The following is a 903465-nucleotide window of genomic DNA, read 5'->3' as shown; positions in this document are numbered from 1 at the left end:
TGAAGCCCAGTTCCCGCTGCCAGTCGTTCCGGAAAGCTTCGGCCTTCGCGGAGCTGTGTTTGCTGACGCGGCGACGCTCTATGGCAGCAAGGTTACGAGCGTTGCTCAGGAGTCAACGGACATGCAGCTGCGTGCCTCTGTCGGCGTTGGTCTGATGTGGGCGTCGCCGTTCGGTCCGATTCGTATCGACTATGCGATCCCGGTCAAGAAGGAAGCGCGCGACGACGTGCAGGAATTCAACTTCGGCATATCGACCCGCTTCTGATCGGCGGCCAACGATGCTCCCGGGTCTTCAGGGTCCGGGAGAAATGTTCCGACCTAGCTGGATATAGCTTCTGGAATGACCGATCCGGTGTTCTTCGCGCCATCACGCCGGTATACGGCGGGCGAAGTCGCGAATCTGACCGGCTCGGTGCTTGTCGATTCCGGCCACTCCAATATTTCGATCGAAGCACTCGCGCCGGCCAGCGAGGGCGGCGAGAATGCGCTCGTCTTTGTCGACGGCAAGCGTAATTCCGCGCTGATGCCGTCGCTGCGGGCTGCCGCGGTCCTGTGCCCGGCGGAATTTGCCGGCAAGGCGCCGGCAAGCGTTGCCGTTCTCATTCATCCGCGTCCGCAACAGGCCTTCGCGCTGATCGGGCGTCTGCTGTTTCCGAGGGCAGCGACACCAGGGCCGATGACCAGTGAAACCGGCGTCTCGCCGCACGCTCATGTCGATGCGACCGCGCATGTCGAAGCCGGTGCCGTCATCGAGGCCGGCGCGGTTGTCGGGCCAGGCGCTTCGATCGGCAGCGGTACTGTCATCGCCCCGAATGCGGTCATCGGACAATCCTGCCAGATCGGCCGCGACGGCTATGTCGGTCCGGGCGCCAGCATCCAGTATGCCTTGATCGGCAATCGCGTCATCATTCATGGCGGCGCCAGGATAGGCCAGGATGGTTTTGGCTTCGTCGGCGGGGCCAAGGGTCCTGAGCGCGTGCCGCAGATCGGCCGTGTCGTTATCCAGGACGACGTCGAGATTGGCTCCAACACCACCGTCGATCGCGGCGCCATGTCCGATACGATCATCGGCCAGGGCACCAAGATCGACAATCTCGTGCAGATCGCCCATAACGTCCGCATCGGCCGCAATTGCATAATAGCCGGGCTTTCGGGTATTTCGGGTTCTGTGGTCGTAGGTGACAATGTCACCATGGGCGGCGGCGTCGGGCTTGCGGATCACCTGACCATTGGGACAGGGGCCAAGCTTGCCGCCAGAAGTGGATTTATGAGCAATGTCCCTGCAGGCGAGATCTGGGGCGGCTATCCGGCACAGCCAATGGCGGAAGCCATGCGGGAGATAGCCATGCTGCGCAAGCTCGCCAGGACCCGCAAACAGGGCGAGGGAGGCAATGGCTGACATGATCGCGTCGACGACGCTGGAGGCGGTCGACATTATGGGGCTGATGAAGCTCCTGCCGCACCGCTATCCGTTCCTGATGATCGATCGTATCGTCGACATCGATGGCGACGAATCCGCTGTTGGCATCAAGAACGTGACCATAAACGAGCCGCATTTTCAGGGCCATTTCCCTGAGCAGCCGGTCATGCCGGGTGTGCTCATCGTCGAGGCGATGGCGCAGACGGCCGGCGCCATCTGTATCCGCAGCCTGGGTACCGAAAAGCCGTCGCTGGTCTATTTCCTGACCATCGACAACGCCAAATTCCGCAAACCGGTGGTTCCCGGCGACCAGTTGAAGATCTATGTCAAGAAAATCAAGAAACGCGGCAACCTGCTCAAATTCGCTTGTGAAGCCATGGTCGACGGCGCCAAGGCGGCCGAGGCCGAGATTTCAGCCATGATGGTCACCAGCGACTGACGATCGAGTGCTTATGAAAATCAAGACATCCATTCATGCTTCCTCCATTGTCGAGGAAGGCGCCCAAATCGGCCAAGGTGTGCGCATCGGGCCGTTCTGCCATGTCGCTGCCGATGTGGTGATCGGCGACGACGTCGAACTGGTCAGTCATGTCTCGGTGATGGGCGCGACGTCGATCGGCGCCTCGACCAAGGTCTATCCGATGGCGACATTGGGCGCACCGCCGCAGAACACCAAGCACAAGGGCGGTCGCACCACCTTGGTCATCGGCAGGAACTGCACGATCCGCGAAGGCGTGACCATGCATCTCGGCACCGATTCCAGCCGCGGCGAGACGACGGTCGGCGACAATGGCAATTTCCTTGCCTACGCCCATATCGCCCATGATTGCGTCGTCGGCAACAATGCGACGTTCGCCAATGGCGCAACGCTGGGCGGCCACTGCGAGGTCGGCAACAATGTCTATATCGGCGGACTGACCGCAGTGCATCAGTTTGTCCGCATCGGCGACAACGCCTTTCTCGGCGGCTGCTCCGCGATCGTCGGCGATGTCATCCCCTTTGCCATAGCGGTCGGCAACCGCGCCAGCCTACGCGGCCTCAACATCATCGGCCTCAAGCGCTCCGGCCTGCCAAGGTCCGAAATCCTTGTGCTGCGCAAGGCTTACAGGATGATCTTCGATCGTTCCCGCACCGTTGGCGAGAACATCGAGTTCGCCAAGGCGGAGTTCGCGTCGTCGCCGACCGCCATGAAGATCATCGATTTCATCACCAGTCGCGGCAAGCGGCACTATGCTGTGCCGTCGCTCAAGGGCGGCGATGGCGACGATGTCGATGACGAAGACTGAGACAGCGGCAGCGCGTCTTGATCTTCCGCCGGGCTCCAGGGTCGGCATCATTGCCGGCGGCGGCAGTCTGCCGGTCGAAGTCGCGGCCGGTTCGGCTGAACAAGGCTATCCGCCCTTCGTCATCCTGATGGAAGGCGAGGTCGACCGCATCGCGGAGCTCTCCCGATACGATCATGAAAGCCTCGCTCTGGAAGGTATAGGCTCGCTGGTCCCATTGCTACGGCGGCACCGGATCACCCATCTGGTGCTTGCAGGCGAGATCAAGCGCCGGCCGCGATTGCTTGCGCTGCGCCCCAGTCTCAGCCTGCTCGCGGTAATTCCGCTGGTCGTCTTGGCGCTCGCGCGTGGCGACGATGGCCTGCTGAAGGTCTTGGCGAGGGGCCTCGAAGCCCGTGGAATAAAAGTTGTCGGCGCCCATGAAGTCGTGCCGAGCCTTGTCGCCGCCGAAGGCGTCCTGACCAACGCCGCGCCACAAAAGTCGGACTGGCGTGACATCGAGGCAGGCCTTGCCGCAGCAAAAGCCATCGGGGCGCTGGACATCGGCCAGGCCGCGGTCGCCATCGGTGGCCGGACCATTGCGCTGGAAGGCATCGAAGGAACAGCCGGACTGCTTGAGCGGGCAAAGCTCTTACGCGGCCACGGCCGTATTGCGGGCAAGACTCGCGGCGTCCTGGTCAAGTGCGCCAAGCCTGGTCAGGAACTGCGAGCGGATCTTCCGTCCATCGGCCTGCAGACGGTCGAAGCAGCGCATGCAGCCGAGCTTGCCGGGATTGCCGTCGAGGCGGGACGTTCGCTGGTTCTCGAAGGTCCTGAAACCATCGCGCGCGCCAACGCACTCGGCCTGTTCGTCATTGGCCTGCCTGCCACGACGGAGCCGCACAGTGGCTGACAGGGCATTGAAGATCGCGATTGTTGCCGGCGAGGAGTCCGGCGACCTGCTCGGCGCCGACATAGTACGCTCGCTCAGGCAGGCGGCCGGGCGCGAGGTGCAACTCGTCGGCCTCGGCGGCCGTCATTTGCAGACGCTGGGACTGGTCTCGCCATTCGATGCCGGTGAGATCGCCCTCATGGGGTTCAGTGCCGTCCTGCGCGACCTTCCGCGCCTGATGCGGCGGATCAGCCAACTGGCCAAGACCGTTGCCGACGAAAAGCCGGATTGCCTCGTCACCATTGACAGTCCGGACTTTTCGTTGCGCGTCGCCAAAAAGGTGCGTGCGGCCAACCCGTCGATTCCGATCATCCACTATGTCTGCCCGAGCGTGTGGGCGTGGCGGCCGGGCAGGGCGGTCGCGATGAAGCCCTATGTCGACCACATCCTCTGCATCCTGCCTTTCGAGGTTAAGGAGTTGGAGCGGCTCGGCGGGCCATCGGGCACCTATGTTGGGCATCGCCTGACGCACGATGCGGGCTTGCTCGCTGCAGCCAAGGCGCAGGAGTTGCCGCGCGACCTTTCTCCTGATCGGGTCAAAACCTTGCTCGTCCTGCCCGGTTCGCGGCGTGGCGAGGTACGGCGGCTGCTCGACCCGTTCGGCGAGACGGTGTCGATCCTGCGCGCGCGCGGCCACCGCTTGCGGCTGCTGCTGCCGACCGTCCCGCATGTCGCCGACCTCGTCAAATCTTCCGTCAACCGCTGGGATGAAAAGCCTGAGATCATCGTCGAGCCCCAGCGCAAATGGCAGGCTTTCGGCAGGGCCGATGCGGCGCTGATCGCGTCCGGGACGGTATCGCTGGAACTGGCGCTGGCCGGCGTGCCGATGATTTCCTGCTACAGGCTCGACCCGGTCGCGCGCATCTTGGCGCCGTACCTCGTTTCCGTCTGGTCGGCGCTGCTGCCCAATCTGATATCGGATCGAGCGCTTATTCCCGAATTCTACGACGGCTATATCAAGCCGAACAATCTTGCCCGGCAATTGGAGGCACTGTTCGCCGACAGCGGCATGCGTGCCTGGCAGAAGGATGGATTTGCAGAGATCAGGCGGCGCATGGCTACGGGCAGACCGTCCGGCGAGATCGCCGCGCAGGTGGTGATGCGGTATGTCAAGAGAGTGAGTAGTCAGTAATCAGTAGAAATGGTCGACTTCACTACTCACTACTCACTACTCACTATTTCCTAATTCACCGCTTGGCGATCGGCACGTAATCCCGCTCCGGTGCACCGGTATAGAGCTGGCGCGGGCGGCCAATCTTCTGGCGCGGATCCTCGATCATCTCTTTCCACTGGGCGATCCAGCCGACGGTGCGGGCGACCGCGAACAGCACGGTGAACATCGTGGTGGGGAAGCCCAGCGCCTTCAGCGTAATGCCGGAATAGAAGTCGACATTCGGGTAGAGCTTCTTCTCGATGAAATAGGAATCGGTCAGCGCGATCTTTTCCAGCTCCATGGCGATGTCGAGCAGCGGATCGTCCTTGATGCCGAGCTCGCCCAGAACCTCATGTGCCGTCTTCTGCATGATCTTGGCGCGCGGATCGTAGTTCTTGTAGACGCGGTGGCCGAAGCCCATCAAGCGGAACGGGTCGTCCTTGTCCTTGGCGCGGGCGATGAATTCCGGGATGTGATCGACATGGCCGATCTCGCCAAGCATGTTGAGCGCCGCTTCATTGGCGCCGCCATGCGCGGGTCCCCACAGGCAGGCTATGCCGGCGGCGATGCACGCAAACGGGTTGGCGCCCGACGAGCCGGCGAGGCGAACGGTCGAGGTCGAGGCATTCTGCTCGTGGTCGGCGTGCAGGATGAAGATGCGTTCCATGGCGCGCGCCAGCACCGGATTGATCTTGTATTCCTCGCAAGGCACGGCAAAGCACATATGCAGGAAGTTGGCGGCAAAGTTCAGCTCGTTCTTCGGGTAAATGAAGGGCTGGCCGATGTGGTATTTGTAGGCCATCGCCGCGATCGTCGGCATCTTGGCGATCAGCCGCATGGAGGCAACCATGCGCTGGTAGGGGTCGGAAATGTCGGTGGAGTCGTGATAAAAGGCCGACAGCGCGCCGACCACGCCGCACATCACCGCCATCGGATGCGCGTCGCGGCGGAAGCCGGTGAAAAAGCGCGACATCTGCTCATGCACCATGGTGTGGCGCGTCACGCGGTAATCGAAATCGTCCTTCTGCGCCTTGGTCGGCAATTCACCGTAGAGCAGGAGATAGCAGACCTCGAGGAAGTCGCCATGTTCGGCCAACTGGTCGATCGGATAGCCGCGGTGCAACAGGATGCCGGCGTCGCCGTCGATGAAGGTGATTTCGGACTCGCAGCTTGCCGTCGAGGTGAAGCCGGGATCGTAGGTGAAAGCGCCGGTGGTTGAGTAGAGCGAGGCGATGTCGATCACATCAGGCCCGACCGAACCGCTTCGCACCTTGAATTCATGGGTCTTGCCGGCGAATTCAAGCGTTGCGGTGGCCTCTTGGGTCTTGCCCAAATCCAGTTTTTTCGCAGCTTCGGTCATTGCAAACTCCTTCTTGTTTCCTCATGCCGGCAAAGGCAAATTTCGCAGAGCGACACGTCGAAAATCACCGCAATGCGCGTATTCGCCACCGCATTTCAGGAGGTGCGTGCCAGATTGGGCCAAGGCCTAATGTTGCACTGCGAAACCCGCCTTTCAATGCCAATCTTCTTGGGCCAGTTTGCTCCTAATCGATTTGATCTGAGATGCGCGCCAGGCTTTCCTCGCGGCCGAGCACGGCGAGCACATCGAACACGCCCGGCGAGGTGCTTTTGCCGGTCAAAGCGGCGCGCAAAGGCTGGGCCACCGCGCCGAGCTTGTGGCTGCCGGCCGCCGCCACCTCGCGGATCGCCGCCTCCGCCGAGACGGCTGTCCAGTCACCCGCAAGCCCGTTCAAAGCTTCGTGAGCACTGCGCAGGATCTTGCGGGCATCGTCGGTGAGCAGAAGGGCCGCCTTGTCGTCGATCGGCAGCGGTCGCGTGGCAAACAGGAAGGCCGCGCCGTCGACGAGCTCCACCAGCGTCTTGGCGCGCTCCTTCAGGCCCGGAAGCGCTGCCAGCAACTGCGCCTTGGTGCTGTCGTTCAGGCGTGCGGCGATCGCCGGGCCACCTTCGAGGTAGGGCAGGGTGGCGATGAAGATGTCGAACAGTTCGGCATCGCTCATGCGACGCATATGTGCGCCGTTGATTGCCTCCAGCTTGGCGAAGTCGAAGCGCGCCGCGCCCTTGTTGACATCGCCGATGTCGAACCAGGAAATCATGTCCTTGATCGACATGATCTCGTGGTCGCCATGGCTCCAGCCGAGACGCGCCAGGTAGTTGAGCAGCGCCTCCGGCAGGTAGCCCATGGCGCGATAAGCCTCGACGCCAAGCGCGCCGTGCCGCTTCGATAGCTTGGCGCCATCGGCGCCGTGGATCAGCGGGATATGCGACATGGACGGCACGTTCCAGCCCATGGCGTTGTAGATCACGGTCTGGCGAGCGGCGTTGGTCAGATGATCATCGCCGCGAATGATATGGGTGACGCCCATATCATGATCATCGACGACGACGGCATGCATGTAAGTGGGATTGCCGTCAGAACGCAGGATGATGAAGTCGTCGAGATCCTTGTTGGGAAAGCGCACGTCGCCCTGGACCCGGTCATGGACGACGGTCTCGCCTTCGGTCGGCGCCTTGATGCGGATGGCGCCCTTGGCGCCTGCGGGTGCCTCTGAGGGGTCGCGGTCGCGCCAGCGGCCATCGTAGCGGGGTGGCAGCCCCTTGGCTCTGGCGGCCTCGCGCATGGCCTCCAGTTCGGCTGGCGTGGCGTAGCAATAATAGGCCTTGCCCATGCGCACGAGCTCCTCGGCCACCTCGCGGTGGCGGGGCGCACGCTCGAACTGCGACACCGGCTCGCCGTCCCAGCTCAGGCCAAGCCAGGAAAGCCCGTCGAGGATGGCAGCCGTCGCGGCTTCATTGGAGCGTTCGCGATCGGTGTCCTCGATGCGCAGCAGCATCGTGCCGCCGGTATGCTTTGCATACAGCCAGTTGAACAGCGCCGTGCGCGCGCCGCCTATGTGCAAATAGCCGGTGGGCGAGGGGGCAAAACGGGTGACGACCTTGTCGGACATGGAACTCTCGGAAACCATCTGAAGCGGGGTGCGGTCGCGCGGACTTTCGCGCTTTGCGCGTTCATGTAGCATAGGGTGTCGAGGGCGCAAGGGGCAGACCCGATGGCTGGACGAGGCTGGGGCTCGGATCAGGGCGAGGACGCTGCCATTGGCGTCAGCGAACGGTCCCTGTTTGCGCCTCTGCCAGCCTCATTGCCGCCGCCGTCGCCCCTCGTGCCGGATTCCGGCAAGCTGCCCTTGCAAACGGGTATCGCCGCCTCTGTTCCTGTTGCCGAAACCGGCAGGATCGTGCGCGTGCGCCGGCAGATCGGCCTGATATCACTGCCTCGCCTGGGCCACAGCGTGAACACGGCGGCGAGCCTGGAACTCGACCGGGGCGTGGCCTTCCTGCTGGTACCGGTCTGCCTTGCGATCGGAGCGATCGGCTATTTTTCGCTGGCTGCGGAGCCTGACTTTGTGAGACCTGTCGCGGTTGTCATCCTGACGGGGATCTGTGCGCTGGTCTCGCGCTCATGGCCAAAGACCCATCTGTGTTTCATGGCGGCACTTTTGTGCACCCTAGGACTGCTTGCTGCCAAGGTCGAGACGTGGCGTGCGGGCACACAAATGTTGGGCTCGGAAATCTCGACGCAGGTGACCGGCCGCGTCGTCTCGCTCGACCGGATGGAAACTGGCCGTATCCGGCTGACCATCGACGTAACATCGACCGCAAGACCGAAACTGCGCTATGCGCCGGAACGGGTGCGGCTTTCGGCACGCAAGATCCCGGCTGACGTGACCGCAGGCTCTCTCATCACCGGATATGCCAAGCTTTTGCCGCCGACCGGGCCGGTGCGACCGGACAGCTATGATTTCTCCCTCGACAGCTATTTTGCCGGCATTGGCGGCAGCGGGTTCTTTCTCGGCAATCCCAAGCTTGTCGTCACCGATGATGGCGACATGCCGCTGTCGGCCCGAATTTCCTCCAGCGTGGAAAATGCCCGTGAAGGCATCGCCGACCATATCAGGGCGAGCGTCGGCGGCGCCGAAGGCGAGATCGCCGCGGCGCTGATCGTCGGCGTGCGCGCCGGCATTCCCGATGACATCAATGAGGCGATGCGACGTACCGGCATCTACCACATCATCTCCATTTCGGGACTGCACATGGCTCTGGTCGCCGGCACCATCATGGGGTTGCTGCGCGGCGCCTTCGCCTTGTTTCCCGATTTTTCCGCGCGTCGCCCGGTCAAGAAGTATGCCGCTGCCGCCGCACTGTTCTCGATCGCAGCCTACCTCGTCATCTCAGGTATCGTCGTCGCCGCCGAGCGCAGCTTCATCATGCTGGCAGTGATGCTGATTGCAGTTCTGTTCGATCGAGCAGCACTCACCATGCGCAATCTGGCGATCTCGGCGATCGCCGTCATCGTGGTGTCGCCGCATGAGGTGGTCGGCCCGAGTTTTCAAATGTCTTTCGCCGCGACCGCGGCTCTGGTCGGCGCTTATGCCGGCTGGGCGGATCACCGCGCGGGAAAAGCAAGAACGCCACCGCCGAAGCGATCCTTGCCCGGGTTCCTGACACGAAAATTCCTGCTGGCGGCAATCGGTCTGGCCATGACCTCGATCATCGCCGGCAGCGCCACGACGCTGTTTGCCATCTGGCATTTTCAGCGTGTGTCGCCGCTCAGCCTGTTCGCCAATCTCGCGGTTATGCCGATCGTCACCGTCGTCATGTTCCTGGCCGTCGCCAGCGCGCTGCTGATGCCTTTCGGATTGGATTGGCCAGCTCTCTACCTGATGGGCAAGGGCCTGACGATGATGATCGCCATATCAGGCTGGATCTCCGAGCGTTCGCCTGTCGATGGGGTCGGGCTGATTTCGCAACAGTCGGTCCTGCTGGTGGCCATTGCCCTGGTCATCGCGACGATGGCGACGACATGGCTGCGGATCGCGGCTCTGCCATTCGCGTTGGCAGGCTTGCTGACCGTCTCGGATACGCGCACGCCCGATGTGCTGATCTCGGAAGACGCCCGGCTGGTGGCGTTGCCGATCGGTGGCGGTGAGCTTGCCGTTAGCCGGCAACGGCCGAACGAATTCACCGTCGACAACTGGAAACGCGCGCTGACATCGGAAACCATCGTCGTTCCGGAAGTGTTCGACAACAGCGATGGGCAATTCGACGTAGCGGATGCCGTTGAGCTACCGCCGGGATCGCCGTTCTATTGCTCCTCAGGCGTTTGCGTGGCCAGGCACATGTCCGGTGCGATCATTGCCTATGTCGAGGACCGCAAGGACACCTGGAAAGCCTGCGGCTTCGCCGATCTGATCGTCGTCAACGATGCCACCGCCTATGACGCCTGTCACAACCCGCTGGTTCTCGTCATCACCAAGCGGCAACTGGCTCGCAAAGGCAGTGCCGCGGTCTTCTTCGATCGCCAATCGGCGACCACGCCGGCGACGATCAGCTTCGCCGTGGACAGCCCATATCGGCCCTGGCACACGCAACGCAAATACTCTCGCGAGGCGAGGGGGCTGGCCCCCTTCAAGAAACCCGAGAAGCCAGTGGTCAACCCACAGCCGTCTCAGTAGCGACGGATCAGGCCGACGAGCTTGCCTTGCACCTTGACCCTGTCGGGCCCGAAAATCCGTGTCTCATAGGCTGGATTGGCGGCTTCGAGGGCAATCGAGGCGCCCTTGCGGCGGAACCGCTTCAGCGTCGCTTCCTCTTCATCGACCAGCGCCACGATGATCTCGCCGGGGCTGGCCGTATCGGCGTTACGGATGATAACGGTGTCGCCGTCGAAGATGCCGGCCTCGATCATCGAATCGCCCTTGACCTCCAGCGCATAGTGCGCGCCGCCCATGATCATGTCCGGCGGCACCGAAATCGAATGCGTCTGATGCTGGATGGCATCGATCGGCACGCCGGCGGCGATGCGACCCATGACCGGGATCGAAACGGCAGAGACCGCATCGTCGTCATTGCCGGGCGAAGGCATCCGCGAAGGCGCCGGCTTGATCTGCCGGCCAAGAGCACCACCCTGACCAAGACTGCCCTGGATGACGCTTGGCGAAAACTTCTTTGCCGCATTGAGGCCTGGCGCGATGGAGTCCGGCAGCCGCAGCACTTCCAGCGCGCGGGCCCGATTGGGCAGCCGGCGGATAAAGCCGCGCTCCTCAAGGGCCGTGATCAGCCGATGAATCCCGGATTTGGAGGCAAGGTCGAGCGCCTCCTTCATCTCGTCGAAGGATGGCGGAATGCCGCTCTCCTTCAGGCGTTCATGGATGAACATCAGCAGTTCATGTTGCTTGCGTGTCAGCATGGCGGCCCCCAGGTTCCCTGAAACCAGAATCGAAAAACAAACCCAGAACAAACACTATCTGTTCCAGTTGTGTTCTGCAACCGTTTAAAGTTTAATGAATTTGTTAAGGCTGCTGAAATTATTTGGCGCTTGCCAGCGGGTTACGATCCACGGGCGCCACCTTCGGCAATGCGCCTGCTCACATTGAAATTGTTATGGTTAATGACCTGTGGCTTATCCTCTACCAAAGCTTGGCATTATCTGTCGATCGACCTCGACAAGGGGCGATTGCAACCTTCGGGACGTTCGTTGGCCGTGAACGAAACGGAGCCAAAACGCCAACGTCAGTTGGGCATTTTGGCTGGAAATTCAGCTCTCCGTCATTTGCCAGGCAGTGAGGGCAGCGACGGCGGATCGCCGGGATCGGTGCGTCAGGTAACGGCTTCCTTGACGGCGAAACGCTGGTCCTTCCATGCACCCGTGCGCAGAATATCTTCCAGAACCTCAACCGCCAGCCACACATCCTTGTAGCTGACATAGAGCGGCGTGAAGCCGAAGCGGATGGTCGACGGTGCGCGGAAGTCACCGATCACCCCGCGCTCGATCAGCGCCCGCATGATTTGATAGCCATGGTCGTGAAGGAACGACACCTGGCTGCCGCGCCTGGTCGCGTCGCGGGTGGTCTCCAGCGTGAGACCGTAGGCGCCGCACTTGGCTTCGACGAGCTGGATGAACAGTTCTGTCTGCGCGACGCTCTTCTTTCGCAATGCCGCCATGTCGACGTCGCTCCAGATGGCAAGCGCGCCTTTGAGCGCCCGCATCGACAGGACCGGTTGCGTACCGCACAGAAAACGGCGGATGCCGGTGCCGGCAACATAACCCCGTTCGAAGGCAAAGGGCCGCGCATGGCCCCACCAGCCGCTGAGCGGCTGGCTGATATCGCCGTGGTGGCGCTGCGCGGCATAGATGAAGGCCGGCGCGCCCGGACCGCCGTTGAGGTACTTGTACGTGCAGCCGACAGCGAAATCGGCATTTGCCTGATCGAGCTCGACGGGCAGGGCGCCGGCGGTGTGGCAGAGATCCCAGACGATCAGCGCTCCGGCCGCATGAGCCCTGCGCGTCAGCGCCGCCATGTCGCGCAGTTCACCCGATTTGTAATTGACGTGGTTGACCAGCACCACCGCGACGTTTTCGTCGATCAGATCTTCGATGGTCGGCGCGTCGACGCCCGCGAGGCGCAGCAGGACGCCATCCCGGGTCGAGGCCACGCCTTCGGCGATGTACAGGTCGGTGGGAAAACTGTCACCTTCGGCGACGATGGCTGACCGGCCGGGCCGCATCTCCATCGCTGCGTGCAGCACCTTGTAGATGTTGATCGATGTCGTGTCGCAGACAACGGTCTGGCCGGCCGCGGCTCCTATCAGGCGTCCGAGCTGGTCGCCGAGTTCGATCGGCATCTCGAACCATCCGGCCGTGTTCCAGGCTCGGATAAGATCTCGGGCCCATTCCTGCGTCGCCGCCTGCTGCAGCTCGCCGAAAACGGCATGAGATGCTGCCCCCAGTGAATTGCCGTCGAGATAGATCACCCCCTCCGGCAGAATGAAACGGTCGCGCATGGCCCGCAGCGGATCCGTGGCATCCATCGCTTCGACTGCGGCGAGATCAGGAATTCCACTCATGGTCAGTCCCCGGTTGTTCGCGAAGGGGTTTCCGCCACAGAGCGTCCCTTCGGTGAGCCTGTTCTCATTTCGATGATGTCAGAGCCGGGTGCGGACCGTCCACAGCTCCGGAAACAGCACGACCTCGAGCATTTTCTTCAGATACGAAGCGCCCGACGTGCCGCCGGTGCCGCGCTTCAGACCGATGATGCGCTCCACCGTGGTGACGTGGTTGAAGCGCCAGCGGCGGAAATAATCCTCGAAGTCGACCAGCTTCTCGGCCAGTTCGTAGAACATCCAGTAGCGCTGCGGATCGCGGTAGATGGTCTGCCAGGCGACCAGGACCTCTTCATTCTCGGTTCGCGTCTCACGCCAGTCCGTGCGCCTGGCATCGGCACCGATGTCGAATCCGTGGCGCGCCAAAAGCAGCAGCGCTTCGTCGTAGAGCGATGGCTCGGCCAGGATGGCTTCCAGCTTTCCGCTGAGGTCAGGCCGATGCTTGTGAGGGCCGAGCATGGCCAGGTTGCGGTTGCCGGCCATGAACTCGATGGCGCGATACTGCCAGGACTGGAAACCCGAGGACTGGCCGAGCGCGTCGCGAAACTGGGTGTATTCGCTGGGCGTCATCGTCCGCAGCACATCCCAGGCATTGTTCAGCTGCTCGAAGATGCGCGCGACTCGCGACAGCATCTTGAAGCTCGGCTCAAGCCGGTCGGCGCGGATCGAGCGGATCGCGGCGCCAATCTCGTGCAAAGCGAGCTTCATCCACAGTTCCGAGGTCTGGTGCTGGATGATGAACAGCATCTCGTCATGCGCCGACGACAGCGGCGTCTGCGCCTCCAGCACTTTCTCCAGGTGCAGATAGTCGCTGTACGACATGCGCTCGTTGAACGACATCTGTGCGCCTTCGGACGCCGGATCGTAGGGCTCGCTCAATTGACTTTCTCCGTGCGCAGCCGGAAGCGCTGGATCTTGCCGGTCTGGGTCTTGGGCAAAGCAGCAATGAATTTCACCGATCGCGGGTATTTGTAGGGCGCGATCGTCGCCTTGACATGGTCCTGCAGGCGCTTGGTGGTCAATGCGTCAGGCGCCACGCCCTGCACCAGCACGACATGCGCCTCGACGATCTGGCCGCGCTCGGCGTCCTCGGCGCCGATCACCGCGCATTCGGCGACGTCGGGATGTGACAGAAGTGCGGCCTCGACCTCGGGGCCGGCAATGTTGTAGCCGGCGCTGACGATCATATCGTCGGAGCGCGCGGCGAAATGGAAGAAGCCGTCCTCGTCCTGCGTGAAGGTGTCGCCGGTGATGTTCCAGCCGTCGCGCACGTAGTCCTTCTGCCTGATATCGGCCATGTAGCGGCAGCCGGTCGGGCCGCGCACCGCCAGCCTGCCGGTCGCGCCGCGCGGTACTTCGCGCATCTCGTCGTCGACGATGCGCGCCTCGTAGCCGCCGACCGGCTTGCCGGTCGACGCGGGCTTCATGTCGCCAAAGCGGTTGGAGATGAAGATGTGCAGCATTTCGGTGGCGCCGATGCCGTCGAGGATCGGCTTGCCGGTCTTTTGCGTCCACTCTTCGAAAACCGGAGCGGGCAAGGTTTCGCCGGCTGAAACGGCAACCCGCAGCGAAGACAAATCGGCACCTTCATCCATGGCCTTCAGCATGGCGCGGTAGGCAGTCGGCGCGGTGAAGGAGATCGTGGCTTTGTAGGTCTCGATGATGTGGATCATGTTGGGTGGCGTCGCCTGCTCCAGCAGCGTCGCCGCCGCACCGAAGCGCAGGGGAAAGATAGCGAGCCCGCCAAGGCCGAAAGTGAAGGCCAGCGGCGGCGAGCCGACGAAGATGTCGTCCGGCGTCACCTCCAGGATTTCGCGGGCATAGGCGTCGGCGATGATCAGGAGGTCGCGGTGGAAATGCATCGTCGCCTTCGGCACGCCTGTCGTGCCCGAGGTGAAGCCGAGCAGCGCGACATCGTCGCGGCCGGTGTTGACGGCGGTGAATGTCACCGGCTTGTCGAGAGCGGCACGATCGAGCTCGGCATCATGGTTGGCGGTGCCGTCGAAGCCTATGACCTGTTTGAGGAAGGCGCTGTCCTTGGCGCAGGCGGTCATCTCGTCCATCAGCCTGGAGTCGCAGAGCGCGACGGTGATTTCCGCCTTGTCGACGATCTTGGCCAGTTCGCCGGCGCGCAGCATAGGCATGGTGTTGACGACCACGGCGCCGACCTTGGTGGCAGCCAGCCAGCAGGCGACCATGGCGGGGTTGTTGGCCGAGCGGATCAGCACCCGGTTGCCGGGCTCGACGCCATAATTCTCGACCAGCGCGTGGGCGAGCCTGTTCGTCCAGTCGGACAGTTCCTTGTAGGTGCGGCGGCGGCCATTGCCGATCAGGGCTGTGCGGTCGCCGAGGCCCTTCTCGACCAGCCGGTCGGTCAGTTCGACACCGGCGTTAAGGCGTTCGGGATAGTCGAAGCCGTCGAGCAGTATATCGGGCCATTGCTCCGGCGGCGGCAGGTGATCGCGCGTGAACGTGTCGATATGCGCTGAAGGCCCAAGCATGTCGCCGCTCTCCCGTCTGCTGCCTGGCCAGTGCGCAATGCGCCTTGGCTGGATGTGGTGGATCCTAAGGTCCTGCTCTGAGGAGGCTTCGTGCTGCCCATCACGCCTGCTCGGAGATGCGCGCCCGAAAGGGTGAACATCTGCAGGTGAGGGCAGCACAGCAGACCTCCCATTGTCGGCTGTTCGTAAGGGCAGGATCGCACCAGTCGAAATTTGTTTCAAGCCTAAAATGTTTTTGCCCTGGAGCATTGACGCATGGCGTGGCGCTGGCCATTGCTAGCGCAACAGCGATGCCGTTTTGGGGGAGGGCGCAGATGTTCGAACGTCACATCGTCGATTGGGATGATGCCTATGCCAACGGCGCGAACATTGCCGGCAGCGACCGTTGGCCAGCCGCCTGGGCCGAGCCAGCGGCAGCATTCCGTGATGCGCTCTCGGCAGAGAGCCGGGCACGGCTCGACATCGCCTATGGCGACGGGCCGCGCAATGGGCTCGATCTTTTCCTTCCCAAGGCCGCGCCCAAAGGACTGGTGGTGATTATCCATGGCGGTTACTGGCTGGAGACCGACAAGAGCTTGTGGTCGCATCTCGCCAATGGCGCGGTCGGCAGCGGCTTCGCCGTTGCGATGCCCTCCTACACGCTGTGCCCGGACATACGCATCGCAGGCATCGTCCGGGAGGTCGGGGCGGCGATTGGCAAGGCAGCGGCAATGGTTGACGGACCGCTGATGCTGACCGGACATTCGGCCGGCGGCCATCTCGCCACCCGGATGGTGACGACAACCACGCCTTTGGCGCCGGATGTGGCGCGGCGCATACGCCATGTCGTTTCGATTTCAGGTCTACACGATTTGCGTCCGCTCATGCGCACCGGCATGAACAAGGACCTGGCAATCGACGAAGAGGAGGCGCTGGCTGAAAGCCCAGCCCTGCTGCGCCCGATGGATGGCGCCCGCATCACCTGCTGGGCCGGCGGCGGTGAGCGCGCCGAGTTCCTGCGCCAGAATGCGTTGCTTGCCAACATCTGGACCGGCCTCGGCGCCACCACCAGCACCGTGGTCGAGCCCGACCGGCATCACTACGACATTGTCGACGGCCTTACCGATCCGGCGCATCCGCTGACGCAGAGCTTGATCTCCAGCTAGAGCCGAGATCACTTTCTCGTCTGTTATGAACGGCTTGCCTGGAATTCCTCAGCGCAGCATCAAAACGCTGCAAGCCTCGCCCGCGGCTGCTGCAGGGGCAAACGGCGCCCGCACGATCAGCCCGTTGGCGTCGGCCAGCATTCTCAGCATCGAGGAATCCTGAATGCCGAACGGCGTCGCCACCAGCGCGCCGTCATCTTCCCTGACCACGGCTCGGACATAGTCCTGGCGCAAATCATTGGCCGGCATTGCGGTACCCAGTCGCGCTGGGCGAATGTCCTGGCGATGGTTGCGGCCGCCGAGCCGCGCCAGCAGCGGCTTCAGGAACAGTTGCGAGCAGACCAGGCTTGCCACCGGGTTGCCGGGCAGGCCGATGCACCTGATATCGCCGAGGCGGCCGAACATCAGCGGCTTGCCGGGGCGCATGGCGATCTTCCAGAAGCCGAGCGTCATGCCTTCGCCGGTCAGCACATCGTGGATCAGGTCGTGATCGCCGACCGAGGCGCCACCAAGCGTCACGATGACATCCGCACCGGCCGCGACCGCTTTTTGCACCAGTTCGGCGATGGCCTCCTTGCGATCGGCGGCAATGCCGAGATCGAGCGCGCGGGCGCCGACCGAGTGTGCGGCGGCAGCGACGCCATAGGCATTGGACGAGATGATCTGGTCCGGGCCGAGATCACTGCCCGGCGGCAGCAATTCATCGCCGGTGGCGATGATGGCGACCAGCGGTCGTTTCACCACGTTGACCCGGGGATGGTTGGCCGATGCTGCCAGCGACAGTGCCGCCGGGTCGAGCAAACGGCCTCTTTCGAGCAGCATGTCGCCTGTTGAAAAATCGAGCCCGATGCGACGGATATTGCGCCATTGCGCCGTCGGCTCGGTCACTTCGATTTCGCCGCCGCCGAGGTCGCGGACATTCTCCTGGATGACGATGGTGTCGGCGCCTTCGGGCAACGGCGCGCCGGTGAAGATGCGCACCGCTTGTGCCTTGCCGATCCTACCGGCAAAACCACGTCCGGCCGGCGCCATGCCGATCACCGACAGCCTGGATGGTACCGACGCCACGTCGGCGGCTCGAGCGGCATAGCCATCCATGGCGGAAGCGTTGAAAGGTGGCTGGGTACGGAGTGCCACGACCGGTTCCGCCAGAACACGATCCACCGCCTCGAACAGAGGAACGCTTTCGCCGGCTAGAGGTGCCGCACCATCGAGCAGGCGTTCAAGCGCCTCCGCGATAGGAACCAGCGCCATCAGGAGCTCGCCTTGTAGTCACCCGACTTGCCGCCGGTCTTTTCGACCAGGCGGATGCCGGTGATGACCATGGCGCGGTCTACTGCTTTGGCCATGTCGTAGATGGTCAGGCAGGCTACCGAAGCGGCCGTCAGCGCTTCCATCTCGACGCCCGTCTTGCCGGTGACGCGCGCCAGCGCGGTGACCTTCAGGCCAGGTAAAGCGTGGTCCGGCTCGATGTCGACGGAAACCTTGGTCAGCAGCAGCGGATGGCAGAGCGGGATCAGCTCATGCGTCTTCTTCGCCGCCATGATGCCGGCAATGCGCGCGGTGCCGAGCACGTCACCCTTCTTGGCGTTGCCGGCGAGGATCATCTTCAGCGTCTCGGGCTGCATCGCGACAAAGCCTTCGGCGATCGCCGTGCGCGTTGTTTCTTCCTTGTCGCCGACATCGACCATGTTGGCCTCGCCTTGCGCGCCGAGATGGGTCAGGCCTGATACCATCGTCAGAGAGCCTCGGCCAAAGCCTTGCCTGTCAGAAGCAGGCGCGTCGCGGTGGTGACGTCCTGTTGCCGCATCAGGCTCTCGCCGACAAGAAAAGTGCCGATGTCGCTCTTTTGCAGCCTGAGGCAGTCGTCATGCGAGAAAATACCGCTCTCGCTGACCAGCAGGCGGCCGCCCGGCACCATGGGTGCCAGCCGCTCCGACGTTTTAAGGCTGGTCTCGAATGTTCTCAGATTGCGGTTGTTGATGCCGATCAGCCGCGACGACAGTTTTAGCGCGCGCAGCGTCTCGGCCTCATCATGCACCTCGATCAGCGCATCCATGCCGAGTTCGAATGCCGTTGCCTCAAGCTCGCTCGCCAGGGCGTCGTCGACGCTGGCCATGATGATCAGGATGGCATCCGCGCCCCAGGCGCGGGCTTCGTAGACCTGATAGGGATCGAACAGGAAATCCTTGCGCAGCGCCGGCAGCGCGACGGCGGCTCGCGCCCGGGTGAGAAATTCCGGCGCGCCCTGGAAGGACGGTGCGTCGGTCAGCACCGAAAGACAGGCAGCGCCACCCTTGGCATAGGCCAGCGCCAGCGCCGGCGGATCGAAATCGGCGCGGATCAGCCCCTTGGACGGGCTTGCCTTCTTGATCTCGGCGATCAGCGCAAAGGCGCCGGATTTGCGCTTTGCTTCGAGCGCGGCAAGAAAACCGCGCGGTGCGTCGGCGTCCTTGGCTCGCGCCTTGATTTCGGCCAGCGGCACACGTGCCTTTGCCGCCGCGATCTCGTCGCGCTTGTAGGCCTCGATCTTGCGAAGAATGTCAGACACGTTTTACCCGTTCGAAATCTCGACCAGCCTGTCGAGCACTTGCAGGGCCCGGCCGCTGTCGATGGCTTGCGCGGCGAGCGCGATGCCGTCGGCAAGCGTCGTCGCCTTGCCCGCCACCACCAGGCCGGCGCCGGCATTCATCAGCACGGTGTCGCGATAGGCGCCGGCAGCGCCGCCCAACATATCGCGCAAGGCTTTGGCATTGTAGTCCGCATCGCCGCCACGCAGTTCGTCCCTGCTGTGGCGCGGCAACCCGACCGCTTCAGGCGTCAGGGTGAAGCTGCGGATCTCGCCGCCGATCAGTTCGGCGACCTGCGTCTCGCCGGTGGTGGTGATCTCGTCATAGCCGTCGCCATGAGCAACCCAGGCATGCTCCGCACCCAGTGCCTTCAGCGTCTCGGCAACCGGCAGGATCCATTCCGGCAGGAACACACCGACCAGCTGCCGCTTGACGCCAGCTGGATTGGAGAGCGGCCCGAGCAGGTTGAAGATGGTGCGGGTGCCGAGTTCGACGCGGGTCGGACCGACATGTTTCATCGCTGGATGGTGCGCGGGCGCGAACATGAAACCAATGCCAGCCTCGTGGATGCAGCGGCCGATGAATTCGGGCGAGATGTCGATCTTGACGCCGAGCGCAACCAGCACGTCGGCGGCTCCTGTCAGCGAGGACAGGCCACGATTGCCGTGCTTGGCAACCGGCACACCACTGCCGGCGATGACAAAGGCCGATCCCGTGGAAATATTGACGCTGTGGGAATTGTCCCCGCCGGTGCCGACGATATCGATGGCGCCGTCCGGCGCGTCGACTTGCAGCATCTTGGCCCGCATGGTGGCGACGGCGCCGGAAATCTCGCTCACCGTCTCGCCGCGCACGCGCAGCGCCATCAGGAAACCGCCGATCTGGCCGGGGGTCGCATCACCCGACATGATGATATCGAAGGCCTCGCGCGCTTCCTCGAAGGAAAGCGCGCTACCGGTCGCGATCTTGGCGATATGGGTTTTCAGCGCGCTCATCTTGTCGAGGCTTGGGCGACGGCGGCCTGGTCGACGCGAACGTCGTACTGCGTCTGCAACTGCGCCACCAATTGGTCGAGCAGGTCGTCCGACATGCCGGAGGTGAAGGATTTCTGTGCGTCATCCGGCACCGAGCTGGCATCGGCCCCGGCGGGCTCGAACACTTCGGCGACCTTGTACAGGATCTGCCCGTCGCCGGTAGGCGAGGGGATCAGGCCGGTACCGCCTTCGCCGACTCCGAACATCGCTGCGGCACCTTCCTTGCCGAAATCGACGTCGTCAGCCTCGCGCTTGACACCGCGCTTGGTCTGCTTTTCCAGCTTCAGTTCGCTGGCAATGACATCGAGCGTTGCGCCGGCCTTGAGCCGCTTTTCCAGCTCGTCAGCCTTGGCGGCGAGCCGCTTGCTTGTTTCCGCCGCCGTCCAGTCGGCCACGACTTTCTGACGAACCTCATCCAGCGTGCGGTCGCGAGCCGGCGTGATGGACGCCACCTCATAGAAGACGAAGCCGTTGTCGGCTGTGGTCAAGGCATCGTTTTCCGTGTTGGGTTCGGCGTCGAAGACCGCTTTGATCAGCTCCGGCGATTGCGGCAGGTCCTTGACGATGCTTGCATCTGGCCGCAGTCCACTGCGATCGATGGCGTCGATGGTGACGACCTTCAGCTTCAGCTTGGCCGCAGCGTCGGCCAGCGAACTGCCGGCGGCGCGGGTGTCATCGTAATTGTCGCGCACGTCCAGAAGGATGCGGCTTGCCTCGCCCAGCGCCAGATCCTTGCGGATCTGGTCGGACACCTCGGCCAGCGGCTTCACCACTTCGGGCTTGATCTCGGTGACACGCAGCAGCACCGGACCGAAGGCGCCCTGCACGACCTGGCTGACTTCATTGGCGTTAAGCGCGAAGGCGGCGTCGGCGACCGCCTTGTCGGCGATCTTGTCCTTGGCAAGCGTGCCGAGCAACGTGTCGGCCGGGGTCTTGCCTTCCGCCGTGACCAGCTTGTCGAAAGTGGCGCCTGCCTTGAGCGAATCGAACGCGGCCTTGGCCGCATCCGGCGTCTTGAACACGAGCTGCTCGATGGTACGCAATTCCGGCGTGGTGTAACGCGCCTTGTTCTTGTTGTAATCGTCGCTGACCTGTTGGTCGGTGACGGCGGTCGGATCCATGATGTCGACCGGCTCGAGGCGGACATAGGAGAATTTGCGGTATTCGGGTGCCGCATATGTCTTCTTGTTGGCTTCGAAATAGGCCGAAAGCACGCTATCGGATGGCGCCGCTATCGGCTCCACCAGTGCCTTGGGCAGCGTCAAATAGTCGATGGTGCGGTCTTCGCCGCGATAGAGCGCAACTGCCTTGAAGAAAGTGTCCGGAGCCTTGAGGCCGTCCGAGACCGCCTCGACAATCTGCTGGCGCACCGCCACCTGAGCACGGTTCTTCAAATAGTCCTCGGGTCGCATGCCAATCTGCTGCAGCATATATTCGAACGTTCTGCGATCGAACTGGCCGCCCGGGCCTTTGAAGGCCGGGTCTTCGCGTGTCAGCTCGGCCAGCCGATCCTTGGAAAGTCCGAGGCCCAGCTTGCGGGCCTGTTCATCGAGAACGGCACCCGAGACGAGCTGCGCCAACACCTGGTTATCGACACCGAGCGCCTTTGCCTGTTCGTGGCTGAGACGTTGGCCGAACTGCTGCGACATGACGGCGAGCTGGCGATCATAGGCGAGACGGTATTCGTTGATCGACACTTTGGTGCCGCCAGCGGTTATCACCGAATCATGGCCGGCCAAACCGCCCATCAGCCGTCCGGAAACGCCCCAGACCAAAAAGCTGAGCACCAGCAGCACCAACAGCCCCTTCGCGACCCAGGTGCCTGCCGCGCTTCTCAATATACCAAGCATTTTTACTTCCGATTTATGCGCATTTTCGCATGCGCCGAGTCTGAAACAAGCGCAATAGCGCCCTTCCGGCCCACTGTCGATTGCTTTGTGGCCTGATTTTGGTAGTGAGGGCCAGAGCCCCGATATCATCCGGAGAAGCAAACCCATGACGCCAGGAATTCGCCCGCTCGTCGCCGGCAACTGGAAAATGAACGGCACCAGCGCCTCCCTCAACGAGCTCAGGATGATCGGCAACGGCTTCATGAGTGGGCTTGACGCGGAGACCGAAGCGCTGGTTTGCGTTCCCGCAACCCTGCTTGCCCACGCCGCCGAGATCCTGTCGCGCACGCCGGTGCATGCCGGCGGCGAAGATTGCCACACCAAGGAGAGCGGCGCCTACACCGGCTGCATCTCGGCGGAAATGCTCAGGGATGCCGGTGCGAGCCATGTCATCGTCGGCCATTCCGAATGCCGCGAGCAACGCGGCGAGGATGACGCCACTGTCCAGGCCAAGGCATCCGCCGCGTGGCGTGCCGGGCTTGTTGCCATCATTTGCGTCGGCGAAACGCATGAGCAGCGTGAAGCGGGCGCCACGCTGGACGTGCTGTCGCGGCAGGTCGAGGGCTCAGTCCCGCCAAGCGCCACCCCGTCCAACACCATCATTGCCTATGAGCCGGTATGGGCGATCGGCACCGGCCTGACGCCGACTGCGGCCGACGTCGCTGCGGCACACGCACATATCCGCGAAAAGCTATCGGAAAAGCTCGGCGGCGTCGCGGCGAAGGTGCGCATTCTCTATGGCGGCTCGGTCAAGCCCTCCAACGCGGTCGAACTGCTCGGCGTCAGGAATGTCGACGGCGCGCTGGTTGGCGGCGCCAGCCTGAAAGCGGCGGACTTTCTCGGCATCGCCGAGGCCTATCGCAATATTGCTTGAAGACATTTTCCCTGCCGGACAGGGCTTCCGGTGCACGAAATCGTTGCAAAGGACGGGTTGCTTCCCATATTCCGGCCACGGGCTTGGAAATGCCGTCAAAGCATTGTATTGAGCCGCCTCCAATTCACCGGTCGTGTCCGCGGCCGGGCAAGGCCTTGCCAGGATAAACTATGGAAACCGTACTGATCGTCATCCATCTCATGGTCGTGCTCGCCCTTGTCGGCGTGGTGCTGCTGCAGCGTTCCGAAGGCGGTGGCCTCGGCATCGGTGGCGGGTCCGGCTTCATGACCGCGCGTGGTGCGGCCAATGCGCTGACGCGTGCGACGGCGATCCTGGCGGCTGCCTTCTTCGCCACCTCCTTGACCCTGTCGATCGTCGCCCGCTACGGCGAAAAGCCGATCGATATCCTGGACCGCGTGCCGGCGACCTCGGACGGCGCCGGCAAAGGCGTGCTCAACCAGTTGCCTGGAACCACAACTCCGGCGCCCGCGGGCACCACCACGCCGACGCCGCCTTCCGGCAACGATGCTTCGGCTCCTGCGACTGCCCCGGCCACTGCGCCTGCCGCCGGCTCGACGCCGCCGGCGACCAACGGCACGGCTCCCGCCGCACCGGCGACCCCGCAGGTTCCAAACCAGTAGTCCTCGGTGCCTGAACCGCGATCTGTGGTCGTTTGAACACAGTCGCGGCAAATGCAGCGAGATCACGAAGATTCGACGGGGTGAGGCATGGCCCCACGCTTGAGGCGGCCGCGCTTATTCGACTATAGATTGCACGCGGCATTTCCGGCGCCCTTGGGGGGCGCTGGGCGACGCCGTGGCAACAAGCATAGAACGATCGGATCTTCGCCATGCAGCTTCGCAGCTTCATTTTCCTGGGACTTTGCGCCGCACTCGGCGTGAGTTCCCCCGCTTTCGCAGGCGTTCCGGCCAATATGGCCGCACAGCCTTCGGCTGAAACAACTTCTGCCATCAACGTCGCCGTCAAGAGTGATGCGTCGCAATTGAAGCTTCTCAAGAAGAAGAAAAACCCGACGCCCGACGACCTCGCCCAGATCAAGAAGATCGAGGCCAAGATCGTTGCCGACAAGGAAGCCGCCAAAGCCAAGGCGCTCGAAGCCAGGAAGCTGGCAATGCGCGAGGCGGCAAAGGCCAAGGCCGACGCGGAACGGCAGGCGTTCCTTGCCAAGAAGGGCAAGAGCGCGCCGGCAACCGAGGTGGCCGATGCCAAGCCGGCCAAGAAGCAGGCTGCCAAGATCATCGAGCCTATCGAACCGATAGCGCCGATCCAGTCGGCCGAGCCGCTTCCGGCGGAGGCCATGAACGTCGCCCTGACCGGCAACAATGGCGAACTGCGCAGCGAAGTCATCGGCCAGAAGAAGCCGAGCGGCGGCGGCCTGTTCGCCGGCCTTTTCGGCGGGACGTCGTCCGGCTCCTCGATAAGCTATCTTCCCGAGACGCGGGCTCTCGATCAGGCTCTCGCCAAGAGGGAGGCCAAGAAGCAGTTCAAGGTGAAGCCGGAATTCGTGCCGCAGGACGTGGAATTCACTGGTTACGATGCCGGCACCATCGTCATCGACACCAGCGCGCGGCGCCTTTACCTCGTCGAATCATCTTCCACCGCGCGGCGCTACGCCATTGCGGTCGGTCGCGAAGGCCTGCAGTTCAAGGGCACGGTCGCGGTCGGTGACAAGCAGGAATGGCCGCGCTGGATCCCGACGCTGGACATGCAGAAGCGCGAGCCGAAGCATTACGGCCAGTATAAGGACGGCATGCCTGGCGGTGGCCAGAATCCGCTCGGCGCCCGCGCCATCTATCTCTATGACGGCAAGAAGGACACGCATCTGCGCATCCACGGCACCATCGCGCCGCAGTCGATCGGAACCAGCGCCTCTAATGGCTGCTTCCGCATGATCAACGAGCACGTCATGGACCTCTACAGCCGCGTCAGGGTTGGCACCAAGGTCGTCATCATCTGACGTTTTCGTCATCCTGCCGAAAGGGCCGGCTCAGCCGGCCCTTTTGTTTTGCCCTGTTCACGATCCGAGCGCCTTCTTGGGAAAAAACCTTCGCGGTGGTTTTTTCTCTGGCGGAATCAATCCGGCCGCGTTAAGCGATGACTCCCATGGCGCGATATGTATTCATCACAGGCGGCGTGGTTTCCTCACTTGGAAAAGGCATTGCCGCAGCGGCCCTTGGGGCTCTCCTGCAGGCGCGAGGCTATCGCGCACGCATCAAAAAACTCGATCCCTATCTCAATGTCGATCCGGGGACGATGTCGCCGTACCAGCATGGCGAGGTTTTCGTCACCGACGATGGTGCGGAAACCGATCTTGATCTTGGCCATTACGAGCGCTTCACAGGCCGCTCCGCCAACCAGCAGGACAACATCACCACCGGCCGCATCTACAAGAACATCATCGAGCGCGAGCGGCGCGGCGACTATCTCGGCGCCACCGTGCAGGTCATCCCCCACGTCACCGACGAGATCAAGAATTTCGTCCTCAACGGCAATGACGACTATGATTTCGTGCTGTGCGAGATCGGCGGCACGGTCGGCGACATCGAGGCGATGCCGTTCCTGGAGGCTATACGCCAGCTCGGCAACGACTTGCCGCGCAACAATGCCGTCTACGTGCATCTGACGCTGATGCCCTATATCCCGACGGCCGGTGAACTGAAGACCAAGCCGACTCAGCATTCGGTCAAGGAACTGCGCGGCATCGGCATCGCGCCCGACATCCTGCTGGTCCGCGCCGACCGCGCTATCCCCAAGGAAGAGCGCAGAAAACTGTCGCTGTTCTGCAATGTCCGCGAAAGCGCCGTGATCCAGGCGCTCGACGTGCCGCATATCTACGACGTGCCGATGGCCTATCACAAGGAAGGGCTTGATTCGGAAGTGCTGGCCGCCTTCGGCATCGATCCGGCGCCGAAGCCGCGCATGGAGCCGTGGCAAGCGGTGTCGAACCGCATCCACAATCCGGAAGGCGAGGTGACCATCGCCGTTGTCGGCAAATATACCGGCCTCAAGGACGCCTACAAATCGCTGATCGAGGCGCTGTCGCATGGCGGCCTGGCCAATCACGTCAAGGTCAAGCTCGATTGGATCGAATCGGAGATCTTCGAAAAGGAGGATCCGACGCCGTGGCTGGAAAAGGTGCATGGCATCCTGGTTCCCGGCGGCTTCGGGGAGCGCGGCTCGGAAGGCAAAATCCTGGCGGCGAAGTTCGCGCGTGAGCGAAAAGTGCCGTATTTCGGCATCTGCTTCGGCATGCAGATGGCCTGCATCGAGGCGGCGCGGTCGCTGGCCGGCGTCGAGCATGCGTCTTCGACCGAGTTTGGTCCGACCGAGGAACCGGTCGTCGGCCTGATGACCGAATGGCTGAAAGGCAACATGCTGGAGAAGCGCCGCGAAACCGGCGATCTCGGCGGCACGATGCGGCTCGGCGCCTATCAGGCCGAGCTCGCCAAGGGTTCCAAGATCGCCGAAATCTATGGCGACACGCAGATTTCCGAGCGCCATCGCCACCGCTACGAGGTCAATGTCGACTACAAGGAGCGGCTTGAGGATTGCGGCCTGGTGTTCGCCGGCATGTCGCCCGACGGTGTGCTGCCGGAAACAGTCGAGTATCCCGACCATCCCTGGTTCATCGGCGTGCAGTATCATCCGGAACTGAAAAGCCGGCCGCTCGACCCGCATCCGCTGTTCGCCAGTTTCATCGAGGCGGCGGTGGAGCAGAGCCGGCTGGTGTAGCCGGTCGGCCATGCAGACCTATGTCGCGCTGCTTTACAGCATCATCCTGGGCGAGGGCCGCCGGGTCGTCATGGCCGACCTCAAGGCCATGGCGGAAGATCTCGGGCTGAAGAACCCGCGCACCCTGGTGGCGACCGGAAATCTGGTCTTCGAGGCGCCGGCAACTGATATTGCCGACCTTGAACAGCGGCTGGAGGCAGCCTTCGAAAAAACCTTCGGCCGCCATGTCGACATCATCGTGCGTGGTGCCGAGGACTGGCTGAAGCTTGCCGCCGGCAATCCGTTCCCGGCCGATGCGGCCAAAGCAGGCGATCAGGTGGCCGTACGGGTGATGCGCAAGCCTGCGCCCGTGGAGGCCGTGACGGGGCTCCAGGCCTATGCCGGCGAGGATGAAAAAGTGACTTCGGTCGGCGGCGACATCTGGGTCGTCTTTTCGCGCGAGAGGCCAAGCTCGCGGCTGCTTGCGGCGATGAATCACAAGCGCATGGGCACGGGCACGTCGCGCAACTGGAACACGGTGCGCAGATTGGCCGAGATGCTCGGGTAGGTTTTGGGGCGGCTCTCGCCGCCCCAAAATTCACCTTGTCAGGCCTTCGCGGTCCTGGCGCCGGCGCCCAAAGCGGCGGTGCGCAGCACGTAGTAGATGATGCCGGCGATCGCCACGCCGAAGAACCAGCCATAGACACCCCACCAGGACGGCAGCCAGTTGGTGAAGTTGGGCAGGATCGACGAGAAGATGGCGCCGATGCCGGCGGCGATGAAGGCGTTGACGTGCCAGCCGCCCTGGAAGCGGAATTCGCCATCTTCGCGATAAAGCGCCTCGACGTCGACCTCACCCTTCCGGATCAGGTAGTAGTCGACCATCATCACCCCGAAGATCGGCCCCATCGTCGCGCCGATGATGTTGACGAAGGAAGCCGCACTGCCTTCCCATGGCGCGAAGGGATAGAGCAGCAGGGCGATCACGGCCGCGATATAGCCGCCCTTCTTGAAGTCGATCTGCCTGGGAAAGACATTGGAGAAGTCGAAGGCCGGCGAGACGAAGTTCGCCACCACGTTGATGCCAAGCGTCGCAACTGCAAAGGTCAGGGCAGCAAGCGCCGCCAGGAACCAGCTGTCGAATTTCGCCGAGATCTGGTCGGGATGCAGCAGCACCTCGCCATAGACGTCAAAGGCGGCAATGGTGGTGACGCCGGCCACCAGAGAAAACAGGATCAGGTTGATCGGCAGGCCCCAGATGTTGCCCTTGCGCAGCGATGCCTTGTCAGGCGCGTAACGGGCGAAATCGCAGAAATTGAGATAGAGCGCCGAGAAATAGGTGACCCAGATCGCGGCCACCGCAAACAGCGAGGTCCAGGAGCCAGGCGTGCCGGGCACGCCCGCATCCTTCGTCTTGTCCAGCAGCACGTCCATCGGGATGTCGCTGGTGAAGGCAAATCTCCCGGATTTGACACAGAGATAGATCGCCAGGATCAGCATCATCACCCACACCGCGGGGCCGGCCCAATCCTGGAAGCGGCGGACCGTTTCCATGCCGTTCTGGATGATCAGCAATTGCAGCCCCCAGATGACCACGAAGCAGATCACCTCCAGGCCGGTATGACCGAGGAAGTGCGTGCTGGCGTTGAAATCGGCGAACCATTGCGTGCGGATCAGCAGCGCCACGATCGCGCCCGAGGCGGCGGCAGTCTGCGCGCCGTACCAGAAGCAGGCGACGACGGCGCGCACCAGCGCCGGTATGTTGGCGCCCCAGATGCCGAAAGAGGCGCGGGCAAGCACGGGGTAGGGCACGCCCGTCTTCACGCCGGCATAGCCGACCATGTTCATCAGCGCGTAGATGATCAGCGAGCCGATGCCTATGGCGATGATGAAATTGACGAAGCCGCCGCAGAACAGGAACAGACTGGCGGCAAGATAGTAGCCCCAAAGGCTGTGGACGTCCGACGTCCAGACGTTGAAGATCGAGAATGGTCCCCAGTTTCGAACTTTGGCCGGAGCCAGATCCTCGTTGTACAGATCAGGTGAAGCACCCTGTATCGTCATGGCAATGTTCCCCTTTTGCAGCACGCGCCCTCACGCGTTGGCCGCGTGCAGGTTAAGCCTGCCGCAGGGGAACCGACAAGCAACCTATTTGCCGGCTTTGGCCTTAAAGATATTCAATGAGAACGGCGATTATCGATGCACGGCGATGGTGGGTCATCGCTGAACCACTGATGAGTCGAGGTTCGACGCGGGGATTCCAATCTGAAGCGGTGGCTCCCGACATCTTCGGTTGGGGGGCATCTAAGCGATTGCCATCACCTGCTTGTGGTCCGCGACTTCGGCGAGCAGCCAATCCTGAAACAGACCGGTGCCTGGTTTGTTGCCGATGCTGCGACGCTGATGCAGGTAAATACCGGCCGGATAGGTGTGGCGGGCACGGAACGGCGCGACCAGCTTGCCTTGCTGCAGAAAATCTTGCGCCATCATCGTGTCCGCAAGCGCTATTCCGGCGCCATTGATCGCTTCGCGCATGATCAAGGTGCAATCATCCAGTGTTGTGCTGGATTTTGGCGTCGTTTCCAGAACGCCTTCCTGCTCCAGCCAACGCTTCCATCTCATGGTTTCGCATTCATGGATCAGATGATGATTGACCAGATCGGCCGGCGATCGCAGCGGCACAGGCCCCTCCAGAAGCGAAGGCGCACAGACCGGCGTCAAAAGCAGCGGGATCAGCAGCGTCAGAGCCGGGCCGGCCTTGTAGACGAACTCGTCGACAATGGCCAAATCGAAGTTGGCGCGCTTGCCTGAAGTGGAGATCTCCAGATCCACCGACGGATGCAACCGGCGAAAGTTCGGCAACCGGTCCGCCAGCCAAAGGTTCAGAACGGTGGGCACGCACAAGACCCGAACACGTTGGATCTTGCCGTGGCGCGACCCCTCGGAGAGGCTGACGTCATCGGTGGCGCGCCAGATCGCTTCGAACGCCTCCGAGAGGCTGCGCGCATAGTAGGAGCCCCTTATGGTTGGCGTTATCTGGCGAAAACCGCGTTCGAACAGGTCCTGGCCAAGATTTCGTTCAAGCGCGCGGATGTGCCGGCTGACAGCCGAGGGTGTCAGATGCAGTTCTTCCGCCGCGTCCTTGACGCTGCCAAGGCGAGCGGTGGCCTCGAAAGCGCGCATGCCATTGAGTGAGGGAAGGGCCATTGGCCGATCATGAATTGTGAGTTGAATTTTTGTCAATCGACATGGGCAGAATTCGCGTTTGATCGCCTGCCCTGTTAGGGGATACCCAGATGACAAGAGCAATTAAGTCGTCTCAAGAAAGCGACTATTTGGGGACCGGCATTATACCACGAACGGCGGAGACCGGCTTGACCAGTCTCCACCGGGGTGAGCGAAGCGTTGCTCGCTACCCGGCTGGTATTGCCGCAATCGGAGAGAGCGCCAGCCTATGCCTCAATCGCCAGCGCCGGTTTTCGAGACCGCGGACGAGATTTCCTCGGAAGCCTCCGTCGTCGTGATCTTGCAAACTGCCCAAACAGGCTTCGGCCCGCGGGCAGCCGCCTTGGATGCCGAGATGGGCGGGATTCTCTCGCGCGCCTGCTCCGACCCGGCCGCCTTGATCGAATCCGGCAGCTGCATCGATCTTATTGCCCCGCAGTCCGTATCGACCAAGCGCCTGGTCGTCCTGGCCCTGGGCAAAGCTGAAGCCGTAACCACCCTGTCACTGGCGCGCGCCGGCGGTCTGCTTGCCGCGCATCTCGAGGGCAAGGGGGAATGCGCGCCCACCCTGGTCCTGGACCCGATCGGCGGCGTTGACCTGCCCGGCGCCGAAATCCTGGCGCGTGTCGCGCTTGGCATGCGGCTACGCCGCTATCGTTTCGATATGCGCAACCGGCGGCAAGGGGCGGGAGCGGATAGAACCTTGCGGGTGAAACTGGTAGGGGCTCGCGGCCCGGATCTGACAGCGGCGCTGGCGCGGATCAATGCCATCGCCGACGGCGTCGAATATGCACGCACCCTGGTCAACCTGCCGCCGAATCACCTCCATCCCGACAATTTCCACGATCATCTTGAGCCCCTGCGTGAAGCCGGCATCGACATCGAAATGCTTGATGCCGCGCAACTGAAGGAGCTCGGCATGAACGCGCTTCTTGCTGTCGGATCGGGCTCGGCGCGCCCGCCGCGGGTCGCTGTCCTGCGCTACCGGGGCAAGGGTGCTCCCGCCCAACCACTCGCTTTCGTCGGCAAGGGCGTCTGCTTCGATTCGGGCGGCCTCTGCATCAAGGGCGGAGCGCAGATGTTCGACATGAAAGCCGACATGGGCGGAGCGGCCGCTGTGGTCGGCCTGCTGATCGCACTCGCCCGGCAAGGCAGCCCGGTACACGTTGTCGGTGTTCTCGGCATTGCGGAGAACATGCCATCCGGCACGGCGCTCAAACCGCGCGACATCATCACGACGGCGTCCGGACAGACAGTGGAAGTGTTCGACACGGATGCGGAGGGACGCCTGCTTCTGGCCGACTGCCTCCACTATGCAGCCACGCGCTTCAACCCTTTAGTGATCGTCGATCTGGCAACGCTGACCTATTCGGTGACGCGTGGGTTGGGGTCGATATTCGCCGGCCTGTTCAGCACCGACGATGCCATCGCGTCACAGATGATCGCGGCCGGAGAAACGGTCGGCGAGCGGTTCTGGCGGCTGCCGCTCGACCGGGCTTACGACGAGGGCCTGCAATCGCCGTTCGCGGACCTGCGGCATCATGCCAAGGATATGGAAGATGGCGATGCTCCCTATGCCGCAGCCTTCCTGCGCCATTTCACGGAAGATCGCCCCTGGGTGCATCTCGACATCGCCAGCAAGGAACTGACCGACACCGATCGGCCGCTCGGCAGGCAAGGTGCCACGGCATTTGGCGTGCAGATGCTGGAAGAGTGGGTGCAGGTCACCCGTAACATGAGTTAGGCGCCTGCCGCCGCGGACGATAAAAGTACCTTCAATCGCACTGGGAATTGGGATGTCATCTGAGATCATCGGCATGGAAGGACGGGCCGCTTTTGCCGCCTACGAGACCTGGTATCGGGTCAGTGGCGAACTCGGCGGCGAAAAGGCGCCTGTGGTGATCCTGCATGGCGGCCCGGGCGTCGCTCACAACTATGTCGATGCCTACAAGCTTCTTGCGCGAAGGGATCGCGCCGTCATCCACTACGACCAGTTGGGCTGCGGCAATTCCACCTTGCTGCCTGAGAAAGGCGCCGATTTCTGGACACCTGGGCTGTTCATCGACGAGCTTGAAAACCTCGTCGACCACCTCGGCATTCGGACAGGCTTCCACGTGCTCGGCCAGAGCTGGGGCGGTATGCTGGGCGCCGAATATGCCGTGACGCGGCCGAAGGGTCTGAAATCTCTGACCATCGCCAACTCACCGGCGTCCATGAAGCTGTGGGTCGAAGAGGCCAACCGGTTGCGTGCGGATCTGCCCGCGGATGTGCAGGAGACACTGACCCGACACGAACAGGCCGGCACAACCGACGATGCGGCGTACCAGGCTGCGACGATGGTGTTCTACGAGCGGCATGTCTGCCGGGTCGTGCCTTTCCCGCCCGAAGTCACGGAAAGTTTCGCCCAGGTCGTGCGCAATCCGACCGTCTATAATCTGATGAATGGGCCAAACGAGTTCCATGTCATCGGAACGCTGAAGACCTGGAGCATCGTCGAGCGCCTGCCGGCCATCGATGTTTCCACACTGATCATCTCCGGACGTCACGACGAGGCCACGCCCGCGACCGTGCAGCCCTACAAGGACGGCATCAAGGGGTCTCGCTGGGAGATATTCGAGCATTCCAGCCACATGCCGCATGTCGAAGAGCAAGATGCGTGCATGCGGGTGGTGGGAGACTTCCTGGACCACAACGATAACTGAAAAAAGGGGAATCAAGACATGAAGAAACTGCTTCTGGCGGCAACAGCCGCGGCATTGCTGGCCGGTACATGGCTGGCCCCGGCACAGGCCGAATATCTCAAGGAGCACCGAGGCGGCACCATCCGCCTGCTGGCCCGCTCCGCGGCGGGAACGCTCGATCCGCACATCAATTACACGGACCAGGGCTGGCAGATGTACCAGCCGATCTATGACGGCCTGGTGGCCTTCCGCAAGGCCGAGGGCATGGACGGTTTCACCATCGTCCCCGATCTGGCCGAGGCCCTGCCGCAGGTCAGCAATGACGGCAAGACCTTCACCTTCAAGCTGCGCAAGGGCATCAAGTTCTCCAGCGGCCAGGATCTTGGCGTAAAGGACGTCGTCGCTTCTTTCCAGCGCATATTCAAGGTTTCCGGACCCACCTCCGGCACGTTCTATGCCGGCATCGTCGGGGCCGACAAATGCCTGGCCGACACCAAGAGCTGCACGCTGGAAGGCGGCGTTGTCGGCGACGAAGCGGCCGGCACCATCACCATCAACATCACCAAGCCGGATGCCGAGCTGCTCTACAAGCTTGCCTTGCCGCATGCCGTGGTCCTGCCGGCGGACACGCCCGCTGAAGACATGGGTTCCAAGCCCATTCCCAGCACCGGCGCGTACATGATCTCCGCCTTCGACCCGAACAAGGGCATGACGGTTTCCCGCAACCCCAATTTCAAGCAGTGGAGCGAAGAAGCCCAGCCGGACGGCTATCCGGATGTCGTCCAATATGATTTCGGCCTGTCCGAAGAGGCAGCCGTCACCGCGATCCAGAACGGCGAAGCGGACTGGATGTTCGACGCTCTGCCGAGCGACCGCCTGGGCGAACTGGGCAGCAAGTCCATGGACCAGTTGCACATCTCACCGCTTTCGGCTTGGTGGTACGCGCCGTTGAACAACCGTCTCGCACCCTTCGACAACGAAAAAGCCCGCCAGGCCGTTGCCTATGCGATCGATCGCAACACGCTGGTCAAGCTGTTCGGCGGCAAGGTGCTGGCTTCGCCGGTCTGCCAGGTCCTGCCTCCGGACTTCCCCGGCCACGAAGACTATTGCCCCTTCACCAAGAATCCGGGCGCCAAATGGTCGGCCCCCGACCTCGACAAGGCAAAGCAGCTCGTCGAGGACTCCGGCACCAAGGGCCAGAAGGTGACGATCATCGTCGAGGACACTGCCATTTCGCGCTCCATCGGCGTCTATCTCCAGAGCGTGCTGACCAGCATCGGCTATGTCGCCGACGTCAAGCCGATCTCGTCGAACATCCAGTTCACCTATATCCAGAACACCAACAACAAGGTGCAGATGTCCGTCACCCAGTGGTACAAGGACTATCCGGCGGCTTCGGACTTCCTGAACATCCTGTTCAGCTGCGCCTCCTTCCGCGAAGGTTCGGACGCCTCGATCAACATCGCCGGCTTCTGCGACAAGGAAATCGACGCCAAGATGCAAAAGGCATTGGACCTCGGCGTCACCGATCAGAAAGCCGCCGATAAAATGTGGGCTGAAATCGACAGGCAAGTCACCGACAAGGCACCTGCGGTCGGCCTCTTCACGCCGAAGCGGCTAGACTTCGTCAGCAAACGTCTTGGCAATTTCAAGTTCAACAGGCAGTTCAACTGGATGATCACCCAATCCTGGGTACAGTAATGGCCTGGGTGCAGTAACGAACCGCGGAGGGGCACGTCCGTGTCGAACGTAGCTGTCGCCGCGCCGCGCAAGACGCGAGGGCCCTGGGCCGTCGCGTTTGCGAAGCTGGCAAGGGACAGGACTGCCATGGCGTCGCTGGCCGTGTTCCTCCTCATCGTCCTTGCCTGCCTCAGTGCGCCTCTTTATGCGAAATGGGCCGGCGTGGACCCCTTCGCCTCGACGCTCGACGCCGTCATCCAGATCGACGGCGTCGACGTTCCGGTGATGGAACAGTCGACGGAGGGGCTCGGGCTTGGCTACACACCGCTCGGCCCGACCTGGCGGCTGGGCAATTACTTCCTCGGCGCCGACAGCCAGGGGCGCGATGTCATGGCCAGGATGCTCTATGGCGGGCTGAGCTCGTTGCTGATCTCCGGAGCAGCCACCATCTTCACCCTGATCCTGGGCACGGCGGCGGGATTGATCGCCGGCTATTTCGGCGGCGTCACCGACACGGTGCTGTCGCGCTTCCTCGACATACTGTGGGCGTTCCCCATTTATCTGCTGGCGATTTCGCTCTCCATCGTCACCATCGCGCATGGCATCACGATAGGACCGATCCAGATCGAGTCCGGCAGTCTGTGGCTGCCTGTCATCATCATCGGTATCGTCTACGTGCCCTATGTGGCTCGTCCGATACGCGGGCAGGTTCTGGCACTGCGCAAAAGCGAATTCGTGCTCGCCGCGATCAATCTGGGCGTACCGGGATGGCGCATCCTGTGGCGCGACATCCTGCCCAACGTCACCACCACGCTCATCGTCTTCGTGCCGCTGATGATGGCGCTGAACATGCTGACGGAATCGGCCCTTTCCTTCCTTTCGATCGGCGTGCAGCCGCCGGCCGCGAGCTGGGGCACCATTATCCAGGACGGACAGGCGCTGCTCTACACCAGGCCACTGGTGGCGCTGGTGCCGGGCCTGGCGATCGCGGTTTCCGTCATGGCGCTCAATGTCTTCGGCGACGGTCTGCGCGACGCGCTCGACCCGCGCTCCAAGGTTCGGCTGGGGCGCGACTGATGATCTACGCAATCCTGCGCCGGTTCGGCCAGATGCTGTTCGTGATGTTCGGCATCTCGGTCATCGTCTTCCTGATTTTCTTCGCAACGCCGGGCTCCGATCCGGCGGCGCGCATCGCCGGCCGCAATGCATCGCCCGAAGTGCTGGAGGCGGTACGCCACAGCTTCGGCTTCGACCGGCCGCTCTACGTGCAATATGTGACGATGATGGAGAAGATCTTCGTCACCGGCGATCTGACCTCCTTCGTCAATCGTGGCTGGAAGGTGGTGCCGGCGGTCATGGATTCGATCCCGGTCACGCTCTCGCTGGTGTTCGGAGCGGCGATCCTGTGGGTGGTCGTCTCCATCATCATCGGCATCGCCGCCGCCGCCACGCGCGGCAGCTGGCTGGATAAGCTGCTGATGGCGCTAGGGCTGCTCGGTATTTCGATGCCGGTGTACTGGCTGGGCGAGGTGATGAACCTGATCACCCAGAGCCGCTACCACGACAGCTGGGCGTTCTCCTGGGTGCCGCCGCTCGGCTACAAGAACTTCTCCGACGATCCAAAGGGCTGGTTCCTGACCCTGGTCATTCCGTGGATCACGCTGTCCATTCTCTACATCGGCATTTATGGGCGCGTGCTGCGCGCGGCGATCATCGAATCCCTGCAGGAGGACTATATCCGTACGGCCCGGGCCAAGGGCCTGTCGGAGACCCGCATCCTGCTGCGCCATGCCTTGCGCAAGTCGCTCATCGCCTTCGTCACCTTGTTCGGCCTGGATTTCGGTGCGCTGGTCGGAGGCTCGGCCCTGCTGACGGAGGTGGTGTTCGGGCTGCACGGCATCGGCAAGCTCACTTATGACGCGCTGCAGAATCTCGATCTGCCGATGATCATGGCAACGGTGATGTACGCTTCGATGTTCGTGGTTGTTGCCAATGCGGTCGTCGATTTCGTCTACATCCTTCTCGATCCGCGCCTGAGGACATCATGATACTGTCGGTGCGCGACCTCAAAGTATCCTTCCGCACAAATGATGGCCTGGTGCGGGCCATCGATGGCGTTTCCTTCGACCTCGAGGAGAGCGAGATCCTCGGCGTCGTCGGTGAGTCCGGTTCCGGCAAGACCGTGTCGCTGCTGGCCGTCATGGGTCTGATCACCGATCCCAACGCCACCATCGAAGGCTCGATCCGTTACAAGGGCCGCGAACTGGTGGGACTGCCCGCGCGCGAACTGAGGCGGCTGCGCGGCAACGAGATCGCGATGATCTTCCAGGATCCGATGACCGCGTTGACACCTGTCTACACGATCGGCTGGCAGATCGCCGAACAGATCCGCGCGCATCGCAACATCAGCAAGTCCAAGGCGATGGAGCGCGTGGAGGAATTGCTGGCCGAGGTGAATTTTCCGAACCCGCACGAGGCGATGTCGCGCTACCCGCACCAACTGTCCGGCGGCATGCGTCAACGGGCGGTGATCGCAATGGCTTTGTCCTGCAATCCGGCGTTGCTGGTGGCTGACGAACCGACCACGGCGCTCGACGTCACCGTACAGGCCGGCATTCTCGATCTGGTGCGCAAGCTGCGCGCGACGCACAAGTCGGCGGTGGTCTTCATCACGCATGACATGGGCGTGGTCTCCGAACTCGCCGACCGGGTCATGGTCATGTATGCCGGCCGCGTGGTGGAGCGCGGCAGTCGCGCGGAGCTGTTTTCCGATCCGCGACACCCCTATACGCGCGCTCTGCTCGGTTCGATCCCGCCGCTGACCGGCGAAAAACCACGCCGCCTGCCGGCCATTCCCGGTTCGCCGCCGTCATTGCTGCGATTGCCGCAGGGCTGTGCGTTCGGTCCGCGGTGCCCGGTTCACTATGAGCCCTGCGAGGCCGGCAAACCCGACCTCGGGAGCGGCACTCATGCCGCGGCGTGCTTCAGGGTGGCACAGGCATGAGGGGATCGATGACCGACAAGAGCCGCCCCATTATCGAGACGCGTTCGCTGGGCAAGCGCTTTTCCATCGGCAGCCGTTTTTCCGCCGAAGGCAAGCGAACCGTTCATGCGGTCGACAATGTTTCCCTGACCGTGTGGCGCGGCGAGACGGTCGGCCTGGTCGGCGAATCCGGATGCGGCAAGTCCACGCTGGCGCGCTGCCTGGTGAGGCTCTACGACATATCGGACGGCGAGCTTCTGTTCGAAGGCAACGATATCACCTCGAAGTCGCTGTCCGAACTCAGGCCGCTCCGGCGCCGCTTGCAAATGGTTTTCCAGGATCCGTCGGCATCGCTCAATCCGCGCCGGCGCGTCGGCGACCTGGTGGCCGAGCCGCTGCGCATCCATGGCAGGCTCTCGTCGAGCGAGATCACCAGACGCGTGGCGGAACTGTTCGACCTTGTCGGCCTGCTGCCGGATCACGTCATGCGGTTTCCGCACGAATTTTCCGGCGGGCAACGCCAGCGTGTCGGCATCGCGCGGGCTATTGCATTGAACCCGGACCTCGTGGTCCTCGACGAACCCGTCTCCGCGCTCGACGTGTCGGTGCAGGCGCAAATCGTCAACCTGCTTGCCGATCTGCAGGAGAAGCTCAATCTCACTTACATCTTCATCGCCCACGACCTGTCGGTGGTACGTCAGGTTTCAACCCGCATAGCGGTCATGTATCTCGGCTCGATCGTCGAAGAAGGGCCGGCGGAAGAAGTGTTTGCAGCACCGGCCCATCCCTATAGCCAGGCGCTGATCTCGGCGGTTCCTATCGTGGAGACGACGCCCAGCGGGACGCGCAAGCGCATCATCCTCACCGGCGACGTACCGAGCCCTCTGAACCCTCCAACCGGCTGCCGTTTCCATCCCCGATGCCCGATCGCGGCGGAGCGCTGCCGTTCGGAGCGGCCGCAGTTGCGGGAATACCGACCCGGTCGCAAAGTCGCCTGCCACTTTCCGACGATGTAGGCGACACTCACCACCGCACAGGTGATCGCCTTCGCCTGACAGATTTCTCAAAAAATTCCATTTTTTGGCTGGAACCAACCGGCTGTTGGTGCGTTTGGTGGGGTTCGATCGAGCGCATTGCGGTCGACCGGGAGGAAACGATGGATCAATTGCATTTCTTTTCGCCCGTGCGGATTTCGCACGGGCAAGGACACCCTGCGGAAGAAATCGATAGTGTTGCCGAAGCCATGATGTTCTTGCGGAAATGGCCAACGGGACGGCGCGGTCCGGTTTATCAGTGCGCGCTGAACTGTTGCTCGGCCGCCTTGTCGGGCCAGATGTCGGCCGAGGAAGCAAGGAAAGCGTTCACCGGCTTTGCCCGCATCACGCGCCTTCTCGACGATGACATGGCTTTGCCGGTAGGCGGCGAAGGCAAGGCAAGCGTGCACGCATTGCGGCGATAGGCTGTTGTCCTGACGGTCCTACAAGGTCTCGCGCTGCAGCGGCGCGGGGATCTCGTTGTGCAATGCGCTCCGGGATGGGGCCTCGAAAGTTCGTCCTACATGGCGCACTTTCACAGCGGACGGTCGTCGTTCATGCTTACTTCAGTCACGAGCTTGCGGCGAAGCGCCATGGTGTAGTCGTCTGGCCCCTTCGGCGTCATGACGAAGGCCTGGGAACCGCCAATGACCGATTTGGCAAAATAGGATGCCAGAGGTTGGTCGGGATTCTCATCCTCCGTCGGGATGGCGATGGCATTGATCGTATATCCCTTGGCTATGGCGTTCGACCTGCTCGGCTGGACGGGAAGCCCGTCGTTGTTCTCGCCATTGGAGGAGATATCGATGACTTTCTTTGCGGCCTTTCCCGGGAACTGGTCGAGCAGGAGACTGCCGATGTCGATAGCCGAGGAGACGGATGTTCCGCCACGCCCTCTGCGGATGAAGCCGGTATCGCCTTTCCTGCTGATCACCGCAGCCGCCGCTTCGGCATCTTCCAGTCCGCAGATGCTTGTCCACGGCAGCACGACGCGCGCGTGTCCGGGGCTCGACCACTCAAAATAGGCAACGCCGATGCAACCAACATAATTCCGGCTGATGGCGGCGATGATCTCTGGCGAGGTGAGTGCCGCGGCATGTCCCTCGCGTTGCATATCGGCGATCTTCGGATCGATGGATGACGAAAAGTCGACCGCGAACACGATGGCGACGTCAACGTTCGCGGCATGGGCAGAGACCCCCCAAAACAGCGAAGCTGCAAGTATTCCTGTCATTCTCGAGATTGAACCGGCCGGCGTCAGGAGACTGCCCCAGCCTGTCATCCGCACCCGTTCGCGAAAGGGTGGGGGGCCGGCGTCCTGATGATACACACTGCCAAACATGTCATTCTCCATCTCGACATCCGGTCGTTTCAAAAAGCGGGTTCAACATGTGGAAATCTGGCGGGTGGCCTTGGTGCCCACGCCGAAGAGCAGCAGATCGGCCTTGGTCCACAAGAGATAACAGCCGAGCAAGGTCAGTGGCATGGCGAGGGCCGCGAACGAGCCGCTCCACCAGACCTCAGGCAAAGCGCGGGCGAGGGCCACTGTCGTCGCCAGCATTGCCGGCAACCGGCTGGCGAGCACCGCACTGCGGAACGGATCGGGCCAAGCGGCCGGCCAGATCGGAATTGGCGTGCCGGGCCTGTGAAAGGTGCTGCCGAATTTGCCCAGCGCATGCAGCAGGCCGGAGGTCGCCGCAAGCAATGGATCGCCGAGCAGCAACAGGGCAATGCCGAGCCCAATCGCACCCAGGCCCGACAGGAAGTCGCCCAGACGGTTGAGGGCGGGATCGGGAGCATCCGGCCTTGCCCAGGCCCGGTGATAGGCCTCGCCGCCCCAGAAGAAGACCAGGGTGGTCAAGGTCAGCGCAACAGTGCCATGGCTGCCAGCGAAATATTCGATCACCGCCATGGTGACGCTGCTTCCTTCATGCAGGCCGACCGGCGCGGTGGCAATCTGGATCGCCAGACCGACAATGAGGCCGAGCGCATTGCCGCTGTTGTAGTAGCCACCCGGTCCTTTCATGCGGGCGCGAAGCGCCGATACCATATGTGCGACCGGAAGAAGGATTGTCCGCGCATCCATCACTGCGCCCCCGCGACAAGTCCGGCCGGGTCTGGAATACGTTTCGCATCACCGGCAAGGGCCATCACATTCCTCCACTGGACCTGAATTGTTGGGATGACGATCGCCCGCCCGATTTGCGGACGCAGTTGCAAAGGCAGGGGCCGCGTCGAAGGGTTGGACCGAAGCGGTTCGCGAGGACGTGCGTGCCTGCAGCGCCCGGTTCGACATTGCAACGGACAGGATCGCACCCAGGATGATGCCGGCACCCAAGACGCTCGCGGACGAGCTCCGCTCGCCGAGAAAGATTGCCGCGCCCAGCGCCCCGAAAACGCTTTCTGCGCTGACGATCACGGCGGCGTGGCTGGCCGGCGTAAAGCGGAGGGCAACCGTCTGTATGCCGAAGGCAATCGCAGTGGAGAACACGCCGAGGATGGCCAGTTCCGGGCCGGCTGCGAATGCGCCGGCCAGCGACAGATTGCCTTGCATTGCACCGAGCGGCAGGGCGAAGGCTGCGGCGCCGAAGAACTGTGTCGCGGCAGCGGTGAACGGCCGCGCATGCACCTGCATGTGCCGGCCCAGCTCGACTGCCCAGAGCGCATAGCAGGCAGCCGAGAGCACAGCGGTAAGATCGCCACTGCTGAACCCGGCTATCCCATCCGACAACAGCAGGGCTCCAACAAGGGTCAATCCGGCGGCGATTGTAAGACTCGCTGTCGGACGTTCGCCTACGAGAAACCAGGCGGCCAGCGGTGTCATTACCGTTGCCGTGCTTACCAGGAAGCTCGCATTGGTGACGGAGGCCCCGAGATAGCAAAGCTGCTGGAGCGTGATGGAGATGGCAAACAGTGCGCCCACCTTGGCCAAGCTGGAAAAATAGTCCGGCCCGAGCGGAAGCCGCTTCTCCATGAAGACAAAGGGCAGCACAAGCAGCCCGCCGATCAGGCATCGCAGACCCACGGCACTCAGCGCGTCGAGATGCACAAGCACCATCTTTTGCGAGACATTGCCGAAGCCCCACAAAGCGGCTGCAAACAGCAGCAGCAAATTGGCTCTTGTCTTGGACACGCGCCCCCCTCGAACCAAGCCTTTCGTTGACTTGGTCGCCTTAATTTAGCAAAGCCTAAACAGCCTGCCGTTACGGCAGCGCTTGAGCGCGAAGGCCGACTGTTGCGAAGCGTTAGTTTTGAGTTAGGATTTCGTCAGGCTGGGATAGCAAATGCAAAGTGAGGACAGCGGCGCTGCAAATAGAATCTCACTCTTCGGCGGTTTCCGGATTGAAAATGAAACGGCCGGCCCGCTTCGGCTGACCGGGAAACGAGGGCCGGCAATCATCGCCTATCTGGCCCGGTGTCCGGGCATGGCGGCGACGCGGGAGAGGCTGGCTGACCTCCTATGGGGCGACAGCGACGCTGAACATTCGCGCAACAGCCTTCGGCAGGCCCTCAGTGTCCTGCGCCAGGATCTGGCGCGAGAGGGGGTGGATCTCATCCATTCCAGCGGTGAGTTGATCGCCCTGAGGCCAGAGCTGGTTCAAGTCGACGCGGAGAAGTTCGAAACGGGTCTCTCGGCCCGTTCCGCCCAGGACCTCGCGAAGGCCTTGGCGAACTACACCGGGCCCTTCCTCGACGGGCTTTATCTGGGAAGCAATACGTTCGATGACTGGATCACATCGGAACGCGACAGGCTGCTCGGCCGCGCGCTTGAGTCCTTCGAAAAACTGGCCCGTCTCGTCGACCCCGATGCCGGGCTGATCCTGGCCGATCGTATTCTGACCATGGAACCGACACGGGAGGAATCCTATCGGCTCAAGATGGAATTGCTGCTCGCATGTGGCCAACGCGACAGGGCAATCAGGACATACGAAGCTTGCAGAAGCATGCTGAAGAAGGAGTTCGGCGTCGAAGCCGGCCCTGAAACGCGGGCGCTTTGGCAATCTCTGTTGCTCGCCGCCGACGACGCTTCAAATGTGCAGTCGACAAATGGTGTTCCGTCCAGCCAGCGCCTTGGGCGTCCGTCCATCAGCGTTGCCGACTTCGTCAATCTGACCGGAAAGCAAGGCGACGACTTCTTCGCAAAGGGACTTGTCCAGGACATCACGACAGCCCTCTCCGAAGTGGCCGACTATGTCGTGCTCGCCGCGCTTCCGCCCGAGAAGAGCGGCCCAGGCGAAGAAGCCAAGACACCAGGGATACTCCGGGCGCGATATATGCTCAGCGGCAGCGTCCAGAGATCCGGCAATGGGTTGAGGGTGAATGTCCAGCTCGTCGATGCCGCCGGCGGCCACCACGTCTGGGCCCAGAAGTTCGACGGCCACTCCGAGAACGCGCTCGAATTCCAGGACAGGATCGCACAATCTGTTGTTCTTGCCGTGATCCTCGAACTTCAACTGACCAACTGGAAGGTTCGAGACAAAAGCCCGCCAGGGATCCCTGAAGTGCGCAGGCTGGTGAACGAAGCCCTCATGAAATATTTTGAGATGACTCGGGACTCACTTTTGGTCGGGATAGAGCTTGCCGAGAGGGCCTTCTCGATAGGTCCCGACAATGCCCGTGCAAAGCGGACGCTCTCGATCGTGATATCCATGGGCGTGGCGTTTGGTGCGCTGCCTCGGGAGCGTGGGGTGATCGAGCGTGCGGTCGAGCTTGCGGAAGCCGCAGTACGGGCGGTACCGGACGATGAAATTGCCCGATGTATTCTGTCGTTCGCTCTCGAAAGTTGCGGTCGCATCGACGAGGCGATCGCCGAATGCCGCCACGCGATCAGCCTCAACCCAAGCTACCCGACTGGCCACGGCGATATTTCGATGCTCTTTGCGTTGCGCGGACAGGTCGACGAAGCGGTGCGTGAGGCCAACGAAGCAATCCGGCTCGGAACGCACGATGTCATCGACTTCTGGCGCCACCACGGCCTGGTTGTGGCGCTCTTCGCTGGCGGAGACAACCAGCGGGCGCTCGAAGCCGCCCGCAAAGTGGTCAGGACAAAGCCTGGCTTCGTTCGCGGCGCCCTTTATTGGGCCGCGACCGCGTCGGCCACCGGAAACAACGAAGAAGCGTCCCGGGCCATCCACCATTGTCTGTCACAACTTCCGCATCTCAATCTGAGCAACGTCTGCCCTGGCTTTGTGCCGCGCTATGTAAAGGATCATCATCATTCCCGGTTCCTTGAGATGCTGTCGAGGGCTGGCCTTCCCAGTTCCTAGCCACATCGTTGGCGCAGACACCGTCATACGAAGCTGGAGGGTTCCGTCCTCCGCCCAGGCATCGAAAGCAGGCGACGCGTTGGCAATTCCGGCCAGGTCGACCTATACGCTACCCTGCGATTGAGGTATTCGACGCCCCACGCCGTCGCGCCGGCCAGTCATCCGCCGATTTGCGGCTTGGGCCTATCATGGCGCGTGATAGAGCCCGTACGACGCGATCCAACCTGTCGAAGTTATGAAGCATGAAAGATTATCAAAGGTTTAGGGTAGCCATAGCACCGATGATGGACTGGACGGACCGGCATTGCCGGTTCTTCCACCGCCAGCTGTCGAGCCATGCGCTGCTTTACACCGAGATGGTGGTGGCCGACGCCGTCATCCATGGCGCACGCGAGCGGCTGCTCGGCTTCGATGCGTCAGAACATCCGGTCGCGCTGCAGCTCGGCGGCTCGGATCGCGAAAAACTTGCCGAGGCGGCGCGCATCGGCGAGGCCTTTGGCTATGACGAGATCAACCTCAATGTCGGCTGTCCGTCAGACCGCGTCCAGTCGGGCACGTTCGGCGCCTGCCTGATGAAGGTGCCGGACCTCGTTGCCGGCTGTGTCGCGGCGATGAAGGCGGCGGTGACAATTCCCGTGACCGTCAAATGCCGCATCGGCGTCGACGAGCAGGATCCGGAGCCGGCCCTCGATGCGTTGGCGGATGGAGTTTTCGACGCCGGCGCCGACGCATTGTGGGTGCATGCGCGCAAGGCGTGGCTGGAAGGGCTGAGCCCCAAGGAAAACCGTGACATCCCGCCGCTCGACTACAACAGGGTTTATCGGCTGAAGGCTAGAAAACCTAACGAATTCATTGGCATCAATGGCGGCATTCAGACGATCGAAGAGGCGTTGGCGCATCTCGACCATGTCGATGGCGCCATGCTTGGCCGCGCCGCTTACCACACGCCCGGCATTCTGGCTGGCGTCGATGCCGCTTTCTACGGCGTCCAGTCCGAGCCGTTCGATTTCGCCGCGCTGATCGATACGATGGCGGACTATGCGGCACGTCATATCGAGCAGGGTGGGCGGCTTGGACATGTCACCCGCCACATGGTCGGACTGTTCCATGGCTTGTCCGGCGCGCGCCGCTACCGGCAGATCCTGTCCACCGACGCGACAAAACCCGGCGCCGGCCCGGACGTGCTGAAGGCGGCTTTCGCGGCCGTCGAGCTCGGCGGAGCGGCAGCCGAAGCGGCTTGAGATTCGGGGATCAGTCCCTGAGGATCATGCGGTCGCCGCGCACGTCAAAACCCGACAATGAACCGATGAAGTTCATGCCGAGCAGGCTCTGGCTGAGCATGCCGGGTGCGGCGATCATCACCGACATATCCCTGCGCGTGATGCCGCCGATCGCAATCTGATCGGTTTTCACGGCCGCGGCGCGTGCCATGCCGTTGGCGGTCGAAACCGGTATGGTGTAGTTGAGCGCCGCTGGATTGAATCCGGCGGCTTGTGCGTCTTCGGACGTCAGCACGGTGCTGGTCGCGCCGGTATCCACCACGGCCCGGACCGGGTTGCCGTTGATCAGGATGCGCGCTTCGAAATGGCCGTTGTCCGCCTTGTCGAGCGTCACCGTGGCGTGGCCGTCCTCGACGCCAAGCGCAAGCGGACTGCCGGGAACAAGGCCCGCGGTCACCCGGCTGGCGACATCCTGCAGTTCGTAGCGATACTGGTAACCGGCGATCAGCGCGAGCGCGATGGCCGCCCAGGCGCCTAAGTTGCGGGCCATGGCGCCCAGGGGTCGGCCCGAGCGAAGCAGGCCGGCGCCGATAAGGGCGCCAAAGGCGCCGAGCCAGATCAGCCGGCTGAAATCGTTGTTCTCCACGCCGAGGGTGCTGCCGGCGGAATCGTTGAGCATGAGCAGGACTGCTCCCACCCCGATCGCGGCCATCAATATCCAGAACAACCGGCTCATCCGCACCTCACGACAGCGCGTCGCGTTCGCGCGCCATGCGGGTGCGGCGCGTTTCCCGGCGCGGCCGGCGCTCGACCGTTTCCAGCCGGGCCGGCAATTCAGCCATGATGCTGCGGCGCGTTTCCGGCGTCATCCCGATCCAGGCGCCGATTTCCTCGCGCGTGCGGCCGCACCCGAAACAGAAGCCGGTTTTCATGTCGATCGAGCAGACCAGGATGCACGGGGATTCGATGGCCGTCATGACTTTCTCTTGGGCTTCCATCCGCAATCCCTTGTTCCACCTCCACATGGTGCAACGGCAAAGCCAATGCAAGCCCTCGCGATTGCGCCCTGCGGGGCCGGCTTTGCGGCAAATCCAGGCCCATCATCCCAGAGGTTGTGCCAACCCCGCAAGGCGGCTATGCCGCTTACCAACTCCAGGGAATGATCGATAACAAGATGACCAGCGCACAGCCTTTCGACGATTTTCGCAACTTGTTGGCCAATCTGCCGGCGGCCGACACTGCAGCCGAGACCCGCGTGCGCACGCTGTTTGCCAAGGCCGACAAACCAGGCAATTCGCTTGGCCGCATCGAAGACATCGCCGCCTGGCTGGCCACCTGGAGCGGGCGGGCTCCGCCCGCGGTGACAAGACCGCTGATGGCGGTCTTTGCCGGCAATCACGGCGTCACGCGCCACGGCATTTCGCCACGGCCGGTGGCGGCGACCGCCAACGCGGTCGAACTTTGCGCCGCCGGAGGTGCCGCAATCAACCAGATCTGCATTGCCTACGATCTCGGGCTTAAGGTTTTCGATCTTGCCCTGCACATCCCGACCGCCGACATCACCGAAGAGGCCGCGCTGGACGAGCGTGGCTGTGCCGCCACCATGGCCTTCGGCATGGAAGCGATCGCCGGCGGCACCGACCTTTTGTGTCTCGGCGATCTCGGCGTCGGCAACTCCACCGTCGCCGCCACCCTGTTTGCGGCGCTGTTCGGGGGCAGGGGCGCCGATTGGGTCGGCCCGGGGTCAGGCGCCGATGCGGCGATGCAGGCACGCAAAGCCGACGTGGTCGATGCGGCGCTGGCTTTTCATGACGGCCATCTCGGCGACCCGCTCGAGGCGCTGCGCCGGGTCGGCGGCCGGGAATTCGCAGCGATCGCCGGCGCCATCCTTGCCGCGCGGATGCAGAAGATTCCGGTGCTGCTCGACGGATTGGCGGCGACGGCAGCCGCAGCGGTACTGCATGGCGTCAATCCCGCCGCGCTCGACCATTGCCTGCTGGCCAGCCTTTCGCCGGAACCCGCGCATGCACGCGCCGCCCAACGGCTCGGGCTGCGCCCGTTGCTTGATCTGGGCATCAGCCATGGCGAAGGGGCAGGGGCCGCCCTTGCCGCGGGTCTGGTCAAGGCCGCCGCGCTGACCAGTTCGGGCATGGCTGCGGCGGTACGCGGTTAGGGCTTGAGGTATTACCGCCGTCGAGCCGCCACCGCCGCGGTCGGCAGTGCTGGCAATTCCTCCATCACCCGGCTCAGCGGGAAGATGGCGATCGCCTCGGTGCCTTCGCGCAGCTTGGAATGAAGTTCGAACTCGCCGCCATGCATTGCGAGCAGCCCTTGCACGATCGGCAGGCCAAGCCCGGTGCCTTGCTCGGCGCTCTTGATGGCGATGGAGCCCTGGCCGAAGGCGGAAAGCACGATCGGGATCTCATCTTCCGGTATGCCCGGGCCATTGTCCTTGATCGAAATGTATTGTCCGCCGCCCGCCGTCCAACCGACACGGACGCGGATTTCGCCGCCGGTGGCGGTGAATTTTATCGCGTTCGACAGAAGGTTGAGCGTGATCTGCCGCACGGCCCGTTCATCGGCGAACAGCCGAGGCAGCTCGTGCTCGAAATCCTGGACGACACGGATATCCTTGTTGCGCGCTCTCAACTCCATCATGTGACAGCAGTCCTCGACGATACCAAGCAGCATCACCGGCTCTTCATTGAGCTGGTAGCGGCCGGCCTCGATGCGTGACAGGTCGAGAATCTCGTTGATCAGGTCGAGCAGATGCTGGCCGGATTCGTGCACGTCATGGGCGTAGTCACGATAGGTGGGATTGCTCATCGGTCCCAGCACCTCGTTCGACATCACCTCGGAAAAACCGAGAATGGCGTTGAGCGGCGTGCGCAATTCGTGGCTCATCGAGGCGAGGAACCGCGATTTCGCCAGATTAGCGTCCTCGGCCCGCCGCCGCGCTTCGTCCGACATCGATTTCGCCGTCTCCAGTTCGGCGATCAGCGCATCCTTTTCGGAGCGGAACGACAGCATCATCAGGGACGAGTGGTTCAGATGACGGGCCACATAGGCGAAAAACGGCAGCGACACGACCAGCAGCGCGGCCATGATCGCCTCGACCGGCATCCATAGCTTGGCGCCGGCATAGGCGTAGAGCGCCACGGGAACGGCAAAGGTCGCCAGCAGCGCGCCCCGCAGAGACGAGGTCATCACCGCGGTCGCCGCCATGGCGAACAACAGCACCACGGCCTTGACGATGTGGAACGGATCGACCTCGCAGACGCTGCAGCCAAGCCACACGAACCAAGCCCAGCCGAGACCGCACAGGAAATGGCCGATCAGGAATTCCCGCCGTGCTTGCAAAGGGTTGAGCTCGGAAGCTTCAGTGCGCTCGATGCGCCGCGCCATGAAGGCAACGATAGTGTAGCAGGTTAGCGTGAACAGCGCCCAAAGCCCGATCTCATTGCCGATTCCGGCCAGCCGGCCACCCGCGGCAATCGCCAGCACGAGAAGCGGGATGGCGATGGCGCCGCTTGTCATCGCTCGGGCATGCAGCTTCAGCAGTTCGCGATCGAAATCGGGATTGCCGGCCTGCTGCGAAAGACGGTCACGCGTCTTGCGCACCGCGCGCGCGACATCGCTGTTGCGATGGCGTTTCCTGCGGTCCACAATGAACTTGTCCGCTGTGTTCGAGCGTTGCAAGGGCATCAAAACTTCAATTTATGCGAGCAGCGGTTTCCAAGTGTTAAGCTACGTTCGAATGATTAACCAACCGTTTGCCATATGAGCCGTTCATGGTCGCCGAGGCCGCGCCGGCGATACGTTGCGCGCCCCAGAAGCCTGTGGCGCCGGCTGGTGGATTACGGGCTTGCCGTCATCATCCTCGGACTGCTGATCCTGCTGGCGGCCCGCCTCGACCGGGTGGAGACACGCAAGACGCAAGGCGTGGCAATCATCAACGACGGCGATTCGATCACGCTTGGCACCGAGCGTATCCGCATGCGCGGCATCGATGCTCCGGAATATACGCAGACCTGCCGCAAGAACGGCGCGGACTATTCCTGCGGCACGCTTGCGCGTCAGTCGCTCGTTCGCCTGATCGCCGGCAAGCCCGTCTCTTGTACCGGCTGGCAGCGTGATCGTTATGGCCGGCTGCTCGGCGACTGCACCGCCGGCGGCAAGGATCTCAACCGCGCGCAGGTCGAGGCGGGCTGGGCGGTTGCCTATGGCGACTTCGAGAGCGAGGAAGCCATCGCCCGCGCGGCAAAGGCCGGCATCTGGGCGGGAACGTTCGATCAGCCGCAGAATTGGCGAGACAGCCATCACGGCGAAGTCGTCGAGAAGAAGCACGGCACACTGGCGTCGATCGGCGATGCCGTGCGCGAGATTTTTCGCTTCTGGTGATGCGCATCCTGGAACTGGAACCGAGGACGAACAGGAGGATGGAATGAAGCTCTTCGACGGTGGCCGGGCGCCCAATCCAAGGCGGGTCCGCGTTTTCCTGGCCGAGAAAGGCATCGAGGTTCCGCAGGTGCCCATCGATATGGGCGCGTTGGAACACAGGCAACAGGCGGTCAGCTCACGCAACCCCTTGCAGCGTCTGCCGGTGCTGGAACTCGACGACGGCACCGTCATCACCGAATCCGTCGCCATCTGCCGCTATTTCGAGGAACTGCATCCGGAGCCCGCTTTGTTCGGGCGTGGCGCACTCGGCAAGGCGCAGGTCGAGATGTGGCAGAGGCGGATGGAGTTCAATTTGCTCAGCTGCGTCACGCAGGCCTTCCGGCACATCCATCCGGCCATGAAGGAATGGGAAATCCCGCAGGTCCCTGAATGGGGTGAGGCCAACAAGCCGAAGGCCGTGGCGTTCCTCAGGCTGCTGGACGGCGAACTGGGCAGCCGGGAGTTCATCGCCGGTGACAGCTATTCGATCGCCGACATCACCGGCCTGATCGCTGTCGATTTCATGAAGCCGGCACGCATCAAGGTACCGGATGAGTGCGCGAATGTGTTGCGCTGGCATCAAGCCGTTTCCAGCCGGCCGAGCGCATCAGCCTGAGAATGACTGCCGAACTCGAAAACCTCGTCGCCAGGGTCCGCGCCTGCCGCATCTGCGTGGAAAATCCGGCCGGCAAGCCGTTGCCGCATGAGCCGCGACCAGTGCTGCGCCCATCATCCACCGCCCGGATCCTGATCGCCAGCCAGGCGCCCGGCACCAAAGTGCATCTGTCGGGCATGCCGTTCACCGACGCTTCCGGCGACCGCCTGCGCAGCTGGCTTGGCGTGACGAGCGACGAATTCTACGACATCGAAAAATTCGCCATCGTCCCGATGGGCTTCTGCTTTCCCGGCCAGGATGCCAAGGGGGGAGATCTGCCGCCGAGGCGCGAATGCGCGGCGGCCTGGCGCGCACCTTTGATGGCCTCTATGCCACGGATCGATCTGGTGCTGACGATCGGTATCTACGCGCAGTCCTGGCACATGGGTGCGGCGCGCCGGCCCTCACTGACGGAAACGGTCATGGACTGGCGCTCCATCTGGGAGAATTCCATCGGTCCGAAAGTGCTGCCGCTGCCGCATCCCTCGTGGCGCAACACGGGCTGGCTGAAGAAGAATCCGTGGTTTGAAATGGATTTGCTACCTTTTCTGCGTTCGGAAATCCGCTATCGCCTCGGCTGACCTTTCAGCAAGAAATCACTCGCTTTTTGCCCGATCAGCAGAATTTCTTTCTTGTGAAAGGCCTGGATAAGGCAGAGTATAGGCATTCTATTCCCTTGGGAGCACGATATGGATCGCCTCGATAGAAAAATTCTCCGCCTCTTGCAGGAGGACGCGACACTCGCGGTCGCCGATGTCGCCAAGAAAGTCGGGCTGTCGACGACGCCTTGCTGGAGACGCATCCAGAAGCTCGAGGAAGAGGGCGTCATCAAGCGGCGCGTTGCCATTCTCGACCATGAAAAGGTCAATGTGCGCGTCACCGTCTTCGTGTCGATCCGCACCAATTCGCATAGCCATGAATGGCTGCGGCGTTTCTCGGAAGTCATCCAGGAGTTTCCCGAGGTGGTCGAGTTCTACCGCATGAGCGGCGACGTCGATTATCTCCTGCGCGTCGTGGTGCCCGACATCGCCGCCTATGACGCCTTCTACAAACGGCTGATCGCCAAGATCGAAATCCGTGATGTGTCGTCGTCCTTCGCCATGGAGCAGATCAAGTACACGACCGAAATCCCGCTCGACTACATGGTTCTGGACAAGGAATCGGGTGCCAACGCTGCCTGAGCTGAACGTCACATAAAGTCATCCCGCTTAGTTCTTCTTTTGTTGAGGAAACTCCAGGGTGAGTTCACCGGCAGCGTGATCGTATCCGGCACGGTCTCGACGCTCACCACATCTGCCTTGCGCACGCTGTAGCCAGACTGGATGATGCTGACGCCGTCGAGGATGAACAGCTGGCTCTTCTCCATGTCCGGCTTCAGCGCGCCGGTGACCGCTACAGGCTGATAGGCCTCGGACATCTTGTAGGGACGGGCCGGCGTAACCAAGACAATCTGGTTGGGCGGCGGCGTCGGCATGTGACTGCAGGCACCCGTCCAGGGTACCAGCAGGAACTGGTAGACAAGATCACCGTCGCGATCGACCGGCAATGCGTAGCCGGCTAGCTGAATGCTTTTGTCCTGAAGATTGACGGACAGCGTTTCGCCATGGTCGGGCAATTTTGCCGCGATCATCGGCAGCCCGACGTTTTCGGCGGCGGATTGCGTAGCCGGACGCAGATCCTTCCAGAATATGTGCGCAGTCTCGGCCGAGGCATCGGCGGCAGCGGACACAAACAAAGCGGCAGCGAGCGCCAGGGTTGATTTTAGAGGATTGCTCATCGGCCGCTTCCTTTGAGCCTCAAGTAAAGACGCCGCTGCCAAAGACGTCAACGCTCGAGGCGCATCACATGTCGGCAGCCACTTCACATGTCGGCGAGATCCTGACATGGCGGAACGCGCGCCGTCAGCCTTTCCTGGCGGCGATCCGCGCGAGCGTCTTGGCATTGGTCAGCTCCCTTACGGCGTCCTTGCCGATCCAGCGCGCCGTCTTGTCGGTCGACTGCGCCAGCCGTTCGGCGACAGCCAGTGCGGCACCGTGCATGTCCATCGATCGTTTGCCGATCGACCGAAGCGCCCAGTTAACGGCTTTCTTCACGAAATTGCGGCTGTCGGCGGCATACACTTCGATGATCGGCAGGAAGGAGAGGAAGGTCGCCCCTGGCTCCTGCTTCCGGTGGACGACAGACCAGGCCATCATGGCGAAGGCCGTGCGCCGAACGAACTCCCGCTCGTCGGCCGCAAACTCGGCGATCAGTTCTTTCCAGGCGTCCGTATCGACAAAGAGATCCGAGACGCCGTCGACGATGTCCCAGGAGTCGAAACTAGCCGCCCATCGCCTTGCATCTTCAGCAGAAAACCGTTTCGGGTCAGCTGTGACGGAGGCAATGAACTGCGCCTCCATGATGCCGCTGTCCCATAGCTCGAAGGCGCGCTCGTGGTTGCGTTTGATCGTCCGCGCGATCTGCCGCTGCATGCCGTGCGAGATGCCAAGTGCACGGTCGATCTTGATGCCGTAGCGCAACATGCCGAGGCGGTTCTGCTCGGATCCGATGGCGCGAAGATGGGCGACGATTTCCGCGGCACTGGATTGAGGCGAGAGCTCTGCCACGGCAGAGACCTATTTTTCGAGACGGGCGAGCAGCGAGGACGTGTCCCAGCGCTTGCCGCCCATCGCCTGCACATCCTTGTAGAACTGGTCGACGAGTGCGGTGACCGGCAGTCTGGCGCCATTGCGGTCGGCCTCGGCCAGGCAGATGCCGAGATCCTTGCGCATCCAGTCGACGGCGAAGCCGAAATCATATTTGCCGGCGTTCATCGTCTTGTGGCGGTTCTCCATCTGCCAGGAGCCCGCGGCGCCCTTGGAAATCACCTCGATCACCTTCTCGATGTCGAGCCCGGCCTTCTTGCCGAAATGGATGCCTTCGGCCAGGCCCTGGACGAGGCCGGCGATGGTGATCTGGTTGATCATTTTGGTGAGCTGGCCGGCACCGGCCGACCCCATCAAGCCGACCATGCGGGCAAAAGCGTCGATGACAGGCTTCGCTTTGTCGAAAGCGTCCTGCTCGCCGCCAACCATCACGGTCAGCACGCCGTTCTCGGCGCCGGCCTGGCCGCCCGAGACCGGCGCGTCGAGAAACGAAAACCCGCCGGCTTGCGCCGCCGCTGCCAACTCGCGAGCGACCTCGGCCGAGGCGGTGGTGTTGTCGATGAAGACCGAACCCTTCTTCATCGATTTGAAGGCGCCTTCCGGACCGGTCGTCACCGAACGCAGATCGTCGTCATTGCCGACGCAGGAGAACACAAAATCCTTGCCCTCGGCGGCCTGCGCGGGGGCCGCCGCAAGGCTACCGCCATGCTGGCCAACCCATTGCTCGGCCTTGGCCTTGGTGCGGTTGTAGACGGTGACGTCATGGCCGCCCTTGTCCTTCAAGTGTCCGGCCATCGGATAGCCCATCACGCCAAGACCGAGAAATGCAACAGATGCCATGAGCTTGCCCTTCAGAATGGAAACGGAATTTGCTGCGAAAGCTCTAGGCTCTGCGCTCAATTCGTCAAGACGCGTATAGCCTGATCGACTGGTGCAGCCGAATTGAAAATCGTCAGCGTTTCAGGTGAACGGTGATCCGGCGCTCGATCCATTCGACGCCATGCCGCAAGATCTCGACCATCACCAGATAGACGAGGGCGACCCAGATATAGGCCTGGATGTCGAACGAGTTGGCGAAGGCGAGCTTGGCATTGCCCATCAGATCATAGACCGTGATGATGGCGACGATGGCGGACGCCTTGACCATCAGGATCAGTTCATTGCCATAGGGCCGCAAGGCAACGATCAGGGCTTGCGGCAGGATGATCTTGCGCAACGTCTGCAGCTTATGCAGGCCAAGCGAGGCCGCCCCTTCCCATTGCCCTCTTGGCACGCTCTCTATGGCGCCGCGCAGAATCTCCGCCTGGTAGGCGGCCGTGTTGAGCGCAAAGGCAAAGACGCCGCAATTGAACGCGTCCTTGAAAAAATCCCAGAGGCCGACCGACTGGAGTTCGACGCGGAACGAACCCAATCCGTAGTAGACCAGATAAGTCTGGACCAGCAGCGGCGTGCCGCGGAAGAAATAGACGTAGCAATAGGCGAGGCCGGACAGGATCCGGTTGCTGGACATGCGCCCGTAAGCGACGGGCACCGACAGGATCGCGCCGAGTACCATCGATATGGAAACCAGCGCCAGCGTGACCCCAAGCCCGCTCAGATAAGCCGGCGCATATTTGGCAAAGAAATCGGGATTCCAGGCAAGGAAGAGATAGCTGACGATGCCGATACCGAACAAAATCCATAGGCCCACCAGCGCGTAACCGGCGATACGCCTGCGCGGCCAGCCGCGCGCCCGTGGCGGCGGACGTTCGACCATGGTGGCCGTGGCGCTCATCGCTGCGCCTCCCGCCGGCCAAGCGAGCGCAGGATCGCATTGGTGGCGAAGGACGACAGGACGGCAAGGCCAAGAAAGACCAGCGAGGCGACGCCGAAGAACAGGAAAGCGTGCTTGGTGACGCGGGCCGCAATGCTGGCATTGCGCAGCGTCTCGGCCAGGCCGACGACCGACACCAGCGACGTGTCCTTGAGCAGGCTGAGCCAGCAGTTCTCCAGTCCGGGAAACGCGATGCGCAACAGTTGCGGCACGATCACCTTGCGCATGGTCAGCCAGTTCGAAAGACCGATGGCGTAGCCGCCCTCATACTGGCCTTTGGGAATGGCGCGGAAGGCGGAAAGGAAAACCTCACTGGCATAGGAGGAGAAGATCAGTGCAAGCACGATCATGCCGGCGACAAAGCTGTTGACGTCGATGGTGACGTCAGGCCGGAAATACCTGACGAGATGCTGCAGCAGGATCGGCATGCCGAAAAAGAACAGGAAGAGCGTGACCAGTTCCGGCAGGCCGCGAAAGACCGTGGTGTAGATGTTGGCGGCAAGGCGCAGCGACGGTTCTTCGGACTGCTTGGCGAGTGCAATGAAAAAGCCGATCGTCAATCCGATGGGCAGCGTGGCAAGCGCCAGCGCAATGGTGATCAGTGCGCCATAGGCAATATCGTCAAGCCAGCCTTCAGGTCCCCAACTGAGAAGTGTCCATATGCTCTGGGCTGGCATCGACCGGTCTTATCCCCACGGCATTCCCAAGACGAATAGAAAGACGGCGGGGAAATTCCCCGCCGTCTTGACCTGGCTTATCAGGACTCGGCGCCGTAGACGTCGAACTTGAAATACTTGTCGTTGATTTCCTTGTATTTTCCATTGGCGCGAATGGCGGCGATGGCCGAATTGAGCTTGTTGACCAGGTCAGTTTCGCCTTTGCGTACGGCAATGCCGGCACCAGGCCCGAAAATCTCGACCGGCTGCGGCGAAGGTTGGCCGAGGATCTTGCAGCAGGCGCCGTCAGGCGAGTCCAGAAACTGCTGCAGCACGACGATATCGTCCTCGATGGCGTCGAGGCGACCATTGGCAAGATCGGCCTGCTCCTCGGGGCTGCTCGGATAGCCCTTCACGGTGCTGTCGGTGTAGGTCTTCGAGGCATAGTTGAAATGCGTGGTGGTGGTGGCGACGCCGATGGTCTTGCCGGCGAGATCTTCCTTGGTCACGCCTTTCAGCGTGCTGTCCTTCGGCACGGCGATCGCCGAGGGCGTGTTGTAGTATTTGTTCGAGAAGTCGACCTTCTCCTTGCGCTCCGGCGTGATCGACATCGAGGCGACGATGGCGTCGAATTTACCGGCCTGGAGGGCTGGAATGATGCCGTCCCAATCCTGGGCGACGAAGGTGCACTTGACCTTCATCTCATCACAAAGCGCCTTGGCGATGTCGATGTCGAAGCCCACGAGCTGGCCATCGGCGGTAAGGTTGTTGAAGGGCGGGTAGGCGCCTTCGGTGCCGATCCTCAGGGTCTTTTCCTGGGCCTGGGCGACGCCGAGCGTCAGCAGCGCGGCCGAAGCGGCAAGCGCGATACGCAGTGAAATACGCATGATGGTCCTCTCTTTATGGTCCCGGCCGTCGTTCCGAACGGCTCTGTGGGGCGGTGCTTTTGACCGCCCGCTGGCGCGATACTCCCACTCTTTCCAAGAAAAAAGCAACTGCAAAACCATAAAAATGGGCAAGGCTATTCTGCCGTTGCGTCAGCGCTCAAGCAACGAGCCCGGTGGTGCGCTCGATGAAGTCGGCTATCGATTTTGCATCGTCGAGATGGAATACCGGCAGCAGCACGCCTTCAATGGCAAAATCGGCGGCGACAGCGACGATGTTGGGATCCTCCGCCGAAAGCGGCGTGCGGTCCTTCGCATCCAGCCGGCGGGTTTCGATCTTGCTGTGGGCTTCGCGCTTGTAGCCCTCGACCAGCACGAGGTCGCAAGGGGCAAGCCGCGACAGGACAGTCTCCAATGTCGGCTCATCCTCGCCGCGCAGCTCGTGCATCAGTGCCCAGCGAACGCCGGAGACGATCGCGACTTCGGTGGCGCCGGCCTGCCGGTGGCGAAAGCTGTCCGCGCCAGGTTTGTCGATGTCGAAGTCATGGTGGGCATGTTTCACCGTCGACACCTTCCAGCCGCGCCGAACCAATTCGCTGACCAACCTCTCGGTCAAAGTCGTCTTGCCGGAATTCTTCCAGCCGGTGATGCCGAAGACGCGTCTGTTCATGGCTTGATGCTCTGCAACAGAAGCTCGGCAGACACAAGATCGTCCGGCTCGTTGATGTTGAAGAAAGGGTCGACCCCCGCCGATGGCGGAACCGGGAATTCTACCTCGACAAAACCCTGCCGGTCGATGAAAGCCGAAACCCGCCTGATATCTTCATCGACCAGAAAGTGCCGCAAGGCATCGCGGCAGCCGATCGGCCACAGCGCGAAGGTCGGATGCCGCTTGCCGGCCGAGCGGGCAACGGCAATAGAACCGGGGCTTTGATCGGCGGCCCCTGCCAGACGCTCGACAAGGTCCAACGGCAGGAAAGGCGTGTCACCGGCAGCGCTGACGATCGCCTTGCAAGACCTGTTGGCCGCGGCCCATTCGAGGCCGGTCAGGATTCCGGCGAGCGGACCGGCAAAGCCGGGCACGCTGTCGGCAAGCACCGGCAGTCCAAAGCGCAGGAATCGTGCAGGGTCGCCATTGGCGCTGAGCGCCATCGATTCTATTTGCGGGGCGAAGCGCGACACGACCTGGTCAAGCAGGCAGCCATCGCCAAGCGGCAACAGGCTCTTGTCGCCGCCGCCCATCCGCCTCGACTGGCCACCGGCCAGAACAATCCCCGCAATGTCTCGCTTCATGCCACGAAGCCTGTACGCCAGCCGTCGGAAATCACAAGAATGATCTGGCTAGATTCCGTCCGGAACCATGCTTGGCCCCGTGCTTTCGGCGACGATCTTGCGCCGGCCGACGACCCGCTCGCGGTAGAGCGCATAGAGGCCGGAGCCGATGATGATGGTGGCGCCGACGATCATCGGCAGATCGGGAATGTCCGCGAAGATGAACAGGCCAAGCAGGATCGACCAGATCAGGGCCGTGTAGCGGAACGGCGCGATGAAGGAGATGTCGCCCGCCCGCATCGCCATGATGATGAACTGGTAGCCGATAATCACCAGCACAGCAGCCAGGGCCAGCAGGGCCGTGCTGTTGCCCGTCATCGGCGTCCAGCCGCCCATTGCCGGCAACAGCGCCGCGCCGACGATGGTCATGGCAAGCGCGGTCGCGGTCGACACCAGCAATGTCGGAATGGCCTTGGGGATCCGCTTGGTGGCGAGATCGCGCACCGCGCAGCAGGCGACGCTGGCCAGCGCCGACAGCGAGTAGACGCTGAACCCTTCGAAGCCCGGCCGCACGATGATCAGCACGCCGGCAAATCCGATGGCGATGGCCAGCCAACGCCGCCAGCCGACAGTCTCGCCAAAGACAAGTGCCGCTCCCATCGTCACCGCCAGCGGCAGCGCCTGCAGCACCGCCGAAACATTGGCGATCGGCAGATGGGCGAGGGCGACGAGGAAACTCACCGTTGCGCCGGCCTCGCTGATCACGCGCAAGGCGACCAGAGGCTGCAGCATCGAGCCCGGGCGGGCGAGAGCGCCGCGCTGCCAGGCCAGCAGGCCGACGAAAAGCGAAGCGAAAGCCCCACGGATCAACATGACCTGCGCCATGTTCATCGATTGCGACGAGTATTTGGTTATGGCGTCGTTGAGGGTGAAGCCGGCCATCGCCACCATCATGAACAATGCGCCGCGAAGATTTGGAGACAGGGGCAAGACGGCTACCGGTTCTGCTAATACATATCGCCCAAAAGTGACCTCGGTTTGGGGAAACGACATGCATAAGAAACAAAGACCTGAAGCGCGTGGCTGAATCCGTTCAAACGCGACGCGCTTCAGGCAGCAAGCCTGTAACAGTCGGGCATGAAACAGCAACAGCAAAGGACTGGGCCACAGCCTTGTTTGTGGCCCTGAATATCACCTGCGATGGCGAACTTACTTCTTCGGCGTAAGCACCTCGGTGCCATTGCCTTCCTTGCCGGCGATCGTCCAAAGACCGTGCAGCGAACCGTCCGCCGCCACCTTGTAGACGACGAGGCCAATGTCCTTGTCCATGACATAGCCGGCGGAGAAGGCATCATCGTTGCGCATGCAGATGCCGTCGGAAGATGAGCCACCAGTTTCCCAATGGATCGCGCAGGTCGTCCCGCTAGTCAGCGTGATGGTGGCTTCGCCGCCATAGGCCGAGCCGTCGAAGTTGGTGCCGGCGACCGTATAGGTGCCGCCGATCGACTGCGCCGCCGCGGGCACGGCCGCGAGGCCAAGCAGTGCCAGAGAAAGAACGAGTTTGCGCATGGTGTATCCCCCTGTGAGCGAAGAGCAGCTTCCAGGGGAAGGCTAGGCTGGAACAGACTGGCCGTAAATCCGGCTGCGGTTCGCGAACAAGACTTTTTCTGGGGTGTGGTTCGAAACCGTCATGGCCCCTTGAGACTGCCGGCGATGGCGCCGACCAGCGGATCGTATTTCGACTTCAGCGCCGGCGGGTAGTCGACCCAGACCGTACGGATGATACCGTCTTTCCCAAACAGACGTCGCTCGTAGAATACCTTTCCATCCCTCAGGCCCGACAGCACGGCCCAGTCCTTTCCGGCCTTGCTGTAGGTGATCTTGTAGCCCGGCTCCTTGCTCGCCTTCTCCGCCGCGACAAAGCCTTTCGGCGTGTCGTCGTCGACGTTGAGGATGCCCGAGCAGATCAGGCTGGCGCCATCGGCGCTCAGCCATTGCTGTCCGTCGCCATTGTCGGGCTCCGGCTGGCGATCGGTGAAGACGTCGTCGGGAAAGGTGCAGACAGTGCCGAAGCGATCGTTCACATAGGTGAATGGCGCGGCGACCGCACTGGTTGCTGCCATTGTCGCAATGACCAGGAATGAAGAGTGCAGCCGCATGCTCGCCTCGAAGTCATGATCCCGAAGCGATATTGCATAAATTTCACGGAAAGATCAGCCGCCAGTGACGCTCATGTGGCGCGACACCGATGGGCGGCTGGTGCGGCGGTCGATGATGAAGTCATGGCCCTTGGGCTTGCGGCCGATGGCTTCGTCTATTGCTTCGGCGACCAGCTCGTTGCCTTCCGAGGCGCGCAAGGGCGCGCGCAGATCGGCGGCATCTTCCTGGCCGAGACACATATAGAGGGTGCCGGTGCAGGTCAGCCGGACGCGGTTGCAGCTCTCACAGAAATTATGCGTCATCGGCGTGATGAAGCCGAGCCGTCCGCCGGTCTCGGCGACCTGGACGTAGCGCGCCGGGCCGCCGGTCTTGAAGGGAATGTCGGTCAGCGTGAACTGGCGTTCGAGCGACGCGCGCAGCAGCGACAGCGGCAGGTACTGGTCGGTGCGGTCGGCGTCGATCTCGCCCATCGGCATGGTTTCGATGACCGTCAGGTCCATGCCGCGGCCATGCGCCCAGCGCATCATGTCGGGCAGCTCGGCGTCGTTGAAATCCTTCAGCGCCACCGCATTGAGCTTGACTTTCAGTCCGGCCGCCTGCGCGGCATCGATGCCTTGCATGACCTTGTCGAGATGGCCCCAGCGGGTGATCTTGTGGAATTTGTCGGCATCGAGCGTATCGAGCGACACGTTGATGCGCCTGACGCCGCAATCGGCGAGTTCGGCGGCAAAGCGCGACAGCTGCGAGCCGTTGGTGGTCAGCGTCAGTTCTTCCAGCGCGCCGCTTTCGAGATGCCGCGACAGCTGGCGCACCAGATGCATGATGTTCTTGCGCACCAGCGGCTCACCGCCGGTCAGCCGCAATCGCCTGACGCCCTTTTCGATGAAAACCGTGCACAGCCGGTCGAGCTCTTCCAGCGACAGCAGGTCCTTCTTCGGCAGGAAGGCCATGTCCTCGGCCATGCAATAGGTGCAGCGGAAATCGCAGCGGTCGGTAACCGACACGCGGAGATAGCTGATCGTGCGACCGAAAGGATCAATCATGTCCATGCTTCAAGCGCTTCCCGTGGCCGTGAACGGCTTCGTTATATACCGCTATGTGATACGATCCGGCCTGCTGTTCAAGATAGCGCCTCTCGATCTTTGGTAACATCTCTCAGCCGACATCGCATGTCGGTCGGTCTCATCAGACCTTTTCCCGTTTGGCGAAGCGGCGTAGGGAAGGGCGGATGACACGGGATCGAACAGCATGACCGCACCGAAAGAACTCAGGGTTTCCAAGGACCGCAAACTTCTGTCCGTCACCTTTCCCGACCACCATCCGTTCGAACTGCCGGCGGAACTGCTGCGCGTCGCCTCGCCATCGGCCGAAGTGCAGGGCCATTCGCCGGATCAGCGGGTGACGGTCCCCGGCAAGCGCAATGTGGCGATCCTGAAGATCGAGCCGGTCGGCAACTACGCCGTGCGCATCACCTTCGACGATTTCCACGACACCGGCATCTTCACCTGGAATTACCTGCATACGCTCGGCCACGAGAAGGATGCGCGCTGGGAAGCCTATCTCGCGGAGCTTGCGGAAAAGGGATTGAGCCGGGACCGCTAGATTGATTCCTCTCGCTGTCGTCAAAACGTCATCGAGATGGCGTAGCGCCGGCAAAGGTTTGGAGGCGAAAACATGTCCGTCATCACCACGGTCGAGCAGCTCGAGGCACTCTATGGCGTTCCAGGCGAGGCCTCGCTGGTCAAGGAACTCGACCACGTCATTCCCGAATACGCCGCCTTCATCGAAGCCTCGCCCTTTGTCGCACTGGCGACCAGCGGACCGGAGGGGCTGGACTGTTCGCCGCGCGGCGATCTCGCCGGCTTCGTGCGCATCCATGATCCGAAAACGCTGATGATGCCGGACCGTCGCGGCAACAACCGCGCCGATTCGCTGAAAAACATCATCCGCGACCCACGCGTCGGCCTGCTGTTCCTGGTGCCGGGCTCCGGTACGACGCTGCGCGTCAACGGTCGCGCCCACATCACAACGGATACAGCGCTGTGCGCGTCATTTGCGGTGGACGGCAAGGCGGCGCGATCGGTAACCGTCGTCGACATCGATGCGGTCTATTTCCAATGCGCCCGGGCCATCGTCCGCTCCGAGCTCTGGAACCCGGCAAGGCATGTCGAGCCGAAGTCGCTGCCGACGCCCGGACAGATCCTGGAAATCACCAGCCGCAAGAACATCGACGGCGAAACCTACGACAAGGAATGGCCGGAACGGGCGAAGAAGACGATGTGGTAGGGTTGGGCTGAAGGGCGCTCAAGCCTCATTCAGCACATCATAGATCTTGCGCATCTGCTCGCCGATCATGTCGCATTGCTCCGGCGTCGACTGGCTCATCGCCTTCTCGATCAGCGCCATATGCACTTTCAGCGCCTGCATCAGCAGCGCCTCGCCGGCCTCGGTGAGCGCGAGCCGCAGGATGCGCTTGTCCTTCTCGTCGCCTTCGCGACGCAGCAGGCCACGCGCTTCCAGCTGCGGCAACAGCATGGTGATGTTGGAGCGGCCGACGAGCAGCTTGCGGGCAAGATCGTGCTGCGACATTCCGGGGTGGCGATAGAGGTTCATCAGCACGTCGAGCTGCGCCGGCTTCAAATCGAGCGGCGCAAGTTTCACCGCCAGCGTGCGCTCAAGCACATGGCAGGCGCGCGCCACCGCGACCCAGTTGCGGAAACGCGGGTTGTCCCAAGGCAGCTCTTGTTTATTGTTCATCTTTGAACTATTATGTTCATGCTTGAACGTATGGATGGATTCTCACTATGGCATCATTCGGGCTGAAGGTCATCCGGGGCGTGTTCGGTGCGGCAGAGCGTGTCGCGCCACGGCTCAGCGGACGCGCGGCGTTCGAATTGTTCTGCCGCACCCCGAATGTCAAGGCGCTCAGCGATGGCGAGCGCCGCGCTGTCGAGCGTGCGACGGGGTTCATGACCGAGGCGCGTCATCACTGGCTGAAGACCGCGACCGGCTGCGTCATGGTGCACGAGTTCCGGCCCGAGCCGGGCAGGGCGGCCGTCGGCACGGTGCTCGTCGTCCATGGCTGGCGCTCGCGCACCGAATATATGCGCGCCTTGATCGAAGGCTATCGTGCCGCCGGCTACAGGGTCGTTTCGCTCGACCTGCCTGGCCACGGCCAGTCGCAGGGCCGGCGCCTGAACATGGTCAATGCGGTGGATGCGGTGCGGGTTGCCGGCGAATGGTTCGGCCCGTTCGTGGCGGCGGTTGGCCATTCCTTCGGCGGCGCCGTCGCCGCCAATGCCATCGCGGGCTCGGTCAAGAACATCCCGCCGCTGGCGGCGGGACGCCTGGTGCTGATCGCGGCGCCAAGTTCCCTGCCGGCGATCTTTGCCGACTTCAGTCATATGTTGAATGTCGGCCCGCGCTCGCAAGCCGCCATGGCGGACCGGGTCGAGCATCTTTCCGGCCGGCCCCTGCACGAATTCACCGGCGACCGCCAGCTCGCCCAGGCACCGGTGCCGACCCTGGTCATCCACGCGCCGGACGACCGCGAAGTCTCGGCCGATCACGCAAGGCGCTATGCCGGTGCCGGCGGCCATGTGCGGCTCTACTGGGCCGACGGGCTTGGCCATCGCCGCATTCTTGCCGACAAGGGCGTGGTCGAACGCGCGGTCGGCTTCGTGACGCATCGCGAGCCATTGCTGCTTCACTGAGCGGCGGTCGAGATTATTTCTTCTTCTCGCCGGGTTCGACCGGCAGTCCGGCGACCTTCCATGCGGTGTAGCCGCCAAGGATGTGCTTGACCGGCGAAAGCCCCATATCCTGCGCCGTCTTTGTGGCCAGGGCCGAGCGCCAGCCGCCTGCGCAGAAGAACACGAAACTCTTTCCCGAGGCAAAGAACGGCTTGTGGTAAGGGCTTTCGGGGTCGATCCAGAATTCCAGCATGCCGCGCGTGACATGCTTGGCGCCGGGAATCCTGCCGTCGCGTTCCACTTCGCGCGGATCGCGCAGATCGACGAAGATGGTGTCTTCATCGTCGATCAGCCCGGCCGCCTCCTCCGGCGAAACCACCTCGATCACGGCGTTCGCCTCGTCCAGCAGCTCGCGATAACCCTTTTTCACGCTCTCATCCCTCCCGGCCTGCCGGCCCTAGTATTGCTGGCAAGTCAGAATTTCGAGCACACCAGCCGGCGTTTGTCACGCCGCGCTGCCGCCGGCCATCGTCTTCCAGGCTGCCATGGCCCCGGCAACCGTCGCCAGCAGGGCAGCGTGTGAGGCGCCGTCGCGTGCCTGGATCGACATGCCGTGCTGGACCGTGGCGAAAAAGGTCGCAGCGGCATTCGAATCGAAATCCGCCGGCAATTCGCCTTCGGCAATACCGCGCTCCAGACGTTTTTGCAGGGCGGTGTGGTTTTCGGCACGACGGCGGCGCAGATCGTCGCAGATGGCGCCGCGGCTCGAATCCTGATGCAGTGCGCCCAGCGTGATCAGGCAGCCCTGCGGGCGATCGCTCTGCGCATAGGCTTTCGCCGTCAGGCACAGGAATTGTTCGATCGCCTGCCGCGCGGTCGGAGCCTCGTCCAATGCCAGCCAGATGTCGGCACCCTCGGTGTGCGAGTAAAAATCCGTCGCCTCCAGGAACAGCGCCTCCTTGCTGCCGAAGGCGGCGTAGAGGCTGGGCGAGTTGATGCCCATGGCAGCGGTCAGCTCGCTCATCGATGCACCTTCGTAACCACGCGCCCAAAACACCTGCATGGCGCGGCGCAGGGCCGCGGTTCGATCGAAGGTGCGGGGACGGCCTCGTTCCGACATGACGCTCTTTCTGTGTTGATCGATACATAATTCAGTTGACGCCAGCGGGCAAGGCTGACAGAGATTTATGTATCGATCATTACATAAAAGGAGAATTCGATGTCTTGCAGCAAATTGAACGGCAAGGCCGCGCTCGTCACCGGCGGCAGTCGCGGCATCGGCGCGGCGATTGCGCGGAGGCTGGCGGCCGATGGCGCCAGCGTCGCGCTGACCTATGTGCATGGCGAGGAACAGGCCCGCGCTGTCGTCGCCGAGATCGAGGCCGAGGGCGGCCGCGCCATCGCGATCAAGGCCGACAACCGCGATGCGGTCGCCATAGACAAGGCAGTCGACGACGCCGTAACCGCCTTCGGCCGGCTCGACATCCTGGTCAACAGCGCCGGCATCTGGCGCGCCGCCCCAATCGACACGCTGTCGCTCGCCGATTTCGACGAGACCATGGAGGTCAATCTCCGGGCCCCGTTCATCGCTTCCAAGGCCGCGGCCGCCCATATGGGTGAGGGCGGCAGCATCATCTCGATCGGCAGCAACCTTGCCGAGCGGGCGACCGACGGCAGCCTCACGGCCTATTCAGCCAGCAAGGCGGCGCTGGTCGGCCTGACCAAGGCGCTGGCGCGTGACCTCGGCCCGCGCGGCATCACCGCCAATGTCGTCCACCCCGGTTCGACCGACACCGATATGAACCCGGCCGATGGCCCGCATGCCGAACACCAGCGCCGGAAGATGGCAACGCCGCGCTTCGGCAAGGCCGACGACATTGCCGGCATGGTCGCCTGGCTCGCAGGCCCGGAAGGCCGCTTCGTCACCGGCGCCGCCCTGACCATCGATGGCGGCGCCAACGCCTGATCCCGACGGGATTTCCGGCTGGGGCGGAACCACCCTCCGCTCCAGCCGTCACGATCTTGTGAAACCGTTCTGCAACAGGCTTTCCAAAATTTATGAAAGCTTAACGAAATCGGTATGAATCAGTATAGTCGCGCCTTACATCCGCCATGCGGTGAGCGGGACGATCGAGCGTGCGGAACGGGAACCGGTTGCGGCCGGAGCGGGTGATTCATGAAATTCCTCGGAAACAAAGCAACCGTGATGCCGCTGATGGCAATCACGGCGACGCTGGCTTTCGGTGTACCCCAGGCAGGCGCGCAGGGGCTCTTCGACATGCTTTTCGGCGGCGGCGTCAGGCATGCGCCGAAAGGCGAGTTTCCGCCCCCGCCACCGAAGAACAAGCCAAAGCCGAAAGTGTCCGGTGGCGGCGGCGGCAATGTGAAGATCAGCAGCCCGTCCTACTACACCTACAAGGCCGACCGGCTGGTTCGCGTCGACTTCTCGGCATTGGCCGCGACGCCGGCGCCGGCGACACCGCAGGACGCCGCCTTCGTCCCGTCGGCTACGGGTGCCGCGTTTCGTGATGCGGTTGCCAGCTTGGGCGACTACGAACTCTTAGCCGAGCCCGACATCGCCAAGGCGCTGATCGCGTACTACTCGGCCAATCCGGATTTCATCTGGATAAGCGGAACCAGCCTCAACAGCCGTGCGCAGGATGCGGTGCGGGTGCTTGGCGAGGCTTCAAGCTATGGCCTCACGCCCGCCGACTATACGGTCGAAGTGCCCGCTGCCGGCGCATCGTCGACCGATGCCAATGCGCAACTGAAAGAACTCGTCCGTTTCGAGATGGCGCTTTCGGCGCGTGTGCTGCGCTATGCCCACGACGCCCAGAACGGCCGCGTCGATCCCAACCGCATGACCGGCTATTATGATTTCCCGGCCAAGCCGCTCGATCTGCAAGGCGTGCTGAAAACGCTGGCTCATACCCAGCAGGTGCGCACCTATCTCGAATCGCGGCACCCGCAGAATGCGGAATACCAGGCGCTGCGCGTCGAACTGGAAGCGCTGCAGGCCAGTGCGGAAAACGAAATCGTCGTCGACCCCAAACTGCTGCTGAAGCCGGGCGAAACCAGCCCCGAACTGCCGAAGCTGCTGACCCTGATCGCGCGCAATCTCGATGACGAGATGGGCGGCGCCTATGGCGAGGTCCTGTCCAGGCTGGCCACCAGCGACGTCTATGATCCGGAACTGGTTCCGGTTATCAAGGCCGTGCAGCAAAAGGCAGGCATGAAGGGCGACGGCGTCATCGGCCCGCGTACCGTCGCGTCGCTGGCCGGAACATCCAAGGCCGACAAGCTGCTGAAGGTGGAAGTGGCGCTGGAGGAACTGCGCTGGCTGCCCTCCGATCTCGGCAGCCCGCGCGTCTTCATCAACCAGCCGGCCTTCACCGCGAGCTACATCGACAATGGCGAGGAAAGGCTCAAGACGCGTGTCGTCGTTGGCCGGACCACCAACCAGACCTCCTTCTTCTACGACCAGATCAAGCAGGTCGATTTCCATCCCTATTGGGGCGTGCCCCAGTCGATCATCGTCAACGAGATGCTGCCGAGATTGCGCAACGATCCGGGCTATCTCGACCGGGCCGGCTATGAGGTGACGGATTCGCGCGGCAAGCGCATTCCTTCGTCGGCGGTCAACTGGGGCGCCTATGGCTCGAACATCCCATACAGCGTGCGCCAGCAGCCGAGCGAGGCCAACGCGCTGGGCGAGTTGAAGATCCTGTTCCCCAACAAGCATGCGATCTACATGCACGACACGCCACAGAAATCGTTCTTCCAGCGAGATATGCGCGCGCTCAGCCATGGCTGCGTGCGGCTGCAGGACCCGCGCGGCATGGCGGCGGCGGTGCTTGGCACCTCCGTGGACTATATCGCCGAAAAGCTGAAGCACGGCCACGCGACCGAGAACGTGACACGCACGATCCCGGTCTATGTCGCCTATTTCACCGCATGGCCCGATCTGTCGGGCAAGGTCGAATATTTCGGCGACGTCTACGACCGCGACTCGCGGCTGAAGCAGGCCCTGGATGCCACGGAGGCGGTGCGTTCGCCTTCGAGTTGATTTTTAGCGCTCGAACAGCGGCCGTCGGAAGCCGGCGTCGCGCCCGGCGATCAGCCAATAGAGCAACCCGGCGACAAGGCCGGCAGCGGCAATGATGCCGATGTCGACCCAACGCTCCGGGTCCATGTCCTCCGGTGCGCTCGGCCAGATCAAGGCGAAGCCGCCGACTGCGGCGCCAGCGCCGAAAACCATGTGCAGCAGGACATTGCGCAACGAGAAGAACTCGGCGATCAGCGCGAAGATCAACGTCTGCAGCGCGGTCACCACGATGGTCAGGAAATAGACGAACATGCCGAGCGGCGGCACCAGCAGCACCGCGATCGGCGAAACGCCCATGACGTCGAAATAGTTGGGCGCATTGGGCAAGGAACTGAGCACGCCATAGATCACCGCGATGGCGATCAGGCCGACCAGCACCGATACGAAGTAGCCGGCCAACATCATCAATATGCGCTTCATCACGTGCTTTGCCGTCGCCATCCCCATCCCCCAATGCGGCGCCCGGAGCTATTCCAGGAAATGACAGTCAGCCATCAAAGCACGACTGACGCAAGGGGAGGCGCCCGCGCCAGGGCGATCGCCGAAGTTGGCGCCGGGAGCCTGTGACGCAGCCGAGAACGAATTCGCGTCGGAACGTCCCTATTTCGGCTCCGCCGTCACGGGATCATAGGTGATTTCGACCTTCGCCTTGTCCGCCGTGTAATAGGTGACGGTGTAGGCGCCGCTGTCCCAGTCGACCTCGTCCACATAGCGAAAGCCGTCGCGCTGCTCGACCTTGGCAATGATCTCCGACAGCTTCTTGGCATTGGGCGGCGGCAGCGGCTTGTCGTCCGCGGCCAAGGCCGGCCCGCCGGCGAGAAGAACGGCGACGCTGGTCGCCAGCAGAAATCTGGACATGGCTTTCCCTCAAGTTTCGTCGGGGAGAAACTCGCTGGTATGCCGGTTTGTTCCGCAACTGAAACGGGTGCCGGTTCCGTCCACTGGTTTGCAGCTTCCCGAATGAGGGGCCGCCGCGCACTTGACTTACGCGGCGCGTCGTTGAGCGGGGTGGAGACCTGAACGGGTTCGACGAGGGTCGACGGCGGTCACGATGCTGTGGTGGTGATCGCAATAGACGCGATCCGCCGAGGTTGGCCCGGCACAAAAACGATAACCGCCGGGTACCGACCGGTCTTCGCTTACCGGGAAGCGGCACTGATAGACGCCTAGCTGAATGAGGGGGACGTCTTTCGAAATTGGTCTGACATTTTCAGGCATTGTTTTTCAGGTTCCTGGTTCATAGCCATTGCCGGCTGACGGCCGCTATGCGACCGCGTCAAAGCGAGCTTCTCTCGTTTGGAGGGCTGTGGATCACCATATGGTGTCGATCGCAGCGTCAATGAAGCCCGAAACCCTGCTTTCGCAAGCCAATCATTGCGACTTAAGGCCACACTGGCTGCTGGGAGGGCGGGCTGCGGGAGCGAGTACATTTTGTCAGCAGACAGTGCGGTCGCGTCCCGGAGCATCTCTTCGAACCGTTGCGCCGGTGCTATGGTGTGCCTGCATGATCGGACAGCAGGGATATGAGGCATGCCCGAAATCACACGCCGTACACTTCTTGCGTTTACCGCCGTCGCCTCGGTCATTGAACCGACGTTTGCCGAAGCGGAAGGGGCCTCACCCGAATTGCGGGCGCTGATCGGAGCCCATGAAGCCAGCTATGTCGAGCTTCACAGGGTTGTTCATCAAGCGGGCAGCAGCAGCCACGAATGCAAGAGGGCAGACCGGATTGAACAGGAAGCCTTGCTGGCCATCTGCTCCTATCCAGCGATCAGCCGAGGCGACCGCCGGGCCAAGGCCGATTACCTGTTGACCGCCGAGGCTCGGGGTGAACTCGACCTGGAAGAGCACATGCAGGCCATCCTGCACGCGATGAAGCGCTGATCGCGGCTCGACCGGCGTAGGGCAGAGTTTGGCCCCATCGACAGGAGTTCATGCGCGGCGACTATCTCGCCGCCTTCCATTGCTGCGACTACGCATCTTTGGCTAATGGACGAAGCGCTCAGCGACCTGTCGGGCAAGTGACGCTCGATGAAGCCCGGCCCATGGAGCAAGCCCGAGCGCTGAACCGGAACAACGCTATACGGTCTTTTGCGCCGACGACCGCATCGAGGTGTCGTTTTGGGATCGCGAACAGATGAAGGTCCGAAACGGCTCCGACGTCTGCCCGTTCCAGAGATATGCGAGCTACAGCAGCGCGTGGAATTCGCCCAGAAGAATTTTGGCGGGGAAGGGGCGGGGTGTAGTTGCTAGGCATTTTGGGGTGCGGCGTTCAGGAAGGCCGATGGTGGGCGATGCAGGGATTGAACCTGCGACCCCACCCGTGTGAAGGGTGTGCTCTCCCGCTGAGCTAATCGCCCGCTCGTTGCCCGAAGGCCAAGCGAGCCGCGATATAAGGGAGGCAGGTGCGGGAAGTCAAGGCGGTGTCCGGCGTTCTGACACGGATCGGTTTTGCTGTGCTTTGCGCCCTGTCTCCCGCCGCCTTCCGGTCAGTTTCCGGCGGCAGCAATCAGCCTTTGCGCCAGATCGAGCGTCAGGGCGTCGAAATGCGAAATGACAGCCGACGGTTCGAATTCGCGCACATGGCGGTCGGTGTAGCCGAAATCGACCGCCACCACCGGAATGCCGGCGGCTTTCGCCGTGTCGATGTCGGTTTGCGAATCGCCGACCATCAGGGCGCGGTGAGGGTCGCCGCCGGCCAGCTTTATGGTCTCGATCAAATGGCGCGGGTCGGGTTTACGGAAGGCGAACGTGTCCTGGCCGGCGATCGCCGCGAAATGTTTGGTCAGGCCGAGCGCCTCGATCAGCGCCAGCGAGTTGGCTTCGTATTTGTTGGTGCAGATGGCGAGGGTATAGCCGGCCTCCTCGAAGCGCGCGATCGCCTCGACGACACCGGGGTAGGGGCGCGACTTGCCGGGGATGTTGAGTGTGTAGTGGTCGAGGAAAAGTTTCAGCAGCCGGTCGTGCTCCTCGACGGCAAGCGATCGCTGATGGGCGGCGTGCGCCCGCTCGATCATCACCCGGCCACCGTGACCGACAAAACGCCTGAAGCCGGCTTCGTCGACCGCCGCGATCTCGCTGGCGGCCAGGCTGTGGTTCAGGCTGTCGAGCAGGTCCGGCGCTGTGTCGATGAGCGTACCGTCGAGGTCGAACACGATGATCGGTTGGGTCATGGTCTGTCCTGGGCAGGTGTGCAATGGGCAGGCGATAGCGGCTGCGGCGCGTCGAGGCAAGCGCTGGGCCGGCTCGTTCAGGCGGGGCCTGCTTATCAGGCCGGGCATTCGCGGCTGGACGCCGCTATGAAAAAACCCGCCTCGACGGCGGGCTGTTGGCGCAAATCAGCACCATGGGCAAAAATGTAGCATAGCTGCACTCACCCATCAAGGAAATAATTCCTATACCGAGCATCACCTGGAGAAGCGCCGTCCAGGGCTTTGACCGGACCGGCAAAAATGCTACGAGCCCGGCAGCGAATTTCCGGGGCAATAACCGACATGGATGCAAGGCAGTTGAAGGTCGAAGCCGCGCGCGCAGCACTCGCCCGTGTGAGCGACGGCATGCGGCTCGGCATCGGCACCGGCACAACGGCCGAGGAGTTCGTGCGGCTGCTTGCCGAAAAGGTTGCAACCGGCATGACCGTCATCGGCGTGCCGACTTCGGAGCGCACCGCGTTGCTGTGCCGCGAGCTTGGCGTGCCGCTGTCGACGCTGGAGGAAACGCCAGAGCTGGATCTCACCGTCGACGGCGCCGACGAAGTCGACCCGGAACTGACCCTGGTCAAGGGCGGCGGCGGCGCGCTGCTGCGCGAGAAGATCGTCGCCGCGGCGTCCCAGCGCATGATCGTCATCGCCGACCGCTCCAAGATGGTCGAGACGCTCGGCCGTTTTCCCCTGCCGATCGAAGTCAATCCGTTCGGCCTGCGCGCCACTGAAATCGCGGTTGCCGCAGCGGCTGAAAAGCTCGGTCTTTCCGGACCGGTCACATTGAGGATGACGGGCGGGCAGGCTTTTGTTACAGACGGCGGCCATTTTATCCTCGATGCATCTTTTGGCCGCATTCCGGATACAAGAGCGCTTTCGAATGCTCTCCACGCCATTCCGGGCGTGGTCGAGCATGGTCTTTTCATCGGGCTGGCTTCAGCGGCCATCATCGCCGGCGGCGACGGTATCCAAACCGTCCATGCCGCCCGAAAACCAGGGAGTTCTACCGATCATGACGTTGCATAACCGGGTTCGCAGCCTTTCCGTCCTTCTGGCGGCCTCGGCCGTTTTCGCCTTCTCGTCGCCGGCGTTTTCGCAGGATGTCACGGAAGCGCACCTGAAGGCCGCCCGCGCGGCGGTCGCTGCGATCCACGCGACCGACCCGTTCGACAACATCCTGCCGCAGGCAGCCGCGGCGCTCGAATCGCAGCTGATCCAGAAGAACCCGGACATGCAGGAACTGATCGGCAAGACCATCAACGAGAAGGCTCTGGCGCTGGCCTCGCGCCGCGCCGACCTCGAGAAGGAAGCAGCACTCGCCTACGCGAAAGTGTTCTCCGAAAAGGAACTGACCGACATCGCCGCCTTCTACAATTCCGATTCGGGCAAGAAGCTGCTCGATAGCGGCCCGACGGTGACCCGCGAATTGGTCAAGGCAGCCGACATCTGGCAGAACGGCCTCGGCCGCGATCTCGCCCAGCAGGTCGGCGAAACGTTGGCCGCAGCCGCCAAGGCAAAGGCGCAGGCAGCACCTGCCGCGCCCGCCGACGGAGCCGCAGCTCCGGCCGATGGCGCAGCGCCCGCCGACGGCGCGGCCCCCGCGGACAACAACTGACCCGCATTTTCAAATGGCCTTGCGGCCTACTGCGAAAGCCCGGCCTGTCCGGGCTTTTCTTTTGCCGTTTTGCGGCCTACCTGTCTGACACATTTCTGAAGCCTGGGAGCCGCGTCATGGCCGGTTACGACTACGATCTTTTCGTCATCGGCGGCGGCTCGGGCGGGGTGAGGGCGGCGCGCGTCGCCGCGGCACTCGGCAAGCGTGTCGGCATCGCCGAGGAATACCGCTATGGCGGCACCTGCGTCATCCGTGGCTGCGTACCGAAAAAGCTCTACGTCTATGCCTCGCAATTTCCCGAGCACTTCGCCGACGCCGCCGGCTATGGCTGGACGGTGCCGGAAGCCAGTTTCGACTGGCAGACGCTGGTCGCCAACAAGGATCGCGAGATCAGCCGGCTGGAGGCGATCTACGTCAGGAACGTCGAGGGCGCCGGCGGCGAGACCTTCCACTCGCGCGCCATGATCGTCGATCCGCATGTCGTGCATCTCCTGGGTGAGGATCGCACCGTCACAGCAGACCAGATCCTGATTGCCACCGGCGGCCGCCCGGCGGCGCATCCGGCGCTGCCCGGCCACGAACATTGCATCTTTTCCAACGAGGCTTTCGACCTCAAGGAATTGCCCAGGGCGATCATGATCGAGGGCGGCGGTTACATCGCCGTCGAGTTCGCCAACATTTTTCATGGTCTCGGCGTCGACACGACGCTGGTCTATCGCGGCAAGGAGATCCTCAGCCGGTTCGACATGGACCTGCGGCGCATGCTGCACGAAACCATGGAAAAGAAGGGGATAAGGATCCTTTGCCATTCCGTGTCCGAATGGATCCGCAAGCGGCCGGACGGCCGGCTCGACGCGCTGGTCAGCGGTGGCGAGGTGCTGACCGTCGACCAGGTGATGCTGGCCATCGGCCGCATTCCCAACACCGAGAATATGGGCCTGGAAGCCATCGGACTGGAGATGACCAAGACCGGCGCCATCGCCGTCGACCAATATTCCCGCACCAATGTCGACAACATCTGGGCAATCGGCGACGTCACCAACCGCGTGCAGCTGACGCCGGTGGCGATCCATGAGGCGATGTGCTTCATCGAAACCGCCTTCAAGGGAAATCCGACCGCTCCCGATCACGAGACGATCGCGACCGCCGTCTTTTCACAGCCCGAGATCGGCACTGTCGGCCTGTCGGAGGACGACGCCGTCAAACGCTTTTCCGACATCGAGATCTACCGCGCCACATTCCGGCCGATGCGGCACACCCTGTCCGGGCGCGACGAGAAGATGCTGATAAAGCTGGTGGTCGATGGCGCGTCGAAGAAAGTGCTTGGCGCCCACATATTGGGGCCGGACGCCGGCGAGATGGCGCAGCTTCTTGGCATCCCGCTGAAGGCCGGCCTGACCAAGGGCGATTTCGACCGTACGATGGCCGTGCATCCGACAGCGGCGGAAGAACTGGTCACCATGTACAAGCCGACCTATCGCGTGAAGGACGGCGAGCGGGTCGATTGACGGCAAAGCCGGGTTGAGGAACTCCGCCGCGGCAAGGACATGCCACGGCGGAGATGGTTGCTACAGCAGCGTGCCGCGCAGGATCATCAGCGCCACCGAGAAATAGATCACCAGCCCGGTGACATCGACCAGCGTGGCAACGAACGGCGCCGATGCGCTGGCCGGATCGAAGCCGATGCGCTTCAAGGCGAACGGCAGCATCGACCCCGACAGCGAACCGAAGGTGACGATGCCGACCAGTGCAGCACCCACCGTGGTGGCGATCAGCGGCCAGTGCGGGCCATAGTCGTAGAAGCCCATATACTGCCAGAGCGCGATGCGGCAGACGCCGACCACACCGAGCATGGCGCCCAGCACGAGGCCGGTGGGCAGCTCGCGCAGCGCCACCCGCCACCAATCGCCAAGGCCGATCTCGCGCAGCGCCAGCGCGCGGATGACCAGCGAGGTCGCCTGCGAGCCGGAATTGCCGCCGGAGCTCATGATCAGCGGGATGAACAGCGTCAGCACGATCGCCTTCTCCAGCTCGCCCTCATAGCTCTGCATGGCGTTAGCCGTCAGCATCTCCGAGATGAACAGCGCGCACAGCCAGCCGCCGCGTTTCCTGATCATGGCGAGGAAGCTCATCTTCATGTACGGCTCGTCCAGCGCCTCCATGCCGCCGAAACGGTGCACGTCCTCGGTCGTCTCCGCGATCATCGTGTCGATGATGTCGTCGATGGTGACGATGCCGAGGATCTTGCCATGGTCGACGACCGGAACGGCGAGCAGATCGTATTTGGAGATCGTCTGCGCCAGCGTTTCGCGATCGGTCAGCGGGCCGACCGTCACCGGAAGATGATCCGGCGCCACCGTCATGATCGAATCGTCCGGCTCACCGGTGATCAGCCGGCGCAGGCCCGTCGAGCGCACAAGCAGGTGCGTTTGCGGATCGACGATATAGATCGCATAGACGGTCTCGCGCGTCCGCTCCACCTTGCGGATGTAGTCGAGCGTTTGCCCGACGCTCCAGTCCGAGGGCACGCTGACGAACTCCGTCGTCATGATCGATGCGGCACTGCCTTCGGGATAGCCGAGGATGGAGAGCAGCGTTGCGCGCAGCGGCGGCGCAAGTCCGCCAAGCAGCTCGGAACGCGCCGGCTCTTCCAGTTCGCGCAGGATGTCGGCTGCACGGTCGACCGACATGGCGGTGAGCAGCTTGCCCGCCTTGGCGCGCGGCAGCGCCTCCATGCGTTCCGACGCGCCGTCGAGTTCCGGCTGATCGAAGATCTCGACCAGACGTTCGAACGTCACTTCACAGAGCAGTTCCGTCGCGGTCTCTCGAGGCTCCCTGTTCAGGGCCTCGACAATGTCGGCGACGTGATCGTTGGCTAGGATACGGGCAATCGCGACGGCCTCGTCGCTTGCCACCGTGGTAAATTCGTTCATGGCTCACTCCTTGCCGTCCGGCAGGACATGAACCATGTGAGGTCACGTCAGGGCGGACGGCTGTTGCGTTCGACTGTGACTGTCGCCAGGCATGGCGCGGTGACCTTTCCGATTGCGGGTTCGCATTTTTACTATCTGCAAGCGGGCGCAACATAGGAGCGCGCCTTGCCGTGTCAATCGCGGTGAGGAGGGAAAATGCCGACGAGCAGCCGAGATCGCGAGACTGTGATCACCGGCCGCCGTTCGACCAGGCAGACCAGGGCGGAATAACCGTTATTTCTGCTTCAGCCGGCGCGAGAAGCGCAGCCACTTGTCCTCGACCGGCCTTGGGGCCGGCCTTGGCTGCACCAGAATGGTAGTGAGTTCGGCGGGCAGGGTCGGAACCAGCGGCTTCTTGGTGGCGACGCCGTCGGCGATCGCGACGATGCTGTGATAGAATTCGCTGCCCGTCATCGATCTCGGCGCCACCGCCTCGTGCATGACGCTGATCACCGTGACATCGGGGCAGTTGTCCTTGATGGCCTGGTGGAAGGCGACCTTGCCATCGGGGTCGAGCGCGCCGGTCGCCTCGTCGAGGAACAGCAATCCCGGCTGCTGCAGCACGATGCGGGCCACCACCAGCTTCTGTTTCTGGCCGCCCGACAGAACCTGGTCCCAGCTTTTGCCTTCGCGGCTTTCGTCGGCCATGTGCTCGATAAAGTCGCCGAGCCCCGCCTTGTGCAGCGCCGACGCCACCTGCGCATCGCCATGGTCGTGCTCGGAGCCGGGCAGGCAGACCAGTTGCTTCAGCGACACAGGCTGCAGCTTGACCTCCTGGGCGGCATAGAAACTCTTGACGCCCTCTGGGAAGACGATGGTGCCGCGGCCATAGGGCCACAGGCCGTTGATCGCCTTGATCAGCGAGGTCTTGCCGCAACCGGACTCGCCTTTCAGGAAAGTCCATTCGCCGCGCCGGAAGCGCAGATTGGCGGCGCTGAGAAAGGGCGTCGCGTCCTCGCCCTGATGCGCCAGTTCGAGCTTCTGGATGGTCAGGCCGAAAACCGGGTTCTGGCTGGCATAGTGGAAGTCGGAGCGGCCGGTCTGGCTGTAGAATTCCTGCGGATGCTGGACATTCTCGATCGCATTGGCCAATTCGGTGACACGCTGGCTGTTGGCGCGCAACGTGGCGATGGCGGGCATGACGTGGATGAACCACGAACACTGGCCGATCAGCGAATTGACCAGCTCGGAGCCGGTTATGTAGCCCTTGAGGTCGAGACCGTTGTGGATGAACGGCACCAGGCCCGGTCCGTAGGCGACAATGCGGGCACCGATGAAATTGTAGATCAGCTCGAACGACATGTAGACGGTGTTGACGATGTTCAGCCGCGTCCAGGTGCCGTCGATGTCGACATAAAGCCGGCCATGCATGGTCCTTTGCACGCCTTCGCCCTGAGACGCCGCGACATGGAAGGAGCGGCGCAGGAATGTCGTCAGCTCGCCGCGATAGCTGCCCTCGGCCTGCTGCATCCTGACGTTGAGGCGCTCGAGCAGGCCGCCGAGCTTGACCGCGATCCAAGTGTTCAGCGGCACGTAGGTGGCGACGGCCAGGAAGGCGAGGATGGCGCTGCCATAGCTGCCGAGGAATTCCAGCCCCTTCACCTCGACGGAGTTTTCGAGCAGCTTCTGGCCGACGAAATAGAGCGATGTGGCAACGCCAAGCACGCCCATGGCGAGCCCGATGGCGCCACCGGTCATGTCCTTGATGGATTCCTGGACGCGCTGGTCGATGTTGTCGGGGGCCGGTGCGCCGCTGCCGGTCGACGCGTGCTGGGCATGGAAATGCGTATGATTGCCGTCCAGCAGCGCTTCATTGAAGCGGCTGTCCAGCCAACCGCGCCATTTGCGGTGCAACGTCGCCGAGACAAGGTTGCGGATACCGGTGAAGCCAGCGTCCTTGAGTACGACCAGCAGCACGAGGACGCCGGCATTGACCAAAAGCGAGCGAAGCGGCGTGGTGTTGGCGGCGTCATGGAAGAAGGCGATGGAATTGACCAGTTCGCCCGAGGCTTCGGCGAACCAGACACCGGCCTTGCTGGACAACGCCGTGAGCAGCGCGATCACCAGCGTCAGCGTCCAGGCTTCCTTCCAGCGGTCGGAAACCCAGTAGGCCCGCATCAGGCCCCAGAAGCTGCGCATCGACGACACCGGCGTCAGAAGCGATCGCCCTGCGGCATCGCGAGGTGTTTTTTCCGGTACTGACTCTTGCGATGGTCTACCGACCCGAATCACTATCCCGCCCAAACCTTTTTTCTTTTGTTACGGATGGTAACACCAATTGATCATTTTCCATTAATTTAAAACCGGGCCGACCGGATTGCCCCGGCAGCCGTTGCCGTGAGGCAACAGATTACATGCTGAAATATAGCGACAACGGTTGGCAAAAAGCCAGATATTGCTTTTAATTTCATGTGCTTGATATATCGAGGCGTGGCGTTGGCACGGCTTCCCCTAGGGAAGGCTTTCACACGGTTTCGTGAACTCGAAATCATATCGAGCGACCGGTTTTCTTACTGTGGACGGCTCAAAGAGCTCGAAAATCTGCGGCTCGTGACACGCCAGGATTGCCGTGGTCGTCCCTGCCGGGGGCAGGAATTGACGGGAGAATCGATCGAGCGGCGCGTTCCGTCTTGTCGGGTCAGACAAGGGACTGCGTTTGACAATTCATCCGCCTGGGATTGAACCTTGCCCGGCATCGGCGACACTCATGCATGTCCGGTTCTCCAATAAGGAAGCTCCCAATGCTTGCACGCGCGGCCGCAATCCTGTCCCTCCTTGCCCTTGTACCTTTGGCGCATGCCGGCGAGCAAAGCATTCCGGCCAGCGCCGAGGGCCAGATCGAGTTCAACACGCCGTCCGGCAACATCGGCTGCATCTACACGCCCAAAGGCGGCACCGGCACCTATGAGCCGAGGGATGGCGGCCCGGAACTGAGCTGCTCGCGCGTCGAGCCGAGCTACCTTACGATTATCCTGGGTCCGAAGGGGCCAGCAACGCTGATCGAGAACCCAGGCGAGCAGGGCTGTTGCAGCGATGTCGACAAGCTTGGCTACGGCAACAGCTGGAGCGCCGGGCCGTTCTCGTGCCAGTCGTCAACCAAGGGACTGACCTGCACGGCGACGAACGGCCATGGATTTTTCATCAGCAAGGCCAAGGCGACGGCGAAGTAACGTCTGCCGCTGTCGCGGAGAGGCCGGCCGGCCTCAGCCGGCCTTGTCCAGTTCGCCGCGCGCCTTGGCGGTCGCAACCTGGCCAATGGCATCGGCCAGCGTATCGGCATCCTGCGCGCCCATGACGGCGTATTTGTCCTCGAGCAGGAAGCAGGGCACGCCAGAAATGCCCATGCGAGACGCGGTGGCGATCTCGGTGCGCACCGCCTCGACATCGGCCTCGGTCGGCAAAAGCGAGGCGACCACGGACGCATCCATGCCGGCCTCGCGCGCCTCCTCGACCAGGACCGCATGATCGCCAATGTTGGCGCCTTCCTCGAAATTCAGCTGGAACAGCCGCCGTACAAGCCTGTTCTGAATGGCTTCGCCGGCGGCCCCTGCCCAACGGATCAGCCGGTGCGCATCCAGCGTGTTCGGCGCCACCTTGATGGCGTCGAAGGCAAACGAGATGCCTTCGATTTCACCGAGCGGCTCGATGCGGGCGTGAATTTCGCGGATGCGCTCGTCGCTGCCGAATTTTGCCAGCATGTATTCGCGGCGGTCCTTGCCTTCGGGCGGAATGGTCGGATCGAGCTGGAACGGCCGCCAGCGGACATGCACGTCGACATCGCCGACGGCGGCGATTGCCCTGTCGAGCCGCTTCTGGCCGATGAAGCACCAGGGGCAGACGACATCGGACACCACATCGACGGTGATGGCGTTCAATTCGCTCATCTCGATCTCCTGATCCCTCAGTTGGGTTTGCGCCACCATGTTGGCAGTTGATACCCGAATATGGGCGTCTTTTGCGGATGTTCCAGGTAGTTCCAGTAGGCGATCCATTGCTGCGTGTTGTACTGCATCGGCACCATGTAGTTGCCGGAGATCAGCAGCCGGTCGAGAACGCGAACGGCGGCAACATAATCCTCCTTGGAGCGGGCGCGCAGCATCGCCTCGATTGCCGCGTCCACAGCCGGATCGGCGACGCCGGCGAGATTGAACGAGCCTTCCGTCCGGGCGGCAGTCGAACTCCAGCGCCCGCTCTGCTCGATGCCGGGTGACAACGAATTGTTGAAGCCGCTCGATCCGACCAAGACCTCGAAATCGAAGCGCTGCTTGCGCGACTGGATCTGATCGCCGTCGAGGCTGCGAATGGTGAGATTGATGCCGATCTTCTCCAGCGTGCGCTGATAGATGCCGGCAAGGCGCTCCTCGTCCTGCGAAGCGGTCAGGATCTCAAAGCCGAAGGGTTTGCCTTCGGGATCGAGCATCGTTCCGTTCTGCACGTGGTAGCCGACACTTTTCAAAAGATCGAAAGCTGCCTTCAAGACGCGCCGATCCTGGCCCGATCCGTCGGTCACCGGCGGCCGCCATGTGCCGTCCATGACATCGGCCGGCACGCGGCCGGGGTAGGGCGCCAGAAGCGCTTTCTCCCTGTCGTCGGCCGGATGGCCGAGCGCGGAAAGCTCGGAATTCTGCCAGTAACTCATCGTGCGCGTGTATTTGCCGCCGAACAGGTTCTTGTTGGCCCATTCGAAGTCGTAGAGCATGCCGAGCGCGCGCCGCACGACCGGGTTGGCGAACTTCTGCAGCCTTGTGTTGAACAGGAAGCCGGTCACGACAGGCGGAATGCCGGTGTCGAAGGTTTCGGCGATCACATCGCCCTTGTGGAAGGCCGGAAAATCGAGATCGCGCTCGCGCTTCACCGGATCGCTGTCGTCATCGATGGCGCAGAGGCCTTTCTTGAACGCTTCGAGCTTGGCGTTGGCGTTGAGGAAATACTCGATGGTGATCTGGTCGTAATTGTCGAAACCGCGCTTGGCGGGGACATCCTTGCCCCAATAGTCCGGGTTGCGCTTGAAGACGATGCGCTGGCCTGGCTGCACCTGCGCGATCGTATACGGACCGCTGCCGATCACCGGCTTGAGCGTCGTCCTGTCGAAAGTCTCCTTGTCGAAGGCGTGCTTCGGGATGATCGGGGTCAGCGCGATGATCAGCGGGAATTCGCGATCGGCCTTGTCGTTGAAGGTGAAGCGCACGCTGTGGTCGCCGGTCTTTTCGAGCTTGGCGACCCTGGCCATGCGGTCGCTGTAAGGCGGGCGGCCTTTGTCGGTGTAGACATCATAACTGAACAGCACGTCCTCCGGCGTCACCGGCTGACCGTCCGACCATTTGGCCCTCGGATTGAGATGGAACTCGATGCTCTTGCGCTCCGGATCCATGTCGGCGCTGTCGGCCAACAAACCGTAGAGCGTGAAAGCCTCGTCGGCATTGCGCTGCATCAACGGCTCGAAGACCAGATTGCCGAAGATCGTATCCATCATGCCGCGCGCCGTGGTGCGCAGGCTCTTGAGGATGAAAGGGTTGAGATTGTCGAAGCTGCCGACGACGCAATAGGTGATCGAGCCACCCTTCGGCGCGTCGGGATTGACGTAGTTGAAATGCGTATAGTCGGGCGGCAGCGCCGGCTCGCCCTGCATGGCGATGGCGTGCTTCGGCTCCGATGCGGCCGGCTGATGCGAAAGGGCGAGAAACGATATCGCGGTGATCAGCCAAACAAGAACGCGGCCCATGACCGTCTCCTTACTGGGCGGCTTGATGATTCGGACTGCACCCTAGCATGGCGCCACCGCGCTCCGGCCAGATACATCAGCCCAAATCGCACGGCCCAAATCGCACGGCCAAGAATCGCAGGCGCCGGGCTGGATTCGGCCTCGCTTGCAGTGTAACACGCCCTCCGAAGTCATTCTGTTGCCTCATTTCGGCAACAGGTAGCTGGACCACACGGCACGAAGAAGCCGGTCCCGGGATCATTTGAGAGGAAGTGCACGACATGACGAGCCTGAACAGCAACGCGTACCGCCTGTCGGTCATGGCCGCTGGCGTGGTCGGCTTTCTCGGCGCAGGACTTCCCGCCGCTTCCGCACAGCAGCAGCAGCAGATTCCGCAAGGCTGGTTCAAGGCCTGCACCAAGCAGGAAGATGTCGACATCTGCAACGTCCAGAACATCACCACTGCCGGCAATGGCCAGCTGGTCACCGGCGTCAGCCTGATCGAGCTCAAGGGCAAGGTGAACCGCAAGGTGTTCCAGGTGACGGTTCCGACCGGCCGTCTGGTGCCTCCCGGCATCGGCCTGCAGATCGACACCGGCAAGGCGCAGAAGCTCGACTATGTGATTTGCTTCCCGGATCGTTGCGTGGCCGAAGTGCCGCTGACCGATCAGCTCGTCGCGGCATTCAAGAAAGGCCAGGCGATCACGCTGACTTCCGTCAATTTCCAGAACCAGCCCAATCCGATCAAGATCGCCCTGCAGGGCTTCAGCGGCGCCTATGACGGCCCGGCGCTGCAGCAGTCGGACATCGAGGACAGGCAGAAGAAGCTTCAGGACTTCGTCGCCAAGAACAACCAGGATTTCGCCAAGAAGCTCAAGGAAGAGCAGGACAAGGCGAAGACCGCCAACTGATCGGCCGATATCGCCGAGCCAACAAAAAAGCGGGGTTCATGCCCCGCTTTTTTTGTGATTGTCTTCCAGCAGGCTAATGCGTGGACTGCCGTTTCGGCTGGTAGCCGCCGTCCGGCCTCTTGTCGAACATCTCTTTGATCTGCGGATGCCGGACCGGCTCACCCGACTGATCCTCAAGCAGATTCTGCTCGGAGACGTAGGCGATGTATTCGGTCTCCGAATTCTCGGCGAGCAGATGATAGAAAGGCTGATCCTTGCGCGGCCGCACGTCGGCGGGGATGGCTTCGTACCATTCGTCGGTGTTGGCGAATTGCGGATCGACATCGAAAATGATGCCCCTGAATGGAAACAGCCGGTGGCGAACCACCTGTCCGATTGCGAATTTGGCTGTTTTCATCGTACTCACCACTGAATTCCTTGAGCTTATTTGGCGCAGACCGCGCATCAATTCAATCCCGAGGCGCTTGACGCCCTATTAAGCAACGGGCTAGCCCGGCGCCAGGGTTTCGGACCAGCATAAAAATGTCTGACGTCATCGGTCTTGTTCTTCCGTTCTTCGGCTTGATTTTTGTCGGGTTTCTGGTGGCGCGCATCACCAGGCAGCCGCTGGACGCGCTCGGCTGGATGAACACGTTCATCGTCTATGTCGCGCTGCCGGCACTTTTCTTCCAGCTGCTTGCCAAGACGCCGTTTGAAGACCTGACGGAATGGCGCTTCATCTTCGGCTCGGTCGTCTCGACCTTCATGATATTTTCCTTGATGTTCATGGGGTCGGTCCTGACCTCGCGCGGCGAGATAGCGCAATCGACCATCAAGGCGCTCGCGGCCGCCTATGGCAATATCGGCTATATGGGACCGGGCCTGGCATTGCTGGCCTTCGGCGAGGAGGCGGCTGTGCCGGTCGCCTTGATCTTCTGTTTCGAGAACATCATGCATTTCGCCATCGCGCCCATGATGATGGCGCTGTCTGGCGACGAGAAGACCACTCCTCTCCGGCTTGCGCTCGGCGTCGTGCGCAAGATCGTGCTGCATCCGTTCATCATCGCAACCACCCTGGGTGTCGGCGCCGCCTATATCGGCTTTCGACCGCCCGTGCCGGTGGAGCGATTTCTAGAATATCTTTCCCGTGCGGCCGCACCTTGCGCGCTGTTTGCCATGGGCGTCACGCTGGCGCTCAGGCCGCTCAATCGCGTCCCGCATGAGATGGTTCCGATCGCCGCGCTGAAGCTGATCCTGCACCCGTTGCTCTGTTATGTCGTGCTGAGCTGGATCGGCAATTTCTCTGAGACATGGGTCTTCTCGGCGGTGCTTCTGGCCGCATTGCCGACCGCCACGAACGTCTTCGTCATCGCCCAGCAGTATGGCGTCTGGGTACAGCGAGCGTCGGCCAGTGTGCTGATCACTACCTGCCTGTCGGTCGTGACCGTTACCGGGCTGCTCTACCTGATCCGGCACAATATCCTAGCGCCGGACCTGTTTCCCTAACCCGCCGGCAAGCGCGGCAAAACCGCTGCCGGGACGAAGCCCCTCGCGCATGAAAAAAGCCCGAAGCGGCGCGAAGCCTCCGAGCACGCCGAGCCCGGCAACGCGGGCCATCTGCGCCGGCAGCATGTCGGAAAGCAGCGACATGTTGAGCAGGTTGACCGCGCTGCTGCGCGCCAGAATGTCGGGGCGGCGCTTGAAATCGTAGGCTGCAAGCGCCTTGGCTGCGCCCGGATCGGATAGATTTTCACAAGCGATTCCAATTAGATCGTCGACGTCTCTGATGCCGAGGTTGAGGCCTTGCGCACCGATCGGCGGAAACACATGAGCGGCTTCGCCGACCAGCGCCACCCGATCCCTTGCGAAACGCAGCGGCGTCACCGCCGATAGCGGGTAGATCTGCCGGCCCGGCTCGACAGCCACCCGGCCCAGCATCGACTGCATCTGCTGTTCGACCCGCTGAGAAAGTGTCGCATCGTCCAGCGCGGCGAGCTCGGTCGCGGTCTCGGGCTTGACCACCCAGACCAGGCTGGAGCGATTGCCGGGCAGCGGGACCTGCGTGAACGGACCGGTCTCGGTGTGGAATTCCGTCGAGGTGAAGGCGTGATCGCCGCTATGGCCGAAATTGAGGACGAGAGCTGCCTGCGGGTAGGACCGGGCCGAGGTCGAGATGCCGGCCGCCTGGCGCGCCGGTGACAAGCGTCCGTCAGCGGCGACCGCCAGCGATGCGTCAACCGAGCTGCCGTCGGCGAGGCCGGCACGGACATGCTCGGCATCGAGATGCCAGTTCGCCACCATCGACCTCAGCCAGTCGATGCCGGCATGCGCGGCAACGGCGCTGGCGAGTGCCGGGGTGAGGACGCTGTTGGGAAGATTCAGCCCGAATTCATCCTCGTCGATCTCGCTGGCGCGGAAGGTGACGACCGGGCTGCGGATCAGCCTGCTGGTGGCATCGACGATGCGCATCACCTTCAGAGGCGCCGCCTTGGATTTGACGGCTTCGAGCACGCCGAGCCGGTCGAGCACTTTCAAGGCAGGGTTCATCAGGGCCGTCGTGCGACCATCGGGGGCGGTGGCCTCCGGCCCGACCAGTGTCACCGGGAAACCTTCGGCGGCAAAACCCAGTGCCGCGATCAGCCCTGCCGGCCCCGTGCCGGCAATCAGTATCCGCGCAGTTTGCTGATGCTCCAAGATCGGCTTCCGGCTTGCAATGCGAGGCGGTCCACCCGACCTGCCGTTCGATCAGCATATAGGTCAGATCATGCCGCTTGATCAACGCGGCGATTCGGCCCATTCGGATGTCATGACCGGCCAGCAGGACGACTTCAGCCATCTCGACCGCGCCGGCCGCGCCATGGCCGGCATCGCGCGCAATCCCCGGGTCACGGTAAACGTCGTTGTCGGCGCTTGCATCCTGCTTGCATGGCTGTCTCTTGCGGCGATGGCAATCCGCGGGGCTGAAACAGGGATTGCGGGCGTCGGCGCCCCTGGCGACACGATCCTTCGCAGCCTGCCGCAACTGCCGCTGCCCTATTTCCTGGAACGGTTCTTTGTGCTGTGCCTCTCACCGGTGCCTTTGGACGCAGGTCTCGGCTTGCAGGCCGGCGCGCTCGTTTCGATGTGGTTCCTGATGGCGATCGCGACGATGCTGCCTTCGGCGGCGCCGATGATACGCACCTATTGCGAGATCGCTGACACGGCACGCATCAAGGGCGAACCGGTCGTTCACCCGCTGCTGCTGGTCGCCGGCTATCTCAGCGTCTGGCTCGCCGCTTCAATTGCGTTCGCGGCGCTGACCTTGGCCGTCCATGCATTCGCTTCGTCAGCCGGGATGCTCGATCCGGTCGTCGGCATTGCCGGTGCGCTCGCTCTGCTGATTGCCGGCCTCTACCAGTTCGGCGGCTTGAAGGAAGCTTGCCTGAAGAAATGCAGGAACCCGTTCTCGATCCTTTTCGCGAGCTGGAGCGCAAGGCCCCTTAACATCTTTCGGCTCGGTGCCGCGCAAGGTCTGTGGTGTCTGGGCTGCTGCTGGGCCTTGATGCTGGTGATGTTCGCCGTTGGCGTCATGAACGTTTTCTGGATGGCGTTGATCGGCCTGTTCACCCTGATCGAAAAACAAACGGCCAGCAGGGTTCCAACCCGGCTGGCCGGTGCGATACTGCTTGTCTGGGCAGCCGCGCTGCTAGTAGTCTCGCTGTGAGTGGGGGAAAATCGATGGCAGACCAGAGCTGGGCGATGAAGGGAGAGCTCGTACTCTCCTGCAATTGCACGGTTTTTTGCCCTTGCGTGCTCTCGCTTGGCAATCATCCGCCGACCGAAGGCTATTGCCAGACATGGGCCGGGTTTCGCATCGATGCCGGCCATTTCGGTGAGGTCGATCTGTCCGGGCTCAATCTTGGGCTGATCATGGAAATCCCAGGCTATATGAGCCGCGGCAACTGGACCGCGGGCCTGTTCATCGACAGCCGCGCCTCTGTCTATGCGGTCAAGGCGCTGACAAAGATCTTCACGGGCAAGGCAGGTGGAACCACATCGCTGCTCTCAATCCTCGTCGGCAAATTCCTCGGTGTCGAGCAGGTGCCGATCACCTATGAGACGCGTGACAAAACGCGTATCTTCCAGATACCCAGGATTATCGACGGAGCGGTCACACCCATCCAAGGCAAGGACCGTGACAAGGATACGGTGATCAGCAATTCGGAATACTGGATCGCGCCCGAGATCATCGTGGCCAGGTCCGACAAGAGCAAGATGCGGGCTTTTGGCCGCAATTGGAATTTCGCCGGCCGTTCGGCCGAAATCTGCAAGCTGGATTGGCGGGGCCCGTGAGCAAGAACACAACGGCCAGGAATTTGGCAGCACGAAAAGCCGCCAAAAAGATCACGGACCGGATTCCGCGCCCGAAGAAGAAGGTCACCTGGCCGCAGGCGAGGGCGTTCTCCGTCCACCTTTTGACCGCCTCGGGGTCGTTCCTGGCCTTCCTGTCGCTCGTGGCGGCAAGTGAAGAGCGCTGGACCGCAATGTTCTGGTGGCTCGGGCTGGCTCTGTTCGTCGACGGCATCGATGGGCCGATCGCCAGAAAACTCGAGGTCAAGGAGATCCTGCCGACATGGTCGGGCGAACTGCTCGACAACATCATCGACTACGTGACCTACGTGCTGATCCCGGCCTTCGCGCTCTATCAGCGCGGCTTCATGGGCGAGGGCCTGTCATTCCTGTCGGCGGCGATCATCGTCGTTTCCAGCGCCATCTACTATGCCGACACCGGCATGAAGACGAAGGAGAATTTCTTCAAGGGATTCCCGGTGGTCTGGAACATGGTGGTGTTCACCCTGTTCGTCATCGAGCCCGGACAATGGGTTTCGTTCGCGGTGGTGGTGGTGGCCGGCGTCCTGACTTTCGTGCCGATCAACTTCATCCACCCGGTGCGGGTGGTGCGGCTGCGGCGCATCAACCTCGGGATGACCCTGTTGTGGTGCGCTTTCGGCGCGCTTGCCCTGGCCCAAGCGGCGCTCGCCGCCTTCTACGATCAGATCGGCGTGCTGGGCGAGCAGGTCAGCACCTTCACCAAGATCGGCATCACCATCACCGGGCTTTATCTTGCCTGCATCGGTGGCATCATGCAGTTCTTTCCCAATCTCGGTGCCAAAAAGGCCTGATCGGCCACTCCCACAGGGAGCCTGGCCCCACAAGCCTAGCCCACAGGAAGCCTAGCAATGTCCAAAGCGATCCGCATTCATGCCAATGGCGGCCCGGAAGTTCTGACCTATGAGGACGCTGATCCCGGCCAGCCGGGATCCGGGCAGATCCTGGTCCGGCACACCGCGATCGGCCTCAATTTCATCGATGTCTACCATCGCTCCGGTCTCTATCCGCCACCCGGCGGCTTCCCGCTCGTGCCAGGCAGCGAAGCCGCCGGCGTGGTGCTGGAGGTCGGCCATGGCGTCGACTGGCTGAATCCGGGCGATCGCATCGCTTATGCCGTGACGACGGGGGCTTACGCGCAAGAACGCGTCATCGATGCCAGCCGCGCCGTCAAGGTTCCGGATGGCATCAGCGACGAACAGGCCGCAGCGATGATGCTGAAGGGCATGACCGCGGAATATCTGCTGCGGCGGACGTTCAAGGTGAAAGCCGGCGACACGATCCTGTTCCATGCCGCGGCAGGCGGCGTCGGCCTGATCCTCGGCCAATGGGCAAAACATCTCGGCGCCACCGTCATCGGCACCGCCAGCTCGTCCGACAAGATCGAGCTCGCCAGGGCGCATGGTTTCGATCACGTCATCAACTACAAGGAACAGGATTTCGTCGCCGGCGTCGCCGCCATTACCGGCGGCAAGAAATGCGATGTCGTCTACGATTCGGTCGGCAACGACACGTTTCCGGCTTCGCTCGACTGCCTGCGGCCGCTTGGCATGTTCGTCAGCTTTGGCCAGTCCTCGGGACCTATACCGCCGTTCAGCATGTCGTTGCTGGCACAGAAGGGCTCGTTGTTTGCAACAAGGCCGACACTGTTCGTCTACAACGCAAAACGCGAGGACCTCGACGCTTCTGCTGCCGCTCTGTTCGAGGTCGTGCTCAGCGGCGCGGTCGAGATCAAGATCAACCAGCGCTACGCGCTGAAGGACGCCGGCAAGGCGCATTCCGACCTCGAGGGCCGCAGGACCACAGGGACGACCATTCTCATCCCTTAGTTCGTTCTGCCTTGCTATCCCTTGAATTTCCGCTGAAATTCTTGAAGCTCTTTCAAGACGTGTGCCGCTTTCCGATGAGAGCCGGCCGCGCCTACCATGCCTGCGGGAACACAGAACATGTCTGGCTAACCAGATGGGAGGCACTGTGAGTGCAAATCAGGACGGCACGAACCTGCTTGAGGTGCGTGGCCTCACCAAGATATTCGGCACGCTGACGGCGTGCGATCATATCGATCTCGACATCGCCAGGGGTGAGATCCACGCCTTGCTCGGCGAAAACGGCGCCGGCAAGTCGACGCTGGTCAAGATGCTTTTCGGCTCGCTGGAGCCCAATGCCGGCGAGATCTTCTGGAACGGTCAGGCCGTCAGGATTTCCAGCCCGGGCGTCGCGAAAAAGCTCGGCATCGGCATGGTGTTCCAGCATTTTTCGCTGTTCGAGGCGCTGACCGCGGCCGAAAACATCGCGCTGTCGCTGGACGACGGCTCGCCGATCAGCAGCATCGCTGCGAAGGCGAGGGCGCTTTCCTTCAGCTATGGCCTGCCGCTCGATCCTGAATCGCTGGTCGGCGACCTGTCGGTGGGCGAGCGCCAGCGCATCGAAATCATCCGCTGTCTGCTGCAGACGCCGCAGCTCATCATCCTGGACGAACCGACCTCGGTGTTGACGCCGCAGGAAGCCGACAAGCTGTTCGAGACGCTGGAGCGCCTGCGCTCGGAAGGCAAATCCATCCTCTACATCTCGCACCGGCTCGAAGAGGTCAAACGCATCTGCGACCGCGCCACCGTGCTGCGCCACGGCAAGGTGGTCGGCCATTGCAATCCGCGTGAGGAAACAGCCTCTTCGCTGGCGCGAATGATGGTCGGCAACGAGGTGCAGGCCGTGGTGCGCGCGCCGGTCGAGGGCATCGACAAGGCGCAGCCGCTGCTCGAAATCCGCAATCTCAGCCGCAAACCGGCAACGCCGTTCTCGATCCCGCTCAGGGGCATCAACCTGAACGTCCGCGCCGGCGAGGTGATCGGCATCGCCGGCGTCGCCGGCAATGGTCAGGGCGAGTTCTTCGAATCCGTTTCAGGCGAAGTGCTGCAGCAGGATGCCGCCTCGGTGCGCATTCGCGGCAAGGATTCGGGAAGCCTCACCATCACCGGACGACGCCTGCTGGGCGCTGCCTTCGTGCCGGAGGAACGCCTCGGCCACGGTGCCGCACCGCGCATGAAGCTTTCCGAAAACCTGCTGCTGTCGCGCCATGCCACCGACGGCAAGGCGTTCGTCGGTTCCGGCGGAATGGTCAAGAGCGCCGCCATCCAGGCCGCGTCCCAACGCATCATCGAGGCGATGGACGTGCGCAAGAGCGCGCCGGATCCGGAGGCCGCGGCTCTTTCGGGCGGCAATCTGCAGAAATTCATCGTCGGCCGCGAACTCGACCGCCGGCCAAGCGTCATGGTGGTGAACCAGCCGACCTGGGGCGTCGATGCGGGCGCTGCCGCCCACATCCGCCAGGCCTTGATCGAGTTGTCGCGCAGCGGATCGGCGGTGCTGGTGATCAGCCAGGATCTCGACGAGCTGTTCGAGATCTCGGATGCGATCGCCGTCATGCACAATGGCGAGTTGTCGAAGCCGATGCCGATCGCCGAAGCGACCTTCGAGAAGGTCGGCTTGCTGATGGGTGGCGCCGAACCCGGTCACGCCGAACACACGTTGGAGACGGCATGATGCGCCTCGAACTCGTCAAACGTCCGCAGCGTTCCATGCTGTTTTCGGCCCTGTCGCCGTTCATCGCCTTCGCGCTGACCATCATTGCCGGGGCCGTCATGTTCGCGCTGCTCGGCGTCAATCCGCTGACTGCGTTCAACATCTATTTCATCGAGCCGATCAGCCAAATCTGGCAGTTGCATGAGCTGGCGATCAAGGCCGCGCCGCTCATCCTGATCGCCGTCGGCCTGTCGGTTTGCTACAAGGCCAACATCTGGAACATCGGCGCCGAAGGCCAGTTCATCCTCGGCGGCATCGTTGGCTCGATGCTTCCAGTACTGTTTCCGCAGTTCGAAGGCCCGCTGGTGCTGCCGTTGATGCTGTTGCTTGGCATGGTCGGAGGTGCGGCCTATGCGGCGATCCCGGCTCTGCTCAAGACGCGCTTCGGCACCAACGAGATCCTGACCAGCCTGATGCTGGTCTATGTCGCGCAACTTTTCCTTGACTGGCTGGTGCGCGGCCCCTGGCGCGATCCGCAGGGCCATGGCTTCCCGCAGACCATCCAGTTCAACGATTCGGCCGTGTTGCCGGAACTGATGCCGGATGCCGGACGGGCAAACTGGGGTTTTGTCTTCGCGCTGGTCGCCGCGGTGCTGGTCTGGATCCTGATGAGCCGCATGCTGAAAGGTTTCGAGGTGCGCGTGCTGGGCTCGAGCCCGCGGGCAGGACGCTTCGCCGGCTTCGGCCTCAACCGGATGGTGTTCTTTGCCTTCCTGCTGTCGGGCGCGCTGGCGGGACTTGCCGGCATCTCGGAGGTCTCGGGCGCCATCGGCCAGCTGCAGCCCGTCATTTCGCCCGGCTACGGCTTCACCGCCATCATCGTGGCGTTCCTCGGCCGTCTCAACCCGCTTGGCATCGTTGCCGCCGGACTGGTGCTGGCACTGACCTATCTCGGCGGCGAAGCAGTGCAGAGCGCGCTCGGCATCTCCGACAAGGTGGCGCGGGTGTTCCAGGGCATGCTTTTGTTCTTCGTGCTCGGCTGCGACACGCTCATCCACTACCGCATACGTCTGGTCGGCCTGGCCCTGACCAAACCGGAAGGCGTGGCCAAACTCGAAGCCGCACCGAAGCTGAAGGAAGCCCGTTGATGGACATCACCGTAAACATCCTTCTGACCATCGCCACCGCGGCAACGCCGCTGCTGATCGCGGCAATCGGTGAGCTGGTGGTCGAGCGCTCCGGCGTACTCAATCTCGGCGTCGAAGGCATGATGATCATGGGCGCCGTCGGCGGCTTCGGCGCAACCTATCTCACCGGATCGCCCTGGATCGGCCTTTTGGCGGCCATTGCCATGGGCGCGGTGTTCTCGCTGCTGTTTGCCGTCATGACGCTGTCGCTGGCCACCAATCAGGTGGCGACCGGCCTGTCGCTGACGCTGCTCGGCCTTGGCCTGTCCGGCATGATGGGCACCAGCTTCGTCGGCCAGCCCGGCGAAAGGCTGCCCAACCTCGACATTCCCGGCCTGACGGAAATCCCTGTGATCGGCAGGCTGCTGTTTGGCCAGGATCCGATCTTCTACATCTCGATCGCACTGACCGCCGCCGTCATGTGGTTCCTGTTCAAGACCCGCACCGGGCTGACGCTGCGTTCGATCGGCGACAGCCACACCTCGGCGCATGCGCTTGGCATCAAGGTCATCCGCTACCGATACCTCGCGGTCATCTTCGGCGGCGCCTGTGCCGGTCTCGCCGGCGGCCATCTCTCGCTGGTCTACACGCCGCAATGGGTGGAGAACATGAGCGCCGGCCGCGGCTGGATCGCGCTGGCGCTGGTGGTGTTCGCCTCCTGGCGGCCATGGCGGGTGCTGGCCGGCGCCTACATCTTCGGCGCGGTGTGGATCGGCCAGCTTCATGCACAGGCTTTTGGCATTCCAGTGCCCTCACAGTTCCTTTCTTCGCTGCCCTATCTGGCAACCGTCGTGGTTCTCGTTCTAATCTCGCGCAACAAGCGTCTGACGATGATGAACACGCCGGCTTCCTTGGGGCAGCCATTCGTTCCGGATCGTTGACAACAAAAAACAAACGGGAAGCTCCAAGGCTAACTCAGAGAGGTAACACAATGAAAAAACTGCTTATTGCCCTGATGACCACGACCGCCGCCATGTCGCTGGCAGCGACGGCCGAGGCCGCGGACAAGCTGAAGGCCTGCTGGGTCTACACCGGCCCGATCGGCGATTTTGGCTATTCCTACCAGCACGACCAGGGCCGTCTCGAAGTGGAGAAGGCGCTCGGCGACAAGGTCGAAACCGCCTATCTTGAAAACGTCTCGGAAGGCCCCGACGCCGACCGCGCTTTCGAGCGCCTGGCACGCGAAGGCTGCAAGATCATTTTCGGCACCTCCTTCGGCTTCATGGACCCGGAAGTGAAGGTCGCCAAGAAATTCCCGAAGGTGATGTTCGAGCACGCCACCGGCTACAAGACATCTGACAATCTCGGCATCTACAATGCGCGTTTCTATGAAGGCCGTTATGTGCTCGGCCAGATCGCCGCCAAGGAATCGAAGGCAGGCGTTGCCGGCTACATCGTTTCCTTCCCGATCCCCGAAGTGGTGATGGGCATCAACTCCTTCATGCTCGGCGCGCAGTCGATCAACCCGAACTTCAAGGCCAAGATCGTCTGGGTGAATTCCTGGTTCGATCCGGGCAAGGAAGCCGACGCCGCCAAGGCGCTGTTCGACCAGGGTGCCGACATTATCGTCCAGCACACCGATTCGACCGCTGCCCTGCAGGTGGCCGAGGAGCGCAAGCTGCACGGCTTCGGCCAGTCCTCCGACATGATCAAGTTCGCGCCGAACGCGCAGCTGACCTCGCTCACCGACGAATGGGGTCCCTATTACATCAGCCGGGTCCAGGCAGCCCTCGACGGCACCTGGAAGCCGGACAATGTCTGGCTTGGCATCAAGGACGGCGCGGTCAAGCTCGCCCCCTACACCAACATGCCCGACGACGTGAAGGCGATGGCGGAGGCCACCGAGAAGAAGATCGCCGGCGGCTGGAACCCCTTCACCGGGCCGATCGCCAAGCAAGACGGCACGCCGTGGCTGAAGGATGGCGAAGTCGCCGATGACGGCACGCTGCTCGGCATGAATTTTTATGTGAAGGGTGTCGACGACAAGCTGCCGCAGTAGGCAGCACAAGAGATCGAAATGAGGAGGGCGCCGCGAGGCGCCCTTTTTCATTCGGCGGGCTGCGCTCCGGCTGAGACGCGACGAAATCGCGCCAAGCCAGCATCGACCGCGCGGCCGAGCCAAATCCTCAGCAACCGCTGTGCGGGTCGTTCGCAGGCGCGCCAGATTGCCCACGAAACGAAAAGCATAAGTGCGCCGCAGCCAAAGGCGGCAAACCATTTGCCGATAAGGGGCGTTGCCGCATTGATGACGAGATAGCCGATGTCCTGGTGCAGCAAATAGAGCGGATAGGTCAGCCCGCCCAGCGCCAGGGTGAGCGCCGATGGCCGCAGACGATTGCGCAGCAGCACCGCACCGATCAAGGCCGTGTGCATGACGACGTTGGCGATGACCAGATTGGCCGACGAAACGGCAATGCCGTAGTGGCCAAGCATCCAGTGCTGCGTCACCGACAGCGTGCCGCAGGAGATCAGGAAGGCGGCGGCAAGCAGCAGCATTGCAGGCAGTGAACGGCCATGCGCATGCAGGTGGTGGACCACCACGCCGGCGGCGAAGAACGGTCCAAACTCGGTGATGAACAGCAGCCTGGCGGCACCGCTGCCGATGAAGAACTCGTTCAAGGCCGAGATCGCCAGCCAGATCAAGATCAGCTCCAGCTTGCGTTTCTGAAACAGCCCGGTGAGCAGCGCCAGCGTCACCCAGCCGTAGAACACCAGCTCAAGAACGATCGACCAGTAGACGCCGTCCATGAAGGGCTGGCCGAACGCCGGCGCGAACATCGACAGATTGGCGGCATACTGAACGAAAGAGGCCGAAAGCAGCGGCGACCCGGCAAGGAAGACAATCGCGAAGGTGATCGTCATGCAGAGCAGGAAGCCCGGATAGAGGCGAACGAACCGCGCGACCGCAAACTGGTCCCAACTGCGGTTTTCCGCCGACCAGGCAATGACGAAACCGCTGATCAGGAAGAACAGATTGACGCCGAGATAGCCGTAGAGGGCGAACGGTGCCGCAAGCGGATAACCCTCAGCCAGAATGCCCTCGGCAGCCGCGCCGCGAAAGAAATAGTGGAAGAACACGACAGCCATCGCCGCGACCAGCCTGAGCAGGTCCAGCGTCGCAATGTAATTTTGTTCCGCAGGTCTGGTGTTCATCCGCATTTCCCGCATCTACGGTCGGCAAACCATAGAGCGGATCGCGGCTGAGCGGGTTAAGAGGCCTAGATTATCGCCAGATGTAGTAAATTTACGCGGAACGAGGCGTCAGACCGCCGAACCATAGAGGTCATAGGCGTCGGCACGGTCGATCTTGACGGTGACGATATCGCCTTGGCGCAGCGGACGACGCGACTGGATGTGCACCGAGCCATCGATCTCGGGCGCGTCGTATTTGGTGCGGCCCTGTGCCGATGTGCCATGCGCCTCGTCGATCAGCACCGGGAGGCGCTTGCCGACTTTTCTGGCCAGCTGTGTCGCCGAAATCTTCTGCTGACGCTGCATGAAGCGGTGCCAGCGCGCCTCCTTGATTTCCTGCGGGACCTGTTCGAGACCGAGATCGTTGGAGCGGGCGCCGCGGACCGGCTCGTATTTGAAGCAGCCGGCGCGGTCGATCTTGGCTTCATCGAGCCAGTCGAGCAGCATCTCGAAATCGTCATCCGTCTCGCCGGGGAAGCCGACGATGAAGGTCGAGCGGATGGCCAGATCCGGACAGACCTCGCGCCAGCCGCGAATGCGCTCGAGCGTCTTTTCGCCATGCGCGGGCCGGCGCATGTTCTTCAACACCTGCGGCGAGGCATGCTGGAACGGGATATCCAGGTAAGGGAGGATCTTGCCCTCCGCCATCAGCGGGATGACGTCGGCGACATGCGGGTAGGGGTAGACATAGTGCATGCGCACCCAGATGCCGAGCTTGCCCAGTTCCTCCGAAAGATCGAGGAATTTTGCGCGCACTTCACGGTCGCCGAACATCGACGTCTGGTACTTGATGTCGATGCCGTAGGCGCTGGTGTCCTGCGAGATGACCAGAAGTTCCTTGACGCCAGCCTTGGCCAGTTTCTCAGCCTCACGCAGCACATCTGCCGCCGGCCGCGAGACGAGGTCGCCACGCAGTGCGGGAATGATGCAGAAGGTGCAGCGGTTGTTGCAGCCTTCGGAAATCTTGAGATAGGCGTAGTGGCGCGGCGTCAGCTTGACACCCTGCGGCGGCAGGAGATCGATATAGGGATCGTGCGAAGGCGGTGCGGCCTCATGCACCGCGGCCATCACGCTCTCATAGGCCTGCGGCCCGGTGATCGCCAGCACATTCGGGTGCTTTTCGCGAATGACGTCCGGCTCGGCGCCCAGGCAACCGGTGACGATCACTCGGCCGTTTTCCGAAAGCGCGGAGCCGATGGCGTTGAGCGACTCGTCTCGGGCGGAATCGAGAAAACCGCAGGTGTTGACGACGACGAGGTCGGCGCCGTCATGCTTGCGCGCGATTTCGTAACCTTCGGCGCGCAGGCGCGTGATGATGCGCTCCGAATCCACGAGGGCCTTCGGGCATCCAAGACTGACAAAACTCACGCGGGGAGCGGACATAGAGGGTTTCCGGGCTTTTCAGGATTGCCGGCGCAGTACCACACTTATTGCGGCATTGGTATGGGCAGGCCCGCGATGCGGCAAAACGCACGGCGGTCTTGCTTCGACGGAGTGAAGACGCGGATGTCCGCCAGCTTCAGCCGACCACGTTGTTCACATGTGGCCAGACCTCCACCGCGCCACGATAGACCATGTCCAGCGCGACATAGAGTATGATCAGCAGGCCGACATAGGCGATCCAGCGGTGGCGATGCAGCAGCTTGGCAATGAAGGTCGCAGCCAGCCCCATGAGCGCGATCGACAGCACAAGGCCGATGACCAGCACCGGAAAATGATCACGCGCCGCTCCAGCCACCGCCAGCACGTTGTCGAGCGACATCGACACATCGGCGACGACAATCTGCAAGGCAGCCTGGCCAAGGGTCTTGCGCTTCGACTTGCCGGCGACTGCCTGGTCACTGTTGAGGTCCGAATTCGACAGCGCCTCGGTCGCTTCCAGCTCATCGGCATGTGACGTGCGCAGCTCGCGGTACATTTTCCAGCAGACCCACAGCAGCAGGATGCCGCCGGCCAGCAGCAGGCCGACGATCGCCAGCAGCTTGACGGTAATTGCGGCAAAACCGATGCGCAGCACCGTTGCCGCAATCACGCCGATGAGGATCGCCTTCTTGCGTTGGTCAGCCGGCAGGCCGGCAGCGGCAAGGCCGATGACGATCGCATTGTCGCCGGCCAGCACGAGGTCGATGGCGATGACCTGGAGCAGGGCGGTCAGGCTGGCAGCGCTGAAAAAAATGTCCATCGACCGGAAGCCCTTGCTGATTTTGCCGAGTGTTCGTCGATTACCCAGAGGCCCTAACTTGGTGGTCCCTTGGCGTCAAGGGATCACGCGTGGCGCCATCACCGAAGCATCGTTACGTGAAGCCAGATCCAATGCTCGCGGCACTCGCCGACAGCCAGGCAAAACCATGGCCGATCGCCAATCAATCGTAGAGATTATACTTTGCCCAGTCGGCTTCCGGAATCTCGTCGCCGATCCGGTAGCGGAGTTGCAAGACTTCCATATGGTCCGGCCCGGTCTGGCACTTGAATTTCAGCCTATACCACTGCCCCTTGCTGCGAAACGCAGCACCCGGGCTCTTGATTGCATCGGCGCCCATCTCGGGCGTGGCAAAGGCGTAGGCGACGACGCGATCGGCTTTGAACTTGCGATCGTCATGGGTGATGCGGTCGAGCACTTCGGCGTCGCAACGCTGTTCAAGGCGAGTTTGGGGATCGAGTTTCATCAGTCCGGCGCGCAATGCATTGTCCATTGCGCTGGCTGGAAAACTCAGTGTCACTGACGCCAAGGCGGTCATGCAGAGCTTCTTCATGGGCGGGACAAGCAACATATTTTGTCGGAGAAATCAACCGAGCGGACCGCCTCGGACGCTGCGGGAATCTTCAATCATATGGCTGCTGCGTTCAAAATTGCGTGTCGGGATTCGTCGTGCGTGCCTGCGGCCAACGGACCAAAGAGGCACGGCCGGCATCGGTAAGATCGTACAGGCCGCGGTCGACGCGCGCGAACCAGCCATAGACATTGTGCTGCAGGATCTTGGGCGCGATCGGCGTCACCGCCTTCAGATCTCGCGGCCGCCTGGGGCCATCCACCATGGCGGCAGCGCAGGCGAGGGCGCTTTGGCGATAGGCGGTCATGATCGGATTGCGCGATCCTCCTCCGGCAACGGGATCGCCGCGACGGCGCTGGTGCTCATCGACCAGGCGGGAGCGCCGGCGGGCATTTTTGCGCGGCGCCAGCGCGATCGGGCTGAGAAGCACCTCGACCCGGTCCGTCGCGGTCACGCCAAGCAAGCCGAAGCCAAGCCGGCGGCAGAGATTGCGGAACCTGGCATCGCTTTCGCGTCCCTTGCCGCGAGCCGACATGCGCGCGGCCAGCCACACCTCGTCGCAGGCCGCCGCACGATCGACACCTTGCAGCACCAGTTCGAGATTGAACTGCAGCTTCAACTCGCAGATGACGACAACCGGCGGCTCCCCCTCGCGCAACGCAACAACATCGCAGCCGTCGATCTCGCCTTTGACGACAAAGTCGAGGCTTTCGAGGAACCGCTTCACCGGCGCATAGAGTGAGATCTCGTTCATGGCACAAGGTTTAGCCGATTCGAGGCGAAAAGCCTTCCGGTGGTTCGGCGTCCTGCGGCTCGAAAGGGGACCGGTGTGGATACCGCAACGCCGGGCCAGCCGTCAGGCTTCGGCGTTCGGCACCGCCCGGTTCGGCAGCTTCCTGCGGCGCAGGAGCGGATAGCCGATCTGGCCGAAATAGGTGGAAGGGATCGGATCGTCGACGCCGTACTTCTCCGGCACCTTGTCACCGGTGGGATTGTAGGTGCCGAACAGCACGTCAAGGAAAGGCAACTGCCCGGCGAAGTTCTTGTCATAGGCTTCGCGCTGGTTGGCATGGTGCCAGCGATGGAACTGCGGGCTGGCGATCAGCCACTTCAAGGGGCCGAACGGAATCCGCACGTTTGAATGCACAAGCAGCGTATGTCCAAGGTAGAGAGTCGAAAAGACGGCGATCGACGCTTCCGAGAAGCCGAGGAAAAAGATCGGCGTCAGCGATATTGCCTTTGTGACGATGGCGTCGACGGGATGATTGTGGAAGGCCCCGAGCCAGTCGAGTTCTTCAATGCCGTGGTGAACGGCATGGAACTTCCAAAGCGCCGGGATTTTGTGAAAGGCCCGATGTGTCCAGTAGACGCCGACATCGGTGATCACGATGATTTCGGCAACCTGCAGCCAGACGGGCTGGCCGCTGACGGCATGCGTTATCGCTTGCGGGACCAGGAGTGCAGCGGCACCGAGCGCGCCTGCCGCCATCATGACGATGGCCAGCTTTATGATGAAGCCGTTGAACAGCAGATAAATCAGATCGACAGCGAAGCCCTTGCGAAAGATCTTCTGCGGCCGCTCGGCAAACAGATGTTCAAACGGAATGAAGATCAGGGCGCAGATCAGAAGTGCCTTGATGCCAAAGATATCCATCGATTCGCCTCAGCGCGCAGTCCGCGCCTCTGAGAGGAACCACATCTCCCTTTCCAAAGGCTAAAGGCTCTACCTTTTGCGCAAGTGGCGGCGGCAAACGCGGATTGTGAATGGAACGCGGGCGGACGAGGAGACGCGAATGCGGGCTCGTCCTGCGGCGTGTGGCCCATCCCCCAACTAGAACCTGACCGCGAGATTGGCTTTCACGCTCTGGTCTGCGGCGCGACTGCCGAATTGTCCCCCATAGGTGAGGCCGAGCGTGGCATTGTGTGCGATGGCGATGTCGAACCCGACATCGAGTATCAGCCCGTCCTTGGCGATCGGCACGCCCGCGACGGTGAATGATGCGCCGCCGGCGAATGCGAAGCGCGACAGCGGTACGGTCTCGCCGAAGGCATGGCGCCAGCCGAGCGTGCCGCGAACCGTCGCCGCCATCTCGCCGACGGTGAACTCGCCTGAGGCATGTAGGCCGAGCGTGGTGAAGGTCGCATCGGTGATTGCCGAAGCGCTTGTCAGCGTCGCCGCGCCGCCTGTCTCGGTGAAGCCGTCAGTCCGGAGGTTCACATAGGCGAGATTGGCGAAGGGCTCAAAGCCTAAATTTCCAGCATGGATACCATAGCCCAGTTCGCCGAACACCTGCGCCGTTCCGGCGCGATAATCTGCCTTGAGGCTGTCATTGAAACCGGGGAAAGTGACGGAGCGGCTCGTCGCGATGTCGTGCCAAGTATAGGATGTACCGGTGCGCAAGCCGAGCGTGCCGCCCCCAACATCCCAAGTGGTGCCGCCATAGAGGCCGAGATGATAGTTGTCGCTCGAGCCCGACGAGGCGCGGTCTTTCACATCGAGGTTGGTGCGGCTGTATCCCGCCATGATACCCAATCGCCAGGTGTCGAAAATGGCGGCGTCACCGCCAGCCAGGAAACCGCCAGTCGAGCGGTCAACGCGGGCAGCATTGCCGTCGCTGCCAGTATGGCCCCATGAACCAAAGCCCTGACTCCAGAGGGCGAAGCGATCGGTGTCCGACGCCACTGCAGCGGTCGTATTGGGATCGAGCGAGACATAGGCGCCCGCAGCACCGCCATAGGTCTGATCGGCGTAGGCCATGACCGGAGCGGCCGATGCACCGACGATACCGAAAGCGGCCCGGATGCGGTTCGTCGCCGCGTCGCGCAGAAGACGGCTATCTTCGATGAGGGAAGTCTGCGCCGAGGGATACACCTCGCCCGAGAGCTGGTCGAAGGCATCACGTGCCTGCACGTCGGTCGCGAGGTTGAGGATGACGTTGTACAGGGATCCGGATGTCGGCAGGCTCTCGAGCCCCCCAGCGGTTGCGATCTGATTGCGGGTCAAGGCTGCGTCGGTGAAGTTGCGGTATTTCAGGATGTCGAGATAGGCGTTGTTGGTGTCATAGGTATCGACAAGCCTGAGGAAGGCGGTGTTGACAACTCCAGTCAAGGCAGCGAACTGCCCGGTCAGCCCGGCATCGGCGGTCAACACCGTATAGCGGGTGCCCGGCACCGCAATGCCGCCCGCGGCGTTCACGGTCAGCGTCGCGCCAGTGATCGTCGCGGTGCCGGAGGTGCTGAACCTGTCGGCCTGGCCGGCCGTGTTGATATCGATCGCCATGATGCTGCCAGTCGCGAAAGCGGCATTGCCGCCGGTTTGCCGGATCACATCGCCGGCGCCAGCGTCGGCCATTGTCAAGGTGCCTTGATTGGTGAACTGAAACAGATTGGTCCATTGCGTCGTCTCCGCGACGCCGGCGGAGTTTCCACCGACGGCGGTCCCGTCGTTGACCAGCCTGCTGGCGCCACCGCCGAAATCACTGGTTCCACCGGCGCCGTTCCAGTTCCCGTCGTTGGCGAACAGTGTCGCGCCGCCGGCAAACTGCGCTGTACCGACGATCGAACCGGCGTTTGTGAGCGCCATCGTCGCGGCATTGGTCTCGATCGCCGCATCGCTGGACAGTCCGGAAAGACTACGGATCGCGCCCGACGAGGCGACGTTGATGGCGCCCGTCCCACCAGTCAAAGTCAGGCCACGCGTCGCGCCCGTCACCGTGCCGGCGACTTGCACATCCACTACGCCGTTGCCCGTCGCGACGATGCCCTCGGCCGACGTTCCGGTCACCGCGCCATTGGCGATCACCGTGATCGCGCCCGTGCCAAGATTGGTTGCCTGGATACCTGTCGTACCCGAGACATTGCCATTCGTCGTCACATTGATCGTGCCAGCGCCCACCGGATTGTCCTGGAGCGCGAAGATCGCCGTAGCCGCAGTTGCGTTCACAGCACCCGTTATCACCGCGACATTGCCGGCCGAGCTTTCAGCGTCGATACCTCGGCCAGTCGTCGCGGTGATCGGACCAACCGCCTTCACGGTCACCGAACCTGTACCGACAGTCCCTGCGACAATCCCGCTGCTCGCGTCGATCGCGCCGTTCGCCGTGACATCGACGTTGCCGCTTCCCGAGGAAAGGCCAGCGAAGATACCGGGGCCGCCCGCCTTCACATCACCGTTCGCCACGATCGTCACATTGGCCGTCGCCGACAGCGTCTCAACGTCGATGCCGATCCTGCCGGCAGCCAGCGCCGTCACCGCGCCCGTCGTGACGGCGATGCTGCCGCCTGTTGCTGTGTCGCCCACCACGATGCCTGAGCCCGCCGTCGAGTTGCTGGCGCCCGAGATATCGACCGTGACCGTGCCCGAACCATTGTTCTGAATGTTCACCGCATCGTCGCTGCCGCCGACGAAGCCGCCCGCGCCCGTCACCGAGATGTTGCCCGTCCCGCCGCCGCCACCAATCAAGGTCAGGCCGGAACGCGCGCCCATCACCGTGCCGGCGACCTGCACGTCCACCGCGCCACCACCGTTCGCGACGATGCCGTCAAAGGATGTGCCGGTCACCTCACCATTGGCGATCACGCTGATCATGCCCGTGCCGGAGTTACCTGCGAGGATGCCTCCAGTGCCCGAGACATTGCCGTTGGTCGTCACATCGATTGTGCCTGTGCCTGTGCCGGTCCCTATTGCATAGACCGCCTGACCGCCCGTCGAGGTCACCGCACCCGTTGTTATCGAGACATCGCCCCGGCCCTGAGCGAAGACGCCAAGGCCCGACGCCATTGTCGCGGTGACCGGTCCCATCGCCTTCACCGTCGTCGAGCCGTTGCCCAAGTTCTGCGCGATAATGCCGTTGCCTGCGTCGATGGCGCCGTTCGCCGTGATATCGATGTTGCCAGTTCCTGTGGAGGAAACTCGACCCAAGATACCGGTATTGCCCGCCTTCACATCGCCGTTCGCCACGATCGTGAGATTGCCTGCCGTCGAAGACGACTGGACGTCGATACCGAACATGCCAGCAGCCAGCGCCGTCACCGCGCCCGTGGTGACATCGATGGAGCCACTCGCCGCCGTGTTACGCACCACAATGCCTGAGCCGGCAGCCGCCGTGATATCGCCGGTGGCATCGACATCGATCGAGCCCAGGCCATTCTGCTTTATTGCGAAGGCATCGCCACTGCCGTTATTGGTGATCGCGCCGCTGCCTGTGTACGTGATCAGGTTGGAGGCGGCATCGATATTGAGTGCCGCGGTCCCGCCGGCCGTTGGCGTGTTGCCCGCATCGACAGTGATCGTGCCGTTGTTGACGACCATGACGGCGCCATTGCCGGTATTCTCGATCGCGAGGCCAAATCCGCTGACCGTCGCCCCGGCATCGATCGCGAGGTGGGCCGTAAACGGTGAAGAAAATGAATAGCCCCGGTCGTTGGGAGGAGCAGCCGGATTGACGGCATTGACCGTGGAGGTGGTGCCGCACTGCACATCAGTTCCCAGAGTGACCGTACATGCCGCCTGCGCCTGCGGGGAAAAGAAAACAGCCGAGCCGGCGAAACCGGCCATGCCGATTGCGAAACGCAGTGCCGAGCGACTGGCCTGCGAGAGGAGTTGCGCGCGCAAGGAAACGAGTGGGTAGGCTTTGTCTGCCGAAAAACCGTAGAGTCTCATGATAGGCCCGCCCCATCGTCCAATAAATGCAATCTGCCGTCATCAGAACAGCCCAAGCAAAGCAATGTTTCGAGCAAATCAGTGCTTCAGATTCGCAATAACGGATGATGGGTGGGCGATATATATATCAAATGCCATAGACCGGCCAAAGAGTGGCGCACTGTCGCTGGCTCGCCACAGTCGCAACGCCCTGCACTCGAAGAACCTTAATGTGCTATTGCAGCTTGTTAGGGCAGAAGACGAAATGCATTCAGCAGCGCAATGAGCTGACTCTGCCTCTGCGTATCTGTCTTGCGAAAAATCTTGTCCAGATGAACGCGTGCGGTGCCGTAGGCCATGTTTTCCCTGATCGCTATTTCCTTCAAGGACAATCCGCTTGCGAGCGCGAGCGCGACGGAAGCTTCTTTCCCTGTCAGCCCAAAGGTTTTTCGCAGTTGATCGGCTAAGCTCGTCGACAGGGCCAAACGTGATTCGCGCGCCAGCACCACCGCGCAAGGTCCAGCCGACAGGCCGAACATCTCGCCGTCGGGCAACAATCCAATCGACAATACCAGTTGGTCGCCGCGCTCCGACCGCAAGATCAAATCGGCAGCCGAATTGGGAAACTCGCTCTCGTCCACCCGGCAGACTCGTGCGACCGCACGTTGCAGCATTTGGGTTTGCGTGGAATCGGAGGTGGCCAGATGGCCACCGTTCGCCGTCAGCAGAGTGATCGGCTGTACCAGAAGTCTTTGCGCGGCGTCATTCATGTCAAGGATGCGCAGGCGCGGATCGACGACAAAGCCGGCGAAGGGCAGGTGGCCGAGCAGCGATTGGAGCACAGGCCGCGCCTCGAAATGTCGGCCCAAACCCGCAGCGCGCTCCAGATGAGGTGTGATCAGGGCGAGCATCGCACGATCATCGGCGTCGAACGCCGGCTGCCCTCGGCCTCGCTGCACGTCGAAAAACCAGTAGTTCTTTTCCGACGCGCGCAGATTGCAGAACATGCCGTCATACATGTCCTGCGGCATCATCCATTCGTTCCAGACGGAGGTGCGTTCAATACGGTGCCGCCCAATCAACTGGGTGTCGCTAAAAACCCGGCCAAGCGGCGCGGCCACACGCGGCGCAAAGAGTTCGTTGGTCGCGAAATGGTCAAGGAAAATCCTGTCCCAATAGGGGTCGCGGCTCGGTGAGACGCAAAAGCTATCCTCGACATTGGCCCAGTCGATGCCCGAGAAACAGGCTCTGGAGCCATGAAACATGGCTTGCAACTGAAGGACCACGTCAAGCCAAATCGATTGATCGTAGGCGGCCTCATATATGCGACCGATCACTACCGACAGGCGCTCGTGAGAGATCGAATATCCCATAAGCCTTGCGAAATATACAACCAGAATGAAGTGTTAGCATACCTCTGATTGCGGTCGATGCAAGGGATAGAACGTCGAATGAGCAGGGGGGTTACCAGTGCTGACGCCCAAGGTCAGGAGAAAGCAGACATGATGTTTGACGCTTCGCCCTTACCTCCACGGAGGCGGAAATCGGCGTACTCAGTTCTGTATGCTCTGTATGCCCTTCTCGATCGAATGGCGGAGGAAGTGGGATTCGAACCCACGGTGAGCTTGCACCCACGCCGGTTTTCAAGACCGGTGCCTTAAACCGCTCGGCCATTCCTCCATCGTGGTTTTTCAACCATTTGGGCAGCGCGGGGCCAACTCGTTTGGCCTGTGGCACCGGATTGGCACCGAAGGCGCTCCCGGCTGGTTCACGCCTCATTCCTGTAAAGCGGCATTGAGGGCTGCGTCAACCACCACTGTGTCGGTTCCTGCTGTCCTGGCAGGCTCTGAGTTTTTCGGAATCGAGCACCGGAACTCGCTATCCCATTGGTGCATGATGAAGAAGGAGCCCGCCGACTGGCGATGTACAGGTTTGCGCGCGAACACAAGAAGCCTGACGCTGGAGGGCTTTCGTGCAGGCCCAACCGAGGGCGCGACCTACCGACCAAGCCATCCTCGGAATTGGGCGGAGGGAATCCCTACGGGTCAGCCTCTTGGGACAGCTGCGGTATCCCGCAGAATTTAACTTTCGCCAAGGGAACAGCTACTGGTGAGGAAGGCCGAAGCTGCAAATCGGCTCCGGCCTGTACGGTCCTCAGTCTTTGCAATTTTCGTCCGCCTTTGCCGCCGCGGCCTTATCACCGTGCTGCTGCGCCTCGATATCCTGCTGCGAGGTTGCAAGGTTTTTGTCGCCCCCGCCTTCAGCGCCCGCCAATGGCATCGTGGTGCCATCCTTGGCGGCTGGCTTGTTCGCGTTGCCCATGGCCTTCGGAGTCTCTAAAGGCGCGTGGGTTCCATCTTTCGAAATACCGGCGGTCTGTCCGGCATCGGTCCCGGTGTTCGAAGCTGACTTGTCCGGACATGCGGCGATCGCAGACCCGGCAGAAAGCGACATCGCGATCGCGACCATCAATGAAGTCATTTTCATCATGCTCGTCCTTCTGTTCGAGTGCCCTGCGGATGAAACTAGCGGCGCATTTCTTTGTTCCGGCGGTCGGTCCGCTGCCCGACAAAGCCCGGTCAACCGGCAGACACGGCGGGCAGGAGCGAAGCCAGGCTTTCTGTGGCAGAGGGCATCACATCTCTCGCGTGGAAGCACGAAAACCGTTACTTTTCAGAGAGCTCTTACGGTGGAGACGCCACAATCTTGCCCGGTTGCGGCCACAATCGGTTAATACCGTGATAAGCAATTCCTGCGCACAAAGGATCGGGGTTTTAAGCGTCGTTGGTATTGTCGGGTGAGTGTTTTGGCTCCTCTGGTGGTTGAACGCGACGCCTTGAGTTGAGACTGAAGGGGACATCAGGAAAATGCAGGCTGTGACGCCACCGCGTCTTCGTCGCGCTGCTACCGTCGCGTTGTTCGCCATGTCGGCTGCCTTGCTGGCCGCCTGCGCGTCGCAGCCTGAGCCGAAAGCGATGGTCAACAAGAAGACCCGCTCCAAGGAATATTTCGCCGAATCCGAATATGGCGTGAAGGCAAGCCCGCGTGTGATCTCCCGGAACGGGCGCATCCAACGTGGCGGCGGCAGGGATCAGCTTGGCAAACCCTATCAGGTCCGCGGCAAGTGGTATTACCCGAAGGAAGACAAGCGTTACGCCAAGGTCGGCCTCGCCTCCTGGTATGGCGACGCCTTCCATGGCCGGCTTACCGCCAATGGCGAAGTCTATGACATGACCCATCTGACGGCGGCGCACCCGACCATGCCGCTGCCAAGCTATGCCCGCGTCACCAATCTCAAGACCGGCAGTTCGGTCATCGTTCGCGTCAACGATCGCGGCCCATATCACGAAGGCCGCATCATCGACGTATCGGAGCGCGCTGCCCAGATGCTTGACTATGCCAACACCGGCACCGCTCAGGTAAAGGTCGAATATGTCGGCCGCGCGCCGCTCGACGGCGATGACGACCAGTATCTGATGGCCTCCTATCATCCCGGCAACAGGGCGCCAGACCCGTCGGATGGACTGCCGACCGGCGTCATGGTCGCCATGAACGGGCCGTCGCCAAGCCTGCCTGCCGGCATTGCTGCCGTGCCGTTTCCGGGCCAGTTGACCGATTCCGGTTCTGTCCAGCCGATCATGTCGACGCAGTCGTCGGCCTATGGCGATCTGGCGCTTCCGGATTTCGGCCCGATCGTGCCGGAGCGTCCGCAGATCAATCTGCCGCCGCAATCGCCGTTTGCCGTGGCCTCGCTGTCCTATGCCGACGAGCGGGTCGAACGCGCCTCAAATGCCTTCGCCGCGATGGGTGGCGACGGCATGTCGCCGGCCGATATGCTCCAATCATGGAAACGGCAGCCGCCAACAGCCGGTCCGTCCACTGACTACGTCGCGGCTGGTTCGTTCGAGGATGCAGCGGAGGCCAAGCGTGTTGCCGCTCAGCTTGCCGCATACGGCAAGATCGAGATCCAGCGTTCGGAACTCGATGGCGAGGATTGGTATTCGGTCAATCTCTATCCCGATGGCCACCGCAATCTCGATGATTTGCTGCAGGCTGCCTGGTCGCATGGCGCGCCCGATGCGCTGGCTGTGCGCAACTGAGCGCAAGCCTGGTGGGATTTCCGCTGCGCGGTTGATCCGCCGCGCAAAAAGCCTGATACTTTTCGCGGGCTTGCCGGCGGTGCCGGCCAACGGGTCGAACATCATGCAATTTCGCTTGCTCCCGCCTCTCGCCGGGCTTCTGGTTTTTGGCTTGCTGCTGTTTTTCCAGGCTCCGGCCGGTGCACAGCTGTTCGAGACCAAGGCCGCGCAGGCCTTCATGATCGATGCCGAGACCGGGACGGTGCTGTTTTCCAAGGAGGCCGACAAGCCGATACCGCCGGCCTCGATGGCCAAGCTGATGACCATGGAAGTGGTTTTCAACGCCATCAAATCCGGCCGCCTGAAGCTCGACGATACGTTCGTGGTCAGCGAGAACGCCTGGCGCAAGGGTGGCGCGCCTTCGGGAACATCGACGATGTTCGCCAAGCTCAAGTCGTCGATCCGGCTCGAAGACCTGATTCAGGGCGTGATCGTGCAGGCGGCCAATGACGGCTGCATCGTCATCGCCGAAGGCATGTCGGGATCCGAAGACAATTTTGCCGCGCAGATGACCGAACGCGCCCGCCAGATCGGCCTCAAGACGTCGACTTTCGTCAATTCGACCGGCCTGCCGGCAGATGGCCAGCAGACGACCGTGCGCGAACTGGCGCAGCTCGCCCTGCACCTGTGGCGCGATTATCCGGATTTCTATCGCTATTATGCCCAAAAGGATTTCACCTGGAACAAGATCTCACAGAGGAACCGCAATCCGCTGCTGGCGATGGACATCGGCGCCGACGGCCTGGCGGTCGGGGCGAGCGAGGCAGCCGGCTTCGGCATCGTCGGTTCGCTCAGCCACAATGGTACCCGCGTGATCGCGGCGATGAGCGGGCTGGCCTCGGACAAGGAGCGCGCCGAGGAAGCGCGAAAGCTGCTCGACTGGGGTGTCCGCTCCTTCGAGAAGACCGAAATTTTCGCCAGGGACGAGGTGGTTGGAGAAGCCCAGGTTTTCGGCGGCGCCAAATCCGGGGTGACGCTGAAGGCAAAGGGACCGATCGACATCTTCCTGCCGATCACCAACCGCGACAAGCTGACGGCCAGGATCGTCTATGACGGCCCGGTTGCAGCACCGGTGGAGGAGGGGCAGCCGGTGGGTGCGCTGCGCGTCTGGATCGGCGATACGCTGAGCCAGGAGACGCCGCTTTTCGCAGCCGAATCGATCGGCGTCGGCACGCTGCCGCAGCGCGCGCTCGATGCAGTCAAGGAACTGGCGATCGGCTGGCTGCGCTAACGCATGTCGCTCAAAACCAGCCATGGTTTTGGGGAACGACATGCATAAGGGCAAAAAATCGACGGCATGGACGTTTGGCCCAACGCGGACTATCTAGAGCGCTACAATCCCATTCAGCCATGGACAAGAAGGCCTCTCGGTTGGCACGCGGTTTTTTCATCACCTTCGAAGGCGGCGAGGGGGCAGGCAAGTCGACGCAGATCGAGCGGCTGGCCAGGAAGATGCGCGCCAAGAAATACGACGTGCTGCTTACCCGCGAACCCGGCGGCTCGCCGGGCGCCGAAGCGGTCAGGCATGTGCTGCTGTCGGGCGCAGCCGAACCGTTCGGGCCGAAGATGGAAGCGCTGCTTTTCGCCGCCGCGCGGTCCGATCATGTCGAGCAGGTGATCCGGCCGGCGGTCGAGCGTGGCTCCATCGTGCTTTGCGACCGCTTCCTCGATTCCTCACGCGTCTATCAGGGCGTCACCGGCGGCATCGATCCGGCGTTCATGGATGCGCTGGAACAGGTCGCCATCAACGGCATGATGCCGGACATGACGCTGATCTTCGACATCGACCCAGCGGAAGGCCTGAGGCGCGCAACGCTGCGGCGCGGCGCCGAGGCAGTCGCCGACCGTTTCGAAAAGGAGACGCTGGCGATCCACCAGGCCCGCCGCGAGGCGTTTCTGGCGATCGCCAAGGCCGAGCCGGAGCGCTGCATCGTCGTCGACGCAGCCGCCGAGCCCGACGCGGTTGAGAACGTCGTCACCGCGGCAGTGTTCGCGGCGCTGGCGGCGAGAGCGCCGGCACGCGACAGGCAGGCGACGCCGGCATGATCTTCGAGCGCATCGCACCCGAGCAGCACGACACGCTCGACGGCGTGCCGGAGCCCTCCGAAACGCCCCTTCTGGTCGGGCACGGCCAGGCTGCAGGCGTGCTCACCGCCGCCTATCGCGCCGGCAAGCTGCCGCATGCGCTGATCTTTTCCGGGCCAGTCGGCATCGGCAAGGCGACGCTCGCCTTCCACCTTGCGCATCATCTGCTGAAGCACCCGGATTTCGCGCAGGCGCCGGAAAGCCTTGCCGCTCCCGATCCGGCGTCGTCGCTGTTTCGCCAGATCGCCACCGGGGCGCATCCTTCCGTGCTGCATCTGACCCGGCCGCTGAACGACAAGACCAAGAGTTTCAAGACGGTCGTCACCGTCGATGAGATCCGCAAGGTCAGCCGCTTCCTGTCGCTGACCTCGCATGACGGCAGCTACCGGGTCGTCATCGTCGACCCCGCCGACGACATGAACACCAATGCCGCCAATGCCTTGCTGAAAAATCTTGAAGAGCCGCCGGCACGGACGCTGTTCATCCTGATTGTCCACGCGCCGGGCAGCCTGCTGCCCACGATCCGGTCGCGCTGTCAGGTGGTGCGATTGACCCCGCTCGACGCCGACGACCTGATGACGGTGCTGGAAACGACCGAGCCGGCGCCGCCTGAGGATCCGGCGGCGCGCGCGGCACTGGCCGAGCGGGCAGGGGGCAGCGCCCGCAACGCGATCCTCTTGACGCAGTATGGCGGGCTGGAGATCGCTTCGACGCTCGACGCTCTGGTCACCGGGAGAAAGAGCGATGTCGGCGGCGCGTTCCGCCTCGCCGAAGCCGTGGCCGGCCGCGATCAGGCGATCCAGTTCGATATCTTCAACCGCCGGGCGCTAGACCTGTTGTCGGACGCGGCAAGTCAGGCAGCACTGGCTGGCGATCTCGCACGAGCCAAAACGCTGTCGGACACTTGGCATGAGGCGCTGGACGCTATATCTGAGACCGATACTTACAATCTCGATAAGAAGCAGCACGCCTTGATCATGATCGACCGCCTGAATTCTGCAATGCGAATGTGACTGGGTTTCCTGGATCGGGATGGCAAATGCTGCCTCGATACGATATCCACCGCCGCGCCTTTCCATTCAGACATTCATGACGGTTCATTCATGTCACGCGACAAATTCTACATCACCACCCCGATCTTCTATCCGAACGGCAAGCCGCATATCGGCCACGCCTATACGGTCATTGCAACCGACGCCCTGGCACGCTTCCAGCGCCTGGACGGCAAGGACGTCTTCTTCCTGACCGGCACCGACGAGCATGGCCTGAAGATGCAGCAAACGGCCGAGAAGGAAGGCATAACGCCACTGGCGCTGGCCGACCGCAATTCGGCGATTTTCCGCGCAATGACCGAGGCGATGGGCGGCTCGAATGACCAATACATTCGCACGACCGAACCGCGCCACTACGAATCCTGTCAGGCGATCTGGAAAGCGATGGCCGCCAATGGCGACATCTATCTCGACCGCTATAGCGGCTGGTATTCGGTGCGCCAGGAAGCCTATTTCGACGAGAGCGAGACGACGCTCGGCGACGACGGCGTGCGCCGCGAACCGCTTGGGTCGCCGGTCGAATGGAACGAGGAAGAAAGCTATTTCTTCCGGCTTTCCGCCTATCAGGACAAATTGCTGGCGCTTTATGAGAGCCAGCCCGACTTTGTCGGTCCGACCGAGCGCCGCAACGAGGTGCTCAGCTTCGTCAAGTCGGGGCTGAAGGATCTGTCGATCTCGCGCACGACCTTCAAATGGGGCGTGCCGGTGCCAGGCGACGACAAGCATGTGATGTATGTCTGGGTCGACGCCTTGACCAACTACATCACCGCCGCCGGCTATCCCGACACAAAGGCCGAGCAATGGCACTATTGGCCGGCCACGCACATCATCGGCAAGGACATTGTCCGCTTCCATGCGGTCTATTGGCCGGCATTTCTGATGTCGGCGGGCATCGAGTTGCCAAAGCGCGTTTTCGCGCATGGCTTCCTGTTCAACCGCGGCGAGAAGATGTCGAAATCTGTTGGCAACGTCGTCGATCCATTCGCGATGGTCGAGCACTACGGTCTCGACCAGGTGCGCTACTTCTTCCTGCGCGAGGTGCCGTTCGGGAACGATGGCAGCTACAGCCATGACGCGATCGTCAACCGCACCAATGCCGATCTTGCCAACGGCCTCGGCAACCTGGCGCAGCGCTCGCTGTCGATGATCGCCAAGAACTGCGGCGGCGTGGTGCCGCAGCGCGGCGAGCTGACGGATGCAGACAGAGCGATCCTGGATCAGGCCGCCGCCGCGCTCGACACCGCGCGCAAGGCGGTCGCCGAGCAGGGCATCCATCTGGCGCTGGCAGCTATCTTCGGCGTGGTGGCGGAAGCCGATCGCTACTTCGCCGGCGAGGCACCATGGGCGCTGAAGAAGACCAACCCGGCGCGCATGGAAACGGTGCTGTGGACGACCGCCGAAGTCGTGCGCCGCGTGGCGGTGCTGTGTCAGCCCTTCACTCCGGGCTCGGCCGCGAAACTGCTCGACCTGCTGGCGGTGCCGGCGGAGAGCCGCGATTTCGTGCATGTCCACGCGGATCACGCGCTTGTGCCCGGCACTGCGTTGCCGGTGCCGGAAGGCGTGTTTCCGCGTTACGTCGAACAGCCGGACGCGAACATCTGATGCTCGTCGACAGCCACTGCCATCTGGATTTTCCAGATTTCGCCGAGGAGCGGGCGGCCATCGTCGCCCGCGCTTTAGCCGCCGGAATTGGCCGTATGGTGACGATCTCGACACGCGTGAAGCGGTTTCCGCAAGTACTTGAGATCGCTGAAACTTTCGACGAAATCTATTGCTCTGTCGGCACTCATCCGCACAATGCGGCCGAAGAACTGGATATCACGGTCGAGGAGCTTGTGCGGCTATCCGCGCACCCAAAAGTAGTGGCCATCGGCGAGGCCGGTCTCGACTATTTTTACGACAAGGCGCCACGCGATGCACAGGCGCAAGGCTTTCGCAATCACATCGCCGCCGCCCGTGAAACGGGGCTGCCGCTGGTCATCCATTCGCGCGATGCCGATGCCGACATGGCTGATATTCTCGAGGACGAAACAGGGAAGGGCGCCTTCCCCTTCATCCTGCATTGCTTTTCTTCCGGGCGCCGGCTTGCCGAGGTGGGCGTCGCTCTCGGTGGCTACGTGTCGTTCTCGGGCATCCTGACCTTCAAGAATTCAGCTGAGTTGCGTGCCATTGCCGCCGATGTCCCGCATGCCCGATTGCTGGTCGAAACCGATGCGCCCTATCTGGCGCCCGTGCCGTTTCGCGGCAAACGCAACGAGCCCGCCTATGTCGCCCATACCGCCAAGGTGCTGGCCGAAACGATCGGGGTAAGCGAAGCTGAAATCGCCGATCTGACCACAGATAATTTCTTCCGGCTGTTCGGCAAGATGCCGCGGCCTGCAGAGCAAAGTGCCTGAACGATGACTGACCGGCTGCGCCTCACCATTCTCGGCTGCGGCTCGTCCCCAGGTACGCCGCGCATCACCGGCGATTGGGGCAATTGCGACCCCGACAACCCCAGGAACCGGCGCACCCGTGCCGCCGCGCTCGTCGAGCGGATCGCGGCGAACGGCAGCCGAACGACTGTCGTCATCGACACGGGGCCGGATTTTCGGCAGCAGATGTTGCTGGCCGGCGTTAAACGTGTCGATGCGGTCGTCTATACCCACCCGCATGCCGACCATATCCATGGCATCGACGATCTGCGCGGTTTCGTCCTCGATCAGCGCCAGCTCATCGACGTCCATGCCGACAGGGCGACGATGCTTCGGCTGCGGGAAGCGTTCGGATACTGTTTCGAGACGCCGCAAGGCAGTTCCTATCCGCCGATCGTCAGGCCGCATCTCATCGACCACGCCAGGCCGGTGGTCGTCGAAGGAGAGGGGGGTACCCTCACCCTCGAGCCGCTGCCGCAGATCCACGGCGACATCGTATCGCTCGGTTTCCGCATTGGCGGTCTCGCCTATTGCCCCGACATCAGCGACTTTCCGGAACCCACCGCCGAACGACTGGGCGACCTCGACGTGCTGATCATCGACGCGCTGCAGTACCGGACGCATCCAAGTCATCTGTCACTTGGCGAAGCGCTTGAATGGATCCAGCGGCTGGCGCCGATACATGCGGTGCTGACACATATGCACGTGCCGCTCGACTACGTCTCGGTGATGGCCGAGACACCAGCCAATGTCGAACCCGCCTATGACGGCATGGTTATAGAAATCCCTTATGAATCAGCACGATGCGAATAGAGCTTCATGAGGGCTTTCGGCTCCTTGGTGCAAATATCAGCAGCGTTCCGATCCGCTCGTAGCCCATCCGGGGATAAAGCAGCGCCCCGGCATGGGTTGCTGCCAGCACCGAGTACCTTGACCCGCGCGCGCGATCGTCGTGCAACATTTTCGATATCAAAGCCTGACCAATGCCGCGACGCCGGTGCGACGGCTCGACATACATGCTCGAACACCAGGTGGCTCCCACGGCATCCAGGCTGCGAACGCGCCCAACGATGTCGGCGCCGTCGATTGCCACATACTGGCGGAACGGCGCGGTGTCGCCGAGCAAATCGTCTGGGATCGGCTGCCTGCGGATGATCTTTCCCAACTGTGCCGCCCGTTCGGCCGTCTGCACGCGTTCGACCGAAGCAACCGATGGCGGGTTCGGAATCCGGTGCAATCGGTGGACGAAAAAGCCTTCGGTCCGCAGCAGCCGGTAGCCGAGAGCTTTGTAGGCGGTTCGTGTCGGCCCGTCTGGATCGTCGTTCGCGATCACAACGGAAATGGCAAAGCCCGGCCGTGCATGCTGCCGCACGACGGCATCGGTCTCTTGAGCGGCGACGTCATGGACGACCCATTCTTCGCCGCGGTAATCGCGAGGATTCTTGCGTTCGGCATCGCGCATCAGCCACAATGGTCCAACCCGGCTGGCCTCGTAAGGAAAGGTGCGGCTCCTGTCAGCGCTGAAGCCATGCACGAACACTTCGATTGCCGCTTCGATCTCGCTGTTTGCCATCTTCATTTCGACAGCCTAGCGTTGGCGATCCGCTCAAGGCAATACGCCACAATCGGCTCAAGCCTATGAGAATCAGCGACAATTTACAGCTCTTGGCCCATGCATTAGTTCCATAATCTATCTTATGCGACTTTTGGATACGGCGAGCGGCATGGATGCGGCGGTCCCCGACTTCACTTTCCAGTTCCCTTGGAGGCTTCAGCCTGGAAACACGTGAGGCTTGGAAACATCCGCTCGATATTGTGAGCGCGCAGCCGTCGGCAGCGCGCTCGACTCTTTGTTCGAACGATCGGGTCAATCGGAGCGACTATTCCAGAATAACGGTGGCCTCCACCTCGAAAAGCATGGGATCGATTGCAAGCTTGGGAACGGGAACCAGAGTCTGCGCCGGCAGCGCCTCGCCGAACATGTCCTTAACGTTCCTGGTCAACACCTCGAGCTTGGACATGTCGTGGTCGACCACGAAGACCGTGAGCTTCGCCACCTGATCCGGCTTGGCGCCGATGCCCTCAAGCGCAGCATGCAAATTTGCGTAGGCCTGCTTCACCTGGACGGCGAAATCCGGTGACAAGGTTCCTGTGCTGTCTTGGCCGCCCTGCCCGGAGATGTAGGCGATCCGAGCTCCGAGCGGTGCGATTACGGCGGTGCTGTAGCCATTCGGCGACGGGTCGTAGAGCGCCTGCGGATTGACAATAGTCAGCTTGAACTCGTTCGCCGGCGACGCAGTGGGGACTGCAATGGTCATGATGATTAGCCCTCCGATAAGCAGATGCTTGATTGCGCGTGACATGGTTTTTCGCTTGGCTCCGCAGCCTGCGAGCAACCTACCCTGGCGCCTGCAGATTGAACTTTAACCTAATCGCTACGTGAATCGTGCGATGTACGAGTCATCGTATGGTACGTCGTACGAGTCAATCGTTCAAGATCGACATTTGTCGCGTTGCCGGTCAAAATCGATGTTCTGAAAAAGCGAGGACGACGGATGATAGCCAAACGCAGCGGCGCCCGGAGCAAAGGGGATCAACTGATAAGCGTGTCGCTCCAGCCCGTGCAGCAAGCGAGCAGCGAGCCGCCGCTGTCTCGAGAGCGTATCGTGGCGACCGCGGTGGAACTGCTGGACGCCCAGGGCATAGACGGATTGACAATGCGTCGGCTGGCCGATCGCCTCGGCTCGGGTGTGATGAGTCTATATTGGCACGTCGACAACAAGGAGGATGTCTTTGATCTAGCAGTCGATTCGGTGCTCGAACATCGCGGATCGCCTGAAACAGGTGAGTCTCCGGACTGGCGCGGAGACGTCGTTCATATGCTCGAAGACTGGCGCGCCAGAATGTTGCGTCATCCTTGGTCGGCATCGCTGTTGCCGCGCCGGGCGCTCGGCCGGAACATTCTCGGTCGCCTGGAAATGCTGAGCAAGACCTTGTCCAGAGCCGGTGTTGCGGACGCGGATCTGAACGCCGCGATATGGTCGCTCTGGAACTATGTGATGGGCGCCACCCTCACCCGGGCAAGCTTCGATCTCTCGGAAGAAGACAGGGCAGCCGCACAGCAGCGTCTTACACCTCTCAGCGAACACTACCCGACAATCGAACGCTCTCGTCTGCTGTTGGACAACGATTGGGATGGCGCCTTCCGAAGAGGCCTCGACTTCCTGCTCGACGGCCTCTCGCCAAGATAGAATTCCGGCGCTCCGCCCGGAGCAGACCGGATGGCGCTGCTTTGCGCATGCCAGTTTGACGCAAGAGCTTCCCAGTCCACATCATCACGTTTGGCTCGCCGCCAAGGCGGCGCAGGCAGCGGGCAAGCCCCAGATGCTCGATCCCATCGCGGCGGTGGCTGGTGCGGCTGCATTGCAGCTGAATTGTTGCAGTTGGCGATGTCGTCGCCACGCATTGCCAACCGCTGGTTGGAATCCTCTCTGCAGTCGATCTTTTGCGCAAACCTTTTTGGCCGACATGCGTTGTTTTCTCTCCAAGCCAAGGAGACGATCATGCAGATGAAGTCGGAAATAGCCGGTGAAGCGGCCAAGCAGCGCCATATCCAACGTGGCATCGATGCCAAGGACAAATCGAAAGGCGATGGGAAGCTTCAAGGCGCCATGCAGGCTGGCGCCCGCGAATATCCCGAGCCCCCCTTCCCTGAGCAACATCAGCCCAAACCGGGACATGAATGGGCCATAGAGCCGGCGCCGCTGTACGATGCGCCTTACTATCTCGGATCGAAAAAACTCAACCAAAAGGTAGCGCTCATCACGGGCGGCGATTCGGGCATCGGCCGCTCGGTGGCGGTGTTGTTCGCCCGCGAGGGCGCCGACGTCGCGATCGTCTATCTGGCCGAGGACAAAGACGCTGAAGAGACCAAATCCGCGGTGGAAAAGGAGGGACGACGCTGCCTCCTGGTCAAGGCCGATGTCAGCGAACGCAGCCACTGCCACAAGGCGGTCATGGAGACCGTTGAAAAATTCGGCCGCATCGACGTGCTGGTCAACAATGCTGCGTTCCAGATCCATTCCAGCGACTTCGGCGAGCTCACCGAAGAACATTTCGACACGACGTTGAAGACCAATCTTTACGGCTATTTTCATATGGCGCAGGAAGCGGTGCCGCACATGAAACCCGGTTCGGCGATCATCAACACCGGTTCGGTAACCGGTATCGACGGTTCAAAACAGCTGGTCGACTATTCGATGACCAAGGGCGGCATTCATGCTTTCACGCGGGCCCTGTCGGGCAATCTCATTGGCAAGGGCATAAGGGTGAATGCGGTAGCACCGGGTCCGGTGTGGACGCCGCTCAATCCGTCGGACAAGGAAGCTGACGACGTCTCGAAATTCGGCGCCGACACGCCAATGAAACGACCAGCGCAACCGGAAGAGCTCGCGCCGGCCTATGTGTTCCTCGCTTCGCCGCATTGCTCGAGCTACATCACCGGCGAGATCTTGCCCGTCGTCGGAGGGTACTGAGGATGGCCGAACCGAAATCCGCAACGAAGGAGTAGGATGGATGGGCCGTCTGCTTTTCATGGTGGCGTTCGCTTGTGTAGCGTATCGCATCTACACGGAAACCGCAGGGTCTGCTCGGCATGTGCCGCAGGATGACGGTGAGGCGCTGCGCAAGCAATCAGCGGCACTGGGCGTCGACCCGTCTCGCTGACGGGATGGAACCTACCGGCAATCCGGCCGGCCGAGTTACCAGCCGGCCGGATTGCAGCCTTATTCGGCTGCCTGCAGGTTGATCTTGCTTTCCGCCATTTCGGTTAGCTTGCGATCTGTCGCCTGTTCTTCCTTGAGATTCTTGGCCAGCACATTGGCGCAGTCGGTGCGGCCAAGCTGCTTGGCCCAGGCGATGAGCGTGCCGTAGCGCGTCATCTCGTAGTGTTCGACGGCCTGCGCCGAAGCAATCAGCGCCGCGTCGAGAACCTCCTTGTCATCGACGTCACCGCTCACATCGTCGGCCTCCTCGAGAATGCCGTCGATTGCCGGACAGTTGACCTCCTTGGCCTTGACGCCATGCAACTCAAACACCTGTTCGACGCGCTCGACATGGCCTCTCGTCTGATCGAGGTGTTTTTCAAATCCGGCTTTCAATTGCGGGTCGGTTGCCTTGTCGATCATCTTCGGCAGCGCTTTCTCGATCTGCTTTTCGGCGTAATAGATGTCGCGCAGCGTGTGCACGAAGAGATCGTCGAGTGTCTTGATGTCCTTCGAAAAGAAGCCCATGGCCTTACCTTTCATTGCGCTTGGTGTGGATTTCGGCGACGGGGTTTGCGCCGCCAACAAAGACCGGGACGGTTCCCGGCTTGTCTGGTCAACGTGCCGGCACCGAAGGAGTTCCTGATTTCCGAGGGCGGACCCGTTCCCCCTTCTCCAAGACCTGCGATCCGGTCGGTGGGGAGCCTTTGTCTCGATCACACGTTCTAGCCGCAGAGCAATCGGAACCGAGAAGGGTTGGCGGAATGTATTTCATTGCATTGGCGACTGACTATGACGGCACGCTGGCTCATGATGGGGTCGTCGCCAAGAAAACGCTCACTGCGCTTGAGCGGTTCAAGAAAAGCGGCCGCAAGCTGGTTCTCGTCACCGGGCGTGAACTGCCCGATCTCAAGGGCGTCTTTCCCGAGCTTAGCCTCTTCGACAAGGTCGTCGCTGAGAATGGCGCGATGATCTACACGCCGGCCAGCGAGGAAGAGCGGGTGATCGCCCCGCCGCCCGAGCCCAAATTCGTCGCCAGGTTGAAGAGGCAGGGCGTCAAGCCGCTTTCGGTCGGACGATCGATCGTCGCGACCTGGGAACCGCATCAAGCGACCGTGCTTGAGGTCATCAAGAAGATGGGTCTCGAACTGGAAATCATCTTCAACAAGGGCGCGGTGATGATCCTGCCGAGCGGCATCAACAAAGCCACCGGGCTCGCCGCGGCCCTTCAGGACCTTCGACTTTCGCCGCACAACGTCGTCGGCGTCGGCGACGCCGAGAACGATCATGCGTTCCTGCAAGCCTGTGGCTGCAGCGTCGCCGTCGACAATGCAATTCCGGCGGTCAAGGATACAGCCAACCTGGTCATGCGTGGCGCCCGAGGCAAAGGCGTGGAGCAACTGATCGCAAAGCTGATAAAGCGTGATCACGCGATAGTGCCGAAGCGCCATGACGGCATCGTTCTTGGATCATCTGGCGGCGACGATACCTACCTGTCGCCGAGCGACACGATCCTCATTGCCGGGAGTTCCGGTATCGGTAAATCCACCTTGGCCACCGCGCTGACCGAGCGCTTCGTCGAAAGCGGCTTTCAGTTTTGTGTCTTCGATCCCGAAGGCGACTATGATGGCCTCGAAGGCGCCGTTCGCCTGGGAGACGGCTCAAGCGCGCCGACAAAGGCGCAAGTGCTGGATCTGATCGCCAAGGCCGACAGCAACATAGTCGTCAATGGACTGGCCCTGCGGGTCGACGAGAGGCCGGATTTCTTTGCCGACCTGCTGCCTGGCCTCAGCAGTTTCCGCCGGCGCACCGCGAGACCGCACTGGCTCGTGATCGATGAAGCGCATCATCTTCTGCCCAAGCGGCGCGACGATACGCGGGCGGTTCTGTCATTGGAATTGCCTGGCACAATCCTGATCACCGTTCACCCCGAGGCGATCTCGACAGACGCCTTGCGCCTGGTGACAGCCATCATTGCGCTTGGCCCCAAGGCAAAGGACGTCGTGAAGGTCTTCTGCCGTGAAACCGGCATTGAGCCGCCGAAAGTCATCCCCAGCCCGAAAGGTGCGCGCGTGCTGTTCTGGCGGCCGCAGGCAGGCAAAAAAGTCAAGACGGTCAAAGTGGTCGAACCACGTCAGTCACTCAAGCGGCACAGCCGGAAATATGCCGAAGGCCAGCTCGACGAAGCCGGCAGCTTCTATTTCCATGGCCCTGAGAATGCGATGAATCTCAGGGCTCACAATCTGATGATCTTCGCTCAGATCGCCGAGGGCATAGATGACAAGACCTGGGAGTTTCATTTGCGCACCGGCGACTATTCCAAATGGTTTCGACATCAGATCAGGGACAAGGACCTGGCGCGCGAAACCGCCCAGGCGGAAGAGGACAAGACCCTGTCGGCGGAGGAGAGCCGCAAGCGGGTGCTTGATGCCGTGCGCCGCCGTTACACGGCTCCCGCCACAGCCCCGGAGTGACACGCGAGAGCCAAGTCAATCAAGCCAGCGCTGCATGCGAAATTCTTCAGTCAGGCAACGCCGCCACCGCAACAATTTCAACGACGATGTCGGCTTGCGCAAGCGCTGCAACTCCGATCACCTCCGAAGGCGGCGGGTTGTTATAGCTGCAGTGCTTCGGCAATGCTCGGCAAAGAACTCGTCCAGTACGTCGAGACGAAAATTGGGTGAACTCAGAACGCCGCCATCGGGAAATGGCCCCTTGATGAAGAAGGTCAGCCGGATGAGATAGTCGAGCGCGCTGCCGAGTTCTTCCAGATCTGATTTGATGTTCGCCAGAATTGCGCGCCACTGTGCCGCAGCATCGCCAGTGAATCCCCCTCCTCTCTTTCCGGTCGGATCGTAATTTTCGGCGGTTGCCGTATTTCCGCAAAGGTAGACAAATCCCCTTGCTCCGGAGACGACCGTGCCTTTTCCCCACGGCATCAACCTTCCGTTTTTGAATTTCTTATGGGTTACGAGTTCCATGCTTGGTCCAGAACTCTTGATCGTCAGCCTATCAAATCGTCTATTCTGATCGGCAGATCGCGAATGCGCTTGCCGGTGGCATGATAGACGGCACTCGCCACGGCAGCAGCCGTTCCGACATTGCCGAGTTCGCCCAAACCCTTGACGCCGGCAGGGTTGACCTGATGGTCGATTTCGGGGACCAGGATAACGTCGACCTGTTTGATGTCGGCGTTGACCGGCACGAGATAGTCCTGCAGGTCGCGGTTGACGTAGCGCGCCTGTCGCTGATCGATTTCCGTCGCCTCGTGCAACGCCTGGCCGATACCCCAGATCATGCCACCCATCAGCTGGCTGCGCGCGGTGCGCGTGTTCATGATGCGCCCGGCGGCGAAGGCCCCGACGATGCGCGGGACCCGGATTTCGCGTGTATAGCTGTTGATGCGCACTTCGACGAACTCGGCGCCAAAGGCATATTTGACCGAATCTTCGTCGTTCTCTCCACCATGAAATTCCGACTGTCCGGCATAGAGTTTGCTGAGGGCTTCAGGCGAAGAACCCTTCGGCGCAAACTCGGCATATTCCTCGATGGCGCCGACTTGCATAGCCTTGAAGACATCAGCCAGCTTTGCGGATTTGCCGGTCTCGGTGACGACCTCTTCGCCCTTCAAATCCAGCTTCGCATTGCCCGAACCGGCCAGCGGAGCCCCCCTGCCCGCAGCGGCGGCGAACAGCTTTCCGCGTATCGCGTCGCAGGCTTTCATGACCGCCGAGCAGACACTGGCGGTCGAGATCGATCCGCCCGACACGGGAGCCGGCGGCAAGGCACTGTCGCCCATCTCGACGCTGATCTTGTCCATGCCGATGCCCAGTCTTTCGGCCGCCATCTGGCCGGCGATGGTGCGAACGCCGGTGCCGATTTCATGCGAGCCGCACTGGATCCGAACCTCGCCGTCGGCGGTGAGACGAACCCGGGCCGCGCAGGGCGCGGCGGCAGTCGGATAGATCGCCGTCGCACAGCCCATCCCGACCAGCCAGTCGCCGTCGCGCATCGAGCCGACCTTGGGATCGCGCTTCGACCAGCCAAAGGCCTCCGACGCCTGGTCGTAGCACTTGATGAGTGAGCGGCTGGAAAATGGCTTGCCTCCGATGGGCTCCTTCTCCGGTTCATTGATGCGACGAAACTCGACAGGATCCATGCCGAGGGCCACAGCCATTTCGTCCATGGCGTTTTCCAGCGCGTAGACATAAGGCGTCTCCGGCGGCGATCGCATGTAGCCAGGCGTGTTGCGGTCGGCATGAACCAGCGAAACATGCGTCAGAACGGCGCCGTAATTGTACATGCGCGCGGTGGCGGACGTGCCGCCGACGACATAAGGGTCAGGGCGTGACGTCACCTCCCAGGCCTCATGTCCGAACGCCGTGATGCGGCCGTCCTTGCCGGCGCCCATGCGGATCCGATGCCGCGTTTCGGCGCGATAGGTCTGCGTACCGAAGGCTTGCATGCGATTGACGACGCAGCGAACCGGGCGGCCAATGCGTCGCGCCGCGACGGCAACGATAGCGGTGCGTGCCGTCATCGGCCCCTTGGAGCCGAAGGCACCCCCGATATAGGGACTGACGATCCGCACATTGGCCGGATCGAGCTTCAGCTGGCGTGCCAGTTCCACCTTCCAGCCGGTAACGTTCTGGCTGGGCTCGTGTATGGTCAACTGGTCGCCTTGCCATATTGCGGTGGTCGAAAACAGTTCGATCGGATTGTGATGCTGGGTCGGCGTCGAATATTTTTCGTCGATCTTTACCGTCGCATCCGCCCAGGCGGCATCGAAATCACCGGCCTTCGCATCCTCCTTGAACATAGGGTTTTTGCCGGCAGCCGGCTCCATCTTCACGCCCTTGGAATCAAAGCTGGCGGCGGGCCGTTCGTCCTCATAGTCGGCGCGGATCAACATTGCGGCTTCCTCCGCCGCCTCGAAGGTCTCGGCAACCACCAGAGCGATGATCTGACCGTCGTGAAAAACCGTCTTGTCGTGCAAAGGCCCGATCGAACTTGCGCCGGTGTTGCCGAATTTCGGCGTGTCGGTCTGGTCCATATCGTCATAGGTGACGATGTCCAGCACACCGGGTACGGCCCGGGCGTCTTTCGTGTGAAGTCCCGAAACCTTGCCCCGGGCAATGCTGCTGGTGGCAAGGGCACCGTAGGCGACGTTGGCCGTGACGATGTCGGCGGGATAGCCGGCCTGTCCGGTAACTTTTAGCCGGGCGTCAATGCGGACAACCGGATCGCCCTGGTTTTCCCTGGGGGCGGGTGCAGCTTGGTTCATGGCTCAGCCCTTCATATCCCGGGTTTCGAGCAGCGCCCGCACCAGCGTGCGCTTGCCGAGCGGTATCTTGAATGCGTTATGCTCGCGCGGTCTGGCATCGGCGAAGGCAGCCTCGGCAGCCTCTTGCGCCGCGGCTTCGTCAAGCACTTTGCCCTGTAGCGCGTCCTCTGCTTCGCGCGCCCGCCACGGCACCGTCGCCACACCACCAAGCGCAATGCGCGCACTCCTTACCGTCTCGCCATCCATGTCGAGCGCAACAGCCGCGGACGCCAACGCAAACGCGTAGGATTCGCGATCGCGAATCTTCAGATAGCGCGACCGGCTGCTCCACCGTTCGAGCCGCACTTCGATGGCGGTTATGAGCTCGTCGGCGGCGAGATCCGTCTCGATGTCGGGCGTGTCGCCCGGCCGTTTGTGCAGCTTGGCAAATGCAAGCGTGCGCCTTCCCCGCGGACCTTCGATCTCGACGGTGGCATCGAGCGCAACCAGCGCCTGCGCGAAATCGCCGTGATAAGTGGCGATGCAGGCATTGCTCGTACCCAGCACGGCGTGCTGGCGATTGGACCCTTCCATCGCAGCGCAGCCGGAGCCGGGTTCGCGCTTGTTGCACGGCCAGGAAATCTCTCGAAAATACTCGCAGCGCGTACGTTGCAGCACATTGCCGCCCAGGCTCGCCATGTTGCGAAGCTGACCGCTGGCGGCGAATTTCAGGCTGTCGGCAAGGGCCGGGCAACGCCGCCGGACGTCATCGTTGTCGGCTGCTTCACCCATGCGGACCAGTGCACCAAACCGGATCGTGTCATCGTTTATCCTGATCTGCCGCAAGGCTGGCTCGGCAAGAGTGTTGAGGTCAAGCAGTCGGTCCGGCCGCGCGACACCGAGCTTCATGTAGTCGGCCAGATTGGTGCCGCCGGCGATGAATTGCGTGTCGGCGCCGGTTGGCGGAACGCGCACGGCATCGACACGGGATGCCATGGCGATTGCAGCGGAGACGCTGGTTGGTCTTTCATAAACGAAGGGGCGCATCCTAAGCCCTCCTGATCTCGTCGCGCGCCTGGACGATCGCCGCAACGATGTTGGGATACGCCGCACAGCGACATAGATTGCCGCTCATATATTCGCGAATGTCATCTTCCGATCCAGCATGGCCTTCGTTGATGCAACCGATGGCGGACATGATCTGACCCGGTGTGCAATAGCCGCATTGAAAGGCATCGTGGTCGACGAAGGCCTGCTGGACCGGATGCAGTTCCCCGTCCGTCGAGGCCAGGCCTTCCACCGTTGTGATCTCCCGCCCCTGGTTCATGACGGCAAAGCTCAAGCAGGACAGTGCCCGCTTTCCATCGATCAGAACCGTGCAGGCGCCGCACTGACCGTGATCGCAACCTTTCTTGGTGCCGGTCAGGCCGACGTGGTCGCGCAGAGCGTCAAGCAGGCTGGTTCGATTGTCGAGCGCGAGATTGTAGGTCTGTTTGTTGATACGCATTGAAACCGCCGACAAGTCGCGCGGTTCGGCTGGCTTTGCGGACGCTGGCTGGGCAGCTCTCGTCGGGGAATTCACAAGCGGCATCGCCGCCGCCGCCGAAACAGAGGCCGTCATGAACATGCGTCTGCTCAGGCCACTGGACATCTTGGCATCGGACATGGCTGGCTCCGGGCTGGCTGGGTCTCAAGCGGCCCAAACCAGTCGCGGAGGACAAAGTTCCCTGCTCACGAGCCTGTGATCCTTTTTTCTGCGGGCGGGATCGATGTAACCGGAACCTCACCTGTCGAGCGATGGTTGTGGGCCAAGAGCCGGTGTGTGCCAAGGGCCGGAAGGAGGCGATCATGAGCGATGGTCGGCATGACAAGGACGATGACAATGGACCTGTGTTCTCTGCGGAGCAGGCGAGACAGGGCGAGATCATCCTGCGAACGCGCACGCGTCGGGTTATCTTCATAGCCGGCTTGGTCGGTATCGTGATCCTGGTCATCGCGGTCAGATTGGCAATCGGCTGAACCAATTCCGCCAGGCGCGAAACCGTGCCCGGTCGCCAGGAACCTTTTACGACCAGTTGTCGTTGACTGGCCACGGTCAAAACTCCTGGGAGTTCTCCCGTGGACGCGAAAACCCAAACCGAAGAATCTGAAACCGGCGACACGCACGCCAAGTCACGCAGGGCCACCTCAGAGGCGGCGCCAAAGCACCGGAGAGACGTCGGTCAGGAGCACAAGCAGGACAAGCAGGCCGGAGAACCAAAGCCCAGCCTGCTGAGCTTCCCTCGGCGGCACCCTTACATATCCATCGCCATCCTGCTCGCAGTGCTGCTGATTGCCGTAGGGCTGGTCTTGTGGTGGCTGGACGCGCGTCAGTATAAATCGACCGACGATGCTTTCATCGACGCCCGCACGGTGACGATCGGTGCCGAGATATCGGGTCGTATCACCGATGTCGCGGTCACCGACAACCAGTCTGTGAAAGCCGGCGACGTGCTCTTGCGCATCGACGACAGCGACTATCAGGCAAGCCTGGCGGAAGCCGACGCCGGTGTGGCCTCGGCGCAGGCCGAGATCGTCGATGTCGGCGCACAGATCGAAGCACAAAACGCCAAGATCGATGCGGCACAGAAGCAGGTGGCGCAGGCCCAGGCCGCGCTCGAGTTTGCCAAAGCGGAGGACAAGCGCAACCGTGAGCTGCTGGCCAAGGGAACCTCCACCCAACAGCAGGCGGAACAGGCCGCTTCTACCCTGCGCCAGGACCAGGCCGCCCTCGACAGCGCCGGAGCAAACGTCGCTGCCGCGAAAAGCCAGGTCACTGTTCTGCAGGCACAGACCAAGAGCGCGCAAGCAAAGCTCAATCAAGCCAAGGCCAGCCAGGAGCAGGCCCGCACCATGCTGTCGCGCACCATCATAACCGCGCCTGTCACCGGTCGCGCCACCAGTATCACGGCCGCCAAGGGCACCTACGCCCAGCCTGGTCAGGTGCTGATGATGTTCGTTCCCGACGAGGTCTGGGTGAAGGCTAATTTCAAGGAGACCCAGCTTGATCTGATGCGGCCGGGACAGCCCGTCGACATCGATATCGACGCCTATCCCGAAAAGAACTTCCACGGCCGCGTCGACAGCATCCAGGCGGGCAGTGGCACCGCCTTCAGCCTGCTGCCGGCCGAGAATGCCACCGGCAACTTCGTCAAGGTGGTGCAGCGCGTGCCCGTGAAGATCGTCTTCGACCGACCGCCGGGCGTGCTGCTGGGTCCAGGCCTGTCGGTGGTGCCGACAGTCAAGGTAAGATGAGCGCCGTCGAAATGGCTGGTGAACGGAGCGAAAGCCGGTCCGCCGCCGGCGGGCGCAATCCGTGGCTGATCGCAGTCGTCGTCTCGATCGCCACCTTCATGCTGGTGCTCGACACCTCGATCGCCAACGTGGCGCTGCGCAACATCGCCGGCAGCCTCGCGGCCGGGATGGACGAAAGCACCTGGGTGATCACCACCTATCTGGTCGCGAATTCCGTGATCATCCCGGTTAGCGGCTGGTTGGCCAGCGTCATCGGCCGCAAGCGTTACTACATGCTTTGCGTGGCGATCTTCACCATAGCGTCGCTGCTGTGCGGCCTGGCGCCCAATCTGGAAATGCTCATCGTCTTCAGGATCCTGCAAGGCCTCGGCGGCGGCGGCATGGCACCCAGCGAACAATCCATTCTCGCCGACACCTTTCCACCCGAAAAACGCTCCCAGGCATTTGCTCTTTACGGCATTGCCGTCATCGTCGCACCGACAGTCGGGCCGACCATCGGCGGTTGGCTGACCGACCATTTCTCCTGGCACTGGATATTCTTCATCAATGTCCCGTTCGGCATCATGTCGCTTGCCTTGGTGCAGTGGCTGGTGGTCGAGCCTGACGTGCTCGAGCGCGAACGGCAGGAACGGTTGAAGGGCGGCCTCAGAATAGACTGGGTCGGTTTCATCCTGGTCGCCACGGCACTTGGCTGCCTGGAGATCTTTCTCGATGAGGGCCAGCGCAACGATTGGTTCGCATCAGGTTTCATCGTGACCTTCGCGGCGATTTCGGCGGTCTCATTCCTGCTGCTGATCCCGTGGGAGTTCAGTCACCGCGATCCGATCGTCGACGTCCGCCTGCTGTTCAGCCGCCAGTTCGGCACATCGTTCCTGGTGATGATGGCGGTGGGCGCCGTGCTGTTCAGCACCACCCAGTTGATGCCGCAACTGCAGCAGACCGCCTTCAACTATACGGCGACCCTGTCGGGCCTGTCGATGATGCCGGGTGGCATCGCAATGTTGATGCTTATGCCGGTTTCCGGATTTGCCGGCGCCATCGTCCAGCCCAAATACCTGATCATGGCAGGCATGTCCGTCGTCGCTGTCGCGCTCTGGCATATGACATCGCTCACCCCGGACGTCAGTTTCGGCTTCTTTGCCTTCGCGCGCATCTTCCTGATGATCGGTCTGCCGTTCCTGTTCATCCCCATCTCGACGGCGGCTTACGTCGGTCTTGCTCCGCAGCAGACGAACCAGGCGTCGGCACTCATCAACGTTGCCCGCAACATCGGCGGAAGCATCGGCGTGTCGCTGTCCAACACAGTGATAGCCCAGAACGCGCAAATCCATCAGGCAAACCTCGTCGGCCACACGGCACAGTCGTCACCGGCCTACCAGCAGGTTCTGCGTCAGGCGACCGAGCACTTCGTGGCTCAAGGCTCGCCGATGATCGACGCAAAACAGCAGGCGGTCGGCTGGATAGGACAGTTGATAGCGCGGCAGGCCTCATTGCTCGCCTATATCGATGTCTTTCGGTATTGCGCGGTAGCGACCGCACTGCTCGTTCCCCTCGCCTTGCTGCTGCGCTCTCCCCGGCCCGAAAAGCGTTAGCTCGCGCCGCGGCGGTGTATGGCGCTGCCCCGCCATGCGGCCTCGGCTTCGCGAACTTCTGTTGGAACCACCGCGTCGAGTCGACGTTCAGCCCTTGTTCAACAGGAGGAGCTGGCCATGCCACGAGGCGACAAATCGAAGTACACTGACAAGCAGGAGCGTAAAGCCGACCACATTGCCGAAGGTTATGAGAAGCGCGGGGTTTCCGACAAGGAGGCAGAGCGGCGCGCATGGGCAACCGTCAACAAGGACGATGGCGGCGGCAAGAAGGAAGGCGGTTCGGGCCGCGGCAAACACACGGGCCATCCGGCGGCGCACAAAGGCGGCAAAAGCGGCGGCAAGGCATCGGCATCACGATCTGCCGCAAGCCGATCGGAATCGGCAAAGAAAGCTGCAGCGACCCGCAAGCGCAATGCGGAACACCGTGCCCATTGATCTGACGGCGGCGCTCAATGGGGCCGAACGATGGAAGGACAGGGATGAAATCGCAGCTCGTCAATGAGATCGGCGGACAAAGGACATTTGTCCTGGTGCTCGACCCAGGCGAAGAAGCGTTCGCGGCACTGACCGCCTTCGCGGTCGACCAGAAGATCGGCAGCGCGTCCCTGACCGCCATAGGGGCTTTCGAAAAAGCCACCGTGGGCTGGTTTGATCCGGACGCGAAGACCTACCGCAAAATCCCTATCGACGAACAGTGCGAGGTTCTGAGCGCGATCGGCGATGTCGCACTGGGCGATGACGATAAGCCCAGCCTGCACGTCCATGCGGTGCTGGGATTGAGCGATGGCACCACCCGGGGTGGACATCTGCTTGATGGCATCGTTCGGCCAACGCTCGAAATCACCCTGGTGGAAGCGCCCGGCCATCTGCGCCGCAGCAAGCGCCCGGATCTCGATGTCGCGCTCATCGATCTGGACGATTGATCTCCAGCCGCTCTAGCTCGTTCTCAGGCCTTCTTGCTCCGCTCAGCAGGTGCTGTGTCCGGGGCCGCTTCCCACCCGAACACGCTGCGCCCGCCAAGCAGATGCGACTGGTCGAATTCTCCCGCGACAATTTCCTTCAGGCTGGGGCCGGTTGCGTATCGTTCGACTTGCCGCGACTGATCGTCGAGCCGCCTCAAGGCACCGATTTCCTCATCGCGACCGAGCTTTGCCTTTTGGACGGCCGACTTCAGAACCCCGATCGTCTCATCATAGACCTTCAGCGGCACTGGAAATGGATGCCTGTCCTTGCCGCCATGCGCCAGCGAGAAGCGGCCGGGATCGGAAAAGCGGCAAGGCGCGCCATGCACCACCTCGGCAACGAGGGCCAGCGCGCGCACCGTGCGCGCGCCGACGCCGGGGACCAGAAGGAGCTCGGCGAAATCGGTGGGCCCGCGGTCTGCGGCGGCGGCGATATTGCCGTGAAGACGATGCATGACGACATCGCTTTCGCGAACGTCATGATGGGCCGGCATGACCAAATGCGGCAGCAGCGGCTGCTCCGGTTCCTGCCGGCGCCTCGGCTCCGCGCAACGCTCCAATGCCGCAAGCTCGCCCAGGATGCGATCGGGTCCGAGCTCCTGCAAAAGGTTCAGTTGCCCTTGGCGCGACGCGTCGGCGCGCCTGTCGGTCAGGTTGACGATCTCGCCTTGATTGATGCCCTCGATGGCGGCATGCGGCTGGTCGACAAAACTCTTGAGCCCGTCGGAGAGCCAATGGTAGCGGCGCGCCACCTTGCTGTCACCGTTCATGCCTTGCTGCACCACGACCCAGCGACCGTCATCGGTGACGATGAAACCATGCAGGTAAAGATCGAAACCGTCCTGGATTGCGGCGCTGTCGACCTTGGCGACAAGACGGCTGACGGTGGCCAGGCCCGCTCCGTCAAAGCCGACGCGTTGGCCGATGGCTTCGAGTTCATGCGGGGTTTTTCGCGAATGCGCGCCGCGACCACCGCAGACATGAATGCCGAGCTCGCCGGAAAGCGGCGTGAGGCCACGCTTCAAAGCGCCCACGACGCTGGTCGTGATCCCCGACGAATGCCAATCCATGCCCATGACAGCACCAAAGGACTGGAACCAGAACGGATGCGCCAGCCGTCGCAGCAGTTCGTCTCGACCATAGTGATGAATGATCGCTTCGCACATCACGGCGCCAAGACGCGTCATGCGGTCGCCGAGCCATTTTGGCACGCGCCCGCCATGGAGTGGAAGATCAGCACTTCCCGATCGTTGCGTCACGTCTGCTACCCGTTCTGGTGTCCGTTATTCTCTTAACAGATAGGCAGCCAAACCGCGCAAGGAAGCATGGACACTTTCCGCCGAGCCGAGTTAGCGAACGTCAAGTCCAGTTCGAGAGAACCGTTTCCATCTCAACCGTCTCGACCTGCTGCGCGAAACGTTGGTGGTAAACGGTCAGCAGTGCGTCGTGGGTTGCATCGGAAGAACTGCATAGCGCGTCCGTGACGAGAACCACGCGATAGCCGAAATCGATGGCTCCGAGCACCGTGGCCAGAACGCAAACATCCGTTTCGCCACCGGTGATGACGAGCGTATCGATGCCGCGCTCCACCAGGAAGGCTCTGAGGCGCCCTTCGAACCAGGGCGAGTAGATGTGCTTGTCGATGATCGCCGCTGGCGGGCAGTAGCCGGCTAAAGACGGCAACAGTTCGGTCATTTCAGGCCCGATCGTCTCGATCGTCTGTGAAGCCCAGCGCTCATAATAGCGCTTCCATGTGCCGACGCCCTGCCCCGGCTTCTTGGCTGGCAGGAAGCGTGTAAAGACCGTCTGCGGCGCGCGTCTTTCGACCAGCGTCTCGATCTGCGGGAGAACCCGGGTGATCCAGGGTGTCGCCCATTGAGACGGCTCGGCAAACAGCCGCTGCATATCCACGCAGACATGCATGCATCGATCGCCCAAGGGACCGTATGCCAGCCCCGGCATCGACATCAGTGCGTCTCCGACCGGCCAAGCATTCCCTGACTCCTCATTTTGCCAGCAAAGACACGCAACGCCGCGCGCAAGCACTGGTTCCTGAGATAGCCAACAGGAACCGACGCAAATGACCGGCGTTTCCGCTGTGATGAATGGAGGTGCTCGCATGAGACCGCGCGAGAGGCGTTGGAGCCGCAAGTCAACCGGGGCGCCAAAATGGAACTGAGCGGAGGATGTCTCTGCGGCACGATCCGCTTCCGCGTTGGAAGCGAACCGAGAGTGCATTACTGCCATTGTGATATGTGCCGGCGAGCGACCGGCAGTGCGTTCGCGGTTCTGGCCTGGGTGCCTTCCCAAAGCGTGACCTGGATCGATGCGACGCCGACCTATCGCAGGTCTTCGCCGATTGCCTGCAGGGGGTTCTGCTCCGCCTGCGGATCGCCGCTCAGCCTCGCCTATGACGCATCGCCGGGAGAGATCGCGCTTCATGTCGGAACGTTCGACGATCCGGCTCGCCTGGAGCCGCGCTACAATTATGGATCGAGGCAGCGACTTGGCTGGGTTTGCTGCGGAATGGACCTGCCGCACCACGACACCGAGGAGCGATGGTGAAACCATGTCTGAAGGGGAAGCCTGATGAGCATGTTTTACCGGGCGGCCAAGATTGCCGAAGAGGTCCACCAGGCACAGCGCGACAAGACCGGGCGACCTTATATCGAGCACAGTCGCCGTGTCGTTGACGCGGTCGAAACCAAGGATCAGAAGGTCGTCGCCTATCTCCATGACGTCCTGGAAAAGGGCGAAGGCTGGGACCGGACCAGGTTGGAAGAGGCCGGTTTTGGCCCGACGATCGCGTCGGCCGTCGACGCCATGTCGCGCAGGGACGGCGAGGATTACTTCGCGTTCGTGCGACGAGCGGCATCGAATCCATTGGCGCTGCCGGTGAAGCGCGCGGATCTGGCGGACAATATCTGGCAGGCACGACAGGCTGGGGCATCAACCGTCAGATACGAGGAGGCACTACGCATCCTTGATGAAGAGTTTCCACGCGGTTAGCACCAGCCTTGAATTTCAGCTCGCGCCGGTGAGAACGGGCAATCTACTCCGTGACGTGGGGCGTATGCCTTCTGTCCTCCGCGGGCTCGACATCGATGCGCGCCTTTTCCGGATCGAATGCACCATGACGTGCAATGGCCCGCGCCGCGGTTTCAGGCGTCTCGTATGCCCACATGAAATCGTCAGCCGAGCTGCCCACGGCATGGACGCGCCAGTAGCTCGCGGTACCTTTCAAAGGGGAGCGGCTGGTGGTGTTCGTTTTTTCGAAAAGGTCAAAATAGATGTCTTCGAAAGGAATATAGAACACGGGCTCATGTCCTTCTTCCTGAAGCACTTTCGCCCGTTCCGTGGCAGCGACTATGGCGTCGGAAAATCGTACCGTCACCGTGCCCGCAAACGGTTCTATGGCCAACTGGCCAGCATGGTGTCTTGAGATTGCGCCTGAAGCTTGCATCCAAATTCTCCCTGGCTGCCGATTGATTGCGAGACCGCATTTCGGTTCGTCATGCATGGAGACGAAATGCGCGGCGATGCGTCAGGTTCCGGTCTTTACTATGGGGTCGATGGCGCCCCTCCGTCAGCGCTTGCCATGGCTATCGAGAAATGCAGCCAACGTTCGCGAAACCTGATCAAAAGCCTCACGCGTCGGGAAGTGTCCGATGCCATCCAGCACCACCCGCCTGTAGAACGCGGTGAAATGCCCTTCGAGCCCCTCTGAAGACTGGGCAAACACAACGCGGTCGTCACCACCGTGAAGCGTCAGGATCGGCACGGTGATGATCTTGACCGTTGCTTGCCGGCGGGCGAGTTCGGCGTAACGCGGATCGGGCTCGGCCTCTTCCCACCGGACCCGATAGGAATGCAACGTCACATCCGCCCAGTCAGGGTTTTCGAACGAGCTCGCAACGCCATCGAAAATGGCGTCGTCGAACCAGCCTAATGGACCCCAGCTGTCCCACTGATACCTGGCGAATTCCTTGCCGTTCTTTCGTACGAACTCGGCGCCCCGTGCGGTCGCCATGAACCATTGATACCAAAATGCTTTCGCCTGTTCGGGCGCCGGCGTTGCTGGTTTCCCTGGTTGCCAGCCGAGGGACAGCGCAGCGCAGCACTTGATGCGGTCCGGAAAAACCGACGCGAGCAGATAGGATATCCGAGCGCCCCAATCATGTCCGACAACTGCAAAGCGGCTGATGCCAAGCGCATCTGCAAAATCCAGCACATCCTGCGCCATCGCGGCAATCTCGCCCGAGCGCATGGTTTCTTTCGACAGGAACGATGTCGGCCCAAAGCCTCGCAACCAAGGGGAAAACGTACGGAAGCCAGCTTCATGAAGGACCGGCGAAATACGAGCGTATGTCGTCGCGTCGTCGGGCCAGCCATGCAGCAGGACAACCGGGGCGCCGTCCTGCGGTCCACCATCGAGATAGGCGACGCGCAGCAGAGGTGTGTCGCAATGTGAGACGGAGTTCATTTGCTCTGAGGCACCGTAGCTGGCTGGTCGCCGCCAGTCGTGGGGCCTGGTCTGGCGGCCTGATCAACGTGTGGGTTCTTGTTGCTGGTGGCTTTCATCGGCTCGGTGTTGTTGTCGCAGGCGCCGAGCGCAAGGGCAGCGGCCAAGACCAGGAATGAAAAGAACCTCTTCATCGAAACCTCCTCTGGTTGATGCCCGGCAAACGAGGTTCCGCCAATTTGGTTGCCCGACCGGGGTCCTCAAGACGCCATGGGATTGCCGATCAACGCTTCGAGCTATTGGAATCGGCCGCAACTGTCGGGTCAGGCAGAACCGGGCCACGTTCAGTCTCCGAACCCTCAGCTTCGATCTCCTGCACGGCCCGATCCCAGTGCTCCTGCTCGCGGCCTACCGGCCGGCCCTCTTGTTCCCAGATTTCATGGGCCCGTCGTTTGATCTTTTCTTCCCTGCTGTCCATGGCTAGATCCTCCAATTCGTCAGTCTCAATTCCGGGCCATATTTTTTGTTCCTCCTCTGTCGGCAACAGCCGCTGCCGGATTTCGGGAAGGCCCTTGTGGATTGCATGGGATGACCGGCTTGGTAAATTTCGTACCGATGTTTTTTCGTGACACACCTATGCTCGCAGTTTTATGAATCAGGCTATCGGCCAGCGCCGAGCACGTCCCTCTCCGATCCCACTGCCCGGCGCTCAAAGCCGGATCGCCCGTCGCATCGACATGGCGGGCTGTTGCTTCGATTGGAGGTGACGCTCATGCGGGAATTGCCGAAAGACATCGACGCCGATGTGGTCATCGAAATCAGCAACTGCTGGACGACAGCCCGCTTTTCGTCCCGGTGCGGGTTCATGAACTTGCGGCCAGGGTGAGGCAGAGGGTGAAGACCGGCCTGCCGGACCTTTCGATTGAAGAACTGATCGTGGAGATGGCCTCCGTACGTCAGCTGGCCATGGCCTTTGATCTGCCTGGATCGGAGAATGTCGTGCAAATCCCGGTGCGGTATCGCCGCTAGCACTGCGACATCAAACGCTCCATCCGGAGGTCAGAACAAGCGACGCCTCAAACATCTGCGCACCGATCTCATCGCGTACCTTGACGGTTATCTTGACGAAATCGCAGTCGGGCATTTCGTCTTGCGCGACATCCTGCAAAATACGAATTGCTTCCGCTCTGGCTTGTTCCCGGGATTCGAACAGCTGCCCGTCATCGTCGGGTACCGCGCCGTCACCGTTTTGAAGATCAAAATAGTACCGTTTCATTTTTCCTGCCGCGCTGGAACATCTGGCGTTTCAATGATTCCGCTTCATGGTGGTTCCTGCCCGCTGGCCGTGCTGGTGACGACGTGGTCGTTCAACGCACCGCAGGGCGAAGCGCCGATATGAAAAGGACCAGCAACGCCAAGGCGTTGAGGCCTGCGGCGATGGCATGCGAATACTCCCATTGGCGCCGCAGCAGCTCCCAGTTTTCAGGGAGGACAGTCCAGTTCCGGGTCGCCTGATTGATTGGATAGGTCAGCGTCCAGAAGGCAAACTGCGTGGCGCCGATGCTTAGAAAGGCGACAACAACCAAGCCGAAAGATGCGCTCGCTCGATAGAGCAGGATCGCCAGGGCGGCCGTGGAGAGCAATGCTCCCAGCACCACGATGCCGAACAGGCTCCATCCATCATAGGCGCGCTGCGCAGCCAGATAGTTTGGCCCGTCGAGCTTCATCTTGTTGAACATAGCGAAGAAATGCGCGGCGGCCGGAGCGAAAGCCAGGGCAACGAAAATGAAGCTGACCACTCTCAGACTATAGATTGCCATGTCGGTCTCCTCTCAGGAGACAGCTAGGGCAATCGCCAAGGTTGAAAAGGTCGCTTTAACGGCGGCTTCCGCCCGCGATCGTATGATCTCAAGCGGGGTCGTTTTTTAGCACTCACGCATCTATCTCGGAACATTTTTTTTGGGTGCTGGTTCTACCCAGTGAAGGGACGAACCTTACCCAGGGAGATTTCCCATGAAACGTGTTCTCATTACCAGCATGCTGGCCATCGGGCTCGGCTGTGGAACGGCGGTGGCTCAGACACAACAGACCGAAAGCCAATCTGGCGCAGACGCCAACTGCGCTTCCGGGCAGGCTGACTGCCAGAACGGCTCCAAGATGGGCGAGCAGGCCCAGGGCAAAGCCAAGCTGAAGACCGACGAGCAGGCTCAGGGCAAGGCCGGCACCACCACCGACCAGCAGGCCCAGGGCAAGGCCAGCACCACCGACCAGCAGGCCCAGGGCAAAGCCAAGCTGAAGACTGACGAGCAGGCTCAGGGCAAGGCCGGCACCACCACCGACCAGCAGGCCCAGGGCAAGACCAAGATGCAGACCGACGAGCAGGCTCAGGGCAAGGCCGGCACCACCACCGACCAGCAGGCCCAGGGCAAGACCAAGATGCAGACCGACGAGCAGGCTCAGGGCAAGACCAAGATGCAGACCGACGAGCAGGCTCAGGGCAAGACCGGCACCACCACCGACCAGCAGGCCCAGAGCAAGACCAAGATGCAGACCGACGAGCAGGCTCAGGGCAAGGCCGGCACCACCACCGACCAGCAGGCCCAGGGCAAGGCCTCGACACAGGATACGACGTCGACCGGTTCCATCAACAACGTGACGGTGGAGCAGAAAACCCAAGTCACTCAGATTATCCGGGAGACGAAGGTCGAGCCTGTGTCCAATGTCAATTTTGACATCAGCGTCGGCGTCGAAGTTCCGCGGCACAAGGTCAGGCTGCATCGGCTGCCGGCTCGTATCGTCAAGATCGTTCCCGCTTACGAAAGCTACGAGTATTTCGTGCTTGCGGACGGTCGGATCGTCATCGTTGATCCGGATACGTTCAAGATCGTGCTGATTTTGACCTGATATGTCCGACGAGTGGTCCGCCCTCCAGAGGGCGGACCGTCATTGCCGGACTGCTATGGATTCAAAGCAACTCCGGAGAGAACCGCAAGCGGCAGGTGATACAATCCTGCCACCGCATGGCGGACTCGGCTAGAGACGGCCGAGCACAACCAGGATTATGACTATAAGCAGCAGAAGACCGAGGCCGCCGCCCCCGTAATAGCCGGTGCCGTAGAATGGCCCGCCGCCAAGTCCACTAAAGCCGCCAAGCAATGCGATAATCAGAATGATGATAAGAATTGTGCCGAGACCCATGACTTGCTCTCCTGTTTGCGGCTTCGCGCCGTGTAGACGGAGCGGCGGTCGCCGGCTGATGAGAATATGAACTCGCTACAAGCCTTCCTGTTCCCGATTGAGACCTCATCGACGCTGCAAGGTCTGGCCGCTCAAAGTTGTTTAGGCGAACAAAGGTCATCCCGAGACGCCCGAGTAGCCCCGGTCTTTCAGCAATCCAGCGAGATGGGCGGCGTTTGAGGCTGCCATTTCGATCGCACCCGAGACTTTTTCCGGAGTTGCCGGCAGGTCGACATAATTGACGTCCTCCATCGCCTCGCCAACCCAGTAGACCCCGCCATTGGCCGGGATGGTGAAGCCGACATCGTTCAATGCCTGAAAGCATTCCGCGTGGCAGTGATGCGCACCGTCCTCATTACCGACGATGGCCACCAGGGCCACCTTTCCTGCTGCCGGCATTCGCCCTCTGTCATCCGTCTCCTCGAGAAAGGCATCCATCCGCTCCAGGACGCGCTTGGCCACACTCGAGGGCTGGCCAAGCCAGATCGGAAGCCCGAGCACGAAGATGTCGGCCGCCAGTATCTTCTTTCTGAGTTTCGGCCAATCGTCGCCCTCGCCCATGTCGGAGAGCACGCCGGGCTTGATATCGTGGCTGAGTGCACGCACGATCTCGCCCTTCACATCGTATTGCATCAACGCCGCCAGGACATCGGCGAGCAACCGATCGGTGGAGGATTTTTCCCTGTCGTTCGAAGCTTTGAGCGAGCAATTGAGTGCGAAGGCCGTAAGCGGCATGTGAATCTCCCTGCATTGTCCTAATTGCAAACCGCCGCGACGACTTCGCGACTGCCCATTCGCCCGTTGCGGGATCGCCCGGCATTCTAACGCCAGGGTTAAATGCTTGTTCCGCAGGCGGACCAACAGGGCCGGTGGATGGCCCCCTCCTCCTACTTGGTGACGGTCGAGCCGGCTCAGAAAGCGGGCTGGTCCTTGAGCACAGACGTTGGAGAACGGGCAGCGGCGAGCGACGCAGACTGAACTGGTGGGGCAACCTATTCGTTCGCTCTTCGTTTTCTTCTGAGTTCCCGAAAATGGATAGACGATGCTCGTCCAGACCCTCGAAGCAGGCGATATGCAGCTGGCGGTCTCCACGGCCGGCGATCCGCGCCGACCGGCCTTGATCCTTCTGCACGGCTGGCCCCATTCCCGGAAAATCTATGATGGCGTGATCGATGAACTCGGCACACGGTACTTTACGCTGGCTTTCGATCTTCCGGAGATCGGTGAATCGCGTGGCACTCCGCCGTCGGCGGAAAAGAAGGTTCTTGCCGGTATTGTGATTTCAGCCGCCGAGGCGCTTGGGGCCAAATCCATCGTCGTCGCAGGCTTCGATGTGGGCGGCATGATTGCCTTCGCTGCTGCTCGCCATCATGGCGGTCGCATCGTCGGCGCGGTGCCGATGAATACGGTTATCCCCGGCCTTCATCCATGGACGAAGGTAGTCGCAAACCCGGGCATCTGGCACTTTGCGTTTCATGCGGTGCCTGAGTTACCGGAGTTGCTGGTGACGGGCCATCAACGCGCCTACTTCGATTTTTTCTTCGATCTGCTCGCCGGCCGTCCCGAAGCATTGACCAATGAAATGCGGGAGACGTTGACGCAGGCCTATGCGAGGCCGGAGGCACTTAAGGCCGGCTTTGATTGGTATCGCGCGTTCAAGCAGGATGCCGAGGCCAATGCCCCGGCGCGCATCGAAGTTCCGATCCTCTATATCCGCGGCGACGCGGATTTTGGATCGATCGACGATTACCTCGAAGGTCTGAGGATGTCTGGCGCAAAGAACCTGCAAGGTCACATGATCGCCAACTGCGGCGAATTCCTGCCGATCGAGGCACCGGCAGAATTCGTCAAGGCGCTAGTGGAATTCGCACCGAGATAGTGAAGCGATCAGCGTTATGCAGGTGCCTACTGGCTCGTGGAAGTTACGCGCCAGACCGTGTTCCCGACATCGTCGGCGATCAGCAGCGCGCCGGATTTGTCGACGGCAACGCCGACGGGCCGCCCGTGCGCCTTGTTGTCCTTGCCGAGGAAACCGGTGACGACGTCCTGCGGCTTGCCATCTGGATGACCGTCTTTGAACGGCACGAAAACGACCTTGTAGCCGTTGAAGCTCTTGCGGTTCCAGCTACCATGCTCGCCAACAAAGGCGCCGTTGCGATAGAGCTCCGGCAGGTTGGTTCCAGTGTAGAACGTCAAGCCCAGAGGTGCGACGTGGGAACTCAAGGCATAGTCGGGAGGGATCGCCTTGGCGACGAGGTCCGGCCGCTGCGGCATCACGCGCGGGTCGACATGCTGACCATAGTAGCTGTACGGCCAACCATAGAACGCGCCGTCCTTGACCGAGGTCATGTAGTCGGGAACCAGGTTAGGACCGAGCTCGTCGCGCTCGTTGATCACAGCCCACAGCGCGCCGCTCTGCGGCTCCCAACTCAGCCCGTTGGGATTGCGCAGGCCGCTCGCGAAAATACGATAGCGGCCAGTGGCCCTGTCGACTTCCCAGATGGCGGCCCGGTCCTTTTCCGCCTGGATGCCGTTCTCGGTGATGTTGCTGTTGGATCCGATGCCGACATACAGCCGAGACCCGTCGGGGCTGGCCACGAGAGACTTTGTCCAGTGGTGATCGATAGGTCCGCCGGGCAATGGCGTCAGCACGGCGCCCGGCGCGGTGATCTTGGTGTCGCCCGACGTGTAGGGATAACGCACGATGGCGTCGGTGTTAGCGACGTAGAGATCGTTGCCGACCAGGGCCACGCCAAAGGGCGAATTGAGATGATCGAGGAAGACCTCCTGGACATCGGGCAGACCATCGCCGTTCGTATCCCGCAGCAGGGTGATACGGTTGCTTCCTTCGGTGCCGCCGCCCGAGGTCGCCATCGACTCGATCCAGCCCATGATCAGGTCTTTCGGCCGCTTGATCGCGGCACCGGGCGGCGCCACGGATTCGACCACCAGAACGTCACCATTCGGCAATGTGTAAAGCGAGCGCGGATGCCTCAAGCCCTTGGCAAAGGCCCGGATTTGCAAACCCTTGGCGACGGTCGGCTTCTCGTCTTGTTTCCAACCGACGACCGACGCGACATGCATGGGCGGCACCAGATACTGAATAGGTTCAGGCAGCGTCGGGTTTGCTCCGACCTGATCGGTGGGATCCGGTTCGTTATCGCTGCATGCGGGCAGCGCCAAAATCGATCCGAACAGCAGACCGAGGCTCGCGATACGCCGGATATGTCTGGCGGAGACATTCATTCGACCACCTCCACGTGAGTGCGACCGGAGCTCCATCCCAGCAGTCCCAGCAAGAGGATAACGATCACGGCGACGGCGGACAGGATGAGCCCCGTCGGCACGACCGAGGTCCAGGCATCACGGCTGTGCACCAGTGCGTTGAAGAGCGATATGACGAGCACGACGAGGCTGCCAAGGAGATATGGCCATGCAGGCCCGGCTTGACGGGCAATTCGGCCGGTAGACAAATCGACAAGTGCTGCAAGGACCGCGAGCACGCCTACAACCAGGCCGGCAAGGAGCAGCCAGGCGGAAAAATCTGCCCACATCATTTCAGCGCTTCTCCAATAGGCAACGTCGGTCAGCAATGTGCCGACGAAACATGCGTTTGCGACCGCCATCGGCGTTTTATGGAACGGACGCCTGGCTGCCACCAACACGGATCGGGCACGGGCCATGGACATTCTCCACCTTTGAAGCTGTACCTGTCCTCCAAACCAACTTGTGGTTGGGAGGTTCCCGGAACCGTTTTGCGTTCAAGAACTCGTGATGGCGCTGGCAATGCGACAGAACGGCTCGGCGCGCGATGCTCATGCGGAGTTGGCGCGCAATGTCCTCAAGGTGATCGAGTAGCGGTGCAGGTCAACCGCCGGAATGCTGTGCTCCCATTCCATGCGCGATGGTCCGGTCATGAGATACGCCGACCTTGGTTCGACGACGATGGTCCGGCGGTCCCATTTGGTGCCATTCTTCCGCCGGAGCCGGAAGCTGCAAGGCGCCAGCAACGAAACACCCGCAACGTCTTCGAAATGAGGCTTGTCTCGATGCCAGCCGATGCCGGCGCCGGGCCGGTATTCGTTGATCAACACTTGCGCGAAGGCGTTGGCGGGCCGGCCTGCCAACGCTGCGATCTTGTCGCGCAGGGACAGCAGGAAGTCAGGGATCGGCGGCGCCTCGACGACCTGGCGTCTGTCGTAGTCGTAACGCAGGCCAAAACCGACGACGCGCCGGTTTGCCAGATGGCCATGGAAATCGAACGCCTCGAACGGCAGGCCTTCCAGATGCCGGGCGAGTTCCGTTTCTTCTTGCGCCGTGATCAACTCGGGCTGATAGAAGAAACCTTCCGGTAGGTCGTCGGCAGCACCAAAGAGATCGTGCTGAAGCCCGGATGAGCCGGAGTCGAGTGTTTTCGATTTGGGTGTCGCCATCCCAGCTAAGATGGTGAAGGCCAGCCCGCCTGGCAATATCGGAACCTGGCCAGCCAATCTGCACCCACCCTGCGGACGTCACCACAACGACGGACAGGGCCTGCCAATCCGGATTTTATCGAGGGACTGTATTCAACTCAGGATTTCGCGAGCATGCCTTGAACGCGACCGAGGGAGTTTGCGTGCATGTACGTACGGTTCTTACCAAACCGTGAGCTTTCGTTGCCAGTTGCTTGTCGGCAACTAGATTGGCAACGCGGCATCCCCAAAACATGCCGCAGTGGCCGGCGCGGGTTTAGGCAACGGTGTCTCACCGGCATCATCGCGCCGGCCACTCGAAATGTCCGCTGGCGGCTCTGTGGCGGAGAAGCCTCTGTTGGCCCGGCGCGCTCAAACGAGAGGCCGCTCCTGCCTCGCGGGATGCTTCGAGCCCAAATCTCCGATCAGCCGGCGGTACTGGGTTTCGGGTGGACCGTAAGAATCTCGCGCCAACGTCATGAGACCGTCTCGATCGCGGATCGTAATCTCTCCGCGGCGCGCTCGGATATAACCATAACTTTCGATCATCTGGAGGCCGACGGTAACCCCCGGACGCCTCACACCAAGCATGATGGACAGAAATTCATGGGTTATCATAAGCCTGTCGCCGACAGTGCGGTCGCTGCACATCAAAAGCCATCTTGCCAGTCGAACTTCCAGGCTCTGCCGCGCGTTGATCGATGCCGTATAGCTTGTCTGAACATGGAAATATTGGACATAGCGCAACAGGAACGACCGCAATGTAGGGCTGTCCTCCAGGGCTTCGACGAAGGGGGCAGCCTCTATCCGGAGAGCCTCGCATGTCGACTGGACGTAACAATCAAAGTTGGCCTGGTCGTCCCCCATGACCAGGGCCGAACCGGTCATTCCTTCGAACCCGATGATTCCGACTTCGGCTTCGGTCGCAGGCGAAGTCCTCGCCACTACCGAGGCCAGCCCGCTTTCCAGAAAATAGACGGCTTCGATCTTCTGCCCCGCGGTCTCCAGCGGCGCGCGCAACTCAAGAAAAACACTCGCCAGATGCGGACGTAGCCGCGCGAAATCGTCCGCGCTCATCCGGCGAAGCAATTCGCTCTTGGCTTGCAGTGTCTGGTAATCCACGAGACTCTTTTCCCTTGGGCAAGAGCACTGGGATCTCTTAGCCGGCCGCGCCCGTCGAACGAGCGGACGGTAACGAACCATAGACTTCGTCTCGCGCAGCACTAGACGGGCGGGCGCGTTGGTATGAAACCGACAGTTACTGCTGAAGACTCGAAGGCCTTGTTGGCTGACTATCTTTCGCCAGCAAACGAGCCTCCCGCAGGATAGAGGCGCGATCGAACCCGAGGAGCGATATGATTTCGCGTATCTGTTGTTCAGTGGCGCCTGTATCCCGCGCCAGCGCGGTCATCGCGCCCAATGGCAGACCGGGGTGCTCGGGCTCCTTCGCCGTGCAACACCATGCCTCGTGATGGGCAAGAGCGATGGTCACTCCCAAGCGTCAGCGCCCCAACTGTGCTGCTGACGATTTCCTTTTGTACGCTTCCGTACGGAGCTTTGCGAGTCAATTCGGACGGAGGCTGAGTTGAGGCTTCTAGCGTCCTTGCGTCGTCCGTCCGTCGCCCCCGGAATTGTTCGGAACGATTGCTCGGCTGAGAGGTTCAAATATTCCACCCAACAGGAGTCTCGAAAGATGGATCACACCAACCACGTACGCCTCACAAGCACCGAACTGACACCAGACATTCTCGAAGACGCCACGATTTACGACGCAGACGACAACAAAGTCGGCAGCGTTTCGCATGTGCACGGCTCAGGAGCCGCCAGTCAGGTCGTCATCGATGTCGGCGGCTTTCTCGGCATTGGCGCCAAGCCGGTGGCCGTTCCCGCAAGCCAGTTGGAATTCATGCGCGATGAAGACGGCGACGTTCACGCGGTGACGAACTGGACCAAGGATCAGCTCAAGAGCATGCCCGAGCATCACGATGCATGATTTCAAGGACTTCACCTTGAACGGGAGCGGCCACTCGGCCGCTCTCTCTTAGGCGCAACAGGGTGGACAGACGATGCGGCGCGAAACCGGAGCCTGCTTCTGCGGAGGGATCGCCGCAGCCCTGGACGGAGAGCCTTTCTGGATATGCTACGATCACGACGACGATTGCCGCCGGGCCATCGGAAGTCCGCTGACGATCTGGGTTGGGTACCGGCCGAAGCAATTTCAGCTCCTTAGAGGGACGCCGAAGGCCTTTTCCCAAACGCCAGGCGTCACCCGCACGTTCTGCCCAGACTGTGGAAGCTCGATAGGCTATAGCGACGAAGGCCTGCCGGACGAGTTCTATGTGACGATCGGCTTCTTTGACAACCCTGAAGGGTTTCGGCCGCAAGCCCATGCCTATTGGGACCTGAGGCTGCCGTGGATCGAGTTTGATGACAGCCTGCCACGCATCGACCGATATTCAAGGAAGCGCGACCCGAAGTTCGGCAACCCGCGCGACCGGTAGTCGCGGTGCGTGACGCCAGGATATCGGCGGAACCTGACGATCGCTAACGGGTTATTCGGGCAGACCTGTCGGGTGCGACCATGCCATCGACCGTGATCCGAAATGCGCAATACGATCCCGCCACCAGGATCCTGTCGGTCTGGTTTGTGCCGAGCGGCAGACGCTACGAATATGAGGATGTTGCACCGGCAACTTATGCCGCTTTCACCAAAGCTTCCTCAAAAGGCCGCTTCTTCAATGAGTTCATCCGCGACCGCCATCGGTACCGCCGCGTGGCGTGACAAGTTTGGACATGAGCAGGCGATGCACGGAACCTGACCGGCATCGTCTCGTTGACGTCTCGTCGTCGAAGCAAGCCAGGCAACGACAGTGTTCATCTGGACATGCTCAGGTGTTCGCACCGGCAAAGATCGATCGGAAAAGGCTTCAAGGGAGTTCAAGAGCCATGAGGGCCAAGAAGCAGAAGACCGAAAGCAAGGACAAGAAGGCATTGCGCTTGGCAGAGACCACCGACGTCTCACCCAAGCAGGCCAAGGAGCTCATGCAAAAGCATGGCAAGGACAGCCCCAAGGTCGAGAAGGAAGCCAGAAACTTCAAGGCGGAAGGATAGGACCCGCATGAGGCGACCTGTATGGACCCTGCAGGTGATCGGCCAGGCAATACGGGATTAAGGGGGAGCCCCGGCCTTTTCGGCCGCGAGCGCAAAAGGAAAGCGCAGCACCAGGTTGCGGTTCTCGTCAAAAATCTCGAAGGTCAATCCGGTACGCAGCGGCCTGCCATGCAGCAGCTCTTCGGCAAGGATTTCCTTCGCCGACGCCATCGCGTTTTCCTCAGCGCTCGCGAGATCAGAAAATTCCTGGCCCTCGGGATCCTCCTGCAAGCTTCCGCTCTCATCTCGAAGGTCGAAAAAGTACCTGGACATGCCGATTGAACTCCTGCCCATCGCGATGGTGGCATCGGAAGCGCCAGCCTCAGACTTCAGTGCCTGATGTCCCCGGATTGTCGAAGAGCACAGCGAGGCCATGCTCGATGGCGCAGGCCGCTATCAGATCATCGAAGGCCTTTCCGGAAAGCGGGCAACTTGGCATCACCTCTCGAATTGCGGTCCCGGCCTTGGCGGTAGAGATCACATCGTGGCGTTTCTTGCGTGCCTCGACATATTGCTCGACCAGGATTTTCAGGCGCCTCACCGCAACGTCGTCCGTAAACATGGATTCCTCAGCCAATGCCTGAAGTAAGGCTGTCGGCCTGATCATCGGCCGACGATCTCGGGGTTAGCCGGGATTGCTCGCACAATATTTCTATGGGCAGTTGGTTCCCCCGACCGCTTGCTTGGTAATTTTCGTACAGGGATACCCTTGCCCGCGCTTTCATCGGGCCGAACCGACAGCCGATTTTCCGATGCCGAGGCGAGCGTTCAGGCTTGCATCACCGTGCGGCTGTGACGTGCAACGACACTTTCCTCATCGGTCGCAATCACGCGTACTTCCACCTTGCTCTCGGGACGACTGAGGATCTCGGCGTGGGTGTTGTTGGCGCGATCTTCAAGCACCACGCCAAGCCAGGTCAATTTTTCGCATATGGCCTTGCGGATGGTCGCGGACCGTTCGCCGATGCCGGCGGTGAACACCAGGCATTCAAGGCCACCCATCGTGTTTGCAAGCGCCGCGGCCTCTCTCGCGGCGCGAAAGGCGAAAAGCGCCATCGCCTCTTGGGCGCGAGGATCATTGCTCGCTTCGAGCGTCCTCATGTCGCCGGAAATACCGGATACGCCGAGCAGGCCCGACTTCTCGTAGAGCATCGCCTGCAGTTCTTCCGCCGCGATGCCTCTTTCCAGCAGGAAATACAACAGCACGCCGGGATCGATGGCGCCGCACCGCGTGCCCATGACGAGGCCATCCAGGGCCGAAAAACCCATCGTGGTATCGATGCTTTTGCCCCCGTGCAGGGCGCAAAGACTTGCCCCATTGCCGAGATGGGCGACGATCGTGTGTTTCGCCGCGAAAATTGGCGATATCTCGCTGAGCCGCCCGGCGATGTATTCATAGGAGAGACCGTGGAACCCGTAGCGGCGCAAGCCTTGCTCTTCATACTGGCGCGGAAGGGCAAAGCGCCGCACGAGCGGATCGATCGTCTGGTGGAAAGCGGTGTCGAAACAGCCAACCTGTGGCAGGTCCGGTTGCAAGGCGGCTATTGCACGGACGGGCGCGAGACTGCGAGGCTGATGCAGCGGAGCAAGCGGCGTAAGTTTGTCGATGGCGTCGATGATGTATGGGGTCAGACGGACAGGTTCGATGAACTCGCTTCCGCCATGCACGATGCGATGGCCGGCGCAGATCAGGTTTCTTTCCCCAATTTCGCCCTGCACCCAATTCAGCATCTCGCCTATGGCCGCGTCACGCCGCTTGTCGGCGGTGAGCGGCCGATCGCACTGCACCGTTCCGTCGGCCGCTTTTGCGCGCAGCGTGGGTTTGTCGCCCAGGTCCAGCGTGCCGCGTGAAACGAGTTGCATATCCCGTGATGAGACAAGATCGTAAAGCGCGAACTTGATGCTGGACGAGCCGGCATTCAGCGCCAGGATCGACCGACGCATCATTGGCGCCCCTTTGTCGCGGCTTTGTCGGGCCAGCTCCATTTCTGGATTTCGGGCATGTCTTCGCCGTGCTCGCGCACATAGGCCTTGTGCTTCGCCAACCTGCCGTGGAGTTCGCCGGCAAGCCCTTCGGCCCTTTCGGCCAGTCCCGGCACGCGTTCGATGGCGGCGAGCGCGAGATGGTAGCGGTCGAGTTCATTGAGCACCACCATGTCGAATGGCGTCGTCGTGGTGCCCTCCTCGCGGAAGCCATGCACATGCATGTTGTCATGGTTGGCGCGGCGGTATGTCAGGCGATGAATGAGATAGGGATAGCCGTGATAGGCGAAGATGACGGGCCGTGTTTTCGTGAACAACGCGTCGAAGTCCCCGTCGGGCAGGCCGTGCGGATGCTCCGTGTTCGACTGCAATGTCATCAGGTCGACAACATTGACGACGCGGATTTTCAGGTCGGGGATCGCGGAGCGCAGAATGTCTGTCGCGGCCAGTGTTTCCAGGGTCGGCACATCGCCGGCGCAGGCCATGACCACATCGGGCTCCTCGTGCTGAGCAACCGTGCCGGCCCATTCCCAGATGCCCGCTCCAGCTTTGCAATGCGCTCCGGCTTCTTCAATGGACAGCCATTGCGGTCCCGGCTGCTTGCCGGCGGTGATGACATTGATGCGGTTATAGGTTCTCAGGCAATGATCGGTGATCCACAACAGGGTGTTGGCGTCCGGCGGGAAATAGAGCCTTACCGTGTCGGCCTTCTTGTTGGCGACCAGATCGGCAAAGCCCGGATCCTGATGGCTGAAACCATTGTGATCCTGCCGCCAGACATGCGAGGTCAAAAGGTAATTGAGCGAGGCGATCGGCTTGCGCCAAGCGAGCTCGCCGGAGGTCTTCAGCCATTTGGCATGCTGGTTGACCATCGAATCGACGATATGAATGAAGGCCTCATAGCATGAAAACAGGCCATGGCGGCCGGTGAGCAGATAGCCTTCAAGCCAGCCCTGGCAGAGATGCTCGCTCAGCACTTCCATGACGCGACCATCACGGGAAAGATGGACGTCATAGGGTTCGATGCGCTCCATCCAGATCCGATCGGTGACCTCGAACACGTCGTCGAGGCGGTTGGAGGATGTCTCGTCCGGCCCCATCAGGCGGAAGTTTCGCGCCTCGGCATTGAGGCGGAACACCTCGCGAAGATAGCTTCCGCAAATCCGCGTCGCCTCGGCAATGACGCCACCTGGACGCGGCACTTCCAGCGCCAGGCTTTTCCAATCTGGAAGCATCAGATCGCGCTTCAGCAGGCCGCCATTTGCGTACGGGCTTGCGCCCATGCGCCTTGTCCCTGTCGGGGCAAGTGCCGCAAGCTCCGGCAACAGGTGCCCGCTTTCGTCGAACAGCTCTCCCGGCTCGTAGCTTCGCATCCAGTTTTCGAGGATCTTGCGGTGCTCCTCATTCCCTCGAGCGTTCGATACCGGCACTTGATGCGAGCGCCAGAAACCCTCGACTTTTTCGCCATCGACCTCCTTCGGCCCGGTCCATCCCTTGGGGCTGCGCAGCACGATCATCGGCCATTTCGGGCGTTGACCATGCCATCCCGGAGCCCGTGCCTGCTCCTGAATGGAACGGATGCGATCGAGCACCGTGTCGAGCGTCGCGGCCATGGACCGGTGCATGGCAAGCGGCTCGTGGCCTTCGACGAAGAACGGTTCGTAGCCATAGCCGGCGAAAAGGTCTCGCAATTCCTGATCGTCCATGCGGCCGAGGATCGTCGGATTGGCGATCTTGTAGCCGTTGAGATGCAGGATCGGCAGGACGGCGCCGTCCGACGCTGGGTTCAGGAACTTGTTGGAATGCCATGCCGCCGCCAGCGGACCGGTCTCGGCTTCGCCGTCACCAACGACGCAGGCAACCACCAGACCCGGATTGTCAAAGGCCGCACCGAAGGCATGAACCAATGCATATCCCAGTTCACCGCCCTCATGGATGGAGCCTGGCGTCTCGGGCGCGGCATGGCTTGGCACGCCACCGGGAAAGGAAAACTGCCGGAACAGTTTCCTGAGGCCGTCTTCGCCCTGCCCGATATCGGGATAGATCTCGCTATAGGTGCCCTCGAGCCATGTGTTGGCGACCATTGCGGGACCGCCATGGCCCGGGCCGCAGATAAACAGAACATCGAGGTCGCGTTCGCGGATAACGCGGTTCAGATGCAGGTAGAGAAAATTCAGGCCCGGCGTCGTGCCCCAATGGCCAAGCAACCGAGGCTTGACGTGCTCGGCCTTCAACGGTTCGCGCAACAGCGGATTGTCGAGCAGATAGATCTGGCCGACCGAGATGTAATTCGCGGCGCGCCAGTAACGGTCCATGAGGTCGATCCGTTCGTGGCCGATAGCCTGCGGCGTCGCGGCAGCCTTGTCGTTCATCGACATCTCCAGCTTTCGGTTCGCTGGTGATAACTGGGGCATCTTTGCGCTTGAGCAACCCCCGACTGCCGCCGTCCGGGACAGTGTCGCGACCCGAGCGGCCAAGAGACCGGTCGCTATCCCGGTGGAGCGAGCGGCTCTGTCCGCAAATAGGCGGGAACCTTGAAGTCCTCCAGCGGTTAGAAACTGGAATCGCGAAGGCCAGGTTCAAGGCAGCTACCGCGAAGGACAACCTCGAAGCGTTGCACCAAAGGGAGCTAAAAGATGCTCGATCTTCCTCGTGCCCGTGATCGAATGGTCAATATCCACGTCGGCCGGCGTGGCATCCATGACCGTGAAATTCTGCAGGCGATGCGCGAAGTTCCACGCGAGGCCTTCGTCGAACCCGGTTTCGAGGAATTTGCTTATGAAGACACGCCGCTGCCGATCGCCGACGGCCAGACCATATCGCAACCCTATATCGTCGCATTCATGATCGAAATGGCGGACGTCAAACCGGGTGACCACGTGCTCGAAATCGGCACCGGCTCGGGTTACGCCGCCGCGGTGATGAGCCGGATCGTCGAACAGGTCTACACCATAGAGCGTCATCCCGGTTTGGCAGAAACGGCGAAACGGCGGTTTGAAAAACTCGGCTATCGAAACATCGAGGTCCGGACAGGCGATGGCACCAAGGGCTGGCCGCAGGCGGCGCCGTTCGATGCCATCGTGGTGACAGCCAGCGGTCCCGGCGCACCGCTCGCCCTTCAGGAGCAACTCGATGTCGGCGGCAGGCTCGTCATTCCGGTCGGCAACGACCCCGATTTGCAACGCCTGCTCAAAGTCACCCGGACAGGTGCCGCAACCTACAGCGAGGAGGATTTCGGCGGCGTGCGCTTCGTCCCTCTCATCGGCGAGCAGGGTTGGTCGGAAAACGGCACCGTCACCAAGGTCGGTCGTCCACTTCGACATCCGCATCCAATCAGCCTGCCCGATATGATCGCGGCCGCGGCTGAACCGCTGCCCGATTTCGACGATCCGGCCTTCGGCGCATTGTTCGATCGGTTCGCCGACCGGCGCGTCGTTCTGCTTGGCGAGGCAAGCCATGGCACGTCCGAGTTCTACAGGGCGCGCGCGGCGATCACCCGCAGGCTTATCGAACGGCACGGCTTCACCATCGTCGCGGTCGAGGCGGACTGGCCCGATGCGGCGGCGATCGACCGCTACGTTCGCCATCGTCGGCCGCGAACAGGCGCCGGTGCGCCATTCCAGCGGTTTCCGACGTGGATGTGGCGCAACACCGATGTCGCGGCCTTCTCCGACTGGATGCGCCGTCGCAACGAGAAGCTAGAACCTTCGGAGCAAGCAGGGTTCTACGGCCTGGACATCTACAATATGAGCGGGTCCATAGGCGCGGTCCTCGACTATCTCGACCGGGTCGATCCCCAGGCAGCCAAGATCGCACGCGAACGGTATGGTTGCCTGACGCCCTGGCAACACGAACCGTCTACCTACGGCCGTGCGGTGCTCACCGCCGGCTATAAAAAATGCGAGAAAGCCGTGCTGGAACAATGCCGGGACTTGCTCGCCAGACAACTCGATTATGCAAAACAGGACGGAACCGACTTTCTCGACGCCAGTCAGAATGCCCGGCTGATCGCGTCCGCCGAACACTACTACCGGATCATGTACTATGGCGGTGCGGAGTCCTGGAACCTGCGCGACACCCACATGTTCGAGACCTTGGAACATTTGTTGGACGCCGGCGGCCCCAACTCCAAGGCGGTGGTGTGGGCGCACAATTCCCATATCGGCGATGCCCGCTTTACCGAGATGGGTGTCGTCAGGGACGAACTGAACATCGGTCAGCTCTGCCGGCAGCGTTTCGGCGATGAGGCAGCGCTAATCGGTATGGGCACGCACTCCGGCACTGTAGCGGCCGCAAGCGACTGGGATGGCGAAATGGAGGTGAAGCAGGTTCGCGCGTCGCACGCCGACAGCTACGAACGGCTTTGCCACGATTCTCTCGTATCGCGGTTCCTGCTCGACCTCGGGCGCGACAAGACGCTGCGTGAGCGGCTGCTGGAACGCAGGCTGGAGCGATTCATCGGGGTAATCTACCGGCCGGAAACCGAGCTGGGCAGCCACTATGCGGACGCTTCCCTGCCCCAGCAGTTCGACGCGTTCCTATGGTTCGACAAAACCGCGGCAGTGACGCCGCTTGGCCCGGAGCATGCAAGAACCGGCGTTCCCGACACCTATCCATTCGGACTCTAACCGGCGCGCGCGGCGAGCCGATGAAGCAGAGCCCTGGAACCGGAACGGCCCATCTGGCTTGCATTTTTAAACTGAAATCCCGTCGAAGGAGTTTTCTCATGACCGGAACCAAACATCCGAAATGGAAAAAACCGAGCGATGCCGACTTGGCGAACAATCCTGGTATCGGGACTTCCAAGGGAACGATCAAGGAAGGCGAAGAGTTCGAGCTTGAAGGCGAGAACACGGTCGAAGGCGATGTCGAGAACGACACGACCGCTGCTGGCGGGATCGATCCAAGACAAAAGATGCGGACCAACAAATAGCATGCCGTTGGCATCGCTGCGATCAACTTTCCCGGAAGGAGTGAACCATGCCACTTGCCCTCAGCAGCGCCGCCTTTGCCGAAGGCGGACCAATTCCCGAAAGATATACACGAGACGGCAAAAACGTATCGCCGCCGCTGAAATGGTCTGGAGTACCGGACGACGCCAAAAGCCTCGTTCTCGTCGTTCAGGATCCTGATGCGCCGAGCGGAACGTTTGGTCATTGGGCGGTATTCAACATCTCCGCGGAGACAAGGGAACTTCCCGAGGCGGAAAGCGGCAAGCCAGGTCCCGGTGCCCTTAGGCAAGCAACAAATGATTTTGGCAACGCCTATTACGACGGCCCTGAACCCCCGGTCGGACATGGCGTCCACCATTACCATTTCCGGCTGGCCGCGCTCGACACGCCGAGCCTTGCCATTCCGGCCAGCGCAGGCGTCGAGCGCATCTGGCGGGAGGCGCAGAAACACTCGCTCGAGCAGGCAGAACTCATCGGAACCTACGAACGCAATCCGTAAGTTGATGACCGAGGTGGCATTACCCTGCTGCTGCGCGGAACGGTTCTCCTCCTTGCCGGTTGTCTGGGAAAGGAGATGCCGCCATGTCTGGAGATATCATGTGGTTGGTCGTCGTTGCCGGCGGCCCATTGTTGCTGATCGTGCTGTTGGCCTATGCAGTTATCGCACGCCGCCGGCGTGGGCCCGCCGAACGAAGGGAAAGCGACCGGGCGACCGACCGGCTATACCAGGACAAGCGTTGATCCGCATCGCAAGATATCCGATCGGAAGACATCCAATCGGCAAGACATCCAATCGGCAAGACATCCAATCGGCAAGACAGGGGATCGTAAGCCGCAGCGGGCGACGACGATCCCCAACTGGGTCAGCGCATTATCCTTTGCCGCAACCACGCAAAGAACCTGCCGCTGACGGCTGAGCGGACTCGCGTCGCAGCCCAGCGCGCTTTCATGGTTGAGCCGACGTGGCAATCGCAGACGATGTCGTGCAACTGCCAGTCGTTCAGCTCGAAAAAGCGCTTTGCCTCGCCGTAGGTATCGTCTTTCAAACCCGATGCGCGCAGCACTGGATCTTCGAAAGCAACCGAAATTGCGGTTCCCTCGCCCCGCATCATTGCACGTGCTTCGGGGTGCAGATGTTCGGTGCCTGCAAACGCGCCAAGGCATCGCTCGGGATTACGCTCCAGCAGTTCAGCCCAGCGCTCTATGCGCTGATTTCGTGTCATTGCGGAATATGCAGCCGACGATTCAATCTTGGCGACGGCATGCAGTTGGTCGAGTGTTTGATGTTTCATGGCCAGCTCCTGTTGAGGCAGCGAAGCGCCCACGCCTTCAAGGGAATTACCGCGCCGTAATGCTTCGACAAGAGCGCCAGGCTGGAGAATTCGACACAACCGGATTGGGCCGACGGGATCATAAACACACGTGCTGCGTTCATCGGCGGGGGCTGCTTGTGACAAACCGCTGATCCGCGACGGGATGCATCCATGTTCATCCAGCCAATCGACTATTTCCTTGCTGTCTGGTTCGCTCTTGCCGCCGCCTCGACGCTCTATGTCGGCTTCGATCAATACCGCAACAATCCCGAACCGGTGGTGATGAAATGGGGTTTCATCCTGGTGACCCTCTATATGGGTCCATTGGGGCTGCTGCTTTATGTGCTTGCAGACAAAGAGCCACGACCGGGCGAGCATGAAGACTTCACCAGGCCGCTGTGGAAGCAGGGCGTCGGTTCGACCATCCACTGCGTTGCCGGCGATGCGACCGGCATCATTCTCGCGGCGGTCATCACGGCAACGCTTGGCCTGCCGATGTGGCTCGACCTCATCGTCGAATATCTGGCGGGTTTCGCCTTCGGCCTGTTCATCTTCCAGTCGCTGTTCATGAAATCGATGATGGGCGGCACCTACTGGGAGAATGTGCGCAAGAGCTTCCTGCCCGAGTTCATCTCGATGAATTTCATGATGGCCGGCATGGCGCCCGTCATGAGCTTCCTGATGATGGGGCGCGACATGCGCGCGATGGAGCCGACCGAGCTCTTGTTCTGGGGCGTGATGTCGATCGGCGTCATTGCCGGCTTCACACTTGCCTATCCCTCCAATGTCTGGCTGGTCGCCCGCGGACTGAAGCACGGGTTGATGACGCAGCGCCCGCAGGCGGCCGAAATGAGCAGTCGAGAGCCGACCGCCCAGCAACAGCACGCTACGCATCATGCCCGCGCCGGCGATGATCGACGACAAGGCCACGCCAACACATCCCACAAACCCAAACGCAACGGCCATCAGATGGAGACGGACGCCACGACGCCGCAGATAGCAGCCCTCGGCATGGTCTCGGTGCTGGCGCTGGCGATTGGCATGGCCGCACCGGCGAACTGGCTGAACCTGACGCTTTCGGCACGTGACGTCGGCGGGGCGATCATGCCGCAAGGCATGATCATGGGCCGCGACACGCCGGCGGAAGCCATGCGTGACATGGCTGCAACCGATCCGCATCGCGTCACGGCATCCTATGGCCTTGCCGCCAAAGGCGACCAGGAACTGCCATTCCGCCTGGAGAACGGCGTCAAGGTGTTCGACCTCAGGCCCTCAGTGGTCCGCTGGCAGATCCTGCCCAATGTCGCGGTCGACGCCTATGCCTACAACGGCCAGATCCCCGGTCCGCGCATCCACATTCGCCAGGGCGATAAGGTTCGCATCGACGTCACCAATGACCTGCCTGAGGAGACCACGGTGCATTGGCACGGCATGATCCTGCCGAACCAGATGGATGGGCCCGCCGAGATCACCCAGCCGCCGATCGAGCCTGGGCAATCCTATTCCTACGAATTCACCGCGACCCAGCACGGGACCTATTTCTATCATCCGCATGCCAAGCCGGACCGTACCCAGGCGCTGGGGCTCTATGGGGCGCTGATCATCGACCCTGCCAATCCCGCCGACGAGGTTCAGGCTGACCACGACTATGTGATCGAACTTCAGGAATGGCTGGTGCGCGATGGACTGACCTACCCTTCGATGCCGATGGAAGGCGGTACGCCGAACTTCTTCACCATCAACGGCAAGGCCTATCCCGCAACCGACGCCATCCCCATGAAGGTGGGCGAGACGCTGAAGGTGCGTTTCATCGGCACCAATAATGGCTTCGTCCATCCCATGCATATCCATGGCGGACCCTTCGAGGTCGTCGCTCGTGACGGTGAGACGCTTCCTCCCTCGGCGCGCTTTCTGGCCGATACGATCAATGTCGGGCCAGGACAGCGCTATGACGTCGTCTGGAAGGCACGGCGTCCCGGCAAGTGGCTCATCCATTGCCACATCCCGCATCACACGACGAACAACAATGTCGAGGAAAAGGGCGGCGGCGGGCTGATGGTCGTGATCGACGTCGGTTAGATCTGCCACCCCCCTGTGGATTTACCTGTGTCATCCGGGGGCGCATTGTTGCGCGCTACTTCTTGATAATGGTTCCGTTGCGCAAGTCGAATGCTTCGGTACCGCGAGCCTGGCGGTAGAAATCATCCTGCAATTCACCCCATTCGCCGAGAAAGGCGCCGCAATTGCTGCAATGAATTGGCGTCGACTCGTTGGCGTCGTCGGGAATGTCCATTTGGATGGTCCCACAAGCCTTGCAATCGAGTTTGTCGTCCAGCCGTCGTCCCATTTCCCAATGATTGCGCATTTTCGACCATGAGCCAATTGTCGATTTCGTACCAAATCGCATCGACCATGGCTCATCGGTCAATCGCGAGAGTCAAAAAGGACGGCCAGACCCAGTTCCCGTGCCAGCTCGACGATCGTCTCCATCAATTCATCATCTGTATCCTGCAAATAAGGCGCGTCCCTGCGAGCGGCCTCTATCGCCGCTTTGACCGAAACGATGTCGCCGTATCGCGCACTTCGAAGCTCTTCTGCCAGAAACGCCTTGGCGGTACCGACAGGTCTTATTGCCCATCTGGCGATGCTCATGCGGCTCCCTCCCATGGTCACCTCAGCTTCATTTTGATCCTGTCCAAGGTGCAGATCAATCGATGGTACGAATCCGTACGGAGCTGCCCAACCGGTTGGAGACAGCCGTGTGACGAACGCCTTGGCCAGGGTTTTCGGCGTCTCTCTGGGGTGAGTTGGGGCGAAATCGCCCGGTGGGACCGGCCTTGCGGAACCATCGCTCAGCATTGGGGTTTCTTCAAAATCTCCCTCGAAGAATGCAAGGAGCGACCATGCGCATGTTGACGATAGCTGTCGCGCTTTCCGGGGCGGTCACCATTCAGCCCGTCTACGCCCAAACTATCGGACCGCAGCTTCCCCAGGTGACGCCACCGCAGGGCGAAGCGCAGCCGGAGCTGGCGCCGCCCGATCCAGGCTCTGCCGGTTTGAATTTCACCGGCGTCGCCATTGTCGCCGTCGAGGATTTGCCGGACGAAATCAAGGCGCAGGCCGATGCCGTGATTAACCAGACCAGCGCCGAAGATTTGCTTCGCCTGCAAAGCTCCGTCGATGCCTCACCTCAGGCGACGTCGGCTTTGAGAGCGAATGGGCTCAATTCCTCGCAGGTTGTCGCTGCAAACATAGATGGCGATGGCACGCTGACGCTGATCATTCAGACGACGACTTGAGGCATCGAACCATACGCATCACTGAATCGGCGAAATGCAGTCGCGGAGAGCAGCAATGGTCGAAGCCGCCGTTCGCAACTTCACCATCAATTTCGGGCCACAGCACCCCTCCGCCCATGGTGTTCTTCGGTTGGTGCTCGAACTGGACGGCGAGATCGTCGAGCGTGCCGATCCGCATATTGGCTTGCTCCATCGAGGCACCGAAAAACTCATAGAGCACAAGAACTATTTGCAAGCGCTGCCCTATTTCGATCGGCTCGACTATGTCGCGCCGATGAACCAGGAGCATGCGTTCTGCCTCGCCGCCGAAAAACTGCTCGACATAACAGTTCCAAAGCGTGGGCAGCTTGTCCGTGTTCTTTTTTGCGAAATTGGCCGGCTTCTGTCGCATCTCCTCAATGTCACGACCCAGGCCATGGATATCGGCGCCCTGACGCCGCCGCTTTGGGGATTTGCGGAGCGCGAGAAGCTGATGGTCTTTTACGAGCGCGCCTCCGGCGCTCGCATGCATGCGAATTACTTCAGAATCGGCGGCGTGCACCAGGATTTGCCTGCGAAGCTTCTCGACGACATCTGGGCTTTCTGCGATCCGTTCCTCAAAGTCTGTGACAACCTCGACGATCTGCTCACCGGCAGCCGCATCTTCAAGCAGCGCAATGTCGATGTTGGTGTGATCGGGCTGGATGATGCCTGGCGCTGGGGGTTTTCCGGCGTGATGGTACGCGGATCGGGCGCGGCATGGGATTTGCGCAAGGCACAGCCATACGAATGTTACCCTGACATGGATTTCGACATCCCCGTCGGCAAGAACGGAGACTGCTATGACCGTTATCTCGTCCGTATGGAGGAGATGCGCCAGTCGGTGCGGATCATGAAGCAATGCCTGGAAAAACTGCGGTCACCCGAAGGCCAGGGGCCGGTCGCGATTCCGAACCAGAAGATCACGCCGCCGCGGCGCGCCACGATGAAACGCTCTATGGAAGCGACCATCCAGCATTTCAAACTTTATACCGAGGGGCATCGCGTGCCGGCGGGAGAAGTCTACGCCGCGGTTGAAGCGCCAAAGGGAGAATTCGGCGTTTATCTGGTTTCTGACGGGGGCAACGTCCCTTACCGGTGCAAAATACGTGCGCCATCTTTCGCCCATCTGCAGGCGATGGATTTCCTGTCTCGAGGGCACATGATCGCCGACGTTGCCGCGATCATCGGGTCGCTCGACATCGTGTTTGGCGAGATAGATCGTTAGTCCTCGGGAGGTTGCGCGCTTGCCCCGCGATGCAGAAACTCCCGTCTCATGCGTGGACGGGAGGCTCTTCATTCTCGTCGGGGTTGGGCAGCGGAGTCTCGTCCGGAAGCGTTTCCGGTTCGGGTTCCTCGATCGGCTCCGGCTTCCATGTTGGAGGCGGCACGGGCATATCGCGATTTGGGTCTGGCTGTCTTGGCTGTGGCATCTAACTGTCTCCGTTCAGTCGGAACAACTCGTCCGCCGTGGCATGGTTCCTGGCAGAATCCAGCCCATCGAGATCGTTGCGCCCTCAAGGCAGGCGCACGTTGGTCCGCCCACGGATGCCGGCGCAAAAGTTGCAGATCGTTCGGAACCGGTCGGATTTTCGAGCCGTTGTCGTCGAAATCGACCAAGGAGAAGCGTGATGAAGGACAAGTCAGGAGATATCGACCATACACTGCCGCAAGTCACCATCGACGATCAGCAGGTGCGACAGCTGGCCGCCACGACCGATTTGCCGTCAAGGCAGGCACGCGAACTGGTGCGCCGTCACGGCAACGATCCCCGCAAGCTGGAAGAGTTGGCGAGGTCGATCAACGCCACCAACTGAGTCCAGGCCAATGGGCATCGACGGCGCAAGCCGTTGGCATCAGATTTCCAGCAAGGCGTAGGGGCGGCCGCCAGGCTTGGCCACATGCATGGCGACGTTGTAGACCTTGGCTCCGCCAGGCGTTTGGCCTTCGTAAGAACCGCGATGTGCATGACCGTGCACGACAGCACTGACCTGGAATCGATCGATCGTTTCGGCCAGACGTGAAGAGCCCAGAAACGGAAATATTTCCAGCGGTTCTCCCGCGACGGTGTCGGCAATCGGCGCGTAGTGAAGGATCACCAGCGTGCGCTTGGCCCGCACCTGGCGCATCGCATTTTCAAGTCGCATTGCCTCGTTCACGCTTTCCGCGACCATCGTCTTGATCGCCGGTTCCCCGAATGAGCCGAGCATGCGTGACCCGAAGCCGCCTATGAATCCCTTCACGCCGACAAAACCGACCTCCTCGATTTCGACTGTCTGCCCGTCGAGGAGGTGAACATGCGCCTGCCGCAGGATCTTCGTGACGTCTTCCACCGCACCGGACTCGTAGTCATGGTTGCCGAGCACCGCCACAACCGGGATCGAGCAGTTGCGCAGATCCTCGGCCAGCATCTCCGCTTCACGAGGCTTGCCGAGATTGGTCAGATCTCCCGTGAGAACGAGAATGTCCGCTTCGCTCGATATCTCGCCGAAGAGGTCTCGATACGAGTTTTGTGCATCTTCCCGCACATGGAGATCCCCGACCGCGGCAACTTTGAGCGCGCGTGCGCCGTCCTTGGGCGCGCTGCTCTTGACGGGATCAGCCATCACGGAATTCTCCCACACCACCGACGCCGGCGAAGCCCCATTCCTTGACGTCGATCTCGTAGTCGGTTTGCGAAAGCAGCCGCCCACGGCAGATCTTCATCCTTGGAGACGGCAATTGCCGTTGCTTGGCGAGGCGGTCGAGCAATTCATCGAGCAACCACGCCGGGATATGATCCCGCTCGCTCGGATAGATCCATCTGAAATTGATAAGCTGCATCAACAGAACCTCCCAATGAACCTCCAGATAAGAAAGCAGCCGGTGCCAATCGATCTGATCGCCCGCCTTGAGAATCGTATGAGCGATATCGGCGCCGTCGTGTCGCCCTCTGTCCTGGATAAAGCATTTGGACCAGATGAGTTCGGTCGGGCCGATGATCCGCACCCTGCTGCCCAACAGCTCGGTTTGGCGGGCGTGTTCCAGCCACAGGTCGCCAACAGGCACCGTGCCGTTGGCCGAGCCGAAGATGACGTCGAAGAAATGCGTGCCCTTGAACACCTTGCCGAGCCACCTGTCGTCCTCGATTTCGACGGCATATCCAAGCTGCTTGAAATGGGCGAGGATCCGCGCGTAGTCGCCTGCCTTGCAGAAGATATCGAGGTCCTTGGTCTGGCGGGTGACACCCGTATAGGCGCTTACCGCGTAGGTCCCGGCGACCAGAAAGGGAATGTCGGTGGCGGTAAGCTCGCGGATTGCTTCGGTATAAAATACCTCCGCCTCGGCATTTTTGAGCGTCGGCGCCGCCTTTGCGTCAATCATGGGAAGCGAGACCAGAACGTTTTCAGGCAATGGGCCATTGGTCATGAAACGATGACTCCGAATCCGGCAACCGGCAGTCGCCCGCTGTGGTAACAACGTGAACCCCGCCTGGTTCCGCTACCGGGCGGCCAGCCAAAGGCTCATTCTCGTCACGTACTGGAAATTTCGGGATCGCGCCTGCCGATCCAAGCCCGGCCCAACGTCATCGCCGGCGCGCAAGTCTCTATGTCGCCTCAGAATCGGCCCATGCCGCCGCCAATGTCCCATTGGCCCAAATTTGAAACACCCCGTGGGTGCTCGATCTCGATCGTTTTAGAGTTTATTGGGCTTACCCAATCGGGTACAAAGCTGAAGCCGAGGCGCTTGATCTAACCGCACCCTGATCGGCGTGCGCCAAGCCATTATCAGGACCATCAAGGCATGCCCCCCTCGCCTCCCTTTCTCGGCTTTCCCGACCGTCTTGCAGATAGCCGCGTGCCTCGTGCGGTGATCTTCGGGGCCGGTCACGGCAGCACCTATCCCGGCAAGGACAGCAGCGGCTATGCCTTGGCCGCCAATGCCATCCGTGCTGCCAGCCAGGACGATGCCGCGTTCGTCGAGCACTGGGATTTCGATCTTGGCGGCCCGCTGTTCGACGGCAAGCCGGACTCTTGCGTCGACGCCGGCGATATCTTGACCACCATGCATGACAATGCCGGCAACCGGGCGAGGATCGAGGCAAAAACGCGCGAGATCCTGACGTTGCCGGCTGTGCCGATCCTGATCGGCGGCGACTGTTCCATGACCATTCCCTTCCTCGCCGGCTTTGCAGAGCACGGGCCGGTCTGGGTCCTGCAGATCGACGCCCATATAGACTGGCGCGACGAGGTTCATGGCGAACGCCACGGCTATTCGAGCCCGATGCGCAGGGCGAGCGAGATGCCGCATGTCGCCGGCATGGTGCAGATCGGTCTGCGCAGCGTCGGCAGCGCGCGCATCGCCGAAATCGAAGCAGCCCGGCGCTATGGCAGCCGCTTCGTGACCGCCCGCGAGGTTCATGCCCAGGGCGTCGAGGCCGCGCTACGGCATATTCCGGAAGCCGCGCGGGTCGTCGTCACCCTCGACTGCGACAGCCTTGATCCAAGCATCATGCCGGGCGTGGCGGCGCGTACACCCGGCGGCCTCACCTACACGCAGGTAATCGACCTGATCGCCGGCCTCGGCAAACGGGCCAGGATCGCAGGATTCGACCTTGTCGAGTTCTATCCTCCGGCCGATATTGACGGCCTGTCAGCGCTGACCGCCGCGCGCCTTCTCGTCAATGTGGTCGGCACCGTCGTCCGGCAGGTTTGATGTCAAAATCCCGCTCTTCGCCGCAGAGCGGCCCAAAGGCGCGTGAGCGAGCTTGCGGTTGAAATGCCCTTTTTGACACCTGGGTATTCGATCCTGCCTCGTCCGACCGGCTCGTCGCTCCAGACCAGGTTGAAAGCAATGCCCTTGAGCCCAAGCTCCCCGATCCGGCGTACGATGGTCTCCTGCAGATAAATATCGGATGTTCGCACCCCGTCAGCACGCTCGGGCAGCTTGAATATCTCGGTACCGCCGATTGCGTCCGCTCGAAGGACGAGGCTTTCGATCACCATGACGCCGCCATCGTCAAAGCGAACGATCTTTGAACGTTCCTCGTCCAGCGCATCGATCACGGTGGTGACATTGAAGAGCGATATTGGCTCGTCAGCAGGAAGCGGCAGGAATTCACCGTATGGTTGGAGGGTTGGCCGAAGCAACTTCGACGCCCTCGCTCGCAGGATGAGCACATGCTCGCCAAGCCATGGAAAATCTGAATATTGCCGGAGCGTACCGTCGTCGTGTTCGCGCAGGATCTCCATCCTGGGCGGATGCCATTGTGTCTGCTTCCGGCCGCAGAGCGTCGAAAACAGCTGGTAGTCGTCCGCCTGCCGAGGAAGGACCCATTCCTGTCCTTCGATCACGCTCAGGACATAGATGTTCATCCGGTCCCCCGCACATCATCGCCTTGGTAGGTTCGGCCTGCTGCGCTGCTCTTCGCGCGCGTTCTCACCGCTGGTCCGCGACGGCCATTTGCGGCACCGGCGGCAATTCGGGTGCATCCATCCCTTTGAAAGGGTCACGCCAGGCGTCGATGTCTTCAAGTCGACGGTACCAGCGGCTGACAGAGGGATAATCGTCGAGCGGCAGTCTGGCGGCGTCGTTGAACGGTAGGAAGGTCGCCATTCGAAAATCGGCATAGGAAACCGAATTGCCGACCAGCCACTGCCGCTCGGCAAGCACGGCGTCGAGTATTGCCGCAGCCGTATGGAATTGGTTCAGGCCCTCCTCCACCCGCTTCTGATCGATCGGGCCGATGCCGTACCGCTGTTTCGTCCCACGTTCGAAATGCACCGTGTCGCAAGCGAGTGCGAAGTGCTCCTTGCCCCAGCTGAGCCACCGGATCATCTCGGGTTCGTCATCGCCGGTGCGCCAGAAATCCGAATGCGCGTGGCGCGACAGCCTGCAGGCTATGGCGTCTGCCTCCCAGAGGCTCTTTCCCTCATCATCCACAAGGATGGGCAGTGAGAGGTTGGGATTTAACCGGCGAAATTTCTCCATTTGCCCGGCAGCGAATGGCGAGGCGAATTCGAAGTCCAGTTTCGTTTCGAGATAGCGTGCGACCGCGACCGCCAATCGAGGGTTGGGATTGCGGCTGAAGTACAGCTTCATTGGGCACCGACGATCTGGGCGACCACGCAATAGTCGATCATGAGCAGCCTCTATGCAGCTTCGAAGTCAGCCCAAGCGCCCATGTATCCCAATGGATTGGGCTCGCCTTTCATCATCGTTTTTCGCCAAGCTTCCTGCTCGGCATTCATCAGAGCCAATTCCCAAACACAGGCAATAACAGGTCTCTTAACCGTGTCCATCGGTTCGGTTGCGGAATACAGCTTCCGATAGATGTGCTGACAAAGCACCGAACCCTGGATCCACCAGTGAGCTAAGATGGACACACCGAGATCACCAGGATGAATGATCACAAAGCCCATGCCATTCTCGTCACCCTCGTCCGCCACACGCGGCAGAACCTCCTGTCGCACGAATGACTGCGCCAGAGTCGCCATGGGTTCGTCGATCTTTTTGTTGTCTGCGACGAGACCATAGACTTTGAGCTTGAGACCACCAATGTCCCATTGGCCCAATTTGAAACACCACGTGGATGGTAGATCTCGATCGTTTCAGAATTCACTGAGCGCACTCCAATTGGCTATTGGCAGCAGACGTACCCGATAGCTCATCACGCGACTTGCACCCGGCGCGATCAGCATCAGGCCTGGTTTGTCGACAAAATCACCATCGAAATCCACCGGGCTTGCAAAGCCGTGCCAGGGTTCGATGCACAGGAACGGCGCGCCGCCCGGCTTTGACCAGACGCCCAACTCCCGAACCCCTTGCCAGGACATCTCGATCGCCGGGCCACGCTCGGCGGCATAACGCACGCTGGAGCTGGCGGGCTGGTCTATGATCACCGCGTCCTCGTCGAACAACCGCTCGGAGAGCGGGAGTATGTTGCCTTCGACAGGCGTCGGCTGCGGCGTTTTCAGCAGCAATCCGTCCTTAAGGCGGCGGATCGGCGCGGGTTCATCATCGGCAAAGATCAGCCGGTAGTCCGTCTTGGCCTGATCCGGCTGCAAGGGCCAATTGAATGCCGGGTGCGCCCCGATCGATGCCGGCAGGAGCTCATCACCAGTGTTGGTGATGTCGAAAGTCACATCAAGCTGCTGGCGGACCAGCGTGTAGGTCACTTCAAGCCGAAAGGCGAACGGATAGCGCGCCCGGGTGTCGACATCGTCGGTGAGCACCAGCGTGCAGGATCGCGGCCCCTTCCGCGCCCAGGCAAACGGCTTGTCGCGCGCGAACCCGTGCTGCGTCATTGGATAGGTCCGGCCGCGATGGCGCAGATGATCGCCCGCCAGCCGCCCTACGATCGGGAACAGCACCGGCGAGTGACGCCGCCATTCCGGCCCCGCCTGCCACAGGAATTCGAATCCGTGCGCATCTTGCAGCGAAATCAGTTCGGCGCCCTGCGCAACGATGGTCGCCGAGATACCGTCGCCATGAAGCGTTTGGCTGTCCTGTGCCACATTTCCTCGCGGGTCGTTGTTGAAGGCCGGCGCGGTGGGCAGACTAGCAAAAGCGCTTCGGGACTCAAGGTGCAGCCTGGTTCTGCAGGAACGAATTGTGGCCGGAGGATCTCCCTCCGGCCACCTCTCCGCATCAAGAGCAATAATCCTCGCTCTTGCCCACAGCGGATAGTCGTTATTCGCGTTCGCCGGTGAAATTCAGCAGCAGCTGGAAGATGTTGATGAAGTTCAGATAGAGCGAGAAGGCGCCGAAGACGGCAAGTTTCTGGCGCGATTCCGCGTCGAAATTCTCGGCATACTGTTCCTTGATCGTCTGCGTGTCCCAGGCGGTCAGGCCGATGAACACGGCGATGCCGATCACCGAGATGGCGAACTGCAGCGCGGTCGAGCCGAGGAAGATGTTGACGATGCTGGCGATCACCACGCCGATCAGGCCCATGATCAGGAACGACGAGAACTGGGTCAGGTCGCGCTTTGTCGTGTAGCCGTACAAGCTGGTGGCGCCGAACATGGTGGCTGCGATGAAGAAGGTGCGCGCGATGCTGGTTCCGGTGAACACCAGGAACACGGAGGCGAGCGAGAGGCCCATGACCGCGCAGAAGGCCCAGAACATCGCCTGGGCATTCGCCGCGGACATGGTCTGCATCTTGAACGAGAACAGCATGACGAAGGCGAGCGGTGCCAGCATCACCACCCATTTCAGCGGGCTGGAGAAGATCGGCACGTAGAGCGCCGGCGTCGATGAGATCATGAAGGCGACGAGGCCGGTGACCACCAGGCCGACACCCATGTAGTTGTAGACGCGCAGCATATGCTGGCGCAGGCCCTCGTCGAAGACGGCTCCGGTTTGGGCGCCGGCGCCGACGCGATATCCCAGATTGGGGGTGTTCATTTGCGTTCTCCTTTGTGGATCGATCAGTAGAGCGTCTTGGCGAGCGTCTCTGCGGCGCGGTCGAGGTCGTGGACCTCGCTTCGTCCGACCACCGCATAAGCCACATCGCCGATCTGGAAATAGGCCGATGAGATGTCGCCCGAGGGCGCGATCGTCGGCTTGACGACGTCGAAGGTTCCAGGCCGGATCGCAAACAGCGACACCAGCCCCATGTCTTTCGTCTCGACCGCCATCTCGACGCTCGGACCAAAGCGGGACGGATAGATCTGCACGTCGCGGACCTTCCAGTCCTTGGGCAGCGACGGCATGACGATGGCGGTCGCGGCGCGAATCTCGCCGGTGTTGTAATTGGGCGCCTCGGGCTGCGACGGCATGCTCTCGCGCACCAGCGTGGTCCTGTGGGCCCGCACTGCGTCGTCGACATAGGCGGGCGGCTGCGGCGAGGCGACGACCTTGGTCACCGACATCGGCCCGATGATACCGTTCGCCAGCCACCCGGCGGCGACGAAGACAGCAACCACCGCGGCGCGCTGCAGCACACCGAAGATGCGGCCGCGGGCAAGCCCCCTCTCCAGCCGCCGCGCGGCATCGGCGGTCGCGGGCCGTGCCATGCCTTTGGAGCCGGCAAGCGCCACGCGCAGTTCATCGCGGGTCCTGAGATCCGACATCACGCGCGCCGCCGCCTCCGGGCGAGCGGACAAGAATGCCTCCACCTCGATGCGGCGGGTGACGTCGATCTGGTCGTCGACATAGGCGTCGAGGTCGATATCCGTCACGGGATCGACAGTTGCGGTCATGAAGGGCCTCCAACGATCCTGAGGTGGTTTTTTGCCTTCGCCGGCTCCTCCATCTCGCGCAGTGCGGCGCGCGCCCTGCCGATGCGCGACATCAGCGTGCCGAGCGGCACGCCGCTGGCGTCGGCGGCCTGCTGGTAGGAGAGGCCTTCGATGGCGACGAGGTGCAGCGCTGAACGCTGTTCTTCGGGCAGGCTGAAAAAAGCCTGGCGCACCTGCGCCAGGCGCACCGAATGTTCCTGTGGTGCCGGCGTGCTGCCGTCGGCCAGGTATCCAGCCTGTTCGACGCGCGACGCCTCGGACTTGCGGGCCCGCATCCTGTCGATGAAGGTGTTGTGGACGATCGACAGCAGCCACGCGCGCAGGTTTCCGCCGGAGCGGAAGGTGCTGCGCCGCTCATAAGCGCGCACCAGCGCGTCATGGACAAGGTCCTCGGCGTCGGTGCTGTCGCGCGTCAGCGAGCGCGCATAGCGGCGCAGCGAACCGAGCTGTCCTATGATGTCAAAGCGTGGCATCGGCGGTTTCATGTCCTGTTTACGGAGCATGTGGGGATTTTAATCCCTGCCCTGCCAATTTTTTCCTTTGGAGGACATCGTTCGAATGCAACGATTGTTGCCGGCATCAATCTTATCATCGGCATCGCCACGATGTGCCATGCCCGGTGGATCGTGCCTACTTCACACGCCTCTTCTCCAGCTTCCGCGCCAGCGTCCGGCGGTGCATGCCGAGCCGTCGTGCCGTCTCGGAAATGTTGAAGTCGGCTTCCACCAGCGTCTCGTGGATGCGCTCCCATTCGAGGTTCTTTATCGAGGTTGGCCGCTCGGCGAGCGGCACCGAAGCATTGCCCTCGACCTGGCCGAAAGCCGCTTCAATGTCATCTGTATTGGCGGGCTTGGCGAGATACTGGCAGGCGCCGAGCTTGATCGCCTCGACAGCGGTGGCGATGCTGGCAAAGCCGGTCAATACGACGATCCGCATTTCAGGATCGTGTTCGTGCAGCGCCCTGACGCACTCAAGGCCCGAGCCGCTGGCAAGCTTGAGATCGACGACGGCATATTGGAAGGCAACGGTGCCGATCAGCGCCTGCACGCCGTCGACGCTCCGGCAGCTATGCGTTTCGTAATCACGCCGTTCGAAAGACCGGCGCAGTGCGTTGGCAAAGGCGATGTCGTCCTCGACGATCAGCAGCGTGCGTTTAGTCGGCATTGTGCCCTCGCGGAGACAGAGCAGCCAGCGGCAGATGCAACGTAACCGAAGCTCCCCCCTCGGTTCTGTTTCTTACGGTGACGCTGCCCCCCAGCTTGCGGATGACATTGACGACCAGAAACAGGCCGAGCCCGCTACCTGGCCGGTTCTTGGTCGACGTGTAGGGCTTGCCGAATTCAGCAAGCATGGCTTCTTCAAATCCCGGTCCCGCGTCGACAACTTCGATGATGAGATCGTCCGCGTGGCGGCTGACGATCAAACCGACCCATAGAGGCGACGCTTCAAGTGCGTTGTCCAGTACATTGAACATCACCTGTTTGAGCGCGGGATCGGAGACGATCTCCTGGTTGGCGCCGAAACGCCTGGTGTATTCGAAACCTTGCGGCAGCCGTGTCGACTTCCATTCGGCCACCAGCTCCGCCAGAAAGGCATCGACGGAGGTGCGAACCGTGCCTTCGCCGCGCAATTCGCCCGACGACATCAGGATTCCCGAAACGATCTTCTTGCAACGGTCCAACTGGCCCTGCATCTCCCGGATTTCCTGCGCCAGATCCGGATCGGCCTCGAGAACCGGCATGCGCTGCCAGTCGTTGAGGATGACGGAAAGCGTAGCCAGCGGCGTGCCGAGCTCATGCGCGGCGCCAGAGGCGAGCAGGCCCATCCTGACGATGTGAGCCTCCTCCGCCGATTGCTGGCGCAAATCCGCAAGATGAGCGTCGCGGGTGCGAATGTTGTTCTGGACCCTGGTGATGAACAGCACCAGAAGCGTTGCCGCCAGGACGAAACAGATGAACATGCCCTGAATGTGCAGGCTGAACAGCCCGGCACCGTGTGCGGCGGGCAGGCTGATCTCACGGTAGAAGGTGGTCAGCGCGATGAAGCACGTGCTTGCAATGAGGACAAGCGCCCAGACCGACCATGTCTCCAGCAGTACCGCGCCCAGGATGACCTGGAGCAGGTAAAGCGAAATGAAGGGATTGGACGCGCCGCCGCTCAGGTAAAGCTGGACCGTCAACGCGGTGACGTCGAGCAGCAGTCCAAGAAACAGCTCGGTGTTGGTGATCGCGTCCTGGCTGCTGTGCCGGCGCAGGCTGGCGACGTTGAGAGCGATCAGCAGCAGGATCACCACTGCCATCGGCACCAGCGGCAGCCCGATGCCAAGCGCGTAGCGGACGAACAGGATCGTCACGATCTGACCGCCGACCGCGATCCAGCGCAGTTGGATCAGAAGCAGAAAATTCTGCTTGTTGGTCTTGTCGTGCAGCGTCATTGGGCCGGGAGGTCCCCAGCCCTGGCCAAGCAGGTCACTCAAGCGGGAGTCCGATCCAGGCGCTGGTTGAGCCGCAGCGCCAGCAGCGTGCATAGCGCTCCCGACAGCAGATAGGCGCCTGACGAGATCAGCCCGAAATGGGCGGACAGGAACAGGGCGACAATGGGGGCGAAGCCGGCGCCGAACAGCCAGGCGAGATCCGAGGTCAGCGCAGCACCTGTATAGCGGTAGTTCTTTGAAAAATTCGAGGCGAGTGCTCCCGAAGACTGGCCGAACGACAGGCCGAGCAGGACGAAGCCCAACACCATGAAGACGGACTCTCCGACGAAGCCGCCATCGAGCAGCTGTGGCGCGAAACCGCTGAACACGGCAATGGCCACCGCCGAGCCTCCAAGCAAGGGCCAGCGCCCGACCCGGTCGGCAACGACGCCCGAGATCGCGATTGCCGCCAGGCCGAAGAAGGCTCCGATCGTCTCGATGACCAGGAACCGTGCCGGTCCCTCGCGCGTGAACAGGAAGATCCAGGACAGAGGAAACACCGTCACCATGTGGAACAGGGCGAAGCTCGCCAGCGGCGCGAAAGCGCCGAGCACGACAGTGCGCCCTTCGGCGCGCAACGTCTCGCGGACGGAAGTCGGCTCCAGTTCCTGGCCTTCGAACAGTTTGGTGTATTCCGGCGTCACCACGATGCGCAGCCGCGCGAACAGGGCGACGACATTGATGGCGAAGGCGACGAAGAACGGGTAGCGCCAACCCCAGCTGAAGAAGTCTTCAGCCGACAGGTTGCCGACGAAATATGCAAACAGGGCACTGGCGACGATGAGCCCGAGTGGCGCGCCCAGCTGCGGGATCATCGCATACCAGCCGCGACGCTTTTCGGGGGCATTCAACGCCAGCAGCGAGGCAAGTCCGTCCCATGTCCCGCCCAGCGCCAGTCCCTGACCGATCCGGAACATGGCCAGCAGCCAGGCCGAAGCCGGGCCGATCTGGTCGTAACCGGGCACGAAGGCGATCGACACGGTCGAGGTCCCCAGCAGGAACAGCGCGATGGTGAGCTTGGCGCTGCGTCCGTAGGCGCGGTCGAGCGCGGTGAAGATCGCCGTCCCGATCGGCCGCGCGATGAAGGCAAGCGCGAAGATGGCGAAGGAGTAGAGCGTGCCGGTCAACGGGTCGGCATAAGGAAATACGAGCTTGGGGAAAACGATGACGGAAGCGATCGCGTAGACGAAGAAGTCGAAGAATTCCGACGTCCTGCCGATGATGACGCCAACGGCGATTTCGCCGGGCTTCACCTCATGATGCCGCGCATTGATCCGTCTTGCGTCGGCTTCGATCTTCGAAGTTGGGCTCACAGCATTCTCCGTCGCCCCGCCGCGGTCTCATACGATCGCTTGCCATGTGCGCGGGCCAGATGCTTTGATGACGCCTGCCGCGTCATTGCGGCATTGGACAAATTGTCCAATGCCTTCATCGCCGCGGTACGGTTAGCACTGGGGGGAACAACCGACAGGTCATACATTGAGCCGTCTCCGTACCCTTTTCCTGCTGCCCCTGCTGGCATCGCTCGGCTCCTGCAGCATGGTCGTCCTGAACCCTGCCGGCGACGTCGCCGAGCAGCAGCGCGACCTGCTGATGGTGTCCACGGCACTGATGCTGATCGTCATCATACCGGTGATGGCTCTCACCATATTCTTTGCCTGGCGATACCGCCAGTCCAACCGCGAGGCGCGCTACGAGCCGGATTGGGACCACTCGACCCATCTCGAACTCGTCATTTGGGCTGTGCCGCTTCTGATCATCATCTGCCTGGGCGCGGTGACCTGGATGGGCACCCATCTGCTCGACCCCTATCGTCCGATCGGACGTGTAGCGGCCGGCAAGCCGCTGCCGCCAGACGTGCGCCCGCTTGAGGTCGAAGTCGTCGCGCTCGACTGGAAATGGCTGTTCATCTATCCGGAATACGGCGTCGCCGTGGTCAACGAACTGGCTGCGCCGGTCGACCGGCCGATCAGCTTTCGCATCACCTCCGCATCGGTGATGAACTCCTTCTACATTCCAGCACTGGCCGGCCAGATCTATGCGATGCCGGGTATGGAAACCAGGCTGCACGCCGTCATCAACAAGTCCGGCGACTATGAAGGGTTCTCTGCCAATTACAGCGGCGCCGGCTTCTCGGGAATGCGCTTCGCGTTCCACGGCCTCGAGGATGCCGGTTTCCAGGCATGGATCGCGAAGGCAAAGGACAGCGGCGGCAAGCTCGACCGAAACGGCTACCTGGAGCTCGAACAGCCCAGTGAGAACCAACCCGTGCGCCACTATGCGGCGGTGGATAGCGATCTCTACAAGGCGATCCTCAATATGTGCGTCGAGCCCGGCAAGATGTGCATGAGCGAGATGTCGCAGATCGATGCCAAGGGCGGTCTGGGGATGGCCGGCATCCGCAACACCCTTCCGCTGCTGTATGACAAGTTCGCCCGGCGCGGCACGATATTCGGCCCTGCCCCATCCTATGTCGCCAGCATATGCACGACCGAAGAAGCACTGGCCGCTTCGAAGGCTGATCAATCCGCCACGCCGATGACCTCGACGCCGATAGTCGGCGCTGGTCTGCAACGGCCACTGCCCCTGTCGATCCGACTGCCGTCACCTTCCGCAACCGGCACGCTTCGGTCGCCCTTCAACTCCTGAGGCGCCACGCAAGACATGTTCGACAATCCTGCTCTTCTCAAGGCGATCTTCGGCCGGCTTACGCTCGAGTCGCTGCCGCTGCACGAGCCCATCGTGGTCGCGACCTTCATAGTCGTCGCGCTGGGCGGCATCGCCCTCGTCGGCGCGCTGACCTATTTCAAGCTCTGGGGCTATCTGTGGCGCGAATGGTTCACCAGCGTCGACCACAAGCGCATCGGTGTGATGTACATGGTGCTCGGCATCGTCATGCTGCTGCGCGGCTTCAGCGACGCCATCATGATGCGGCTCCAGCAGGCGATGGCCTTCGGCGGTTCGGAAGGCTATCTCAATTCGCATCATTATGACCAGATCTTCACCGCGCACGGCGTCATCATGATCTTCTTCGTGGCGATGCCGCTGGTGACGGGCCTGATGAATTTCGTCGTCCCGCTGCAGATCGGCGCGCGCGACGTGTCGTTTCCGTTCCTCAACAATTTCAGCTTCTGGATGACGGTCGGCGGCGCGGTCATCGTCATGATGTCGCTGTTCGTCGGCGAATTCGCGCGCACCGGCTGGCTCGCCTACCCGCCGCTGTCGGGTATCGGCTACAGTCCCGATGTCGGTGTCGATTATTATATCTGGGCGCTGCAAGTGGCGGGCGTAGGCACGCTGTTGTCGGGCGTGAACCTGGTCTGCACCATCGTCAAGATGCGCGCGCCTGGCATGACCATGATGAGAATGCCGATCTTCACCTGGACCGCGCTCTGCACAAATGTGCTCATCGTCGCCGCCTTCCCGGTGCTGACGGCGGTGCTGGCCCTGCTGGCTCTCGACCGCTATGTCGGCACCAACTTCTTCACGAACGACTTCGGCGGCAATCCGATGATGTACGTGAACCTGATCTGGATCTGGGGCCACCCCGAGGTCTACATCCTGATCCTGCCGGCCTTCGGCATATTTTCCGAAGTGACCTCGGCCTTCTGCGGCAAGCGGCTCTTTGGCTACACCTCGATGGTCTACGCAACCATCGTCATCACCATCCTGTCCTATCTCGTCTGGCTGCATCACTTTTTCACCATGGGGTCGGGAGCGAGCGTCAACTCGTTCTTCGGCATCACCACGATGATCATTTCGATCCCGACAGGCGCCAAGATATTCAACTGGCTGTTCACCATGTACCGCGGCCGCATCCGCTTCGAACTGCCGATGATGTGGACAGTCGCCTTCATGCTGACCTTCACTGTCGGCGGCATGACCGGCGTGCTGCTCGCGGTTCCGCCGGCCGACTTCGTGCTCCACAACAGCCTGTTCCTGGTCGCGCATTTCCACAACGTCATCATCGGCGGCGTGCTGTTCGGCCTGTTTGCCGGTATCAGCTACTGGTTCCCCAAGGCATTCGGCTTCCGGCTCGATCCGTTCTGGGGAAAGATGTCCTTCTGGTTCTGGGTGGTCGGCTTCTGGTTCGCCTTCATGCCGCTGTACATCCTCGGCCTGATGGGCGTAACGCGCCGGCTACGCACCTTCGAGGATCCCTCGCTGCAGATCTGGTTCATCATCGCCGCTTTTGGCGCCTTCCTGATCCTGCTTGGTATCCTGTCCTTCCTCATCCAGATCTTCGTCAGCGTGCGCCGGCGCGAGCAGCTTCGCGACGACACCGGTGATCCGTGGGACGGGCGTACACTCGAATGGGCAACCTCGTCGCCGCCCCCGGCCTACAATTTCGCCTTTACGCCGGTCGTCCACGATCTCGACACCTGGGCGGACATGAAGAATCGCGGTTACCAGCGTCCGTTGACGGGCTTCCGCGACATCCACATGCCGCGCAACACCGGAGCCGGCGTCATTCTGGCTGGGTTGAGCGTGGTGCTTGCCGTGGCGCTCATCTGGTACATCTGGTGGCTGGCGATCGTCAGCTTCGTTGCTCTGATCGGCTACGCCATCGCGCATACCTTCAACTACGACCGGGACTTCCACATTCCGTCCAGCGACGTCACCCGCGTCGAGGACGAGCGGACACGCCTGCTCGCAGCCACCAGCCAGGCGGGATGAGCACCATGGCACACGCCGACACGGTGATCGACGACACGATCTTCCACCTGGAAAACGACCACGGCCATGCCGAGAGCGGCAGCAGCACCATGCTCGGCTTCTGGATCTACCTGATGAGCGACTGCCTCATCTTTGCGATGCTGTTTGCAGTCTACGGCGTGCTCGGTGGCAACTACGCCGCCGGGCCCGCGCCGAAGGACCTGTTCGATCTTCCGCTGGTCGCGCTCAACACCACCATGCTGCTCCTGTCCTCCATCACCTACGGCTTCGCGATGCTGGAGATGGCGAAAGGGCGAGTGAGACCGATGCAGGTGTGGCTGGTGATCACCGGCCTGTTCGGCCTCGCCTTTCTCGGCATCGAACTCTACGAATTCGCCCATTTCATCCACGAGGGGGCGACGCCGCAGCGCAGCGGCTTTCTTTCGTCGTTCTTCACGCTGGTCGGAACGCACGGCCTGCACGTCACCTTCGGCCTGGTCTGGCTGGTGGTGCTGATGGTGCAGGTCTCCAGGCATGGGCTGATCGCCGCGAACCAGCGGCGCCTGATGTGCCTGAGCATGTTCTGGCACTTCCTCGACGTCATCTGGATCGGCGTCTTCACCTTCGTTTATCTGATGGGAATGTTGCGATGAGCGCCGGGCACCAAACAGACACCAGCAACCACAGCCACGCGCATCACGGCGTCAATCACGGCTCGCTGGCCGGCTATCTGACAGGCTTCGGCCTGTCCGTCGTGCTGACCGCCGTTCCCTTCTGGCTGGTCATGACCAACGCGCTCGGCAATCAGATGGCGTCGGCGATTGCCATCATGGCCTTCGCCGTCGTGCAAATCATCGTCCACATGGTGTTCTTCCTGCATATGAACACCAGGTCGGAGAGCGGCTGGACCATGATGGCGCTGATCTTCACCCTCATCCTGGTGATGATCGCGCTGACGGGCTCGCTCTGGGTCATGTACCATCTGAACGTCAACATGATGCCCGGCCATGACATGAGTCAGATACCCTGAGAGAGGGACCTGGCTTTGGACGAACAGGCGCGGACGACACCGCATCCGACTACAGGCGACGGCCAAAGGGTTACGCGTTCGAGATGGACGCTATTGATGCTTTGCCTTTGCGGAGCCATCGGCATCGCAGGGTTCTCGGCGCTCGGTATCTGGCAGCTGGAGCGCAGCGTCTGGAAGCTCGACCTGATCGAGCGTGTCGACCAGCGTCTCAAGGCAGTACTCGTGGCCGCCCCGGCGCCTTCGGCCTGGCCAGCGATCAACGCCAGGGATGACGAGTATCGCCGCCTCGTCGTCACGGGCCGGTTTCTCGGTGATCGCGAGACCCTGGTCCAGGCGGTCACCGATCTCGGCGGTGGCTTCTGGGTAATGGCGCCGTTCCGAGCGGATGATGGCTTCACGATTCTGGTGAACAGGGGCTTCGTGCCGACGGACAAGCGCGATCCGGCAACCCGCCTCGCAGGCAAGCCCTCGGGCGATCATACCGAAATTCACGGCCTGTTGCGCATCAGCGAACCGAAAGGCGGCTTCCTGCGCACCAACGATCCGGCTGCCAACCGCTGGTATTCGCGCGATGTACAGGCGATCGCCGCCAAGCAAGGCGTCGGGCAGGTCGCTCCTTATTTCATCGATGCCGATGCCACGCCCAATCCGGGAGGGTGGCCGGTCGGCGGCCTGACGGTCGTTTCGTTCCACAACAACCATCTGGTCTATGCCCTGACATGGTTCGGGCTGGCCTTGATGGTGCTGGGCGCGGTCGCCTGTCTGTTGCGGCAGGCTGTGAAAGACAGGCCCGGCGGGGGCTGACCGCTGACCGCTGGCCGAGGCAAAGCCGAAATTACGCACGGAAGCGCTCATGCCGGCGCAGAGGATGGCGTTATCGCTCTGCTCGTGCCGGCTGGTCATTTCCGACGCGCATCAATAGGTTTCCCTTCAAACCCTCATCCATGAGCGCGCAGGGCAGGCTTCCCAGCCGTCTCGGGCTGGAGCACCTAGCTAAAACCGCTGGCGAAACGCGACCGATTTGCGTATCACTCCGCCGCCATTGGAGCCCTATCGATGTTTGAGACCCTGCAGCCCGCCCCCGCCGACAAGATCCTGGCCCTGATCGGCCTTTATCGCGCCGACCCGCGCCCCGACAAAGTCGATCTCGGCGTCGGCGTCTACAAGGATCGCGACGGCAAGACGCCGGTTATGCGCGCCGTGCGCGAGGCGGAAAAGCGCCTGCTGCAGGCCCAGGACACCAAGACCTATCTCGGCCTTGCCGGCGATACCGGCTTCAACACGGTGATGGCCAAGCTTGCCTTCGGTCCGGGCGCCGACATGACGCGCATCCGCGCCGCACAGGCGCCTGGCGGCTCCGGCGCGCTGCGGCTGGTGGCGGAATTGCTGAAGCGGACGCGTTCGGACGCAACCATCTGGCTGTCGGACCCGACCTGGCCGAACCACATGCCGGTGATGCGCGCCGCCGGCCTGCAGATCCGTGAATACCCGTATTTCGACGCCGCGTCGGGTGCTGTTCGCTTCGACGACATGCTGGCGGCCCTGCGGACCGCAAAGAGCGGCGACGTCGTGCTGCTGCATGGCTGCTGCCACAACCCAACCGGCGCCAATCTGGATGCGGCACAGTGGGCAGCCGTTACCGATCTGGTCGTCGAGCGCGCGCTGCTGCCGTTCGTCGACATCGCTTATCAGGGCTTTGGCGATGGCCTTGAGGCCGACGCCCTCGGCTTGCGCCTGCTGGCGGCGAAAGTTCCGGAAATGGTCGTCGCGTCGAGCTGCTCGAAGAATTTCGCCGTCTACCGCGACCGCGTCGGCGCAGCAATGATCCTGGCCAAGGACGGCGCACAGGCAGATGTGGCGATGAGCCAGATGCTGTCGGCGGCGCGCGCCATGTATTCGATGCCGCCGGACCACGGGGCAGCAGCCGTACGCATCGTGCTGGAGGACGCCGCCTTGCGTGCGGACTGGGAGACTGAACTCGAAGAAATGCGGCTGCGTATGCTCAGGCTTCGCGTCCAGTTCGCCGAAGCCCTGCGCCGGCAATCCAATTCCGACCGCTTCGATTTCGTCGCCAGCCATCGCGGCATGTTCTCCCGCCTTGGCCTCACCGAAGCGCAAGTCGAGCGGCTGCGCGCCGAGCACGGCGTCTACATGGTCGGCGACAGCCGCATCAATGTCGCCGGCCTGCCCGAAGACGGCATGGACGAGCTCGCCAAGGCGATCGTTTCTGTGCTCGACTGACGTGGCTCGCCTGTGGACAAGGCACTCTTGCCAACTGACAGCGTTGGCAGCGCGGCCGGTCGCGGGATAGCATCAGCCCTATGACGCCATCGAAAGACATTTCGCGCCTGATCGAGATCATGGCGGCGCTGCGGGCGCCGAAGACCGGCTGTCCCTGGGATATCGAACAGGATTTCTCGACCATCGCGCCCTACACGATCGAAGAGGCCTATGAGGTCGCGGATGCCATCGCGCGCGGCGACCTCGACGATCTGCGCGACGAACTCGGCGATCTGCTGCTGCAGGTCGTCTACCACGCGCAAATGGCCGAGGAGGCCGGCGAGTTTGCCTTCCCCGATGTGGTGCAAGCCATCACGACGAAAATGATCCGACGCCATCCGCATGTCTTCGGCGACGAAAAGGCCCGCAGCGCCGGCATGGCCAAGGGCATGTGGGAAAAGATCAAGGCAGAAGAGAAGGCAGAGAAACGAAGCGCCCGCCTCGCGCGCGGTCTCGATCCCGAAGACAATGGCAAGGGGTTTCTGGACAGCGTGCCGGTCGCCCTGCCCGCGCTGACCCGGGCGCTGAAACTTCAGGAGAAGGCCGCCCGCGTCGGCTTCGACTGGAGCGAGGCAGCGCCCATCCTCGACAAGATCGAGGAAGAGATCGACGAATTGCGCGAGGCGCTGGCCAAGGGCGACACCGCCTCGATCAAGGACGAGTTCGGCGACATGCTGTTTGCCGTCGTCAATCTCGGTCGCCACCTCAAGCTCGATTCGGAAGCAGCGCTGAGCGGCACCAACGAGAAATTCCGCTCACGTTTCCATTATGTCGAGCAGGCTTTGGAGAAAGCCGGCAACACGCTGGACAAGGCTGATCTGGCCGAGATGGAAGCGCTCTGGCAGGAAGCAAAGACTGCGAAGTAGTCTCTCTTTTCGGGCAACTCCCGACGGAAAGCCGCTATACACTTTTCCTGGAACTGCTCCGGATTATCCGTTGTTTTTACGACGCAATCTGCTTTCGATCTCTTCGCGCGCGCTTTGCGTGGCCTTCAGCGAGATGGTGGCGCTGCCGTCGTCATTGTCGCTTCGCGAAACCACATCGCCATTGCGGTAAAGCCAGTCGACAAGGCCGAACTGTGCCGGCTCGATCGTCACGGTGAGGTCTTCGAGTTCGCCCGCCATGCGCGTTTCGATGATCGCCTTCAGCGCATCGATGCCCTCGCCGGTCACCGCCGACACCGCAATCGGCGGCGCCTTGTTGGCATCGGCGCCGTCTGCAAGCAGCCGGGTCCGGTTGCCTTCGTCGAGCCGGTCGATCTTGTTCCACACTTCGATCACGCGCTTGGCGTCGCCGGCGTCGACACCGAGGTCGGCCAGGATGCGCTCGACATCTTCCGCCTGTGCCGCAGTGTCCGGATCGGAAATATCGCGCAGATGAAGCACGAGATCGGCCTCGACCACCTCTTCCAGGGTGGCGCGGAAAGCCGCGATCAGATGCGTCGGCAGGTCCGAAATGAAGCCGACCGTGTCGGAGAGGATGATCGGCGTGCCATGTGGCAGGCGCACGCGACGCAGCGTCGGGTCGAGCGTGGCGAACAGCATGTCCTGCGCCAGCACATCCGCCCCGGTCAGCCGGTTGAACAGCGTCGACTTGCCGGCGTTGGTGTAGCCGACGATCGCCACCACCGGGAACGGCACCTTCCTGCGCTTGGCTCGGTGCAGGTCGCGCGTGCGCCGCACTGTTTCCAGTTCCTGCTTCAGCTTGATGATCTTTTCCTGCAACTGCCGCCGGTCGGATTCGATCTGTGTTTCGCCGGGACCCCCGAGGAAGCCGGCGCCGCCGCGCTGGCGCTCCAGATGGGTCCAACTGCGCACGAGGCGGCCCTTCTGGTAGTTGAGATGGGCGAGTTCGACCTGCAGCGTGCCTTCCTTGGTGCGTGCACGCTCGCCGAAGATCTCGAGGATCAGCCCGGTGCGATCCAGCACCTTGGCGTTCAGCTCTTTCTCGAGATTGCGCTGCTGCACGGGGGTCAGCGGATGGTCGACAACGACCACTTCCGCATGTCCCTCTTTGACGATTTCCGCGAACTCCGCGGCCTTGCCGCTGCCGAGCAGAGTCGCCGGGCGCGGGTCGTTGACGGTCACCACCGCTGTATGGACCAGGTCCAGGTTGATGGCGCGGGCAAGGCCGACGGCCTCGTCGTGACGCGCGTCAGCCGAACGCATCAGCCGTGGGCGGTTGGTCTCGTCGTCGTTGCGCTGGTGGCGGGTAAGGACGGGCACAATGACAACAGCCCGGGTCGGGCCCTTGGCTTCCGTCCCGGGATGATGCGTTGGTTTTCCGCGAACGGTGGCGTCCGCGTCTTTCTCACGTGCCAATCAGGCGCCCTGGCTTTCCTCGCCATCGAACATCTGAACCGGCTGGCTCGGCATGATCGTGGAAATGGCGTGCTTGTAGACGAGCTGGGAGTGACCATCGCGGCGCAGCAGGACACAGAAATTGTCGAACGAAGTGACCACGCCGGTCAGCTTCACGCCGTTGATGAGGAAGATGGTGAGCGGGTTCTTGCTCTTGCGAACTGAATTCAGGAACAGGTCCTGAAGGTTTTGCGATCGTTCCGCCATTGTTCTTGTCTTTCGCCGATCCCCTTCGGTTTGCAAGCCAATGCGCCAAATTAACGGGCGCATGTCAAGCTCGCAAACACCGTCTTGTCGTCAGTAACGACAAGCAGAACGAGATATATTGATGTTCATTCCACCTGTGCGGTTATCAGGCTGGACTTTTTTCCGCAATGTCAAAAAAGGCTTGCCGCAACGAAAGTGTTATTGAGCCGGGGTGCCCATTGGCGACCGTGTCGCCATCGATGGTCACCACCGGCATGGCGATCGTCGTTGCGGAACTGATGAACGCCTCGCGTGCCGTCTTGGCCTCGGCGACGGAAAAGCCGCGCTCCTCGATCTTCAGGCCAAGCTTGGCCGCCACTTCGAACATGGTCGTGCGGGTGATGCCGCGCAGGATGCCATGCTCGGCCGGCCTGGTGACCAGGACGCCGTCCCGGGTGACGATCCAGGCATTGGACGAGCCGCCTTCTTTTACGTTGCCTTCATCGTCGACGAACCAGGCTTCCTGCGCACCGGCTTCCTTGGCCTTCTGCTTGGCCAATACATTGGGCAGCAGCCCGACGGTCTTGATGTCGACGCGATCCCAGCGGTTCTCCGGCACGGTGATGACGGCGATGCCGGTCTCGGCTCGCTTCGCTCCAGCGGCAGGGTCAGCCTTCCTGGCGGTTACCACCAGCGAAGGCTTGGTGTCGGCGGAAGGGAAGACGAAGTCGCGGCTGGCCACGCCGCGCGTCACCTGCACGTAGACCAGGCCATTGGCGACGTGGTTGCGATTGACCACCTCACGCAGAATGAGCGGCAGCACGTGAGAGGTGACCGGCCAGGCGATCGACAATTCGGTCAGCGAACGGTTCAGCCGGGCCAGGTGGCGCGGCATGTCGACGATGAAGCCACGCGCTACTTCGCAGACCTCATAGACACCGTCGGCGAACTGATAGCCGCGATCCTCGATATGCACGGCAGCGTCGGCGTGCGTGACATAGCGCCCGTTGACATAGGCAATGCGCGGCATTGGCAACCCCTGAAGAATTCTCGGGCTTTCTTATGCGATTCCGCCGTTGCCGTAACCGGCAAATGCTTGGCCCAGCGCGGAACGGACGTCGCGCCTGTCTAGAGCGGTTCATGTTTTGATGGAAGCGTTTGCGAAGTAGTTGTTGCATTCGGCTGCCTCGATGGTTTCGAGGGCTCTAGGTCAGCGAGCGGTAGAGAGTTGGTTGCCGACACAACGCGGCAGGGATGTTATGGAATGCACATGAGGCTGCTCGCTCATTCCGCATTTGCCGTGTTCGCTGCGGTCAATTCCGCCCACGCCTTGTCGTATTGTCCACCGGGCGAAGCATGCAGAGATTCGTATTTGTTCGATCCCCCTTGGGCCATTTTAATAGCAGCCATCGCTGTGATCGTTGTGGCCAAGGTCCTCACGTATTTCAGGACAAGGCGGAAGCCGAAATAGAAAAGGCCCGCCGGCCGGAGCCAGCGGGCCTTCACTTAGTTTCAGGCTAAGAGGACGTAGATCGCCAAGAGGGAAAGCGCTACGCGCTTTTCCCGGAAAACCGTTTCACACTTTTCCTGGAATTGCTCTAGACGCCCAGCGACTTCAGCTTGCGGTGCAGTGCGGAGCGCTCCATGCCGATGAACTCGGCGGTTTTCGAGATGTTGCCGCCGAAACGGTTGATCTGGGCGATCAGGTAGTCCTTCTCGAACTGCTCACGCGCTTCGCGCAACGGCAGCGCCATGATGTGCTGGTCGGATTGATTCGGCGTGCGCGGCATGACATCGCCGATCTCGGCCGGCAACAGATCGGCGGTGATCGGCGCATCGACGTCGTCGCCGCGCGCCAGGATCATCAGGCGCTCGACATTATTGCGCAGCTGGCGAACGTTGCCCGGCCAGTTGTGCGCCTGCAGCACGGCCAGCGCGTCGTCGCCGATGCGGCGCGGTTTGATGCCGGCCTGGCGGGCGATCTGCTTCATGAAATTGTCGACGAGGTAGGGAATATCCTCGCGCCGCTCGGCCAATCCCGGCACGATGACCGGAACCACCGCCAGGCGATGGTAAAGATCCTCGCGGAAACGCCCGTCGGCGATCATCGCTTCGAGGTTCTGCGAGGTCGAGGAGATGATGCGGACATCGACCTTGACCCGCTTGGTTCCCCCTACCCGCTCGAACTGTTGTTCGACCAGCACGCGCAGGATCTTGTTCTGCGTCTCGCGCGGCATGTCGGCCACCTCGTCGATGTAGAGGATGCCGCGATGGGCCTCCTCGAGCGCGCCGACCTTGCGTTCGACGCCATTCGATTCGGTGCCGAACAGTTCGATCTCCATACGCTCGGGCGTGATGTTGGCGGCGCTCAGCGTCACGAAAGGCGCGCCCTTGCGCGCCGACAGCGTGTGGATGGCGCGCGCGGCCAGTTCCTTGCCCGAGCCAGACGGGCCGATGATCATCACGCGGCTGTTGGTCGGCGCGACGCGTTCGATGGTCTGACGCAACTGGCTCATCGCCGACGACATGCCGATCAGATCGAAGGTTTCGCCGCTGCGCAGCTTGAGGTCGGAAACCTCGCGCCGCAATTTCGAGGTCTCGAGCGCACGTTCGGCAATAAGGATCAGCCTGTCGGCCTTGAACGGTTTTTCGATGAAGTCATAGGCGCCGCGACGGATGGCGGAGACCGCCGTTTCGATGTTGCCGTGGCCGGAAATCATCACCACCGGCAAGGTCGGATGCATCGTCTTGATCTCGTCGAGCAGCGCCAGCCCGTCGAGACGCGAGCCCTGCAGCCAGATGTCGAGGAAAATCAGCCGCGGCGCGCGATCAGCTATAGCAGCGAGCGCGCTGTCGGCATCGAATGCCGTGCGGGTTTCGTGACCTTCGTCGCTCAGTATGCCCGCGACGAGTTCACGGATGTCTTCCTCGTCATCGACGATGAGAATATCAGACGCCATTACCGACCTTTTCAGTTTCTCTTTCGTTTTCCGCCCTGCTTTCGCCGCGCGGAGCCGTTGCGGCCGCAGGCGGCAGGATGATGCTGATCATCGCGCCGCGCCCATCGTGGAAGTCCGCAGGAGCATCGTGTAGTTCCAGCCTGCCACCATGGTCCTCCACGATCTTCTTGACGATAGCGAGGCCAAGTCCGGTGCCCTTCTCGCGTGTGGTCATGTAGGGCTCGAGCAGCCGTTGGCGATTCTCGCGCGGCAGGCCTTTGCCATTGTCGATGACGTCGATTCGAATCACACCATTCTGGCGCCCGGCCTGAATCCGGATTATGCCGTGCGAACCATCCTTCTGTTCCAATCCGTCGATTGCCTCGGCGGCGTTCTTGATCACATTGCCGAAAGCCTGCGCCATCAGCCGGCTGTCGAACGTGCCCTTCAGCGGCTCGCTGCCGAAGATCCGCTCGAAGGTGATGTCGGCGCGGCTGACCTCGACCAGGAACGAGGCCTCGCGCAGCGATTCGCGCAGATCTATGGCCTTCATCTCGGGCTTCGGCATGCGCGCGAAAGCCGAGAATTCGTCGACCATGCGGCCGATATCCTCGACCTGCCGGATGATGGTGTCGGTGCACTGGTCGAAAACCTCGCGGTCCTCGGTAATCACCTTGCCATAGCGGCGCTTGATGCGTTCGGCCGAGAGCTGGATCGGCGTCAGCGGGTTCTTGATCTCGTGGGCGATACGCCGCGCCACATCCGCCCAAGCCGACGAGCGCTGCGCCTGGACCAGGTCGGTGATGTCGTCAACCGTCACGACATAGGACTTTTCCTCCGAGCCGTCATCGCCGGCCTCGATGGTGATCTGAACGTTGAAGGTCCGCTCGGCGCCGGCGCGGTAGAAGGTCACCTGCTCGCGATAGACGGGTTTGCCGGACTTGCGGCCGATTTCGAAGACGCGGCCGACATGCGGCAGCACGGCGGAAAGGTTCTGCCCAAGGGCTGCGCTGGCGGATATGGCCAGCATCGCTTCGGCCGAGCGGTTGACGATGGTGACGATGCCGTAGGGATCGACGCCGATGACGCCGGCAGTAACGCCGGCAAGCACGGCTTCGGAGAAGCGTCGCCTCTCGTCGATCAGGTCCTTGGCCGACAGGATCTCGTTGCGCTGCGATTTCAGTTCGAGAAGCATCTTGTTGAACGTATCGCCGAGCGAGGCGACATCGCCGTCCGAGGGCCTGACCGGAACCGCGACGTCGAGATTGCCGGTCGCCACTTCGTCGGCGGCGCCGATGAGCTGGCGAATGGGCCGCACCAGACGGTCGGCGACCGCAATGCCGGTCCAGATCGCGGACAGGATGATGATCAGCGTCAGCGACAGATAGGGCAGCGCGAAGGCCACCTGCGAGGTACGGCGGTTGTCTTCCAGCCCCCGATATTCGTCGGTGTTGGACCTGACGATCTGGCGTGCCTTGATGACCTCGGGATCGACGAGGCGAATGGTATAGAGATAGAGCCCTTCGATCTCGCGCAGCTTGACGATGGCGCCCATGATGTTGCGCGTTTTCGGCTCGATCAGCACCGGCTTGCCGTCGGCAGCGCTGGCCACGGCGCCTTCCGGCGGCTCAGGCATGGCAAAATCCGTGTCGGTCTTGGCGCTCATGACGAAAGAGCCGTCAGGTTTGATCAGCGCCGCATGAGCCAGCGAACGGCCCACGGCTTCCTTGTTCATCAGGTCGAGAAAGCCGGTACGATCAAGGCCGTAGAGTGTGCGTGACGCATCGAGATCATAGGCCATGGACAGTGTCGTACCCTGCAGGTTGCGGGCATTTTCCTGAACATAGGCGTCGGCGATCGACAGCGACGAATTGACGATCGTCTTGGTGCGGATCTCGAACCAGCGGTCGAGGCCGATGTCGAGCGTGATCGACGCGATGATGGCCACCATGATGGCCGGAATGGCGGCAACCAGGGCGAACATGGCGACAATGCGCACATGCAGCCGCGAAGCGGCCTTGCCATGCCGGCGCGCCATCAGGATGCGGTGCACCTCACGCCCGACCAGCGCGATAAGAATCAGAACGAAAGCCGCGTTGAGGGCAATCAACGCCAGCGTCGTCGACTCGTTCGGTGTGATCGGCGTGGCGCCAACGAGGATGGTGAACGAGATCGCCGCCGTCATCAGCGCGCCGACGACCGCGATCACGCCTGGCAGCGCAAGCAGCCGGCGCCCGTCACGAGCGCCGGGTTCGCTGAAAAGCGGTTGGTTTGTTGTCGGTGCCTGCGGAGCCATGTCGCCGTCTAGTGCCATGATTGCGTCGGATGTATGCAACGCATTGTGGCGATTATGCAACAAGTGTGACCGAGACGGAAATCTTTCGCGAGCCGATCCCCTGAAAAGAGCGCGGGCTCAGATCAAAGGCTCAGCCCTGGCGCGACGATTTGTAGACGTTGACGCCAAGTTCGCGGATCTTCTTGCGCAGCGTGTTGCGGTTCAAGCCAAGCAGTTCCGCGGCCTTGATCTGGTTGCCGCGGGTTGCCGTCATCGAGGCCAGGACGAGTGGAAACTCGACCTCGGACAGGATGCGTTGATAAAGCCCGGCAGGTGGCAAATCGCCGGCAAACGAGGCGAAATAGCGTTGCAGGAAGTGCTCGACCGCCTGACCGATCGACAAATCGTCGGGAATGAGATTGCCGCCGCCCGGCACCACGGGACGTTCGCCGGTCTTGAGCTCGGCCTCGATGATCTCGGCGGAAATCTCGTCCTGCGAATAGAGCGCGGCGAGCCTGCGAACCAGGTTTTCCAGTTCGCGCACATTGCCCGGCCAGGGATAGCGCTTCATCAACTCGATGCCGCCGGAAGAAATGCGCTTGGTCTGCAGGCCTTCCATTTCGCCGAGCTTGAAGAAGTGGCGGACAAGGTCGGGCACATCCTCGGAGCGCTCACGCAGCGCGGGCAGCCGGAGCGGCACCACGTTGAGGCGATAGAACAGATCCTCGCGAAAAAGCCCCTGGTTGATCAGGGTGCGCAGATCCTTGTTGGTGGCGGCGACGATGCGCACGTCGGTCTTGATCGGCGTGCGTCCGCCAACCGTCGTGTATTCGCCCTGTTGGAGCACGCGCAGCAGGCGGGTCTGCGCCTCCATCGGCATGTCGCCGATTTCATCGAGGAACAGCGTGCCGCCTTCAGCCTGCTCGAAGCGTCCGGTCGAGCGATTCTGCGCGCCGGTGAAGGCGCCCTTCTCGTGACCGAACAGTTCCGATTCGATCAGGTCGCGCGGGATCGCCGCCATGTTGATGGCGACGAAGGGGCCGCCGCGGCGGCGGCCATATTCATGCAGCGCGCGCGCCACCAGTTCCTTGCCGGTGCCGGATTCGCCCGAGATCATCACCGTCAGGTCGGTCTGCATCATGCGCGCCAGCATGCGGTAGATGTCCTGCATAGCGGCCGAACGGCCGACCAGCGGCATTGCATCGGGCTGCTCTTCCGGCCGCGCATCGATCTTCGGCCGTCGCGGCTCGGAAAGCGCCCGGTTGACGATGTTGAGCAGTTCGGTCAGGTCGAACGGCTTGGGCAGATACTCATAGGCGCCGGTTTCAGACGCGCGGATCGCCGTCATGAAGGTGTTCTGGGCGCTCATGACGATGACCGGCAGTTCCGGCCTCGCCTTCTTGATGCGCGGCAGCATGTCGAAGGCGTTTTCGTCCGGCATCACCACATCGGTGATGACCAGATCGCCCTCGCCCGCCGCCACCCAGCGCCACAAAGTCGAAGCATTGGAGGTGACGCGCACCTCGTGGCCGACGCGCGAAAGCGCCTGGTTGAGGACAGTGCGGATCGCCGCATCGTCGTCGGCGACGAGAATATTGCCGCGAACGGTCATTTGCGGTCTCCTTCACCGTCTTCATCGGCGCCGTATGGCGCTTCTTTCCAGGCCGGCATCAGGATGCGGAATGTGGTCCCGCGCGGCGTCGATTCGCATTCGATGATGCCGCCATGTTCGCCGACGATTTTGGCGACCAGCGCCAGCCCCAGCCCCGAGCCGTTCGGCTTGGTGGTGATGAACGGGTCGAACAGGATCGGCAGGATATCTTCCGAGACGCCGGAGCCATTGTCGCGCACGCAAAACTCCAGCGGCAGCGACACGCGGTCCTGCGTGCCCGGAACGGAAACACGGATGCCTGGCCGGAAGGCGGTCGACAGCACGATCTCGCCCTGCGGGTCACTGCCGATCGCCTCGGCGGCGTTCTTGACCAGGTTAAGGAACACCTGGATCAACTGGTCGCGGTTGGCAAACACCGGAGGCAACGAAGGATCATAGTCCTCCAATATCTTGATTCTCTTGGCAAAACCGTTCTTGGCAATGGCCTTGACATGGTCGAGCACGACATGGATGTTGACGGGGTAGCGGTCGATCGGCCGCTCGTCGGAAAACACCTCCATGCGATCGACCAGCGACACGATGCGGTCGGTCTCGTCGGTGATCAGCCGCGTCAGCGCACGGTCTTCGTCGGAAGCCGACAGTTCCAGCAACTGGGCAGCGCCGCGGATTCCGGAGAGCGGGTTCTTGATCTCATGGGCAAGCATCGCCGCCAGGCCGGTGACCGAGCGCGCTGCGCCCCGATGCGTCATCTGCCGGTCGATCTTGTCGGCCATCGACCGTTCCTGGAACATAACCACCACCGAGCCCGGAAATTCCGGTACCGGCGCCACATAGAGATCGACGACCTTCTCGATGCCGAGACGCGGCGACGACACGTCGACGCGATACTCGTTGACCGGTGCCAGGCGCTCGCGCACCTGGTCGACCAGCGTCAGCAGCGGGCTGCCGAAGGGAATGAGTTTTGACAGCGTGTTGCGGGCGAGCATGGTCGCGCTTGAACGAAAGAAGTCTTCCGCGTCGGCGTTGGCGAAGGTGATGAAGCCTTCCTCGCTGATCATGATCACCGGGCGGCGGATGGTGTTGAGCACGATCTGGGCGGCATCCGCCATTTCAGCGCCTTGGCCGGCGGCGGCGTTCATGCGGCACTCCGCAGGGTCAAAGGTTGCGGATCGCGCGAAAACACATCGCGCAGCAAGGCAATGACGCGCGCGGGCTTGAATGCGGTCAGTATGGCCTTTCGGCTGTCGTCGGCGACGCCGCCGGCATGCCGATCAAGATACCAGCCAAGATGCTTGCGCGCCTGGCGCAGGCCGCTTTCGGCGCCGTAGAGCGCCAGCATATCCTCATAGTGGGCCACGATGTAGTCGGCGAGCGCCGTCGGGTTCTGTGGAATATTTGGCGTCGCTTCGCCTGTCGCTGCGGCCGCAATGCCACCTGCGATCCAAGGCGCGCCATAATGGGCACGGCCAATCATCACGGCGTCGGCACCCGATTGATCGAGAATGTCGGCCGCTTCCGCCGGCGAAGAGACGTCACCATTGGCGACGACCGGGATGGACACGGCTTCCTTGACGCGGGCGATGGCGCGCCAGTCGGCCTTGCCCTGATAGAACTGGCAGCGCGTTCGGCCGTGCACGGTCACCATGCTGACACCGGCCTGCTCGGCGCGGCGCGCCAGCATCGGCGCGTTGAGCGCGCCTTCGTCCCAGCCAAGCCGCATCTTGACCGTCACTGGCACCTCGACCGCGCCGACAACGGCGTCGATCAGCGACAGTGCGTGGTCGAGATCCAGCATCAATGCCGAACCAGCGTAGCCGCCAGTGACCTTCTTGGCCGGGCATCCCATGTTGATGTCGATAATGTCGGCGCCCTCGCCGGCGGCGATTCTGGCACCTTCGGCCATGTGCACCGCCTCGCGGCCTGCAAGCTGAACCATATGGACGGGCAGGCCGGAGTGGCGTATGCGCAGGTTGAAACCGGCCCTGCCCTTGGCGAGCTCGCCGCTGGCAACCATTTCGGACACGACCAGGCCCGCTCCATGCGCGTGGGCACGCTGCCGGAACGGCTCGTCCGTAATGCCCGACATCGGCGCGAGGAACACGCGATTGCGGAGTTTCACGCCGCCGACGTTAAGCGGCGCGGCCAATTTGGTCAAATTAACCATGCACAAAAACCAAGCATCTTCAATCGTTGCACATTCTCTAGCCATATCGGCCGCAATGTGCAACGCGGAATGACGCCACATTAAGGCGCAATTGGGAAAATGCTGGCCTTCGGGATTGGGTGTGGCCAAAGCGCCGCGCGCCCCGTGGGACGCGCAAAGGACGCTTTGGGATTCATATTTGACGCACGATCTTTGCCGAAAACCGATTACACTTTTCGGGATCGTGCGCTAAGCCAATCTGCAAATGACTGACGCAAGTGAAAATCACGTTTCGAGTGCGGATGGCAAGGTCGCGGTGGTAATCGTCGCGGCCGGCCGTGGTGCGCGCGCCGGACAGGCCAACGGACCGAAGCAATATCAACACATTGGCGGCTTTGCCGTCATCGCACACACGCTGGACATTTTTCTGGCCCACCCGCGGACCAGCGAGATCGTCGTCGCCATTCATGCCGACGACCATGAACTGTTCCGGCAGGCGGCGGGCACCAACGCCGAGCGCGTTAGCGCCGTTATCGGCGGGGCGACCAGGCAGGAATCCGTCCGGCTCGGCCTGCTTGCCCTTAGAGACCACGCGCCGGGGCAGGTTCTGATCCACGATGCCGTGCGTCCGTTTGTCGATGCGGACCTGATAGATCGCACCATCGCCGCCATCGGCGAGCGCGAGGGCGCATTGCCCGCTTTGCCCGTCGCCGACACGCTGAAGCGCGAGTCGGCCTCCGGGGTGGTTGGCGAAACCGTTTCGCGCAGCGGTCTTCACGCGGCGCAAACGCCGCAGGGCTTTCCGTTCTGGCCCATCCTTGCCGCGCACGAGAAAGCCCATCATCTGGGAAAAATGGATTTTACCGACGATGCCGCGATCGCCGAATGGGCGCATATTCCGGTCAAGATCGTTCCGGGCTCGCCGGACAATGTCAAACTCACCTGGGCACGGGATATTGCCATGGCGGACCAGCGGCTTTCCGGCGAACGTGTGCGCTTTCCCGACATCCGGACCGGCAATGGCTACGACGTCCATGCTTTCGAGCCCGGCGACCATGTCACACTGTGTGGCGTCGCCATTGCACACGACAAGAAACTGTCCGGCCATTCCGACGCCGATGTCGGTCTGCATGCTCTGACCGATGCGTTGCTGGCGACCTGCGGCGCCGGCGACATCGGCACGCATTTTCCGCCGTCCGACCCGCAGTGGAAAGGCGCTGCGTCGCGGATCTTCGTCGAGCATGCGGCAGGGCTGGTGCGCGAGCGCGGCGGCCGCATCGCCAATGCCGATATCACGTTGATCTGCGAAGCGCCGCGCGTCGGCCCGCACCGCGAGGCGATGACGGCAGCCCTGTCGCAGATGCTGGCAATTTCCGCGGATCGCATCTCAATCAAGGCGACAACCAACGAGAAGCTCGGCTTCGTCGGGCGCGAGGAAGGCATTGCGGCGATTGCCACTGCCAGCGTGGTGTTTCCCGGCGAGGTGCCGGAATGACCAACAGCGACCTGGCAAATGCCTTGCTGCAAGCCTGCCAGAAACGCGGCATCATGCTGGCAACGGCGGAAAGCTGCACCGGCGGCATGATCATCGCGGCACTCACCGACATCGCCGGCTCGTCCGCCGTGGTCGATCGCGGCTTCATCACCTATTCCAACGAAGCCAAGATGGACATGCTCGGCGTTTCCGCCGCCACGCTCGATGCGCATGGCGCGGTTTCGCGCGAGACTGCGATCGAAATGGCGACAGGCGCGCTTACCCGTTCGCGCGCCGGGCTGACCCTGGCGGTTACCGGGATCGCCGGGCCTGGCGGCGGTTCCGCGGAAAAACCGGTCGGCCTGGTCTGGTTCGGGGTTGCGCTGGACGGCCGACCGATTGTCGCCGAGCATCAACTCTTTGCAGACAAAGGCCGCGATTTCATCCGTCGCGAAACGGTCCGGCAAGCGCTGGAACTGGGCCTGCGAGCACTCGGATAGAATTATAAAACGTTGGGCGGGCGGACCCGAAAGCCGGATTTGCGGCTACGTTTTCGATTCCGGGCTGCTTTGCCCCAAGTGTGGCTCCGTCCCAGCCAGCAGCCGCTGAATGTTGGCACGATGGCGCACAACCACGTAGATGCTGCCCGCAATCACCAGCAACCGATAGGCCAACGGTTGCTCCAGGCCACAGATGAGGGCGATCGCGGTCAACGCCGCTACCATCGAACTCAGGGAAACTATCCGAGACGTAGCCAGCACAGCACCAAAAGCCGCCGCAGCCCCCACACCTACCGGCCAAGACAGAGCCAGCAACACGCCAAGCCCCGTCGCAGCGGATTTGCCACCTGTGAAATTCAACCAGATCGAACGGCCATGTCCCAACAACACGGCAATTCCGGCCAGGCAAACAGCCCAAGGCACCCAGGCTTGCAGGTCAAGCGGGGTCGATGGCGTAACCAACGGCAACGTGATGAACCAGGGATAGAACCAGCGGGCAAAGACGATCGCCCCAGCACCTTTCAGCACATCCACCAGCAACACCACCAACGCAGGCCATTTTCCCAAGACCCGCAAAACGTTCGTTGCCCCGGTGGATTTGGAGCCATGCTCCCGGATATCGATGCCCTTGAGCAGCTTCCCCGCCAGATAACCCGTGGGCATGGAACCGAAGAGATAGGCGATCGCCAGTCCAACGGTGCTCGCTATCCAGAAAAGCATGCGCAAGCCTCAAGACGGTTTTGTACCGTAGATGACGTCGGCGCGCTTCTCAAAGGCTTCGGCGAACATGCGGAAGGCACGATCGAACATGGTTCCCATGACCGCGCCCAGAATGCGGCTCTTGAACTCGTAGTCGATGAAGAAGCGGACGGCGCAACCGGCGCCGTCGGGTTCGAAACGCCAGACATTGCTCAAATATTTAAACGGCCCGTCGATGTACTTCACGTCGATGGTGTTCTCGTCGGGCTTCAGCAGTACCTGCGTCGTGAAGGTTTCGCGGATCGCCTTGTAGCCGATGCTCATGTCGGCAAGGAGAACGGTACGCCCGTCACGCTCCTTGCGCGAGCGAACCGTCAGCGCTTCGCAAAGCGGCAGGAATTGCGGATAGGATTCAACATCGGCGACCAAGGCGAACATCTGCTCGGGTGTATGGGATACGCGTCGGGTGGCTTCGAATTTTGGCATGAAACCGGCGGATTAAGCTGATTTCTTGAGAATCGCTTCCCGTGCCGCACGCAGCTTGGCGAAATCGTCGCCAGCGTGATGCGATGAACGCGTCAGCGGGCTGGACGCCACCAGCAGGAAACCCTTGGTCCGGCCGATCGTCTCAAAGGATTTGAACTCCTCCGGCGTAACAAAGCGGATCACCGGGTGGTGCTTCTTCGACGGCTGCAGATACTGACCTATGGTCATGAAGTCGACATTGGCCGAACGCAGATCGTCCATCAACTGCAGGATTTCATTCCGTTCTTCGCCCAGCCCCACCATGATGCCGGACTTGGTGAAGATCGACGGATCAAGCTCCTTGACCCGCTGCAACAGCCGGATCGAATGGAAATAGCGGGCGCCCGGACGAACCGTCAGATAGTTCGACGGAACGGTTTCGAGATTGTGGTTGAAGACGTCGGGTTTGGCCGCCACGACGATCTCCAGCGCGCCGTCCTTGCGCAGGAAGTCGGGCGTCAGGATTTCGATCGTCGTCAGCGGCGTCGCCGCCCGGATGGCGCGGATGATCTCGGCGAAATGCTGCGCACCGCCATCGGCGAGGTCGTCGCGGTCGACCGAGGTGATGACGACATGGGTAAGGCCCATCTGCTTGACCGCATGCGCGACGCGGGCCGGTTCATCCGGGTCAAGAGCAGTTGGAATGCCCGTGGCGACGTTGCAGAAAGCGCAGGCGCGGGTGCAGATCTCGCCCATGATCATGAAGGTGGCGTGCTTCTTTTCCCAGCACTCGCCGATGTTGGGGCAGCCGGCCTCTTCGCAGACCGTCACCAGCTTGTGCGACTTCACGATTTCGCGCGTTTCGGCATAGCCCTTCGACGTCGGCGCCTTGACGCGTATCCAGTCGGGCTTGCGCAGGACATCCTGATCAGGCTTGTGCGCCTTTTCCGGATGCCGCAGGCGCGGTGCGTTGGCGATCGTATCGAGGACAGTGACCATCGGGAAACCTGGTTCATTGGCGAGCGCCAGTCAGGCGTTCGTTGTCATAACGTCATCTAGGACTTTTCGGCGCAAAGAAAAAGGCCGCTGCGGCGCATGCCGCAACAGCCTTTTTCGCATGGCAGCTCTTCAGGGATGTCAGCGGCGCACCAGGCGTCCCGCCCAGATCAGCAGGCAGGCACCGATAAAGCCGGTGATCAGATAGGCAATCCAGCCGACGCCGAACGGGCCAAAATTGAGAGCCTGCAGAATGGCGTTCAGTACGATCGCGCCGACGATGCCCATAACGATGTTCATGAAGATGCCGGTGTTGCTCTTCATGAACATTTCGGCGAACCAGCCTGCCAGGCCGCCGATGATGATGGCTGCTATCCAGCCGACGCCATTCAGGTGCATATGCCTTCTCCTTGTGTGATGGATGAAAGTGCATCCGCAAACGATGTACCTTGCCGCCGGGTTCCATCTGTAGCAGCGCTTTCAATCTATCACGCGTTGAGCGCGCGGCCATAGGCGTCGAGCACGCTTTCCTTCATCATCTCCGACAGCGTCGGGTGCGGGAAGATGGTGTGCATCAGCTCTTCCTCGGTCGTCTCCAGGTTCATCGCCACGACGAAGCCCTGGATCAGTTCGGTCACTTCGGCGCCGACCATGTGGGCGCCGAGCAATTGACCGGTCTTCTTGTCGAAGATGGTCTTGATGAAGCCCTGATCCTCACCGAGCGCGATCGCCTTGCCATTGGCGGCGAACTGGAAGCGCCCGACCCGGATATCCCAGCCCTCGGCCTTGGCCTTGGCTTCGGTCAGGCCAACCGAGGCGACCTGCGGATTGCAGTAGGTGCAGCCCGGAATCTTCAGCTTGTCGGTGGCATGTACGCCAGGAAAATCAGCGATCTTCTCGATGCACACGACACCCTCATGTTCGGCCTTGTGGGCGAGCATCGGCGGGCCGGCGACATCGCCGATGGCGTAGATGCCCGGCACATTGGTTTTGCCGTAACCATCGATGACGACGCAGCCGCGTTCGGTCTTCACGCCAAGCGCCTCGAGTCCGAGGCCTTCGATATTGCCCTGCACGCCGACGGCCGAGATCATCCGGTCGGCGGTGATCTTCTCGACCTTGCCATCCTTCATCTCGACATGCGCGGTGACCGAGTTCGTGCCCTTCTCGACCTTGGTCACCTTGGCTTCGAGGATGATCTTCATGCCTTGCTTCTCGAACTGCTTCTGCGCGAACTTCGAGACTTCGGCGTCCTCGACCGGCATCACCGCCGGCAGCAATTCGACCACCGTCACCTCGGCGCCCATTGTGCGGTAGAAGGAGGCGAATTCGATGCCAATGGCGCCCGACCCCATGACGAGCAACGACTTCGGCATCTCCTTCGGCACCATAGCCTCGAAATAGGTCCAGATCAGCTTTCCGTCCGGCTCGATGCCGGGCAGCGCGCGTGGCCGGGCGCCGGTCGCCAGGATGATGTGCTTGGCGGTATAGGTGCCCTCGCCCTTGACGCCTTTCGGCACCGGCGGCTGTGGCTCCATCGGCTTCTTGGCCGTCTTGGACACGACGATCTCGCCCGCCTTCGAAAGCTTGGCCTCGCCCCAGATGACGTCGACCTTGTTCTTCTTCATCAGGAAGGCAACGCCGCCATTGAGCCGCAGCGACACCTTGCGCGAGCGGTCAACGACGGCCGATGTGTCCACGCTGACCTTGCCGTCGAGCTTCAGCCCGTAATCCTTCAGGTGATCCGAATAGTGCATGATCTCGGCCGAGCGCAGCAGCGCCTTGGTCGGGATGCAGCCCCAGTTAAGGCAAATGCCGCCGAGATGCTCGCGCTCGACGATCGCCGTCTTGAAGCCGAGCTGCGCGGAACGCACCGCGGTGACATAGCCGCCGGGACCGGAGCCGATGATGATGACGTCGTAGTTCTCAGCCACGGGTTTTCTCCTTCACAATTCCAGCATGACGCGCACGACTGGTGTTAGCGCCTCGCCGATGTTTCGCGTATTTTCGGCGTCAAGATGAACACCGTCGAGAGGTGTGGATTGCGCCACGCTGCCGGCGTCGAAGAAGCCGCAGCCGGCCTCATCGGCGAGCGCGGCATATTGCGGTGCCAAAAACTTCGAGGCGTCGTCGCCGCCGGCAAACATTTCCTTGAATTCGGCATTTTCGGTGCGACTGACGACAGGCGGCGAAACGATGAGGATCTGCGGCGCCGGCCAGTCGAACGGATAATCGTGACCGCGCACGATGTCGATCAACCGCTGGATGCCCTGCTTGGCCGCGACGGGATTGCCGTGGATCCACGGCTTCATGTCGTTGGCGCCGAGCATGATGACAATCAGGTCGATCGGCGCATGCGTCGTCAGCACCGTTGGCAGCAGCCTGGCGCCGTTGCGATCAGCACCGGCCAGGTGGTCGTCGAAGGCGGTGGTACGGCCATTGAGGCCTTCGGCGATAACTTCGACGCCACTGCCAAGCCCGGTCTGCAGCACGCTTGGCCAGCGGTCTTCCAGTGCATGGCGGCCACCTTCGGCATTGTAGCCCCAGGTCAGCGAGTCGCCGTAACAAAGAACCGTCCTCATGCGCCCACCTGTGCGTCGATCAACCCACGCTTCACCCGCCATCCATGGCTTGTGACCGCCCGTTTCCGAGCAGCCAGTCCGGTGGCGAATCCGGAAATGACGAAAGCGAAGAGGCTGGGGAAGACTATCCGCACCGCCCCCTCGCTTCCCTAGACCAGCATGCCCATCGGGTTTTCGATCAGCCGCTTGAAGGCGACCAGCAGTTCGGCACCCAGCGCACCGTCCACGGCGCGATGGTCGGTCGACAGCGTCACCGACATCACGGTGGCTATTCTGATCTCGCCGTTCTTGACCACCGCCCGCTCCTCGCCGGCGCCGACCGCCAGGATGGTCGCGTGCGGCGGGTTGATGACCGCGGCAAAGTCCTTGATGCCGAACATGCCGAGATTGGACACCGCCGTGGTGCCGCCCTGATACTCTTCCGGCTTCAGCTTGCGGCTGCGGGCGCGACTGGCGAGGTCCTTCATCTCGTTGGAGATGGTGGACAGCGTCTTTTCGTCGGCATGCCGAATGATCGGCGTGATCAGGCCGCCGGGGATCGACACCGCGACGCCGACATCGGCGTGCTTGTGCTTGACCATGGCGCTTTCGGTCCACGAGGCATTGGCATCCGGCACTGCCTTCAGCGCCATCGCCATCGCCTTGATGACCATATCGTTGACCGACAGCTTGTAGGCCGGAGCATCACCCTTGTCGGTCTTCTTCACCGGGGCTGCCGCATTGATCTGCGTGCGCAGCGCCAGCAGCGCATCGAGCTCGCAGTCGAGCGTCAGGTAGAAATGCGGAATGGTGGTCTTGGCCTCGACCAGGCGGCGCGCAATGGTCTTGCGCATATTGTCATGCGGGACGAGGTCGTAGGAGCCCTGTTCGAACAGTTTCAGCACCTGATCGTCCGACATCGCCTTTACCGGCGCGGCAGGAGCAGCAGCCGGCACGCCAGCCGGAGCCTTGGCGGCAGGCGCCGCCTGGGCACCGCCACCGGCAATGGCCGCGTCGACATCGGCCCTCACCACCCGGCCATGCGGACCGGTGCCGGTCACGGCAGACACATCGACACCGGCTTCCTTGGCTATGCGACGTGCGAGCGGCGACGCGAAGGTGCGTCCTTCCGGCGACTGGCTGATCTCCCCCTTTGTGGGAGAGATGGCCGGCAGGCCAGAGGGGGGCGTCTCGCGCTGAGAGGACGGCGGGACAGCGCCCCCCTCTGTCGACTTCGTCGACATCTCCCCCACGGGTGGGGAGATTGGCGCCTTGTCCTGCTTGGCCTCGGCTTTCGCTGGAGCAGCATCGCCCCCGCTTTTCGCGGCAGCGCCTGCATCCTCACCTTCGGCAGCGAGCACGGCGATCAGAGCGTTGACCTTGACGCCTTCGGTGCCGGCGGGAACGACGAGCTTTGCGACCGTGCCCTCATCGACAGCCTCGACTTCCATCGTCGCCTTGTCGGTCTCGATCTCGGCAATGACATCGCCCGGCGAAACCTTGTCGCCTTCCTTGACGAGCCACTTGGACAGATTGCCCTCTTCCATCGTGGGCGACAGGGCCGGCATGGTGATGTTGATTGGCATTTTGTCCTCCCGCCCGGTTCAGCGATATGTGACGGCTTTGACCGCCTCGATGACTTCGCCGACGTTCGGCAAAGCCAGTTTCTCGAGGTTGGCGGCATAGGGCATCGGCACATCCTTGCCGGCGATGGTGATGACCGGCGCGTCGAGGAAATCGAAGGCGCGCTGCGACACCTGGTTGGCGATATGGTCGCCGACCGAGTTCTGCGGATATCCCTCTTCGACAACGATCAGCCGGTTGGTCTTCTTGACCGAGGCGATGATGGTGTCGAGATCGAGCGGCCGGATCGTGCGCAAGTCGATGATCTCGGCATCGATGCCCAAGCCGCGCAGCTCGGCTTCCGCCTTGACCGCATAGGTCATGCCGATGCCGAAAGAGACGATGGTGACGTCCTTGCCGGTCTTGTGGATGCGCGCCTTGCCGATCGGCAGCACGAAATCATCCAGCTTCGGCACGTCGAAGGACTGGCCATAGAGGATCTCATTCTCGAGGAAGATGATCGGATTGGGATCGCGGATCGCCGCCTTCAGCAAGCCCTTGGCATCGGCGGCGGTGTAGGGCATCACCACTTTCAGGCCCGGAATGTGGCTATACCAGGCGGCATAGCACTGTGAGTGCTGTGCGGCGACGCGTGCGGCGGCGCCGTTCGGTCCACGGAAAACGATCGGCGCACCCATCTGGCCGCCAGACATGTAGAGCGTCTTGGCGGCGGAGTTGATGATCTGGTCGATCGCCTGCATGGCGAAGTTGAAGGTCATGAACTCGACGATCGGCTTCAGGCCGGCCATCGCCGCGCCGACGCCGACGCCGGCAAAGCCATGCTCGGTGATCGGCGTGTCGACGACGCGCCGCGGCCCGAATTCCTGCAGCAGCCCTTGCGTGATCTTGTAGGCGCCCTGGTATTCAGCGACCTCCTCGCCCATGACGAAGACATCGCCGTCGCGGCGCATTTCCTCGGCCATCGCATCGCGCAGCGCTTCGCGTACCGTGGTCGAGACCATCTCTGTGCCGGCCGGAATGTCCGGATCGGCGGCGATTTCCGTCTTCGGTGCAGCAGCCACCGGCGCGGCAGCCGGTTTTGCGGCCTCCGCCTTGTCCTCCGCCGCGGCTGGAGCCTCTGCCTTTGCCGGTGCTTCCGCCTTGGCGGGAGCCGAGGACTTGCCGATATCGCCGGCACTTTCGCCGTCCTGCAGCAAAACGGCAATCGGTGTGTTGACCTTGACGCCTTCGGTGCCGGCGGCGATCAGGATCTTGCCAAGCGTGCCCTCGTCGACGGCCTCGACTTCCATCGTCGCCTTGTCGGTTTCGATCTCGGCGATGACGTCGCCGGCGACGACCTTGTCGCCCTCATTCTTCAACCACTTGGAAAGATTGCCCTCTTCCATGGTCGGCGAGAGAGCGGGCATGAGAATTTCGATCGGCATGTCCTTGCCCTCCCGTTACAATACGATATCGGTCCAGAGCTCGGACGGATCCGGCTCTGCATCGTTCTGGGCAAATTCGGCGGCGTCAGCGACGATGTCGCGGACCTCCTTGTCGATGGTCTTAAGCTCGTCCTCGGTTGCCCACTTCTTCTCGATCAGCCGCGCCTTGACCTGTTCGATCGGGTCATGGTCGGAGCGCATCTTCTGCACTTCTTCCTTCGAGCGGTATTTCGCCGGATCGGACATCGAGTGCCCCCGGTAGCGGTAGGTCTGCATTTCGAGAATGATCGGCCCGTTGCCGGCGCGGCACCATTCGGTCGCCTGGTCGCCGGCGGCCTTGACAGCGCGCACGTCCATGCCGTCGACCTGGATGCCGGGAATCTTGAACGAAGCGCCACGGTGCGAAAAATTGGTTTCCGCCGAAGAGCGCGACACCGAGGTGCCCATGGCATACCGGTTGTTCTCGATGATGTAGATCACCGGCAGCTTCCACAGCGAGGCCATGTTGAAGCTTTCATAGACCTGGCCCTGGTTGGCCGCACCGTCGCCGAAATAGGTCAGCGAGACATTGTTGTTGTCGCGGTAGCGGTTGGCGAAGGCCAAGCCCGTGCCGAGCGACACCTGCGCGCCGACGATGCCGTGGCCGCCATAAAAGTGCTTTTCCTTGGAGAACATGTGCATGGAGCCACCCTTGCCCCGTGACAGGCCGCCGCGACGCCCGGTCAGCTCGGCCATGACGCCGCGCGGCGACAGCTCCATCGCCAGCATGTGGCCGTGGTCGCGATAGGCGGTGATCATCTGATCGCCGTCGATCAGCGCCATCTTCATGCCGGTGACGACCGCTTCCTGGCCGATATAGAGGTGGCAGAAGCCGCCGATGAAACCCATGCCGTAGAGCTGGCCGGCCTTTTCCTCGAAACGACGGATGAGCAGCATGTGCCGGTAAGCGGCAAGCTCTTCGTCCTTGGTGAATTCGACAGGTTTGGGGGCCGAAAGCCCCGATTTGCCGTCGGATTTGGATTTGGCAGGCGCTTTTCTGGCGGCGGTGGCCATGCATCACTCCCTGTTGGCGTCTCTTCGTGGACATTAGAGCAGGATGAAATCTGCTCTGGGGAGATCAGCTCCTCCCCACCGATTTTAGGGAGGCTAACACGCGTCAAAGCGTTGCGCCATGCCGAATTTGCATAGCTGGCATGCGCCTAAGCGATTAAAATCATTGAAAATATTGGTGATTAACTTGAAATCAGTTATTTTGCCGAGGTCGGCAACATAATGGTGATTTCGTCAGCTTGGGACAGATTGAGCGCCTTGCGCGCCTGCTCATCGAGCATGTCCTTCTCGAGCGTGCCTTCATGCATCAGCCGAACGCGGCGCTCGAGCTCCATGCGGCGCGCCTTGATCGCATCGAGCTGGCCTTGCAGCGCAACCGTCTGGGCTTCCAGCTGATATTTCGAGTAGATACCGAATTCGCCGTGATAGGCATGAAAGCCGAAATAGGCCAGGAACGCCACGCAAAGCGAGGGAATGATCAGCCGGCCGGTGTTTCTCTGCTTGTGCTGACGCGTCCACATCGCCCGATTCCTCTAGAGCATGATGCCGAAAAGTGTGAAGCGGTTTTCGGACGACATCATGCTCTATCTCTTTGATTTAGAGTCGGATTCAGATTTCAGGTCGAACAGACCTGAGATCATCCGGCTCTAGCCCGCGAACTCAGGCGGCTCACGATCTTTCTCGCCCGATTGTGCTTAACGGACGGTTACGGGTGACCTGTTTGGCGGCGCCGAAACGAAAAAGGGCGGGAATGCTCCCGCCCTTTTGTCCGGTATCGATGAGCCGGTGTTTCCGGATCAGCCCTTGACCACCGACTTGCCGGCGTAGCTTGCCTGCTTGCCGAGCTCTTCCTCGATGCGGATCAGCTGATTATACTTGGCCATGCGGTCCGAGCGCGACAGCGAGCCGGTCTTGATCTGTCCGCAATTGGTGGCGACGGCGAGATCGGCAATGGTCGAATCCTCGGTTTCGCCCGAGCGGTGCGACATCACGGCGGTGTAGCCGGCCTTGTGCGCGGTCTCGACGGCGTCGAGCGTTTCCGTAAGCGAGCCGATCTGGTTGACCTTAACCAGGATCGAGTTGGCAACCCCCATGCGGATGCCGTCGCGCAGCCGCGCCGTGTTGGTGACGAACAAATCGTCGCCAACCAGCTGCGTCTTCTTGCCGATCAGGTCGGTCAGGTACTTCCAGCCTTCCCAATCGTCCTCGGCAAGACCGTCCTCGATCGAGATGATCGGATAGTCGGTGGCAAGCTTGGCCAGGTATTTGGCCTGGGCCTTGGGATCGCGCGTCTTTTTCTCGCCTTCATAGACGTAGTTGCCGTCCTTGAAGAACTCGGTCGCGGCGCAATCGAGGCCGAGCGCGATCTCGTCGCCCGGCTTGAAGCCGGCCTGCTCGATCGATTCCATGATGAAATCGAGCGCCACCGGAGCGCTTTTCAGGTTCGGGGCAAAGCCGCCCTCGTCGCCGACATTGGTGTTGTGGCCGGCATCCTTCAGTTTCTTGCGCAGCGTATGGAAGATTTCCGAACCCCAGCGGACACCTTCGCGCAGCGTCGGCGCGCCGATCGGCAGGATCATGAATTCCTGGAAATCGATCGGGTTGTCGGCATGCGCGCCGCCATTGATGATGTTCATCATCGGCACCGGCAGGAGATGCGCCTTGGTGCCTCCGACATAACGGTAGAGCGGTAGGCCGGCGGCATCAGCGGCCGCCTTGGCCACCGCCAGCGAAACGCCGAGAATGGCGTTGGCGCCAAGCCGGCTCTTGTTGGGCGTGCCGTCGAGCTCGATCATGGTCTGGTCGATATGGATCTGGTTTTCGGCTTCCATGCCGCCGATGGCCTCGAACAGCTCGCCGTTAACCGCCTCGACGGCTTTGAGCACGCCTTTGCCGAGATAGCGGGCGCCGCCGTCGCGCAGTTCGACGGCCTCGTGGGCACCGGTCGAAGCACCCGACGGCACCGCCGCGCGGCCCATCGAGCCGTCTTCGAGAATGACATCGACCTCGACGGTCGGATTTCCACGGCTGTCCAGGATTTCACGCCCGACAATGTCGACGATGGCGGTCATTTGCGATGTCCTCGATTGATCTGAAGAATGCCGCACGTCTTAGCCAAAGTGCTGCAAAAGGCAATCGGCCCGCTGGCAATTATTGCCGCGGCATCGGCCTCCGAACGATTCACGAAGCGCAAATCGCCGTCATCATAAGTCATGTACGGTCGGCTGACTTCCGGTTAAGGTGCAGCGCGCGGGGCGAAACAGGAGGAGTTTCGCCATGTCTCAGTTGAGCGGTATCGTGAGTCTGTTTCTAATCGCGGCGGCATTCCTGACGTCATGCGACAATCAGCAGTCGCCGCCGAAGGCGATGGCCCCCTTACACGTCAGCGAATAAGCCGGAATCCAAAGCGGCCCCGTCTCTCCCGACGGGGCCGCTTTGTCGTTGTTGTTAATGCCAGTAAGGCGTGACCTTGTAATAATTGTAGGATTCGTCGCGCGCCGCCTCGCCATCGGCACCGGTCAGTTCGTTGATCGAATAGGCCGGTGCCGCCATGAGTTGTTCCTTGGAAAACGGTACGACATAACCGCCCTTGTCCTCATCATAGTCGAGGCTTGCCCACGGAATGGCGTGATATTTCTCGCCGATGCCAAGGAAGCCGCCAAAACCGATGACCGCGAACATGATCCCGTTCGTCATCTTGTCGAGCATCACATCCTCTATACTGCCGATGCTTGTGCCTTCGGTGTTGTAGACCGATGTGCCGATGACCCGCGAAGCGGCAATGGCTTGGGTGTGGCCAGTCTGGGTTGCCATGATTGTGCTCCTCATTGTGGTTTCGAACCATAATTGGACAATGAGGGGCGCGGGCGAAGGTTCCCGACTTTTTCGGCGTCGACCGATCACTCGGCGAGGATGAAGGTAACCTTCATGTTGACGCGATAAGCAACAATCTTGCCGTCCTGGACCACGATCTTCTGGTCCTGGATCCAGGCGCCCTCGACGTTCTTCAGCGTTTTGGATGCGCGCGCAATTCCCTGTTCGATGGCGTCCTGAAAGCTCTTCTTCGACGACGATGTGATTTCGGTGACGCGGGCGACAGACATGGCTTCCTCCTGCCAAAACGCTCATTTGCCGGTCGAGCGTACAGGCGGCTTGCGCCGTCCACAAGCATCGGCGGTCGACAGAGGATATCTCCGGCCTAGAGACCCTTGGCGATGCGGTCGAATGCCATCAGCCGCTTGAGTAGGGCGGGCATGTCCTTCAACGGCAGCATGTTGGGGCCGTCGGAAGAGGTCGAGTTGTCAGGATCCTGATGGGTCTCGATGAAGACGCCGGCAACGCCGACTGCGACGGCCGCGCGCGCCAGCGTCTCGACAAAACGACGTTCACCGCCCGAGGAACCGCCCTGCCCGCCCGGCTGCTGCACCGAATGGGTCGCATCGAAGATCACCGGCGCGCCGATCTCTGCCATGACAGGCAAAGCGCGCATGTCGGAGACCAGCGTGTTGTAGCCGAAAGAAGCACCGCGCTCGGTGGTCAGCACATTGGCATTGCCGGATCCGGTGATCTTGGCGACGACGTTCGTCATGTCCCAGGGGGCAAGGAACTGTCCCTTCTTCACGTTGATGACCTTGCCGGTTTTCGCCGCGGCGACCAGCATGTCGGTCTGGCGCGACAGGAAAGCCGGAATCTGCAGGACATCGACATGCGGCGCCACGATGGCGCACTGCTCCTCGGTGTGGACATCGGTCAGCACCGGGAGCGAAAATTCCTTGCGCAGTTCGTCGAAGACGGGAAGTGCCGCGTCCATGCCGGCGCCGCGCGTCGCCGACAGCGAGGTGCGGTTGGCCTTGTCGTAGCTGGTCTTGTAGACGAGGCCTATTCCGAGCCTGCCGGTCAGTTCCTTCAGCGCGCCGGCCATGTCGAAAGCGTGCTGACGCGACTCGAACTGGCACGGGCCGGCGATCAGCGACAGAGCCGCCTTGTTGTCGAAGACGACATTGCCGACAATTACCGCTGAATTGGGCGCGACGGGCTTGTTCATTTGGTCTCCCGGAAGATGAAAGCCGCGCCCTGTCCGGGTGCAGGCTGCACGACAATATCATTGCCCGCTATATCGTGTTGGATGGAATTGGCCGCAAGCAGCCTCGATGTCACATCGGCGTTCCGAACCGAAAAGACCACCGCTGCGAAGCGTAGATCTGTCGGCGCGCCGGCCGGCAGGCCAAAGCGCGCGGTGAAAGCCGCGCCGTCAAGCACGCTCAAATCTGTATTCGGCAGGGAAAACATGCCGCCCTGCCTTTCGGCGGCCGGATTGTCCACCGTGACAGAAATCAACTCATGCTGCTTTCCAGGCGCATCGCTGACCGCCAAGATCTCGACAATTCCGGTCGCGCCGTTGGCGTGGGCTTGCAAAGCCGCGCGGTCGACATCAGGCGCGTTGACCCGCTCGCAGGCAAACAGGAAGGCGTCCGTGGCTTCGGCTCCGGCCGCGAAAGCGAGCTTGAACGATGCGATGTCGCTCTTGCCGGCCGGGTCGGTGAAAGCGCGCGAAAAACCCAGCATGTCTCCAGCCGAGATGCCGGCATCGACATAGCGTGCATGGTCGGCATCGGCATTGCCCGTACCTAGAACAATGGCGGAAAACCCCTCGTCGCCGTTGCTGTCGCGATAGGCGCGATCACGCGTGACGAAGACATTGCCGTCCGCGATAGCCTTTGCCGCCACCTGCTCGTCGCCGACCGCCAGCGGTTCGAGATACGTGCCGTCGGCCAGGAAAACACAGCAGTTTTCCGTTCCGAAGGGATGGATGCCGGTCGGGGCCACGACGAAGCCAAGCGCGGCGAGCCGGGCTCGCGCCACCTCAAGGCTCTGCGTTGGCAGCACCAGGTGATCGAGCGGATGAGTGCCAGTGATGGTTCGGGTCATGCAGCCGCGATGTGCATCATTCCGCAAATCGGTTCAAGACTTGATCGCAATCCCGGCCATTTCGCCCCCGCCAGTTCACCGGACGTCGAAAAAGGCACCAGTTGGGACAAAGCCTCGATCAGCTTCCGGCAACGACATCGGCGGAATAGCGCAGTTCGCGCATCGGCTTGACCTTGCTGGTGGTCTGCGCATAGAGCGGGTGCGCCTTGTAGGCGGCCAGCGCGGCGTCATCGGCGAACTCCGCATAGACGACCACGTCGACCTCGTCCGACAGCGGATCCACCTTGGTGTTGAGCGTGACCTCGAACAGGCTGGAATGAGGAATGTTGCCGAGCGCCAGCAAGCCGGTGCGCACAGCCTCGACATCCTCTTTTCGCCGCGCGCTGAAGAAAACGATATGCCGGATCAACCCCGCCTCCTCGATCAAAATGCTGGGGTCTTTTGTGACGGCAGGACGTTGGCGTCAATCGACTAGGATGTCGCGGCTGCCGCCACTGGAGTTAAGCTCTGCCGGTAACATATCGCACAACATGGCTAAGCTCTCTCACTGTTGTGTCGAGATAGCGGCCCTGATTGTACATGCCATCCCAGATCAGGAAAAACGCGATGGCGGCAATGACGATTACATAACGCATGGCTAGATCTATCGCACGAGCAATTCTACGACCATAGGCGTTTTTTGCGCGCTCGGCCTTTGCTGTGCAAAAAAGCGGATTCTCGCTGGCGCAAGCATTCCGCGTGGCACAGCCCCGCTTGCGGCCTGCCTCTTGAAGTTTCGCCGCATGACGTGGAAGATCGCCGCAGGGATTCACTGGGAAGCGCTAAAGCTCTGGTAAAAGAGCGCGTGTTTCATTCGAGCCCGCCCGTCACTGAGCCGGTCAGCGCCCGGGACCGGCAACGGCGTTCGAAGCTGGCGAATGATCCAAGAGAACCGTGGCTCGGCAATCTGCCCCGACACCGCGGAAATCCAGGGGGCACGAGATGGCACAAAAGGAACTTTTTGGCGCAGCATTGAGCGACGCGGTCAGGCTCGATGAGTTCAATTTCGCCGAGATCGTCAAAGGTCTGCCGGCGAAAGCGCGCATGGTGCTGTCGGCGGCGATGAACCTGCCGCGCGGTTCGCTCAAGGTGAGGCTGCCGGACGGCCGCGCTGTCCTTGTCGGCGGCAAGGGACCTGGCCCAGATGCCGAACTGGTGCTGAAGAATTGGCGCTTGCCCGGCCGCGCCTTTTCCGGCGGCACGATCGGCGTAGCCGAATCCTACATGGACGGCGATTGGGAAAGCCCTGATGTGACCAGCTTCCTGGAGCTGTTCGTGGTCAATTCGGTCATTGGCGAGCGTATCGCGGGCGGCACCAGTTGGCTGATCAACACCGTCCAGCGCATCCGCCACTGGTTCAACCAGAACACCCGCACCGGTTCGAAGCGCAATATCTCGGCGCATTACGACCTCGGCAACGCCTTTTACAAGCAATGGCTCGATCCGAGCATGACCTATTCCTCGGCGCTCTACACGACCGGCGCCAACGACCTGGAAAGCGCCCAGGCCGCCAAATATCGCGCGCTGGCGAAAGACACAGGGATCGGCCCGAAGGACCATGTGCTGGAAATCGGCTGCGGCTGGGGCGGCTTCGCCGAATTCGCCGCACGCGAGATCGGCTGCCGCGTCACCGGGCTGACGATCAGCCGCGAGCAGCACGATTTTGCAACGGCTCGCATCGCCAAGGCTGGCCTTGCCGACAAGGTCGACATCAAGCTGCAGGACTATCGCGACGAAACCGGCACCTATGACCGCATCGCCTCGATCGAGATGTTCGAGGCGGTCGGCGAGAAATACTGGCCGGTGTTTTTCGGCAAGATGAAGGCTTGCCTGAGACCCGGCGGCACCGCCGGCCTGCAGATCATCACCATCAACGAAGCCGCCTACGACACCTATCGCGCAAGGCCGGATTTCATCCAGCGCTATGTTTTCCCGGGTGGCATGCTGCCGACACCGTCGATCCTGAAGACACTGGGCAAGGATCATGGCCTTGCCCATCTGCGCGAGCGCGTGTTTCCGGATGACTATGCGCGCACGCTTGCCGAATGGCGCCACCGGTTCTGGGCGTCATGGGAGAAGATCGTCCCGCTCGGCTTCGACGACCGCTTCAAGAAGCTCTGGGAGTTCTACCTGCACTATTGCGAGGCCGGATTCCGCGCCAGCTACATCGACGTGCGCCAGGTGGTCTACAAGGCGTAAGTCGACACGTTCTTCGATTTCATTGCCGCCGACCAGGCGATATCGAGGATGATCTCGATGTCGCCGCCCGGTCGCCGTCAAAAAGTCCGATCGCAAAGCAGGATGCCGCGCAGGACGGACGAATCGGAAATCACTTGATGCGCAAACGGACGATCTTCTTCGGCATCATTGTTGTCGCCGCGGCGGGCATCTGGCTCAACAACACCTCGCTGTTGTCGAGCCGCCCCGCCGGCAAGCCGGAAGTGCTTGCCCATCGCGGCCTTGCCCAGGACTACGCACGGGAAGGCATGACGGGTGAGACGTGCACGGCCAGTCGCATGTTGCCGCCGCGCCATGCCTACCTCGAAAACACGATCCCCTCGATGGAAGCAGCCTTCGCGCTGGACGCTGACGCGCTCGAACTGGATGTTCACCCGACGACAGACGGCAATTTCGCCGTCTTCCACGACTGGACGCTGGATTGCCGCACGGAAGGCAAGGAGAAACACGCAACCATTCCATGGCCGAGTTGAAGACCCTCGATGTCGGCTATGGCTATACGGCGGATGGCGGCAAGACCTTTCCGTTTCGCGGCAAGGGTATCGGCATGATGCCGTCGCTGGATGAGGTTCTGGCGCACTTCCCGGCCCGCCGCTTCAACATCAACGTCAAGAGCAACGATCCGGGCGAAGGCGAAAAGCTGGCCGCACGGCTTGCCATGCTATCGCCGAACGAGCGCTTCTATCTCTCGGTCTATGGCGGCGACAAGCCGATTGCCGCAGTCAAGGCAGCACTGCCAGACATGCATACGCTGAGCCGCGCGTCGCTGACGCAATGCATTCTGCGCTATGCCGCGCTTGGCTGGAGCGGCTATGTTCCAGATGCCTGCCGAAAAGGTACCTTGCTCATTCCCGTCAACATCGCGAAATGGATGTGGGGTTGGCCGAACCGGTTTCTCGATCGCATGCAAGGCGTCGACAGCCGCGTCTATCTGCTCGGCCCGTACACCGGCGGCGACTTTTCGCAAGGGCTGGACGATCCCGAACAGATCAAGCAGCTGCCGAACGGTTATTCCGGCGGCATTTCCACCGATGCGCTGGATCTCGTCATGCCTGACATCAAGGAACGTTTCACCCAGCCGGCTCAATCCACGCCATAAGGCCGGGACTCGAGCCGACCCGAACCACCTTCAAAGCAGGATGCGGTATTTCGCGAAACCTGCCTCGCCCTCGCCTGCCGGCTCGATCTTCAGCGATTTCAGCTGCGCAATGAAATCCTTCGCCTTGGCGCCGGTTTCGAACACGGCGCTGGTTCCAGGCAGCGGCGCGAACGACCAGTTGTCGTCCGCGGACGGGTTGATTGTACCCTCGCTGACGATGTAGCGGACGATGACGTCGCGATTGGTGTCCGGCGCTTCATAGATGATCTTCGAGGCATTGATGTCAGGGAAATTGCCGCCGCCACCGGCCCGGTAGTTGTTGGTCGCGACGACGAATTTCTGTTTGGGGTCAATTGGTTTTCCATCGAAACTCAGGTCGACGATGCGATTGACGCCGGCGTTAGCCAGCCCGCCCTTGGCATCGTATTTCGGCGGCTGCGACAGGTCTATTTTATAGGTGACGCCGTCGATGACGTCGAAATTGTAGGATGGGAAGTCGGTGTTGATGAGGGCCTGGTCGGCCTTCCCTGGCTCGATCCGGTTGAAGATCCCGGCCGACATTTCCAGCCATTCCTTGACCTGCGCACCGGTGATTTCGACCGCACGCACGGTGTTGGGATAGAGATAGAGGTCGGCGACGTTCTTGATGGCGATATCGCCGGCGGGCACGTCGGTATAGTAGTCGGCGCCGTTGCGCCCGCCGGCCTTGAACGGAGCGGCCGCCGACAGCAGCGGCACATCCTTCCATTGCGTGTTCTTCAGAATATCCCTGAGGTACCAGGTCTGCGCCTGGCTGACGACCTGCACCGACGGATCGTCGGCGACCAGCGCGAAATAGGAATAGAGCGGCGCGGAGGTCTTGCCAACGGGGCGGCGCACATAGGCCAGTGTTGCCTGGTGGTCCTGCTCAAGGGCCGCGATGATGCGCTTGTCGTCCGGGACAGTCGGTTTATTCTTGTTGTCGACGCGTTCGAAGATCGGCCGCGCCTCGGAAGTGGCGGAAACGACCTTCCATTTCGACCCGTCACGCTCCAGCATCAGGTCGATCAGCCCCATATGCGAGCCCCAGAAACCGCCCATGACGGCGGGTTTGCCCTGCAGCGTGCCTTTTTGCGTGTCGACACCATCGAGCGACTGGAAATCCTTCTTGCCGGGGAACACCAGATGCTGGTGCCCGGTGAACACCGCGTCGATGCCGGCGACGCCGGCGACGAAGAACGAGGCGTTCTCCATCATGTCGCCGTGCTTCACGTCGATGCCGGAATGCGACAGCGCAATGACTATGTCGGCGCCCGCCTCCTTCATCTGCGGCACCCAGGCCTTGGCCGCCTCGACGATGTCGCGCGTCTTGACGTTGCCTTCGAGGTTCTTGAGATCCCAGACCATGATCTGCGGCGGCACGAAGCCGATGATGCCGATCCTGATCGGCTGCTCGGCGCCCGAACCGTCCTTGATCTTCTTGTCGAGGATGACATAGGGCTTGAGATAGAGCTTGTCGTCGCGCGGGTTCGCGGCAAGCTCGGTGCCGCGGATCAGATTGGCGCAGACGAAGGGAAAATTGGCGCCGGCCAGCACCTTGTCCAGGAACGACAGGCCATAGTTGAACTCGTGGTTGCCCAGCGTCGAGCACTCGTAGCCGAGCAGGTTCATACCCTTCATGATCGGATGCAGGTCGCCGTCCTTCAGACCTTTTTCATAGGCGATGTAGTCGCCCATCGGGTTGCCCTGCAGCAGGTCGCCATTGTCGATCAGCATCGAATTCACGGCTTCCTTGCGCACGGCGTCGATCAGGGAGGCCGTGCGCGACAAGCCCAGCGTGTCGTTCGCTTTGTCGGCGTAATAATCGTAAGGCAGCACGTTCACATGGATGTCGGTGGTCTCCATGATCCGGAGATGCGCCTGGTTGGCCTGTGCGCGAGCGGAGAAGGGATGAAGCACGATCAGCGCCCCTGTAGCTGCGGTGCCAGCGAGGAAATCGCGGCGGGAGACGGGATGGAGCAGTTGCGACATGTTTTCTCCTCATCGACAACGTGACACGCCCTGCCCCGAAGCGAACTTCGCGCCGAAATCGGCTCAAGTCCATTCAAGAAGTTGCGTGCATCGGAAGGTCAGTCGACCAGCAACAGATGACGTGCGGATGAACGGTGCCGGTGAAGAAATCAGCCCTTGTCGTCGTCGCCCTGGGTGATCAGCCGCGCGCTGCGTTGCCCCGTCGCGTAGATCCATAGCCAGCTCAGCGAAACAGCAAGCCGGTTGCGAAAGCCGATCAGGAAATAGATGTGGGCCACTCCCCACAGCCACCAGGCGAGCCAGCCGGTGAGCTTGATCCAGCCGAAATCGATGGCGGCGGCGCGTTTGCCGATCGTCGCCAGATCGCCGGCATGCCTGTAGTGGAAAGGACGCGCGGTCGTGTCGCCGCCGAGCCTGGCCTTGATGGTAGCCGCAACATGTCGGCCCTCCTGCTTGGCGGAAGGCGCCACGCCGGGAACCGGCCGCCCGTCTGGCCGCAGCACATGAGCGGCGTCGCCGATGACGAAGATCTCCGGGCTGCCAGGCACACTTAGATCGGGCTCGACCAGCACCCTGCCCGCGCGGTCCGCCTTCGCTCCCAGCCATTCAGCGGCTGGCGAAGCGGCAACGCCGGCTGCCCACAGGATCGTTCGGGCGGCCAGTTGCTTATCGCCAAACACGACACCTTCGGCGTCGCAGCGCGTGACGGCCCGCCCGAGCTCGACCGTCACGCCGAGCCGCTCGAGCGCTTTGTTGGCGTAGTCGGAAAGTTTCGGTGCGAAATTGGCCAGAATGCGGTCGCCGGCCTCGATCAGCACCACGCGCGTCTGCCGCGTGTCGATGTTGCGGAACTCGCCGCGCAGCGTGTCATGCGCCAGCTCGACGATGGTGCCGGCAAGCTCGACGCCGGTCGGCCCGCCACCGACGATCGCAATTGTCAGCAGCGCCTGGCGCTTGGCGGGATCAGCCTCCCGCTCGGCCTGTTCGAAGGCCAGGAGAATTCGCCGCCGAATGGTGGTGGCGTCCTCCAGCGTCTTCAGGCCAGGCGCGAACGGCTCCCATTCGTCATGGCCGAAATAGGCGTGGCGGGCACCGGTGGCGAGCAGCAGCGTGTCGTAGGCGACCGCGCTGCCGTCGTCGAGCAGCACGCGCTTGCCGGCGCGGTCGACACCGGTGACATTGGCGAGCAGCGTCGTCACATCCTTGCGCTTGCGCAGGAGGTGGCGGATCGGCCAGGCAACCTCGGAGGTGGCCAGCGCCGTCGTCGCCACCTGGTAGAGCAACGGCTGGAAGAGGTGATGGTTGCGCTTGTCGATCATGGTGATGCGCACGGGAGCGCCGGCAAGCGCACGGGTGAACTCAAGGCCGCCGAAACCCGCGCCGACAACGACGACATGATGCCTGGCTTCGTTCATTCCGTTCACCTTGATAGCAAGATTGCCTGTCCTGCATGTAGGTATTTTTGTGCAATGCAACAACAGATGGCCAGTGCCCGAGACTCGTCGTTGCATGTCGTGAATGCACATGTTGTATCGTATCGCGAGGTATAGCGTCATCGAACACGCGATGAGGTGAGGCATGGCCAACGATCGTGACGACGATGCTCCGGCGCAGTATTCTTCGCCGCCCTGTTTCATGCACGAACTCGATACGGAATTCCGTGCGCCTTCGAGCGACTGGACCGATGTGAGACGCTGGCGCAAGGCTGAGCGCGAACGCCTGATCGCCGCGCGTCTTGCTGTTTCGGCCGACGCGCGAACGGTAATGTCGCAACGCATCGCCGATGGCCTCGACGCGGTAATCGGCGAGATCGCCGGCCGCATGGTCAGTCTCTACTGGCCGTTTCGCGGCGAGCCGGATTTGCGGCCTTGGATGGCGTCCATAAACGAACGCGGCGGCCGCACCGCCCTGCCCATCGTCATCGAGAAGGGGCAGCCGCTGATCTTCCGCGCCTACAAAGCAGGCGACCGGCTGGAGAAAGGTGTCTGGAACATCCCGATCCCGGCCGAGGGCGATCCGGTGCTGCCGGACATCGTCATCTCGCCGATCGTCGGCATCGATCCCCTGAACTACCGCCTGGGTTATGGCGGCGGTTTCTTCGACCGTACGCTGGCAGCGATGCCATTCAAGCCACTGGTCATCGGCGTCGGCTACGAGCTGCAGCGCATCGCGACCATCTACCCGCAGCCGCACGACATTCCGATGGATCGGGTGGTAACGGAGGCCTAGGCCATTTCCGGCTTCATGCCCATGGCGGTCCTGTCGACGATTTCGCGTAGCGCAAAGGACGAATTGATCTTGGTCACATGCGGCATCGCCGACAGCCATTCCTTGTGGATGCGCTCATAGTCGACGAGATCCTTCGCCGCGATCCGCAGGATGTAGTCGTATTCGCCCGACATCAGGTGACAGGACAGCACGTTCGGGCAGCGCTTGATCGCCGCCTCGAAATCCGACAGCGTCTTCTCGAACTGCCCCGACAGCGATATGTGCACGATCGCCGTCATCTGGTGGCCAAGTGCCGCATTGGAAAGCCGGGCGTGGTAGCCGCGAATGGTTCCGGATTTCTCCAGATTGTCGAGCCGGCGCGAACAGGCCGACTGCGACAGGCCGACCTTCTCGGCCAGCGCCGCATTGGGTATCCTGCCATCCTTCTGCAAAGCCTCGAGAATGGCGATATCAATCCTGTCGAGCGGCATTATTCGTGAATCCTGCGAACATCTTGCTGTTTCGCGCAACGATTATCGAAACCGGTCGGTGGGCGCAAGCGCATTCGCAAACACCTGCGCAACGATTCGTGGTTCACTCCAGCCATACAGGGAACGAGCCCAGAAGGGCCGGATCAGGAGAAGAAAATGCGCGTCGGCTGCCCCAAGGAAATCAAGAACCACGAATACCGCGTCGGCCTCACCCCCGGCTCGGTCCGCGAATATGTCGCCCATGGCCACGAAGTGCTGGTCGAGACCGGGGCCGGTGCCGGCATCGGCGCCGATGACAACGCCTATCGCGCCGCCGGCGCCACGATTGCCAAGACGGCCGCCGAGGTGTTCGCCAGGTCGGACATGATCGTCAAGGTCAAGGAGCCGCAGCCCAGCGAATGGGCGCAGCTTCGCGAAGGCCAGATCCTGTATACCTACCTCCACCTTGCTCCGGATCCGGAGCAGACCAAGGGCCTGCTTGCGTCCGGCGTAACGGCAATCGCCTACGAGACCGTGACCGACGACCGTGGCGGCCTGCCGCTGCTGGCGCCGATGTCGGAAGTTGCCGGACGCCTGTCGATCCAGGCCGGCGCCACGGCGCTGCAGAAGGCCAATGGCGGCCGCGGCGTGCTGCTGGGCGGCGTGCCCGGCGTGCTGCCCGGCAAGGTCACCGTTCTCGGCGGTGGCGTCGTCGGCCTGCACGCGGCCAGGATGGCGGCGGGCCTTGGCGCCGACGTCACCATCATCGACCGCTCGATCCCGCGCCTGCGCCAGCTCGACGATCTCTTCGCCGGCCGCGTCCACACTCGTTACTCGACTGTCGAGGCGCTGGAAGAAGAGTGTTTTTCAGCCGACATCGTCGTCGGCGCAGTGCTGATCCCGGGTGCCGCGGCGCCAAAACTGGTTTCGCGCGAAATGCTGTCGGGCATGAAGAAAGGCTCGGTGCTGGTCGATGTCGCCATCGACCAGGGCGGCTGCTTCGAGACCTCGCACGCCACCACCCATGCCGAGCCGACCTATGAGGTCGACGGCGTCATCCACTATTGCGTCGCCAACATGCCGGGTGCCGTGCCCGTCACGTCGGCCCACGCGCTCAACAACGCGACGCTTCACTACGGCCTGCAGCTCGCCGACAAGGGCCTCAAGGCGCTGGTCGACGATCATCACCTGCGCAACGGCCTCAATGTCCACAAGGGCAAGATCACCAACCGCGCAGTCGCCGAGGCGCTCGGCTACGAACTGGTCGAGCCGAAAGCGGTACTCGCCGCCTGATTTTCGCGAAAACAGCTCCTTTCAATCCAGCCCGCCGGTTCCATGCCGGCGGGTTTTTTCTTGCGAGCCTGTTTTTCAGGCAAAGCATGGCACCTAAAGATGTGACGCAACGGCACTTTGCTCATCATTGTTGCATATTTGTCATTCCCGTGCCGGCCGGTTCCCTGCTAGAGACATTCTGGGTTTACTCATGGGGTACGGGCATATGTTCATTCGCACATCCGCGAAATCTTTTCTTCTTGGTGCTGTTTCTGCTGTGGCTTTGATATCTGCTGCTCATGCAGCAGACGTCGTGCAGCCGGTAGAAGAAGCTGCCGGCGTTAACTGGAGCGGTCTATACGTTGGTTTTGGCGTCGGCGCCGGTGCCAACGTACACAAGCTCAGCAGCGATTTTATTCCAGTCTCGCTGAACGGCATTGGTGGCGAAGGCGTCTACGGTGAGCTGACGGTTGGCTATGACTATATGGTCGCGCCGCGGTTCCTCATCGGAGGTCTGCTGGACGCTCACGTCGGCAACATCGGGACCACGCTGGACATTACGGGATTCGACGCTTCGATCAAGGAAACCTACGGTTTCGACGCTGGCCTGCGTCTCGGCTACCTCTTGACGCCAAACACTCTGGGATACGTGCTGGGTGGCTATTCCTGGCAGAAGTACAAGCTCGATACGAACGCTGGCTTCGACTTTGATTGGGATCAGAGCGGGTATTTTGTCGGAGGTGGCATCGAAACGGCCATCAACAGCAATTGGACGATCAAGACTGAGTATCGCTATACGGGCTTCGGGACCAAGGACGATCTTCTTTCCGAGGCTGGCATCGTCGGGGTTCCGGACGGTCTCCTCAATCTTGACACTTCGCGCCATACTTTCCAGATCGCAGCCAATTACCGTTTCGGTGCCCAGAACGGCGGCGGTGCTGCCTTCGAGACGCCAGCCTACAACTGGACCGGCTTCTATATCGGCGGCGCTGGTGGTGCCGGTGCGTCCGTGCACCAGATCAACGTTCCGCCGCTCGGCGACCTGGAATTCAATGGTCTCGGTGGCGAAGGTGCCTTTGGTGAACTGAACGTCGGCTACGATCATGACTTCGGCAGCTGGGTCGCAGGCGTCATGGTCGATGCACGCTACTCCGGCATGACTTCCAAGCTGGATCTCGGCGGCGGATCGATCAACGTCGATACCGACTATGGGTTCGATGTGTTGGGCCGCGTTGGCATGAAGATGAACGAATCGACCCTTGCCTATGCGCTTGCCGGCTATAGCTGGCAGCATTTCGACCTGAACGCTTCCGACCCGATCGGCGACATCCTCGACTGGGGCTCCAGCGGCTTCTCGGTCGGTGGCGGACTGGAAACGGCTCTGTCCAGCAACGTCACCGTTGGCCTCGAATATCGCTATTCGCAGTTCGCCAAGAAGGACTTTTCTTCGGAATTCGGCGCACCTGACGACACCCTTACCTCGACTTCCTCTTTCCACACCGTGCGCCTCGGCGCGAAGTACAAGTTCAACTAAAAGGCCCTCCAGCCAAACAGTTGCAGCCCGTCGGCCATGCCGGCGGGCTTTTTTCTTGCGTGGAATACGTCTGCTCCAAACGCAGGCAACAAAAAAGCGGAGCCAAAGCCCCGCTTCCTCGATGTCGAGATTTGCCGCCGGTTCATCCGCGGTCGGCAAATCGATCGACAATGGCTTTCTATCGCGACTATGCGACGGGAGTACGACAGCTGTTTCCAGCGGCTAATCTCAGCCTCAAGCGCGCTCGATGCGGCACTGGTAGCAATTGTTGCGCGCCGAGCGGACATGGACGTAGGCGATCTCGTCGCGTTCCAACAAGGTCTTGGCCCGCCTGGTGATGTCTCCGGTCGGGACCACGCCGCCGCTGCCATAGACGATACGGTCATCCCTGCCATAGCCGCGCACGATGTAGTCGGGGCTGTCGAGAATCTCGGGCAGCGCCTCGCTCTCGGCAGCGCGGTCGCATGCCTCGGCATGCAGGAAGATCGGCCCGGTTTCGGCATAAGGCTGAAGCTCCGGGAATGGCCTGTATGCCAGAACAAGATAGGCATCGCCGGCTCCTATGTTCTTCAAACAATGCCGGCAAGGCATGCCGTCACCATCTGAGACCTTTCGCTCGGGCGTTTGGCCATAGGCATCGACGCCACCACGCTGCAGCGTCCTGACAGCTTCGGTCGGCAAAGCTTTGAACTGGATGGTCATGGAAAAATCTCCGGTGTCGTGATTGGAAATTATGTCCTTGAACCCTCGCCGCCCACCCGATTCCTGCCAAATGTCGAAAAGCCGATCGCCCTCGGCGATCGGCTCTCATCAGGTTCCTGTCAAAGGCGCCGGCTAATTAAAATTCGGAGCTGCGACTCAACGGATGAAATCGTCGAAGCGGCGCAGCGTCACCCGGCGATTCTGCCAGTTTTCGTTCTGCGTCTGCACCAGCAAAAACTCCTCACCGTAACCAACGGTTTCCAGTGCATGGCCGGGCACCCTAAATTCGCGCACCAATGTGCGCTTGAGCGAAGCGGCGCGTTGTTCGGACAGGGCCTGGTTCGACTGGAAGGAGCCGACGGCGTCGGTATGGCCCTCGATCAGCACGCGGGCGCCGGGATCGCGGCGCAGGATTCGCCGCAGCGCGTCGGCAATAGTCTCGATCTTGTCGTATTGCGAGTTGGCAATAGCCGCCGAACCGAAGGCGAAGTTGATCGACTGGATATCGATCGAGCGGGCCATGCGGCGCAAATCCGGGCGCCGCTTGAATTCCCGGATGGTGACGCGCTCGTTCGGCCGCAATTTGACACGCGGTGCCGCCTCGAGCTTCCGCTCGATCGTCGCGGCCGAAGGCGTTGTCGCCTGGGCTGCGGCCAGGCTTGGCATGGCAATCGCCGCGATCAGCGCGGCGGCAAGTGTACGGCGGGTCAGCATGTCTTCGTCTCCTTCGGCCTTGGCCGCATTGATGGTGCGGGCAACATGCCAAAAGCAGCCTGAAGGGCCGATGAACGACAGGTTCAGAGTCGGGCTGGTGTCAGCTTCCAGCTAGAGCCGCATGACGCTGGCCGCGCGCTCGGCGAAAGGCAGCGGATGCACGATTTCCTTCTTTTGCGCCACCGGTGCAAAGCCGAGCTTCTGGTAAAGCGGCAGAGCCGCCGGATGATCGAGCGTGCAGGTCTGCACCGTCACGCGCTTCGGACCATGCGACCAGGCGGCTGCGATCGCGGAACCCAGGAACCAGCGGCCGATGCCTTGTCCCGTCGCATGTTCCATCATGCCGAAATAGGCGAGCTCGACTTCTTCCGGCAGATGCGGCTTGAGATCGAAGAAGCCGGCGGGTGCGCCGTCGAGATAAAGGACCCTGATGTCGCGATCCTCGCGATGAATGCCGGCGGCAAGCTCGTCGTCATCCAGCCTCAGCACATTGACCCAGTGCCATTTGCGCCCCACCCGGTCCATCAGATAGCGGTAGAAATGCAGCGGAATGTCCTTGGTCTTCAGCAGCGCGATCTGACGGTTGTAGGGCACCGGCGGCGAATAGGCCGGCGGCACATGCATCTCGAGAAACGTCACCGTGACGTCAATATCTTCCAGCGCGCCGTTTTCCATCGTCTTCATTCCTTGCCGATCACAACGGGGCCGGTCACGACAGGCGTGTCGGAAAGCCCGCCCCACTCCGTCCATGAGCCGTCGTAAAGCCTGTTGTTGGCATGGCCAAGCGTTTCCAGCGCCAGCGTCACCACCGCTGCGGTAATACCGGAGCCGCATGAGGTGACGACAGGTTTCGACAGATCGATGCCGGCCTCCTCGATCGCCTTGCGCAGGCGGTCCTTCGACAGCAGCTCGCCATTTTCCGACAGCGCCGAATAGGGCAGATTGCGCGCGCCAGGCATATGGCCGGAGCGGATACCCGCGCGCGGCTCAGGTTCAGTGCCGGTGAAGCGGCCCGGTCCCCGGGCGTCGGCGATCTGGCTTGCCCTGGTGTCGACGATCCGGCGCATGTCGGCGAGGCTGGCGACGCGCCCGGAGTCGAAATCGGCATGAAACACGTTTGGCGCGATCTTCGTCGGCTCAGCCGTCACCGGTCTGCCGGCGGCTTTCCAGCCATCGAAGCCGCCATCCAGAATATAGGTCTGGAAGACGCCCATGACCCTGAACATCCACCACGCCCGGGGCGCCGAGAAGAAGCCCGGACCATCGTAGACGACGATGGTGTCATCGGCCGAAACGCCCATGGCGCCGACATACTGGGCAAAATGCTGCGGTGACGGCAGCGTATGCGGCAAGGGCGAATCCGGATCCGAAACGGCATCCTGATCCAGAAATCGTGCGCCCGGGATGTGGGCCGAATCGTACTCGCCGCGCGCATCGCGCTTCTGCGCCGGGAGATACCAGGATGCGTCGATGATCGTCAGGCCCGGCTGGCCGAGACGTTGCTGCAGCCAGTCTGCGTCGACGGTGAAGGGGCTGTCCTCGGCCATTTTGTGCTCCTGCTCGCCTTTTGGCGATCACTGTCTGTTCAGTTTGCCGGCATCGGCCCAAAGCGGATGCGGAAGCGCCGGTTTTCACGGCCCTTCTTCTCGATCTTGCCGATGTGGATTTCGCCGACTTCGCCAGTGCTCTTCACATGGGTGCCGCCGCAGGGCTGGCTGTCCACCGAGGCGTTGTCACCGATACAGACCAGGCGGATCTTGCCGGTGCCGGCCGGCGGCCGAACGTTCTTGGATTTCACCAGGCCGGGATTGGCGGCCAGTTCCTCGTCACTGATCAGCCTGACAAAGATCGGATGATCGGCCCGCACCAGCTCCATCAGCCCGGCGGTGATGTCCTCCTTGGTGAAGCCGGCATCCGGAGCGTCGAAGTCGACACGGCTGTCGTCCTCGGAAACGGCGGCACCGGTGATTGGAAACGGACAGACGACGGTGAGCAAATGGCAAGCCGCATGCATCCGCATCAGGAGATGCCGGCGTTCCCAGTCGATGGCCAGCCTCACCGTCTCGCCGACCTGTGGCACCGCTTGCTCAGGCGCCGGCACATGGATGATCTCGTCCTTGGTCTCGCCGGTGAGGGTAGCGGCAATGGCGATGCGGCTGCCGTCCGCGCGTTCGAGATAACCGGTATCGCCCGGTTGGCCGCCCGAAGTGGCGTAGAAGATCGTCCGGTCGAGGATGATGCCGCCGCGGTCGTTGACGGCAACGACTGTCGCATCCGCCGTCCGCAGATAGGCGTCGTCGCGAAACAGGGCATCCGTCCTGTTTGCCATCACGCGACCTTTTCGAACGGCACCGAAATTGTGCTCTTCAGCTCCATCCAGCCTGGCACCGGCAGTTGCTTCTCGCGCAGGAATTCCGGGTTGAACAGTTTTGACTGATAGCGCGTGCCGTAGTCACAAAGAATGGTCACGATGGTGTGGCCGGGACCCAATTCCCTGGCCAGGCGGATCGCGCCGGCAATGTTGATGCCGGTCGAGCCACCGACGCAAAGCCCCTCTTCCTGGATCAGGTCGAAGACGATCGGCAGCGCATCCTCATCGGGGATCTGGAAGGAAAAGTCCGGCGTGAACCCTTCGAGATTGGCGGTGATGCGCCCCTGCCCGATGCCTTCGGTGATCGAGCTGCCTTCGGACTTCAGCTCGCCGCTGGTGTAGAAGGAGTAGAGCGCGGCCCCCAGAGGGTCGGCCAGCGCGATCTTCACATCCTTGCTTTTCGCCTTCAGCCCAAAGGCGACGCCGGCCAGCGTGCCGCCGGAACCGACCGCCGAGACAAAGCCATCGACCTTGCCCCCGGTCTGGCTCCAGATTTCCTCCGCTGTGGTGCGGATATGGCCGTCACGGTTGGCAACATTGTCGAACTGGTTGGCCCAGATGGCGCCGTTCGGCTCGGTCCGCGCCAGTTGCTCGGCCAGCCGCCCCGACAGTTTCACATAATTGTTGGGGTTCTTGTAGGGCACGGCAGGCACTTCGATCAGTTCGGCACCGAGCAGCTTGATCGTGTCCTTCTTCTCCTGGCTCTGTGTGTCGGGAATGACGATGACGGTGCGATAGCCGAGCGCCTTGGCGACCAGCGTCAGCCCGATGCCGGTATTGCCCGCCGTTCCCTCGACGACGACGCCGCCGGGCCTCAGCAGCCCACGCTGCTCGGCGTCGCGGATGATGAACAGGCCGGCGCGATCCTTGACCGACTGGCCCGGATTCATGAATTCGGCCTTGCCCAGGATCTCGCAACCGGTTTGTTCCGAAGCTTTGTTGAGGCGGATCAAAGGCGTGTTGCCGATTGCGTCGATCACAGAACGGGGCATTCAGGATTCCTTGTGTAGGTGCGCCGAAACCCTAGAAACCCGAAGCTGCAGTTTCAAGGCAAGAATTTGTCTGGTCCAGTCGCATTTGCGGTACTGTAGTTGCGTCAGCGCTTCCCGAAACCGACCTCTTGCACCACAGCTCATTTTCCGGCTGACGTTGAAAAGCAGCTTTTCATTCGATTTCTTCATCGCTAGAGCAAAGCACCAACAAGTCGACAGGGCGCAGCATGACACTCTACCGGGCCAACCCGAAGCACGGCGTCGCCTGGATCACGGGCGGATCGAGCGGCATCGGCCGTGCCTTGGCCAGGGATCTTGCTTCCCAAGGCTATGCCGTCGCGGTGACGGCGCTCGACGACGATCCGATCGACACGCTTGTCGTCGAGACCGCGCAGATGCCGGGCAGCGTCACGGCCTTTCCCTGCGACGTCACCGACGAGCCGCGCATGGCAAGGACCGTCGCTGCCATCGAGAAGGAGCTCGGTCCCATCGTGCTCGCCATCTTCAATGCAGGGAATTACATTTCGACGCCGGGGGAGAATCTTGTCGTCAACGACTTTCGCCGGTCCTTCGAGGTCAATTATTTCGGCATCATCAACGGTCTCGTGCCGGCGGTCGAACGCATGCGTGTGCGGGCGCGCGGCCATGTCGTGCTGGTCGGCTCCGTGACATCCTATTTCGGCTGGCCGACAACGGCCGCCTATGGTGGCACCAAGGCGGCCATCAATATCCTGGCCGAGTCGCTGAAGTATGATTTCGACAAGATGAACGTGCGTATCCAGGTGTTCAATCCTGGCTTCATCGACACCCCGCTGACCGAGAAGAACATGCTGCCGATGCCGGGACTGATGCCGGTCAGCCGCGCATCGCGCCGCATGGCGCGGGGCATCAAGTCGGGCGGCTTCGAAGTCCATTTCCCGCGCCGGACAAGCTGGCCGCTGAAACTGCTCGCCCTGCTGCCGAGGCCGCTGTGCAGAGGGTTTATCAGCCTGATGACCAGTTGGAAGGCGCGGCCTCTGCATTACGACCGCAAGCCGCCGATCGAATAGGACGCCTGCGAAATTGGCAGGCTACCCGTTTTCGGGCCGCCGTCGCCATGGTTGAGACAAGTGCCGCGTGGAGTCTGCGATGGGGCGACGGATCGTGCTTGCTGTGCTGGGCCTTATTGCCGTTCTCGCACTGGCCTTCGTGTTCGGCCCGCGCGTTCGCGTCGACACCACGATCCGTTTCGATCCCTCGCTCATCGGCGACGATCCGCAGGCCTATGTGGCAAAGGCGGAAGCCGCCATCCCCGGAATCCGAGACGGGCTGGAGAAGGAGATCGTCTGGGCCGATCCGTTGGTGCATGCCAGGACCCCGCTATCGATCGTCTACATCCACGGCTTTTCCGCATCGAAGGGCGAGGTCCGCCCGCTGCCTGACGAAGTGGCGGAACAGCTTGACGCCAATCTCTTCTACACACGCCTTACCGGTCATGGGCAGGATGGCGCGGCGATGACGCAAGGCAGCATCAATGACTGGATCAACGACTATGAGGAGGCGCTCGCCATCGGCCGGGCGATCGGCGACAAGGTGATCGTCATCTCGACTTCGACCGGCGGCTCGCTGGCGGTCTGGGCGGCAACGCAGCCCGGTGCGTCGGACGGGGTGGCGGCGATTGCGTTCATCTCCCCGAACTTCGGCGTCAAGGCTTCGGGCGCCGAGATCCTGACCATGCCGTGGGGCAAACAAATCGCCAGGCTGGTCGCCGGCAAGGAACATAGCTTCGTGCCGCGCAACGCGCTGAATGAAAAATTCTGGACCACCCGCTATCCGATCGAAGCAACCTTGCCGATGCAGGCGCTGACCGAGCTTGCCTATGGCGCGCCGGTGGAGCAGGCGACCGTCCCTGCTTTGTTCATCTTTTCTGATTCGGACAAAGTGGTGCGGGCCGACCGCAGCCGCGAGATTGCCGGGCGCTGGGGCGCGCCGCATGAATTGGTTCCGGTCGACGACACTGGCGACCCGGACAATCACGTCATTGCCGGCGACGCGCTGTCGCCGTCGACCACGGCGTTTCTGGCGCAAAGGATCGCCGTCTGGATCGAAGCGGTGGTGAAGTAGGCCGACGAAAAGGGGCGACCGAAGCATCGCTTCGGCCGCCCTTTTCTTGTTTCGTCTCGGCAATCAGCCAGCCGAAGCTTGACTGACTGCAGCGCGGTCTGGCTTACGCGGCCCGCGCAGCCGGACGCTTACCGCCGAAGCGGCGCTTGTTGTTGCCCTTGAAGGCCGGCTTGGCGCCGTCCGGCTTGCGCTCGCCGGCGAAGGCCGGCTTGTCGCCGAAGCGCTTCTTGCCAAAGCCGTTGCCCTTGTTCTCGCCACCGGGCCGCCTGCCGTCGCGACGGCCATTGCGGTCGTTGCGGTCATTGGCCGGCTCGAAGCGCTCGTTCTTTTCTGCCGGATTGCGCAGCGGATCGGGGCTGCCGAGATGGTCGGCAACGATCGGCAGCTTGGTGCGGATGATGCGCTCGACCTGGCGCAGCTTGCTGTTCTCGGAAGGATCGCAAAGCGTGATCGCGATGCCGTCCATGCCGTTGCGGCCGGTACGGCCGATGCGGTGGACGTAGCTCTCGGCTTCATCCGGCAGATCGAAATTCACGACATGGCTGATGCCGGGTACGTCGATGCCGCGCGCCGCGATGTCGGTCGCCACCAGAATGCGCACCGAGCCGTCGCGGAAATCGTTCAGCGCTTTCTGGCGGGCGTTCTGCGACTTGTTGCCGTGAATGACGGCGGCCTTGAAGCCATCGCGCTCGAGGTCCTTGGTCACCCTGTCGGCACCATGCTTGGTGCGCGAGAAGATGATGACGGACTTCATCGCCTCATCGGCGAGCATCGTCGACAGCACCTGGCGCTTCTGCTTGGTGCGGGCAAAGACGACGCCTTGCACGATCTCGGCCGCTGCCGTGCTTTGCGGCGCGACTTCGACGCGGATCGGGTTCTTCAGCAGGCCCTTGGCCAGTTCGGCGATTTCATTGGGCATGGTCGCCGAGAACAGCACCGTCTGACGATCGGGCGCGGTCGCCTTGGCGATGCGCTTGACGTCGTTGATGAAGCCCATGTCGAGCATGCGGTCGCCCTCGTCGAGCACCAGCCATTTGGTGTCGGCAAGCATGAGGTCGCCCTCACGCACCAAGTCGGTCAACCGGCCGGGCGTTGCGATCAGGATATCGACGCCGGGCGCAACCTTCTTCACCTGGCTGAAGCGCGAGACGCCGCCAAGCACGAGCGCGGTCGAGACATGCGCGCCCTTGGCGAGGATCTTGATCGTGTCCTCGATCTGCACGGCGAGTTCGCGCGTCGGCGCCAGGATAAGCGCACGCGCCGTCTTCGGCCGGCGCTTGGTGCCGAGTGCGATGATCTTCGACAGGATCGGCAGAGCGAAGGCCGCGGTCTTGCCGGAGCCGGTCTGGGCGATGCCGAAAATGTCACGGCCTTCCATCTGCGGCGGGATCGCCTGCGCCTGGATAGGCTTCGGCTCGGTGAAGCCGGCGTTGTGGGTGGCCTTGAGCAGCGCGCCCGTAATACCCAGTGCCGCGAAACCGGTGAGTTCCGCAGTGTTGCTACCGGGCAAAGTGTTTTCGTTGGTCAAAATAATCTTCTTTCACGCGGCTTCTGGCCGCAAACATCGATGGCGGCAGGGCGCAACCTGCCGTCGAACAAATTTTCATGAAACGACAAGGCGGGCGGACGGGTTCGTCCACTCGGCTGCGCTGTCGTGCCCGCAGGCATCATGCCACGGGGCTTTTTCGCCGCTTTGTGATTTACCGGAAAAAGGGCCGATATACCGGAAAGAGGGAAAACAGACGCAACCAGTCTCATTCGTCGAGAAGGCCGGATAAGTCCCGGCCCAAGCGCCTATGCCGCCGCATATGGCCCAGTTCGCCACCAAATGCAAGGGGCGTCATGCTGCAGCGCAGCAAAATCCACGGAGCAAGCGGCGCTTGCGCTCGCTTGCCGGCACGATTACCACGAAATGCCGCTGGCTTGGGAGGTAATCGATGAAGGACGTGCTGAAGGAACTCGAGCGCCGCCGCGAGATCGCCCGCATGGGTGGTGGCCAGGCCCGCATCGATGCCCAGCACAAGAAGGGCAAGCTCACCGCGCGCGAACGCATCGAAGTCTTTCTCGACGAGGGCTCTTTCGAGGAATTCGACATGTATGTCGAACACCGCTCGACCGACTTCGGCATGGAGAAGACCAAGATCGCCGGCGACGGCGTCGTCACCGGCTGGGGCACGGTCAACGGCCGCCCGGTCTATCTCTTCGCCAAGGATTTCACCGTGTTCGGCGGCTCGCTGTCGGAAGCGCATGCCGAGAAGGTCATCAAGGTACAGGAGATGGCGCTGCGCAACCGGGCGCCGATCATCGGCCTCTACGATGCCGGCGGCGCGCGCATCCAGGAAGGCGTCGCGGCACTCGGCGGCTACGCCGAGATCTTTCAACGCAACGTGCTGGCCTCAGGCGTCATCCCGCAGATTTCCGTGATCATGGGACCGTGCGCCGGCGGCGACGTCTATTCGCCTGCCATGACCGATTTCATCTTCATGGTGCGCGACACCTCCTACATGTTCGTCACCGGGCCGGATGTGGTGAAGACCGTGACCAACGAGACGGTGACCGCCGAGAGTCTCGGCGGCGCTTCCGTCCACACGACGAAATCCTCGATCGCCGACGGCGCCTATGACAATGACGTCGAGGCGCTGCTGCAGATGCGCCGGCTGGTCGACCTGCTGCCGGCTTCCAACACATCGGAGCTTCCCGAGATCGAATGCTACCAGTCGGTCACCGACCATGATTTGTCGCTCGACCGGCTGATTCCCGATAACGCCAACAAGCCCTACGACATCAAGGAGCTGATCCTGAAGGTCGCCGACGAAGGCGACTTCTTCGAGATCCAGCAGAGTTTTGCCAAGAACATCGTCACCGGTTTCGGACGCGTCGAGGGCCGCACGGTCGGCTTCGTCGCCAATCAGCCGATGGTGCTGGCCGGCGTGCTCGATTCCGATGCCAGCCGCAAGGCAGCGCGCTTCGTGCGCTTCTGCGACTGTTTTTCGATCCCGATCGTCACCTTCGTCGATGTCCCCGGCTTCCTGCCGGGCACGGCGCAGGAATATGGCGGGCTGATCAAGCATGGTGCGAAACTCCTGTTCGCTTATGCCGAGGCCACTGTGCCGAAGATCACCGTCATCACCCGCAAAGCCTATGGCGGCGCCTATGACGTGATGGCCTCAAAACATCTGCGCGGCGACATGAATTATGCCTGGCCAACGGCGCAGATCGCGGTGATGGGCGCCAGAGGCGCGGTCGAGATCATCTACCGCAAGGACATCGGTGACGCCGAAAAGATCGCAGCTCATACAAAGGCTTACGAGGATCGCTTCCTGTCACCCTTCGTCGCTGCCGAGCGCGGCTATGTCGATGAGGTGATCATGCCGCATTCGACCCGCCGCCGCATCGCCCGGGCGCTGCGCATGCTGCGCAACAAAGACATGCAGAACCCCTGGAAGAAGCACGACAACATCCCGCTGTGAGGCGCCGGCAACTCACTCCTCTTCCGCCGCCCCGAACCCCGCTCCCATGGTGGCGCGGACAGGGCTGCCCCACGGTGTCGCGTGATTGTCGATGCGCATCTGGAAGATGAAATAGGTCGGCGAGCAGAAGCCGATGCCTCTGACCTTGCCGATGCCCGGCGTGTCCGGCGGCAGCGATTGGCACATATAGTCCTCGCGGCAGAAATGATCGGCCGAACAGGCCGGCCGGTTGCCGCGATTGACGGCGCCGCCAAGGCATTGGTCGAAATTGTTGGTGGCCACGCAGATGTCGAATTTCTTGCCGCCGACCAGCCCGCAGATCTCATTCGGCATCGGCTTGCCAGCTTTGAAGGCCGCGAAGGCACGGTCCTTGTCGTCGCAGCCGCGATAGGCGATGCCGCCCGGCACGCCGATCTTCGGCGGTCGGCAGGTGTAGGCGGTACGGGAAATGTCCGAGGCGAAGGCCGCGAACTGGCCCGATTTGCTGTAGCGGTCGTTGAAAGGCTGCGCCGCATTGCTGGCGATCGAGCCGGTCAGGCAGGGATGGCCGGAAAACAGTTTTTCGCTGTCCTTGGGCAGCAGGCATTGCGCCAGTTTCGTGTGCACGCCCGAAGCGGTGGCCAGCGGCGTGCAGACGGTGCCGCCGCCGCATTTCCAGGTCGCACCGAAGCGGTCCGCATCTTCCGGCATCAGGCACGGCATGGCCATCTCGGCCGGCGCGTAGTCGACCGCGGCGTCCGTCCAGGCTGCCGGCGGCGCAAAGGAGAGCGGACGGAAGCGGTTTGGCTCCCTGCCCTCAGCTGTAGCGCGCAGCCAGGCCTGGCGGCGCGGGATCTCGGCATGAAGATGCGGCGAGATGCCGACCTCGATGCGGTTGAGCGGCGATGTCGTCTTGTCGTCAAGGCCGATGAAATGGAAGCCGGCAGTGGAACCGGCCTGATGGCAACCCTGGCAGGCGCCATTGTCCAGCCGCTCGACCAACGCTTCCGGCGTGCGCACCAGTTTTAGCGTGGAATAATCGAGCGATGCGAATTCCTTGGGCTGGAACAATTCCGTAAACGGATGATTGGCCTGCCGCGCGCTGCCGAAGGTCGACCATGAGATGATCTTTCTGGCCAGGAACTCGTCGGGGATTTCATAGACACCTTCATCGACCGCCGGCAAATTGGCGCCGACATAGGCGGCGAGCCGTGCTTTCAGCGCCGTGTCCTGCGAGAGCCGTGCGGTGTCGGGCGTGTTCTCCAGCGGCTTCTCGCTGATAGCAGCGCCATCGATGCCGAATACCCGCATGAGATAGGCGGCCTGCCCGCCGAACTCGGTTTCCTGACCGGACGGGAAGCGTACCACCTGCGCGTTGAGCTCCAGCTGCTTGAAGGTGAGCCCAGCTCTCTCCAGCGGCCCGCCGGTCAGCCAGCCGGCATCGACGCTCTCGTCAAGCTGTGGCGTCCAGCGCCCGGCAACACCTACGCAGCCGCCATCGGCGTCGGGGGCGGCGCTGTAGACGGCATTGAAATTGAATGGCAGGCGCGACGCCAGCAGCTTGCCGTTTTTGCGAAAGCTGTAGGCCAGGCGGTAGATGAAGCGCACCTCGCCGCAGCTCCTGTCGCCTTGCAGCACCGCGAAGTCGCGACGATCGAGCCGGTTGATGACGCCGACCAGCCGGAAGCGCGCGGCGTCGGTCTTCAGCCAGCGCATGTCCATGATGCGGCCGACATTGCCGTCGGTGACTTCGTAGAGCGTCCGGCCGCCGGCTTTCATATCGGCACGAAGTGCTGCAACATCGGAGGCAACCGTTTCGACGATGGCGTGAAAGGCCGGCGCCTCGTCGTAAAGCGTCTTCAGACCGCCCTCGCCGTCGACCCCCAAAACATCGGCGAAACCGAAACCCGTGGCATCGAGTGCGGCGAGCACCGCCGGATCGTCGACGATCGTCACAGGACCTTCGGCGCGCGCCGTCGGCGCCATGAAGACAGCGATGAGGGTGGCAAGCAACAGAACGAGCGCGCGGCTCATTGGGCAGCCGTGCGCGCGTCGAAGAGGTCGCGCAACACCGGCACCAGTGCCAACGGCAGGTCCTCGGCGATCAGACCGGGTCCGAACCGGCTGCCGGCTTCGGCATGCAACCACACCGCCGCGCAGGTGCCCTCGAAGGGCAGCATGCCTTGCGCCAGCAAACCGGCAATGATGCCCGACAGCACGTCGCCTGACCCGGCTGTGGCCAGCCACGGTGCACCGTTGGAGTTGATCGCCGCTTTGCCATCGGGCGCTGCTATGACCGTGTCGGCGCCCTTGTAGACGATGACGGCGTTGGCCCGCGCGGCGGCCGTTCGCGCCTTGTCCAATTTCGACATGGTTTTGTCCCCGGCGATATCAGGGAACAGGCGGCCGAATTCGCCCTCATGCGGCGTAACTATCAAGGCAGGCGCATTCGGCTGACGGGCAGCTTCGAACAGCGCCTGAGGCTGATGGGCCAGCGACGTGATGGCGTCGGCATCGAGCACCATCGCACCGGCGTAGCTTGCAGCCGCCGATGTGCGTGCTTCCTCCTCCAAAGCCTTGATCAGTTGCAGGGCGAAATCGCCGACCTTGGGCTTTGGCCCGAGCCCCGGTCCGAACACCAGCGCCCCGGGATGGCGCACCGTTAGAAATTCCTGCACCTCCTCGAGCGAGCCCGCCTCGCGCAGCATGATCGAGGTCAGGTGAATCGCGTTCACCTGCATGGCATTGCCAGGCGACAGCACGGTGACCGCCCCTGCCCCGCTTCTGGCGGCGGCCAGCGCCGACAGCCGCGCCGCGCCGGTAGCACTGGGACCGCCGGAAAAGACGCCGACATGGCCGCGCTTGTATTTGTGCGCATCCACCGCCGGCACGGGAAATTCCTGCAACCACAGGTCCGGCACATTCTCGAAGGTCGAGACGGCGAGCTGGGCGATGATGCCGTCGCCGATGCCGATATCGGCGAGCACGATCTCACCGCATTGCCCGCGCCCCGGCAGCAGCAGGTGGCCAGGCTTTTTCCGCGCGAAGGTGATGGTGACCTCGGCACGAAACGCCCTGCCCAATATGTCACCGCTCCTTCCAGAGACGCCGGACGGCAGGTCGACCGCGACCACGGGCAGGCTCAGGGCTGTCACTGTATCGATGGCTTTCGCGGCGTCGCCGGACAGCGGCTTCGACAGCCCCGCCCCATAGAGCGCGTCGATCACGATCGAGCCAGGCTTGGCGTCAAAGTCAGACAGCGGCCGGGGCTTGATCGGGCATTCCGCGGCGGCGAGCGCCGCATCGCTTTTCGGCCTCGGCGCGCCGGATGCCCAGACCGATGTGCCGACGCCGCTGCCGGCCAGGATGCGGGCAACGACATAGCCATCGCCGCCATTGTTGCCGGGCCCGCACAGCACATGGATGTGCTTTGCCGAGGGGTAGCGCTTGAGAACCTCGGCCGCGACCGCTCCACCAGCGCGCCGCATCAGGCCGATGCCGTCGGCTGGGCCGGCGGCAATCGTCAGCCGATCGGCCTCGCTCATTTCGGCCGGGGAAAGAAGTTCGTTGCTCATGGATTGCCGATCCGCATGCGATCAAGCATTGTCCGATTTCGATCCTAAGCAAACAAGGGGGAGTTGCCGAGATCTGCAGCCATAACGTTGGCACGAAGGCCTCGCGGGCAGAAAGTTGCCTGAGGGATAGGCAATATGCCTGATTTTTGTGCGGACGGAGGTGCTGGCGCTGTGTAGGCTCTGGCAGTCCATGCCGCTTCCGGTGCAGCGAATGACGCGAATTTGCATCCCGGTGCGGCGCGGCTTTGAAATCTTATGAGACCGCTTAGAATCCGCTGAATTGGCACAGTTCGTGCTTGATGGAGGCGCAAGCGGGGGGTCACAACCCGTTTTTTTGGCAGTGGAGGCCACTTTTTACATGAAAAAGATCGAAGCGATCATCAAGCCATTCAAGCTCGACGAAGTGAAGGAAGCGCTTCAGGAGGCCGGACTGCAAGGCATCACCGTCACCGAAGCAAAAGGCTTCGGTCGTCAGAAGGGTCACACCGAACTCTACCGCGGCGCCGAATATGTCGTCGATTTCCTGCCCAAGGTGAAGATCGAGGTCGTGCTTGGCGACGACGCGGTCGAAGGTGCGATCGAGGCCATCCGCAAGGCGGCCCAGACCGGTCGTATCGGCGACGGCAAGATCTTCGTTTCCAATATCGAGGAAGTCGTGCGTATACGCACCGGCGAAACGGGCATGGACGCGGTCTGACCGACCGCGCCATCCTCCCGAAAAACGTCATCATCAAAAAAAGTCATCACACAGGGATACATGACATGACGACAGCCAAAGACATCATGAAGCAGATCAAGGACAACGACGTGAAATTCGTCGACCTGCGCTTCACGGACCCGAAGGGCAAGCTGCAGCACGTGACGATGGATGTCATCGAGGTCGAGGAAGACATGTTCGCCGATGGCGTGATGTTCGACGGCTCGTCGATTGCCGGCTGGAAGGCCATCAACGAGTCCGACATGGTGCTGATGCCCGATCCGGAAACGGTCCACATGGACCCGTTTTTCGCGCAGTCGACCATGGTCATCCTGTGCGACATCCTCGATCCGGTTTCGGGTGAATCCTACAACCGCGATCCGCGCGGTACGGCCAAGAAGGCCGAGGCCTACATGAAGGCCGAAGGCATCGGCGACACCATCTTTGTCGGCCCGGAAGCCGAGTTCTTCGTGTTCGACGACGTGAAGTACAAGGCCGATCCCTACAACACCGGATTCAAGCTCGACTCCACGGAGCTGCCGTCGAACGACGACACCGACTATGAGACCGGCAATCTCGGCCACCGTCCGCGCATCAAGGGCGGCTACTTCCCGGTGCCGCCGATCGACAGCGCACAGGACATGCGCTCGGAAATGCTGACCGTGCTCGCCGAAATGGGCGTGCGCGTTGAAAAGCACCACCACGAGGTGGCGGCGGCTCAGCACGAACTCGGCATCAAGTTCGACGCGCTGGTGCGCAACGCCGACAAGATGCTGATCTACAAGTATGTCGTCCACCAGGTCGCCAACGCCTATGGCAAGACGGCCACCTTCATGCCGAAGCCGATCTTCGGCGACAACGGCTCGGGCATGCACGTCCACATGTCGATCTGGAAGAACGGCAAGCCGACCTTCGCCGGCAATGAATACGCCGGTCTGTCGGAAAGCTGCCTGTTCTTCATCGGCGGCGTCATCAAGCATGCCAAGGCGATCAACGCCTTCACCAACCCGCTGACCAATTCCTATAAGCGCCTGGTGCCGGGTTATGAAGCGCCGGTTCTGCTCGCCTATTCGGCGCGCAACCGCTCGGCGTCCTGCCGTATCCCGTTCGGCTCGTCGCCGAAGGCCAAGCGCGTCGAGGTCCGCTTCCCCGATCCGGGCGCGAACCCCTACCTCGCCTTCTCAGCGCTGCTGATGGCCGGCCTCGACGGCATCAAGAACAAGATCCATCCCGGCCAGCCGATGGACAAGGATCTCTACGACCTGCCGCCGAAGGAGCTGAAGAAGATCCCGACCGTCTGCGGCTCGCTGCGTGAAGCCCTGCAGAGCCTCGACAAGGACCGCGGCTTCCTGAAAGCCGGCGGCGTCTTCGATGACGACCAGATCGACAGCTACATCGAGCTGAAGATGGCCGAAGTGATGCGCTTCGAAATGACCCCGCATCCGGTCGAGTACGACATGTACTACTCCGTCTGAGATTCAATCTCGGTCCAAGATTAGCTATAATGCTCAAGCCCTTGAAAGACGTCCCTCTTTCAAGGGCTTTTTGCTGCGCTCCATAGGAATTGCCAGCCGACCGGCATGCCTCGCCTGCACGGCAGCCGCGCATGGACAGCCGTATCCGCCTTTCGTCTTCGACGATCATAGGATGCCCGGATTCTTGGACCTACGGTCCATCGGAGCGGCCGGCTTGAGCGCGTCGCTTCAATCACAACTCGGCGGTGTTCAGTAAATGATCAAGGGAGGCGGCTCGGTCGCCAACTTCGGAGCCAGGAGCGAGCGGAGCACTGTCTCAGGCTACAGTGACCGCTCGTCCGGCGCCCACGCCAATGCCGCCGTTCAAGAAAACCCCGCCCGTCCGAACAGCATTGCGTGACGTAACCCCAAGGCCTGCGAATACGCATGCCGTAGCGTGATCTGTCAACGCCGCCAGCCGGGTGGCGAATGACCGATTCCGTTGTATGAACAGATGCTTATGGAAGATCCATCGCCCCGGACAAGGGCTGGAAAAGGCGGTTTTCCGGGCTTTCTGGCGAGTGATCGCCGCAGACCCGCACGGCTGCGGCCGGAACTCACGGGCGATTAGCGACCGCCGGAACTGCCTGACTTTTTCTGGGTATGTTTTACCGGGAATGCAGTCAGCCGGGTAACGGCCAAAAAAGAACCCCGGCGCGAAACGCCGGGGTCCTCTTGTCATACAGTCCGAAACACTTAAGCGGCGGCTGAAACCTGAGCGCTTGCCGGAACCGAGGCGATCGTCTTCAGGATTTGCGAGGCGATCTGGTAGGGGTCGCCCTGCGAGTTCGGACGGCGGTCTTCCAGATAACCCTTATAGTCGCTCTTGATGAAGGAATGCGGCACGCGGATCGAGGCGCCACGGTCGGCAATGCCATAGCTGAACCGGTTCCACGGCGCGGTCTCGTGCTTGCCGGTCAAACGCTTGTCGTTGTCCGGGCCGTAGACGGCGATGTGATCCATCAGGTTCTTGTCGAAGGCCGCCATCAGCGCTTCGAAATAGGCTTTGCCGCCGACTTCGCGCATATAGGCGGTCGAGAAGTTGGCGTGCATGCCAGAGCCGTTCCAGTCGGTGTCTCCGAGCGGCTTGCAGTGGTATTCGATGTCGATGCCGTATTTCTCGGTCAGGCGCTGCAGGAGGTAGCGGGCCATCCACATCTGGTCGGCGGCCTTCTTGGAGCCCTTGCCGAAAATCTGGAATTCCCATTGGCCTTTGGCCACTTCGGCGTTGATGCCTTCGTGGTTGATGCCGGCGGCGAGGCAGAGGTCGAGATGCTCCTCGACGATCTGACGCGCGACGGAGCCGACATTGGAATAGCCGACGCCGGTGTAGTACGGGCCCTGGGGTGCGGGATAGCCGCTCTCGGGGAAGCCGAGCGGGCGACCGTCCTTGTAGAAGAAATATTCCTGCTCGAAGCCGAACCAGGCGCCCTCGTCATCGAGGATGGTGGCGCGCTTGTTTGAGGCATGCGGCGTGACACCATCGGGCATCATGACTTCGCACATGACCAGCACGCCGTTGGTGCGGGCGGGATCCGGATAGACCGCAACCGGCTTCAGCACGCAATCGGAGCTGTGCCCTTCGGCCTGCTGGGTCGAGGAACCATCGAAGCCCCACAGCGGCAGCTGCTCGAGTTCAGGGAATTCGGCGAATTCCTTGATCTGCGTCTTGCCGCGAAGGTTGGGGACCGGGGTATATCCATCGAGCCAGATATACTCGAGCTTGTATTTCGTCATTCTAGCCTCTCGTTGCTTGATCACCGAACACTGAACGGCGTCGACATGCGTCTGCCGTCAGCAGCCGGCCTGCCGCACACTTAAAATGCAATTCGTGTGCCATTCTTGGTCCGGAGGGTGCGACAAAATTGACGCAGCATCCACCGGAAGTCGGTGAGCCGCCTAAGCAATGCGCCCGGATCCATCACAGTCCTTATTTGCACAAATAATGTGCAAACGCTGATCTTTTCATAGGCATATTGCCTAACTTGATTGCAGACCTTATCTTCAGGCCAAGTTGAATCGAAAAGGTGCGGCGGAAGAAAGGAACCCGGCAATGGAAGTCATTTCCACACGACCGTCGGCCAAAATTTTGATGTTCCCGGCGGCAGCACGCCTCTCTGCCTCAAATTTGAGCGGAAAGGCTAAGTTTGCGGCAGAGCTTGCCTCGCTGCGTGGTGCCCGCGCGGATTTCGGCGACGGCTGGTACCATGAGGCAGCCATCGAGGAAGAGGCCCGGGGCCGCAAGAGCTGACACAAAGGGCAGCAGCCCTCGCCAACGAATTGGCCTGAAAAGAAAAAGCCCGGCGCGATCGTTCGCGCCGGGCTTTCTTTTGAACGCTGGGGCTGCCTACTCCTTGGCGTGCAGGTCGGTGCCGAGCGTATCCTTGACGAAGATCATGCCGATGACCAGCGTTATAGCCGCGATCACCACCGGGTACCAAAGGCCATAGTAGATGTCGCCTTTGTAGGCGCTGAGCGCGAACACGGTTGCCGGCAGCAGTCCACCGAACCAGCCATTGCCGATGTGATAGGGCAGCGACATGCCGGTGTAGCGAATGCGGGTCGGGAACATCTCGACCAGGATCGCCGCGATCGGCCCGTAGACCATGGTCACGAACAGCACCAGGATGAACAGGATGCCGATCGTCATTGGCCAGTTCACTGCTGCAGGATCGGCGAACATGGCGAACGCGCCGCCGCCTGGAATGTTGTAGACGGTGACTTCGGGTGCGCCCGCTGCCTCATCGGTGGTCAGCAGCTTGTCCTTGACCGCCTGGTCGATCGGCACCGTCGCCTTTTCACCGGCACGGATGGCAGCGGCGTCCAGCTTCAGTTCCGGGTTGGCGGCAACAAACGCATCGAGCTTCTGGTCCGCAACCTTGGCTGCCGCGCGCTTCAGCGGATAGCCGCCGTCCTGCAGCGACATATTGACGGCCTTGATGAAGGCCGCTTCCTTGGTCTTGGCCTGATCACCGGCGGCGATGGCGTCATAGGACTCGACCGTCTCGTTGCCGATTTTGACAGATGCGGGTGTGCCGGCGGCAGCCGTCGACACCACGTCATAGGGAACCGAGTTCTTGGTCAGGAAAGAAGTCGCGATATCGCAGGATGTCGTGAACTTCGCCGTGCCAACCGGATTGAACTGGAACTTGCAGTCGCCCGGCGCCGCGGTCACCGTCGCCCTGGTGTTCTGCTGCGCCGTGGCGAGTGCCGGATTGGCAGCCCATGTCAGTGCCTTGAACAGCGGGAAGGTGCAGACAATCGCCAGCGCAAGGCCCGCCATGATGATCGGCTTGCGGCCGATCTTGTCGGAGAGCCAGCCGAAGACGACGAAGAAGATCGAACCGACCGCCAGGGCGACCGCGATCATGATGTTGACCGACTGCGCGTCGACCTTGAGCACGTTGGTCAAGAAGAACAGCGCGTAGAACTGGCCATTGTACCAGACCACGGCCTGACCGGCTGTGAGGCCGAGCAGCGCCAGCAGTGCAATCTTGGCGTTCTTCCATTGGCCGAAGGCTTCCGTCAGCGGCGCCTTGGAGCCCTTGCCCTCATCCTTCATGCGCTGGAAGGTCGGGGATTCGGAAAGCGAAAGCCGGATCCAGATCGAGATGCCGAGCAGCAGGAAAGACACGATGAACGGAATACGCCAGCCCCAGGCAGCATAGTTTTCCTTGCTCAATGAAGCCTGTACGATCAGGATCACAACCAGCGACAGGAACAGGCCGAGCGTCGCCGTGGTCTGGATCCACGAGGTGTAGTAGCCGCGCCGGTTGTCCGGCGCATGTTCGGCGACGTAAGTGGCCGCGCCGCCATATTCGCCACCCAGAGCCAGGCCCTGCAGCATGCGCAGGATGATCAGGATCACGGGAGCGGCGATGCCCAAAGTGGCATAGCCGGGCAGCAAGCCGACCAGGAAGGTCGACAGGCCCATGATCGTCATGGTGACAAGAAAAGTATATTTACGGCCGACAAGGTCACCGATGCGGCCGAACAGCAGTGCGCCGAACGGGCGCACAAGGAAGCCTGCGGCGAAAGCCAACAGCGCGAAAATGTTGCGGGTCGCTTCCGGAATGGCTGGGCTGAAAAAGGTCGAACCGATGAACACCGCCAGCGAGCCATAGAGATAGAAATCATACCATTCGAAAACGGTGCCGAGCGAGGAAGCGAAGATGACTTTCTTCTCTTCCCGCGTCATGCCGCGGCTTGTTCCGCCGGCGGTCGATGCTATTGCCATTGCGTTATCCTCCCGTGAGATCCGTTCTCATTGCTGCGCGACACTGTCCGCGTTCTCCTCCGAGCACGGACTCAACGACAGCCATCGGGGAAAAATGACAGAAAGCGCCCGCCAAAGGCAGCGCGTCTTTGGGATTATGACTTTGGTATTAGGTGCGCTGCGGGATGAAACCGGGCGAGTTGGTAAACCCCTAGCCCTTGAGCGCTTGCAGCAGGCCGGCGGCAGCCATCATGTCGCGCTTGCGAGCCGCGCGGCGGGCAACGGCCTCCGCATCCTGCCCCCAATGCTCGATCTGCCAGTCCTCGTCGACATGAGCAGCGGCCCAGGCAGCCTCAGCGTCGATCTCGCCGAAATCGACAGCCAGCGCCAGCAGCGCCGAACCGGTCAGCGACGTCATCACATGAATGGCGGCGAGCCGCAGCGGCTCGGCGCGCTGGGCAAGATGGCTGCCCAGCACGGCGATGGTCTCGCGCGGCTGCTCGACATGGATGATGCCCTCGGCCAGATTGAAGCGGGCTCCGAGTGTCCTCGCCCAGTCGATCACCGGATCCCAATGCTGGTTCTGCCGCTCCACCAGCCCTTGCGGTGCGTCGGCGCGATAGCAGGTGAGATCGGATGAGGCAAAGCGCAGGATATCCTCCAGCACCGCCTGCGGGTCGCTGGCGACGCCATCGATGGCCGTGTTGACGAGGCGCATCACCGGCATCTTCACCGGATCGATGGTCTCGCTTTGGGCGGCGAACTCGTCGGCGACGAGCGCGGCTGCTGCTTCGGTCGGCAGCACCAGCAGCGCCTTGCCCGGCGTCCGCACCGGCTTGCCGTCGAGATGCACGGCAAAGCCACTGTCGAAAGGTGCCACAGAGGCGGCCTTGTAGAAGCGTTTGGGCAGAGGCGTCTTCATCTGGATCTGGGCGCGGCGCACAGGATCCGGGTCGGAGAGATACTTGCCCGCTTCGAGGTCGTTGAGGATGTCACGCATGAAGGTCTCTCTTACACCGGCGTCAGCTTGCGCGCCGGCCGGTTGACGATGATCAGGCCGGCGGCAATCAGGCCAAGTGCCAGGAAAATGCGCATGGTCAGCGGCTCATTCAAGAACATGGCTCCGCACAGGACGCCGAAAACCGGCGACAGGAAGGTGAAACTGGACAAGCCTGACGCCGGATAGCGCCGCAGCAGCCAGAACCACAGCACATAGGTGAAGGCGACGATGTAGACCGCCTGGAAAAGCAGCGCCAAGGTCGGCAGCACGGTCGGGTCGCGAACGGGCGGGCCGGCGAGAGGCAGCACCAATACGCCTACGATCGCTGCCCCGGCGAGTTGGTAAAACAGAAGCTTCTCGGCGCTCGCCTCGACCAGCTTCGACCGCTTGATGAGGATGTTGGTCAAAGCCCAGAAGAATCCGGAGCCAAGGCTCAGCAGATCGCCGAACAGCATGTCTCCGCCGCCGCCAAGCTTGTCGGAAAACACCGCGGCAAGGCCGGCAAAGGCCAGCAGCAGGCCAAGGAATTTTCTCAACGTGATCTGCTCGCCGAGCAGGAAATGGCCGCCGAGCAGCATCCAGAACGGCATGGTGTTGACCAGCAGCGTGTTGCGGGCAACGGTCGTATGCTCCAGGCCGACATAGAGGCAAAGGAACTCGATGCCGAAAAGCGCGCCAACCACGATGCCGGCGAGCAAGGTCCCGTCGCGCGTGAAAAGCGCGATGCCGCGCCACCGGCACCAGGCAAAGACACACATGCCGCCGATGATCGAGCGCGCGATCGACAGGAAAACCGGATCATAGCCAGCGTAGGAGATCTTGGCGGCGACGTAATTCAGCCCCCAGGAAAAGGTCAGCCCGACCATGATCGCGGCGGCGGCCAGGTCGACCGTGTCGCGCCGGTCGAGCGCGTCGGTGGCGCCGCTCACGATCAGTCCTCCGCGCTGGCGTCGTCGAAGCCGATCAGGTTCCAGCTCTGGCGCATATGCGGTGGCATTGGCGCCGTGACATCGATGACGCCCTTGTCGGGATGCGGAATGATGATGCGGCGGGCGTGCAGATGCAGGCGGTTTTGAATGCCCCCGGGAAAGTCCCAGTTGGTGTCGGCCTCGAAATATTTCGGATCGCCCAGGATCGGGCAGCCGATGTAGGCGGCATGGACGCGAAGCTGGTGGGTGCGGCCCGTATAGGGCTCCATTTCAAGCCAGGTCATCGTCTGCGCCGCCTGCTCGATGATGCGGTAGTAGGACACAGCGTGGTCGGCGCCCTTTTCGCCATGCGCGGCGACCCGCACGCGGTCACCGTCCGGCGTCGGCTCCTTGATCAGCCAGGTCGAGATCTTGTCCTCGCGTTTGGGCGGCACGCCCTTGACCAGCGCCCAATAGGTCTTCTTGGTCTCGCGGGCGCGAAACGCTTCCGAGAGCTTCATGGCGGCCAGTCGGGTGCGGGCGACGACCAGCACGCCCGAAGTGTCGCGGTCGAGCCTGTGAACCAGTCTGGGCTTCTCGCCCTTCTGGTTGCGCCAGGCCTCCAGCATGTCGTCGACATTGCGGGTGACGCCCGAGCCGCCCTGCACCGCAAGGCCCGCCGGCTTGTTGAAGACGAAAACCTTAGGGTCTTCATGGATCAGCATTTTCGACAGGACATCGGCATCGCCCTGGTTGCGGATCGAGTGGCCGGTCAGCGCACTCTCGCCCTTCTTGTCAACCTCGAGCGGTGGGACGCGAACCATCTGGCCGGGCTCGACACGGGTGTCGGCCTTGACCCGGCCGCCGTCGACACGGATCTGGCCGGAGCGCAGAAGCTTCTGCAAATGGCCGAAACCAAGGCCCGGGAAATGGGTCTTGAACCAGCGGTCGAGCCGCATGCCCGCCTCACCGGCTTCCACCGTGATCTGTTCAACGCCTGCCATGTTTTTTGTCGCTTATCCGTTTCCCGAGCCAAGCTCGGCCTGTTCTTGGCGCGGCAATAGCACTAAGGCAGGCTTCTTGCGAGCCAAAGTCCCAGAAACAGGGCGATAATGGCGCCAATGACGCTGGCAAGGGCATAACCCAGCGCAGGCAGCGTGGCTCCCCGCTCCCACAGCGTCGCGAAATCGAGCGAAAAGGCTGAGAAGGTGGTGAAGCCGCCAAGAATGCCGGTGGCAACGAACAGCCTGACCTCGTTCGATCCGCCACGGCGCATCATGGAGGCGATGAACAGCCCCATGGCGAAGGAGCCGATGACGTTGATGGCCATCGTGCCCCAGGGATAGTTGGGGCCGACAAAACGCAGCGCGCCGATGTTGGTAAGGTGACGAATTCCGGCACCGATGCCGCCACCGACGACGACGAGAAACAGATTGAACATGACCGTTTACTGCCCCCGCAGGGCTGCCCGGTCAATCCCTCGTTGTGGGCGCAACCGCACGGATCAGCCGAGCTCGTCACCACTCAGGCGTTGCCCATCCCGGATATTTTTTCCTGAACTCGTTATAGAGGTCATCGATCTCCGTTTTGCCGATAGGGCGCACCTGTTCGTAGAGGTAGCCCTTGACGTCGCCGGACAGCTGGTACGCCGCGATGCGCCTGTATGCTGCGCCGATGCCTTTGCCCTCGACAATGTATTGGTCCGGTATCGAGACACAGAGCTGCGCACCCGGCTGCAGATGGGTAACGGGCGGATCGGTCACGACAACGTATTTGGACTTCAACGCCGCCGGTCTGAATCGATCGCGACTATCGACCTGACAAGCCCACTCGATGCGAGGGTAAAGGTCCTTGTCCATTTCATAGAGCAATGAGTCGCTCATGATCCCGCTGGACGCAAATACCGACAACCGGTCCCCAGGTCCCATCTTTCCAAGAAGGTCATCGATAAGGCGCCTGTATTCTGGAAGATTGTCGAGGTGCAGCGGGAGCGTGGCTTCCCTGGCAAAGACGTAGCTGATCGGTGACAGCACCTGGCGGCTTATCGGGAAAAAGGTACCGAAAAACGCCAGCATGGCGGCAACGGCTATCGCGGCGTTCGACCATCGCGATCTCAGCGCCGGCATCGAAACGATCGCAACGATTGCCTGGGCGTAGGCAGGAAAGAGCCAAAGAAACATTGGCACCGAATGATGGCGATCCGGGTCCTGCATACGGGTGAAGAGGAAGAAGGTGAGTACCGAAGCAACGGCACAGAACAGGGAAAATCTGTTTTGGCGTATGATGGAGATGTAAAGGCCAAATGCGATCAACAGCCAGTTCACATAGCTGAGCCGCGATCCTACCTGGTCAACCTGTGAGACGAAGCTCGTCTTGTATCCGCTGTAAAGGTCGCCATAGCTGGTTCCCAGTATCTTGAGGATCAGGGGTTGCTGGAAGGTCAGCGCGGCTCCGACAACCACGAGGATCGCGCACAGGCCCCCGACGGCGGCATTGCGGAGTGCGGGAAAGTCCCGGTCTTTGGCGACCTGCAGAAAACAGAAGAAGGCCGCGGAAATTCCGACCCCGATGACGGGATAAGCGTACCAGCGGCGCAGCATGAATGCCAACCACAGGCATACGCCGACACGTATTCCGCTGATCACCGGTTCATGGGTCAGGAACCTCGATTTCCAGAGAAAATAGGTTGCCGCGCAAAGCGCGAGACAGCCGGCAATGTCAGGCAACCCACGAAGGGTCGCCGCCCAGAAGGGCGTGTAGAGAAAGGCCGCAATCCATACGGTGAACCAGCTTCGGCATGAAGACGCCCCGGTCGCCGCCTCCAGATAGCTTATTCTGCCGATGAGAAGAGCGGTCGGGACCAGATAAACAGCGACTATTCCGGCGATGTAGGAAAACCGCGAATCGCCAAAAACGATGTGAAACGGCATCAGCGGCACCAGGATCGCCGCACTGTAGTCATCCGTTGCGATCGAGGTCCTCAAATGGCTGAGCCACTCGAGAGGGCTCTGGACCAGGAGCGTGCCTTGCCGGCTGAACGTGTCGAAATAGGCAGCGAAGTCCCAGTAATAGACAGGCTGTTCAAGCCCTACATAGGTGAGAGCAAGAGCAATTCCCACAAGAGCGGTGCACACATATGTCGTTGCCCAAAATCCGAGAGATCTGTTCTTCGTCACTTGAAGCCGCCAGAAGGAGAAGAGGCAGAACTGTCAAAGTCAGCCCGGGCCGCCGTTCATGCAGCCAGGAGCCGTTCCGGCGCATGAGCGGCCACAGGATAGCCAAGTCTCACATGCAGAGCACCCAAATGCCGCCGGCAGCGCCGGTTTTCCAAAGCTCAGGTCGTCCCGGCATTCTTCGGCTTGGTCGAACCGATCATCTTCCAGTTCTTGTAGAACATGGAATTGATGCGCTCGACGCTCACCGAGACGACGGCGAGCATGCCCGCGATCAGTCTGGGAACTGGAGACGGCCGGATGATGTCCATGAACACGCAGTAGCGGCGTCCGTCATACTCGTTGACCGAGCGATGCAGCAGCGTGTCGTCGAAGACGAACAGCGGATTGTCGTACCAGTAGTTCTTGACGTTGCCGCACTCGACGAAAATCTCCGACTTAACCGGGATCAGATTGTAGAGAATGCGCAGGCTGAGCCGCAGCGGGCCGAAATGCCAGGATGTCGATTCGCGCTTGCTGAAGACGGAAACGGCGATGGTCTTGATGTATTTGAAATCCTTGTTGAACTCGGCGACGTTGTCGATCCTGTGCTTGCCGTACCACTGGTAGACATACATGCCGCGCCGGCCGGCGCCGAAATTGGCATCGATATCGGCGATGATCTCATCCTTGCGCGCCTTGAAGATGTCCAGGACCTCGTTGACCTCGCGTTGATAGTCGGCGGGAAACTGATCCAGCTTCCACACGCCAGGATTTCTGTAGCACAGGAGGTCGACCAGCAGGTTGAACGGCGAAAGCAGCCAGGTGAACAGGCCGTTGCCGAGAAAATAGCCTGAGAACAGCGACAGATCCTTGCGGTCGTTGCGCAGCACGTCGATCAGGCCGCAGACGATGAAGATCGTCGTCAGGATGGGGATGAAATAGAAGCCAAGGGCGAGAAGCGGGATGGCAATGGCGAATTTGCGAAGGGATTTGCGAAGATTTTTTGTCATTTTTCCACGCGCCAAGCGCGATCCTGTTGCGAATGAGGTGCCCAAATCAAGGCAATGGCCACCGCCCGGTCGTGCGCCTTGATAAGGTTTTTTGGGTTACCACACAACGGCCCTGCTACCGCGGCCGGCTGGCTGCCTGCTGGATCTGGTCAATAGCCTCACGCAACCCGGCTATTCCCGCTCTTTGCGCAGCTTTGCCCAATAATCGAGCCGCTTCCTGATATCGCGCTCGAAGCCGCGCTCGGGCGGATCATAGAAGGTCTGGCGACCCATCTTCTCCGGAAAATAATCCTGCCCCGAAAAGGCATCCGGCTCGTCATGGTCGTAGCGGTAGCCCGCGCCGTAATCCTCCTCTTTCATCAGCTTGGTCGGCGCGTTGAGGATGTGCTTGGGTGGCAGCAGCGAGCCGTGTTCCTTGGCGGCCCGCGTGGCGGCCTTGAAAGCGTTGTAGACGGCGTTGGATTTGGGCGCGGTGGCGAGATAGACGGTGGCCTCGGCAAAGGCGAGTTCGCCTTCGGGCGAGCCGAGATAGTCGTAGGCATCCTTGGCGGCATTGGCGACGACAAGCGCCTGCGGGTCGGCAAGGCCGATGTCTTCCATGGCCATGCGCACCAGCCGGCGGCCTAGATAGAGCGGATCCTCGCCGGCATCGAACATGCGTGCGAGATAGTAGAGAGCCGCGTCAGGATCTGAACCGCGTACCGATTTGTGCAGCGCCGAGATCAGATTGTAATGGCCGTCCTGGCCCTTGTCGTAGATTGGCGCGCGGCGCTGGACGATGCGCTGCAGACCCTCGGGATCGAAGACCTCGCCGGGCTTGGCTGCTCGCCAGACTTCCTCTGCCAGGGTAAGAGAGGCGCGGCCGTCGCCATCGCTCATGCGGATGAGCATGGCCCGCGCCTCGTCGTCGAGCGGCAGCGCCCTGCCCTCGGTCTCCTCCGCCCGCGCCATCAGCTTGGAGATGCTCTCCTCGCCAAGCGAATGGAAGACCAGAACGCGCGCGCGTGACAACAAAGCGGCATTCAGTTCGAAGGACGGGTTTTCGGTCGTAGCGCCAACCAGCACGACTGTCCCGTCCTCCATGACCGGGAGGAAACTGTCCTGCTGCGCACGGTTGAAGCGATGGATCTCGTCGACGAACAACAAGGTCTGGCGGCCATTGGCACGGCGCAATTTGGCTGATTCGAACACCTTTTTCAGGTCGGCGACGCCGGAAAAGACAGCCGATATCTGCTCGAAGGCGAGACTCGTTTCACCGGCGAGCAACCGCGCCACGGTGGTCTTGCCGGTGCCGGGCGGCCCCCAGAAAATCATCGAGCCGAGCGAGCCGGAACCGATCAACCGGGTCAGCGCGCCGTCAGGCCCGGTCAGATGCTCCTGGCCGACGACCTCGCCAAGGTTCCTCGGCCGCAACCTGTCGGCCAGCGGCCGCCCAGGCGGCTTCTTTTCCGGTTCATCGACGCTGAACAGATCGGCCATGCACTTCTTTTTCGTTGGAGCATGAGCCCGAATGCACGGAACCCAGCCCTAATAACGCAACACCTGACGCAGTATCTGCCCGCCGCGCTCGACCGTAAAGCGCCACCAGCGCGTATCCGTCTTGGCCGCCAGCTCCAGGGTCGCTGCGGTATCGATGGTGGTGCCGTTCACCTCGCGCACGATGTCGCCCGGCTGGAAGCCGAAATCGGCGGCCGGTGAATCGCGGTTGATGTCGACCACGGTGACGCCCTTGATGTCCGTGCGCAGGCCAAGCCGCTGCGCGAGCCGGGGCGACAGCTCCGCGACCTTGGCGCCCGAAAAGGGGCTGCGGCCATGCAGCGTCACCTCGGCAGCCTTCATGCCTTCCGGAGCACGCTCCAGCGCGATATCCATCGCCGCCTGCTGGCCCTTGGTCAGAACCGCGAAATTGGCGGTGGTGCCGATCGACAGCGTCGCCATCCGGTAGTCCAGCGCTTCGATGCTCTCGACCGGCTTGCCGTTGAGCTGCAGCACCACGTCGCCAGGCTTGAGCCCTGCCTTGGCGGCCGGTCCGGTCGCCTCGACCGACGAGACCAGCGCACCGGTCGGCTTCTCCATGCCGAGCGATTCTGCGATCTGCGGCGTCACCGCTTCGAACTCGGCGCCGATATAGGGCCGTTCGAAGAAGTCGAGCCCGGCCTTGGCCGCGTCGGCAAAGGCGCGAACCATGTTCGAGGGAATGGCGAAGCCGATGCCGATCGAACCACCGCTGCGGCTGTAGATGGCCGTGTTGATGCCGACCAGCTGGCCGCCCATGTTGATCAGCGCGCCGCCGGAATTGCCGGGATTGATGGCGGCGTCGGTCTGGATGAAGAAGCTGGAATCGGAGACGCCGATATGGCTGCGGGCCAGTGCCGAGACGATACCGCTGGTGGTGGTCTGGCCGACGCCGAAGGGGTTGCCTATGGCCAGCAGCAGGTCGCCGACCTCGAGCGCGTCGGAATCGCCGATGGCAATGACCGGAAACGGCTTGTCCGAGGTGATCTTGAGCACGGCAAGGTCGAGAGTCTCGTCCTTGAGCAGCACCTTGCTGTCGAACTCACGCCCATCAGCGGTCGCCACCTTGACCCGGTCGGCATCCTTGATGACGTGGTAATTGGTGACCACGACGCCAGTCGGATCGACCAGCACGCCGGAGCCCAGCGAAGACTGCGCACGCGGCTGCGAGCGGCCGAAGAATTCCTCGAAGAACGGATCGCCGTCGAAAGGCGATGTCACCTTGGCGGTCTGCGAGGCATAGACGTTGACCACCGCCGGCGCCGTCTGCTTGACCAGCGGCGCAAACGACAGCTGCACCTCCTCGCGGCCGAACGGCACGCGCTTGTCGGGACCGGACGTCGCGTTCTCGCCCTCGACGCCATGCAGCAGGTCGGTCAGCACATCTGACAGGCCGGGATCTGTCTTGGTCTCCTCGGCCAATGCCTGCCTGACCACCGGTGCGGCCGCAAACGCCATGGTGGCGAAAAGCAGAACAAAGGGCAGTCTTCTGGCGCGCATTCGCGAATCCTCCAAGGCAAGTTCGGGGGCATTGTCCCGACGATTGTGCAAAATGAAAGGCTAAGCCGCTGAAATCCGACTATTTTGGGCCAAAACCCCAGGGGCATGCCCGGAAATCGGATTCCGGCGCGGTTTGCTGCTTTCAGAAAACAAAAAGGGGCCCGCAGGCCCCTTTGAACTCATTTGGGAAAACCGAGCCTTATGCGGCTGCGGCGTCCGCGTCAGCGCTTTCGGCCTCGATGCGAGCGCGGTCGCCGGCGCCCTTGGCCGAGACGTCGCGATCGACGAATTCGATGACAGCCATGGCGGCGTTGTCACCGTGACGGAAGCCCGCCTTCATGATGCGCAGATAGCCGCCATTGCGGTTGGCGTAGCGCGGCGCGATGGTGTCGAACAGACGCTTGACGACGCCTTCATTGCCGATCTGGGCAATGACCTGGCGGCGGGCGTGCAGGTCGCCACGCTTGCCGAGCGTCACCAGCTTCTCGACGATCGGACGCAGGTCCTTCGCCTTCGGCAAGGTGGTGACGATCTGCTCGTGCTCGAGCAGCGACACGGCGAGGTTGGCGAACATCGACTTGCGATGGCTAATGCTTCGGGCGAAGCGGCGGCCTTTGAAACCGTGGCGCATGGCTCTTTTCCTTCTTCAGTTGTTCAAGAGGCCGCGGCCTCTGATGGTTTTCCGCATGACCGTCGGATCGAGCGACCCACGCCGCCGATCCTTGGAATTCATGCTCAATATTGGTCTTCGTAACGCTTAGCGAGGTCTTCGATGTTTTCCGGCGGCCAGTCCGGCACTTCCATGCCGAGGTGCAGGCCCATCGCCGCCAGGACTTCCTTGATCTCGTTCAGCGACTTGCGGCCGAAGTTCGGGGTGCGCAGCATCTCGGCTTCGGTCTTCTGGATCAGGTCGCCGATATAGACGATGTTGTCGTTCTTCAGGCAGTTGGCCGAACGCACCGAAAGCTCGAGTTCGTCGACCTTCTTGAGCAGCGCCGGGTTGAAGGCGAGCTCGGTGACGGCCTCGGCGGCGACTTCCTTCTGCGGCTCGTCGAAGTTGACGAACAGGCCGAGCTGGTCCTGCAGGATGCGGGCGGCGAAAGCCACTGCGTCCTCGCCGGTGATCGAACCGTCGGTCTCGATCGTCATGGTCAGCTTGTCATAGTCGAGAACCTGGCCCTCGCGGGTGTTCTCGACCTTGTAGGAGACCTTCTTGACCGGCGAATAAAGGCTGTCGACCGGGATGAGGCCGATCGGCGCGTCTTCGGCGCGGTTGCGGTCGGCCGGCACGTAACCCTTGCCGGTGTCGACGGTGAATTCCATGCGGATTTCAGCGCCTTCGTCCAGCGTGCAGATGACGTGGTCGGGGTTGAGGATCTCGACATCGCCAACCGTCTGGATGTCGCCGGCAAGAACCGCACCCGGTCCCTGCTTGCGAACGACCATGCGCTTGGGACCATCGCCTTCCATGCGGATGGCGATTTCCTTGATATTCAAGACGATGTCGGTCACGTCCTCGCGCACACCGGCGATGGACGAGAATTCATGTAGAACGCCGTCGATCTGCACGGCGGTAACAGCCGCACCGCGCAGCGAAGACAGAAGCACGCGGCGCAGCGCGTTGCCCAGCGTCAGGCCAAAGCCACGCTCGAGAGGCTCGGCGACCAGCGTGGTCAGCGTCTTCTTCTTCGACGAGAACTCGATCTTGTTCGGCTTGATCAGTTCCTGCCAATTTTTCTGGATCATGATGCTTTCCTTCCGTTGACCCGCCACCATCCAATCGTGGCGGGCGACCTGGAATGCCGCGGAGGAGCGCCCAAGGGCGCTCGCGCGGCGTTCGGTAAATGCTTAGACGCGACGCTTCTTGCGCGGGCGGCAGCCATTGTGCGGGATCGGCGTCACATCACGGATCGAGGTGATGGTGAAGCCGGCCGCCTGCAGGGCACGCAGTGCCGATTCACGACCGGAGCCGGGTCCGCAGACCTCGACTTCGAGCATGCGCATGCCGTGTTCCTGGGCCTTCTTGGCAACATCCTCGGCAGCCATCTGGGCAGCGAACGGGGTCGACTTGCGCGAACCCTTGAAGCCCTGGGCACCGGCCGACGACCAGGCAATCGAATTGCCCTGCGCATCGGTGATGGTGATCATCGTGTTGTTGAAGGTCGAATTGACGTGGGCAACGCCCGACGAGATATTCTTGCGTTCGCGACGGCGAACACGAGCGGCTTCCTTGGCCATGATAGTCCTTTCAGTTGATCTCTACACCGCCGTAATGCCAGCGGCTCCACCTTCGTAAGGGAGTAGGGGAATAGGGCAGCAAGGGAGTAGGGAAAAATGCGACCCGACTGGCGGGCATTCCCTACTGCCTTACTCCCCTACTCCCTTATTCCCCTAAAAAATTACTTCTTCTTGCCGGCGATCGACTTGGCCGGGCCCTTGCGGGTGCGCGCATTGGTATGCGTGCGCTGGCCGCGGACCGGCAGCGAGCGGCGGTGACGCAGGCCGCGGTAGCAGCCGAGGTCCATGAGCCGCTTGATGTTCATCGAGACTTCGCGGCGCAGGTCGCCTTCAACCTGGTAATCGCGGTCGATGGTCTCGCGGATCTGCAGCACTTCCGCGTCGGTCAGCTGGTTGACGCGGCGCTCGGCCGGGATGCCGACCTTGTCGACGATCTCCTGGGCGAACCGCTTGCCAATGCCGTGAATGTACTGCAGCGCAATGACAACGCGCTTGTTGGTCGGAATGTTGACGCCGGCTATACGAGCCATGTTCTTCCCTTCTCCATGTGGGCCGGCCAATCCTCAAAAACAAGGTAGGCTCGGCGCTGTCTTAAGTTGCCCCGCGTCCGGTGGAGGCCGGCCCATGCGGGAGTTTCCAGTTCAATGCGGCTGCCTTGCCCTTGCGGACAAGCAAAGCTCATGCCTGATAGGAAGACGGGCCGCCATACCGCAGCGAACCGCCTCCGTCAAGTGCAATCGTTAATTTCCCCGCACCGCGTCCTTGAGCACCGCTTCGATCTGTTCCGTCACGGCGTCGATATCGGCCATGCCGTCGACACTGCGGAGCTTGCCCTTGGCATAATAGTAGCCAATCAGCGGCGACGTCTTCTTGTAGTATTCCCTCAGGCGCTCTTCGAACACGGTCGGATTGTCGTCCTTGCGAACGGGAAGGCCGGCGGCCTGCGCCTCGTCGGCGCGTTTGACGATCCGGCCAACCAGGGCCTTGTCGTCGACCACGAGTTCAATGACGGCGTCGAGCCCCTGGGAGCGGTCCGACAGCATCTGCTCGACCGCATCCGCCTGCACCAGGGTCCGCGGATAGCCGTCGAGGATGAACCCCTTGGCGCAGTCGGGCTGATCGATACGCTCAGCGACGATCGCGTTGACGATCGCGTCGGACACCAGTTCACCGGCATCCATCACCGCCTTGGCGCGCTTGCCAACCTCGGTGCCTGCCTGGACGGCAGCACGCAGCATGTCGCCCGTCGAGAGCTGGGGTATGCCGTGTTTTTCTACCAGTCTTTGTGCTTGCGTCCCCTTGCCCGCTCCTGGCGGCCCAAGCAATATCAACCTCATCTGGCTTTCTTCCCCCCGCGCAGCTTCGACTTCTTGATCAGGCCTTCATACTGGTGCGCGATCAGGTGACCCTGAATCTGCGCAACCGTATCGAGCGTGACACTGACCACGATCAGAAGCGATGTGCCACCAAGGTAGAATGGTACGCCAGTCGCCGAGATCAGGAACTCCGGCAGCAGGCACACCAGCACCAGATAGATGGCGCCGACGACGGTGATGCGGGTGAGAACGTAATCGATGTAATCGGCGGTGCGCTCGCCCGGACGATAGCCCGGGATGAAGCCCGAATGCTTCTTGAGCTGGTCGGCGGTGTCCTTCGGGTTGAAGACAATCGCGGTGTAGAAGAAGGCGAAGAACACGATCATCGCCGCATAAAACAGCATGTAGAGCGGCTGGCCGTGGCCGAGCGAGGCGAGCACGGTGCTTGCCCACGCCGGCAGGTTCGTCGTCTGCGAGAAGCCGGCGACGGTGGCCGGCAGCAAAAGCAGCGACGAGGCAAAGATCGGCGGAATGACGCCCGACGTGTTGAGCTTCAGCGGCAGATGCGAGGTATCGCCCTGGAACATCCGGTTGCCGACCTGGCGCTTCGGATACTGGATCAGCAAGCGGCGCTGGGCGCGCTCGAAGAACACGATGAGCGCAATGACGACGATAGCCAGCACGATGATCGCCAGGATCAGGCCGGTCGACAGCGCGCCGGTGCGGCCAAGCTCCAGCGTGCCGGAGATGGCGTGCGGCAGGCCGGCGACGATGCCGGAGAAGATGATCAGCGAAATACCGTTGCCGATGCCGCGGGCGGTGATCTGCTCGCCCAGCCACATCAGGAACATGGTGCCGCCGACCAGCGTGACGACGGTCGAGATGCGGAAGAACATGCCGGGGTCACTGACGATGCCGTTGCCGCCTTCCAGCCCGACAGAAATGCCATAGGCCTGGACCAGCGCAAGCAGCACGGTGCCGTAGCGCGTGTACTGGTTGATCACCTTGCGGCCCTGTTCGCCTTCCTTCTTCAGCGCTTCCAGTGACGGGATGACCGAGGTCATCAGCTGCATGATGATGGAGGCGGAGATGTAAGGCATGATGCCGAGCGCAAAGATCGCCATGCGCTGCACGGCGCCGCCGGCGAACATGTTGAACATGCCGAGCACGCCCTTGCTCTGCGAAGAGAAGGCCTGGGCGAAGGCGTCGGGATTGATACCGGGAAGCGGGATATAGGTGCCGAGGCGATAAACCAGCAGCGCGCCGATCGTGAACCAGATGCGCTTCTTCAAATCCTCCGCCTTGGCGAAGGCCGAGAAATTCAGATTCGAGGCTAATTGTTCAGCAGCCGAAGCCATGCCTGATTCTCCGCTTGGTAACGCTTGATGGCCCTGAGGTCAGGCGGCGCGTTTCACCGAAGCTCACGAGATAAGCTCCGGGCTCTAAACATGCAAGCGGCCGCGTTGACGCGGCCGCCTCGTTGAGCAGATCAAAGCGAAATCGTGAGCAAAAACGGATCCCACTCCTGCCGATCGCGCTTCAAATTGCCGTTACTCGGCAGCTGCCTTTTCCTGCGGCAGCTTGACCGAACCGCCGGCCTTTTCGATCTTCTCGATCGCGGCCTTGGAGGCGCCGGCGACGTCAAAGGCGAGCTTCGCCTTGATCTCGCCATCCGAGAGGATGCGCACGCCGTCCTTGACGCGGCGGATGACGCCGGCGGCAACCAGCGATTCAGCCGTCACGGTTGCCTTGGCGTCGAGCTTCTTGGCGTCGATGGCCACCTGGATGCGGGCCAGCGACACGACGGTGAAGCTCTTGGCGAAGATGTTGTTGAAGCCACGCTTCGGCAGGCGCCGGTAGAGCGGCATCTGGCCACCCTCGAAGCCGTTGATGGCGACGCCGGAGCGCGCCTTCTGGCCCTTGACGCCGCGGCCGCCGGTCTTGCCGGAGCCGGAGCCGATACCACGGCCGAGACGCTTCTTGGAGTGCGTCGCGCCGTCCTTGTCACGCAGATCGTTGAGTTTCATCTGACTTCTCCTGCGCTCTGGCTCAGCCCTCGTCCACGACGCGGACGAGATGCTGGACGGCAGCGATCATGCCGCGCACGGAGGGCGTATCTTCCAGCGTGCGCTGCTTGTGCATCTTGTTGAGGCCGAGGCCGACCAGCGTCGCGCGCTGTTCCTTCGGACGGCGGATCGGCGAACCGATCTGCTCAACGGTGATGGTCTTGGTTGCTTTCTTGGCCATGGTCAAAATCCCTGGTCAGATCGACTATTCTTCAGCCGCAACGGCGGTGCCGCGGCGGGCCTGAAGGGTCGAATACTTGATGCCGCGAGCAGCAGCCACATCCTTGGGATGCATCTGGCTCTTCAGCGCGTCGAAGGTGGCGCGAACCATGTTGTAGGGGTTCGACGAACCCATCGACTTGGCGACCACGTCATGCATGCCGAGCGTCTCGAAGACAGCGCGCATCGGGCCACCGGCGATGATGCCGGTACCTTGCTTGGCGGCGCGCAGCAGCACGCGTCCAGCACCCCAGCGTCCTTCGACGTCGTGATGCAGCGTACGGCCCGAGCGCAGCGGCACGAAAATCATGTCGCGCTTGGCCGATTCAGTTGCCTTGCGGATAGCTTCCGGCACTTCGCGCGCCTTGCCGTGACCAAAGCCGACGCGGCCCTTCTGGTCGCCGACGACGACGAGTGCTGCAAAACCGAAGCGACGGCCGCCCTTGACGACCTTGGCGACGCGGTTGATGTGGACGAGCTTGTCCACCATGCCGTCATCGCGTTCTTCACGATCGCGGCCGCGGCCGCCATCTCTACGTTCCTGTGCCATATCCTGTTCCTTGTTTTTTTCCGGAAGCACGGTTGCTGATAAGATCCGGTGCCTCGCCCCGAATAAATCGGGAAACGGTCACCGGGGGCGAAATCATTTCCTTCGCATAATCTTTATCCGAAAAGTCTGCAACTTTTCGGGACTATGCTTAGAAGCTCAAGCCACCTTCGCGGGCAGCCTCGGCGAGCGCCTTGACGCGGCCGTGATAGATGTAAGCGCCGCGGTCGAAGACGACTTCCTTGACGCCGGCCTTGGTGGCGCGCTCGGCGATCAGCTTGCCGATCGCGGTGGCGGCAGCGGTGTCGGCGCCGGTCTTGAGCGAACCCTTGAAGTCCTTCTCGAGCGTCGAAGCGGCGGCGATGGTGTGGCCCTTGGCGTCGTCGATGACCTGCACATAGATGTTCTTCGACGTGCGGTGGACCGACAGACGCGGACGCTCGCCGGCGACCTTCTTGATCTGACGACGGACGCGCTGCGCGCGGCGCTGCGTGGATTCCTTGGTACCCATGATGGTCTTCCTTGCCTTCAAAAAACGGGGGCCGCCATATGCGGTAGGCGAAAGCGCCTCCCGCGACCGCTCCCCGCGGCGTTACACTCTTGGCTTGGCCCTTTCCGAAAAGTCTTCAACTTCTCGAGGCCAGGCCTACTACTTCTTCTTGCCTTCCTTGCGGACGACCTTCTCGCCGGCGTAGCGGACGCCCTTGCCCTTGTAAGGCTCGGGACCACGATACTCGCGGATCTCGGCCGCAACCTGGCCGACCTGCTGCTTGTCGATGCCGGCCACGGTGATTTCAGTCGGCTTCGGCACGGTGATGGTGATGCCCTGCGGCGTCTCATAGACGACGTCATGGCTGAAGCCAAGCGCCAGCTGCAGGTTCTTGCCCTGAAGTGCCGCGCGATAGCCGACGCCGGTGATCTCGAGCTTCTTCTCGAAACCGTCCTTGACACCCTGCAGGATGTTGACGATCTGCGTGCGCGACATGCCCCACTTCGAGCGGGCGGTCTTGGTCTGGTCGCGCGGCTGGACAGCGATCTCGCTGCCTTCCATCTTGACCAGCACTTCGTCGTTCACCACGAACTTCAGCTCACCCTTGGGGCCCTTCGCCGTCACGGTCTGGCCGTTGACGGTCGCGGTCACGCCCTGCGGCAGCGAAACGGGTTTCTTTCCAATACGAGACATTTTGTTGTCCTCGTCACTTCTCTTGTTTCAGGTCTCTGTCTTCGGGAACGATCCGAAGACCGGATTCCACTTTGCGGTCAACTGCCAGATCAGAAGATCTGGCAGAGGATCTCACCGCCGACGTTCTGTTCACGTGCTTCATGGTCGGCCATCACGCCCTTCGGTGTCGAAAGGATGGCGATGCCGAGGCCGTTTGCGACCTGCGGAATCGACTTGGCCGAAACATAGACGCGGCGGCCTGGCTTCGAAACGCGGGCGATTTCGCGCACGACCGGCGCGCCGTCGAAATACTTCAGCTCGATCTCGATTTCGGACTTGCCGTTGTCGAAGTCGGTCTGGCTGTAATCGCGGATATAGCCTTCAGCCTTCAGCACGTCGAGGACGCGGGTGCGCAGACGCGAAGCCGGCGTCGAAACGCTCGACTTCTTGCGGCCATACGCGTTGCGGATGCGGGTCAGCATATCGCCGAGAGGATCGCTCAATGACATGTTATGTCCTCCTTACCAGCTCGACTTGACCAGGCCCGGGATCTGGCCGTTATTGCCGAGATCACGAAGCGCGATGCGCGATACTTTGAGCTTGCGATAGTAGGCGCGCGGACGGCCGGTGACTTCGCAGCGGTTGCGGATGCGGATCTTGGCCGAGTTGCGCGGCATGGCGGCAAGCTTGAGCTGAGCGCGGAAACGCTCTTCCATCGGCTTGGACTGATCCATGATGATCGCCTTGAGCGCAGCCCGCTTGGGACCGTACTGGTCGGCAAGCTTGCGGCGCCTGTTGTTCTTCTCGACTGAGCTGGTCTTTGCCATTTCAGATTTTTCCTTTTCTCGCTGCCGTTACTGGCGGAAGGGGAAGTTGAAGGCCTTGAGCAATGCCCTGGCTTCGTCGTCCGTCTTCGCAGTCGTACAAACGATGACGTCCATGCCCCAGATCTGATCAACCTTGTCGTAGTTGATCTCCGGGAACACGATGTGTTCCTTGATGCCCATGGCGTAGTTGCCACGGCCATCGAAGCTCTTCGGATTCAGTCCGCGAAAGTCGCGGACGCGCGGCAGTGCGATGTTCACGAGGCGGTCGAGGAACTCATACATGCGTTCCTTGCGCAGCGTGACCTTGGCGCCGATCGGCATCTTCTCGCGGACCTTGAAGCCGGCGATCGAGTTGCGGGCGCGGGTAACGACGGCCTTCTGGCCGGCAATCATCGCCAGGTCTTCGGCCGCGATCGAAGGCTTCTTCGAATCGGCGGTCGCTTCGCCAACGCCCATGTTCAGCACGATCTTGTCGATGCGCGGAACCTGCATCTCGTTGTCGTAGCCGAACTGTTCCTGCAGCGCCTTGCGGATGGTCTCGTTGTAGACCTGCTTGAGGCGCGGCGTGTTCTGAGCCTTGGACTGTTTGCTTTCAGCCTTGGGCTTCGTGGTTTGAGCCTTAGCCATTGATGACTTCTCCCGAGCGCTTGGCGACGCGCACCTTCTTGCCGTCCTTCTGGAAGATGAAGCCGACGCGGGTCGGCTTGCCATCCTTGGGGTCGGCCAGCGCGATGTTCGACAGCTGGATCGGCGCTTCCTTGGTGATGATCCCGCCCTCTTGGGACTGGGACTGCTTCTGGTGACGGCGGATCATGTTGACGCCGCGCACCAGCGCGGTGTCTTCCTTCGGCTGTACCGAGAGGACTTCGCCCGAACGGCCCTTGTCCTTGCCGGCCAGCACGACGACCTTGTCGCCTTTTCTAATCTTTTGCATTGGTCCGGCTCCTTACAGCACTTCAGGCGCGAGCGAGATGATCTTCATGTGGTTCTTGGCGCGGAGTTCGCGCGGAACCGGTCCGAAGATACGCGTGCCGATCGGCTCTTTCTTGTTGTCGACGAGAACGGCCGCGTTCTTGTCGAAACGGATCACGCTGCCATCCGGGCGGCGAATGTCCTTGGCCGTGCGAACCACGACCGCCTTCATCACATCGCCCTTCTTCACGCGGCCGCGCGGAATGGCTTCCTTGATCGACACCACGATGATGTCGCCCACGGAAGCGTATTTCCGCTTCGAGCCGCCCAGCACCTTGATGCACATGACACGACGGGCGCCGGAATTATCCGCGACGTCGAGGTTTGTTTGCATCTGAATCATGACTGGCCGCCTTCTTCTCTTCTAACGGGATGGGCTCAAAGCCCCTCCCCGGTCTGTCCAAAATTCGTTGTTTACGCCCGAGGTCAGGCTTGGTCCGAAGACACGACGATCCAGCGCTTGTCCTTGGAAATCGGCTTCGATTCCTGGATGAACACCTGATCGCCAACCTTGTGGGCGTTGTTCTCGTCGTGCGCCTTGTACTTCTTGGTCATGCGCACGGTCTTCTTCATCACGGGATGCGTGAAGCGCCGTTCGACCTTGACGACAACCGTCTTCTCGTTCTTGTCGCTGACGACGGTGCCCTGCAGAATGCGCTTTGGCATGGTTTTCGTCCTTAAGCCTTCTTAGCCGCGGACTTTTCCGCAGCGATGGTCTTGATACGCGCAATATCCTTACGGACCTGTCTCACGCGCGCGGTCTTCTCGAGCTGGCCGGTGGCCTTCTGGAAGCGCAGGTTGAACTGCTCCTTCTTCAGGCTGGCCAGGTCGTCGGTCAGCTGGTCCTGGGTCTTGGTCCGGATGTCTTCGGCTTTCATGATCAGCCCGTCCTTATTCTGCGATGCGCTGCACGAAGCGCGTCTTGACCGAGAGCTTGGCCGCGCCGAGACGCAGTGCCTCACGGGCGGTTTCTTCATTGACGCCGTCGATCTCGAACATGATGCGGCCCGGCTTGACGCGCGCCGCCCAATAATCGACCGCGCCCTTGCCCTTACCCATGCGGACTTCGGTCGGCTTCGAAGTGACCGGCACGTCCGGGAAAATACGGATCCAGACGCGACCAGCGCGCTTCATTTCACGGGTGATCGCGCGGCGGGCCGCCTCGATCTCACGTGCGGTGACGCGGTTCGGCTCAAGCGCCTTCAGCCCGAAACCACCGAAATCCAGGTTGGTGCCGCCCTTTGCGGTACCATGGATACGGCCCTTGAACTGCTTGCGGAACTTTGTGCGCTTTGGCTGCAGCATCGTTCTAACTCCAAATTCCTAAATGTCTCAGGCGTTTTCGCGACGACGACCGCGTTCGCGATCACCACCACCGCCATGCGCTGCATCGCTTTCGCTGGCCCGACGCTCCGAAGCCATCGGGTCATGCTCAAGGATCTCGCCCTTGAACACCCAGACCTTGACGCCGCAGATGCCATAAGCCGTGTGCGCTTCGGCCGTACCGTAGTCGACGTCCGCACGCAGCGTATGCAGCGGCACGCGGCCTTCGCGATACCATTCCATGCGCGCGATCTCGGCGCCGCCGAGGCGGCCGGCGCAGTTGATGCGGATGCCTTCGGCACCAAGCCGCATCGCCGACTGAACGGCACGCTTCATGGCGCGGCGGAACGCGATACGACGCTCGAGCTGCTGGGCGATCGACTGGGCGACCAGGGTCGCGTCGATCTCCGGCTTGCGCACTTCAACGATGTTGAGGTGCGTCTCGGACTTCGTCATCTCCATCAGCTTCTTGCGAAGCTTCTCGATGTCGGCGCCCTTCTTGCCGATGATCAGACCCGGGCGCGCGGCATGGATGGTGACGCGGCACTTCTTGTGCGGACGCTCGATCACGACCTTCGAGATGGCAGCCTGCTTGAGCTCCTTCTCGAGATACTTGCGGATCTTGATGTCCTCATGCAGCAGCTTGCCGTACTCGCCGGTGTTCGCGAACCAGCGCGAATCCCAGGTGCGGTTGATGCCGAGGCGAAGACCGATCGGATTGACTTTCTGGCCCATTATGCGGCCTCCCCTTTTTCTTCGACTTCACGAACGACGATCGTGAGGTGCGAGAACGGCTTCTCGATACGGCTGGCGCGACCGCGGCCACGGGCATGGAACCGCTTCATGACGATCGACTTGCCGACATAGGCTTCCGCCACGATCAGTGCATCGACATCCAGGTCGTGGTTGTTTTCCGCGTTGGCGATTGCCGATTCCAGCGTCTTCTTGACCGTGCCGGAAATCCGCTTGGCCGAGAATTCGAGATCGGAAAGCGCTGTCGCGACCTTCTTGCCGCGGATCAGCGCGGCAACCAGGTTCAGCTTCTGCGGGCTGATACGGATCGTGCGCAATACGGCGCGCGCTTCGTTATCAGCAAGCCTGCGCGGAGCTTTGGCCTTGCCCATGATTATTTCCTCTTCGCCTTCTTATCCGCGCCGTGACCGTAATAGGTCCGGGTCGGAGCGAATTCACCGAACTTGTGACCGACCATGTCCTCGTTCACCGAGACGGGAACATGCTTCTGGCCGTTGTAGACACCGAAGGTGAAGCCGACGAACTGCGGCAGGATGGTGGAGCGACGGCTCCACATCTTGATCACCTCATTGCGACCACCTTCACGAACCTTGTCCACCTTCTTGAGAAGGTAGCCGTCAATGAAGGGGCCTTTCCAAATCGAACGAGTCACTTGGCGTTACCTCTTCTTAGCTCTTGCGCTGATGGCGCGAGCGCAGGATGAACTTGTCGGTCGCCTTGTTGGACCGCGTCTTCTTACCCTTGGTCGGCTTGCCCCAAGGCGAAACCGGATGGCGGCCACCCGATGTGCGGCCTTCGCCGCCGCCGTGCGGATGGTCGACCGGGTTCATGGTCACGCCGCGATTGTGCGGGCGCTTGCCACGCCAGACCGTGCGACCGGCCTTGCCGTCATTGATGTTGCCGTGGTCCGGATTGGACACGGCGCCAACAGTGGCCATGCAGGAGCCGTGAACGACACGCTGCTCGCCCGAATTGAGGCGCAGGATCGCCATGCCCTGGTCACGACCGACCAGCTGACCGTAACCACCTGCCGAACGGGCGACCTGAGCGCCCTTGCCCGGCTTCAGCTCGATGTTGTGGACGATGGTGCCGACCGGCATCGAAGCCAGCGGCATCGCATTGCCCGGCTTCACGTCGACCGATTCACCGGACACGATCTTGTCGCCGGGAGCCAGACGCTGCGGAGCGATGATGTAGGACAGCTCGCCATCGTCATACTTGATCAGCGCGATGAAGGCGGTGCGGTTCGGATCGTACTCAATGCGCTCGACCGTGCCGACGACGTCGAACTTGCGGCGCTTGAAGTCGATGATGCGGTACGAACGCTTGTGACCACCGCCGATGAAGCGGGCGGTGATGCGACCGTGATTGTTGCGGCCGCCCGACTTGGTCAGGCCTTCGGTCAGACCCTTGACGGGCTTGCCCTTGTAGAGGCCCGAGCGGTCGACGATGACCAGCTGACGGGTGCTGGGCGTTACCGGGTTGAATTTTTTCAGTGCCATTGTTCTGTCCTCGCGGCCTTGCTCAGAGACCCGTCGCGACGTCGATCGACTGGCCATCGGCCAGCGTCACAACCGCCTTCTTGACGTCGCTCTGGCGGCCAACCGTGCCACGGAAGCGCTTGATCTTGCCCTTGCGGACAAGCGTGTTCACGGCCATCACCTTGACGCCGAACAGCGCTTCGACGGCGGCCTTGATTTCCGGCTTCGACGCCTTCTTGGCGACGTTGAAGACGACCTTGTTCTGCTCGGAGGCCATGGTCGACTTTTCGGTGATCGCCGGCGAGACGATCACGTCGTAATGACGAAGGTCGGTCATTTAAAACGCTCCTCGAGAGCCTCGACGGCGGCCTTCGAAAGGACCAGCGTGCCGCGGCGCAGAATGTCGTAGACGTTGATGCCCTGGATGGGCAGCACGTCGATGTTGGGGATGTTCGTCGCCGCCAGCTTGAAGTTCTTGTCAAGCTCGGCGCCGCCGATCAGCAAAGCATTGGTCAGGCCCAGCGTCGCGAAATTCGCGATCAGCGCCTTCGTCTTGGCCTCGGTCAGCTTCAGCTCGTCGATGATGATGATCGACGCGCTCTTGGCCTTGGCCGAGAGAGCATGCTTGAGGCCGAGAGCGCGAACCTTCTTCGGCAGTTCGTGCTCGTGGCTGCGAACGACCGGGCCGTGGGCCTTGCCGCCGCCGCGGAACTGCGGAGCGCGTGCCGAATGGTGACGGGCGCGGCCCGTACCCTTCTGCTTGTACATCTTGGCGCCGGTGCGCGCGATCTCGGCGCGACCCTTGGTCTTGTGCGTGCCCTGCTGCTTCTTGGCAAGCTGCCAGCGCACGACGCGCTGCAGGATGTCTTCGCGCGGATCAAGGCCGAAAATCTCGTCGGAGAGTTCCACCTTGCCGGCGTCCTTGCCGCCCAGCGTTGTGATCTTGAGATCCATTATTCCGCTCCCTCTGTGGCCGGAGCCTCGTTCTTGGCGCCACTTTCGGCAGCAACGGCGCGGATCGCGGCAGGCTTCGGCGCATTGGCCGGCAGTGCCACCTTGGCCGCATCGCGGACCAGGATCCAGGCGCCCTTCGATCCGGGAACCGCACCGCGGATCAGGATCAGGCCGCGGTCGGCGTCGGTCGATACGATCTCGACATTCTGCGTGGTGACGCGGGTGTCGCCCATGTGGCCAGCCATATGCTTGCCCTTGAACACTTTGCCCGGGTCCTGGCGCTGGCCCGTCGAACCGTGCGTACGGTGCGAAACCGAGTTACCGTGCGTTGCACGGCCACCGCCCATGTGGTGGCGCTTGATGACGCCCTGAAAGCCCTTGCCGATCGTCGTGCCCGTCACATCGACCTTCTGGCCGGCGACGAAGTGCTCGACGGTGATCTCGGCGCCGACATCGATCATGTTGTCGGCGGAGACGCGGAACTCGGCGACCTTCGCCTTCGGCTCGACGGAAGCGGTCGCGAAATGGCCGCGCATCGCCTTCGACGTGTTCTTCACCTTGGCAAGGCCAACGCCGAGCTGAACGGCGGTGTAGCCATTCTTCTCTTGCGTGCGCTGGGCCACGACCTGGCAGTTCTCCATCAGGAGAACGGTGACGGGAACATGTTCCCCGGCATCGTTATAGATGCGGGTCATTCCCACCTTCTTTGCAATCACACCTGAACGCATCGGTTCAATTCCTTTAGAGTTCCGGGCCAGGGGCACCGCCCCTTACCGCGCTCTCATTCCCTTAGAGCTTGATCTCGACGTCGACGCCGGCGGCCAGATCGAGCTTCATCAAAGCATCGACCGTCTGCGGGGTCGGATCGACGATGTCGAGCAGACGCTTGTGCGTGCGCATCTCGAACTGCTCGCGGCTCTTCTTGTCGACGTGAGGCGACCGGTTGACCGTGAACTTTTCGATCCGCGTCGGCAGCGGAATGGGGCCGCGGACGTTTGCACCGGTACGCTTGGCCGTCGACACGATTTCCTTCGTCGAGGCGTCGAGCACGCGGTGGTCAAACGCCTTAAGGCGGATGCGGATATTCTGTCCGTTCATGCGTCACTTCCTTGTTCTGGCGCGGCGCGGGCAACTCCCGCGCCCGCGACAGATCGGTTTAAGTCCAAATTACTCTTTGATGGTGACGACGATGCCGGCACCGACGGTGCGGCCGCCTTCACGGATAGCGAAGCGCAGCTTCTCTTCCATGGCGATCGGCACGATCAGCTCGACATCGACCGTGATGTTGTCGCCCGGCATCACCATCTCGGTGCCTTCCGGCAGCGACACGATGCCGGTCACGTCGGTCGTGCGGAAGTAGAACTGCGGACGGTAGTTGGTGAAGAACGGCGTGTGACGGCCACCTTCGTCCTTGGTCAGGATGTAGGCTTCGGCCACGAACTTCTTGTGCGGCTTCACCGTGCCCGGCTTGGCCAGAACCTGGCCGCGCTCGACACCTTCACGATCAACGCCGCGCAGCAGCGCGCCGATGTTGTCGCCAGCCTGGCCCTGATCGAGCAGCTTGCGGAACATTTCCACGCCCGTGCAGGTCGTCTTGGTCGTCGGACGGATGCCGATGATCTCGAGTTCCTCGCCGACCTTGACCACGCCGCGCTCGACGCGGCCGGTCACGACCGTGCCGCGGCCCGAGATCGAGAACACGTCTTCGATCGGCATCAGGAACGGCTTGTCGAGCGGACGGACCGGCGTCGGGATGTAGGCATCGACCGCAGCCATCAGCTCGCGGATCGCGTCTTCACCGATCTTCTTGTCCGAGTCTTCGAGAGCAGCCAGAGCCGAACCCTTGACGATCGGAATGTCGTCGCCGGGGAATTCGTTCTTGGTCAGAAGCTCGCGAACCTCGAGCTCGACCAGTTCGAGCAGCTCGGCGTCGTCGACCTGGTCGACCTTGTTCAGGAACACCACGATCGACGGCACGCCGACCTGACGGGCCAGCAGGATGTGCTCGCGGGTCTGCGGCATCGGGCCGTCGGCAGCCGACACGACCAGGATCGCGCCGTCCATCTGCGCGGCGCCGGTGATCATGTTCTTCACATAGTCGGCGTGGCCGGGGCAGTCGACGTGAGCGTAGTGGCGGTTGGCCGTCTCGTATTCGACGTGAGCCGTCGAGATCGTGATGCCGCGCGCCTTCTCTTCAGGGGCAGCGTCGATCTGGTCGTAGCGCTTGTATTCGCCAAAATACTTGGTGATCGCCGCCGTCAGCGACGTCTTGCCATGGTCGACGTGGCCAATCGTGCCGATGTTCACGTGAGGCTTGTTACGCTCGAATTTACCTTTGGCCATAATCGTTCTCCGTCTATTCTACCCGCTTGGGGGAAATTGTTATTCGCTCTTCAGATCCGGCACCGCGCAAGGGACGCGACGTCGGTGGCTAAGGAACCCTTACGCGTATTTCTTCTGGACTTCCTGGGCCACTGCGGTCGGAACCGGCTCGTAGTGATCGAACTGCATCGTGTAGGCCGCACGGCCCTGGCTCATCGAGCGCAGGTTGTCGACATACTTGAACATGTTGGCGAGCGGCACCATCGCGTTGATGACCACGGCGACGCCACGCGCTTCCTGACCCTGGATCTGGCCACGACGACCGTTCAGATCGCCGATGACGCTGCCGACGTAGTCTTCCGGCGTCACGACTTCGACCTTCATGATCGGCTCGAGCAGCTGCACGCCAAGCTTGGGTGCTGCTTCACGGAAGCAGGCGCGGCCGGCGATTTCGAAGGCCAGAACGCTGGAGTCGACATCGTGGTAAGCGCCGTCGATGAGGGTCGCCTTGACGCCGATCATCGGGAAGCCCGCAAACGGACCCGAGGTCATGACGCTGTTGATGCCCTTTTCGACACCAGGGATGTATTCCTTCGGCACGGCGCCGCCGACGATCTTGGTATCGAACTCGAACTCGCTGCTGTCCGGGTTCGGCTCGAAGAGGATCTTGACGCGAGCGAACTGACCGGTACCGCCAGTCTGCTTCTTGTGCGTGTAGTCCTGCTCGTGCTTGCGGGTGATCGTCTCGCGATAGGCCACCTGCGGTGCGCCGACATTGGCCTCGACCTTGAACTCGCGACGCATGCGGTCGACGATGATGTCGAGGTGGAGTTCGCCCATGCCGGAAATGATGGTCTGGCCGCTTTCCTCGTCGGTCTTGACGCGGAAGGACGGATCCTCGGCGGCCAGGCGGTGAAGGGCGAGGCCCATCTTTTCCTGGTCGTTCTTGGTCTTCGGCTCGATGGCGATCTGGATGACCGGATCGGGGAATTCCATGCGCTCGAGAATGACCGGATGCAGCGGATCGCTCAGCGTGTCGCCGGTGGTCGTGTCCTTGAGACCGGCAAGAGCAACGATGTCGCCGGCAAATGCCTCTTCGACATCGGCGCGCGAGTTCGCATGCATCTGCAGCATGCGGCCGATGCGCTCTTTCTTGCCCTTCACGGTGTTGTCGACCGAGATGCCCTTGGTGAGCCTGCCCGAATAGATGCGCGCAAAGGTCAGCGAACCGACGAACGGGTCGTTCATGATCTTGAAGGCGAGCATCGACAACGGCTCGTTGTCGTCGGCATGACGCTCGATCTCGGCGTCGGTCTTGGCATCGACGCCCTTGATGGCGGGAACATCGGCCGGCGACGGCAGATATTCGACGACGGCGTCGAGCAGCGGCTGCACGCCCTTGTTCTTGAAGGCCGAGCCACAGAACATCGGGTAGAACTTGACCGCGATGGTGCCCTTGCGGATCAGCGCGCGAATCTCGTCATTCGACGGCATCTTGCCTTCGAGGTAATTCTCAAGCGCCGTCTCGTCCATTTCGACGGCAGCCTCGATCATCTTCTCGCGGTATTCTTCGGCACGAGCCTTGAGGTCGTCCGGGATCTCGACGATGTCCCAGGCAGCGCCCAGCGTCTCGTCGCGCCAGACCAGCGCGTTCATCTCGACGAGGTCGACAACGCCCTTAAACTCGGTCTCGGCGCCAATCGGCAGCTGCATGACAACAGCATGCGCACCGAGGCGCGAGCCGATCATCTCGACCGAGCGATAGAAGTCGGCGCCGATCTTGTCCATCTTGTTGCAGAAGATCATGCGCGGAACGCGATACTTGTCGGCCTGGCGCCAGACGGTCTCGGTCTGCGGCTCAACACCGGCATTGGCATCGAGCAGCGCGATGGCGCCGTCGAGCACGCGCAGCGAACGCTCGACTTCGATGGTGAAGTCGACGTGGCCAGGGGTGTCGATGATGTTGAAGCGGTGCATCTTGCCGTCACGAGCCTTCCAGAAGGTCGTGGTCGCGGCGGACGTGATGGTGATGCCGCGCTCCTGCTCCTGCTCCATCCAATCCATGGTGGCAGCGCCGTCGTGGACTTCGCCGATCTTGTGCGACTTGCCCGTGTAGTAGAGGACGCGCTCGGTGGTCGTCGTCTTGCCGGCGTCAATATGCGCCATGATACCGAAATTGCGGTAGTCTTCGATTTTGTATTCGCGGGCCATCGTAGCTGCCTCTCAGTCTCGTTCGCGCTTTACCAGCGGTAGTGCGCGAAAGCGCGGTTGGCTTCAGCCATCTTGTGGGTGTCTTCACGCTTCTTGACAGCGGTGCCGCGGTTGTTGGCCGCGTCCATCAGCTCGCCGGAGAGGCGGTCGACCATCGTGGTCTCGTTGCGGTTGCGGGCCGCAGCAATCAGCCAGCGAATGGCCAATGCCTGGCGGCGCTCGGGGCGCACGTCGACCGGAACCTGGTAGGTGGCGCCGCCGACACGGCGCGAACGCACTTCCACATGCGGCGCGACATTGTCGAGCGCCTGATGGAAGACGGTGACCGGCTCCTGCTTGGTCTTCGACTGAACCTGGTCGAGCGCGCCGTAGACGATGGTCTCGGCGACCGACTTCTTACCGTCATACATGACGGCGTTCATGAACTTGGTGACGATCAGATCGCCGAACTTCGGGTCCGGATTGATCTCACGCTTTTCTGCACTGTGACGACGCGACATGGCTTTTGTCTCTCAATCTCATAGCCCGACGCACTCAAGGAAGCGCCAAGGCCGGAAAATCTTATTTCGGACGCCCCTTACTTCGGGCGCTTGGCGCCGTACTTCGAACGGCGCTGCTTGCGGTTCTTCACACCCTGCGTGTCGAGCACGCCGCGGATGATGTGGTAGCGAACGCCCGGAAGATCCTTGACGCGGCCGCCGCGGATCATCACCACGGAGTGTTCCTGAAGGTTGTGGCCTTCGCCGGGGATGTACCCGATCACTTCAAAACCATTGGTCAGGCGGATCTTGGCCACCTTGCGCAGCGCCGAGTTCGGCTTCTTCGGCGTCGTTGTATAGACGCGCGTGCAGACGCCCCGCTTCTGCGGGTTCTGCTGCATGGCAGGGACCTTGTTGCGCTTCACCGGCGCAATGCGCGGCTTGCGGATCAGCTGGTTGACGGTAGGCATTAAACCCTCTTGTCTCTCAATTCCGTGTCTCGCCCGGTCAGGGCCGCTCAAAGCGTCATTTCCATACGCAAATTCGGGCCATAAACCGCGCCTCGCGGTCTTGCCCGAACAAAAGGCAGAGGAAGCGGAAGCCGCTTCGTGCACGCCGGAAATGTCTTTTCGCTCGTAAAACGAACCCTGTTTGAGGCAAACTCCAAAGCGTGTCGCTTCGGAAGGGAGAGCCTCACATCGGTTCTGACTGGGCGGCTTCTACCCGTAAGACCGCGGACCGTCAAGCCCGGAGCACCAAATATTGCGCGCCGACCAAGGCTTGGCAGCCATGCGAAAACCGCATGTAATTTTCTTTCGCATTTTTGCAAGAGCGAGGAAGAAAGTGACAAGCCTTCAGGCAAAGTGAATGGGTTTGCGCTGTTGCGCGGCCTTGCTTCATGCGAAAAGGCCGCATGAGCAGTCAAAACCCCCTCGCCCGCCCACCCGCTGCCAAGAGGAATCGGCCCGTGAACGACAACGAAGAACGCCCGGTCACCATCATCACCGGCCGGGTGTGGAAGAAAAAAGGCGGCAAACCGGAAGGCGTCCACGTCATGCTGGTTGCGCCCGACGACGATTCGGCGGTGCGCCGGGCGCTCGAATCGCTTGCCGCCGAAGGTTACGCCGAGGCCGAGCTCGACCAGATCGGCGACATGGACGGCATCCCCGACGAAGAGCCGCATATTTCCGCCTTCCAGGGCGCGCTCGAAGGCGAAGTGTCGATCGTTACCTTCGACGTGCCGATCTGACCCCGGTCCAGCTTTCGAATCGACTGCCGAACCGAATCGGCGACCGAGGCCTTCCCAGCCGACAAATGTGCTACCGCTAAGGGAAGGCTGAGCTTGGCTGCTCGGCTTCGGCTTGCCCGAGGCAAGTGTTCTGATAAGAAGCCATCACCATCATCAAACAGACGGAGCGGCCGTGTCCCAGCCCATCAAGATAGGCATCGTCGGCGTCGGCAAGATCGTCCGCGACCAGCACCTGCCGGCCCTGGCGAAAGACCAGGACTATCGCCTCGTCGCGGCCGCCAGCCGTCACGGCAAGGTGGATGACATCCCGAATTTCCCCACCATCGAAGCCATGCTCGACGCCGTAGCCGAGCTCGAGGCCGTCTCGCTCTGCATGCCGCCGCAATTCCGCTACGACGCGGCGCGGACGGCGCTGACGGCAAAGAAGCATGTCTTCCTGGAGAAGCCGCCGGGCGCTACTGTCAGCGAGGTCGAAGACCTCAAGACATTGGCTGCGCACAACGGCGTCTCGCTGTTCGCCAGCTGGCACTCGCGCTATGCGCCGGCCGTCGAGGCCGCACGTGCTTTTCTAAGTTCAGCCCGCATCCGCTCGGCCGCCATCAACTGGAAAGAGGATGTGCGCCGCTGGCACCCGAACCAGGAATGGATCTGGGCTCCCGGCGGTTTTGGCGTCTTCGATCCCGGCATCAACGCGCTGTCGATTGCCACCCATATCCTGCCGGCCATGTTCATCACCTCGGCGGTGCTCGACTTTCCCGAAAACCGCGCCTCCCCGGTTGCCGCGCGCGTCACCTTCCGCACCTCGAATGGCCTGCCGGTGACGATGGACCTCGACTGGCTGCAGACAGGCCCGCAAAGCTGGGACATCCTGGCCGAGACCGACAAGGGCGCCATGGTGCTGTCGGGCGGCGGCTCGAAGCTCGCCATCGATGGCAAGCTCATTCACGAAGAGCCGGAAGCGGAATATCCGATGCTCTACAAGCGCTTCGCCGAGATCGTGCGCGCCGGCGTTTCCGATGTCGATCTGGCCCCGCTCCAGCATGTCGCTGACGCCTTCATGCTCGGCAAGCGCAACGTAGTCGAGGCGTTTTTCGATTGAGCTCTGGAACCGCACTCGCTGATCGCGCGCGGGGGTCGCAGGTTGGGAATAGTCGCGCGACAGGATTGTCGCGCGACTGAGAACCAGCGGATCGCCAGGCTCAATTCCTGGTCCTGCAACCGGCACGCTTGACCATGTCGGCAATGATCAGTGGCGTCGCCGGTGTCTGAGACCAGTTACCCTGACGAGGGGCGCCCGCTTCAAGGGCGGCGCGCACCGCTCGTGTATCCAGGCTGAAAGAACTCTTGCAGGAAACGAGGCCGCCATTGCCGATCGTGTCGGCGATCACGCCGGCGGCTTCGCCAACCCCGGCGACATAGGCGACCAGCGTTTGCCTGGCGACCGGGCTCGTGTCGGCCTTGTCGAGCATTTCCATCACCTGCCCCACCGATATCCGGCCTGTCGCTGTCGATGGGAGGGCGATGGCAGCAAAAGGCGTTATGGACGCGGCGACAATCGCGATGGCTGCCACGGCAATCCGGCGTTTGAACGAAGGCATAGGTTTCTCCTGTGATGAGGAATTGACAAGAATCATCATTGCGCATAAATAAATTATTGTAAAACGATAATTCATTACGATGGAGTGATAACGGCGATGATTGAACCTGTCATCACGGCTGTCCCCGCCGATCCTGCCCGCCAGCTTAGATTGAGACGCATCCGACTTTTCAGCCTAGTGCTGGCGAGGTGTTTTGTCGTCCTCGCCATATTGCTGACCATCGGTCTGCTGTTCTACTGGCTCAGCGTCTCCGCCAGTTCGATCGCGGCCGATGCGCAAGTCCCGCAGGAATGGCTGAGCGAGCTTGGCCTCGGTCGAAGACTGGTCGGGTTCGCGATCTCGTTCGTGCCGCTTGCCTGCCTCGTCTTCGCGCTCATGGCCGCAAGGCGCTGCTTCGGCGCTTTCGCGTCCGGCAACTTCTTCGGTCAGGGCGCCATCAGCAATTTGCGATACTTTGGCCTCGGCCTGCTGGCATCCGCCTTGCTGAAACCGGTTTCGGCGGCGGCATTGTCCGTTCTGCTCAGCTGGGACGCGCCTGCCGGCCAGCACCGGCTGACGCTCGGTCTCGACAGCGACACGATGCTGACCTTGCTGGCAGCTTGCATCGTCGCTGTCATCACCTGGGTCATGGCCGAGGCATCGGCACTCGCCGAAGAAAACGCGCAATTCATCTGATGAGGATCAGCTCATGCCCATAAGGGTCAGGCTCAATGTCGTCCTCGCCGAACGAAACGTGAAGTCAAAGGACCTGGCCGAATATGTCGGCATCACCGAGGCCAATCTTTCTCTTTTGAAGCAGGGAAAGGTCAAGGGTATCCGGTTCGACACGCTGGAGCGCATCTGCGACTATCTCGACTGTCAGCCGGGCGATCTGCTTCGCTTCGAGAGGGTGTCCGAATAGCACAAAAAATAGGCCGCCGGGTTGCCCCGACGGCCTTATTGCCTGAGATCGTTGCCGTCCGCGCTTACTGCGCGGCGGTGGTCATGTCGGCCAGCATCGGCTCGGCGACTTCCGCACCCGAGGCCTTGCGGCGCTCGTCGATGATCAGTTCGTCGCGCGAGGTGGCGATGCGCCGGATCTGGCTCATCGTGCCGCCGGTACCGGCCGGGATCAACCGGCCGACGATGACGTTTTCCTTCAAGCCCTGCAGCATGTCGGTCTTGCCGGCAACGGCAGCTTCCGTCAGCACTCGCGTCGTCTCCTGGAAGGAGGCGGCCGAGATGAAGGACGGCGTCTGCAGCGATGCCTTGGTGATGCCGAGCAGCACCGGCAGGCCTTCGGCCGGCTTCTTGCCGTCCTCGACCAGACGCTCGTTGACCTCTTCCAGTTCGATCACGTCGACATGATCGCCCGGGATGTAGGTCGAGTCGCCCTGCACCGTGATCTCGACCTTCTGCAGCATCTGGCGAACGATCACCTCGATGTGCTTGTCGTTGATCGACACGCCCTGCAGACGGTAGACTTCCTGGATCTCGTTGACGAGGTAGGAAGCAAGTGCCTCCACGCCCTTGATCGCCAGGATGTCGTGCGGCGCCGGGTTGCCGTCGAGGATGTAGTCGCCCTTCTCGATGACGTCGCCGTCCTGGAGATGGAACGGCTTGCCCTTCGGGATCAGGTATTCGACCGGCTCAAGCGTCGAGTCATGCGGCTCGATGATGATGCGACGCTTGTTCTTGTAGTCGCGGCCGAAGCGGATCGTGCCGTCGATCTCGGCGATGATGGCGTGATCCTTCGGACGACGTGCCTCGAACAGCTCGGCAACACGCGGCAGACCGCCGGTGATGTCCTTGGTCTTGGCGCTTTCCATCGGAATACGCGCCAAAACGTCGCCGGGGCGAACCTGCGAACCCGGCTCGACCGAAAGAATGGCCTCGACCGAGAGCAGGAAGCGGGCGTCGCCGCCCTTGGACAGCTTGCCGACCTTGCCCTTGGCGTCCTGGATCGCAATCGCCGGCTTCAGGTCGTTGCCACGTGGCGTCGAGCGCCAGTCGATGACCTCACGCTTGGTGATGCCGGTCGACTCGTCGGCCGTTTCCTGAACGGAAATGCCGTCGACCAGATCCTCGTACGACACCCTGCCCTCGATTTCGGTGAGGACCGGACGCGTGTAGGGATCCCACTCGGCGATACGCTGGCCGCGCTTCACCTTGTCACCATCGTCCACGAAGATGCGCGAACCATAGGTGAGACGGTGCGAGGCGCGCTCCTTGCCGGCTTCGTCGAGGATCAGCACCGCCATGTTGCGGCCCATGACCATCTGCTGGCCGTCGGAGTTGCGCACCACGTTGCGGTTGCGGATCTCGACCTTGCCCTCATACGAGGCTTCAAGGAACGAGCTGTCCACCACCTGCGCGGTACCGCCCATGTGGAAGGTACGCATGGTGAGCTGGGTGCCCGGCTCGCCGATCGACTGCGCCGCGATGACGCCGACGGCTTCGCCCTGGTTGACCGGGGTGCCGCGGGCCAGATCGCGACCGTAGCAGACCGCGCAGACGCCAACCCTGACTTCGCAAGTCAGTGCCGAGCGGATGCGGACCGACTGGACGCCGGCCTTTTCGATCTGTTCCACGTCACGCTCGTCCATCAGCGTTCCGGCCTTGACCAGGATCTCGCCCGACACCGGATGGGTGATGTCGTCGAGCGACGTACGGCCCAGCACGCGCTGGCCGACCGAAGCAACGACCTGACCGGCATCGACGATCGGCTGCATGGTGAGGCCCTTGTCGGTGCCGCAGTCGACGGAGTTGACGATGCAGTCCTGCGCCACGTCGACCAGACGACGGGTGAGGTAACCCGAGTTCGCCGTCTTCAAGGCGGTGTCGGCCAGACCCTTGCGGGCGCCGTGGGTCGAGTTGAAGTACTCGAGCACGGTGAGGCCTTCCTTGAAGTTCGAGATGATCGGCGTCTCGATGATTTCACCCGACGGCTTGGCCATAAGGCCGCGCATGCCGGCAAGCTGGCGCATCTGGGTGGGCGAGCCACGCGCACCGGAGTGCGACATCATGTAGATCGAGTTCATCGGCTTCTGACGGCCATTGTCCTCGAACTCGACCGCCTTGATGCGGGCCATCATCTCGTCGGCGACCTTTTCCGAGCACTTGGCCCAGGCGTCGACGACCTTGTTGTACTTCTCGCCCTGCGTGATCAGACCGTCATTGTACTGCTGCTCGTATTCCTTGGCCAAAGCCTCGGTGTCGGAGACCAGCTTGATCTTGGCATCCGGGATCAGCATGTCGTCCTTGCCGAACGAAATGCCGGCACGGCAGGCATGGCTGAAGCCGAGCGCCATGATGCGATCGCAGAAAATGACCGTCTCCTTCTGACCGCAATGGCGGTAGACGGTGTCGATCATCTTGGAGATGTTCTTCTTGGTCATCTCCTGGTTGGCGGTCTCGTAAGGCACGTTGACGTTCTTCGGCAGAAGCTCGCCGATGATCATGCGGCCAGGCGTGGTGTCATGGATCTTCGACACGACCTTGCCTTCGGCGTCGACCGTGCGGAAACGACCCTTGATCTTGGAGTGCAGCGTCACCGCCTTGGTCTCGAGCGCGTGCTGGAGTTCGCCCATGTCGGCAAACACCATGCCCTCGCCCGGCTCGTTCTGGTTGACGATCGAGAGATAGTAGAGACCCAGAACCATGTCCTGCGACGGCACGATGATCGGCGCGCCCGAAGCCGGGTGCAGGATGTTGTTGGTCGACATCATCAGCACGCGGGCTTCAAGCTGCGCTTCCAGCGACAGCGGCACGTGAACGGCCATCTGATCGCCGTCGAAGTCGGCGTTGAAGGCCGTGCAGACCAGCGGGTGCAGCTGGATCGCCTTGCCTTCGATCAGGATCGGCTCGAACGCCTGGATGCCGAGACGGTGCAGCGTCGGCGCACGGTTCAGCAGCACCGGATGCTCGCGGATGACCTCGTCGAGGATATCCCAGACTTCCGGACGCTCCTTTTCGACCAGCTTCTTCGCCTGCTTGACGGTCGAGGAGTAACCCTTGGCGTCGAGACGGGCGTAGATGAAGGGCTTGAACAGTTCGAGCGCCATCTTCTTGGGCAGGCCGCACTGGTGCAGCTTGAGCTCCGGACCGGTCACGATGACCGAGCGGCCGGAATAGTCGACGCGCTTGCCGAGCAGGTTCTGACGGAACCGGCCCTGCTTGCCCTTGAGCATGTCGGACAGCGACTTCAGCGGGCGCTTGTTGGCGCCGGTGATGACGCGGCCGCGACGGCCGTTGTCGAACAGCGCATCGACGGCTTCCTGCAGCATGCGCTTTTCATTGCGCACGATGATGCCAGGGGCGCGCAGCTCGATCAGCCGCTTCAGACGGTTGTTGCGGTTGATGACGCGGCGATAGAGATCGTTCAGATCCGACGTGGCGAAACGGCCGCCGTCCAGCGGGACGAGCGGACGCAGGTCCGGCGGGATCACCGGAACCACCTTCATGATCATCCATTCCGGACGATTGCCGGATTCCATGAAGTTCTCGACGACCTTGAGCCGCTTCAGATACTTCTTCTGCTTCAGCTCGGAGGTGGTCGACGCCAGTTCCGAACGCAGGTCGCCGGCGATCTTCTCCAGGTCCATGCCGGCCAGGAGGTCATGAATGGCCTCGGCGCCGATCATGGCGGTGAACGAATCCTCGCCATACTCGTCGACGGCGATCATGTACTCTTCCTCGCTGAGCAGCTGGTGCTCCTTCAGCGCGGTGAGGCCAGGTTCGGTGACGATGTAGTTCTCGAAGTAGAGGACGCGCTCGATGTCCTTCAGGGTCATGTCGAGCAGCGTGCCGATGCGCGACGGCAGCGACTTCAGGAACCAGATATGGGCGACCGGTGCCGCCAGCTCGATATGGCCCATGCGCTCGCGGCGAACGCGCGACAGCGTGACTTCGACGCCGCACTTCTCGCAGATGACGCCCTTGTACTTCATGCGCTTGTACTTGCCGCACAGGCACTCATAGTCCTTGATCGGGCCAAAAATGCGCGCGCAGAACAGACCGTCACGCTCCGGCTTGAAGGTGCGGTAGTTGATGGTCTCCGGCTTCTTGATCTCGCCGAAAGACCAGGACAGAATCTTCTCAGGGCTGGCAAGCGATATCCGGATGGAATCGAACACCTGCGCAGGCGCCTGCGGATTGAAGAGATTCATGACCTCTTGGTTCATGCCGTTCTCCTTTTCGGGATCCTCGAAGATCCCTTGCATCTAGTCGCGAGCCAAACGCCCGCCGTCTTTGTCGGCCACTGGCCGTCGAATTCTTCCTGGTTGAGCATGATCCTGTCGAAAACCGGTCGGGATCATGCTCGAGGCGCGCCGCGGACAGCCGTGGCGCGCCATTGCCTTACTCGGCCGCGTCGGGCAGCCGGACAGGGTTGTCGTCGAGCTTGGTGTTCTCCAGCTCGACATTGAGGCCGAGAGACCGCATTTCCTTGACGAGAACGTTGAAGCTCTCCGGGATGCCGGCCTCGAAGGTGTCGTCGCCACGCACGATCGCCTCGTAGACCTTGGTACGGCCGGCGACGTCGTCGGACTTCACCGTCAGCATTTCCTGCAGCGTGTAGGCGGCGCCGTACGCTTCCAGCGCCCAGACCTCCATCTCGCCGAAGCGCTGGCCACCGAACTGCGCCTTGCCGCCCAGCGGCTGCTGGGTGACGAGCGAGTACGGACCGATCGAACGCGCGTGGATCTTGTCGTCCACGAGATGGTGAAGCTTGAGCATGTAGATGTAGCCCATCGTCACCTTGCGATCGAACGGCTCGCCCGTGCGTCCGTCATAGAGCTGCGACTGACCGCTGCTGTGCAGGCCCGCCTGCTCCAGCATGATGTTGATGTCAGCCTCATGCGCGCCGTCGAACACCGGGGTCGCGATCGAGACGCCGCGGCGCATCTGCTCGCTGAGGCGAACGATGCTCTCGTCGTCATAGTCGCGAACCGGCTCGTTGCGGTCGTTGGCCGGGATGAAGCTCTCGAGCGTCTTGCGCAGCGGCTTGATGTCGCCCGCTGCCTTGTACGTGTCGATCAGCTCGCCGATCTTCCTGCCCATGCCCGCACATGCCCAGCCCAGATGCGTTTCCAGGATCTGGCCGACATTCATGCGGCTCGGCACACCCAGCGGGTTGAGCACGATATCGGCATGCGTGCCGTCCTCGAGGAAAGGCATGTCCTCGACCGGAACGATCCGCGATACGACACCCTTGTTGCCGTGACGGCCGGCCATCTTGTCGCCGGGCTGCATCTTGCGCTTCACGGCCACGAAGACCTTGACCATCTTCATGACGCCCGGAGGCATTTCGTCGCCGCGCTGGACCTTCTCGACCTTGTCCATGAAACGCTGCTCGAGCGCCTTCTTGGAATCGTCGTACTGGCCACGCAGCGCTTCCAGTTCGCTCTGGAGCTTTTCGTTCTCCACGGCAAACTGCCACCACTGCGAACGCGGATACTCGTCGAGCGTATCCTTGGACAGCGTCGAGCCCTTCTTGAAGCCCTTCGGTCCAGCGATCGCTTCCTTGCCGACGAGCACGTCGGAAAGACGCGCGTAGACGTTACGGTCCAGAATGGCCTGCTCGTCGTCGCGGTCCTTGGCGAGGCGTTCGATCTCCTCGCGCTCGATCGCCATGGCGCGCTCGTCCTTCTCCACACCGTGGCGATTGAAGACGCGCACCTCGACGACGGTGCCGAATGTGCCCGGAGGCATGCGCATCGAGGTGTCGCGCACATCGGACGCCTTTTCGCCGAAGATGGCGCGCAGAAGCTTCTCTTCCGGCGTCATCGGGCTTTCGCCCTTCGGCGTGATCTTGCCGACCAGGATGTCGCCCGGCTGAACTTCCGCACCGATATAGACGATGCCGGCTTCGTCGAGGTTCTTCAGCGCTTCTTCCGAGACGTTCGGGATATCGCGCGTGATTTCCTCCGGTCCAAGCTTGGTATCGCGCGCCATGACCTCGAACTCCTCGATGTGGATCGAGGTGAAGACGTCGTCGGCGACGATGCGTTCGGACAGGAGGATCGAGTCCTCGTAGTTGTAGCCGTTCCACGGCATGAACGCGACCAGCACGTTGCGGCCGAGCGCCAGATCGCCGAGCTCGGTCGACGGACCGTCGGCGATGATGTCGCCCTTGTTGACCCGGTCGCCCATGCGAACCAGCGGGCGCTGGTTGATGCAGGTGTTCTGGTTCGAACGCTGGAACTTCATCAACCGGTAGATGTCGACGCCGGACTTGCCCGGATCGAGATCTTCGGTGGCGCGGATAACGATACGCGTCGCGTCCACCTGGTCGACGATGCCGCCGCGGCGGGCGCCGATGGCGGCGCCCGAGTCACGGGCGACGATCGGCTCCATGCCGGTGCCGACGAACGGCGCCTCGGCGCGCACCAGCGGCACGGCCTGACGCTGCATGTTCGAGCCCATCAGAGCGCGGTTGGCGTCGTCGTTTTCCAGGAACGGGATCAGGGCCGCGGCCACCGACACCATCTGCTTGGGCGACACGTCCATCAGATCGACGTTTTCGCGCGGCGCCATCATCACTTCGCCGGCGCTGCGGCAAATGACGAATTCGTCGACGAAACCACCGTTCTTGTCGAGTTCGGCGTTGGCCTGCGCGACGTGGTGCTTGGCCTCTTCCATCGCCGAGAGATAGACGACGTCATTGGTCAGCTTGCCGTCGACGATCTTGCGGTACGGGCTCTCGATGAAGCCGTACTTGTTGACGCGTGCGAAGGTGGCCAGCGAGTTGATCAGACCGATATTCGGGCCTTCCGGCGTCTCGATCGGGCAGATGCGGCCGTAATGCGTCGGGTGCACGTCGCGCACTTCGAAGCCGGCGCGCTCGCGGGTCAGACCGCCCGGTCCAAGCGCCGAGAGGCGGCGCTTGTGGGTGATCTCCGACAGCGGGTTGGTCTGGTCCATGAACTGCGACAGCTGCGAGGAACCGAAGAACTCGCGCACGGCGGCAGCCGCCGGCTTGGCGTTGATCAGGTCCTGCGGCATGACCGTGTCGATCTCGATCGAGGACATACGCTCCTTGATCGCGCGCTCCATGCGCAGCAGGCCGACGCGGTACTGGTTTTCCATCAGCTCGCCGACCGAACGCACGCGGCGGTTGCCGAGATTGTCGATGTCGTCGATCTCGCCCTTGCCGTCGCGCAGTTCGACCAGCGTCCTGACCACGGCCAGGATGTCGTCCTTGCGCAGCACGCGCACGGTGTCCTCGGCCTTCAGCTCGAGGCGCATGTTCATCTTGACGCGGCCGACGGCCGACAGATCGTAGCGCTCGCTATCGAAGAACAGCGAGTTGAACATGGCTTCGGCGGTTTCGAGCGTCGGCGGCTCGCCGGGGCGCATGACACGATAGATGTCGAACAGCGCGTCCTGGCGGCTCTCGTTCTTGTCGACGTTGAGCGTGTTGCGGATATAGGCGCCGACATTGACGTGGTCGATGTCGAGAACCTTGATCTCCTCTTCGCCGGTGCCGAGCAGCACCTTCAGCGTCTTCTCGTCGATCTCGTCACCGGCCTCGAGGAAGATCTCGCCGGTGGCGTAGTTGACGATGTCCTCGGCCAGATAGTTGCCGAGCAGGTCCTCGTCGGTCGCCTTGATCGCCTTCAGACCCTTTTCGCCAAGCGCCCGTGCCTGGCGTGCGGTGATCTTCTTGCCGGCCTCGACGACGACTTCGCCGGTATCGGCATCGACCAGGTCGCCGACAGCCTTGAGGCCGCGGAAACGCTCGACGTTGAACGGAATGCGCCAATGGTCGCCGGCACGCTTGTAGGTGATCTTGTTGTAGAAGGTCGACAGGATCTCTTCGCCGTCCATGCCGAGCGCCATCAGCAGCGACGTCACCGGAATCTTGCGGCGGCGATCGATGCGGGCGTGCACGACGTCCTTGGAATCGAACTCTATGTCGAGCCACGAACCGCGATACGGGATGACGCGCGCGGCAAACAGAAGCTTGCCCGACGAGTGCGACTTGCCCTTGTCATGGTCGAAGAAGACGCCCGGCGAACGGTGCATCTGCGAAACGATGACGCGCTCGGTGCCGTTGACGATAAAGGTGCCGTTCAAGGTCATGAGCGGCATGTCGCCCATGTAGACGTCCTGCTCCTTGATGTCCTTGATGGACTTGGCGCCGGTGTCCTCGTCGATATCGAACACGATGAGGCGCAGCGTCACCTTGAGCGGCGCGGCATAGGTGAGGTCGCGCTGACGGCATTCGTCAACGTCGAATTTCGGTCCTTCGAACTCGTACTTCACGAACTCCAGCATGGAGGAGCCGGAAAAATCGGAGATCGGGAAGACCGACTTGAAAACGGCCTGCAGCCCCTCGTCCGGACGCCCACCCTTGGGCTCCGCCACCATCAGGAACTGGTCATAGGATGCCTTCTGAACCTCGATCAGGTTCGGCATCTCCGCAACTTCCGGAATCTTTCCGAAGAACTTGCGTACGCGTCTGCGGCCATTGAAAGTCTGGGTCTGGGCCATCGTCGCTCCTTAGCTCTAAACTCGGGACGAGCCTCGCCGCGGCTCGCCTTGCATACTGGGCCACCTTGGCGGCAACCCTCTGTCTGTTTTCCCGGCGCCTGTCGGCGGCCGGCTAGAACGGGAGAAAACCCGTTTCCTGAAGGCCGGTTTTCGGCCCTCAGGAAAGAGGTTCTCGCAAATCTCGCGTTACGCGCTCTCCCTTCGGGCGAAGGGAGTGGCGGACGGCGCGAGGCCGCCCGCCGCTTTTACGCTTACTTCAGTTCGACCTTGGCGCCGGCTGCTTCCAGCTGGGCCTTGAACTTGTCAGCGTCGGCCTTGGAAACAGCTTCCTTGACCGGCTTCGGAGCCGCTTCAACCAGATCCTTGGCTTCCTTGAGGCCAAGACCGGTGATGGCGCGGACTTCCTTGATGACGTTGATCTTCTGAGCGCCTGCGTCGGTGAGGACGACGTCGAATTCCGTCTTTTCCTCGGCCGGAGCAGCAGCGGCCGCAGCGCCGCCAGCAGCGGCAACCGCCACCGGAGCAGCGGCGGAAACGCCCCACTTTTCTTCCAGAAGCTTCGACAGCTCGGCCGCCTCGAGGACGGTCAGCTTCGAAAGGTCGTCTACGATCTTTGCGAGATCAGCCATTGTTGTGTTCCTTCATAAGGTTCGAACGTGTGTTTGTGATAGCGAGGAACGGCCTCATGCCGCCTCGTCCTTCCGGGCGTAAGCGCCAATGACGCGCGCGACCGAGGCCGCTGGCGCATTGACGATCTGGGCGATCCGGGTTGCCGGCGTGGCGATCATGCCAACCAGCCTGGCGCGCAGCTCATCGAGCGACGGAAGTGTGGCGAGTGCCTTCACACCGTCGGCATTGAGCGAGGTGGTGCCCATTGCGCCGCCGAGAATGACGAGCTTGTCATTTCCCTTGGCGAAATCGGACGCGACCTTCGGCGCCGCAATCGGATCCTCCGAATAAGCAATCAGCGTCTGTCCCTTGAACAGCTCGATGATCGATGCGGAGTCCGTGCCCTGAAGAGCGATTTTGGCGAGACGGTTCTTCGCGACTTTGACGGTGCCACCGGCAGCGCGCATTTTCGACCGAAGGTCGTTCATTTGCGCGACGGTGATACCGGCGTAGTGGGCCACGACCACTGAACCTGCGTTCGAGAACGCACCGTTCAGGCCCGTGACGAGTTCGCGTTTTTCCGCTCTGTCCACTGCCTATCTCCAGTTGACCCCAATCCTGTTAACGGGAACATCCCATTGACGAGGACAGGCGTCGGGTTGCCTTTTGTCGGCCGGGCCATCCAGTAACGGATCTCCCGAACGACGCTCGAGGATCCTGCCCCCTTTCGCCACATCGACAGTCAAGCCGGCGATGCGCAGACAAAAGGCAAACACGGTTCGAACCTTTCATTGGAGCAATCGCTCCGTTGTCCGGTCTTCACCCGTCTCATGCAGGCCCAAATCGAATTAAGGCTTCTGGGCCGCCTGCAATCTCGGACAGGATGTCCGGAAACCTTTCGGCTTCCGGTACCGGGCCGCCGACAAGTCGGAGGTCCGGAATTCACTTGCGGATCAGCCGCTTGGCGGCCGATCCAAATGTTCGTATCAGGACGCGTTGAGCGTCGCGACGTCGAGCTTGAGGCCCGGGCCCATCGTCGAGGTGACCGACACCTTCTTGACGTAGTTGCCCTTGGCGCCAGTCGGCTTTGCCTTGGTCACCGCATCGGCGAAGGCGCGGATGTTCTCTTCCAGGGCCTTGACGTCGAACGAGACCTTGCCGACGCCGGCATGGACGATGCCAGCCTTCTCGACACGGAACTCGACGGCGCCGCCCTTGGACGCCTTGACGGCGGCGGCAACGTCGGTGGTGACGGTTCCGACCTTCGGGTTCGGCATCATGCCGCGCGGGCCGAGCACCTTGCCCAGACGGCCGACCAGCGGCATCATGTCCGGCGTGGCGATGCAGCGATCGAAATCGATCGTGCCCTTCTGGACGATGTCGACCAGATCCTCGGCACCAACGATGTCGGCGCCGGCGGCGCGCGCTTCGTCGGCCTTGTCGCCACGGGCGAACACGGCGACACGTACCGAGCGGCCGGTGCCGTTCGGCAGGTTGACCACGCCGCGGACCATCTGGTCGGCATGGCGCGGGTCGACGCCGAGGTTCATGGCGACTTCGATGGTCTCATCGAACTTCACCGAGGAACGGTCCTTGAGCAGCTTCAGCGCATCACCCAGGGCATAAGCCTTGTTGGGATCGATGCCTTCGCGGGTCTTCGATACACGCTTTGCAATCTTTGCCATGATCTTACCCCACCACTTCCAGACCCATCGAGCGGGCGGAGCCCTCGACCATGCGCATGGCCGCTTCGACGTCGTTTGCGTTCAGGTCTTTCATCTTCGCGGTGGCAATCTCGCGGACCTTGTCACGCGAAACCGTACCGGCCTTGACCTTGCCCGGCTCCTTGGAACCAGAGGTCAGGTTCGCCGCCTTCTTCAGGAAGTAGCTCACCGGCGCCGTCTTCATGACGAAGGTGAAGGACTTGTCCTGATAGTAGGTGATGACAACCGGAACCGGCGATCCCTTTTCCATTTCCTGGGTCTGCGCGTTGAACGCCTTGCAGAACTCCATGATGTTGATGCCACGCTGACCAAGCGCCGGGCCGATCGGGGGAGACGGCGTAGCCGATCCCGCTTTCACCTGGAGCTTGAGCTGGCCTGCAATTTTCTTAGCCATCTCTTTTCCTGCCTTTGTCTATGCCGGTCATGCCGGCGGTTGCAGTCTGGTGGTGCGATCCATGCGGCCGGCTAAAGCCGCATTCGTCTCCCACCGTTCTCAGGCCGCGCTTCCGCGCCGCCTCCCCTGATCGCCAAACCGGCTTCAGGGATTTCGGATCAGCCCTTTTCGACCTGCCCGAATTCCAGATCGACAGGCACGGCGCGCCCGAAGATCGAAACTTCCACCTTGAGCCGCGCCCGCTCCTCGTCCACTTCCTGGACGAAACCGTTGAACGACGCGAAGGGACCATCCGAAACGCGGATCGCTTCGCCGATCTCGAACGTGACCGAGGGCTTGGGCCGCTCGACGCCTTCCTGGACCTGGTTCAGGATGCGCTGCGCTTCCGCCTCGGTGATCGGCACCGGCTTGGAGTCACCCAGGAAGCCGGTGACCTTCGGCGTGTTCTTGACCAGCGAGAACACGGCGTCGGTCAGATTGGCCTTCAGCAGCACATAGCCCGGGAAGAACTTGCGCTCGGCATCGACCTTGCGGCCGCGGCGAACTTCGACGACCTTCTCGGTCGGAACCACGATCTGGTGGATGTCGGCAGACAGGCCCTTCTGCTTGGCCTTGTTCTCGATATCCTCGGCGACCTTCTTTTCAAAGTTCGAATAGGCGTGGACGATGTACCAGCGCGCGGTCATTTCAAGACTTCTCCGTAATCGCCGGACTTAGCGTCCGATGCCCAGAATCTGTTCGACCGCGAGGCCCATGAGCTGATCAGCGGTGAAGAAAAAGATCATCGCGATCACTGCGAAGGCCAGAACCATCACCGTCGAGATCATCGTTTCGCGCCGCGACGGCCAAGTCACCTTGGCGGTCTCCGCGCGAACCTGCTGGAGAAAGACGAAAGGATTTGTGGTTTTCGAAGCCATATGCCGCTCTGTCTTCAAGACCCGTTGGCCGGGTCTCCTGGATGATCCCGCTGGCCGGGACGTGCCGCCTGAGCGAATTTCGCGCCGAATCAGCGCAATCATTTCGCCCATGCAAATCAGACGCGTAAAGCCGGTTTCCCAGCTCCACGCGTCGCGTGTCTGTTTCGTCTACATAAAACCGATTCTTGATCCACGCAAGTGGCAAGTCTCCGCTTTATGACCAAACACCGCCTCGGAACCATCCAGTCGTTCCGTCCCGGCTATGGCGCTCTTATGCCCCAATCGACCCTACATGGCAAGCGGGTCGCCGATTTTCAAAGGCCGGACCATGGAAATATCGTTTTGAACGCCATTCCGAAACGGCGAGACATTGGGTTGAATGCCATTCAGGGAATGGCACGGGCAGCAGGGCTCGAACCTACGACCTGCGGTTTTGGAGACCGCCGCTCTACCAACTGAGCTATGCCCGTACGTGCGCATGTCGGCGCAGCAGGCGCTTCCTAAAAGCTTCCGCACGCTCTGTAAAGAGCGGTTTGCTTGCAAACACGCCTTAACCTCTGCGCCAGAAATCGGGATAGTCGACAACCAGCCCGTTGCGGTCGATTTCAAGTTCCCGCCTGAAGTCGCTGGCGCGCGATTCATAGAGATATCGCCTGCCCTCTTCGAGGCATGTGTAGCGCTGCGGGTTGGCGACGACCGTGAGGGCGGGGAAGTCGATGAAGGCAGTGGTTATCTCGGCACTCTGCCCGGCGGAAAGTTGCAATCGCCGGATCGGCAGCGTGTTGGTGAACGGCGTGATGGTCAGGTCGGGATCGAAAATGCCGTCGAGCTCCGGCATCGGCAGGCCGTGCCTGGTCCAGCGACCATCGCCATCGGCGGCAAGAACAAGCGTGCGGCCGCTACCGATCATATCGACAACGACACGCCTGGCGTGCCAGCCGACATCGCAAGCGATGCGGTAACGGACGGCAAAAGGCGTTTGCCCGGAGCAGACTGCGACAGAGTCGGCCGAGACCTCCCCTGCCCGCTCCTGCAGCACCAAACGTTCGAGACCCGGTCCGTCCCACTCGCGCCAACGTATGATCTTCACATCTTCCGACATCAGCCCAACATCTCCATGGCGAACTGGACGCTAGTTTGTACCCGGTGGCTGATAGGGGCCGCCCGGCACACCCCAGCCCCAGGCCGGCATCGGTTCCGTCTGCGGATCGCAGGTTTCGCCGAGATTGGAGTTCATCTTGGCCAGCCGCGATCCCCATTCGACATAGCCCATGAAGGCCGAACGGAATTCCGGATCGTCAGGCAGGCCGACCGCGTCGGCGGCATCGGCCAGGAGGCTGATCCAGCGGCGGCGCTGCTCTTCGCTCAGATGCTTGCCCAGATGGTGCATGACCATCTTGCGGTGGCCGCCGAACTGCTCGCTGTAGGTCTTCGGTCCGCCGAAAACCTCGCCGATGAAGGCCGCGACATGGGCGGGGTGATCCGGCGACATGGTCTTGAACACCGGCCCGACGATCGGGTCCTGCGCCACCTTGTCATAGAAGGTCTGGGTGAGCCGGTTCAAAGCCTCGCTGCCGCCGGCCCATTCGTAGAGTGTCGGGATATCCTGGCCCATTCTCGATCCTCCGCCTGCCTGAAGCCGCCAGCAGCGACGATAGCGGAAAAATCGAAAGCGGCTCAACCTGCCTCGATGGCCAGTTTCGGGCTCCGTCGCCCACTACAATTTGGCCGGCGCGTCAGCCTCGGCATTGGCGGAAGGCCGGATCCGGCAATTCTCGGGTCTTGGCACCGCCTCGCAAATGGTCGCACCGGTCAGCGCGTCGACCGATTGCAGGCTCGTCGTCAGGCCAACCTTCAGCATCATGTCGGGTTCCAGCCGGCGCTCGACCGAGCGCCGCTCGATCGCCGCGAACAGGGCGGAACTAATCGCCATCTCCTCCAGGTAAGCCTTGACCATCAGCTTTTGCCCCATCGGGTAGAGGCTAAGTCGCGCCTGGGGACCGACAAGCCGCCTGATGCCGCCGGCAAGCATGAACGCGCAGGCCGAATCGCACTCCACGCCCGCATCGATGCTCAGCCCGGCATAGGCGCCCTCCTTGGCCAGGCAATTCCACGCTCCTGGGTCACAGCCGACGAAATCGGTGCGGCCAACGGCGACGTCGAGCTTCTTTTCATGGATAAGCCGTCCCGCCGCCAGGGCGCTGAACAGGTCGCCTCCCTTCGAGCTGATCACGACAGGCAGTTGCCGTTTGCCGATCGTGGCGAGCAGCTGGCGCAGCTTCTGCGGGGTCTGGGGGGTGATCGCGCCTTCCGCCGAGATCCATTCCGGGCAGTCTGGATTGCAGAGCGGATTGGTGCCGCGAACGACAACGAAGCGCATGTCTTCATCGCGCCGCGCCGCCTGGGGTTCGATCGCTGGCGGAGTAGGCCTGGCCGCGGTCGCCATCAGGCCATCAGGCTTGTTCCCCGGCACCTCCCGGCAATTCGTGGCCAGGCGGCCGGGTTCGCACAGGCTCGCCGCGGTCAACAGGCCCACGGCGTCCGTGCTGGTGACCAGCTTCATCGCCAGCATGTCATCGAGGGCGATCTGGTGGATTTCGCTGGCCGGGGTGCCCTTCATCGTTTCGAGCATGCTTTGTTCGATGCCCATCTGGTCCAGGTAGGCCGCCAGCTTTTTCTCCACCGACTTGCTCATTTCGTAGGTCTTGTAGCTGCCGGCGTTCTTGCGGCTGACGATCTTCGTGTTGAGGATCTTCTTCTTGCCCCCGACGATCCGGTAGGTGGTCCGGTATTGCAATTTCGTGCGGATGTAGGTCGTGGTGATCTGATGGACGCCGAGATAGGCCCATTCGCCGGCCACTCGCCTGATACCGCCGGCAAACATCAGAGGACAGGCGGAATTGCACATGGCGCCATAGTCGATGACATCGCCGAAGTAGCGGGCGTCACGGTCCTGGCACCCCTTCGCGTCGGGCTGGCAGCTGGAAAACACCGTCTTGCCGATGGCGATATCGAGCTTGTTCTTGCGGATCAGCCGGCCAAGCGTCAGCGCCGCCTCGACATTGCCGCCGGGAGAATCCACGACAACAGGCAGTTTCCGCCCGCCAAGCGTCTTCAGCATGCGTTTGAAGAGTGCCGGAGTTCCGGCTTCTATGGAGCCCTCGGCCGATATCCATTCCGGGCAGATCGGCTCGCACCCCGCTGCGTTGCTGCGGACAATGCCGAACCGCATCGTCGGCCCAAGATCCGGCGCCGCATCCGCCGCGAAGGCTGCCGGGCCTGTGGCAAGCAACGCAATCAGCCAGGTCAGAGCCAGCGGCCACAATGCCCGACGATGAAAATACCGCCTTGGAACCATTTGGAAAAAGCCCCTTGATGCAACCTATACTAGACGAGGTCCAGAGCCTTGCAACAGGGTTCGGCCGACGGGGCGGCAGCCGATAGCCCGGCAAACAAAAAGGGCGGCCCGAAGACCGCCCTTTCTTGTCGATCCGGCGAATGCCGGGCTCGGTTATTCCTTGATGGTGACGACGATGCCGGCACCGACGGTGCGGCCGCCTTCACGGATAGCGAAGCGCAGCTTCTCTTCCATGGCGATCGGCACGATCAGCTCGACATCGACCGTGATGTTGTCGCCCGGCATCACCATCTCGGTGCCTTCCGGCAGCGACACGATGCCGGTCACGTCGGTCGTGCGGAAGTAGAACTGCGGACGGTAGTTGGTGAAGAACGGCGTGTGACGGCCACCTTCGTCCTTGGTCAGGATGTAGGCTTCGGCCACGAACTTCTTGTGCGGCTTCACCGTGCCCGGCTTGGCCAGAACCTGGCCGCGCTCGACACCTTCACGATCAACGCCGCGCAGCAGCGCGCCGATGTTGTCGCCAGCCTGGCCCTGATCGAGCAGCTTGCGGAACATTTCCACGCCCGTGCAGGTCGTCTTGGTCGTCGGACGGATGCCGATGATCTCGAGTTCCTCGCCGACCTTGACCACGCCGCGCTCGACGCGGCCGGTCACGACCGTGCCGCGGCCCGAGATCGAGAACACGTCTTCGATCGGCATCAGGAACGGCTTGTCGAGCGGACGGACCGGCGTCGGGATGTAGGCATCGACCGCAGCCATCAGCTCGCGGATCGCGTCTTCACCGATCTTCTTGTCCGAGTCTTCGAGAGCAGCCAGAGCCGAACCCTTGACGATCGGAATGTCGTCGCCGGGGAATTCGTTCTTGGTCAGAAGCTCGCGAACCTCGAGCTCGACCAGTTCGAGCAGCTCGGCGTCGTCGACCTGGTCGACCTTGTTCAGGAACACCACGATCGACGGCACGCCGACCTGACGGGCCAGCAGGATGTGCTCGCGGGTCTGCGGCATCGGGCCGTCGGCAGCCGACACGACCAGGATCGCGCCGTCCATCTGCGCGGCGCCGGTGATCATGTTCTTCACATAGTCGGCGTGGCCGGGGCAGTCGACGTGAGCGTAGTGGCGGTTGGCCGTCTCGTATTCGACGTGAGCCGTCGAGATCGTGATGCCGCGCGCCTTCTCTTCAGGGGCAGCGTCGATCTGGTCGTAGCGCTTGTATTCGCCAAAATACTTGGTGATCGCCGCCGTCAGCGACGTCTTGCCATGGTCGACGTGGCCAATCGTGCCGATGTTCACGTGAGGCTTGTTACGCTCGAATTTACCTTTTGCCATTGTCTCTTTCCTTGGACGGCCCGGATCTTCAGTTCGGTCGAAGACCTTCAGTTCAGTCGAATGCGGGGCGATTAGCGACAAAGGCCAAAAAACACAAGCGTCTTTTGGCCGGGTGCCGTCTCACTCAGTCCGAACCATCGATCCGATTGCGGGGATGTGGCGCTGATATAGGAAGGCTCCGGGCAAAATGAAGGGGTAGCGGGCCGACCGATCGAGGCCGCGAAAGCGCCGGCTTGCTTGCCCGGCCCTGTCTGAATCATGGCCAGGCCATGGACCATTGCCGCCACCACCCGCCTCTGATCTTGTGGCCGGATGCATTTCATCCCTGCCTCTGTCCGCGGCCCGCTGTTTATGATCGTCTCGACGGGGTCGTATCTCGTCAACGATACAATGATGAAGCTCGCGACGGCGGGCTTGCCGTCTTATGAGGTGCTGTTTCTGCGGGGTGCCGCGGCGGCCCTCTGGGGCTTCCCGCTGCTGTTCGCGCTTGGCTACGGCAAGCAGATCCCGCTGATCTTCGACAAGCGCGTCCTGAGCCGGAACGTGCTCGAGCTGGCGGCGATCCTTTGCTATGTGGTCGCGCTCGCCAACATGCAGATCGCCGATTCCACCGCGCTCGGCCAGATCACGCCGCTCTTGATGCTGGTTGGCTCCTCGATCCTGTTTGGCGAGCGGATCGGCGGCCGGCGCATGGCGCTGATCGGGCTCGGCTTCGTCGGCGCGCTGATGGTGGCGCAGCCGACCATGCAAGGCATTTCGGTCTATGCCCTGCTGGCGCTCGGCAACGCAGCCCTTGCAGCGGCGCGCGACCTAGCCGGCCGGCGGGTCTCGGCCGAGGTGCCGGGGATGATCGTGGCGATTTCCGCCGTCGTGGTGGTGCTGATCGGCGCCGGCGCCGCGCATCTTGTTTCCGAGCGCTGGGTCATGCCCGGGGCGCATCACCTGCTGCTGATGGCAGGTGCTGGATTTTTCCTGATCTTCGGCCACTTCTTCATCTTCATGGCCTATCGCGTCGGACCGACCAGCGCCGTGGCGCCGTTCTACTATTGCTTCACCGTCTGGGCGGTCATTTCGGGCCTGCTGGTGTTCGGGCAATTCCCCAACACATTGGCGGTCTGTGGCATCCTGCTGGTCGTCGGCAGCGGGCTGACCATCGTGTCGCTGGATCAGCGCCAGCGCCGGTTGGCCGTCGTCGCCTAGCCTCGTTTCATTGCGGGAACGCCGATCTTTATTTTCGCCGCCCCGATGCCATAGGCAAGCCACAGCCGGGCACACCGGCCTGAAGCCGGCCTTGCCTTCAGAAACTCGAAACCTCAGACGATCCGCAGGCGCCTAAAGCGTCCGCCTTGCGCTGAACTGATGGTAGGCCCACAGAACAACCACCGCCCCGATGACGGCAACGATCAGGCTGTAGATGTTGAGACCGGTGACGCCAGATGCGCCGAAGGCACTGAAGATCAGCCCGCCGACGATGGCGCCGACGATGCCCAGCACGATATCCATTATGACACCCTGGCCGGTCTTGTTGACGATCTTGCTGCCTATGAAGCCGGCGACCACGCCGAGAATGATCCAGCTGATGATACCCATTTTTTCCTCTCCATCCCCTCGCCAGCCGAACATTTTCATATGATTGTCAAAACCTCAAGCCAGCTTGAAATTCCGCCCGAATGCTTCATTGTTGAGGAGGGGTCGGGCCTTGGTCGCTATGGAGGATCCACGATGGGACTTTTTGACAACGCCGTTCCCGGCGGCAACATCACCAAACCTCTGATGATCGCACTCGGCGCATTGCTGGTCGGCAAGATGCTGAGCGGCAGAAGTGCCGAAGAACCGGAACAGTCTCCCGCGCCCGCTCCGACCGCCCCCGTCCCGACGGAAACCACATCCGCCGACGGTGGCCTGCTGGGCGGCCTGGGCGGACTGCTCGAAAAGCTCCGGGACGCCGGTCACGGCAACACCGCGGACTCCTGGGTCGGAACCGGCCAGAACCAGTCGATCAACGCCAACGATCTTGGCGCCGCGATCGGACCGCAGATCATCCGCGAGATCGCGCAACGGACCGGACTGGACGAGCAGGAACTGCTCAAGCAACTGTCCACCGCCCTGCCCGGCATCGTCGACAAGCTGACGCCGAACGGCCAGGTGCCGCAGCAGCACCAGGTCGCATCCGCGTTCAACAGCTGACGCGGCGCAGCCACGACAATTGGAGCGCTGCGCTTCGTGCGCAGTGCTTCGGCTTGCCGGTGATGGGATGAGTGTCTGGAGCGGGTAGCGGGAATCGAACCCGCATATTCAGCTTGGAAGGCTGCTGCTCTACCACTGAGCTATACCCGCGCCTTACCTGAAGTACCGGATTCATCCGAAAAGCGCCATGCACTTTTCGGTCCGATTCTTGTCGCGTTTCAGGGCTTCCGGGCCGGCAGTGGTGGAGAGGGTTGGATTCGAACCAACGTAAGCTAAGCTAACGGATTTACAGTCCGTCCCCTTTAACCACTCGGGCACCTCTCCAGTCTGCCGCCGGAGCCATGCAACGAGGCATTCGCGCCGATCCGGACCCGAGTTATGTGTTCTCCGAAACCAGCGCAGCGCCTTATGGCGGCAAGGCCATTGGGTGTCAACCGCGCAGCCAGCGTTTTTCGATGTTGTTCGCCGGCTGTGACGGCGGGCCATATCCTTGGCCGGAGGACACCGCTATAAAAGCCAGCCATGAGCGATAAAACCAACACCCCCAAAGACACCCATTACGCCAAGCTGCGCCGCGCCTATCGCGACGAGAAAAGCGGCGGCGCGCCGGCGTTCCGGCCTCGACAGCCGGTTCCGCCGGGCGAAAATGCCGCGGACGGACTGGTGCGGCTCTACGGCCTGCACACGGTTCGCGCCGCACTCGACAATCCGCGCCGCAAGATCAGGAAGATGCTGGTGACGCGCAATGCGGCCGAGCGCCTCGAAATCGCCGATCTCGCCGCCTTGCCCTTCAAGATGGAACTGGTCGAGCCCAGGGATATCGACAAGATCACCGGGTCGGATGCCGTGCATCAGGGTGTGCTGATCGAGGCCGAGCCGTTGAAAGCCAAGCGGCTCGATGCGCTTGGTGACGCGAAGCTGGTGCTGGTGCTCGACCAGATCACCGACCCGCACAATGTCGGCGCCATCCTGCGCTCGGCGGTCGCCTTCGGCGCCGGCGCGCTGATCACCACCGCCCGCCACAGCCCGCAGGAATCGGGCGTGCTGGCGAAATCCGCCTCGGGCGCGCTGGAGCACATCGACCAGATCGAGGTGAAGAACCTCGCCGAAGCGCTCGGCCAGCTGCACGAGGCCGGCTTTCGCACCATCGGACTTGATTCGGACGCGCCGGCCGAACTCGAAAAGAGCTTTGCCGGAGAAAAGATCGCCCTGGTGCTGGGCGCCGAAGGCAAAGGCCTGCGCCAGAAGACCCGCGAGACGGTGACCACGCTGGCGCGGCTCGACATGCCCGGCGCCATCCATTCGCTCAACGTATCGAATGCCGCGGCGATCAGCCTTTACGTGGCACGGGCATTTTTGAAGCGCGGCTAAGCCAAAAACATCTCGAAACGAGAAACGGGTTCCGGCCATAGACGCCGGAACCCGTTCTTCGATGGGCCAGGAGTTGGCGGCTTGGGAACGTTGCGCCGCCCTCTCCTGACCTATGCCGCTTTGCCCTGGGTGCCGGCTGCCTCGCTGCCGACCTCGAAATCGGCCATCCTCTCCAGCGCCCTGACCAGTGCCGAATGATCCTCCTTGGCGCCGCCATTGGCCGCGCAGGCGTTGAACAGCTGCTGCGTGGTGGACGTGTTGGGCAGCGACACGCCGAGCGCTTTCGCGCCCTCCAGCGCGAGGTTCAGATCCTTCTGGTGCAGTTCGATCCGAAAACCCGGGGCGAAGGTGCGCTTGACCATACGCTCGCCATGCACTTCCAGAATGCGCGAAGCCGCCAGCCCGCCCATCAGCGCCTGCCTGACCTTGGCCGGATCCGCGCCGGCTTTCGAAGCAAAAACAAGCGCTTCGGCGACGGCTTCAATAGTCAGCGCAACGACGATCTGGTTGGCCACCTTGGTGGTCTGGCCAACGCCGTTGGGGCCGACCAGGGTGATGTTCTTGCCCATCTTCTCGAACACGGGCTTGGCGCGCTCGAAGGGTTTCTCCTCGCCGCCGACCATGATGGTGAGCGACGCCGCCTTGGCGCCAACCTCGCCGCCCGAGACCGGCGCGTCGAGATAGTCGCAGCCTAGATCGTTGATTTTCCTGGCAAAAATCTTGGTCTCGATCGGTGAGATCGAGCTCATGTCGATGACCAGCTTGCCTTTGGTCAGACCGGACGCGACGCCGTTCTCGTGAAACAGCACATCGGCGACCTGCGGTGTGTCGGGCACCATCAGAATGATGATGTCGGCGGCCTTCGCCACGGCAGCATGGCCGGTGACTGACGTTAGGCCCTTGGCGACGAGATCGGCTGAGAGTTTCGATCGATGGTCGCTGGCTATGACCCTGTAGCCCGCGTCCAACAGGTGCCCCGCCATCGGTGCGCCCATGATGCCGAGGCCGATGAAGCCGATGGTTTCCATTTTGGTTCTCCAGTTGCTTGTGTGAAACGCCCCCTCATCCGGCCGCTAGCGCGGCCATCTTCCCCCGAGGGGAGAAGAGAAGCCGACGTTGGTGCCTGTCTCTTCTCCCCTCGGGAGAAGGTGGCCCGAAGGGCCGGATGAGGGGGCGCGGCGTTGGCTAGGCCGCAGCACTTCCCTGCCCGGCTAATGCTTGAAACCACCCCAGCCCAGCCTCCGTCCCGGCCTTCGGCTTGTATTCCGCCCCGATCCACCCCGAATAGCCGATGCGGTCGATGTGCTCGTACAGGAAGGGAAAATTGATCTCGCCCGTCCCCGGCTCGTGACGGCCTGGATTGTCCGCAAGCTGGATATGCGCGATGCGGTCGAGGTTTGCCTCGATGGTACGGGCGAGATCCCCCTCCATGATCTGCATGTGATAGATGTCGTATTGCAGGAACAGGTTCTTCGACCCGACACGGTCGATAAGCGCCAGCGCCTGGTCGGAATAGTTGAGAAAGAAGCCCGGGATATCGCGCGTGTTGATCGGCTCGATCAGCAGCCTGATGCCGGCCTGCTCCAGCTTTTCCGCCGCGAAGGCGAGGTTTTCGGCAAAGACGTCCTCCAGCACCTTGCGGTCGGCGCCGGCGGGCGCGATGCCGGCCAGGCAATTGACCTGCTGGCAGCCGAGCGCCTGCGCGTAGGTGATCGCCTTGGCGATGCCCTGGCGGAATTCCGGCACGCGGTCCGGCAGCACGGCAATGCCGCGCTCGCCCTTGCCCCAGTCGCCGGCCGGCAGGTTGAAAAGCACCTGCGTCAGGCCGTTCTTCTTCAGCCGGGCAGCGACGGCATCGGGCGCATGGTCATAGGGGCCGATATATTCGACGCCCTTGAAGCCGGCGCGGGCGGCGGCATCGAAACGGTCGAGGAACTCATGCTCGCCAAAGAGCATCGAAAGATTGGCTGAAAAACGCGGCATTCTTTTTCTCCTTTTCTCCGCCAAGCCTAATCCAGCATGACGATCGACGTCGGCGCATCTTCGTGGCTCTCGGCAAGCTCCTCGAATTCGGTGATCTTGTCGATCTCGGTGCCCATCGAGATGTTGGTGACGCGTTCGAGGATGAATTCGAGGACAACCGGAACCCGGTGTTCTTTCATCAACCGCTGCGCCTCCTTGAAGGCACCGGCGAACTCTTCCGGCTTGCGCACCCTGACCGCCTTGCAGCCCATGGCCTCGGCGACGGCAACATGGTCGACGCCGTAGCCGGCCTCGGGATCGCCTGCCCGGTTGATGTTCTCGAAGGCAAGGTCGACCTCGAAGTCCATCGAAAAGCCGCGCTGCGCTTGGCGGATCAGCCCGAGATAGGCGTTGTTCACGACGACATGGAGATAGGGCAATTTGTGCTGTGCACCGACCGCCAGTTCCTCGATCATGAACTGGAAATCATAGTCGCCCGACAGCGCCACGATGGTGCGGTCGGGATCGGCGGCGCGCACGCCAAGGGCAGCCGGCAAGGTCCAGCCGAGCGGGCCGGCCTGGCCGCAATTGATCCAGTTGCGCGGCTTGTAGACATGCAGGAACTGCGCCCCGGCGATCTGCGACAGGCCGATCGTGGTGACATAGGTGACGTCGCGGCCGAACGCCTTGTTCATCTCCTCATAGACACGCTGCGGCTTCAGCGGCACCTGGTCGAAATGCGTCTTGCGCTTCATGGTCTTCTTGCGAGCCTGGCACTCTTTCGCCCAGCCCGACCAGTCGCGCAGTCTGCCTGATATCTTCCATTCGGTGGCGACGTCGAGCAGCATCTTCAGTGCGGCGCCCGCATCGGAGACGACGCCGAGATCCGGCGCGAAGACACGGCCGATCTGCGTCGGCTCGATGTCGACATGGATGAACTTTTTGCCCTTGGTATAGACATCGACGGAGCCGGTGTGACGGTTGGCCCAGCGGTTGCCGATGCCGAAGACGAAATCGGCTTCCAGCATCGTCGCATTGCCATAGCGGTGCGAGGTCTGCAGCCCGCACATGCCGGCCATCAGCCGGTGGTCGTCGGGGATCGCGCCCCAGCCCATCAAGGTCGGGATGACCGGCACGCCTGAAATCTCGGCGAATTCGATCAGCAAATCCGACGCATCGGCGTTTATGATGCCGCCGCCGGCGACGATCAGCGGCTTTTCGGCGGCGTTGAGCATCGTCAACGCCTTTTCGGCCTGGGCGCGCGTCATGGCCGGCTTGAACGGCGTCAACGGCTCATAGGCATCGATGTCGAATTCGATCTCGGCCAGCTGGACATCGACCGGCAGGTCGATCAGCACCGGACCCGGCCGCGACGAGCGCATCAGGTGAAAGGCCTTCTGCAGCGCCATGGGGACGAGATAGGGCTCCATGACCGTGACCGCCCATTTGGCGACCGGCGCGGCAATGGCTGATATGTCGACGGCCTGGAAATCCTCCTTGTTCAGCCGCGCCCGCGGCGCCTGGCCGGTGATGCACAGGATCGGAATGGAATCAGCGGCGGCCGAATAGAGCCCGGTTATCATGTCGGTGCCGGCCGGACCCGAAGTGCCGATGCACAGGCCGATATTGCCTGCCTTGGCCCGGGTAAAGCCTTCCGCCATGTGCGAGGCGCCCTCGACGTGACGGGCAAGCACGTGGCGGATCGTTCCCCTCGCCTTCAGCGCCGAATAGAACGGATTGATCGCCGCGCCCGGCACGCCGAAAGCGCAGGAAATGCCTTCCTTTTCGAGAACGAGAACCGCGGCATCGACAGCGCGCATCCTGGCCATTTTCCAGCCCTCCACGGGTTTGTCATTGTTGGATTGGCTGAGGATGCCAGCACGCCGGCTATTTTTCAATTTTTTCAGAATATTTTTTCATTTATAGAAAACGACGGCTATACGATGATTTTGTTGGATTTTCTGTTTTCCAGCAATTCGGCCGGCGATATCAGTGAAAAACTTTTTCATTGTGCATTTGGCGAAATCGGTCGAGAATGGCGCCATGGAAACCACGGAAAAACGCCAGCGCGGCCGGCCGCGCGCTTTCAATGGGCCCTCGGAAGCCAGTTCGGTGCAGTCGCTCGATCGGGCGCTGCGGATCCTGGCCATTGTCGCGGAAGGCAGCGGCCTGTCGCTGAGCGAAATATCGGCGCAGAGCGGGCTTGCCGCCTCCACCGCCTACCGCATGCTGACGACGCTGCAAAACCACGGAATGGTCGAATTCGACACATCAGACCAGCTGTGGTCGATCGGCGTCGAGACCTACCGCATGGGCGCGGCCTTCCTGCGCCGCCGCAAGCTGGTCGACCGCGCGCGTATCGTCATGCAGGAGCTGATGGAGAGAACCGGCGAGACCGCCAATCTCGGCGTCGCCGAGGACGATTGCGTGGTCTTCGTCAGCCAGGTCGAGACGCATCAGGCGATCCGCGCCTTCTTCCGGCCGGGCACGCGCAGCCCCTTCCATGCGTCGGGCATCGGCAAGGCGGTGCTGGCGCATCTCGAGCCGGAGCGCGTCGGAACCATGCTGCGCAAGGCAGGCCTGCAGCGCTTCACCGACAGGACGCTGTCCGACATTTCGGCGCTTGCCCACGATCTGGCGCGGATCAAGCTGCGCGGCTGGTCGGTCGACGACGAGGAGCGGCACCCCGGCATGCGCTGCGTGGCAGCCGCCATCTTCAACGAATTCGGCGAGCCGATCGGCGGCGTTTCCGTGTCGGGGCCGACGGTGCGGGTGACGCCGGAGCGGCTGGCCGAGATCGGCCCGCTGGTGCGCGATGCGGCAGCCGAGGTGACCAGGATGATCGGCGGCGTGCGAGCCGGCTGATCAGCCCGCCCCGGGCAGCGCGCTCCTGGTCGCGATATCGAAGAAATCGAGAAGGATGGCCATGCCGACGCCGCAGGCGGTGAATATCAGGCCGGCCATGAAGATGCGGTTGGCGCGTTCATAGATGCGCCGCTGCAGGCATTTCGTGTCGAGCAGCAGCGAGAGCGCCCGCATCTGCAAGGCAATGCCGGCCAGGATCGGCAGGACGGCGACAAGATGGTAGGTCTGCCACGGGATCGGGTTGGCGGCCCAATGGGTGATGAAGCCCAGCGAAAACGCCAGCAGGATGCCGACGGTGGTGACGGTGCCGTTGCGGAAAACCGTTTCGACCAGGTCTTCCCTGGGGTCCTGCTCGTCCAAGGGTCTCTCCCCGCGTTTCGCGGTCCAGGATAGACGCTCGGAAAATCTCTGTACACTGTCCGATCTGTCGCCGGACCAATCCCTTCAGTTCTGCGCTGAAGCGGCCGATGGAGCACGCACCGCTACCATCCAGACAACAGAAGAGGGGCTCGCATGGGCCCCTCTGTTGCTGAACGGGTCCTCCCCTCAGAGACGGCAATAGTGGCGGTATCCGTCGTGGCCGAGATAGGTATCGGAGTCCGCGTCGTAGCTGGCATAGCGATCGTAGCAGCGGCGGACATGCCACGAGCCACCGCCTTCGTCGACATAGACGGTGCGCGGCTGGGCGAGCAGGCTGCCGAGGACGAAGCCGCCGACGCCGGCAGCAATGCCGATGCCGATTTCGCGGTTGTGGTGATGGCTGTGGGCGGCCGAAGGCTGCACGGTGCCGGCCAGCGTGGCGGCGGCGACGGCGGTGGCGATAAGGCCGGAAACGAGTGTGTTCTTGAACATGACGATCTCCTTGCTTCGTTGACCGAGGCGATCCATCCGCCTCTTGATCATCTGTCGTCACAGCCAGGAAAAAGGTTCGAACTTTTTTGATTTTTCTGGAGCTGGGAAATCGGATGGACCGAGGTCCACGCTGACGGCGACTGGAAAGGGTTGGCGAGGACGTTGATGCGGCCAATCTCCCCCACTTGCTGGGGGCTATGCCATGCACATATCTGCTATGACTGGGGTGACTGATCGGCCCGAGGCCCGATTGCCGGGTGGGTCCCCCAATCCGTCGCTGCTTCGCAGCGCCACCTTCCCCCCCTCCGGAGGGAAAGGAAAGGAGCGTTGGTGGGCGAGCGTTGGCTCGGCGAAGCCGAGACGGAGCGGGACCAGCGCCGCATAGGCAATGCATGCGCCAAGCTGCCATGCACTCTATCGCCAAAGACCAATTGCTTGGAAATGTGTGCATGCCGTAGCTTGCGGGGATCAGCAGCTTTGCCGCCCGACTTCACAAGGTGATCGCCGAACGCAAAAAGGGCGGCCGAAGCCGCCCTCTTGGGGAATTGGGTCCCTCCATCAAAGGAAAATGATCACCCTGCCGTGCCTGTGGTGATGGTTGTGGTGGTGGTTGTAGTGCTTCCACCAGAACTTCTTGAAGTGCTTCTTGTGATGGTTGTGGTTGTGGTGGTGATGATGATGGCCATGCATGCCGTGGGCTGACGACGTGCCGACAGTGCCGGCGAGCGCGCCGGTGGCGACGAAGATGGCGACGAGGCCCGAGGTAAGAGTGCGCTTGAACATGATGATCTCCTGGATCTTTTGATCGAGGCGACCCATTCGCCTCTGACCATCAGTCGGCGCGGCGCAGCAAAAGGTTCGATAGGTGGAGGAGATTTTTTGTGGGGTGCCGCTGAAGCCAGCGCGGCGACGGCAAGGACACCAATGACCCGTCGCCCCCTATTCCCCTATTCCCCTATTCCCCTATTCCCTCACCCCATCCCCGTGACATGGCGCAGCCAGAACGCCAGCGCGATGAAGCCGATGATGGTGGTGACGCCGGTCCAGTCGACGTTGGCCTTCTTCACGTCGCTGATGATCTTCACCAGCAGCATCCAGGCCACGAAGATGATCGGGAGAATGATGACAAATCTGATCATGCGACACCCCTGCTCGAAGCGATTGCACCCTTCCCTAGATGTAGGAAGCAATCCGGCGGTTTTCAGGATGCCCTCGCCGACGGCCCATGCGGCATGCCGGGAAAAACGGAGTTTTGTCTTTACTGGCGCAACAAATATGCTAACCGGAGCGCCGTGCCCTTGTAGCTCAGCTGGTAGAGCAGCGGTTTTGTAAACCGAAGGTCGGCGGTTCGATTCCGTCCGGGGGCACCAGCACAATGCAAAAACCATAACATTTTCAAAAGCTTAGAAAACAAGGTTCGGGTTCGATCCACCGCTTATCCACCTGGAATTTTTCATTTGCCAACGCGAGTATCCGCCCCAGAGCATCACCGTATCCGGATCATCCTCTTCGTCCTCCTCCGGCTCGTAAGGTTCCGGCGCCACCAGCAAATCGATTCGCCTAAGGTCAGTCCCTCCCATTGGCGCATCGAGCGAGAGCGTTTTGAAGGTGTCATATTTGTGGATAGTGTGCTTGGTGCTAGGTTGCCAAATATTCAGCCTGGCTCAGATTTGGGAATATTGGGGGGACGTCACTTTGATCCGCATTTTGGTCGCACTCGCCGCCGCAATTTGCTTCGCGTCTTCGGCGGCTTCGGCAGGACAGGACAATATCCACTTCCTGGTCGGGATGCCCGATGCCAAGTTAAATTTGGCCGCTAAAATGGCAGGTAACCTCAACGGCGTTATGCAAAGGTGCCGGCTGAGGCCTACAGAAGATGGAAAAGCTATCATTGCTGTCCCTGTGCTTTTGTACGAGGGGATAGAAAAACACCTGACGCCTAATCCTCCTAAGTTCCGGAAGGCCATTCGCACCTATGAAAGAGCTTACGCCATGGCGGTCCAGAGAGCGGGAAATTGCCAGGCTGAGAAGGCCAAATACCCGGGACTTTACCGATAGATGGCTGAGAAGGGACCCGGACATTGGGCGAGTCACCGCCCTGCGCGCCGCCGCCTAACTATGGCGTCGACGGCATCCTTCCTGATTGCTGCGGATTGAGCCGTCCGGTATACCCATCGGCATTCTTCACGAACACAGCTGCAAGCCTGATCCGTGCGGCAGCGGCTTCATTGAAGATCAGAACGGCACCCTTCCACGCTCCGCACTTGAATTTCTCGATAATGCCCGCATCGAAGCCTGAAGCGGAAGTATTGAGCTCTTCGAGGGATGCCTGCTTGCACCGGCCATCCCGATACCTATTTCGCCGAATTCAGGCGCAGCAACTTAGCCTACGGGTGTGACTTCCTAGCTATATACAAAGTTGCAGGCTCATCGATATAAGGCGATTGGCGATTTTGATGGGGATTTCATGAAAGCTTTTTTGCTCGCTTCATTCGTTGCGCTTTCCGCGGCTCCGGCCATGGCTGCCGATATGACGATCGCTCCTGTCGATACCCCTGAATGGACCTGGCAAGGGCCATACGCCGGCGTGTTCGGTGCCGGAACGTTGGAACACTACAAGATCTATGGACCGGGCGCCCAGGCTGGCGCAACGCATAATGTCGGCTCGGCAACGGTCGGCGGCTTTGCAGGCTATAACCTCCAATCCGGCAAGATTGTCTATGGCGTCGAAGGCGAGCTTGGCTACCGCTTCAAGAAGAACACCTTCGACGATATTCCAGGCCCAGGCGTCCTTGACGCCTCCACAGGTTTGTTCGGATCCGTAAAGGGTCGCGTTGGCATGGACATGGGAGCCTACATGCCGTTCGTCACGGCTGGTGTAACCGCTGCAAAGCTGAAGACATTCTACCCGGGTGGAAACGCTGAGCGGGATGCCACCTTGGTCGGTGGTGTTGTTGGAGCAGGCATCGACGTCGCGCTCACACACAACGTGTTCTTGCGCGGCGAATACGACTTCTCCTTCTTCGGCAAGAAGTCGCTTGAATATTGTGGCGGCGGATGCACGCTGGAACACACGCTTCAGACGCACGATTTCCGCGTCGGCATCGCGATGAAGTTCTAACTGTTCAGCGCGTCTCCGACTTTGACGCCCCCCGCGGGAATGGCAAGACCAAGGTCCAGCTTGTGAACGGCATTCCGCGGGCGCAATGTCGCCGCGAACCCGACGGCCAGGGGCCTGGATCGCAAATAGTTTGCCGTTCAGGCCCTTCGTTCGTTCGGGACCATGCCCATCTGCGCGCCATCCCTTCGTACCAAACCGTACGTTGAATCCTTCTTGGGTCACGCGTGACAAGAGAGTAAATAAATCCTTTCGCAGGAAGGGAGGCCGCGATGGCAGAAACGCATATAGAAGTCGCACGCGCGGTTATAGAAACCAGCTTTCGGTTGCGGCACCATTCCCTGGCCGGAACTGCCTCATTTCGCCGTGATATGGACCACTCCCGACGCGCAATCGAGGCCTCGCGCGAACTGCTCAAGCGCCTTCGCCAACGTCATCGCGATGACATGGCCCGGGAGGGAGATCCGGAGCCAGGTCCTGTTGCCGTCTCGGCCTTCGATGCCGACATACTCCGCTCGGCGTTTCGAAACCTGGTCAGGGAAACAGGCGTTCCCGAGTGTGAATGGCGCCACCTGGCTGAAAGCCTGGTCCGCGAATATGTCGGGTGCGAGCAGGTTAACGTTGGCTTGTTGGACTGGATTACCCACAAGTAGTCAGCGGTATAAATTGCGTACCTACGCAAAACAGCCCGCCCCGCCCACATTGCCGGTGACACGAAACGGGCTGCGGAAGCCCGCATGCGATGCTTCCTGCAATCCAACTTTGGGCGAGTACGGATGTTCCGTTAGTTTCTGCTGAAAGGCGGTACATTCTGCTGCCGCGGCCATTCGACAGTCACTGGTAGGGTAGACCCGCCGCTCCATTTGCGAAGCGACGGGCTCTCGCCCACCCCATACCTGTGAAAGCAATCTAGATGCCAAACTTTTGACCCGTTATGGGGCACAGCCGTCGCGTTGCCAGTCGGTCGGTCGCCCTCTCGTCGCTCTGCCTCGACATTGATAACCATGTACATCATGCCGGCTCGTTGGCTGCGATCACAAATTGTCGGATTCGTACGAAGCAGAGTTCTGTACGATTCCAACCCTTTAACTTTGTACACCCCTGTTTTGTAATTGGGCGGCTGAGGGGACGCCGTGCATCAGGTTGCATTTCACTGTCAATCGCGCGCCAGAGGGCGTATGTTTTCTAAATCGTCTGCACGTGTTTACGGGCGCAGACGGCAGGGAGATTGGAAAGCTCTTGCCCCAAGCGGGATTGAGCTATGACCAATCCAGAGAACGATCCCTACAGAAACCAATTGTTGCGACGCCTTAACCCTGGTGACCTGGGGCTTTTGCAGCCACACCTTGAACTGTGTGACCTCGAGCCGAGAATGACCTTAGAGAAAGCCGACTCGGAGATCGAGACGGTGTACTTCCTGGAGGAAGGCATCGCTTCTGTGGTCGCGACGGCTTCAGGTAAGGAAGCCGAGGTAGGCCTTGTCGGCTTTGAGGGAATGACCGGTGCCGCGCTCGTGATGGGCGCTGACTATGCAGCGCATCAATGTTACGTTCAGTCGGCCGGCAGCGCTTTCAGGATGGGAACCGAGCCCTTGAAGGAGGCTCTTGCGGACAGCCCAACGTTGCGCCTTTTCCTGTTGCGCTATGTCCACTACTTCCACATCCAGACCAGCTATACGGCCCTGATCAACGCAAAATCAAACCTTGAAGAGCGGTTGGCGCGCTGGCTTCTAATGTGTGACGATCGGGTCCACGGCGAGCGCCTTGCGATCACCCACGAGTTTCTCGCCGTCATGCTTGGAGCAAGACGCCCAGGCGTTACCGTTGGGCTGCAAGTTCTGGAAGGACGTGGTTTCATCTATTCTCGACGTGGCGAAGTGCACATCAGGGACCGCAGCGGACTTGCGGCCTGCGCAAACGGCACCTACGGCAAGCCAGAAGCCGATTACGTTCGGCTAGTTGGATTATAGCGCTCCAAGCATGCCGGACGTAGGCCGCGGTGATCCAAGCACCTGCGCCTCGCGCCAGCAATACAGCCCGTCCCGCCCACATTGCCGGTGACACGAAACGGCTGCGGAAGCCGCGATCCGATGCGATTGCAATCCAACCCTGGGCGCGCACGGATGTCCCGCAAGCTTCATATCCCGTGCGTCAGCACAAGATAAATAGCGGGGACGAGCATCAACCAGCCGCTCAGTCCAAGAACCACCAAGATCGCCATGCGCTCTGTTCGTCTGACAAGGTCGGCAATGTTTTCTCTGTCCGGCAAAGCGACGGAGGCCACAAACCCGGGCGCACCATCATCGTTGCCATTTCCCGGTTGGTTCGCGCTGCCACTCTCATTCGATCTCTGGACCAATGTCATTGTCATCGTTCACCGAAAAGAATCTAAACCGGCCCGTTCTCGGCGCGTGAGCCGGAACGGGCCGAGGCGGGAAATCAGTTAAAATCGAAGGACGACCGAAGGACCACGTCGGCGGTAGCACCGGACGCGACGGCGACCATGCCGCCAATAACTGCGGCAAACCCGTCTCCAGCCCCGCCGGCGGCGGTGGGGACGGTAGTGCCAGTCCCGATGGTAGACTTGCTGCACTTCTGCCTGTGCGTCTTCTTCAAGGGTCTCTGTTTGTGGCGTCTCAAGTTCATCGAGGATGCCGTGTCCGGCCCCTGGAACACCCGCCATTGCGTCAGTTGGGCGGACAGCGCTTGCAAGGGCCGCTACCCCGGCAACGCCAAACATTGCAGTCAAGAAGGATCGCCGATCCATAATAAACCTCCCAAGGTACATGAGCTAGAAATGCGCCCACGCCTGCCGAATGAGCATGCGTGGGCGCACGGTGAAATACAGGACCCGTCAGCTGCCGAAGCGGCTCACGGATCCTATCAGCGCAGGAAGGGACGTAGCTGCGCCGATCCACGCCGTGTCAGCCAAGAACGACCCCCATCACCAGGAAGGTGATGGCTGTTGCGAAAATCGGTGCGAGCAACCATCGCGCCTGGCCGACACTTTTTTCCACTGTTTCTCTCCGAATTTGCAGAGACAACAACCTTTAGGCCTAAGCCGTTCCGCCTACTCCCAACGGGTAAGACCATTGCGTTTTCCAACCAGACTTTGGTCCTGCGCGGAATCAGACAGAGGCCCGTATGAGGAACGTTTGGCCTGGCGACGTGTTCGGGTGGCTGGTGCCCAGCCGATCGTGCTGCCGCCAGGTTACAAGAGGAGAAAAACAAATGAGGATGCACCTAAGCAGCGCCGCTGCGGCGCTCTTGCTATTGGCCAGCGTCGGCGCGGTTGCGGCACAGGATGTGGTTATCACACCGGAACAGGACACCGTCGTCCGCGAATACGTGAAGAAGCAACCCTTGGCTTCTGTGAAGCTTCCGGGGGTGGAGTTGAATGTCGGCACGGCTCTGCCAGACACGGTCGAACTCCACGAGGTTCCCAACGTCAAATACCGCTATACGGTGGTCGACAACCGAACGGTTTTGGTGGACCCGAGCACACGCAAGATTGTGAAAGTCTACGACTGAAACTTCGAACCGGCCAGGCCCGCCGGCAGGGATGCCGGCGGGTTGCGCTCGTCAAATCGCCACTCAATCGGACAAATGAAAATGATGAACCCTGAAGTCGAGACGTCGCAATCGCTCGTGGCGCGCCTGGTTGATCTCCAGGCGAGAGCGCGGGCAGCACGTATAAATGAGGACGAAATAAAGACCTTCCAAAAGGTCGCAGCCGTCACGGATGATGGTCGAGGTCGGTCGGCTCAGGATCTGGCCGTTCCAGGTTCGATGGCGACATAGTGGTGCACGAGGTCACACCCCAATCGCCGCCACAAGAATTCGGTTCTGCCCGCGGATCGCCGCGCGCAGTTCCAACATTCCAAGTTGTGCCTTCTTCTACGACGCGCCAGCAACCTGGGTGGATGCCCCAACCCTGGTGAAGGTGTTCCGCACCCTGACGGACTTGTAGACGTAGGCGACCCAGAGCCCTATCAGCACAAACGAGACTATGTGCGTCGCAAGCGCCTCGCCAGTGACCACTTGCCGAACCGAAACCCCGATCGCGGTGGAGACCCAGATCGCGTCCAGTATGACCGCCACCGGGATTGCGAGCCATTGGATGAGAAACAACTGCTTGAACCGAAGGCTCCGCCTCAGCATGGCAACGAGCACCACAAGCTGAAGCACCATGAATGCCAGCAGCAGGGCAACCTCGCCATAGACCACCATGGGTCCATTCGGCACCAGCATGAGCTGGTTGTAGCCATCGCTGGAGGCCCCCAATTCGGCGAGTGTGCGCAGCGGTGACAATGCCTGACCGATAGCCAGCAGCATCAGCCAGCCGCCGAAGCCCACAAGAGCCTCAGGATTCTGCGACGGCTTCGCGGCCGATCGAACAGCAAAGAAAACAGGCACGCCGATCAACAGCAGCATGATCGCCCAATGCCAGATGGAAAACGCCCCCATTTACCCCTCCCCTTTTTATGCCCCTTTAAGTTGTACAAGGTTTTAGATTCAACTCAAGAGCGAGCCCTCGTGTGAATGAAGTTATGTCGAACCGACGATTTCTCCTGTCTGCTCCTGACTCCTTCACACCCCGATCGCCGCCACCAAAATCCGGTTCTGCCTTCGGATCGCCGCGCGCAGCTCCGGTATTTTCGCCGCGTCGCGCTTCACGAATTCGATGAACATCATGTTCATGTTGTTGAAGATCAGTTCGCCGAGCGCTGCTCCGTCGATGTCCTGCCGCACTAGGCCGAGCGCCTGCAGGCGGGCGATCAGGGCGCGGATCTGTTCGGTCAGCGCGCGGTCGAGCGCGGTGTAGGCCTGGCCGAACGGGCTGTCGGGCAGTTGCGTCGAGATCGCCATTGCCTGCCGCCACATCTCCTTGCTGAGATAGTGCAGCGAGTGCTCGATGTAGATGCCGATCAGCGTATCCAGCGCATCGCCGACATTGGCCGGCGGCCTGGCGACGACGCCCTGCCCGGCATTCAGCACCTCGTTGACCTCCAGCGAGACGATGGCGCCGAGGATGTCGCCCTTGTTCTCGTAGTAATTGTAGATGGTGCCGACCGAGACCTCGGCCTGCGTGGCGATCGCCTCTATCTTGGCGCCCTCATAGCCGGCCTCTCGAAACAGTTCCGCCGCCGCTTCGATGATGCGCCTGTGCCGGTCCGCCTTTTGCCTTGCCCGCAATCCGCTCATTCCAGCCTCTTGCCACAAAAACAGAATTGACTCAATTTTAGAATTGGTTCAATTTTTTGCAAGAAGCCACAAAGGCAAGGGAGAACACTCGATGTCCGCACATTCCAAGAGCATGAATTCGCTTTCCATGTTGAAGAGCCATCTGCATGCTGCGTGCGCGGCCGCGGCGCTGTTGCTCGCAGCCGGCAGCGCTGTCCAGGCCGCCGACCTCAACGCGCTGATCTGGTGCGATCATGCCGATCCAGCACTGCTGCAGCCCTTCGAGGAGGCCAATGGCGTCAAGGTCAACGTCAAGGAGTTCGAGGGCACCGGCGCAGGTCTCGCCATCGTCGAACAGTCGCAGCCGGGCGACTGGGACGTGATGGTGATCGATTCGATCGACGTGCCGCGCGGCGTCGAAAAAGGCCTGTTCGAGCCGCTGCCGGAAGACAAGCTGCCGCTGGCCGACCTGTTTGCGCAGGTGAAGATGGACGGCTCCACCATGGTCGGCGGCAAGCGCTACGGCATCACCGAAAAGTTCGGCTACAACACGATCGGCTACAACAAGACCAAGGTCGACCCGGCCGACATGCAGTCGATGGCGGCCCTGACCGGCGACAAGTACAAGGGCAAGGTCGCCATCTACGACTACTACCTGCCGGTCATCGGCATGGCCGCACTGGCGATCGGCAAGAAGACGGCCGATCTCACCGAAGCCGACCTGCCCGCCCTCAAGGACGAGCTCTTGAAGATGAAAGCCAATGCCAAGCTGGTCGGCGAAGTGACCGCCAGCCAGACGGCGCTGGCGACGGGCGAGGTCGACATACTGGTCGGCGGCGGCGAATGGGTGACGGCGGGCCTGGCCAAGGAAAACCCGGCGCTGGACTTCTCCATCCCGAAGGAGGGGGCGGTTCTGTGGTCGCAGTCGCTGGCCATGTTCAAGGATTCCAAGAACAAGGACATGGCGCTGAAGTTCATCCAGTACATTATGAGCCCGGAGGGCCAGGCGCGGCTTGCCACCTCCTCCTGCTACTGGGGCATGCCGGCCAACACCAAGGCAGCACTGACCGACGACCAGAAGAAGGTGCTGCGCTTCGACGAACAGCCGGGCTTCCTGACGCGTGCCCAGGCCTATCCGGCGCCGAACGCCGATCTCGACAAGAAGATGCAGGACATGTGGACCGAAATGCTGCAGGCGAAATGAGCCGATAGCGCTCATGAGCTCGGCTGGAAACAACCCCTTGCCCCGGGCGGGCCGTACCCTGCCCCGGGCGAGCTCTGCTCTGCCCCGGGCGAGCTCTGCTCTGCCCCGGGCGAGCTCTGCTCTGCCCTGGGCGCTGGTCACGCCGGCGCTCGGCTGGACGCTGCTGTTCTTCGTGCTGCCGTTCATTGCCATGGGGTTTTCCAGCCTGACGGCGCATGAGGGCGGCGGCTTCACGCTGTCCAACTACAGCCAGTTCTTCACCAACCCTTCCTACTGGCAGGCGATGGCGAACTCGCTTGAGGTGACCGCGATCGTCACCGTGGTCTCGGTGCTGCTCGCCTATCCCTTCGCCTGGATCCTCGCCGAACAGGTGCCGGAGCGCTGGCAGCGGCTGGCGCTGATGCTGGCGGTGCTGCCGTTCTGGACCTCCTATGTCGTGCGCTCCTATTCCTGGCTGCTGGTGCTGGCGCAGAACGGCGTCGTAAACCGGGCGCTGACCGGCTCCGGCCTCATCAGCGAGCCTGTGCATCTCGCCAACACGCGTTTCGCCACCATCACCGGCTTCGTGCACTTCTTCGTCATGTTGTTGACGCTGACGATCTTCGCCAATCTCAAGCAGCTCAGCCCGAGCTACCGCAAGGCGGCCGCCGATCTCGGCGCCGGGCCGGTGCGAACCTTCCTGCATGTCGTGCTGCCGCTGACCTTGCCCGGCATCATGGTCGGCGCCTTCCTCACTTTCGTGCTGTGCATCGGCGACTACATCACGCCGCAGATCCTGGGCGGCAACAACGAGCTGCTGATGCCGCAGCTGGTGATGATGCAGATCGGCCGGCGCGGCGACTTTCCGCTGGCCTCGGCGCTGTCGATCATCCTGATGGCGGTGGTCACCATCGCCTATCTCGCCTGCGCCCGCTGGCTGAAGATCGAGCGGGCCTGAGATGCGCAGGATTGTCCGCATCGCCTCCTGGCTCTACGCGCTTGCCGTCTACGGCTTCATCTTCCTGCCCGTGATCGTGCTGGTGCTGTTTTCGCTGCAGGCGACGTCGTTCCCGATCCCGCCCTTCACCGGCCCGTCGCTGCGCTGGTACGACGCAGTGCTCTCGGACCCACGGCTGACTTCGGCGTTGGTCAATTCGCTGCTGGTGGCGTCCATCTCCTCGCTCGCCGCCGTGACGCTCGGCTTCCTTTCCGCCTGGGGCTTTGCCCGCTTCGTCCTGCCCGGCTCCGGCCTGCTGCGCGGGCTGATCACCCTGCCGCTGACGGTCAGCTATCTCATCATCGGCATGGGGCTGCTGGTGCTGTTCAACTGGGCCGGCGTACCGAAATCGCTACTGGCTGCCGGCATCGGCCATGTCGTGATCAATCTGCCGCTGTGCTTTGCCATCATCTACAGCCAGATGGGCGACCACCAGATCAACATCGAGCGCGCCGCGCGCGACCTCGGCGCGCCGGAATGGAAGGTGCTGCTGTTGATCACCGTGCCGGTCATGGCGCCGGCCATCTTCGCCGGCTTCTTCCTGTCGATGACCTTCTCCTGGGACGAATTCGTGATCTCCTTCCTGCTCACCCGCTTCGACACCACGCTGCCGGTCGAGATCTGGAACCTGCTGCGTTCCGGCCTCAATCCCAAGACCAATGCCGTCGGCTCGCTGGTCTTCGCCGTCTCCATCGTGCTGGTGGTGTTTTTTGAACTGACATTGCTTCGGAGAAAGCCCGCATGAGCGCGCCCCTCGTCGACATCAGCAGTGTCTCGCATCGCTTCGGCCAGCACACCGTGCTGAAGGATGTCTCGCTGCAGATCGAGCCCGGCAGCTACACGATCCTGCTCGGGCCGTCCGGCTCCGGCAAGACGACGCTCTTGTCCATTCTGGGCGGCTTCGTCACCCCCAGCGAAGGCAAGGTGTTCATCCGTGGCCAGGACTGCACGTCGGTGCCGCCGGCCAAGCGCCCAACGACGACGGTGTTCCAGGACTATGCGCTGTTTCCGCATATGAGCGTCGGCAGCAATGTCGGCTTCGGCCTGCGCATGCAGGGCGTCGACGGCGCGACACGCGCCGCAAAGGCGCGCGAGGCGCTGGCGCTGGTCGGTCTCGCCTCTGCCTTCGACAAGAAGCCGCATCAGCTCTCCGGCGGCCAACGGCAGCGCGTGGCGCTGGCGCGCGCGCTGGTGATCGAGCCGGCGGTGCTGTTGCTCGACGAGCCGCTCGGCGCCCTCGACCTCAAACTTCGCCGGCAGATGCAGGATGAATTGAAGGCGATCCAGAAGCGCGTCGGCACCGCCTTTATCCATGTCACGCACGACCAGGAAGAGGCGATGGCGCTGGCTGACCATTGCGTGGTGATGAATGACGGGCGCATCGAGGACGAAGGTCCGCCAGAGCGCGTCTACGCACGGCCGGCGACGCGTTTTTCGGCGACCTTCATGGGCGAAAGCACGATCCTCGCCGGCACGGTCACGGAGGCGAAGGATAGGACAAGCACCGTCGCGACGCCGGTCGGGCCGGTCTCGCTGCCCGGCGCCTTGCCGGTCGGCTTTGCCGTTGCGCTGGCCATACGGCCGGAGCATCTTGTCCTCGGCGAGGCGCGCGGCGGTGTCAGGCTCGGCACGGCCGAGGTGAGCGACGTGGTCTTCCAGGGCAGCTTCAAGCGCGTGCTCGCCGTTTCCGTCGAGGACCCTTCGCTCCACTTCATCGCCAAATTGCCCGCGACGGCGACCGTCCAGCCGGGCGACAGGGTCGCGATTTCCTGCGATACCGATCAGATCATCCTGCTGACGGATTGAACATGGCAACGCTTGCGGTCATCGACGCTCCCGACTGGTACGAGACCATCCGCATGAGCGATGGCGTAACCTTGATCCACGAGCCATGGATAAAACCATTCTTCCGCTGCAACATGTGGCATGTGCGCGGCCGCGATCGCGATCTCCTGTTCGACACCGGGCTTGGCCATTTCAGCCTCAGGCGTCACGTGCCGTTGGTCAGCGAGCGCAAGCTGATTTGCGTCGCCAGCCACACGCATTTCGACCATATAGGCTGCCACCACGAATTTCCCGAGCGCTGCGTGCACGCCGCCGAGGCCGGGATCCTCGCCGATCCGCGTAACGAGTGGACGGCAGCCGGCACCTATGCGACCGACGAAATGTTCGATCGCATGCCGCAAGGCTGGGACACGGCGCGCTACGGCATTCTGCCCGCACCGGCCGGCCGTTTGCTCGAGCATGGGGACGTCGTCGATCTCGGCGATCGTGCCTTCGAGGTGATCCACACGCCCGGCCATTCGCCCGGCGGCATCGCGCTCTATGAAAACAGGACGGGCATCCTGTTATCAGGCGATATCATCTATGACGGCCCGCTGATCGACGATGTCTACCACTCGGACATCCCCGATTACATGGCGACGCTCTTGCGTATGCGCGACCTCGATGTCTCGGTCGTGCATGGCGGCCATTTCCCGAGTTTCGGCAAGGTGCGCTACCGCCAGCTTGTCGACGAGTATCTGGAACAGAAGCGGCAGGCCGGCTGCCATCTGCGGCAGCCATGAAAGCGGTCAGAGCGGTTCACCGTTTCACGGAAACGGCGAACCACTCCAACTCCTTGTTTGGCGCAATTCCGGACGGAAAACCGTTTCACACTTTTCCTGGAATTGCTCTAGCGCATCAGTTCGAAATGCCGCGGGAATGCCTGATGCAGCAGGAGCAGCATGGTCTTGCGCAGCACGTTGGTGTCACGGCTGGACGGATTGAGATGATCCCAATACCAGGCGCCGTGGACCAGATAATTCAGGCTCTCCGACAGCGTGTCGATGTCGACGCCGGTGTAACCGCCGCTGCGCGAAATCTCGATCAGCAACTCGCGCGCTTCGGCGGTGTAGGCAAGATCGCTCGGCAGGCCGATCTCATTGTAGATCTGCATGCTCTTGCGGTCGCTGGAGAACACGACAAAGACCGAAACCCATTTCGGGTGCTGGCGGGCGAAACGTTGCGCGCAATCGACTGCGCCCAGGGCCCGCTCAACCGGCGACAGGCCCGGCGCTCGCACCAGCGTCACCCACAGCTCGTCATATCGATCGCTGAGATACTGCAGGACGGCGCGAAACAGGTTCTCCTTGCTGCGGAAATGGAAGACGACCAGGGCATTGGACGAGCCGACATGTTCGGCGATGCGCTGCATGGTGACGCTTGCCAGCCCCTCCTCCGCGATGAGCTCGATGGTGGCGTCGATGATCCGCTGCACGCTGGCTTCGCCGCGTTCGCGCCGACGGTCCTTGGGCGGCGCGGCATCGTTTGCCGCACGTCCATTCTTCGCCGTTGCGCCTTTGCGTTTTGCCGCCGCAGCTTTCTGTTGCGCCATCTTCGTCCAGCTCCTTTCGGACCTTCTGCCGGCGATCGCCGACGCCGCCACGGATCCGTCTATTCGAGGTGTCCGGCGTCGGCTCACCACAACCGAAACCGCAGATCAACCACGATCGCGGCAAGGGCCGCATCGCTGTTATAGCGACGGGCGCGTTTCGGCGTTTGTGTACCACTGCCCCTTGGCCGTCTCATAGGCCATGGCCGCCCGGAAGACATCGGCATCGCAATAGGTGCGGCCGACGATCTGGATGCCTGTCGGCACGCCGCTTGCCGCCCGGCCCGACGGCACGGATAGAACCGGACAGCGGCTCATCATGTTGAACGGCGTCGTCATCACCCAGCCAAGCGACGGGTTCACCTGCTTGCCGTTGATCTCGACCGTGCCCGTTGTCTGATCGAACTCCGCCGGCACGGCGGGAAGCGCGTTGGTCGGGCAGATCAGCACATCGTAGGTCTCCAGCAGCGGCCCCAGAGTCTGGTACATCCTGGCCGCCACTTCCAGTGTTCCGACAAAGTCCGTCGCCTTCGACCTTTGCCCGTCCTCGGCGAACTGCCTGGCATAGCTCGTCATGTCCTTGCCGTGCTCCTTGAGCAGTTGCGACAGTGAGGCGCCGAACAGATGTTCGAGATAGGCCATGCCCGCCTTGAGCACGTCGTCGCCCCAGCCCAGATCGACTTCCTCGACCGTGGCGCCAAGCGAGCGAAACACATCGCAGGCGGCAAGCGTGTTCTTGCGCACGTCCGGATCGACCTCGAAAGAACCGAGGTCCATCGAGAAAGCAATGTTCCAGCCCTTGATCGGCTTGTAGTCGCTGGGCAGGCGCAGTTTGGGGCGGAGCGTGGCGATGTCGAGCGGGCTCGGTCCGGCCATCACGTTCTGCAGCAGGATCGCATCCCCGACGTTTCGCGCCAAAGGTCCGGTGTGGCAGTAGAAATCGAGGTTGAACGGCGGCTCGTCCGGATTGCGCCCGTAAGGCGGCTTGAAGCCGACAAGACCGCAGGCCGACGCGGGAATTCGGATCGACCCGGCAATGTCCGAGCCGGTGGCGATCGACGACGTGCCGGACGCCAGCGTCGCCGCGGCACCGCCGGACGAACCGCCGGGCGTGAAATCCCGGTTCCACGGATTACGCGTCACGCCCCAGCGTTTCGACCAGGTGTAGCCGGCGCAGCTGAATTCAGGCGTCGCCGTGCGGGCATGGACAATGCCTCCGGCCTTGATGATGCGCTCGTTCATCGTCGACGTATGGCCACCGATGGCATCCCGGGACAGCAGCGAGCCGTGCGAGGTCGGCTTGTCCTTGATGTAGCTCTCGTCCTTGATGCCGATCGGCAGCCCCTCGAGCGCCCCGGTACGGGCGCCCCTGGCGTATTTCGCCTCGGCTTTCCTGGCCAGGTCCATCGCCTCGTCGAAATGCGTGAAGGTGAGGCAGTTGATCGTCGGCTTGGTGGCTTCGGCGCGGCGGATGGTGGCCTGCATCAGTTCGACGGGCGAAAGCTTCTTTGCCTTGAACAGCCGCAGCGCCTCGCTGGCCGGCATGTAGCAAAGGTCGAGATCGGTCATGGGAAGTCTCCTGCGATCTGCGCATCGCGTTGCATGGACGGAGATGACCGCGCCGCGTGCAGCGGCGCGGGAAAGCCTGGTCAGGTCATTTCTGCAGGTCGGTCCAGATCTTCGTGTAGAGCGCCTGCACGTCGGGCGGGCATGCCTGCATGAACTGGCCCTTGGGGGCGAAATCGGCGGGAATGTTGACTTCCGGCGCGGTCTTCATGTCGTCGGGCATGAAGGCTTCCGAGCCCTTGATACCGTTCGAATAACGCGCAAAGGCTGAGATCAGTGCCGCATTCTGCGGATCCATGATGAAATTCTGGAACAGCTTGGCGTTGTCGACGTTTTTGGCGTCCTTGAGGACAGCGACATTGTCCATCCAGATCGGATAGCCTTCCTTGGGATAGCCATAGACGATCTTGTCGTTCTCAAGTCGCTCGCGCAGCGATATGCCGTTCCAGTTGACGCCCGCGGCGATGTCGCCCCTGCCCAGGCCATCGACGGCCGCATAGTCGAGCGAAAGCCATTTCGCCTTGGCCTCCACCAGCTTGTCATGCACTTTCTTCAGCATTTGCATGTCGCTGCTGCAATATTTGCCACCCTCGTAAGCGATGGCGAGGAACATGATGTCACCCATTTCGGGTACGACATTGATCTTGCCGACGAGTTCGGGGGGTGGGTCGAGGAAGATCGCCGATGTGTTGGGGTCGCCCGCATAAACCGACTTGTTCACCGAAATGCCGGTCGTTCCCCACTGCCATGGAACGGTATATTTGCGGCCTGGATCGAATGGAACATCGACCCACCTGGGATCGACGTTCTTGAAGTTCTCCATCTTGTTGGGATCGGTCTCCAAGAGCAGACCTTCGCTGATCCAGACCGGCACGACGCTCGCCGAGGGCACGACGATGTCATAGCCGGAGGCGCCCTGCCGGACCTTGGCCAGGGCGGTATCGTTGGAATCATAGTCGGTGACGGTGACCTTGACCTTGTAGGTCTCCTCGAACTTCTTGATCAGCTCGGGGCTGGTGTAGTTGCCCCAATTGTAGATGTTGAGTTCGCCGTCGGCATGGGCAACGCCCGTGACAGTCAGCAGCGACAGGCCGATGGCCGTCGCGGTCAGTTTCCAGTTCATGCTGTATGCTCCCATTGTTGGGACCGGCGGCGTTACGGCCTCAGGTCCGTTTCCTGCTGACGAAAAGATGGCCGCGACAATGCCGATCGACGGCACGAGAACGGCCGTCGGCATCGCATTTGCGGCATGCGGCGCACCGGCAACGGCAAGCCGCATCGCAGTCGAGATATTCCCCTCTTCATGGTGGCCATTCACCGGCTGGCGCCGGCTGTCCAACTCAATTCGCGACCTCAGGAGTAACTATGACTAAACATGCAGTCAATATCTTTATGCGGATACGGCCATGGCTCGCCGATCGATGCGCCCGATGCGGTGGTGACCAAGTGGGCAGCCAGGAAAGAGCTTTGGCCGCGACGTCGGGCGCGTCAGGCCGTTGAGGCCGCAACGGTTCCGGCCGCAATTCGCTGACGGAACCAATCGAAGGTGCGCCCGATGCCTTCCTGATAGCCCGTCCTGGCTTCCCAGCCAGGAAGGACATGCCTCGCCGACGTCAGGTCCGGACGCCGATTTGTCGGATCCTGGGGAGCCGGAGGGTGGTGCTCGATGCGGCTGCCGGGGACAAGCGACCTGACGAATTCCGCGATGCGCAGGACGGAAACCTCGTGATCGTTGCCGATGTTCAGAGGGCCGCGATGCGAGATGCCGTCGCGCCAGAAGTAACGTTCCAGCCCCTCGACGATGTCGTCGACATAACCCCAACTGCGCGATTGGGACCCGTCGCCATAGACCGTCAGCACCCCGGTTGTCAGAGCCTGGATGGCAAAGTTCGAAACGGCGCGTCCGTCGTCGATGCGGGTTCGCGGCCCATATGTGTTGAAAATCCTGACGACTCGAATGTCGAGCCCGACAACCCGCTGCTGTTCGAACAGCAATGCCTCGGTGCAGCGTTTGCTTTCATCATAAGAGGCCCTGGGACCGGTGCAGTCCACCGATCCCCTGTAACTCTCGGGTTGGGGTGAAACCAGGGGGTCGCCATAGACTTCCGAGGTCGAGGCGAAGCAGAAACGGCCGCCGGGCTTGAGCAGCGTCAGAAGATTGAGCGCGCCGCCGATGTTGGCCTTGATCGTGCGTACCGGCTCGCGCATGTACCAAAGCGGCGAAGCCGGCGACGCGAGATGAATGATCTCATCGAAGCGTTGAAGGGATGAAAAGCTTTCGGCATCGGCAATCTGCAGATCGAAACGCGGATCGGCGATATGTGCGACGTTGTCTCGCGTCCCGGTCCAAAGATTGTCGACGACGATCAGCTTTTCCAGATCGCTTCGCCGCAACAGACGGTCGACCAGATGTGAGCCGAGGAAGCCGCAGCCACCAGAAATCAACACGCTGCGCGACATGGACCCCCCTGCTCCAGACACCCGGCCAGTCAACGAGCCGCAGGGCTTGTTTCCCAACAACGGCGGATACGAGGCTACCCAAAAACCTTTCCGCCAATCGGTGCACCCATCTACACCGCCAAGCGCCGCGAGTGCAAACAGCAAGCTTTCACGAGTGGAACGTGCGGCAGCCGACCGGCCTCTGTTTTTAAGGAGAGAAACTGCCGCGCGATGTCGCGCACCGAAGCGGCCGCCAATGCCGCCGGTCGTCCGAAAGGATGATCAGGTTACAGCGCTACAGCGCCCTTTGCGGGCATGGCGCTCCGGCTGCGTCACCACAGCGCGACGCCGTGGGCTGCGGTCGGAAGCTCGTCTCTTCGGACTGGCGCACCAGTTCGGCAAAGAGCAGCGCGAAGCTTCCCAGCATCAGAAAGACAATGATCAGGCGTGTTACCGGCAATATGTCGGCCTCGACTGGCTAGCCCCCACGCCACCCATCCACTGCCGGCTAACATGACCGATCCGGCTTTACGAGACTTTAAAGCCGGTCTTAACCATCACATTCGCGTAGCCTTTGACATGATACGCGAACGCATGTCCGCATCCGCCGTCCCGCGGTCGCCTCGCCATCCCGGAATGGCATTGCCATCCGGGATGGCGGCTCCGTTTGCAGACCTACCCCGCCCATGCTACCCCGAAATTGGCGCGGCCCTGCCGCTGCCAACCGGTCGTCATCGGGGAGCCATGAGCAAAGCCGCCAGCCACATCGCCTTCGTCTCGTCCGACACCGCTGACGCCAAGACGGCGCTGGAAAGCCTGTCGGCGCGCTATGGCCAGTCTTCCGTCGAGGAGGCCGAGATCGTCGTTGCCCTTGGGGGTGACGGCTTCCTGCTGCAGACCCTGCGCGACACGATGGGGACCGGCAAGAAGGTCTACGGCATGAACCGTGGCACCATCGGCTTCCTGATGAACGAGTATCGTTCCGGTGGCCTGACCGAGCGTCTCGAAGCCGCCGTCGCCGAAACCATCCGCCCGCTGGAGATGCTGGCCGTGACCTCGGAAGGCGAAACGATTTCGGCACTGGCTATCAACGAGGTGGCGCTGTGGCGTCAATCGTACCAGACGGCCAAGATCCGCATCACCGTCGACGAACAGGTCCGGCTTGAGGAACTGAACTGCGACGGCGTCATGATCGCAACCCCGGCCGGGTCCACCGCCTACAATCTTTCGGCGCACGGGCCGATCCTGCCGCTCGACGCGCCGCTGCTGGCGCTGACCCCGGTCAGCCCGTTTCGCCCGCGCCGCTGGCGCGGCGCGCTGCTCTCCAACAAAGCGACGGTGCGCTTCGATATCCGCGAGCCGGAAAAGCGGCCGGTGAACGCCGCCGCCGACCATACCGAGGTCAAGGCGGTGACCTCGGTGACGGTGCGAGAATCACCCACCGCGACAGCAACGTTGCTGTTCGATCCCAATCATTCCTGGAACGAGCGTATTCTCGCCGAACAGTTCCGCTATTGAGCCGGCGCTGCGACCGACAGGTCGATTAAGCATCCCGATTAAGGTTACAACTTCACAATCGTGCCATTGCTGCCCGTTTCTGTTGACAAATCGAGGGCTTGCTCCTAATTGCAATACCGATCTTGCAGGCGCGTGGCGCTTGCCGCGACGCCATTAGACGCCGTTGCGCTTCCCCGAACCAGCCAAAGACAACAACACTTGTCCTCAGACACCACGACCGCTCAAGAAGCGTTGACCTTCGCAGACCTCGGCCTGTCGCCGAAGGTCCTTTCCGCAGTCACCGACGCCGGCTACACCCAGCCGACGCCGATCCAGGCTGGTGCGATCCCGCACGCCTTGCTCGGCAAGGATATTTTGGGCATCGCCCAGACCGGCACTGGCAAGACGGCTTCCTTCGTGCTGCCGATGCTGACCCGCCTCGAAAACGGCCGGGCCCGCGCCCGTATGCCGCGCACGCTGATCCTGGAGCCGACGCGCGAACTCGCCGCGCAGGTCGAAGAGAATTTCATCCGATATGGCAAGAACCACAAGCTCAACATCGCGCTCCTGATCGGCGGTGTCTCATTCGACGAACAGAACAAGAAGCTGGAGCGCGGCGTCGACGTGCTGATCGCGACGCCCGGCCGCCTGCTCGATCACCGCGAGCGCGGCAAGCTGTTGCTCAATGGCGTCGAGATCCTCGTCATCGACGAAGCCGACCGCATGCTCGACATGGGCTTCATTCCCGACATCGAGCGCATCTGCGAGATGATCCCGTTCACCAGGCAGACGCTGTTCTTCTCGGCGACGATGCCGCCGGAAATCACCAAGCTGACCGAGAAATTCCTGCATGCGCCGGTGCGCGTGGAGGTCTCGAAGGCCGCGTCCGCCGCCACCAACATCACCCAGCGGCTGGTCAAATCAGGCTCCAAGCCGTGGGACAAGCGCGAGACGCTGCGCAACCTGATCAAGGCCGAAGATGCCGAACTGAAGAACGCCATCATCTTCTGCAACCGCAAGATCGAAGTGTCGGAACTGTTCCGCTCGCTGCTGAAGTATGATTTCGACGCCGGTGCGCTGCATGGCGACATGGACCAGCGCGCGCGCATGCAGATGCTGGCCAATTTCCGCGACGGCAAGCTGCGCTACCTCGTCGCTTCCGACGTCGCCGCGCGCGGCTTGGACATCCCCGACGTCAGCCATGTCTTCAACTATGACGTGCCGATCCATGCCGAGGATTATGTCCACCGTATCGGCCGTACCGGCCGCGCCGGACGCTCCGGAAAATCCTTCACCATCGCGACCAAGTCGGACACCAAATACATCGACGCCATCGAGCGGCTGATCGGCAACAAGATCGAATGGCATGACGGCGACTTATCGACGGTGGTTGCCAGCGAAGGCGGCGAGGACGATGCTCCGCGCCGTGGCAAGGGCGCACCGCGCCGCGCCGGTCGCAAGGACGACGACCGCAGCAGGGAAAAGGGCGGCGAGCGCAAACCGCGCGAACGCCACGCCAAGCGCAGCGAAGACACGGCACCGGAAACAGTCCGCGAGGACCAGCCGGTGGCCGAGGTCGCAGCGGCAGCCGCCGACGTCGGCGAACGGCGCTCGCGCAAGGAAGCGATCCGTTCGGAAAACACCGAGCGCAAATCGTCCGATCGCAACGAACAGCGCGCACCGGAACGCGGCGATACCCGGCCGCAGCGAGACAACAGCCGCCCTGCCCGCCAACGTCACCAGGAAGACAACGATTCCACCGTTGGCTTCGGCGATGACATGCCGGCCTTCATGCGGATCGTCGCCAAGGTCTGATCCCGACCGCTTCGAAGGCAAGCCAGCCATCCGGCTTGCCTTCTCGGTAGAGCTCCAGCCTGGTTCGCCCGTTACATCGGCCCAGGCATCATCTTGGTCGGTTTTTCCAGCATCGGAAACTCGGCCTTCGAGCATTTCACGTTCGGGTTCGTCGGACTGAACATGCCGTTCGGATTGTCTCCGAGCCAGGCATGAAGGTCATAGTGGACGAACTCCTTCGGGATGAGAGGGTAGTGCCCCTCCATCGGCCCCATGAAGGTTTGGCCAAACAGCTTCGGAGGCTCCTTTATGTCCGGCGTCAGAGGCACCAGCCATTCCGCGCCCACCAGCCGCAAACCCTTCTTGGTCGGTTCATAGATCAGCACGTTGGGGTGCATCGGGTCGAGCTTCTGGCCGACACTCGGGACATTGACGAAGTGAATACCCATGGCGCCCTTCGGGTAATCCATCGCGCCCGCTATCTTTTCTCCGCTGTAGTAGACGCAGCCGACCGTCGACAGATAGAGGTCGCGGACGGCAGCGGTGTAATCCTCATATTTGGCGAGCGACTTTTTCAAGGCTTCGATGTCGGCCTTGTTGGCGTCCTCGGCCCGAGCCGAAGCAACGTTCAGCCACGCGCCTACCAAACCTGTTAAAACGAGGACGCCACAGCGCCCAAGGCTGGCTGTTCTTGTCATGCATTCCTCCCAGATTTCTGATCTGGCCGTGCAAGACCGAGGCGGAAAAATGCTGATTGCGCGGCCGGTTACACCGCCTCATCCCCGCTGGACTGCCATGATGCTATTCCTTTCCATGGCCGCCGGAAAGCTATATTTTAGCAGTAACTAAATCTATACCGTACCCATCCAGAGCGCCGATGTCAGCTCAAACAAAAACGGCCCCGCATGAGGGCCGTTTCGCATTCGCTTGCCGGACGGATCAGGTGAGCGGCGACAGCTGGATCTCGACGCGGCGGTTCTGCGCCCGACCTTCGGCTGTGGCATTGGATGCGACCGGACGTGTCTTGCCGAAGCCTGTGACGGCGAAGCGCCGCTGATCCACGCCCTGACCGGACAGATAGTTCGCCACCGCCAAAGCACGACGCTGCGACAAATCGAAATTGTGCTGGTCGCCACCGGTCGAATCGGTGTGGCCGAACACGTCGACCGTGGTCTGCTTGAACTTCTTCAGCACCAGCGCGACGGAGTTCAGGACCTGATAGAAGCCGGGCTTCACCGCATCCTGATCCGAGTTGAAGGTGATGTCGGACGGCATGTTGAGGATGATCTGGTCGCCGCTGCGGGTTACGCTGACACCGGTGCCCTCGAGCTGCCGGCGCAGTTCGGCCTCGTTCTGGTCCATCGTGGCGCCGATGGCGCCGCCGGCCAGCGCGCCGATGCCGGCGCCGATCAGTGCGTTGCGGCGGTCGTTGCCACCGGCAAGCAGGCCAAGGCTGGCACCCGCCAGGGCGCCAAGGCCGGCGCCGGCCGCCGTGTTGGAAATCTTCTGGTCGCCTGTATACGGATCGGTGGTGGTGCAGGCGCTCACGAGCACAGCCGTCGCCACGACGACGAGCACAGTCTTTTTCATAGGATGGTCCCTCTCCAAGTCACGCCTTGCGGTGGCGCCAAATCAGCCCTTCCCGCGACTTGTACCATGAATTGCGGCGAAAAGCGGAACGGCAAAAGCGCCGTTCACGGCTTTTCCCGAGAGACCAATACCCGGTGGTGGCGCCGCATCGCCGTGCCGGAATGGTTTGGATAAGCTACCAGAGGTTCTTGCCGTCTATGACAACCACTTCGACCTTGTCGAGATCGAAATCATCGAACAGCCGCGAGTTGACGCTGATCTTGGGATTGTCGAAATCCGGCTCGCCTGTCGACCAGTCCGGCGTTTCGGTAAAGGTGCCGCAGCCGCAGGTGGCGCAAAAACCGTGCTTTACGGTCTTCGACCCCCAACGATAGAAAGAGACGTTCTCCATCGGGCTGGTGAGCTTGAATTGCGAAGGCACGTAATAGGCCCAGAGCGAGCCGCGTTTCGAGCAGAAAGAACAGGTGCATTGCGTCACCGTCTGCGGTGCTTGCGAAACCTCGAACGTCGTCGCCTTGCAATGACAGCTTGCCTTGATGGTCATCAACGAACTCCTCCTGTCGCCGCCACCCTGTGCGGCAAAGGCAGCATAAAGAGGTGCTCCTGACAACTGTCTGTCAGCAAGCATCACCCGGCGCTACCGCGACAGGCGCGTCTCAGCAAGCCCGTCCCGTCACACGCGATCAGGCGGACGTCGGAATGCGTTCCTATCGTCAATAAGAGCGCGGCGGCACGAACAGGCAGATTGTCCTGCCGGCGTCGAGGCCCCCCTGGTGCGCGCACCAATGGAACTCGCCGTCCGGGCTGTCCTTGACACGCTTGTCGGTCATTGGAACGACCTCACCCGTTCCGGCGATGACATAGCCCTCGGGTTTCTCCAGCACTTCGCCCGTATGGGTCGTGCGACAATCATAGTTGGCGCAGCATGCGAACGGATAACTCCAGCCTTGTGGCTTTGCCGCCGTGGGCGTGGCGTCATGCGCGAAGGCAGGTGCCGTCAGCATTGCCATCGCGCCGATCGCGAACAGGGAAAACAAAAGTCGGCCAGCCGGTTGAACGGCATTGGCCGATCTGAGTGTGGCAGCAGACATGGAAACGTTCCTTTCAAACGAGCATCAAGCGTTTCGCTTGCCCGTTCCCGGAACGTATCTTCCCAGTGGCCGGATCGTCGGGTCGCAGATATGCCGCGTCCGGCCATAAATGCTTTTTCTCTCCCAGCCCTTGGATGCTGGGCTGATTCCTTGGTCGGCGCAAGAACATGCATTCCCGACATCGTTCTACAGACGTCAGGCATCCGCTACCGCCGACGAGATGAGGCCAAGGTCAATTCCCGGCAAACGGGCGTCGAATAAACGGGATTGGCCCGCTGTGGTTCCAGCCTATTGCTGGTCGGAGCCGGCAATCACGTGCTCTTGATACTGCGGCAGGTCATCGGTGATGGTGAACCAGCCCGCCTTCGAACCGACGAAGATGTGCTCGGTTGGACGAATGGATGGGTCGTCGACGAGCGTTCCCATGGCGACATGGACGTAGGCGCCGTCGCGCACGAGCGAATAAAGCAAGGAGCCGCACCGGCAGCAATGCGCGTTGTGGCCGCTTTGGTCGCCGAAGATCAGGAGTTTGTCCTCGCCTTCGGTGAGGACAAACTTTTCACGCTCGATACCGGCGAAAGGCTTGAATGCCGAACCGGTGGTGCGCCGGCAGTCCGAACAATGGCAATTCGCGGCATAGAGGAATTCGTCGGCCACCTCGTAGTGAACCGCGCCGCAAAAGCATTTTCCGGTGAGCTTGCTCGGCACTCTCTCCTCCATTGCTGTGGTGCGCAGGGGTATGTTCAGATGAGGCCAGGCCGGCCTCACCTGAATATGGGCATATCCTAGTCCAGGTCCGCCACGGCTTCGCCGGCACCGCCTTCGATGCGCTGCGACAACGAGGCTTCCATGAAATCGTCGAGGTCGCCATCGAGCACGCTCGACGGGCTGGTGCTCTCGACGCCGGTGCGGAGATCCTTCACCAACTGATAGGGCTGCAGCACATAGGAGCGGATCTGGTGGCCCCAGCCGATATCGCTCTTCGATGCTTCGGTGGCGTTTGCAACCGCCTCGCGCTTCTTCAGCTCTTCCTCGTAAAGGCGCGAGCGCAGCATCTCCCAGGCCTTGGCCTTGTTCTTGTGCTGCGAACGTTCGGCCTGGCAGGCGACCGCGATGCCAGTGGCCAGATGCGTGATGCGCACCGCCGAATCGGTGGTGTTGACGTGCTGGCCGCCCGAGCCGGACGAGCGATAAGTATCGATGCGGACGTCGGATTCGGAGACGTCGATCTCGATCGTGTCGTCGATGACCGGATAGACCCAGACGCTGGCGAAGGACGTATGCCGGCGCGCATTGCTGTCATAGGGCGAAATACGCACCAGGCGATGAACGCCCGATTCCGTCTTCATCCAGCCATAGGCGTTGTGGCCTTTGATCATCAACGTGGCGGACTTGATGCCGGCCTCTTCGCCGTCATGCATTTCCAGCACTTCGACTTTGAAACGGCGCCGCTCGGCCCAGCGCGTGTACATGCGCAGCAGCATCGAGGCCCAGTCCTGGCTTTCTGTGCCGCCGGCACCGGCATGAATTTCGAGATAGGTGTCGTTGGAGTCTGCTTCACCCGACAGCAGCGTCTCGACCTGGCGGGCCTTCGCTTCGCCTTGCATCGAGCGGATCGCGGCTTCCGCCTCGGCGATCACGCCCTCATCGCGCTCTTCCTCGCCGAGTTCGATCAGGCCGATATTGTCTTCCAGCGCCTGCGTCAGACCTTTCACCGAGGCGATGCCTTCTTCGAGGCTCTGGCGTTCGCGCATCAGCTTCTGCGCTTCCAGCGGCTCGTTCCAGAGGCTGGCGTCCTCGGCGCGCACATTGAGGTATTCAAGCCGCTTTATGGCTTGATCCCAGTCAAAGATGCCTCCTCAGCAGGGTTATCGCCTGCCTGATCTCGTCGACAATATTCTGCGTTTCCGCGCGCATGGCTGGCTGTTCTGTCCTGTTTGCTGAAATCGGTCGGCGCGATACATAGGCACGCCGCCGCCGGCTGTAAAGCAAAATGGGCCGGCCCAAGGCCAGCCCATCCGCCCCTGAAAATCGTCAGTAGAGGCCGCCGCCGCCGGACTGGATAGCCTGATTGGCCTGCGGCGACAGCGCGCCACCGGTGGCATTTGAGCCGTCGGCGCCCATGCCGATCACCCAATAGCTGTCGGCGGGACCGGTGCCCGGCTTGAAGGCTTCGATGATGGTGCCGGGATCGCCCGATGCGGCACGCATGCCGGTCTTGCGATTGATGGCGACCAGGTTCATGCCTTCCGGCACCTTGAAGTCGACATTGGGCGTGCCGTCCAGCGCCACTCGCATGAAGTCCTTGAAGATCGGGGCTGCGAGGCCGCCACCGGTGGCGCCATGGCCGAGGCCGCGCGGCGTGTCATAGCCCATGTAGAGGCCGACGACGAGGTTGGGCGTGTAACCGATGAACCAGGCGTCCTTTTCGTCGTTGGTGGTTCCGGTCTTGCCGGCGATGTGACGGCCGAGTTCGCCGATGGTGGCGCCGGTGCCGCGCTGCACGACGCCTTCCATCATCGAGGTGATCTGGTAGGCGGTCATCGGGTCGAGCACCTGCTCGGAATTGTCGACCAGCTCCGGCTCCGGCTGGTTCTGCCATTCCTGCGCATTGCAACCCTGGCAGCCACGTTCGTCCTGCTTGAACACCGTCTTGCCGTAGCGGTCCTGGATGCGGTCGATGAGCGACGGTTTGATCGACTTGCCGCCATTGGCCATGATCGAATAGGCCGACACCATGCGCATCACGGTGGTTTCGCCGGAACCCAGCGCCATTGGCAGATAGGGTGCCAGATGGTCGTAGACACCGAAGCGCTCGGCATATTCGACCACCAGCTTCATACCCATGTCATTGGCAAGCCGCACCGTCATCAGGTTGCGCGACTTCTCGATGCCGGAGCGCAGGGTCGCCGGACCGGCGACGGTGCCGTCATAGTTCTTCGGCGTCCAGCTCGTGTTGCCGCTCTGGATCGTGATCGGCCCGTCCATGATGACCGAGGCCGGCGTATAGCCATTGTCGAGCGCTGCCGAATAGACGATCGGCTTGAACGAGGAGCCCGGCTGGCGCATGGCTTGCGTGGCGCGGTTGAATTCGGACTGCGCATAGGAGAAGCCGCCGACCATGGCCAGCACGCGGCCGGTGTGCGGGTCCATGGCGATCAGGCCGCCTTCCACTTCGGGCACCTGGCGCAGGCTGTAGGTGCCCTCGGCACCATCGTTTTTCTGCACGAAGATGACGTCGCCCGGCTTCAGCACCTCCGCCGGCGACCTGGCCTTGACGGTCTTGCCGGCGACCACATGGCGCATGGCAAAACCCATGTCCTCCTTGCTGATGGTGCCTTCGACGCGCTCCTTGACGATCTCGCCCGACGCCTGCCGTGCGGGCTGCAGGCCGATCGACAGGCCGGTCGCCGAACTGTCGAGCACGACGGCGAGCGACCATTCGGGAACATCCTCCAGTCCCTTGACGGCGCCAAGCGGCACGCCCCAGTCGCCCGAGACATCGATCGATGTCACCGGCCCGCGATAGCCGCGCAGCGTGTCGTATTTCATCAACCCGTTCTGCATCGATTTGCGGGCAATGAGCTGGATCTTCGGATCGAGCGTGGTGCGGACGGAGAGGCCGCCTTCGTAGAGCGCATTCTCGCCGTAGCGGGCGATGATCTGGCGGCGCACCTCTTCGGTGAAGTACTCGCCGGCGAACAGATAGGTGCCGCTGCGCCGCGGCGTCACGCCCAGCGGCTCGGCCTTGGCCTTGTTGCCTTCCTCACGCGTGACATAGCCGTTCTCGACCATCTGATCGATGACCCAGTTGCGGCGCTCGATCGCGCGATCGGCATGCTTGAAAGGGTGATAGTTGTTCGGCCCCTTGGGCAGGGAGGCCAGGTAGGCGGCCTCGGCCACGGACAGTTCGTTGACCGACTTGTCGAAATAGGTCAGCGCCGCACCGGCGACGCCATAGGCGCCGAAGCCGAAGAAGATTTCGTTGAGGTAGAGCTCGAGAATGCGATCCTTGGGATAGGCCTGCTCGATGCGGAAGGCGAGGATCATCTCCTTGATCTTGCGCTCGTAGGTCTGGTCCGAGGACAACAGGAAATTCTTCGCCACCTGCTGGGTGATCGTCGAGGCGCCGACCTGGCGCCGGCCCGAGCCGAAATTCTGCAGGTTGACGATGATGGCGCGGCCGAGGCCGGTCACATCGATGCCCGGGTGATTGTAGAAATTCTTGTCTTCCGCCGACAGGAAGGCCGCCTTGACGCGGTCCGGAATGGCCTGGATCGGCAGATACAGGCGCCGTTCGCGCGCATATTCGGCCATCAGCGCGCCGTCGGACGCATGGATGCGGGTGGTCACCGGCGGCTCGTATTTGGCCAGCACCTCGTAGTCGGGCAGATCCTTCGACAAATGGCCGATGTAGATCGCAACGCCCGCCGCGACCAGAAGGGCCAGCGTCGTGCCGATGCCGAAAAAATAGCCAATGAGACGAATCATACCCGCTCCAGTCCTTGGTTCGGGAATTTCCTAAACGAAGCCGCCTTTCACGCAAGCTTTCGAGCCGGTCCCAATCCGTAATCGAAAACCCTTGTCGCCGCCATGTGGACAAAATACGGCAATGCCTGATTTCACGGCTGCTGGCCGGAAATAAAAGCACTGGGTGTTGTCGTCGCGCAACGCCGCCTCTGGTTGCAGGCGTCGCCGGTCATGTCAACCTCCGGTTCCCGATCCGGCCTTGGCCGACGCGAACAGCGCGACGGCATTGGTTATGCTCTGGGCCGCCTTGCCGCGCCAGTCGGCGTTGAGCAACTGCGCCTCGTCCTTGGCGTTCGAGAGATAACCGAGTTCGACCAGCACCGACGGCACATCGGGTGCCTTGAGCACCTTGAAACCCGCGGAGCGCTGCGGATTGTTGATAAGACCGACGCTGGTCGACAACTGGCCAACCAGCGTGTGGGCGAAACTCATCGAGAAGTTGTGTGTTTCGCGGCGGATCAGGTCGATCAGGATGTCGGTGACTTCCTTGTTGTCGTTCTTGATTTCCATGCCGGCGAACTGGTCGGAGAGGTTCTCACGGTCGGCAAGCGCCTGCGCCTCGGGGTCCGAAGCCTTGTCGGAGACGGTATAGACGGTGGCGCCGCGAATGCCCTTGACGCTGATCGTGTCGGCATGGATCGAAATAAGCAGGTCGGCCTCATGCTGACGGGCAATGCGCACGCGGTCGTCCAGACGCAGGAATTCGTCTGTGTCGCGCGTCATGAACACATCATAATTGCCGACCGCCGCGAGTTTGTCGCGCAGCTCCGTGGCGAAGGCCAGCGTGACGTTTTTTTCGATGGTGCCGTTCAGGCCCTCGGCACCGCCGTCGATGCCGCCATGGCCGGGGTCGATGACGACGGTGAACCGATGGCCCGGATTGGAGACCGGCCCGGTGCCGACCCGCCCTCCCTTGTCGGTCGAAACGGTCGATCCGGTGGTCAGCGCCTGATTGGCAAGTGCGGCATCGAACTCGCGTTCGGATGCCGCTGACATATCGATGGCAATGCGGTAGCCGGTTCCGTCCTCGTTCTTGAGCACGTCGAGCTTGTCGACGGCAAAGGGTCCCTTGCCGGTGAGGATCAGACGCGAAACGCCCTCGCCGAGTTCGCCCAGGCGCACGCCCTTGACCAGGCCCCGCGCCTTCAAATCCTTGGCATCCACGGCGAATCTCGTATTCGCGAGATCGATGACAAGACGGTTGGGACCACGCAGCAGGAACCATTTGATATCGGGTTCGCGGTCGAAATCCATGACGATGCGCATCTTGGTGGCATCGCCGGCCATCTTGTAGCCTTTTGCCACGAGCGGAGCGTCGGCGGCACTGGCATTTGCAGACAAGACGGATGAGGCCGCCAGCAGCAGCAAGAGGCAGAAAGCGGCCAGGATCCGGCCGCCGACAGGACATCCCTTGTCTGTGAAGTCCGCCAATCCCATCTCTCTTGCAGTCGCTCCCGGTTTGGCGCCCGGCGCCCGGTCGTTTCGTCGAAATGCCGGTTAGGCCGCGAACTCGATTAACGATTGGTATCCAGAGAAGGTTAACCAAGCCTTTTCATGCAGGGCCGCAAGCCTGGCTTTACGCTACGGAACGGCTTTTTGCCGGCATCGGAAATCGGGGTTGCCTTCCACCCCGCCAAATCATAAAAGCGATGGTGGATCACTGCAATCCTGGAACCGCCCTCCTCCGCAGCTTCTTGCTACAGGGTCAGACGTAAAGGCGGCTCCTTTCGCTTCAGGCGAAAAGGGTTCAGGTGATCGCGACGAATTTCGCAGGCGTGCTCCCGTGGCGGGGGAATCGCCTGCGTGAGGAAAACGGCCGGGTTTGTTCCCGTGCCGGCTCTGTATGAGCAAACAAGCTGGTCCGGTTCGTCCGGGCTTTGGTTCAAAAGGTTCTGTTGGTGACGATGGCTTCAAGCGCAATCATGGAAAGGTCCGCATCAAACCGCGCCATTATGGCTGCGGGCGGCACCGCCATGGCGCTCAAGCGGCGGCCGACGGACGTTCAAATATCCGGCACCCACATTCCAGACACGCAGCAGCAGGCTTTGCCTCGCAAGCTGCGGCTGACGGCTGCCGGGGGGAAACGAAATAATGCCCAACAAAATGCTGATAGACGCCTCCCACCCGGAGGAAACACGCGTTGTCGTCATACGCGGTAACCGTATTGAAGAATTCGACTTTGAATCCCAGGACAAGAAGCAGCTCAAAGGAAACATCTACCTAGCCCGCGTAACGCGCGTAGAGCCCTCCCTTCAGGCAGCCTTTGTCGAATATGGCGGCAACCGTCACGGTTTTCTCGCCTTCAGTGAAATCCACCCCGATTACTACCAGATTCCGGTCGCCGATCGTCAGGCACTGCTGCGCGCGGAAGCGCAGGAGGCTGAGGACGAGGAGAACGAGGACGGCGACGGCGATGATCGCCAGAGCCGCGATCGCGGACGGCGCGGCCGCAGGCGCGGCGGCAAGCCCCGCGACCGGGGCGAGCACAAGCGCGATGCAGCCGATTCCGGCGAGGCGAGCGACGCTGCCGACGAGGCAGAAGAAGGTGCCGACGCTGGTGTCGAGGACATCTCGCACACGTCCGAGATCATCGAACATGCGGCTGATTCGTCCGAACATGCCGATGCGTCCGAGCATGGTGAGGATTCGGCCGAGCAGGACGAAGGCGAAATCCGCGAAGGCGGCCCGACGTCGATCGCCGCCTCGGTCGAGGCCGATGTGATTTCCGAAGCCGTCCCGCTGGCCGAACAAGGCAGCGAAGCGACCTCCGGCGACAATGATCGCGGCATGCTGGAAGAAGTGCAGTCCTCGCATCCGGACGATCACGAGGTCGAATCGGTCGGCGCCGAGGATGCGCTGGAAGAAGTGCGCAACCGCCGCAAGCCGGTGCGCCGCCAGTACAAGATCCAGGAAGTGATCAAGCGCCGGCAGATCCTCCTGGTGCAGGTCGTCAAGGAAGAGCGCGGCAACAAGGGCGCGGCGCTGACCACCTATCTGTCGCTGGCCGGCCGCTATTCGGTGCTGATGCCGAACACGGCGCGTGGCGGCGGCATTTCGCGCAAGATCACCAGCGCGGTCGACCGCAAGCGGCTCAAGGAGGTCGTCGCCGATCTCGAAGTGCCGCAGGGCATGGGCGTCATCCTGCGCACCGCCGGCGAGAGCCGCACCAAGGCAGAGATCAAGCGCGACTACGAATATCTGATGCGGCTTTGGGAAAATGTCCGCAATCTCACCTTGCAGTCCACGGCCCCTGCCCTGGTCTACGAGGAAGGCAGCCTGATCAAGCGCTCGGTCCGCGACCTCTACAACAAGGATATCGACGAGATTCTTGTCTCCGGCGAGGAAGGCTACCGCGAGGCCAAGGACTTCATGCGCATGCTGATGCCGAGCCACGCCAAGGTGGTTCAGCCGTTCCGCGACACGACGCCGATCTTCGTGCGCAACGGCATCGAGGCACAGCTCGACCGCATGCTGCAGCCGCAAGTGACGCTGAAGAGCGGCGGCTACATCATCATCAACCAGACCGAAGCGCTGGTTGCCATCGACGTGAATTCGGGCCGCTCCACCAAGGAGCACTCGATCGAGGACACCGCGCTCCACACCAATCTGGAAGCGGCCGAGGAAGTCGCGCGTCAGCTAAGGCTGCGCGATCTTGCCGGCCTGATCGTCATCGACTTCATCGACATGGAGGAGAACCGCAACAACCGCTCCGTCGAGAAGCGGCTGAAGGATCACCTCAAGAACGATCGTGCGCGCATCCAGGTCGGCCGTATCTCGCATTTCGGCCTCATGGAGATGTCACGCCAGCGCATCCGCGCCAGCGTGCTGGAATCGACCATGAAGCCTTGCCCGCATTGCGGCGGCACCGGCCATGTGCGCTCCGATTCGTCGGTCGCGCTGATGGTGGTGCGGGCGATCGAGGAATTCCTGCTCAAGGATTCGCGCAGCCACATCACGGTGCGGACGCCGGCGGCGACAGCACTCTACGTGCTCAACCACAAGCGCGGCACGCTGGTGGAACTCGAAAGCCGCTTCGGGCTGACGATCACCGTCGAGGCCGACGATTCGGTGGGTTCGCAGCACTATGCGATCTTCCGCGGCGCGTTGGCTGAAAAGCCGGAAGGCTTTGTCGAGGCGCGCAGCTTCCCGGCCTATGTCGAGCCGGACGAGCCCGAGGATGAGATTGCCGTCATCGAGGAAGACGACGAGGCGCCGATCCAGGCAGAACAGCCACGCCAGCAGCCGCAGCAACAGCAGCCGCGGCCCGCTGCCGGTGGTGAGGAAGGCGAAGGCCGCGACCGCAAGCGCCGCAAGCGTCGGCGTCGGCGTGGCGGCAAGGATCGCGATCGCGAACATGGCGCCCCTGCGGACGGTGCTTCCGTCTCGGCTCCGGCCGGCGAGTTTTCGGACTCGGACTCGGCCGCCGGAGATGGCGACGCGGAAGCGGACGACAATGCCCCTGTTGGTGTTTCCGAAACTCCTGCCACAGCTGAAGCTTCGGACGAAGGCCAGGGCAAGAAGCGCCGGCGCGGCAAGCGCGGCGGCAAGCGCAACCGCCGCGAAGACGGTGAAGGCGAGGCTGAGGCAAGTGCTGGCGAAGCAGCCGACGCGTCCGAAGGCGAAGTCTCGGCAACCGAGGTGATCGCTAGCGAGCCGGTGGTTACCGCAGCGGCCGAAGAGCCGGTGGTGCTTGCTCCGGCCAATGACGACGCGCCGAGCACGGAGAAGCCGAAGAAGCCACGCCGTGCCGCCAAGCCGAAGAAGGCCGCAGCCGAAATCGTCGCCGAAGAGCCGGCTGCCGAGGCGGAAGCACCGGTCGAGACGCCGGCCACGGCGTCCGACGAAGCAGCGGCTGTCGAGAAGGCACCGAAGGCCCGCCCGTCGCGGCGCAAGCCGGCGGCGGTGAATGCGCCGGTCGAGCCGGTGGTGTCTTCGACCGTAGCGGAAGAACCCGCGGCCAAGGCCGAGGACAAGACCGACGACAAGCCGAAACGCGGCGGATGGTGGCAGCGGAAGGGCTTTTTCTAAGCCTTTCAGCCACCTGAGCTAGTTTGTTGACAAAAATCCCGCGCCGTCTCGAAGACGGTGCGGGATTTTCTTATCTGGCGCTATTCCGGATCGCGAAAGGCTAAAACGCTTCTTTGATTTTTATGCATGTCGTTGTCCCAAAACCGCTGCGCACTTTTGGGCGACATGCATCACGGCGCGAAGATCGACCAGTTCATCATCCTGGCCAGCTTTTCCAGCGCGATCGACCCCAGCTTGGAGTTGCCGTTGGCATTGAGGCCGGGCGACCAGACGGCAAGCGACGCCACGCCCGGCACGATGCCCAATATGCCGCCGCCGACGCCGCTCTTGCCGGGGATGCCGACGCGGAAGGCGAAATCGCCGGAGCCATCATAGTGACCGCAGGTCAGCATCATCGCGCCGATGCGGCGTGCCCGTTCGGCCGACACCACGGAATGCCCGGTCGCCGGGTTCTTGCCGCCATTGGCGAGGAAGCGGCCGGCGAGCGCCAGTTGCCGGCAACTCATTGCGATGGCGCAATGGTGGAAGTAGACGCCCAGCGCCAGCTCCGGCGCGTGGTGGAGATTGCCGAAGGATTTCATGTAGTTGGCAAGCGCGAAGTTGCGATAGCCGGTGGCCCGTTCGGACGCCGCGACCTCACGATCGATGATGATCGTTTCGTCGTCGGCGAGGAACTGGATGAAGCGCAGGATTTCGCCGATCGCCTCGCGCGGCTGGTGGCCGGCAAGCAGGATGTCGGAAATGACAATGGCGCCGGCATTGATGAACGGGTTGCGCGGAATGCCGTTCTCATGCTCGAGCTGCACGATCGAGTTGAATGGATTGCCTGACGGTTCGCGGCCTACCCGCTGCCAAAGCGCGTCACCGACATTGCCGAGCGCCAGTGTCAGCGTGAACACTTTCGAGATGCTCTGGATGGAAAATGCCTGGTCGGCATCGCCGGCCATCAGCACGCGGCCGTCATTGGTGACCGCCGCGATGCCGAACTTCTTCGGATCGACCTTGCCCAGCTGCGGAATGTAGGAAGCGACGTCGCCGCGATCGGTGCGCTCGGCCATTTCGGCGGCGACTTCGGCCAATGCCCGATCAAGTTTGGGGGCCTGTTCAAGTTCCGGCATGGTGCTACCTCAACCAGCGTTCGATGCGCACCATTGCCTCGACCATGTCGTCGTGGCTGCCGGCATAGGAGAAACGCATGGTCCGGTGCCCAGCCTGAGTGTCGAAGTCGCGGCCGGGCGTTGCTGCAACATGCGCCTCGGCCAGCATCTTTCGCGCAAAGGCCATGCTGTCATTGGTATGCCTGGTGACGTCACAGAACGCATAAAAGGCGCCGTCCATGGGCGCCGCCAGCGGAAAGCCGAGTTCCGGCAGGCGTTTCATCAAGAGCTCGCGATTCCAGGCGTAGCGGCCTTTTACCGCCTCCAGTTCCTCGGTCGCCCTGAACGCTTCGATCGCGGCAATCTGCGATAGCTCCGGCGGCGAGATGTAGAGGCTCTGGGCGACGCGCTCGACCGGCCGCACCAGTTCCTGCGGCAGCACCATCCAGCCGATTCGCCAGCCGGTCATGCAGTAATATTTGGAGAAGGAATTGATCACCGTCACATCGCCGCCATAGGCAAGTGCCGTGGTGTCGGGGGCGGCATAGGCCAGCCGGTGATAGATTTCGTCGGAGATGACGGCGATGCCGAGGTCCTGTGCCGTCCTTACCAGGGCCGCCAGTTCATCGGCTGGTATGACCGCGCCGGTTGGATTGGCGGGACTGGCGAAGAGAACGCCTTTCAGCGGCTTTTCACGATGCGCGGCTTCCAAATGGCCGGCATGCAGGTAGGCGGCGTCGCCGAGCTCGATCTCGACCACCTCGATGCCGAGTGCGGCCATGATGTTGCGGTAGGCAGGGTAACCGGGTGCCGCGATGGCGACGCGGTCACCCCGATCGAACATCGCCAGGAAGGCAAGGTTGAAGGCGGCCGACGATCCCGTGGTCACCGCGATCCGGCCGGGCTCGATCTCAAGCCCGTAGTGATCGGCGTAGTGTCCGGCTATCGCCTTGCGCAAACCTGCCAGTCCGAGCGCGTCGGTGTAGCCGATGCGCCCATCCTGCAGCGCCTTGGCTGCTGCGGCGCGAACCAGAACCGGTGCGGGATCGGAGGGTTGGCCGACGGCCATCGAAACAACCGGCACGCCCTGGGACTTCAGCCGGTTTGCCTCTGCCAGAATGTCCATCGCATGGAAGGGCTCGACATTGCCACGGCGTGAGAGCGAAACGACCATTTAACCAGTATTCCCGATGACTGACGGCGCCAGGCACTGGCGCATGTGCCGCACAAATGCCCGATTGATGTGAGGATCACAAGTTGAGGAAGTTTCCGGCGCCGACTTTTCATCTTTCGCCCGCTCGTCTACCAGTGGACACATCATGTTGAGCCGACCCAGATCGACGATTGCCCAGGCAGCGCGCGTCTTCGCGACGCTTTCGCTTGGCGTTGCCGTTGCAATGTCGAGCTCGGTCAGCGCCTTCGCCCAGAACGTGCCGGTGGTGCGCGACGCCGAGATCGAGGCGCTGGTGCGCGATTACGCGCGGCCGATCTTCAGGGCGGCCGGCCTGGCGAATGACGGCATCGACATCGTCCTGGTCAACGACCAGAGTTTCAACGCCTTCGTCACCGGGCGTCGGCTGTTTATCAACACCGGCGCGCTGATGACGGCTGAAACGCCCAACGAGATCATCGGCGTCATCGCGCACGAAGCCGGTCATATTGCCGGCGGCCACCAGCAGAAGCTGCGCGACCAGCTCGAACGAGCCAAGACGATGGCCGTCATCGCGACATTGCTTGGCGCCGGCGCCATTGTCGCCGGTGCCACAACCAGCAGCCGCGGTCTCGCCGGCGCCGGCATGGGCGTGGCTGCCGGCGGCGGCGAAATGGCACAGCGCAGCATCCTCGCCTATCAGCGCACCGAGGAGATGACGGCCGACCGCTCGGCGATCACCTATCTCAACGCCACCGGCCAGTCCGGCATGGGCATGCTGAAGACATTCCGCCGCTTCCAGACCGCACTTTCGCTTTCGGGCGCCCAGGTCGATCCGTATCGGATCAGCCATCCGATGCCGCAGGACCGCATCGCCAATCTCGAAGTGCTGGTGAAACAGGACCCCAATGTCGACAGGCCGGACCCGCCCGCGCTGCAGCAGCGCCATGACATGATGCGGGTGAAGATCGCCGTTTACATGGAAGGCCAGGCGGCCGCGTCCCGGCTGATGCGAAAGATGCAAGGAACCCTCGCCGCCCAGTACGGCGACGCCCAGTCGACCTACCTGTTCGGCAACATCGCCGCCGCCCTCGCCAAGACCAATGCACTGATCAAGGCGCAACCGAAGAATGCCTACTTCCAGGAACTGCGCGGCGACATCCTGATGAAAGCCAACAAACCCAAGGAAGCCGCGGACGCCTATGCCAAGGCGGTCAGCCTCGATTCGGCTCGGTCCGGTCTGCTGCCGGTGTCCGTGGGCCAGGCGCTGATGGCCGTCGGCACGCCCGACTCCCTCAAAAAAGCCGTCGTGCAGATCAACAATGGCCTCGGTCGCGACAAGGAAAATTCAGCCGGATATCGCTATCTGGCGCAGGCCTATGGCGAGTTGGGCGACATACCTGGCGCTGAACTTGCCACCGCCGAAAGCCATTTCTATTCCGGCAACTACAAGGATGCGAAGATTTTCGCCATGCGGGCGCAGCAGCAGATGAAACGCGGCGAGCCGCGCTGGCTTCGCGCCCAGGATATCATAAACTACAAGCCGTCAACCAAGATCAAGTGAACCTTCCGGCCCCGCGCCACGACATAGCCAGACCGGAAAACAGGCAGAAGGAACAGGAACGATGAAAAAGGCACTGCTGCTGGGCACCACGGGGGTTGCGGTCGCTCTGGCCATGCTGGCTTTCGGATTCGTTGCCGGAAACCCGCAGATCGCCAAGGCCGGGACCGCACAGCCGGTCGAGACGGCGGCGGCCGATACCAAGATCGACCGCACCGAGGTCGAAGGCATCATCCGCGACTATTTGTTGAAAAACCCGGAAGTTCTTCTGGAGGTCCAGGACGCGCTTGAGGCCAAGCAGAAGGAAGAGCAGCGCATCGCTCATCTCGGCGTGATCAAGGATGCCAAGGACCAGATTTTCAACTCCGCCTTCGACGGCGTCGTCGGCAATCCGACCGGCAAGGTCACCATCGTCGAGTTCTACGACTATAATTGCGGCTTCTGCAAACGTGCCATCGACGACATGAAGGCGCTGACCAAGACCGATCCGGACCTGCGTTTCGTGCTCAAGGAATTCCCCATCCTCGGACCGGATTCGCAGAAGGCGAGCGTGGTCTCGATGGCCTTCCACCTGATGCACCCGGAAAAGTACGGCGAGTTCCACAATGCGTTGCTCGGCGGTCAGGGACGCGCCACCGAGGCGGCGGCCATGAAGGTCGCGCTGTCGCTCGGCGCCGACGAAGCGGCGCTGCGCGAGAAGATGAAGGACCCGACAATCAACGAGGCCCTCGCCAGGACCTACGATCTTGCCAACAAGCTGGCGATCACCGGAACGCCGTCCTATGTCGTCGGCAACGAGGTGGTGTTCGGGGCGCTCGGGCAGGAAGTGCTGGCTGAAAAGATCGAGGCGGCGAAAGCCGCGCTCTGATCTTGCTCGCCAGCTATCTCTCACTGGCACATTTCCGCCTGTTGTGGACAGTGAAAGAACGCACTTGCGCTCTTTCCGCGGGCGGCTATGCCCATTATAGAGGGCCCAGCGCGCCGGCTTGATGACGGCGCCGGGAAAGGTCGGCTTTTTTGAAAACGGTTTTCGTCCTGAACGGTCCCAATCTCAACGCGCTCGGCAAGCGCGAGCCGGGCATCTATGGCGGCAAGACGCTTGCCGCGATCGCCGACGACTGCAAGCAGGCAGGCACGGCGCTGGGGTTCGAGATCGATTTCCGCCAGTCGAACCATGAGGGCGACCTTGTCGACTGGATTCAGGAAGCCGGCGACAAGGCTGTCGGCATCGTCATCAATCCGGGCGCCTACAGCCACACCTCGATTGCCATCCACGACGCCATCCGCGCCGTCGCACCATTGCCGGTGGCCGAAGTTCATCTTTCCAACATCCATGCGCGGGAACCATTCCGCCACGTCTCCATGGTCGCGCCGGTCGCCGTCGGCATGATCTGTGGCTTTGGGCCGCTCGGCTATACGCTGGCGCTACAGGCGCTGGCCGCACGCCTATGACCGGCCAACAAACAGAAGGCTCGAAAATGTCGATAAAGAAGACCGGTGTTGACCAGCAACTGATCCGCGATCTGGCGGGCATACTGAACGACACCAACCTCACCGAGATCGAGGTTGAACTGGGCGACCTGAAGGTGCGCGTCTCGCGGCAGGCGCCGGCCGTTCATGCAATCGCGGCGCCGCAACCGGCCTATGCGCCGGCAGCAGCGCAGGCTGCCGCCGTTGCCGTGCCTGTGGTGGCGGACCTTTCCAAGAATGCGGTCACCTCACCGATGGTCGGCACGGCCTATTTGGCGCCGTCGCCGGACGCCAAGGCATTCATCGAAGTCGGCCAGAAGGTCAAGGAAGGCCAGACGCTGCTGATCATCGAAGCAATGAAGACGATGAACCAGATCCCCTCGCCACGCGCCGGCACGGTGACCGCGATCCTTTTCGAGGATTCGCAGCCGGTCGAATATGGCATGCCGCTCGTCGTGATCGAGTAGAGCGGGCCTGATGTTTCAGAAGATCCTCATCGCCAATCGCGGCGAAATCGCCCTCCGGGTGCTGCGCGCCTGCAAGGAACTCGGCATCCAGACGGTGGTGGTGCATTCGACCGCCGATGCCGACGCCATGCATGTGCGGCTCGCGGACGAGAGCGTCTGCATCGGTCCGCCGCCATCGCGCGACAGCTATCTCAACATCCATCAGATCGTTGCGGCCTGCGAAATCACCGGCGCCGACGCCGTGCATCCGGGCTACGGCTTCCTGTCGGAGAACGCCAAGTTCGCCGACATACTGGCCGCGCACAACATCACCTTCATCGGTCCGTCCGGCGACCATATCCGCATCATGGGCGACAAGATCGAGGCCAAGCGAACCGCCAAGCGCCTCGGCATTCCGGTTGTGCCCGGTTCGGACGGCGCCGTCACCGACCAAAAGGAAGCCAGGCGCATTGCCGCCGAGATCGGCTATCCCGTGATCATCAAGGCATCGGCCGGTGGTGGCGGGCGCGGTATGAAGGTGGCGCTTACAGAGGCCGACCTTGAGGTCGCCTTGCAAACGGCGAGCACGGAAGCCGGTGCGGCCTTCGGCGACGATGCGGTCTACATCGAGAAATACCTGGAAAAGCCGCGCCATATCGAGGTGCAGGTGTTCGGCGACGGCTTTGGCCGCGGCGTGCATTTCGGCGAGCGCGACTGTTCCTTGCAGCGCCGCCACCAGAAAGTCTGGGAAGAGGCGCCCTCGCCGGCCCTCAATGCCGAAGAGCGCGCCCGTATCGGCGGCATCTGCGCCAAGGCGATCGCCGACCTCGGCTATTCCGGCGCCGGCACGATCGAGTTCCTCTACGAAAATGGCGAGTTCTATTTCATCGAGATGAACACGCGCCTGCAGGTCGAGCATCCGGTGACGGAAGCGATCACCGGCATCGATCTCGTGCATGAGCAGATCCGCGTCGCTTCCGGCGGCGGCCTCTCGGTGAAGCAGGAGGACATCAAGTTCAACGGCCACGCCATCGAATGCCGCATCAACGCCGAGGACCCACGCACCTTCACCCCCTCGCCCGGTACGATCACCCATTTCCACACACCGGGTGGTCTGGGCATCCGCGTCGATTCCGGCGTCTATTCCGGCTACAAGATCCCGCCCTATTACGACAGCCTGATCGGCAAGCTGATTGTACATGGGCGTAACCGCGTCGAGTGCATGATGCGCCTGCGCCGCGCCCTGGACGAGTTCGTCGTCGACGGTATCAAGACGACGCTGCCGCTGTTTCGCGATCTCGTCGGCAATGCCGACATCGCCAATGGCGATTATGACATCCACTGGCTGGAAAAATACCTGGCCAAGGAAGAGTAGCGCGGAGACGCGATGACCCGCCCCTACGCGCCCGGCTATCGCATCCCCACCGACCTGCTGCTCAAGGCCTACGCCTCGGGCGTTTTCCCAATGGCAGAAAGTGCCGGCGACCCGGAGGTGTTCTGGGTGCGGCCGGAGACACGCGGCATCATCCCGCTTGACGGCTTTCACACGCCGAAAAGTCTCTGGAAAACGATCAAGAAACATCCCTTCGACATCCGTTTCGATTTCGATTTCGAGGCGACCATCGACGGCTGCGCCGAAAAGCGCGCGGAGCGGCGCTCGACCTGGATCAATGCGCCGATCCGCGAAGCCTATATCGAGTTGCATCGGATAGGCCATTGTCATTCGGTCGAAGCGTGGCGTGAGGACCGGCTGGTCGGCGGCCTCTATGGCGTGTCGCTCGGCCGGGTGTTTTTTGGCGAGAGCATGTTCGCCAGGGAGACGGACGCTTCCAAGACCTGCCTCTTCTACCTCGTCGAGCGCTTGAAGGCGCGGGGCTTTGCTCTGCTTGATACGCAGTTCACCACCGAGCACCTCAAGCGGTTCGGTGCGGTCGACGTGCCGCGCGGCAAGTATGAGAAGATGCTCGCCGATGCGTTGAAGGGCGAGGCAATATTCTATCCCTGAGGATTGAGCCTACTTCCCGGTAGCGGCTTCCAATGGAGTCTGCGAATGGAACATCATCTTCCAGCCGTTGGCGCGATGGACGTAGCCGGTGCTGACCAGCGCGGCATAAGCCTCGCCATTCTCCCGTGTCGCACGCGCCTCGTAAGTCAGCATGATGATGTCGCTGCCCGGCTCGATAATGCCCTTGAGATCCATCTGCAGGTTGCGCCAGCGGTTGGGCTTGGCCGCGGTCTTGGCCAGATCCGCATTGTCCATCGCCTGTGCCATCTGCGGAAATGCCACCAGGCATTCGGTGTCGGCGTTGGCCGCGTAGTAGGCGGAGTCGCCCGTCCAGAACCCCTTTTCGAGTTCCAGCAATTCGGCCTTGCTAGCCGTGATCCGTTTGCTGTCTGACATCGGAAGATCCTCCTTGCGCATGAATGTGCGCTCGTCCGTGGCCCAACGCATTGTGGCCAGGACGGTTCCGGGGGATCAGTTGGTGTCGGTAGTATCGGGTTCCGAAGCGTCCGGCTCCGTCACATCAGGCGTTGTGACGTCCGGAGTGGTCGCGGCTTCCGGTTTGGCTGCGGCGGGCTTGGGAGCCTCCGCTTTGGTTGCGTCAGCCTTGGCTCCGTCGGGCGCCGGCACATCCGACTTCTGCTTGCAGGCCTTCAGCCAGACGTCGTAGACGGCATGCTCGACGGCGTTGAGGCCGGGGCTTTCGGCAAACATCCAGCCGGTGAAGATGCGGCGGATCTTGCGGTCGAGCGTGATCTCGTCGACCTCGACGAAGGAATCGGTCTTCGGCGCCTCCGCCTGCGGCCGCGAATAGCAGACGCGCGGCGTCACCTGCAAAGCGCCGAACTGCACCGTCTCGTCGATATAGACATCGAAGGTGATGATCCGGCCGGTGATCTTGTCGATACCGGCAAACTCGGCAACGGCATTGGTAACCCGGTCCGCTCCCGCGGGCGGCACCGGCGCGGGTGCCGCGGGCTCAGGCGAAGCGGCGAAGGCCACGGTGCTGACGGCAAGACCGGCGGCTAGCGCCAGACTGGCCGATATTGAGTAAGAAAAGCTCATGCAAAGATACCGGTGGTTCGCGCCCGGGTGATTCTGTCGATCGCCAAGGCTAGTCGCCGTTTTCTGATCAGCAAGCAGCTAAACACCAATTGTGGCGATAAAGGACCGGCTCGCACCCTGTCGCTACGACCCGGGTGTCCAGGCATCGTAGTCGCCGGTGACCTGCGGGCGATGCTGATTGGTGAGCACCGAGCCCTTCGGGCGATAGGCCGCCGGGCTGCCGGTCAGATTGGGCTGATGCGGCTTCTGCCAGTCGCGTGGCTTGTAGTCCTCGCTGGACGGCGCGACGTCGACACGGTGGTGCATCCAGCCGTGCCAGCCGGGCGGTATCGCCGAAGCTTCCGAATAATTGCGGTAGATGACCCAGCGGCGCGTGCGGCCTTCCGAATCGATGCCGCCTTCGTAGTAAAAATTGCCGGTCTCGTCCTGGCCGACCTTCTTGCCATACCGCCACGTGTGCAGGCGGGTTCCTATCGTCTGGCTGTTCCACCAGGTGAAAAACTGCGTAAGGAAAGTCTTCATTTCAAAACCCTCGCGCCGGCAGCGCCCGTTTCCTGCTTATGGCGTCAGGCCTTGCCGAAGGCAAGGGTTTTGCCACGGCGTGTGCGCAAATGGCTTTCCCGAAACCCGACACAAGCCTGTGATCCTGCCGGTGGCTGCATGCACGCTTGCCAAGCCTTTGCGGTGTTTCTAAAGCTCTGCGCGCCCATGCTTGTATCCAGCCCGGCTTGAGGCCAAAGGAGGTGACGATTGGCCACGGAATTGCCGACCACCGACATGCGCATCAGCGCCGAGGCGATTCGCCACCGCAAGGGCGGCACGCCGATCGTTTGCCTGACCGCCTATACCTATCCCATCGCCCGTCTGCTTGATCACCATGTCGATCTGCTTCTGGTCGGTGACAGTGTCGCCATGGTCCTCCATGGCCACAAGACGACACTGGGTGCCTCGCTGGAGATGATGATCGCGCATGGGCAAGCCGTGATGCGCGGCTCGGCCAGTGCCTGCGTCGTCATCGACCTGCCGGCTGGCAGCTATGAGGTCACGGCAGCACTTGCCGTCGCCTCGGCGCGGCGGGTCGTCGACGAAACCGGCTGCCAGGCGGTGAAGCTCGAAGGCGGCGTCGACATGGTTAGCCAGATCGCGGCCATCGTCGCCGCCGGCATTCCGGTCATGGGGCATATCGGCCTCCAGCCGCAATCGGTCGAGAAGGACGGCGGCTACAAGATCAAAGGCCGCACCGAGGGGGCTGTTGCGGCATTGCTTCGCGATGCGCTCGCCGTCGAGAACGCCGGGGCTTTCTCGGTGGTCATCGAAGGCACGGTCGAGAGGGTCGCCGCCGATATCAGCCGCCGCCTCGCCATTCCAACCATCGGCATCGGCGCCAGCGGCGACTGCGACGGCCAGATCCTGGTCATCGACGACATGGTCGGGCTGACCGTCGATCGCGTGCCGAAATTCGTCAAGGAATACGCCGACCTGCGCAGCGCGATCTCGCATGCCGCAAAGAGCTATGCAGCAGAAGTGCGAAACCGGACCTTCCCGGGCCCCGGCCATGTCTTTTCGGCGACAAACAGCAGGGATGACGCATGAGCCAACCCGTCGTCGTCGACAGCGTTGCCGCACTTCGCACGCAAATCCATGACTGGCGCCGTGACGGCCTTCGTGTCGCCATGGTGCCGACCATGGGCGCTTTGCACGACGGGCACATCTCGCTGGTCAGGATCGCGCTCGAAAAAGCCGAGCGCTGCGTCGTGTCGATCTTCGTCAACCCGACACAGTTCGCGCCGAGCGAAGACCTCGACAAGTACCCGCGCCAACTCGCCCGCGATCTCGACCGGCTCGGCGCGGCAAAGGCCGACCTTGCTTTCACACCGACGGTTGGCGAGATGTATCCCGCCGGCTTCGCCACGAAAATCTCGGTCGGCGGCCCCTCCGCCGGGCTCGAATCGGACTTTCGGCCGACCTTTTTCGACGGCGTCGCCACCGTGGTGGCAAAGCTCCTCCTGCAGGCAACGCCCGACTTTGCGGTCTTCGGCGAGAAGGACTACCAGCAGCTTTGCGTGGTGAGACAGCTCTGCGGCGATCTCGACCTGCCCGTCGAGATCGTCGGCGCCCCGACGATACGCGACGCGCATGGTCTCGCCATGTCGTCACGCAACGCCTATCTCGATGAGGCCGAACTGAAGGTCGCCCGCCAACTCAACGTGATATTGCGCAAAACGGCAGTGGCTCTGGCGGGCGGCGCCGACCAGAGCGACGCAACCGAAGAGGCCAGCCGCGCCCTCATCGCCGTCGGCTTCCAGAAGGTCGACTATGTCGAGGCACGCGAAAGCCTGACGCTTGCGCCATGGCGTCGAAACCGCGAAGGGCGTCTTCTCGCAGCAGCATGGCTCGGCAAGACCAGGCTAATCGACAATGTGGGGGTTCCCGCTGCCTAGCGAAGGCTCGATCCTCCGCGGCGGATTGCTGCCGCGCCTAGCTCTCGCTCTTTTGCCGGCCGGCCCTGACGATCAGGTGTCCCGCGACGATCCCAACCACCCCGGCAAAGGCTTTCACCAATGCATCGATGAGGCGTGCATGGCGACCGGGATCAATGAGCTGAAGCAGTTCCAGCATGCCGGCGATCACAGCCACGAAAATCACCACTTGATACAGTCGGTTGGGGAAGCCGACCGCCAGGGCGAAGCCCAGCAGGACATAAGCCAAGGCACGCTCGACATTTGCTTCAGCGAGGTGCGGCCGCATCTGGATCGGCGACAAGGTCGCGAAAATGATGATGGCGAGCAGCGCCAGCGCCGCAGTGCGGAACAATTTGGTCATGGCCCTTGCATATCCGTGGTGAGCCGGCACGGCAAACGCCGCGATGACGCATGGCCGGATCGTGGCCGCCATTGCTGCCCGCCAGTGGCCTTCGCCGAACTATTCCTCGGTCGGCATATGCAGATACATCGACTGGATGCCGACACGGCCCGGTCCGGTGAATCGGTTCACGATGAAATTCATGTTGGCGCCGAAGAAGCCGCTCGACAGGCGATCGATCTTGGTTTCCATCCTGACCGAGGCATCCTTGAACAGCCAGCCGCCTGGTTCGATGTCGATGGTTTCGCCGGCGGCGAGCGTCTTTTCGAAGACGTTGCCATAGCCGTGCAGCCAGACGATGCCATCGCCGGAATCACCGCGAAAGCGGTCGATGAAAAAGCCGCTCTGGCCGAACAGCATCGTCGCCAGGCCGCGCACCCGTTCGAAGGTGTAGTCGACATTGCCGGTGGCGGCGAGAAACTGGTGCTCGCGCACCTGGATCTCTTCGCCGTGCCTGAGATGGATCGGCACGATGTGGCCCGGCCCATCGCGGCTGAAGGCAATGATGCCCGCCCCCGACGCCTCGGTGACGAAGATCTGCATGCCGGCCATCATCCGCTTCAGCGCGCCCTTCAGCGATTTCAGGCCGATGGTGATGGTGGAATTCTTCCACAAAAGGATGTGGTGCTCGAAATAGACCGGCATGCGCGTGACATCGACCGAAAGCACCGGCACCAGCTCGCCCGCTATATGATAGGTGACGCCGCCAAAGGTCTCGTCCGACACCTGTGTCGGCATCAGTTCCGGCAAGCTTGGCATGACGATTCCCCAAGCTGCCTCGCATGCCACCGGTCAAACACCGATCATGGCTGGGGTCAGCGGCCACAGCTTTGCGCTCGATATTTGCGCCGTCAAATGAAAGCCGTGTGCTCGAGGGTCCACTCGCAACAACGTGATGCAATCGCGCGATCATCGAGCGCTCAGGCGGTCAGCATCCGCTCAAGAATCAACGCAGCAATACCGGACTGCGCCGGCCCATAATTGTCGGCCCGGCCAATCTCGGCAAAACCATTGGCCAGATAGAAGGCGACCGCACGCCTGTTCTGCTCCACGACCTCGCTGCGTAGAGAGCGGGCTTCCGGAAAATTCTCGATCACCTCATCGAGCAACATCCCGCCGATGCCCCGGCCTTGCAGGTCTGGTGCGACATGGAGCTGTTGCAGGTCGACCACGGTGCCGCCTTCGACGCTTTCGGCATAGGCGACGCCGCCGATGCGCTTGCCGTCGTCGGCGACCAGGAATTCGGCATTCGGCCGCTCAAGGCTAGCTCTCAATTTCGCCGGCGAACACCAATCCTCGATGATCCGGTCGATCCGATCAGGGCCATAGACCGCGTCATAGGTCGTGTGCCAGGTTTCGACCAGCAGCGCCCGGATGGCCGTCAGATCACGTTCACCTGCGGTGCGGACAAACACCGCGCTACTCGATGCCCAGCTTGGTCTTGACGAGGTCGTTGACCGCTTGTGGATTGGCCTTGCCGCCGGTCACCTTCATCACCTGGCCAACGAACCAACCGGCCATGCTCGGCTTGGCGCGCGCCTGTTCGACCTTGTCGGGGTTGGCTGCGATCACCTCGTCTACGGCCTTCTCGATGGCGCCGGTGTCGGTGACCTGCTTCATGCCACGGCTCTCGACCAGCTGGCGCGGATCGCCGCCCTCATTCCAGACGATCTCGAACAGGTCCTTGGCGATCTTGCCGGAAATGGTGCCGTCCTTGATCAGATCGATGACCGCGCCAAGCTGATCAGGGGAAACCGGAGCGTTTTCAATGTCTTTTCCGGCCTTGTTCAATTGCCCGAGCAGATCGTTGATGACCCAGTTGGCGGCGAGCTTGCCGTCGCGGCCGGCGGCCACCTTCTCGAAATAGTCGGCGATCGGCTTTTCCGAAACCAGGATCGAGGCGTCATATACCGACAGGCCGAGCGACGCGATCAGCCGCGCCTTCTTGTCGTCTGGCAGTTCCGGCAATTCCTTGGCCAGCGCATCGACATAGGCCTGGTCGAATTCCAGCGGCAAGAGGTCCGGATCGGGGAAGTAGCGGTAATCATGCGCCTCTTCCTTGGAGCGCATCGAACGCGTCTCGCCCTTGACGGCGTCGAACAGCCGCGTCTCCTGGTCGATCTTGCCGCCATCCTCGAGAATGGCGATCTGCCGGCGCGCCTCGAAGTCGATGGCCTGGCCGATGAAGCGGATCGAGTTGACGTTCTTGATCTCGCAGCGCGTGCCGAACTCGCCGCCCGGCTTGCGCACCGAAACGTTGACGTCGGCGCGCATCGAACCTTCGTCCATGTTGCCGTCGCAGGTGCCGAGATAGCGCACGATGGTGCGCAGCTTGGTGACATAAGCCTTGGCTTCGTCGGCCGAGCGCATGTCGGGCTTGGAGACGATCTCCATCAGCGCCACGCCGGAGCGGTTGAGGTCGACATAGGACATGGTCACATGCTGGTCGTGCATCGACTTGCCGGCATCCTGCTCCAGATGCAGCCGCTCGATGCCGACCTCGATGTCCTCGAATTCGCCCTGACGATCGGGGCCAACGGAAACGATCACCGTGCCCTCGCCGACGATCGGCTGCTTGAACTGCGAGATCTGGTAGCCCTGCGGCAGGTCTGGATAGAAGTAGTTCTTCCGATCGAAGACCGACTTGTGGTTGATCTGCGCTTTCAGCCCAAGGCCGGTGCGGATCGCCTGCTTGACGCATTCCTCGTTGATGACCGGCAGCATGCCGGGCATCGCCGCATCGACCAGGCTGACATTGGCGTTGGGCGCCGCGCCGAAAGCGGTCGAGGCGCCGGAAAACAGCTTTGCTTCCGATGTAATCTGGGCATGGACCTCGAGGCCGATGATGATCTCCCAGTCGCCGGTGGCACCGGAAACAAGGCGCTTGGCGTCGGGCGTGCGGGTGTCGATGAGGGACATGGTGGCCTGCGTATTGGAACTGCGGATAATGCGTTTCGCACACTTTGGTGTGCAACTTCGCTAGTGCAAACCGCCAAAAGAGACAAGCGCCCAAAAAACACAAGCGCAAAGCCGCGGACTGGCCTTTTCAGCCGCGTTCGCCTATAGGAGGTCCATTCCAATGGAGAGTGGATGTCCACTTACGCTCTGTCCCGGTAAGGCCCTGACCTCCTGGCGAGGCAGGGCAGAAAACCTGAAACCCCGTGCCGCGAAGCTTCGCGGCGGCGGCATTTTTTGTTTTCCCGGAAAACTCTCACATGGATATTTCGCGCAGCGCATGACCCCGAAAATCGGTATCGATTTTCGGAAAGGATCATGCGCCAAATCATAAGTGCCACAGCGTCCTTTGCGCGTCCAAGAGGACGCGCGGCGCTGTGGAAACAGCGCATCCTGCACCTGCTCGCGCAGGGCGGACGCATTGAAATCGAAAAGAACGAGAAGAAACGGATCGCCTCCGTCAAATGCCTGACCCGCGACGGCTGGCATTATCCGGGCGTCGATCTCGAGCTGTTTCGAAAACTGAAGCGGAAGAAGGCTGTTTCTTCGTCTGACGGTGGACCCTACCGCATCACCCGGCGCGGGCTCGCACTCGTCCGCTCCGAACTCGACAACAGGTAACCACGGCTCCGCCGGTCGGTTCTCCGGCCGGCGGTTCGCCTCACCGCTCAGGCGGTGGCGATGTAGGCTCTGATCTCGTCGGCCTCGCGCTCGACATCCTCGATGCGGCGCTTGACCACGTCGCCAATGGACACGATGCCATCGAGCATGCCGTCCTTTTCCACCGGCAGATGGCGGAAGCGGCCTCGGGTCATGATCTCCATCACCTCGTTGACGGTGTGGTTTTCGTTGCAGATCTTCACTTTCGGCGTCATCGCCGAACGCACGGGGATATCGAGCGCGGCTCCACCTTCGCGGGCGACAACCCGGACGATGTCGCGCTCTGACAGGATGCCGACGATCTTGCGATCGCCATTGGTGATGACCAGCGCCCCGATCTTGTGCTCTGCCAGGATACGGATGGCTTCGCTAAGCTTTTCGTTCGGCCCGAGCGTCAACACGTCATGGCCTTTTCTCTCGAGAATTGCCTTAACCGTCATGGCGTCCTCCTCTGCTTTGCCTGCCGGTTCCTGCCCTGACCGGCCTTCACGTAAGAGTGAACATCGTGCGCCGTGATCGGTTGCATTTCAAGTGTGGTGGTCGGCCGTCTCCCATTCGGGCGCCTGCCATCGCCTGTCGAACCAGCGCAGGCCGAGGAAGCCGGCGACAAAGCCGCCAATATGGGCCTCCCAGGCGATCTGGCCGTCTACCCCCGGGGCAAAACCGAGCAGGCCGGTGGCGAGATTGATGACCATCCACATGGCAAGGAAAATCACGACACCGCGTAAGCGCAACACGAATGCGATCGGCAGCACCGGGCCGGCGAAGGCGGCTTTGCCGGCCGAACGATCGGTGCGGAAGCCAAAACGCGCCGCAGCCCCCATCATGCCTGATATCGCACCGGAAGCCCCGACCAGCGGCGCCTCACCGTAAGGATGCAGTGCCCAGAAAAGCGCGACCGAAGCCAGCCCGGTTGCGGCAAAGAACAGCGCGAACCACAGCGTTCCCAGACGGTTTGCCAATGGTGAACCAAACGCGGCGAGCCACACCATGTTGATGGCGATATGGGCAAAGCCGCCATGCATGAACGCGTAGGTGAAGGGCCGCGAAAACAGGAACCAGTCGAAGCCGTATTGCCCGGTGTAGAGAACGGGGATGAAGGCCCCGTCATACAGCAATGTCATCTGCTGGGATTCGCTCAACACATATTGCTGCAACAGATAGACGACGACGCAGATGCCGATCACCGCCAGCACGACGGGCGGCAGGTTGAACACCGGCTCGCGCCGCGGCTCGGGCGCGCCCTCGAGCGGGTCGGCTTCCGAGGGAATTGCCGGTTCACTCATTTGAAATTGCACTCCCTGCGGGATTCCAGGTTCGAGCATCTAGATTAACGCGGACCGAACAGCAAACCGCGAATCATCTGGCGCGAATCAAAAAAGAAGCCGTTCAAGGTTTCCCTTGAACGGCCGGTCGAGCCCCCTGCTCCCCTAAAACTCTGACTGAAGTGCTGCCGATCGTCGCGAAACGACCGCTTCTGGAGTGGTTTTTGTGTGCCACGGGGCTGGCTCAGACGCAACGTAAACCACTTGTTAACCTTAACGACCCCGACCCGTGAACAAGTGTTAACGACGCTGGCACGCTTCCTGCTCCGCAACGCATGTAGGTCCTCGGAGGGCGCCCTTCTGTTCACCGATGGGACATCAGACGACAGATTGCGCGGAGCAGCATAGCATGAACCAGAATGGATCGATCACGCTGTTCCAATATTGGAACCGCCTGCGTGATGGACGCCCCGCCCCGAAGCGTTCGGAGGTCGAACCGGCCGACATCAAGTCGCTGCTGGCCGACACCTTTATCCTGGAACGTGACACGCGCGGACAGGCCGTATTCCGGCTGGCCGGCACAAGGCTTTGCGCCTGCTACGGCCGCGAGCTCAAGGGGTTTTCCTTTCCATCGCTGTGGCGCGAGAAGGACCAGCGGCTCGTCTCGCGCCTGATCCATGGCGTGTTCGAGCAGAAATCGGTCGTGCTCATCAGCTATGAGGGCTTCAGCCGCAACGGGCGCTCCAATAAGTTCGAACTGCTTGCCCTGCCGCTGGACGGCGGCGTCGAAAATCCGCGCTGCCTGGGCGTCATCAGCGCCGTGGAGAAACCCTTCTGGCTGGGTGCCGATCCGATCACCGATGCGTTGATCGATTCAATCCGCGTCATAGATCCGGAGAAGGAGCTTCTGAACAATCGCCCGGCGATCGATGTTCCCTCGCTTGTTCCCGATGAACTTGGGGCACCCGAGACGATCTCGGCGCTCGGCCGGGTGCGTCGCATCCGTCATCTCGTCGTCTTCGATGGCGGGCGCGAGGAATAGTCCGCTGTTTTTTGAGACCTGATGCACGTCGCCCAAAACTGCGCGGCGGTTTTGGCACCACGGCCTGCAAAAAGGAAAACGCTGGAGCGCCCGCTTTTCCCCTTTGTTAACCCGCTTTGTTGTACTTCTGTGATGAAGTTCCTCGCATCGGCGCGCGGGATGCCAAACGGGGTGTAGGCAGTCATGAGGTCAGCGGCGGTCGACTATGCGCCGTCCCAAGCTGAAAGGCGAAACTTTCAGCGCGTCCGGGTTAAAATTTACGGACGCTTCATGCTGGAAGACCGCACCGAACATCCCTGCCAGGTCGTCGACATGTCACCGGGCAATGTTGCGTTTCGCACCGACCGCATCGGCATGCCCGGCGAAAAAATCATCGCCTACATCGATCATATCGGCCGCATCGAAGGCGTCGTCACACGCACCCTGCAGGACGGTTTCGCGATGACCGTCATTGCATCGGATCGCAAGAAGGACAAGCTGGCCGCGCAATTGACCTGGCTGGCCAACAAGCATGAACTCGACCTGCCGGAAGATCGCCGCCACGAGCGCGTCGCACCGCGCAATCCGACAAGCGTGCTGCAGCTCACCGACGGCCGCCAGTACCAGTGCCGCATCATCGACCTTTCGCTCTCCGGCGCCGCTGTCGAAATCGACGTCAAACCGGCGATCGGCATCCAGGTCATGCTTGGCACCATGCGCGGGCAGGTCGTGCGTCATTTCGAGGATGGCGTCGCCATCGAATTCGCTGTGATCCAGCGTCCCGAAACGCTTGATTCCGAATTCAACACGCCACGCGCCTGAGCAGGCCCGACAGCAACATTCCAGGAACCGGCCCTTGCGGCCGGTTTTTTGTTTCTGGGAGCTTGTTTCTGGGAGCGCTCCGCGCCCGAGGTGGGAGCCTTCAGATCCAAACGAATTAATACTCAAATGATTCAAATTTTACGTTTATTCTATTGGAGTTTTACTCAATATCTACTTCGCGCTTTTGCGTCAAATAAATCCACACGTGGCAATGTCTCCTTCGAACGGGGAGACTACAACAATGAAGAAAACGAGGGGCAAGCTGTTGCTGGCGGCAATGGCGATGCAGCTTTCCGCTTGGGGATCAGCATATGCCGCGGGACCGGCCTATATGCACACCGGTGGACGCACCACCCAGCCTGTTGGTCACTATGAGTTCTGCCAGCGCATTCCCGGCGAATGCAGCGAACGGACCCCCAGGGGTGCGCCGGTCGAACTGACCCGCAAGCTGTGGGCGACGATCGTCAACATCAACAATTCGGTCAACACCCGCATCAAGCCGCGCACCGACATGGAAAACTACGGTGTCGAGGAATATTGGGCCTATCCGGCCAATGGCTATGGCGATTGCGAGGATTACGCGCTGGAAAAGCGCCGCGAGTTGATGGATGCGGGCGTCCCCGCCGGCAATCTGCTGATGACGGTGGCGCGCCAGCCGAATGGCGACGGCCACGCGGTGCTGACCGTGCGCACCAGCCTCGGAGAATTCATCCTCGACAATCTTGAGACCAAGGTCCTGTCCTGGACGGACACCGACTACACCTATCTCAAGCGCCAGTCGGACCAGAATTCCGGCGTTTGGGTGACGATCAATGACGGCCGCTCCGACGCGGTCGCCAGCGTCCGCTAAAACAGAGCTCAAGCGCGCCGCGTGAATGCGAGGCGCTTCAGGAGAAACCCGGTCGAGTCCCCACCCTCCCCGTCCCCAACGACCGGGTGAAAGGAGCCGGCCCCGTCCCCGGGCCGGCTCCGCCATTTCTGGCTATGGCCGTTCGAAAACCAATCAGGTTCCGAGAAATCTGCGTTGCAAAAGGTCAGCTATTGCGGTGCGGTGGGCTTGTCCACCAGCCTCTCAACCAGTCGCCTGAGTTCCGAAGGTGTCGTGTGACCGCCGACGATCTCATGGTAACTGATGCCAGCACGTCGCAGCGCTTCCTTTTTGACCGCATCACGTGCTGCTGCTGTGCCTTGGTGATGCGCATGGCCTTGGTATTCGAGCGCATGTCGAGGCAGACAAGTCTCGTCCACAAGAAGAAGGTCCACTCGTTTCGAGTTGATGCAGCTGTAGGCGTCAGCGTTCGCGCTGCGCAAAATTTCGCCCAGTGACACTTGGGCCATCACCTGCCATCCCGGATTGCAGCTGATCACCATGCGATCAAGTTCCTTGAAGACGCGCACTTCACTCCTGTTGAGGAGCGGTTGAATAGTGAAGCTCGCACCCATGACGATCCGCAACTGGTCAGCAGGATCAATCGGTTTCGGTGGCGCGGAAACAGGCTTCGGGGCAACCCATAGGCCGCTAAGAATGTCGCCCCCTCTGCGCTCTCTCGCCCAGCGCCTGCTATTGCTCTCCCTCCATGCCTGCCTCCGTTTCCTCGATAGGAGACGTTCCAAGGCCATACCAATGAAGACGCCAGCTAACAGAATGCAAATTAGCGAAAGAATTTGCTGCGTTTGCTCACTGAGCTGGAATGGCATGCCGGAAAGCTACCTCCGCGATGCAGATTATTATTCAGCGATGACTTATATCAGCAATCCGTGAAATGTTATGCGCATCGTCGACCTACTGGACGCATCGGACGACCGCCTTTCCACGCGCAGGGGATCGGGGCAATATAGGCCGTTGGTTTTCGCCTTCTGGAACACGGCGATGTTGGAAATCCCGGAAGATCGATGCGAGCGTCATCGCCTCTTCAAGGCGATCGACGATGCCTTCAAGGCCGGCGACTTCGACGGCCTCGGTCTAGCCTTGGGCGGCTCTTCGCGCTGGTTCGACGAGCGCATGCCGTTTGAGTTCGGCCTTGGGCATCCGCTGGAATATGCGATCTATTGGAGTCCCGTCGGCTTCATCTCGACCTTGCTGGATGCGGGCTCGGATCCGAATTATCAGGATCATGGCGGGTTTCCGTCCATCATTGCGGCGCTGTCCACCGATCGCGCCAATAGGCTGGACATCGTGCGGGTGCTGATCGAAGCTGGCGCCGACCCCAACATGCGGGGCGTCAACGACTGGACTCCGCTGCACTATTCGGTGGCCATCCGCAGTGTCGATGCGATCCGTCTGCTTTTGGCGGCGGGCGCCGACCCGGCGCTCGAAACCCGCATCGATGACTACAGGACCGCGATCGAGGAAGCCGAGATTGCCGGCTTTGAAGGCGGTGCTTCCTTGCTGCGCGATGCGATGGCTGGGCGCAACTGACGAACAGTGAGTTGAGGCGCTAAGAAACCAGCAAATGCCAGGCTAGCCTCAAACCTTCTTCAACCCCGCCTTGAAGCGCTTGCCGTTGGCGACATAATGCGCCGCCGAGCCGCGCAACCTTGCCACGGCCGCGTCGTCCAGCACCCTGATCGCCTTGGCGGGCGAGCCGACGATCAGCGAATTGTCCGGGAATTCCTTGCCCTCGGTAACCAGCGCACCGGCGCCGACCAGGCAATTCCTGCCGATTTTCGCGCCGTTCAGCACGATGGCGCCCATGCCGATCAGGCTGTTGTCGCCGATCGTGCAGCCATGCAGCAAGGCGCGGTGGCCGATCGTGCAGCCTTCGCCGATCGTCAGCGGGAAACCGGGATCGGTGTGCATGACCGTATGTTCCTGCACGTTGGTGTCGGCACCGATGACGATGGGCTCATTGTCGCCGCGGATGACGGCGCCGAACCAGAAGCCGGCATTGCGTCCGACCCTGACGTCGCCGATCAGCGTCGCATCGGGCGCGATCCAGTTCGAGTCCGCATCGGCGAAGCTGGGCTCTGTTCCATCGATCGCATAAAGCGGCATTTCTGGTCTCCGAATCGTCTCAAGCTGGCAGCTCGGACCCTAGGAGACGGACCGACCATGAGGCAATGGCAAGCACGACGACGCCCAGCGCCAAGGTCCACGCAATTGCCGTGCAGCCGCAGGACATCAGCGCCAACGTTGAAATGCGGCGCTGACGCCGGGCATCGATGGCGTCGTTGACCAGCATGAACGGTCCCGCACAGGCCGTGGCGAGCAGCGAGCGCAAGACATGTGACGGCGACACATAGGGTTCGGTGAAGGCGACCTTGCGGCCCGACACCAGTTCCATGGCCGATCCGGCCAGCCCGCAGGCCGTCAACCCGACGGCAAAAGCAAAGAGTGTGAGTTCCAGCGGTCCCATCTTAACTTTCCATTTACCATGAAATTGCACAGTCGTTCCATGCAGGCTGCAAGAGCCATGCCGTGCGATGTGTGCCGCCCGGGGACACTGGAGGCGGACGGGCGGCCCGAGATCCGAGGACTGAGATGAAGCAGGCAGCGCTCGCCAACGAACTCACCGTGGTCGATTCCACGCTGATGAAGCGGGTGCTCTACGGGTTCGCGGCGCTCGCCCTGTTGTCGGTGGCGATCAGCCTTGCCGGCAAATGGTTCGGCCATTCGATCGCCATGGCCGGATACACCGACGACGCAACGGCCCACCAGGTGGTGATCGGCAACAATGTCATCACGGTCCCGGCCAATGCCATCCGTTTCGCCCAGGCCCGGCGCGACGGCATCGCCTCGCGGCTCGACCTCTATCTGCGCTATCCCCAGATGGACGGCTACAGCGAGGCCGCGCGAGATGATTTCAACCATACGGGGACAGCCAAAAGCATCGTCTTCCTGTCCTTCGAACAGCAGATGATGTCGCGTGACATGAGCGGCCGCTTCGCGCCGATCTACAGCGCGCTGATCACCCGACCCGGCACTGCCGGGCCTGGCGGCACGATGATTTATGGTTTCAACGAGAAATCAGGCTATCTGAACGAGGTGCTGGTTGTCGGCAATCGCCCCGGCAAGGAGCCGTTCGTGGCCCGTTGCCTGAGCGGGCCGAGTGCCGACCAATCGCTGGCGCCTTGCGAGCGCGACATCCAGGTCGGCGACGAACTCAGCCTCACCTATCGCTTCCCAAGGGAGTTTCTGGGCGATTGGCAGGCGCTCGATGCGGCAATCGCCACTGAAGCCGGGCGCGTTCTGAAGGCGGGACGTTAAGAACGCTTCAAGGGAACCCGGCTGGCCGGCTCCATGAAGCCGGCCGACCGCAAGATTTTCTGGCTCAGGCCAGATCGATGTCGAGAATCGCCATCGAAAAATTGTAGTCGCCGTCGTCCTCGTCCTTGAAGACGATGCCGAGGAATTCGTCGCCGACATAGACCTCGGCCGAATCGTCCTTGCGCGGCCGCGCCTTGACCTCGAGCCTGGGGTTTTGGAAGACGCGCTTGAAATAGGCGTCCAGCTTTCTGATTTCGTCCGGCTTCAACAGTCTTCTCCGATCATCGGGCTTGCTCGTTCGAACGCGCTTCTGGCACGTCGACAATGGCGATGTAAAGGCAAGCGGCCTGATTAAGGTCTGTTGATATTCACGTGAGGCCGGCCTGCAAATGGCGGTTTCCTGCGCTTCCCCGTTCTACCGCGTCGCGGTAGAACTGTGCTCACGTACCCAAACGTACGCTCCGCTCCGGTTCTCGGAACCCACCATTTTCGGCTCGGCCTGACCTGAATCTCAAAAGACCTTGGGCGAGAACAATCGCCCATGTCTGCCCACGGCCTCAGGCAGCGGACATATGACGATCAGATGTCGAAACTGACGACCTGATCCATCGTCTGCGACGGCAAAAGCTGGTCCATCTGGCGCGACGGCTGATCGCAGCCGGTCTCGCCGACGACGCGGGCCGGCACGCCGGCAACCGTCTTGTTGTGCGGCACAGGCGACAGCACCACCGAGCCGGCCGCTATCTTCGAGCAATGGCCGATTTCGATGTTGCCGAGTATCTTGGCGCCGGCGCCGATCAGCACGCCGTAGCGGATCTTGGGGTGGCGGTCGCCGCCGGCCTTGCCGGTGCCGCCCAGCGTCACGCCATGCAGGATCGACACGTCATCCTCGATGACCGCCGTCTCGCCGACCACGAGGCCGGTTGCGTGGTCGATGAAGATGCCCTTGCCAATGCGGGCGGCCGGGTTGATGTCGGTCTGGAAGACCGAGGACGAGCGGCTCTGCAGATAGAGCGCGAAATCCTTGCGCCCCTGGTTCCACAGCCAATGCGCCAGCCGATGGGTCTGGATGGCGTGAAACCCCTTGAAATAGAGCACCGGCATGATGAAGCGGTCGCAAGCCGGATCGCGATCGTAATAGGCCTGGATGTCGACACGCACCGTCGTCGGCCACTCCTTGTCGTCGGCCAGCATGGACTTGAAGGTCTGGCGGATGAGATCGGAGCCGATGTCCTGGTGCGCCAGCCGCTCGGCCAGCCGATGAATGACTGCTTCTTCCAGGCTGTCCTGGTTGAGGATGGTCGAATAGAGGAATGCAGCGAGCAGCGGGTCGCGGTTGACAGCCTCCATGGCCTCGTCGCGGATCGAACGCCAGATCGGATCGACCGGCTTCAATGCGCTGTGTCGGGAAATGCTGATGCTGTTCATCGCCGTCTCGTCCTGCGTCCTGCCTGGCTTGCCTGTTGTGCTTGCCTGCTGCCCGGCCGCACATATAAGCCAGATCATAGCACGATTGAACTCAATTTTCCTTAGTGCTTTGTCAAATGGATTTGGTTCGCGGGAATTCAAGCAGCCATGGAAAACGAACCCTTGATCGACGACGCGCTGAAAAGCGAGCTCTCAGCACTCTACCGGGCACAGGGCCGCCACTACCACAACCTTGCCCATATCGAGGCGATGCTGGCGCTGGCTGGCGACTATCGAAGGTTGCTGGCCGATCCCGAGGCGATCGAAGCGGCGATCTGGTTCCACGATGCCGTCTATGACAGCAAGGCCAAGGACAATGAGGCGCAAAGTGCCGCCCTTGCCGAAAAAAAGCTGGCGGGCCGCGCAGATCCTTCACGTATCAACCGCATCTCGGCAATGATCGTCGCCACCAACACGCACCAGGTCCCGCCGTTCGACGACGCGACGGCCACACGGGACGCAAGTCTTTTCCTGGATATGGACCTGTCGATCCTGGGTGCCGCACCGGACGCCTTCGACGCCTATGAGCGCGCCGTGCGGCGCGAGTACCACTGGGTGGAGGAGCCGATGTGGCGAGCCGGACGCAGTGCGGTCTTGAAGAGTTTCCTCGCCCGCCCGCATATCTTCCACACGCAAGAGTTTCGCCAGCGCTTCGAACCGCAGGCCCGGGAAAACATCGCGCGATCGCTGGCGGCCCTTGCAAACGGCTAAGGACAATCAGGATAGGCGCCTATCACGATGCCAAGCAGCCTCGTCCCCGACTACGGCACTGCTTCTCGCTGCCCTGGCCCTCCGCTCAGAGCGGATTTTCGGCATAGAACTCCAGCACGCGCTGCTTGAAGGTCTTGTCCCCGACGGCCAGCATATGGTCCCGGCCCTCGATATGAAAAGCGCTGGCGTTCGGCATCAACGCTGCAAGCTCATCGGGCGAGCCGCCTATGTCGTCGGTCGTTCCGACGGCGACCAGCGTCGGCTGGGCGATGCGGGCAACATCCTGCTCGCTCAGCAATTCGCGCGATTTGGCGATGCAAGCCGCCAAGGCACGGCGATCGCTGCGGGTCTGGTCGGCGAAGGCGCGAAACGACCGGCCGCGCGGATGGCTGGTCGCGGCCGGATCTTCGGCAAGCAGCGCGTCGGCAATCGGATCCCAATCGCCGACACCGTCGATCATGCCGATGCCGAGGCCGCCGAAGACCAGCGTCGCCACCTTGTCCGGATCGGACAGCGCCATGAACGCCGCGATGCGCGCGCCCATCGAATAACCCATGACGTGGGCGCGCTCGATGCCGAGATGGTCGAGCAAGGCAGTGGCATCGGAGGCCATCTTGACCGGCGTATAGTCCGCCTCATCATAGCTCTTGGACGACGCGCCGTGGCCGCGATTGTCAAAGGCGATGGCGCGGTAACCGGCATCGTTCAGCGTCTTGAACCAGCCGGGCGACACCCAGTTGACATAGTGGCTCGAAGCGAAGCCGTGGATCATCAGCACCGGATCGCCCTCGCCCGATTCCGGCTGGCGCTCGAGGAAAGCAAGATCGAAGCCGTCATGGGTGAAAAACTGCATCAGCGACCCCGCTTGCGCACTCAACCGCCACCGCCATTTGGTGCATCGCCATTGTCGGCGGGCGGCATGCTCGGGCCGGACACCGTGCCCACCGCCGGATGGCGCAAAAGGTCGCCATACTCGATGCCGTTCCTGGCGGCAGTGCCGGCCTTGAGCTCGAGCACGAAGCGCACCGGTACACCAGGCGAAATGACGGCGTCTGATTGCGGCTCGCCGTGCTTGACCGCCCGGATCTTGCCATCCTGGCCGACAAAAATCAGATCAAGCGGCATCGGGGTGTTGTGCATCCAGAAGCCAACCTGCTGCTGGACCTCGAAGACGAACAGCATGCCGTGGTTGTCCGCCATGTCCTGGCGATACATCAAGCCAGCCTCGCGCTCCGCGGCGGTGTCGGCGACTTCGATGGAGAAAGAGCGGTCACCGCCTTTCGTCACCACGACCAATGGCGCCGGATCGGCCGGAAGGATCATCGCCCGGCTGTCCGCCGAGGTCGGCTTTTCGGAATAGAAGTAACCACCGGCGGCGGCGATGAAGGCAATCGCGCACATCGCGCCCGCGGTCAGCCAGTTCCTGTAAGCCATTCGAGATCCTCGGCCGGAAACGCCCTAGTGCGAGACCGGCAAGGTCCCCATATCGGGGTGAATTTCGGCGGCCATAAGGCCTTTGTCGCCGCGCCCGAAACGAACCAGCACAACCTGTCCGGGCCGAAGCTCGGTGACACCGTAACGGCGCAAGGTCTCCATATGGACGAAGATATCCTCGGTACCCTCGCCGCGGGTGAGAAAACCAAACCCCTTGGTGCGGTTGAACCATTTCACCAAGGCGCGTTCGAGACCGCTCTCCGGCGTCACCGCGACATGGGTGCGCTGCTCCTGCATCTCGGCCGGGTGGACCGCGGTGGTGACATCCATGGAGAGCACACGGAAGGCCTGCAATCCGCGCTCGCCATGCTTGACGAGGCAGACCACACGCGCGCCTTCCAGGGCCGTCTGAAAGCCGTCTCTTCGAAGACATGTCACATGGAGGAGGATGTCGCCCGAGATGCCGTCATCCGGGAGGATGAAACCATAACCCTTGGCCACATCGAACCACTTGATAGCGCCGGCTACTTCGAGCAGATCAGAAGCGTCGCCGCCTTCGTCACGCTGCAAGGCGTCGCCAAGGGTTCCGTCCCGCCCCATGAAAGAGGCCTTTTCCCCCATAAGAATGCCCCCTCTTTTCAAGAACACCGCAACTGATTCTTGCCAACAGATTAACACTGCGGCTTCCGGTGTGTGCAAGACCTGCCGTGCCTTTTTTCACGGTTCATTGGGGCAATACCGGATTTGTTCTTTGCCGGCATTGCGCACCGCCGCACGATTGCCCTTTGACAGGGCCGACCCTATGTTGCGCCGCAACGCAATTTATCGAGGAAATCACATGCGCTATCTGCACACCATGATCCGCGTCGCCGACGTCAATGCCTCGCTCGACTTCTACTGCAATAAGCTCGGCCTCAAGGAAGTGCGCCGCTACGAAAACGAGCAGGGCCGCTTCACGCTGATCTTCCTCGCCGCACCGGAAGACGAGGAGAGCGGCATCAATGAAAAGGCACCGCTGGTCGAACTGACCTACAATTGGGATCCCGAAGACTACAAGGGCGGGCGCAATTTCGGCCACCTCGCTTATGAGGTCGACGACATCTACGCCACCTGCCAGCATCTGATGGACAATGGCGTCATCATCAACCGGCCGCCGCGCGACGGCAACATGGCTTTCGTCAAGTCGCCGGACGGCATCTCGATCGAGCTTTTGCAGAAAGGCCCGGCCAAGGCCAAGGCCGAGCCTTGGGCTTCGATGGCGAACACCGGAAGCTGGTAGCCGATCACGCTGTCTTGAGCGGACAATGCCAGGCTGACGGCCCCGCTACCGTTTGGTTTTTCAGGGGCGGCGCCTATCTGTCTGGCTGAGGCGCCAGGCTTGGGCCGGCGCCCAGCCATGCAAAAGGGCGCTTGCCCAGGAGAATTCATGCCGACCAGCCATGCCGACGTCGCCACCGAACATGCCAGCCGCTACCTGCAGCAGTTGTGCAAGCACTGGGCACACAAATTCCCGGTCGAGTTCGATCCCACCCATGGCACCATCGATCTCTCAATGGGCCGTACCGTCATGGCTGCCGATGCCGCAGCGCTGCATATCACGGTGTCGACTGACGAAGCAGGATCGATCGAGCGCCTGGAAAGCGTTGTCGCCGATCACATCAAGCGCTTTGCTTTCCGCGAAGAACTGACCTTCGACTGGAAACCAACTTCCGCCTAGCCGGCCAACTACTTCTCACCGGCGTGTGCGGCCATCTCCAGCAGCGCCTGCACCGAGCGCCAATTGCGCGCGGTACCCGGCACTTTCAGCGTGCGCGGGATCAGCCCGGCAAACACCGATTTGCCCAGCCCATTCGGTGCGCTGAGGTAGAGCACATCGCCCTTGATCTCGAAGCGTTCGGGGCCGGTGCACTTTTCGGTCAGCCGCGCCACCTCATCGGCGGTCGGCTCGCGTTCCAGCACATAGGCGTGCAGCTTCGTGTGGTCCGCGGCAATTTCCGGATAGGGATTTTCGCGCACCAGCTTCTCGAACCAGGAGAGATCGCGCACCATGATGCGCGAATGGAACCCCCATTTCGTCTCGAAGGCTGCTTCGAGCAGGTTCGCCAGTGCCGCCGCGTCGCCTTTCTTCGCCCGGAACACGGCATTGCCGCTCTGCACGTAGGTGGCGACGTCGGAAAAGCCGAGGCCCTCGAAGAACGACCGCAGCTCCGCCATCTTGACGATGCGGTTGCCGCCGACATTGATGCCGGAAAACAGCGCGACGAAGATTTTTCCCGGATCAACCATTCGATCGCTCATATGATGAACCCGGCCAGTGTCTCGTTGTCGGTGATGTCCTGATACTGGACGCCCTCGGCCTCGAAATTCGCCTTGAGCAGGTCGAAATTGCGACGGTCCTTGGTTTCGATGCCGATCAGCACCGAACCGAAATTGCGTGCCGATTTCTTCAAATATTCGAAGCGGGCGATATCGTCGTCGGGACCGAGCAATTCGAGGAAGTCGCGTAGCGCGCCCGGTCGTTGCGGAAAGCGGATGATGAAGTACTTCTTCAGCCCCTCGAAGCGCAGCGCCCGCTCCTTGACGTCCGGCAGCCGCTCGAAGTCAAAATTGCCGCCCGAAACCACGGCAACGATGGTCTTGCCCCTGATCTCCTTCCTGGAGAAATCCTTGAGCGCATCGATCGCCAGCGCGCCGGCCGGCTCCAGCACGACGCCTTCGACGTTGAGCATCTCGATCATGGTGGCGCAGAGCCGGTTTTCCGGGATCAGCCGCACCGTGTCGGCCGGAAAATCCTTGAGATGCCGCAACGGCTCGCGGCCGATCTCTGCCACCGCCGCGCCATCGACGAAATTGTCGACCTTGGCGAGTTTGAGCCGTTTTCCCGCAGCGAGGCTCTCGCGCAGGCTCGGCGCGCCTGCCGGTTCGCAGAAGACGAAGCGTGCTTCCCTGCCCTGATCGGCGAAATAGTGGGTGACGCCCGCGGCAAGTCCGCCACCGCCGACCGGCAGCATGACGATATCGGGCATGCGGGCGCCCGGCATCTGGTCCGCGATCTCGTAGGCGACGGTTGCCTGGCCCTCGATGATGTCCTTGTGATCGAAAGGCGGCACCATATGGGCGCCGGAACTGTCGGTGAATTCCAGGGCAGCGCGATAGCAATCGTCGAAGAAATCGCCGACCAGTCTGATCTCGATGAAATCGCCGCCGAACAGCCTGGTCTTGTCGATCTTCTGCTGCGGCGTCGTCACCGGCATGAACACGACGCCTCGCCTGCCGAAATGGCGGCAGACGAAAGCAAAGCCCTGCGCGTGGTTGCCGGCGGACGCGCAGACGAACAGTTCGGCCTCGTTGCCGGCCGCCAGTGTCTTGCGGAAGAAATTGAAGGCGCCGCGGATCTTGTAGGAGCGGACCGGCGACAGATCCTCGCGCTTCAACAGCACCCGCGCACCGGTCTTTTTCGACAGATAGTCGTTTTCCTGTAGCGGCGTTTCAGGGAAGATCTGGCGGATCGCGGCGGCAGCGGCAGCAACGCGGGAAGAGAAACTGTTCATCGGAAACCACCCCTGGGGAAAATCACCTTGCGTTGCATGCTGTCCGCGGATCTCTATCATTAATCGGGTCGCGAACGTTCGGTTGTTGAGCGCCATGACCAGGTGCGGCGCGAGCCCGCCTATCACATATCCGGCTCCCCAGCGCCATCGTCCATCATTTACGTCCTTCCGGGCGGAAATTTTGCGAAATATTTTCAGCTACTTGCGGGTGCATTCTCATGCCCCCTCGCATCGGGCGGTATGAAATCGCTATCTCCGCGGGGATTGGAGGGCCAGCGGCGACGCCGCTCATTGCGCACATCACGCAGGCGTTTCCCGCCATTTTGGCTTTCGCGCAACACTGCGATGGCCGCAGCGGGGCGCCGACCACATTTCGACTCGACAGGACTTAGTTCTGCCGCACTCTGCCTGTCCGGGAGGTATCGTGAGGATAGACAGGCCTTTCGGCCGGAGTTGGAAATTCAGGCGTGCCTTTGAAGAAGATTTTTACCGTTGTCCTGGCCTTGTTCGTCGCCGGCTGCGCCGGCCAGCAAACACAGGAATTGCTTGGCAGCGCCATGGTGTCCGCGCCGGTGACGGAGATCGCCGGCAACCACTCGATCTTCATCGCCACGACGCGCAAGAAATCCGACGATCCCAACAAGGTTTTCGACGGCGAACGGTCGGCGACGCTGAACTATGCCCGCGTCAACGTCACCGTTCCGGGGCTTCACAAGACCGGCCAGATCGAGCGCCGCTCGCGCGGCAAGTCGGACGACCCGGCCAAGTATTTCATGGCTTCCGAGGTCGTCGGCTACGACACGCAGCCGAAATTCTCCAGCGCGCTCAACGCCGACATCGCGGCGCGCGGCGGCCGCGTCATGGTCTTCGTGCATGGCTACAACACCGGCTTCGATGCCGCCGTCTATCGCCTGACCCAGATCGTCCATGATTCCGGCTATCCCGGCACGCCAGTGCTGTTTTCCTGGGCATCGGGCGCCAGGACCACCGACTATGTCTACGACAAGGAAAGCGCCAGCGCTGCCCGCGACCAGTTGGAGGTGACGCTCAGGATGCTGGAGCAGTCCGGCGCGCGGCGCATCGACATCGTCGCACATTCGCTCGGAACCTGGGTCACCATGGAAACGCTGCGCCAGATGGCCATCACCGGCGATCGCGATCTCGGCGGTAAGCTCGGCGACGTGGTGCTGGCCTCGCCCGACATCGATGTCGACGTGTTCAAGAGCCAGATGCGGCGCTATGGCAAGCCCGACAAGCCGTTCATCCTGCTGTTGTCGGACGACGACCGTGCGCTGCGGCTCTCCGGCCTGATCGCCGGTTCGCGGCCGCGTGTCGGCGACTACAAGGATGCCGCCGATCTTGCCTCTTATGGCGTGACGGTCGTCGACCTGTCCAAGGTCAAGGGATCGGATAGCTTCAACCATACGAAGTTCGCCGACAATCCGACGCTGGTGAAGATGATCGGCCAGCGGCTGCGCGAGGATGACGGCTTTGCCAGCGACCGTGATGTCACTGACCGCATCAGCCTGCTTGGCCAATAGGTGCGGTCTCGCGGCCATGCCTGCCCGGCATCGCGGACGTATGGATTCACTTTGAACTGGACCGCGCCGGTCTCTGGCCTTATCGGAATAGCCAGCGACGTCACGCGTTTGACGTCCCCTTTTGCGGGAGCCTGCGTGTGACCGTGCGTTCGAAGAGCTACCTCGTCGTTGCATTGGCGCTCGCTGTCACCGGCTGCGCTGGCGGGAAAACGCACGACCTGCTCAACAGGACGACGGTCTCGGTGCCCGCATCCGACATCGCGGCCACGCATGAAATCTTCGTCGCCACCACCCGCCAGAGGGCAACAAAAGAGCCGCGACAGGTTTACGACGGCGATCGCTCGCTGACCACCAGCTTTGCCCGTGTCGACGTCACCGTTCCCAAAAGCCATCAGGTCGGCGCCATCGAGCGGGCCAAGGGATCGGCAAACAGCAATCCTGCCAAGGATTTTACCGCCAAGGACGTCACTTTCTATGAGGGCGCGCCCCAGTTCGCCAAAGCGGTCGGCGCCGACATTTCCATGCGCGGCGACCGTGCGCTGGTTTTCGTGCACGGCTTCAACAACGGTTTTGACGACGGCATCTACCGGCTGACGCAGATCGCCCACGACACCAAATATCCCGGCACCCCGGTGCTGTTCTCCTGGGCTTCGAGCGGCAAGACCACGGGTTATATCTACGACAAGGAAAGCGCCAACGCAGCGCGCGACGACCTCGAGGCGACGCTCCGGATGCTGGCCAAGACAAAGGTCAAGAGCATCGACATCATCGCCCATTCGATGGGAACCTGGGTGACCATGGAGGCGCTGCGCCAGCTTGCCATCACCGGCGACCGGGATCTCGGCGGCAAGCTGGGCTATGTCATCCTGGCCTCGCCCGACATCGATGTCGACGTCTTCAAGAAGCAGATGATCCGCTACGGCAAACCCGACAAGCCGTTCGCCATCCTGCTCTCTGCGGATGACCGGGCTCTCAAGCTCTCGTCCCTGATCTCGGGCGACAAGCCGCGCGTCGGCGACTACGGCAACGCTGCAGACCTCGCCAGCTATGGCGTGTCGGTGGTCGATCTTTCCCAGGCCAAGGGCGGCGACCGCCTCAACCACGCCAAATTCGCCGACAACCCGATGCTGGTGCAACTGCTCGGCGACCGGCTGCGGGCGCCGGCGGGCCTCGCCTCGGACGAACCCGACCCGACACAGCTCAACAATCTCGGCCAGGGCCTCGGCAAGGCCGTCGGCTCGGTCGCAGAGATCGTCATCACCACGCCGTTCAAGGTGCTGACCATCGCCACCGGCGGGTGAGCCAGCGGGCGGCATTGGCGCTAGGATTGTTGAGATTCGGGTCAGGCCGAGCCGAAAGTGGTGGTTTTCGAGAACCGGAGCGGAGCGTACTTAAGTACGTGAGCACCGGAAGCGCAGAAAATCGCTACTTGCAGGCCGGCATGGCCTGAATATCAACAATCCTAGACGAACAGATCGACCTTCTGGAATGTCGTCACATCGATCAGGCCGACGTCGGAGATCCTGAGCTCCGGAATGACGACCAGCGCCAGCAGCGAGTGCTGCATGTAGGCGTTGTTCAGCGAACAGCCCATCTTGCGCATCGCCTCGGTGAGCTTCTCGGCCTTGGCCGCGACGATTTCCGCCCGTTCGTCCGACATCAGGCCTGCGATCGGCATTTCGACCAGCGCCAGTTCCTTGCCCTTGGAGAACAGCACGACGCCGCCACCGACCGCGCCCAGACGGTTTACCGCCAGCGCCATGTCCTGCTTGTTGGTGCCGACGCAGATGATGTGGTGGGCGTCATGCGCCACGCTGGACGCCATGGCGCAGTCGCCCATATAGCCGAAGCCCGAAACGAAGGCGTTGGTGACGCCGCCCGTGCCCCTGTGACGCTCGACCAGCGCGATCTGGCAGATGTCGTTGCGGCGGTCCATGGCGACCAGCCCGTCCTCGACCGGCAGATCGGCCTCCAGCGCGCGCGTCGGCGCCTGGTTCTCGATGACGCCGATGACACGCACCCGAACCTCGTTGGCGCCCTTGGGGGCGGCGATATCGAAGTCGTCGCCCTTCAACTTCTTGCCGAGCTTGACGGTGTTCTTCGCCGTCCGGGGGTAATCATAGGCCGGAATGTCGATTTCGAGCTTGCCGCCCTTGGCCACCCTGACGCCGCGTGCATAGACCTCGTCGATGGTCATTGCGGCGAGATCCGAGACGATCAGCAGGTCGGCCAGCCGGCCCGGCGCGATCGAGCCGATCTCGCGCTCCAGTTTGAAATGCTGGGCGGTGTTGAGCGTCGCCATCTGGATCGCCGTCACCGGCTTCAATCCCTGTTGGATGGCGTGGCGCACCACGCGGTCCATATGGCCCTCCTGGACCAGCGTGCCGGAATGGCTGTCGTCGGTGCACAGGACGAAGTTGCGCGGGTCGATTCCGCCCTCCGTCACCGCCTTGATCTGCGAGGCAACGTCGTACCAGGCCGAGCCCAGCCGCAGCATCGCCTTCATGCCCTGGCGCACGCGGGCGATGGCGTCCTCGGCGCGCGTGCCCTCATGATCGTCCTCGGGGCCGCCGGCGACGTAGCCGTGGAACGGCAGGCCGAGATCGCGCGAGGCATAGTGGCCGCCGACCGTCTTGCCTGCCTTGACAGTCGCGGCGATCTCGCCCGACATGACCGGATCATTGGCGACGACGCCGGGGAAATTCATCACTTCGCCCAGGCCGATAATGTTCTCCCAGGTCATCGCTTCCGCGACATCGGCGACCGTCAGCTCGGCGCCGGCATGTTCCAGCCCCGGCGCCGAAGGCACGCAGGACGGCATCTGGACATGCACGTTGATGGGCATGGCGACCGCTTCGTCATGCATCAGCCGCACGCCGGGCAGACCCAGAACATTGGCGATTTCGTGCGGGTCGATGAACATCGAGGTGGTGCCGTGCGGAATGACGGCCCGGCAGAACTCGGTCACCGTCACCATGCCGCTCTCGACATGCATATGCGCGTCGCAGAGGCCGGGCACCAGATAACGCCCGCCGGCATCGACCACCTTGGTGCCCTGGCCGATTGCATGGCTGGCATTGGGCCCGCAATAGGCAAAGCGCCCGCCGGCAATGGCGATGTCGGTGCCGGCGATGATCTCGCCCGAATGAACGTTCACCCAGCGGCCGTTGCGCACGACCAGGTCAGCGGGTTTGCGCCCCACGGCGACATCGACCAGATGTGTCGCCATCTCGGTCCAAGGTCTGGGTTTTGCGGGCGTTGCTTTCGTCATGGGCGATTCCTCGGTTGCCGCCAGTCTCGCAAATGTCGGCGGGCGCCGCCAGAGCCGTCGGTCCGACATACCGCGTCAGGGCGAGCTTGTTGACTAATCCGGCTGGAAGGCGATGCTGACCGCGAACCGAACCATATGAGGGAAGACATGACCCGTTTTTGGAAAGCGTTCGCCATCGTTATCCTGTTCGCAGCGTCGACCACTTCTGCCGTGGCCGAGGAGCGTTGGCAGACCTTGCCGGAACCAGCGGCCATGCCCAAACCCGATCAGAGCGGATACGCGCCAGTGAACGGCATCCAGATGTACTACGCCGTTTTCGGCGTGGGCGATCCGGTGCTGCTCATCCATGGCGGCCTCGGCCACGGCGACATCTGGGCCAGCCAGGTGGCCACGCTTTCCAAGACGCACAAGGTGATCGTCGCCGACAGCCGTGGCCACGGCCGCTCCACCCGCACCGAGCAGCCCTATGGCTACGACTTGATGGCGTCGGACTATCTGGCGCTGCTCGACCACCTGAAGATCGACAAGACCGCGCTTGTCGGCTGGAGCGATGGCGGCATCATCGGTATCGACATCGCACTGCATCATCCGGAGCGGCTGACAAGGCTGTTCGCGCAAGCCGCCAACGTAACCGCCGACGGCCTTGATCCGGGCGTGATGACCAACAAGACCTTTGCCGCCTACATCGACCGCTCCGGCCGCGACTACAAGAAGATGTCGAAAACACCGGACCAGTATGACGCCTTCGTGGCGCAGATGAGCCACATGTGGGAGAGCGAGCCGGCGTGGAGCAAGGAACAGCTTGCCGAGATAACCACGCCGACGGCGATCGTTGCCGGCGACCACGATGAGGCGATCAAGCGCGAACACACCGACTATATCGCCTCCGCCATCCCAGGTGCGAAGCTGATCGTCCTGCCCAACGCCAGTCATTTCGCCATGCTGCAAGCGCCGGATGAATATAGCCAGGCTGTGCTGGACTTCATCGATGCCAAATAGAGGATTCTGTACGGCGACAGGGGGATTGCGATTGCGGCGAATGCGGTTATCCTTCTGACGAGGATCTTTCTGAACCGTCATTTCGGGGAGTTCGATGCGTCGATTGATGGTCGCTAGTGCCGGTTTCCTTGCCGTTCTGGCCGTGCCGGCTTTTGCAGCCGACCCAGCGGTCGACGTGCCGATGACCGCGCCCGGATTCGACTGGACGGGCTATTACGCTGGTCTGCAGGCCGGCTATGGCTGGGGCCAATCCGATGTATCGGTGACAGAAGGTGCGCCGTTTTCCATCGCGCCCGACATTGACGGCGGTTTTGTCGGCGGCCACGTCGCCGGCCTGTGGCAATTCGACCAGGCGGTGCTCGGCGCCGAGGCGGACCTCAACTATTCCTCGGTCGGCGGCACGACGGTATCGGCGCTGGGAAGCACATTCGGCACCGACATCAAGTGGTTCGGGTCGGTCAACGCCAAGGCGGGTTACGCCATGGACCGCCTGCTGGTCTACGGCATTGGCGGCGTCGCCTTTGCCGGCATCGAAACATCGCAAGTCGCGGGTCCGGCGTTCGACAGCACGCGCACGAATGTCGGCTGGACCGTGGGTGCCGGCGTCGACTACGCGCTGACCGACAAGTTCGTCGTCGGCGCGCAGTATCGCTACTATGATTTCGGCTCCGAGCACTACGAGGTGGCAGAACCCTTTAACGATCGCGATCAGAACGTGAAGCTGAATACGGTCGGGATCAATTTGAGCTACAAGTTCTGACCAGGCCCACAATCGCGACGCTGCCGGCCCAGGCGACCACTTGAGGGGCTCTCTTCATGGAAGGGTGGCCGACGCTCCCAGTGGGCGGGGGGAATGGGTTGGGCCTGAGAGGCGCCGGCCTTGGCGGATCAAATCCACCACAAGGCATCCTACCACTACCCGCCGCGCCGATAATTCCGTGATCGCGCCAGTATCATCAAGCCGCCCGGTCTGTTTGCACGTTCGGCGAACGCTCAACAACACGACTTGACGGCCTGTGTCTGGCGTCTGAAAAGGGCTGGCCTGCGGACGTGGCGGAATTGGTAGACGCAAGGGACTTAAAATCCCTCGATCTCTGATCGTACGGGTTCGATTCCCGTCGTCCGCACCACCCTTCGCTCTTCGAGCTTCGGTGGCGTGCCACCCTAAGTTCGTTAGATGAAGGAGTGTTCTCAGGTTCGTACTTCATCCGTTCAGGCGCACCAATTTCACTGGCTACAGCTTGTCGGCATCTCTACGCCTCGAACACTTTCTCAGTGAACCATTCCGCCAACCTGGCAAGCTCCGGTCCCAGCACGCGATCGGCGCCGACAGGCGGCACGATAGCTCTGATTTGATCGACGAAGGAACGCAGTGCCGGCGGCGGCGTCCGTTCGGTGACGTGCAGCGCCTGCGAGGCGATCATTGCCAGCATCGCCATGGCGGCATCGACGCAGCGGCCGGCGGTCGCTTCCTTGGTCCATGCGAAGAATGCCGTCGTGGCGACGTCGTCCTGCCCCGCGCCAGCCGATTCCGTGCCCGGAATGAAGGTGCGCTGTGCGGCCAGCTTGGCCTGCTCGAGATAGCCGGTGATCGCCATCGGCACATAGCCGACATTGCCATGGCCATCGCTATCGGCTGAGTGACGTCCGGTCATCAGCAGATCCGGCAGCAGCGACACCTTGCCGTTCAGAAGCTTCGAGGCGTGGCGGTCGCAGAGCAGGCAGATGTCGGCCCATATCGCCGCCAGATCGTCCAGCGCCGGCGTTGCCATCGCATTGTGATAGCCGCCGGTCGAGATGCAGCGGCCGAGCCGATCTGCATCGTCGGGCGGGATGTAGACGGGATTGTCCGATATCGAGGCCAGCGACACATTGGCCGCCCGCTCGGCCGTCGCCAGCGCACGATGCGCCTGGCCGAGGACGGCGGCACGATGCGGTAGCTGACCGGCGCCTGATAGTTGCGTCGCCCATCGCCGGCGCCAACCAGAAACTCCCGCAATCCCTGCAGGGCAGCCGTTTCATGCTCATCGCCCCAGAGCGTGTCGAGCGCCGCGTCATAGTGCTCGAGCGGCGCGCGAAACGCTTCGATCGACAGCGCGAAAACTTTTTGCGCCATGCGGATGCGGCGGCGCCCCGCGAGCGCTGCGTCGGCCACCAAAGCGGCGGCGCAGGGCGAGCCGTTGATGAGCGAGCCGCGTTCCTTGACCTCGAGGTCGAAGCGCGTCGAAAGTTCTGCAAACAAGGGATAGAGCGCCAGGATCTCACCGGCGCCGCCCTGGCCGGAGGCCGGCACGACAGGCATCGGCCCACCGTCGAGCATCGCGGCCACGGCAAGCGCGATGCGCGGCGTGGTGGCGGCGTTGCCCTCGATGAAGTTTGTCAGACGGGCAAGCACGATCGCCCTGACCACGCGATCCGGCAAGGGATCGCCGAACGAGGTGGCGGCGGCAAACGCCTTTATGCGCGCATGGCGATCACGCTCGTCAGGTTCGAGCTTTCGGCTTGCCAATTCCCCCATGGCGGTTGTGACGCCATAGATGACCGGTGGCGGATCGGATTCAATCAGCTTCAGAAACGAGACGCGGCATTCGGCGATGCGCTGCAAGGCCTTCTCGCTGATCTCCACCGTGTCCTTCTTCCAGGCGACGCGGAAGACAGTGTCGAGGTTGATGTCTTCACGCGTCGACAGGCTAACTGGCATGCTTCGCACCATCGGAAATAAGGGACTTAGTAGAGTGGTTCCTCGAACAGCGTCTTGTCGCCGTCGACCAGCGCCTTGATCTGCGCGGTGCCGTCGCCGGCAAGCGCAAGACGGATGCCGAATGGCCGCACCCGCATGTCGTTCTGGATCGCCATCCCCTCGCCTTCCGGCAGATAGAAGCGCTCGATGCCATAGTCCGGCGCGATGGTCGCCTCTTCGCCGCGAAGGTCCCAGCCTTCGGCGATGTGGCCTAGAATATCGGCCTCGTCGGCGGTTGCCATCGTTGGCGCCTTGCCGAACCAGGCGGCCGTCGGCTGCCAATAGCCGTCGGCGCCCTTCTTCAGGCGCACCACAATCGACGTATCGTCGCTTGAAAATTTGTCGGGCGGAATGTTGGCGATCATTTTCACCGGTATGCGTGAAATCTCGTAGCCCAGGATAATATAGTCGCCGCGCAGGAGGTCGCGCGGATCGACGGGTTCGATCTTCAGCAGCACTTCCTTGCCGTTGCGCAGGATCGCCGCCCGGCCGGCGATGATCCAGCTCAGGAAGCCTATCTGGACGAGCGCCAGCACCAGCGCCGAGATGACAAGCCTTTTCCCGGTGATCATGCCGTGGCTCCCTTGGCGTCTGGGCCCTTCATGCGTTTTTCCACGCGGATGATGACGATCGCGAGGATGCCGAGCAGCACCGCGGCGGCCAGGAAGAAACCGGCCGTATCGAGCATCGATTGCAGGGTCACGACATAGATGATGGCGAGTTCGAAGGCGAAGCCGAGATAGGCAAGCCAGCGTAGCCCACGGCTCTCCCGTCCTGCCAGCACGATCGCGGCGACAACACCGGCCAGCGCGATCGCCGAAGCGAGGGCAAAACCGCTGTTGTAGGTGCTCTCGTCGGCGAGTTCGAACTGGATCATTGCGAGGCCGGTGAGGAAGGCGAGCAGCGCGTGCAAGGGCAAGCGGCCGCCGAGTTGCACGACCCGGTCGACCGGGCCAGGCGCGAAGACCGAGGCCGCGAACAGCAGCGCCGAGGCGACGACCAGCGGGATCGCCACCTGCAGCGTGTCGTGGTTGGTGACCAGCAGCATGAGATAGAACAGCACCGACAGGATAATCAGGTGGCGCGCCGCCTGGCTGCGGGTCCAGAACGAGACGGCAAACAGCACGATCGCCATCACGACGAAGCCGTGCGGAAAATCGCTGCGGCTGTAATAGTCGAAGCCTTTGAGGACCAGCCAGGCATCGGCGATGCCGACCGAAGCCACCGTCAGCGGGTTCGATCGCAGCGCAACCGCCGCCAGCGCCGTGCCGGCTCCCCAGGTCACCAGAGCCGAGGCCTCGTCGCCCGAGAGATGATACATCTGGCCGATCAGCGCGATCGAGCCGCCGAAAGCCGCGGCCGCCACGATCCACAGCGCTTCCCCGATTGCCGCATGGTCGCGGGCCTTCAGCACCGCGCCGCCGACATAGCCGCCAAGGATGACGGCAAACAGCGCCGCCACGCGCGCCAGCCTCGGGATCGCGTCCCAATTGGCGGCGACGAAAATCAGGATGGCGGCGCCGAACAGCAAGGCGGCCATCATAGCCAGGATCGAGCCGAAGCTCAGCGACTTGCGCTCGTTGGCCTCGACATCGCGCGCCAGCGAATCGGCCGTCGCGGCGTCGATCATGCCGGCCTGCTGCCAGCGCGCGATATCCGCCCTGACCCGCGACGAATAGCTCGCCATGCTGCTTCTCCCCCCAAGTTTGGTCTTTTTTGCAGCCGATCCGGTCAAGCCGTTGACGCTTAGGCATTTTCCGATTCGGGTTTCTTTGTGTCAGGTCCGTGAACGAGCGTTAATGCTGCATTGCACAATTTGCATTGCTGCCATGCAGCCATAGCGCTTTTAAATCGATATGGGTCCGCCTATTTATAGTTCGTACACAAACGGAATGATCCGCAAGAAAGACGAAACGAGAACTACCATGAACCTGATCCGCAACTACCGCAACTGGCGCCGCTACAGGGACACCGTGTCCGAGCTGAGCCGCCTGAGCAACCGTGAACTGACCGACCTCGGCATCAGCCGCAGCGACATTCCTTACGTCGCTCGCAAGGCGGTCTAATTCTTCGGACCGCGAATGGTCCGAACCAGTTTTGAAAAAGAGAACGACAATGAACCTGATCCGCAACTATCGTAACTGGCGCGTTTATCGCGAGACGGTTACCGAGCTGGGTCGCCTTTCGAACCGCCAGCTGCATGATCTCGGTATCGTCCGCGACGAAATCAAGATCATCGCCCGCCAGGCGATCTAGACAGAATTTCGCCAGGGTCGACCTCCTCCCCGACCTTGACGAATACGGTCACCCCTTACCTCCTCCCAAGGGTTGACCACCAAAACGGCGCCCGCCGCACCTCCTCCCGCGGCGGGCGTTGTTTCCCGGCAAATCGAATTTTGCCCCAAAGGTTTCGCTCCTTTTCAAACAGCGAAAGAGTTTTCGTCAAAGCCGACCTCCTCCCCGGCGATGACGAATCGGCCCGACCTTCACCTCCTCCCGAGGGTTGGCCACAAAAACGGCGCCCGCCGCACCTCCTCCCGCGGCGGGCGCTGTTTCCCAGGGGCAAGACGAATTTTGCTCCAGAGGTTTCGCCCCTTCTAAAAATGGCGAAAGGAATTTCGTCAAAGCCGACCTCCTCCCCGGCGATGACGAATATGGCCGGCCTTCACCTCCTCCCGAAGGTCGACCCGAAAAACGACACCCGCCGGACCTCCTCCCCCGGCGGGTGTTGTTGTTTTCACGAGGCGCTCCCATCAGCAGCTGTTTGCCCCGCACCGCGCACGGCAATTGCAATCGCCGCACCAAGCGATTATTCCGGCGCTCATGAGCAAAAACCCAATCCACATCATCGGCGGCGGCCTCGCCGGTTCCGAAGCCGCCTGGCAGGCAGCGCAAGCCGGCGTGCCCGTCATCCTGCATGAAATGCGGCCCGTTCGTGGCACCGATGCGCACAAGACCGATAGCCTGGCCGAGCTCGTCTGTTCCAATTCCTTCCGCTCCGACGACGCCGACAACAACGCGGTCGGCCTGTTGCACGCCGAAATGCGGCTGGCCGGCTCGTTGATCATGAGCGCCGGCGACGCCAACCAGGTTCCGGCCGGCGGCGCGCTGGCCGTCGATCGCGACGGATTCGCCGATGCCGTGACGAAAAAACTCGAAGCACACCCGCTGATCACCATCCGGCGCGAGGAAGTGCCAGGTCTGCCGCCGACGGATTGGGACCAGGCGATCGTTGCCACGGGTCCGTTGACCGCCCCCGGGCTTGCCCAGTCGATCGCGGAAGCGACCGGCGCCGATGCGCTCGCCTTCTTCGACGCCATTGCGCCGATCATCCATTTCGACACGATCGACATGAATACCTGCTGGTTCCAGTCGCGCTACGACAAGGTCGGGCCAGGCGGCACCGGCAAGGACTACATCAATTGTCCGATGGACAAGGACCAGTACCTTGCCTTCGTGCAAGCGCTGGTCGACGGCCAGAAAACCGAATTCAAGCAATGGGAAGGCACGCCCTATTTCGACGGCTGCCTGCCGATCGAAGTCATGGCCGAGCGCGGTGTCGAGACGCTACGCTACGGGCCTATGAAGCCGATGGGGCTGACCAATGCCCACAATCCGACGGTAAAGGCCTATGCCGTCGTCCAGTTGCGGCAGGACAATGCGCTGGGCACGCTCTACAACATGGTCGGTTTCCAGACCAAGTTGAAGCATGCCGAGCAGGTGCGCATCTTCCGCACCATACCGGGTCTCGAAAACGCTGATTTCGCCCGTCTCGGCGGCCTGCACCGCAACACCTACATCAACTCGCCGACCTTGCTCGACGCTTCGCTGCAACTGAAGTCGCGGCCCGGCCTGCGTTTCGCCGGCCAGATCACCGGCTGCGAAGGCTATGTCGAAAGTGCGGCCATCGGCCTGCTCGCCGGCCGCTTCGCCGCAGCGGAGCGGCTCGGCCTTGCTCCGTCCCTGCCGCCGCTGACCACGGCCTTCGGCGCTCTGCTCAACCACATCACCGGCGGTCATATTGTCTCCGATGACGAGCCGGGAAAGCGCTCATTCCAGCCGATGAACGTCAATTTCGGCCTGTTCCCACCTGTCGAAGCTCCGAAGGCCGAGGGCAAACGCATGCGCGGCAAGGACAAGACCGTTGCCAAGCGGCACGCCATCACATCGCGTGCGCAGGCTGATTGCCGAGAATGGCTAGGGCTGCCGGCACAAGCGCAAGCCGCCGAGTAGTCCGTGGCCAAGCACTCCGAGCTGCACCAGCTTCTGCCGTCGGACCTGCCGCCGAGTGGCGAACCTTTCGCCGGCGACTACGAAATTTGCTGGAGCATCTATGTCAGATGCACCAACCTGCGGAAGCTGCGCGAAGTTCATATACCCGCTATCGAGGCGCTAATAGGTCAGCCTCACGGGGGCCAAGGTTGGCTGTACGAAAATGAAAATTACAATGAGAACCGTGATCGAAGCTTGAAGAGAATCATTGCCGTTCAGCCTGTCGAAGGTCCCTACAATGACCGGCTAATTCTGGATTTCATGAAAGCGATCTATTCGCTGTCATCCTTCTGGGCGATCCAAGCCCGTCTGGATCCCTCACATCCTCATGGCGTCTACCTCAGTGCACGATTCACGCAGGAGGCTCCCAGCTCGGAGGCGCCGGCTATTGTCGACGCGCTGGTTGAGTTCGAAGCCAATTTTACAGATTTGGGGGGCCATGAATTCGGCCGGCATTTCGGCACAACTCGGCGCATTAGCGCCACCATGCCGGATGGTTCGGAAGCCGGCCGGGCGAAACCCAGGCGCTAGGACCTCATCGTTGGCCGCACGGATGAAGCAGGATACAATCCCACTTGCTGTCCAATGGGAGCCGTTCCACGGAATTCGCCGAGAAACTTTCTGTCACAGTCACGCCAGCAATGGCCCGCCTTATCCGCCAAAAAGTCGAAGACGGCTCTTTCGGCTCGGCGAGCGAAGTCATCCGCGCGGCGCTCCGGGCCTTCCAGCGCGAGGAAGAGGAGCATGCCGAGCGCCTAGCCGCGATCCGGGCCAAGATAAAGGCTTCGATCGAAGATACGCGTCCCGCTATTCCGCTGGATCACGCCATCTCGCAAGTGAGGGAACGAATCGCGCAATTGGCGTACGACAGCGATGACGACGGACCCTCCTGACATAAGAAGTTCTACTCGGCGGGCTCGACACCCACGCTTGGCAATCCCGGCTTCCCCGCCTCAGCAGGATTTCGCCTGACATAGGCAGCCTTCAAACTCTCCGAAGTCTCGCGCGAGCCGTCATGGCTCCAGCCGGGAGGCTTGATCAGATAGTTCAGGCGATCGCTCAAGGTCAGACCGGGCGCAAAGGCATCCCTGAACATGCCGATCCATTCATGGAATGCCACCTTCAGCGGATTGAAGGTGCCGAGATTCCTGACGATGCCGTAGCGCGGCCGGTCTTCTTCCAGTTCCCCGACGAAGGTGCCGAACATGCGGTCCCAGATGATCAGCGTGCCGGCATAGTTGGCGTCGAGATAGCGCGGATTGGTGGCGTGGTGGACGCGGTGGTGTGAGGGCGTGTTGAAGACGAACTCGAACCAGCCCCACATCTTGCCGATGGTCTCGGTGTGGATCCAGAATTGCCAGACCAAATTGAAGCCGAAGGTGAAGGCAATGACCGCCGGGTGGAAGCCGAGCAGCACCAGCGGCGCCTGCAGCACGAACATGAAGGTGAACAGGCCCGTCCAGCTCTGCCGCAGCGCCGTCGACAGATTGTAGTGCTGGCTGGAATGGTGGTTGACGTGTTCGGCCCACACCCAGCGCACCCGGTGCGCGATGCGGTGATAGAAATAGTAGCGCAGATCATCGAGCAGGAAGGCCACCAGAAAGACCCAGATCGACAGGCCGAGATTGAAGACGCGGAACTGCCAGAGCCACAGCAACGCCCAGTAGGACACGACGCCAAGCAGCAGCCCGGCAACGACATTGCCGGTACCCATCATCAGGCTGGTCAATGTGTCGCGCGTTTCGAACGAACCCTTGGCACGGCCGGTGCGCACCAACCAAAGCTCGATCAGGATCGCGACAACGAAGAACGGGATGGCCAGTTGAGTGACCTGCGGAAAATTGTAGTCGTCCATCATGCCGCCTCTCCGCCGAAACTCTGCGGCTCAAGCGCCTTCAGCAAGCCTTGCGCATCCGTTGCGCTGGCAAAGCGGAAGCGGCCGCCCTTCCAAGTGAAATCGGCGAGCCGCAGCGAGACCGTATTCCCTTCTTCGGCGGTCAAAACCCCGACATCCCGGGGCGTGACGATGCGGGTCAAAAAGCAGTCGCCGATGCTGTGGACGATCCCGATGCGCCGTCGCCCGATATTCAAAAACGCTGTCCTGGCATCCGCTGTCAGGCGGACCGCCGCCACGATCTCGTCGGGAAAATCTTCGGCGAACCGGCTCTTCGCATGATCTGCGCCACTGAGCGTCGCCGTCTTGCTGCCGCCAGTGAAATGCACCGCGGCAACCGACAGCGCGATGCCAAGGGCGACGATCGCAACCAGCAAAGGCAAGCTCATTGAATGGGTATCTCCTCCGGCCGGCCTGTCGTCTATGGCGACAGTTTTGGCGCGGAGACTTCTTAGCACGGTTGACGTTTACGTCAAAGAGCAGGCCAACCCTTGCTCGCACGACGCAGCAGCAGCCAATGCCGGCGCAAGGCCGACAGCCGCGCCACGCCTTCGAGCGGCGAGCCATTCTCCATCTTGCCGAGATAGGCGCGTGACAGGGCAAGTGGCAGGAATGCCGGACGCAGCGAGACCGGCAGAGCCGGTGCGCCCCTCTCGAAGGCGGAAAGATGTTCCCGTGCCAGCGCCATCATCGCCGCCACCGCGCGTTTGGCGCCGGGTCCGCCGTCGCCGGTGACGAATTCTTCCGGCGACGATCCCGCTGCCGCCAGAATGTCGGCCGGGACAAAACATTGTCCGCGCTGGCGGTGCAGCGGCAACAGCAGCAGCAGGCCGGTCATCGCCTGTGCGCAGCCTGCCCTGCCCGCCAGTTCGGCAAAGCGCGGCGCCTCGCCGGGGTCGAGCACCATCGCCGCAAGCTGGATGAGTGCTGCGGCCGTCTCACCGCAATAGCCTTCCAGATCGGTGCGCGACGGCATCGGGTCGTCGTAGAGGTCGAAGATGCGCGCATCGAGCATGTTCTCGAAGGCCGGCTTCGGCAGGCCGAATGTCGCTATCGTAGCGTTCACGGCTTCGGCAGTGGGATGGCCGGCGCCGGCCTCGCCGCCGGCGGCAATGACATCGCGCCACCATTGCAGCCGCACCTCGCCCGGTAGCGCCTCATGGATGCGATCGCGAATACCTGATATCTCCGCGTTGAAGGCGTAGAGCGAAAACAGCGCGTAGCGCTTGCCGTCCGGCGCGTAGAGCGCGGTCAGATAGCGATCATGGTCGGCGGCACGCACCGCGTCCATGACGATTTCAGCGCTTCGAGGCATATCAATCGACGGCAATGAGCGCGGCGGCCACGGCGCGCTCTTCCGCCAGAAGGACATTGTAGGTCCGCACCGCGGCACCCGTCGACATCGGGTCGGATGCAATGCCGGCGGCCTTCAGCGCGGCCCGCAATGCAGCGGGCAACGGCCGAAGATCCCTGCCCATGCCGACCAGCAGGATCTCGATCTTGTCGGCCTCGGACAGCAGCCTGTCAAAATCCGCCACCGTCAGCGCCAAGGGGTCCACCGGCTCCCAGCCATGGATGCCGGATGGCAGACAGAGCAGCGAACCGCGATGCGACATGTCGGCAAAGCGGAATCCGCCATTGCCGTAGGCTTCGATCGGCGCGCGGCCCGGGAAATGCGCCTCGCGGATGACGATGCCTTTGCTGGTCACCGTTAAACCTCTTCGGGGGGGGCGCGTCAGGTCGCGACCGCCTTGCCGCCATTGACCGGCTTCTCCTCGTCGGCTGAAGCCTGCGGCCGCAGCTTGAACAGGATCAGCAGCGGTGCGGCGATGAAGATCGACGAATAGGTGCCGAAGATCACGCCGAACAGCATGGCCATGGTGAACGAGCGGATCACCTCGCCACCGAACAGAACCAGCGCCAGCAGCGCCAGGATCGTCGTCACCGAGGTCAGCGTCGTTCTCGACAGCGTCTCGTTGATGGCGTTGTTCAGGAGTTGCGGCAGCGGCATGCGCTTGTATTTTCGCAGATCCTCTCGGACACGGTCATAGACCACGATCGTATCGTTCAGCGAATAGCCGATGATCGTCAGGATCGCCGCCAGTGACGACTGGTTGAACTCCAGCCCGGAGATGACGAAGAAGCCGAGCGTCATGACCACATCGTGCACCGTCGCCACGATGGCGCCGACCGCGAACTGCCATTCGAAGCGGAACCAGACATAGATCAGGATACCGAGCAGCGCGATCAGCATGGCGATCGTGCCTTGCTTGGCGAGCTCGCCGGACACGGTCGGTCCCACCACTTCGACGCGGCGGAAATCGTAATTATCCTGCAGCTCGCCGCGCACCTTGTCGATGACGGTCTGCTCGGCATTTTCGCCACCATCCTGCGTGCCGACGCGGATCAGCACGTCGTTCGGCGTACCGAACTGCTGCACCTGGACTTCGCCGATGTTGAGTTCGGTCAGCCGCGCGCGGAGGTCGGCGAGATCGGCATTGCCGCTCTTGGCCTGCACTTCGATCAGCGAACCGCCCTTGAAATCGATGCCGTAGTTGATGCCGACGGTCATGAACAGCACCACCGACAGGACCGAAAGTGCGCTGGACAGCGTGAACGTCCAGCGACGGATGCCCATGAAGGGGATCTTGGTGCCGGGCGGAACGAAGGTCACCGGCGCCTTCGGCAATTCCTTCGGGCGAGCCCGGCGCAGCCAGATCGAGACCAGCAGACGGGTGAAGGTGAAGGCGGTGAAGACGGTCGTCAGGATGCCGATGGCATAGGTGATGGCAAAGCCCTTCACCGGACCGGTACCGAGATAGAACAGCACCACGGTGGCGATCAGGGAGGTGATGTTGGAATCGACGATGGTCGCCAGCGCCTTGGTGAAACCGGTATCGATCGCCTGGATGACCGAGCGGCCGGCGCGCCGCTCCTCGCGGATGCGCTCGTAGATCAGCACGTTGGAATCGACCGCCATGCCGATGGTCAGCACGATACCGGCGATACCAGGCAAGGTCAGCGTCGCGCCAAGCAGCGAGAGCACGCCGACGATCATCGCCACGTGCACCGCCAGCGCGATGTTGGCGAGGAAGCCGAGGAAGCCGTAGGCGACGAACATGAAGGCAACGACGAGGATAGAACCGATGATGCCGGCGACCTTGCCGGCATGGATCGAATCCTGGCCAAGGCCCGGACCCACTGTACGTTCTTCGATCACCGTCAACGTCGCCGGCAGTGCGCCGGCGCGCAGCAGCACGGCGAGATCGTTGGCGCTCTGGGCGGTGAAATTGCCGGAGATCTGGCCGGTGCCGCCGAGGATCGGCTCGCGGATCTGCGGCGCCGAAATCACCTGGTTGTCGAGGATGATGGCGAACAGCTTGCCGACATTTTGCGCCGTGGCCTGGCCGAAGCGCGCCGCCCCCTTCGAATCGAAGCGGAACGACACCACCGGCTCGTTGTTCTGCGAATTGTAGGTCGCCTGCGCATCGACGAGGTTTTCCCCCGAAACGATGACGCGGTTCTCGATCAGATAGGGGACGGGCGGATCGTCCTGCGAATACAGGACCGACGAACCGGCAGGCGGACGGCCATTGAGCGCGTCCTGCACCGGCATCGACTGGTCGACCATCTGGAAGGTCAGCTTGGCGGTCTGGCCGAGGATCTCCTTCAGCCTCTGCGGGTCCTGAAGGCCCGGCACCTGGACGAGGATACGATCATCGCCCTGCCGCTGCACGATGGGTTCGGTCGTGCCGAGTTCGTTGACGCGGCGTTCGACCACCTCGATCGACTGCGTCAGCGCGGTCGACGTGCGGTATTTGATGCCGGCATCGGTGACGTTGAACTTGAGCAGGCCGGGCTCGGAATCGTCGAGCGTCATTTCCTGCACGGAACCGCCGGTGAACAGGCCGGCGGCGACCGGATCGGTCAGCGTCTTCAGCGCCGTCTTGGCGGCATCGATCTGGGCGGGATCGGTAATGCGAACCTGCAGGGTCCGCCCCGTGCCGGCAAGGCCGGTATAGCCGATCTTGGCGTCGCGCAGCAGCGTGCGGATTTCGTCGCGCGTCGTCTCCAGCCGGTCCTTGATCAGATCGTTCTGGTTCATTTCCAGCAAGATGTGCGAACCACCCTGCAGGTCGAGGCCGAGCGTCATCTGCCGCTTCGGCACCCAGTTGGGCAGTTGCGCCAGCGTGCTGGCGGAGAACAGGTTGGGCGCGGCGAGGATCACCGTGATGGCCACGGCCACCCAGATCAGGATCATCTTGAAGCGCGAGAAATACAACATATGGCGTCGTCCGTCAGAGCGTGTCCGCGGATCGCTCCGCCTAAAATTGGATTATTTCTTGGCGTTCTGGTTGGCCACCGGCTCGCCCTTGACGCGCACATCGGCGATCGCCGAGCGCAGCGCCGTCACCTTCAAGCCATTACCAAGGTCGACCTCGAGCTCGTTGTCGTCGATCACCTTGGTCACCTTGCCGACGAAGCCGCCGCCGGTGACGACCGTGTCGCCGCGACGGACCGCGGCCAGCATCTCGCCACGCTTCTTCAGCTGCGTGCGCTGCGGCCGGATGATCAGAAAATACATGATCACGAAAATCAGGACAAACGGCAAAATGCTGATGAACATGTCGGGAGAAGCGCCGACGCCTTGGGCGTATGCCGGTGTCACGAACATCGAGGTACTCCTGAATTTTGAAAACAGCCGCCAATCTGGCGGCCCCTTGAAATTTGGCCGGAATATAGTCGGTAAAGTTGTCAATGCAACTGCGCGGCCGGCCAAATCGGCTGCTTTTCCGGCCTGTTGAGCCGTGTTAGAGCAGGATCGCAAAAAGCGCGAGCCGGTTTCCGCAAAAAATTATGCTCGAACAAAAGGTTGCAACCGGTTTTGTATCAGGCGGAATCGGGCAGCTTCACGCCCCAAGACATCAAAAACGCGAAAACAAAAGACAGACATGACCGACAGCAGCATTGAGGCCCTGAACCAGAAACTCGACCGGCTGATCGAAGCAGTGAGCCGCCTTGCCCCGCCGCCGGTGCCTCAAACCGACCTCCGCGAGGCCGATTGCTTCGTTTGGCAGGCCGATCCGGGCTATCTGGAACCGGTGCACAGGGTTAACCGCGTCGACATCGGACTGATCCGTGGCGTCGACCGTGTCCGCGACATCCTTGTCGACAACACCGAACGCTTCGCCGCCGGTTACCCGGCCAACAATGTGTTGTTGTGGGGCGCGCGCGGCATGGGCAAATCGTCGCTGGTCAAGGCCGTGCATGCGGAGATCAACGCCAAGGCCAGGTCCGACCTGCCGTTGAAGCTGATCGAGATCCACCGCGAGGACATCGACACGCTGCCGAAGCTGATGGGTCTGCTGAAGGCGGCGCCCTTCCGCTTCATCCTGTTTTGCGACGACCTCTCCTTCGACCATGACGACACCTCCTACAAATCGCTCAAGGCAGCGCTCGAAGGCGGCGTCGAGGGCCGTCCAGCCAATGTCATCTTCTACGCCACCTCGAACCGCCGCCATCTGTTGCCCCGCGACATGATCGACAATGAACGCTCGACCGCCATCAACCCGTCCGAAGCGGTCGAGGAAAAGGTGTCGCTGTCCGACCGCTTCGGGCTGTGGCTCGGTTTCCACAAATGTTCACAGGACGAGTATCTCGACATGATCGACGGCTATGTCCGCCATCACGGGCTGACAATCGATCCCGACACGCTGCGCGCCGAAGCACTGGAATGGGCGACCACCCGCGGCAGCCGCTCGGGCCGCGTCGCCTGGCAGTTCACCCAGGATTTGGCTGGCCGGCTCGGCAAACCGCTGAAGGACTAATGCGTTGGATAGCGTCGCCAACGCCATCCGATGACAAGATCATTTGGGCGGCTGCGACCGCCGCAAATCACGCGGCGTTTGGCCGATCTCACGCCGCATCCAATGCGCCAGATGTGACTGGTGCGCGAAGCCCGTCAATTCCGCCACTTCGCTTGTGCTGAGATCGCCTTGCTGCAGCAGGACGCGTGCGCGTTCGACGCGACGCCGTAGCACGTAGCGGTGCAGGGTGAAGCCCGTCGCCGCCTTGAACCATGTCCGCAAGTGCGAACTGCTGGCGCCGGCAACCCGGCTCAGTCGATGGATCGACAGGGGTTCGTGCAGCGCAACCTCGATATGCTCCAGCACGCGCTTGAGCTGAGTATCCGACAATCGGCTCGCGCGATCGATATCAGGTTCACCGAGGCCAAGCAGCCTCACAGCGAGCGCGGCGCCGATGCTGTCGACAAACAACGACCCGCCTGGCGCCTTCGCATTGAGATCGCTCTCCAGTGCTCGTGCGAGATGCTCGATGCGCTGGTCACGAAGCAGGTGACGTGTGCCGAGCGGCAATGCGCGCGCCTTGCCGCCAAGTTCGGCTGCCACCCTTTCCATCAAGGCCGGTTGTAACGCGATCTCGATCGTGTCGAACGGGGTCTCAGCCTCGAACCCACCCTCCTGACCGGCGGGCACCAGGTCGATGTCGCCGGCGCGCCTGACGAAATACCGTCCAACCTCATGGCAGTAGGAGCGCGTCGCGGCACTTGCATGCACCATGATGCGATGGTGTGGCGCCCGGAGCAGACGATGGACCCCGGCTTCGACATGCCGGGAGGCCAATGTTACGTCGGACGGGGATCGGGCCGGGGCGACTTGCGAGAGCATGCTTTCTCGATTCATGGCAAAACCTGTTCAAGACTTGGCAATTCCCGCGCGATTTTCAATGCCGTGGCTATGTACCTACGCCTCTCCATAAAACTTGGATGAGAGGTTATGCCATGAGTTTCTATGTTGTTGTGGGAGCAGGCCCGGTTGGTCGCGAGACCGCGCGGCTTCTGAGCGAAGAAGGCCATGATGTTGTCTTGACGAGCCGGAGTGTCGGTTCGAACGCGCTGCAAAACGTCCGGACCGTGCAGTCCGACGCCACCAATGCCGCGGAACTGGCGCGTATCAGCCGAAACGCCGACGCGATCTTCATGTGCGCCATGGCCGCCTATCACCGCTGGCCGACCGACTTTTTCCCAATCATCGACGGCACCGTGCGGGCTGCCGAAGCGGTCGGAGCGAAGCTTGTGGTGCTCGGAAACCTCTATGGCTATGGCAAAGATGCCGAAAGCCCGCTTCACTCCGACCTGTCTCTGGATCCGACTTCGAAGAAAGGAACCGCGCGGACGATCATGTGGCAGCGGGCGGTCCGTGCGGACGTGCCGGCCGTCGAAGTGCGGTCCAGCGATTATCTTGGACATGGCGCGATCAGCTCTTTCTCACTGGTCGCGCTGCCCTCCATAATCGAAGGGAAACCGACGGCTTTCATCGGAAACCTCGACGCAACTCACGCCTGGTCCTTCACGAAGGACGTGGCCAGGACACTGGTCGCTGCCTCGCGCTACGCGGGCGAATGGGGACGGGCGTTCCATGTTCCATCGCAACACGCCCCACCCCGGGAACTCATCCGAGCGACCGCGGCAATGCTTCACCGTGAAATTCCAGGAACACGCTCCTATTCCATCTCCGAAATGGAAGCATTGGGCATGCATGAGCTTATCGAGATGAGCTATCTCTTCGACAAACCCTTGCTGGTCGATTCCTCCGACGCGGAGACGCTTCTCGGCGTCAAGGCCAGCAGCCTTGGCGTCATGATCGCCGACACTCTGCGCGACCATCTTTGAAGCTTGAAGACTGGCGCGTCGCACCGGAACTGAAAAAGCCCGCTCCTTTCGGAACGGGCTGAGCCGGCGGGCCGGACTGGAGGTCAGACGGCCCGCAAATTGCTTTTTTTCTTCTATTCGAAACAGCCCCGACTATTCGAGATAACCGGAGGGATCGACTGGCGCCGAATTCTTGCGCACTTCGAAGTGCAGCTTCGGCGAGTCCGTCGTGCCGCTCATGCCCGACAGCGCGATCTCCTGGCCGCGCTTGACCTTCTGGCCGCGCTGCACCTCGATCGAACTGGCATGGCCGTAGACGGTGACCAGGCCGTTCTCGTGGCGCACCAGCACCGTGTTGCCGAATTCCTTGAGGCCGTCGCCGGCATAGATGACGACACCGTTCTCGGCCGCCTTGACCGGCGTGCCCGTCGGCACGGCGATATCGACGCCGTCCTTGCCCGAGCCGAAACCGGAAATCACGCGGCCGCGCACCGGCCAGCGCATCTTGCCGATGCCGGTGGCATCAGGCGCGACGGCATCGTCGGCCTCGGCCTGCTGGATGACCTTCGAATCCTTTTTCGGCGGCGTGTAGGACGCCAGCGTTTCAGACGGCGTGGTCTTTGCCGCGGGCTGCGTGGTGGCCGTCGTCACCGGATCGACCTTGGCCGGCTTGGCAGCGGCGACGGTCGCGGTTCCGCCGGCCGGCACCTTCAGGGTCTGGCCGATCTTGAGCAGTCCGTCCTTCATCCCGTTGGCCTGCTTTAGAGCAACGACGCCGACGCCGGTCTTCCTGGCAATCGAAGACATCGTGTCGCCCGACTGGACCGTGTAGGTCCCGGCAGCGCCGGTCGTCTTGGCAACCTGCGGCTTGGGCTCCTTTGGCTGGTTTGCTGCGGCCGACGCGTCGACCTGAGCGGCGGGCTTGCCTTCCTTAGGCTTCGGCTGCTGCGGCAGAACGGCGACCTTGTCCGGCGCAGTGGCCGGCAGGTTGTGCTTGCCGTCTTTCGCCGGCTTGGCATCCGCGACCTTCGCCTCGCTCTTGCTGGAATAGGCATAGGCCGGGATGACCAGCTTCTGGCCGGTCTTCAGCCCCTTGGTCGCGCTCAGCCCGTTGACCTTCATGATCACGTCGGACGGCACCTTGTAGCGCTGCGCCAGGCCGCCGATCGTTTCGCCGTCCCTGACGACGATCTCGGTTGCATGCGGAGTGCCGGAAGCAGCCACGCGGGGTTCGTCAGGTTGCGAAACCTTGAAAGGCGACGCCGCCGGAGCGACGGTGCCGGTCGTGGTCCTGTCGACATGCGGTGCCGGGGCCAATGCGGTGCGCACCGGCTTCGATGCCGGCGCCTGCTGCGCTTGGGCAACGGGCGGCGGCAGCGGCCGCGTCGAGACCGGCTCGAGGCTGGAGCGGCTGACCGATTGTGTATGGCTGCCATCGATCGGAGCGGCGGCGACATCGCCCGGATAGGGCTGCTGTACGGCATCCTGCTTGTTGATGATGGCGCGCTGATTGTTGGTCGAGGATGTAAAGACGTCGTCGACGCCATTGAACCGCGAAACCTGGGAACTGCACCCCGCAGCAGCACCCGCGACCATCAGAATGGCGCAGCCTCGCGCCAGATTGCGACCGTTTGTCTTCAAAACACTGAGTTGCATCGCACTAACCCGCACATACCCGGTACAAACTAGGCATGATTAAAGCGCGTTAATGTTACTCGACGGTTAACCTCATGGAATCCGACGCAATTTTTCTTAAAATATTAGACAGCGAGCCGTGCGGAGATTTCGGGTCAGGCCAGCCGGGGTCGAAGACGGGCGCACGACGCGGCCGAACATCGACATCCGCGCTAGATAACAGCGGCGACACCGCGCAGGATCGGCTGCAGGCGAACGAGCCCGATGTCTTCGCGCTCGAAGCGGCTGCCGACCTTGGTCAGCTTGGCCAGCACCTGTTCGCCCTCTTCGGGGCCGATCGGAGCGATGACGATACCGCCGCTCGACAACTGGTCGAGCAGGAAACGCGGCAGGCTGTCGAAGGCGGCCCAGGCGACGATGCGGTCAAATGGCCCTTCATTCGGCAGCCCGCCGGAACCATCGGCGTGGCGCACGATCACATTGCCGATGCCGAGCGCCTCGAAGCGCTGCCGCGCCTGCTCGGCGAGCGTCTTGTAGCGATCGGTGGTGATGACCCGAGCGGCCAGCCGCGACATCACCGCCGAGGTGTAGCCCGAGCCGGTGCCGATCTCGAGCACGCGGTTGCCCTGCTCGATGGTGAGTGCGGCGATCACCGCCGCCTGCATGTCGGCGCCTTCGATCGCCTCGCCGCATTCGATCGGCAGCATGCGGTCCGACCAGGCGATCTGATGGAACTGGGCCGCCAGGAAGCCGCGCCGCGGCGTCGCCTCGAAGGCCGCGATCAGCGCCTTCGGCACAGTCCCCCGGCCGCGCAGACGCAGCAGAAAGGCGGCAAAACCTTCGCGGTCGTCGATCGGGAGGCCCTGGTTCATGCGAGCGCCTTGCTCAGTTGGTCACGGATTTCATGGGCGGTAAGGTCGAGCTGCAGCGGCGTCACCGACACCAGCCGGTTGCGCAAGGCGTAGAGGTCGGTGCCTTGCTTGCCTTCGACCGGCTCGCGGCCGAAACGCAGCCAGTAGTAAGGCAGGCCGCGCCCGTCACGGCGCTCGTCGACCCACAGGGAGTGCACGAGCTTGCCCTGCGAGGTGACCACCGTGCCTGCGACTTCCTCGGGCGTGCAGTTGGGAAAATTGACGTTGAGCAGCACGCCGTCCGGCAATGGCGTCGCGACAAGTTTCTTCAGCAGCGCCGGCGCCAGCGCCTCCGTCGTCTCGTAGGGCACGACGCGATCTTCGCCGACATAGCTATAGCCCTGGCTGAGCGCGATCGAGCGAATGCCGAGCAGCGCGCCCTCCATGGCGCCTGCAACGGTGCCGGAATAGGTGACATCGTCGGCGATGTTGGCGCCCGAATTGATGCCGGACAGGATCAGGTCGGGTGCGCCAGGCAGGATCTTCTTGACGCCCATGATGACGCAATCGGTCGGCGTGCCGCGCACGGCAAAATGCTTCTCGCCAATCTTGCGCAGCCGCAGCGGCTCCGAGATCGACAGCGAATGCGCATAGCCGGACTGGTCCTGCTCGGGCGCCACCACCCAGACATCGTCGGACAGCGTACGTGCGACGCGTTCGAGCGACGCCAGGCCCTCGGCATGAATGCCGTCGTCATTGGTCAGGAGGATACGCATTATTTCGCTTCGATCTTTTCCAGACCGCCCATGTAAGGCCGCAGCACTTCAGGAATGGTTACGCTGCCATCCTCGTTCTGGTAGTTTTCGATGACGGCGATGAGCGCGCGGCCAACGGCTGTGCCCGAGCCGTTGAGCGTGTGGACGAAGCGGTTGCCCTTGCCGTCCTTGTTCTTGTAGCGGGCGTCCATGCGGCGTGCCTGGAAATCGCCGCACACCGAGCAGGACGAGATTTCGCGATAGGCGTTCTGGCCGGGCAGCCAGACCTCGATGTCATAGGTCTTGCGTGCGCCAAAACCCATGTCGCCGGTGCACAGCGTCATGGTGCGGAACGGCAGGCCGAGCCGTTTCAGCACTTCCTCGGCGCATTGCGTCATCCGCTCATGCTCGGCAAGTGACGATTCCTGATCGGTGATCGACACCAGCTCGACCTTGTAGAACTGATGCTGGCGCAGCATGCCGCGCGTGTCGCGCCCGGCCGAGCCCGCTTCCGAACGGAAGCACGGTGTCAGCGCGGTGTAGCGCAGCGGCAGTTTTTCATGCGCGGTGATTTCCTCACGCACAAGGTTGGTGAGTGGGACCTCGGCGGTGGGAATCAGGCCAAGCCTGCCCTCCCCGTGCGGCGTGAAGAACAGATCTTCCTCGAACTTCGGCAATTGGTTGGTGCCGAACAAAACATCGTCCTTGACCATCAACGGCGGGATCACTTCTTCGTAGCCGTGTTCGGTCGTATGCAGGTCCAGCATGAACTGGCCGAGCGCGCGTTCCATCCGCGCCAGTCCGTTTTTCAGCACCGTAAAGCGCGAGCCCGACAGCTTTGCCGCGCGCTCGAAATCCATCATGCCGAGCGCTTCGCCGATCTCGAAGTGCTCCTTCACCCAGTTCGGCCGCGTCGGTACCTTGCCGACGATGTGCTTGACGACATTGTCGTGCTCGTCCTTGCCGACAGGCACGTCGTCCAACGGTACGTTGGGCAGCACCGCCAGCGCGTCGTTCAGCGCCTTGTCGAGCTCGCGTCCGCGCGCCTCGCCGTTCTGGATGAAGACCTTGATCTCGCCGACTTCGGCTTTCAGCGTCTCGGCCAAGGCGGCATCGCCCGAACGCATGGCGTTACCGATCTCCTTCGACGCGGCATTGCGGCGCTCCTGCTTGGTCTGTAGCTCGGTAACGTGTTCGCGCCGCGCCTCGTCCGAGGCGATCAGCCCGCCGACCGTGGACTGCGCCTCGTCAGCCGACCACGAGCGCTTCACCAGCGCCTCGACAAGGGCCTTCGGGTTGTCGCGAATCCATTTGATGTCAAGCATGGTTTGAACGCTCCGGGGTAGCATGTCGCCCAAAGTGCGCAGCGGTTTGGGACAACGACATGCTTCAAACAAAACTGAAACGCATCGCTTTCAGTGCGATGCGTTTCAGCCAGAGGGGGTAAACCGCATCCTCGATCGATGCAAGATGGGGCATGGGGAACGCAAGCATGCGATCACGCTTTGACGCGCTTTCGGCTGAAGGCGGAGGAGAGCCTGAAATGAAAAACCCGCCTCTACGGCGGGTCGCTGGCGCAAGTCAGCACCATACCGAGAATCATAGCATAGCTGCCCTCACCAGGTCAAGAAAAAATTCCTATCGAGGCTGGCCAGACGCGGCGGCGCCGTTCAGGTGGAGGACGCGTCCGCCGGCTTCTTCTCGGCGACCTCTTCCGCCGCGTCCTGCTTCTCGCGTGCCACGCGCTGCTTTTCCTGATCGCGCTCGATCAGCCGGGCAGCCCAGATGGAGACCTCGTAGAGAAGGATGGTCGGAATGGCGAGGCCGATCTGGCTCATCGGATCGGGCGGCGTCAGCACCGCCGCGACGACGAAGGCGATGACGATCGCCCATTTGCGCTTTTCGGCCAGCCCCTTGGACGACAGCATGCCGACGCGTGTCATCAGGCTGGTCACCACCGGCAGTTGGAACACCAGGCCGAAGGAGAAGATCAGCGTCATGATCAGGCTGAGATATTCCGACACCTTTGGCAGCAGCGAAATCTGCACCTGATCGTCGGTGCCGGCCTGCTGCATGGCGAGGAAGAACCACATCACCATCGGCGTGAAGAAGAAATAGACCAGCGACGCACCCATCAGGAACAGGATTGGCGACGCGATCAGGAACGGCAGGAAGGCGTTGCGCTCGTTCTTGTAGAGGCCTGGCGCGATGAATTTGTAGATCTGCGTGGCGATCAGCGGAAAGGCGATCACCATGCCGCCGAACATGGCGAGCTTGACCTGCGTGAAGAAGAATTCCTGCGGCGCCGTGTAGATCAGCTCGACCTTGTGCGGATCGAGGCCTGCCCACTGCGTCGCCCATTTGAACGGGACGACCAGAAGGTTGAACAGCTTCTTGGCGAAGAAGAAACAGACCAGGAAGGCAACGAAGAAACCGCCCAGCGACCAGATCAGCCGCCGGCGCAGCTCGATCAGATGCTCCATCAGCGGCGCCGACGATTTCTCGATCTCGTCCTTTTCGGTGTCCGAAACGCTCACTTGGCGGCTCCAGCCGTCTTCTTGGCCGCCGGCTTCTTGGCCGCAGCAGGTTTCGGTTCGATTTTCGCCCCCGTCTTGGTCGCTACGGTCTTGGACGCGATCACCTTGGCCGCAGCGGGCGTCTTGGCCCTGGGCGTTTCAGGCATTGCCGCCGTCACCGGCTTCGCTGGCACCTTGGGCGCAGGCGTGGCCTTAGCGGTGACCGTTTTTGCAGGAGCTTTAGCGCCATTTGCCGAAGCCTTTATAGCCGGCGTCGCCCTTGACGGTGCAGGCTTGGCTGCCTTCTTCGCCGTGGACGCCTTCGGCGCCACGACGGGTGTCGTCGGCACTGATGACGTTACCACCGATTCGTCGGTCATCGCCGGGAAAATCGGCGCTGCCGGCGCTGCTTCCGGTCCGTTGACGCCGGGCATGGTCGTTGCACTGTTCTTCAGCGGCTCGGCCGCCTGCGGGGTCGAAGCGGCTGGCGTTGCCGGATCGGCTGCCGGCTTCGGCTTCATCGCCGCGTCGACGCCGGAGCGAACGTCGGCCGCGGCCTGTTCGAACGGATTGAGCTGCTTCCTGATCTCGGCCATCGGGCTCATGCCCCTGAGCTCATCGACGGACTTCTTGACGTCGTCGAGCTCGGCTTCCTTCAGCGCCTCGTTGAACTGTTTCTGGAAATCGGATGCCATGGCGCGCAGCTTCGCCGTCGTGCGGCCGAAGGTGCGCAGCATATTGGGCAAATCCTTGGGCCCGACGACCACGATCATGACGATCGCGATGACCAGCATTTCGGTCCAGCCGACTTCAAACATGACACTCTGTTCCGACTAGAACCTTTAGGCTCAGCTCTTGCTGGCCTTTTCCTTCGCGGCCGCAACGGTCTCGTCGGCACGATGTTCGACGGTGCGCTTGTCTTCGGCAACGTCGTCGTCGGCCATGCCCTTCTTGAAGCTCTTGATGCCCTTGGCCATGTCGCCCATCAGCTCGGGAATCTTGCCGCGGCCGAACACCAAAAGCACGATCACCAGCACGATCATCCAGTGCCAAATCGAAAATGAACCCATAGCAAATCTCTCTCGAATGTTTTCCCTGGCGATGATCTATGCGTTTTCGCGTTGGGATTCAAACACAACTGCGACAGAGTTTATGAAAGGGTGGCGGATGTCACGCATTTTCGACGCGGCGGCCCCGCTACGAATCCGCGCATCCTCGACAGATCGGCCGCCAATGCCAGTCAATCTTCCGTGACGCGCGGCGTCAGCAGGCCGAGTTCCTCGAGATCGATATCGGTCAGCGCATCCTCGTCGTCGGTCAATGCATCGGGATCGGCCGGAGGCTGCGGAATGGAGAAATTCGACGGCATGCGGCCCGAAAGCAGGCCGGCCCCCTTCAGTTCCTCCATGCCGGGAAGATCGCGGATCTCTTCCAGCGCGAAATGGTCGAGGAAGGTCTCCGTGGTGCCGTAGGTGACCGGGCGTCCGGGTGTCTTTCGCCGACCGCGCATGCGCACCCATTCCGTTTCCAGCAGCGTGTCGAGCGTGCCTTTCGAGGTTTCGACGCCGCGGATGTCCTCGATCTCGGCACGCGTCACCGGCTGGTGATAGGCAATGATCGCCAGCACTTCGAGAGCCGCGCGGGAGAGCTTCCTTTGCTGGACGGTATCCCTGCTCATCAGGAAAGCCAGGTCGCCGGCGGTGCGGAACGCCCAGGCATCGCCGACACGCACCAGATTGACGCCGCGCCGCGCATAGATCTGCTGCAGTTCGGCCATGGCCAGGGCGATGTTGATGCCGTCCGGCAGGCGTGCCGCAAGCTGCTTTTCGCTGACGGGTTCGGCGCTGGCGAACACGATCGCCTCGGCCATGCGCACAGCCTCGGCCAGATGCAGCCGTTCGGCCGGGTTTTGTAGCTGCTGCTCGGCCGGATCCTGGGAAAGCGGGCCCTCTTCGGGTTCATCGCCGATCTTGAACGGGACAACCGAAGCGTTGGCGCGTTCGCTCATGATGCCACCTCGACTGCCTTGATTGTCTGCGTTCGGCCGCGCAAGTAGATCGGCGCGAACGTCTGATCCTGCCGTACATCCATCTTGCCTTCGCGCACCAGTTCCAGCGTGGCAGCGAACGAGCTCGCGATCGCCGTGCGCCGCTCCTCGGGACTGGTCATGTACGCGATCAGAAAACTCTCCATCGTCGTCCAGTCGCTCACGGCTCCCACAAGGCGGGTCAGGATGTCGCGCGCGTCCTTGAGCGACCAGACACCGCGCCTGGCGATGGTCACATTGTTGATCGCCTGCTTCTGGCGCTGCTGGGCATAGGCGGTCAAGAGATCGTAGAGCGAGGCAGAATAGGCGTTGCGCTTTTCGATGATGACCATTTCCGGCATGCCGCGCGCGAACACGTCGCGGCCGAGCCGGTTGCGGTTGACCAGACGCGCCGAGGCGTCGCGCATGGCTTCCAGCCGCTTCAGTCGGAACTGCAGCACCGCCGCCAGTTCCTCGCCGCTTTCGCCCTCGTCGCCTGGCTGCTTGGGGATCAGGAGCTTGGACTTGAGGAAGGCCAGCCATGCCGCCATCACCAGATAGTCGGCGGCAAGCTCCAGCCTGAGCGCCCTCGCCGTCTCGACAAAGGTCAGATATTGCTCGACCAGCGCCAGGATCGAAATGCGCGCCAGATCGACTTTCTGGGTGCGGGCAAGATGCAGCAGAAGATCGAGCGGACCTTCGAAGCCGGCCACGTCGACGACCAGCGACGGGTCCCCGGTGACGCGTGAATCGTCATTTTCGGCCCACAGACGGTCCATCGGTGCGGCCTTCGCGGCCTTGCTTTCCAATGTCTCCGCCACTGCCTGTCACTTTCCCTTGCTATGCCACCGCATCGAAGTAGGTGGCGAATTCGGCGCGTATTTCGGTTTCTTCGACCGTGTCACGGTCCTTTATATAGGTCAGCGCCCGCTTGGCGCGCTCCAGCGACGTGCCCTCAAGCCCCGTGGTGCGCGATGCGATGCCGGCCATCTCCTCGAAAACGCCGTTGCAGTGAAGGACCAGATCGCAGCCCGCCGCAAGGATCGAGGCCGCCTTTGTCGGGAAATCCCCAGAAAGTGCCTTCATCGATGTATCGTCGCTCATCAGCAGTCCGTCGAAGCCGATTTCGCGCCGGATGATCTCGTCGATGACCTTGCCGGAGGTGGTCGCCGGATTGTTCGGGTCGATCGCGCTGTAGACGACATGCGCAGTCATCGCCATCGGCAGATGGCTAAGCTCCTTGAACGGGGCGAAATCATGCCGCTGCAGATCACTGAGCGAGGCATTGACCACTGGCAGTTCAAAATGCGTGTCGGCAAAGGCACGTCCATGGCCCGGAATATGCTTCATGACCGGCAGCACGCCGCCCGATATCAGCCCTTCCGCGGCTGCGCGGCCGAGCTCGATCACGGGTCGCGGGTCCTTGCCGTAGGCACGCGCGCCGATGACATCGCTGGCGCCTTCGATCGGCACGTCGAGCACCGGCAGGCAATCGGCTGTGATGCCGTAGCGTAACAGGTCGAAAGCATGCAGCCGCGCCATCAGCCAGGCCGCGCGGGCGCCGGCATCATGATCGTCGCGCCACAGCGCGCCCAGCGCGCCGCCGGCGGGATAATTCGGCGCCAGCGGCGGCCGCAAGCGCTGCACACGGCCGCCTTCCTGATCGATGAACACCAGCGCGTCCGGACGCCCTATGCAGTCTCGCATCTCGGCGACCAGATCGCGGATCTGTTCGGTCTCGCCGATATTGCGTGCAAACAGGATGAAGGCCCACGGGCATTCATTGCGATAGAAATTGATTTCTTCGCGGGTGAGCGATTTCCCGGCGCAGCCGAGGATCATGGATTTTGATTCGGTCATGTCGGCAGTTTAGGGCTTTGTGCGATCAAAGGGAATCGCCAGGGATTCATCCACGGCAACGCCGGATCTGCTTTCCCCATGAAAAAAGCCGGCGCGGTGACCGCGCCGGCTTTCAATCGGTTGGCTCCGGCTTTAGCGCGAGACGAAGCAGTTGCCGCCGGCTGCCTTGTAGCTGGTGCACAAATTGATCGCGTCATTGCGTGACTGGGCCGGAACGCGCACGCGGTAGAACGTGCCTTTGCCGGCGATTTCGGCCTTGACGATGTTGGCGGTACGCCCGGCAAGCACGCTGCCATAGCGGCGCTGCAGATCCTGATAGCTGGACTGGGCGCTTTCGACGGTCGGCTGCGAGGCGATCTGCATCGACCACGAGCCACCGCCGGCCGCGGTCGATGCCGGATCGATGGACGCAACCTGATCGGGCTTGACCTCGCCGACGACATCGACCGGCTGGTCGGACGGACGCTGCGGCGCGAGCGGAACTTTTGCCGGCGTGTTGGCCGATTGGGCCTTGGCCTCGGCCTTCGGCTTGGCCACCGGCTTGAGGGCCGGCTCGTCGTCCGCCTGGGCGGCGGCAGGCGCCACGGTACCGGTCTGGTCGGCATCGGCTTGCGCCGCCGGGGCGACATGCTGCGGCGCCGGATCGACCGGCTCGGTAGCGGCCACTTGCGGAGCGGCGGTCGCCGCCGGATCTTCACGCGGCACCAGCGAACCGTCCGACTTGACCACCATGGTCCTCACCTTGCGCGGTGCAATGGCGACGACATCGGCATTTGTGCCCTTGTCTGCATCCTGCAGCACCTGCGCGATGCGGTCCTCGGACTTGGGAGCTGGCGCCGTATTGCCGGCCAAAGCGGCGCCGGCCATCGGCGCGGCGTTGCCGACATCGGTTCCAGCGCCGGCTGCATTCTGGTCCGGCGAAAGATCGATGGCGCGGGCCGGGTCCTTCGCCTGCACGTCCACCGGCTCTTCGGTGTTGGTGACCAGCTTTTCCTGGACCGGCTCGGCGGGCTTGGCGCCCCTGACCGCGTCGTAGACCTTGTTGTCCTGGTTGGGCACCACGGCGCCGCCCGGATTCTCCGGCTTGACCTTGATCGGCGCGTTGTCGGCCTTGACGATGACGGGCGCTTCGCTGCCGCCCTTGCCGCCAAAGGACAGCGCAAAGGCACCGAGACCGCCCGCGACCGCGACCGCGCCGACAATCGCCGCAATGAACAGGCCGCGTCCGCGCGACGGCCTTGCGGCCTCACGCTCGCCGAGACCCGGAACAGCCATCTCCTCGTCGAGTTCGGGATCGTAGTCGAGTTCATCGACGGTGAAATCATCGGCTTGGGAAGCCGGCTGGCTCCCCGGCAGGTTGTCGAGGTCGTAGCCCGAGGCGTCGGCATAACCCGTGGGCGGCGCCGCGCGGGCAGACATTTCCATCGGCCGCGCCGCATAGGTTCGCGCTTCCGGCTCATAGCCCGACTTGATCCCATCATAGCCCGGCTTGACCCCGTCATAGCCCGGCTTGACCCCGTCATAGCCCGACTTGAGGCTGTCATAGCCCGGCCTGAAGCCCGCGGCATAGGAGCCATCATCGTAAGACGCGCCGGCCGCGTTGCCTGTGGGAGCGGCAGCGACCTCCACCGCGTTCATCTCGGAGAGAAGGCTGGAGAACTCGGCATCGAGATCGTCATAGCCAGGCGACGCCGGCTGGTCTTCCTCGAAGTGCAGTTCGGGGATATCGAGATCGTCCGCCAGCGCCACGACACGCTCGGGCACATCGACCGTCTCGACATCGGGCATGTCTTCGTAACGCGCCGGCTGGCGCGATTGCGGCGCCGATACTGGGGCAGCGGGAGCCAAGGTTTCGACCGGCTCGGACGAACCATAGGACGTCGTGGCGGCGACTGCCGGCGCTGCGGCCATGGATGATGCCACCGAAGCGGCCGGCTGAGCGCTAAACGTAGGCTGAGTGATGAATGACGGCTGCTGCGGAACCGGCGTCACGCGGCTCCACGAACGCGTCGGCTCTGTCGGTTTGGAACGCTCCGCAAGCCAATCGAAAGAATCCGCCGAATTGTCCCGGGGAGCGGCTTCGTCACGCGGATCAAGGCCCTGGGCCAAAGCCGCGTCCAACGCATCATCGTCGAAATCGACATCGCCAATGGTGTCCGAGTTCGGATCCTGGAGTTCATCAAGCATAAGATCGTCAATATCCGCGTCGGCCGCTTGGGCCGTGCCAACATGTCGATTCTGCTCAGGCGTGGTTTCGTCAAGATCCCAGTCGAGGTCGCCGACAAGGTCGGCCGGTTCCTCGGCAGGCTGGGCAACAGGCGGCGGGGCAGCGACAGCCGGCTGAGCCGTGACAGGCTCGCTGGCCACCGGCGCCGTGCGGGAAGTCATGGCGCCCAGCAGCGCATTCAACTCGTCTTCCAGGCTCCGTTCGTCCGCAATCGGGGCGTGCACCGCCGGCGCGACATTGGCTTCTGGCGCCGCCGGCTGGATCGTAGCGGCAGCAACTTCGGCGACCGGCTCTTCGACCGTTTCGGCGAACGAATCGTCAAAATTCAGGTCGAAGGCATCGTCCGACAGGCCTTCAGGGTTGGAAATCTCGCTTGTTGAGTCCGCAGCATCGGCAAGCACTTCATGCGCTTCCGGCTCGTCGAAGGCGATCGGCTCATCCGCGCGAACGTCGAAATCCATGTCGACATCGGCCATGGCATCGTCGAGGCCAGCAAAGCTCTCGTCGGAGATTGCCTGGCCGTCAAGCGCCGCCGCCTGCTCCGGCATGGCATGCTCGAGGGGATCTGCGGCCATGAATGACTGTTCCGCCGCCGAATGGTCGTCGAGCATCAGCTCGTCTTCAAGCGACATTGCCACCGCATCGTCGAATTCGTCATCGGAGGCAACCGGCTCGACAGAAGCGGGCGTATCGGCAACGCTGTACAGGGCCTCTTCGGCTTCCTCATCGATCCGAAGGTCCTGGTCGAGCGAGGCGGCAAGCTCGTCCGCCATCGACTGATCGTCCTCGAATGGGGACACGTCCTCAAGCGATCCGGTGACGGCATCGCCAATGTCGGGCGCGAAAGCGGGCTCGACGGACGGCACGGCTTCAGCGGCGACCGCATGGCTGGCGCCGGCGACGTGGTCGTCGATCTCAGCCATGTCCAGTTCGAAATCGTCGTCGAGCGACACCGAAAGCTCGTCGTCCATCGCGCTGGCGTCAGCCGCTTCGAATGCCGGCTCATGCACGAAAGTCGGCTCATGAGCCTGAACAACCGGAGCGGCGTCGCTGTCGTCAGCGCCGAACTCGCCCATCATTTCTTTCTCGAGATCGATATCGAAATCGCCCTCTTCGAGCCCGTGATCGGCGGCTGGGGCCTGCGGCTGGGCGGGCGATTGCGGCCTGACCGGCTGGCGCGGGTCGAATCCCATGATCCTGGTCAGTTCCGCGAACGGATCATCCTCAGCGATGTCGTTGTTGTCGGCTACTCTCAGCTGGGTTCTGTCTGCCATTATTGTTCCCGAACTCGCACTCATTCGGACGCCATGGACGTCGCGTAGGGTTGGCCCTTACCAGCGCAATGTGGGCAAAAGGTGACAGGTTATTTAGTCAAACCTAACGCATTTCAGTGGGCGCGGCGGCCCCGATCAACGTCAGGCCGGACGTCAAAACGTCCGAAACAGCCTGCACCAGCCCTAGTCTGGCATGCGTCAATTGTCGGTCGTTAACCTTAACAAAACGTAAGTCCGGATTATCCGTGCCACGGTTCCAGTGCCCGTGGAAGCTGGAAGCCAGATCATAGAGGTAAAATGCCAGCCGATGCGGCTCGAGCGCAAGGGCGGCGGACTCGATCAGCCGCGGGTATTCGGCAAGCTTGCGGATCAGGCCGATCTCGCCCTCGTCGGTCAGCAATGCCGCGGCCGACGCCAGGCTGTTGCGGTCGAAATTGGCTTCGCCCAGTTGCTCGCTCGCCTGCCGGAACACCGAATGACAGCGCGCCGAGGCGTACTGGACATAGAACACCGGATTGTCCTTGGACTGCTCGGTCACCTTGGCGAAATCGAAATCCAGCGGCGCATCGTTCTTGCGATAGAGCATCATGAAGCGGATCGCGTCGCGGCCCACCTCCTCCACCACTTCGCGCAGCGTCACGAAATCGCCCGACCGCTTCGACATACGCACCGGTTCGCCCTCGCGAAACAGCTTGACCAGATTGCACAGCAGCACGGTGAGCTTGACCTCTTCGCCGGCAATCGCCCGCGCCAGGGCTTCCAGCCGCTTGACGTAGCCGCCATGGTCGGCGCCGAGCACATAGATCAGGTCGACGAAGCCGCGATCGACCTTGTCCTTGAGATAGGCGACGTCGGCGGCGAAATAGGTGAATGAGCCGTCCGACTTGACCAGCGCCCGGTCCATGTCATCGCCGACCGCGGTCGAGCGGAACAGCGTCTGCTCGCGGTCCTCCCAATCGTCGGGTTTCTCGCCCTTGGGCGGCGGCAGCTTGCCCTTGTAGATATGGCCCTTCAGCGTCAGATCGTTGATCGCGGAGCGGATCTTCCTGGCATTGTCGGCGTGCAGCGTGCGCTCGGAGAAGAACACGTCGTGATGCACGTTGAGCATCGCCAGGTCCTCGCGGATCATCGCCATCATCGCATCGATGGTGCGATCTTTGACGATGGCGAGCGCCTCGTCATCGGGCATCTGCAGCAGCGAGCGGCCGAATTCCGCGACCAGCGCCTGGCCGACAGGCACCAGGTAGTCGCCCGGATAAAGCCCGGCCGGAATCTCGCCGATGTCGTCACCCAGCGCTTCGCGGTAACGCAGGAATGCGGAACGGCCGAGCACGTCGATCTGCGAGCCGGCGTCGTTGATGACGTATTCCTTGGTCACGTCGTAACCGGCGAAGGCCATCAGATTGGCAAGTGCATCGCCGACGACAGCACCCCGGCAATGGCCGACATGCATCGGTCCGGTCGGATTGGCCGAGACATATTCGACATTGGTCTTCCTGCCGCCGCCAACCGTCGAGCGGCCATAGTTGCGGCCCTCGCCGAGCAGTGCGCTCAGATGTGTCTGCCAGAAGCCGTCCTTCAGCCTGAGATTGACGAAACCGGGGCCGGCCACCTCTGTTGCCGCGACATCCTTGTCGTCGCGCAGCGCCTGCGCCAGTCTTTCGGCCAGCGCGCGCGGGTTCTGGCCGGTCGGCTTGGCCAGCACCATTGCCGCATTGGTCGCCAGGTCGCCATGGCTGGCGTCGCGCGGCGGCTCAACGGCAATGCGCGACAGGTCAGGCGAAATGCCGTCTTTGTCTTTCAGATCAAGCGCTTCGACGGCTTTTATGATTCGCGCGGTGAAATCGGCGAAGATGTTCATTTGTGTGACTCTGGGGTCTGGCTCTGGCGGCTTTGCAGCGAATCCGGCTCGTTGGCCGGCAAAATCGAGCCCGCCCTAGCCCAATTCAGGCGTATGGTCAAACAAACGCCGGTGTTCCTTGAGCGCGTAGGTGTCGGTCATACCCGCCAGGAAGTCGGCGACGCTGCGCGCCTTGATGCGATCATCGGCCCGATCCAGCCCCTCGCGCCAGCCATCCGGCATGGCGCGCGGATCGGCGAAATAGGCGTCGAACAGATCCTTGACGATCTGCTCGGCATCCGCGCGCACCCTCATAACCTCCGCGTGCCGGTAGAGGTGCTTGTACAGAAAGGCCTTCAGTTCCTTCTCCAAGGCAGCCATTTCGGCCGAGAAAACCACCATCGTCTCGCCAGCTGCCCTCACTGCATCGGCGCTCGGCGGCCTGATGCGATCGAGATTGGCGGTCGTCGACCTGATCACGTCCTCGACCATGGCCGTTATCTGCCGCCGCATCAGTTCGTGGCCGGTGCGCACGGCATCGAGGGAGGGATAGCGTTCGCGCACGCCTTTCAGGATCGTTCCGGGCAGCGAAACCGTCTCCAGCATGTCCAGCGTCAAGAGCCCTGCCCTCAACCCGTCGTCGATGTCATGCGTGTTGTAGGCGATATCGTCGGCGATCGCCGCGCATTGCGCCTCGATGCCGGCGAACCGGTCGAGTTCGAGATCGTGCAGTTGCGAATAATCACGGATCGCCTGTGGCACCGGCCCTTTCAGACCCTTGCCGTTGGCATCCGTCAGCGGCCCATTGTGCTTGACCAGGCCTTCCAGCGTTTCCCAGGTCAGGTTGAGCCCGTCGAATTCGGCGTAGCGCGCCTCCAGCCTTGTCACGATGCGCAGCGATTGGGCGTTGTGGTCGAAGCCGCCCCAGGCGGCCATCTTCTCGTTGAGCGCGTCCTCGCCGGTGTGGCCGAAGGGCGTGTGGCCGAAATCATGCACCAGCGCCACCGCCTCGGCCAGATCCTCGTCGCCGCGCAGCGCCCGTGCCAGGGCGCGCGCTATCTGCGCCACTTCGATCGAATGGGTCAGCCGGGTGCGATAGTGGTCGCCTTCATGGGCGATGAAGACCTGCGTCTTGTGCTTCAGCCGCCGGAAGGCCGTCGAATGGATGATGCGGTCACGGTCCCGCTGGAATGGCGTGCGGGTCGGGCTCTCCACCTCGTCGAACAGCCGCCCGCGCGAGTTTGCCGGATCGCAGGCATAGGCGGCGCGTGGCCGATAGCCGAATCCGATGTCGCCCAACTCACTGGTCATGGCTGATGCTGCCGCGTTTGACTTAGCCAGGTTGACTTGGTCCCTCGCGCTTCATACCTATCATGTGAAACCGAAAGCAAGGTGACGCCCATGGGCGCTGATGCCAAGACTGCCATGAAAGTCGATATGACCGAGGCCGCCGCCAAGCGGATCGCCAGGATTGTCTCGAACGAAGCCGGCAAGACGGCGCTGCGCGTTTCGGTCGAAGGCGGCGGCTGCTCGGGCTTTTCCTACAAGTTCGATCTGGTCGATACGCGCAACGACGACGACGTAGCCATCGAGAAGGACGGCGCCACCGTGCTGATCGACGATTTGTCGCTGGTCTATATGGGCGGCTCTGTGATCGATTTCGTTGACGATCTGATGGGCCAGTCGTTCCAGATCCGCAATCCGAACGCCGTCGCCTCCTGCGGCTGCGGCACGAGTTTCTCCATATAGAATGCCTGCCATCGGTGCGGTCCGTCAGATCGCGCTGTCGGCTGGCCGTGACCTCGACGTGACGCTGGCTTTCTGGCGCGACGTGCTGGGCATGGCTGTCCATGCACGCTTCGATCCGCCGGGCATCGCCTTCATCATGGCCGGAGAAATCAGGCTGCTGTTCACCGACGGCGTACCGGCCGGAACCGTCTATCTCGATATATCGGGCCTTGATCAGTTCCATGCCTCGGCTGCTGCCGCCGGCGTGCCTTTCACCGCGCCGCCAACGCTTGTCCATCGCGACACGGACGGCCAGTTCGGTCCAGCGGGGGAAAGCGAATGGATGGCCTTCCTAAAGGACCCGGCTGGCAATACGATCGGCCTCGTCGAACGCCATCCGCCGCAAGAGCCCAACTGAACAGCATCGAGACCGCCATGAAAATCGTCACCTGGAACATCAACGGTGTCCGCGCCCGCATCGGCAACCTGACCCATTGGCTGACCGAGAGCGCACCCGACATCGTCTGCCTGCAGGAGATCAAGACGGTCGACGAGCAGTTCCCGCGCGCCGAGATCGAGGCGCTTGGCTACAATGTCGAAACCCATGGCCAAAAGGGTTTCAACGGCGTCGCGCTGTTGTCGAAGCTGCGCTTCGACGAGGTGATCAGGGGCCTGCCCGGCGACGATGCCGATGAACAGGCGCGTTTCATCGAAGGCGTTTTCTCAACCGACAAGGGCGCCTTGCGTGTCGCCTCGCTCTATCTGCCGAACGGCAATCCGATCGATGACGAGAAGAAGTTTCCTTACAAGCTGTCCTGGATGGCGCGGCTTGAGCGCTGGGCCGAAGAACGGCTGAGACTTGAGGAGGCTCTGGTGCTCGCCGGCGACTACAACGTCATTCCCGAGCCGATCGACGCGCGGTTTCCGGAGAACTGGCTGGGCGACGCCCTGTTCCAGCCGCAGACGCGACAAGCCTTCCGCCGGCTGCTCAATCTTGGTTTCACCGAGGCGGTGCGCGCGGTCACCGACGCGCGCGACACCTATACGTTCTGGGACTATCAGGCCGGCGCCTGGCAGAAGAACAACGGCATCCGTATCGACCACCTGCTTTTGTCGCCGGAAGCCGCCAACCGATTCTCATCGGCCTCTATCGAAAAGCATGTGCGCGCTTGGGAAAAACCATCCGACCATGTCCCGGTGGCGATCGATCTCGCGCTTCAGCCGGCTTGAGAGAACCCTCGCCGGGCCCGTCTGCGCTGAACCCTCATATCGCCACATTTCGCGCCGTTCATTGCAGACCAGCATGGCGGCTGGGGTTCCATGAGCGCACGATTTCATCTTTGTCCCATTGGCCTGGCATTTGCCATGGCCGTTCCTGGTACGGCATTTGCCGACCAGGAATGCCTGGCCAATGGAAAATCCTACCAGATCGGTCAGGTCGCCTGCCTGACGGTGGCCGAGCAGAGCCATCTGGCCCGCTGCGATATGGTGCTCAACAACACCTCGTGGACGAAGATCGGGGATAGCTGCCCGGAAAACACGCTGGCGCCACACCCCCATGTCACGCCGATCTCGACGCCGGCGCCCAGCATGGTGCCGACGGAGCCGATCGCGAACTGAGCCAATCTCGCGCCTTGTGGGGGAGATCGGCAGTTCAGCCGCCAGCAAAACTACTGGTCCGCGTTGTTGCCCTTGGTGAGGATATCATCGGCCAGCGAGATCGCGGTGCGGCGGTCGGCCTCGCCGGCGGTGGCAAATGCCTCTTCCTGCATGCCGCGGATCCAGGGCTGGTCAGCGGGCGAAGCGCGTTCGAGCGCTGCCGTCATCATCGCCAGGCCGCGAACGATCTTGCCGCTCTGGAACAACAGATGGCCCAGCGTCGCCTGGGCGCCGGCATGGCCTTTCTCGGCGGCGAGTTGGAACCAGCGCCCGGCCTGCTTGACGCTGGCCTTCACCCCGCCCTCGCCCTTCAGGAACATCTGCCCCATCTCGAACTGTGCGTTCGGGTTGCGGTAGTTGGCAGCCGCGCGCATGTAGTATTCCTGGGCCGCCACCTCGTTCTCGGTGACCGGGCTGCCGGGAATGCCCGTGCGCAAATAGTCGCCAAGCGCCACCAGCGCGTCGGAGACATAGCTTTCCTCGGGCGAGCCGGGCTCGACATCCTGGTCGACGATCTCGGAGAAGAACTTGAACGCCTCATAGTCGTCGCGCGCCACGCCGTCGCCCTCGGCATACATGCGGGCAAGCTTCCAGGTGGCGCCGATCTGGCCGTTTTCGGCGGCGTATTTGTAGGCCTCGGCAGCCTGCTCCTTGTGGCCGTTCTTGTAGGCGGAGAAGCCGAACTGGAAGACCGCCCAGGGGCTCGATTGCGGCTTCACCCCGGTCTTGTCGTCGAACACCTTGTCGTCGAAGGCCATGGCCTGGCCGACGGCGCCAAAGGTCGCGCCAAACGTGGCGGCCACGACCAGTGCCGAAAAGACAGATGACCTCAACAACTCAGATGTCCGCATAACAGTGTGTTTCTTTCGCACCGCCCGGATGGGTCACCGCGCCATCGCGCGCCGGCCCTACCGTCTGTGCATATTTCCATATCGCGCCCGACTGATAATCGGTCGCGCGCGCCTTCCATGTCTTTGCCCTCGCCGCCAGTTCGCTATCGGACAACGCCACATCGATCGTGCCGTTCACCGCGTCGATCGAGATCACGTCACCATCCCTGAGCAGTCCGATCGGGCCACCCACGGCTGCTTCGGGGCCGACATGGCCGATGCAGAAACCGCGCGTCGCGCCCGAGAAGCGCCCGTCGGTGATCAGCGCCACCTTGCCGCCCATGCCCTGGCCGTAAAGTGCTGCCGTCGTCGACAGCATTTCGCGCATGCCGGGGCCGCCGCGCGGTCCTTCGTAGCGAATGACGAGAACCTCGCCCTCCCTGTAGTTACGATGCGTCACCGCCTCGAAACATTCCTCTTCCGAATCGAAGCAGCGGGCCGGACCGGAGAATTTCAACTCCGCCATGCCGGCGACCTTCACGATCGCGCCTTCGGGGGCCAGGTTTCCCTTCAAGCCCACGACACCGCCGGTTTGGGTAATGGGTCTGTTGGCCGGGCGGACCACATCCTGATGCTCATTCCAGACAACGTGCTGCATGTTTTCGGCCAAAGTGCGGCCAGTCACCGTCATGCAGTCGCCATGCAGATAGCCGTGGTCGAGCAGGGTCTTCATCAGCAGCGGAATGCCGCCGGCCTCGAACATGTCCTTGGCGACATATTTGCCGCCCGGCTTGAGGTCGGCGATGTAAGGCGTCTTCTCGAAGATCTTGGCCACGTCGAACAGATCGAACTTGATGCCGGCCTCGTGCGCGATCGCCGGCAGATGCAGTGCCGCGTTGGTCGAACCGCCGGTGGCCGAGACCACGGTCGCCGCATTCTCCAGCGCCTTCAGCGTGACGATGTCGCGCGGCCGGATATTTCTGGCGATCAGCTCCATGATCTTTTCGCCCGAGGCGAAATTGAACCGGTCGCGCATTTCATAGGGCGCCGGCGCGCCGCAGGAATAGGGCAGCGCCAGGCCGATCGCCTCGGCGACGGTCGCCATGGTGTTGGCAGTGAACTGGGCGCCGCAGGAACCGGCCGAGGGACACGCGACCTGCTCGATCTCAAGCAGTTCGTCATCGCTGATCGTGCCGACTGAGTGCTGGCCGACCGCCTCGAAAACATCCTGCACGGTGATCTGGCGGCCGCGATAGCTGCCGGGCAGGATCGAACCGCCATAGATGAAGATCGACGGCACGTTGAGCCGCACCATGGCCATCATCATGCCGGGCAGCGACTTGTCGCAGCCGGCGAGCCCAACCAGCGCGTCGTAGCAATGGCCGCGCATGGTGAGCTCGACCGAATCGGCGATGACCTCGCGCGACACCAGCGACGACTTCATGCCCTGGTGACCCATGGCGATGCCATCGGTGACGGTGATGGTGCAGAATTCGCGCGGCGTGCCGCTGGCGGCCGCGACGCCCTTCTTGACCACCTGCGCCTGGCGCATCAGCGAAATGTTGCAGGGCGCCGCCTCGTTCCAGCAGGAGGCGACCCCGACCAGCGGCTGCGCAATCTCGGCCGCCGACAAACCCATGGCATAGAGATAGGAACGATGCGGCGCACGCGCCGGACCGACGGTCACATAGCGGCTAGGGAGCTTAGCCTTGGAGATGACTTTGGCGTCCATACTCTTCCTTGCCCCATCTTCCCTGCAAATGGGGCGGAGCGGCCTGCCCCCTCGCCGAGCCTTTTGGCGCGTGTCCCGAGACAAGATCGAGGTGCGCCGGGTTTATGGCGGGAAATAGGCAATTTCCTCAGCCCGGCTTCCAGCGCAGGGGTTGTTCAGAAAGTGTTGCCAAAACGCCACAATCGCACGAGGCGCAAGCGGTTTGGATTACGTGCAATGCAGCTTGGATGAGACAATCGCGGGCAATGCGATCTCAAACGAAAAAAGCCGGGCAGTGCCCGGCCTTTCATGCGCAATTTCAATTCGTTACCACTTGACCTTCAATGATGTTGAAAGTGCCGTGACAAGGTCGTTGCCGAAGTCCGCGGTATAGCCATTGTCATATGTTAGGCCATCATCTGGGTTTACGGCCGTATGGATCGATCCACTGGTCAGCACTCCCACCGCGCCCCCAAGTCGAACCTCGATGTTCTGAGTTGGCGTGTAGGCCACGCCACCGCTGAGGGTCCAGGTATCGGTCTGGGCGCTCAGGCCGGTCGACGTTCCGCGATCCCACGTGATAACCGCCGCACCGCTCCACTGATCATTGAATTTGTGGCCGACGCCGCCGGAAACTGTCCAGCCATCGCGATAGAGTAGATCGAGCGAGGTAAGCCGCAATGGGCTGGTCGTCGTGCAGGATGCCGTGCCGGTGGGACAAAACGGAATGCTCTGTAGCTCGCTCCAATTCATCCACTTGATGGATCCGAATGCCAGCCAGCCAGGAGCTATGCCCGACTGAAGCTTGAGCTCTACAGAATCCGGAACCTGCGAGGAACCACTAACATTCGTCACTTTGCCCAAAAACGGATTTAAAGGATTGAGGGCCGCGGGAACCTGAGACAGATCCAGCGTTCCGTCCAAATTGTTGAGCTTGACCGCCGAATTATAGACCAAGCTGGCGCGCAGGGCGATATCCGGAATCTCATACGCAACGCCGGCTCGCCATCCCCAGCCGTCACCCTCAAGGTCAAGCCGCCCTATGCCCGCACCGGGAATGGGAGCCACCAATTGTTCTTTGAAGCCAGAAACATTCTCGTGGAACACGCCGCCGATAAAACGAAACTGTCCTTTGCCGAGATCCATTTTGTAGGAGCAGGTTCCACCCACAGCCTCGCTCTTCACCTGGGTTTCAACATTGCTGTTCGCGCCGGCCCAATTCCGACCCGGGTTGCTGGACGCACCAATCGGCTGGCCATAGTCCACGAGGCAATCGACGGGGCCCATACCCGCCTTGATGCCGACGCTCGGCACCCAATAGCTTTCGGTATCGCGAGCACTGTTGGAGAAACCCATGAGGTTAAGGGGGCCGTCGGACGGGTCGGTGTCCTTCACGTTCTTGAGGTCGCGCTGCGGCATCACATAGGTGCCGGAGACCTCACCCGTGACTTGGGCAGGATCGAACAGCAGATCGATATCGTAGCCGCCACGCTCCAGGCCGCCGGCATGTGCCGGATTCATCGCCGTCCCGATCAAAGCCAGCGAAAAGCAGCCCGCCCCCAGCAGCGCCTTCAGTCGCAGAATAGTCATGAAATGTCCTCCCCCGAATTCGAGTGCACCAAGCTAGAACCAATTCAGGTTAACGGTGCAACAACGAATTCGCGGGCGTACATGTACACACTGGCCAGCCGCATTTTCGAGGAAATGCAACCGGGTGCGGCAAGGCCGAAAAATGGTCTGTGAAGGCTGAGCGGCTCTCAAAAAACAGAGAGAACCATCCAAAAAGGCTCGAAAACAGGCCTTTTTTGGGCTCCGAGAGCCCCATTGTTACATTATGGCAACAATGGGGCTAAAACTTCCGTTTACGTCAATATTAACGCAGGAAATCTGATTTTCGAGGCGGAAAACCAGCATTTTAGAGGGGTCTAAAGTCTCGCGAATCTATCCTCAACCGGCGTCGCGAACCCTGGCCAACGCGACCGACAGCTTGTCCTGCGCATCGCGGTATTCGGCGAGCTTTTCACGCTCGGCATCGACGATCTCGGCCGGCGCGCTGGCCACGAACCTCTCGTTCGACAGTTTCTTGTGCAGGCGTGCGATCTCCTCGGTCACCTTGGCCAGTTCCTTCTGCAACCGTGCAGCCTCGGCGGCGAGGTCGATCAGGCTGCCAAGCGGCAGGCAGATCGTCGCCTCGTTGAGCACGATCTGCGCCGAACCCTTGGGCGCGACATCGGCAAGCGAGATGTCGCCGACCCGCGCCAGCCGCTTGATCGCCGAATCCTCGCGAACGAGGCGCTCGCGTGTCACATCGTTGGCGCCGACCACGACGAGCGGTGCGATGGCTGCCGGCGGCACGTTCATCTCCGAACGCACGGAGCGGATGCCGGAGACGAGGTCGACCAGCCAATTGATGTCGGCTGCAGCCTCGGCGTCTTCGAAGTCCGGTGACGGCCACGTGGCATGGCACAGCAGCGAGGGGCGTTGCTTGCCTTCGCCAGCGGTCTGCGCCCACAGTTCCTCGGTCATGAACGGCATCATCGGATGCAGCAGCTTGTAGATCTCGTCGAGCACGAAGGCGACGCAGGCTCGGCTTTCGGCTTTGGCCGCCTCGTCGGTTCCCATGAACACCGGCTTCAGCAGTTCCAGGTACCAGTCGCAGAACAGGTTCCAGACGAAGCGGTAGGCGGCACCCGCCGCCTCGTTGAAGCGGTATGAGGTGATGCCGTCCGTGATCTCGCGCGCCGCCCGCGTCAGTTCGGTGAGGATCCAGCGGTTGACCGCCAGTTTGGCGTCGTTCAGCCAGAAATCGTCATTGCGCGCGACCTCGTTCATCTCGGCAAAACGCGTCGCGTTCCACAGCTTGGTGCCGAAATTGCGATAGCCGGCGATGCGCGCCGGATCGAGCTTCACGTCGCGGCCCTGCGCCGCCATCACCGTCAGCGTGAAGCGCAGCGCATCGGCGCCGTATTCGTCGATCAGGTCGAGCGGATCGATGACGTTGCCTTTCGACTTCGACATCTTGGCGCCGTTCTTATCGCGCACCAGCGCATGGACATAGACGGTGTGGAACGGCTCCTCGTCCATGAAGTGCAGGCCCATCATCATCATGCGGGCGACCCAGAAGAAGATGATGTCGAAGCCTGTCACCAGCACGTCGGTCTGGTAGTAGGTCTTCAGCTCGGGAGTCTCATCGGGCCAACCCAGCGTCGAGAACGGCCACAGCGCCGACGAGAACCAGGTGTCCAGCACGTCCTCGTCGCGGGTCAGGATCTCGCCCGGCTTGAAGTTCTCCAGCTTGTCCTCGACCCAGGCCTTCCACGGTCCTTCCAGCGCCAGATAGAATTCGATCGCGGCGCTCAGCGCCTCTTCCTCGGTCTTCTCGACGAAGACGCGCCCGTCGGGCCCGTACCAGGCCGGAATCTGATGACCCCACCAGAGCTGGCGCGAGATGCACCAGGGCTGGATGTTCTCCATCCAGTCGAAATAGGTCTTTTCCCAGTTCTTCGGCACGAAGTTCGTGCGACCTTCGCGCACTGAAGCGATCGCCAGTTTGGCCAGCTCCGCCGCATTGGCATACCATTGCTCGGTCAGGAACGGCTCGATCGGCACGCCGCCGCGATCGCCATGCGGCACCGCGTGGCGATGCGGCTCAACCTTTTCGAGGAAGCCGCCCTCTTCCATCAGCTCGACGATCTTCTTACGCGCGACGAAGCGGTCGAGGCCGTCGAGTTCGTCCCAGACCGCCTGGCGCTCCGGCGTCACCTCGAGGCCGGCGAGAAAATCTTCATTATCCCTGAGGCTTACCGCCGCCTCCGTGGTCAGGATATTGATCGCCGGCAGCTTGTGGCGCTTGCCGACCTCGAAGTCATTGAAGTCGTGCGCCGGCGTGATCTTGACCGCGCCCGAACCTTTTTCCGGATCGGAATACTCATCCGCCACCACGGGAATCCTGCGGCCAACGATCGGCAGGACGATGTTCTTGCCGACCAGATGCCGGAAGCGCTCGTCGTCGGGATGCACCGCGACGGCCGTATCGCCCAGCATCGTCTCCGGGCGCGTCGTCGCCACGGTGATGAAGGTTTTCGGGTTTTCCGGGTCGAAGACCTTGCCTTCGACGGGGTAGCGGAAGTGCCAGAGATTGCCATTGACCTCCTGCTGCTCGACCTCGAGATCGGAGATCGCGGTGAGCAGCTTGGGGTCCCAGTTCACAAGACGCTTGTCCTTGTAGATCAGCCCTTCCTTGTAGAGCGTGACGAACACTTCGAGCACCGCCTTGGACAGGCCTTCGTCCATGGTGAAGCGTTCGCGTGACCAGTCGGCCGAGGCGCCGAGCCGCTTCAGCTGGTTGAAGATGGCACCGCCGGATTCGGCCTTCCACTCCCACACTTTCTCGATGAACTGTTCGCGGGTCAGGTCGCGGCGATGGATCTGCTTTTCCATCAGCTGCCGCTCGACCACCATCTGCGTGGCAATGCCGGCATGGTCCATGCCCGGCTGCCACAAGACGTTCTTGCCGCGCATGCGCTCGAAGCGCACAAGAATATCCTGCAGCGTGTTGTTGAGCGCGTGGCCCATATGCAGCGAGCCGGTGACGTTCGGCGGCGGGATGACGATGGTGAAGGCCTCAGCCCCCTCCTCGGCCCCGGCACCGGCGCGAAACGCGTCGGCCTCTTCCCAGACTTTGGCGATCTTCGGCTCGACGGTTTTGGCGTCGTAGGTCTTTTCAAGCATGGGAAAATGGTCCGCGCTGTCGGGAGTTTTGCTGGTCCGGTGTAAATCGGAAGGTTTTGGCCAAGTCAACCGCAAGGGCTGTCTCGGACCCTCACAAGCAGATAGGCGCGGCCTCAGTCATTTCAACGCAAAGCGATCCGTCGTCCTGCCGACAACGACTTCACCAAAAGAAACGGCGCCACGAAGGCGCCGTTTCCTCTGGGCAATCGGCATGGGGAACTACTGCGCCCCGCGCGCCACGCGCTCGATCTCCTCGCGCACCAGCCTTTCGACCAGTGTCGGCAGATTGTTGTCGAGCCAATCCTGCAGCATCGGCCGCAGCATCTCTTCGGCCATCTCGTCGAATGTCTTCTTGCTGCGGCTGGCAAACGCGTCGGAAAGCTCGCCAAAGGCAGCCGCGACCTGACGGCCGGTGTGCTCGGAAACGATCGCCGGACGCGGCGCGTCGCTGGCCGCCACCGGCCGCACCACGCTTGCATCCGGACGAGACGGCTCGGTAGCCGGTTTCGCGGTCGGTTCATCCCCTGGAGCCTCCATCGACGGCTGGGAAGCCGTCTTGCGGGCTTCGCTCCGGTCTGGCACCGCCGCCCTCGCCTGCTCGCCAACCGCGGCGATCTCGCGACGCCAATCGGCGATGGAAGCGTCGGCGACAGGACGCGATATTGGCGCTTCAGCCGTGATTGGCTCCGCTGCGACGCGGGCGCTGACCTCGGCGAGTGTCATCGATGGCCTTGCCGGGCTGGGATCGGGGCGCACCGGCGTTTCCATGCGCGCCACCACCGGCTCGGCCGTCGGCAGCTGTGCCTGCACTTCCGCCAGCGTGACCGGCTTCCTGCCCTCGGGGGCGGCATGCAGGTCGGCACGAAATGCTTCCACGTCGGGGGCTGCATAGGCGCTCGACGCGCGCTCCAGATCCTGGCTCAGATCATCGGCGTCGCCCGGCTGCTTGCGGCCGCCGTCGCTGTCCTCGATGATCCGCCTGATGGAAGCCAGTATCTCTTCCATGGAAGGTTCGCGCTGTGCGCTGCTTGCCGTTGCCATCGTCACATCCGCCGCCCTTGTGACCCCTGTTGGGTTTTCCGCTCCGGCAGAGCCGGATCGAATCATGGCCACAGCGTAACCGACGGATCGCCGCACGAGAATCCCCAATCTGGGGACTTGTGGGATTTCAACAGATTAGCGCCATCTGAACCCGAGAGCCGCAGCGCGAAAGATCCTGCTCAAGCAGGGAACACGGCCAGTTCAGGCCGAACGCCTCAGCGGCCGTCCGGCGTGCGCAGCCCGTACCACTTGTCCTTGACCGCGTTGTAGTGCTCTTCAGGCTTGTATTTCGCTACCTGCAAGCCAAGGCGGTCGACGGACAGACGGCCGGTCGCCTGCAGGATGGCGTAGCTCGCCACCACCACATCGTGTTCGTAACCGGCCTGGTTGATCTGGGCGGTGATGACCGTCGCCTGCGCATTGAGGACGTCGAGCGTGGTGCGCTGGCCGACATTGCGCTCTTCGATGACACCGTTCAGTGCCAGCTTCGCGGCTTCGATCACTTGCCTGTTGGCCGTCAGCTGCTGCTGCGCGGCGGTGTACTCGGTCCAGGCGGCGGTGACGGCCTGGCGCACCTGGTCGCGGCTGACGTCGACCTGGATGCGGGCCTGGCTGAGTGATTCCTTGTTCTGGCGCACGATCGCCGAGGTGCGGCCACCTGAATAGATCGGGATGGTCAGCGTTGCCCCGACACTGGCCGAATTGGTCGTGCCATCCTGCGAACCGACGCCTGGCAAAGGCGAGGTATTGCGATAGGCGCTCGAAACGCCGGCGGAAGCCGACAGCTGCGGCAACAGCGCGCCTTCGGCCGACTTCACCGAAAACGCGGCGGCGTCGACCAGATGCTGCGTGGCAAGGATGGCCGGATGCTCGTTCGAGGCCACCCCGACGGCGGCGGCGAGGCTCGACGGCAACAGCTTTGCCACCGGCGAAGCGCCCTTGAGCTTGCCCGGCTCGTCGCCGACGATCTGGCGATAGAGCGCCGCACTTGCCAGCGCCTGCGCCCGGGCAGCACTCAGCGATGCCACGGCGGCGGCGCGTGAGGCGTCGGCCTGGGCGACATCGGTGCGTGTGCCTTCACCAACTTCGAAACGCGAACGCGCCGCGCGCGCCGTCTCGGTCAGGAACTGCAGGTTCTGCTCGGTCAGCACGGCGACCTGCCGGTCGCGAATGACGTTCATATACGCTTGCGCCGCGCTGAACAGGATGCCCTCTTCAGTGTTGCGCAGGCTTTCGACCGAGGCCCGGACCTGCGCTTCAGCGGCAGCAACATTGTTCCTGGTCTGAAAGCCGTCGAACAGCGTCTGGTCGATCTGAACGCCAAAATTGCCGGTGGTCAGCCGCACGCTTGAATTGGTGCCGTTGAGATGGCTGCTCGAATAATCGATATCCGCCGAGCCGGTGACAACCGGGCGGTAGCCCGACTTGGCGATGGCGACACCCTCATCGGTGACGCGAACGCCGGCACGGGCCGAATTCAGTGAAGAATTGTACTGGTAGGCCTTTGCAAGCGCGCCGGAGATGGTTTCGGCTGAAGCGGCCAGTGGGGACAGCATGGTCGCCGAAACGAGGACGGCGGTGAAAAGTGACTTGCGTAAAGACGGCACGGTTAAACCCTCATTCGTTTTCCATGGGAACCGCGCCGCGCCTGCTTCTCTCATAGATCAGCCGGCGCCGCGTGTTCGTGTTCCCTGCTGCTCACCCCCAAAGTGCCCCCAGTTTGGCATCAGCAGCGATCGTTCAAATGCAAGCGACCATGACAAAGCCTCTGCTGCAAGGCCAAATCATTCAGAATTCGAAAGCACGAATGCGTTCAAACCCCGGTAGTGGCTTAATTGCCGCATTAAATGCACGTCTTCCGGTTACAACCCCCCCGGCCTTGAAAAAGAGACGGGCCACGCCGGAATTGCCCTGCCCTTCGACGGCGACGAGTCGGCCGCCTTCGGCAAGCTGGTCGAGCAACGGGGCCGGCACTTCCGCGACACTGCCACCGATAAAGATAACATCATAAGGCGCCTTGGCGGCATGCCCCTTCGGCAACGCGCCCTGGACGACGGTCACATTGCCGCAGCCAAGCGACGAAAGCGTCGATCTGGCGGTTTCCGCCAGCGCCGAATCGTTTTCGAGCGCCACTACGGACCCGGCCAGCCGCGACAGGATGGCCGAGGCGTAGCCCGTTCCGCAACCGACATCGAGCACCGAATCGGTCGGGTTGATCTCGGCCAGCTGGATAAGCTTGGCCAACGGCGACGCTTCCATCAGGTAGCGCGAACCGTCCGCGCCGGCTGCAATGCGGATGTCCTCGTCGATATAGGCGAGATCGCGCTGGGCGGCGCCGACAAACATCTCTCTTGGGACGACAAGCATTGCATCGAGCAGCGGCGCGCTGGTCACATCTGTGGTGCGGACCTGGCCGTCGACCATCTTGACGCGTAGTTCGGAGAAATCAGCGCTCATGTCCCAACCAGTCCGCTTGCCGCGCCAGAACCGCGGTCCATTGTGTCAGGAACTTCAGGCCCCTGCGCTGCCGCGCGGGGGCCCGGGCATTGGAGGCCTCGCCCGGAATCGAACCGGGGTGCAAGGATTTGCAGTCCTCTGCGTAACCACTCCGCCACGAGGCCTCATTGCTCCCGGCGTTCCACCCGGTTCCAATAGGTTGCGGCGAAAATGCCGTCAAGCGGCCACCTTGCATTCCGAACGGTTTCCTCGCGTCACTCCGGACGGCGTCCGGCAAATCATCGGACCGCTTTATTAGCGGACAGTTAAGCATAGCCTGACGGGAGAAGAAACGCATCCTGTCGCCGCATGACAGGGCAAGGCTTGCCTCGGCCGCGGCTGTTCTCAAGCAGATCCGTGAGGCACTGGAAGACCAGGCCGCCCACTGAAACACCACCTTGCGCTATCGGCGGTCAATCGGGCCGGCGACGCCGTTCCCACCAGACGACAAAGCGACGCCGGTGACGGCGAACCATGGCGAATTCATAGGACAGCACCAGCAATCCGAGCGGAACCATCCAGAAGCCGAGGATCGGCAGGAAACCGAGGATGCCACCGATGGTCAGCAGGATGCCGATCGTGATTCTGAGCCCGCGCGAGCGCGGCATTTTGAACTCGCGCCCGAAAACGGAGATTTTGCGCGCCGGCATCTGGTTGTCTTGTGCTGTCATCGTCTCGAAAGATTGACCCGTTTCGATCGTTCGCAAGCATGCTCAAACCAAAGCCGCCGCCGCGCTTTCGGTTCCATATCCCTGCCAAGACGGCTAATATGAGGGCATCCTTCGACGATTGCGAGAAAGGCCTATGCGAAAAAGCCTCGGAAAAATGTGAAAAGCTTCTTTGCAAAGCCGAAAAGGGCAGCTATAGGCTGCGCCACTCACATAAGAGCCTCCGTTCCCCGGTAGCTCAGTGGTAGAGCAACCGGCTGTTAACCGGTTGGTCGCTGGTTCGAATCCGGCCCGGGGAGCCAATTTCTTCAAAGCGTTGAGACGGTCAGGTCGCCCATAGGGGCTGATCTATGGCATGTCTGGAAAACCGCAGTCAGCAGGTTGATTCTCAATTTGACCTAGCGCCGCTATGCAGCGCGCTTCGATCACGGCGATCTCATCACCGCGATCTCATCAGGATTTCATCTCTTGTCGCCGTTCGGGTTGGGTGCCGGTGCCTCTCGCACATCTCGTGGTGGCGGGTCGACATGTTCAAGCTCTGGCGGGGCTTCTTTGTCCCGACGTCGGACAGGTAGCTTCTCCGGTTCGGGCTTCGATGGTGGTTCTTTGATCTTGCTCGGCATAATCGAGTTAACCGCACTGCCGGTCCCTTGTTCCCGCAGCAAGCCGAAAACCTGAATGGGGGAACCGGGAGCGCCAAAAAGCGTTTTCTCGCATGCTCAAGAAGATCGCCCTTGCCGCCGTGCTGGTTCAGGTTGCCGCGGTTTCGGCTCTCATCACTCAGACGGTCCTCTTCGCGTCCACGGCCACACAGGCCGCCAACGCGCAGCCCGGCGACGTAGTCGCTGTCACTGCCGACAAGGAACCGGACAAGGCGGCGCAGCCTGCTGGTGCCGACCAATGCCCAACCCGGCTTGTGACGAGCAAGATTTTCACGAGCAACGTAATTACGGCGCAACGATAGTTCGCCATCGATGCCGGCCATCCGTCGATCCCCCCAATTTAAGTCAGGGCAGTGTGCTTGAAAGCGCAATGATTCCTGTTACTTGCGGCATGGGGCGAGTGCGTTTGGGTTGGGCAAGAATTGGGTATGACTTCATCGAATATGGAATGCCTGCGCTGTCATGGCAGCGGCAGGATTTTCGACTGCTCCAAATGGTATGCGTCAAACGGGCACTGCTGCCCGCAGGGAACCCATCGGGGTGGCTGCCCCGGAAAAACGGGTGCCTGCACGGAATGCGACGGCCTGGGGACAATGGCGGAGCCTCCGCTGAGGGCCGTGGCATAATCTGCGATAGTGTCGCATGCCGCTGATGGCGACGCGGACGCGCCCGCCAAAAAACCGTACTAACGGCTCGAACAACAACCGCCCGCCAAAGGTGAGCTGGCAGGGCAGCTCACCTTGTAGCGATGCGGAAACGACGACCATGCAGCCGAACCATCCTGATGGCGCCGCCCCTTATCAAGGCTAAGCGGTTACCCCACCACGACCTGACCTTGTGCCGTCCATCCAAGGGAATTGGGCAAGCGGGTCCTGCAAGATTTTGACGGATCTTGCGAAGCCGGCGACGGCATCGCGCGCCACCGTCAGCGGAACCTGGCCGTCGTGAGCACGCTGGCAAGCTCGAAAGGCCGTTTCGAAAATCGGACCTCGCCGTTCCCTTGGCCACTCCTCAAAGAAGTCGAACGCATCGTCGAGGCACCCTATTTCTTGAACGAACTCGCCATTCTTGACCAGGACCGGTCGGTCGAACGTCCTGTAACTCATGTGATCCTCCATTCCGCACGTTGGTTGTTGCTGGCTTGGGTCATCATGCGATTGCATGCTCCGGCTCGGCCAACATGCCGCCGCCTCCACGCCCGGGCGGCACCGTCGCAAAGGCCGGGATTGGCGGCGGATCATCATCGTCATCCCGCCAGGGGCGCCGCATCCAACCGAGCCGGCTCTTCTTGCGGCGCCGGTCGAAAGACAGGCTGACGGTTCCCGACTCCTTTGAAACACGCGGTTCCCGCCCGGTTTCGTCCAGAAGGCGGAGTGCGCGAAGTATGTCGCTGACTTCCACGATGGCGCCGTTGTCCAATTGGCGCAACGCGGGATTGTCAGGAACCGCATGAACGTCGGAAGCCCAGAAAGCGAGCAAAGCCCGCTTTGCACCGATCGTCATCGTCTCCTCGTTCAGCACATCATCTGGCGTCCGCAATCCAGCGGATTCCGCGGCAAGATTTTTCGGTTCAGGTTGGTGAAAACTGTAAGTTTCGGTTCTCATCTCCATTCTCCGCGATCTGTGCCTCCCGGCCGAACCGGGAGGCGGACCGTAGATTTAGCTTCCAGTGATCAGGCGACCTCGCGTTGAGGCTCCGCATCCGAGTCGATCAACTGCTTCTTGCCGGGTTGCTCGAGCGAAACCGCTTTGGCTTCGGACCCTATCTCAATGCGCCGAGGCTTGAGTTCCTCGGGCACTTCGCGGACCAGGTCCACTGACAGCAAGCCATTCTCGAGGTTGGCCGCCTTGACCTTTACGTGGTCGGCAAGTTTGAACACCTGCTTGAAGTTGCCCGTCGCCAAGCCGCGATGAAGGACCTCCCGATTTTCCTGGTCGGGTTTCCTTTGGCCGACGACAGACAATTCGGGGCCGTTCTGCATGAGTTCGACCTCATCGAGAGCGAAGCCGGCGATAGCCATCGTAATGCGATAGTCGTTCTCGCCGGTCTTCTCGATATTGTAGGGAGGCCAGTCGGAGCGTACGCTTTTTTCGAGCATATCGAAGAGACGGTCGAAGCCGACCGTTGTGCGGTAAAGAGGGGTATAATCAGAGCTTCTCATAGCCATATCCTCCGTGAAGCAACATGGATTACGAGGCTGTCGCAGCGTCGCTGCGACGCCAGTATGTCGAGCCGAAGCCTCGACGGAAAACGATCTGGTAATCGTATTTTTTTCCTTCAAGAGGGGCGACAAAAATATTTTTGGCCGGCAGGCAGGTGCCCAAGGCGCTGCCTTGCGTGCTGGTGGCCACTGCGCGATGTTGACGCCAGGGGTGGATGCGAATCATGCGAAAAATTTTGATGTCCGGACTGCTGCTCGCGGCAGCCTTTTCCGCGAACCCGGCCCACGCGCTGGACAGCAGCGGCACGCCTGTCGTCGTGACCCCTCTTGCGTCGCGCACGACGACCGCGTCCGGCCAACCGATCACGCTGCCGCAGAAGAACGTGCAGGTGCTGGTCTCGACCTACGACATCGCGCCGGGCGCGACCTTGCCGGTCCACAGGCACCCTTTCCCGCGCTATGCCTATGTCCAGGCCGGCACGCTGAAGGTCACCAATGTCGAGACCGGCGACAGCAACACCTACAAGGCCGGCGATTTCATCATCGAAATGATCGGCCAGTGGCATCAGGCCACCAATATCGGTGATATCGAGGTGAAGCTTCTGGTGATCGATCAGGTCGAGCAAGGCGCCAAGAACACGGAATTGCGCCAATAACCGCGAAATCCGTGCCCGGCGCGAAAGTCTGTTCGCGCTTTCGCAGCAACCGGCGCGGTGGTAGGGCTGGCCGGGAATCATGGAATGGATCGCCCCTTGACCAAAGCTCTCCGCCTGCCGCTGATCGAAATCTGTGTCGAAGGCATTGACGGCCTTCTCGCGGCGCAAGCCGTCGGCGCCGACCGGGTCGAACTGTGCGCCAGCCTCGTCGAAGGCGGGATTACGCCAAGCCTCGGCACGATCCGCGCCGCCATCGAGCAGGCAAACGTGCCGTTTCACGTCATGGTGCGGCCGCGCGGCGGCGATTTTCTCTACAGTGAGACCGAATATGCCTCGATGCTGGCAGATGTCTCGGCACTGCGCGAACTCGGCGTGCCCGGCGTGGTGTTTGGCTGCCTGAACGCCGATGGCACCATGGACGAGGCGCGCATGAGCGAACTGACGCAGGCCGCCGGCCCCTTGAACGTCACCTGCCATCGCGCCTTCGACATGACGCGCGAGCCGGCCGAGGCGCTCGAATCGCTGATCCGCAGCAAGGTCGGCCGCGTGCTGACCAGCGGCCAGCGTGACACTGCCATCGAAGGCTTGCCGCTGTTGGCGGATCTGGTGCGGCAGGCCGGCGACCGCATCGTCATCCTCGGCTGCGGCGGACTGGATTTGCACAACATTGCCGAAGTGCGCAGCAGAACCGGCCTGTCCGAAATGCATTTTGCCGCCCTCAAGGATGTGCCGAGTGCCATGGACTACCGCAATCCCCATGTCGGCATGGGTGGTTCCGATCTCGATCGCGAGTACCGCAACACGCTGACCGACACAGCGCTGGTGGCGGCAACGATCGCGGCAGCCAAGGCATGACCTCGAGCCCTGCCCCGATAGCCCGTGTATCGGCCCAAGACGAAGCGGCGATCCTGGCGCTCAATAACGAGCATGCCGCCGAACTGTCGTGGCTGGAGGCTGAGCGGCTGTCCTTCCTGCTTGGCGAAGCATTTTACACCAGGCGCATCGGCGATCTCGAAGCCTTCATCATGACCTTCGACCAGGACGCCCGCTACGACAGCCCGAATTTCCTGTGGTTCCGCGAGCGCTATGAGCGCTTCGTCTATGTCGACCGGGTCGTCGTGGCGGCGCACGCACGCGGCCGCGGCCACGCCCGCCGGCTCTATCAGGACCTGTTCGGCCATGTTGAGCGCGCCGGCCACACGCTGGTCACCTGCGAAGTCAACACCGCCCCGCCGAACCCCGCCTCGGATGCCTTTCACGCCGCGCTCGGCTTCGTCGAGGCCGGCGACGCCGTCATCCATGGCGGCAAGAAAGCGGTGCGCTATTACGCCAGGCAGATCAGCGCCTGACAGACCAGGCAGATCTGCGCACGAAGATGAGGACTACTGGAACAGGGCTGTCGCACTCACAAGCGTCATCCAGAACCCCCAGACCAACGGGATGCCGACCAGCAGCCAGGCCAGCGTGAGTTTGATCGAATTCTCGTTGTCTTGCGCCATGGTCGGTCTCCTCAGAGCTGATCCCGAAAAGTGGACTCCGGTTTTCGGAAAAGATCATGCTCAAACAATAAGATAGAGCCCATCCCGATTCTATCGGGATGGAACTGACTCTAAGCCACCGCTGGTTCGGTCTTCATGTGGAAGCGCGCATTGACGGGCCGCATCATCAGGTTGAGCAGGAGGCCGACAACCAGCAGGCCGGCCATGATGTACATGGTGACCGTGTAGGCGTCGGCCTTCGCAACGCCGCTGTCGATCTGGTACTGCCGGATATAATTCACCAGCACCGGGCCAAGCACGCCCGCCACCGACCACGCGGTCAGCAATCGGCCGTGGATGGCGCCGACGTAACGCACGCCGAAGACGTCGCGCAGGTAAGCGGGAATGGTGGCGAAGCCGCCGCCATACATGCTGAGGATGATCCCGTAGAACAGCACGAACAGGAAAACGCTGCCGGTCTGGCCGGTCCACGGCACCGCTGCATAGAGGACGACGCCCAGCGCGAAGAAGATGGCATAAGTTGTCTTGCGGCCGATATAATCGCTGGTCGAGGCCCAGAAGAAGCGGCCGAGCATGTTGAAGATCGACAGCAGGCCGACGAAGCCGGCGGCAGCGGCAGGCGTGATGCGTCCCGGAAACATCTCCTGGCTCATCGCCGAGGCCTGGCCGAGCACGCCGATCCCTGCCGTCACATTAAGGCACAGCACGCCCCACAGCAGCCAGAACTGCGGCGTCTTCAACGCATCGTCGAGATGGACATTGGACGTCGTCACCATCGCATTCTGTGCCGCCGGCGGCGTCCATCCGGCTGGCCTCCAGCCCTCCGGCGGCACCCTGACGATAACGGCGCCGATCAGCATGAAGACGAAATAGACGATGCCCAGCACCAGGAAGGTTTCGGCGACGCCGATGTGCTCAGGCGTCGAAAACAGCTTCATCAGATAAACCGACAGCGGCGAGGCGATGAAGGCGCCGCCGCCGAAGCCCATGATCGCCATGCCGGTTGCCATGCCCGGCCGGTCCGGAAACCAGGTGATCAGCGTCTTGACCGGCGAGATATAGCCGAGGCCGAGACCGATGCCGCCCAGCACGCCGTAGCCGAGATAGATGATCCACAACTGGTGCAGATAGACGCCGAGCGCCGAGACAATGAAGCCGCCGCCGAAACAGCAGGCAGAAGCGACCATGGCTTTGCGCGGACCGACGCGATCCAGCCAGCCACCGCCGAACGCCGCCGCAATGCCCAGGAACAGGATCGCGATCGAGAAAATCCAGCCGAGGCCGGTCAATTTCCAGTCGTCGGGCGCCGAGTCGGTGATGCCGATCAGCTTAGACATCGGCAAGTTGAAAACGCTGAACGCATAGGCCTGGCCGATGCAAAGGTGGATGCAGAGCGCCGCCGGCGGCACCATCCACCTGCTGAAGCCAGGCTCGGCGACGGTGCGTGAGCGGTCGAGCCAGCCGCCCGCCCTTTCCCCGGTCGTATCCATTCCATCCTCCCAGATGCGTCTTCGAACCATCTTCTCAGATGTGTCCTGCGAACAAACTAGGCGGGTAAGCCGGCGAGGCAATAAGGAATGCCTGCCATACGACCAATGTCTAATGAGACTGGCCCATATCGGAAAGCAGGTCATTGCTTTCCCGAAAGTTAGATTAGAAACAATTAATTGACTGTCTTCTTATGAAGCGCGATCCCTCCACCTGCCCTCACGATCATCTGGCCGGGCACGACGGCATTCACCAGTTGCGGTTGAGCCATTCGCGAGCCGGGCGCTCTATGAGGTAGTAGCTGCAGGCCGCGCAAGCGAAGACCGCGGCCAGCATCGGTATCGGCGCGCTGCCTTGCTCATAGACGAATTTGTAGAACGGCTGCTGCCATAAATAGAGCGAGTACGACCACAGCCCCAGCGTCGCCATCGGCCAGGACGACAGCAATCCGGAAAAATACCGTGGGCTGAAATCGAGTGCGTTGACGGCCAGAGCCAGCAGCGGCACCGCGAAGAGATAGTGCATCGGCGTCGGCACCCGATCCAGGAACAGGACAACGGCACAGACCGTCGCCACCAGGGCCACATGCTTGCCTCTCAAAAACGCCGGCAGCCTGCCGTCGGCCTTGAGCAGGCAGATCGAAGCCGACAGCAGGATCGACGCGATGTGCACATCCGTGCGCCAATAAGTGGTTTCGTAGTCCATCCCCAAGACCCAGTACGAAACCGCGCCATTGGCCATGGCCAGCAAGGCCAGCGCCAGGAGCAGCACGACCACGCGAGAGCGACTTGAGACGATGACGCTGATCAGCGCCAGGATGATGTAGGCGTGCTCCTCGATGCAGAGCGACCAGATATGGTCGAGCGCCCCTGCCCGAGCCACGAGAATGCCGGCATAATTGTAGGTGAATGTCAGCGCCGTCAGCGCGGCCTTCCATTTGAAGGCGAGGAACGTGCCGGAGAGCGCGATCATCGCGACGACTACGAAGACCAGAAGAGCCGGATAGATGCGGGAGAAGCGGCGTTTGAAGAATTTTTTCAGCGGGTAGCGTTCGATGAACAGGATCTCGCCCATCAGCCGGCCGCTGAGCACGAAGAAGAATTCGACGCCCAGCACGCCAAGATTGATTCCCGGAACCGGAAAGAAATGGCCGATCAGAACCAGCGCGATCGAAAGCCCGCGCCAGCCGTCGAGATAGGCCAGTCTTGTTCTGGTTGATCTGTCGGCGGCGGATCGGGACGGAACGACATGCGTCGCGGAAATGTCGGTCATGCCGATCCTCTCGCAATAGGTATGCGAAGGGTACGACGGTACATTTCGAACCCAGCTCGCATTCCCGCCCAGTCCATATTGCAGTGCAATATGAATTTGTGCAAGTGCGAGATTGCTGCCGGATCAGGTCCGGGCGATGTATCGGCCGGAATTGCTTCAAGCAGTGCGGCGGCCATGCCAGCAGCAACTGAACGGATGCAGGCCGCCGCACGACAAAAAAGGGGCCACGGAGGCCCCCTTTCCTTGTCTGCGACCGATCGTATTAGAAACTGTTTCGAAACTCGCCCTGGCGAGTCATATGGTGGTGGTTTCGAGAACCGGAGCGGAGCGTACTTTTGGTACGTGAGCACCGGAAGCACAGAAAACGCCATCAGATGGCCGCCGGAGTAGAGTTTCCAAACAGTTTCTCAGGCGTTGGCTGCCGCAACCGCGCGCTTGGCCATCACCGCGATCAGATTGGCGCGATAATCGGCCGAGGCATGGATGTCGGTCATCAGATTCTTCGCCGGCACTTTCACACCTTCCAGTGCCGAGGCCGCGAAATTCTTGGCCAATGCTGCCTCGATCTCCTTCGAGCGGAAGACGCCGTCATCGCCGGCTCCAGTGACGGCGACGCTGACGCCATCCTTGCCCTTGGCAACGAACACGCCGACGATGGCGTAGCGCGATGCCGGATTGCGGAACTTTTCATAGGCCGCCTTGGCCGGCGCGGTGAAGGTGACGGCGGTGACGATCTCGCCTTCCTTCAACGAGGTCTCGAACAGACCCTTGAAGAACTTGTCGGCAGCGATCTCGCGCTTGTTGGTGATAATGGTGGCGCCCAGCGCCAGCAGCGCCGCCGGATAATCGGCCGCCGGGTCGTTGTTGGCGATCGAGCCGCCGATCGTCCCCTTGTGGCGCACCGCCGGATCGCCGATCAGTGACGCCAGATGGGCAAGCGCCGGACAGGCCTTCTTCAGCTTCTCGTCATTGGCAACGGCGTGATGCGTGGTCGCGGCGCCGATGGTGACGGTCTTGCCCGACACCTTGACGCCCTGCAGCTCCGCGATCCGCGACAGGTCGACAAGGTCGGACGGCGCGGCAAGCCGCGTCTTCATCGCCGGGATCAGCGTCATACCGCCCGAAAGCAGCTTGGCGTCGCCTGTCTTGACCAGCTTGGCAGCATCGGCGACCGAGGCGGCGCGGTGATAGTTGACTGCGTACATGGAATTCTCCCTGGGGTGAATGGGCGAATAGGGAGTAGCGAATAGCGAATAGGATCTATCCAGTCGCACCGCCTTCTCTTCCCTATTCGCTACTCCCTATTCGCTATTCGCTTTCAGTGTTTCGTCGCGCGGATCGCGGCCCAGACGGTGGACGGCGAAGCCGGCATGGCAAGATCGTTGCTGCCGATGGCGTCGGTGAGGGCGTTGATCACCGCCGGCGGCGAGCCGATGGCGCCGGCCTCGCCGCAGCCCTTGATCCCCAACGGATTGCCCGGGCAAGGCGTGTTCGAGGTCGAAACCTTGAACGACGGCAGATCGCCGGCGCGCGGCATGGTGTAGTCCATGTAGCTCGCGGTCAAAAGCTGGCCGCTATTGTCATAATGGGCGCCTTCGAGCAGCGCCTGGCCGATGCCTTGCGCCAGCCCGCCATGCACCTGGCCCTCGACGATCATCGGGTTGATGATGTTGCCGAAATCGTCGGCAGCGACGAACTGGACGATCTCGGTGACGCCGGTTTCCGGGTCGACCTCGACCTCGCAGATATAGCAGCCCGCCGGGAAGGTGAAATTCGACGGATCGTAGAACGCCGTCTCCTTCAGCCCGGGCTCCATGCCGCCCGGCAGGTTGTGGGCAGTGTAGGCGGCCAGCGCCATCTGGAACCACGGCACGTTCTTGTCGGTGCCGGCGACCTTCAGCGCGCCATTCTCGATGACGATATCGCCTTCGTCGGCTTCGAGCAGGTGTGCCGCGATCTTCTTGGCCTTGGCCTCGACCTTGTCGAGGGCCTTGACGATGGCCGACATGCCGACTGCACCCGAGCGCGAGCCATAGGTGCCCATGCCCATCTGCACCTTGTCGGTGTCACCATGTACGATCGAGACCGAATCGAGCGGCACGCCGAAGCGCTCGTTGACCAGTTGCGCGAAGGTCGTCTCATGGCCCTGGCCGTGGCTGTGCGAGCCAGTCAGCACCTCGATCGTGCCGACCGCGTTGACGCGCACTTCCGCCGATTCCCAAAGGCCGACACCGGCGCCGAGCGAGCCGACGGCAGCAGACGGCGCGATGCCGCAGGCTTCGATGTAGCAGCTCATGCCAATGCCGCGCAGCAGCCCCTTCTTGGCGGCGGCGGCCTTGCGCTTGGCAAAGCCGGCATAATCCGACGCCTTCATTGCCGCATCGAGCGAAGCGGCATAGTCGCCGGCGTCATAGCACATGATGACCGGCGTCTGATGCGGAAACGCTGTGACGAAGTTCTTGCGCCGCAGCTCGGCCGGCGAGACGCCGAACTGGCGGGCCGCCGTCTCCATCATGCGCTCCATGACGAAGGTCGCTTCCGGCCGCCCTGCCCCGCGATACGCATCGACGGGCGCGGTGTTGGTATAGATCGCCTTCACATTGGCGTGGATGGCCGGGATATTGTACTGGCCCGACAGCAGCGTCGCATAGAGGTAGGTCGGCGTCGCCGACGAAAACAGCGACATATAGGCGCCGAGATTGGCCTGGGTTTCGACCTTCAGGCCGAGGATCCTGTGGTCCTTGTCGAAGGCCATTTCAGCATGGGTGTGATGGTCGCGGCCATGCGCGTCGGTCAGAAAACTCTCGGTCCGGTCAGCCACCCATTTGACCGGCACCCCGGTCTTCTTCGACGCCCACAGGCAGACGATCTCTTCGGGATAGATGTAGATCTTCGAGCCGAAACCGCCGCCGACATCGGGCGCAATCACGCGCAGCTTGTTTTCCGGCGCGACATTGTAGAAGGCGCTCATCACCAGCCTCGCCACATGCGGGTTCTGCGAGGTCGTCCAGCAGGTGTAGTGATCCTCGGCCTTGTCGTAATGGCCAAGTGCGGCGCGCGGCTCCATGGCGTTAGGCACCAGCCGGTTGTTGATGATGTCCATCTTGACCACATGGGCTGCCTTCCCGAAGGCCGCTTCCGTGTCGTCGGCATTGCCGATGTCCCAGTCGAAGATCAGATTATTGTCCGCTTCGGGGTGGATCTGCGGCGCACCCTTGTCCATCGCCTTGGAGGCGTCGACGACGGCCTTCAACTCCTTGTAGGTGACCTCGACCGCCTCGGCGGCGTCACGCGCTTGCCCCTTGGTCTCGGCGACGACAATGACGACGGCGTCACCGACATAACGGACCCGGTCGAAGGCGAGTGGCGACCATGCCCCCATCTTCATCGGCGAGCCGTCCTTGGAGTGGATCATCCAGCCGCAGATGAGATTGCCGATGCCATCGGCCTTGAGTTCCTTGCCGGTCAGCACGCCGATGACGCCGGGCATGCCTTGGGCCTTCTTCACATCGATCTTCTTGATCTGAGCATGCGCGTGCGGACTGCGCACGAAGGCGGCGTGCTTCATGCCGGGAACCACCATGTCGTCGACATAGCGGCCGGCGCCCGTGATGAATCGTTTGTCTTCCTTGCGCGCGACCCGAGCGCCAACACCTTCAATGCCCATCAGAAATTCCTCCCGAGATTGTAGGGGAGTAGGTGAGTAGGGCAGTACGGCAGTAGGGAAAAATTGGCTCCGATTCCCTACTGCCCTACTGCCTTATTGCCCTACTGCCTCGTTCAAGCCGCTTGTTTCGCCTTACCCTTCGACCCCTTCATCGTCGTCGATGCGGCGAGGATCGCCTTGACGATGTTGTGGTAGCCGGTGCAGCGGCAGATGTTGCCGTCGAGTTCGGCACGCACCGTCGCCTCGTCGAGCCCTTCGGGGTGGCGGCCGATCATGTCGGTCGCCGTCATGATCATGCCCGGCGTGCAGAAGCCGCACTGCAGCCCGTGATGTTCCTTGAAGGCGGCCTGCACCGGATGCAGGTCGGCGCCATTGGCCAGGCCCTCGATCGTCAACACGGTCGAGCCGGAGGCCTGCACCGCGAGCATCGTACAGGATTTGACCGCCTTGCCGTCGACGTGGACGACGCAGGCACCGCATTGCGAGGTGTCGCAACCGACATGCGTGCCGGTAAGGCCGAGATTTTCCCGCAGGAAGTGAACCAGAAGTGTTCGGTCCTCGGCAGCACCGCTGACCCGCTTTCCGTTCACTATCAACGAAACGTCCGACATGGTCCCTCCCTGGGTATCAACCTTGGTCATCACGTTGCCAACGCGGCGTTGGCGCATCGGCCATGCGTTATTGGTACACCGCACATCGGACAAAAAACAGCACGTCGCAAACGCGGCACATTGTACTTTCGGTCATGGCCGCGCCCAAACATGCGGTGCCGGTGGCCCCATTGCCAAACCGCCGATTGAAGGCAACAATGTCGGTCGACGCCCGCGCGCCAGAAGCATTTAAAACAGCCGCGCACAAAAAAGCGTCGGAGGAAATGCGGAGAACATCGCTGGCCAATTCACAGACGCGCTATGCATGCGGCCTGTCGGCGCTCACCACGGACGAGCCCGACATGGAGGCGTTCGCCAAGGCGATCGCACTGGAAGCAGCCGCCATCGACGCGGGCTTTGCCCTGCTGTTCTTTTCCCAGAGCCTGGTCGAAGCCAGCGCCCTTTCCCAGGCGCTCATGACCCACGCGCCGGCGCTCCACCACGCCGGCTGCTCGACTGCCGGCGAGATCACGCCGCAAGGTCTCGAGGATGGTCATGTGCTGGCCATGCTGCTTCCGTCCACCGCGTTTACCGCCGTCAGCGTGATGGTCGAAAATCTGTCCTCGTCGGGTATGGACAGGATCACCGGCGAGGTCGAGACCCTGCGGCGATCGCTGCGCGCGCGCCTCGGTTGCGATCGGACCAAAGGCACTTTCGCGCTCTGCTTCATCGACGGGCTCTCCTATGCCGAAGAAGCGGTGAGTTCAGCCATCCACTGGGGTCTCGATGACATTCCGCTGCTTGGCGGCTCCGCCGGCGACGATCTGAAATTCGAGACGACGCGCCTGATCTCGAACGGCAAGGTCACCTCCGACAGCGCCATCATCGTGCTGATATCGACCGAAATTCCCTTCCATGTCTTCAAGACCGACAATTTCGTTCCCACCGATGAGAAACTGGTGGTGACGGCTTCCGATCCAGATCACCGCATCGTGCGCGAGTTCAACGCCACCAATGCGGCGCAGGAATACGCCGCGTCCGTCGGTATCGTCGCGCAGATGCTGACGCCACTGAGCTTCGCCTCGCATCCCGTGGTGGTGAAGGTGGGCGGACAATATTATTGCCGGTCGATCCAGAAGATGCATGCCGACGGCTCGCTGTCGTTCTTCTGCGCCATAGACGATGGCGTCGTGCTGTCGATCGCTCAGCCCAAGGACATGGTGGAATCGACGCGCGCCGCCCTGCGCGACGTCGAGGAGAGGCTTGGCGGCATCGACATGATCCTCGGCTTCGACTGCGTGCTGCGCCGGCTGGACGCACGCAATCGGCAGGTGTTTCGCGAGATCTCGGAACTCTACCGGGTCAACAATGTCATCGGCTTCGGCACCTATGGCGAACAGTACCGGTCGATGCATCTGAACCAGACTTTCACCGGCATCGCCTTCGGCGAGCGCCAGGCGGCGGAATAGGACGGCGCAACAAGATGCCGCTGAGGGACATAAACGATCTTGAAAAGCTGAAGAAGATCAACGCGGCACTGGTCAGCCGCGTCGAGCGCTCGATGGACCAGCAAGGCAACGCCTTTTCGCTGTTCCAGACCACGATCTCGCTGGAAAACCGGGTGCGTACACGTACCGAGGAACTTCACTCGACCTTGCGGCGGCTGGAGCAGTCGAACATTGACCTCAGTGCCGCCAAGGAAAACGCCGAACTTGCGAACCTGTCAAAAACCCGTTTCCTCGCCGCTGCCAGTCACGACGTGCTGCAGCCGCTGAATGCCGCCCACCTTTCGGTTTCGGCGCTCGCCGAAGTTCAGACCAGCGACGAGGGCAAGAAACTGGTGCGGCAGGTCGAGCGCTCGCTGGAGACGATGGAGGACCTGCTGCGAACCCTGCTCGACATCTCCAAGCTCGATGCCGGCGTGGTGCAGCCCGACATAAGCGACGTCAGCCTGGAGGCGCTGTTCTCGTCGCTCCGCTCGGATTTCCTGCCGGTGGCGGAGATGAAAGGCCTGTCGCTGAAATTCCGGCCGGTCCATGCCGTGGTCCGCTCCGACCGCACGCTGCTGCGCCGTATCCTGCAGAACATTCTCTCCAACGCGCTGGGCTATACACGCTCGGGCGGCGTGCTTGTCGGCACCAGGCATCGCGGCGACACCATCCGCATCGACGTCGCCGACACGGGCTGCGGCATTCCCGACGACCAGCGCGAGGCGGTGTTCGAGGAGTTCCACCGCGGCACCTCGCCGGCCAATGCCGAACTGGACGGTGGCGGTCTCGGGCTCGGGCTCGCCATCGTGCGCCGCATGGCCAGCGCGCTCGGCCATCCCGTGACATTCTCGTCGAAGGTCGGACGCGGCACGATCTTCCACATCGATGTACCCGTCGGCATCGGTGCGCCAGCCGATGCCATCGCCAGCGTTGCCGATATGGAACGGCCGCGCGGCTATGGCCTGTTCGGCACCAAGGTGCTGCTGGTCGAGAACGATATCGAAGTGCTGCAGGCCATGACCTTCCTCCTCGAACGCTGGCAATGCCTGGTGCGGGCCGCGACCTCGACCGACGATGCGCTAGACATGCTTGGCGACACCGACTGGGTGCCCGACATCGTCATTGCCGACCAGCATCTCGACGGCGGCGATCTCGGCACCACGACCATCGCCGAAGTCCGCGACTATCTCGGCCGCGCCGTGCCGGCGCTGATCGTCACCGCCGACAGTTCGGAAGCGGTCGCCAAAGCCGCCCGCTCCGGCGGCATCGAACTGATGCGCAAGCCACTGAAGCCGGCCCAACTAAGGGCGCTGCTGGCGCATTTGCTGGCTTAGCTTCATACCCTCCCCTTGAACGGCAGGGTAAAAGCTCAAAACCCAGCCTGATCGCGAAACAGCTCCGCATTGTCCAGTTTCGACACCTCGATCACTGCCTGCGTGCGGCTGTAGACATTGAGCTTGCGCAGGATTTCCGAGACATGCGCCTTCACCGTGGTCTCGCCCACCTGCAGCTCATAGGCGATCTGCTTGTTGAGCAGGCCCTGGCGCAGCATCTGCAGCACGCGCAGCTGTTGCGGCGTCAGTGTCGACAGGCGCTGCACCATGTCGGCGCGGTCGACGCTTTCGGCATCCGGCGTGCGGCCCTCATAGGTTTCCGGCACATAGATCGCGCCTTCCATCACCGAGCGTATGGCGGCGGCGAGGTCGCTCTTGCGCGCCGATTTCGGGATGAAGCCGGCGGCACCATAGGACAGCGCCTCGGAAATGATCTTCGGCTCCTCGTAACCAGAGACGATCACCACCGGCAGGCGCGGATAGCGGGTCCGGAGCTGCAGCAGGCCGTCAAAACCGTGCACGTCGGGCATCGAGAGGTCGAGAAGCGCGAGGTCGAACGGCTTGGCATCGGCCAGAAGATCGAGCGCCTCGGTGATCGAGCGCGCCTCCACCGTGTCGACTTCCGGATAGGCCATCTGCACGGCGCTGTGCAGCGCCTCACGAAACAGCGGATGGTCGTCGATGATCAGGAACCGGGCGCGATCGTGGGTTGCGGTCATGGGGTTCATTTCAGTTCGTGAGCGATTAGAATAACCTCTCCACCATGGCCAGATTATTGCCAAATAGTATATCGCCATCTCCGGCGGAAAGTGCCGCCGGCACTTTCTCGACCAAATCGCCTTGTCCAGGCCCCCAAATCGGTCGAATGTTCCGGCAACCAAGCAGAGACCCTTGATGACAGAATTCGTCCTTCCCCTGCCCGCAACCGCATCGGTGGCCGTTGCCGGCTCGTCCGATCGTTTTGCGGTGCGCCGTATCTACTGCGTCGGCCGCAACTACGCGGCGCATGCCCGCGAATTCGGCAATGACGAGCGTGATCCGCCCTTCTTCTTCACCAAGCCGGCCGACGCGGTGGTCGATTCCGGCACCGCTATCCCCTACCCGCCGCTGACGGCCAATCTGCACCACGAGATCGAACTGGTGGCCGCGATCGGCAAAGCCGGCTTCCGCATTCCCCGCGACAAGGCGCTGGACCATGTCTGGGGCTATGGTGTCGGCATCGACCTCACCCGCCGCGACCTGCAGGACGAGGCCAAGAAGGCCGCCCGGCCCTGGGACTGGTCGAAGGCCTTCGACCGCTCCGCCCCTTGCAGCCCGTTGGTGCAAGCGCACGAATCCGGCCACCCACAGAAGGGCCGCATCTGGCTCGCCGTCAACGGCAAGGTCAGGCAGGATGCCGACCTCGCCGAACTGATCTGGCCGATACCGGATATCGTGTCGATCTGCAGCGAGGCGATGGAGCTCGAGCCCGGCGACCTGATCTTCACCGGTACGCCAGCAGGCGTCGGCGCGGTTGGCCCCGGCGACACGATGACCGGCGGCGTCGACGGCATCGGGACCATCGAAGTGACCATCGGCCAGCCGAAGTGAGGCCATGAGCGAACTCGTCCTGCACAACTACTACCGCTCCTCCACCTCGTATCGGGTGCGGATCGCGCTGGAGATGAAGGGGCTGAGCTACGACTACGTCCCGCATCATTTGCGCCATGGCGAGCATCTGGAACCAGCCTATCTCGCGGTCAATCCGCAAGGGCTGGTGCCGGCGCTGATCCTCGGCGACGGCACGCTGCTGACGCAATCGCTGGCGATCATCGAGTTCCTCGACGAGACCAAACCGGAACCACCGCTGCTGCCGAGGGATGCGGCCGGTCGGGCACGGGTCAGAATGCTGGCGCAGATGATCGCCTGCGACATCCACCCGGTGAACAATCTGCGCGTGCTGACCTCGCTGCGCACGCTGTTCGGCGCGGGTGACGAAGACATCACCAACTGGTTCCGCCACTGGGTGAACGAGGGCTTTCAGCCGCTTGAAAAAATCCTGGCCTTGTCGGCGGAGACCGGAACATTCTGCCATGGCGACGCGCCGGGTCTGGCTGACATCTGCCTCGCCGCACAGATTGCCAGTAATGCCCGCTTTGGCGTCGATCTGACGCCCTACCCGACGATCGCGCGCATCAACGCCGCCTGCATGGCGCTGCCGGCCTTCCAGAAAGCGGCGCCCCAGAACCAGATCGATGCCGAATAGAGAAGCCACCGATCCAGAGGAAGTAAAGGCGCTTGCCGACATCGAGGCCTATGGCTGCCATATCCTGTACGTGCTGGAGGAAGGCGACCTGGCGCCCTTCGCCTATTCAGTCGGTATCGAGCACAATTTCGGGGCTCCAGAATTGGTCGTGATAGGTCTGAGGCCTGAAATCTCGCAGTCCATCATCAACGAGTATTGCAGACGGGTCCACTCAGGCGAGGTTTTCGAACCAGGACAGCGAACGTCGGGCTTCGTCAAAGACTTCGACTGCCAGTTCGGCGCTGTTCATATCGAGCACTACCCCGAGCATTTCGGCTGGATCTCTGGTTCTACGACGGCCCGGATTTCCGTGTCGTGCAGCTGATTTTTCCGACGACTGAAGGCATCTGGCCATGGGACGCCGAGGCCGACGACTGGTTCCGAGCCTGGCAGCCGCTGCTCGACACGGCTCCCGCGTCCCAGGCCTGATCGACGGCATCAATTTCGGACTCGCCGCGCCAAGGAATCGGCTATCTTCGCGCTTCGATGCGCGTGGTCCGTGAAATTATTTGGAGTTATCGATGAAAGCCGTCGTCTTCGAGAAATTCGGCGAAGCGCCGAGGATCCAGACCGTTCCTGATCCGAAGCCGGCAGCCGATGGCGTCGTCATCAAGGTCGAGGCGACCGGTCTGTGCCGCAGCGACTGGCATGGCTGGATGGGTCATGACGAAGGCATCACGCTGCCGCACGTGCCGGGCCACGAACTTGCCGGCATCGTCGTCGCCGCGGGCAAGCAGGTCACGCGCTGGAAGGCCGGCGAGCGCGTCACAGTGCCGTTCGCCGTCGGCTGCGGCCGCTGCTTCGAGTGTAATTCGGGCAATCACCAGGTCTGCGAGCACCAGACACAGCCTGGCTTCACCGGCTGGGGCTCGTTTGCCGAATATGTCGCCATCGAACATGCCGACACCAATCTTGTGCGCCTGCCCGACGAGATGGAATTCGCCACCGCCGCCAGCCTCGGCTGCCGCTTCGTCACTTCGTTTCGAGCCATTGTCGACCAGGGCCGGGTGAAGCCGGGCGAATGGGTCGCGGTGCATGGCTGCGGCGGCGTCGGCCTGTCGGCGATTATGATTGCCAGCGCCATGGGCGCCAATGTCATCGCCATCGATCTCACCGACGAGAAACTGGATTTCGCCAAAAAGATCGGCGCCGTCGCCACCATCAATGCATCTGCGACGCCGAACGTGGTCAAGGCGGTCAAGCAGATCACCAATGGCGGCGCGCATATGTCGATGGACGCGCTCGGCCACCCGACCACCTCGTTCAACTCGATCGCCAATCTGCGCCGGCGCGGCCGCCATGTGCAGGTCGGCCTGATGCTGGGCGAGCATGCCCGGCCGCAGGTGCCGATGGACAAGGTGATCGCCTTCGAGCTCGAAATCCTCGGCAGCCACGGCATGCAGGCCTACCGCTACCAGGCGATGATGGACATGATCCGCAACGGCAAGCTGAAGCCCGAACTGCTGGTCGGCAAGAGGATCAGCCTCGACGAGGCGCCTGCGGCCCTGATGGCGATGGGCGGCTTCGAGGGCATTGGTATTGGGGTGGTGACGAAGTTTTAGGCGAGGACGGCACCGTCGTCAGGCGATCGCGCGTCGTGGCAATTCCTGCTTCGCGAATCGCTTGGCGCCTACGACGCAAAGCACGACGCCAAGCGTGACGACGACCATCAACGAACTGACCTGTTCGTGCAGCAGCGTCGCTGCCAGTGCCAGTCCGAAGAATGGCTGCAGCAGCTGCAACTGTCCGACCGTGGCGATGCCGCCTTGCGCCAGGCCGCGATACCAGAACACGAAGCCAATCAGCATGCTGAACAGCGAGACATAGGCAAGCCCCATCCACGCACTGACGCCGACGCCGTCGAACGACGGCGGCATGGTCAGCAGCGTCAGCACCAGCATGACCGGCAGCGACAGCACCAGCGCCCAGCAGATCACTTGCCAGCCGCCGAGCCTGCGCGACAGCGCGGCGCCCTCGGCATAGCCGAGGCCGCAAGCGATGATGGCAGCCAGCATCAGACCGTCGCCGACCGGCGAGGCAGTCACGCCCTGCGTCAGCGCAAAGCCCGCGACCAGCGCGCTGCCGATGCATGAAAACAACCAGAACGCCGGGCGCGGCCGATCGCCGCCGCGCAGCACCCCGAATATCGCAGTGGCCAGCGGCAGCAGGCCGACGAAGATAATGGAATGGGCCGTGGTGACGTGCTTGAGCGCCAGCGCGGTCAGCAAGGGAAAGCCGACAACCACGCCAAGTGCCACGATCACCAGCGACAGCAGATCGCCGCGCTCCGGGCGTTTCTGCCGAAACAGGAGCAGCAGCGCAAGGCCGAGCAGTCCGGCAATCGCCGCTCGGGCCGAGGTCAGGAATGTCGGATCGAATTCCCTGACCGCCACCCGCGTCGCCGGCAGCGAGCCGCTGAAGATCAACACACCGATGAATCCATTCATCCAGCCACTCGCGGTCTTGTCCATCGTATGCTCCGTTTGTCGGCTCCGTATCAGGCGGAGCCGGTAGTATCGCCAGAGACAATGCGGTACAATTATGCAAAACTGTCATGGTCAGCAGAGCAGTACGGATGGACAAGCAGACTACAGGAAGCGAGAGCGGCGGTACGCTGGTCGAAGGCGTCATGGCGACGATCCGCCAGCGGATCGCGGCGCGCAGCCTGACGCCGGGAGGGCAATTGCCGTCGATCCGCGCCTTTGCCAAATCCATGCGAGTGTCCAAATCCACCGTGGTCGAAGCCTATGAGCGGCTCGCCGCCGAAGGCGCGATCCGCTCGCGGCCGGGCTCCGGCTTCTATGCCGCCGGATCGCTGGCGCCGCTGTCGCTGGCCGAAATCGGCCCCCGCCTCGACCGCGCCGTCGATCCGCTCTGGATCTCGCGCCAGTCCCTGGAGGCCGGCGATGACATGCTGAAGCCCGGCTGTGGCTGGCTGCCCGCTTCATGGATGCCACAGGCAGGGCTGCGCCGGGCACTGCGCACGGTGGCGCGTGCCGACGATGTCGCACTGGCCGATTACGGCACGCCGCTCGGCCTGCCACCGCTGCGGCAATTGCTGGCGCGGCGCATGGCCGGGCATGGCATCGAGGCCTCGCCCGAGCAGATCATGCTGACGGAATCAGGCACGCAGGCCGTCGACCTCCTGTGCCGGTTCTTGATCGAGCCCGGCGACACCGTGCTGGTCGACGACCCCTGCTACTTCAACTTCCACGCCCTGTTGCGCGCTCACCGGGCTAAGGTCGTCAGCGTTCCCTACACGCCGTCGGGGCCGGATATCGATCTGTTCGCGCAGGCGTTGGCCGAGCATCGGCCACGCCTCTACATCACCAATTCCGCCATCCACAATCCGACCGGCGCGGTGCTGTCGCCAGTCACCGCGCACCGGCTGCTGAAACTCGCCGATCAATCGCAATTGACCATTGTCGAGGACGACATCTTCGCCGATTTCGAACATGCGCCCGCCCCCAGGCTGGCGGCGTTCGATGGTCTCAACCGCGTTGTCCATATCGGCAGCTTCTCCAAGACACTGTCGGCATCGGTTCGCTGCGGCTTCATCGCCGCACCGCGCGACTGGATCGAGCCCCTGACCGACCTCAAGATCGCCACGACCTTCGGCGGCGGCCGGCTCGCGGCCGAACTGGTGCTGACGTTGCTGAAGGACGGCAGCTACCGCAAGCACATGGATTTGCTGCGCGCGAAGCTTGCGCGCGCCATGGGCGAGACGGCCGCCCACCTGAAAGCGATCGGCATCACGCCGTGGATCGACCAGCCGGCTGGCCTCTTCCTGTGGTGCAGCCTGCCGGACGGCGTCGATGCGGCCGAAGTCGCCCGCCGCTCGCTGGCCGACAACATCGTGCTGGCGCCCGGCAACGCATTCAGCCTGTCCGGAACGGCTGGCCGTTTCCTGCGCTTCAACGTTGCCCAATGCGCGGACGAGCGGATTTTCAGGGTGCTCGAGGCGGCGATGGCGCGTTGACGCGCATCAAGCTGATCCTGTTGCCTGGGCAACCTTCGGCTGCTAGGGAAACGCGAGCGCACTCGAGAGAATGTCTGCGCCGTCATTTTCCGGGATAGCGTTTATGGGAACCCGCAAGTCAGCAGACAAGTAGGCCGCAACAGCACTTCGTTGTTGCGGCGGCCCGTCATTTCCCATCTTCATTGAGAACGGCAGATCGCCGCCAAATGTAGCCATTTGAGCGGATGTTCAATCATGCCTTTTCCAAAAAACCCGACATGGACCACTTCCCTGCCAGCAGCCATGGTGCTGATGGCGCCCTTCGACATCCTGGCCTCGCTGGCCATGGACATCTACCTCCCGATTGTCCCGGCGATGCCGGGGATCCTCGAGACATCGCCTGATGTCATCCAGCTGACGCTGAGCCTCTACATGATCTGTCTTGGGCTCGGCCAAGTCGTCTTCGGCCCGATTTCCGACAGGATCGGCAGGCGCCCGGTGCTGATCGGTGGCGCGCTTTTGTTTTCAGGCGCTTCCTTTCTGCTCGCCAGCACCTCGCTGGCCGCTGTCTTCGTCGTCCTGCGCGTCGTGCAGGCCATTGGTGCGTCCGCCATTCTCGTTGCAACCTTCGCAACGGTTCGCGACGTCTATGCGCAAAGACCCGAAAGTGCCGTCATTTACGGCCTGTTCAGCTCGATGTTGGCTTTCGTGCCGGCGTTGGGGCCGGTTGCCGGTGCGTTGATTGCCGGCAATTTCGGCTGGCGGGCGATCTTCCTGACGCTCGGAGTCCTGGCCACGGCAGCTACCCTCAATGCATGGCCGAAATGGCACGAAACCCGCCCCTCGAATGGCAATACCAGGCGAATGGCGCTTCGACCCATTCTCTCCAGTCTTGCCTTTTGGACCTACACGCTTGCATTCAGTGCCGCCATGGGCGCCTTCTTCGTGTTCTTTTCGACTGCGCCACGGGTGCTCATGGATCGGGCCGGCTTTTCACAGTTCGGCTTCAGTCTAGCCTTCGCCACCGCGGCGCTGGTGATGATCGTCACCACCCGCTTCGCCAGAAGGTTCATTGCAAGCTGGGGCATCGCCGGCAGTGCCATCAGGGGCATGGCGATGCTGCTGTTCGGCGCGGCGCTATTGGCAGTGGGGCAACTGTTCGCACAGCCGTCCTTCGCGACATTTATCTTGCCGATGTGGGTCGTTGCCGTGGGTATCGTCTTCACTGTCTCAGTCACCGCAAACGGTGCACTCGAGGCGTTTGGCGATGTCGCGGGAACCGCAGTCGCACTCTACTTCTGCATCCAGAGCCTTGTCGTCGGCATCCTCGGCACGTTGTTCGTCGTCCTGCTCGGCGGAGACACGGCGTGGCCGCTGGTCGCCTACTGTTCGGTCATGGCGACGCTCACACTAAGCGCACTGAGGCATTTGCAGAAACGCCAAACCGAATAGACTGGACAGATGAGAAGCCTGGGCGGTTGGCTCAGGCTTCTCATCGTTGTCAGCGCGACGCCGCACACACCTCCCGCACACAGTCGCGCAACCAGCGTTGCGCCGGATCGGCATCGAGGCGCGGATGCCAGAGCATGGAGATAGTGACTTCCGCGGTGGCAACCGGCAGGGGAAAACTGCGCATGCCGGCGCGTGCGCCCTCGGTATGCCGCTCCGGAACGCTGGCGATCAGGTCTGATGTGCGGGCCATGGCAAGGGCTGCCGAGAAACCGGAAACCATGCACACGACGGTCCGCCGCAGCCCGAGCCGGTTCAAAGCCTCGTCGATCGGCCCTTTCTCGCGGCCACGCCGTGAAACGCTGATGTGTCGGCCTGCGGCATAGCGCTCAGGCGTCACCGCGCCCTCGGTCAAGGGATGGCCCGTTCGCACAGCGCCGATGAAGCGGTCGCGAAGCAACGCCTGGATGCGCACCTCCGGGCCGGTCTCGCCAGCGACGCCTATGTCCAGATCGATCGCCGCGTCGCGCAGCGACATGACGTCCCGGTCGGACTTCGGTGCAAAGCGCAGCCGCACGCCGGGCGCATCGGCCTGGATACGGGCAACGAGACGAGGTGCGAACTCTTCGACGAAGCTCTCATTGGTGCGCAGCGTGAAGACCCTGTCCAGGTTCGGGAGATCGAGCAAGGTGGCAGGGCGCAGGATCGCCTCCGCATCCTGGACGACACGGCCTACCTGCTGTCGCAGTTCTTCCGCACGCGGCGTAGCCACAAGGCCTCGACCGGCGCGAACCAGCAGCGGATCGCCCGTCGCCTGGCGCAGTCGCGCCAGCGTGCGGCTCATCGCCGAAGGGCTGAGGCGTAGGCGGCTGGCGGCGCGCGCCACGCTGCCTTCGGTCAGCAGGACGTCGAGAGCGAACAGTAAGTTGAGATCGGGTGATGTCATCGGCAGATCATGACATGATATGGCGCCAAACGCACGAATAAGATGCAAATGCTGCGCCTTCCGCCACATTGGCCAAGGAACTAGATCTCCAGCAGTTCCGGTTGTGGGACTGATGGAAGGAGACCGCCGTGGCAATCGCTGAGCAAAATCCGGACGGGCTGACATCGGCGCCACCACGGATGCAATCCACCGGCTGGGCGTTGGCAAGCCTGTCGCTCGCCACACTGCTGTCGTCGCTGGGAACCAGCATTGCCAGCGTCGGGCTGCCGTCGCTGATGCAGAATTTCGACGCGACGTTCCAGGCCGTGCAATGGGTTGTTCTGGCCTATCTCCTCGCGATCACCACACTGATCGTCAGCGCCGGCCGGCTGGCCGACATGTTCGGGCGCCGACCGTTGCTGCTTGGGGGCATCGCGCTGTTCACGTCCGCATCGGTGCTCTGCGGCCTGGCGCCGACACTCTGGCTACTGATTGCCGCACGCGCCGTGCAGGGACTTGGCGCAGCGCTGATGATGGCGCTGACGCTGGCCTTCGTCGCCGAAACCGTGACCAAAGACAGAATCGGCGGCGCCATGGGCCTGCTCGGCGCCATGTCCGCGATCGGCACGACACTTGGCCCCTCGCTCGGCGGCCTTTTGATCACCGGCTTCGGCTGGCGGGCAATCTTCCTCGTCAATGTCCCGCTGGGAGTGCTCACCTTCGCTCTTGCCTGGCGTGCCCTGCCGGCACGCAATAAAACCGCGCGGCTCGACCGAGGCACGTTCGATGTCGTGGGCACCGCCCTGCTGGCCCTGACGTTGGCCGCCTATGCGCTGGCGATGACGCTGGGCAGAGGTAATTTCGGCACGCTCAACATCGGCCTGCTGATCGCCGCCGGCACCGGCGTTTTTCTTTTCGCCGCCGCGCAGGCCAGAGTGAAAAACCCCTTGATCCGGCTTGCCAGCTTCCGCGATCTTCAGCTGAGTGCCAGTCTCGCCATGAGCCTCGTCGTCGCCACGGTGATGATGGCGACGCTGGTGGTGGCTCCGTTCTACCTGTCGCGCGGGCTCGGGCTGGATGCTGCAATGGTGGGTGTGGTGCTGTCGACCGGCCCGCTCGTCTCGACCTTGTCGGCGCTGGTGGCCGGACGCCTGACCGACCGCTTCGGCGCTCATAGGATGATGGTCGCAGGCCTGCTCAGCCTCACGACAGGCACGTTCCTGCTGTCGCTCGCCATGACCAGATTCGGCATTGCCGGCTATATCGTTGCGATCACCGTCACCTGCATCGGCTACGCGCTGTTCCAGACGTCGAACAATGCAGCCGTCATGACTGGCGTTGACGCCGGTCAGCGCGGCGTCGTCTCCGGTCTGCTCAACCTTTCGCGCAATCTCGGGCTCATCACCGGCGCCTCGTTGATGGGCGCCATATTCGCCGTCGCATCGGCCGAAGGGCACGAAGGCATTGGTCTTCTGAGTTCCGAGGCCGCCGCCCGGGGAATGCAGGTCACCTTTCAGACGGCGACGGTGCTGGCGCTGGCTGCGCTGTTCCTCGCACTGCTCTCGGCCCGCGCCACAGGCCGCGCAGAATCCAGGGCTTCGTGACGCGCACACCGCTCAGAGAATAGAATTTCCAAACAGGCTCAGGCACCTGCCCGCTTGCGGCGTTCATAGAGCATGACCAGCGTTTCCGCCGTCAAGGCAGGCTTTTCCTCGCCTTCGATCTCGACCGTGTTGGCCGCCTTCATCAGATACTGGCCTGGGCCCCTGTCCTCCATGGACAGCAGCGTGATGCGCAGTCTGATGCGGGCGCCGACCCTGACCGGCGCCAGGAAGCGTACTTTGTCGAAGCCATAATTGAAGGCGGCCTGCGTATTCTCGGGCACGATGCCCATGCCGAGCGCCAGCGCGCCGATGATCGACAGCGTCAGATAGCCATGCGCGATCGTCGTGCGGAACGGGCTTTGCCGCCGCGCCCTTTCAGGGTCGACATGAATCCATTGATGGTCGCCGGTGCATTCAGCGAACTGATCGATGCGGTTCTGGTCGACCGTCGTCCACTCCGACACGCCGAGTTCCAGCCCGGCCATCGTCCTCAACTGCTCGTAGGTAGGCGGCGTTTTAGGCCGTATTTCGTTCATTCCTGGTTTCCCGATCGCTTCCAGAGCCTCCGGACCACGAACTGACGGCCTCTGTCAATTCGCTCTACGCGAATCCGTTCCGTCGATCTCGGCCGCAATCGTGCCACGCCGCCGGCGCAGTCGCAGGCCAACTCGGGCTTTCCGGGCTTCAGGGCGGCCGGCAGCCATGAACCGGTCCCGGCCACATCCGCTACTTCTTCTCGTAGCCGGCGCGGATTTCCTCCATCGCCTCCTTGATGCGGGTGCGCAGGATGTCGACCGATTCGGCACCGGATTTCTTGACCAGTTCAGCCACTTCGCTGGCATTTTTCAACGCGGCCTCGAAGGACTTTCTGGCAAACTCCGTCTGTTTGGCCATCAGTTCCTGCGGATTGCCCGGCGCCCTGTAGCTTTGCGCCATATCGGTGACCTCGCGCAGCGTATCCTGCAGCATCTCGCGCTGCCGGGACAACAGCGAGGTGGCGCCGGCGGCACCGGCTCGTGCCGATTTCTCCAGCGCTTCGAGGTTCTTGCGATGATGGGCGAGGATCGCCTCGACATCGACATTCGGCACCTTCAGGTCGCGGCCGAACCTGCCGAACATGTCCATGAAGGAATCGGATTCCGGTTGTTTTGCCATGCTTGTTTGCTCCCCTTTGCCGCGGATGCGGGCACCCTCGGATGGAGAATAACACTCGCGTGCCGTGAGTCCATTCGGACGCGGAGGAATGAGCGCCAGTCTGGCCGCGCATCAATTCACGAGGAACAGCCGCTCGGCCACATAGAGCACGACACCGGCGAGGCCGCCGATGATCATGCCGTTGAAGCGGATGTACTGCAGGTCCCGGCCGATGTTCATCTCGATCAGCCGCGTCAGTTGCGCGAGGTCCCAGCGTTTGACCTGGTCGGCGATGAATGTCGACACGCCGGCCTTCTGGCTCTCCACGAACGACGCCAGCGCCACCACGAACCCCTGGTTCATGTCGGCCCGGATCTGCGCATCGCCGGCAAGATGCCGGCCGACCTCGACGAACATATTGGCGAGGTGCGCACGGATGACCGAATTCGGCGCCTTGGCATCCTGCTCGATGAACTGGCTGAGGCTTGCCCACATGTCGCCGGCCAATCCCTTGACCTCCGGCCGGCCCAGGAAGTCGCGCTTCAGCTTTTCGGCCCGTTTGGCGTATTGTTTCGATGTCCTCAGCTTATCGATGAAGCCTTGGGCGAAGCTGTCGAATTCGGCGCGCAGCGGGTGGTCGGGATCGGCCCTCACTTCGTCGAGCAGCGAGCCCGCCGAGGCGACGATCTTCTTCAGGAGATAGGCGTCGGCGCGGAACAGGTTGAACAGCGACGGCAGTTCCTCGCGGATTTTTTCGCGCATCGTTGCCAGCGCTTTTTCGTCATTGAGGAACCGCCCGATCACCTTGGTGAACTCGTCGAACAATTTCTGATGGCGGCGATCATCGGTAAGCGCCGAGAGCAGTTCGGCGGCCAGCGGCGCCAGCGGCACCTTTTCGATCTGTTCGAGCATGCGGCTGGTGACGAAGCCGCGCAGGCCGGATTGCTCTATCGCCGCAAGCGTCTGCGGCACCAGCCGCACGATGAAGCGCGACAGGCCGGCGGCGCGCTCCGTATCGGCCAGCCAATCGGCGACCAGCGCCGAAAAATCGACCTCGGCAAGCTTTTCACGCACCGGTTCGGGCGCCAGGAAGTTGACCTCGATGAAGCGGCCGAGATTGTCGGCGATGCGGTTCTGGTTCTCGGGGATAATGGCGGTGTGCGGGATCGGCAGCCCCAGCGGCCTTCGAAACAGCGCCACCACCGCGTACCAGTCGGCGAGGCCGCCGATGGTCGCCGCCTCGGCAAAGGCAGCGACGAAGCCGAGCCACGCATGGATGTGCTCGAACGATTTGGCGAGCGCAAACACCAGTACGCAAAGCGCCAGCGCGGCCGCCGCGAGGAATTTCGTCCGCCGCAACGCGGAAAGCTTGGCATCCGCTTCGGCATCGAAACGGACCGGCGTCAAGGGCGAAGCCGATTGTGACATGGGTGAGCCGCTCCTCGTCGATCTCAGCCTATCTAGTGTTCCGACGGCCGAAATACCCGCGACAGCCGGTTTCGCCCGGCATCTTGCCCGGCTGCGCACACAAAGTTGAGGAGAAAATTCATCTATCGCGCCAAGCTAGTCTGGAATTATTCCAAGGTATAGGCCATATTCCGCCTGGGCCAATGTGGCGAATCCGGAATTTCGGGTCAAAGCCGCATCAGCAAAATTTCCAGATCTGGCGTGGGTTGCACCGCCCCAGTGCCTTGTGAGGACAATATGCGGCTTACGCGCCAGACCAACTATGCCATGCGCATCTTGATGTATTGCGCGGCAAATGACGACCGATTGAGCCGCATTCCCGAGATCGCGGCCGCCTATTCTGTGTCGGAGCTTTTCCTGTTCAAGATCCTGCAGCCGCTGGTCGAGCACGGCCTCGTCCAGACCGTGCGTGGCAGGAATGGCGGCGTCAAGCTTGGCCGGGCGGCCGAAGCCATCAGCCTGTTCGATGTCGTGCGCGTGACGGAAGAGAGCTTCGCCATGGCCGAATGCTTCGAGAACGATGCCGCCGAATGCCCGCTCGTCGACAGCTGCGCGCTGAACTCGGCGCTGCGCGAGGCCCTGAATGCGTTTTTCGCAGTGCTCGCCCGCTATACGATCGCCGATCTGGTAGCGGCGCGGCCGAATGTACGCAACCTGCTCGGCATCGACATGCTGATGGAGCGCCGCGCCCCGGCTGCCTAGCGTATTTCTCCCCGTTCTGCGGAGAGAAATGCCCGGCAGGGCAATGAGGGGCGGCGCCGACTTCGACAAATTGGCGGGAGAAGCGCAGGAAACCGCCATTCGCAGGCCCGGCCTCACCTGAATATCAATAGACCGCCGACTGCGGCAGCACGAACGGCATATTGCCCGCCGGCAGCACGCCGACCTTGAGCCGGCAGTCGAACACTTTCTCGATCAGATCATCGCTCAGCACGTCCCGCGGCGATCCGGCGGCGGCCAGCCGGCCGCGATGCATGACGAAGATCCGCTCCGCATACATGGCCGTCAGATTGAGGTCATGCAGGATGGCGACCACGCCACCGCCCCTTCTGGCGAAGTCGCGGGCAATGTTCATGATGATCAGCTGGTGCTTGATGTCGAGGCTGGACACTGGCTCGTCGAGGAACAGAAAGCGCGGCTTGCCGTCGAGCACCGGCGCCCAGACCTGGCACAGCACGCGCGCCAACTGAACGCGCTGTTGCTCCCCGCCCGAAAGCTCCTGGTAGAAACGGCCGGCAAAGCCGTCGAGATCGACACGCGCCAGCGCCCGTTCCGGCAGCCGCGCATCCTCGCCCGGCAAGGCGCCCGAACGGCCGCCGACAAGACCAAGCTTGACCACTTCCCGCGCGGTGAACGGGAACGACAGCGTCGTCGCCTGCGGCAGCACCGCGCGATGGACGGCTGCCTCGGCCGGCTTCATCGTCGAGAGATCTCGGCCGTTGAGGGCAACGCGGCCGGTATAGGCGAGCTCGCCGGAGAGCGCTTTGAGGAAGGTCGTCTTGCCCGAACCATTGGGGCCGACGACGGCGGCGATCTCGCCGGGCCGCGCGTGGAAATCGACACCACTGACGATAGGCTTGCCGGCGATATCAACCGAAACATCCTTTGCCTCGATCATCAAGCCTCACAAATCAACCACGCCGCGCTTGCGCAGCAGGATCCAAAGGAAGAACGGCGCGCCCGCTATCGCGGTGACGATGCCTATCGGCAGTTCGGCCGGCGCAACGATGGTGCGTGCGACCGCATCGGCCAGAAGCAGCAGCGAGGCGCCGAGCAGCGCCGACGCCGGCAGCAGATAGCGATTGTCCGGACCAATCAGCAGGCGCAGCAGATGCGGCACCACGATGCCGACGAAGCCGATGCCGCCGCTGACGGCGACGGATGCGCCGACCGCGGCGGAGACGCCGACGATGGCCGTGTATTTCAGCCGCTGCACCGGAATGCCGAGATGGCCGGCGGTCGCCTCGCCAAGCGCCAGCGCGTTGAGGCCGCGTGCCAGGAACGGCATCGCCGCCAGCGCCAGGACGATGATCGGCCCTACCGACGCGATCTTCGCCCAGGTCGCACCACCGAGCGATCCGAGTTGCCAGAAGGTCAGGTCGCGCAACTGGCGATCGTCGGCCATGAAGATAAGGATGCCGGTCAGCGCCATGGCGAGCGCCGCCAGCGCGATGCCGGCGAGCAGCATTGTGGCAACCGAGGTTTGCCCCCGCCGCGTCGCGACCTGATAGAGCATCAGCGTGGTGGCGAGCCCGACACAGAAGGCCGCCAGCGGCAGGGCAAGCGTGCCGAGCAAGACTGTCACCGGAGCCAATATCGTCGCGCCGAGCACGATGACGGCAACCGCGCCGAGGCTGGAGCCGGCCGAGACGCCGATCAGGCCGGGGTCCGCCAGCGGATTGCGGAACAGCCCCTGCATGACCGCGCCGGAGACGGCGAGCGCCGCGCCGACCAGCATGCCGAGGATGACGCGCGGCAGGCGGATGTCATAGACGATCAGGCTGTCGCGGGCGCTCAACGCGGCGTCGTCAGGCACTGCGCCGAACAGCCGGCCCCCGATGACGTTGGCGACCGATGCGTCCGAAGCCCCCGATGTCAGCGACAGAAAAACGGCAGCCGCGAGCCCCAGGCACAGCAGAAGGATGACGATGCGGGCGCGGCCCGACCGGTCGCCTTCGGATACGCTTGCCATCACCGGGCCGGCGATCGATTGATCGACCATGATCTGCCTGCTCAGTCCGTGACCTGCCCGCCATAAAGCGAGACAGCGAGGTCGTGGATGGCATCAGCCGTGCGCGGCCCGAAGCCGAGCAGATAGGCGCCGTCGATGCGGATCAGCTTGTGCGCCGTTCCGGCCGGCGTGGAGGCGATCGACGGATTGCCGAACAGTTCGTTGTCCGAAACCGTAGGCCCGGCATTGCTCATCATCAGGATCACGTCAGGCCTGGCGGTTATGATCGCCTCGTCGGACATCTGCTTGTAGCCGGAAAAGCCCTCGACCGCGTTGACGCCGCCGGCCAGCTTGACCATGCCGTCGGCGGCGGTCTCGCTGCCGGCCGCCAGAATCTTGCCACCCTGTATCGACAGCACGAACAGGATGCGCTTGCGCTCCTTGATCGAAGCCGTCTGCTTCTCGGCGGCCGTGAGCTTGGTATCGAGCTCCTTGGCCAGCACCTCGGCCTTGGCGTCGACGCCGAGCGCCTTGCCGACGATGCGGACCTTCTCGAGAATGCCTTCGTGGCTGTAGTGCTCGGGCACCTCGATGAACGGCACGCTCGTCTTCTTCAAGACATCGACTGCTTCCTTGGGGCCGCTGCCATGCAGCGCCAGGATGCCGGTCGGGTCGACCGACAGCACACCCTCCGGCGACAGCGCGCGCATATAGCCGACATCGGGCAGCTCAAGCGCCGCCTTTGGGAACCGGCTGGTGGAATCGCGTGCCACCAGATGCTTTTCCTGGCCGAGAGCATAGACGATCTCGGTGATCGAGCCGCCAATGGCCACGATCTTTGAAGGATCGGCAAACACGGCCGTGCCATCCGCGGCGCTGGCGGGTTGCAGTGCGATAGCAGCCATGGAGAGACCGATCACCGGCCCCAAAATAAATTCGCGCACAGCCGACAATCTTGGGAAAACACTCATAGCATTTTTTCTCAGGCTGCGGTCGGGCTTGGGATGCGCGGCAGGTTTTCCGCCAGGAAGCGCCAGTCGTCCCGCTCGCTTTCGCCTTCATGACGCTTGCCGAAGAACTGGATGATCATCTTGCCGTCGGCGTCATAGACCTCGAGCGAGGTGACATGACCGTCCTTGGTCGGCTTGCGCACGGCCCAGACCTCGTGGATGTGGTCGGTGCGCAGATGCAGGTGGAAGGTTTCGTCCAGCACGTTGATCCATGGTCCCATCGGCTTGATCGACTTGATCGGACCGGAATGGATCTGGATGCAGCCGCGGTTTCCCACAAAGCACATGATCGGCATCTCGCCCTCCGCGGCATGATGAAACATGGCCCGGACCGCCTCATTGTCGAGCTGCCAGGCATAGTCCTGCCCAACCAGGCGCACCGCCTGCCGGCGGCTTAGTTTCAGCGTCTTCAGCATACCAAAGAACTGGTGCACGTCGGTCAGCCGGCTCCAGCGGTCAAGCAGATCGTCGAGATTGGCGGCCGCTTCGTCGCCATGGATCTCGTCATCGGGGAGTGGCCCCGAGATGTCGACCGTCGGTTCCTGGTTGGACGATTCGAGCGCGGCGACCAGCTTCTGATAGGCATAGAGGCTGGAGGCCGGCCGCAGATGCACCTTGTGCACGGCCTCGCCTGCCGCATCGAAGAACTGGAGACTGCGGCGGATTTCGTCGCCGTCGCGCTTCTCGACGGCAAAGCCGTGCGCCCAGACCTTCGGGAAGATGCGCAAGTCGATGTTTTCGCCAAGCACCATGGCATTGTGGGTGCCGGTGACGACCTTGTCATAGACGCCGATCTTCTCGTGCACCGCGCTGTCATTGCGGGTCAGCGCCATGACCTCGCCGACGGCCTCGAGGCCGGTCAGAAGATCGTTGACGCGCGGCTCGATGCGGACGACGCCGTCGCCGCAATGCGCCGCGACCAGTTCGGCTTCCGAAATGCCGAGATGGGCAGCCAGATCACGCTCGCGCGTCTTCGGATTGTCTGTCCGTGCCCGCCGGATTTCATGCGGGGCGGGTTTTACGCGCTGATCCATGTCTCGGTCCCTGTTGCCTTGTCTTACTTGTTGAGAATGAGCTTGCCCTGGCGGGTGATTTTCAGCCGGTAGAGTGCACCGTGATGCTCGATGCCTATCTCGTGCTCGCCCTGGAACAGGGTGTTGCTGGAAAGGGTTCGTACCGCCAGCGGAACCCGGTCGAAATGGGGGGAGGCATCGTCGGGACGGCGGACGCGATAGCGAAAATCGTTGGGATTGTGGGTGTTCATCTGGATGGATCCCTTTCCTGTGCCGGGCGTCTGGCTAGGCGTTGCGTAATCCGATTCATTTCTTGACTTTAATAATCATGTTTACTAGCCAGTGCAATACCGGATTAAATGAGTCAACATTTAAGACGCCGGCGACGATCAAAAATGCCAGCCAGCCCCGGGCCAGCCAGCATGAAACCTGGACTTTGGAGTTGGGGCATGGGGTTTGTGACTTGGGAATGGCGCGGCCGGTCGGCGGCGAACGGCGCGGCGGCATTGCTGGCAAGTGTGGCGGCGATTGCCTTATCGGCGCAACTGGCCAACGCCCAGCAGGCGGCGCAGCCGACAGATCAAACGAAGAAGGCTGAAGAGGAAAAGGCAGCACCAGCGGGAGCAACGCTGCTCGACAAGATCCTCGTCATCAGCCGCACCGGCGAGACGGCGATCGAATCGCTGGCATCGGCCAGCCATGTCGGCCAGGAACAGCTCGACCGCCGCATGGCGACGACGCCCAATGAGATGCTGCTCGGCGTGCCCGGTGTCGCGGCGCAGGCCGACGCCAGGCGCGTCAGCACCAGCATCAACATCCGCGGCCTGCAGGATTTCGGTCGCGTCGCAGTCATCGTCGACGGCGCACGACAGAATTTCCAGCGCTCCGACCACGGCACGCAGTCGACCTTCTACATCGACCCCGAACTCGTCAAATCCGTGGATGTTATCCGTGGTCCTGTAGCCAACACCTACGGCTCGGGCGCCATCGGCGGCGTCGTCTTCTTCGACACCAAGGATGCCGAGGATTTCCTCAAGCCTGACGAGACATGGGCCGGTTCCGTCACGGGACGCTATGAGAGCAACGGCAAGGGCTGGACCACAAGTGCATCCGGCGCCTACCGCATTAACGAGAATTGGGACGTGCTGGGCAACATCGTCTACCGCGACTATGACGACTACAAGGATGGCGGCGGCGACACCGTCAAGGGCACCGGCTTCGACGTGCTGAGCGGACTGCTCAAGACCAGCATACGCCCGACCGACAACAGCGAACTGAAGCTCGGCTGGGTCGGCTCAAGCGATGGCTGGAACGAGATCAGCGGCGGTGCGCCGGTCAATGACGTCGACCTGAAGTCGAACACCTTCACGGCGCGCTACAACATCACGGATGAGGACAAGAGCTGGCTCGATCTCCACATCAACACCTCCTACAACAAGACCAACCTCGATCTGACCAGCCTTGTCCCGCAAAACCGCTTTGATCCGGTCACCGGCCTTCCCGTTGTCTTGCCGGCTGGCTCGACGTCGACATTCGACATCGGCACGACCAGCATCGACCTCTGGAACACGTCCCGGTTCGAGACGAGTGGGATCGCGCACGAGCTGACATATGGCGGCGACTGGGCCGGCGACAATGTCAAGACAGGCGGCGCGGCTGGTGGCGACAGTTTCTACACGCCTTCGGGCAAGCGCAACGTTTCGGGCGCTTATGTCCAGGACAAGCTCACCTGGGAGTGGCTCGAAGTCATCGCCGGGCTGCGTTACGACAACTACAGCCTCAAAGATGACACCCACGACATTTCCGGCGACAGGGTATCGCCGCGCATCACCGTCGGCGTCTCCCCGTTCGAATCCGCAGGCCTTGCCGGCCTTCAGTTTTATGGCACCTATGCCGAGGGCTATCGCTCGCCATCGATCACCGAGACGCTGATCAGCGGCAATCATCCGGCAGGCGTCAGCTTTCCGTTCCTGCCCAATCCCAATCTGCGGCCGGAAACCGGCAAGACGACCGAATTCGGCGTCAACTACAAGCAGAACGACATCCTCGAAGCCGGCGATGCGCTGCGCATCAAGGCAGCGTATTTCAACAATGATGTCGAAGATTACATCGATGGCGTTACCCTGTCGCGGTTTGACCCGACAGCCGGTTGCCCGAGCGGACCCGGTATCCCGATATGCTTCCAGTACCAGAATTTTGCCAAGGCCAAGATCGACGGCTTCGAACTGGAGGGCGTCTATGATGCCGGATGGGGCTATGCCGGGCTCTCGGCTTCAATCACCAATGGTCACACCATTTCCTACAAGGGTGTGGAAGCGGATCTCGCCACGATCCCATCATCCCAGGTCACCGCGCAGCTCGGCTTGCGCTTCCTCGAGGACAAGCTGACCGTCGGCGGCGAAGTGCAATACAATGGCAAGCCCAAGGGCAATCCGATCGCCGAGGACTACACGCTGGTCAATGCCTTTGCCAGCTACCAGGCGACGGACAATTTGAAGATTGATTTCCGCGCCGACAATCTGTTCGATGTCAAATACGCCAACCCGCTCAACCTGACCACGGCCGGCCAGCCGCCGCAGCCGGTTTTCGCGGCCTACGAGCCCGGCATAACGCTGAAGCTGGCGGCAACGATGCGGTTTGGAGGCTGATTGCCATGACGAGCTTGACGACACCCCTTCGTCTGCTGACCTCGATGCTGGCGATGTCGCTTGCGATGGTTCCGGCGTGGGCGCAAGAGTCCGCGCCGGTCCCCGCGCTCACCCTGGAACTCAATGGTGCGCAACCTTCCGACAAGGGTTGCCGCCTGACGTTCGTGGTCAACAACAATCTCGGCGCCGACCTGTCCAAGGCTGCCTTCGAGATCGCCTTGTTCAACGAGGCAGGCGTCGTCGACCGGCTGACCGTGCTCGATTTCAAGGAATTGCCGGCGGGCAAAACCAAGGTGACGCGTTTCGATCTGGCCGGCACCGAGTGCTCGAAAGTCAGCCGCGTGCTGATCAACAGCGCGACCGAATGCACCGGTACCGGCGTCGAACCGAACGCCTGCATGCGAAAGCTGAAGACAGACACCAAGACCGGTATCGCCTTCGGCGTCTGAGGTGGGACTGCATCCCGCATTCCTGCAAAACAAAGCGGCGTGGCCAGCTGCCGGCCACTGCCGACTGCCGCTGCGAGCGAACGATCTTGATTTGACAATTCTGCTCTTGTCGCTGCAGGTCTCGCGGCGAGACATGCAGGATATCAGCCCCCTCCCCGAAGCCGGCGCCGAGCTGGCGATAGAGCCAACCGAGCCGCTCGCGCTGCCGCGGCCATCGGCCTGGAACCGCAAATGGACGGCGGCGATCGTCGTCTCCTGCGCGCTCCATGCCGCCGTGGCGGCGGCTTTTCTGATCTCGCCTTCGGGGATTTCGAGTTCCCAGAATGCCGAGCAGCCGGAAGGCAGTGATCAGTCGGGCACCAACGTGGTCGGCAGCGCGCTGGACAAGGACCCGACGGCAATAAACGTTGCACTGGTGCCCAGCCCGCAACCGGCCAAACCACAGCCGGCAACGCCGCCCAAGCCGTCGCAGCCAACGGAGGCCTCCCAACCTGCCGCGGAAGCGGCAAAGCCGCCGCTCAAGTCTTTGCCGGAAGCTGTCAAACCGCAGGCGGTCACCCCGGACATACTGGTGGCCGGCGCCCCTCGCCCCGATGATCAGAGCGTGGCTCCCAAGACCGAAGCGCCGGCACAGCCGACCGTTCAGCCCAGGAGCACCGAGGCGCCTGTCGCCGTTCCAGAACAGCCGCCGATCCCCAGCGCGAGGCCCAGTCCGGCAGCTGCCCAGTCAAAGACGGCGGATGAAAAGCGCGGCACGGCGGATGGCCAGGACCTGTCGGCGCAAGCGGCCAGCAAGGGCAAAAGGCAAAACGAGGCAGGCACTGCCGCGGAAGATAACTACCGCGGCGATGTCTTTAGAAAGCTCGGCAGCGTCAATCGCACTCTGCCGCCGTCCCTACAACTGGCGGCACGCAACAATGCGGTTGTTAAATTCGTCATAGGCAGGAAGGGCAACATAAATGAGTTGCGCATCCTGGAGACCTCAGGGTCGGCGGCTTTCGATCAGGCGGCGCTTGGCATTATCCGCAAAGCAGCCCCCTTCCCTTCGATTCCACCACAGGCAGCAAGCGCAAGTTTGGAGTTCGAGACCGAAATCGGCCCATTTTGAATGTGCGCAGAACAAAACGCTGCGGCCGCAAATCATCAACATCCCTGTGAGAGGAAACCACCATGTACATCGCCATGAACCGCTTCAAGGTGCAGACCGGCTCGGAGAACGATTTCGAGGCCGTGTGGAAGAACCGCGATTCCAGCCTTGCGGAGATGAAGGGGTTCCGCGAATTCCACCTGCTGCGAGGCCCGGTCAACGAGACCGAAGGCTACACGCTGTTTGCATCGCACACGGTGTGGGCGAGCCACGATGATTTCATCGCCTGGACCAAGTCCGAGAATTTCCGCGCCGCCCACAGGAATGTCGGCACGACGAAGGTCCACTATCTCGGCCACCCCCAGTTCGAGGGTTTTTCGGTCGTCGAAGGCGCGTAATGCATGTCGCCCAAAAGTGGTCCCGGTTTGGGACAACGACATGCATAAACCGAAAGAGATAGAGCCATTCACCGTTTCCACGAAACGGTGAATGGCTCTAACGACCGGCCGGAGTCAGGCTCCGGCCAGCAAGCTCGCATTGCCGCCCGCGGCGGTGGTGTCGACGCAGACGGCCCGCTCATGTGCATAAGCCGCCGGGTTCAACACTTCGCTGACCAGCGGCACGATCGGGCCTGAGCGATCAGCGATAACCCTGCGCACGATGCGCGCGGCCTCTGGTGTGCCGGAAAAAGCAACGATATCGACGCGCAGCGAGCGTGCCTCGACCGGATCAGGCCGCCCGTCGATGGCGGCCAGTGGGAGGCCCTTGCCGGTCAGAGCGGAAAGGGCTGCCGGTGCACCCGGCGCAACGGCCAGCACGGCGTTGCCGGCGGCGAGCGCCTGGATCGTCTGCGCCAGCAGCGTATCACCATCGGGACCAAGGCACAGCACCCGTCCACGTGGCGACAGCGAGAGCGTGTTGGCTTCGCCGGTCGGCCCGGGCAGGTCGACCTGGCCGAAATCGATGCCGGCGGCCGCACCAATGGCCGCAGCACCCTTGCCGCGCAGATGCTTCCTCAGAATGGCGATCCGGTCCGGACGCGTCGACCAGCCACCAAGTGTGGGATCAGGCAGATTGTCGGCAAGCTCGGTCGCCGTGACCTTGTGGCCATCCTGCACATGGGTGCCGGCCTCCGGCCCCTTGCGGAAGCGGCGGAGATAGTGCGGACCGCCGGCCTTCGGCCCGGTGCCGGAAAGCCCCTCGCCGCCAAACGGCTGCGAACCGACGACGGCGCCGATCTGGTTGCGGTTGACATAGATGTTGCCGGCATGGATGCCATCGACGAAATGCTGCACGCGGCCCTCGATGCGGGTGTGCAGGCCGAAGGTCAGGCCATAACCCTTGCGGTTGATGGCGGCGATGACCGCGTCGATCTGGTCGGCGTCGAAACTGGCGACATGCAGCACCGGCCCGAACACCTCGCGCTCCATGTCCTCGATACCCTTGACCCGGAAAACATGCGGCGCGACGAAGCGACCTTCCCTGGGCGCCTCGAGCTTGGCGATCAGCCTGCCCTGCAGGTCCATCTTCGTGCAATACTCGCGGATCGAGCTTTGCGCCTCGTCGTCGATAACCGGGCCGACATCGGTCGAAATCCGCCAGGGATCGCCGACGTTGAGCGCCTCCATGGCGCCCTTCAGCATCTCCAGCATCTTCTTCTCGACGTCCTTCTGCACGTAGAGTACGCGCAGCGCCGAGCAGCGCTGGCCGGCACTCTGGAAGGCGGAGGCGAGGATATCGCGCACCGCCTGTTCGGGCAGCGCGGTGGAATCGACGATCATGGCGTTGAGGCCGCCGGTCTCGGCGATCAGCATGGCGTCGGGCGCGGCCGTCTCGGCCAGCTGCTTCTCGATCAGCTTGGCAACCTCGGTCGAACCTGTGAAGCAGACGCCAGCGATGCGCGGATCGGCGGTGAGCGGCCCGCCGACCGATGGGCCGTCGCCAGGGAGCAACTGGATGACGTCTTCCGGCACGCCGGCCTCGCGCAGCAGTTCGACGGCGCGGAAGGCGATCAGCGGCGTCTGCTCGGCCGGCTTGGCGATCACCGAATTGCCGGTGACGAGCGCTGCCGCGATCTGGCCGGTGAAGATGGCGAGCGGGAAATTCCACGGCGAAATGCAGACAATGGCGCCGCGCGCTTGCGTGCCCGCCTCCGCATTGGCCGCCTCAGTGGCGTAGTAGCGCAGGAAGTCGACGGCTTCACGCACCTCGGCGACGCCGTCGGCCAGCGATTTGCCGGCCTCGCGGGTGGCGAGTGCAAAGAACTCGACGGCATTCGCCTCATAGAGATCGGCGGCGCGGTTGAGGATGGCGGCGCGCTCCGCGACAGGACGTTTTGCCCAAGTCGGCTGCGCTTCCACCGCGAAGCGCACGGCGGTCGCGACTTGCTTGGCAGCTGCTTCGCTGACCGTGCCGACCACTTCGGAAGGCTTTGCCGGGTTGACGATCGGACGCTGCTTGCCATAGCCGGCGGCCCGCGTAATCGGCTTGGCATGCCAGCGATCCGGCCCGGCGAAGGCCGCCCTGGCCTTGTCGATCGCCGCCAGCGTCACCGTGTCGGTGATGTCGAATCCTTTCGAATTGCGACGCCCGGCTCCAAAAATCTGGGAAGGCCGGGCAATCGCCGGATTGGCTGCCGGACCCTGGCTTTCGACCGTTTCGAGCGGATCGCGCGCAATGTCCTCCGGCTCGACATCCTCATCGGTCAGCTGGTGCACGAAGGAGGAGTTGGCGCCGTTCTCCAGCAGCCGGCGGACCAGATAGGCCAGCAGATCGGAATGCGCTCCGACCGGTGCATAGATACGGCAGCGCGTGCCTTCGGACCGTCGCACCGTCTCGTGCAGCGCCTCACCCATGCCGTGCAGGCGCTGGAACTCGAAGGCGTCGCGATTGTCAGCCATCGACAGAATGGCGGCGACGGTATGGGCGTTGTGGGTGGCGAACTGCGGATAGATGCGGTCGGTCATGCCAAGCAGCTTCTTCGCGCAAGCCATGTAGGAGACGTCGGTGTTGGCCTTGCGGGTGAAGACGGGATAACCGGTGAGTCCCAACGTCTGCCCCCGCTTGATCTCGGTGTCCCAATAGGCGCCCTTGACCAGCCGAACCATGATGTTGCGGTCGTATTTTTTGGCCAGCGCATAGAGCCAGTCGATGGCGAAGGTCGCGCGTGGCCCATACGCCTGCACCACCACGCCAAACCCGTTCCAGCCGGCAAGTTCCGGCTCGGCCAGCACCCGCTCGATGACGTCGAGCGATAGATCGAGGCGGTCGGCCTCCTCGGCATCGATGTTGAGACCCATGCGCGAGTGGCGCGCGGCCAGCGCCAGCGACAAAAGCCGCCCGGCCATCACAGGCAGCATCTCTTCCTTCTGCGCCACCTCGTAGCGCGGATGCAGTGCCGAAAGCTTGACCGAGATGCCGTGGTTCTGCCTGATATCAGGACCGTTGGAGCCGGAATCGAGCGACGAAATCGCGTCGGCATAGGCCTTGTGATAGCGCAAGGCGTCGGCCTCGGTGCGGGCCGCCTCGCCCAGCATGTCGAAGGAATAGAGATAACCCTTCTGGGTCATCGGCCGGCCGCGCTTGACGGCTTCAGTGATGGTGCGGCCGAGCACGAACTGCTCGCCCATCTCGCGCATGGCGGCGGCCACCGCCTTGCGGATGACCGGCTCGCCCAGCCGCCGCACCATAGAACGCAGCGTGCCCTCGATGCCGCCCTCGCCTTCGTCGAGGACGCGGCCGGTCAGCATCAGCGCCCAGGTCGAGGCGTTGACGAAGATGGAGCTCGAACCGCCCGAATGCGCCGACCAGTCGTGCGGCGCGATCTTGTCGGCGATGAGGTCGTCCATCGTCTCGGTATCGGGCACGCGCAGCAGCGCCTCGGCCAGGCACATCAGCGCCACGCCTTCCTTGGTGGAGAGACCGTAAGCGGAGAGGAAGACTTCCATCAGCCTTGGATCCGACGAACCGCGCACCGCGCGCACCAGATCGGCGGCACGAGCCGAGATCGCCTTGCGGTCTTTCCCGGAGAGCCCCGTCGCCTCGGCAAGCCGCTTCACGGCCTCGTCTTCGTCGGGCAGGTAGTTGGCGCGGATCTGCTGGCGGATGGCATCGAGCGCTGGCATGGCGGTCCCGTGGATCGAGCAAAGGGGATCGGGCCGGCGGTCACCGGACCGAATGGCGCAAGCTAGCACAAGTGCAAAATTTCGGCCGGTCCAAAGAAATCGACACTGTAGGTCATTCGATCTATCCTAGCGGCATATAACTGACATTTGGACTGCGATTTCGATGACAGAAGACCAATTGGACCGCATAGATCGGAATATCCTGGCCGCACTTGCAAGCGATGGCCGGCTTTCCATGTCAGAACTGGCCGCAAAGGTCGGCCTGTCGAAGACGCCGGTGCAGGCGCGGGTGAAGCGGCTTGAGAAGGACGGCTATATCAGAGGCTACCAGGCGATCGTCGACCGCGAGCGCATGGGCGAAGGCCATGTCGCATTCGTCCAGGTGAAATTGTCCGATACCAGATCCGCCGCGCTCGACGCCTTCAACCGGTCCGTACAGGCTGTGCCGGAGATCGAACAGTGCCACATGATGGCGTCGAGCTTCGATTATCTGCTGAAAGTCCGCACCAGGGACATCGCCGCCTACCGCCGCGTCCTCGGCGAGCGCATCTCGGCCCTGCCCCATGTCGCCCAGACCTCGACCTTTGTGGCGATAGAGACCGTGAAGGATCGGTAGATCACTCCGAAAGCGTCTTCAAGAACGCCACCAGAGCAGCGCGTTCTCGGTCTGAAAGCTTCAACGGGTGAACCTCTGATACCCCTTCGACGCTGGGCGCGGCCTTCGCATAATGCGCCACGACCTCGTCGAGCGACGAAAACTGCCCGGCATGCATATAGGGCGGTCGCGTTGCCGCACCGCGCAGAGACGGCGTCTTGTAAGCGCGGATGAGTTGTGGCGCATTCTTGACCATGAAGCGCAGTTCGCCGCAGGCGGCAACGTCGCCGTCCCGATAGGCGCCAAGGCAGTTGAACGGGTCGGCCTCGACTTGGTGCACGGCATCGATGCGGCCGCGATCCGGCGGCAGGCCCGCAACAGGCGGCACGCCGGTGTTGTGAAAGCTGTTGTCGGTGAAGCGCGGGCCGTTGTGACAGGTCACGCAATTGGCCTTGCCGATGAACAGTTTAAGCCCAAGGACTTCTTGTTTGGAAAAGACTGCGTCGCCCTTCGGCTCGGCACCGGTGGCGAGGTCCAGCGCAAAGCGGTCGAAGCGCGCTGGCGCTGGCGCTATCGAGCGTTCGAAGGCGGCAATCGCCTTGCCGATATTGACGAAGACACCGTTGATGGCGTCGCGCTGCGCGCTGCTCATGGCATTCCAGGCTGCTTTCTCGGCATCGTTTCCAAGTGGGCTGGCATTCAACGGCATGCCGGAAAAATCGGGCAGCGGCCCAAAAATGCGCTCATAGCGCTCGCCGAAGCGCGCCTTGATGTAATGCGCGTAGGCAGCGCGGTTTCCCGCCTGCTCCAGCGGATTTTCGAGCGGCGTCAACGCTTGCGCCCACAGGCTGTCGCGACGGCCATCCCAGAAGAACCAGGGATCGTGCGCCACGCCGGCCAGCGGCATGGTGCGCCGGTTGGCGTGGCCGACGCCGACCGCCTGCGGCAGGTCGTCCTGGAACTGGCGGTCGATTTTGTGGCAGGTCGAACAGGATACCGACCCGTCACCGCTCATGCCCTGATCGAAGAACAGCGTCGAGCCGAGTGCGGCGGCGGCCGGCACATCGGCAAAACGATTGGTGGTGTCGGCCTTGAGCGCCGGCAGCGACGACAGCGCCAGCGAAGCGATAGTCTTCTTTTCTGCGTCGGAAAAATCAGGCTTGCCGCAGCCCACGAGGACGACGGCGACCATCAGCGCCAGAAAGCGGAAAAGGCGCTTCATCGATCGCTCACAGCACCACGTTGAACAGTACGGTATCGGAGCCGGCGCCGGATGAGATGGCGAAACGAAGTTGCCACCAGCCGCTCATGGTGAATTTCAGCCCCTTGATGCGGTAACGGCCTTCGCCCAGGTAATCGGTGACCTGCGGGCTGGTCGGCAGGCCGTGATTGTGTTGCGGCATTCCGCCGGAGATGGCGATCGCGGCGCGCTCCACCGAAGCCCCTGTCTTTGTTTTCAGGGTCAGCAGCCAGGATTCCAGTTCGCCCTGCCGCACCACGCCCCGTTCCGGCACGAAACTCGCCACGTACAGCCCGTTGTCGGTTTTCTTCGTCCGCGCGACATCCGGGCCGGCTGGCAGCGACGAACGCGGCGCCGTCAGGAAGACGACCGCGAGAATGGCGACCAGCAAGGCAGCCAGACCAAGACCCGCCAGAAGATAACGCCATATCGATGCCAAACCGGTTCCTCTTCTGCAGACAACGCTCTGCCGAACGGATCGCATCCCGCCAGCCTGTGGGAAAACGCTGTGGCGGAAAAAACCCTGCTTGCCAAGCATGGCGCTGCCGATGGCAAAAAGCTACAGCACCGGGAAGCACTGGAGGATTGTAGATGGCGGGAACCGGCGTCGCCTCGATCGGCGAATGCATGCTCGAACTGTCGGGCCAGACCGGACCGAACTGGCGCATGGGCTTTGCCGGCGACACGTTCAACACGCTGTGGGCGCTGCACGCGCTGAGCACTGAGCGGCCGGCAACCTATGTCTCGGCCTTCGGCGACGATCCGTTCTCGCAAGCCCAGATCGATTTCTTAGGCCAGAACGGCATCGGCATCGGCTCCAGCCCGATCATAGCGGGCGCACGGCCTGGCCTCTATGCCATCACGCTGACCGGGGCCGAGCGTTCCTTCACCTACTGGCGCGGCGACGCCGCCGCGCGGCAGCTCGCCTCAGACCCGGTTGCATTGTCGAAAAACCTGGTAAATCAGGCGCTTGTCTATTTTTCCGGAATCACTTTGGCAATTCTGGATGAGGCCGCGCGCGCCGTATTGCTGGCGGCCGTCGCCAAGGCGCGCTCGGCCGGTTCACTTGTCGCCTTCGATCCCAACTACCGGCCGCGGCTTTGGCGCAATCGCGAGGATGCACAGGCAGCGATCGTCGAAGCCCTTGCCGCCACCGACATCGCATTGCCGACTTTCCCCGACGAGCAGATGCTGTTTGGCGATGCAACACCGCAAGCGACCGCAGAGCGACTCAGGCAACTGGTTAGCGAGGTCGTCGTCAAGAACGGCGAGCAGCCCGCCCTGATTGCCCAAGGAGAAACACTACGCGAAGTCCCGGCGATCCATGTCGCCGCCCCCGCCGATACGACCGGCGCCGGCGATTCGTTCAACGGCGGCTATCTTGCGGCTCGTCTCGCCGGCCACGACCCGCAGGAAGCCGCGCGCCGTGCGCATCGTGTCGCCGCCGCCGTGGTGCAAGTGCGCGGCGCGCTGGCGCCGTTCGAGACGCTGCGGGCGGCTTTCGAAGGCTAAGGTCGGAAAACTAGGGCAGGCGGAACCTGTATTCCGTGACGTGGTGGTAGATCGCGCCCGGCCACAGCGTTGCTTGCGGGAAATAAGGCCGGTTCGGCGCGTCCGGCCAAATTTGCGGCTCCAGGCAGAAGCCGCAAAAGGCCTTGTAGTTCCGCGCTTCCAGCCCGGTGCGCGGCGTCACATACTGGCCGGTATAGAGCTGGACGCCGGGCTCGGTGGTCCAGACCTCCATCTCGACACCGGAACTGGCGCCTTGCGTCCATGCCGCCTGCTTGAGCGGCCCGCGTGCCGAAGCAAGGCAGAAATTCTGGTCGTAGGGCAGTTGATCACCCTCGGTTTCCATGCGCAGCGGCCGCGCCTGGCGGAAATCGAATGGCGTGCCGTCAACCGGCTTGACCACGCCTGTGGGGATCATGTCGCCATCGACCGGCAGGTAGGCGCCGGCATTCAGCATCATCCTGTGGTCGAGAATGTCGCCTGCGCCGCCATCATCCAGGTTGAAATAGGAATGCTGGGTGAGATTGCACAGCGTCGGCTCCTCGCAGGTGGCGGTCAGCTCGACGCTGAGCGTGCCGGGGATCTTCAGCCGGTAGGTGCAGGTGACGTCGAGCGCGCCGGGAAAACCCATCGTGCCGTCGGGATCGTGCAGCGTCAGCGTGACGAAATCCCTGCCATGCAAGGAAACCGTCCACGCCCGGTGGGAGTAACCTTGCGAGCCGCCATGCAGCGTATGCTTGTCGAGGAAGTTTTGCTCGGTCTGGTAGCGGCTGCCGCCAATGGTGAAGCGGCCGTCGCGGATGCGGTTGGCATAGCGGCCGACGACCGCACCGAAGAAGGCCGTATCCGTCTCGTAGCCTTCCAGACTGTCGTAGCCGAGCACCAGCGGAGCATCGTGCCCGGTCAGGCGCAAATCCTGGATGATCGCGCCCAGACCGATGATGTTGGCTGTGATGCCGCCGCCCCTGATCGTGAAGCGACGCACCTGCTCGCCAGCCTGCGTCGTGCCGAAAACCTCGCCGTCCTTCATCGCCATGCCCGTAAATGCCAGTTGATCCAGAAGACTTCGGCTGGTTTTTCCATGAGAGATGGGCAGGCCATCGGCCTCCCCATCTCAGGGATAGCCTATCAGAGGCCGAGGCCGCCGATGCAGACATATTTGGTGTCGAGATAATCCTCGATGCCCTGATGCCCGCCTTCTTTGCCGAGGCCGGATTCCTTGACGCCGCCGAACGGCGCTTCCGGCGTGGTGATGAGGCCTTCATTGACCCCGACCATACCGTATTTCAGCCCTTCCATCACTCGGAAGGCGCGGCCGAGGTCACCGGTGTAGAAGTAGCAGGCAAGGCCGAATTCGGTGTCGTTGGCGAGGGCGACGGCTTCCTCTTCGGTCTCGAACTTGAACACCGGTGCGACCGGGCCAAAGATCTCTTCCTTCATGAAGCGCATCTTGGGTGTCGCGTTGGCGATGACCGTCGGCTGGAAGAACGAACCGCCGAGCGCATGGCGCTTGCCGCCGGCAACGATCTTGCCGCCCTTTGATGTGGCGTCGGCGATCAGTTCCTCGACCTTCTCGACCGCCTTCTCGTCGATCAGCGGCCCCTGCTGCACACCGTCCTCGAGGCCGGAGCCGACCTTCAGCGCGTTGCTGGCGGCAGCGAGCTTCTCGACGAACTTGTCATAGACACCTGCCTGGACAAGGAAGCGGTTGGTGCAAACGCAGGTCTGGCCGGAATTGCGATACTTGGCGGTGATGGCGCCGGCGACGGCACGCTCGAGGTCGGCGTCGTCGAAAACGATGAACGGCGCGTTGCCGCCGAGTTCCATCGACACCTTCTTGACGGTGACCGACGACTTCTGGATGAGAAGCTTGCCGACCTCGGTCGAGCCGGTGAAAGTGATCTTCGACACCAGCGGATTGGCGCAGATCTCGTCGCCGATCTCGCTGGCCGAACCGGTCAGGATGTTGACGACGCCCTTGGGGAACCCGACTTCCTCTGCAAGCGCGCCCCAGGCGAGACCCGAATACGGCGTCTGCGACGCAGGCTTGACCACGGCGGTGCAGCCGGCGGCGAGCGCCGGGCCGAGCTTGCGGGCCAGCATCGAGGACGGAAAATTCCACGGCGTGATGGCGGCGATGACGCCAACCGGCTCCTTGGTCACCAGGATGCGGCGGTCCGCCCATGGCGAGGGCACGACGTCGCCATAGGTGCGGCGACCTTCCTCGGCGAACCACAATATGTAGGACGCGGCCGAGCCGATCTCCCCCTTCGATTCGAACAGCGACTTGCCCTGCTCGATGGTCAGCAGTTCGGCCAGTACGTCCTGATTGTCCATCATCGCGTCGTGCAGCTTGCGCAGCAGCTTCGAGCGCTCGAGCGCGGTCGTCTTGCGCCAGGTCTTGAAAGCTTCCGCGGCGGCTTCGATGGCGCGGCGGGTCTCGGCCTTGCCCGACTTCGGCACGGTGCCGATCTTGAGACCGGTGGCAGGGTTGTTGACGTCGACCGTCTGGCCGCTGTCGGCCTGCACCCATTCGCCATTGATGAGATTGGCCTGCCGCATGAAATGGCTGGTTTTCTGAAGCATGCTATCCTCCGTTCGGCGCCCTGACGGGCGGGTCTGTGAAATCTTCGGTGCGCGTGCGCCATGGACTGAGGCCGGCACGCCGGAGCCACTGCTCTTTACCGAGGGCAAGGCACGCAAGCAATCGCAAGATGGCATATAGGGCTTGGGCCAGAGCGAGACGAGAGCAGGCTGACGTGCTTACACCGATGCCTTACCCGAAAACGTACAAGACAACAGTCAGCCAGAACGCGGTGGTGACGGCGGCGCAGGCCGTGGCGAGGGTCATCTGGTTCGACGCCAACGCCTGGCCGGTGTTGAACTGCACCGCGATCAGATAGGAATTGACGCCGGATGGCATCGCGGCCACCATCACCGCCACCTTGGCCGTCAAGGGCGGCATGCCGAGCAACCAGACGAAGACCAGCACCAGCGCCGGCATCAGGAACAGCTTCAGCACCGAAAGCGCCAACGCCGGCCGGACATTGCCCGATATGCCGAAACGGCGCAGGCTGAGCCCCATGGCGAACAGCGCCACTGGCCCGGCAGTGTCAGCCAGCGTATCGACCAGCCGCGTGGCAAGGTTCGGCAGCGGCGCGCCGGTTAGGCGCCAGGCCAGCCCGGCCAGGATACCGATGATCAGGGGATTGGTGAACAGTCTTCTCAGAAAGCTCTGGACGATGCGCAGCGGGTGTACGGGCTCACTGCCACCGCGGCCAAATATCTCGAACATGATGATCGAAGCCATCATCATGGTCGGCAGATGCACGGAAACGAGCAGCGACAGCACTTCGAATCCCCTGGACCCGAATACGCCGAGAACGAAGGGAATGCCCAGCAGCACCACATTCGAGAAGGACGACGACACTCCACCGACGATGCCTGCGCGTGCGTCCCGCCCGAAGATCCGCGTCGTCACCAGATGGCCGGCAGCCCATGTCATTGCAACCGCCGTGAAGTAAGCGCCCCACAGCGGCCAAGGCGCCACGCCGTGGAAGTCGGACTTCACCATCGTCTGGAACAGCAGCAGCGGCATCGCCACGTTGATGGCAAATTCCGAAATCCCCTCGCCGCTCGCCGGCTTCAGATAGCCGGTGAGCCCGGCGAGGTAGCCGAGCGCGACAAGGCTGAAGACGAAAAGAACGGTTTCGGTGAGCGGAGACATTTTTACCGTGAGGGGCGGGTTCCCCGTGATAGGCGAGCCAGGACCGCGACGCAATCGCGCCTGAATTTGATCATCGTCGGCTGGCAGCGTTATAGAGGGCTTGGATCATCAGGGCGGACACGGACGACAAATAGCCTTTGTCCGACTCTCGAACCTCCGTCTTTTGCAGCGGGCATGGCTGACGGCTTTCGTCGCCGCACTGCTTTGTCTTGCCGCGACCGCGCTTGCAGTTGCCGAGACGAAAAGCGACGCGCGCAGCGTCACCGATCGAGGCCGCATTCACGGCGACGCTGAAGGTATTCACCAGGGAAGCCTTCCGATGCAATGGCCTTCGCGCAGAACAATCTCGGGGATGTCAGCTGGAATCGGGCCAGCTATGGCGGCGGCAAGGCCGAATATCAAAAGGCGATCGGATTCTTCGAGAACGCCAAGCAGCGCTTTACCGAAGCCGGCTACACCAGCCATCCCTCTCACCGACCAGAAGGTCGATCTGGTGAAGAAGCAGATGGCGAAGAAGTAGGTCTACGCTTCCCGCCGACCGCGCCTTGTCTTTCGGCCGGCTTTACCGTCCCTATATGTCCTGCCACCGGAACCCCTTGCCGGGAACCGCAGAAGGATAGCGGATGATTCGATTTGCCTTGGCGTTGTTCCTGCTTGTTGTTCCCGGCGTGGCGCACGCCACGGATGCAGGCTGGGCGCTGCTGCGCGACGGCGGACACGTCGTGCTGCTGCGCCATGCCATGGTCACCGGCACCACCGATCCGGCCAATTTCGACATCGACAGCTGCGCCACCCAGATGAACCTGTCGGCGCGCGGCAAGCAGCAGGCGAGCAAGATCGGCGCTCTGTTTGCCGCTCGGGCGGCACCGATCGAGCGCGTGCTGTCCAGCCGCTATTGCCGCTGCCTCGACACCGCCCGCATCGCCTTCGAGGCCGACCCGGAACTCTTTGCACCGCTCGATCTCCTGAAAGGCGACGAGACGCAGAAGGCCGCGCAGACCGCTGCGATCCTGAAGGAAATCCGCGCCTATTCCGGCTCCGACAATCTGGTCATGGTCACCCATCTGGAAGACATCGTGGCACTGACCGGCATCTCACCGCGCGAAGGTGAGGCCGTCGTCGTCGAGCCGCAAGGCGATGGCCTGCGCGTGCTCGGCCGCGTCACCTTCTGAGCGTGCTGCGCGCGATCGCTGACGCCGAAAGCGGTGTTGCTGAAATGCCACCGTTGAAAGAAGCCGCAAATTCGCCGTGACAATGCCGCTTGCGACAACCCGTCGCAGGGGCTATAGGCGCGCTCCCGGTCACGAGAACCGAAGCGAGCACAACGGTTGGAGCTTTCGTCTCCGCCCGTGCAGGCGGCATTGCCGCCCTGCATACGGCGCCGCTTTGGGGATTGGGATCGCGGATGTAGCTCAACTGGGAGAGCGCCGGACATAATCCGGAGGTTGTGGGTTCGAGTCCCTTCATCTGCACCACGGATAGCTCAGTTTGGTTAGAGCATCAGATTGTTAATCTGACTGTCGAAGGTTCGATTCCTTCTCCATTTGGCCTTTGAAAAGCCATCCGAAAAACGGTCCGGGGACTGGAATGCGAAAGACTGGACGGGTGACCCAAGCTTTCGGGCGCGGATCATCCCAAGCGTCTTTCGCCATCGGCTCGCGGCCAGGCCCGCGGTGACGATCAAGGCGCGGTGTCGCCGGCAAGGGAGGCTAAGGCCTCCTGCGCCCGCTTCGCTGCCCCGCGATCCGCTCCCGAAGGCCCGCCACGGCTCGATGCCACCAGTCCCCGGATCATTCGTGCCCGGGCTACGACGCAAGAGACGACGTGAAACGAGAAACGAAGGGAAGATCGACGCATGACGTGACGCCTCGCATGGGGCCATGCCCGACAGGAGTAAGACAATGACCATTCTCGACAAGGTTCTTGGACGCGAGCGCGTCCTCGTAAAGGAAAACGAACGTGCCCTCGCCCTCCACAAGGGGGAGATCAAGGCTGTCCTGCTGCCGGGCGAGCACTGGCTCGCCACCCGGCGCGGCAGCCTCGAAGTGTCTCGGCACGATCTGAAGAACCCGGAATTCGTTTCGGCATACGAGAAGGCGTTGTTCGACAAGCTTCCGGATGTGGCCGCGCGTCATTTCACCGTCGTTCGCACCGGGCGCACGGATGTCGCCGTCATCGAGCGTGACGGCAATCTGCACGCCGTGCTGGCACCGGACCGCAAGCTCGTGCTGTGGACGGATGCCGGCCCGTGGAAGGTGACGCTGATCGACACGTCAGTCGATCTCGCCATCGATGCGGCGATCATGCGCCGGCTCGGCCAGGCCCGGAAGGCGGAATTGATGTCCGTCCATCCGGTCGTCGATGGTCAGGCCGGACTGCTGTTCATCGACGGTGTCCTGGTCAGGACGCTGACGGCGGGCGTGCATGGCTTCTGGAACGTCGGACGCATGGTGCAGATCAAGGTCGTCGACCTCAAGCGCCAGTCGCTCGACGTTGCCGGGCAGGAAGTGCTGACCAAGGATCGCGTGACGATCCGCGTCAACATCGCAGCCGAATACCGGGTCGTCGATCCGGTCAAGGCGGTCAGCATGGTGAAGGACTTCTCCGAAGCCCTCTACCGCGCCCTGCAATATGCCTTCCGCAAGACGCTTGGCGCGCTGACACTCGATCAGATCCTCGAAAAGAAGGTGACGATCGATGAGGAAGCGGCAGCCAAGGTCCGCGCCGACATGGCCGAGATCGGCGTGGAGGTCAGCGATATCGCGCTCAAGGATGTCATCCTGCCGGGCGAGATGCGCGAGATCCTCAACCAGGTGGTGTCGGCCGAAAAGCAGGCCGAGGCCAACATCATCCGTCGCCGCGAGGAGACGAACGCGACCCGTTCCCTCCTCAACACGGCCAGGGTGATGCGGAAAACCCGGTGATGCTGCGGCTGAAGGAGCTCGAGGCGCTGGAAACCATCGCCGGCAAGGTCGAGCGGCTGACCGTCCACAACGGAACGGGCGGGCTGCTGAACGATCTGGTCAAGCTTCGCGACAGCTGATGCATGTCGCCAAAAGTGTTCCGCTTTTGGAAAAACGACACGCATCGAAATAAGGCTGACGTTGCGTCAACAGAAGGGCCGCCGGGTAAACCGGCGGCCCTTCTTGCGTTTCGAAGGAACCCTACCCATCTGCGCCCGGCGTATCAGGCCTTTTCCTGCCGGAAAAAACCGATTAGACAGCGCCCAAACAAGATGCGGACAGATTCCGCCCGCAACCGAAGGAAAAGCCCTTGTCCACCACGTTCGACAAAGTCGCCAAGATCATTGCCGACACCAGCGAGATCGATATCGACACCATCACGCCCGAGAGCCACACGATTGACGATCTCGGCATAGACAGCCTCGATTTTCTCGACATCGTCTTTGCCATCGACAAGGAATTCGGCATCAAGGTGCCGCTGGAAAAGTGGACCCAGGAGGTCAATGACGGCAAGGCTTCGACCGACGATTACTTCGTCATGAAGAATCTGTGCGCCAAGATCGACGCGCTGGTCGCCGCCAAGACCGCCTGACGTCAGTTAAGCGCACGATCTTGACGCGCTCTGCCGCCTGACCCACAAAGCCGCACATGAGCAGCCCCCGCGACGTCGTCATATCAGGTATCGGCCTTGTCTCCTCGCTGGGGGAAGGTCCTGACGCCCACTGGCAGAAGCTCGCGCAACCGGGCCCGCGGCCGGTGCTCGAAGCGACGCGCTTTGCACCCTATACTGTCCATCCGCTGCCTGAGATCGACTGGAACCTGCAGATCGCCAAGCGTGGCGATCAGCGCCAGATGGAAACCTGGCAGAGGCTCGGCACCTATGCTGCCGGCCTTGCACTGGACGACGCCGGCATCAAGGGCGATGACGAACTCTGCGCGACCATGGACATGGTTGTGGCGGCGGGCGGCGGCGAGCGCGACGAGGCGGTCGATGCCGCCATTCTCGCCGCTTCGGAAAGCCGCAATGACCGCGATGTACTGCTCAACGAGAAATTGACCACCGAATTGCGCCCGACACTGTTTCTGGCCCAATTGTCCAACCTGCTCGCCGGCAACATCTCCATCGTCCACAAGGTCACCGGTTCGTCCAGAACCTTCATGGGCGAGGAAGGTGCCGGTGTCGCCGCGGTTGAAACGGCCGCCGCACGCATCCGCTCGGGTCAGTCGACGCATATCCTGGTCGGCGGTGCCTTCCAGACCGAACATTCCGATATGCTGCTCGGCTATGAACTCGCCGGCTATCTGCATCGCGGCCCATGGAAGCCGGTTTGGCAAAGACAGGGCACTGAGGGCGGTGGCGTCGTGACCGGCTCCGGCGGCGCCTTCCTGGTGCTGGAGCAGCGCGAACACGCGATGAGCCGCGGCCGCAAGATCTATGCAGAACTTGGACCGGTCGTCTCCGGCCGTGCCCGGCGGCCACGGGGAGAACTCGACGCCGAGATCGCCGCACTGCTCAAGCAGGCTGCATTGCCGAACGGCAAATTGCTGACCCTGTCGGGCGCATCGGGCGCGCATGCGGCGACAACAGCCGAGAAGGCAGCGCTCGATGCCAATCCGGCGATCGCCGCGCGTGGCTTCTCGACGCTGACCGGGCACATGAAGGAAGCACAGTTTCCTTTCGCTGTGGCACTGGCGGCACTCGCTGTCGACCGCAAGGCCGCCTATCCTGTTTTTGATGCCGCAGCCGAGACGCCGTTCGAAGGCGTTCCCCAATCCGTCCTTGCAACGGCGATCGGCTATCACCAATTCGAGGGCATGGCGCTGGTCAATGCCGCGTAATGCGGCTCCACGATCCATGCTGCAACGATAAGAGGGCTCCCGGATGGCCAATCTCAGAGATCACATGGGCAGGCCGATCGTCGCCGTCACCGGCATCGGCGTGGTGACCTCGCTTGGCGTCGGCAAATCAGACAATTGGGCGGCACTGACCTCCGGCAAGTCGGGCATTCACCCGATCACTCGCTTTCCCATCGATCAATTGAACACCCGCATCTCCGGCATGGTCGATTTCCTGCCGTCGAGCTCGAAAGGCGCCAGCCCACTCACCTATGAGCTAGCCGAGCTTGCGGGCTTAGAAGCGGTGAGCGAAGCCGGTCTTGATTCCAGCGATTTCGGCGGACCGCTCTTCCTCGCATCGCCGCCAGTCGAACTCGACTGGGCCGAGCGCTTCTCGCTCTACAATTCTGACAAGGACAAGGATGACACCGCCGCCGAAAGACTGCTTCGGGTCGCGCGTAGCTTGAAAGAGCTGGATATTTTCGAGACCACCCAGTTCGGTTCGATCGCCGGCCGCCTTGCCGATCGCCTTGGCACGCGTGGTCTGCCGATCACGCTGTCGACGGCTTGCGCTTCAGGCGCCACCGCGATTCAGCTCGGTGTCGAGGCGATCCGACGCGGCGAATGCGACCGTGCGCTGTCGATCGGCGCGGACGGTTCCGCGACCGCCGAGGCATTGATCCGTTTCTCATTGCTTTCGGCGCTCTCCACGCACAACGACATCCCCGAAAAGGCGTCGAAACCCTTCTCCAGGGATCGCGACGGCTTCGTGTTGGCCGAGGGATCCGGGGCGCTGGTGTTGGAATCGCTTGAGACGGCATTGGCTCGCGGCGCGACTATTCTCGGCGTCCTGGGCGGTTGCGGCGAGAAGGCCGACGACTTCCACCGCACCCGCTCCAAACCGGACGCTTCACCGGCCATCGCCGCGGTCCGCGCCGCCCTCGTCGACGCCGGACTGGGTGAAGACGAGATCGACTACGTCAATGCCCACGGCACCTCGACGCCCGAAAACGACAAGATGGAGCATCTGGCGCTGTCGACGGTGTTCGGCGAGCGGATCGGCTCGATGCCGGTCTCGTCGAACAAATCGATGATCGGTCACACACTGTCGGCGGCGGGCGCTGTCGAGGCGGCTTTCTCGCTGATGACGATGCGCGAAAGCGTCATTCCGCCGACCATCAACTATGACAATCCCGACCCCGCGATCGTGCTCGACGTGGTGCCGAACAAGAAGCGCAACGCCGAGGTCCGCACCGTTCTGTCGAGCTCCTTCGGCTTCGGCGGCCAGAACACTTGCCTTGTCATGGCGCGGGAACCGGTCTAAGCGACCTTTTTCAGCCAGACTGAACCGACAGGCCCCATGCGCGCATTGCAACTTATAGAGGACCGCCGTCTTGAGACGGTGGACCTGCCGCCTCCTCCACCGCCGGCACTCGGCGAAGTCACGCTGCGCATCAAGGCAGTAGCGCTGAACCATATCGACGTCTGGGGCTGGCGCGGCATGGCCTTCGCCAAGCGCAAGCTGCCGCTGGTCGTCGGCGCGGAGGCATCCGGCGAGGTCGAGGCGGTTGGCCCCGGCGTTTCCAGCCTGCTGCCCGGACAATTGGTGTCGATCTATGGCGCGCGCACCTGCGGCCTCTGCCGAGCCTGCCGCGAAGGCCGCGACAACCTTTGCGAACATGTTTCGGGCGTGCACGGTTTCCATCTCGACGGTTTCGCGCAGGAGAAGATCAATCTGCCGGCCCGCCTGCTGGTCCCTGCCCCGCCCGGCGTGACCGACATCGGCGCGGCGGTGGCGCCCGTCACCTTCGGCACCGTCGAGCACATGCTGTTCGACAACGCCAGGCTTCAACCCGGCGAAACCATCCTTATCCATGCCGGCGGATCCGGCATCGGCTCGGCGGCCATCCAGCTGGCCAAGCGGATGGGCTGCACGATCATCACTACGGTCGGCTCCAACGACAAGATCGACAAGGCCAAGGCGCTCGGCGCCGACCATGTCATCAACTACCGCGACGACCGTTTCGAGGGCGTCGTGCGCAAGCTGACCAAGAAGAAGGGCGTCGACGTCGTCTTTGAACATGTCGGCGCCGACACATTCGCCGCCTCGATGCTGTGCCTGAAGCGTGGCGGCCGCCTGGTGACCTGCGGTTCGACCTCCGGCGTGTCGACGCAGATCAATTTGATGCAGCTGTTCCAGCAGCAATTGAAACTGCTTGGCTCCTTTGGCTGCCGCATGGAAAACATGGCCAACGCCATGCAGAAAATGGCGGCGGGACAAGTCGCACCCGTCATCGACACCGAAGTCGGCTTCGACGGTATCGACGCCGCGCTGAAGCGCATGGAAGGCCGCGACGTTTTCGGCAAGATCATCCTGCGCGTCGGCTAGAGCCTTGACCTCTGTATTCAAGAAGTTCCGCCGGGACCTCAAATTTCGTTACGGCAGGCAACTGCGCCAGCTCAATTACTGGCTGGTGGCGCGGGCAGCGATGATGGTCATCTCGGTCCTGCGCCTGCTGCCGGCCGACAGTGCGCTGAATTTCGCCGACCGCGTCGCACGCCTGGTCGGCCCCCGGGTGGGACGCCATCAGGTCGCCGTCGACAATCTGCGCAAGGCCTATCCGGAAAAGAGCGAAGCCGAAATCCAAGCGATCGCCTCCGACATGTGGGGCAACATGGCCCGCTTGGCCGCGGAATACATTTTTCTCGACGCCCTCTTCGACTACGACCCCGCGGCCAGCGAGCCCGGCCGCGTCGAGGTCAAGGGAGCTGACCACTTCGTCGAAATAGCCAGCGAAGAGAAGCCGCATATCGTCTTTACCGGCCATCTCGGCAATTTCGAATTGCTGCCGGTGGCGGCCGCGACTTTCGGCATGAACATCACTGCGCTGTTTCGCCCGCCTAACAATCCCTATCTCGCCGACTACATCCTCTCGACGCGCCGCTCGACCATGGGCTCGTTGCTGCCATCCATGGCGGGCGCGTCATTCGCCCTGGCCGGGCTTCTGGAGAACGGCGGCAACATCGGCATCCTTGTCGACCAGAAATTCTCCAATGGACTGGAGACGACATTCTTCGGCCGTCCCTGCCAGAGCAATCGCGTGCTGGCCACCCTTGCCCGCCACTACGACTGCGACGTCTATCCGGCGCGCTGCGTCAGGCTGCCAGGCAACCGCTTCCGGCTCGAAATCGAGGACAAGTTAACCTTGCCGCGCACCGCTGACGGCAGCGTCGATGTCCGTGCCACCACCCAGCGTCTCAACGACGTCGTCGAGCGCTGGGTGCGAGAAGATCCCGGCCAGTGGATGTGGTTCCACAAAAGGTGGGAGATCAGCGGCGGGCGTCGAAAGCGACCGCAGGCAAAGGCGGTCCCAAACGCTTAGGCAGAGCTGCTGGCGTGGGGTTAGCCCAGCGCCAGCAGACAACAGCGAACCTGAACCGCCTTAGTTGGTGACGACAATGCGCGTGTTGCCGAAACCCACTTCCCGCACCATCGAATAGAACGTGGCGGCATTGGCCGTGTGCAGCCTCACGCAGCCATGCGACGCCGGGCGGCCGAGCTGCCTGACGGCGCCGGTTCCATGGATGGCATAGCCGCCATGGAAGAACACCGAATAGGGCATCGGCGACATATGGTATTTGCGCGAATACCACATCCTGGCCGTGCGCTGCGGCCGATAGGTGCCGCGCGGCGTGAAATAGCCGGTGCGGGCGGTGGAGACACTCCACCGGTAAACCGACGCGCCATATCTGACGGTCATCGTCTGCGACGACACGTCTATATTTGCAACGAGGCTGGCTGCCCAGCCCTGCCCCGAAGCACCGAACAGCATTGCAACAAACATGGTTGCCATGAGAACTGTCTTTTTCATGCGATCAAACCCCTTTGATTGCCCCTAACCTGCCTGCCTGATTGTTTTTCATCTTTTTAATGGCAGATGCACGGGCTAACACACACACCTTGACCAATTCGCCAATCCAAAGCAGCGAATTTGAACGATTTCCCGCAATAGTTGCCGCAACGACACGCCGCACCGGCTTGATCGCCGGCGGGCTTGCAAAATCGCTGGGATCGCTGCTCAACTCTGCGCATGAACCAGCGACTCCTCCAGGCAATCGATGACAGGCGCGACGACGTCGTCGCGCTGACCGCCGAGCTGATCCGTTTTCCGACCATCAATCCACCCGGCGAGGCCTACCGGCCATGCGCCGAATATCTCGGCGCGCGGCTGAAGAAGAGCGGTTTCGAGACCGAGTTCATCCGCGCCGAAGGCACGCCCGGCGACACCGACCGCTACCCGCGCGTCAATGTCGTTGCCCGTTCCGAAGGCAGGTCGCCGGGCGCCTGCGTCCACTTCAACTCGCATATCGACGTGGTCGAAGCCGGTGATGGCTGGACCGTCGATCCCTTCGCCGGCATCGTCAGGGACGGCAGGGTCTATGGCCGCGGCGCCTGCGACATGAAGGGCGGCCTTGCCGCCTCTATCATCGCAGCCGAGGCCTTCCTGGAAGTCTTCCCCGATTTTCCCGGCGCCATCGAAATATCCGGCACCGTCGACGAGGAATCCGGCGGCTTCGGCGGCGTCGCGCATCTGGCCAGGCTCGGCTATTTCTCAAAACCCAGGGTCGACCATGTCATCATTCCCGAGCCGCTGAACAAGGACCGCATCTGCCTCGGCCATCGTGGCGTCTGGTGGGCGGAGATCGAGACCAAGGGCGAGATCGCGCACGGCTCGATGCCGTTTCTCGGCGACAATGCGGTGCGCCACATGGGCGCCGTGCTGCGGGCTTTCGAGGACGAACTGTTTCCCGCGCTCGACCGCAAGATGACGCGCATGCCGGTCGTGCCCGAAGGAGCAAAACGCTCGACCATGAACATCAACTCGATCCATGGCGGCCAGACCGAGGATTTCCGGCCCGGCCTGCCGTCGCCCAACGTGCCCGACTCCTGCCGGATGACCATCGACCGCCGTTTCCTGCTCGAGGAGGATCTCGACACCGTCAAAGGTGAAGTGACCGGCATTCTCGACCGGTTGAAACGCGAGCGGACAAAATTCGACTATGAAATCCGCGACCTGATGGAAGTGCTGCCGCTGATGACCGAGCGCGACGCGCCGGTGGTCAAGGCGGTTGCGCAAGGCATCATGGCGATCTTCGACCGCGAACCCGATTATGTCATTTCGCCCGGCACCTATGACCAGAAGCATATAGCTCGCATCGGCCATATCTATGATTGCATCGCTTATGGGCCTGGCATTCTCGACCTCGCCCATCGGCCGGACGAATGGGTCGGGATATCGGACATGGTGGAATCGGCCAAGGTGATGGCGATAGGGCTCAACGTGCTGCTGCGCGGCACAGCCACGGGATAAGGTGTGCACCGCGACAAGCTTCGACTGCCGATGCGATCGCCAGGACAAAAACATTCCCGGCCACGCCAAGGGGCAGAACGAAACGCAATTTACTCCGTGGCGAAATCACGCTTCTATCACTCGGGTTCGAGCACGTGTCTGAACGCATGGGGAGTTGCACGATGAAATTGTGGAAAACCATTCTGGCGGCCGCGGTGCTGTCGCTGGCCGCCGGCAGCTCTGCGTTCGCCGCGCGAACCGACCTGGTCATCGGCATTCCGCTCGAACCCCCGCATCTCGATCCGACCGCCGGTGCCGCCGCAGCGATCGACGAGGTTCTCTATGCCAATGTATTCGAAGGCCTGACGCGCATCGGGCCGAATGGCGAGGTGCTGCCGGATCTGGCCGAAAGCTGGACCATTTCCGATGACGGCACGGTCTACACCTTCAAGCTGCACACCGGCGTGAAATTCCATGACGGCACCGACTTCGATGCCGCCGACGTGAAATTCTCGCTCGACCGGGCGCGAGCCGACAACTCCGTCAACGCACAAAAGGGCCTGTTCGCCGCCATCGACAAGGTCGACGTCGTCGATCCGGCAACCGTCAAGGTCACGCTGAAGAACCCGCAGGGCTCGTTCCTCTACAATATGGGCTGGGGCGACGCGGTGATCGTGGCGCCGGAATCTGCCGACACCAACAAGGAAAAACCGATCGGCACCGGCCCGTTTAAGTTCCAGAGCTGGGCCAAGGGATCGTCGATCACGCTGGTCAAATCGGACAATTACTGGGGCACGCCGGCGTCGCTCGACAAGGCCGAGTTTCGCATCGTGCCGGATGCCGCGGCCTATGTGCCGGCGCTGCTCTCGGGCGACATCCAGGCTTTCCCGTTCTTCGATGCCGACAGCGTCGCCCAGGTCAAGGACGACCCGCGCTTCAAGGTGGTGATCGGCGCGACCGAGGGTGAGACCATCCTGTCGATCAACAACAAGAAGCCGCCTTTCGACAAGCTGCAGGTGAGGCAGGCGATCTCTTACGCGCTCGACCGCAAGGCCATCATCGACGGCGCCTCGGCCGGCCTCGGCCAGCCGATCGGCTCGCATATGTCGCCGGCCAACAAGGACTATGTCGACCTCACCGGCCGCTACCCGCATGATGTCGCCAAGGCCAAGGAATTGCTGAAAGAGGCAGGCCTCGAGAACGGCTTCAAGGCGACGCTGAAACTGCCGCCGCCCACCTATGCCCGTCTCGGTGGCGAAATCATTGCCTCGCAGCTTCGCGACGTTGGCATCGATCTGGAAATCATTCCGGTCGAATGGGCACAGTGGCTGGACCAGGTATTCACCAAGAAGGATTACGACCTGACGATCGTCTCCCACACCGAGCCCAACGACATCGATATCTATTCGCGCAAGGATTATTACTTCAACTACGACAACCCGGCCTTCGACAAGGTGATTGCCGATCTCGGCGTCACCTCCGACGAAGCCAAGCGCAAGGAATTGCTGGGGCAAGCGCAGAAGATCCTGGCCGACGATGCGGTGGTCGGCTTCCTCTATGAATTGCCGAAGATCGGCGTCTGGGACGCCAGGCTGCAAGGGCTGTGGGAAAACGCCCCGATCCAGGCCAATGATTTGACCAAGGTGAAGTGGAGCGAGTGATCCCCCACCTTCCATGACCGCCTACCTCCTAAAACGCCTCGCCATCGCCATCGCCACGCTGGTGCTGGCTTCCATGGTGGTGTTCGCCGTCCTGGAGATCCTGCCCGGCGATCCGGCGCGGCTAATGCTGGGCATGAATGCCAGCGCCGACCAGGTCGAGTTGCTGCGCAACCAGATGGGCCTCAACGCGCCGCTGGCTTGGCGCTATCTGCACTGGGCGGGCGGCCTGCTCAGCCTCGATTTCGGCCGCTCCTACACCTATTCGGTGCCGGTCATCGGTCTGGTTCGCGAGCGGCTGGCCGTCTCGCTGCCGCTGGCGCTGATTGCGCTTGCGCTCTCCACCCTCATCGCGATTCCCGTCGGCCTGTTTTCCGCCAGCCGGCGTGGACGGGCCGGCGATACGATTTCCATGGGCGCCGCACAGCTTGGCGTCGCCGTGCCCAATTTCTGGTTCGCGCTGATGCTGATCTATGTCTTCGCCGTCTGGCTGCGGCTGGTTCCTGCTGGCGGCTTTCCCGGCTGGAGTGCCGGCGTCTGGCCAGCCTTGAAGTCGCTGCTGCTGCCGGCGGTGGCGCTTGCCTTGCCGCAAGCCGCGATTCTGGCGCGCGTCACCCGCTCGGCGCTGATCGAGGTGCTGAACGAGGACTATATCCGTACCGCCCGCGCCAAGGGTCTGCCCTACCGAGCTGTGCTGTGGCGGCACGCGCTGCGCAACGCCATGATTCCGGTGCTGACCATTCTGGGCCTGCAGTTCGCCTTCCTGCTTGCCGGCACCATCATCATCGAGAATGTTTTCTATCTGCCCGGCCTCGGCCGGCTGGTGTTCCAGGCGATCACCCAGCGCGACCTGATCGTCGTCGAAAGCGTCGTCATGCTGCTGGTCGCCGCCGTCATCGCCGTCAATCTGCTGGTCGACCTTTCCTATGCGGTCGTCGATCCGCGCCTGAGAAGCCGGCAATGACACTGCACATCGACATATCAGAAGAGACGTTCGGCAGCATCCTGGGCAAGGCGTTCGGGAATACCGCCTTTGTTGCCGGTTTCGTCATCACCTTGCTGATCCTGGCAATGGCTGTCGTCTCCTATGCCTGGACGCCCTATGACGTCACGAAACTGGTGATATCGGATAAGACGCAAGCGCCCTCGCTGGCGCACTGGTTCGGCACCGACCATTTCGGCCGCGACATCCTGTCGATGGTCATGGTCGGCGCCCGCAATTCGATTGCGGTGGCCCTGGTCGCGGTCGGCATCGGCATGGGGGTCGGCGTGCCGCTCGGCGCCTTTGCCGCGGCACGCGGCGGCCTCGTCGACGAGGCGCTGATGCGGCTGAACGACCTCGTCTTCGCCTTCCCGGCTTTGCTGTCGGCGATCATGATCACCGCCATCTTCGGGCCGGGCGCCGTCAACGCCATCATCGCCATCGGCATCTTCAACATCCCGGTCTTTGCGCGCGTCGCCCGGGCCGGCGCGCTGGCGATCTGGCCGCGCGAGTTCATTCTCGCCGCACGCGCCGCCGGCAAGAGCAGCACGCAGATCACAATCGAACATGTGCTGCCCAACATCGCCACGCTGCTTCTGGTGCAAGGCACCATCCAGTTCGCGCTGGGCATCCTGGCCGAGGCCGGGCTTTCCTATCTCGGCCTGGGTGCGCAACCGCCAATGCCGAGCTGGGGCCGCATGCTGTTCGACGCGCAGACCCGCATGGTGGTGGCGCCATGGATGGCGATCTTTCCGGGCATGGCGATCGTTGTCGCCGTGCTGGGGCTGAACCTCCTGGGCGACGGCATCGCCGACATCCTCGATCCGAAATCGCGGCGGCAGCGATGAGCCTGCTCGAAATCGAGAACCTGTCGCTGACCATCGGCGACACGCAGATCCTCAAGCGTGTGGAGCTTTCCGTCGCGCCCGGTGAGGTGATGGGGCTGGTCGGCGAATCCGGTTCCGGCAAATCGATGACCGCGCTGACGGTGATGCAGCTTCTGCCCCATGCCGCGCGCGCCAGCGGACGTGTCACATTCGACGGCATCGACATCCTGGCAGCAACCGAGGACCAGATGTGCGCGCTGCGCGGCGACGACATCGGCATGGTGTTCCAGGAGCCGATGACGGCGCTCAATCCGGTCAAGACCATCGGCGAACAGGTTGCCGAAGGCATACGCTGGCACACCAGGGCCAGCCGCGCCGAGGCCGAAGACCGGGCGCGAAAAATGCTCGACCGTGTCGGCTTGCCCGAAGCGAAATTCCCGCTGTCGCGCTATCCGCACGAACTGTCGGGCGGCCAGCGCCAGCGCGTCGTCATCGCCATCGCCTGTGCGCTGAAGCCGAAGCTGCTGATCGCCGACGAACCGACGACGGCGCTCGACGTGGTGCTGCAGGCACAAATCCTTGATCTATTGCGCGACATCGTCGCGGAGAGCCGCATGGGCCTGCTGCTGATCTCGCATGACCTCGCCGTGGTGACCGAGATGGCTGACCGCATCACCATCCTGCGCCGCGGCGAGGTGATGGAAGCCGGCGACACCGCACGCACGCTATCCGAACAGCTCCACCCCTACACGCGCCAGTTGGCGCAGGCCTCGATGCATGTGCCGGCGCGCGCCAGGCCGCATGGCATCGAGACGGGCCGCCCTTTGCTTCAGGTCGAGGGCGTGACCCGCGACTATCCCGGCCGGCGCACTTCGCTGTTTAAGCGCGCGCCTGGTATCCGCGCCGTCGACGACGTCTCGCTGTCGATGGCGCCGAGTCAGTCAGTGGCACTGGTTGGTCGCTCCGGCTGCGGCAAGTCGACGCTCGCCCGCATGATCCTGGCGCTGGATCGGCCGACATCGGGCTCAATCTCGTTCCGCGGCGGGACCATAACCGGCAAGAGCGAAGCCGAGTTAAAGCCGGCGCGACGCGATATGCAGGTCGTTTTTCAAGATCCCTATGGCTCCTTCGACCCGCGCCAGAAGGTGGAAAAGCTGGTTGCCGAACCCCTGCATGTGCTGGAGAAAAAGCCGACGCGCGCCGAGTGCCGCGAGATGGTGGCGCATGCCCTGCACGAAGTCGGCCTCGGCATCAGCGACATGGACAAATACCCCCATGAATTTTCCGGCGGCCAGCGCCAGCGCCTGTCGATCGCCCGCGCCATCATCACCCGCCCCAAGCTGGTCGTTGCCGACGAGCCGGTCTCGGCGCTCGATGTCTCGATCCGCGCCCAGATCCTCGATCTGTTCGCAGAGCTCAACCAGAAGCTCGGCATCGCCTACCTCTTCATCACCCACGACCTGACCGTGGCCCGCGCCATCACGGACGAGGTGCTGGTCATGCATGACGGCAAGATCGTCGAGCGCGGCAAGACGAGCGAAGTGCTCGACCACCCGCAGTCCGAGGCTGCCAAGGCGCTTGTCACCGCCGCCCCTGACTTGCACCGGGCGATCGCGGAGCGGCTGCGGGAGCAAGGCTGATCAGGAGAGAAGGCGGCCCGATCACTCCTGCGTCTTGACCACATCGACCGGGCTGATATCGAGCAGGTCGAGCGTGCGGCGCAGCAGGCGGATCTCGCTCTCGGCCAGTTGCGAATCCGCCTTGGCGATCTCCGCCATATGTTTGGCCAATTGCCGGCGCCGCTCGACGTCGAGATCGCGGAACAGTGCAATCGCCTGCGAGCCATTGGTCTCGTAGCCGAACTCGTTGAGATATTCGATGACGCTGTCGATGCTGCTTTCCTGAATGCCGAAGGCGTCCTTGCAGATGCGCCGGAAGGCAACCATTTCGCTCTCGCTGACCGACCCGTCGGCCAGGATCATGCGAAACAGCATCAGCAGTTCCGCCGATAGGACCGGATCGTCCGCCACCTTGCGCACGCCGGGGTCGCCGTCGAATATCTGACGTATCTGGTCCAGCAATGCGAATGCCATCAGGAGCCCCTCTTTTCCGGGTTAACTACACAAACACAATCCAGGCGCGATGCGCCGGGATAGAGGTAGCGCGGAATCGATCTTGCGCAAACAGGGCGGCCGTGGTCGAACGCCCGATATTTCAGCCGGCCGGACACCCCCATACATCAGATGATCGACCTTAGCATCCAGACCGTCGCCATGCTCGCTTTCGCCGCTTTTGCCGCGGGCTTTGTCGATTCGATCGCCGGCGGCGGCGGGCTGATCACAGTGCCGGCGCTGCTGCTTGCCGGCTTCACGCCGGTCCAGGCGCTCGCCACCAACAAACTGCAAGGCATGTTCGGCTCGGGCTCGGCGACCATCCACTACGCGTCGAAGGGTCATGTCGACCTGCGCCGGCAATTGCCGTCGGCGCTTCTGGCCCTTGTCGGCAGCGCCATCGGCGCCTTGCTGGCGACGATCGTGCCGGGCGACATACTGCGGGCTGCCCTGCCCATCGTGCTGATCGCCATCGCGCTCTACTTCGCGTTCAAGCCCAACATGAACGATGTCGACCGCGCCGAGCGCCTGTCGCCGTTCCTGTTTGGATTGACCTTGGTGCCCGCCATCGGCTTCTACGATGGCCTGTTCGGACCGGGCGCCGGCTCCTTTTACATGCTGGCCTTCGTGGCACTTGCCGGCTACGGCGTGCTCAAGGCGACGGCGCATACCAAATTGCTCAACTTCGCCTCCAACATCGGCGGCTTCATCGTCTTCGCGGCCTTCGGCGTCGTCTACTGGAAGATCGGCCTGATGATGGGCGTCGCCCAGTTCCTCGGCGCTCGCGTCGGCGCCAGCCTGGCCATGCGCATCGGCGCAAGACTGATCAAGCCGCTGCTGGTGATCGTATGCCTGGCGCTTGCTGTGAAGTTGCTGGCTGACCCGGCGAACCCGCTGCGGGCCTTGATTGGTGTGTGATCCCGCGCCCTGATAGGATGCCGCTGTTCGAATCATGTTGGAGAGGCAGACATGAATCTTAGCGCACCTACCCAGATCGTTTTTGTCATCTCCGTTGTTATCGCCATCATCGGCGTTCTCGCCGCGCTTGGCGTTCTCTCATTCGTTCCACTCGCATCGGTGTGGATCGTGCTTATTGCTTTCATCGTGCTTGCCGGCGGCTGCTTGATGCGCGGCGCCTGACCATTTCCCTTGAAGTGGGGACGAGGAGCGCCCGGCCAAAAGCCGGGCGCTTTTGATTCCGGCCCTTGGTCTGTTAGATTTGACTGGCGCGAGGATGGCCGATGCCAGTCAAGATGCAACCCCAGCAAGAGCAGGACCGGTCCGTCGCCGGGCGGTTTGAGATGCGCCGGCGCCTGCCCGATCCTCGACTTCAGGGCATTGTGTCGGACATTTGCGGCTATCGCGAAATGGCGCCCGGCCATATGCGCAACGTCGAATATGCGTCGCTCACCGTACCGCTGGTCATCAGCTTCGCCGAACCCTTCGCCATCGGCCTCGGCAAGGCGCCCGGCGACAATGACCGCTTCGCCAGTTTCGCCGCCGGCCTCTTTGCCGGACCGGTGGTGATCGAATCCTTCGGCGGCGCCTGCTGCGTCCAGGTCAACTTCACGCCGCTTGGCGCACGCCGTTTCTTCCGCCTGCCGATGAGCGAACTGACAGACAGCATGGTCGTCCTCGACGACGTGCTTGGCGCTCAGGGCTTGGCGCTGCGTGAACGGCTGGGCAATGCGCCGGATTGGACGACGCGTTTCGACATGGCCGAAGCCTTCGTCACCGCCCGTCTCGAGAATGCCGCCGAGACGCCACTTGAAATCGCCTGGGCCTATGACCGCATCATCACATCCGGCGGCCGGACCCGCATTGCATCGATCGCCGAAAGGCTGGGCTGGAGCCGCAAACATCTCGCCGGTAGTTTTTCCAACGCCATCGGCATGGGCCCCAAGACACTGTCGCGCATCGTCCGCTTCAACCGCGCGCTCGGCCTGTCGAGGCAGCAGGCCGTCGACTGGGCCGATATCGCAGCCGATTGCGGCTATGCCGACCAGGCGCATCTGGTGCGCGAATTCCGCGACCTCGCCGGCGAGACACCAACCGGAATCTCGGCCAGGTAACATTTCTTCAAGACGCCGGAACGGCCTTTACCCACAGTGGGGCATCGACCAACCCCACTGAAGGAGATCGACATGACCACCACCACCGAAGCGCCCCGCCTCTACCCCGCCTTGCGCTACAGGAACGCGGCAAAGATGATCGACTGGCTGGGCGAAGCCTTCGGCTTCAGCGTCCGGGCCCGCTATGGCGAAGGCGACGTCGTGCACCATGCCGAACTGGTTTTCGGCTCCTCGATGATCATGCTGGGCACCGTGCGCGACGACGACTACGGCAAGATGGTCGGCGAACCCGGCTCAGGCGGCGGCAAGTCGATCTACATCGCCGTCGATGATGCCGATGCCGCCTATGCCAAGGCCAGGAAGGCTGGCGCCACGATCATCCAGGAATTGACCAACCGCGACTATGGCAGCCGCGAGTTCATCTGCCGCGACCCGGAAGGCAACGTCTGGTCCTTCGGCACCTACTGGCCGAAGGCAAGCGAGAAGGGCTGAGCCAACCTGTGCCGCGAATTACCGCGCCAGTGCAAAGATCGCATCGCAGTCGAGATGGGTCTCCAGCTCGGCTGCGACCTCGTCCAGCGCCCGCTCGACCTCGGCTCGGTAGTCGATGCCGCCGCCCTTGATGCCGAGGCTTTCGAGGAATCTTCCGCGAAAGCCGTCGGCGCCAAACAGACCGTGCATATAGGTGCCGATCACCTTGCCATCGGCCGACACTGCCCCGTCATCGATGCCATTGATGACTGCAGACGGCCTCAGCGTATCCGGCCCGGTGGTGCGGCCGAGATGGATTTCATAGCCTTCGAGCGGCAGGTCGAACGGCACCGAACGGGCCCTGACGTTGCGCACCGTCTTTTCCGGCTCCATCACAGTTTCGATGTCGAGCAGGCCGAGCCCTTCGGCTTCGGTGACGCTGCCTTCGATGCCGTCGGGATCGCGCACCATGCGGCCGAGCATCTGGAAGCCGCCGCAAATGCCCACGACATGGCCGCCGCGCTTGCGATGCGCAAGAAGGTCGCGATCCCAACCGTTCTCGCGGAATTTCAAGAGATCGCCGATTGTCGACTTCGAGCCTGGAATGACCACCAGCCCGGCATCGGCGGGCAGCGGCTTTCCCGGCGGCACGAACACCACCTCGACCTGCGGCTCAGCCTTGAGCGGGTCGAGATCGTCGAAATTGGCGATGCGGCCAAGCATCGGCACCGCCACCTTCAGCGCGCGCGCTTCGCCGGACGCCAGCCGCTCCAGCACCACCGAATCTTCCGAAGGCAAGCGTGCCGCCGCTTTCAGCCACGGAACGACACCGAAACAGCGCCAGCCCGTGAATGTCTCGATCGACTTCAGGCCGTCGTCAAACAGCGAAACGTCGCCGCGGAACTTATTGATGAGGTAGCCGGCGATCATGCGCCGGTCCTCTTCCGGCAGGATCAGATGCGTGCCGGCCACCGAAGCGATGACGCCGCCGCGATCGATGTCGCCGACCAACACCACGGGCACATCGGCGCGCGTGGCAAAGCCCATATTGGCGATGTCGCGGCTGCGCAGGTTGATCTCGGCCGGCGAGCCGGCGCCCTCGACGATGACCAGATCGGCGCCCTCGCCGACCTTGCCCCAGGACTCCAGCACGGCGTCCATCAGCCGGCCCTTCATCGCCTGGTAGTCGCGCGCCCGCGCTTCCCCGAACATTTTGCCCTGCACGATGACCTGCGCGCCGACATCGGTCTGCGGCTTCAGCAGCACCGGGTTCATGTGGACCGATGGTGCGACACCGCAAGCGATCGCCTGGAGCCATTGCGCGCGGCCGATCTCGCCGCCGCCGGCTTTATCCCCGGGGATATCGGCGACGGCGGCATTGTTCGACATGTTCTGCGGCTTGAACGGCCGCACCTTCAACCCACGCTTTTTTGCCGCGCGGCAGAGGCCGGCGACCAGCACGGTCTTGCCGACGTCGGAACCCGTGCCTTGCAGCATGATCGCTTTGGCCATCAGTCCCTGCCCTGCGCCACGGTCCCGGTGATGTTCGATTTTGCCGCCAGCGGCCCGCCGCGCCAGATGTAGAGTGCCAGCAAGGGGTCTTTGCCGGTGCGCATGGCGTGATTGACGTTGGACGCGTGATGGACGACCTCGCCGGCCGTACGCATGCAAAAGCCGCTCTCGCCCATGCGCCATTCGGTGCCGCCGGTCAGCGGAATGTAGATTTCCTCGGCGACGTGATGGTGGTCGGGATAGACGATATCTGGTCCAAGAATCAGCAGGCCGGCGGCGGCCTCGTCATTGGCAAAGTGGCCACGTGTGCCGAACACTTCCAGCCAGCCGTAATTGTCGATGAACTCTTTCCCGAAGTCCGCCTCGCCATAAGTCTGCCCCCAGCGGAAATCATTCCGACGTTCGGCAAGCAGTTGCACGAGCGGCTTGGCATCCGGAGGCGCCAGTTCGGCGGCGCGATCGAGATGGCGCAGGCAGGCAAGCGGACGCGGCTCCAGCGTGCGAGCCGGCATGTCCCAGCCGATCCGGGCCACGGCATCGCGCATCAGGACGTGATCCACGGTCGCAAGGTATGCGTGGAACCGGCCCAGCAGTTCATCGAATTTTGTCGTCACATCTTGCTCCGGACATGCGTTGATGCACAGCCGCTCCGCAGGGGATCGGGTTGCGCGGCGGCATCATTGGTCTAGATTGGTGCGCGCGCAAAGCCAAAAACAACAGGCCAGCGAGCTAGCTGGCCAGCACACAGGGAGCACGCCATGGACGCCGCGGTCGATGCGAGCACCAGCCAATTCGAACTCAACGAGGAGCAGCGCGCCATCCAGGAGATGGCGCAGGCCTTCGCCGCCGACCGTGTCGCACCGAATGCGCTCGATTGGGACCGCAACAAGCATTTCCCGGCCGACGTGATCCGCGAGACCGGCCCGCTCGGGCTCGGCGGCATCTATATCAGGGACGATGTCGGTGGCTCGGCACTTGGCCGGCTCGACGCCGTGCTGATCTTTGAGGCGCTGTCGCACGCCGATCCGGCCTTTTCGTCCTTCATCTCGATCCACAACATGGTGGCCTCGATGATCGACCGTTTCGGCAATGACGAACAGCGCCAGCGCTTCCTGCCGAAGCTCACTTCGATGGAATGGCTGGCCAGCTACTGCCTGACCGAGCCAGGCTCCGGCTCCGATGCCGCGGCGCTCAAGACCCGTGCGGTGAAAAGCGGCGGCGACTATGTGCTCAACGGCACCAAACAGTTCATCTCCGGCGCCGGCGACAGCGATGTCTATGCCGTCATGGTGCGCACCGGCGCGGACGGGCCGAAAGGCATTTCCACCATCGTCGTACCCAGAGATGCGCCGGGCCTCTCCTTTGGGGCAAACGAGCACAAGATGGGCTGGCACATGCAGTCGACCCGCCAGGTCATCTTCGAGGATTGCAAGGTGCCGGCGGAGAACCTTCTGTCCGACGAAGGCGCTGGCTTCGGCATCGCCATGGCCGGGCTCGACGGCGGCCGGCTGAACATCGCCGCCTGTTCGCTGGGCGGCGCGCAGTCGGCGCTCGACAAGGCGCTGTCCCACACCGCCGAGCGCAAGGCTTTCGGCTCGAAGATCAATCAATTCCAGGCGCTGCAATTCAGGCTGGCCGACATGGAGACCGAGCTGCAGGCGGCGCGTATCTTCCTTTATGCCGCCGCCTCGAAGCTCGACCGCAAGGCGCCGGATGCCGGCAAATGGTCGGCGATGGCCAAGCGCTTCGTCACCGACACCGGCTTCAATGTCGCCAATGACGCACTGCAGCTGCTCGGCGGCTACGGCTACCTGCACGACTACGGCATCGAGAAACTGGTGCGGGACCTGCGCGTGCACCAGATCCTCGAAGGCACCAACGAGATCATGCGCGTCATCATCGCTCGCGCGCTGATTGGCCGTTGAAGCCAGCAACTCTGGGAGACAGACAATGACGACGATCGCCTTCATCGGCCTCGGCAATATGGGCAATCCAATGGCCGCCAATCTGGTCAAGGCCGGGCATGCGGTGAACGGTTTCGACCTCGTTCCGGAAAACCTCACCGTCGCCAAGGAACATGGCGTGACGATTATGGCGAATGCCTTGGCCGCGGTGAAGGATGCCGACGTGGTGATCACCATGCTGCCTGCAGGCAAGCATGTCCTCTCCGTCTACGAAGACATCGCGCCCAAGGCCAGGCAAGGCGCACTCTTTATCGATTCCTCGACCATCGACGTCGAGTCAGCCCGCAAAGCCCATGCCGTCGCCAGGAAGCACGGGCTGTCGTCGATCGATGCACCGGTCTCGGGCGGCACCGGGGGTGCCGCAGCCGGCACGCTGACCTTCATGGCGGGAGGCTCCGATGATGCCTTCGCTGCCGCCGAGCCGATCCTGAAGCCGATGGCCGGCCGCATCGTCCATTGCGGCGGCGACGGCGCCGGCCAGGCAGCAAAGATCTGCAACAACATGATCCTCGGCATTTCGATGATCGGTGTCGCCGAAGCCTTCGTTCTGGCCGAAAAACTCGGCCTGTCGCATCAGGCGCTGTTCGACGTCGCCTCGACCTCCTCCGGCCAGTGCTGGTCCTTGACCACCTACTGCCCGGTGCCCGGCCCGGTGCCGACTTCGCCCGCAAACAAGGACTACAACCCAGGATTTGCAGCCGCCTTGATGCTGAAAGACCTGAAATTGTCCCAGGAAGCCGCGCAAGGTGCGGGTGCTGTAACGCCGCTTGGTGCCGAAGCGGCTCAGCTTTATGCCTTGTTCAACGCCCAGGGACATGGCGGCGTCGATTTCTCCGGCATAATTAATTTTCTCAGGGGTAACCCGGCGTAACCCACGGATTTGGCGGATTTTTCCGATTTCCTTCGGTGGAAAAAATGAAAATTTAGATTTGCTTAAGCTCTCGATAACTCCGCGGTAACGATGTCCCTATAAAACGGACTGTGAGGCGGACATCTCATCCGTCCGGCGCTCCGGATCAGGTCTCGCGTACCGGAGCCCGTAAGTTTCGACAAGTGCCATAAGTTTCGCAAAGTGTTTGCGTAGCGAAGCGCCATGCGTATCTGGCAAAACCGCGTTCCCGATGGAGCGCGGTTTTTGCGTTTTACCCAGCAGCACGGTTGAGACATCGATGAACCGGAAACTGTACTCCGGGATACCTCACATGCGCCCGCGGGCGCCTTCCGGATCATAGGGCGAGTCGGCGATCACCTTTGCCGCGCGGCGCTCGCCGAGGATCGAAACCTCGAGCTCGGTACCGGGCGACACAAGTTCCAGGGGCAGCAGCGCAAGTGCGATGTCGTGACCAAAAGTGTAGGAGTAGCCCGCCGAGGTGATGTGGCCGACGAGCTCGCCTTCGCGGTAAACGCCCTCGAAGGCGAATGCGCTCGCACCGTCCGTGTCGATCGACAGTGTGGCGATCCGGCGTGTAACCTGCTGCTGTTTCGCGACCAGTGCCGCCCGGCCGATGAAGTCCCTGTTGTCGAGGCTGATGAAGCGCTCGAGGCCGCTTTCCCAGGCGGACAATTCGGGGTTCATATCGCGGTACATGGCCCGGTAGGATTTATCGAGACGAAGCGATTCCAGCGCTTGAAGTCCGACCAGCCTCAGCCCGTGTGCCTCTCCCGATGCCAGAAGCGCATCCAGCAAATGCCGCTGGTAGCAGAGTGGATGATAGAGTTCCCATCCCAGCTCACCCGAATAGTTGACACGCAGCAGCCGTACGTCGCTGGCCATGCCGACGGTGCCGGACTGTACGCTGAACCATGGGAAGGCCTCGTTGGAGAGGTCGATCTCCGTCAGCGGCTGCAGTATGTCGCGCGCCTTCGGCCCAACCACCGTGAAGCTGCCGCGATCCTCCGTGACGTTGCGCAGATGCACGCTGCCGTCCTTTCGGCAACAGCCGGCCGAGATCGTCAAGGTTCCAGCGTTCGGCGCGCGGCGTCGATATGAGATAGAACAGGTCGCTCTGCAGCCGCGCCACCACATACTCGGCCTGCACGCCGCCGGTCGGCGTCAGGTGATGGGCAAGAGCGACACGACCGGGACGCGGCAGTCTGTTGGCCAGGATTCCGTCGAGCCAGCCCTCGGCGCCCGGCCCGCCGACCTCGAACTTGGTCATTGGTGTCATCTCGACCAGACCGGCGGCCTGGCGGACAGCCTGGACCTCTGCGGCGACGTGGTTCCCCTTGGGGGTCCAGCGCCAGCTGTAGACATTGCGCGCCTCGACACCCGCGGGCGCAAACCAGCTCGGCATCTCCCAGCCGTTCAACACCTCCCATACCGCGCCAAGCTGACTTAGGCGGTCATAGGACGGGGCCGTTTTCTGCGGTCGCGCCGCCGGCATGTCCTGGCCCGGATAGTGCTGTACGGCGTGGGTGCCCCAGGCTTCCCGGACCTTGGCCCGGGTCCAGTTCTTGTTGGCGTATCGGCCGAACCTGCGGGGATCCAGCTCCGCCGTGTCGATGCTGTTGCCACCCTCCACGATCCGTTCGGAGAGGTAATAGCCAATCGCACCGCCCCAAAGGATGCCCCCCGGCACCCCTTCGGCGAGCCAGACATTCTCCAGGCCCCACGCCTGCCCCATCAGCGGCAGCTCATCGGCCGTCATCTGGAAAGGTCCTCGCACATTGCGCTTGATGCCGGCGCGCCCGAGCGCGGGAACCAGTTCGGTGGCGCGCTCCCAGTTCCAGGAAACGGCATCGAAATCTTCATCGAGCAGATCGGCGCCGAACCATTCCGGGACGCCGTTTTCGGCGAACAGCTTGAGCTGCTCGGTGCGCTCATAGGGACCGAACATCAGCCCGTCTCCCTCTTCGCGCAGATAGCCCTCGTAACCCTCGTCCCTGAGGATCGGCATCTCCGGAAGACCAAGCCGTTTGCGTTCCACGATTTCGGGAACCGCCTCGGTGATCCAATACTGGTGCAGGATCGGAATCGCGGGAATGTCCAGGCCCAGCATGGCGCCTGTCTGGCGTGCGTAATTGCCTGTTGCAAGGATGACATGTTCACAGACGATCTCGCCGCGTGAGGTTTTGACCCTCCACTCGCCGCTCGGCATCCGCTCGAAACCCACCACCTCGGTATCAAGATGGATCTTCGCGCCGAGGTCGCGTGCACCCTTGGCCATGGCCTGGGTGACATCGGCGGGTGCAACGTGGCCGTCATCGGGATGGTAGAGGGCACCCAGCATGGTGTTGTTGTCGAGCAGCGGCCAGATCTCTCGCGCCTCCGCGGGCGATACGATCCGGGCCCGCACTCCCTGGACCTCGGCAACGTCCATGTAGCTTCTGTACTCGTCCAGCCTGTCGCGCGTGTTGGCAATGCGCAGTTGCCCGCATTTGTGCCAGCCGACGTTCTGGCCCGTCTCCGCCTCCAGGCCTTCATAGATCGCGATCGATCTGGCGATCATGCGGCCGACATTGCGGCTGCGCGCGTAAGAGGGGATGAGCCCCGCGGCATGCCATGTCGAGCCGGCCGTAAGCTGTGTTCGCTCCAGCAATGCCACATCGGTCCAGCCGCGCTTTGCCAGGCCGTAGAGAATGCCGGCGCCCACACAGCCGCCACCGACCACGACCGCACGGAAGGAGCTCACCATATGTGCATGCCCTTGTCTGAAATTGCCACCGGTCCACATGAACGCATGCGCATACTGTCAGACAGCATCCGGCTTTTCAGCATATTTCCTTGTCTGGAACGCTGCAGTGGTCACCCGACTGTTGGGCCACGAAGCCGGCCGAACTGTCAGCTGTCGCGCCCGCGTTCAGGCCGCTTTTTTGCGTTTTGCCCAGCTATATTCCGATTGCAGCATTCGGGATCGGGACATGATCTTCGTTGATCAGCACGATCGGCGCATCGGCTCCCTCGACCCTGACGACCAGCAGGCGCAGGCTCCACGTGCCGGCTGTCCGGACAGCCGTCGAATAGGCCGTGCCCTTGCCCCTGGCGCCGTGGACCGGAATGCCGAACTGGGCCTCACCAGCCCCATTCGCATTGACGTTGAGATGGCCGCCGACCCAGAAACTGTCGGTTTGCAGCCCCGGTCAGGTCTTGTTGGACAGCCGGCGAAAATTCGCTTTCACGGCACGGCTTGCCGGCTTCAGCGCGGCGCTGATCGAGCGCTCCGCCGCAACCCCGTTGAACAGCGATGGCGTGCGGCCGGAAAAAACTTCCGGCCAGAACCGCGATGCCGATTGCAGGAAAGACATTTGCGCCGCAAACGCGCCTTCGGCCATAGCGGCGGTCTTCTCGTTGACCGCACGTGCGGTCTCCGTGCTCCATGGCTGGCGGCTCCCGCCATCCATGGCCATCAACGGTAGCCGCATCATCGCCACCAGCGGCGCCAGCATCAGGTCGCCGCTGATGCTGGCCGCTTCTCGCGCCCGTCGGCTCTTGCCGGTCTTTCTCATGGAAACAAACCCCTTGTGGCGGCCGAATCAGCCGCTGCCCCACACACTACGCGCTTGTGATGGAATTCGTTCCCTCCCCGCTTCGGCATGGTCTCAAGGCTGGGCGCTTCCGCCGAGGAGCGCCCAGCCGAGGGGTCGAGTTCTACCGCTTGCGAAGATCGGTTTGCGCCAGATCCAGCGCCTTCGAGATGCGGTCGCAGGCCATGTCGATCGTATCGCGGGTCCAGATCAGCGGCGGCGACAGGATCATCGTGTCGCCGGTGGCGCGCAGCATCATGCCATTCGTGATGGCGTGATCCCGCACGGTTACCGCCGCACTTCCAGCCGGCAGGAACCGCTCCTTGGTCGCCTTGTCCTTGACGATCTCGATCGCGCCCATCAGTCCGATTGAACGGACCTCGCCGACCAGATCATGTCCGGCAATGCGCTCCTGCAACGCCTTGGCGAAGTAAGGGCCGGTGTCGTTCCGGACGCGGTCGACCAGCCCTTCGCGCTCGATGATCTCGAGGTTCTTCAGCGCCACGGCGCAGGCCACCGGGTGCCCGGAATAGGTGTAGCCATGGTTGAACTCGCCGCCCTTCTCGACCAGCGTCGAGGCGATGCGGTCGCCAACCAGCAATGCCGACAGCGGCTGATAGCCCGAGGTCAGCGCCTTGGCCGTGGTGATCGTGTCTGGCTCGATGCCGAGTGTCTGTGCGGCAAACCATTCGCCGGTGCGTCCATAACCGGTGATGACTTCGTCCAGCATCAGCAGGACATCGTATTTACGGCAGATGCGCTGCACTTCCGGCCAATAGCTCGCCGGCGGTATCTTCACGCCGCCGGCTCCCATGATCGGCTCGCCGATAAACGCGGCAACCTTGTCGGCGCCGGCTTCGAGGATCGCCTCCTCGACAGCCCCGGCCGCGCGCAGACCGAAATCATGATCGCTCTCGCCAGGCAGCGCCAGCTCATAGGCATAGGGCATCATCACATGGACGATGTTGGGCACCGCACCGTTGAGCTGCTTGTGCATACCATCCATGCCGCCGAGCGAGGTGCCGGCAACGGTCGAGCCGTGATAGGCCATCTTGCGCGAGATGATGCGGTTCTTCTCCGGCTTGCCCTCCAGCACCCAATAGTGGCGCACGAGGCGCAGCGCGGTGTCGTTGGCTTCCGACCCGGAAGAGCCGTAGAATACCTGGTTGACGTGCTTCGGCGCGATCTCCGCCAGCTTCTTGGACAGCAGCACTGGCGTCGGCGTCGAGCATTTGAAGAAGGAGTTGTAGTAAGGCAGTTCCTTCATCTGGGCATAGGCGGCCTCGGCCAGCTCGTCACGGCCATAGCCGATGTTGACGCACCACAGCCCGGCCATGCCGTCGAGGATTTCAGCCCCCTCGGAATCGTAGATGAAAGGGCCGTTGGCATGGGTGATGATGCGCGACCCGGCCCCGCGCATTTCCTTGTGGTCGGTGAACGGATGCAGATGATGCGCGGCGTCGATCTGCTGAAGCTGCTTCAGCGAATAATTCTGATAGGTCATGTCTGATCTTCCCTCTGGATTCTATCCGGCCAAGCCGGGGCGAATGCTTCAGAGGCAGAGAGGTGGCGAATAGCCGATGCGGGCGCACAGCCGCAAAAGCTCGGCGCGCAGCGTGCGCGGTGACGGCGTCACCGCGACCCGCAATGCGCGAGCCTCGAATGCGTCAATCAACATCCTGACGAGAGCCATGGAAGCCACCTTAGAGCAAAGGCTGCTCGAGGAGAACCACCCTTTGCTTGGCCCATAACGGAATGACTCTAGGCCTTGGCTGTCAGCGCCCTCTGCAAGAAGACATATTTCATCGCCGTCTGCGCCGCCTGCGGCCGGCGGTCGCCACGCCCGCCATGGCCGCCCTCGGTCTCCTCGAAGAACAGCGTCCTGGCATGGCCGGCTTCCTGCAGGCGGGCGGCCATCTTGCGCGCGTGGCCGGGATGGACCCGATCGTCAGCGGTCGATGTGGTCAGCAGCACAGGCGGATAGGCGGCAGCGGCGTCGACATGCTGGTAGGGCGAGTAGGCTGAAAGCCACTTCGCGTCTTCGGGTTTCGACGGATCGCCATATTCGGCCATCCACGAGGCGCCAGGCGGCAATTCGGCGTAACGCAGCATGTCGAGCAGCGGCACCTCGATGATGACGGCGCCGAAAAGCTCGGGATGCTGCGTCAAGGAAACGCCGGTCAGCAAGCCGCCATTCGAACCACCCTGGATGCCGAGCGAGCTTGCTGTCGCGATGCCGCGCTTGACGACGTCCTGCGCGACCGCTGCGAAATCGTCGAATCCGTTTTGGCGATTGCCCTTGAGCGCCGCCTGATGCCAGGCCGGGCCGAACTCGCCGCCGCCGCGGATGCATGCCTGCACATAGGCATTGCCTTTCTCCAGCCACAGCTTACCACGCACGCCGGCATAGCCGGGCAGCAGCGGCACTTCGAAGCCGCCATAGCCGTAAAGCAGCGTCGGCACCGGACCTTTCTGGTCGCGCCGCCTGACGACGAAATAGGGGATCATCGTGCCGTCCTTGGAGCGCGCCTCGAACTGTTCCGAGATGAGCGGCGAGGCATCGAAACGCGCCGGCTGCGACTTCACGGTGGCGAGCGTCTCGCCATTGTCGTCGGACCAGATGATCGAACTCGGGGTCAGGAAATCGGTGAAGGAGAAGGACACGCTCGAGCCGAACTGCTCGGCATGACTGATGCCGACATTGCCATTTTCGGGCAGCGCCACCGGTTTCAGCGACCAGTTGCCATCCATGCGCTCGCAGACGACGACTTTGCCGCGCACATTGTCCATCAGGCTGACGAACAACCGGTCCCGCGTGCGGGCAATGCCGGCTATGGAAACGCGATATGCCGGCTCGAACAAGGTTTCGACAGGCCCGATCGCGCCGGTTGCGACCCAATGTGCAATATCGACCGAATAAAGACCGTCGGGCTTGCAAACCGTGTCGTCGGGCGCCGTCCATGCACTGCGCACGCCGAACACGAGCTGATCCCTGAATATTGCCGTATCGGTCATGTCGTCCGGTAGCGGCAGCTGTTTGTTTTCGCCGGAAGGCAGCCGAAGGAAGATGTGCGAAGCGAAGAAATTCAGCGTTCGAGCCAGGACCAGATAGCGTCTGTCACCGTCGTACTCGACAGCGGCACCAACGGCGAGATCCTCTTTCTGCGCCTCGAAGATCGGCGTCGCGTCTTCCAGCTTGGTATCGCGCTTCCACAGCTTTATGACTCGCGGATAGCCGGACTCGGTCTTGTCGGCCTCGTCGAAAGCGGCCGAAACAATCACGGTGTCCTTATCCAGCCAGCTGAAACCCGACTTGGAAGCGGGTGCACGAAACCCACCCTCGACAAACGACTTGGTCGCGATGTCGAATTCGCGCATCTCGCTGGCGTCGCCGCCATCCGGCGACATACTCACCAGGCAACGGTTGAAGTCCGGATAGAGTCGGCTTGCGCCGCCAAAAACCCATTTTATCCCCTCCTTCGCCGCAAGCTGGTCGAAGTCGATGATCGTTTCCCAGTCGGGCTTCTCGGTCTTGTAGGAAGCGACGGTCGTGCGGCGCCAGAGGCCGAGCACATTGGTCTTGTCCTGCCAGAAATTGTAGACATGGCCGGCTTTTGCCGCGCCGACCGCGATGTTGTCCTCGGCCGTCATCAGGTCGAGCGCGGTCTGGAACGACGCCTGATAGGACGGATCGCCCTGCAATTCGCCAACCGTGATCTCGTTCTGGCGATGTACCCAGTCCAATGACTGCTTGGCCGTCCTGTCCTCCAGCCAGAGAAAGGGATCGTCGGTCGTGGGGGCGGAATTCGGCGTCTGGGTAGCAGGCTTGGTCATGAGGTCTCCGATAAACGCGTTGCTTTGAAAAAGCCAACGCCGACAGGCCGTCGATATTCACCATGTTCAGCGCACAATTGAGGCTTTCCGCCGACCAGCGAGGCTCGCAATGGCCAGCGCCAGGCACAGCAGCCCAAGCGTGATCGGCAGTCCGCCGGCGCCCATAACATCCATGGCGCCCCCCGCCAGCGGCGGCACGGCGATGCCGCCGACGCCCCACATCAAGGAAAAGGCCGCATTGCCGGCGACCAGTGCGGAGCCGGTGAAGCGTTCGCCGAGCTCGATGATCGACATCGTGTAGATGCCGTAGGAAACCGCGCCCCAGACAAAGATCATTGGCCAGATCAGCGGCGACTCGATGAGAAGCGGAAGCAGGACGCAGCCGAGCACCGTGATCGCGACGCAGGCAAGCCGCACCAGGCGCGCGGAAAGCCTTTCCGCCAAAAGGCCGAGCGGCACCTGCATGACAATGTTGCCGGCGATCATCACCGACAGCAGCGCCGACATGCGGGTTTCGGTGATGCCGTGATGGGTGCCATAGACCGGCAGCAACGCCAGCGCACCCTGTTCAAAGCCGGCGGCGACTATGACGGCGAACAAAAGCAGCCACGCCAGCGGCACGAAACCCAGGACGGAAACCTGGTGCCCGGCCTCGTCGACCTTGGGCAAACGCGGCAGCACCGAGGCCAGGCAAATGCCACACAGCACGAAGGCGAAAATGCCGACGAGGAAGGGCGGCCAGCCCTCAGTGCCGACTGCAAGCAGGCACAGTGGCCCGGTCGCGAAACCGGCCGAGATGATCGTCGAATAGACACCCATGACGCGGCCGCGTCGGGCCGGCGGTGCCAGCGCGATCACCCAGATCTCGCTCAGCACATAGAGCGGATTGGTCACGACGCCGATCAGGAAGCGCAGGGGAAACCACAAATAGACATTTTGCGTCCAGCCGATCAGCGCCAGCACGACAGCCGAAAGGGCCGCACAGGTGAGCGCGGTGCGCCCTGCCCCGAATCGGCGGGCCAGCGCCGGGATCAACGGCGATGACAGAATGAAGCCAATCGGCGTCATGGCCGCCGACAAGCCGATCATCGCTGGCGAAACGCCCTGGCGCTGCAGGATGAAACTCAGCAGCGGATAGGACAACCCTTGCGCGATGGCGAACACCGAGACGGTCGCGATCACACCGGTGATCGCCGCCCATTGCATCGTCTCGTCCTTGTTCGATTCAACCAAATTCATGTACGCACCGCTGTCGGGCTGCAGGATTAGCGATTGAGTTGCGCGGAGGTAAGCCCCTGGCGGGCGAAAACTGCTTGCTCCAGACAGGGCCTGTCAGGAGGCTGGGCCTGTCAGGAGGTTGGGCTTATCAGGAAGCTCGGCGCATGGATGAGCGGTACAGCGCGAACATCACCAGCACCGCGTCGAGAGCGGCAATAACCACCGGCAGCCCAAGTGGGCCGATGCCTTGCATGAGCAGGCCCGCACCAGGAGGGCCGACGATGCCACCAACGCCCCACATCAGCGCAAAAGCAGCGTTGCCGGCGACCAGCACAGAGCCCTTGAACCGGCTGCCGAGTTCGACCAATGCCATGGTGTAGACGCCGTAACCGACCGCGCCCATCACCAGCAGCACCACCCAGATCAACGGCGTTGTGATCAGCAGAGACAGCAAAAGCGCGCAAACGGTTGTTGCCAGTGCGCAGACGATGATCATGGCGCGGCCGCCAAAACGCTCCGCCAGAAGGCCGAGTGGTATCTGCAGCAGGATGTTGCCGAGGGAAAGCGCCATCACCAGCGAGGCCAGAACGGCTTCCGCCAGGCCATAGCTGGCGCCGAAGACCGGGACCAGCGCATAGGTGCTCTGCTGGACCGCCGCCGAGACAAGCACGGCAAGCAGCAGCGCCGGCGCCATTTTGGCAAACCCGACAAGGCCGCTGGCAGGCTGGCCGTCATCCTCGAAGCCGGTGAGCTTTGACGAGACGGCGTGCAGGATCACCGCGCAGAGCGCGAAACCGGCGACGCCGACCATGAAAGGCGCCCAGCCCGACGTGCCGAGCAGGGTCAGCGCGAATGGTCCGGCGGCGTAACCGGCGCCCATCAGCGTGTTGAACACGCCCATCACCCGGCCGCGCCGCGACGGCGGTGCCAGCGACAGCGCCCACACCTCGCCAAGGATATAAAGCGGATTGATGACCACGCCGATGATGAAGCGGATGACGAACCACGCCACCCAGTCCTGTAGATAGCCGATGCCCAGGAAGCAGAGCGCGCCGGTCAGCGAGCAGCCGACCGCCAGGTTGCGCCCGCCGACCAGCCGCACCGCCGCCGGCACGAAGGAAGCCGACAGGATCAGCCCAAGCGGCATCATCGCCGCCGACAGGCCGATCAGCGCCGGCGACATGCTTTGCTTCTGCATCAGCAATGTGAACAGCGGCGAGCTCAGCCCTTGCGCGGCGCCAAACATGGCAAGTGCCGCGGTGACGCCGGCAAGCGCTGCCCATTGCGTTCCTGCTTCGCCTTCGCTCGAGCCGGTCGCGACCATGCTGCCATCCAGATGAACTGCTGGCCATCAGGCCGGCAAGCCAAGTAGCTATCGGTTCGATCCCCGGAAGGAAAGGGCCGGCCACCGAAATCCGCTTGCTCCAACGCGGCAACCTAATCACGCCGATGTCGCGGCCGGGCACCTGCCGTTCCGGCATGTCGCTTCCCTCGCCCTAGTGGTCGTCGCCTCCGCAATGGCCGGACAGCCGCCGGTCCATTATGCCGCCCGCTATCGCATCCCACGAGGACCATCATGACCGCCGCCCTACAACCCTCAGAACCGGCATTGGCCACCGACCGCGCCCGTCGCGGCGGCCGCGCTGGAAAGCGCGCCGGCGGCTCAGCCGCGTTCGAGCAGCTGGCTTTTCGCCAGTTGAAGAACCCGCTGGCGCCAACCAGGCTGGTGTCCGACGACGAGCTGGAATCGATTCACCTCGCTTCCCTGCGCGTGCTGCGGGAAATCGGCGTCGACGTGCTGCATGACGAGGCCCGCAGCATCATGAAGGCGCATGGCGCCGACGTGCGTGACGGCTCAGAGCGGGTGCGCTTCGACAGCGACATGATCCTCGACCTGGTGTCGCACTGCCCGTCGGAATTCACCATCCATGCCCGCAATCCTGCGCACAATGTGCGCTTTGGCGGCAACAATGTGATCGTCTCGATGATGGCGTCGGCGCCCAATTGCTCCGACATCGATCGCGGCCGCCGGCCCGGCAACCAGCAGGACTACCGCAACTTCCTCAAGCTCGCGCAGATGCACAACATTCTGAACTGCACGGGCGGCTACCCGGTCGAGCCGACCGATATCCATCCATCCGTCCGCCATCTCGAATGCATCCGCGATCTCAGCGTGCTCACCGACAAGGTGTTCCACATCTATTCGCTCGGCAAGGAGCGCAATGTCGACGGCATCGAGATCGCCAGGATCGCGCGCGGCATCAGCCACGAGCAGATGCTCGAAGAGCCGTCCGTCTTCACCATCATCAACACCAATTCGCCGCTGAAACTCGATGTGCCGATGATGGAAGGCATCATCCAGATGTCGAGCAAGGGCCAGGTCGTCGTCGTGACGCCGTTTACCCTGTCGGGTGCGATGGCGCCTGTCACCATCGCCGGCGCACTGGTGCAGCAGAACGCGGAGGCGCTTGCCGGCATCGCCTTCGCCCAGATGGTGCGCAAGGGCGCCCCCGTCGGATATGGCGGCTTCACCTCCAATGTCGACATGAAGTCCGGTTCACCGGCGTTCGGCACGCCGGAATACATGAAGGCGCAGCTCGTCGGCGGCCAGCTTGCCCGCCGCTACAATATCCCCTACCGCACCTCCAACACCTGCGCCGCCAACACGGTCGACGCGCAGGCGGCTTATGAAAGCGTATTCTCGCTGTGGGGTGCCATCCAGGGCGGCGGCAACCTGATGATGCATGCCGCCGGCTGGCTCGAGGGCGGCCTGCGCTGCTCCTACGAGAAGACCATCCTGGACATCGACCTGCTGCAGATGGTGGCCGAATTCCTGACCCCGCTCGACCTTTCCGAAGAGGCACTCGGCTTCGACGCCATCCAGTCGGTCGGCCCGGGCGGCCATTTCTTCGGCACCCAGCACACGCAGGACCGCTACAAGACCGCCTTCTACTCGCCGATCCTCTCCGACTGGCGCAATTACGAGACCTGGGCGGAAGCCGGCTCGCCGACGGCGCTCGAAAAGGCCAACAAGGTCTGGAAGGAGCGGCTGGCGTCCTATGAGGAGCCCTACATGGACCCGGCCGTCCGCGAGGAACTCAACGCCTTCGTCGCCAAGCGCCGGTCCGAAGGCGGCGCGCCGACCGATTTTTGATCGGCAGTATTGTTGATGAACGGTCGACCCCCACTCCGTCGAGCTGCGCTCGACACCTCTCCCCCGATCGATGGGGTAGAGGAAGGGCGCGAGCTTATACCGGCTAGCGCCCTTCCTCTCCCTCCGGAGGGGAGAGAGGTGGCGCTGCGAAGCAGCGACGGAGTGGGGGAAGCCATTCACGAAACACGCAGCCGTCGCGAGACAGGCACGCCTCATTCACTCGATTCCATCTCTTCAAAAACGGATCTATCTAGATGAAATCTCATGTAAAAGCGGTTGTCATCGGCGGCGGCGTCGTTGGCTGCTCGGTTCTCTATCACCTGGCCAAGGCCGGCTGGACCGATATCATGCTGATCGAGCGCTCGGAGCTCACCTCCGGCTCGTCCTGGCACGCGGCGGGCGGCTTCCACACGCTGAACGGCGACCCCAACGTCGCCAAGCTGCAGGCCTATACGGTGCAGCTCTACAAGGAGATCGAGGAGATATCCGGCCAGTCCTGCTCGCTGCATTTGACCGGCGGCGTGATGATGGCCGATACGCCCGAGCGCATGGACTTCCTGCGCCTTGCCCACGCCAAGGGCCGCTATCTCGGCATGGACACAGAGCTGATCACCCCTTCCGAAGCCAAGGCGATGTTCCCGCTGATGGACGAGACCAATTTCGTCGGCGCCATGTGGGATCCGGTCGAAGGCCATCTCGACCCGTCCGGCACCACCATCGCCTATTCAAAGGCGGCGAAAAAACTCGGCGCCGAGATCGTGCTGCGCAACCGCGTCGTGGAATTGACGCAGGAGGTCGACGGCACCTGGAATGTCGTCACCGAACAGGGCACGGTGAAGGCCGAGCATGTCGTCAATTGCGGCGGCCTGTGGGCGCGCGAGATCGGCCGCATGGTCGGCGTCGAACTGCCGGTTCTGGCCATGGAACATATGTATCTGCTCACCGAGCCGATGCCGGAGGTCGAGGAGTTCAACAAATCGACCGGCCGCGAAATGATCGGCGTGCTCGACTTCAAGGGCGAGATCTACACCCGCCAGGAGCGCAACGGCATCCTGCTCGGCACCTACGAGAAGGCCTGCAAGCCGTGGTCGCCGGTCAACACGCCATGGGATTTCGGCCACGAATTGCTGCCGCCGGACCTCGACCGCATCGCGCCGTCGCTGGAAATAGGCTTCAAGCATTTCCCCGGCATCGAGAAGGCCGGCATCAAGCAGATCATCAACGGCCCCTTCACCTTCGCGCTGGACGGCAACCCGCTGGTCGGCCCGGTGCAGGGCCTGACCAATTTCTGGTGCGCCTGCGCCGTGATGGCCGGCTTCAGCCAAGGCGGCGGCGTCGGTCTGGCACTGTCGAACTGGATGGTGCATGGCGATCCTGGCTTCGATGTCTGGGGCATGGATGTTACACGCTTCGGTGAATGGGCCGGCCTGCGCTACACCAACGCCAAGGTGCGGGAAAACTATTCGCGCCGCTTCTCCATCCGCTTCCCCAATGAGGAACTGCCGGCGGCACGTCCGGCGCAGACGACGCCGCTCTACGACACGATGCTGGCCAATAACGCCGTCATGGGCGACAGCTGGGGCCTCGAAACCCCGCTCTGGTTCGCACCTGAAGGCAAGGAACCCAGGGATATCGTCTCCTTCCATCGCTCCAACGATTTTGGGCCGATCGGCGAGGAAGTGCGCGCCACGCGTGAGCGCGTCGGCGTCACCGAGATCGCCAATTTTGCCAAATACGAAGTCTCGGGACCCGCGGCCGAGGATTTCCTCAACCGGCTGATGACCAACCGCATGCCGAAGACCCGCCGCATCGTGCTGACGCCGATGCTCAACGAGTTCGGCAAGCTGATCGGCGACTTCACCATCGCCAAGGCGGCAGAAGACCGCTTCATGATCTGGGGCTCTTCGGCGGCGCAGAAATACCACATGCGCTGGTTCGAGAAGCACCTGCCGAAGGACGGAACGGTGCGCATCCACCGCTTCGACCAGACGCTGGTCGGCCTGTCGATCGCCGGGCCGAAATCACGGGACCTGCTGCAGAAACTGGTCGATGTCGACGTCTCGACAAAAGCCTTCCGTTTCATGGATTTCCGCGAGATGGCTGTTGGCGGGGCGCCTTGCATGGTCAACCGCATCACCTACACCGGCGACCTCGGCTATGAAATCTGGATGGCGCCGGCCTACGAACGCCTGGTTTACAAAGCGATCAAGGACGCCGGCGAGGAATTCGGCCTTGTCGATTTCGGCATGCGCGCTCTGCTCTCCATGCGTCTGGAAAAGAACTTTCCGACCTGGTTCCGCGAGTTGCGGCCGATCTATGGACCGTTCGAAGGCGCGATGGACCGCTTCATCAAGCTCGAGAAGAATGACTTCATCGGCCGCGAGGCCGCCGCCAAGGAACAGGCCGAGGGGCCAAAGCTGCGCCGCGTCTCCTTCATCGTCGATGCCGCCGACGCCGATGTCATGGGCGACGAGCCGATCTGGGCCAAGGTCAGCAAGGACTACGGCACGGTGGAAAAGCCGCATGGCTATGGCGCGCCGCGCTTCGACAAGGGCGGCAAGGAAATACGTGGCTCCAAGGCTGCCGAAGGCGCATCCGCCGTGCGCGGCATCGTCGACGGCGACTGGCGCGTGGTCGGCTGGGTCACGTCGGGCGGCTATGCGCATTATGTGCAGAAGTCGATGGCGCAGGGTTATATCCCCGCAGCGCTTGCCGAGGACGAAAGTGCCGGGCTGTTCGAGATCGAGATCCTCGGTCACCGGCGCCCGGCCCGCATCAATGTCGAAGCGCCCTTCGATCCGAGCGGCGAGAAGATGCGGACCTGAGGTTCGACGATGGACAGCGCGGGGCCGAAGGGCAGCTTTGGCCGCCACCGCAAGATCATGCCGTTCGAGCCGGGCTCGATCGAAGCTTTGCGCGACGCCTCCCGTCAGAAGGCGGGTTCGCTCAATCAGCATGTGCTGGGCTATGGCCCGCAGGCCGAGGCTGAGTGGGCGGCGGCAGGCATTGCCGCGCCCGACCTGGCGGCGATGCGAAAATACCGGCTGGAGCGTATCCGCGCCGAGTTGAAGCGGCGCGGCTATGCCGGCGCCCTGCTCTACGACCCCGTCAACATCCGCTACGCCACCGACAGCACCAACATGCAGCTTTGGGTGGCGCACAATCCGACGCGGCATTGCTTTATCGCCACTGAAGGCCCGGTGGTGCTGTTCGATTATTTTTCCTGCGAGCACCTGTCCGACCATTCCGGCGTCGTCAACGAGGTGCGGCCGGCGGTGTCGTGGATGTATCTCTATGGCGGTGAGCTGACCGAGCAAAAGGTCCGCCGTTGGGCCGCCGGAATAGCCGATTTGGTCAGGGAATATGGTAGCGGCAACAGCCGCATCGCCGTCGACCACATCAATCCCGAAGGCGTCGAGGAGCTGGCTCGCCTCGGCATTTCCATCGGCAATGGCGAAGCCGTGATGGAGAACGCGCGGCTGATCAAATCGCCGGACGAAATCCTCGCCATGCGCCGGGCGATTGTCGCTTGCGAAGCGGCGATGGGCGAGATGGAACAGGCGCTGAAGCCGGGCATTTCCGAGAACGAGCTATGGGCGGAATTGCATCGTGGCAACATCGCGCGCGGCGGCGAGTGGATCGAGACGCGACTGCTGACGTCAGGCCCGCGCACCAATCCGTGGTTCCAGGAATGCTCTTCGCGAAAGATCGAGGCTGGCGATCTCGTCGCCTTCGACACCGACCTGATCGGCCCCTACGGCTTCTGCGCCGACCTGTCGCGCACCTGGCTGTGCGGCGATGCAAACCCGTCGAATGAACAGCGCGCCCTGTTCCGCATCGCCGCCGACCAGATCGAACACAACACGGCTCTGATGCAGCCAGGCATCTCGTTTCGCGACCTCGTCGAAGCCTCGGCGGTGCCGCCGGGTGACTGCTTCCCGACGCGCTACGGCGTGCTCTATCACGGCGTCGGTCTGGCCGATGAATACCCGACCTTGCCGCATGCCAGCGACTGGACATCGGACACGCCGGACGGCGTGCTGGAACCTGGCATGGTGCTGTGCGTGGAAAGCTATATCGGCCGGCTTGGCGGGCGCGAAGGCGTCAAGCTCGAAGAGCAGATCCTGATCACCGAGACCGGCAACGAACAGCTCTCAACCTACCCGCTGGATACGAGGCTGCTCGGATAGTCCGGCAAGCGCTTCTCGCATTGCCCTGACTGTCTTTTCCGGTGTTGCCCTCGCCGTGATGAACGGCAGGCCTTTGCGCCGTCCGGTCCAGCCGACGATCGCGACTTTCCGCGCTGCTGGCTCGAAGCGCTGCGCCAGCGCCCAGCTTTCGCAGTCGATCGCTGCAACATCGGCCCTGCCCTCGGCAATGGCGACGATTGAAGCGCGGTGACCGCCGCTCTCGCTACGCGACGAAAAGATGTCCAAGCCTTCGTCGGCCGCTCGCAGGTCGCGCGTCAGCGCAATGATGCCCGACATGGAATCGAGGCTGTTGAAGGTGAAGCGCTTGCCGCGGATCAGATCGAGCGGGATGAGAGCGCTGCCATCCGCAGGCGATCGAACTTCCGGTCCCTCGCCTATCCGCATCACCAGAGCGCTCGAATAGAGCTCGCCCTGCCCGCCTTCATAGGCGTCATAGCTCGGCTGGCCGACCACCTGCACATGCCTGGACAGGCCAAGTTCCATCGGCCCCCAGCAGGTCTGCGCGAACAGCAGCAACGGATGCAGCCACAATCTATGGAAATCGAGTTCATCCGGCGGCAATGTCGCGGGATCGGGTGCGATCAATGCACCGGCAGCATCGCGAATTCCGCCCGGCACCGGCGGCAGGTCCCCATTGCGCCGCACGATGGCTTCCGGCGCGTCGATCCCCTTTTGCCGAAACGCATCGCGCAGCAGCACCCATTGCGCGTCGACCTCATCGCGCACTTCGGGCCAATCATACATCGGCAACGCGGCAACCAATTCACTCATGCCGATATCAAATCATCATGTCTGGAAAAAGGATCGCGAAAACGCGGCGTCCAATCAGAGTTGGCCGACACGGATTCCGGGTAGGCCGGAATTATTCCTTGGGCGGCTCGGCGGGAACCGGCGCACTGCCGAGCCCGTTGATGCTGCGCGCCCTGATGCGCGGCTTGAAGGCCCTGCCCGGCTCAGGCGCACGCCGCAGCACCGGGTGCACGATCGGCTCTTTCGCCTTGAACGCATAGGCTTTGACCAGCGCGAAATAATTCGGATAGGCATAGCCATTGTTCATCCGCAGCCATTCCTCACGGCGGTCGCGAAACAGCTTGGGCAGCTTGTACCAGGCCACGGTCGGGGTCTTGTGATGGACGAAATGCAGATTGTTGTTGAGGAACAGGAACGACAGCGGCGAGCGCTCGACGATCACCGTACGGCCTTCCGGATGTTCCGACCATTGATGCTCGGCGAACGTACGGATCGAGATCAGCGACTGGCCGAGCCAGACCGGCACCAGAATGTAAAGCCACAGCGGGATGCCGAAGCCGAACTGAACGATCGGCAGCACGACGGCCAGGCCGATCGCATGCAGCAGCCAGGCCTTGCGGATCGGCTTGTCGCCAGCGATCACCTGCTTGGCATCGTCGATGAAGAAGCCGACGCAGGACAGCCACGGGCCGAGCACGAAGCGGCCTGCCATGGTGTTGTTGATCTTGAGCAGGAATTTCATCGTCGGCGGCAGCTCGTCATGCTGCCAGAGCGCCTGATAATAGCTTTCCGGGTCATCGAGCGGGTCGGTCAGCCGCTCGTCGGCGTGGTGACGCAGATGAATGGTCTTGAAGCGGCGGAACGGCCAGACCAGACCGATCGGCAGAAACACGAAGGCTTCGTTGACCCGCGCGTTGCGCGTCGGATGCCCGTGCAGCACTTCGTGCATGATCGACGACTGCAATGCGGCGGTGAAGGCGAGGACGGCGAGCGCCAGGACGGGATAGGAAGGCCAGAGCAGGAAACCGGTGGCGAGCCATGTCGCGTAGCAGAAGAAGGCGAGTACCACGGTTGGCCACTCAATGGCCCGTACGCTGTGTCGCCTGATGCTCTTGCTCGTCATGCTATCGACCACTGCCCCTCAGTCGCCGGAATCCCAATTGATTCCTGACAGCATTGTGTCAGGAGAAATGATTCCACTCAACGAGACAAAGTGCACAAACTGTTGCGATTGCGCATTTTTGACTGCACATGTTATACATTGTAAACAGACTTAGGGATTCATTTACGCATAACGCCACCCTCGGAGCGGTTCCGGCGCAAATTTTTCCTCAATCCAGGTGGAGCACGGACATGGACAAGCGCGACCTGTCGACGATCTTCCGCGAGCGACTGAAAATGCTCTTGACACGCTCCGACCTGAACCAGTCGGCCTTCGCAACCGCGGTCGGCATCGACCGCTCGGCGCTGTCGCAACTGCTGTCGGGCGCCTCGACGCGCCTGCCCCGCGCCGAAACACTGCTCAACATCGCCGCCGAGTTCAAGGTGTCGCTCGATTGGCTCCTCGGCCTCAGCCAGGACGAAGGTCTCACCGGCGAAATCCGCGAAAGCCTGGAGATCGAAGAGGCACCGGATGGTTTCGACCGCACGCTGTTGGCCAAATGGCATGCCGAGGCGGCAGGCACCAAGATCCGCTACGTGCCTGCCGGCATTCCCGATCTTCTGCGCACCGAAGCGCTGGTCGACTACGAAGCCGGCATCGCCAACAAGAGCCGCCTGGCGCAGGCCGGCGAAACGCAATACCGCATCGACTACAACAGGCGGCCTGAGACCGACATGGAAGTCTGCATGCCGCGCCACACGCTGGAGATATTTGCCCGCGGGCTGGGTGTCTGGGACCGTTTCCCCGAAGCCGACCGGCGCGCCCAGCTGCTGCACATGGCGACGCTGCTCGACGACCTCTACCCGACCTTCCGGCTATTTCTCTATGACGGGCGGATGCGCTATTCGATCCCCTACACCATCTTCGGACCCTATCGCGCCGCCATCTATGTCGGCGACATGTATCTGGTGCTCAACGCCACCCAGCCGATCCAGACGCTGATCCAGCACTTCGACAATCTGATCCGGGCCGCCGACATCAATGCGCACGAGGCGTCCGGCTTCGCGCACAGACTGGCCGGTATGTCATTCTCAACAGGCACTGCCTGATCTTCGGCAACAATGATCCTTTGGACGGAAACCGGCCTCCGCATTGGTGGCCGCGTTGCCGCCATTCCATTGACTACACATAAAGACTTCTTTATATCCTTATTCGACTTCGAAACATGAAAGCCAATCCGATGACGACCACCAACCCGATCGATGCTCTGCTGGCCGAAAAGGGCGTGCTGCTGGCCGATGGCGCCACCGGCACAAACCTGTTCGCCATGGGGCTGGAAGCCGGCGAGGCGCCAGAGCTGCTCAACGAGACGGCGCCCGACACCATCACCAGCCTGCATCAGAATTTCGTCGATGCCGGGGCCGACATCATCCTCACCAACTCGTTCGGCGGCACCCGTCACCGCTTGAAGCTGCATCATGCGCAGGACCGTGTGCATGCGCTGAACAAGCGCGCCGCCGAGCTCGCGCGCGCCGTCGCCGACAAGGCCGGCCGCAAGGTGATCGTCGCCGGTTCGGTCGGCCCGACCGGCGAATTGCTGGTGCCGCTCGGCGCCATGACCTATGACGAGGCGGTCGACGCCTTCGCCGAGCAGATCGAGGGTCTCAAGGAAGGCGGCGCCGAAGTCGCCTGGATCGAGACGATGTCTGCTCCCGACGAGATCCGCGCCGCCGCCGAGGCTGCCATCCGCGTCGGCCTGCCCTACACCTATACCGGTTCCTTCGACACCGCCGGCCGCACCATGATGGGCCTGCTACCCAGGGATATCCACGGCGTCACCGACGGGCTGTCGCAGGCGCCGCTTGGCGTTGGCGCCAATTGCGGCGTCGGCGCGTCTGACATCCTGGCCTCGCTGCTCGACATGACCGAGGCGAAGCCGGAGGCAACGGTGATCGTCAAGGGCAATTGCGGCATTCCCGAATTCCGCGGCACCGAAATCCATTATTCCGGCACACCCGAACTGATGGCCGACTATGTCAGGCTCGCCGTCGATGGCGGCGCCAAAATAATCGGCGGCTGCTGCGGCACCTCGTTCCAGCACCTTGCCGCCATGCGCAAGGCGCTCGACGCGCACACCAAGGCGGATCGTCCGACGGTTGCCGCGATCGTCGAGCGCATCGGCCCGATGCGCAACAAGGTGGCGACGGAAAATACCGCCGAGACCAGCGAAGCCCGCCGCGAGCGCCGCCGCAGCCGGGCCTGAGCTTATCGGTTTCGATTATTCGCTGTTGTCGGCGTAGCTCGACTGCGCCGACTTGAAGTCGACCACATTGTCGCTGTGCATCGTCATCAGCGCGCCGGATGAAACCGGATCGGTTATCTGCTCCAGCATGATGCGGAAGCGGTCATTGGTCAGCGCCGACATGGCGGTGTGGCGCGCCTGCGCGACATCGTCACTGATACGCCTGGATTCCGATGATGGGGCCGATGAAACCGCCGAAGCATCTCGTGCCGGCGGTGTCGAGTTGGCGATAGTCCTGATCTGCAATTTCGGCTCCCTCAAGCCCGGTACACCTGTCCTGCGTAACAAGCAGGGGGTTGCGATCCGCTACCGGAAATGCCGCGCAATTTAACGACCTGGAGATTCTCCGAAAAAAGGCCGGCAAGGGAATGAACCCCTCGCCGGCATGCCTCACCCGCCCGCGGTCGGTTTCCCCTGTCAGAACGATCCCATCTGAAAGAAACCGGCCGTCATCACCACTACCGATTACCGCCCAGCGCCGAGGCAAGGCGCACAAGCGAGAGGAACTCGGACCTGTACCCAAACGGGTCGGCTCCTCGAGCGGCAGTGGCGATCTCCATGATCTTGTCGTAACCGAACTTCGCGATCGCATCCTCGTCGCGCAGCTTCTGGCCGAAGGCGGCGACCGCGACGGAGAAGCGCTGGTCGGTGCTGGCCTGGTCGAAAGACGAGATCTCGTTGGCCGAGGTCACCGGCGTGGTGATCAGCTTCGAGACGTCTTCATTCGGCAGCTTGTAGCGGATCTTGACGAAGGCATATTCGTCCGCATTGGCAACGCCGCCATTGTCCACCGACGCCTGGCCATAACGCAGCGCGTCGATCTGTTCGCCGCCGCTGCCCTTTGGCGTGATTTCATAGATCGCGGTGACGGAATGGCCCGAGCCGATATCGCCGGCATCGACGCGGTCATTGTTGAAATCCTCGCGGTTCAAGGCGCGGGTCTCGTAGCCGATCAGGCGATATTCCGAGACCTTGTTCGGATTGAACTCGACCTGGATCTTGACGTCCTTGGCGATGGTGAACAGCGTCGACGATGCATCTTCGACCAGCACCTTCTCGGCTTCGGCCAGCGTGTCGATATAGGCGGCGGTGCCGTTGCCGTTCTGGGCGATGGTCTGCATCATCTGGTCGTTCAGATTGCCGCGGCCGAAGCCGAACACCGACAGGAAGACACCGGTCTTGCGCTCTTTTTCGATCAGCCGCTTCAGATCGTCGTCGTCGCTCTGGCCGACATTGAAGTCGCCGTCGGTGGCGAGCATCACCCGGTTGACGCCGTCCTTCACGAAGGATTTCTGCGCCAGCCTGTAGGCTTCCTTGATGCCCGCCTCGCCGGCCGTGCTGCCGCCGGGCGTCAGATTGTCGATGGCACTGAGGATCTTGTCCTTTTGGGACGCCTTGGTCGGCTCCAGGACCGTGCCGGCGTCACCCGCATAGGTTACGATCGAGATCGTGTCGTCGGCCTTCAGCTTGCTGACCAGCAGCCGAAAAGCCGATTTGAGCAGCGGCAGCTTGTCCGGCTCGTCCATCGAGCCCGAGACATCGATCAGGAAGACCAGATTGGCCTTCGGCTGCTCGGTCGGCTTGACGTCAAAACCCTTGATGGCGACATGCATCAGCCTGGTATGCGTGTTCCACGGCGTCGGCATGACGCTGACGGTCGAGTTGAATGGTGTCGAGGCCGACTCCGGACCCTTCCAGTCATAGGGGAAGTAGTTGATCATCTCCTCGACGCGAACAGTATCGACCTGCGGCAGGGTGCCCTGCTTCAGCGAGCTGCGCACGAAGGAATAGGAGGCTGTGTCGACGTCGATCGAGAAGGTCGAGACCGGATCCTCGAGTGCCGCATGCACCGGATTGGTCTTGAAATCCTCGATGCGGTCGTGGTTTTCCGGTTGCGGCTGCATCTGGTCGGCCGGCAAGGTCGACGGCTGCTGCGGCGCCATCAGCTTGGACTCGGCCGGCATGCGGGCCCGCGACGTACTGGGCGCACTTACGGCGCCATCCAATGCGAATTCGCCTGTCGGAGCCGGTGGCGCGGGCTCGGCCAGCACACCGCGCTCCAGCGCATTCTGTTGTGCCGCGCCGCCGGCAACGGTCGATTCGGATTTCTGCGGCGAGGCCGGCGCCACAAGCGCATCGGCCGCGTCGCGGCTTTCCACATCGGCGTCGGCTTTCTTGTCCTTCTCCAGCCCGGTCGGAGCCGGCTTCGGCTGAGCGGTCGTCGGCTTCACCGTCGCCGGCTTGTCGGCCAGCGTCTCGGTGATTTTCTCGTCGCCGCCGAATTTCGGCGGCTGTTCCCTCAGCATATGGAAGGTGGCGTATCCGGCGATCGGCAGGGCGACGAGCCCGGCAAGAACCGGCGTGGCAATGAGTTTCTTTTGCATGATCTCGCTCCAGAGCTTTTGTGCTCGCTCTGTGAGACGAAGCCCGCCAACCGATCCTTGGGTAACGGCAGAAATATTTTCCTGATCGTATGCGCGCAGGGCGGCTTCGAAAGCACGTGCCTTGGCATCCTTGGCGGGCGCCGGCGCTGCTATATCGCGCAGTCTGTTGAGTTCGTTGTCGTCAACCATGGTCACACTTCCCCGGCCGCGCGCATCAGCGTCTTCAGCCGTTTCTTCGCTTCATGGATGTGCCAGGAAACCGTCGTCTCCGAGATTGTCATCGCCTCGGCCGCGGCCGCATGGCTCAACCCTTCGCCATAGACCAGCAAAACTGCGTCGCGCTGCTTGTCCGGCAATCGCCGGACGGCCGCCCATAACGCTTCGGCAGGGTCTTCCGGTTCGACCGACGCCTCGCTCGAGATCAGTGCATGGACGCCATAGGCCTCGGTCTTGACGGTCTCGCGGGCGGACTTTCGCATCACGTCGCGCGCGGCGTTCATCGTCACGGAATAGAGCCATGTGGTGAAGGCGCCGCCGCCGCGATAGTCGCGGATCGCTTTGCCCAGCCTGACGCAGACTTCCTGGGCGATGTCTTCGGCATCGGCCTTCCTGCCGCACCAGCGATAGGCGGCGCGATAGACGAAGTCATAGTGCCTTTCCAGCAATGTGCTGAAGGCCCTCCTGTCTCCGCCCTTCGCCCGCCCGATCAGTTCGGCGTCGGAGGCTTCGCTCTCATCCAGCATCATCGCCATCATTTGCCTGTTGGACGAAGGCTAATGGCTAATCCTTGGGGCAATGGAAAGATTTTTTTGGAAACCGCCGGATCGGGACCGCCAACACCCCCGCTTGACATATCCATATCTCGACAGTTATACGTAAATCAATAGCCACAGGGTTATCGATCCCGGATGACGAACGCTCACGATGTCCTCTTCAGAACGCTCTCCGATCCGACGCGTCGCGCGATCTTCGAGCGCCTGTGCCGGCAAGGCGAGCAGACGGTCGGCGCCCTGACGGCTCAGTCGGGGGTCTCTCAACCTGCGGTGTCGAAGCATCTCGGCGTGCTCAAGCAGGCCGGGCTGGTGCGCGACCGCCATCAAGGACGGCAGACCCATTACAGCGCCCAACTGGCAGCACTTTCCCCACTGACCGACTGGACGAACCAGATGAACGCGTTCTGGCAGAGCCGGTTCGACGATCTCGAAAATTTGCTCAAAAGAATGGACCAATGACCAACATTGCGACCGAAACGCGCTCTGTCATCGTCGAACGTGAGATCCCCTATCCGCCGGAAAAAATCTGGCGCGCGCTGACCCAACCGCATCTGATCGAGGAATGGCTGATGAAGAACGACTTCAAGCCAGTCGTGGACCACCGTTTCAAGCTGCGGAAGGAACCGCAACCTGACGTAAGCATCGTTGTGGACTGTCAGGTAATAGCCGTCGAGTTGAACAAGACACTGTCCTACACGTGGCAGGCCTATGGCCTTGAGAGTGTCGTCACCTGGACCCTCGTGCCAACCAGCACAGGCACCCGGTTGCGTATGGAACAGTCCGGCTTCCGGCCGGATCAGGAGCAGGCGTATCGGGGCGCGACGAGCGGGTGGCGGCAGTACTTTGCAAATCTGAGTCAGGTCCTGGCGCGGATAGATTGAAACCCGCAGGTGCGGATCGGTGGTCCGCACCGGCTGTTTTGACAGGAGGATCTATTGGACTGGAACAAGTGGGTTCGGCAAATGCATCGCTGGCTGTCGATCATCTTTGCGCTGACCGTCATCGCCAACTTCGCCACCATGGCATTCAGGCAGCCTCCCGCCTGGGTGGTCTACTCGCCGCTCCTGCCGCTCCTCCTGCTGCTGCTCAGCGGCCTGTACATGTTCGTGCTGCCCTATGCCGCCAAGGGACGCGGCGTGCAGCGTGCCGGCGGATAGGGAGTGGGGCAGAGTGGCCAGGACGCAGGGACAATCGACCGAGGCCAAGGCTGCGCCAGTGCTGCTCTCCGGCGGCAACCCGCAAATCGCCAAGGGCGACGGCGACGCCCCGGTGCAGGCCTATATCGCTGCGATGCCGGACGGGAAGCGCGGCCTGGGCGAGCGCCTCGACGCGCTCATCGTGGGCAACGTGCCTGACGTCCGCAAGGCCGTGCGATGGAACTCACCCTTCTACGGCATCGAAGGCCAGGGCTGGTTCGCGAGTTTCCATGTATTCACCCACTATGTGAAGATGACCTTTTTCAGTGGCATCTCATTGCAACCGATCCCACCAGGCGGCACGGCCAAGAGCAAGGATGTGCGCTGGATCGACATCCGCGAAGACCGGTTCGAGGAGGCGCAAATGGCGGAATGGATCAAGCAGGCCGCCGCCCTGCCCGGCTGGACCCCGTAGCGGCCACAGACGCAAGAATACGACAGAGGAGAAAGAGCGATGAAGATCAAGCTGACCAGCGTGTATGTGGACAACCAGGAAAACGCATTGCGCTTCTACACCGACGTGCTGGGCTTCACCAAGAAGGCCGATTTCAGCAACGGGCCCTATCGCTGGCTGACAGTGACCTCGGCTGAAGAGCCTGATGGAACCGAACTGCAGCTCGCGCTCAACGACAACCCGGCCGCCAAAGCCTATCAGGAAGCCATCTTCCAGCAGGGTCAGCCTGCGGTCATGTTTTTCACCGACGACGTCAAGGGCGACTACGAGCGCATCAAGGCGAAGGGTGGCGCGTTCACCATGCCGCCGACCGAGGTGACCGGTTCAACCATCGCCCAGCTGAACGACAGCTGCGGCAACCTCGTTCAGATTACCCAACTGGCGCGCTGGTGACAGGCAGCGGTTGAACGCGTCGACGCACAGGAGACACCAAATGACCCCCTCGCAACAGATCGACCAGCTGATCGCCGGTCTCTCGGACTGGCGCGGCGAGACGCTCGCCGACATCCGCAAGACCATCCTTGCAGCCGACCCGGACATCATCGAGGAGTGGAAGTGGATGGGCAGCCCGGTATGGTGCCTCGACGGCAACATCGTGGTCGGCAACGCCCACAAGGACAAGGTGAAGCTGACCTTTTCCCATGGCGCCAGCCTGCCGGATCCCGACAGGCTGTTCAACAATGGTTTTGGCGGCAAGGTGTGGCGGGCTATCGATGTGTTCAAGGGCGACACGCTCAATGAGAGCGCTTTGAAAGAGCTCGTCCGTGCCGCCATCGATTACAACAAGGCCAAAAAGAAGAAAAAGGCGCCGGCAGCTACTGGGGCGAAGCCACGGAAGTAAGTCTATGCTGCCTGGCCTGCCACCCAGCCCGACGACCATGCCCACTGGAAATTATAACCGCCCAGCCAACCCGTGACATCGACGACTTCGCCGATGAAAAACAGGCCCGGCACGGATTTCGCCTGCATCGTCTTCTGGTCCAGCCCGTTGGTGTCGACCCCGCCCAGTGTCACTTCGGCGGTGCGGTAGCCCTCAGAACCGGCAGGCTTGATGCGCCAGTCATTGACTGCGGCAGCTATGGTTTTGATCTGGGCGTCCGCAAGATCGGCGAGGTTGCCATCGATCCCGGTGCGTTCGGCGATCGACTGCGCCAGCCGCTTCGGCAGGTGATTTGCCAGCACGGTCTGCACCGCCTGCCGCCCATTACCGCGCTTGGCACTACGAATGAGGTCCGCCACATCAACTCCCGGCAGCATGGCGATGCGGATTTCGTCGCCCTCGCGCCAATAGGACGAGATTTGCAGGATGGATGGTCCGCTGACGCCGCGATGCGTGAACAGCATCGCTTCGGAGAACTGCGTCTTGCCGCAGGCGACTTCCGCGTCGACGGCGTTGCCGGCCAGCGGCGCGAGCCCTTCGAGCGTGTTTGCGTCAAAGGTCAGCGGCACCAGCGCCGGCCGCGTTTCGACGATGGCAAGCCCAAACCGTTCGGCAAGCTCGTAGCCGAAACCGGTCGCCCCCATCTTGGGGATCGACTTGCCGCCGCAGGCCACGACCAGAGACTGGCAGCTAATCGTGCCCGTGGAGAGAGTGAGCACAAACCCCTCCACGATTTTGCGGACATCCTCAACGCTGGTCGACAGCACCAGTTCGGCGCCCTTGTCCTGCATTTCCGAGACCAGCATGTCGATGATCTGGCGTGCGGAGCCGTCGCAGAACAACTGCCCAAGCGTCTTTTCGTGATAGGCGATGCGGTGGCGTTCGACGAGGGCGATGAAATCGCGTTGCGTATAGCGGCTGAGCGCCGAAATGCAGAAATGCGGATTGCCCGACAGAAAATTCTTCGGGCTGGCATGGATGTTGGTGAAATTGCACCGGCCCCCGCCGGAGATGCGGATCTTCTCGCCAGGCGCCGCCGCATGATCGAGGATCAGCACAGAACGGCCGCGCTTGGCCGCCTCCACGGCGCACATCATTCCGGCGGCACCCGTGCCGATGATCACGACATCATAGGATTGCATCAGGCTGTTCGTTCCCGCTCGGCCCACTCATCCGGCGCAGCGCATTTGTGCTGCCTGATACCGCGAACGGGGCGGACAGCCAACAGGCAAGAACAGCCAAGCAAAGGCTCAGATCAGCGTCTCTGCGAACAGCATCGTCAAGCGCTTCCAGTGGCGTTCGGCGCCCGCGGCATTGAAAACGCTATGATCGGGCACGCACCAGCCATGCGCCATGCCGGCATAGTTCTCGATGACATGATCTACTTCCGCAACCCTGAGCGCCTCGGCCAGGCGCGCCGACTGTTCCGGCGGGAAACTCCTGTCGACGCCGGATGTGCCGACATAGACGCGCGCCTTGATCGAGGCTGCCTTGCGATGCGGGCTGTCGGCGGCGTCGCTGGCGAGATTGCCGCCATGGAAGCTTGCGGCCGCTTTTATCCGTTCGGGATAGGTTGCAGCCGCATTCAATGATCGACCGCCGCCCATGCAATAGCCGATGGTGCCGATCGGCCCGGTAATGCCCTCGGCAGCAAGCGCATCGAGGAACGCACCGCTGTCGCTGATGGTCATCTCCTGCGTCGTGCCGGTGACCAGCGCCATCAGCGGGATTTTGGTCTTTTCCTCGGCGAAGGCGGTCTTGGCGTCGAACGGCCCGTAAGGCGCATTGCGGTAAAACAGGTCGGGCACCAGCACCGCATAGCCTTCATTCGCCAGCCGCTCGGCCATACTGTCGAGCGCCGGCCGCGGACCAAAGGCGTCCTGATAGAGAATGACGCCGGCCTTGGCAGGAGATGCGTTTGCCGAGCGGAAAAGCCCGGCATTGGCAACACCATTCCTGGTCTTGATCTGAAGGTCGTGTTTCGTCATCGCTCGCTCCGTTCGACAGATGCGCGATACATATCCGTGCAAGCCTATACGGCAAGGCGCTCCCTGAGCATGGCAGTCAAAATTTCGTGCGGGATTGCGTGACGCTATTGCTAGCCTTCTCGCACCGTCCGCGCACCGACATGCAGCGCGCGGCCGGCACCGAGCCCCATAATGGCTACGCCAAGCCCGAGCGCGACGAACAGGAACGCCGTTCCCGAAAAACTGCCGGTCCAGTCGCGGATCAGGCCCACCAGCAGCGGGCCGAATGCCGCCAGCACATAGCCGACGCCTTGCGCCATGCCTGAAAGATGCGCGGCGACATGCGAATCCGGCGAACGCAGCACGATTAGGCTCATGGCAGCCGCGATCAGGCCGCCCTGCCCGATGCCTTGCAGGATCGCCCAGAACAGCACGGTCGAGGTCGGTGCGAACAGAATGCCGAGCAGCGCGATCACCGCCGTGGCAACGAGCGCCACATTGATGCCGCGCTGGTCTTTCAGCCGCATCGCGAAGGACGGCACGGCGAGGCAGGTGATGACCTGCGCCATGACAGACACCGAAACCATGGCGCCGGCGGTGGCCGCATCGAAGCCACGCTCGCGCAGGATCGGCGCCAGCCAACCGAAGATGCAATAGGCAAGTGCCGACTGCAGGCCCATGAACAGCGTCACCTGCCAAGCCAGGCGATCGCGCCAGAGACCAACGACGCGAAAGCCCCGATGACTGACCTGCCGACGGCTGCCCAGCGCCTGCGGAATCCAGATCAAAAGCACGACCAGTGTAGGCACCGCCCAGGCAGCAAGTGCCCCGGACCATGAACCGGTGACAAAATGCTCGATCGGCAGTGTGAAGCCGGCGGCGGCCGCCGAGCCGGCACAGAGCGCCATGGTGTAGAGCCCGGTCATGACGGCGGCCTTGTCGGCGAAATCTCGCTTCACCAGGCCCGGCAGCAGCACATTGCCGATGGCAATGGCGCCGCCGGCAAGGAAGGTGGCGACAAACAGCAGGGGAACCGTACCGAACCAGCGCAGGCCGGTTCCCAGCACCAGCAAGGTGAGCGCCCCGAGCAAAGTGCGCTCGGCTCCATAGCGCTGGGCAAGTCTTGGCGCGAAGGGCGCGAACAGACCCAGGCACAGAACGGGCAGCGTCGTCAGCAGGCTGGCGCCCGTCGTCGAGAGTCCGGTTGCCTGCATCACCTCGGGCAGCAGTACCGACAGGCTGGAAAACAGCGGCCGCAGGCTGAAGGCGATCAGCACAAGGCTCGCGCCAAGCACGATGCGCGCCGCACGGCTGCGCAGTTCAGGCGGCTGCGGCACGGGCAGGCTGTCGGCCTCGGCATCGATGAGTTCCAGACCCTCGATGGCGGCGGATTGCGCCGTCGGGTCAGGCTGACGAAAACTCTGGTTCATTGCGAAAGCAGTCTTTCAAGTTGGGCAAGCACCGGCGCCATGAAGGCGCGAACGGCGGCAACGGCGCGCTCGGGATTGCTCGCGGCAATGGCGTCGACGATAGCCGCATGCGCCTGGTGGTCCGGCTCGGGCAGATCGCCGTCGATGGTGGCATGGATGGTCTCGGTGATGGCGGCGGTGAAGAAGTCGTAGAGCTCCATCATCGCTTTGTTGCCGGACGCCGCGACAACCGATTTGTGGAAAGCGAGATCGCGCCGGATGAAGGCATCGCTTCCGCCGCCCGCGACGGTGCCGCGTTCGGCAAGCAGTTGCCGCATCGTCTCAAGATCGGCTGGCGTGTGGCGCATGGCGGCGAGCCGTGCCGCCTCCAGGTCGAGCGCCGCCCGCGCCTCCCACTGATCGCGCAGGCCGGTGCGCTTGACCCGGTCGAGCGCGGCAGAGGCATCGACGGTAGAGCGCACATATGTGCCCGAGCCCTGGCGCGTATCCAGCAATCCTTGCGAGACCAACACCCGCACCGCCTCGCGCACCGTGCCGCGGCTGACCGACAGAAGGTCGGTCAGGGCTGCCTCATTGGGAATGCGCTCGCCGACGCCCCAGCGGCCGCTGACGATCTCCGCACGCAGGCTGCTGGTGGCGCTGTCGGTGAGATTGGTTCTGGTGGCGGGTTGCATAGGCCTATTCATAAGTCATCAGATGACTTGATGAATAGGCCTGCTTCTAGCTGCCGTCAAGATGCTCATCGAAGCCAACGAGCACCACGCAATGGGAACGGATCAGCTGGTGGCTCGTGCGAAGCTCGCCATGTGAAACGCCTGGACCTCCGGCGGATAGCGATACCCCGCGCCATAGGGGCACGCATTGCGATCGAGGCAACCGCCGCTGCGGCAGGGTTCGCCATGCGCTCCCCCCACATGCGCGAGGCAGGATTGATAAGCGAATCCTTGCGCGGAATAGGCGTCGACCGGGCAGGATTTCAGGCAGGGTTTCTCGACGCAGCTATCGCAAAGGTGAGGCGCTGCCTCGGCAACTTGAACTGGAATTTCGTCGTCAAACAGCAGCACACCGCGGTAGGCATGCCATAGCCCGTAGCGCGGATGCATGAGGATGCCGAGCGGCGACGGTTTCAGCCCCTCCGCCCGCATCGCCCATTGCTGGAACGGCAGATAGGGCTTGTCCGACGGAGAAATCGCCCGTGCGCCAAAATCCTGCGCCACGGCGCCGATCACTTCGCGCGACCATGTGTCGAGCGGATTGGCGATTGCCTGTGGCTGTTGCTCCCACCAACGCAGGAAATGCGGCCAGGGTGCCGCGCCCGCCTGCCCCACCAGCAGGACGGCCGCTGCCGGCGCACCCGATGATCCCGTTGGCGGCACATCGCTTGGCGTAAAATTGAAGCCGCCGCGAAGAACAAGGCCGTTGGCGAGAAGCGCCGCAGCAATGCGGTCAACGCTGCCGGCGGGCGTAATCATCCCTTCTTGTCCGGATCGGAGAACGCGCTCCGCCAGACTTCCTTGTGGATGATGTTGGCGACTTTAGCCCCGCCTGACTCGGGCTCCTTTCAAGTGAAGGCGTCGGGCATCGACCCCTTCTTCTTGGCGATGAAGTCCTTCAACGCTTCGTCGATGCTCGGATCGAGATGCGGCGCCTCATAGCTTTCCAGCCAGCGGCGGGCGAGTTCGTTGGCGCGCTGCGGCGCGGTCTTCTCGCCTTCGGCCAGCCACTGCTCGTAGGAATTGTTGTCGGCGATGTTGGAGCGGTAGAAGGCGGTCTGGAAGTTGGCCTGGGTGTGGTCGCAGCCGAGATAGTGGCTGCCCGGCCCGACCTGGCGGATGGCGTCCATCGCCTGGCCGTTTTCCGACAGGTCGACGCCTTCGGAGAATTTCTGCGTCATGCCGAGCTGGTCGATGTCCATCATGAACTTTTCGTAGCAGGAGGCTAGCCCGCCCTCGAGCCAGCCGGCCGAGTGCAGCACGAAATTGGTGCCGGCCAGGATGGTCGAGTTCAGCGTGTTGGCGCTTTCATAAGCCGCTTGTGCATCCGGAACCTTGGACGCGCAGAGCGAGCCGCCGGTGCGGAACGGCAGGCCGAGACGGCGCGCCAGTTGTGCGGCGCCATAGGAAACCAGCGACGGCTCCGGCGTGCCGAAGGTCGGCGCCCCCGACTGCATCGAGATCGACGAGGCGAAGGTACCGAACAGCACCGGCGCGCCTGGCCGGATGAGCTGCGTGAACGAGGCGCCGGCCAGCACTTCGGCCAGAACCTGCGTCAGCGTGCCGGCAACCGTCACCGGGCTCATCGCGCCGGCGAGGATGAACGGCGTGACGATGCAGGCCTGGTTGTGGCGCGCATAGACCTTCAGCGCACCGAGCATGGTCTCGTCGAACACCATCGGCGAGTTGGCGTTGATCAGGCTGGTCAGCACCGTGTTGTTCTCGACGAAATCGTCGCCGAACACGATCTTGGCCATGGCGACGGTGTCCTCGGCGCGTTCCGGCGCGGTCACCGAGCCCATGAACGGCTTATCGGAATATTTGATGTGGCTGTAGATCATGTCGAGGTGGCGCTTGTTGACCGGCACATCGACCGGCTCGCATACCGTGCCGCCCGAATGGTGGATCGACGGCGCCATATAGGCGAGCTTAACGAAATTCTGGAAATCCTCGATCGTCGCGTAGCGCCTGACACCGTCGAGGTCACGCACGAAGGGCGGGCCATAGACCGGCGCGAACACGGTGGCATTGCCACCGATCTGCACCGAACGCTCGGAATTGCGGGCGTGCTGGGTGTAGACGGACGGTGCGGTCTTGAGCAGCGAACGGCACAGCCCCTTCGGGAAATGCACGCGCTCGCCCTTGACGTCGGCGCCGGCCTCTTTCCACAGTTGCAGCGCTTCTGCATCGTCGCGAAAGATGATGCCGATCTCCTCGAGAACCGTGTCGGTGTTCTTCTCGATCAGCGCCAGGCCTTCCTCGTCCAGCACCTCGTAAACGTTGATCTTGCGCTTGATGTAGGTGAGCTGCGTGCCCGGGCCTCCGCCCGAACGCGCGGCCCGCCGGGCAGCAGCCCCGCCGCTGGCGCCGCGCCCACGTCGCGCGTTTGACGCTTCCTGATCGACTGCCGCGTGTTCGCTCATGGTGTTCTTCCCTGAATCTGTTCTTGTCTGGAATCCATAGCGGCTGCTCTCGCCGCTTCTTGCCAGATCGTAGCCATGCACCCTATTCGAAACGGCCCGCCAGCGCCAACGCCTGTCGCAAAATCGACAAGAATTCCAAGAGAGTTACGGTCGCTTTCCTTTTGCGGGAAGTCGCAAATCAGCTATGGATACATGCCCTCAGCGGGTTAGGTATGAACGCGAAGATATGTGCCTTGCGACATGGTCGCGATGCCGGCAGGAGCTCGATACAAATGTCCGACGACGAGATCATCCTTTCCGAACTTTCCGACGACGAGTTGGTGCAGCAGATGCACGACGATCTCTATGACGGGCTGAAGGAAGAGATCGAAGAAGGCACCAACATCCTGCTCGAGCGCGGCTGGGCGCCTTACAAGGTGCTGACCGAGGCGCTGGTCGAAGGCATGCGCATCGTCGGCGAGGATTTTCGCGACGGCATCCTGTTCGTGCCGGAAGTGCTGCTTTCCGCCAATGCGATGAAGGCGGGCATGTTCATCCTGCGCCCGCTGCTCGCCGCCACCGGCGCGCCCAAGCAAGGCAAGATGGTCATCGGCACCGTCAAGGGCGACATCCACGATATCGGCAAGAACCTTGTCGGCATGATGATGGAGGGCGCTGGCTTCGACGTCATCGATCTCGGCATCAACAATGCGGTCGAGAAATATCTCGATGCGATCGAACAGCACCAGCCCGACATCATCGGCATGTCCGCACTGCTGACCACGACCATGCCCTATATGAAGGTCGTCATCGACACGATGAAGGAAAAGGGCATCCGCGACGATTATGTCGTGCTGGTCGGCGGCGCACCGCTGAACGAGGAATTCGGCAAGGCCGTCGGCGCCGATGCCTATTGCCGCGACGCGGCGGTGGCGGTCGAGACCGCCAAGGACTTCATGAAGCGCAAGCACAATGTGCGCGCTTCGGCCTGATTGGCCAATTCGGCCTGGACGACAGGAGAAGCCGCGCCCTTGCAGCGCGGCTTTTTTGTTACCAGATGATGAGGTGGCCGCGTGCGGATCAGGGCTTGGTGACGGTGTCCTCGACCGCCTTGGCCGTCGATTTGACATCCCTGCCGACGCCACGGACGGTGTTCGCGCAGGCCGCAAGGGCCAAGGCGCAGGCCAGGATGGCAATCGGCGTGATGCGCAGCAGTTTCATGGACGGTGTCTCCCTCAACAGATAAATTAGCGCCACAACAACGAAAGCCGCTCGACTGGTTCCATGGCCAAGACGCAAAAAACGAAACCGAATCAAGACGACAGGCTGCTCGTCATCGCCTGCGGGATGATTGCGCGCGAAGTTCTGGCCGTCAAGGAACAGCTCGGGCTGGATCACCTCGACCTGACCTGCCTGCCGGCGGAATTCCATTTCTACCCGGACCGCATCGCACCGGCCATGGACAAGGCGATCGAAAAAGCCAAGACGGAAGGCTACAGCAACATCTTCGTCGGCTATGCCGATTGCGGCACCGGCGGTCTGCTCGACCGCATCTGCGAGAAGCATGGCGTCGAGCGCATGGCCGGCCCGCATTGCTTCGCCTTCTACCAGGGCATGGAGGCCTATGCGAAAGTCGCAGACGACGACATGATGTCGTTCTACATGACCGACTTCCTCTGCCGGCAGTTCGACGCTTTCTTCATGAAACCGCTCGGCCTCGACAAGCACCCGGAGTTGATCAAGGACTATTTCGGCAATTACGAGAAGCTGATCTACCTCGCCCAGACCAACGATCCGGAACTCGACAAGGTCGCCGAAAAAGCCGCCAGAATGCTCGGTCTCGTCTATGAACGCCGCGCCACCGGTTATGGCGACCTGACGGCCGGGATGGCGCAGGCGGCTGCAGGCGCCTGAAGCAATTCTTGCCCCGCGATGACTCAAGGCTAGATGACAGGCCGCCGTGGACGGGTAAGGTGTGCGCCACAAGCAAACAGACTGCCAGCCATGGAAACGCACTGATGACCCCTCGCCTCTTGATAGCTGCACTCGGCCTCCTCTGTTTGGCCCTGCCCGCCCATGCCGACGGCGAGATACAGAAACTCATCACCCCGGCCGACAAGACGCGGCTCGACAAATATGGCGAGACCCGCAAGGCAGCCCTTGCCGAGGCGAAGACAGGCAACCCGGCCGAGGTCAAGCAACTCGATGCCCTGTTGGCAAAGCCTCTGGTGGCCTTTTCCGACAAGGACCTGACCGGCAACTGGCAGTGCCGCACCATCAAGGCCGGCGGACCTTTGCCGCTCGTCATCTATGGCTGGTTCAAGTGCAAGGTGACCGATGACGGTTCCGGCTGGCGGCTGGAGAAGATCAGCGGCTCGCAGCGCACCAGGGGCCGTTTCTTCGACGATGGCGAGAAACGCGCGATCTTTCTCGGCTCCTTCTATGTCAACAGCGATCCGGCAAAGCCCTATGGCAGCGGTCCGCAAACCGACCAGGTCGGCTACGCCTTCCGCAACAGCGCCAAGGAATGGCGCATCGAATTTCCGGCGCCCTACTATGAATCGAAGCTCGATATCATCGAATTCAAGCGCTGACTGTGTATCGAAGAGCTCATCACCAAGGATTAACCCGGACACCCTAGCATCCCGTCTATTGTCGAGAACGGTTGCTTGGAGGGGGCAAGATCCATGGCAGCATCAGAATCCAATACGCGTCCGATCGTGGTCGTCACCGGAGGCGGCCAGCATGTCTGGGCTATGATCAATGCGATCGCCGACCGCGTAGGTCCTGTCAGCGTCGTCCTCGAAACGCCTGAATCCAAAAAGCAATTGCTGCGTGGCCGGGCTCGCCGCCAAGGCTGGATTTCCGCCATCGGCCAGCTTGGCACGATGGTACTGAGTAGGTTGGGCAAGCGATTCCTGGCCGGCCATAGCGCGCGACTGATTGCCGAGGAGAAGCTGGAGGTTGAGCCGCGACCAGGCCAGGAGATCATCCCGGTAGCCTCGGCCAATGGGCTTGAGTGCCTGCAGGCGATCCAGAAGATCCGGCCAGGCGTTGTGCTGCTCAACGGTTGCCGACTAATCTCGGCTGAGATGCTGAGCAAAATGCCCTGCCCGGTGCTCAACTACCATGCGGGCATCACGCCGAAATATCGCGGCATGAATGGCGGCTATTGGGCTCTGGTATCAGGCGATGCGCAGAATTTCGGCACGACTGTCCACCTCGTCGACGCTGGCGTCGACACTGGTGGCGTGCTGAAGCAGGCGCGCGGCAGATCGAAAAAAGGCGACACCATCTCAAGTCACGCGCTACGCCAGACGGCGTTCTCGCGCGACATCTGCGTCGAGGCTGTCAGCGATGCACTGGCTGGAAAACTCACGACGATCGATCCCGGCCTGCCTTCGAAACTCTGGTATCATCCGACGATCTGGTTCTACGTCTGGACGGGCCTCAGAACTGGCATCTGGTAGCGCGTTTTTCGTCCTGGACGGCATACTGCGCGCCAGCGTTTCCGACGCGCTGGACCGGGCGCCGGCACACGCCGCAAACGAATAAACCCACCTTTCATTTTACGACATCGATATGCGTCGCTTTTGAATGCGCGCGCGTCGTCCCATAACAAGCGGCACCACTGCGCTTGCGGCAATGCTCGATAGTTCGAGGAGTGAGAATTCATGGCCGATCTGATCGTCGTCTACTGGCGCGACATCCCTGCCCAGGTGATCGTCAAGAAGGGCCGGCAGAACGCCAAGCGCGAACTGCCGCTGCGCTTTACCGAGGCGATCGACATGTGCGCCATGCGCACCGGCGCCGGCGGTACAGACGACTATCTGGCCGAATGGCGCAAAGCCGATCCCATTCCGGTCGGCGACGACCTCGAAGCCGAAGTCGAGAAGGCATTCAACGACATCGACACGAGATATGACCGCGAGCGGCTGGTCGCTCTGGTCAAGGCGGGCGGCAAAGAAAATGTCTGAAACCATTCCTGCCAAGGAGAGGCCGGCTGTTACCCAGGCCACTCTGGTCAAGAAGGCAGCGCCGAAATCCGACTACAAGCCGGCCGACGTATCGCCGCAGCGGCGCGTGCAGCGTTCCTTCGCGGTCAGATTATGGTCGGTGCGGCACTCGCGATTACTCGAATGGTTCTACGCCAAATTCGCCGACATGTTCCTGCTCCTCCATCCCTTATGGAAAGGCATAGGCTATGGCCGTGTCGAAGGGCCGATCAAATTTGTCGAGAAGCGCGTCAAGGGCTTCATGTTCGACTGCCGCATGTGCGGCCAGTGCATCTTGTCCTCGACAGGCATGTCTTGCCCGATGAACTGCCCCAAGCAATTGCGCAACGGCCCTTGCGGCGGTGTCCGCGCCAACGGCAATTGCGAGGTCGAGCCCGATATGCCCTGCGTCTGGGTCAAGGCCTGGGAAGGCTCGCAGAACATGGTGCACAGCGACAGGATCCTGACCGTGCAGAAGCCGGTCGACCAGTCGCTGCGTGAAACCTCGGCCTGGCTGCGGGTGACCGCGCAGGCGGCCACCGCGCGCGAAGCCGCCGCTGCCGCCAAGAATGAGGCGGCCAGCACCGGGGCGTCGGCATGATCGGCCGCCAGCGCGACGAAAACCCGGCCGGCATCCACCTGCCGCTCGAACCCCTGCCCGGCCACACCTCGCGCGGTCGGCTGGAGCGCGTACTGCGGCGCGGCGAGTTCGCTGTGACGACGGAGCTCAACCCGCCCGACAGCGCCGATCCGGAAGACGTCTACAACAGGGCGAAAATCTTCGACGGCTGGGTCGACGCCATCAACGCCGTCGACGCATCGGGCGCCAACTGCCACATGTCCTCGGTCGGCATCTGCGCACTTTTGACGCGCATGGGCTATGCGCCGATCATGCAGATCGCCTGCCGCGACAAGAACCGCATCGCCATCCAGGGCGACGTGCTGGGCGGGGCTGCGATGGGCGTCGCCAACATGCTGTGCCTGACAGGTGACGGCGTGCAGGCCGGAGACCAGCCCGGCGCCAAGCCGGTGTTCGATCTCGACTGTATGTCGCTCCTGGAAACCTGCCGCATCATGCGCGACAACGGCAAGTTCCTGTCCGGCCGCAAGCTGACGACGCCGCCGCAGCTTTTCCTGGGTGCTGCGATCAATCCGTTCGCGCCGCCGATCGACTTCCGCCCGCACCGGCTGGGCAAGAAGATCGCCGCCGGCGCGCAATTCGTACAGAGCCAGTATTGCTTCGACGTGCCCATGTTCCGCACCTACATGCAAAAGGTGCGCGACCTCGGCTATACCGAAAAATGCTTCATCCTGGTTGGCGTCGGGCCGCTCGCCTCGGCCAAGACGGCCAAGTGGATCCGCTCGAACGTGCCGGGCATCCATATTCCCGATTCCGTCATCAAGCGGCTGGAAGGCGCCCAGGATCAGAAGAAGGAGGGCAAGCAGCTCTGCATCGACATCATCAACGAGGTGAAGGAAATATCAGGCGTTTCCGGCGTCCATGTGATGGCCTACCGGCAGGAGGAATATGTCGCCGAGATCGTCGATGAATCGGGCGTGCTGAAGGGCCGCCAGCCGTGGAAACGCGAGATCCGCCGCGACGACCAGATGGTCGCCGATCGGCTCGAGCACATACTGCACGACGATATTACCGAAACGCAGGTGGATATGGTGAAGACCGCGCACTGACGGCGCGGACGGCCACCCATTCGCTTGAACGAAACCAGACAACGATATAAAGAAATCTTTATATCACGGCGGAGAGAATTTATGACCCGTACCATCGTCGCTTCGGCGACACGAGAAATCATCATCGGCTTCGACCAGCCGTTCTGCGTGATCGGCGAACGCATCAACCCGACCGGCCGCAAGAAGCTGGCCGCCGAGATGATCGCGGGCAATTTCGAGACCGTGATCCGGGACGCACTCGAGCAGGCAGCCTGTGGCGCCACCATGCTCGACGTCAATGCCGGCGTCACCTCGGTCAACCCGAACGAGACCGAACCCGGCCTCTTGGTGCAGACGCTGGAGATCGTGCAAGGGCTGGTCGACCTGCCGCTGTCGATCGACAGTTCCGTCACCGCCGCGATCGAAGCCGCACTCAAGGTTGCCAAGGGCCGCCCGCTGGTCAACTCCGTCACCGGCGAGGAAGAAAAGCTCGAAGCCATCCTGCCGCTGGTCAAGAAGTACAACGTGCCGGTCGTCGCCATCTCCAACGACGAAACCGGCATTTCGATGGACCCGGACGTGCGTTTCGCCGTCGCCAAGAAGATCGTCGAGCGCTGCGCCGATTTCGGCATTCCGGCGCATGACGTCGTCGTCGACCCGCTGGTCATGCCGATCGGCGCGCTGGGCGATGCCGGCCGCCAGGTCTTCGCGCTGCTGCGTCGCCTGCGTGAAGAGCTCAAGGTCAACACCACCTGCGGCCTGTCCAACATCTCTTTCGGCCTGCCGCATCGCCACGGCATCAACGCCGCCTTCATCCCGATGGTGATCGGCGCCGGCATGACCTCGGCCATCATGAACCCGGTGCGGCCGCAGGAAATGGAAGCCGTGCGCGGCGCCAATGTGCTGAACGGCACCGACGAGAACTGCACCAACTGGATCCGCACCTACAAGGATTATAAGCCGGCCGAAGGCGGCCAGGCGGTCGCCGCCCCGACTCAGGTCAATGCGCCGGGCGACGGCGCCGGCAATGGCGGCCGCCGCCGTGGCGGTCGTGAGGCCCGGATGGGTCGAGGATAGCGATTCAATATGGAATTTGATGATTTAATAGAAATATGAAAATATGGATTGTGCCTACTCATATTTCCATATAGACCCCTTCCGTAACTTGAAGGAGGTTTTGATGCAACGTATCGAAATTTCGGACGCTGACTACGAACGCCTAAAGGCGCTTGCCGAGCCGTTTGTTGACACTCCAGCCACGGTTATAGGGCGATTGCTCGATCGATATTCTGGCCATTCCGACCAAAAAAAGGGGACTGAAGCCAACCCGTTGCCGATGATGTTTACGGAGATCCCTCCTCTAACTCATGCGAAATTTTTGGATGGAAATCTGGACGGGAAGTCACCCGAAAAGAAGGCTTGGGACGCTTTCCTTGTGGTCGCTTTGAATGCGGCATTGGAAAAGCTGAATGATCTCGATGAGTTGAGAAAAGTATCCGGCGCCAACTTGAAAAATGGTAGAAAAGAAGACGAGGGTTACAAGTATCTCGCCGAAAAGAAATACTCGTACCAAGGGGTTTCAGCTGAAGATGCGATGAAAATAGTGCAGCGTCTTTGCAAGTATTTTGACTGGCGTTGTGATTTGGAATTCGAGTGGCGTGACAAGGAAGACGCGTTTTTTCCCGGAAAGCGAGCCCACATTCATCTGTATGGTAGCTTTGTGAACGGTGGCATCAGCTAAAAATGAATTCACCTGCAAACATCACCGACCCGCTCGTGCTGTTCATGCCGTCGGGCAAGCGCGGGCGGTTTCCTGTCGGCACCCCGGTGCTCGATGCCGCGCGCCAGCTCGGCGTCTATGTCGAAAGTGTGTGCGGCGGACGCGCCACTTGCGGGCGTTGCCAGATCGAAGTGCAGGAAGGCAATTTCGCCAAGCACAAGATCACCTCCTCCAACGACCACATCACGCCCAAGGGCGCCAAGGAAGAGCGCTATGAGCGCGTCCGCGGCCTACCCGAACGGCGTCGCCTCTCCTGCTCGGCACAAATCCTCGGCGACCTCGTCATCGACGTGCCGCAGGATACGGTCATCAACGCGCAGACCATCCGCAAGGATGCCGACACCAGGGTCATCGCCCGCGATGCGGCGATCCGCATGTGCTATGTCGAGATCGAAGAACCCGACATGCACAAGCCGCTTGGTGATCTCGACCGGCTGAAGATCGCGCTGATGCACGATTGGGGTTTGAAAAGCCTCGATTTCGATTTTTATCTGCTGCCGCAGGTGCAAGGCATCCTGCGCAAGGGCAACTGGACCGCGACCGCCGCCATCTACAAGGATGCCGACTCTGAGACAGCGCGCGTCGTAGCACTTTGGCCCGGCCTCAAGAACGAAGCCTATGGGCTGGCCTGCGATATCGGCTCGACCACCATCGCCATGCATCTGGTGTCGCTGCTGTCGGGCCGCGTCGCCGCCTCGTCGGGCACCTCGAACCCGCAGATCCGCTTCGGCGAGGATCTGATGAGCCGCGTCTCCTATGTGATGATGAACCCGGACGGCCGCGAGGGCATGACGGTCGCCGTGCGCGAGGCGATCTCGGGTCTCGTCGACAAGGTCTGCGCCGAAGGCAATGTCCAGCGCAACGACATCCTGGACAGCGTCTTCGTCGGCAATCCGATCATGCACCATCTGTTCCTCGGCATCGATCCGACCGAGCTTGGCGGCGCGCCCTTTGCGCTCGCCGTTTCGGGCGCGGTGCACATCAAGGCATCCGACATCGGCCTCAAGCTCAACCAGGGCGCCAGGCTCTATATGCTGCCTTGCATCGCCGGCCATGTCGGTGCGGATGCGGCGGCGGTGACGCTGTCGGAAGGCCCGCATCGCCAGGACGAGATGATGCTGATCGTCGATGTCGGCACCAATGCCGAGATCGTGCTCGGCAATCGCCAGCGGGTGGTTGCGGCCTCCTCGCCCACCGGCCCTGCCTTCGAGGGCGCCGAAATCTCCGGCGGCCAGCGAGCAGCGCCCGGCGCCATCGAGCGCGTGCGCATCGATCCCGATACGCTTGAACCAAAATACCGCGTCATCGGCTCTGAACTGTGGTCCGACGAGCCGGGCTTCCTGGAAAGCGTCCAGGCGACCGGCGTCACCGGCATCTGCGGCTCCGGCATCATCGAAGTGGTGGCGGAGATGTATCTCGCCGGCATCATTTCCGAGGACGGCGTCATCGACGGCGGGCTTTCGGCGCGCTCGCCACGCGTTACGGCCAACGGCCGCACCTTCTCCTATGTGCTGAAGGACGGCTCCGCCGCATTGACGGAAGATGGGCCGAAGATCACCATCACCCAGACCGATGTGCGCGCCATCCAGCTTGCCAAGGCAGCGCTTTATGCCGGCACCAAGCTGTTGATGGAAAAGCAGAACACCGAGCATGTCGACCGCATCCATTTCGCCGGCGCCTTCGGCTCCTTCATCGATCCGAAATACGCCATGGTGCTGGGCCTGATCCCGGATTGCGACCTCGACAAGGTCTCGGCGGTCGGCAACGCCGCCGGTGCCGGCGCGCGCATGGCGCTGCTCAATCGCGGCTACCGCCGCGAGATCGAGGACACGGTCAGCAAGATCGAGAAGATCGAGACGGCGCTGGAACCGAAATTCCAGGAGCATTTCGTCTACGCCATGGCGCTGCCCAACAAGGTCGATCCGTTCCCGAAACTGTCGGCAGCGGTGAAACTGCCGCCGCGCAAGACGGTCAGCGAGGATGGCGTTGCCGGCGACGCCGCTCCGCGCCGGCGTTCGCGCGAAGGCCACGAGGGGCGGAGGCGTGGACGGGAATAAGCGGCCCGCCCCCGCCAACACCTTTCGAAACTCATTTGCATGCAAATGTTTCCGGATCGTCTGATCCGGAAACCAAAACGCTGTTTTCGTGAAATTCGCCAGATACATGGCAGGCGCATTCAACCGGCATCGAACGGCAGGCAGGAAATATCTTTCAGCCGCTGCAACGCTCCAGGGGAGACAACGATGTCAATGCTCGAAAGCCTGAGCCGCTATGGCACCGCCATCAGACAAGCCCATGACCGCAGCAAGGCGCGGCGCCTGCTGAACAGCCTGCCGCCCGAAATCCAGAAGGACATCGGCTGGCCGGTGTCGCCGCGATCCAGTGAAAGGGCATCCCTCAGCAGCGCTATCTGGAGCGCCGCGCGCTGATGACCTTCGCCGACAAATGCAAATTGCTCGGCATGCGCCGGGGACCTCGCATGTCTCCGGCGACCACCAGCAACCGGCTGCGAGCCGCACTTTACCGCGTCGCTGACGACTGCGGCGCGGATCAAACCGCCGTGTAGACGCGGGCGCAAATCTTGACATTTTCAGCCACGGCACAATCTTTCGATTTAGGGGGTTCTCTTAGTCGGCTTTGGCCGAAGTTCGTGTATTCGCATGCCAAGTTTGAAAAGCCATGTCGTGTCTTTTGTCTTGCGGCACAGCCGTAAGCAGGCATTTGCCAGTCCGGAAAATCTGCAGCGCTGGATCGCGGCCGCGCGCAAGACCGAGAACCACCGGCCGCCCGCCTCGCTACACCAGCGTCTCGACATCGAGATGCATACGGTCGATGGCTTCCCCGTATACGAAATCCCACCCAAGTCCGGCGAACAGAAGCGGATTCTCTACTTGCACGGCGGCGCCTATGTCTTTGAAATCACGCCCTATCATTGGCACCTGATTGCCGACATGGCGGATCGGTTGGGCTACGCAATCACGGTGCCGATCTATCCAATCGCCCCCGAACATGATTTCCACGCCATGTTCGGAATGGTTGGCGATGTTTACCGGCAGATGCTCGCCGAGACGGAGGCCGAGGACATCGTCTTCATGGGCGATTCCGCCGGCGGCAACATGGCTGTGGTGCTGACCATGATGGCCGCCGAAGAAGGACTGTCCCTGCCGTCACGGCATGTGCTCATTTCGCCGGGTCTCGACGTGTCGCTCACCAATCCCGCAGTGTTCGAGGCGGAACGCAACGACCCTTGGCTGGGCATAGCTGGCGGACGAGAGGCGATTCGTCTGTACAGTGCCGGCATCGATCCCAGCGACTGGCATATCAGCCCGGTCTATGGAGACCTGTCAGTGCTGCCAAGAACACTGCTTTTGACTGGCTCGCGCGATCTTTTGACGCCCGACAATCTGATCTTCGCGGAAAAAGCCCGCGCCGCCGGCGTTGAAATCGATCTTGTCTATGAGGAAGGCATGTTCCACGTCTGGCCGCTGATCGACATGCCGGAGGCCCGGCGCGCCCGCGAGCGCATCGTCGAATTTCTCGGGGAGAGCCGGATCGTGCAAGACACGAGAGTAAGGCCTGAACAGCGCCCCGCCGAAGCGGCGGAGTAGCTCTATATTGTCGTCCTTACCAGCCGGTCAGAACTTGCCGGTTTCCCGGAACACTTCGAAGGTCGCGCGGATGTGGTCGGCGACGGCCTTGACCGGCGCGCTGGCGTCCGGCGCCACCACCATCGCCAGATTGTAGGTGCCGATGTCGGGCATGCCGTCCTTCGGGCAGAGTTCGACCATGTCGTTGCCGAGAAACGACTTCGGCAGCGGCGCCACGGCGAGATCGGACATGATCGCGGCGCGCTGGCCGGCCGTGTGCGCGCTCATATAGGCGATGCGGTAGTTGCGGCCCTCGCGGCCAAGCGCATCGAGCGCTCCGGCGCGCCAGGCGCAGCCCTCTTCCCAAAGCGACACCGGCAAGGGCTCGCGCAGATGCGCGCAGCCACCCTTGGCGCCGGCCCAGACAATCGGCTCGGTCAGCAGCACCTCGGCGCCGAGCGCGCTGGTCTTGTAGGAATTGGTCAGCAGCGTGATGTCGAGCGCCCGGTCGTCCATGCGCCGGCGCAGATTGCTACTCTGGTCGATGGTGACGTCGACGGCGATCGACGGATGCGACTGCGCGAAACGCTTCAGCACATGCGGCAGCACGCGCTCGCCGTAATCGTCCGGCGAACCAAGCCGCACGACACCGACAATCTCGGGAATGATGAACTTCGACACCACCTCGCGGTTGATCGACAGCAGCCGGCGGGCATAGCCGAGCAGCATCTCGCCGTCCGTGGTCAGCGACACCGAGCGGGCGTCGCGCGCGAACACGGAGCGGCCGAGAATGTCCTCCAGCTTCTTGATCTGCATGGAGACGGCCGAAGGCGTGCGAAAGACGGCATTGGCGGCGGTGGTGAAGCTGCCGGTCTCGGCAATCGCCACGAAAGTGCGCAAAACGTCGAGATCGAGCAGTGGCAGCGGATGATTGAGCGGGGCGTTCATGGCAACCGACCTTCAATTTTTCTGATACAAAACATCATTCCATTTCGTTTGATTGAACATCAGATTGGGAGGATAGTCAATTCCATCGAATGAGGCAGCTGCCACAAGCAGCCATGAAACGACCCCGACACAGACCTGCATTCGACACGAAATGAAGTTGAAACAAACCCGACGTAACCAACGCGCTGTCTGGCACCCGCCAGCCACCAAAGGAGAAAGAAATGTCTATCCTGTCGTCTCTTGGTCGCATCGCGACCGAATTCAGCGCGGCACGCGCCCGCTACCAGACCGAGCGCGCCATCCGTTCCTTGCCGATCGAACTGCAGAAGGATATCGGCTGGCCTGAGGCTTCCGACACCAAGACCGGTACTCGCAATGGCATCGGATCCTGGGCTGGAGCAAAGTAGATCGTGTGTACTATGTGCTGAAGGCCTGCCGCGCGAACCGCCCGGCAGGCCTTCTTTATTTTATTTGTATACAAATGAGTTTTGGAGCCATGTCGCCAACGCATGACGCATATGAGAAAGCCGCATAGCAGCTCCTGTTTTCACTTAATGCCTTGTAAATGATCGTAAATTTTGGGCACCTTGCCCAAATCTGTCGCAATCGATGTCGCATTTCATATCAAGCGGTTCGCTTTTGCGATTTAGTTTCTGCTTACACAAGCCTATATCAGCGCCAGCAAACGAGCTGCCCCACTCCATCAAGCGAAGGCGACCCGTCTGAGCAACCGAATGGAGATGATTATGAAGCTTTTTGCCCGCCTCTTTGCCCGCCGCGAAATGAACCTGACCACCGCTCTCGAGCGTCAGCGTCTTGCCAACACCATGCCCGGCCAGACTGGCGCCATGAATGCGGCGCGCCTCGGCTTCGTCGCCTGAAGATTTTCCAGGCAGCGCATCCCTGCCGCTGCTTTAAAACTGCAACGCCGCCTGGCTCCAGCCAGAGCGGCGTTTTTGTTCTGCGCACAGGCTGTACGCTGCCTGTCCCTTGAACAGTTCGTGCCACTTCCGGGCCCCGCTGCACGCCGATTGCCCATTTGCGACCCATGTCGCAAATTTAATCTTGTCGTAGCGGCGTAGCCGATTGACAGACATGGTTTTTCCTGATGTCGCTATGCTATTCGCGACATCCTGTTCGCGCCATGGCTGTGTGAGGTTCCCTTGAACGCCGTAAAGCATCCGATCAAGCGGTCGTTTGTATTCTTCCTTATTCCCGATTTCACCATGATCGCCTTTGCGACCGCGCTCGACCCGCTGCGCTCGGCCAATCGCATGCTCGGCTACGAGGCCTATCGCTGGCGCCTCGCCAGCATCGACGGCAAGCCGGTGCGCGCCTCGAACGGAGTCGAATGCGCGGTCAACACGTCGCTCGAGGATGAACGCAAGAAGATGGCAGGCCCAGATCGGCCGAACATGGCCATCGTCTGCAGCGGCATCAATGTCGAGCGCTACCAAAACAAGTCCGCCTTCGCCTGGCTGCGCGAGGAATACAATCGCGGCGTCGCCGTTGGCGGCCTGTGCACCGGCGCGCATATCCTCGCCGCCGCCGGCCTGTTGTCCAACAAGCGCTGTGCCATCCACTGGGAGAACCTGCCGGGCTTTTCCGAGGCGTTCCCGAAGGCCAATGTCTTTGCCGACCTCTTCGAGATCGACCAGAACATCTACACCTGCGCCGGTGGCACCGCCGCACTCGACATGATGCTGAAGCTGATCGGCGACGACTTTGACGAGAACCTCGTCAACCGCGTCTGCGAGCAGGTGCTGACCGACCGCGTGCGCAGCCCCACCGACCGCCAGCGCCTGCCGCTGCGCGCCCGCCTCGGCGTCCAGAACTCGAAAGTGCTGACCATCATCGAACTGATGGAGGGCAATCTGTCGGAGCCGCTGTCACTGATCGAGATCGCCGATCACGTCGACCTGTCGCGCCGCCAGATCGAGCGGCTGTTCCGCACCGAGATGGGGCGCTCCCCCGCCCGCTATTATCTCGAAATCCGGCTCGACCGCGCTCGGCACCTGCTGATCCAGTCGTCGATGCCAGTGGTCGAGGTGGCGGTCGCCTGCGGCTTCGTCTCGGCCTCGCATTTCTCCAAATGCTACCGCGAACTCTACGCCCGCTCGCCGCAGCAGGAGCGCGTCGATCGCAAGCAGCTGCTGGCCGCCTGAGCAGAGGTGTCACGTGAGTACGAGAACGACTCGACCCGAAAGGCTGGCCGACCGGCGCATCTTTCCTCTCGATGTCGAAAAATGGGTAGCGTTCAAGGCGGCTCTGGACGCCCCGAAACGTGATCTTCCTCGCCTCAAGCGTCTGTTGAGCGAGCCAAGTATCTTTCCAGATGATCAGGCTGTGTCGGTCTGACTACGCCTGCGCCGTGCGCATCGCCTCGACCCGAATATCCTCGGTCAGCCGCGCTTTCAGCGCCGAGAATTCCGGGCTGGTCTTCAGCGTGTAATGGCGCGGATGCGGCAGGTCGATGGCGACATCCGACTTGATGCGGCCGGGCCGCGCCGTCATCACGATGACGCGCGAGGCCATGAAGATCGCCTCCTCGATGTCATGGGTGACGAACAGCACCGTCTTTTGGCGCCGTTCCCAGATGCCGAGCAGCAGTTCCTGCATCAGACCGCGCGTCTGGTTGTCGAGCGCGCCGAACGGCTCATCCAGCAACAGGATCTCCGGATCGTTAGCCAGCGCCCGGGCGATTGCCGTGCGCTGCTGCATGCCGCCGGAGAGCTGCTTCGGCCAATGGTTCTCGAACCCTTTCAGGCCGACGAGATTGACGTAGGAAGCGACGACCCCGTCCCGTTCCTTTTCGGGCATTCCGCGTTCGCGCAAGCCGAAAGCGATGTTCTGCGCCACAGTCAGCCAGGGAAACAGCGTGTAGGACTGAAAGACCATGCCGCGATCCGGCCCCGGCCGGGTCACCGCCTTGCCGTCGAGCAGCACACGGCCCTCGCTCGATGCTTCCAGGCCCGCGACAATCCTGAGCAGTGTCGACTTCCCGCAGCCGGACGGCCCCAGAATAGTGATGAAGTCGTTGGCGGCCACCGCCAGGTCGATCGGCATCAGCGCCTTGACCGGCTGACCGCCGCGCACGCCGGCAAAGGTGCGCGAAACGCCCTCGATGAGAAGCTTGTTCACGCCAGGCTCCACGGAAAGAGCCAGCGGTTGAAGGCCTTGAAGGCGAAGTCGGACAACAGCCCGATCAGTCCGATGACGATGATGCCGAAGATGATCTGACCCGTCGCCAGCCGCGACTGACTGTTGATGATCATGTAGCCGATGCCGGATGACGAGCCGATCAGTTCCGCGACGATGACATAGGTCCAGGCCCAGCCGAGCACCAGCCGCAGCGTCTCGGCGATCTCCGGCGCATTGGCCGGCATGATCACCCGGTTGACGATGCCGCTGTTGGTGGAACCCAGCGTGTAGGCGGCCTCGACCAGATCGCGTCGTGTGCCGCCAACTTTGACTGCGATGATGAGGACGATCTGGAACACCGAGCCGACGAAGATGACCAGCAGTTTTTCCAGCTCGCCGATGCCGGCCCACAAGATGAGCAGTGGGATGAATGCCGACGCAGGCAAGTAGCGGGCGAAGGAGACAAAAGGCTCCAGAAACGCCTCCACCGGCTTCCAGGCGCCCATCGCGATGCCAAGCGGCACCGCGACGACCGAGGCAAGCAGGAAGCCGCCGAAGACGCGCCAGATGGTGATCAGAACGTCGAGCCAAAAACGGTCTTCGACCAAAAGCCGCCAGCCATCCCGCAGCATCGACAGCGGATCGGCGAGGAAGATGCGGTTGACGTGGCCGCCTAGCGTGATCCAAGCCCAGAAGGCCACGAAAAGCACGAAGAAGGAAATGCCGAGCACGGTTCGGATGCCCGGCGAGACGGGATGCAAGGGGCGCATCGTCAAATCGTCGCCATTTTCAAATGGTCCCCATGCTCAAATCGCGCTTTGTCCAAGAGAAGGCGGCAGCGCCAGGCGCCGCCGCTTGATGGTCAAAGGCCGAACGATCAGTTCGAAACCGCGCTGGTGTCAGCCAATGTGGTGACGTCGGGCGCTTCCTTGATCAGTCCCATCTGCAGCAGCAGTTCGCCGGCGGTCTTGGAAAAGTCCTGGAATTCCTTGGTGAAGAACTGTTTGTTCTCCGCCCGGTCGGCCCATTTCAGGTATTTCGCCGAATCCTCGAATTCCTTGGCCGACTGTTTCACGTCGGCACCCATGGTCTCGTAGGATTTCTGCGGATCGCTCTTGATCAGGTCGAGTGCATCAAAATAGCTGTCGGCCAGCGCCTTGGCGGCATCCGGATTGGTTTTCAGGAATTCGGGTGTGCAGCCCACCGTGTCGAGCACCATCGGGTAGTCGAGCGTCGTCGCCAGGATATGGCCCTGGTCCGACTTGTCGCGCACCGCCGAGATGAACGGTTCGTAGGTGACGGCGGCGTCGTTCTGCCCGGCGAGGAAAGCTTGCGCCGCCGCATCAGGCTCCAGATTGACGACGGTGACGTCCTTCGTCGACATGCCGTTCTTGTTCAGCACCCAGGCGAGCATGAAATAGGGCGACGTGCCCGGCGCCGATGACGCGACGTTCTTGCCCTTGAGATCGGCGACGGTCTTGATGTTGTTGCGGGCGACGATGCCGTCGGCGCCGTAGGATTTGTCGAGCTGGAAGATCTGCTTGGTGGTGACGCCGCTGGCGTTCCACACCAGCCAGGTCTCCACCGTGGTGGCCGCGCATTGCAGGTCGCCGCTGGCGATGGCGAGCGGCCGGCTCGCTTGCGGCACCTTTTTCAAGGTCACGTCGAGTCCGTGTTTCTCGAAGATGCCCGCCTGCTTCGCAAGCGTCAGCGGCGCGAAGCCTGTCCAGCCGCTGATGCCGATAGTGACCGAGGTGGCAGCCATCGCCGGTGCGGACAGGCCGGCGGCAAGTGTCAGAGTTGCGGTAAGAACGGCGATCCTGTTCATGTCGGTTCCCCTTTTGTTTTTGCTGGGGAATTGTCTCACAGACGCCAATCGGCTTGTCAATGAACAGCTTGGTGAGGCAACCGGCAGGCCCGACTCTGCTGTCGGCCAATGGCTACCACCGCCAGAAATCCATCGTGGCTAATCCAAAATGGCCTCAATAATCGTCGCAGGTGCACTCCGCCGACGATATACGGTCATTCCAGTCGCTGCCGCCGAAATCGCGGATCCGGCGCCGGATCTCGATCGAGCGGCCACCCATCCGGGAGTCCTCATAGGCAATGAGTGTGCAACCCCGGCGCACAATCACCGACGACACACGGTCGTTCCAGAACTGGCCGCCGCGAAAGTTCACGGAATCATCGGGGCCCATACCGATGGACCGACCGCGAAAATTCGCGTGCTCGAACATCATGCAGGCGGGCTCATCATTGTATTGGGCGCTGGCGGCGTCGGCAAAAAGCACGGACGCGACAGCAGTCAGGATGGCTAGACGTTTCATCTGATGTTTCCTCGGTTTTTGCCGCGGCCCCTCCGACTGGATAGCGCGGTCCGGCCAATTTGCCAATGCTTCGGTCGCCTAGCGGCTGTCAAACATCCAGCTGCGGTTGCGCCACATTTTCTCGCCGACTAGGCAGTCGGTGGCGGGCTTGTCCTGCGCCAATACCACCGGCGGATGCGTGGCTTCTTCTGCCGCCCATTGCGGCGACGCCGGGCCGGCGAGTTCCAGCACCAGCTTGCGACGGATGGCTTCGGGAAACTGCGTCCAGTCATTGACCGGAATCATGAAGGCTCCGGGTCCGCCGATGACGCAGTCGCTGTAGTAGCGATCGAGATTGCTGACGTCGTAGGCGCCGGAAAAACCGCCTCGCGTCATCAGCGGCAGGCCGTTGATGACGATGCCTTGCTTGATCAGATCGTCGCGGGTCAGGTTGACCGGCGCGCCTTGATTGTTGGGGCCATCGCCCGAAATGTCGATGACCCGCTTCGTGCCCTGGTAGCCGCTTTCGGCGAACAGGTCGTTGCCGAACTCCAGCGCTCCGGAGATCGAGGTGCGCCGCGCGCTGTTGGGCGGCTGAGCGGATAGTTGCGCAACCACCCGCTCGGCGTCGGTGCGGCTGGCGATCACCGTCCACGGCACGATGACGCGCTGCCAGTTGGTGCCGGCCCATTCGACATAGGTGACGGCGATCTTGCCATAAGCGCCATCGGCAATGGCCTGCAGCACATTGTCGTGCGTCAGTGCCGCGGCGTAGCCGTGACGCTGGATCTCGAGTTCGTCCGGAGACATCGACAGCGAGACATCGACGGCCAGCACCAGCTCGACATCGACGGGCTCGTCAGCTTGGGCCGCAGGCGTCAACCAGAGCGTCAGTGCGAACGAGGCGCAGCCTGAAAGGAAATGTCTTGCGCAGGCAAAAGCAGACATGCCGCGAAGGTAAGCGAAAACCGTCGGCTTAAAAAGAGAAAAGCCCGGCCGATGGCCAGGCTTTTGCCTTCATGCCCTTTGCGCCGGCTAGCAATCAGCTGCGCGGCTTCAAATTCTCCGGATCGTAGAGCGGCTTGTAGCCGACAGCCGCCACTTCGACCGGATATGTCTCACCGAAATACTCGATCGTGAGCTTGCGGCCTTCCTGGGCGTACGCCCACGGCAGATAGGCAAGACCGATATTCTTGCCGATGGTCGGGCCATAGGCCATCGAGGTGGTGAAGGACCGCCGGCCGAGTTCGTCGACCAGCGTCTCGCCGGTCTTCGGATCCATCACCGGCATGGTGCCGACGGGATAGCGGGCAACGCCTTTGGAATCGACATTCTCGGTCATCACCAGCGTGCACAGCATGGCCGGTTGGTGCTCGCGGGCGCGGTATTCGACGTGCTTCGCCTTGCCGCAGAAATCGTTCTCCTTGACCTTTGGACGAGCGAGATCCGCTTCGAGCAGATTGTACTCGGTCAGAAGGTCGGCGTTCTGCAGGCGCAGGCTCTTTTCCATGCGGCGCGTGTTGGCATAGGTCTCCACACCGAAAGGCATCACGCCGGTCGAGCGCAGCGCATCCCACACAGCGAGACCGTCCTCGTAGCGCATATGCAGTTCCCAGCCCTGCTCGCCGACATAGGAGATGCGGAAAGCGGTGACGTCCTTGCCGCCGATCCGGACCGGCTTGATCGCCGCGAATGGGAAGTTCTCAACAGAGAGCCCGTCCGGGTTTTCGACCACCTTCTGCAAGGTCGCCCGGGCGTTCGGCCCCCAGATGCCGATGGTCACATAGTTCTCGGTCACGTCGGTGATGGTGACGTCGAAACCTTTGTCCTGTGCCGTGCGGCGCATGTACTGGAAGTCGCGCGGGCCAGCGTCCGCGCCGTCGATCAAACGACAGCGGTCGGCCATGCGAATGACGGTAAAGTCGGCCCGCACCATGCCTTCCTCGTCGAGGAAGTGGGTGTAGATGCCCTTGCCGATGTTGTTGTCGCCGCCAATCTTGGCTGCGCACAACCATTCCAGCAGCGCGACATGGTCTGGACCTTCGATGTCGTACATGGCGAAATGCGACAGGTTGACGATGCCGCAATCCTCGCTCATGGCGAGATGTTCGGCATTGGAGACGCGCCAGAAATGGCGGTTGTCCCATTCGTTCTCACGCACCGGCACCCGGTTGCCGTATTTCTCCAGGAGATGCTCGTTGGCGGCATAGCCGTGGGCGCGCTCCCAGCCGCCGAGTTCCATGAAATAGCCGCCGAGTTCCTTCTCGCGTTCCCAGAACGGCGAGCGCCGGATATTGCGGGCCTTGGAGAACGGCTCGCGCGGATGTACCGCCGGATTGTAGACCTTCATCGCCGTCTCGGTGCAGCGGTCCCAGATGAACTGCTCCTTGGTCTGGTGCGGATAGAACCGTGCATAGTCGATGGCATGGTGATCGATTGCGGTGCGGCCGTCGGTCATCCAGTCGGCGATCAGCTTGCCCATGCCGGGACCATCCTTGACCCAGATGGCAACGGCATACCACAGACCCCGCACCTTCTGGCTTTCGCCCATCGACGGGCCGCCATCCGCGGTTACCTGGAGAAGTCCATTGAACGAATGGCTCTCATTATAGCCGAGTTCGCCGAGGATCGGCGTCAGTTCCATGGCGCGTTCGAGCGGCGCCAGGATCTGTTCCATGTCGAGATCGCGTTGCGACGGCGAAAGCCGCGCCTGGTCCTTCTCCAGCAGGTCGCGCGGGTGGCAAAGGCGCGGATTGGTCTCTTCGTAATAACCCCATTCGATCTGCCCGCCCTCGGCGGTCTTGGGATCACCGGTGTCGCGCATATAGGCCGAGTTGCCCTGGTCGCGCAGCAGCGGCCAGCCGATCTCCTTGCCGGTGCCGGCGAACTCGTTGTAGGGGCCGAAGAAGGTCAGCGGATGGTCGATCGGCATGACCGGCAGGTCTTCGCCGACCATTTCCGCTATCAGCCGGCCCCAAATCCCGGCGCAGACGACGACATAGTCGGCCTCGATGGTGCCGCGGTCCGTTACCACGCCTGATATGCGGCCGTCCTTGACGACCAGCGACCGGGCCGATGTGTTGGCGAAGGATTTGAGCTTGCCCGACGCTTCCGCCTGGTCGACCAGCTTGCCGGCGACCGTCTGCGAACGCGGGATGACCAGACCGGCATCGGGATCCCAAAGACCACCTTGAACAATCGCTTCTTCGATGAGCGGAAATTTTTCCTTGATCTCGGCCGGCTCGATCAGGCGCGCGCGCGTGCCAAACGCCTTGGCCGAGGCGATCTTGCGCTTGATTTCTTCCATTCGGCTGTCGTCGCCGACACGCGCGACCTCGAGGCCGCCGATACGCGCGTAATGACCCATCTTCTCGTAGAAATCGATGGAGTAGAGCGTCGTCCAGCACGACAGGAAATCGTGGCTGGTGGTGTAGCAGAAGTCGGAGGCGTGCGCCGTCGAGCCGATATCGGTCGGGATACCTGATTTGTCGATGCCGACAATGTCATCCCAGCCGCGTTCGATCAGGTGATGGGCGATCGATGCGCCGACAATACCGCCCAGGCCGACGATGACGACCCTCGCCTTTTTCGGAAACTCTGCCATTGCCCGCGACTCCAAAGTGATAAAGCGGGCGGACTATAGGGCGGAGCGGCAGGGCGATTGAAGCCTGTTTGCGACATTGGCAAAAAGCCGAGCGACCAGACGGCAGAATGCTTCACATCGGGCGCCTGGGGCGGTTCGCTTTTCGGTGGGCTAACTCAGGCGAAGGCCCAGATGTCTTCGGCCTGGAAGCCGACCTGATAGCCTGATGTCTTCAGCTTGACCACGACCTGGCCGATCTCGGCGGCCGGCAGCGCGCCAACCTCGACCTTGATCATGCCGGGGCGGTAGCGCTTGAGGTCGAGCTGTTCGAAGACGATCCAGTCGGCGCCCTCGCAATCGACGAGGAAGGCATCGATATGGATGATGCCGTTGCGGTCGAGCAGCGTCTGCAAGGTCTCGGATGGCACCTCGATGTCCCTGAGGTGCGGGGCGAACTTGTTGAAGTTGGCGTCGGCCTCGCCCCAGGCATTCTTGCCCGACATCAGATTGGTGTCGGTGACCGACGAACAGCCGATGAATTCGATGGGCAGCGTGCCGGACTCGAGCGCGGCGGCATCGAAGGTGTGGACGGTGATCGTCCCCTTGGCCTTTGTCACCGCCACCGGCTCGATGATGAACCGGCCGGTGTCGGGATAATTGGCGCGCAGCCGTTTCTGATTGTACGGGATCGGCTCGACCAGCATCGCGCGTGCGCCAGCTATGCGGTGCAGCCACGGCGTCACATCGTCGAACAGCGCGCCGTCGCAGGCGCCGACATTGACCATCTGGAACGGCCGCCCTGCCCCACCAAACCGCGCCTTCAGCGCCGCCTTGGCCAGGAACTTCGTGCCGCGCAGCGATGGTCCGCGGTCGAGAACGCCACTGGGAAGACCGAGCGACAGGGCAACGCGCGCCAGGCTGGATAGCGAACTCATGACTTGTCTCCAGGAATGATTTGCATGGCAGCGCGATTCTGACCGCGAGCCGCGGCCGCCCACAACGCCATGAGCGGCGTCGCCAGCAGCAGGAATGGCGGGATCAGATGCGGAAAATAGATGCGCGTGTCGTGGATCGGGAAGACGGTGAACTTCGCCAGCGCGCCGAGCACCAGTGCCGCAAACAGGATGCCGGCGCGGCGATCGAGGCGGAAGCCGGCGCAGGAGGCGGCAAACCAGCCGGCCAGTGCCAGCACCGACACCCCGACCCAGCTGTTCAGGCTGACGGCACGCAGCAGCGAGGTGGCAAATGCCCTGAGATAGGCAACGATGGAGAATGGCGGCTCGAACCCGTCCATATTGTAATGCTGCTCTATGCTGGAGAACCACAGATGCGGCCACCAGCCGGGATGATGCGCCCAGTGCGAGATGGCAAAATAGGCAACGAGGGAAGCGGCAAAGCCGGCCAGCGCGCCCCACGATTTCTGCCGGAAGGCGACCAGCAGCACGGTAAAAACAGCAAGGAAAACGATGTTGTCCGGGCGCACCATGAAGGCGAGGAAGAGCAGGATCGCGGTCGCCATCTCGCGCCCGCGGACATAGGCATAGAGCCCGCCGAGCAGCAGCGCTGACGTGAGCAGATCCGGCGTCGAAGCGCGCGCCGCATCGCCGAAATCGGCCATGATCAGCACCGCGCCGACCACAGGCGCCAAGGCCAGTGCCCCCTCGGAGCGCAGCCACATCAGGGCGATCGCGCCGAACAGCAGAACCGAGACCACTGAGACCAGGCGCATCGCCTCGACCGGCGACATCACCGCGCTCATCGTCGACAGGACCTCGGCGTAGAGGAACTTGATCCGGTACATGCCGAGCAGCGAATGGAAATCGGCGGCATTCTCCGCCATGTGGCTGCGGAAGCCGCCACCATCGTCGGTCAGCGCCTTGTAGTCGCCTGCGGACACGCCCGATTTGACAGTGTTGTAGGCATAGTCATGCAGCGCCTGTGCATCGGGATAGGTGCCTTCCTCTGATATAGCGAGATAGGGCAGCATGTCCCAGTTGGCGTCGGGCATCACCCATGCCGTGAACGCTGTAAAAAGGATGTAGAGCGCGAAGGCCGCAGCGCCGATCGGTGCCGCCAGCCGCGCATAAGTCCCCTCGCCCCACGCCAGGCCGGCTCCGGTGAGCCGGTCGAGTGGGTTTTGTGGAGCGGGCGACTTGGTCAGCATCGTTGTACCCAGCGAACTCGCTTAACGAACCTGGCTTTTGACGAAATCCTTCACGATCGACACGATGCCGCGCGACAGCAGGCTGTCGAAGGCATCGACGAAGCGGTCGACATGCTCGCGCTGGCAGATCAACGGCGGCTCCAGCCGGATGACGTTTCGGTTGTACTCGGTGAAGGCGACCAGCACGTCGTAGTCGCGCAGCAGCAGCGCGCCGACGAAGCCCGACAGCGAGCCCTTCAGCTTGTCGTCGAGCACGCTGACGATCGGCCGCAGCACCATCGGCAAGGTCTGCGAGAAGTCGTGGAACTCCAGGCCGACCATAAACCCCTTGCCGCGCACATCCTTGATGATCTTGGGGTACTTTTCCCTGAGCGCCTGCAGGCGCTGCAGCAAATAGTCGCCGGTGACGGCGGCATTGTCGATCAGGCCCTCGTCGTAGAGCACGTTGAGCCCTTCGATCGAGGTGACGCAGGCCTCGCCCATTCCGCCGAAGGTCGCCATGGCATGGATCATCGCCGTTTTCGGCGTGCCATAGGCCTTCATGTAGACCTCGCGCCGCGCAATCATCGCGCCGACCGCCGCCTTGCCGGCGCCGAGCGACTTGGCCAGCGCCGTCACATCGGGAACGACGCCGTAATGTTCGAAGGCGTAGAAGCGGCCCGAACGGCCGTAGCCGCACTGAACTTCGTCGGCGACCCACAGCACGCCATACTGGTCGCACAACGCGCGCAGCTTCTGCCAGTACTCGGCAGGCGCCTGGATGATGCCGCCGCCGCCCTGGATGGTTTCCAGCACGATGACGCCGACCTCCGGGTCGGAACGGAACAGGCGCTCGACCGCCTCGATGTCGGCAAACGGGATGCGGACCGTGTTTTCGGCCACCTTGAAGTCGGCGCGGTAGAGCTGGCCGTCGGTGATGCCGAGCACGCCCTTGGTCTTGCCATGGAAGGAATTCTCGGCATAGACGACCTTCGGCCGCTTCGGACCGGCGGCGCGCTCGGCGAGCTTAACCGCCGCTTCCATCGCTTCCGAGCCGGACGAACCCAGAAACACCATGTCGAGATCGCCGGGCGAGCATTTGGCGATGTTGTGCGCAAGTGCCGCCGCATATTGCGACATGAAGGCGATGGCGATTTCCTGGCGCTTCTCCTCCTGGAATTTCTTGCGTGCTTCCAGGATGCGCGGATGGTTGTGGCCAAAGGCCAGCGAACCGAAGCCGCCGAAGAAGTCGAGGATCTTGCGGCCGTTCTGGTCGATGTAGAACATGCCTTCGGCACGCTCGATCTTGATCTTGTGGAAGCCGAGCAGCTTCATGAAGTGCAGCTGGCCGGGGTTGAGATGCGCCTTGAACAGGTCGGTCATCTCTGCGACGTCCATCGCCTTGGCCTGCTCGACACTGATCAGGTCGGGCTTGGCGATGGTGGCGGGCGACAGCGCCGGCGCACTGACCATGGTGCGCGCATTCGTCTGTTCGGGCTTGGCCATGACGGTCATTTCAATCTCCTGTCTGCACGCACGACCGCAATCGTGCGCAACGAAAGCTGTTTTGCGAGCCGCTATTCGGCGGGCACATGTGTGGTGGCGACCGCGAGACCGGCTTTCTTGGCGCGGTACTCGCTATAGGCGGCGATCAGCATGTCCTCGTCGCGATATTGCGGCGCCCAGCCGAGCTGACGCCCGGCCTTGGACACGTCGAGCACGCATTCCTCGTCGGCGATCAGATACTGTTCCGGGTCCATGATCGGCATGTTCATCAGGTCGAGCAGGTCCAGCGTGCGCTTGACTGCCCAGCCCGGTGTCGGGATCAGGATCGATTTCGAGCCGGCATGCCTGATCAGATCGCCGAGCAGCTTCTTGACCGGCGGTGGATTGAGTGAACCCAGATTATAGGCCTCGTTTGGCACGCCGGCCTTCCAGGCCGCGCGGGCGGCTTCGGCGCAGTCGAACACCGAGATGAACTGATAAGGGTTCCTGCCCGAACCGATCATCGGCACCGGAAAATTCCAGTCGATCAGCTTGAACAGTTTTTCGAGAATGCCGAGCCGGCCGGGACCGATGATCAGGCGCGGGCGAAACAGCGAGATCGACATGCCGCGCTTGCGCCACTCGGCCGCCAGCTCCTCGGTCTTCTGCTTCGACCAGCCATATTCGCCCAGCGGCGCCACCGGGTGCTCCTCGGTCATAGGCTGCGTGACCGTGTGGCCGTAGATCATGTCGGTCGTGTAGTGGACGAGTTTTGACGCACCGGCTCCGTCCATGGCTTGCATGATGTGCTCGGTGCCATGGAAATTTACAGGGAAGAAGAAGTCATGCCGCTTGGCGCGCACCTGGATCGGCGACAGCATCTTGGCCGACAAATTGTAGACCATGTCGTCGGCCTTCAGCCCAATCGCGGCGACCGAGGCCGGATCGGTGACGTCGCATTGGATAAAGCGGACGCTGCGGTAATGCGGCAGGTCGCTCTTGACGATGTCGGCGACGACAACCTCTTCACCATCGGCCACAAGCTTCGGGGCAAGATGGCGGCCGACGAAACCGTCACCGCCGAAAATTATATGTCTCATCGAAGGATCTCGTTTGCTTGGATCTTGTCGGGCGTGATGGAAGCGGCCTGGTCCTCATGCCCTTGCCCACCCAAATCCCGGCCACTTTGCGCGATCAGCACCGTGCCGACGCAGATGAAGGCGATGCCGGCGATCCGCCAGCCATTGAGGTCCTCGCGGAAGACGAAATAAGCGAAGATGGCGACGGCAACATAGGCGAGGCTGAGGAACGGATAAGCGAAGGAGAGCTCGACCTTGGACAGCACATAGAGGTGCGAGGCCATCGAGATGACGAAGGTACACAGGCCAAGGAACACCCAGGGGCTGAAGACGATCTGCAGCAGCTTGACGAGCGGATTGACGCCCTCGAACGAGATCGGTCCGAGCGACATCATGCCTTGCTTCAGCATCAGCTGCGCCGCGGCATTGGTCATGACTGTAAAGAGAATGAAGACGATGTATTTCATGAGTTCCAAGCCACCCCTTCACACTTCCTACTACAAACCCGCAAACATTTGGTGAAGTCCCAACATTGTTTTGAGTGAATCGCGCTATCAACCATCTGTTAACCAATAATTATTCGGATTTTATCTATTCGGCTGCCTCGACCGAGCCTCGCCGCACATCCAATTTCTTCGCAGTGCGCGCCCAGAAGTCGGACATGAAGGCGTGGTCGCGGAGCGCTTCCAGCCGCTGCCATTCGGGAAAGGACGAAGCGAAGATTTCGGCCCCCATGCGGGCGTCCTTGTACGGATTGACCGCGCCGCCGGCCTCGACCGTGATGCGGTCGAGCTCCCGCAGCAGTGTCAGCGTCGCGGCGCCCCTGTTGGGGAAATCCAGTGTCAGCGTGTAGCCGGGACGCGGAAACGACAGCAGCGCCGGCGAGCGGATGGAGCCGAAGCGTTTCAGCACCGTGAGGAACGAGCCCTGCCCGGCTTGCCTTGCAGCCGCCAGCAATGCCGGCACGGCCTCGCGCGCCGTCTGTTCCGGCACCACGCTCTGGTGCTGGAACAGCCCTTTCGGCCCATAAAGCCGGTTCCAATCGCGCACGCCGTCGAGCGGGAAGAAGAAGCCCTGGTAGCCGGCCTGGCGCGGCACCGTTGCCCGGCTCTTCCTCCACCTGTAGGCAGCGTTGAAGGCGGTCAGGAACGGCCGGTTGAGCACGTTGAACGGCGGCTGGACCGGCACCGAGAAATTGCCGCCGGCGCGCGAAGCGGCATGCGAGCCGTGCTCGGCGTGATTGCCAGTGAGCAGCAGGCCGCGACCGCTGTTGCGACCGCCGGCAAGCTGGTCGATCCAGGCGACCGCATATTCGTTGGCCTGATCGGCCGCCGCGGCCAGGTCGAAGAATTCGCAGAGGTCACGAAACGGCGTCGCCCTTTCGACGATGTCGAGGGAATGCACCCGCATCAGCCGGATCGAGGCCGACAGAATGAGGCCGGTCAGCCCCATGCCGCCGATCGTCGCCGCAAACAGCCGCGCATTGTCTGTCGCCAAGCAGCGATGGGTCCTTCCATCGGACCTGAGCAGCGTGAAGCTCTCGACATGGCAGCCGAAGGTGCCGCGCCGGTGATGGTTCTTGCCATGCACGTCATTGGCGATGGCCCCGCCGAGCGTGACGAATTGCGTGCCTGGCACAACGGCGGGGAAGAAGCCGTAGGGGGCAGCGTGGGCGATGATGTCGGACAACAGCACGCCGGCATCCGCCTTGAGAACACCGGTTTCGGCGTTGAAGGCGTGGATCCGGTTCAGCGATCGCATGTCGACGACCGCTCCGGCTCCGTTCTGGCAGGAATCGCCGTAAGAACGGCCATTGCCATAGGCAAGCAGCGACGCCGGCTTGGCCTGACCGCCCTTCAGCAGCGCGATCGCCTCGTCGGCACCGATGGCGCGTGGCGCCGGCGGTGTGGCAAGACCAAAGCTCGGGAACCGCTGCGTGGCCATGCCTACCAGCCCCCGATGACCAGCATCACCGCACCGATCAGCACCACGATCTGGCTGCGCCAGTCGCGGATGATGAAGACGACCGGATCGTCATGCATCTCGTTGCGGCGCGCCAGGATCCAGACGCGCATGGTGAGATAAAGCACGATCGGCGCCAGCGGCCAGATCAGCCATGGATGCGGATAGAGTTCCCGCACCGCGACACTGTCCATGTAGAGCGCCAGCACCAGCGCCGAGGAGAAGGCCGAGGCCATGCCGGCCTGGGCGACGATCTCCTGGTCTTCGGTGCGATAGCCGCGACCGGCAATGCGCTCGCCGGGGGGAATGGCGGTGGTGCGCAGTTCGACGAAGCGCTTCACCAGCGCCAGCGACAGGAAGAAGAAGATGGAGAAGGCCAGCAGCCAGAACGAGACGTCGACGCCGGTCGCCGCCGCACCGGCCAGGACGCGGATCGTGTAGAGGCCGGCGAGCGTCAGCACATCGACCAGCAGCATGCGTTTGAACGACAGCGAATAGGCGGTGGTGACGACCATGTAGCCGCCGAGCACAGCCATGAATTCGGGCGACAGGAACAGCCCGGTGCCGATGCCGATCGCCAGAAGCACCGCGATCGCGCCAAGTCCGAACGGGATCGACAGCGCACCGCTGGCGAACGGCCTGTTGCGCTTGGTAAGGTGTTTGCGGTCGAGCGCGAGGTCGAAGAAATCATTGAGGATGTAGATGGCCGATGCCACCGCGCTGAACGAGACGAATGCCAGCAGGCATTCCCAGATCATGTCGGTGTTGAAATATTCATGCGAGAGCACCATCGGCACTGCGATCAGCGAATTCTTCAGCCACTGATGCACGCGCAGCATCTTGACGATGGTCCGCAAAGTCGGCTTCGGCGCCGGCACCGTCTCGGCGCCATGTGCCGCCTGCCAGCGCGCGGCATGGCGGTCGGGCGCGACGACGATCGCGTTGCGTGCGGCATCGAAGACCTGGAGGTCATGGCGGCTGTTGCCGGCGTAGTCGAAACCGCCATCGCCATAGGCTGCGATCAGCGAGGCGCGCTTCCTGCCCGAGGTGAGATTGGCGAGACCATCGGTGGCCAGCACCTGGTCGAAAATGCCGAGATGGGCCGCGATGGCGTCGGCGAACTTGCGCGGCGTACCGGTCGCCAGCACGATCTTGCGGCCCTCGGCGTGCTCGGTCCGGAGGCGGCAAAGCAGCACCTCGCGATAGGGCAGCGATGCCGGATCGATGTCGATGCGCTGCGCGATCGCCTGCTTCAGCCGCGCCGGCCCGCCGGCGATCCAGAACGGTACGAGGAAGATATAGAGCGGGTTCTTCTTGAGAAGGATGAACAGCCCTTCCCACAACAGGTCGGTTGCGATCAGCGTGCCGTCGAGATCGACCGCAAGCGGTATTGCGTTCCTGTCCGATCGCGCATCCATGTCCGTCCTGCCCTGCCCGCGTAGAGTTGCGCGCCGCTTTTCGGCGTCTTGAGGCTGGTATAGCGGGCGATGGCGTAGCGAACGTTAAAACGCACGGTTGCAGGCGGCTGCCATGGCGGTATTTCCGGTGTCATTGTTAAACAACCGCTACCGGAAACGATAAAAGGCCGGGCAAATGCCCGGCCTCTACAATCGTGACGCCAAGATTACTTGATGCGGGCGACACCGCCCGAGATCTCGACGGTTTCCGAACCGGTCAGGGCTTCGAGATCGCCATTGGGCAAGGTGACGAAGCAGCCGTTCGGGCAGAACTCAACCGTTTCGCCACCGGCCAGCGCAAGGTCGGTCTTGCTGCCGCCCTCCGTTACGACCAGCGTGCGGGTCTCGGCGTCCTTGTTGACCGCGCTCGCGGCATGGACCGAGCCGATGGCGGCGACCAGGGCGACTGCAGCGACGAGAGACTTCCACATGGTGCAATATCGGTGTTCCCACCGCCTCTGTTGCATTGGCAAGGCATTTTCGCCTTTGCATGGAGCTTATATGAGATGGAAGCTGAACCGCAACTGAATGCCCCATTCATGCCGCAATCGATTCCGGGCAGGATTGAGGTCGACGGAGTCCGAGCCTAGTCCGGGTCCGGCTTCTTGGTTTTGCGAGACTTGACCAGTCGCTTCTTCTCCGCCTCGGCTTCGGCCCTTATCTGCTCCTGTTCGGCGAAGTCGGCCTCGATCTTGTCGTCGTCCGTCGGCCAGGCCTTGGGCTTGTGGGCCTCGACCACGGCGCGCGGCGTCGAGGGGATCTCGATGTGTTCGCTGCTGAATTTTTCGAGGACGGCAAAACGGATGTCGTTCTGCGCGATGTTGCCGTTCATCACGTCGGCCAGGAACACGCGGATTTCGAATTCCAGGGCGGCAGGGCCGAAATTGGAAAACAGCACGAAGGGTTCGGGGTTCTTCAGCACCATCGGGTGGCTGCGGGCGATCTCCAGCAGGACGGCATGAACCTGCTTGACGTCGCTGCCATAGGCGACGCCGACCTTGATGTCGACGCGGCCGAGCTTGTTGCGGTGCGTCCAGTTGCCGACGGCGTTGTTGATCAGGTTCGAATTGGGCAGGATCACCGATTGCCGCTGGAAGGTTTCGATCTCGGTGGCGCGCACGCTGATCTTCTTGACCGTGCCGCTGACGTCGCCGGCAACGATCCAGTCGCCCACCTTGAACGGCCGCTCGGCCAGAAGGATCAGGCCGGAAACGAAATTGGACACCACGTTCTGCAGGCCAAAGCCGATACCGAGGGAAAGAGCGCCGGCGACCAGTGCCAGGCTGGACAGGTCGATGCCCGCCGCCGAGATGCCGACCAGTGCCGCCAGCGCGACGCCGGCATAGCCGACCGCCAGCCTGATCGAGTTGCGCACGCCGGTATCGACCTTGCCACGCGCCATGACCGAGCCGTCGAGCCAGCCTTGGAACCACCGCGTCAGGAAATAGCCTATGACGAAGACGACGATGCCGGAGAGGATGCCGGTGACCGAGATCGTCACCGAGCCGATGTTGATCCCGGTTGCGAGCTTGTAGGCCCAAGCCTGGATATCGCCGGGCTGGAAACCCCACATCAGCAGGATCAGCGGCAGGAACACCAGCACGATCATCACATTGATGGCAACGCTGACGACAAGGCCGAGCTGGTCGAGGGCCGTATCCTCGTAGCTGGAATTGGCCGACAGCCAGCGCCCGACGGAGGTGTTGGCGAAAGCACCCTCCTCGCCGATCGCCTGCGCCGACAGGAAGCCGATATAGGCGGTGATCAGCGCGGTGCCGGTAACGACGACCTGCAACGAAACGAACAGAGCAAGGCCGATATAGCCGAGCAAGGCGGCTATGATGGTGAATAGGCCAAGGCCCAACGACAAGTAGCGCAGCCATGCCGGCCAGGGCCGCCAGCTTCCGTCACGCGCCTTGAACGGCCTCAGCATCGCCATCAGGATCAGGATGATGCCGACGATGATGGTGGCGACAAAACTGCGGGCGATGGTCAGCGACAGCGGCGAACCCATCTTGTCGTTGATCACCGACAGGAAGGTGTTGACGCTGATGACCACGGCCATGGCGGTGGCCAGGCGCACCAGCCAGCGCGCCGGCCCGGTTTCGACCGGGATCAGGCGCCAGTTCGGCAGCCGCGGTTCCAGCGCCGCATTGGTCAGCCGGTTGACGCAGAACACCACGCCGATGACGGTCGCCAGCGCGTTGAGGAAGAGCCCAATGTCGCCGCGCAACACATTGTAATAATTGAAAAAGAAAATCGTCGATCCAAGAAAGGCGGCAACCGCCAGCGTCGGCAGCAAGGTCGACCAGAAGGCCACCGAAAGGCGGCTGAGATAGGATGGGTCCTCATTGGTGGGGTCGGCTTCGAACACCCGCCCGAACAGGCGCCTGCCGCCGACCAGCAGCACCAGCGCCAGCCCGAGCGCCACGAAGGTTGCCGCCAGGATCGCCTGGAACTTGAACTTGAAGGCAAAGCTCAACCAGGACGACACCGCCTTGTAGAGATTGCCGAACTCGTCGCGGGCGTCGGAAAACACCTGCGGGCTGAGCGCATCCGACAGCACGTAGCGCTTGGTCAAAAGATTGCGGAACAGCTCGCTGCGCATATTGCCGATCTTGTCGATCAGCCCGCTGATGCGGATCGACAGGTTCTGTGCGCTGGCAACGACCGCGTTGATCTCGGCCTTTTCCGATGCAAGCGCCTGACGCTCGCCCGTCACGATGTCGGGCTCCTGCGGCTGGCCCGCCGCCGGTGGAGGACCCAGCACCTCGATGCGATTGTTGATCTCGGTGAGCCGCGAGCGGAATACCAGCGCACTGGTGAGTGCCGCCCGCGACAGATCCTCCAGCTGCAGACGGATCTCCACGAGTGAGGCATCGTCCTCACCGTCCTGCTGTATCTTCTTCTCGAGATCGTCCGTCTTGGCCGTTAGATCCTGGATGACCTTTTGCTGATCGGCGACCAAACCGGCCGAGCCCTGGCCGAGCGCTTGCGCCATCGCCTCAAACGAAAGCGGCGCCGAAACGACCAGCGTGAGTACCAGGATGAGACGAAGCAATCGGAAAAGCATGATTTGTTGGCGACTCATCGGCGGCAAAGGCAATTTGAAAGCCTGTCCTTGATAAAGACGGCCCTATCATGGGGCAAGCCGTCGTATCGCGAGCCCATCCGATCATTGGCCCCAACCGATCACTCACGCCGAGTGATCCCATCCCGGGCGTCGGCCAGTCGAAAGGCGATGGCGCAATATTGGCTTTGCGGATGCGGCCTGCTCTATAGTCTGCCGCATCGCCCGAACCGGATGACATCAATGGCAGAGTACTCGGCCTTTTCGCTGCTCGCGAACGCGCTCAAGGGAAACAAGGATTGGAAGCCGGCATGGCGCAAGCCTGACCCGAAGGCGTCCTATGACGTCATCATCATCGGTGGCGGCGGTCATGGGCTGGCGACCGCCTATTATCTTGCCAAGGAACACGGCATCACCAATGTCGCCGTTGTGGAAAAGGGCTGGCTCGGTTCCGGCAATGTCGGCCGCAACACCACGGCCGTGCGCTCGAATTATCTGCTGCCTGCCAACACCCGCTTCTACGAACACTCGATGAAGCTGTGGGAGAACCTGTCGCACGAGCTCAACTACAATGTCATGTTCTCGCAGCGCGGCTGCCTGAACCTGGCGCACACGCCGGCCCAGTTCGACGACTATGCAAGGCGCGGCAACGCCATGCGCCATCTCGGCGTCGATGCCGAACTGATGACGAAGGCTGAGATCAAACGCCTGATTCCGGCGCTCGATATCTCCGACAGCGCTCGCTTCCCGGTGGTCGGCGGCCTGATGCAGCGCCGCGCAGGCACCGCCCGCCACGATGCGGTGGCCTGGGGCTATGCGCGCGGCGCCGACCGGCGCGGCGTCGACATCATCGAAAATTGCGAGGTCACCGGCTTCCTGCGCGACGGCGACCGCATATCCGGCGTCACCACTTCGCGCGGCGACATCCGCGCCAGGAAGGTGGCCGTGGCGGTCGCCGGCAGCACCGGACGCGTCATGCAGATGGCCGGCATCGAGACGATGCCGATCGAGAGCCATGTGCTGCAGGCCTTCGTCACGGAATCGCTGAAGCCCTTCATCGACACGGTCGTCACCTTCGGCATGGGCCATTTCTACATGTCGCAGTCGGACAAGGGCGGCCTCATCTATGGCGGCGACATCGACGGCTACAACAGCTACGCCCAGCGCGGCAATCTGCCTGTCGTCGACGAGGTGATGAGTGAAATGCTGGCGTTGTTTCCGGGACTCGCGCGCGTGCGCATGCTGCGCTCCTGGGGCGGTGTTTGCGATATGTCGATGGACGGCTCGCCGATCATCACCGCCGGCCCCCTGCCCGGCATGTATCTCAACTGCGGCTGGTGCTATGGCGGCTTCAAGGCGACGCCGGCTTCCGGCTGGTGCTTCGCCTGGACCATCGCCAAGGACCAGCCGCACGACCTCAACGCGCCCTTCACGCTCGACCGCTTCCACCGCGGACTGCTGATCGACGACAAGGGCCAGGGTGCAAACCCGCGGCTGCATTAGGCAATAGGTAGAGTCCAATGTTGATCACTTGCCCCTATTGCGGCCCGCGCGACGTCATCGAGTTCACCTATCAGGGTGACGGCAATCGTGAGCGTCCCGACCCCGCCTCGCAGAATTTCGAGGCGTGGAACGCCTATGTCTATGACCGGCTGAATCCGGCCGGCGACCACAATGAGATCTGGCAACATTCCGGCGGCTGCCGCGCGTATCTCAAGGTCGTGCGCAACACGCTGACGCATGAGATTTCCAGCGTTGCCTTTGCGCGGGGCGATCATGGGCCGGCCGCGCGCCGCAAGGCGGAGGACAAGGCATGAGCCCGCGCCGTGCCGACACCGGCGGCCGCATCGACCGGCTGAAAACCATCCGCTTCACCTTCGATGGCACGGCCTACACTGGCCATGCCGGCGACACGCTGGCGTCAGCCCTGCTGGCCAAGGGCGTCACGTTGTACGGGCGTTCGTTCAAATACCACCGCCCACGCGGCCTGCTCACCGCAGGCGTCGAGGAACCCAACGCGCTGGTGACGGTGCTGAAGGGCGAGGTTCGCGAGCCCAACATTCCAGCGACCATGGTCGAGATCCATGACGGGCTGGTTGCCATCAGCCAGAACCGCTTTCCCTCGCTTGCCTGGGACATCAACGCCGTCAACCAGCTCGGCGGCAAGATCCTGTCGGCCGGGTTCTACTACAAGACCTTCATGGGACCGGTGTTCGGCCCGCTCAAGGGCACGCGTTTCTGGATGTTCTGCGAACACTTCATCCGCCGCGCAGCCGGTCTCGGCAGTGCCGGATCGGCGAAAGACCCGGCCCGCTACGAACGCATGAACGCCTTTTGCGACGTGCTGGTCGTCGGCTCGGGGCCGGCCGGCCTGATGGCCACCAAGGCCGCCGCCGATCAGGGTGCGCGCGTCATGCTGGCCGATCTCGAGCCGCATTTCGGCGGTTCGGCCAACTGGTCCGAGGAAACGATCGATGGCGCGCCTGCCGCCGATTGGGCGCGGCGCACCGTCGCCCAGCTCGCAGGCCGCGACAATGTCCGGCTTCTGCCGCGCACCACGGTGTGGGGTTACTACGACAACAACACGCTTGCCGCGCTCGAACGGGTCAGCGACCATAAGGAGCACCCCGGCAAGGGCGAGCCGCGCCATCGCTATTGGGCGATCCGCGCCAAATCCGTGGTCCTCGCCACTGGTGCGTTCGAGCGGCCGCTCATCTTCCCCGGCAATGACCGGCCAGGCGTGATGCTGGCGCATGCCGCCGAGCGCTATGCCAACGAATTCGGCGTGCTGCCGGGCGAGCGGATCGCGTTGTTCACCAACAATGACAGCGCCTATCGGGCGGCTGTCGCCTTGAAGAAGGCCGGCGCCGCGGTCGTCGCCATCGCCGATGTCAGGCCGGAACTTTCGCCGGAGATGCGCAAGCTGGCCGCGGAAGCCGAGGCAGAGATCTTTGCCGGCCATGCCGTCGTCGCCACCGAAGGCGGCAAGGCGCTGTCCGGCCTCAAGCTGCAGCGCTTCGACATGGCCAATGGGGCACTCATCGGTGATGCACGCAGTATCCATGCCGATTGCCTGCTGATGTCCGGCGGCTGGTCGCCGACCATCCATCTGGCCAGCCAGGCCGGCGCCAAGGCAGAATGGAACGCCGCGCGGCAGGCTTTCCTGCCGCCAAAGCCGACACAGAGCTGGATCGGCGCAGGCGCCTTCACCGGAAGCTTCTCGACGGCCGAAGCCATCGCCGAAGGCCGCGCCGCCGGCCTCGCCGCCGCAGGCGGGCAGAGCACACCGTCCATGCTGCCGACCGTCGAAGCAGTGCCTGGCGATCCCGACCCCGCCCCGGTGTTCGAGATCAGGGCCAAGGGCAAGAGCTTTGTCGATTTCCAGCACGACGTCACGGCCGAGGACGTGCGGCTGGCTCACCGGGAAGGCTTTGTCTCGGTCGAGCATCTCAAGCGCTACACCACGCTCGGCATGGCGACCGACCAGGGCAAGAGCTCCAACGTGCCTGGCCTTGCCATCATGGCCGAGGCGCTGGGCAAGCCGATCCCCGAGGTCGGCACGACACGCTTCCGGCCGCCCTTTGCTCCGGTGTCGATCGGCTCGCTGGCTGCCGAGCGTTTTGGCGACCTGAAGCCAGAACGATTGACGCCGATGCATGACTGGCATCTGGCCAATGGCGCGACGATGTATTCCGCCGGCCTCTGGTACCGGCCGATGATCTATGGGCTTTCAGGCGAAACGGTCGAGCAGGCCTATGTGCGCGAAGCCAAGGCGACGCGCGAAAGCGCCGGCATCGTCGATGTCTCGACACTGGGTAAGATCGCGGTGCAAGGCCCTGATGCCGCCGCATTCCTCGACCGCGTCTACACCAACATGTTTTCGACGCTGGCCGTCGGCAAGGCCCGCTACGGGCTGATGCTGCGCGAGGACGGCCTCGCCTTCGACGATGGCACCACCTGGCGGCTCGGCGAGCAGGATTTTCTGATGACCACCACCACGGCCAACGCCGGCAAGGTGATGCAGCATCTGGAATATTTCCTCGACGTGATCTGGCCGGAGCTGAAAGTCCACGTCACCTCGGTGACAGACGAATGGGCAGGTGCCGCGATCGGCGGCCCGAAGGCCAGGCAGATCCTCGCCGCCTGTGTCACCGGCACGTCGGTCGACAACGCCACCTTGCCCTTCATGGGTATCGTGCGCGGCGAAATATCAGGCGTGCCGGTGATGATCTGCCGGCTGTCCTTCTCCGGTGAAATGGCCTTCGAGGTCTATTCCGGCGCCGGCCATGGCACCCATGTCTGGAAAGCGCTTGTCGAAGCCGGCAAGCCGTTCGGGCTGGTCACCTACGGTCTTGAGGCATTGGGCACCATGCGCATCGAAAAGGGCCATGTCACCGGCGCCGAGATCGACGGCCGCACCACGGCGCGCGACCTGCATCTCGACTGGATGCTGTCGAAGAAGAAGCCGTTCATCGGCTCGGCGATGATGGACCGCGAAGGCTTGATCGCATCGGACCGCCTCGAACTGGTCGGCCTGATCGCCCTCGATAACCGGCCGCTCAACGGTGGCGCCCACATCGTCGAGGAGGTTGACGAAGCCAATCCGCACGACTCCATCGGCCATATCACCGCCTGCTGCTATTCGCCGGCGCTCGGCAGACATATCGCGCTGGCGCTGATCGAGGGCGGCAAGGCACGGCACGGCACGCGCGCCCACGTCTCCGATCCCTTGCGCAACCGGTTCGGACCGGTCGAGATCGTCTCCAACCACTTCTTCGATCCGGACGGGAGCCGCATGCATGGTTGAGCACCAATCCCCGCTTGAGCCGGAATTTCACGTCGGCTCGCACGGCAATTTCGAGCATGGCGTCGAGATCATCCTGACCGAGACGAGGCCGGGCTCGATCGTGCAACTCGCCGCCTGGCCCGGCGAGGAGAAGAGGCTGATCGCAGCCATCCGCACCGTCACCGGGCTGGCGCTTCCCGATGGCGCCGGCGGCGGAGTGAGCGACGGGGTCAGGTCAGTGTTCGGCTTCGCGCCGGGGAAGTTCACCGTTGCCGACGAGGCCGAAGGGCTGGCCGCTGCCTTTGCCAAGGTGGTGACCTCGGCCATCGGCACGGTGACCGATCTCTCGCACGGCCGCACCGCCATCCGCATTGCCGGGCCGAAGGCCGAATGGGTGCTGGCGAAATTCTTCGCCATCGACTTTTCGCTGCCGGCCTTTCCCAATGGCGCCGGCCGCTCGACCGCTCATCACGACGTCTTCGCCCAGATCCAGCGCACCGGCGCCGACCAGTTCGACATCTATGTCTTCCGCTCGTTTGCACGCTCGTTCTGGAAGGCGCTCTGCCACGCCAGCGAGGAAGTCGGCTACGAGGTGCAATAGGCGGCGCCGAACGGTCGCATCGCTCCTGCTTCTGGCATCAACGCCAGCCGTTTCTGCCGCTAGAGAATCAGGCCGCAGGCGCCCATGGTGCGAAAACGCGGCCGCCCAACCGGCCCAGGGATATGAAATCCCTTCTTCAAGAGTCGGCACATTCGTTTGGTTCGAACATCTCCATGACCGCAGAACTATCCGCCGGCGCCACGGATCGCGCCGATGTGCCGGCCAGAGCCTTGCTCCTGCTGCCGCTGACGGTCGCCTGCGGCGTGTTTATGACCAGCCTCGACCAGAATGTCGTGGTGACCGCGCTGCCGGGCATCAGCGAAAGCCTCGGCCGTCCGCCCAGCCAGCTCGGCCTGCTGATCACCGTCTATGTCGCCAGCCTGATCATCTCGATGCCGCTTGGCGGCTGGGCCGCCGACCGCTTCGGCCTGCGCAACGTCTACTGCTTTGCCTTGCTGGTGTTCGCCGCCTCGTCGGCGCTTTGCGGGCTGTCCGACAACATCTGGACGCTGGTTGGTGCGCGTGCATTGCAAGGCTTCGGCGGCGCCTTGATGGGCACACTAGGCCAGGTCGTCATCCTGTCGACTTTTCCGCGCAGCCGAACGCTCAAGATCAACATGTACATCTCGCTGGCCGGCCAGTCCGGACCGTTGGTCGGTCCGCTCGTCGGCGGTGCGCTGACCACCTACATTTCCTGGCGCTGGATCTTCTTCATCAACGTGCCGTTCGCGCTGGCGGCGGCAATTCTTGCCGCCTCGCTGTTTCCGACGATGACCAAGCCCGTGCGCACGCCGTTCGATTTTCCGGGCTTCCTGCTGGTCGGCAGCGGCATGGTCCTGCTGGTCTTCGGCATGGATTCGCTTGCCGCCAAGGACGCCGCGGGCGGCATCATCGCCGGCGAACTGGCGCTGGCGCTCGTCATCCTGACCATCGCCTCGTTCTACTGCCTGCGCGTGCGCAATCCGCTGCTCGATCTCAAGCTGTTGCGCATCCGTACCTTCCGCATTTCGTTCCTCACCGGTGGCGGGCTGGACACGATCGGCCTTAGCTCGGTCGTCTTCCTGCTGCCGCTGATGTTCCAGCTCGGCTTCGGCATGAGCGCGGTGCAGGCGGGATCGCTGACCTTCGTCGCCGCGGTCGGCTCGGTGGCCATGCGGTTCTTCATGCCGCGTGTCCTCAACCGTTTCGGCTTTCGCCGCGTGCTGGTCTACAACACGCCCATCGTCGCCGCCCTGGTTGCCGGCTTCGCGCTGATGCAGGCGACGACGCCGGTGTGGATCGTGCTCACTTACATCTTCGTCTTCGGCGTCTTCCGCTCCGCGCAATGGGCCTCGACCGGCAACCTCGCCTATTCCGACATCGCGCCCGAGCAGCTCGCCCGTTTCAGCGCGCTCTATTACATATTATGGCAGCTGGCGGTGGCGATCAGCGTCGGCCTGGCCGCCGCGGCATTGTCGTTTCTGGCGGGCGGCGGCCCCGCCGTCGCCGACGATTTCCGCATCCTGTTCGTGATCGAGGGCATCATCACGCTCTGCGCGCTGCTCGCCTATCTCAAGCTGACACCCCAGGACGGCGCCCATGTCAGCGGCCACGGCGCACAGATGAACACGGAATGAGGCTGGCTGGCTTATTCGCTGAACGTCACCCACTCTTGCAGCGGCACGCGGTCGGTGCGGAAGGCGTTTTCAGGTTTTGACGTATCTTCATAACCAAGCGCCATGCCGCAGACGACGATCTCTTCGTCGGGAATGTCGAGCACCGGCCTGATCTGCCGGTGATAGGGCGCGAACGCCGCCTGCGGACAGGTGTGCAGACCCCTGCCTCTAGCCGCGACCATGATGTTCTGCAGGAACATGCCGTAATCGATCCATGAACCCTGGTTGAGGCGGCGATCGATGGTGAAGATCATGCCGACCGGCGCGTCGAAGAAGACGAAGTTGCGGTCGTGCTGGGCGCGCATCTTGTCGACCTCGCGGCGACCGATGCCGAGCGCGCCATAGAGGCCGAAACCGTTGGCGCGACGTCGCGTCAGATACGGCTCGAAGAACTGCGTGGGATAATACCGGTACTCGTCCCAATCGGCTTTTTCGGCGCGAATGCCGGAATTGAGAATGGCGTCCGATATGCGCTGCTTGCTCTCGCCCTTGGTGACATAGACCTTCCATGGCTGCATGTTGGTGCCGGATGGGGCGCGCGCCGCAACCGCCAGAATGGCGCGGATGGTGTCGTCTTCGACCATGTCGGGCAGGAATGCGCGCACCGAACGGCGCGACAGGATCGCCTCGTCGACAATCTCGGCGTCGCCCTCGATTCGGGGGTTATTTTCCAGCATGGGCCGTCCCTTACCCTTTGTCTCGATCGGACGTCCCCACTCGCCGCTCTCGGCGGAGCCTTTGCATGAACCGTCAAAATCGCGCAAGCAAATCTTGTGCATCCGTGAAAATCTGCTTGATTTTTTCATGAGCTTGATTTCTCATGAAATTTGTCGGTGATTTTTCATAAAGAGAGCGTTTTGCCTTCGACTACCGCAAGAACATTGCAGGGACCTGACGAACGCGTGCTGGCCGGCGACATCAGGGCCCTGCGCAAGGCGCGCAGGCTGACGCTCGCCGAGATCGGCCTGAAGCTAGGCCGTTCGGTCGGCTGGGTCAGCCAGGTCGAGCGTGGCCTGTCGACGCCGTCGCTCGGTGACCTCAGAGCCTTCGCCGAACTGTTCGGCGTGCCGATCAGCCTGTTCTTCAGCCATGACGTACCTGTCGAAAGCGAGCGCGGCGTGGTCGTGCGCGCCGGCAGGCGCCGCACGCTTGGCACAAGCGAATCCGGCCTGGTGGAGGAGCTTCTGTCGCCCGATCTCGGCGGTAGCTTCGAGATGGTGCGTTCGGTCTTCGCGCCGGGCGCGGAACTGAAGGCCGAGGCGCAGCGGCCGACCGAGGAAGCCGGATACGTCGCGTCCGGACTGTTCGACATCGAGATCGGAGGTGTCTGGCATCGGCTTGGCGAGGGCGACTCCTTTCGCTTCGAAGGCAAGCCCTACCGCTGGCGCAATCCGGGTGCCGAGCCGGCAATTGTCATCTGGGTGGTTTCACCACCCGTCTATTGAGTTCAAGTTTGGAGAAGAACATGGCGGGTTTGCCGAGCACGGCGCGCGTGGTGATCATCGGAGGCGGCGCCGTCGGCACCTCCGCGCTCTATCATCTCGCCAAGGCGGGCTGGACCGACTGCGTGCTGCTCGAGAAGAACGAGCTGACCTCCGGCTCGACCTGGCATGCCGCCGGCAACGTGCCGACCTTCTCCTCGTCCTGGTCGCTGATGAACATGCAGCGCTATTCGACCGAGCTTTATCGCGGGCTGGCCGACGCGGTCGACTACCCCATGAACTATCACGTCACCGGCTCGCTTCGCCTTGCCCACTCGCTCGAGCGCATGCAGGAATTCCAGCGCGCCAAGGGCATGGGCCTCTACCAGGGTATGGACATAGACATTGTCGGTGTCGACGAGATCCAGCGTCGCTATCCCTTCATCGAGACGCATGAGCTGAAAGGCGCGCTCTACGACCCGAGCGACGGCGACATCGATCCGGCGCAACTCACCCAGGCGCTGGCCAAGGGTGCGCGCGACATGGGCGCGAAGATTATCCGCTTCTGCCCGGTCACAGGCGTGCGCCGCGAGAACGACGAGTGGGTGGTCGAGACGGCACAGGGCGAGATCCGCTGCGAGATCGTCGTCAATGCCGCCGGCTACCGCGCCGCCGAAGTCGGCCGGATGTTCGGCCGCGACGTGCCGATGATGGTGATGAGCCATCAGTACATCCTGTTCGAGGAGATCCCCGAACTCGCGGCATGGTCGAAGGAACAAGGCAAGAAACTGCCGTTGCTGCGCGACGTCGACACCTCCTACTACCTGCGCCAGGAGAAGAACGGCATGAATCTCGGCCCCTATGAGCGCAATTGCCGCGCGCATTGGGCCACCCACAATGACCCGATGCCGGAGGACTTTTCCTTCCAGCTGTTCCCCGACGATCTCGACCGGCTGGAACATTATCTGGCCGACGCCGTCGCCCGCGTGCCGATCCTTGGCACGGCCGGCCTGTCCAAGGTGATCAACGGGCCGATCCCCTACACGCCGGACGGCAATCCGCTGATCGGTCCGATGCCTGGCGTTCCCAATGCTTTCGAGGCCTGCGTCTTCACCTTCGGCATCGCCCAGGGTGGCGGCGCCGGCAAGGTGCTGGCCGAATGGGTGACCGAGGGCCGGACCGAATGGGACATGTGGTCGTGCGACCCGCGCCGCTTCACTTCCTATGCCGCGGCGCCGGACTATTGCGTCGCCAAGGGCATGGAGATCTACGGCAACGAATACGCCATCCAGTTCCCGCGCCATGCCTGGCCGGAAGGCCGCGACCGCAAGCTGTCGCCGATCCACGATCGCATCAAGGCGCTCGGTGGCCGCTTCGATGCCTATAATGGCTGGGAGCGCGCCACCTGGTACGCGCAGGACGGCGATGACATTTCCGAGGAAGCCACGCTGACCTTCCGCCGCGACGGGCCATGGCAGCATCGTGTGCGCGAGGAATGCCTGGCCGTGCGTGACGCTGCCGGCATTTTGGACCTGCCTGGGTTCTCGCGCTTCAATCTCGATGGTCCAGGTGCCGCCGAATGGCTGAGCCTGCAGGTCACCGGACTGGTGCCGAAGCCAGGCCGCATCGGTCTCGTCTATTTCGCCGACGACAAGGGCCGCATCGTCACCGAAATGTCCGTCGTGCGTCACGACGAGAACCTGATGACGCTGATCACCGCGGCGGTCGCGCAGTGGCATGATTTCGAATGGCTGAAGTCGCGCATGCCCAAGGACGCACCGTTCAAGCTGATCGACCGGACCGAGGAATTCTCGACCCAGATCCTGGCAGGCCCGAACTCGCGAAAAATCCTCGCCGATGTCTGCGAAGCCGACCTCACTCTGCCATGGCTGACGCATCAGGAGACGAAGATCGCCGGCCGCTGGGCCAAACTCGTGCGCGTCTCCTTCGCCGGCGAACTCGGCTGGGAAATCCACACCAGGATCGACGACACCGCCGCCATCTTCGATGCCGTCTGCGCCGCAGGCCAGCAGCACGGGCTGAAGCCTTTCGGCATGTACGCGCTGGATTCGCTCCGGCTTGAGAAAGGCTACCGCACCTGGAAGGGCGACCTGTCGACCGACTATTCGATCCTGCAGGGCGGGCTCGAACGCTTCGTCAAATGGGACAAGCCCGACTTCCGTGGCAAGGCGGCACTGCTGAACGAAAAGCAGCAAGGCGTGAAGAAGCGCTTCGTTACGCTGGTGGTGGAAAACCCCGGCGATTGCGACGCTCCGTCAGTTTCTACACTCTGGCATGACGGCAAGATCGTCGGCGAGACGACGTCCGGCGGCTGGGGCCATCGCATCGACAAGTCGATCGCGCTCGGCATGCTGCGCGCTGACCTGGCCAAACCAGGTACATCAGTCGAGGTCGAAATCTTCGGTGACCGCTTTCAGGCAATCGTGCAGAAGGATGAACCGCTGTGGGATCCGAAGAACGAAAGGCTGCGCGCATGAAGAAAATCATCCTCACCGATGGCGGCATGGGCCAGGAACTGGTCCGCCGCAGCCAATCCGAGCCGACGCCGCTATGGTCGGCCAGGGTGCTGATCGACGAACCGGATCTGGTGCGCGACCTGCACGCGGAATTCATCCGTGCCGGCGCACGTGTCATCACCATCAACACCTATTCTGCGACACCCGAACGCCTGGCGCGCGAAGGTGCGGAAGACCTCTTCAAGCCATTGCAGAAGCGCGGCATCGAATTGGCCAGGCAGGCCCGCGACGAGGCCGGCGATGCAGCCATCGCCGGTTGCCTGTCGCCGCTTTTCGGCAGCTATGCACCGGCACTGACCATTTCCTTCGAGGAGACGCTCGAGATTTACCGCCGCATCGTTGCCGAGCAGGCCGATGGCGTCGACCTGTTCCTGTGTGAAACCATGGCGTCGGCGGACGAAGCCCGCGCAGCGGTGACCGCTGCATCGGAAAGCGGCAAGCCGGTATGGGTATCGTGGACGCTGGCTGACCACGGCAAGCCGCGGCTGCGCAGCGGCGAAGCCATTGCCACCGCGGCAAGCGCGCTCGACGGCCTGGCAGTCGCCGCGCGGCTGGTCAATTGCTGCCGGCCGGAAGCAATCGCCGCGGCTTTGCCTGAACTGATCGGCCTCGGCGGCCCGGTCGGCGCATATGCCAATGGCTTCACGTCAACCGAAGCACTTAAGCACGGCGGCACCGTCGATGTGCTGCACGCTCGTCACGACCTTGGCCCGGATGCCTATGCCGACCAGGCGATCGGCTGGGTGGAGGCTGGCGCAAGCATCGTTGGCGGCTGCTGCGAAGTCGGACCACCGCACATCGCCGTCCTGCGCGACCGGCTCGAACAGGCCGGCTACGAAATTTCGGGAGTTTTGCATGCCTAGACCATCATCGCGCATTTCCGGCATCGTGCCTTCGGGCAAGGACGGCTGGGAAGTCCATTTCGCCGCCTGGACGCGCAAGGAGGCCGGCGAAGACATCATCATGCTGTCGGTTGGCGACCATGATTTCGACACGCCTTCGCAGACCATCGAAGCCTGTGTGACCGCGGTTCGCGGCAGCAATCATCACTACACCCCGCTTCCCGGCTTGCCGCGCCTGCGCAAGGCGATGGCCGCGGCCTCGAGCGCCTGCACCGGCGTCGAGACATCGCCGGATCAGGTGATCGCCACGCCGGGCGGCCAGGCCGCACTCTACGCGGCCGTGCAGGGCGTGCTCGACCAGGGCGATCACGCCATCGTCGTGGCGCCCTATTATGCCACCTATCCCAACACGTTCAGCGCCGCTGGCGCTGATTTCACCGTCGTCGAGACACCGGCCGAGGATGGCTTCCAGCCGCGAGCCGACATGATCCGCGCGGCAATCCGGCCGAACACGCGCGCCATCCTGATCAACACGCCGAACAATCCAACCGGTGCGGTCTATTCGCGCGAGCGGCTGGAACAGTTGGCAGAAGTCTGCCGGGAGCACGACCTCTGGCTGCTGTCGGACGAAGTCTACTGGACGCTCGGCGGCGGCGAGCACGTCTCGCCGCGCTCGCTGCCAGGAATGGCCGAGCGCACGCTGGTCATCAATTCGATGTCCAAGAGCCACGGCATGACCGGCTGGCGCATGGGCTGGCTGACGGGACCGGAGCAGATGATCACGCTCATGATCAATCTCAATCTGGTGACGACCTACGGCCTGCCGGCCTTCATCTCGATCGCTTGTTCCGAGGCGCTGGAGAACCGTTACGGCGTCAAGGAGATCGCCGAACGCTACGCGGCACGCCGCACCGTCTTGCTCGACGCTGTGCGGGGCATGAACGATGTCACCGTGCGCGGTTCGGAGGGCGGCATGTATGTCATGCTCGACATCTCGGCCGTCGAGCCGGACGACGAGAAATTCGCCTGGGCCCTGCTCGACAAGGAAAAGGTTGGCGTGATGCCCGGCTCCAGCTTCGGCGAGGCGGCCGCCGGCCACATTCGCATCAGCCTCTGCCAGCCCGAACCCGTGCTGCAGGAAGCTGCACTTCGTCTGCGCCGCTTTGCTTCCAGCTACCGTTGCGAGGCAGCATGACCGCCAAGGCAGTTCCCGCCAAAGCAAGAGCGGTCATCATCGGCGGCGGCGTTTCCGGCTGCTCGGTCGCCTATCACCTGGCCAAGCTCGGCTGGACCGATATCGTGCTTCTCGAACGCAAGCAGCTGACGTCGGGCACGACATGGCATGCCGCCGGCCTGATCGGCCAGCTGCGCGGTTCGCAGAACATGACGCGGCTGGCGAAATATTCCGCCGACCTCTACGTCAAGCTGGAAGCAGAGACCGAAGTCGGCACCGGTATGCGCCAGGTCGGTTCGATCACCGTGGCGCTGACCGAGGAGCGCAAGCACGAGATCTACAGGCAAGCGTCGCTGGCGCGTGCCTTCGATGTCGACGTGCGCGAGATTTCACCAAGGGAAGTCAGCGAGATGTACCCGCATCTCAATGTTTCCGATGTCGTCGGCGCCGTGCATCTGCCGCTCGACGGCCAGTGCGACCCCGCCAACATCGCCATGGCACTGGCCAAGGGCGCGCGCCAGCGCGGTGCGACCATCGTCGAGAACGTCAAGGTCACCAAGGTCCACAGCAAGGCCGGTCGCGTCACGGGCGTGTCCTGGACACAAGGCGAAGAGCAAGGCACGATCGAGGCCGACATCGTCGTCAACTGCGCCGGCATGTGGGCGCGCGAACTGGGAGCGCAGAACGGCGTCACCATCCCGCTGCACGCCTGCGAGCATTTTTACCTCGTCACCGAGCCGATCCCCGGCCTCACCCGCCTGCCGGTGCTGCGTGTGCCCGACGAGTGTGCCTACTACAAGGAGGACGCCGGCAAGATGATGCTGGGCGCTTTCGAGCCGGTGGCAAAACCCTGGGGCATGGACGGCATCCGTGAAGATTTCTGCTTCGACCAACTGCCGGAGGATATGGAGCATTTCGAGCCGATCCTCGAAATGGGCGTCAACCGCATGCCGATGCTGGCGACCGCCGGCATCCACACCTTCTTCAATGGTCCCGAGAGTTTTACGCCCGACGACCGCTACTATCTCGGCGAGGCGCCGGAACTGTCCGGCTACTGGATGGCGACCGGCTACAATTCGATCGGCATCGTCTCCTCCGGTGGCGCCGGCATGGCGCTGGCGCAGTGGATCAATGACGGCGAAGCCCCCTTCGACCTGTGGGAAGTAGACATCCGCCGCGCCCAGCCGTTCCAGAAGAACCGCCGCTATTTGAAGGAGCGCGTCTCCGAAACGCTTGGCCTGCTCTATGCCGACCATTTCCCCTATCGTCAGATGGCGACGTCGCGCAATGTCAGGCGCTCGCCGCTGCACGAGCATCTGAAGGCGCGCGGCGCTGTCTTCGGCGAAGTCGCCGGCTGGGAGCGCGCCAACTGGTTCGCCCGCGAGGGCCAGGAGCGCGAATACCGCTATTCCTGGAAGCGCCAGAACTGGTTCGACAACCAGCGCGAGGAACACCTTGCGGTCAGGAATGGCGTCGGCCTGTTCGACATGACCTCGTTCGGCAAGATCCGTGTCGAGGGCCGCGACGCCTGTGCTTTCCTGCAAAGACTATGCGCCAACGACATGGATGTCGCGCCGGGCAAGATCGTCTACACCCAGATGCTCAACCAGCGCGGCGGCATCGAGAGTGACCTGACGGTCTCGCGGTTGTCCGAGACGGCGTTCTTCCTCGTCGTCCCAGGCGCCACGCTGCAGCGCGATCTGGCTTGGCTGCGCAAGCACGTCGCCGACGAGTTCGTCGTCGTCACCGACGTAACGGCGGCCGAAAGCGTGCTCTGCCTGATGGGCCCGGACGCGAGAAAGCTGATCCAGAAGGTCAGCCCGAACGATTTCTCCAATGAGAAAAATCCGTTCGGCACGTTCCAGGAGATCGAAATCGGCATGGGCCTGGCCCGCGCCCACCGCGTCACCTATGTCGGCGAACTCGGCTGGGAGCTCTATGTCTCGACCGACCAGGCGGTCCATGTCTTCGAGGTGGTCGAGGAGGCAGGTGTGGATGTCGGCCTGAAACTCTGCGGCCTGCACACGCTGGATTCCTGCCGCATCGAAAAAGCGTTCCGGCATTTCGGCCATGACATCACCGACGAGGACAATGTGCTGGAAGCCGGCCTCGGCTTCGCGGTGAAGACCGCCAGGGGCGACTTCATCGGCCGTGATGCGGTGCTGCGCAAGAAGGAAGCCGGCCTGTCACGCCGGCTCGTACAGTTCCGGCTGAAGGATCCGGAACCCCTGCTCTTCCATAACGAGGCGATCCTGCGCGACGGTAAGATCGTTGGTCCGATAACGTCTGGCAATTACGGCCATCACCTCGGCGGCGCAGTCGGGCTGGGCTATGTGCCTTGCGAGGGCGAGAGCGAGGCGGATGTGCTGGCGTCGTCCTATGAGATCGAAATCGCCGGCGAGCGTTTTGCGGCGGAAGCCTCGCTGAAGCCGATGTACGATCCGAAATCGGAGCGGACGAGGATGTAGTGCCTTCTCGCCTCCCCCTTTGTGGGGGAAGGAAGGGAAAGTCGCCCTCTCAAAACCTTTCCAGCTTCCCTCGCACCTTCGCCAGAAACGCCGCCCTTGTCGCCGGTGTCGAGGCATCCATCAAATAGTGCGCCAGGAAAAAGGTCCGGCAGCGCGTGGCACACAGCGCCCGCATGCCACGCAAAAGGGTCTTGCGTCCCGGCTGGCCGACGACGATGCTCCACCAGGTCGGGGCGCCGCAGGTGGTGATGACGCCGACCTTGGTTACATGCGTCATCAGCGACTTGATCCGTCCCTTGCCGGCCGGCAGCTTGAAGGCGACGTCCGTTGCCCACACCCGGTCGAGCCAGCCCTTCAGCATCGCCGGCAGTCCGTACCACCAGGTCGGATAGACGAACAGGATCGCTTCGGCCCAGTTGAGCAGTTCGAAATGCGGCTTCAGTGCCGGGTCCTGCGGCGCCTGGTCATTGTAGGAGCGCCGCTCGTCGCAGCCCATCACCGGGTCGAATTTCTCCGCATAGAGGTCGAGCAGCCGCACCTCCCAGCCTCGTCGCATCAGCACGTCGATGGCAGTGTCGCGGATGGCGGCGCAAAAGCTCTCGGGTACCGGATGGCAGTAGACCACCAGGGCGCGCATCAGAACTCATCCATGCGGGCCGCGACCTTGGTCGTGAAAGCCTTGCGCGTGCCGTCGGTAGACAGGTTCATCGCGTAGTGCGCGAGGTAGGTCACCGGCGCGCCCGGTTTGACGGTGGCGCGCAGCATCCGCTTGATCAGCCTGCGCGGCGGATCGCCCATCAGCATGGCGCGGAACCGGCTGCCGCCGTAGGTGGTCACCGCCGCAACCTTGCGAATGTTGTGCAGCGACGGCTGCGCCTTGCCGTCGACCAATTTGAACGACACGCCGGGCAAGAACACGCGATCGAAAAAGCCTTTCAGGATCGCTGGAAAGCCATAGTTCCAGACGGGATAGGAAAGCACCAGCGCATCGGCGCGCAGCAGGCGCTCGACATAAGGCGCGACAGCGTCGGCGGGGCCACGTGGGTTGTGGTAGTCCAGCCGCTCCTGGCGCGTCAGTCGCGGATCGAAACCCTCGGCATAGAGATCGCAGTCGTCGACCGTATGGCCCGCCGCCGTCAGGCGCTCGACGATCATCCGGTGCAGGCCGGCATTGAAGCTGGTCTCGACCGGATGGGCGTAGAGGACGAGGATGTTCATCATCCTACCTTCTGCAGCCCCCTGAACAAAAAAGTCCGCCCGGAACGGTAGTCGTAGTCCGGGTTCTCCCAGGCGATCATCTTGCCGGGGTTGAGGAGCCCTTGCGGATCGGTCTCGCGCTTGAAGGCGAGTTGCACCGCGTCGGTCTGCTTCATGCCGCCCTCTTCCAGCGTGTAGCGATGCGGGTTGAAGATCGGGCAACCGTTCGCTTCATGCAGGCGCACGATCTCGTCGAGCCGCGCCTCGGTCGTGAACTTGACCAGCGGCAGGCCGAAGCAGGTAATGTTGCCGTCCAGCCGCACGAATTCGAGATGCGAGAAAACCTCGCCCGGAAACATCGCATCCATCTTCTCGACAAGCGCCAGCTGGTTGGGAAAGGGATAGAGCGACTGCAGATAGGTGATCGAAGGGTCGACGCGCAGCGCCCTCAGCGTGGTGTGGTTCCAAGCCAATTCATAGGCCGGCGGCAGGCCTTTTTTCTCATCCGGCGTCGCCGTGGCCGCATTGTAGATCACCTCGCCGCCGGCACGCCGGGTGAAGGCAAGAAAAGCGTCCAGCCCATGCTGCGCCACCATGACGACGCAAATGCTCTGCCCGTCGCTCAGGAATTTCTGGTGCCGCTTGAAATAGAGCTGCGGCACGGGTGCGGCGATCGGTGTGATCAGCTTGGTCAGGATGCCGTCCTGACACGCCAGCGCATTGCCATAGCGGGCCGCATCCATGAAAGCGTCGAAGCCGACAATGACGTCGATCCAGTCATAAGCCGCGGTCAGCGGCATCTCGACTTCCGATATGATGCCGTTGGTGCCGTAGGCATGGGTCACCTTGTGCAGATCCGCGCCGGTGAGCTCGAGCGCTTTCGGCTCGGCCTCCATGGTCACCACGCGCAGCCGAAGCACATTGCCGAAATCGCGCAACCCGCCGAAATTGATCGAGCCGACGCCGCCCGAACCGCCGGCGATGAAGCCGCCAATCGAGGCTGTGTTGTAGGTGGAGGGCGATAGCCGCAGTTCCTGCCCGGAATGCGCCCGCGTTGCCTTGTCGATATCGGCCAGGATCGCCCCCGGCCCGGTCACGACGCGACCCGGAGCGATCGACTTGATCTCGTTCATCTCGGCAAGGTTGAGCACGACGCCGCCGGAGAGCGGCATCGCCTGGCCGTAATTACCGGTGCCGCTGCCGCGCGGCGTCACCGGCACGCCATGACGATGACAGGCGGCAAGCACGCGGATCAGTTCGGCCTCGTTCTTCGGCGTCACGATCAGGTCGCCGGTGACATGGTCGAGCTGCTGCTTCAGCACCGGGCTGTACCAGTAGAAGTCACGGCTCTTCTGCTGGACGATGGCCGGATTGTCGTCGACCTTCAGGCCTTCGAGATCGCGTTTGAGCGCCGAAACATCCATCATTCCACCATCAGTTCGTCGAGTTCGGCATAATCTGGCAATTGGCGGTCGATCGCCTTGCCGCCGCGCACCACGATGCGATCCGATTCGGGCCGCGACAGCAATTCCGTCCAGCTTCGGCCTTTGAACACGATGAAATCGGCATCACCGCCGGCAGCCAGCGTGCCGAAGCCATCAAACCGCATCACCTTGGCCGGCGTCGCGGTGACCGCTTGCGGCCAGTCGGCGACCGGATGATCGAAATGCAGGATGCGCGTCGCCATGCGGTAGACCTCCAGCATGTCGAGATCGCCATAGGCATAGAAGGGATCACGCGTGTTGTCGGAAGCAACCGCCACCGGAATGCCCCTCGCCTTCATCTCGTGCAGCAGCGTCACGCCACGCCAGCGCGGCGTGGTTTGGTCAGCGCGTCGGTCCTGCAGATAGAGATTGCACATCGGCAGCGAGACGACGGCGAGCCCCGCTTTCGCCACCTTGTCCAGCGTGTCGAGCACGTCGAGATCCGGCTGGCGCGCCAGCGAGCAGCAATGGCCGACGAGGATCTTTCCTTCGAAACCGTTCCACAGAGCGGCCTCGGCGATCTTCTTCAGCGATATGGCGGAAATGTCGTTGGTCTCGTCGGCATGGAAATCGAGATCGAGGCCATGCTTGATGGCCTGCGCGAAGACGTGGTCGAGCAGCTCTTCGAGGTCCGGCGCCATATAGGTGACGACACCGAGCACGCCCTTTGCCGCGGCAACCCTCTTTGCCAGCCTGTCGAACCACTTTTTGTCGCGCACGCCTTCGATGCCGAGCAAGCAGGCGCCCTGCAACTCGATGCGGCCGCGCCATTCCTCGCGCATCGCCTCGAACGCCGGCCAGGAGATTTCCTCCTGCGGCGCGACGCTGTCGATGTGGGTGCGCAGCGCCCTTGTGCCATGGGCGTAGGCGCAGCGCAGCGAGAAATCCATCCGCCGCGCCAAATCCTCGGCGCTCCAGCGTGCCACACGATCGGCATCGGCGGCATTCAGCGCGCCCATGAACGTGCCGTCGGGATTGGGCTTTCGCGGCCAGATATGGCCCTTGTCGATATGCGTGTGGCAGTCGACGAAGCACGGCAGGATTATACGGCCGCCCAGGTCGACCGCATCAGCGGATCGGCCATGCGCGGTGATGCTGGAAATCTTGCCGTCGGCCACAGCGATGTCGGCAAGCCCGAAGCCGTCAGCATCGAAGGGCGCGGAAAGGCCTGGCGTCAGTGAGCGATGAAGGCGAACATTGGCGAGATGGTAAGAGCCGGAGGTTGGTATCAAGGGTTGCCCCCCTCTGCCCTGCCGGGCATCTCCCCCTCAAGGGGGGAGATTGGCAGCGTCCGTGCCGGCTCATTTTTTTCAATGTTGGAGATTGGCGAAGATCGTGACAGCGGCCAATCTCCCCACTTGAGGGGGAGATGTCCGGCAGGACAGAGGGGGGCGCCTCGCACCAACATATCAATCACGTCACACACCCTAGCGCTCCTGCTTCAGCGCGCTTTCATGCCAGCGCCGCAAGATGAGATGCGATATCAGCGACAGCACGAGGAAGATTAAAATGCCGGTCAGCGAGATCAGGAACAGCGCCGCGAACAGCCGCGGCGCGTTGAGCCGGTAGCCGGCCTCGATGATGCGCGAGGCAAGGCCGGACGACTGGCCGGTGGTACCGGCGACGAACTCGGCCACCACGGCGCCGATCAGCGACAGGCCGCCGGCGATCTTCAACCCGCCGAGGAAATAGGGCATCGCCGCCGGCAGCCTGAGATAGCGCAATTGCTGCCATCGCGTCGCGCCGTTGAGCTTGAACATGTCGCGCAGATTGCGGTCGACGGAGTTGAGGCCAAGCGTGGTGTTGGACAGGATCGGAAAGAAGGCGACGATCCAGGCGCACAGCAGAAGCTTGGTCGTCTGGTCGTTCACATAGATGTTGATCAGCGGAAAGATCGCCACGATCGGCGTCACCTGCAGCACGATGGCGAAGGGGAAGAACGACATCTCGACCCATTTCGACTGCGCGAACAGCACCGCCAGCCCGACCCCGCCTATGACCGCCAGAGCCAAGCTGAGAAAGGTGATGCGCAAGGTGACCAGCAGCGAGGAAAACAGCAGGCCGGCATCGTTGTAGAGCGTCCACAGCACCACGCCGGGACGCGGCAGGATGTATTGCGGGATCTCGTTCCACACGCAGATGCGATCCCACAGCCAGATCGCCAGGATCATGATCGCCAGCGGCAGCACCCAGCGGCCGATCCGTTCGAACCGCGCCTGGCGCACGCGGCGTGCTTCCTCGGGATCGAGTTGGAGCATCCGCTCGTCAATGACCGTCATAATGCGCGCCTGCTGTTGAGTTGATGGCCTTGACCAGCACGTCGGAGGCCTGACGGCACAGTGCCGCATAGTCTGGCGAGGTGCGAAACGCCTCGTCGCGCGGATAGGAGGCCTCGATGGCGAGTTCGTCGAACACCCTGCCCGGCCGCGCCGCCATGACGACGACGCGGTTGGACAGGAACACGCTTTCGAAGACACTGTGGGTGACGAAGACGACGGTGAACCGTTCGTCCTGCCACAGTTCCAGGAGATCGTTGTTGAGCTTGAAGCGGGTGATCTCGTCGAGTGCCGCGAACGGTTCGTCCATCAGCAGCACGCGCGGTTTGGTCACCATGGCGCGCGCTATGGATACGCGCATCTTCATGCCGCCGGACAGTTCGCGCGGCACCGCGTCTTCGAAACCGGTCAGGTGAACCCGCGCCAACATTTCCGTTATCGTCGGTGTCGCCTTGGCGCGCGAAATGCCTTTCAGCCGAAGCGGTAGCCAGACATTGTCGAAAACATTGGCCCAGGGCAGCAGCGTCGGCTCCTGGAAGACGAAGCCGATGTTCGAGCGGTCGAGCGAGCCGCCACCGCGCCAATCGAGCACGCCGGAAGTTGGAGTCGACAGGCCGGCGATCAGCCGCAGCGCCGTCGACTTGCCGCAACCCGACGGTCCGAGCAGGCTGACGAAATCGCCTTCCCGGATGGTCAGGTCGACGTCGCTGAGCGCCGTCACGCCGTTGGAGAACACCTTGCCGACGCCCTTCAGCGCCAGGAGCGTCGGGGCCGCACCCGACGCAGCCGGCGCTTGCGCCACTTTTTCCCTTATCATTCCGGGGCGGCCTATTTCTTCAGCTCGAGCCCGACGCCTTTGTTGATGAAGGTCAGCGTGTAGGCCTTCTTGATGTCGATGCCGGCTGGCGTGACCTTGGCCTTTACCATCTTGTCGTAGAAACTCTTGATCCGCGCGTCGGTCATGGCGCCAATGCCGAGCTTTTCGGTGTCGCCGGAATCGGCCAGGCCGAACTTCTTCATCTGCTCGATCGAGAACGCGATCTGCTCGTCGCTCATGTCGGGATTGTCTTTCTTGATCATGTCGTTGGCGGCTTTGTTGTCGCCGTAGAGATATTTGTACCAGCCTTTGGCCGAGCCATCGACGAAGCACTGGACCACCTCCGGCTTCTTGTCGATCGTGTCCTGCATCACCTCGATCGTCGTCGAATAAGTGTCCCAGCCATAGTCGGCGAGCAGGAACTGGTTCGGCACGAAGCCGCCTTCCTTCTGGACCGCGAACGGCTCTGAGGTGACGTAGCCCTGCTGGATCGACTTCTTGTTGGCGAGGAAGGGAGCGGTGTTGTAGGTGTAGGGCGCGCGTTTGGAGGCGTCGAAGCCGAGTTCGATGACCATCCACTGGAAGAAGGTCTGCACGCCCTCGTCGCCCAATATGTACTGGTCGGCGTTCTTCAGGTCCTCCCATTTGTCGAGCCCCTCGCCGGGGTGGGACATGATGACCTGCGGGTCCTTCTGGAAATCCGCCGCCACCACGCGCATCGGTATGCCTTGCTGGACCGCATCGAAGGCCGACAGCAGATTGCCGCCCATATAGAAATCGATCTTGCCGGCCAGCAGCATCGGCCGGCCGCTGACTTGCGGACCGCCCTGCATGATGGTGACGTCGAGGCCGCAGGCGGCGTAGGTGCCGTCCGCCACGGACTGGTAATATCCGCCATGTTCCGGCTCGGCCAACCAGTTGGTGCCGAAGGTGACTTTCTCATTCGCAGCCGCACCCAGCGTGCTGGCTGCAAGCAGCGCCACAACCGCCACCGAGATCTTCTGTTTTCCGTACATCGACACCACCCTCTGTTTGCTCCGGCGCGCCACGCGCCAGGCTCGACACCAAAGATTCAAGAAGCAAGACACATGCCACCGGCGTCTGGCGCCGGGACCGCCCGCTTGAAAGACGTTGCCATGCCAAGCGCGAACGGGTCATGCTGTACGGAAGGCATCGTGCCTATTTTTTGAACGGCTGTCCACAATCGCCCGGGCAACATGCACCGCCATCTTGAAGGTGTAATGAGTCCGGCTTTAGGTGGCGGCATCCAGGAGATTGCCATGTTCAAATTCCTCACCCCGAAGTCCATCAAGCCGCCCTTTGCCCGCTATAGTCACGGCGTCGAGGTGCCGGCCGGCAAGCGGCTTGTGCTGTGCTCGGGCCAGGTCGCCATCACCGCCGACGACCTGATTCCCGAAGACGCCGGAGCGCAGGCCGAACTCTGCTTTCAAAACATCGCGGCGGTTCTCGGCGAAGCCGGCCTGGGTCTCAGGGATATCGTGCGCATCAACGCCTATGTCACCGACCGCGCGCATCTGCGGCCCTATATGGACGTCCGCGACCGGCTGTTTTCGAGCCCCGCGCCAGCGTCGACATTGATGATTGTTTCCGGCTTTGCCCGGCCCGAATTCAAGGTCGAAATCGAGGCCATCGCGGCGGGGTGATCGACAGGCCGCCCGTCCCGCGCTAGGTCTGCCTGACCATTGAAGAGGCATGACATGACCGTACCCAAAAGACGCGTGTGGTGGGGCGACTACCGGACCACCGAATACGCCTCGATCGATCCCGAGGCGACCATCGCCGTGCTGCCAGTGGCGGCGATCGAGCAGCATGGGCCGCATCTGCCTGTTTCGACCGACACGTCGATCATGAACGGCATGCTCGACACGGTCATTTCGCGCCTGCCCGACGATCTCGACATCCGCATCCTGCCGGTGCAGGCCGTGGGCAAGTCCAACGAACATCTGCATGCGCCGGGCACCCTCACTCTGCCGGCAACCACGCTGATCGAAGCCTGGACCGAGCTTGGCCTGTCGATCGCGCGCGCCGGTGTGCGCAAGCTGATCGTGGTCAATTCGCATGGCGGCAACGAGGAGATCATGGGCATCGTCACGCGCGAATTGCGCGTGCGCGAAAAGATGCTGGCGGTGAAGACCAGCTGGCAGCGTTTTGGCCGTCCGGCCGGCATGTATACCGAACTGGAGGACCGTCACGGCATCCATGGCGGCGATGTCGAGACCTCGCTGATGCTGCATTTCCGGCCGGACCTCGTGGACATGGGCAAATCAGACAGTTTCGTTTCCAATGTCGCCAAGGCCGAAAAGGAATTTTCGCTGCTGCGCCACACCGGCACCCACGCCTTCGCCTGGATCGCCAGCGATCTCAACCCGAACGGCGTCGTCGGCGACGCCAGCATCGCGACGGCGGAGAAGGGCCGGCTGACGGCAGAATATCAGGCCGACGGCTTCATCAGCCTGCTGCAAGATGTGCGCAAGGCGAAGCTTGCCGACTGGCTGAAGTAGCCTAACTGCGAGGCACAGATGTTCTGACCGTCCGATGGCAGATCGCCGGCTCCCAATTTAGCGGAAGCCTTTCTGCCCTCGTCATCCTGGGGCGAAGCAAGGAGCGAAGCGACGCGGCGCGGACCCCAGGATCCATGCCGGGACTCGGAAGCGCTGCTACGGTGCAGAAGTCTGCTCCGCTGCATTCCTCGACAAAGGTCGCGGCATGGATCCTCGGGTCTTCGCGACGGAGCTTCGCTCCTGCTCCGCCCGAGGATGACGAAGACGGGGAGGCTTCAGCTAACTTACAACGGTCGTATCGTTCCGCTCAAAACTACACATCGATCCTCAGCGCAAAGGGCGTGCCTTCAAAGGCGTCCGCGCCGCGCCCGATCGATTCGATCGCCTCGACCATGCGGCCGTTGCGCTCAAGCAACGCATCGGCCACGGCGATCAGTCGCGGATTGGGCGTTGCCGAAGGCGACAGCACCCGCAGCGTCCGCGCCAATTCGGCCTCGTCACGCTTCGGCGCCAGTGCTGCCGCGATGATATAGGCCGAAGCCGTCGAGCGGCTGATGCCGGCATAGCAATGCACGAGCATCGGCCTTGCCCGGTCCCACCGGCGCGCGAAATCGAGCAGATTGCGGACATGGTCTTCGCCCGGCATGGTCATGCCGTCCTGCGCCACCGCGATGTCGTGCATGACCAGATGCAGGTGGTTTTCCCTCGAGATCGAGGCCGGCCGCACCACCTCCGTTCCGGCGGCGAGCAGCGAAAGCATGCGGTCGGCGCCGGTCCTGGCCACCGTTTCCTCGATCTTTGCCAGCGAGCAGACATGGATCATTGTTTTGAACCCTTCGATTGATGCTCGCGCCGCGACGCCCATTCGGCAAGTGCGGATTCGAGCCGCTGCCATTCCTCCTCACTGCCCGGCAGGCCGGCGCGCAGAACGTCAGGCCGGTCGGCAAAATGGCGAAGCAGGATGCCGCGCTCGCCGAGCGCTGCAAACAAATCGGCGGCATTGGTCAGACTGAGGAAACGATACAGTGTGGTTCCGCCCGCAACAGGAGCGCCGAAGCGGCCGAAAAGCGCATCGAGACGCGCCGATTCACCGGCCAACGACGCCCGCATCACGTCCTGCCACCCGATGTCGGCAAGCGCGCGGATGCCATATTCCAGCGCCGGGCCGGCGACGGCCCATGGTCCGAACTGCGTATCCAGCCGGTCGACCGTCGCAGTATCGGAAAGTGCAAAGCCGAGCCGCAGCCCGGCCAGGCCGAAGAACTTGCCGAACGAGCGCAGCACGACGAGGCCGCCCTGACCGACATCGCCCGCGAGGCTGTGCTGACGCGGGCCGACATCCATGAACGCCTCGTCGACGACCAGCAGTCCGCCCTTGGCGCGCAATCCGGCGGCCAGAGCCAGCAACCGGTCGCGCTCTATGACACGTCCATCCGGATTGTTCGGATTGACGATGATGACGAGGTCGGCGTCAGCCAACGCTTCGAAATTATCGACCTCCGCCGCCTGGTGCCCGGCGATCGCGGCAGCGCGGGCATGTTCGGCGTAGGTCGGACCCAGCACCAGCGCCTTGCCGGGCGAAATGAGCGACGCAACGCGCGGCAACAGGATCTGTGTGCCCGGCGCCGCCACGACGTTGGCTGGCGACGGCGCGCCGTAAGTACTGGCCGCGATCTCTGTCAGGTCGCGTGTGCGCGCGGCTTCCGGCAACCGCGACAGCGAGGTGGCGGGCAGGTCGAAAAGCGGGTAGGAGTGCGGATTGATACCGGTCGAGAGGTCGACGAAAGGCAGCAGGGCGTTGGGGAAAAGCACCCTCGCGCGGCCAAGACTTCCACCATGGTCCACAACCGCCCCATTAAGAAGCTTCATGTCAGTCCTGATCGCTTTCCTGTCATTGGTCGTCGAATTCGCCCTCGGTTACCCCGACTGGCTGTTTCGCGCCATCGGCCATCCGGTGACGTGGTTCGGCAGGCTGATATCCTTTCTCGACCGCAGGCTCAACCGCGCCACTGATCCCGACGCGCTGCGTCGCAAGCGCGGTGTCCAGGCGCTGCTGGTCATCGTGCTGGTGCCGGCGGTGATCGGCCTCAGCGTACAGATCCTGTTCTGGTTCGTTCCCATGGGCCTGGTCATCACGGCCCTTCTGGCAACGTCGCTGCTGTCGCAGAGGAGCCTCTATGAGCATGTCGAGGCGGTGGCTGACGCCCTCGACACCGGCGGCCTTGCTTTGGCCCGCCTTGCCGTTTCGCGGATCGTCGGTCGCGACCCTGAAACGCTCGACCGGGCCGGTGTCTGCCGCGCGGCGATCGAGAGCCTGGCCGAGAATTTTTCCGACGGCATCGTCGCCCCTGCCTTCTGGACCGGCGTCGGCGGCCTGGCCGGCGGCGCCGCCTACAAGGCCGCCAACACCGCCGATTCGATGATCGGCCACCGCACCCCGCGCCACGAGGCGTTCGGCTGGGCGGCGGCGCGCTTTGACGATTGGATCAACCTGCCGGCGTCGCGGCTGACGGCGCTTCTGATCGTGCTGGCGGCATTCTTCGTCAAAGGCGCTGATGCGAAAAAAGCCTGGCATGCGGTGCGGCGCGACGCGAAAAAACATCGCTCGCCCAATGCCGGCTGGCCGGAAGCGGCGATGGCCGGTGCGCTCGGCCTGGCGCTCGCCGGGCCGCGCTTCTATGGCGGCGTGCTGGTCGACGACGTCTTCATGGGCGAAGGCGGCCGGCGCGAAGCCGACAGCCTCGACATCAGGCAGGCGCTGAAACTCTATCGCGTCGCCGACTATCTGCTGATCGCTCTGTTCGGGTTGGTTTCGGTCGTTGTCATCGTTGTGACCTAACCTCACCCTCCCCCGTCTGGGGAGGTTGAGGAACACTCAGAACTCGATCCCCTGCTGCGCTTTCACGCCGGCGGAAAAATGATGCTTGGTCACGCCCATTTCGGTGACGAGGTCTGCGGCCTCGACCAGCGCCGGCTTGGCGTTGCGGCCGGTGACAACGACATGCAGGCCCTCGCGCCGCGCTTTTAGCGCGCCAACCACTCTGTCGAGATCGAGATAGTCGTAGCGCAGCGCAATGTTCAATTCGTCGAGCACCAGCAGGCTGATCGACGGATCGGCCATCAGTTCGAGCACCTTGGCCCAGGCGGCTTCGGCGGCAGCGATGTCGCGCTTCAGATCCTGGGTTTCCCAGGTGAACCCCTCGCCCATCGCGTGCCACACGACACGGTCGCCGAAGGCGGCGAAGGCGTCCTTCTCGCCGGTGTGCCACTTGCCCTTGATGAACTGGACGACACCGACGCGCTTGCCGTAGCCGAGCATCCGCAGCGCCAGCCCGAAGGCGGCCGTGGTCTTGCCTTTGCCCGGGCCGGTGTTGACGATGAGCAATCCCTTCTCGACCGTCTTGCTCGCCACCTCGGCATCCTGCACCGCCTTGCGCTTGGCCATCTTGGCGCGGTGGCGCTCTTCGTCCTTATTGTCGATATCGGTCATATCATTTCACCTTGAGCGGCAGCCCCGCCACCATCAGCAGCACCGTATCGGCAATCGCCGCGACCTTCTGGTTGAGCCGGCCGGCGGCATCGCGAAAGCGGCGCGCCAGTGCATTGTCCGGCACGATGCCTTGGCCGACTTCATTGGACACCAAGAACCAGGGTCCGCGCGGCCGCGACAGCACCTCCGCCAATCGCCGGCATTCAAGGTCCAGATCGTGTTCGGCCAGCATATGGTTGGTCAGCCACAGCGTCAGGCAGTCGACAAGCACCGGCCGATCGTCCGGCAAGGCGGCAAGCGCGCCGGCGAGATCGAGCGGTGCGTCGATGGTCGTCCAGCCTTCGCCGCGCCGCGACCGGTGCAACGCGATGCGCTCACGCATCTCGTCATCATAGGCTTGCGCCGTGGCGATATAGGTCCAGGGCGGCGGCAAGGCGGTCGCCAAAATTTCGGCGTGCGCGCTCTTGCCGGAGCGCGCACCGCCGATGAGAAAGGTCAGTGTCTTGCGATCAGGCAAAGCTGTCGCGCAGGCTGGTCGCGGTGCCGGTGAAGCGACCGCGCACCACACCGACGACCGCTCCGAGCACCAGCCAGAACACCAGATTGGTCACGGTCACCGCCACCACGAACTGGTGATGCAGCCCTTCCGGAATCGCCGTCTCGTAACTGTCGGGCTGCGGTGCCCCGACAACATGCGGTGCGACGATCAAAAGGACGGCAAGGATCGCCAGCGGCAGCGACTTGCGGAACGCGATCAGGCCGAGACCGGCAGCGGTTGCCGCCACCGTTGCCCACCACCAGATCTGGCGCTGGGTGAGATCGGCGGCCGGCATGGCCGGCAGTTCCGGCGGCAGGCCGAGGCCCGGTGCCAGCGTGAACACGGCAAAGCCGGCCAGGCCCCAGAACACGCCCTGGCGCCAACCACCGATGCCGCCGGCGAATTCGGAAACCGCGACCAGGATCAACCCGAAGCCGATGCCGGTGACGATGTTGGCAAGCACGCTGAAGGCGAAACGCTCGAAACCGTCTGCCGGCGCCCAGCCCTCGTCTTCCGCCGCGGCAGTCGCTTCGGCAGGGGCCGGAGCGGCTGTGCTCATGGCATTGCTATCCGTTGCTGCCGGAGCGGCATGGTCATGGTGATGCCCGCCGCCCGCCTGTTCGTAAACTTCCGCCTTCAGGATCAGCGGCACGGTCGCATAGGCCTGCATGCAGGCAAGAACGACGCCGGCCACGAGCCCGGCGATCGCCGCGATGAACACGACGTTGCGAAACAGGTTCATGATGTCAGCCCCTCGTCAGTGGCAGGGAAATGCCATCGAATGGCGATAATCGTGAGCCGCATTGTGGACCGCATCGATATGCGAGAAGCCGACAAAGCCCATCACGAAAATGCCGAGCAGCGCGGCAAGCGCGAGCTGCATGAAGCGCGACTGCGAGGAGACGGAAGCGCCGAGGGAGACGGAAGCGGTAGTCATGTCTTGTCCTTTCGCCCTCCACCCGAGGGCATCGAAGTCAGTTTCCTGTCGCCGGCAGGTCTCCTGGCTCACGGATCAGCGTCCTTCCCCACCTTCCCGAAGAAAAATCTTCAGTGGCATATGGAGAGGACTACCGCACACAGTTGCGGGGGCAGCCACGGCATTGGGCGAAATCCGCCCTTACCGCATTCCCTCTTGGCTCCAAAATGGAACCGGCGACACCGGCGACTATAGGCAGAATCCTCGCGTCCGGCAAACCAAATTCCGCCGGCGACCGTTGCGAATGCGCCATGAAGGTCAAAGCGATTTCGGCAGATAGCGCCACGTCACGAAGCCGCAGACCGCCGCCAGCAGGCCAAGCGTGACGAACACCGAGCCCAGGCCGAAGAAGGCCAGCACCACCGAATAGACCAGCGGCGGCGTCAGCTCGGAAAAGTCGAGATAGGTGCGATAGACCGCCGCCATCTGCGATCTTTCATAGGAGCGCACCGAGCGCATGAAGGCGGTCGAGCCGAGCGCGTCGAGTGCAATGGTGAAGAAGGCGCCGCAGAGCAGGAAGGCGCCGGTGAGCAGCGGCACGGTTTCGCCGACGAAGCCCGCCGCCAGAAGCGCGACCGACATGGCGAAATAGGCAAATGTCATGGTCCTGCGGCCGCCAAAGCGCTTTCCCGCCTTGCCCCAGAAAATCGCCATGAACAAAAGCGCGTTGCCGGCCGAAACCAGCAGGCCGCCGGCCAGCTTGCCCTCACCCGTAATGACCATGAACAGCGGCCCATAGACGAAGAACGTCGTCCAGAAACAGGAGCGCCCAAACGCGATCAGCCAGGCCAGCCTGAGCCTGGGCTGGGCGATGAAGCGGCCGATATTGGCGAGCGGATTGGCTGGTCGCGTCTTGCCGGGACGGATCGACGGGTTGTCGCCGAGCCGGTAGGTCCAGAACAATGCCAGCAGCGCTAACGCGAACACGGCCACCGCGCCATGCGCGGCATAGACGCCGAAGCGCGTGTAGAGGAAGATGCCGAGCGTCGGCCCACCGGTCCAGGCCAGCATCGACCACGCCATGCGCAGCGATTCGGCCTGCATGAAGTCGGTCTTGCGGATGTGGTCCATGATGTAGAGGTTGAGCGTGATCGACAGCGCGCTGGCGCCCATCACCCGGCACAGCATGCCGGCCAGTTGCCCGGCAAGCGTGTCGGTGGCGAAGAACAGCGAGCCGATGGCCAGCAGGCAGGCGCCCGCCGTGTAGACCCAGCGCCGGGCGAAACGGCGGATCAGCATCGGCATGAACAATGTCACCGACAGGCCGAGCATCGCCACGACGGTGTAGAGGATCGAGACGATCTGCTCGTTGTGCAGGATCTCGTAAGCCTGGATCGGGATGACGCTCGACACCGTGGCGCGGGCGAAGGATTCGACCGCATAGAGCGAAGCGAAGGTGCGCGCGTCCGCGGCCTTGAGGGCCGGTAGCCAGATCGGATGGCGCACATGGGTGGACATTGCTTTCCCCGAAGCAGATTCACCGGGTCAAATCTGCCGTGGCGACCTCAGCGCCAATAAGAGGAAACCGACGTGCATCCGGCAAAAGCGAAGCCGGCCAAAGGCTTTCCGGCACTGGCACAATGCCGCGGCTGATCCGGCGTTATCGGCAGGGTTGCCGGTCTTCTTTTGTCCTGGGCAACCGTGATAGTCCTCCAGCGGGGCTGAATCAGAATGCGAGACCATGAGCATCCAAACGCCGACCGCACCCGTTCAGGATCGACCAAAGCGCATCGTCGCCATCGACATCGTGCGCGGCATCGCGCTGATCGCCATGGCAAGCTACCATTTCACCTGGGATCTGGAGTTCTTCGGCTACACCGATCCCGGCCTGACCGCCTTCGGCTGGTGGAAGATTTACGCGCGCTGCATCGCCTCGACCTTCCTGTTCCTGGTCGGCGTCAGCCTGTATCTCGCCCACGGCCGACAAATCCGCTGGAACGGCTTCTGGAAGCGGTTCGCCATGGTCGCCGGAGCCGCGATCGCGATTTCGGTCGTTACCCGCATCGCCACTCCGGACGGCTTCATCTTCTTCGGCATCTTGCACGAGATCGCGCTGGCCAGCCTGCTCGGTCTCGCCTTCCTGCGCCTGCCGGCGCTGCTGACGCTTGTCGTCGCCGCGCTCGTTATCGCCGCCCCCGTCTATCTGCGCTTCGAGGCCTTCGATCACCCATGGCTGTGGTGGGTCGGCCTGTCGGCGATCAATCCGCGCTCCAACGACTACGTTCCGCTGTTTCCGTGGTTCGGCGCCGTGCTTGCGGGCATCGCGGTGACGAAACTCGCCGCAGGTGCCGGCCTGCTTGCCAGGCTTGCCAATCTGGCGCCCGGTCGCTTGGCCAACCCGCTGGTCTTCATCGGCCGGCACAGCCTGGCTTTCTATTTGATCCACCAGCCGCTGCTGATCGGCTGCGTCTGGCTGTTCTCGCAGATCATGCCGGCGCAGGTCGAAACCCCGCAGGTGAATTTCCTCAAAACCTGTCAGCTGTCCTGCGAGCAGTCGCGCGACACCGAGTTCTGTACAAGCTACTGTGTCTGCATGCTCGATACGCTCGAGGGCGAGTCCACGCTTGATAGGCTCTACAACAACGATCAGACTGCGGAGTGGAAAGCGCATTTGTCCGATCTCGCCGGCATGTGCACCGCCAAGACCGACAGCAAGTTGATGGAGGGAGGGGCCGAATGACCGAGAACCAGCCGAAGCCGGGGCTCATACCGTGGCCGCCGCTGATCTACATCGCCGCCATCGCCGTCAGCATCGCACTGGGCCTGCTCTATCCCCTGCCCTGGATCGGCGACCTGCTGGGCGATATCCTGTTCGCGGCCGGCTGGGTGGCGCTGTTTGCCGTCGCCGCACTCTGGTTCACCGCGATCCGCACCATGATCCGGGCCAAGACCACGCTCAACCCCAACGCTGTACCCGATCACCTGGTCACCACGGGTCCCTTCGGCGTCACCCGCAATCCGATGTATCTGGCCAACACGCTGCTGTTGATCGGCGTCGCCTTTGTCTCGGGCATCGTGTGGTTCCTGCCGCTGGCGTTCATCGCCGCCTATGCCACGCAGAAGGTGGCGATCGAAGGCGAGGAAAAGGTGCTGGCAGCAAAATTCGGCAAGAAATACCGCGACTACGCCAAACGCGTGCGCCGCTGGATTTGAGCTGGCTTTCAAGCGGCCAATCTCCCCCCCTCGTGGGGGAGATGTCCGGCAGGAGAGAGGGGGCGCTGTCCCTCAAACTCTCTGCCTAGGTATTCACGCCAAGCTCCACCAGCCGCTCCACACAAGACTCCTCGGCCTGGTCGAGTTCAGCCAGCGTCTCCTCGAGGTCGCGGCGTTTCTGCCGGAGATCCTCGCGCTTTTCCTCGATGCGCTTGATCATCAGGTTGAGCTGGCCGACTTCGCCGGGCGGCTCCTTGTACATCTGGATGATTTCGCGAATCTCGTTGATCGAGAAGCCAAGCCTTTTGCCGCGCATGATCTGGCGAATGAGCTGCCGGTCGGAGGGGCGAAACAGCCGCGTGCGGCCGCGCCGCACCGGCTGCACCAGCCCTTCGTCCTCATAAAAGCGCAGCGTCCGCGTCGACACGTCGAACTCGCGGGTCAACTCGGTGATCGAATAATATTCTCGCATTGCCACTCCCACACGCCGAAACACCGGGGCGATCGCCATGGCGGCGTCACCCTTCTGTCCCGAACCAAAACCCATGCCATGCCGGAATCGACATAGCGCCCCGCGCGAGCCTCGCACGGCATTTACGTAAAAGTCAATTGAGCCAAAAGGCGTGCCTTCAGGGCACGCCGAACCACCACGTGGCAATGCCGAGAAATGCAAAGAAACCGACGACGTCGGTAACCGTGGTGACGAAGACCGCCGAAGCGACCGCCGGATCGACCTTGAAACGATCGAGCAGCAGCGGGATCAGGATGCCGGCCAGGGCGGCCACGAACATGTTGATGATCATCGCCGCCGCGATGATCCCGCCCAGATTGGGATCACGGAACCAGGCTGCCGCGACGATGCCGATCAGGATGGCGAAGACGATGCCGTTGATGAAGCCGACACCCATCTCGCGGCGAATGATGCGGCCGGCATTGTAGATGTCGAGATCCCTGGTCGCCAACGCCCGCACGGTGACGGTCATGGTTTGCGAGCCGGCATTGCCGCCCATGCCCGCGACGATCGGCATCAGCACCGCCAGTGCCACGATGTGTTCGATCGTGCGGTCGAACAGGCTGATCACCGACGCCGCCAGGAACGCGGTCAGAAGGTTGATCAGCAGCCACGGAACGCGTGAGCGCGAGGTCGAAAAGATGCTGTCGGAAAGCTCTTCGTCGCCGACGCCGCCCATACGCATCAGATCTTCCTCGGCCTCCTGCTGGATGACGTCGACGACATCGTCGATGGTCAGAACGCCAACCAGCCGTTCGTTCTCGTCGACGACCGCGGCCGACAAAAGATCGTACTGCTCGAATTCCCGCGCCGCCTCTTCCTGGTCCATGGTGGCCGGAATGGCGTGCCGCGTCTCGTGCATCACCTCCTCGACCTTGACCGAACGCTTGGTGCGCAGGATCTGGTCGAGGTCGATGGCGCCGAGCAGCTTGAAGCTCGGATCGATGACGAAGATCTGGCTGAAGCGCTCGGGAAGATTGTTGTCCTCGCGCATGTAGTCGATGGTCTGGCCGATCGTCCAGAACGGCGGAACCGCGACGAACTCGGTCTGCATGCGGCGGCCGGCCGTCTCTTCGGGATAATCGAGCGATCGGCGCAGCCTGATCCGCTCGGTGAACGGCAGTTGCGACAGGATCTCGTCCTGGTCTTCCTGGTCGAGATCCTCGAGAATGTAGACGGCGTCGTCGGAATCGAGCTCCTGCACCGCCTGCGCGATCTGCGCATTGGGCAGATTGTCGACGATCTCCATACGGATCGCCTCGTCGACCTCCGTCAGCGAGGAGAAGTCGAAATCGGCGCCCAGGAGTTCGACCAGCGCGCGGCGCTGTTCGGGATGCAGCGCCTCGAGCAGGTCGCCGAGCTCCGACTGGTGCAGGTCGTCGACTTCATGCTTGAGGGTCAGCGTGTCGCGGTCGGCGATCGCCGCGCCGATCCGCGCCAGGAAGGACGAAAGCACGGCGCCGTCCTCGCCATAGATGTCGGCGTGGTTGTCCTCGGCGGCCCCGGCGCCGGTCGTCCGTTCGTGCTCGCCTTCCACCAGCGCCTCCCGCCACAAGAATCCCGGAAAAGGTGCAAATCAGGTCTAGAGCATCGGACCCAAGGGGGAAACCGGTTTTGGGAGAATCCGACGCTCAAAAAGAAAGTGGCGTAAAGTGCGGGAATATCAACGAAATGCGTCCGGCCCGCAGCGGGCGAGACCGGCACAAATCGGATTCTGGGAAGAGAATGGTGCGGTCGAGAAGACTCGAACTTCCACGGGTTGCCCCACAGCGACCTCAACGCTGCGCGTCTACCAATTCCGCCACGACCGCACGTGGTAGAGCCGGAACCGACCGGCTCGCGGCGTGTAGCAAATCGTTTCCGGTGAAACAAGTGCACGGCAAGCAATAATGTCAGGCGATTGGCATAATGCTCCACAGGGCCCGAACCCAGCGCCGGAACTGGACGTTTGCGCCTGATATCGCCATATGGAAGGCAAGTTGATGTCGCCCAAAGGTGCGAGGCGTTTTTGGGCGCGCCATGGACAAACGAAAAGACGATACGCCATGACCGAACGCAGCCAGATCGCCACGTCGTTCCTGCCGCTTCCCGGCTCGGCACCGGTCGAATGGCTGATCGAGCCCGGCCTTACCGCCTATCCCGAGGCACTTGCCTTCATGGAGGCGCGCGCCGAGGCGATCCGCAGCGGCGCTGCCGGCGAAATGGTCTGGTTGGTCGAACACCCGCCGCTCTACACGGCCGGCACCAGCGCCCGTGGCGAGGATCTGATCGACGCCAGCCGCTTCCCGGTCTTCGCGGCCGGACGCGGCGGCGAATACACCTATCATGGGCCGGGCCAGCGGGTCGCTTACGTCATGCTCGACCTGAAGCGGCGGCGCGAGGATGTCCGCGCCTTCGTCGCGGCGCTCGAACAGTGGATCATCGGCACGCTTGCCGCTTTCAATGTGCGGGGCGAGCGCCGCGAGGACCGGGTCGGCGTCTGGGTCGTGCGGCCGGATCGCCCTGCTCTGCCGGACGGCTCGCCGGCGGAGGACAAGATCGCGGCCATAGGCATCCGGCTGCGGCGCTGGGTGAGTTTTCACGGCATCGCCATCAATGTCGAGCCCGATCTCGACCATTTCAGCGGCATCGTGCCTTGCGGCGTGCAGGACCACGGCGTCACCAGCCTCGTCGACCTAGGCCTTCCCCTGACCATGGCCGATCTTGACCTGGCGTTGAAATCCGCCTTCGAGGATGTGTTCGGTCCCGCCACGGCGTTGCCTGTCGAAGCCGAGCGCAAAGCCGGCTGATCTTCCGGATCCGGTACGGCTCAAATCAGTTGGGCAGAGGCCCACAACACGCCATAGCCATGGATGGCGAACACCGCCAGCAACGCCGCCGCCATGGCCAGCCGGTCGATGGTGCGGATCGGCTTCAGCTCGTGACGCGGCTTCACCCCACTGCTCATCGTCAGCAGGCTGAGGAGCGAAAACACCGCTCCCGTCGCGAGCAGGAAGGTGGCGGAAAAGCCGGCCTGCCAACCCACGGCCAGGAAAGCCGAGAGCAGGAAGAAGGAAGCCAGCGCCAGCGCGACCGGTCCCGGACAGATCTGGCGCAGCACCTGGCCGCCGTCGAACTTCCACACCGGCACCAGATTGGCGATGTTGAACAGTGCGGCGAAGCCCGCCAGCGTCGCCAGCAGGGCCGCCGCCAGCCGGTGACCTTCCGCGCCGGCAAAGGTGCTTGCGGCGATGGCGATCGGCACCAGGAAGGCCGAGAAGCCGGCGCCCATCAATGCCACGAAAGCCACTTCGAAACGGCTGTCATAGGGCCGCCCGCCAATGGCGATGCCGCCGAGCAGCGGAATGAAGATCATCCGCGCCCGGTTGTGGCCCATCAGCCGGAACGCCGCCATATGGCCAAGCTCATGCAGGGCGACCACCGATGTGAGGATCGCGGCCAGTGCCAAACCGCCGAAGTGAAGGCCGAAGAATGGCCACAGGATCAGCGCCGAAAGCCCGGCAAAGCCGACCTGACTGAGCGGATGCTCGAACCAGCCGCCCTTGCGATACTTTCCGGTCCGCGCCCAGCGCTGCAGCTTGGAGAGTTCGCGGCGCAGGGCGAAATAGCGGAACACCAGGAAGGCAACGCCACGATAGCGATCGGTCTGGCTGAGCGTCACCCGCGTGCTGTTGCCTTCCGAAACGAGTTCGGCGGTTTCGCGAAAATCCTTCCAAAACGAAGCGTCGAGTGCCGTATCCTCGATGACACGCATCGAGAAGCGGCTGCCTTCGACGACGTCTTCAAACCGCGACTTGCGTTCGATCGGCTTGCCGTCGCGACCTTCCCAGGACAACGTGATGCGGGCCACGCCCTCGCCGTCCGGGGCCTCGGCGGACAGGATCTCACCGGACCAGCCGGCATTGCTGCCGAGCGGCCACAGCGCCTGCCAGAGGCGCTGCCGATCCATCGCCACCAGACGGGTCAGCCGGACCGTGCGCAAACCAAGCGGCACCGTCATCAACAGAAAGATCAGCCCGAGATTGCTGGCCACCAGAATGGCCGTGACGATGGGCGACACCTGGACGTTGCTCCCTGTCTTGCCGGGGCACTCTAACGTCGCTGCGGCAAGAAAAGCTTAACGGCGGAGCGGTCTTCGACCGCATGGGACCCACGGCGGCGAACGCCGCCAAATCACATGGCTCCAATCCAGATCGCCATGGAGACGAGAAAGGTGCTCATGCAAACCAGTGAGATGACATCCTGAACCAGATCGGTCATAACTCTCTCCTGTTGTTGATATGTTCGTATTTTGTTCTAATTTTGTTTCAAAGTCAACGGACACAATCCGGCCGTGTCCGAATTTCCGGGCGATCAGATCGGCAGGGTTAAGAAAAGGTTGACGGGCGAACGACGGTTGCCCAGCGCCGACCAGGGCACGACGAGACTGGGGTCAGGCCGAGCCGAGAATGGTGGATTTCGAGAACCGGAGCGGAGCGTACTTTTGGGTACGTGAGCACCGTTCTACCGCAACGGGGTAGAACGGGAAGCGCAGGAAGCCGCCTTTCGCAGGCCGGCCTCACCCCAGTATCGCCGTGCCCTAGAGCGGCACCACTTTGCCGTCGGCCAACGTGACGCGCCGGTCCATGCGCGATGCCAGCTCGTGATTGTGGGTGGCGATCAGCGCCGCGAGGCCCGATTGCTTGACCAGCGCCGCCAGCGCCTCGAACACATAGGACGCGGTGACCGGGTCGAGATTGCCGGTCGGCTCGTCCGCCAGCAGTACCAGCGGCGCATTGGCGACCGCACGCGCAATGGCGACGCGCTGCTGTTCGCCGCCGGAGAGCTCGGACGGCCGGTGCGCCGCGCGTTTGCCGATCTGCATGTAATCGAGCAGCTGCGCCGCGCGCTCGGCCGCGTCCTTGCGGCTGAGCCCCTTGATGAGCTGCGGCATCATTATGTTTTCCAGCGCCGAGAATTCCGGCAGCAGATGATGGAACTGGTAGACGAAGCCGACATCGTTGCGGCGGATCGCCGTGCGCTCGTCGTCGGACAGCCGCCCGCAGGCGCGGCCGGCCAGGATGACGTCGCCGGCGTCGGGACGCTCCAGCAGGCCGGCGGTGTGCAGCAGCGTCGACTTGCCGGTGCCAGACGGCGCCACCAGCGCCACCATCTCGCCGCGCTTCAGCGAGAAGTCCGCACCATTGAGAATGGTGAGCTTTCGCGGTCCCTGGACGTAGTGCCGCTCGACGCTCTTCAGCTCGATAATGACCTCGGCCACTATTCGTACCTCAAGGCTTCGACCGGATCGAGACGCGCGGCGCGCCATGCCGGAAACACCGTTGCCAGGAAGGACAGGCCGAGCGCCATCAGGACGACATAGGTCGTCTCGCGCGGATCCATCTTCGCCGGCAACTGGCTGAGGAAATAGAGTTCAGGATTGAACAGCACTTTACCGGTCATCCACGAGAAGAACTGGCGGATCGATTCGATGTTGGTGCAGATCAGTACGCCGAGCAGCACACCGGCAAGCGTGCCGGTCACGCCGATCGCCGCACCCGTCATCAGGAAGATGCGCAGGATGGCGCCGCGCGACGCCCCCATGGTGCGCAGGATGGCGATGTCGTGGCCCTTGTCCTTCACCAGCATGATCAGGCCGGAGATGATGTTCAGCGCCGCCACCAGCACGATCAGCGTCAGGATCATGAACATGACGTTGCGTTCGACCTGCAGCGCGGAGAAGAAGGTCTCGTTGCGCTGGCGCCAATCGACCATGTCGATCGGCCGCTGCGCCGCCGCCTCCACTTTCGGTTTCAGCGCATCGACATCGTCTGGATTGTCGACATAGATCTCGATCGTTTGCGCCCGCCCGTCCATGTTGAAATAAAGCTGCGCTTCGGAAAACGGCATGTAGACGATGGACGTGTCATATTCGGACATGCCGACTTCGAAGATCGCCGCGATCTTGTAGCCCTTCATGCGCGGCGTGGTGCCGATCGGCGTCACGTCGCCGTCGGGCGAAATCAAGGTGATGGTATCGCCAAGCGTCAGGCCGAGATTCTCGGCCATGCGCTTGCCGATGGCAACGCCCTCGCCAGAGTCGAAATCGGCGATCGAACCCTGCTTGATGTTGCTGGCAACGATGGCGATCTTGCTCAGATCCTCGCCGCGTATGCCGCGAACCAGCGCTCCGGTTCCGCCGCCGACATTGCCTTGCGCAAGCACCTGGCCATCGATCAGCGGGATGGCGTATTTGACGCCTGCTACACCGTTGATGCGGCTGGCGACCTGCGCATAGTCCTCCAGCGGCGAATCGAGCGGCTGCACGATCAGGTGACCGTTGACGCCGAGGATGCGCGTCAAAAGCTCCGCCCTGAAACCGTTCATCACCGCCATGACCACGATCAGCGTGGCGACGCCCAGCATGATGCCGAGGAACGAGATCGAGGCGATCACCGAGATCACCGTCTCCTTGCGCCGCGAACGCAGATAGCGCCAGGCGACCATGCGCTCGAAGATGGAAAAGGGTCCGGCGCCGACCGATCTTGCCGCCACCGCCTCGCTCATGCGGCGACACCGAAGCGCTTCTTCGCGTCCGCGATAGGCAGCGTCTCGCGCTCGCCGGTCTTGCGGTTCTTGATCTCGATCTCGCCGGCGGCGACACCGCGCGGTCCGACGATCACTTGCCAGGGAAGGCCTATCAGGTCGGCGGTGGCGAACTTGCCGCCGGGCCGCTGGTCGGTGTCGTCGTAGAGCACGTCCTTGCCGGCGGCGACGAAAGCGGCATGCAGTTCGTCGCAGACGCCGTCGCACTCGGCGTCGCCCGCCTTCATGTTGATCAGTCCGATGTCGAACGGCGCCACCGCCTCCGGCCAGATGATGCCGTTATCGTCATGGCTGGCTTCGATGATCGCCGCGACCAGCCGCGACGGACCGATGCCGTAGGAGCCGCCGGAGACGAAATGATCCTTGCCGTCGGGTCCGGTCACCTTGGCGCCCATGGGCTTGGAATATTTGTCGCCGAAATGGAAGATGTGGCCGACCTCGATGCCGCGCGCCGAAACCTTGTCGCTCTCGCCGATCTTCTCCCACGCCGCCTCGTCATGCATCTCGTCGGTGGCGGCGTAGGGCGTCGTCCATGTCTTGACGATGTCGGCGATCTCGGCGTCGTTGGCAAAATCGGTGTTGGCGCCGGGCACATCGAGCGCAAGATAGTCGCGGTGGCAGTAGACCTGGCTCTCGCCGGTGTCGGCCAGGATGATGAATTCATGGCTGAGATCGCCGCCGATCGGCCCGGTGTCGGCCCGCATCGGTATTGCTTGCAGCCCCATGCGCGTAAAAGTCCGGAGATAGGACACGAACATCCTGTTGTAGGCCGCCCTGGCGCCTTCGAAGTCGAGATCGAAGGAATAGGCGTCCTTCATCAGGAACTCGCGCGACCGCATGACGCCGAAGCGGGGCCGCACTTCGTCGCGGAACTTCCACTGGATGTGGTAGAGATTGAGCGGCAGGTCCTTGTAGGACTTCACATAGGCGCGGACGATCTCGGTGACCACTTCCTCATTGGTCGGGCCGTAGAGCATGTCGCGGTCCTGCCGGTCCTTGATGCGCAGCATCTCCTTGCCGTAGTCGTCATAGCGGCCGCTTTCGCGCCACAGATCGGCCGACTGGATGGTCGGCATCAGGATTTCCAGCGCACCGGCGCGATCCTGCTCCTCGCGGATGATGCGGCAGACCTTGTCCAGCACCCGCTTGCCGAGCGGCAGCCACGAGAAACTGCCCTGCCCCTGCTGGCGGATCATGCCGGCGCGCAGCATCAGCCGGTGCGAGACGATCTCGGCCTCGCGCGGATTTTCTTTGAGGATCGGCAGGAAATAGCGCGACAAACGCATGGGCAGGTCCGTGAGTGAGGAGGGTCGCGTCAGAATCGGCGCGACTTTGGCTTGCTTGACCCGGCTTCATAGCCATTTCAAGGCGGAATGGGAACCCGGACGCTTCGGCCCGAAAAGCGGAATCGATTTCCAAAAAACATGGGTAGCCGGGATCAGAAGCGTCGCACCGCCGTTCGCCCGTCCAGAAGACCCACGGCGCTGCAAGGCCTCCCGGTCACTGTGCGCGTCTTGGTGATCGTTCGCCAAGCAACGCCTGCCACACTATTGTGCAGTGCAGCACGAGAATGCCCGTTTCAAGGCAAAATTCTTCGTGACATTTTCATTCGCCTTAGGCTAATGTACCTCGATAACCGAGAGGGCAGAAAAAAATCTGCTCTCCTACGCGGTCAAAGTCTTGGGAGGATGCGATCTAGGCGCGGTTACTCGCTGCCGCCGGAAACCGGAAACAGATCGGACGCGTTTAAATTGCAAGGCCTCGTGCCTTGCATTTTTTTTGTGCAATCATCTGCTTAGCGCAACGCGTTGCCAAACCACCTTACCCAGCGTCAGCGCTCGTCAGGCCGCAAAACGGCACGACGTTCCCCGCCGAAACCCGCCCGGTTCCGACATATGAAAACGCCGTCGCTGGACAGTCTATTTAGCCGGCGTCTGGCTGAATTCCGGCACGATGTGCGGGATGTCGTTGAGGCTGTATCCCAGCCCATGCGTCAGGCCATAGAAAATGCCCATCAGAATCGCGGTGGCGATGGTGGTGCGGATCACGGCGCGCAGCATGTGAGGCCCACGCGGCGCGCTCGGAACCGTGCCGAGCGTCACGTCGTGATCGTCGTCCTGCGTCCTCACGCTGAACGGCAGCACGGCGAACAGCACCACCCACCAGGTCGCGAAAAACAGGGCGGTGAACGAAACCCAGCTCATGATTGCTCCAGTTCGATCAGCGTGCCGAAGAAATCCTTCGGATGCAGGAACAGCACCGGCTTGCCGTGCGCGCCGATCCTCGGGTTGCCGTCGCCCAGCACGCGGGCGCCGGCGGCCTTGAGCTGATCGCGCGCGGCCAGGATGTCGTCGACCTCATAGCAAAGGTGATGCATGCCGCCGGAGGGGTTCTTCTCCAGGAAGGCGGCGATCGGCGATCCCTCGCCCAAAGGCTCCAGAAGTTCGACCTTGGTGTTGCCGACATTGACGAACACCACCGTCACCCCGTGCTCCGGCAGCGCCTGCGGCGCCGTCACCTCCGCGCCGAGCGTGTTGCGGTAGGCCGCTACGGCAGCAGCCAGATCCGGCACGGCAAGCGCGACATGGTTCAGACGTCCGAGCATAGGTTTTCCCCAGGGCAGTAAGGCAATAGGGCAATAGGGGAAAAGCTGACCTGCCTCGTATCGAAATCCCTACTGCCCTACTCCCTTACTGCCCCACTCCCCTCAGCGAGTGACGAACACCGTCACCAACGGCTTCTTGCCCCAGGCTTCGTTGGCGGCGCCGCGCACGGCGCGCCGCACTGCTTCCTGCACCAGGTCGAGGTCTTTTCGGCGCTGACGGGGGATCGAGTCCACCGCGCCGATTGCCGCATCGATCATCAGATCTTCCAGCGACTCGCCACGGCCATCGGCCTCGGCGACGCCGATGGCGACCAAATCGGGGTCGCCGGCAAGCTCATATTTGTCGTCCAACACGACATTGACCGCCACGTGGCCGGCAAAGGACAATTTGCGCCGGTCGCGGATGCCCATCGCCTGATCGGTGCCGATCAGTCTGCCATCCTTGTAGATACGGCCGAACGGCACCTGATCCATGATGGTGGCTGGGCCGGGAGCAAGCCTGAGCATGTCGCCGTCGCGCACCTGCGCCACCTGGCCGATGCCCGATGTCGACATCAGCGAGCCCTGCGCCACCAGATGTGCCGCCTCGCCATGCACGGGAACGCCGATCTGCGGGCGCACCCATTCATACATCTTGCGCAATTCGCTGCGCCGCGGATGGCCGGAGACATGCACCAGCGCATCGCCGTCCTCGATGATCTTGACGCCGAGGTCGATGAGACGGTTCTTGATCTCGAGGATCGCCTTCTCGTTGCCGGGAATCGTACGCGAGGAAAACACCACCGTGTCGCCTGCCGTCAGCGACACCGACTTCATCTCTTCGCGCGACAGCTTGGCCAGTGCGGCCAGCGGCTCGCCCTGGCTGCCGGTGCAGATGATGACCAGGTTTTCGCGCGGGATGAAACCAAAATCCTCCTCGGCGATGAACTCCGGCAGACCGTCCATGTAGCCGAGTTCTCCGGCCACATCGATGACCCGCTTCAGCGAACGGCCAAGCACCAGGCACTGGCGTCCGGCATCGCGGGCCGCTTTGGCGATCGAGACGATACGTCCGACATTGGAGGAGAACGTGGTGACGGCGACTCGGCCCTTGGCAGCCTGGATGACGCCCTTGAGGCCCTCGCCCACAGCCACTTCCGAAGGCGACTCGCCTTCGCGCAGCGCATTGGTCGAATCGCAGATCAGCGCCAGAACGCCCTTGTCGCCATAGGCGCGGAAACGCGCCTCGTCGGTCTTCGGCCCGATCGTCGGCTCCGGATCGATCTTCCAGTCACCGGTATGGATGACGGTGCCTGCCGGCGAGGTGATCGCCAGCGACATCGGCTCGGGAATCGAGTGCGCGACCGGAATGGCTTCGATCTCGAAGGGGCCGACGGTGAATTTCTCGCCCAGCCGGTAGATCGTGACCGGTATTTTCGGTGCGCCCTGCTCGCCTTGCCGCTTGGCTTCCAGCAGGCCGGCGCTGAACGGCGTCATCCAGACCGGCGCCTTCAGCTTCGGCCATGTGTCGAGCAGCGCGCCGTAATGGTCTTCATGCGCATGCGTGATGATGATGCCGCGCAGATTGGCGAGGTTCTCCTCGATGAAGCGCGTGTCGGGCAGCACCAAGTCGACGCCCGGCAGGCTGGCATCGGGGAAGGTCACTCCGACATCGATGACGATCCATTCGCGCGCGCTGGGCGGTCCGTAGCCGTAAAGAGCGAAGTTCATGCCGATCTCGCCGACGCCGCCGAGCGGCACGAAGACGAGTTCGGCGTTTTCCGCTTTCGCCATGATTTGTCCCTTCCTGGCCCTCAGGCCAAGCTCAAAAAGCAATTCCGGGAAAAGTGTGTAACGGTTTTCCCACCGGAGTTGCGCAAAAACAAACAGTTAGAACCGTTCATGAACGGCCCTATGCCCTGGCCGAAGCGACCGCGCCGAAATGCACATCGCCGGCGGCGATCGTCCGAACCGAACCTTCATCGTCGCGGATCACGAAACGGCAGTCCTCGTCAATGGTCTCAAACACCCCGCGCACCACATTACCGTCAATTCTGACGGCAACCTCGCCGCCGAGCCCCGCGGCACGTTCAAGCCACCGTCGCCTGACGGCGGCAAGTCCGCGCCCCTCATCCCACAATCGGGCATTCTCGCTCCAGGCATCCGACAGCGCCAGGAACAGTGTTTCCGCATCGCATGCCGCGCCCAGCGCGCGCAAGGAAGTTGCGGGATACGGCAAATCCTCAGGGTATGCCACCACATTGACGCCGATGCCGACCGCCACTCCGAAACGGCCGCCCTCGAGGATTGCCGATTCCAGCAGGATGCCGGCCAGCTTGGCGCCGGAGGCAAGCACGTCGTTCGGCCATTTCAGCTCGAAACGGTTTTTTCCTTCGCTGCCACCGTCGAGGCCAATGGCGATCCGGCCCTTCGGCACCACGGCATCGAGTGCATCGGCCAGCGCCAGTCCTGCGACGAAGCCCAATGTCGCGGCAAGGCGAAGCTCTGCCTTGGTGATGACGAGCAGCGTCGCCGCCAGGTTGCCTTCCGGGGTCGCCCAGACGCGGCCGCGCCGGCCACGCCCGCTTTCCTGCTTCTTGGAAACGACCCACAATTTGCCGGAGTCGCCTGCCCTTGCGTGGTCCAGTGCCAGCGCATTGGTGGAGCCGACGCTCTCATGCGCCTCGAGCCGGAACCCTTCCGACGCCGAGGTTGGAGCCAGCCGAAATGCCATGCCGTCTAGAAAAACGTCTTGGCGGCGGCTTCGGCATAGGTGCCGATCGGCCCACCGATCAACACGTAGAACAGCACGAAGGCGCCGGAGACGCCGAGCACGACACGCAATTCCGTCGCCATCGGCACGAAGCCGCCGACCGGTTCGTCGAACCACATGATCTTGATGATGCGCAAATAGTAATAGGCGCCCACCACCGAGGCCAGCACGCCGATGATCGCCAGCGCGTAGAGATTGGCGTTGATGGCGGCGAGGAAGACGTACCATTTCCCCCAGAAGCCGGCGAGCGGTGGAATGCCGGCGAGTGAGAACATCAGGATGGTCAGGATCGTCGCCATGACCGGATTGGTCGACGACAGGCCGGCCAGGTCGCTGATCTGCTCGACATTGCCTTCCTTGCGCCGCATGGCAAGGATGAAGGCGAAGGTGCCGAGCGTCATCACCAGATAGATCAGCATGTAGATGGCAACGCCGCGCACGCCGGCCTGGCTGTTGGCGGCAAGGCCGACCAGCGCGTAACCCATATGGCCAATCGAGGAATAGGCCATCAGGCGCTTGATGTTGGTCTGCCCGATTGCGGCGAAGGAGCCGAGTGCCATCGAGGCGATCGAGATGAAGACGATGATCTGCTGCCAGTCGGCGGCGATCGGCTTGAACGCGCCCATGGTGACGCGCACGATCAGTGCCATCGCCGCCATTTTCGGCGCCGCCGCCAGGAAGGCCGTCACCGGAGTCGGCGCGCCCTCATAGACGTCAGGCGTCCACATGTGGAACGGCACCGCGGAAATCTTGAAGGCAAGGCCGGCCAGCACGAAGACGAGGCCGAAAACGAGGCCAAGCTGGCGCTCGCCGCTGCCGAGTGCCGTGGCGATTTCCTGGAAGCCGGTGTTGCCGGTGTAGCCGTAGACCAGGCTGATGCCATAGAGCAGCATGCCCGACGACAGCGCACCGAGAACGAAATATTTGAGGCCCGCTTCGGTCGAGCGCAGATTGTCGCGGTTGATCGCGCACAGCACATAGATCGCCAGCGACTGCAGCTCGAGGCCGAGATAGAGGCCGATCATGCTGTTGGCCGAGATCATCAGCATCATGCCGAGCGTGCACAGCAGGATCAGCACCGGATATTCGAACTTGTCGAAACGCTCCGCCTTGGCGAAGCGCATCGACATCACCAGCGTCACCGCCGAGCCAACCAGTGCCAGCACCTTCATGAAGCGGCCGAAGGAATCCTGGATGAAGGCATTGCCATAAGCGCTGCCCTGCCCGGTTCGGAAGATCAGCCAGGCGCCCGCGATCGCCAGCACGGCAACCGCAAGGCCGGTTACCGTGTTGGCCGTGTTGGCGCGCGAATAGGCTCCGACCATCAGCAGCGCCAGCGCGCCGACGGCAAGGATCAGCTCTGGCGTCGAGAGCGACAGGCTGGAGAGAAGGTCCGGCGTCATGGTTCGCAAAACCTCTGGTCAGTTCGCCGCCGCGGTCTGCGCGGCGCCGATGGATGCAGTGACATTGGTGACGAGCGACTTGACCGATTGGGCCGTCGCGTCGAAGACCGGGGCGGGATAGACGCCGAAGAAGATGACCAGCACGACCAGCGGGTAGATGATCACCTTCTCGCGCGGCGACAGGTCGAGCAGGCCCTTCAGGCTCTCCTTGGTCAGTGCGCCGAAGATCACCCGGCGGTAGAGCCAGAGCGCGTAGGCGGCCGACAGGATGACGCCGGTGGCGGCGAAGAACGCCACCCATGTGTTGACCCGGAACACGCCGAGCATGGTCAGGAACTCGCCGACGAAGCCGCTGGTCCCGGGCAGGCCGACATTGGCCATGGTGAAGATCAGGAACACCGTGGCGTATTTCGGCATGTTGTTGACCAGCCCGCCATAGGCCGCGATCTCACGTGTGTGCATGCGGTCGTAGATGACGCCGACGCACAGGAACAGCGCGCCGGAGACGAGGCCGTGGCTGAGCATCTGGAAGATCGCGCCCTGCACGCCTTCCTGGTTCATGGCGAAGATGCCCATGGTGACGAAGCCCATATGAGCAACCGACGAATAGGCGATCAGCTTCTTCATGTCCTCCTGCATCAGCGCCACCAGCGAGGTGTAGATGATGGCGACGACGGACAGAGCGAAGACCAGCGGCGCGAACATTTCCGAAGCCAGCGGGAACATCGGCAAGGAGAAGCGCAGGAAGCCGTACCCGCCCATTTTCAACAGGATGCCGGCCAGGATGACGGAGCCCGCCGTCGGCGCCTCGACGTGCGCGTCGGGCAGCCAGGTGTGCACCGGCCACATCGGCATCTTCACCGCGAAGGAGGCGAAGAAGGCAAGCCATAGCCAGGTCTGCATGTTGGCCGGGAAGTTGTGGGTCAGCAGCGTCGGGATGTCGGTTGTTCCGGACTGGAAGAACATCGCCATGATGGCGAGCAGCATCAGCACCGAACCGGCGAGCGTGTAGAGGAAGAACTTGAACGAGGCGTAGACGCGCCGCTTGCCGCCCCAGACGCCGATGATGATGAACATCGGGATCAGGCCGGCTTCGAAGAAGACGTAGAACAGCACGATGTCCAGCGCGCAGAACACGCCGATCATCAGCGTTTCGAGCAGCAGGAAGGCAATCATGTAGGCCTTGACGCGCTTCTCGATCGATTCCCACGAGGCCAGGATGCAGAGCGGCATCAGGAAGGTCGTCAGGATGACGAACAGCATCGAGATGCCGTCGACGCCCATATGGTAGGAAATGCCGGAATCGAGCCAGGCGACCTTCTCGACGAACTGGAAGCCGGACTGCGAATTGTCGAATCCGGTCCAGATGAACAGCGAGATGATGAACGTGAACGTCGTCGTCAACAGCGCGATGGCGCGGATGTTGCGGCGTGCATTTTCGCTGTCGTCATTGATGAACAGGATAAGCAGCACACCAACCAGCGGCAGGAAGGTGACCAGCGAGAGGATTGGCCAGGCGGTCATCAGAGCATCATCCAGGTGACGAGTGCGGCAACGCCGATCAGCATGGCGAAGGCGTAGTGGTAGAGATAGCCGGTCTGCAGCTTGACGACGCGGTTGGTGACATCGACGACGCGCGCCGAAATACCGTCGGGGCCGAGGCCGTCGATGACGGTGCCGTCGCCGGTCTTCCACAGGAAGTGGCCGAGGCGCTTGGCGGGCCGCACGAACAGGAAGTCGTAGAGCTCGTCGAAATACCACTTGTTGAGCAGGAAGGCGTAGAGCCCGCGATGCTGCGCGGCCAGGTTGACCGGCATTTCCGGCGAGCGGATGTAGAATTTCCAGGCCAGCGCGAAGCCGATCAGCATGGCGATGAAGGGCGACAGTTCGACCCACAGCGGCAATTCATGGATGTCGTGCAGGATGTGATTGTCAGGCAATGTGAACAGCGATGCCTTCCAGAACTCGGCATAGCCCTCGCCGATGAAGGCGTTGTGGAAGATGACGCCGGCAAACAGCGCGCCGGCAGCCAGGATGAACAGCGGCACCAGCATCACCGGCGGCGATTCATGGACATGGTGCATCACCTCATGGCTCGCCCGCGGCTTGCCGTGGAAGGTCATGAAGATCAGCCGCCAGGAGTAGAAGGAGGTGAAGCAGGCGGCGATGACCAAAAGCACGAAGGCCATGCCGGCAACCGAATTGTGGCCGGCAAAGGCGCTCTCGATGATGGCGTCCTTGGAGAAGAAGCCGGCGGTGCCGATGACCGTCACCGGAATGCCGACGCCGGTCAGCGCCAGCGTGCCGATCACCATCATCCAGTAGGTGGTCGGGATCAGTTTCCTGAGGCCGCCCATCTTGCGCATGTCCTGCTCGTCGGACACGGCATGGATGACCGAGCCCGAGCCGAGGAACAGCAGCGCCTTGAAGAAGGCATGCGTGAACAGGTGGAAGATCGCCGCGCCATAGGCGCCGACGCCGAGCGCCACGAACATGTAGCCGAGCTGCGAGCAGGTCGAATAGGCGATGACGCGTTTGATGTCGTTCTGGACGAGACCGACGGTGGCCGCGAAGAAGGCCGTGAAGGCACCGATGAAGGTCACGACCGTCAGCGCCGAATGCGACAGTTCGAACAGCGGCGACAACCGCGCCAGCATGAACACGCCCGCCGTCACCATGGTGGCGGCATGGATCAGGGCCGAAACCGGCGTCGGGCCTTCCATGGCGTCCGGCAGCCAGGTGTGCAGCGGCACTTGCGCCGACTTGCCCATGGCACCCATGAACAGGAGCAGGCAGACGATCGTCATGGCCGCCTGCTTGTCCAGCGCATGGCCAAGGAAAGTCAGCACCGCGGCACCCTGCGGCGCGCCTTCAGCGGGGATGAACGTCGCCGCATTGGCGAAGATGGTGCCCAGATTGACCGAGCCGAACAGCACGAACACGCCGAAGATGCCGAGCGCGAAGCCGAAATCGCCGACGCGGTTGACGACAAAGGCCTTGATTGCCGCGGCATTGGCCGACGGCTTCTTGTACCAGAAGCCGATCAGCAGATAGGACGCCAGCCCCACCCCTTCCCAGCCGAAGAACATCTGCACGAGGTTGTCCGCCGTCACCAGCATCAGCATGGCGAAGGTGAACAGCGACAGGTAGGCGAAGAAGCGCGGCCGGTTCGGATCGTGGTGCATGTAGCCGATCGAATAGATGTGGACCAGCGCCGACACGGTGTTGACCACCACCAGCATGACCACCGTCAGCGTGTCGATCCGCAGCGCCCAGGACGCTTCCAGCCCACCCGACTGTATCCAGCGCAGCACGGGCACGGTGAACACCTCGCCATGGCCGAAACCGACGGTGAAGAACGCGACCCACGACAGCACGGCCGCGATCACCAGGAAACCCGAGGTGATGTATTCGGACGCCTTGGCGCCGAGCGACGTGCCGAACAGGCCGACGATCAGGAAGCCGAGCAGGGGAAGGAAGACGATGGCCTGATACATGGTGGTTCCGTCAACCCTTCATCATGTTCACGTCTTCGACCGCGATCGAGCCGCGGTTGCGGAAGAAGACGACGAGAATGGCAAGTCCGATGGCGGCTTCGGCCGCCGCGACCGTCAGCACGAACAGCGCGAACACCTGGCCGACCAGATCGCCGAGTGCTGCCGAAAAGGCGACGAAATTGATGTTGACCGCCAGCAGGATCAGCTCGACCGACATCAGGATGACGATGACGTTCTTGCGGTTCAGGAAGATGCCGAACACGCCGAGCGTGAACAGAACAGCCGATACGGTCAGATAATGTGCGATGCCGACAACCATCTCAGAGTCCCTCGCCTGTCTTGACCTTGCGGATTTCCATGCCGGTCGCCGGTGTGCGGCCGACCTGGGCTGCGATCGACTGCCGCTTGACGCCTGGCTTGTGGCGCAGCGTCAGCACGATGGCGCCGATCATGGCGACCAGCAGCACGAGGCCCGAAATCTGGAAGTAGTAGAGGTAGTCCGTATAGAGGATGTCGCCGAGCGCGGCGGTATTGGTCCGCGTGGCAAGATCCGGAATGGGCTTGGAGACCGTCGAAGCGAGCTGCGGCGCGAAGGTGTAGCCGCCGAGAACCACGATCAGCTCCGCCGCCAGGATCAGCCCGACCAGCGCGCCGATCGGCGCATATTGCAGGGCGCCGCTCTTCAGTTCGGCGAAATCGACGTCGAGCATCATGACGACGAACAGGAACAGAACCATCACCGCGCCGACATAGACGACGAGCAGGATCATCGCCAGGAACTCGGCGCCGGTCAGCATGAACAGGCCGGCGGCGTTGAAGAAGGTCAGGATCAGGAACAGCACCGAATGCACGGGGTTGCGCGACGAAATGACCATGAACGCCGATGCCACCGCGACAAAGGCGAAGAGGTAGAAAAAGGCCGCCTCTAGTCCACTCAACATTGGGGATCCCCCGGGTTCCTGTACAAACAGGACAACCGTCCTGTTTCGATGTTTGCTGCCGCCTCCGGCCGCAAGTTTCGTTGTGTCCTTAGACGAGGCCCCTCGCCCCGTCCATGCGTCAAATATCAGCGGTAGGGCGAGTCCAGCGAGATGTTGCGCGCCAGCTCGCGCTCCCACCGGTCGCCATTCGCCAACAGCCTGTCCTTGTCGTAGTAGAGTTCCTCGCGCGTCTCCGTCGCGAACTCGAAATTCGGCCCCTCGACAATGGCGTCGACCGGGCAGGCTTCCTGGCAGAAGCCGCAATAGATGCACTTCACCATGTCGATGTCGTAACGCACCGTGCGGCGGGTGCCGTCATTGCGGCGCGGGCCGGCCTCGATGGTGATGGCCTGCGCCGGGCAGATCGCCTCGCACAATTTGCAGGCAATGCAGCGTTCCTCGCCGTTCGGGTAACGGCGCAACGCATGCTCGCCGCGGAAGCGCGGGCTGGTCGGCCCCTTCTCGTGCGGATAGTTGATCGTCTCCTTCGGCGCGAAGAACTGGCGCATCGACAGGAAGAAGGCGCTGACGAAATCCTGCAGCAGCAGCGATTTGGCGGCTTGGGAAAGAGCGGACATCACGCAAACCCCGTGATCTTGAGGAAGGCCGCGGTGGCGACCACCATGAACAGCGAGATCGGCAGGAACACTTTCCAGCCAAGCCGCATCAATTGGTCGTAGCGGTAGCGCGGCACGAAGGCCTTCACCATGGAGATGCCGAAGAACACGAAGCAGACTTTCAGCACGAACCAGATGACGCCCGGCACCCAGGTGAACGGCGCGAAGTCGAACGGAGGCAGCCAGCCGCCGAGGAACAGGATGGTGGCCAGCGCGCACATCAGCACGATGGCGACATACTCGCCGAGGAAGAACAAAAGGAACGGGGTCGACGAATATTCGACCATGTGGCCGGCGACCAGTTCCGATTCGGCTTCCACCAGATCGAAAGGCGGGCGGTTCGTCTCGGCCAGCGCCGAGATGAAGAAGATGATGAACATCGGGAACAGCGCCAGCCAGTTCCAGTCGAGGAAGGTGTTGGGCAGGCCAAGCCGCGTACCAATTCCATCATGCTGCGACAGCACGATATCGGTGAGGTTGAGCGAGCCGGCGGTGAGCAGAACGGTGACGATGACGAAGCCGATCGAGACTTCGTAGGACACCATCTGCGCGGCCGAGCGCAGCGCGCCGAGGAACGGATATTTCGAGTTCGACGCCCAGCCGCCCATGATCACGCCGTAGACCTCGAGCGAGGAGATGGCGAAGACATAGAGGATGCCGACATTGACGTTGGCGATCGCCCAGCCGTGGCTGACCGGGATGACCGCCCAGGCCGAGATCGCCAGCACGGCCGACACCAGCGGCGCCAAAAGAAACACGCCCTTGTTGGCGCCTGACGGGATGACCGGCTCCTTGAAGACGAACTTCAACAGATCGGCGAAAGCCTGCAGCGTGCCCCAGGGGCCGACGACGTTCGGGCCACGGCGCAATTGCACCGCCGCCCAGATCTTGCGGTCGGCGTAGAGGATGTAGGCGACGAAGATCAAAAGAACGACGATCAGCACGACTGACTTCAACAGGATCAGCAGCGCCGGCAGCACGTAGAAGGAGAAGAAAGTGTCCATGCTTATTCTGCCGCCTGCTTGAAGCCGCTCTTGGCCAGTGCCGAGCATTCCGCCATCACGGCCGATGCCCGCGCGATCGGGTTGGTCAGGTAGAAATCCGTCACCGGCGAGGTGAAGGTGCCCTTGTTCAGCCGTCCGCCGAGCTTCGCCACCTCGGCGATATCCTCGGCATTGCCGGCCGCGACCTGGTCGATACGGGCCAGATGCGGGTATTCGCCATAAAGCTTGGCGCGCAGCTGCGGCAGCGAATCGAACGGCAGTTTCTTGCCGAGCACATCCGACAGCGCCCGCAGGATCGCCCAGTCCTCGCGCGCCTCGCCCGGCGCGAAGCCGGCGCGGTTGGTCTGCTGCACGCGCCCTTCGGTGTTGACATAGGTGGCCGATTTTTCCGTGTAGGCGGCCGCCGGCAGGATGACATTGGCGCGGTGCGCGCCCTGGTCGCCATGCGTGCCGATATAGACGACGAAGGCGCCGCCGGTCTTGGCCATGTCGATCTCGTCGGCGCCGAGCAGGAACAAGAGCTCCATTTCGCCCAGCATGCCGGCAACGTTTCTGCCGCCCTCGCCCGGCACGAAGCCGAGATCGAGACCGCCGACGCGCCCGGCCGCATTGTGCAGCACGGCAAAGCCGTTCCAGTCTGCGCGAGCAGCGTTGACGGCGGCCGCGAGCTTGGCCGCCTGGCCGAGCACGGCTGCGCCATCGGCACGCGCCAGCGCGCCCTGTCCGACGATGATCAGCGGGTGTGTCGCCTTCTTCAGCGTCTGGAAGAACTTGCCGTTTCCGTCGGCCAAATCCTTCAGCGAATCCGGCCCGGCGCCCAGCTGTTCGTAGTCGTATCGGGTATCGCCGACATCGCCGATGACACCGACCGGCAGATTGCCGGTCCGCCAGCGCTTGCGGATACGGGCGTTGAGCACCGAGGCTTCATAGCGTGGGTTGGCGCCGATGATCAGCACCGCATCGGCCTGCTCGATGCCTTCGATGGTCGGGTTGAAGATGTAGCTCGCACGGCCGAGCGCCGGGTCGAGTGCAGCGCCATCCTGGCGGCAATCGGTGTTCTTCGAGCCGAGCGAAGCCATCAGCAGCTTGAGCGCATAGGTTTCTTCGACGGCGGCGAGATCGCCCGCGATAGCGCCGATCTTTTCGGGCGCCGTCTTCGACACTGCATCCTTGATCGCGGCGAAGGCCTCGGCCCAGCTGGCGGCAACCAGCCTGCCGTCCTTGCGCACATAGGGGCGGTCGAGACGCTGCGTGCGCAGGCCGTCCCAGATGAAGCGGGTCTTGTCGGAGATCCACTCCTCGTTCACCGCCTCGTTGACGCGCGGCAGGATGCGCATCACTTCGCGGCCCCGGCTATCGACGCGGATCGCCGAGCCGACCGCATCCATCACGTCGATGGATTCGGTCTTGGTCAGCTCCCACGGCCGCGCCTGGAAGGCGAATGGCTTCGAGGTCAGCGCGCCGACCGGGCAAAGGTCGATGACATTGCCCTGCAGCTCCGAGGTCATCGCCTGTTCGAGATAGGTGGTGATCTCGGCATCCTCGCCACGGCCGATCAGGCCCAGTTCGGAAATGCCGGCGACTTCGGTGGTGAAGCGGACGCAGCGCGTGCAGTGGATGCAGCGGTTCATCACCGTCTTCACCAGCGGTCCGATGTATTTGTCTTCGACCGCGCGCTTGTTCTCGTGATAGCGCGAGGAATCGACGCCGAAAGCCATCGCCTGGTCCTGCAGGTCGCATTCGCCGCCCTGGTCGCAGATCGGGCAATCCAGCGGATGGTTGATCAGCAGGAACTCCATCACGCCTTCCCTGGCCTTCTTGACCATCGGCGTGTTGGTGAAGATTTCCGGCGCCTCGCCATTCGGGCCGGGACGCAGGTCGCGCACGTTCATGGCGCAGGAAGCCTGCGGCTTGGGCGGCCCGCCCTTCACCTCGATCAGGCACATGCGGCAATTGCCGGCGATCGACAGCCGCTCATGGAAGCAGAAGCGCGGCACTTCCGCGCCAGCGTCTTCCGCCGCCTGCAGCAGCGTGTAGTGGTCGGGTACAGTGATCTCTTTCCCGTCGACCTTGAGCTTTGCCATTCGCCTCAAACCCCTGCGGAGTTCCCGCAATCTCTTTTTCCGGACGCGGTCGAGACCACGTCGGGCACTTCATTCACTTCTTGACGGCGAGCGCCGCCGCTTGAGCTGTCCAATCGTCGCGGCCGATGCGGCCGCCGAGCGACAGATAGTCCTCGACCCAGGCAACCTCTTGCGGCGTCCATGCCGCGATCTGGGCATACGTCCAGATGCCGAGGCCGTTGAGAACCTTTTCCAGCTTGGGCCCGATGCCCGATATCGCCTTGAGATCCGCCGGTTTCGCCGGCTTCTCCACGGCCTTGGGCTGCCTGAAATCCTCGGGCAACAGCGCATCGCCGACGCCGCTTGTTGCTGGAGCGGCGTTTGCGGCCGGCACGGCAGTTGCGGCTTCCTTGGCGGCAATATCGGTGACCTCCCTGGCGAAGGACTGCGCCTCGGCGATCATGGTTTTCGCCGTCGCCCGCGCCTTGGTGGAGGAAGAGTTCGGATCATCGAACTGCGCGACGCGCGCCTCGAAATCATCGACGATCGGCTGCAGCAGCCGTTGCGAGGCTTCTGCCGCGCCTGAAAACGCGCCCAGCCAGACGCCGAAAGCATGATTGGCAAGCCCGAGGCCAAGCGCCGACATCGCCGCCGCGCCCGCCACAGGATGCACGAAAAGGTTGACGGCACTGGCCATCTCCTTCGGCATCATCCTGGTCAAGTCCTGGTTCATCTTGTCGATCTGGTCCAAATTGGGCATCAGCGGGTTCGAATACGGCGCCATAGAGTTCTCCTGGTCGTTTCGTCGTTCGCCCCGCCCTTCGCTGCGGACTTTCGTCCGCGTAAAACGTTCTTCTATTCCGCCGCCACCATCACAGGCTCGGCCCGGTGCGCATTGCGCGAAAACTCGTCGATGCGCCGCTCCACTTCGCCGCGGAAATGCCGCATCAGGCCCTGGATCGGCCATGCCGCCGCGTCGCCCAGCGCGCAGATCGTATGGCCTTCGATCTGCTTGGTGACGTCGAGCAGCATATCGATCTCGCGCTTCTGCGCCTCGCCGCGCACCAGCCGTTCCATCACCCGCCACATCCAGCCGGTGCCTTCGCGGCATGGCGTGCACTGGCCGCAGCTCTCGTGCTTGTAGAAGTAGGAAAGCCGCGCGATCGCCTTCACGACATCGGTCGACTTGTCCATGACGATGACAGCCGCGGTTCCGAGGCCGGATTTGAGATCGCGCAGCGCGTCGAAATCCATCGGCGCGTCGATGATCTGCTCGGCCGGCACCAGCGGCACCGAAGCGCCGCCCGGTATGACCGCCAAAAGATTGTCCCAGCCGCCGCGAATGCCGCCGCAATGCGTCTCGATCAGTTCGCGGAACGGGATCGACATCGCCTCTTCGACCGTGCACGGATTGTTGACATGGCCGGAGATGCAAAACAGCTTGGTGCCGACATTGTTGGGCCGGCCGAAGGACGAGAACCAGGCCGCACCGCGGCGCAGAATGGTCGGCGCAACCGCGATCGATTCGACATTGTTGACCGTGGTCGGGCAGCCATAGAGGCCGACATTGGCCGGGAATGGCGGCTTCAGCCGCGGCTGGCCCTTCTTGCCTTCGAGGCTTTCGAGGAGCGCTGTCTCCTCGCCGCAGATATAGGCGCCGGCGCCGTGGTGCATGTAGATGTCGAAATCGTAGCCGGACGTGTTGTTCTTGCCGATCAGCTTGGCCTCATAGGCCTCCTCGATCGCGCGCTGCAGCGCCTCGCGCTCGCGGATGAACTCGCCGCGCACATAGATGTAGGCGGCAACCGCACCCATGGCGAAACCGGCAAGCAGCGCGCCCTCGACCAGCGTGTGCGGGTCGTTGCGCAGGATGTCGCGGTCCTTGCAGGTGCCGGGCTCGGATTCGTCGGCATTGATGACCAGGTAGCTCGGCCGGCCATCGCTCTGCTTGGGCATGAACGACCATTTGAGGCCGGTCGGGAAGCCGGCGCCGCCACGGCCGCGCAGGCCCGACGCCTTCATCTCGTTGACGATCCACTCGCGGCCCTTGGCGACGATGCCGGGCGTGTTATCCCAGGCGCCGCGCGCCATCGCGCCGGCCAAGGACTTGTCGAACAGGCCGTAGATATTGGTGAAGATGCGGTCTTTATCCCCGAGCATTTTTCGTCCCTCAGACCGGCTTCTTGCCGAAGACGCGGATGTATTCGGCGACGCCACCCTTGGCGAGCGCCTTGGCCTGCTTGACCCAGTCGTCGCGATCGATGCGGCCCTGGAAAGAGAGATAGCCATCCACCCACTCGCGTTCGGCCTTCTTCCACGACGCGACCTGCGCGAAGGTAAAGATGCCCAGCGTATGCAGGATGCCCTCGATCTTGGGGCCGACGCCGGAGATCAGTTTGAGGTCATCGACCTGTGCCGGCCTGTCGATGCCGGCCGGGCGGTTCTTGTCCCCGAGCGACGGTTTGGCCGGCTTGGCGGCCGGTACCTTGACCTCTGGCGCCTTGAAGGCGGAGGCCGGCTCGGCCTTGGTGATGGGGCCACTGCGCTGCTTGGAAACCTGCTCGACTTTGGAGTCTGCCTTGTTGGCATTGGCGGCCGAATGCAGTGGAGCGGCAACACTCGCCGCCTTTTCAACCGCCGGCGCGACCTTGGTTTTTGAAGGCGTCTTCAACGCCGGGCTGGTTTCAGGGGCGTCGGTCTTCGGCTTGCTGGTGTTGGACGGTGCGACAGGGGCCGCGGCCGGCGCCGGCACCGGCGCTGCGACGATCGCGTCGGGTGCCGCCCTGGCGGCCTTGGCCGCCTCCCTGGCTTCCCTGTCGCGGGTCGACTTGAGGATCGCCTTTTCGCTCTTCAGCGTGGTGAGGCCGGAGGCCGGCTCCGAGCCGGTGCGGCCATTCTGCGGCCCCGGTTCTACCGCAGCACCCTTGCCGGCGTCATAGAGATCGATGATTTCAGCCAGGCGTTCCGGCGTCAGATCCTCGAACGTGTCCTTGAAGATCATCACCATCGGTGCGTTGACGCAGGCACCGAGGCATTCCACCTCTTCCCAGGACAAGGTTCCCTTGTCGTTGGTGTGGAACTGGTCGTGATGGACTTTGGAGCGGCAGACATCCATCAGCGCTTCCGAACCGCGCAGCATGCAGGGCGTGGTGCCGCAGACCTGGATGTGCGCACGCGTGCCGACCGGATTCAACTGGTACTGCGTGTAGAAGGTCGCGACTTCCAGCCCGCGGATGCGGGGCATGCCGAGCATGTCGGAGATCGTCTCGATCGCCGCCTTCGTCACCCAGCCTTCCTGCTCCTGTGCTATCATCAGAAGCGGGATGATGGCCGACTGTTCACGGCCCTTCGGGTACTTCTTGATCCATTGCTTCGCAGCCGCGGCATTCGCCCGGTTGAAGGCGAAGGATGCTGGCTGGACGCTGGCTTCTGCGAGACGGCGGACTGACATTTAGCGATCGACCTCACCAAACACGATGTCGAGGGAGCCGAGAACGGCGGTGACGTCGGCCAGCATGTGGCCGCGGCAGAGGAAATCCATCGCCTGCAGATGCGCGAAACCCGGCGCGCGCAGCTTGCAGCGGTAGGGCTTGTTGGAGCCGTCGGAAACCAGATAGACGCCGAATTCGCCCTTCGGCGCCTCGACAGCGGCGTAAACCTCGCCGGCCGGCACGCGATAACCCTCGGTGTAGAGCTTGAAGTGATGGATCAGCGCTTCCATCGAGCGCTTCATCGCCTGGCGCTTGGGCGGCACCACTTTGCCGTCGAGGTTCGACACCGGGCCGGTGCTCTCCTTGCCGAGCAAAAGGTCGACGCACTGGCGCATGATCTTCGCCGACTGGCGCATTTCTTCCATGCGCACGAGGTAGCGGTCGAAGCAGTCGCCGTTCTTGCCGATCGGAATATCGAAATCCATCTCCGAATAGCATTCATAGGGTTGCGACTTGCGCAGGTCCCAGGCTGCACCCGAGCCACGCACCATCACGCCCGAAAAACCCCAAGCCCAGGCATCCGCCAGCGAGACGATGCCGATATCGACATTGCGCTGCTTGAAGATGCGGTTGCCGGTCAGCAGCCGGTCGAGGTCGTCGATCGACTTCAGGAACGGGTCGATCCACTTGCCGATGTCCTCGACCAGCTGACGCGGCAGGTCCTGATGGACGCCGCCGGGCCGAAAATAAGCGGCATGCATGCGCGAACCGGAGGCGCGCTCATAGAACACCATCAGCTTTTCGCGTTCGACGAAGCCCCACAGCGGCGGCGTCAGCGCACCGACGTCCATCGCCTGCGTCGTCACATTGAGGATGTGCGACATGATGCGGCCGATCTCGCTGTAGAGAACGCGGATCACCTGGCCACGCTTCGGCACCTCGATGCCGAGCAGACGCTCGGCGGCCAGCGCAAAGGCATGTTCCTGGTTCATCGGCGCGCAATAGTCGAGCCGGTCGAGATAGGGTACCGCCTGCAGATAGGTTTTGGCTTCGATCAGCTTTTCGGTACCGCGATGCAGCAGTCCGATATGCGGATCGACGCGATCGACGACTTCGCCGTCCAGCTCCAGCACAAGGCGCAAAACGCCGTGCGCCGCGGGGTGTTGCGGGCCGAAATTGATGTTGAAGTTGCGGACGGAGGTTTCAGCCATTTACTGCTTTGCCTTCTCGTCACCCGGCAGCACGTAATCCGTACCTTCCCACGGGGACAGAAAATCGAAATTGCGGAATTCCTGCTTGAGCTCGACCGGCTCATAGATAACGCGCTTGGCCTCGTCGTCGTAGCGCACCTCGACGAAGCCGGTCAGCGGGAAATCCTTGCGCAAGGGATGGCCTTCGAAGCCATAGTCGGTCAGCAGGCGGCGCAGGTCGGGATGGCCGGAGAACAAAACGCCGTAGAGATCGTAGGTCTCGCGCTCGAACCAGTCGGCGCCGGGATAGACGCCGGTGATCGACGGCACCATGGTTTCCTCGTCGGCCTGCACCTTGACGCGGACGCGCACATTCTGCTTCGGCGACAACAGGTGATAGACGACGTCGAAACGCTTGGCCCGCGACGGATAGTCGGCGCCGCAGACATCGATGATCGAGATGAACTGGCAGCGCGCATCGTCGCGCAGGAAGGTCATCACCTCGACCAGATCGCGCGGCTCGACATGGACGGTGAGTTCGCCATAGGCGATATCAGCCTCGTTCACGCGGCCGATCAGCTTCTCGCCGAGATAGGTCGACAGTTCGCTCAGGGATGCGGTCATGGATTTACCGTTCGATCGTGCCGGTGCGGCGGATCTTCTTCTGCAAGAGAAGAATGCCGTAGAGCAGCGCTTCGGCGCTCGGCGGGCAGCCGGGCACATAGATGTCGACCGGCACGATGCGGTCGCAGCCGCGCACCACCGAATAGGAGTAGTGGTAATAGCCGCCGCCATTGGCGCAGGAGCCCATCGAGATGACGTAGCGCGGCTCCGGCATCTGGTCGTAGACCTTGCGCAGCGCCGGCGCCATCTTGTTGGTCAGCGTGCCGGCGACGATCATGATGTCGGACTGGCGCGGAGACGCGCGTGGCGCGACACCGAACCGCTCCGAATCATAGCGCGGCATCGAGGTGTGGATCATCTCGACCGCGCAGCAGGCGAGGCCGAACGTCATGAACATCAGCGACCCGCTGCGCGCCCAGGTGATGAGCGCCTCGGTCGAAGTGACCAGAAAGCCCTTGTCGGCCAACTCGTTGTTGATCTCGAGGAAGAAGGGATCGTCCTCCCCCACCGGCCTGCCGGTGTTGGGATCGATGATGCCCTTGGGCTTCGGCGCGACGAGGGTGCCTGAACTGTCGTTCAATCCCATTCCAGCGCTCCTTTTTTCCATTCATAGGCAAAGCCGATGGTCAGCACCGCCAAAAAAACCATCATCGACCAGAAACCGAGCATTCCGATCTTCGAAAACGACACCGCCCACGGAAACAGGAAGGCTACTTCCAGGTCGAAGATGATGAACAGGATCGACACCAGGTAGAAACGGATGTCGAACTTCATGCGGGCGTCGTCGAACGAGTTGAAACCGCACTCGTAGGCGGAAAGCTTTTCGGGATCGGGATTGCGGTAGGCCACCAGGAAGGGCGCGGCCAGCAGCGCCAGGCCGACAACCAGCGCCACGCCTATGAACAGGACGATGGGCAGGTATGAGCTCAAGAGTGCGTTCATGCTCGGCTTTCCGTTGGCGCCAATCCACGTTGATTACAGCACCGGACCCTAATGCGGAAGCGTGACAGTTTAACCGCTGAACCGTTTTAAGGGCCTATGCTGCAACGCGGCGAGGGTTAGCGCAGCACTTCCAGCGAAGCAAGTCAAACCTTGTTCAAAACATCGACCTGGACGGCATATCGCGGCAAACTGGTCCGATCCGCTCCTGTTTGATTTCCTTCGCTTTTTACTCCACTTTTCTCTCCTGACATGAATGCTGCCAAAACCCTGCTAGCATTGGGTTGGAATCAGCCATTCGACCCTCGGTCAAAACACTTCAAAGTGATACCTGCATGAAGGAAAAGATCTCGCTCCCGATGGCCCGGCGCATCGCCCTTGCCGCCCAAGGGTTCCTCGATCCTCGCCCGACCGGCACGCCCGACCGCCGGCATTTTGCCCGCACGCTCTCCCGCACCGGCCTGTTGCAGATCGATTCCGTCAGCGCGGTGGTGCGCGCTCATTATATGCCGCTCTATTCGCGCCTTGGCCCCTACCCGCTCGCTCTGCTCGACAACGCGGCCGTGACGCGCAAGCGCATGGTTTTCGAATATTGGGCGCACGAGGCCTCCTTCCTGCCGGTCGAGACATACCCGCTGATGCGCTGGCGCATGCAGCGCGCCGAGCGGGGCGAGGAAATGTATCTGGGTCTCGCCAAATGGGGCCGCGAACACGCCGCCTACATCGAAGAGATCTACCGCGAGGTCGCCGAGCGCGGCCCGATCGCCGCTTCCGCGCTGGAGGGCCAGAAAGGTTCGGGCGGCTGGTGGGGCTGGAGCCATGCCAAACACGCCTTCGAATGGCTGTTCTGGGCCGGCCGCATCACCACGGCGCACCGCCGCGGTTTCGAGCGCTTCTATGACCTGCCCGAGCGCGTGCTGCCGCAGGCGATCCTCGATCTGCCGGTGCCGACGCCTGAGGACGCGCACCGCGAATTGCTGCGCATTTCCGCCCGCGCCCACGGCGTGGCGACTTCAAGCGATTTGCGCGACTATTTCCGCCTGTCGCCGGCCGATATGAAAGGCCGGTTGGAGGAACTGGTTGAAACGGGCGAGTTGCTGCCGGTGCGTGTCGAAGGCTGGGACAAGCCGGCCTATCTTCACCGGGACGCCCGTCTGCCGCGCAAAGTCGAGGCCCGCGCCTTGCTGGCACCCTTCGATCCGGTCGTCTTCGAGCGCTCGCGCACCGAGCGGCTGTTCGATTTCCACTACCGCATCGAGATCTACACACCGGCCGACAAGCGGCAGTATGGCTATTATGTCCTGCCGTTCCTGCTCGGCGACCGGATCGTGGCGCGCATCGACCTCAAGGCAGATCGCCCGGCCAGCATACTGCGCGTCCATGCAGCCTATGCGGAGCCCGGTGCGCCGCCTGAAACTGCTGCGGAGCTGTTCGAGGAATTGAAGCAGATGCAAGGTTGGCTCGGGCTCGAACGCATCGAAGTGACGCCTGCCGGGGATTTGGGGCCGGCGCTGGCCGACATAGCCGTGTCGTAAGCTCGCGTTGACACCGCCGCCCGCAAAAGCCTAAATCCGGTTCCAGATGGTCCCTTGCCCGCAACGGCAAGGGCTAAGAGGGAATGCGGTGCGGGGCAAAATCCCAAATCCGCGGCTGTCCCCGCAACTGTAAGCGAAGAGCCAAGGCCGAAAGCCACTGGGAGTTCCCGGGAAGGCGGCTACCCAAGGCGATGACGCGCGAGCCAGGAGACCTGCCGTCTGCGACTGTAGAATCCGATCGCCCGGCGGGTTTCCGGGCAAGGAGCCCGATCTTTGGACCACGACAGCAGTTTTTCGGCTGGCACAGCGGATATTTCGTCCGGCCATGATGATGCCTTGGCCGGCGTCACCATCATCGTCTGCGGCTCCTGCCGCAATGAGACCGGCTCCGACGCTCATCCCCGCGCCGGCGAGTTGCTGACGGACGACACGCGCCGCGCCGCCGCTGGCGACGATATCCGCATCCGCAGCGTCGAATGCCTTGGCAATTGCAAGCGGCGCCTCAGCGCCGCGATCCTGCGCGACGGTTGCTGGAGCTATGTCTTCGGCGACCTGACCGCGACCAGCGGCGCCGACCTCGTGACAGGCGCAAAGCTCTTCGCCACCTCGAAAGATGGCCTGATCCCGTGGCGTGGCCGCCCCGATAGCCTCAAGCGCGGCCTCGTGGCCCGCATTCCACCCATCGACATGCTGAAGGATTGACCATGACCACTTCCGTATCCCGCGTTCCCTGCACCGTCGTCACTGGCTTCCTCGGCGCCGGCAAGACGACGCTGGTCCGCCATCTCCTGGAAAACGCCGGCGGCAAGCGCATCGCCATCATCGTCAACGAATTCGGCGACATCGGCATCGATGGCGAGATCCTCAAGGGATGCGGTATCGACACCTGCCCCGAGGAAAACATCGTCGAACTGGCCAATGGCTGTATCTGCTGCACCGTCGCCGATGATTTCGTCCCGGCGCTCGACCAAATCCTGTCGCTGACGCCGAAGGTCGACCATATCCTGATCGAAACCTCGGGCCTGGCATTGCCCAAGCCGCTGGTCCAGGCCTTTCAGTGGCCGAGCGTGAAAAGCCGGGTGACCGTCGATGGCGTCATCGCCGTGGTCGACGGACCGGCATTGGCCGAAGGCCGCGTCGCCAACGACATGGAGGCCCTCCAGGCGCAGCGCGCCGGGGACGAGACGCTCGACCACGACGATCCGGTGGAAGAACTGTTCGAGGACCAGATCGCCTGCGCCGACCTGATCATCCTGTCGAAGAGCGACCTGATGGACGCCGCCGGCACCGCCCGCGCCAATGCCATCATTGGCGAACACTCCGCCCGCGCGGTGAAGATCGTGCCGACGTCGCATGGCAAGGTCGATCCCTCGGTGCTGCTCGGGCTCGGTCTCGCCGTCGAGGACGACATCGAGAACCGCAAATCCCATCATGACGGCGCCTTCGACCACGAGCATGACGACTTCGACACGTTCATCGTCGACATTGCCTCGATCGCCAATCCGGACGAGCTGGCAAAGCGCGTCGCCACCGTCGCCGAAGAAGAGAACGTGCTGCGCGTAAAAGGCTTCGTCGAGGTCGGCGGCAAGCCGATGCGGCTGTTGCTGCAGGCCGTCGGACCGCGCGTCAATCATTACTATGACCGTGCCTGGACCGCTGAGGATGACCGCCGTTCGCGCCTCGTCGTCATCGGCCTGAAGGGGCTGAACCGCCCGGCGATCGAGCGTATACTCGCCGGCTGATTTCGGACACGGGTCGCGATGCACATCCTCACCACGACATCCGCCTCGCTCGACGACCTCGCCGAGCCGGTCGATCTGCGGCAGACGCCGGCGGATATCGTGGCGCTGTCCTTCACCGACAGCGACCTCGCCGGACTGGCGGCGGCGTGGAGGACCGATGCCGACCGCCTGCCCTCGATGCGGCTGGCCGCACTGCGCGACCTGCGCCATCCCATGTCCGTCGACCTCTGGGTCGACAGCGTCGCCCGCCATGCCAAGATCATCCTCGTGCGCATCCTCGGCGGCTACGACTGGTGGCGCTACGGCTGCGACCAGCTTGCCTCGACCGCCCGCGAACGCGGCATAAAACTGGCGCTGCTGCCCGGCGAATGCCGCGACGAGGATCTGCGCCTGATCGAAGCCTCGACGCTGCCGCGCGAGGAGTTGGACGGCCTGCTCGACTATTTCCGCGAGGGCGGCCCGGCGAATATGAGCGCACTGGTGCGGAAATTGGCGCGGCTGGCGGGGTCGGATGCGGAAGTTATCGGCCCGGTGGTGGTGCCGAAAGCTGGTTTTTACGTGCCTGGAAGTGGAGTTGTGGAGAAGCGGGACTTATCGAATGCTGGCGCTTACAACGTCAACGCTCCTATCATCCCCATCCTGTTCTATCGCTCGATGCTGCTGGCCGCCGATGTCGCGCCCATCGATGCGCTTGTTGAAGCGCTGCGGCAGCGCGGCATCGACCCAGTCCCGATCTTCGTCTCCAGCCTCAAGGACCCAACCTCCCTCGCCTTCGTGGAAACAGCACTGACGGCGCTGAAGCCCGCCGCCATCATCACCGCGACCGCTTTCGCCTCAGGCGCCGAACCCGGCATCGAAACGCTATTCGACCGCGCCGGCGTGCCTGTCTTCCAGGTCATCGTCGCCACCACCCGCCGCGACATCTGGCAAAACAACCAGCGTGGCCTGGCACCCGCCGACCTCGCCATGCATGTCGTGCTGCCCGAACTCGACGGCCGCGTCCTCGCCGGCGCCATTTCCTTCAAGGGCGAGACCGAGACCGATCCCGCACTCGGCCACCGCGCCTTCGCCAACCGGCCGGAACCGGATCGCGTGGCGCAGGTCGCTGACCGCGTCGCGGCCTTCATCAAGTTGCAGGAGACACCCCGCGCCGGGCGCAAGCTGGCCATCCTAATCCCGGATTACCCTAGCGCTCCTGGTCGAACCGGCTATGCCGTCGGCCTCGACGTGCCGTCCAGCGTGCTCGCCATGCTGCATGACCTGAAGGAGCAGGGCTATGTGATTGAGGGGATTCCGCAGACGCCGCGTGGGTTGCTGGATTTGCTTGAGCGGAGTGCCGACGGGTTGGGGCTGGACGATTATCTCGCTCTTTCGACGGAATTGCCGACAGGTGCAATTGCTGCAGTCGAGGCTGCTTGGGGGAAGGCAGAAGACGAGACAGGTTTGCGCGAGGCGCCCCCCTCTGTTCTACCGGAGGGGGGCGCCTCGCGCCAACCTTCGCGACCGACCACTGCACGTTTCCCCTTCCGCGCCGCCACCTTCGGCAACGTCACCATCGCCCTCGCCCCCGACCGCGGCTGCTCCGTCGACCGCCGCGCCGACTACCACGACCCGACGCTGCCCCCGCGCCATGCGCTGATCGCCTTCGGCCTCTGGCTGCGCAAGTCGCTCGGCGTTCACGCGCTGGTCCATGTCGGCGCCCATGGCACGCTTGAATGGCTGCCGGGCAAAACCGTTGCTCTGTCGGAAAACTGCTTTCCGGAGATCGTCACCGGTCCCCTGCCCGTCATCTATCCCTTCATCGTCTCCAACCCGGGCGAAGCGGCGCAGGCCAAGCGGCGCATTGCCGCCGTCACCCTTGGCCATTTGCCGCCACCGCTGACCGGCGCCGGGCTGGACGAAAACCAGCACAAGCTCGAGCGGCTGGTCGATGAATATGCCCAGGCCGACGGGCTCGACCGTCGCCGCCGTGACCGACTGGCGAAACTGATCGTCGACACCGCGCAAAAAACCGGTCTCGCCTCCGAAGCCGGCGTTGCCAGAACCGACGCGCCCGACGAGGCCTTGCGCCGCATCGATGCCTGGCTCTGCGACCTCAAGGATTTCGCCATCAAGGACGGGCTGCATATCTATGGCCGCGCTCCGGAGGATGAGCCGGACGCCATGCGCCGGCAAAGTGCTGAAGCCGAGAAGACGGCGCTGCTCGCCGCGCTCGATGGCGGCCACGTCAAGGCCGGTCCGGCCGGCGCGCCTGCGCGCGGCCGCTCGGACGTCTTGCCCACCGGCCGCAATTTGTTCACCTCGGACCCGCGCACCATGCCGACGCCGACCGCCTATGATTTGGGCAGGGCAGCGGCGGAGGAAGTCGTGCGCGGCTACATGCAGTCGCATGGCGACTGGCCACGCTCGCTGGTCATCGATCTCTGGGGCTCGGCATCGCTGCGCACCGGCGGCGAGGAGATCGCTCAAGGCCTGGCACTGATGGGCTGCCGGCCGCAATGGGATTTGGCCACCGGCCGCATCACCGGCATCGAAGTGCTGCCGCCGGCCACGCTCGGAAGGCCACGCGTCGATGTCACATGGCGCATATCAGGCCTGTTCCGCGACATGTTCCCGACCCAGATCGCGCTGATCGATGCCGCAGCCAACGCGGTTGCCGCGCGCGACGAGGACGATTCGGAAAACCCGCTCGCGGCCAAAACCCGCGCCGACGGCAAGATCAGCCCGCGCATCTTCGGCACCTCGCCGGGCACCTATGGCACCGGCGTCGAGGATCTCATGTCCTCCGGCGACTGGGCGGCGCGCGAAGAAATCGGCCGCGCCTATCTCGACGCCACCTCGCATGCCTATGGCGGCGCAGAAGGCGAAGGCATCTCGGCGCCCGGCGCCTTCGAGGGCCGCATCGCCGAAGCCGATCTTCTCGTCCACACCGGCGACGACCCCGGCCGCGACATCCTCGAGGGCTCCGCCGATGTGGCCTTCATCGGCGGCTTTTCGGCCGCCTTGGCAACCCTCGGCAGGAATGCCGACGTCATCGTGCTCGACACCACGGACCCGCAAAAGCCGAAGCCACGCTCGATCAGTGAGGCCGTAGCGCGTGTCGTGCGTGCTCGCGCCGTTAATGCCCGTTTCATCGCTGGCCAGATGCGGCACGGCCCGCGCGGTGCCTCCGAATTCGCCGAAACCGTCGACCGGCTGGTCGGCTTCGCCGAAACCACGCACGCCATTTCGGGAACGCTGATCGAGGCGGTTCATGATGCCTATCTAGGCGATCCCATGGTCCGCGCCTTCATCCTGCGCGAGAACCCCGCCGCGGCAAAAATCATTGCCGAACGCTTCCTGTCGGCGCGCCGGCGTAGTCTCTGGCACCCCTTGCGCAATTCCATCGACGACGATCTCGCAGCCCTGATCGCCGAGGCAGAAGCGCTTGGAGTGGCGGCATGAGCGCCTTCTCGCGCCGCGGCGCCTGTCCGGCTTTGTCGGCGCCGATGCAAACCGGCGACGGCCTGCTGGTGCGGCTCAACCCGGTCGCTGGGGGGATGTCGCCAGAGTCGTTGATCGGACTAGCCGAATCCGCTTTGCGGCACGGCAATGGCATCATGGAAGTCACCGCGCGCGGCAGCCTGCAGATACGCGGCCTGACGGCGCAAAGTGCTGCGCTGCTGGCGGCGGAGGTCGATGCGCTTGATATCGCGGTTCGCACCGGCGTGCCGGTCGAGACCGGGCCGCTGGCCGGCATTGATCCGCAAGAGATTGCCGATCCCCGGCCGCTGGCTGAACGTATCAGGGCTGCGATCGAAGAAGCTGGGCTCGTACAACGCCTAGGGCCGAAGGTGTCGGTCGTTGTGGACGGCTGCGGGCAACTCACCATGGATGCGGTCACGGCCGACGTGCGGCTTGCTGCAACGCGCACCGATGCGGGAGTTCGGTGGCGGGTGTCTGTCTCGGGTGACGGGAGGAATGCGAGGCCGCTGGCGTTTGCCGATCAAGGTGCGGCGCGCGATATTGCCGTTGCAGCTCTAAGGATGGTTGCAGAGAAAGGCCGCGAGGCCCACGCAAGGGATTTATCGGAGAGGCAATTAGTGTCTTTGGCGGGTTGGCTGTGCTCGACGAGTTTGCGCGAGGCGCCCCCCTCTGTCCTGCCGGACATCTCCCCCTCAGGCGGGGAGATTGGCAGCTTCGACGCCGGCTTTTCCTTAACAGCACCGGAGATTGGCGAAACCATCGGTGACGGCGTAATCTCCCCCCTAGAGGGGGAGATGTCCGGCAGGGCAAAGGGGGGCGCCTCGCGCAAACCTATCGGCCTTTTCCCCTTAGCCGGCCACGCCACCGCCCTCGGCATCGCCCTGCCCTACGGCAGCATGCCGGCCGACAAGCTCATCAGCCTCGCCCAACACGCCCTCGCCCTCGGCACGTCAGAAATCCGCCTCGCCCCCGGTCGCGCCCTGCTCTTCCTCGGTCAACCAACCGCCGCCAACCACCCCCTCCAGCACACCGCCGCCACCCTCGGCTTCGTCATCGCCCCCACCGACCCGCGCACGCGCATTGCCGCTTGCCCGGGCATGCCGGCCTGCGCCTCCGGCCGCATCGCCACACGCGACATCGCCGAGACGATAGCCGCTGAAACAGCCGACATCCTCGACTTCACCCTTCACATTTCCGGCTGTGCCAAAGGCTGCGCCCACCCCGGTCCGGCAGCGCTGACGATCGTCGGCGGCGAAAATGGAGCCGGACTTGTCGTGAACGCGACGGCAAAGGCCCTTCCTGCCGGCTACAGGCCGGGCTATGACGCCGCGCGCGGCATCGGCCGCGTCGCGGCGATGATCCGCAGCACACGATATCAAGGTGAAACCGCCGCCGCTTGCCTGACAAGGCTCGGGCCGGCCGGTATCGCCGAGGCCTACCGACAGGCCCAAACTGAAAAACGGAAATGAGCATGGCCGCCTACGACTACATCCATGACGGCACGGCGATCTACGAGCGCTCCTTCGCCATCATCCGCGCCGAGGCCGATCTGTCGCGCTTCTCCGAAGCCGAGGCCGATGTCGCCATTCGCATGATCCATGCCTGCGGCCAGGTCGAAGCTTCAAATCATTTTGTGTTCTCCAAGGATTTCGTTGCCGCCGCCCGCACCGCTTTGGCGGCCGGCGCGCCGATCTTCTGCGACGCGGAAATGGTCTCGCATGGCGTCACCCGCGCCAGGCTGCCGGCGGGCAACGAGGTGATCTGCACCTTGCGCGACCCGCGTACGCACGAAATTGCCGGGCAACTCGGCAACACCCGTTCGGCGGCCGCCATCGACCTCTGGGGCGAGCGCATGGCCGGCTCTGTGGTTGCCATCGGCAATGCGCCGACCGCGCTATTCTATCTCCTGGAAAAACTGCGCGATGGCGCACCGAAGCCGGCGGCCATCATCGGCATGCCGGTCGGCTTCGTCGGTGCGGCCGAATCCAAGGATGCGCTGGCCGAGAATTCCTACGGCGTTCCCTACGCCATCGTGCGTGGCCGGCTTGGCGGCAGTGCCATGACCGCCGCCGCGCTCAATTCATTGGCGAGGCCTGGCCTGTGAACGCCTTTCTCAAAGGCCGCCTCGTTGGCGTCGGCACCGGTCCTGGCGACCCCGAACTGCTGACCCTAAAAGCCGCCCGCATCCTGGCCGAGGCCGATGTCGTGGCCTATTTCGCCAAGCGCGGCAACAACAGCAACGCCCGTGCCATCGTCGAAGCGCAGTTCCGGCCCGAAATGACGGAATTGCCGCTGCTCTATCCCGTCACAACCGAAATCGCCAGGGATCACGACGACTACCGCTCGCAGATCACGGCTTTCTACGAGGAGTCGGCCGAGAAGGTCGCCGAACACCTCGAAGCCGGCAGAATGGTTGCGGTGCTGTCAGAGGGCGACCCGCTGTTCTACGGCTCTTACATGCATCTGCATGTGCGCCTCGCCCATCGTTTTCCGACCGAAGTCATCCCCGGCGTCACCGCCATGTCCGGCTGCTGGTCGCAGACCGGTATTCCGATCGTCCAGGGCGACGACGTGCTCACCGTGCTGCCGGGCACGATGAGCGAATTCGAGCTCACCCGCCGGCTGGCCGACACCGATGCCGCCGTCATCATGAAGGTTGGCCGCAACCTGCCCAAGATCAGGCGGGCGCTGGAGGCTACGGCCAAGCTGTCGCGCGCCGTCTATGTCGAGCGCGGCACCATGGCCGGCAGCGTCTCGATGAAGCTTGCCGACAAAAAGGACGACAAGGCACCCTACTTCGCCATCGTGCTGGTCGCCGGCTGGTCCGGTCGCCCCGGCGCCGTGGGAGCACAGGCATGAGTGGCCGTCTCACCGTCATCGGCCTTGGGCCCGGCAATGCCGATCAGGTCACCCCGGAGGCCAGCCGCGCTGTCGCCGAGGCGAAATTCTTTTACGGCTACAAACCCTATCTCGACCGGCTGGACCTGCGCCCGGACCAGACCCGCGTCGCTTCCGACAACCGCGAGGAACTCGCCCGCTCCAAGGACGCATTGAGCAAGGCCGCAGAGGGCCATGACGTCGCCGTGGTCTCCGGCGGCGATCCCGGCGTGTTCGCCATGGCGGCGGCCGTCTGCGAGGCGATCGAGGCCGGTCCGGTCGAATGGCGCGCGGTCGATGTCGCCGTGGTGCCCGGCATCACCGCCATGCTGGCGGTTGCCGCCCGCATCGGGGCGCCGCTCGGCCATGATTTCTGCGCCATCTCGCTCTCCGACAATCTAAAGCCATGGGAATTGATCGAACTGCGCCTGCTGGCGGCGGCCGGTGCCGGCTTCGTCATCGCGCTTTATAACCCGATCAGCAAGGCCCGCCCTTGGCAACTCGGCCGCGCCTTCGAGTGCCTGACCGCCATCCTGCCGGGCACCACGCCGGTAATCTTCGGCCGCGCCGCCGGTCGCCCGGACGAGCGTATCGAGGTCTACCTGCTGGCCGATGTCGAGGCTGAAAAGGCGGACATGGCGACCTGCATCATCATCGGCTCGCCGGAAACCAGGATTATCAAGCGCACGGAGAAGCCGGCGCTGGTCTACACGCCGCGCTCGTCCACGGGACGGACAAAATGATCGACCCCAAATCGATCGACAATGGCGGCCAGCGCTTCGACGGTTTCAGCCGAGGGCACGTCCGGCAGATCAGGCCTGCGGATCATGACCACCTCGATGCCAAGCGCCCGAGCCGAGGCGATCTTGCCAAAGGTCGCCTCGCCGCCGCTGTTCTTGGACACCACGACATCGATGCGGTGCCTTTCGAGCAGCGCGCGTTCCTCCGCGTCGCGAAACGGGCCACGGGCCAACAGATATTCGGCGTCGGGCACGGCCAGCTTCGGCTCGACCGGATCGACACTGCGAATGAGATAGTGGTGCTGGGGCGCTGCTTCGAAAGCCGCAACCTCTTGCCGGCCCAGTGCCAGAAAAACGCGGCGCGGCGCCGGTCCAAGCGCTTGCGCGGCATCGCCGACCGTACCGACCAACGTCCAGCGGTCGCCTTCGACAGACTCCCAGCCGGGACGCCGCAGGGCAAGGATCGGCACGCCGGCCATGCGCGCGGCTTGTGCGGCATTGGCGGAGATTTGCGCCGCATAGGGATGCGTGGCGTCGATCAGCAGATCGGTGGCCGTTTCCGTGAGGTAAGCGGCCAGCCCGTCGGCGCCGCCAAAGCCTCCGCTTCGCACCGGCACGCCTTGCGCGACCGGGCTTTCGGTGCGGCCGGCCAGCGACAGTGTGACCGAGGCACGCGCCGCCAGTTTTCCGGCCAGTTGCCGCGCTTCGGTGGTGCCGCCGAGGATCAGGATACGGTGGGTCATTATGCCTGCTGAGCGTCAATCGCGAGCCGCCTGGCTGACAGTCGTCGGCATCGGCGAGGACGGTTTAGCGGGTCTCGGCGACGAGGCCAAGCAGCGGATTGCCCAGGCTGAGATCATCTTCGGCGGCAAGCGGCACCTCGCCCTAGTCGCTTCCTTCGCCAAGGGCGAGCCGCGCCCATGGCCGGTTCCCTTCGATGCCGAGATGGCTGACGTCCTGGCGCTTGCCGGCAGGAACGTCTGTGTGCTCGCGTCCGGCGATCCGTTCTTCCATGGCGTCGGCGCCACGCTCGCCCGCAAGGTCAAGGCGCAGGAGATGCACGTTATCCCCGCGCCTTCAGCCGTTTCACTGGCGGCCGCCCGGCTCGGCTGGGCGCTGCAGGATATCGAAACCGTCTCGCTGCACGGCCGGCCGCTCGACCTGATCCGGCCGCTGCTGCAGCCAGGCGCGCGCATCCTGGCGCTGACCTCGGATGCAGAGGCTCCCGCGGCGATTGCCCGCCTGCTCGCGGAACTCGACTTCGGCGCATCGCGGCTGACGATCCTGGAGGCGTTGGGTGGGCCAAGCGAGACCCAGCGCTCGGTCCGCGCCGATGCCTTCGACCTCGAAAACCTCAATCCGCTCAACGTGCTGGCGGTCGAAGTTGAATCCGGTCCGGACGCGCGCGTGCTGCCGCTCACATCAGGCCTTGCCGATCACCTGTTCGACCATGACGGCCAGATCACCAAGCGCGAAATCCGCGCGATCACCCTGTCGGCGCTGGCGCCGCGGCGCGGCGAGTTGCTGTGGGACATCGGCGCCGGCTCCGGTTCCATCGGCATAGAATGGATGCTGGCCCACCCTTCCATGCGCACTTTTGCCATCGAGGCCGATCCGGTGCGCGCTGCCCGTATTGGTCGCAACGCCGCTGCCTGTGGCGTTCCCGGCCTTGTCGTGGTCGAAGGCAGCGCGCCCAAGGCCCTTGCCGGGTTGGACACGCCAGACGCGATCTTCATCGGCGGTGGTGGCAGCGATGCCGGTGTCTTGAAAGCTGCCATCAAGGCCCTGCACACTGGCGGCCGTCTCGTCGCCAACGCGGTGACGCTGGAGATGGAAGCCCTGCTTCTTGCCCAGCATACGAAGCTCGGCGGCGATCTCACGCGTATAAACATCTCGCGGGCCTCGCCGGTCGGCTCGATGCAGGCCTGGCGGCCGGCCATGCCAGTGACGCAATGGAGCTGGATGAAGCCATGATAGTCGCAGGCATAGGCTGCCGAAAGGGCGTGGGCGTCGAAGAGGTGCTTGCGGCGATCGAAACGGCGCTGGAGGCGCATGGGTTGGCGATGACGGCGCTGTCGGCACTGGCGACTGCCGCGTTCAAGAAGGATGAAGAAGCGATCGCCGCCGCTGGCCGCACGCTGAGTCTTCCCGTCATCGTCGTCGACGACTCAGCACTTCAAGCTGCCTCGTCGGATACGCTCAGCCATTCCGATCTCTCGCAGGATGTTGCCGGCACACCATCGGTCTCCGAGGCGTCCGCCCTCGCCGTGGCCGGCACAGGCGCAAAACTGCTTGGCCCCCGCACCGTGCTCGGCCCGGTCACCTGCGCCATCGCCATCAGCGGAGATGCGCCATGACCGTTCATTTCATCGGCGCCGGTCCAGGTGCGGCCGACCTCATCACGCTGCGCGGCGCAAGGCTTTTGGCAAACTGCCCGGTTTGCCTGCATGCCGGCTCGATCGTCGCGCCCGAATTGCTGCAGCACTGCGCGCCGGGGACAAAGCTGGTCGACACCGCGCCGATGTCGCTCGACGAGATCGAGGCCGCCTATCTCGAGGCGCACAAATCAGGCCAGGATGTCGCCCGGCTGCATTCCGGTGACCTGTCGGTATGGAGCGCGGTCGCCGAGCAGATCCGCCGGCTGGAAAAGCACGGCATCCCTTATACGCTGACGCCGGGCGTCCCCTCCTTCGCCGCTGCCGCCGCCGCATTGCGCCGCGAGCTGACCATTCCCGAAGTGGCGCAAAGCCTGGTGCTGACCCGCATTTCCGGGCGCGCCTCAAAAATGCCGCCCGGCGAGACGCTGGCCGGTTTTGGCCGCACCGGCGCCACGCTTGCCATTCATCTGGCCATCCACGCCATCGACCGCGTCGTCGCCGAACTGACGCCGCACTATGGCGGCGGTTGCCCGGTGGCGGTCGTCTTCCGCGCTTCCTGGCCGGACGAGCGCGTGCTGACCGGCACGCTGGCGACCATCGAGGCACAGCTCGCCGCCGATCCGATGGAGCGCACGGCGATCATCTTCGTCGGCCGCTCGCTGGCGGCGCGAGGTTTTGGCGAGAGTTCATTATACGACGCCCATTATCAGCGGCGTTTTCGCGGACGGGACGGATTGTGAGCGGCAGCACCAAAAACACCGGCGAAAACGCCACGCTCGAAAAAGCCTTGTCCCGGCTGAACTTCAAGCCGCGCCGGCTCGAGCCGGGCCATGTCTGGCTGGCCGGCGCCGGCCCTGGCGCCCCCGGCTGCCTGACGCTCGAAGTGCTGGCGGCTTTGGCCGAGGCGGATGCGCTGGTCTACGACGCACTGGTGTCCCCTGACATTGTCGCAGTTGCCGAAAAAGCCGAGCTTTTCTTTGCCGGCAAGCGCGGCGGCAAACCGTCGATGAAACAGGACGACATCACCGCCCTTTTGGTCCGGCTCGCACGCGAAGGCCGCCGCGTCGTCAGGCTGAAGGGCGGCGATCCCTATATTTTCGGCCGTGGCGGCGAAGAAGCTCTGGCGCTGGCGCGGGAAAGTATCCCGTTCCGCGTCCTGCCCGGCCTGACCTCGGGCCTCAGTGCGCTGGCCGCGACCGGCATCCCCGCCACCATGCGCGGCATCAACAAGGCGGTGATCCTGGCGACCGGCCACGCCGCCGGCACCGATGACGATCTCGACTGGGCAGCGATCGCCCGCACCGGCCAGCCTGTGGTCGTCTATATGGGCATGGCCAATCTGCCCTTGATCGCCGCAGCACTGCTCGATGGCGGGCTGGCGCCGTCGACACCGGCGGCAGTGATCGTCGCCGCGACGACGCCGCAGGAACGAACCGTCGTCGCCACGCTCGCCACCATTGCCGAGGAAGCGGCGGCCGCCCGTCTCGCCTCGCCGGCGCTGATCGTCGTTGGCGGCATCGTTGCCATGCGCGCGGCCCTGGCGGGGCAAGCATGACGGCCCGCGCCATCATCATCGGCGCGCCGCGCTCCGGCTCCGGCAAGACCAGCGTCACCATCGGCATCCTGCGCGCGCTGACCCGGCGCGGCTTGAAAGTGCGCGGCGCAAAATCCGGCCCCGACTATATCGACCCCGGCTTCCACACCGCCGCCACGGGGCTGTCCGGCGTCAACCTGGACAGCTGGGCGATGCCGCCATCGCTGCTCAACGCGCTTGCCGCGCAAGCCGCCGATGACACCGATTTCGTCATCCTGGAAAGCGCCATGGGACTGTTCGACGGCATTCCGGCCTCGCCGGGGCGCACCGGCTCGGCCGCCGACCTCGCCCGCCTCTACTGCCTGCCGGTGCTGCTGGTGCTCGACGTCTCCGGCCAGTCGACCACGGCGGCGGCTGTCGCCAAGGGTTTTGCCACCTATGATCCTGACGTGCGCATGGCCGGTGTCGCGCTCAATCGGCTGGGCAGCGAGCGGCACCGCAAGCTGTGCAGCGAGGCCATCGAGGCGATCGGCCTGCCGGTCGTCGGCGCCATCCTGCGCGATCCCACTCTGAACCTGCCCGAGCGGCATCTCGGCCTTGTCCAGGCTGGCGAATATGACGACCTGATGGCGCATCTCGACCGGCTGGCCGACATGGCGGAAAAGTCGCTCGATCTCGATGCGATCATGGCCCTGGCGACGCCCCTCACCCCCGCGCCCGGCGGTTTCGACGACGCGCTGGCGCCGCCCGGCCAACGCATCGCGCTGGCCGAGGATGCCGCCTTCACGTTCCTCTATCCGCATGTCGCCGCCTACTGGCGCAAGGCGGGTGCGGAAATCGTCCCGTTCTCGCCGCTCGTCGACGAAGCGCCCGACGGGACCTGCGACGTTTGCTGGTTGCCGGGCGGCTATCCCGAGCTTCACGCCGGCAAGCTCGCCGCCGCCGCGACTTTCCGCGCCGGCATGGCGCGTTTCGCCGCGACGAAGCCCATCCATGGCGAGTGCGGTGGCTTCATGGTGCTCGGCGAAGCCCTGGAGGACGCGTCGGGCGAAACGCATGCGATGCTCGGCCTGCTCGGCCATGCCACCAGCTTCGCCAGGCGCAAGATGAACCTCGGCTACCGCGAGGCGCGGCTGCGTGCCGATTGTCCGCTGGGTGCACAGGGCGCGCTGATCCGGGGCCACGAATTCCACTATGCGCAGATGACGGCGACAGGCAATGACGAGCCGCTGGCCGACCTTGCGGACGGCCAGGGCAATCCGATCGGCGCCTCGGGCTACCGGCGCGGCCATGTCAGCGGCACCTTCTTCCATGCGATTGCGAGGGGCTAGAGCATGAAATTCGGGAATCTGGCCCTCTCACCACGACAGGTCGTCGACGACATCGCGCTCTGCCTGGTCTTCTTCACCAGGCTGCCGCTGCCCGTCTTCGATTTTCGCGGCCGCAGCCTTGCCGCGGCGATCTGGGCCGCCCCCATCGCCGGTCTCGTCGTCGGCCTGATCGGCGCCATCGTTTTTGCCACGGCGGAACGGTTCGGCCTTGCCATGGGGCCGGCGGCCGCACTTGCCCTCGTGGCAACCCTGCTCACCACCGGCTGCCTGCATGAGGACGGCCTGTCCGACGTCGCCGACGGTTTTGGCGGCGGCAAATCGCGCGGCCGCAAACTTGAGATCATGCGCGACAGCCGCATCGGCGCCTATGGTGCGGCGGCGCTGGCTCTGTCGCTGCTGGTCCGCTGGAGCGCGCTGTCGGAGTTCGTCGATCCCACACAGGCCCTGTTTGCCCTCCTGGCCGCACACGCGGCCTCGCGCGGCCTGCTTGGCGCCTTCATGCATCTCTTGCCTCCAGCGCGCGTCGACGGCCTCTCGGTCGACGCCGGCACCGTCTCGCAGGAAACCGCCATAGCCGGCGCCTTGCTCGGCGCGATCCCGCTTCTCTTGCTCGGGCTGGGCGGCGCCGTCTTCGCGCTGATCCTGCTTGGCCTGCTGTTTGCCGCATTCCGCGCCCTTTGCTTCAACCAGATCGAGGGCCAGACCGGCGACACGATCGGCGCCTTGCAGCAGGCAAGCGAGATCGCGGTGCTGCTCGTCGCTTCCGTAGCGCTTTCCTGATCCCTTTGGCCTGATTCTCGCGGCCTGATTCCTTTTCGGAGACTTTGCCCCCATGCCCTTCAAATCCCTTAGTGAATTGCGCGCCGCCTGCCTCGACCTGCCGGCTGGCAGCGATGCCGCGGCCAATGCGGTCGCACGCCGCCAGGACACGCTGACCAAGCCGCAAGGCAGCCTCGGCCGGCTCGAGACCATCGCCGCGTGGCTGGCGCGCTGGCAGGGCCGCGACATGCCGAAACTCGACCGCGTCAAGGTTTTCGTCTTCGCCGGCAACCACGGCGTCACCGCGCAAGGTGTGTCGGCCTATCCCTCGGAAGTCACCGTGCAGATGGTGGCGAATTTCGCTGGCGGCGGTGCCGCCATCAACCAGCTTGCCCGCATAGCCGGCGCCGAACTCGACGTCATCCCGCTCGATCTCGACCATCCGACCGGCGACTTCACCCAAGGTCCGGCAATGGACGAAGCGCCCTTTCTGGCGGCGGTCTCGGCCGGCTATGATGCGGTGACGAAGGATCTGGACCTTATCTGCTTCGGCGAAATGGGTATCGGCAACACGACGCCGGCAGCGGCCGTTTCAGCAGCCCTGTTCGGCGGCGGCGCGGAAAAGTGGACAGGGCGCGGCACCGGCGTCGATGACGCCGGCTTGAAGCGCAAGGTGGTCGCCATCGAAGCCGGCCTGAAGCGCCATGCCGCAGCCCTCGCCGATCCGCTTGCTATCGCTGCCGTGCTCGGCGGACGCGAACTGGCCGCCATCTTCGGCGCCACGCTGGCTGCCCGCCATCTCGGCATACCCGTGCTGCTCGACGGTTTCGTCTGCACCGCCGCCGCAGCCCCGCTGGCGAAGCTGCATCCGACCGGCCTCGCCCACACCATCGCAGCCCATGTCTCCGCTGAGTCAGGCCATCGCGGCCTGCTCGAAGCGCTCGGCCTGCCGCCGCTGCTCGATCTCGGCATGCGGCTCGGCGAAGGCTCCGGCGCCTGCCTCGCCGTCAACATCGTCCGCTCGGCGCTGGAGTGCCATGCCCGCATGGCGAGTTTTGCAGAGGCTGGCGTTTCGGAGAAGTAGTTATTCATTCCCCGTATCGGCCGACAAAGATGCCGTTGTCACGACAAAGGAGGCATCTTACCGTAACGGCGATTCTCAAATAGATTTTTGTGGATGAAGAAATTTCATCCTGCCGCAGCTGCGGTGTTATCGCCGGGGCGGTCGCTGTTGTGTTCCGTCACAGCAGCTATTCAAGTCATGGCCCGATCGACACCGGCATTTTCGTTGTCTTCCTGGTCTTCTTCTGGTGGCTCGTCAGCGATTTCTCCGGGGGGAAAAGACGGAATTGGCGCCAACGAAGCTGCAGCCGGGGAAAGGAGCCTTGCTTTTCGATTCGGCCGGTTTCTGAGCCGCATTTTTCAACGCGGCTAAATCGCCACAAGATCCGGATAGCGCGTTTGAAGAATCACGGTCGGACAGCCTTGCCCGAGATGCGCCAAACGCGTCTCGCTTTCAGGGTCTTTCCACCAACTCTTCTAGGAATTTGGTGGGTGCGCACAGGATTGAACTGTGGACCCGCTGATTAAGAGTCAGCTGCTCTACCAACTGAGCTACGCACCCACTCGGCCGGCAAAAACCGGCGTTGGCGGGCATATAGCCGCCACCATCGGTCCTGTCCAGCCCTGCCGGAATCATTTCCCGACAAATCGACCGAGCATGCGTTCGATCAAACGAACAGCTTGCCCTCCGCCACCTTGATTGCGTTGCCGCCGATGCGCGCCGAGGCCAGTTTTCCGCCTTGCACGGTCAGTTCGAGGCGGATGCGCGATGGCCGGCCCATCTCCAGCCCCTGCTCGATCCACAGCTGTGAAATGCCATCGGTCGGCGCGTCGAAATGCATGATGGCGCCGGCAAAGGCGGCTGCCGCCGAACCGGTCGCCGGATCCTCGTAGGAAGGCGTGCCGGGCACGATCATGCGCACATGGAAGGCGCTTTCGTGGTTCACCGTCTCGCGGCAGTAGACATAGGGGCTGGCGAAGGCCCATTCGCTCTTGCGCGGCGCCAGTTCCGACCAGGCCTGGTTGTCCAGCCGGATGCGACCCGCCGCCTCGAGATTGGCAACCGGGATGGTGACATAGGGCACGCCCGCCGACCAGAATGCGACGCGGTGATTCTCGAAGCCGATCTCATGCGGCGTCAACCCAAGCGCGGCACCGATCGCCTCCGGATCGGCATCGAGCTTCAGCGGCTCCGGCAGCTTCGCCAGATCGAACTCGGCAAAAGTGTTGCCGTCATGCTTGCTGACCGCGCACCGCACCGGACCGATGTTTTCCTCCAGCACGAAGATGCCGGCGCCGCCCTCCTCCGCAAGTTCGGCCAGCGCGATCGCGGCGCCGACCGTCGGATGGCCGGCGAACGGCATTTCATAGTCGGGCGTGAAGATGCGGATGCGGTTTTTGTGCTTGGGATTGTCCGGCGGCAGGACGAACACCGATTCGGACAGGTTGAATTCGCGCGCGATGGCCTGCATCGCGGCCGTGTCCAATCCCTTGCTGTCGAGCACGACGGCCAAAGGATTGCCGGCCAGTCGCTCGGTCGTAAACACATCGTAAAGCAAGTAATTCCGGGTTTTCATTCCTGCCTCAATCCCAACATGGGCGAAATTTAATTTGATATTTGAACCGGTAAGCCTGATCTGTGCACAGATAGGGACATTGCGCATTATAGGGGTCCAGCGTGGACCAGATTGTCAATCTGCCAAAGACGGAATCGGATTCCGCCATCGAGACGGCGCTTGGGCTCGACCAGACAGGCCGGCGCAGATCGCGCCGTCGTGGGTGGCTCTATGCGTTGCTGGCGCTGATCGTGCTCGTCGCCGCGCTTGGCGTCTATCAATGGTATGCCGGCTCGCCGGCCAGGATTGACTACACCACAGTGCCTGCCGCCAAGGCCGACCTCACAGTCGCGGTGTCGGCGACCGGCACGCTGCAACCACTCACCCAAGTCGATATTTCAAGCGAACTGTCCGGCATCATCCGCTCGGTCTCGGCCGAGGAGAACCAGCAGGTCAAGAAGGGTGACGTGCTGGCGACACTCGACACGGTGAAACTCGAAGTCCAGATCGAGCGCGCCGAAGCTTCGGCCAAGGCCGCCGCCGCCAATGTCGAGGACGCCGCGGTTACGCTGGCCGAAAACGAGAAGGCGCTTGTCCGCGCCGCAGCGCTCACCAAGCGCGGAATGGCGACCGACCAGTCGCTTGAAGCAGCAACCGCCACGCGCGACCGTTCCAAGGCAGCTCTCGACAGTGCGCAGGCCAACCTCGCCATCGCCCAGGCCGACCTCAAGGCGCAGCAGACCGACCTTGCCAAGAGCACAATCTATGCGCCGATCGACGGCATCGTTTTGACGCGCTCGGTCGATCCCGGCCAGACGGTCGCCTCCTCGCTGCAGGCGCCGGTGCTGTTCATCATCGCCGCCGATCTCAGGAACATGGAACTGGTGGCGGCGGTCGACGAGGCCGACATCGGTGCGGTCAAATCCGGCCAGCATGCCCGCTTCACCGTCGATGCCTTCCCCGAGCGGCCGTTCGATGCCGAGATCCGCGACATCTCCTATGCCTCGGTCACCACCGACGGCGTCGTCACCTACAATGCGCGGCTCGAGGTCGACAACAACGAGCTGCTGCTGCGGCCCGGCATGACCGCCACCGTTTCGGTCGTCACCAAGCAGGCCAAGGACGTGCTCACCGTACCGGCCACCGCCTTCCGCTATCGTCCTGCCCAGCAGGCCGCACGCGGCTGGAGCCTCAGCGACCTGTTCACCGGCCGCATGGGCCGCCCCGGCGGCAACCGCCAGCGCCAGGCCGCCACAGTGCCCACCGACGGCTCGCGCACGCTCTATGTGCTGGAGAACGGGCGTCCGCACCCGGTCAACGTCAAGATCGGCTCGACCGACGGCGAACTGACCGAGATCATTTCTGGCCTCGACGAAGGCGCACAGGTCATCACCGCGTCGCAGCAGCGGAGCTGATACCGTGGCTGCCGGTGCTGCCCTCATCACCTTCGACAAGGTCTGGAAGAGCTATGGCCAGGGCGAGGCCAAGGTGCATGCGCTGGCCGGCGTCGATCTTGCCATCCGGCGTGGCGAATTCGTCGCCATCATGGGGCCGTCCGGTTCCGGCAAGTCGACGGCGATGAACATCATCGGCTGCCTCGACACGCCGACGGCCGGAACCTATTCCTTCATGGGCATCGACGCCGGCCGCCTCGACCGCAACCGCCGCGCCATGCTGCGCAACCTCTATGTCGGCTTCGTCTTCCAGGGTTACAATCTGCTGGCCCGCACCACGGCGGCCGAAAATGTCGAACTGCCGCTGATCTATCGCGGCGTGGCCGCCCGCGAGCGCCGCGACCTTGCCATGCAGGCCCTGGCGGAGGTCGGCCTTGTCGGCCGCGAGCACCACACGCCGGCCGAACTGTCCGGCGGCCAGCAGCAGCGCGTGGCGATCGCGCGCGCCATCGTCACGCGCCCGACGCTGCTCGTCGCCGACGAGCCGACCGGCAACCTCGACACCGCCCGCACGCACGAGATCATGGAGTTGCTGACGCGGCTCAACAAGGAGCTTGGCCTAACCATCGCCATGGTCACCCACGAGGCCGACGTCGCCGACTATGCCGAACGCACCATCCGCTTCCTCGACGGCCACGTCGCCTCCGATTCCAGGAAGCTGGAGATCGCACAACCATGATCTGGGAAACCGTCCGCCTGTCGCTGCGCTCGATCCGCCGCAACGTGCTGCGCTCGTTCCTGACCTTGCTCGGCATCGTCATCGGCGTTGCCGCCGTCATTGCCATGCTCACCATCGGCTCGGGCACCACGCAGAAGGTCAAGGCCGACATCTCCAAGCTCGGCAGCAATCTGCTGGTCGTCCGCTCCGGTCGCCCGGCCGGTCCCGGTGGCCCGGGCGGGCTCGACCAGGTGGTGCGTCCGCTGGCCGAAAAGGAGCTGGCGGCGCTGGTTGCGCATCTGACTGGCGCCCGCGCCATTTCGCCGGCTTCGCAAAAGCAGGTCCGGGTCATCTTCGGCACCGAGAGCCTGACCTCGGGCGTCACCGGCACCGACAGCGCCTATCTCGATGCGCGCGACTGGAAACTGGTGTCGGGCCGCCCGTTCAGCGATTCCGAAACCCGCTCGGGCACCGGCGTGTGCCTGATCGGCGAGACGGTGCGCCAACAATTCTTCGGCGCTGGCGATCCCGAGGGCGAGATCATCCGCGTCAACCGCACCTCCTGCAAGATCATCGGCCTGCTCGAGCCCAAGGGCTATACCGGCTTCGGTCAGGATCAGGACAATGTCGTGCTGATGCCGCTGCACGCCTACCAGCGCCGCATCGCCGGCAACCGCGACATCGACAACATCTACATCGCCGCCGATGACCGCACGCCGACCAGCGAGCTGCAGCCGCGCGTCGAGGACATTCTGCGCGACGCCAGACGCATCACGCCCGATCGTGAAAGCGATTTCGCCATCCGCGACATGACCCAGATCGCCGACGCCATGGCCAGCGCCACAACCACCATGACCGGCATGCTGGGCGCCGTCGCCGGCGTCAGCCTGCTGGTCGGCGGCATCGGCATCATGAACATCATGCTGGTGTCGGTCACCGAACGCACCCGCGAGATCGGCATCAGGCTCGCCATCGGCGCGCATGAAAAGCACATCCTGATCCAGTTCCTGGTCGAGGCGACGGTGCTGTCGCTGCTCGGCGGCATCATCGGCATCCTGATCGGGCTGGCGCTGGCCGGCCTCGCCGCGGTGACGCTGACCATCCCGTTTGCGCCGAGCCCGGCGGTGATCCTGCTCGCCGTCGGCTTTTCCGCCCTGATCGGCATGGTGTTCGGCTTCTTCCCGGCGCTGCGCGGCGCCAGGCTCGACCCGATCGACGCACTTAGGCACGAATAGGGCAACCGGCCGAAACGCGGCCGGCGCTCCGACGGGTTTTTGCACAATCTTCGACATTTCCACCCAGCCCCGCCACTGTCGTCGCGCCGTTCATGATGCTAGGGCAATTCACGCTTGGGTGGAGGAATAGCCGATGAGCAAGAAGGCGCGACTGATCCTGGCGATGGTCATCATCGAGGCCTTCCTTGCAGGCATCTGGTGGTATCTCGCCCGCTTCGGCATGGCCAATCCCGATCGCGTCACAGCCGATTTTCAGGCAGTCGTCGGCCAGACCATGGGAATGGCGATGGGCGGTTTGCTGGGCATCGGCTTCATCCTGTTCCTCGTCGCCGCCCGCAACGATCGCAACGCGGCACAGAACAAGACGCGCCCTTAACTCCCGTTTGCGAAATGCCACTCGATCAGCGGCTTCATGTGCGGTGACAGGCCGACCGGCAGGTCGGCGGCATGGCGGATGATCACTGGCCCGTCGATCTCCGGCTCGGTTTCGGTGGCGACGAAGGCTGAGATGCGCTGGGCGATCTCGTCGGCGGGCGCCGCCGCGTGGTAGCGGCGGAAGATCACCGTGCCGCTGTTGGTCGACATGGCGTGGTAGCGCTTGCCGCGATGAGCCCCTGACAGGTCGAGGCCGGTTTCCTCGCGCACTTCGCGGATCATGTTGAAATCGACATCGACCAGGCCATCGCGAAAATCCACCGGCTCGAATGAGCCGGCGGCAAAATAGACGCGGCCGGCGTTGACCGTGTGCGGACCCATGCGGATCGCCACCAGCGCATTGTCGGCAGCCACCAGCATGGCATGGGCATAGGCATGCTCGGCGCCCGAATTCTCGCGCCGCTTCCGCCACAGCATGAAAGTCGAATAGTTGACCGCATGGCAGCGGCCGGCGAGACGGTTGTCGCGGTAGGCAAGCTGCGACAGCAGCACCACCATGCCGTCGAACAGCGCCGGATTGGCAGCGATTTCGTGCTGCCAGTTCTCGGCGATCGCCTCTGCATTGTCCCTTGCGAACGGGTGCGGACCGGGATCGAGCCGGACGTCGATGGCGTCGACCGGCAGGATGACGTTGCGTGGCAGGTCGAAACTCATGCGTCAGGTCATGTCCAGCGTGATCGCCACCGGGCAATGGTCCGACGCCTTCGGCCGGTCCCAGCCGGCACGCGGAAAGCGGTCGACCTCCTGCCCCGGCGGAAAAATGGTGCGCCAGGGCTGGCCGTTGCGGATGATGTCGGGAACAGCCGTCGCGTTGCTGGCGGCGAGCCCCTTCGACAGCAGGATGTAGTCGAGCTGGCACAGATGCCGCTCTTCCGGTCCGCGCGTGTGGTAGAAACTCCAGCGGTTCATCTCCGGCCGCCGCTCGACGACGTTTTCGCAGAAGCCGCCGGCCGTCAGCACGTTGATGCAGGACAGGGCTTCGTCGACCACCTCGAAGCGATAGCCGTCGATCGCATCGCCGGCCACCTTCACACGCTGGCGGTAATCGTTCATGTCGCCGCAGATTGCCCAGCGTTTGTCGGCGGCATAGTCCTTGCCGAAGCGCTCCTCGATGATGCGCCGCACGGCCTGCGCCTCCGCGATGCGCACCGGCATCGTCGCCTCGCGCCCGTCGAGCCCGTTGCGCGGCGAACCCATCGACTTGAAATGCACGAGATAGAGCGTCAGCGGCACGCCGCCCACGGTGACGTCGATCTCCAGGCAGTCGCGCCGGAAAATGCGCTCATTGGCCTGATTGCCCAGTGCCTCGAGTTCCGGCGTGTGCAGCCCGAACTGCTCGTAGGTGACATAGGCGTGGCTGGTCATGCGCACGAATTCGATCGGCTGGCCCTGGGCGGTCTCATTGCGCATCATCACGGCAACGTCGATGCCGCGTGAATCATTGCCCGATGTGGTGTATTTCTGCCGGTAGCCCTGCCCCACCATCTTGAACAGATAGCCATATTCGAAGGCCTTCAGCGCCTCGATGTTGTCGACCTCCTGCATGCAGATGATGTCGGCCCGGGTGGCAGCGATTGCCAGCGCCGTCAGCTGGCGCGTGTCGTCGGATTGGGCGATGGCGCGGGCCTGCTCCAGCATCCTGTATTCCGCCTCGCTCTGGATATCGAACAGCGCCAGCGTTCGATCCTCGTTGAGCTGGTTGCGATAGCCGGAATAATCGAACCTGTTCATCAGGTTCTCGACATTGAAGGTGGCAAGGCGCAGCGACATGCCATGACCTTTGCCCGCAAGTGCTTCGGAAAACAAGCGCGCAGGACCACCATCTGAGATCGATTGGTCCTGGGTGCGTTCGCGTCATGGTTGACGGAACCTTTCCGTTCATCCGCCGTTCAGATGCAAACATCCATTGTTGCCCCATTCCTCGGGTGGGCGTGGGGCCTGTAACTCTTGGAGAGTGCAATGAATTCGCTCTTTTCTTCCACGGTCAAATCGGGGCTGATAGCCCTGGGTATCCTCTCCGGCGTCACCGCACCGTCCGCCGCCGGCCCGATCATGCAGCCGGACCTGTCGATTCCCACCAGCACCGCGGCGCCGAATGTCACGCCGGTCCGCGACAGCTGGGCGGGCGGCAACAACAACCGTCAGTTCAACAACGACAATTGGAGATGGCGCCGGTCGGGCAATTGGGACGGCGGCCGTCGGCACTGGCACGGCGGCGGCGGTCACTGGAATGGTGGAGACAACTGGCGTTGGCGCCATGGTCGCCATCACTATCGCGGCGGCCGTTACTACGATGATGGCGCGAGTGCCGCGATCCTGGGCCTTGGCCTGGGGCTTGGCCTCGGCAGCATGTACAACAACTACGACTACTATGACCGGCCGGCGCCGCGCCGCTACTACCGCGCGGGACGGCTTTCGAGCGCCCATGTCCAATGGTGCTACAACCGCTACCGGTCGTACCGGGCCTACGACAACACGTTCCAGCCCTACAACGGCCCGCGCCAGCAGTGCTACTCACCCTATTGATGGGCTGGCCCTGTAGCTGAGCTGACCGACAGAATGAAAAAACGGCGCCACGTGGCGCCGTTTCTTGTTCATGGAAGCTGCTATTTTCGAGCGCTTGTGGATTTCGCTCAGTTCTTCGCCTTGTCGACCAGCTTGTTCTTGGAAATCCACGGCATCATCGCGCGCAGCTTGGCGCCGACTTCCTCGATCTGGTGGCTGTCATTGTTGCGGCGGATGCCCTTGAAGCGGGACATGCCGGCGCGGTATTCCTGCATCCATTCCGAGGTGAATTTTCCGGTCTGGATGTCCTTCAGCACGCGCTTCATCTCGGCCTTGGTCTCGGCGGTGATGATGCGCGGACCCGAGACATATTCGCCCCATTCGGCGGTGTTCGAGATCGAGTAGTTCATGTTGGCGATGCCGCCTTCATAGATCAGGTCGACGATCAGCTTGACCTCGTGCAGGCACTCGAAATAGGCCATCTCAGGCGCGTAGCCGGCTTCCACCAGCGTCTCGAAACCGGCCCGGATCAGCTCGACCAGGCCGCCGCACAGCACGACCTGCTCGCCGAACAGATCGGTCTCGCATTCCTCGCGGAAATTGGTCTCGATGATGCCCGAACGGCCGCCGCCGACGCCGCAGGCGTAGGACAGTGCCAGGTCGAGCGCATTGCCCGAGGCATCCTGGTTGACGGCGACCAGGCACGGCACGCCGCCGCCCTTCTGGTATTCGCCGCGCACCGTGTGGCCGGGACCCTTCGGCGCGATCATGACGACGTCGACCGTCGACTTCGGCTCGATCAGGCCGAAATGCACGTTGAGGCCGTGCGCGAAGGCGATAGCGGCACCATCGCGGATGTTCGGCGCGATCTCGTTCTTGTAGATGTCGGCCTGCAGTTCGTCCGGCGTTGCCATCATCATCAGGTCGGCCCATTTGGCCGCGTCCGCCACGCTCATCACCTTGAGACCGTCGGCCTCGACCTTCTTGGCGGTTGCCGAGCCGGCCTTGAGGCCGATTGCGATCTCCTTGGCGCCGGAATCCTTGAGGTTGAGCGCATGCGCCCTGCCCTGGCTGCCATAGCCGATGATGGCGACCTTCTTGCCCTTGATCAGATTGAGATCGGCATCACGATCGTAATAGACGCGCATTTTGTCTTCCTTCCCGTTTATAAATCAGAGCATGATGCCGAAAAGTGTGAAGCGGTTTTCGGACGACATCATGCTCTATCTTCTTGATTTAGAGACGGATTCAGATTTCAGGTCGACTTGACCTGAAATCATCCGGCTCTAGGGCCTTGCGGCCGGTTGTTGCTCCATGAAGAGCGAGAAACTGCTGCGTCGCCCGCGCGGCATCGCCGCCGATCGCCGCCTCAGTCAATTCCAGCCGGTCGCCGAGCAGCAGACGGATCTGCACATCGCGGGCGACCAGCCCGAAAAAGGTGCGGAACGCCGTCTCGGCATCCGCGAAATCCAAAAGCCCGGTCCGTCGGCCGGCCTCGAGCACCGGCTTCAGCCGCTTGGCCAATGCGAAGCGGCCGTTCTCCAGCACCACGGCGCCGAGATTGTCCTTGCCGGAGCCCGCATGGCTGACCGCCACCCGATTGAGCGCGATCGACGTGTCGCTGGAAATCACCTTGAGCCAATCCGAGGCGAAGCGCTCGAGGCTCGCGGTCAGCGAGGCAAGATCGAGCCCCTTGCGGTCGACCGGTGCCACCCGCACTTTAGAGGCCTGCCATTGCACCGTCGCCGTCAGCAGCCCGTCGCGGTCACCGAACCATTTGTAGAGCGTTTCCTTGGAACAGCTGGCGCGGCGCGCCACGGCGGTCATGGTCAGCTGGTCGCCCTCTTCGACCAGCAGCCGCAACGCCGCGTCGAGCACGGCCTTCTGCCGCTCTGTCAGCGCTTCGCTGGTGTCGATGTCAGGCACGATGTGCAACACGCTCTTCTCTCGAAAGGTCGGCATTCCCGATAAGCCGTACCGTACGTTACGGTTCGGCATATTGCGCGATCCGAGGCCGTGCGCAAGAGGACGAGAGCAAAATATCTGCAAAATGGACAGGCGCTGGCGCGACAGGCTCGCTTAATCGCTGGCTGGCGGATGGCGCAACCGTCCAAGCAGTGCCGAGACCATGGTCAGCTCATCCGCCGACAGTTTGGCGCCAACCAGTTCGGCGATCGAGCGTCCGTACACAGCCCACATCTGGCGGCGTATGTCTCGCCCCTTGGCCGCGATGCGGATGGTCTGGCCACGGCCGTCATCGGCCACCGGCAGTTTCTCGACGAGCCCATCGGCCTCGAGCCGGGTCAGCAGGCGCGAAATGTTGTATTGCGCGAACAGCGTGCGCTCGATGAGCTGGAACGGCCGCAACCCGCCCTCGCCCGCCTCGGCAAGCTCATGCAACACGTCGTACCAGGCAAGCGGCGGCAGACCGACGGCCTTCAATGCCTCTTCGGCGCTCTCCATCAACTGGCGCGATACGCGCATCAGGCGAGCCCAAGCCTTGATGGCTTCGGGCGAAGGCGTGGCTTTCTCGGTCATGGCGCATCCTTAGACGATAGATGCAATTGCATCAAGCTTGACGATCAATGCATATGCATCTACATAGATGCAATTGCATTAATCAGGGAAAGCCAATCCGATGAAACACGAAATCTGCAAACGCGCCGACAAGCTCATTCTCGTCAGCCATCACCTCTGCCCCTATGTGCAGCGCGCCGCGATTTCGCTCACCGAAAAGGGCGTGCCGTTCGAACGCGTCGATATCGACCTCGCCAACAAGCCGGACTGGTTCAAGGCGATCTCGCCGCTCGGCAAGGTGCCGCTGCTGCGCGTGCAGCGAAATGGCGAGGAAACGGTGATCTTCGAATCGGCCGTCATCCTGGAATTCCTCGAAGAGACGCAAGCCAATCCACTCCACCCGGCCGATCCCTATGCCCGCGCCCGGCATCGCGCCTGGATCGAGTTCGGTTCGGCAACCCTCAACGCCATCGGTCGGTTCTATTCAACATCGACCGAGGCCGGCTTCCTTGACGAATCCAGCGCGCTATCCGCCATGCTCGACCGTCTCGAAGCCGAGCTGGCGGACGAGCCTGGCGGCCCCTGGTTCGCCAGCAAGCACTTTTCGCTGGTCGACGCCGTTTACGGTCCGGTCTTCCGCTATCTCGATGTCTTCGACCGGATCGGTGATTTCGGCATTCTTGACCGAAAGCCCCTCGTCCGCGCCTGGCGCCGGGCGTTGAGTGAACGCCCGTCGATCAGGCAAGCCGTGGCGCCGGACTACTCACAGCGCCTGCATGCCTTCCTGCGGGCAAAGGGATCGTACCTTTCGAGCCTCATTGGCCAAAACGATCCGGCCACCGCGCTTCGACCAGTCCTATCCGCTTGAACGGATCGATTACGGTGCCGGCCACCATCGAGGCGAGAAACTGCGGCGCCGGCGGGATTTTTGCCACCGTCGCCACCAGCCTGTCGCGGATGAAGGGCAGCGCCACCGAATCCGACTGGTAGAACGGCGTGAACGCCAGCGACAGCGCCTGGAAGATGCGGACATGCCAGCGCCGCGCCCTCGCATAGGCTTCAAGTGCCGCTTCGACACTGTCCGTCCGCGCCAGCGCATGGCTGAGCGCCGCGGCGTCGAGCAGCGCCATATTGGCCCCTTGCCCGAGCTGCGGGCTGGTCGAGTGCGCCGCGTCGCCGATGATGGCCAACCGCCGCCCAACCGGCCGCTTCATCGTGTGGTGGCCATAGCGCGCCAGCGAGAGCTGGTCGAAACTGTCGATCTGGCTGACATACGCCTCGCTCTGCGGCCACAGCCGGATCACCCTCTCCTTCCAGGCATCCAGGCCCCGGACGCGCACCTCATCGGCGTCCGACGGCTTCAGGCTCCAGAAGAATGCCGCCATCTTTTCAGCGCCCGGCTGCGGCCGGCCGATCGGCAGCACGCCGATCATCACGCTCGCTCTGTCGTAGCGTTGCAGCAGCGCGCGCTCATCGAAACCGTCGCCGCGCCAGCCAAGCGAGGCCCAGAACGCGCCATAGGTGAGCGGTCGTGGCTCGCCTGCAGCGCTTGCGCGGCACAGTTTCGAGCGCGAACCGCTGGCGTCGACTACGAGGTCGAACGGCCCCGCCCTTCGTCCGTTGCCGCAGATCAGCGTCGTCCGTTCGCCCGTCTCCAAGGCCTCGATCTCGACGCCGGTTTCGATGGCGATCGCTTCGCGTTGGGCGGCGCGGAAGAGCACGCCGAACAAGGCCGCCCGGTGCACCGCCAGCCCGAAGCGGCCACCGCGTTGCGCATCGTAGCGGACATCGAGCACGGTACGGCCTGTGGTGGCATCGGCGCCATGCAGGCGGTCGATGCGGCTGCCCAGCGCCAGCATGTCGTCGAGCAGGCCAAGATCGGCCAGCACCGTCAGCCCTGTCGGCTGCAGGATCAGCCCGGAGCCGACCGGCTTCGGCTCATCGAAGCGCTCGAAGACCGTGACCCGATGCCCGGCGCGCTTGAGATAGAGCGCCATGGCCAGTCCCGCCGGCCCGGCGCCTGCTATTGCGATGTCGTAGGAAATGCCAATGCCCCCACAGCCGAACTGGCCGGGACAATCCTTCAGCAGCCCGGCGAAATCAAGCCGCACCCTGGGGCTTTAGCGGTCGTTCAAGCCTGGGCCTTGGCGGCCGTTCAAGCCTGGGACGCATCAAAATCGGCGCGCGCTGCGCGCACCGCATCATGGTTGAGTTCGGCCCACAGAATCAATTGATGAAAGGCGCCGAACATAGAGCGCCCGAGATCGGTCAGGCTGTATTCGACGCTTGGTGGTTTGGTCGGGAACACCTCACGATGCACATAGCCATCGCGCTGAAGATCGTACAGCGTCTGGGTCAGCATGCGCTGCGAAATGTCGGGCACAAGGCGCCGCAACTCGCCGAAGCGATAGGGTTTTTCAGCCAGCGCCATCATCAGCAGCGACCTCCATTTGCCGCTCACCCCCTGGATGACCTCGCGAACCGGACAATTGGCAATATTGCCGCCGCCTGAGATGGCCTTGTAGACCTCCAACTTCGACTTCAGATTGATGACCTTGCCGTCCATGGCTGGTTCCCTGCGTGTGCCTACCTCCCGAAAAACTGCCTTCTTTACGGCACCAGGTCAATTCCTATTTTAGTGCTGGTCTCTTTTTGAGACTGCCACTCGAACCGCCTTAGCGGCGCAATGTCAGGACCTTCCATGACCGAAACCCTTCTCGTCACCGGCGCTTCCGGCCAGCTCGGCCGCGGTGTCGTCCAATATCTCCTGGACAAGCACAAAGTTCCACCGGCAAACATCATCGCCGCCACACGCAATCCGGAAGGCGTGGCCGATCTGGCGCTGCGCGGCGTCGTTGTCAGGGCCGCCGACTTCAACGACGCGGCGTCGCTGGAAACCGCATTCAAAGGCGCCGACAAGGTGCTGATCATTTCGACCGGCGATCTCGATCTAAAAAGCGGCAGGCGCCTGAAGCAGCACGAAAATGCCGTCGCCGCGGCCAAAAATGCCGGCATTTCGCATCTGCTCTACACCTCGATGCCCAATCCGGAGCCGGTATCGCCGGTCCTGTTTGCCGATGACCACTACAGCACCGAGCAGGCGATCAAGGCGAGCGGCATCCCCTACACGATCTTCCGCAACGGCTGGTACCAGGAGAACCTGTTCATGGCCCTGCCGCACGCGATCGCCTCGGGAAAATGGTACACGTCGGCCGGCGACGGGCGCATTGCCCACGGTGCGCGCGACGACATGGCAGCGGCGATCGCCGCCAGCCTCGCTGGCGCTTCAAACGAAAGTAAGACCTACACCTTGACCGGTCCGCACGCCTACACCACCGCAGAGATTGCCGCCTTGGTAAGCGAGGTCACCGGCAAGTCGCTCGATGTCGTGCAGGTTCCGGATGAAGCGCTCACCGAAGGGGTAAAGGCATCAGGCGTTCCCGAGGATTTTGCTGAAGTCATCGTGTCCTTCGACGTCAACACGCGCTCCGGCCGCATCGCCATGGTGACGGACTCGGTCGAGACGCTTTCCGGCCGCAAGCCAAGAACGCTGAAGCAGTTCCTCGAGGCGAACAAGGCCGCGCTGGCCGGTTGAAGCGGAGTGACATGGACTGTGCCGCAAGACACAGCTCATTCGCCAGGACATGTCGAGATTCAGGTCAGGCTGGACCGAGAATGTGGGTTCCGAGAACCGGAACGGAGCGGACACTTGGTCCGTGAGTACCGGAAGCGCAGGAACCTGCCGTTCGCAGGCCGGCCTCACCTGAATATCGGCATGTCCTAGATGGCCACCTGAGTGCCGATCTCCACCACGCGCCCGGTCGGGATCTGGAAATACTCCGTCGCGTCGGCCGCCGTGCGCGCCAGGCCGATGAACAGCCGGTCCTGCCACACCGGCATGCCGGAATTGGGCGAGGCCTTGAGCGAACGCCGCGACAGGAAGAACGAAGTCGTCATGATGTCGAATTTCCAGCCCTGCTTGCGGCAGATCGCCAGCGCGCGCGGGATGTTGGGCTGCTCCATGTAGCCGAAGGTCAGCGTTACCCGCATGAACAGCTCGTTGACCGTCTCCATTTTGACCCGGTCGCTGTCGGGCACCACCGGCTGCGGCGCGGTCACCACTGAAAGGATGACGTTCTGCTCATGCAGCACCTTGTAGTGCTTCAGGCTGTGCATCAGTGCGGTTGGCGCGCTGAGCGGATCGCTGGTCAGGAACACGGCGGTGCCTGACACCAGCTGCGGCTTCTTCTTCAACAGATTGCCGGCGAGGAAATCGAGCGGGATCTCGTTGCGGCGGGTCTTGTCGAACAGATAGCGGCTGCCGCGCACCCAGGTCCACATGGCCAGCACGATGGTGAAGGCAACGGCCAGCGATGCCCAGCCGCCCTCAAACACCTTGACGATGTTGGAGGCAAAGAAACCGACGTCGATGAAGCCGAACAGCGCCGTCAGCGAGACCGCCAGCCACAGCTTCCATTTCCAGATCCGCGTCATGACCACAAACAACAGCACCGTGGTCACCAGCATGTTGCCGGTCACCGAGATGCCGTAGGCCGATGCCAGCCTGCTGGACTCGCCGAAGCCCACCACCAGCATCATCACCACCAGCGCCAGCAGCAGGTTGACGCGCGGCATGTAGATCTGGCCGGACTGTTTCTCCGACGTATGTAGAATTTCCAGGCGCGGCAGCATGTTGAGCTGCACCGCCTGCCTGGTCAACGAGAAGGCGCCCGAGATCACCGCCTGGCTGGCGATGACCGTGGCGGCGGTCGCCAGCACGACCATCGGGATCAGCGTCCAGCCTTCATTCATTTCGAAGAACGGATGGCCGACGACGCCGTTCTTGGCCAGCACGAAAGCGCCCTGCCCGGCATAATTGAGCAGCAGGCACGGAAACACGACCCACAGCCAGGCGAGCACGATCGGCTTGCGGCCGAAATGGCCGAGATCGGCATAGAGCGCTTCCGCGCCGGTGACCGCGAGGAAGATGGCGCCGATGGTGACGAAAGCGACATCGGGCGAATTGATCAGGAAGGCGACGATGTAGTGCGGGCTGATCGCCCACAGGATTTCCGGATCGGCGATGATGTGGTTGAGGCCGGAAAGGCCGATCGCCAGGAACCACACCGCCGTCACGGGACCGAACACCAATCCCACGCCGCCCGTGCCGAAACGTTGCACCGCGAACACCATGGCGAGAATGACCAGTGTCAGCGGCACGACATAAGGCTGGAAGGTCGGCGTGACGACGTTCATGCCTTCGACCGCCGACAGCACCGAAATCGCCGGCGTGATGACGGCGTCGCCGAAGAAAAGCGACGCCCCGACGATGCCGATGCCGAGCATCAGCGCCGAGCGCTTGGGGAAACTGCCGCGCGCCAGCGCCATCAGCGACAGCACGCCGCCCTCGCCGCGGTTGTTCGCCCGCAGCACGAACATGATGTATTTGATGGTGACGATGATGGTCAGCGACCAGATGATCAGCGACAAAACGCCGAGGATGTCACCGCGGTCGGCCACTTCTCCGCCGGAAGATGCCACCAGCGCCTCGCGAAAGGCGTAGATCGGGCTGGTGCCGATATCCCCATAGACGACACCGAGCGCGCCCAGCATCAGAACCTTGGTGCTGTGCTGTTCGACTTCCGAATGGCTCGATTGTTCGACGGGTTCTGCCTCACTACCATTATTGGTAAGGGCCATGGACGACACTCCGATAAGCGCGCGGTGCTCTACGCTTGCTGCAATGCAATATCAAGTGCCGTCGCGTAATGGCAGCCATGCCTGCCATGCGAGGCTGCCATTGCTACCACCCGCAGGCCTTGAGGAACCGACCCACCGTGCCGGCCATGCCATACTCCAACGCGTCGGCTGTCAACCCATGTCCGATCGACACTTCGGCCAATGCCGGAATGCGCCTGGCAAGTGCCGGCAGATTGCTGACCACCAGATCGTGCCCGGCATTGACCTGAAGCCCGGCGGCAAGCGCGGCGTCTGCTGTTTTTCCCAGCCTTTCCAGCTCTTTGGCCGCTTTGGCGGAATCTGTGTGATAGCTGCCGTATGGACCCGTATAGAGCTCGATGCGGTCGGCGCCGGTGTCGCATGCGGCCGCCACCCAATCGGGGTCCGGATCGGAAAACAGCGACACGCGAAAGCCCCCCTTTTTCAGACGCTTGACGATCGGTGTGAGGAACGCGGCCTGGGTAGCGAAGTTCCAGCCATGGTCCGATGTCGCCTGAGCCGGATCGTCCGGCACCAAAGTCACCTGTTCGGGCTGATGCTTTTCCACAAGCAACAGGAAATCCTCGGTCGGATAGCCTTCGATGTTGAATTCCGCGCGCGGAAACTCGTCGTCGATCAGCGAGCGAATCTCGGGCAGATCGGAGTGTCTTGTATGCCGTTCGTCGGGGCGTGGATGCACCGTCAGCCCATGCGCTCCGGCCGCCAGCGCGATGCGGCCGATGCCGGTGACGCTGGGCCACGGCAGGTCGCGCCGGTTGCGCAGCATGGCGATGGCATTGAGGTTGACGGAGAGCTTTGCAGGCATGCGGGTGGCCTCGGAAATCGTTAGACGCGCCCACCTATAATGCCTTTGACGGGAACAGTAATGCCTTTGGTGGGAACAGACTGGGGGTTTCGGGTGTTCCAAGCCTGATGAACCAGCGGGGAAAGGTAGCGCCGATGAATTTTCTTGATGAGGTGCCGGCAATCCGCCGTATCGAGACCAGCCGTGACGACCTTTTCGCCATCGATGTCGTCGGGCATGTTTCCGCGGCCGATGGTGAAAATCTTTTCGGATTGCTGGAGGCAGCCTACGCCCTGCATCCGCGCGTCGATGTGCTGGTGCGCCTCGTCGACCACGACGGCGTCGACTGGGCCGACATCGCTGACGAGACCCTGAAGCAGGGCGCCATTCATGCATTGGAACATGTCGACCGTTGCGCGACGATCGGCGAACCGGACTGGATAGCGGACGCACAACGCTTTCTGCCGTCCTCACCACCCATCGAAATCAGGCATTTCAGGACGGAGGACGAGGCTGCCGCCTGGCAATGGCTTGCCGCACAGCCTATCGGGGCAACAGCATCCGGCGCCCCTACCTGACGATCGTCAGCCGCTCGGCCGCCCGCGTGATGGCGGTGTAGAGCCAGCGCTGGCGGGTTTCCTTGAAGGCCCAGCTTTCATCGAACAGCACGATCTCGTTCCACTGCGAGCCCTGCGCCTTGTGCACGGTCAGCGCGTAGCCATAGTCGAAATCGTCGAAGCGCTTCTTCTGCTGCCAGGGGATATCGGCGTCCGGATCCTCGAACGCCGCCTTGAGCAGCTTGATCTTGGCGACGCCGCGATCCGGATCGTCCTCTTCCGGCGACACCAGAAGGTTGATGCCGGGCTTCACCGTCTCGCGCGACGATGTCATCACCTTCCACAGCGAGCCGTTGAGCAGGCCCTTTGCCGGATCGTTGCGCAGGCAGACCAGCTTGTCGCCGGCTTGCGGATAATCGGCATTGAAGCCCTTGAGCTCGCGCAGCCGCTGATTGTAGCGGCGCCGCGTGCGATTGGTGCCGACCAGCACCTGGTCCGCCTTCAGCACCAGTTCCTGGGTAACGTCTTCCTTGCCGATCACCTGCGCCGTGCCATAGTCGCCACGCATGAACTCGCGGCCCTCGCGCACATCGAGCGCCAGCCGCAGGATCGGGTTGTCGCGCGCCTGCCGGTGGATTTCGGTGAGCAGAAAATCCGGCTCGTGGTCGGTGAAGAAGCCGCCGCCCGAGATCGGCGGCAGCTGGCCGGGGTCGCCGAGCACCAGGATCGGCGTGCCGAAACTCATCAGGTCGCGGCCAAGTTGTTCGTCGACCATCGAACATTCGTCGATGACGACCAGTTTGGCGCGCGAGATCGGGCTCTGCCGGTTGAGCGAAAAAGTCGGCGACATCGACGTCTTGCCGGTGATTTCGTCCGACACCGATTCCTCGCCTTTCGGCCTATAGATCAGCGAATGGATGGTGCGGGCGTTGACCGCGCCCTTGGAGCGCAGCACCTGCGCCGCCTTGCCGGTGAAGGCGGCGAACTGCACCTGGCCGTCGACATGCTCGGCGAAATAGCGCGCCAGCGTCGTCTTGCCGGTGCCGGCATAGCCGAACAGCCGGAACAGCTGTGGCTGGCCGATCTTCAGCCAGCGGGCGACCGCTTGCAGCGCCTCGTCCTGTTGGGGAGAGAATTCCATCAGCGCGAGAGACCGGATTCGCAAGGGAAAGACAAGACAGCCGCCATCATCATCGATGCGCCGGGACGCTTCAGTGCCGCCGACGGGTCAGGCTATCAGGCACAGACAAGAACGTAAAGGGAACATACAAGCTCACCCCAGACCTTATCGAATCCGCTGGGGATCGTTCTCCAGCAGGATCGGCTTGCCGTGCGGGGTGGCATGCGCGGCGCGCTCCCAGGCCTCAGCCATCGCGTCGACATCCGACTTGGCAGCCAGTCCCTTCGAGGCAAGCAGGCTTTCCAGTACCGCCAGCCAATGTTCGTAATAATCATGGCCGTCCGCTGCGGCGCCCGGTCTTTTCACTTCGCTCGACAGCGCCTGCGCCCACTCGCTCCACGAAAACAGGCCCTTGTCGTGCAGCGCCACCGTCATGGCGAAGGCCTCGGCCTGCCACGGCTCGGCGAACACCGGCTCGTCGAAACCTGGCGGCAGTTCTTCACGCAGGCTCAAGATAGCTCTCCCAGGCGTCTATCGACACGCTTAGCGTCGGGTCGGCCCCCTCGCCCCAGATCTCCGATCCTTCGAAAACCACGGTGTAGACCCATTGCGGATTTTCGCCGTGTCCATGCGCGTTGCTGTCGGGAAAAACAAAACCGTCGTGCACCGCCTCGATCACGCCGTGCTTGCCGCGTGCGTAGCGCGGCAGCCGCGTGTGGCCGGTCGGGTTGAAGTTCTTGGTCCGCACGGCGTCGCCCGCCTTGAACCGCGCCGCTTGCGCCACCGGCCGGTCGCAAGGGCTGCCCTTGGCCAACACCGCGGGCACGTTTTCCGCCTTCAGCACCCTCTTGGGAGTCGCTGCTGGATCGACTGCCTTGCCCGCTTCGAGATCGCGCTGGCTGACGAAGCCATGGCGCTTCAACAGCACCTCCAGCGCCTTGATCCATATCTCGTAGTAGCTCGATGAATAGTAGACAGCCGGATGCAGCGATTCCCGTGCATGCCGGCTCTCGTCGATGTTCCAGGCGCCCATGGCGCCGGCAGTCAGCGTCACGCCGAGCGCCCGCCTTTCCCAGGCGGCATGGAAGTAAGGTTCGTCCTTTTCCGGCGCGACCGGGCCGAACCCCATCTGTCCGCCGAGATCTTGCGGCCCGTTCATGCCGGCTGCCCCTCTATTCCAGGTCTTTGGGCCAGGCCGGTGCCGATCATCGCGTCACGGCTGACCAGCTCCGCCAGCCGCTCCTCGCTCCAGCCCTCGGTACCCTCGGGCCGCATCGGCACGACGAGATAGCGCAGCTCGGCAGTGGAATCCCAGACGCGGATTTTCTTGTCCGCCGGCAGCGTCAGCCCGAACTCTTCCAGCACGCCGCGCGGATCGATCACCGCGCGCGAACGATAGGGCGGCGCCTTGTACCAGACCGGCGGCAGGCCAAGCACCGACCATGGATAGCAGGAGCACAGCGTGCAGACGACGAGATTATGGGTGTCCTGCGTGTTGAACACCGCCTGCATGTGCTCGCCCTGGCGGCCGGTATAGCTCAGCGATGCGATCGCCGCCGTCGCGTCGCGTTTCAGCCAGTCGGCAAAGGCTGGATCGCTCCAGGCTTTCGCCACCACCCTGGCCCCGTTGCGCGGACCGATCTTGGTCTCGTAGGTATCGACGATGACGTCGATCGCGGCCGGATCAATCAGCCCCTTCTGGGTCAGGATGGTTTCCAGCGCACGCACGCGGGCGGCAAACGGATCGAGTTCGTTGTCGTGGTCATGATCGTGTGACATGGCTACAAACTACGTTTGCAGTGATGCCGCCGCAAGCGCGACGGCTTGGGCCAGCGGACCATGGCGCCAGCTCTACCCCCTATTCGGCGGCCGCCCGCTGCGGCTCGGGCAGCATGTCTTCCCTGGGCTTGAACAGCGAGGGCTGATCCCCCGCTTCGACCGAGCCCGGCTCGCCCTTGCGCTTCGACCAAAGCCCGACCAGCCAGCCCGAGAAATTCTCCATGTAGACATAGATCACCGGCGTCACGAACAGGGTCAGTGCCTGCGAGGCAAGCAGGCCGCCGACAACGGCAACGCCCAGCGGCTGGCGCAGTTCGGCGCTGGCGCCGGTGCCGAGCGCAATCGGGAACGTGCCCATGAGTGCCGCCAGCGTCGTCATCATGATCGGCCTGAAGCGCATCAGGCAGGCCTTGTGGATCGACTCGGTCGCCGACATGCCTTCTCGTCGCAACTCAAGCGCGACATCGACCATCATGATGCCGTTCTTCTTGACGATGCCGATCAGCATCAGGATGCCGATCACCGCGATGACCGACAGATCCATGCCGGCGAAGCGCAGCGCAACGACCGCTCCCAGCACGGCCGACGGCAGGCCGGTGAGGATGGTCAGCGGGTGGATGAAGCTTTCGTAGAGGATGCCGAGCACGATGTAGATGGTCAGGATTGCGCCGCCGACCAGAAAACCCTGGTTGGCCAGCGAATCCTGGAAGGTCTTGGCCGTGCCGGCAAAGGTCGTCGAGATCACCGTCGGCATGCCGATCTGCTCTTTCAGCGCATTGATGCGCGTCACGCTGTCGCCCAGCGCCACGCCCTGCGGCAGATTGTAGGAGATGGTCACGGCTGGAAGCTGGCCGAGCTGGTTGACGGTCAGGGCGCCGGCCGTGCGATCGACGCGGGCGAAGGCGCCGAGCGGAACAAGACTGCCGCTCGCCGTCCTCATCTGGATGGCCAGCATCCGCTCGGGCGACCACTCGATCTTGGGATCGAGCTCGGTGATGACCTCATAGCTGTCGGCCGAACCGAAGATGGTCGAAACCTGGTCGGTACCGAACCCGCCATAGAGGGCGGAGCGCAATGTGTCGGTATCGATACCGAGCTGGGCGGCCTTGTCGCGATCCACCACCAGCGTCGCCTGCAGCGCATTGTTCTGCAGGTCGCTCGTGACGTCGGTGAAGCTCGCATGGTCGGCCGCCATCGCGTCGTTCAGTTTCTGCGCCCAAATATCGGTGAGGCCGGTATCAAGGCCCTGAACCACGAGCTGGTAGGCGCTTGCGGACGACCGCGAGCCCAGCCTCAAATTCTGCACCGGCTGCATGTAGGTCTCGATGCCCGCCACGCCGGCCAGTTGCTTGCGCAGATCCGCAAGCACCTTCTCTATATCGGGACGCTGGTCCTTGCCCTTGAGCTGGACGAAAAGCTGCCCCTGGTTGAGCGCGTTGTTGCCGCTGCCCGCCGACCACGCCACATGGTCGACATAGGGCGAATGCGAGAAGACGCTGGCGACCTGCCCTTGCAGCCTGGACATGGCGTCGAACGAGATGTCCTGGCGTGCGATGGTGGTCACCGATATCTGGCCGATGTCCTCCTGCGGGAAGAAACCCTTCGGCGAAGTCTGGATCAGCCACACCGACGCTGCCGCGGTGCCGACGAAGACGAGGAACACCAGGAAGGTGTGCCGCAGGCAGAAGCTCAAGACCCTGTCGTAGCCGCGCGTGACGAGGTCCTGCTTGTGACCGGGGCCATGCTTGTCGCGGTCGGCTTTGGTCACCGACAGCAGCCGCGAGCACAGCATCGGCGTCAGCGTCAGCGACACGAACATCGACGCCAGGATGGCGACCGTCACCACCACGGCGAACTCGTTGAAGATGCGCCCGATAACGCCGCCCATCAGCAGCACGGGGATGAAAACCGCCACCAGCGAGATCGAGATCGAGATGATGGTGAAGCCGATTTCGCGCGCGCCCTTCAGCGAGGCGTCGAAGGCCGACAGCCCGTCCTCCTCCATGTGGCGGAAGATGTTTTCAAGCATCACGATGGCGTCGTCGACGACGAGGCCGACCGCCAGCGTCAGGCCCATCAGCGAGATGTTGTCGATGGAAAAGCCGAACAGGAACATCGCGCCGAGCGTGGCGATCAGCGAGATCGGCACCGCCACGGCCGGGATGATTGTCGCCGTCACCCGGCGCAGGAACACGAAGATCACCATGATGACCAGGGCAATGGTGAGCAGCAGCGTGAACTGCACGTCGCTGACCGCCTGCCGGATCGAACTGGAGCGGTCGTTAAGCAGCTTGATGTCGGCGGCGGCCGGCATCTGGTCCTTGAAGGACGGCAGCATCGCCTTGACCTTGTCGACGACGTCGACAGTGTTGGCGTCGGGCTGGCGCTGCACGGCCATGATGATCGCGCGCGTACCGTCATACCAGCTCGCCGTCGTGGTCGTCTGCACCGAATCGACCACGCGGGTCACCTCGCCCAGCCGTACCGGGTGACCGTTCTTGGTGGCGATGATGATGTTGGAGAAACCGGCGGCGTCGGTCAGCTGCGTGTTGGCGGTGATGGTGAGCTGCTGCTTGTCGTTCTGGAGCACGCCGAGCGGCGTGTTGCTGTTGGCCGAGGCAACCGCCGCCTGCAGCTGATCGATCGAGATGCCGCGTGCGGCAAGCGCGGTCGGGTCGATCTGGATGCGCACCGCGTATTTCTGCTGGCCGAAGATCGAGACCTGCGCCACGCCGTCGATGGTCGACAGCGACGGCGAGATGACGTTTTCCGCGAACGCATCGAGGTCGGTCAGCGGAACCGTGTCGCTGACCAGCGACATCAAAAGGATCGGCGCGTCGGCCGGATTGACCTTGCGATAGCTCGGCGGCGCCGTCATCTGCGGCGGCAATGATTTCTGCGTGCGCGCGATCGCCGCCTGCACGTCGGCCGCCGCCGCGTCGATGTCTCGGTTGAGCACGAACTGGATGGCGATCGAGGTCTGGCCAAGCGAGTTGGTGGTCGAGATCGAATCGATGCCGGCGATGGTGGCGAACTGCTTGATCAGCGGCGTCGCCACCGATGTCGCCATGGTTTCCGGCGAGGCGCCGGGCAGCGAGGCCGAGACGTTGACCACCGGGAATTCGGCGCTGGGCAGTGCGGCCACCGGCAGGAACTTGTAGGCGAACAGCCCGCCCAGCACGAGGGCGAACGACATCAGAAGGGTGGCGACGGGCCGGCGTATGCAGAATTCGGAAATCATTGGGCGGCCTCGCCGGCGCTGGTCGCCTCGGCCACCTTGGGCGCAGCGGCACCCGCCGTGGTCTTGCCTTCATGCACCGCGGCGCCGTCCTTCAGCCGTGTCTGGCCCTCGGTGACAACCTTCTCACCGCTTTTCAGCCCCTGGCTGATGGCGCTGTTGTCGCCTTCGGTCAGCGCCACCTGCACCGGCCGCATCTCGACCGTGTTGTCCGGCTTGACCACATAGACGAACGGGCCCTTCTGGCTTGGCTGCACCGCGACGGTAGGAACCGATGTCATCTGCGGCATGATGCCGGCGTCGAGCACGACATTCACATACTGGCCGGGCCATAGCGAAAGGTCGGCATTGGGAATACTTGCCCGCGTCGCGATGGTGCCCGACGCGGTGTCGACGCTGGAGTCGACGAAATCGAGCGTGCCCTTGCCGATCGGCGTCGCGTCACCATCCTTGGTCAGTGTCACCGCGCCCTGCTGCGGATTGGCAAGCGCCTTGTGCAGCAGGGCGAGATTGCTTTCCGGCAGATTGAAGTTGACCTGCAGCGGGTCCATCTGGGTGATGGTCACCAGCGGGGTCGCCGTGCTGCTGTTGCCATTGCTGACGGTGACGAGATCGCCGACGGCGACGCTGACCGCACCCAACCTGCCGGAAATCGGCGCCGTGATCGTGGCGAAGCCAAGCTGGACATTGTCGGCGTCGATTGTCGCCTTGTCGGCTTCAACGGTCGCAGCGGCAGCCTTCTGCGCGGCGACGGCCTGGTCGTAGGTCTGCTGCGTGCCGGCCTGCTTGGCAACCAGATCCTTGGCGCGCTGGAGATCGGAATTCGAACTGGCAAGCAGCGCCTGGTCCTTGGCGAGCGCAGCCTGATCCTTTGCCAGCTGCGCCTTCAGCGCCCGGTCATCGAGCGAGAACAGAACGTCGCCGACCCTGACCATCTGCCCATCCTTGACGTCGATCGAGACGATCTGGCTGGACACCCGCGCGTTGATGTTGACGACGGCGGGAGAAGAGACGAAGCCGATCGCATAACGCCGGATCGGGAAATCGGCTGTCGAGGCGACGGCCGAGAGGATGGAAGCCGAGCGGGCGGCACCGCCGCCACCTGCCGCCTTGTCGCCCGCTGCCGGCTTGCCGGTTGCCGATTTGTCCGCGGCAGCGACCTGCTTTGCGCCGATGAGCTGCTGAGCCTTGCTCAGCGCGTCCGGAGACACATAGAGCCAGGCCGCGCCCGCACAGGCGGCGGCAAGCAACGAAAGAACGACTTTTCCACGCATGGTCAAAGGCCCTCTCCACCCGACACGTCGTGGTCCGATGGTTCTACTCTAGCGCAAATCACGGCCCGTTGCCGCGATTTCGCCGAATAGATAGGACGCGCCTTTGTCGGAAAAGGGCCAAAACACGGCATTACGAAGATTTAATGTGCACTGCACAATGGATGTGCAACACGGGCTGAATCCCCATCCGACGGCTTGCGAGCCATCGCCTTCCGGCCTGAGACGACCAGAATGCGCGTCTCGACCTATTTGAGCATCGGCCAAAGCGTCGCCGCCAGCAGCACGCCCATGGCGATGTTGAACCATTTCAGCCGTACCGGGTCCGACAGGAAACCGCGCAGCGCGGTGCCGAACCCAGCCCACACCGAGACGCTCGGCAAATTGACGATGGTGAAGGCCACAGCGATCAACACCACCGACAGGAACGGGTGCTCGGCATTGGCATAGACGGCCATGGCGGTGATCGCCATCACCCACGCCTTGGGATTGACCCACTGGAATGCAGCCGCCTCGATGAAGCGCATCGGCCGCGCCTTCGTCTCGCCCTTGCCGGTCAGCGTGCGCGACATGGCGATCTTCCAGGCGAGGTACAGAAGATAGGCGCCGCCGGCGATCTTGAGCGCGGTATGCAGCGCCGGAAACGCCGTCAACACAGCGCCAAGGCCAAGACCGACGGCAAGCAGCAGCACGAGGAAACCCATGCTGATGCCAAGCATGTGCGGAACGGTTCTGACGATGCCGAAATTCACGCCCGATGCCAGAAGCATGAGATTGTTCGGCCCCGGCGTGATCGAGGTCACCAAGGCGTAGACAAGCAGGGCAAGGAAAGCGTCAAGCGACATGGATATCCTCCCCGACAACAGGATCGTTGTCTCTTCTCGGCAACCCGCAAAGGCCCACGGACGGCCCACAGCGGGGCCAGAAGCCTCACTGTGGAAGCTGGTTGGCGCGACCGGCGCCAGCACCGAAGGACTACATCGCCTGCGGGCCGCGGTTCAACGCCGCCACGCCGGTGCGGCAGATTTCGACCAGGCCGAGCGGCTTCATGATGGCGATGAACTGATCGATCTTGGAGCCCTTGCCGGTGATCTCGAAGATGAAATGCTCGGTGTTGGCGTCGATGACGCTGGCGCGGAACGCATCGGCCAGCCGCAGCGCCTCGACCCGGGCCTCGCCGATGCCGGCGACCTTGACCAGCGCCAGTTCGCGTTCCAGCGGCCGCTCCTGGCCGGATTCATGCGAACGCACGGTCAGGTCGACGACGCGGTGCACCGGCACGATGCGCTCCAGCTGGTGCTTGATCTGCTCCAGCACATGCGGCGTGCCGCGCGTCACGATGGTGATGCGCGACAGGTGTTTTTCATGCTCGGTCTCGGAGACGGTCAGGCTCTCGATGTTGTAGCCGCGCCCGGAAAATAGGCCGATGACCCGGGCAAGCACGCCCGGCTCATTGTCGACCAGCACGGAAAGCGTGTGGTTTTCCGGCTTTTCCGTTTCCTTGGCGATAAAATAGGCCGAACCGGTCGGTTGTAGCTGTGCGTTCATGACATGAATCTCGATTTCAAGCTCTTGAGCCAATTCTTTGTTTGCGCAGGGCTTTCTCGCGACAGCCCTGCCTTGGTTCTGCCGGCTACACCAGTTCCCTGCCCTTGGCGTCGATGGCATTGGCCACCGCCTCGTCGGTCGCCTCGTCGGGCAACAGCATCTCGTTATGCGCCTTGCCCGACGGGATCATCGGGAAGCAGTTGGCGAGCGTCGCCACGCGGCAATCGAACAGCACCGGCTTCCTGACCGAGATCATCTCCTTGATCGCGTCGTCCAGCTCGTCCGGCTTTTCGCAGCGAATGCCGTGGCCGCCATAGGCCTCGGCCAGCTTGACGAAGTCCGGCATCGCCTCGGTATAGGAATGCGACAGCCGGTTGCCGTGCAGCAACTGCTGCCACTGCCGCACCATGCCCATATACTGGTTGTTGAGGATGAAGATCTTGATCGGCGCATTGTGCTGCACCGCCGCGCTCATCTCCTGCATCGTCATCTGCACCGAGGCGTCGCCGGCAATGTCGATGACCAAAGCGTCGGGATGCGCGATCTGCACGCCGAGTGCTGCCGGCAGGCCATAACCCATCGTGCCCAGCCCGCCCGACGTCATCCAGCGGTTCGGCTTCTCGAAACGATAGTGCTGCGCCGCCCACATCTGGTGCTGGCCGACCTCGGTGGTGATGTAGGTGTCCATGCCCTTGGTCAGTTCGTAGAGCCGCTCGATGGCGTATTGCGGCATGATCACGTCGTTGTTCATCTTGTAGGCGAGCGAGTCGCGCGCACGCCATTTGGCGATCTGCTCCCACCATGGGTAGAGCGCCTTCTTGTCGGCCTTGGCGCTCGCCCGCCACAGCCGCACCATATCCTCCAGCACCCGGCCGACATCGCCGATGATCGGCACCTCGGTGTGGACGTTCTTGTTGATCGACGACGGATCGATGTCGATGTGGATCTTCTTCGAGTTCGGCGAGAAGGCGGTCAGCCGGCCGGTGATGCGGTCGTCGAAGCGCGCGCCGATGCAGATCATCACGTCGCAATCATGCATGGCCATGTTGGCTTCATAGGTGCCGTGCATGCCGAGCATGCCCATCCAGTTCTTGCCTGATGCCGGATAGGCGCCGAGGCCCATCAGCGTCGAGGTGATCGGGAAACCGGTGAGATCGACCAGTTCGCGCAGCAGATGGCTCGCTTCCGGGCCGGAATTGATGACGCCGCCGCCGCTGTAGATGATCGGCTTCTTGGCGCCCGCCATCAACTCGACCGCCGCCTTGATCTTCTCCAGGTCGCCCTGGACCTTTGGCTGGTAGCTGGTGCGTGGCGCGATCTGCGGCGGGACATAGAATCCCTTGGCGAACTGCACATCCTTCGGGATGTCGACGACGACCGGACCGGGACGGCCGGTGGTCGCGACATGAAAGGCCTCGTGGATGGTGGCGGCGAGCTCGTTGACGTCCTTCACCAGCCAGTTGTGCTTGGTGCAGGGGCGCGTGATGCCGACCGTATCGCATTCCTGAAAAGCGTCCGAGCCGATCAGCGAGGTCGGCACCTGCCCGGTCAGGCAGACCAGCGGGATCGAATCCATCAACGCGTCCTGCAGCGGCGTCACCGCATTGGTGGCGCCCGGGCCGGAGGTCACCAGCATCACGCCGGCCTTACCGGTCGAACGCGCATAGCCTTCCGCCGCATGGCCGGCGCCCTGCTCATGGCGCACCAGTATGTGCTCGACCTCGTCTTGCTGAAAAATCTCGTCATAGATCGGAAGGACAGCGCCGCCGGGATAGCCGAAGACATGCTTGACGCCATTGTCCTTCAGCGCCTGCACCACCATTTCGGCGCCCGTCATCTCGCGCCGCTCGTTCTGTCCGTTGCTCATCGGTCTGGTCCCGTACTGTCGCCATTGGGCGTTTGCTGGTCGTTTAGTCGTGTTTCAGGCAATAAAAAAGGCCCCCGAGGGAGCCTGTGTCTTGCGCATGGGGGGTTTTCGCCCGGCGGTTACACCGCCTTGCCCACGCGCTTTCCTACGAGAATGAGTGCTGTTTTCATGGTGGCGGACACTAAGGGCGGGCAAGGCGACCTGTCAACGGGAAAAATCGCACCGGCGCGCACAGCGTGCCGGCGCGATTGAGGCGATCAGCCCGGCGCCTTGCAGCGGGAAACGCGCGGATCGCATCTGGACACCTTCCTCGCCTGCATCTTCGCTGGCGGATGGTGAGGTGCCACCCTTGCCGGGCCATGGTGCTGGGGCACGTGCATTGCCATCGCCTGCTGATGCGGCTTCTGTTGCCCGGCACCGCGTACAGGACGCTGCCCCGAGACCGGCTTGGCCGACCCCGGTTTGGCCGACGATTTGACAACGATACGTCCATCGCCCGCGGTCCTGTCGGCATGCAGCTTGAGCGCATCGGCCTTCGCGCCGTTGCCGGCGACCATCCGCTTGCGCACAGTGTTGCCAGGCTTCACGACGGCTGGATTGCTGGCAGCCACCGCGCCCGGGGAAATGGCCTTGCCGCCGATCGCAGTCTTGGGGCCCGCCACGATTTGCCCGTTCCCCATTGCATTGCCGGCAAGCCTCTTGATTTCGGCGCCCCTGGAAGCATCGAGACGTGCACTGGCAAACACGCCTTTGGGCGGAGGAACCAGTCTTGCCGCCTTGATCGATTCCATGACGGGCTTCGGGAGTTGCTGCAGCCGGGGTCCGGCATTGATTGCAACCACCTGGTTGCCAAGCCGCACGCGTGGCGCATTGTTGACCACGAACGTCTGGTTGATGAATGTCGTGTTGCGCACGATGACGACGTTCTCCTGAACCGGCCGCACCACCCTGACCAGATCCACCGCGCCGATCGCCGCCACCGGCACGAAACACCACCAGGCGTCGTCGAAGGCGGCACCGACGTCGGGCGGCGCCGGAGCCCAGCCGACATCATTGCCGCCCTGACGCCAGACCACCCAGGCTGGCGCCCATTGATCGCCGGCGATCCACACCCAGCCGAAATCGGGATCATACGCCCAGCGGCCATAGTGATAGACGACATCGCCGAATGGCTCGGTGGACTGCCAGTACCAGCCATCGTCGGTCCAGACCCACCTGCCTTCGGTGTAGGGCCGCCATTGGGTACGCACCGAGGGAACCCAGACATCGCCGAAGCGGCTGGAGGTTCGCCATCCGCCATAGTTCGAAAGCCTTTCGCGGACGGTGACGGAAATTTCCGCCGCATGCGCCTGTGTTCCGGGCAGCACCAGCGGGCCGGTCACCGTCGCACTCAAGGCCATGACCGCGGCCATTGCTGCAGCACGTCCACGCCGGCCGAGAGAGTGGCGTGAAGACGCTTGGAAAAAGGATATGATAATCATAACGGGCTCCAGAGTTCCGCATCCAGAAAATCCCGGGAACCGCCCTGCTGCCCGCCACCGCTTCCCGGCTTCTCACCGATCGGTTGTTATCGGCCCCGGTGACCGCATTGCGGCATTTGACCATCAACTTTGCGCGACCGGCGCGGCATTCACAAATGGGACGTTCGTTTCCGGCGCCCGGGCGATTGCGAAACCGCCGGGTGATCCCATTTTGCGAATAAACCATTGAAACCGCTGGAAACTATGGTGGGGCGTGACGAGGGCCGCCATCTCTGACGATACTTGATCGTCCGGCGGCAAGCCCGTCGGAGCCATCACCATGACGATCTGGATTTCACGGGAGGAAACCTGATGCTCGACAAGCCCTCTAGCAAGAAACTGTCTGACGTACTCGACCAGTTCGGCGCCGCGCTTGCTGCCAATGACATCGAGAAGGCGGTCGATTGCTTTCAAGAAGATTGCTACTGGCGCGACCTCGTTACCTTCACCTGGAACATCAAGACCATGGAAGGCCGCGACCAGGTCCGCGACATGCTGAAAAGCCAGTTGTCGAACACCAGGCCATCGCACTTCGCCATCGCCAAGGGCGAGGACGCGACCGAGAGCGGCGAACTGATCGAGGGCTGGATCAGCTTCGAGACGGAGGCGGCACGCGGCTTCGGCCATATCAGGCTGAAGAACGGCAAGATCTGGACGCTGCTGACCACCATGGCCGAACTGAAAGGCCACGAGGAGCCGGCAGGCTTCGCGCGGCCGATGGGCGCCAGGCACGGCTCGGGCAAGAACCGTCCGACATGGAAGGAAGAGCGCGAGAGGGAAGCCGCCGAGCTCGGCTTCAAGACGCAGCCCTATACGGTGATCATCGGTGGCGGCCAGGGCGGTATCGCGCTCGGCGCGCGGCTGCGGCAGCTTGGCGTGCCGACCATCATCATCGAGAAGAACGAGCGTGCCGGCGACAGCTGGCGCAAGCGCTACAAGTCGCTCTGCCTGCATGACCCGGTCTGGTACGACCATCTGCCCTATATCGATTTCCCCAAGAACTGGCCGGTCTTCTCGCCCAAGGACAAGATCGGCGACTGGCTGGAAATGTACACCAAGGTAATGGAGCTGAATTACTGGTCCTCGACCGAGGCCAAAAGCGCTTCCTATGACGACAAGACGAAGGAATGGACCGTTGTCGTCCACCGTGACGGCAAGGACATCACGCTGAAGCCGAAGCAGCTGGTGCTGGCGACCGGACAGTCCGGCAAAGCCAATCTGCCGAAATTCAAGGGCATGGAGACCTTCGAGGGCGATCAGCACCACTCGTCGAAGCATCCGGGTCCCGACGCCTATGCCGGCAAAAAGGCCGTTGTCATCGGATCCAACAATTCCGCCCATGACATCGCTGCCGCACTTTGGGAAGCCGGCGCCGACGTGACCATGGTGCAGCGCTCGAGTACCCATATCTCCAGGTCCGACACGTTGATGGAAATCGGACTGGGTTCGCTCTATTCGGAGCAGGCGCTGCAGAATGGCATCACCACCGCCAAGGCCGATCTCATCTTCGCTTCGCTGCCCTACAAGATCCTGCACGAGTTCCAGATCCCGGCCTATGCCGAGATGAAGAAACGCGATGCGGCATTCTACAAGGGACTGGAAAAGGCCGGTTTCATGCTCGACTGGGGCGACGACGAGTCCGGCCTGTTCATGAAGTACCTCAGGCGCGGCTCTGGCTATTACATCGATGTTGGCGCATCGCAGTTGGTCATCGATGGTTCGATCAAGCTGAAGAGCGGCGTCGACGTCGAAGAGATCAAGCAGCACTCGGTTCTGCTCAGCGACGGGTCGGAACTGCCTGCGGACCTCATCGTCTACGCCACCGGCTACGGCTCGATGAACGGCTGGGCCGCCGATCTGATATCGCGCGAAACCGCCGACAAGGTCGGCAAATGCTGGGGCCTCGGCTCGAACACCACCAAGGATCCCGGCCCCTGGGAAGGCGAGTTGCGCAACATGTGGAAGCCTACACAGCAGGAAGCGCTGTGGTTTCACGGCGGCAACCTGCACCAGTCACGCCACTATTCACAATTCCTGGCGCTGCAGCTGAAGGCCAGGCAGGCCGGCTTGGCGACGCCGGTCTACGGGCTGCAGCAGGTGCATCACAAGGGGTAGGCGAGCGCGATTCCGGCGAAGCCGGAAGAAAGAAAGGAGGCAGGGCTTGCACCCTGCCTCCTTCCTTTGAGGGAATTACGCCGGCTTACCCGCCGCGAATTGCGTCACCACCCGCTGCAACAGCGGCACGTAATCGCGAAACGTCCGCGTCTTCATGTTGGCAATCTTGCCGCTCTCGTCCCAGATGCGGACCCGGACCGCTTCCTCATGGAACGGGTTCTTGCGGAACTCGGCCACCTCCTCGGCATTCATCGGCCCGCCCTGCAGCGACAGCGTATGCACCGAGGCCTGCGACAGCTTGCCGAAATAAGTCGGATCGGTGGCGCAGAGATAGCGCTTGGCGGCGACATGCAGCCTGACGCATTCGACGATGACAGGTGGAAAGAACGGCGCCAGCACTTCGCCGCCGGCTTCGTCATGATGCTTGTCCTCGACATCCTCGGGCGAATAGGTGCCGAACTCGCTGGTGTAATGGCCAATGTCGTGCAGCAGCGCCGCCGCCACCAGCTCGTCCGGCGCGCCGTCCTTTTCGGCGAACCAGGCGCCCTGCAGCATGTGCTCCGACATGGTGACGGGTTCGCCGAGGTAGGATTCCGCACCCCGGCGCTCGAAGATGTCGGCAATGAATTCGACGATATTGTCCGCGTTCAAATCCTGGCTGCTCATTCCGCCGCCTCCTTGAACCCGTGTTCTATCGACGCGAGCGTCGACAGCAGGCCATCCTTGTCGGCGTAACAGCCCTGCAGCCAGCGCTTGCCGGTTCCGGAAAACGCCTTGCGGGCGTGCATGACGCGCGTGTTGTCGACGATGAAAGCCTGCCCCGCTTCGAGCTTGAACGTCACTTCGAAGGATGGATCCTCGATCAGTTCGGCGAACCGGCGGTAGGCCGCGTAGTACGCCTCGATATCGGCGAAGGGCACGTCGACCGTCGGCGCCAGCGAGCGGTTGTTGAAGCGGATGCAGATCAGCTCGCCATCGGGCCCGAGCTCGATCATCGGCCGCTTCGCCTGCAGCCGCACACCGGAAGAGCCGGCATATTCGAAGCGCGCCGGGCATGAGCTCAGCAGCCGGAAGCCTTCCGGGTTCTCAGCCTGCAGCGCAGCCGCGACGGCAAATCCGTCGACGACGCTGGATTCGCCGCCCTCAACCGTATTCTCGATGCAGGACAGGATCTGCAGCGTCGGCACGGGGTCGCGATAGGGATTGTCGGTATGCGCCTGGAGCCCGAGATTGGTGTAGGCGAGATTGCTCGGATTGACCTCGGCGCGCACTTCGAACCAGCGCCCGTAATTGGTCTCCCTGATATAGCCGAACAGATCGGACACCTTGCACAGCGCTCCGGATTCGGCCGGCAGATCGTCCATCACCGCAAAGCCATAGGTTTTCACCGCCGACAGCCATTGCCCCAGCACAGCGCGATCACGGCTGGCCGCAGCATAGCCGGCGCGCGGCACCGAATTCTGCATCGAGGCCTTGGTCCATCGCACGGTGGCCTCGTCCGTCCAGCCGGGCTGGCGGGCCGCATCACGATCATAGGCATTGGCGCTCAGCCATGCCGCCGGGAAACTCACCGTTTTCTGCTCCGGCACGAAGCTGACTTCCAGGGCGCCGCCCTTGACCGATGCAGCGCCGATCCTGGTGTCGGCGGGAATGTCGAGGATGGTGATCAGCCGTTGGCCATTGCCGGCGCTGCGCGTCTTGTCGTCCAGCGCATTGTCGCGCAGCCACATGGCGTGAAAGCGGCTGCGCGACCCGTCCTTCCAGCCAAGTTCGATTGTTCTACCTTCGTCGCCGACCAGCGCCTCGGTGAGCATGGAGATCCGTTCCTGTCCATTGCGTCCCCCGCAGCTGATCCGCAGGGTTTCGATTGCATGTTGATCGCGCGAGAGGCATAATTCAAATTATCCTTTTTTGGCCAATGACCACGATATACTAATGTCTCGAACCACACCCCTGCCGCCGCTCGACTGGCTGCGCAGTTTCGAGGCTGCGGCGCGGCTGTCGAATTTCACCGCTGCGGCAGCCGAGCTTGGCCTCACCCAGGCTGCCGTCAGCCAGCACATCCGGTTTCTCGAGGAGCGGCTGAAGACACGTTTGTTTTCGCGGCTGGCGCGCGGCGTCGCCCTGTCCCCGGAGGGGGCAGCCTACCTCCCCCACATCCAGTCGGCCTTCGCCACCATCGGCAACAGCACCGCGGAATTGTTCGAGCCACGCGCCGTCCAGACCGTGACCATCCGGGCGCCGATTTCCTTTGCCTTGCTGATGCTGGTTCCGGCGCTGCCCGATCTCGCGAAGGCACTGCCGCGCATCCAGCTCGACCTGGTGACGATCCATCGCCCTACCGATTACGACCTGCCGGGCTCGGTGCTCGATATCCGTTTCGGCAACGGATCCTTCCCCGGCCGCGAAGCCGACAGGCTGACCGCCGAGCGGCTTGTGCCGGTGGCGGCTCCGGGTCTGGTCGGCGACGCAGACTGGACCTCCTTGCCGCTGCTTCTGGTTGCCGGCGCGCGCGAGATGTGGGCGGAATGGTTCGCTGCCGCCAGGCTGGCCGGCCATCCCAGGCGATCGCACCGCTTCGACAGCTTCGTTGCCGCCATGGAAGCGGCCAAGACCGGTGCCGGCGTGCTTTTGGGCTCGCGGCCGCTGGTCGATGCGGCGCTCGACAGCAAGACGCTGGTCAGGCTTTCCGACTTCGAACTCTCCAGCACATCGGGCCATTTTCTGACCAAGGCGTCGACAGCGCGCCTAACCGGCGCCGAGCAGGATTTCCGCCAGTGGTTGCTGTCGCGCCTCTCCGCGCCGGCATGACCGGTTACGAGATTTGCCCGATCCGCTTCCAGTAGATCAGCGTGCCGGTCAGCCCGCCATGCGGCTTCAGTGCATAGTCCGGTATCTCACCGGCCAGCGTGAAGCCCAACCGCTCATAGAGGCCTGAGGCGCCCTCCTCGGTTGCCGTGTCCAGAACCAGCAGCGTGCGGCCCTTCTCCACCGCAAGGCTCTCGGCGGCCCGCATCAGGCGCGTTCCCACGCCCCTGCCCCGGTAGTCTGTGCGTGTCATCAGCTTGGCGATCTCGGCCCGGTGCGGCTGGTTGGGCGGACAGTCGAGCAGCAAGGTCACGGTGCCGACCAGGTTTTTGCCGTCCCAGGCGCCAAGCACCGCTCTTTCGCCCCTTGCCGCCGCGGCCAGCGATTTCTCCCAGAAACCCCTCGCCGCCTGCGGCGCCAAGGGATGCATGAAGCTGACCGAACCGCCTGCCGCCACCGTTGCGACCAGCAATTCGGCCAGCCCGTCCTGCGTCTCGGCAGCCGGGGTCAGGGTTGCGATCTCGATCGAGTTCATGTGCGGGATATCCTGTGATTGCGATAGAAGCGGGCGCATTGCCGTCACTCCAGATGGCGCGCGCGGCGACGCTTTCGCGCCGCCTTGATGGCGCTGATGCGGTCGGCATCTTCGTGCCCGAGGTGCCGCCCGCGCTCGAGAATCTCGAGCGTGTACTCCTCGTAGGTCAGGCCAAGCCGCTCGGCTCTGTCCATGCGCAACAGCATGACCTCGTGGCTCGGCGCCTTCCACGCCTTGGCGTGCGCTGCCTGCCAGGCCAGGAAGATATAGGGATCGCCCGTGCCCCATGGCGGGCCCTTGTACTCATCGAGAGGCGGCCCCCCATTGTGGGAGCGCTTTGGTCTCTTTGCCATTGTGTCAGCCTCTGACCAGGGCGACCAGATAGTCGGCGCCGGGCTCCAGGGCATGGAAGGTGCAGTCCGACGGCGCCCCAAGCGCCAGGCAGTCGCCGGGCTCGAGCTTGTGCGCCATATCGCCTTCGATGAATTCGAGCCGCCCGGAAATCAGCCATATCTGCTGCTTGATGAAGGCGTATGAAGCAGCCGGAAAACTGACCCTGGCGCCCGCCGGCAGATGCACCTTGATCAGTTCCAGCGGCATATCGCCAGCCGGCGAAAGATGCCGCCTGACATAGCCGGTATCGGGATCGCGCCATACCGGCTGGTCGGCCTCGCGCAGCAGCCCGCCGCCCTGCAGCTCGGCGCGCGCGATCAAGGTCGACAGCGTCATGCCGAAGGCCGACGCGATGCGCACCAGAAGCGCCGCCGTCGGGCTGGTCTTGCCTCGCTCGATCGTGCTGAGCATCGCCTTCGAGACGCCGGAATGCTCCGCCAGTTCGGCCAGGGACCAGTCACGCATGACCCTTTCGGCGTGTATCCTGCGGCCTATCGTCGAGGAAATTTCGTTCGCTATATCATCCATATGTCTATTATAGCGAAATATTGACGCCGGAGAAGAGCCGCCTTGCGACAATTTTCACAGGCCCCTTAATGCTCTCTACACCATCCGACCTCATCGGGCCTTAACCCCATTCGGGTAGGATCGACTCTCCAGGGAAATGGGGATTGGCCTGTCCATGTATGTCGAACGCGAAGCCTCCGTGGGGGAACCGACCTCGCAGGAGCGCCGCCAGACCGAGCAGAACGACAAGCGCATCCTCGGCAATGTCGTGCAATGCGACGGCGCTCGCGCCACCATCAGCGCCTATGCGGACGATGCCGACGGCGCGGTGACCGGCCTGTGGACAGTCGGGAAGATGATTTCCATCAATCTCGGATCGACGCGAACCGTCGGCCTTGTCTACGCGATCGGCAAGTCGGACCGCGCCTGGAGCAATGAGGGCCAGAACGCCATCGAGGTCAGCATCGAGCTGATCGGCGAAGTCCGTGACGGTGCGGAGCCCGGCGCCAGACCGGTCTTCGACCGCGGCATCACCACCTATCCGCATATCGGCGCCGTTGCGCATCGCATCCGCACCCGCGACCTGCAGGCGGTCTATGACCTTGCCGGGCGTCATTCGATCACGATCGGCACGCTCGCGCAGGACGAGACGATCGCCGCCAACATCGCTATCGACGATACGCTGGCGCGTCACTTCGCCATTGTCGGCACGACCGGCGTCGGCAAATCCACCGCCGTTTCGCTGCTGCTGCGCAAGTCGATCGCGGCACGGCCGGATCTGCGCATCCTGATCCTCGACCCGCACAACGAGTTCGCGGCATCGCTGCCCGAATACTGCGTCAGGGTCGATTCCAAAACCTTGGATCTTCCGTTCTGGATGTTCACGCTGGAGGAATTCGCCGAGGTGCTGTTCCGGGGCCGCGAGACCGAGCCGGAAGAAATCGATGCCTTGCGCGACCTGATCCCGGCCGCCAAGAATCTCTACCGCAACCCGAATTCGGGCTCCTATATCAGGCGCGGCAGCGATGCGCTGACCGCCGATACGCCAGTGCCTTACCGCATCGCCGACCTGCTCAAGCAGATCGATGAGCGCATGGGCATGCTCGAAAGCAAGACCGATCGCCCGACGCTCAAATCGCTGAAGACGCGCATCGAATCGGCGGCGGCCGATCCACGTTATCGCTTCATGTTCAACTCGCGCCTGATCGAGGACACCATCCACGAGACGATCGGCAACATCTTCCGCGTGCCGCATCATGGCCGTCCCGTGACCTGCTTCGAGATGGCCGGCATGCCGTCCGAAGTGGTCAATTCCGTCTGTTCGGTGCTGGCGCGCCTGGCCTTCGATCTCGCTCTGTGGAGCGAAGGCAAGCTGCAGCTTCTGTTTTTGTGCGAAGAGGCGCACCGCTATATGCCGGCCGACCCGCGTCTCGGATTCGCGCCGACCAGGCATGCGCTGTCGCGCATTGCCAAGGAAGGCCGCAAATATGGCTGCTATCTCGGCGTCGTCACCCAGCGCCCCGGCGAGCTCGACCCGACCATCCTGTCGCAATGCTCGACCTTCTTCGCCATGCGGCTTGCCAATGAGCAGGACCAGGCGATCATCCGCTCGGCGATTGCCGACTCTTCTGCCTCGACGCTTGCCTTTCTGTCCTCGATGGGCCAGCGCGAAGCCATCGCCTTCGGCGAAGGCGTGGCGACGACCATGCGGCTGAAGTTCGAAAAACTGCCGAGCCACCTGCTTCCCGGCACCGCCAAACGCGAAGAGGCCACGTCGAAGCCGGGCGACGATGTCGATCTGGTGGCGATCGTGGAACGATTGCGCAACGTGCCGAAATCGACGCAGCAGGCGATGGCCTTCGCCGAGGTCGTGGATTCAGGCCGCCAGGCCGGCGACCCCGACTACCGCAAGCCACCCGCCGCACGCCCGCCATCGGACGACGATTTCGACATGCGCTACGGCCTCAAGCCCGCAACCTTCGGCCTGCGCCCGCAAAACGATTGAGCTTGCGACCCGGCTGTTCTGCCGGCCGATTGAGAAGCCGCGCTAAGCTCGCGCCCTGCCTGGACCGCTTGGGTAAATCCCGTCAGGGAATTCGTCAGGCTGAGTCGGGTGGTGCTGTTTTCGAGAACCGAAGCGGAGCGGACATTTGAGTCCGTGAGGATCGGAAGCACAGAAAACGGCGCCAGACGGCCAGCCTCACGAATTCAGGGACGGGATTTTAGGCGCAGACGCGGTTGCGGCCTTGCCTCTTCGCCTCGTAAAGCTGGCGGTCGGCGCGGCGATAGAACTCTTCCGCTGTTTCCTTGCGGTCCCAGACGGCTAGCCCGACGCTGGTGGTGATCTTGAGGCGGACATTGCCCGACAGCACCGACATGTTGGCGATCGCCTTGCGGATGCGCTCGGCAAACTTGCCCAGAAGCTCGGCGTCCATGTTGGGCGTGACCACGGCGAACTCCTCGCCGCCCAATCGCGCCACCACATCGTGGTAGCGCGTCATATCCTTGAGACAGCTCGCGACCGCCTTGAGCACCTCGTCGCCGACGTCATGGCCATGGGTGTCGTTGACCTGCTTGAAATGGTCGAGATCGAGGATCATCAGCCCGACAGGCTTTTCGATGCGCCGGAACTCCTCGAGATACTCCTTCAGCGCATCATCGAAATAGCGCCGGTTCTGCATGCCGGTCAGGCCGTCGGTCAGCGCCGCATGCTCGAGTGTTTCCGACCGCGCGCTGAGCGAGACCGTCATGGCGCGCAGCTTGCCCTCCTCCGTCGCCTGTTTTCGAATCAGCGGATAGATGAAGAAAATGCCGAAGAACAGCGCGGTGGCCAGGAGCACGCCGGTCGCGAACAAGAGCTTGTTGAGATAGATGACCTTGTCCAGACCCGAAGCCGTATGCAACTCGTCGGCGAAGGACTGCAGAAGTCCATAAGCATGCAGCGTCACCAGGCCGGCGGCCAGGATCACGAATATAAAGACGAAAAATGCTGATTCCGCCTTGTGAAAACGCATCTGCTCCCCGTTGGAAAAGTGCCCATCGACCTTATGGCATGGGCGGGCTTACGGAGGGTTAATTTGGACAACCACAACGGGAACCTTTCCTTGCAGGTAAACTTTTCAGGTTGCATCGGAAGCAAGCGCTGAGATCGTGGTTTCCAGATCATCACCGGGGTGCAACCTCAGCCATTCCGGCCCCAATTGATGCCTGAACCAGGTGGTTTGCCGCTTGGAATATTGCCTGGTCGCGATCTTGGCGCGTTCGATTGCCTCGGGAAAGCCAATCCCTCCGGCCATCGCCGCCTGCAGTTCGCGAACGCCGATCGCTTTCATCGCCGGCAATTCGGGATCGAGGCCAAGTGCCGCAAGCCGCTTGACCTCGTCCAGCGCGCCCTTGTCCAGCATTTGGTCGAAGCGTTTGTCGATGCGTCCGACCAACGCCGCCCGATCCGGCTCGATCACCAGGAAATGCGCGCTTTGCCTGTCGATGAGCGGCTGGCCGCGCTCTGCCTGCCATTCCAGGATCGAACGGCCAGACGCATCGAGAACCTCCAATGCCCGCACGATGCGCTGGCTGTCGGTTGGCTTGAGCATCATGGCGGCCGCCGAATCCTCGCGCAGCAGCAGGCTGTGCAGCTTGACGGCGCCCTGCTCCTTCAATTCATAGCGCCAACGGTCGCGGACCCGTTGCGGAATGTCGGGCATTTCCGAAATGCCCTCGGCCAATGCGCGAAAATAGAGCCCGGTGCCGCCGACAAAAATCGCTGTCCGTTCGGAGAATGTGCCGTCGTCGATCAGTTTCATCACGTCGCGCAGCCAGGCGCCGGTGGAATAGGGCGTCGCCGGATGGACATGGCCGTAGAGGAAATGCGGTGCGCGGGCGAGGTCGGTCGCCTCCGGCCGGGCGGTCAGCACGTCGAGCACCGAATAGCCCTGCATGGAATCGGTGTTGACGATCACGCCACCCCTGCGCTCGGCCAGATCGAGCGCAAGCGCCGACTTGCCGCTGGCGGTCGGCCCGGCTATCAGGATCGCGTTCTTCACGCGGCCCTTGCCCGCCTGCCCGCCGGAATGTTCCATGCCGCTCATCGCCACGCTTGTTTCCCGTCCCACTGAGCGCGCTTTGTCGCTGTCGCTTGCGAATATGGCCTCACGGTCGGTCGGCGCAAGCGCTGTTGTCTGGCTGGCTGAAGGTATCGCCTGCGATCTCGTCCTGCCTGAGGCAGCCGACGCCGCCGCTGCGAGTGCCGTCTTGCGCACGGCACTCGCCAGCGAGGCGGTCGACGTGATCGTCCAAGAAGCAGAAACCCGCCGCAAGAAAATCCTGATCGCCGACATGGATTCGACCATGATCGACCAGGAATGCATCGACGAGCTGGCCGACGAGATCGGCGTAAAGGATCATGTTGCCACGATTACCGCGCGATCCATGAATGGCGAGATCGCCTTCGAACCGGCTTTGCGCGAGCGGGTGGCGTTGCTGAAGGGCCTCGACGCCACCGTGGTCGATCGCATCGTCGCCAATCGCCTGACGCTGGCCTCGGGCGGCCGTGTTCTGGTCCGGACCATGCGCGCCAACGGTGCCTGGACGGCACTCGTGTCTGGCGGGTTCGAGGTCTTCACGACGCGCATCGCCGCAATGCTCGGCTTCCAGGAGAACCGCGCCAATCGCCTGCTCGAACAGGACGGCCGCTTCACCGGCCTGGTCGGCGAACCGATCCTCGGCCGCGCCGCCAAGGCCGACGCGCTGATCGAAATTTCAGCGCGCCTCGGCCTGACGCCCGCCGACGCCATTGCCGTCGGTGACGGCGCCAATGATCTCGACATGATCCGCCTTGCCGGTACCGGTGTCGCGCTTCACGCCAAGCCGACGGTGGCGGCACAGGCCAAGGTCCGCATCGATCATGGCGACCTTTCCGCGCTGCTCTATATGCAGGGCTACAGGCAGGAGGACTTTGTGCAATGAAACCAATGCGTACCGAGCGCCTGATCCTGCGCAACTGGGAGGATCGCGACCGCGACCTGTTCCACCGCATCAACTCCGACGACCGGGTGATGGAGTTCTTTCCATTCCGCCGTGACCGCGCCCAGGCGGATGCCAAGATGGACGAGCTCCGGGCCTGGACCACGAAGGACGGATACGGTTTTGCTGCCGCCGAGATCACCGCCACCGGTGAATGCATCGGCTTCATCGGTCTCCTCGACACCGATCGTGTGCCATCCCTGCCAGCCGGCACCATCGAGATCGGCTGGCGGCTGGCACCTGAGTTCTGGGGCAAAGGCTATGTCACCGAGGCAGCCGAAGCGTGGCTGGCCTACGGCTTCGAGACACTTGGCCTCGATGAAATCGTGTCATTCGCCGTCGCGGCCAACCGCCGCTCCACCGCCGTCATGCAACGCCTCGGCATGAGCGCGGATCCGTCCGGCGATTTCGACCACCCCAGCATTCCCGACAGCCATCCGCATCTCAAACGGCATGTCCTCTACAGACTGTCGCGCCAGGACTGGCAGGCAAGAAAAAGGGCAGCTCGCTAGCCGCCCTTTTTTCAGTGTTGTCGTGTTGTCGATCTTCCGGACCTCAGTCCATCCTGATCGTCACGAACCTGAGCTCGCCGGTCTTCGAGGCCAGCATCAGCAACGCATTCTTGCGCCCCTGTTCCTTCAAGGCGCCGATGCGGTCCATGACGTCCTTGGGGGTAGCAACCGATTCCTGTGCGATCTCGGTGATCACCTCGCCGGGCTGGATGCCGCGTTCGGCGGCGGCCGAGTCCTTGGTGACGTCGGTGATGACGACGCCCGAAACATCGGCCGCAATGCTGAACTTCTTGCGTGTCTCGTCGTTCAGTTCGCCGACCGTCATGCCGAGCACCGAGGCAGTGGAAACGGCCGGAGCCTTGTCGCCCTTGTCCTGGTCGGTGTTGCCCTCCTCGGCGTTGGCGGCCTTCTCGCCATCCTCGAGCCGGCCGAGGGTCACTTTCACCGTCTGTTCAACACCCTTGCGCACGATCAGCACGTCGACCGCCTTGCCGACAGGGCTTTCGGCGACGACACGTGGCAGGTCGCGCATCTCATGGATATCCTTGCCGTCGAACTTGATGATGACGTCGCCGGCCTGGATCGTGCCATTGTCGACCGGGCCGCCCTTGATCACGCCGGCAACCAGCGCACCCTTTGCGGTCGCCATGCCGAGGCTTTCGGCGATGTCGTCGGTCACCGGCTGGATGCGCACGCCGAGCCAGCCGCGCCGCGTCTCGCCGAACTGGCGCAACTGGTCGACGACACCGGACGCGAGCTGCGACGGGATGGAGAAGCCGATGCCGATCGAGCCGCCGGATGGCGAGATGATCGCCGTGTTGATGCCGATGACTTCCCCCGCGCTGTTGAACAGCGGTCCGCCGGAATTGCCGCGGTTGATCGCGGCATCGGTCTGGATGAAGTCGTCATAGGGGCCGGAATTGATGTCGCGGTTGCGGGCCGAGACGATGCCGACCGTCACCGTGCCGCCGAGGCCGAACGGATTGCCGATCGCCATCACCCAGTCGCCGACGCGCATCTTGGTGGAATCGCCGAACTTCACCGCCGTCAGCTTGTGGCCTTTCGGATCGACCTTGAGCACGGCGACATCGGTCTTGGTGTCGGTGCCGACCAGCGTCGCCTTCAAGGTGACGCCATCGGAGAAATTGACCTCGATGTCGTCGGCATCGGCAATGACATGGTTGTTGGTGACGACGATGCCTTGCTCGGCATCGATGACGAAGCCGGAGCCCAGCGACTGCACCTTCTGCGAGCCGTTGTCCTTGTCACCGCCGCGGTTCTTGAAGAAATCGTCGAAGAAATCCTGGAAGGGCGAACCCTCGGGCAATTGCGGCATCGGCACCGCGCCCGGGCCTTCGGTACCCTTGACCGTCTGCGAGGTCGATATGTTGACCACCGCGCCGAGCAGGCCTTGCGCCAGATCGGCGACCGAAGCGGGCCCATCGGCGGCAAATGTCGGCGCCGTGAAGGACGGGACAGCGACGGCGCTGACAAGAAGTGCCGCCGCGCCGGCGATGAATGTCCGCCGCGCCGCGCGCAAAATTGTATTGGATGTCATCGAGAAGCCTCCCGGTATTCTTGAAAAGAAAAGCGCTTCGACGAAAACGCCGCGTCACGCCATGTTGGCAAAAAATACGGCACGTTTGCGGCTATGACTATCGGCAGAGGATAAATCATCGCCGCCCTCATGCGCCTCGTACCAGCCAGACGATGCCGACGCCGATCGCGATCGCCGCCAGCCCGGCAATCCGCAGCGCGTTCTCGGGCAGCGACAGCACTTCGGTGGCAAGCTTCCTGGCTAGGCCGGGAAAGCCGCCATAGACCAGACCCTCTATGACGAAGACGAGGCCCATGGCGGCAAGAAAATCCTGCACCGGCCGCTACTGGCCGGTGCTGGGCTGTGCCGCCGGCGCGGCGGGTGCCGTCGCCGGAGCGTTTGGCGCAGGCGAAGCCGGCTTTGCCGATCCCTCGCTGCCGTCGGGATTGCGGAAGAAGCGGAAGAACTCCGAGTTCGGCGACAGCACCATCGTCGTTCCGGTGTTGTCCAGCGCCGTGCCATAGGCATTCATCGACCGGTAGAAGTCGAAGAAAGCCGGATCGCGCTGATAGGCTCCCGCGAAGGTGGCGCTGCGCTGGGCCTCGCCCTCGCCGCGCAGGATTTCCGACTCTTTTTGGGCTTCGGCGACGATCTCGACCACTTCGCGATCGGCGCGGGCGGTGATGCGCTGTGCCGCCTCATTGCCGCGCGCCCTCAGCCGGGCAGCTTCCGCCAGGCGTTCCGCCTTCATGCGGTCGAAGGTCTGCTGCGAGACTTCGGCCGTGAGATCGGTGCGGCGAATGCGGACATCCTCGATCTGCAGGCCGAGCGATGTGGCATCGGGCCTGAGCTGGTCGCGGACTTCGCGCATCATCACGCCGCGCTCTTCGGAGAGTGCTGCCTCGAAATCACGCAGACCATAGACACGGCGCAAGGCAGCGTCGAGACGCGTCCTGAGCCGGGCCTCGGCCAATTCGATCTGACCGGACACCGCGGCGCGGAAGACCCGCGGATCCGAGATGCGATAGGCGATGAAGGCATCGACCTCATAGAACTTGCCGCCCGAGACCTGGACGCGAATGTTGTCGAGATCGAAGCGCAGCACCCGGTTCTCGATCAGCTGCACGGTGTCGGCGTCGAAGAACGAGAACGGCGCCTTGAAGTAGATGCCGGGTTCGCTCTTGACGTCGACAATCTCACCGAACCTGAGCACCAGTGCCTGCTGGCGCGCATTGACCACGAAGACCGACGAATAGAGCAGGAACAGGATAACCGCTGCTGCGACGACGATGATGGGAAGACGGTTGGCCATCACTGGTTACCTCCCGTAACGGGGGCGGCCGGTGCCGGCGCTTTCGGCTGCAATGCCGGCAGCGGCAGATAGGGAACGACCCCTTGCCCGTTGCCCTGCTCGACGATGACCTTGCTCGAATCCTTCAGAACCTTCTCCATGGTTTCCAGGTAGAGGCGCTTGCGCGTTACATCGGGCGCCTTGGCATATTCGTCATAGACCGAGATGAAGCGCTGCGCCTCACCCTCGGCTTCCTGCACGACCCGGTTCTTGTAGGCGGCCGCGTCTTCGCGGATCTGTGCGGCCTCGCCGCGCGCCTGCCCGAGCTTCTGATTGGAGTACTGGTTGGCCTGCTCGACGAACTTGTCCTCGTCCTGCTCGGCGCGCTGCACCTCGTCGAACGCATCGGCCACTTCGCGTGGCGGTGCCGCATCCTCGATCGAGACGGCGTTGACGTTGAGACCGGCCTTGTAGCCGTCCAGCGTCGTCTGGATGATCTCACGCACCGAGGCGGCAATGCCCTGGCGGTCGTCGCGGAAGATGTCCTGCGCCGGCCGGCGGCCGACGGCTTCACGCATGGCGCTTTCGGCAACCTGCCGCAGCATGCCGTCGGGATCGGACACATCGAACAGATACGCGCGCGGGTCGGAGACCTGATAGGCCACGGAGAACTGGACGTTGACGATGTTCTGGTCGCCGGTAAGCATCAGCCCGGACGTATTGCCACTTGTCGCGCCGCCACCGCCGATATCGACGAGCTGCTCGGAAATCTTGGCCGTCTCGACGGCTTCGAGCGGCCACCAATGGAAATGCAGGCCAGGCTGCGACAGTTCGGTCTTCGGCTTGCCGAAGCGCAGTTCGACCGCGACCTCATCGGGCTGCACGGTGTAAACCGCCTTGAACGCCCACAGCACCACAAGTGCAGCCGCGATCAGCGCGAAGATAGCCGGGCTCGCGCCGCCGCCGCCCGGAAGAGCGCGCCGCAGCCGGTCCTGGCCGCGGCGGATGATGTCTTCTAGATCGGGAGGCGAGCCCTGCGGCCCGCTCGGTCCTTTTGGACCCTGCCCCCAGGGTCCCTGATTGTTGCCGCCGCCACCCCATGGGCCGCCGCCACCGCCGCTTTTGTCGTTCCAGGGCATGAATGTCCTTTCGCTTGGAATTCCCTCAAGCGCCGGCATTACGGCGCAAAATCCAGTATTGTTCTTCTATAGGCACGCCACGGGGCGCTTTCAACGCGATGCGCTTCCGACTTCGTCCGATTTGGTCCAGTCGCGACCCTTTGTCTTCCTTCAATGGCTCTTTTTTCGTTCAATGTCTCTCGCGACGCCGCTCGTAAACCGAATAGCGCGTCGGGTGGCTGTCCTTTTCCCCGGCTGGGACGTCCTGCGAGCTGACAATGCGCCAGGAATCGGGATCGATCGGCGGGAAATGCGCATCGCCGTCGACCGCTGCCAGCACATGGGTGACGTGCAGCCGGTCGGCCAGCAGCATGGCCTGGGCATAGATTTCGCCGCCGCCGATGACGCACACCTCGTCGACATCGGCCATGCCGCGCCCGCGCACCGTCGCCAGCTGGATCGCGGCTTCGAGCGAATGTGCCACCTCGACGCCCTCGGCGCGCCAGGTCTCGTCGCGGGTCACGACGATGTTCAACCTGCCCGGCAGCGGCCGACCGATGCCCTCATAGGTCTTGCGGCCCATGATGATTGGCTTGCCCATCGTATCGGCCTTGAAGCGCTTGAGATCGGTGGAGAGCCGCCACGGGAGCCCGCCGTCACGCCCGATCACGCCGTTCTCGGCAATGGCAACGTAGATTGCGACATGCATCAATTTTCGCCCGTCGGCTCGAGGATCAGGATGTCGATGTCGCGCTCGGGGTAGAAATCATCCGCCGTCATCTCGAAGGTCGTCGGTCCGGTCTTTTTGACATTGTCGCCGCAGAACGAGACCAGGGCTTTCGGATTGCCCTTGTCGATCGTCAGCTTGAACTTGCCGATCGTGCCGGTGGCCCAGTTGCCGCCGGTGGTCAGGATATAGGCGATGCGGCTCTCGAAATATTTGGGGTAGCCGTCAGGGTCGTCCTTGGCCGCCTTGCGCACCGCATTTTCGAATGTGCCGTCCATGCAATACCGGGTCTTGTAGGCCGCATACTGACCCTGGAATTTGCCGTCGTAGAAGAAGCTGACCGAAGACGTGCCGCCGACGCTCGGTCTGTAGTGGTGGGAAACATGGACGTCCTTGTTGGCCGGAAAGGTCGAGCGCCACCAGTAGGTCGAACGCAATTGCCAGAACGGGGTGTAGACCTTGCTCGTCTCGGTGCCGTCGCTGCCGGTGTCCTCGATGATGATGCCGCGGTTGACCCAGTCATCGACAACCGCTTGCGGCAGCTTCGCCAGCGCCGCCTCCGCCGCATCGCCGAAAGGATAGAACGGCACGTTTTGCGCCTTCAGCTCAGCGCTGATGTCGATGCCGAGCGCCAACACCTTCTGCTCGAGCTGCGGCTTTGCGGCGACACCGTCGATCGTCACCTCGAAACCGAGGAAATTATCGCTCTGATTTTCAGGAATCGCCGGGATTTCTTCGGGATTGCCCGATATGTCGGGCATCGGGAAGGCGACGATGGCCTGGACATCCTGATCGGTGTTGTTGTGGAAGACATAGTCGACCGTGACCTTTTCCGGCGAGATGAAAAGGTCCTCGCTTTGCATCGCCACGGCATCGCTGCGCGACAGGATCAGGCCGCCGGTGCCAAGTTCGGCAACCGAATCATTGGCGAAAGCGGGTGCGGACGACAAGGCCAGCACGGCGGTCAGAACATATCGCAACATGGAAGCCCCCTCGGCTGGAATGCCTGCAGGACCCTAGCCGTTTCAATGTGGCGTTCAAAGCCCTTCCGTATCCGCGGACGCACCAAAGGGAGCTGGACTGCGGTCTGGACACGCGCCTGCGCGGTCTGGACACGCGCCAGCGCGGTCTGGACTAACGGGTTCCGATCGGGCAGGAGTTCGCCCATGCGCAAGCTTCTCGTCATCGGCATCGGCGCCGGCAATCCCGACCACATGACCGTTCAGGCCATATCAGGCCTGAACCAGGCGGATGTGCTGTTCATTCCCGACAAGGGCGCGAAAAAAAATGAATTGGCCGAACTGCGCCGTCAGATCTGCGACCGCTTCGTCACCAATCCGAAGTCGCGGCGCGTCGAATTCGACGTGCCGGTGCGCGACCTCCCGGTAGAAGATGGGCCGGCGCCCTCCTACCGCTCGACCGTCGATGACTGGCATGAAGCCATCGCCGCCATTTACGAAGGCCTGATCCGCGACGAGATTGCAGGCGACGGCTGCGGCGCCTTCCTGATCTGGGGCGACCCTTCGCTCTATGACAGCGCGTTGCGCATCCTTGAGCGCGTGCGCCTGCGAGGCGATGTGGCGTTCGAGCTTGAGGTCATCCCCGGCATCACCGCCGTCCAGGCACTTGCCGCCAGCCACAAGATGGCGCTGAACCGCATCGGCGATTCCGTCCTCATTACCACCGGCCGCCGCCTGACCGAAGAAGGCATGCCGGACAATGCCGGCAGCGCGGTCGTCCTGCTGGACGGCAAATGCGCCTTCAACACGCTGGCCGACAAGGATGTCGTCATCCATTGGGGCGCCTATCTCGGAACGGAAGACGAGATCACTCTCTCCGGCAGGATCGGTGACATCGGCGCAAAGATCGAAAAAGTTCGAGAGGAAGCTCGTCGGCGGAAGGGCTGGATCATGGACAGCTATTTGCTGCGCAAGCCCGAATAGGAAGGCAATAGGGGAGTAAGGCAGTAGGGCAGTAGGTGAATGACGTTTTGTGTTGGAAGACAGCACGCGAATGCCTCCCTACTGCCCTACTGCCCTACTGCCCTACTGCCCTACTGCCCTACTGCCCTACTGCCCTACTGCCCTACTGCCCTACTGCCCTACTGCCCTACTGCCCTACTGCCCTACTCCCTCACCCAGCCTCAATCTCCGCCTGCAACGCCTCCATATGCGTCGCTGCCGCGGCCGCCGCCGCGCGCTCGATGGCGCGGAAGCGGCTGACCACTGCCAGGCCGACCGCCGTCAACTGTGCGCCGCCGCCCTTGCGGCCGCCGGTCTGTGCCGCCACCAGCGGCTTGCCGAATACCCGGTTCATGTCCTCGACCAGGTCCCAGGCGTGCTTATAGGACATCTCCATGCCGCGCGCGGCGGCCGAGATGGAGCCGAAGGCGGCGATCTGTTCCAGGAGCTCGATCTTGCCCGGCCCGACGCGCCCGTCGGGATCGAGATTTATCCGCAAGCTCAGCGACGGCATCTTTGCTCTCCGCGGTCACATCCCAACGTCATACTAGAAGCTCCCTGGCGAAACCGCTATTCCAAAAAGACATAGCGGGATCATCCATCCGTCTCGGCGGGCAGGCCGGCGCCGGTGTTCGCCCGATCGAAGCTCACCGTCTTGATCACCGCGAAAACCTTGCCGCCAAGATGAAGCTTCAGCGCCTGCCGCGACTGTTCGGTGATGCGGGCAAGCACGGTTGCGCCATTGCAGTCGATACCGACCTCGACCGCCGGTCCCTCGCCGGGGCTCATCGCGGTAATGGTTCCCGGCAGGATGTTGAGCGCGCTGAGACCCCTCGGCTTTTCGGTGGCGATCATCACATCGCGTGCGCGGATACGGATGCGCACCGGCGTACCTGTTTTCATCGCCAGCTGTGGCACCCGGAGCTCGCCCGCAGCCGAGCCGAGCACGGTCATGCCGAAACTCTCGTCGTGATGCAGCACCCTTGTGTCCAGCACGGCGCCGCCCTCGCCGCGCTCCTCCGCCGGCAACAGGTCGAGCCTTTGCATCACCGCCTCGGTCGGCCCGCTGGCAACGACATTGCCCTGCGCCAGCATCACCACGTCGCTGGCCAGCCGCGCCACTTCGGCGACCGAGTGACTGACATAGACGATCGGGATTTTGATCTCGTCGCGGAGCCTTTCGACATAGGGCAGGATTTCAGCCTTGCGCGCCTCGTCGAGCGAGGCCAGCGGTTCGTCCATGAGCAGCAGTCTGGGGCTGGCAAGCAATGCCCGGCCGATCGCCACACGCTGTTTCTCGCCACCCGAGAGCTTTGCCGGCCGCCTGTTCATGAGCGGCCCGATGCCGAGCAGGTCGACGACGGCATCGATATCGGCGTAGCGCTCCGCCGGCGGCGTGAACCAGCGGCCGTAGCGAAGATTGCCGGCAACGCTCAAATGCGGAAACAGCCTTGCGTCCTGGAACACCATGCCGATGCGGCGCTTGTGCTTCGGCACGAAAATGCCGGCACCGGTATCGACCAGCACACGGCCGTCAACCTCGATGCGTCCCTTGTCGGGCCGGATCAGGCCGGCAATCATGCCGATCAGCGTCGTCTTGCCCGACCCCGACGCTCCGAACAGCGCCGTCAGCCGCCCGGCGCTTTCGAAGCGGGCGCCGATGGCGAAACCGCCCTGCCGATGGCTGATGTCGACGAGAACGCTCATTCGATGTCCAGCCGCCGGCCGACACGCCGCGCCAGCACCTCCGAAGCCACAAGTGCTGCCATGGAGATGACAATGGAAATCAGCGTCAGGCGGAGCGCCCCTTCATCGCCACCCGGCACCTGCGTGAAGGTGTAGATCGCCGACGGCAATGTCTGCGTCTCATTGGGAATGTTGGAAACGAAGGTGATGGTGGCGCCGAACTCGCCCATCGCCTTGGCGAAGGCCAGGATGGCGCCGGCGATCAGCCCGGGCAGGATCAACGGCAGCGTGATGGTGGCAAACACCCAGAGCGGATTGGCGCCGAGCGTTCCCGCCGCCGCTTCCATCCTACGGTCCACCGCCTCGATCGACAGCCGAATCGCCCGCACCATCAGGGGAAAGCCCATGACGCCGCAAGCCAGCGCCGCACCCGTCCAGCGGAAGGAGAAGACAATGCCGAAATGCTCGGCCAGGAAGGCACCGGCCGGACCGCGCCGGCCGAAGGTGAGCAGCAGCAGATAGCCGGTCACCACCGGCGGCAGGATCAGCGGCAGATGCACCAGCCCGTTGAGAACCGTCTTGCCCCAGAACTGTCCCCGGGCAAGCAGAAGCGCGATCAAGATGCCCGGCGGCAGGCTGGCGAGCATCGCCACCGTTGCCACCTTGATGGACAGCCGGACCGCATTCCATTCGTCGGGAGTGAGGTCCAGCAGCCAGTTCATAGTGCCCCTTGGAACTCAGTTGCTCGGCGCGAGCACGGTAAATCCCTGATCCTTGAACAGCGCGGCCGCCTTGGCCGACTGCAGGCATTTCAGGAAAGCCGGCGTATCCTTGTCCTTCGAATCGGCGGTCTGGGCAACCGGATAGATGATCGGCGGATGCGAATCCTCCGGGAAGGTGCCGATCACCTTGACCCCCTTTTCGGCATGCGCGTCGGTGGCATAGACAATGCCAAGGGCGGCTTCGCCCGTCGAAACCAGTTTCAGCGCCGCGCGCACGTTTTCGGCCTGCGCCACCTTGCCCTCGACCGAGGACCAGACGCCGAGCGATTCAAGCGCGGCCTTGCCGTATTTGCCGGCCGGCACCGCCTTGAAATCTCCCATGGCGAGCTTGCCGTCGCCGATCAGCTTGGCGAGGTCGAAACCCTTCTCGATCCTGGTGTCGACCGCCGAGTCCTTCGGCGCCACCAGCACGATCTGATTGCCGAGCAGCTTCACTTCGGTGTCCGGCTTGGTCAGCTTCTTGTCGGAGAGATATTTCATCCAGTCGAGATCGGCCGAGATGAAGACGTCGGCAGGCGCCCCGCCCTCGATCTGCTTGGCCAGCGCCGAGCTCGCGGCATAGGAGACAGTCGCCGCCTCGCCGACATCGGCCTCGCAGGCCTTGTTCACCGCGTCGAGCGCGTCCTTGAGGCTGGCTGCGGCAAACACCACCACCTTGTCTTCCGCATGCGCTGCCGGCACGACTGCCATCAGCGCCGCAGCCAAACCGCCAATGGCGATCGCCCTAGATCCAAAACCTTTGCGCGTCATGGAAAACTCTCCCTGGTTTGAAATCCGGCCGGCTCGAAGCCTGCTGACCGATATATCCGTATGAATATAACAAGGGAAGGCCCGGCGCCTCATGAAAGCGTCTGTACGACACCAATTGTTTTGGTAAGACCGGGAAAAGAAACCTTGGAAAGGAAACTCCGATGAAGATCAGCGCCCGCAACGTCCTCAAGGGACGATCGCCGAGATCGTCAAGGGAGCCACCACCTCGCATGTCAGGATCGACATTGGCGGCGGCGCCATCGTCACCGCCTCGATCACCAACGAGGCCGTCGCCGATCTCAAGCTCGAAAAGGGCAAGCAGGCCTATGCCGTGATCAAAGCCTCGGACGTGATGGTCGGCATCGACTGAAATTTGCGGCCTTAGACCGCGATCGGCGCCTTGATCGACGCGTCGGCGACGTAGTTTTCCAGCCGGAAATCCTCGAAGCGGAAGGCGAAGAGGTCCTTCACCTCCGGATTGATCCACATCGTCGGCAGCGTCCTCGGCGTGCGCCGCAGCTGTTCGCGTGCTTGCTCGAAATGGTTCGAGTAGAGGTGCGCATCGCCAAGTGTGTGGACGAAATCGCCGGGTTTCAGCCCTGTCACCTGCGCCACCATCAAGGTCAGCAGGGCATAGGACGCGATGTTGAACGGCACGCCAAGGAAGATATCGGCGGAACGCTGGTAGAGTTGGCAGGAAAGCCGCCCTTCCGAAACATAGAACTGGAACAGGCAGTGGCAGGGCGGCAGCGCCATCGCTTCCACCTCGGCTGGGTTCCATGCCGAAACAATCAGCCGCCGCGATTGAGGATTTCTGCGTATTTCCTTGAGAAGATTCGCGATCTGGTCGATCGAGCCGCCATGGCCGTCCGGCCAGGAACGCCACTGCTTGCCGTAGACCGGGCCGAGATCGCCATTCTCGTCGGCCCATTCGTCCCAGATCGAGACGCCATGGTCGGTGAGATATTTGATGTTGGTGTCGCCGGCCAGGAACCACAGAAGCTCATGGATGATCGACTTGAGATGCAGCTTCTTGGTTGTGGTGACGGGAAAGCCGCGCGCCAGGTCGAAACGCATCTGGTAGCCGAAGACGGAGCGCGTTCCGGTGCCGGTGCGATCGCCGCGGTCGGCGCCGTTGTCCAGCACGTGCTGCAGGAGGTCGAGATACTGGCGCATCGGTTCCGGCTCGATTCGGTTGTCCAGCCATCATAACTGACAGACGGGCGATCGAACACCACAAAGCAGCGCGCAAGCCATGCCCGAAGCCAGCCAGTCCCCAACAACATCACCGGCTGGCGCATGGACCGCGCCAGCCCGGCGAATTGAAGCGCGGCCGTCAGAGGGAGCCGAGTTTACCCAGGTCCTTGGCAACCAGGTAGTAGAAGGTAACCCGGTTCTTGGTATTGTCGGCGGCCATCGCCTTGCAGACCTTCTCGATCGAAGCGTCAGCCTTGTTGTCGTCCGATATGCCGAGCTTCTTGGCAACCCAGCCAGCCTTGACGCGCTCCAGTTCCTTCGGATCGGTGCAAGACACCAGCGAGGAATCGCGGTTCCGAAGCGCAATACCAAGATGCTTCACGATTTTGTCGACCACGTCGGCACTCGCCGAGGCATCGTATTTCTTCACGTCTGCAAGATAGTCGGCCATCAAAATTCCCCTCGTCGGCGCCACGGATCCGATCGATGAGGGCTGTGGCGCGCTGCTGCAACTTGTGCGCTATGTCGGTAACTCCTCACCGGGGCAAAGCTTCGGTTGAGACCGCGCTCAAGTCAACCCTTCGGACTTGCGGTTTTGACACGGGGACAAAGTGCCATTGCGGCCTTTCATTTCCTGCGATCGCCCCCTATATTCGGTTTGTCGGCTTGACCGACTATGGCGATAAATGGGCGATGAAATAAGCCGTTCGGACCCGGGGGCGGTACCCGGCGCCTCCACCAAAAGCCGCTGTTGACGACAGAGCGGTTTTTGCTGGGGGCGAAATAGGATCGACGAAGGTGTAAAGATCGTACTTTTGCCCGGCATAGTACCACCGTCATCGGGCTAAACCTGTAGTTGCAAATGACAACTATGCGGAAGCACGTCTCGCCGCGTAAGCGGTGCGATAGCTTCAAATCAAGCCCTAGAGGTTCGCACTTCTAGGCGGGGTTCGGAGGTACCTGGCAACAGAAACCTCCACTTCTCCCCTCCTCCGATATCCAGCATGCGCGACGGCAGTTCCGCCGCGAACGCGCCCTGCCGCGTGCTCCCTCGCCATGGACAAAACATGCAAAACGATTCCGATCGCTTTTTTGTGCTGACCGGCGGTCCCGGCTCCGGCAAGACCACCTTGATCGAAGCCCTGCGCCACGCAGGCTTTGCCACCTCGGTCGAAGCCGGGCGTGGCATTATCCGCGACCAGTCCGCCATTGGCGGACCCGCTTTGCCCTGGCACGATCGCGCCCTGTTCGTCGAGTTGATGCTGTCATGGGAGATGCGCTCGTATCAAATTGCACAAGAACAGACCGGGCGTCCTGTTTTTTTCGATCGCGGCGTTCCGGACACGCTCGGCTATCTCAGCCTGAGCGGCCTGCCGATACCCGAACACGCCCACGCTGCCGCAGAGCGCTTCCGCTATCATCGGCGCGTCTTCGTCGCCCCGCTTTGGCCGGAGATCTTCGCGCAGGACAAAGAGCGCAGGCAGACGCTCGACGAGGCCGAGCGTACCCACCATGCGCTGGTCGGCGTCTATACGGAACTGTGCTATGAGATGGTTCCGTTGCCGCTGGCCCCCGTCGAGGCGCGGCTGCGCTTCGTGCTGGCGCAAACCGGGGTGTAGCCTTGAAGTCGGACGCAATCGAGCGGGATGCACTATTCAATTCGAATGCATCCCGCTCTGGGGTCTATACCAGTCCCTGGCCGATCTCATCGGTTGCACTGGCGAAGGTCTCGCCGGGCAAGAGCATCTCATTATGGGCTCTGCCCGTCCGGATCATCGGAAGGCAATTGGCGAGTTCGGCAACACGGCAGTCGAAGAGCACCGGCCGGTTTACATCGATCATTTCCTGAATCGCATCATCGAGGTCGGCCGGCTTCTCACAACGTACGCCGACCGCACCGAACGCTTCAGCCAGTTTGACGAAATCGGGCAAAGTTTCGGAATAGGAATGCGCAAGCCGGTTTCCGTGAAGCATTTGCTGCCACTGGCGAACCATGCCCATGTAAGAGTTGTTCAAGATGAATATCTTGATAGGCGCATTGTACTGAACCGCCGCCGACATCTCTTTCATCGTCATCTGGACAGATGCGTCGCCGGCAATATCGATGACGAGGCTTTCCGGGTGCGCGATCTGCACGCCCAATGCCGCCGGCAAGCCATAACCCATCGTACCAAGGCCGCCCGACGTCATCCAGCGACGCGGCTTTTCGAAACCGTAGAACTGGGCCGCCCACATCTGATGCTGGCCAACTTCGGTCGTAATGTAGGTGTCGCGATCCTTCGTCAGCGCGTAGAGACGCTCGACCGCGTATTGCGGCATGATCACCTCGTTGCTCATTTCGTAAGAGAAGGAGTTGCGCCCGCGCCAGCGCGCGATCTGTTTCCACCATTCGTCGAGGCGTCTTCTGTCAGGGTTTTGCGGCAGCGCACGCCATGAGCGAACCAGGCTGTCCACCACCTTGCCGGCATCGCCCTGGATGCCGACGTCGGCACGGACGGTCTTGTTGATCGAGGAGGGATCGATATCGACATGGATCTTCCTTGAGCTCGGTGAAAAAGCCTCCACGCGCGAAGTCACGCGATCGTCAAAGCGGGCGCCGATGCAGAGCATAACGTCGCACTCATGCATGGCCATGTTCGCCTCGTACGATCCGTGCAGGCCGACCATTTTCAGCCAGTTCTTGCCGGATGCCGGATATGCGCCAAGCCCCATGAGAGTCGAGGTGATCGGGAAATCAGTCAGTTCGACAAGCTCCCGCAGCAGTCTCGATGCCTCCATGCCGGAATTGACGATGCCACCGCCGGTATAAATGACTGGACGACGGGCATTGGCCATCAACTCTATCGCCTTGCCGATCTCGTTGATGTCGCTCTCCACCGTCGGCCGACAGCTCTTCAGTGCAGCAGCATCCGAGGGCGGCGTGTACACGCCGGTGGCAAACAGGACGTCCTTTGGCATGTCGACGAGGACAGGTCCCGGTCGTCCGGACTTGGCGATGTGAAAAGCCCTGTGGATCGTTGACGCCAGTTCGTTGACGTCCTTGACCAACGAATTGTGCTTGGTGCAGGGCCGCGTAATGCCGACCGTGTCGCATTCCTGAAAGGCATCGGAGCCGATCAGCGTTGTCGGCACCTGTCCTGTCAGGCAGACGATCGGCACCGAATCCATAAGCGCATCCTGCAGTGGCGTTACCGCATTTGTCGTGCCTGGACCGGATGTGACGAGCATGACGCCGACCTTGCCCGTAGACCGTGCATAGCCTTCGGCGGCATGGCCCGCACCTTGCTCATGGCGCACGAGGATATGCTTGATGTCATCCTGTTGGAATATCTCGTCGTAGATCGGCAGCAAGGCGGCGCCAGGATAGCCGAAGACATGCTCTACGCCATTGTCTCTGAGTGCGTGGAGAACGATCTCCGCGCCTGTCATGCGCTTGCTCGCGGTTTGAATAGGGTTCTCGCCCGTCATGGTTCTGATCCGTGGTGTATTGCGTGATGAGGATGATTGACGGGGCATCGCCCGGATTTCGGGCATAAAAAAAAGGCCCCGTCAGGAGCCTGTTTACCGCGCATGGGTGGCTATCGCCGGATGGTTACACCATCCTGCCCATGCGCTTTCCTACCACCACGAGAGCCGTTGCGATCATCATGACCATCGCTGCTACAGCCGAAACCGGGCGTCGTCAACGCCTTTCGGACGGAACTGTCCGCGCCCAATGGCAAAGAGGCCGGCATGAGCCGGCCCCTTCGTTCTCATCGAAAGTCTACTACTCAGCCGGCACCTCGACGGCCTCGCGCGAGCGGCCGAGCGTGAACTTGGCCAGCGTGAAGGAAATCACCGCGCAGAGCGTGATGCCGGCCACCATCGGCAGCGGCGTACCGTCGAAGAACACGCCGGCAACACCCATGGCGAGTGCGCCGATGGCGAAATGCAGCGTGCCCATCAGCGCCGACGCCGTGCCGGCAATCTCGCCATGTTCTTCCATGGCCAGCACCGAGGTGGTCGGAATGACCAGGCCAAGGAAGCCGTAGCCGACGAACAGCAGCGCCGCCATCACGTCGAGCCGATCGATCCCCGTCGCCATCACCGCGAACAGCACCACCATCGTCGTCGCATAGCCGGTCACCGCGACACGCACCACGCGCCTCAGGCCGAAGCGCTCGGCCAGCAGCCCCGTCATTTGCGACATGCCGATGAAGGCGACCGCGTTGATCGAGAAGAACACGCTGTAGACCGAAGGCGACAGCCCGTAATGGTCGATCAGGATGAACGACGAACTCGACAGATAGACGAAGAAGCTGGCAATGCCGAAGCCGGCGATCGCCGTCAGGCCAAGGAAGTTACGGTCGCCCATCAGGAAGCGGTAGGCTGACAGCGCGGTGCCGAACGAGGACCCGGCGCGATCTTCCACCGACCGCGTCTCCTTGAGCGAGGTTGCCAGAAGGATGGTGGCCAGCAAAGCCGCGCCCGTCACCGTCCAGAACACGGCGCGCCAGCCGAAACTCTCGATGATCACGCTGCCTGTCAGCGGCGCCAGGATCGGCGACACCGAGAACACCAGCATCAGCAAGGACATCAGCTTGGCGGCCTCATTACCGGTGTGCAGGTCGCGCACGATGGCGCGCGGAACGGCCATGCCGGCGCTGGCGCCAAGGCCCTGCAGGAAACGGAAAGCGATCAGCCATTCGATGGTCGGCGCCATTGCCGAACCGATGCCGCCGACCATGAACAGCGCAAGACCGCCGTAGAGCGGCAGCTTGCGGCCGACCATGTCGGAGATCGGCCCGACGACGATCTGGCCAAAGCCCATCGACAGGAAGAAGATCAACAGGCTCATCTGCACGGCAGCGGTGCCGGCATGCAGATCGGCGCCGATCGACGGCAGCGCGGGCAGATACATGTCGATGGCGAACGGGCCGATGGCGGACAACAAGCCGAGCACGACCGCGATGCGGAGGAATTTGGGACTCATGATAGAGGCTTCTTTCAAATCTGGTTGCCGCCGCCAGGCGGCGTCTAACCTAGGACGTTCCATCCCGTGAGATTCCGACACCTCGAGAGCGAGTTCTGTTCGTCTCTCTCATGCGAAATCTCTTTATCTTGTGTCCACAAATTTAGACACTCTTGTCTAAATCGTCAATCGCCTCTATATAGTTTTTTATGAAGCTGCACGTTTCTCCTGACATTTTCCCGCCACGCGGTCATGAGGCCAAGCGCCTGTCGATCGTCGACTCCGCCGCCACCGTGTTTTGCCGCGAAGGTTTCGCCGGCGCCAACATCGACCTGATCGCCGCCGAAGCCGGCGTCTCGCGCCAGACCATCTACAACCATCACGGCGACAAGGAAAAACTGTTCGTCGCTGTGGTCCGTGATCTGACCGAACGTTGCAATGCCGGAATCTTCGCCACCATTGCCACCTTCCCCGATCAGCCGGGGGATCTCGAAGCCGACCTGATCGGCTTTGCGGTGCGTTTGAATCAGAATTGCATCTGCAACCGCGATGGAAAATTCCTGCGCAAGCTGATCCAGACCGAAGGCGAGCGCTATCCCGAACTGTTTGCCGAATGGCGCGAACAGGGACCGGGCAGGACATGGCCGGCAATCGCCGCCCGCTTCGCCCGCCTCGCCTATGGCGGCTATCTCACGATCGAGGACCCGGACGTGGCGGCACGCCAGTTCCTTGGCCTCGTCAATGCCGAACTGCAGACCACGTTCATGCTTGGCGGCTCGCCGCGCGAGGACGAGGTGCTGCAATCCGCGACCAATGGCGTGCGTACCTTCCTGCGCGCCTTCGGCAAGCGCCGCTCCGCGGCATCGTCCGAAAAGCAAAGCGCGCTCGCCAGCGCCTGAGCGATCAAATCGCTGGCAATAGTCTTCGCTTCCGCGCGAGGGTGATCTATATGCGGTTTACGCCGCGCTCAAGCTTGATTACAGCTATGCGGACGATTCAACGGAACCCGACCGCCACATGGCCGACGACCACATCCGCTACGACATTCTGGCCCAGGAGGCGTTGCGCGGCGTCATGCGCAAGGTCCTGGCCGAGGTCGCGCGCACCGGCCTCCCCGGCAACCACCACTTCTTCATCACCTTCCTGACCGGCGCGCCGGGCGTACGCGTGTCCTCGCGGCTGCGCGAGCGCTATCCCGAGCAGATGACCATCGTCATTCAGTTCCAGTATTGGGACCTGAAGGTGACCGATACCGGCTTCGAGGTTGGCCTGTCCTTCTCCGATGTGCCGGAAAAACTCGAAATCCCGTTCTCGGCCGTGCGCGGCTTCTATGATCCCTCGGTCAATTTCGAACTGGAATTCGACGTCAAGACGGATGGTGCGGCAGCCGATGAACCGGCTGCGCCAACTCCGGAGCCGTTGACCATCGTCTCCGAGAAAAAGCCGAAGGCCGAGAAGAAGGCCGCCGCCGAGGCGGAGAAGAAGCCCGCGGCCGCGGACGCCGCTACCAAGGGCGCCGAAGTGGTCTCGCTCGACGCCTTCCGCAAGAAATAGGCCGGCGACTTACGCCGTGGCCGAAATCGTCAATCTCCGCCAGGCCCGCAAGCAAAAGGCGCGGGACGAAAAGCTGCGCGCCGCCGAACAGAACCGCGCGCTGCACGGCCGCTCCAAGGCCGAAAAGGAACGCGACCGCATGGTCGCCGACAAGGCCGATAATTTTGTCGCCGGGCATCGTCGTGAAAAGCCCGGCGACCCCGACCGTCAATGAGCCCGGTCGAAAAGCGTTCGGTGACCATTCGCGGTCACCGCACCAGCTACTCGCTTGAAAAGCCCTTCTATGACGACCTCGTCGCGATCGCGGCGACCAGGGAGCTGACGCTCGCTGCTCTTGTCGCCGAAGTCGACGAGACGCGGCCCCGCGACACCAACCTGTCCTCGGCGTTGAGGCTCTATGTGCTGGAGTGGGCGAAGCGAGGAGAGAGTATCTAAAGGCTTTCGACCGCGTCGTCCTTTTTCCTGCGTCTGGTGCCGAAGCCAAGCAAGGTCGAACGCTCGCGCTCCTCGGCCTGTTTCCTGGACCGCACGCGCATCAAATCCTTCCAGCCGACATAGCCGACCAGCAACGAGCCTTCGCGAGTGACGACGGGCAGATGGGAGACGTTGGCCATCAGCAGCTTGTCGGAGAGGCCTTCGAGATATTCGTCCGGATAGGCCAGCGTCACCTTGCTGCCGGCCAGCAACGCGCCAAGCGTGGTGGTGCGGTGCGTGCCGGCGCGTCTCCAGCGCAATATCGCCGGCGGATCGATGAGGCCCAGCACCTGACCGTTCTCGTCGACCACCGGGAAACTCGGATGCCGTGTTTCCGGCGCCGTCAGGAAGGCTGCTGCGCCATGCAGCGTCATCGTCGCCGGCACGCTTTCGACCTGCGACGTCATCACCTCGCGCACCCTGGTCAGGGCGAAAGGGTCGACACGGTATTCGCGAACCAGATGGTGTCCCCTTCTGGCGATCTTTTCGGTCAGGATCGAACGCTTCATCAGAAGCACGGTCACGGCATGCGCCGCGGCGCAGGCGGCAATCAGCGGCACCAGCATATGTGTGTTGCCGGTCAGTTCGACGGCGAAGAACGTGGCGGTCAGCGGCGCGCGCATCGTGCCGCCCATGGTGGCGGCCATTGCCAGCAGCGCCCAGAAACCCGGATCCGCGGCAGGCAGAACGCCGGCGAGCACAGCGCCCATAGCCCCGCCCATGATCAACAGCGGCGCCAGCACACCTCCCGACGTTCCCGAGCCGAGCGCTACCGACCAGATGATCGCCTTGACCACCAGCAGCAGGAGTGCCGCCGTCGCGACGGTGCGGCCATCCAGCATGTCGGTGATGTTGTCATAGCCGACGCCGAGCGCGTGCGGTTCGATCAGCCCGCCTATGCCGACCACCAGTCCGCCAAGCATCGGCCACCACATCCAGTGGATCGGCAGCTTCTGAAAACCGTCCTCGCAGGCATAGACCATCTGCGTCAGCAGTCCCGACAGAAGTCCTGCACAAACGCCGATCGCCACCCAGCCGGCAAGGCCGACAAAAGACACCTCCATGCCGCCCTGAAACGGAAAGATCGGCCCGGGCAGATGCAGCATGGTGCGCTCGACCTCGGCGATAACAGCCGCGACCGCCACCGGAATGAAGCTGCGCGGGGTCCATTCGAATAGCAGCAGTTCGACCGCCAGCATGATGGCGGCGATCGGTGTTCCGAACACCGTGGTCATGCCCGCTGCCGCACCAGCCACCAGCAGGGTCTTGCGCTCGTTGTCGCTGACCGGCAGCATCTGCGCGATCAGCGAGCCGATCGCGCCGCCTGTCATGATGATCGGTCCTTCCGCGCCGAACGGTCCGCCGGAACCGATCGAGATCGCCGACGACAGCGGCTTCAGGATCGCCACCTTGGCGTCGAGTTTCGAGCGCCCGAGCAGGATCGCCTCGATGGCTTCGGGAATGCCGTGGCCGCGGATCTTCTCGCTGCCATAGCGCGCCATCAGGCCGATGATCAGCGCACCGATCACCGGAACGAGGACGGCGGCAAGCCCAAGCGGCGTGTTCTCGAGCTTCAGGTCGGCAAGCGAGAACTGGCCGAAATAGGCAATGTTGGTGGCAAGCCGGATCAGCTTCAAAAGCGCGATGCCGGCAAACAACCCGGCTGTCGCCACCACCACGGCAATGGCGGCGACGAGCAGAACCCTGGGATCCGTGGTGAAATCGCGCAGGTGCTCCGGGTTCGAATGATGGGTCTTCATGGCAGTTGCTTCCTGGCGGCGGCCGTATGTCTGGGGTGCGGCACGGTCGAAGCGGCCAGCCGGGTTTGTCGGTGGCTATGTATCGTAACACGATATAAATATTCAAGCCGGTTTCGCCCGAAATCCGTTTGAGCTTTCGCCGGAAAACGAACACATGTCTGATATGTCGCAGCCACGAGAACAACGTCCCGCCATCAGCCAGGCCGATTACCAGCGGCTGTCGGAGTTTCGCTACCTGATCCGCCGGTTCCTCGAATTCAGCCAGGTCCAGGCGGAAGACGCCGGCCTGACCCCGCGCCAGCATCAGGCGCTGCTGGCGATCAAGGGATTCCCCGGCGGCGGCCCGGTGACGGTTGGCGATCTCGCGGAACGCCTGCGCATTCGCCACCACAGCGCCGTCGAACTGGTCAACCGTCTCGGCGAGGCAGGGCTGGTCACAAGGGATCAGGACAAGGACGACCATCGCCGCGTGCTGCTGCAACTGACCGAGCGCGCCGACGATTGCCTGGCCGAGCTGTCGGCGGCGCATCTCGACGAACTGTCACGCATCGAACCGATGCTGCGGCGGCTGCTCGATCGAGACCGTGGGTAGTCGACTACTACTGCAGCGACTTCAGCAGATTGTCGATCGTGAACGGATTGGCCTTCGGCTTGGCCGGCGGCGGATTGTCGTTGGCCTGCGGCAGCGGCGCCCGCTCCACCTTCGGAGGCTGCGCGGCCTTGCGTTCGGCTTCGAGCCTTGCCTTTTCCTGCGAGGCAATACGCATCGCCTCTTCCGCCTTCTGCTGCTCCTGCTCGGCCTGCGCCTTGGCGGCCTCGTCGGCGGCCTGCTTTTCGGCAGCCGCCTTCGCATCGGCATCGGCCTTGGCTTTGGCATCTGCGTCCGCCTTGGCTTTCGCCTTCGCGTCGGCCTGAGCCTTTGCGTCCGCCTCAGCCTGAGCCTGTGCATCCGCTTCGGCCTTGGCCTTGGCGTCAGCTTCGGCTTTGAGCCGCGCTGCTTCCTCCTGCCGGCGCAATTCCTCGGCCGCCTTGTCGCGAGCATCCTGCAGCGCAGCGTAATAGCGCACCTCGCGCCGCAGCCGCTGCTTCTCGAGCAGCGCGGCCTGCATCGCCTCGACGCGCTGCTGCTCCTTCTCCAGCGCGCGCTGGGTCAGGAACTGCGCCAGCGGCTCACTGTCGAATGCTCGTTTGACCGCGCCGAACGGCCCCTCGGCGGTGAAATTCACAACCGGCTCGGAGCCGACCAGCGCCTCGTCGCCAGGCCGATAGGTGATCGCACCCTTGGCCGACACCGTGGCCGCGTTGAGATCCGCCGTGATGTCGGCGGACAAGGTCGCCGCTGGATTTTCCAGGCTGACCGGCGGCGCCCGCAGCGTGCCGCCGGCAACCGTGAAGGCTATGTCGGTATCGCCGGCGGCAAAACTGCCATCAGCGGCGATCTCGGGCGCGAAGCCGGCGGTCTTGGCCGCATCGATGTCGCGCCCGATCGCATCCGCCTTGGCGAGGAACGCACTGAACGCATCTGGATTGAGGCCAGCAACTTTCACGCCCTTCAACGCCGCAGTTCCGGAGCCTGACAAGGCAGCCACCATCCCTTCGACCGATTTGCCGCTGCTTGACAGCGCCGTCGACAAATCGCCGATGCCGCTGATGCCGGCATCCGGCAGCACGGTCGCCAGATCGGCGCCCGCCAGTTTCATCTGGCCAGAGAACAGCCCGGTGCCGTTGTTGTTCTTCAACTCGAATAGGCCGGTCAGCGCCCCGCCCAGCAACTTCGCCTTGAGATCCGAAACGCGGATGCCTTCCTGGTCGAGCTTGAGCGAAAAGGCGGCGTCATAGGCGGTGGCGAACCGGCCGGCGGCCAGTGCTGCCGTCGTCAGGTCGAGGTCGGCGGTGAATGGCAGGCTGGATTTCTGGCTGAACGGCGTCGCCGGCCACACGCCACCCTTGCCTGCCCCGTCTTTGGCTGCGCCCTCCTTGTCGGCCAGAAAGGCGGAGTCGCCGAACAGCGCCACCGCCAGGGGATCGAGGTCGAGTTCGTCGAGCGCCAGCGCCCCGGCCAGATGTGGCACGCCATCCTTTACATCGATATTGACGTCGCCGGACACCGCCGCTTCGTTGATGGCGCCGCTGAGTTCGTCCAGCACCAGCAGGCCGTTGCCGTAGTCGCCCTGCGCTGCGAGCGACGTCGACATGCCCGCCCCCATGCCTGGCAGGCCGATGCCCGACGTCATCAGCCATGGCTCGATGTCGGCGGCATCGAGGCTGAGCTTGCCCTTGGCGGCGAGGCCTTGCGGCGTGTCGGCGATCGTTCCCTCGAAACCGGCCTTGAAGTCATTGCCGGCAAGGCTGAAATTCGTCGCCAGGCCGCCGCCAAACGTGCCCTTGGCCTGAATATCGGTGTTTGCCTCGCCCAGCATGCCGAGCGGCAGCGCCGGCAGGCCATAGAGCGCCAGCAGCGCGGTGGCATCGGGGTTCTTGGCGTTGAAGGTCAGCGCCACCGGCGCTTCGAGAAGCTTGTCCACCGCGCCCTTCCCCGACAGCGACGCCGAAAAGGCCGAGCCGCCGGCCTTGCCTTGCCCGCTTACCGCCAGGCCCGTGGTGCCGTCGCCATTGTCGGCCGCACTGGCCACCAGGTCGATGCGCGCATCCTGGAACAGCTCGGGATAGGCAGCAGCACGGCTCGACAGTCCCTTGAGCACGGCACTGTCGGGATAGTGCTGGGCGGCGACATCGATCAGCGGCTTCAGATCGACGGCAACCACCGACGCATCGAGCTTGCCGGTTGGGCTCGCGGGGAAATCCTTGATCCGGCCGGTGGCGCTGATCGAGGCGCCGGCCAGCCCGCCCACCGAAAGCCGGTCGATTTCGAGCAGCCCGTCGCGCAGCCTGAGCGCCGTGTCGACCGTGTCGGCGGTCAACCCGCCGGCGTTGACCGGCCCGGCCTTGATCTGGAAATCGAGGTCTCGGTCGGCAAAGCGATTGGCGCCCTTGTCGCTGACGAAGATCGAGGCGAAGGCCGCCAGCCCGTCGACATCGAGATCACCGCCTTCGAGCCGCATCAGCACCGAGGGCTTGGCATCGTCGGGCTGGCTGGAATCGATGCGGCCGGAAAACTTCGCCTTGCCCAGGATCAGTTCGAGATCGCTGAAGGCCTGGCGCTTCTGCGAGAGGTCGACCTTGGCCTTGAAGCCCGCGGCCGGCAGGCGGCGGATCGCCTCGTCGACATCCTTCGACAGCCAGGCGGCAAAGCCGGAAGGTTGCGCCACGGCCAGCAGCAGCGAGCCGTTGAAGCCGAAATGACCCTCCAAATTGAGCACCAGCATGCCATCCGCTTCCAGCGTGGTGCGGCCGGGCAAGGTCGCGGCAAGCGATTTCACCGACCAGCCGCCATCGACCGGCTCGGCGGAAAGATGCACGTCGCGCACCGTGGTGTCGCCGACCACCACCGCCGGCAGCTTGACCTCGACCGTGCCGGGGATGGTCGGCTTCGGCATATCGAGCAGCGCTTGCTCGAACGCCGCGATGCGCTGGTCCAGCGTCAGGCCGGCGCCGGCTTCGGCGCCCACCGCCTCGTCGAACTGCACCTGCGCGCCATTGGCCTCGATGGCGAAACTCGGTTTCAGCCCGAGATCGACAGAAGCCTTGCCATCGGCGGTGTAGGGGTTGTCGAGCGGCCCGGTCTCGAAGCGGAATTCGTCGACCCCGAGTTTCTGGTGGTCGAGCGAAAATTTGCCGTTCAGCCGAAAGCCCGGATCGGGCTCACCGGCCGAGGCTTTCACCGTCTCGCCATCGGTGCCGCGCAGCTCGGCGCTGTTCTTGTCGGCACCGGAAATCTTGAACTGGCCGGAGTAGACGGCGGCTCCATTGACGATGCCGGCATTGCCGTCGGTCTCGATGACCAGCGGATACGCGTCCGGATCGGCCTTCAGCCGAAACCGCATCTGTCCTGAGCCTTCGGCCTTGCCGGTGGACGCGGTGACCGCGGTGCGCAACCCGTCCAGCCGCAGCGTGCCGTCCATGCGCCATGGGCCGGCCAGCGACTTGGCCGAGACGGTCGAATTGATCTCGGAAAACAGATGGCTGCGCCCGCCAGCGGCATGGCGAACTTCGATCTGACCCTCCGTCACCGTCAGCTTCTCGATCGAGATCTGGCTGGGGTCGAAGGGCGAGGACGGCCGTATCGCCCAGTCGACAGTGCCGTCATTGGCGATATCGATGGTCGCTTTCGGCCGCACCAGCCGCATGTCGAAGATCAGCACTTCACCGCGCAGGAAGGGCGCCAGTTCCGCATCCATCGAAAACGTCTCGACCGTCATGGCCGGCTGGCCGTTGGGGCCGCCGGCGACGGCGACATTCGAGAAGGTCACCGAAGGGAACGGCAACAGCCTTGCCGTGGCGTCGCCCTGCACGGTCACCTTGCGGCCGAGAATGGCGCTCGCCTCGCGCTCGAAGTCGGCGCGGTAGCCGGTCCAGTCGATAAAATACGGCACCACCAGCGCCGCACACAGCACCAGCACGAACAGGCCACCAAAGATCACGAACAGGCGTGCGAGCATCAGCTCCGAACAGGTTGGTTGAATTTCCGCCGCACTCTACCCGCATCCGCGTGTCGATAAAGAGGCAATTCATCCAGTTGCGCGATCTCCGGTGATCTGAAACAAATCCCGGCGAAGCGGAGAAATCGGATGTCGGGCAAGAACTGGGATCGCGTGCCGATCGATGCGCAAAGTGTCGACGCTCCGCTGTCGCTTTCGGCGGTCTTTCTTGTCGTCGCCGTCGCCAGTGGGCAGAGCGCGCTCGCCAAGGTTGCGTCGGTGCTCGGCAAACTCGACGACCTGGTCAAAAATGTCGGATTCCGCGACCTTTCCGGGCGGCTGTCGTGCATAGCCGGCATCGGCCGCGATCTCTGGGATCGTCTCTCTCCAGACCGGCGGCCGCTGGAACTGAAACCGTTCGCGCCGATCAAGGGTGCCGTTCATTCGGCGCCTTCGACCGCCGGCGATCTTCTCTTCCACATCCGCTCCGAGCGACCCGACATGTGCTTCGAGTTCGAGCGCATCCTGCTCGACAATCTCGGTGACGGCGTAAGCGTCATCGATGAGGTTTCCGGCTTTCGCTATTTCGATGCGCGCGACCTGCTCGGCTTCGTCGACGGGACCGCCAACCCGACCGGCCTCGACTTGCCCGCCTCTGCGCTTATCGGCGATGAAGACGCCGACTTTGCCGGCGGCAGCTATGTCGTCGTCCAGAAATATCTCCACGACATGCAGGCCTGGGCGCGCATTCCGACGCCCGAGCAGGAAGCGATCATCGGCCGCACCAAGATCGACAACATCGAAATCGACGATGACGATGCGCCGCGCAAATCGCACAAGTCGCTGGCCACCATCGAGGATGCCGCCAGCAACGAGTACGATATTTTGCGCGACAACATGCCGTTCGGCAGGCCGGGACAGAACGAGTTCGGCACCTACTTCATCGGCTATTCCAGATATCTTTGGGTCACCGAAAAAATGCTGCAGCGCATGTATATCGGCGAGCCGCCGGGCGCTTACGACCGCCTGCTCGATTTCTCCACGCCGTACACCGGCACGACATTCTTCGCGCCAACCCGCCCCATGCTGCAGACACTTGTTGAGGGCGCGCAGGAGAACTAGTCGGGCTCAGTTAGATGCCGGATCAGCCCGTGCGTCGGCTGCGCAGATAGGCGCAGACCAGTTCGATGAGTTCCGCTCGCAAGGCCGGCGATTGGAGTTCGCCATGTCGCGCCGCTGCGTGCACGACCCCTTCGACCGCGCCCGACAGCACGCGCGCGGCAATGTCGTCGCGTTCGGGATCGGCCTTGCCCTTGGCCGACGCGATTACCGCCCGGTAGCGGCGCAGATACTCCGCCTCGAACTGATCCTGCGTCGAGCGGGCGGCAAGCGGCACTTCGTCGAGCAGGACGCGATGCAGTTCCTGATCGACGCTGTGGGCGGCGACGACGCCATCGACAAGCTTGGCCGCCCGCTGTTCCACCGCGACCGCTGAGCCGCGCTCATCCGAACCGGATATGGCCGCGAGCACTGCGTCGAGATGGCGTTTGCGGATCTCCTCCGCCAAGGCCAGCTTGTTGGGGAAATACTGGTAGATCGAACCGACGCTGACGCCGCCCACGGACGCCGTTTCATTGGTGGTGAAATCCGCCCAGCCGCGCCGTGCCAGAACGCGAGCCGCCGCCTCCACGATCGTGTCCACGGTCGCACGCGAACGCTGCTGCCGTGGTGCTTTGCGCACGCTTCCAGATTGCAAGGGAACGCGAGTAGCCATATCGGGGCTTCTTCCGCAAAATGCGACTGTCAGCTCACATTTATCGAGCGGGCCGCGACAAGCAAGTCCCGCCTGTCACCTAAAAAACGAGAGGCCATCATGAGCAGCAAGACCCTGCTTCACTCCCTATTCCGCTACAAATCATGGGCTGATGATGGACTGCTTGACTTGCTGGCAGGGATCGAGAGCGACGTATCGGAAGAGCAGTTCGGCACGATCCTCGAGACCATCAATCACGCGCATGTCGTCGACAAGATTTTTGCCTCGAACGTCCAGAAGCAGAAGCACGGTTTTCGCGATACAGGCACGAGCAGCACGCCGACACTCGCCGAGTTATCGAAGGCGATCACCGAAACCGACCAGTGGTATCTGCGCTATGTCGAACAGCTGGAGCCCGAAGCTCTGGCGGAGCCGATCCCCTTCACCTTTACCAGTGGTGCTCCAGGGGAAATGTCACGCGAGGAGATGTTGGCACACGTCATTACCCATGGCGGCTATCATCGCGGCGAGGTCGGCAGGATCGTGACCCAATTGTCGAAACCCACGTCTCCCGACACGTTCACCGGCTATCTTCATCAGGCCGAGCCGGTGCGTCGCGCGTGAACCCCGAACGAGCTGCCGTCGACACTAGCTTCTTTGGAACGTGTCCGCGCTGGTCGACATCGAACGCCACCAATTCAGCTTTTCGATTTTCGCGGGTTGGCCCTCGCCGCCGGCCTTTATCGCCGCATCCGAGACGACAAACCACAACGTCTCCATTTTGCCCGCCCGAAGGAGGCCGGTGTAGGAAACGATCGCATCCCCAACCGCCGTCTTTCCGCCGCCGGCAAAACTGATGCAGTCGCCGCGGTGGACGCCTAAAATCGGAATCTCCTGGCCATGGAAACCGCTATCCGGCAGCGCGGTTCGAAACGATCCCGATATACGATTGTCCGCATCATCGGTGATCTCGACAATGGACCCGTATTGATTCTTCCAGACGCCTTTCCAGTTCATGGGCGGCCGCTCCGCTTTGACGATATGCGTCGGTTGCCGCAACGTGAAAAGGTGGGAATCGGTTCCGAAGGTGCCGGCAATTCCAGGCCCACCGTGCGGCCGATCTCGGCCTGAAACGTGGCTCGGTCCAGGACAAAGCCGCATGCGAACCTTGCGTCGAAGGACTGGCTAGTTTTGCGGCAGGATTTTGCCCGGATTCATGATGTTTTGCGGATCCAGCGCCTGCTTGATGGTGCGCATGATGTCGACGCCGTGGCCGAGCTCGTGGCGCAGGAAGCCGATCTTGCCCTGGCCGATGCCGTGCTCGCCGGTGCAGGTGCCGTCCATGGCGATGGCTCGCATGTTGAGCCGCGCGACGAACTTTTCCGACAGCGCGATCTCCTTGGGATCGTTCACATCCATCAGCACCAGCACGTGGAAATTGCCGTCGCCGGCATGGCCGACGATCGGCGCGATCAGGCCCATCTCGGCGATATCGGCCTCGGTTTCCATGACGCATTCGGCAAAGCGCGAGATCGGCACGCAGACATCGGTCGACAGCCCCTTGGCGCCGGGCCGCAGGGTCAGCGACGACCAGTAGGCGTCGTGCCTCGCCTTCCACAATTTGGTGCGCTCCTCGGCGACGCTGGTCCACAGGAACGGCCCGCCGCCATTCTCCTCCGCGATCATGCCGAAGGTCTCGGCCTGTTCGGCAACACCGGCATCGCTGCCATGGAACTCGACGAACAGGCACGGGCTTTCAGGATAGTCGAGCTTGGAATAATTCTTCATCGCCCGCATCTGCAAGGCGTTGACCAGTTCGATGCGCGCCACCGGGATGCCCATCTGGATCGTCGCGATAACCGCGTTGCAGGCCGCCTCGACGCTCGGAAACGGGCAGACGCCACCCGAAATCGCCTGCGGGATGCCTTGCAGCTTCAAGGTCAGCGACGTGATGATGCCGAGCGTGCCTTCCGAGCCGACCAGCAGCCGCGTCAGATCATAGCCGGCCGAGCTCTTTTTCGCGCGCTTGCCGGTCGTCACCGTTTCGCCGTCGGCCATGACGGCGGTCAGCGACAGCACGTTCTCGCGCATCGTGCCGTAGCGCACCGCGTTGGTGCCGGAGGCCCGCGTTGCGGCCATGCCGCCCAGCGAGGCATTGGCGCCGGGATCGATCGGAAAGAACAGGCCGGTGTCGCGCAGGTGCCGGTTCAAATCCTCGCGGGTGACGCCGGGTTCGACCGTGCAGTCGAGATCCTGCGGATTGACAGCCAGGATGCGGTTCATGCGCGAGGTGTCGACCGATATGCCGCCGCCCGGAGCATTGGTGTGGCCTTCCAGCGAGGAACCGACACCGAAGGCGATGACCGGCACGCGATGCACGGCGCAGGCGCGCACGATCTCCTGCACCTCGGCCGTCGTCTCGGGGAACGCAACGCCATCCGGTGCCTGCGTCGGAATGTAGGTGGTGGTGTGCGCGTGCTGCGAGCGGATCGCCTGGCCGGTCTGGAATCGCTCGCCGAGCTGCTGCTTGAGGATGCCGAGCACCGCGGCGATGCCTTCCTCGTTGCGTTCGACCGGGTTGAGGTCGCTCAGAGCCATGAATTCCTCCGCGAATGGACCAGCGTCCATGCTTGTTATGCGTCTATGGATGCGTAAAGCAATTCCAGGAAAAGTGTGAAGCGGTTTTCCGTCCGAAATTGCGTCAGAACAAATAGAGTCTCCGGAGCCACGCTCTGTCCAGCACCAGAACAAGGAAGTTTCGATGCCCATCCCCACTCCCTTCGTCTCGAAACCCATGGACATCGAGAAGGACTGGATCGACTACAACGGCCATCTCAACATGGCCTATTACAACGTGCTGTTCGACCGCTGCTCGGACGACGCCTTCGAGGCAATGGGCATGGGACCGAACTATGCCAGGGATCGCCGCCTCACCATCTACACCGCCGAAGTCCATGTCTGCTACGTGCAGGAGCTGCATCTCGAGCACAAGGTCACGGTCTCCTTCCAGCTCATCGACCATGACGACAAGCGGCTGCGGGCCTATCAGGAAATCCGCCATGTCGACGGCTGGCTGGCCGCGACTTCCGAATCGCTGTCGCTGCATGTCGACATGTCCGGGCCGAAGGTGGCGCCCTTCCCCGCCGATGTGCTGGCCAGGGTCGAAGACATGCGCGCCGCCCATTCGGCCCTGCCGATGCCGGAACGGGCCGGCCGCTCGATCGGCATCAAACGCAAATAGGGCGATGCCGACACGTCTCGTTTCCGGCTTCAAAGCCACACCGGCGATCTAAAATCGCAGAACCTTGCCATCGACCGGCGGCGGCGCTTGAAGCGGCGCGGCGCCCTCGTTAACCTTACCAAGGTTTTAACGGGAACAAGCCATTTGAGCCGTTGCGCGACTCAGCGGGCCGGTCGAAAACGATCTGCATCGAGGTAGCGACACGGGCGGCGCGGCGCCGGTTCGAGGAAAGTGCATGAAAACCGACATCAAGGTCGAGGTGGACAGGTTGGCTGCCGATCCGCGCATCACCGACTACGATTTCTGGCGCTCGCTCAAGAACGTCAACAATGAGATCTTCCACATCGCCAACAACAACGAGCCGATCCCGTTCGACATGATCCGCTGGCGCGCCATCCTGAAACAGGCGCGCATGAAGCGCGGCCACGCATAAGGTCCTCGAACGGAACAATCCCCGCAGGTCAAGCCTGGCGCCTCAACGCCGCCAGGGCCGAACGCGCCACCACCGGCGAGGACTGGATGATCGCCGTGTTGGTCATCGCGTAGGGAATGATGCGGTCGATCACCCGCTCGAGGTCGACCACCGACCCGACATGCGCCAGCGCGATGAAACAATCCTCTCCGGTTACGCGGTCGCATTGCACGATCTCCGGCAGTTCGCGGATGATCTCGGCCACGACGGCCAACTGCCCCGGCACTGGCCGGATGCGCAGCCATGCCGACAGCGGCAGGCCGAGTGCCGTCGGGTTGATCCTGACCGAATAGGCCTCGATGACGCCGCTTTCCTGCAGCCGCTTGATGCGCTCAGCCACACTCGGTGCCGACAGGCCCACCGAGCGTGCCAGCTCCGCCGTGCTGGTGCGCGCGTCCTTTTCCAGCAGGCGCAGGATCTTCATGTCGGCGGCATCGAGATCGGCGCTTTCAGTTCGAAGGCGCTTCATGGAAAACTCCTTTATTCCGGGAGAAAGATAGCCGAAATAGCTAATCATCATCTATATAAATAGGCAAATCTGCCTGCGATACTGATCCGATGGATGATCAAACGCAAGCTCTCGCGGCGACCCCTGCCCCGGGCAACTTCACCCTGGGCAAGCTAACGGAAAAACTGCCGCCGCATGTCTGGTTCGGCGTCAGCGCCGTCTTCCACTATCTCGGGCCGGCCTTCGCCGTGCTGCTTTTCCCGCATGTCGGCGTGCTCGGCATGGCGTGGCTGCGCATCGCCACGGCAGCACTCATCTTCGCACCCCTGACCCGTCCATGGCGAAGCTTCGCACGCGCCGATCGCACGACGCGGCTGCTGTTGCTGGCCTTCGGCGCCTGTCTGGCGGTGATGAACTGTTCGTTCTACCTGGCGCTCGACCGACTGCCGATCTCGCTGGTGGCGGCGATCGAATTCGTCGGCATCATCGGCGTCGCGGCGATCGGCCTCAGGAGCACGCGCAATCTCGCCGCCCTTGCCATCGCCGTCGCCGGCACCTTGCTGCTCATCGATGTCAGATGGTCCGACGATCCCATCGGGCTGTTCTGGGCCATCCTCAACGGGGCGCTGTTTGTCGGTTACATCGTACTCGGCCATCGCGTCGCCGCTTCAGGCGCCGGCAGCGGCATCGCCGACCTGGGTGCTGCCATGGCGGTCGCCTTCATCGTCGTGCTGCCGATCGGCTTCACCGATGCGCTGCCGGCCTTTTTCTCACTGCCGCTGCTGCTCGCCGCCATCGGCGTCGGCATCTGCTCGTCGGTCATTCCTTACATCTGCGACCAGCTCGCCATGTCGCGGCTGCCACGCGCGAGCTTCGCGCTGATGCTGTCGCTGCTGCCGGTCACCGCGACGCTGATCGGCGTCGTCGTGCTGCGCCAGATTCCGGGTTTTATCGATTGCCTCGGCATTGCGCTGGTGGTCGCCGGCGTCGCCTTCCACAAGCCGGCATCGGCCGGCTAACTCCGGAGGCCTGATTCTCGGTACGAACTGCGACAGGAAGGCTCAAGATTGAACCAAATCGGCGTCTGATCCGTTGTCACCCGCGAAAATGGCTTGGAGTGACAGAATGGAATGGAAACGGACCAGGGAGCCTGCCGACGCATGGCACATGACGGACGATCTGCATGTCGAGCACGGCAAGGGCGATCCGTTCGCGGCGGCTATCCGCGCCACCCGCATGTCGATGATCATTACCGATCCCCGACAGCAGGACAATCCTATCGTGTTCGCCAATGACGCTTTCCTGCGACTGACCGGATATGAGCGTCATGAGGTTCTGGGCAGGAACTGCCGCTTCCTGCAGGGACCGAAGACCGACAAGGCCGCTGTCGAACAGATACGCGCGGCGATCGAGGATGAAACCGATGTCAGCGTCGATATCCTGAACTACCGCAGGGACGGCTCGACCTTCTGGAACGCGCTCTACATCAGCCCCGTTTCGAACGACAAAGGCGATTTGCAGTTCTTTTTCGCATCGCAGCTCGACGTCTCGGATCGCAAACAATCGGAGAGTCGCATCAACGCGGACAAGGACCGCTTCGAAAAGGCGGTGAAGGAACGCACCGCGGAACTGGAAGCCGCCCTCGAGGCGCAGACCACCTTGCTGCATGAGGTGGATCACCGGGTGAAAAACAACCTGCAGATGATCTCTTCCCTCATCATTATGCAGCGGCGGACCATACGGGACGAAGCGATCAGGCGTTCGTTGACCACCATGCTGGAGCGCATCGAAGCCCTGAGCACGGTGCATCGGCGGCTTTATCAGTCGAAGGACGTCAGCAAGTTCGATGTGGCGGATTTCGCCAAGGATCTGGTGACAGACCTGCTGACGGCGTCGGGACGCTCTGAGATCAGTCCGGCTCTCGACCTGGAACCGATCGTCATTTCCGCGGAAAAGGCAACGCCCGTCGCTCTGATGGTCAACGAACTCGTCACCAATGCTCTCAAGCATGCCTTCAAGTCCAAGCCCGACGGAATGTCGGCCGGCCGCCTGGGCATCAAAATGAGCCAGCCCGACGGCCACTTGAATATCGAGGTGTCGGACGACGGCGTCGGCATGGCCGACGCCAACGGCGATGCCTCGTTCGGCATGCGGCTGATCAAATCGCTCGCCCGCCAGTTGCATGCCGAGATCGAATGGCGCGACACCGGCCCCGGCACGAAGGTCGTTAGCTCGATCCCGAACGAACCTCAGGAAAAAGGGAATGTGTCATGATTGAGCCGCTCAAGGTCCTGATCATCGAGGACGAAGCGCTGCTGGCAATGGAGCTGGAGAGCCTTGTCGAGGACGCCGGCCACAGCGTCGTCGGCTGGGCGACCTCTTCGGCGGAAGCCATGGCCATGGCGGATGCGACCGAAGCCGATATCGCCTTCGTCGACATCCATCTGAGTGACGGGCCGTCCGGCATCGACGTGGCCAAGTACATAGGCGAAAGGAAGAGTTCGACGGTGGTGTTCATGACCGCCAATCCGAAGCGCATCCCCGATCATTTCGCCGGCGCGATCGGCGTCATAGCCAAGCCTTACACGATGAACGGGCTGACGTCGGCGTTGCGGTACCTGCAGGAAGGCGTGCGCCGCCCGCCCCCCGTTTCGGCGCGGCCGGCCGGCTTCACCCTGTCGCCGGCCTTCGAAACCGCCTGGGCGCCGGCGGCATGACAGCTGAAGTCATTTCAGTTTTTCCCGAAGGAAGGCGATCGTTCTGCCCCAGGCGAGGTCAGCCGCCTTCTTGTCGTAGCGCGCCGCCGACGTATCGTTGTTGAAGGCGTGGTTGGCGCCTTCATAAACATAGACCGTGTAGTCGACATGCGCCGCGTCGAGTTCGTTCTTGAAGGCGTCGATGCCGGCATTGATGCGCTCGTCGAGTCCGCCATAGTGCAGCAGCAAGGCCGCCTTGATCTTGGATACATCGGCGGCCTTCGGCTGCATGCCGTAATAGGCAACGCCGGCACTGAGATCGGGCGCGTTGACGGCCAGCATGTTGACCGTGCCACCGCCCCAGCAGAAGCCGATAGCGCCGACCTTGCCGTTGCCGTCCTTGTCGCTCTTGAGGAAAGCGACGGTCGCAACACCGTCAGCGATGGTCTGCGCCGGATCGAGCTTGCCGAACATGTCGCGCGCCTTGTCTTCGTCGGTCGGCGTGCCGCCGAGCGGCGACAGAAAATCCGGCGCCAGCGCCACGAAGCCTTCCAGCGCCACGCGCCGCGCCACATCGCGGATATGCGGGTTGAGCCCCCTGTTCTCATGCACGACGATGACGGTACCGAGCTTGCCCGCCTGGTTCGCCGGCTTGACCAGATAGCCCTTCATCTCGCCGCTGCCGCCGGGGTAGCTGATGTCCTCGCCCTTCACGCGCGGATCGTTGTCGGCGACGATTGCTGCTTGCGCCGAATTGGCCGCCAGAAGCGGCGCGATCGCTGCCGCCGCCGCACCTGATCCGGCAAGCCGGGTCAACTGCTCCATGAACCGGCGGCGATCGAGCGTCAGATGCGTGTACTCGTCATAGGCGTCGATCATCGCCTGGGTGATGGTGGGCTTGGCGTCGGGTCTCGTCATGGATGGGCTCCTCTGCTTCGGGCTTCAATTCCCAGCTACATAGGGACCAAGCCGGCATCATCCAGTCGAGCACTCATCGCTGCCGTCGATCGCCTCAGGCGTATGCCGCCGGCCGCGTCCGGGCAGCAAAGCCGGTGCCCATGCGCGGCCGTGTCATCACTTTTTAGTCATTGGCGATAAATCCTGCTGGCGCTGCCACAATCGTGAAGGAAGGTGGCTATCGACGGTATCTTGACCGCGTGCCTCAGACCCAGAAGGAAGCGAGACCATGACCATGCCTTCCCCGATCCTCGCCAGCGCGGTCGTCCTTGCGGGGGCCGCCGCTTTGGCCCTACGCTCGATGGTTGTGAATGCAGGCAGACTATCGTTGATCAGGGTCCGCGCTGAGCGGAACCGCAACACGAAAACCCAGGGTTGAGGTGACGCCATGAACGTCCAGGACATCGTCAACACCGTTTCGCAGAAGGCGGGCCTCGACCAGGCGACGACGGAGAAAGTCGTCGGCACCATTTTCTCGGTGCTCGAACACGAGGCGGAAGGCACCAGCGCCTCGGCGTTCTTCGCCAAAATCCCCGGCGCCGACGACCTCGCCCATCAATATGACGTCATGGCCGCCGCTCCGGCCGGCGGTGGCGGTTTTCTGTCGTCGTTGCAGGGCGCGCTTGGCGGCGTTCTCGGCGAGAAGGCCGGCGCGCTGATCAACGGCATCGCCGCGCTCAAGGCATCCGGGCTCGACATGGCGCAGATCCAGAAGGCCGGCGCGACGCTGATCCAGCAGGCCGAAGCCGCCGCCGGCCCCGACCTGACCAACAAGGTGCTCGGCTCGGTGCCCAGCCTGAAGGGTCATTTGGGGATTGGCTGATCGACAACGGGCCGATCGGAAGATTCCCGCCCCTCATCGCCCAGTCGGGCACTTTTCCCCGTCACTGTGCGGGGAAAGGATACCGGCACAGATGAGGGGCGGCGCGACCTCTGAAAGATCGCGTTACCCTGTCGCCCCTACTTCGGCAGCGCGTAGGCCATCACATAGTCACCAGGCTTGGTGCCGACCGAACCGTGGCCGCCGGCGACGATGACCACGAACTGGCGGCCGTCGGCGACCGTATAGGTCATCGGCGTCGATTGCCCGCCGGCCGGCAGCCGCGCCTGCCACAGCTGCTTGCCCGATGTCAGGTCGTAGGCGCGCAGGTAGTCGTCGACTGCGGCCCCCAGGAAGGCGACGCCGCCGGCGGTGATCATCGGCCCGCCGATGCCGGGCACGCCGACCTTCAGCGGCAGCGGCAGCGGCGTCATGTCGTAGACGGTGCCGTTGCGGTGCTTGTAGGCGATCTTGCCGGTCCTGAGATCGGCACCGGCGACATAGCCCCAGGGCGGCGCCTGGCAAGGAATGCCGAGCGGCGACAGGAACGGTCCCATCACCACCGCATAGGGCGCGCCCTCGTTGCGGTTCAGCCCCTGTTCGCTGCCCCGCCCTTCGTCCGGCGGCGGCACCTGATCGCGCGGGATCAACTGCGACTTGAACGCCAGATAGGTCGGCATGCCGAACAGCACCTGCCGGACCGGGTCGACGGCGACGCCACCCCAGTTGAAGGTGCCGAAATTGCCGGGGTAGATCAGCGAGCCCTGGACGGAAGGCGGCGTATAGCGACCCTCATAGCGCAGGCCCTGGAATTCGATCCGGCAGGCCAACTGGTCGAACATGGTGAGGCCCCACATGTCGGCGCCGGTCAGCGGCTTCGGCATGAAGGTGAGATCGGAGACCGGCTGCGTCGGCGATGTGTGGTCGCCTTCGATCGCGCCGCCGGGCGCCGGCACTTCGTTGACCGCGATGACCGGCTCACCGGTGCGGCGGTCGAGCACATACAGATCGCCCTGCTTGGTCGGTCCGACCAGCGCCGGCACCACCGTGCCGTCGGGTTTGGTGATGTCGATCAGGCTCGGCTGCGCCGGTACGTCCATGTCCCAGAGATCGTGGTGCACGGTCTGCCGCACCCATCGCACCTGTCCGGTGTTGAGGTCGAGCGCGGTGATCGACGACGAGAACTTCTCGACATTGGCACTGCGCCCGGCGCCGAGCTGATCCGGCGTCTGGTTGCCGAGCGGCACGTAGAGCAGGCCGAGCTTCTCGTCGGCGCTCGGCGTCGACCACATGTTGGGCGAGTTGGCGGTATATGTCTGGCCGGCCGGCAGCGGCGTCGTCTGGTCCGGATTGCCGGAATCCCAGTTCCACACCAGCGCGCCGGTGGCAGCGTCGTAGGCGCGGATGACGCCGGACGGCTCCTGCGTCGAATAATTGTCGTTGACCGCGCCGCCGACAATGATCTTGCCGCCTGAGATCAGCGGTGCCGAGGTCGAGTAATAATAGCCCGACTTCGGATAGGGCATGTTGGTCAGAAGGTTCAGCGTGCCGCCCTCGGCGAAAGCCGGGCAGATCTGCCCGTTGGCGGCGTCGAGCGCGATCAGCCGCGCATCCGAGGTCGGCAGGTAGACGCGGGTCGCACAGGGCTGGCCGGCGGCGCCGGCGGCATCGGCGTAATAGGCCACACCGCGGCAGGTCTGGTGCTGGCGGTCCTTGTCAAGCTTGACCTTGGGATCGAAGCGCCATTTCTCCTTGCCGCTCGCGGCATCGATGGCGATGGCGAAATTATGCGGCGTGCAGATGTAGAGCGTGTCGCCGATCTTCAGCGGCGTCACCTGATAGGTGGTCTCGCCGACATCGTCCGGTCCCTTCACGTCGCCGGTCTGGTAGGTCCAGGCAGGCTGCAGCTTGGCGACATTGTCCGGTGTGATCTGGTCGAGCGGCGAATAGCGCTGGCCGAACTGCGTGCGGCCGTAATAATGCCACTCGCCGGCCGGCACGTCATTGCCGAGATTGGCGTTGGCGACCACCTTGTCGGTGCCGAGTTCGCCGGCAATGTCCTTCGGATCCGAAGTCATCGAATAACCGGCGACGGCCAGTGATGCCAGCACGGCAAGGATCAGCGGCGCGCGTGCGTCAGGGCCGACAAGACCCCGTCTCGCCCACGGCGTCAGCAGCCACAAAGCGAGAAGCACGATGACGCCGCCGCGAGGCCCGAGTTCCCACCAGTCGAAGCCGGTTTCCCAGACCGCCCAGGCCAGCGTGCCGAGCACGATCGCCGCGTAGAGCCACAGCGCGGTGGACCGGCGCCGGTAGAGCAGCCAGGCGGCGATCAGGAAGGCAAGGCCAGCAACGACATAGTACCAGCTGCCGCCCAGCATCGCCAGGCGGATGCCGCCGCCGCCGAGTGCCAGGCCGATGAGGAAAAGAATGAGGGAGGTGATGGTGACAGCCAAGATGATACTCCTTCGACTGTTGCGCTTTGCCACGCCAAGGACAGCCCGATGTCCCGTTCCTGCCCTGCGCACAGCTTTCTCCTGCCCGCCCCGCCTGTCAAGCTGGCCCACACGCCAAGGTGGCAATTCATCTTGCCTGCGGTCGGGTTATCGAGCAGTCTCCGTCGCAGCATCACCGTGGAGTAGACCGAGTCATGCCCTTCGTCTTTCCGCCATGGATGCGCATTGCCGGCGCGCTGTTCGGCTTCGTCGTGCTTATGGCTGGCAGTCAACCCGCGTCGGCACAAACGCTCGAGGAGATCAACAAGGCAAGCGGCTTCCACGAGATGCTGGCCGGCCTCGGCCCAAGCATAGTCGCCGGCATCAAATCCGTGCCGGGGCCGGAAAAAGTCAAGGAAGCCTTGTCCGCCGCCGCTGAAGGCGCTTTTGACGCTGACAGGATGGAGAAAGCCGTAGAGGCGCGGATGACGGACCGGTTGCAGCCCGTCGATCTCACCGATCTGGCTGCTTTCTTCGATTCACCATTGGGCAGGCGGGTCACAGCCCTGGAGATCCAAGCGTCCGATCCGCAAGCCGTGGGGCGCAAGAAGATCGAAGGTCCGAAAATCCTTGGAGGACTTCAGGCGGGAGATCCGGCACGGCTCGCGTTGTACCGGAAAATCGTCGACGATACCAGCGCCGTGGACATGGCTGAAGCGATCGCATTGAACATGGGCTATGCGATGGTTTCGGGAATGCTCGCGGCAGCCGGGCAGCCTTTATCGGATCAGCAGATAATGGTGCTGGTGCATAAGCAGGCCGGCAACCTTCGTGAAAAAGCCGAAAAGGGGATCATGGAAGGAAATGCTTTCGCCTATCGTGACTTGTCGCTCGACGATCTCAGGCTTTACGCGGCATTTCTCGCGTCCCCTGCGGGCAGCCATTACTACGACCGGATGCAGACGGCACTCGGCGCCGTGATGACCGATGAGGCGCGTTCGTTAGGGCAGCGATTTTTCGTCGCTCTCGGCTACCGCAAGGCCTGAACAGCCCGTACATCCTTGCCGCCAGCACTTTAGCGGAACAAAACGTAGACAGTTCTGGTCTTTCCCCACCGAATCACTACATTCGGGGCAATGTCCGGCTTTTCCGAAGACATGCCCTTTTTCGACGAACCCAATGCGCGGCCCTCGGCCCCGTCGGGCATTGCCGCGCGCGCCATGGCTGCCCGCAGCGGACACAACAACGCACCCGACTATCTGAAGGGCCTGAACCCGGAGCAGCGGCTGGCGGTGGAAACCACCGAAGGCCCCGTTCTGGTGCTGGCCGGCGCCGGCACCGGCAAGACCCGCGTGCTCACCACCCGCATCGCCTACATACTTGATACCAAACGGGCTTGGCCTTCCGAGATTCTCGCCGTCACCTTCACCAACAAGGCTGCGCGCGAGATGAAGCAGCGGATCGGTATCCTGATCGGCGAAGGCAATGTCGAGGGCATGCCATGGCTCGGCACCTTCCACTCGATTGGAGTGAAGCTGCTTCGCAGACATGCCGAACTCGCCGGCCTGCGCTCCGACTTCACCATCCTCGACACCGACGACGTCGTGCGGCTGATCAAGCAGTTGATCCAGGCCGAGGGGCTGGACGACAAGCGCTGGCCGGCCAAGCAGTTCGCCCAGATGATCGACGGCTGGAAGAACAAGGGGCAAGGCCCCGCCGACATCGCCGAGGGCGACGCGCGTGCCTTCGCCAACGGCAAGGGCCGCGAACTCTACAAGGCCTATCAGGAGCGGCTGAAGACGCTGAACGCCTGCGATTTCGGCGACCTGCTCTGCCACCCGATCCGCATCTTGCGCGCCAATCCGGACGTGCTGAAGGAATACCACAAGCGCTTCAAGTACATCCTCGTCGACGAGTACCAGGACACCAACACCGCCCAGTACATGTGGCTGCGGCTGTTGGCGCAGCGGCCTCAAGGCAAGCCGATCTCCCCCCTTGAGGGGGAGATTGGGCGCTCTTCGGCCGAAACCCGCGCCACCGTTAACATCTGCTGCGTCGGCGATGACGATCAATCCATCTATGGCTGGCGCGGCGCCGAGGTCGACAACATCCTGCGTTTCGACAAGGATTTTCCCGGCGCCACCATCATCCGGCTGGAGCGCAACTACCGCTCGACCGCGCACATCCTTGGTGCCGCCTCCCACCTCATCGCCCACAATGAGGGCCGCTTCGGCAAGACGCTGTTCACGGATCGCAACGATCCCGAGGATGGCAAGGTCAATGTCCACGCCGCCTGGGATTCCGAAGAAGAAGCCCGCGCCATCGGCGAGACCATCGAGGCCTATCAGCGTCAGAAGCACAATCTCAACGACATGGCTATTCTTGTCCGTGCATCCTTCCAGATGCGGGCCTTCGAGGATCGCTTCATCACACTCGGCCTCAACTACCGCGTCATCGGTGGCCCGCGCTTCTACGAGCGCCTGGAAATCCGCGACGCCATGGCTTTCTTCCGTGTCGTCGCGCAGGGCGCCGACGACCTCGCTTTCGAACGCATCGTCAATGTGCCCAAGCGCGGCTTGGGCGAAGCCACCATCCGCCAGATCCACGACACCGCCCGTGCGCTGCGCATCCCTATGCTGGAGGCCGCCGCCAAGCTCGCCGAAAGCGACGAGTTGAAGCCGAAGCCGCGCGCCGCCTTGCGCGAAGTGGCGGCCAATTTCGAGCGCTGGCAGAAGGCGCTGGAAACCACGCCGCACACCGAACTCGCCGAGACCATTCTCGAAGAGAGCGGCTACACGGACATGTGGAAGAACGACCGCTCGGTCGAAGCCCCCGGCCGGCTGGAGAATCTGAAAGAGCTGATCCGCTCGATGGAGGAATACGAGTCGCTGCGTTCCTTCCTCGAGCATGTCGCACTGGTCATGGACGCCGAGCAGAATGCCGGGCTCGACGCCGTCTCGATCATGACGCTGCATTCGGCCAAGGGCCTCGAATTCGAGACCGTCTTCCTGCCCGGCTGGGAGGAAGGCCTGTTCCCGCATCAGCGCGCGCTCGATGAAGGCGGCCGCTCCGGGCTGGAGGAAGAGCGCCGCCTCGCCTATGTCGGCCTGACGCGGGCCAAGAAGAACCTGCATATCTGGTTTGTCTCCAACCGCCAGATCCATGGCCTGTGGCAGTCGACGATCCCGTCGCGCTTCCTCGAGGAATTGCCGAACGCCCATGTCGAGGTCGCTGAAAGCGGCAACTCCTACGGCGGCTACGGCAATTCCTATGGCGGCGGTTCCTTTGCCTCCGGCCGCGGCGGCCAGGGCGCAGGACGGCAGAACCCCTATGGCGCCTCGCGCTTCGACAATGTCGGCGCCGACAGCGAAAAATCCGGCGCCTTCTCCAACACCTATGCGACGCCGGGCTGGCAGCGCGCGCAGGCCAACCGCACCGAGGCGACCGACCGCAACTGGGGCTCGCGCTCGGGCCACCAGGTCGAGCGCATCGGCTACGGCGAGACGGACAGCGGCTACGGCGCCGGCCGCACCTCGGTCAAGGGCCGCACCATCGACGGCGAGCTGGTCGCCAAATCCGTCTCCGACAAGCCGTCCGCCTTCAACGTCGGCGACCGTGTCTTCCACCAGAAATTCGGCAACGGCAACATCTCGGCCATCGAAGGCAACAAGCTGACCATCGACTTCGACAAAGCCGGCCAGAAACGCGTGCTGGATGGGTTTGTGGCTGCGGTGTGAAGATGGCGTTTTCCCCGCGGAAGCCTCACCTTCGTCATCCACGGGCGAAGCAAGGAGCGTAGCGACGCGGCGCAGACCCGAGGATGACGAAGTGATTGATGTCTACGCCAATCGTCAAGGCATGCGGTCCGCCAACGAAACAGCCCCTCACCGATACCGCGCCTGATTCCATTTGTGCCCCAGCAGCGACAGGATGATGATCAGCCCGTTGAAGAACTGCACATAGAAACCGCTCAATCCCGCCGCCACGACGCCGGTCTGGATGAAGGACACGGTGACCGCGCCGATGGCGCCGCCGACGACGGTGCCGATGCCGCCCCAGGTCGGCGTGCCGCCGACGAACACCGAGGCCAGCACCGGCAGGAGATAGCCGTCACCGGCGGTCGGCCACCAGGTGAAGTTGATCATCACCGAGAAGGTGCCGGCGATCGCCGCACCGATGCCGACGAAGACGAACACTTTCACCCGCACGCGCTTGACGTCGATGCCCATCTGCTGGGCGCTGTCGGGATTGTCACCCACCACCCTCACCTGCGCGCCGAAACGATGGCGGTTATAGAGCATCGCCGACAGCACGACGAAGCCGATGGCCCAGAAGATCTGCACCGGAATGCCCAGGAGCTGGCTGGAGAAGATCGTGTAGGCCCAGCTGTCGCTGAGGCTGGTCAGCGCCATCGACTTGCCCTCGTTGATGATCTGGATCAGGCCGCGCAACAGGAAATTCATGCCCAGCGTGGCGATCAACGACGACAGCCCGCCATAGACGACCAGCGAGCCTACGAGGAAGCCGAGCAGCATGCCGGTGACGAGTGCCGCGGCGATGCCGAGAAACGGATCGTAACCGGCCTGCACGACCAGCGCGAAGACCCATGAGGCGAAGCCCATCGTTGCCGGAAACGACAGGTCGATCTCGCCGCAGGTGACGACGAAGACCAGCGGCACCACCACGAACAGCGCAACGGGGAGCGTCGTCAGCACCGAACGGTAGAGATACCAGGTGGTGAAAACGGTCGGGTTGGCGATCAGGAACACCGTCATCATGACGATGAACACGGCGAGCGTGCCGAGCGCGGCACGGTTGTCGAGGATGAAGCCGCGCATCCAGTGATCGGATGGGTGCCTCCATTCCTTCTGAGAACTGGGACGGGGAATGCCGGAGGACGGCTCGTGCAGGTCGGGCTCCATGGTCTTGCTCATCGTGCTCTCTGCTCCGCGTCGCCGGCATCGTGCAGCCCGGCCAATCCGCCGGGATGCGCAACCTCTTCCATGAAGTTGATGAGGTCTTCGGCCGACTTGACCTCGCTGCGGTCGGTCGTCAGTGCGATCCTGCCGCGATCCAGCACCACGAAGCGGTCGGCGATGTCGAAGACATGATGGATGTTGTGGCCGATGAACAGGATCGAGCGGCCGCTCGCCCGCACCTGGCGCACGAAATGGAATACCTTGGCGGTTTCGGTCAGCGACAGCGCCGTCGTCGGTTCGTCGAGGACGATCAGCTCGGCCTGCTTGTAGATGGCGCGGGCGATCGCCACGCCCTGGCGTTCGCCGCCCGAAAGCTGGCCGACGATCGACTGCGGCGTGAACACTTTCGAGGTGAAGCCGATCTCGCGCATCAGCCGGCTTGCCTCCTCGATCTCCTTGTTGACCCTGAGAAAGCCCAAGAATCCGGTCAGCTCGCGGCCCATGAAGATGTTGCGAACGATGGTCTGCTGCACGGCCAGCGCCCGGTCCTGGAACACCGTCTCGATGCCGGCTTCGCGGGAACGCGCCGCGCTCCACCCGGTCACCGGCTTACCACGCACGAGGATTTCGCCGCTGGTCGGCTTGACCACGCCCGAGAGGATCTTGATCAGCGTCGACTTGCCGGCGCCATTGTCACCGAGCAGGCCGACCACCTCGCCGCGGTCGACGCTGAGATTGACCCCGCCCAGCGCATAGACCTGGCCATAGGACTTGCTGATGTCGCGCAGTTCGATGAGGCGTTCGGCCATCGGATGCTCGCTTTCATTGTCTCGTGCCGGCGTCGTCGCCAGCGGTCCCGCCGGCCGGGGCCTGAGATCCCGGCCGGCGGCTTGGGAGGTCAGCGCAGCGCCTGCTTGGCGAGCTCGGCGACGATCTCGTAATTTTCGGGCGTGACGAAGCCGGCGCCGGTGTCGACATTCATCGGCGCCAGCCCCAGCACAACCTGCTGGCAGAGGCTGAGGATCGGCAGATAGCCCTGCAGGAACGGCTGCTGGTCGGCGGTCAATTGCACCCAGCCACCCTTGAAACCCTCGACGATCTGCGGGCTGGTGTCGAAGCCGAAATTGAAGATCTCGCCCGCCTTGCGCCCGGCCGCCTGCATATAGGTCGAGACATTGCCGAGCATCTGCCCGCCGGGATAGCCGACCGCCTTGACGTCGGGATTGTTGAGCAGCGCCGCGGTGATCACCGGAATGGCCAGGTTGGGATCGGACGCCCATTCGCCGCTCGGCGGTGAGGACAACTGGATGACCTCGACGCCGGCTTCCTTGAGCGCCGCCACCGTGCCGCGTTCGCGCGCGCCGCGACTTTCGTTTTCGAACGGGCCGATCATGATCGCCTTGTCGCCGGCCTTCAGCTTGCCCAGTTTGAACGCCTCGGCGCCGAGCGCGCGGCCCTGCTGTTCCTGCTGGGCGCCGACATAGCCGCCGCCGAACGCTTCCACCACCTTCGGCACAGGCACGTTCTGGTACATCATCTTGATGCCGTCCTTGTGCGCCTGTTCGGCGAGCGGCATGATTGATGCGTCGCCCGGATGGCCCATCATGGCGATGCCGTTGGGCTTGACCGCGACGGCCTCGCGCAGTTGCTGCACCATCTTTTCGATGTCCCACTGGGAGAAGATGTAGTCGACCTTCGGCCCCAGATCGGCCTCTGCCTGCTTGGCGCCGTTGTAGACGATGGTGCCGAAAGCGTCGCCCTCGGCGCCGCCGACGAAGAAGCGGATGTGGACGTCCTTGCACCATTTGGCGTCGAGCGCCTGCGCGGGCAAGGTGGAGATCGCAGCGGCAAGCACCGTGGCGGCGGCCACGACGGTCGAGCGCAGAACTGTCCTTCTCATCGTCATGCTCATGCACTTATCCTCCCTTTTTGTCCTCGCAAGCGAGGGGTTTCGACATTCGCTTCGGCAATGTGCGTTGCAGACATCCCGGCCGGCTCCTCCCGCCGGCCGATCCTCACATCGGGTTCGGCAGGTAGCTGGCCCCTCCCCGGCATTGCTTGAGATATTCCAGCGCCCGCACCTGCCCGGTGATTTCGAGATCGCCTCGATAGACAGGGTCGTGCCAGCCTTCGATGTCGATGGCGCCCTTGTATCCGGCCAGCCGCAATTCGCTGATCACCCGCGTCCAGTCGCTGTCGCCGAAGCCCGGCGTTCGCATCTGCACGAAGGGCAGCCGGCCGAACACGCCATGCTCGCGGATGACATCCCAGCGCACCGTCGCGTCCTTGCCGTGGACATGGAAGATGCGCGGCGCCCATTTGCGGATCTGCGGCATCGGATCGATCAGATAGACGAGCTGGTGGCAGGGCTCCCATTCCAGCCCGAGATTGTCGTCCGGCACTTCGTTGAACATCAGCTCCCAGGCGTCCGGATTGTGGGCGATGTTCCAGTCGCCGGCGGCCCAGTTGCCGTCCATCGCGCAGTTCTCGAAGGCGATGCGCACGCCCTTGTCGGCGGCGCGTCTGGCCAGCGGTCCCCAGACCTCCTTGAAGCGCGGCAGGCTGTCGGTCAGCTTCTTGCCGCGCAGGCGGCCGGTGAAGCCGCTGACCATCGAGGTGCCGAACAGATGCGCATTGTCGATGACCGTCTCCCAGGCCTTGAGCACGCCGCGATCGACCTCGCCGTCTTCCAGCGGATTGCCGAACACGCCGAGCGAGGACACGGTGACGTCGGCATCGCCGATCGCCTCGCGGATCTGGCCGGCCAGCCGCGGCAAATCCTTGCCGCCCAGCGTCTGCCAGAAGAAGGGCTGGATGCTCTCGAAGCCGAGCGGCAGGATCTGCTTGATGTAAGCCGCCGGGTCGTCGAGATTGGCCCGCACCATGGTGCCGATCCGGATGTCGAGAAGCGGGTTCGGCGTCATTGTGCTTCCTCTGCGATTGTCACGCGGCGGCCGGTCTCGGCGCTTTCGATGGCGCCAAAAACCATGGCCAGGCTCTTGATGTTGTCGCCGCCGCGCGTTTCCGGCTCGGTGCCGGTCTCGATGGCGTGCATGAAATCCTGGAGAATGCCGAGATGGCCGCCGACGCGATCGGACGCATCGAGCGGCGGCACCTCGATCGGCTGGGTTTTGTCGAACATTCCCTCGCGGCCCGGCATCACTGCTTCTGCCCTCAAATCGTCATGACCGTCCCAGATGAGGCTGCCGCGCTCGGCAACGATGCGCCATGCACTTTCCCAACTGGTGCGGAAGCCGGCCGCGCACCAGCTGCCGGCGTAGGTGAAGACCTTGCCGTCGCCGAGATCGAAGACGGCGCTGGCCGAAGATCCCTGCCTGTACCAGGAACTGGCCGGCTCCCATTCCTGGCAATAGACGCCGGCCGGCTCGCCATTCACCATGTAGCGAGCGGCGTCGAAGGTGTGGATCGCCATGTCGAGCAGCAGCACATGGGCCATCTCCTCGCGAAAACCGCCGAAATGCGGCGCGACGAAGAAGTCGGCGTGGATGCTGGTCGGCGCACCGATGGCGCCGGAGTCCAGGAACCTCCGGATGCGCCTGACATTGGCGACATAGCGGCGGTTCTGCACGACCGCATGGATGCGCCCGGCGCGGCGCGCGGCCTCGACGATGGCGCGCGCATTTTCCGGACTGTCGGCGAGCGGCTTTTCCGTCAGCAGATGGCAATTGTGCGCAAAGGCGGACAGCGCGACCGCGCGCCGGGCGGCGGGAACCACGACATCGAACACCGCTTGCGGTTTGATCTGATCGAGGACGGTATCGAGGCTGCTGCCGATGACGGCATTGGTGAGGCCGTATTCGTGCGCCCGCGCCCGTGCCCTGTCGGCATCGAGATCCACAAGGCCGACAATGGCGAGCCCGTCGACTTGCTGCGCGGCATCGAGCCAGGCCTTGCTCATCGCTCCGCAGCCGACCAGGACGGCATTGATCATCCGGCGCTCCTCCTCCGCTCGGTCCCTCCAGACCGATCGTCACGGCATCCACGGCATGACCGTAAACGTTTTTCCGTAAACGTTTACGAGAACACACCCGAAGGCGTAGAATGTCAATTGGCCGCTCGTGAAAATCGTCCTGTCGCCTTGGCCTGAGCGGCTACCGGTGCTAGCCAAGCAAGGGGAGTACAGTCACTTGGCATCCAGCATTCATGACCTTGCCCGTCACCTGAACATTTCGATCGGCACGGTGTCGCGGGCGCTGAACGGCCGCGCCGACGTCAATGCCGACACGCGCCAGCGCGTGCTCGAGGCGGCCAGGACGCTCAACTATTCGCCGAACCAGTCCGGCCGCAGTCTGCGGCAAGGCGCCACCCATTCGATCGCCTTCATGCTGCAGCCGCATCCGGGCGACCAGCAATATGGCGAGCCGTTCTTCATTCCGTTCCTGATCGGGCTGCAGGCCAGGCTTGCGGAAAGCGGGCTCGACCTGACCGTGGTCATGGGCGCGCCGGGCGACTACCAGCAGGAGCGCCTGCGCCGCGTCGTCGAGACGCGCCGCGCCGATGCGGTGCTGCTGGCCTGGACGCGGCGCGAGGATGAACGCATCGACTATCTCACCCAGGCCGGCTTTCCCTTCGCCACGCTCGGCCGCAGCCGCTCCGGAACCAAGTCCTACCCTTCCCTCGACCTCGATTTCGAGAAGGCCGGCGCCGACGCGGTCGACCGCCTCGTGGCGCGCGGCCACCGCCGCATCGCCGCCGTCCGCCCGTCGCTCGACCTTAATTTCGGCTATCTGTTTTTGGTCGGCTATCGCAAGGCCTTGCGGCGGCACGGCATCGAGGTAGACCCCGAGCTGATCGCGTCCGGCTTCATCAACGAGGCCGGCGGCTACGGGGTGACGCCGCAGGTGATGCGCTCCAAGGCTCCGCCGACCGCCATCATCTTCAACAATGACGCGATGGCGCTGGGCGGCTGCAAGGCGCTGGCAGAGATGGGTATCAGGCCGGGTCACGACATGGCAGTGACCGTCATCGTCGACACGCCGCTCTGCCGCTATTTCTCGCCAGCCCTGACCGCCTTCCGCCCGGCGCTGGAGCCGATGGGACAACGGCTCGCGGAAATGCTGCTGGCGTCGCTTCCCGCCTTCGCCGGCCCGGAGGGTCCGCGGATCATCCGCGAGGTCTGGCCGCTGGAACTGGTCGCGCGCGACAGCGATTAATCGCAGCAGCAGGACCTGGCGAATTTGTCAAACGCTGAGCCAGGGTGTGTTGAGATTCAGGTCAGGCCGAGCCGAAAATGATGGCTTTTGAGAACCGGAGCGGAGCGGACATTCGGGTCCGTGAGCACCGGAAGCGCAGAAAGCCGTCGTTTGCAGGCCGGCCTCACCTGAATATCGACATACCCTAGTCCACCTTCTTCTCGCCCCGCTCCCCGGCCTTGACGATGTCGCCCGTGGTGAACAGGATTTCCTTCAGTTCCGCGCGCCAGTCCTTCTTCTGGCGCAGCAGGAATTCGAGATCCATGCCGAAATGCTTGAACTCCTCGCCCTGCGCGTTCTTCATGATGGCGCGCGCCTGCGGGTCCTTCTCCACCGACATGCGCTGTTCGTACCAGCTGATCGCTTCCGCCTCCTCGATCAGCGAGGTGATCATGCGGGCAAAGGTCCGCACCTCCTGCGACAGTTCTTCAGGCGGTTCGTGATACTGGTCGAAACCCATGTCGTCCTCCCCTCAAACAGCACACCGGTGCGCAGTGCACCGGCCGCAGCCTTGAATGCGCGGGAGGCGCTATAGGTTCCGGATCACGCCACAACCAGGGCGATCAGCGGGAGCCAGCCTCAAGACACCGGCGCTGCTCCGCCCTCTGCCGTGCGCCGCGCGATGAACTCGTCCAGCACGCCTGATGTGGCGACGGCCGAGGTCGGCGGCGCGAAATCGGCAAGCACCCGCCTCCAGACGCCGGTGGCGCGCTCGCTCGCCGTCTTCGAGCCGCTTTGCGTCCAGTTGCCGAAATTCGACCAGTCGGCCACCAGCGGTTCATAGAAGGCGGTGCGATAGCGCGCCATGGTGTGGCCGGCCGAGAAGAAATGCCCGCCCGGCTGCACCTCGGCGATAGCTTCGAAACCAATCGTGTCGGTGTCGCCGGGCGTCGCAGCACAAAGTTCAGCCACCGTCTGCAGCGCCTCGATGTCGGTGATCAGTTTCTCGAAGGAGACACTGAGGCCGCCCTCCAGCCAGCCGGCAGCATGGATGCACATCGTCGCCCCGGCCAGCACCGAGCCCCACAGCGCGAACTGCGTCTCGTGCGCGGCCTGCGCGTCGGAGATGTTGGCCGCACTGCCGCCGCCGGACCGCCAAGGCAGCCCGGTGAAGCGCGCCAGTTGGCCGGCGCCCAGCGTCGCCTTGACGTGCTCGGGCGTGCCGAAGGCGGGCGCGCCGGATTTCATGTCGACATTGGAGGAGAACGAGCCGTAGACGACCGGCGCACCCGGCCTCACGATCTGCGCCAGCGTCAGCCCAGCCAGCGCTTCGGCATGCTGCAGCGTCAGCGCGCCGGCGACCGTTATCGGCGCCATGGCGCCCGCCAGGCAGAACGGCGTGATGACGGAGAGCTGGCCCGCGCGAGCGAAATCGATGATGCCTTGCGCCATCGGAATGTCTAGCTGACGCGGCGAGTTGGTGTTGATGACGGTGTAGCAATGCGCGCTTGCCAGAAACTCCTCTTCCGACAAGCCGCGCGCCAGCCGCAGCATCTCGAACCCATCCTCGACTTGCGGCGTGCCGCGCGCGAAGACGAACGGGAGCTTGTCCGACAGCGTCAACTGCGCGCGGTTGACGGCATAGTGCCGAAAGCGGTTGTCGACATCCTGCGGTTCGATGCAGGGCCCCAGCATATGCAGCACATCGAAATGCTGCACCAGCCGCATCAGATCCTCGAAATCCGCCAGTGTTCCCGGCCGCCGGCCGCGCTCGAGATCGGTGACGTTCGGCGCCCCGCACCCGGCCAGGAAGGTCATCGAGCCGAGCTCCAGCGTCAGATCGCGGGCGCGCGAACCGGCGTAAGCGTGGATCGACTTCGGCGCCGAGGCAAGTGCCGCCGTCACCATGTCACGGCCGATGCGCACCATGTCGGTGTCTGGATCGACCAGGGCGCCGGCATTGGCAAAATGCTCACGCGCTTGCGGCAGCAGCACCTTGATGCCGAGCTCTTCCAGCACCCGCAGCGCCGTGTCGTGGATCGAAGCCACCTGGTCGTCCGAAAAGATCGGCTGCGGCAGGAACGGGTTCTTCAGCGAATGGTAATTGGGACGGCGGCTGCTTTCGCTGCCGGCCTCGCCCGTGCGTCCACGCCGGCGCTCGCGCCTGCCGTCCCGTGCCGCGTCATCGACCATCGGAAATCCTCCTCATTGCCGCATTGCCTTGCCCAGGGGATCGTAGGGCGAGGCCGCGACGACACGCGCCGGCCGTTCCTCACCTACGACATGCACGGAGAGCGCGGTGCCCTCGCCCGCGAAATCGCGGTCGATCAGAGCCAGCGCCAGGCTCTTGCCGACCGTATAGCCGTAGCCGCCCGAGGTGACGAAGCCGACGCGTCGGCCCTGATGCCAGACAGGCTCAAAACCGCTGGCATCGGCGTCGAGCGCATCGATTTCCAGCGTCACCAGGCATTGGCCGCTGCCGGCCTCCCGCTGTTTCAACGCTGCTTCGCGGCCGATGAAGTCGCTCTTGCCGAAAGCGATGAAGCGGTCGAGACCGGTCTGGCCCGGCGTATAGCCTTGCGTGAATTCACGCGACCAGATGCCAAAGCTCTTCTCCAGCCGCAGCGCATTGAGCGCATAGTAGCCGATTTCAGCAAGGCCCAGATCCTCGCCCGCAGCCAGCAGCGTGTCGCGCAGGGTGGCGTGCATGGTCACGGGGCAACTGATTTCGAAGCCGAGTTCGCCCGCGATCGACAGCCGCGCCACACGTGCCTGCACCATACCGATGTCGAATGCGCCACAGGCCATGAACGGCAATGCTGCGCCGGAAACATCCTGATGCGTCGTGCGCTCCAGAATCTCCCGCGCATTCGGCCCCGTGAGCAGGAAGCCGCTCATCGTGTCGGAGAGGTCGGCGATGGTGACGCCCTCCGCCGCATGGCTCTCGAACCAGCGCATGTGGAATTCCCGGAGATAGTAGGAGCCCATCAGCCAATAAGAGCCGCCGCCCCAGTTGAAGACGGTGAGGTCGCCCTTCAGCCGTCCGTCATGGCCGAGCATCGGCGCCAGGCCGGCCCGCCCCGGCTTCGGCAATCGGCAGGCGAGCAGCCGGTCGAGCCACGCCTCCGCACCCAGCCCCGACACCGCATAGCGCGCATAGGCCGAGATATCGACGAGGCCGGCGGCGCGCCGCACCTGCAGCGCCTCCTCGCCGACGATGTCGAAGGCGTTGGAGCGCCGCAGCGTCGTGCTCTCGGCAAATCCCATCGGCGCGAAATAGGCCGGGATTTCCAGCCCCCAGGAAGCCGTCCATTCGCATCCCGCCGCGCTCATGCCGTCATAGGCGCCGGGGCGTTTCAGCGGCCGGCCGGCGGGCAGCCGTTCATTGGGAAAGGTCATGACGAAGCGGCGCGAATAGAACTGGCGCGTCGTCTGCCTGAGATATTCGCGGTTGGCGGCGAAGGCACCGTAGCGAGCGATATCCATGCCGAAGATGTCGGCCTGCGGTTCGCCGAAAATCATCCATTCGGCCAGCGACTTGCCGACGCCGCCGCCCTGGCTGAAACCGGCCATGACGCCGCAGGCAACCCAGTAGTTCTTCAGGCCGCGCACCGGCCCGACAATCGGATTGCCGTCCGGCGTGAAGGTGAAGGCGCCGTTGACCCATTTGCGGATACCGGCCGTCGCCAGGCAAGGGAAGCGCTCATGCGCCTTGGCGAGTTCCGGGCTGATGCGGTCGATGTCTTCCGGGATCAGCTCTATGCCGTAGTCCCACGGCGCTCCGTCCATGTTCCAGTGCTTTGGGTTCTGCTCATAGACGCCAAGCAGCACACCCTTGCGCTCCTGCCGCAGGTATGAAAAGCCGTCGAGATCGACGGCGATGCCGATTTCCGTGTCAAGTGCTGCGATCTCCGGAATGTCATCGGTGATGAAATAGTGGTGCTCCATCGGCGTCACCGGCAGGTCGACGCCGGCCATGCGGCCGAGCTGCTTCGCCCACAGCCCGCCGGCATTGACGACATGCTCGGCGATGATGGTGCCCTGCTCGGTGATGACGTCCCAGCGCCCGTCGGCACGTGCTTTCAGCTCGACGACCCGGTTGCGCAAGATGATGTCGGCGCCGCGCTTCTTCGCAGCACCCGCATAGGCATGCGTGGTACCGTACGGGTCGAGGTGACCCTCGTTGGAATCATGCAGGCCGCCTAGCACGCCGGTGACGTCGACGATCGGGCAGATCGCCTTGATCTCGTCGGGCGTGACCAGGCGCGCGGTCTCGATGCCGACCGACTGGAACACGGCCCAGGCTGATTTCAGCCACTCCCAGCGCGCGGGATCGCTGGCGATGTTGACGCCGCCCGTCATGTGCAGGCCGATATCCCAGCCGGATTCGGCCTCGATCTCCCGGTAGAGATTGATGGTGTAGTCCTGCAGCGCCGCCACGTTGGGATCGGCGTTGAGCGCATGGAAGCCTGCCGCCGCGTGCCAGGTCGAACCGGCCGTCAGTTCTGCGCGCTCGATCAGCGCCACATCGCTCCAGCCGAACCGCGTCAGGTGATAGAGCACCGAGGCTCCGACCACGCCACCTCCGATGACGACTGCGCGGTAGTGCGACTTCAAGGCTTCCCCTCCACGGTTGGTCCGAAGACTGGAGCATATATCTACTAGACATAAGTGTCCAGTGCCGGCGCGCGCATCGTTTTTCGTCGACCGCCGGCATGCACTGCGCGCTGTCACGCAAGCATCATGTTCGCGCCGTAGACCGCATTTCGGGGAGGCTTGCGCAGCATCATCGATGTCGCACCTCTTTCAGTTTTTCGTCCCGCGGCCGCTCCGGCACATCCGTCACAAAGAGGATTATCCATGAAGCACCTGTATCGACCCGCGTCGCTTGGCGTCGCGCTGGCCTTGTTCACCGCCTTGGCGCCGGCGCTCGCCGACAGCACCGCGACCGTCGGCGGCCTCGTCAACAAGGGGCTGGTCGGCGTCGGCCGCATCCCGGCCGCTCAGCGCGACAAGTTCGGCGAGACCTTCGGCTCGGGTTCCGGCATGGCGATCGACGCATCAGGCTGGACGCATGACACCGCCGGCTACAGGGGTTCGCTCTGGCTGTTGCCGGACCGTGGCTACAATGTCGTCGGCACCACCGACTACCGGCCGCGCCTCAACACGATCGCCATCGAATTTGCTCCGGTCGCACCGGGCGCGGCACCTGCTGCCGGCCAGGAGCAGACGGGCGTCAAGGCAACGCTCGCCGACACCATGCTTCTCACCGACGACAAGGGGGCTGATGCCACAGGCCTCGACCCGCTCAACGGCGTGCGCGCGGCAAGCGGCGACATGCCGATCCTGCCGCAAGCCGACAATGGCAAGCTGGCGCTCGACAACGAGGCGATCGTGCGGCTGCCCGATGGTTCGATGTTCATCTCCGACGAATACGGCCCGAACATCTATCGGTTTTCCGCCGACGGGCATCTGCTGTCGGCAACCCAGCCATCGGCCGCCTTCGTGCCGATGCGCCACGGCACGCCGAACTTCGCCTCGGACAATCCGGGACCCGGTGCCGCCGAGCCCGATCCGAAGGACCCCGAGACCGGCCGCCAGAACAACCAGGGCCTGGAGGGAATGGCGATGACGCCGGACGGCAAGTTCCTGATCGCGGTGCTGCAATCGGCGCCCCGGCAGGATGGCGGCGATTCGCCCGCGACGCGCCAGAACACGCGTGCGCTGGTCTATGACGCGTCCGACCTCGCCCACCTCAAACTGGCGCATGAGTATGTCGTGCCGTTGCCGGTGTTCAAGGATGCCAAGGGCAAGACCAAGATCGCCGCGCAGAGCGAGATCGTGGCGCTCTCCGACAAGACCTTCCTGATGCTGGCGCGCGACAGCGGCAACGGCCAGGGGCTGAAGGGCGACACCTCGCTGGTGCGCCAGATCTTCGTCGTCGACGTCTCGGCCGCGACCGACATCGCCGGCGGCGCCTTCGATGCCGCCGACAAGCCGCTGGCGCCCAAGGGCGTGCTCGACCCGTCGGTGATGCCGGCCAAGCTGACGCCGTTCATCGACATCAACGACAAGGGCGAACTCGGCCGCTTCGGCCTGCACAATGGCGCGCCGAACGACAAGAACAACCTGTCGGAGAAGTGGGAGGCGATGTCGGTGGTCAGCGTTCTCGATCCGAAGCTGCCCGACGACTACTTCCTGTTCGTCGCCAACGACAACGACTTCCTCGCCCAGGACGGTTTTCAGGTCGGCGCACCCTACAAGGCGGAAGACGGCGCCGATGTCGACACCATGTTCCTGGTCTATCAGGTCACGCTGCCGGGTCTCGCCGGGAAGTAACGGCCACTGCACGGGCGGGCGCGCTTGGCGCGCCCGCTGGGCTCGCGGCAGGCATGAACGGGGCAGCGGCCTTTCAGCCGCGCGTTCGCAAGGGTGCATCTCGGTCCCGCCTGCGATATCATCGTGGACTGGATCCAAATCACCATCCGCCGAGTTGCCCGCCATGGACGAAAAAATGCCCGCGCGCCGGCGCACCGGCGACCTGACCAGCGGCCCGATCCCGCGCACGCTTCTGCTGTTCGCCCTGCCGGTGCTCGGCTCCAACGTGCTGCAGTCGCTCAACGGCTCGATCAACGCCGTCTGGGTCGGCCGTTTTCTCGGCGAATCGGCGCTGACCGCCACCTCTAACGCCAACCTCGTCCTGTTCCTGATCCTCGGCACTGTGTTCGGCATCGGCATGGCGGCCACCATCCTGGTGGCCCAGTCGGTCGGTGCCCGCGACCTGCCCGAGGCGCGCCGCATTGTCGGCACCAGCGCGACGTTCTTCTTCCTCGTCTCGGTTGTCTTCGCGGTCTGCGGCTGGATCTGGGTTGACGCCATTCTCAACACGCTCGGCACACCGGCCGACGCCTTGCCGCTGGCGCGCTCCTATCTGCGCATCATCTTCGTCGCCGTGCCGATGATGAACCTTCTGTCCTTCGTCATGACCGTGCTGCGCGGTGCCGGCGATTCACGCACCCCCTTCTTCTTCATGGCGCTGGCCGTCGTCCTCGACATCGTGCTCAACCCATTGCTCATCGCCGGCATCGGACCGTTTCCCGAACTCGGCATCGCGGGCTCCGCCACGTCCACGCTGATCGGCCAGACGGTTAGCGTGATCGCCATCCTGATCGTGCTCTATGTGCGCAAGCATCCGCTGCGGCTGGCCGGCGCCAACCTCGCTCTGCTGCGGCCCGATCCCACCTTGCTGCGCATCGTCGTCTTCAAGGGCGTGCCGATGGGCCTGCAGATGATCGTCATTTCGGCGGCGGCACTGACGGTGATGGGCATCGTCAATTCCTACGGCTCACAGGTCGCCGCCGCCTACGGCATCGCCGCCCAGCTGTGGACCTACATCCAGATGCCGGCGCTCGCCATCGGCGCCGCGGTGTCCTCGATGGCGGCACAGAATGTCGGCGCCGGGCGCTGGGACCGGATCGGCCGCATCGCCGCCTCAGGCGTCGGCTTCAACCTCGTCCTGACCGGCGCACTGGTTGCCGTGCTGTCGGTTTTCGACCGTTCGGTGCTGAGCCTGTTCCTGAGCCGCGACAGCGCGGCGATCGACATCGCCGTCCACATCAACAATGTCGCCTCGTGGTCGTTCATCCTGTTCGGCATAACCATCGTGCTGTTTGCCACCGTACGAGCCACGGGTGCCGTGATGCCGCCGCTGATCATCCTGGTCATTTCGGTGCTGGTCGTGCGCACCGGCTTTGCCTATTTCATGCGTGGCGTGATCGGCGAGGAAGCGTTGTGGTGGAGCTTCCCGGCGGGTTCGATCAGCTCGCTTGTACTGGCGGCGGCCTACTATCGTTTCGGCCGCTGGCGCACCACGCACATGATCGAGGACAGGCCGGCCGCCGGCGAGCCGCCGGACACCGGTCTTGGCGTGCCGCGCGGACGCGCGCATCTTTCGCCTGAAACACCGAACGGCTGAAGCCAACCCGGTTCCGCTGGACCGCTCCAGGCCCTCAACGCCGTTGTTGTTTCAGCCCAAAAGCCAGCGCCACCAACGCAAACACCACGATCATGCCGGCGAACGCCAGGCTGGCAGCGACGGGACTGGCATAGGTCGAAACGATGCCGATGCCGATGACGGGCAAGGCGTTGCCGACAAAGCAGCAGATGAAGAAGCTGGACACCACTTCGGCGCGACGATCCTTGGGCGCGATCTCGTTCACCACTTGCAGGCCGCCACGGTAACCAAGCGCCGCCGCAACGCCGCAACAGGCCGTCGCAGCAACCATCAGTGCCATCGAGGCCAATATCTGCGCCGCCACCACCAACAAGACGCTTGGGATCATCAATGCCAGCGCAGCCAGCATCGCCTTATTGCTCTTCATGTGCATCAGAACGACAATGCTGATCGCGGTGACGATCGCCAGCTCGAAGAACAGCGCGCCGGCGACGGCATGGTTGGTCTCATGCAGCTGCTGCGCCAGGATGCTCGGCGCCAACGCGGCGTAGAACCCGACCAGCGCCATCGCGCCGAAGCCGGTCACCGCCGGCGCGACGAAGCGCGCACGGATTTCCTCCGGGACGGAAAGTCGCGGCCGCAAGGAGATCCGCCCGAGGCCGCCGCCCGGCTTCGCCACCGTTTCGCGAGTGCGCCAGACCAGGATCGTCACCACCACAAGTGCTGCCAGATAGACGATGAAGATCAGCCGCAACGGCCATGGCTCGTATTCAGCCAGAAATCCCGAAATCAGTGCGCCGAGGCCGAGGCCGAGGAAATTGGTGCTGGTGGCAATCACACTGGCGCGCGACTTGTCCGCGCCGGGAAGAAGCTCGGCAATCCACGCGGTTCCGGTCCCCGCGCCGACGCCGATGCCAAGCCCGCTCAGGATGCGGGCGACGTCGAGCGAGACGACGTTTACGGCAAACAGGAAGACAAGCGCACTGACGATGGCGACGAGCATGGCCGCCAGGCTCGCGGGCCGGCGTCCGACAATATCGGAGACGCTGCCCAACATCAGAAGTGCCGCCAGATTGCCGACGACATACACGGCGTAGATCAGCGTCAGGGTGATTTGTGAAAAGCCGAATTGCTGCTTGTAGACGATGTAGAGCGGCGTCAGCACCGTGCTGCCGGCAAACAGCACCGCAATCATCGCGGCGACGGTGGGGATTGCGAGAGCATCGCCACCTGCCCCTTCGTGCGTATGCGCAAAATCGCGAATGGCCATGGCCAACCTCGTCACCAATTTCGGGGATCGAGGATCTAACGCGGTTTCATCCACGACGTTCCAACCGACAGGCAGGCTCCTGACAGCACGGTGGACATTGCTTGAGCGGGATGTCCGCCGGCTGAACAGGCTCGGATCGGGGCCAGCGGCTCCGATCCGTCATCTATCGTTCAACCGGTCGGCGTTACCTGCAAGCAAAGCCGGGCGCGATCTTGCACTTGCCGGGACGCGGCCTGTGCGGCGGCCGATGGTGCGGAGGACGGTGCGGCTTGTGCCAGTGTGGCGGCCGATGCGGCGGACGCACGATGATGATTGGCGGGCGAACGATCTGGGAGCGTTCAAGATAACCGGCGCTGGCCCAGCCGCTCACGCCGCCGCCATGGATTCTACACCAGCCCGGCTGGCAGCCGGTGACATTGACCCTGAAGCCGGCGGGCAGCGTTCCCACCCTGGCGTATCCCGCTCCCGGCCCGCTGCGGACGTTGAGGTTGGTCGAGGTGTGAGCGCTGTAGGCGAAGGCCGCGGCGGACGTCCCGAACACCGCGGCCAGGATGGTCGCGGCCACAAGCAGAAAACGAAATCTCATCGGTCCCCTCCATTCGAATCCCGGCCGTTCACCTGCTTCGGCCAAGATTGCCCTGCAAGAGGAGCGGCCAAGCCAAGAAAAGTCAACAGGTGGGTGGCCGTAACAGTCCTGGCCAGCGGGACTGATGCCGGATTTTCCTTGGACATGGTTGAGGAATTTCGCGGTTGCCATTTATTGGCTCCTCAACATCCGCTAGCGTTACTCTCTTTCGACAATTCATCGCGGGCAAAGGTGGCATCCATGGGCAAAGGCAGGGTCGAGGCATTCACCGATGGCGTCGTGGCTATCATCATCACCATCATGGTGCTTGAGTTGAAAGTGCCGCATGGCGAGGATTTCTCCGCCTTGGTGCCGTTGTGGCCGATCTTCTTCTGCTATGTGCTGTCCTTCATCAATGTCGGCATCTACTGGAACAATCTGCACAACATGTTCCACACCGTTCAGCGGGTCGACGGGCGCGTGCTGTGGGCGAACCTCAATCTGCTGTTCTGGCTGTCGCTGATGCCGGTGACCACAGCCTTCATGGGCGAGAACCACTTTGCGCCGGTGCCGGTAGCAGTCTATGGTACCGACCTCGCGCTATGCGCCATCGCCTACACCATACTCGCCGCCGCGCTGCATCGCCTGCACGGCAATGATACCGCCTTTGCCAAGGCGCTGGGTAATGACCGCAAGGGGAAGCTCTCGCTGGCTGTCTATATCGTGGCCGTCGTGCTGACCTTCGTCAGCCAGTGGATCGGCGTCGCGCTCTATGTGCTGGTCGCGATGATATGGCTCGTACCGGATAGGCGCTTTGCGCGGGTGATCGAAAAGTAGCTGTCTTCACACATTTTCAAGGCAGAGCGCCGCACGGCTTTCCCAGAGTTGCCCTACTTGCGCATCGCTTTCAGTTTTTCCGCCACCGATGCGGCGAGGTCGGCATAGAGCTCCTCCAGCCGTTCCGCGGCCTTGATGATCGAGAAATCATGGCCGAATTTTTCCAGCGCCATGCGCAGTTTCTCGACGAACTCGGCTTGTTTCTCCAGCGCGGAGAAGAGTGTCTTCACCTGCGCTTCGCTGATGTCGGGATTGGCCAGCATCTGCGGCACCTCGCGGCCCATCTGGTCGCCAATGGCGGTCTGCTCCTTCAGAATTGCAACCCAGTCCGTCAATCAGGAACCTCCGTTTGTCCCCAGGCCTAAATCTCTTTTGCGGGGACAAAGGGCAACATGCGCAGCCTCGGCCGGACTGGTCAACCCGACAAGACGAGCAGAGGCTTGCACCGGCCCGTTCCGGCGCTAAGTTCGGCGCCATCGAACAAGGAATCCATCGCCCATGATCACCGACGCCGAGATCCAGACCGCCCTGCCCGCGCTTGCTCCAGGCAATGCCGCCGTGATCACCGGCGCTGCCAGCGGCATCGGTCTGGCGGCCGCCAAGCGGCTTGCATTGCTAGGCATGAAGATCGTGCTGGCCGACATTGGCGGCGCGCGACTTGACGACGCCTCGCGCGCCGTTTCCGCGATTGCCGGCGACGGTGCCGTGCTTGCCGTCGCCGCCGACGTTTCGAAGGCGGATGAGATGGACCGTCTCGCCGAGAGGGCGTTCGGCGCCTTCGGCGGCGTGTCGCTGCTGATGAACAATGCCGGCGTGGGCGACAACCCCGGAAAGCCGTGGGAAAACCGCGATGCCTGGAAACGGCTGCTGGACATCAATTTCTGGGGCGTTGTGCATGGCGTGGAGGCCTTCGCGCCGCGCATGCTGGCCTCGGCCAGGCCGGGTCTGATCGTCAACACCGGCTCCAAGCAAGGCATCACCACGCCGCCCGGCAATCTTGCCTACAATGTCTCCAAGGCAGGAGTGAAAGCCTTCACGGAAGGCCTGGCGCACGCGTTGCGCAACGAACCCGGCGCCCATGTCGCTGCCCATCTGCTGATCCCCGGCTTCACCTTTACCGGTCTGACCGAGGGTGCGACGGAAAAACCGGCCGGCGCCTGGACCGGCGAACAGGTTGTGGATTTCATGCTGGAATCCCTGACCAGGGGAGATTTCTACATCCTGTGCCCGGACAATGAGGCGGCCCGGCCGCTGGATGAAAAGCGCATGGCCTGGGCGATCGGCGACATCATCGAGAACCGCCCCGCTTTGTCGCGCTGGCATCCGGACCACAAAGGCAGTTTCGCAGCCTTCATGAAAGGCTGATCTTCAGGCCGCTTGCTTTTTCGACCCGCGCTTCTGTGCCACGGCCTTCTTCGCCGCGATGTCGGCGATCTGTTCGTCATGCCGCTTTGCCGCACGCTCGCATTTGGCGCGGATTTCCTCGACTTCGGATTCGGTCAGATGCTCGATGCCGATGAAGTGGTTGTGGCCCTTGCCGACCCGGATCAGTTCGTCGAGCTTGGCCTGGATCGCCGCGCCGTCGCGGTTCTGAGTGTTCTGGATCAGGAAGACCATCAGGAAGGTGATGATGGTCGTGCCCGTGTTGATGACAAGTTGCCAAGTGTCCGAAAAGCCGAAGAACGGACCGCTCACCCCCCAGGCGATGATGATGAGGCAACAGACGGCGAATGTCGGCGGCAGGCCGGCTATGCGGGCGACCCAGTTGGCAACCTTGGTGAAATGCTTTTCCATCTATCGAAATCCTCGACGCTGCGGCGCGATGAGAAACAATCAGCGACCGCTTCAGGTTCCCGATGCGAACAAATACCTCAGGTACAATTGCCTACACGCATAGGGAGAATAGTCTGGAAAACACACCTTATGGGTTCAATGCCACAGTACTCCTGCAGGCAAGAGTGCCTGTTCCTTCCGCTTCACAGCGGTTTACCTCCAGCCCCTTCCGCTGCGCCACCCCCGCATGGCGGAAGGGGTTTCAGTCCGGAGAGCGCGGAGCATGGTTTCCCGAAAGCGCCGACCGGCAGAAGGACAGACGGTCGCTCCACTTTCCCGCAGATTGCTTGGCAGCGCCGGCCTAGGCCTGCTGATGGCCTGCGCGGCCGTGACCGCCAGGGCAGAACCATCAACAGCACCGGCTGCCGAAATAGCGACCGATCCGACAATCACCGGCAGTCTCGAAAGGCATTGGACCAACAACGCGCTGGACAGCGACCATGCGGCCAAGGACTGGTACACACTGTTGCGCGGTTCGCTGCAGCAGCAATGGGGCGACAACGACGCCAACGCGAAATTCAGCGCGGACTTCCAGGTAACGCATTACGACAAGACGTCGATCGAGGACGACCGCGGATTGTCGCTGTCGGCCGAGGCCTTCCGCCGGCTCGGCCCGGGCCTCGAACTGAGGGGATCGCTGAGCTATCGCGTCTCCAGCACCGGCGACAATCTGGATATCGGCCCGCTGACGCTGGGTACGCGCGAGTTCAAGCAGGTCTTCGGCGCCCAGACACAACTCGGCATCGACCTCGGCAACGCCACATCGCTGATCCTCGAGGCCGCCGACAGCTACGAAAAGCTCGGCGCGACGCATTTCCAGGAAGATCTTATCTTGCCGGCGAAGCTGCATGCCGACCGCAATCTCTTCCAGTTGGCGGCTCGGGTCACCCGGACAGTTGGCCAGCTTGCCTTCGGCGCGTCCGCGTCTGCGCTCTTCGCCAGCGTCGAGGAAATCGGTTACCCGCCGCTGTTCCTGTCGTTCAACGCCTATACGCTGCGCGCCGAGGCGGCCTACAAGGCCACCGATGGTTCGACGCTCGGCGTGGCGCTGGGTGCGCAGTTCCTGCGTGGCGCCGATAACATCTACCAGCGCTGGCGTCCGACCTGGCAAGTCACGTTCGGCAAGCCTCTGCCGCACGGCTTCGAGCTGCGCGGCACCTATTTCGGTCGCTATGAAACGTCCGAAACCGACGACCCCCTGGCTTCGTGGCTGCAGCGCGCGGAATTGGAACTGGGCATGAAGGTGCGCGAAAACCTCGGCATCGCTTCCGGCATCTTCTATGAGCTCAAGGACAATTTGCTCTACGAGAACCAGGAGCGCCGCAAGGGCGTCTATGCCGAAGCGACCTACAACGCGACCAAATCGATGGCCATTGTCGTTCGCGTCGACGTTTCCGAGACCTTCAAGACCGTGATCGACGAGCGCGAACACACGGTCGATGCATTTGTGGGCCTGCGGGCGAAGATCTAGCTCATTCCCGCGCTTGACTGGGTAGGCCCACAAGCGGAGGCAGGAGGGTGTTGAAGACCCTCCTGCCCACGACACGTGACATAAGGATGCCCGTGACTTTCCTGCTCAGTGACGGCCGCCCAGCTTGTAGCTGTTGCCGCCAAGGACATTGACGCCGATACCGCTGAGAACGCCGGTAAGGACGTTGGTCTTGTTGCCGTTCAGAATGCCCTGGACGACATTGCCGCTCAGGATGTTGTTGCCACTCAGGATGCCATTGAGCGCGGTCACCTGGCCGACACCGATGGACGGCGACACATTGATCAGGCTACCCGAGCTACCTCCCCAGCCGCCGGCATAGGCGCCGACAGTCGAGAACGAAACCATAGCAGCGGTGAGTACAAAAGCGAACTTCTTCATGACTTCTCTCCATTGTTGCTAGTAGTGTTTTCTTCGACTTCTTACGACTTACCCCCGAAACGAGTAGTGCATTTTGCCGAAAGTCTTGCAACCTTGGGGTGTTTAATTTCACGGATACAATCCGTTTTCCATTTCTTAACTTTAATATTTTACGTTAAGAAAATTGGTTACCGTCGACGTCTTGAGCTGGTCAGATGGCGTCGTTTTCCCAACGATCGAGGAATGCTTCGATCGGCATTGCCTGCATGTCGGGAACCGCTCTGGCGAGCTTTTCGACCGGCCAGTTCCACCAGGCGAGAGCTTCGATCCGCGCCGCGATATCCGGAGCGAAGCGTGGCCGGAGAGCCTTCGCCGGCACGCCGGCGACGATCGCGTAGGGCGGCACATCACGCGTCACCACTGCGTTGGCGCCAACCACCGCGCCATTGCCGATGGTGACCCCGGGCATGATCACCGCGCCGTGGCCGATCCAGACATCATGGCCGATGGTCACGGCTTTCGCCTGCCGCCGTTCGCGGAAGGCGGCATCGACGCCCAGCCAGCGAAAATACTCGTTCGGCCGGTAGCTGAGCTTGTGCTGGGTCAGCCGCTCTATGGGATGCTCCAGCGCATTGATGCGGCTGTTGGCGGCGATCGAGCAGAATTTGCCGATCGTCGTGTAGATCGCTTCCGAATGGCGTTCGAAATAGGAGAAGTCGCCGACGGTGACCTCGCGAAGCACCACCCGCTCGCCGATCGAGGCATAACGCCCAAGCTTGCACGCCTTCAACTCCGCGGTCGGATGGATGCGTGGCTCGGGGTCTTTCGGGACGAGATCTTCGGAACGGTCCATGCCGGCGGCTTTACCCCTAGGCGATTGGTCCCGCAAGCGGGGCCAATCGTCCGTCAGATCGTTTCCCGGCAAGGATTCGCCCAGGCGATTGGTCCCGCAAGCGGGGCCAATCGTGCGCCCGGGAAGGAACTGAATCGCCTATTGCGGCTTGCCTTTGCTCCACACCACGTTCTGGCCGTAGAGCGGCACGGTGGTGACCGACATTTTCGCCGAGCCGTTCTGCACCTGGCGCGAATGCGAGAGATAGATCAGCGTCTCGTTGGCCTTGTCGTAGATACGGTTCACCACCTGCTTCTTCCAGATCAGGCTGATGCCTTGCTTGAACACTTCCTCGCCGCCCTCGCTCATGTCGATGTCGCCGATGGTGATCGGGCCGGTCTGGCGGCAGGAGATCGAGGAATCGGACGGATCCTCGAACCAGTTGCCCTTGTGCAGGCGATCGATGATGCCGCGATCGAAATAGGAGACATGGCAGGTCACGCCCTCCACCTTGGGGTCCTTGATCGCCTCGACGATGATGTCGTTGCCGAGCCAGTCGACGCCGACCTTGCCGACTTCATCGGCCACAGCGGCCCCGGCACCTAGGACAACGCACGCGGCCAAGGCACCGCCGATCAGTCTTCGCCCAATCAGTCCGTGCCCAATCAGTCGTTGCAAGGGACCCTCCTGCGGTTCGAGTTGCCGGTCACAGGTGGGGCGAGCAGCCCGGCTTTGCAAGCACATAGGTCGACACCGCAGCGGTTGCGGCAACGCGGCACTTTGCCTGTGCGGGGCCAAACCGCTAAGACTGTCACACAGGCGCGGCATTGAGCCGGCGCGACGATTTCTGCAGACGGACTTTTCTGATGATGCGTTCTATCCTGGTCGGTATTCTCGTCCTGATGGCGGCCGGCATCGGCTGGCTGACCTTCGACTGGTATCGCGGCCACTATGGCGGCGAGCCATTCGGGGCCGCCTTTACTCTGGTCGACCAGAAAGGCGCGCCGATCACCGAAGCCGCCTTCCGGGGCCAGCCCAGCGTCGTCTTCTTCGGCTTCACCCATTGCCCCGAGGTCTGCCCGACCACGCTGTTCGAACTGGCCGGCTGGCTGAAGACGCTCGGCGACGACGGCAAGAACCTGCACGCCTATTTCGTATCGGTCGATCCGGAGCGCGACACGCCTGAGGTGATGAACGCCTATGTCAGCAATTTCTCCGACCGTATCGTCGGCATCACGGGCGCTCCGGACAAGGTCCATGCCATGGCCAAGTCGTTCGGCATCTATTGGAAGAAGGTCGACACTGGCGACGGCGACTACACGATGGATCATACCGCCTCGGTGCTGCTGCTCAACGCCAAGGGCGATTTTGCCGGCACAATCGCCTACGGCGAAAGCGCCGATACGGCCATCGCCAAGCTGAAGCGGCTGGCGGCGAAAGGCTGATTACCATTTCATGACCCAGACGCGCCTTTACTTCACCACCGGAAAGATCGAGTCCGTCAGCATTTTCGCGGCGCTTGAGGCGGCCTTCGAGGAAGAGGGGCTGCCGATCGCCGTCCTGGAGGTCGACGAGGACAAGGACATCCACGAAGTGTCGCTCTATGCCGATGGCGACGTCGATGCGGTCGAGACCCGCTTGAAGGACATCCTTGCCGGCCTTTCCCTGTCGAAGCCGATCGAGCGCGAGCCCCTGCCCGACATCGACTGGGTGGCGCATTCGCTGGAAGAGCTGAAGCCGGTGCGTGCCGGACGTTTCTTCGTCCACGGCGCACATGACCGCAGGAAACGCCACAGCGGCGAACTCGCCATCGAAATCGAAGCCGGCCTCGCCTTCGGCACCGGCCATCACGGCACCACCGCCGGCTGCCTGGAAATGCTGGAAAGAGTGGTCCGGCGCGAACACCCGCGCAATGCGCTCGACCTCGGCACCGGCAGCGCGGTACTGGCGATCGCCGTCGCCAAGCTGGCGCATATTCCGGTGCTGGCCACCGACATCGATCCGGTGGCGGTGCGGGTGGCTGCCGCCAATGCGCGGCTCAACCACGTCAAGGCACTGGTGGAAACAGCAACCGCGCCCGGCTTTCACCATCCGATCTTCGGCAAGCGCGCGCCCTTCGATCTGATCGTCGCCAACATATTGGCGCGGCCGCTGATGCGGCTGGCGCCGCAAATGGCCCATCATATCGCACTTGGCGGCTCGATCGTGCTGTCGGGCATCCTCGAGCGCCAGCGGGACGCGGTCATCTCGGCCTATGTCGGCCAGAATTTCCGCCATGTCAGAACCTTGCACCGCGAGGGCTGGGTGACGATCCACCTGAAGCACTAGACCGGCACCGACCGAGCCTGGACCAAATTCCCCCAGTTGTCAGTCCGGCGATGCTGTAGCAGGTTGCACGCAGCCGGAAATCGATTCCGATTTCCGCGACCGTACGTTACGGTTGCGCGGACTGCAGGAGGCCCACCATGTTCCAGACCTTCGATTCCGCGGGCGACCCGGCCGTCGGCAAACCGCGCGTGGCGCTGCTGCGCCAATGGCTTGAAGTTAACGGGCTGGACGGCTTCATCGTCCCGCGTGCCGACGAGCATCAGGGCGAATATGTCGCCGATCGTTCGGCGCGGCTGAAATGGCTGACCGGCTTCAGCGGCTCGGCCGGCGTCGCCATCGTCCTGCGCGACCGCGCCTTCGTCTTTGTCGACGGGCGCTACACGCTGCAGGTGCGCAGCGAGGTCGATCTCGACGTCTTTTCGATCGAAAGCCTGGTCGACAATCCGCCGGCTGTCTGGCTGAAAGACAATCTTGGCAAGGGCGCACGGCTCGGCTTCGATCCATGGCTGCACACGATCAGCGAGGTCAAGGCGCTGCAGGCCTCAGTCGACAAGAACGGCGCCGTACTGGTGCCGCTCGACAAGAACCCGATCGACATCATCTGGAAGGATCAGCCCGACGCGCCGGTGGCCCCGGTCGAGCTCCACCCGATCGGCTTTGCCGGCGAGCTCGCCAAGGACAAGCTGGCGCGGCTGGCGGCGGCGATCGCCAAGGACGGCGCCACCCATGCGGTGCTGACCGACCCCTCCTCCATCGCCTGGGCCTTCAACATCCGTGGCGGCGACGTGCCGCACACGCCGCTGGCGCTCGGCTTCGCCATCCTCGCCGCCGATGGGTCGCACCAGCTTTTCATGGATAAGCGCAAATTCTCGCGCCAGGTCGCCGCCTACCTCACCCAGCTCGCCGAGCCGCATGAGCCCGGCGAATTCGAAGCCGCGATCACAGCGCTTGCCAAGAGTGGCGCGAAAATCGCGCTCGACCCGGTGCTGGCGGCTGACCGGCTGCGCATGCTGGTCGAGGACAATGGCGGCGCCGTCATTGCAGCAGCAGATCCTGCCCGAATCCCGCGCGCCACCAAGAACCAGGCCGAGATCAACGGCTCGCGCGCCGCGCATCGGCGTGACGGTGCGGCCGTGGCGAAATTGCTGTGCTGGCTGGAGCGGCAAAAACCCGGCTCGATCGACGAGATCGCTGTCGTCACCAGGCTGGAGGAACAGCGCCGGCGGACCGGCGAGGAAACCCAGATGCCGCTGCGCGACGTCTCCTTCGACACCATTTCGGGCGCCGGCCCGAACGGCGCCATCATGCATTACCGCGTGTCGCGCGCCACCAGCCGCAAGCTGCAGGCCGGCGAGCTGTTCCTGCTCGATTCCGGCGCGCAGTATCAGGACGGCACTACCGACATCACCCGCACCGTGCCGATCGGCCAGCCGACGCAGGAGATGCGCGAACGCTTCACCCTGGTGCTGAAAGGCATGATCGGCATTTCCACCTTGCGCTTTCCCGCCGGCACGCGCGGCTCCGAGATCGATGCCGTCGCGCGCATGGCGCTGTGGAAGCACGGCTGCGACTTCGCCCACGGCACCGGCCATGGCGTCGGCTCGTATCTGGCCGTGCATGAAGGCCCGCAGCGTATCGCCCGCACCGGCACCGAAAAGCTGCTCGAAGGCATGATGCTGTCCAACGAGCCCGGCTACTACAAGGAAGGCTCCTACGGCATCCGCATCGAGAACCTGATCCTGGTGACGCCGGCGCAAGAGATCGAGGGCGGCGACATCGCCATGCACGGCTTCGAGACGCTGACGCTGGCGCCGATCGATACCAGGCTGGTGCAGTCGGACCTTCTGACGCGTGACGAGCTGCATTGGCTGGACTCGTACCACGCGCGCGTGCTGGCCGAAATCGGCCCGATGCTCGACGGCGAAACGCTGGCCTGGCTGGAGAAGGCCACCGCGCCGCTGCCGCACGACGCGAAGATCTGATTTTCTGAGGCGCCGAGGGCGTGGCGGAATTCAGGTCAGGACGAGCCGAAAACGATGGGTTCCGTGAACCGGAGCGGAGCGTACTTTTGGGTACGTGAGCTCAGTTCTACCGCGACGCGGTAGAACGGGGAAGCGCAGGAAGCCGCCGTTTGCAGGCCGTCATCACCTGAATATCGATACGCCCTACCCGACGAACTGCCGCGCCACGATCAATACCGCCGCGCCCGCCAAAAACATCGCCATCAACCCACCGCGCAGCGAAACCACGGCGGTGACCACCAGTGCGGCCCATTCCGCCGGGCCGGCGTTCAACAGCTCGGGCGCTACCAGCGTCGTCAGCACCGCCGCCGGCACGGCATTGAGGCCGGCCTCGACGCGGGGATGGATGGTATCGAAGCGCGATATCACCAGGTGCCCGCCGATGCGCGTCAGATAGGTCGCGATTGCGCCGGCGATAATGATCCAGAAGGTCGTGCTCATGGCCGTGCCTTTACGCCGCTATGGTGGGGAGGCAGGATGACCGCCAGCAGCACACCGGCAACAGCGCCAATCGAGACATGCCAGGGCGAGCCCACGGTCTTGTAGGCGATGATGGAGGCGGCAGCGCTGGCAATGACCACCGGCAGCCACAGAGGCCGCTTGCGGAAGCCCAGCACGAGACCGAGGAAATAGATCGGCAGCAGGAAATCGATGCCCAGCGCGTGCGTGTCGGGGATCAGCTTGCCGAACAGCGCACCAAGCGCGCTTTCGACGATCCAGAACAGATAGACAGGCAAGCCAAGTCCCAGATACCAGGCAAAGCCGACCGTCTGGCCGGATTGCGCCCTCGCCTCGGCCACCGCGAATTGCGGATCGGTGAGGATGAAATAGCCTAGTACCTGCTGGATGACAGGCCAGTGCGCGATGCGCCGGCCGATGCCGGCGGAATAGAGCACGTGGCGGAAATTGACGGCGAAGATCGACAGCACGATCAGCCACGGCGCCACATGCTGGCCGAACAGCTGGATGCCGACCATCTGGCTGGCGCCGCCATAGACCAGCGCACTCATCAGAAAGGCTTCCAGGACCGAGAAGCCATTGTCCACGGCCAGCGCGCCGAACAGCACCGCAAACGGCGCCGAGGCCACCACCACAGGCATCGACAGCCGCACGCCTTGCCAGAAATCGCTTCTGTCGCCGCTCTCGGAAATTACGTCCGTCGCCATCAACCACTCCTGATGCATGTCGCCCAAAAGGGGGTAACGACATGCACAACAACAAGGGAAGCGCGGTATGTAGGTGGCGCGGCTTGCCGTGTCACACGAATTCGCTTGAGCCAAACGATCAGCGGAAATGATCGCTGGATCGGCTGAGTTAGACGCTTATTCCTTCAGGATCTTGCCCTCGATCGCCCTGCCCCAGTCGAGCAGCGGCTTGGCGCGCAAGGTGAAATCGACGAGCTCGTCGACCAGATCAGCCGTATGGATTCCCCCGGGATCGATAACATGCTGGACGACAAAATGCCGGTTGCGGATGGCGGCGACAAGGTCGGCATCGCTGATTTCCTCGAAGCCGCGTGGCGTACGCTTCATGCGGCCTTCGGTCTCGAGTTCAAGCCGGTTCTTCTTCAACGCCGCCACCAGGGCGCGAAACCTGTCCGGCTTCGTCGCGATGGCTTTGCGCATCGCCAGCAGCAGCGCCGGCTCCGGCTGCCACCAGGCAATGTCGGCAAAGCAGCGCTCAAGCCCGATATGCACGTAGAACACGCCCTGCTCCATCTTGGTGCCGTCGGGCGACAGGATGGCCGATAAATGCCTGTTGTAGGGCCGCTTGTCTTTGGCGAAGCGCACGTCGCGATTGATGCGGAACAGCGACTTCTTGCGATCCCCGCGCAGGCCAAGCCCGGCCTCGGCGAAGCGCTCGGTCAGCGCGTCGACGAGATCACTGAGCGGATCGCGCAATTCCTGTTCGAACAGGTCACGGTTCTCCCAAAACCACTCTCGGTTCTGGTGGAAATCCAGCGCCTTGAGGAACGGAATGGCTTTTGGGCCGAACCCTTTGAATGCGCCGTCCATCAGGCCTTGCCGATCCGCGCCAGCCAGGCATCTTCGTCGATGACCTCGATGCCGAGTTCGCTGGCGAGCTTGAGCTTGGAGCCGGCACCCGGCCCGGCGACCACCAGATCCGTCTTCGCCGAAACCGAGCCCGCGACCTTGGCGCCGAGGCGCTCCGCCATCGCCTTGGCCTCGGAGCGTGTCATCTTTTCCAGCGAGCCGGTGAAGACGACCGTCTTGCCGGCGACCTCGCTGTCGGCCGAGACGTTGACGATATACGGCTTCGGCTTGACTTGGCGGAGCAACGCATCAAGCACGTCGTCATTGCGCTCATTGCCGAAGAAGTCGCGAAGCGCATCGATCACCGTGTCGCCAATGCCGTTGACCGACGGGAAGACACTATGCGGATCCTCCGCTGCCGCTGTCTCCTTGCCGACGCGGATCAGTTCCTCGATGGTCGAGAAGGTGCGGGCAAGCACGGCGGCTGTCGTTTCGCCGATATGGCGGATGCCGAGCGCGAAGATGAAGCGATCGAGCTCCGGCTCGCGGCGCGAATCGATGGCCGCGAACAGCTTGTCGAGGCCCTCATAATTGCGGTCCTCGACGCTGCGCACGTTCTTGCGCGTCTTGCCCGATGCGGCCTCGCGCTGCCTCGCCTGTTCCTCGCGCCGTTCCGCCAGCGCCCTGGTGACAGCCGGACGGCGATCCCTGAGCGTGAAAATATCGGCGGCGGTCCTGATCAATCCCGCATTGAAGAAGGTGTCTATGTTCTCGGCACCAAGGCCTTCGATGTCCAGGGCACCGCGCGACACGAAGTGGCGCAATCCTTCCACCGCCTGCGCCGGGCAGATCAGCTCGCCGGTGCAGCGGCGGCGGGAATCCTCCTTGCCGGTCTTCTCGTTGATCTCGCGCGTCGCCGGCGAGCCGCAGATCGGACAGGTGTGCGGGAATTCGTACGGCACGGCATCGGCCGGCCGCTTGTCGATGACGACGCTGACGATCTGCGGAATGACATCGCCTGCCCGCTGGATCACGACCGTATCGCCGATGCGCACGTCGATGCCGTCGCGGATCGGCTGGCCGGTCGAGTCCAGGCCCTTGATGTAATCCTCATTGTGCAGCGTGACGTTCTCGACCACGACGCCGCCGACCGTGACCGGCGCCAGCCGCGCGACCGGCGCCAGCGTACCGGTACGGCCGACCTGGATGTCGATCTTCTGAACGGTCGTCATCGCCTGTTCGGCCGGAAATTTATGCGCGATCGCCCAGCGCGGTTCGCCGGTGACGAAGCCCCAGCGGCGTTGCAACTCCAGCTGGTCGACCTTGTAGACGACGCCGTCGATATCGTAGCCGAGCGCGGAGCGCTGCTCCTCGATCCGATGATAATGCGCGATCAACTCCTCGGCCGATTTCGCCCGCACCATCAGCGGACTGATCTTGAACCCCCACTCGGCGAATTTCTGCACCGAATCATACTGGGTCGGAGCCGGATCCGCTGTCGTGTAACCCCAGGCATAGGCGAAGAATTTGAGGTTTCGGCTGGCGGTGACGGACGGATCCTTCTGGCGCAGCGACCCGGCCGCCGTGTTGCGCGGATTGACGTAGTCCTGGCCGCCGACGGCGGCCGAGCGCTGCTTCAGCGCCTCGAATTCCGCATAGGTCATGTAGACCTCGCCGCGTATCTCGATGGTTTCGGGCCAGCCCGAGCCTTTCAGCTTTGCAGGGATGTCGGCGATGGTCTTCAAATTGGCGGTGATGTCTTCGCCGACGGCGCCGTTGCCACGCGTTGCGCCCTGCACGAACACACCGTTTTCGTAACGCAGCGAAGCCGATAGCCCGTCGATCTTCGGTTCGGCCGTGAACGCAATGTCGAGTTCCTTGTCGCGATCGAAGAACCGCCGCCCGCGTTCGATGAAATCCGTGACATCATCGTCGGTATAGGCCTTGGCAAGGCTGAGCATCGGCACGGCATGGCGCACCTTGGTAAAGCCTTCCGCGGGCGCTGCTCCGACCCTGAGCGATGGCGAATCCTCGCGCACCAGCGCCGGAAAGCGCTCCTCGATGGCAAGGTTGCGCCGCGCCAGCGCATCATACTCGGCATCGGTGATAACAGGCGCATCTTCGGTATGGTAGCGCCGGTCGTGCTCGGCGATCTCTTCCGCCAGGCGCTTCAGCTCGGCTTCGGCCTCGCTTTCGGTCAGGGCATCGACTGGTTTTTCGGACATACTTTCCTTCCCCGGACGGTGGCCCGCCACAATAGATCAGGATTCTTGGAAAATCATTCCTGAACAGCAGGATGGAGCCATATCCTGACTCGATCCCTGACATCAGCTGTTCTTATGCCGCCGTGGTATTTTCGCGCAGCAGCCGCTCGGCGGCGGCGCGGGCCTCGTCGGTGATGGTGGCGCCGGCCAGCATGCGCGCGATCTCTTCCTGCCGCGCCGGCCGGTCCATCTCGGCAATGCCGGTGGCGACACGGTCGGTGGTGCCGGATTTGGAGATCAGGAAATGCGTCGCCGCGCGTGCCGCGACCTGTGGCGCATGCGTCACCGAGAGCACCTGGACGCGCTTCGACAGCCGCGCCAGCCGCTGGCCGATCGCGTCGGCGACAGCGCCGCCCACCCCAGTATCGATTTCATCGAAAACCAGCGTCGGCGCCGAGCCGCGGTCGGCCAGCGCAACCTTCAACGCCAGAAGGAAGCGCGAAAGTTCGCCGCCGGACGCTACTTTCATCATCGGCCCGGGCCGCGTGCCTGGATTGGTGCGCACCCAAAATTCGATCTGGTCGATGCCCTCTTCCATGCGGCTCTCGGCCTCGCTCTTCATTTCCACGATAAAGGCGGCGCGTTCGAGCTTGAGTGCCGGCAATTCCGCCATCACCGCCTTGGTCAGGCCGACCGCCGCCGCATGGCGAAGCGAGGACAGCTGCGCGGCGGCAATGTCGTAGGTCTCGCGTGCCGCGGCGGCCTGCTTTTCCAGCCCGTGCAGGCGCTCCTCGCCGGCATCGAGATCGGCAAGATCGGCCGACATCGTGTCGCGAAGCTGCGCCAGATCGTCGACGGCGACGCTGTGCTTGCGCGAGGCCGCGCGCAGCGAAAACAGCCGCTCCTCCGCCTTCTCCAACCGCTGCGGATCATATTCGGTGGCGCGCAGTGCTGCCTCGACCCCCGATTGCGCCGCGTCAAGCGACAACATCGCCTCGTCGAGCGACTTGACGACGTCGTCGAGCAGGCCGGGCGCCTCAGTCACCTTGCGCTGCAGCCGCCGCAGCAGGCTGGCCAGTTGCGGCAAGGGCGAGGACGGGCCGGACAGCACATCCTGCGCATCATGGATTTCGGAAGCGATCTTCTCGACTCGCATCATCGATGCGCGCAGTTCGGCGAGATCCGTCTCCTCACCCGGCTGCGGATCGAGCTTCGTCAACTCCGCCACCGCGGCGCGCAAATAGTCGGCCTCGCGCGCGGCCGCCGCCACCTTGGCGCGGTGGCGCGACAGCTCCTGCTCGCAGGCGCGCCAGTGCCGCCATGCCTCGCCGGTCGAGCGGACGGCGCCGAGATGGCCACCGAAAGCATCAAGCACCTCGCGATGCGCGCCGGGATCGACCAGCGCGCGTTCATCGTGCTGGCCGTGGATCTCGACCAGCGCGCGCCCGACATCGCGCATCAGCGTGACGCTCGAAGGCTGATCGTTGACGAAGACACGGGTGCGGCCATCCGCCGTCTGCAGGCGGCGCAGGATGATGTCGCCGTCATCCTCAATCGCATTGTCGGCAAGCAGCGCACGCGCCGGATGATTGCGCGGCACGTCGAAGACGGCGATGACCTGGCCTTGCGCCGCGCCATGACGCACCAGCGACGCGTCGCCACGCGCACCGAGCGCCAGCGACAGGGCATCGAGCAGGATGGATTTGCCGGCACCGGTTTCGCCGGTCAGCACCGAAAGACCCGGCTGGAAGTCGATATCCAGCTTCTCGATCAGGACGATATCGCGGATCGACAGTCTGGAAAGCATCAGAACCCGAATCTAGAACGGCACGCGACCATTTGCAGTCGCAGCGCCGCACTATCTTTTTGTTTGAGCACCGGATCAATCCGAAAAGCGCTGTGAACGCTTCAGTCGATGCTCATACGTCAGGCGCCGGTGATCATCTTTCCGGCCTTGGATATCCACGACCCTGCATTTTCGCGCGGTGCAAGCCCATTGCTCTGCAAGAGCTTGTAGGAATCCTTGTACCACGAGCTGTCAGGGTAGTTGGTGCCGAGCACCGCGGCGGCGGTCTGCGCCTCCGAAGTCAGACCCATCGCGTAATAGCTTTCGGTCAGACGTGCGAGCGCCTCCTCGACATGGCGCGTGTTGGAATAGTTCTCGACCACGGTGCGGAAGCGCTTGACGGCGGCGATGTATTCACGCCGCTCGAGATAGTAGCGGCCGATCTGCATCTCCTTGCCTGCCAACTGATCGTTGGCGAAGCGGATCTTTTCCTTGGCGTCGTCGACATATTCCGATGTCGGCCAGCGCGTCACCAGATCCTGCATCGTCTGAACGGTCTGACGCGCTTCCTTCTGGTCCTGCGTCACGTCCTTGATCTGGCGGTAGTAGCTCAAGCCGATGATGTACTGCGCATAAGCAGCGTCATCGGTCGACGGGTAAAGCGTGAGATAGCGCTTGGCCGAGCCGATAGCCTCATCGTAATTGCCCTGGCGATAGTCGGCGAAAGCGCCCATCACCATCGATTTGCGGGCCCATTCCGAATAGGGATGCTGGCGGTCGACGGCGTCGAACTTGCGGCTCGCCTCCTGCAGGCGCCCGGCATTGAGATTGGCAAGGCCCTGGTTGTAGAGAACATCGGCCGGCTCGGTCTGGTCGACATAGGTCGACAGGTCGATATCTTTCTCCGACGACATGCAGGCCGACAGGAAGAGCGATGGAACAACTACTGAAAGCGCCAGGAAAACGGCCCTCTGCGGTGCTTTCAATTGACCAACTCGCTTGAAGAACATGATTGGATCTCGCCCTTTCGGCGCTATTTCAATGCCAGTTACATGCCATTGTTTCAAAACTGGTCCCCACTTTTGAACGACATGCACTAATCGACGGCAGCAGCCATAAACCATAACCGCCTTGCCCGGCAACGCTATCTCCGGCCAATCGCACATTTTTGTGGCGGCCGGACGCAGCTTGGACATCAATGCAATTTCACTGGCAGGTGGTGCATTCCTGCAACACGCGCAATCGCCCATGGAACCCGAAAAAACTGGGAAAATCAGATCATCCAGGGCGCGTAGAGCGGCGCGTTGACGGCGTTCATCTCGGCGCTGCGGCCACGCTCCCGGCGCGTCGTCTCGACGATCTCGAACGCCGTGCGATCCGACAGCAGGCGGCGCAGGGCCGCGGCATTCATCCTGTGGCCGCCGCGATAGGAGCGGAAGCAGCCGATGAAGCGGGCGCCGGCCAGCGCCAGGTCGCCCATGGCATCCAGCGTTTTATGGCGCACGAATTCGTTGGGATAGCGCAGGCCGCCCATGTTGATGACGCGGTTGTCGTCGCCGATCACTAGCGAATTCTCCAGCGAGGAGCCGAGCGCATAGCCTGCAGCCCACAGCCGCTCGACATCCTTCATGAAGCCGAAGGTGCGGGCGCGCGCGATGTCGCGACGGAAAATATCGGCATTGAGGTCGGAGGCAAACAGCTGACGGCCGATCGCCGGGCTTTCGAAGTCGATCTCGATCTCGAAACGGGTTCCGTCATAGGGCCGAAACTCCGCCCACGAGGCGCCGTTCTCGATGCGGACCGGCTTGATGACCCTGATATAGCGGCGCTTGACCGAAAGCGTCTCGATGCCCGCCTGGTCGATGGCTTCGACGAACGCCATGGCGCTGCCATCGAAGATCGGAACCTCGGAACCGTCGATCTCGACAGCGACATTGTCGATGCCGAGCCCAAACAGCGCCGCCATGATGTGCTCGACCGTGGCGATATGCTCGCCGGCGGGATCACCAAGCATGGTGCACAGGTCGGTGGCGCCGACTTCCGAAACCAGGGCACGAAACTCGCGGCCCTGCTCGGCACCGTTGAAAAGCTGGAAAACGATGCCGGTGTCGGCATCCGCCGGCATGAAGCTGATGGACACTTCCTTGCCGCTGTGGACGCCGGTGCCGGTAAGCGACGCGCGCGTCTTCAATGTCGTCTGATAGTCGTGCAAGACAATCCCCATAAGCCCGTAATGCCTAGGTCCGCTTCTCCAGCCCGAGGGCGCGGCTCTTGTGTGAATCGGCTGGCAGGGCGACTTCCCCCGAAATCCCGGCAAACCGATGATCGTAGGCAGCGAAGATAATGTCCCGTCAGGGAGACTCCAAATCACGGTTTCTTACTCTGTGTAACCGCGAACTGGAATGGGTGCGACTTTGTAAGTTGTTGAAATCACATCATTTAAAACGTTAACAGGCAAGCGATTCCTCGCTTGCCTGTTAACAAATGTTACAGTCCGTTTACCAATCAGTTGGCCTGGCGGCGCAGGAACGCCGGAATCTCCAGCTGATCGTCTTCCTGAGTCGTCCTCACCTGCGGCGTCAGGCGGCCCTGATCGTCGAGTTGGCCACGGCGCGGCGCATAGAGCTGCGCATCCTGGCTGGCGAGGCGGCGCACTTCGGGCGCGGCCTGGCGCAGCTTGGGCTCGCGCGGCTGCGCCGGCTGCAGCCTTGCGGGTTCTTCCTCGCGGCGGGTCAGTCCGTTGGTCAGGCGCTTCAGCAGGCCCATCGGTCCGCTGTTGTTCTCGTGGTCAACCGGGCGGCTCTTGGCATCCACCTCGGCCTTGACGACCGGCGGGAAGTCCTCGACGCGCGGCATACGCTGAGGCGCCATGGCAACAGGCTGCGGGGCTTCGCGCAGCATCTCGCGCGGCTGCGGGGCCGGCTGCATCTGCTGGACCACCGGCTGCGGCATCGGCTGTGCTGGCGGCGCCTGGAAGATTTTGCTCTGCGGGCGGAAATCTTCTGCGTGAGCGACAGGAGCCGGGCGCGCCTGCGCCATCGCCGCGGCATTGGCTTCGGCCAGTTGGATGGCTTCGGCGACAGGGTCGACAGCGCGTGGCTCGTAGGCCGCCTGCTGAACAGGCGCCGGGCGAGCCTCCGCGATCTGAGCCACCGGGCGGCTGACCGGCTTCGGAGGCGCCGTGCGGATCGAGATCGGCGCAGCGGCGATTTCAGCCGCCGATTTGTCGATGCCGGTGGCAACCACCGAGACGCGGATGACGCCTTCGAGTTCCTCGTCGAAAGTGGCGCCCAGGATGATGTTGGCGTCCTGGTCGACTTCCTCGCGGATACGGGTCGCCGCTTCGTCGACTTCGAACAGCGTCAGGTCGCGGCCGCCGGTGATCGAGATCAGCAGGCCCTTGGCGCCCTTCATCGAGGTCTCGTCGAGCAGCGGGTTGGCGATCGCCGCTTCGGCGGCGGCCATCGCGCGGCCCTCGCCCGAAGCCTCGCCGGTGCCCATCATCGCCTTGCCCATCTCGCGCATGACCGAGCGCACGTCGGCGAAGTCGAGATTGATCAGGCCTTCCTTGACCATCAGGTCGGTGATGCAGGCGACACCGGAATAGAGCACCTGGTCGGCCATGGCGAAAGCATCGGCGAAGGTGGTCTTGTCATTGGCCAGCCGGAACAGGTTCTGGTTGGGGATGACGATCAGCGTATCGACGCATTTCTGCAATTCCTCGATGCCGAAGTCCGCGGTCTTCATGCGGCGCTGGCCTTCGAAGTGGAACGGCTTGGTGACGACGCCGACGGTGAGGATGCCCTTTTCGCGCGCTGCGCGGGCAACGACGGGAGCAGCACCGGTGCCGGTGCCGCCGCCCATGCCGGCTGTCACGAAGCACATATGGGTGTTGGTCAGGTGATCGAGGATTTCATCGATGCACTCTTCCGCCGCTGCACGGCCGACTTCCGGCTGCGATCCCGCACCGAGCCCCTCGGTGACGTGAGCGCCGAGCTGGATCAGGCGGCCTGCCTTCGACATGGTCAGCGCCTGAGCGTCGGTGTTGGCCACCACGAACTCGACGCCGCGCAAACCGGCGGTGATCATGTTGTTGACGGCATTGCCGCCGCCGCCGCCGACACCGAACACGGTGATGCGCGGCTTAAGCTCGGTGATGTCCGGCTTTTGCAGATTGATGGTCATTGTCTCCGTCCTTTGCCTTTCACGCCGCTTCGCCGCCGCGGCCGCCTATGGGGCTGTCCCCGTCAATTTTAGAAACTGTCTCTCAACCACTGACTCATGCGATGCAGTTTTCCGCCCGTTCCGGTCATTTTGAGACCGGAAATTCCTTTCGCCGGATGGCTCTCGAAGCTCGCCATCTGCGGGTAGATCAGAAGCCCCACCGCGGCCGAGAAGGCCGGCCCCTTCGCCGCTTCCGGCAGGCCGGCCACGCCGAGCGGGCGGCCGATGCGCACATTTCGTCCCAGGATGCGGCGCGCCGCCTCCGGCAGGCCGGCAAGCTGGCTGGCGCCGCCGGTAAGAACCACACGCTTGCCCACTGCATTGCCATAGCCGGACTTGTTCAGCCGGTCGCGCAGCAGTTCGAGCGTCTCGTCGATGCGGGCGCGCACGATGCGCGTCATCACCGAGCGCGGGATCTGCAAGGGCACGTCGCCATCGTCACCGATCGGCTGGATCGAGACCAGGTCGCGATCGTCGGCGCTGCCGGGCAGCGCCGAACCATGCATCACCTTCAGCCGTTCGGCGGCATCAAGCGAGGTCGACAGCCCCTTGGCCATGTCCAGCGTGACATGGTTGCCGCCGATGGCGATGGCATCGCCATGGACGAACTTGCCTTCCGAAAACACCGAGATCGTCGTCGTGCCGCCGCCCATGTCGATGCAGGCCGCACCCATTTCCAGCTCGTCGTCGACCAGCGCCGCCAGCCCGCTGGCATAGGGCGTCGCCACCATGCGCTCGACCGACAGATGCGAACGGTTGATGGACAGCTCCAGATTGCGCATCGGCGCGGCGTCGCCGGTCAGCACATGCATGTCGACGCCGAGTGCGTCGCCGACCATGCCGCGCGGATCGCGCACGCCGCGTTCGGCATCCAGCGAGAAGCCGACGGGAAGCGAATGGATCACTTCGCGCTCGGCCTTCAGCGCCTGCTTGGCGCCAGCACCGAGAACGCGCTTGATGTCGGCCTCGTCGGCCTCGTGGCCGCCAAGATTGATGGTGGCGGAGAAGGCTTCGCTCTTCAGCCGGCCGGCCGTCATGTTGACGATCAGCGAATCGACCGTCAGCCCGGCCATGCGCTCGGCTGCGTCGACGGAAAGGCGGATGGCATGCTCCGCCCTGTCGAGATCGACCACGACACCTGACTTCACGCCTTGCGACTTCTGATGGCCGATGCCGATCACCTGGATCCGGTGCGAACGGCCGCGCAGCAGCTTGCCGTCATCGCACGGCTTGAGCTTGGCCACCATGCAGCAGACCTTGCTCGAACCGACATCCAGCACCGTCAGGGTGCCAGACCGGCGCGACGCGGCATCGCCAGGACTGCCAAGCCAGCTCATATCTTCGTCTCCGGCTTGCGCTTCAGGCTCTTGGGTTTCTCGTTGAGGGCGGCTTCGCGCTGCGTCGCCGCTTCCGCCGTCAACTGCACGACCAGCCGGTCCGTCAGGCGCATGTCGACGGCGGCGATGTCGCGCGACAGCAAACCGTTGTCATGATCCATCTTCACGAGTTCGGCGAGCGCCTGATCCTCGTCGTCCTCGGGAAGCTTGATGGTGATGCCATTGTCCAGCTTCAGGTCCCAGCGCCGTTCGCCGACACGGATATAACCTTTGATCCGGTTCGCGAGCTCGGGATATTTTTCGACCTTGGCCAGGAAATCGGGCGCGCTCGCCGGCGCGCCGGTGCCGATCAGCAGCGGCAGAAGCACCTGCTTGCCGCCCGAGAACGGCGCGATCATGGCGCCATTCCTCTCGATGACCGAAAGCTCGTCACCCTGCTGCCAGAGCGCGAAAGCCTCACGCTCCTCGACACGCACTTCCAGCGTATGCGGATAGACCTTGCGCACCGCCGCGACCTCGATCCACGGCAAGGTCGCAATTCGTTCCCGCGCGGCCTCGGCATTAAAGCCGATCAGCGACGTCCAGCCGTCGAGTTCAAGCCTGTCGAGTATATCGATTTCCGAGGTCTGGCGATTGCCCACCACCTTGACCTGATCGACGGCAAATCCGGTACGGGCGGTGATGCTCTGCACGATACCGTCGACATGACCGCCGAGATAGGCGCCATAGGCACTGCTCGAGAAAATCAGCACGGCCGACATCATGGCCGCGGAAAAGCGTGGCGCCTGGAATTCTCCGACACCGAGGCGCGCCATAATGCGCACCGGGCGGCGCAGCATCCGCGGCAGCACGAAATGGTCCAACGACAACGACAGGCCGAACAGCGCCGGACCGGCCGCGCCCCTCTCCCTACCCTGTCCCCATTTCAACGCAGACACGAAGCGTCCTCCACCATCCAACTCAACAAATCGCCAAACGAGTGCCCGGCATGGGCGGCGATTTCAGGCACCAAGGACGTCGGCGTCATACCCGGCTGGGTGTTGACCTCGAGCCAGACAATCTCGCCGTTTTCGGAATGCCGATCGTCATAACGGAAGTCCGACCGGGAAACGCCCCGACAGCCGATCGCTTGGTGAGCCTTGAGCGCCAGTGTTTGTATTTTTTGGTAAATATTCGGTGAAACTTTTGCGGGGCATTCGTGCTTTGATCCCCCGGCGACATATTTTGAATCATAGTCGTAGAAGGAATGGCCGGTCGGGATGACCTCGCAGACCCCCAGCGCCACATCGCCCATCACCGCGCAGGTCAGCTCCCTGCCGTGAATGTAGCGCTCGACCATGACGGTATCGCCATATTTCCATTCCGACGAGCCAAGAACCTGCGGCGGATGCGACTGGCCTTCATGCACGATGACGACGCCGAAGCTTGAGCCCTCATTGACCGGCTTGACCACATAGGGCGGCTTCATCGGATGCTTGTTCTGGATGGCGAAGCGGCTGGCGACCTTCGATTCGGCGACCACGATGCCGACCGCCTTGGCAACCCGTTTGGCCTGCTCCTTGTTCATGGCCAGAGCCGAGGCGAGCACGCCGGAATGGGTGTAGGGAATGCCGAGATATTCGAGGATGCCCTGGATGGTACCGTCCTCGCCGAAGGGGCCGTGCAGCGCATTGAAGGCGACATCGGGCTTGAGCTCGGCAAGCACGGAGCCGACATCGCGCCCGACATCGACGCGGGTGACCTGGTAACCTTCCTTCTCAAGCTCATCGGCGCAAGCCTTTCCGGAGGACAGGGACACGGGCCGCTCGGACGAAAAACCACCCAGCAGGACGGCCACATGCTTGTTTTTCATTCCCCGGCATCCCCTCTCTCACGGCGGACCAAAACCAGATTTTCCGCAACATTGAGTCAGAGTCTCCCGGCAGGTTGCCCCCCAGACGGAAAACGCTGAAAACGCGTCGAACGACTCAAATCAGGAAACGCTTTCGAGCAGAGAATCAGAGAGTTGATTCACTGGCAAGTGCTTACGATTCCGAGAGATTCACTTTCTGAGAAAATGGATGCGAAAAGCGTGTCGTTGAGTCTTTGCGGCAACGGTCGCGGACCGTTTTTCGCCTCGTTGAAGTTCATGCATCACATGAACTTCAACACGCGCTAGGTGTGTCGAGATTCAGGTCAGGCCGAGTCGAAAACGATGGCTTTCGAGAACCGGAGCGGAGCATCACCTGAATATCAGCGCACCTTAAAGGAGCTGCCCGAGAAACTCCTGAACGGCATGCCCTGGCCGGAAATTGCCGATGCGCTTGATTTCCCATTGCAGCCGGATACCGGAATTCTCCAGCACCCGCGTGCGCACCGTCTCGCCGAGATATTCAAGGTCGTAGCCGGTCGCGGTTCCGGTGTTGATCATGAAGTTGCAATGCATCGGCGACATCTGCGCGCCGCCGATCATCAGGCCGCGGCAGCCCGCTTTGTCGATCTCCTTCCAGGCCGATGTGCCGTCGGGATTCTTGAAGGTCGAGCCGCCGGTCTTCTCGCGGATCGGCTGCACGGTCTCACGATGGTTCTGCACGGCCTCCATCGCAGCCTTGATGGTCGCCCTGTCCTCGGCAAAGCCTTCGAACACGGCGGAGGTGAAGATCAGCCCGGAAGGAGCCGCCGAATGGCGATAGGCGTATCCCATATCGGCATTGCTCAGCGTCTGCACATTGCCCTTGCGATCGAGTGCTCGCACTTCGATGACGCGCTCGCGCGTCTCGACGCCATTGGCGCCGGCATTCATTCGCAGCGCACCGCCGATTGCACCCGGAATGCCGTGGTAGAAATGAAAGCCGCCAATGCCGGCCTCGAGCGCCACCGCTGCGACGCGCTTGTCGGGGGTCGCAGCTCCCGCCTTGATCCTGATTGGCGAAATCACCTCGGCATCGCCGAAGCCCTTGGCCGAAAGCCGAATGACAAAGCCCTCGATGCCGCCATCGCGGACCAGAAGGTTGGAGCCGACGCCGACGACCGTCAGCGGTATCTCCTCGGGAACGGCTTTGAGGAACGCGGCAAGGTCCTCCTCATCGGCCGGCTGGAACAACGCTTCAGCCAGCCCCCCGGCACGGAACCAGGTGATCTTGTCCATCTCGGCGTTCGGCGTCAGGCGGCCACGCAGGCCGGCAAGCCGGTCGCCAAGTCTGTCGATCAGGGCCTGGCCGTGCATCATGAGACGGTCCCGCCAAGCTCCTTGGGCAACGCATAGGCCCATTGGGTGATGTTGCCGGCTCCAAGGAAGACGACGAAATCGCCCGGCTTGGCCAGATCACGGACGATGGGCGCAATCGCCGCCGGGCCCTCGATGTAGCGCGCGTCGCGATGACCGCCGGCGCGGATGCGCGACACCAGCGCGTCCGAGCTGACGCCGTCGATCGGCTCTTCGCCGGCCGCGTAGACCGGCGCCACCATTACCGTGTCGGCGTCGTTGAAGCAGGTGGAAAACTCGTTGAACAGATCATGCAGCCGGGTGAAGCGATGCGGCTGGGCAATGGCGATGACACGACCCTGGGTGGCGCTGCGCGCCGCCTTCAGCACCGCCGAGATCTCGACCGGATGGTGGCCGTAATCGTCGAATATTTCGACGCCGTCCCACGAACCGGTATGGGTGAAGCGGCGCTTGACGCCGGCGAAGGACGACAGGCCCTTCTTGATCGCCTCGGCCGACAGGCCGAGTTCGTGCGCGACCGCGATTGCTGCCGTCGCGTTGGAGACGTTGTGACGGCCGGGCATCGGCAGGCGCAGGCCTGCTATGACAGTCTGGCCGCCGGTCTTGCGGTCGCGGATCACCACGTCGAATTCCGAAATGGCACCTGACATGCGGTGATTGGTAAAGCGCACGTCGGCCTGCGCATTCTCGCCATAGGTGATGACCCGGCGGTCCTCGATGCGGCTGACCAGCGCCTGCACTTCGGGGTGATCGGTGCACATCACGCCAAAACCGTAGAACGGAACGTTCTCGACAAACTGGCGGAACGCCTCGCGCACCTTGTCGAAGCTGCCATAGTGGTCAAGATGCTCGGGGTCGATGTTGGTGACGACCGCGATCTCGGCCGGCAGTTTCAGGAAGGTGCCGTCGCTCTCGTCGGCCTCGACCACCATCCATTCGCCGTCGCCCATGCGGGCGTTGGTGCCGTAGGCATTGATGATGCCGCCATTAATCACGGTCGGATCGAGCCCGCCCGCATCGAGCAAGGTCGCCACCATCGAGGTCGTCGTCGTCTTGCCATGCGTGCCGCCGATCGCCACCGCCTGGCGAAAGCGCATCAGTTCGGCCAGCATCTCGGCCCGGCGCACGATCGGCAGCAGCTTTTCGCGCGCGGCCTTCAGCTCAGGGTTGGATTTCTTGATCGCCGTCGAGACGACCACCACCTCGGCATCGCCGAGATTCTCGGCCCTATGGCCGACGAAGCATTCAATGCCCTTGTCGCGCAGCCGCTGCACATTGGCGCTTTCGGCCTGGTCGGACCCTTGCACCTTGTAGCCGAGATTGTGCAGCACTTCGGCAATGCCGCTCATGCCGATGCCGCCAATGCCGATGAAATGCACAAGGCCGATGGTCTGCGGCATCTTCATGCTTGCGTCCCCTTCCTGAAATCCGAAACGGTTTTTTTGGACGCAATAGCCTCTGTAAGATCGGCGAGCAACCGTGCCGCGTCCGGCCTGCCGGCCGATTTCGCACCCGCCGCCATCGCCGTCAGCCGACCGGGGTCGTCCATCAGCCCGCCGACAAGCGCTGCGATGCGTTCGGACGAGAGCGAGGATTGCGGATGCACTTCGCCGCCGCCGGCAGCGGCAAGGGCCGCCGCGTTCGCCGCCTGATCGTGATCGAGCGCATGGGGGTAAGGCACCAGCAGTGCCGGCCGGCCGATGACGGCGATCTCCGAGACGGTCGAGGCGCCGGAACGCGAGATCACCAGATGAGCGGCCGCCATGCGTGCCGCCATATCGGTGAAGAAGGGCGAGACCTCGACGGCGACGCCAAGGGTGGCATAGGCCGCCTTGACCCGCGCCACGTCATCGGCGCGCGCTTGTTGGGTAATGACCAGCCGTTTGCGCTGGGCGTCGGAAAGCAGCGCAATGGCTCCCGGCACGGCATCGGAAAAGAATTGGGCGCCCTGGCTGCCGCCAAAAACCAGCAGGCGGAACGGTTGATCCCCGGCAGATGCCGCATAGGCAGTCTTGGCCGCTTCCAGCACCGCAGGCCGGACCGGATTGCCTGTCGTCACCGTCTTGACCCCGGCTGCACTGCTGTCCTGCGGCAGGAAGCCGCCGGCGATCGCGTCGACACGGCCGGCCAGCGCCCGGTTGGCGCGCCCCATCACCGCGTTCTGCTCATGGATCAGGGTCGGTACCTTGCGCCGTGTCGCCGCGTAGAGCGGCGGCAAGGTCGGATAGCCGCCGAAGCCGACGACGGCATCCGGCTTGATCCTGGCGATGACGGCAGAAGCCTGGCGCACGCCGCGCCAGATTTTCCAGAAGGCACCAAGCAGGGCAAAAGGGTTTTTCGAGCCCATCGTCGCCGACTGGATCGGGTGGACGGCAGCGGCCGGAAAATGGCCGGCGAAACGCTCGGCACGGTCGTCGGTTGCCAGGTGCACCGACCAGCCGCGCTCGTTCAGCTCATGCGCCAGCGCCTCGGCCGGGAAAAGATGCCCACCGGTGCCGCCTGCCGCGAGAAGGATGACGCCTCTGGCCATATCACTCCGCCGGCACGGCGCGTTGCGACAGGCCAAAGCCCATCTGCTTGCGCTTTTCCGGCCGCTTGCGTGTCAGTGCCAGCACCATCCCCATCGAGATGGCGATGGCGATCTGCGAGGAGCCGCCATAGGAGATGAACGGCAGCGTCATGCCCTTGGCCGGCACAAGCTGGAGGTTAACGCACATGTTGATGACCGCCTGCAGGCCGAAGACGGTGACGAGGCCGCCGACCGCATAGCGGGTGAAATCGTCATGTTCCTTCAGCGCCGTGTTGAGCCCGCGCAGCACGATGAAGGCGAATATCGACATGATGAAGAAGCACATGATCAGTCCGAACTCTTCGCCTGCGACCGAGAAGACGAAGTCGGCATGGCTGTCGGGAATGACCCGCTTGACTGTGCCCTCACCTGGTCCGACGCCAAACCAGCCGCCATTGATCAGCGCGTCGCGTCCCATATCGACCTGGAATGTGTCGCCTTCGCCGGTAAGAAACTTGTCGATGCGCAGGGCAACGTGCGGGAACACCGTATAGGCGGCGAAAACGCCGCCGACGCCGGCGGCACCCAGCGCAACGATCCACAGCCAGGGCAGCCCGGCCATGAAAAACATGATGCCCCAGGTGCCGGTCGTCAGCATGGTCTGGCCGAGATCCGGTTGCGCCACCAGCAGCGACACGACCAGTACCAGCAGCAACATGGCGAACAGATTGCCGGGAATGTCGGGCTGGCGCTTGTGCTCAGCGAAAAGCCAGGCGCACATGATGACGAAGGCTGGTTTCAAAAATTCCGACGGCTGGATCGACAGGCCGGCAAGCGACACCCAGCGGCGTGCGCCCTTCACCTCGACGCCGATGTAGAGCACCGCCACCATCAGCACCAGCATCAGGCACAGCATGATCAGCGCCATGCGCCGGATCTGCCTGGAATCGAGGAACGACACAGCCAGCATCACGCCGAGCGCCGGTACGGTGAAGATGATCTGCCTGGTGGCGAAGTGGAAACTGTCGAGGCCGATGCGTTCGGCGACCGCCGGGCTCGCCGCGAAGGACAGCACGATACCGAGGCCCATCAGCGACAGGAACGCCGCCAGGAACCAGCGATCGATCGTCCACCACCAGGTCGCAACCGGACTTTTGTCGAGACGGCTCTGCATTATCGTGCCCCTCCGATGGGTTTCACACCCTCGATAGCATTCGCAGCTTGCCTGAAGGCTTCGCCGCGAACTTCGAAATTCTTGAACTGGTCGAAGCTGGCGCAGGCCGGCGACAGCAGCACCACCGCCTCGCCGCTGTCGTCCTTAGCCGCATCATGCGCGGCGTGCTCGACCGCCGCGGCCAGCGTGCCTGAAATCTCGTAGGGCACGGCCTCGCCCAGCGTCGCCGAAAACGCCGGCGCCGCCTCGCCGATCAGATAGGCCTTGGCGATGCGCGGGAAGAAACCGCGCAAGGGTTCGATGCCGCCTTCCTTGGGCAGGCCGCCGGCGATCCAGTAGATGCGCGCGAAGCTCGACAGCGCCGGCGCCGCAGCATCGGCATTGGTCGCCTTGGAATCGTTGATGAACAGCACATGGTCCTTGCGGCCGACCTGCTCCATGCGGTGCGCGAGGCCGGGAAAGCTTTCCAGCCCCGACTGGATCTCGCCAAGCTCCAGCCCGACCTTGAGGCAAGCGGCGACCGCAGCCAGAGCGTTCTGGGCATTGTGCTGGCCACGCAAGGAGCCGATGCCTTCGAGGAAGGCGACACGGCTGTAACGGCCGTGCACAGCTTCCATCAAATTGCTGCCATCGGCGAAATAGCCGTCGGTCAGCGGCAGGCGCTTGGAAATGCGGATGACATGCCGCCCCGCCCGCTCCAGCCGCTCGGCAATCTGCGCGCACCAGGAATCGTCGATGCCGACGATCGCCGTCTCGCTGCCGGCCACCAGCCGCTCCTTGATCGCGGCGTAGTGCTGCATGGTGCCGTGGCGGTCGAGATGATCGGGCGTCAGATTGAGCAGGATGCCGGCCGTCGGATTGATCGAGGGCGCGAGATCGATCTGGTAGGACGAACACTCGACGACATAATGCCGATCGGGCTCGGGCTGATCGAGCGTCATCACCGCGCGGCCGATATTGCCGCCCATCTGGGTATCGCGTCCTGCAGCCTTCAGGATATGAGCGGTCAGCGCGGTCGTCGTCGACTTGCCGTTGGTGCCGGTGATGGCGATGAAAGGCGCTGTCGGCGCGCTCAGCATCCGCTCGCGGCAGAAAAGCTCGATATCGCCGATGATCTCGACGCCTGAGCCGCGCGCCAGTTCCACCGTCCAATGCGGCTTGGGATGCGTCAGCGGCACACCAGGCGACAGCACGAAGGCCGAGAATTTCGCCCAGTCGGCGCCGCGCAAATCAGCGGTCGCGATACCGGCAATGGCGGCCTTGGCCACACTGTCGGGATTGTCGTCCCAGGCCAGCACGTCCGCGCCGCCCTCGATCAGCGCGCGCGCCGTCGCGATCCCCGAGCCACCGAGCCCGAAGAGCGAAACGCGCTTGCCTGAAAAGGATGCGGCGGGGATCAAAGGGCTTCCTATCTCAGCTTGAGGGTCGACAGGCCGACCAGCGCCAGGATGACGGCGATGATCCAGAAGCGGATCACCACCTGGCTTTCGGTCCAGCCGAGCTTTTCGAAATGATGGTGGATCGGCGCCATCAGGAACACCCGCTTGCCGGTCATCTTGAAGTAGCCGACCTGGATGATGACGGACAGGATTTCGACGACGAACAATCCGCCGACGATGACCAGCACGATCTCATGCTTGGTGGCGACCGCGACGGTGCCGATCAGGCCGCCCATGGCCAGCGATCCGGTGTCGCCCATGAAGATCGCCGCCGGCGGCGCGTTGAACCAGAGGAAGCCGAGGCCAGCGCCGATGACCGCGCCGAGCACGACCGCCAGTTCACCGGTGCCGGGCACGAAATGGATCTGCAGATATTCGGCGAACACGGCGTTGCCGGAGAGATAGGCGATGACGCCGAAGGAGGCAGCCGCGATCATGATCGGCACGATCGCCAGGCCGTCAAGGCCGTCGGTCAGGTTCACCGCATTGCCGGCGCCGACGATGACGAAGCAGGAGAACGGAATGAAAAACCAGCCGAGATTGACGATGAATTCCTTGGCGAAGGGAAAAGTCAGCGACGACGAGAACGGCGCCTGGCCATTGTGCATGATCACCCAGGCGGCGATGCCGGCGATGACGAACTCAAGCGCCAGCCGTGCCTTGCCGGAAAAGCCGAGATGCGACTGCTTGGTCACCTTCAGATAGTCGTCGTAAAAGCCGATCGAGCCGAAGCCCAGCGTCACCAGCAGCACCACCCAGACGTAGATGCTGGACAGGTTCGCCCACAAAAGCGACGAGCCGATGATGCCCGACAGGATCATCAGCCCGCCCATGGTCGGCGTGCCGGCCTTCTTGAAATGAGTCTGCGGCCCGTCGGCGCGGATCGGCTGGCCCTTGCCTTGCCGCAGCCGCAGCGAATTGATGATGGTCGGTCCAAAGATGAAGACGATCAGCGCCGACGTGATCAGCGCCCCACCGGTGCGGAAGGTGATGTAGCGGAAGACATTGAAGACCGAGACCTTGTCCGCAAAATCGACGAGCAGTGTGAACATGCGCTTTCGTCCCCCGACCTAGGTCTGTTTTCTGGTTGTCGATTCAGCCGGGAATTTGCCCAGCAGCGCATCGACCAGTTTTACAAAACCGATGCCCTTCGACGATTTGATCATCACCACGTCACCCGGCTTGAGCGCGGCAAGCAGCACCGGCTTCAGCTCCTCGACACCGGCGCGGTATTCCGTCTTGATCTCAGCCGGCAGCGCTTCGGCCAGCGCCCGCATTTCCGGGCCGCCAAGAAAAACGGTCTGCGTGCCCGTGCCGACGATGAGATCGGCAAGGGCCGCATGCAGCTTGGTCGAATGGTCGCCGAGTTCGAGCATGTCGCCGAGCACGGCGATGCGGCGGCCCTCGCCCGTCACCGGCGTCGCGTTGAGCAACGCCATCGCAGCAGCCATCGATGCCGGATTGGCGTTGTAGCTTTCGTCGATCAGCGTGATCAGTCCACCGGGGTGGCTCGAAGTCGAGCCACCGGGATGGCGCAGCACATGGCGCTTGCCGCGCCCGCGCTCGGCGGAGAGATCGGCCAGCGCTGAAGCAACCTTGTCGAGATCGGCGCCGACCAGATGCGCCGCACCCAGCACCGCCAGCACGTTCTGCACCATATGGCGGCCGGGCGCGCCGATCCGCGCCGGCACTTCGTGGCCGCCGATCCTCGCGGTGATGTCGGAATGATCGGCATGCAGTTCGCATTTGGTGAGCTTGAAGGTAGAGCGCGCATTCTCGCCGAAGCCGTAGACGTGCTCGACACCGGCGGCATGGGCCATCTTGTCGAGCAGCTTGAAGCGGGCATCGTCGCGGTTGAGGACGGCGGCCCCCTCGGGCTCCAGCCCCTCGAAAATCTCGGCCTTGGCCTTGGCGATCTCGTCCAGATTGCGGAAAAAGCCGAGATGCGCCGCCGCGATCATGGTGACGATGGCGACATGCGGCCTCACCATCTTGACCAGCGGACGGATCTCGTCGGGATGGTTCATGCCGATCTCGAACACGGCATAGTCGCAATCATCAGGCATCCGCGCCAAGGTCAGCGGCACGCCCCAGTGATTGTTGAAGGACTGCGCCGAGGCATGCACCTTGCCTACGGCTTGCAGCACATGGCGCAGCGCTTCCTTGGTGGTGGTCTTGCCGGCCGAACCGGTCACAGCGATGATTTTCGCGCTCGAGCGGGCGCGCGATGCAACTCCAAGCTTTTCCAGCGCGACCAGCACGTCCTCGACGACGATGATCGGCGCTGTCAGCCGGCCGAGCGACGGCAGCTTGCCTTCGGCCACCACCAGCACGCCAGCGCCAGCCTTGATGGCGGCGGTTGCGAAGTCATGGCCGTCCATCGCCTCGCCCTTGATGGCGAAGAAGGCGTCGCCCGGCTGCAGGCTGCGGCTGTCGATCGAAATGCCTGAAATGCCATCCGGCATCGGCCCGAGCGGCCGCCCGTCCATGGCGGCAACCAGCGCTTCGGAGGTCCACAGCAAGCTCATGCTGCGCGCTCCGTGAGTGCCGCGCGGACTTCCTCATGATCGGAGAAATGCAAGGTCTCGGAGCCGATCGTCTGGCCTTCCTCGTGGCCCTTACCGGCCACGATCAGCGTGTCGCCGGCATGCAGCATGGCGACCGCTTCGTGGATCGCCTGGCGCCGGTCGCCGATCTCGATGGCACCTGGAGCAGCGGCCAAAATAGCGGCACGGATCGTTTCCGGCACTTCGGAGCGCGGATTATCGTCGGTGACGATGACGACATCGGCAAGCCGCGTCGCGATTTCGCCCATGATCGGCCTTTTTCCCCGGTCGCGGTCGCCGCCGCAGCCGAACACGACGATGACGCGGCCGGTGGTGAACGGCCGCACCGAGGCCAGCACGTTTTCAAGCGCGTCCGGCTTGTGGGCATAGTCGACATAGACCGGCGCGCCATTGCCGGTGGTGCCGACGAGGTCGAGCCGGCCCGGCGCGCCCTTCAGTTTCTCCAACGCCATCAAGGCCTTGGCGACAGGTGTTCCCGTGGAAATGGCAAGACCCGCCGAAACCAGCGCGTTCGAAATCTGGAAATCACCGGCCAGCGGCAGGTCGATCTCGTAGAGCACGCCGTCGGCCTCGACTTCGGCCCGCTGGCGGTGGCGTTCGTGCTCGACCCGTTTCAGCCTGAGGAAGTCGCCATGGCGGCCGACCGTCAGCACATTGAGCCCGGCAGCCTTTGCGGCCACGGTCGTCGGCGCCGACCATGGATCGTCGGCGAAGATCACGGCCGGCGCGCCCTTCGGCAGCAGCGTGTCGAACAGGCGCAGTTTGGCGCGGTGATAATCCTCGATGGTCGGATGATAATCCATATGGTCGCGGCCGAGATTGGTGAAGCCGCCGGCGGCCAGCTTCACGCCGTCGAGGCGGCGCTGGTCGAGCCCATGGCTGGAGGCTTCCATCGAGGCGTGGGTGACGCCGGCATCGGCCAATTCCCGCAGCAATTGATGCAGGGCGACCGGATCGGGTGTTGTCAGCGAACCATAGTCGTTGCGCCCAGGCGCCACCACGCCGGTGGTGCCGATCGAAGCGGCGGCATAACCGGCTTGCTCCCAGATCTGCCTGGTGAAGGCTGCGACCGAGGTCTTGCCGCTGGTGCCGGTCACCGCGACCATGATCTCAGGCTGCTTGCCGAAATAGCGTGCCGCACTCTGCGCCAGCGCCAGGCGCGGATCGTCGACCGCCAGCACCGGAACCGGGAGCCCGGCAATGGTGCTGCCCTTGCCCGCCACGATCGCGGCCGCACCGCGCGCGGCGGCATCTGCGGCATAAACGGCACCGTCGGCCTTGGTTCCGGCGAGCGCAAAAAAGACAACGCCCGCTTTTACCTCGCGGGAATCCGAAGAAATCCCTGTAACCTCCAGATCGACGGAAGCTATTCCCTCGACGGGCAGGATACCGGCTAGATCTCTGAGCTTCATCGAGTCCCGTTCACCGCAACAAAATAGCGCGCTGTTGCCGGCGCGCCCTAAGAATCACTGATAGGAAACCAGCGTTGCATCATTTTCATGGCTGAAATCTGGCTTCACGCCAAGCATGGCAGCTGAACGCCTGATGATATTGCCGGCCATAACCCCAGCATTCGCAGCCGCGACATCCGTCATGCCGGGCTTTTCCGGGTGCGGGGCATCGGCAATGGTAAACACCAGATACTGCGGATCGTCCATCGGGAAGGCGGCGACGAAGGTGTTGAAATTCAAGTCCTTCGAGTAGCGGCCATTGATGACCTTCTCGGCGGTTCCGGTCTTGCCGCCAACGCGGTAGCCGGGGACTCTGGCGTTTCTGGCAGAGCCCTTTTCGGCATTGAGCGAATAGAGGTAGCGCATGCCTTCGACGGTCTTTTCGCTCACCACTCTCTTGGCGGTGGCCATCGCTTCCGCCTGCGTCCGCACCAGAAAGGTGGGGTTCATCAGGAAACCGCCATTCATCAACGCCGCGCAGCCCACAGCCGCTTGCAGCGGCGTCGTCGACACGCCATGGCCGAAGGCGATGGTGAATGAATTGACCTGTTTCCAGACCTTCGGTTCAGTCGGACGGGCAGTCTCCGGCAATTCGGTCTGCATCCTGTCCAGAATGCCAAGGCGATGCAGGAATTCGCGATGCCCCTCGATGCCGACCATCTCGGCTTCCCTGGCCGACCCGATGTTGGACGAGTAGAGGAACACCTCCGGCAACGACAGCACACGGTTCTTGCCGTGGAAATCGTGAATGGCCTGATGGCCGACCCGGATTGGATGCGAAGCATCGAAGCGGCTCGCCATCGTCGCTTTGCCGGAATCGAGCGCCATGGCTGAGGTGAAGCTCTTGAAGGTCGAACCCATCTCGTAGAGGCCCGCCGACATGCGATTCAGCCGGTCCTTGTCTTGTGCGTTGTAGGGATTGTTCGGATCAAAATCCGGCACCGAGGCCATGGCCACCACTTCGCCGGTCTTGACGTTGAGCACAACGGCGCCGGTGCCCATGGCACGATAGCGCTCCAGGCCGGCGGCGATCTCGTCGCGCACGACATGCTGCACGCGCAGATCGATCGAAAGCTTTACCGGCTTGAGATCCTTGGCAATGGCAAGGCCCGACGCCTGCAGGTCGCTCAGCCCCTGCTCGTCGACATATTTCTCCATGCCGGAGATGCCCTGGTTGTCGATGTTGGTGAGCCCGACAATGTAGGACGAGGTTTCGCCGCTCGGATAGAAGCGGCGCTTTTCGGTGCGGAAGCCGAAACCGGGAATGCCGAGCTGCATGATGTCGGACTGTTGCTTGGGCGTCAGCTGCCGCTGCAGCCAGACGAAACCGGCGCCGCTCTTCAGCTTATGGTAGGTCTGCTCATAGTCGATGTCGGGAAGCACCGTCGACAGCTTCTCGATCGCCTCGTCGGCGTCGACAATCCGGCGTGGTTCTGCAAACAGCGACGCCGTCTTGATGTCCGTGGCCAACACTTCGCCGTTGCGGTCGACGATGTCGGGCCGCGATGCCGTCACCCGGCTCTGCGGACCGCCCGACATATCGGGGGTCTGGAAGCCGAGATAGACCAGCCGCCCTGATATGGTCGAGAAGATGCCGAAGAACACCGCCATCGTCATGACGATGCGCGTCCTGCCCTTGCCGCCGGTCGCCTTGCGGGCGCCCTCGACCACGATCGATCCATCTTCACTCGTCCTGGCGCGACGTTTCAGCAGTTTACCGATCATTGGGCGATGCCTCCGGTCACCACGGGATCCCTGCCGTCCGACGGCGCCTTGCCGCCCGAACTATCAGCCATGCCGCCCTGGCGTCCCGACAAGATGTCCTGGATGTCAAGGGATTTGGCCGGCAGGTCGCCGACACCGCCGATCTGGCGGGCGCTGACCGGCTCGAGTTCGAGCTGCGACTTGTAGAGTTCGGCGAGCTTCTGCAGCCGCGACGGCTGGGTAAGCAGGCTCCAGTCGGCCTTGAGCAGGTCGATCGTGTCCTCCTCATAGCGTATCTGCGCATGGATCTTCTGCACGGCGGCCAATTGTTCCTCGGCCTCGCGCTTGGCCTTGTAGGTAAGGGCCGCGACCGCAACCATGACGGCGATCAGGACAATGTCGCTGGTACGAAACACTTAGCTACCTCTCCCCCGGCCGGTCGATACCGGGAAGCTTTGGAAGGCCGAAAATCGAAAAGTCGCTGCCGCGCGCCGGCGCCTGGGTGCGGACCGCCGCGCGCAGCCTGGCCGAACGGGCGCGCGGATTGGCCGCCACCTCGGCGTCGCCGGCCGTCACGCCGCCGCCCGCCTTGCGGAACGTCGCGGTGCGCGCATGCGCCTCGGGCAGGTGACGCGAGCCGGTCGCGACGTCGGCCCGGTCGGCGATGAAACGCTTGACGATGCGGTCTTCCAGAGAATGGAAGGTGACCACGGCGAGCCGTCCGCCCGGCTTCAGAGCGCGTTCGGCCGCAAACAGGGCCTTGGCCAGTTCGCCAAGCTCGTCATTGACAAAAATGCGCAGCGCCTGGAAGACGCGCGTCGCCGGATGGATCTTGTCCTTCGGCGCCCGGCCGATATGCGTCTCGATGGCGTCGGCGAGTTCCAACGTGCGCTCGAACGGGCGCTTTTCGCGGCGCGCCTCGATCATGCGGGCAATGCGTCCGGCATGGCGCTCCTCGCCGAGGAAGCCGAAGATGCGGGCAAGATCGCCCGGCTTGAAGGAATTGACGACGTCGGCGGCGCTGAGGCCCGATTGCGCCATGCGCATGTCGAGCGGCCCGTCGGCGCGGAACGAAAACCCGCGCTCCGCCTGGTCGAGCTGCATCGAGGACACGCCGATGTCGAGCACGATCCCGTCGGCGCTCTCGACATGTTCGTCCAGCGTCGAGAACGGCGCCTGCACCAGCCGCAGCCGACCACCCGACTGCACTTCAAGATCGCGCCCGGCCGCAATGGCATCCGGATCGCGGTCGATCGCCACCACGGAGGCGCCTGTCGCCAGAATGGCCCTGGTGTAGCCGCCGGCGCCGAACGTGCCGTCGATGATGAGGTCGCCCTGCGCCGGCGCCAGTGCTTCGAGCACTTCGGCAAGGAGGACCGGAATGTGGCGGGCCGATCCGCCAACGGCGTGCCCATCTACGGCGCGAGGAAGGTCATCGCCGTGGCCTGCCGTCATTCCGGTCGCTCCCCAGGCTTCGTCCCCTGCCGAAGCTGCAAAAGCCGTGCCCGCGCCTGCGCCCCATAGGCGGCAAGCCGTCCCGGCTCCCAGATCTGAAAGAAATTGCCGCGCCCGACAAAGGCCACTTCCGCCGAGATGCCGGTGTGTTCGCGAAGGAAATCGCTCATCGTGATGCGGCCGTCCTGGTCGAGTTTCAAGAAGGTTCCGTCGCCATGGCAGAAGAACGACATATCGTCCGCCGTCTGCAGGAAGGGATCCTCGAGCGCTATGCGCTGCTCGTAGCGGTCGAGCAGGTCGAGCCCGCCGACATCCATCGCCGGCAGGTCCAGGCAGCGCAGCGCATAGAGTTCCGAATAGCCGCGCTTCTGCACGACGGCACGGAAATGCGCGGGAACGGACACCCGCCCCTTCGCATCGATCCTGCTCACCGTGTTTGACAGAAACCGGTCCATTAAACGCTACAGCCGCTTGCGCCGCCGCACCCCTCTGCATCTTGTCGCACGCGCCGCCGCAGCGCGTTCCCTGCCCCGTATCAGCCTCGTCCGCACAGGCAAAAACCAGCAAACGCGCAGCCGCCGCGGCTGCCCGATTGGCGTACGCTTTACCCTGACACGGAACGAAGGCTTTGATGTCTGGATGGGATATCATGGGGCACTATGGGCGTCAACGGGAATAGGCTTCACAAACACGCGCGCCCCGACCAAAGAGAGCAGCCGTGACGACACGTCTCGTCTTTATGGTCTATTAAGCCTAACGAACCGTTTAGAGCCGCCTGGCCCAACCGGACGCGCCTTGCCGCGAGCCGCTGCCGGGCATAGCGTCTCGCTACATCCAGCCGGTCACCAACAGGGTCTGAAATTCGATGTCTGAAACAGCAAAGTCACGCGCTGCAGCGCTTCCTCACCTGCGTCGCAGCGGGCTTGCCATGGGCGATTCCATTCCCTTGCCGCTGATCATGGCCGCCATCTTTCATGCGCCCGGCGACGCCACCGGCTTCAACCAGTACGGGCGATTCAGCAACCCGACCTGGGACGCGGTCGAGCATATGCTGGCCCATCTGGAGGACGCGCCCTGCGTCGCGTTCCCTTCCGGAATGGCGGCAATCTCGGCGGCGTTTTTTGCCGTGCTCAAGGCCGGCGACCGTATCCTGCTGCCATCGGACGGCTATCACACGACACGAGCGCTGGCCGAGCGCTTCCTCAAGCCGCTCGGCATCACCTATGATGTCAGGCCGACTTCGACCTTCCTCGATGGCGGCTTCGATGGCTATCGGCTGGCATTTGTCGAAACCCCTGCCAATCCGGGGCTGGATATCTGCGATATCGCCGCCGTTGCCGATGCTGTCCACAAAACCGGCGCGATTCTTGTGGTCGACAACACGACCATGACCCCTTTCGGCCAACGACCGCTCGACCACGGCGCCGATATCGTCGTTGCCGCCGACACCAAGGCACCCAATGGCCATTCCGACGTGCTGTTCGGCCATGTCGCCAGTCGCAATGCCGATATCATCGCCGCCGTGACCGGCTGGCGCGAAGTTTCCGGCAGCATTCCCGGTCCGTTCGAAGCCTGGCTGGTGCACCGCGGCCTCGAAACACTGGATGTGCGCTTCGATCGCATGTGTTCCTCGGCGGAAGTCATCGCGCGGCGACTGCAGGGCCACAAGGCAATCAGCGGCCTGCGTTATCCCGGGCTGGAAGGCGACCCGTCGCACAACCTAGCCCGCGCCCAGATGGAGCGCTTCGGCTTTCTCATCTCTTTCGAACTCGCCTCGGAGGACAAGGCCGAAGATTTCATCAACAATTGCGACCTGATGCAGGCCGCGACATCCTTCGGCGGCGTCCACACCTCCGCCGAGCGGCGCCTGAAGCGAGGCGATGCGGTCTCCGCCGGTTTCGTCCGCCTCTCGGTCGGCTGCGAGCCGGTGGAAGAGCTCTGGAAAGCGATCGAGACGTCGCTGGACGGGATCAGCGGCTCCCGGCTCGGATGAACGGCCGGACAGGCTTGAATCAACAGGCGCGCTCGAGGGCGCAACCTGCTGATTTCAAGAGATTTCTCTTGATATCGGGGGAGAGAAATTGCCAGCTGGCCTGTAAGCCGGGTTCTGTATGGCCCTCGTCCCTTGCGAGGCGAGAACGTGGCGGCCATTCATCTTGGGCGCATGTTGCCATGCGCCTCACGCAACCTACCCGGACGGTGAGCCGGAAACAGCCCTCGAGGGTTTCCCCTCGCACCGTCCCTATTCGGTCTTGCTCCCGGTGGGGTTTACCGTGCCGCTCCTGTTGCCAGTCGCGCGGTGGGCTCTTACCCCACCCTTTCACCCTTGCCCCGAATCCGGCAAGCCGGATCGTGGCGGTTTGCTTTCTGTGGCACTTTCCCTGGGGTCGCCCCCGCCGGCCATTAACCGGCACCGTGTTTCCATGGAGCCCGGACTTTCCTCACCCACGACCTTTCGGCGTTTGCGGGTGCGGCCGCCCAGCCAGCTGGCAGAGCGTATAAAGGGGTTCACGCCCGAAAACGCAAACGAAAAAGCTGACTTATGCGGGCGATCCAAGCGCAGCCATCTGCACCTTGACCTTGCCGCAATAGGCTGCCGACACGGGGTTCATCCGCGTTGCGGCGTGTCCGGCATTGTATTTCAGAATGGTGCCGCAGGTCGTGCCGCCACCGAGGCTCCGTGCCATGGCAAGGTATTTCATGCCGTATTTGATGTTGGTGTCGGGATCGAACAGGCCCTTGGCGGAGCCGCTATAGCCCATCATCCGAGCCGTGGCCGGCTTGATCTGCATCAGGCCGATCTCGCCGGCGCTGCCGACGATGTTGGGCCGGTAGTTGCTCTCGATCTTGATGACCGCCGAGGCGAGCGACACGGGCACGCCTTCGATCGCCGCATAGCGGGCAACGATTGCGGAATACTGGCCGCTGCTCGCCACCGCGGCCGTCGACTCCGCCGCGTTCCTGAGGCCGATCGATGCCGTTCTCGTCATGTCGACGGTCTTGCGGCCGCGCTTCGTCTGCCTTTTGACAATGGACTTCTTCGCTTTGGACCAGCTTGCCTTTTCCGCTTTGGCGGAAGCCCGCTTCGTCTCCGCTTTGGCGGATGCCTGCTTTGTCGCCTTGGCGTCGTGGCCTGCCTTGCCGCTTTTTGCGGATACCACGGGAAACCCTTGATCGGCCCGCGGGCTGAATGACGCTGCATGCGCCGCACTGAAGGCAAAAGTCATTACGCCGGCAGCAAGAACTGCCGTTAAAACGGTAAATTTCTGCATGTGATCCTGTTCTGTCTGAACCGCGCGAAGATGTTCACGCAGCAACGCCTAACCAACGTCGGAACAACCCGGGGGGCTTGGGGTCCGACATCTACACGTCAGCCGTTTGACGCCCGAATTGGTGTCAAACAAGGCCAGGCAAGTCACTTTGAGTGACAGCCTGTAACTTAAGGATTGGAAAGAATTGCTTGGGAGAGGTCTCCCGGGGATTAGCGCTTCACGGAAGCAAGCAGCCTTTGCAGCGTCCGCAGCGTCGAGCCGTCGGCAACGCCGTCCACCTTGCGCGGCCGGAAATGCCGTTGGAAGGCTTCGACCACCGCCTCCGTCTGCCGGTCCAAAACGCCGGATATTTCAACGCCATAGCCGTAGAGCGCCAGCATCGACTGCAACGCTTCGACATCGCCGCCGGTGTCGCCGGTTGTCAGAGTGGCGCCTCGCCTGACGGGCGCGGCCGTAACGAGATGGCCGACACCGGCCTCGAATAGCGTCCGCCACGGAAACTTCTCGCCGGGATCGATTTTGCGCCCCGGCGCAACATCGGAATGCGCGAGTACCCGCTCGGCGGCGATCGAATGCCGACCGGCGATCCCCCGGCACAGCCCGATCACGGCATCGATCTGCCGCCGGGGAAAACCGGGATAGCCCAGCGAATGCCCCGGATTGACGATCTCGATGCCGACGGAACAGGAATTGATGTCGGCGCGTCCGAACCACGAACTCTTGCCGGCATGCCAGGCGCGGTCGCTTTCCCTGACCATCTGCACGATATGGCCATTCTCGTGGACCAGATAATGCGACGAGACCTCGCTGGCCGGATCGCAAAGCCAGGCCTCGGCCCCGGCGCCGGTCGCCATGCCGGTGTAGTGCAGCACGATCATGTCAGGCCTGGGTGTCTCGCGCCGCGGGCCGAAATTCGGCGATACCCTGACTTCGGCACGTGGCTCGTCGGGCAGAAAGCCGCTCATGCGTGGCGCAGGCCCCGCTCGATCATCTCGTAGGCGGCGTTGATCGCCGCCACCCTGGTGGTCGCGATCTTGATGAATTCCTGAGGCAGGCCGCGCGCGATCAGCCGATCCGGATGATTGTCGGAAACCAGCTTGCGATAGCGTTTCCTGACCTCTTCGAATGGCTTGCCGCGCTCGATGCCCAGCACGACATAGGGATCCCCGGCGCCGAGATTGACGTGCCGGGCCATGATGGCTTCGTAATGCGCTTCGTCGATGCGGAAAATCTCGGCGATGCGGTGCAGGAAATGGCCTTCGCGCTCGTGCACCAGCCCGTCGGCCTTGGCGATGTGGAACAGACCGTCGAGTATGTCTTCAAGCATCACGCAGTTGGAATGCCCCGAACCGCACATCTGGGCCATCCGCTCGGCATAGGTTTCGAAACCGGCCACGTCGCGCTGGGCGAGATCGAACAGCCGCGCCACATTGCGCGTCTCCTTCGGCGGCACTTCGAATATCTCCTGGAAGGCGCGCACCTCGTCCTGGGTGACGATGCCATCGGCCTTGGCCATCTTGGCCGACAGCGCGATCATCGCCACCGAAAAGGCGACACGCCGGCGCAAATCCGCATCGCCGGAGAAAACCGTGCGCACAGCCTCGACAACGTCGGCGACACCCGACGAGGTTGAGGATGAAACGCGGGTGATGAACTCGCCGAGGCGATCCCAAATCGACATGGCCTGCTTCTTAGAGCCACCGCTCCCTCCTATCAAGCCGGGACAGTGCCGCAGGCTTTGCGCGACAAATCGATCCGGCGCGCGAGAGGGATTGGCCCACGGCGCTCGGACGACATGAGAAAGGCCGGCGCGAGCCGGCCTTCCTCATTCATCACAAGAAGTACTGCTTGCTCACTACTGCGCGGGCGCAGGAGCTGGTGTTGCCGGAGCCGGCTCGGCGGGCTTCTCGGGTGTGATGCTCTTCGTGGTCGAATTATCCGTTGCCGGAGGCGTCGCGGCCGGCGGCGTGGCTTCCGGGGTGGCCGGCTTCATCGGTTCCTCGGCGGCCGGCGGGTTGGTGCTCTGGGTGGTGGTGTTGTCCGTACCGCTGTCACTGCAGGCGGCGACGCCAAGCAAAGCCAAACCGGAAACGGACGCGAGAATGAGCTTTTTCATTTGTCTCTCCTTCAACACACGCTCACGTTGCCGTGAGCGGTCGAAGGAAAAAATGCGTCAGCCGGCCATGAGTTTCGTAACGTTGCGTTTCCGCATGTAACATCGTCTGGTTCATTTGCGATTGCCGCTCAGGCCGTAGCGAACTAACAGCATGTGCCGAAACACCGATCGAACAGAAGAGCGCCAGGGGCTGTCATGACCGAAAAATGGGATTTCTGGATCGACCGCGGCGGCACATTCACCGATATCATCGGCCGAGATCCGGAAGGCGGGCTGCACCCGCGCAAGCTTCTCTCCGAAAATCCCGAAGCCTATAACGATGCCGCCATCCAGGGCATTCGCGACCTTCTTGGCTTGTCGGCCGGCGACACGATCCCGAGCGGCCTGATCGGCGACATCAAGATGGGCACCACGGTCGCCACAAATGCGCTGCTGGAGCGCAAGGGCGACCGCGTGCTTTTGCTCATCACCAAGGGCTTCCGCGATGCGCTGAAGATCGCCTACCAGGCGCGCCCGGACATCTTCGCCAAGGAGATCATCCTTCCCGAACAGCTCTACGAGCGCGTCATCGAAATCAACGAGCGTGTGCGCGCCGATGGCTGCGTCGAACAATTGCTCGATATCGCCGCCTGCCGGCCGGCGATCGAACAGGCCAGGGCCGATGGCATCGATGCGGTCGCCATCGTCTTCATGCACGCCTGGAAATACCCCGAGCACGAGAAGGCGGTGGCGAAAGTCTGCCGCAAACTCGGTTTCAGCCAGGTCTCGGTCAGCCATGAGGTCTCGCCGCTGATCAAGCTGGTCGGCCGCGGCGACACCGCGGTGGTCGACGCCTATTTGTCGCCGATCCTGTCGCGCTATGTGCAAAGGGTGGCGGGAGAGTTGGGTGCGGCGCCAAGCTCCCCTCTTGTGGGGGAGAGCGATCGATTCCCCCGCCTGATGTTCATGATGTCGTCGGGCGGTCTCACCGCCGCCGACATGTTCCAGGGCAAGGACGCACTGCTGTCAGGACCAGCCGGCGGTGTCGTCGGCATGGTCGAGACGGCCAGGCTCGCCGGCTTCGACAAGGTCATCGGTTTCGACATGGGCGGCACCTCGACCGACGTCGCTCACTATGACGGCGAATATGAGCGCGCCTTCGACACCGAGGTCGCCGGCGTGCGCATCCGCGCGCCGATGATGCGCATCCATACCGTCGCCGCCGGCGGCGGCTCGATCCTGCACTACGAGGCCGGCCGCTTCCGGGCCGGGCCGGATTCGGCTGGCGCCAATCCCGGCCCGGCAGCCTACCGGCGCGGCGGCCCGCTCGCCGTCACCGACGCTAATGTGATGCTGGGCAAGCTGCAGCCCGATTTCTTCCCGGCCATTTTCGGACCCGGCCAGGACCAGACGCTCGACGTCGAGACGGTACGGGCAAAATTCGCCGCACTCGCCGCCGAAATCGGCGATGGCCGGTCGCCCGAGACTGTCGCCGAGGGCTTCGTCACCATCGCCGTCGAAAACATGGCCAATGCTATCAAGAAGATCTCCGTGCAGCGCGGCTACGACGTCACCGAATATCTCTTGAACTGTTTTGGCGGCGCCGGCGGCCAGCACGCTTGCCTGGTCGCCGATGCGCTCGGCATGGAAGCGGTGCTGATCCATCCCTTCTCAGGTCTTCTGTCGGCCTATGGCATCGGCCTGTCCTCGGTCTTTGCCTCGCGCCAGCAGGCGCTGCTGAAACCGCTTGCCGAAGAGTCCAGAACGGAGATCGGCAACCTCATTGCCATCTTGAGGAAAGCCGCTGTCGCAGAACTCGCGGCGCAAGGCATCGGCGAGGATACGGTCGCCACGAAGCCTGTGCTGCACATTCGCTACGACGGCACCGACACGACACTGCCGGTGAATTTCGAGGCGGATTCGATTTTCCAGGCCAGGCGCGATTTTGAAATCGCCCACAAGGCGCAGTTCGGTTTCGTCTATGACGACAAGCCGATGATCGTCGAGACCGTCGGCGTCGAAGGCACCGACACCGGCGGCACTGGGCGCGACGAAACTGAATCGCGAACCGAAGACCTTGCCGTAAGCCCTTCACAGACCCGCGAAATCTTCACCGAGGGAGAGTGGCGCACTTCACCCATCTTCCGCCGCGAGGCGCTGAAGCCGGGAAGCAGGGTTGCGGGACCTGCCTTGATTATCGAGCCGAACCAGACAATCGTCATCGAGCCGGGCTGGCTGGCCGAAATCACCGCCAGGAACCATGTGCTCCTGCGCCGCGTCGAGAAAAAGCGCCGGCAGGCAGCGCTCGGCACCGAGGCCGATCCGGTCATGCTGGAGGTCTTCAACAACCTCTTCATGTCGATCGCCGAGCAGATGGGCGTCACGCTGCAGAACACCGCCTATTCCGTCAACATCAAGGAACGGCTGGATTTTTCCTGCGCCGTCTTCGACCGGACCGGCGCGCTGGTCGCCAATGCGCCGCACATGCCGGTACATCTCGGCTCGATGGACCGCTCGGTCGAAACCATCATCCGGCTGAATTCCGGCGACATCCACCCCGGCGACGTCTTTGCCCTCAACGCACCCTATAATGGCGGCACGCATCTGCCGGACATCACTGTCGTGACGCCGGTCTTCGATGATGCCAAGGAAAGAATCCTGTTCTGGGCCGCCTCGCGCGGCCATCATGCCGATATCGGCGGCACGGCACCCGGCTCGATGACGCCGCTCGCCACCACGGTCGACGAGGAAGGCGTGCTGTTCGACAATTTCCGCATCGTTGACCGTGGCCGCTTCCGCGAGAAGGAGCTGGAAACGCTGCTCACCGATCACCGCTACCCGGCCCGCAATCCGCACCAGAACATCGCCGACCTCAAGGCGCAGATCGCCGCCAACGAGAAGGGCGTAGCCGAACTGCGCAAGATGGTCACCCATTTCGGCCTCGATGTCGTCGAGGCCTATATGGGCCATGTCCAGGACAATGCCGCCGAAAGCGTGCGCCGCGTGCTGGAGCGGCTGCCGGATAGTTCTGAGTACGAATACCCGACCGACACCGGCCAGATCATCAAGGTGAAGATCACGGTCGACCGGCAAAAGCGCGAGGCGACGGTAGACTTCACCGGCACCTCGCCGGTGATGAAGAACAATTTCAACGCGCCCGAGCCGGTGGCCCGCGCCGCCGTGCTCTACGCCTTCCGCGTCATGGTCGAGGATATGATCCCGATGAATGCCGGGTGCCTGCGGCCCATCAACATCATCATTCCCGATGGCTGCATGCTGAAACCCGCCTACCCCGCCGCCGTCGTCGCCGGCAATGTCGAGACCTCGCAGCATGTCACCAACGCGCTGTTCGGCGCCATGGGCGCCATGGCCAACGCCCAAGGCACGATGAACAACCTGACCTTCGGCAACAAGACGTACCAGTACTACGAGACGATCTGCTCCGGCTCGCCGGCCGGCCAGATGAACTCCGGCCGCGGCTTTGCCGGCACCTCCGGCGTCCACACCCACATGACCAATTCGCGCCTCACCGATCCCGAAGTGCTGGAACTGCGCTTTCCCGTGCTGCTCGAGGATTTCCACATTCGGGAAAATTCCGGCGGCAACGGCAGATGGAGCGCCGGCGATGGCACCAAACGCACCATCCGCTTCCTCGAAAAGATGGAATGCGCGATCCTGTCCTCGCACCGCAACCGTCCTCCCAAGGGGCTGGACGGAGGCGGCGATGGCGAGGTCGGCTCGACCAAGATCCGCCGCAAGGACGGCACGATCGACCTGCTGAAAGCCTGCGACCAGACCATGTTGCAGGCCGGCGACGCCGTCATCCTGACGACGCCGACGCCGGGGGGATTTGGCCGGCGATGACCTCGCCCCCGGGCTGCTAGCCGGCTGCTGTCATCCATCTGTCATCGCCGAGCGCTACCCGCTTGCGGCAAAGCAAATGGGGAATCACTTTGCCATGACGGACGTTTCCGCAGATCTGGTTTTTCGCCGCGGCAAGGAAGTTGGAAAGGCCGTCTACCAGAACCGCCCGCTGTCGAAGGCCGGCATTTCAGAGCGGCTGTTCGCTTTCCTGTTCTCCGGCCTCGTCTATCCGCAGATCTGGGAAGACCCCGATGTCGACATGGAGGCGATGCAGCTTGGCCAGGGCCACCGTGTCGTCACCATCGCCTCCGGCGGCTGCAACATCCTGGCCTACCTCACGCGCTCGCCGGCCCGGGTCGACGCCGTCGACCTCAACACCGCGCACATCGCGCTGAACCGCATGAAGCTGGAGGCGGTGCGCCATTTGCCATCGCAGGGCGACCTGTTCCGCTTCTTCGGCGCCGCCGACACCAGCCACAATTCGAAAGCGTATGACCGTTTCATCGCGCCGCATCTCGATCCTGTCAGCCGTCACTACTGGGAGCGCCGCAACTGGCGCGGCCGCCGTAGGATCACTGTGTTCGACCGCAATTTCTACCAGACCGGCCTGCTCGGCCTGTTCATCGCCATGGGCCATCGCACGGGAAAATTCTTCGGCGTCGACCCAGCCGGCATCATGCAGGCCAGGAACATCGGCGAGCAGCGCCGCTTCTTCAACGAGGAGTTGGCGCCGGTCTTCGACAACAAGCTTTTGAGATGGGCGACGTCGCGCAAGGCTTCACTGTTCGGCCTCGGCATTCCACCGGCGCAGTACGATTCGCTGATCACTTCTGGCGACGGCACCATGGCCAGCGTGCTGAAAGCCCGGCTGGAAAAACTCGCTTGCGATTTTCCGCTGGAGAATAACTACTTCGCCTGGCAGGCCTTTGCCCGCCGCTATCCGAACCCCGGCGAGGCCGCCCTGCCCGCCTATCTCGAAAAGCAGAATTACGAGACCATCCGCGGCAATGTCGGCCGCGTCGCCATCCACCACGCCAATCTGATCGAGTTTCTCGCCGGCAAGGATGCAGCCGCGGTCGACCGCGTCGTCCTGCTCGACGCACAGGACTGGATGACCGACGATCAGCTCAACGCGCTGTGGGCGGAAATCACCCGCACGGCTTCGGCCGGCGCCCGCGTCATCTTCCGCACCGCCGCCGAACCCAGCCTGTTGCCGGGTCGCGTCTCCAGTTCGCTGCTCGACCAATGGGATTATCAGGACCAGGCTTCGCGGGAATTTTCGGCCCGCGACCGCTCGGCCATCTATGGCGGCTTCCACCTCTACGTAAAGCGCGCGGCATGAGCACCAGCGAGCTGCCGGCCAGCCCCGAATTCAAGGCCGGCCATGCCGAACTGATGGACGGCGTCTACCGCTGGCAGCGCCACATCTACGACCTGACCCGCAAATACTACCTGCTCGGCCGCGACCCAATGATCTCGGGACTCGACGTGCCTGTCGGTGGCACCGTGCTGGAACTCGGCTGCGGCACCGGCCGCAATGTCATCCTCGCCGCCCGTCACTATCCCGACGCGCGCTTTTTCGGCCTCGATATTTCGGCCGAAATGCTGGAGACGGCCGGAAAGGCGATCGATCGCGAGGGCCTGTCCGGTCGCGTCATATTGGCTAGGGGCGATGCCACCGATTTCGATGCCCGTGCACTCTTCGATGTCGAACGCTTCGACCGTGTCTTCGTGTCCTATTCGCTGTCGATGATCCCCGGCTGGGAAAAAACAGTATCGGCGGCACTTGCCGCCCTGTCGCCGAACGGTTCGCTGCACATCGTCGATTTCGGCCAGCAGGAAGGCCTGCCGCGCTGGTTTCGCACACTGCTGCGCGGCTGGCTGAAAAAATTCCACGTCGCGCCTCGTGAATCGCTGCGCGAAGTGCTGGAATCGGAATCTCGGCGAACCGGCGCAAGCTTCCGTTTCCGCACGCTTTATCGCGGCTATGCCTGGCTGGCGGTTATCGGGCCGCGCAGCTAGCCAAGGTGAAACCGCCATTTGCAGGCCGACCTCACCTGAATGTCAATGCACCTTAATGCAGCGCCTTCATCAGCGCCCCCACCATCGTCTGCGGCCGATAGCCAAGCTTGGCAGGCGTCAGCCCCAGCCGCACCACCACCAACTGCTCCGAGGGAATGATGGCAACCGTCTGCCCGTCATGGCCTTCCATCCAGTACGTGTCCTTGGGCAGGCCTGCCGCGACGCCGGCGCCGGGGTTTTCCTCATCGCCCGGGGCCTCGATCCACAACTGACCCTTGCCGTAGACTTTCGAGGCGGATGCCGGCTCGCGCATCCAGTCGACGAAACCGGTTGGCAGGATCTGGTTGCCGTTCCACACCCCGCCTTGCAGCAGGAACTGGCCGAAGCGCGCCCAGTCATGGCCGGTCGCGTAGAGATAGGACGAGCCGACGAAAGTGCCCTGCTCGTCCGTCTCGAACACTGCGCTGTGCATGCCGAGCGGCTCGAACAGGGCGGTGCGCGGCCACGTCAGCGCCCTGGCCTTGTCGCCGACCGCGTCCTGCCAGAGGCGCGACAGCATCACCGCCGTGCCGCTCGAATAGGAAAACTGTTTGCCGACCTCTGCAGCCAGCGGCTTGGATTCGGCAAAGCCCGCCATGTCAGGTTCGAGATAGAGCATGCGCGTGACGTCGGCGACGTCGCCATAATCCTCGTTGAACTCCAGCCCGCTCGACATCGCCATCATGTCGGCAAGGCTGATCGCGGCGCGGCCGTCCGCCTTCCACGGCGCGAACAGGTTTTTGTTGTCGAAAGCCATCTTGCCGTCCTTGACCAACGTACCGACGATGGCGGCATTCACCGTTTTGGTCATCGACCAGCCGAGCAGCGGCGTCCTGGCGGAAAAGCCATCGCCGTAGCGCTCGGCGACGACACGGCCATTCTTGACCACCACCACCGCGCGCATGCCGGTGCCGATCAGCGCCGCATCATCCAGCAGCTTGGCAACAACCGGATCCTGTGATGCCTCGACCCGTTCGCCTTCCGGCCACAGGTCGCCCATGGTGACTGCGGACGGCTCCGCTTGGATCGCGGTCCGCCGCACCTTTCCTACGTCGCCGTCCGGAACCGAAGCGCAGCCAAGCCCGTCGCGGGCTACGGCGACGCTCTTGCCGAGGAAACCGAACAGGCCGGCAGACACCGTTCCCCTGTTCTTGTCCACCGAAACCCGCATTAACCGCAGCAGGGGATGCCCGGGTGCCTGCACGTCGACGGCCAGCACCTCATTGGGATCGCGGCCGGCGATAAAAACGTTCGAACAGACGATCTTGGCCGAGTAGCCCGAGCCGACCCTGATCAACTCCGGTGGCGCGATATAAAGCCAGGCAAAAAGTGCTGCGACCGCCAGGACGATCAGGCCAAGCAGCCATTTGACGATCTTGACCACGATCCGCATTTATTTCCTCCGGGCCCTGCCCGACCCTTATGTCATCGATTTGCCGCCATTGCTTCCGCAAATCACACTGCTTGTCGAGCGCCATCAACGGATTATCAACCATGATCGGCGATCACAGGATATGCTGAGCGATGCTGTGGGGCGATCGTTCGGAGGGGGCCCGATCACAAAGCAGGCCATCAGTGTAGAGACCCATCAGCGACCGGCTGAATCCGGCTCGGGAATTGCGATGCGCCGTCTTGCGGGCCTGATCATGCTAGCGCTGCTTGGTGCTTGCTCGACCGTCGACGATCTCTCGCCGCTGTCGCCATCCGTTTCGAGCAGCCCGACGGTTGCCGTGCGCGCGCCGCGCTTTGCCGACTCCAAGCCGCATGAATGGGAGAGCGGCGCGCCGTGGAACTATGCCGTCCACGGCACCGATGTTTCCAAATACCAGACCTCGGTCGACTGGCCGGCTGCCAGGGCCAGCGGCATCTCCTTCGCCTTCATCAAGGCGACCGAGGGCGGCGACCGTTTCGACGAGTATTTCAGCGAGCATTGGGCGCGCACGAAGGCCAACGGGATTCCGCGAGCCGCCTATCATTTCTATTATTTCTGCACCCCGGCTGCCGTTCAGGCGCGCTGGTTCATCCGCAACGTCCCCGTCGATCGCTCGGCGATGCCGCCGGTCCTCGATATGGAATGGAACCCGCAATCGCCGACCTGCAGGCTGCGTCCCGACGCCGCCACGGTGCGCGCGGAGATGACCACCTTCCTCGAAATCGTCGAACGCCATTACGGCAAGAAGCCGATCATCTACACTTCCGTCGACTTCTTCGACGACAACGGGCTGTCGGGGTTCCGCGGCTATCCCTACTGGCTGCGTTCCGTCGCCGGCCATCCGCGTGAGAAATACGGCAGCCACCCCTTCACCTTCTGGCAGTACACCGGAACCGGCATCGTTCCCGGCATGACCGGCAAGTCCGACATCAACGTCTTCAACGGCAGCGAAGCCGCTTGGAACAAATGGCTGCGGCAGAACACCCGTTGACGTCAGGTTCAACGGCAGCACCGCCCTGGATCAAATCACTCCAGCAGAGCTTCCGTTGAACCGGTGCGATGGCAGCACTGCCCTGCATCAAATCACTCCAGCAGAGAAGCTGCCGCAGAACACCGTTGACACCGGGCCTGCCGCCTGCTTTTCGACACAGCCAGCGGTAAAGAGTGCAACCGCCGGTAATTCAGGGCGTTGGGCTTCCCGGGGGGAGCACAACAAATGACCCCCTGTTCGTTTCGAAAGGAAGCTGATGCGACTGCGTTCCAAAGTCCTCGCGGCTGCGCTGACCCTGTGCGCCACGGCCTTGCCGGCGATGGCGCAGGAATGCGGCGGCGACTTCGAATCCTGGAAGCAGGGCGTCGCCGCGGAAGCCAAGGCGGCCGGCGTAGGTACAGTGGGTCTCGACGCCCTTGAAGCGGCAACCTTAGATGACAAGGTGTTGGCGCGCGACCGCGCCCAGGGCGTCTTCACCCAAACCTTTGTCGAGTTTTCCAACCGGATGATCTCGGCCTATCGCCTGAAGCAAGGTGCGGCGAACATAAAGAAATACGCGGATGTCTTCGCCCGCGCCGACCAGCAGTTCGGCGTCCAGGCGCCGATCATCGCCGCCTTCTGGGCGCTGGAGACCGATTTCGGCGCCGTGCAGGGCGACTTCCACACGCTGAGCGCCCTGGTGACGCTTTCCCATGATTGCCGCCGGCCGCAGCTCTTCCGGCAACAGCTGGTGCCGCTTCTGGAACTGATCGATCGCGGCGTGCTGCCGGCCGATGTCAGGGGCGCCTGGGCCGGCGAGATCGGCCAGACGCAGATCCTGCCCTCCGACTATCTGGCACGCGGCGTCGACGGCGACGGCGACGGCAAGATCGACCTGCGCGGCAGCGTGCCTGATGTGATCATGACCACTGCCAACAAGGTGCTGTCGCGCGGCTGGAAACGCGACCAGCCCTGGATCCAGGAAGTCCGCGTGCCCGAAGACATGCCGTGGGATCAGACCGGTCGCACCAACAAGCTGCCGCTGTCGCAGTGGGCGCAATGGGGCGTCACCTACCCCAGCGGCGCGCCGCTGGTCGATAACGGCCTGAAAGCAGGCCTCGCGCTGCCGATGGGCCGCAAGGGGCCAGCCTTCCTCACCTACGACAATTTCGACGTTTACCTCGAATGGAACCAGTCCTTCACCTATGCGCTGACGGCAGCCAACCTTGCCGCACGGCTGGCAGGCGCGCCGCCGCTGGACCCGCGCAATCCCGAGACCGGTCTCAACAATGAGCAGATGAAGGCGTTGCAGACCAAGCTGGAAGCCAAGGGCTACGATGTCGGCACCGTCGACGGCATTTTGGGTACCAACACCCGCGAGGCGATCCGCAAGGAGCAGACGCGGCTAGGTTTGCCGGTGGATGGCTGGCCGACGCCGGAGCTTTTGGGAAAATTATAGGGCAGTAGGGCAAATTAGCCCGAAGCAGTGACTGCCGCCACCCCTATTCCCCTATTCCCCTATTCCCCTATTCCCCTATTCCCCTATTCCCCTATTCCCCTACTGCCTTATTCCCCTCAATCCGCCATCGTCTCCAAACTGGCAAACCCCTGTGGCGCGTCGCCCTCGTCGAACGGCGTCGTCACCTCGACGAAGGTGTCGGGATAGAAGCCGTTGAAGCGGGTCCTCAGCGACAGCGAATAGGCGCCGATATGGCCGATCTCGATCCAGTCGCCGGTATCGACCGTTTCCGGCAGCCAGAACGGCCGCGACAGGATGTCGACGGAATCGCAGGTCGCGCCGCAGACCTTGAACGGCACGATGTTCTTCTCCTCGCCATTGCGCGAGCGGATCGCCGGGTCGGGAATGAAGCGCGCCGGCAGCGTGATCTTGCCGGTCCATGAATCCGACAGCGATGCCCAGATGCCGTCGTTGATGTAGAGCCGCTTGCCCTTGCGCAGCAGCACCCGCACGATCAACGACAGGCAGCGCGCCACGATCACCCGGCCGGGCTCAGCCACCAGCGGCATCTGGTCGAACTGATACTCCTTCAGATCGCCCGACAGCCGCGACATGATCTGGCCAAGCGACGGCATCTCGATCTGCTTGCGGTTAGGATCGTGGCCGTATTCGGCGGGGAAACCGCCGCCGACATCGAGCCCGGCAATATCGAAGGTCAGCCGGTTGCGCACCCAGTCGGCGGAAGCCAGCGCCCGCTCATAGGTATCGGGATCCTCGATCTGGCTGCCGACATGGAAGCACAGGCCGACCTTGTAGCCGGTGCGGTTCAGCCGCTCGGCGAGCTCGACGGCATAGGCCGGCCCGGCGCCGAACTTCTTCGACAGTTCGTAGGCGGCATGCCCCTTGGTCTGCACCCGCACGAACACGCTGATCGAGCCCGGATCGATGTCGAGAGCCCGCACCACACGCGTCAGCTTGGTGATCTCGTCCTCATGATCGAGCGAAATGACGCGGATGGCGTATTTCTCCAGCGCCAGCTTGATGTCCGACTGCGCCTTGACCGGGTGCATGTAGAGCATCTCGGCATCGGGGGAAACGGCACGCACGGCAGCGAACTCGCCCGGCGAAGCGACGTCGAAAGCCTTGACGCCGGCTTCGACCAGCGTCTTCAGCACGATCTGCTCGCCATTGGTCTTGACCGCATAGGCGGTCTTGCCGGGGAACATGCCCATGAACTGCCTGGCATCCGCCATCAGCACTTGCGGGCGGAAGCAATAGACCGGATCGTCCGGACGAAGCGCCAGTGCCGCCTCGCGGGCATTCTCGAATCGCTGCATGGACGAATCCTCACTTCGGCTGCGCACAATTAATCCAAGCTAGCGGCTAATGAAAACAATTCTGTGTCTCGTGCGGCTGACGCTGGGGCGCTAGGTCTTTGCCAGCAACGTTTGCCAGCGATCAGGTTTCGGGTGGCTCTTGTCACTGAGTCCGATATGGCTTCTGCCTGACTGACTGGCATTCAGGCCGTCTGGGAGGGCGACTCACATGACAATAGCCGCGACATCAGCACCGCGCGGGCCGATGGTGCTCAAGGACTGGGGGCAGCTCCTGCTGCTCGGCGCGATCTGGGGCGGCTCGTTCTTCTTTGCCCGCATCGCGGTGGCCGAACTCCCCCCGCTGGTGCTGGTGCTGTTTCGCGTCGCCATCGCCGCGATCGCGCTACAGATCTATCTCGGCCTGCGCGGCCCGTCCTTCCGCCTCGCGCTTCCGCATGCAGGCCTGTTCTTCCTGCTGGCGCTCACCAACAATGTGGTGCCCTTTTCGCTGATCTTCGCCGGCCAGACGGAGCTTGGCGCCGGCGTCGCCTCGGTGCTCAACGCCACGACGCCGTTCTGGACATTGATTCTCGCCAATACGCTGACATCGGACGAAAAGCTCTCCTGGAACAAGCTCGCCGGCATTGCGCTCGGCATCGCCGGTACGGCCGTCATGATCGGCCCCGGCCTGCTTTCCGGGCTTGGCGGCCCGGTCTGGGCCAAATTCGCGCTGATCGGCGCTTCGCTGTCCTATGGCATTGCGCTGATGGTCGCCCGCCGCTTCAAGGGCGTGCCCTCGCCGGTCGTCGCCACCGGGCAGTTGACCGCTTCGACCATCATCATGATCCCGATCGTGCTCTTCACCTACGGCCCATCCGGCGTGTTCTCGGCCTCGCCGCCGGTATGGGCGGCGGTGCTGGCGCTGGCACTTCTGTCCACAGCCGTCGCCTACATCCTCTATTTCAACCTCGTCGCCTCGGCGGGCGCTACCAACGCCTCGCTGGTCACGCTTGTTGTGCCGGCCAGCGCCATGCTGCTCGGCTTCCTGTTCCTAGGCGAGCGGCTGGATCTGTTCGAAATCGGCGGGGTGGTGCTGATCGCGCTCGGCCTCATCACCATCGACGGGCGCGTCCTTGGAAGACGTTAGCGCGTCCTTTGAACCCCCACATCGCCGCGAAAGTCGAATTCGACTTTCGCGGCGGTAGCGCTGCCATGACACGGCAGCGACACGAGCCGGCCACATTTTATTCACAGGTCTGAAGTCGGTATTTGCCTAGGAGTTTCAAAGCCTAACGGCAAAAGACATGTCGCGGATTTCACAATCACGTCGCAATGCAGCACATTTTCCGCTTGCCTGTGGCACAAATGAACCTAGACTCCATGACATAGCTCTTTAAGAGGAGGCTATGTCATGGGACTTACGAGGCCTATCAACGCATTGATGATCTGTGCTGCGTTCGCCTTTATCGGAGCCCTCATTATGGGCTTCCTTCCCTGACCGCCAAAGCGGGGAAGACCAGCACCCAAATAGTCCAACCAATTCAAAAGGCCGGGTTTTCCCGGCCTTTTGTTGTTGAGCCCGACCTCATGCCGCGGCTGATCCGGCGGCCGCCGCCTCGTGCGAGCGAATACCGATCATATGGCAGATGGCAAAGACCAGATCGGCGCGGTTCATGGTGTAGAAGTGGAAATCGCCGACACCGCGCTCGACAAGGTCCATGACCTGTTCGGCTGCCACCGCCGATGCCACCAGCGCATGCGTCTGCGGGTCCTTGTCGAGGCCTTCGAAACGCTCCGCCAGCCAGCCGGGCACATGCGCGCCCGCCCTCGCGGAAAAGTTCGCGACCTGCTTGAAACTGTGAACCGGCTGGATGCCCGGCACGATCGGGATGTAGATGCCGGCGCGGCGGACGCGCTCGACATAGCGCTCGTAGAGATCGTTGTCGAAGAAGAACTGGGTGATCGCCCGCGTCGCGCCATTGTCGACCTTGCGCTTCAGCATCTCGATGTCGGTGGCGAAATCGGGGCTTTGCGGATGCTTTTCCGGATAAGCCGCGACGGAGATGTCGAAATCCGCGATCGTCTTGAGCCCGGCGACCAGTTCCGCGCCATTCTCGTAGCCACCGGGATGCGGCCGGTAGGGCTCGCCGACGCCGGAGGCCGGGTCGCCGCGCAGCGCCACGAACCGGTTGATGCCGATCGATTTGTAATCCTGGATGACCGCATCGACCTCGTCGCGCGTTGCCCCGACGCAGGTCAGATGCGCCGCTGCAGGAATACCGGTTTCCGTCAAGATGCGCTTTACAGTGCGCGCGGTGCGCTCCCGTGTCGAGCCGCCGGCGCCGTAAGTCACCGAGACGAATTTCGGCTTCAGCGGCTCCAGCCTTGTGACCGTCTCCCACAGCCTCGCTTCCATCTCGTCCGTCTTCGGCGGGAAGAATTCGAAGGAAACCCTGACCTTGTCGCCGATGTCGGGGCGGCGGGAAAAGCGGAACTGGTTCATGCGATTTCCCCCATCGAGTTCGCTTTGGCCTGCCTTGTGTCGTTGGAAGGATCGGCAATCAGCAGGCGCCGATCGCGGCCGAGCCAGAGTTTCACGGTGAGCCTCGCCTCATTGCCACCGCGCGGCTCGAACTCCTGGGAATCTTCGAGATCGAGGCCGGCTTCCGAAAACCAGTCGGCGATCTGCCGGTCGGAAAAGCCGAGCCGCATATGCGCATGCTCCTCGCGCAGGAATTCCAGCGCATGCGGCGCGAAATCGACGATGACCAGGCGTCCTGCCGGACGCAAAAGCCGCGCCGCCTCGTGGATGGCGCGGGCGGGATCGTCGAGATAGTGCAGCACCTGATGGATGGTGACGAGATCGAAGGCATCGCGCTCGACCGGCGGCGCGAAGATGTCGCCCTGCCGAACCTGCGCGTTCGAAACGCCGGCCTTGTCGAGATTGGCGCGCGCCACGGTCAGCATCTCGCGCGACATGTCGATGCCGACACCGCGCCGATAGAGCGGCGAGAAGATTTCGAGCAGCCGCCCGGTGCCGGTGCCGAGATCGAGCATCGACTGGAACGGCCGCTTGCCGACCAGTTTCAGCATTGCGGCTTCGACGGCGCGGTCCGGCACATGAAGCGAGCGGATATGGTCCCAGCTTGCCGCATTCACGGAAAAATACTCGACCGCCCGGTCCTGCCGCTTGCGCTTGACCGAGGCCAGGCGCTCAAGATCGCGCTCGACCTGCGGATCGGCGCCGCGAATGCCGGAAACCAGGCCCATGACGAAGTCACGCGCGGAATCCGCATCCGACAGGCGGAAGAAGGCCCAGGACCCTTCCTGGTAGCGGCCGATCAGCCCTGCCTCCAGAAGCAGCTTCAGGTGCCGCGAAACGCGCGGCTGCGACTGGCCGAGAATTTCGGTAAGATCGGAAACGGTGAGGTCACCGCGCGACAGAAGTGCCAGTATGCGCAATCGGCTGGATTCGGCCGCCGCCTTTAACGTATCCACCATAGTGTCGAGCGAGACATGCATCAGCGTACTCTCTTTGAAAAGATATAAACATATGTTTATGTCAGTTTTCGAAAACTTGCAAGCGCTATGTCGCTTCCGGACAAGAAAATGCCGCTTGTGTGGCGTTTTAAGAGACATGGGCCATGACTGGACCGCGTGAGATGTTCGAGGCCCGCGAAGGCGAGCAGAGGCTGGAAAACGATCCCGCACTGATGCCGCCGGATGACGGCATCGTCTTCATCGGCCGCATTGCCTCGCCGTGGACGACGCGCGAAACCTGCCCGAAGAACATGCGCGCCGCGCGCGAGACCGGGCAGAAGGCAGTGCTGACCATCGACGCGCCCTACCGAAATGGCTTACGGGGGCTGGAGCGCGCCAGCCACGTCATCATCCTGTCCTGGCTGCATCACGCGCCGCGGGACCTGATTGTGCAGAAACCACGCCATGCGGCCGAAGCAAAAGGCGTATTTTCGCTGCGCTCCCCTGCCCGCCCCAACCCAATCGGGCTGCATGTGGCCAGGCTCGTCGGGCTCGACCAGAACACCGGCCGCATCGATCTCGACGCCATCGACGTGCTCGACGGCACTCCGGTCATCGACATAAAACCCTATTTCGCCTCGACCGACGCTATACCGGAGGCGACCATCGAAGGGCGCGACGAGCCCGGGGGTCGGCGATGACGGCGCCCACCGGTCGCCGCCGCGCCATCGCCAAGGCGCTGACAGCACTTCTGCCGCTGGCACCCTATGCCGACATGGAGAAGATCCGCGGCGACGCCGGCGCGGTCCACATGAAGACCTTACCACCAGGCATCGCCGTATGGTTGGCGACGATTGCCCATATCCGCCACATGCACACAGATTACGAGAAACTGCTGAGCGAAGGCTACGACCGCGACTCGGCGCGTTTCTTCGTCATCGAGCAGACCAACGTCGTGCTCACCCGCTGGCGCGCGACGCGCCTGCTCGACGCGGATGACGAGGAGGAATGACCACGGCTACTTCCGCTTAAGCACTGCGACCGCATTATAGGGCTGACCATCGGCCTGGCCGATCCAGGTCCAGGACAGATTTTCCTTGAAAAACCTGACGGTGATGTTGCCGCCGTCGATGCATTTGTCCTGACCGTAGGTGATGCTCTCGTGGTATTCCACCGAAATGCCGTCACTGGACGTCTGTGACAGCGATCCGCCGCAACCGAGTGACGGATAGTCGATCGACGCGCTGCCATCGTTGATGGTCATGGCGATCGGCCAGTCGGCCCCGGCGTCACCCGCCGGGCTTTGATGGCCGCTGCCGACCCAGGTGCCGCTCAGCGACGGCACGTTCACCGCACAAGGCAGGTTCTGGAAGATCGGTGTCAATTCGCTGCCGGTTTTCTCGCAGCGATAGGTCTGCCCGCCCTGGCACAATTCCTCGCCTTCGCGCGTGCACTGGGCGCTGGCTTCGCCCGCGGCGGCGAACATCGTCATGGCTGCTATGACGGCCCCAAGCCTGCCCATCTTCCCCCTCCCGTTCAGAGCGCGCAATCTAAGGCAATTCCGATCCAATGTATCGGCGAGATCGTCATCGAGGCCGAACAGCACCGGGCGGGTGGCTCTATGCGTTCTGCCCTGCGCCGATAGCCTGCTGACTCGCCTTGCGTGACAGGAGGCCCCGATGAGCCACACGGCGACGACACAGGACGAGAAGCAACTGCCCGCGGTTGGCGACCGCCATGTCGACCCGCATTCCTACCCCGACGGCATCGCCTTTCTCGACGGCCAATACCTGCCGATGTCGCAGGCCAAGATCTCGGTGCTGGACTGGGGTTTTCTGCATTCCGACGCCACCTACGACACCGTGCATGTCTGGAACGGCCGCTTCTTCCGCCTCGATCTGCATCTCGACCGCTTCCTCGGCGGGCTGGAAAAGCTGCGCATGACCATTCCCTTCGACCGCGACGGCGTGACCGAAATCCTGCACAATTGCGTGGCGCTGTCCGGTCATCGCGCCGCCTATGTCGAAATGCTGTGCACGCGCGGCGCCTCTCCGACCTTCAGCCGCGACCCGCGCCAGGCGGTCAACCGCTTCATGGCCTTCGCCGTGCCGTTCGGCTCGGTCGCCAACGCCGAGCAGCTGCAGCGCGGCCTGCGCGTCGCCATCAGCGACAAGATGCGTATTCCGCCGGCCTCGATCGACCCGGCGATCAAGAATTACCACTGGCTCGATCTGGTGCGCGGCCTCTACGATGCCTATGATCGCGGTGCAGAGACCGCGTTGCTCCTCGACTTCAACGGCAATGTCGCCGAAGGCCCGGGCTTCAACGTCTTCTGCGTCAAGGACGGCAAACTGTCGACGCCGGCCACCGGCGTGCTGCCCGGCGTCACCCGCCGCACCGTCTTCGATCTCTGTGCAGAAGAAGGCCTTGCCGCCACGGCGACCGATCTCAGCGTCACCGCATTGCGCGAGGCCGACGAGGTGTTCATCACCTCCACTGCGGGCGGCATCATGCCGGTGACCGAGATCGACGGCGCGGCGATCGCCAATGGCAAGGTCGGACCGATCACCAGCCGGCTGATGGCGCGCTACTGGCAAAAGCACGATGACCCGGCCTGGTCGTCTCAGGTGAATTATCCCCGATAATTCAGGCGTCTTTGTCAAAAGATTCCCGTCGCCTCTGGAAAATCAGAGGATCGACCGTATATGCCCGAAAGCGGAGAAGCCTCCGCTTTAATCCAAAATCACGCCCGCAGGGGCAAGGACTCCAAGATCATGACAAACAAGGTTTGGTTCATCACCGGATCGTCGAAAGGCTTTGGCCGCGTCTGGGCCGAGGCTGCACTCGCGCGTGGCGACAGCGTCGCGGCCACCGCCCGCGATGCCGGCACGCTCGCCGATCTCGTCGATAAATACGGCGACAGGATTGCCGCGATAAAGCTCGACGTCACCGACAAGAAAGCCGTCGATGCCGCTGTCGCCGAGGCGCACAAGCGTTTTGGCCGGCTCGACGTCGTCATCAACAATGCCGGCTACGGCCATTTCGGCGCCATCGAGGAGGTCAGCGAACAGGAAGCTCGCGACCAGATCGAAACCAATGTCTTCGGCGCTCTGTGGGTCACTCAGGCCGCACTGCCGATCATGCGGGCACAGCGTTCCGGCCACATCATCCAGATCTCGTCGATCGGCGGCGTCAATGCCTTTGCCTCGCTCGGCCTCTACCACGCCTCGAAATGGGCGCTGGAGGCCTTCAGCCAGTCGCTCAGCATCGAGGTCGCGGAATTCGGCATCCATGTGACGCTGGTCGAGCCGGGCGGTTTCTCCACCGACTGGGCCGGGCCGTCGGCCAAGGTGTCCCAACCGATCGAGGCCTATGCGCCCGCCCGTGCCAAGATGGCCGAGCGCCGCGCCAATTCGGTCGCCGGCGATCCAGACGCCACCGGACCGGCCATGCTGGCCATTGTCGACGCCGCCGAGCCACCGCTGCGGGTGTTCTTCGGCGATGGCGGCCTGCCGATGATCAAGCAGGAATACGCCAACCGCATTGCCACCTGGGAGAAGTGGGACGACGTTTCCATCATGGCGCAAGGCGCGAAGAAGAACCGCAAGGGCTGAAGTCCAGCGCTTTTGCTGCGCCGCTCCATGGGCGGCGTAGCCGGCCCTCAGGCTTGATAAATCCACTGCTCCGGCACGCGCAGCGATATCTCTTCGCCTGCCCTAACCGTGCCTGGCTTCTCTACCCAGGCGACAATGCCGCGCAGCCGCTTCGCCGCTTTCGGGAACAGCAGAGCGCCGGCTTCGACGTCGGCCATTCCGGCGTTCTCCGCGATCGACCGGCCGGCGATGCGGCACGGGCCATTCTGCGCGTCGACCTTGACTGTCACGCCGCCCTTGAAGAACAGCAGCGTGCCGGCCGGCAGCATGGAGAGGTTCGGCACCCCTTCGATCACCAGATTGGCGCCGATCCACTCCGGCCTGATCTCGGCCAGGCGCATGCGCTCGGCGACGATGGCGAGTTCATCCGCTGCCACGATCGACAGCTGCCGTTCGTTGCGCATTTCAGTGCCGCGCGGATACCAGGGCTCGCGCCCGCCCGAGCGCCGCGTCGGTCCAGCATGGAAATCGCCTGATATGCCGTCGAAACCCAGCCGCAATTCGTCCACCGGGCGCGTCTGAAAATGATCCGCCGACGCCACGTAAAGCGCTGCCGCCCTGGCGGCAAGCTTTCGCGCGGCGATGATTTCAACCGGCTTTTCAGCCTCGGGGAAGAGATCCGGCATGGCGTTCTTTCTATTCGTCATCCAGCGAATTAGCCGGGCGCGCTTCGCGGCGTCCAGTCGAAAGTGCTGATCGTCCGATCAACAGCACCGATAGGATCGCGATCACGCTTTTCTTACCTGTCATCGATCTCGCACCGCATTGCCGGCGCGCGGTGCCGGTTTCATAGTGACGTCCAGACGGTTTGCGGAGGCTGATCATGCGACCTGTGACGGCAATCACGTTGCTTTGGTTGATCTGGGCAGGAAGCTGGGCCGTCGCCGCTTTGTGGTCCGACCCTGCCCAGAAGCGCGCCGGGTTCAAGGCGGAGGCCCGCTATCGGGGTCTCTGGGTAGCCGGCGCGGTGCTGCTGTTCATTCCGGCGCACCGCTATGAAGGCCGGCTCAGGCTGTGGATGCCTGATCTCCCCGAAGCCTGGATCTGTGTCGCCCTGATCGCCATCGGCATCGCCTTTGCCTGGTGGGCGCGCCTGCATCTCGGCAGGCTGTGGTCGGGCACCATCACCGCCAAGGCCGGGCACCGTGTCGTCAACACCGGCCCGTATGGCCTTGTCCGGCATCCGATCTACACCGGATTGCTGCTGGCGATCCTCGCCACCATGGCGGCCAAGGGCACCGTCTGGGGCATAGCCGGAACCGCGCTGCTCATCATCGGCATCGTGACGAAAGCCAGGCTGGAAGAAAATTTCCTGCGCGGCGAACTGGGCAGCGCCTATGACGACTATGCCGCGCGCGTTCCGATGCTGGTGCCGTTCGCACCAGCATGACGCGGCAGCCTCAAAGCATTCTCAGCAGCGCGCCGCCGATCGAATAGCCCGCGCCGAAGGCGCAGATCAGACCGAAATCGCCCGGCTTCATATCGGCGTGGTTCTCCGACAGCGCGACGATGGCCCCGGCGCCCGCCGTGTTGCCCAGCCGCTCCAGCACCATTGGCGCGCGGTCGTGATCGACCTCGTGGCCGAACGACAGCTTCAGGATCATCGCATTCATCCGCGCATTGGCCTGATGCAGCCAGAAGCGCCTGATCGCCTGCGGCGTCAGCCCGTGCTCGGCGAGGAATTCGACGATGAATTTCTGCCCGGCGACGGTGACTTCCTTGAACACCTTGTTGCCGACCTGCTTGATCAGATTGCCTTCCAGATTGATCATGTAAGGATCATCCTGGGCGGTGCGGGTATGGTAGCCCAGATTGGTGCGGATGTTGTTCGACATCTGCGTCCAGATGCGCGTGTCGAGCACCTCGAAGCGCCCCGGCCGCTTGTCGCCCTTGGCCAGGCCTTCGACCACCATCGACACCGAAGCGTCGCCGAAAATGAAATGCGTCTGCCGGTCGCGAAAATTGAGATGGCCGGTGATGATCTCGGGCGTCGTCACCAGAATGCGCTTGTGCGCGCCGGACCGCACCAAATTGACGGCGATGTGCAAGGCCGCCGCCGCCGAAGAACAGCCGAGCCCCATGTCGAAGCCTGCGCCCTTGGTGCCCAGCGCCTCCTGCATTTCGATGGCGATCGCCGGATAGGGCCGCTGGTGATGCGAGGCCGAGCAGATCACCAGGTCTATATCCGACGGCTGTAGCCCCGCATGCTCGAGAGCCTTCTTCGCCGAGGCGATGCCGAACTCGGCTTCGAGCGACAGCGCATCGTCGGGCCGAGCCGGAATGCGCGGCGACATGCGGGTCGGATCGAGAATGCCTTCGCGCTCGATCACATGACGGGTGCGCACGCCCGAAGCGTGGACGATGAAGTCGCTATCCGATTTCGCCAGCGGCGGCTCGTCGGTGCCCAGGCGGCGCGCATTCTCCGCGTCGACCCAGGCATTGAAGCTGGCCACCAGCTCTTCATTGGTGATTGTGGCTTCAGGGATTTCAACGCCGATGCCGCTGATGATGACGCGATGCATGTCCAGTCCGTCCCATCCGCAGGCGTTGCGGGCTTCATGTGGGCGCCGGAACGCTCCGGCGCAACAGTTTTCTCACCGCGGCGGTTTACGCCGGCTTAAACCAAAGGTTTAGGCCGGACTGGTCCTCGTGCAACATGGATAATCAGGCCCGCTTGGCAACGATGAAGATGCGTGGAAAGCGCAAAAGCACCTTACCGCTAGCCGTTTTCGGATAGGCCTTGGCGATCTTGGCCGTGTAGCTTTCGAGGAACATCGCCCGTTCGTCGGAATCCAGCGGATCGAGGAACGGTTTCAGGCCCGTCGACTTCACCCATTCGACGATCGCTTCGGCGTCGGCAAGCGGGTGGTTGTAGATGGTATGCCAGATATCCAGCCGATCACTGAGCGGCGACAGGAGGTCATAGTAGGACGACGCCGGCGGCAACGGCCCGCGTGCCGCGCCCTTGAACTTTTCGGCAAACGGCATTTCGGCGGCGGTCTCGCGCATCAGGCGGTGCGAGTCTTCGCCCATATTGTCGGGCATCTGGACGGCCAGCGCGCCGCCTGGCGCGAGGAAACCCATCAGCCGCTGGAAGACTGCGGGATGCTCGGGCAGCCACTGGAACACCGCATTGGCAAAAATCACGTCGACCGGCTCCGCCGGCTGCCATTTGGAGGCATCGGCGAGATCAAAGGTGACCTCGGGCAAGCGCGCCCGCGCCTTCTCGATCATGTCGGGCGAAGTGTCGAAGCCGCTCACCCCAGCATCCGGCCAGCGCCCGACGAGCAACTCGGTCGAATTGCCCGGCCCGCAGCCGATGTCGACGACCCGGCGTGGAAAGTCGACGGGCACCTGCGCCACAAGATCCCGCGCGGGCCGCGTGCGTTCGTCCTCGAATTTCAGATATTGGGCGGCGGACCAATCAGCCATTTGAGCTCCTCATGCCGGTTGAGATCGCCGCCCGGACCCCCCCTACCGCGTCAGCCTCTTGTAGGTCATGCGGTGCGGGTTGACGGCATCCGGCCCGAGGCGGCGGATCTTGTCCTGCTCGTAATCCTCGAAATTGCCCTCGAACCATTCGACATGGCTGTCGCCCTCGAAGGCGAGGATGTGCGTCGCCAGGCGGTCGAGGAACATGCGATCGTGCGAGATGATGACCGCGCAGCCACCGAAATTTTCCAGCGCGTCTTCGAGCGCGGCCAGCGTTTCGGTGTCGAGATCGTTGGTCGGTTCGTCGAGCAGCAGCACATTGCCGCCGGTCTTCAACATCTTGGCCAGATGCACGCGGTTGCGCTGGCCGCCGGAGAGGTTGCCGACCTTCTGCTGCTGGTCGCCGCCACGGAAGTTGAACGACGCGCAATAGGCGCGCGTGTTGGCCTCGAACTTGCCGAGCTTGACCACTTCTGCGCCGCCGGAAATCTCTTCCCACACCGTCTTCGACGGATCGAGAGCATCGCGGCTCTGGTCGACATAGCCGAGCTTCACCGTTTCGCCGACGCGCACAGAACCCGCATCCGGCTTTTCCTGGCCGGTGATCATGCGAAACAGCGTCGTCTTGCCGGCGCCATTCGGGCCGATGACGCCGACGATGCCGCCGGGCGGCAGCTTGAATTCCAGGCCGTCGATGAGCAGCGTGTCACCAAAGCCCTTCGACAGGCCTTCCGCCTCGATCACGACATTGCCGAGCCGCTCGCCGTGCGGGATGACGATCTGCGTATCGCTCGGACGCCGCTTGTCGGCTGCATCCAACAGATCCTGGAACGCCTGGATACGCGCCTTGGATTTGGTCTGGCGGGCCTTCGGGCTCGACTGGATCCATTCGCGCTCGCGGCCGATGGCGCGCTGGCGGGCATCGTCCTCGCGGCCTTCCTGCTTGAGCCGCTTGGCCTTGGCTTCGAGGTACTTGGTGTAGTTGCCCTCATAGGGAATGCCGCGGCCGCGATCGAGTTCGAGGATCCAGCCGGTGACGTTGTCGAGGAAGTAGCGATCGTGGGTGATGATCATCACGGCGCCCGGATAGGCACGCAGATGCTTTTCCAGCCATGCCGTGGTTTCGGCGTCGAGATGGTTGGTCGGTTCGTCGAGCAGCAGAAGGTCGGGCTGGCGCAGCAAAAGCTGGCAAAGCGCGACGCGGCGGCGCTCGCCGCCCGAAAGCTTGGTGACTTCCGAATCCTTGGGCGGGCAGCCCAGCGCTTCCATCGCCATCTCGACCTGCTGTTCGAGGTCCCACAGGTTCAGCCGATCCATCTCGTCCTGGAGCTTGGCCGACTCGTCGGCCGTCTCGTCGGAATAGTTCATCATCAATTCGTTGTAGCGCTCGATGATGGCGGTCTTGGCGGCGACGCCTTCCATGATGTTTTCGAACACGGTCTTGTCCGGATCGAGCGCCGGCTCCTGTGCCAGGTAGCCGACAGTGGCGCCTTCGGCGAGCCACGCTTCGCCGTTCCACTCCTTGTCGAGCCCGGCCATGATCTTGAGGATCGTCGACTTGCCCGAACCGTTGGGGCCGAGGATGCCGATCTTGGCGTCCGGATAGAAGGAGAGATGGACATTCTCGAGCACCTTCTTGGTGCCATAGGCCTTGTTGAGGCCGGCCATGTGATAGATGAACTGGCGTGCCACGCGCGCTTTCCCTGAAAAACCGACTGGATTTGTCGAATTGAATGGAGGTTGGCCGCTATGTAGGCGATGCGGCGGCGAACGGCAATCGCTTTTGCCAGATCAGGCCAATCACACGGACAAGTGTGGACCGCTGCTCGTGCAGTCTGGGGGCCGTTCAACCGCCCTTACTGGAACCCGATAGCGTCGACGGTGCCGGTCGGGCAGCCTGCCTTGTTGGTCGGCACCGAAGCCAGCAGCAGGTCCTTGAGCGCGCTGTTCGGGCCGATCGGGCCGGCGAGGCCGAGGGTCAGTTCGCCGATCAGCCGCCTGCCGCTCGACGGATCGATGACGCAGGAAACGCGCACGCGGTCCCCTGCTCCCGCCTCGAAGGCAGTGTCGAAAGCGCCGCGGATCTGGTCGGCCGTCAGCTTGCCGCCGATGTTCTTGGCAAAGAGATCGCGCACCGGCGAACTGTTCACCGCGCGCATCAAATTCAGCGCGTCGGAGAAATAGTCCTGCTGGCTCTTGCCGTAGCAGGTGCCGTGCTTGATCCATTCATGCCGTTCGAGATGGGAGGCCGTTCCAGGCATCACCTGATCGAGTTCCGTGCGGGTATTGGCGTCAAGATTGACCGGCGGCAGGTCTTTCCAGTGGGCCGGATTGTCGTTGGCCTTGTCGCTCGCCGTCGCCTGGCAATAGAAATTGCCATTCGGCTGCGGCCACAGGCCGTGCAAGGTGAAATGCGTGGCGTCGAAATCGCCGGCACTTTGTGCCCTGCATTCGGTCTTGTTCGACTTTGTCTCGCAAAACGCCGGCTGCCAGCTCAGCGCGAAGACGTATTCGGGCTTCCCCGATGCCGCCGGCTTGCCTTGCCCGTCAGGCGCGGCCGGCACGGTCGCCGCGCTGCTGCCGGAAACATGGCCGCAGCTGACCTTCACCCAGCGGCGCTCCGGATCGGCGCCCGGCACCAGGATGAGATAATGCGTCGGCGTATCCTTGTTGCCGGCAAGCAACTGATAGCTCTGCCCGGCATCGGTCGAGACATTGCCGGGGTTCTTGCCGTTCTTGATCGCTTGCGTCGCCGGACAGGCGGCGTCGGCGACGAAGCTGCCGCTCATCTTCACGTCGGCATGCGCGGCCCCGGCCAGCGACGCCGCCAACATGGCCAATCCGAAAACGACACCGATGCGCATGGAGAATCCCCGGCTGAAGAAGTGGGCGACAGACTGAAGCTGTCTCCATGTCAGAATTGCGATATTTTGCTGACCGAACGCAAGAAACATCGTCGCGAAAAGCGGGTTTGCCGGATTGACGCATAATGTGGGCCGGCGCAAACAAAGCCAACGACGACAAAAGCAGGGGCGGGATCAGGCGGCATGTCATTCAGCCAGCAGCGCGTGGTTGCCTCGCCGACCGGTGCCGAGCTCAATCTTTTCGTCAGGCAGGCCGATGGCCGGGCACGCGCCGTCGTCCAGATCAATCACGGGCTAGCCGAGCACGCAGCGCGCTATGCCCGCTTTGCCGATTTTCTTGGCTCGCGCGGTTTCGACGTCTATGTCCACGATCATCGCGGCCACGGCGCGACCAAGGCGTCCGACGCTCCGCTCGGCAGGTTCGCCGACAGGGACGGTGCCGCCAAGGTGATCGCCGACGTCGACGTCATCCATGATCTCATCGCCCGCGAACGGCCAAACAGACCGGTCATCCTGTTTGGCCATTCGATGGGTGCGTCGGTGGCGCTGAACTACCTGTTGCGCCACTCGCCACGCGTTCACGCGGCAGCAATCTGGAACGGCAATTTCTCCCAAGGCCCGCTTGGGCAGCTTGCGCTCGGCATCCTTGCCTGGGAACGGATGCGGCTCGGCTCCGACGTGCCATCGCGCCTGCTGCCGAAACTCACCTTCCAGGCCTGGGGCAAGGCGGTGCCCAATCACCGCACAGTGTTCGACTGGCTGTCGCGCGACGAAGCGGAAGTGGCGAAATACATTGCCGATCCCTTGTGCGGCTGGGACGCTTCGGTGTCGATGTGGCGCGACGTCGTCGGTATGGCGCTGAACGGCGGCAAGGATGCCGGCTTTGCCGGTATACGGCGCGACCTGCCCGTCAGCATCGTCGGAGGCGAGAAGGATCCGGCTTCCGACTATGGCAAAGGGATCACCCATCTTGCCAATCGCATGCGCAAGATGGGCTTTTCGAATCTGGTTTCAAAGGTTTATGCCGACACCCGCCACGAAAGCCTGAACGAGGTGAATCGCGACATTATCATGGATGATTTCGCCGCCTGGGCCGACGAAGTCCTCAAAGCGTGACGGATTGGCCCATTGCAAGAGCCGTGACAGCCGTTGCAGGGCTTGATAGAGGCTCTGCTTTAGCAGCAATCGCAGTGATTGCGGCAACCACGGTGATCCATGGCTGAGCCCCCGCTGAAAGGCGTCCGCGTCGTCGAACTCGCCCGCATCCTTGCCGGGCCATGGGCCGGGCAGTTGCTTGCCGATCTCGGCGCCGATGTCATCAAGGTCGAGAGCCCCGATGGCGGCGACGACACCCGCAAATGGGGCCCGCCCTTCGTCATGGGCAAGGACGGCGAGAACCTGTCGGCCGCCTATTACCATTCCTGCAACCGCGGCAAGCGCTCCATCGCCATCGATTTCTCGACCCCGGAAGGCGCCGAGACGGTGCGCCGCCTGGTCGCCACTTCGGACGTGCTGATCGAGAACTTCAAGCTCGGCGGCCTGAAGAAATACGGCCTCGACTATGACAGCCTGCGCAAGATCAACCCGCGCCTCGTCTACTGCTCGATCACCGGCTTCGGCCAGGACGGTCCGTACGCACCGCGCGCCGGCTACGACTTTATCATCCAGGCCATGGCCGGCATGATGTCGATCACCGGCGAGGTCGGCCGCGAGCCGCAAAAAGCCGGCGTCGCCATCTCCGACATCTTCACCGGCCTTTATTCGGTCATCGCCATCCAGGCAGCACTGCGCCATGCCGAGCAGACCGGCGAAGGTCAGCATGTCGACATGGCGCTTTTCGACACCCAGATCTCGGCGCTCGGCAACCAGAATTTGAACTATCTCGTCTCCGGCAAATCGCCGGTGCAGATGGGCAATGCGCATATGAACATCGCCCCCTACGAGGTGGTGCCGGTCCGGGATGGGCACATCATCCTTGCGGTGGGCAATGACGGCCAGTTCGCCAAATTCTGCGCTGCCGTCGGGCTGGACGATCTGCCGGCCAATCCCGACTTCGCCACCAACCCCGCCCGGGTCGCCAACCGGGTCAAGCTGCGCGAGCATGTGATCGAAGCGCTGAAGATCTTCGACCGCGATCCGCTGCTGGCAAAGCTCGAAGCGGCCGGCGTGCCGGCGAGCCCGATCAACACGATCGGCCAGATGTTCGCCGACCCGCAGACGATCGCGCGCGGCATGCGGCTCGACCTGGACGACGGCCATGGCAATCTTCTGCCTTCGGTGCGCGCGCCGATGGTGATGTCGGGCACGCCGCTGGTCTATGAGCGCCCCTCGCCGCGCCTGGGCGAGCACACGCAAGAAATCCTTGCCGAACTGGAGAAGTCTGGACAATGAAGACCGGCGGACAACTCATCGTCGACGCGCTCGAAGCCAACGGCACCGACCGCATCTACTGCGTGCCCGGTGAATCCTATCTGGCGGTGCTCGACGCGCTGCACGATTCAGCGATCCGCACCATCGTCTGCCGCCAGGAAGGCGGTGCCGCCATGATGGCCGATTGCCACGGCCGCCTGACCGGCAAGCCCGGCATCTGCTTCGTCACCCGCGGCCCCGGCGCCACCAATGCCTCGGCCGGCATCCACATCGCCATGCAGGATTCGATACCCGTCATCCTGTTCATCGGCCAGGTCGCCGGCCACGCCAAAGAGCGCGAGGCTTTCCAGGAGGTGGATTACAAGAGGTTCTTCGGCGACATCGCCAAATGGGTAGTCGAGATCGACGACGCCTCGCGCATCCCAGAATTCGTCACCCGCGCCTTCGCCGTGGCGACATCGGGCCGTCCCGGCCCAGTGGTGATCTCGCTGCCCGAAGACATGCTGACCAGTGTAGTCGAGGCGCCCGTCGCCTTGCCGCACACACCGGTCGAAACGCGGCCCGGGGAAGCCGAACTCGATGCGCTTGAGAAATTGCTGGCCAAGTCCAAGCGGCCTTTCGTCATCCTTGGCGGCACGCGCTGGGACGCCGAGGCGGTTGCACAAATGCGCACGATCGCCGAGGCCTGGTCGCTGCCGGTCGGCTGTTCCTTCCGCCGCCAGATGCTGTTCGATCATCTGCATCCGAACTATGCCGGCGATGTCGGCATAGGCATCAACCCGAAGCTGGCCACAGCGATCAAGCAGGCCGACCTCGTGCTGCTGATCGGCGGCCGCATGGGCGAAATGCCCTCCTCGGACTACACGCTGCTGAAAAGCCCCTACCCGGCCCAGACACTGGTCCATGTCCATGCCGATTCCGGCGAGCTCGGCCGCGTTTACAGGCCGGCATTGGCGATCAACGCCTCGCCGTCCGCCTTCGTCGACGCTTTCGCCAAACGCAAGCCGGCCTCCGCACCCGTCTGGGCAGCCGAGACGCCAAAGCTGCATGCCACCTATCTCGACTGGTCGACACCACCCGAAAGCGGCCCCGGCCCGGTCCAGATGGGCCCGATCATGAACTATCTCGAAAAGATGCTGCCCGACGACGCCATTCTCACCAACGGCGCAGGCAATTACGCCACCTGGGTGCATCGCTTCCATCGCTTCCGCCGCTTCGCCACTCAAGGTGCGCCGACGTCAGGCTCGATGGGCTATGGCACGCCTGCGGCAGTCGCCGCCAAAGAGCTGTTTCCAGAGCGCACCGTGGTCGCTTTCGCCGGCGACGGCTGCTTCCTGATGAACGGGCAGGAATTCGCCACTGCCGTGCAATACGACCTGCCGATCGTCGTCGTCGTCGTCAACAACGGTATCTACGGCACCATCCGCATGCATCAGGAGCGCGAATATCCCGGCCGCGTGGTGGCCACCGACCTCAAGAACCCCGATTTCGCGGCTCTCGCCCGCGCCTATGGCGGCCATGGCGAAACGGTTGAGAAGACGGCGGACTTCGCCCCGGCCTTCGAACGCGCCCGCGCCAGCGGCAAGCCGGCGATCGTCGAGATCAGGCTCGACCCCGAAGCGATCACCCCGACCCGGACGATGACCCAGATCCGCGACAAGGTTTGAGAGCCGACCGGGGCAAGTCGAGTTCCTTCACGCCCCCTCTGCCCTGCCGGGCATCTCCCCCTCAAGGGGGGGAGATTGGCAGTTTCGTCGTCTCGCCCTTCTTCCAACACTGGCGATTGGCGAAACCCGAAGTACATTCGATCTCCCCCTTGAGGGGGAGATGTCCGGCAGGACAGAGGGGGGCGCTGTCCCGCCAACCTTCAACGGTCAGCTACTTCGCCTTCTCGATCTGGCCGCGGACCTCCCCATTCGGGTTCGCTTTGGTGTGGACGTTGACGTAATACTTGCCGGCCTCAAGGTCAGCCGCCTGGGCATCAGTGAGCGTCTCCGACCCTTTGATCGGGCTCTTGAGTTTTTTGAACGGGATGACAGGGTCGGCGTTTTCACCCATCGCCGCAGGGCCATGGATATGCGCGGCCGTCGCCGGTCCGCTGAGGCCGGAATATTTGACGTTCCAGTTGAGCTTCTTCTTGGTCGTGTCGAAGGTGAAAGTGGCCGTGCCCTTACCCTTCGTGGTGACGGGCGGGCTCTGCTGGCTGCCGTCTAGTGTCGCCTTGAACTTTTCCATGGCTGCCAGGGCCGGCGATGCGAACAGGAAAGCGGTCGAAATGGCCAGCGCCGACAGCGCCGGTAAGAAGGATTGGGTGCGCATGAAGAACCTCCGATTGACTGTGCACGCGTCGCGGCTCCCCGGCGCGCGCATGCGCCAACGGAACGGCCTGGCGGCACAATGTATCCAACCACACGTTTTTGTGATGACGTATAGAGATCCTAGGGGCCGTCCTGTCCGGCTTCAGCGATAGCGGTCAGACCGCCGCCAGCGCCTGCGTCAGGTCGGCGATCAGATCGTCCGGATGCTCGACGCCGATCGACAGCCTGACCGTGGTCTCCAGCACGCCGATGCGCTGGCGCACCTCGAAGGGAATGCCCGAATGGGTCATGGCCGCGGGGTGACTGGCCAGCGATTCCGTTCCGCCGAGGCTCACCGCCAGCTTGAAGATCTGCAATCCGTTGAGGAAGGCGAAAGCCGCCTTCTCCCCGCCCTTGATGTCGAAGGAGAAGGTTGATCCGGCGCCGCTGCATTGCGCCCTGTAGGCGCGGCCGGCCGGCGTATTCTCGCCCAGAAACGGCAGGTAGTGCACCTTGTCGACCTTGGCGTGGTCGCGCAGGAATTCGGCGATCAGGCGAGCATTGTCGTTGGCCCGCTCCATGCGGATCGACAGCGTCTCCAGCGAGCGGCCGAGCATCCAGCAGGAATGCGGGTCGAGCTGCGTGCCGATCGCGCCGCGCAGCGCCTTGATCGGCTTGGTGATAGCCTTGCTGCCCATGGCGGCACCCGCGATCAGGTCGGAATGGCCGCCGACATATTTGGTCAGCGAATAAATCGACACGTCGGCACCATGTTCGATCGGCCGCTGGAACACCGGACCCAGCAATGTGTTGTCGCACACGATGATCGGCGTTGACCCTTGGCTCGCGCCGATCTCGTCGGCGATCTTGCGCATCAGCGCGAGGTCGACCAGGCTGTTGGTCGGGTTTGACGGCGTCTCGATCAGGATGACCGACACGCGGCCTTTCGCGACGGCCGCGTCGGCGGCCGTGCGCACCGCCGGCTCGTCCACGCCATCCGCGAAACCGACAGCACCGATGCCGAAACCGGAGAGCGTGCGCGTCAAAAGCGTCTCCGTGCCGCCGTAGAGTGGCTGCGAATGCAGGATGACGTCGCCCGGACGGGCATAGGCGAGCAGTGTCGTGGCGATCGCCGACATGCCCGATGAAAACAGGATACAGGCATCCGTCCCCTCATAGATCGCCAGCCGGTCCTCGACGATCTCGCTGTTGGGATGATTGAAGCGCGAATAGACCAGGCCGGAGGCGGTGCCGCTCGGCGGCTCCTTCCTGCCGGATGTGTAGTCGAAGAAGTCGCGTCCCTCCTCCGCCGACTTGAACACGAAGGTCGAGGTCAGGAACACCGGCGGCTTGACGGCGCCCTCCGACAGCTGCGGATCGAAGCCATAGCTCAGCATCAGCGTCTCCGGATGGAGCTTGTGGTTGCCGATATGGGTTTTCGACGGGCGTGGCGCGGTCATGGCTTTTCCTGCCTGTTCGAGTGAAATAGTGAACGGCAATTTATGCGATCTCGTTCCACCAGTCCTTGCTATTTTTGGGCTCACATGGCTGCATTCCCGCAACAAATTGCCTGGAGAGACCAAAAGTGCAGCAGAAGATAGCCGACGATTTCGACCTGAAAATCCTGCGTGAGCTGCAGGCCGACGCCCGCATCACCAACAACGAGCTTGCCGAGCGCATCGGCCTGTCGCCGTCGCCCTGCCTGAGGCGGGTGCGGCGGCTGGAGGAGACCGGGGTCATCAGAGGCTACACCACGCTGGTCGATCCCTCAGCCTTCGGCTGGAGCATGGTCGCCATCGCCACCATCCGGCTCAGCCGCCAGAACGAAGACGAGATCGTGATGTTCGAGGACGCGATCCGCGGCTGGGAAGAGGTGCTGGAATGCCACCTCGTCACCGGTTCGCGCGACTATGTGCTGAAAGTGGTGACGGGAAGCCTCGAACAATACGAGCGCTTCATCAAGGAAAAGATCGCGCGGCTGAAATGCGTCGCCTCGATCGAGACCAGCTTCGTCATGAACACCATAAAGGAACGGCGCCTCTGACATTTCTGCCGGAGGCGCCGCTTTCTGGATAGATGTGTTGCCGGCTAGGCTTACTTGACCGCTTTGTCGGTGATGGCGGTGGTGTAGGCGCCGGTCGGCTCCTTGGTGATGATCTTCTGGTCGAGCAGCGCCTTGGCGGTGCGCTCGTAGGTCGCCGGGTCAAGCTTGCCGTCGGCATTGTCGATCAGCTTGGCGACTTCGCTCATCATGCGCTTCTGGTGGTTTTCGTCCTGGCCGCCGCCGTCCATGACGATGCCTGCGGCTTCGTCATTGTTGTCGATGGCGTATTTCCAGCCCTTCATCGAGGCGCGCACGAAACGCACCATCTTGTCTTCGAAGGCCGGATCCTTGAGCTTGTCTTCGGACGCATAGAGCCCGTCCTCGAGCAGGTCGTTGCCCATGGCCGAGTAGTTGAACACGGTCAGCTGTTCCGGCTTGTAGCCGGCGTCGATCAGTTGCCAGTACTCGTTGTAGGTCATGACCGAGATGCAGTCCGCCTGCTTCTGGATCAGCGGCTGCACGTCAAAACTCTGCTTGAGCACCGTGACGCCGTCCGGGCCGCCCTCGGTCTTCAGGCCGAGCTTGTTCATCCAGGCGTAGAACGGATACTCGTTGCCGAAGAACCAGACGCCGAGCGTGTGACCTTTGAAGTCGGCTTCGGTCTTGATCGGGCCGTCCTTCGGGCAGACCAGTTCCATGCCGGCCTTCTTGAACGGCTGGGCGATGTTGACCAGCGGCACGCCCTTTTCGCGGGCAGCCAGCGCACCGCCCATCCAGTCGACGATAACGTCGGCACCACCGCCGGCGATCACCTGCTCGGGCGCGATATCGGGACCGCCCGGCTTGATGTCGACGTCGAGACCCTCGGCCTCATAGAAACCCTTGGCCTTGGCGACATAGTAGCCGGCAAACTGGGCCTGCGTGACCCATTTCAGCTGCAACGTCACCTTGTCGGCGGCCATTGCCTGGAAAGCGGCAAGCGACATCGCGCCAGCCAGAACGGGAATAATCAGTCTTTTCATTTTGTTACCCTCTGAAGTTAGTGCCCTAAACCCACCGCCCCTATCCACCACGGACAGAGGGATGCCAAAACGTGACGGCTCTTTCGACAAGAGCGACCACGCCATAAAAGACCGAACCCGCAAGTGCTGCAACTGCGATTTCGGCCCAGACCATGTCGATGTTCATCCGCCCGACCTCGGTCGAGATGCGGAAGCCCATGCCGACGACAGGCGTGCCGAAGAACTCGGCAACGATGGCGCCGATCAGCGCCAGCGTCGAGTTGATCTTCAGCGCGTTGAAGATGAAGGGAGCTGCTGCCGGCAGCCGAAGCTTCAAGAGCGTCGGCCAGTAGCCCGACGCGTAGGTGCGCATCAGGTCGCGCTCCATATGGCCGGAGGCGGCCAGACCGGCGACCGTGTTCACCAGCATCGGGAAGAAGGTCATGATGATGACCACCGCCGCCTTGGACTGCCAGTCGAAGCCGAACCACATCACCATGATCGGCGCGACGCCGATGATCGGCAGCGCCGAGACCATGTTGCCGATCGGCAACAGGCCGCGTCGCAGGAACGGCACACGGTCTGCGAGCACCGCGGTGATGAAGCCGGCGCCGCTGCCCACGACATAGCCGAAGATGACCGCCTTGAAGATGGTCTGGCGGACATCGGCGCCGAGCACCGGCAGCGAACCGGCGATGCGCGCGCCGATGGCACTTGGCGGCGGCAGCAGGATGAAGGGTATGCCGGCCCCACGCGTCACCGCTTCCCAGATGATCAGGATCCAGGCGCCGAAGATGGCTGGGATGATCAGGCGCAGCGCGGTGCGAGCCCATTTGGCGAACGGACGCAATGATGACAGCACCGCCACGCAGCGCCAGCCAAGCAGCCATGCGGCGGTGAGAAGCAGGAAGTACGGCGTCCGCGCCAGGCCTTCGAAACCGGTGATGCCGCCAATCAGCAGCCAGGCGGCCAGATGCGCGCCGATGAAAAGCACAACGGCTTCGACGATGGACGGTATTCTGGTCACCGAGATCAAAGCGGCGACAAGCAGCACGCCGAAAATCAGCCAGGTCGTCGCCACATAGGGGTATATCAACGTCCCTGCAGGCTGCGCCAGTGCATCGACTTTCGGCGCGGCGATCGGGCCGAGCGCCACTGCGATCAGGCACAGCACGATCGCCAGCACTGCCTGCCAGGAGGGTTTCAGCCAGTTCATGCCGGCCTCCCGCCCATAGCGCGGTCGACGAGGCGCCCGGCAATGCCGACCACCATGACCAGAAGGGCTGCCACCACTGAGCCAGCAACCAGCGCCGACCAGATGTCGATGGACTGGCTATAATAGGCGCCGGCGAGCAGCTTGGCGCCGATGCCGGCGACAGCGCCTGTCGGCAGTTCGCCGACGATGGCGCCGACCAGGCTTGCCGCCACCGCCACCTTCATCGAGGTGAACAGGAACGGCACCGAAGCAGGCACGCGCAACATCCAGAAGGTCTGCGCGCGACTGGCATTGTAGGTGTGCATCAGGTCGAGATGCATGATCTCGGGCGAGCGCAGCCCCTTCACCATGCCGACAGTCACCGGGAAGAACGACAGATAGGTCGAAATCATCGCCTTCGGGACGAGCCCGCTGATGCCGATCGCCCCCAGCACGACGATGATCATCGGCGCCACAGCCAGGATGGGAATGGTCTGCGAGGCGATGATCCACGGCATCAGGCTGCGGTCGAGCGTCGCCACATGGACAATGCCGACGGCGATGATGATGCCGAGCGCCGTGCCGAAAGCGAAGCCGAGCAGCGTCGACGAAAGCGTCACCCAGGCATTGTAGACCAGGCTGCGGTTGGAGGTGATGGGCCGCAGGAAGGTGTTCTCGAAGAAATTCACCGCCACCTGGTGCGGCGCCGGCAATGTCGGCTTCGGCTGCGACAGCGTCTTGCCGATGAGTTGGCTGAACGTGGATGTTTCACCGGCGCGACGATCGAGATCGCGCTGGAACGGCGTGTTGAGGATGACGGCGAAGACATACCAGAGCGCGACCACGCCAACGAGGATGGAGGTGACGGGAACGAGCTTATCGCGGAAGGTGTCCATCAGGGTCGCTCCCCTCCTCTCGCCAACAGGAGAGGGCGGCAATCCCAGGTCTTCGTCATCCTGGGGCGAAGCAAGGAGCGAAGCGACGCGGCGCAGACCCTAGGATCCATGCCGTTACCTCTATGCTCCGCAACGGTGCTGAACATGGCTCCCTGTGCCTCGCCCTGCTTGGCGGGTATTCTCAGCCGCTTGCGCCCTTCGGCGGACGTCGCGGCATGGATCCTAGGGTCTGCGCAGGCCGCTTCGCGCCTGCTCCGCCCTAGGATGACGAAAGCGTGGTTGGCCGCTCCCTTTACGCGCGCCGCTTCGCGGCGCCCTAGGATGGCGCGGTTGGCCGCCCCCTCACCCGACCTCCGCTTCGCTCCGGCCACCCTCTCCCCGTTGGGGAGAGGAGGGAGCCCGTCGTTTGCTCCCTCAATCATCATAGCTGTGCCCCGCCCGCAGCCCGTCCCGCACCCGCGCTGCGATCGCCAGAAACTCCGGCGTCTCGCGGATGTCGAGCGGCCGCTCTCTCGGCAGCGTCGATTCGATGATGTCGCTGACGCGGCCGGGGCGCGGCGACATGACGACGATGCGCGTCGACAGATAGACGGCCTCCGGAATGGAGTGGGTGACGAAGCAGATGGTCTTGTTGGTGCGTCCCCACAATTCCAGCAGCTGCTCGTTGAGATGGTCGCGCACGATCTCGTCCAGCGCGCCGAACGGCTCGTCCATCAGCAGCAGGTCGGCGTCGAAGGCCAGCGCACGGGCAATCGAGGCGCGCTGCTGCATGCCGCCCGAGAGCTGCCAGGGATATTTCTTCTCGAATCCAGAGAGGTTGACGAGGCCGAGCGTGCGCTTGATCCGCTCGCCTTGCTCCGCCCTGGACAGGCCCATGATCTCCAGCGGCAGCCCCACATTGCGCTCGATGGTCCGCCACGGAAACAGCGCCGCCGCCTGGAAGACATAGCCATAGGCGCGTTTCTCACGCGCCTGCTCTGCTGTCATGCCATTGACGGAAATCGCCCCCGAGGTCGGCTTCTCCAGATCGGCGATGACGCGCAGCAGCGTGGTCTTGCCGCAGCCCGAAGGCCCGATGAAGGAGACGAACTCGCCCTTGCCGATGGTCAGATCGACATTGGACAGCGCCTGCACCGGCCCGTCATTGGTCTGGAAGGTCAGCCCGAGTTTGCTTGCCGCGACGACGGCTGGCGAATTCCCCGTCATCGGTTGCCGCCTGCCTGTTTCCGTTCCCGCGGCGGCTGGAATCCGATTGCTTTTATCGCGATGTTGTTTTCCACTTACCCTGTCCCATTTGGCCCTGTCCCTCTGACCTTGTCCCACGCGACCGACGCCCGGAGTTTCCCCGATGTCGCCCAAACCCACTTGTCATCTTATCCGCCCTGAAAGCACTTATGAAGGCAAGCAGGGGCTGACCTATTTCGCCGGCATTGCCGCCGAGACCGTCGGTGCCTCCGGCATCTGCATGCACATGCTCACCATGCCGCCCGGCGCCCGCGCCAAGGCGCATATGCACGAGAGCCACGAGACGGCGATCTATGTGCTCTCCGGCGAAGTTCACACCTGGTATGGCGACCGGCTCGAGCATCATATCGTTGTCAAGGCCGGTGATCTCTTCTACATCCCCGCCGGCGTGCCGCATCTGCCGGCCAACCTGAGCGGCGCCCCGTCCTCTGCCGTCATTGCGCGCACCGATCCCAACGAACAGGAGAGCGTCGTCCTGCTGCCGGAACTGGATGCGCTGGTCGCCGGAAGCTGACTTCGCCGGGCTAGGCGCCCGTCGGCCAATTGCTAGAGGTTTGCGCCCGCCAGCTTCGGCAATCATCGGCACCGAGACACTTCCCCATAGACGGTGCCGTCCGTATCCGCGATCACCAGTTTCTTGGCGTTCTTGGTGCTGTGCTTGATGATGAAGGTGGCGGGCGACTTGCCCTCTTCGCCTTCGGCCTCGCACTCCGCCTTCACCACAAGCGAGCCGTCGGCCTGGACCCTCTTGCCGGTGAAGGTGCAAGCGCTCGTCGCCGTGATGAAGTCGGTGTTGGTTAGAAGCAGCATGTCCTCGGCGTAGACTTCCTGGCCGTTCTTGTTGATGCAGCCGGACTTGTTGCCATAAGGTTTGGCTAGGTCGATGCCGGCCGCCGACACTTGGCTGGCCACCAGAACCAAAACTGCCGCGAAAAGAAGTCCCCCGCGCCGCACCTCAAACCCCGGTCGCCGGGATGCCGGTGCGTTCCACCTTGCGCGGCGCGGAGATTTCCTTCCACGTCGACAGCGCCCGGTTGACGGCCGCATTCGGCTCGCGGCCGACGAATTCACCATGGCCGGGCTTGGCCTTGACCTCGGCCTCCTGGATCGACAGTTCGCCCCGCGAGAACACGAACCGCGGCAGGCCGGTCACCTCGAAACCCTCGAAGACATTGTAGTCGATCACCGATTGCTGCTTCTTGGACGAAATTGTCTTCTTGCGCTTGGGATCCCAGACGACGATGTCGGCGTCGGCGCCCTCTACGATGGCGCCCTTCTTCGGATACATGTTGAGGATCTTGGCGATGTTGGTCGAGGTCACCGCGACGAACTCGTTCATCGTCAGCCGGCCGGTGTTGACGCCTGTGGTCCACAGCACCGGCATGCGGTCTTCAAGCCCGCCGGTGCCGTTCGGGATCTTGGTGAAATCGCCGACGCCGTTGCGCTTCTGTTTGGTGGTGAAAGCGCAATGATCGGTCGCCACCACCTGCAGCGAACCCGCCTGCAGGCCGGCCCACAGCGAGTCCTGGTGCGATTTGTTGCGGAAGGGCGGGCTCATCACGCGGCGGGCCGCATGGTCCCAGTCCTTGTCGAAATACTCGCTCTCGTCCAGCGTCAGGTGCTGGATCAGCGGCTCGCCGAACACCCGCATGCCCTTCTGGCGCGCCCGGCGGATCGCTTCATGGCTCTGCTCGCAGGAGACATGCACGACATAGAGCGGCACGCCGGCCATGTCGGCGATCATGATGGCGCGGTTGGTCGCCTCGCCTTCCACTTCGGGCGGCCGCGAATAGGCGTGGCCCTCGGGGCCGTTGTTGCCGGCAGCCAGCAGCTTCTGCGACAGTGCCGCCACCACGTCGCCATTCTCGGCATGAACGAGCGGCAGCGCGCCGAGATCGGCGCAGCGCTGGAACGACGCATACATCTCGTCGTCGTCGACCATCAGCGCGCCCTTGTAGGCCATGAAATGCTTGAACGAGGTGATGCCCTTGTCGACGACCGTGGCCATCTCATCGAACACCTGCTTGCCCCACCAGGTGATCGCCATGTGGAAGGAGTAGTCGCACGACGCCTTCGAGGTCTTGTTGTCCCACATCTGCAAGGCTTCGAGCAGCGACTGCTGTGGCGCCGGCAGGCAGAAATCGACCACCATGGTCGTGCCGCCGGAGAGCGCCGCGCGCGTGCCGGACTCGAAGTCATCGGCCGAATAGGTGCCCATGAACGGCATTTCGAGATGGGTGTGCGGGTCGATGCCGCCCGGCATGACGTAGCAGCCGGTGGCGTCGAACTCATGGTCGCCATGCAGGCCCGAACCGATGGCGACGATCTTGCCGTGCTGCATCAGCACATCGGCCTTCCAGGTGCGGTCGGCGGTGACGATGGTGCCGTTTCGGATGACTTTGGTCATTGACTGTTCCCTTGTTCTCTTCGCGCTTCTTTACGAGCGTCGTTTGGAAGGTGGATTCTAAGCTCACTCCACGATGACAGCCGTCTCCACCACCGCGTGGAACAAGACATCGGCACCCGCCGAAGCCCATTCCTTGGTGATCTCTTCGGCCTCGTTGTGGCTGAGGCCATCGACGCAAGGGCACATCACCATGGCGGTGGGCGCGACGCGGTTGATCCAGCAGGCGTCGTGGCCGGCACCGGAAACGATGTTGCGATGGGAATAGCCAAGGCGGTCGGCGGCATCGCGGATCGCCTTGACGCAGCCGGCATCGAAAGTCACCGGATCGAAAGCGCCGACCTGTTCGATCTCGTAGCGGATGTCGAGTGCATCGCAGATCGTGTCGATGCCTTCGCGGATGCGGCCATCCATCGCGTCCAGCACTTCCTTTTCCGGCGAGCGGATATCGACGGTGAAGACGGTGCGCCCGGCGATGATGTTGCGCGAATTGGGATAGACCTCCATGTGGCCGACCGCGCCGACGGCATCGGGCTGGTAGTCCATGGCGATCTCGTGCACCAGTTCGATCACCCGCGCCATGCCGAGCCCGGCATTGCGGCGCTTGGGCATCGGCGTCGAGCCGGTATGGGCTTCCTTGCCGGTCAGCGTCACCTGCAGCCATTTCAGGCCCTGGCCATGGGTGACGACCCCGATGTCGATATCTTCGTCCTCGAGGATCGGACCCTGTTCGATATGCAGTTCGAAGAAGGCATGGATCTTGCGGTCGCCGACCTTCTCGGTGCCTTTCCAGCCGATGCGCTCCAGTTCCTCGCCGAATTTCTTGCCCTGCTTGTCGACATGCCCGTACACATCGGCCTGGTCGAGCACGCCGGCGAACACGCCGGACGCCATCATAGCCGGCGCGAAGCGCGAGCCCTCCTCGTTCGTCCAGTTGGTGACGACGATCGGATGTTTGGTCTTGATGCCGAGATCGTTGAGCGAGCGCACCACTTCAAGCCCGCCCAGTACACCGAGCACGCCGTCATACTTGCCGCCGGTCGGCTGCGTATCGAGATGGCTGCCGACATAGACCGGCGGCAGGCTGGGATCGGTGCCTTCGCGGCGGGCAAACATCGTGCCCATTTCATCGACGCCCATTTCGAGCCCGGCCGCATCGCACCAGCGCTTGAACAGATGCCGTCCTTCGCCGTCTTCGTCGGTCACGGTCTGGCGATTGTTGCCGCCGGCAATGCCGGGGCCAATCTTCGCCATCTCCATGATGGAATCCCACAAACGGTCTGAATTGATTCGCAGATTCTCGCCGGGTGCGGCCATCTCGAGTTCCCATCTACACCAGGGGTCTTGTCGCCCCTTGAGTGATTTACAGCTTGACCGTATGGTCAGCTTTTAAACTACACAACCTGACCAAGCGGTCAACTAGAATCTTGGGGTAGACATGGCAGAACCCACCCGCCCCATGCGGCGACAGGAGATCCGCCGAGAGAATGAAAAAACCATTCTCGTCGCTGCAGAGAAGGTGTTTGCGGAGGCAGGGTTTGGCGGCGCCACGATGCAGTTGATTGCGGATCTGGCGGGATTGCCGAAGGCAAATCTCCACTACTATTTCGCCACCAAGGAAGAGCTTTACCGGTCGGTCGTTCAAAACATCTTTGAAATCTGGCTACAGGCGGCCAATTGCTTCGACGCGGCGCGCGGGCCCATAGACGGCATCAGTGCCTATATCGACGCCAAGATGGAAATATCACGCCGCCATCCGGACGGCTCGAAGGTCTGGGCCTCCGAAGTGATGCACGGGGCGCCGGTGCTTCAGGACTATATGGAATCGACGCTGCGCGAATGGACCGACGGCCGCGTCGAGATCATCAGGCGCTGGATCGAGGAAGCCAAGATGGACCCGGTGGATCCGCGCCATCTGCTCTATATGCTTTGGGCTACGACCCAGCACTACGCCGATTTCGGCCATCAGATCGAGACACTCAATGGCGGAAAACCTCTGTCCGACCGGCAATGGCGGGAAGCCAAGGAAAATATCAAGCGGGTGATCCTGACCGGGATCGGTGCGTTGCCCGCCTGACTGTAATGGTTCGTTGCAAGCAAAAGGTCAGGTCGGCGCGCTGCCGCGCCGACCTCAACCGACCGCGTCAGTCCGTCAATCGATTGACCTCAGCACATCGCGAACATGGTCGATCAATTCGTTGATCTGGCCCTTGGTGATGATCAGCGGCGGCGAGAGCGCGATGATGTCGCCGGTGGTGCGGATCAGCGCGCCGCGCTCGAACGCCTTGACGAAGGCCGAGAAGGCCCGCTTGGTCGGCTGGCCGGCGATCGGCGCCAACTCGATCGCACCGATCAGGCCGATGTTCCTGATATCGATGACGTTCGGCTCGCCCTTCAGCGAATGCAGCGCGTCTTCCCAGTACGGCGCCAGCTCCTCGCCACGGGTCAGCAAGCCCTCTTCCTTGTAGGTGTCAAGCGTGCCGAGTGCGGCCGCGCAGGCGATCGGGTTGCCCGAATAGGTGTAGCCGTGGAAGAACTCGATCATGTGCTCGGGGCCGGTCATGAAGGCGTCGTGGATCTCCTTCTTCACAAACACCGCGCCCATCGGGATGACGCCGTTGGAGACGCCCTTGGCGGTGGTCATGATGTCGGGCGTGACACCGAAATAGTCGGCGGCGAACGGTGTGCCGAGACGGCCGAAACCGGTGATGACCTCATCGAAGATCAACAGGATGCCGTGCTTGGTGCAGATCTCGCGCAGCTTCTCCAGATAACCCTTCGGCGGCAGGATGACGCCGGTGGAGCCGGCGACCGGCTCGACGATGACGGCGGCGATGGTCGAAGCGTCGTGCAGGGCGACGATACGCTCCAGCTCGTTGGCGAGTTCCGCGCCATACTCCGGCACACCCTTGGTGAAGGCGTTCTTTTCCGGCAGATGCGTGTGCGGCATATGGTCGACGCCGCCGAGCAGCGTGCCGAACATCTTGCGGTTGGTGACGATGCCGCCGACCGAAATGCCGCCGAAATTGACGCCGTGATAGCCGCGCTCGCGGCCGATCAACCGGGTGCGCGAGCCCTCGCCCTTCACACGGTGATAGGCGATCGCCATTTTGAGCGCGGTCTCGACCGATTCCGAGCCGGAATTGGTGAAGAAGACATGGTCCATGCCCTTGGGCGCCAGGTCGACCAGGCGGTTGGCCAGTTCGAACACGATCGGATGGCCCATCTGGAAGGCCGGCGCATAATCGAGTTCGGCAGCCTGGTGCTGGATCGCCTCGGTGATCTTCGGACGGCAGTGGCCGGCATTGACGCACCACAGGCCGGCGGTGCCGTCGAGCACCTTGCGGCCGTCGCTGGTTGTGTAATGCATGTCCTTGGCGGACACCATCATGCGCGGCGCCTGCTTGAACTGCCGGTTTGCCGTGAACGGCATCCAGAATGCACTGAGATCGTTCGGCGTGACTTTCAGCCGGTTGGACATGACCAGGACTTCCCCTTGTAAACTGTTTCGCTGCGCCCAACGCTTGGTCTTTGCCGCGTTTTCATGCTACGCAAATTTTTGACCGATTGGACAAACGTTAGCACCGCCCTTTAGGCGGTCAAGGATTACTAGCGGAAATGCGGCACCTGAAGTGCGTTCCACAGGCTGGGGAAAAACTGGTCCAGAGAATTGGTCCAGATGAGCCTCAACACGAGGGCTTGCAACGGTGACCATCGGCACGGATGCCCCTCGCCGCACCCGCATCCAGCAGGAAAAGCGCGAACTCATCCTGGAGGCGGCGCTTGAGGTCTTCTCCACCAACGGCTTTCGCGGCTCGACCATCGACCAGATCGCCGAAGCTGCCGGCATGTCGAAGCCGAACCTGCTCTATTATTTCCGGCGCAAGGAAGACATCCACGAAACGCTGATGCAGCGCCTGCTCGACACCTGGCTGGCGCCACTGCGCGAACTTGACGACATTGGCGATCCCCTTACCGAACTACGCAGCTACATCAGGCGCAAGCTGGAGATGGCGCGCGATTTTCCGCGCGAGAGCCGACTGTTCGCCAACGAGATCTTGCAAGGCGCGCCGCGCATCATGCCGCTGCTGGCGGGCGAACTGAAAACGCTGGTCGACGAGAAGGCCGCCGTCATCAAGGGCTGGATGCGCGCCGGCAAGATCGCCAAGACCGACCCGTGGCACCTGATCTTCTCGATCTGGGCGACGACGCAGCATTATGCCGATTTCGACGTCCAGGTCCGCGCCGTGCTCGGACCGAACCGCGGCGGCGACGGCCGCTTCGAGGATGCGGCAAGATTTCTCGAGCAGTTGTTCCTCGATGGGTTGAAGCCGAAGGGCTAAATGGTTTCGTCATTCTAGGGCGAAGCAAGGAGCGAAGCGACGCGGCGCAGACCCTAGAATCCATGCCGCGACTTCAACGCGCCGCAAAGGTCCAAATTCTGCTCAGTAGTACTCTTCGGCAAACGCCCCGGCATGGATCCTCGGGTCTCCGCGTCCGCTTCGCCCGTGGATGACGAAGCCGAGGGGGACGCCAGCCAACCTCAGGCGCTGCGCCGCTCGGCCGGCAGCGCGTCCAGCAATGCCTGCAGCTTGGCGATCGAATTCTGCTCGGCTAACGGCGTGTAGACGATCAGCTTCATGTCCGAGCCGTCGCCGATCGACAGGCTCATATGCTCGAAGGTCATGGCGCCCGCGCTCGGGTGCCGGACATGTTTCACCCCCGACAACCGATGCGCGACGTCGCGCTGCGGCCACCAAGCACGAAATTCGGGGCTCGAACGCGTCATCAACTCGATCAGCCGCTCGAAATCCGGATCGCCGACATAGCGGGCGCTCGTGGCCCGGAACGAGGCCAGCACGGTGCGCGCCAGTTGCTCCCAGTCGACCAGCAGGTGCCGGTGATGCGGGCTCGTGAACACCATGTGGACGATGTTGCGGGCGTCACCCTCCAGCAGACCATAATCGCCGAACACCGCCACAGCCGCCGGGTTCCAGGCCAGCACGTCCCAGCGCCGCCCGACGACATAGGCCGGCTGCAGCACCAGGCTCTGCAGCATGTGCAGCAACGGGCCATCGACCTTTTCCGGCGCTACGGCACGGCGCTCCGGCTGCTGGCGGTCGGCGAGGATGAAAAGATGCTGTTTTTCGGCGGCGTCGAGGCACAGTGCTTCGGCGAGCGCCGTCAGCACCTCGACCGAGGGCCTGACCTCCCGCCCCTGCTCCAGCCATGTGTACCAGGTCGTGCCGACACCGGCGATCATCGCCACCTCCTCGCGGCGCAAGCCCGGCGTACGTCGCCTGAGACCGGTGGCGATGCCTGCGGCCGAGGGCGTCAGCCTTTCGCGGCGCGAGCGCAGGAAGGCGCCGAGTTCGCGCCGGCGGCTGTCTTCAGCCGAACGTGTGGGGGCCGCGTGAGGTTGGGACTCCATGCGCGTATTATAGCAGTATTGATACCAGGATAAAGTTTGAACTGTTTGGCCAGCGCCAACTGCCCCATCTTCCGTTCAGAGCAACAGAACGGAGGCTCTGAACATGGAACTCAAAGACAAGACGATCCTCATCACCGGCTCGACAGACGGCGTCGGCCGCGTTGTCGCACAACGGCTCGGCGCCGCGGGCGCCCGTGTGCTGGTGCACGGCCGCGATGCGATGCGCGGCAAGGCTGTTGTCACCGAGATCGAAGCCGCCGGCGGCAAGGCGGAGCTTCTGGTCGCCGACCTCTCTTCGCTGGCCGAGGTGCGCCACCTCGGCGAGGCGGTGCGCGCCCGGACGAACCGGCTGGACATCCTCATCAACAATGCCGGCATCGGCACAGCGGGCCAAGGTGCCAAAAGGCAGGTGAGTGCCGACGGCTATGAACTGCGCTTCGCGGTCAACTATCTCGCCGGTTTCCTGCTGACATCGGAGCTCCTGCCATTGCTGAAGGTGAGTGCGCCGGCGCGCATCGTCAATGTCGCCTCTGCGGGGCAGCAGGCGATCGACTTCAGCGATGTCATGCTGACCCGCTCCTATGACGGGGTGCGCGCTTATTGCCAGAGCAAGCTGGCGCAGATCCTGTTCACCGTCGATTTGGCCGAACAGTTGAAAGGCACCGGCGTCACCGTCAACGCATTGCATCCGGCGAGCTACATGAACACAACCATGGTCCGGCAGGCCGGGGTGACGCCGTGGAGCTCGGTCGAGACCGGCGCCGATGCCATCCTCAATCTCGCCACCTCACCCACGCTCAACGGGAAAAGCGGCCTCTATTTCGACGGCCTGCGGGAATCCCGCGCCGATGCTCAGGCCTACGACGCCAAGGCAAGGCAACAGCTGAGAAGCTTGAGCCTCGACTTCATCGGCCCGGCCTCCCCCACATCGAAGGAACAGCATTGATGACCAAGGCAATCCAACACACCGTCATCATCGGTGGCTCGTCCGGCATCGGGCTGGCGACGGCGCGCAAACTGCTTGGCCCGGACATGAAGGTAACCATCACCGGCCGCAACGAGGACAAGCTGAAGAGCGCTTGGAAGAGCCTTGGCGGTGCTGCCGAGAAGGCCGCTTTCGACGCGTCGAAGCCGGATGAGGTCCGTCAATTCTTCGAGCGCCTCGGCCCCTTTGATCACTTGGTGCTGGCGGCCAGCGGCGGCAGGGGCCTCGGCCCGTTCCCGGCGCTTGACCTGAGTGACATCGGCAGTGGCGTGGAGGAAAAGGTCCGCCCGCAGCTGTCCTGCCTGCAGGCCGCCTTGCCGACACTCAACAAGGCCGGATCGGTCACCTTCATCTCGGCGGTGTCGGCGCAGCTCGCAACGCCCGGCGTCGCCGGTATCGCCGCCATCAACGGCATGCTGTTGACCGTGGTGCCGATCCTGGCGATGGAGTTGAAACCGCTGCGCGTCAATGTCGTGGCGCCAGGCGTCATCGACACACCCTGGTGGGACTTTCTGGCCGAGGAGCAGAGGCAGGCGCTGTTTGCCGACTATGCCGGCAGGACCCCGGTCGGCCGCATCGGTCGCGCCGAAGACGTCGCCGCGGCAATAGCCTTCCTCGTCTCCAACGGCTTCATGACCGGTCAGGTGCTGACCTGCGACGGCGGACTGCGATTTGCGGCGTAGCGTTCCGGGCGCCGACAGGCTTTTCACCCTCAATTGGCTCTCTTTGGATCACCCCGCACGCTCTTTTCGCCGGGGCTGTCACCGCCCGGTCTCACCGCATCTGAAGCGGTCTTTTCCGGAACATAGGAATAATCAGGCGTATCAGCCCCATACATCTTGTTGTCGATCGCCTCTTGCCAGCTGAAATCCGCGTCGGACGGTGAAACGTCGGCAATGTCATGGCGGGAGGAGCGAGAGTGCAGCCAGTTCGGGGTGATCTCTCGGACCAATTGTGCAAAGCGTCCCATCGAAACCGTTCCTTTCCTTGCCCTTTCCAGGAGGCGCGATCGCGGTTGCGTCGGCTGGATCTAAAGTTGACCTCTCAGCCAGGCCAGCGTCTCGACAACGTCGGCAAGCCCGTACCGCGCTGCGGTGTGCGCTGGTGGTTTGACGCGGATCGATATGCCGCCGGCATCATTGACGGCCTCAAAACCGTTTTCATCCGACGTGTCGTCGCCCAGGAAGACCGGGCGACGGCCCGTGAATGGCGCAATTTCCATGAAACGCCGGATCGCGGCGCCCTTAGCGGCCTCGAGCGGCAGCAGTTCCACACCGGCATTGCCGGGAACCACCCGGTAGCCCTTTGGCAGCGTGGCCAGCGCCTGCTCGACAAGCTGCGTCGCGCGCGGAAGCAGATGCGGGGCGGCGCGCGTGTGGATGGCCAGCACCCGTCCTTTGCGCTCGATATAGGCGCCGCGACCGAGCTCGGCCTCGATCTCGTCGGCAAGCGCAGAAATATCCGCCGGCTCATCCGCGACTTCGACGTCGTCGTTCGGTAGGAGCCGATGTTCCAGGCCATAGAGCCCGGCGGCGCGCAGCTTCAAAGGCTGAAACAGATGATCGACAGCCGCGACGGAACGGCCTGTTATGAAGGCCAATGCCCCGTTCAGCTTGCGATCCAGGCCTTGCAGCAAGGAGCGGAGCTCGTCGCTGACCGAGACGGCGTCCGGGTGTTCGGCATGTTCCAGCAGGGTGCCGTCGATGTCGAGGAACAACGCCCATTCGCCGGTCAGCACAGTGTGCGGTTTCTCCATGACGGCCTGTGGCTTGTGCAGGGTCTCGCCAACAATGTTTTGCAGCGCATCGCTCATGACATCGCCACCCGTCTGCGCTCAAAAATGGAGACGACATTGTCGACGCTGGGCGGCGGGTCGCTGATGGCACCGGTCACCCGATCGAGGTCCCCGCGCTTGCGCAAACGCGCCGCATCCAGAAGCATGCTGCCGGCCCAGCGATAGACATTGTTGTTGCGGATTGTCTCGCGCATGGGGCGCATGCGCTCGCGCTGTTCTTCGGGCGACATGGTCAGTGCCTGCAACAGCGCTCCGCTCATCATGGCGGCATCGTAAGGGTTGACGATCAGCGCCTCCAGCAATTCACGCGAGGCGCCGGCGAATGTGCTGAGCATCAAAACGCCCTGCTCGTCGTCGCGCGCGGCGACGAATTCCTTTGCGACGAGGTTCATGCCGTCATGCAGGCTGGTGACCATGCATATGTCGGCGGCCCGATAGATCTCGTAGACCTGTTCTTGCGAGTGATGTTCGGCCACCATGATCACCGGCCTGTAGCCCTCGCTGCCATAACGCCGGTTGAGCTCTTCGGCATAACGGTGGCACTCGTCATGGAGCAGCTTGTAGGCAGGCAGCGTGCCGCGGCTGGGCGCCGCGATCTGCAGGAAGACCAGTTTTCCGATCCACTCAGGCTGTCGCTTGAACAATTCGTTCAAAGCGTGAAACCGATCGAGAATGCCCTTGGTATAATCGAGGCGCTCGACCCCGACGGCCAGCTTCACATCCGCTTTAAGGCCGAACCTCTCGCGCATGCGAGCGCGGCAATCGTCGACAGCGGGAAGTTTCGCCAGCAGGTCCGCCGGCCATTCTATCGAGATGGGATAGGCGTGCACCAATGTGGTCCGTCCGCCGTAGGAGATGGCCGCATCGGCCCGCTCGATGCGGCTTTCCAGGAAGCGATCGACGCTTTCGGTGAAATTGTTGGCATGGAACTGAGTGTGGAAGCCGATGATCGAACTGCCGAGCAGGCCTTCGAGGATGCGTTCACGCCATGGGCAGATGCTGTACACTTCCGAATTTGGCCACGGGATGTGCCAGAAAGTGATGACGATCGCCTCCGGCAGGCGCTCGCGGATCATGCGCGGCAGCAGCGCGAAATGGTAATCCTGAACCAGCACGATCGGCCGCTCGTTGCGCGCCTCGGCAACCACGGTATCTGCAAACTTCCGGTTGACGGCTTCATAGGCAGCCCAGTCGGAGGCGCGAAAAATCGGCCGGGTGAAGGCGATATGGCAAAGCGGCCAAAGGCCCTCATTGGCGAAACCGAGATAATAGCCCTGATGCTCTTCCTCCGTCAGCCAGACCCGGCGCAGCGTGTAGGACGGGTTGCCAGGCGGCACCTGCACGCGATCGTGGTCGTCGACGGTAAGGCGGTCCGCCGTTCCGCCGCCATAGGCGATCCAGGTGCCCGCACAGGCGCGGGTAATGGGCTCGAGCGCCGACACCAGCCCGCTGGCCGGGACGAGCAACTCGACGCCGTCGTCCTTCACATTGTGGATGTACGGCTCGCGATTGGACACCACGATAACCTGCGCATCGGGCAGATCGTCGGCCAGGATCTTGCGCAATGTTTCTGGCGACCAGGTCACCAGCGCGGCATCGGCCGATTGGCCGTTCTTTTCGAACTCCCGTATCACCTTGCGCGCGGCCTCCGCCGCCACATCTTCGCCTGCCGTATGTGGGACGGCAGGAGGATGACGGCGACGGTGCCGCGATATGGAGAGGAATACGGCAAGAGCGGAAAAACCGAGGCTCGCGAAAATCAGAACCCAGAGCAGGTCCGCACCGTAGTTTGTCATTGAACGTCAACTCACCCCGGCCGTCGGCGACCGTTTGTTCGTGTTTCCCGTTTGAAACGGTCCGCCGGCCACGTGGTCGGCGTTCGGACCAGTGTTTTTGCAACGCACAAGGCCTGGATCGGTTCCGCCAATTTTGTTCGGATCATGTTCTTACTATGAGCGGCACCAGCCCTTCATGGCGGTCGGCCAGGAAAGCGACGACCCGGTCGCCGACGCGCTGGAAGGTGAGATCGACGACCCGGTCGCCGACGCCCAGGTGCCGCAGTGTCAGCGTGTCGATGCCGATCGGCAGCCTGGGGCGGCCAACGCGAATCTCACCCTCCCAGCCGTCGATCTCCAGGCCAAGACAGGCCTGCATCAACATGAAAGCGGAGCCCGCCGACCACGCTTGCGGCAGGCAGGCGACGGGATAGGCGATGGGTGCTTCGCCCGGCGCACGTGTAAAACCGCAGAACAGTTCGGGCAGCCGCATGTTGAAATGGACCGCGGATTCGAACGTGCCGCTCATCAGGCGAACCACGCTTTCGCGCTCGCCATAGCGCGCCAGCCCGGCACCGCAAAGGGCGGTATCGTGCGGCCAGATCGAGCCATTGTGGTACGACATCGGATTGAAGAACACGGCATCGTCGGCGAGCGTCCGCAGTCCCCAGCCCGAATGGAAGGAGGCGGAAAGCAGCTGGTCAGCCACCATCTGGGCCCGCGCAGGCTCAGGCAATCCGACAAAGAGCAGATGCCCCGCATTCGAGGTCCGCACCTTGCAGGGCTCGCCGGCACCGTCGATTGCCAGCGCATAGAAGCCGAGATCGTCAAGCCAGAAATCCCGTTCCACGGCAACCCGCATCGCTTCGGCGCGATCATCCCAGTGGTCGGCCCTGTCGTTCTCGCCCCGGCGACGGGCAAGTGCCGCCAGCCCCCGGAAGGCGGCAAAGACGTAGCCCTGCACTTCGACAAGGGCGATCGGGCCCTTGGGAATGCGGCCATCGGCATGGAAGACCGAATCGAAACTGTCCTTCCATCCCTGGTTGGCGAGGCCGGACTCGGCCGCTCGCTGGTAAGTCACGAATCCGGTCTCCCGGCCCGCCTCCTCCGTCCATTCGGCCGCGGCGCACAGCGACGGCCACAGGCCGTCGATGAACGCCATGTCGCCGGTACGATCGGCGTAGGCACAGGCAAGGTAGATGTAGAGCGGTGTCGTATCGACGCCACCGTAGTAGCGGCCAAAGGGAAGCTCCCGCAGCGCCACCATTTCGCCCTTGCGGGTCTCGTGCATGATCTTGCCCGGCTGCGAATCGCTGAACGGCGATGTCTCGGTCGCCTGATGCTGGGCCAGAAAGGCCAACACGCCCCGCGCCAGGCCCGGATTGAGCCACAGCATCTGCAGCGCCGAAATGACGCCATCGCGGCCGAACGCCGTCGAGAACCAGGGGATGCCGGCATAGGGATAGGGGCCGGTCGCCAGCTCGGTGGTCAGCAACGCGACATCGGCGCGAGCGCGCTCGACCCAGTCGTTGAAGACACGGCCCGAGCTGCGCACCGTCGCGCCATGGCGACGTTTGGCCCGCATGCCAAAACGGGCGCGGGCGGCAGCGGCGCGGAACCGGTCGCGGTCGGGCTTGTCGGCCACCTCGGGACCGACCTCGACATAAAGCACCTTCCTGCTGCGCTTGGTCACGGCGATCAGGAAATCGGCACGGTTGGCACTCAGTTGGTCCGGCGCCTGCGAGAACGATATCGCCGAGAGGCGGGCCAGGCCATCGAGCCCATCATAGCGCAGCAGGACCGACGTCGCGTTTGTTTCGGCGGCATGGGCCAGCCCGCGCTTCGGCCGTGTCGAGCCACGCACTTCGAACATGTCGCGGAAATCGGCGGAATAGTGCAGGGAAACGCTGATCGTCGAGTGTTCCCGGCTGTAATTGGAAAGGGTGATGCGTTCAAACAGCCTGTCCTGCCAAAGCAGTCTGACGCGTTCGATGTGAATGGCTCCCTGCGGGATGTCGCGTCCACCGGCGCTCTGTATCGGCAGATTGGTCAAATTGGTGGTGAACAGCACATTGTCCTGGCTGAGCGAGGCGCCGAGCAGAGATGTCTGCCTGCCGCCGACGGTCAGCCGGAACTCGGAAAGAACCCGCGTGTCGTCGCGAAAGAAACCGTCGCCGGCGCCACGTATGTCGCCATAGGCGTCGGCAACGGCGAAGCAATCGCCCTGCTTGAGCGCAAACAACCGATGCGGCTCGCGAGGGGCGGTGGCGTCGAGCGATGCAAGCGCAACCGCAGGATCGAGCTGGCGCTCATCGAGTTGGGCCATTCGTCAAAGATCCCTGTTGTTTCGTTGCCGTGGCTCGAGCACGTCGCTGCTCAAGACGCCTTCGCCGTGCTCGGGACGCCGATCAGGCCCGCATAGGCGGCCAGATAGTCGCCGGCCATTCTCCTGGCGGAGAACCGCTTTTCGAAAACGGCCCTCACCTTTCGCCTGTCGAGTTGCAGCAAGTCCGGCACCGCAGCGACCGCGCTATCCATTGTGTCAGCGATAAAACCGGTGACGCCTTGATCGATGATCTCCGGCAGCGCACCGCAATTCCAGCCGATGACCGGTGTACCGCAGGCCATTGCCTCGATAGCGGCAAGGCCGAACGGCTCCGGCCAGTCGATCGGGAACAGCAGGCCTGCCGCCTTGCCGAGAAATTCCGCCTTCTGGTTTTCCTCGATCTCACCGACATAGACAACGCGATCGCCATCGATCAAAGGCTCGACCACCTCACGGAAATAGGCGCGATCGTCGTCGCCGATCTTTGCCGCGAGCTTGAGCTTGAGCCCCGAACGCAAGGCGATCTCGATGGCGCGATCCGGGCGCTTGTCGCGTGAGAACCGGCCGAGGAAGGCAAGGTAGGGTTCTTCGGCGGCCGTCTCGAACGTCGGTTCGTAGAGAGCAGTCGGCAATCCGTGATGGATCGTCGCCAACCAGTTGGCGTTGGCAAGGCCCGCCTTCTGGCTGTGCGAAATGGAAATCAGGGGAAAGCGCGGGAACCGTTCATAGGCCGGCGCCAGGTCGACATAATCCAGGCGGCCATGCGGCGTCGTCACCGTCCGCTCCGCAATATCCTCAAAGAAGGAAAAGTGCAGGAAGTGGCTGAGGTGGAAGTGGATGACGTCGAACTCCGACGCCCGTTCCCTCACCTGCGCAAGCATCAAAAGATGCGCCGCGATCTCGGATTTGAGCGGACGCGGATCGAGGCGCAACGCGCGTTCCCGGCTGGGTACCAGCTTCGCGGAGGTCTGGCTGTCGCCACTGGCAAACAGCGTCACCTCATGACCCAGATCGACCAGCGCTTCGGTCAGATACGAGACGATGCGCTCGGTGCCGCCATAGAGCCTTGGCGGCACCGATTCATAAAGCGGCGCGACATGGGCGATTTTCATATTTCATCCTGGATGCTGGGCATGCAGGTGTGAAATGCGTCAACGGCTCGATTGGTTCCGATTTTATGGTCGAGCCGTCGGCACCAGAGGCCGCAGTCGGCATGGAACTGTGCGTCAAACGGATTGCGCGATCAGGGTCAGAAAGCCACCGCTCAGGGCAACATTCCCGACGAAGCCATTGATGCGGGACGCACGGTCCGGACCCTGATGGTCCCAGAAATTGTGGAACATCGGCGTGGCGACGATGAGGAACAGCAGCAGCACCGTGGCCGCGAGTGCCGTCCACAATCCTGCGATGACCAGCACACCGGCGGCGACCTGAAGTACGATACCAGTCCACAGTGCCAACCGCGCCTGCGGCACACCGCGCGCGGCCATCAGCTGGGTCAGGAAGGCCGCGTTCTGGATGTTGCGCAGGCCGGCGAAAACGAAGGCGCCGCCGAGCAGCAGGCGAGCGAGAAACAACAAGGTCGAAGGCAAATCCGCAGGCATCAAACTCTCCCCTTTAAAGGTTCAAGGCAGTGGGAGCGCGCTCTCTACGGCGCTCCCAACATGATTGGACAATCAGGCAGCCTTGGCCGCCGGCATCGGATGTATGGCCTGGAACGGGATGCACAGCCGGTTCCAGGTGTTGATCATGCCGAGCGCAACGGACAGCTTGACCAGCTCCTCTTCTGAGAAATGCTCCAGCGTACGTGCATAAAGTTCGTCCGGCACGCCATTGCTGGCGATCAGGGTGACGGCTTCGGTCCAGGCCAAAGCCGCGCGTTCACGCTCCGAGAACAGCGGCGATTCCTTCCAGGCTGAAACCAGATAGAGCCGCTGCTCGGTCTCGCCGTCGCGCCTGGCCTCGCGGCTGTGCATCTCGACGCAGAACGAGCAGCCATTGATCTGCGAAGCCCTGAGTTTGATCAGGTGCAGCAGGCTCACCTCGAGCCCGCATTCGTCCACCGCCTTGTTGAGCGCCGACACCGCCTTCATGATCTCCGGCGCTTTGGCGAAAAATTGCAGCCTCTGTTTCATCGTCTTGTCCTTTCACGTCTGCTTGGGTTTTGAGGTTTTGGGGTTAACTGGATTTCTGCGGCCGCTGGTGGCGCTCGACAAAGGCGCAGCTCGCAGCAAGCGACCTGGGATCGCCTTCTGCCGCATAGGTGGCCACGATATCGGACAGCTTGGTCTCGGCGAGCGCGGCGCGATAGGCGCGTTCGGCCTTCAGCATCGCGGCGTTGATGCCGCAGGGTTTCACATAGGCCGACGCATCGAGCTTCACCGGACCGCGCTGGCGGATCTCGCCGCAGCGGAAGGCCGGCTCGCGGCCCTCGACGGCCAGCACGATGTCGAGCAGCGTGATGCGCTCGGCTGGCCGCGCCAGCCGATAGCCACCGGCAGGCCCGGGCACCGATTCCAGGACGCGCGCCGCGCTCAGCATGTTGAGATGCTTGAGCAGATAGCTCGGCGAAAGGCCAAAGGCCTCGGCGAGAGCGGCGCCCGGCATGGTGCTATTGCCTTCCACACTGGCCAGCGTGGCGGCGCAATGGATGGCTGCTTCAACACCCTCGCCCAGCTTCATCGAACAGGTTCCTTATTCATGGATACATACTATCGTGGATAATTCATATCTGCAATAGGAAAATGAAAAACGGCGCTCGAAAGCGCCGATTTTCTCTTGGGGGTAGTTCCTACTCCGCAGCCACCTTGGCCATCGGGTTGTTCGGGTGCGTGGTCCAGTTGGCGTAGACCGGCGATACCGGCCTGCCGGTGCGCTGGTCCATCACACCGGCTGCCAGCGGCTCCATGGTAATGCAGTTCTCGACCGGGCAGACATTGACGCAGAGATTGCAGCCGACACACTCGGCCTCGATGACCTCGAAGTGCCTGACGCCGTCGACCATGCTGGTGATCGCCTGGTGCGAAGTGTCCTCGCAGGCGATGTGGCAGCGGCCGCACTTGATGCAGGCATCCTGGTCGATATGCGCCTTGGCGACGTAGTTCAGGTTGAGATACTGCCAATCGGTGACATTGGGCGTGGCGCGGCCGACGATGTCGTCGAGCGAGGCGTGCCCCTTCTCGTCCATCCAGTTTTCCAGGCCCGCGATCATCTCCTGCACGATCTTGAAGCCGTAGGTCATCGCCGCCGTGCAGACCTGCACATTGCCGGCGCCGAGCGCCATGAATTCGGCCGCGTCACGCCAGGTGGTGATGCCGCCGATGCCGGAGATCGGCAGGCCCTGCGTTTCCGGATCGCGCGCGATCTCGGCCACCATGTTCATGGCGATCGGCTTTACCGCCGGCCCGCAATAGCCGCCATGCGAGCCCTTGCCGTCGATGGTCGGCTGCGGCGCGAAGCTGTCGAGATCGACACCAGTGATCGAATTGATGGTGTTGATCAGCGACACCGCGTCGGTGCCGCCGGCATGTGCTGCGCGCGCGGGCTTGCGCACATCGGTGATGTTGGGCGTCAGCTTGGTAATGACGGGCATACGGGTGTTCTGCTTGCACCAGCGCACCACCATTTCGATATATTCCGGCACCTGGCCGACGGCGGCGCCCATGCCGCGTTCCGACATGCCGTGCGGACAGCCGAAATTGAGCTCGATGCCGTCGGCTTCGGTCTCCTCGACCACCGGCAGGATCGCCTTCCAGGCTTCCTCGACGCAAGGCACCATGAGCGAGACGACGATGGCGCGGTCGGGCCAGTCCTTCTTGACCTGCTTGATCTCGCGCAAATTGACCTGCAGGTCGCGGTCGGTGATCAGTTCGATGTTGTTGAGGCCGAGCAGGCGGCGGTCGGCGCCCCAGATCGCGCCGTAGCGCGGACCGTTGACGTTGACCACCGGTGGGCCCTCCTCGCCCAGCGTCTTCCACACCACGCCGCCCCAGCCGGCCTTGAAGGCGCGGATGACGTTGTAGGCCTTGTCGGTCGGTGGCGCCGAGGCCAGCCAGAACGGATTGGGCGACTTGATGCCGACGAAATTGTTTCTGATATCCGCCATGCTCATGCCCTCCCGTTCGAGGTCAGTGCCCGATTGATGCTCTCCGCAGCGTCGCGTCCCTGCGCGACCGCCGAGACGGTCAGGTCGTCGCCACCGAAGATGCAGTCGCCACCGGCCCAGACCTTGGCAAGCGACGTGCGCCCTTCCGAATCCACCTTGATGCGGCCGGCTTCGAGCTCGATCGATGCACCGCTGCCGTTGAGGGCGGCCGGGACAAAGCTCTGTCCAATCGCCTTGAACACCTGGTCGGCAACGAGCGTCAGCGTCTCGCCGGTGCCGGCAAGCCTGTCGCCGTTGAGGGCGGTGTATTCGAGTTCGACGGCAGTGACCTTGCCGCTCTCGGCGATCACCCGCTTCGGCTGCAGCCAGTGACGGATGCTGACGCCATTGGCAGCGGCCAGATCCTGCTCGAACTCAGACGCATTCATGTGCTCCTGGCCGCGCCGGTAGCAGATCGTCACCTCCTCGGCGCCGAGCAGCTTCGACTGTACCGCGGCGTCGATGGCCGTCATGCCGCCACCGATGACGACGACGCGGCGACCAACCGGCAGGCCGGAAAGGTCGCTGGCCTGGCGCAGCTCGGCAATGAACTCGACCGCGTTGATGACGCCGTCAGCGTCCTCGCCATCGGCACGCAGCGCATTGACACCGCCAAGGCCCATGCCGAGAAACACCGCGTCGTAATTGCGGATCAGATCCGACAGCTGATAGTCGCGGCCGAGCGCCTTGCCGTTCTGGATGTCGATACCGCCGATCGCGGTCACGTAGTCGACTTCGGCCTGGGCGAAATCGTCGACGCTCTTGTAGGCGGCGATGCCGTATTCGTTGAGGCCGCCGGCCTTCGCGCGCGCCTCCAGGATGGTCACGTCATGGCCGTGGCGGGCGAGCCGGTGCGCGGCGGCAAGGCCGGCCGGCCCGGCGCCGACCACGGCGACCGTCTTGCCGGTCGGCTCGGCGCGCGGATAAAACTGCTTGTTCTCGCCCATGGCGACGTCGGTGGCGTAGCGCTGCAGGCGGCCGATCTGCACCGGCTTGCCTTCCGCCACCTCGCGCACGCAGACTTCCTCGCACAGCGTCTCGGTCGGGCAGACGCGGGCGCACATGCCGCCCAATATGTTCTGGTCGAAGATGGTCTTGGCCGAACCGATCGGATTACCGGTCGAGATCTGGCGGATGAACAGCGGAATGTCGATCGAAGTCGGGCATGCATTCATGCACGGTGCGTCGTAGCAGAAATAGCAGCGGTCGGATTCGACCAGCGCCTCGTGGTGGTCGAGCGGCGGGTGCAGGTCGGAAAAATTATCCGCATACTGGTCGGCCGAGAGCCTGCCGCCCGCAATGCCTTCCCTGAATTGGCCTTCTGGCATCGTCAGTTCCCCATGTTTTCTTTTGGAGAAGGCTAGCACGTTTTATTTTTTTATCAATTGGTCAATTTTCGACGCAAGTCACTGAAAAGGCTCGGCAATAATATGATTTTTTTACTCATATTATTGCGACTGCGGTCGGGCTTGCAGTGCGAGCGAAAGGCCAGGCTCAAGCTTGCGGCCATGGATGGCCCTGACCTCCTGCGCCACCAATTCCTGCAATCGCCACAGATTGCGGTCGCGGATGCCGAATGCTTCGAGATGGCTGACCGTGTTGTAGAGATATTCGGCGCCGGATCCGATATGCCCGCAGGCTCTGGCCAGCACGCTCGCCACTCTGTCCAGCGGCTGGTTCAGCGACGTTCCCCTGCCCTTCACGCCGACCCAGAAGCCGAGCGCGCGCAGCTTACCCTGCGGCGTATGCACCGGCAGCCAGCGAACCGTCTCGATGCTTTCATGGTCGCTGATCTCGCGCCGCAGCAGCCTTTCGATCTGCGCCGGCTTCTCACCCTCCGGCAAGCGATAGATCACGCCGTTGCAGCGCCCGCCCCGCTCGAGCGCCATCATCAACCCAGGCTGCTCGGCGCTGCCGCGCCAGCGCACCATGTCGAGGCAGAAGGAGCGGTGCCAGCCGAACGCGGTGGCGAGCTGTTGCTCGACCGACTCGAATTCCGGCTTCCAGATCAGCGACCCATAGGCGAACACCCATAACGGTCCCTCATCGGCTTCATTGGACAGTCGCAAGGCGAGGGTTCGAAAGTCCTCGTCGTTCATGTCTGTCCAGCTCGGGTCCGGACCGGGATCGGCCTCTTCCCGATGGCACAGTGCGACAAGCTCGGGCGTGAGCGACATCAAGCGCATGGACGACAACCCCTCATGCCCGCAGAGAAATCGAAAACCGCTGGATGCGCAATCAGGGAACGCTTGGCACACACACCCATTGTTGTCCGGGCGGTGTCGGATTTCCGTCGTGAGGATCGTCCTATGATGGACGACGATCGATCCATGAAAGGTGAGGAGACCGAAAATGCCAAAAACCCCGATGCCCTTCTTCTGGTACGAATTGATGACATCAGATCTCGACGCCGCCGAGGCGTTCTACACCCAAGTGGTCGGCTGGACGGCGCAGCCCTTCGATAAGGCACCCGGCATGCCGCGCTACATCGTCATGAATGTCGGCGAACGTGGCGTCGGCGGCCTGATGACCTTGCCCGAGGATGCCGCCAAGATGGGCATGCCGCCTGCCTGGCTCGGCTATATCCACACCAGGGATGTCGATGCCGCAACTGCATCGCTGGAGAAAGCCGGCGGCACCGTTCACCGCCAGCCCGACGACATTCCGTGCGTCGGCCGCTTTGCCGTCGTCGCCGATCCGCAAGGCGCGACCTTCATGTTCCTGCAGCCGAACGGTCCCGACCAGCCTGTCGTGCCGGCCAGCACGCCGGGCCACATCGGCTGGCACGAGCTTTACACGTCGGACTGGAAAGCCGCGTTCGATTTCTATTCCGACCAGTTCGGCTGGATCGACGCCGGCGATTTCGACATGGGCCCGATGGGCACGTACCAGACTTTTACGGCCGGCCCCGAATCCGGCGGCGGCATCATGAACAAGCCCGCGCAGATCCCGGTCCCGGTCTGGCAATTCTACTTCAACGTTGCGGCCATCGACGCGGCGGCCAAACGGGTCACCGACAATGGCGGCAAGATCCTGATGGGGCCGATGGAGGTCCCCGGCGGCAGTTGGATCGTGCAGTGCCAGGACCCGCAAGGCGCGCACTTCGCCTTGATGGCGCCAGTCCGCTGACGGCGATCGAACACCGCTGACACAAAGTGCGGGCTTTCATCGGACCACCGATGAAGGCCTCTCCCCCCTGCCTGGCGCCGCCTCATTCCGGCGCCAGCACCGCAACCTTCAACTCAGCTTTCTTCGCGCCGCTGAACTGGACGGTGGCCGGGCCGGGCGCAAGCTTGAAGCGCACGCTCTTGCGGATGCCAGGGCATGTTTTCACGCCACTATAGCCCGCCGACTTGATGGCCTGGCCATCCTGGATGACATCGATCCAGGCCTCCCCCGAGAGACTTATCTGGATGGCTCCCTCGGATGGCACCTCCACGCTGGCGATGGCCCCGAAACTGTCTGATGCCGGCGCACGTTCGGGCGCTACCGCAAAACCGGCTTTCTCTACCGGCACCAGCGCCAGGTCCGCAGCCGCACCAACCGCCAGTGCCGCTCCGGACGGCGTTGCCGGTGCCGCGGCAAACAGGGTCTGCTCCCGCGTCACGGGCCACTTGAAGGCCTCACAGCCGGCATCCTCGGCCATGGCAAAGCTGGTGCCTGCAAGAATTGCGAAGAGGCTGATGGCGACTTTTTTCATGGCAAAGGGAACCCACATTTCTAGAGTGGCCGCACTAATACAACCGCAACGATAGAAATGCAACCCTTGCGGGAAAAATATGAAGGGTCAAGCTGGGGACATTTTCAATCACCGATTGTTGACGCCAGGCCATGGGAAGTGAATGGTCCATTCCTGGGCGATAATCTATGGCCGGACGGATTGAAAATGGAGTCATTATGAAGCTTTTCGAAAGCCTCTCCAGATACCAGCCGCAGGCGCTCGGCGTGTTGCGCATCATGACCGCGCTGCAGTTCATCGAGCATGGCAGCCAGAAACTGTTCAACTTCCCCGTCAGCGTCGATCCCCACGCCCTTTCCGGGCTGACCACGACTGCCGCCATCCTCGAATTCGCCGGCGGCATCCTGCTCGCGCTGGGCCTGTTCACGCGACCGGTGGCATTCCTTCTGGCCGGCGAAATGGCGATCGCCTATTTCATGGCGCACATGCCGCGCGACTTCTTCCCGGTCAACAATGGCGGCGATTCGGCGATCTCGTTCTGCTTCATCTTCCTCTATCTGGTGTTTGCCGGCGCCGGCGCTTTCGCGCTGGACAGCCGCCGCAGCGCCTGACGCCAGAAAGAGGATGCGGGCCTGGTGCATGTCGCCCAAAAGTGCCCGGCGGTTTTGGGACAACGACATGCACAAAACAGGAATCTGAAGCGCATCGGCGAAGCCGAAGCGCTTCAAGCACGCATCCGTTCGAAATTGGCGTCGAACAGCGGCACCGCCTGAATGCGCGCCGCATGGCGCTTGCCCAGCAGCTCGATCTCGAAGCCGTCGCTCTCATCAGCGATCTCCTTCGGCACATAGCCGACGGCGACGGATTTCTTCGAATGATGCGCATAGCCACCCGACGTCACCCAGCCGCGCACCGCACCATCGAACCAGATCGGCTCATCGCCAATGACATCGGCATCGTCGGCATCTACGATAAAAGCGCGCAGGCGCAATTTGCCGCCCTGCCTGCGCTCGGCCAGCGCCGCGGCCTTGCCTATGAAATCGGCGTCCTTGCCGTAAGCAACGAAGCGGTCGAGCCCCGCTTCCAGCGGCCCGTAGATCGGCCGGTACTCGCGCCCCCATGAGCCGTAATTCTTGTCCAGCCGCAGCGCATTGAGCGCACGCGAGCCGAACAGGCCGATGCCGAATTCCCCGCCCGCCGCCATCAGCGCTTGATAGGCGGCGCGCTGGTATTCCGGCGCCACCCAGATCTCGTAGCCGAGATCGCCGGTATAGCTCACACGGCCGACCAGGCACGGCGCCATGCCGATATCCATCCGGCCAATGGCCATGAAGGAAAAGGCCGCATTGGAGACATCCGAGCGCGTCGCCTTTGCCAGCACATCCCGCGCCTTCGGGCCTGCGATCGACAGACCGGTGAGCTTCGCGCCCAGCGCCTCGATGCGGACCGATCCATCGTCAGGCAGGTGCTTCTCGAACCAGCGCATATGGTATTGCTCGGCGATGCCGGAGCCGGCGAGGAACCAGCCCTCGCTTCCGAGATTGGCGAGGGTGAAATCGCCGATCAGTCTGCCGTCTTCCTTCAGCATCGGCGCCAGCGTCATGCGGCCGGGCTTGGGCAGTTTGCAGGCAAGCATCCGGTCGAGCCAGGCGGCCGCTCCCTCACCCGCCATCTTGTATTTGGCGAAGCTCGAAATCTCCGACAGGCCGACACCGTCGCGAACTGTGGCGACCTCCTTGGCGACCTGCGTGAAATCGCTCGAGCGGCGCCAGGAGAATTCGTCCTTGACGCCTTCCGGCGCGTACCACAGCGGCACTTCCAGCCCATAGGCAACGCCCCATTGCGCACCCTTGGCCGACAGCAGGTCGTAGACCGGCGTCGTCTTCAGCGGCCGCCCGGCGGGCAGCTCCTCATTGGGGAAGCGGATCGAAAAGCGCCTGGAATAATTCTCGCGCACCTTGGCGTTGGTATAGGCCATCGTCGCCCAGTCGCCGTAGCGCGCGACATCCATCGCCCAGATGTCGGCGCCGGGATCGCCCTCGATCATCCAGTTCGACAAAGCGAGGCCGACGCCGCCGCCTTGCGAAAAGCCGGCCATGACACCGCAGGCGACCCAGAAGCCCGGCAGCCCGCGCACCGGCCCGACCAATGGGTTGCCGTCGGGCGCGAAGGTGAAAGGCCCGTTGATGATCTGCTTGATGCCCGTGTTCTGGAAGGCCGGGAAATGGCGGAAGCCGACCTCAAGCGACGGCGCGATGCGGTCGATGTCGGGCGCCAGCAATTCATGGCCGAAATTCCATGGCGTCTGGTATTCGGACCATGGCTTGTTGGCCTTTTCGTAAGTGCCCATCAGCATGCCGCCGCGCTCCTGGCGCAGGTAAAGCTCGCCGTCGAAGTCGACCGCGTGGATGATCTCGGTGCCGGTCTTGGCGTTCCAGGCGGCGACCTCCGGCATATCCTCGGTGATCAGGTACATGTGCTCCATGGCCAGCACCGGCAGTTCGAGGCCGACCATGCGGCCGACCTCGCGCGCCCACAGGCCGCCGGCGTTGACGACATGCTCGGCCACCACCTCGCCCTTGTTGGTGATGACCCGCCACAGCCCGTCAGGGCGCCGCACGATGTCCTCGACCTTGGTGAAACGCTCGACCTCGGCGCCGAGTTTCCGCGCGGCCTTGGCATAGGCGTGGGTGACGCCGGAGGGATCGAGATGGCCGTCCTCTTTGTTCCTGACCGCGCCGACGAACTGCTTGGGATCGAGCAGCGGCATCAGTTCGGCCGCTTCGTTGGGCGAGATCTCCTCGAGCTCGATGCCGAGATAGCGGCCCTTGGCGACGACGCCGCGCAGCCAGTCGAGCCGCGCCTCGGTCGCTGCCAGAAGCACGCCACCGGTCAGATGGACGCCGGTCGCCTGGCCGGAAAGCTCCTCGATCTCCTTGTAGAGATTGATCGTGTATTTCTGCAGCTTGGCGACGTTGGGGTCGCCATTGATGGTGTGCATGCCCCCGGCCGCGTGCCAGGTCGAGCCTGAGGTCAGCTCGTCGCGCTCCAGCAGGACAACATCGGTCCAGCCGTGGCGGGCGAGATGGAACAACACGGAGCATCCGACGACGCCACCGCCAATGACCACGACCTTTGCATGCGATTTCATGGATTTTTCTCTGATATCAGTGAGTTGAATGGGTGAATGGATTCAAGCTGGGAACGATCACGGCTCGCCCTGCCCGATCGCTTCCTTGCGCCTGGCCATGTAAGCCTCTAGCGCCTCGCGCACGGCGATATCCATCACCGGCTCGACATAGTCCTCCAGCGCCTTCTTCCACAGCCGCGTCGCGCGTGCCGTGGCGTCGAGGCCGCCGGCTTCCTGCCAGGCTTCGTAATTCTGCCAGTTGGACAGCATCGGCTGGTAGAAGGCAGTGGCGTAGCGCTCCAGCGTGTGCGGCTCGCCGAAGAAATGCCCACCGGTCGGCACCGCACCCAAAGCCTCGACGGCGAGTTCCGCCTCATTGACTTCGATCGGGCGCAAGAACTCCATCATATGCTGGATCATCTCGACATCGATGATGAGTTTTTCGAACGACGCCGTCAGCCCGCCCTCCTGCCAGCCGGCGGCGTGGTAGACGAGATTGCCGTGGCCGAGCACCGCGCCCCACAGCGCCATCAGCGTCTCATAGGCGCCCTGCGCGTCGGCGGCATTGGAGGCCGAGCCTGGCGTCGTGCGGTACGGCAGCCCGTAGCGCCGCGCCAGTTGCCCTGACGCAATGTTGGCCTTGGTATTCTCAGGCGTGCCGAAGGCCGGCGCGCCCGACTTCATGTCGACATTGGAGGTGAAGGCGCCATACATGACCGGCGCGCCCGGACGGACAAGCTGCGTCAGCACGACGCCGAACAGCGCCTCGGCATTCTGCTGCGCCAGCGCCCCGGCCAGCGTCACCGGGCTCATCGCCCCCATCAGCGTGAACGGCGTCACCGCCACCGACTGGCCGAACTCGGCCATGGTCATCAGGCCTTCGGCCATCATCTCGTCGAAGCGGCGCGGCGAGTTGACCGAGATGATGGTGGTGATACCGGGATCGTCGCGCATCTGGTCGAGCGTCAGCCCACGCGAAATCGCCATCATCTCGATGCCGTCCAATGCCCTGCCCCGGCCGATCGCCGAGACATGGAAACTCTTGTCGGTCAGCGTCAGATTGGTGAAATAAGTGTCGAGATGGCGGGAGTTTGCCGGCAGCTCCACCGGCGCGCAGACCTGGTTGCCCAGCATGTGGATGCAGTTGAAATGCTGCGCCAGCCGTGTGAGATCCGAATAGTCGCGCAAATTGCCGGCGCGGCGGCCGCGCTCCATGTCATGGACATTGGGCGGCCCGGCAACGAGGGTGAAATTGATGGTGTTGCCGCCCAGATGAACCGCGTTGGCCGGGTTGCGCGGCGTCAACACATAGCTGGGCTGCGTGGTCTTCAGCACGTCTTCGATCAGGCCGCGATCGATGCGGACATTCGCTGAGGCATGATCGACCCTGGCGCCGGCCTTCTCGAACAGCGACAGCGCGCGCGGACTCATCACCTCGATGCCGAAATTCTCCAATATGTGCATCGACGCCTGATGGATCTGCTCGATCTGATCGGGCGACAGCATGGCCATTGGCGGATAGGGATTGGTCACCCGCCTGAGCGGCAGTTGCGGAATGGCCGATGGCCCCCGATTGCTGGTGCGCTCGGCGCCGCGTTTGCGTCTTGGTTCGTTCATGCCTGGCATCAAAGCCCCGGCAAACCAGGCAAGCTGTCATAAATACGCCGTTTGCGGGCGTGATTTTAGCCACGGCGGCATTTCCGCAGTATCCATTTATAGAATACGACGAAATATGTCGGATTGTTGATATGGGATTTCCTCGAGCGACCGCTCGGGCGAAGCGTTAATGGACGCTGCAAGATTCCCTTTATGATTTCGGCCTATTGCTCTGCCGATGCGTAGTTCGAGTTTTAGTAAAATTGGTGCGGTTTGCGTGCTGCTGGCGCTTTCGGCCTGCGCCACGCCGCCCAATCACATCAACAATGTCTGCGCCGTCTTCGACCAGAATGACGGCTGGTTCGACAACTGGCAGTCTGCCGCCGAGCGCACCCAACAGAAATATGGCATTCCCGTTCCCGTACTGATGGCGACGGTGCGCAAGGAATCGGGCTTCAAGAGCAATGCAAGGCCGCCGCGTACCAAGCTGCTCGGCTTCATTCCGTGGAAGCACGTCTCCACGGCCACCGGCTTCTCGCAGGCGCTGGACGGCACCTGGTCGCAATATCAGCGCGAGACCGGCAACTGGGCGGCGCGGCGGACGAAATTCGCCGATGCGGTCGATTTCGTCGGCTGGTATCATTCCAAGACATCTGACACCTACGGCGTCGCCCGCAACGACACCTACAATCTCTACCTTGCCTACTATCTCGGCTGGACCGCCTATGGCCGCGGCAACAGGGGCGATGCCGGTGTGCAGGGCTATGCCCGGGCCACCGACAAGATGGCGCGGGACTATGCCCAGCAGTTGAGCGAGTGTGGGAACTGATCTTGCCGCATCGTTGATCTCGATCTTCGGACGGTCAGCTCGGCCTTTTACCGCGCGGACGCTTTGGTGGCGTGCCAGCAAAACCGGGGCCATCGCCATGCGGCGCGTCGTCCGGCATACCTTCGTGCGCGGCGTGTTCCTTGTCGAACTTGATCACGGGCTCCATCTTGGCCAGCACGTCGTCGGAGAGCCAGCACAGGCTCATATGACCGTCGCCGAGATGCTTGACCGGCGGCACCTTGGTCTCGCAGAGATTGTCCGGCACCAGCTTCTTGTAGCCGCAACGGGTCTGGAACGGACAGCCGGATGGCGGGTTCATCGCCGACGGGATGTCGCCTTCCAGCACGATGTGCTTCTTCACGACACTCGTGTCGGCGATCGGAATCGCCGACAGCAGCGCCTCGGTATAGGGATGATAGGGTGGTGCGAAGATCTGGTCGGTCGTGCCTTGCTCGACGATGTAGCCGAGATACATGACGACGACGCGGTCGGCGATGTAGCGAACGACGGACAGATCGTGGCTGATAAACAGCATCGTCGTCTTGTTCTTGCGCTGGATGTCCATCAGCAGTTCGGTCACCGCCGCCTGCACCGACACGTCCAATGCCGAGACCGGCTCGTCGGCCACCACCACCTTGGCGTCACCGGCAAAGGCTCGCGCCACGCCGATGCGCTGCTTCTGGCCGCCCGAAAGCTGACGCGGCTTGCGGGTTTCGAATGCCCGCGGCAGCTTCACCAGGTCGAGCAGCTCCAGCATGCGCTTGCGGCGATCGGCAACCGTCTTGCCGACATTGAACTTCTCCAGCGTGCGGATGATCTGCGAACCGACCGAATGGCTGGGATTGAGCGTGTCGAACGGATTCTGGAACACCATCTGGATCGACGACACCGTGTCGACGCTCCGTTTGTCGATGCCCGTCGATTGGATTTCCGTGTTGCCCAGCGTCACCGTGCCGGCACTTGCCGTCTCCAGCCCGAGCAGCACCTTGGCCAGCGTCGACTTTCCGCAGCCGGATTCGCCGACGATGGCGACCGTCTCGGATTCGCGCGCCATGAACGAGATCGTCTCGTTGGCCTTGACGACGCGGCCCTCGCTCGAGCCGAACACCTCGCTGCCGCCGACCCTGTAATATTTTCTGAGGTCCTCGATCTTGAGCACCGGCGCGCCGGGCACGACGCGCTCATTGACCTTCTTGGCACCGGGTGGCAGCGCTTCCCAGTCGATCTCGTTGAAGCGCACGCAGCGCGAGAAATGGCCTTCGTGACCAGCGACCTCGATCATCGGGATTTCGGCGGCGTTGCAGACACCCTCGACGAAATGGTGGCAGCGCGGGCCGAAATTGCAGCCCTTGGGCCGCTCGTGCGGCAGCGGCAGCTGTCCGGGGATGGAGATCAGCGGCCGTGAGTTCTTGTCGGCGCCCGGCAGCGGGATCGAGCGGAACAGCCCTTGCGTATAGGGGTGGCGCATCCGGTCGAACACGTCCTTGATCTTGCCGGTCTCCACCGCTTCGCCCGAATACATCACCGTGATGCGATCGCAGGTTTCCAGGATCAGGCCGAGATTGTGCGACACGAAGATCATCGACGTGCCGAACTTTTCGCCCAGCCCCTTGACCAGATCGACGATGCCCGCCTCCACCGTCACGTCGAGCGCCGTCGTCGGCTCGTCGAGCAAAAGCAGCGCCGGCTTCGACAGCAGCGCCATGGCAATGACGATGCGCTGCTGCTGGCCGCCGGAGAGCTGGTGCGGATAGGAGCGCATCATACGCTCGGGATCGGGCAATTTGACCGAGCGCACCATATCGAGGGCGCGTTTATAGGCCTCTTCCTTCGACACCTTGTCGTGGATCAGCGGCACTTCCATCAGCTGCTGGCCGACCTTCATCGCCGGGTTCAGGCTCGCCATCGGCTCCTGGTAGATCATGGCGATCTTGTTGCCGCGGATGGAACGCAACTCCTCGTCGGAGAGTTCGCCCATGTCCTTGCCCTGGAACTTGATCTTGCCGCCGACGATCTTCCCGATGTTGGAGAGGTCGCGCATGATGCCGAGCGACACGGTCGACTTGCCGCAGCCGGATTCGCCGACAATGCCCATCGCCTCGCCCGGCATGACGGTGCAGGAAAAATCCATGACCGCCGGTATCTCGCCCTTGCGGGTGAAGAAGGAGATCGACAGGTTCTCGATCTCGATGATCGGCCCTTTGGTTGGCCCGGGGGTCGGCTTGGCGGGATTTCGAACTGCCTCGTTCATGGGTCGCTCCAATCCTGGTTCTTCCAGGCCTGTTTCTCTCAGGCCCATCGGGTCGAAACCCGCGACATCAGTCTTTCATCGATTGTTCGCGCAGCGAGTCGGCGAGCAGGTTCAAGCCCAGCACGAACGACATCAGTGCGATGGTCGGCGGCAGCGCCGGATGGATGAAGGAGCGCAGCAGGCGGCTGGCGTCCTTGATCGCGGTGCCCCAGTCCGGACTTTCCGGCGCCAGGCCAAGGCCGAAATAACCGAGTGTGCCGAGCAGGATCGTGGTGTAGCCGATGCGCAGGCAGGCATCGACGATCAATGGCCCGCGTGCATTGGGCAGGATCTCCCACAGCATGATGTACCAGGGCGATTCACCGCGCGTCTGCGCCGCCGCCACATAGTCGCGCGTCTTGATGTCCATCACCAGGCCACGCACGATGCGGAACACGCCGGGGCTGGAGGCGAACACCACCGCCACGAAGATGTTGAGCTGGTTTGGATCGATATGGACGATGTGCAGCGGGTCCTTATCGAACACAAGGCCGAGATAGATCCAGCCACCGAGGATCAGGGTGATGCCGAGCAGGATGTAAAGCCGGTCGGGCCGGTTCTTGTAGCGGGTCCAGAACAGCACGCTGAAGAAGATGATCGGAAACAGGAAGAACACGCCGGCCATGCCGTACGGGATCGGCGTGTCCATGATACCCGGCGTCACCAAGAGGTAGAACAGCAGGATCACCGGGAAGGCGAGCACAAGGTTGGCCAGGAACGACAGCACGGTGTCGATCTTGCCGCCGTAATAGCCGGCGGGCAGGCCGAGCGTGATGCCGACCATCAGCGCGAAGCCGGTCGCGGCAGGCGCGATGATCAGCACGATCTGGCTGCCATAGACCATGCGCGAAAACACGTCGCGCGCCAGCTTGTCGCCGCCGAACAGATAGGTCAGCCCCGACTGCGGTTCGACGGCGCCCGGCAGCACGTCCTTCATGATCGGAATCTGGGCCAGCGGATCGAAGGGCGATATGGTCGCGGCGAAGATCGCCGTGAACAGCCAGAACAGGCAGATGCCGACGCCGACGATGCCGACACCGCTGTCGAACAGCTGGCCGTAGAGCGCCAGCTTCTTCTTGTAGGCGAAGCTCGCGCCCATGACGATGACGAGCGCGATCCAGACCGGCCAGAAGCGCGACAGCACTTCGAAAACGACGGTGAAGCCACTGATGTATTGAACCGGCATCGGCTTCGCTCCCTACTGAACTCTGATACGCGGATTGAGAAATGCGTAGCCGACATCGGAAATGAGCTGCGTGATCAAGACGATGAACACCGAGACCAGCGAGCAGCCGAGCAAAAGGTCGATATCGTTGTTGCCGGCCGCCTCGACCAGCGTGTAGCCGAAGCCCTGGTAGCGGAACATCACCTCGACGATGACGACGCCGGTGAGCAGCCAAGGGAACTGCAGCATGATGACGGTGAACGGTGCGATCAGCGCGTTGCGCAAGGCATGTTTGACCACCACGCTGCCGAAGGAGAGACCCTTCAACCGCGCGGTACGGATATATTGCTGCGTCATCACTTCGACCATCGAAGCTCGCGTCATGCGGGCGATATAGCCGATGCCGTAGATCGCCAGCGTCATCACCGGCAGTGTGAAATTGTAGAAGGTGATGCCCTGGCTGGCCGAAGCCGCCGAGCCGTTCAGCCAGCCTAGCCATGAGGCGAAGATGACGGTGAAGATGACGCCCGACACATATTCAGGCGTCGCCGTCGAGGCGATCGACGCCACGGACAGCACCCGGTCGGTTCGCGACCCCTCACGCATGCCGGCCAGAATGCCGATCAGCAGCGAGATCGGCACCATCACCGCCAGCACCCAGAACATCAGGATGCCCGTAGCGCCGAGTGCCGGAAACAGTTTTGAGGCGACGGTCGCCTTGAACTTGGTCGAGCAGCCGAAATCGCCCTGGAAAACACCGGCAAAGGTCGGCACGAGCGGATCGTTGCAGAAGGAGAAACGCTGCGCCGGCTTACCGGTCGCCGGGTCGGTTACCGGCTGCTTGGGCAAGACACCAAGCCACTGGCCGTAGCGGACGAAGAAGTTCTGCCGGTAGCCATGGTTGACCAGCCAGTTCTCGAGCTGCTCGGCCGACGTATGCATTTCGGTCTGGCTGATCGCCAGCTTCTTCAGATTGGGTTCGAGGTTGATCAGGAAGAAGACGACCATGGTCAGGCACAGCATCGTCAATGCCATGGTGCCAAGACGCCTGATAACGAAGGAAAGCATGGCGGCCCCCTGCCGATGGGTTGGGGTTTGAGCCGGCTATGAAAGCCAACCCTGCCGTGACCGGCGGGGCTGGCTGTCAAACAGGCCTTCGGATGCGATCAACCCTGTTTTTGTTGCATGACCTTGCCCGCGAGTCCGCAACTTTTTTGAGAATGTGCGGACCAGCAGGGACGGACAATGCAAAGAGCGAGGGAAGGGAGCGAGCCCCTTCCCTCCATGTCGATGCGATATCAAGCCTGGTCGAGCCAGACCTTGCCGTAGTCGCGCTCGAAGGTCGGGTGCATCTTGTAGTTCTGCACCGCCTTCACCGAGTGGCTGTAGAGCTTGCGCCAGTACGGCTGGATCATGATGCCGGAATCCTGCAGGATCTGCTCGATGTCCTTCATCATGTCCTTGCGCTTGGCGGCGTCGGCAACGGCGAGCGCCGCATTGAGCTTGGCATCCCAGTCCGGATTCGACCAGCCGGCCTCGTTCCAGGCCTCGCCGGTGCGATAGGCGATGGCCAGAACCTGGACGCCGAGCGGACGCATGTTCCAGTTGGTCATCGACAGCGGATACTTCGTCCAGTCGTTCCAGAACGTCGAACCAGGCAGAACGGTGCGCTTCACCTTGATGCCGGCGTCGCGCAGCTGGGCGGCGATCGCATCGCCGGTGTTCTTGTGCCAGTCTTCGTCGACGGTGATCAGCTCGTGTTCGAAGTCGGCTTGGCCGGCTTCCGCCATCAGCGCCTTCGCCTTGGCCGGATCACGGGCAACCTTGGGCAGCTCGTAATATTCCGGATGGATCGAGCAGACATGGTGGTTTTCGGCGACCGAGCCGGCATTGCCGTAGCCGAGCTGCAAGACGACATTGTTGTCGACCGCAAGCTGCAGCGCGTTGCGCACCTTCTGGTCGCCATAGGGCTTGTTGTTGACGTTGGTGCGGCAGACGATGGTCGACGCGGTGACGATTTCCGACTTCACCAGGTCCATGCCGTCGAGGATCGACACATAGTCGGCCGAAGTCTCGAAGTTGGTGTGCACTTCGCCGGCCTCGAAAGCGCTGACCATGGCTGCCGGATCGGTGCCGTAGTCGATGAATTCCAGGCCATCGAGGAACACTTCGCCGTCCCACCACTTGTCATCGGTGCGGCGCTTGTAGACCACCTTCTGACCGACATCGTAGGAGACGAGTTCGAACGGACCGGTGCCGATCGGGCAGGCCTTGAAGTCGCCGCCCTTCTCATCGAAGGTCTTGTGGACGATCAGCCCGGGATAGTCGCACATGTTCGGAATCAGCGCGATGTCCGGCTTGCTGAGCTTAAGCACGACCGTGTGGTCGTCCGGCTTGGTCACGGCGCTTTCGTCGAGCTTGTCGTCCTTGACCAGCGAGCCGAGACGGCCGGGCATGGAATTGCCTTCGGCTTTCTTGTCAGCCCACCGCTTCAGGTTGAAGATGACGTCATCGGCGGTGAAGGCATCGCCATTCGACCAGGTGACGCCCTTGCGCACATGCAGCGTATACTGCGTGGCGTCGTCGTTGACGTCCCAGCTTTCCAGCAGATAGGGGCGAAACGTGTATTCGGAGGTGTACTTGACCAGCGGCTCCAGCGCCTGGCGCTCGGCATTGGCGATTTCCGACCAGTCGGCCTTGCGCGGGTCCTTGGGATCTTTGATCCACTGGGCGATCTTCAGCGTGCCGCCCTTCTTGCCCTTTACCTCTTCGGCCTTCGCCGGCGTCGGATCGGCGAGGCCGAGCAAGCCGTAAGCCATTGCCGTCGATGCGCCGAAGACGCTGGCCATGGCCAGGAATTCGCGGCGGTCCACCTTGCCTGCCTTGGCTTCTTCGGCCATGGCCAGGATGTGATCCGGAACGCGATCGCCATTACTCTTATAAATTGTCATGACTTAACTCCCATTGTTGGCTTTCCGCCTTTTAACATTCCGCATCCAGGCCATGATGTCAAAGAGGGCGTGGATTGAGAACATGTTAGGGAATGTGCAACTTTGAAAGGGGAGCGGTTCGCGTGATAACGACAGTCTTGGCGCAAATTTGCTACTGCCCGACGGATTCTTCTGGAATCGCGATAGTCGATTAAACTGAGACATTTGCTCTGGCCCGCACAGCACCAGAATCGATCCACCATGAGGCCAAAAGCCCCGCCGGACTGTCAGTATTCCTTCTCGTAGAAGATGCCGCCCTTGGCTTCGCCGGCATCGTTGGCCTCGCCGCGCAGCTTGACGCCGCGCCCGACATTGAGGTCGATCGTCGCCTTGCCCGAGCCCGGCTTGTCGCCCTTCTGGATGGTGACATAGGTGCGGTCGTTGAGGTATTTGCCGGCCGAAACCGCCGTGCCGCCCTGATCGTCGGTGGTGACGTCGAGATCGTCGACGCCAATGGCGCTGCGCAGGTTTTCCAGCAGCGACGTCGAGCCGCCGACGCCGGCCAGCTGCCCCGCCGCTTCGGCGAGCTGGGCGATCTGCAGCGGCGACAGGTTCGACATCGAGCGGCCGAAGATCAATTGCGCCAGCACCTCATCCTCGGGCAGCGCCGGCACCGAGGAGAAGGTGAACTTCGGATTGGTCGCTTCGCCCGACACCACGATGGTGACGGTGGCGCTGGTCGTCGTCGTGGTCGCCGTCAAATTGAGATAGGGCACCAGCGAGCCGGAAAACCCGACCGTGCCTTCGGTGAAGGTCAGCCGCTTGCCGAGGATCGACAGTCGTCCGCGCTGCAAGGTGAAGGTGCCGACCGCTTGCGGCGACGAGGCCGGGCCGGTCAGCTTCAGCGAGCCGCCAAGTTCGGCATCAACGCCCCTGCCCTGGATGAAGATCTGATTCGGCGCGTTGACCGTGACATCGAGCGCAAGGCCGCTGCCGCCGCCCTTGCCGCTGGTCGTCGGCGGCCGCAGCGCCTTGTCCTGCGCCTTGACCGCGCCCGGCGCGTTCTTGTGCTTGACGTCGAGCGCCGCCAGCGAGCCCGGCAATTTGTCGGGAACGGTGATCACCGTCTTGGCGAGATTGACGGTACCGGCGATGACCGGTGCTGAGGTCAGCGGTCCCTTGATCGTCAGGTCGCCGCCGAGATTGGCGGTCACCACCCTGCCGTCCGTATAGCGGCCGTCGACCAGCTTGATCGACAGGTCGGCCGGGAAACCCTGCGCCGGGTTGATGCCGACCGTGCCGCTGGCCGACAGGCTGCCGCGCGTCGACAGCGTTCCGGTCAGCCGGTTGATCCTGGCGACGCCGCCGGCAATCGAGACATCGGCGGCGAGATCGTTGACGGCGAGGCCGGAGCGCGCATCGACAAGGCGCGCACCCGAGGTGCTGATGCTGCCGCCGATGACGGGCGATGTCGCGGGACCGCGCACCTGTACGTTGACATTGGCGGTTCCAGACAGTGACAGGCCCTGCGCGGCAAGCTTCTGGCTGAGCAGGCCGAACGGCACGACGCCATTGAAGTCGAGCACCAGTGACGGCGTGCCGGCCGTCGTCACGGTGCCGCCGCCCTTGAGGCCAAGGCCGGCGCCATCGCCGACATTGGCATTGAAGGTCAGCTTGTTGCCGCCGAAGGTGCCGGACGAGGAGACACTCACCGCACCGACACCGGCACCGCGCGTCTGCGAGGTCTGCACGCCGGCCGCGTCGAGGTTGAAGGCAATGGCGGGGTTCGCCGGCGCACCCGTCACCTTGACCGTGCCTGAGATCGAACCGGCGGCGTCGAGCCCCGGCGAGAAACTGTTGGCGAGCGACATCGGCACCCGCGCCAGTGTTGCATTGATGTCGAGCGCCGTGCCGACCTTGCCGGTCACCGTCGCCGTGCCGCCGCCCAGGTTGAGCACCAGCCGGTCCAGCGTCGTCGTGCCGTTGGCAATGCTGACGGTCGAGGCCTGGGCAATGGCCGCCTTGATGCCTTGTACGGTCGCCTGGCCGGAGGCAAGCTCGATGGTCGTCGTGCCGTTGGCCACTTTCACCCGGCCGGCGGCCTGTGCCGGAATGCCCTTGACGGTTGCGCCGCCGGAGAAGCCCGTCCAGTCGCCGTCGCGCTTCAAGTCGACATCGATGCCGCTGATCACGGTGCCGCCCGACGTGACGGTGTCGGCGCGAATCTTTCCGGAGATCACGGGCGCCGCCAGATAGTTGGCGACCAGCGCATCGATCGAGACGGCTTTCGCCTGCAGGTCGCCGCGCGTAATCGATGCTGTCGCCGCCTTGATTGCGACCTGTGGCGCATTGCCGTTCTTCGAAAAGGCGATCGTGCCGCGCACATCGCCTTCGGCCTTCTCCAGGGCAAGTGCTGCCAGCGGGCCGATATCGGGCAGGTCGAGCGCGATGGTGCCGACCGGCACGAACTTCTCGTCCAGCGCCAGATCGCCGGAAATCCTGTTCTTGCCGAGCGACAGCAGCAGGCCATTGATGGCGCTCTTGCCGTCCGCCGTCGCCAGCACCGCACTGCCTTGCAGCGCCTGGCCGGCGACATTGCCGGTCAGCTGCACATTCGCCGCCGGATTGGCGGCATCGGCCTTGCCGGTGGCGGTCAGCTTCAGCCCGGTGATCTCGCGCGCCGCCACGAGAAGGCGGTCGCTGTCGATGGTCAACGACAGGTCCGGCGCCGCGGCCGGGCCCTGCGCGTTCAACGCAAAAGCGATGGCGCCCTTGGCGTCTTTCGACAGCAGCGAGATGTCGCTCAGCGCACCCTTGATGTCGGCGGCTACCTTGTTGTCGGCAAGGCTGGCTCGCCCGTCTGCGGTCAGCGCGCCCGAGGTCAGCTTCAATCCGCCTATAGCGATACTGCCGTTGGGGTCGCGCTTCAGCGTGGCGCTGATCTCAGCGCGTTCGCCAAGCATGCCGCGTGCCGCCGCCGGCAAGGCCGACGATGGGGCATCCGCCTTCAGATTGAGGTCGATGGCACCGTCACGCAGCGATACCTGGCCGGCAACCTGGCTGTTCAGCGCATCGCTCTTGAGCGAGCCGCTGTCTATGGCAACCGCATCGGCTGTCAGGCGACCGCTGAGCGCCGCCGTGACCTTGCCGGCGATCAGCGGCGCAATCACCGGATTGTCGAGACCGACCTTGTCCACCGACACTGTGCCGGAAACCGGCCCTGCGCGGTTCTTCAGATCGAACGCATCCGAGTGCAACGCCAGGGCAAGCCCGTCCACCCTCGCCGGACTGGTGACGATCGAGGGCAGGATCGCAGAGACATCCAGGCGGGCCCGCGTGCTCTCGCCCGCCACCTTTGCCGACAAGGACCGGATTTCGATCTTGACCGGGCTCTCGGCGCTGCCGACAGTCAGGGGCAGGCTGGGGCCGGATGAGATGAGATCGAGCGCAAAATCGCTGGCGCCGTTCGGATTGAGGGTGCCGGCTGCCTTGCCGGAAATCTTGTCGCCGGTCAGCGTCGCCTGATCGAGCACAACACCGCCGGCCAAAGTGTAGCTGCCGGCCGCATCGACGGCGAGCGGCCCGAGCCCGGCCTGCCGGGTCTGGCTGGTTTCGATACCGGCCAGTTGCGCATTGAAGCGGACATCGGGAGCGGCCGGCGGCCCGGTCACTCCAGCCGTGCCGCTGAGCGTGCCGACAGCGTCGAGGCCGGGCGAAAATTCATTGGCGAGCGCCGCGGGCAGTGCCGAAAATTGCGCCGCGAGGTCGAGCGTCTGACCGGCAGTGCCCGACAGCGTCACCGAACCGCCGCCGACATCGAGCGCCAGTTTCTCGATGCTGGCCGTGCCGTTGGCGATGCTCAGTGTCGACGCCTGAGCGATTGCGGCCTTGATGCCGCGAACCGTCGCCTCGCCCGAGGCAATCTCGACGCTCGTCTTGCCGTCGGCGATCTTCACCCGGCCGGCAGCGGTCGCCGGAACGCCCGCTATGGTGGCGCCGCCGGTGAAATTGGTCCAATCGCCGTCGCGCTTCAGGTCGACGCCGATGCCGCTGATTTCGGTGGTTCCGGACGTGACGCTGTCAGCCTTTATCGAACCGGCGATCGCCGGCGCCTTGAGATAATTGGCGATCAGCGCATTGACGGTGATGGCCTTGGCCGTCACGTCGCCACGCGCGATCGAAGTGCTCTTCGCATCGATCGTGACGAAGGGCGCGTCGCCCTCCTTGGCAAAGCCGATGGTGCCGTCGATGTCGCCCGTCACCGCCTGGCCGGCCAGTGCGGCCAACTGGTCGATAGCGGGCGCGTCGAGCGTCAGCGTGCCGAGCGGCATGTACGTGTCGTCCAGCGCGAGATCGCCCGAGACCTTGTTGTCGCCCAGCGAGACCAGGAATCCGTTGATCGAACGCTTGCCCTCGCTTGTCACCAGTGCTGCCTTGATATCGAGCGGCTGGTCGTTGACGGAGCCGGTCAGCGATACGTTGGCGGCGGGACTGGTGATATCGGCCTTGCCGCTCGCCGTCAGCTTGATGCTCTTCACCGTGCGGCCCGATGCCGTCAGGCTGTCGCTATCGGCGGTAACGGTGAAATCCGGCGCCGTCATCGCGCCGCTTGCCGACAGCGCGAAATCGACGCCACCGGCAACCGGCACGCCGACTGTCGGCGACAGCACGGAAACGTCGCCCAATTTGCCCTTGATGTCGGCCTGGATGTCGGTGCCCTGCATGCTGGCCGTGCCGGCGGCGCTGAGCGTGCCGGACGTGAATTCGATCGAGTTGGCGGCGAAGGATCCCTGCGGATCGCGGGCCGCGGTGGCCGAGAATTTTACCCGGGCGCCAAGCACCGAGGCGATCTGCGGCGGAAAGGCCGTCGCCACGGCATCCGCGTTCATCTTCAGCTGCATCGACAGGTCGGCAAGCGCCACCGTCGCCGTCAGAGAGGCGTTGAGCGCGTCGGAGCGCAGCGTGCCCTGGTCGATGGCAATGGCATCCTTGCTGACCGACCCGGCCAGATCGACATCGATCTTGCCGGTGATCAGCGGCGCCAGCGTCGCCACGTCGGTGTTAAGGCCACCTGCCTGCAGCTTGACGGTGACCGGCCCGGCGCGGTTCTGGATGTCAAAGCCGTCGGAATGGATCTGCGCCGCCAGATCATCCAGCCGCGTGCCGCCAGCAACGATGGAGACGAAGGAGGCGCCGATGTCGATGATCGGTGCCTTGCCGTCGCCGAAGGCGCGGGCGGTGGCATTGCTGATCGCCAGCGTGATCGGTTGCGCCTTGCTGCCGACGCTGATCACAACGGGCGGACCCTTGGCGGCGAGTTCGATCGAGAGGTCGCTGGCGCCGGCAGGATCGACAATGCCGGTCGCGGTGCCGTGCACCGCATCGCTGTCGATGTTGGCGCGGTCGACACTGACGCCACCGGCCGATGTGGCGGTGCCGGCGACATCGAAGCTGGTCTTGCCGGCAAACAGCGGCTTGAGATTCTCAGGCAGGAAGCGAGCGAAATCGCCGTCGCCCTTGGCCTCAACATGATTACCCTTGTCGGTCAGTTGGTGCCGGCCTGTCAGCTGGGTGACGATCTTGCCGTCGACCGAGAACGTGCCGATGCCGTTCCAATTGGCGAGCGGCCCGGTGCCCGAGACAATTATGTCGACCGGCGGCGTATCGGGCAGCTTGAGCAGATTGGCGATGATGCCGCCTGCCGGCTCCGAGGCCTTCAGGTCAAGATCGAGCCTGTTGTCCGCCGGCGCAAAGTGGATCTTGGCGTCGACATTGCCTTGCTTGCCGTCATGGCGGGTGACGTTGAGCACCGTCTCGACCGCTAGCGGCGCGGCGTCGGCCTTGAGCATGCCCCTGGCGGCAAGTTCGGCGATGCCGCTGCCGGCCAGTTGCTGGCCAAGCGCTATCTCGGGCAGGTCGATCTGCTTGATGTCGATGGAAACCGGCAGCGTCGTCGTGCCGCCGCTCGGCGCGGGCTGCGTGCTGGCCACCGGCAATCGCGCCAGTTCAATACGCTCGGCAGCGATACGGTCGGCGCTGAAGTTTTTCGACAGCAGCGCCAGCGGCGACCAGTCGACGGCCACCTTGCGCGCCACCAGCCAGGCGCCCTCGCGGTCCTCCAGCACGACATGGTCGACGCTGAGCGCCCCGGACCAGATGCCATCTATGCCGCTGACCGTGATCTTGCGGTCGTCGGTCGATGCCAGCCGCGAAATGATGCCGGCGAGATTGTCGCGGCCGCGCTCGGTCTTGGTTAGCACCACCAGCGCGCCGATCGCCCCCGCAATTACGATCAGCAGGGTGTAGAGAACAATGCGGAGGATGCGCCAGACTGTTTTCATCGCTCAGAATGCCTGTCCGATGCCGGCATAGATGCCGAAATGCGGATCGCCCGGATCGCGGTTGAGCGGCACGGCCGCGTCGATGCGCAGCGGCCCGAACGGCGTGACATAGCGCAGGCCGACGCCGGCGCCGACCTTGACATCGGAGAAATCGGGAACCGATTTGGTCGACACGGTGCCGGCATCGACGAACGGCACGATGCCGATCGTGTCGGTGATGGCGATGCGCATCTCGACCGAGGTTTCGAAGAAGGACAGGCCGCCGATCGGCTGGCCGGTGAAATCCTTCGGACCGATGCCCTGATAGGCGTAGCCGCGCACCGAACCGCCGCCGCCGGAATAGAAGCGCCGGTCGGCCGGCACATTCTGAAGCCCGGTGCCGACGATCGACCCGATGGCGACACGTTCGGCCAGCACGAACTTGGAAGCCGAATCCAGCGACTGATAGGCCGATCCCTCGCCCTTGAGCTTCAGGAAGGCCGCACCATTCAAAATGTCGTAGCTCGGCTCGGCATAGGCCAGCACCCGGAAGCCGCTGGTCGGGTTCAGGCGGTTGTCCCTGTTGTCGTAGACATATTGCAGCGGAATGCTGGCGATCAGGTATTTGTGCTTGCCGAAAGCGTCGTGGATGCGGGAATAGTCGAGCGCCACCTCGGCGGAAACCGTCTGCTTCTTGGTCAGTTCGTAGGACAGGCCGGCGCTGCCCTTGACCGAGAAATGGTCATAGGCATCAGGATGTTCGAGCACCGTCTTGACGCCGGCGAAGAACTTCGATGCCGGTCCGATCACACCGGGTTTCTCGAACATGATGCCGGCATTGTAGTTGAGTTCGCCGAGATCGTTGCTGCCAATGCCGCTGATCTTGCCATCGATGCGCAGCTTCTCGGCCCGGCCGAACAAATTGCGGTGGCCCCAATAGCCCTCAAGGCCCAGCCCCTCGGTGTTGGAAAAAGTGCCGCCGACGCCGAAATAGCGTGGCTTGCGCTCGCTGACCTGGACGCCGATCGGAATGTTGCCGTCGGCATCGAGCTTGTCGGCTTCCTTGAACGTCACGCTGTTGAAGACCTCGAGCGCCAGCAGCCGGTCGCGCGCGTCGTCGATCTCTTGCGGCGAGTATTGCCGGCCGCGCTTGAGGCCAGTCATGTATTCGGTGAAGTCGCGGTCGACCTTCTCGGTGCCTTCCACGGTGGTCGGGCCATAGCCGGCGACCGGTCCGGCGGCGACCGTCAGCGTCACGTCGAGCGTCGAGGTGGCATGGTCGGCGACGATCTGGCGGTCCGTCACCTCTGCCAGCGGCCTGCCTTGCTCCTTCAGCGTCCGCACGATCAGCGCCTCGGCCTTGAGCACTGCGCCGGATCCGGCGTCGCCGCCTGATATCAGGCCATAATCGGCGCTCATCAGTCCTGCCGCGTCGCCTTGCAGCCTGATATTGCCCAAGGTGAATTTCGGCCCGGTAGCAATGTCGATCGCCACGGGAACCGGCTGCGGACCCTTGAATTCGGCATCTGGCGGCAAATCGTCGAGCGGCTTGCCGTCGATGGTGACGGTGACGACGCCTTCGTAGCGGGCATCGGCATAGAGCGCGGCGACAAGCTGTTCGCGGTCGCTGCGCGCCTTGGCCATCAGCCCGAGCGAGCCTGAAACCGGACGCTCCTCGTCGCTCTTCAGCGCCGAGGCATTTTCGAGCTTCTTGACCAGGTCCTTGTCCGCGTCGGGGGCATTGATGGTCACGGCGTAGCGCAGCGGATCGACGATGTCGGCATCCTCGTCGCTGGACGATCCCCACAGCTTGAAGCCGAAAAGCTCGAAAGCGGCCGCCGGGGGCGATTCGGCGACGAGCACGGTCGAGCACATCATGGCCAGCAGCAGGGCGCGCAGAAGCGCACGCCCTGGCGCGCGACCTCCTGACATCTGCTCTTCATGCGCCGGCATTAAGACAACCTAGGTTACAAAACTAAAATTGGAATGAAGTTCTGAAGCGCTCGTAAAGGGGCCACAATCCAATTGTCTGAAATAGGACGGGCTTGGAATTCACACCTTTTGCGTTGCCGCAAGAAAGCGTGATCCCCTGTCCTATGGAGGTACTACCGGTCATCGGCCGGAAAGGAAACCGTTGGCAGGCGGAACCCTGCCGCGTCCTTGTGTTGACAAGCCTGACTGAAGCTTGATCATGCCCGGACGTCAGCTGTGTCTGGAGGGGTGTTATGGCAATGCGCGCGGCTCGTGGTCTTTCGATTCTGATTCTCCTGTTTTTTGCCTGGGCCAATGTCCTGGCCTGGAGCAGCGTCTCGCAGGCGGCCGAAGCCCGGCGTATCGCGACAACGGACAATTCCGATTATTTCGGCTTTGATCTCAGGTCCGACCAGAATGTGACAATCGACCAGTGCAAGACGACATGCCTGGGAGACCCGGCCTGCCGCGCCTTCACCTACAATAAAAAGGCCAAATGGTGCTTCCTCAAATCCGACTACAACCAGTTGAAAACCTTCAATGGCGCGGTCGCCGGCAAGGTCGTCAACATCGATGGCGATCCTGATATCGGCGCGCCGCCGGAACTCGCCTTCTTCCCCAACTGGATGGCCGACCAGGCCCAGCAATACCGCAACAAGCTGCTCGGCCCGGCCTATGACAAGCCGACAGAAGGCATGGCTGCCTTGCTGAGTGCCGCCGAACAGGCCGTGCTGACCGGCGACCACCGCTCCGCCATGCTGAAATACGAGGCCGCTGTCTCGGTACTGCCCGATGATGGCCAGCTCTGGCTCAACCTGGCGCGTGAAACGCTGGCCGTGCAGCCCGCCGCCAGCACATCCGAAGCTTCCACTTTGCCGACGAACGGCACTTCGGCCGCATTCAATGCCTATAAACTACTGCGCACCACCAAGACGCGCGCCGAAGTGCTGGCGCTGCTCGGCAACGGCCTCGACAAGCGCGATCTCTACCGGCCGGCGCTACAGGCCTATGAGGCGAGCCTTGCCCTGAACCCGTCGCCGGCGGTCCAGGCCGACTATGCCGATCTGAAGGCGCGCAAGGGTTTCCGCGTTATCGACCACACCATCGACGCCGACACCAGCGCGCCGCGCATCTGCGCGCAATTCTCCGAAGATCTGGTCAAGACCGGCGTCGATTACGCGCAATTCGTCACCGTCGACAATGCACCGCCCAAGGGCGTCGAGGCCAAGGACAAGCAGATCTGCGTCGAAGGGCTGGAGCATGGCCAGCACTACGACGTCACCTTCCGCGCCGGCCTGCCGGCGGCAATCGGCGAAGTGACCGCGGCACCCGTGGTGCTGTCGATCTATGTCCAGGACCGCGCACCGTCCGCCCGCTTCACCGGTGATAGCTTCGTGCTGCCGGCCGGCGCGCGCCGTGGCATTCCGATCGTTACCGTCAACATGAACGCTGCCGAGATGAAGCTCTATCGCATCGGCGATCGTTCGCTCGCCCAGCTTCTGTCGGGCTACCAGTTCCTGCACCAGCTGGACGGCTATGACATCTCCAACATTTCCGAGCAGATGGGCGCGCCGGTCTGGCAAGGCCAGCTCGACATCGCCAATGACCTCAACAAGGAGGTCACCACCTCCTTCCCGGTCGACCAGGCGGTGCCGCAGCGCAAGCCCGGCGTCTACGTGCTGACCGCCCAGGCCGTCAACGACAAGAGCGACGACTACAACTCGATGGCCACGCAATGGTTCGTCGTCTCCGACATCGGCCTGTCGACCTATACCGGTCAGGACGGGCTCAATGTCTTTGCCCGTTCGCTGGGCAGCGCCAAGCCGATCGCCGGCGCCGAACTGACGCTGGTCGCCAGGAACAATGAGGTTCTGGGCACGGCGACGTCGGATGCCGACGGCCATGCCGTCTTCAACCCCGGCCTGACGCGCGGCGACGGCGGCATGGTGCCGGCCGTGCTGATGGCAAAGCAGGGCGACAATGACTTCGTCTTCCTCGACATGGGCCGGGCCGGCTTCGACCTGTCCGACCGCGGCGTCACCGGGCGCGCGGCGCCAGGTGCGCTCGACGTCTATGCCTGGACCGAACGCGGTATCTACCGCGCCGGCGAGGATGTTCATGTCGCCGCACTTGCTCGCGACGGTGCCGCCAAGGCGGTCGAAAACCTGCCGTTGACCTTCATCTTCTCGCGCCCCGACGGCGTCGAGGACCGCCGTATCGTCAGCGACGGCGCATCGGCCGGCGGCCATGCCGTCGACCTGCCGCTCGCCCCCAACGCCATGCGCGGCACCTGGTCGGTGTCGATCTACACCGATCCCAAGCAGCCCGCGGTGGCCAGCCAGATGTTCCTGGTCGAGGATTTCGTGCCGGATCGCATCGAATTCGACATGAAGGCCGACAAGCAGGAAATCGCCCAGGGCGAAACCGCCAACATCGACATTGACGGCCGCTTCCTCTATGGCGCGCCGGCAGCAGGCTTGGCGCTGGAAGGCGAGCTGACGCTGTCGACGTCGCGCGACTGGGACCGTTTCCAGGGCTTTTCCTTCGGTCTCGCCGACGAGCAGTCGGCCGAACCCACGGTCACCCCCCTCGCCGATCTGCCGGTGGTTGGCGATGACGGCAAGGTGACCTTCCCGGTCTCCGTCGACCAACTGCCCTCGACCACCAAGCTGGTCGACGCCAAGGTGACGGTCAGGATGCGCGAAACCGGCGGCCGCGCCATCGAGCGCTCGCTCAACATCGGCATCCGCCCGCAGGGCCATATGATCGGCATTCGTCCGGATTTCGCCGACAATGAAGTGCCACAGGGCGGCACGGCCAAGTTCAGCCTGATCGCCGTCGATCCCGACGGCAAGCGTGAGGCGCTGAAAGGCGCGCAATGGACGCTGGTTAAGGTCGAACGCAATTACCAGTGGTACCGCTCCAACAATTCGTGGAATTACGAGCCGGTGACCTTCACCAAGTCGATCGCCAACGGCCAGGTCGACCTCAACGCCGACGGCGACGCAACGGTCTCCGTGCCGGTCGATTGGGGTCAGTACAGGCTCGAGGTTGAAACCGCCGATCCCGAAGGACCGGCGACCAGCTACGAGTTCGACGCCGGCTGGTATGTCTCCTCGACCACCACCGAAACGCCTGACGGCCTCGAAATCGCCCTCGACAAGGACAATTATGCCGCCGGCGAAGTGGCCAAGCTGAAAATCTCGCCGCATTTTGCCGGCGAACTCTTGATCAACATCGGCTCCGACAAGCTGTTGAAGACCATCACGGCGTCAGTGCCGGCCGGCGGCAGCACCGTCGACATTCCGGTCGGCGACGACTGGGGCGCCGGCGCCTATGTCACCGCAACCCTGTTCCGGCCGGGCGATGCGCAGGAGACGCGCATGCCGGCCCGCGCCATCGGCGTGAAATGGCTGAAGGTCGATCCGGGTTCGAAGAAGCTCGCCATCACCTTGACGCCACCGGACAAGACCATGCCGCGCCAGCAGCTGTCGATCCCGGTTTCGGTCGCCGGCGTGCAGCCGGGCAGCAATGCCTATGTCATGGTTGCCGCCGTCGATGTCGGCATCCTCAACCTGACCAGCTACAAGGCGCCGGATCCGGAGAACTGGTTCTTCGGCCAGCGCATGCTGGGCATGGAAATCCGCGACATCTACGGTCGCCTGATCGACGGTTCTCTGGGCAACGCCGGCAAGCTCAGGACCGGCGGCGACGGCGCCAACATGCAGGCGCAAGGCAGCCCGCCGACCGAAAAGCTGGTCGCCTTCTTCTCCGGCGTCGTCGAGCTTGACGCCGACGGCAAGGCGCGGGTCGACTTCGACATCCCGCAGTTCAACGGCACCGTGCGCGTCATGGCCGTCGCCTGGACCAAGGACGCGGTCGGCCACGCCCAGTCCGACGTGATCGTGCGCGATCCCGTGGTCATCACCGCCGGCCTGCCGCGCTTCCTGGCGCCTGGTGACGCCGCCGTTATGCGCCTCGACGTCGCCGACACCGATGGTCCGGCCGGCGACTATGCGTTCTCGATCGAAACGACGGGCGACCTGTCGACGGGCGACAAGCCCCTGCCCCAGAAGCTGACGCTCGCCCAGGGCAAGCGCCAGACGCTGACCGTGCCGCTGATCGCTCAGACGGCCGGCAATGCCTCGCTCACCATCAAGCTTGCCCATGCCGACGGCACCAAGGTCGAGCAGACGCTCTATGTGCCGGTGCGCCCGGCGCAATTACCGGTCACCACCCGCCTGGTGGTCGACCTCAAGGGCGATGGCGGCGCGCTTCGCGTCGACAAGGAGCTGCTCGCGGCAAGCCTGCTCGACGGCGCCTCTGTCAGCGTCGGCGTTTCGCAGGCTGCCGCCTTCGACGTGCCTTCGCTGCTGATGACGCTCGACCGCTACCCCTATGGGTGCGCCGAGCAGACCACCAGCCGCGCCATGCCGCTTCTCTACGTCAATGAATTGGCGTCCGGCATCGGCATGGCCAGCGATCCCGATATCCATGGCCGCATCCAGGACGCCATCTACAAGGTTCTGAGCTACCAGGCCTCGGGCGGCAGCTTCGGCCTGTGGGGCCCGGGCTCCGGCGATCTGTGGCTCGATGCCTATGTCACCGACTTCCTGACCAGGGCGCGCGAGCAGAAATACGACGTGCCGAGCCTGGCCATGAACCAGGCGCTCAGCAACCTGCAGAACTCACTCGGCTACGACCAGAGCGTCCAGGACCGGGGCAGCGAGATCGCCTACGCCCTCTACGTTCTGGCCCGCAACAAGAAGGCCTCGATCGGCGACCTGCGCTACTATGCGGACACGCAGCTCGAAGCTTTTTCCAGCCCGATGGCCGTTGCCCAGCTGGCGGCAAGCCTGGCGCTCTACGGCGATACACCGCGTGCGGAATCGACGTTCAAGACTGCCCTGCAGTTGGCCAAGTCGACCACCGACTACGACTACTACCGCTCCGACTACGGTTCGCGGCTGCGTGATGGCGCGGCGATGCTGGCGTTGGCGGCGGAATCCAAGCCGGTACCGACAATCGTGCCGGAGCTGATCAGGCTGGTGACCAGGGAACGCGCCGAAGCCCGCTGGACCAGCACCCAGGACGAATCCTGGATGCTGCTGGCGGCCCGCGCGCTGAAAGAAGGCAATGATACGATCACGCTGACCGTCAATGGCGCGGCACATTCCGGCGGCTACTCCGACCAGGTCGAAGGCTCTGACCTTGTCGACAGCCCGCTGACCATCGCCAACACCGGCAAGACCCCGCTGCAGGCCGTCGTCACCACGGTGGCGTCGCCGGTCCAGCCCCTGCCGGCCGGCGGCGATGGCTTCACCATCAGCCGCACCTACTACAAGCTCGACGGCACCGAGGCCAATGTCACCGAGGCGACGCAGAACGAACGCTATGTCGTCGTGCTCAAGGTCAACGAGCAGAACACATGGCCATCGCGCCTGCTGGTCACCGACCTGTTGCCGGCCGGCTTCGAGATCGACAATCCCGGCCTGGTCTCCAGCGCCCAGTTGACGAACTTCTCGTGGCTGGCGCAGACCGATGCGGCCCATCTCGAATTCCGCGACGACCGTTTCGTCGCGGCATTCAACCCGGCCGACGGCGACCACGACCACAATCTGACCCTCGCCTATGTCGTGCGCGCCGTGACGCCGGGTACCTATGCGCACCCCGCGGCAACGGTGGAAGACATGTATCGGCCGCAATACTCGGCCCGCACCGCCACCGGCATGATGGAGATCAAGGCGCCGTAAGGCGCTGATGGTGATGGACGCGATGAGCAAAGTGCCCCCTCACCCGCCCTCCGCTTCGCTTGGTCGACCTCTCCCCGAGGGGAGAGGAGACGGCCAGCGCTGGCGCCAGTCTCTTCTCCCCACCGGAGAGAAGGCGGCCGCGAAGCGGCCGGATGAGGGGGGCATCTTTACTGCCATGAAGATGCTTCGCAAATTCGCTGTTGGAGCGGCAGGGTGCGCCGGCATCCTCGCCCTTTCCGCCGCGTCCCTCTGGGAACTCGACCGCGCCTTCCCGCCCCCGCTTCCAGCCGAACTCACAGTCTCCACCGAAGTCCAGGACCGCGATGGCCAGTTGTTGCGCGCCTTCGCCACGCCGGACGGCTACTGGCGGCTCGAAACCCGGCTCGACCAGGTCGACAAGCAATTCGTCGACATGCTGGTCACCTATGAAGACAAACGTTTCTGGGACCATGAGGGCGTCGACGTGCTGGCGCTGGCGCGCGCCGCCGGCCAGTTCGCCACCAGCGGCCACATCGTTTCCGGCGGCTCGACGCTTTCGATGCAGCTTGCCCGGCTGATCGAGCCGCGCGAAAGCCGCAGCCTCGGCTCCAAGATCAAGCAGATGCTGCGCGCCATCCAGATCGAACGGCGGCTGTCGAAACGCGAAATCCTCGAACGCTACCTGACGCTGGCGCCCTATGGCGGCAATCTGGAAGGCGTGCGCGCCGCCTCGCTGGCCTATTTCGGCAAGGAGCCGAAACGGCTCACCGTTTCCGAATCCGCCCTGCTCGTCGCCCTGCCGCAGCTGCCGGAAAAACGCCGCCCCGACCGCAATTTGAAGATCGCCCACGCCGCCCGCGACCGGGTGCTGACCCGCATGGTCTCTTCCGGACTGCTCGGCGAGCGCGAGGCCGCGCGTGCCGCCCTCGACGATGTCTCGGGCCTGCGCCGTACCCTGCCGGCCCTCGCTGCGCATGCAGCCTATGCGATGCTGCCCAAGGCCGTCCCCGGCCAGCCCTTGCAACTGACGATCCGCAAGAGCGTCCAGGAAGGGTTGGAACAGGTGGCGAGGGACGCCGCCACCAAGCTCGGCCCTCGCCTGTCGGTCGCCATGGTGCTGGCCGACTCCCGCACCGGCGACATTCTCGGCGAAGTCGGCTCGGCCAATTTCTTCGACGCCAACCGCTCCGGCTGGATCGACATGACAAAGATCGTCCGCTCGCCCGGCTCGACGCTGAAGCCGTTCATCTACGGTCTTGCCTTCGAACAGGGCCTGGTGGCGCAGGAGACGCTGATCGATGACAGCCCTGTCGATTTCTCCGGCTACCGGCCGAAGAATTTCGACATGGGCTACCAGGGCGATGTCAGCATCCGGCAAGCGCTGCAACTGTCGCTCAACGTGCCGGCGATCCGCGTGCTCGACGCGGTCGGGCCAACGCGGCTGATGGCGCGCTTCCGCCAGGCCGGCGTCAGCCCCATACTGCCGGTCAACGAGGCGCCGGGCCTGGCCATCGGCCTTGGCGGCGTAGGCGTCACGCTGCGCGACCTCGTCCAGCTCTACACAGGGCTCGCCAATGGCGGCAAGACGCACACGCTGCATGACGGCACCGAGCCGGCCAATGCCGAGCGCACCAGCGCCACCATCCTCGACGGTCAGGCCAACTGGCAGATCATCGACATACTGTCGGGCGTCAAGCCGCCCGAGGGTGCCCTGCAGCGCGGCATTGCCTACAAGACCGGCACGTCCTACGGGTACCGCGACGCGTGGTCGGTCGGCTTCGACGGCCGCTATGTGCTCGGTGTCTGGGTCGGCCGTCCCGACGCCGGCGCGGTGCCCGGACTGTCCGGTTATGTCTCGGCCGCTCCCATCCTGTTCGAGGGTTTTGTCCGCTCGGGCCTGGTCGCCGTCCCCTTGCCGGGCAAGCCGCCCGGACTGTTCAGCCCCAGGCGCGAGGACCTGCCGGTGACGCTCGCCCGCTTCGGCGCCGGAGCGGACGGTCTGGTGCAGGCGACAGTGACCGAACCCGCACCGACCATCATCTTCCCGCCCGACGGCGCCCGCGTCGATCTCGGCACCAATTCGGTCGACGCCTCGCCGCTGGTGCTGAAACTGCAAGGCGGCCGTGCGCCGTTCCGCTGGCTGGCCAACGGCAAGCCGCTGGTGGGCATCGACCGTCGCCGCACCGCGACCTGGCAGCCCGACGGCGCTGGCTATTCGACGCTGACCGTCATCGACGCCGCGGGACGTGCGGCGAGCGTGAAGGTGTTTGTCGAATAGACGGCTGCAAGCGATTCGTGGAATTGGCTTTCCACAGGCTCAGCGGATAGCAGGATACTCACCCATGCCTGTTCCGAGGCACCCCCCTCTGGCCTGCCGGCGATCTCCCCCGCAAGGAGGGCGATCGGATGTCCTTGCCGCTTTCGCCAGTTATCAATGGTGGAGCAGGACGCCAAAGCTGCCAATCTCCCCCCTTGCGGGGGAGATGCCTGGCAAGGCAGAGGGGGGTGCCTCGCGCGATCCTTTCCTGTCGGCAGCCTCAGCACTGGCAGCAACAATCCTTGTCACGGCAATCACCCTCCCTGCTCTCGCTGACCCACTCCCCGCCGGCTTTGTCCGGCTCGCCGATGTCGACCCCTCGATCCGCCAGGACATCCGCTACGCCGGATCGGATAATTTTCTGCACCGCAAGGTGAACGGCTATGACGCCCCGGTCTGCATCCTCACCGAGGATGCGGCGAAGGCACTCTCCGCTGTCCAGAAAGCGATCGCGGCCAAACGCCTGACCCTGGTGGTGTTCGATTGCTACCGCCCTGCCCGCGCCGTCGCCGACATGGGCGAATGGACAAAACAGGGCGGGCCGCCCGATCCGCAATGGTATCCGGAGGTCAGGCGCAGCGACCTGATCGCCAAGGGCTATGTCGGAGAGTTGTCGACTCATTCACGTGGCTCGACCGTCGACGTCGCCGTCGCCCGGATGGACCGCAGGTCCAGCCCGAACCCGGCCTGCGGCACCGGGGATGCCGACACGCTCGATTTCGGTACCGGTTTCGACTGCTTTGATTCAATGAGCGAAACCGCATACCGCGGCCCTGCCAGTGAAGCGGCGGCAAATCGCAAGATGCTTGTCGAAGCCATGCGCGCCGGCGGCTTCAAGAACTATGCAAGGGAATGGTGGCACTTCACGCTGAAAAGCGAACCGTTCGCCAAACAGCGTTTCGACTTTCCCATCACCGCCGATTGAGGCACCGGATCAAATTCCACACCTTGCCTCGGCACTACCCATTGCTAGATAGGCTGAGTGGCAGGGCCATGGATTCTTCCTTTGGCCGCAAGAGGAAAATATTTCTCCAAAGGACGAAATGGCGCCGAACATTTTCTCAAGAGGGGCAAAAAAGGCAACATTGAATGCATCTAATTTCTACCAATTCGGTAGATTTGGCGCGGGTTCAACGGAGGCAGAAATGACCAAACCTCATTTCAGGAAACTGCTCGGCGCACTGGTCGCCACATCTGTCCAGTTCGGCACGCTCGGTTTCGCGTTTGCCGATACCACCATTCTCAACGTCTCCTACGATCCGACACGCGAGCTCTACAAGGCCTATGACGAAGCTTTCGTCGCCCATTGGAAGGCCGAGACCGGAGAGACGGTCACCGTCCAGCAGTCGCATGGCGGATCGGGCGCCCAGGCCCGCGCCGTGATCGACGGCCTCGACGCCGATGTGGTGACGCTGGCACTCGAAGGCGACATCAATGCCATCGTCTCGAAGTCGAAGAAGATCAATCCGGACTGGCGCACCAAATTCGAAAACAATTCGGCGCCCTACACCTCGACCATCATCTTCCTCGTGCGCAAGGGCAATCCCAAGGGCATTCACGACTGGAGCGACCTCGTCAAGGACGGTGTCCAGGTGATCACGCCCAATCCCAAGACGTCCGGCGGCGCGCGCTGGAACTATCTCGCCGCATGGGCCTACGCCAACGCCAATGACGGCGGCGACGAGACCAAGACCAAGGAGTTCGTCGGCAAGCTCTACGCCAATGCCCCGGTGCTCGACACCGGCGCGCGCGGCTCGACCGTGACCTTCGCGCAAAAGGGTCTCGGCGATGTGCTTATCGCCTGGGAAAACGAGGCCTATCTGGCGCTCGACGAGTTCGGTGCCGACAATTTCGACATCATCTACCCGCCGACCTCCATCCTGGCAGAACCGCCGGTGGCAGTGGTCGACGCCAATGTCGATGCCAAGGGCACGCGCAAGATCGCCGAAGCCTATCTGAGCTGGCTCTACTCCAAGGAAGCGCAGACGATCATCGCCAAGAACCATTATCGTCCTGCCAAGCCCGATCTGGTGCCGGCCGAGGACCTCGCCAAGCTGCCGCCGATCAAACTTGTAACCATCGACGATCCACAGTTTGGTGGCTGGAAAAAAGCACAGCCTTATCATTTCGGCGATGGTGGTATATTCGACCAGATCTACAAGCCCCAGTAAGCAGTCGATATTCAGGACGACATGACCACAGCACCCGCCCAAGCGGGGTGGCGATTCAGGCAGCCGAGCGTCATTCCGGGTTTCGGATTGACGCTCGGCTTCTCGCTTGCCTACCTCACCCTCATCATCCTCATCCCGCTATCCGGGCTGCTCTGGCGCTCGGCCGCCCTTGGCTGGCCTGAATTCTGGGCGATCGCCACCGATCGCCGCACCGTCAATGCGCTGAGAATCAGCTTCGGCACTGCCTTCGTCGCGGCTGCTGTCAACGTCGTCTTCGGCACGCTGGTCGCATGGGTGCTGGTGCGTTACCGCTTCCCCGGCCGCCGCATCGTCGATGCCATGGTCGATCTGCCCTTCGCCTTGCCGACGGCTGTGGCCGGCATCGCGCTGACCACGCTCTACGCGCCGAACGGCTGGATCGGCAAATTGCTGATGCCGCTCGGCATCAAGGTCGCCTATACCCCACTGGGTATCGTCATCGCGCTGATCTTCATCGGCCTGCCCTTCGTCGTGCGCACCGTGCAGCCGATCATGGAGGAGATCGACAAGGAAGTGGAGGAAGCCGCGGCCACCCTTGGCGCCAATCGTTTCCAGATCATCACCCGCATCCTGTTTCCGGGCCTGGCGCCGGCCATCGTCACCGGCTTCGCGCTCGCCTTCGCGCGCGGCGTCGGCGAATACGGCTCGGTCATCTTCATCGCCGGCAACTTGCCCTACAAATCAGAGATCGCGCCGCTGCTGATCGTCATCCGGCTGGAGGAATACAATTACCCGGCGGCAACCGCGATTGCGGCGATCATGCTCGCCCTGTCATTCATCATGCTTTTGGTCGTCAATCTCGCACAGTCGTGGAGCCGCAAGCGCTATGGCTGATCCGGAGATCAAATCCTACGAACCGCACCATGAAAGCCAATCGGCGGCGGTCACGGAAAGCCGCCCGGCGCGCCTGGCCCTGATGGCCGTCGCCTTTGCCTTCCTCGGCATTTTCCTGCTCTTGCCGCTGATCATCGTCTTCAACGAAGCCTTCGCCAAGGGCATCGGTGCCTACACCGAAGCGCTCGGCAATCCCGACACACGCTCGGCGATCCGGCTGACGCTGCTGGTCGCCGCGATCTCGGTACCGCTCAACATTGTGTTCGGCATCTCCGCCGCCTGGGCGATCGCCAAGTTCGAGTTCAAGGGCAAGGCCTTCCTGACCACGCTGATCGACCTTCCCTTCTCGGTCTCCCCGGTCATATCGGGCCTCGTCTATGTGCTTCTGTTCGGCGCCCAGGGGCTGCTCGGCACCTGGCTGAAAGCGCATGGCATCGTCATCCTGTTTGCCGTGCCGGGCATCGTGCTGGCCACAATCTTCGTCACCTTCCCCTTCGTCGCCCGCGAGTTGATCCCGCTGATGCAGGAGCAAGGCAATGGCGACGAGGAGGCAGCACTTTCGCTTGGCGCCAATGGCTGGCAGACCTTCTGGTACGTGACCTTGCCCAACGTCAAATGGGGGCTGCTCTACGGCGTGCTCCTGTGCAATGCGCGTGCCATGGGCGAGTTCGGCGCGGTCTCGGTGGTGTCGGGCCATATACGCGGCCTGACCAACACCATGCCGCTGCATGTCGAAATCCTCTATAACGAGTACAACGCCGTCGGCGCCTTCGCCGTCGCTTCATTGCTTGCGGGCCTGGCGCTCGTCACGCTGGTCTTGAAAACACTTCTCGAGATGCGCTACGGCGCCGAGATCGCCGCGACGCGCGGACACTGACAGAGGGATTTGCATGGAAGTTCGCGTTGCCAACGTGCGCAAGGAGTTTGACCGGTTTCCGGCCCTCCACGACGTGTCGCTCGATATCAAGTCGGGCGAACTGATCGCGTTGCTGGGGCCGTCCGGCTCCGGCAAGACGACGCTGCTCAGGCTGATCGCCGGACTGGAGCGGCCGACGCGCGGAAACATCTTCTTCGGCGACGAGGACGCCTCGCACAAGTCGATCCAGGATCGCAATGTCGGGTTTGTCTTCCAGCACTATGCGCTGTTCCGGCACATGACGGTGGCCGACAATATCGGCTTCGGCCTGAAGGTCCGGCACGGGCCGTCGCGCCCCCCGGCGCAGGAGATCCGCCGCCGCGCCTCCGAGCTTCTGGACCTTGTCCAGCTGTCGGGGCTGGAAAAGCGCTATCCGGCGCAGCTTTCCGGCGGCCAGCGGCAGCGCGTGGCGCTGGCGCGGGCCATGGCCATCGAACCCAAGGTGCTGCTGCTCGACGAACCGTTCGGCGCGCTTGACGCGCAGGTGCGCCGGGAATTGCGCCGCTGGCTGCGCGAAATCCATGACGCCACCGGCCACACCACCGTCTTCGTCACCCACGACCAGGAAGAGGCGCTGGAGCTTGCCGACCGCGTCGTGGTGATGAGCCAGGGTCGCATCGAGCAGGTCGGCACCGCCGACGACATCTACGACACGCCGAACTCGCCCTTCGTCTACGGCTTCATCGGTGAATCGAGCTCGCTTCCCGTCAAAGTCGAGAATGGCGAGATCTGGCTCGCCGACCGTCCGATCGGGCTTGCCGCGCCCAACGAGCCCTCGGGCGATGCGACGCTCTACTTCCGCCCGCACGATGTCGAATTGCTGGACGGCTGCAGCGGCTGCATCGCCGGCACGGTCGCCGCCAGCCGGCGCGTCGCCGGCACGCGCCGGGTCGAGCTTGAAATCGGTGGTGAGCGTCAGCGGGTCGAAATCGAGTTGCCGGTCGATCATCCCGCGGCGCAAAAAAGCCGGGTGGCGTTCCGCCCCGGCCGCTGGAAGCTTTTTCCGGCGGCTTGATTCTCGGCTCAAGCGCTACGCCAACCGGTTTTCGACCTTCAGATTCCTGATCCGGGTGAACTCTCCCGTGTTGGGCTGCGGTTGTTGCGAAACAGCTTCGCCTCCTTGGGCGGCGTTGTTGAATGACGGTTCTGGGGCATGGCGGCAGCTGTTTGTATCTGCCTTTTGTATATGCCATGCAGCACCGCAAACAAGGCGCAGAAAAACTCCGACGAAGGTAGCCATCTCCTGGAACAGAATTCCAACAGGTGCCAACTTAGGCGATATATTTTCCCACGACGAGGGCGCGAACCGACAGCGCATGCCTCGTCGCGCATGATACGTCACGGCTATGGTCCGACCATCAACGCATTGCATCGGAGCCTGTTTTCATGAAACGATTTTTCCTCGGGCTTGCCACCGTCGCCGGCCTGTTCCTTGCATCCTCCCAAGCCTGGTCGGCCGACAAACTGCTCAACGCATCCTATGATGTCGGCCGCGAACTGTTCGTGCAGGTCAACAAGGCTTTCATCGCCCAGCATCCGGGCGTCACCGTCGACCAGTCGCATGCCGGCACTTCGGCGCAGGCACGCGCCATCGCCGAGGGTCTTGGCGCCGACGTTGTTACCTTCAACCAGGTCATCGACATCGACTTCCTGGTCACGAAGGGCCTCGTCTCGGCCGACTGGCAGAAGGATTTCCCTGACAATGCCTCGCCCTTCTATTCTCTGCCTTCGTTCCTTGTCCGCGCGGGCAACCCCAAGCACATCAAGGACTGGAACGATCTCGTGCGCGACGACGTGCAGGTGATCTTCCCAAACCCGAAAACATCCGGCAATGCGCGCTACACCTATCTGGCGGCCACCGCCTACGCCAAGGAAGCCTTCAAGGGCGATGACGCCAAGGTGAAGGAGTTCATCACCAAGCTGTTCAACAACGTGCCGATCTTCGACACCGGCGGCCGCGCCGCGACCACCACCTTCGTGCAGCGCGAGATCGGTGATGTGCTGATCACCTTCGAGTCGGAGACGCGCGGCATCCGCAAGGAGTATGGCGACGACAAGTTCGAGCAGGTTACGCCTTCGGTCAGCCTGCTGGCCGAATTCCCGGTCGCCATCGTCGACAAGGTTGCCGACGATCACGGCACGCGCGATCTGGCCAAGACCTATCTCGACTTCCTCTACACGCCGGAGGGCCAGGACATCGCCGCCCGCAACGGCCTCAGAGCCCGCGACGCCGCTGTGGCGGCGAAATACAAGGCCGATTTCCCCGATGTCCGGCTGCTGACGGTGGAAGACGTTTTCGGCGGCTGGGACAAGGTGCAGAAAGAGCATTTCGCCGCCGGCGGCCTGCTCGACCAGACCTACGGCAGCCGCTGAGGCAGCGATACCTGCACAGCAGACGAAAAAGCCGGCGCGCTGCCGGCTTTTTTCGTTTTTGAACGCCGATAACCTGGTTATCAGCGGAATATCCGCGTTCTCAGTGCAAAACGTTACAAAGAATCAACGCGTTTATGCCTAACGTGCAATTTGGTGGCTGTTTCGCGAAACATCATCGCGCGGCGAAGACGTCATTATTTGCACACAAACAGTCGCCAGATGCGAGTGGTTGGGGCTTTTATGGGTTGATCTGGGCATGCTGACAAAAAAAGGCAAATACGGCCTCAAGGCCCTCGTGCATCTGTCTGGCCTGCCGGCCGGCCAATTGGCCTTCGTCAATGACATCGCTGTGGCCAACAACATCCCGAAGAAATTCCTCGATGCCATCCTGGGCGAATTGCGCAATGCCGGCTTCGTCCAGAGCCGCAAAGGCAAGGAAGGCGGCTACCGCCTTGCCCGGCCGGCCTCCGAAATCAAGATCGGCCATGTCGTGCGCGTGCTTGACGGGCCGCTGGCGCCGATCCCTTGCGCCAGCCGCACGCAGTATCAACGCTGCGAGGATTGCGACGAGGCGACCTGCCAGGTCCGCCACATGATGCTGGAGGTGCGGCAGGCAATCGCCGAAGTGCTGGATAATCGCAGCCTCGCCGCCATGCGCGATGCCGACAATGACGATTTTCCGGTCGAGCTGACGTCGCAGATCTAAACCACCGACTTCAAGCTGATCGCGTTCAGATAGAGATTCCTGCATTGAAGGAGAGGTTCTCCAAATCTCGGGTTGCGAAGCTCGAAATCACGGAGAACCTCATGCAGTTTTGGCCTATCCGTTCACATTAGACGCAGCCTCGAATACAGCGCGTGCGGACGTCGTACCCGCTACGTGCTCAGTACCCGCCACACCGAGGTCCATCCATCCCGCATTCACGGCCTCGAACATTTCTTCGGCAGGCCCGGAGTGACCCTTCGGGATGCCGAATTGCTCGAATGCTTCCGCCCACCCCGCACGCGGAATTGCAAAGGCCTTCACGGCGAGATTCAGGACTTCACCCAACTGCTCGGCGACTTCATCCGCGGTGACCATCGAACCGATCTCGACGATGCGTTGCCCTGACCACGTCGACCCGGTCAAAAGGGTTGCGACCTGTGCGCCGATGTCGTTCGTCGCAACCATGGTCGATTTCCGGTTTGTCGGATTATAGTAGACCGGTAGCATTCCGCCCTGCGCGACCTGCAAGCCGTAGAGGAAATTTTCGAAGAATCCCCCCGCGCGCACAAATGCGGTTGGTGATGTCAGGCCGCGAAACCCTTGCTCCAGAAGCGACAAGGCCGCGATCACCCCGTGCCCGCTTGTTCTGTTCGCACCCATCGACGAAAGCGCAACCACTCGCGGCGGCGCTGCCTTGGTCAGAGCCTCGACATAGCTAGCAATCACGCTCCTCGCTTCTTTGTAATCGGGCGACGGCGCCCAGACAGGGGGCAACATGACGAACGCGCCTTCGACGCCTTTGAGGGCTCGCTCGATGGCTGCCGAATCATTCCAGTCGCCGTCTACCAGTTCCACGCCCTGGTTCGCCCAATTGGCCGCCTTGTCGCGATTGCGGACGAGCGCGCGTACCTCCTTGCCGTGCGCCAGCAGATGCTCTGCCGTTGCGCCGCCAACTTTTCCCGTGATCCCCATTACTAGGAACATGTGTTTTCTCCTGATGTCGGGGGACAGAGCTGCCCCTGTTGGTTCAATGGATGAGCGGCAGAATGGCCCGGATACGGGGATCGCGGAGATAGAGGCCGCCCCAGGTCATCGCGCCCAGAAGCAGGGAGATGATTTCCGGCGGCGACCCCAACTCACCGATGCGGAGATGGGCGCAGATGGCACCTCCCAAAAAGCCCGTCACCAGGATCGCGCCGAGGACGGCGGTGACCGGGATGGCGTAGAGGATGGCGCAGGCGAGGATGATCGGACCCACGACACGGGTCAGGTCCATCGCAAACCCGGTTTCCTGCAACATGCTGGCGATCTGTGCCGGCGCGAAAAGCTGAACAGTGCCATCTGCCGTCAGAGTGATGACGACAAACGCGCTCATGATCCGGCCGGCCCACAGGGCGCGATGCAAGGTCATAATTTCCGGTGTCTGATGCAGGTTCACAGTTTCGGACACTTGTCATTCTCCGATGGGGAGATCCCATATTCGAAGCTTACTGTGCCTCTCAACTGTGATAAATGCCGAGGAAACGAACCAACTGTTCTCTTTTTGGGGAACAATCCGAGGCGCGAAAATGCAGAATCTCGAACCCATCCTCATTTTCACAACGGTCGCGGAAATGGGGAGCTTCACCCGCGCGGCCGATAGCCTGGGCATCCAAAAGGGGAGAGCCTCAACGGCGGTCCGCAAGCTGGAAGAAGATGTGGGTGTCAGGCTTCTGCACCGGACGACGCGCAGCGTGCGGTTGACGGAGGACGGACGCGCATTTCATGCCCGCGCCCGCGATCTGCTTGCTGAAGTCGATGATCTGCACTCGATGTTCGCAGGCGACCGCGTGGCACTTCGCGGCCGTTTGCGGGTCGACCTTCCGACCGAAGTGGCGCGCACAACGATCGTACCGGCTTTGCCGGATTTCATGGCGGCTCACCCCGAGTTGGAGCTGGAGGTGTCGAGTACGGATCGGCAAGTCGATCTGGTTCAAGAGGGGTTCGATTGTGTATTGCGGCTTGGACCCATTCGCGACGAGACCCTGATTGCCCGCCCGTTGGGCCTGTTGCGCATGGCCAACGCAGCCAGTCCCGCCTATCTGGCGCGCCATGGCGTGCCTCGATCGCTGGAAGATCTCCAGCGTCAGGAACATAGGGCAATTCATTTTTCGACGCTGCTGGGCGCGCGACCCTATGGATGGGAATATCCGGACGGCGACAGCTACGCGACGCTTCAGTTGCCAGGTGCGCTACACGTCAACAGCGCACAGACCTACGAAGCAGCGGCCCTCGCCGGCCTCGGCCTGATCCAGGCGCCACTCTTGGGCATTGGCCGATACTTGGAGAGTGGAGCGCTTGTCGAGATCCTACCCGATTTTCGTCGCCGGCCGCTCGCCGTGTCCCTCGTCGTCGCACATCGGAGCAATCTATCGCGCCGGGTCCGCGCGTTCATGAAATGGATCGAAGATGTGCTGATGCCATATATGGAATAGCGATACGACTATCTTCGTCCGGCCTTCGAAATCAACACTTCGTAAGCGGCGCGCTTGTCTCAAGTCTAGGGCAAGCGAAATCTGCAGAAGTCTTGAGCGCGGACATGACCTTGCACGGCCCAAGCCGACGCAGTAAAGCGGGGTTCGAAGAACGGGCTGGACCGATGAGGCTGTGGTGGTTAGAAAAATCCCGCAAGGCCGCCCGCAAGCTGCCATCGGCAGCCAGTTTCCGCACTGAAATCATCGCAGACGTCTTCGTCCCGGAACGGGCGGAGGATGTACGCTTCTTCAGCCGCAAGCTGGTTCGCCCTGGCCGGCTTCGCCGCTTTTCCAACAAGGATCTTCGCGAAGGCCTGCTGTCTATCTTCTATCTCGTGGTGGCGGGGGCACTGCCGGTGCGATGGTGGGCGCCGATCTGCGGCCGCGTATCGAGGTTTCGCCTCAAGCGCCATATGCGCAAGGAATTCCCGGCCTACGCTGCCGCCACGCTCGCGGTGCTGGGCGATGGTATCGATGCACGCAAGCTGTTCGAGGGATTGCTGGCAGCGCGCCACCGCCGCCGCTTGCAGCTCGCCGCTCATCTGGTGGCCGGCCGCTGGTCGCCGATGATCCGGCTGGAGGGGCTGGCGGGGCTGCGGTCGGCCTTGCAGCGCGGCCACGGCGCCATCCTCTGGTGCGATCAGTTCACCGCCCAGACCATCATCGGCAAGCGCGCGCTGTACGAGGCCGGTATCGAAGCGCATCAGGTGAGCGTCAACACCCACGGTATTTCCGAATCGGCGTTCGGCTTGCGTTTCCTCAATCCGCCGCTGATCAATGTCGAGAACCGGTTCCTGAAAAGCCGGGTCGTCTTTGGCCGCGACGACACCTATCAGGTCACCATCCGCATCCAGAAGATCCTGAAGCAGAATGGCGTGGTGACGATGACCAACACCGTCCACGCCGGCACGACCTTCACCGAGGCAGCCATGGGCGAAAGCGGCTGGACGCATCTCGCCTCGGCGCCGGCGAATTTTGCCGCCAGGGGCAGGACAGCCCTGTTTGCCATGTCGACCTTCGAAGTGGTTCCCTTCATCGAATACCGGGCCGTGCTCAGCCCCGAGCTGACGCCGGAGGCATCTGTCAGCCCGGCAACGGACATGGCCAGGGATGGCGCCAAGAACATGACTGTGCAGGCGCACTACATCCTGCTCAAGCGCGACCGCCTGTTGGAAGCGCTGAAGCTCTACCCCGAGCAGATGCTGACGTGGTCCCGCCGGCAGCGGCTGACCGAGGTCTCGGACAGCATCGGCATCGGAATGGATGAAGGCTCATGACCGGCGTATCAGGCGGACCGCGGCGGCGACGAGCTCACCGACCGGGCGTGTGGCATTGAGTTTCGAGGCGCGCTCATCCGCAGCCGGCGGCTCGAGGATGGCGAACTGGCTGTCGACCAGGCTCGCCGGCATGAAGTGGCCCTTGCGGCTGCCGACGCGCTGCCTAGCCGTACCAGGGTCGATCTCCAGATAGAGGAAGACGATTTCCGGGCAGAAGCCGCTCAGCCGATCGCGGTAGCTGCGCTTCAGCGCCGAGCAGGCGGCGACCACGCCGTTGCCCTGCCCCACCGACGCGGCGATGCGCTCGCCGATCGCGTTGAGCCAGCCTTCGCGCAGCTGATCGGTAAGCGGCTCGCCGCTTGCCATGCGTGCGACGTTTTCCGGAGGATGCAGCCTGTCGCCCTCGATAAAGGTAACGCCCAGAGCGGCGGCAAGCCCAACGCCCACCGCCGACTTGCCGCAGCCGGCGACGCCCATAACCACGATGGCCGGCACCGAGCCGGGGGCGCTCGTCGGCGCCTGTGCTGCCGCTTCGTCCACTGTCAGCGGCTTGCCGGCGCGCGGCCGTAGAGCAGCAGCATGGCGACGATGACGACACCGTAGATGATCTGCCGCCCCGCCTCCGGCATCTGCATGACCGACAAGATGGATTGCAGCAACGTGATGAGGATGACACCGGCGACAGTGCCGAGATAGGAGCCGCGCCCGCCCAGGATCGAGGTGCCGCCAAGCACCACCGCGGCGATCGACGGCAGCAGATAAGCGTCGCCCATCGACTGCGCCGCCTTGGAGGCATAGCCGGCCAGAAGCACGCCGCCGAAAGCCGAGAGCCCGCCGGAGACGGCGAAGGCGATCATCACCACGCGCCTTGTGTCGATGCCGGAGAGATAGGCCGCGCGCTCGCGGTTGCCGATGCCGTAGACGGTGCGGCCGAAGCCGGTCCGCGTCAGCACGAACACCATCGCGGCCCCGATCAGCGCCCAGATGATGACGGCGTTGGGCACGCCCGGAATGGCGAAACCGGTCGCCAGGTAGCGCATCGCGCCCGTCGCCGAATCCTGCGGCGAGAAGCCGCCGGTGTAGACCACCATCAGCCCTTGCGCGACAGCGTTGGTGGCCAATGTGATGATCATCGAGGGGATGCGCAGATAGGCGACGCCGATGCCGTTGACGACGCCGATCAGCATGCCGCAGATGATGCCGAACGGGATGGCCAACGCCACGCCGACCGGGCCGTACGCCGCCGCGGCGCAGGCCATCATGGCGCCCGCCGCCACCGCCCACGGCACCGACAGGTCGATCTGGCCGAGCAGGATGACCAGCATCATGCCGGTGGCGATGACACCGAGGAATGAAGCCACCTTAAGTTGCTGCAGGAGATATTCAGGCGACAGGAAGCTTCTGGAATAGAGGCTGCCGAAGAACAGCAAAAGCACGATGCAGGCAAAGGCCGTCAGCACCGCCGGATCGGCGCGGCGGATGAATCTTGGCATGCGGCCGGCAATGCCGCCAAGCGTCGTTTCGCTCACAGGAACCACTCCAGCCGGTTGCGGACCCGAAACAGGGCGAAGGCGCCGAGGCTGACGGCGACCAGCAGGATAACGCCCTGGAACAGCGGCTGCCAGAGCGGATCGAAATCGAAGACGAACAACAAGTCGCCGATCGTGCGGAAAGCCAGTGCGCCGAAGATGGCGCCGATGGCGCTGCCCTTGCCGCCGAACAGCGAGACGCCGCCGAGCACCACGGCGGCGATCGAAAACAGCGTGTAGGAGTTGCCGCTGGCATAGGCCGCCTCACCCGTATAGGTGAAGAAGGTCAGGAACAGTCCGCCGATCGCCGCCAGCAGGCCGGCCAGCGTGTAGGCGGCGAACTTGCCGCGCCGGATCGGCACACCCGACATGTAGGCCGCCGTCTCCGATGAGCCTGCCGCGTAGGCGGCGCGGCCAAGCACCGAGCGGCTGAACGGCACCCAGATCACCAGCACGATGGCCAGCAGCACGACGAGACTTGCCGGCACCACGCCGAACACACGGCCGGTCAGCGCATCGGCCAGGTCCTCATTGACCGAGCCGCCCGGAAATGGCCGCAGCAACAGGCCGATGCCGTAATAGACGGCGCCTGTGGCAATGGTGGCGACAATCGGCTGCAGCCGGCCATAGATGACGATGGCGCCGTTGATGGCGCCGCACAGCAGTCCCACCGCCAGCACGGCGATGACGCCGAGCGTCGTCTGCATCGGCGTTCCCACCACCAGCCACGAAGCCAGGCAGTTGGTGAGGAGAAAAATCATGCCGACGGACAGGTCGATGCCGGCGGTGATCACCACCAGCGTCTGCGCCATGGCGACGAAGGCGAGCAGCACGCCCTTGTTGGCCGCCGTCTGCACCACATTGGCGGTGAAGCCGGCCGGATGGTTCGAGGTGTAGATGACGAACATGACGATGAAGATGCCGAACGCCAGCAGCGTTCCGCGCTGCTCGGCCAGCCAGTAGCGCCAATCCTTCATGCGCCCACTCCCAGGCCCACCGGGCTGTCCTCGCCATGGATGTTGAGCGCACTTGATATCAGCGCCCGCTCGGTGATCTCGGCGCCGACCAGCTCGCGCTTGACCGCTCCGTCGTAGAGCACAAGCACACGGTCGCAGCAGCCGATCAGCTCGTCATAGTCGGTCGAGTAGAACAGGATCGCAGCACCCGCGTCGGCCAGTTTGCGCATCAGCTGGTACAGCTCCTGCTTGGTGCCGACGTCGATGCCGCGCGTCGGATCGTTGAGCAGGATGATGCGCGGCTGGCGCATCAGCCATTTGGCGATGACCACCTTCTGCTGGTTGCCGCCCGAAAGCGCGCCGACCGGAATGTCGAGGCCCGCCGTCTTGATCGCCAAAAGGCCGACCATGTCGTCGATCAGCCGCTGCTCGGCGGCACGGTCGATGATGCCGGCTTTCGACAGCCGGTCGAGGGCGGCGAAGGACAGGTTCTCGCGCACCGTCATCGGCAGCATCAGCCCTTCGGTCTTGCGGTCCTCGGGAATGAGCGCCATGCCGATGCCGTCGTCGCGCGCAACGGATGGACTGGTGATCGACACAGGCTTGCCGTCGATCAGGATCTGGCCGCTGAGGCCGCGCAGCACGCCGAAGAAGGCGAGCAGCAATTCGCGCTGGCCCTGGCCGTCGAGGCCGCCAAGGCCGACCACCTCACCTGCCCTGACGGTCAGCGAGATGTCGTGCAGCCGGTCGGCCCATGAGAGCTTGCGGGCCTCGAGCCTGGGGGCCGCGGCGGCAGGCACGGCCGTCGGCTTGGGCGGAAAGATATGGCTGTATTCGCGGCCGATCATCAGTTCGACCACCTCATTGTCACTCTTCGAGCCGGCTGGATAGCTGGCGACATTGCGGCCGTTGCGGAACACCGTGCACTGATCCGCCAGTTCGGCGATCTCGTTCATGCGGTGCGAGATGTAAAGCAGCGCCAGCCCTTCCGCGCGCAGCCGCTTGAGCACCGCGAAGATCTTCGAGACATCCGCGGCAGTCAGCGCGGAGGTCGCCTCGTCGAGGATGAGGATGCGCGGCTTGCGTGCCAATGCCTTGGCGATCTCGACCATCTGCCGGCGCGACAATGGCAGGTCCTTGACCAGCGCCAGCGGGTGGATGTCGGCGGCGCCGGCACGAGCAAGTGCTTCTTCGGCGATGCGGCGTTGCGCCTTGCGGTCGATCATGCCGAAGCGTTTGGGCGGGTCGGAAATGACGATGTTGTCGGCAACGCTTAGCTCGGGGACCAGCGACAGTTCCTGGAAGATGCAGACGATGCCGGCCTTGTTGGCGGCACCCGGAGAAGCGAAGGTCGCCTCGCGCCCGTCCAGCGTCATGCGCCCCTCATCGGGCGCCACGACACCTGCCATGACCTTGATCAGCGTCGACTTGCCGGCGCCGTTTTCGCCGAGAATGGCGTGGATGCTGCCGGCTTCGACAACAAGCTCGGCCTTCTCCAGCGCGCGTACACCGCCATAGCGCTTGGATATGCCTTCCATACGAAAGAGCGGAGCCGCACCGTCCATCGGCCCTCCCAGGGCGATTGTGGAATTGAGACAAACGCCGCGGCTCAAGCCGCGGCGCCAGGTGACAGCCAGCGATGATTTACTGGTTTTCCTTGGTCTGACCCATGATTTCCTGGGCGCTGAAATTGATGCCGCAGGTCGGGAAGGAATTGCCGACGAAGAAATTGTCGGATTCCTTGGGGAAGTAATCCGTGCCTTCCTTCATGTTCGGGTCTTCGGCGATCGCCAGCGGCAGCTTCACCTCTTGTGGCACGACTTCGCCTTCGAGTGCGGCGATCGCGGTCTTGATGGCGACGGCGACCTGAGCCGGGCCCGAGCCCGCGGACGAGCACTTCAGCCCGTCGGCTGAATGCGCGGCGCAGAACTTGCGGAAGCCGTTCTCGGTCTCGCCGCCAAACGGCACGAACGGATGCTTGGCGTCGATCATCGCCTGCACGATGCCGGTGTCGCCGCCCTGCCCGGTGATGCCGTCGAACGGACCGTTGGTGGCGATCGCATCCGCGGTCACCTTCTGTGCCACGCCGTCATCCCATTTGCCGGCGACTTCGGTCACGTCCCACTTCTTGCCGGACGCATCGAAGACCTCGTGGATGCCGTTGTGACGATCGGTGTCGACGGAGGTGCCGGCGACGCCGCGCACTTCCAGGATCTTGCCGCCGTTCGGTATCTTGCCGACCAGCCACTTGGCCCACAATTCGCCAAGACCCTTCTGATCGACATTGACGTTGATGGCGTCCTTGGTGTCGAGAATGTTGTCGAAGGCGACCAGCACGATGCCCGCTTCCTTGGCACGCTTGATGACCGGACCGAAGGCCGTCGGGTTCTGGGCGTCGGTGACGATGGCGTCATAGCCGGAATCGATGAAATTGTTGATCGCCGAGATCTGTGCCGGCACGTCCTCGCCCGTCGAGACGACCTTGAATTCCTTGATCTTGGCTTTGACTTCAGGTTGCGCGGCGTAGGCCTTGGCCGTCTGCACCATCTGGATGCGCCAGGTGTTGGCGATATAGCCATTGGCGAAGGCGATGCGGAACGGCCCTTCCTTCTTGGGATATTTGAAGAATTTGGTCTCCGCGCTCCACGGCGCGAAACAGTCCGCCTGAGCGGCGGGACCCGACACGATTTCGGGTCCGGCGGCCATGGCGGCCGAATTGAGCATGACGAATGCAGTGGCGGCAACGACGCCACCAACAAGTGACTTGATCATCGATAATCCTCCCGGTTGCAGTTCTGATTGTTCGTTTCGCAATGCGAATTTTCGCGCGATGGACCGGCACCTCCGCCTCGTCATGCGCTTCCTCGGCCGCCCGTGATGGCCGACCCGGTACCTCCCTTGTCGCCGCCAGCGGGGCGAAAACTATCATATTATCCATAATAAACAAGTATTAGTTGTCGCTTATGTATAATAAACAGGTGCGACCTGTCGTTCATGCACCTGCCTGTAGGAGATGGTAGCGCTACCAAATTGGCGTGTAAACCGGCATTCGCACAGTCGCTTCTGTGCGTTTCAACGCGCCGTGCTCTCGCGGCGCTTGAGCTCGAAACCGAGGTCTACGATCCGTTGCTCCGGTCTTTTGCCGGCGATCGCAGCAAGCGCCATGGCGACGGCACGCCGGCCGATCTCATAACGATGGGTGCGGATGCTGGTGACCGAAGGAAACGCCACCTGCATCATGTCGAGATCGTTGAAACCGACGATGCCGATCGTCTTCGGCACCGCGATCGAGGCGCGATGGCATTCGAACAAGACGCCGAGCGCGATGTCGTCATTGTTGCAGAACACCCCGTCGAGTGTCGGCACCTTGGCCAGCGCGTCGCGGAACATCTCGCGGCCGAGCGACACGCTGGACAGCACCGGCGTGGTGGTGACGAGGCGCGGGTCGAACAGGCCCGCGGCCTCCATCGCCGCGCGATAGCCGGCAAGGCGCCGCTGCGAACGCGGATCCATGCGCGCGCCGATGAAGCCGATGCGGCGATAGCCGGCCTCGATCAGATGCTCGGTCGCCGCCCTCCCGCCATCGAGATGCGAGAAGCCGACCATCATGTCGACCGGATCGGGACCGGTTTCCATCACCTGCACCACAGGGCAGCCGGCACTTTCCAGCAGCTTTCGCGAAGCCGGCGTCTGATCGATGCCGGCGACGATCAGCGCCGCTGGCCGTTGCGAACCGAACAGTTGCAGCAGCCGCTCTTCCTCGAGGCCGGAATAGTGGGTGTTGCCAAGCTGGATGCGGAACGGGCTGGCCGACAGGCTGTCATAGATGCCGCGCACCACCTCGGCGAAGACGTTGTTGGTAAGCGACGGCACCAGCACGCCGAACACCTCGGCGCGCGCCGAGGCCAGCGCCCGGGCATTCGGGTCCGGCACGTAGCCCAGTTCGTCGACGGCGGCCTGGATCTGGCGGCGCAACTCTTCGGAGACACGCTCCGGCTCGCGCAGGGCGCGCGACACGGTGATGGCGCCGACGCCGGCCTTGCGCGCGACATCCGCGATGGTCGGGCGGCCGCCGCCCCGGCGCGTGCGCGGCTTGGTCAAAATCGAGTCCTCGCAAGATACAGATCGGAAGCCATCGCGCCCGCAGCCGTCATATGTTGTCAAAGTGGGATATTTATCCGCGCGCTTCCTTCTCGACGCTAGGTCAATGTCCGCTCCCCAAAGAGAAAAATCAGCAGAGAAAGAAGAACAAACGAGACTAAAAATCCGGCCCATGCTCCAAACAGGAGCTTGCGAAGCGATCGGAATTCGTCAGCAACAAGAAATCTGTTGAAACGGCTATTCCTGCGGCCGGCTCGCTCGCTCCAACCAAGTGATCTTTCCTCAGTAGTGTCTACAAGCGCCCCGGTTCTGCCGAGCACCAGGATAATCGAATAGAAAATTGCGGCGGCGCCTGCGAAGCATCCCGCGGTGCAGGCCCACACCGCTATTGTTAGAAGAATGGGCTTACCGTGAAGATCGAGATGCATTTTGTGCGCCCGGAATAAGGCTTAAGCTGCAACCGTCAATGATCGCCGCGACCGCCACAATAACAGAACGATAGCCAGTATATTCAAGATATTCCAGGCAATGCCGTTCAGGAACGCAGCCGCATAAGAGCCGGTCAAATCGTAGATCCAGCCCGACATCCAGCCGCCGATCGCCATGCCGAAGATGGTCGCCATCATGACGATGCCGATACGCTGGCCGGCCTCGTTGGCCGGCATGTAATCGCGCACGATGATCGCGTAGCAAGGCACGATGCCGCCCTGCGACAGGCCGAACACCAGCGACACCACATAGAGCGAGGCAAGCCCGTCGAACGGGATGTAGAATAGCAGCGACAGGCACTGCAGGACCGAGCCGATCATCAATGTCCACACGGCGCCGATACGGTCGGCGAGGAAGCCGGAAGCCAGCCGGCTGACGACGCCGCCCGCCATCATGATCGACAGCATGTCGGCGCCATGTGCGACGCCGTAGCCAAGGTCCATGCAATAGGCGACGATATGCACTTGCGGCATCGACATCGCCACGCAGCAGCCGAGCCCGGCGACGACCAGCAGCACCTGCAAGGCCGCCGGCGACAGCGAGATCGGCTGCACCGACCGGCTTCCGGGCGAACCCGCGACGGCCGCCGCCGGGGCACCGCGCCGCAGCATCAGCACCAGCGGCACCATTGTCACCAGGCAGAAGATGCCGATTGCCGCATAGGTGAAGCGCCAGCCCTCCGCCTTCATCAGCGTCGGCATGATGGTCGGCCACAACGCCCCGGCAAGATAATTGCCGGCCGCCGCCGCCGTGACCGCAACACCGCGACGGCGGTTGAACCAGTGCGAGATATCGGCGATCAGCGGCCCGAAGATCACCGACGTGCCGATACCGATCAGCACTCCCTGGGCAAGCGTGAATTGCAGGATCGAGGTCGATAGCGCCGCGAGCAGCAGGCCGGCGGAAAGCGCAATCGAAGAGATCAGCGCCGGGATCCAGTAACCCATCCGGTCGATGGCGCGGCCGACCAGCACGTTGCCGGCGGCGAAACCGACCATGGTCGCCGTGTAAGGCATGGACGCCGCGGCGCGGTCGACGCCGAACTCGGCCTGCACGGCGGGTAGCACGACGACGACAGCCCACATGCCCACGGCGCCGATCGTCGCCAGCAGCATCGAGATGGCAAGCCGCATCCAGGCATAGGAGCTGTCGATGCCGGGGCCGGGCTGGAGGCTGTCGGTTCGGGTCAAGGCGTTTCCTGTCGGCGGTCTCGGAGATCGGCTGCCGTTTGCGCCACTATCGGCGCATTCTCAGGCCGCAGCAGCGCCACAGCGGGCAAATCCGTGGCTCCAGAGCCAGGGCGGAACCGATGCCGATGTGCGGAGTTTCCCGGCAACCCACCCCGCAAAGGAGTCCTGCGATGACCGCCACCAGGAAAAAATGGTCGGCCGAGGTGACCGAGCACAGCAACGCAATGGATCTTGAGGATCACGTCTTCGAATCCGACGACGCCAGGAAGATCGCCGCCTCGCTGAAACGATCCGCCGAACACAGCCACAGGCGCAAGGCCGAGCCTTTCCAATCCGCCATGTCGATGCTGAATTTTTACATCAACCGAGCCGGCAAGAACTTGCCTGCCGCGCGCAAAAAAGTGCTTGAGGACGCCAAGGGCGAGCTGCGCAGCGCCTTCGGACGTGACAAGGATGATTAGCGGCCCGTCCAGCCCTACCGGGCGCGGATGACGCCGTCTGTGTTGGCGAGCAATTTGCGCACAGCATTGCGCGCCGCGTCGGGGCGCTGCAGGCGGATGTTCTTCTCGATCGCCTCGTGCAGCTTCTGCGCGTGGTTGAGATCGTCGATCTCCCGTGTCGTATAGGCAAAGAGATGATCGAAGGCGGATTCGATCAGTACGCCGAGCGGCACCAGCAGGTCGTTGCCCGAAGCCCGCAGGATGGCGAGATGGAAGCGCGTGTCGGCGCGGGTCCGCTCCTGCAGGCTCGTCGCCGCGCCCATCTCACGGCAGGCCAGGCTGATCTCGGCCATCTGCTCGTCGGTTCTTCGCATCGCGGCGAACGCGGTCGCTTCCGGCTCGATGATATGGCGGAATTCCTGCACCGTCTTGAGGAACACTTCGCGATCCGGCGACGTCGCGTACCAGGCCAGCACATCGCGATCGAGCAGGTTCCACCGTTCCTTCGGCTCGACCCAGCTGCCGATCTTGGGACGTGAGGCCAAAAGGCTCTTGGCCATCAGCATCTTGATCGCTTCGCGCACCGCCGAGCGGCTGACGCTGAAGGTCTCCGACCATTTCGCTTCATTGGGCAGGATGGTGCCAGGCGGATAATCGCCGCGCACGATCCTGAGGCCAATTTCACTGGCCAGCGAGGCGTGGACGCTGGAGCCGGGAATACGCGCGGCGTCCGCCCGGCGAACGCCGCCCGGACGGTCCCCGGAGGCCGCTTTCCCCAACGATTTTTCCTTGTTCGGCTTCGCGTCCCGCATGGGGTCCAGAAAGTCCGTATTAAGCAGGCTGTCAAGCGCAGCAAGCGGCTTGCATCGCAAAGCTGCCCGCTGTGCACAGATCAGCCCCGATCCGCCGCTTGATTGGCATGTCGATATTCAGGTCAGGCCGAGCCGAGAATGATGGATTTCGAGAACCGGAGCGCAGCGTACTTTTGGGTACGTGAGCACCGGCCTACGCCGGCCGTAGCCTTGACTGCCACGACCACTCTTAAGTGCTTCGGCCGGCGAAGGCCGGAAGCGCAGAAAGCCATCATTCGCAGGCCGGCATCACCTGAGTGTCGACATGCCTAGGCCTGCTTGACGTATTTGCGCCAGCTATGCTCCGGGCGGAAGCCCAGCACGTCACGCGCCTTGCGGTTGGAGAGCAGCGTCTCGTATTCGCCGAGTTCGGCCTTGACCGGCACGCCGGGGTAGAACCGCTTCAAGAGTTCGGCTGTCGGCAGGTCGGACGAGGTGTCGTCATTGGCCGCGTTGAACACCTGATAGCCGAGCCCGTCCTTCTCTATGGCGCGCAGCGTGATCTGGCCAAGGTCGCGCGCGTCGACATAGCTCCAGGCGATGCGCTTGCGGAAACCCGGATCGGCGAACCATTTCGGAAACAGCGAATATTCGTGCGGCTCGATGACGTTGCCGATGCGCAGGGCATAAATGTCGGTGCCGTTGCGCTGCGCGAAGGCCCGCGCCGTCTTCTCGTTGACGACCTTGGACAAGGCATAGCTGTCCATCGGATCGACGTCATACTCCTCGTCGAGCGGGAAATATTTTGGATCGCGCGGCTCGTTGGCGAAGACCAGCCCATAGGTGGTCTCGCTGGAGGCGATGATTACCTTTCGGATACCGAGCTTAACTGCCGCCTCGATGACATTGTAGGTGCCGAGCGCATTGATGCGGAACACCTCGTTGTCGGTGGTGATCATGATGCGCGGGATGGCGGCGAAATGCACCACCGCATCGACCGGCTGCGGACGCAGCGAGGGGTCGAATTCATGCAGGCCCATATAGCTCGACAGTGCGTTGAACACCTGCCCGCTGTCGGTGATGTCGGTGATCAGCGTGCGCACCTTGGGGTTGTCGAGCGGCCTGGTGTCGATGTTGAGCACCTGGCAGCCTTGCTCGACCAGATACTGGACGACATGGCGTCCGGCCTTGCCGCTGCCGCCGGTGAACATGATCCGCTTCGTCATTTTGCTCTCCACATCCTCAGGAATTTATGTGTATTGTCAGACAATATCGCCATCCGCAACCACCCACGCCTGCAAAACGGCAGCGCCTGACATCAATCATTGCAACAGGACTTGAAGACATGAACACGACTGCCGCGAGCGAAAAGATCGGCTTCATCGGGCTTGGCCTGATGGGCCACGGGATCGCCAAGAACATCGTCGACAAGGGCTACAGCCTGACCTTTCTCGGCCGCAAGAACCGCAAGCCGGCGGAAGACCTGCTTGGCCGCGGCGCCACCGAAGCATCGACCTCGCGCGATGTGGCGGCGGCATCGACAATCGTCTTCATCTGCGTCACCGGTTCGCGCGAGGTCGAAGCCATCATTCGCGGCCCGGGCGGCCTCAAGGAGGGTTTGAAGAAAGGTTCCGTCGTCGTCGACTGCTCGACCTCCGACCCCGTCTCGACCATTGCGCTTGCCGCTGAACTCAAGGCGCTCGGCATCGATTTTGTCGACGCACCGCTCAGCCGCACGCCGAAGGAAGCCTGGGAAGGCACACTCGACGCCATGGTCGGCGCGCCGGACGCCCTCTTTGCCAGGGTGAAACCGGTAATCGAAACCTGGGCCGGCCGCATCGTCCATATCGGCGACACCGGCGATGGCCATCGCATGAAGCTGCTCAACAATTTCATCTCGCTCGGCTACGCCGCGATCTATTCCGAGGCACTGGCACTGGCTGAGAAGGTCGGCATCTCGCCGCCGCGCTTCGACAGCGTCATCCGCAATGGCCGTATGGATTGCGGCTTCTACCAGACCTTCATGCGCTGGACGCTGGAAGGTGACCGCGACGCGCACAAATTCACCATCGCCAATGCCTTCAAGGACCTGACCTATCTGGAATCGATGGCGGGTGCGGCCGGCATTGCCAACCCGCTCGGCAACGCCACCAAGAACGCCTTCGCCGGTGCCCACGCAACCGGCCCGGCCGAGCAATTCGTACCGATGCTGGCAACACATATCGGCAAGGTGAACGGCGTCGACCTGATGCCGATGAAGGATGGCAAGAAGCAGACCATTTAACCGATTGCCCAACGCAGGCGCCGATCACCGCCTCCAGCGCCCGATCCCTTCATCGGTATCCGCAAGCAGCTTGTGCACGGCGTTGCGCGCCGCGGCCGGGCGCTGCAGGCGGATGTTCTTTTCGATCGCCTCATGCAGCTTCTGCGCCTGGCGCTGATCGGCGACCTGCTGTGTCGTGAATGCGAAGAGATGGTCGAGCGCCGACTCGATCAACACGCCGAGCGGCACAAGGAGGTCGTTGCCGGAGGCGCGCAGGATGGCCAGATGAAAGCGCGTATCGGCGCGGATACGCTCCTGCAGGCTCAAGGCCTCGCCCATCTCGCGGCAGGCCTGGCTGATTTCCGCCATTTGCTCGTCACTGCGCCGTATGGCGGCAAAGGCCGATGCTTCCGGCTCGATGATATGACGAAACTCCTGCACGGTTCGCAGGAACGCCTCGCGGTCGGGCGCCGTCGCGTACCAGGCCAGCACGTCGCGGTCGAGCAGGTTCCAGCGCTCCTTCGGCTCGACCCAACTGCCGATCTTGGGGCGTGAAGCCAACAGGCTTTTCGCCATCAGCATCTTGATGGCTTCGCGCACCGCCGAACGGCTGACATTGAAGATCTCGGCCCATCTGGACTCGTTGGGCAGGATGGTGCCGGGCGGATAGTCGCCACGCACGATCCGCAGGCCGATCTCGCCGGCCAGCGAGACATGGACGCTCGCTCCCGCAAAATGCGCGGCACCGGCCTTGCGCATGACAGCCGGGCCGTGGCCGGCTTGTGCCTTGGCCCGGTCGGTTCGCTTGCTTGACTTCTCGTCCGGCATCCACGTTCCAATGCGTCGACCGTCTGTCGTCCGGACTGGTCCGAACCGCACGGGCGCCGATCTCGTTGCCGAAAAATCCAGATCACGGGCGCAGCAAAGCCGGAGCCGGTTGCCCCAATCATTGCGTCCGCTCGGGAATTATCGCTTCCGTCCAGGAATGACGGGGCGCCCGCAGCCGGGCGCCCCGAAATCGAGAACCTACTTCTGGATGCAGGTGTCGACCGTATCCTTGGTGCACTCGTCGAGGCCGGTGAACACCGGATCGGCGACTGCCTTGCCTTCGATCAGGTCGATCATCACCGACGGTGCCTTGTAGCCCATTTCGAACGGCCGCTGGCCGACCAGAGCCGTTACAAGGCCATCACGAGCGATCGCAATCTCGTCGCCGATCGTGTCGGCGGCGCCGATGACGAAGTCGTTGCTGGCGATCCGGTCCTTGAGCGGTCCGAACAGATCGCGATAGGGCTGCGGCGCGCCGAACAGCGGCCAGCCGCCCATGATCCCGAAGGCGTCCAGCTTGGGGTTGGCGGCGAGGATGTCGGTCATCGCCTGCACGCCCTTGGCGCCATCGTCGTTGGTAAACACCGGGCAGCCGGCGACTTCGGTCCAGCCACCTTCACCGGCAAGTGCGGCGAGGCCCTCCTTGCCCGACAGTGCGTCACGCATGCCTTGCGCACGGCGCAGGATGTTGTCGGCTGCCGGGTTGCCTTCGATGGTGCAGATCGTGCCACCATTCGGCTTGCCCTTCTTGATGTACTCGCCGATCTTCTTGCCCATCAGGTAATTGTCGGTACCGAGATAGGTCTTGCGAAGGCCTGCGTCTTCCTTGCTGAGATCGGCGTCGACCGTCATGATCGGGATCGACGGATTGGCACTCTTGATCGTCTGCGCGATCAGCGGCGCGTTGGACGGCGAGATCGCCATCGCCACCGTGTCGGCCTTGCTCAGCATGTCCTGGACGATCTGCGCCTCGCCGGCCTCGTCCGAAGTCGACGCCGGACCGGTGTAGAAGCATTCATATTCCGAGCTGGCGTTTTCCTTGTTCCATTTCTCGCAGCCCTGGTGGATGGCCTCGAAGAACGGATTGTCGAGACCTTTCACGACAATGACGAGCTGTTTCTTGGCCAAAGCCGGCCCGGCACCCAACGCCATGGCGGCGACGGCGGCGAGCAAAAGTGTTTTCCTCATGTCAGTCCTCCCTTGAAACAAACGGACACGGCGTGCCCGCCATACAGATCGACCGGATGCGTGATGACCGAGGGTCGTTTCGCGAGCGCTCGTGTCGCCAGGACAGATCGATAAGCATTTCCAGATTCGGCTTCAGATCAGCTCACACACAGGTGCCGCCGGATCCTGGACCGTCAAACCTCCGCCAATTCCGGCCGGCGAACCGCCAGCGGGGATCGGCATAATCTCCTCCGACGCTTAGCTAATATCGGCTTGGCGCCAACGTCAATGCTATTTGTCCTACAAAACGGATTTTTAAAATAGTCCTGGCCCAATTCGTCCGACAATTGATTGACGTGCGCCGGCTTTTGCGTAAAAGAACGCTAACGCCGTCTTCGGGAGGAGCCGGGGAGAGCGAGGCCAAGCAGCGTCGGCATCCACGCCGGTAACAGCTGCAGGTCGCAAAACACGGGGAGGCAAAGGCTGGTGGCGGTTCTCGAACTCACCAACATCTCAAGGCATTTCGGCGCTATCCAGGCCGTCAACGACGTTTCGCTGTCGATCGAGCCCGGACAGGTGGTCGGCCTGATGGGCGACAACGGCGCCGGCAAGTCGACGCTGGTCAAGATGATCGCTGGCAATTTCCGCCCGAGCCATGGCACCATGCACATGGACGGCAAGGAATTGATCCTGCACAAGCCGGCGGAAGCCCGCCAGCACGGCATCGAGATCGTCCACCAGGACCTTGCACTCTGCAACAATCTGACTGCCGCCGCCAATGTCTATCTCGGCCGTGAGTTGCGGCGCGGCGTCGGGCCGTTCCGGATCCTCGACTATGCCTCGATGTACAAGCGTGCCGGCCAGCTCTTCGCCGAATTGAAGTCCGAGACCCGTCCGCGCGACCTCGTCAAGCAGATGTCGGGCGGCCAGCGCCAGGCGGTGGCGATTGCCCGCACTATGCTGTCGCAGGCCAAGATCGTGCTGATGGACGAACCGACGGCGGCGATCTCGGTGCGCCAGGTCGCCGAAGTGCTGAACCTTATCCGCCATTTGCGCGATCAGGGCATCGCCGTCGTTCTGATCAGCCACCGCATGCCTGACGTGTTCACCGTCGCCGACCGCGTCATCGTCATGCGGCGCGGGCGCAAGGTCGCCGACAAGACGATTGCGTCGAGCTCGCCCGAGGAAGTCACGGGGCTGATCACCGGCGCTATCGAACAGGTTTGATTTCAAGCGAATTCCACCACGCACAGCAGATGAAGGTCGACGATGGCACTAGCAATTGACCAGCCGATCGAGCATAAGCAGCAATCCTTGGCTGCGAGACTGTTTGCCAGCCAGACTTTCTGGGTGGTGATCGCGGTCATCCTTGCCTGCGTGTTCCTGTCGTTTGCCACCGACGCTTTCGCCACCTCGAAGAACCTCTACAACATCACCCGCAACATCACCTTCGTCGCCATCATCGCGCTCGGCATGACCTTCGTCATCATCACCGGCGGCATCGACCTGTCGGTCGGCTCGGTGCTGTGCCTGTCGTCGATGGTGCTGGCCGTCACCATGCATGCCGGCTACTCGATCGAGGTCGGCATCCTGGCCTCGATTGCCACCGCGCTCGCCATTGGCGCCTTCAACGGCGTGCTGATCGCCTATCTCGGCTTTCCACCCTTCGTGGTGACGCTCGGCATGCTGTCGATCGCCCGAAGCCTCGCCATGGTCGCCTCCAACAACACGGTGGTCTTCCAGTTCGGGCCGGACCATGCCAAGCTTCTGTCATTGGGCGGCGGCGCTTGGGTGTTCGGCATCGCCAACCCGGTGCTTTACATGATCCTTCTGGCGCTGATCACCGGCTTCATCCTGCGCTGGACCAAGTTCGGCCGCCATATCTTCGCCATCGGCGGCAATGAGCACGCGGCAACGCTGACCGGCGTTCCGGTGCGCCAGATCAAGGTTGCCGTCTACATGATCTCGGCGCTGTCGGCGGGCATTGCGGGCATCATCCAGACCGGCTGGCTGGGTGCCGTCACCACCAATCTCGGCACCGGCATGGAGCTACAGGTAATCGCCGCCACCGTCATCGGCGGCGCCAATCTGGCCGGCGGCGTCGGCACCGCCTTCGGCGCCATCGTCGGCGCGGCCCTGATCGAGGTGATCCGCAACAGTCTCGGCCTGCTTGGCATCAATGCCTTCTGGCAAGGCGTCTTCATCGGCGGCGCCATCCTGCTTGCGGTGCTGTTCGACCGCATCCGCAATTTCCGCCGCAGCGACTAGAACCATGATCCCGAAAAGTGGAAACCGGTTTTCTCGGACAAACGGAACCGTTTGTCCGGAGATCATGGTCAAACAAAAGACGGTTTGATGGCCAACTCCCTGTTCAGCCTCGAGGGCCGGCTGGCGCTGGTGACCGGCTCCGGCCAGGGCATCGGCTTCGCGCTGGCTCGGGGCCTGGCCGAACATGGGGCAAGCGTGGTGCTGAACGGCCGCGACGCCGCCAGGATCGATAGCGCCGTCGAAAAGCTGCGCAACGCCGGCTTCAAGGCGCACGCCTCGGTATTCGACGTCACCGATTTTCAGGCGGTCAACGAGGACATTGCCCGCATCGAGGCCGAGATCGGCGCCATCGACGTCCTCATTAACAATGCCGGCATACAATTCCGCGCCCCGCTCGAGGACTTTCCCGAGGAGCAATGGGAGCGCCTGTTCAAGACCAATGTGTCGGGCGCCTTCCATGCAGCCAAGGCGGTCGCCCGCCACATGATCCCGCGCGGCAAGGGCAAGATCATCAACGTCGGTTCGGTGCAGAGCGAACTGGCAAGGCCGAACATCGCGCCCTACACCGCCACCAAGGGCGCGATCCGCAACCTGACAAGGGGCATGTGCGCCGATTGGGCCAAACACGGCCTGCAGATCAATGCGATCGCGCCCGGCTATTTCCGCACCGAGATGAACCAGGCGCTGGTCGACAATCCCGAATTTTCCGCCTGGCTGGAAAAGCGCACGCCGGCCGGGCGCTGGGGCAATGTCGACGAGTTGATCGGCGCCGCGGTGTTCCTTGCCTCCGACGCCTCGTCCTTCGTCAACGGCCATACGCTGTATGTCGATGGCGGCATGACGGCTTCGGTTTGAGGTTGGCAATTCTCCCGACCGCCATTCGTTCCAGTGCGTATCGCTCAGTCTGAAAATCCGGCCTCACTGGCCGTCATTCGCCCTCGCCGCCCCCGCGCGTCTTGACGCGGCCCCGAACTCGGCCGCACAATCCCCACTGCAGGCGAAGGGAGGCCAGTCGCCTGCGGGAGGATATACCCATGACGGAAGCGATCAGGCTCTACTGGGGCCGGTTCGGACATGTTTCTATCCTGAATGTCGCAAGCGACTTCGTCACCCATGCCCATGTCGAGGCCCATCTCATCATCTGGCTGGAAGGTACGGCCGGCGAAATGACCATCGGTCGCGAGACCGTCCGGCTTGGGCCTGGAACGGCCGCCGGCATCAACTCCTTCCAGCCGCACAGCCATGTTCTGTCGCAAAACGGGACGCCCGGTCTGTTTCTCGCCTTCTACATCGATCCCGACTGGGCGCGGCGCCGCCGCGACCTGCCTTCGTCGGCGCCGCTGTTTTCACAAGCCGCGATCACGCTGGAACCGTGGCTGCATCAGGCCGCCGCCAATCTGCTCGACCACCTCAGCGACAATGAGAGCGTCGACGACATCGCCAACTACGAGATCGAGCGTTTCATCGATAGCGTGCTCGACGCCGCCGACGCCTCGGCGCCGCAGGAGGGCCGTGTCCGCATCAACACCATGCAGGATTTTCGTGTCCGCAAGGCAATCCAGCTGATGAAGGCCAATGTCTGCGAGCGCATCTGCTTCGACGACGTGGCGCGCAGCGTCGGGCTGTCGCGACCGCATTTCTTCGCTTTGTTCAAGGAACAGACCAATCTGACGCCCAATGTCTACTGGAACACGCTGCGCATGGAGGAAGCGGTGCGGCAGCTGCAATGGTCGCAGGAACCGCTGATCTCCGTCGCCTGCAATCTCGGCTTCACCACGCAAGGCAATTTCTCGCGCTTTTTCCGCGACCATGTCGGCGTGCCGCCGACGCTCTACCGCGAGGCCGCGCGGGCGATCGCCTGAGCCAGCCGCCCTTTTTTCAGACTCCCCGCCCTTTTTCAGACTCCCCGCCCTTTTTCAGACTCCTTGATAGGCGCTCAAGACGCATTGATAAGCGTCGCTGAAATGGCCGCCCTACCCTTGCACCGGATCGCTTTTGCAAGGGAACATTTTGAATGGCCAAAGTCACCATCTCCAGCGTCATCGACGCGCCGGTCGAAAAGGTCTGGGCGCGCATACGCGACTTCAACGGGCTGCCGGGCTGGCATCCGCGCATGGTGGAAAGCCACATTGAAGACGGCAAGGATGCCACCACGATCGGCTGCGTGCGCAATTTCCAGCTCGCCAGCGGCGCCCGCCTGCGCGAAAAGCTGCTCGACTTCTCCGATCAGAATTTCCTGGTCAGCTACTCCATCCTCGAGACGCCGCAGCCGCTGACCAACCACAAGGCGACCCTGCAGCTGCGGCGCGTGACCGATGGCGACCGCACCTACGCCGAATGGACCGCCAGCTTCGACGCCGCGCCTGAGGAGGCAGACAAGCTGGCCGAGGGCATGGGCGCCAATGTCTTTCAGGGCGGCTTCAACGCCCTGAAAAGCCATTTCGCCGGCCAGAGCTGACAGGAGCCAACCATGGCGCTGGCACTGCAGACTTTTGCAACGGTGAAAGACGCGAACGCGGCACTGAAGGCGGCCGGCACCCGCTATCTCGGTGGCGGCACGCTGGTCGTCCGCGCGGCCAATGAAGGCGACGTTTCGGTTTCCGGCCTTATCAGGTCGACCGAGCCGTCCCTGTCCACCATCGCCGTTGCCGGCGATAAAGTCCGCATCGGCGCTTCGGTGACCATGGCGGCGATCGCCGGCCATCCGGAGCTCGGCACGCTCGCCAAGGCCGCCCGCGCCGTCGGCGGCCCGGCCATCCGCAACATGGCGACCGTCGGCGGCAATCTTTTTGCCCCGGCCCCGTATGGCGATTTCGCCGTTGCCCTGTTGGCGCTCGATGCGACGGTCAGTACCGATGGCGGCGAAACACCGATCGAGACCTTCCTGGCCAATCGGGACGGCAGCCGCGCCGTCGTCACTTCCGTGAGCTTCACGCTTCCGAAGGCCGACAGTTTCCGCTTCCTGAAAGTGTCGAGGGTCAAGCCCAAGGGCGTCTCCGTGCTCAGCATAGCCGGTGCTCTGGAATTGTCGTCGGATGGCACCGTGACCTCGGCGCGGATCGCGCTCGGCTGCATGGCGGATCGGCCCATGCGCGCCAGGGCGGCGGAAAAAGCGCTGATCGGCCGAACGCTGACCGCTGACGGCATCGCGCCGGCCTTGGCCGCGGCCGGTGATGGCACCTCGCCCATCACCGACCCGATCGCCAGCGCCTGGTATCGCGCCGAAGTCCTGCCGGTTCATCTCGGCCGGTTGCTGCTCGCATAATATTTCGTTCGGGGGGCGCGCGTCTGTCCGCTGGTTCGGGCAGGCGCGCTGGGAGGAAAACATGGCAAAGGTTCCGGTTCAATTCACGCTCAACGGCTCGGAAAAGGTCGAATTCATCGACAGCGGCACGACGCTGCTTCAGGCGCTGCGCGACAAGATCGGCGACACCTCGCCGAAAGGCGGCTGCCATCAAGGCACCTGCGGCGCCTGTTCTGTCATCATAGACGGCGAACTCCGGCTCTCCTGCCTGACGTTGGCCGAGACCTGCAATGGCGCCGTCATCAGCACGACATCAGGGCTTTCGGAAAGCGGCGTGCTGCACCCGCTGCAGCGCGCCTTTCTCGACACGTTCGCCACGCAATGCGGCTTCTGCACGCCGGGCATGATCATGGCGGCCAAGGCGCTGCTCGACCACACGCCCAATCCCAGCCGCGACGAGGTGGTCGAGGCGCTGTCGGGCAACATCTGCCGCTGCACCGGTTACGAGCCGATCATCCAGGCGGTGCTGACCGCCGCCCGCGCCAATTCGCAGAACGCGGCCTGAGGGGTCCAAAACAATGGAACTGCGCAAGAACTACTTCGCCGATGTCCGCAAGGACGATCTGCACGAGATCGGCCAGCCCCGGCCGCGCTCGGATTCGCCCGGCCATGTCACCGGCAAGACCGCCTTTTTCGCCGACCGCAATTTCCCCGGCATGCTGCACCTGAAGATGGTGCGCAGCCCGCATCACCATGCCCGCATCCGCTCGATCGACACCTCGGAGGCGGAAAAACATCCGGGCGTGGTGAAAATTCTGACCGCCAAGGACGTGCCGCACAATGTCTACACCATCCTGATCCTGATCCAGATCGGGCCGGAGGACGAGACGGTGCTTGCCGACGGCAAGGTGCGCTGGAAGGGCGAGGCCGTGGTGGCGGTGCTGGCCGAAACCGAGCGCGCGGCACAAGAGGCCGCAGCCAAGGTCAAGGTCGACTTTGAGGTGCTGCCGGCCGTCTTCGACATGGAAGAGGCGCTGAAACCCGACGCGCCGCTGGTCAACGAATATCACGGCCAGAATTATTACCTCTATGATAGCGGCGAGTGCCGCAAGGTGCGCTTCGGCGATGTCGAGGCGGGCTTCGCCGGCGCCGACCACATACTGGAGCAGAGCTACCAGTCTTCGCCGATCGAGCACGCGCCGACCGAGACCACCGGCTGCGTGGTGGCGCCCGAGGGCAATGACCGCTTCACCTGCTACACCAACACGCAGGCGATGTTCTTCACGCTCGACAACACCTCGATCATCCTGCAGATGCCGGGCAGCAAATTGCATTTCGTCGGCGGCACAGTCGGCGGCGGTTTTGGCGGCAAGGTCGACGTCATCGTCGAGCCGATCGCCATCCTCGGCGCAAAACTAACAGGACGACCAGTCTGTTTTATCTACAGCCGCGAGGAGGAGATGCAGATCTCGTCGCCGCGCGCCGCTGAAAAGATCGTCATCAAGGACGGCGTCATGAAAGATGGCCGCATCGTCGCGCGCAAGGTCACCGGATACACCGATGCCGGCGCCTATTCGCGCCACTCGCCCTATGGCGCGCAGAAGGGCGCGGGGCATTATCCCGGCCCCTACACTATTCCGAACGTCTGGATCGACACCTACTGCGTCTACACCAACCGCACGCCGTCGTCGGCCATGCGCGGCTTCGGCGTCACCATCGGCGATTTCGCGCTGGAGGTGCAGATGGACAAGCTGGCGCGCCTGATCGGCATGGATCCGCTCGAATTCCGCTTCATCAACGCCTATCGCGACGGTGATATGAAAGCGCACCGCCAGCCGACAGAGGGCGCCGCACTGATCGAATGCATGCAGGAAGCTTCGCGCGCCGCCAACTGGCCGGTGGCGGAAAAGTACCTGGCGATGTCCTCCTACGTGAAGGGAGCTTGAGATGGCGATCAGGCGCGGACGCGGCGTTGCCGCGATCAACTATCCCACCGGCATGAACCTCGGCGGCGACCCGACACAGGCACTGGTGCACTCGACGCCAACAGGCAATTTCATGGTGACGTTGTCCTCCGTCGATCTCGGCCAGGGCATGAAGCAGATCATGGCGCAGATCTGCGCCGAGACCATCGGCGTGCCGACAGACCGCGTCGTCGTCGACACCGCCGACACCGACACCGGCCCGCACTGCATGGGCACCTTCGCCTCGCGCGGTACGCACCGCGCCGGCAACGCCGTCATCCAGGCGGCAAGGGAAGCGCGGCAGGTGATGCTGGAAGTGGCGGCCGAGGAGCTGGAGGTCAACGCCTCCGACCTCGAGACCGACGGCCAGGGCAACATCCTGGTCAAAGGCGCGCCGCAAAAATCGATCTCGATCTTCGATGTCGCGCTGTCGGCGCATTTCAAGCGCGGCCGCTCGATCTCCGGTCGCGGCATGTTCCTGATTCCGCGCTCCTATCCGGAGAAAGAGACTGGCGCGATGAAGCCGTCGACCTGCTACGCGCATGCCTGCACCGTGGCCGAGGTCGAGGTCGACGACGAGACCGGCGAGGTCACCGTGCTGACGGTGAAGAACGTCTTCGAGATCGGCCGCGCGCTGAACCCGAAAATGGTCGAACAGCAACTGGTCGGCGGTTCGTGGATGGGCATTAGCCATGCGCTCTATGAGACGACCGAGCCCTATTATCCCAACCGCGACCATGGCGGCACCGACTTCAACCAGTATCTGATGCCCGGCCCCGGCGACCTCGCCGAGACCGAGATCATCGTGCTGGAGCGTCCATCGGCAGACGGGCCATACGGCGCCAAGGGGCCGGGCGAAATGTGCGCCAACCCGCAGATCCCGGCGGTCGCCAATGCCGTCTTCGACGCCGTCGGCGTGCGCATCGACACGCTGCCGATCACGCCGGAGCGCATCCTGCGCGCGCTGAAGGCGCAAGCGGCGAACTGAGGGCCGAAATGACCGGGACAGGCGCCGAGACATCAGCGACCTCGCCGGAGGCGGTGGCGCAGCATCTTGCCGCCTCGCGCTATCTGGCCGACGACAGTCTTGCGACCGCGATCTTCCTGGCGATCCGGCTGGGGAAGCCGCTGCTGCTCGAAGGCGCACCAGGCGTCGGCAAGACGGAAGCGGCCAAGGCGATCGCCGCGCTGCTCGGCCGCGATCTGGTGCGGCTGCAATGCTATGAAGGCATCGACGCTGCGCATGCGCTCTACGAATGGAATTATCAACGCCAGCTGCTCGCCATTCGCCACGCCGGCGAGCACGAGATCGACATCTACGAAGACCGTTTCCTGATCGCCCGGCCGCTGCTGCAGGTGCTGAAAGCGCCGGAACAGCGCGTGCTGCTGGTCGACGAGATCGACCGCTCGGATCATGAATTCGAGGCGCTGCTTCTGGAATTCCTCTCCGATTTCCAGATCAGCATTCCCGAACGCGGCACGATCCGCGCCACGGCGCAGCCGATCGTCATCCTGACCTCGAACCGCACCCGCGAGCTTGCCGAGGCGCTGCGCCGCCGCTGTGTCTACCACTGGATCGGCTATCCCGACGCCGAGCGCGAGGCCGCCATCATCATGCTGCGCGCAGGCAATGTGGCCGAGGTAACGGCGCGCGCGGTGGCGGCGGCCGTGCAGACCATCCGTGCCCGGCCGCTGGCCAAGCCGCCGGGTATTGCCGAGGCCGTCGAATGGGCCAATGCCGCGACCATCCTGGAGAAAGGCGGCAGCCCGTGGCCGGAAGCCTTCCGCCGCGCCATCGGCGTGCTGATCAAGGACGAGGAAGACCTTTCCTACATTGCGCCGGAGCTTGGACGGATCGTCGAGGAGGCACTGGCGTGACGCGGGAGGTCATTTCGCAAGGCTGGCGGGACAGCGCCCCCCTCTGCCCTGCCGGATATCTCCCCCTCAAGGGGGGAGATCGGATGTCATCCCCGCTTTCGCTAATCGCTGACGTCGCCGAACAGAGCGAAGCGCCGAAGCTGCCAATCTCCCCCCTTGAGGGGGAGATGTCCGGCAGGACAGAGGGGGGCGACACAGAATGATGCGGGAAACAAGCCTCCCCCGCGCCGCCTCCCCATTCCTGGGTTTTGCCAGGCTCTTGCGCCGCTACGGCTTTGCCATAGCCCCCGAGCAAGTCTCCTGTTTCATGCAGGCGGTGACGTTGCTCGGGCCGCGCTCGATGGCCGACATCCGCGAGGCCGCCCTTGCCACGCTGGCGCCGCCGCCCGACCGCCGCGACGAATTCGAAGCGCATTTCCAGAGCCATTTCTATGGCAACAGGTCCGCCGTGGTCGAAGGCGACGCCGACGAGGAAACCCGCATCAAGGATGATGGCGGTGCGAGCCAGGAAGAGATCGAGGTCATCAGCCATCAGGAAGGTGGCGAACTCTCTTCCGGCGCCGAACAACTGAGTACCCGCGATTTCCAGCGCGACGACGACAACCTTGCCGCTTTCCGCCGCAGGCTCGCTTCAGCCTTGCCCGCCCGCCGCTCGTTCCGCACCGTGCGCACGCATTCGCGCGGCAAGCTCGATCTGCGCCGGTCGCTGCGGGAAATCGTCAGCGCCGATGGCGACGTGCCCTCGCCGCTGCTGCGCCGCCGCCAGACCGTGCCGCGCAAGCTGCTGCTGCTGATCGACGTTTCCGGCTCGATGAAGCTGCACACCGCAGACTATCTCAAGCTGGCGCATGCCGCCGTGCAAGGTGCCGACCGCGCCGAAATCTTCACCTTCGGCACGCGGCTGACCCGCATCACCACGGCATTGCGCATCCGCGACCGCGACCAGGCATTGGCCCGCGCCGCTGCCCAGGTCGACGATTGGGACGGCGGCACCCGGATGGGGCCGACGCTGCTCGCTTTCCTCTCGGTGCCGCGCTTTTCAGCCTTTGCACGCGGTGCCGCTATCGTCATCCTGTCCGACGCGCTGGAACGCGGCGATCATGCCGAGTTGGAGACAGCCATGCGGCGGCTGAGCGCCCGCGCCTTCCGGCTGTCGCTGGCCACACCTTTGGCCGGCGACCCGCGCTTCCGGCCGGCAACGGCGGCACTTCGCGCCATCCTGCCTGACCTCGACGATCTCGTCGACGGCTCGTCGCTTGCCGGTCTCACCGATTTCATCCTGTCGCTCGCCCGCCCTGCTCCGGCGGCGGCGACAATCTGGAAGAGGGTTTCATGATGCAGAAAACCATCGACGCACATTTTCACATCTGGCGCCAACAGGACCAGCCATGGCTGGTCGGACCGATGGTGCCGCGCATCTTCGGCCCCTACGAACCGATCCGGCGCGACTATCCGATCGAGGAATTTCTCGAAGACCAGAGGGATTCAGGCGTCGAGAAGGCCGTCTACGTCCAGACCAACTGGGCCAAGGAGGATTTCGAGAAGGAAGTCGCTTTCCTGCAGAAGACGTCCGACGAAACCGGCTGGCCGCATGCCATCGTCGGCTACACCGACATGACCGTCGACGATATCAGGCCTCAGATCGATCGCTTGATGAAATACAAGCTGCTGCGCGGCGTGCGCATGCAGTTGCACTGGCACGAGACCCCGGCCTTCCGCTTCGCCGCCTCCGCCGATCAGGTGATCGACCCGAAAGTGCGCGCCAATGTGGCGCGGCTCAAGGATTATGGCCTGTCCTTCGACCTGCAGCTCTTCCCCGCCCAGATGAAGGACGGCCTGACGCTGGTCGGCGAGAACCCCGAAACGAATTTCATCCTCACCCATGCAGGCATGCTGACCGGCATGGAACCGGAAACCACCGAGGCCTGGAAGGCAGGCCTGCAAACGCTGTCGGCGGCGCCCAATCTTTACGCCAAGCTGTCGGGCCTCGGCACCTTCGTCCACCGCAACGATCCCCTGCTGATCGCCTATGTCGTAGACAACGCGATCGATATCCTGGGCGCCGACCATCTGATGTTCGGTTCGAACTTCCCGATCGAGAAACTGTGGACCAGCCACGCTGAGCTGATCAAGGCGCACCGCGACGCGGTGGCCAAGCATGGTGCGGTGGCCGAGGCGGATATCTTCTGGAACACGGCGGAGAAGGTTTACCGGCCGGTGTGACGCCTCACTTCACCTCGAACTGCGGATCGACTGGAATCTGCATCGCCGTCACCAGATGGTTGGTCTGGCCGGCGAGCCCGATGATCGACACCAGTTCGCCATGCTGCGCATCGGTCATGCCCTTGGCGCGGGCTGCCGCCGTGTGCGAGTGGACGCAGTAGGAGCAGCCATTGGCGGTCGACACCGCGATGTAGATCATCTCCTTGGTCAGCGGATCGATGGCGCTGTCGGCGACCATCACCACCTTCAACTGTTCCCAGATCCGCTTCAGCGCCGAAGGATCATTGGCCAGCCCGCGCCAGAAATTGTTGACGAAATCGGATTTGCGCGTCGCGCGGATGTCGTCGAACACGGCTTTCACGGCGGGAATCTTTTCGACCTCGGCATCGCTGAGGAGTTTTGTGGTGGCCATGGGGTTTTTCCTTCGTTGGATCGTTGCGTGAATTGAATCAGGTCTTGAGCAATTGCGGCCAATCCACTCGTCCGATTCACTTTTCCAGCGCCGGCGTCTAGATTCAGGTCAGGCCGAGTCGAAAATGGTGAGTTCCGAGAACCGGAGCGGAGCGTACTTTTCGTACGTGAGCACCGGAAGCGCAGGAAACCGCCATTTGCAGGCCGGCCTCACCTGAATCTAATGCACGGCCGCGTACATGATCTTCTCCTCCGTGGCCTCCGCCGGCGAAAACTCCTCGACGATGCGGCCCTGGCGGCAGACCAGGATGCGGTCGGACAGGTTCATGATCTCCGGCAGGTAGGACGAGATGACGACGACGGCCAGCCCCTCATCGGCCAGCCGGTTGATGATCTGGTGGATCTCGGCGATCGCGCCGACATCGACGCCACGTGTCGGCTCGTCGAAGATGACGATGCGCGGCTTCTGCACCAGCCCCTTGCCGATCACCACCTTCTGCTGGTTGCCGCCTGACAGCTCGACGACGCGCGCATTGTCGTTGATTGCCTTGATGTTCAGCGTCTTCGTCCATTCGGCCGAGAGCGCGCGCATCTCCTGCGTGTTGATCACCCAGGCCTTTTCGCGGCCCGCCGCCAGCAGTCCGCCGAACAGGTTTTCGGCAATGCCCATCGTCTCGAAGATGCCTTCGCTCTTGCGGTCCTCGGTGACATAGACGATGCCGTCGGCCACCGCTTCGCTCGGCACGAGATAGCGCACCGGTCTGTCATCGAGTTCAATCGCGCCGCCGCGCAGGAAATCCCGCTTGTAGATGCCTGAGACGATCTTGAATGTCTCGGTGCGGCCGGAGCCGATCAGCCCGAACACGCCGGTGATCTGGCCCTCGAAGATCGAAAAAGAGGTGTTGCGCACGACATTGCTCATCGAAATGTCCTGCACCGACAGCACTTTCTTGCCCGCCTTGCGCAGCTTCGCTTCGTCGCGCTGGCGGTAGATCTGTCCCGATAGCGTGCGCCCGACCATGGCGGAAACGATCCTGTCGCGGTCGAAGGCGGATGTGTCGTCGGTAATGACCAGCTCGCCGTCGCGCAGGATGGTGATGCGGTCGGCGATATCGAGCGCCTCTTCCAGCGCATGGCTGATGAAGACGATCGAGACGCCGCCCGCCTTCAGCCGGCGGATCAGCGCGAAGAAGTGCCGCTTCTCCTCCGGCGTCAGCGTCGCCGTCGGCTCGTCGAAGATGATGATCTCGGCATTGTGGTGGACGGCGCGCGCGATCTCGACCATCTGCCGCTTGGCGGCGCCCAGCGTTGCCACCATGGCGTTCGGATCGACCGGGAAGTTCAGCGACTGCAGGAACTGCTGCGCTGAAATGTAGGTGCCGCGCAGCCGGTTGAGGAACTTTTCGGTGCCGAGATAAAGGTTCTGCGCCACCGTCATCGACGGCACCAGGCTGGTCTCCTGGAACACCATCGCGATGCCGGCTTCAAGCGCTGCGTGCGGCGAGGCGTAGGCGATTTCCTGGCCCTTGTGGAACATCTTGCCTGAAGTGGCGTCGACCACACCGGCGATGATCTTGGTCAGCGTCGATTTTCCCGCGCCGTTCTCGCCGAGCAGCGCATGGATCTCGCCCTTGCGCAGTTCGAAGCTAACGTTCTTCACCGCGGGCACGCCGCGATAATTCTTGGTGACGTTTTCCAGCCGAACGATCGGTTCCATCAGAAACCTCCAGAAGCGAGGTCGATCGCCAGCACGCAGTCACCGCCTCTGGAGGCGACAAACAGCCGGCCGTCCTTTTCCGCAACGCTGCAGATGCCATGACGCGTGCCGTTGGCGCGGCTGTGCAGGCTGAACAGCGGCTGCATCTTCTGGTCGAGCCTGACCACCAGCCCATAGGAGCGGCTCGGCGACCACGGCTTGTGGATGCCCATGGTGCGGATGCCGCCGCATTGCAGCGGCTCGAGGAAGCTGCGGCTGGACGCCAGTGCCGGCGCGATCCAGTAGGCCGGCGGCACTTGGCTCAGCATGTCCTGCCGGTAATGCGTTTCCTGCAGCACGAATTCGATCAGCCGGTTGCGCGGCGCAAACAAGGTCAGCCAGGCCCCACCATCGGCGGACGGCGACAGCCTCGCGGGATAGCCTGGCAGATGCGTCAGAACCGTCGAACGGCTGCCCGTCGCGCCGCCGAAACGCACCAACTGATGGCGCCAGCTTTCACTGACAAGCACATCCTTGCCGACAGGATGCAGCCCGTAGGGAAAGGCAATGTCGCCGGCGAGCTTGCGAAAATCACCGCCTGCCGCGTCTCGCTTCCAGAGCGAACCGGACGCGCCCTTCTTCATCAGATCGGCGGCCCATTGCGATGGCACATGCTCGGCCGAGCCGTTGGCCAGCCACAGCGTGCCGTCATCCGCATAGGCTAGTGCGGTGATGCAGCTGATCCCGGCCGGCAGCGAAACCTCCACGCCTGACATCAGCAACTTGCCGCTTTCCAGCCCGACCGTCAGTTCGCCCAATGGCGACAGCGCCAGCGCGGTGACGGCAGACGGAAAGGTCTCGACCACGACAGGTTGCGCTCCAGCAGCAATCGAATGGATGGCGTTGCCGCTGGAGACCAGCAGCCTGTCACCGGTAACCAGCAGATTATCCGGTTCCGTCAGCTCGGCAAAAGCCGGCGCATCATCCAGCCGCGTATTGGGGCGAAAAGCGCCGTCGAGCGGCGGGATGGTCACCGCCTTACCGCGGAACAGGTCGAGCACCGGGTCGAGGATCATGGCTTTGCTCCCCAATAGGAAGCGGGGCTGGTCCAGTTCGGGTCGGCGCCTGCAATCTTGTAGCGGCCGATACGGTTGTTGAGGATGCCGCCGACGAACAGATACCCCTTGTGCTCGCGCATTGAGGTGACCATCGGGTGCGCGCCGCCGGTGAGGTCGCCCATCGCCTCGACGATGCCGCCCCTGTCATTGAATTTCACCACGCCGCCGGTGTTGATGTTGGGAAACAGCCATTCGTCCTGCGGTAGCCGGCGCGTCATGCGCTTGCGCATGTCGGGATGGCGCAGCGACAGGTCGAAGCTCGGCGTGCGCATGCCAAGCCACGCCATCCAGTAATTGCCGTCGGAAGCGCGGTTGATGTTGTCGGGATAGCCCGGCATGTCGCGGATGACGCATTCGGCGGTGCCGGCCTTCGGCCCCTCCAGCCAGTAGCGGTGCACGCGGCAGGCCCAGCTTTCGGCGAAGAACAGCGACTTGCCGTCATGCGCCATGCACACACCGTTGGTGTAGCGATAGCCGTCGAGCAGCGTCTTCGTCGAACCGTCCTTCGGGTCGTAGACCAGCAGCCGGCCGGTGGCACGGTTCTCGATCGAATCCAGCGCCCAATCGTGGGCGTCATATCGCTTAGTTGAATCTGTGAAATAGATGCGGCCGTCCGGTGCGATATCGCAGTCGTTGGGGTCACGCAGCCGTGCATCGTCGACGATCGAGGTCCACGAGCGCGACGTTTCGGCCGACAGTCTTTTGACCTCACGATCCGGCGAGACGGAGTAGAGCCCCATCGCGCCGACGCAGCTGATCAGATTGCCTGATTTGTCGAAGGCCAGCCCCAGCGGGAAACCGCCGATGTGGGCAAACACCTCCGACCTGACATAGTCCGGCGCGAAGAAGCGGACGATCTCGCCATGGCGCGTGCCGCAATAGAGGTTGTCGTCGCGGTCGAGGATGACGTCTTCCGGCCCCTCCAGCTCGCCAAGCCCGATATGCTCTGCGGCCGACAGCCTGTTGTCGAGTTCGTATGGCGTGCCCGAGCCGGGTGCGGCCGACTGTGTCTCGCCCATCTTGAGATAGACCGGCGCGACATAGACCTCATTCAGCACCTTGTGCCGGTTCTTCAGCCAGCGGATGTCGATGGTCACCGCCACCGCCAACATGATGCCGAGCACCATCTGGTTGGTGCCGGTGCCGTAGCCCAAGCGGATCAGACCGTTGGTCATGGTCAGCACGATGATTGCGCCCATCAGCCCCTTGATCACCGAGCCGCGCCCGCCGCCGAGGCTGACGCCGCCGACCACCGCCGCCGTCAGCGCCATGATCTCGAGGTTGAGGCCGGTTCCCGGCCCTGCCCCGCTCAACCGGCAAGCAATGAGGAAGCCGCCGATCGAGGCGCAGAAGCCGGAGAAGACATAGGTCATGAACACGGTGCGGCGCACGCGGATGCCGGCATTGTGCGCCGAGCGCCTGGAGCCGCCGACCGCCAGCACGTGCCAGCCCGGCCGCGAACGCGTCAGCGCGATATGGGTGACGATGGCCAGGATGATCGCCAGCCACACCGAGACGGACAGCCCCCAGAAGGTGCTGTCGCCGATGAAGTCGAGCACATCCGATGTCGCGGTCGAGAGCTGCACATCGGCGGCATAGGTGGTGACCAGGATGTCGAACAGCGCCCGGCCGAAGATGAAGGTCACCAGCGTGGTGAGAAAGGCGCGCAGCCTGAGATAGCCGACAAGGTAGCCGTTGATGGCGCCGAAGATGAGGCCGGTGGCGAGCGATGCGGCCAGCGCCAGCCAGATCGACTGTTCGAGGATGAAGAAGACATAGACGGCGGAAAAGCACGACAGCGCGAAGATCGAGCCGACCGACAGATCGATGCCGCCACCCAGCATCACCACCGTCATGCCGGTGACGACCATCGAGAACTCGCCGAGCTGGCGGGTCGATTCCTGCAAAGCGGTCAGCTTGAAGAAGCCGGGAATGACCGAGCCGAAGGTCGCCAATGTCGCCACCAGCGCCAGGAACGGAATGGCGTTGTCGGTCCAGCGTTTGGTCAGTATCTCGCCGACGACATGGTCGGGCACGAGATTGTAGCGCCAGGACTGGAGGCGTTCGCGAAAGGACATCGGCTGCTGCTATTCCATGAGGGGACGAGGTGACCGGATCCTTCCGGTCACCTCGCTTGTACTTCAGTCGAAAAGGTGCGGTTTACTTTGCCGCCGCCGCTTGTGCCTGCAGCGCCTTCAGGTCCCAGCAGCTGTCGGGCTTGAGGTCGGCCTTGGTCGTCGCCTTCTCCAGCGTGTAGATGTAGGTGTGCGAGGTGCCGGCCGGCTGGCCGCTCTGCAGCAGGAACTTGATGATGGCGTTCATGTCGCCCGACTGGCGAGCAAGATCGGTCATCACCACAGCGCCATAGGTGCCGTCGACCAGCTTGTCGCAATCGGCCGCCTTCTCGCCGCCGCCGGTGGTGACCAGGAACACCTTGCCGTCGAGTTTGGCATCGCGGATCGCGGCGGACGCGCCGGTGGCGTCGCCATCCCAGAAATCGATGATCGAGCAGATATCCGGGTTCTGCTGCAGCATCGTCGTCGTCACGTTGCGCGAGGTCGTCGCATCCCAGTTGGAATCGGGCTTGGCCACCACCTTGAAGTCGGGATTCTTGTCCAGCACCTTCATGATGCCGGCATACTGATAGAGGCTGGAGGAGTTCGCCTGGTCACCCTGCACCAGGCCGATCTTCTTCGACGAGTTCGGGCCGCAGCCCTTGATCGCCGCTTCGGCCTCGAGCTGGCCAAGCCGGTCCCAGTCACTGCCGATAAAGGCGTCGGCCGGGAAGTTGGCGGGATTGTCGACCAGGATGACATAGGTGCCGGCGGCCTGTGCCTTCTTCATCAGCTTGGAATAGGAGTTGAGGTCCGGCGCGTGGATGATCAGCACATCCGGCCTGGTGTCCGAGGAGATGGCGTCCGTGATCGCCTGCGCGCCGGCATCGACGACCCAGTTCGGGTCGCGCGTCTCGAACACGCCGCCCCAGGCCTCGACTTCGGTCTTCAGATAGTGCGCCCAGCCCTGCGCCAGGTCGAAGCCCATTGCCAGAGGCACCAGCATGACGCGCTTGCCCTTGAGCGCCTGCGCGTACGCAGCCGGGCCCGGATCGTCGGCGGCGAAGGTTGGCGCCACGAAGGCGGTGACAGCGAGCGCCGTGGCGGCGGCCATGAGTGTCTTGATCAGTTTCATGTCGGATCCTTTTGCTTTGGTCGTTGTTATCAGCGGCCGGCCCCAACCGTCCGCCGCAGTTCAGGTCTAAATGTCGCCCTGCTGGGCGGTCTGCTCGTCACGTGGATTGATGATGCCGTCGACGATGATGGCGCCGAGCAGGATCGCTGCCTTGATCAGGTTCTGGTAGAGCAGCGGAATGTCGATGATGGTCATGGCGTTGAGCAGGATGCCGATCAGTGCCGCACCGACCAGCACGTTGCGCACCCCGCCGCGCCCGCCGGACAGGCCGATGCCGCCGATAACCGCCACCAGCACGATATCGTAGAGCAGCGTCGAATTGACGACGCGGGTATTGATCGAATGCAGGCTGGCCGCCGTCAGCAGGCCGGCGACCAGTGCAACGAAGGCGGAAAGCACATAGCGCAGCACCAGCATCGGCCGCACCGGCATGCCGATGTTGCGGGCGGCCACCGGATTATCGCCGGCGAAATAGATATAGCGGCCCCATTTGGTGTAGCGCAGGAACAGGAAGAACAGGAAGGCCAGCCCTGCGAAGACGAAAACCTCGATGGGAATGTCGAGGAAGCGCAGGCCACCGAGCAACTCGACCCAATGGCCCTGCGGCACCGGCACGGCATCCTGCGTGATCAGTTGCGAGCGTACATAGCCGAAGACGAAGGAGCCTGTCGCCAGCGTCACGAAGATCGCCGGCACGTCGGCATAGGCGACGAGAAAACCATTGAGCAGGCCGATGGCCAGCACACCGGCCAGCACATAGGCGAAGGCAAGCCCGTCCGGCGTCCCCGAATTCAGCAGTTGCAGGTACCAGGCGACCGACATCGCCATGATCGCGACGGCAGAGAGGTCGATGCCGCGGCCGATGATGACCACGGCCATGCCGAGCGCAAGGATGCCCAGCACCGACACGGAGCGGACGATGGCGACGAGATTGTTGGGGTCGATGAAACCTGGCAGGCCTATAGCCGCTGCAACGAACAGCACCACGGCGATGGCAAAGACAATGCCTTCCTGGTTCAGGCTCCTGAAATTTGGCCAGCCGATGGTGTTCATGTCTGCGTTTGCCCCGATGGCAGCGCTGCCATCCCTGGGAAAGAACGCTAATCGGCCCAACGCCGGTTCGTCAAATGAATCCGCGCCCGGAACCCAGGCCGGCTGCGATATTTATCGAGTGGACGCATCGATTGCCGAAGCTGGCGCAATGCGCGGAAAACTCTGCGCTTTTGGCAATTGGTTGCGCCATTGCGGCCGCACGCGAAAGCGCTGCACCAAGGCGAAGGGACAGGACGGAATTTATCTCCGCATCAGGCGGAAAAATCGATCTGAATTTCCCGGCGAGTGCCCGGAAACCTCCGCGCCCGCACCTGGCGGGAGCACGAGAAAACGCAACGCCGCCACCAGCCCGATGGCGCCGATCACCAGAAAGGCTACTCGAAAATCCACAAGATCGAGAGCGGGGCGATCCCTGACGATCTGCGACAGATTAAGGATCGCCGCCGCCACCGCGACGCCAAACAGCATCGCCACCTGCTGCAGCATCGAGGACAGCGTCGCCGCCGAGCTTCGTTGCGACGCATCGATGTCGGCGAAGGCCAGCGTGTTAAGGGCGGTGAACTGCATCGAGCGCGACAGGCCGGCAATCAGCATCAGCGCCACCACCAGCGTTTGCGGCGTCTGCGGCGAGATCGCTCCGCAAGCCATGATCGAGGCCGAGGCGATGATGCCGTTGACGACCATCACCGAGCGGAAACCGAAACGGCGCAGCGTCGGCGTGGTCACCGTCTTCATGCCGAGATTGCCAAGGAAATAGGCCAGGATCATCAAGCCGGCATCGACAGGCGAAAGGCCGAAGCCAACCTGGAACAGCAGCGGCAGCAGGAACGGCGTGGCGTTGATCGCCACCCGGAAAATGGTGCCGGCGGCAAGCGTCGAGATGGCGAAGGTCAGCACCTTGAACGAGGAGAGATCGAGCAGCGGATGCGGCGCGCGCCTGAGATGGCGCACCGCCAGCCAGCCGAGGACGATGCCGGCTACGATCAGCAGCGCTGTCGGCAGCACGCCGTCCTCGGGATGCGCGATACGCTCGAGACCGTAGAGCAGCAAGGCAAGTCCCGCCGATGTCAGGAAAAAACCGGGCCAGTCGAGCGGCTTGGGGTCGGCCTCGCGGTCGCCTGGGATGAAACGGGCGACCAGCGCCAGCCCGATCACGCCGAGCGGGATGTTGATGAAGAAATTCCAGTGCCAGGACAGATAGGTGGTGATGAAGCCGCCGAGCACCGGCCCGACCACCGGCGCAAACAGTGCTGGCCAGGTGATCAGCGCCGTGGCGTTGAGCAGTTCGGATTTCGGCGCATTGCGCAGGACGAGAATGCGCCCAACCGGCGTCATCAGCGCGCTGCCGAGCCCTTGCACGACACGTGCGGCGACGAACTGGGTCAGGGTTTGCGAGAGGCCGCAGGCGAGCGAAGCCAGGGTGAACAGGACGATCGCCAGCAGGAAGATGTTGCGCGCCCCGAACCGGTCGGCGAGCCAGCCCGACAGCGGCACGAACACCGCCATGGTCAGCATGTAAACGGTGATGCCGATGCTCATCGCCACCGGCGACACGCCGAAGGAGGCGCCCATCTGCGGCAGCGATGTCGAGATGATCGTCGAATCCAGCAACTGCATGAAGAAGGCGATGGCGACGATCAACGCCACGCGCCGCGCATGGGTGGCCGTTTCGGACAAGGTTGCGATCTCGGGAATGGCAGTCATGACGGAACCGGTTTGAACAGCATCTCCCCGGCGACGTCCAGAGACGTCGCAACAAACTTTCGTGTGCCGCCATGGCCTGCTATGGAATGGATGGGGCCGTCGAGGAGAGTATACGCGTAACATGAAGCCCATCTACATCGACTACCTCAATGCCCTCGATATCGATGCCCTTGCCATGACCGATGGCGAAATCATCGCCGCCGTCGAGGCTGGCCTGGTGGCGCAAGGCAAGGGCCAGACGGTGATCGAACCGCGCGTCCATCTCGAGCCGGACCCGTCCTTCCACGGCCATTTCAACGTGTTGCGCTGCTACGTCGCGCCGCTCGACACGGCCGGCGTCAAGATCGTCGGCGACTATGTCGACAATTACCTGCATGGCCTGCCTTCCGAATTCGGCATCCTCAACCTGTTCGACCCGCGCACCGGCGCGCCGCGCGCCATCCTCGACGCCACCGTCATCACCGACATGCGAACCGGCGCCGTCACCGCCATCGGCGCCAGGCATCTGGCGCGCAGGAATTCCAAGGTGCTGGCCCATATCGGCGCGCGCGGCACCGCCTACTGGAATGTGCGCCTGCTCGACCATCTCTTCGACTTCGACGAGATTCGCGTCCATTCGCGCCGCCCGGAAAGCCGCGACGGTTTTGCCGCCGAACTCTCCGCCGATCTCGGCAAGACGGTCACAGCCGTGGCCGACTGGAAAAGCTGCATCGAGGGCGCCGACATCGTCGTCGAGGCCTCGCGGCTGCCGGAGCCGCAGCCGTTGCTGAAGACCGAATGGATCAAGCCCGGCGCGCTGGTCGTGCCCTATGGCACGATGAGCGCGGTGGAACTGTCGTTGACCGACATCATGCAGAAAATGGTCGTCGACGATTGGGGCCAGTGCAAGGGCGGCAAGTTCGGTTCGCTACGCGCCCATGTCGAGACCGGGCGGCTGAGCGAGAAGACGCTGCATGCCGAGCTCGGCCAGATCGCCGCCGGCCTGAAAGTTGGGCGCGAAAGCGACGACGAAACGATCCTGTTCTGGCATCGTGGCCTGTCGCTGTCTGATATCGCGTTGGGCAAGGCGATGCTGGCCAAGGCGCAGGCGCAAGGCATCGGTCAGAGGCTGCGCTTCGCATGAGCGCGCTCGTCCTCACCGGAACCGGCGTCGGCGTCGGCGATGTCGCTGCAGTCGCCCGCGATGGGCGCAAGGTGGAGATCGGACCCGATGTCATCGGCAGGCTTGAGAAGGCACGAAGAGTGCTCGACCAGGCTGCAGCGTCCGGCCAGCAGATCTATGGCCTGAACACCGGGCTCGGCGCCAATCTCGGCACTGCTGTAGAGGGCGATGCCGGAGCCTTCCAGCGCCAGTTGCTGGAGGGACGCAGCGGCGCCGTCGGCGAAGGATTGCCGGTCGATGCGGTGCGGGCAAGCATGGCCGCGCGTGCAGCGATGCTGTCGGTTGGCGGATCCGGCCTTTCGCCTTCCGTCTTCGTTGCTTTGGTCGACGCGCTCAATGCCGGCGTCCATCCCGTCATGCCGTCGCTCGGCTCGATCGGCGCCGGCGACCTGGTGCTGATGACGGCACTCGCCCGCATGCTCACCGGCGAAGGCGAAGCCGACTATCAGGGCCGTCGCATACCGGCGGCCAAGGCGCTGATGATGGCGCGCCTCGCCCCGATCAGCCTGGCGCCCAAGGACGGGCTATCGCTGATCAACGCATCGGCGGTTTCCGCCGGCAGCGGCGCACTTGCGGTGACGGATGCCCTCACTGCCCTGGCCCAGCAACAGCATGCCGGGGCTCTGACCATGGAAGGTTTTGGTGCCAACCGCACCATCCTCGACCCGCGCCTGCATATGGCGCGCCCGGCGGCCGGCCAGCAGGAAGCAGCCAAGGTGCTGCACAATCTGCTCGTCCGAGACGACGCGCCGGCACCGACCACCTTGCAGGACCCGCTGTCGATCCGCTGCATGTCGTCGGTCCATGGCGCACTGATCGAGGCGATCGGCCAGGCGAGACAGGCTGTCGAGATCGAGCTCAACGCCGCCGCCGACAACCCGCTGGTGCTGGGCGATGATGAACTGGTGCTGTCGACCGGCAATTTCCACACCGCCGCACTGGCGCTCGCCTTTGAGACGCTCGGCCTGGCGATCGCCCAATGTGCCGCGGCCAGTGCCGCGCGCTTCATCCAGCTCACCGGTTCGGGCCGCAATGGCCTGCCGAAATATCTGTCGCCGGTCGGCGGCGCCTCCGCCGGCTTCGTACCGCTACAGAAGACAGTGACCTCGATCCTGGCCGCCATCCGCCATAAGGCCAATCCGGTGATGCTCGACTTTCTGGCCGTGTCGGAGGGCGTCGAGGATCACGCCACGCAGACACCTCTGGCGGTTGCGAAATGCGCAGGGATGATCGCGCTGTGGCGGTGGCTGATCGCCTTCGAATTGATGGCCGCGGCACAGGCCGTCGACCTGCGTGACGGCTTCACACTGGCGCCGCGCACGGCCGCACTTCACGCGGTGATACGCGCTCTCGTCCCCATGCTGAAAGAGGACCGGCCGCTCGGTATCGACGCCGAAGCGCTCTACGCCGCGCTCGCCGGCGGAAATTGGCCGGCCTGACGCGGCTTCTCAGAAGACGACGGTCTTGTGGCCGTTAAGCATAACGCGGGCTTCGAGATGCAGCTTGACGGCGCGCGCCAGTACCCGGCTTTCTATGTCGCGCCCGACGGCGACGAAATCCTCGGCGCTCATCGCATGGGTGACGCGTTCGGTCTCCTGATCGATGATCGGGCCCTCGTCGAGGTCGGAGGTGACGTAATGCGCCGTCGCACCGATCAGCTTGACGCCGCGGTCGAAAGCCTGGTGGTACGGCTTGGCGCCCTTGAAGCTCGGCAGGAACGAATGGTGGATGTTGATCGCCCGTCCGAACAGCCGGTCCGACAGACCTTTTGAAAAGACCTGCATGTAGCGCGCCAGGATGACCAGTTCGGCCCCTGTCCGCTGCACCAGGTCCAGCAGCTTCTGTTCCTGTTCGGCCTTGTTCTCCTTGGTGGTCGGCCAATGGTGGTAGGGAATGCCCTCCAGCTCGGCGAAGCGGCGGGCATCCTCGTGGTTGGAGACGACGGCTGCAACCTCCGCGTTCAGCCAGCCGACCCTGATCTGGTACAACAGATGGAGAAGCGCGTGGTCGAACTTGGAGACCATGACGATGATCTTCGGGCGGCGTCCCTGATCGACCAGCGCGGTCTTCATGCCGAAGCGATCGACGCTTGATTCCAGGGCCCGCTCCAGACTGTCCCCGGTCGAGCCTAACGGGCTGATGAAGGCGATCCGCATGAAAAAGCGATTGGTCTGCCGGTCCCAGAACTGGCTGCTTTCGGCGATGTTGGCGCCGTTCGCGGCAAGCTCCGCCGTGACGGCGGCGACGATCCCCGGCCGATCCTCGCAGGAAAGCGTGAGAATATGAACCGGCGCGGCCTCGTCCGTCGCATCATTGCCTTGAGATTTCACGCCCCGTCGACCCTCTTCATGAACAGGCTGAGTTCAGCCGGATCCATATGCACCACATGCCTGTCTTCGGGATAGGCGAGACTGTTCACGTCGGCAACATATTCCGAAAACGCGGCGATACGCTCGGCCTGCAAACGATCATATTCGGCGGCGAAATTGCGATAGACCTTGGAATGACGGGGCATGTGGCCACGGTTCTGGCCGAGAATGTCGTCGGCGAACAGATATTGCGCATCGCAACCGGTACCCGCTCCCATCGACAGCATGATCAGCGACGTCCGCTCCGAGATCGCCTTGGCCACCTCGACCGGCACCACCTCGATTTCGGCGCCGATGGCGCCGGCGGCCTCCAGCTGCTTCACCGCCGCGAAGATATCCATGGCGGTGTCGGCGGTCTTGCCGACCGCCTTGAAGCCGCCAGTCCAGGTCGCCCGTGACGGGATCAGCCCGACATGGCCGATCACCGGGATATTGTCATCGGCCATCCGCTTGATCGTGGCATAGCCGGCGCTGCAATAGACCGCGTCGGCGCCGGCCTTGTAGAGCCGGAAGGCCCAGCGCACGAAATCGTCCGCCGTGCCGATCTCGTAGAAATTGTCGCCCGGCATGGTGAACAGGCTGGGCGCCGCGTCGCGGTACTCAGGGTTGAGCACCAATTCGGGCGGCACCGAGACGATGTCGACCCCTGCGCGCTCCGCGGCCTCGGCCTCGTCCATCGTCAGCACACGCAGCATGGTCAGCTGTCGCTTGCCCTTCATGGCGCGCAAATCCGCCACCGTCGGTCTTTTTCGGCTCATCAAAAGGGTTCCCTCAGTTGCATTCGGCGGCAGGTCAGCCGATCTGGATCATCACTTTGCCAGCCTCGACCTTCACTGGATAGGTGGCGAGATTGACGCATACCGGTGCGCCTCGAGCCACGCCCGTCTTGTAGTTGAAGCGGCCATTGTGCTTGGGGCATTCGATGATGTCGTCCATCACCAGCCCATCGGCCAGATGCGCCTTCTCATGCGTGCAGTACCCGTCGGTTGCGAAGTACTCGTCATCGGGACTGCGATAGATGGCGAAGGTACGGCCGCCATGATCGAAGCGGATGACATCCTCTTCCTCGACATCGTCGACGCCACACGCTTCAACCCAGTCGGCCATCTGCTTCTCCCCTATTCCGCCGCAGCCGGAACGGTCAGTGCATGGAATTCGTCCCGATACGGCCGCGCCGTCGGCGGCAATTCACGTTTGAGGAAATAATCCTCGTACTGAAGCTGCTTCAGCAGCACCGGCCAGACCTCGCGATAGGCATGCCACATCGAAGGGTTCGGCTCGGGCAGATCGTGCTTGATCAATTCGTGCAGCCTCGGCAGCGCGTGATAGGGCACCATCGGGAACATGTGATGTTCGACATGATAGTTCATGTTCCAATAGATGAAGCGGCTGATCGGGTTCATGTAGACGGTGCGCGTATTCAGCCGGTGGTCGGTGACATTGTCGGCCAGGCCGATATGCTGCAGCAGGCCGGTCAGCACCATGTGCCAGCTGCCGTAGAGGCGCGGCAGGCCGATCAGCACCAGCGGCAGGAACGACCACAGATAAAGCGCCAGCCCGATCGCCGCGACATAGATGGCGACATGCCAGCGCGCGGCTGTGACCACCTTGTGAAGCTCCATCTCGGGAATAAAGCTTTTCTCGTCCGGCGAGATGCTGCCGAACGCATTGCGCACCAGCGTCGGCAGCGAATAGCGGAAATCGAGAACACCGGTGAAGGCGAGTGCGGCGCGCAGCAGGTCCGGCGGACGCATCACCGCGATCTCGGCGTCGCGGCCGACGATGATCGTGTCGGTGTGGTGGCGGGCATGGCTCCAGCGCCAGGTCACCGGATTGCGCATCAGCATGAAGCTGGCGATCTGGTAGACGGCATCGTTCATCCAGCGTGTGCGGAAGGCGGTGCCGTGGCCGCACTCGTGCCAGCGCGAGTCGCTGGACGAGCCGTAGAGCACGCCATAGACGAGCAGGAACGGCACCACCCACCACGTGCCCCAGAACCAGGCGATCCCGGCGGCGGAACCCAATATGGCAACGATCCAGATGATCGTGTCGCGGATCGCCGGGCCGTCCGAGCGCTGCATCAGCTCTTTCATCGCCTTGCGCGGCACATCGGTGTGATACCACTCGGCCGAGGCCAGCCCGGTCTCGATCGCGATGCGCGTGCTTTCCCCGACCAGGCTGTAGTCGCGCTTTTTCTCCGTCACATCGACCTCCGATTTCCGGCCCGCCAGCCGGAGCGTTCGTTTCGCCTCATGCCCTGTCCGCCAATCCCGGAAAATTTCCCGACGGCGCAGGATAATCCTGTTGCGGCTGCCTTGCGATCGACGCGATCTTCGTTTCGGCCTCGGCGATCGCGCCGGCGCCGTCGAGCACCCGGAACACCGCGTCATAAGAACGGCTTTCACTATGCTCCAGCCAGATCATCTCGCCCCGCTCGCGCGCCGCGAGATTGCCCAAGACATGGTGTGTCGAGGGCTCTATGCCCAGCGCATACTGCCCCGCCTGAAAATTCTGCCATTGATAGGCGCAAGGCAGCTGGTCCTTGCGCGTCACCACTTCGAAGCCGAGCCCGAGCTGATCGTTGACCACTGCCACCGGCACCTCGCCATTGGCGCCCGCCGCCATCTCGTGCTGCCAGACCTGCTCGCTGAAACCCGATTGCGGCGCCGGCATCGTGCGGTAACCCACCTTCTGCGCCTGGTAGCGCTCGCCGGCATGGCCAGCCCAGACGACGTCGCGGATCGGCGCCAGATAGCGCGAACCCTCGTCGAGCAAGGGATGGCTGACATTGACGTGGTAGAAATACATGTGCGGCGTGCGATTGAAACCGTGGTTGACCACGCGATCCGACAGCCGGATCTCGTTGCCGCCGACATCGGCCTCGATACGCCGGATCAGATGCAGATCCTCGCCGAACACTGCCGATTGCTGCACGGTGCCTTCGGCCCACAGCACGCAGCGGTCGCCGTCCCAGGTCTCGCCATAACCGGTCAGCCGCGCCGGAATGGTGCCGACGCGGCCATGCAGCGAATGGATCACGGTCTTCCTGCCCGGGTAGTTGTAGCTATCGGCCGGCACTTCTTCCCGGCCCAATATGTGGTCGAGGCCGCAGGTGACAAGCAGCCCTGAAAAGGAGCGCACCCAGGCGAGCCCCCCTTCCCCCTCATAATCGTGCAGGCCGGGATGGCGAAAACCGCTCGGCGAATGCCAGCCGATCGCCTGTCCCTTGAAGTCGCAGTCAGCGATGTCGAGCGCCCGGTCGACCAGTGCCGTGAAGCGCAGGCCCGAGCCGGTGCGGAACTCCAGCATGCGGATGCCGCGTTCCACCCCGTCGCCAAGCGTCATCAGCCGCACGCCGGCAAATTGCGACAGCATGCCCGAACGTTCCGACACCTGCCGGCGCGAAAGCGTCTTGCCGTAAAGTTCTACCATGTGACGGCCAACTTCTTCACTTCGCTCTCGTCTCTTTCAGCAGCGCCGACATGTCGGCGCCGGTGATGATGCTTTCCACGGTCAGGAGATCGGTATCGGCAACCGTCTGCTCGGCGACGATCTCGCCGCGGCGCATGACGATGATGCGGTCGGCGACCTGGAACACGTGATGGATGTTGTGGGTGATCAAGAGCACGGAATGACCGGCGTCACGCACCTCCTTGACGAAGCGCAGCACGCCATGGGTTTCCTCGACACCGAGATTGTTGGTCGGTTCGTCGAGGATAATGACCTTGGCAGCGAACTGCATGGCGCGAGAAATCGCGATCGACTGCCGCTCGCCGCCCGATAACGTAGAGACCAGCGCATCGGCGTCGAGTTTTTTCGAGATGCCGACGCGCTTCAACAGCGCCGACGCCGCGTCTCGCAATTTGGCGAAATCGAGCGGCGCGAACACGCCCAGCCATTTCAGCTTGACCGGCTCGCGCCCAAGGAAAAGATTGCGCGCGATGCTGAGATCCGGCGCAAGAGACGTATCCTGGTGGATGGTCTCGATGCCGAGGTCCATCGCGTCGCGTGTCGAACGGATCGAAACCTTTTCACCGCGCACATAGATGTCGCCACGGTCGATCGGAAACACACCGGAAATCGCCTTGATCAGCGTCGATTTGCCGGCGCCGTTGTCGCCGAGCAGGGCCACCACCTCGCCTTCCTTGAGGGCAAAGGACGCATTCTTCAGTGCGCGGACGCTGCCGAAGGATTTTTGCAGATTCTGCAGCCGGAGAACTTCCATCGTCAGCCCCTTGCGGCGTTCTTCTGCAGCAAAGCGTGCAGGATGAGCATGGCGAGGATGATCAGGCCGACGAAGATGTTGTAGGCGAGGCCCGGCACGCCGATCAGCACAATGCCGTTGCGGATCGCGCGCAGCATCAGCGCACCGACGATGGTGCCGAGGATCGTGCCGCGTCCGCCGGTCAGCGCCGTGCCGCCGACCACCACCATGGCGATCACTTCGAGCTCGTAGCCGGTGCCGGCCACCGGTGAAGCGGCCGAAATGCGGAAGGCGCTGATCATGCCGGCCAGCCCCGCCAGAACCGAAGTCAGGATGAACAGCCACACCTTGACGGCGTCCGCCGGCACGCCACGCGCCACCGCCGCGTTGCGGTTCGAGCCGATGGCGCTGATCCAGTTGCCGAGCTTGGCATAGCGCAGCACGTAGATTGCCAGCAGCGAGAGACCGATGAACCACCACAGCGAGGTGTAGAACCGGAACGAGCCGACATTGAAGCTGCCGGCCAGCAGCGTCACGAAAAAACCCGGCTGGTCCCAGGATTTCAGCGGAAAGCCCTGCGTGATGTAGAGCGCTGCCCCACGCACCACGAGCAGCATCGACAGCGTGACCAGGAAGGACGAAATGCCGATCTTGGTGACGATCAGCCCGTTGATGGCGCCGATGGCGATGCACAGCAGAAGCCCGGCCAGAAGGGCGACACCTATATCCACGCCGCCGTTCTGCACCAGGAGCATGACGACGACCGGCGCCAGCCCGAACACGGCGCCGACCGACAGGTCGAACTCGCCCGCCGTCAACAGCAGCGTCATGCCGAGCGCGATGATGCCGAGCTCGGGCAGGAACGCCATCATGTTGGAGATGTTGAGCGGCGACAGGAAATTGGCATCGGCAATGGCGAACACCGCGAGCAGGACAATGAGGATGACGAGCGAGGAGAATTGCGGCGAGCGCATAAGGCTCGATCTGCGTTTCCCGACAGGCATTTCGTCTTCTGCGGCGATCATCATGACTGCTTCAACCATGCTTTGAAGAGACGCCCGCAGCTTACGCCGCGGGCACCGTTTTCACTTCGTGTCGTAGAGTTTCAGGATCGGTTCGACGCTCGAGGCGTCGTAGAGGCTGAACGTATGGATGTCGTAGCCGATCGGCTCACCCGAAGCGGCGAGCCCGAGCAGCGCCACCGGCATGAAGCCCTGCGCAGACGGGAACTGCCAGGCGGCCGCGTTGACGAAACCGGATTTGACGGCTTCCGCGGTTTCCTTGGAATTGCCCCAGCCGACGACCGGGATCTTGCCGGCCGGCACGCCGGCGCCGTCGAACACCCGCTTGACGCTGGCCGCGACGGAATCGCCAAGCGCGATGATCGCCGGCGGATTGTTGGCCACCATGTAGTCGGTCATCTTGGCAATGATGCCGGCCGGGTCGGTGCCGCAATCGACCACATCATATTTGATCCCCAACGGATCGAAGACGCTGGCGATGCCTTCGGTCTCCAGCTGCTGATAGCTGGCGCCGGGCACTTCCACCGGCAGGAACACCTTGTCGCCCTGCTTCACCATCTTGTGGTCGACAAGATACTTGGCCCAGATGACCCCCGCCTCCTTGAGATCGGCGCCGACATAAGCCTGCCGTCCGGTCGCCGGGTCGTCTGTGTTGAAGAACACGATCGGGATGCCGGCTGCCTTGGCCGCCTTCACCTCTTCCGTCCACAAGCCCGGCTGGGCCGACGTGGTGGCGATGCCGTCGGGCTTGGCCGCAAGCGCGGAATTGAAGGCCTCCTTCTGCGCCGCCATGTCGCCGCCGCTGAATGAGATCTTGCACGTCACCTTGAGCTGGTCGCAGGCTTTGGTGGCGCCGGCATTCCAGTCCAGCCAGAACGCATCCGACGGACCGCCATGCGACAGCAAGTAGAACGTCTTCTGGCCATCCTGCGCCATTGCCGGCGCGCTCAACGAGACGCCGGCGAGCAGCGTTACGGCAGCCGCCAGTTTCAATGCGAATTTCAACATTTTTCTCCTCCCTTGCTTTGGGCCGCGCCGCCGCAAATCGACGGCGCGCAGTGATCGTCACAGACCATTGGCGCGGAACTTCCCGTCGAGGAATTTCTTGGCGCGCGGCACGTCGTCTTCCGAGAGATGCTCGATGATCACCGGGATGTTCGGATGCTTTTCCGCCAGCCGCTGGAGATAGAGGTCGTAGTTCAGCGAACCGAGGCCCGGCGCCGGCAGCTCGATCTCACCGACGCCACGGAATGTATGGCTCTCCAGCGCGTCCTCGTCGCCGATATCGGCGTGCTTCTCGGACTTGTCGCCGCCCGAACGCTTGACGTCCTTGGCGTGAGCTATTCTGATCTTGTCGGTCAGCGTGTCGAACACCTGGTTCAGGATCTGGTCCATCCTGTCGATGTTATGCGTCTCGAAATAATTGGTCGGGTCCATCAGCAGACCGAGGCCGGGGTGATCGACCTGCGCGAACATCTTGACCGTCTCCTCGACCGAGCCGACGACGTTGTTGACATAGGTTTCGAGCAGGAAGACCGCGCCGTGGTCATAGGCCGTCTGGGCAAGGTCGGCGACCACCTTGCGGCATTCCTCGAACCCTTCCTCGGTCTTGTTCTTGGGGTGATGCACCCAGTCGGATTCGGTGTTGTAGGTGCCGGTTTCCGAGATCACATACGGACTGCCGAAATGGCGGGCGTTGCGGATGATCTCTTTGAGGTAGCCGACGCGCTTGTCGCGCTCGGCCTTGTCCGGGTGGATGATATTTGTGTAGCCGGAAATGCAGCACACCGGCAGGTGATGATCGCGGAAGACGTCGCGTACCTTCTTGGCCTTATCCTTGGTGATCTGCCCCGCCGACAGGTCGACGTCCTTGAAGTGGAGGTCGAGTTGCACCGTGTTGAAATCGAGCCCGCGGATCTTCTTCGCCGTCTCTTCGAGGCCGTACGGGAAATAGCCCGTGAAAATACCTGCCTGCATCATGGTATGAATTCCTCCCTGTAAGCGATTCAGTTGTTTGGTGTTTCAGCTGCGGTGATCATGTAGCGATTTCGGAAAGCTTGACCGTGCGGCCCTCGTCGATCGAGCGATAACCCGCCTCGACCAGCGCCATGGTCTTGACGTTGTCGGCGACCGACAGCGCCGGCGGCGTGCCGGTCTTCACCGCGTGCTGGAGCTGCTCCATCACACCGATAAAGGCATGCGGGAACCACATCGTGTCCCAGCTCGGGCTGACCCATTCGCCGCCGGTCGTCTCGGTCGAAGCGTAAGTCAGCGTCGAGGCAGCGCCCGTCGGCCAGCCGATGGTGCCCTTCGCGACCCCCTTGCTGCCGTCGACGCGCCAGTTGATGTGCTGGTCGTCCTTGTAGCCATCCTGGCGCGGACCGGACCAGACATCCTCCAGCGACACAGCGAGCACACCGGACGGAAAGCGCAGCGTCGACACCGTGATGCCGTCCGAGTGGTCGAATGTCGTGCGCGGGTCTTTGCGTGTCAGCGTGGTGATCTCGTCGGGATCGCCGAACAGGAAGCGCAGCACGTCGAGATGATGCACGCTCATATTGGCGAGCGTCAGCCGGTCATAATCCTCGAGAAAGCTCTGCCAGTGCGGGATGGCGTGCATGTCGATCTGGGCGAAGACGATGTCGCCCAGCGCGCCGCTGTCGATGATCTGCTTCAAGACGCGCATCGACTGGTCGTAGCGCATGTTCTGATTGACCGAGAGGATCTTGCCGGCCTTGGCCGCCTCGTCACGCAGCTTGACCGCTTCGTCGACCGACAAGGCCAACGGCTTCTGCGCCAGGATCGCCTTGATGTGCTTCTGCTTCAGCGCGTGACGGATCAGCGCCGGCTGCAGGTCGGGCGGGAAAGCAAGGTCGATGATCTCGACATTTTCGTCCTCGATCAGTTTTTCCGGTGTGTCGTGGACGGTCGGAATGCCCCAGCGCGTCGCCACCTTATCGGCGCTGGCCCTGGTGCGCGAGGCGATTGCCACCACCGGGAACCCGGCTTCCTTGTAGGCGGCGAGATGGCACTCGGCCATGATCATGCCTGCGCCGACACAGCCGATCTTGTATTCCTTCGTGCGGACCTTCACGTCCGGCTCGAAGCCTTTGCTTGCCATCTCTTCCTCCCGAAACTCTTTCCTTGCGGCGGCCGTCATCGTGCCAACGCCCCGCCGCTCTGTTCGAAATAATGCACTCTGGCCGGCTCGCAGGATATCGCCACCATGGCATCCGGCCGGATGTCGGGCTGGCCGCGCAGCAACGCCTTCAGTCGCGCCTGCCCGGCAGCGAGCGTCACCACGGTGTAGCCGCCAAGCGGCTCGACCTCGAACACTCGCGCCGGGCGGCCCGGGCCCCCATCCGCCCACGGTCTGACCTTGATGTCCTCCGGCCTCAGCCCGATCTCCACGGCGTCGGCGGGCGCTGTCTTGTCGTCGATGCGGATCGTGCCTTCAGCCGCTTCGACACCGCCATCGCCGCGCGCCGATCTGAGGATGTTCATCATCGGCGAACCAAGCAGCCTTGCCACATAGGTGCTGGCCGGGCGGTCGTAAATCTCTGCCGGCGTACCGATCTGCCTGATCTTGCCGTCCTCCAGGATGGCGATGCGGTCGGCGACCGACATCGCTTCTTCCTGGTCGTGCGTGACGTAGATCAGCGTCTTGCCGAGTTCGCGCTGGATGCGCTTCAGCTCGACGCGCGTTTCTTCGCGCAGCCTGGCGTCGAGCGCCGAGATCGGATCGTCCATCAGATAGGCATTGGGATCGCGCACCAGAGCCCGGGCGATCGCCACGCGCTGCCGCTCCCCGCCCGAAAGCTGTCCCGGCGGCTTGTGCAGGATAGGGCCGATATGCAGCTTCGCCGCGACGTCGGTGACCCGCCGCTCGATCTCGGCCTCGGCGACCCCGCGTTCGACCAGGGGAAAGCGGACATTTTCGAGCGCGCTCATATGCGGAAACAGCGCCAGGTTCTGGAACACCATCGCCACGTTGCGCTCGGCCGGCGACATCGCGTTGACCGGCCTGCCTCCGATCAGGATTTCGC

868 protein-coding genes, 13 tRNA genes, 2 other RNA genes, 6 pseudogenes and 2 riboswitches (2 of these 891 only partly in view) are annotated in these 903465 nt (G+C 62.8%); of the genes and pseudogenes, 350 read left to right on the top strand and 539 right to left on the bottom strand.

The features are described 5' to 3' along the window. From bamA to lpxB, 6 genes are all read left to right on the top strand, one after another. On the top strand, positions 1 to 265 hold the 3' end of the coding sequence (bamA, locus tag P3C39_RS07915) for an outer membrane protein assembly factor BamA (RefSeq protein WP_013531755.1). It extends 2102 nt beyond the left edge of the window; the window shows 265 of its 2367 coding nt (coding positions 2103-2367); its start codon lies beyond the left edge, outside the window; the stop codon is at positions 263 to 265. Between the two features lie 75 nt (positions 266 to 340). Next, a complete protein-coding gene (lpxD, locus tag P3C39_RS07910) occupies positions 341 to 1399 on the top strand; it encodes a UDP-3-O-(3-hydroxymyristoyl)glucosamine N-acyltransferase (RefSeq protein WP_275953068.1) in 1059 nt (352 codons plus the stop codon). Further along, entirely contained in the window at positions 1392 to 1859 is a 468-nt protein-coding gene (gene fabZ, locus P3C39_RS07905) for a 3-hydroxyacyl-ACP dehydratase FabZ (RefSeq protein ID WP_027036657.1), read from the top strand. Before lpxD ends, fabZ begins: the two co-directional genes overlap by 8 nt. A 13-nt stretch (positions 1860 to 1872) precedes the next feature. After that, positions 1873 to 2706, top strand: coding sequence for an acyl-ACP--UDP-N-acetylglucosamine O-acyltransferase (gene lpxA, locus P3C39_RS07900; protein WP_063167971.1), 834 nt, complete (start codon positions 1873 to 1875; stop codon positions 2704 to 2706). Continuing rightward, positions 2678 to 3595 carry an LpxI family protein gene (locus P3C39_RS07895; protein WP_275953067.1) on the top strand — a complete coding sequence of 306 codons (918 nt, stop codon included), beginning with the start codon at positions 2678 to 2680 and terminating at the stop codon, positions 3593 to 3595. The genes lpxA and P3C39_RS07895 overlap by 29 nt, the downstream gene beginning before the upstream one ends. Then, positions 3588 to 4766, top strand: coding sequence for a lipid-A-disaccharide synthase (gene lpxB / locus P3C39_RS07890; RefSeq protein ID WP_063167972.1), 1179 nt, complete (start codon positions 3588 to 3590; stop codon positions 4764 to 4766). Before P3C39_RS07895 ends, lpxB begins: the two co-directional genes overlap by 8 nt. A gap of 55 nt (positions 4767 to 4821) precedes the next feature. Here the strand turns inward: lpxB and gltA are convergent, their stop codons facing one another. Continuing rightward, positions 4822 to 6147: a citrate synthase gene (gltA, locus tag P3C39_RS07885; protein WP_013531749.1), complete on the bottom strand. Its 1326-nt coding sequence runs from the start codon at positions 6145 to 6147 to the stop codon at positions 4822 to 4824. A gap of 184 nt (positions 6148 to 6331) precedes the next feature. Then, the gene (gltX, locus tag P3C39_RS07880; protein ID WP_275953066.1) at positions 6332 to 7756 is read right to left on the bottom strand and encodes a glutamate--tRNA ligase; all 1425 of its coding nucleotides are present in this window, start codon (positions 7754 to 7756) and stop codon (positions 6332 to 6334) included. A gap of 102 nt (positions 7757 to 7858) precedes the next feature. Here gltX and P3C39_RS07875 point away from each other — a divergent pair, with 102 nt between their 5' ends. After that, a complete protein-coding gene (locus P3C39_RS07875) occupies positions 7859 to 10321 on the top strand; it encodes a ComEC/Rec2 family competence protein (protein WP_275953065.1) in 2463 nt (820 codons plus the stop codon). Here P3C39_RS07875 and lexA read toward each other — a convergent pair. The 4 genes from lexA to P3C39_RS07855 all read right to left on the bottom strand — a co-directional run bounded on the left by lexA (position 10315) and on the right by P3C39_RS07855 (position 15250). Next, positions 10315 to 11055, bottom strand: a complete 741-nt coding sequence (gene lexA, locus P3C39_RS07870) for a transcriptional repressor LexA (RefSeq protein WP_013531746.1) — start codon at positions 11053 to 11055, stop codon at positions 10315 to 10317. The genes P3C39_RS07875 and lexA overlap by 7 nt on opposite strands. 410 nt (positions 11056 to 11465) lie before the next feature. Beyond that, positions 11466 to 12713 carry a kynureninase gene (kynU, locus tag P3C39_RS07865; protein ID WP_275953063.1) on the bottom strand — a complete coding sequence of 416 codons (1248 nt, stop codon included), beginning with the start codon at positions 12711 to 12713 and terminating at the stop codon, positions 11466 to 11468. A gap of 78 nt (positions 12714 to 12791) precedes the next feature. After that, entirely contained in the window at positions 12792 to 13628 is an 837-nt protein-coding gene (gene kynA / locus P3C39_RS07860; protein ID WP_275953062.1) for a tryptophan 2,3-dioxygenase, read from the bottom strand. Beyond that, a complete protein-coding gene (locus tag P3C39_RS07855) occupies positions 13625 to 15250 on the bottom strand; it encodes an AMP-binding protein (RefSeq protein ID WP_024503340.1) in 1626 nt (541 codons plus the stop codon). The genes kynA and P3C39_RS07855 overlap by 4 nt, the downstream gene beginning before the upstream one ends. 314 nt (positions 15251 to 15564) lie before the next feature. Here P3C39_RS07855 and P3C39_RS07850 point away from each other — a divergent pair, with 314 nt between their 5' ends. After that, positions 15565 to 16395 carry an alpha/beta hydrolase gene (locus P3C39_RS07850; RefSeq protein WP_024503339.1) on the top strand — a complete coding sequence of 277 codons (831 nt, stop codon included), beginning with the start codon at positions 15565 to 15567 and terminating at the stop codon, positions 16393 to 16395. Positions 16396 to 16443: 48 nt separating this feature from the next. Here P3C39_RS07850 and glp read toward each other — a convergent pair whose 3' ends face one another. Genes glp through P3C39_RS07825 form a run of 5 tightly spaced genes read right to left on the bottom strand, consistent with a single transcriptional unit; the run spans position 16444 to position 21849 of the window. Next, on the bottom strand, positions 16444 to 17649 hold the full coding sequence (glp, locus tag P3C39_RS07845; protein WP_024503338.1) for a gephyrin-like molybdotransferase Glp: 1206 nt from the start codon (positions 17647 to 17649) through the stop codon (positions 16444 to 16446). Beyond that, positions 17649 to 18131 carry a cyclic pyranopterin monophosphate synthase MoaC gene (moaC, locus tag P3C39_RS07840; RefSeq protein WP_024503337.1) on the bottom strand — a complete coding sequence of 161 codons (483 nt, stop codon included), beginning with the start codon at positions 18129 to 18131 and terminating at the stop codon, positions 17649 to 17651. The genes glp and moaC overlap by 1 nt, the downstream gene beginning before the upstream one ends. A gap of 2 nt (positions 18132 to 18133) precedes the next feature. Continuing rightward, positions 18134 to 18946 carry an indole-3-glycerol phosphate synthase TrpC gene (trpC, locus tag P3C39_RS07835; RefSeq protein ID WP_024503336.1) on the bottom strand — a complete coding sequence of 271 codons (813 nt, stop codon included), beginning with the start codon at positions 18944 to 18946 and terminating at the stop codon, positions 18134 to 18136. 3 nt (positions 18947 to 18949) lie between these two features. Further along, entirely contained in the window at positions 18950 to 19960 is a 1011-nt protein-coding gene (trpD, locus tag P3C39_RS07830; protein ID WP_024503335.1) for an anthranilate phosphoribosyltransferase, read from the bottom strand. Further along, positions 19957 to 21849, bottom strand: a complete 1893-nt coding sequence (locus tag P3C39_RS07825) for a SurA N-terminal domain-containing protein (RefSeq protein WP_024503334.1) — start codon at positions 21847 to 21849, stop codon at positions 19957 to 19959. Before P3C39_RS07825 ends, trpD begins: the two co-directional genes overlap by 4 nt. Positions 21850 to 21994: 145 nt before the next feature. Between P3C39_RS07825 and tpiA the strand changes: the two genes are divergently transcribed. The 5 genes from tpiA to P3C39_RS07800 all read left to right on the top strand — a co-directional run bounded on the left by tpiA (position 21995) and on the right by P3C39_RS07800 (position 27062). After that, a complete protein-coding gene (tpiA, locus tag P3C39_RS07820) occupies positions 21995 to 22762 on the top strand; it encodes a triose-phosphate isomerase (protein ID WP_013531736.1) in 768 nt (255 codons plus the stop codon). 170 nt (positions 22763 to 22932) lie between these two features. Then, positions 22933 to 23403 (top strand): preprotein translocase subunit SecG, encoded by a 471-nt coding sequence (gene secG, locus P3C39_RS07815; RefSeq protein ID WP_013531735.1) that lies wholly within the window; start codon positions 22933 to 22935, stop codon positions 23401 to 23403. Positions 23404 to 23612: 209 nt separating this feature from the next. Then, positions 23613 to 24740 (top strand): L,D-transpeptidase, encoded by a 1128-nt coding sequence (locus P3C39_RS07810; protein WP_013531734.1) that lies wholly within the window; start codon positions 23613 to 23615, stop codon positions 24738 to 24740. Positions 24741 to 24877: 137 nt separating this feature from the next. Next, positions 24878 to 26515: a CTP synthase gene (locus tag P3C39_RS07805; protein ID WP_013531733.1), complete on the top strand. Its 1638-nt coding sequence runs from the start codon at positions 24878 to 24880 to the stop codon at positions 26513 to 26515. A 10-nt stretch (positions 26516 to 26525) separates the two neighbouring features. Further along, a complete protein-coding gene (locus P3C39_RS07800) occupies positions 26526 to 27062 on the top strand; it encodes a DUF1697 domain-containing protein (protein WP_275953061.1) in 537 nt (178 codons plus the stop codon). Positions 27063 to 27100: 38 nt separating this feature from the next. On the opposite strand, the gene P3C39_RS07795 is transcribed toward P3C39_RS07800, so the two are convergent. Both P3C39_RS07795 and P3C39_RS07790 read right to left on the bottom strand, forming a co-directional pair. Next, complete coding sequence (locus tag P3C39_RS07795) at positions 27101 to 28558, bottom strand: NCS1 family nucleobase:cation symporter-1 (protein ID WP_024503329.1); 1458 nt, start codon at positions 28556 to 28558, stop codon at positions 27101 to 27103. A gap of 240 nt (positions 28559 to 28798) precedes the next feature. Further along, positions 28799 to 29701 carry a LysR substrate-binding domain-containing protein gene (locus P3C39_RS07790; RefSeq protein ID WP_275953060.1) on the bottom strand — a complete coding sequence of 301 codons (903 nt, stop codon included), beginning with the start codon at positions 29699 to 29701 and terminating at the stop codon, positions 28799 to 28801. A gap of 247 nt (positions 29702 to 29948) precedes the next feature. Here P3C39_RS07790 and P3C39_RS07785 point away from each other — a divergent pair, with 247 nt between their 5' ends. The 8 genes from P3C39_RS07785 to P3C39_RS07750 are packed head-to-tail and all read left to right on the top strand — an operon-like array spanning position 29949 to position 38522. After that, entirely contained in the window at positions 29949 to 31463 is a 1515-nt protein-coding gene (locus P3C39_RS07785) for a leucyl aminopeptidase (RefSeq protein ID WP_275953059.1), read from the top strand. Between the two features lie 52 nt (positions 31464 to 31515). Continuing rightward, positions 31516 to 32421 (top strand): proline iminopeptidase-family hydrolase, encoded by a 906-nt coding sequence (locus P3C39_RS07780; RefSeq protein ID WP_275953058.1) that lies wholly within the window; start codon positions 31516 to 31518, stop codon positions 32419 to 32421. 18 nt (positions 32422 to 32439) lie between these two features. After that, the gene (locus P3C39_RS07775; RefSeq protein WP_024503325.1) at positions 32440 to 34101 is read left to right on the top strand and encodes an ABC transporter substrate-binding protein; all 1662 of its coding nucleotides are present in this window, start codon (positions 32440 to 32442) and stop codon (positions 34099 to 34101) included. 39 nt (positions 34102 to 34140) lie between these two features. After that, positions 34141 to 35157, top strand: coding sequence for an ABC transporter permease (locus P3C39_RS07770; RefSeq protein WP_275953056.1), 1017 nt, complete (start codon positions 34141 to 34143; stop codon positions 35155 to 35157). Continuing rightward, on the top strand, positions 35157 to 36128 hold the full coding sequence (locus P3C39_RS07765) for an ABC transporter permease (RefSeq protein WP_275953055.1): 972 nt from the start codon (positions 35157 to 35159) through the stop codon (positions 36126 to 36128). The genes P3C39_RS07770 and P3C39_RS07765 overlap by 1 nt, the downstream gene beginning before the upstream one ends. Further along, positions 36125 to 37084 carry an ABC transporter ATP-binding protein gene (locus P3C39_RS07760; RefSeq protein WP_024503324.1) on the top strand — a complete coding sequence of 320 codons (960 nt, stop codon included), beginning with the start codon at positions 36125 to 36127 and terminating at the stop codon, positions 37082 to 37084. The genes P3C39_RS07765 and P3C39_RS07760 overlap by 4 nt, the downstream gene beginning before the upstream one ends. 8 nt (positions 37085 to 37092) lie before the next feature. After that, on the top strand, positions 37093 to 38079 hold the full coding sequence (locus tag P3C39_RS07755) for a dipeptide ABC transporter ATP-binding protein (RefSeq protein WP_275953054.1): 987 nt from the start codon (positions 37093 to 37095) through the stop codon (positions 38077 to 38079). Then, positions 37983 to 38522, top strand: coding sequence for a DUF982 domain-containing protein (locus tag P3C39_RS07750; RefSeq protein WP_275953053.1), 540 nt, complete (start codon positions 37983 to 37985; stop codon positions 38520 to 38522). Before P3C39_RS07755 ends, P3C39_RS07750 begins: the two co-directional genes overlap by 97 nt. Before the next feature lie 110 nt (positions 38523 to 38632). Here P3C39_RS07750 and P3C39_RS07745 read toward each other — a convergent pair whose 3' ends face one another. From P3C39_RS07745 to P3C39_RS07735, 3 genes are all read right to left on the bottom strand, one after another. After that, positions 38633 to 39439, bottom strand: coding sequence for a DUF1194 domain-containing protein (locus P3C39_RS07745; RefSeq protein ID WP_275953052.1), 807 nt, complete (start codon positions 39437 to 39439; stop codon positions 38633 to 38635). A 42-nt stretch (positions 39440 to 39481) separates the two neighbouring features. Then, complete coding sequence (locus tag P3C39_RS07740; protein WP_275953051.1) at positions 39482 to 40147, bottom strand: hypothetical protein; 666 nt, start codon at positions 40145 to 40147, stop codon at positions 39482 to 39484. Between the two features lie 84 nt (positions 40148 to 40231). Further along, positions 40232 to 41230: a DMT family transporter gene (locus P3C39_RS07735; RefSeq protein WP_275953050.1), complete on the bottom strand. Its 999-nt coding sequence runs from the start codon at positions 41228 to 41230 to the stop codon at positions 40232 to 40234. A 151-nt stretch (positions 41231 to 41381) separates the two neighbouring features. Between P3C39_RS07735 and P3C39_RS07730 the strand changes: the two genes are divergently transcribed. Continuing rightward, positions 41382 to 43364, top strand: coding sequence for a BTAD domain-containing putative transcriptional regulator (locus P3C39_RS07730; protein WP_275953049.1), 1983 nt, complete (start codon positions 41382 to 41384; stop codon positions 43362 to 43364). Positions 43365 to 43606: 242 nt separating this feature from the next. Then, on the top strand, positions 43607 to 44605 hold the full coding sequence (gene dusA, locus P3C39_RS07725) for a tRNA dihydrouridine(20/20a) synthase DusA (protein WP_275953048.1): 999 nt from the start codon (positions 43607 to 43609) through the stop codon (positions 44603 to 44605). 10 nt (positions 44606 to 44615) lie between these two features. Here the strand turns inward: dusA and P3C39_RS07720 are convergent, their stop codons facing one another. After that, complete coding sequence (locus tag P3C39_RS07720) at positions 44616 to 45320, bottom strand: TIGR02281 family clan AA aspartic protease (RefSeq protein ID WP_064993180.1); 705 nt, start codon at positions 45318 to 45320, stop codon at positions 44616 to 44618. Positions 45321 to 45327: 7 nt separating this feature from the next. Beyond that, positions 45328 to 45561 (bottom strand): DUF1289 domain-containing protein, encoded by a 234-nt coding sequence (locus tag P3C39_RS07715; RefSeq protein ID WP_275953047.1) that lies wholly within the window; start codon positions 45559 to 45561, stop codon positions 45328 to 45330. A 197-nt stretch (positions 45562 to 45758) separates the two neighbouring features. Between P3C39_RS07715 and P3C39_RS07710 the strand changes: the two genes are divergently transcribed. Next, the gene (locus tag P3C39_RS07710) at positions 45759 to 46757 is read left to right on the top strand and encodes a nicotinate-nucleotide--dimethylbenzimidazole phosphoribosyltransferase (RefSeq protein ID WP_275953046.1); all 999 of its coding nucleotides are present in this window, start codon (positions 45759 to 45761) and stop codon (positions 46755 to 46757) included. A gap of 11 nt (positions 46758 to 46768) precedes the next feature. Here the strand turns inward: P3C39_RS07710 and P3C39_RS07705 are convergent, their stop codons facing one another. Next, entirely contained in the window at positions 46769 to 48289 is a 1521-nt protein-coding gene (locus P3C39_RS07705; RefSeq protein WP_024503313.1) for a HAMP domain-containing sensor histidine kinase, read from the bottom strand. A 75-nt stretch (positions 48290 to 48364) separates the two neighbouring features. Here P3C39_RS07705 and P3C39_RS07700 point away from each other — a divergent pair, with 75 nt between their 5' ends. From P3C39_RS07700 to P3C39_RS07685, 4 genes are all read left to right on the top strand, one after another. Continuing rightward, the gene (locus P3C39_RS07700; RefSeq protein ID WP_063167987.1) at positions 48365 to 48985 is read left to right on the top strand and encodes a thermonuclease family protein; all 621 of its coding nucleotides are present in this window, start codon (positions 48365 to 48367) and stop codon (positions 48983 to 48985) included. 43 nt (positions 48986 to 49028) lie between these two features. Next, positions 49029 to 49640 (top strand): glutathione S-transferase, encoded by a 612-nt coding sequence (locus P3C39_RS07695; protein ID WP_027161586.1) that lies wholly within the window; start codon positions 49029 to 49031, stop codon positions 49638 to 49640. Between the two features lie 2 nt (positions 49641 to 49642). Further along, positions 49643 to 50260 carry a uracil-DNA glycosylase family protein gene (locus tag P3C39_RS07690; RefSeq protein WP_024503311.1) on the top strand — a complete coding sequence of 206 codons (618 nt, stop codon included), beginning with the start codon at positions 49643 to 49645 and terminating at the stop codon, positions 50258 to 50260. Between the two features lie 108 nt (positions 50261 to 50368). Continuing rightward, positions 50369 to 50860: an Lrp/AsnC family transcriptional regulator gene (locus P3C39_RS07685; RefSeq protein WP_006205209.1), complete on the top strand. Its 492-nt coding sequence runs from the start codon at positions 50369 to 50371 to the stop codon at positions 50858 to 50860. 8 nt (positions 50861 to 50868) lie between these two features. Here the strand turns inward: P3C39_RS07685 and P3C39_RS07680 are convergent, their stop codons facing one another. The 12 genes from P3C39_RS07680 to moaA all read right to left on the bottom strand — a co-directional run bounded on the left by P3C39_RS07680 (position 50869) and on the right by moaA (position 60158). Then, positions 50869 to 51543, bottom strand: coding sequence for a DUF3299 domain-containing protein (locus P3C39_RS07680; RefSeq protein WP_275953041.1), 675 nt, complete (start codon positions 51541 to 51543; stop codon positions 50869 to 50871). 37 nt (positions 51544 to 51580) lie between these two features. Further along, a complete protein-coding gene (locus P3C39_RS07675) occupies positions 51581 to 52285 on the bottom strand; it encodes a DNA alkylation repair protein (protein WP_275953040.1) in 705 nt (234 codons plus the stop codon). 9 nt (positions 52286 to 52294) lie between these two features. After that, a complete protein-coding gene (locus tag P3C39_RS07670) occupies positions 52295 to 53164 on the bottom strand; it encodes an NAD(P)-dependent oxidoreductase (protein WP_275953039.1) in 870 nt (289 codons plus the stop codon). Between the two features lie 112 nt (positions 53165 to 53276). Next, entirely contained in the window at positions 53277 to 54098 is an 822-nt protein-coding gene (locus tag P3C39_RS07665) for an ABC transporter permease (protein ID WP_024503307.1), read from the bottom strand. After that, the gene (locus P3C39_RS07660; protein ID WP_024503306.1) at positions 54095 to 54814 is read right to left on the bottom strand and encodes an ABC transporter permease; all 720 of its coding nucleotides are present in this window, start codon (positions 54812 to 54814) and stop codon (positions 54095 to 54097) included. The genes P3C39_RS07665 and P3C39_RS07660 overlap by 4 nt, the downstream gene beginning before the upstream one ends. A gap of 80 nt (positions 54815 to 54894) precedes the next feature. Beyond that, the gene (locus tag P3C39_RS07655; protein WP_013531705.1) at positions 54895 to 55680 is read right to left on the bottom strand and encodes an ABC transporter substrate-binding protein; all 786 of its coding nucleotides are present in this window, start codon (positions 55678 to 55680) and stop codon (positions 54895 to 54897) included. Positions 55681 to 55837: 157 nt separating this feature from the next. Further along, positions 55838 to 56347, bottom strand: a complete 510-nt coding sequence (gene mobB, locus P3C39_RS07650; RefSeq protein WP_275953038.1) for a molybdopterin-guanine dinucleotide biosynthesis protein B — start codon at positions 56345 to 56347, stop codon at positions 55838 to 55840. Then, positions 56344 to 56970 carry a molybdenum cofactor guanylyltransferase MobA gene (gene mobA, locus P3C39_RS07645; protein ID WP_275953037.1) on the bottom strand — a complete coding sequence of 209 codons (627 nt, stop codon included), beginning with the start codon at positions 56968 to 56970 and terminating at the stop codon, positions 56344 to 56346. The genes mobB and mobA overlap by 4 nt, the downstream gene beginning before the upstream one ends. A gap of 48 nt (positions 56971 to 57018) precedes the next feature. Then, complete coding sequence (locus P3C39_RS07640; RefSeq protein ID WP_013531702.1) at positions 57019 to 57939, bottom strand: DMT family transporter; 921 nt, start codon at positions 57937 to 57939, stop codon at positions 57019 to 57021. 219 nt (positions 57940 to 58158) lie between these two features. Further along, the gene (locus P3C39_RS07635) at positions 58159 to 58518 is read right to left on the bottom strand and encodes a hypothetical protein (protein WP_013531701.1); all 360 of its coding nucleotides are present in this window, start codon (positions 58516 to 58518) and stop codon (positions 58159 to 58161) included. A 119-nt stretch (positions 58519 to 58637) separates the two neighbouring features. After that, positions 58638 to 59108 (bottom strand): hypothetical protein, encoded by a 471-nt coding sequence (locus P3C39_RS07630; RefSeq protein WP_275955444.1) that lies wholly within the window; start codon positions 59106 to 59108, stop codon positions 58638 to 58640. Between the two features lie 54 nt (positions 59109 to 59162). Then, entirely contained in the window at positions 59163 to 60158 is a 996-nt protein-coding gene (gene moaA / locus P3C39_RS07625) for a GTP 3',8-cyclase MoaA (protein WP_127385184.1), read from the bottom strand. A gap of 199 nt (positions 60159 to 60357) precedes the next feature. Between moaA and P3C39_RS07620 the strand changes: the two genes are divergently transcribed. Then, positions 60358 to 60711, top strand: a complete 354-nt coding sequence (locus tag P3C39_RS07620; protein ID WP_013531698.1) for a DUF971 domain-containing protein — start codon at positions 60358 to 60360, stop codon at positions 60709 to 60711. A gap of 72 nt (positions 60712 to 60783) precedes the next feature. Next, positions 60784 to 61395 carry a pyridoxamine 5'-phosphate oxidase family protein gene (locus tag P3C39_RS07615; protein ID WP_063172133.1) on the top strand — a complete coding sequence of 204 codons (612 nt, stop codon included), beginning with the start codon at positions 60784 to 60786 and terminating at the stop codon, positions 61393 to 61395. A gap of 18 nt (positions 61396 to 61413) precedes the next feature. Here the strand turns inward: P3C39_RS07615 and P3C39_RS07610 are convergent, their stop codons facing one another. Continuing rightward, entirely contained in the window at positions 61414 to 61866 is a 453-nt protein-coding gene (locus P3C39_RS07610; RefSeq protein WP_013531696.1) for a MarR family transcriptional regulator, read from the bottom strand. A 47-nt stretch (positions 61867 to 61913) separates the two neighbouring features. On the opposite strand from P3C39_RS07610, the gene P3C39_RS07605 reads away from it, so the two are divergent. Further along, positions 61914 to 62822: an alpha/beta hydrolase gene (locus P3C39_RS07605; RefSeq protein ID WP_275953035.1), complete on the top strand. Its 909-nt coding sequence runs from the start codon at positions 61914 to 61916 to the stop codon at positions 62820 to 62822. A 13-nt stretch (positions 62823 to 62835) separates the two neighbouring features. Here P3C39_RS07605 and P3C39_RS07600 read toward each other — a convergent pair whose 3' ends face one another. Together P3C39_RS07600 and P3C39_RS07595 are read right to left on the bottom strand one after the other, a co-directional pair. Then, on the bottom strand, positions 62836 to 63231 hold the full coding sequence (locus P3C39_RS07600) for a rhodanese-like domain-containing protein (protein WP_275953034.1): 396 nt from the start codon (positions 63229 to 63231) through the stop codon (positions 62836 to 62838). A 75-nt stretch (positions 63232 to 63306) separates the two neighbouring features. Further along, on the bottom strand, positions 63307 to 63921 hold the full coding sequence (locus tag P3C39_RS07595; RefSeq protein WP_275953033.1) for a TetR/AcrR family transcriptional regulator: 615 nt from the start codon (positions 63919 to 63921) through the stop codon (positions 63307 to 63309). 99 nt (positions 63922 to 64020) lie between these two features. Here P3C39_RS07595 and P3C39_RS07590 point away from each other — a divergent pair, with 99 nt between their 5' ends. Then, positions 64021 to 64767 (top strand): 3-oxoacyl-ACP reductase family protein, encoded by a 747-nt coding sequence (locus tag P3C39_RS07590; RefSeq protein WP_275953032.1) that lies wholly within the window; start codon positions 64021 to 64023, stop codon positions 64765 to 64767. Between the two features lie 210 nt (positions 64768 to 64977). Beyond that, positions 64978 to 66867 (top strand): murein L,D-transpeptidase, encoded by a 1890-nt coding sequence (locus P3C39_RS07585; protein ID WP_275953031.1) that lies wholly within the window; start codon positions 64978 to 64980, stop codon positions 66865 to 66867. Between the two features lie 3 nt (positions 66868 to 66870). Here the strand turns inward: P3C39_RS07585 and P3C39_RS07580 are convergent, their stop codons facing one another. Both P3C39_RS07580 and P3C39_RS07575 read right to left on the bottom strand, forming a co-directional pair. Further along, positions 66871 to 67353, bottom strand: a complete 483-nt coding sequence (locus tag P3C39_RS07580; protein ID WP_164753774.1) for a hypothetical protein — start codon at positions 67351 to 67353, stop codon at positions 66871 to 66873. A 153-nt stretch (positions 67354 to 67506) separates the two neighbouring features. Continuing rightward, on the bottom strand, positions 67507 to 67764 hold the full coding sequence (locus tag P3C39_RS07575) for a PepSY domain-containing protein (protein ID WP_063172137.1): 258 nt from the start codon (positions 67762 to 67764) through the stop codon (positions 67507 to 67509). Between the two features lie 672 nt (positions 67765 to 68436). On the opposite strand from P3C39_RS07575, the gene P3C39_RS07570 reads away from it, so the two are divergent. Then, the gene (locus tag P3C39_RS07570; protein ID WP_127369242.1) at positions 68437 to 68790 is read left to right on the top strand and encodes a hypothetical protein; all 354 of its coding nucleotides are present in this window, start codon (positions 68437 to 68439) and stop codon (positions 68788 to 68790) included. 401 nt (positions 68791 to 69191) lie between these two features. Here P3C39_RS07570 and P3C39_RS07565 read toward each other — a convergent pair. Further along, positions 69192 to 69266, bottom strand: a tRNA-Val gene (locus tag P3C39_RS07565). Between the two features lie 129 nt (positions 69267 to 69395). Further along, positions 69396 to 70079, bottom strand: a complete 684-nt coding sequence (locus tag P3C39_RS07560) for a phosphoglycolate phosphatase (RefSeq protein WP_013531667.1) — start codon at positions 70077 to 70079, stop codon at positions 69396 to 69398. Between the two features lie 321 nt (positions 70080 to 70400). Here P3C39_RS07560 and rpiA point away from each other — a divergent pair, with 321 nt between their 5' ends. From rpiA to gor, 3 genes are all read left to right on the top strand, one after another. Beyond that, positions 70401 to 71132: a ribose-5-phosphate isomerase RpiA gene (gene rpiA / locus P3C39_RS07555; RefSeq protein WP_275953029.1), complete on the top strand. Its 732-nt coding sequence runs from the start codon at positions 70401 to 70403 to the stop codon at positions 71130 to 71132. Beyond that, positions 71119 to 71721 (top strand): DUF2059 domain-containing protein, encoded by a 603-nt coding sequence (locus tag P3C39_RS07550; protein WP_013531665.1) that lies wholly within the window; start codon positions 71119 to 71121, stop codon positions 71719 to 71721. Before rpiA ends, P3C39_RS07550 begins: the two co-directional genes overlap by 14 nt. Before the next feature lie 116 nt (positions 71722 to 71837). Beyond that, positions 71838 to 73229 (top strand): glutathione-disulfide reductase, encoded by a 1392-nt coding sequence (gene gor, locus P3C39_RS07545; protein WP_275953028.1) that lies wholly within the window; start codon positions 71838 to 71840, stop codon positions 73227 to 73229. A gap of 60 nt (positions 73230 to 73289) precedes the next feature. On the opposite strand, the gene mgtE (P3C39_RS07540) is transcribed toward gor, so the two are convergent. Next, on the bottom strand, positions 73290 to 74654 hold the full coding sequence (mgtE, locus tag P3C39_RS07540) for a magnesium transporter (RefSeq protein ID WP_275953027.1): 1365 nt from the start codon (positions 74652 to 74654) through the stop codon (positions 73290 to 73292). 273 nt (positions 74655 to 74927) lie between these two features. After that, positions 74928 to 76832, bottom strand: coding sequence for an ABC transporter ATP-binding protein/permease (locus tag P3C39_RS07535; protein WP_164753936.1), 1905 nt, complete (start codon positions 76830 to 76832; stop codon positions 74928 to 74930). Between the two features lie 602 nt (positions 76833 to 77434). Between P3C39_RS07535 and P3C39_RS07530 the strand changes: the two genes are divergently transcribed. Continuing rightward, positions 77435 to 77863: a hypothetical protein gene (locus P3C39_RS07530; protein ID WP_275953026.1), complete on the top strand. Its 429-nt coding sequence runs from the start codon at positions 77435 to 77437 to the stop codon at positions 77861 to 77863. Between the two features lie 33 nt (positions 77864 to 77896). Here the strand turns inward: P3C39_RS07530 and P3C39_RS07525 are convergent, their stop codons facing one another. Both P3C39_RS07525 and P3C39_RS07520 read right to left on the bottom strand, forming a co-directional pair. Next, positions 77897 to 78577 carry a DsbA family protein gene (locus tag P3C39_RS07525; protein ID WP_275953025.1) on the bottom strand — a complete coding sequence of 227 codons (681 nt, stop codon included), beginning with the start codon at positions 78575 to 78577 and terminating at the stop codon, positions 77897 to 77899. A 17-nt stretch (positions 78578 to 78594) separates the two neighbouring features. Next, entirely contained in the window at positions 78595 to 80415 is a 1821-nt protein-coding gene (locus P3C39_RS07520; RefSeq protein WP_275953024.1) for an extracellular solute-binding protein, read from the bottom strand. Positions 80416 to 80675: 260 nt separating this feature from the next. On the opposite strand from P3C39_RS07520, the gene P3C39_RS07515 reads away from it, so the two are divergent. Further along, on the top strand, positions 80676 to 81305 hold the full coding sequence (locus P3C39_RS07515; protein WP_013531658.1) for an invasion associated locus B family protein: 630 nt from the start codon (positions 80676 to 80678) through the stop codon (positions 81303 to 81305). 73 nt (positions 81306 to 81378) lie between these two features. Here P3C39_RS07515 and hspQ read toward each other — a convergent pair whose 3' ends face one another. Next, positions 81379 to 81702 (bottom strand): heat shock protein HspQ, encoded by a 324-nt coding sequence (gene hspQ / locus P3C39_RS07510; RefSeq protein ID WP_027161605.1) that lies wholly within the window; start codon positions 81700 to 81702, stop codon positions 81379 to 81381. Positions 81703 to 81827: 125 nt separating this feature from the next. On the opposite strand from hspQ, the gene P3C39_RS07505 reads away from it, so the two are divergent. After that, a complete protein-coding gene (locus tag P3C39_RS07505; RefSeq protein WP_127368242.1) occupies positions 81828 to 82790 on the top strand; it encodes an AEC family transporter in 963 nt (320 codons plus the stop codon). On the opposite strand, the gene P3C39_RS07500 is transcribed toward P3C39_RS07505, so the two are convergent. Further along, a complete protein-coding gene (locus P3C39_RS07500; RefSeq protein ID WP_275953023.1) occupies positions 82767 to 83978 on the bottom strand; it encodes a UbiH/UbiF family hydroxylase in 1212 nt (403 codons plus the stop codon). The genes P3C39_RS07505 and P3C39_RS07500 overlap by 24 nt on opposite strands. A 70-nt stretch (positions 83979 to 84048) precedes the next feature. Between P3C39_RS07500 and P3C39_RS07495 the strand changes: the two genes are divergently transcribed. The 8 genes from P3C39_RS07495 to P3C39_RS07460 all read left to right on the top strand — a co-directional run bounded on the left by P3C39_RS07495 (position 84049) and on the right by P3C39_RS07460 (position 92357). Continuing rightward, positions 84049 to 84987 (top strand): DUF2182 domain-containing protein, encoded by a 939-nt coding sequence (locus tag P3C39_RS07495; protein ID WP_275953022.1) that lies wholly within the window; start codon positions 84049 to 84051, stop codon positions 84985 to 84987. A 14-nt stretch (positions 84988 to 85001) separates the two neighbouring features. Continuing rightward, complete coding sequence (locus P3C39_RS07490) at positions 85002 to 85616, top strand: DUF1326 domain-containing protein (RefSeq protein WP_013531653.1); 615 nt, start codon at positions 85002 to 85004, stop codon at positions 85614 to 85616. A 23-nt stretch (positions 85617 to 85639) separates the two neighbouring features. Next, the gene (pcsA, locus tag P3C39_RS07485; RefSeq protein WP_024503276.1) at positions 85640 to 86446 is read left to right on the top strand and encodes a phosphatidylcholine synthase; all 807 of its coding nucleotides are present in this window, start codon (positions 85640 to 85642) and stop codon (positions 86444 to 86446) included. 57 nt (positions 86447 to 86503) lie between these two features. Continuing rightward, positions 86504 to 87481, top strand: a complete 978-nt coding sequence (locus tag P3C39_RS07480; protein WP_275953021.1) for a quinone oxidoreductase — start codon at positions 86504 to 86506, stop codon at positions 87479 to 87481. A gap of 133 nt (positions 87482 to 87614) precedes the next feature. Beyond that, positions 87615 to 89192 (top strand): ABC transporter ATP-binding protein, encoded by a 1578-nt coding sequence (locus P3C39_RS07475; protein ID WP_275953020.1) that lies wholly within the window; start codon positions 87615 to 87617, stop codon positions 89190 to 89192. Beyond that, the gene (locus P3C39_RS07470) at positions 89189 to 90319 is read left to right on the top strand and encodes an ABC transporter permease (RefSeq protein WP_013531649.1); all 1131 of its coding nucleotides are present in this window, start codon (positions 89189 to 89191) and stop codon (positions 90317 to 90319) included. The genes P3C39_RS07475 and P3C39_RS07470 overlap by 4 nt, the downstream gene beginning before the upstream one ends. Further along, positions 90319 to 91239, top strand: coding sequence for an ABC transporter permease (locus tag P3C39_RS07465; RefSeq protein ID WP_275953019.1), 921 nt, complete (start codon positions 90319 to 90321; stop codon positions 91237 to 91239). Before P3C39_RS07470 ends, P3C39_RS07465 begins: the two co-directional genes overlap by 1 nt. A 50-nt stretch (positions 91240 to 91289) precedes the next feature. Then, positions 91290 to 92357 carry a BMP family ABC transporter substrate-binding protein gene (locus P3C39_RS07460; RefSeq protein WP_013531647.1) on the top strand — a complete coding sequence of 356 codons (1068 nt, stop codon included), beginning with the start codon at positions 91290 to 91292 and terminating at the stop codon, positions 92355 to 92357. Between the two features lie 47 nt (positions 92358 to 92404). Here P3C39_RS07460 and P3C39_RS07455 read toward each other — a convergent pair whose 3' ends face one another. From P3C39_RS07455 to P3C39_RS07410, 10 genes and pseudogenes are all read right to left on the bottom strand, one after another. Continuing rightward, positions 92405 to 93511 carry an acyltransferase gene (locus P3C39_RS07455; RefSeq protein ID WP_275953018.1) on the bottom strand — a complete coding sequence of 369 codons (1107 nt, stop codon included), beginning with the start codon at positions 93509 to 93511 and terminating at the stop codon, positions 92405 to 92407. 108 nt (positions 93512 to 93619) lie between these two features. Next, a complete protein-coding gene (gene rimO / locus P3C39_RS07450) occupies positions 93620 to 94933 on the bottom strand; it encodes a 30S ribosomal protein S12 methylthiotransferase RimO (protein ID WP_064993202.1) in 1314 nt (437 codons plus the stop codon). A 136-nt stretch (positions 94934 to 95069) separates the two neighbouring features. Next, on the bottom strand, positions 95070 to 95732 hold the full coding sequence (locus P3C39_RS07445; RefSeq protein ID WP_013531644.1) for a TerC family protein: 663 nt from the start codon (positions 95730 to 95732) through the stop codon (positions 95070 to 95072). Positions 95733 to 95913: 181 nt separating this feature from the next. Then, on the bottom strand, positions 95914 to 96321 hold the full coding sequence (locus tag P3C39_RS07440) for a DUF930 domain-containing protein (RefSeq protein ID WP_032808257.1): 408 nt from the start codon (positions 96319 to 96321) through the stop codon (positions 95914 to 95916). A gap of 56 nt (positions 96322 to 96377) precedes the next feature. Next, a pseudogene (locus P3C39_RS07435) lies at positions 96378 to 97075 on the bottom strand (DUF2161 domain-containing phosphodiesterase). A gap of 102 nt (positions 97076 to 97177) precedes the next feature. Then, complete coding sequence (locus P3C39_RS07430; RefSeq protein WP_024503269.1) at positions 97178 to 97975, bottom strand: sterol desaturase family protein; 798 nt, start codon at positions 97973 to 97975, stop codon at positions 97178 to 97180. 177 nt (positions 97976 to 98152) lie between these two features. Further along, entirely contained in the window at positions 98153 to 101983 is a 3831-nt protein-coding gene (locus P3C39_RS07425) for an autotransporter domain-containing protein (protein WP_275953017.1), read from the bottom strand. A gap of 227 nt (positions 101984 to 102210) precedes the next feature. Continuing rightward, on the bottom strand, positions 102211 to 103335 hold the full coding sequence (locus P3C39_RS07420) for a helix-turn-helix transcriptional regulator (protein WP_127369403.1): 1125 nt from the start codon (positions 103333 to 103335) through the stop codon (positions 102211 to 102213). A 217-nt stretch (positions 103336 to 103552) separates the two neighbouring features. Continuing rightward, positions 103553 to 103642, bottom strand: a tRNA-Ser gene (locus tag P3C39_RS07415). 474 nt (positions 103643 to 104116) lie between these two features. After that, complete coding sequence (locus P3C39_RS07410) at positions 104117 to 104452, bottom strand: hypothetical protein (RefSeq protein WP_013531580.1); 336 nt, start codon at positions 104450 to 104452, stop codon at positions 104117 to 104119. Positions 104453 to 104829: 377 nt separating this feature from the next. Between P3C39_RS07410 and P3C39_RS07405 the strand changes: the two genes are divergently transcribed. The 7 genes from P3C39_RS07405 to P3C39_RS07375 all read left to right on the top strand — a co-directional run bounded on the left by P3C39_RS07405 (position 104830) and on the right by P3C39_RS07375 (position 112465). Beyond that, complete coding sequence (locus tag P3C39_RS07405; protein WP_275953016.1) at positions 104830 to 106062, top strand: septal ring lytic transglycosylase RlpA family protein; 1233 nt, start codon at positions 104830 to 104832, stop codon at positions 106060 to 106062. A gap of 103 nt (positions 106063 to 106165) precedes the next feature. Further along, positions 106166 to 107332 (top strand): D-alanyl-D-alanine carboxypeptidase family protein, encoded by a 1167-nt coding sequence (locus P3C39_RS07400; protein WP_275953015.1) that lies wholly within the window; start codon positions 106166 to 106168, stop codon positions 107330 to 107332. Positions 107333 to 107472: 140 nt separating this feature from the next. Next, positions 107473 to 108147 carry a dTMP kinase gene (tmk, locus tag P3C39_RS07395; RefSeq protein ID WP_063170241.1) on the top strand — a complete coding sequence of 225 codons (675 nt, stop codon included), beginning with the start codon at positions 107473 to 107475 and terminating at the stop codon, positions 108145 to 108147. Further along, positions 108144 to 109199, top strand: coding sequence for a DNA polymerase III subunit delta' (locus P3C39_RS07390; protein WP_027161642.1), 1056 nt, complete (start codon positions 108144 to 108146; stop codon positions 109197 to 109199). The genes tmk and P3C39_RS07390 overlap by 4 nt, the downstream gene beginning before the upstream one ends. 90 nt (positions 109200 to 109289) lie before the next feature. Further along, positions 109290 to 110840: a methionine--tRNA ligase gene (gene metG / locus P3C39_RS07385; RefSeq protein ID WP_063168014.1), complete on the top strand. Its 1551-nt coding sequence runs from the start codon at positions 109290 to 109292 to the stop codon at positions 110838 to 110840. Further along, positions 110840 to 111634: a TatD family hydrolase gene (locus P3C39_RS07380; protein WP_063168015.1), complete on the top strand. Its 795-nt coding sequence runs from the start codon at positions 110840 to 110842 to the stop codon at positions 111632 to 111634. Before metG ends, P3C39_RS07380 begins: the two co-directional genes overlap by 1 nt. Before the next feature lie 3 nt (positions 111635 to 111637). Then, a complete protein-coding gene (locus P3C39_RS07375) occupies positions 111638 to 112465 on the top strand; it encodes an MBL fold metallo-hydrolase (protein ID WP_275953014.1) in 828 nt (275 codons plus the stop codon). 4 nt (positions 112466 to 112469) lie between these two features. Here P3C39_RS07375 and P3C39_RS07370 read toward each other — a convergent pair whose 3' ends face one another. Both P3C39_RS07370 and P3C39_RS07365 read right to left on the bottom strand, forming a co-directional pair. Beyond that, on the bottom strand, positions 112470 to 113231 hold the full coding sequence (locus tag P3C39_RS07370) for a GNAT family N-acetyltransferase (RefSeq protein WP_013531572.1): 762 nt from the start codon (positions 113229 to 113231) through the stop codon (positions 112470 to 112472). Positions 113232 to 113532: 301 nt separating this feature from the next. Further along, positions 113533 to 114015 carry a RidA family protein gene (locus P3C39_RS07365; protein ID WP_027161647.1) on the bottom strand — a complete coding sequence of 161 codons (483 nt, stop codon included), beginning with the start codon at positions 114013 to 114015 and terminating at the stop codon, positions 113533 to 113535. A 192-nt stretch (positions 114016 to 114207) separates the two neighbouring features. On the opposite strand from P3C39_RS07365, the gene P3C39_RS07360 reads away from it, so the two are divergent. The 3 genes from P3C39_RS07360 (at position 114208) to P3C39_RS07350 (ending at position 116377) form a co-directional block, all read left to right on the top strand. Continuing rightward, a complete protein-coding gene (locus P3C39_RS07360; RefSeq protein ID WP_275953013.1) occupies positions 114208 to 114903 on the top strand; it encodes a TetR/AcrR family transcriptional regulator C-terminal domain-containing protein in 696 nt (231 codons plus the stop codon). Positions 114904 to 115215: 312 nt separating this feature from the next. Then, positions 115216 to 116187, top strand: coding sequence for an SDR family oxidoreductase (locus tag P3C39_RS07355; RefSeq protein ID WP_024505521.1), 972 nt, complete (start codon positions 115216 to 115218; stop codon positions 116185 to 116187). A gap of 40 nt (positions 116188 to 116227) precedes the next feature. Next, the gene (locus P3C39_RS07350; protein ID WP_013531568.1) at positions 116228 to 116377 is read left to right on the top strand and encodes a hypothetical protein; all 150 of its coding nucleotides are present in this window, start codon (positions 116228 to 116230) and stop codon (positions 116375 to 116377) included. A 59-nt stretch (positions 116378 to 116436) separates the two neighbouring features. On the opposite strand, the gene P3C39_RS07345 is transcribed toward P3C39_RS07350, so the two are convergent. Next, the gene (locus tag P3C39_RS07345) at positions 116437 to 116943 is read right to left on the bottom strand and encodes a ferritin-like domain-containing protein (protein WP_013531567.1); all 507 of its coding nucleotides are present in this window, start codon (positions 116941 to 116943) and stop codon (positions 116437 to 116439) included. A gap of 236 nt (positions 116944 to 117179) precedes the next feature. On the opposite strand from P3C39_RS07345, the gene P3C39_RS07340 reads away from it, so the two are divergent. After that, on the top strand, positions 117180 to 118889 hold the full coding sequence (locus P3C39_RS07340; protein ID WP_013531566.1) for an HAD family hydrolase: 1710 nt from the start codon (positions 117180 to 117182) through the stop codon (positions 118887 to 118889). A gap of 117 nt (positions 118890 to 119006) precedes the next feature. Here the strand turns inward: P3C39_RS07340 and P3C39_RS07335 are convergent, their stop codons facing one another. The 4 genes from P3C39_RS07335 to P3C39_RS07320 are packed head-to-tail and all read right to left on the bottom strand — an operon-like array spanning position 119007 to position 123344. Then, complete coding sequence (locus P3C39_RS07335; protein WP_275953012.1) at positions 119007 to 119396, bottom strand: RidA family protein; 390 nt, start codon at positions 119394 to 119396, stop codon at positions 119007 to 119009. A gap of 23 nt (positions 119397 to 119419) precedes the next feature. Continuing rightward, positions 119420 to 121699 carry a xanthine dehydrogenase family protein molybdopterin-binding subunit gene (locus tag P3C39_RS07330; protein WP_275953011.1) on the bottom strand — a complete coding sequence of 760 codons (2280 nt, stop codon included), beginning with the start codon at positions 121697 to 121699 and terminating at the stop codon, positions 119420 to 119422. Between the two features lie 3 nt (positions 121700 to 121702). Then, positions 121703 to 122725: a xanthine dehydrogenase family protein subunit M gene (locus P3C39_RS07325; protein ID WP_024505524.1), complete on the bottom strand. Its 1023-nt coding sequence runs from the start codon at positions 122723 to 122725 to the stop codon at positions 121703 to 121705. 1 nt (position 122726) lies between these two features. Further along, a complete protein-coding gene (locus P3C39_RS07320; RefSeq protein WP_275953010.1) occupies positions 122727 to 123344 on the bottom strand; it encodes a (2Fe-2S)-binding protein in 618 nt (205 codons plus the stop codon). 182 nt (positions 123345 to 123526) lie between these two features. Here P3C39_RS07320 and P3C39_RS07315 point away from each other — a divergent pair, with 182 nt between their 5' ends. The 5 genes from P3C39_RS07315 (at position 123527) to P3C39_RS07295 (ending at position 127487) form a co-directional block, all read left to right on the top strand. Next, complete coding sequence (locus P3C39_RS07315; protein WP_082827566.1) at positions 123527 to 123697, top strand: hypothetical protein; 171 nt, start codon at positions 123527 to 123529, stop codon at positions 123695 to 123697. A 99-nt stretch (positions 123698 to 123796) separates the two neighbouring features. Beyond that, positions 123797 to 124972, top strand: a complete 1176-nt coding sequence (locus tag P3C39_RS07310) for an HlyD family secretion protein (RefSeq protein ID WP_275953009.1) — start codon at positions 123797 to 123799, stop codon at positions 124970 to 124972. Further along, entirely contained in the window at positions 124969 to 126564 is a 1596-nt protein-coding gene (locus P3C39_RS07305; RefSeq protein WP_165447102.1) for a DHA2 family efflux MFS transporter permease subunit, read from the top strand. Before P3C39_RS07310 ends, P3C39_RS07305 begins: the two co-directional genes overlap by 4 nt. Before the next feature lie 117 nt (positions 126565 to 126681). Continuing rightward, the gene (locus P3C39_RS07300) at positions 126682 to 126999 is read left to right on the top strand and encodes a hypothetical protein (RefSeq protein WP_013531559.1); all 318 of its coding nucleotides are present in this window, start codon (positions 126682 to 126684) and stop codon (positions 126997 to 126999) included. Between the two features lie 44 nt (positions 127000 to 127043). Then, a complete protein-coding gene (locus tag P3C39_RS07295) occupies positions 127044 to 127487 on the top strand; it encodes a PPC domain-containing DNA-binding protein (RefSeq protein ID WP_275953008.1) in 444 nt (147 codons plus the stop codon). Positions 127488 to 127510: 23 nt separating this feature from the next. Here P3C39_RS07295 and P3C39_RS07290 read toward each other — a convergent pair whose 3' ends face one another. Both P3C39_RS07290 and P3C39_RS07285 read right to left on the bottom strand, forming a co-directional pair. After that, a complete protein-coding gene (locus tag P3C39_RS07290; RefSeq protein WP_275953007.1) occupies positions 127511 to 128785 on the bottom strand; it encodes a DUF763 domain-containing protein in 1275 nt (424 codons plus the stop codon). A gap of 100 nt (positions 128786 to 128885) precedes the next feature. Beyond that, complete coding sequence (locus P3C39_RS07285; RefSeq protein ID WP_013531556.1) at positions 128886 to 129494, bottom strand: cysteine hydrolase; 609 nt, start codon at positions 129492 to 129494, stop codon at positions 128886 to 128888. A 201-nt stretch (positions 129495 to 129695) separates the two neighbouring features. On the opposite strand from P3C39_RS07285, the gene P3C39_RS07280 reads away from it, so the two are divergent. Continuing rightward, entirely contained in the window at positions 129696 to 130091 is a 396-nt protein-coding gene (locus P3C39_RS07280; protein ID WP_275953166.1) for a GFA family protein, read from the top strand. 24 nt (positions 130092 to 130115) lie between these two features. Further along, complete coding sequence (locus P3C39_RS07275) at positions 130116 to 130535, top strand: HD domain-containing protein (RefSeq protein WP_275953006.1); 420 nt, start codon at positions 130116 to 130118, stop codon at positions 130533 to 130535. A gap of 43 nt (positions 130536 to 130578) precedes the next feature. Here the strand turns inward: P3C39_RS07275 and P3C39_RS07270 are convergent, their stop codons facing one another. The 3 genes from P3C39_RS07270 to P3C39_RS07260 all read right to left on the bottom strand — a co-directional run bounded on the left by P3C39_RS07270 (position 130579) and on the right by P3C39_RS07260 (position 132466). Next, complete coding sequence (locus P3C39_RS07270; protein WP_013531554.1) at positions 130579 to 130989, bottom strand: DUF427 domain-containing protein; 411 nt, start codon at positions 130987 to 130989, stop codon at positions 130579 to 130581. 123 nt (positions 130990 to 131112) lie between these two features. Further along, positions 131113 to 132009, bottom strand: coding sequence for an alpha/beta hydrolase (locus P3C39_RS07265; RefSeq protein ID WP_275953005.1), 897 nt, complete (start codon positions 132007 to 132009; stop codon positions 131113 to 131115). A gap of 262 nt (positions 132010 to 132271) precedes the next feature. Beyond that, positions 132272 to 132466 (bottom strand): DUF2934 domain-containing protein, encoded by a 195-nt coding sequence (locus tag P3C39_RS07260; RefSeq protein ID WP_032808298.1) that lies wholly within the window; start codon positions 132464 to 132466, stop codon positions 132272 to 132274. A 416-nt stretch (positions 132467 to 132882) separates the two neighbouring features. Between P3C39_RS07260 and P3C39_RS07255 the strand changes: the two genes are divergently transcribed. Then, positions 132883 to 133017 carry a hypothetical protein gene (locus P3C39_RS07255; protein WP_275953004.1) on the top strand — a complete coding sequence of 45 codons (135 nt, stop codon included), beginning with the start codon at positions 132883 to 132885 and terminating at the stop codon, positions 133015 to 133017. Positions 133018 to 133027: 10 nt separating this feature from the next. Here P3C39_RS07255 and P3C39_RS07250 read toward each other — a convergent pair whose 3' ends face one another. Together P3C39_RS07250 and P3C39_RS07245 are read right to left on the bottom strand one after the other, a co-directional pair. Continuing rightward, entirely contained in the window at positions 133028 to 133264 is a 237-nt protein-coding gene (locus tag P3C39_RS07250; RefSeq protein ID WP_027161660.1) for a hypothetical protein, read from the bottom strand. A 91-nt stretch (positions 133265 to 133355) separates the two neighbouring features. Beyond that, positions 133356 to 133808, bottom strand: coding sequence for a membrane protein (locus P3C39_RS07245; protein ID WP_013531548.1), 453 nt, complete (start codon positions 133806 to 133808; stop codon positions 133356 to 133358). Positions 133809 to 134001: 193 nt separating this feature from the next. Between P3C39_RS07245 and P3C39_RS07240 the strand changes: the two genes are divergently transcribed. Beyond that, complete coding sequence (locus P3C39_RS07240) at positions 134002 to 134892, top strand: DUF1236 domain-containing protein (RefSeq protein WP_275953003.1); 891 nt, start codon at positions 134002 to 134004, stop codon at positions 134890 to 134892. Positions 134893 to 135021: 129 nt separating this feature from the next. Here P3C39_RS07240 and P3C39_RS07235 read toward each other — a convergent pair whose 3' ends face one another. Both P3C39_RS07235 and P3C39_RS07230 read right to left on the bottom strand, forming a co-directional pair. After that, a complete protein-coding gene (locus tag P3C39_RS07235) occupies positions 135022 to 135186 on the bottom strand; it encodes a DUF3309 family protein (protein WP_013531546.1) in 165 nt (54 codons plus the stop codon). Between the two features lie 156 nt (positions 135187 to 135342). Further along, positions 135343 to 135960 (bottom strand): NAD(P)H-dependent oxidoreductase, encoded by a 618-nt coding sequence (locus P3C39_RS07230; protein ID WP_024505224.1) that lies wholly within the window; start codon positions 135958 to 135960, stop codon positions 135343 to 135345. A gap of 307 nt (positions 135961 to 136267) precedes the next feature. On the opposite strand from P3C39_RS07230, the gene P3C39_RS07225 reads away from it, so the two are divergent. Continuing rightward, positions 136268 to 137104 carry an alpha/beta hydrolase gene (locus tag P3C39_RS07225; RefSeq protein ID WP_013531544.1) on the top strand — a complete coding sequence of 279 codons (837 nt, stop codon included), beginning with the start codon at positions 136268 to 136270 and terminating at the stop codon, positions 137102 to 137104. Between the two features lie 26 nt (positions 137105 to 137130). Here P3C39_RS07225 and P3C39_RS07220 read toward each other — a convergent pair whose 3' ends face one another. The 4 genes from P3C39_RS07220 to P3C39_RS07205 all read right to left on the bottom strand — a co-directional run bounded on the left by P3C39_RS07220 (position 137131) and on the right by P3C39_RS07205 (position 140798). Then, positions 137131 to 138471, bottom strand: a complete 1341-nt coding sequence (locus tag P3C39_RS07220) for a sorbosone dehydrogenase family protein (RefSeq protein ID WP_275953002.1) — start codon at positions 138469 to 138471, stop codon at positions 137131 to 137133. Beyond that, on the bottom strand, positions 138468 to 138908 hold the full coding sequence (locus P3C39_RS07215) for a DUF2231 domain-containing protein (RefSeq protein WP_050596360.1): 441 nt from the start codon (positions 138906 to 138908) through the stop codon (positions 138468 to 138470). The genes P3C39_RS07220 and P3C39_RS07215 overlap by 4 nt, the downstream gene beginning before the upstream one ends. Positions 138909 to 139040: 132 nt before the next feature. Beyond that, complete coding sequence (locus P3C39_RS07210) at positions 139041 to 139658, bottom strand: alpha-ketoglutarate-dependent dioxygenase AlkB (RefSeq protein ID WP_032809461.1); 618 nt, start codon at positions 139656 to 139658, stop codon at positions 139041 to 139043. Positions 139659 to 140048: 390 nt separating this feature from the next. After that, positions 140049 to 140798 carry a Crp/Fnr family transcriptional regulator gene (locus P3C39_RS07205; RefSeq protein ID WP_082826458.1) on the bottom strand — a complete coding sequence of 250 codons (750 nt, stop codon included), beginning with the start codon at positions 140796 to 140798 and terminating at the stop codon, positions 140049 to 140051. Positions 140799 to 141369: 571 nt separating this feature from the next. Between P3C39_RS07205 and P3C39_RS07200 the strand changes: the two genes are divergently transcribed. From P3C39_RS07200 to P3C39_RS07185, 4 genes are all read left to right on the top strand, one after another. Next, positions 141370 to 141669, top strand: coding sequence for a PRC-barrel domain-containing protein (locus tag P3C39_RS07200; protein ID WP_013531539.1), 300 nt, complete (start codon positions 141370 to 141372; stop codon positions 141667 to 141669). A gap of 73 nt (positions 141670 to 141742) precedes the next feature. Next, the gene (locus tag P3C39_RS07195) at positions 141743 to 142177 is read left to right on the top strand and encodes a GFA family protein (RefSeq protein WP_013531538.1); all 435 of its coding nucleotides are present in this window, start codon (positions 141743 to 141745) and stop codon (positions 142175 to 142177) included. An 80-nt stretch (positions 142178 to 142257) separates the two neighbouring features. After that, complete coding sequence (locus P3C39_RS07190; protein WP_013531537.1) at positions 142258 to 142458, top strand: KTSC domain-containing protein; 201 nt, start codon at positions 142258 to 142260, stop codon at positions 142456 to 142458. 164 nt (positions 142459 to 142622) lie between these two features. Further along, the gene (locus P3C39_RS07185; protein ID WP_275953001.1) at positions 142623 to 142787 is read left to right on the top strand and encodes a hypothetical protein; all 165 of its coding nucleotides are present in this window, start codon (positions 142623 to 142625) and stop codon (positions 142785 to 142787) included. A 57-nt stretch (positions 142788 to 142844) separates the two neighbouring features. Here P3C39_RS07185 and P3C39_RS07180 read toward each other — a convergent pair whose 3' ends face one another. From P3C39_RS07180 to P3C39_RS07165, 4 genes are all read right to left on the bottom strand, one after another. Next, positions 142845 to 143057 carry a hypothetical protein gene (locus P3C39_RS07180; protein WP_063168031.1) on the bottom strand — a complete coding sequence of 71 codons (213 nt, stop codon included), beginning with the start codon at positions 143055 to 143057 and terminating at the stop codon, positions 142845 to 142847. Between the two features lie 91 nt (positions 143058 to 143148). Next, a complete protein-coding gene (locus tag P3C39_RS07175) occupies positions 143149 to 143388 on the bottom strand; it encodes a hypothetical protein (protein WP_275953000.1) in 240 nt (79 codons plus the stop codon). Positions 143389 to 143594: 206 nt separating this feature from the next. Beyond that, complete coding sequence (locus tag P3C39_RS07170) at positions 143595 to 144773, bottom strand: acetate/propionate family kinase (protein WP_275952999.1); 1179 nt, start codon at positions 144771 to 144773, stop codon at positions 143595 to 143597. Continuing rightward, positions 144770 to 147181 carry a phosphoketolase family protein gene (locus tag P3C39_RS07165; protein WP_024505216.1) on the bottom strand — a complete coding sequence of 804 codons (2412 nt, stop codon included), beginning with the start codon at positions 147179 to 147181 and terminating at the stop codon, positions 144770 to 144772. The genes P3C39_RS07170 and P3C39_RS07165 overlap by 4 nt, the downstream gene beginning before the upstream one ends. Positions 147182 to 147445: 264 nt before the next feature. On the opposite strand from P3C39_RS07165, the gene P3C39_RS07160 reads away from it, so the two are divergent. The 4 genes from P3C39_RS07160 (at position 147446) to P3C39_RS07145 (ending at position 150502) form a co-directional block, all read left to right on the top strand. Then, positions 147446 to 149437: a protein-L-isoaspartate(D-aspartate) O-methyltransferase gene (locus tag P3C39_RS07160; protein ID WP_024505215.1), complete on the top strand. Its 1992-nt coding sequence runs from the start codon at positions 147446 to 147448 to the stop codon at positions 149435 to 149437. Positions 149438 to 149535: 98 nt separating this feature from the next. Continuing rightward, the gene (locus P3C39_RS07155; protein ID WP_013531530.1) at positions 149536 to 149742 is read left to right on the top strand and encodes a hypothetical protein; all 207 of its coding nucleotides are present in this window, start codon (positions 149536 to 149538) and stop codon (positions 149740 to 149742) included. 47 nt (positions 149743 to 149789) lie between these two features. Next, positions 149790 to 150260, top strand: a complete 471-nt coding sequence (locus P3C39_RS07150) for a YbhB/YbcL family Raf kinase inhibitor-like protein (RefSeq protein WP_013531529.1) — start codon at positions 149790 to 149792, stop codon at positions 150258 to 150260. Between the two features lie 83 nt (positions 150261 to 150343). Beyond that, positions 150344 to 150502, top strand: coding sequence for a hypothetical protein (locus P3C39_RS07145; RefSeq protein WP_275952998.1), 159 nt, complete (start codon positions 150344 to 150346; stop codon positions 150500 to 150502). Between the two features lie 122 nt (positions 150503 to 150624). Here the strand turns inward: P3C39_RS07145 and P3C39_RS07140 are convergent, their stop codons facing one another. Continuing rightward, positions 150625 to 151053, bottom strand: coding sequence for a hypothetical protein (locus P3C39_RS07140; protein ID WP_013531527.1), 429 nt, complete (start codon positions 151051 to 151053; stop codon positions 150625 to 150627). Between the two features lie 192 nt (positions 151054 to 151245). Between P3C39_RS07140 and P3C39_RS07135 the strand changes: the two genes are divergently transcribed. Then, the gene (locus P3C39_RS07135) at positions 151246 to 153153 is read left to right on the top strand and encodes a DUF4396 domain-containing protein (protein ID WP_275952997.1); all 1908 of its coding nucleotides are present in this window, start codon (positions 151246 to 151248) and stop codon (positions 153151 to 153153) included. A 55-nt stretch (positions 153154 to 153208) separates the two neighbouring features. Here the strand turns inward: P3C39_RS07135 and P3C39_RS07130 are convergent, their stop codons facing one another. Next, a complete protein-coding gene (locus tag P3C39_RS07130; protein ID WP_164745831.1) occupies positions 153209 to 153502 on the bottom strand; it encodes a hypothetical protein in 294 nt (97 codons plus the stop codon). Next, a complete protein-coding gene (locus tag P3C39_RS07125) occupies positions 153499 to 153726 on the bottom strand; it encodes a hypothetical protein (RefSeq protein WP_023812003.1) in 228 nt (75 codons plus the stop codon). Before P3C39_RS07125 ends, P3C39_RS07130 begins: the two co-directional genes overlap by 4 nt. Positions 153727 to 153977: 251 nt before the next feature. Between P3C39_RS07125 and P3C39_RS07120 the strand changes: the two genes are divergently transcribed. From P3C39_RS07120 to P3C39_RS07110, 3 genes are all read left to right on the top strand, one after another. Next, complete coding sequence (locus P3C39_RS07120; RefSeq protein WP_013531523.1) at positions 153978 to 154373, top strand: hypothetical protein; 396 nt, start codon at positions 153978 to 153980, stop codon at positions 154371 to 154373. 55 nt (positions 154374 to 154428) lie between these two features. Continuing rightward, positions 154429 to 155619 (top strand): NADH-quinone oxidoreductase subunit D, encoded by a 1191-nt coding sequence (locus P3C39_RS07115; protein WP_013531522.1) that lies wholly within the window; start codon positions 154429 to 154431, stop codon positions 155617 to 155619. A gap of 403 nt (positions 155620 to 156022) precedes the next feature. After that, complete coding sequence (locus P3C39_RS07110; protein WP_275952995.1) at positions 156023 to 156208, top strand: hypothetical protein; 186 nt, start codon at positions 156023 to 156025, stop codon at positions 156206 to 156208. Between the two features lie 39 nt (positions 156209 to 156247). On the opposite strand, the gene P3C39_RS07105 is transcribed toward P3C39_RS07110, so the two are convergent. Both P3C39_RS07105 and P3C39_RS07100 read right to left on the bottom strand, forming a co-directional pair. Next, complete coding sequence (locus P3C39_RS07105; protein ID WP_013531519.1) at positions 156248 to 156997, bottom strand: metallophosphoesterase; 750 nt, start codon at positions 156995 to 156997, stop codon at positions 156248 to 156250. Then, entirely contained in the window at positions 156990 to 157799 is an 810-nt protein-coding gene (locus P3C39_RS07100) for a nucleotidyltransferase family protein (protein ID WP_013531518.1), read from the bottom strand. The genes P3C39_RS07105 and P3C39_RS07100 overlap by 8 nt, the downstream gene beginning before the upstream one ends. 375 nt (positions 157800 to 158174) lie before the next feature. Here P3C39_RS07100 and P3C39_RS07095 point away from each other — a divergent pair, with 375 nt between their 5' ends. Continuing rightward, the gene (locus tag P3C39_RS07095) at positions 158175 to 159086 is read left to right on the top strand and encodes an agmatinase (protein ID WP_275952994.1); all 912 of its coding nucleotides are present in this window, start codon (positions 158175 to 158177) and stop codon (positions 159084 to 159086) included. Between the two features lie 2 nt (positions 159087 to 159088). Here P3C39_RS07095 and P3C39_RS07090 read toward each other — a convergent pair whose 3' ends face one another. The 10 genes from P3C39_RS07090 to P3C39_RS07045 all read right to left on the bottom strand — a co-directional run bounded on the left by P3C39_RS07090 (position 159089) and on the right by P3C39_RS07045 (position 167401). Then, positions 159089 to 159745 (bottom strand): DUF1629 domain-containing protein, encoded by a 657-nt coding sequence (locus P3C39_RS07090; RefSeq protein WP_013531516.1) that lies wholly within the window; start codon positions 159743 to 159745, stop codon positions 159089 to 159091. A 64-nt stretch (positions 159746 to 159809) separates the two neighbouring features. Then, positions 159810 to 160472 (bottom strand): glutathione S-transferase family protein, encoded by a 663-nt coding sequence (locus tag P3C39_RS07085; RefSeq protein WP_024505208.1) that lies wholly within the window; start codon positions 160470 to 160472, stop codon positions 159810 to 159812. Between the two features lie 50 nt (positions 160473 to 160522). Then, a complete protein-coding gene (locus P3C39_RS07080; protein WP_275952993.1) occupies positions 160523 to 160945 on the bottom strand; it encodes a hypothetical protein in 423 nt (140 codons plus the stop codon). A gap of 36 nt (positions 160946 to 160981) precedes the next feature. Continuing rightward, a complete protein-coding gene (locus P3C39_RS07075) occupies positions 160982 to 161887 on the bottom strand; it encodes an aldose 1-epimerase family protein (protein WP_024505207.1) in 906 nt (301 codons plus the stop codon). A 175-nt stretch (positions 161888 to 162062) separates the two neighbouring features. Continuing rightward, a complete protein-coding gene (locus P3C39_RS07070; protein WP_275952992.1) occupies positions 162063 to 162779 on the bottom strand; it encodes a Bax inhibitor-1/YccA family protein in 717 nt (238 codons plus the stop codon). 23 nt (positions 162780 to 162802) lie between these two features. After that, a complete protein-coding gene (locus tag P3C39_RS07065) occupies positions 162803 to 163576 on the bottom strand; it encodes an anti-sigma factor (protein ID WP_275952991.1) in 774 nt (257 codons plus the stop codon). Continuing rightward, positions 163573 to 164088: a sigma-70 family RNA polymerase sigma factor gene (locus tag P3C39_RS07060; RefSeq protein WP_174299063.1), complete on the bottom strand. Its 516-nt coding sequence runs from the start codon at positions 164086 to 164088 to the stop codon at positions 163573 to 163575. Before P3C39_RS07060 ends, P3C39_RS07065 begins: the two co-directional genes overlap by 4 nt. Positions 164089 to 164245: 157 nt before the next feature. Next, positions 164246 to 164779, bottom strand: coding sequence for a response regulator transcription factor (locus P3C39_RS07055; protein WP_024505205.1), 534 nt, complete (start codon positions 164777 to 164779; stop codon positions 164246 to 164248). After that, positions 164769 to 166091, bottom strand: coding sequence for an ATP-binding protein (locus tag P3C39_RS07050; RefSeq protein ID WP_013531508.1), 1323 nt, complete (start codon positions 166089 to 166091; stop codon positions 164769 to 164771). Before P3C39_RS07050 ends, P3C39_RS07055 begins: the two co-directional genes overlap by 11 nt. Further along, entirely contained in the window at positions 166088 to 167401 is a 1314-nt protein-coding gene (locus P3C39_RS07045; protein WP_024505203.1) for an MFS transporter, read from the bottom strand. The genes P3C39_RS07050 and P3C39_RS07045 overlap by 4 nt, the downstream gene beginning before the upstream one ends. 166 nt (positions 167402 to 167567) lie before the next feature. Here P3C39_RS07045 and cyoA point away from each other — a divergent pair, with 166 nt between their 5' ends. The 7 genes from cyoA (at position 167568) to mazG (ending at position 174920) form a co-directional block, all read left to right on the top strand. Continuing rightward, positions 167568 to 168737 carry a ubiquinol oxidase subunit II gene (gene cyoA, locus P3C39_RS07040; RefSeq protein WP_013531506.1) on the top strand — a complete coding sequence of 390 codons (1170 nt, stop codon included), beginning with the start codon at positions 167568 to 167570 and terminating at the stop codon, positions 168735 to 168737. Positions 168738 to 168752: 15 nt separating this feature from the next. Then, on the top strand, positions 168753 to 170765 hold the full coding sequence (gene cyoB, locus P3C39_RS07035; RefSeq protein ID WP_275952990.1) for a cytochrome o ubiquinol oxidase subunit I: 2013 nt from the start codon (positions 168753 to 168755) through the stop codon (positions 170763 to 170765). A gap of 5 nt (positions 170766 to 170770) precedes the next feature. Continuing rightward, entirely contained in the window at positions 170771 to 171397 is a 627-nt protein-coding gene (cyoC, locus tag P3C39_RS07030) for a cytochrome o ubiquinol oxidase subunit III (protein WP_275952989.1), read from the top strand. Next, positions 171394 to 171774, top strand: coding sequence for a cytochrome o ubiquinol oxidase subunit IV (gene cyoD / locus P3C39_RS07025; protein WP_013531503.1), 381 nt, complete (start codon positions 171394 to 171396; stop codon positions 171772 to 171774). Before cyoC ends, cyoD begins: the two co-directional genes overlap by 4 nt. A 96-nt stretch (positions 171775 to 171870) precedes the next feature. Continuing rightward, positions 171871 to 172578, top strand: a complete 708-nt coding sequence (locus P3C39_RS07020; RefSeq protein ID WP_275952988.1) for an SURF1 family protein — start codon at positions 171871 to 171873, stop codon at positions 172576 to 172578. A gap of 252 nt (positions 172579 to 172830) precedes the next feature. Next, positions 172831 to 174015, top strand: coding sequence for an amino acid aminotransferase (locus P3C39_RS07015; protein WP_275952987.1), 1185 nt, complete (start codon positions 172831 to 172833; stop codon positions 174013 to 174015). Positions 174016 to 174095: 80 nt separating this feature from the next. Then, positions 174096 to 174920, top strand: coding sequence for a nucleoside triphosphate pyrophosphohydrolase (mazG, locus tag P3C39_RS07010; protein ID WP_275952986.1), 825 nt, complete (start codon positions 174096 to 174098; stop codon positions 174918 to 174920). A gap of 63 nt (positions 174921 to 174983) precedes the next feature. Here mazG and hflX read toward each other — a convergent pair whose 3' ends face one another. From hflX to dusB, 8 genes are all read right to left on the bottom strand, one after another. Then, positions 174984 to 176375 carry a GTPase HflX gene (gene hflX / locus P3C39_RS07005; protein ID WP_275952985.1) on the bottom strand — a complete coding sequence of 464 codons (1392 nt, stop codon included), beginning with the start codon at positions 176373 to 176375 and terminating at the stop codon, positions 174984 to 174986. Next, a complete protein-coding gene (hfq, locus tag P3C39_RS07000) occupies positions 176376 to 176621 on the bottom strand; it encodes an RNA chaperone Hfq (RefSeq protein ID WP_006202172.1) in 246 nt (81 codons plus the stop codon). A 145-nt stretch (positions 176622 to 176766) separates the two neighbouring features. Further along, positions 176767 to 177630, bottom strand: a complete 864-nt coding sequence (locus tag P3C39_RS06995) for a D-amino-acid transaminase (RefSeq protein WP_013531497.1) — start codon at positions 177628 to 177630, stop codon at positions 176767 to 176769. A gap of 568 nt (positions 177631 to 178198) precedes the next feature. Continuing rightward, positions 178199 to 179560 (bottom strand): sigma-54 dependent transcriptional regulator, encoded by a 1362-nt coding sequence (locus tag P3C39_RS06990; RefSeq protein WP_013531496.1) that lies wholly within the window; start codon positions 179558 to 179560, stop codon positions 178199 to 178201. Further along, entirely contained in the window at positions 179550 to 181835 is a 2286-nt protein-coding gene (locus P3C39_RS06985; RefSeq protein WP_024505196.1) for a PAS domain-containing sensor histidine kinase, read from the bottom strand. Before P3C39_RS06985 ends, P3C39_RS06990 begins: the two co-directional genes overlap by 11 nt. A gap of 130 nt (positions 181836 to 181965) precedes the next feature. After that, positions 181966 to 183426, bottom strand: a complete 1461-nt coding sequence (gene ntrC, locus P3C39_RS06980; RefSeq protein WP_024505195.1) for a nitrogen regulation protein NR(I) — start codon at positions 183424 to 183426, stop codon at positions 181966 to 181968. Beyond that, the gene (locus tag P3C39_RS06975; protein WP_013531493.1) at positions 183423 to 184565 is read right to left on the bottom strand and encodes a nitrogen regulation protein NR(II); all 1143 of its coding nucleotides are present in this window, start codon (positions 184563 to 184565) and stop codon (positions 183423 to 183425) included. Before P3C39_RS06975 ends, ntrC begins: the two co-directional genes overlap by 4 nt. Beyond that, entirely contained in the window at positions 184562 to 185590 is a 1029-nt protein-coding gene (gene dusB, locus P3C39_RS06970; protein WP_275952979.1) for a tRNA dihydrouridine synthase DusB, read from the bottom strand. Before dusB ends, P3C39_RS06975 begins: the two co-directional genes overlap by 4 nt. 244 nt (positions 185591 to 185834) lie before the next feature. Here dusB and P3C39_RS06965 point away from each other — a divergent pair, with 244 nt between their 5' ends. Together P3C39_RS06965 and P3C39_RS06960 are read left to right on the top strand one after the other, a co-directional pair. Beyond that, positions 185835 to 187064 carry a bifunctional 2-C-methyl-D-erythritol 4-phosphate cytidylyltransferase/2-C-methyl-D-erythritol 2,4-cyclodiphosphate synthase gene (locus P3C39_RS06965; RefSeq protein WP_013531491.1) on the top strand — a complete coding sequence of 410 codons (1230 nt, stop codon included), beginning with the start codon at positions 185835 to 185837 and terminating at the stop codon, positions 187062 to 187064. Then, positions 187061 to 187543, top strand: a complete 483-nt coding sequence (locus P3C39_RS06960; RefSeq protein WP_275952978.1) for a CinA family protein — start codon at positions 187061 to 187063, stop codon at positions 187541 to 187543. Before P3C39_RS06965 ends, P3C39_RS06960 begins: the two co-directional genes overlap by 4 nt. Before the next feature lie 45 nt (positions 187544 to 187588). Here the strand turns inward: P3C39_RS06960 and plsY are convergent, their stop codons facing one another. The 16 genes from plsY to P3C39_RS06880 all read right to left on the bottom strand — a co-directional run bounded on the left by plsY (position 187589) and on the right by P3C39_RS06880 (position 201660). Next, positions 187589 to 188263: a glycerol-3-phosphate 1-O-acyltransferase PlsY gene (plsY, locus tag P3C39_RS06955; protein WP_275952977.1), complete on the bottom strand. Its 675-nt coding sequence runs from the start codon at positions 188261 to 188263 to the stop codon at positions 187589 to 187591. 9 nt (positions 188264 to 188272) lie between these two features. Next, positions 188273 to 188728, bottom strand: a complete 456-nt coding sequence (locus tag P3C39_RS06950; RefSeq protein ID WP_013531488.1) for a type II toxin-antitoxin system RatA family toxin — start codon at positions 188726 to 188728, stop codon at positions 188273 to 188275. Between the two features lie 12 nt (positions 188729 to 188740). Then, entirely contained in the window at positions 188741 to 189706 is a 966-nt protein-coding gene (gene lipA, locus P3C39_RS06945) for a lipoyl synthase (RefSeq protein ID WP_275952976.1), read from the bottom strand. A gap of 138 nt (positions 189707 to 189844) precedes the next feature. Continuing rightward, the gene (locus P3C39_RS06940; protein WP_013531486.1) at positions 189845 to 190102 is read right to left on the bottom strand and encodes a GlsB/YeaQ/YmgE family stress response membrane protein; all 258 of its coding nucleotides are present in this window, start codon (positions 190100 to 190102) and stop codon (positions 189845 to 189847) included. An 89-nt stretch (positions 190103 to 190191) separates the two neighbouring features. After that, positions 190192 to 191637, bottom strand: coding sequence for a dihydrolipoyl dehydrogenase (gene lpdA, locus P3C39_RS06935; protein ID WP_013531485.1), 1446 nt, complete (start codon positions 191635 to 191637; stop codon positions 190192 to 190194). 12 nt (positions 191638 to 191649) lie between these two features. Then, the gene (locus tag P3C39_RS06930; RefSeq protein ID WP_275952975.1) at positions 191650 to 192285 is read right to left on the bottom strand and encodes an SGNH/GDSL hydrolase family protein; all 636 of its coding nucleotides are present in this window, start codon (positions 192283 to 192285) and stop codon (positions 191650 to 191652) included. A gap of 149 nt (positions 192286 to 192434) precedes the next feature. Next, positions 192435 to 193850: a pyruvate dehydrogenase complex dihydrolipoamide acetyltransferase gene (locus tag P3C39_RS06925; protein ID WP_275952974.1), complete on the bottom strand. Its 1416-nt coding sequence runs from the start codon at positions 193848 to 193850 to the stop codon at positions 192435 to 192437. A gap of 18 nt (positions 193851 to 193868) precedes the next feature. Continuing rightward, a complete protein-coding gene (locus P3C39_RS06920; protein ID WP_013531482.1) occupies positions 193869 to 195272 on the bottom strand; it encodes a pyruvate dehydrogenase complex E1 component subunit beta in 1404 nt (467 codons plus the stop codon). Positions 195273 to 195287: 15 nt separating this feature from the next. Next, positions 195288 to 196325, bottom strand: coding sequence for a pyruvate dehydrogenase (acetyl-transferring) E1 component subunit alpha (gene pdhA, locus P3C39_RS06915; RefSeq protein ID WP_013531481.1), 1038 nt, complete (start codon positions 196323 to 196325; stop codon positions 195288 to 195290). Positions 196326 to 196519: 194 nt separating this feature from the next. Beyond that, entirely contained in the window at positions 196520 to 196843 is a 324-nt protein-coding gene (locus tag P3C39_RS06910; RefSeq protein ID WP_027038975.1) for a septum formation initiator family protein, read from the bottom strand. Between the two features lie 276 nt (positions 196844 to 197119). Then, entirely contained in the window at positions 197120 to 198394 is a 1275-nt protein-coding gene (gene eno / locus P3C39_RS06905) for a phosphopyruvate hydratase (RefSeq protein ID WP_064994168.1), read from the bottom strand. 376 nt (positions 198395 to 198770) lie between these two features. After that, entirely contained in the window at positions 198771 to 199136 is a 366-nt protein-coding gene (locus tag P3C39_RS06900; RefSeq protein WP_024505095.1) for a PRC-barrel domain-containing protein, read from the bottom strand. An 86-nt stretch (positions 199137 to 199222) separates the two neighbouring features. Then, a complete protein-coding gene (locus P3C39_RS06895) occupies positions 199223 to 199426 on the bottom strand; it encodes a dodecin family protein (RefSeq protein WP_013531476.1) in 204 nt (67 codons plus the stop codon). 95 nt (positions 199427 to 199521) lie between these two features. Further along, positions 199522 to 200367, bottom strand: a complete 846-nt coding sequence (gene kdsA, locus P3C39_RS06890; RefSeq protein WP_275952972.1) for a 3-deoxy-8-phosphooctulonate synthase — start codon at positions 200365 to 200367, stop codon at positions 199522 to 199524. Further along, a complete protein-coding gene (locus tag P3C39_RS06885) occupies positions 200364 to 201251 on the bottom strand; it encodes a VOC family protein (RefSeq protein WP_275952971.1) in 888 nt (295 codons plus the stop codon). Before P3C39_RS06885 ends, kdsA begins: the two co-directional genes overlap by 4 nt. Before the next feature lie 118 nt (positions 201252 to 201369). Continuing rightward, a complete protein-coding gene (locus tag P3C39_RS06880; protein WP_013531473.1) occupies positions 201370 to 201660 on the bottom strand; it encodes a Dabb family protein in 291 nt (96 codons plus the stop codon). A 572-nt stretch (positions 201661 to 202232) separates the two neighbouring features. Here P3C39_RS06880 and P3C39_RS06875 point away from each other — a divergent pair. Continuing rightward, positions 202233 to 203489 (top strand): cyclopropane-fatty-acyl-phospholipid synthase family protein, encoded by a 1257-nt coding sequence (locus P3C39_RS06875; RefSeq protein ID WP_013531472.1) that lies wholly within the window; start codon positions 202233 to 202235, stop codon positions 203487 to 203489. Positions 203490 to 203626: 137 nt separating this feature from the next. Next, positions 203627 to 204627: pseudogene (locus tag P3C39_RS06870) on the top strand (glycerophosphodiester phosphodiesterase family protein). A gap of 30 nt (positions 204628 to 204657) precedes the next feature. Here the strand turns inward: P3C39_RS06870 and P3C39_RS06865 are convergent. Together P3C39_RS06865 and P3C39_RS06860 are read right to left on the bottom strand one after the other, a co-directional pair. Then, a complete protein-coding gene (locus P3C39_RS06865) occupies positions 204658 to 206637 on the bottom strand; it encodes a bifunctional 2',3'-cyclic-nucleotide 2'-phosphodiesterase/3'-nucleotidase (RefSeq protein ID WP_224620884.1) in 1980 nt (659 codons plus the stop codon). A 149-nt stretch (positions 206638 to 206786) separates the two neighbouring features. Then, positions 206787 to 208052: an NAD(P)/FAD-dependent oxidoreductase gene (locus P3C39_RS06860; RefSeq protein WP_013531469.1), complete on the bottom strand. Its 1266-nt coding sequence runs from the start codon at positions 208050 to 208052 to the stop codon at positions 206787 to 206789. A gap of 163 nt (positions 208053 to 208215) precedes the next feature. On the opposite strand from P3C39_RS06860, the gene P3C39_RS06855 reads away from it, so the two are divergent. Further along, a complete protein-coding gene (locus tag P3C39_RS06855; RefSeq protein WP_084015898.1) occupies positions 208216 to 208866 on the top strand; it encodes a 5-formyltetrahydrofolate cyclo-ligase in 651 nt (216 codons plus the stop codon). Here P3C39_RS06855 and P3C39_RS06850 read toward each other — a convergent pair. Then, positions 208863 to 209336 (bottom strand): Lrp/AsnC family transcriptional regulator, encoded by a 474-nt coding sequence (locus P3C39_RS06850; protein WP_013531467.1) that lies wholly within the window; start codon positions 209334 to 209336, stop codon positions 208863 to 208865. The genes P3C39_RS06855 and P3C39_RS06850 overlap by 4 nt on opposite strands. A gap of 156 nt (positions 209337 to 209492) precedes the next feature. Between P3C39_RS06850 and ald the strand changes: the two genes are divergently transcribed. Together ald and P3C39_RS06840 are read left to right on the top strand one after the other, a co-directional pair. Next, positions 209493 to 210608 carry an alanine dehydrogenase gene (ald, locus tag P3C39_RS06845; protein WP_023812057.1) on the top strand — a complete coding sequence of 372 codons (1116 nt, stop codon included), beginning with the start codon at positions 209493 to 209495 and terminating at the stop codon, positions 210606 to 210608. A gap of 205 nt (positions 210609 to 210813) precedes the next feature. Continuing rightward, a complete protein-coding gene (locus tag P3C39_RS06840; RefSeq protein ID WP_275952970.1) occupies positions 210814 to 212121 on the top strand; it encodes an outer membrane beta-barrel protein in 1308 nt (435 codons plus the stop codon). Between the two features lie 234 nt (positions 212122 to 212355). Here P3C39_RS06840 and P3C39_RS06835 read toward each other — a convergent pair whose 3' ends face one another. The 6 genes from P3C39_RS06835 to P3C39_RS06810 form a co-directional block, all read right to left on the bottom strand. Beyond that, positions 212356 to 212823, bottom strand: coding sequence for a DUF1203 domain-containing protein (locus P3C39_RS06835; RefSeq protein WP_275952969.1), 468 nt, complete (start codon positions 212821 to 212823; stop codon positions 212356 to 212358). Positions 212824 to 212979: 156 nt separating this feature from the next. Further along, entirely contained in the window at positions 212980 to 213537 is a 558-nt protein-coding gene (locus P3C39_RS06830; protein WP_013531463.1) for an OmpA family protein, read from the bottom strand. 111 nt (positions 213538 to 213648) lie between these two features. Beyond that, positions 213649 to 214212, bottom strand: a complete 564-nt coding sequence (locus P3C39_RS06825; RefSeq protein ID WP_275952968.1) for a GNAT family N-acetyltransferase — start codon at positions 214210 to 214212, stop codon at positions 213649 to 213651. 5 nt (positions 214213 to 214217) lie between these two features. Continuing rightward, positions 214218 to 215084, bottom strand: coding sequence for a 3-mercaptopyruvate sulfurtransferase (gene sseA, locus P3C39_RS06820; protein ID WP_275952967.1), 867 nt, complete (start codon positions 215082 to 215084; stop codon positions 214218 to 214220). Positions 215085 to 215122: 38 nt separating this feature from the next. Then, the gene (locus P3C39_RS06815) at positions 215123 to 215866 is read right to left on the bottom strand and encodes an alanyl-tRNA editing protein (protein WP_127366844.1); all 744 of its coding nucleotides are present in this window, start codon (positions 215864 to 215866) and stop codon (positions 215123 to 215125) included. Then, positions 215866 to 216900, bottom strand: coding sequence for a cysteine synthase A (locus P3C39_RS06810; protein WP_064994176.1), 1035 nt, complete (start codon positions 216898 to 216900; stop codon positions 215866 to 215868). Before P3C39_RS06810 ends, P3C39_RS06815 begins: the two co-directional genes overlap by 1 nt. 227 nt (positions 216901 to 217127) lie before the next feature. Here P3C39_RS06810 and P3C39_RS06805 point away from each other — a divergent pair, with 227 nt between their 5' ends. Further along, on the top strand, positions 217128 to 217949 hold the full coding sequence (locus tag P3C39_RS06805) for an SDR family oxidoreductase (protein WP_024505081.1): 822 nt from the start codon (positions 217128 to 217130) through the stop codon (positions 217947 to 217949). Positions 217950 to 218028: 79 nt separating this feature from the next. Beyond that, positions 218029 to 219003 carry an alpha/beta fold hydrolase gene (locus P3C39_RS06800; protein ID WP_275952966.1) on the top strand — a complete coding sequence of 325 codons (975 nt, stop codon included), beginning with the start codon at positions 218029 to 218031 and terminating at the stop codon, positions 219001 to 219003. Between the two features lie 103 nt (positions 219004 to 219106). Here the strand turns inward: P3C39_RS06800 and P3C39_RS06795 are convergent, their stop codons facing one another. Beyond that, a complete protein-coding gene (locus P3C39_RS06795) occupies positions 219107 to 220531 on the bottom strand; it encodes a DEAD/DEAH box helicase (protein WP_024505079.1) in 1425 nt (474 codons plus the stop codon). A 409-nt stretch (positions 220532 to 220940) separates the two neighbouring features. Between P3C39_RS06795 and P3C39_RS06790 the strand changes: the two genes are divergently transcribed. Beyond that, positions 220941 to 222473, top strand: a complete 1533-nt coding sequence (locus tag P3C39_RS06790) for an acyl-CoA carboxylase subunit beta (protein WP_027028871.1) — start codon at positions 220941 to 220943, stop codon at positions 222471 to 222473. 12 nt (positions 222474 to 222485) lie between these two features. On the opposite strand, the gene P3C39_RS06785 is transcribed toward P3C39_RS06790, so the two are convergent. Both P3C39_RS06785 and P3C39_RS06780 read right to left on the bottom strand, forming a co-directional pair. Next, on the bottom strand, positions 222486 to 224486 hold the full coding sequence (locus P3C39_RS06785) for a hypothetical protein (protein WP_275952965.1): 2001 nt from the start codon (positions 224484 to 224486) through the stop codon (positions 222486 to 222488). Next, on the bottom strand, positions 224483 to 226027 hold the full coding sequence (locus P3C39_RS06780; RefSeq protein ID WP_275952964.1) for an NAD(P)H-hydrate dehydratase: 1545 nt from the start codon (positions 226025 to 226027) through the stop codon (positions 224483 to 224485). The genes P3C39_RS06785 and P3C39_RS06780 overlap by 4 nt, the downstream gene beginning before the upstream one ends. A gap of 358 nt (positions 226028 to 226385) precedes the next feature. Here P3C39_RS06780 and P3C39_RS06775 point away from each other — a divergent pair, with 358 nt between their 5' ends. After that, a complete protein-coding gene (locus P3C39_RS06775; RefSeq protein WP_006205430.1) occupies positions 226386 to 226724 on the top strand; it encodes a P-II family nitrogen regulator in 339 nt (112 codons plus the stop codon). Positions 226725 to 226789: 65 nt separating this feature from the next. Further along, on the top strand, positions 226790 to 228199 hold the full coding sequence (gene glnA, locus P3C39_RS06770) for a type I glutamate--ammonia ligase (protein WP_013531452.1): 1410 nt from the start codon (positions 226790 to 226792) through the stop codon (positions 228197 to 228199). A gap of 735 nt (positions 228200 to 228934) precedes the next feature. Here glnA and P3C39_RS06765 read toward each other — a convergent pair. Beyond that, positions 228935 to 229975: a glutamine synthetase beta-grasp domain-containing protein gene (locus tag P3C39_RS06765; RefSeq protein WP_013531450.1), complete on the bottom strand. Its 1041-nt coding sequence runs from the start codon at positions 229973 to 229975 to the stop codon at positions 228935 to 228937. Positions 229976 to 230291: 316 nt separating this feature from the next. On the opposite strand from P3C39_RS06765, the gene P3C39_RS06760 reads away from it, so the two are divergent. Further along, positions 230292 to 230489, top strand: a complete 198-nt coding sequence (locus tag P3C39_RS06760; RefSeq protein ID WP_063168063.1) for a DUF2735 domain-containing protein — start codon at positions 230292 to 230294, stop codon at positions 230487 to 230489. Between the two features lie 96 nt (positions 230490 to 230585). Here P3C39_RS06760 and P3C39_RS06755 read toward each other — a convergent pair whose 3' ends face one another. From P3C39_RS06755 to rpsL, 40 genes are all read right to left on the bottom strand, one after another. Further along, complete coding sequence (locus P3C39_RS06755; protein ID WP_224674179.1) at positions 230586 to 232475, bottom strand: MFS transporter; 1890 nt, start codon at positions 232473 to 232475, stop codon at positions 230586 to 230588. Positions 232476 to 232665: 190 nt separating this feature from the next. After that, on the bottom strand, positions 232666 to 233454 hold the full coding sequence (locus tag P3C39_RS06750; protein WP_275952963.1) for an ATP12 family chaperone protein: 789 nt from the start codon (positions 233452 to 233454) through the stop codon (positions 232666 to 232668). An 11-nt stretch (positions 233455 to 233465) separates the two neighbouring features. Then, entirely contained in the window at positions 233466 to 234383 is a 918-nt protein-coding gene (locus P3C39_RS06745; RefSeq protein WP_275952962.1) for a DMT family transporter, read from the bottom strand. Positions 234384 to 234385: 2 nt separating this feature from the next. Continuing rightward, positions 234386 to 235366, bottom strand: coding sequence for an RluA family pseudouridine synthase (locus P3C39_RS06740; protein ID WP_024505072.1), 981 nt, complete (start codon positions 235364 to 235366; stop codon positions 234386 to 234388). Positions 235367 to 235428: 62 nt separating this feature from the next. Further along, on the bottom strand, positions 235429 to 235803 hold the full coding sequence (gene crcB, locus P3C39_RS06735; protein WP_063172204.1) for a fluoride efflux transporter CrcB: 375 nt from the start codon (positions 235801 to 235803) through the stop codon (positions 235429 to 235431). Between the two features lie 76 nt (positions 235804 to 235879). Then, positions 235880 to 237538, bottom strand: coding sequence for a hypothetical protein (locus tag P3C39_RS06730; RefSeq protein WP_275952961.1), 1659 nt, complete (start codon positions 237536 to 237538; stop codon positions 235880 to 235882). Between the two features lie 158 nt (positions 237539 to 237696). Further along, a complete protein-coding gene (locus P3C39_RS06725; RefSeq protein ID WP_275952960.1) occupies positions 237697 to 238527 on the bottom strand; it encodes an aspartyl/asparaginyl beta-hydroxylase domain-containing protein in 831 nt (276 codons plus the stop codon). A 171-nt stretch (positions 238528 to 238698) separates the two neighbouring features. Continuing rightward, on the bottom strand, positions 238699 to 240006 hold the full coding sequence (locus P3C39_RS06720) for a replication-associated recombination protein A (RefSeq protein ID WP_013531441.1): 1308 nt from the start codon (positions 240004 to 240006) through the stop codon (positions 238699 to 238701). 48 nt (positions 240007 to 240054) lie between these two features. Beyond that, complete coding sequence (locus P3C39_RS06715; protein WP_275952959.1) at positions 240055 to 241542, bottom strand: DegQ family serine endoprotease; 1488 nt, start codon at positions 241540 to 241542, stop codon at positions 240055 to 240057. 199 nt (positions 241543 to 241741) lie between these two features. Continuing rightward, positions 241742 to 242173, bottom strand: coding sequence for a 50S ribosomal protein L17 (gene rplQ / locus P3C39_RS06710; protein WP_013531439.1), 432 nt, complete (start codon positions 242171 to 242173; stop codon positions 241742 to 241744). A 104-nt stretch (positions 242174 to 242277) separates the two neighbouring features. Continuing rightward, a complete protein-coding gene (locus P3C39_RS06705) occupies positions 242278 to 243288 on the bottom strand; it encodes a DNA-directed RNA polymerase subunit alpha (protein ID WP_013531438.1) in 1011 nt (336 codons plus the stop codon). 102 nt (positions 243289 to 243390) lie between these two features. Further along, on the bottom strand, positions 243391 to 243780 hold the full coding sequence (gene rpsK / locus P3C39_RS06700; RefSeq protein ID WP_006205444.1) for a 30S ribosomal protein S11: 390 nt from the start codon (positions 243778 to 243780) through the stop codon (positions 243391 to 243393). Positions 243781 to 243941: 161 nt separating this feature from the next. After that, on the bottom strand, positions 243942 to 244310 hold the full coding sequence (rpsM, locus tag P3C39_RS06695; RefSeq protein ID WP_013531437.1) for a 30S ribosomal protein S13: 369 nt from the start codon (positions 244308 to 244310) through the stop codon (positions 243942 to 243944). 210 nt (positions 244311 to 244520) lie between these two features. Then, positions 244521 to 245117, bottom strand: coding sequence for an adenylate kinase (locus P3C39_RS06690; protein ID WP_013531436.1), 597 nt, complete (start codon positions 245115 to 245117; stop codon positions 244521 to 244523). Further along, entirely contained in the window at positions 245114 to 246454 is a 1341-nt protein-coding gene (secY, locus tag P3C39_RS06685; RefSeq protein ID WP_013531435.1) for a preprotein translocase subunit SecY, read from the bottom strand. The genes P3C39_RS06690 and secY overlap by 4 nt, the downstream gene beginning before the upstream one ends. Before the next feature lie 192 nt (positions 246455 to 246646). Next, the gene (rplO, locus tag P3C39_RS06680) at positions 246647 to 247123 is read right to left on the bottom strand and encodes a 50S ribosomal protein L15 (protein ID WP_013531434.1); all 477 of its coding nucleotides are present in this window, start codon (positions 247121 to 247123) and stop codon (positions 246647 to 246649) included. Between the two features lie 22 nt (positions 247124 to 247145). Continuing rightward, positions 247146 to 247343 carry a 50S ribosomal protein L30 gene (gene rpmD, locus P3C39_RS06675; protein ID WP_006205449.1) on the bottom strand — a complete coding sequence of 66 codons (198 nt, stop codon included), beginning with the start codon at positions 247341 to 247343 and terminating at the stop codon, positions 247146 to 247148. 24 nt (positions 247344 to 247367) lie between these two features. Next, on the bottom strand, positions 247368 to 247931 hold the full coding sequence (gene rpsE, locus P3C39_RS06670; RefSeq protein WP_006333394.1) for a 30S ribosomal protein S5: 564 nt from the start codon (positions 247929 to 247931) through the stop codon (positions 247368 to 247370). A gap of 148 nt (positions 247932 to 248079) precedes the next feature. Further along, the gene (gene rplR, locus P3C39_RS06665) at positions 248080 to 248439 is read right to left on the bottom strand and encodes a 50S ribosomal protein L18 (protein ID WP_013531433.1); all 360 of its coding nucleotides are present in this window, start codon (positions 248437 to 248439) and stop codon (positions 248080 to 248082) included. A gap of 138 nt (positions 248440 to 248577) precedes the next feature. Beyond that, positions 248578 to 249111 (bottom strand): 50S ribosomal protein L6, encoded by a 534-nt coding sequence (gene rplF / locus P3C39_RS06660; RefSeq protein WP_275952958.1) that lies wholly within the window; start codon positions 249109 to 249111, stop codon positions 248578 to 248580. A gap of 89 nt (positions 249112 to 249200) precedes the next feature. Beyond that, positions 249201 to 249599, bottom strand: a complete 399-nt coding sequence (rpsH, locus tag P3C39_RS06655) for a 30S ribosomal protein S8 (RefSeq protein WP_013531431.1) — start codon at positions 249597 to 249599, stop codon at positions 249201 to 249203. A gap of 12 nt (positions 249600 to 249611) precedes the next feature. Next, positions 249612 to 249917 (bottom strand): 30S ribosomal protein S14, encoded by a 306-nt coding sequence (gene rpsN / locus P3C39_RS06650; protein WP_013895695.1) that lies wholly within the window; start codon positions 249915 to 249917, stop codon positions 249612 to 249614. Between the two features lie 27 nt (positions 249918 to 249944). Beyond that, positions 249945 to 250544: a 50S ribosomal protein L5 gene (gene rplE / locus P3C39_RS06645; protein ID WP_013531429.1), complete on the bottom strand. Its 600-nt coding sequence runs from the start codon at positions 250542 to 250544 to the stop codon at positions 249945 to 249947. Continuing rightward, positions 250537 to 250851 (bottom strand): 50S ribosomal protein L24, encoded by a 315-nt coding sequence (gene rplX / locus P3C39_RS06640; protein WP_013531428.1) that lies wholly within the window; start codon positions 250849 to 250851, stop codon positions 250537 to 250539. Before rplX ends, rplE begins: the two co-directional genes overlap by 8 nt. Positions 250852 to 250863: 12 nt before the next feature. After that, positions 250864 to 251232, bottom strand: a complete 369-nt coding sequence (gene rplN / locus P3C39_RS06635; RefSeq protein WP_006205457.1) for a 50S ribosomal protein L14 — start codon at positions 251230 to 251232, stop codon at positions 250864 to 250866. 83 nt (positions 251233 to 251315) lie between these two features. Continuing rightward, entirely contained in the window at positions 251316 to 251555 is a 240-nt protein-coding gene (gene rpsQ, locus P3C39_RS06630; protein ID WP_010909280.1) for a 30S ribosomal protein S17, read from the bottom strand. 11 nt (positions 251556 to 251566) lie between these two features. Then, positions 251567 to 251767 (bottom strand): 50S ribosomal protein L29, encoded by a 201-nt coding sequence (gene rpmC / locus P3C39_RS06625; RefSeq protein ID WP_006205459.1) that lies wholly within the window; start codon positions 251765 to 251767, stop codon positions 251567 to 251569. Positions 251768 to 251780: 13 nt separating this feature from the next. Continuing rightward, positions 251781 to 252194 carry a 50S ribosomal protein L16 gene (rplP, locus tag P3C39_RS06620; protein ID WP_013531427.1) on the bottom strand — a complete coding sequence of 138 codons (414 nt, stop codon included), beginning with the start codon at positions 252192 to 252194 and terminating at the stop codon, positions 251781 to 251783. A gap of 27 nt (positions 252195 to 252221) precedes the next feature. Further along, positions 252222 to 252947 carry a 30S ribosomal protein S3 gene (rpsC, locus tag P3C39_RS06615; RefSeq protein ID WP_013531426.1) on the bottom strand — a complete coding sequence of 242 codons (726 nt, stop codon included), beginning with the start codon at positions 252945 to 252947 and terminating at the stop codon, positions 252222 to 252224. Further along, positions 252947 to 253336: a 50S ribosomal protein L22 gene (gene rplV / locus P3C39_RS06610; RefSeq protein ID WP_006205462.1), complete on the bottom strand. Its 390-nt coding sequence runs from the start codon at positions 253334 to 253336 to the stop codon at positions 252947 to 252949. Before rplV ends, rpsC begins: the two co-directional genes overlap by 1 nt. Positions 253337 to 253338: 2 nt before the next feature. Further along, positions 253339 to 253617, bottom strand: coding sequence for a 30S ribosomal protein S19 (gene rpsS, locus P3C39_RS06605; protein ID WP_006205463.1), 279 nt, complete (start codon positions 253615 to 253617; stop codon positions 253339 to 253341). 16 nt (positions 253618 to 253633) lie between these two features. Then, the gene (gene rplB / locus P3C39_RS06600) at positions 253634 to 254467 is read right to left on the bottom strand and encodes a 50S ribosomal protein L2 (RefSeq protein WP_024505067.1); all 834 of its coding nucleotides are present in this window, start codon (positions 254465 to 254467) and stop codon (positions 253634 to 253636) included. Positions 254468 to 254489: 22 nt separating this feature from the next. Then, on the bottom strand, positions 254490 to 254783 hold the full coding sequence (locus P3C39_RS06595; protein WP_013531424.1) for a 50S ribosomal protein L23: 294 nt from the start codon (positions 254781 to 254783) through the stop codon (positions 254490 to 254492). After that, positions 254780 to 255400, bottom strand: a complete 621-nt coding sequence (gene rplD, locus P3C39_RS06590; RefSeq protein WP_013531423.1) for a 50S ribosomal protein L4 — start codon at positions 255398 to 255400, stop codon at positions 254780 to 254782. Before rplD ends, P3C39_RS06595 begins: the two co-directional genes overlap by 4 nt. Next, positions 255400 to 256128 (bottom strand): 50S ribosomal protein L3, encoded by a 729-nt coding sequence (gene rplC, locus P3C39_RS06585; protein ID WP_013531422.1) that lies wholly within the window; start codon positions 256126 to 256128, stop codon positions 255400 to 255402. The genes rplD and rplC overlap by 1 nt, the downstream gene beginning before the upstream one ends. Positions 256129 to 256189: 61 nt before the next feature. Next, positions 256190 to 256498: a 30S ribosomal protein S10 gene (rpsJ, locus tag P3C39_RS06580; protein ID WP_010909272.1), complete on the bottom strand. Its 309-nt coding sequence runs from the start codon at positions 256496 to 256498 to the stop codon at positions 256190 to 256192. A 69-nt stretch (positions 256499 to 256567) separates the two neighbouring features. After that, positions 256568 to 257743, bottom strand: a complete 1176-nt coding sequence (tuf, locus tag P3C39_RS06575) for an elongation factor Tu (RefSeq protein WP_013531404.1) — start codon at positions 257741 to 257743, stop codon at positions 256568 to 256570. Between the two features lie 99 nt (positions 257744 to 257842). Continuing rightward, positions 257843 to 259933, bottom strand: a complete 2091-nt coding sequence (gene fusA, locus P3C39_RS06570; RefSeq protein ID WP_013531421.1) for an elongation factor G — start codon at positions 259931 to 259933, stop codon at positions 257843 to 257845. 29 nt (positions 259934 to 259962) lie between these two features. Continuing rightward, positions 259963 to 260433 carry a 30S ribosomal protein S7 gene (gene rpsG / locus P3C39_RS06565; RefSeq protein ID WP_008875664.1) on the bottom strand — a complete coding sequence of 157 codons (471 nt, stop codon included), beginning with the start codon at positions 260431 to 260433 and terminating at the stop codon, positions 259963 to 259965. Between the two features lie 77 nt (positions 260434 to 260510). Next, positions 260511 to 260882, bottom strand: coding sequence for a 30S ribosomal protein S12 (gene rpsL, locus P3C39_RS06560; RefSeq protein ID WP_006333356.1), 372 nt, complete (start codon positions 260880 to 260882; stop codon positions 260511 to 260513). A 497-nt stretch (positions 260883 to 261379) separates the two neighbouring features. Between rpsL and P3C39_RS06555 the strand changes: the two genes are divergently transcribed. Together P3C39_RS06555 and P3C39_RS06550 are read left to right on the top strand one after the other, a co-directional pair. Continuing rightward, a complete protein-coding gene (locus P3C39_RS06555) occupies positions 261380 to 261661 on the top strand; it encodes a transcriptional regulator (RefSeq protein WP_013531420.1) in 282 nt (93 codons plus the stop codon). Between the two features lie 172 nt (positions 261662 to 261833). Then, the gene (locus P3C39_RS06550) at positions 261834 to 262760 is read left to right on the top strand and encodes a Gfo/Idh/MocA family oxidoreductase (protein ID WP_275952957.1); all 927 of its coding nucleotides are present in this window, start codon (positions 261834 to 261836) and stop codon (positions 262758 to 262760) included. A gap of 100 nt (positions 262761 to 262860) precedes the next feature. Here the strand turns inward: P3C39_RS06550 and P3C39_RS06545 are convergent, their stop codons facing one another. Continuing rightward, a complete protein-coding gene (locus P3C39_RS06545) occupies positions 262861 to 263259 on the bottom strand; it encodes a chlorophyllide reductase subunit BchY (protein WP_013531418.1) in 399 nt (132 codons plus the stop codon). A gap of 96 nt (positions 263260 to 263355) precedes the next feature. On the opposite strand from P3C39_RS06545, the gene P3C39_RS06540 reads away from it, so the two are divergent. Then, positions 263356 to 263934, top strand: a complete 579-nt coding sequence (locus P3C39_RS06540) for a DUF2975 domain-containing protein (protein WP_013531417.1) — start codon at positions 263356 to 263358, stop codon at positions 263932 to 263934. A 13-nt stretch (positions 263935 to 263947) separates the two neighbouring features. Continuing rightward, positions 263948 to 264160, top strand: coding sequence for a helix-turn-helix transcriptional regulator (locus P3C39_RS06535; protein WP_013531416.1), 213 nt, complete (start codon positions 263948 to 263950; stop codon positions 264158 to 264160). Between the two features lie 64 nt (positions 264161 to 264224). On the opposite strand, the gene rpoC is transcribed toward P3C39_RS06535, so the two are convergent. The 13 genes from rpoC to tuf (P3C39_RS06470) form a co-directional block, all read right to left on the bottom strand. Then, positions 264225 to 268421 (bottom strand): DNA-directed RNA polymerase subunit beta', encoded by a 4197-nt coding sequence (gene rpoC, locus P3C39_RS06530; protein WP_013531415.1) that lies wholly within the window; start codon positions 268419 to 268421, stop codon positions 264225 to 264227. Between the two features lie 175 nt (positions 268422 to 268596). Beyond that, complete coding sequence (rpoB, locus tag P3C39_RS06525) at positions 268597 to 272733, bottom strand: DNA-directed RNA polymerase subunit beta (protein ID WP_013531414.1); 4137 nt, start codon at positions 272731 to 272733, stop codon at positions 268597 to 268599. Positions 272734 to 272984: 251 nt separating this feature from the next. Then, positions 272985 to 273362 carry a 50S ribosomal protein L7/L12 gene (gene rplL, locus P3C39_RS06520; RefSeq protein WP_013531413.1) on the bottom strand — a complete coding sequence of 126 codons (378 nt, stop codon included), beginning with the start codon at positions 273360 to 273362 and terminating at the stop codon, positions 272985 to 272987. A 54-nt stretch (positions 273363 to 273416) separates the two neighbouring features. Beyond that, the gene (rplJ, locus tag P3C39_RS06515; RefSeq protein WP_013531412.1) at positions 273417 to 273935 is read right to left on the bottom strand and encodes a 50S ribosomal protein L10; all 519 of its coding nucleotides are present in this window, start codon (positions 273933 to 273935) and stop codon (positions 273417 to 273419) included. A gap of 393 nt (positions 273936 to 274328) precedes the next feature. Then, the gene (gene rplA / locus P3C39_RS06510; protein ID WP_013531411.1) at positions 274329 to 275027 is read right to left on the bottom strand and encodes a 50S ribosomal protein L1; all 699 of its coding nucleotides are present in this window, start codon (positions 275025 to 275027) and stop codon (positions 274329 to 274331) included. Between the two features lie 4 nt (positions 275028 to 275031). After that, positions 275032 to 275460 carry a 50S ribosomal protein L11 gene (gene rplK, locus P3C39_RS06505; RefSeq protein WP_013531410.1) on the bottom strand — a complete coding sequence of 143 codons (429 nt, stop codon included), beginning with the start codon at positions 275458 to 275460 and terminating at the stop codon, positions 275032 to 275034. Positions 275461 to 275618: 158 nt separating this feature from the next. Next, positions 275619 to 276146: a transcription termination/antitermination protein NusG gene (gene nusG, locus P3C39_RS06500; protein WP_013531409.1), complete on the bottom strand. Its 528-nt coding sequence runs from the start codon at positions 276144 to 276146 to the stop codon at positions 275619 to 275621. A 27-nt stretch (positions 276147 to 276173) separates the two neighbouring features. Further along, on the bottom strand, positions 276174 to 276377 hold the full coding sequence (gene secE / locus P3C39_RS06495) for a preprotein translocase subunit SecE (RefSeq protein ID WP_013531408.1): 204 nt from the start codon (positions 276375 to 276377) through the stop codon (positions 276174 to 276176). A 394-nt stretch (positions 276378 to 276771) separates the two neighbouring features. Beyond that, positions 276772 to 276847, bottom strand: a tRNA-Trp gene (locus P3C39_RS06490). An 80-nt stretch (positions 276848 to 276927) separates the two neighbouring features. Beyond that, complete coding sequence (locus P3C39_RS06485; RefSeq protein ID WP_275952956.1) at positions 276928 to 277479, bottom strand: putative glycolipid-binding domain-containing protein; 552 nt, start codon at positions 277477 to 277479, stop codon at positions 276928 to 276930. A gap of 30 nt (positions 277480 to 277509) precedes the next feature. After that, positions 277510 to 277992, bottom strand: a complete 483-nt coding sequence (locus P3C39_RS06480; RefSeq protein WP_275952955.1) for a group II truncated hemoglobin — start codon at positions 277990 to 277992, stop codon at positions 277510 to 277512. A 102-nt stretch (positions 277993 to 278094) separates the two neighbouring features. After that, positions 278095 to 279735: a hypothetical protein gene (locus tag P3C39_RS06475; protein WP_275952954.1), complete on the bottom strand. Its 1641-nt coding sequence runs from the start codon at positions 279733 to 279735 to the stop codon at positions 278095 to 278097. A gap of 153 nt (positions 279736 to 279888) precedes the next feature. Then, a complete protein-coding gene (gene tuf, locus P3C39_RS06470) occupies positions 279889 to 281064 on the bottom strand; it encodes an elongation factor Tu (RefSeq protein WP_013531404.1) in 1176 nt (391 codons plus the stop codon). Between the two features lie 312 nt (positions 281065 to 281376). Between tuf (P3C39_RS06470) and P3C39_RS06465 the strand changes: the two genes are divergently transcribed. Next, positions 281377 to 282264, top strand: a complete 888-nt coding sequence (locus tag P3C39_RS06465; protein WP_064993614.1) for a DMT family transporter — start codon at positions 281377 to 281379, stop codon at positions 282262 to 282264. 132 nt (positions 282265 to 282396) lie between these two features. Here P3C39_RS06465 and P3C39_RS06460 read toward each other — a convergent pair whose 3' ends face one another. Next, positions 282397 to 282654, bottom strand: a complete 258-nt coding sequence (locus P3C39_RS06460) for a GlsB/YeaQ/YmgE family stress response membrane protein (protein ID WP_013531402.1) — start codon at positions 282652 to 282654, stop codon at positions 282397 to 282399. A 132-nt stretch (positions 282655 to 282786) separates the two neighbouring features. Between P3C39_RS06460 and P3C39_RS06455 the strand changes: the two genes are divergently transcribed. Further along, complete coding sequence (locus P3C39_RS06455; protein ID WP_013531401.1) at positions 282787 to 283251, top strand: YidB family protein; 465 nt, start codon at positions 282787 to 282789, stop codon at positions 283249 to 283251. Positions 283252 to 283327: 76 nt separating this feature from the next. Here the strand turns inward: P3C39_RS06455 and P3C39_RS06450 are convergent. Together P3C39_RS06450 and P3C39_RS06445 are read right to left on the bottom strand one after the other, a co-directional pair. After that, positions 283328 to 283401 (bottom strand) — tRNA-Gly (locus P3C39_RS06450). An 89-nt stretch (positions 283402 to 283490) separates the two neighbouring features. After that, positions 283491 to 283575, bottom strand: a tRNA-Tyr gene (locus tag P3C39_RS06445). A gap of 198 nt (positions 283576 to 283773) precedes the next feature. On the opposite strand from P3C39_RS06445, the gene rlmB reads away from it, so the two are divergent. Then, a complete protein-coding gene (gene rlmB, locus P3C39_RS06440) occupies positions 283774 to 284622 on the top strand; it encodes a 23S rRNA (guanosine(2251)-2'-O)-methyltransferase RlmB (protein WP_275952953.1) in 849 nt (282 codons plus the stop codon). A 110-nt stretch (positions 284623 to 284732) separates the two neighbouring features. Here rlmB and P3C39_RS06435 read toward each other — a convergent pair whose 3' ends face one another. The 3 genes from P3C39_RS06435 to gcl all read right to left on the bottom strand — a co-directional run bounded on the left by P3C39_RS06435 (position 284733) and on the right by gcl (position 288413). After that, on the bottom strand, positions 284733 to 285650 hold the full coding sequence (locus P3C39_RS06435; RefSeq protein ID WP_275952952.1) for a 2-hydroxy-3-oxopropionate reductase: 918 nt from the start codon (positions 285648 to 285650) through the stop codon (positions 284733 to 284735). Positions 285651 to 285807: 157 nt separating this feature from the next. Then, positions 285808 to 286605: a hydroxypyruvate isomerase gene (gene hyi, locus P3C39_RS06430; RefSeq protein ID WP_013531398.1), complete on the bottom strand. Its 798-nt coding sequence runs from the start codon at positions 286603 to 286605 to the stop codon at positions 285808 to 285810. A 26-nt stretch (positions 286606 to 286631) separates the two neighbouring features. After that, the gene (gene gcl, locus P3C39_RS06425; protein ID WP_275952951.1) at positions 286632 to 288413 is read right to left on the bottom strand and encodes a glyoxylate carboligase; all 1782 of its coding nucleotides are present in this window, start codon (positions 288411 to 288413) and stop codon (positions 286632 to 286634) included. Positions 288414 to 288627: 214 nt separating this feature from the next. On the opposite strand from gcl, the gene bhcR reads away from it, so the two are divergent. Beyond that, positions 288628 to 289449, top strand: a complete 822-nt coding sequence (gene bhcR / locus P3C39_RS06420; RefSeq protein ID WP_275953165.1) for an HTH-type transcriptional regulator BhcR — start codon at positions 288628 to 288630, stop codon at positions 289447 to 289449. Here the strand turns inward: bhcR and P3C39_RS06415 are convergent, their stop codons facing one another. The 4 genes from P3C39_RS06415 to P3C39_RS06400 form a co-directional block, all read right to left on the bottom strand. Then, positions 289450 to 289809: a hypothetical protein gene (locus P3C39_RS06415; RefSeq protein WP_013531395.1), complete on the bottom strand. Its 360-nt coding sequence runs from the start codon at positions 289807 to 289809 to the stop codon at positions 289450 to 289452. It lies immediately after the preceding gene. A gap of 186 nt (positions 289810 to 289995) precedes the next feature. Continuing rightward, positions 289996 to 290301, bottom strand: coding sequence for a BA14K family protein (locus P3C39_RS06410; protein ID WP_013531394.1), 306 nt, complete (start codon positions 290299 to 290301; stop codon positions 289996 to 289998). Between the two features lie 558 nt (positions 290302 to 290859). After that, positions 290860 to 291084 carry a hypothetical protein gene (locus P3C39_RS06405; protein WP_064994025.1) on the bottom strand — a complete coding sequence of 75 codons (225 nt, stop codon included), beginning with the start codon at positions 291082 to 291084 and terminating at the stop codon, positions 290860 to 290862. Between the two features lie 188 nt (positions 291085 to 291272). Further along, positions 291273 to 291440 carry a hypothetical protein gene (locus P3C39_RS06400; RefSeq protein ID WP_013531392.1) on the bottom strand — a complete coding sequence of 56 codons (168 nt, stop codon included), beginning with the start codon at positions 291438 to 291440 and terminating at the stop codon, positions 291273 to 291275. A 155-nt stretch (positions 291441 to 291595) separates the two neighbouring features. Between P3C39_RS06400 and P3C39_RS06395 the strand changes: the two genes are divergently transcribed. The 6 genes from P3C39_RS06395 (at position 291596) to P3C39_RS06370 (ending at position 296949) form a co-directional block, all read left to right on the top strand. After that, a tRNA-Thr gene (locus P3C39_RS06395) sits at positions 291596 to 291671 on the top strand. Positions 291672 to 291996: 325 nt separating this feature from the next. Further along, positions 291997 to 292359 carry a hypothetical protein gene (locus P3C39_RS06390; protein WP_198032151.1) on the top strand — a complete coding sequence of 121 codons (363 nt, stop codon included), beginning with the start codon at positions 291997 to 291999 and terminating at the stop codon, positions 292357 to 292359. Positions 292360 to 292768: 409 nt separating this feature from the next. Further along, positions 292769 to 293422 carry an outer membrane beta-barrel protein gene (locus P3C39_RS06385; RefSeq protein WP_013531390.1) on the top strand — a complete coding sequence of 218 codons (654 nt, stop codon included), beginning with the start codon at positions 292769 to 292771 and terminating at the stop codon, positions 293420 to 293422. Positions 293423 to 293691: 269 nt separating this feature from the next. Beyond that, the gene (locus P3C39_RS06380) at positions 293692 to 294072 is read left to right on the top strand and encodes a hypothetical protein (protein ID WP_013531389.1); all 381 of its coding nucleotides are present in this window, start codon (positions 293692 to 293694) and stop codon (positions 294070 to 294072) included. Positions 294073 to 294680: 608 nt separating this feature from the next. After that, positions 294681 to 295388, top strand: coding sequence for a Crp/Fnr family transcriptional regulator (locus tag P3C39_RS06375; RefSeq protein WP_275952950.1), 708 nt, complete (start codon positions 294681 to 294683; stop codon positions 295386 to 295388). A 1261-nt stretch (positions 295389 to 296649) separates the two neighbouring features. Continuing rightward, complete coding sequence (locus tag P3C39_RS06370; protein WP_013531386.1) at positions 296650 to 296949, top strand: DUF1236 domain-containing protein; 300 nt, start codon at positions 296650 to 296652, stop codon at positions 296947 to 296949. Positions 296950 to 297315: 366 nt separating this feature from the next. Here P3C39_RS06370 and P3C39_RS06365 read toward each other — a convergent pair whose 3' ends face one another. Next, positions 297316 to 297885: a DUF2569 family protein gene (locus P3C39_RS06365; protein WP_063172288.1), complete on the bottom strand. Its 570-nt coding sequence runs from the start codon at positions 297883 to 297885 to the stop codon at positions 297316 to 297318. A gap of 123 nt (positions 297886 to 298008) precedes the next feature. Then, positions 298009 to 298623 carry a TetR/AcrR family transcriptional regulator gene (locus P3C39_RS06360; RefSeq protein WP_013531384.1) on the bottom strand — a complete coding sequence of 205 codons (615 nt, stop codon included), beginning with the start codon at positions 298621 to 298623 and terminating at the stop codon, positions 298009 to 298011. Positions 298624 to 298714: 91 nt separating this feature from the next. On the opposite strand from P3C39_RS06360, the gene P3C39_RS06355 reads away from it, so the two are divergent. From P3C39_RS06355 to P3C39_RS06335, 5 genes are read left to right on the top strand one after another with little or no spacing between them, the layout of a single operon-like run. Further along, a complete protein-coding gene (locus tag P3C39_RS06355; RefSeq protein WP_224621578.1) occupies positions 298715 to 299806 on the top strand; it encodes a spermidine/putrescine ABC transporter substrate-binding protein in 1092 nt (363 codons plus the stop codon). A 13-nt stretch (positions 299807 to 299819) separates the two neighbouring features. Further along, positions 299820 to 300743 (top strand): ABC transporter permease, encoded by a 924-nt coding sequence (locus P3C39_RS06350; protein ID WP_275952949.1) that lies wholly within the window; start codon positions 299820 to 299822, stop codon positions 300741 to 300743. A gap of 1 nt (position 300744) precedes the next feature. Further along, a complete protein-coding gene (locus P3C39_RS06345) occupies positions 300745 to 301527 on the top strand; it encodes an ABC transporter permease (RefSeq protein ID WP_013531381.1) in 783 nt (260 codons plus the stop codon). Next, complete coding sequence (locus P3C39_RS06340; RefSeq protein ID WP_275952948.1) at positions 301524 to 302588, top strand: ABC transporter ATP-binding protein; 1065 nt, start codon at positions 301524 to 301526, stop codon at positions 302586 to 302588. The genes P3C39_RS06345 and P3C39_RS06340 overlap by 4 nt, the downstream gene beginning before the upstream one ends. 2 nt (positions 302589 to 302590) lie before the next feature. Then, positions 302591 to 303349, top strand: a complete 759-nt coding sequence (locus P3C39_RS06335) for an MBL fold metallo-hydrolase (RefSeq protein ID WP_275952947.1) — start codon at positions 302591 to 302593, stop codon at positions 303347 to 303349. Between the two features lie 107 nt (positions 303350 to 303456). On the opposite strand, the gene P3C39_RS06330 is transcribed toward P3C39_RS06335, so the two are convergent. From P3C39_RS06330 to P3C39_RS06320, 3 genes are all read right to left on the bottom strand, one after another. Continuing rightward, positions 303457 to 304158: a TetR/AcrR family transcriptional regulator gene (locus P3C39_RS06330; protein WP_013531378.1), complete on the bottom strand. Its 702-nt coding sequence runs from the start codon at positions 304156 to 304158 to the stop codon at positions 303457 to 303459. A 138-nt stretch (positions 304159 to 304296) separates the two neighbouring features. Next, the gene (locus tag P3C39_RS06325) at positions 304297 to 305724 is read right to left on the bottom strand and encodes an amidase (RefSeq protein WP_275952946.1); all 1428 of its coding nucleotides are present in this window, start codon (positions 305722 to 305724) and stop codon (positions 304297 to 304299) included. An 85-nt stretch (positions 305725 to 305809) separates the two neighbouring features. After that, complete coding sequence (locus P3C39_RS06320) at positions 305810 to 306844, bottom strand: extracellular solute-binding protein (protein WP_275952945.1); 1035 nt, start codon at positions 306842 to 306844, stop codon at positions 305810 to 305812. Between P3C39_RS06320 and P3C39_RS06315 the strand changes: the two genes are divergently transcribed. Next, positions 306816 to 307094 (top strand): hypothetical protein, encoded by a 279-nt coding sequence (locus P3C39_RS06315; RefSeq protein ID WP_127218689.1) that lies wholly within the window; start codon positions 306816 to 306818, stop codon positions 307092 to 307094. The genes P3C39_RS06320 and P3C39_RS06315 overlap by 29 nt on opposite strands. A 115-nt stretch (positions 307095 to 307209) precedes the next feature. On the opposite strand, the gene P3C39_RS06310 is transcribed toward P3C39_RS06315, so the two are convergent. Continuing rightward, positions 307210 to 308181 carry an NAD-dependent epimerase/dehydratase family protein gene (locus P3C39_RS06310; protein ID WP_275952944.1) on the bottom strand — a complete coding sequence of 324 codons (972 nt, stop codon included), beginning with the start codon at positions 308179 to 308181 and terminating at the stop codon, positions 307210 to 307212. A gap of 723 nt (positions 308182 to 308904) precedes the next feature. Between P3C39_RS06310 and P3C39_RS06305 the strand changes: the two genes are divergently transcribed. Continuing rightward, a complete protein-coding gene (locus tag P3C39_RS06305) occupies positions 308905 to 309678 on the top strand; it encodes an NAD kinase (protein WP_013531374.1) in 774 nt (257 codons plus the stop codon). A gap of 198 nt (positions 309679 to 309876) precedes the next feature. After that, the gene (locus tag P3C39_RS06300) at positions 309877 to 311472 is read left to right on the top strand and encodes a DEAD/DEAH box helicase (RefSeq protein WP_063172295.1); all 1596 of its coding nucleotides are present in this window, start codon (positions 309877 to 309879) and stop codon (positions 311470 to 311472) included. A gap of 71 nt (positions 311473 to 311543) precedes the next feature. On the opposite strand, the gene P3C39_RS06295 is transcribed toward P3C39_RS06300, so the two are convergent. From P3C39_RS06295 to P3C39_RS06260, 8 genes are all read right to left on the bottom strand, one after another. Then, positions 311544 to 312149, bottom strand: coding sequence for a hypothetical protein (locus P3C39_RS06295; protein WP_013531372.1), 606 nt, complete (start codon positions 312147 to 312149; stop codon positions 311544 to 311546). 241 nt (positions 312150 to 312390) lie between these two features. After that, positions 312391 to 313041 (bottom strand): OmpA family protein, encoded by a 651-nt coding sequence (locus tag P3C39_RS06290; protein WP_013531371.1) that lies wholly within the window; start codon positions 313039 to 313041, stop codon positions 312391 to 312393. Between the two features lie 175 nt (positions 313042 to 313216). Continuing rightward, complete coding sequence (locus P3C39_RS06285; RefSeq protein ID WP_024503891.1) at positions 313217 to 313585, bottom strand: GFA family protein; 369 nt, start codon at positions 313583 to 313585, stop codon at positions 313217 to 313219. A gap of 169 nt (positions 313586 to 313754) precedes the next feature. Beyond that, positions 313755 to 314132, bottom strand: a complete 378-nt coding sequence (locus P3C39_RS06280; protein ID WP_013531369.1) for a hypothetical protein — start codon at positions 314130 to 314132, stop codon at positions 313755 to 313757. A gap of 288 nt (positions 314133 to 314420) precedes the next feature. Then, positions 314421 to 314852 (bottom strand): GFA family protein, encoded by a 432-nt coding sequence (locus P3C39_RS06275; protein WP_063172296.1) that lies wholly within the window; start codon positions 314850 to 314852, stop codon positions 314421 to 314423. 65 nt (positions 314853 to 314917) lie between these two features. Then, positions 314918 to 316049, bottom strand: a protein-coding gene (gene prfB / locus P3C39_RS06270) for a peptide chain release factor 2 (protein WP_013531367.1) whose coding sequence is annotated in 2 segments (ribosomal slippage) — positions 314918 to 315982 and positions 315984 to 316049 — 1131 coding nt in all. Because the reading frame shifts where the segments join, the coding sequence is not laid out codon by codon here. Between the two features lie 117 nt (positions 316050 to 316166). Next, positions 316167 to 318623 (bottom strand): penicillin-binding protein 1A, encoded by a 2457-nt coding sequence (locus tag P3C39_RS06265; protein WP_224675720.1) that lies wholly within the window; start codon positions 318621 to 318623, stop codon positions 316167 to 316169. 213 nt (positions 318624 to 318836) lie between these two features. Next, positions 318837 to 320099 (bottom strand): N-acetylmuramoyl-L-alanine amidase, encoded by a 1263-nt coding sequence (locus P3C39_RS06260; protein ID WP_275952943.1) that lies wholly within the window; start codon positions 320097 to 320099, stop codon positions 318837 to 318839. A gap of 654 nt (positions 320100 to 320753) precedes the next feature. On the opposite strand from P3C39_RS06260, the gene P3C39_RS06255 reads away from it, so the two are divergent. After that, positions 320754 to 323690: a ribonuclease E/G gene (locus P3C39_RS06255; RefSeq protein WP_024503887.1), complete on the top strand. Its 2937-nt coding sequence runs from the start codon at positions 320754 to 320756 to the stop codon at positions 323688 to 323690. A gap of 170 nt (positions 323691 to 323860) precedes the next feature. Here the strand turns inward: P3C39_RS06255 and P3C39_RS06250 are convergent, their stop codons facing one another. Together P3C39_RS06250 and P3C39_RS06245 are read right to left on the bottom strand one after the other, a co-directional pair. Continuing rightward, positions 323861 to 324808, bottom strand: coding sequence for a glutaminase (locus P3C39_RS06250; protein ID WP_013531363.1), 948 nt, complete (start codon positions 324806 to 324808; stop codon positions 323861 to 323863). A gap of 4 nt (positions 324809 to 324812) precedes the next feature. Then, on the bottom strand, positions 324813 to 325961 hold the full coding sequence (locus tag P3C39_RS06245; RefSeq protein WP_027160394.1) for an aminotransferase class I/II-fold pyridoxal phosphate-dependent enzyme: 1149 nt from the start codon (positions 325959 to 325961) through the stop codon (positions 324813 to 324815). Between the two features lie 145 nt (positions 325962 to 326106). Here P3C39_RS06245 and P3C39_RS06240 point away from each other — a divergent pair, with 145 nt between their 5' ends. The 6 genes from P3C39_RS06240 (at position 326107) to aat (ending at position 331419) form a co-directional block, all read left to right on the top strand. Continuing rightward, positions 326107 to 327501, top strand: a complete 1395-nt coding sequence (locus P3C39_RS06240) for a M48 family metalloprotease (protein ID WP_013531361.1) — start codon at positions 326107 to 326109, stop codon at positions 327499 to 327501. Positions 327502 to 327562: 61 nt separating this feature from the next. Continuing rightward, a complete protein-coding gene (locus P3C39_RS06235; protein WP_275952942.1) occupies positions 327563 to 328366 on the top strand; it encodes a DsbA family protein in 804 nt (267 codons plus the stop codon). A gap of 149 nt (positions 328367 to 328515) precedes the next feature. Further along, positions 328516 to 328950 (top strand): type II 3-dehydroquinate dehydratase, encoded by a 435-nt coding sequence (gene aroQ, locus P3C39_RS06230; protein WP_013531359.1) that lies wholly within the window; start codon positions 328516 to 328518, stop codon positions 328948 to 328950. A 26-nt stretch (positions 328951 to 328976) separates the two neighbouring features. Continuing rightward, the gene (accB, locus tag P3C39_RS06225) at positions 328977 to 329435 is read left to right on the top strand and encodes an acetyl-CoA carboxylase biotin carboxyl carrier protein (RefSeq protein WP_013531358.1); all 459 of its coding nucleotides are present in this window, start codon (positions 328977 to 328979) and stop codon (positions 329433 to 329435) included. A gap of 10 nt (positions 329436 to 329445) precedes the next feature. Continuing rightward, complete coding sequence (accC, locus tag P3C39_RS06220) at positions 329446 to 330789, top strand: acetyl-CoA carboxylase biotin carboxylase subunit (RefSeq protein WP_013531357.1); 1344 nt, start codon at positions 329446 to 329448, stop codon at positions 330787 to 330789. Positions 330790 to 330801: 12 nt separating this feature from the next. Continuing rightward, positions 330802 to 331419 (top strand): leucyl/phenylalanyl-tRNA--protein transferase, encoded by a 618-nt coding sequence (gene aat / locus P3C39_RS06215; protein ID WP_024503883.1) that lies wholly within the window; start codon positions 330802 to 330804, stop codon positions 331417 to 331419. 9 nt (positions 331420 to 331428) lie between these two features. Here aat and P3C39_RS06210 read toward each other — a convergent pair whose 3' ends face one another. The 3 genes from P3C39_RS06210 to P3C39_RS06200 all read right to left on the bottom strand — a co-directional run bounded on the left by P3C39_RS06210 (position 331429) and on the right by P3C39_RS06200 (position 333003). Next, positions 331429 to 331815 (bottom strand): hypothetical protein, encoded by a 387-nt coding sequence (locus P3C39_RS06210; protein ID WP_024503882.1) that lies wholly within the window; start codon positions 331813 to 331815, stop codon positions 331429 to 331431. Positions 331816 to 331890: 75 nt separating this feature from the next. Next, complete coding sequence (locus P3C39_RS06205; protein ID WP_063172299.1) at positions 331891 to 332481, bottom strand: DUF2155 domain-containing protein; 591 nt, start codon at positions 332479 to 332481, stop codon at positions 331891 to 331893. A 123-nt stretch (positions 332482 to 332604) separates the two neighbouring features. After that, positions 332605 to 333003, bottom strand: a complete 399-nt coding sequence (locus P3C39_RS06200; RefSeq protein WP_013531353.1) for an NADH:ubiquinone oxidoreductase subunit NDUFA12 — start codon at positions 333001 to 333003, stop codon at positions 332605 to 332607. Positions 333004 to 333258: 255 nt separating this feature from the next. Here P3C39_RS06200 and panB point away from each other — a divergent pair, with 255 nt between their 5' ends. Beyond that, positions 333259 to 334074: a 3-methyl-2-oxobutanoate hydroxymethyltransferase gene (gene panB, locus P3C39_RS06195; RefSeq protein WP_198327644.1), complete on the top strand. Its 816-nt coding sequence runs from the start codon at positions 333259 to 333261 to the stop codon at positions 334072 to 334074. Continuing rightward, on the top strand, positions 334071 to 334922 hold the full coding sequence (gene panC, locus P3C39_RS06190; RefSeq protein ID WP_013531351.1) for a pantoate--beta-alanine ligase: 852 nt from the start codon (positions 334071 to 334073) through the stop codon (positions 334920 to 334922). Before panB ends, panC begins: the two co-directional genes overlap by 4 nt. Positions 334923 to 334959: 37 nt before the next feature. Here the strand turns inward: panC and P3C39_RS06185 are convergent, their stop codons facing one another. The 4 genes from P3C39_RS06185 to gatB form a co-directional block, all read right to left on the bottom strand. After that, positions 334960 to 335376: a hypothetical protein gene (locus P3C39_RS06185; RefSeq protein ID WP_013531350.1), complete on the bottom strand. Its 417-nt coding sequence runs from the start codon at positions 335374 to 335376 to the stop codon at positions 334960 to 334962. 27 nt (positions 335377 to 335403) lie between these two features. Next, complete coding sequence (locus P3C39_RS06180; RefSeq protein ID WP_275952941.1) at positions 335404 to 336102, bottom strand: AIM24 family protein; 699 nt, start codon at positions 336100 to 336102, stop codon at positions 335404 to 335406. 161 nt (positions 336103 to 336263) lie between these two features. After that, entirely contained in the window at positions 336264 to 336758 is a 495-nt protein-coding gene (locus tag P3C39_RS06175) for a GNAT family N-acetyltransferase (protein ID WP_275952940.1), read from the bottom strand. Positions 336759 to 336762: 4 nt separating this feature from the next. Next, positions 336763 to 338262 (bottom strand): Asp-tRNA(Asn)/Glu-tRNA(Gln) amidotransferase subunit GatB, encoded by a 1500-nt coding sequence (gatB, locus tag P3C39_RS06170; protein WP_275952939.1) that lies wholly within the window; start codon positions 338260 to 338262, stop codon positions 336763 to 336765. A 354-nt stretch (positions 338263 to 338616) separates the two neighbouring features. On the opposite strand from gatB, the gene P3C39_RS06165 reads away from it, so the two are divergent. Next, complete coding sequence (locus tag P3C39_RS06165) at positions 338617 to 338919, top strand: YjhX family toxin (RefSeq protein WP_013531345.1); 303 nt, start codon at positions 338617 to 338619, stop codon at positions 338917 to 338919. Between the two features lie 47 nt (positions 338920 to 338966). Here the strand turns inward: P3C39_RS06165 and P3C39_RS06160 are convergent, their stop codons facing one another. Continuing rightward, the gene (locus tag P3C39_RS06160) at positions 338967 to 339398 is read right to left on the bottom strand and encodes a CBS domain-containing protein (RefSeq protein WP_013531344.1); all 432 of its coding nucleotides are present in this window, start codon (positions 339396 to 339398) and stop codon (positions 338967 to 338969) included. An 87-nt stretch (positions 339399 to 339485) separates the two neighbouring features. Next, on the bottom strand, positions 339486 to 340244 hold the full coding sequence (locus tag P3C39_RS06155; protein WP_063172303.1) for a rhomboid family intramembrane serine protease: 759 nt from the start codon (positions 340242 to 340244) through the stop codon (positions 339486 to 339488). A 388-nt stretch (positions 340245 to 340632) separates the two neighbouring features. On the opposite strand from P3C39_RS06155, the gene P3C39_RS06150 reads away from it, so the two are divergent. The 3 genes from P3C39_RS06150 (at position 340633) to P3C39_RS06140 (ending at position 342916) form a co-directional block, all read left to right on the top strand. Next, positions 340633 to 341265 (top strand): PAS domain-containing protein, encoded by a 633-nt coding sequence (locus P3C39_RS06150; RefSeq protein WP_024503876.1) that lies wholly within the window; start codon positions 340633 to 340635, stop codon positions 341263 to 341265. A 183-nt stretch (positions 341266 to 341448) separates the two neighbouring features. Then, positions 341449 to 342066, top strand: a complete 618-nt coding sequence (locus P3C39_RS06145; protein WP_013531341.1) for a PilZ domain-containing protein — start codon at positions 341449 to 341451, stop codon at positions 342064 to 342066. 241 nt (positions 342067 to 342307) lie between these two features. Beyond that, positions 342308 to 342916 carry a transglutaminase-like cysteine peptidase gene (locus tag P3C39_RS06140; protein WP_063172304.1) on the top strand — a complete coding sequence of 203 codons (609 nt, stop codon included), beginning with the start codon at positions 342308 to 342310 and terminating at the stop codon, positions 342914 to 342916. A 188-nt stretch (positions 342917 to 343104) separates the two neighbouring features. Here P3C39_RS06140 and P3C39_RS06135 read toward each other — a convergent pair whose 3' ends face one another. Continuing rightward, positions 343105 to 343764 carry a DUF2726 domain-containing protein gene (locus P3C39_RS06135; RefSeq protein ID WP_063172305.1) on the bottom strand — a complete coding sequence of 220 codons (660 nt, stop codon included), beginning with the start codon at positions 343762 to 343764 and terminating at the stop codon, positions 343105 to 343107. 172 nt (positions 343765 to 343936) lie between these two features. On the opposite strand from P3C39_RS06135, the gene P3C39_RS06130 reads away from it, so the two are divergent. Beyond that, positions 343937 to 344485 carry an ankyrin repeat domain-containing protein gene (locus P3C39_RS06130; protein ID WP_063173701.1) on the top strand — a complete coding sequence of 183 codons (549 nt, stop codon included), beginning with the start codon at positions 343937 to 343939 and terminating at the stop codon, positions 344483 to 344485. A gap of 48 nt (positions 344486 to 344533) precedes the next feature. Here the strand turns inward: P3C39_RS06130 and P3C39_RS06125 are convergent, their stop codons facing one another. Together P3C39_RS06125 and P3C39_RS06120 are read right to left on the bottom strand one after the other, a co-directional pair. Beyond that, positions 344534 to 345061: a gamma carbonic anhydrase family protein gene (locus P3C39_RS06125; RefSeq protein ID WP_027160406.1), complete on the bottom strand. Its 528-nt coding sequence runs from the start codon at positions 345059 to 345061 to the stop codon at positions 344534 to 344536. A 19-nt stretch (positions 345062 to 345080) separates the two neighbouring features. Further along, positions 345081 to 345422, bottom strand: coding sequence for a hypothetical protein (locus tag P3C39_RS06120; RefSeq protein ID WP_063168099.1), 342 nt, complete (start codon positions 345420 to 345422; stop codon positions 345081 to 345083). Positions 345423 to 345547: 125 nt separating this feature from the next. Here P3C39_RS06120 and P3C39_RS06115 point away from each other — a divergent pair, with 125 nt between their 5' ends. Next, positions 345548 to 346273, top strand: coding sequence for a hypothetical protein (locus tag P3C39_RS06115; protein WP_024503873.1), 726 nt, complete (start codon positions 345548 to 345550; stop codon positions 346271 to 346273). Positions 346274 to 346337: 64 nt separating this feature from the next. Here P3C39_RS06115 and P3C39_RS06110 read toward each other — a convergent pair whose 3' ends face one another. Then, positions 346338 to 346541 (bottom strand): DUF3126 family protein, encoded by a 204-nt coding sequence (locus P3C39_RS06110; RefSeq protein WP_027160407.1) that lies wholly within the window; start codon positions 346539 to 346541, stop codon positions 346338 to 346340. Between the two features lie 311 nt (positions 346542 to 346852). After that, a complete protein-coding gene (cysE, locus tag P3C39_RS06105) occupies positions 346853 to 347701 on the bottom strand; it encodes a serine O-acetyltransferase (RefSeq protein WP_013531333.1) in 849 nt (282 codons plus the stop codon). Positions 347702 to 347848: 147 nt separating this feature from the next. Between cysE and P3C39_RS06100 the strand changes: the two genes are divergently transcribed. Continuing rightward, a complete protein-coding gene (locus tag P3C39_RS06100) occupies positions 347849 to 348451 on the top strand; it encodes a hypothetical protein (protein ID WP_275952938.1) in 603 nt (200 codons plus the stop codon). Between the two features lie 85 nt (positions 348452 to 348536). Here the strand turns inward: P3C39_RS06100 and P3C39_RS06095 are convergent, their stop codons facing one another. From P3C39_RS06095 to P3C39_RS06085, 3 genes are read right to left on the bottom strand one after another with little or no spacing between them, the layout of a single operon-like run. Continuing rightward, the gene (locus P3C39_RS06095) at positions 348537 to 349304 is read right to left on the bottom strand and encodes an alpha/beta hydrolase (protein WP_224621591.1); all 768 of its coding nucleotides are present in this window, start codon (positions 349302 to 349304) and stop codon (positions 348537 to 348539) included. A gap of 20 nt (positions 349305 to 349324) precedes the next feature. Next, entirely contained in the window at positions 349325 to 349885 is a 561-nt protein-coding gene (locus P3C39_RS06090; RefSeq protein ID WP_063172308.1) for a DUF192 domain-containing protein, read from the bottom strand. A gap of 24 nt (positions 349886 to 349909) precedes the next feature. Then, positions 349910 to 350485 (bottom strand): cold-shock protein, encoded by a 576-nt coding sequence (locus tag P3C39_RS06085; protein ID WP_024503869.1) that lies wholly within the window; start codon positions 350483 to 350485, stop codon positions 349910 to 349912. Positions 350486 to 350723: 238 nt separating this feature from the next. On the opposite strand from P3C39_RS06085, the gene P3C39_RS06080 reads away from it, so the two are divergent. Together P3C39_RS06080 and P3C39_RS06075 are read left to right on the top strand one after the other, a co-directional pair. Continuing rightward, a complete protein-coding gene (locus P3C39_RS06080) occupies positions 350724 to 351164 on the top strand; it encodes a VOC family protein (protein ID WP_275952937.1) in 441 nt (146 codons plus the stop codon). Positions 351165 to 351311: 147 nt separating this feature from the next. After that, positions 351312 to 351602, top strand: coding sequence for a DUF2218 domain-containing protein (locus tag P3C39_RS06075; protein ID WP_127366976.1), 291 nt, complete (start codon positions 351312 to 351314; stop codon positions 351600 to 351602). Positions 351603 to 351610: 8 nt separating this feature from the next. On the opposite strand, the gene P3C39_RS06070 is transcribed toward P3C39_RS06075, so the two are convergent. Both P3C39_RS06070 and ilvA read right to left on the bottom strand, forming a co-directional pair. Beyond that, entirely contained in the window at positions 351611 to 352171 is a 561-nt protein-coding gene (locus P3C39_RS06070; protein WP_024503867.1) for a DUF1697 domain-containing protein, read from the bottom strand. Between the two features lie 8 nt (positions 352172 to 352179). Then, positions 352180 to 353436: a threonine ammonia-lyase IlvA gene (ilvA, locus tag P3C39_RS06065; protein ID WP_275952936.1), complete on the bottom strand. Its 1257-nt coding sequence runs from the start codon at positions 353434 to 353436 to the stop codon at positions 352180 to 352182. Positions 353437 to 353903: 467 nt separating this feature from the next. Between ilvA and P3C39_RS06060 the strand changes: the two genes are divergently transcribed. Then, on the top strand, positions 353904 to 354977 hold the full coding sequence (locus tag P3C39_RS06060; RefSeq protein ID WP_013531324.1) for an alpha/beta hydrolase: 1074 nt from the start codon (positions 353904 to 353906) through the stop codon (positions 354975 to 354977). Between the two features lie 137 nt (positions 354978 to 355114). Continuing rightward, the gene (locus P3C39_RS06055) at positions 355115 to 356278 is read left to right on the top strand and encodes an alpha/beta hydrolase (protein WP_024503865.1); all 1164 of its coding nucleotides are present in this window, start codon (positions 355115 to 355117) and stop codon (positions 356276 to 356278) included. A gap of 161 nt (positions 356279 to 356439) precedes the next feature. On the opposite strand, the gene ade is transcribed toward P3C39_RS06055, so the two are convergent. Further along, complete coding sequence (ade, locus tag P3C39_RS06050) at positions 356440 to 358248, bottom strand: adenine deaminase (protein ID WP_275952935.1); 1809 nt, start codon at positions 358246 to 358248, stop codon at positions 356440 to 356442. 147 nt (positions 358249 to 358395) lie between these two features. Here ade and P3C39_RS06045 point away from each other — a divergent pair, with 147 nt between their 5' ends. From P3C39_RS06045 to P3C39_RS06035, 3 genes are all read left to right on the top strand, one after another. Beyond that, positions 358396 to 359247, top strand: a complete 852-nt coding sequence (locus tag P3C39_RS06045) for an alpha/beta fold hydrolase (RefSeq protein WP_275952934.1) — start codon at positions 358396 to 358398, stop codon at positions 359245 to 359247. Positions 359248 to 359341: 94 nt separating this feature from the next. Continuing rightward, entirely contained in the window at positions 359342 to 360007 is a 666-nt protein-coding gene (locus P3C39_RS06040; protein WP_027160415.1) for an outer membrane protein, read from the top strand. 284 nt (positions 360008 to 360291) lie between these two features. Then, positions 360292 to 360377, top strand: a tRNA-Leu gene (locus tag P3C39_RS06035). Positions 360378 to 360500: 123 nt separating this feature from the next. Here P3C39_RS06035 and P3C39_RS06030 read toward each other — a convergent pair. The 3 genes and pseudogenes from P3C39_RS06030 to P3C39_RS06020 all read right to left on the bottom strand — a co-directional run bounded on the left by P3C39_RS06030 (position 360501) and on the right by P3C39_RS06020 (position 363674). After that, a pseudogene (locus P3C39_RS06030) lies at positions 360501 to 361948 on the bottom strand (aromatic amino acid lyase). A gap of 26 nt (positions 361949 to 361974) precedes the next feature. Further along, positions 361975 to 362559, bottom strand: a complete 585-nt coding sequence (locus P3C39_RS06025) for a GDYXXLXY domain-containing protein (RefSeq protein ID WP_063168109.1) — start codon at positions 362557 to 362559, stop codon at positions 361975 to 361977. Continuing rightward, positions 362556 to 363674 (bottom strand): DUF2157 domain-containing protein, encoded by a 1119-nt coding sequence (locus P3C39_RS06020; RefSeq protein WP_063168110.1) that lies wholly within the window; start codon positions 363672 to 363674, stop codon positions 362556 to 362558. The genes P3C39_RS06025 and P3C39_RS06020 overlap by 4 nt, the downstream gene beginning before the upstream one ends. Before the next feature lie 238 nt (positions 363675 to 363912). On the opposite strand from P3C39_RS06020, the gene P3C39_RS06015 reads away from it, so the two are divergent. From P3C39_RS06015 to P3C39_RS05995, 5 genes are all read left to right on the top strand, one after another. Continuing rightward, positions 363913 to 364053, top strand: a complete 141-nt coding sequence (locus tag P3C39_RS06015) for a DUF1127 domain-containing protein (RefSeq protein WP_013531315.1) — start codon at positions 363913 to 363915, stop codon at positions 364051 to 364053. Between the two features lie 49 nt (positions 364054 to 364102). Next, positions 364103 to 364243: a DUF1127 domain-containing protein gene (locus tag P3C39_RS06010; protein ID WP_013531314.1), complete on the top strand. Its 141-nt coding sequence runs from the start codon at positions 364103 to 364105 to the stop codon at positions 364241 to 364243. 567 nt (positions 364244 to 364810) lie between these two features. Continuing rightward, entirely contained in the window at positions 364811 to 366220 is a 1410-nt protein-coding gene (gene trmFO, locus P3C39_RS06005) for a methylenetetrahydrofolate--tRNA-(uracil(54)-C(5))-methyltransferase (FADH(2)-oxidizing) TrmFO (protein ID WP_063168111.1), read from the top strand. Between the two features lie 3 nt (positions 366221 to 366223). Then, on the top strand, positions 366224 to 366790 hold the full coding sequence (locus tag P3C39_RS06000; RefSeq protein WP_013531312.1) for a hypothetical protein: 567 nt from the start codon (positions 366224 to 366226) through the stop codon (positions 366788 to 366790). A 44-nt stretch (positions 366791 to 366834) separates the two neighbouring features. After that, complete coding sequence (locus P3C39_RS05995) at positions 366835 to 367152, top strand: type II toxin-antitoxin system ParD family antitoxin (protein ID WP_082827420.1); 318 nt, start codon at positions 366835 to 366837, stop codon at positions 367150 to 367152. 11 nt (positions 367153 to 367163) lie between these two features. On the opposite strand, the gene P3C39_RS05990 is transcribed toward P3C39_RS05995, so the two are convergent. From P3C39_RS05990 to yajC, 6 genes are all read right to left on the bottom strand, one after another. Further along, positions 367164 to 368114: a sterol desaturase family protein gene (locus P3C39_RS05990; RefSeq protein ID WP_174564975.1), complete on the bottom strand. Its 951-nt coding sequence runs from the start codon at positions 368112 to 368114 to the stop codon at positions 367164 to 367166. Continuing rightward, entirely contained in the window at positions 368114 to 368542 is a 429-nt protein-coding gene (locus tag P3C39_RS05985) for a hypothetical protein (protein WP_275952930.1), read from the bottom strand. The genes P3C39_RS05990 and P3C39_RS05985 overlap by 1 nt, the downstream gene beginning before the upstream one ends. 83 nt (positions 368543 to 368625) lie before the next feature. Continuing rightward, positions 368626 to 369468 carry a phytoene/squalene synthase family protein gene (locus tag P3C39_RS05980; RefSeq protein WP_275952929.1) on the bottom strand — a complete coding sequence of 281 codons (843 nt, stop codon included), beginning with the start codon at positions 369466 to 369468 and terminating at the stop codon, positions 368626 to 368628. A 1-nt stretch (position 369469) separates the two neighbouring features. Continuing rightward, the gene (locus P3C39_RS05975) at positions 369470 to 369862 is read right to left on the bottom strand and encodes an Mth938-like domain-containing protein (protein ID WP_027160422.1); all 393 of its coding nucleotides are present in this window, start codon (positions 369860 to 369862) and stop codon (positions 369470 to 369472) included. Positions 369863 to 369888: 26 nt separating this feature from the next. Continuing rightward, complete coding sequence (gene secDF / locus P3C39_RS05970; RefSeq protein ID WP_275952926.1) at positions 369889 to 372438, bottom strand: protein translocase subunit SecDF; 2550 nt, start codon at positions 372436 to 372438, stop codon at positions 369889 to 369891. A gap of 51 nt (positions 372439 to 372489) precedes the next feature. Then, positions 372490 to 372828: a preprotein translocase subunit YajC gene (gene yajC, locus P3C39_RS05965; RefSeq protein ID WP_275952924.1), complete on the bottom strand. Its 339-nt coding sequence runs from the start codon at positions 372826 to 372828 to the stop codon at positions 372490 to 372492. A gap of 277 nt (positions 372829 to 373105) precedes the next feature. On the opposite strand from yajC, the gene P3C39_RS05960 reads away from it, so the two are divergent. Next, positions 373106 to 373981: an ATP-binding protein gene (locus tag P3C39_RS05960; RefSeq protein WP_024503854.1), complete on the top strand. Its 876-nt coding sequence runs from the start codon at positions 373106 to 373108 to the stop codon at positions 373979 to 373981. A 39-nt stretch (positions 373982 to 374020) separates the two neighbouring features. Here P3C39_RS05960 and P3C39_RS05955 read toward each other — a convergent pair whose 3' ends face one another. Next, on the bottom strand, positions 374021 to 374842 hold the full coding sequence (locus P3C39_RS05955; protein ID WP_275952923.1) for an AraC family transcriptional regulator: 822 nt from the start codon (positions 374840 to 374842) through the stop codon (positions 374021 to 374023). A 113-nt stretch (positions 374843 to 374955) separates the two neighbouring features. Between P3C39_RS05955 and P3C39_RS05950 the strand changes: the two genes are divergently transcribed. Further along, on the top strand, positions 374956 to 375846 hold the full coding sequence (locus P3C39_RS05950; RefSeq protein ID WP_275953164.1) for an NAD-dependent epimerase/dehydratase family protein: 891 nt from the start codon (positions 374956 to 374958) through the stop codon (positions 375844 to 375846). A 132-nt stretch (positions 375847 to 375978) separates the two neighbouring features. Here P3C39_RS05950 and P3C39_RS05945 read toward each other — a convergent pair whose 3' ends face one another. The 13 genes from P3C39_RS05945 to P3C39_RS05885 form a co-directional block, all read right to left on the bottom strand. Further along, positions 375979 to 377481: a peptidoglycan DD-metalloendopeptidase family protein gene (locus P3C39_RS05945; RefSeq protein WP_024503851.1), complete on the bottom strand. Its 1503-nt coding sequence runs from the start codon at positions 377479 to 377481 to the stop codon at positions 375979 to 375981. Positions 377482 to 377672: 191 nt separating this feature from the next. Continuing rightward, a complete protein-coding gene (locus tag P3C39_RS05940; RefSeq protein WP_013531300.1) occupies positions 377673 to 378332 on the bottom strand; it encodes a protein-L-isoaspartate(D-aspartate) O-methyltransferase in 660 nt (219 codons plus the stop codon). Then, positions 378329 to 379087 carry a 5'/3'-nucleotidase SurE gene (surE, locus tag P3C39_RS05935; RefSeq protein WP_024503850.1) on the bottom strand — a complete coding sequence of 253 codons (759 nt, stop codon included), beginning with the start codon at positions 379085 to 379087 and terminating at the stop codon, positions 378329 to 378331. Before surE ends, P3C39_RS05940 begins: the two co-directional genes overlap by 4 nt. Further along, positions 379087 to 380391, bottom strand: a complete 1305-nt coding sequence (gene serS, locus P3C39_RS05930; protein ID WP_275952919.1) for a serine--tRNA ligase — start codon at positions 380389 to 380391, stop codon at positions 379087 to 379089. Before serS ends, surE begins: the two co-directional genes overlap by 1 nt. Positions 380392 to 380736: 345 nt before the next feature. Beyond that, entirely contained in the window at positions 380737 to 381603 is an 867-nt protein-coding gene (gene tatC / locus P3C39_RS05925) for a twin-arginine translocase subunit TatC (RefSeq protein ID WP_013531297.1), read from the bottom strand. Further along, positions 381600 to 382400, bottom strand: a complete 801-nt coding sequence (gene tatB / locus P3C39_RS05920; RefSeq protein WP_275952915.1) for a Sec-independent protein translocase protein TatB — start codon at positions 382398 to 382400, stop codon at positions 381600 to 381602. Before tatB ends, tatC begins: the two co-directional genes overlap by 4 nt. Before the next feature lie 30 nt (positions 382401 to 382430). Beyond that, on the bottom strand, positions 382431 to 382652 hold the full coding sequence (locus P3C39_RS05915; RefSeq protein ID WP_013531295.1) for a twin-arginine translocase TatA/TatE family subunit: 222 nt from the start codon (positions 382650 to 382652) through the stop codon (positions 382431 to 382433). Between the two features lie 170 nt (positions 382653 to 382822). Next, positions 382823 to 383590 carry an SMC-Scp complex subunit ScpB gene (scpB, locus tag P3C39_RS05910; RefSeq protein ID WP_275952911.1) on the bottom strand — a complete coding sequence of 256 codons (768 nt, stop codon included), beginning with the start codon at positions 383588 to 383590 and terminating at the stop codon, positions 382823 to 382825. Then, positions 383587 to 384387 carry a ScpA family protein gene (locus P3C39_RS05905; RefSeq protein ID WP_013531293.1) on the bottom strand — a complete coding sequence of 267 codons (801 nt, stop codon included), beginning with the start codon at positions 384385 to 384387 and terminating at the stop codon, positions 383587 to 383589. Before P3C39_RS05905 ends, scpB begins: the two co-directional genes overlap by 4 nt. A gap of 61 nt (positions 384388 to 384448) precedes the next feature. Further along, complete coding sequence (gene nagZ, locus P3C39_RS05900) at positions 384449 to 385468, bottom strand: beta-N-acetylhexosaminidase (protein WP_013531292.1); 1020 nt, start codon at positions 385466 to 385468, stop codon at positions 384449 to 384451. Between the two features lie 132 nt (positions 385469 to 385600). Beyond that, positions 385601 to 388969, bottom strand: a complete 3369-nt coding sequence (locus P3C39_RS05895) for an SPOR domain-containing protein (protein WP_275952908.1) — start codon at positions 388967 to 388969, stop codon at positions 385601 to 385603. A 103-nt stretch (positions 388970 to 389072) separates the two neighbouring features. Beyond that, complete coding sequence (gene argS / locus P3C39_RS05890; protein ID WP_275952907.1) at positions 389073 to 390830, bottom strand: arginine--tRNA ligase; 1758 nt, start codon at positions 390828 to 390830, stop codon at positions 389073 to 389075. Positions 390831 to 390905: 75 nt separating this feature from the next. Then, a complete protein-coding gene (locus tag P3C39_RS05885) occupies positions 390906 to 392120 on the bottom strand; it encodes a deoxyguanosinetriphosphate triphosphohydrolase (protein ID WP_013531289.1) in 1215 nt (404 codons plus the stop codon). A gap of 90 nt (positions 392121 to 392210) precedes the next feature. Here P3C39_RS05885 and erpA point away from each other — a divergent pair, with 90 nt between their 5' ends. The 4 genes from erpA to P3C39_RS05865 all read left to right on the top strand — a co-directional run bounded on the left by erpA (position 392211) and on the right by P3C39_RS05865 (position 394157). Continuing rightward, positions 392211 to 392558, top strand: coding sequence for an iron-sulfur cluster insertion protein ErpA (erpA, locus tag P3C39_RS05880; RefSeq protein WP_013531288.1), 348 nt, complete (start codon positions 392211 to 392213; stop codon positions 392556 to 392558). A 1-nt stretch (position 392559) separates the two neighbouring features. Then, complete coding sequence (locus P3C39_RS05875; protein ID WP_013531287.1) at positions 392560 to 392955, top strand: VOC family protein; 396 nt, start codon at positions 392560 to 392562, stop codon at positions 392953 to 392955. Positions 392956 to 392972: 17 nt separating this feature from the next. Then, a complete protein-coding gene (gene xth, locus P3C39_RS05870; protein ID WP_013531286.1) occupies positions 392973 to 393767 on the top strand; it encodes an exodeoxyribonuclease III in 795 nt (264 codons plus the stop codon). A gap of 135 nt (positions 393768 to 393902) precedes the next feature. Further along, entirely contained in the window at positions 393903 to 394157 is a 255-nt protein-coding gene (locus P3C39_RS05865) for a hypothetical protein (protein WP_244506831.1), read from the top strand. Between the two features lie 50 nt (positions 394158 to 394207). On the opposite strand, the gene P3C39_RS05860 is transcribed toward P3C39_RS05865, so the two are convergent. From P3C39_RS05860 to P3C39_RS05820, 9 genes are all read right to left on the bottom strand, one after another. Beyond that, complete coding sequence (locus P3C39_RS05860) at positions 394208 to 395047, bottom strand: tetratricopeptide repeat protein (RefSeq protein ID WP_013531284.1); 840 nt, start codon at positions 395045 to 395047, stop codon at positions 394208 to 394210. Next, entirely contained in the window at positions 395034 to 396758 is a 1725-nt protein-coding gene (gene ilvD / locus P3C39_RS05855) for a dihydroxy-acid dehydratase (RefSeq protein WP_024503842.1), read from the bottom strand. Before ilvD ends, P3C39_RS05860 begins: the two co-directional genes overlap by 14 nt. A gap of 306 nt (positions 396759 to 397064) precedes the next feature. Next, positions 397065 to 398327, bottom strand: coding sequence for an OmpP1/FadL family transporter (locus P3C39_RS05850; protein ID WP_024503841.1), 1263 nt, complete (start codon positions 398325 to 398327; stop codon positions 397065 to 397067). 357 nt (positions 398328 to 398684) lie between these two features. Beyond that, on the bottom strand, positions 398685 to 401468 hold the full coding sequence (locus P3C39_RS05845) for a valine--tRNA ligase (RefSeq protein WP_275952898.1): 2784 nt from the start codon (positions 401466 to 401468) through the stop codon (positions 398685 to 398687). 219 nt (positions 401469 to 401687) lie between these two features. Beyond that, a complete protein-coding gene (locus tag P3C39_RS05840) occupies positions 401688 to 402509 on the bottom strand; it encodes a PopZ family protein (RefSeq protein ID WP_027160437.1) in 822 nt (273 codons plus the stop codon). 215 nt (positions 402510 to 402724) lie between these two features. Next, complete coding sequence (locus tag P3C39_RS05835; RefSeq protein WP_013531279.1) at positions 402725 to 404116, bottom strand: TolC family outer membrane protein; 1392 nt, start codon at positions 404114 to 404116, stop codon at positions 402725 to 402727. A 181-nt stretch (positions 404117 to 404297) separates the two neighbouring features. Continuing rightward, complete coding sequence (locus tag P3C39_RS05830; RefSeq protein WP_224675334.1) at positions 404298 to 404966, bottom strand: protein-L-isoaspartate O-methyltransferase; 669 nt, start codon at positions 404964 to 404966, stop codon at positions 404298 to 404300. 90 nt (positions 404967 to 405056) lie between these two features. Continuing rightward, positions 405057 to 405130 (bottom strand) — tRNA-Cys (locus P3C39_RS05825). 288 nt (positions 405131 to 405418) lie between these two features. Next, the gene (locus P3C39_RS05820; RefSeq protein ID WP_024503836.1) at positions 405419 to 405676 is read right to left on the bottom strand and encodes a hypothetical protein; all 258 of its coding nucleotides are present in this window, start codon (positions 405674 to 405676) and stop codon (positions 405419 to 405421) included. A 224-nt stretch (positions 405677 to 405900) separates the two neighbouring features. Between P3C39_RS05820 and P3C39_RS05815 the strand changes: the two genes are divergently transcribed. Together P3C39_RS05815 and P3C39_RS05810 are read left to right on the top strand one after the other, a co-directional pair. After that, a tRNA-Asn gene (locus P3C39_RS05815) sits at positions 405901 to 405975 on the top strand. A gap of 413 nt (positions 405976 to 406388) precedes the next feature. Next, a complete protein-coding gene (locus tag P3C39_RS05810; protein ID WP_275952890.1) occupies positions 406389 to 406637 on the top strand; it encodes a hypothetical protein in 249 nt (82 codons plus the stop codon). A gap of 504 nt (positions 406638 to 407141) precedes the next feature. Here the strand turns inward: P3C39_RS05810 and P3C39_RS05805 are convergent. The 4 genes from P3C39_RS05805 to P3C39_RS05790 form a co-directional block, all read right to left on the bottom strand. Beyond that, the gene (locus P3C39_RS05805) at positions 407142 to 407441 is read right to left on the bottom strand and encodes a DUF982 domain-containing protein (RefSeq protein WP_013531275.1); all 300 of its coding nucleotides are present in this window, start codon (positions 407439 to 407441) and stop codon (positions 407142 to 407144) included. 43 nt (positions 407442 to 407484) lie between these two features. Beyond that, positions 407485 to 407946 carry a hypothetical protein gene (locus P3C39_RS05800; RefSeq protein WP_245268543.1) on the bottom strand — a complete coding sequence of 154 codons (462 nt, stop codon included), beginning with the start codon at positions 407944 to 407946 and terminating at the stop codon, positions 407485 to 407487. Between the two features lie 62 nt (positions 407947 to 408008). After that, the gene (locus P3C39_RS05795; RefSeq protein WP_013531273.1) at positions 408009 to 408497 is read right to left on the bottom strand and encodes an Hsp20 family protein; all 489 of its coding nucleotides are present in this window, start codon (positions 408495 to 408497) and stop codon (positions 408009 to 408011) included. 28 nt (positions 408498 to 408525) lie between these two features. Next, complete coding sequence (locus P3C39_RS05790; protein ID WP_275952887.1) at positions 408526 to 408723, bottom strand: hypothetical protein; 198 nt, start codon at positions 408721 to 408723, stop codon at positions 408526 to 408528. Between P3C39_RS05790 and P3C39_RS05785 the strand changes: the two genes are divergently transcribed. The 3 genes from P3C39_RS05785 (at position 408722) to P3C39_RS05775 (ending at position 410502) form a co-directional block, all read left to right on the top strand. Then, a complete protein-coding gene (locus tag P3C39_RS05785; RefSeq protein WP_024503833.1) occupies positions 408722 to 409153 on the top strand; it encodes a cupin domain-containing protein in 432 nt (143 codons plus the stop codon). The genes P3C39_RS05790 and P3C39_RS05785 overlap by 2 nt on opposite strands. Positions 409154 to 409237: 84 nt before the next feature. Beyond that, positions 409238 to 410008, top strand: coding sequence for a copper homeostasis protein CutC (locus tag P3C39_RS05780; protein ID WP_275952885.1), 771 nt, complete (start codon positions 409238 to 409240; stop codon positions 410006 to 410008). Next, on the top strand, positions 410005 to 410502 hold the full coding sequence (locus tag P3C39_RS05775; protein ID WP_027160443.1) for a GNAT family N-acetyltransferase: 498 nt from the start codon (positions 410005 to 410007) through the stop codon (positions 410500 to 410502). Before P3C39_RS05780 ends, P3C39_RS05775 begins: the two co-directional genes overlap by 4 nt. Before the next feature lie 260 nt (positions 410503 to 410762). Here P3C39_RS05775 and P3C39_RS05770 read toward each other — a convergent pair whose 3' ends face one another. From P3C39_RS05770 to P3C39_RS05750, 5 genes are all read right to left on the bottom strand, one after another. Beyond that, a complete protein-coding gene (locus tag P3C39_RS05770; protein ID WP_013531269.1) occupies positions 410763 to 412142 on the bottom strand; it encodes an OFA family MFS transporter in 1380 nt (459 codons plus the stop codon). A gap of 247 nt (positions 412143 to 412389) precedes the next feature. Beyond that, positions 412390 to 413412, bottom strand: a complete 1023-nt coding sequence (locus tag P3C39_RS05765) for an acyltransferase (protein ID WP_013531268.1) — start codon at positions 413410 to 413412, stop codon at positions 412390 to 412392. A 407-nt stretch (positions 413413 to 413819) separates the two neighbouring features. Continuing rightward, positions 413820 to 414617, bottom strand: a complete 798-nt coding sequence (locus P3C39_RS05760) for a xanthine dehydrogenase family protein subunit M (protein WP_063172334.1) — start codon at positions 414615 to 414617, stop codon at positions 413820 to 413822. A gap of 113 nt (positions 414618 to 414730) precedes the next feature. Then, the gene (locus P3C39_RS05755; protein ID WP_275952882.1) at positions 414731 to 417079 is read right to left on the bottom strand and encodes a xanthine dehydrogenase family protein molybdopterin-binding subunit; all 2349 of its coding nucleotides are present in this window, start codon (positions 417077 to 417079) and stop codon (positions 414731 to 414733) included. Between the two features lie 113 nt (positions 417080 to 417192). Next, entirely contained in the window at positions 417193 to 417690 is a 498-nt protein-coding gene (locus P3C39_RS05750; protein WP_275952880.1) for a (2Fe-2S)-binding protein, read from the bottom strand. Between the two features lie 263 nt (positions 417691 to 417953). On the opposite strand from P3C39_RS05750, the gene P3C39_RS05745 reads away from it, so the two are divergent. Beyond that, a complete protein-coding gene (locus P3C39_RS05745; RefSeq protein WP_050592709.1) occupies positions 417954 to 419138 on the top strand; it encodes an FIST signal transduction protein in 1185 nt (394 codons plus the stop codon). A gap of 14 nt (positions 419139 to 419152) precedes the next feature. Continuing rightward, entirely contained in the window at positions 419153 to 420493 is a 1341-nt protein-coding gene (locus P3C39_RS05740; RefSeq protein WP_013531263.1) for a hybrid sensor histidine kinase/response regulator, read from the top strand. A gap of 35 nt (positions 420494 to 420528) precedes the next feature. On the opposite strand, the gene P3C39_RS05735 is transcribed toward P3C39_RS05740, so the two are convergent. After that, complete coding sequence (locus P3C39_RS05735) at positions 420529 to 421212, bottom strand: response regulator transcription factor (protein ID WP_027039066.1); 684 nt, start codon at positions 421210 to 421212, stop codon at positions 420529 to 420531. A 175-nt stretch (positions 421213 to 421387) separates the two neighbouring features. On the opposite strand from P3C39_RS05735, the gene P3C39_RS05730 reads away from it, so the two are divergent. The 4 genes from P3C39_RS05730 to P3C39_RS05715 all read left to right on the top strand — a co-directional run bounded on the left by P3C39_RS05730 (position 421388) and on the right by P3C39_RS05715 (position 424339). Further along, complete coding sequence (locus tag P3C39_RS05730; protein WP_064994030.1) at positions 421388 to 422083, top strand: fumarylacetoacetate hydrolase family protein; 696 nt, start codon at positions 421388 to 421390, stop codon at positions 422081 to 422083. A 4-nt stretch (positions 422084 to 422087) separates the two neighbouring features. Beyond that, complete coding sequence (maiA, locus tag P3C39_RS05725; protein WP_275952875.1) at positions 422088 to 422738, top strand: maleylacetoacetate isomerase; 651 nt, start codon at positions 422088 to 422090, stop codon at positions 422736 to 422738. After that, complete coding sequence (locus P3C39_RS05720) at positions 422728 to 423102, top strand: DUF4262 domain-containing protein (RefSeq protein ID WP_245268541.1); 375 nt, start codon at positions 422728 to 422730, stop codon at positions 423100 to 423102. Before maiA ends, P3C39_RS05720 begins: the two co-directional genes overlap by 11 nt. Positions 423103 to 423298: 196 nt before the next feature. Next, the gene (locus P3C39_RS05715; protein WP_275952872.1) at positions 423299 to 424339 is read left to right on the top strand and encodes a zinc-dependent alcohol dehydrogenase family protein; all 1041 of its coding nucleotides are present in this window, start codon (positions 423299 to 423301) and stop codon (positions 424337 to 424339) included. An 18-nt stretch (positions 424340 to 424357) separates the two neighbouring features. On the opposite strand, the gene P3C39_RS05710 is transcribed toward P3C39_RS05715, so the two are convergent. After that, entirely contained in the window at positions 424358 to 425248 is an 891-nt protein-coding gene (locus P3C39_RS05710) for a DMT family transporter (RefSeq protein ID WP_275952870.1), read from the bottom strand. A gap of 104 nt (positions 425249 to 425352) precedes the next feature. Here P3C39_RS05710 and P3C39_RS05705 point away from each other — a divergent pair, with 104 nt between their 5' ends. Then, a complete protein-coding gene (locus tag P3C39_RS05705; RefSeq protein ID WP_063172337.1) occupies positions 425353 to 426756 on the top strand; it encodes a PLP-dependent aminotransferase family protein in 1404 nt (467 codons plus the stop codon). 234 nt (positions 426757 to 426990) lie between these two features. Further along, on the top strand, positions 426991 to 428187 hold the full coding sequence (gene cml / locus P3C39_RS05700) for a CmlA/FloR family chloramphenicol efflux MFS transporter (protein WP_275952867.1): 1197 nt from the start codon (positions 426991 to 426993) through the stop codon (positions 428185 to 428187). Between the two features lie 49 nt (positions 428188 to 428236). Here cml and P3C39_RS05695 read toward each other — a convergent pair whose 3' ends face one another. Next, positions 428237 to 429130: a LysR family transcriptional regulator gene (locus tag P3C39_RS05695; RefSeq protein ID WP_013531250.1), complete on the bottom strand. Its 894-nt coding sequence runs from the start codon at positions 429128 to 429130 to the stop codon at positions 428237 to 428239. 128 nt (positions 429131 to 429258) lie between these two features. Here P3C39_RS05695 and P3C39_RS05690 point away from each other — a divergent pair, with 128 nt between their 5' ends. Beyond that, a complete protein-coding gene (locus P3C39_RS05690; protein ID WP_275952864.1) occupies positions 429259 to 430713 on the top strand; it encodes an MFS transporter in 1455 nt (484 codons plus the stop codon). A gap of 38 nt (positions 430714 to 430751) precedes the next feature. On the opposite strand, the gene P3C39_RS05685 is transcribed toward P3C39_RS05690, so the two are convergent. The 3 genes from P3C39_RS05685 to P3C39_RS05675 form a co-directional block, all read right to left on the bottom strand. Further along, positions 430752 to 431249, bottom strand: coding sequence for a MaoC family dehydratase (locus P3C39_RS05685; protein ID WP_013531248.1), 498 nt, complete (start codon positions 431247 to 431249; stop codon positions 430752 to 430754). Positions 431250 to 431439: 190 nt separating this feature from the next. Beyond that, positions 431440 to 431868 (bottom strand): phasin family protein, encoded by a 429-nt coding sequence (locus P3C39_RS05680; protein WP_013531247.1) that lies wholly within the window; start codon positions 431866 to 431868, stop codon positions 431440 to 431442. A gap of 111 nt (positions 431869 to 431979) precedes the next feature. Continuing rightward, on the bottom strand, positions 431980 to 433275 hold the full coding sequence (locus P3C39_RS05675) for a DUF445 domain-containing protein (protein ID WP_063168163.1): 1296 nt from the start codon (positions 433273 to 433275) through the stop codon (positions 431980 to 431982). A gap of 276 nt (positions 433276 to 433551) precedes the next feature. Between P3C39_RS05675 and rirA the strand changes: the two genes are divergently transcribed. Beyond that, a complete protein-coding gene (rirA, locus tag P3C39_RS05670; protein WP_013531245.1) occupies positions 433552 to 434016 on the top strand; it encodes an iron-responsive transcriptional regulator RirA in 465 nt (154 codons plus the stop codon). A gap of 124 nt (positions 434017 to 434140) precedes the next feature. Here the strand turns inward: rirA and P3C39_RS05665 are convergent, their stop codons facing one another. The 5 genes from P3C39_RS05665 to hemP are packed head-to-tail and all read right to left on the bottom strand — an operon-like array spanning position 434141 to position 438259. Beyond that, on the bottom strand, positions 434141 to 434932 hold the full coding sequence (locus tag P3C39_RS05665) for a heme ABC transporter ATP-binding protein (protein WP_275952857.1): 792 nt from the start codon (positions 434930 to 434932) through the stop codon (positions 434141 to 434143). A gap of 6 nt (positions 434933 to 434938) precedes the next feature. Next, positions 434939 to 436036 carry an iron ABC transporter permease gene (locus P3C39_RS05660; RefSeq protein ID WP_275952855.1) on the bottom strand — a complete coding sequence of 366 codons (1098 nt, stop codon included), beginning with the start codon at positions 436034 to 436036 and terminating at the stop codon, positions 434939 to 434941. A gap of 11 nt (positions 436037 to 436047) precedes the next feature. Then, entirely contained in the window at positions 436048 to 436956 is a 909-nt protein-coding gene (locus P3C39_RS05655) for a hemin ABC transporter substrate-binding protein (protein ID WP_275952853.1), read from the bottom strand. 11 nt (positions 436957 to 436967) lie between these two features. Then, the gene (locus P3C39_RS05650) at positions 436968 to 438029 is read right to left on the bottom strand and encodes a hemin-degrading factor (RefSeq protein ID WP_275952851.1); all 1062 of its coding nucleotides are present in this window, start codon (positions 438027 to 438029) and stop codon (positions 436968 to 436970) included. A gap of 23 nt (positions 438030 to 438052) precedes the next feature. After that, positions 438053 to 438259: a hemin uptake protein HemP gene (gene hemP / locus P3C39_RS05645; protein ID WP_063168168.1), complete on the bottom strand. Its 207-nt coding sequence runs from the start codon at positions 438257 to 438259 to the stop codon at positions 438053 to 438055. A gap of 198 nt (positions 438260 to 438457) precedes the next feature. On the opposite strand from hemP, the gene P3C39_RS05640 reads away from it, so the two are divergent. From P3C39_RS05640 to P3C39_RS05625, 4 genes are all read left to right on the top strand, one after another. Next, positions 438458 to 440656, top strand: a complete 2199-nt coding sequence (locus P3C39_RS05640; protein WP_275952848.1) for a TonB-dependent hemoglobin/transferrin/lactoferrin family receptor — start codon at positions 438458 to 438460, stop codon at positions 440654 to 440656. Between the two features lie 5 nt (positions 440657 to 440661). After that, positions 440662 to 441105, top strand: a complete 444-nt coding sequence (locus tag P3C39_RS05635; RefSeq protein ID WP_063172345.1) for a hypothetical protein — start codon at positions 440662 to 440664, stop codon at positions 441103 to 441105. A 91-nt stretch (positions 441106 to 441196) separates the two neighbouring features. Then, entirely contained in the window at positions 441197 to 442213 is a 1017-nt protein-coding gene (locus P3C39_RS05630; RefSeq protein WP_346016427.1) for a TonB family protein, read from the top strand. Between the two features lie 62 nt (positions 442214 to 442275). Next, positions 442276 to 442590, top strand: coding sequence for an antibiotic biosynthesis monooxygenase (locus P3C39_RS05625; RefSeq protein ID WP_027039045.1), 315 nt, complete (start codon positions 442276 to 442278; stop codon positions 442588 to 442590). Between the two features lie 114 nt (positions 442591 to 442704). On the opposite strand, the gene putA is transcribed toward P3C39_RS05625, so the two are convergent. Beyond that, positions 442705 to 446316, bottom strand: coding sequence for a bifunctional proline dehydrogenase/L-glutamate gamma-semialdehyde dehydrogenase PutA (gene putA, locus P3C39_RS05620; RefSeq protein WP_275952843.1), 3612 nt, complete (start codon positions 446314 to 446316; stop codon positions 442705 to 442707). Positions 446317 to 446479: 163 nt separating this feature from the next. Between putA and P3C39_RS05615 the strand changes: the two genes are divergently transcribed. Beyond that, the gene (locus P3C39_RS05615; RefSeq protein ID WP_275952842.1) at positions 446480 to 446932 is read left to right on the top strand and encodes an Lrp/AsnC ligand binding domain-containing protein; all 453 of its coding nucleotides are present in this window, start codon (positions 446480 to 446482) and stop codon (positions 446930 to 446932) included. A 1-nt stretch (position 446933) separates the two neighbouring features. Here the strand turns inward: P3C39_RS05615 and P3C39_RS05610 are convergent, their stop codons facing one another. Continuing rightward, the gene (locus P3C39_RS05610; RefSeq protein ID WP_275952841.1) at positions 446934 to 448133 is read right to left on the bottom strand and encodes a cytochrome c peroxidase; all 1200 of its coding nucleotides are present in this window, start codon (positions 448131 to 448133) and stop codon (positions 446934 to 446936) included. Between the two features lie 7 nt (positions 448134 to 448140). Next, positions 448141 to 448590 (bottom strand): FixH family protein, encoded by a 450-nt coding sequence (locus tag P3C39_RS05605; RefSeq protein ID WP_275953162.1) that lies wholly within the window; start codon positions 448588 to 448590, stop codon positions 448141 to 448143. Between the two features lie 152 nt (positions 448591 to 448742). On the opposite strand from P3C39_RS05605, the gene P3C39_RS05600 reads away from it, so the two are divergent. Next, positions 448743 to 449663, top strand: a complete 921-nt coding sequence (locus tag P3C39_RS05600; protein WP_275952840.1) for a sugar kinase — start codon at positions 448743 to 448745, stop codon at positions 449661 to 449663. Between the two features lie 10 nt (positions 449664 to 449673). Here the strand turns inward: P3C39_RS05600 and P3C39_RS05595 are convergent, their stop codons facing one another. The 4 genes from P3C39_RS05595 to P3C39_RS05580 form a co-directional block, all read right to left on the bottom strand. Then, complete coding sequence (locus P3C39_RS05595) at positions 449674 to 450696, bottom strand: aldose epimerase family protein (protein WP_024501271.1); 1023 nt, start codon at positions 450694 to 450696, stop codon at positions 449674 to 449676. Between the two features lie 92 nt (positions 450697 to 450788). Next, complete coding sequence (locus P3C39_RS05590) at positions 450789 to 452246, bottom strand: NAD-dependent succinate-semialdehyde dehydrogenase (protein WP_013531228.1); 1458 nt, start codon at positions 452244 to 452246, stop codon at positions 450789 to 450791. 190 nt (positions 452247 to 452436) lie between these two features. Continuing rightward, positions 452437 to 453387 carry an AEC family transporter gene (locus P3C39_RS05585; RefSeq protein WP_127369760.1) on the bottom strand — a complete coding sequence of 317 codons (951 nt, stop codon included), beginning with the start codon at positions 453385 to 453387 and terminating at the stop codon, positions 452437 to 452439. Positions 453388 to 453457: 70 nt separating this feature from the next. Continuing rightward, a complete protein-coding gene (locus P3C39_RS05580) occupies positions 453458 to 453691 on the bottom strand; it encodes a hypothetical protein (RefSeq protein WP_275952839.1) in 234 nt (77 codons plus the stop codon). A 20-nt stretch (positions 453692 to 453711) separates the two neighbouring features. Here P3C39_RS05580 and P3C39_RS05575 point away from each other — a divergent pair, with 20 nt between their 5' ends. From P3C39_RS05575 to P3C39_RS05530, 10 genes and pseudogenes are all read left to right on the top strand, one after another. Continuing rightward, complete coding sequence (locus P3C39_RS05575) at positions 453712 to 454014, top strand: hypothetical protein (protein WP_245268538.1); 303 nt, start codon at positions 453712 to 453714, stop codon at positions 454012 to 454014. Beyond that, entirely contained in the window at positions 454011 to 454559 is a 549-nt protein-coding gene (locus P3C39_RS05570; RefSeq protein ID WP_013531226.1) for a histidine phosphatase family protein, read from the top strand. The genes P3C39_RS05575 and P3C39_RS05570 overlap by 4 nt, the downstream gene beginning before the upstream one ends. Positions 454560 to 454788: 229 nt before the next feature. Then, positions 454789 to 454862, top strand: a tRNA-Tyr gene (locus tag P3C39_RS05565). Position 454863: 1 nt separating this feature from the next. Beyond that, positions 454864 to 454930: transfer RNA gene (locus P3C39_RS05560), tRNA-Asn, on the top strand. Between the two features lie 358 nt (positions 454931 to 455288). Next, positions 455289 to 456430: pseudogene (locus P3C39_RS05555) on the top strand (slipin family protein). A 230-nt stretch (positions 456431 to 456660) separates the two neighbouring features. Next, complete coding sequence (locus P3C39_RS05550; protein WP_010909964.1) at positions 456661 to 456942, top strand: acyl carrier protein; 282 nt, start codon at positions 456661 to 456663, stop codon at positions 456940 to 456942. A 56-nt stretch (positions 456943 to 456998) separates the two neighbouring features. After that, positions 456999 to 458189 carry a beta-ketoacyl-ACP synthase gene (locus P3C39_RS05545; RefSeq protein ID WP_064993697.1) on the top strand — a complete coding sequence of 397 codons (1191 nt, stop codon included), beginning with the start codon at positions 456999 to 457001 and terminating at the stop codon, positions 458187 to 458189. 43 nt (positions 458190 to 458232) lie between these two features. After that, positions 458233 to 459510 (top strand): beta-ketoacyl-ACP synthase, encoded by a 1278-nt coding sequence (locus tag P3C39_RS05540; protein ID WP_013531223.1) that lies wholly within the window; start codon positions 458233 to 458235, stop codon positions 459508 to 459510. A 36-nt stretch (positions 459511 to 459546) separates the two neighbouring features. After that, on the top strand, positions 459547 to 460575 hold the full coding sequence (locus P3C39_RS05535) for a zinc-binding dehydrogenase (protein WP_013531222.1): 1029 nt from the start codon (positions 459547 to 459549) through the stop codon (positions 460573 to 460575). Positions 460576 to 460579: 4 nt separating this feature from the next. Then, positions 460580 to 461569 carry a lipid A biosynthesis lauroyl acyltransferase gene (locus P3C39_RS05530; protein WP_275952836.1) on the top strand — a complete coding sequence of 330 codons (990 nt, stop codon included), beginning with the start codon at positions 460580 to 460582 and terminating at the stop codon, positions 461567 to 461569. 60 nt (positions 461570 to 461629) lie between these two features. Here P3C39_RS05530 and P3C39_RS05525 read toward each other — a convergent pair whose 3' ends face one another. Further along, positions 461630 to 462058: a L,D-transpeptidase gene (locus P3C39_RS05525; RefSeq protein WP_013531220.1), complete on the bottom strand. Its 429-nt coding sequence runs from the start codon at positions 462056 to 462058 to the stop codon at positions 461630 to 461632. Positions 462059 to 462062: 4 nt separating this feature from the next. Further along, the gene (locus tag P3C39_RS05520; RefSeq protein ID WP_127384794.1) at positions 462063 to 462269 is read right to left on the bottom strand and encodes a hypothetical protein; all 207 of its coding nucleotides are present in this window, start codon (positions 462267 to 462269) and stop codon (positions 462063 to 462065) included. 8 nt (positions 462270 to 462277) lie between these two features. Here P3C39_RS05520 and P3C39_RS05515 point away from each other — a divergent pair, with 8 nt between their 5' ends. From P3C39_RS05515 to P3C39_RS05495, 5 genes are all read left to right on the top strand, one after another. Further along, a complete protein-coding gene (locus P3C39_RS05515; RefSeq protein WP_063168179.1) occupies positions 462278 to 463558 on the top strand; it encodes an acetylornithine deacetylase/succinyl-diaminopimelate desuccinylase family protein in 1281 nt (426 codons plus the stop codon). A 161-nt stretch (positions 463559 to 463719) separates the two neighbouring features. Beyond that, positions 463720 to 465198, top strand: a complete 1479-nt coding sequence (locus P3C39_RS05510; protein WP_275952835.1) for an ABC transporter substrate-binding protein — start codon at positions 463720 to 463722, stop codon at positions 465196 to 465198. A gap of 13 nt (positions 465199 to 465211) precedes the next feature. Beyond that, positions 465212 to 466159, top strand: a complete 948-nt coding sequence (locus tag P3C39_RS05505) for an ABC transporter permease (protein ID WP_027160478.1) — start codon at positions 465212 to 465214, stop codon at positions 466157 to 466159. Further along, positions 466156 to 467025, top strand: coding sequence for an ABC transporter permease (locus P3C39_RS05500; RefSeq protein ID WP_064993700.1), 870 nt, complete (start codon positions 466156 to 466158; stop codon positions 467023 to 467025). Before P3C39_RS05505 ends, P3C39_RS05500 begins: the two co-directional genes overlap by 4 nt. Then, on the top strand, positions 467022 to 468644 hold the full coding sequence (locus P3C39_RS05495; RefSeq protein ID WP_275952834.1) for a dipeptide ABC transporter ATP-binding protein: 1623 nt from the start codon (positions 467022 to 467024) through the stop codon (positions 468642 to 468644). Before P3C39_RS05500 ends, P3C39_RS05495 begins: the two co-directional genes overlap by 4 nt. A gap of 21 nt (positions 468645 to 468665) precedes the next feature. On the opposite strand, the gene P3C39_RS05490 is transcribed toward P3C39_RS05495, so the two are convergent. Next, the gene (locus P3C39_RS05490) at positions 468666 to 469097 is read right to left on the bottom strand and encodes a TerB family tellurite resistance protein (protein ID WP_063168183.1); all 432 of its coding nucleotides are present in this window, start codon (positions 469095 to 469097) and stop codon (positions 468666 to 468668) included. Positions 469098 to 469247: 150 nt separating this feature from the next. Between P3C39_RS05490 and P3C39_RS05485 the strand changes: the two genes are divergently transcribed. The 4 genes from P3C39_RS05485 (at position 469248) to P3C39_RS05470 (ending at position 471679) form a co-directional block, all read left to right on the top strand. Next, positions 469248 to 470033, top strand: a complete 786-nt coding sequence (locus P3C39_RS05485; protein WP_013531213.1) for a TSUP family transporter — start codon at positions 469248 to 469250, stop codon at positions 470031 to 470033. A 51-nt stretch (positions 470034 to 470084) separates the two neighbouring features. After that, complete coding sequence (locus P3C39_RS05480; RefSeq protein ID WP_275952833.1) at positions 470085 to 470255, top strand: hypothetical protein; 171 nt, start codon at positions 470085 to 470087, stop codon at positions 470253 to 470255. A gap of 101 nt (positions 470256 to 470356) precedes the next feature. Further along, positions 470357 to 471187, top strand: coding sequence for an AraC family transcriptional regulator (locus P3C39_RS05475; RefSeq protein WP_027160481.1), 831 nt, complete (start codon positions 470357 to 470359; stop codon positions 471185 to 471187). Positions 471188 to 471259: 72 nt separating this feature from the next. Then, the gene (locus tag P3C39_RS05470) at positions 471260 to 471679 is read left to right on the top strand and encodes a VOC family protein (RefSeq protein WP_127367347.1); all 420 of its coding nucleotides are present in this window, start codon (positions 471260 to 471262) and stop codon (positions 471677 to 471679) included. 18 nt (positions 471680 to 471697) lie between these two features. Here P3C39_RS05470 and P3C39_RS05465 read toward each other — a convergent pair whose 3' ends face one another. After that, positions 471698 to 473170 (bottom strand): cobyric acid synthase, encoded by a 1473-nt coding sequence (locus P3C39_RS05465; protein WP_224621707.1) that lies wholly within the window; start codon positions 473168 to 473170, stop codon positions 471698 to 471700. After that, complete coding sequence (locus tag P3C39_RS05460) at positions 473170 to 473784, bottom strand: dimethylsulfonioproprionate lyase family protein (protein WP_275952832.1); 615 nt, start codon at positions 473782 to 473784, stop codon at positions 473170 to 473172. Before P3C39_RS05460 ends, P3C39_RS05465 begins: the two co-directional genes overlap by 1 nt. 144 nt (positions 473785 to 473928) lie before the next feature. Here P3C39_RS05460 and P3C39_RS05455 point away from each other — a divergent pair, with 144 nt between their 5' ends. Beyond that, complete coding sequence (locus P3C39_RS05455) at positions 473929 to 475095, top strand: isobutyryl-CoA dehydrogenase (protein ID WP_275952831.1); 1167 nt, start codon at positions 473929 to 473931, stop codon at positions 475093 to 475095. 25 nt (positions 475096 to 475120) lie between these two features. Then, positions 475121 to 476005: a 3-hydroxyisobutyrate dehydrogenase gene (gene mmsB, locus P3C39_RS05450; protein ID WP_127365794.1), complete on the top strand. Its 885-nt coding sequence runs from the start codon at positions 475121 to 475123 to the stop codon at positions 476003 to 476005. A 327-nt stretch (positions 476006 to 476332) separates the two neighbouring features. On the opposite strand, the gene P3C39_RS05445 is transcribed toward mmsB, so the two are convergent. The 9 genes and pseudogenes from P3C39_RS05445 to P3C39_RS05405 all read right to left on the bottom strand — a co-directional run bounded on the left by P3C39_RS05445 (position 476333) and on the right by P3C39_RS05405 (position 485974). Beyond that, positions 476333 to 477160 (bottom strand): aminomethyltransferase family protein, encoded by an 828-nt coding sequence (locus tag P3C39_RS05445; protein WP_275952830.1) that lies wholly within the window; start codon positions 477158 to 477160, stop codon positions 476333 to 476335. Then, a pseudogene (locus tag P3C39_RS05440) lies at positions 477126 to 478769 on the bottom strand (FAD-dependent oxidoreductase); the annotation flags it as partial. The gene P3C39_RS05445 and the pseudogene P3C39_RS05440, both read right to left, overlap by 35 nt. 193 nt (positions 478770 to 478962) lie before the next feature. After that, positions 478963 to 479208, bottom strand: coding sequence for a cytochrome c oxidase assembly factor Coa1 family protein (locus P3C39_RS05435; protein ID WP_275953161.1), 246 nt, complete (start codon positions 479206 to 479208; stop codon positions 478963 to 478965). Positions 479209 to 479214: 6 nt separating this feature from the next. Beyond that, complete coding sequence (locus tag P3C39_RS05430) at positions 479215 to 479580, bottom strand: hypothetical protein (RefSeq protein WP_275952829.1); 366 nt, start codon at positions 479578 to 479580, stop codon at positions 479215 to 479217. Positions 479581 to 479722: 142 nt separating this feature from the next. Next, entirely contained in the window at positions 479723 to 481102 is a 1380-nt protein-coding gene (locus P3C39_RS05425; protein ID WP_275952828.1) for an aspartate aminotransferase family protein, read from the bottom strand. Positions 481103 to 481150: 48 nt separating this feature from the next. Beyond that, positions 481151 to 481291 carry a capsid protein gene (locus P3C39_RS05420; protein ID WP_081734892.1) on the bottom strand — a complete coding sequence of 47 codons (141 nt, stop codon included), beginning with the start codon at positions 481289 to 481291 and terminating at the stop codon, positions 481151 to 481153. A gap of 68 nt (positions 481292 to 481359) precedes the next feature. Next, positions 481360 to 483432 (bottom strand): prolyl oligopeptidase family protein, encoded by a 2073-nt coding sequence (locus P3C39_RS05415; protein ID WP_275952827.1) that lies wholly within the window; start codon positions 483430 to 483432, stop codon positions 481360 to 481362. A gap of 66 nt (positions 483433 to 483498) precedes the next feature. Beyond that, complete coding sequence (locus tag P3C39_RS05410) at positions 483499 to 484671, bottom strand: MFS transporter (RefSeq protein ID WP_275952826.1); 1173 nt, start codon at positions 484669 to 484671, stop codon at positions 483499 to 483501. 127 nt (positions 484672 to 484798) lie between these two features. Then, positions 484799 to 485974 (bottom strand): MFS transporter, encoded by a 1176-nt coding sequence (locus tag P3C39_RS05405; protein WP_275952825.1) that lies wholly within the window; start codon positions 485972 to 485974, stop codon positions 484799 to 484801. Positions 485975 to 486226: 252 nt separating this feature from the next. Between P3C39_RS05405 and P3C39_RS05400 the strand changes: the two genes are divergently transcribed. The 3 genes from P3C39_RS05400 to P3C39_RS05390 all read left to right on the top strand — a co-directional run bounded on the left by P3C39_RS05400 (position 486227) and on the right by P3C39_RS05390 (position 491994). After that, positions 486227 to 487804, top strand: a complete 1578-nt coding sequence (locus P3C39_RS05400; RefSeq protein WP_275952824.1) for a trimethylamine methyltransferase family protein — start codon at positions 486227 to 486229, stop codon at positions 487802 to 487804. A gap of 254 nt (positions 487805 to 488058) precedes the next feature. Next, positions 488059 to 490629 (top strand): FAD-dependent oxidoreductase, encoded by a 2571-nt coding sequence (locus P3C39_RS05395; RefSeq protein WP_064993713.1) that lies wholly within the window; start codon positions 488059 to 488061, stop codon positions 490627 to 490629. Positions 490630 to 490638: 9 nt separating this feature from the next. After that, on the top strand, positions 490639 to 491994 hold the full coding sequence (locus P3C39_RS05390; protein ID WP_275952823.1) for a Xaa-Pro peptidase family protein: 1356 nt from the start codon (positions 490639 to 490641) through the stop codon (positions 491992 to 491994). On the opposite strand, the gene P3C39_RS05385 is transcribed toward P3C39_RS05390, so the two are convergent. Both P3C39_RS05385 and P3C39_RS05380 read right to left on the bottom strand, forming a co-directional pair. Next, the gene (locus P3C39_RS05385) at positions 491959 to 492786 is read right to left on the bottom strand and encodes a PhnD/SsuA/transferrin family substrate-binding protein (RefSeq protein WP_027160492.1); all 828 of its coding nucleotides are present in this window, start codon (positions 492784 to 492786) and stop codon (positions 491959 to 491961) included. The genes P3C39_RS05390 and P3C39_RS05385 overlap by 36 nt on opposite strands. 91 nt (positions 492787 to 492877) lie before the next feature. Continuing rightward, positions 492878 to 493888 (bottom strand): fatty acid desaturase, encoded by a 1011-nt coding sequence (locus tag P3C39_RS05380; RefSeq protein ID WP_275952822.1) that lies wholly within the window; start codon positions 493886 to 493888, stop codon positions 492878 to 492880. 230 nt (positions 493889 to 494118) lie between these two features. Here P3C39_RS05380 and P3C39_RS05375 point away from each other — a divergent pair, with 230 nt between their 5' ends. Beyond that, entirely contained in the window at positions 494119 to 494976 is an 858-nt protein-coding gene (locus tag P3C39_RS05375; protein ID WP_024501298.1) for a helix-turn-helix transcriptional regulator, read from the top strand. A gap of 131 nt (positions 494977 to 495107) precedes the next feature. Next, on the top strand, positions 495108 to 496130 hold the full coding sequence (gene bmt / locus P3C39_RS05370) for a betaine--homocysteine S-methyltransferase (protein ID WP_275953160.1): 1023 nt from the start codon (positions 495108 to 495110) through the stop codon (positions 496128 to 496130). 15 nt (positions 496131 to 496145) lie between these two features. Here the strand turns inward: bmt and P3C39_RS05365 are convergent, their stop codons facing one another. The 3 genes from P3C39_RS05365 to P3C39_RS05355 form a co-directional block, all read right to left on the bottom strand. Continuing rightward, positions 496146 to 496415, bottom strand: coding sequence for a hypothetical protein (locus tag P3C39_RS05365; RefSeq protein ID WP_024501300.1), 270 nt, complete (start codon positions 496413 to 496415; stop codon positions 496146 to 496148). A 212-nt stretch (positions 496416 to 496627) separates the two neighbouring features. After that, entirely contained in the window at positions 496628 to 498742 is a 2115-nt protein-coding gene (locus P3C39_RS05360) for a VWA domain-containing protein (RefSeq protein WP_275952821.1), read from the bottom strand. Between the two features lie 2 nt (positions 498743 to 498744). Further along, positions 498745 to 499305, bottom strand: a complete 561-nt coding sequence (locus tag P3C39_RS05355) for an RNA polymerase sigma factor (protein ID WP_027160496.1) — start codon at positions 499303 to 499305, stop codon at positions 498745 to 498747. Between the two features lie 156 nt (positions 499306 to 499461). On the opposite strand from P3C39_RS05355, the gene P3C39_RS05350 reads away from it, so the two are divergent. The 6 genes from P3C39_RS05350 to P3C39_RS05325 are packed head-to-tail and all read left to right on the top strand — an operon-like array spanning position 499462 to position 501817. Then, the gene (locus tag P3C39_RS05350) at positions 499462 to 499785 is read left to right on the top strand and encodes a metalloregulator ArsR/SmtB family transcription factor (RefSeq protein ID WP_013531187.1); all 324 of its coding nucleotides are present in this window, start codon (positions 499462 to 499464) and stop codon (positions 499783 to 499785) included. Then, positions 499782 to 500207 (top strand): SRPBCC domain-containing protein, encoded by a 426-nt coding sequence (locus P3C39_RS05345; RefSeq protein ID WP_275952820.1) that lies wholly within the window; start codon positions 499782 to 499784, stop codon positions 500205 to 500207. The genes P3C39_RS05350 and P3C39_RS05345 overlap by 4 nt, the downstream gene beginning before the upstream one ends. Before the next feature lie 54 nt (positions 500208 to 500261). Then, on the top strand, positions 500262 to 500483 hold the full coding sequence (locus P3C39_RS05340) for a hypothetical protein (RefSeq protein WP_013531185.1): 222 nt from the start codon (positions 500262 to 500264) through the stop codon (positions 500481 to 500483). A gap of 13 nt (positions 500484 to 500496) precedes the next feature. Next, positions 500497 to 500937 carry a DUF1801 domain-containing protein gene (locus tag P3C39_RS05335; RefSeq protein WP_275952819.1) on the top strand — a complete coding sequence of 147 codons (441 nt, stop codon included), beginning with the start codon at positions 500497 to 500499 and terminating at the stop codon, positions 500935 to 500937. A gap of 39 nt (positions 500938 to 500976) precedes the next feature. Then, a complete protein-coding gene (locus tag P3C39_RS05330) occupies positions 500977 to 501369 on the top strand; it encodes a VOC family protein (protein WP_013531183.1) in 393 nt (130 codons plus the stop codon). Between the two features lie 40 nt (positions 501370 to 501409). Further along, positions 501410 to 501817: a DUF1801 domain-containing protein gene (locus P3C39_RS05325; protein WP_024501305.1), complete on the top strand. Its 408-nt coding sequence runs from the start codon at positions 501410 to 501412 to the stop codon at positions 501815 to 501817. A gap of 2 nt (positions 501818 to 501819) precedes the next feature. Here P3C39_RS05325 and P3C39_RS05320 read toward each other — a convergent pair whose 3' ends face one another. The 6 genes from P3C39_RS05320 to P3C39_RS05295 form a co-directional block, all read right to left on the bottom strand. Then, the gene (locus tag P3C39_RS05320; protein ID WP_275952818.1) at positions 501820 to 502998 is read right to left on the bottom strand and encodes an NAD(P)/FAD-dependent oxidoreductase; all 1179 of its coding nucleotides are present in this window, start codon (positions 502996 to 502998) and stop codon (positions 501820 to 501822) included. A gap of 108 nt (positions 502999 to 503106) precedes the next feature. After that, positions 503107 to 503844 carry a dienelactone hydrolase family protein gene (locus P3C39_RS05315; protein WP_275952817.1) on the bottom strand — a complete coding sequence of 246 codons (738 nt, stop codon included), beginning with the start codon at positions 503842 to 503844 and terminating at the stop codon, positions 503107 to 503109. Positions 503845 to 503954: 110 nt separating this feature from the next. Further along, entirely contained in the window at positions 503955 to 505253 is a 1299-nt protein-coding gene (locus P3C39_RS05310) for an MFS transporter (protein WP_275952816.1), read from the bottom strand. Further along, positions 505250 to 505927, bottom strand: coding sequence for a FadR/GntR family transcriptional regulator (locus tag P3C39_RS05305; protein ID WP_013531178.1), 678 nt, complete (start codon positions 505925 to 505927; stop codon positions 505250 to 505252). The genes P3C39_RS05310 and P3C39_RS05305 overlap by 4 nt, the downstream gene beginning before the upstream one ends. A gap of 102 nt (positions 505928 to 506029) precedes the next feature. Further along, a complete protein-coding gene (locus tag P3C39_RS05300; RefSeq protein WP_275952815.1) occupies positions 506030 to 506725 on the bottom strand; it encodes a 4Fe-4S dicluster domain-containing protein in 696 nt (231 codons plus the stop codon). A gap of 89 nt (positions 506726 to 506814) precedes the next feature. After that, the gene (locus P3C39_RS05295; protein WP_024501311.1) at positions 506815 to 508389 is read right to left on the bottom strand and encodes a trimethylamine methyltransferase family protein; all 1575 of its coding nucleotides are present in this window, start codon (positions 508387 to 508389) and stop codon (positions 506815 to 506817) included. 272 nt (positions 508390 to 508661) lie between these two features. Between P3C39_RS05295 and P3C39_RS05290 the strand changes: the two genes are divergently transcribed. Continuing rightward, positions 508662 to 509360, top strand: a complete 699-nt coding sequence (locus P3C39_RS05290; RefSeq protein WP_013531175.1) for a cobalamin-binding protein — start codon at positions 508662 to 508664, stop codon at positions 509358 to 509360. A gap of 88 nt (positions 509361 to 509448) precedes the next feature. On the opposite strand, the gene P3C39_RS32905 is transcribed toward P3C39_RS05290, so the two are convergent. Continuing rightward, positions 509449 to 509667, bottom strand: coding sequence for a hypothetical protein (locus P3C39_RS32905; RefSeq protein WP_318011966.1), 219 nt, complete (start codon positions 509665 to 509667; stop codon positions 509449 to 509451). Here P3C39_RS32905 and P3C39_RS05280 point away from each other — a divergent pair. From P3C39_RS05280 to P3C39_RS05230, 11 genes are all read left to right on the top strand, one after another. Then, positions 509653 to 510282, top strand: coding sequence for a DUF1638 domain-containing protein (locus tag P3C39_RS05280; RefSeq protein WP_013531173.1), 630 nt, complete (start codon positions 509653 to 509655; stop codon positions 510280 to 510282). The two genes, P3C39_RS32905 and P3C39_RS05280, sit on opposite strands and share 15 nt — an antisense overlap. A 104-nt stretch (positions 510283 to 510386) precedes the next feature. Beyond that, on the top strand, positions 510387 to 510962 hold the full coding sequence (locus P3C39_RS05275) for a DUF4893 domain-containing protein (protein ID WP_275952814.1): 576 nt from the start codon (positions 510387 to 510389) through the stop codon (positions 510960 to 510962). Positions 510963 to 511055: 93 nt separating this feature from the next. Next, positions 511056 to 511838 carry a formyl transferase gene (locus P3C39_RS05270; protein ID WP_275952813.1) on the top strand — a complete coding sequence of 261 codons (783 nt, stop codon included), beginning with the start codon at positions 511056 to 511058 and terminating at the stop codon, positions 511836 to 511838. Positions 511839 to 512042: 204 nt separating this feature from the next. Continuing rightward, positions 512043 to 512345, top strand: coding sequence for a virulence factor (locus P3C39_RS05265; protein WP_013531170.1), 303 nt, complete (start codon positions 512043 to 512045; stop codon positions 512343 to 512345). Further along, a complete protein-coding gene (locus P3C39_RS05260) occupies positions 512338 to 512964 on the top strand; it encodes a methylenetetrahydrofolate reductase C-terminal domain-containing protein (RefSeq protein ID WP_013531169.1) in 627 nt (208 codons plus the stop codon). Before P3C39_RS05265 ends, P3C39_RS05260 begins: the two co-directional genes overlap by 8 nt. Next, entirely contained in the window at positions 512961 to 514052 is a 1092-nt protein-coding gene (locus P3C39_RS05255; protein ID WP_063168204.1) for a methylenetetrahydrofolate reductase, read from the top strand. The genes P3C39_RS05260 and P3C39_RS05255 overlap by 4 nt, the downstream gene beginning before the upstream one ends. Positions 514053 to 514133: 81 nt before the next feature. After that, positions 514134 to 515108, top strand: a complete 975-nt coding sequence (locus tag P3C39_RS05250; protein ID WP_013531167.1) for a methyltetrahydrofolate cobalamin methyltransferase — start codon at positions 514134 to 514136, stop codon at positions 515106 to 515108. 103 nt (positions 515109 to 515211) lie between these two features. After that, positions 515212 to 515772, top strand: coding sequence for a hypothetical protein (locus P3C39_RS05245; RefSeq protein ID WP_127366739.1), 561 nt, complete (start codon positions 515212 to 515214; stop codon positions 515770 to 515772). Between the two features lie 2 nt (positions 515773 to 515774). Next, on the top strand, positions 515775 to 517868 hold the full coding sequence (locus P3C39_RS05240) for an ASKHA domain-containing protein (protein WP_027160507.1): 2094 nt from the start codon (positions 515775 to 515777) through the stop codon (positions 517866 to 517868). A gap of 186 nt (positions 517869 to 518054) precedes the next feature. Further along, the gene (locus P3C39_RS05235) at positions 518055 to 518240 is read left to right on the top strand and encodes a hypothetical protein (protein WP_013531165.1); all 186 of its coding nucleotides are present in this window, start codon (positions 518055 to 518057) and stop codon (positions 518238 to 518240) included. A gap of 231 nt (positions 518241 to 518471) precedes the next feature. Next, positions 518472 to 519419 (top strand): alpha/beta hydrolase, encoded by a 948-nt coding sequence (locus tag P3C39_RS05230; RefSeq protein ID WP_127370350.1) that lies wholly within the window; start codon positions 518472 to 518474, stop codon positions 519417 to 519419. Positions 519420 to 519446: 27 nt separating this feature from the next. Here P3C39_RS05230 and P3C39_RS05225 read toward each other — a convergent pair whose 3' ends face one another. Then, complete coding sequence (locus P3C39_RS05225; RefSeq protein ID WP_013531163.1) at positions 519447 to 520346, bottom strand: LysR substrate-binding domain-containing protein; 900 nt, start codon at positions 520344 to 520346, stop codon at positions 519447 to 519449. Between the two features lie 221 nt (positions 520347 to 520567). On the opposite strand from P3C39_RS05225, the gene P3C39_RS05220 reads away from it, so the two are divergent. From P3C39_RS05220 to P3C39_RS05205, 4 genes are all read left to right on the top strand, one after another. Then, positions 520568 to 520753 carry a hypothetical protein gene (locus P3C39_RS05220; protein ID WP_013531162.1) on the top strand — a complete coding sequence of 62 codons (186 nt, stop codon included), beginning with the start codon at positions 520568 to 520570 and terminating at the stop codon, positions 520751 to 520753. A 339-nt stretch (positions 520754 to 521092) separates the two neighbouring features. Continuing rightward, entirely contained in the window at positions 521093 to 521227 is a 135-nt protein-coding gene (locus tag P3C39_RS05215; RefSeq protein WP_013531161.1) for a hypothetical protein, read from the top strand. A 282-nt stretch (positions 521228 to 521509) separates the two neighbouring features. Beyond that, the gene (locus P3C39_RS05210; protein ID WP_013531159.1) at positions 521510 to 522511 is read left to right on the top strand and encodes a GlxA family transcriptional regulator; all 1002 of its coding nucleotides are present in this window, start codon (positions 521510 to 521512) and stop codon (positions 522509 to 522511) included. Positions 522512 to 522524: 13 nt separating this feature from the next. Next, the gene (locus tag P3C39_RS05205) at positions 522525 to 522704 is read left to right on the top strand and encodes a DUF1778 domain-containing protein (RefSeq protein ID WP_224674842.1); all 180 of its coding nucleotides are present in this window, start codon (positions 522525 to 522527) and stop codon (positions 522702 to 522704) included. On the opposite strand, the gene P3C39_RS05200 is transcribed toward P3C39_RS05205, so the two are convergent. From P3C39_RS05200 to P3C39_RS05130, 15 genes are all read right to left on the bottom strand, one after another. After that, a complete protein-coding gene (locus P3C39_RS05200) occupies positions 522705 to 523487 on the bottom strand; it encodes an ABC transporter ATP-binding protein (protein WP_013531158.1) in 783 nt (260 codons plus the stop codon). After that, a complete protein-coding gene (locus tag P3C39_RS05195) occupies positions 523484 to 524257 on the bottom strand; it encodes an ABC transporter permease (protein WP_013531157.1) in 774 nt (257 codons plus the stop codon). The genes P3C39_RS05200 and P3C39_RS05195 overlap by 4 nt, the downstream gene beginning before the upstream one ends. Positions 524258 to 524364: 107 nt before the next feature. Further along, the gene (locus P3C39_RS05190) at positions 524365 to 525315 is read right to left on the bottom strand and encodes an ABC transporter substrate-binding protein (protein ID WP_024501319.1); all 951 of its coding nucleotides are present in this window, start codon (positions 525313 to 525315) and stop codon (positions 524365 to 524367) included. 154 nt (positions 525316 to 525469) lie between these two features. Beyond that, positions 525470 to 525814 (bottom strand): peptidase inhibitor family I36 protein, encoded by a 345-nt coding sequence (locus P3C39_RS05185; protein WP_024501320.1) that lies wholly within the window; start codon positions 525812 to 525814, stop codon positions 525470 to 525472. Between the two features lie 78 nt (positions 525815 to 525892). Next, positions 525893 to 526741, bottom strand: a complete 849-nt coding sequence (locus P3C39_RS05180) for a DUF1194 domain-containing protein (RefSeq protein ID WP_275952812.1) — start codon at positions 526739 to 526741, stop codon at positions 525893 to 525895. A gap of 94 nt (positions 526742 to 526835) precedes the next feature. After that, a complete protein-coding gene (locus P3C39_RS05175; RefSeq protein ID WP_013531153.1) occupies positions 526836 to 529397 on the bottom strand; it encodes an FAD-dependent oxidoreductase in 2562 nt (853 codons plus the stop codon). Positions 529398 to 529552: 155 nt separating this feature from the next. Beyond that, positions 529553 to 530311 (bottom strand): FkbM family methyltransferase, encoded by a 759-nt coding sequence (locus P3C39_RS05170; RefSeq protein WP_024501322.1) that lies wholly within the window; start codon positions 530309 to 530311, stop codon positions 529553 to 529555. Beyond that, the gene (locus tag P3C39_RS05165) at positions 530308 to 531540 is read right to left on the bottom strand and encodes a hypothetical protein (protein WP_275952811.1); all 1233 of its coding nucleotides are present in this window, start codon (positions 531538 to 531540) and stop codon (positions 530308 to 530310) included. Before P3C39_RS05165 ends, P3C39_RS05170 begins: the two co-directional genes overlap by 4 nt. A gap of 21 nt (positions 531541 to 531561) precedes the next feature. Continuing rightward, complete coding sequence (locus P3C39_RS05160) at positions 531562 to 532992, bottom strand: aspartate aminotransferase family protein (RefSeq protein WP_224674913.1); 1431 nt, start codon at positions 532990 to 532992, stop codon at positions 531562 to 531564. Positions 532993 to 533096: 104 nt separating this feature from the next. Then, a complete protein-coding gene (locus tag P3C39_RS05155; protein WP_275952810.1) occupies positions 533097 to 534104 on the bottom strand; it encodes an NAD(P)-dependent oxidoreductase in 1008 nt (335 codons plus the stop codon). Then, entirely contained in the window at positions 534101 to 534550 is a 450-nt protein-coding gene (locus P3C39_RS05150) for an EamA family transporter (protein WP_127369135.1), read from the bottom strand. Before P3C39_RS05150 ends, P3C39_RS05155 begins: the two co-directional genes overlap by 4 nt. 124 nt (positions 534551 to 534674) lie before the next feature. Further along, positions 534675 to 536027 carry an FAD-binding oxidoreductase gene (locus P3C39_RS05145; protein ID WP_275952809.1) on the bottom strand — a complete coding sequence of 451 codons (1353 nt, stop codon included), beginning with the start codon at positions 536025 to 536027 and terminating at the stop codon, positions 534675 to 534677. A gap of 2 nt (positions 536028 to 536029) precedes the next feature. Beyond that, positions 536030 to 537463 (bottom strand): UbiA family prenyltransferase, encoded by a 1434-nt coding sequence (locus P3C39_RS05140; RefSeq protein ID WP_013531146.1) that lies wholly within the window; start codon positions 537461 to 537463, stop codon positions 536030 to 536032. Positions 537464 to 537669: 206 nt separating this feature from the next. Continuing rightward, on the bottom strand, positions 537670 to 537933 hold the full coding sequence (locus tag P3C39_RS05135) for a hypothetical protein (protein ID WP_023812335.1): 264 nt from the start codon (positions 537931 to 537933) through the stop codon (positions 537670 to 537672). Positions 537934 to 538088: 155 nt separating this feature from the next. Next, entirely contained in the window at positions 538089 to 540575 is a 2487-nt protein-coding gene (locus P3C39_RS05130) for a mechanosensitive ion channel family protein (protein ID WP_275952808.1), read from the bottom strand. Positions 540576 to 540815: 240 nt separating this feature from the next. Here P3C39_RS05130 and P3C39_RS05125 point away from each other — a divergent pair, with 240 nt between their 5' ends. From P3C39_RS05125 to P3C39_RS05105, 5 genes are all read left to right on the top strand, one after another. Beyond that, complete coding sequence (locus P3C39_RS05125; protein WP_275952807.1) at positions 540816 to 542075, top strand: sarcosine oxidase subunit beta; 1260 nt, start codon at positions 540816 to 540818, stop codon at positions 542073 to 542075. Positions 542076 to 542092: 17 nt separating this feature from the next. Beyond that, entirely contained in the window at positions 542093 to 542389 is a 297-nt protein-coding gene (locus tag P3C39_RS05120) for a sarcosine oxidase subunit delta (protein WP_275952806.1), read from the top strand. Continuing rightward, entirely contained in the window at positions 542386 to 545379 is a 2994-nt protein-coding gene (locus tag P3C39_RS05115; protein ID WP_275952805.1) for a sarcosine oxidase subunit alpha, read from the top strand. Before P3C39_RS05120 ends, P3C39_RS05115 begins: the two co-directional genes overlap by 4 nt. Next, a complete protein-coding gene (locus tag P3C39_RS05110; RefSeq protein ID WP_275952804.1) occupies positions 545372 to 545959 on the top strand; it encodes a sarcosine oxidase subunit gamma in 588 nt (195 codons plus the stop codon). Before P3C39_RS05115 ends, P3C39_RS05110 begins: the two co-directional genes overlap by 8 nt. A 173-nt stretch (positions 545960 to 546132) precedes the next feature. Then, positions 546133 to 547575 (top strand): MFS transporter, encoded by a 1443-nt coding sequence (locus P3C39_RS05105; protein ID WP_013531139.1) that lies wholly within the window; start codon positions 546133 to 546135, stop codon positions 547573 to 547575. Positions 547576 to 547586: 11 nt separating this feature from the next. Here the strand turns inward: P3C39_RS05105 and P3C39_RS05100 are convergent, their stop codons facing one another. After that, positions 547587 to 548291, bottom strand: a complete 705-nt coding sequence (locus P3C39_RS05100) for a nitroreductase (RefSeq protein ID WP_063170259.1) — start codon at positions 548289 to 548291, stop codon at positions 547587 to 547589. Between the two features lie 225 nt (positions 548292 to 548516). On the opposite strand from P3C39_RS05100, the gene P3C39_RS05095 reads away from it, so the two are divergent. The 5 genes from P3C39_RS05095 to P3C39_RS05075 are packed head-to-tail and all read left to right on the top strand — an operon-like array spanning position 548517 to position 556056. Beyond that, positions 548517 to 549059: an XRE family transcriptional regulator gene (locus P3C39_RS05095; protein ID WP_275953159.1), complete on the top strand. Its 543-nt coding sequence runs from the start codon at positions 548517 to 548519 to the stop codon at positions 549057 to 549059. Positions 549060 to 549079: 20 nt separating this feature from the next. Continuing rightward, positions 549080 to 551533, top strand: coding sequence for an FAD-dependent oxidoreductase (locus P3C39_RS05090; RefSeq protein WP_275952803.1), 2454 nt, complete (start codon positions 549080 to 549082; stop codon positions 551531 to 551533). After that, complete coding sequence (locus P3C39_RS05085; protein ID WP_275952802.1) at positions 551530 to 552435, top strand: homocysteine S-methyltransferase family protein; 906 nt, start codon at positions 551530 to 551532, stop codon at positions 552433 to 552435. The genes P3C39_RS05090 and P3C39_RS05085 overlap by 4 nt, the downstream gene beginning before the upstream one ends. Then, a complete protein-coding gene (locus P3C39_RS05080; RefSeq protein WP_013531134.1) occupies positions 552428 to 553609 on the top strand; it encodes a pyridoxal phosphate-dependent aminotransferase in 1182 nt (393 codons plus the stop codon). Before P3C39_RS05085 ends, P3C39_RS05080 begins: the two co-directional genes overlap by 8 nt. Continuing rightward, the gene (locus P3C39_RS05075; RefSeq protein WP_275952801.1) at positions 553606 to 556056 is read left to right on the top strand and encodes an FAD-dependent oxidoreductase; all 2451 of its coding nucleotides are present in this window, start codon (positions 553606 to 553608) and stop codon (positions 556054 to 556056) included. The genes P3C39_RS05080 and P3C39_RS05075 overlap by 4 nt, the downstream gene beginning before the upstream one ends. A 49-nt stretch (positions 556057 to 556105) precedes the next feature. Here the strand turns inward: P3C39_RS05075 and P3C39_RS05070 are convergent, their stop codons facing one another. The 7 genes from P3C39_RS05070 to P3C39_RS05040 all read right to left on the bottom strand — a co-directional run bounded on the left by P3C39_RS05070 (position 556106) and on the right by P3C39_RS05040 (position 562846). Further along, complete coding sequence (locus tag P3C39_RS05070) at positions 556106 to 556693, bottom strand: NAD(P)H-dependent oxidoreductase (RefSeq protein ID WP_275952800.1); 588 nt, start codon at positions 556691 to 556693, stop codon at positions 556106 to 556108. After that, positions 556693 to 557274, bottom strand: a complete 582-nt coding sequence (locus tag P3C39_RS05065; protein WP_024501340.1) for an NAD(P)H-dependent oxidoreductase — start codon at positions 557272 to 557274, stop codon at positions 556693 to 556695. The genes P3C39_RS05070 and P3C39_RS05065 overlap by 1 nt, the downstream gene beginning before the upstream one ends. Next, positions 557274 to 558677, bottom strand: coding sequence for an FAD-binding oxidoreductase (locus P3C39_RS05060; protein WP_063172403.1), 1404 nt, complete (start codon positions 558675 to 558677; stop codon positions 557274 to 557276). Before P3C39_RS05060 ends, P3C39_RS05065 begins: the two co-directional genes overlap by 1 nt. Further along, a complete protein-coding gene (locus tag P3C39_RS05055) occupies positions 558677 to 559969 on the bottom strand; it encodes a cytosine deaminase (RefSeq protein ID WP_275952799.1) in 1293 nt (430 codons plus the stop codon). The genes P3C39_RS05060 and P3C39_RS05055 overlap by 1 nt, the downstream gene beginning before the upstream one ends. Positions 559970 to 560164: 195 nt before the next feature. After that, complete coding sequence (locus P3C39_RS05050) at positions 560165 to 561016, bottom strand: ABC transporter permease (protein WP_063172405.1); 852 nt, start codon at positions 561014 to 561016, stop codon at positions 560165 to 560167. Next, positions 561003 to 561830: an ABC transporter ATP-binding protein gene (locus P3C39_RS05045; protein WP_013531127.1), complete on the bottom strand. Its 828-nt coding sequence runs from the start codon at positions 561828 to 561830 to the stop codon at positions 561003 to 561005. The genes P3C39_RS05050 and P3C39_RS05045 overlap by 14 nt, the downstream gene beginning before the upstream one ends. Positions 561831 to 561841: 11 nt before the next feature. Beyond that, a complete protein-coding gene (locus P3C39_RS05040) occupies positions 561842 to 562846 on the bottom strand; it encodes an ABC transporter substrate-binding protein (protein WP_013531126.1) in 1005 nt (334 codons plus the stop codon). A gap of 264 nt (positions 562847 to 563110) precedes the next feature. On the opposite strand from P3C39_RS05040, the gene P3C39_RS05035 reads away from it, so the two are divergent. Both P3C39_RS05035 and P3C39_RS05030 read left to right on the top strand, forming a co-directional pair. Beyond that, a complete protein-coding gene (locus tag P3C39_RS05035; protein ID WP_013531125.1) occupies positions 563111 to 563494 on the top strand; it encodes a RidA family protein in 384 nt (127 codons plus the stop codon). Positions 563495 to 563548: 54 nt separating this feature from the next. Continuing rightward, on the top strand, positions 563549 to 564352 hold the full coding sequence (locus tag P3C39_RS05030; RefSeq protein ID WP_013531124.1) for a creatininase family protein: 804 nt from the start codon (positions 563549 to 563551) through the stop codon (positions 564350 to 564352). Positions 564353 to 564665: 313 nt separating this feature from the next. On the opposite strand, the gene P3C39_RS05025 is transcribed toward P3C39_RS05030, so the two are convergent. Together P3C39_RS05025 and cobD are read right to left on the bottom strand one after the other, a co-directional pair. After that, positions 564666 to 565175, bottom strand: a complete 510-nt coding sequence (locus P3C39_RS05025; RefSeq protein ID WP_275952798.1) for a tyrosine phosphatase family protein — start codon at positions 565173 to 565175, stop codon at positions 564666 to 564668. Further along, positions 565172 to 566221: a threonine-phosphate decarboxylase CobD gene (gene cobD / locus P3C39_RS05020; protein ID WP_275952797.1), complete on the bottom strand. Its 1050-nt coding sequence runs from the start codon at positions 566219 to 566221 to the stop codon at positions 565172 to 565174. The genes P3C39_RS05025 and cobD overlap by 4 nt, the downstream gene beginning before the upstream one ends. Here cobD and cbiB point away from each other — a divergent pair. Further along, positions 566220 to 567191 carry an adenosylcobinamide-phosphate synthase CbiB gene (gene cbiB / locus P3C39_RS05015; protein WP_224621749.1) on the top strand — a complete coding sequence of 324 codons (972 nt, stop codon included), beginning with the start codon at positions 566220 to 566222 and terminating at the stop codon, positions 567189 to 567191. The genes cobD and cbiB overlap by 2 nt on opposite strands. Before the next feature lie 36 nt (positions 567192 to 567227). Here cbiB and cobO read toward each other — a convergent pair whose 3' ends face one another. The 5 genes from cobO to P3C39_RS04990 all read right to left on the bottom strand — a co-directional run bounded on the left by cobO (position 567228) and on the right by P3C39_RS04990 (position 570814). Further along, positions 567228 to 567842: a cob(I)yrinic acid a,c-diamide adenosyltransferase gene (gene cobO, locus P3C39_RS05010; protein ID WP_063172410.1), complete on the bottom strand. Its 615-nt coding sequence runs from the start codon at positions 567840 to 567842 to the stop codon at positions 567228 to 567230. Position 567843: 1 nt separating this feature from the next. Beyond that, complete coding sequence (cobU, locus tag P3C39_RS05005) at positions 567844 to 568359, bottom strand: bifunctional adenosylcobinamide kinase/adenosylcobinamide-phosphate guanylyltransferase (RefSeq protein WP_275952796.1); 516 nt, start codon at positions 568357 to 568359, stop codon at positions 567844 to 567846. Next, the gene (locus P3C39_RS05000) at positions 568352 to 569122 is read right to left on the bottom strand and encodes a CbtA family protein (RefSeq protein WP_013531118.1); all 771 of its coding nucleotides are present in this window, start codon (positions 569120 to 569122) and stop codon (positions 568352 to 568354) included. Before P3C39_RS05000 ends, cobU begins: the two co-directional genes overlap by 8 nt. A 15-nt stretch (positions 569123 to 569137) precedes the next feature. After that, positions 569138 to 569317, bottom strand: coding sequence for a CbtB domain-containing protein (locus P3C39_RS04995; protein ID WP_013531117.1), 180 nt, complete (start codon positions 569315 to 569317; stop codon positions 569138 to 569140). Between the two features lie 35 nt (positions 569318 to 569352). Beyond that, positions 569353 to 569549, bottom strand: a riboswitch (cobalamin riboswitch). Positions 569550 to 569614: 65 nt separating this feature from the next. Then, on the bottom strand, positions 569615 to 570814 hold the full coding sequence (locus tag P3C39_RS04990; RefSeq protein ID WP_275952795.1) for an MFS transporter: 1200 nt from the start codon (positions 570812 to 570814) through the stop codon (positions 569615 to 569617). A 223-nt stretch (positions 570815 to 571037) separates the two neighbouring features. Between P3C39_RS04990 and P3C39_RS04985 the strand changes: the two genes are divergently transcribed. Together P3C39_RS04985 and P3C39_RS04980 are read left to right on the top strand one after the other, a co-directional pair. Continuing rightward, positions 571038 to 572036: a DUF1624 domain-containing protein gene (locus P3C39_RS04985; RefSeq protein ID WP_275952794.1), complete on the top strand. Its 999-nt coding sequence runs from the start codon at positions 571038 to 571040 to the stop codon at positions 572034 to 572036. Then, positions 572033 to 572509: an isoprenylcysteine carboxylmethyltransferase family protein gene (locus tag P3C39_RS04980; protein WP_024501351.1), complete on the top strand. Its 477-nt coding sequence runs from the start codon at positions 572033 to 572035 to the stop codon at positions 572507 to 572509. Before P3C39_RS04985 ends, P3C39_RS04980 begins: the two co-directional genes overlap by 4 nt. Before the next feature lie 85 nt (positions 572510 to 572594). Here the strand turns inward: P3C39_RS04980 and P3C39_RS04975 are convergent, their stop codons facing one another. The 3 genes from P3C39_RS04975 to P3C39_RS04965 form a co-directional block, all read right to left on the bottom strand. Beyond that, positions 572595 to 572981, bottom strand: coding sequence for a MerR family DNA-binding transcriptional regulator (locus P3C39_RS04975; protein ID WP_013531113.1), 387 nt, complete (start codon positions 572979 to 572981; stop codon positions 572595 to 572597). 157 nt (positions 572982 to 573138) lie between these two features. Then, a complete protein-coding gene (mgtE, locus tag P3C39_RS04970; RefSeq protein WP_013531112.1) occupies positions 573139 to 574557 on the bottom strand; it encodes a magnesium transporter in 1419 nt (472 codons plus the stop codon). 189 nt (positions 574558 to 574746) lie between these two features. Beyond that, positions 574747 to 574831 (bottom strand) — tRNA-Leu (locus P3C39_RS04965). A 234-nt stretch (positions 574832 to 575065) separates the two neighbouring features. Between P3C39_RS04965 and lipB the strand changes: the two genes are divergently transcribed. Then, a complete protein-coding gene (gene lipB / locus P3C39_RS04960; RefSeq protein WP_027160542.1) occupies positions 575066 to 575809 on the top strand; it encodes a lipoyl(octanoyl) transferase LipB in 744 nt (247 codons plus the stop codon). Between the two features lie 20 nt (positions 575810 to 575829). On the opposite strand, the gene P3C39_RS04955 is transcribed toward lipB, so the two are convergent. From P3C39_RS04955 to P3C39_RS04845, 23 genes are all read right to left on the bottom strand, one after another. Beyond that, positions 575830 to 577080 carry a site-2 protease family protein gene (locus P3C39_RS04955; protein ID WP_275952793.1) on the bottom strand — a complete coding sequence of 417 codons (1251 nt, stop codon included), beginning with the start codon at positions 577078 to 577080 and terminating at the stop codon, positions 575830 to 575832. A 519-nt stretch (positions 577081 to 577599) separates the two neighbouring features. Further along, entirely contained in the window at positions 577600 to 578283 is a 684-nt protein-coding gene (locus tag P3C39_RS04950) for an ABC transporter ATP-binding protein (RefSeq protein ID WP_027160544.1), read from the bottom strand. Continuing rightward, entirely contained in the window at positions 578280 to 579566 is a 1287-nt protein-coding gene (locus P3C39_RS04945) for a lipoprotein-releasing ABC transporter permease subunit (protein WP_013531108.1), read from the bottom strand. The genes P3C39_RS04950 and P3C39_RS04945 overlap by 4 nt, the downstream gene beginning before the upstream one ends. Then, positions 579563 to 580891, bottom strand: a complete 1329-nt coding sequence (proS, locus tag P3C39_RS04940; protein WP_013531107.1) for a proline--tRNA ligase — start codon at positions 580889 to 580891, stop codon at positions 579563 to 579565. The genes P3C39_RS04945 and proS overlap by 4 nt, the downstream gene beginning before the upstream one ends. A gap of 633 nt (positions 580892 to 581524) precedes the next feature. Next, positions 581525 to 581809: a DUF1467 family protein gene (locus P3C39_RS04935; protein ID WP_013531106.1), complete on the bottom strand. Its 285-nt coding sequence runs from the start codon at positions 581807 to 581809 to the stop codon at positions 581525 to 581527. Continuing rightward, a complete protein-coding gene (mce, locus tag P3C39_RS04930; RefSeq protein WP_013531105.1) occupies positions 581806 to 582210 on the bottom strand; it encodes a methylmalonyl-CoA epimerase in 405 nt (134 codons plus the stop codon). Before mce ends, P3C39_RS04935 begins: the two co-directional genes overlap by 4 nt. A 102-nt stretch (positions 582211 to 582312) precedes the next feature. Further along, positions 582313 to 583983 (bottom strand): ribonuclease J, encoded by a 1671-nt coding sequence (locus P3C39_RS04925; protein ID WP_275952792.1) that lies wholly within the window; start codon positions 583981 to 583983, stop codon positions 582313 to 582315. Positions 583984 to 584101: 118 nt separating this feature from the next. Beyond that, positions 584102 to 584923: a biotin--[acetyl-CoA-carboxylase] ligase gene (locus P3C39_RS04920; protein ID WP_275952791.1), complete on the bottom strand. Its 822-nt coding sequence runs from the start codon at positions 584921 to 584923 to the stop codon at positions 584102 to 584104. A gap of 5 nt (positions 584924 to 584928) precedes the next feature. Then, positions 584929 to 586365 (bottom strand): NADH-quinone oxidoreductase subunit NuoN, encoded by a 1437-nt coding sequence (nuoN, locus tag P3C39_RS04915; protein ID WP_013531102.1) that lies wholly within the window; start codon positions 586363 to 586365, stop codon positions 584929 to 584931. Between the two features lie 18 nt (positions 586366 to 586383). After that, positions 586384 to 587889, bottom strand: coding sequence for an NADH-quinone oxidoreductase subunit M (locus P3C39_RS04910; RefSeq protein WP_024501357.1), 1506 nt, complete (start codon positions 587887 to 587889; stop codon positions 586384 to 586386). Further along, a complete protein-coding gene (nuoL, locus tag P3C39_RS04905; RefSeq protein ID WP_064993750.1) occupies positions 587889 to 589862 on the bottom strand; it encodes an NADH-quinone oxidoreductase subunit L in 1974 nt (657 codons plus the stop codon). The genes P3C39_RS04910 and nuoL overlap by 1 nt, the downstream gene beginning before the upstream one ends. A gap of 10 nt (positions 589863 to 589872) precedes the next feature. Continuing rightward, a complete protein-coding gene (nuoK, locus tag P3C39_RS04900; protein ID WP_010910101.1) occupies positions 589873 to 590181 on the bottom strand; it encodes an NADH-quinone oxidoreductase subunit NuoK in 309 nt (102 codons plus the stop codon). A 1-nt stretch (position 590182) separates the two neighbouring features. Then, positions 590183 to 590803 (bottom strand): NADH-quinone oxidoreductase subunit J, encoded by a 621-nt coding sequence (locus tag P3C39_RS04895; RefSeq protein ID WP_013531099.1) that lies wholly within the window; start codon positions 590801 to 590803, stop codon positions 590183 to 590185. Between the two features lie 125 nt (positions 590804 to 590928). After that, on the bottom strand, positions 590929 to 591420 hold the full coding sequence (gene nuoI, locus P3C39_RS04890; protein ID WP_013531098.1) for an NADH-quinone oxidoreductase subunit NuoI: 492 nt from the start codon (positions 591418 to 591420) through the stop codon (positions 590929 to 590931). Beyond that, positions 591420 to 592463 carry an NADH-quinone oxidoreductase subunit NuoH gene (gene nuoH, locus P3C39_RS04885; protein ID WP_013531097.1) on the bottom strand — a complete coding sequence of 348 codons (1044 nt, stop codon included), beginning with the start codon at positions 592461 to 592463 and terminating at the stop codon, positions 591420 to 591422. Before nuoH ends, nuoI begins: the two co-directional genes overlap by 1 nt. Before the next feature lie 2 nt (positions 592464 to 592465). Further along, the gene (gene nuoG, locus P3C39_RS04880; RefSeq protein WP_064993751.1) at positions 592466 to 594547 is read right to left on the bottom strand and encodes an NADH-quinone oxidoreductase subunit NuoG; all 2082 of its coding nucleotides are present in this window, start codon (positions 594545 to 594547) and stop codon (positions 592466 to 592468) included. Between the two features lie 73 nt (positions 594548 to 594620). Beyond that, complete coding sequence (locus P3C39_RS04875) at positions 594621 to 595310, bottom strand: NADH-ubiquinone dehydrogenase (RefSeq protein ID WP_027160548.1); 690 nt, start codon at positions 595308 to 595310, stop codon at positions 594621 to 594623. A 71-nt stretch (positions 595311 to 595381) separates the two neighbouring features. After that, complete coding sequence (gene nuoF / locus P3C39_RS04870; RefSeq protein WP_013531094.1) at positions 595382 to 596686, bottom strand: NADH-quinone oxidoreductase subunit NuoF; 1305 nt, start codon at positions 596684 to 596686, stop codon at positions 595382 to 595384. A 10-nt stretch (positions 596687 to 596696) separates the two neighbouring features. Beyond that, complete coding sequence (locus P3C39_RS04865; RefSeq protein ID WP_013531093.1) at positions 596697 to 597977, bottom strand: NADH-quinone oxidoreductase subunit E; 1281 nt, start codon at positions 597975 to 597977, stop codon at positions 596697 to 596699. Then, positions 597978 to 599168 (bottom strand): NADH-quinone oxidoreductase subunit D, encoded by a 1191-nt coding sequence (locus tag P3C39_RS04860; RefSeq protein ID WP_024501361.1) that lies wholly within the window; start codon positions 599166 to 599168, stop codon positions 597978 to 597980. Next, positions 599169 to 599771, bottom strand: a complete 603-nt coding sequence (locus P3C39_RS04855; RefSeq protein ID WP_275952790.1) for an NADH-quinone oxidoreductase subunit C — start codon at positions 599769 to 599771, stop codon at positions 599169 to 599171. 4 nt (positions 599772 to 599775) lie between these two features. Then, a complete protein-coding gene (locus P3C39_RS04850) occupies positions 599776 to 600357 on the bottom strand; it encodes an NADH-quinone oxidoreductase subunit B (RefSeq protein ID WP_013531090.1) in 582 nt (193 codons plus the stop codon). Next, entirely contained in the window at positions 600348 to 600713 is a 366-nt protein-coding gene (locus tag P3C39_RS04845; RefSeq protein ID WP_010910112.1) for an NADH-quinone oxidoreductase subunit A, read from the bottom strand. Before P3C39_RS04845 ends, P3C39_RS04850 begins: the two co-directional genes overlap by 10 nt. Positions 600714 to 601045: 332 nt before the next feature. On the opposite strand from P3C39_RS04845, the gene P3C39_RS04840 reads away from it, so the two are divergent. The 8 genes from P3C39_RS04840 to P3C39_RS04805 all read left to right on the top strand — a co-directional run bounded on the left by P3C39_RS04840 (position 601046) and on the right by P3C39_RS04805 (position 611072). Then, positions 601046 to 602245, top strand: a complete 1200-nt coding sequence (locus P3C39_RS04840) for a winged helix-turn-helix domain-containing protein (RefSeq protein WP_275952788.1) — start codon at positions 601046 to 601048, stop codon at positions 602243 to 602245. A gap of 30 nt (positions 602246 to 602275) precedes the next feature. Continuing rightward, positions 602276 to 602480, top strand: a riboswitch (cobalamin riboswitch). 38 nt (positions 602481 to 602518) lie between these two features. Beyond that, on the top strand, positions 602519 to 602947 hold the full coding sequence (locus P3C39_RS04835) for a DUF1636 family protein (protein ID WP_013531088.1): 429 nt from the start codon (positions 602519 to 602521) through the stop codon (positions 602945 to 602947). Positions 602948 to 602949: 2 nt separating this feature from the next. After that, positions 602950 to 603987, top strand: a complete 1038-nt coding sequence (gene cobW / locus P3C39_RS04830; RefSeq protein WP_275952787.1) for a cobalamin biosynthesis protein CobW — start codon at positions 602950 to 602952, stop codon at positions 603985 to 603987. A gap of 18 nt (positions 603988 to 604005) precedes the next feature. After that, positions 604006 to 607431, top strand: a complete 3426-nt coding sequence (gene cobN / locus P3C39_RS04825; RefSeq protein ID WP_275952786.1) for a cobaltochelatase subunit CobN — start codon at positions 604006 to 604008, stop codon at positions 607429 to 607431. Next, positions 607428 to 608921: a precorrin-3B synthase gene (cobG, locus tag P3C39_RS04820; protein ID WP_275952785.1), complete on the top strand. Its 1494-nt coding sequence runs from the start codon at positions 607428 to 607430 to the stop codon at positions 608919 to 608921. Before cobN ends, cobG begins: the two co-directional genes overlap by 4 nt. Before the next feature lie 2 nt (positions 608922 to 608923). Beyond that, positions 608924 to 609556 (top strand): precorrin-8X methylmutase, encoded by a 633-nt coding sequence (locus P3C39_RS04815; protein ID WP_063172427.1) that lies wholly within the window; start codon positions 608924 to 608926, stop codon positions 609554 to 609556. Next, a complete protein-coding gene (locus tag P3C39_RS04810) occupies positions 609553 to 610311 on the top strand; it encodes a precorrin-2 C(20)-methyltransferase (RefSeq protein ID WP_063172428.1) in 759 nt (252 codons plus the stop codon). The genes P3C39_RS04815 and P3C39_RS04810 overlap by 4 nt, the downstream gene beginning before the upstream one ends. Then, on the top strand, positions 610308 to 611072 hold the full coding sequence (locus tag P3C39_RS04805) for a precorrin-3B C(17)-methyltransferase (RefSeq protein WP_024501370.1): 765 nt from the start codon (positions 610308 to 610310) through the stop codon (positions 611070 to 611072). The genes P3C39_RS04810 and P3C39_RS04805 overlap by 4 nt, the downstream gene beginning before the upstream one ends. On the opposite strand, the gene P3C39_RS04800 is transcribed toward P3C39_RS04805, so the two are convergent. Further along, on the bottom strand, positions 611036 to 611812 hold the full coding sequence (locus P3C39_RS04800) for a cobalt-precorrin-6A reductase (protein WP_275952784.1): 777 nt from the start codon (positions 611810 to 611812) through the stop codon (positions 611036 to 611038). The two genes, P3C39_RS04805 and P3C39_RS04800, sit on opposite strands and share 37 nt — an antisense overlap. Before the next feature lies 1 nt (position 611813). Here P3C39_RS04800 and cbiE point away from each other — a divergent pair, with 1 nt between their 5' ends. From cbiE to cobT, 7 genes are read left to right on the top strand one after another with little or no spacing between them, the layout of a single operon-like run. After that, positions 611814 to 613043 (top strand): precorrin-6y C5,15-methyltransferase (decarboxylating) subunit CbiE, encoded by a 1230-nt coding sequence (gene cbiE / locus P3C39_RS04795; protein WP_127385520.1) that lies wholly within the window; start codon positions 611814 to 611816, stop codon positions 613041 to 613043. Next, the gene (locus P3C39_RS04790; RefSeq protein WP_275952783.1) at positions 613040 to 613426 is read left to right on the top strand and encodes a cobalamin biosynthesis protein; all 387 of its coding nucleotides are present in this window, start codon (positions 613040 to 613042) and stop codon (positions 613424 to 613426) included. Before cbiE ends, P3C39_RS04790 begins: the two co-directional genes overlap by 4 nt. Then, positions 613423 to 614187: a precorrin-4 C(11)-methyltransferase gene (gene cobM / locus P3C39_RS04785; protein WP_013531078.1), complete on the top strand. Its 765-nt coding sequence runs from the start codon at positions 613423 to 613425 to the stop codon at positions 614185 to 614187. Before P3C39_RS04790 ends, cobM begins: the two co-directional genes overlap by 4 nt. Then, positions 614184 to 615002 (top strand): uroporphyrinogen-III C-methyltransferase, encoded by an 819-nt coding sequence (gene cobA / locus P3C39_RS04780; protein ID WP_275952782.1) that lies wholly within the window; start codon positions 614184 to 614186, stop codon positions 615000 to 615002. Before cobM ends, cobA begins: the two co-directional genes overlap by 4 nt. Next, the gene (locus P3C39_RS04775) at positions 614999 to 616312 is read left to right on the top strand and encodes a cobyrinate a,c-diamide synthase (protein WP_275952781.1); all 1314 of its coding nucleotides are present in this window, start codon (positions 614999 to 615001) and stop codon (positions 616310 to 616312) included. The genes cobA and P3C39_RS04775 overlap by 4 nt, the downstream gene beginning before the upstream one ends. Positions 616313 to 616315: 3 nt before the next feature. Next, the gene (cobS, locus tag P3C39_RS04770; protein ID WP_275952780.1) at positions 616316 to 617092 is read left to right on the top strand and encodes an adenosylcobinamide-GDP ribazoletransferase; all 777 of its coding nucleotides are present in this window, start codon (positions 616316 to 616318) and stop codon (positions 617090 to 617092) included. Between the two features lie 52 nt (positions 617093 to 617144). Then, positions 617145 to 618155: a nicotinate-nucleotide--dimethylbenzimidazole phosphoribosyltransferase gene (gene cobT / locus P3C39_RS04765; protein WP_275952779.1), complete on the top strand. Its 1011-nt coding sequence runs from the start codon at positions 617145 to 617147 to the stop codon at positions 618153 to 618155. Between the two features lie 464 nt (positions 618156 to 618619). On the opposite strand, the gene P3C39_RS04760 is transcribed toward cobT, so the two are convergent. Then, positions 618620 to 618695 (bottom strand) — tRNA-Lys (locus P3C39_RS04760). Between the two features lie 106 nt (positions 618696 to 618801). Beyond that, complete coding sequence (locus P3C39_RS04755) at positions 618802 to 619710, bottom strand: PhzF family phenazine biosynthesis protein (RefSeq protein ID WP_027160563.1); 909 nt, start codon at positions 619708 to 619710, stop codon at positions 618802 to 618804. Positions 619711 to 619811: 101 nt separating this feature from the next. On the opposite strand from P3C39_RS04755, the gene P3C39_RS04750 reads away from it, so the two are divergent. The 4 genes from P3C39_RS04750 (at position 619812) to P3C39_RS04735 (ending at position 623412) form a co-directional block, all read left to right on the top strand. Next, a complete protein-coding gene (locus P3C39_RS04750; protein ID WP_275952778.1) occupies positions 619812 to 621104 on the top strand; it encodes an efflux RND transporter periplasmic adaptor subunit in 1293 nt (430 codons plus the stop codon). Between the two features lie 4 nt (positions 621105 to 621108). Then, positions 621109 to 621822, top strand: a complete 714-nt coding sequence (locus P3C39_RS04745; RefSeq protein ID WP_013531071.1) for an ABC transporter ATP-binding protein — start codon at positions 621109 to 621111, stop codon at positions 621820 to 621822. Then, positions 621819 to 623036: an ABC transporter permease gene (locus P3C39_RS04740; protein ID WP_063168255.1), complete on the top strand. Its 1218-nt coding sequence runs from the start codon at positions 621819 to 621821 to the stop codon at positions 623034 to 623036. Before P3C39_RS04745 ends, P3C39_RS04740 begins: the two co-directional genes overlap by 4 nt. Positions 623037 to 623169: 133 nt before the next feature. Beyond that, positions 623170 to 623412 carry a hypothetical protein gene (locus P3C39_RS04735; protein ID WP_127368756.1) on the top strand — a complete coding sequence of 81 codons (243 nt, stop codon included), beginning with the start codon at positions 623170 to 623172 and terminating at the stop codon, positions 623410 to 623412. Here P3C39_RS04735 and P3C39_RS04730 read toward each other — a convergent pair. After that, positions 623409 to 624125, bottom strand: coding sequence for a hypothetical protein (locus P3C39_RS04730; RefSeq protein WP_013531068.1), 717 nt, complete (start codon positions 624123 to 624125; stop codon positions 623409 to 623411). The two genes, P3C39_RS04735 and P3C39_RS04730, sit on opposite strands and share 4 nt — an antisense overlap. Before the next feature lie 3 nt (positions 624126 to 624128). Next, on the bottom strand, positions 624129 to 625241 hold the full coding sequence (locus P3C39_RS04725; protein WP_013531067.1) for an endonuclease/exonuclease/phosphatase family protein: 1113 nt from the start codon (positions 625239 to 625241) through the stop codon (positions 624129 to 624131). Positions 625242 to 625430: 189 nt separating this feature from the next. Here P3C39_RS04725 and P3C39_RS04720 point away from each other — a divergent pair, with 189 nt between their 5' ends. After that, positions 625431 to 625997, top strand: a complete 567-nt coding sequence (locus P3C39_RS04720; protein WP_275952777.1) for a BA14K family protein — start codon at positions 625431 to 625433, stop codon at positions 625995 to 625997. Between the two features lie 107 nt (positions 625998 to 626104). Here P3C39_RS04720 and ilvC read toward each other — a convergent pair whose 3' ends face one another. The 3 genes from ilvC to P3C39_RS04705 form a co-directional block, all read right to left on the bottom strand. Next, on the bottom strand, positions 626105 to 627124 hold the full coding sequence (gene ilvC / locus P3C39_RS04715) for a ketol-acid reductoisomerase (RefSeq protein WP_013531065.1): 1020 nt from the start codon (positions 627122 to 627124) through the stop codon (positions 626105 to 626107). 100 nt (positions 627125 to 627224) lie between these two features. Beyond that, positions 627225 to 627938 (bottom strand): TetR/AcrR family transcriptional regulator, encoded by a 714-nt coding sequence (locus P3C39_RS04710; RefSeq protein ID WP_244514306.1) that lies wholly within the window; start codon positions 627936 to 627938, stop codon positions 627225 to 627227. Between the two features lie 117 nt (positions 627939 to 628055). Next, a complete protein-coding gene (locus tag P3C39_RS04705) occupies positions 628056 to 628514 on the bottom strand; it encodes a MarR family winged helix-turn-helix transcriptional regulator (protein WP_275952776.1) in 459 nt (152 codons plus the stop codon). 100 nt (positions 628515 to 628614) lie between these two features. Between P3C39_RS04705 and P3C39_RS04700 the strand changes: the two genes are divergently transcribed. After that, positions 628615 to 629361, top strand: a complete 747-nt coding sequence (locus P3C39_RS04700; RefSeq protein WP_275952775.1) for a glutathione S-transferase family protein — start codon at positions 628615 to 628617, stop codon at positions 629359 to 629361. On the opposite strand, the gene P3C39_RS04695 is transcribed toward P3C39_RS04700, so the two are convergent. Both P3C39_RS04695 and P3C39_RS04690 read right to left on the bottom strand, forming a co-directional pair. Beyond that, positions 629309 to 630604: an NAD(P)/FAD-dependent oxidoreductase gene (locus P3C39_RS04695; protein ID WP_275952774.1), complete on the bottom strand. Its 1296-nt coding sequence runs from the start codon at positions 630602 to 630604 to the stop codon at positions 629309 to 629311. The two genes, P3C39_RS04700 and P3C39_RS04695, sit on opposite strands and share 53 nt — an antisense overlap. A gap of 44 nt (positions 630605 to 630648) precedes the next feature. Further along, the gene (locus tag P3C39_RS04690; RefSeq protein ID WP_013531060.1) at positions 630649 to 631059 is read right to left on the bottom strand and encodes a helix-turn-helix domain-containing protein; all 411 of its coding nucleotides are present in this window, start codon (positions 631057 to 631059) and stop codon (positions 630649 to 630651) included. Between the two features lie 135 nt (positions 631060 to 631194). Between P3C39_RS04690 and P3C39_RS04685 the strand changes: the two genes are divergently transcribed. Continuing rightward, positions 631195 to 632088, top strand: a complete 894-nt coding sequence (locus P3C39_RS04685) for an SDR family oxidoreductase (protein WP_275952773.1) — start codon at positions 631195 to 631197, stop codon at positions 632086 to 632088. 185 nt (positions 632089 to 632273) lie between these two features. Here P3C39_RS04685 and P3C39_RS04680 read toward each other — a convergent pair whose 3' ends face one another. Next, positions 632274 to 634193: a potassium transporter Kup gene (locus P3C39_RS04680; protein ID WP_013531058.1), complete on the bottom strand. Its 1920-nt coding sequence runs from the start codon at positions 634191 to 634193 to the stop codon at positions 632274 to 632276. Positions 634194 to 634296: 103 nt separating this feature from the next. After that, on the bottom strand, positions 634297 to 635037 hold the full coding sequence (locus P3C39_RS04675; RefSeq protein WP_224621265.1) for a pyridoxine 5'-phosphate synthase: 741 nt from the start codon (positions 635035 to 635037) through the stop codon (positions 634297 to 634299). 134 nt (positions 635038 to 635171) lie between these two features. On the opposite strand from P3C39_RS04675, the gene P3C39_RS04670 reads away from it, so the two are divergent. Next, a complete protein-coding gene (locus tag P3C39_RS04670; RefSeq protein ID WP_013531056.1) occupies positions 635172 to 635594 on the top strand; it encodes an STAS/SEC14 domain-containing protein in 423 nt (140 codons plus the stop codon). Here the strand turns inward: P3C39_RS04670 and P3C39_RS04665 are convergent. The 10 genes from P3C39_RS04665 to P3C39_RS04620 all read right to left on the bottom strand — a co-directional run bounded on the left by P3C39_RS04665 (position 635587) and on the right by P3C39_RS04620 (position 647808). Next, positions 635587 to 636714 (bottom strand): ATP-dependent RecD-like DNA helicase, encoded by a 1128-nt coding sequence (locus P3C39_RS04665; protein WP_063168263.1) that lies wholly within the window; start codon positions 636712 to 636714, stop codon positions 635587 to 635589. The two genes, P3C39_RS04670 and P3C39_RS04665, sit on opposite strands and share 8 nt — an antisense overlap. Before the next feature lie 144 nt (positions 636715 to 636858). Beyond that, positions 636859 to 637206: a nitrile hydratase accessory protein gene (locus tag P3C39_RS04660; RefSeq protein WP_275952772.1), complete on the bottom strand. Its 348-nt coding sequence runs from the start codon at positions 637204 to 637206 to the stop codon at positions 636859 to 636861. Continuing rightward, positions 637193 to 637852, bottom strand: coding sequence for a nitrile hydratase subunit beta (nthB, locus tag P3C39_RS04655; RefSeq protein WP_275952771.1), 660 nt, complete (start codon positions 637850 to 637852; stop codon positions 637193 to 637195). The genes P3C39_RS04660 and nthB overlap by 14 nt, the downstream gene beginning before the upstream one ends. Beyond that, positions 637849 to 638472, bottom strand: coding sequence for a nitrile hydratase subunit alpha (gene nthA, locus P3C39_RS04650; protein WP_064993775.1), 624 nt, complete (start codon positions 638470 to 638472; stop codon positions 637849 to 637851). The genes nthB and nthA overlap by 4 nt, the downstream gene beginning before the upstream one ends. Positions 638473 to 638551: 79 nt before the next feature. Further along, the gene (locus P3C39_RS04645; protein WP_024501397.1) at positions 638552 to 641713 is read right to left on the bottom strand and encodes an efflux RND transporter permease subunit; all 3162 of its coding nucleotides are present in this window, start codon (positions 641711 to 641713) and stop codon (positions 638552 to 638554) included. Continuing rightward, positions 641710 to 642984, bottom strand: coding sequence for an efflux RND transporter periplasmic adaptor subunit (locus tag P3C39_RS04640; protein WP_024501398.1), 1275 nt, complete (start codon positions 642982 to 642984; stop codon positions 641710 to 641712). The genes P3C39_RS04645 and P3C39_RS04640 overlap by 4 nt, the downstream gene beginning before the upstream one ends. A 245-nt stretch (positions 642985 to 643229) precedes the next feature. Beyond that, the gene (locus tag P3C39_RS04635) at positions 643230 to 643826 is read right to left on the bottom strand and encodes a LysE family translocator (protein ID WP_024501399.1); all 597 of its coding nucleotides are present in this window, start codon (positions 643824 to 643826) and stop codon (positions 643230 to 643232) included. A 130-nt stretch (positions 643827 to 643956) separates the two neighbouring features. Further along, entirely contained in the window at positions 643957 to 644529 is a 573-nt protein-coding gene (gene ilvN / locus P3C39_RS04630) for an acetolactate synthase small subunit (protein ID WP_013531048.1), read from the bottom strand. A gap of 85 nt (positions 644530 to 644614) precedes the next feature. Next, entirely contained in the window at positions 644615 to 646396 is a 1782-nt protein-coding gene (locus tag P3C39_RS04625; protein ID WP_082826477.1) for an acetolactate synthase 3 large subunit, read from the bottom strand. Between the two features lie 257 nt (positions 646397 to 646653). Continuing rightward, entirely contained in the window at positions 646654 to 647808 is a 1155-nt protein-coding gene (locus P3C39_RS04620) for a DUF6600 domain-containing protein (protein ID WP_275952770.1), read from the bottom strand. 420 nt (positions 647809 to 648228) lie between these two features. On the opposite strand from P3C39_RS04620, the gene P3C39_RS04615 reads away from it, so the two are divergent. After that, complete coding sequence (locus tag P3C39_RS04615; protein WP_063172441.1) at positions 648229 to 650031, top strand: NAD(P)/FAD-dependent oxidoreductase; 1803 nt, start codon at positions 648229 to 648231, stop codon at positions 650029 to 650031. A gap of 75 nt (positions 650032 to 650106) precedes the next feature. Here P3C39_RS04615 and P3C39_RS04610 read toward each other — a convergent pair whose 3' ends face one another. Both P3C39_RS04610 and P3C39_RS04605 read right to left on the bottom strand, forming a co-directional pair. Then, the gene (locus tag P3C39_RS04610; RefSeq protein WP_013531044.1) at positions 650107 to 650697 is read right to left on the bottom strand and encodes an HD domain-containing protein; all 591 of its coding nucleotides are present in this window, start codon (positions 650695 to 650697) and stop codon (positions 650107 to 650109) included. After that, on the bottom strand, positions 650694 to 651845 hold the full coding sequence (locus P3C39_RS04605; protein ID WP_275952769.1) for a gamma-butyrobetaine dioxygenase: 1152 nt from the start codon (positions 651843 to 651845) through the stop codon (positions 650694 to 650696). The genes P3C39_RS04610 and P3C39_RS04605 overlap by 4 nt, the downstream gene beginning before the upstream one ends. 121 nt (positions 651846 to 651966) lie before the next feature. Between P3C39_RS04605 and P3C39_RS04600 the strand changes: the two genes are divergently transcribed. Continuing rightward, the gene (locus P3C39_RS04600; protein WP_275952768.1) at positions 651967 to 652842 is read left to right on the top strand and encodes a LysR family transcriptional regulator; all 876 of its coding nucleotides are present in this window, start codon (positions 651967 to 651969) and stop codon (positions 652840 to 652842) included. 4 nt (positions 652843 to 652846) lie between these two features. On the opposite strand, the gene P3C39_RS04595 is transcribed toward P3C39_RS04600, so the two are convergent. Genes P3C39_RS04595 through P3C39_RS04585 form a run of 3 tightly spaced genes read right to left on the bottom strand, consistent with a single transcriptional unit; the run spans position 652847 to position 654295 of the window. Continuing rightward, on the bottom strand, positions 652847 to 653374 hold the full coding sequence (locus P3C39_RS04595) for an N-acetyltransferase (RefSeq protein ID WP_013531041.1): 528 nt from the start codon (positions 653372 to 653374) through the stop codon (positions 652847 to 652849). Positions 653375 to 653418: 44 nt separating this feature from the next. Then, on the bottom strand, positions 653419 to 653727 hold the full coding sequence (locus tag P3C39_RS04590; RefSeq protein ID WP_013531040.1) for a hypothetical protein: 309 nt from the start codon (positions 653725 to 653727) through the stop codon (positions 653419 to 653421). Positions 653728 to 653731: 4 nt separating this feature from the next. Continuing rightward, the gene (locus tag P3C39_RS04585) at positions 653732 to 654295 is read right to left on the bottom strand and encodes an XRE family transcriptional regulator (RefSeq protein WP_027160588.1); all 564 of its coding nucleotides are present in this window, start codon (positions 654293 to 654295) and stop codon (positions 653732 to 653734) included. Between the two features lie 154 nt (positions 654296 to 654449). Between P3C39_RS04585 and P3C39_RS04580 the strand changes: the two genes are divergently transcribed. Then, complete coding sequence (locus tag P3C39_RS04580) at positions 654450 to 656279, top strand: ATP-binding protein (RefSeq protein ID WP_024501408.1); 1830 nt, start codon at positions 654450 to 654452, stop codon at positions 656277 to 656279. Positions 656280 to 656496: 217 nt separating this feature from the next. Here P3C39_RS04580 and P3C39_RS04575 read toward each other — a convergent pair whose 3' ends face one another. Continuing rightward, positions 656497 to 657288: a GGDEF domain-containing protein gene (locus P3C39_RS04575; RefSeq protein ID WP_013531037.1), complete on the bottom strand. Its 792-nt coding sequence runs from the start codon at positions 657286 to 657288 to the stop codon at positions 656497 to 656499. Positions 657289 to 657393: 105 nt separating this feature from the next. Then, positions 657394 to 658362: a tRNA (adenosine(37)-N6)-dimethylallyltransferase MiaA gene (miaA, locus tag P3C39_RS04570; protein WP_024501409.1), complete on the bottom strand. Its 969-nt coding sequence runs from the start codon at positions 658360 to 658362 to the stop codon at positions 657394 to 657396. Here miaA and serB point away from each other — a divergent pair. Then, a complete protein-coding gene (gene serB / locus P3C39_RS04565) occupies positions 658352 to 659239 on the top strand; it encodes a phosphoserine phosphatase SerB (protein WP_275952767.1) in 888 nt (295 codons plus the stop codon). The genes miaA and serB overlap by 11 nt on opposite strands. Next, positions 659236 to 659808 (top strand): GNAT family N-acetyltransferase, encoded by a 573-nt coding sequence (locus P3C39_RS04560; protein WP_275952766.1) that lies wholly within the window; start codon positions 659236 to 659238, stop codon positions 659806 to 659808. Before serB ends, P3C39_RS04560 begins: the two co-directional genes overlap by 4 nt. 43 nt (positions 659809 to 659851) lie before the next feature. Here the strand turns inward: P3C39_RS04560 and P3C39_RS04555 are convergent, their stop codons facing one another. The 6 genes from P3C39_RS04555 to P3C39_RS04530 all read right to left on the bottom strand — a co-directional run bounded on the left by P3C39_RS04555 (position 659852) and on the right by P3C39_RS04530 (position 665464). After that, a complete protein-coding gene (locus P3C39_RS04555) occupies positions 659852 to 661366 on the bottom strand; it encodes a DegQ family serine endoprotease (protein WP_013531033.1) in 1515 nt (504 codons plus the stop codon). Between the two features lie 127 nt (positions 661367 to 661493). Continuing rightward, positions 661494 to 661682 (bottom strand): DUF2065 domain-containing protein, encoded by a 189-nt coding sequence (locus P3C39_RS04550; protein ID WP_275952765.1) that lies wholly within the window; start codon positions 661680 to 661682, stop codon positions 661494 to 661496. Positions 661683 to 661688: 6 nt separating this feature from the next. After that, positions 661689 to 662657: a protease modulator HflC gene (locus tag P3C39_RS04545; protein ID WP_063168276.1), complete on the bottom strand. Its 969-nt coding sequence runs from the start codon at positions 662655 to 662657 to the stop codon at positions 661689 to 661691. Continuing rightward, positions 662657 to 663775: an FtsH protease activity modulator HflK gene (gene hflK / locus P3C39_RS04540; RefSeq protein WP_275952764.1), complete on the bottom strand. Its 1119-nt coding sequence runs from the start codon at positions 663773 to 663775 to the stop codon at positions 662657 to 662659. The genes P3C39_RS04545 and hflK overlap by 1 nt, the downstream gene beginning before the upstream one ends. A gap of 169 nt (positions 663776 to 663944) precedes the next feature. Further along, positions 663945 to 664463 (bottom strand): dihydrofolate reductase, encoded by a 519-nt coding sequence (locus P3C39_RS04535; protein ID WP_013531029.1) that lies wholly within the window; start codon positions 664461 to 664463, stop codon positions 663945 to 663947. After that, complete coding sequence (locus P3C39_RS04530; RefSeq protein WP_275952763.1) at positions 664463 to 665464, bottom strand: DUF4424 domain-containing protein; 1002 nt, start codon at positions 665462 to 665464, stop codon at positions 664463 to 664465. Before P3C39_RS04530 ends, P3C39_RS04535 begins: the two co-directional genes overlap by 1 nt. 183 nt (positions 665465 to 665647) lie before the next feature. Here P3C39_RS04530 and cobF point away from each other — a divergent pair, with 183 nt between their 5' ends. After that, positions 665648 to 666424 (top strand): precorrin-6A synthase (deacetylating), encoded by a 777-nt coding sequence (gene cobF / locus P3C39_RS04525; protein ID WP_013531027.1) that lies wholly within the window; start codon positions 665648 to 665650, stop codon positions 666422 to 666424. Positions 666425 to 666614: 190 nt separating this feature from the next. Here cobF and P3C39_RS04520 read toward each other — a convergent pair whose 3' ends face one another. From P3C39_RS04520 to modA, 4 genes are all read right to left on the bottom strand, one after another. Beyond that, positions 666615 to 666956, bottom strand: a complete 342-nt coding sequence (locus P3C39_RS04520) for a winged helix-turn-helix domain-containing protein (RefSeq protein WP_013531026.1) — start codon at positions 666954 to 666956, stop codon at positions 666615 to 666617. An 80-nt stretch (positions 666957 to 667036) separates the two neighbouring features. Then, a complete protein-coding gene (gene modC, locus P3C39_RS04515; protein ID WP_275952762.1) occupies positions 667037 to 668149 on the bottom strand; it encodes a molybdenum ABC transporter ATP-binding protein in 1113 nt (370 codons plus the stop codon). Further along, positions 668146 to 668850, bottom strand: a complete 705-nt coding sequence (modB, locus tag P3C39_RS04510; protein WP_063168280.1) for a molybdate ABC transporter permease subunit — start codon at positions 668848 to 668850, stop codon at positions 668146 to 668148. The genes modC and modB overlap by 4 nt, the downstream gene beginning before the upstream one ends. Before the next feature lie 15 nt (positions 668851 to 668865). Then, positions 668866 to 669660: a molybdate ABC transporter substrate-binding protein gene (gene modA, locus P3C39_RS04505; RefSeq protein ID WP_064993786.1), complete on the bottom strand. Its 795-nt coding sequence runs from the start codon at positions 669658 to 669660 to the stop codon at positions 668866 to 668868. A gap of 161 nt (positions 669661 to 669821) precedes the next feature. Between modA and P3C39_RS04500 the strand changes: the two are divergent. Then, positions 669822 to 670030 (top strand): annotated as a pseudogene (locus P3C39_RS04500) (molybdopterin-binding protein). Between the two features lie 11 nt (positions 670031 to 670041). On the opposite strand, the gene P3C39_RS04495 reads toward P3C39_RS04500, so the two are convergent. Together P3C39_RS04495 and P3C39_RS04490 are read right to left on the bottom strand one after the other, a co-directional pair. Continuing rightward, a complete protein-coding gene (locus P3C39_RS04495; protein WP_024501420.1) occupies positions 670042 to 670836 on the bottom strand; it encodes a thymidylate synthase in 795 nt (264 codons plus the stop codon). Positions 670837 to 670996: 160 nt separating this feature from the next. Beyond that, a complete protein-coding gene (locus tag P3C39_RS04490; protein ID WP_275952761.1) occupies positions 670997 to 671308 on the bottom strand; it encodes a DUF2853 family protein in 312 nt (103 codons plus the stop codon). 170 nt (positions 671309 to 671478) lie between these two features. Between P3C39_RS04490 and ssrA the strand changes: the two genes are divergently transcribed. Both ssrA and P3C39_RS04480 read left to right on the top strand, forming a co-directional pair. Next, positions 671479 to 671838: a transfer-messenger RNA gene (gene ssrA, locus P3C39_RS04485) on the top strand. Between the two features lie 86 nt (positions 671839 to 671924). Further along, positions 671925 to 672476, top strand: a complete 552-nt coding sequence (locus P3C39_RS04480) for an AAA family ATPase (protein ID WP_275953158.1) — start codon at positions 671925 to 671927, stop codon at positions 672474 to 672476. Between the two features lie 64 nt (positions 672477 to 672540). On the opposite strand, the gene P3C39_RS04475 is transcribed toward P3C39_RS04480, so the two are convergent. Both P3C39_RS04475 and P3C39_RS04470 read right to left on the bottom strand, forming a co-directional pair. Continuing rightward, positions 672541 to 674325 carry an acetolactate synthase 3 large subunit gene (locus P3C39_RS04475; protein ID WP_275952760.1) on the bottom strand — a complete coding sequence of 595 codons (1785 nt, stop codon included), beginning with the start codon at positions 674323 to 674325 and terminating at the stop codon, positions 672541 to 672543. 298 nt (positions 674326 to 674623) lie between these two features. Continuing rightward, positions 674624 to 675829, bottom strand: coding sequence for a multidrug effflux MFS transporter (locus P3C39_RS04470; protein ID WP_275952759.1), 1206 nt, complete (start codon positions 675827 to 675829; stop codon positions 674624 to 674626). Positions 675830 to 676017: 188 nt separating this feature from the next. Here P3C39_RS04470 and P3C39_RS04465 point away from each other — a divergent pair, with 188 nt between their 5' ends. The 4 genes from P3C39_RS04465 (at position 676018) to P3C39_RS04450 (ending at position 677797) form a co-directional block, all read left to right on the top strand. Then, complete coding sequence (locus P3C39_RS04465) at positions 676018 to 676707, top strand: TetR/AcrR family transcriptional regulator (protein WP_013531017.1); 690 nt, start codon at positions 676018 to 676020, stop codon at positions 676705 to 676707. A gap of 118 nt (positions 676708 to 676825) precedes the next feature. Further along, on the top strand, positions 676826 to 677362 hold the full coding sequence (locus P3C39_RS04460) for an SspB family protein (protein ID WP_013531016.1): 537 nt from the start codon (positions 676826 to 676828) through the stop codon (positions 677360 to 677362). 16 nt (positions 677363 to 677378) lie between these two features. Further along, on the top strand, positions 677379 to 677576 hold the full coding sequence (locus tag P3C39_RS04455) for a DUF4169 family protein (RefSeq protein WP_275952758.1): 198 nt from the start codon (positions 677379 to 677381) through the stop codon (positions 677574 to 677576). Continuing rightward, a complete protein-coding gene (locus P3C39_RS04450; protein WP_027034890.1) occupies positions 677573 to 677797 on the top strand; it encodes a ribbon-helix-helix domain-containing protein in 225 nt (74 codons plus the stop codon). The genes P3C39_RS04455 and P3C39_RS04450 overlap by 4 nt, the downstream gene beginning before the upstream one ends. On the opposite strand, the gene P3C39_RS04445 is transcribed toward P3C39_RS04450, so the two are convergent. Further along, positions 677794 to 679596, bottom strand: coding sequence for a chloride channel protein (locus P3C39_RS04445; protein WP_013531013.1), 1803 nt, complete (start codon positions 679594 to 679596; stop codon positions 677794 to 677796). The two genes, P3C39_RS04450 and P3C39_RS04445, sit on opposite strands and share 4 nt — an antisense overlap. Before the next feature lie 154 nt (positions 679597 to 679750). On the opposite strand from P3C39_RS04445, the gene P3C39_RS04440 reads away from it, so the two are divergent. Continuing rightward, the gene (locus tag P3C39_RS04440) at positions 679751 to 680188 is read left to right on the top strand and encodes a helix-turn-helix domain-containing protein (RefSeq protein WP_013531012.1); all 438 of its coding nucleotides are present in this window, start codon (positions 679751 to 679753) and stop codon (positions 680186 to 680188) included. A 7-nt stretch (positions 680189 to 680195) separates the two neighbouring features. Here P3C39_RS04440 and P3C39_RS04435 read toward each other — a convergent pair whose 3' ends face one another. Further along, positions 680196 to 684155, bottom strand: coding sequence for an AsmA family protein (locus P3C39_RS04435; protein WP_275952757.1), 3960 nt, complete (start codon positions 684153 to 684155; stop codon positions 680196 to 680198). 129 nt (positions 684156 to 684284) lie between these two features. Here P3C39_RS04435 and P3C39_RS04430 point away from each other — a divergent pair, with 129 nt between their 5' ends. After that, the gene (locus P3C39_RS04430; protein ID WP_275952756.1) at positions 684285 to 685256 is read left to right on the top strand and encodes a Dyp-type peroxidase; all 972 of its coding nucleotides are present in this window, start codon (positions 684285 to 684287) and stop codon (positions 685254 to 685256) included. Positions 685257 to 685278: 22 nt separating this feature from the next. Here the strand turns inward: P3C39_RS04430 and P3C39_RS04425 are convergent, their stop codons facing one another. Beyond that, positions 685279 to 685836, bottom strand: a complete 558-nt coding sequence (locus P3C39_RS04425) for a TetR/AcrR family transcriptional regulator (RefSeq protein ID WP_275952755.1) — start codon at positions 685834 to 685836, stop codon at positions 685279 to 685281. Between the two features lie 171 nt (positions 685837 to 686007). Between P3C39_RS04425 and P3C39_RS04420 the strand changes: the two genes are divergently transcribed. Then, positions 686008 to 686511, top strand: a complete 504-nt coding sequence (locus P3C39_RS04420) for a DinB family protein (RefSeq protein WP_275952754.1) — start codon at positions 686008 to 686010, stop codon at positions 686509 to 686511. 24 nt (positions 686512 to 686535) lie between these two features. Here the strand turns inward: P3C39_RS04420 and P3C39_RS04415 are convergent, their stop codons facing one another. Continuing rightward, positions 686536 to 686904, bottom strand: a complete 369-nt coding sequence (locus P3C39_RS04415; protein ID WP_063173719.1) for an avidin/streptavidin family protein — start codon at positions 686902 to 686904, stop codon at positions 686536 to 686538. A 168-nt stretch (positions 686905 to 687072) separates the two neighbouring features. Beyond that, a complete protein-coding gene (locus P3C39_RS04410; protein ID WP_275952753.1) occupies positions 687073 to 688485 on the bottom strand; it encodes an FAD-linked oxidase C-terminal domain-containing protein in 1413 nt (470 codons plus the stop codon). Between the two features lie 163 nt (positions 688486 to 688648). Between P3C39_RS04410 and P3C39_RS04405 the strand changes: the two genes are divergently transcribed. Together P3C39_RS04405 and P3C39_RS04400 are read left to right on the top strand one after the other, a co-directional pair. After that, positions 688649 to 689128, top strand: coding sequence for a thioesterase family protein (locus tag P3C39_RS04405; RefSeq protein WP_013531007.1), 480 nt, complete (start codon positions 688649 to 688651; stop codon positions 689126 to 689128). Between the two features lie 235 nt (positions 689129 to 689363). Then, positions 689364 to 689561: a hypothetical protein gene (locus P3C39_RS04400; protein WP_013531006.1), complete on the top strand. Its 198-nt coding sequence runs from the start codon at positions 689364 to 689366 to the stop codon at positions 689559 to 689561. 28 nt (positions 689562 to 689589) lie between these two features. Here the strand turns inward: P3C39_RS04400 and P3C39_RS04395 are convergent, their stop codons facing one another. Then, positions 689590 to 690069 (bottom strand): Lrp/AsnC family transcriptional regulator, encoded by a 480-nt coding sequence (locus P3C39_RS04395; protein ID WP_013531005.1) that lies wholly within the window; start codon positions 690067 to 690069, stop codon positions 689590 to 689592. 89 nt (positions 690070 to 690158) lie between these two features. Here P3C39_RS04395 and P3C39_RS04390 point away from each other — a divergent pair, with 89 nt between their 5' ends. From P3C39_RS04390 to P3C39_RS04380, 3 genes are all read left to right on the top strand, one after another. Further along, a complete protein-coding gene (locus P3C39_RS04390; protein WP_275952752.1) occupies positions 690159 to 691067 on the top strand; it encodes a DMT family transporter in 909 nt (302 codons plus the stop codon). A 106-nt stretch (positions 691068 to 691173) separates the two neighbouring features. Then, complete coding sequence (locus P3C39_RS04385; RefSeq protein ID WP_275952751.1) at positions 691174 to 692322, top strand: histidine kinase dimerization/phosphoacceptor domain -containing protein; 1149 nt, start codon at positions 691174 to 691176, stop codon at positions 692320 to 692322. Next, entirely contained in the window at positions 692319 to 692765 is a 447-nt protein-coding gene (locus P3C39_RS04380; protein ID WP_013531002.1) for a response regulator, read from the top strand. Before P3C39_RS04385 ends, P3C39_RS04380 begins: the two co-directional genes overlap by 4 nt. Before the next feature lie 9 nt (positions 692766 to 692774). On the opposite strand, the gene P3C39_RS04375 is transcribed toward P3C39_RS04380, so the two are convergent. Continuing rightward, positions 692775 to 693662: a dienelactone hydrolase family protein gene (locus tag P3C39_RS04375; RefSeq protein ID WP_275952750.1), complete on the bottom strand. Its 888-nt coding sequence runs from the start codon at positions 693660 to 693662 to the stop codon at positions 692775 to 692777. A gap of 427 nt (positions 693663 to 694089) precedes the next feature. On the opposite strand from P3C39_RS04375, the gene P3C39_RS04370 reads away from it, so the two are divergent. Next, entirely contained in the window at positions 694090 to 694524 is a 435-nt protein-coding gene (locus P3C39_RS04370) for a hypothetical protein (RefSeq protein WP_013530999.1), read from the top strand. Positions 694525 to 694661: 137 nt separating this feature from the next. Here P3C39_RS04370 and P3C39_RS04365 read toward each other — a convergent pair whose 3' ends face one another. After that, complete coding sequence (locus P3C39_RS04365; protein ID WP_063168289.1) at positions 694662 to 696977, bottom strand: glucose/quinate/shikimate family membrane-bound PQQ-dependent dehydrogenase; 2316 nt, start codon at positions 696975 to 696977, stop codon at positions 694662 to 694664. Between the two features lie 194 nt (positions 696978 to 697171). On the opposite strand from P3C39_RS04365, the gene P3C39_RS04360 reads away from it, so the two are divergent. Next, positions 697172 to 698002, top strand: a complete 831-nt coding sequence (locus P3C39_RS04360; RefSeq protein WP_275952749.1) for a hypothetical protein — start codon at positions 697172 to 697174, stop codon at positions 698000 to 698002. 90 nt (positions 698003 to 698092) lie between these two features. Continuing rightward, complete coding sequence (locus P3C39_RS04355) at positions 698093 to 700693, top strand: UvrD-helicase domain-containing protein (RefSeq protein WP_275952748.1); 2601 nt, start codon at positions 698093 to 698095, stop codon at positions 700691 to 700693. Positions 700694 to 700840: 147 nt separating this feature from the next. On the opposite strand, the gene P3C39_RS04350 is transcribed toward P3C39_RS04355, so the two are convergent. The 5 genes from P3C39_RS04350 to P3C39_RS04330 all read right to left on the bottom strand — a co-directional run bounded on the left by P3C39_RS04350 (position 700841) and on the right by P3C39_RS04330 (position 705827). Beyond that, complete coding sequence (locus tag P3C39_RS04350) at positions 700841 to 701890, bottom strand: ABC transporter permease (protein ID WP_027160618.1); 1050 nt, start codon at positions 701888 to 701890, stop codon at positions 700841 to 700843. Beyond that, positions 701887 to 702684 (bottom strand): ATP-binding cassette domain-containing protein, encoded by a 798-nt coding sequence (locus P3C39_RS04345; RefSeq protein WP_127369457.1) that lies wholly within the window; start codon positions 702682 to 702684, stop codon positions 701887 to 701889. Before P3C39_RS04345 ends, P3C39_RS04350 begins: the two co-directional genes overlap by 4 nt. An 89-nt stretch (positions 702685 to 702773) precedes the next feature. Then, entirely contained in the window at positions 702774 to 703787 is a 1014-nt protein-coding gene (locus tag P3C39_RS04340) for a substrate-binding domain-containing protein (protein ID WP_013530992.1), read from the bottom strand. Between the two features lie 103 nt (positions 703788 to 703890). Continuing rightward, positions 703891 to 704799, bottom strand: coding sequence for a sugar phosphate isomerase/epimerase (locus tag P3C39_RS04335; RefSeq protein ID WP_013530991.1), 909 nt, complete (start codon positions 704797 to 704799; stop codon positions 703891 to 703893). After that, positions 704796 to 705827, bottom strand: coding sequence for a Gfo/Idh/MocA family oxidoreductase (locus P3C39_RS04330; RefSeq protein ID WP_027160620.1), 1032 nt, complete (start codon positions 705825 to 705827; stop codon positions 704796 to 704798). Before P3C39_RS04330 ends, P3C39_RS04335 begins: the two co-directional genes overlap by 4 nt. 196 nt (positions 705828 to 706023) lie before the next feature. On the opposite strand from P3C39_RS04330, the gene P3C39_RS04325 reads away from it, so the two are divergent. After that, positions 706024 to 707049, top strand: coding sequence for a LacI family DNA-binding transcriptional regulator (locus P3C39_RS04325; protein ID WP_063168292.1), 1026 nt, complete (start codon positions 706024 to 706026; stop codon positions 707047 to 707049). A 184-nt stretch (positions 707050 to 707233) separates the two neighbouring features. Here P3C39_RS04325 and P3C39_RS04320 read toward each other — a convergent pair whose 3' ends face one another. From P3C39_RS04320 to P3C39_RS04310, 3 genes are all read right to left on the bottom strand, one after another. Next, complete coding sequence (locus P3C39_RS04320; RefSeq protein ID WP_013530988.1) at positions 707234 to 707548, bottom strand: hypothetical protein; 315 nt, start codon at positions 707546 to 707548, stop codon at positions 707234 to 707236. A gap of 119 nt (positions 707549 to 707667) precedes the next feature. Continuing rightward, on the bottom strand, positions 707668 to 709221 hold the full coding sequence (locus P3C39_RS04315; RefSeq protein ID WP_275952747.1) for a trimethylamine methyltransferase family protein: 1554 nt from the start codon (positions 709219 to 709221) through the stop codon (positions 707668 to 707670). Between the two features lie 12 nt (positions 709222 to 709233). Continuing rightward, positions 709234 to 711645, bottom strand: a complete 2412-nt coding sequence (locus P3C39_RS04310) for an FAD-dependent oxidoreductase (protein WP_275952746.1) — start codon at positions 711643 to 711645, stop codon at positions 709234 to 709236. Between the two features lie 243 nt (positions 711646 to 711888). Between P3C39_RS04310 and P3C39_RS04305 the strand changes: the two genes are divergently transcribed. After that, complete coding sequence (locus P3C39_RS04305; RefSeq protein ID WP_275952745.1) at positions 711889 to 713367, top strand: esterase-like activity of phytase family protein; 1479 nt, start codon at positions 711889 to 711891, stop codon at positions 713365 to 713367. 175 nt (positions 713368 to 713542) lie between these two features. Beyond that, positions 713543 to 715003 (top strand): MATE family efflux transporter, encoded by a 1461-nt coding sequence (locus P3C39_RS04300; RefSeq protein WP_244506837.1) that lies wholly within the window; start codon positions 713543 to 713545, stop codon positions 715001 to 715003. Between the two features lie 34 nt (positions 715004 to 715037). Here P3C39_RS04300 and P3C39_RS04295 read toward each other — a convergent pair whose 3' ends face one another. Together P3C39_RS04295 and P3C39_RS04290 are read right to left on the bottom strand one after the other, a co-directional pair. Then, positions 715038 to 716252 (bottom strand): MFS transporter, encoded by a 1215-nt coding sequence (locus P3C39_RS04295; protein ID WP_275952744.1) that lies wholly within the window; start codon positions 716250 to 716252, stop codon positions 715038 to 715040. Between the two features lie 184 nt (positions 716253 to 716436). Next, complete coding sequence (locus P3C39_RS04290) at positions 716437 to 716838, bottom strand: SH3 domain-containing protein (RefSeq protein ID WP_275952743.1); 402 nt, start codon at positions 716836 to 716838, stop codon at positions 716437 to 716439. Between the two features lie 240 nt (positions 716839 to 717078). Here P3C39_RS04290 and P3C39_RS04285 point away from each other — a divergent pair, with 240 nt between their 5' ends. Continuing rightward, positions 717079 to 717654, top strand: coding sequence for a TMEM175 family protein (locus tag P3C39_RS04285; protein ID WP_013530981.1), 576 nt, complete (start codon positions 717079 to 717081; stop codon positions 717652 to 717654). Positions 717655 to 717707: 53 nt separating this feature from the next. Here the strand turns inward: P3C39_RS04285 and P3C39_RS04280 are convergent, their stop codons facing one another. Further along, on the bottom strand, positions 717708 to 717989 hold the full coding sequence (locus P3C39_RS04280; RefSeq protein WP_027160626.1) for a hypothetical protein: 282 nt from the start codon (positions 717987 to 717989) through the stop codon (positions 717708 to 717710). Positions 717990 to 718152: 163 nt separating this feature from the next. On the opposite strand from P3C39_RS04280, the gene P3C39_RS04275 reads away from it, so the two are divergent. After that, positions 718153 to 719019, top strand: coding sequence for an SDR family NAD(P)-dependent oxidoreductase (locus P3C39_RS04275; RefSeq protein ID WP_275952742.1), 867 nt, complete (start codon positions 718153 to 718155; stop codon positions 719017 to 719019). Positions 719020 to 719022: 3 nt separating this feature from the next. Here P3C39_RS04275 and P3C39_RS04270 read toward each other — a convergent pair whose 3' ends face one another. Further along, on the bottom strand, positions 719023 to 719448 hold the full coding sequence (locus tag P3C39_RS04270; RefSeq protein WP_013530978.1) for a low affinity iron permease family protein: 426 nt from the start codon (positions 719446 to 719448) through the stop codon (positions 719023 to 719025). Between the two features lie 262 nt (positions 719449 to 719710). Between P3C39_RS04270 and P3C39_RS04265 the strand changes: the two genes are divergently transcribed. Continuing rightward, the gene (locus P3C39_RS04265) at positions 719711 to 720958 is read left to right on the top strand and encodes a hypothetical protein (protein WP_275952741.1); all 1248 of its coding nucleotides are present in this window, start codon (positions 719711 to 719713) and stop codon (positions 720956 to 720958) included. 105 nt (positions 720959 to 721063) lie between these two features. On the opposite strand, the gene P3C39_RS04260 is transcribed toward P3C39_RS04265, so the two are convergent. The 3 genes from P3C39_RS04260 to P3C39_RS04250 all read right to left on the bottom strand — a co-directional run bounded on the left by P3C39_RS04260 (position 721064) and on the right by P3C39_RS04250 (position 722846). Further along, complete coding sequence (locus tag P3C39_RS04260) at positions 721064 to 721357, bottom strand: hypothetical protein (protein ID WP_013530976.1); 294 nt, start codon at positions 721355 to 721357, stop codon at positions 721064 to 721066. Between the two features lie 190 nt (positions 721358 to 721547). Beyond that, complete coding sequence (locus P3C39_RS04255; protein ID WP_275952740.1) at positions 721548 to 722189, bottom strand: DapH/DapD/GlmU-related protein; 642 nt, start codon at positions 722187 to 722189, stop codon at positions 721548 to 721550. A 138-nt stretch (positions 722190 to 722327) separates the two neighbouring features. After that, positions 722328 to 722846: a CreA family protein gene (locus tag P3C39_RS04250; protein ID WP_024501452.1), complete on the bottom strand. Its 519-nt coding sequence runs from the start codon at positions 722844 to 722846 to the stop codon at positions 722328 to 722330. Positions 722847 to 723034: 188 nt separating this feature from the next. Between P3C39_RS04250 and P3C39_RS04245 the strand changes: the two genes are divergently transcribed. From P3C39_RS04245 to P3C39_RS04235, 3 genes are all read left to right on the top strand, one after another. Continuing rightward, complete coding sequence (locus P3C39_RS04245) at positions 723035 to 723613, top strand: SCO family protein (protein ID WP_013530973.1); 579 nt, start codon at positions 723035 to 723037, stop codon at positions 723611 to 723613. A 10-nt stretch (positions 723614 to 723623) separates the two neighbouring features. Continuing rightward, positions 723624 to 724496 (top strand): 50S ribosomal protein L11 methyltransferase, encoded by an 873-nt coding sequence (locus P3C39_RS04240; protein ID WP_013530972.1) that lies wholly within the window; start codon positions 723624 to 723626, stop codon positions 724494 to 724496. A gap of 137 nt (positions 724497 to 724633) precedes the next feature. Further along, positions 724634 to 726478 carry an aminopeptidase P family protein gene (locus tag P3C39_RS04235; protein WP_275952738.1) on the top strand — a complete coding sequence of 615 codons (1845 nt, stop codon included), beginning with the start codon at positions 724634 to 724636 and terminating at the stop codon, positions 726476 to 726478. Between the two features lie 183 nt (positions 726479 to 726661). Here the strand turns inward: P3C39_RS04235 and P3C39_RS04230 are convergent, their stop codons facing one another. From P3C39_RS04230 to mraZ, 23 genes are all read right to left on the bottom strand, one after another. Further along, on the bottom strand, positions 726662 to 726958 hold the full coding sequence (locus P3C39_RS04230; protein ID WP_013530970.1) for an AzlD family protein: 297 nt from the start codon (positions 726956 to 726958) through the stop codon (positions 726662 to 726664). Further along, positions 726955 to 727683, bottom strand: a complete 729-nt coding sequence (locus P3C39_RS04225) for an AzlC family ABC transporter permease (protein WP_013530969.1) — start codon at positions 727681 to 727683, stop codon at positions 726955 to 726957. The genes P3C39_RS04230 and P3C39_RS04225 overlap by 4 nt, the downstream gene beginning before the upstream one ends. Positions 727684 to 727839: 156 nt before the next feature. Further along, the gene (locus P3C39_RS04220) at positions 727840 to 728532 is read right to left on the bottom strand and encodes a TIGR02453 family protein (RefSeq protein WP_275952737.1); all 693 of its coding nucleotides are present in this window, start codon (positions 728530 to 728532) and stop codon (positions 727840 to 727842) included. Next, the gene (gene ligA / locus P3C39_RS04215; RefSeq protein ID WP_275952736.1) at positions 728532 to 730736 is read right to left on the bottom strand and encodes an NAD-dependent DNA ligase LigA; all 2205 of its coding nucleotides are present in this window, start codon (positions 730734 to 730736) and stop codon (positions 728532 to 728534) included. The genes P3C39_RS04220 and ligA overlap by 1 nt, the downstream gene beginning before the upstream one ends. A gap of 112 nt (positions 730737 to 730848) precedes the next feature. Then, positions 730849 to 732522 carry a DNA repair protein RecN gene (recN, locus tag P3C39_RS04210; RefSeq protein ID WP_063172486.1) on the bottom strand — a complete coding sequence of 558 codons (1674 nt, stop codon included), beginning with the start codon at positions 732520 to 732522 and terminating at the stop codon, positions 730849 to 730851. A gap of 119 nt (positions 732523 to 732641) precedes the next feature. Beyond that, positions 732642 to 733511, bottom strand: coding sequence for an outer membrane protein assembly factor BamD (locus P3C39_RS04205; RefSeq protein ID WP_013530965.1), 870 nt, complete (start codon positions 733509 to 733511; stop codon positions 732642 to 732644). Between the two features lie 263 nt (positions 733512 to 733774). Next, on the bottom strand, positions 733775 to 734725 hold the full coding sequence (gene lpxC, locus P3C39_RS04200; RefSeq protein WP_013530964.1) for a UDP-3-O-acyl-N-acetylglucosamine deacetylase: 951 nt from the start codon (positions 734723 to 734725) through the stop codon (positions 733775 to 733777). A gap of 281 nt (positions 734726 to 735006) precedes the next feature. Next, positions 735007 to 736686: a cell division protein FtsZ gene (gene ftsZ / locus P3C39_RS04195; protein ID WP_027160634.1), complete on the bottom strand. Its 1680-nt coding sequence runs from the start codon at positions 736684 to 736686 to the stop codon at positions 735007 to 735009. Between the two features lie 68 nt (positions 736687 to 736754). Beyond that, positions 736755 to 738062, bottom strand: a complete 1308-nt coding sequence (gene ftsA, locus P3C39_RS04190; protein ID WP_013530962.1) for a cell division protein FtsA — start codon at positions 738060 to 738062, stop codon at positions 736755 to 736757. Then, on the bottom strand, positions 738059 to 739000 hold the full coding sequence (locus tag P3C39_RS04185; protein ID WP_024501462.1) for a cell division protein FtsQ/DivIB: 942 nt from the start codon (positions 738998 to 739000) through the stop codon (positions 738059 to 738061). Before P3C39_RS04185 ends, ftsA begins: the two co-directional genes overlap by 4 nt. Beyond that, positions 738988 to 739914, bottom strand: coding sequence for a D-alanine--D-alanine ligase (locus P3C39_RS04180; protein ID WP_275952734.1), 927 nt, complete (start codon positions 739912 to 739914; stop codon positions 738988 to 738990). Before P3C39_RS04180 ends, P3C39_RS04185 begins: the two co-directional genes overlap by 13 nt. A 390-nt stretch (positions 739915 to 740304) precedes the next feature. Next, positions 740305 to 741270, bottom strand: a complete 966-nt coding sequence (gene murB / locus P3C39_RS04175; protein WP_013530959.1) for a UDP-N-acetylmuramate dehydrogenase — start codon at positions 741268 to 741270, stop codon at positions 740305 to 740307. Further along, positions 741267 to 742673, bottom strand: a complete 1407-nt coding sequence (murC, locus tag P3C39_RS04170) for a UDP-N-acetylmuramate--L-alanine ligase (protein WP_013530958.1) — start codon at positions 742671 to 742673, stop codon at positions 741267 to 741269. Before murC ends, murB begins: the two co-directional genes overlap by 4 nt. Continuing rightward, positions 742670 to 743797 carry an undecaprenyldiphospho-muramoylpentapeptide beta-N-acetylglucosaminyltransferase gene (gene murG / locus P3C39_RS04165; protein WP_275952733.1) on the bottom strand — a complete coding sequence of 376 codons (1128 nt, stop codon included), beginning with the start codon at positions 743795 to 743797 and terminating at the stop codon, positions 742670 to 742672. The genes murC and murG overlap by 4 nt, the downstream gene beginning before the upstream one ends. Position 743798: 1 nt before the next feature. Then, a complete protein-coding gene (gene ftsW, locus P3C39_RS04160; RefSeq protein ID WP_013530956.1) occupies positions 743799 to 744950 on the bottom strand; it encodes a putative lipid II flippase FtsW in 1152 nt (383 codons plus the stop codon). Beyond that, a complete protein-coding gene (murD, locus tag P3C39_RS04155; RefSeq protein WP_275952732.1) occupies positions 744950 to 746350 on the bottom strand; it encodes a UDP-N-acetylmuramoyl-L-alanine--D-glutamate ligase in 1401 nt (466 codons plus the stop codon). The genes ftsW and murD overlap by 1 nt, the downstream gene beginning before the upstream one ends. Positions 746351 to 746358: 8 nt before the next feature. Beyond that, entirely contained in the window at positions 746359 to 747441 is a 1083-nt protein-coding gene (mraY, locus tag P3C39_RS04150) for a phospho-N-acetylmuramoyl-pentapeptide-transferase (RefSeq protein ID WP_013530954.1), read from the bottom strand. 18 nt (positions 747442 to 747459) lie between these two features. Continuing rightward, positions 747460 to 748917: a UDP-N-acetylmuramoylalanyl-D-glutamyl-2,6-diaminopimelate--D-alanyl-D-alanine ligase gene (locus P3C39_RS04145; RefSeq protein ID WP_275952731.1), complete on the bottom strand. Its 1458-nt coding sequence runs from the start codon at positions 748915 to 748917 to the stop codon at positions 747460 to 747462. Next, positions 748914 to 750368 (bottom strand): UDP-N-acetylmuramoyl-L-alanyl-D-glutamate--2,6-diaminopimelate ligase, encoded by a 1455-nt coding sequence (locus tag P3C39_RS04140; protein WP_275952730.1) that lies wholly within the window; start codon positions 750366 to 750368, stop codon positions 748914 to 748916. Before P3C39_RS04140 ends, P3C39_RS04145 begins: the two co-directional genes overlap by 4 nt. A gap of 54 nt (positions 750369 to 750422) precedes the next feature. Then, on the bottom strand, positions 750423 to 752132 hold the full coding sequence (locus tag P3C39_RS04135; protein WP_275952729.1) for a penicillin-binding protein 2: 1710 nt from the start codon (positions 752130 to 752132) through the stop codon (positions 750423 to 750425). Further along, entirely contained in the window at positions 752129 to 752527 is a 399-nt protein-coding gene (locus P3C39_RS04130; protein WP_013530950.1) for a hypothetical protein, read from the bottom strand. The genes P3C39_RS04135 and P3C39_RS04130 overlap by 4 nt, the downstream gene beginning before the upstream one ends. Before the next feature lie 4 nt (positions 752528 to 752531). Next, positions 752532 to 753566, bottom strand: coding sequence for a 16S rRNA (cytosine(1402)-N(4))-methyltransferase RsmH (gene rsmH, locus P3C39_RS04125; RefSeq protein ID WP_027160638.1), 1035 nt, complete (start codon positions 753564 to 753566; stop codon positions 752532 to 752534). Then, on the bottom strand, positions 753563 to 754021 hold the full coding sequence (gene mraZ, locus P3C39_RS04120) for a division/cell wall cluster transcriptional repressor MraZ (protein ID WP_013530948.1): 459 nt from the start codon (positions 754019 to 754021) through the stop codon (positions 753563 to 753565). The genes rsmH and mraZ overlap by 4 nt, the downstream gene beginning before the upstream one ends. A gap of 410 nt (positions 754022 to 754431) precedes the next feature. Between mraZ and P3C39_RS04115 the strand changes: the two genes are divergently transcribed. Then, a complete protein-coding gene (locus P3C39_RS04115) occupies positions 754432 to 755559 on the top strand; it encodes a cystathionine gamma-lyase (protein WP_275952728.1) in 1128 nt (375 codons plus the stop codon). A gap of 87 nt (positions 755560 to 755646) precedes the next feature. On the opposite strand, the gene rnpB is transcribed toward P3C39_RS04115, so the two are convergent. The 5 genes from rnpB to P3C39_RS04090 form a co-directional block, all read right to left on the bottom strand. Continuing rightward, an RNA gene (gene rnpB, locus P3C39_RS04110) (RNase P RNA component class A) lies at positions 755647 to 756056 on the bottom strand. 50 nt (positions 756057 to 756106) lie between these two features. Further along, complete coding sequence (locus P3C39_RS04105) at positions 756107 to 756838, bottom strand: transglycosylase SLT domain-containing protein (RefSeq protein ID WP_275952727.1); 732 nt, start codon at positions 756836 to 756838, stop codon at positions 756107 to 756109. Positions 756839 to 757047: 209 nt separating this feature from the next. Continuing rightward, a complete protein-coding gene (locus tag P3C39_RS04100) occupies positions 757048 to 757803 on the bottom strand; it encodes an N-acetylmuramoyl-L-alanine amidase (protein WP_275952726.1) in 756 nt (251 codons plus the stop codon). Continuing rightward, the gene (locus P3C39_RS04095; protein ID WP_063172494.1) at positions 757800 to 758519 is read right to left on the bottom strand and encodes a DnaJ family molecular chaperone; all 720 of its coding nucleotides are present in this window, start codon (positions 758517 to 758519) and stop codon (positions 757800 to 757802) included. Before P3C39_RS04095 ends, P3C39_RS04100 begins: the two co-directional genes overlap by 4 nt. A gap of 174 nt (positions 758520 to 758693) precedes the next feature. After that, on the bottom strand, positions 758694 to 758954 hold the full coding sequence (locus P3C39_RS04090; RefSeq protein WP_013530943.1) for a hypothetical protein: 261 nt from the start codon (positions 758952 to 758954) through the stop codon (positions 758694 to 758696). A gap of 195 nt (positions 758955 to 759149) precedes the next feature. On the opposite strand from P3C39_RS04090, the gene P3C39_RS04085 reads away from it, so the two are divergent. The 3 genes from P3C39_RS04085 to P3C39_RS04075 all read left to right on the top strand — a co-directional run bounded on the left by P3C39_RS04085 (position 759150) and on the right by P3C39_RS04075 (position 764819). Further along, on the top strand, positions 759150 to 762797 hold the full coding sequence (locus P3C39_RS04085; RefSeq protein WP_275952725.1) for a hydantoinase B/oxoprolinase family protein: 3648 nt from the start codon (positions 759150 to 759152) through the stop codon (positions 762795 to 762797). 94 nt (positions 762798 to 762891) lie between these two features. Continuing rightward, a complete protein-coding gene (locus tag P3C39_RS04080; RefSeq protein WP_275952724.1) occupies positions 762892 to 764139 on the top strand; it encodes a DUF3419 family protein in 1248 nt (415 codons plus the stop codon). Continuing rightward, positions 764136 to 764819 (top strand): class I SAM-dependent methyltransferase, encoded by a 684-nt coding sequence (locus P3C39_RS04075; RefSeq protein ID WP_275952723.1) that lies wholly within the window; start codon positions 764136 to 764138, stop codon positions 764817 to 764819. Before P3C39_RS04080 ends, P3C39_RS04075 begins: the two co-directional genes overlap by 4 nt. A 52-nt stretch (positions 764820 to 764871) precedes the next feature. Here the strand turns inward: P3C39_RS04075 and P3C39_RS04070 are convergent, their stop codons facing one another. Next, complete coding sequence (locus tag P3C39_RS04070) at positions 764872 to 766251, bottom strand: serine hydrolase (protein WP_275952722.1); 1380 nt, start codon at positions 766249 to 766251, stop codon at positions 764872 to 764874. A gap of 229 nt (positions 766252 to 766480) precedes the next feature. Between P3C39_RS04070 and P3C39_RS04065 the strand changes: the two genes are divergently transcribed. Further along, the gene (locus P3C39_RS04065; RefSeq protein WP_275952721.1) at positions 766481 to 767281 is read left to right on the top strand and encodes a GH25 family lysozyme; all 801 of its coding nucleotides are present in this window, start codon (positions 766481 to 766483) and stop codon (positions 767279 to 767281) included. A gap of 256 nt (positions 767282 to 767537) precedes the next feature. Then, positions 767538 to 768719, top strand: a complete 1182-nt coding sequence (locus P3C39_RS04060) for a lytic murein transglycosylase (RefSeq protein WP_127366190.1) — start codon at positions 767538 to 767540, stop codon at positions 768717 to 768719. A gap of 116 nt (positions 768720 to 768835) precedes the next feature. On the opposite strand, the gene P3C39_RS04055 is transcribed toward P3C39_RS04060, so the two are convergent. Beyond that, positions 768836 to 770056 (bottom strand): alanine racemase, encoded by a 1221-nt coding sequence (locus tag P3C39_RS04055; RefSeq protein WP_013530936.1) that lies wholly within the window; start codon positions 770054 to 770056, stop codon positions 768836 to 768838. Positions 770057 to 770264: 208 nt separating this feature from the next. Here P3C39_RS04055 and P3C39_RS04050 point away from each other — a divergent pair, with 208 nt between their 5' ends. Further along, on the top strand, positions 770265 to 771182 hold the full coding sequence (locus tag P3C39_RS04050) for a DMT family transporter (protein WP_275952720.1): 918 nt from the start codon (positions 770265 to 770267) through the stop codon (positions 771180 to 771182). 438 nt (positions 771183 to 771620) lie between these two features. Here P3C39_RS04050 and metF read toward each other — a convergent pair whose 3' ends face one another. Continuing rightward, positions 771621 to 772538, bottom strand: a complete 918-nt coding sequence (metF, locus tag P3C39_RS04045; protein WP_013530934.1) for a methylenetetrahydrofolate reductase [NAD(P)H] — start codon at positions 772536 to 772538, stop codon at positions 771621 to 771623. Then, on the bottom strand, positions 772535 to 773557 hold the full coding sequence (locus P3C39_RS04040; protein WP_024501485.1) for a metalloregulator ArsR/SmtB family transcription factor: 1023 nt from the start codon (positions 773555 to 773557) through the stop codon (positions 772535 to 772537). Before P3C39_RS04040 ends, metF begins: the two co-directional genes overlap by 4 nt. Positions 773558 to 773679: 122 nt before the next feature. On the opposite strand from P3C39_RS04040, the gene tsaA reads away from it, so the two are divergent. Together tsaA and P3C39_RS04030 are read left to right on the top strand one after the other, a co-directional pair. Further along, the gene (tsaA, locus tag P3C39_RS04035; protein ID WP_082827436.1) at positions 773680 to 774216 is read left to right on the top strand and encodes a tRNA (N6-threonylcarbamoyladenosine(37)-N6)-methyltransferase TrmO; all 537 of its coding nucleotides are present in this window, start codon (positions 773680 to 773682) and stop codon (positions 774214 to 774216) included. Then, the gene (locus P3C39_RS04030) at positions 774213 to 774527 is read left to right on the top strand and encodes a DUF2293 domain-containing protein (RefSeq protein ID WP_013530931.1); all 315 of its coding nucleotides are present in this window, start codon (positions 774213 to 774215) and stop codon (positions 774525 to 774527) included. Before tsaA ends, P3C39_RS04030 begins: the two co-directional genes overlap by 4 nt. A gap of 6 nt (positions 774528 to 774533) precedes the next feature. On the opposite strand, the gene P3C39_RS04025 is transcribed toward P3C39_RS04030, so the two are convergent. Continuing rightward, positions 774534 to 775037 carry a hypothetical protein gene (locus tag P3C39_RS04025; RefSeq protein WP_275952719.1) on the bottom strand — a complete coding sequence of 168 codons (504 nt, stop codon included), beginning with the start codon at positions 775035 to 775037 and terminating at the stop codon, positions 774534 to 774536. A 157-nt stretch (positions 775038 to 775194) separates the two neighbouring features. Here P3C39_RS04025 and P3C39_RS04020 point away from each other — a divergent pair, with 157 nt between their 5' ends. Both P3C39_RS04020 and P3C39_RS04015 read left to right on the top strand, forming a co-directional pair. Continuing rightward, a complete protein-coding gene (locus P3C39_RS04020) occupies positions 775195 to 776160 on the top strand; it encodes a D-amino acid aminotransferase (RefSeq protein ID WP_275952718.1) in 966 nt (321 codons plus the stop codon). Positions 776161 to 776289: 129 nt separating this feature from the next. Next, on the top strand, positions 776290 to 777129 hold the full coding sequence (locus P3C39_RS04015; protein ID WP_275952717.1) for an SDR family oxidoreductase: 840 nt from the start codon (positions 776290 to 776292) through the stop codon (positions 777127 to 777129). Positions 777130 to 777176: 47 nt separating this feature from the next. Here the strand turns inward: P3C39_RS04015 and P3C39_RS04010 are convergent, their stop codons facing one another. Then, on the bottom strand, positions 777177 to 777794 hold the full coding sequence (locus P3C39_RS04010) for an MOSC domain-containing protein (protein ID WP_275952716.1): 618 nt from the start codon (positions 777792 to 777794) through the stop codon (positions 777177 to 777179). 197 nt (positions 777795 to 777991) lie between these two features. On the opposite strand from P3C39_RS04010, the gene P3C39_RS04005 reads away from it, so the two are divergent. Further along, entirely contained in the window at positions 777992 to 778558 is a 567-nt protein-coding gene (locus P3C39_RS04005) for an isoprenylcysteine carboxylmethyltransferase family protein (RefSeq protein ID WP_275952715.1), read from the top strand. Positions 778559 to 778568: 10 nt separating this feature from the next. On the opposite strand, the gene P3C39_RS04000 is transcribed toward P3C39_RS04005, so the two are convergent. From P3C39_RS04000 to P3C39_RS03985, 4 genes are all read right to left on the bottom strand, one after another. Continuing rightward, positions 778569 to 779690 carry a beta-ketoacyl-ACP synthase III gene (locus P3C39_RS04000; RefSeq protein ID WP_027160654.1) on the bottom strand — a complete coding sequence of 374 codons (1122 nt, stop codon included), beginning with the start codon at positions 779688 to 779690 and terminating at the stop codon, positions 778569 to 778571. A gap of 142 nt (positions 779691 to 779832) precedes the next feature. After that, positions 779833 to 780600, bottom strand: coding sequence for a trans-aconitate 2-methyltransferase (gene tam, locus P3C39_RS03995; protein ID WP_275952714.1), 768 nt, complete (start codon positions 780598 to 780600; stop codon positions 779833 to 779835). A gap of 42 nt (positions 780601 to 780642) precedes the next feature. Further along, positions 780643 to 782292: an energy-dependent translational throttle protein EttA gene (gene ettA / locus P3C39_RS03990; protein WP_013530923.1), complete on the bottom strand. Its 1650-nt coding sequence runs from the start codon at positions 782290 to 782292 to the stop codon at positions 780643 to 780645. A gap of 164 nt (positions 782293 to 782456) precedes the next feature. Further along, on the bottom strand, positions 782457 to 783464 hold the full coding sequence (locus P3C39_RS03985) for a ribonuclease (RefSeq protein WP_275952713.1): 1008 nt from the start codon (positions 783462 to 783464) through the stop codon (positions 782457 to 782459). Positions 783465 to 783647: 183 nt separating this feature from the next. Here P3C39_RS03985 and P3C39_RS03980 point away from each other — a divergent pair, with 183 nt between their 5' ends. From P3C39_RS03980 to P3C39_RS03970, 3 genes are all read left to right on the top strand, one after another. Beyond that, positions 783648 to 784580: an alpha/beta hydrolase gene (locus tag P3C39_RS03980; RefSeq protein WP_013530921.1), complete on the top strand. Its 933-nt coding sequence runs from the start codon at positions 783648 to 783650 to the stop codon at positions 784578 to 784580. Positions 784581 to 784679: 99 nt separating this feature from the next. Then, positions 784680 to 785855, top strand: coding sequence for a CaiB/BaiF CoA-transferase family protein (locus P3C39_RS03975; RefSeq protein ID WP_013530920.1), 1176 nt, complete (start codon positions 784680 to 784682; stop codon positions 785853 to 785855). Then, a complete protein-coding gene (locus P3C39_RS03970; protein WP_275952712.1) occupies positions 785852 to 787501 on the top strand; it encodes a thiamine pyrophosphate-binding protein in 1650 nt (549 codons plus the stop codon). Before P3C39_RS03975 ends, P3C39_RS03970 begins: the two co-directional genes overlap by 4 nt. A 211-nt stretch (positions 787502 to 787712) precedes the next feature. Here the strand turns inward: P3C39_RS03970 and P3C39_RS03965 are convergent, their stop codons facing one another. After that, positions 787713 to 788153, bottom strand: a complete 441-nt coding sequence (locus P3C39_RS03965; RefSeq protein ID WP_013530918.1) for a CHRD domain-containing protein — start codon at positions 788151 to 788153, stop codon at positions 787713 to 787715. A 154-nt stretch (positions 788154 to 788307) separates the two neighbouring features. Beyond that, positions 788308 to 789591: a cystathionine gamma-synthase family protein gene (locus P3C39_RS03960; RefSeq protein ID WP_275952711.1), complete on the bottom strand. Its 1284-nt coding sequence runs from the start codon at positions 789589 to 789591 to the stop codon at positions 788308 to 788310. A gap of 125 nt (positions 789592 to 789716) precedes the next feature. On the opposite strand from P3C39_RS03960, the gene P3C39_RS03955 reads away from it, so the two are divergent. Beyond that, positions 789717 to 790175, top strand: a complete 459-nt coding sequence (locus P3C39_RS03955; RefSeq protein WP_027034983.1) for an Lrp/AsnC family transcriptional regulator — start codon at positions 789717 to 789719, stop codon at positions 790173 to 790175. Positions 790176 to 790225: 50 nt separating this feature from the next. On the opposite strand, the gene P3C39_RS03950 is transcribed toward P3C39_RS03955, so the two are convergent. The 4 genes from P3C39_RS03950 to P3C39_RS03935 all read right to left on the bottom strand — a co-directional run bounded on the left by P3C39_RS03950 (position 790226) and on the right by P3C39_RS03935 (position 794473). Continuing rightward, entirely contained in the window at positions 790226 to 791197 is a 972-nt protein-coding gene (locus P3C39_RS03950; protein WP_013530916.1) for an ABC transporter substrate-binding protein, read from the bottom strand. Positions 791198 to 791237: 40 nt separating this feature from the next. Continuing rightward, entirely contained in the window at positions 791238 to 792392 is a 1155-nt protein-coding gene (locus tag P3C39_RS03945; RefSeq protein ID WP_224675566.1) for an ABC transporter permease, read from the bottom strand. Beyond that, entirely contained in the window at positions 792389 to 793267 is an 879-nt protein-coding gene (locus P3C39_RS03940; RefSeq protein ID WP_275952710.1) for an ABC transporter permease, read from the bottom strand. The genes P3C39_RS03945 and P3C39_RS03940 overlap by 4 nt, the downstream gene beginning before the upstream one ends. Before the next feature lie 414 nt (positions 793268 to 793681). Next, the gene (locus tag P3C39_RS03935) at positions 793682 to 794473 is read right to left on the bottom strand and encodes an ABC transporter ATP-binding protein (RefSeq protein ID WP_013530913.1); all 792 of its coding nucleotides are present in this window, start codon (positions 794471 to 794473) and stop codon (positions 793682 to 793684) included. Positions 794474 to 794615: 142 nt separating this feature from the next. Here P3C39_RS03935 and P3C39_RS03930 point away from each other — a divergent pair, with 142 nt between their 5' ends. Continuing rightward, positions 794616 to 795026, top strand: a complete 411-nt coding sequence (locus P3C39_RS03930; protein WP_013530912.1) for a cupin domain-containing protein — start codon at positions 794616 to 794618, stop codon at positions 795024 to 795026. A gap of 62 nt (positions 795027 to 795088) precedes the next feature. Here the strand turns inward: P3C39_RS03930 and P3C39_RS03925 are convergent, their stop codons facing one another. The 3 genes from P3C39_RS03925 to P3C39_RS03915 form a co-directional block, all read right to left on the bottom strand. Beyond that, the gene (locus P3C39_RS03925; RefSeq protein ID WP_275952709.1) at positions 795089 to 795424 is read right to left on the bottom strand and encodes a hypothetical protein; all 336 of its coding nucleotides are present in this window, start codon (positions 795422 to 795424) and stop codon (positions 795089 to 795091) included. A 43-nt stretch (positions 795425 to 795467) separates the two neighbouring features. Beyond that, entirely contained in the window at positions 795468 to 796919 is a 1452-nt protein-coding gene (gene hydA, locus P3C39_RS03920) for a dihydropyrimidinase (RefSeq protein ID WP_063172510.1), read from the bottom strand. A 63-nt stretch (positions 796920 to 796982) separates the two neighbouring features. Beyond that, entirely contained in the window at positions 796983 to 798233 is a 1251-nt protein-coding gene (locus tag P3C39_RS03915; RefSeq protein ID WP_064993848.1) for a Zn-dependent hydrolase, read from the bottom strand. Positions 798234 to 798354: 121 nt separating this feature from the next. On the opposite strand from P3C39_RS03915, the gene P3C39_RS03910 reads away from it, so the two are divergent. Further along, complete coding sequence (locus P3C39_RS03910; RefSeq protein ID WP_013530908.1) at positions 798355 to 798993, top strand: TetR/AcrR family transcriptional regulator; 639 nt, start codon at positions 798355 to 798357, stop codon at positions 798991 to 798993. Between the two features lie 75 nt (positions 798994 to 799068). Here the strand turns inward: P3C39_RS03910 and P3C39_RS03905 are convergent, their stop codons facing one another. Next, on the bottom strand, positions 799069 to 800397 hold the full coding sequence (locus P3C39_RS03905) for an aspartate aminotransferase family protein (RefSeq protein ID WP_013530907.1): 1329 nt from the start codon (positions 800395 to 800397) through the stop codon (positions 799069 to 799071). A gap of 226 nt (positions 800398 to 800623) precedes the next feature. Here P3C39_RS03905 and P3C39_RS03900 point away from each other — a divergent pair, with 226 nt between their 5' ends. Then, the gene (locus P3C39_RS03900; protein ID WP_013530906.1) at positions 800624 to 801259 is read left to right on the top strand and encodes a TetR family transcriptional regulator C-terminal domain-containing protein; all 636 of its coding nucleotides are present in this window, start codon (positions 800624 to 800626) and stop codon (positions 801257 to 801259) included. 200 nt (positions 801260 to 801459) lie between these two features. Here the strand turns inward: P3C39_RS03900 and P3C39_RS03895 are convergent, their stop codons facing one another. Continuing rightward, positions 801460 to 802347, bottom strand: a complete 888-nt coding sequence (locus P3C39_RS03895; protein ID WP_275952708.1) for a helix-turn-helix transcriptional regulator — start codon at positions 802345 to 802347, stop codon at positions 801460 to 801462. 103 nt (positions 802348 to 802450) lie between these two features. On the opposite strand from P3C39_RS03895, the gene P3C39_RS03890 reads away from it, so the two are divergent. Continuing rightward, positions 802451 to 803293, top strand: a complete 843-nt coding sequence (locus tag P3C39_RS03890; RefSeq protein ID WP_275952707.1) for an SDR family NAD(P)-dependent oxidoreductase — start codon at positions 802451 to 802453, stop codon at positions 803291 to 803293. After that, positions 803293 to 804015 carry an SDR family oxidoreductase gene (locus tag P3C39_RS03885; RefSeq protein ID WP_275952706.1) on the top strand — a complete coding sequence of 241 codons (723 nt, stop codon included), beginning with the start codon at positions 803293 to 803295 and terminating at the stop codon, positions 804013 to 804015. The genes P3C39_RS03890 and P3C39_RS03885 overlap by 1 nt, the downstream gene beginning before the upstream one ends. A 29-nt stretch (positions 804016 to 804044) precedes the next feature. On the opposite strand, the gene P3C39_RS03880 is transcribed toward P3C39_RS03885, so the two are convergent. The 11 genes from P3C39_RS03880 to P3C39_RS03830 all read right to left on the bottom strand — a co-directional run bounded on the left by P3C39_RS03880 (position 804045) and on the right by P3C39_RS03830 (position 815558). Further along, the gene (locus P3C39_RS03880; protein ID WP_063168507.1) at positions 804045 to 804302 is read right to left on the bottom strand and encodes a hypothetical protein; all 258 of its coding nucleotides are present in this window, start codon (positions 804300 to 804302) and stop codon (positions 804045 to 804047) included. Between the two features lie 60 nt (positions 804303 to 804362). Beyond that, positions 804363 to 805088 carry a trehalose-phosphatase gene (gene otsB, locus P3C39_RS03875; protein ID WP_032898633.1) on the bottom strand — a complete coding sequence of 242 codons (726 nt, stop codon included), beginning with the start codon at positions 805086 to 805088 and terminating at the stop codon, positions 804363 to 804365. Between the two features lie 53 nt (positions 805089 to 805141). Further along, positions 805142 to 806923 carry a trehalose-6-phosphate synthase gene (locus P3C39_RS03870; protein ID WP_275952705.1) on the bottom strand — a complete coding sequence of 594 codons (1782 nt, stop codon included), beginning with the start codon at positions 806921 to 806923 and terminating at the stop codon, positions 805142 to 805144. 142 nt (positions 806924 to 807065) lie between these two features. Next, the gene (locus tag P3C39_RS03865) at positions 807066 to 809228 is read right to left on the bottom strand and encodes an amylo-alpha-1,6-glucosidase (protein ID WP_027160673.1); all 2163 of its coding nucleotides are present in this window, start codon (positions 809226 to 809228) and stop codon (positions 807066 to 807068) included. Between the two features lie 50 nt (positions 809229 to 809278). After that, positions 809279 to 810340, bottom strand: a complete 1062-nt coding sequence (locus tag P3C39_RS03860) for a glycosyltransferase family 4 protein (RefSeq protein ID WP_275952704.1) — start codon at positions 810338 to 810340, stop codon at positions 809279 to 809281. Between the two features lie 114 nt (positions 810341 to 810454). Next, the gene (locus P3C39_RS03855) at positions 810455 to 810832 is read right to left on the bottom strand and encodes a DoxX family protein (RefSeq protein ID WP_013530897.1); all 378 of its coding nucleotides are present in this window, start codon (positions 810830 to 810832) and stop codon (positions 810455 to 810457) included. 72 nt (positions 810833 to 810904) lie between these two features. Continuing rightward, a complete protein-coding gene (locus P3C39_RS03850) occupies positions 810905 to 811363 on the bottom strand; it encodes a carboxymuconolactone decarboxylase family protein (RefSeq protein ID WP_027160675.1) in 459 nt (152 codons plus the stop codon). A gap of 43 nt (positions 811364 to 811406) precedes the next feature. Then, positions 811407 to 811910: an Rrf2 family transcriptional regulator gene (locus P3C39_RS03845; RefSeq protein ID WP_013530895.1), complete on the bottom strand. Its 504-nt coding sequence runs from the start codon at positions 811908 to 811910 to the stop codon at positions 811407 to 811409. Between the two features lie 109 nt (positions 811911 to 812019). Then, complete coding sequence (preA, locus tag P3C39_RS03840; protein ID WP_013530894.1) at positions 812020 to 813333, bottom strand: NAD-dependent dihydropyrimidine dehydrogenase subunit PreA; 1314 nt, start codon at positions 813331 to 813333, stop codon at positions 812020 to 812022. 2 nt (positions 813334 to 813335) lie between these two features. After that, positions 813336 to 814700 (bottom strand): NAD(P)-dependent oxidoreductase, encoded by a 1365-nt coding sequence (locus P3C39_RS03835; protein ID WP_024501512.1) that lies wholly within the window; start codon positions 814698 to 814700, stop codon positions 813336 to 813338. A 120-nt stretch (positions 814701 to 814820) separates the two neighbouring features. Beyond that, positions 814821 to 815558, bottom strand: a complete 738-nt coding sequence (locus P3C39_RS03830) for a gamma-glutamylcyclotransferase (protein ID WP_024501513.1) — start codon at positions 815556 to 815558, stop codon at positions 814821 to 814823. A 166-nt stretch (positions 815559 to 815724) separates the two neighbouring features. Between P3C39_RS03830 and P3C39_RS03825 the strand changes: the two genes are divergently transcribed. Further along, positions 815725 to 816501: a VOC family protein gene (locus P3C39_RS03825; protein ID WP_275952703.1), complete on the top strand. Its 777-nt coding sequence runs from the start codon at positions 815725 to 815727 to the stop codon at positions 816499 to 816501. Between the two features lie 82 nt (positions 816502 to 816583). On the opposite strand, the gene P3C39_RS03820 is transcribed toward P3C39_RS03825, so the two are convergent. Further along, positions 816584 to 817090, bottom strand: a complete 507-nt coding sequence (locus P3C39_RS03820) for a hypothetical protein (RefSeq protein ID WP_127368916.1) — start codon at positions 817088 to 817090, stop codon at positions 816584 to 816586. 179 nt (positions 817091 to 817269) lie between these two features. On the opposite strand from P3C39_RS03820, the gene P3C39_RS03815 reads away from it, so the two are divergent. Then, positions 817270 to 817662, top strand: coding sequence for a DoxX family protein (locus P3C39_RS03815; protein WP_013530889.1), 393 nt, complete (start codon positions 817270 to 817272; stop codon positions 817660 to 817662). Between the two features lie 113 nt (positions 817663 to 817775). Here P3C39_RS03815 and P3C39_RS03810 read toward each other — a convergent pair whose 3' ends face one another. Both P3C39_RS03810 and P3C39_RS03805 read right to left on the bottom strand, forming a co-directional pair. After that, the gene (locus P3C39_RS03810) at positions 817776 to 820202 is read right to left on the bottom strand and encodes an FAD-dependent oxidoreductase (protein WP_275952702.1); all 2427 of its coding nucleotides are present in this window, start codon (positions 820200 to 820202) and stop codon (positions 817776 to 817778) included. 57 nt (positions 820203 to 820259) lie between these two features. Further along, complete coding sequence (locus tag P3C39_RS03805; RefSeq protein WP_024501515.1) at positions 820260 to 821798, bottom strand: trimethylamine methyltransferase family protein; 1539 nt, start codon at positions 821796 to 821798, stop codon at positions 820260 to 820262. Positions 821799 to 822015: 217 nt separating this feature from the next. On the opposite strand from P3C39_RS03805, the gene P3C39_RS03800 reads away from it, so the two are divergent. After that, on the top strand, positions 822016 to 822606 hold the full coding sequence (locus P3C39_RS03800) for a transglycosylase SLT domain-containing protein (protein WP_013530886.1): 591 nt from the start codon (positions 822016 to 822018) through the stop codon (positions 822604 to 822606). 34 nt (positions 822607 to 822640) lie between these two features. On the opposite strand, the gene P3C39_RS03795 is transcribed toward P3C39_RS03800, so the two are convergent. From P3C39_RS03795 to P3C39_RS03770, 6 genes are all read right to left on the bottom strand, one after another. Further along, entirely contained in the window at positions 822641 to 824857 is a 2217-nt protein-coding gene (locus P3C39_RS03795; protein WP_024501517.1) for an ABC transporter ATP-binding protein, read from the bottom strand. Between the two features lie 67 nt (positions 824858 to 824924). Continuing rightward, positions 824925 to 826082, bottom strand: coding sequence for an ABC transporter permease (locus P3C39_RS03790; protein ID WP_013530884.1), 1158 nt, complete (start codon positions 826080 to 826082; stop codon positions 824925 to 824927). Positions 826083 to 826094: 12 nt separating this feature from the next. Continuing rightward, positions 826095 to 827129, bottom strand: a complete 1035-nt coding sequence (locus P3C39_RS03785) for an ABC transporter permease (protein ID WP_224621776.1) — start codon at positions 827127 to 827129, stop codon at positions 826095 to 826097. Positions 827130 to 827359: 230 nt separating this feature from the next. Continuing rightward, positions 827360 to 829012 carry an ABC transporter substrate-binding protein gene (locus tag P3C39_RS03780; protein ID WP_013530882.1) on the bottom strand — a complete coding sequence of 551 codons (1653 nt, stop codon included), beginning with the start codon at positions 829010 to 829012 and terminating at the stop codon, positions 827360 to 827362. Between the two features lie 266 nt (positions 829013 to 829278). Next, entirely contained in the window at positions 829279 to 835332 is a 6054-nt protein-coding gene (locus P3C39_RS03775) for a translocation/assembly module TamB domain-containing protein (RefSeq protein WP_275952701.1), read from the bottom strand. 3 nt (positions 835333 to 835335) lie between these two features. After that, positions 835336 to 837264, bottom strand: coding sequence for an autotransporter assembly complex family protein (locus tag P3C39_RS03770; protein WP_127367018.1), 1929 nt, complete (start codon positions 837262 to 837264; stop codon positions 835336 to 835338). A 272-nt stretch (positions 837265 to 837536) separates the two neighbouring features. Here P3C39_RS03770 and P3C39_RS03765 point away from each other — a divergent pair, with 272 nt between their 5' ends. The 9 genes from P3C39_RS03765 (at position 837537) to P3C39_RS03725 (ending at position 852370) form a co-directional block, all read left to right on the top strand. Continuing rightward, positions 837537 to 843035 carry an alpha-2-macroglobulin family protein gene (locus P3C39_RS03765; RefSeq protein WP_275952700.1) on the top strand — a complete coding sequence of 1833 codons (5499 nt, stop codon included), beginning with the start codon at positions 837537 to 837539 and terminating at the stop codon, positions 843033 to 843035. A 175-nt stretch (positions 843036 to 843210) separates the two neighbouring features. Continuing rightward, on the top strand, positions 843211 to 845292 hold the full coding sequence (pbpC, locus tag P3C39_RS03760; RefSeq protein WP_013530878.1) for a penicillin-binding protein 1C: 2082 nt from the start codon (positions 843211 to 843213) through the stop codon (positions 845290 to 845292). 205 nt (positions 845293 to 845497) lie between these two features. After that, positions 845498 to 846256, top strand: a complete 759-nt coding sequence (locus tag P3C39_RS03755) for a M15 family metallopeptidase (protein ID WP_275952699.1) — start codon at positions 845498 to 845500, stop codon at positions 846254 to 846256. A 220-nt stretch (positions 846257 to 846476) separates the two neighbouring features. Then, a complete protein-coding gene (locus P3C39_RS03750) occupies positions 846477 to 847502 on the top strand; it encodes a sulfate ABC transporter substrate-binding protein (protein WP_275952698.1) in 1026 nt (341 codons plus the stop codon). A gap of 21 nt (positions 847503 to 847523) precedes the next feature. Beyond that, a complete protein-coding gene (gene cysT / locus P3C39_RS03745) occupies positions 847524 to 848375 on the top strand; it encodes a sulfate ABC transporter permease subunit CysT (protein WP_275952697.1) in 852 nt (283 codons plus the stop codon). Beyond that, a complete protein-coding gene (gene cysW, locus P3C39_RS03740; protein WP_013530874.1) occupies positions 848368 to 849252 on the top strand; it encodes a sulfate ABC transporter permease subunit CysW in 885 nt (294 codons plus the stop codon). The genes cysT and cysW overlap by 8 nt, the downstream gene beginning before the upstream one ends. A 13-nt stretch (positions 849253 to 849265) precedes the next feature. Further along, the gene (locus P3C39_RS03735) at positions 849266 to 850306 is read left to right on the top strand and encodes a sulfate/molybdate ABC transporter ATP-binding protein (RefSeq protein ID WP_013530873.1); all 1041 of its coding nucleotides are present in this window, start codon (positions 849266 to 849268) and stop codon (positions 850304 to 850306) included. A 371-nt stretch (positions 850307 to 850677) separates the two neighbouring features. Then, complete coding sequence (locus P3C39_RS03730) at positions 850678 to 851664, top strand: sulfate ABC transporter substrate-binding protein (RefSeq protein ID WP_224675548.1); 987 nt, start codon at positions 850678 to 850680, stop codon at positions 851662 to 851664. Positions 851665 to 851920: 256 nt separating this feature from the next. Next, positions 851921 to 852370 (top strand): Rrf2 family transcriptional regulator, encoded by a 450-nt coding sequence (locus P3C39_RS03725; RefSeq protein WP_013530871.1) that lies wholly within the window; start codon positions 851921 to 851923, stop codon positions 852368 to 852370. Between the two features lie 114 nt (positions 852371 to 852484). Here P3C39_RS03725 and P3C39_RS03720 read toward each other — a convergent pair whose 3' ends face one another. Next, the gene (locus P3C39_RS03720; protein WP_024501528.1) at positions 852485 to 853354 is read right to left on the bottom strand and encodes an NmrA family NAD(P)-binding protein; all 870 of its coding nucleotides are present in this window, start codon (positions 853352 to 853354) and stop codon (positions 852485 to 852487) included. 43 nt (positions 853355 to 853397) lie between these two features. Continuing rightward, a complete protein-coding gene (locus P3C39_RS03715; protein ID WP_346016426.1) occupies positions 853398 to 853820 on the bottom strand; it encodes a DoxX family protein in 423 nt (140 codons plus the stop codon). 118 nt (positions 853821 to 853938) lie between these two features. Between P3C39_RS03715 and P3C39_RS03710 the strand changes: the two genes are divergently transcribed. After that, positions 853939 to 854844 (top strand): LysR family transcriptional regulator, encoded by a 906-nt coding sequence (locus P3C39_RS03710; RefSeq protein WP_275952689.1) that lies wholly within the window; start codon positions 853939 to 853941, stop codon positions 854842 to 854844. A 164-nt stretch (positions 854845 to 855008) separates the two neighbouring features. Continuing rightward, entirely contained in the window at positions 855009 to 856160 is a 1152-nt protein-coding gene (locus tag P3C39_RS03705) for a hypothetical protein (protein ID WP_275952688.1), read from the top strand. Here the strand turns inward: P3C39_RS03705 and P3C39_RS03700 are convergent. The 8 genes from P3C39_RS03700 to P3C39_RS03665 all read right to left on the bottom strand — a co-directional run bounded on the left by P3C39_RS03700 (position 856155) and on the right by P3C39_RS03665 (position 864425). Then, positions 856155 to 856700 carry a gluconokinase gene (locus P3C39_RS03700; RefSeq protein ID WP_027160689.1) on the bottom strand — a complete coding sequence of 182 codons (546 nt, stop codon included), beginning with the start codon at positions 856698 to 856700 and terminating at the stop codon, positions 856155 to 856157. The two genes, P3C39_RS03705 and P3C39_RS03700, sit on opposite strands and share 6 nt — an antisense overlap. A 2-nt stretch (positions 856701 to 856702) precedes the next feature. Next, entirely contained in the window at positions 856703 to 857689 is a 987-nt protein-coding gene (locus P3C39_RS03695) for an ABC transporter permease (RefSeq protein ID WP_013530866.1), read from the bottom strand. Beyond that, the gene (locus P3C39_RS03690; RefSeq protein WP_013530865.1) at positions 857686 to 858666 is read right to left on the bottom strand and encodes an ABC transporter permease; all 981 of its coding nucleotides are present in this window, start codon (positions 858664 to 858666) and stop codon (positions 857686 to 857688) included. Before P3C39_RS03690 ends, P3C39_RS03695 begins: the two co-directional genes overlap by 4 nt. Further along, complete coding sequence (locus P3C39_RS03685; protein WP_024501534.1) at positions 858663 to 860210, bottom strand: sugar ABC transporter ATP-binding protein; 1548 nt, start codon at positions 860208 to 860210, stop codon at positions 858663 to 858665. The genes P3C39_RS03690 and P3C39_RS03685 overlap by 4 nt, the downstream gene beginning before the upstream one ends. Positions 860211 to 860289: 79 nt before the next feature. Further along, positions 860290 to 861417, bottom strand: a complete 1128-nt coding sequence (locus P3C39_RS03680; protein ID WP_013530863.1) for a sugar ABC transporter substrate-binding protein — start codon at positions 861415 to 861417, stop codon at positions 860290 to 860292. 300 nt (positions 861418 to 861717) lie between these two features. Next, on the bottom strand, positions 861718 to 862746 hold the full coding sequence (locus tag P3C39_RS03675) for a LacI family DNA-binding transcriptional regulator (protein ID WP_024501536.1): 1029 nt from the start codon (positions 862744 to 862746) through the stop codon (positions 861718 to 861720). Positions 862747 to 862844: 98 nt separating this feature from the next. After that, positions 862845 to 863174: a hypothetical protein gene (locus P3C39_RS03670; protein ID WP_275952687.1), complete on the bottom strand. Its 330-nt coding sequence runs from the start codon at positions 863172 to 863174 to the stop codon at positions 862845 to 862847. A 21-nt stretch (positions 863175 to 863195) separates the two neighbouring features. Further along, a complete protein-coding gene (locus P3C39_RS03665; RefSeq protein ID WP_064993866.1) occupies positions 863196 to 864425 on the bottom strand; it encodes an MFS transporter in 1230 nt (409 codons plus the stop codon). 170 nt (positions 864426 to 864595) lie between these two features. On the opposite strand from P3C39_RS03665, the gene P3C39_RS03660 reads away from it, so the two are divergent. Then, positions 864596 to 864886: a DUF3175 domain-containing protein gene (locus P3C39_RS03660; protein WP_027160693.1), complete on the top strand. Its 291-nt coding sequence runs from the start codon at positions 864596 to 864598 to the stop codon at positions 864884 to 864886. A gap of 14 nt (positions 864887 to 864900) precedes the next feature. On the opposite strand, the gene P3C39_RS03655 is transcribed toward P3C39_RS03660, so the two are convergent. Then, on the bottom strand, positions 864901 to 865677 hold the full coding sequence (locus P3C39_RS03655; RefSeq protein ID WP_024501538.1) for a FadR/GntR family transcriptional regulator: 777 nt from the start codon (positions 865675 to 865677) through the stop codon (positions 864901 to 864903). Between the two features lie 308 nt (positions 865678 to 865985). Further along, positions 865986 to 866882: an NAD(P)-dependent oxidoreductase gene (locus P3C39_RS03650; protein ID WP_013530858.1), complete on the bottom strand. Its 897-nt coding sequence runs from the start codon at positions 866880 to 866882 to the stop codon at positions 865986 to 865988. Between the two features lie 119 nt (positions 866883 to 867001). On the opposite strand from P3C39_RS03650, the gene P3C39_RS03645 reads away from it, so the two are divergent. After that, the gene (locus tag P3C39_RS03645) at positions 867002 to 867940 is read left to right on the top strand and encodes an NAD(P)-dependent oxidoreductase (RefSeq protein ID WP_013530857.1); all 939 of its coding nucleotides are present in this window, start codon (positions 867002 to 867004) and stop codon (positions 867938 to 867940) included. 24 nt (positions 867941 to 867964) lie between these two features. Here P3C39_RS03645 and P3C39_RS03640 read toward each other — a convergent pair whose 3' ends face one another. Continuing rightward, positions 867965 to 868747 (bottom strand): FadR/GntR family transcriptional regulator, encoded by a 783-nt coding sequence (locus P3C39_RS03640; protein ID WP_024501539.1) that lies wholly within the window; start codon positions 868745 to 868747, stop codon positions 867965 to 867967. Between the two features lie 198 nt (positions 868748 to 868945). Then, complete coding sequence (locus P3C39_RS03635) at positions 868946 to 869935, bottom strand: sugar-binding protein (protein ID WP_013530855.1); 990 nt, start codon at positions 869933 to 869935, stop codon at positions 868946 to 868948. A 465-nt stretch (positions 869936 to 870400) separates the two neighbouring features. On the opposite strand from P3C39_RS03635, the gene P3C39_RS03630 reads away from it, so the two are divergent. The 12 genes from P3C39_RS03630 to P3C39_RS03575 all read left to right on the top strand — a co-directional run bounded on the left by P3C39_RS03630 (position 870401) and on the right by P3C39_RS03575 (position 881491). Continuing rightward, on the top strand, positions 870401 to 871141 hold the full coding sequence (locus P3C39_RS03630) for an ATP-binding cassette domain-containing protein (RefSeq protein ID WP_013530854.1): 741 nt from the start codon (positions 870401 to 870403) through the stop codon (positions 871139 to 871141). Positions 871142 to 871183: 42 nt separating this feature from the next. Then, on the top strand, positions 871184 to 872182 hold the full coding sequence (locus P3C39_RS03625; protein ID WP_275952686.1) for an ABC transporter permease: 999 nt from the start codon (positions 871184 to 871186) through the stop codon (positions 872180 to 872182). A gap of 87 nt (positions 872183 to 872269) precedes the next feature. Beyond that, a complete protein-coding gene (locus P3C39_RS03620) occupies positions 872270 to 873037 on the top strand; it encodes an SDR family oxidoreductase (RefSeq protein WP_027160696.1) in 768 nt (255 codons plus the stop codon). A gap of 179 nt (positions 873038 to 873216) precedes the next feature. Next, positions 873217 to 874044: an AraC family transcriptional regulator gene (locus tag P3C39_RS03615; RefSeq protein ID WP_063172535.1), complete on the top strand. Its 828-nt coding sequence runs from the start codon at positions 873217 to 873219 to the stop codon at positions 874042 to 874044. Between the two features lie 152 nt (positions 874045 to 874196). Then, positions 874197 to 874640, top strand: a complete 444-nt coding sequence (locus P3C39_RS03610) for an SRPBCC family protein (protein WP_127321791.1) — start codon at positions 874197 to 874199, stop codon at positions 874638 to 874640. 12 nt (positions 874641 to 874652) lie between these two features. After that, a complete protein-coding gene (locus tag P3C39_RS03605; RefSeq protein WP_275952685.1) occupies positions 874653 to 875447 on the top strand; it encodes an FAD binding domain-containing protein in 795 nt (264 codons plus the stop codon). Positions 875448 to 875508: 61 nt separating this feature from the next. After that, positions 875509 to 875991 carry a (2Fe-2S)-binding protein gene (locus P3C39_RS03600; RefSeq protein WP_275952684.1) on the top strand — a complete coding sequence of 161 codons (483 nt, stop codon included), beginning with the start codon at positions 875509 to 875511 and terminating at the stop codon, positions 875989 to 875991. A 13-nt stretch (positions 875992 to 876004) separates the two neighbouring features. Continuing rightward, positions 876005 to 877372, top strand: coding sequence for a xanthine dehydrogenase family protein molybdopterin-binding subunit (locus P3C39_RS03595; RefSeq protein WP_275952683.1), 1368 nt, complete (start codon positions 876005 to 876007; stop codon positions 877370 to 877372). 1 nt (position 877373) lies between these two features. Further along, a complete protein-coding gene (locus tag P3C39_RS03590) occupies positions 877374 to 878378 on the top strand; it encodes a molybdopterin cofactor-binding domain-containing protein (RefSeq protein WP_023756899.1) in 1005 nt (334 codons plus the stop codon). Positions 878379 to 878386: 8 nt separating this feature from the next. Beyond that, positions 878387 to 879268 (top strand): MoxR family ATPase, encoded by an 882-nt coding sequence (locus P3C39_RS03585; protein WP_275952682.1) that lies wholly within the window; start codon positions 878387 to 878389, stop codon positions 879266 to 879268. A gap of 199 nt (positions 879269 to 879467) precedes the next feature. After that, positions 879468 to 880604: a VWA domain-containing protein gene (locus P3C39_RS03580; RefSeq protein WP_275952681.1), complete on the top strand. Its 1137-nt coding sequence runs from the start codon at positions 879468 to 879470 to the stop codon at positions 880602 to 880604. Then, complete coding sequence (locus P3C39_RS03575; RefSeq protein WP_064994052.1) at positions 880604 to 881491, top strand: amidohydrolase; 888 nt, start codon at positions 880604 to 880606, stop codon at positions 881489 to 881491. Before P3C39_RS03580 ends, P3C39_RS03575 begins: the two co-directional genes overlap by 1 nt. 4 nt (positions 881492 to 881495) lie before the next feature. Here the strand turns inward: P3C39_RS03575 and P3C39_RS03570 are convergent, their stop codons facing one another. The 7 genes from P3C39_RS03570 to P3C39_RS03540 form a co-directional block, all read right to left on the bottom strand. Further along, a complete protein-coding gene (locus tag P3C39_RS03570) occupies positions 881496 to 881903 on the bottom strand; it encodes a carboxymuconolactone decarboxylase family protein (protein ID WP_275952680.1) in 408 nt (135 codons plus the stop codon). Positions 881904 to 882122: 219 nt separating this feature from the next. Continuing rightward, on the bottom strand, positions 882123 to 883619 hold the full coding sequence (locus tag P3C39_RS03565) for a sugar ABC transporter ATP-binding protein (protein WP_013530841.1): 1497 nt from the start codon (positions 883617 to 883619) through the stop codon (positions 882123 to 882125). Continuing rightward, positions 883619 to 884674, bottom strand: coding sequence for a hypothetical protein (locus tag P3C39_RS03560; RefSeq protein WP_063172541.1), 1056 nt, complete (start codon positions 884672 to 884674; stop codon positions 883619 to 883621). Before P3C39_RS03560 ends, P3C39_RS03565 begins: the two co-directional genes overlap by 1 nt. Then, complete coding sequence (locus P3C39_RS03555) at positions 884671 to 886794, bottom strand: SMP-30/gluconolactonase/LRE family protein (RefSeq protein WP_024501552.1); 2124 nt, start codon at positions 886792 to 886794, stop codon at positions 884671 to 884673. The genes P3C39_RS03560 and P3C39_RS03555 overlap by 4 nt, the downstream gene beginning before the upstream one ends. A gap of 82 nt (positions 886795 to 886876) precedes the next feature. Continuing rightward, positions 886877 to 887905 carry a sugar ABC transporter substrate-binding protein gene (locus tag P3C39_RS03550; protein WP_013530838.1) on the bottom strand — a complete coding sequence of 343 codons (1029 nt, stop codon included), beginning with the start codon at positions 887903 to 887905 and terminating at the stop codon, positions 886877 to 886879. A gap of 66 nt (positions 887906 to 887971) precedes the next feature. Continuing rightward, positions 887972 to 888958 (bottom strand): ABC transporter permease, encoded by a 987-nt coding sequence (locus tag P3C39_RS03545; RefSeq protein ID WP_013530837.1) that lies wholly within the window; start codon positions 888956 to 888958, stop codon positions 887972 to 887974. A gap of 240 nt (positions 888959 to 889198) precedes the next feature. Continuing rightward, positions 889199 to 890662 (bottom strand): DHA2 family efflux MFS transporter permease subunit, encoded by a 1464-nt coding sequence (locus P3C39_RS03540; protein WP_275952679.1) that lies wholly within the window; start codon positions 890660 to 890662, stop codon positions 889199 to 889201. A gap of 121 nt (positions 890663 to 890783) precedes the next feature. On the opposite strand from P3C39_RS03540, the gene P3C39_RS03535 reads away from it, so the two are divergent. Both P3C39_RS03535 and hutH read left to right on the top strand, forming a co-directional pair. Next, positions 890784 to 891785 (top strand): ornithine cyclodeaminase family protein, encoded by a 1002-nt coding sequence (locus tag P3C39_RS03535; RefSeq protein ID WP_275952678.1) that lies wholly within the window; start codon positions 890784 to 890786, stop codon positions 891783 to 891785. Continuing rightward, positions 891782 to 893263, top strand: coding sequence for a histidine ammonia-lyase (gene hutH, locus P3C39_RS03530; protein ID WP_275952677.1), 1482 nt, complete (start codon positions 891782 to 891784; stop codon positions 893261 to 893263). The genes P3C39_RS03535 and hutH overlap by 4 nt, the downstream gene beginning before the upstream one ends. Positions 893264 to 893272: 9 nt before the next feature. On the opposite strand, the gene purU is transcribed toward hutH, so the two are convergent. The 11 genes in view from purU to P3C39_RS03475 are tightly spaced (at most 57 nt apart) and all read right to left on the bottom strand, a layout consistent with a single transcriptional unit that may run on beyond the window. After that, on the bottom strand, positions 893273 to 894154 hold the full coding sequence (purU, locus tag P3C39_RS03525) for a formyltetrahydrofolate deformylase (RefSeq protein WP_050596166.1): 882 nt from the start codon (positions 894152 to 894154) through the stop codon (positions 893273 to 893275). Continuing rightward, entirely contained in the window at positions 894151 to 894951 is an 801-nt protein-coding gene (locus tag P3C39_RS03520) for a 3-methyl-2-oxobutanoate hydroxymethyltransferase (RefSeq protein WP_127366970.1), read from the bottom strand. The genes purU and P3C39_RS03520 overlap by 4 nt, the downstream gene beginning before the upstream one ends. A 34-nt stretch (positions 894952 to 894985) precedes the next feature. After that, complete coding sequence (locus tag P3C39_RS03515) at positions 894986 to 895300, bottom strand: MocE family 2Fe-2S type ferredoxin (protein WP_013530832.1); 315 nt, start codon at positions 895298 to 895300, stop codon at positions 894986 to 894988. Positions 895301 to 895311: 11 nt separating this feature from the next. Further along, on the bottom strand, positions 895312 to 896397 hold the full coding sequence (locus P3C39_RS03510) for a fatty acid desaturase family protein (RefSeq protein ID WP_224675537.1): 1086 nt from the start codon (positions 896395 to 896397) through the stop codon (positions 895312 to 895314). Positions 896398 to 896443: 46 nt separating this feature from the next. After that, the gene (locus P3C39_RS03505; protein ID WP_275952676.1) at positions 896444 to 897625 is read right to left on the bottom strand and encodes an aldose 1-epimerase family protein; all 1182 of its coding nucleotides are present in this window, start codon (positions 897623 to 897625) and stop codon (positions 896444 to 896446) included. 16 nt (positions 897626 to 897641) lie between these two features. Then, the gene (locus P3C39_RS03500; RefSeq protein ID WP_024501560.1) at positions 897642 to 898424 is read right to left on the bottom strand and encodes an ATP-binding cassette domain-containing protein; all 783 of its coding nucleotides are present in this window, start codon (positions 898422 to 898424) and stop codon (positions 897642 to 897644) included. After that, positions 898421 to 899440 carry an ABC transporter permease gene (locus P3C39_RS03495; RefSeq protein ID WP_198032074.1) on the bottom strand — a complete coding sequence of 340 codons (1020 nt, stop codon included), beginning with the start codon at positions 899438 to 899440 and terminating at the stop codon, positions 898421 to 898423. Before P3C39_RS03495 ends, P3C39_RS03500 begins: the two co-directional genes overlap by 4 nt. Positions 899441 to 899482: 42 nt before the next feature. Then, the gene (locus P3C39_RS03490; RefSeq protein ID WP_024501562.1) at positions 899483 to 900427 is read right to left on the bottom strand and encodes a substrate-binding domain-containing protein; all 945 of its coding nucleotides are present in this window, start codon (positions 900425 to 900427) and stop codon (positions 899483 to 899485) included. A 57-nt stretch (positions 900428 to 900484) separates the two neighbouring features. Then, positions 900485 to 901399, bottom strand: coding sequence for a sugar phosphate isomerase/epimerase (locus P3C39_RS03485; RefSeq protein WP_013530826.1), 915 nt, complete (start codon positions 901397 to 901399; stop codon positions 900485 to 900487). Between the two features lie 55 nt (positions 901400 to 901454). Continuing rightward, on the bottom strand, positions 901455 to 902540 hold the full coding sequence (locus tag P3C39_RS03480) for a Gfo/Idh/MocA family oxidoreductase (RefSeq protein WP_275952675.1): 1086 nt from the start codon (positions 902538 to 902540) through the stop codon (positions 901455 to 901457). Between the two features lie 35 nt (positions 902541 to 902575). Then, positions 902576 to 903465, bottom strand: partial view of an ABC transporter ATP-binding protein gene (locus tag P3C39_RS03475; RefSeq protein WP_275952674.1) — the 3' portion only. It continues 172 nt past the right edge of the window; only the last 890 of its 1062 coding nucleotides appear in the window; the start codon falls outside the window, past its right edge; its stop codon occupies positions 902576 to 902578.

The sequence above is a fragment of the Mesorhizobium sp. XAP4 genome, assembly GCF_029269325.1.
In the GTDB taxonomy this organism is placed as follows: domain Bacteria; phylum Pseudomonadota; class Alphaproteobacteria; order Rhizobiales; family Rhizobiaceae; genus Mesorhizobium; species Mesorhizobium ciceri.
Note: the sequence above shows the minus strand (reverse complement) of the source record. Positions and strands in the feature narration are given on the sequence as shown.

What these genes read in the sequence shown, in the direction of transcription:
- lpxD (WP_275953068.1), top strand. Translation starts at nt 341, where the DNA reads ATGACCGATCCGGTGTTCTTCGCGCCATCACGCCGGTATACGGCGGGC.
- fabZ (WP_027036657.1), top strand. Translation starts at nt 1,392, where the DNA reads ATGGCTGACATGATCGCGTCGACGACGCTGGAGGCGGTCGACATTATG.
- lpxA (WP_063167971.1), top strand. Translation starts at nt 1,873, where the DNA reads ATGAAAATCAAGACATCCATTCATGCTTCCTCCATTGTCGAGGAAGGC.
- P3C39_RS07895 (WP_275953067.1), top strand. Translation starts at nt 2,678, where the DNA reads ATGGCGACGATGTCGATGACGAAGACTGAGACAGCGGCAGCGCGTCTT.
- gltA (WP_013531749.1), bottom strand. Translation starts at nt 6,147, where the DNA reads ATGACCGAAGCTGCGAAAAAACTGGATTTGGGCAAGACCCAAGAGGCC.
- gltX (WP_275953066.1), bottom strand. Translation starts at nt 7,756, where the DNA reads ATGTCCGACAAGGTCGTCACCCGTTTTGCCCCCTCGCCCACCGGCTAT.
- P3C39_RS07875 (WP_275953065.1), top strand. Translation starts at nt 7,859, where the DNA reads ATGGCTGGACGAGGCTGGGGCTCGGATCAGGGCGAGGACGCTGCCATT.
- lexA (WP_013531746.1), bottom strand. Translation starts at nt 11,055, where the DNA reads ATGCTGACACGCAAGCAACATGAACTGCTGATGTTCATCCATGAACGC.
- kynU (WP_275953063.1), bottom strand. Translation starts at nt 12,713, where the DNA reads ATGAGTGGAATTCCTGATCTCGCCGCAGTCGAAGCGATGGATGCCACG.
- P3C39_RS07855 (WP_024503340.1), bottom strand. Translation starts at nt 15,250, where the DNA reads ATGCTTGGGCCTTCAGCGCATATCGACACGTTCACGCGCGATCACCTG.
- P3C39_RS07850 (WP_024503339.1), top strand. Translation starts at nt 15,565, where the DNA reads ATGTTCGAACGTCACATCGTCGATTGGGATGATGCCTATGCCAACGGC.
- glp (WP_024503338.1), bottom strand. Translation starts at nt 17,649, where the DNA reads ATGGCGCTGGTTCCTATCGCGGAGGCGCTTGAACGCCTGCTCGATGGT.
- moaC (WP_024503337.1), bottom strand. Translation starts at nt 18,131, where the DNA reads ATGGTATCAGGCCTGACCCATCTCGGCGCGCAAGGCGAGGCCAACATG.
- trpD (WP_024503335.1), bottom strand. Translation starts at nt 19,960, where the DNA reads ATGAGCGCGCTGAAAACCCATATCGCCAAGATCGCGACCGGTAGCGCG.
- P3C39_RS07825 (WP_024503334.1), bottom strand. Translation starts at nt 21,849, where the DNA reads ATGCTTGGTATATTGAGAAGCGCGGCAGGCACCTGGGTCGCGAAGGGG.
- tpiA (WP_013531736.1), top strand. Translation starts at nt 21,995, where the DNA reads ATGACGCCAGGAATTCGCCCGCTCGTCGCCGGCAACTGGAAAATGAAC.
- secG (WP_013531735.1), top strand. Translation starts at nt 22,933, where the DNA reads ATGGAAACCGTACTGATCGTCATCCATCTCATGGTCGTGCTCGCCCTT.
- P3C39_RS07810 (WP_013531734.1), top strand. Translation starts at nt 23,613, where the DNA reads ATGCAGCTTCGCAGCTTCATTTTCCTGGGACTTTGCGCCGCACTCGGC.
- P3C39_RS07805 (WP_013531733.1), top strand. Translation starts at nt 24,878, where the DNA reads ATGACTCCCATGGCGCGATATGTATTCATCACAGGCGGCGTGGTTTCC.
- P3C39_RS07800 (WP_275953061.1), top strand. Translation starts at nt 26,526, where the DNA reads ATGCAGACCTATGTCGCGCTGCTTTACAGCATCATCCTGGGCGAGGGC.
- P3C39_RS07795 (WP_024503329.1), bottom strand. Translation starts at nt 28,558, where the DNA reads ATGACGATACAGGGTGCTTCACCTGATCTGTACAACGAGGATCTGGCT.
- P3C39_RS07790 (WP_275953060.1), bottom strand. Translation starts at nt 29,701, where the DNA reads ATGGCCCTTCCCTCACTCAATGGCATGCGCGCTTTCGAGGCCACCGCT.
- P3C39_RS07785 (WP_275953059.1), top strand. Translation starts at nt 29,949, where the DNA reads ATGCCTCAATCGCCAGCGCCGGTTTTCGAGACCGCGGACGAGATTTCC.
- P3C39_RS07780 (WP_275953058.1), top strand. Translation starts at nt 31,516, where the DNA reads ATGTCATCTGAGATCATCGGCATGGAAGGACGGGCCGCTTTTGCCGCC.
- P3C39_RS07775 (WP_024503325.1), top strand. Translation starts at nt 32,440, where the DNA reads ATGAAGAAACTGCTTCTGGCGGCAACAGCCGCGGCATTGCTGGCCGGT.
- P3C39_RS07765 (WP_275953055.1), top strand. Translation starts at nt 35,157, where the DNA reads ATGATCTACGCAATCCTGCGCCGGTTCGGCCAGATGCTGTTCGTGATG.
- P3C39_RS07760 (WP_024503324.1), top strand. Translation starts at nt 36,125, where the DNA reads ATGATACTGTCGGTGCGCGACCTCAAAGTATCCTTCCGCACAAATGAT.
- P3C39_RS07755 (WP_275953054.1), top strand. Translation starts at nt 37,093, where the DNA reads ATGACCGACAAGAGCCGCCCCATTATCGAGACGCGTTCGCTGGGCAAG.
- P3C39_RS07750 (WP_275953053.1), top strand. Translation starts at nt 37,983, where the DNA reads ATGCCCGATCGCGGCGGAGCGCTGCCGTTCGGAGCGGCCGCAGTTGCG.
- P3C39_RS07745 (WP_275953052.1), bottom strand. Translation starts at nt 39,439, where the DNA reads ATGTTTGGCAGTGTGTATCATCAGGACGCCGGCCCCCCACCCTTTCGC.
- P3C39_RS07740 (WP_275953051.1), bottom strand. Translation starts at nt 40,147, where the DNA reads ATGGTATCGGCGCTTCGCGCCCGCATGAAAGGACCGGGTGGCTACTAC.
- P3C39_RS07730 (WP_275953049.1), top strand. Translation starts at nt 41,382, where the DNA reads ATGCAAAGTGAGGACAGCGGCGCTGCAAATAGAATCTCACTCTTCGGC.
- dusA (WP_275953048.1), top strand. Translation starts at nt 43,607, where the DNA reads ATGAAAGATTATCAAAGGTTTAGGGTAGCCATAGCACCGATGATGGAC.
- P3C39_RS07720 (WP_064993180.1), bottom strand. Translation starts at nt 45,320, where the DNA reads ATGAGCCGGTTGTTCTGGATATTGATGGCCGCGATCGGGGTGGGAGCA.
- P3C39_RS07715 (WP_275953047.1), bottom strand. Translation starts at nt 45,561, where the DNA reads ATGACGGCCATCGAATCCCCGTGCATCCTGGTCTGCTCGATCGACATG.
- P3C39_RS07710 (WP_275953046.1), top strand. Translation starts at nt 45,759, where the DNA reads ATGACCAGCGCACAGCCTTTCGACGATTTTCGCAACTTGTTGGCCAAT.
- P3C39_RS07705 (WP_024503313.1), bottom strand. Translation starts at nt 48,289, where the DNA reads ATGCCCTTGCAACGCTCGAACACAGCGGACAAGTTCATTGTGGACCGC.
- P3C39_RS07700 (WP_063167987.1), top strand. Translation starts at nt 48,365, where the DNA reads ATGAGCCGTTCATGGTCGCCGAGGCCGCGCCGGCGATACGTTGCGCGC.
- P3C39_RS07695 (WP_027161586.1), top strand. Translation starts at nt 49,029, where the DNA reads ATGAAGCTCTTCGACGGTGGCCGGGCGCCCAATCCAAGGCGGGTCCGC.
- P3C39_RS07690 (WP_024503311.1), top strand. Translation starts at nt 49,643, where the DNA reads ATGACTGCCGAACTCGAAAACCTCGTCGCCAGGGTCCGCGCCTGCCGC.
- P3C39_RS07685 (WP_006205209.1), top strand. Translation starts at nt 50,369, where the DNA reads ATGGATCGCCTCGATAGAAAAATTCTCCGCCTCTTGCAGGAGGACGCG.
- P3C39_RS07670 (WP_275953039.1), bottom strand. Translation starts at nt 53,164, where the DNA reads ATGGCATCTGTTGCATTTCTCGGTCTTGGCGTGATGGGCTATCCGATG.
- P3C39_RS07665 (WP_024503307.1), bottom strand. Translation starts at nt 54,098, where the DNA reads ATGAGCGCCACGGCCACCATGGTCGAACGTCCGCCGCCACGGGCGCGC.
- P3C39_RS07660 (WP_024503306.1), bottom strand. Translation starts at nt 54,814, where the DNA reads ATGCCAGCCCAGAGCATATGGACACTTCTCAGTTGGGGACCTGAAGGC.
- P3C39_RS07655 (WP_013531705.1), bottom strand. Translation starts at nt 55,680, where the DNA reads ATGCGTATTTCACTGCGTATCGCGCTTGCCGCTTCGGCCGCGCTGCTG.
- mobB (WP_275953038.1), bottom strand. Translation starts at nt 56,347, where the DNA reads ATGAACAGACGCGTCTTCGGCATCACCGGCTGGAAGAATTCCGGCAAG.
- mobA (WP_275953037.1), bottom strand. Translation starts at nt 56,970, where the DNA reads ATGAAGCGAGACATTGCGGGGATTGTTCTGGCCGGTGGCCAGTCGAGG.
- P3C39_RS07635 (WP_013531701.1), bottom strand. Translation starts at nt 58,518, where the DNA reads ATGCGCAAACTCGTTCTTTCTCTGGCACTGCTTGGCCTCGCGGCCGTG.
- P3C39_RS07630 (WP_275955444.1), bottom strand. Translation starts at nt 59,108, where the DNA reads ATGCGGCTGCACTCTTCATTCCTGGTCATTGCGACAATGGCAGCAACC.
- moaA (WP_127385184.1), bottom strand. Translation starts at nt 60,158, where the DNA reads ATGGACATGATTGATCCTTTCGGTCGCACGATCAGCTATCTCCGCGTG.
- P3C39_RS07620 (WP_013531698.1), top strand. Translation starts at nt 60,358, where the DNA reads ATGACCGCACCGAAAGAACTCAGGGTTTCCAAGGACCGCAAACTTCTG.
- P3C39_RS07615 (WP_063172133.1), top strand. Translation starts at nt 60,784, where the DNA reads ATGTCCGTCATCACCACGGTCGAGCAGCTCGAGGCACTCTATGGCGTT.
- P3C39_RS07610 (WP_013531696.1), bottom strand. Translation starts at nt 61,866, where the DNA reads ATGAACAATAAACAAGAGCTGCCTTGGGACAACCCGCGTTTCCGCAAC.
- P3C39_RS07605 (WP_275953035.1), top strand. Translation starts at nt 61,914, where the DNA reads ATGGCATCATTCGGGCTGAAGGTCATCCGGGGCGTGTTCGGTGCGGCA.
- P3C39_RS07595 (WP_275953033.1), bottom strand. Translation starts at nt 63,921, where the DNA reads ATGTCGGAACGAGGCCGTCCCCGCACCTTCGATCGAACCGCGGCCCTG.
- P3C39_RS07590 (WP_275953032.1), top strand. Translation starts at nt 64,021, where the DNA reads ATGTCTTGCAGCAAATTGAACGGCAAGGCCGCGCTCGTCACCGGCGGC.
- P3C39_RS07585 (WP_275953031.1), top strand. Translation starts at nt 64,978, where the DNA reads ATGAAATTCCTCGGAAACAAAGCAACCGTGATGCCGCTGATGGCAATC.
- P3C39_RS07580 (WP_164753774.1), bottom strand. Translation starts at nt 67,353, where the DNA reads ATGGGGATGGCGACGGCAAAGCACGTGATGAAGCGCATATTGATGATG.
- P3C39_RS07575 (WP_063172137.1), bottom strand. Translation starts at nt 67,764, where the DNA reads ATGTCCAGATTTCTGCTGGCGACCAGCGTCGCCGTTCTTCTCGCCGGC.
- P3C39_RS07570 (WP_127369242.1), top strand. Translation starts at nt 68,437, where the DNA reads ATGCCCGAAATCACACGCCGTACACTTCTTGCGTTTACCGCCGTCGCC.
- P3C39_RS07560 (WP_013531667.1), bottom strand. Translation starts at nt 70,079, where the DNA reads ATGACCCAACCGATCATCGTGTTCGACCTCGACGGTACGCTCATCGAC.
- rpiA (WP_275953029.1), top strand. Translation starts at nt 70,401, where the DNA reads ATGGATGCAAGGCAGTTGAAGGTCGAAGCCGCGCGCGCAGCACTCGCC.
- P3C39_RS07550 (WP_013531665.1), top strand. Translation starts at nt 71,119, where the DNA reads ATGACGTTGCATAACCGGGTTCGCAGCCTTTCCGTCCTTCTGGCGGCC.
- gor (WP_275953028.1), top strand. Translation starts at nt 71,838, where the DNA reads ATGGCCGGTTACGACTACGATCTTTTCGTCATCGGCGGCGGCTCGGGC.
- mgtE (WP_275953027.1), bottom strand. Translation starts at nt 74,654, where the DNA reads ATGAACGAATTTACCACGGTGGCAAGCGACGAGGCCGTCGCGATTGCC.
- P3C39_RS07535 (WP_164753936.1), bottom strand. Translation starts at nt 76,832, where the DNA reads ATGCGCAGCTTCTGGGGCCTGATGCGGGCCTACTGGGTTTCCGACCGC.
- P3C39_RS07530 (WP_275953026.1), top strand. Translation starts at nt 77,435, where the DNA reads ATGCTTGCACGCGCGGCCGCAATCCTGTCCCTCCTTGCCCTTGTACCT.
- P3C39_RS07525 (WP_275953025.1), bottom strand. Translation starts at nt 78,577, where the DNA reads ATGAGCGAATTGAACGCCATCACCGTCGATGTGGTGTCCGATGTCGTC.
- P3C39_RS07520 (WP_275953024.1), bottom strand. Translation starts at nt 80,415, where the DNA reads ATGGGCCGCGTTCTTGTTTGGCTGATCACCGCGATATCGTTTCTCGCC.
- P3C39_RS07515 (WP_013531658.1), top strand. Translation starts at nt 80,676, where the DNA reads ATGACGAGCCTGAACAGCAACGCGTACCGCCTGTCGGTCATGGCCGCT.
- hspQ (WP_027161605.1), bottom strand. Translation starts at nt 81,702, where the DNA reads ATGAAAACAGCCAAATTCGCAATCGGACAGGTGGTTCGCCACCGGCTG.
- P3C39_RS07505 (WP_127368242.1), top strand. Translation starts at nt 81,828, where the DNA reads ATGTCTGACGTCATCGGTCTTGTTCTTCCGTTCTTCGGCTTGATTTTT.
- P3C39_RS07495 (WP_275953022.1), top strand. Translation starts at nt 84,049, where the DNA reads ATGCCGCTTGATCAACGCGGCGATTCGGCCCATTCGGATGTCATGACC.
- P3C39_RS07490 (WP_013531653.1), top strand. Translation starts at nt 85,002, where the DNA reads ATGGCAGACCAGAGCTGGGCGATGAAGGGAGAGCTCGTACTCTCCTGC.
- P3C39_RS07480 (WP_275953021.1), top strand. Translation starts at nt 86,504, where the DNA reads ATGTCCAAAGCGATCCGCATTCATGCCAATGGCGGCCCGGAAGTTCTG.
- P3C39_RS07475 (WP_275953020.1), top strand. Translation starts at nt 87,615, where the DNA reads ATGGGAGGCACTGTGAGTGCAAATCAGGACGGCACGAACCTGCTTGAG.
- P3C39_RS07470 (WP_013531649.1), top strand. Translation starts at nt 89,189, where the DNA reads ATGATGCGCCTCGAACTCGTCAAACGTCCGCAGCGTTCCATGCTGTTT.
- P3C39_RS07465 (WP_275953019.1), top strand. Translation starts at nt 90,319, where the DNA reads ATGGACATCACCGTAAACATCCTTCTGACCATCGCCACCGCGGCAACG.
- P3C39_RS07460 (WP_013531647.1), top strand. Translation starts at nt 91,290, where the DNA reads ATGAAAAAACTGCTTATTGCCCTGATGACCACGACCGCCGCCATGTCG.
- P3C39_RS07455 (WP_275953018.1), bottom strand. Translation starts at nt 93,511, where the DNA reads ATGAACACCAGACCTGCGGAACAAAATTACATTGCGACGCTGGACCTG.
- rimO (WP_064993202.1), bottom strand. Translation starts at nt 94,933, where the DNA reads ATGTCCGCTCCCCGCGTGAGTTTTGTCAGTCTTGGATGCCCGAAGGCC.
- P3C39_RS07445 (WP_013531644.1), bottom strand. Translation starts at nt 95,732, where the DNA reads ATGGACATTTTTTTCAGCGCTGCCAGCCTGACCGCCCTGCTCCAGGTC.
- P3C39_RS07440 (WP_032808257.1), bottom strand. Translation starts at nt 96,321, where the DNA reads ATGTTGCTTGTCCCGCCCATGAAGAAGCTCTGCATGACCGCCTTGGCG.
- P3C39_RS07430 (WP_024503269.1), bottom strand. Translation starts at nt 97,975, where the DNA reads ATGGATATCTTTGGCATCAAGGCACTTCTGATCTGCGCCCTGATCTTC.
- P3C39_RS07425 (WP_275953017.1), bottom strand. Translation starts at nt 101,983, where the DNA reads ATGAGACTCTACGGTTTTTCGGCAGACAAAGCCTACCCACTCGTTTCC.
- P3C39_RS07420 (WP_127369403.1), bottom strand. Translation starts at nt 103,335, where the DNA reads ATGGGATATTCGATCTCTCACGAGCGCCTGTCGGTAGTGATCGGTCGC.
- P3C39_RS07410 (WP_013531580.1), bottom strand. Translation starts at nt 104,452, where the DNA reads ATGATGAAAATGACTTCATTGATGGTCGCGATCGCGATGTCGCTTTCT.
- P3C39_RS07405 (WP_275953016.1), top strand. Translation starts at nt 104,830, where the DNA reads ATGCAGGCTGTGACGCCACCGCGTCTTCGTCGCGCTGCTACCGTCGCG.
- P3C39_RS07400 (WP_275953015.1), top strand. Translation starts at nt 106,166, where the DNA reads ATGCAATTTCGCTTGCTCCCGCCTCTCGCCGGGCTTCTGGTTTTTGGC.
- P3C39_RS07390 (WP_027161642.1), top strand. Translation starts at nt 108,144, where the DNA reads ATGATCTTCGAGCGCATCGCACCCGAGCAGCACGACACGCTCGACGGC.
- metG (WP_063168014.1), top strand. Translation starts at nt 109,290, where the DNA reads ATGTCACGCGACAAATTCTACATCACCACCCCGATCTTCTATCCGAAC.
- P3C39_RS07380 (WP_063168015.1), top strand. Translation starts at nt 110,840, where the DNA reads ATGCTCGTCGACAGCCACTGCCATCTGGATTTTCCAGATTTCGCCGAG.
- P3C39_RS07375 (WP_275953014.1), top strand. Translation starts at nt 111,638, where the DNA reads ATGACTGACCGGCTGCGCCTCACCATTCTCGGCTGCGGCTCGTCCCCA.
- P3C39_RS07370 (WP_013531572.1), bottom strand. Translation starts at nt 113,231, where the DNA reads ATGAAGATGGCAAACAGCGAGATCGAAGCGGCAATCGAAGTGTTCGTG.
- P3C39_RS07365 (WP_027161647.1), bottom strand. Translation starts at nt 114,015, where the DNA reads ATGTCACGCGCAATCAAGCATCTGCTTATCGGAGGGCTAATCATCATG.
- P3C39_RS07360 (WP_275953013.1), top strand. Translation starts at nt 114,208, where the DNA reads ATGATAGCCAAACGCAGCGGCGCCCGGAGCAAAGGGGATCAACTGATA.
- P3C39_RS07355 (WP_024505521.1), top strand. Translation starts at nt 115,216, where the DNA reads ATGCAGATGAAGTCGGAAATAGCCGGTGAAGCGGCCAAGCAGCGCCAT.
- P3C39_RS07350 (WP_013531568.1), top strand. Translation starts at nt 116,228, where the DNA reads ATGGGCCGTCTGCTTTTCATGGTGGCGTTCGCTTGTGTAGCGTATCGC.
- P3C39_RS07345 (WP_013531567.1), bottom strand. Translation starts at nt 116,943, where the DNA reads ATGGGCTTCTTTTCGAAGGACATCAAGACACTCGACGATCTCTTCGTG.
- P3C39_RS07340 (WP_013531566.1), top strand. Translation starts at nt 117,180, where the DNA reads ATGTATTTCATTGCATTGGCGACTGACTATGACGGCACGCTGGCTCAT.
- P3C39_RS07335 (WP_275953012.1), bottom strand. Translation starts at nt 119,396, where the DNA reads ATGGAACTCGTAACCCATAAGAAATTCAAAAACGGAAGGTTGATGCCG.
- P3C39_RS07330 (WP_275953011.1), bottom strand. Translation starts at nt 121,699, where the DNA reads ATGAACCAAGCTGCACCCGCCCCCAGGGAAAACCAGGGCGATCCGGTT.
- P3C39_RS07325 (WP_024505524.1), bottom strand. Translation starts at nt 122,725, where the DNA reads ATGCGCCCCTTCGTTTATGAAAGACCAACCAGCGTCTCCGCTGCAATC.
- P3C39_RS07320 (WP_275953010.1), bottom strand. Translation starts at nt 123,344, where the DNA reads ATGTCCGATGCCAAGATGTCCAGTGGCCTGAGCAGACGCATGTTCATG.
- P3C39_RS07315 (WP_082827566.1), top strand. Translation starts at nt 123,527, where the DNA reads ATGAGCGATGGTCGGCATGACAAGGACGATGACAATGGACCTGTGTTC.
- P3C39_RS07305 (WP_165447102.1), top strand. Translation starts at nt 124,969, where the DNA reads ATGAGCGCCGTCGAAATGGCTGGTGAACGGAGCGAAAGCCGGTCCGCC.
- P3C39_RS07300 (WP_013531559.1), top strand. Translation starts at nt 126,682, where the DNA reads ATGCCACGAGGCGACAAATCGAAGTACACTGACAAGCAGGAGCGTAAA.
- P3C39_RS07295 (WP_275953008.1), top strand. Translation starts at nt 127,044, where the DNA reads ATGAAATCGCAGCTCGTCAATGAGATCGGCGGACAAAGGACATTTGTC.
- P3C39_RS07285 (WP_013531556.1), bottom strand. Translation starts at nt 129,494, where the DNA reads ATGTCGATGCCGGGGCTGGCATACGGTCCCTTGGGCGATCGATGCATG.
- P3C39_RS07280 (WP_275953166.1), top strand. Translation starts at nt 129,696, where the DNA reads ATGGAACTGAGCGGAGGATGTCTCTGCGGCACGATCCGCTTCCGCGTT.
- P3C39_RS07275 (WP_275953006.1), top strand. Translation starts at nt 130,116, where the DNA reads ATGAGCATGTTTTACCGGGCGGCCAAGATTGCCGAAGAGGTCCACCAG.
- P3C39_RS07270 (WP_013531554.1), bottom strand. Translation starts at nt 130,989, where the DNA reads ATGCAAGCTTCAGGCGCAATCTCAAGACACCATGCTGGCCAGTTGGCC.
- P3C39_RS07265 (WP_275953005.1), bottom strand. Translation starts at nt 132,009, where the DNA reads ATGAACTCCGTCTCACATTGCGACACACCTCTGCTGCGCGTCGCCTAT.
- P3C39_RS07260 (WP_032808298.1), bottom strand. Translation starts at nt 132,466, where the DNA reads ATGGACAGCAGGGAAGAAAAGATCAAACGACGGGCCCATGAAATCTGG.
- P3C39_RS07250 (WP_027161660.1), bottom strand. Translation starts at nt 133,264, where the DNA reads ATGAAACGGTACTATTTTGATCTTCAAAACGGTGACGGCGCGGTACCC.
- P3C39_RS07245 (WP_013531548.1), bottom strand. Translation starts at nt 133,808, where the DNA reads ATGGCAATCTATAGTCTGAGAGTGGTCAGCTTCATTTTCGTTGCCCTG.
- P3C39_RS07240 (WP_275953003.1), top strand. Translation starts at nt 134,002, where the DNA reads ATGAAACGTGTTCTCATTACCAGCATGCTGGCCATCGGGCTCGGCTGT.
- P3C39_RS07235 (WP_013531546.1), bottom strand. Translation starts at nt 135,186, where the DNA reads ATGGGTCTCGGCACAATTCTTATCATCATTCTGATTATCGCATTGCTT.
- P3C39_RS07230 (WP_024505224.1), bottom strand. Translation starts at nt 135,960, where the DNA reads ATGCCGCTTACGGCCTTCGCACTCAATTGCTCGCTCAAAGCTTCGAAC.
- P3C39_RS07225 (WP_013531544.1), top strand. Translation starts at nt 136,268, where the DNA reads ATGCTCGTCCAGACCCTCGAAGCAGGCGATATGCAGCTGGCGGTCTCC.
- P3C39_RS07220 (WP_275953002.1), bottom strand. Translation starts at nt 138,471, where the DNA reads ATGAATGTCTCCGCCAGACATATCCGGCGTATCGCGAGCCTCGGTCTG.
- P3C39_RS07215 (WP_050596360.1), bottom strand. Translation starts at nt 138,908, where the DNA reads ATGGCCCGTGCCCGATCCGTGTTGGTGGCAGCCAGGCGTCCGTTCCAT.
- P3C39_RS07210 (WP_032809461.1), bottom strand. Translation starts at nt 139,658, where the DNA reads ATGGCGACACCCAAATCGAAAACACTCGACTCCGGCTCATCCGGGCTT.
- P3C39_RS07200 (WP_013531539.1), top strand. Translation starts at nt 141,370, where the DNA reads ATGGATCACACCAACCACGTACGCCTCACAAGCACCGAACTGACACCA.
- P3C39_RS07195 (WP_013531538.1), top strand. Translation starts at nt 141,743, where the DNA reads ATGCGGCGCGAAACCGGAGCCTGCTTCTGCGGAGGGATCGCCGCAGCC.
- P3C39_RS07190 (WP_013531537.1), top strand. Translation starts at nt 142,258, where the DNA reads ATGCCATCGACCGTGATCCGAAATGCGCAATACGATCCCGCCACCAGG.
- P3C39_RS07185 (WP_275953001.1), top strand. Translation starts at nt 142,623, where the DNA reads ATGAGGGCCAAGAAGCAGAAGACCGAAAGCAAGGACAAGAAGGCATTG.
- P3C39_RS07175 (WP_275953000.1), bottom strand. Translation starts at nt 143,388, where the DNA reads ATGTTTACGGACGACGTTGCGGTGAGGCGCCTGAAAATCCTGGTCGAG.
- P3C39_RS07170 (WP_275952999.1), bottom strand. Translation starts at nt 144,773, where the DNA reads ATGATGCGTCGGTCGATCCTGGCGCTGAATGCCGGCTCGTCCAGCATC.
- P3C39_RS07165 (WP_024505216.1), bottom strand. Translation starts at nt 147,181, where the DNA reads ATGAACGACAAGGCTGCCGCGACGCCGCAGGCTATCGGCCACGAACGG.
- P3C39_RS07160 (WP_024505215.1), top strand. Translation starts at nt 147,446, where the DNA reads ATGCTCGATCTTCCTCGTGCCCGTGATCGAATGGTCAATATCCACGTC.
- P3C39_RS07155 (WP_013531530.1), top strand. Translation starts at nt 149,536, where the DNA reads ATGACCGGAACCAAACATCCGAAATGGAAAAAACCGAGCGATGCCGAC.
- P3C39_RS07150 (WP_013531529.1), top strand. Translation starts at nt 149,790, where the DNA reads ATGCCACTTGCCCTCAGCAGCGCCGCCTTTGCCGAAGGCGGACCAATT.
- P3C39_RS07145 (WP_275952998.1), top strand. Translation starts at nt 150,344, where the DNA reads ATGTCTGGAGATATCATGTGGTTGGTCGTCGTTGCCGGCGGCCCATTG.
- P3C39_RS07140 (WP_013531527.1), bottom strand. Translation starts at nt 151,053, where the DNA reads ATGAAACATCAAACACTCGACCAACTGCATGCCGTCGCCAAGATTGAA.
- P3C39_RS07135 (WP_275952997.1), top strand. Translation starts at nt 151,246, where the DNA reads ATGTTCATCCAGCCAATCGACTATTTCCTTGCTGTCTGGTTCGCTCTT.
- P3C39_RS07125 (WP_023812003.1), bottom strand. Translation starts at nt 153,726, where the DNA reads ATGAGCATCGCCAGATGGGCAATAAGACCTGTCGGTACCGCCAAGGCG.
- P3C39_RS07120 (WP_013531523.1), top strand. Translation starts at nt 153,978, where the DNA reads ATGCGCATGTTGACGATAGCTGTCGCGCTTTCCGGGGCGGTCACCATT.
- P3C39_RS07115 (WP_013531522.1), top strand. Translation starts at nt 154,429, where the DNA reads ATGGTCGAAGCCGCCGTTCGCAACTTCACCATCAATTTCGGGCCACAG.
- P3C39_RS07110 (WP_275952995.1), top strand. Translation starts at nt 156,023, where the DNA reads ATGAAGGACAAGTCAGGAGATATCGACCATACACTGCCGCAAGTCACC.
- P3C39_RS07105 (WP_013531519.1), bottom strand. Translation starts at nt 156,997, where the DNA reads ATGGCTGATCCCGTCAAGAGCAGCGCGCCCAAGGACGGCGCACGCGCG.
- P3C39_RS07100 (WP_013531518.1), bottom strand. Translation starts at nt 157,799, where the DNA reads ATGACCAATGGCCCATTGCCTGAAAACGTTCTGGTCTCGCTTCCCATG.
- P3C39_RS07095 (WP_275952994.1), top strand. Translation starts at nt 158,175, where the DNA reads ATGCCCCCCTCGCCTCCCTTTCTCGGCTTTCCCGACCGTCTTGCAGAT.
- P3C39_RS07090 (WP_013531516.1), bottom strand. Translation starts at nt 159,745, where the DNA reads ATGAACATCTATGTCCTGAGCGTGATCGAAGGACAGGAATGGGTCCTT.
- P3C39_RS07085 (WP_024505208.1), bottom strand. Translation starts at nt 160,472, where the DNA reads ATGAAGCTGTACTTCAGCCGCAATCCCAACCCTCGATTGGCGGTCGCG.
- P3C39_RS07070 (WP_275952992.1), bottom strand. Translation starts at nt 162,779, where the DNA reads ATGAACACCCCCAATCTGGGATATCGCGTCGGCGCCGGCGCCCAAACC.
- P3C39_RS07065 (WP_275952991.1), bottom strand. Translation starts at nt 163,576, where the DNA reads ATGACCGCAACTGTCGATCCCGTGACGGATATCGACCTCGACGCCTAT.
- P3C39_RS07060 (WP_174299063.1), bottom strand. Translation starts at nt 164,088, where the DNA reads ATGCCACGCTTTGACATCATAGGACAGCTCGGTTCGCTGCGCCGCTAT.
- P3C39_RS07055 (WP_024505205.1), bottom strand. Translation starts at nt 164,779, where the DNA reads ATGCCGACTAAACGCACGCTGCTGATCGTCGAGGACGACATCGCCTTT.
- cyoB (WP_275952990.1), top strand. Translation starts at nt 168,753, where the DNA reads ATGTTCGACAATCCTGCTCTTCTCAAGGCGATCTTCGGCCGGCTTACG.
- cyoC (WP_275952989.1), top strand. Translation starts at nt 170,771, where the DNA reads ATGGCACACGCCGACACGGTGATCGACGACACGATCTTCCACCTGGAA.
- cyoD (WP_013531503.1), top strand. Translation starts at nt 171,394, where the DNA reads ATGAGCGCCGGGCACCAAACAGACACCAGCAACCACAGCCACGCGCAT.
- P3C39_RS07020 (WP_275952988.1), top strand. Translation starts at nt 171,871, where the DNA reads ATGCTTTGCCTTTGCGGAGCCATCGGCATCGCAGGGTTCTCGGCGCTC.
- P3C39_RS07015 (WP_275952987.1), top strand. Translation starts at nt 172,831, where the DNA reads ATGTTTGAGACCCTGCAGCCCGCCCCCGCCGACAAGATCCTGGCCCTG.
- mazG (WP_275952986.1), top strand. Translation starts at nt 174,096, where the DNA reads ATGACGCCATCGAAAGACATTTCGCGCCTGATCGAGATCATGGCGGCG.
- hfq (WP_006202172.1), bottom strand. Translation starts at nt 176,621, where the DNA reads ATGGCGGAACGATCGCAAAACCTTCAGGACCTGTTCCTGAATTCAGTT.
- P3C39_RS06995 (WP_013531497.1), bottom strand. Translation starts at nt 177,630, where the DNA reads ATGCCGCGCATTGCCTATGTCAACGGGCGCTATGTCACGCACGCCGAC.
- P3C39_RS06990 (WP_013531496.1), bottom strand. Translation starts at nt 179,560, where the DNA reads ATGGCGTCTGATATTCTCATCGTCGATGACGAGGAAGACATCCGTGAA.
- P3C39_RS06985 (WP_024505196.1), bottom strand. Translation starts at nt 181,835, where the DNA reads ATGGCTCCGCAGGCACCGACAACAAACCAACCGCTTTTCAGCGAACCC.
- ntrC (WP_024505195.1), bottom strand. Translation starts at nt 183,426, where the DNA reads ATGACCGTTCGCGGCAATATTCTCGTCGCCGACGACGATGCGGCGATC.
- P3C39_RS06975 (WP_013531493.1), bottom strand. Translation starts at nt 184,565, where the DNA reads ATGAACGCCGCCGCCGGCCAAGGCGCTGAAATGGCGGATGCCGCCCAG.
- dusB (WP_275952979.1), bottom strand. Translation starts at nt 185,590, where the DNA reads ATGGTTAATTTGACCAAATTGGCCGCGCCGCTTAACGTCGGCGGCGTG.
- P3C39_RS06965 (WP_013531491.1), top strand. Translation starts at nt 185,835, where the DNA reads ATGACTGACGCAAGTGAAAATCACGTTTCGAGTGCGGATGGCAAGGTC.
- P3C39_RS06960 (WP_275952978.1), top strand. Translation starts at nt 187,061, where the DNA reads ATGACCAACAGCGACCTGGCAAATGCCTTGCTGCAAGCCTGCCAGAAA.
- plsY (WP_275952977.1), bottom strand. Translation starts at nt 188,263, where the DNA reads ATGCTTTTCTGGATAGCGAGCACCGTTGGACTGGCGATCGCCTATCTC.
- P3C39_RS06950 (WP_013531488.1), bottom strand. Translation starts at nt 188,728, where the DNA reads ATGCCAAAATTCGAAGCCACCCGACGCGTATCCCATACACCCGAGCAG.
- lipA (WP_275952976.1), bottom strand. Translation starts at nt 189,706, where the DNA reads ATGGTCACTGTCCTCGATACGATCGCCAACGCACCGCGCCTGCGGCAT.
- P3C39_RS06940 (WP_013531486.1), bottom strand. Translation starts at nt 190,102, where the DNA reads ATGCACCTGAATGGCGTCGGCTGGATAGCAGCCATCATCATCGGCGGC.
- P3C39_RS06930 (WP_275952975.1), bottom strand. Translation starts at nt 192,285, where the DNA reads ATGAGGACGGTTCTTTGTTACGGCGACTCGCTGACCTGGGGCTACAAT.
- P3C39_RS06925 (WP_275952974.1), bottom strand. Translation starts at nt 193,850, where the DNA reads ATGCCAATCAACATCACCATGCCGGCCCTGTCGCCCACGATGGAAGAG.
- P3C39_RS06920 (WP_013531482.1), bottom strand. Translation starts at nt 195,272, where the DNA reads ATGCCGATCGAAATTCTCATGCCCGCTCTCTCGCCGACCATGGAAGAG.
- pdhA (WP_013531481.1), bottom strand. Translation starts at nt 196,325, where the DNA reads ATGGCCACCGCCGCCAGAAAAGCGCCTGCCAAATCCAAATCCGACGGC.
- P3C39_RS06910 (WP_027038975.1), bottom strand. Translation starts at nt 196,843, where the DNA reads ATGTGGACGCGTCAGCACAAGCAGAGAAACACCGGCCGGCTGATCATT.
- eno (WP_064994168.1), bottom strand. Translation starts at nt 198,394, where the DNA reads ATGACCGCCATCGTCGACATTGTCGGGCGTGAAATCCTGGACAGCCGT.
- P3C39_RS06900 (WP_024505095.1), bottom strand. Translation starts at nt 199,136, where the DNA reads ATGGCAACCCAGACTGGCCACACCCAAGCCATTGCCGCTTCGCGGGTC.
- P3C39_RS06895 (WP_013531476.1), bottom strand. Translation starts at nt 199,426, where the DNA reads ATGTCTGTCGCCCGCGTCACCGAAATCACATCGTCGTCGAAGAAGAGC.
- kdsA (WP_275952972.1), bottom strand. Translation starts at nt 200,367, where the DNA reads ATGAACAAGCCCGTCGCGCCCAATTCAGCGGTAATTGTCGGCAATGTC.
- P3C39_RS06885 (WP_275952971.1), bottom strand. Translation starts at nt 201,251, where the DNA reads ATGACCCGAACCATCACTGGCACTCATCCGCTCGATCACCTGGTGCTG.
- P3C39_RS06875 (WP_013531472.1), top strand. Translation starts at nt 202,233, where the DNA reads ATGGCACAAAAGGAACTTTTTGGCGCAGCATTGAGCGACGCGGTCAGG.
- P3C39_RS06865 (WP_224620884.1), bottom strand. Translation starts at nt 206,637, where the DNA reads ATGTCGCAACTGCTCCATCCCGTCTCCCGCCGCGATTTCCTCGCTGGC.
- P3C39_RS06860 (WP_013531469.1), bottom strand. Translation starts at nt 208,052, where the DNA reads ATGAACGAAGCCAGGCATCATGTCGTCGTTGTCGGCGCGGGTTTCGGC.
- P3C39_RS06855 (WP_084015898.1), top strand. Translation starts at nt 208,216, where the DNA reads ATGGCCAACGATCGTGACGACGATGCTCCGGCGCAGTATTCTTCGCCG.
- P3C39_RS06850 (WP_013531467.1), bottom strand. Translation starts at nt 209,336, where the DNA reads ATGCCGCTCGACAGGATTGATATCGCCATTCTCGAGGCTTTGCAGAAG.
- ald (WP_023812057.1), top strand. Translation starts at nt 209,493, where the DNA reads ATGCGCGTCGGCTGCCCCAAGGAAATCAAGAACCACGAATACCGCGTC.
- P3C39_RS06840 (WP_275952970.1), top strand. Translation starts at nt 210,814, where the DNA reads ATGTTCATTCGCACATCCGCGAAATCTTTTCTTCTTGGTGCTGTTTCT.
- P3C39_RS06835 (WP_275952969.1), bottom strand. Translation starts at nt 212,823, where the DNA reads ATGACCATCCAGTTCAAAGCTTTGCCGACCGAAGCTGTCAGGACGCTG.
- P3C39_RS06830 (WP_013531463.1), bottom strand. Translation starts at nt 213,537, where the DNA reads ATGCTGACCCGCCGTACACTTGCCGCCGCGCTGATCGCGGCGATTGCC.
- P3C39_RS06825 (WP_275952968.1), bottom strand. Translation starts at nt 214,212, where the DNA reads ATGGAAAACGGCGCGCTGGAAGATATTGACGTCACGGTGACGTTTCTC.
- sseA (WP_275952967.1), bottom strand. Translation starts at nt 215,084, where the DNA reads ATGGCCGAGGACAGCCCCTTCACCGTCGACGCAGACTGGCTGCAGCAA.
- P3C39_RS06815 (WP_127366844.1), bottom strand. Translation starts at nt 215,866, where the DNA reads ATGGCAAACAGGACGGATGCCCTGTTTCGCGACGACGCCTATCTGCGG.
- P3C39_RS06810 (WP_064994176.1), bottom strand. Translation starts at nt 216,900, where the DNA reads ATGCCCCGTTCTGTGATCGACGCAATCGGCAACACGCCTTTGATCCGC.
- P3C39_RS06805 (WP_024505081.1), top strand. Translation starts at nt 217,128, where the DNA reads ATGACACTCTACCGGGCCAACCCGAAGCACGGCGTCGCCTGGATCACG.
- P3C39_RS06800 (WP_275952966.1), top strand. Translation starts at nt 218,029, where the DNA reads ATGGGGCGACGGATCGTGCTTGCTGTGCTGGGCCTTATTGCCGTTCTC.
- P3C39_RS06790 (WP_027028871.1), top strand. Translation starts at nt 220,941, where the DNA reads ATGAAGGACGTGCTGAAGGAACTCGAGCGCCGCCGCGAGATCGCCCGC.
- P3C39_RS06785 (WP_275952965.1), bottom strand. Translation starts at nt 224,486, where the DNA reads ATGAGCCGCGCGCTCGTTCTGTTGCTTGCCACCCTCATCGCTGTCTTC.
- P3C39_RS06780 (WP_275952964.1), bottom strand. Translation starts at nt 226,027, where the DNA reads ATGAGCAACGAACTTCTTTCCCCGGCCGAAATGAGCGAGGCCGATCGG.
- P3C39_RS06775 (WP_006205430.1), top strand. Translation starts at nt 226,386, where the DNA reads ATGAAAAAGATCGAAGCGATCATCAAGCCATTCAAGCTCGACGAAGTG.
- glnA (WP_013531452.1), top strand. Translation starts at nt 226,790, where the DNA reads ATGACGACAGCCAAAGACATCATGAAGCAGATCAAGGACAACGACGTG.
- P3C39_RS06765 (WP_013531450.1), bottom strand. Translation starts at nt 229,975, where the DNA reads ATGACGAAATACAAGCTCGAGTATATCTGGCTCGATGGATATACCCCG.
- P3C39_RS06760 (WP_063168063.1), top strand. Translation starts at nt 230,292, where the DNA reads ATGGAAGTCATTTCCACACGACCGTCGGCCAAAATTTTGATGTTCCCG.
- P3C39_RS06755 (WP_224674179.1), bottom strand. Translation starts at nt 232,475, where the DNA reads ATGGCAATAGCATCGACCGCCGGCGGAACAAGCCGCGGCATGACGCGG.
- P3C39_RS06750 (WP_275952963.1), bottom strand. Translation starts at nt 233,454, where the DNA reads ATGCGTGACATCCTCAACGACCTCGAAGCGGGCAAGTATCTCTCCGAC.
- P3C39_RS06740 (WP_024505072.1), bottom strand. Translation starts at nt 235,366, where the DNA reads ATGGCAGGCGTTGAACAGATCACGGTGGAAGCCGGTGAGGCGGGCATG.
- crcB (WP_063172204.1), bottom strand. Translation starts at nt 235,803, where the DNA reads ATGTTCAATCTGTTTCTCGTCGTCGTCGGTGGCGGCATCGGTGCCGGA.
- P3C39_RS06725 (WP_275952960.1), bottom strand. Translation starts at nt 238,527, where the DNA reads ATGACAAAAAATCTTCGCAAATCCCTTCGCAAATTCGCCATTGCCATC.
- P3C39_RS06720 (WP_013531441.1), bottom strand. Translation starts at nt 240,006, where the DNA reads ATGGCCGATCTGTTCAGCGTCGATGAACCGGAAAAGAAGCCGCCTGGG.
- P3C39_RS06715 (WP_275952959.1), bottom strand. Translation starts at nt 241,542, where the DNA reads ATGCGCGCCAGAAGACTGCCCTTTGTTCTGCTTTTCGCCACCATGGCG.
- rplQ (WP_013531439.1), bottom strand. Translation starts at nt 242,173, where the DNA reads ATGCGCCACGGTTTCAAAGGCCGCCGCTTCGCCCGAAGCATTAGCCAT.
- P3C39_RS06705 (WP_013531438.1), bottom strand. Translation starts at nt 243,288, where the DNA reads ATGATCCAGAAAAATTGGCAGGAACTGATCAAGCCGAACAAGATCGAG.
- rpsK (WP_006205444.1), bottom strand. Translation starts at nt 243,780, where the DNA reads ATGGCCAAGGAAGCCGCTCGTGTTCGCCGTCGCGAACGCAAGAATATC.
- rpsM (WP_013531437.1), bottom strand. Translation starts at nt 244,310, where the DNA reads ATGGCTCGTATAGCCGGCGTCAACATTCCGACCAACAAGCGCGTTGTC.
- P3C39_RS06690 (WP_013531436.1), bottom strand. Translation starts at nt 245,117, where the DNA reads ATGAGGTTGATATTGCTTGGGCCGCCAGGAGCGGGCAAGGGGACGCAA.
- secY (WP_013531435.1), bottom strand. Translation starts at nt 246,454, where the DNA reads ATGGCTTCGGCTGCTGAACAATTAGCCTCGAATCTGAATTTCTCGGCC.
- rplO (WP_013531434.1), bottom strand. Translation starts at nt 247,123, where the DNA reads ATGAAACTCAACGATCTGCGTGACAAGGACGGCGCGACGCACTCCAAG.
- rpmD (WP_006205449.1), bottom strand. Translation starts at nt 247,343, where the DNA reads ATGGCCAAGAAAGCAACCAAGACCATCACCGTTGAGCAGATCGGTTCG.
- rpsE (WP_006333394.1), bottom strand. Translation starts at nt 247,931, where the DNA reads ATGGCACAGGAACGTAGAGATGGCGGCCGCGGCCGCGATCGTGAAGAA.
- rplR (WP_013531433.1), bottom strand. Translation starts at nt 248,439, where the DNA reads ATGGGTACCAAGGAATCCACGCAGCGCCGCGCGCAGCGCGTCCGTCGT.
- rplF (WP_275952958.1), bottom strand. Translation starts at nt 249,111, where the DNA reads ATGTCTCGTATTGGAAAGAAACCCGTTTCGCTGCCGCAGGGCGTGACC.
- rpsH (WP_013531431.1), bottom strand. Translation starts at nt 249,599, where the DNA reads ATGTCATTGAGCGATCCTCTCGGCGATATGCTGACCCGCATCCGCAAC.
- rpsN (WP_013895695.1), bottom strand. Translation starts at nt 249,917, where the DNA reads ATGGCAAAGACCAGCTCAGTCGAGAAGAACAACAGGCGCCGCAAGCTT.
- rplE (WP_013531429.1), bottom strand. Translation starts at nt 250,544, where the DNA reads ATGGCTAAGGCTCAAACCACGAAGCCCAAGGCTGAAAGCAAACAGTCC.
- rplX (WP_013531428.1), bottom strand. Translation starts at nt 250,851, where the DNA reads ATGCAAAAGATTAGAAAAGGCGACAAGGTCGTCGTGCTGGCCGGCAAG.
- rplN (WP_006205457.1), bottom strand. Translation starts at nt 251,232, where the DNA reads ATGATTCAGATGCAAACAAACCTCGACGTCGCGGATAATTCCGGCGCC.
- rpsQ (WP_010909280.1), bottom strand. Translation starts at nt 251,555, where the DNA reads ATGCCAAAGCGCATTCTGCAGGGCACCGTCGTCAGCGACAAGAACGAG.
- rpmC (WP_006205459.1), bottom strand. Translation starts at nt 251,767, where the DNA reads ATGAAAGCCGAAGACATCCGGACCAAGACCCAGGACCAGCTGACCGAC.
- rplP (WP_013531427.1), bottom strand. Translation starts at nt 252,194, where the DNA reads ATGCTGCAGCCAAAGCGCACAAAGTTCCGCAAGCAGTTCAAGGGCCGT.
- rpsC (WP_013531426.1), bottom strand. Translation starts at nt 252,947, where the DNA reads ATGGGCCAGAAAGTCAATCCGATCGGTCTTCGCCTCGGCATCAACCGC.
- rplV (WP_006205462.1), bottom strand. Translation starts at nt 253,336, where the DNA reads ATGGGCAAGGCCAAAGCTCCGCGCAGGCTTGCTGATAACGAAGCGCGC.
- rplB (WP_024505067.1), bottom strand. Translation starts at nt 254,467, where the DNA reads ATGGCACTGAAAAAATTCAACCCGGTAACGCCCAGCACCCGTCAGCTG.
- P3C39_RS06595 (WP_013531424.1), bottom strand. Translation starts at nt 254,783, where the DNA reads ATGACCGACCTTCGTCATTACGACGTGATCGTCTCGCCGGCGATCACC.
- rplD (WP_013531423.1), bottom strand. Translation starts at nt 255,400, where the DNA reads ATGGATCTCAAGATCACAACGCTGGGCGGCAAGGACGCCGGCAAGGTG.
- rplC (WP_013531422.1), bottom strand. Translation starts at nt 256,128, where the DNA reads ATGCGTTCAGGTGTGATTGCAAAGAAGGTGGGAATGACCCGCATCTAT.
- rpsJ (WP_010909272.1), bottom strand. Translation starts at nt 256,498, where the DNA reads ATGAACGGACAGAATATCCGCATCCGCCTTAAGGCGTTTGACCACCGC.
- tuf (WP_013531404.1), bottom strand. Translation starts at nt 257,743, where the DNA reads ATGGCCAAAGGTAAATTCGAGCGTAACAAGCCTCACGTGAACATCGGC.
- fusA (WP_013531421.1), bottom strand. Translation starts at nt 259,933, where the DNA reads ATGGCCCGCGAATACAAAATCGAAGACTACCGCAATTTCGGTATCATG.
- rpsG (WP_008875664.1), bottom strand. Translation starts at nt 260,433, where the DNA reads ATGTCGCGTCGTCACAGTGCAGAAAAGCGTGAGATCAATCCGGACCCG.
- rpsL (WP_006333356.1), bottom strand. Translation starts at nt 260,882, where the DNA reads ATGCCTACCGTCAACCAGCTGATCCGCAAGCCGCGCATTGCGCCGGTG.
- P3C39_RS06545 (WP_013531418.1), bottom strand. Translation starts at nt 263,259, where the DNA reads ATGCCTTCGTTCAAACGCCGGATTGCCGTGGCAGCCATCGCGATTGTC.
- P3C39_RS06540 (WP_013531417.1), top strand. Translation starts at nt 263,356, where the DNA reads ATGATTGAACCTGTCATCACGGCTGTCCCCGCCGATCCTGCCCGCCAG.
- P3C39_RS06535 (WP_013531416.1), top strand. Translation starts at nt 263,948, where the DNA reads ATGCCCATAAGGGTCAGGCTCAATGTCGTCCTCGCCGAACGAAACGTG.
- rpoC (WP_013531415.1), bottom strand. Translation starts at nt 268,421, where the DNA reads ATGAACCAAGAGGTCATGAATCTCTTCAATCCGCAGGCGCCTGCGCAG.
- rpoB (WP_013531414.1), bottom strand. Translation starts at nt 272,733, where the DNA reads ATGGCCCAGACCCAGACTTTCAATGGCCGCAGACGCGTACGCAAGTTC.
- rplL (WP_013531413.1), bottom strand. Translation starts at nt 273,362, where the DNA reads ATGGCTGATCTCGCAAAGATCGTAGACGACCTTTCGAAGCTGACCGTC.
- rplA (WP_013531411.1), bottom strand. Translation starts at nt 275,027, where the DNA reads ATGGCAAAGATTGCAAAGCGTGTATCGAAGACCCGCGAAGGCATCGAT.
- rplK (WP_013531410.1), bottom strand. Translation starts at nt 275,460, where the DNA reads ATGGCTAAGAAAATTGCAGGCCAGCTCAAGCTCCAGGTGAAAGCGGGA.
- nusG (WP_013531409.1), bottom strand. Translation starts at nt 276,146, where the DNA reads ATGACCGCGCGCTGGTACATCGTCCACGCCTATTCGAACTTTGAAAAG.
- secE (WP_013531408.1), bottom strand. Translation starts at nt 276,377, where the DNA reads ATGGCTTCGAAAACCACAAATCCTTTCGTCTTTCTCCAGCAGGTTCGC.
- P3C39_RS06485 (WP_275952956.1), bottom strand. Translation starts at nt 277,479, where the DNA reads ATGTCGGAAGATGTGAAGATCATACGTTGGCGCGAGTGGGACGGACCG.
- P3C39_RS06480 (WP_275952955.1), bottom strand. Translation starts at nt 277,992, where the DNA reads ATGGGCCAGGATATCCCGACACTCTACGAATGGGCCGGCGGCAGCGAG.
- P3C39_RS06475 (WP_275952954.1), bottom strand. Translation starts at nt 279,735, where the DNA reads ATGGTTCCAAGGCGGTATTTTCATCGTCGGGCATTGTGGCCGCTGGCT.
- tuf (WP_013531404.1), bottom strand. Translation starts at nt 281,064, where the DNA reads ATGGCAAAAGGTAAATTCGAGCGTAACAAGCCTCACGTGAACATCGGC.
- P3C39_RS06465 (WP_064993614.1), top strand. Translation starts at nt 281,377, where the DNA reads ATGCATTTCATCCCTGCCTCTGTCCGCGGCCCGCTGTTTATGATCGTC.
- P3C39_RS06460 (WP_013531402.1), bottom strand. Translation starts at nt 282,654, where the DNA reads ATGGGTATCATCAGCTGGATCATTCTCGGCGTGGTCGCCGGCTTCATA.
- P3C39_RS06455 (WP_013531401.1), top strand. Translation starts at nt 282,787, where the DNA reads ATGGGACTTTTTGACAACGCCGTTCCCGGCGGCAACATCACCAAACCT.
- rlmB (WP_275952953.1), top strand. Translation starts at nt 283,774, where the DNA reads ATGAGCGATAAAACCAACACCCCCAAAGACACCCATTACGCCAAGCTG.
- P3C39_RS06435 (WP_275952952.1), bottom strand. Translation starts at nt 285,650, where the DNA reads ATGGAAACCATCGGCTTCATCGGCCTCGGCATCATGGGCGCACCGATG.
- hyi (WP_013531398.1), bottom strand. Translation starts at nt 286,605, where the DNA reads ATGCCGCGTTTTTCAGCCAATCTTTCGATGCTCTTTGGCGAGCATGAG.
- gcl (WP_275952951.1), bottom strand. Translation starts at nt 288,413, where the DNA reads ATGGCCAGGATGCGCGCTGTCGATGCCGCGGTTCTCGTTCTCGAAAAG.
- bhcR (WP_275953165.1), top strand. Translation starts at nt 288,628, where the DNA reads ATGGAAACCACGGAAAAACGCCAGCGCGGCCGGCCGCGCGCTTTCAAT.
- P3C39_RS06410 (WP_013531394.1), bottom strand. Translation starts at nt 290,301, where the DNA reads ATGTTCAAGAACACACTCGTTTCCGGCCTTATCGCCACCGCCGTCGCC.
- P3C39_RS06405 (WP_064994025.1), bottom strand. Translation starts at nt 291,084, where the DNA reads ATGTTCAAGCGCACTCTTACCTCGGGCCTCGTCGCCATCTTCGTCGCC.
- P3C39_RS06400 (WP_013531392.1), bottom strand. Translation starts at nt 291,440, where the DNA reads ATGATCAGATTTGTCATCATTCTCCCGATCATCTTCGTGGCCTGGATG.
- P3C39_RS06385 (WP_013531390.1), top strand. Translation starts at nt 292,769, where the DNA reads ATGAAAGCTTTTTTGCTCGCTTCATTCGTTGCGCTTTCCGCGGCTCCG.
- P3C39_RS06380 (WP_013531389.1), top strand. Translation starts at nt 293,692, where the DNA reads ATGGCAGAAACGCATATAGAAGTCGCACGCGCGGTTATAGAAACCAGC.
- P3C39_RS06375 (WP_275952950.1), top strand. Translation starts at nt 294,681, where the DNA reads ATGACCAATCCAGAGAACGATCCCTACAGAAACCAATTGTTGCGACGC.
- P3C39_RS06370 (WP_013531386.1), top strand. Translation starts at nt 296,650, where the DNA reads ATGAGGATGCACCTAAGCAGCGCCGCTGCGGCGCTCTTGCTATTGGCC.
- P3C39_RS06365 (WP_063172288.1), bottom strand. Translation starts at nt 297,885, where the DNA reads ATGGGGGCGTTTTCCATCTGGCATTGGGCGATCATGCTGCTGTTGATC.
- P3C39_RS06360 (WP_013531384.1), bottom strand. Translation starts at nt 298,623, where the DNA reads ATGAGCGGATTGCGGGCAAGGCAAAAGGCGGACCGGCACAGGCGCATC.
- P3C39_RS06355 (WP_224621578.1), top strand. Translation starts at nt 298,715, where the DNA reads ATGTCCGCACATTCCAAGAGCATGAATTCGCTTTCCATGTTGAAGAGC.
- P3C39_RS06350 (WP_275952949.1), top strand. Translation starts at nt 299,820, where the DNA reads ATGAGCTCGGCTGGAAACAACCCCTTGCCCCGGGCGGGCCGTACCCTG.
- P3C39_RS06345 (WP_013531381.1), top strand. Translation starts at nt 300,745, where the DNA reads ATGCGCAGGATTGTCCGCATCGCCTCCTGGCTCTACGCGCTTGCCGTC.
- P3C39_RS06340 (WP_275952948.1), top strand. Translation starts at nt 301,524, where the DNA reads ATGAGCGCGCCCCTCGTCGACATCAGCAGTGTCTCGCATCGCTTCGGC.
- P3C39_RS06335 (WP_275952947.1), top strand. Translation starts at nt 302,591, where the DNA reads ATGGCAACGCTTGCGGTCATCGACGCTCCCGACTGGTACGAGACCATC.
- P3C39_RS06330 (WP_013531378.1), bottom strand. Translation starts at nt 304,158, where the DNA reads ATGGCGCAACAGAAAGCTGCGGCGGCAAAACGCAAAGGCGCAACGGCG.
- P3C39_RS06325 (WP_275952946.1), bottom strand. Translation starts at nt 305,724, where the DNA reads ATGACCGATCTCGACCTTTGCTACATGCCGGCCAGCGAGGCGCTGCGG.
- P3C39_RS06315 (WP_127218689.1), top strand. Translation starts at nt 306,816, where the DNA reads ATGGCCGTCGCGGTCAGTTTCCAGTTCATGCTGTATGCTCCCATTGTT.
- P3C39_RS06320 (WP_275952945.1), bottom strand. Translation starts at nt 306,844, where the DNA reads ATGAACTGGAAACTGACCGCGACGGCCATCGGCCTGTCGCTGCTGACT.
- P3C39_RS06310 (WP_275952944.1), bottom strand. Translation starts at nt 308,181, where the DNA reads ATGTCGCGCAGCGTGTTGATTTCTGGTGGCTGCGGCTTCCTCGGCTCA.
- P3C39_RS06305 (WP_013531374.1), top strand. Translation starts at nt 308,905, where the DNA reads ATGAGCAAAGCCGCCAGCCACATCGCCTTCGTCTCGTCCGACACCGCT.
- P3C39_RS06295 (WP_013531372.1), bottom strand. Translation starts at nt 312,149, where the DNA reads ATGACAAGAACAGCCAGCCTTGGGCGCTGTGGCGTCCTCGTTTTAACA.
- P3C39_RS06290 (WP_013531371.1), bottom strand. Translation starts at nt 313,041, where the DNA reads ATGAAAAAGACTGTGCTCGTCGTCGTGGCGACGGCTGTGCTCGTGAGC.
- P3C39_RS06285 (WP_024503891.1), bottom strand. Translation starts at nt 313,585, where the DNA reads ATGACCATCAAGGCAAGCTGTCATTGCAAGGCGACGACGTTCGAGGTT.
- P3C39_RS06280 (WP_013531369.1), bottom strand. Translation starts at nt 314,132, where the DNA reads ATGTCTGCTGCCACACTCAGATCGGCCAATGCCGTTCAACCGGCTGGC.
- P3C39_RS06275 (WP_063172296.1), bottom strand. Translation starts at nt 314,852, where the DNA reads ATGGAGGAGAGAGTGCCGAGCAAGCTCACCGGAAAATGCTTTTGCGGC.
- P3C39_RS06265 (WP_224675720.1), bottom strand. Translation starts at nt 318,623, where the DNA reads ATGATTCGTCTCATTGGCTATTTTTTCGGCATCGGCACGACGCTGGCC.
- P3C39_RS06260 (WP_275952943.1), bottom strand. Translation starts at nt 320,099, where the DNA reads ATGGGATTGGCGGACTTCACAGACAAGGGATGTCCTGTCGGCGGCCGG.
- P3C39_RS06255 (WP_024503887.1), top strand. Translation starts at nt 320,754, where the DNA reads ATGCCCAACAAAATGCTGATAGACGCCTCCCACCCGGAGGAAACACGC.
- P3C39_RS06250 (WP_013531363.1), bottom strand. Translation starts at nt 324,808, where the DNA reads ATGCCGGAACTTGAACAGGCCCCCAAACTTGATCGGGCATTGGCCGAA.
- P3C39_RS06245 (WP_027160394.1), bottom strand. Translation starts at nt 325,961, where the DNA reads ATGGTCGTTTCGCTCTCACGCCGTGGCAATGTCGAGCCCTTCCATGCG.
- P3C39_RS06240 (WP_013531361.1), top strand. Translation starts at nt 326,107, where the DNA reads ATGTTGAGCCGACCCAGATCGACGATTGCCCAGGCAGCGCGCGTCTTC.
- P3C39_RS06235 (WP_275952942.1), top strand. Translation starts at nt 327,563, where the DNA reads ATGAAAAAGGCACTGCTGCTGGGCACCACGGGGGTTGCGGTCGCTCTG.
- accB (WP_013531358.1), top strand. Translation starts at nt 328,977, where the DNA reads ATGTCGATAAAGAAGACCGGTGTTGACCAGCAACTGATCCGCGATCTG.
- accC (WP_013531357.1), top strand. Translation starts at nt 329,446, where the DNA reads ATGTTTCAGAAGATCCTCATCGCCAATCGCGGCGAAATCGCCCTCCGG.
- aat (WP_024503883.1), top strand. Translation starts at nt 330,802, where the DNA reads ATGACCCGCCCCTACGCGCCCGGCTATCGCATCCCCACCGACCTGCTG.
- P3C39_RS06210 (WP_024503882.1), bottom strand. Translation starts at nt 331,815, where the DNA reads ATGTCAGACAGCAAACGGATCACGGCTAGCAAGGCCGAATTGCTGGAA.
- P3C39_RS06205 (WP_063172299.1), bottom strand. Translation starts at nt 332,481, where the DNA reads ATGAGCTTTTCTTACTCAATATCGGCCAGTCTGGCGCTAGCCGCCGGT.
- P3C39_RS06200 (WP_013531353.1), bottom strand. Translation starts at nt 333,003, where the DNA reads ATGAAGACTTTCCTTACGCAGTTTTTCACCTGGTGGAACAGCCAGACG.
- panB (WP_198327644.1), top strand. Translation starts at nt 333,259, where the DNA reads ATGCGCATCAGCGCCGAGGCGATTCGCCACCGCAAGGGCGGCACGCCG.
- panC (WP_013531351.1), top strand. Translation starts at nt 334,071, where the DNA reads ATGAGCCAACCCGTCGTCGTCGACAGCGTTGCCGCACTTCGCACGCAA.
- P3C39_RS06185 (WP_013531350.1), bottom strand. Translation starts at nt 335,376, where the DNA reads ATGGCGGCCACGATCCGGCCATGCGTCATCGCGGCGTTTGCCGTGCCG.
- P3C39_RS06180 (WP_275952941.1), bottom strand. Translation starts at nt 336,102, where the DNA reads ATGCCAAGCTTGCCGGAACTGATGCCGACACAGGTGTCGGACGAGACC.
- gatB (WP_275952939.1), bottom strand. Translation starts at nt 338,262, where the DNA reads ATGTCCCTCATCGACACCCGCACGCCCGACGCCAAGCGCCTTGTTTCC.
- P3C39_RS06165 (WP_013531345.1), top strand. Translation starts at nt 338,617, where the DNA reads ATGCGCCAAATCATAAGTGCCACAGCGTCCTTTGCGCGTCCAAGAGGA.
- P3C39_RS06160 (WP_013531344.1), bottom strand. Translation starts at nt 339,398, where the DNA reads ATGACGGTTAAGGCAATTCTCGAGAGAAAAGGCCATGACGTGTTGACG.
- P3C39_RS06155 (WP_063172303.1), bottom strand. Translation starts at nt 340,244, where the DNA reads ATGAGTGAACCGGCAATTCCCTCGGAAGCCGACCCGCTCGAGGGCGCG.
- P3C39_RS06150 (WP_024503876.1), top strand. Translation starts at nt 340,633, where the DNA reads ATGAACCAGAATGGATCGATCACGCTGTTCCAATATTGGAACCGCCTG.
- P3C39_RS06145 (WP_013531341.1), top strand. Translation starts at nt 341,449, where the DNA reads ATGAGGTCAGCGGCGGTCGACTATGCGCCGTCCCAAGCTGAAAGGCGA.
- P3C39_RS06140 (WP_063172304.1), top strand. Translation starts at nt 342,308, where the DNA reads ATGAAGAAAACGAGGGGCAAGCTGTTGCTGGCGGCAATGGCGATGCAG.
- P3C39_RS06135 (WP_063172305.1), bottom strand. Translation starts at nt 343,764, where the DNA reads ATGCCATTCCAGCTCAGTGAGCAAACGCAGCAAATTCTTTCGCTAATT.
- P3C39_RS06130 (WP_063173701.1), top strand. Translation starts at nt 343,937, where the DNA reads ATGTTGGAAATCCCGGAAGATCGATGCGAGCGTCATCGCCTCTTCAAG.
- P3C39_RS06125 (WP_027160406.1), bottom strand. Translation starts at nt 345,061, where the DNA reads ATGCCGCTTTATGCGATCGATGGAACAGAGCCCAGCTTCGCCGATGCG.
- P3C39_RS06120 (WP_063168099.1), bottom strand. Translation starts at nt 345,422, where the DNA reads ATGGGACCGCTGGAACTCACACTCTTTGCTTTTGCCGTCGGGTTGACG.
- P3C39_RS06115 (WP_024503873.1), top strand. Translation starts at nt 345,548, where the DNA reads ATGAAGCAGGCAGCGCTCGCCAACGAACTCACCGTGGTCGATTCCACG.
- cysE (WP_013531333.1), bottom strand. Translation starts at nt 347,701, where the DNA reads ATGAACAGCATCAGCATTTCCCGACACAGCGCATTGAAGCCGGTCGAT.
- P3C39_RS06100 (WP_275952938.1), top strand. Translation starts at nt 347,849, where the DNA reads ATGGAAAACGAACCCTTGATCGACGACGCGCTGAAAAGCGAGCTCTCA.
- P3C39_RS06095 (WP_224621591.1), bottom strand. Translation starts at nt 349,304, where the DNA reads ATGCAGTTTTTCACCCATGACGGCTTCGATCTTGCTTTCCTCGAGCGC.
- P3C39_RS06090 (WP_063172308.1), bottom strand. Translation starts at nt 349,885, where the DNA reads ATGGCTTACAGGAACTGGCTGACCGCGGGCGCGATGTGCGCGATTGCC.
- P3C39_RS06085 (WP_024503869.1), bottom strand. Translation starts at nt 350,485, where the DNA reads ATGGGGCGGGACGGAACCCTTGGCGACGCCTTGCAGCGTGACGAAGGC.
- P3C39_RS06080 (WP_275952937.1), top strand. Translation starts at nt 350,724, where the DNA reads ATGCGCTATCTGCACACCATGATCCGCGTCGCCGACGTCAATGCCTCG.
- P3C39_RS06075 (WP_127366976.1), top strand. Translation starts at nt 351,312, where the DNA reads ATGCCGACCAGCCATGCCGACGTCGCCACCGAACATGCCAGCCGCTAC.
- P3C39_RS06070 (WP_024503867.1), bottom strand. Translation starts at nt 352,171, where the DNA reads ATGGTTGATCCGGGAAAAATCTTCGTCGCGCTGTTTTCCGGCATCAAT.
- ilvA (WP_275952936.1), bottom strand. Translation starts at nt 353,436, where the DNA reads ATGAACAGTTTCTCTTCCCGCGTTGCTGCCGCTGCCGCCGCGATCCGC.
- ade (WP_275952935.1), bottom strand. Translation starts at nt 358,248, where the DNA reads ATGACGAAAGCAACGCCCGCAAAACCCAGACCTTGGACCGAGATGGCG.
- P3C39_RS06045 (WP_275952934.1), top strand. Translation starts at nt 358,396, where the DNA reads ATGACCCGTTTTTGGAAAGCGTTCGCCATCGTTATCCTGTTCGCAGCG.
- P3C39_RS06040 (WP_027160415.1), top strand. Translation starts at nt 359,342, where the DNA reads ATGCGTCGATTGATGGTCGCTAGTGCCGGTTTCCTTGCCGTTCTGGCC.
- P3C39_RS06025 (WP_063168109.1), bottom strand. Translation starts at nt 362,559, where the DNA reads ATGATCACCGGGAAAAGGCTTGTCATCTCGGCGCTGGTGCTGGCGCTC.
- P3C39_RS06020 (WP_063168110.1), bottom strand. Translation starts at nt 363,674, where the DNA reads ATGGCGAGCTATTCGTCGCGGGTCAGGGCGGATATCGCGCGCTGGCAG.
- P3C39_RS06015 (WP_013531315.1), top strand. Translation starts at nt 363,913, where the DNA reads ATGAACCTGATCCGCAACTACCGCAACTGGCGCCGCTACAGGGACACC.
- P3C39_RS06010 (WP_013531314.1), top strand. Translation starts at nt 364,103, where the DNA reads ATGAACCTGATCCGCAACTATCGTAACTGGCGCGTTTATCGCGAGACG.
- trmFO (WP_063168111.1), top strand. Translation starts at nt 364,811, where the DNA reads ATGAGCAAAAACCCAATCCACATCATCGGCGGCGGCCTCGCCGGTTCC.
- P3C39_RS05990 (WP_174564975.1), bottom strand. Translation starts at nt 368,114, where the DNA reads ATGGACGACTACAATTTTCCGCAGGTCACTCAACTGGCCATCCCGTTC.
- P3C39_RS05985 (WP_275952930.1), bottom strand. Translation starts at nt 368,542, where the DNA reads ATGAGCTTGCCTTTGCTGGTTGCGATCGTCGCCCTTGGCATCGCGCTG.
- P3C39_RS05980 (WP_275952929.1), bottom strand. Translation starts at nt 369,468, where the DNA reads ATGCCTCGAAGCGCTGAAATCGTCATGGACGCGGTGCGTGCCGCCGAC.
- secDF (WP_275952926.1), bottom strand. Translation starts at nt 372,438, where the DNA reads ATGTTGTATTTCTCGCGCTTCAAGATGATCCTGATCTGGGTGGCCGTG.
- yajC (WP_275952924.1), bottom strand. Translation starts at nt 372,828, where the DNA reads ATGTTCGTGACACCGGCATACGCCCAAGGCGTCGGCGCTTCTCCCGAC.
- P3C39_RS05960 (WP_024503854.1), top strand. Translation starts at nt 373,106, where the DNA reads ATGACCGACAGCAGCATTGAGGCCCTGAACCAGAAACTCGACCGGCTG.
- P3C39_RS05955 (WP_275952923.1), bottom strand. Translation starts at nt 374,842, where the DNA reads ATGCTCTCGCAAGTCGCCCCGGCCCGATCCCCGTCCGACGTAACATTG.
- P3C39_RS05950 (WP_275953164.1), top strand. Translation starts at nt 374,956, where the DNA reads ATGAGTTTCTATGTTGTTGTGGGAGCAGGCCCGGTTGGTCGCGAGACC.
- P3C39_RS05945 (WP_024503851.1), bottom strand. Translation starts at nt 377,481, where the DNA reads ATGCAACTCAGTGTTTTGAAGACAAACGGTCGCAATCTGGCGCGAGGC.
- P3C39_RS05940 (WP_013531300.1), bottom strand. Translation starts at nt 378,332, where the DNA reads ATGAACCAGGGCCTCCCGATCGACGACCGCGAAGGTTTTGCCGCCTTT.
- surE (WP_024503850.1), bottom strand. Translation starts at nt 379,087, where the DNA reads ATGCGTATCCTCCTGACCAATGACGACGGCATTCATGCCGAGGGCCTG.
- serS (WP_275952919.1), bottom strand. Translation starts at nt 380,391, where the DNA reads ATGCTTGACATCAAATGGATTCGCGACAACCCGAAGGCCCTTGTCGAG.
- tatB (WP_275952915.1), bottom strand. Translation starts at nt 382,400, where the DNA reads ATGTTTGAAGTCGGCTGGACCGAAATGCTGGTCATCGCGATCGTCATG.
- P3C39_RS05915 (WP_013531295.1), bottom strand. Translation starts at nt 382,652, where the DNA reads ATGGGTTCATTTTCGATTTGGCACTGGATGATCGTGCTGGTGATCGTG.
- scpB (WP_275952911.1), bottom strand. Translation starts at nt 383,590, where the DNA reads ATGAGCGAACGCGCCAACGCTTCGGTTGTCCCGTTCAAGATCGGCGAT.
- P3C39_RS05905 (WP_013531293.1), bottom strand. Translation starts at nt 384,387, where the DNA reads ATGGACCGTCTGTGGGCCGAAAATGACGATTCACGCGTCACCGGGGAC.
- nagZ (WP_013531292.1), bottom strand. Translation starts at nt 385,468, where the DNA reads ATGACCGAATCAAAATCCATGATCCTCGGCTGCGCCGGGAAATCGCTC.
- P3C39_RS05895 (WP_275952908.1), bottom strand. Translation starts at nt 388,969, where the DNA reads ATGGCAGACAGAACCCAGCTGAGAGTAGCCGACAACAACGACATCGCT.
- argS (WP_275952907.1), bottom strand. Translation starts at nt 390,830, where the DNA reads ATGAACATCTTCGCCGATTTCACCGCGCGAATCATAAAAGCCGTCGAA.
- P3C39_RS05885 (WP_013531289.1), bottom strand. Translation starts at nt 392,120, where the DNA reads ATGACCAGTGAGTTGGGCGACATCGGATTCGGCTATCGGCCACGCGCC.
- erpA (WP_013531288.1), top strand. Translation starts at nt 392,211, where the DNA reads ATGGGCGCTGATGCCAAGACTGCCATGAAAGTCGATATGACCGAGGCC.
- P3C39_RS05875 (WP_013531287.1), top strand. Translation starts at nt 392,560, where the DNA reads ATGCCTGCCATCGGTGCGGTCCGTCAGATCGCGCTGTCGGCTGGCCGT.
- xth (WP_013531286.1), top strand. Translation starts at nt 392,973, where the DNA reads ATGAAAATCGTCACCTGGAACATCAACGGTGTCCGCGCCCGCATCGGC.
- P3C39_RS05865 (WP_244506831.1), top strand. Translation starts at nt 393,903, where the DNA reads ATGGCCGTTCCTGGTACGGCATTTGCCGACCAGGAATGCCTGGCCAAT.
- P3C39_RS05860 (WP_013531284.1), bottom strand. Translation starts at nt 395,047, where the DNA reads ATGCGGACATCTGAGTTGTTGAGGTCATCTGTCTTTTCGGCACTGGTC.
- ilvD (WP_024503842.1), bottom strand. Translation starts at nt 396,758, where the DNA reads ATGGACGCCAAAGTCATCTCCAAGGCTAAGCTCCCTAGCCGCTATGTG.
- P3C39_RS05850 (WP_024503841.1), bottom strand. Translation starts at nt 398,327, where the DNA reads ATGACTATTCTGCGACTGAAGGCGCTGCTGGGGGCGGGCTGCTTTTCG.
- P3C39_RS05845 (WP_275952898.1), bottom strand. Translation starts at nt 401,468, where the DNA reads ATGCTTGAAAAGACCTACGACGCCAAAACCGTCGAGCCGAAGATCGCC.
- P3C39_RS05840 (WP_027160437.1), bottom strand. Translation starts at nt 402,509, where the DNA reads ATGGCAACGGCAAGCAGCGCACAGCGCGAACCTTCCATGGAAGAGATA.
- P3C39_RS05830 (WP_224675334.1), bottom strand. Translation starts at nt 404,966, where the DNA reads ATGAGCGCTGATTTCTCCGAACTACGCGTCAAGATGGTCGACGGCCAG.
- P3C39_RS05820 (WP_024503836.1), bottom strand. Translation starts at nt 405,676, where the DNA reads ATGACAGCACAAGACAACCAGATGCCGGCGCGCAAAATCTCCGTTTTC.
- P3C39_RS05810 (WP_275952890.1), top strand. Translation starts at nt 406,389, where the DNA reads ATGCTCAAGAAGATCGCCCTTGCCGCCGTGCTGGTTCAGGTTGCCGCG.
- P3C39_RS05805 (WP_013531275.1), bottom strand. Translation starts at nt 407,441, where the DNA reads ATGAGTTACAGGACGTTCGACCGACCGGTCCTGGTCAAGAATGGCGAG.
- P3C39_RS05800 (WP_245268543.1), bottom strand. Translation starts at nt 407,946, where the DNA reads ATGGAGATGAGAACCGAAACTTACAGTTTTCACCAACCTGAACCGAAA.
- P3C39_RS05795 (WP_013531273.1), bottom strand. Translation starts at nt 408,497, where the DNA reads ATGAGAAGCTCTGATTATACCCCTCTTTACCGCACAACGGTCGGCTTC.
- P3C39_RS05785 (WP_024503833.1), top strand. Translation starts at nt 408,722, where the DNA reads ATGCGAAAAATTTTGATGTCCGGACTGCTGCTCGCGGCAGCCTTTTCC.
- P3C39_RS05790 (WP_275952887.1), bottom strand. Translation starts at nt 408,723, where the DNA reads ATGATTCGCATCCACCCCTGGCGTCAACATCGCGCAGTGGCCACCAGC.
- P3C39_RS05780 (WP_275952885.1), top strand. Translation starts at nt 409,238, where the DNA reads ATGGATCGCCCCTTGACCAAAGCTCTCCGCCTGCCGCTGATCGAAATC.
- P3C39_RS05775 (WP_027160443.1), top strand. Translation starts at nt 410,005, where the DNA reads ATGACCTCGAGCCCTGCCCCGATAGCCCGTGTATCGGCCCAAGACGAA.
- P3C39_RS05770 (WP_013531269.1), bottom strand. Translation starts at nt 412,142, where the DNA reads ATGGATACGACCGGGGAAAGGGCGGGCGGCTGGCTCGACCGCTCACGC.
- P3C39_RS05765 (WP_013531268.1), bottom strand. Translation starts at nt 413,412, where the DNA reads ATGACCGACATTTCCGCGACGCATGTCGTTCCGTCCCGATCCGCCGCC.
- P3C39_RS05760 (WP_063172334.1), bottom strand. Translation starts at nt 414,617, where the DNA reads ATGTACGCAGTCAACTATCACCGCGCCGCCTCGGTCGCCGATGCTGCC.
- P3C39_RS05755 (WP_275952882.1), bottom strand. Translation starts at nt 417,079, where the DNA reads ATGGGCATTGAAGGTGTTGGCGCTCGGGTCGCGCGCAAGGAAGACAAA.
- P3C39_RS05750 (WP_275952880.1), bottom strand. Translation starts at nt 417,690, where the DNA reads ATGTCGGACGTTTCGTTGATAGTGAACGGAAAGCGGGTCAGCGGTGCT.
- P3C39_RS05745 (WP_050592709.1), top strand. Translation starts at nt 417,954, where the DNA reads ATGCGGAGAACATCGCTGGCCAATTCACAGACGCGCTATGCATGCGGC.
- P3C39_RS05740 (WP_013531263.1), top strand. Translation starts at nt 419,153, where the DNA reads ATGCCGCTGAGGGACATAAACGATCTTGAAAAGCTGAAGAAGATCAAC.
- P3C39_RS05735 (WP_027039066.1), bottom strand. Translation starts at nt 421,212, where the DNA reads ATGACCGCAACCCACGATCGCGCCCGGTTCCTGATCATCGACGACCAT.
- P3C39_RS05730 (WP_064994030.1), top strand. Translation starts at nt 421,388, where the DNA reads ATGACAGAATTCGTCCTTCCCCTGCCCGCAACCGCATCGGTGGCCGTT.
- maiA (WP_275952875.1), top strand. Translation starts at nt 422,088, where the DNA reads ATGAGCGAACTCGTCCTGCACAACTACTACCGCTCCTCCACCTCGTAT.
- P3C39_RS05720 (WP_245268541.1), top strand. Translation starts at nt 422,728, where the DNA reads ATGCCGAATAGAGAAGCCACCGATCCAGAGGAAGTAAAGGCGCTTGCC.
- P3C39_RS05715 (WP_275952872.1), top strand. Translation starts at nt 423,299, where the DNA reads ATGAAAGCCGTCGTCTTCGAGAAATTCGGCGAAGCGCCGAGGATCCAG.
- P3C39_RS05710 (WP_275952870.1), bottom strand. Translation starts at nt 425,248, where the DNA reads ATGGACAAGACCGCGAGTGGCTGGATGAATGGATTCATCGGTGTGTTG.
- P3C39_RS05705 (WP_063172337.1), top strand. Translation starts at nt 425,353, where the DNA reads ATGGACAAGCAGACTACAGGAAGCGAGAGCGGCGGTACGCTGGTCGAA.
- cml (WP_275952867.1), top strand. Translation starts at nt 426,991, where the DNA reads ATGCCTTTTCCAAAAAACCCGACATGGACCACTTCCCTGCCAGCAGCC.
- P3C39_RS05695 (WP_013531250.1), bottom strand. Translation starts at nt 429,130, where the DNA reads ATGACATCACCCGATCTCAACTTACTGTTCGCTCTCGACGTCCTGCTG.
- P3C39_RS05685 (WP_013531248.1), bottom strand. Translation starts at nt 431,249, where the DNA reads ATGAACGAAATACGGCCTAAAACGCCGCCTACCTACGAGCAGTTGAGG.
- P3C39_RS05680 (WP_013531247.1), bottom strand. Translation starts at nt 431,868, where the DNA reads ATGGCAAAACAACCGGAATCCGATTCCTTCATGGACATGTTCGGCAGG.
- P3C39_RS05675 (WP_063168163.1), bottom strand. Translation starts at nt 433,275, where the DNA reads ATGTCACAATCGGCTTCGCCCTTGACGCCGGTCCGTTTCGATGCCGAA.
- rirA (WP_013531245.1), top strand. Translation starts at nt 433,552, where the DNA reads ATGCGGCTTACGCGCCAGACCAACTATGCCATGCGCATCTTGATGTAT.
- P3C39_RS05665 (WP_275952857.1), bottom strand. Translation starts at nt 434,932, where the DNA reads ATGATCGAGGCAAAGGATGTTTCGGTTGATATCGCCGGCAAGCCTATC.
- P3C39_RS05660 (WP_275952855.1), bottom strand. Translation starts at nt 436,036, where the DNA reads ATGGTCGATCAATCGATCGCCGGCCCGGTGATGGCAAGCGTATCCGAA.
- P3C39_RS05655 (WP_275952853.1), bottom strand. Translation starts at nt 436,956, where the DNA reads ATGAGTGTTTTCCCAAGATTGTCGGCTGTGCGCGAATTTATTTTGGGG.
- P3C39_RS05650 (WP_275952851.1), bottom strand. Translation starts at nt 438,029, where the DNA reads ATGGATCAGCGCGTAAAACCCGCCCCGCATGAAATCCGGCGGGCACGG.
- hemP (WP_063168168.1), bottom strand. Translation starts at nt 438,259, where the DNA reads ATGAACACCCACAATCCCAACGATTTTCGCTATCGCGTCCGCCGTCCC.
- P3C39_RS05640 (WP_275952848.1), top strand. Translation starts at nt 438,458, where the DNA reads ATGGGGTTTGTGACTTGGGAATGGCGCGGCCGGTCGGCGGCGAACGGC.
- P3C39_RS05635 (WP_063172345.1), top strand. Translation starts at nt 440,662, where the DNA reads ATGACGAGCTTGACGACACCCCTTCGTCTGCTGACCTCGATGCTGGCG.
- P3C39_RS05625 (WP_027039045.1), top strand. Translation starts at nt 442,276, where the DNA reads ATGTACATCGCCATGAACCGCTTCAAGGTGCAGACCGGCTCGGAGAAC.
- putA (WP_275952843.1), bottom strand. Translation starts at nt 446,316, where the DNA reads ATGCCAGCGCTCGATGCCATCCGCCAGCAGATCCGCGCCAACTACCTG.
- P3C39_RS05615 (WP_275952842.1), top strand. Translation starts at nt 446,480, where the DNA reads ATGACAGAAGACCAATTGGACCGCATAGATCGGAATATCCTGGCCGCA.
- P3C39_RS05610 (WP_275952841.1), bottom strand. Translation starts at nt 448,133, where the DNA reads ATGAAGCGCCTTTTCCGCTTTCTGGCGCTGATGGTCGCCGTCGTCCTC.
- P3C39_RS05600 (WP_275952840.1), top strand. Translation starts at nt 448,743, where the DNA reads ATGGCGGGAACCGGCGTCGCCTCGATCGGCGAATGCATGCTCGAACTG.
- P3C39_RS05595 (WP_024501271.1), bottom strand. Translation starts at nt 450,696, where the DNA reads ATGGCGATGAAGGACGGCGAGGTTTTCGGCACGACGCAGGCTGGCGAG.
- P3C39_RS05590 (WP_013531228.1), bottom strand. Translation starts at nt 452,246, where the DNA reads ATGCTTCAGAAAACCAGCCATTTCATGCGGCAGGCCAATCTCATCAAT.
- P3C39_RS05585 (WP_127369760.1), bottom strand. Translation starts at nt 453,387, where the DNA reads ATGTCTCCGCTCACCGAAACCGTTCTTTTCGTCTTCAGCCTTGTCGCG.
- P3C39_RS05575 (WP_245268538.1), top strand. Translation starts at nt 453,712, where the DNA reads ATGGCCTTCGCGCAGAACAATCTCGGGGATGTCAGCTGGAATCGGGCC.
- P3C39_RS05570 (WP_013531226.1), top strand. Translation starts at nt 454,011, where the DNA reads ATGATTCGATTTGCCTTGGCGTTGTTCCTGCTTGTTGTTCCCGGCGTG.
- P3C39_RS05545 (WP_064993697.1), top strand. Translation starts at nt 456,999, where the DNA reads ATGAGCAGCCCCCGCGACGTCGTCATATCAGGTATCGGCCTTGTCTCC.
- P3C39_RS05540 (WP_013531223.1), top strand. Translation starts at nt 458,233, where the DNA reads ATGGCCAATCTCAGAGATCACATGGGCAGGCCGATCGTCGCCGTCACC.
- P3C39_RS05535 (WP_013531222.1), top strand. Translation starts at nt 459,547, where the DNA reads ATGCGCGCATTGCAACTTATAGAGGACCGCCGTCTTGAGACGGTGGAC.
- P3C39_RS05525 (WP_013531220.1), bottom strand. Translation starts at nt 462,058, where the DNA reads ATGAAAAAGACAGTTCTCATGGCAACCATGTTTGTTGCAATGCTGTTC.
- P3C39_RS05515 (WP_063168179.1), top strand. Translation starts at nt 462,278, where the DNA reads ATGAACCAGCGACTCCTCCAGGCAATCGATGACAGGCGCGACGACGTC.
- P3C39_RS05510 (WP_275952835.1), top strand. Translation starts at nt 463,720, where the DNA reads ATGAAATTGTGGAAAACCATTCTGGCGGCCGCGGTGCTGTCGCTGGCC.
- P3C39_RS05505 (WP_027160478.1), top strand. Translation starts at nt 465,212, where the DNA reads ATGACCGCCTACCTCCTAAAACGCCTCGCCATCGCCATCGCCACGCTG.
- P3C39_RS05500 (WP_064993700.1), top strand. Translation starts at nt 466,156, where the DNA reads ATGACACTGCACATCGACATATCAGAAGAGACGTTCGGCAGCATCCTG.
- P3C39_RS05495 (WP_275952834.1), top strand. Translation starts at nt 467,022, where the DNA reads ATGAGCCTGCTCGAAATCGAGAACCTGTCGCTGACCATCGGCGACACG.
- P3C39_RS05490 (WP_063168183.1), bottom strand. Translation starts at nt 469,097, where the DNA reads ATGGCATTCGCATTGCTGGACCAGATACGTCAGATATTCGACGGCGAC.
- P3C39_RS05485 (WP_013531213.1), top strand. Translation starts at nt 469,248, where the DNA reads ATGATCGACCTTAGCATCCAGACCGTCGCCATGCTCGCTTTCGCCGCT.
- P3C39_RS05480 (WP_275952833.1), top strand. Translation starts at nt 470,085, where the DNA reads ATGAATCTTAGCGCACCTACCCAGATCGTTTTTGTCATCTCCGTTGTT.
- P3C39_RS05475 (WP_027160481.1), top strand. Translation starts at nt 470,357, where the DNA reads ATGCCAGTCAAGATGCAACCCCAGCAAGAGCAGGACCGGTCCGTCGCC.
- P3C39_RS05470 (WP_127367347.1), top strand. Translation starts at nt 471,260, where the DNA reads ATGACCACCACCACCGAAGCGCCCCGCCTCTACCCCGCCTTGCGCTAC.
- P3C39_RS05465 (WP_224621707.1), bottom strand. Translation starts at nt 473,170, where the DNA reads ATGGCCAAAGCGATCATGCTGCAAGGCACGGGTTCCGACGTCGGCAAG.
- P3C39_RS05455 (WP_275952831.1), top strand. Translation starts at nt 473,929, where the DNA reads ATGGACGCCGCGGTCGATGCGAGCACCAGCCAATTCGAACTCAACGAG.
- mmsB (WP_127365794.1), top strand. Translation starts at nt 475,121, where the DNA reads ATGACGACGATCGCCTTCATCGGCCTCGGCAATATGGGCAATCCAATG.
- P3C39_RS05445 (WP_275952830.1), bottom strand. Translation starts at nt 477,160, where the DNA reads ATGTGGTGGCGCGGCTGCAGAGCGACCTGTTCTATCTCATATCGACGC.
- P3C39_RS05430 (WP_275952829.1), bottom strand. Translation starts at nt 479,580, where the DNA reads ATGAGAAAGACCGGCAAGAGCCGACGGGCGCGAGAAGCGGCCAGCATC.
- P3C39_RS05425 (WP_275952828.1), bottom strand. Translation starts at nt 481,102, where the DNA reads ATGACCTATCAGAATTATTCGCTGAAGCAGCTTCAGCAGATCGACGCC.
- P3C39_RS05420 (WP_081734892.1), bottom strand. Translation starts at nt 481,291, where the DNA reads ATGGCTCTCGTCAGGATGTTGATTGACGCATTCGAGGCTCGCGCATTG.
- P3C39_RS05415 (WP_275952827.1), bottom strand. Translation starts at nt 483,432, where the DNA reads ATGACCAAGCCTGCTACCCAGACGCCGAATTCCGCCCCCACGACCGAC.
- P3C39_RS05410 (WP_275952826.1), bottom strand. Translation starts at nt 484,671, where the DNA reads ATGAATTTGGTTGAATCGAACAAGGACGAGACGATGCAATGGGCGGCG.
- P3C39_RS05405 (WP_275952825.1), bottom strand. Translation starts at nt 485,974, where the DNA reads ATGGTCGCGACCGGCTCGAGCGAAGGCGAAGCAGGAACGCAATGGGCA.
- P3C39_RS05400 (WP_275952824.1), top strand. Translation starts at nt 486,227, where the DNA reads ATGACCGCCGCCCTACAACCCTCAGAACCGGCATTGGCCACCGACCGC.
- P3C39_RS05395 (WP_064993713.1), top strand. Translation starts at nt 488,059, where the DNA reads ATGAAATCTCATGTAAAAGCGGTTGTCATCGGCGGCGGCGTCGTTGGC.
- P3C39_RS05390 (WP_275952823.1), top strand. Translation starts at nt 490,639, where the DNA reads ATGGACAGCGCGGGGCCGAAGGGCAGCTTTGGCCGCCACCGCAAGATC.
- P3C39_RS05385 (WP_027160492.1), bottom strand. Translation starts at nt 492,786, where the DNA reads ATGAGTGAATTGGTTGCCGCGTTGCCGATGTATGATTGGCCCGAAGTG.
- P3C39_RS05380 (WP_275952822.1), bottom strand. Translation starts at nt 493,888, where the DNA reads ATGACGAGCAAGAGCATCAGGCGACACAGCGTACGGGCCATTGAGTGG.
- P3C39_RS05375 (WP_024501298.1), top strand. Translation starts at nt 494,119, where the DNA reads ATGGACAAGCGCGACCTGTCGACGATCTTCCGCGAGCGACTGAAAATG.
- bmt (WP_275953160.1), top strand. Translation starts at nt 495,108, where the DNA reads ATGACGACCACCAACCCGATCGATGCTCTGCTGGCCGAAAAGGGCGTG.
- P3C39_RS05360 (WP_275952821.1), bottom strand. Translation starts at nt 498,742, where the DNA reads ATGGTTGACGACAACGAACTCAACAGACTGCGCGATATAGCAGCGCCG.
- P3C39_RS05355 (WP_027160496.1), bottom strand. Translation starts at nt 499,305, where the DNA reads ATGGCGATGATGCTGGATGAGAGCGAAGCCTCCGACGCCGAACTGATC.
- P3C39_RS05350 (WP_013531187.1), top strand. Translation starts at nt 499,462, where the DNA reads ATGACGAACGCTCACGATGTCCTCTTCAGAACGCTCTCCGATCCGACG.
- P3C39_RS05345 (WP_275952820.1), top strand. Translation starts at nt 499,782, where the DNA reads ATGACCAACATTGCGACCGAAACGCGCTCTGTCATCGTCGAACGTGAG.
- P3C39_RS05330 (WP_013531183.1), top strand. Translation starts at nt 500,977, where the DNA reads ATGAAGATCAAGCTGACCAGCGTGTATGTGGACAACCAGGAAAACGCA.
- P3C39_RS05325 (WP_024501305.1), top strand. Translation starts at nt 501,410, where the DNA reads ATGACCCCCTCGCAACAGATCGACCAGCTGATCGCCGGTCTCTCGGAC.
- P3C39_RS05320 (WP_275952818.1), bottom strand. Translation starts at nt 502,998, where the DNA reads ATGCAATCCTATGATGTCGTGATCATCGGCACGGGTGCCGCCGGAATG.
- P3C39_RS05315 (WP_275952817.1), bottom strand. Translation starts at nt 503,844, where the DNA reads ATGACGAAACACGACCTTCAGATCAAGACCAGGAATGGTGTTGCCAAT.
- P3C39_RS05310 (WP_275952816.1), bottom strand. Translation starts at nt 505,253, where the DNA reads ATGAACCAGAGTTTTCGTCAGCCTGACCCGACGGCGCAATCCGCCGCC.
- P3C39_RS05305 (WP_013531178.1), bottom strand. Translation starts at nt 505,927, where the DNA reads ATGCAACCCGCCACCAGAACCAATCTCACCGACAGCGCCACCAGCAGC.
- P3C39_RS05300 (WP_275952815.1), bottom strand. Translation starts at nt 506,725, where the DNA reads ATGATTACGCCCGCCGGCAGCGTTGACCGCATTGCTGCGGCGCTTCTC.
- P3C39_RS05295 (WP_024501311.1), bottom strand. Translation starts at nt 508,389, where the DNA reads ATGAGCGAACACGCGGCAGTCGATCAGGAAGCGTCAAACGCGCGACGT.
- P3C39_RS05290 (WP_013531175.1), top strand. Translation starts at nt 508,662, where the DNA reads ATGTCCGACGACGAGATCATCCTTTCCGAACTTTCCGACGACGAGTTG.
- P3C39_RS05280 (WP_013531173.1), top strand. Translation starts at nt 509,653, where the DNA reads ATGGCCAAGACGCAAAAAACGAAACCGAATCAAGACGACAGGCTGCTC.
- P3C39_RS05275 (WP_275952814.1), top strand. Translation starts at nt 510,387, where the DNA reads ATGACCCCTCGCCTCTTGATAGCTGCACTCGGCCTCCTCTGTTTGGCC.
- P3C39_RS05270 (WP_275952813.1), top strand. Translation starts at nt 511,056, where the DNA reads ATGGCAGCATCAGAATCCAATACGCGTCCGATCGTGGTCGTCACCGGA.
- P3C39_RS05265 (WP_013531170.1), top strand. Translation starts at nt 512,043, where the DNA reads ATGGCCGATCTGATCGTCGTCTACTGGCGCGACATCCCTGCCCAGGTG.
- P3C39_RS05260 (WP_013531169.1), top strand. Translation starts at nt 512,338, where the DNA reads ATGTCTGAAACCATTCCTGCCAAGGAGAGGCCGGCTGTTACCCAGGCC.
- P3C39_RS05255 (WP_063168204.1), top strand. Translation starts at nt 512,961, where the DNA reads ATGATCGGCCGCCAGCGCGACGAAAACCCGGCCGGCATCCACCTGCCG.
- P3C39_RS05250 (WP_013531167.1), top strand. Translation starts at nt 514,134, where the DNA reads ATGACCCGTACCATCGTCGCTTCGGCGACACGAGAAATCATCATCGGC.
- P3C39_RS05245 (WP_127366739.1), top strand. Translation starts at nt 515,212, where the DNA reads ATGCAACGTATCGAAATTTCGGACGCTGACTACGAACGCCTAAAGGCG.
- P3C39_RS05240 (WP_027160507.1), top strand. Translation starts at nt 515,775, where the DNA reads ATGAATTCACCTGCAAACATCACCGACCCGCTCGTGCTGTTCATGCCG.
- P3C39_RS05235 (WP_013531165.1), top strand. Translation starts at nt 518,055, where the DNA reads ATGTCAATGCTCGAAAGCCTGAGCCGCTATGGCACCGCCATCAGACAA.
- P3C39_RS05230 (WP_127370350.1), top strand. Translation starts at nt 518,472, where the DNA reads ATGCCAAGTTTGAAAAGCCATGTCGTGTCTTTTGTCTTGCGGCACAGC.
- P3C39_RS05225 (WP_013531163.1), bottom strand. Translation starts at nt 520,346, where the DNA reads ATGAACGCCCCGCTCAATCATCCGCTGCCACTGCTCGATCTCGACGTT.
- P3C39_RS05220 (WP_013531162.1), top strand. Translation starts at nt 520,568, where the DNA reads ATGTCTATCCTGTCGTCTCTTGGTCGCATCGCGACCGAATTCAGCGCG.
- P3C39_RS05215 (WP_013531161.1), top strand. Translation starts at nt 521,093, where the DNA reads ATGAAGCTTTTTGCCCGCCTCTTTGCCCGCCGCGAAATGAACCTGACC.
- P3C39_RS05195 (WP_013531157.1), bottom strand. Translation starts at nt 524,257, where the DNA reads ATGCGCCCCTTGCATCCCGTCTCGCCGGGCATCCGAACCGTGCTCGGC.
- P3C39_RS05190 (WP_024501319.1), bottom strand. Translation starts at nt 525,315, where the DNA reads ATGAACAGGATCGCCGTTCTTACCGCAACTCTGACACTTGCCGCCGGC.
- P3C39_RS05185 (WP_024501320.1), bottom strand. Translation starts at nt 525,814, where the DNA reads ATGAAACGTCTAGCCATCCTGACTGCTGTCGCGTCCGTGCTTTTTGCC.
- P3C39_RS05180 (WP_275952812.1), bottom strand. Translation starts at nt 526,741, where the DNA reads ATGTCTGCTTTTGCCTGCGCAAGACATTTCCTTTCAGGCTGCGCCTCG.
- P3C39_RS05175 (WP_013531153.1), bottom strand. Translation starts at nt 529,397, where the DNA reads ATGGCAGAGTTTCCGAAAAAGGCGAGGGTCGTCATCGTCGGCCTGGGC.
- P3C39_RS05170 (WP_024501322.1), bottom strand. Translation starts at nt 530,311, where the DNA reads ATGAGTTCGCTATCCAGCCTGGCGCGCGTTGCCCTGTCGCTCGGTCTT.
- P3C39_RS05165 (WP_275952811.1), bottom strand. Translation starts at nt 531,540, where the DNA reads ATGCTGACCAAGTCGCCCGCTCCACAAAACCCACTCGACCGGCTCACC.
- P3C39_RS05160 (WP_224674913.1), bottom strand. Translation starts at nt 532,992, where the DNA reads ATGGTCAGTGCGCCGGCGCTGTCGCCCGCCACCATCGCCAAGCCCGAC.
- P3C39_RS05155 (WP_275952810.1), bottom strand. Translation starts at nt 534,104, where the DNA reads ATGAGACATATAATTTTCGGCGGTGACGGTTTCGTCGGCCGCCATCTT.
- P3C39_RS05150 (WP_127369135.1), bottom strand. Translation starts at nt 534,550, where the DNA reads ATGAAATACATCGTCTTCATTCTCTTTACAGTCATGACCAATGCCGCG.
- P3C39_RS05145 (WP_275952809.1), bottom strand. Translation starts at nt 536,027, where the DNA reads ATGGCCACGCAGCGGTTCCCGAGCTTTGGTCTTGCCACACCGCCGGCG.
- P3C39_RS05140 (WP_013531146.1), bottom strand. Translation starts at nt 537,463, where the DNA reads ATGGATGCGCGATCGGACAGGAACGCAATACCGCTTGCGGTCGATCTC.
- P3C39_RS05135 (WP_023812335.1), bottom strand. Translation starts at nt 537,933, where the DNA reads ATGTGGAAGTCTCTCGTCGCTGCAGTCGCCCTGGTCGCCGCCATCGGC.
- P3C39_RS05130 (WP_275952808.1), bottom strand. Translation starts at nt 540,575, where the DNA reads ATGCTTTTCCGATTGCTTCGTCTCATCCTGGTACTCACGCTGGTCGTT.
- P3C39_RS05125 (WP_275952807.1), top strand. Translation starts at nt 540,816, where the DNA reads ATGGCAGAGTACTCGGCCTTTTCGCTGCTCGCGAACGCGCTCAAGGGA.
- P3C39_RS05120 (WP_275952806.1), top strand. Translation starts at nt 542,093, where the DNA reads ATGTTGATCACTTGCCCCTATTGCGGCCCGCGCGACGTCATCGAGTTC.
- P3C39_RS05115 (WP_275952805.1), top strand. Translation starts at nt 542,386, where the DNA reads ATGAGCCCGCGCCGTGCCGACACCGGCGGCCGCATCGACCGGCTGAAA.
- P3C39_RS05110 (WP_275952804.1), top strand. Translation starts at nt 545,372, where the DNA reads ATGGTTGAGCACCAATCCCCGCTTGAGCCGGAATTTCACGTCGGCTCG.
- P3C39_RS05105 (WP_013531139.1), top strand. Translation starts at nt 546,133, where the DNA reads ATGACCGCAGAACTATCCGCCGGCGCCACGGATCGCGCCGATGTGCCG.
- P3C39_RS05100 (WP_063170259.1), bottom strand. Translation starts at nt 548,291, where the DNA reads ATGCTGGAAAATAACCCCCGAATCGAGGGCGACGCCGAGATTGTCGAC.
- P3C39_RS05090 (WP_275952803.1), top strand. Translation starts at nt 549,080, where the DNA reads ATGGCGGGTTTGCCGAGCACGGCGCGCGTGGTGATCATCGGAGGCGGC.
- P3C39_RS05085 (WP_275952802.1), top strand. Translation starts at nt 551,530, where the DNA reads ATGAAGAAAATCATCCTCACCGATGGCGGCATGGGCCAGGAACTGGTC.
- P3C39_RS05080 (WP_013531134.1), top strand. Translation starts at nt 552,428, where the DNA reads ATGCCTAGACCATCATCGCGCATTTCCGGCATCGTGCCTTCGGGCAAG.
- P3C39_RS05075 (WP_275952801.1), top strand. Translation starts at nt 553,606, where the DNA reads ATGACCGCCAAGGCAGTTCCCGCCAAAGCAAGAGCGGTCATCATCGGC.
- P3C39_RS05070 (WP_275952800.1), bottom strand. Translation starts at nt 556,693, where the DNA reads ATGCGCGCCCTGGTGGTCTACTGCCATCCGGTACCCGAGAGCTTTTGC.
- P3C39_RS05065 (WP_024501340.1), bottom strand. Translation starts at nt 557,274, where the DNA reads ATGAACATCCTCGTCCTCTACGCCCATCCGGTCGAGACCAGCTTCAAT.
- P3C39_RS05060 (WP_063172403.1), bottom strand. Translation starts at nt 558,677, where the DNA reads ATGGATGTTTCGGCGCTCAAACGCGATCTCGAAGGCCTGAAGGTCGAC.
- P3C39_RS05050 (WP_063172405.1), bottom strand. Translation starts at nt 561,016, where the DNA reads ATGACGGTCATTGACGAGCGGATGCTCCAACTCGATCCCGAGGAAGCA.
- P3C39_RS05045 (WP_013531127.1), bottom strand. Translation starts at nt 561,830, where the DNA reads ATGATAAGGGAAAAAGTGGCGCAAGCGCCGGCTGCGTCGGGTGCGGCC.
- P3C39_RS05040 (WP_013531126.1), bottom strand. Translation starts at nt 562,846, where the DNA reads ATGTACGGAAAACAGAAGATCTCGGTGGCGGTTGTGGCGCTGCTTGCA.
- P3C39_RS05035 (WP_013531125.1), top strand. Translation starts at nt 563,111, where the DNA reads ATGTTCAAATTCCTCACCCCGAAGTCCATCAAGCCGCCCTTTGCCCGC.
- P3C39_RS05030 (WP_013531124.1), top strand. Translation starts at nt 563,549, where the DNA reads ATGACCGTACCCAAAAGACGCGTGTGGTGGGGCGACTACCGGACCACC.
- P3C39_RS05025 (WP_275952798.1), bottom strand. Translation starts at nt 565,175, where the DNA reads ATGATCCATGTCTGCTCGCTGGCAAAGATCGAGGAAACGGTGGCCAGG.
- cbiB (WP_224621749.1), top strand. Translation starts at nt 566,220, where the DNA reads ATGTCAGTCCTGATCGCTTTCCTGTCATTGGTCGTCGAATTCGCCCTC.
- cobD (WP_275952797.1), bottom strand. Translation starts at nt 566,221, where the DNA reads ATGAAGCTTCTTAATGGGGCGGTTGTGGACCATGGTGGAAGTCTTGGC.
- cobO (WP_063172410.1), bottom strand. Translation starts at nt 567,842, where the DNA reads ATGACCGATATCGACAATAAGGACGAAGAGCGCCACCGCGCCAAGATG.
- P3C39_RS05000 (WP_013531118.1), bottom strand. Translation starts at nt 569,122, where the DNA reads ATGAACCTGTTTCGCAACGTCGTGTTCATCGCGGCGATCGCCGGGCTC.
- P3C39_RS04995 (WP_013531117.1), bottom strand. Translation starts at nt 569,317, where the DNA reads ATGACTACCGCTTCCGTCTCCCTCGGCGCTTCCGTCTCCTCGCAGTCG.
- P3C39_RS04990 (WP_275952795.1), bottom strand. Translation starts at nt 570,814, where the DNA reads ATGTCCACCCATGTGCGCCATCCGATCTGGCTACCGGCCCTCAAGGCC.
- P3C39_RS04985 (WP_275952794.1), top strand. Translation starts at nt 571,038, where the DNA reads ATGAGCATCCAAACGCCGACCGCACCCGTTCAGGATCGACCAAAGCGC.
- P3C39_RS04980 (WP_024501351.1), top strand. Translation starts at nt 572,033, where the DNA reads ATGACCGAGAACCAGCCGAAGCCGGGGCTCATACCGTGGCCGCCGCTG.
- P3C39_RS04975 (WP_013531113.1), bottom strand. Translation starts at nt 572,981, where the DNA reads ATGCGAGAATATTATTCGATCACCGAGTTGACCCGCGAGTTCGACGTG.
- lipB (WP_027160542.1), top strand. Translation starts at nt 575,066, where the DNA reads ATGACCGAACGCAGCCAGATCGCCACGTCGTTCCTGCCGCTTCCCGGC.
- P3C39_RS04945 (WP_013531108.1), bottom strand. Translation starts at nt 579,566, where the DNA reads ATGAGCGAGGCGGTGGCGGCAAGATCGGTCGGCGCCGGACCCTTTTCC.
- proS (WP_013531107.1), bottom strand. Translation starts at nt 580,891, where the DNA reads ATGCGTTTGTCGCGCTATTTCCTGCCGATCCTCAAAGAAAATCCGCGC.
- P3C39_RS04935 (WP_013531106.1), bottom strand. Translation starts at nt 581,809, where the DNA reads ATGAGCTGGGTTTCGTTCACCGCCCTGTTTTTCGCGACCTGGTGGGTG.
- mce (WP_013531105.1), bottom strand. Translation starts at nt 582,210, where the DNA reads ATGCTCGGACGTCTGAACCATGTCGCGCTTGCCGTGCCGGATCTGGCT.
- P3C39_RS04925 (WP_275952792.1), bottom strand. Translation starts at nt 583,983, where the DNA reads ATGGCGAAAGCGGAAAACGCCGAACTCGTCTTCGTGCCGCTCGGCGGC.
- P3C39_RS04920 (WP_275952791.1), bottom strand. Translation starts at nt 584,923, where the DNA reads ATGGCATTTCGGCTGGCTCCAACCTCGGCGTCGGAAGGGTTCCGGCTC.
- nuoN (WP_013531102.1), bottom strand. Translation starts at nt 586,365, where the DNA reads ATGACGCCGGACCTTCTCTCCAGCCTGTCGCTCTCGACGCCAGAGCTG.
- P3C39_RS04910 (WP_024501357.1), bottom strand. Translation starts at nt 587,889, where the DNA reads ATGACCGCCTGGCCAATCCTCTCGCTGGTCACCTTCCTGCCGCTGGTT.
- nuoL (WP_064993750.1), bottom strand. Translation starts at nt 589,862, where the DNA reads ATGTATCAGGCCATCGTCTTCCTTCCCCTGCTCGGCTTCCTGATCGTC.
- nuoK (WP_010910101.1), bottom strand. Translation starts at nt 590,181, where the DNA reads ATGGTTGTCGGCATCGCACATTATCTGACCGTATCGGCTGTTCTGTTC.
- P3C39_RS04895 (WP_013531099.1), bottom strand. Translation starts at nt 590,803, where the DNA reads ATGTTGAGTGGACTAGAGGCGGCCTTTTTCTACCTCTTCGCCTTTGTC.
- nuoI (WP_013531098.1), bottom strand. Translation starts at nt 591,420, where the DNA reads ATGTCCGCTCTTTCCCAAGCCGCCAAATCGCTGCTGCTGCAGGATTTC.
- nuoH (WP_013531097.1), bottom strand. Translation starts at nt 592,463, where the DNA reads ATGGACACTTTCTTCTCCTTCTACGTGCTGCCGGCGCTGCTGATCCTG.
- nuoG (WP_064993751.1), bottom strand. Translation starts at nt 594,547, where the DNA reads ATGGCAAAGCTCAAGGTCGACGGGAAAGAGATCACTGTACCCGACCAC.
- P3C39_RS04875 (WP_027160548.1), bottom strand. Translation starts at nt 595,310, where the DNA reads ATGGCGCCGTATTCGAACCCGCTGATGCCCAATTTGGACCAGATCGAC.
- nuoF (WP_013531094.1), bottom strand. Translation starts at nt 596,686, where the DNA reads ATGCTCGGGGATAAAGACCGCATCTTCACCAATATCTACGGCCTGTTC.
- P3C39_RS04865 (WP_013531093.1), bottom strand. Translation starts at nt 597,977, where the DNA reads ATGTCAGTCCGCCGTCTCGCAGAAGCCAGCGTCCAGCCAGCATCCTTC.
- P3C39_RS04860 (WP_024501361.1), bottom strand. Translation starts at nt 599,168, where the DNA reads ATGGCTGAAACCTCCGTCCGCAACTTCAACATCAATTTCGGCCCGCAA.
- P3C39_RS04855 (WP_275952790.1), bottom strand. Translation starts at nt 599,771, where the DNA reads ATGACCGCATCCCTGAGCGAACTGTCGACCTATCTCGGCGAGAAGCTG.
- P3C39_RS04850 (WP_013531090.1), bottom strand. Translation starts at nt 600,357, where the DNA reads ATGGGATTGAACGACAGTTCAGGCACCCTCGTCGCGCCGAAGCCCAAG.
- P3C39_RS04845 (WP_010910112.1), bottom strand. Translation starts at nt 600,713, where the DNA reads ATGAACGCACTCTTGAGCTCATACCTGCCCATCGTCCTGTTCATAGGC.
- P3C39_RS04840 (WP_275952788.1), top strand. Translation starts at nt 601,046, where the DNA reads ATGAAGGAAAAGATCTCGCTCCCGATGGCCCGGCGCATCGCCCTTGCC.
- cobW (WP_275952787.1), top strand. Translation starts at nt 602,950, where the DNA reads ATGACCACTTCCGTATCCCGCGTTCCCTGCACCGTCGTCACTGGCTTC.
- cobN (WP_275952786.1), top strand. Translation starts at nt 604,006, where the DNA reads ATGCACATCCTCACCACGACATCCGCCTCGCTCGACGACCTCGCCGAG.
- cobG (WP_275952785.1), top strand. Translation starts at nt 607,428, where the DNA reads ATGAGCGCCTTCTCGCGCCGCGGCGCCTGTCCGGCTTTGTCGGCGCCG.
- P3C39_RS04815 (WP_063172427.1), top strand. Translation starts at nt 608,924, where the DNA reads ATGGCCGCCTACGACTACATCCATGACGGCACGGCGATCTACGAGCGC.
- P3C39_RS04805 (WP_024501370.1), top strand. Translation starts at nt 610,308, where the DNA reads ATGAGTGGCCGTCTCACCGTCATCGGCCTTGGGCCCGGCAATGCCGAT.
- P3C39_RS04800 (WP_275952784.1), bottom strand. Translation starts at nt 611,812, where the DNA reads ATGACCCACCGTATCCTGATCCTCGGCGGCACCACCGAAGCGCGGCAA.
- cbiE (WP_127385520.1), top strand. Translation starts at nt 611,814, where the DNA reads ATGCCTGCTGAGCGTCAATCGCGAGCCGCCTGGCTGACAGTCGTCGGC.
- P3C39_RS04790 (WP_275952783.1), top strand. Translation starts at nt 613,040, where the DNA reads ATGATAGTCGCAGGCATAGGCTGCCGAAAGGGCGTGGGCGTCGAAGAG.
- cobM (WP_013531078.1), top strand. Translation starts at nt 613,423, where the DNA reads ATGACCGTTCATTTCATCGGCGCCGGTCCAGGTGCGGCCGACCTCATC.
- P3C39_RS04775 (WP_275952781.1), top strand. Translation starts at nt 614,999, where the DNA reads ATGACGGCCCGCGCCATCATCATCGGCGCGCCGCGCTCCGGCTCCGGC.
- cobS (WP_275952780.1), top strand. Translation starts at nt 616,316, where the DNA reads ATGAAATTCGGGAATCTGGCCCTCTCACCACGACAGGTCGTCGACGAC.
- cobT (WP_275952779.1), top strand. Translation starts at nt 617,145, where the DNA reads ATGCCCTTCAAATCCCTTAGTGAATTGCGCGCCGCCTGCCTCGACCTG.
- P3C39_RS04755 (WP_027160563.1), bottom strand. Translation starts at nt 619,710, where the DNA reads ATGAAAACCCGGAATTACTTGCTTTACGATGTGTTTACGACCGAGCGA.
- P3C39_RS04740 (WP_063168255.1), top strand. Translation starts at nt 621,819, where the DNA reads ATGATCTGGGAAACCGTCCGCCTGTCGCTGCGCTCGATCCGCCGCAAC.
- P3C39_RS04735 (WP_127368756.1), top strand. Translation starts at nt 623,170, where the DNA reads ATGAGCAAGAAGGCGCGACTGATCCTGGCGATGGTCATCATCGAGGCC.
- P3C39_RS04730 (WP_013531068.1), bottom strand. Translation starts at nt 624,125, where the DNA reads ATGAGTTTCGACCTGCCACGCAACGTCATCCTGCCGGTCGACGCCATC.
- P3C39_RS04725 (WP_013531067.1), bottom strand. Translation starts at nt 625,241, where the DNA reads ATGTCGCTGCGCCTTGCCACCTTCAATGTCGAGAACCTGATGAACAGG.
- P3C39_RS04720 (WP_275952777.1), top strand. Translation starts at nt 625,431, where the DNA reads ATGAATTCGCTCTTTTCTTCCACGGTCAAATCGGGGCTGATAGCCCTG.
- ilvC (WP_013531065.1), bottom strand. Translation starts at nt 627,124, where the DNA reads ATGCGCGTCTATTACGATCGTGATGCCGATCTCAATCTGATCAAGGGC.
- P3C39_RS04710 (WP_244514306.1), bottom strand. Translation starts at nt 627,938, where the DNA reads ATGCCGACCTTTCGAGAGAAGAGCGTGTTGCACATCGTGCCTGACATC.
- P3C39_RS04705 (WP_275952776.1), bottom strand. Translation starts at nt 628,514, where the DNA reads ATGACCGAGAAAGCCACGCCTTCGCCCGAAGCCATCAAGGCTTGGGCT.
- P3C39_RS04700 (WP_275952775.1), top strand. Translation starts at nt 628,615, where the DNA reads ATGAAACACGAAATCTGCAAACGCGCCGACAAGCTCATTCTCGTCAGC.
- P3C39_RS04690 (WP_013531060.1), bottom strand. Translation starts at nt 631,059, where the DNA reads ATGGACGGCAAGGTCATCAATCTGAAGTCGAAGTTGGAGGTCTACAAG.
- P3C39_RS04685 (WP_275952773.1), top strand. Translation starts at nt 631,195, where the DNA reads ATGACCGAAACCCTTCTCGTCACCGGCGCTTCCGGCCAGCTCGGCCGC.
- P3C39_RS04680 (WP_013531058.1), bottom strand. Translation starts at nt 634,193, where the DNA reads ATGGCCCTTACCAATAATGGTAGTGAGGCAGAACCCGTCGAACAATCG.
- P3C39_RS04675 (WP_224621265.1), bottom strand. Translation starts at nt 635,037, where the DNA reads ATGCCTGCAAAGCTCTCCGTCAACCTCAATGCCATCGCCATGCTGCGC.
- P3C39_RS04670 (WP_013531056.1), top strand. Translation starts at nt 635,172, where the DNA reads ATGAATTTTCTTGATGAGGTGCCGGCAATCCGCCGTATCGAGACCAGC.
- P3C39_RS04665 (WP_063168263.1), bottom strand. Translation starts at nt 636,714, where the DNA reads ATGGAATTCTCTCCCCAACAGGACGAGGCGCTGCAAGCGGTCGCCCGC.
- nthB (WP_275952771.1), bottom strand. Translation starts at nt 637,852, where the DNA reads ATGAACGGGCCGCAAGATCTCGGCGGACAGATGGGGTTCGGCCCGGTC.
- nthA (WP_064993775.1), bottom strand. Translation starts at nt 638,472, where the DNA reads ATGTCACACGATCATGACCACGACAACGAACTCGATCCGTTTGCCGCC.
- P3C39_RS04645 (WP_024501397.1), bottom strand. Translation starts at nt 641,713, where the DNA reads ATGATTTCCGAATTCTGCATACGCCGGCCCGTCGCCACCCTTCTGATG.
- P3C39_RS04640 (WP_024501398.1), bottom strand. Translation starts at nt 642,984, where the DNA reads ATGCGTGGAAAAGTCGTTCTTTCGTTGCTTGCCGCCGCCTGTGCGGGC.
- P3C39_RS04635 (WP_024501399.1), bottom strand. Translation starts at nt 643,826, where the DNA reads ATGTCGCTTGACGCTTTCCTTGCCCTGCTTGTCTACGCCTTGGTGACC.
- ilvN (WP_013531048.1), bottom strand. Translation starts at nt 644,529, where the DNA reads ATGAACGCACAGCTACAACCGACCGGTTCGGCCTATTTTATCGCCAAG.
- P3C39_RS04625 (WP_082826477.1), bottom strand. Translation starts at nt 646,396, where the DNA reads ATGAGCAACGGACAGAACGAGCGGCGCGAGATGACGGGCGCCGAAATG.
- P3C39_RS04620 (WP_275952770.1), bottom strand. Translation starts at nt 647,808, where the DNA reads ATGGCCGCGGTCATGGCCTTGAGTGCGACGGTGACCGGCCCGCTGGTG.
- P3C39_RS04615 (WP_063172441.1), top strand. Translation starts at nt 648,229, where the DNA reads ATGCTCGACAAGCCCTCTAGCAAGAAACTGTCTGACGTACTCGACCAG.
- P3C39_RS04610 (WP_013531044.1), bottom strand. Translation starts at nt 650,697, where the DNA reads ATGAGCAGCCAGGATTTGAACGCGGACAATATCGTCGAATTCATTGCC.
- P3C39_RS04605 (WP_275952769.1), bottom strand. Translation starts at nt 651,845, where the DNA reads ATGCTCACCGAGGCGCTGGTCGGCGACGAAGGTAGAACAATCGAACTT.
- P3C39_RS04600 (WP_275952768.1), top strand. Translation starts at nt 651,967, where the DNA reads ATGTCTCGAACCACACCCCTGCCGCCGCTCGACTGGCTGCGCAGTTTC.
- P3C39_RS04595 (WP_013531041.1), bottom strand. Translation starts at nt 653,374, where the DNA reads ATGAACTCGATCGAGATCGCAACCCTGACCCCGGCTGCCGAGACGCAG.
- P3C39_RS04590 (WP_013531040.1), bottom strand. Translation starts at nt 653,727, where the DNA reads ATGGCAAAGAGACCAAAGCGCTCCCACAATGGGGGGCCGCCTCTCGAT.
- P3C39_RS04585 (WP_027160588.1), bottom strand. Translation starts at nt 654,295, where the DNA reads ATGGATGATATAGCGAACGAAATTTCCTCGACGATAGGCCGCAGGATA.
- P3C39_RS04580 (WP_024501408.1), top strand. Translation starts at nt 654,450, where the DNA reads ATGTATGTCGAACGCGAAGCCTCCGTGGGGGAACCGACCTCGCAGGAG.
- P3C39_RS04575 (WP_013531037.1), bottom strand. Translation starts at nt 657,288, where the DNA reads ATGCGTTTTCACAAGGCGGAATCAGCATTTTTCGTCTTTATATTCGTG.
- serB (WP_275952767.1), top strand. Translation starts at nt 658,352, where the DNA reads ATGCCGCTCATCGCCACGCTTGTTTCCCGTCCCACTGAGCGCGCTTTG.
- miaA (WP_024501409.1), bottom strand. Translation starts at nt 658,362, where the DNA reads ATGAGCGGCATGGAACATTCCGGCGGGCAGGCGGGCAAGGGCCGCGTG.
- P3C39_RS04560 (WP_275952766.1), top strand. Translation starts at nt 659,236, where the DNA reads ATGAAACCAATGCGTACCGAGCGCCTGATCCTGCGCAACTGGGAGGAT.
- P3C39_RS04555 (WP_013531033.1), bottom strand. Translation starts at nt 661,366, where the DNA reads ATGACATCCAATACAATTTTGCGCGCGGCGCGGCGGACATTCATCGCC.
- P3C39_RS04545 (WP_063168276.1), bottom strand. Translation starts at nt 662,657, where the DNA reads ATGGCCAACCGTCTTCCCATCATCGTCGTCGCAGCAGCGGTTATCCTG.
- hflK (WP_275952764.1), bottom strand. Translation starts at nt 663,775, where the DNA reads ATGCCCTGGAACGACAAAAGCGGCGGTGGCGGCGGCCCATGGGGTGGC.
- P3C39_RS04535 (WP_013531029.1), bottom strand. Translation starts at nt 664,463, where the DNA reads ATGCATGTCGCAATCTACGTTGCCATTGCCGAGAACGGCGTGATCGGG.
- P3C39_RS04530 (WP_275952763.1), bottom strand. Translation starts at nt 665,464, where the DNA reads ATGTTGCGATATGTTCTGACCGCCGTGCTGGCCTTGTCGTCCGCACCC.
- cobF (WP_013531027.1), top strand. Translation starts at nt 665,648, where the DNA reads ATGCGCAAGCTTCTCGTCATCGGCATCGGCGCCGGCAATCCCGACCAC.
- P3C39_RS04520 (WP_013531026.1), bottom strand. Translation starts at nt 666,956, where the DNA reads ATGCCGTCGCTGAGCTTGCGGATAAATCTCGATCCCGACGGGCGCGTC.
- modC (WP_275952762.1), bottom strand. Translation starts at nt 668,149, where the DNA reads ATGAGCGTTCTCGTCGACATCAGCCATCGGCAGGGCGGTTTCGCCATC.
- modB (WP_063168280.1), bottom strand. Translation starts at nt 668,850, where the DNA reads ATGAACTGGCTGCTGGACCTCACTCCCGACGAATGGAATGCGGTCCGG.
- modA (WP_064993786.1), bottom strand. Translation starts at nt 669,660, where the DNA reads ATGACGCGCAAAGGTTTTGGATCTAGGGCGATCGCCATTGGCGGTTTG.
- P3C39_RS04495 (WP_024501420.1), bottom strand. Translation starts at nt 670,836, where the DNA reads ATGCGCCAGTATCTCGACCTCCTGCAGCACGTGCTGGACAACGGCGCC.
- P3C39_RS04490 (WP_275952761.1), bottom strand. Translation starts at nt 671,308, where the DNA reads ATGGCCGACTATCTTGCAGACGTGAAGAAATACGATGCCTCGGCGAGT.
- P3C39_RS04480 (WP_275953158.1), top strand. Translation starts at nt 671,925, where the DNA reads ATGCAAAACGATTCCGATCGCTTTTTTGTGCTGACCGGCGGTCCCGGC.
- P3C39_RS04475 (WP_275952760.1), bottom strand. Translation starts at nt 674,325, where the DNA reads ATGACGGGCGAGAACCCTATTCAAACCGCGAGCAAGCGCATGACAGGC.
- P3C39_RS04470 (WP_275952759.1), bottom strand. Translation starts at nt 675,829, where the DNA reads ATGAGTCCCAAATTCCTCCGCATCGCGGTCGTGCTCGGCTTGTTGTCC.
- P3C39_RS04465 (WP_013531017.1), top strand. Translation starts at nt 676,018, where the DNA reads ATGAAGCTGCACGTTTCTCCTGACATTTTCCCGCCACGCGGTCATGAG.
- P3C39_RS04460 (WP_013531016.1), top strand. Translation starts at nt 676,826, where the DNA reads ATGGCCGACGACCACATCCGCTACGACATTCTGGCCCAGGAGGCGTTG.
- P3C39_RS04450 (WP_027034890.1), top strand. Translation starts at nt 677,573, where the DNA reads ATGAGCCCGGTCGAAAAGCGTTCGGTGACCATTCGCGGTCACCGCACC.
- P3C39_RS04445 (WP_013531013.1), bottom strand. Translation starts at nt 679,596, where the DNA reads ATGAAGACCCATCATTCGAACCCGGAGCACCTGCGCGATTTCACCACG.
- P3C39_RS04440 (WP_013531012.1), top strand. Translation starts at nt 679,751, where the DNA reads ATGTCTGATATGTCGCAGCCACGAGAACAACGTCCCGCCATCAGCCAG.
- P3C39_RS04435 (WP_275952757.1), bottom strand. Translation starts at nt 684,155, where the DNA reads ATGCTCGCACGCCTGTTCGTGATCTTTGGTGGCCTGTTCGTGCTGGTG.
- P3C39_RS04430 (WP_275952756.1), top strand. Translation starts at nt 684,285, where the DNA reads ATGTCGGGCAAGAACTGGGATCGCGTGCCGATCGATGCGCAAAGTGTC.
- P3C39_RS04420 (WP_275952754.1), top strand. Translation starts at nt 686,008, where the DNA reads ATGAGCAGCAAGACCCTGCTTCACTCCCTATTCCGCTACAAATCATGG.
- P3C39_RS04415 (WP_063173719.1), bottom strand. Translation starts at nt 686,904, where the DNA reads ATGAACTGGAAAGGCGTCTGGAAGAATCAATACGGGTCCATTGTCGAG.
- P3C39_RS04410 (WP_275952753.1), bottom strand. Translation starts at nt 688,485, where the DNA reads ATGGCTCTGAGCGACCTCAACCCGGTCGAACGCAACGAGGAAGGCATC.
- P3C39_RS04405 (WP_013531007.1), top strand. Translation starts at nt 688,649, where the DNA reads ATGCCCATCCCCACTCCCTTCGTCTCGAAACCCATGGACATCGAGAAG.
- P3C39_RS04400 (WP_013531006.1), top strand. Translation starts at nt 689,364, where the DNA reads ATGAAAACCGACATCAAGGTCGAGGTGGACAGGTTGGCTGCCGATCCG.
- P3C39_RS04395 (WP_013531005.1), bottom strand. Translation starts at nt 690,069, where the DNA reads ATGAAGCGCCTTCGAACTGAAAGCGCCGATCTCGATGCCGCCGACATG.
- P3C39_RS04390 (WP_275952752.1), top strand. Translation starts at nt 690,159, where the DNA reads ATGGATGATCAAACGCAAGCTCTCGCGGCGACCCCTGCCCCGGGCAAC.
- P3C39_RS04385 (WP_275952751.1), top strand. Translation starts at nt 691,174, where the DNA reads ATGGAATGGAAACGGACCAGGGAGCCTGCCGACGCATGGCACATGACG.
- P3C39_RS04380 (WP_013531002.1), top strand. Translation starts at nt 692,319, where the DNA reads ATGATTGAGCCGCTCAAGGTCCTGATCATCGAGGACGAAGCGCTGCTG.
- P3C39_RS04375 (WP_275952750.1), bottom strand. Translation starts at nt 693,662, where the DNA reads ATGACGAGACCCGACGCCAAGCCCACCATCACCCAGGCGATGATCGAC.
- P3C39_RS04370 (WP_013530999.1), top strand. Translation starts at nt 694,090, where the DNA reads ATGAACGTCCAGGACATCGTCAACACCGTTTCGCAGAAGGCGGGCCTC.
- P3C39_RS04360 (WP_275952749.1), top strand. Translation starts at nt 697,172, where the DNA reads ATGCCCTTCGTCTTTCCGCCATGGATGCGCATTGCCGGCGCGCTGTTC.
- P3C39_RS04355 (WP_275952748.1), top strand. Translation starts at nt 698,093, where the DNA reads ATGTCCGGCTTTTCCGAAGACATGCCCTTTTTCGACGAACCCAATGCG.
- P3C39_RS04350 (WP_027160618.1), bottom strand. Translation starts at nt 701,890, where the DNA reads ATGAGCAAGACCATGGAGCCCGACCTGCACGAGCCGTCCTCCGGCATT.
- P3C39_RS04345 (WP_127369457.1), bottom strand. Translation starts at nt 702,684, where the DNA reads ATGGCCGAACGCCTCATCGAACTGCGCGACATCAGCAAGTCCTATGGC.
- P3C39_RS04340 (WP_013530992.1), bottom strand. Translation starts at nt 703,787, where the DNA reads ATGAGCATGACGATGAGAAGGACAGTTCTGCGCTCGACCGTCGTGGCC.
- P3C39_RS04335 (WP_013530991.1), bottom strand. Translation starts at nt 704,799, where the DNA reads ATGACGCCGAACCCGCTTCTCGACATCCGGATCGGCACCATGGTGCGG.
- P3C39_RS04330 (WP_027160620.1), bottom strand. Translation starts at nt 705,827, where the DNA reads ATGATCAATGCCGTCCTGGTCGGCTGCGGAGCGATGAGCAAGGCCTGG.
- P3C39_RS04320 (WP_013530988.1), bottom strand. Translation starts at nt 707,548, where the DNA reads ATGGGTTTCGACCAGTATCACGAACCGCCTGAAGAACTGTCGCAGGAG.
- P3C39_RS04315 (WP_275952747.1), bottom strand. Translation starts at nt 709,221, where the DNA reads ATGGTCGATGACGCGGCACGGGACGGCAGGCGCGAGCGCCGGCGTGGA.
- P3C39_RS04305 (WP_275952745.1), top strand. Translation starts at nt 711,889, where the DNA reads ATGAAGCACCTGTATCGACCCGCGTCGCTTGGCGTCGCGCTGGCCTTG.
- P3C39_RS04300 (WP_244506837.1), top strand. Translation starts at nt 713,543, where the DNA reads ATGCCCGCGCGCCGGCGCACCGGCGACCTGACCAGCGGCCCGATCCCG.
- P3C39_RS04295 (WP_275952744.1), bottom strand. Translation starts at nt 716,252, where the DNA reads ATGGCCATTCGCGATTTTGCGCATACGCACGAAGGGGCAGGTGGCGAT.
- P3C39_RS04290 (WP_275952743.1), bottom strand. Translation starts at nt 716,838, where the DNA reads ATGAGATTTCGTTTTCTGCTTGTGGCCGCGACCATCCTGGCCGCGGTG.
- P3C39_RS04285 (WP_013530981.1), top strand. Translation starts at nt 717,079, where the DNA reads ATGGGCAAAGGCAGGGTCGAGGCATTCACCGATGGCGTCGTGGCTATC.
- P3C39_RS04275 (WP_275952742.1), top strand. Translation starts at nt 718,153, where the DNA reads ATGATCACCGACGCCGAGATCCAGACCGCCCTGCCCGCGCTTGCTCCA.
- P3C39_RS04270 (WP_013530978.1), bottom strand. Translation starts at nt 719,448, where the DNA reads ATGGAAAAGCATTTCACCAAGGTTGCCAACTGGGTCGCCCGCATAGCC.
- P3C39_RS04265 (WP_275952741.1), top strand. Translation starts at nt 719,711, where the DNA reads ATGGTTTCCCGAAAGCGCCGACCGGCAGAAGGACAGACGGTCGCTCCA.
- P3C39_RS04260 (WP_013530976.1), bottom strand. Translation starts at nt 721,357, where the DNA reads ATGAAGAAGTTCGCTTTTGTACTCACCGCTGCTATGGTTTCGTTCTCG.
- P3C39_RS04255 (WP_275952740.1), bottom strand. Translation starts at nt 722,189, where the DNA reads ATGGACCGTTCCGAAGATCTCGTCCCGAAAGACCCCGAGCCACGCATC.
- P3C39_RS04245 (WP_013530973.1), top strand. Translation starts at nt 723,035, where the DNA reads ATGATGCGTTCTATCCTGGTCGGTATTCTCGTCCTGATGGCGGCCGGC.
- P3C39_RS04240 (WP_013530972.1), top strand. Translation starts at nt 723,624, where the DNA reads ATGACCCAGACGCGCCTTTACTTCACCACCGGAAAGATCGAGTCCGTC.
- P3C39_RS04235 (WP_275952738.1), top strand. Translation starts at nt 724,634, where the DNA reads ATGTTCCAGACCTTCGATTCCGCGGGCGACCCGGCCGTCGGCAAACCG.
- P3C39_RS04230 (WP_013530970.1), bottom strand. Translation starts at nt 726,958, where the DNA reads ATGAGCACGACCTTCTGGATCATTATCGCCGGCGCAATCGCGACCTAT.
- P3C39_RS04225 (WP_013530969.1), bottom strand. Translation starts at nt 727,683, where the DNA reads ATGGCGACGGACGTAATTTCCGAGAGCGGCGACAGAAGCGATTTCTGG.
- P3C39_RS04220 (WP_275952737.1), bottom strand. Translation starts at nt 728,532, where the DNA reads ATGGACGGCGCATTCAAAGGGTTCGGCCCAAAAGCCATTCCGTTCCTC.
- ligA (WP_275952736.1), bottom strand. Translation starts at nt 730,736, where the DNA reads ATGTCCGAAAAACCAGTCGATGCCCTGACCGAAAGCGAGGCCGAAGCC.
- recN (WP_063172486.1), bottom strand. Translation starts at nt 732,522, where the DNA reads ATGCTTTCCAGACTGTCGATCCGCGATATCGTCCTGATCGAGAAGCTG.
- P3C39_RS04205 (WP_013530965.1), bottom strand. Translation starts at nt 733,511, where the DNA reads ATGTTCTTCAAGCGAGTTGGTCAATTGAAAGCACCGCAGAGGGCCGTT.
- lpxC (WP_013530964.1), bottom strand. Translation starts at nt 734,725, where the DNA reads ATGGGGATTGTCTTGCACGACTATCAGACGACATTGAAGACGCGCGCG.
- ftsZ (WP_027160634.1), bottom strand. Translation starts at nt 736,686, where the DNA reads ATGACCATCAATCTGCAAAAGCCGGACATCACCGAGCTTAAGCCGCGC.
- ftsA (WP_013530962.1), bottom strand. Translation starts at nt 738,062, where the DNA reads ATGAGCTGGCTTGGCAGTCCTGGCGATGCCGCGTCGCGCCGGTCTGGC.
- P3C39_RS04180 (WP_275952734.1), bottom strand. Translation starts at nt 739,914, where the DNA reads ATGAAAAACAAGCATGTGGCCGTCCTGCTGGGTGGTTTTTCGTCCGAG.
- murB (WP_013530959.1), bottom strand. Translation starts at nt 741,270, where the DNA reads ATGATGCACGGCCAGGCCCTGATCGACAGACTTGGCGACCGGCTTGCC.
- murC (WP_013530958.1), bottom strand. Translation starts at nt 742,673, where the DNA reads ATGAAGATGCCGCAGACCATCGGCCTTGTGCATTTCATCGGCATTGGC.
- murG (WP_275952733.1), bottom strand. Translation starts at nt 743,797, where the DNA reads ATGGCCAGAGGCGTCATCCTTCTCGCGGCAGGCGGCACCGGTGGGCAT.
- ftsW (WP_013530956.1), bottom strand. Translation starts at nt 744,950, where the DNA reads ATGCAGAGCCGTCTCGACAAAAGTCCGGTTGCGACCTGGTGGTGGACG.
- mraY (WP_013530954.1), bottom strand. Translation starts at nt 747,441, where the DNA reads ATGTTCACACTGCTCGTCGATTTTGCGGACAAGGTCTCGGTCTTCAAT.
- P3C39_RS04145 (WP_275952731.1), bottom strand. Translation starts at nt 748,917, where the DNA reads ATGAGCTTGCTGTGGACCTCCGAAGCGCTGGTTGCCGCCATGGACGGG.
- P3C39_RS04140 (WP_275952730.1), bottom strand. Translation starts at nt 750,368, where the DNA reads ATGAAGCTCAGAGATCTAGCCGGTATCCTGCCCGTCGAGGGAATAGCT.
- P3C39_RS04135 (WP_275952729.1), bottom strand. Translation starts at nt 752,132, where the DNA reads ATGATCGGTAAACTGCTGAAACGTCGCGCCAGGACGAGTGAAGATGGA.
- rsmH (WP_027160638.1), bottom strand. Translation starts at nt 753,566, where the DNA reads ATGACGGCAGGCCACGGCGATGACCTTCCTCGCGCCGTAGATGGGCAC.
- mraZ (WP_013530948.1), bottom strand. Translation starts at nt 754,021, where the DNA reads ATGGACCGGTTTCTGTCAAACACGGTGAGCAGGATCGATGCGAAGGGG.
- P3C39_RS04115 (WP_275952728.1), top strand. Translation starts at nt 754,432, where the DNA reads ATGTCTGAAACAGCAAAGTCACGCGCTGCAGCGCTTCCTCACCTGCGT.
- P3C39_RS04105 (WP_275952727.1), bottom strand. Translation starts at nt 756,838, where the DNA reads ATGCAGAAATTTACCGTTTTAACGGCAGTTCTTGCTGCCGGCGTAATG.
- P3C39_RS04100 (WP_275952726.1), bottom strand. Translation starts at nt 757,803, where the DNA reads ATGAGCGGCTTTCTGCCCGACGAGCCACGTGCCGAAGTCAGGGTATCG.
- P3C39_RS04095 (WP_063172494.1), bottom strand. Translation starts at nt 758,519, where the DNA reads ATGTCGATTTGGGATCGCCTCGGCGAGTTCATCACCCGCGTTTCATCC.
- P3C39_RS04090 (WP_013530943.1), bottom strand. Translation starts at nt 758,954, where the DNA reads ATGAAAAAGCTCATTCTCGCGTCCGTTTCCGGTTTGGCTTTGCTTGGC.
- P3C39_RS04085 (WP_275952725.1), top strand. Translation starts at nt 759,150, where the DNA reads ATGACCGAAAAATGGGATTTCTGGATCGACCGCGGCGGCACATTCACC.
- P3C39_RS04080 (WP_275952724.1), top strand. Translation starts at nt 762,892, where the DNA reads ATGACGGACGTTTCCGCAGATCTGGTTTTTCGCCGCGGCAAGGAAGTT.
- P3C39_RS04075 (WP_275952723.1), top strand. Translation starts at nt 764,136, where the DNA reads ATGAGCACCAGCGAGCTGCCGGCCAGCCCCGAATTCAAGGCCGGCCAT.
- P3C39_RS04070 (WP_275952722.1), bottom strand. Translation starts at nt 766,251, where the DNA reads ATGCGGATCGTGGTCAAGATCGTCAAATGGCTGCTTGGCCTGATCGTC.
- P3C39_RS04065 (WP_275952721.1), top strand. Translation starts at nt 766,481, where the DNA reads ATGCGCCGTCTTGCGGGCCTGATCATGCTAGCGCTGCTTGGTGCTTGC.
- P3C39_RS04060 (WP_127366190.1), top strand. Translation starts at nt 767,538, where the DNA reads ATGCGACTGCGTTCCAAAGTCCTCGCGGCTGCGCTGACCCTGTGCGCC.
- P3C39_RS04055 (WP_013530936.1), bottom strand. Translation starts at nt 770,056, where the DNA reads ATGCAGCGATTCGAGAATGCCCGCGAGGCGGCACTGGCGCTTCGTCCG.
- P3C39_RS04050 (WP_275952720.1), top strand. Translation starts at nt 770,265, where the DNA reads ATGACAATAGCCGCGACATCAGCACCGCGCGGGCCGATGGTGCTCAAG.
- metF (WP_013530934.1), bottom strand. Translation starts at nt 772,538, where the DNA reads ATGAACCAGTTCCGCTTTTCCCGCCGCCCCGACATCGGCGACAAGGTC.
- P3C39_RS04040 (WP_024501485.1), bottom strand. Translation starts at nt 773,557, where the DNA reads ATGCATGTCTCGCTCGACACTATGGTGGATACGTTAAAGGCGGCGGCC.
- tsaA (WP_082827436.1), top strand. Translation starts at nt 773,680, where the DNA reads ATGACTGGACCGCGTGAGATGTTCGAGGCCCGCGAAGGCGAGCAGAGG.
- P3C39_RS04030 (WP_013530931.1), top strand. Translation starts at nt 774,213, where the DNA reads ATGACGGCGCCCACCGGTCGCCGCCGCGCCATCGCCAAGGCGCTGACA.
- P3C39_RS04025 (WP_275952719.1), bottom strand. Translation starts at nt 775,037, where the DNA reads ATGGGCAGGCTTGGGGCCGTCATAGCAGCCATGACGATGTTCGCCGCC.
- P3C39_RS04020 (WP_275952718.1), top strand. Translation starts at nt 775,195, where the DNA reads ATGAGCCACACGGCGACGACACAGGACGAGAAGCAACTGCCCGCGGTT.
- P3C39_RS04015 (WP_275952717.1), top strand. Translation starts at nt 776,290, where the DNA reads ATGACAAACAAGGTTTGGTTCATCACCGGATCGTCGAAAGGCTTTGGC.
- P3C39_RS04010 (WP_275952716.1), bottom strand. Translation starts at nt 777,794, where the DNA reads ATGCCGGATCTCTTCCCCGAGGCTGAAAAGCCGGTTGAAATCATCGCC.
- P3C39_RS04005 (WP_275952715.1), top strand. Translation starts at nt 777,992, where the DNA reads ATGCGACCTGTGACGGCAATCACGTTGCTTTGGTTGATCTGGGCAGGA.
- P3C39_RS04000 (WP_027160654.1), bottom strand. Translation starts at nt 779,690, where the DNA reads ATGCATCGCGTCATCATCAGCGGCATCGGCGTTGAAATCCCTGAAGCC.
- tam (WP_275952714.1), bottom strand. Translation starts at nt 780,600, where the DNA reads ATGGCTGATTGGTCCGCCGCCCAATATCTGAAATTCGAGGACGAACGC.
- P3C39_RS03985 (WP_275952713.1), bottom strand. Translation starts at nt 783,464, where the DNA reads ATGCGCATCGGTGTCGTTTTCGGATTGGCCATGTTGGCGGCGTCGCTG.
- P3C39_RS03980 (WP_013530921.1), top strand. Translation starts at nt 783,648, where the DNA reads ATGTCATTCAGCCAGCAGCGCGTGGTTGCCTCGCCGACCGGTGCCGAG.
- P3C39_RS03975 (WP_013530920.1), top strand. Translation starts at nt 784,680, where the DNA reads ATGGCTGAGCCCCCGCTGAAAGGCGTCCGCGTCGTCGAACTCGCCCGC.
- P3C39_RS03970 (WP_275952712.1), top strand. Translation starts at nt 785,852, where the DNA reads ATGAAGACCGGCGGACAACTCATCGTCGACGCGCTCGAAGCCAACGGC.
- P3C39_RS03965 (WP_013530918.1), bottom strand. Translation starts at nt 788,153, where the DNA reads ATGCGCACCCAATCCTTCTTACCGGCGCTGTCGGCGCTGGCCATTTCG.
- P3C39_RS03960 (WP_275952711.1), bottom strand. Translation starts at nt 789,591, where the DNA reads ATGACCGCGCCACGCCCGTCGAAAACCCATATCGGCAACCACAAGCTC.
- P3C39_RS03950 (WP_013530916.1), bottom strand. Translation starts at nt 791,197, where the DNA reads ATGAAAAGACTGATTATTCCCGTTCTGGCTGGCGCGATGTCGCTTGCC.
- P3C39_RS03945 (WP_224675566.1), bottom strand. Translation starts at nt 792,392, where the DNA reads ATGAACTGGCTGAAACCCTCCTGGCAGGCAGTGCTGGCGATCGTGCTG.
- P3C39_RS03940 (WP_275952710.1), bottom strand. Translation starts at nt 793,267, where the DNA reads ATGGACACCTTCCGCGATAAGCTCGTTCCCGTCACCTCCATCCTCGTT.
- P3C39_RS03935 (WP_013530913.1), bottom strand. Translation starts at nt 794,473, where the DNA reads ATGACGGGGAATTCGCCAGCCGTCGTCGCGGCAAGCAAACTCGGGCTG.
- P3C39_RS03930 (WP_013530912.1), top strand. Translation starts at nt 794,616, where the DNA reads ATGTCGCCCAAACCCACTTGTCATCTTATCCGCCCTGAAAGCACTTAT.
- hydA (WP_063172510.1), bottom strand. Translation starts at nt 796,919, where the DNA reads ATGACCAAAGTCATCCGAAACGGCACCATCGTCACCGCCGACCGCACC.
- P3C39_RS03915 (WP_064993848.1), bottom strand. Translation starts at nt 798,233, where the DNA reads ATGGCCGCACCCGGCGAGAATCTGCGAATCAATTCAGACCGTTTGTGG.
- P3C39_RS03910 (WP_013530908.1), top strand. Translation starts at nt 798,355, where the DNA reads ATGGCAGAACCCACCCGCCCCATGCGGCGACAGGAGATCCGCCGAGAG.
- P3C39_RS03905 (WP_013530907.1), bottom strand. Translation starts at nt 800,397, where the DNA reads ATGTCCAACCGGCTGAAAGTCACGCCGAACGATCTCAGTGCATTCTGG.
- P3C39_RS03895 (WP_275952708.1), bottom strand. Translation starts at nt 802,347, where the DNA reads ATGGAGTCCCAACCTCACGCGGCCCCCACACGTTCGGCTGAAGACAGC.
- P3C39_RS03890 (WP_275952707.1), top strand. Translation starts at nt 802,451, where the DNA reads ATGGAACTCAAAGACAAGACGATCCTCATCACCGGCTCGACAGACGGC.
- P3C39_RS03885 (WP_275952706.1), top strand. Translation starts at nt 803,293, where the DNA reads ATGACCAAGGCAATCCAACACACCGTCATCATCGGTGGCTCGTCCGGC.
- P3C39_RS03880 (WP_063168507.1), bottom strand. Translation starts at nt 804,302, where the DNA reads ATGGGACGCTTTGCACAATTGGTCCGAGAGATCACCCCGAACTGGCTG.
- otsB (WP_032898633.1), bottom strand. Translation starts at nt 805,088, where the DNA reads ATGGAGAAACCGCACACTGTGCTGACCGGCGAATGGGCGTTGTTCCTC.
- P3C39_RS03870 (WP_275952705.1), bottom strand. Translation starts at nt 806,923, where the DNA reads ATGACAAACTACGGTGCGGACCTGCTCTGGGTTCTGATTTTCGCGAGC.
- P3C39_RS03865 (WP_027160673.1), bottom strand. Translation starts at nt 809,228, where the DNA reads ATGGCCCAACTCGATGAGCGCCAGCTCGATCCTGCGGTTGCGCTTGCA.
- P3C39_RS03860 (WP_275952704.1), bottom strand. Translation starts at nt 810,340, where the DNA reads ATGAAAATCGCCCATGTCGCGCCGCTTTATGAATCGGTGCCGCCAAGG.
- P3C39_RS03855 (WP_013530897.1), bottom strand. Translation starts at nt 810,832, where the DNA reads ATGCCTGCGGATTTGCCTTCGACCTTGTTGTTTCTCGCTCGCCTGCTG.
- P3C39_RS03850 (WP_027160675.1), bottom strand. Translation starts at nt 811,363, where the DNA reads ATGAAACAGAGGCTGCAATTTTTCGCCAAAGCGCCGGAGATCATGAAG.
- P3C39_RS03845 (WP_013530895.1), bottom strand. Translation starts at nt 811,910, where the DNA reads ATGAAGCTGGGCGAGGGTGTTGAAGCAGCCATCCATTGCGCCGCCACG.
- preA (WP_013530894.1), bottom strand. Translation starts at nt 813,333, where the DNA reads ATGGCGGATATCAGAAACAATTTCGTCGGCATCAAGTCGCCCAATCCG.
- P3C39_RS03835 (WP_024501512.1), bottom strand. Translation starts at nt 814,700, where the DNA reads ATGCCAGAAGGCCAATTCAGGGAAGGCATTGCGGGCGGCAGGCTCTCG.
- P3C39_RS03830 (WP_024501513.1), bottom strand. Translation starts at nt 815,558, where the DNA reads ATGCGCTTGATGTCGCTCACGCCCGAGCTTGTCGCACTGTGCCATCGG.
- P3C39_RS03825 (WP_275952703.1), top strand. Translation starts at nt 815,725, where the DNA reads ATGCCAAAAACCCCGATGCCCTTCTTCTGGTACGAATTGATGACATCA.
- P3C39_RS03820 (WP_127368916.1), bottom strand. Translation starts at nt 817,090, where the DNA reads ATGTGGGTTCCCTTTGCCATGAAAAAAGTCGCCATCAGCCTCTTCGCA.
- P3C39_RS03815 (WP_013530889.1), top strand. Translation starts at nt 817,270, where the DNA reads ATGAAGCTTTTCGAAAGCCTCTCCAGATACCAGCCGCAGGCGCTCGGC.
- P3C39_RS03810 (WP_275952702.1), bottom strand. Translation starts at nt 820,202, where the DNA reads ATGAAATCGCATGCAAAGGTCGTGGTCATTGGCGGTGGCGTCGTCGGA.
- P3C39_RS03805 (WP_024501515.1), bottom strand. Translation starts at nt 821,798, where the DNA reads ATGAACGAACCAAGACGCAAACGCGGCGCCGAGCGCACCAGCAATCGG.
- P3C39_RS03800 (WP_013530886.1), top strand. Translation starts at nt 822,016, where the DNA reads ATGCGTAGTTCGAGTTTTAGTAAAATTGGTGCGGTTTGCGTGCTGCTG.
- P3C39_RS03795 (WP_024501517.1), bottom strand. Translation starts at nt 824,857, where the DNA reads ATGAACGAGGCAGTTCGAAATCCCGCCAAGCCGACCCCCGGGCCAACC.
- P3C39_RS03790 (WP_013530884.1), bottom strand. Translation starts at nt 826,082, where the DNA reads ATGCCGGTTCAATACATCAGTGGCTTCACCGTCGTTTTCGAAGTGCTG.
- P3C39_RS03785 (WP_224621776.1), bottom strand. Translation starts at nt 827,129, where the DNA reads ATGCTTTCCTTCGTTATCAGGCGTCTTGGCACCATGGCATTGACGATG.
- P3C39_RS03780 (WP_013530882.1), bottom strand. Translation starts at nt 829,012, where the DNA reads ATGACAATTTATAAGAGTAATGGCGATCGCGTTCCGGATCACATCCTG.
- P3C39_RS03775 (WP_275952701.1), bottom strand. Translation starts at nt 835,332, where the DNA reads ATGAAAACAGTCTGGCGCATCCTCCGCATTGTTCTCTACACCCTGCTG.
- P3C39_RS03770 (WP_127367018.1), bottom strand. Translation starts at nt 837,264, where the DNA reads ATGCCGGCGCATGAAGAGCAGATGTCAGGAGGTCGCGCGCCAGGGCGT.
- P3C39_RS03765 (WP_275952700.1), top strand. Translation starts at nt 837,537, where the DNA reads ATGGCAATGCGCGCGGCTCGTGGTCTTTCGATTCTGATTCTCCTGTTT.
- pbpC (WP_013530878.1), top strand. Translation starts at nt 843,211, where the DNA reads ATGAAGATGCTTCGCAAATTCGCTGTTGGAGCGGCAGGGTGCGCCGGC.
- P3C39_RS03755 (WP_275952699.1), top strand. Translation starts at nt 845,498, where the DNA reads ATGCCTGGCAAGGCAGAGGGGGGTGCCTCGCGCGATCCTTTCCTGTCG.
- P3C39_RS03750 (WP_275952698.1), top strand. Translation starts at nt 846,477, where the DNA reads ATGACCAAACCTCATTTCAGGAAACTGCTCGGCGCACTGGTCGCCACA.
- cysT (WP_275952697.1), top strand. Translation starts at nt 847,524, where the DNA reads ATGACCACAGCACCCGCCCAAGCGGGGTGGCGATTCAGGCAGCCGAGC.
- cysW (WP_013530874.1), top strand. Translation starts at nt 848,368, where the DNA reads ATGGCTGATCCGGAGATCAAATCCTACGAACCGCACCATGAAAGCCAA.
- P3C39_RS03735 (WP_013530873.1), top strand. Translation starts at nt 849,266, where the DNA reads ATGGAAGTTCGCGTTGCCAACGTGCGCAAGGAGTTTGACCGGTTTCCG.
- P3C39_RS03730 (WP_224675548.1), top strand. Translation starts at nt 850,678, where the DNA reads ATGAAACGATTTTTCCTCGGGCTTGCCACCGTCGCCGGCCTGTTCCTT.
- P3C39_RS03725 (WP_013530871.1), top strand. Translation starts at nt 851,921, where the DNA reads ATGCTGACAAAAAAAGGCAAATACGGCCTCAAGGCCCTCGTGCATCTG.
- P3C39_RS03720 (WP_024501528.1), bottom strand. Translation starts at nt 853,354, where the DNA reads ATGTTCCTAGTAATGGGGATCACGGGAAAAGTTGGCGGCGCAACGGCA.
- P3C39_RS03710 (WP_275952689.1), top strand. Translation starts at nt 853,939, where the DNA reads ATGCAGAATCTCGAACCCATCCTCATTTTCACAACGGTCGCGGAAATG.
- P3C39_RS03705 (WP_275952688.1), top strand. Translation starts at nt 855,009, where the DNA reads ATGAGGCTGTGGTGGTTAGAAAAATCCCGCAAGGCCGCCCGCAAGCTG.
- P3C39_RS03690 (WP_013530865.1), bottom strand. Translation starts at nt 858,666, where the DNA reads ATGAAGGATTGGCGCTACTGGCTGGCCGAGCAGCGCGGAACGCTGCTG.
- P3C39_RS03685 (WP_024501534.1), bottom strand. Translation starts at nt 860,210, where the DNA reads ATGGACGGTGCGGCTCCGCTCTTTCGTATGGAAGGCATATCCAAGCGC.
- P3C39_RS03680 (WP_013530863.1), bottom strand. Translation starts at nt 861,417, where the DNA reads ATGATCAAGTCACTTGTTGGTGGCGTCGTTGCCGCCACTGCATTCGTC.
- P3C39_RS03670 (WP_275952687.1), bottom strand. Translation starts at nt 863,174, where the DNA reads ATGCATCTCGATCTTCACGGTAAGCCCATTCTTCTAACAATAGCGGTG.
- P3C39_RS03660 (WP_027160693.1), top strand. Translation starts at nt 864,596, where the DNA reads ATGACCGCCACCAGGAAAAAATGGTCGGCCGAGGTGACCGAGCACAGC.
- P3C39_RS03655 (WP_024501538.1), bottom strand. Translation starts at nt 865,677, where the DNA reads ATGCGGGACGCGAAGCCGAACAAGGAAAAATCGTTGGGGAAAGCGGCC.
- P3C39_RS03650 (WP_013530858.1), bottom strand. Translation starts at nt 866,882, where the DNA reads ATGACGAAGCGGATCATGTTCACCGGCGGCAGCGGCAAGGCCGGACGC.
- P3C39_RS03645 (WP_013530857.1), top strand. Translation starts at nt 867,002, where the DNA reads ATGAACACGACTGCCGCGAGCGAAAAGATCGGCTTCATCGGGCTTGGC.
- P3C39_RS03640 (WP_024501539.1), bottom strand. Translation starts at nt 868,747, where the DNA reads ATGCCGGACGAGAAGTCAAGCAAGCGAACCGACCGGGCCAAGGCACAA.
- P3C39_RS03635 (WP_013530855.1), bottom strand. Translation starts at nt 869,935, where the DNA reads ATGAGGAAAACACTTTTGCTCGCCGCCGTCGCCGCCATGGCGTTGGGT.
- P3C39_RS03625 (WP_275952686.1), top strand. Translation starts at nt 871,184, where the DNA reads ATGGCACTAGCAATTGACCAGCCGATCGAGCATAAGCAGCAATCCTTG.
- P3C39_RS03620 (WP_027160696.1), top strand. Translation starts at nt 872,270, where the DNA reads ATGGCCAACTCCCTGTTCAGCCTCGAGGGCCGGCTGGCGCTGGTGACC.
- P3C39_RS03615 (WP_063172535.1), top strand. Translation starts at nt 873,217, where the DNA reads ATGACGGAAGCGATCAGGCTCTACTGGGGCCGGTTCGGACATGTTTCT.
- P3C39_RS03610 (WP_127321791.1), top strand. Translation starts at nt 874,197, where the DNA reads ATGGCCAAAGTCACCATCTCCAGCGTCATCGACGCGCCGGTCGAAAAG.
- P3C39_RS03605 (WP_275952685.1), top strand. Translation starts at nt 874,653, where the DNA reads ATGGCGCTGGCACTGCAGACTTTTGCAACGGTGAAAGACGCGAACGCG.
- P3C39_RS03600 (WP_275952684.1), top strand. Translation starts at nt 875,509, where the DNA reads ATGGCAAAGGTTCCGGTTCAATTCACGCTCAACGGCTCGGAAAAGGTC.
- P3C39_RS03595 (WP_275952683.1), top strand. Translation starts at nt 876,005, where the DNA reads ATGGAACTGCGCAAGAACTACTTCGCCGATGTCCGCAAGGACGATCTG.
- P3C39_RS03590 (WP_023756899.1), top strand. Translation starts at nt 877,374, where the DNA reads ATGGCGATCAGGCGCGGACGCGGCGTTGCCGCGATCAACTATCCCACC.
- P3C39_RS03585 (WP_275952682.1), top strand. Translation starts at nt 878,387, where the DNA reads ATGACCGGGACAGGCGCCGAGACATCAGCGACCTCGCCGGAGGCGGTG.
- P3C39_RS03580 (WP_275952681.1), top strand. Translation starts at nt 879,468, where the DNA reads ATGATGCGGGAAACAAGCCTCCCCCGCGCCGCCTCCCCATTCCTGGGT.
- P3C39_RS03575 (WP_064994052.1), top strand. Translation starts at nt 880,604, where the DNA reads ATGCAGAAAACCATCGACGCACATTTTCACATCTGGCGCCAACAGGAC.
- P3C39_RS03570 (WP_275952680.1), bottom strand. Translation starts at nt 881,903, where the DNA reads ATGGCCACCACAAAACTCCTCAGCGATGCCGAGGTCGAAAAGATTCCC.
- P3C39_RS03565 (WP_013530841.1), bottom strand. Translation starts at nt 883,619, where the DNA reads ATGGAACCGATCGTTCGGCTGGAAAACGTCACCAAGAATTATCGCGGC.
- P3C39_RS03560 (WP_063172541.1), bottom strand. Translation starts at nt 884,674, where the DNA reads ATGATCCTCGACCCGGTGCTCGACCTGTTCCGCGGTAAGGCGGTGACC.
- P3C39_RS03555 (WP_024501552.1), bottom strand. Translation starts at nt 886,794, where the DNA reads ATGTCCTTTCGCGAACGCCTCCAGTCCTGGCGCTACAATCTCGTGCCC.
- P3C39_RS03550 (WP_013530838.1), bottom strand. Translation starts at nt 887,905, where the DNA reads ATGAAACTGATCAAGACACTCATGGCCGCCGCCACGGCGCTCGCTGTC.
- P3C39_RS03545 (WP_013530837.1), bottom strand. Translation starts at nt 888,958, where the DNA reads ATGAACACCATCGGCTGGCCAAATTTCAGGAGCCTGAACCAGGAAGGC.
- P3C39_RS03540 (WP_275952679.1), bottom strand. Translation starts at nt 890,662, where the DNA reads ATGACTGCCATTCCCGAGATCGCAACCTTGTCCGAAACGGCCACCCAT.
- P3C39_RS03535 (WP_275952678.1), top strand. Translation starts at nt 890,784, where the DNA reads ATGAAGCCCATCTACATCGACTACCTCAATGCCCTCGATATCGATGCC.
- hutH (WP_275952677.1), top strand. Translation starts at nt 891,782, where the DNA reads ATGAGCGCGCTCGTCCTCACCGGAACCGGCGTCGGCGTCGGCGATGTC.
- P3C39_RS03520 (WP_127366970.1), bottom strand. Translation starts at nt 894,951, where the DNA reads ATGAGCCGAAAAAGACCGACGGTGGCGGATTTGCGCGCCATGAAGGGC.
- P3C39_RS03515 (WP_013530832.1), bottom strand. Translation starts at nt 895,300, where the DNA reads ATGGCCGACTGGGTTGAAGCGTGTGGCGTCGACGATGTCGAGGAAGAG.
- P3C39_RS03505 (WP_275952676.1), bottom strand. Translation starts at nt 897,625, where the DNA reads ATGGTAGAACTTTACGGCAAGACGCTTTCGCGCCGGCAGGTGTCGGAA.
- P3C39_RS03495 (WP_198032074.1), bottom strand. Translation starts at nt 899,440, where the DNA reads ATGGTTGAAGCAGTCATGATGATCGCCGCAGAAGACGAAATGCCTGTC.
- P3C39_RS03490 (WP_024501562.1), bottom strand. Translation starts at nt 900,427, where the DNA reads ATGTTGAAATTCGCATTGAAACTGGCGGCTGCCGTAACGCTGCTCGCC.
- P3C39_RS03485 (WP_013530826.1), bottom strand. Translation starts at nt 901,399, where the DNA reads ATGATGCAGGCAGGTATTTTCACGGGCTATTTCCCGTACGGCCTCGAA.
- P3C39_RS03480 (WP_275952675.1), bottom strand. Translation starts at nt 902,540, where the DNA reads ATGGCAAGCAAAGGCTTCGAGCCGGACGTGAAGGTCCGCACGAAGGAA.